Below are 922746 nucleotides of genomic sequence, written 5' to 3'. Positions count from 1 at the left end.
TAACAATTCTAAATTACTCATAATAAAACGCTCCTTTTTTAATTGTTTAAAATCAATATTATTGAAAATAATGTTTTTTCTGTTAATTAAAAAGAGAGTGCTGATTTAATCAGCACTAAATGTATACTATCCATTTTTTAAAAAGTGATTTAAAGCTATTTCCTTGAAATACATTTATGCATTTTGTTTACTAAGATCTCGCTGTGCGCCCATATAGCTTCCAATTATATTTTGATAGCCTGGAAGATTGCTAGCAAGCAAATTGCCAAAACCTTCGACATCGTTGCGCCAATCGCGTTGTAATTCGCAAGCTACGCTAAACCAGTTCATAAGTTGCACACCACTATGTGCCATACGAGTATTTGCAGCATCTGCAACTTGTTTATTGAAAGTACCTGAAGCATCAGTAACAGCAAATACTTCATATCCAGCTTTTATAGCGGAAAGTGCAGGGAAAGCAACACAAACGTCCGTAACTACGCCGGCGATGATAATTTGCTTTTTTCCAGTTTCTTCGATTGCTTTTACAAAATCATCATTATCCCATGCGTTAATTTGTCCAGGTCGAGCTATTTTTGGTGCATGAGGAAAGAGATCAACCAATTCTTGCATTAAAGGTCCGTTAGGTCCGTTTTCAAAACTTGTTGTTAAAATAACTGGTAAATCAAAAAACTTAGCAGTATGAGCAAGAGCTAAAACATTGTTCTTGAATTCATCAACACCATAGTCACGTACTAGTCCGGACATAAGACCAGTTTGATGATCTACTAAAAGCACGACAGCATCATCTTTGTTAATACGAGAATAGAGATCAGTCATTATGTATTCCTCCTAAAAATTAAGTAATCGAAGAAAGTTTAAATAGTCGAATACTATCATAAGTTTCTTCGTTTATAACTAAGCTGACCAATAATATTGGTTATAGCAGCATTCACAGAACATGAAGTGCTATACAAATTTATAGTATTTGAAAACTGATTCATTAATCAATTCTAAATTATCTATAATTTGTATAGGTCGTAACTATAGTTGTTTTCACTATAAAATAGATTGGTTTTACCTATACATCCTATAGATAGAACAATATTGATAGTCACCTATTTTTGTTATTACAATTGAATATGAGTAATGTTCAGTAATTATTTTATGATGAAAAAGGTATTAGAGGGGGGATTGTTCCAAACGGAGAAAAAATGCATTGGAACAATAGAGTTTCATACTTAGAGTTCACAACATAAACGTGCATGAATAGCTTATGAGATTCATCCGAATTATTGAAGAAAAGGATACATATTAAAGGAGGTAGGAGAATGGAAAAAATTACTGTAGGAACCGAAAATCAAGCACCAATTGAGATATATTATGAGGATCATGGTATAGGAAAACCAGTTGTACTCATTCATGGTTGGCCGTTAAGTGGTCGATCTTGGGAATATCAAGTTCCCGCTCTTGTTGAGGCTGGATACAGAGTTATAACATATGATCGTCGAGGCTTTGGAAAATCATCTCAGCCGTGGGAAGGGTATGAATATGATACCTTTACTTCTGATTTACATCAACTATTAGAACATTTAGAGCTTCAAAATGTCACACTTGTTGGTTTTTCTATGGGGGGAGGCGAAGTAGCCCGGTATATTGGGAAATATGGAACCCATAGAATAGAGAAGGCTGTATTTGCCGGAGCTGTACCACCATTCCTTTACAAGTCAGCAGATCATCCTGAGGGTGTATTAGATGATGTAGCAATTCAAGGATTTGAAAATGGAGTGAAAAGTGATCGCATAGCATTCCTTGATGAGTTTACGAAAGGTTTTTTTGCTGCTGGAGATCGAACTGACTTAGTTAGTGAACCATTTCGACTTTACAATAGGGATATCGCTGCGGGTGCATCACCTAAAGGAACATTAGATTGTATCGCTGCTTTCAGCAAAACAGACTTCAGAAGCGATTTAGCCAAGATTAATATACCTACCCTTGTCATTCATGGTGATTCAGATGCAACTGTACCATATGAATATAGTGGGAAATTAACACATGAAGCAATTCCTAATTCTAAAGTAGCATTAATAAAGGGTGGTCCACATGGGCTCAATGCAACGCATGCTAAAGAATTTAATGAAGCACTCCTATCATTTTTAAAGGACTGATTACAACTATATAATTGTTAATTGAGACATTATAAATAAGTTAAAATAAAGCTTTATAAAAGATGCTCTTGGATAAATCCAGGAGCATCTTTTTAAATATTGATATTGAGATGTTAGGTTAATAAATCGCCATTAGTTTTGAATTGAATATTCTTCTTAACAGCTAAAATGTATTGATTAGAGTTTTTTAGATTTCTTAGAAGTATTGTTATATTACTATCAAGATAATATTTCTTCCTCAAAACAAAGAAATATACATTTTTTTGAGGAAAAAATATCTTGTCAGAAAACAATAAAATCTTATTAATTTTTATAATTGGTAGAATTTTTATGGAAATAATTCTCTTAATATATTAAAATAACATCGTATTATGTCAGATTTTAATTAGGGGAGAGAAATTTTATGTTGAAAAAAATCATTCCAGTTGCTTTAGCATTAAGTACAGTTACTTTTACTAGTGTATTTGCTGCGCCTTCAATCCAAGCGAGTACAGAACCAAACCGCTACATAGATGTGCAAATGCTCGGTATTAACGATTTTCATGGGCAACTAGACACTGTAAAAAAAATTAACAATAAAGATGCAGGGGGAATTGAGTACTTAGGGGCTTATTTACGTGATCGTGAAAAACAAAATCCGAATACATTAAAGGTACATGCTGGCGATGTTGTTGGAGCAAGTACTCCTGTTTCAGCATTATTACAAGACGAACCTACAATTGAATTTCTAAATGATTTGAAATTCGATGTTGGAACTATAGGAAATCATGAATTTGATGAAGGTGTTGCGGAAATGAACCGCCTTATTTATGGTGGATATCATGAGAAAACAGGGAATTTTAAAGGAGCAAAATTCCCATATGTTGCTGCAAATTTCTATAATAAATCCACCGGTCGTTTATTTTTACCACCATTCACTATAAAAAAGGTACAAGGAGTTCCTGTTGGATTTATCGGAGTTGTAACAACGGATGTTCCTAACCTTGTTATGCCTACTATGCTAAAGAATGTGGAAATTACAGATGAAGTTGAAGCTATTAACAAATCCGTAAAGCAATTAAAAAAACTAGGCGTTAAATCTATCGTTGTTCTTGCACATAACGGAGGTATAACAGATGGGAACGGCGTAACAAATGGTGATATCGTCCGATTAGCAAATGAGACTGATCCAGAAGTCGATGTTATTTTTGGTGGGCATAGCCACACCTATGTAAATGGAACTGTTAATAATAAACTTGTCGTACAAGCAAATTCATATGGTATGGCTTTTGCTGATGTTGATGTAAAGATTGACCGTAAGACACAAGATATTGTTGAGAAAAAAGCAGAAATTGTTACAACTTACCATGAAGGCATGGAGCCTGATAAAAAAATAAAGAAGAAGATGGAGAAATATCAAGCAAAAATCGCACCTCTTGTTAATGAAGTTGTAGGTAAGTCTATTGCTCCACTAGATCGCAAACTCAATACGGCTGGTGAATCTACTCTCGGAAATTTGGTTGCTGATGCCCAGCGTGCAACAATGCAATCCCAAATTGCACTTATGAATCCTGGTGGTATTCGTAATGACTTAGATGCTGGTGATATTACATGGGGAGAGATATATGGTATTCAACCATTCGGAAATCAATTAATAAAAGTAAATTTAACAGGTCAAGACATTCGTGATATTTTAAATCAACAATGGCAAAAAGACATAACAAGAATGCTTCAAATTTCAGGGATCCAATACACTTGGGATGCGAACAAGCCTAATGGAGAAAAAGTAACAAGTATTCGCTTAACAAATGGAGAAGAAATTATTCCTTCGAAAACTTACAGCGTCGTTGCTAACGCATTTCTAGCTTCAGGTGGAGATGGATTTGTATCTTTTAAAAACGGTAAAGATGCTGAAACAGGACCAACTGATTTTGAAGCATTAGTAGATTATATAAAAAAATCAAAAGAACCAATTCAGTCTATTATTGATGGAAGAATTCAAAAAATAAATTAGGTTTTTATTAATCTCAAAAAAAATAGATTACCTATACTTTTTATTGTACAGGTAATCTATTTTTTGTGGGTTTGAAATAAAGTCTTACTGTGGCCAATTAATAGTGACGGTGAATTTGGCCCCTATGGAACATTAAAATTGGATGATCCAAACAGTTATAACTACATTTTTGGACAGGTCAAAAAAGATCAATTTTTTATTGATTTACGTAAGGCGAACGGCGTGACAAAAACTTGGTTACACGAACAACATCCAATTTTCGCTGGAATAACTACCGAAGGGCCTGATATACCAAAAACTGTTGATATATCATTAGGTAAAGCGTTTGATATACTTGTTCAAATTCAAAAAGTGAGTCCATCTCAAGTACATCAATAAATTTAGAATAATATGCCTTAATGACAAATTTCATAGTGTTTCATATAACACAATGAAATTTGTTTTATATAGCAAGAAGAATAATCGCATTAGAAAAAATTAGCAGTTTAACCTGTTAAGAGTAAAACGAATCTTCAATATGTAAAGCGCAAAAACACTGAAGCGAAAAGCATCGGTGTTTTTTGCGCTTTCGGGCACAGATGCTACTTCAACCCTAGTGTACAAGTGATTTTGTATGTAAGGAATTTGTAAGGAATAGGTAAGAAAAAAGAGATTTTCATTGTGTAGGATAAAAATATAAGGAGTCGTGAAGGGGGGATAAGTACGGCCTATATATAACAATCAGTAACAAGAGTGTTTTGTGAAAATAATGAGTACAATGATTGCAAATGCATTGTTGCCTTTTCATCATTGGGAGAATGGATAGCTGTGTGGTTCGTATATGACACTGCTATCAACTATCTATACAATTTTAATAGAAGAGAGGAATTCTTTATGAAAACACGCAGTAAAATTACATGTGCAAGTCTAGCACTTTTAATAGCTGGAAGTTCCCTGTTATACATAACACCAACATCAATTGTAAAAGCAGAACCTACGCAAAATGTATCTAGTTCGTTACAAACAAGTACGAAAAGCGATCGTACTTCCGTTAAGAAAGCAATGCGAGATGAACTGCAACTTGGATACCCGGGAATACTCGCTCAAATTTCTAAGGGGGGTAAAACTTGGAGTTATAGTGCTGGGATAGCGGATTTGAGAACTAAGAAACCAATGAAAGCAGATTTTCGCTTTCGCATTGGCAGTGTGACGAAAACGTTCATTGCAACAGTTCTACTTCAATTATCTGGAGAGAACCGTTTGAATCTAGACGACTCAATTGAAAAATGGTTACCTGGTGTGATTCAAGGAAACGGATATGATGGTAACCAGATTACTATCCGGCAAATATTGAATCATACAAGTGGTATTGCTGACTATATAAATTCAAAAGACTTTGATATTACGGATATAAAAAAATCGTATACGGCTGAAGAATTTGTAAAGATGGGGATTTCACTTCCCCCAGACTTTGCCCCAGGAAAGGGTTGGTCTTATTCAAACACAGGATACGTATTACTGGGGATCCTTATTGAAAAAGTAACTGGCAACAGTTATGCCGAAGAGGTTGAAAATCGGATTATTGAACCGCTTGATTTGTCAAATACATTCCTACCTGGCAATTCAAGCGTGATTCCAGGGACTAAGCATGCCCGTGGCTATTTGCAACTAGACGGAGCGAGTGAGCTAAAAGACGTTACTTATATTAACCCAGGTAGCTCGGATGGAGATATGATTTCTACTGCTGACGACTTAAGCAAATTCTTCTCTTACTTACTAGGTGGCAAATTACTGAAGGAACAGCAGTTAAAACAAATGCTTACTACAGTTCCTACAAATAGAGAGGGAACCGGATATGGTCTTGGAATCCTTGAAATTAAGCTTCCGAACGGTGTCTCGGTATGGGGACACAGGGGGGCCGTTCCAGGGTTTTCCACTTTTGTTGGTGGAACACTTGGAGGTAAACATATACTCGCTATCAATTCGAACAGTTTAAACATTAATAACCCGGAATTTTTTAAAAACATTTTACTTGCTGAATTTAGCAAGTAGGAAAAACGGATAAATTTTGTCATTTGTAATTTCCATCGGAATGGATTACCGCTTGAAATGAGTATAGAGGGATTAAGTATCTAGAAACAATCAAGCCAATCATGAAGGATGGCTAAGTAAAAGGATTTGTTTATACATTGGCCAATTAAAAGAGCAACACATATAATGAGTGATTATGTATATAGTATTGCATTTGTGTTGGTATCGTCACGGATTGTAAATTTGTATAAGGTGCGAAGTCTAATTTAAGACTTCGCACTTTTGCTGTTTAACAGCTTTTATTACGAAGCTATTAACAATAGAAAAAGGAGAATGTAACTAGTTATGTGGATACTACTGTATGATTGGTGCAACAAATTGTGACTCTAACGTATTTGAAAGGTTTGATAAATTCACCGTTTATCGTCCTGACATTGATATTAAAAAGGCATTTAGTGGTACTGCAAGACATCTTGCTTTTGGATCAAGTATCTATAATTGTGTAGGAGCAGCATTTGCAAAATTAGAAATTGAAATAGATTCAACGATCAAAGATAATATTAGCGGAAAAAAATTGAGGGACATTAAAGATTTTGTGAAGAGGACTTCAAAAATGGAATAACATTGTAATAAGTTATATTTCTATTATTAATTGAAAGTTATTACCCTATAAATTCAGTCATTTATTATATAACTGAGTGCATAAAAAATGAACCGAACTCTATTAAATAACGTAAAAGCTAAAAGGTTTTCGCTTTGGGAACATCTCAAAATATTAAATTGATGGTAACTTTGTTGTAGCTCTTTAAACATACCTATATTAAAACCCAAATTTCTCAATTTAATGCTGAGAAATTTGGGTTTTTCTAAAGGAATCAATTTTTTAAAAAATTTTTAGAAATTTAAAGATAAAGTATTGTATACATGTAAGTATGATTAAAAATGAAAAGTTGTAAATGCTAAATTTAATTAAATATGCCTTACTCTCTTTAACATTGGCCTGAATGAATAGTTTATAGGAGATTACACTGGCTAAAGATGCGATAATTGTTCCAAGCCCTCCAATATTTACTCCTAGTAATAAAGCTTTCCAATCAGAAGTAAAGTTTGATAGAAGAATTGAAGTAGGAAAATTGCTAATCAATTGACTCAAAAATATGGAACTAAAGAAGACTGAAGTATCTCCTCTTAAATTAGCGCGAGCAAATGTCCCCAGTGCATCGGAATGGGAAATGTTTCCGATAAAAATAAAAAAACAGACAAAGGTTATTAGAAGAAAGTAATCGATCTTAAATAGTAAGTTTCTATCTAACGTAAATGCTGCTATCAGTGTGACTATTAGCGCGATGTAATAATTAATAACACCAAAAATAGATGCAATGATAGTAATAAGTATCAAAATCCAGACGGTAGCTTTTTTTCGATTTTTCACGGTAATAACAGGTAGTTCTATTTTCAAATCTGTTTTTTGAAGTTTTTGAGTAAATATAAATAATAAACTAATTCCAAGTACAGCTAAAAGCAGAATTGAACCTAAAAATGGGATGAGCTTAATTCCATAGTAAGAATATAGGTATAAATTTTGTGGGTTTCCCATAGGCATCAAGCTACTACCGATGTTTGCTGCAATTGTCTGCAGGATGATTGTCTCCATCATGTTCATTTGTGTTTTTTTACTAATGACAAGTGTTATTGGTACAAAAGTGAGGAGAGCAACATCATTTGTTACAAACATGGAGCAAATAAAGCATAACAAAATTAGAATAATAGATATTGACCTGCTGTTATTGCATTTATTTAAAATCGCAACGGCAAGTTTGTCTAATATCTTTAGCTGTTCCAAGGCCTTAATGGCTACCATCAGATTAAATAAGCTAATTAACACTTCAAAGTTAATATATTCGATCTTTGGCGAATGTATTAAGCAGCTTACAATTGCTAGTATCAGTGAAATGGTAAGTACTAAATCCTTTTTTAAAAATTCGAATTTCATAAGGAGTCTTTTTTTATTTTGAACGAATACTATTTCTTTCACAATACACCACCTGTAATCTATGTTAGTAAATATACGTTTTTTGGGATAACTCGATATTGCTAGAAAAGAGGATGTCATAAGGTCCTAAATAAGAGTTTTGTAATGTTTCATCCCTTCAACAAAATCTTTTTTTCTTAGTGTCTTTCCTGTTGTAAATATGTGCAATATAGACGAATCCAACTAGGGGGATTAATTGAGAAAACAAATGTTTTTTGTATGATAACATAAATAAATTAAATGTTTTATTTTTTTAATATTCTTATAATATTCCATTGATTCTTGATTTCAAATACTTTATATGAACTTCTAAAAGAGAAAAAATATGCATGTTTTTATGAAGAAAATAGAGGCTTGTCAGAGGTTAGGTAGAACAGCATCCGCGACGTTTGGATACTGTATAAAATTCACAAAATCTCACTGTTTTTTTAGATGAAAAATCTTAAAATATTTTTTTGTTTTTATAAAAATCTGTACTTTTTCGTAACATTCTGTACTTTTAATTATAAATTAAAGACAAGCTTCTCTTAGTTGAAGATTGAAAGCGCTTCATAGTTTTTCTATAAATTTTTTATCTAGCCTATTTTTGAGATTAGTAGTGAGAAAGGAGATATTTCCATGTTCTTGAGAAAATTAACAAATAACCAGTTAATCACTATTGATTTTATGATTTAAATCACCGGTAAACGAAACAAACATAATAGTACAACAATGTTAGTGGATAAAAATATTAGTTTGCAGAAAGGGGTAGAGCATCCGTTTGTATAAGCGTTAAGTACTTCAAAATTTCAGTTTTACGGTTACATGTTGTGCTGTTTGCTTAAACAGGCCAATCCGATTAATATAGAAAATTTTTATCCTTGTTGTATTTGAATATGAAAGAGGTATTTATACCAGGAAATATAGGTGATTTTATATAAATTATAATATATAAACTTTGGCATGGAGTGATGATATGGAAAGGTTTTTTGTAGAGTTAGTCGGATCAACAAATGATTTTTTATGGTCTAAATTGTTAATTATTATGCTTGTTATTTGCGGAATTTATTTTACATTTAAATTGAATTTTGTACAGTTTCGAATGTTAAAAGAGATGGTCCGTGTATTAATGGAGGGGAAAAGTGGTTCTAAAGATCAAATCTCTCCTTTTCAAGCGTTTTGTATTGGTATGGCAGCCCGCGTTGGGACAGGGAATATTACAGGAATTGCGATTGCAATTGCATTAGGTGGTCCTGGAGCTGTATTTTGGATGTGGATTATTTCTATTATTAGCTCGGCATCTAGTTTTGTCGAAAGCACATTAGCACAGATATATAAAGTAAAAGATAAAACTGGTTTCCGCGGTGGTCCATCCTATTATATGGAAAAAGGGTTGAATAAACGTTGGATGGGAGTATTATTCTCTATTTTAATCACAATTACTTTTGGACTTGTATTCAATTCAGTACAATCAAATACAGTTACAATTGCTTTTCAAAACTCATTTGGTACAGATCGTCTAACAGTTGGGATAATCATGGCCATTGCTTTCGCTGCGATTATTTTTGGTGGTGTACAACGTATTGCAAAAATGGCTGAATACAAGGTGGTATTTTTAGCGGTATTATACATTGGAGTTGCATTATTTGTTGTAGTTACCAACATATCAAAAATGCCGGAAGTTCTTTCTCTTATTGTTCAAAACGCATTTGGTTTTAAACAAATAGCAGGCGGTTCAATTGGTGCAGCACTTATGAATGGAGTTAAACGCGGTTTATTCTCAAATGAAGCTGGTATGGGAAGTGCACCAAACGTTGCTGCAACAGCAACAACAAGTCATCCGGTGAAACAAGGACTGATTCAAGCATTTGGTGTATTAACGGATACACTAATCATTTGTACTAGCACCGCCTTTATTATTTTGCTGTCTGATGCATATAAACAACCGGGGTTAAATGGTATTGCACTTACACAAGCAGCATTAAGTGAACACATAGGCCCTTGGGCATCGGGTTGTCTTGCTATCTTTGTTTTTTTATTTGGATTTGGTGCGTTAATTGGCAACTATTATTATGGTGAAACAAACATTCGCTTCTTACATACAAGTAAAGTGTGGTTAATGATATACAGAATAAGTGTGTTGGCTATGATTGTATTTGGTTCTGTTGCAAAGATTCAAATTGTATGGGATTTAGCGGACTTATTTATGGGCTTTATGGTTATTATTAATTTAATTGCTATTACCTTACTTTCAAAAGTAGCATTTGCGGCGTTACAAGATTATATAAACCAGAAAAAAGCTGGTAAAGATCCTATTTTTTATAAAGAAAACATTAAAGGACTTGAAAATATTGAATGTTGGGATAGTTATGAGAAAACTTCAAAAAAGAAAAGTGTGTAATAAGAAGGATATTCAGACTGCAATATGTCTGAATATTTTTCTTGGTTCTAGTGCAAATATTATTGATTATAGTAAAGAAAAAATCATTCTATATAAAGTTAATAGTACGGGGGAATATTATTAAATGATAAAGGATTCTAGCGTTCAAGTTGAGGGGCAAGAAAAAGTTTGCTTAGATCAATGGGTAGCTCATTATCGAGCGTATGCAGCTAAGGGACGAAGCGCCAGTTATATTCCCGCTCTGGGGGAAATAAATGTATCGCAGTTAGGTATTTGTATAGTAAAGCCAGATGGAACAATGATAAAATCAGGAGATTGGGAGATACCTTTCACATTACAAAGTATATCAAAAGTAATCGGTTTTATAGCCGCTTGTTTAAGTCGCGGTATTTCTTATGTATTAGAACGAGTTGACGTAGAGCCAACTGGAGATGCCTTTAATTCAATTATTCGTTTAGAGATACATAAACCAGGAAAACCTTTTAATCCTATGATCAATGCTGGAGCGATTACGATAGCTTCACTTTTGCCAGGGACATCGGTGCAAGAAAAATTAGAATCTCTATACGTATTAATTGAAAAAATGATAGAGAAGCGTCCCGCTATTAATGAAATAGTATTTCAATCAGAATGGGAAACGGCTCATCGTAATAGAGCATTAGCATACTATTTAAAGGAGAATGGTTTTCTAGAATCAGATGTGGAGGAGACACTAGAGGTTTACTTAAAACAATGTTCGATTGAAATAAATACAGAAGATATTGCCTTAATAGGGCTTATACTAGCACATGATGGATATCATCCTATTCGCAAAGAACAAGTGCTCCCTAAAGAAGTAGCTAGGTTAACAAAAGCTTTAATGCTTACTTGTGGAATGTACAACGCTTCTGGAAAATTTGCTGCTTTCATTGGATTACCAGCTAAGAGTGGGGTATCCGGCGGAATTATGACACTTGTTCCCTCAAAATCTAGGAAGGATTTATCGTTTCAAGATGGATGTGGTATTGGTATTTACGGACCAGCCATTGATGAGTATGGGAATAGTTTACCAGGAATTATGTTGTTAGAACATATTGCAAAAGAATGGGATTTAAGTATATTTTAAAAAGGAGCACAGATATTTTGGTGTTAGAGCGAGTCCAAAAGTGTTCAGACCTTATATTGTGTCTGAACATTTTTGAGTTATAAAGTATCTTTCTAAAGTAGAAGAGTGTAATGAATACTCACAATCTATAATGCTTTCGTTTATAACTTATTTATCAGTTTTTGAAAAAAATAGAGTAAGTATTGTATTAATGCAAATAGGTTTGTATACTGACTGTTAGGCGAAAGTGAGAAGTGATTATTTTGAATCTTAGTAATTTAGTAAAAAAAGACATCTATATTCTCGTTTTAATGATACTTACAGTACCCTTAGTAGGTGAAATAAAGTCATTTCCCTTAAATGAAACATTTAGAATGAGCTTTGGTGCACCAACATTTTTCTTTTTTTTATTATTGTTTCGACGAGTTCCAGCATTTTTACCGGGTTTTTTAACAGCGATAGTCGTGGTAGTATTTCGTATCTCAATGGATGTCATTATAAAGGAAAATATGGATTGGCTAGCCGCTTTTCATACTCACTATCCTAGTTTTTTCTTTTATTTTACTTATTCGTATCTCTTTCATTTAGCAAAAATCAAACGTTTTTATCATCAACCACTAATGATTGGTTTTATTGGTTGCATGATTGAAATACTGTCAGACTGTGTGGAATTAATGATTCAATATTTCGTATTAAAAACATCGATCACATCCGAGGCAATAAATGAGATCATTGTTATCGCATGTTCCCATAGTTTTATAGTTCTAAGCTTTTTCAATATGATGAAATTGTATGAAGCACAATCAAGGGAGCGACATATAAAGAAACAAAATGAACATATGCTCATGCTCATCTCTAATTTATATGAAGATGCTGTTCATTTAAAAAAAACATTACAAGATGCTGAGAATATAACAAAAAAATCCTATGATTTATATAAAACTTTAGACTCTTTTGAGCATAAACAGATGGATTTTCAGTTTGAGGATTTAAGGCAACAGGCATTACAAATTGCTGGTGAGGTCCATGACGTTAAAAAGGATAACCAACGTATTTTTGCGGGACTTTCAAAACTAATTTCTGATGAAAGTTTTACAGATTATATGTCTGTACATGAACTAGTAAATATCATTATACGGGCAAATACGAAATATGCACAGTTGTTAGAGAAAGATATCCAATTTGTGTATAAAATTGATGGTGTGCATCCTCATTATCATATTTATACAATCTTATCTATTATAAATAATATCGTTACAAACGCTGTAGAAGCTATCCAAGGTATGGGAACCATCACAATTGACATTAATAAAGACCACCATTTTGTTGAATTTCAAATAGGCGATAATGGTCCTGGTATTTCTTCAAAATATAAAGATTCAATTTTTGAGCCTGGGTTTACTTCTAAATATGATGATTTAGGCAATCCATCGACAGGTATCGGATTATCGTATGTTAAAGAAATGGTCGCACAACTTGAAGGTGATGTTACGCTTGAGGACAGAACCGAAGGAAAAGGATCAATTTTTATAATTAGATTAGGGATTGATCATATAATTTCGAAAGGGTGATTCTATGTATTTTTATATAGTAGATGATGAAAAAGCGGTTCGCTCAATGTTGGCTCAAATTATCGAGGATGAAGATCTTGGGGAGGTTATAGGAGAAGCTGAGGATGGTTTATCTTTAGAGCAACAAATGGTAATCCTTAAAAATATAGACATTTTATTTATCGATTTGTTAATGCCGAATCAAGATGGAATAAAAACAATTCGTCAAATAAAGCCTTCGTTTAAAGGGAAAATCATCATAGTCTCTCAAGTAGAATCAAAAGAATTAATTGCTGAAGCTTATTCGCTTGGTGTTGAATACTATATTATTAAGCCAATTAACCGGATTGAAGTATTAACAGTTGTTCGGAAAGTCATTGAACGAATTCGTTTGGAAAAATCAATAAAAAACATTCAAGAATCGCTTAATATGGTACTAAAATTGGATAGTAATTCAAGTGTGCAAGAAAAATACCGTAATGAAAAACATTTAAATACTTTCAATCATTTTCAAAATTCCATTCATTTTCTTTTGTCTGAATTAGGAATAGCCAGTGAAAGTGGAAGTAAAGATTTAATGGATATGCTAGATTATTTATATAAATATGAACAAGATAACACGTTGGAACAAGGCTTTCCCTCACTAAAAGAGATTTTTATGAATTTGGCTCAAAAAAAACTTGGGGATTCAGCTGAAGATGCCGAATTAAAAAGGTTCATAGAAGCTTCCAAACAACGGATTCGGAGAGCAATTTATCAATCATTAAACCATTTAGCATCCCTTGGACTTACTGATTTTTTAAACCCGAAGTTCGAAAATTATGCTTCTAGATTTTTTGATTTTACTACCGTAAGGAGAAAGATGACAGAATTGAATAATGAACCAACATTACCTGCTCGTATTGATACGAAAAAATTTATTCAAGTTCTTTATTTTGAAGCAAAACGAATACACCTGGAGTTAAGATGATAAACTCTTGCTAATTATTATTTTCAATTGCTAGATTGATAATTGTTTTCATGTTATTTGTTTTATATAGTTTTTCTAAGAGAGTATTTTCCTTTATTTCATATTGATTTTAAAATCAGAAAATTCCGTATCGATTCGGTAGAAGTGTATGAACTTAGAACAAAAGAATATGTATTTTTTATTTTTTTAAACATTAATATTCATTAAAAAAAACGAGTATTTTCACAATAAAATATAAATACATAGTAAGTTGAATTTAAAAAAAGATGCTATCTTCTAGCATCTTTTTTTCTTTAAGAGGAAATATCATTGATCCTTATATTATTTGAAATTCAAATGCGAGCATATAAATAACGGAAAAGGAGATAATATTTAACAAATTATAATTGGAAATGGTATTTTAGGTCAGAAATGTTTTTATACTAATTAGGTTATTGGTACTAAATAAGCATAATGTCTCGCTTTTCTGCTCTTTAATCTTATCGTTATTTTTTATTAAGTACATATCGTTTTTTAGAAATCTCAATCCTAGCAGAGTATATAAATTGGGTGATAAAAATGTGGAACATAATTACTTCTTATCTTCCAGATTGGAAAGTCTTTGTACAAGCTTTTATCTTGTTTTTAATTCCGTATACTATCTCAAGAGTTTTTCATTGGGTTCGTATGTCAGAGAAAGAGTGGGAAGAATGAGTTGGTGGAAGTCAAGAGACAAACAAGTGAAAAAAAATAATATTCAAAGTAAAACGAAACAAGAGCATAAACCTTCTCAAAATGCAATCGTTCATTTCACAAATGATTTTGCCTCTAACTTAGAACTTATAAAGCAACAAATCGGACATAATTCTGATGTTCGCTTTCGGAAGTTTAATATTGGACGCACAGATATTCAGGCTGGGATCGTTTTTGTTGATGGCCTATCAGATAAAGAGATAATTGACAAACATATTATGAAATTACTAATGGATGATTTTTCTGATGAATATAAAAATGAAACTTCTTATGTGGAGGGGACTGTTTCAAAAGAATATATTAAAAATAAAGTTCTTACAATTAGTGAAGTAGCAGAAGTCCATTACATAAAAGATTTAATACCCAAAGTATTGATAGGTTCAACAGCTCTTTTAATTGATGGTTTAGCAGATGTGTTTATTCTTGGTACAACAAAAGCAAATAAACGAAACATTGAAGAACCAGTATCGGAGGCATTAGTCAGAGGGCCACGGGTCGGTTTTACTGAAGTATTAAGTGATAATACCTCACTTTTGCGACGACATTGTGCGGATGAGAGCTTATCATTAGTAAAGCTACCAGTAGGAGAACGTGCAAAGAAAGAGTTAGTTGTCGCATTTATTAGAGATCTTGCTAGTACAGAATTGGTGGATGAAGTAAAAAACAGAATTCAGAAAATTGACATAGACAGTGTACTCGAATCTGGTTATATAGAGCAACTCATTGAAGATAATTATCTAAGTCCTTTTCCACAGATTCAAAATACAGAACGACCTGATCGTGTTATTAGTGCTTTAATGGAAGGTCGAGTAGCTATTTTGTTAGATGGAACACCATTTGTTTTAATTGCTCCAGTTACATTTAGTATGCTGCTGCAATCACCAGAAGATTATTATGAAAGGTGGCTTCCTGGTACGCTTCTCCGCTTATTACGCTTCATGACAGCTTTTGTTTCATTATTTGCTCCAGCACTGTATATTTCTTTTATTTCATTTCATCCAGGATTAATTCCCACTAAGCTCGCTATTTCTATTATCGGATCGCGAGAAGGAGTTCCTTTTCCCGCTTTAATAGAAGCGTTAATTATGGAAGTAGCTATCGAAGTTTTGCGAGAAGCAGGTTTACGTCTGCCTAAACCGATTGGACCTGCAATGGGAATTGTGGGCGGTTTAATAATTGGTCAAGCTGCCGTAGAAGCAGGAATTGTTAGTCCAATAATGGTTATCGTTGTTGCGGTAACAGCTATTTCTTCTTTTACTATTCCACAATATAGTGTAGGAATTACGTTACGCATTCTTCGTTTTGTAGCTATGTTTTGTGCTGCGATATTTGGTTTGTATGGAGTTATTCTCTTCTTTCTTTTACTTTGCAGTCATTTAGTGAAACTGAAAAGTTTTGGCGTTCCTTATACCAGTCCTGCTGTTCCATATCGATTCAGTGACTGGAAAGATTTTATGGTTCGCATGCCATTAAAAATAATGAGACGTCGACCAAAAATAATGCATACCAAAAAAAATATCCGCAAAAGGTAGCTGATGACGAAAGGAAGTGGCCTTCAGTGATTACTAAACTTAAAGACCGAATAACAACTTCACAGGCAGTTGTTATTATTGTAAATTACATACTTGGGACAGGAATTCTCACTCTGCCTAGAGCATCTGTGGAAAAAGTGAAAACACCAGATGTATGGATAAGTGTGATATTAGGTGGAATACTGGCAATGGTTTCAGGAGTAATTATGGTCAAATTAAGTCAGCAGTTTCCAGAAAAAACATTTTACCAATACAGTCAAGATATTGTAGGGAAATGGATAGGCAGGTTGCTTAGTTTTCTTATTATAGGGTATTTTCTTACAACTTCAGCATTTCAAATTCGTTCAATGGCAGAAGTAATAAGCTTTTTTTTGCTCGAAGGAACCCCCACATGGGCTATTGTTATGCCTTTTATGTGGATAGGTCTCTATTTGATTATGAGTGGTATTAATTCAATTGCACGGATGTTTGAAATAATATTTCCTATTACTGTTTTTATTTTTTTAATCATTTCCTTTATGAGCATCGGAATATTCGAGATAGATAATCTCCGTCCCGTATTAGGTTTGGGAATTAAACCAGTATTAGATGGGATAAAAACAACGTCTCTCGCATATACAGGTCCTGAAATTATGTTAATTCTTTTGGTATTTATGGAACAACGAAATAAAGCAGTAAAAGCTATTTTAGTTGGAATTTCTATTCCGTTAATCTTTTATGTAATAACTGTTGTAATGGTCATTGGTGCATTATCAATTGATGGGGTTGTAACAAGAACATGGCCGACAATTGACCTTATGCGCAGTTTTGAAATTTCTGGATTGATATTTGAACGTTTTGAATCTTTACTGCTTGTAATATGGATTATGCAAATATTTGCTACCTATACGATTAGTTATTATGCAGCTGCATTAGGATTAGCGCAACTCTTTAAAAAGAGTATTCATCCGTTTATTTTTGCTTTGATTCCAATCATTTACATCATTGCTATGACTTCGAAAAATATAAATGACTTGCTTAAATTGGGGGATATGCTCGGTAATGCTGCTTTATTTTTATTTGGTTTACTGCCACTGCTTCTTCTTATTATTACGCGATTAAAAGGAGGAGTAGTGTGAAAAATAAATTTAATTATATGCGGTTCTATTTTGCTTTGTTATGGACGCTTTTGCTTCTATTTTTAACAGGATGTTGGAGCAGTAAAGAAGTAGAAGAGTTGAGTTTAACTGCAGGTATAGCACTAGATAAAGGGAAGAATTCAACAATTGAGAAAGAAGATGAGGAAGGAGGTTATCCTAAAAGAAATCTTATAACAGCTACTTATCAAATTGTTAGTTCGCAAGCACAAAGTAAAGGAAATGGACAACAAAAACGTTATATTAATGTTTCTGAGACAGGTGATTCCATTCATCAAATTGTTCGTGAGTTTTCATTGAAAAGAGAGAGCACAATGTTCAGCCCACATTTAAAAAACATTGTTATTAGTGATAGTCTTGTACGTACATACAGTTTAGAACAATTACTTGAACAGTATCTCCGTGACAATGAAGTTCGGCTTAGCTGTATGCTCTTAATTAGCAAGGGGCTAGCGAAGGAGGTACTGGAATCAAACAAAAAAGGAGAAATTCCAGCATTTCGTTTGTCTGGAATTGCAGATAATAGAAATAGAACAACAAGGATTTTACCTCCTGTATCGCTCGCTAAATTGGAAGGAAAGATGCGGTCAGGGTCCAGTTTTCTTTTGCAAAATGTAATCTCGATAAAAGGGGAAACAAAATTTGCAGGAGCTGCTGTAATTAAAGGGAAGACAAAAAAGTTGATGGGCTTTTTAAATGAACAGGAATTGGAAGGAGTAGTATGGATAAACGGAAAAAGGAATGGTGGTGTGGTAAAAACTTTTGATAAAGAATCAAAGAAACTCATTATATACGAAATAAAGTCAATAAAAAGCAAAATCATACCACATGTTAACGGAAATAATATTTCCTTTGATGTAAACATTGAATCAGAAGGGCGTTTGTCTGAAAATTGGATGCAATCAGGAAAAGATTTTGAAAATGAATTTTTAAAAAAGGAAGAAAAAGCTATTGAAAAAGAAGTAAAGCACTTAGTACATCATGTTACAAAAAAAATACAAAAAGAATATCAAGTCGATATTGCGGGTTTTGGCAACCAATTAAGAATTAAACACCCGAGAACATGGGAGAAAGTCAAAAAAGATTGGGATCAAACATTTAGTAAAGTACCGATTAAATATCATATAAATGTAACTATACAAGATTATGGAGCGTCAAGTTTAAAACGATGAGATACCTTAATTGAAATTATATTTGAATCAAAACAAAAAGTTATAAAAGTTTTAATTTGAAAATTTTTGTAACTTTTTGTTTTTTTATGTCCTTCTTATTATAGATTAAAGAAATGATTTTATCCCGCTATTTGCCGGGCAGTAAGACTCACACCTCAAAATTCAGCGAAAGCAAAGAAGTTATTAGAGGTATATGTAAGCTCTATATAGGAAGGAGAATTTTGAAATTCTATTGATAAATCAAGTAATTGTAATAGCCCTTATTTAGAATAATAATTTCAAAATCAATAAAATTTAGAGTAGAAGGAGCAAGAGCAAATTATTATGAATAAACAAATAGGTTTTATCGGATGTGGAAACATGGGTATTGCTATGATAGGTGGGATGATTAAAAAAAATATAGTTTCTCCAGATCAAATAATTTGTTCAGATTTAAATGTCATTAATTTAAAAAATGCTAGTAATGAATATGGCATAACTATAACTACTAACAACAATGAAGTCGCTAACAGCGCTGACATTTTAATTTTATCAATCAAACCAGATTTATACTCATCGGTAATTAACCAAATAAAAGATCAAATAAAAAATGATGTAATCGTTGTAACTATTGCTGCAGGAAAAAGTATTAAGAGCACTGAGAATGAATTTGGTAGAAAGTTGAAAGTTGTTAGAGTAATGCCTAATACACCGGCACTTGTTGGAGAAGGAATGTCTGCGTTATGTTTTAATGAAATGGTTACAGAAAAAGATATAAAAGAGGTACTGAACATATTTAATATTTTCGGCCAGACGGAGGTCATAAATGAAAAACTAATGGATGTTGTTACATCTATTAGTGGTTCTTCTCCAGCATATGTGTATATGTTTATAGAAGCCATGGCAGATGCTGCTGTACTTGGCGGTATGCCGAGAAAACAAGCTTATAAATTTGCGGCTCAGGCTGTATTAGGTTCTGCAAAAATGGTATTGGAAACAGGAATACATCCAGGTGAATTGAAGGATATGGTTTGTTCTCCAGGTGGAACGACGATAGAAGCTGTAGTAACGCTAGAAGAAAAAGGTTTAAGAACAGCTATCATTTCAGCTATGAAACGTTGTACGCAAAAATCTATGGAAATGTCTAGTTTAACTAGTAAGTGAGAAGCGAATTTATATAATATTTCAAATCTATTTAATGTAAAAGAAATATTATGAGGCTAGTTAATAACTAAGTAAATTTATATACAACACTAACGAGAAGAATAAACCTTATTTTAAAGGGGATACAGAAAATATGAGTAATTTACTAAAAAAGAAATCCGTTACACAATTGTTGGAGCATAATCAAAGCAAGACTTTAACGAAAACATTAGGAGCATTTGATTTAATTATGTTAGGGGTAGGCTCGATAGTTGGAACGGGTGTTCTTGTGTTAACTGGATTAGTAGCAGCAAGAAATGCTGGTCCAGCAGTTGTTTTTTCATTTATACTTGCAGCAATTATATGTGGATTTATAGCATTATGTTACGCGGAAATTGCTTCTACACTCCCGGCGTCTGGTAGTGTATATACGTACTCATATGCAACAATTGGTGAGTTTGTTGCTCATCTAGTAGGTTGGTCATTGCTGTTAATATATATCGTGGCAACAGCGGCTGTCGCTGCTGGATGGACAGGCTATTTCCACAATTTAATAAAGGGATTTGGATTAGAGATACCTAAAGCTCTAGTAACGATTCCTTCGCATGGTGGTATTGTGAATCTACCAGCAGTAATCATTACATTGATATTAGCATGGATGTTATCCCGTGGTACGAGGGAAAGTAAACGAATCAATAATACAATGGTATTGATTAAAATTGGAATGATTTTGTTGTTTATTACGGTTGGTATATTCTATGTAAAACCAATGAACTGGATACCAATTGCACCATACGGTTTAAGTGGAGTTTTTACGGGTGGAGCAGCTATTTTATTCGCTTTTACGGGTTTTGATATATTAGCAACTTCAGCAGAAGAAGTAAAAGACCCGAAACGTAATCTTCCGATCGGTATTATTGCATCATTAATCATATGTACAATTATTTATGTTATGGTATGCCTTGTTATGACAGGAATGGTTTCCTATAAAGAATTAAATGTCCCTGAGGCAATGGCTTATGTAATGGAAGTTGTAGGACAAGGAAAAGTCGCTGGTGCAATTGCTGCAGGTGCTGTAATTGGCCTTATGGCTGTTATTTTTTCCAATATGTATGCGGCAACACGAGTATTCTTTGCAATGAGTCGTGATGGATTGTTACCGAAATCATTTGCGAAAGTTAATAAGAAAACTGGAGCACCCACTTTTATAACTGGATTGGCAGGAATAGGGAGCTCTATAATAGCTGGGTTTATTGATTTGAAAGAATTAGTTAATTTAGTTAATATCGGTAGTTTGGTGACGTTTGCGTTAGTTTGTCTATCAGTTATTATTCTACGTAAATCACACCCAAATTTAAAACGTGGATTTATGGTACCTTTTGTACCTGTATTACCATGCGTTGCAATTGTATGTTGTTTGTTTTTAATGCTAAATTTACCGTTAAGGACATGGGTGTACTTTAGTATTTGGATTACTATTGGGGTAGTAATATATTTCCTTTATTCGATAAAACACAGTAATTTAAATGAGGAAACGATCTCGAAATTACATGATAAAATTGCGAGATAATAACGATAGAAAATTTTATTAATAATCATATTGATAGTTGAGTAACATAGAAACAGTTTTTTGACATTTAGCAAGAGATAAAATAAGAGATGCTAGGGCAGCTAAGTACTTTTTTAGAAACCTTGCTTGTTTTTTACGATTTAAAACTGCTAAGGAGAGAGAAGTATGAGTGAATTGCATTTTATGAGTATAGAAGAATTGGATAATAAATTGAAAAAATCTGACAGTGGTATTTATTTCATTAAAGATTATAATGACAATATTATTTATGTAGGCAAGGCTTTTAGTATAAAAAGTAGAGTATTAGCTCATTTTAATAGTTATTCCAATATTGAGGAATATGTACATTTATTTAATAAAGTAGCGTATCTCATTGAAGATAGTTTGTTAAAACGCTCATTGTTACAAGTTACTTATATGATTAAATATAAACCAGTATTAAACAAAGAAGTACAAAAAGAATTCCCAGAGTTGTATACTCAATACATTAAGCAGACAAATAAAAAATCTATGTTGTTAGAAATTGATGAAGCTAAAGAAAAAGGGGAGGAGTTAAAGAATAAATTAGTAAAATTAGTGGGTGGAAAAACTATGTTTTATGACATAATTTCTCTGTTAAACAATGGATATAACTATCATGTTCTCGCAAAAGTATTGAGCATAGAACTTCAAACTTTAATTATAATAAAAGAACACCGAAATAAATTCCCGATACCACATAATTATAAGAGGACAATAAAACATCAAGATATAATGTATGCTTTATCTGGAAAAAAGAATTTAAGTACTTCAAGGTTAAACACTTAACTTTAAAATAGTAAATTCGTTGCTTTTGTAGCTTTTATTGTTATATTGAAATGTAATGTACATTTGTGTTTCAAATTTAATTGGTGGAATAAGGGGAGGGAAAGGGTTCCTATAAAAATACTGGAAGAAATTAGGTCGCTTATGCATAAATAGCATAAGTAGGCACATGTTATTTATAAATATATTGGAAGTGCAATTATAAATATTCAAAGATACGAAAGTAATACAAAGGAAATTCTTATTTCTGCTACTACAAGTACTATTGAGCAAATGAAGTATGAAATTGCTTTTGAACTAAGAGTCACACTGGGACCTGATACATCACATCATCTGCAAATGGTTCGGATCGGTGGAGAGTTTACAAAACGCTTAGTTTGAATGGCTGAAAAACAGTTAACAGGTCAATACAGATTACACTAAGAAAATAATCCGTATATATACGGATTATTTTTCCTTTAATTTACAAAAAAATAAATTTCGAAATTGAAAAAACCTCTCAGATTCCTTTGTAATAATCTTTTTTAGTTGTGTTAATGACATAGGTATCGAAAGGTGATAAATTCGATACGAACGATGTATGATCCCTTAAAAGGGTTTTGGTGTTATTTATAATTTTAATTCCATAATACTTAAGCCGATATAATAAAATGTTTTATGTCTAAATTGATATAAAGTAATGATTATTAAGTGATATTTCTTTTTTTATAGAATAAGTAAAAACTGATACTGTAGTAATTACTGTTTTGAGATCAATTTACTGTGTACCTTAATTATTGAAGTTTTTTGTTGATTAACAACTATTGTGTTTGGAAATTAATAATAAGTTTATCCCGCTATTTGCCGGGCAGTAAGACCCCCACCTCAAAATTCAGCGGAAGCAAAGAAGTTAGGTGGGGGATCAACTGTCTGTAAAATCCCGATTTGTGTGGGCTAATAATCAGTGGGGGATGAACAAAACCCCCACTGATTAAAGTTTCACTTTATGTGATGCGGTAATAAAACTAGCTATTTTGCTATTCTTAGTATTTGTAAAGTCTATATATTTTTCCCTCTTTTGTGGAAAGTAAAACTAATGTTACGACCAGTAATATAGTGTCATTTTTTGAATATTCCATTCGTTTTTTATTTTTATTTTTAGTTGATGAAAAGACCTTTCTCTCAATTAAATGTTTAATTGAGCACTTGAATTTCCTCCACCTTGTACTTTTCAAAACATAGTGTTTCAAAAATAGCCGTATCGCTTTCCTCTTTTTCCGATTTCACGACTTCTTTATTATCTTTTTCTAAAATTTGGAGCAAAATAGTTTTTCAGTTTCATATTTAAATTAGCAGTATTTATTTTTTGAATTCAATTTGTATAAATGATTGAATTGGAACTTTGACTGTTATTTCTTGCGGTGGTACAGTATCTCCTGTTACTTTCGTTTTATTTGTAATATTTTTCTATCTCGGTCCTCGCATTGACTATCACTGTATTTTGTAGTGCTTCACTGTTTTCTCAAGTTCAATAATTATATCTTGTAGAATTAAGAAAAGAACTTAGCTTATTTCGTTTACTTATCTACTCTGATATTTAGATGCTAACTACAATTAAATAATATATGATTTTTATAAAAAAGATATAGTAATATTTTGTTGTGAATTGTACTAATTTGATATTTTATAGTATTATTTGTCGTGAATTATATCTAACAGAATATATTTTATGGATCTATAAAGGAGAATGTAATGAATACTTCTATCGATATACAACACTTGTGTGATCTTGCACATAAAGCATTTAATGCCCCTGTACATATTTTATCTGCAGACAGAAAAATTTTATATCATTCTACATCTGATAATGTTTGTAGTCCTTTTTATTCTTCAAAAGAAGAACATCTTAGTGATATTTATCAAGAAAACGATCCCTTTAACTTGCCACTTTTCCGAAGTAACAACTATCTTGAAAATTTTGTTCTAATTCATATAGAAAATCATGATGATATTAAAGGGACTATTATAATCGGTCCTACTATACATCCAAAAGATTCAGATGATATGATCATAAAATTTCAGAAAGAATTTAAATCAAATGATAACATTCAAGAAAGACTTGCCTATTATCAGTGTTTATCTGAGATTAAAAAAACTACATTAATTGATATGGGAATTTTATTACATTACATGATTTTCAATGAAAAGTTAGATGTAGATATTGTCTTGGAAAAAAATAAAGTACTAGAGGAAATTCCTAATAAAAATGTGAAACCTGATTTATATATTTTAAAACGTCGACAAAACAAACCTAAAACGCACAATATGTCATTAGTAAATGATTTCTTTTCGACTATTAAAGAAGGGAATAAAAAAAAGTTAATACAGTATATGTATGCGGTTTCGCAAGAAGATGTTGAACTTATGCTAATAGAGGATCCGCTCAGGAATCAAAAAAACCTTGGAATTATTGCGATTACCTTAGCCACTCGATATGCAATAGAAGGAAACCTGCCACCAGATATTGCTTTTGCTCATAGTATTTTATATATACAAACCCTGGAACAATTAGATAATGTAGAATCTGTAAAGCGATTGTCAGGGGATGCTTTACGTACTTTTGCAGATCGTGTGAAAGAATACAATGCAAAAAAGTATTCTTACGCGGTTACTACATGTATAAAACATATTAATAAAAATGTTTACGATGGAATATCTCTGAATGAACTTGCTAATCATTTAGAAATTACGCCTACTTATCTGTCTAAACTATTTAAAAAAGAAATGGGAATTACTTTAAGCGAATATATTCAAAGGGAACGAGTGGAAGAAGCAAAGAAATTATTAACACTCACTACTTATTCGTTATCAGATATCTGTGCTTGGCTTAACTTTAATGACCAAAGTTATTTTATAAGAGTTTTCAAAAAAATCACTAGCATGACCCCTAGGCAGTACCGTGAAAAATATACAATAATATAAGTTTGTTATCTACTGTCTCCAATGTAAAGACTTAAACATGGGTGTAAGTATCCCAAAAAATGAAAATTCACTAACCATTATTTTGCTAAAGGAAACAAAAAGATAGAAGGCTGCAAAGTGTTCCAAGGAAGCTTTGCAGCTTTTTTGTAATTTAAAACCTATGTTTATAACGATGATAAGTTTATAGACTAATATCTTCATATTATATATTTATTAATAATGATATTAGGATATTTCGTGAAAAAATCAATAATATAACATATATTACTAAATATATCTACATTTTATGCAATTATACATAACTAAATAAAGGTAAAAAAGTATAAAAAAACCTATTATATTATTCTATAAGTATTTTTTCTAAAATAAAATTTCTTGGTTGAGCTAAAATAGTTATTTTTAACCGTATACACATTAATTTGTAATCATTACAATTACAGAAATGAAATTTACGAATAACTATATTTATATAATTTTTTTCGGTTCATATTTTTATTTAACAGTAAATTATCGAGCGTAATCGACAAAATTTTTCTATTTACGCATTAAAAATTTAATGTTTTAATGAACAACATAACTGGTATGACCAGACAGAAAGGAGAAGGTTACGCTAATAGGAATTATAGTGAAGTTATAAGTAACATTATGTCTTTAATAATTTTCTAAATAGTCAATTTATTTACAAGAGGTCAAGAATCAAATTGGTAATAAACGTGTTCTAAGTTTCTGCATAACAAAAGTGAAGTTATTCCGCAATAAAAGTATAAGCAATGTACAGTATAATTTCACCTTTTGTTGTCTACTAAGGAGTTTGCTGACAAAACTAAGAGGGATATTATCAAATTGAAATTAAACAATGTTATGACAAGATTAACTGTAAGCATTGGTTTATTGATCCTCACGATTCTGTAAGTTAAACCGCAACTTTAGGAAAGAATTAATAATTTACTACTCATAAGGTGCCTGATTCAAATATAGTTAATAAATTTTTGTTATTTATATTTAAAAAAATAGAGTATCGAAATGAGAGATAAATAAAATCCTTACATCCTATTAGAAGTAAAAAACAACGATATTAACGTATCTGAAAGATTTCTCCTTCTTATCCAGTTTACAAAGAGAGCGGTCGTACAAGTTATATGAATTAAGTTATAAAAACAATGGTAAAGGAGTGTACGGAATGAAAACTAAAATAATGACAGGATTATTAGTCACATCCATTGTAACTGGAGCAACTATTCCTATCAATACTCTCGCAACACCAATCGTTCAAGCGGAAACTCAACAGGAAGGCATGGATATTTCCTCTTCATTACGAAAATTAGGTGCGCAATCTAAATTAATCCAAACGTATATTGATCAATCTTTAATGAGTCCTAATGTACAGCTAGAGGAAGTCCCAGCTTTAAATACCAATCAATTCCTAATCAAACAAGATATGAAGGAATGGTCATCGGAACTCTATCCACAGTTAATTCTATTAAATTCAAAAAGTAAAGGATTTGTAACAAAATTTAATAGTTATTACCCGACATTAAAATCGTTTGTAGACAATAAAGAAGATAGAGAAGGATTTTCGGATAGACTTGAAGTACTTCAAGAAATGGCTATGACGAATCAAGAAAATGCGCAACGACAAATCAATGAATTAACAGATCTTAAATTACAGCTTGATAAAAAATTAAAAGATTTTGATACTAATGTGGCAACTGCGCAAGGCATACTAAGTACAGATGGAACAGGAAAAATAGATCAGTTAAAAAATGAAATATTAAATACCAAAAAAGCAATTCAAAATGATTTACAGCAAATTGCATTAATACCAGGAGCTTTAAATGAGCAGGGATTTGCTATATTCAAAGAAGTTTATAGTCTTTCAAAAGAAATTATTGAACCAGCTGCTCAAGCAGGGGTGGCAGCGTATAACAAAGGAAAAGAAATTAACAACTCTATTCTAGAAGCGGAGAAAAAAGCGGCGCAAGAAGCGACAGAACAAGGTAAAACTGCTCTAGAGATTGAATCAGCAAAAAAAGCAGCTCGTGAAGCAATTGAGAAAAGCAAACAAGGTGAAATAGCAGCCGCAGCCGCAGCAAAAACACAAGAGTATGACCTGATGAAGGTCATTGATACCGAAAAGATTAAGAAAACATTTGGCGTTTTTGCTGAAGTAAATAAATTAACAGCAGAACAGCGAGCATATTTAGATGATTTAGAGAAACAAAATCAAAAAATATATGATTTAACAACGAAACTATCAATAGCTGATTTACAAAAATCAATGCTTCTTCTTACACAAAATGATTTGCATACGTTTGCAAATCAAGTAGATGTAGAACTGGATCTACTAAAGCGCTATAAAGAAGATTTAAATCTAATAAAAAATAGCATTACAAAATTATCTACTAATGTTGATACAACTAACGAGCAGTCTCAAAAAGATACATTAAGACAATTAAAAAATGTAATAAGTTACCTTGAAGAACAAGTATATAAATTTTAATATTGCGTTTTTAGGGAATTCATACAGATTATAAGCATTTAGCGAAAGAAGGAGAATAGTCATGAAAAAATTTCCATTCAAAGTACTAACTTTAGCTACATTAGCAACTGTTATAACTGCTACTACCGGTAACACTATTCATGCATTTGCACAAGAAACGACCGCTCAAGAACAAAAAGTAGGCAATTATGCATTAGGCCCCGAAGGACTGAAGAAAGCATTAGCTGAAACAGGGTCTCATATTCTAGTAATGGATTTATACGCAAAAACAATGATTAAGCAACCAAATGTAAATTTATCTAATATCGATTTAGGCTCAGAGGGGGGAGAGTTGCTCAAAAATATTCACCTTAATCAAGAGCTGTCACGAATCAATGCGAATTACTGGTTAGATACAGCGAAGCCACAGATTCAAAAAACTGCTCGTAATATTGTAAATTACGATGAACAATTTCAAAATTATTACGACACATTAGTAGAAACTGTACGAAAGAAAGATAAGGCAGGTCTAAAAGAGGGTATAAATGATTTAATTACTACAATCAATACAAATTCAAAAGAAGTTACAGATGTGATTAAGATGCTACAAGACTTCAAAGGGAAACTATATCAAAATTCTACAGATTTTAAAAATAATGTTGGTGGTCCAGATGGGAAAGGTGGATTAACTGCAATATTAGCAGGTCAACAGGCAACGATTCCACAACTTCAAGCTGAAATTGAGCGACTTCGTTCTACTCAGAAAAAACATTTTGATGATGTATTAGCATGGTCAATTGGTGGTGGATTGGGAGCAGCTATTTTAGTTATTGCAGCTATTGGAGGAGCGGTAGTTATTGTTGTAACTGGCGGTACAGCAACACCGGCTGTTGTTGGTGGACTCTCGGCTCTTGGTGCAGCTGGTATCGGTCTAGGAACTGCGGCTGGTGTCACAGCATCTAAGCATATGGACTCCTATAATGAAATTTCTAACAAAATCGGAGAATTAAGTATGAAAGCAGATCGTGCTAATCAAGCAGTTCTTTCGCTTACTAACGCGAAAGAAACATTGGCATATTTATATCAGACTGTAGATCAAGCGATATTGTCTCTAACAAATATTCAAAAGCAATGGAATACAATGGGCGCAAATTATACAGATTTACTGGATAATATCGATTCTATGCAAGACCACAAATTCTCTTTAATACCAGATGATTTAAAAGCCGCTAAAGAAAGTTGGAATGATATTCATAAAGATGCAGAATTCATTTCAAAAGATATTGCTTTTAAACAGGAGTAGAACTGAAATTTAAAACCTAAATTGGAGGAAAATGAAATGATAAAAAAAATCCCTTATAAATTACTCGCTGTATCGACGCTATTAACTATTACAACTGCTAATGTAGTTTCACCAGTAACAACTTTTGCAAGTGAAATTGAACAAACGAACAATGGAGATACGGCTCTTTCTGCAAATGAAGCGAGAATGAAAGAGACCTTGCAAAAGGCTGGATTATTTGCAAAATCTATGAATGCCTATTCTTATATGTTAATTAAGAATCCTGATGTGAATTTTGAGGGAATTACCATTAATGGATATGTAGATTTACCTGGTAGAATCGTACAAGATCAAAAGAATGCAAGGGCACATGCTGTTACTTGGGATACGAAAGTAAAAAAACAGCTTTTAGATACATTGAATGGTATTGTTGAATACGATACAACATTTGACAATTATTATGAAACAATGGTAGAAGCGATTAATACAGGGGATGGAGAAACTTTAAAAGAAGGGATTACAGATTTGCGAGGTGAAATTCAACAAAATCAAAAGTATGCACAACAACTAATAGAAGAATTAACTAAATTAAGAGACTCTATTGGACATGATGTTAGAGCTTTTGGAAGTAATAAAGAGCTCTTGCAGTCAATTTTAAAAAATCAAGGTGCAGATGTTGATGCCGATCAAAAGCGTCTAGAAGAAGTATTAGGATCAGTAAACTATTATAAACAATTAGAATCTGATGGGTTTAATGTAATGAAGGGTGCTATTTTGGGTCTACCAATAATTGGCGGTATTATAGTGGGAGTAGCAAGGGATAATTTAGGTAAGTTAGAGCCTTTATTAGCAGAATTACGTCAGACTGTGGATTATAAAGTAACCTTAAATCGTGTAGTTGGAGTTGCTTACAGTAATATTAATGAAATGCACAAGGCGCTTGATGATGCTATTAACGCTCTTACTTATATGTCCACGCAGTGGCATGATTTAGATTCTCAATATTCGGGCGTTCTAGGGCATATTGAGAATGCAGCTCAAAAAGCCGATCAAAATAAATTTAAATTCTTAAAACCTAATTTAAATGCAGCGAAAGACAGTTGGAAAACATTACGAACAGATGCTGTTACATTAAAAGAAGGAATAAAGGAATTAAAAGTGGAAACTGTTACTCCACAAAAATAGGGAAATATTAATTCTGCGTAAAGTGAACTAAAACATAGAAAGTCTATGATTACACTGTTAAACAGAAAAGTAATAATTAATAAATCCTTATATAACAGAAAGGCGGAGTCTCATTAAAGACTTCGCCTTTCAATTATATATAAGTATGATTCGAATAAAAAATAACCTTGTAGTTTAATTGCTTTTTTAAAATTTGCAACAGAATCGGTTAATTTGAAGCAGATTATATACATTTTCTTTAATACTTAATGATTTGAAGGCTGCTAAAGAAAGTTCAAACGATACTGATAAAAGATGTAGAACTCATTTTGAAAGACATCGCTTTTTAATAAGATTAGAACTTGAAACCATACCTTATATAGGAGGAATACGAAATGATGAAAAAAATCCCTAATAAACTACTCGCTGTATCAGCGTTTTTAACTATAACAACTACTTATGCAGTCATACCACTAGAAACTTTTGCGATTGAAATTGAACAAACGAACACTGAAAATATATCTCTTTCAGCAAATGAAGAACAGATGAAAAAAGCTTTGCAAGATGCTGGTTTATTTGCAAAAGCTATGAATGAATATTCTTATTTGCTAATTAATAATCCAGATGTGAGTTTTGAAGGAATAACTATTAATGGAAATGCAGATTTACCTAGTAAAATTGTACAAGATCAAAAGAATGCAAGAGCACATGCTGTTACATGGAATACACAAGTGAAAAAACAGCTTTTTGATACATTGACAGACATTATAGAATACGATACAAAATTTGAAAATTATTATGAAACATTAGTAGAGGCGATCAATAATGGAAATGGAGATACTTTAAAAAAAGGGATTACAGATTTACAGGGAGGAATTCAACAAAATCAAAAGTCTGCAAAAGCATTAATAGAAGAATTAATTCAATTAAAAAATGCTATTGGAGAAGATGTTAGAACATTTGGAAGTCATAAAGAGACATTGCAATCGATTTTAAAAAACCAAGGTGCTGATGTGGAGGATGACCAAAAGCGTCTAGAGGACCTTTTAGGACAAGTAAAATATCAGAAAGACATAGAATCTAAGGGGTTAGACATGGTAAAAATCCCCTTTATTCCAACCTTGATTGCTGGTGGCATAATGATAGGTGATGCAAGAGGTAAGTTAGGTTGGCTAGAACCTGAATTAGCAAAATTGCGTCAGACTGTAGATTATAAAATAACATTGAATCGTGTAGTTGGAGTTGCATTTCATAATATTAGTGATATGCATAGTACGCTTGATAGTGCTATCACTGCTCTTACTTATATGTCTACGCAATGGGAGGATTTAGATTCTCAATATTCGGGTGTACTGGGACATATTGATAAAGCTGATCAAAAAGCTGATCAAAATAAATATAAATTCTTAACCCCTAGCTTGAATGCAGCGAAAAACAGTTGGAAAACATTAAAAACAGATGTTGTCACTTTGCAAGAAGGGATAAAAATTGCAGAGAAAAAAGAACAGGATTTTTTGAATCAGCTTCGTCCATCAAACGTTTTCTACTTTTATAAAAAAATTCATAACGCATACACTTTTGAAATAAAGACTGGAACAAATGCGCCAAATGCGTCTTATAAAGTTATGAATTTAACTAAAAACACTGTTCATAATATGTGGAGTGGAGGGGCTAATACTAACATGTGGGCTGATTGGCTTTCATTCAATCCAAATGATGAATTTGCGGTAGTAGCAGTAGTGGATGGTAAAGAATATGTTGTGTATAAAGACAAAGTACAAAATATAATGAACTGAATCTGAAAGTAACGAAGTAATTGGAGCTGGAGAATAAACTAGACACCAAGTTAATTGAAAAATCTCCTTATATCCTAGAATATTTTGCTCAAGAAAAAGAATTTGTTCAGCGAAAAAGTAAATATTGAACCAAGGAGTTAGTTGTATTATGTGTATGGTTTTACCGAAAGGTTTCAAGTACATTACTCATACAATTATGTAGTTATCCTGAAGCATCTACAGGTGTTCTTATCGACCTTGAAGAACTACTTAGCTTCCTAAGTGGAGTGACTTTATGCAAAATTAAGTGAACGTTTTTGTACATAGATTAGTTGACATTTATATAGATTTTTTCCATTTTCAAAGATAGTTTTGTTTTTTATGTTATTTTTCAAAAATTACTGTTGAAGTTTCTATATTCATGACTCAGCATATAATCATTGTTTGATGAAATGACATACCACGTCCCTTAGAGTTTCATACGTATTACGATAACTTAAAGAAAAAAGATAATAGTAGTCAACGGTTACTATTATCTTTTTTGAACTATTTTTCATTAAAATATCTCATCTGCTGTGCTCCTTATTTACTTTTCCAGATTTTATCCTAGTTTAAAATTTATGCATTTGAACTGTTTATACAATTTGTAGGATTTTTAGCTTTTTTGTCGAATACACTTAATGCAAGGAGGGACATTACATGATTATTAAAGATTATTTCATCAACCTTTCTATTTTTTCTTTATTAGTTAGCGCAGCAATATTTATTCAAGTGTTTACAATTAATTCTAGTCGATATTTCGAAAAGCTCTATGGAGGGATTATTGCAGTTACGTTAATGTTCTTTTCTTTTCCATACATGGGATTTTCTTACGATCTTCGAGTTGTTCCTCTTATTCTATCTTTTATTTACTTTGGTCGTATTGCTGGTTGGATTACGTTAATTAGCATAATTGTAATGCGTATCTTTTACACAGGAGGGTACTGGGAACCTCCTGTGATTGCTTATTTAGGTATGGGGATTCTATTTTCTACCTTTAAAACTTATTTTAAAAAACTACATCCTTTTAAAAGTGCATCGTTATATTTTTCTGTTTTTATTGGAATAAAGTGGTTAGTTGGCGTATTATTTAATACTACATTACTTTACACAGGAGGCTTATTATATATAGCGTTAGGACTTTTAATTGGGCTATTTCTTATGGAAGCCTACCAGAGATTGTATTATTTAACACAGGACTTATCTAAAATGAATCGAGAATTAAAAAAATCGAAGCAAGAACTTGCAGATACCGTACATGAGCTTCAAGGAGGAATTTTTAAATTTAAAAAAGTGGGTAAGCACTTTATACACACTTTATGTGATGGACAGTTTTATTATCAAAACGGATTTTATTCTGAACAGGTGGTAGGAAAAAGCTTACGTACTATTGATGCTTCTATTGTTCCTCCACATTTAGTTCCACAATTGATGAAGTACTATCTTCAGGCATGGGAAGGAAAAGAAATTATATTTGAATTACCTTGGCCAAATGATAAAACTATTATTCTTATTGCGCTTAGGCCGATTAAACGAAATGGACAAGTTATTGAAGTTGTTGGTTCTACAGTTGATATAACCGAAAGGAAAAAGGTAGAATCAGAATTAAGCGCTACCAAAGAATTATTGGAATCATTTATAAAGCACAATCTAGATGCTATTACCATTTCTGATCGAGAAGGGCATATTTTACAAGCGAATAAAGCTTATGAAAAGATATTTGGGTGGTCATCACAAGAAATCATAGGTAAGAGATTACCTTGTGTACCAGATTTTTTAATGGAAGAATCGCTTAAAAATATTCAGAAAATTCTAACAGGCGAATCTGTGGTTACTAGATTAGAAACTGTTAGACAAAGGAGCGATGGGAGTCTTCTTGATGTCAGTCTGACAGTTTCTCCTATACTAGATGTAAGAGGAAATGTGATAGCTTTATCAGCAATATGTAGAGACATCTCTGAAAGAAAACAAGCAGAAAGAGAACGACATCGATTACACCAGCAATTAAGAGATAGTGAAATGAAGTACCGTGCACTAATTGAACAAGCAACTGATGCGGTATATGTAGTAGAGCTGAATGAAGATAATGCTCCAAGTCGATTTATTGAGGTAAACCCTGTTGGGTGTAGAAGATTTGGATATAGTAGAGAAGAGTTGCTCTCATTATCATTTTCAAATATAGTACCACAAGATTCTCAAATGATCGTAAGGCTATTAGAAAAAATTAAAAAGGGACAAACTTCCTTCACTTTGCAAGATGAATATGTTTTTCCAACAGGAAAAGTAATAACAGCTGAGTTTAGTGTTCGTGTTTTTAACTTAAATGGTAAAAAGGTTTTCCTAAGTATTTCTCGTGATATCACTGAACGGCTAAAAACAGAAGAATTATTACGAAAATCTGAAAAACTTGCTGTTGTAGGACAATTAGCGACTGCAATGGCTCATGAGATTAATAATCCATTAACTGCAATGAAAGGGTTCATGCAATTACTAAAATCAACAGAAAATGAGAATAATCAGGGTTATATTAATATAGTATCATCAGAGATTGAGCGTATAGAGAGCATAACAACTGAATTTATGGCGGTAGCCAAACCACAGGTGGTAAAAATACAACCTAATGATATTAGTTTGCTAATGGATCAAGTTTTAATGCTACTACAACCTCAAGCAATGATGCATAATATAAAATTTAGAATCGATCTTAACCCTGGTATTCCATTGATTTCATGTGAAGGAAATCAATTAAAACAAGTATTTGTTAATATATTAAAAAATGCAATTGAATCTATGCCGATGGGAGGGGAAATTCTGATTCAAATAAATATACTTGATAATAATCAAGTAAGAATTCGTTTTATCGATCAAGGGTGTGGGATTCCAAAAGAACGTATACCATACCTTGGAGAACCTTTTTATAGTATTAAAGAAGAGGGGATTGGCTTAGGGTTAATGATCTGTTATAAAATCATTGAAACACATCAGGGAAAGGTATTTATTGAGAGTGAAGTGAATAAGGGGACTACAGTTGAAGTCACTCTCCCTATTTGTACACTTCAAAATTAATATATTCTTTTACTGAAATTTTTAAAGAAACCATACAGAATGTAATGCTAATGTTACTTAATGAAATAATAAAGAGAAGAACACTGGTAAATTTACCCTATAGAATAGACAATTGAAAAAGCTTGTTATAAAAACATCCTTTCTTTAGAACTAAAAGAAAGGATGTTTTTAATATTGTAATTATGCTCGAAAACATTTCTTATTTTTACTTTTAATACATTTTTTAACTAATTTTGGTTAAGTTATTTTCAAAGGCGTTATTATTAATTCAATAAGTATATTTACATATCACCATCCCTAATTTTAAAAATAGCAATTTCCTGAAAACTATATATAGTTTCTTTCTGAAAGGAAGGGTATTATCAATTGAAACCACATGAAAGAATATCTGTTTACTCTATAGAATCTTTGCAGGATTTAATGAAATTACTAAAAAAATCTAAAGATTTTATAACGTTGGAAATTGCTTCTAATAATTCCTCTATAGTCATTTCATATTTTAGAACATTAATCGATGTAAATATATTTCATGAAGAGGTTTTGACTTATATAAAAGAGAAGAGCTTCGATTCGTTACAAGATATTCACTCTGTCTTACCTTTTGAGAATTCAAAAATAACAAATCAAATGGAAGATATTCAGGATAGTATTTTAAATGGCTATATACTGATTCAGTTCGATACAGATAAATTAAATTGTTTGTTAGTAAATGTGTCAAAGAAAGAAAAAAGGGATATTACAAAAGCCGAAATTGAATACAATATTGTGGGTCCGCAAATCGCATTTGTCGAAGATTTAGATGTAAATTTAAATTTAGTACGTAGAAAGCTTCCAACACCTTATTTACAAATGAAAGAATTGAAAGTAGGATCTCTCTCTAACACAACTGTTGCGATTGTATTTATTGAGGGAATTGTAAATGATCAAAATCTACAAGAAATTATAAAAAGGGTAAGTCAAATAAAAACAGACCATGTTTTGGATAGTACTTATTTGATGCAGTTAATTGCAGACAACCCGAATTCTATATTCCCTCAATTTTTGAATACAGAACGTCCGGACCGTGTGGCAGCTGTATTAGCAGAAGGGAAAATTGCACTTTTTGTAGATGGCTCGCCTTATGCTATCACTCTTCCAACAACATTAATTGACTTTTTTTCTACGACAGAAGATTACACCATGCCTTGGATTATTTCCTCCTTTTTTCGACTGCTAAGGCTTTTTGCTTTTATTTTTTCTGTCTTAACAACTCCATTATATGTTGCAATTTTAACATATCATTACGAGCTAATTCCGAGAGAACTTCTTGAAACGTTAATCATATCGAGAAGTAAAGTACCTTTTCCTCCAGTTATTGAAGCACTTTTTTTAGAAATAACGATTGAATTACTGAGAGAAGCGGGGGCACGTTTACCAACTAAAGTGGGTCTAACTGTCGGTATAGTAGGTGGTATTGTAATTGGACAGGCATCGGTAGAGGCAAGTCTTACAAGTAATGTACTTATTATCATTGTTGCACTTTCAGCCCTTAGCTCATTTACAGCACCAATATATCGAATTGGTAATACAATTCGAGTAATTCGTTTTCCTTTTATAATCGCCGCACACCTGTTGGGTTTATTAGGAATTGTTTTAACAAGCTCTTTGCTTTTAGCACGTTTATTACGTACAGAATCATTAAGACGTCCTTATTTGTTTCCTTTTTATCCTACACGCCTTACAGATTGGAAAGACAGTATTGTACGTATGCCGATTTCAGCGATGTTTCGACGTCCTATTTTTTCAAGGTCTAAACAGCGTTTTCGCTTTAATCCAGAAGAGGTAGAGAAAAATAAAATACTATCAAGAAATGATTTTGATGATTGAATTTAACAGGGAGGAGCATTATGAAACAGATCCCAATTGAGTATCAAGTCTCTCCATATATGGTATTTTTTTTAATTATTACTATACAGATGGGGGTTGGTATGCTTGGTTTTGAAAGGATTAGTGCAAAATTAGTTGGAAATGATGCGTGGATTAGCACGCTACTTTTTGGAATATCTGTCAATCTTATGATTTGGATCATATATCAGATTTTAAATCAGGGTAATGGAGACATCATTGCAATCAATCAAAACGTACTTGGAAAATGGATTGGTGGAATATTCAACTTCATTTTTTTATCCTATATTGTATTGTTAGGTGCAACAACACTACATACTTATATCGAAGTAGTACATGTTTGGATGTTTCCTTCTATTTCATCTTGGGTTATAGCTGGGGCTTTTTTGGGTTTATGCTATTACATTGTTACTGGAGGATTTCGTGTAGTTGTCGGAATCGGTTTCTTTGGAATCGTTATCCCAAGCATTCTAATCTTCACATTTTTTTATCCTTTGCAGTATGCAGATTTCCGAAATTTATTTCCAATTGCACAGCATTCATTCCTAGAAATTATGAAAGGAATGAAAGGAAATATGTTTAGTTTTTTTGGATTTGAAATGTTATTGCTGTACTACCCATTTATTAAAAAGGCAAAAACGTCTCAAAAATATGCGCACTATGCAAATTTAGTAACGACTATTGTCTACACATACCTTATGATTTTAACTCTTGCGTTTTTTAGTGAAAAACAACTAGCGAGTGCGATATGGGCATATTTAAGCATGATTAAAATTATACAATTTCCCTTTATAGAGCGGTTTGAATACATTATTGTTTCTGTTTGGGCTTTTTTTATATTACCCAATGTTTCCTTTACATTATGGGGAGTAAGTCGTGGTATAAAAGAGGCACTGGGAATAAAGCAAAAATATGTTTTGCCAGTTATCATCCTATTCATCTTTGTTTTATCATTTTTCTTGAATAACCGTAATAAAATTAACTTATTAAATACTTGGACAGGTCAAATGGGCTTTATATATATATATGTATACCTACCTGTACTATGGCTAATTCAAACCGCCAAAATAAAGTTAAGGAGATAAACATGAAGCGATGGATACTTTTCCTTATAGTAAGTGTCTTCTTAATAGGTTGTGCTAAAACGAAAATTGTGGATGACATTGACTTAGTTCAAGTTGCGGCATATGATACCGAAGCAAAAGGTAAGCTAAAAGGAACCTTTGCGATTTCAGCTTATAAAGGAGGCGGGGAAGGTGAAACGAAAATCTATTCAGCATCAGGCCAGACTGGTAGAGAAGTTCTTGCAAGAGCATCCGAAAAATCTTCTGGACCTCTAGAGTTGGGGCAATTGCGTGTTATTATATTTAATGAAAAAATAATTGAAAAGGGAATGCAGGAAATTTTAGAGACTTTGAATCGAAATCCTAGTGTAGGAAATGCAATTTATTTAGCAATTACAAATGTAAAAGGGGAATCACTATTAAAGGGGAACTATTCTGAAGAAAAAGAAATTGCTTCCTATCTATCCTCTTTACTGGAGCAAAATATAGATAATGGAACGCAGCCAAAAACAAATTTTTTTATGTTTTTAAACCAACTTAATGATGATGCGAGAGATTCATATTTACCGATAATATCTAAAAAAGGTAATGTGTTGGAGTTAGATGGAATAGCACTTTTTAAAAGATGTAAAATGGTTGATAAAGTAAACCCTAAAGATTTATTTGTATTTAAATTGTTGACAGATAATTTTAAACAAGGTACATACCAATTCAAACTACCTGGTTCCCCAAATACTTACGCCACGATAGAGAATATAAAAGCTAGAACAAAATATAAGATGGAGGGGAATAGTAAGCATCCATTCGTAAATGCTCATATTCAAGTTAAAGCTGAAATTCAAGAATTTACAAAAACAAAAAATCTAGATAATCCTAAAGAAATAAAAAAATTAGAAAAAATTATGGAAAAAGAAATAGAGAAAAAAGCAACTACATTGATAAAGAGATTTATTAAAAAAGACACAGATCCTATAGGACTTAGAAAGCTTGGTAGAACTCACGTAAGAAAATGGAACAGTCAAGAATGGGAAGAATCCTATAAACAATTACGTTTTCGTGTAACAGCTGATGTAAAAGTAACCCAATCTGGTGTTACAGAATAAATCAAATAAGATATGGGGAATTTTAATGAAAAAATATAGTCTCGCAGGAGATTAGGGAGAAGAGAAACGATTAACAAAGAATTTCATAAACATTAAGATGCTTTGTTAATCGTTTTTATACCTGTAGCTTTATCACTTATAGTAATCATAATTATAATAAAAGAACACCGAAACAAATTCCCGATACCACATAATTATAAGAGGACAATAAAGCATCAAGATATAATGTATGCTTTGTCTGGAAAAAAGAATTAAGTACTTCAAAGTTAAACACTTAACTTTAAAGTAGTTGTAGCACTTCAACTAGACTGTGCCCCCGAAAGTTAGAAAGGTCGGTTTATTAAGTAGTCTCTAGGGAATGAGCCTAGTACAATACTGGATTCATTTCCTTTTATTTTTCCTTGATTCTTTCATGATTATAGTACTTTATCTACTTTGCTAATTCTTGTTTGAATTCTGTTATACTTTCAAATTCTTTCGATACAGAAATAGACATACAAAAACGCCATTCTTTCTTATAAATCTACAGAAAGAATGGCGTATTCTTCAAAAGTGAGTTCCTTTATTGAAAAGCTTTAGTTCTATATGACAGATAAAAGGGCAAGCAACGCTAAAATAGCGAGAAATCCTTGTTTCATGATAATTGATTTATTGGATGTGAAACCTCTGAAAATAGCCGCTACCACTACACAAATGATGAAAAATAATTGAATCATATAACCAATGGGATTATTTCCAAGTATAAGTCCCCGAATGAGGCCAGCTGCTAAGAATTCATTATATAAACCGTTTGCAAATTAATTGTCTAAGTATTTCTAAGTTTAAAGAGTACAGTGTCTTCGTTTTTTATTGAATCAACTTTTACATGTTGGTTCAATATTTTCTATTCTCTTGGAACTTAGTTCTCGTTTACTTCTCACAAAAGCAATAAAATCTATTATCTCTTCTGTTGACAGTGCTTCTCCATCTATTAAAAGTGTTGGATCTGGATCGTTTAGGAGTCTTGTAATATCAATTACATCTTTGTTTTGATGTGAATGTTCAATTCGACCTAATATATAATCTACAGATGTATCAAATAAATCGGCTATTTTTGATAAAGATTGTAATGAAGGTAATCTATAACCATTTTCATACCCGGCATAGGTGCTTTTCGCAATCCCAAGTCGATCTGCTGTCTCTTGTAAGGACCATTTTTGATTTTTTCTTAATTTAGATAAACGTTCCAGCATTCGTCTCATACCCCATCTAATTTTATTAAATTAATTATAACATAGAAAAAGAATCAAGAATAGAAAAAAAGTACGCGTATTGAATACAAAATCTTGATTAATTCAAATTAAGTTCTATAATGATAAATATAAATACGCATTACGCGAACGATATATCGTTGTTTATTTTATGGAGGGGTTGTGTATGAAGAAAATTTTATTACTTGCAACTGGTGGGACAATTGCATCTGTGGAGGGGAATGAGGGGCTTGTTCCAGGATTGTCCGCTGAGGAATTATTGAATTATTTTTCGAAGTCTTCTCGAAACTTAGAAATAGATTGCAAAATCTTAATGAATATTGATAGTACCAATATGCAACCTGAGCACTGGAAAGAAATAGCTAATGCTGTTTTTAATCACTATGATGACTATGACGGGTTTGTGATTACACATGGAACGGATACGTTAGCTTATACATCTTCCGCGTTATCTTATATGCTTCAAGGTTTAAGAAAACCAGTTGTTTTAACAGGTTCACAAGTACCTATTAGTTTTAAAAAGACAGACGCAAAGAAAAATGTAGCTGATGCTCTTAGATTTGCCTGTGAGGATGTTGGCGGTGTGTTTATTGTTTTTGATAGTAGGGTGATTATTGGGACGAGAGCAGTTAAAATGCGAACAAAAAGTTATGATGCATTTGAAAGTGTGAATTATCCATATGTTGCTGAGGTAAATGAAGATGAACTGAAATATCATTGGAAGCCAAAGTCCTCCCATAATGAACTTTCAATAAATACTAATTTATGTACGGATGTTTTTCTTATGAAATTGTATCCAGGTACAAAACCAGAGATATTTGATTGTTTAAAAGATTTGTACAAAGGGATTATTATTGAAAGTTTTGGTAACGGTGGATTACCTTTTGAAGGAAGGAACTTGCTTTCGAAAATTCAAGAGTTGACTGAAATGGGGATTGCTGTAGTGATTACTACTCAATGCCTGGAAGAAGGAGAAGACATACTTCTCTATGAAGTAGGACGGAAAGTGGCACAACATCAAGTAATATTATCTGGAGATATGAATACGGAAGCCATCATAGCAAAATTGATGTGGGCGCTTGGGAAAACTAATAAATTAGAAGAGATTAAAAAAATTATTGAAGAGCCTTTAGCCTACGATTTAACAATAAAATCTGATAAGGATTGGTAATGACTTCATATGATTTATTTAGGTTTTACATTTAATATGGGGGAGAAATTAAAATGGAAATGACAAACAAGAACGTGCGAGTGGAGAATGATTTTTTGGGAGGAAAGGAATTACCTATTGAGGCATATTACGGAATTCAAACTTTACGCGCTGTTGAAAATTTCCCGATTACAGGATATAAAATTCATGAAAGTTTAATTAAAGCGTTCGCAGTTGTAAAAAAAGCTGCAGCGCTTGCCAATACAGATGTAGGAAGATTGGAATTAAACAAGGGCGGTGCCATCGCAGAAGCTGCTCAAGAAATTCTTGATGGAAAATGGCATGATCATTTCATCGTAGATCCAATCCAAGGCGGAGCGGGTACTTCAATGAACATGAATGCAAATGAAGTCATTGCCAATCGTGCTCTTGAATTATTAGGAATGGAAAAGGGAGACTATCATTATATTAGTCCAAATAGTCATGTAAATATGGCGCAATCAACAAATGATGCATTCCCAACGGCGATTCATATCGCAACGTTAAATGCATTAGAAGGCTTATTACAAACGATGGGTTATATGCATGATGTATTTGAATTAAAAGCCGAACAGTTCGATCATGTGATTAAAATGGGACGTACACATTTACAAGACGCTGTGCCAATTCGCCTTGGACAAGAATTTAAAGCGTACTCACGTGTACTTGAACGTGATATGAAACGCATTCAGCAATCACGTCAACACTTATATGAAGTGAACATGGGAGCAACTGCAGTTGGTACAGGCTTAAATGCAGATCCAGAATATATTGAAGCAGTTGTAAAACATTTAGCTGCAATTAGTGAATTACCGCTTGTTGGTGCAGAAGATTTAGTAGATGCGACGCAAAATACGGATGCTTATACTGAAGTATCTGCAGCGCTTAAAGTATGTATGATGAATATGTCTAAAATTGCGAATGACCTTCGCTTAATGGCATCAGGTCCGCGTGTTGGTTTAGCGGAAATTATGTTACCAGCTCGTCAACCAGGTTCATCTATTATGCCAGGGAAAGTAAACCCTGTTATGCCAGAAGTAATTAATCAAATTGCGTTCCAAGTAATTGGTAATGACCATACAATTTGCCTTGCTTCAGAAGCAGGACAATTAGAATTAAACGTTATGGAACCAGTACTTGTTTTCAACTTACTTCAATCGATTAGCATTATGAATAACGGTTTCCGTGCCTTTACAGATAATTGCTTAAAAGGAATTGAAGCGAATGAAGATCGCTTAAAAGAGTATGTTGAGAAAAGTGTAGGAATTATTACAGCCGTGAACCCTCATATCGGTTATGAAGCAGCAGCTCGCGTTGCGAAAGAAGCAATCGCGACAGGGCAATCCGTTCGAGAACTTTGTGTGAAAAATGGTGTACTGTCACAAGAAGACTTAGAATTAATTCTAGATCCATTCGAAATGACACACCCAGGGATTGCAGGAGCAACTCTTTTAAAGAAAAATTAAAAGAAGAGGGGGGAGAAGTCCCTCCTCTTTGTTTACAATATAAGGATGTTATACGTGAATAGAGGTAGGGAGATTATAAGTAAGTATACAGTGGCGTTTAATGGTTCATAGAAACAAAATTAAGAGGAGCAGCAATATAATCAACATCACTTTTAAATAAAGAGGATTTATTAAAACATCCTATCATGTTAACAACAAGTTTACATGAATCTTTATAAATAACTATGACCAACCATGAATCAATAGTTGGCCATAATGATCTTAAAGACCCATATCTTTTAATCCAGGACTATGCTCATTTGGCATTTCAGGAAGTTCTGGTACAGGAAAACCTTTTGGCGGGTCAGTTACTGCTAATGTTCCTTTGTTTCTACTTGGTGATTCACCTTGGAATATTTCTCCCATTCTTGTTGGATCTAAGCTAAAATTAAATTGTGCGTTATGGAATCCCATGTCTACATACTTTCTGCACTCTGGGTATTTATTAATATCATAGTTCGGCACAGGGAAGAGTTTTCCCCATTCAACACCCAATGTCTCTAAAGCTTTTGCGAAAGCATTTTGATGTGCATTATCACGTACAATTAAAAATGCAAGAGTTTCTCTAAATGTTTGATTAGAACTCATTTCATAAATTCTAGTCTTTTGAAGTACGCCTGTAGATTCAAGTACGACATTATCTAGTAAATCGCTAATTAAGTTTCCATGACTATATACCCAAGATCCATTCCACGGATTTCCAGCTGCATCAACAGGTAATGAACTTTGAGCACCTACAATAAAGTGGTGAGGGTTTGCATGTTTAACCGCTTCATCAAGCGGTGCGTTGTCAATACCAGCATTTCCTGGCGTAGGTTCACCAGATCCAGTTAGTAGCTGATTAATTGTATGTTGTACAAGTTCTACATGGCTTATTTCCTCTAAAAAAACACCTCGAAGTAAATCGCGATATTGCTTCTCTTTACCTCTAAAATTTGAGCTTTGGAAGAAGTATTGCATCATTGTACGCATTTCGCCATAATGCCCACCTAATATTTCTTGTAAAACTTTTGCGGCAGCTGGATCTGGCTTGTCCGGCTTGATAATATTAATCAGTTCTTCTTTATAATAAAACATGAAGTACACCTCTTTTAAGTTAGTTAACATTGTTATCGTGTCCGCTAATTGGTTACTTAATACTCAAATTCATTTTTTTACCAATAAATCATGATCTCAAAATGCAAATTCTTTTGGAAATAACTATTTTCGATATGAGATGAAAATGGGGGAATAGCTACTTACAATTTAATAAAAAATTGTATCTTCAAGGTTTTAAAATGACTTTTATACAATCATCTTCACGATTATTAAAAATTTGATAACCATAGCTCGCTTCTTCAAGGGGGATTTTGTGTGTAATAATCTCTTTTGGATCGAATTCTTTGTTTATTATTTTTTCAAATAGTTCCGGCATAAAATGAATAACAGGTGCTTGTCCCATTTTAAGGTTAATATTTCTAACCCAAAATGCTCCGAGTGGAAATGCATTATAATTGCCACCATAAACGCCAGTCATTTGAACCGTTCCATATTTTCTTACGGCTTTCGTAGCGATTTGAATAGGGCCGAGAGTTCCGCCTTGTAATTTTAATTTTTGTTCTAGAAATTCTAGTGGCGATTTTTTTCCATCCATGCCCACGCAATCAATGACTACATCGGCACCGCCATGTGTGATTTCCTTTAAATGTTCTCCCATATCGGGGAATTTTGTAAACTCAAATACCTCAACATTGTTAATCTTTTTTGCATAATTTATACGATAATCTAAGTAATCGACTGCGATTACACGCTTAGCACCTTGCATCCAAGCAAATTTTTGTGTCATTAATCCAACAGGCCCGCAACCAAGGACGATAACAGTATCACCTGGCTTAACACCAGCGTTTATTACACTCCAATAGGCTGTTGGCAAAACATCGGATAAAAACAGTAAAGATTCATCTTCAAGTTCGCATGATTCTGGTATAACAAATGGAGTGAAATTTCCAAAAGGAACTTTTAAATATTCTGCTTGTCCACCTGGATGGTTACCAAATTTCTCTGTATAACCAAAGTATCCACCAGAATCATAATGAGGATTGGAGTTATCACATTGGCTTTCCATTTCATGTTGGCAATAAAAACAATGTCCACAAGAAACGTTGAAGGGGATGACAACACGATCTCCTTTTTTCACTTTAGTAACATCTGGACCAACTTCTTCAACAATGCCCATTGGCTCATGACCAATAATGTAACCTGGAGGTAAAGGCATGTTGCCCTGATATAAATGTAAATCAGAACCGCAAATAGCAGTTGAAGTAATTTTTACAATAATATCATCTTTTTTCTCTAACTTTGCATCATCAACCTGTTTAACTTGTACTTGGTTTGGTCCTTGATAGGTTACAGCTTTCATCTCATATCTCCTTAGGAATCATTTTTCATAATTTATCTCGCTATTTGCCGGCTGCCCGTAAAAGCCCGATTGATGAGGGCTGATAATCACCCGGGGATGAACAAAACCCCACTGATTAAAATTTCACTTTATATGTATCTCTTGATAAAATATAAATTTTTAGTAAAGAGAAACCTGTACATAGTGTTGTTATGAAAGTATGTTATAGCAACTCTTCTTTCTTATATCTTTTGCCCTATTTTAAGAAGAAACTCAATAATTATTCATAATCTAATTTCCATAAAAAGGATAATTATTATTTCATAATTTGTCGCATATTAAAAACATCGGAGGTGAAATAATATGGCAAACAATAATAGTGGAAATCGTAATGAATTATTAGTTCGAGGTGCTGAACAGGCTCTTGATCAAATGAAATATGAAATTGCACAAGAGTTTGGTGTACAACTTGGTGCAGATACAACAGCTCGTTCAAACGGATCTGTTGGTGGTGAAATTACAAAACGTTTAGTTGCAATGGCTGAACAACAACTTGGTGGTAGAGCTAACCGCTAAGAGAATTCGTATAAAATATAGCGAATATGTAAATCAATTTCTTTTGTATATGTATAAAAATAAAAACCCTTATAGTAAATGGATTCTCACTCAAAGATTATTGATAATCTTCTTTCATAATCTTTGGGTATTTAATTTGTAAACGACTTTCCTAAACAATAAACACGCAGTGTTGGAAAGGTGTTTTCCATGCATAGTAGAAAAGCTTTTGCAGGAAAAAGCATACTTAAAAATTTGATTTCAATATTGAAATCAATATTGATTATGATATTTTCGAAAGGGAGGAATTTAAAAATGGGTATTTTAAGTGGAAACCCTCAAAATGAACCGTTACATTACGGAGAAGTATTTGATATTTGGAGTTATCTTCTAGCCGCACAAGGTGGAATCGCAAGCCATCAAGTATTTATGAATCATACAGGTGACGAAGATTTGAAGAAGTTTTTAGAAAGCTTAATTGAAAATGATATGAATTCAGAAATAGAAGAGTTAAAAACTCTTTTAAAAGTTAATGGCGTAGCTTTACCGCCAGCTCCGCCAGAACGACCAGTTGCATCTATTGAAGACATTCCTCCTGGAGCACGTATTAATGATGCAGAAATTGCAGCAGCGGTTTCTACAGGATTAGCAGCTGGACTTGTGACATGTAGTCAAGTGATGGGAAAATGTCTTCGAGAAGATGTCGGAATGCTATTTGGACAATTTCATATGAAAAAAGCGCAAGCAGGTGTAACGTTACTGCGTTTAAGTAAGAAAAAAGGGTGGGTAGTTCCACCTCCATTACATGTGAAAAACTCTGATCAAGCTTAATAAACAAAAATAAAAAAGTGGCATTGGCCACTTTTTTATTTTTTAGATGTATCCTCAACTTTAGATTTATTTATTGTAGAAGAATCCATATATTCATCTGACATTTCCATAGCATATTTATCATGATGAATATGATTGTGATTTCTTAATTCATCGTCGTTACGCAGTACTAACCTCTTCATATAAATGTGGAAGAAAACCTCTATTCCGCCAATAATTAAAGCGGCTAAGAATGAAGAAAGTCCAATATTACGAGTAGCATCTAAATTAGTAAACAAGTATGTTAAAAGCCAAATTCCGAAGAAGCTTAAGCCGAAATCTGCCATTGTAGCAATCGTATTTCCGTATTTAGGTAAAATGAAGAGATCGCCGATTAAATAGGCAGCTCCTGTTAAGAAAAGAGAAATGAGTAATACTCTAGGAATGGAAATGCCTTGAAAGATACTGAGTACGATAAGTAATACTGCAGTTATCGCTGTGTATTTAATTAATAAAGCAATAATATGTTTCATCATTTTCCTCCATTGTTTAAACGTATATGGAATAAAATATTTCATTAGAAACGGGTTATGCTTTTATATAGCGTAACCCGTTTCATTTTCTGATGGAGGCCTATTTATAATATCCCATGGCACGTATATTGTATTTCGTTCTCCTATACACTATTATGTTGGGCTTAAAGGGCATCAATTATACCTTTGAATTCACGGTCGTAATTACCAATTAATTAGCTATATATTTTAGCATGTAATTTAACATATTAAAGAAAGAAGGAGGTGAATGAACATGTCAAACAATAACAGTGGAAGTAGCAATCAATTATTAGTACGTGGCGCTGAACAAGCTCTTGATCAAATGAAATATGAAATTGCTCAAGAATTTGGCGTACAACTTGGAGCAGATGCAACAGCTCGTGCAAACGGATCTGTTGGTGGTGAAATTACGAAACGTCTTGTATCACTAGCTGAGCAACAACTTGGCGGTGGCGTTACTCGTTAATTTTATATATGAAATGGATATAAAGGAGAGGCATGCCGTCTCTCCTTTCTCATACATTTTTATTTGTTTAACTTTTAGACTCTCGAGGTTTTAAATACATAATGAATTTTTGTGAAATAAAAGGATAAAAGATAAGAGGTTATATTTGATGCGAAAGGGGCAGAAAAAATGAAATATGAAGCGTTATTTACAGTTGAGATTTCTGTAGGAAGTGAGAGAGTAGCAAACCATAAAATAAAGGCACATGATGTCGTTGATGTTGTTGAAAAGCTTGCTGAAAAGTACTTAAGTAATCATGAGGGACATTCTCAAAATGAATAAAGGAGAATCGTAATATGACCTGTCATGATGTTAAGAACGAAACGAAAGAAAAAAAAGATTTAAAATGGTGGCAACTCTCACTTATTGGAATTGGTTGTACGATAGGAACGGGCTTTTTTTTAGGATCCAGTATAGGGATTAAAATAGGTGGATCTTCAATTATTCTTATTTTGATTTTAACTGGATTCACTACATATATTGTATTTGAAGCATTGGCAAAAATGGCTGTGGAAGATCCGCAAAAAGGATCGTTTCGCATTTATTCAAGAAAAGCTTTTGGAAATTGGGCGGGTTTTAGTCACGGATGGACATATTGGTGTTCGGAGTTGCTTATTATGGGTAGCCAGTTAAGTGCGTTAGGAATCTTTTCACGTTACTGGTTCCCTAAAATACCACTATGGATATTTGCTGCTGTATATGGAGTAGCGGCTATATTAATTATTTTTATAGGGGTAAAAATATTCGAACGTTTAGAAAAATGGATGGCTATTATAAAAATCGCGGCTATTATAGGGTTCATTGTGATTGCTATTTTGGTTATTTTAGGATTTATAAAGGGTGGTTTATATAAGGCGCAAATTCCACGGAATTTTAAAGATTGGTTCCCAAATGGATTAAAAGGCACTTGGTCCTCTCTGATTTATGCATTTTATGCATTTGGAGGAATCGAAATTATGGGGTTAATGACAATAAGACTGAAAGACCCTAAAGATGCACAAAAATCAGGGAGAGTAATGTTAATGATTTTAACGATTATTTACGTAGTCTCTTTAGGGTTGGCAATTATGATGGTTCCGTTAAATCAGTTTAATACGAAAGAAAGTCCTTTTGTAATAGCATTACAAGACTATAATTTGCCGTATGTGCCATTTATTTTAAATGTAGTATTAATTTTAGCGGGTTTTTCAACGTTAGTTGGTTCATTATTTGCAGTGACAAGTGTATTAATGAACTTAGCTGAAGAAGGTGATGCACCTGCGATGTTTGCGAAAAAAAACAAGAAAAATATCTCGTTTCCAGCTTTAATTCTTATTATAATGGGGCTTGGTGCTTCTATCCTTAGTGCTTTATTACTACCAAAAAATATATATGAATATGTAACAACTGCAGCTGGATTAATGTTGTTATATACATGGAGTTTAATCCTTCTTTCCTTTTGGAGACTAATGAATCCAAAAGGGTGGATGCAGATAAAAAGTATTATTGGTCTTATTATGATTGCACTAGCTGTTAGTGGAACACTATTACAAAAAACAACGCGTTTTGGTTTCTTAGTGAGCTTGTTGTTTTTAGGAATAGTTATTATTGTTACTATAATTGTTCATTTTGTCTCACGAAAAAGGAATCCAGCTATATGAAGTATCTTTCTTTTCACACCATGAATAGTATGTCAGAACTAAATAATAGAAGTTATTGAAAAATGATTTGGTAAGTTTGAAAACCAAAATATAATCCATAAATAATAAGTGATATTCCAGATACTACTGTTATAAGAGACAATATACGTGCATTCAAAATTTTACGAAATATACTAGATGTACTTGCCATCGTAATATCCCAAATAAAAATGCCTAAAATAATCCCGAAACTATATAACAAAAGCTGCTCTTTATTATAGGAAGAAGCGGCTTTTGCTAATATAGAGCCGAAAATTCCAAGCCAAAATAGAATTGTTAATGGATTAGATAAGGACATAAAAAAACCAGAAAAAAAGCTTTTAATAACTGAATCATCATTTCTCGTATTACTAATGCTAATTTGATTTGCATTTTTTAAACTTTCGATACCTGTATAGATTAAAACAAAAGCGCCGAAAGACCATAAGAAAAGTTTTATAATATCTTTTTCGAGGAAATGAATGACACCTAAATAAATAAGTACCATGTAGATGACATCTGCAAGTAAGGCTCCTATGCCAAGAATCCAAGCGTGAAAAAAACCACTCCTAATACCTTTTTCTAACTGTGCAGCATTAATAGGCCCCATTGGAGCAGATAATGATAAACCTAAGAAAACATAGCTTAAAAATATGCCCACGTATGATATGCTCCTCCCACTAAATTTGATCTATATTAAATCTATTCAGTGGTTAAAGTTTGTACAACTAAATAATAAAAAGTGGAGTGGGTTACTTATTTTTATGCAAGTATTTTATTATTCGAGAAAAGGGACACTTGGATGGAATTGTTTCATCATCACGTAAAAAATATTGTTGCCATTCATAATTATCTTTTTCACCATAATCTTTAAGAGAAGGGTGAATAGGAGCTTTGTCATAAGCGGCTAGACGTTGACGTATTAAGTTTTTTAGTTTTCTACTGCGTTTCTCAGAATTCATAATTCCCTGTAAAACCCACCTAGGAGTTAAAGCAAGCATCATACATGAAAAATGTCTACTTTGTCTATTGACATGGGCAGGTGTAGCGCAGTAAACAAAATATGATTCATTATGAAAGCAAAATTCCCAAGTGTTTTCCATAGGATCATTTGGAATGTGCATAGGCCATTCCATCTCGTCCAAACGGCTAGTTGTATTAAGTAGAGACCAATAAATATGTTCAAAATCCTCAACGGTAGTTTCTTGCTTTAAATCTGTTGGTGTATGAATAAAAACAATGAGTGAGGCGTATTGACCTGTGTCTCTAGAACATTCAGTATATTCTTTAAGTAATGCAGCAAAATCCTCGCTAGTATTCGTATCTCTAGGATCACCAATAAATCCGTACCTGAGGTGATTTGCTGTAAAGCCGTGTTGAGCTGGTATACAAGGGAAAGGTTTATCTTTATCTGTCATTTTTAATTTAAAAGAACGGAAAGCTTCTCGTTGCCAATGTGGAAGGGTAATAATATTTTTTTGTAAAGAGTCTTTATTATAAAGCATAGTCATCTTTTTATCCCTCCTAAGTCATAATATATAACCTATTAATTATTTAAGAATAGGTGACTAACACGACTAGAATAATTGTTTTTTAATCTATAAAAATAATATGATTTAATGAAGAATCCCCTTCAATGTAGTTACTTTAATAGTTGATCTTTAATAACGTATAAATTTAAGTAGCTATAAAATTTGAAAAATATATAAGGAATATGTAGGTACAATGTTCAAATTTATATTTTCTAACTAATATGGTTTATAACGAAACAAGAAGGGATGTATTATGATGGGGATTTTTAAGGAAGAAAAAATTAAATTTATAGATTGTAAAGGCGAAGAAGTCATTTTGAAAATCAAAATTAAGGATATAAAAAAGTAGGGAAGAGGAATTAAGGATACTTTATTGTGATTAACATAGAAGGATAATAAGCAATCATGAATTAGATTGAAATGAATTCATGTAGTATAGGCCCTTTTTGAATTTTTTTGCATAGTGTAGCATGAATGAATATTAAGGGGGAACGTCTATGTCTTATCCTAATCAGCTAGCTTGGCATGAAACATTGGAGTTACATGAATTAGTAGCATTTCAAGCAAACGGTTTAATCAAATTAAAAAAATCAGTTAGGAATGTACCTAATCAAGCACTTCAATCGTTATATATTAAAGCTATAAATGCCATCCAAAACAATCTACAAGAGTTAGTACAATTTTATCCTTATGCTCCTGGATTTCAATCGCAGCATCGTGATGACACTGGATTTTACGCTGGAGATTTACTTGGATTAGCAAAGACATCTGTTCGAAACTATGCAATAGCGATTACCGAAACTGCAACGCCGCGACTTAGAGAAGTTTTAACCCGTCAAATAAATGATGCTATACAATTACATGCACAGGTTTTTAACTTTATGTATGAGCGTGGTTACTATCCAGCTTATGATTTAAAGCAACTATTAAAAAATGATGTTCAAAATGTGCAAAAGGCAATACAAATGCAATATTAAAATGAAGATTTGGAAATTATCATTAGAGAAAAACTATAGTTTATTTATAGAGGATCAAATAGTTAAGACTATATGGTAATTTCCATTGTTAATAAATTGATTAAATGCTAAAAAGATAGATTGATTCTAAAATGTTAAAGAAATTATACTAGCTCTATTTTAGAATGGTGAACCACTTAAAGCTTTTTTAGTGAGTTTTAATAAAATATTAAATACGCTTGAGAATAAGTATTTATATGATACATCTAATTGAATGTTATTTTCCTTTGGTACTAAGTATGTTTAGCACGTTTTTCTTTTGGGAAAAATAAGAATATACATTAGTGGAAAGGATAGGATTTAATGGTTACCAAAACCGATAATACAAGCTATTTAACCTCTTCTGTTTATTTGACCCGTAATCTATGGTCAGGTATCTTGTTTGGGCTAGGGTTAGTAGCTTTTATAGATGAAACTATTTTTCATCAACTGCTACATTGGCACCATTTCTATGATAAATCTACAACAGATATTGGACTCATTTCAGATGGTCTTTTTCATGCTTTTAGTTGGTTTGCAACGATTGGTTCCTTGTTTATGGTTGCTGATCTTCGCCGTAGAAATGCATTTTGGTTGAAAAGATGGTGGAGCGGATTAATGCTTGGTAGTGGTGGATTTCAATTATATGACGGTATAATTCAACACAAACTAATGAAAATACATCAGATTCGATACGTAGATAATGTTCTTATCTACGACGTAATATGGAATATAATTGCGACTGTAATGCTTTTAATTGGCATTCTGCTAGTTTTTCAGACAAGAACTGATGAAAGATTATTGAGAGGTAAAAGCTTAAATGAATAATAACCATCTTCATCATGAAATATGGAATGTACTGGATATTTTAGTATTCGTATTCATTTTAATTATGTTAATAATTTATATAGTAGCCACGATTTTATCAAATCGCCATTACAAACGATGGTCGTTATATCGAAGTGTCTTCTGGATTTTAGGACTTATTTGTGTGGCAATAGCAGTTGTTGGGCCCTTAGCTCATCGTGCTCATAATGATTTCACAGTGCATATGCTTGTGCATTTACTCCTTGGGATGCTTGCTCCAATTTTTATAGCATTAGCCGCTCCAATGACTCTTTTTTTACGAACGTTCAATGTGAGAACAGCGCGACGTCTTTCAAGGATACTAAAGAGTAGGCCTCTACAACTTCTTACTCATCCAATTATCGCAACCTTGCTTAATTTAGGAGGACTATGGATTCTCTATACGACTAGCTTATACTCGATGATGCACGAAAGTATACTTCTTCATTTGTTCATACATTTCCACGTTTTTATTGCAGGATATCTGTTTACCACATCAATGATTTATGTTGATTTAATATCCCATAGGTATAGCTATATGTACCGATCAATTATTTTAATAATTGCATCAGCTGGTCATGGGATATTATCAAAATACATATATGCTCATCCGCCTGCTGGTGTAGTTACTGAACAAGCAGAAATTGGGGGCGTGCTGATGTATTATGGCGGCGATTTCGTTGATATTGTTCTTATTTTTATACTTTGTTTGCAATGGTCTAGGGGTAGCAGACAGCGAACAAAAGTTAATAATGTAGTAAGGTCATGGGATGTATCGGATTTTTTGAAACTAAAAACTTTGAAATGAAATTTAGTTAAACTGTATTATGGATTAAGTATGGTATGAACAAAATTAAAAAAAGTATGTTAAAAGTAAAAAGAGCAGTTTTTCTATGGCTAAATTTACAGCTGATGAAAAAATACAAATCGTTCTACGTTATTTGAACGGAAATGAAAGTTATCGAGAAATGGGTAGATCGCTCGGTATAAGTGACACAATCATTTTGAATTGGGTAAACCAATATAAACAGAATGGTCTGGAAGCTTTTCTAAAACGATGTACAAATTACACACAACAATTTAAACTAGACGTACTAAACTTTATGATTGAAAACGGTATGTCCTTATTTGAGACGGCAGCTATCTTTAATATTCCTGCCCCTTCAACGATTTCTGTTTGGAAAAAACAGCTCGAAACACAAGGAATTGATGCCCTTCAATCTAAGAAAAAGGGGCGTCCATCCATGAAAAAAGATTCAAATAAACAATTAAAACAACCTTTAGCTGAAGGGTCAGTCGAAGCACTTGAAGCGCGCATTAAACAGCTTGAGATGGAAAATGAGTACTTAAAAAAGTTAAATGCCTTAGTTCGAAACAAGGAAAAGTCACAAAACAAGACAAAGCGCAAGTAGTCTATGAATTAAGGCATAAATATTCGGTGAAGGCACTCGTGGAGCTAGCTACTATTCCTCGAAGCACGTATTATGATTTAGTAAAGAAAATGAATCGTCCAGATGTAGATGCCGATTTGAAAGCTGAGATTAAAGCGATTTATGAGGAAAATGAAGGTCGTTATGGTTACCGTCGCATTTGTGATGAATTAACGAATCGTGGCCAGAAAGTGAACCACAAGAAGGTTCAGCGCATTATGAAAGAGCTTGGGTTAAAGTGTGTTGTGCGTATGAAGAAATATAAATCCTATAAAGGAAAAGTCGGTAGAATTGCACCTAATATTTTAGAGCGTAATTTTCATACAGATGCACCGAATCAAAAGTGGGTAACAGACATCACAGAGTTTAAATTGTTTGGAGAAAAACTGTATGTATCACCTGTATTAGATTTGTATAATGGTGAAATTATTACCTATACAATTGGTTCTAGACCGACGTATTCGCTTGTTTCAGACATGTTAGAGAAAGCATTGGAACGTTTACCTGAAACGCACCAGCTACTGATGCATTCGGATCAAGGATGGCATTATCAAATGAGACAATACGTCCGTACTCTTGAATCAAGAGCTATCGTCCAGAGTATGTCTCGAAAAGGCAACTGTTACGACAACGCAGTAATAGAAAATTTCTTTGGGATTATGAAATCGGAGTTCCTCTACATAAAAGAATTTGAAAATGTAGAGCACTTTAAAATAGAATTAGAAAAATATATAGATTATTATAATACGAAACGGATTAAGGCAAAATTAAAAATGAGCCCGGTACAATACCGGACTCACTTTTATCAAGCTGCCTAATGAAATAACCGTGTCTAACTTTTAGGGGTCACTTCATTATTATGACTGCTCTTTTTTATGGTAAGAAGTACAACCTGGGTAAGAAGCGGGCTTATACTACAGATAGTATTTGAGGAATATCGAGTTTTATTCACAAGGCGTAGTTCTATTCTAATAATAGAGATGTTGCCTAAGTACAGTGTTTTTTATTAAACTTAATAATTTTTTCCGTTTTGATTTTGTTTCTTAAATATAAGAATAAAAATTATTTTCATGCTTAATGTATCTTTTAGTCTACATATTTTCCATAATCGGGTAAAGCGATTTTATCAAATTCTTGAACGAGTGTTTTGAGGCTTGTTGATAGCAATTCACCCGACATCGGTATCCCATGTCCAGTAACAGCGGTTAGAGGCTTTAACTTCTCTAGCTTAATAACTGACTCTTTAGCGGCTTTCCAGTCTGTTGTTAAATAACGAGGCGGACCGCTTATTTCCTGTTCTTGAGTTATTACTTTATACAGATACTCCTGTTTCACTGTAACAAAAGCGTCCCCAGCAATTAAAGTTCGTTCTTTTTCTCGGAATAATGAAATATGCCCTGGAGTATGTCCTGGTGTATGAATCCATCTAAACTCTGGCATATGGGGAACAGTTCCATCGGTAGGTAGCGCTTTTACGTTATTTCCTAAGTCAATTGGTTCGTTTGGGAACAGAGGAGACATTTTTGCTACCATACCACCTTCAACTGTAGGGTCTGGTTCTGGATAGCTTTGTTGTCCGGTCAGGAACGGTATCTCCATCTGATGTGCATAGACGGGAACATCCCAATACTTGATGAGTTCAATTATTCCCCCAACATGATCAAAATGGCCGTGAGTTAAAATAATGGCTTTTGGGCGACTATTGGTACCAAATCGATCCTCAGCGATAGAGATAATTTTATTTGCACATTTAGGCATTCCAGCATCAACTAAAACAAAATCATTGGTCTCAGGATTTCCAGCAAAGCATATATTGACGATTTGAATCGTGTAACAAAATAAATCAGGCAATACTTCAATGCCATGACCACTTTCAATTGAAGTTGCTGGAATAAACTTGTAATCACTTCCATAATTCATTTCATTGTCCAATTTTTCTCCCCCTTAATATATTTTAATACGACATTATAGTTCCCTAATCTTGAAAATTCATTTTGGCGAATTTGAGAAAAGAATTAATGTGGGATTAAAAAACAATAATTTAGTCCTAGAATTAAGAGAGATTCATATCAATTTATATAAAGTGCAAACAGGAAATATTGATTTTACAATTGTAGTTTCTACTATTTTTTGAGGAGGGATTACGAGTTAATAAAAGATTCATCTGGATATTATAATGTAAGTTTATACAAAAATTACATAACAGTAGCTGATATAAATCCATTAAATAAGACGATTACTTGTATCGATGCTTTTCATAATCAAAGAATGTTTAAGTTTGGAGATATAATTGAAGTGAATTCGAGGGGATAAATAAAAAAGATTATCTCTTCCTAACTTAATTATATCATGTAAATCAAGTTCGAAATAGACTGTTTCTTCTCATTTACTACTGATACAATCAAGAACACAAGTAAAGTAAGGAGAGATGTTACATGAGTTCTTTCGTTCTCGATTTTCAGGAAATAGAAAACACGTACCTTTCACTTGTCGGTGGAAAAGGTTTGAATTTAGGGGAGTTATCCAACATTCAAGGGATACAAGTGCCAGAAGGATTTTGTGTTACAACGATAGGGTATGAAAAGGCCATCGAGCAAAATGAAGGGCTTCAAATTTTGTTGCAGCAGCTAACGATGCTAAAAATTGAGGAACGAGGTCAAATTTGTGAAATTAGTAAGAAGATTAGAGAAGTCATTATGGCGGTGGAAATTCCAGTTGATGTAGTGGAATCAGTAGCTCATCATCTCTCTCGCTTTGGCGATGAACATGCGTATGCAGTGCGTTCGAGTGCTACTGCTGAAGATTTACCGTATGCCTCGTTTGCTGGTCAACAAGATACGTATTTAAATATTATTGGAAAAGAAAGCATTTTGCAGCATATTAAAAAATGCTGGGCTTCTTTATTTACAGATCGAGCGGTTATATACCGAATGCAAAACGGTTTTGATCATAATCAAGTTTCTATATGTGTTGTCGTTCAAAAAATGGTTTTCCCTGTGGCTTCAGGGATTTTATTTACTGCCGATCCGATTACTTCGAATAGGAAGGTGTTGTCAATCGATGCCAGCTTTGGACTTGGCGAGGCGCTAGTATCTGGATTGGTTTCTGCCGATAATTATAAGGTAAAAGAAGATGAAATCGTCGGAAAGGTCATCGCAACGAAAAAATTAGCCATCTATGGACGAAAAGAAGGCGGAACAGAGACAAAGAAAATTGCTCCTAATCAGCAAAAAGTTCAAACACTTACTGAACAACAAATTTTACAACTAGCACGCATCGGAAGACAAATCGAAGTTTATTTTGGTTGTCCGCAAGATATTGAATGGTGTTTAGTTGATGATACATTTTATATAGTCCAAAGCAGGCCGATTACGACTTTATATCCAATTCCAGGAGTAAATGATGGGGAAAATCATGTGTATATATCGGTTGGTCACCAACAAATGATGACCGATGCGATGAAACCACTTGGGTTATCTTTTTTCTTGTTAACGACTAGTGCTCCTATGCGTAAAGCGGGAGGCAGGTTATTTGTTGATGCTACGCAACAATTAGCTTTACCTGCTAGCAGAGATTACTTAATAAACACTTTAGGAAAATCGGATCCACTCGTAAGAGATGCATTAACGACTATAATCGAGCGAGATGATTTTATTCAATTGTTACCGGATGATGAAAAAGGAAAGAGTGCTAGTAAAAGTAAGCAACCTGCAAGTTCGCAAACAGAAATCGAAAATAATACGGCAATCGTTACGAATTTAATACAGAATAGTCAAGAATCGATCGAAGAGTTAAAACGAAACATGCAAACGAAATCAGGTGTGGATGTATTTGATTTTATTTTGCAAGACATCCAGCAATTAAAGAAAGTATTATTTAACCCGCAAAGTATAGCTGTTATTATGGCTGGTATGAATGCTTCAACATGGATGAATGAAAAGATGGAGCAATGGCTAGGTGAAAAAAATGCAGCAGATACACTTTCTCAATCCGTACAAAATAATATTACTTCAGAAATGGGTTTAGCATTATTAGATGTTGCAGATGTGATTCGGCCGTATCCAGAAGTCATTGCGTATTTACAGCATGTAGAAGATGACAGCTTTTTAGATGAATTAGTTCAGTTTAAAGGCGGGGAAAAAGTTCGGGATGCAATCGAGGCGTTTCTAAGCAAATATGGAATGAGATGCAGCCGAGAAATCGACATTACGAAAACGCGCTGGAGTGAAAAGCCAACAATCATTATCCCGATGATTTTAAATAATATAAGAGACTTTGAAGCTGGCGCTAGTAAGCGAAAGTTTGAAGAAGGACTACAGGAAGCTTTGAAAAAAGAAGAAGAGTTAGTAGATCGATTACAAGACTTGCCGGATGGAAAACAAAAAGTAGAAGAAACGAAGCGAATGATTCGCAACATCCGTAATTGTATCGGTTATCGTGAATATCCAAAATACGGCATGATTAATCGTTATTTTATATATAAGCAGGCGTTATTGAAAGAAGCTAAGCAACTTGTGCAGAGCGGGGTCATTCATGAAGTCGATGATATATACTACTTAACTTTTGAAGAACTTCACGAAGTCGTCCGCACAAATAAACTAGATTACGAGCTTATTCATAAGCAAAAAAATGAGTACAAATTATATGAAAAACTAACGCCGCCGCGAGTTATGACGTCTGATGGAGAAATCATTACAGGTAAATATAAACGAGAAAATCTCCCAGCTGAAGCAATAGTAGGTTTGCCTGTTTCTTCTGGAGTGATTGAGGGGAGAGCACGCGTTATTTTAAATATGGAAGACGCGAATTTGGAAGAGGGAGATATATTAGTTACGGCATTTACCGATCCTGGCTGGACACCTTTGTTTGTTTCTATAAAAGGGTTAGTAACAGAAGTCGGTGGGCTTATGACGCACGGAGCAGTAATTGCACGTGAGTATGGATTACCAGCAGTCGTCGGAGTAGAGAATGCTACGAAACGAATAAAAGACGGTCAACGAATTCGGATACATGGAACAGAAGGGTATATTGAAGTGTTGTAAGTAAAAGAGCATCCACTATTATAGTGGATGCTCTTTTATTATATAGCTGACTTATTTCTTTAAACCAGCCGCATAAAAAGGTCCATGAACTGCAATAGTTGATAAAAAGCGAGCAATCTCCTCAGGTGTTTCTTTTTGTCCATTATTTAACCATTGCTGTATGACACCTATATGTGCAGATGCCATATAAGAAGTTAAGTATTCGCTTGGAACAAGTAAATTTTCCTTATTAATGAGAGGACCATTCGTATCTTCAAATAATGTTTTCCACATAAAATCTTTCAGTTTTGTTTGGAAAGATAAATCTCCATTTGGGCTAAGCACAGCTCTCATAAAATCACTATTTTCATTTAGAAATTCAAGAATAGAAGTGATAAGTATAAATGGCATTGTTGGAGAAGGATTTGTTCCAAGATCAGCAATAACTTCCGGGAATTTCTGTTTGGCAATTTTAGAAAACTCATACATAATGTCTTCTTGGCATTTTGTCATTAAATCAAATTTATCTTGATAGTGCGCATAGAAAGTACCGCGATTAATGTTTGCTTTCGTTGTAATATCTTTCACTGTAATGGCGTCAAAACCTTTTTCTTCAATTAGCTCCACCAATGCATTTCGTATGGCGGTTTTCGTACGAACAACACGCAAATCTAAATTGCTATCGCGCAACGCATGTCCCTCCTTAATTTTACTCAACACATTTAGAAAATGTGTCTTATAACCGACACATTCCCGATTTTTGATTATTGTATATGGTTCAACTCGAACATATAATTCAAAATATAAATAAACAACACGTTGTTGATTATTATAAATCAAATTAAAGGAGGAAAAAAGAAAATGTTTAAAAATAAACTTTTATTTTTATCACCAGTTATTGCACTGTTTGTTGTTTTTATTTTTTCATTAACGTTATTTCCAACTGTTCAACCGCAGCCGAAAAACTTGCCAATTGCAATTGTAAATGAGGATCAAGGTGTAGAAATTCCAAATCAACCGAAAATGAATATGGGGCAAACAATTGTTGATACGGTGAAAAAATCATCGAAATCAGATGAAGAACCTGCGGTAAAGTGGGTAGAAGTGAAGAATAAGGAAGCAGTTCAAAAAGGGCTAAATAATAAAGAGTATTATGCAGCGTTAGTCATTCCGAAAGAATTTAGTGCAAAACAAGCATCGTTACGAACACCACAGCCATCTTCACCTGAGATAGAAATATATATTAATCAAGGAATGAATACGGCTGCATCAACTATGGTAGGGCAAATATTACAGGCGATCGTTGATAATATGAACAATAATGTCCGTACACAAATATTAGAAGGGTTGAAAACAAAAGGAGCTACTGTAACAACAGACCAAGCTGAGAAATTAGTAACACCTATTGTAAAGAACGTGAAAAATGTGAATGAGGTCGGCAAAAATAGTGCGAACGGTAACTCACCAATATCATTGTTCCAACCGTTATGGATTGCAAGTTTAGCTAGTGCAGCGATTATTTTTATTGCGATTAGTAAAATGCCAGTAAGCTCAAGAAAAGAAAACTTTCTGTTAAAAGTAAAACAAATCGTAACAGGAGCTATTGCGACACTTGTAATTGGGTTTGGTCTTACATGGATTGCAGATGGGATGGTAGGGTTAAATATTTCGAACTTCACGGATACAGCTCTATTCTTATCTATTACTTCTTTTAGTTTCTTCTTAATGATATCTGCGGTACTTTCATTAGTTGGACTAAAAGGAATCGGTTTATTCGCTTTATTACTATTCTTCGGAGCGCCGTTATTATCGTTAGCACCTGAGATGTTGTCTCCGTTTTATCAAGACTGGGTTTACTCATGGTTACCAATGAAATTTATGATTGAAGGCCTAAGAGAAATCTTCTTCTTCGGAAAAGGATTAAGCTGGAATACACCTGTTACTGTACTCGTTTGGATTGGTATAGTAAGTATGGTTACTATATTAGCAACTACATTCAAACGTAGTGTAGTAAAAGGGCATAAAACAGAATTGAACGCTTAAAAAAAGCCGTTTCACTAAATTAGTGAAACGGCTTTTTTGTGATGAAATCTAAAAGCTGAAGAATGAGTATCTGCTGTTGTCGCCTTAGAATTAAGTCGGAATCTCTAAAAATCGCGTACGTTCCAAACAATCTCACCACGTTCATCATCCCACGTACTGTGATGACGCTTAAATCCTATCTTTTCTAGTACCCGGAGTGAAGCGATATTCCAAGCGCCTACAGTCGACCAAAGTCTATGGCGCCCAGTAGCAATCGCAGCGTCCAGTACAACGGATGCCGCCTCAGTTGCATAACCTTTACCATGGGCGCTGCGGAACAACTCGTATGCAATCTCCGGCTCTTCAAGTGTGGAACGACCGATAATTAAGCCGCAGTATCCGATGAAATCGCCTTCATTGCGCCTTCGAATAGTGAGAAGGGAAATGCCATTTTCCTCTGCCTTCTTGCGCATCTCAATGAGCCGGTTACGAACGGAATCAACGGCTGGAATGTCCACACCACGTTCGCCAATTAATTTGCTCAGCCAAACGGAATCGGATTCCTCCCACATACTAAGCTCAAGTCTTTCGGTTTTCAGCTGGAAGGCCATAGGTTTAAATAAAGATGGCATAGTGGTACCTCCTAGTTATATGACTGGATTCATAATAGCTTCGCATCTCAACACCACATCTGGTTGGAAACCTGATTCATTCGCGAATTTATAGCAACAGCGTACAAAAAAATAGTGATATTTTACCCGCTATTTGCCGTGTAGTAAAATCCCCATTGATTATAGTTTCACTTTATGAATAAGCAATTCCTTTGCAAAATAGACCCTTTTCTCAAACTTTACTTTCAATCTAAAGTCGTCCCGTTATATACACAGGCTCCTACTATTTCTAAATGCATAAAATGTTAAGCGAAAGTATGGAGGGATACGATGTATAATTCGAATTATTATGATTGGTATAGACAAAATGATAAGTTGATTAGTGATATTGAAAAAGCTATAAACGGAGAGTATAGCGCTATAAGCTGCTATGCAAAATTAGCGAATATGGCTCCAAATCAAGTAGAACAAAAACAAATTCTTGAAATTCGTAATGATGAAATAAAGCATTTTCACAACTTTGTACAAATTTATACGAGTTTAACTGGTAGGCAGCCAAAACCACAAATTACTGAAGACTGCCCAAATACGTATTTACAAGGATTAGAGTTCGCTATACAAGATGAACAAAAAACAGTAGATTTTTATTTGGAAATTTCAGATGAGACATCGGATGCACATCTGAAAGAGTTGTTGCGGAGAATAGCTGCGGATGAACAAAATCATGCAGTATGGTTTTTATATTACTTCGTGAAGTCGAAGTGAGCATTAAGAATGAACGACTGATGTGGTGCATATATTAAAAAATATTTTAAAACGTAGTGCAACAATTGAATGAAATATTTAAATGTAAGCAGAAGGAAACCGTTTCGCTAGTAGTGGAGCGGTTTTTTTATGATGTACATATGTATCGACAAAATATAGTAATTACATTTGATATATAATGTATGAAATGAAAATGAATAAGTTAGGAGCAAGTATATGAAAAGAGGGATTACAGTAGATATTCTAGATGGATATGATAATTTACTTTGGAAAGTATTAAAGCCAATTGATATTACTGTATTTGATTGGCAAGTCATGGGAAGGGAGGAAGCTTATATAATAATAGGAAATGAATTAGGTTCAGAATTATTTTCAGAAGATAACGAGATCATGGAAGGATCAGAATTAAAAAAGCTAATAAAAGATAACATATATTATCTTTTATTTTTAGATTTAAAAGCATGTCCAAAAGGAGAGGTACTAGGAGAAATTGCAACATTTGAAGAATTTAAGGAGAGTAAGTGTGAAGTAGTCGTATTAGTAGCGGATGGTGAGTATATACAAATTTATGCGAAAAACCAAGAAGAGATTGAAATGATGTATGAAAACGCAGTGAATCAAGGATTTTATGTAGAATATATTACAGATGAAAATGATGGAAGGACGCATTTGTCAGTATGGTAGCAATTTGAAAGGGGAACGGCAATATGGAGAGAAATATAAGTAAAGAACATGAAATTCGAATTGCTACTGAAATTGAAAGTGATAGTATTCTCCTTTTATTAAAAGAAGTAGCGCAATGGCTACAATATAAAGAAGTGGATCAGTGGCAGTATCTTTTAGGAGAGGAAGCTACGGCTGAAATACTAGAATGTATAAGAGAAAAATATACATATGTTGTTCTGAAAGAAGATGAAATAGTTGGTACGGTTACAGTTTCTCCTAAACAAAATGAATGGGATGAACATATTTTTGGTAAAGAGGAAGTTTCTAATTCATTATATATTCATAGATTTGCGGTGAAACGGAAGTATAAGGGAAATGGAATAGGCGAATGGATTTTACAGTGGGTAGAAGAGAATGTGCAATGTGATAAAGAGTATTTGAAGTTAGATTGTGTGGGGCATAATCGTACGTTGAATGATTTTTATAAGAAAAATGGTTTTGAATATGTTGGAAGTACGGATGGGCTTAGTAAGTTTCAAAAGAAAAGGAGAATGTGAATGCATCTAATTAATGTAAGTTTAGTTGAAAAGTTAATACAGGAACAGTTTCCCGAATGGGCCCATTTAGAAGTGAAACCTGTAAAGTTTAGTGGGCATGATAATAGGACGTTTCACTTAGGGGATGAGATGAGTGTAAGATTGCCAAGTGATGTGGCATATGCACCGCAAGTAGAGAAAGAAAATAAGTGGTTACCACTATTAAGTAAGAGGCTTTCTTTACCGATTTCTACCCCACTTGCGAAAGGAAATCCGTCTGAAGCGTATCCATTGCCTTGGTCTATTAATAAGTGGATAGAGGGGGAAACAGTTACGAAACAAAACGTTCGTGATTTAAATGAATTTGCAGCGGATTTAGGATCTTTTTTAGTAGAATTGCAATCTATTGATGCGAGTAACGGACCTTTAGCTGGAACACATAATTTTTACCGGGGCGGACTTATATCGGTATATGATGAAGAGGCGAGAGTTGCTATTGAAAATAATAAGGATGTTTTTGACGAGGCATTATTAAAGCACCTTTGGAATGTAGCACTTAGTTCAACATGGGACCGTAAGCCAGTTTGGGTTCATGGAGATGTAGCGCCAGGGAATTTACTCGTTAAAGATGGAAAGCTTTGTGCTGTAATTGATTTTGGTATTTTAGGAGTAGGAGATCCTGCATGTGATGCGGCGATGGCTTGGACATTTTTTGATGAAAATAGTAGAAACGTATTTAAAGAAGTGTTACGTATGGACGAAGAAACATGGAATAGAGCGAGAGGATGGGCACTTTGGAAGGCGTTAATTACATATGACGCAAATAAGGATAGTAATGAGAGGGTGGCAGAAGAATCTTATCGTATCATTCAAGTGATTGTGGATGATTATAAAGGGGAATAGAAAAGCCTATTTCAAAATAGGTTTTTTCATATGATTAAATAGTAGAAACGGAAAGAAGGAATATAACATAATTATACAGAATATTTAGATAATAGGAGGTGTCGAATTTTGAGTGAAATTGAATTAAAGAGCAATATAATTAAGGCAGGGCGAGAGAAGGGGATTATTCTCCGGTTTATACTTGCTAGTCTCGTTGGAGTGTTTATGTTTTTCGTTCCTGTTACGATAAACGGTGCATCGTCTATTATGATTGATCATATCGTATCGTGGATTAGGGCTTCGGTTCCTGACGTAGTACCTTATTATGCATTATTTGTTATGGCAATTGGTGCGATTTATCCATTTTATACGAAGAAATGGAATGCATCTATCGTAGACATTTGTTTTTCTATTTTAAAAGTAGTTGGCGTTGTTTTTGGCATATTATATTGTTTAAAAGTAGGACCAGCTTGGTTCTTTGCGCCAGATGTTGGACCGTTTTTGTATGAGAAGCTAGTCATATCAGTAAGTTTGCTCGTTCCAATTGGCTCGGCGTTTTTAGCGTTATTAGTCGGATATGGATTGCTTGAATTTATCGGTACATTTTGTCGTCCGATTATGAGGCCATTATGGAATACGCCGGGGAGATCGGCAATCGATGCAGTTGCGTCCTTCGTTGGAAGTTATTCGCTTGCTCTCCTTATTACGAATCGCGTGTATAAAGAAGGAAAGTATACCACAAAAGAAGCGGCGATTATCGCTACAGGATTTTCTACAGTATCCGCTACATTTATGATCATCATCGCAAAAACATTAGATATTATGCATTTATGGAATGTTTATTTTTGGACTACGCTTGTTGTAACATTCATCGTGACTGCTATCACCGTAAGAATCCCGCCCCTCAGTAGAAAACCAGATACATATGTAACAGAAGAAGGGTTCCCAGAGCCTGTTTATAAAGAGAAAATGTTAGAATGTGCTTGGGAAGATGCGTTAGAAGTATCAAAGTCTGCACCGAGCATTATGAAAAATATTGCAGTGAATTTAAAAGACGGATTTATTATGACGATGGGAATTCTACCATCCATTATGTCAGTAGGATTAATTGGTATCGTCTTAGCGAAGTTTACGCCAATATTTGATTGGATCAGTTATATTTTCTATCCGTTTACATGGCTATTACAATTACCAGAAGCAGACTTAGTCGCTAAAGCCGCATCAGTTGGTATTGCAGAAATGTTTTTACCGTCATTATTAGTTGTAAGTGCGCCACTTGTGACAAAGTTTGTCATTGCAGTTGTTTCCGTATCATCTATACTGTTTTTCTCCGCTTCCATTCCTTGTATATTATCAACAGATATTCCGTTAAAAGTATCTGAACTTATTATTCTGTATGTGCAGAGAACGATTTTAACGTTGCTTATCATTACGCCGATTGCTTATTTGTTGCTTTGAACTAGAATGTAAGTTCTAAATATATGACGTTTACTAACTTGTGTAAATGAATATTTATTGTAAAATCGTAGGTAGTGCGAAATTATAAGTGCGATGCTTGAATAAAGGCATCGCATTTTTTATTTTTAGATGTACTACACGTTTACGAAAAAATATTTTTATATATTAATAAAACGATATTGATGGTATGTTATAGTAACAACAAAGGGGGCTTACAAATGGAAATTATTCACGAAAGAGCAAAGTTGCGGTTAATGGATAATACTGATGTCGAAACTTTGTTTTCGATTGTAGAAGGAAATCGGGATATTTGGGCGTATTTAATCTCTAAAATGGATAGTGTGCAAGATATGCAACAATACGTTCAAAAAGCGATAAAGGGTTACGGAAGAGGTACTCAAATACCTTTGGTAGTCGTAGATCAACAGACGAATAAGATTGTAGGAAGTACACGTTTATATAATATTTCAGTAGAAGATAAGACAGTTGAGTTAGGGCAAACGTGGTATCATCCGAGTGTGCAACGTACGAGTATAAATACAGAGTGTAAGTATATGCTTCTCCAGTATGCTTTTGAAAAACTGCATATGCTTAGGGTACAAATTAAGACGGATGCAAGAAATGAAAAAGCACAACGAGCAATTGAAAGGTTAGGCGCAGTAAAAGAGGGTGTGCTTAGAAATGAAAGAAAATTACCGAATGGTTATGTGAGAGATGCGGTGGTGTACAGTATTATCTCGAGTGAATGGCCAGGCGTAAAAGAACAATTGTTAGAAAAATTAGAGTTATATAAAGAAAAGGTATAATTCGTGTTTTGAAAGGTATATTGTTCGTGAGGTATGAAAAATATACCTTTTTTCTTACAAAATGCTACTTTATTTTAATTCCTTTTGTTTCATCGTTCCCTTCTGAGAAAAAATTCGTTACAATGTAGTTGTATGGTAATAAACTTATGAATTTAAAAAAATGTAATGAAAACCGCAAATGAAAATGAATTGATAATCCTCAATTTTAAATGAAAACCCTTTTATATATAAATAACAAGTAAAGTTCCTTCTTTTAAATAAACTCAAACAAAACGATTTGATATAAATGTTTTTTATAGAAGTATGGATGATGTACGGAGGCAATTACAAATGAAAGAAAATAAGAAGAGTAAGAAAAGACGAATCTTTCAAGTATTTTTACTAATGATTTGTTCTGCTATTTTATATGTAAGTTATGCAGCTTACGATATTTGGAGTTATCGTTTTAAAGCAAATGATGACGTGAAAACGGATGCTGGTATCGTACTAGGCGCAGCTTCATGGAACGGAAAACCATCTCCTGTATTTAAAGAAAGAATTAATCATGCGATTTCTTTATATAGGAACGGAAATATTAAAAAGATTATTTTTACAGGTGGTACAAAGTTCGAGGCAGAACTTGAGGAAGCACGTACTGCAAGAGTATATGCAATGAAACAAGGTGTAAAAGAGGAAGATATTTTAATTGAAACAAAATCCCTTTTCACTGAAGAAAATTTAAAGAATGCGAAGCAAGTTGGAATAGAGAACGGAATACACACATACACGATTGTAAGTGATCCACTTCATATGAAACGCGCAATGAGAATCGCAAAACATATTAATATTGAAGCATATGCTTCACCAACGCCGACATCAGCATATAAAACGTTAGATACAGAAATACCATTCTTCTTTAAAGAATTATTCTCGTATATTGGATATGTAACCTCTTTGCCGTTAAAAGCATTGAAGGGGGACTAATATAAGAAAAGGATCTATCCTTAAATAGGAACTTTTCTTATTAGTCAAAAACATTGTATTTTTATCGGAATAGTGAAACAATAGAGAGGTAGCTTCATATAATCATAATGACAAAATGAACGGTTTATGAATCGAGCATAAAGTGAAACTTTAATCAGTGGGTGGGTTTCCCACTGATTATTAGTTGAACCAATCGGGCGTTTACGGGCAGTTGATCTCCCGCCTAACTTCCTTTGCTTCACCTGAATTTTTAGGTGGGAGTTTTACTGCCCGTTAATGCGGGATAAAGGAGATTATAGTATGGCACTCTCATTTGTTGAAACAGAAGAACAGTCTTTAATTATTGAGAAAATAAATAAATTGATTCCGAAGTTCATGGAAAGGGAGCATCAGCTAAGTGAATTAGGATCATTTCCGTATGAAAATATAAATGATTTGAAAGATATCGGATATACGAAATTAACGTTACCGAAGGAATTTGGTGGTAGTGCCATTTCTTTATATGACTTCGTTTTATTTCAAGAGAAAATCGCGGAAGGCTGTGGAGCTACTGCATTATCGATTGGCTGGCATCTTGGCATTGTGAAGGAGCTAGCGGAAAATCGCTCTTGGAATGATGAGATGTTCAAATGGTTTTGCGAAGAAGTACGTAATGGTGCGCTCTTTAACAGGGCAGCAACAGAACCGAAAACAGGGAGTCCGACGCGTGGCGGCAAACCAGAAACAATAGCGGTTCAACAAGGCGAGAAGTGGGTTATAAATGGAAGAAAAACTTTTACAACGATGGCGCCAGTACTTGATTATTTTATTATTTCAGCAAGTATGGAAGGCCAAGAAGAAGTTGGTGAGTTTGTTATTCCAAGAAATACACTCGGTGTATCTATTGAAGAAACGTGGGATAGCGTTGCAATGCGAGGGACTGCTAGCCACGACCTTGTCTTACAAAATGTAGAGATAGACAACCGCTTTTTTACGGATGTAAAAGGCGGGAAAGTGAAACAAAAGGGTATTGGCTGGTTGCTACATATACCAGCATGTTATTTAGGAATTGCACAATCAGCAAGAAATTATGCAGTTCAGTTTGCGGGATCATACAGACCAAATAGTTTAAACCATTCTATTAGTTTATTACCGAATGTTAGAAGATTAGTTGGAGAATTAGAACTCGAGCTTATGCAAGCTCGCGTCTTTTTATATCAAATTGCGAAAAAATACGATGAGGCAGAAGATAAACTGTCACTGCAAGCAGAATTAGCGGCAGTGAAATACGCCGTAACAAATGCGGCGATATCCATAGTGGATAAATCAATGCGCATCGTAGGAGCAAAAAGTTTATCAGAAAAAAATCCGCTCCATCGTTACTATTTAAACGTCAGAGCAGGATTACACAATCCACCGATGGATGATGCAATATTGTCTATGCTGGCGGATGCGGCGTTTCGGTCGTAGTTTTTAAAGCTTATATTTTATTGTTTATGGATAAAATAGTTGTTTTGAAAGCACGGGTTTGATTAGTGATCAAATCCGTGCTTTTTATGTGTATGAAGTACTTGGTTGAGATGTAGGTTTTTAATATAAATGATTATCATGGTTTTGTGATTGTTTCTTGTTGAAAAATTCTTGTTGTAATGCCAGTTTGAAGGCTGTATAAACATTTTTCGTATTTAATCCCAAATTAATGGTCTTTCTAAGTTTATCATTCGTAAATATTGTAAAAATTGACCTGCATGGACCGCATCATGATAGGCAATTCGTAATAGCATGTCTCCTAAATATCTTTGATAGCCAACATCGCTTCGATCGATAAGGGTTGAATCTAGCTCTGCTATGTTTATGGATTGAACATACTCTATGAAGTCAGTAAAGTATGATTGTGCCAATTCAATTTCCTTTTTTACACAAGTAATTGGCTCTTCATCATACGGGAAATGTATATCATTTATTGAGCCGTTGTTTTTTAAAATCATATGATAGTAAAAAGTTGAGCTCCATACGTGACGAATCATCTCACCAAAAGAAATAGCCTCATTATCAGGCCTCCAATTAAGAAAATTATCGGGAAGAGAATTCCATAATTTTTCTGAGCGCCTTCTCGTCTCTTTCAAATTTAATATACTAAGATCAATTGCATTCATAATAAATTCTTCTTTACTATTAAACTTAAAATAATTGTATCAATTTAACAGTTAGGGTATCATCGAAATATGAATGTATATCCGAATATCTCATATATAGCTAAACTAATTGCTGAACCTACAAGAGCAATCATCTTAGATTGTCTAATGAATAATCAGGCACTACCTGCTAGCGAATTGGCTTATATGGCAAAAGTGTCACATCCAACAATTAGTTCTCATCTTTCTAAATTAGTAGAGGGGAATCTACTTACAGTTGAACAACATGGTAGACATCGTTACTATCGACTTGCTAATCAAGAAGTTGCAGAAGTGCTTGAAAAGTTAGAGACAATCGCACCAACAGTTCAAGTTCGCTCTTTAAAACAATCAGGTCAACTAAAACAAATTCGTTATGCTCGAACTTGTTATGATCATCTTGCAGGCAAACTCGGTGTAGAGATAACTGAAAAATTACTAGATAGGAAATTTATAATTTTAGAGGATGGAGAATACATTGTAACAGAACAAGGTAAACAATGGTTTCTGAATTTTGGAATAAATGTTGATGAGGAAGATACAAAAAGGAGGGTATTTGCAAAACCTTGCCTTGATTGGAGTGAACGGCGTTACCATATTTCTGGTTGGCTAGGGTCTGCAATTGCAAAACTGCTTTTTGAACAAGGATGGATTACGAAAACGGATAAGAACCGAGCTGTCCATCTTACAAAGAAAGGTGTAAAGTTATTGGAAGATCAATTAGGCATTGATATGAAAACTGAGGAAAGAAAAGCTTGAAATTAGAAAAGTCCGTCAAAATGACGGGCTTTTTCATTATGGTAGGAGTGTACATGAATAATAGGATGTTACCAATAATCGTTGCCAATAAAAAATCTTTCTTTTCATTCTTCTTTTTTAAGTTTTAAAGGAGAAAGCTAGGCTTCTTATTTTTACTAATGTTATAATAAGAAAAAAGCACGAAAAGAGGTCATCTCATGTTAGAGGTTATTGCAACATGTTTAGAAGATGTAAAACGAATTGAAAGCGCTGGCGGGAAGCGGATTGAATTAATTTCATCTTATACAGAAGGTGGTTTAACACCAAGTTATGCTTTTATAAAAAAAGCGGTAGAAGCGGTGAGTATACCAATTCATGTTATGATTCGTCCGCATGCGAAGTCTTTTACATATACGGAAGAAGAAATTGAAATGATGAAAGAAGATATTATAGTTGCGCAGAAGTTAGGAGCAGCTGGTGTAGTATTAGGCGTATTAAACGAACAAAATGAAGTAGATGAAGAGAAATTAGCGGATTTACTATCTGTTGTAGATGGAATGAATGTAACGTACCACCGTGCGATAGATGATATAGAAAATCCAGTAGAAGCGATGAGAACTTTAAAGAAGTTTCATAAAGTAACTCACGTTTTAACTTCAGGTGGACAAGGAGATATTGTAGACAATATTCCGGTGCTTACAGAAATGCAAAAAGTAAGTGATGGTCAAATTCAGCTTGTAGCTGGAGCTGGCGTGACGAAAGAAAATATAAAGCGATTGCTAGATGAAACTGGAATTTCGCAAGCACATGTCGGTACAGCGGTAAGAGAAGCAAAATCATGTTTTTCTGAAATAGATCCTAATGTAGTACAAGAACTAGTTGAAATAATAAAATAAGTGCTTAAGAAAGAGGAGAAACGATGAAGGAAAATACGAAGAAAGAATTATTCTCTTGGGCTAAAACGATAGGGTTTACCCTTGTATTAATTGCTATTATTCGCGGTGTTTTATTTACACCTTCTTTAGTACAAGGTGAATCGATGATGCCCACTTTAGAAAATAACGAACGAGTTCTCGTGAATAAGATTGGTTATAGTATAAGTGGATTAGATCGCTTTGATATTATCGTCTTCCACGGAAAAGAAGGGTACGATTTAGTAAAACGAGTAATTGGTTTGCCAGGCGATACAGTTGAGTATAAAAATGATGTTTTATATGTAAACGGCAAAGCGATGGAAGAACCATATTTAAAACAGTTTAAAGAAAAAGCAGTAGGCCGTGTATTAACTCCAGACTTTACGTTAGAACAAATCACAGGGAAAACGAAAGTGCCAGAAGGCCAAGTATTTGTTTTAGGGGATAATCGTGAAGTTTCTAAGGATGGTCGCATGTTTGGCTTTATTTCAGAAGATGAAATTGTCGGAAAAGGACAAGCTGTTTTCTGGCCGTTAAAACAAGTAAGAGCGTTATAAAGTGTGGTGAAGTATGGGAGAGATATTCTTCCATACTTTTTTATTTGCTTAAAATCTATTGATTGAATTGAAAGAATATTTTATAATTTTAAATTATATGTTTGTTTCGAAAAATGGAATTTAAGTTCCGTAATTCGGAACGAAAGGGAGATAGAATGAGTATAAATAAAACGGCAGTTAAGACAATGGATATTTTAGAGTTGTTTTATGAGCATGAAGAGCTAAGTTTAACTGAGATGGTTCAGCTTACAAATATGCCGAAAACATCTGTTTATCGTTTAATTGGCTCGTTAGAAGAGATGGAGTTTTTACAAAAAAACGAAAAGGGGAAATATCGTTTAGGGGTCGTATTTTTACGGTTCGGTCAACTTGTTTCACACCGGTTATCAGTAAGAAATATAGCAATTCCTTATATGAAAGAACTTAGAGATAGTTTAGGACAGGCAGTTAATTTAATAATTCAAGATGGTAATGATGCAATTTATGTTGAAAAGATGGAAGGTGTTCAGCCGGTACGCGTGTATACGGCGGTTGGAAGAAGAGCACCACTTTATGCTGGCGCATGTCCAAGAATTTTACTATCATATTTCTCTGAGGAAGAGAAACGGAGATACATAGAGGAAGTGGATTTAAAACAGTTTGCAGATGGAACAATCGTGGATAAGAAACAATTGTTAGAAGTGTTGCAAATGGCAAAAAAGGAAGGCTACACAATTAGTTATTCTGAGTTGGAAAATCATACAGCCGCGATAGCAGCACCCATTTTTGCGAGCGATGGAACGGTTGTAGCAGGCATTAGTATTTCAGGATTAGCAATTGAGTACAGCGAAAGTAACATTTCATATTTTATTGCGAAGGTGAAAGAAACAGCGCATCGCATTTCGAAAGAACTCGGCTTTTTGGCATAGAAAGAGGGAGTAGGATGAAATTTTCTGCGTTAGGGGATCAAGCAATTATTGTTACATTTGGTGAAGAAATTAAGATGGATATATATGAGAAAGTACAGTGGTTATTTCAAGCACTGCAGCAACAGCCGTTTGCAGGAATGATTGAGTGCGTTCCGTCGTTTACTTCATTAGCTGTTTACTACAATGCATATGAAGTATGGAAGAGAAATGAGAGAAGTGAAAGGTCATATGATTACGTTCGTCAGTATATAAAGGAGCTGTGTGATTCTTATAAAGAAGAAGTAAAACAGGATGTGAAACATATTTCTATACCAGTGTGCTACGGGGGAGAATATGGACCTGATTTAGAAGAGGTTGCACATTATAAAGGTTTACAAGTAGAAGATGTGATTCGAATACATAGTGAAACTACATATTTTGTATATATGCTTGGTTTTACACCAGGGTTTCCGTATTTAGGAGGACTATCAAAAGAATTAGAAACACCTAGAAAAGAAACGCCACGATTACAAATCTCTCCTGGTTCAGTAGGTATTGGCGGAAATCAAACAGGTATTTATCCGCTTGAAACACCAGGTGGATGGAATATTATCGGCCGAACACCTATTACTCTATTTAATCCGAACGAAGAAATACCAACATATATTCAAAGTGGTATGTATTTACGATTTATCCCAATAACGAAGGAAGAGTACGTATCGCTTGAGGGGGCTAAAAAATGGATGTAGAGGTTTTGCATGCAGGGATGTTTACAACAGTCCAAGATTTAGGGCGATCTTATTATCAACAATATGGTGTACCTGTTGGCGGGGCTATGGATCAAAGTGCAATTCGGATGATCAATATGTTAGTTGGTAATGAAGAGAATGAAGCGGCACTCGAAATGACGATTATGGGACCTAAATTGTTAATAAAGAAAACGACTTTACTTGCGATTGGTGGAGCAGATATGGAACCGTTACTGAATGGAGAACGTATCCCGTTATGGCGTCCCATTTTAGCGGAAGAAGGTAGTATGCTTTGTTTTGGAAAAGTAAAAAGTGGTTGCAGAGCGTATGTGACTTTTGCGGGTGGCATCCATATTGATCACACTATGGGAAGTAAAAGTACGTACATACGTGCTGCGATTGGCGGTATAGAAGGAAGAATGCTCAACAAGGGTGACTACTTCCAAATTGGTGCACAACCAGAAATGGCGAATCGTTTCATTCAAGACTTACAAAAAAATGAGCGAATAAAAACGAAATGGGCAATTAGCAACAGCGTACTACCAAAATATAAGAAACATCCTAAGCTTCGTGTCATAACTGACTTTGAATACGATCAATTTACAGAAGAAAGTAGAAAGACATTTTTTACGAAAGAGTATAAAGTATCTAATTATGCTGACCGTATGGGCTATAGGGTTGAGGGAGAAGTTTTAAATAGGATTGAAGAAAAAGAGATTTTATCGAGTCCTGTTACATTTGGAACCATTCAAGTTCCTAATGGTGGACAGCCGATTATATTAATGGCAGATAGGCAAACGACAGGTGGCTATCCGAGAATGGGAAATATCATTTCAGTAGATTTCCCTCTTCTTGCCCAGCTAAAGCCGGGGGACTATGTTTCTTTTGAGAAAATTACGCTTGAAGAAGCGGAACAATTGTACATAGAACAGGAAGTAAATATGAATCTATTAAAGAAATTCATCGCTTTACGAAGCTGGAATTAGGAGGAATACATTGTGACTACAATCGATTTAAACTGTGATTTAGGAGAAAGTTTTGGAGCTTATAAAATGGGGAATGATGATGAAATTCTTCCGTTCGTTTCCTCTATAAACGTTGCTTGCGGTTTTCATGCGGGTGATCCGTCTGTTATGCGTCAAACTGTTGAAAAAGCTTTGGAGCATAACGTAGCGATAGGAGCGCATCCTGGATTTCCTGATTTAATTGGATTCGGTAGAAGAAACATGAATGTTTCAGCAAGTGAAGTATACGATTATGTTTTATATCAAATCGGCGCATTAGACGCATTTGTAAAAGCGGCAGGCGGGAAAATGCAGCATGTAAAGCCGCATGGTGCCTTATATAATATGGCGGCAACGGATTCGAAAATTGCAGATGCAATCGCTAAGGCAATTTATCATATGAATCCGAGTCTATCGCTTTACGGATTAGCAAATAGCGAGGCGTTTATACAGGCTGCAGAAAAATACAATGTAACTCTCGTACAAGAAGCGTTTGCGGATCGTACATATAAGCAAGATGGAACGTTAACGAGCCGTACAGAAGAAAATGCACTTATAAAAAATGAAGACGAAGCGATAAAGCAAGTGCTTCAAATGGTGAAAGAAGGCTATGTAAATTCGGTCAATGGAGAGGAAGTAGCAGTTCAGGCGCAGACGATTTGTTTACACGGTGATGGAGAAAAAGCAGTACAATTTGCGGGAAAAATATACAGAATATTCGAACGTAATGGTATTTCTATTTGTGCACCGAAATAAAAAATAGGGGGAAGTGCTGGGATGATTAAATTAATCGGAATACTACTTGTTGCAGTGGGCTTTTTATTTAGATTAAATACACTTTTAGTAGTTATGGTTGCAGGTATTGTTACGGGGATGGTTTCAGGATTAAGTTTTTATGATGTGATCAGCATGTTCGGTAAATTTTTCATAGAAAATAGATATATGTCTATGCCAATTATATTAACTTTACCGGTAATCGGAATTTTAGAGCGTTACGGTTTAAAAGAAAGAGCAGAAGCACTTATAACGAAATCAAAAGGAGCAACAACTGGAAGAGTATTAATGTCATATTTTACGATAAGAGAATCGTCAGCAGCACTAGGGCTTAATATTGGTGGGCATGCACAAACGGTAAGACCGCTCGTTGCACCGATGGCAGAAGGGGCCGCGCAAGGTAAATACGGTAAACTTCCTGAAAAATTAAGAGAAAAGATTAAAGCAAACGCAGCTGCTGCGGAAAATACAGCTTGGTTTTTCGGAGAAGATATTTTCATCGCAACTGGTGCTATTTTATTAATGAAAGGGTTCTTCGATTCAGTAGGTATGCATGTGGGTGTATGGGATATGGCACTTTGGGGCATTCCAACTGCAATATCTGCACTTATTGTAAGCTGGATTAGATTTAGAAGGTTTGATAAATATATAGAGAAAACAATGAAGGCAGAAGGAAAAGAAGAGAAGGAGGCAATCTAATATGAACATCATCACAATGGATACAATCTATTATGTATTAGGGATAATCGTTGCTTTTATCGCTGTTCGTATCGCATTCGATCGTGAACATCCCAACAGATTCGGTTCTAGTTTATTTTGGGCATTGTTTGCAGTTACATTTTTATTCGGAAATGTAATTCCTTCGTTTTACGTTGGCTGTATCGTGCTCGCTATGGTCGTTTTAGCCTCGCTAAATAAAGTAACAAAATCAGAGGAAAAAGAAGTTCCAGTACAAGAGCGTGTAAAACATGCTGAGAAATTAAAAAATAAAATTTTTATGCCTGCACTATTAATTCCTATTTTTACAATTATCGGTACGTTGACCTTAGGGAAAATTAAATGGGGAAATGTCTCTCTTGTTGATCCAGATAAAGTAACATTAGTTGCATTAGCGCTTGGTGCATTACTCGCATTCGTTGCGGCGATGCGTATTACAAAATCAAAAATAACAACGCCTGTACAAGAAGGAAGCAGACTATTGCAAGCTGTCGGCTGGGCTGTAATTTTACCACAAATGTTAGCAGCACTTGGCGGTATATTCGCGAAGTCTGGCGTTGGACAAGTTGTTTCAGATTTAGTCGGACAAGTGTTACCGACAGAGTATCCGTTCGTTGCTGTTATGGCGTATTGTTTAGGAATGATGCTTTTCACAGTCGTAATGGGAAATGCATTCGCAGCGTTTGCCGTTATTACTGGCGGAATTGGTTTACCTTTAATTGTTCAAATGCACGGTGGGAATCCAGCAATTATGGCAGCACTCGGTATGTTTGCTGGATATTGCGGAACGCTACTTACGCCAATGGCAGCAAACTTTAATATCGTTCCGGCGATGCTTTTAGAACTAAAGGATAAAAATGCAGTTATTAAAGCACAAGTACCAATTGCTCTTTCAATCTTTATTATCAATATGTTTATTATGTACGGCCTTGTATATCGTTTCTAATTAGGAGGGAAAACTATGAAAACAGTATTATTAACAGGATTTGATCCGTTTGGCGGAGAAAGCATCAACCCAGCTTGGGAAGTAGCAAAAAGTTTGCATGAAAAAACAATTGGAGAGTACACGATTATTAGCAAACAAGTCCCAACGGTATTTCATAAATCAATAAAAGTATTAAAAGAATATATAGAAGAACTAAACCCTGAAATGATTATATGTATCGGACAAGCTGGGGGCAGACCAGATATTACGATAGAGCGTGTCGCAATTAACGTTGATGATGCAAGAATTGCTGACAATGAAGGGAATCAGCCCATAGATGTGCCAGTTGCAGAAGAAGGACCAGCTGCTTATTGGTCTACACTTCCGATGAAAGCAATCGTAAAAAGACTGCAAGAAGAAGGTATACCAGCTTCCGTTTCACAAACAGCAGGTACATTCGTTTGTAATCATTTATTCTACGGTCTCATGCATGAACTAGAGAAGCGTGATAAGAAAATAAAAGGCGGATTTATTCATATTCCGTTCCTGCCAGAACAAGCGAGTAACTATCCAGGCCAACCGAGTATGTCTCTTTCTACTATTCGTAAAGGGATAGAATTGGCAGTTGCGGTAACGACGACAGTTGAAGTAGATATTGTAGAGGTTGGGGGTGCGACGCATTAAATAAAACGAATTGTACAACACCTTCTGTAAACAACTGGTATAATAAGTATAGGAATATACATAGAGGTGATTTTTGTGCAACAATTTGAAGAAGTACGTTCAATTTTAGAAAAAGCGAAGAAAATTACAGTATTAACAGGCGCTGGTGCAAGTACGGAAAGTGGTATTCCAGATTTTCGTTCAGCAAATGGATTGTATGCTGATGCGAATGTGGAGATGTACTTATCAAGAGGGTACTATAACCGAAGTCCGAAAGAATTTTGGAAGCATTATAAAGAAATCTTTCAAATTAATACGTTCCATCAATATAAACCAAATCGTGGCCATCGCTTTTTAGCTGAGCTAGAAGAACAAGGGAAAGATATTACGATTTTAACGCAAAATATTGACGGTTTACATCAATTAGGTGGCAGTAAGCACGTCATTGATTTACATGGAACACTTCAAACAGCACATTGTCCAAAATGTAAATCAGGCTATGATTTACAGTATATGATTGATCATGAAGTACCGCGCTGTCAGAAGTGTAATTTCATTTTAAATCCAGACGTTGTTTTATACGGAGATACACTGCCGCAATATCAAAATGCGATGAAACGTTTATATGAAACAGATGTACTTCTCGTTATGGGAACGTCATTAAAAGTACAACCTGTCGCTTCATTCCCGGAAATCGCAAAGAGGGAAGTAGGAGCAACAACTATTTTAGTAAATGAAGAGTTAACAGAACAGGAATATAACTTTGATTATGTTTTTCAAAATAAAATTGGTGAATTTGTTGAAGGATTATCTTCAATGAAATAAGTTATCGAAAAAACTGAGGTATCCGCCTCAGTTTTTTATTTGAGTAATCACTGTTTTAAGCCATATGAAAACATTTTGATAATGTAGTAACCACATCTCTATAATTTATAAAAATCAATTTGCCCCATTTTTCTTTTAGAATAATATTCATGTTATTGTGCATTAAGGGAATGGTAATAAATAGGGTAATTAATTAAAAAACTGAAAATTAAATCTTTTATTTCTTTTGTAATTAATATAAAATTCTATATATATCATATAAATAAATTTGATACATAATGATTTTGCGTAGAAATGTTAATAGAATGAAGCGAGGGAGCGAAATGAGACAGAAAAAGGAGCAGAAGAAACAATCGAAAAAGAAAAAGACTCATATTCCTTTTCGGTTAAATGTACTATTTTTTATTGTCTTTCTTTTATTTTCAGCTATTATAATTCAATTAGGTAAAGTACAAATCATTGATGGAGAAACGTATAGAAATGAAGTAAACAAAAAGGAAGATGTAACGGTAAGCACTCCCGTTCCTAGAGGGAAAATGTTTGATCGGCAAGGTCACGTTATTGTAAATAATAAACCATTGCGAACCGTTACATATACGAAAATGAGAGGAGTAGACTCGAAAGAAGTTTTACAAGTAGCAAGAGATTTAGCCAAGCTGATTGAAATGTCGCAAGAGGACATGGATAAGTTAACAGAGACAGATAAGAAAGATTTTTGGATGCAGTTAAATGAAAAGCGGGCAGCAGCGAAAGTAACGAAAGAAGATGAGAGTAAATTTAGAAAGCAAGAAATAGAAGGAAAAGAATTAGATAAAAAAGTAGAAGAACTGCGCCGGGAAAGAATTACACAAGAAGAATTAAATGAGCTTTCAAAGGAAGATATAGAAGTATTAGTAATTAAAAGCAAAATGAATGCGGGATATAAAATGACACCGCAAATCGTTAAAAAAGATGTAAGTCAAAATGAATATGCTGTCGTTAGTGAAAGATTGGCAAGTTTACCGGGGGTAGATACGACAGTAGATTGGGAACGAGAATACCCAAATGATAAAATACTGCGCTCTATACTAGGTAGCGTTTCTAATGAAAATGAAGGGTTGCCAAGAGAACAATTAGATTATTATTTAGTTCGTGATTATAATCGAAACGATCGTATTGGTAAAAGTTACATTGAAAAACAATACGAAGATGCACTACATGGAACGAAAGAACAGTCTAAAAATATTATGGATAAAGCAGGGAAAATTGTTCGAACAGAAAAAGTGACCGAAGGAAAAAGTGGAAATAACTTAATGTTAACAGTCGATATGGATTTACAGAAAAAAGTAGAGGGAAGCCTTGAAAAGAATTTACGAGCTTTTCATGCTGCAGAGCCGATGATGGATCGTGCGTTCGTAGTAATGATGAATCCGAAAAACGGTCAAATTTTATCAATGGCAGGAAAGAAAATTGTAAATAAAGATGGCGGTATGCAAATAGAAGATTATGCATTAGGAACGATGACAAGTTCTTATGAGTTAGGATCAACTGTAAAAGGTGCTACTTTATTAGCTGGATATCAAACAGAAGCGATTAAGCCATATACACATTTCTTTGATGCACCAATGTATTTTAAAGGAAGTTCTAAGCCGAAGAAATCGTGGAAAGAATTTGGGGATATTGATGATTTAAGAGCTTTACAAGTTTCATCGAACGTTTATATGTTTAATACAGCTTTAAAAATGGCAGGCATTAATTATGTCCCAAATAATCCATTAGATATTAAACAAGAAACATTTAATAAAATGCGCTACTATTTTAGACAATTTGGCCTAGGTGTGTCGACTGGTATTGATCTGCCAAATGAAGCAATCGGTCAAGTAGGTAGAACTGATAACATACCCGGATTTTTACTTGATTACGCGATTGGACAGTATGATACATACACGCCTCTTCAGCTTGCGCAATATATTTCCACAATTGCAAATGGCGGTTACCGAATGAAACCACAAATTGTACAAGAAGTTAGAGAGCAACCGAATAGACCAGAGGATGTAGGAAAAGTCGTTCGGTCGATTGAACCAGTTGTATTAAATCGAGTGGATATGGACACTTCGTACATTAATCATGTAAAAGAAGGGTTTAGAAGAGTTTTTCAAGAAGCTGACGGAACAGGTACCGGAACGTTTAAAGGTTTACCATATAAACCAGCGGGAAAAACAGGAACAGCTGAGACAGTATATGGTGGAGAAAGTGATATTGGAAGAGATGAGAATAACAACCGAAAAAAATGTTATAATTTAACTCTTGCCGGTTATGCACCATATGATGCTGATCCGGAAGTAGCTTTTTCAGTTGTTGTACCATGGGTGAATGATGATAAATCAGGAATTAATTCTGCGATTGGTAAAGAGATTTTGGATGCGTATTTTGAATTAAAAACAAATAGATCAAATACAAATTCAATTCCAGTAGAACAACCGAACAAGGCACAGTAAAAATAGTATCACTGCATGGAAACATATTGTGCAGTGATATATTTTTTGAGTTAAAAAGCGCTTTATAAGGTGGGAATGGATATGAAAAAGGAAATTAAGAGAGGCTGGGGAAAGTACATACTATTTATATTGGTGATGGTAATAGGCTACCATTCTTTTACTTTATGTAAAGTGGAAGGGGAATCGATGCAGCCGACTTTATATGAAGCAGATTACGTATTTGTAAATAAAGCAGTAGTACGTCTTTCTAATTTACAACGCGGAGAAATTGTTATTATAAAGGAAGCGGATGAATCGAAATATTATGTGAAACGTGTAATAGGGCTTCCGGGTGATGTAATTAACATAACGAACGGAAAGGTATATGTGAACGATAAAAAGCAAGAAGAACCATATACGAACAAAGATTTATTTAACAACACACAAGTGTTTTATAACTTTCAAAAGACAAAAATTCCGCCAAATAAGTTATTTGTAATGGGAGATAACCGCGAAGTAAGTAGAGATAGTCGAAATGGCTTAGGATATATTGAAGAAGATAACATAATTGGCAAGGTGGAATTCGTATATTATCCTTTTTCAAAAATGAAAATGATAGAATAAGTGGGGGAGAAGCAAAACCCCACTTATTAAAGTTTCACTTTATTTTCTTTAAAAAACCTTTTGGATTAAATGATATGAAAAATTTATGTTTAGACTCGTCGATTATGAAGTTATTATTTTTAGTTAAAAACTCATCCACAGCCTCCATCGGACCAGGACCCCAATCGGGAAGAAGCGGATTTCCATTAATGGAGGTATCTTCTACAATCATATAACTGCCAGTAGTGACGATAGATTTATATAGTAATAGTTCTTTGGATACATGCTCTTTACTATGATCAGAATCTAAAATAACTAAAACCACATCATCAGGTTTGCGCATGCTTACTATTGTTTGGACGGCCTGCACAGAAACAGAAGAGGCTGTTAAATACGTAATCCGATTATGTGATGGCCGATTTGGCTGCGGAGTTATATCGATAGTAAGTACGTGACCTTTTCCAATTAAATCTAACATAGAAGCTAAATACAGTGCACTACCACCGTGAAAAGTCCCGCATTCAATAATTAAATCGGGCTTTAATTCATAAATAATTTCTTGATACAAAAAGAGGTCAGAGGGAAGTTTACAGATTGAAACTCCGAACCAGTGTGTATCGTTTAACCACACGAGGCTGTTGTAATATTGGTTTAGAAATTCATTGCTTATATTATCGATTTTAAATTCTCCTTTCTAAAAAGGATTCTCTCGTTTGACGTAAAGTGTTTACGCATGAAAGTTGTACTATATATTATGTAGTAAGGAATTGTAAGGCGAGTGTTTTTACTTGAAAATAAGCCAAATAACTCATGTGGAAAATGAAAGGAAATGATTGTATGTACAAATACACAATTTGTTTTATTAGAAAAAGCGATAAAATACTGCTATTAAATAGAAATAAAAAGCCGAATATGGGGATGTGGAATGGTGTTGGAGGAAAAATAGAAGATAATGAAACGCCATACGAAGGAATAATTAGAGAAACGTTTGAGGAAACGGGTATAGAACTTTCAAGTGTAATGTATAAAGGGACTGTTGGTTTTAAAGGTAAAGATGAGCCCCAGGCTAGTGAAGGAATGTATGTGTTCGTTGCTGATTTGCCAGATGGAATGCAAATGAATACACCATTTCGTACGGCTGAAGGATTATTAGAATGGAAAGAAATTGATTGGATATTAGATGGTGATAATAGAGGTGTTGTTAGCAATTTACCAAAATACTTACCGACAGTATTAACAGAAGAAAATAAGTTAAAACATATATTCACGTATGATAACCGGAATATTATTCATTACACAACTGCATGTTTGACAGAAGATGATGCGAATAAGCGATATGAAAAACAACTCATTTCTCAATAGAAGAGGATAGTGAAAAATCACGTTTTTGCTCTCATTATATATGCGAGGTGATTATATGTTTCAGAAATACAATTCATTGGTCAGAATTGTAATATATATGATATAACTTTTCTTATGGTGAAAGAGTAGAGAATATACGTAAACGGAACAAAAAGGAGGTGGCTTTGCCACCTCTTTTTGTTAGCTACGAATCGCCTTAATTATAAATCGATGTTGATTCACATCTAAATATCCTTTTTGCAAAATAATCTCATGTATACGATATAACTCCTCAAAGTACTTTTCGACAGTAAAATCAGGAATTTGCCACGGAATTGCTTTTAAATAATAGATGATAGCGCCAATATCATAAAAACGTTGGAAAGGGAATTCTTCTTTTGCTTCTAAAATAGTAAATCCATTTTGGTTTAACTCACTGCATGCAGTTTCGAGAGACCAATTTGCAAACTCACTATTTAGAGGCGTACCCAATTGTTCATTAAGTTCAACGCAATCAAGACCGCCAACTTGTTGTGTAAGAAATGTTCCATTAGGAGAAAGTATTCTATTTACCTCAGAAGCAGAATAGGATTCATGTTGATTCAGAATGAAATCAAACTGTTCATTTTGAAATGGTAAAGCAGTATCATCACTTACTGCCACAACTGTAACCCCTAAAGGTTCTAATTTCTTCTGAGCAATTGGCACGTTTGGAGCGTAGCCCTCAGTAGCGAATGTAGTTGACGGGAACGGTTGTAACATAGATAAAAACTCTCCGCCACCAGTACCCATATCGAGCATTGATTCTGCACGTTGCATAAGCTGAAAAGCAGTACTGCCGTACGACCACGATAATGGCTCGCTCTTCATTCGACCCGTTTCTGAAATGAAAGAAAAATCCCAGCCACTAAAGTTTGTATTTGCACTTTCTAATAAAGTTAAAAATAATGGATCACGTTTCATAAATTTGTCCTCCTATTTTTTAATGGATAATATGATGAGAAAAGAAAAAGGGAGGACCTCTTATTAAAATGAAGCAGTTTTATGTTTCATGTTCGAATAGATTCATATAAATTCGCTCCTTGTGAGAATGGTTATTTATATATTCGGGATAAATAAGTGGAAATCCTTTGATCAAGAGCTAGGGAATTTAGTAGATATGACTAAGGAAGTTCTAAATCGCTTGGAAAGCATGATAAGTGATAAAAATATATTAATTGGAATGCACCGAGAGAAATAATCGTTATTCACGAAAAAATATAGATGGAGGAAGCTTTGTTAAACCTGTTGAAGAATGCAATAGAACATTCTAAACCAGGTGGTAACATAATGATTCAGGTCAAAAATTCTCCAATCTATATCGAACCAGTGATCCAAGATTTTGGAGAGGGAATTTTAGCTGAAGAATTACCTCATATTTTTGAACGATTCTATAAATCAAGTAGTTCTAAAAAGCTTGGCTCGAATGGAATTGGGTTGGCACTTGTCAAAGCTATTATTTAGGCTAACTAACATATTGTATGTTTCAGTATCTATTTTATAAAAAAGAAAATAGATGTAACGGTCCTCCTTTTAATAAAAAAATCCTATAAAAATATAGTGCTCTTAAAAAATTTTGTTACAAATTTGTTTTGTTTGACTTTAAAAAAGGAAAGTAATATTTATTTGTAGAAAATTTTTAAGGATAAAAATAGGATGAATATCCATGGTAAGAAAAAGGGGGCACTTAAATGTTAACAAATGATTTAGATTTTCGATTAGAACCACGTTTAAAAGAACTGTATGAACAACATAAAATAAGAGCGCAGAAGATAGACTGGGCTTATCATGAGTTTTTACCATGGGATAAGGGAATGGACTTTAAAAGAGTTCCTTGGGATGAAAGTCAAGTTACTCTCCCTTCTGGTGTAATTACGGCCATTGAAACAGCTTTATTAACAGAAGTGAATTTACCATGGTTTACAACGTATTTATCTGCGACTTTTAAAGGTTCCCTTTCTGTTATTACAGACTTTATTCATACTTGGACCTCAGAAGAGGATCAACATTCGAATTTATTAGAGACATATTTACTACTCACTCGAAGTGTAAACCCTAAACGTATACATGAATTAAGAAAATCAGTCGTTGAGTGTGGATTTGAGCCTGATTTTCATACACCAATCGAAGCCATGACATATACGACGCTACAAGAACTTGCAACAATGGTGTTTTACAATAATGTAGCTAAGGTGGCAAGTAAGCATGATCCAGATCTTGCTACATTATTACGCCGTCTTGCAAAAGATGAAACACTTCATTATGCGTTTTATCGAGACGTTATTCGAACACATTTAGAATTGGAACCAAATTATTGCTACCATATTGCCAATGTGATTAGGAATTTTAAAATGCCAGGTGCCGTCATGCCTGATTTTGAAAATAGAATGGCTGTGATTGCAAAAGAAGCAAACTATGGCCCACTACAATATTTTGATCAAGTACTTGATGTAGTGGTTGAGTATTGGGGGTTAAAAGATTTACGACCAATTGCCCCTCTAGCAGAAAAAGCAAGAATTGAGATTTTGGAGTATCATATAAGATTGAAAAAAATACGGGATCGATTTGGCCGTTTTCAAGGGGAAATTGATCTACGTTAATGGGTGGAGATTTCAGGATATACGCGTATGGATTCCCTTTTCTTTTATTGGAAATCTCGAACGCTCTTTGGTATTTTACGGCTGTTTTACTTGATTTAACTTTTGAAGAAAAAAGTAATTGACACCTAAAATAAACTTGTGATATTATTAAATATTTGATAAAAAATAACATATGTGTTAAGCTTGAAAAGGTTACCACATATGGAGGTGGATTATATGTTTCAAATTGGCGATAACATTGTTTATCCAATGCACGGAGCAGGTATAATTGAAGCCATAGAAGAAAAAGAATTCTCAGGGGAAAAACAACAGTATTATGTCATCAAAATGTCTATCAGTAATATGCAAGTCATGATTCCTACGGGTAAAATATTGAATTCGAATATACGCCCAGTTACTGATATACTTGCATTAAAACACATTATACACATTTTTCAGCATGAAGAATCATGTAAATTACTGCCGTGGAAACAAAGGCATAAAGTGAACACGGACAAAATAAAAACGGGTGAAATACAAGAAGGTGCTGAAGTTGTACGCGATTTAATGCGTATGAAGAAAGAAAAAACACTGAATACAAGTGAAAAAAAATTGTTGGATGATGCATATAAGTTTTTGGTCAGTGAACTAGAATTAATTAAAGGAATCACTGAAAATCAAATAAAAAGTTTCTGTTAAGGTTTATTATAGATAATGTATTATATCTCCCGAAAACATCCTGAATTTTTCGAGAATATGATGAGTATTAAAAGTAAATCATTTCAAAGACATTCAATTTCTTCAACTCACTTTTAGAGTAGGAACCTCTTTTGTTATTACTTCAATCTAATCCATTTTTATTTTTAAATTTATTTTACGAACATTCGAAGTTTCATTAAATAACTCGATTAAATAGTCACTTGATTTTTGCAATCCTGATTCACACTGGCACGGACAAGGAGCCGTAAGGATGAAAGAGAGGTAGGGCTTTCATTGTTTTAGGTAATATACTATCTAAGTCATTATTTCTAGAAGAAAAAACAATCAATCTCACCGCCAGCTTTAAGAGTTCCTTACATCTACTGAGACAGTGAATAGTAATTGTTTATCTTCTTTACGTAAAATTGATAAACGAACTGGTAACACCATATGGTAAACTACAAAAAATGGTTTCCAGACCAAGAAACCATTTTTTATTTTATTTACATAACAATAGTAAATTAAGCAGTAAGAAGGAGTCCGCACATGAAAAAAATGTTAACAAAAGAATTAAGTAATGAATTAAAGAAGCGAGAAGGGATTATTTCTATTACAGTTGAGCCTTATGAAAAAATCGAAGTTGGTGGAATTCGTGTAGATGGACCAGCTATTATTCTAATTAATCAAGAATAGGTAAAAATAGTTGCATGCAAGGAGAAAAGGATCAGCCTTTAAGAAAAGGGGGATCCTTTTTGCTTGCTGCAGCTAATATGGGATATACATAACTTTTATCTGATGTGTTGGGGTTAAAAGGAAGGAGAGGATGGAGATTATCATGGTGGAAAGCTTAATATTGGTAGGATTTCTTTTTACGTTATATAAATTAGTTGATAAAAAAACAAACTAATTATTTAAAACGATAGATTGTTTCCTTTTTAAGGGCGAGATTTATCTGAGAGTGAAATGGATCATCTAAAGGAGGAATTAAAATGGATGCAAGGAAAGAACGCATAAAATACGAGAAGATGTCAAAGAATTATGATCGTATTTATTTAGTTTCGTTTATCCTATTAATTGTACTTGTTTGTAGTAGTGTGATTATCATAGGAGCTACAGGCGGAAAATATGGAGTATTTTTATTGTTAGCAATTTTACTTAACGCACGTATTACGAAAGAATCTCAAAAAAAGTATGAGCACTATTCTAATAAAGGGCGTATTTAAAATGATACATAACCAGAAAGGAACAACCTAGATGTATATTCAAAATATCCCTTTATCATCTCCTATTAACTAGTAAAAGTAACTTTATATAAATCATTTTTTTAGCAATGTAGAAATAGAAACCGTACCCTATTAAAATGTTATTTCCGTCCATATAATGAATTATCCTTCTAGCATATTTATAAGATTTATATCATATATTAGTAGAAAGAATGCAAGTTAGAAAGGAGTTTTATAGAATGAGTTATTTGGAGGGAAATGACTTTAGTAAACAAAATATGGTAAGTGTGCCTAATCCCTATGTATATCAGACATTACAATCAGTAATTGGTAAACATGTGGTTATTGAAACTGTAAGAGGCAATATAAGAGGTAAATTAAAGGATGTGAAACTAGATCATTTGCTCATTGAAGATACGGTGCCATATATTGTACGCATTCAACAAATTGTATGGATTATGCCAAAACAATAATCACATGTAATTTGATTTATAATAGATTAGCATTATAGAGCATCAAATAAAAACACAGGGTTTTATCTCTGTGTTTCTTCAAATTTTCGTTTTTGGATATATGCTTGAGCATGGATAATTTCTTTCTGAAGTTCTTTTAATTCTTCCGTAGATCCAGATTCAATCCTCATGTACGTAGTAACTAGACTAATCATCATATCCATCTTCTCTACTATATTTTGAATGACCTGTTCAGATTGCTCTTTTTTAGGGTGTTGTATTGCTATTAGAGCATTTTCTATATAATTGTTCTTTCTTTGCTGGATATCATAAATAAACTGTTTTGTGTTTGAGTTCATTTGTTATTCCTCCGTTTTGGATATACTTCTATTCTATCATATTTGAATGGTGAATATTAGATTCCCCTAAATATACACCTGTCACATACATCTCCTCAAATATAGAAACTAATTCCTTAACGTACAGGGAGCTAATTAAACTATGTTAATTTTGTGTCTAAACGTACAATTTTTGTTTTTGATATGGTGAGCCCTAATTGTAGTGCCCAATCCGATGTAAATTCCTCAATAACAACAGATTTTTCCATATCTCTAATACCCTTATGTATTTTGTGCTTGAATATAATATCAGATTTAGATAAGCAAAACTATTTCAAGTGAATAGAATCCACTCTTTAAGAATACATAAAAAATATATATACAAGCGTATTCTAATCACTGCATCATTGGTGAAAGTAGAATTCTATAAATTTTGGAGGAAGAGATATGCAAAAAAAGGTTCTCCTGTTTACAGATTTAGGGATTGATGATGCGTTTGCTATACTGTACACCTTTTTTCGTAAAGACATTCAACTTGTAGGAATTGTGGCCGATTATGGAAATGTATCAAGAGAAGATGTAATAAGAAATATTAACTATTTAAAGTACATTGCGGGAAGAGAAGAAATACCTGTATTCCTTGGTGCTTCTGTACCGTTGACAGGTATAGTGATTCAGTATTTCCCTGAGGTACATGGAAAAGTTGGATTAGGACCTATTATTCCACCTGAAATTTCATATCCAGTTTATCCTTTAAATGATATTTATCAAATTATAGAATCAAATTTAGAAGATCTTACAATTATCAATTTAGGAAGACTTTCTTCGCTAGCTACGACTTTTGTATTAAATTTAGAAACAATGCGAAATGTAAGAGAATGCATTTGCATGGGGGGAGCTTTTTTCTATCCAGGTAACGTAACTGCTGTGGCTGAAGCTAATTTTTACGCAGACCCTTATGCAGCAAACTTAATTCTGCAGCATGCAAAGAACTTGACGATTATTCCTTTAAATGTGACTCAACACGCGATTGTTACACCCGAAATGGTCCAGCAAATTGATGCATTTCATCGGAGTACACAGGATCTTGCAGGACTCATCATCAAACCTATGTTAGATTATTATTATAATTTCTACTCCAAGTCTAATCCTGGTATAAGTGGAAGTCCTATGCATGATTTTGTAACAGTTTGGTATTTGCTAAATCAAGACGCTGTTAGTCTTTCAAGAGTACCTATTAAAGTAATCCCTGATCAAGGAGAAGGATTTGGTCAAAGCATTGCAGATTTTCGTTTTGTTACTAATCCAGGCTATAAAACGCATAATGTAGCTTTTCAGTTTGATTATGAAAAATTTAAGAAAGATATTATGGAAACGTTCCTAAAGAAGAGAGTGTAATAGACTTTATTAACTTCAGATAATACGGATTATGAGAATCAAATGTCACTTAACTTAACTGTAAATATCAAATTAACAAAACAAGTTCCCCTAAAATAAAAAAGACGTTGACTTCTCTATGTAATTAACTGTCGTTTCATGTCCAGCGATGATGAATAGCCAAATTGTCGAAAGAAGCTCGTTCTTATTCAACTTGTTTTCTTGCTCTCTTGTTTGAATGAGATCGTTTATCAAATCAGAATCAGGATTTAGACGCTTTTCGTTAAGTAATGTCTCAATGTAATGAATAAACTTTTAAGTGTTGTTTTAACTTCAGTTCCCTGAATAGGTTCCACAGAGGTGTCCATGAGTTTTTTGTCTATTTGCGGAACTGGTTTCGATCAGTGGCGGGAATCCCAAGCACCTCTGAAATGAAAATAATGGGTAGTGGTTAAGCAAAATCTGCAATAATTTCCATCTTTCCTTGTTCTTGTACAGCAACTAACAATTCGTCGGCAAGTTGCTGAATACGGGAACGAAGGTCCTCAATCATACGTGGTATAAAGGGTTTAGAGACCATCCGACGCAGGCGAGTATGATTAGGAGGATCTACCGTAAGCATATTCGGACTCTAGATTCTACAACATTTCAACTTACAGACAAGTTTTCTTGACATATACATTATTTTAGACAAGCCTTTTATAATGCATATAGGGTAAATTGTTAAATTTTGATTTTTTATATGTAAAATGATAATAAAGTTATTTAATTTCAAAAGTCCAAATAAGTATAACCCGATCTAAATTTAGATCGGGGTTAAAAATATAGTTGTTTAATCTTGATGTAAGAAACGTCACTAGATTGAAAAATATAACAAAAAAGTTATTGAAAAATGAATCTTTTCACTTGATATATATTTCTTCTGGAGCATTTATACATTTTCATAGTAACCAACCAGCTAATCAATATGATTCCTGCAAAAAGTAATAGTAAATTACTATACAAATGAGTGAAAGAATTAGCATTCATAGGTAGTAATTTTCGGTTTAGCAAATGTATCGATAATAATCCACCTACAATCGCAATCCCCATTCCTTTCGTTAGAAAGCCTGGGAAATTAAGCAAACTCATTCTAGTACCAGCAGCCTTTTGTTCCAAACTACTGAAACACTGATAGAGATAACTGTTTTGGTCATGAACTCACTGTTGTAATATGTCTAGTGTGTCTTCATGGTATGTTTCAAGAAAAGGCCGAATGGCATATTCAGCGTTATTCCTTTTCGTTATTTCATACATGGTGTTGAATGAGGTTTCAAAATCGTTCAGACCATATTTTTCAACGTATTTTGCGATAGGCATGTACATATATCCGTTTGTGAATGTGCCTACTTCTGTTGTATTTTCTGGTCCTAATGTTTTCAGTAATATATGTATTGCTACATTAAAATCTTTTTGTAAAGCATTGTGTAATTCATCTGCTATTACTTCAATACGTTGTTTTAACTCTAAATTTTCAACTTTATATGTTACAGAATCTACAAAGATTCTTTTAGAAAAATTAGGATCGTGTTTACAAATAGAATCAGCTATTTTCTCTGCTAATTCTTCATTAAATAAAAATTTTAACGGAACATATTTACCCATTTTTTCACCTCGGTGGTCAAATGAAAACAATTTTTATTTTTTAATCGACAATCCATAAACTAAAGTCTCACTCGGAGTCGTAATACTAAAACCTGTCGTCTTATAATCAAGTTTCACTGTATCACCAGTGTATTCTTTCGTGAATGAATCCATTTGTACGATAAGCTCTACATCTTCATATACAACATCATCTGCGTTATATGTATCCCAAATTAAATCGACATCAACGAAAATACTACAAGAGTTCGTCATTGTTCCTCTAATGCGAACGATCTTTTTATCTTCACGTTCTAATCTACGTATAGCTGCTTTTGCTTCATCAGTAATACGAATGTTCATTGTATCCCAACCTTTATTTATATTTCCTTTATTATTGCAAAAACAGGAGCAATAATAAAGGAAAGAGGTTTGCAACAAAAAACGAGCAAACAAATTTGTTTGCTCGTTTCACTTTATTTTAGTTCACATTTATCAAGTGGAATCACTTTTGTTTTTTTCGTAAATTTATAACCTAACCATAGTACTAAGAAGAGTGGTAAACCGATGTAAGAAACGAGTACACCGTTCCAATCAATTGCTTCACCCATAAATGCGCCGTAGTTTTGTCCTAAAATTACGATGATACAAAGTGTAAATGCGAAGATTGGACCGAATGGGAACCATTTTGCTCTATATGGTAAGTCTTTTAAATCTTTTCCTTGTGCGATATATGCTTTACGGAAACGGTAATGACTAATTGCAATTCCGACCCATGCGATAAAACCAGACATTCCAGATGCGTTTAATAACCAAATGTATACAACACCGTCACCGAATAAAGAAGCAATGAAAGCAATACTACCAACAATTGACGTTACGATTAATGCGTTAACAGGTACACCGCGGCTATCTAATTTACCAAGAAACTTTGGTGCTTTTCCTTGGCGAGCTAAATCCCAAAGCATACGAGTTGATGCATACATACCAGAGTTACCAGCAGATAGTACAGCAGTTAAAATAACAGCGTTCATAACAGAAGCAGCAAAGGCAACGCCCGCTTTTTCAAAAATAAGTGTAAACGGACTTACTGTTACATCACTTGCAGCAAGGCTTTCAGTTGTATAAGGAATTAGTAAACCGATAACGAGAATCGCAAGGATATAGAATAAAAGAATACGCCAAAAGATTGAACGAATTGCTTTTGGGATATTACGTTCTGGATCAGATGTTTCACCAGCAGCTACTCCTAATAATTCAGTTCCTTGGAAGGAGAAACCAGCTGCCATAAATACACCGATAATTGCCATGATACCGCCGTTAAATGGTGCATCTGCAACTGTGAAGTTTTTAAATCCAACAGTTTCGCCGCCCATAATTCCGAAAATCATCATGAAACCAACAATTAAAAAGATAATAATAGTAACTACTTTAATAAGTGCGAACCAATATTCAGATTCACCAAACCCTTTAACAGATAAATAGTTTAAAAGGAAAATAATAGCTAAACATAATCCACTCCAAATAAGAGAAGGAGTATCTGGGAACCAAAATTTCATAATTAATGTTACAGCTGCAAGTTCAGCAGCAATCGTAATTGCCCAGTTATACCAATAGTTCCATCCAAGTGCAAAGCCAAGTGATGGATCAACAAATTTTGTTGCATACGTACTAAAAGATCCAGTAACAGGCATGTAAGCTGCAAGTTCAGCTAAGCTTGTCATTAAAAAATAAACCATAATTCCAATTGCGGCGTATGCAATTAATGCGCCACCAGGTCCAGCTGTATGGATGACACCACCGCTGGCAAGAAATAGTCCGGTACCAATTGTACCACCGAGAGAAATCATCGTAAGGTGACGAGATTTTAATCCGCGTTTTAATTCACCTTGTCCTTGTGTAGTTTGCGTTTTAGAGGTAGATTGATTTGTTGCGCTATTCATGTTCAACACTCCTTTTCTTGTAGGTTAGGAAGGAGCGGGGGAGAAAAATACAAAAAACCGCCAAAGGAATTTGGCGGAACGTTTCACAAATAACCACCCCATCATACCCTTCCGTTAAGATAGCACCCCACGTTTACACGGTAATTTGTAAACGTGACAGTTCTGTTCCTTTCGGAGACAGCCCCAGCTCATATTTCCAGAGAAGAAATATAAACTTCGGCAACCTTTCCTTTCAAACGGAGTTGGTGACATTCTCTGTGTCTCGTCCGTTTTACTCATAAAAGTCGCAACCTCTACCTCATCGGATTGATGAGGATTTGATATATTGCTAAGATTTTTAATATATGGCAATTGTAATGACTTTCTGAATATATTGCAAGATATTTTGTTAGGAAAAGTCAAAAAATATCGGTTATTGTATAGGAAACGCTTGCAAAACTCCACCCGAACCTATTATTATGTAGCAATAAGCAAAGAAAAAATTGTTATACAAATGTTTCGCAAAAAATATTGAAAAACCCTCTAAATAAAAAGAAAATTCAGAAAAATATAATTCGACATTCATGATAAAGTCATATTATTTGTTATAATTAGAGTAACGTTTAAGTAAAAAGGGGAAATCAATATGAAATTAGAAACAGAAAGGCTCTATATAGTGCCGTGTACAGAAGAGAGGATTCAAATTGCTAACGAGCAAGGATACAATAGCGGTCCGCATATTGTAGGGCATGTAAAGAATGTAAAACAAGATGCAGCTATATTACCATGGGGCGCGTGGTATGTTCTTCGGAAAGAAGATGATAGCGTTTTAGGTGATATTGGGTTTAAAGGGAAACCAAACGAGAATCAAACAGTAGAAATTGGCTATGGATTTATTGAGAAATATTGGAATCAGGGCTATGCAACAGAAGCTGTAAGAGAACTAATCGATTGGGCTTTCAAAACAGGAGAGGTAGAAACAATAATTGCAGAGACAATCCTAGATAACTATAGTTCGATTCGTGTTTTAGAAAAGTTACATATGAAGAGAGTAAATGCTACAGAAACGATGATTAATTGGAAAATAGAAAAATAAAAAATACCGCTCGAAGTATATCGGGCGGTATTTTTATCGTTATGGTAGCATTTGTTTTTGATCATTCGGATATCCGGCTGTCGATGCGTTAGAACGCTTGGAATGATTGCGAACAGCAATGAAAATAGAAATAATAACGACAAGACCAACTGCCACGTAAGAAAGTGAAATAATAGTTGGATCCACTTTAAATGTAGTCAGCAGTGTACGTATATTCGTAAAGATAATAAGACCACCAACTAATACCCCAAGTAAATGTGCTGGAACGATACGAACTAACCATGCAGCAATTGGAGCTGCGACAATACCGCCAAGCATTAAGGCAAATACCCAAACCCAGCTTACTTGTTCCCAGCCAAGTGAGATGAAGAAACCAATTGTTGCAGCGAGTGAAACAGGAAATTCACTCGTATCTACAGATCCAATAACTTTTCTAGCTTCATTTCCTCTTGCTAGAAGAACTGGTGTCGTAATCGGCCCCCAGCCACCGCCACCAGTTGAATCAACGAATCCAGCGAATAAACCAAGCGGCACAAGTTGTTTTGCAGACATACGCTTATTTGAAGCAACAATTTGTTTTTGAAGGACGAATCGTAATAAAATATAAACCCCTAAAGTAAATAAAAAAACGGAAATGTACGGTTTAATTACATCGCCAGGTAAATTACTTAAAAAACATGCCCCAACAAATGCACCAATTGCTCCAGGTAATGTAAGTCTGGAAACTGTATATTTATCAACGTTTCCAAATTTGATATGAGATGCGCCGGAAGCGGCGGTTGTAACGACTTCAGCTAAATGAACAGAAGCGGAAGCTACAGCCGGTGCGATACCAAACATTAATAATAGTGAGGTAGATGTTACCCCATACGCCATTCCAAGTGCCCCATCGATCAATTGAGCGAAAAATCCGATAATAGCAAAGACAATTAATTTCTGCATAAATAATCCCCCTGTAATAATAAATGAAAAAGGCACTTTTCCCGTATGAGAAAAGTGCCTTTGGTTTTTCCAATCAGCAATAATTAAATTTGTTTCATTATAATACATATTAATCGTATAAATCAACTGGGTTTTAAAGTTTTTTGAATTGAATGCAAGAAAAATAAAATATACAATAAAAGGATGGAGAGAAAGGGGAGAAGGACATGTTGCGATTTGATCATCTAGTACACGCCGTACATTGTACACCGGAAGAAGCGGCAAAACAAATGCAGGCGCACGGATTTTATACTGCAATAGGTGGAGAGCATATTACTTGGGGTACTTGGAATAGTTTATGTTATTTTGATTTATCATATATCGAATTTTTAGCAGTGCAGCATGAAGAAAAAGCGAAAGAAGCAGACAATCCATTAGTACAAGAAACAGTAGTGAAATTACAAGACGGAGAAGGAATGCTGCAAATCGCAATTCGAGCAGATGCAATTGAAGACCTAGCAGTAAAGTTTAGTAAGCACGGTTTACATACGATAGGACCATTTGAAGGGAAACGTATGAGAAAAGATGGCCGCCTTTTAGAATGGAAAATGTTATTTGTAAAGCAAGAAGAGAACGGACCGAAATTACCTTTCTTTATACAATGGAATGAAACGGACGAAGAAAGAAGAAATGATTTACGTAACATTGGAACGATCACTGAACATAAAAATAAAGTACAACAAATTGAAACGATCCATTATGCAGTGAAAAACGTTCGAGAAACGGTGCGGAAATGGAAAGAAGTAATGGGGCTATCTACAAGCTCAGTTGTGAAAAGTGAAAAATGGAATGCCGAGTGTCAAAGTGTAGTATTTGGAGATATTCATGTGCAGTTTTGTGAGCCGATTGGAGAAGGGCTAGTGCTAGAACATCTGAATAAGAATGGCGAAAATCCTTTTGCGGTGGAATTTAAAGGAGAAAATAAACAAGAGCATGAAGTGCTAGGTAGTTTGTACATATATTGATAGAGGTGAACGTTGTGAAGGAAACGCTTAGAGAGATAGAGAGAAAACTAGAATGGCCTCATATTGTAAAGTGTACAGCTATATCAAAAGGTTTTTCACATGAAGAGAAATATAAAATAGAGTTAGAAAACAGAGTAACATATTTTGTAAAAGTATGTGATGCTGTTCATTTTGAACGTAAACAAGAAGAATATATGTATATGAAAAAATTAGAGTCATTACATATTCCAACGCCTAAGTTAATTCATTTTATAAAACTTGAACAAATAAATAAATGTGTTCAAGTATTTGAATGGATCCAAGGTATAAATGGTGAAGAAGGTTTAGGGAAGCTAGCCGTGGAAGAACAGTACCATGCAGGAAGAAAAGCAGGAGAAGTACTAAAGAGGATTCACTCAATTGGAAGAGAAAGTGCAAGTAATAAATGGGAAACGGTTCGATGGAATAAATACGAAAGATACGTAGAAGCGTTAGCAAATTATGAAATAGACTTCCTTGATTTGAAGCCAGTATTAAGATTTGTAGGGGAGCATAAACAATTATTGAAAAATCGCCCTATTACCTTTTTACACGATGACTTCCATCCAGCAAATAGTATGATTCATAATAAGGAGTTTATCGTTATCGATTTTGGTGGATATGATTTTGGTGATCCAATACATGATTTTTATAACGTAGCGATTTTTACTACAAGAATAAGTAAACCATTTGCGGTTGGACAAGTTCACGGATATTGCGGAGGCGAACCGTCGCTTCATTTTTGGAAACTGTACTCATTATATGCAGCAATGACATTCCCAGCTGATATCGTATGGACAAACCGAAGCACGCCACATTTAGTAAATGATATGAAGGAAAGATTGAACGGAATTTTAGAAGATCATAATCATTTTTCATCCTATATTCCAAAATGGTATCAATTACTACATGAGGATATAATAAACTATAAGTAATGGAGGGATTCATTTGGATAAAATAGCGGTAATTTCAGATATACATGGTAATATTCCAGCATTAGAATCTGTACTGCAAGATATTAAATTAAGAGGAATCGAGCGCGTCGTGTGTCTTGGAGATTTAGTCGGAAAAGGTCCTCATTCTAGCGAAGTGATTGAAATCATTCGTAAAGAATGTGAAGGAGTTGTAATGGGGAACTGGGATGATTTCATTACAAAACCGACTGAATTTGGAACGTTAAAATGGCATCAAAAACAATTATCGGAAGAACAAAATGACTATTTAAGAAGCTTACCATTTTCAATCGAATTTTTTATGAGCGGCAAACTGATCCGTATGTTCCACGCTTCACCGAGAAGTTTATATGAAAGAATTCAACCACATGCCTCAAGAGAAGAGCGTATTAGTATGTTCGAAAATAGTGAGCTCACAGAGAATATAGAAGGGGAAAGAAAACCAGATGTCGTTTGTTACGGTGACGTTCACCAAGCGTTCGTTCAAAATTTCAGAGGGAAAACGTTATGTAATGCCGGTAGCGTAGGAAACCCACTTGAAATAACACAAGCTTCCTATTTAATATTTGAAGGAACTTACAATGAAAAAGAAGCAGCGAGCTTTTCTATTCAACTCGTACGAGTACCGTATGATATTGAACTAGCCATCAGACTAGCAGAAGAACTCGATATGCCAGAAATTGAAGAATACAAACAAGAATTACGGACTGCTTTATATCGAGGGTTTAAGGGAAAGTAAGCCAATCATAATATATCAACGATTTTTTTCGATATATCGACGATTCGAAAAAGAATATTGACTTTCCGACAAATAGCGACATAAGTTATAACTCATAATTATATTATGTAAACCGATTGTGTGGAGGCAATATCATGAACCGAAAACAACAAATCAAAAAAATTGCAGATCATATTTTAAAGCTAAACTTAACCCATCCAACAAGAGTTGGAGTAAGTGGTATTACAGCGTCGGGAAAAACAACATTTGCAAACGAACTAGCGGAAGGAATAAAAAAACGAGGATTACCAGTAACACGCGCCAGCATTGATGATTTTCATAATCCGAGAGCAATTCGATACGCGCAAGGAAAAGAATCTGCAAGAGGGTATTATGAAGATGCACACGATTATACAGCTTTCAAAGAAAGATTATTAAAGCCTTTAGGGCCTAACGGGAATTTACAATATGATACGATTTCTCATAACTTAATAACGGATATACCTGTCCATAATGGGCAGCTATTGGCTCAACCTAATATGGTACTAATAGTAGATGGGACGTTTCTATTGAAAAAAGACGTAGAGCATTTATTTGACTATAAAATTTTCGTAGATACAGATTTTGAGATTGCGAGAAAACGTGGTGCAAAGCGCGAGACTGAGGCTTTTGGAAGTTATGAAGAAGCTGAGAAAATGTTTTTAAACAGATATCATGCGGCCTGTAAGATGTATATAGATGAGCATAATCCGAAAAGTTGTGCGGATGTTGTATTTCAGAATAGTGATTTAGGAAATCCAGAAGTTATATTTCATGAATGAGCGTATTACATAATCAGAAATATATGTATAGCCTTTTGTTTATTGTTATAATTAAATTAATTTTATGAAGCAAATAAAAGGGGATAAGACAATAAAAAACGCAAAAAGGGGACAAGAAATATAATGAATGAAGTACTAGAACTAAAAGAAGAACTACTACAAATTAAAAATAATAATTATGCTGTACCAGAAGACGTAGATGCTTATCCATATGCACAGTGGATGTTAGATTATATCGGGTCAACTGATGCTGAATTACGCGATGATTTAATTTATAGTACGCTTTACAAATGGATTACAAATGATGTGTTTAGACAAAAAGAATTACGAGGATTAATGCTGCAAGCAATTAGCCCTGATTATTTATTTTATAAAATTGGTGAAAAGGGAACAGATTCTGTCTTTAAACGTGCGTTCTCTGTATTAATTCCGCCGCTTATTTTATCTGTTCATGAAAGAGAACCACTGTTATCTGAAGAACAGCTGTATAGTGTGGCAGAACAAGTACTAGAATATGTATATTTAGAAGAAGATGTAAGAGGATACGTAGAAGGAAAAGGCTGGGCACACTCTACTGCACATGCAGCAGATGCGCTCGATGCTTTAGCACGTACAATCCAAAATCGTGAGTTTTCATATGCGATTCTTGCAGCTGTTCGTCAGAAGGTTCGATTAAGTGATTACGTGTATGTGCACTTTGAAGATGAGAGGTTAGTAAAGCCGATTATGTCTTTACGTAACCAAAATCTTTTAACTGAAGAAGAGTGGAGCAATTGGCTACATAGTATAGCAACGGTTGAAGATATCCGACATCCGCAGCATGCTATTTTAGTACAAAATATTAGAACTTTCTTAAGAAGTTTTTATTTCAGAGTTTTAGAGACAGAAGGTAGTACAGCCTTTACAGAGGATATATTGGAGACTTTGAAAGGGTTGCGTAGGTATTAAAAATACGTTTTTCTAAGAGAAAAGTACATAAAACCACTACCTCCCAACCATACTAAAAAATGTGTTGGAGGTGAATGTTATGGACAATAAAGACTTTGAAAAAGTTTATAATGATTACTTACATCAAGGAGAAGAACAAGCTCAATTTGAAGTAGACCATGAAGTTAATTCAGGAGCAGAACAAATTGTTGCTGTTCGTAAAAATGATGATGGTGATTTAATTGCGTTTAAAACAAGTAGCGGGAGAGAGTTAGATTATATGACTGCCCTTGAAGAAGCAAAATCAGGGAAGTTAGCTCATGTAGACGTATTTCATAAGTATGGCAGAGATATTATACGTAGTGAACCTGATGGAATAAAGGAAAATAACTTAGATAATTTACCTTCATTTTAAACGGGTAAACCTCAAGAAGAGAATGTTCATTTGGATATTCTCTTCTTTGTGTTGCGAAGTTTTCCTTGCGAAAAGAAGGTTCATCTTTAATGAGCGATCATACTTTTAAAGAGTGCTCTAAATTTCTCTTTATCTTCTGCTGTAAATGGTTTCGGTCCCTTTGTACGCTTACCGCTTTTGCGAACCATTGCACTTAAATACCGTGTTTGTAACAATTGTTCAATGTTGTCATTCGTATACTTATAGCCTTTATGGTGTAGTACGATACAGCCTTTTGCTAAAGCGAGTGAAGCAAGACCGTAATCTTGCGTTACGATTAAATCTTCTTTTTTTGCTAACTGCATAATCCGGTAATCTGCAGCATCTGCTCCAGAATCAACATAAATTGTTTCGACACCTTTTGGCTGCTCTGCATTAGAATAATGTGAAAAGCTAGTAACGAGGGTAACAGGAATTTCCACATTCGTAGCCTCAAAAATAATTACATCTTTTACAGGACAAGCATCTGCATCAACGTAAATCTTCATTTTATCACTCCTATAAATAGGTTCGAGTTGATAATAATGGTAGATTTAGGTTTTGTCAAACGAGAAAGCTTTATTTAAAGTTATTTTCACATACCAAAATAGCCTCGCGTAAACGAGAAATACCTTCCTCAATTTGATCAATATCCACTTTTCCATAAGATAAACGTATATAACCATCTTTCGCACCGAAAATACTACCTGGCATAAAAGCAATTTCTTGTTTTAAACTTTGCATAATGATTTGTTTTTCGTTTATAGGTTCTTTTAATTTCCCCCAAATGTATATACCACCAGTAGGGTTTGAAAAAGAGATTTTATCATGAAGTTGCTCGTTTAGGGCACGAACGATAACGTCTCTTTTTTCTGCTAGTTGTTTTCGTAACGGTACGATATGAGACTGAAATGGTACAGTTTCAAAAAATTGTTGCATAAGCCACTGCGGGAAAATACTCATTCCTAATTCCATTTGGTGCCGTGCATCTGATAATCGCTCTACGACAGACTGCGGGGCGACAAGCCAACCGACTCGTAATCCTGGCGCAATCATTTTTGATAAAGAATGTACATAAATGACAGTTCCATTTTCATCTATTGATTTCAAAGTAGGACAAGGTTGTTTCTTTTCTAGCGTCAGCAAACTAGATGGATCATCTTCAACGATTGCAATTCGTAAATCTGCGCAAAGTGATAATAGTTTTTTTCTACGGTTTGGATGAAGCATCGTCCCCGTAGGGTTTTGGAAATTTGGATTTAAAAAAATCATTTTAATGCGGTGCTTTCTGTATAGCTCTTGTACATCGTCTGGATTAATGCCGTGTTCATCGACAGGTAATGGGAAAATACGAATACCTGCTGATTGGAATAACGGCAGGGAATAACAGTGTGAAGGACTTTCGAAAGCAACAGCATCACCTGGATTTAATAAACATTGCACGATAAGGTGCAGTGCTTGTTGAGCGCCGGATGTAATCATAATGGATTGTTCAGTCGCCTCAACTTTTAAATATTCCTTCATATATTTTACGACCGCTTGTCTTAGCGGGAGATAGCCTTGCGGATGATCGTAACTTAATGAATGCGTTAACGGTTGTTCACGTAAAATCGTTTGTAGTTGATCGTGAGGATAAAGATTACAACCGAGTTCTCCATTAGCGAAATCTATAATATTTTCATTTTGTTGTACTTCTGCCCGAATATGGCGAAGTAGTGGTAAGTTTGGTAAAAAAGTACCACCTTCTACGAAATTTCTCCAGTTCGGCGTTAATGTTGGAGAAACGCCCCACATATGTGTACTCACACGTGTACCTTTACCAGTCGTACTTTCTACAATTCCCATAGCACGAAGTTCATTATAAGCAGTCGTTACTGTACTTCTGTTTACATTTAACTGCGTAGCTAATTTCCGTTCTGAAGGGAGGAAGCTTCCTGGAGGAAGTTCTCCATATGTAATACGTTTTTCAATAAAGTCAACCACTTGCTGATAAATAGGGATTTTACTGTCACTATCTAGCTTCCATTCCATACAAACGCCTCCGTATCTCTTATATACATTAAGTATAACAAATTGGCTGGGTAAAAAAACAGCCAATTGGACGGTGCTATATCCAGCCAATTTTACTATGCTAAATATGGAAGGGGAGATTCGGATGAAAAGATGGCAAATGGAATGGCTCCTAGTATCAGTAGCGTTAGTATGGGGAGCAAATTATACAATAGGAAAGTATGGCGTGGCATATATGTCATCCATTCAATTTAATAGTTTACGATTTTTAGTAGCATCACCGGTCTTATTACTTATTACATTTATGATGGAACGCTCATTACGTATTGAAAGAAAAGATTGGTTACGATTAGTAGTAGTCGGTATCGTTGGTACAGCAATGTATCAAACGATGTTTATGTTATCTGTGAAATATACTTCAGCAACGAACGCCTCATTATTAATTGCGATGTCACCTATATTTACAGGGATATTAGCAGTATTGCACAAACAAGAACGTTTTTCGATGAAAGTACAAATTGGTTCAATAGTAGCGTTTATTGGTGCAGCATTTGTTTTATTAACAGGACATACAGGAGGAGCTACTTACGAATATGCGTGGCTCGGAAATGTAATTGGATTAGTCGCAGCAATTGCGTGGGGATGGTATCCAATATTAGCGCAACCTCTTATTACAAAATACTCCGCAATGAGAGTTACATCATGGTCTACTTTAATTGGAATTGTACCACTTGTTATATACTGTTTATTCAACGTAAACTCTTTAACATGGCCAGTAGATACGCCAAGCTGGGGTTCACTAGCATATTCAATCATCTTTGCGACCATCTTCGGACTAGCAATGTGGTATGTCGGTATTAGTCAAATAGGCTCAACGAAAGTAATGGTTTATATGTATCTCGTACCATTGTTCGCAGTTATCTTTGCGGCAGTTACAATTGGAGAGCAAATTAATATGATGCAACTCGTTGGCGGACTTATTATCTTCATCGGCTTATATGTTGTAAAAAAAGGTGGAATGAAAAAGCCTGCTTTCAATTTGAAAAAAGTCAGTTAATAGTAAAAATGATCTCTTTCATATAGAAGGAGATCATTTTTGTTTTCGTAATAAAAGTGCTTGTTCAACCGCCCATTTTTGATGATCGTGAATGAGAAGCTTAACAGCAAGTAATGGAGACATCCATCGTAAAACATGATCCTCCCCACAGTTTTCAGTTTGTTTCTGCACCATGTTCGCAATATAAAAGAACCCATCGTTTAAATAATATGTATCTTCTTTCTCTGCATAAAAATATCGTGCCGCATTACCGATATACTGATCAATTTCAATTGCCCATCCTAATTCCTCTAGTAGTTCACGATGTAAGCATTCATCTTTTGTTTCGGTACCTTCCATACCACCACCAGGTAAAAAATAACGGTCTCCTTTTTGGATAACAGCAATCATTGAAGAAGATGAATGGAAAATAACTGCATAACAACTAGGTCTTAATACATAATGAACGGTACGCTTTTTCGAGCCAAACGTAAGTTTTGAAATCATAAAACACGACCTTTCTCTATAAAATACATAAAAGGGATATTAAGGTAAATGCAGAATGATATAAGTATAATCTTAATAGATTGGAGTGGTAACAACATGATAAATCGAAAATGTTCAAGTTGTAAAGAGATAACGGGTACAATACATGGGGGTAAAAAAATTAAGGAAGAATTTTTATGTGAGGACTGTTTGCAAAAAGGAATTGCGAGCGGGGAAATCGAATTATCACAAGTGGAGAAAGAACAAACTTCGTATCTTTCTATAAAAATATTAAAAATAATGAGTGTTATTTATTTAATAGTATCAATTATAACCGCTTTTTCTGCTGGAGCATTTATACAGGATCCAGGGCTTGGTGGAATATCTTTTTCAATAACAGGTGCAGTTGGTGTTATGATAATTGGATCGATATTTCAGTCTGTTCTTGTATTTTGTGGAATATGGGTATTCATCCTTTTAGTAGAAACGGTTATTAAAATTTATGAAAAAATGAAGTGAGTGAAAGGGAGAAACATATGCAAGTAAGAAACATCCAAGGGGAAGATTATGTAAAGATTCATTCTGTTTTAAATGATTGGTGGGGCGGTAGAGATATGGCTGCTATGTTGCCAAAACTGTTCTTCGTTCATTTTCAAGAAACGAGTTTTATCATTGAAGAAGATGGCGAAACGTTAGGTTTCTTATGTGGATTCTTTTCACAAACATATAAAGATGAAGCATATGTTCATTTTATCGGTGTCAATCCGAAGTATAGAAGAAGAGGAATCGCATCGACATTGTATTCTTATTTCTTTGATATCGCTCGTGCAAATAATCGTAAAGTTGTAAAAGCAATTACGTCACCAATTAACAAAAAGTCGATACAGTTTCATCAAGAAATCGGTTTTCGAATTGAGGCCGGGGATGATGAGGTAGAGGGTGTATCGGTACATACAAATTATGATGGGAACGGCGGTAGTAGAGTTTTGTTTTTGAAAAATGTGTAAAAGTAGGCTAGCTTAACGGTAGCCTTTTTGTTGTGAGGAGATAAAAATATGGAGAGTAAACAAAGTAGAAATGAATACTTACGACGCATTTATAAAGTGCAAGATTATATAGAATCACACATAAATGATTCACTATCCATTGAAGAGCTAGCGGATATAGCAGGATTTTCAAAGTTTCATTTTCATCGGATTTTCAAGGGGATAGTAGACGAGCCATTATCACGGTATGTAAACCGATTGAAGTTAGAAAGGGCAACAAATCTACTTACATATCGCACAGATATGACGATTACACATATTGCGTATCACTTCGGGTTTACAGATTCAGCAGTTTTCTCCCGCACATTTAAAAGTCATTACGGAATAAGTCCATCTCAATATCGAAACGATAATAGCAAGAATTGCAAAGACGTAAGGGGAATTCCTCAATACAATGAATGTAAGAAGGTTCGAGGAAATGTTGAAATTGTAACAGCGGACGATATACACGTCGCATACATAAGGCATATCGGTACATATGAAGAGTTAACGATAGCTTTTCCAAAAATGATAGAGAAATTATTTCATTACGCAGCGAAGGAAAACTGTCATGTATTTGAGGATACGAAAGTATTAACCATTTACCACGATCATCATGAATTTACTGAAGAAAATCATTTAAGAACAAGTTTATGTATAAAAATTCCAGAGGGGTCCCCAGTAGAAACGAGCGACATTGGAATAATGGTAATACCTTCTGGAAAGTATGCGGTAGGTCATTTTGAAATATTCCAGGATGAATATAAAGGAGCATGGGATTTCTTATACGGTGAGTGGCTTCCTAATAGCGGATATAAACCGAGAGATTCGTATCCTTTTGAAATGTATAAAAATGACCCAAGACGGCACCCGGAAAATAAACATATAGTTGATATATATGTACCGATCGAACCTTTTTAATTATGGGTTAAAGGGGAATAAAAATGAAAACTGCTGAAAAGTTAGATTTGATTATAAAAGAAGAGTATAAAAATATTAATGGGATGTTAGTAGTACAAAAAGGTGATGTTATTTTTGAAAAATATTATAACGGTCACGGTCCAGATGATGCATTTCATATAGCGTCAGTCACAAAAACGATTATTTCTGCGTTAATTGGACTATGTGTAGATAAAGGCTATATAAAAAGCGTTGATCAAAGAGTAATAGAATTTTTCCCGGAATATAACGTTAATTCATCTGAAGTAACAGTAAGCCATCTTCTAACGATGACAGCTCCACATCCATTCGTAGACTGGCAGGAACCGTTAGAAGAACTATGTACACAACAAGATTGGATACAATATACGTTAAATAGGATAGGAAACGGCGGAGAAATTGGATCTTTTAAATATTCATCTGCAGGAGCTCATATACTATCAGCGATCATAACGAACGCAATAGGAAAAAATGCGCGTGAATTTGCGAATGAATACTTATTTCAGCCACTCGGCATGAGAGAAATTCCAAACTATAATATGAAAGCATTTGGATTTGATGACTTATTCGGAAAAGATGTGAAAGGATGGGTTCACGATCCAAATGGTATTTCGGCGGGCGGCTGGGGACTAACGTTAACGGTTAGGGATATGGCTAAGTTTGGACAGATGTATTTGAATGAAGGTATTCATAATGGAAAACAAATACTATCAAAATCATGGATAAAAGAATCAATAGCGATGAATTCAAATCAATATGGTTACTTATGGTGGTTACGAGAAGAAGAGGGTGTCTATTCGTATTGTGCAATGGGTGATGGTGGGAATATGATTTGTTGTATTCCAGAGAAGGAATTGGTGGTGGTGATGGCTTCTGAAGTTGTGCCAGAAACAAAGGATAGATGGAGATTAATCAAAGAGTATATACTTTTAAAAGAGTAATGGTGAACTTGTAGAAAAATTTAAACGCTCCCCGTAACTTTCCTCAATAAAAAATCGTTAAACATTAGGAAGGGTTATTAATCACGAATGGGGGAGAACCATGAAAATTCTAATTCTAGGCGGTACACGATTTTTAGGAAGAGCATTTGTAGATGAGGCTTTACAGAGAGGGCATGAAATTACGTTATTTAACCGAGGAACAAACAAAGAAATTTTTTCTAATGTGGAGCAGTTAACCGGTGACAGAAATAACGATGTATCAAGTTTAAAAAATCGAACGTGGGATGTTGTCATAGACACATGTGGATTTTCTCCGCATCATATTAGGAATGTTGGAGAAGTGCTTAAAGATAATATTGAACACTATATATTCATCTCAAGCCTTTCCGTATATAAAGATTGGATTCTGCATGACATAAAAGAAGACTATATATTACAACCTGAACCGACGGAAGAGCAAATAAAGGCTGTAGAGAATGGTGAAATATCTCCTTATGAGCATTATGGTGCGCTGAAAGTATTATGCGAAAAAGAAGCAGAGAAGTATTGGCCGGGGCGTGTTTTACACGTAAGAGCAGGACTTCTTTCAGGAATGTTCGATTATACAGATCGACTTCCATACTGGATCGGGCGTGTAGCAAAAGGAGGTAAAGTGTTAGTTCCAGGAAGAAAAGACCGTCCAGTACAGATAGTTGATATAAAAGACGTCGCAAACTGGGGACTAAACATGGCAGAAAACAAAAATGCAGGTACATTCAATGTAACAGGTCCGAATGATGATTTGACGATGGAAGAGCTATTAAATACGTGTAAAAAAGTTACGAATAGTGATGCTGAATTCGTTTGGATAGATGAATCGTTTATGAATGAACATAAAGTGCAGCCTTGGACAGAGATGCCTTTATGGCTTCCAGAAACTTTTTCATTAGAAGGTGAAACGAAGCCGTGGAAAGGTGGATTTTCAATTAGTATTGAAAGTGCTGTTAAAGAAGGACTTACTTTTAGAAGGTTAGGACATACAGTTACAGATGTGTATGAGTGGATGAAGAGTGTGGACGAATGGGAATTAAAAGCAGGTATTTCAGGGGAGAGGGAGAAGGAATTGTTAGAAAGATGGTATCAATAAATTTAGCGGTGTCCTTTGAATATACTTGATTGCACATAAGGAGGAGAAAAGGTGATGTGGAAAGACACCATTCACAGTATCTCATCAAACTTAAGCTTAAAAAATTCGGCTACGAAGGAGGAACTTACTGATATACAACAATGTATACATGTGGAGTTACCGAATGATTTATATCAATTATTACAGGAAACAAATGGTATAGAAGGTGAATACGGTGACTTTATATGGTCTGCTTCAAAAATTAAAACTGAAAATATGAGTATGAGAAATATAGTTGATTTTAAGGATTTATACATGCCTTTTGACTGTTTATTATTTTTTGCTGATGGCGGAAATGGTGATTTGTTTGGCTATTCCATTTTGAATGGAAAAGTGCAAAGAGATGATATATATGTATGGAATCATGAAAATGATAGTAGAACGTGGGTTGCTCCTTCTTTAAAGACTTTTATGGAGTGGTGGGAGAGTGGGAAGATAATAATTTAAATATAGTATCAAAAAAAGCGCCTTGTTACTAAAGAAACAAGGCGCTTTTTCACGAATAATTAATCTACTACTCAATCGGTTCTTCCCCATACATCTCCCATAGCTTAGGAAACATCTTTTTTAAACCTTCTTCATCGTCTTCATTCCAGTCAAATTCAAAATCTACATCGTCGAATTCTTCATTAGATAAGACATGGTAAAGTGTAAAGTAAGTATCATCTTCGTCACCAGTTTTTTCTGCATATACAGTGAAACCGAAATATAAAGAAAGTTCTTCAATCTCTGGGACGTCATACTCACTCAAGTTTTCTAATACAGGAATTAATCGTTCTGGATCTTCAATACAAGCTTCGTATGTCTCTTTTCCTTGATATAATAACCATCCGCGGAAGTAATCGAAAGTATCATCTGAACAGCCACCCATAATAATATAGGCTGCTGCCCATAAACGGGAGGTATAGGAGTCTTTCAAAAGACGATGCATATGCGTATCAAATGCTACAATTTCATGTACTGTACGTTTAGCAAGGTGAGAAGTAAGCCATTCTATTTGTTCTTCTTGGTCCTCACCTTTCGTTTTTGCACGATGAAGTAGTTCCCAAAATTCTTCTTCGGTTATCGTTTTTTCTTTTATGTAATCTTCCCCAGGCAACGGGTCTGTATATCCTTTTTTACGTTTGGAAGCAACTAGTTTATTAGCTTCTTTCATACATTCTTCTTCTGTTTCAAACTCTTTCGCTTTCACACTGCCAGCTGTGCCAATTTTTCCGTAAAACACAACATAGTCTTTTTCTTTCACAACGATTTTCCAAAACTTATTTGATTTCTCAGTTTGCTGGATTAATAACGTTTCCATCCGTACCCCCATAATGTTTTCTAGTGTGCAATGTGATTGTAACATATGTATATACACTTGTAATGATGAAAAATAATAGTTTAGAAAATTCAAAAACCATTGAATGAAGTGGATAAATTTAGTAACCTTATTTGTACAGTAATTACATAATTGTTTTGTAATAATTCGATATTTATATGAGGGGGCATTACGGATGGATCTTACGTTTAAAGTAGAGGAAACATGTTTTAATTATCGCGTCGGAGCAATTTGTAAACAGGATAATAAAATACTTATTCTTCAAAACAAAGGGGAAGATTATTGGTATGTACCAGGCGGAAGAGTGAAAATGCTAGAAAATAGTGAAGATACGTTAAAACGAGAACTTGCAGAAGAATTAGGTGTTCCTATGAAAGGGAAAAGATTAATATGGTCAGTAGAAAATTTCTTTACACTTTCTGAGCGAAAGTTTCATGAAATTAGTTTTTATTATGAAGTAGAGCTACATGAGTTACCTGCAAATGGAGCGGATCAATATATTTTGGAAGAAGAAGGTAGAACGTATTTCTTTAAGTGGGTGCCGGTAGAAGAGTTAGAGGCATATAATTTACAGCCTGCATTTATAAAAGAGAAAGTAAAGGATATAGCAGTTCATACAGAACATATCGTTTTACAAAATTAAATGTATTCGGAGGGGAAAAGGGTGAAGGGGACTAAAAAAGAAATACATATAGATGATAAAGTAATTCGTTACACACATATCGAAAAAGGTTCTAGTAGGATTTGCTTTATGTTCTCCGGTTCAGGATACAATTACGATAAACCGTTATTTTATTATGCGACGATGCTTATGCTCGAAAATAAAATAGATGTAGTACATATTCATTATTCTTATGACGAACAAGTAATGAATAAAACAATGGAAGAAATAACGAAAGTAATGATGGATGATATTAATCCTATAATGAAGGGCGTATTAAAAGGTAAGCAATATAACGATACTATGTTTTTAGGGAAATCACTCGGAACAATTCCGATTGCAAATGATTTAATGAAGAGAGACGAATTCGCGCAGTCAAAAATGATACTACTTACACCTTTACTGACGTTTGATACAATTTTTGATTCTATCTTACATAGTCGACACGAAGGGTTTTTAGTTATTGGGGATAAAGATTACCAATACAATGCAGATCAAATTGATCAGTTATATAAAACGAATTTACAGATTGAAGTTGTCAAAAATGCAAATCATTCTGTAAATGTTGGGGGATATGAAACGGAAAATTCAATTGAGGCTATAGCGAAAATAATAGGAGAACTTAAAGAAGTTGTTAGGACAAACTAACCTATTAATACATGCAAAAGAGGTGCGAATTGCACCTCTTTTACTTTAATAAGCCTTCAAAACATGAAGTAAATAATCCTTACGGTTCAGCGGATTATAATCAACACGTTTTCGAGTAGGGAAGGGAGCCATAAGCTTTGTGAAACCAGCTGGCTTCGTTGTAAATATGCCGTCTCCTTCTGTAAATGAATGTAGCATTCGTTTAAAATTCTCTGTTTTTGCAACAGGTAATGATCCTGTTAATTGGTAAGAATCATTATATAATATAGGCTCTGCAAAAGTTGCTGGAACGGCAGCGAGCTTATACATCGCGGTACTAATTGCGTGCTCCGGTACAGTTAATTCAAACTCGTTTATTGGCTCATATACATGTGTTTCAGCTTGCTTTAAAGCATTCATTAAAACGAGTGGTGTTAAATTTCTAAAGTCACTTGCTGTTGTAACAGGACTAGCATAACCGGTATGTGTTAATGTGACGATAATATCTGTAACTTCCCAACCATATAAACCTTGTTTTAACGTTTGAAATACCGTATCTTCAATCGCTTTATGGAATGCTAATGGAAGTGATCCAAGCTCAACACCTAAGTTATACGTTATGCCAGAATTAAGTTCACCACGCTCCACTTCGAAGCCAATTGTTGCGTAAAATGGATTCGCTTTTTCGCCCATTACTTCAACGCTATTCCCTATGCCAATTGGTTTCTCAATACATACAACTCGTGTATTTGAGAAAGTAACCTGCAAATTATACTTCTCAAAAAGTGTGGTTTCAATTACTTCTTTTTGCACTTCACCGAAAAGGCGAATGTATAGTTCCTTATGAACATCATCTTTCCACACTTTAATGAGTGGATCTTCTTCACAGAGTTCCATAAGTGCAGCGTATAAATCATGAATTCTTTCTTTTGATACTGCATCAATGGCCGCTTCCATTTGTGGTTCGGCAAAGTGAATATCTTTTATATAACGAGTCCGTTCACCGATAATATCACCAATTTTAATATCATTCAGTCCCCACACTTTGCAAAATTCTCCGCTAGGAACGATAGAAGCTTGAACAACATTCCCGTTATGAAATAGACATATTTTCTTAACCTTTTCTTTATGCCCCAGAACGTCTCCGCGCTGTATATCAACATATTTTCTTACGTGTAAACGACCAGAAAAAACTCTTACATAAGCAATCTTTTCTCCAGAAGGTTCACGTTCAATTTTAAACACAACACCGGATAATGTTTCGTTTTCTGCCGACTTATTAGCTGGAAATAAGGTTGAAATATTTTCGAGCAGTTCAGTTACACCTATACCTGTCATGGCTGAACCGAAAAAGATTGGGTACACACTTGCTTGCTGTATTTGTTTTTCGAGTTCTTCTCTTAATAATACGTCCGGTACGATTTCATCATTTACATATGACGCAAGTAACGATTCATTATATGGCGCTAACAGTTCCGTACAATCGTCATATGATTTGTATGCAATAATCCGGGCTCCTTTCGTTCCTACGTTTAGAACAGAGTAGAAGGGGAATGCTTCATTTGAAAGAATCTCTTTTATTTGTTTCATAACTTTTTCAGTATTTGCGCCATTACGATCAATTTTATTTACGAATAATATTGTTGGTATGTTTAGTTTCTGTAATGTTCGCATTAAAATCTTCGTTTGTGCTTGCACACCTTCAACGGCAGAAATAACTAAAATCGCACCGTCTAAAACGCGGAAGGATCGCTCCACTTCAGCGATAAAATCAGCGTGTCCAGGTGTATCAATTACATTTACTTTTAAGTCATTTATATAGAAAGAAACGACAGATGCTTTAATCGTAATTCCGCGCTGTCTTTCTAATTCCATTGAGTCAGTTTGTGTATTACCACTATCAACTCGGCCAATTTCTTTAATTACATTTGTTTCATAAAGAATACGCTCAGTCAAACTCGTCTTGCCAGCGTCTACGTGCGCGACAATCCCTATATTTATTGTTGTCATATTTAAATATCCTCATTTCATTTTCCATTTTCATTTCCTCATTTCTATTTGTGTATTGCCGCATTACAATCACTCTCCAGTTCTTTAAATTAGTATTATTATAGTGCAATTAACATTATTTGTAACGCTACAAAGCGCCTTAATTTGGAAAAAATAAAATAAAAACAAAATGCTTGCATTCTAAATCGATATAGATTATATTAATTGACATATCAACTATTGATACATCAAATGTTTTTATTTTGATTGTAAAGGAGGGGTAATTTGACAAGTTCATGCTCAAAAGAAGCGATTATTTTATATAAATTACACTTTCTAAATAAAGAAGTAAGTTCGAAATTTGAAGGGTGTACGGGTATGAGCCAGTCTCGATTAGAGCTTATACTTCAATTATTTGAAGTAGGTGAAATTAGTCAAAAAGCACTTCAGCAAGAAGTGAATATTGATAATGCTGCGATAACAAGGCATTTAAAGCAGCTTGAGGCAAATGAAATGATAGTAAGACGTAAAAATCCAGAAGATAACAGAATTACGTTAGTTTCTCTAACTGAAGAGGGACGAAATAAAATTCAGGCGTTTCAAGAGGAAAAAGAACGTTTTGCAGCATCTGCATTTAAAGGATTAAGTGAAGAACAGCGCGATAATCTTTTAAATATGTTAAATCACATTCAAGAAAATATAAAAGAATTATAAAAAAGGGAGAATACAACTATGACTAACTCAGTAAAAACAAATGATTTTAACGAAATTTTAACAGGACGTCGTTCAATTCGTAAATATGACACATCAGTGAAAATTAGCAAAGAAGAAATGACAGAAATTCTTACAGAAGCAACACTTGCACCATCATCTGTAAACATGCAACCATGGAGATTTTTAGTAATTGAAAGTGACGAAGCGAAAGCAACACTTGCGCCACTAGCGAAATTCAATCAATCTCAAGTAGAAACATCTTCAGCAATGATTGCTGTATTTGGTGATTTAAACAACTTTGATAACGCAGAAGAAATTTACGGTACAGCTGTAGAGCGCGGACTTATGCCAGCAGAAGTAAAAGAAGATCAAATGAAAAAACTTTCAGCTTACTTCTCAATGGTTACACCAGAAGTCATGAAAGATACAGTACTAATTGACGGTGGTCTTGTAGCAATGCAATTTATGCTAGCAGCTCGTGCTCACGGTTATGACACTTGCCCAATTGGCGGATTTGAAAAAGATCAAATCGCAGAAGCATTCGGATTAGATAAAGAACGTCACGTACCAGTAATGTTAATTTCAATCGGAAAAGCTGCTGACAGTGGTTACCAATCAGTACGCCTTCCAATTGAAAAAGTTGCTGAGTGGAAGTAATTTCAAAGAAATAAGTGGAATATGAGAGGGGAAACACCATGATTATTATTCACGCAATATTTCAAGTAAATCCAGCAAAACAACAATCATTTTTAGAAGAAATTCAGCCACTCATTCACGGTTCAAGAGAAGAAAATGGAAATGTATCTTATGATTTATATAAAGATACAGAAAAAGAAAGTGTTTATACGATGGTAGAAGTATGGAAAGATGAAGAGGCAGTTGCGGGTCATAATACGAGTGAACACTTCACATCTTTCGTTAGTAAAGCAGCACAGTTTTTAACTGCTCCATTAGATATAAAAGCTTATAATGGAGAGTTAGTGAAATAATAAGGTAGAAAAGATGACTTTAGCGTATAGCTGAGGTCATCTTTTTTGTATAAGTAGAACCTACTTTTGATACAATTATGTTGAAATTATGTTCAGTAATAGTGGTGAATTGTATGTTAAATTCGAACATTTCGTTTATTAGAATATTTTTCCATGGTATAATTTTCTTGAAAATATAAGGTAGAGGGGAGTAAGTGATGGGAGATTTTCAAAGTAATTTGCATAGGGCAACGCAACTTGCAACGAAAATGAGAAATGCTTCAGATCGAATGCAAAGTGCTACTAGTCGCTCTATAAATAAGGCAACGCGTACGACACTATCTGTGAACTTTAAAGCACAAGAAGCAAATCAACAAAATTTACAGATCACGACACAATTTTGCGCTGCTTTTCAACAAACGATTGATAATATCCATTCCGTAGCAAATGAATTTGAGAAAATGGATACCGGACTTCAAAAGACTTTTCAATAATATAACAGCCTACGTAAAGGGGAAAAGGTAGGGAGAAAAGATGAGTCAAGAAATTGAAACGAAAATCAGTCAATGTAATCAAAAATTACGAATTATATTTGAAGAACAAAATGAAAACCGAATCGAGCTGCAAAATCAAGAACGAGCTGAGGCTAGTTTTCATGAATGGAAAAATAGAAATAATCGTTTATTTAACCGAATACTAGAAACTTGGTATGGTGACAAAGAAGCATTTCACTTTTTTACGAATATGCGGCAAGAGATCGGGCAGTATGAAAGAAAACTTACATTCGAATTAGAAAACGAAAAAGAGACGTTGCTTAAAGAAAAACGGCATCTCAGTGAGAAAGAAAACAACCTTTCCTATGAACAGCAGCAACTACAAAGGGAGGCCAATACATGAGTTTAAACATGTATTTGGGAGAAGTACAAAGTCAAACTCAAAGTATGAACGCTATATGTAATGCTACGATTCAAAGTATGGAACAAGCCATTCAATCTATTGATGCCTTTGCGATAGACACAGTATTACAAGGACAAACATACAGTAGTGCAAAAGCCTACCTTGTCCAAACATTTCGGCCATTAGCACAAGGAATCATATGCTTATGTGAAGAATTAATTCGCCAAAACGAAGCATTTCCAAACGATTTTCAAGCAAAAGTTGCTTCAACAGATGTTATCGAACATGAAATAAGACAACAAATACAAGAAATCAATCAATCCATTGCAAGTATAGAAGCAATAGAAGTACTTACACCAATGCCTGGAGTAGACGCAATTATTGCAGTCTTAATTGCAATGAGAAAAAAACTAGAAGAAAAACTAGAGCGTCTATATGAATTCAATCATTCATCCAGCAACAACTACAGCACCGCCCTCCAATTAGCCGCTAGCATCACAGCTGGACTCGCTGAAGTGCAAAGAGGGAAAGGATTTAGTCCTGTGAGTGGGACGTTTAGTACACAAGGGTTGAATATGGATTGGGTGAGTTCTATTCAGGGGATTATAGAAGAAACAGCTCGAAAAAATGATCAGTCAATTAAAGATATAGAAACAAATAACATAATTGAGAAGAAATCTCCGGTTAGAAATGCTTGGGACGATGCGGCAGACGGTATAGTTAGCACGTTTGAAACAGCGAAAAAGATGTGGGAAGCTATTCAAAGAGGATCGGGGAAAGCTGTTGGTGATGAAATCGAGTCCGCAATAGCTTTAAGTAATATGGACATAGGAACTTTTATTAATGTAACCTATGCACTTTTCCATTTGGATGAAACTGCAAAAAATATGTGGCATGCATTTTCAAATAAAATAAAACGAGATATGATAGAGGGAGATGCAGAGAGTCGTACAGAATTGACTACCTATGGATTAACACAAATAGCTACCACAATATTAGGCGATAGGGCACTAAATAAAGTAGGCCATATCACAAAAGGAGCAAAGGCATCAAGTGGAGTAAGTACATTTGCTAATGCAGTAAAACTAGCAAAAGAATTGAAGCCTACGCTTGAAATGTTACAATCATTTAAGAAAGAGGCTTCCTATGCATTCTCTAATGTTGGTGGAACTATTATAACCAAAATACCACAAGGTGAATTGATAGAAGCTTATTATAAGTTTGCGAAGTCTAAAGATGGTGGTAAGGGTACGGGTAAAACTGTAAGCAATTATCTTGATGATATAGTCGAGGCTGGTGGTACCAGAAGAGAAATAAATTCTAAACTTCGAAATCCATTAGATAATCCTAAGATAGCAAAGGAGATTGAGGGAAATACTGAAGCTGTATATGGATATTCACCTAAGAAGGAATCTGCCTTAAATAAGTTTGGGGTAGACTGGACAAATGGTGATGAAGTTGCTTATGCAAGAAGCGAAAGAATAAAGTATCATGAAAAAATACAACAAAAAAGAATACAACTAGAACAAGATATTAAAAATCTTCAAAATGATGGGCTATCTATGGAGGAAATTGCTAGATTGAAAGTCGAAGAGCGAAATCAAGGAAGAATGGAAACGTATATAAAATCTAATAATTTAGATGGATTGAATGCAATGAAAGAAAGAAATATTCTTGAATATGGCAGGGCAGAAGGACCTACACCTGAACAACTTTATAAAAAGTATGGTTCATGGGAAGATGTGATATATGGCAGTTTAAAAACAAATCCAGCAATGGATGTCTTGACAGGATTATTTCATAGTATGGGAGGAAAATAATTATGAAAGAAGAAAAAATACAAGGTAATATAAAGTGGATTGCATACAATAATTTAAGATTTAGAATAGAGAAGGTTAATGATGATTCATCCGTAATTTGGGTTTCTGATAATTTTGTAAATTTATGTTTTACCTTAGTAATGAATGACTTTTTAAGTAAATGTGAGGATGAGTTGAATATAAATATCGAAATTGATTTGACTTGGAATAATCATAGAGGTTTGATTATAAAAAATCATGATATAAATCTAATTTTAGGAGAAATAATTAATTTTATTAGCGAATGGGAGTTAGAAGGAAATTCAAATGCTGATAATTTTTCTACGGAAGAGTGGTATTCAGCATAAGCTTGCAGGGTATGCTAGCTTTCCATCATTTTTAGGAATTTAAAAATATGGAGGGAAATTTAAATTTAATGTATGTTTAGGGGACATTGAATGTGAATTGAAACTAAAGAGTTAGATAAATATTTTAAGCAACTAGTGAGGAATGAATTCTGTATAGTAAAGAATTCATTCCTTTTAAGTTTGTTTTAATTTACTTGTAATTATAGTAGTTAATATTTGAAGAGGCAATCACCCTAAGTCGTAAAGACACGAAAGCCTATACTCAAAGTAAGATTTCAAAGCTTTAGGAAGAAATTGGTTGAGTTAAAGGGGCTAAGGATGATACTTAGGATACGGCTAACGGTAAACCTAGCAGTAGCAAAAATACAAATGTAGACAATTTTGACGCAAAAACAGCTACAAATAAGCAAAAAGGTAATTATGGTGAAATAAAATCTAGTGACAATTTATTGAATAATCAAAGTTTAAAAGAAGCTGGATTTGATTTAAAGCCAGTCGGAAAAAGTGCACCAACAGGTATAAATGATAAAATAGTAAAAGGAATTGATGGATTATACGAAAATGCAAATCCAAATTCAAATATTAAATATGTTATTGATGAAGCTAAGTTTGGTAGTTCACAATTGGGGAAAACTAAAGATGGACGAGAAATGTCAAATGATTGGTTGAACGGTTCTGAAACTGGAAAAAGTAGAATATTGAAAGCTGTTGATGGAGATGAAGTATTAGCAGAAAAGATTGCGAATGCATTGGAAGATAGTGCAGTTGAAAGAGTATTATCAAAAGTCGATAGTAGTGGAAACGTAAAAACATATAGGTTAGATGAAGAAGGAAACAATATTGGAGAATGGCCATAATTTAGAAGCTAGGAGGAATTAAATAGAATGAGAGATCAATTGTGCATAGAAGAAAAATGTAAAAAAGGAATAGAACTCCATAAAAAGTTTATTGAAGATAATAGAGAGGAGATTAGAAGTTTAGAAGAAGATGAAAAGAATGGTATACAAAGAAAGCCTAAAGATAATATAAGTATTATAGAAGGAAGATATTTAAGGAATTTTATACATGAGATGAACGACATTAGAGCAATGTATTCTTTAGGAGAAGACATTAGCACAATGGAAGTATATTTTTATAATGCAATGGATGATTTAGAGCATACAGGAGCTAGCAAAGTGGGTTATATATATATGCTTTGGATAATTTCTTTAGGAATTTTGTTAGAAACGGATAAAAAGAATATAGAAAGATTAAAAAAGATAGTTGATAAAAAAAATGTGAATGACGCAGTAATTGATTTCCTCTTATGCGCTAGTGATATCGGATACACAAAAATGATGAATAGATATTATAAAGAAAATCCATATGCAAAAACGAGAGAAATTATAGAACTTGCACAAACAGATAAAAAAGAAGCGTCTAAAAGATTACAAACGTACATGGAGAAAGAATGGTTTAGAGGCCATTATGATTATGAATGGAAAAATGCGCATAAAGAACCTGGATATGTAGGATATTGGAGTTTTGAAACGGCAGCGCTTGCAAAAATTTTGGAACTGGATGATACAAGTTTAAAAGATAATAACCATTATCCATATGATTTGGCACATTATAAAAATGAAATGAAATTCAAGCATATAGACCTAAGTGAATATCACTATGAAGATGAGACAGAAGAAATTGAGGAAATAGTAGAAGGAATTGAACATAATCCTGCATTGGAAAACATTATTCCGCCAAAATGGCATTCATTGGTCAATGAATTAATATATGATTATGAGAATATGAATGATAGTAGTTTTTATGAAAAATACAAAAAAACGATAGGAATAGGTCAAGTGTGGTTCTTACCACAAGAGTATGAAGAAGAAAATGAGCAAAAAAATCTATTAGGAAGTTTAATTGTGTTTGCCCTGACGGTAAGAGATTATATATTACAATTGGACTATAAAGAAGATTTAGAGGACTACATCGATAATCTTAAAAATTTCTGGAATGTTTCAGAAACAAAGTTAGTTCAATTTATGTTAGAGAATGATCAAAATTATTATGCATGGGTACCAAAAGAAGTAAATATCCCAAATATGTATGAAGTGAAGATAGAGAGTGTCGATGTAGAGGAAGTTCTATAATAAGCAAATTAAAACATTGTGTATCATGAGTAACGTTGAAAAACTAATTTATACGGAATTTAATGAATTAAGAGGTTAAAAATAGTGGTAGTTTGGAGAATCCAACTGCCACTATTTTTGTGTTTACGAATGGTTCTGTAAATTAAGTAGAGTATTTCAGAGTATATATATTATGTAGGAGAAGTAAATAAGTTAAAGGCGCTAAATAAAATCGGTCATATCGCAAAGACATCAAGTGGAATAAGTACAATTGCTAATGCAGAAAAACTAGCAAAAGAATTGCAGCCTACGCTTGAAATGTTACAATCATTTAAGAAAGAGGCTTCCTATGCATTCTCTAGTGTTGGTGGAACTGTTGTAACCAAAATACCTCAAGGTGAATTAATAGAAGCTTATTATAAGTTTGCGAAATCTAAAGATGGTAGTAAGGGTAAAACTGGTGAAATAGCTAAGGAATCTAGAAAAGTAGCCCAAACATTAGAAGCAGCTAGAGCACAACAACGTACGGTAATAGAATCAGTAGAAAGTGGCGAAGTAGCTTTAAAAACAACGAAGCGTAAAGGAAATTATGGTGAAATGAAGATGGATGACTTTTTTGAAAGTCAAACATATACTAGAATTAGTGATGATCGTGTATTAACATTAGATCAAAAAATTGTTAAGGGAATAGATGGTATATATGAAAATTCATCTCCGCCGCCTAAGTATGTAATAGCGGAGGCTAAGTATAATACTGCGCAACTTTCAAATACAAAAGATGGAAAGCAAATGAGCGAAACATGGATAGATGGTTCTAGACGTTTGGAATCAACTGTTGGAGAAGAAATGGCAGATAAAATTCGAGAAGAAATGCTTTTGAATCCTGAAAATGTACAAAATATACTAATTAATGTTGATAAGGATGGTAATGTGGTTAAAAGCATTTTGGATTCTTCTGGGAAGAAAATAATTGAGTAAGGAGAATGAAATGAGAGATATTTTAAAAAATGAAGATTATTTCGAGGATTATTTAAATAGACAGAATAATAGAATAGAAAAGTATAAAGAATTAGCAATGAAAGTAAAAAATGAAAGACCAAATGATTTAGGTAGTATTAAAAGAGCTTATGGATATATTGAATCAATTTGTATTGATAAATTTAATTGTTTATATTCAATGGGAAGACCTATGGAAGTACTAAGAGATTTTTACCCCGAAATAATTGAGGCGATGAAAAAGGGATGGAGTGGCAAATATAGATATATAGATTTATTGTGGGTTCTTTCTATTGGGATAATGCTAGATGTTTCAAAAGATTATATAATTGAATTAGAAAAGTTGGTAGAAAAAGAGAAATTGAATGATTATTTGATTGATTTTTTATTTAGTTATAAAGATGAAAATTGGGAAGGGAATACCACAGAATTTATCTTTGCAGACCCATATAAATCAATTTATCGTGTGGTCAATGCAAAGAATAAAGAAGAATCAGTAAAGGAATTGAAAGAATATTTAGAGGGAAAATGGTATAAGGGGCATAGTGATACAGGCTGGTATGATTCACATGAAAATAAAAATGATATCTACAATGGTTATTGGAGTTACGAAAGCGGAGCAATCGTAAAGATTTTAAAATTAGATGATTCAAGTTTAAAAAATACTTTATACTACCCTTATGATATGGTGCATTATCAAGGAAAATAAATGTAATAATCCACAGTGTTCAACTTTTTACACTGTGGATTTTTTAGTTTGTGTTAAAGTAGCTATAAGGGTAATGTTGGTAAGGGATCTAGTGAGCTAGAAGTAAGATTGATGCAGAACTAATTAGGAATTATCACTGTTTTTTTATCTAAATATCCATAATATCTAATTGACTGTTAGTAAATTCATCAACATGTTGTTATCAGAATATATTTTTATATATATAAATTGATTTAAGAGTTTAGCTAAATCTTCAATAGGCCATATCACAAAAGGAGCAAAAGCATCAAGTGGAGTAAGTACATTTGCTAATGCAGTAACACTAGCAAAAGAATTGAAGCCTACCCTTGAAATGTTACAATCATTTAAGAGAGATGCTTCTTATGCATTCTCTAGTGTTGGTGGAACTATTGTAACCAAAATATACCTCAAGGCGAATTAATAGAAGCTTATTATAAGTTTGCGAAGTCTAAAGATGGCGGTAAGGGTAAGACTACAGAACCATACGATGTAGTACCGTATAGACCAAGCAATTCACCATTAGAAAATCATCATGGCGTTATGGATGTATGGGCTGAACATAATGTCCCTGATTATGTTAGTAGAGGGGCGAATACTCCAAATATAGCTTTAACTAAAGAGCAACACAATGCTACTAAAGCTGTTTATAGACAATGGCTCTTTGAAAAAACAGGGAAAAAGGTTGGAGGTAAAGTAGATTGGAAATCTGTTTCACCAAAAGAAATACATGAATTGACGGAAAAAATGTTTGATGCTGCGAATGTACCACGTTTAGCTAGACAAGAGTATTATAGGGCCTTTAATCAATATAATTTTAGGGAGTAATTTAGATGGAAAATATTAATCAGTTGATTAAAAAAGTAAAATCATTACCTAATTGTCGAGTTCAGGAGCCTACAAAATTACCGATAGTTGATAAGAATAAGCATATGCTACCAGGTGATTTAAAAGAATTTTATAGTCTTTGTGGTGGTCTAACTTTATTTGAAAATGAGGAATATCCTATTCATATTGTTACCCCAGAGGAGTTTATTTTGGCTAATCCCGTAATTGTAGGAGAGTTATGTGAAGAAGATATTTCATCAAATTGGTATATTATATGCAATGATGGTAAGGGTGAATATTTAACAATAAATCTTAGTGAAGAGAGATTAGGTAGATGTTATGATAGTTTCTTTGATCGACATGGAATAGTTGGGGAGTCGCAAATTATTGCCACTTCATTCACTGACTTACTTGAAAAACTTATTAAGAATAATGGACAATATTGTTATTGGCTAAAGAGTGAATTTGAATCACTGGGTGATGCTTATGATGATCAAGAGTGAAAAGAGAATCTTTAAGTGAGATAGGAAAGTGACAGGGTGTTTGAAAATACGTATTCTATGATGGTTGAACCATTATGGAGTACTATGTGCAATGATAGAAAAGAAAAAGAGGTACGAGCTTAGGCAAGATGATATTTTACTGGGGGATGAATATAAACAGATGGAATGTATATTAAACTAATGAACTCGTACAAATTCGTAAGTTTTAACGTAGTAGTTGGCACGACATAGAAAAGGTAGTTGGAATGGAGAAAATCCAATTGAAGGTCGAGAATATTATGTCGAGTTAGAAATAGGAAATACAGTAGTGTGGGGAGAAGAGTTTTAATATTAGAAATATTATTGGTGTTTATAGCGAAAGTCTATATAAGGCAAGTTGAGGAATGTAGATTGAGTGAGCAAATTCAATAGAAGTGGAGAACATTTATTTGAAAACAATAATCAAAAATATAGGTAATAAAAATATAAAAGCTAAAGTAGAAGAACCTTTAATTTTTCATGCAGAAACACTATTTAATTTATTATCTAAAGTAGAAGATAAATTAATAGATGGATTTTCAATACAAATTGGATGGTCTGTTTATAGTTTATATAAGTATGAAGAGTATTATCAAATTATTACCCGGGATTATACTAAAAATCCTTTTAAAGATAAGACGGAAGACTTAACGATTGCATTATGGGTACAACTTGAGCAATCACATTGCTTACGCCGATTAAATATGGAGGGGGAATTAATAAAATTTAATGATAAGATTGTGATAGCGAAAGACGTGTTGCAACAAGAAGAGTTTTATTTACAAAGATCTAGTGGTTGTGATGAAGATGATTCGGGTTGGTATATAGGTCCTATCAATGAAGAAGTATCAGGAGAATTAGAGACCATATACGCCTACGAATTATTAAAAATGAAACCTGCAATTATTCAAGTACTAGCTTTACCTTATAATTATTTAGTAGTTTTTGAGAAAGACGAAATTAAATCGATTTTAAATGAAAGTGATATTGATATTTGGAGTGAAATAGAAAGATAGTGAATGTATATAAGGTGTTAAATACACAATATGAAAATTACGTGAGTTAAGCACCTCATTGTCAATATACGACAATAGGTGCTTTTTTGCGTGCAATGAAGAAAAAATAAAAGATTTATTTTCACTCTATTTCATCTTCGAATTACATGTTATAATTTGGAAAAAATATATTCTTAATTTTTAGATAATTAAAAGGTGGTAGATTACTATATGAGTACATTAAAGAAAATTACTAATAATATTTCGAAGGTTATTATAGGAAAAGACGAATCGATAGAACTAGCAGCCATTGCTCTAATAGCAAGGGGACATATTTTATTAGAAGATGTACCTGGGACAGGAAAAACAACATTAGCGAAAAGTTTGGCTAAAAGTGTGGACGCTAAATTTCAAAGAATACAATTTACAGCGGATACTTTGCCTGGAGATGTTATTGGTCTTGAATATTTTCATGTAAAGGAATCGGATTTTAAAACAAGGTTAGGACCGATTTTTGCAAATATCGTATTAGTGGATGAAATTAATCGAGCTGTACCGAGAACACAATCTTCGTTACTTGAGGTTATGGAAGAGCGTACTGTTACAATTGCGAAACAGACACATTCATTACCAGAACCTTTTTTAGTTATAGCAACGCAAAATCCACTCGAATCAGCGGGCACATTTCCGTTACCAGATGCTCAGTTAGACCGGTTTTTACTCACAATACGCCAAGGTTATCCTACGAGAGAAGCTGAAAAGGAAATGATGAATCGGTTTCAAATGAATGATCCATTAGAAACGTTACATTCTATTATTTCAAGTGAAGAAATTATTACGATGCAAAAGCGTGCAAGAGAAGTGTTAGTAGGGAATGATGTGCAAGATTATCTCCTTGAAATTATTGAAGCAACTCGTAACCATGAGTTAATTGAAATTGGTGTAAGCCCTCGGGGAACGTTGGCATTTATGAGAGCAATTCAAGCACGGGCAATATTAAATGAAAGAGATTACTGTACGCCAGATGATATTAAGACGCTCGCTGCATCAGTTTGTGCTCATCGTTTAACGTTAACGATTGAGGGAGAGATGAAAACGACGAAAGAACAAATTATGAAAGAAATTCTTCATACGATTAGTGTGCCAGTGGAGAATGTACGATGAATCAACAGCTTGCGTATACACCTTTAGCGGAGCCTTTCGTAATGGGGGTTATGTCAGTTGTAGCCGTTATTTTAAGTGTATTTTCAAGTAATCTACTGTTTTTATCTCTCGTATTTTTATATGTAATTTTAATAGGTGCTATGCATGTATATATACGTAAAGTATCTCGTGTTGAATGGGAATACATTCAAGGGAATTCGAACGTTTTTATAGGTGAAACGAATATGTGCAAAATGAAAATTTCAAACAAGTCGATATTTCCTATTCTTAATATCGTATTTCGATTTAAATGTGAAAATAAGCTAACTTGGAATCATGATGAAATAAACAAAAATCATAGTACAGGTTCAAATTATTATATGAATTTTAATTTAAAAGGAAGGGAGTCAGTTTCATTTGATTTGCAAGCTGTAGCGTTAAAAAGAGGCATCGCGAAATGGGAAGAAGTTGAAATTGTTATTACTGATCTCTTTGGATTTATAACGAACCATATAACATATAAACAAGTTGATACGCCCTCTTATTTAGTCTTACCAGCTGTTCCGAAAATACAAGTTCCTGAATTACAAGAATGGTCACGAGGATTTCGAAAAGCGATGTCTTCACCCTTATATGATGAAACGAAAGTAATGGGAGTAAAGTCTTATGAAAATGAAGATTTTCGTTCCATCCACTGGAGTGCAACAGCGAAAACAGGGACGATAACTGCGAAAAAGTATGAGCGAACACAATGTGATAAATACGCGATTTATCTCAACTTGCAAAATAAAAGTGGTGTTTCTTTGCGAAATGATATAGAGGAACTAATTGAATTAACAGCAGGTATATGCAAACAACTTCTTATGCAAAACTGTTCGTTTGAAGTATGGATCAATAGTGTAAAAGATAACGGTTTGCTACATATAAAAAATGGGGATAATCGGAAACATTTGCAAAATGTATTAAAGGTACTTGCCTCGATATCAGACCAAGATACGCCTATATCTTCTTCTTACTTTTACACAGCAGGCTTTCGTCGAAAGGAACTGGATGCGGTTCCTTTAATTATTGGTACTTCACCAAAGAAATACAGTAGAACGAATAAATGGATTGTAATGAAAGAATAAGAAGGGGCTTATGTCATGGTGAATAAGAAGCGGCATATGAAAGTGAAGTTATGGAGTGTAAGAACTTTAATCATACTTTTCTTTGCGATTAGTGCGATAACGTTATCACAAGGTGTTGTGTATGTACAAGACATAGTAAAAGAGCGTTTTTTCAGTAAGACTAAGACAATATCGGAAAGAAATTATGATTTTACTAGTATAGGTGAAAATTTCGATGATTCCAAAATAGATGAAGATGAATATGAAGAAGTAGAAGATACAGGTATAAGAACGAAAACGGGTAAAAAATTTCAACCTTTCGAAAGAGAAAGTCTATGGAGTGACGTGCTTTCTGTTCTTTCAAATATATGGATTACTATAGCTTTTTATGTGATAATTGCAATATCAATTATATATGCCATCTACAAGTATATTAGGAAAAAATTGACGAAAACAGAAATAGTACAGGAGAAAGAATTGATTACAAAGCACACTGCGGTAAGAAGCATAAAGAATGAAAAAGTCATTCATCAGTTAGAACAGCCGTTACCGACAGATAAGATAAGAAAAACGTTAGTTGAATGGGAAAGAACATTACCATTTCATGAACAGAGAAGATCCTATGAAACGATGCAACAATGGTTAAAAAGAATTTGTAGAACAAGGGATATTATCTCGTTATATGAGTCTGTTCGTTATGGTGAAAAGACGTATACGGATTTAGATGTGGAAGAAATAATGAAGTGGGTAGAGGGAGATGGGAAGGTGGATACATAAATATTCACCTTTTCTTTTTTATATGGAAATTTGATTAACATGAATTATTTTCTTATATGAAACCGTATTCGAATAGGTAAACAAAATTAACTTTATTTACTTATACTTCATTACATGTTAACCTATACTTAATTTTTATAAATTATAATTAATTTTTAATTTTTTAAGGGTGTGAAAATGTAATGAAATCGGTATTAAAAAGCATACTTATTTCCTTTGTTTTTTCAGCAGTAGGTATGTGTTGGTTACTGTACGTATTATTCAAAGGGGACGGAGACTGGTTATTGTCTTGGATAGGTGTATTAATGGCATATTTATCTTTATATACTTTAATAGATTTATATTGTAAAAATACATACGATAAAAAAATAAATAAATGGCTTATAAAAACAGCGGTGACTAGTTTTAGTTTTTCTGTATTAGGAATCTCATTTTGTATCATACATGAGCTATTAACACCATGGAGTCTTAGTTTAATGGTGTGGTATTGGTTGCTAATGTTAGTATTATTTTTAACAACTATAATATCATTAATCAGTTTAGTATTTGTTAATCGTAAAAATCACAATTTCACCGTTGGATATAGAATGCTCATACTTCTAAATGTATTTCTTACACTAGGACCAGTATTATGGCCGCTATTACTTTCTATTATTGGAAATGGTATGAATGCTAGTGCGGGCTGGTAAAAAGGAATATAAATTAGTTGTGTAAAGAATAGGATGAAAAGTTGATATAGAATTTTAAATGTTTAAGAGAACATGTTTACATAAAAAATGAAAACATGTTCTCTTTTTATTTGCATGCATAACTCTTCCTCAGTTTACCGTATTTAAATTTAAACGTAAGCATTTCGTAAGGAATGGATAAGAAAAAAGAGAGATTTATCATATAGGATGAAAGTATAGCTTGAATCAATCCGATATTAATGGAGGAGAGAAAGCCTTATGAAAAAATGTAATTCAATTAAGTTAGCAAGTTTTGCAGTTTTATTAGCGGGTACTGCTCTATTCACACCTGGTTTTACTGTGACTGCAGAGTCAACTCAAAATATTTCTAGTTCGTCACAAGTACATGATCAAAAGAATCGTAATGGCTGGAAACAAGTAATGCAGGAAACAGTACAGCTTGGTGCTGTAGGAATATTAGCTAAGGCGTCTAATAACGGAAAAACTAGTAGTTTTACTGCTGGCGTGGCGGACTTAAGTACAAAGAAACCGGTGAATTCGGATTATCGCTTTCGGATTGGTAGTGTGACGAAGTCGTTTACTGCCACGACTATTCTTCAATTAGTAGGAGAAAAGCGCCTACAACTTGATGATCCAATTGAAAAGTGGCTACCGGGTCTCGTGCAAGGAAATGGGTATGATGGTAATCAAATTACGATACGACAACTTTTGAATCATACGAGTGGTATCGCTGAATACTTAAAGTCAAAAGACGCGGACATAATGAATTCGAAAAAAACGTATACAGCAGAAGAAATAGTGAAAATAGGCCTTTCGCTGCCTCCAGATTTCTCGCCGGGTAAAGACTGGTTGTATTCAAACACAGGATACGTAATACTAGGAATGCTTATTGAAAAAATAACTGGAAATAGTTATGCGGAAGAAATCGAAAAGCGAATTATTGAACCTTTGGACCTATCAAATACGTTTTTACCAGGAAATTCACCCGTCATCCCAGGAAAGAATCATGCTCGTGGATATGTAAAAATGGAAGGAACAGGCGAGTTGAAAGATATTACTTATTATAATCCGAGTTTAGCTAATGCAGCTGGAGATATGATTTCTAATGCGGATGATTTAAATAAGTTCTTTTCATCTTTACTCGGTGGTAAGTTACTGAAGGAACGCGAGCTAAAAGAAATGCTTACTACAGTTCCTATAGAAGGAAAAGGGGTTGGTGACGCATACGGTCTTGGAATCTATGAGACTAAACTTCCAAACGGTGTTTCAGTTTGGGGGCATGGAGGAGGAATTCCTGGATTTACAACTTTTGCTGGGGGAGTAATTGGAGGCAAACATACATTGGCTATCAGTCTCAACTCTATAGGTGGGGTCGATATTGTTCCGCAGTTTAATAAAATGATGCAAATTGAATTTAATAAATAGATGAAAAGAAAGTGAATGGAATTTTGTTATAGTTATATTTAAAAGAGGTGCTTTTTTAAGTTCGCAACTATGGACAGTAGTTGCATTTATGATATGGCATCAATTGTATTTCAAAGTGAAAATCAATCTTAATGCTTACGATAAAAATAAAAAGGATGTCAGTTACATGGCATTCTTTTTATTTTGAAGAAAAGAAATGTGTTTATTTCTGAAAATTGTTATTTTTATAATCTTTTCATATAATGAAAGTAATAGGGGGGATAAAGGGGAGTTATGAATAGATGATACTTTAGTTTGTTAATTATTTCTAATATTAACTAATATAACAGTGGAGTTGAATACAATGGGACAAAATCATTTTAAATGGAGTAATAAGCAATTACGAGAACATGTTGAAGTACTAGATGGCACAAGAAGTCCACACATATTATTAAAGAATGTAACATATTTAAATTCCTATATACGCGAGTGGATGACAGCGCACATTTGGATATATAATGATCGAATTGTATATGTAGGGGAGCAGCTGCCAAAGCAATTAACGGAGTGTGAAGTTGTTGATTGTGAAGGAAAGTATGTCGTACCCGGTTACATAGAACCCCATGCACATCCATATCAGTTGTATAACCCAGAGACGCTAGCGAATCATGCGATGCAGTTTGGGACAACAACTTTTATTAATGATAATTTAACTTTATTTTTCACATTAAAGCGTGAAGAAGCATTTCGTTTATTAGATGAATTCAATAAGATTCCAGCAAGTATGCATTGGTGGTGCCGTTTTGATGGACAGACTGAATTACAAAACGGGGAATCTTTGTTTAATAGTGAAGAAATAGTAGAGTGGCTACAGCATGAAGCGGTGATTCAAGGCGGCGAGCTAACAGCATGGCCCAAATTATTACATGGTGATGATGAAATGTTACATTGGGTGCAGGAAACGAAACGATTACATAAAAAAGTAGAAGGACATTTTCCAGGTGCATCTGAAACGACTTTAGCGAAGTTAAAACTGTTAGGTACAGATTGTGATCATGAGGCGATGACAGGGCAGGAAGCTTTCGCTCGTCTTATGCAAGGTTACACTGTTTCCCTAAGAAATTCTTCAATCCGTCCAGATTTAGAAGTTTTACTGAAAGAATTGTTGGAACTAGGCGTAAAGCAGTTTGATAGATTTATTCTTACTACAGACGGCTCACATCCTTCGTTTTATGCAAATGGAATGACAAACGTTATGATTTCTACCGCGATAAAACAAGGAGTGCCAGTAATAGATGCATACCATATGGCAAGTTATAATATTGCTCGCTATTATAATATGGAGCATGTGCATGGTTCAATTGCGACAGGTAGAATCGCCAATGTCAATATTTTAGAAAGTAAAGAAAATCCGGTGCCAACGAGTGTAATCGCAAAAGGACAATGGGTAAAGCGTGATAGAGTAAACAAAAATGAATCGTTACTTATAGAATGGAGTAACTTCAAAGTAACTCCACTACTGTTAGACTGGACCATAGAAAAAGAGGATATGGTTTTTTCTAATAAAGCAGGTATACACTTATTGAATAACGTTATAACAAAACCATACGTTAGCGAAATCGACTTAGGCCTTAATGAACTGTCTATTGTTCATGATGAATGTTTCCTCATGATGATTGCCCGTGATGGCAGTTGGCGAGTGAATACAGTTGTGAAAGGTTTTGCGAATGAATTAGGTGGCCTTGCTAGTTCTTATTCAGGTACAGGCGATATCATTCTTATTGGAAAGAGTAAAGAAGATATGCTTACAGCTTTTCATAGAGTAAAAGAGCTTGGCGGAGGGATTGTAATTGCTGAAAAGAATGAAGTATTGCACGAAATTGCATTACCATTGCTCGGGATTATGTCGGATGTAAAGATGAGTGAATTAATACAAGAAGAGAAAAAGATGGTGAACTTACTGCAAGCGCGAGGATATGCTTATAACGATCCAGCATTTACGATTTTATTCTTTTCTGCGACGCACTTGCCTTTTATACGAGTAACACCTATAGGATTATATGATGTGAAAAGTAGTAAGGTAGTTGCCCCGCCCGTGAATTTGATAAAGCAATATTAAAAGGAAAGGTCCTATAAAAAATTTATTTTATAGGACCTTTCTCATTTCTAGCATAAGAATATTGTAAGCCTCAAATAATATAGTATCTAAATCATTTGAGGTGATATGTAATTATGAAAAAAATATTGTACATCTTAAGCATATTTATTTTGTGTGTATCGATACAACACGTTGTACATTCTCAAACAGATGCACCAAAGTTAACTTCAGATTGTCTCGAAGAAAGTAAAATTCGGGATGAAAAGTATGTGGAAAATATTATGAAGGACATTAAATCCGTATTTCATTTGGATTTTGATGAAGGTGGCTTTTGGGAAGTTAATAAAAGAGATTTAGAAGCTGCACATTTAATGTATGGTGGTCGGATTGATGATACGTATTATAATTCGTTAACTAAAGTTTTTGAAAGTGGTGGATATAGAGGAGAGCCAAGATTGTTTGTAAAGCCGCTTGAAGCATTTTTACTCTATAAAGAAATAGACGATACAAATGTGATAAAACACCTTGAACTTGAAAAAGGGGAATGGGTTGTTACTGAAACGCAAAAGAAGCAAGGGGAAATAGTGGAATACAAACCGTTGCAATGTGAAAAAGATTATTTGAAAAAGAGATATGAGTATCATAATCCCAAATGAAATAACGGAAATTTTGAAGGAGAAAAATTTCGTTAATACTTGTAAATGAGGCGGTAGAAATTCCTAGTAATTTCGCCATAAAAAAAACGTCATTTTATAGATTAAAAATGACGTTTTTTTTATTCTCAAAGCTTTTGTATTGCTCTCTCAATTTTATTCACCAAATCAGCTGACACTTTATGAAAATACCCCAAAACTACCTTTCGAATATCATCGGATATAACTTTCAAATCACTAGCTAAGTTTTCAGCGAGATGTTCTTTTTCTATCGGCTGTAACTTCGTATAAAATTCACCAGCCTGCGTAAAGTCATTTTGTTTTGTTATAGAAGTTCTTTCAAGTTTACCTTCAACGTATCTTCCGTCACCGCTCGTTATTTGCTTAGTCGGTGTCCAATCTTGCTGCTGGTTAATCGTTAATTTGCGAAATTCGGGACCAATTCTTCTTCGTTGTGAATCACTGTAAATATTAGCGCGCCCTTGCAGCATTTTATCATCTGATAGTTCTGCACCATCCAGTAAATTAGAAGGGGAAAATGCGACTTTTTCTACTTGTTCCATAAAATTTTCAGGATTTTTATCTAATACCATTTTCCCGACTGGTATGAGAGGATACGTCTGTTCATCCCATACTTTTGTGTCATCTAAAGGATCATAAGATAGGTAAGCTTCATCTTTCGGATCCATGAGCTGGACGTATAAACCATACTCCAATGGTTTACCATTTTCAATAGCATCATATAAATCTTTCCCGCTATAATCAGGATTTTCAGCAGCTAGTTTAATTGCTTCTTTACTAGTAATGTACTGTACACCTTCAAATGGGTACCAATGATACTTTACATACTTTCGATTACCTTCCGCATTTCTCCATACATATGTATTAACACTATGTCCTGGAATGTGGCGAAGACTTTTGGCCGTACCATTATTAGAGTATAAACGGACAACAAAATGAATAGATTCAGGTGCTTTAGCGACAAAACTCCAAAATCTATTAGGGTCTATTAAGTTATTTTTAGGTGAAGGCAATAATGCTTGAATCGTTTCAGGGAAACGCATCGGATCACGAACAGAAAAAACAGGGATGTGATTGCATAAAAGGTCAAAAATGCCTTCTTTCGTATAAAATTTTGTGGAAAAACCGCGTACATTTCTAGAAGTATCCGGTGTTCCTTTCGTACTAACAGCTAACGAAAATCGCACCATTACAGGAACTTTCTCATTAGAATTTTGTAAAAAACTTAATTTAGTATGTTCAGACATCGAATATATCGTTTGAAAATAACCGAACGCACCAAATCCTTTTACATGAACAGGTCTTTCTAAAATTTTTTCATGAATAAATTCTTGTAATGACTCATGCAGTACACTATCTTGCTCTAGTACGGGTCCACGTGAACCAACTGTTTGAGAGTGAAGTTTAGCTTGTTCATTACGTTCGTCATTTTCATTAAAGTCTTTCCCTAGTATAGATTGCCCCTGTTTATCATAGTTTTCATCCATCGATATAGCCTCCAAATCTTTTTTGTCCATTGTTACTAAATATGATTCTATAGCCTTAATTATGTATGACACGCACAGTTCAAAGCAGTAACATACCGCTAGATGAAAAAAACACATATGTAGTGGACCTGTTGAAATAGAAGAAATTATGGAAAAATGAATATCGGGAAGAGAAAGCACACGTTTTACTAAAAATGTGGAAGAAAACCACTATTAAAATTTCAATCTTAAAACTTAATTTATAAACGATTATATAGAGAATGAACGTTAAAAAAGGGAAAATAACTAGGAGGAATTTAGCATGTCGGATTGGTTTCAATTAGATAAAGAATATATGATGTCTACATATTGTCGTACAGAGGTTGCAATGGAAAGGGGAGAAGGGTGTAAACTGTATGATGTAGATGGTAAAGAGTATTTAGATTTATTTTCTGGCGTAGGAGTAAATGTATTAGGATATAATCATCCTAAAATTGTACAAACGACAATGGAGCAAGTTGCGAAATCGTTGCATTTACCGTTTCATTTTTTAAACCCAGTTGCAATTGAGTATGCAAAGAAATTAGTAGGTTGTACTTTAAAAAGCGGAAAAGTCTTTTTTACAAACTCTGGTACGGAAGCGACAGAAACGACATTAAAATTAATTGATAAATATAGATCTATTGCGAATGAAGAGCGTGATGGAGTAGTTGTGTTAAAAGATAGTTTTCACGGGAGGACGTTAGGGGCACTACATTTTACGAGACAAGAAAAGGTATATCAAAATTTTCCTAAAACATCTATTCCTGTATATGAAGTAGAGCGCGAGAATATAGACCAATTAGAAGAAACCATTATTAAAGAAAATCCAATTGCGATTATGCTAGAGCCTGTTTTAGGTAGCGGGGGGATTTATCCTTTATCAAGTGAATATTTACATGGTGTTCAAAATTTATGTAAAAAATATAATGTACTTCTTGTCGTTGATGAAGTTCAAAGTGGAATGGGTCGAACGGGAAAACTATTTGCTTATCAAAATTTTAATATTACACCGGACATTATTCAAATCGGTAAAGGAGCAGGAGGCGGGATACCGCTAGGGGGAATTATTGTAGGTGAAAAGTTATGTGATGTATTTTCACCAGGAGATCACGGGACAACGTTTGCTCACTCATCAATGGGAACAGCATTAGGTTTAACTGTATTAAATACATTACTTGATGATGGGTTAATGCAAGAAGCTTATGAAACGTCACTATATTTAAATGACAAACTGCAAGACATTCAGAAAGAAAATTCTTATTATATTCAGGAAGTGCGTCATGCGGGGATGATGTTTGGGATAAGTGTGAATGACACGAATGAAAATGTGAAGAAATTACAGATTGAGTTAATGAATAAAGGGATGTTGGTCGATGTAACACAAGGGAATATTATTCGATTACTTCCGCCGTATATTATTACGAAAGAGGAAATTGACGCATTCACTTATGAGTTTATTTCCTGTGTTCATAACATAGCTGCTACAGCAAGTATTTAAAAAAATATAAAAAAATATAAAAAAATATAAAAAGCTAAAGAAGCCGCTATTTTAGCGGCTTCTTTAGCTTTTTAAAATAGTAAATTACTTAACATAGAGAGCATCTCATTGGACAAATAATTAATTATGTGAAACAATAATAACAGATAAGGAGACGTTAATTTTCCTTAAGTGCTTCGAATTAATTTTATTCAATAAGAGAAGGTGTGCTTAAAGAAGTTAAATTAAATAAGGAGCTGTTTTATTATATGCAACAAAATAATGATTTAAATTTTGAACCTCAAGACGTTAATATTGTCAATCCTAAACAAGCCAGGAAAGCAGTAATTGCTACTGGTATAGGAAACGCAATGGAGTGGTTTGACTTCGGATTATACGCGTATTTAGCGGTTATTTTAAGTCAATTATTCTTCTCAGGTGTTGATAATAGTGGATTGCAGCTTGTACTTACATTCGGTACATTTGCAGCAGCCTTTCTCGTTCGACCAATCGGAGGTGTATTCTTTGGTAGAATAGGAGATAAGTACGGCCGAAAAATCGTGTTAAGTACTACTATTATTTTAATGGCACTTTCTACATTATTCATCGCATTACTACCAACCTATGAACAAATTGGTGTATGGGCACCAATACTACTTTTAGTTGCCCGAATGATTCAAGGCTTCTCTACAGGCGGCGAATATTCAGGTGCAATGGTTTATATCGCAGAATCTTCTCCAGATAAAAAGCGTGGTATACTCGGTAGTGGTCTTGAAATTGGAACACTCTCAGGTTACATTGCTGCATCGGTAATTGTTACCATTTTGACGTTATTGTTAACAGATGAGCAAATGCTCAGCTGGGGATGGCGTATTCCGTTCTTAGTAGCTGCACCAATTGGTTTGGTCGGTTTATACTTACGCCGTCATCTAGATGAATCTCCAATCTTTGAAGAGATGGAAAAAGCACAAGAGGAATCTGAAGACAATGAACAATTTTCATTTATGGATATTATTAAATATCACAAAAAAGACTTCTTATTAAGCACAGTAATTGTCGCCTTCTTTAATATTACAAATTATATGATTCTTTCGTATATTCCTTCTTATCTAACTCAAGTACTTAAAGTCGAAGAAACAACAGGCTTATTAATTATTTCTATTACGATGGCACTTATGATTCCACTAGCACTATATTTTGGTAAGTTAAGTGATAAAATTGGTAATAAACGCGTTGTGCAAATTGGTTTACTTGGTTTAACTGTATTTGCAATTCCAGCATTTTTACTAATAGGTAACGGACATATTGCAGCTATATTTGCAGGTATTTTCGTACTAGGTTTCTTCTTAAGTGTATATGAAGGAACATTACCTTCATTATTACCATCACTCTTTTTCACCGATGTACGTTATCGAGCACTTTCGATCTCATTTAATATTTCTGTATCGATATTCGGTGGAACAACACCGCTCGTATGTTCATACTTAGTTCATGCAACTGGTAACCCGCTCGCACCGGCATTTTATTTAGCAGGTGTAAGTATTATTGGATTAGTTGTATTTAGTGTACTATTTGTTACGACTTCAGGGCGTGCGCTAAAAGGTTCATATCCTACAGTAGAAACGAAAAAAGAAGCACACCTAATCGCTAAAGAAGACCCTGAAGAAACACTTTGGTGGCATGAAGAGTCATTAGAAATTGAAGCAGGGAAGAATGCTTCCATTTAAAAAGCAACGTAGAAGTATAAAAAGACTCCTATGAATAAATAACGGGTTCAGTTACGGGAGAGAAAATATAAAATAACAAACAAAAAAGGGATGTAAATCACATATGATTTAGCATCCCTTTTTATATTGTTATTAAAATGTTTAAGCACTTTTATGTACTCTTGCTATTTTATATACTAAAACCATTGCTAAATTGGTTGTCTAGAAAGACCTTTAATGATAGCTCGTGGAGATGGTAAAAGTTATATCCATTCTAATTTTAATCCAAAATACGCACAAATGGCTCTAACGATAATTCGAACCCATTATAACTTTTGTATACCATTTACCACAAACGAAGGGAAAAAGAAAACAGTAAAAACACCAGTATAACGATTGGGTATTACTGGAAAACAGTTTGATTTAAAAGATATAATTTAATTTAGATAGTTCACTCAAATAATGGTGGACTATATTTTTTAAAAGGTAAATGGAAAATTACGTTAAAATAATTATAGAGATTGTGAAAAAATGTTCTTAAACTAACGGTCAGGTTACTTTAAGCAGGATTTTTCAAAGGAAATGGTGAATATCATATTTTGAAGGGGTGATTGCAGTGAAGTAAGTGATTTTTTTATCTTGGTTAAATACTTTGAAGAAAGGGATTTATAATTATGAACACAAAACTAATAATAGTAGAAGGTTTACCTGGATTTGGAAAATCAACCACTGCAAAGCTAATAAATGAAATTCTAAGCCAAAATAAAATTGAAGTTGAACTATTTTTAGAGGGAAATTTGAACCATCCAGCCGACTATGATGGTGTATCTTGTTTTAATAAATTTGAATTTGATAGATTATTATCTAACAGTGGAGATTTTAAAGAAGTGCTTCTTAAAAGAGTTCTAAAAAAAGGAAGCAATTATTTATTACCATACAGAAAGATAAAAAATGAGTTTGGTGATCAGTTTTCGGACGAATTATTTAACGATATTTCAAAAAACGATATATATGAATTGTCATTCGATAAAAATGTTGAATTAATTGCTGACAAATGGAATGACTTTACTGAAAGTGCTCTAGAAGACAATAAGGTTTATATCTTTGAATGTTGTTTCATACAAAACTCATTAACTATTGGGATGATTAAATATGGTGAACAAAAAGAAAAAATAATAAATTATGTAATGAAAGTTGCAAAAATTATAGAGAATTTAAATCCAATGTTATTGTATGTAGAACAAGATAATCTTGAATTTTCATTTAGGAAGGCACTAAAAGAAAGAACTCCAGAATGGTCCACAGGAATCGTCGACTATTACACTAACCAAGGCTATGGGAAAGAACATAACCATTCAGGTGTAGAAGGAGCGATAAAAGTTCTTGAAGCTAGAAGGAATTTAGAATTAGAAATATTCGATATGTTAAAAATGAAAAAAGAAAAAATCAATAATACAAAATATGAAATTGACTCATATAGCTCAATGTTAAAAGATAAGTTAACAATACAAATGGTGAAATAGCTTTTTGCACTAACTGGTACTTTAGTTGAAGAAGGAAATGAAAACGCTCAGAATATTTTCTGAGCGTTTTAGTTTGCTATTTATAATGCGAAATACATACAAATTATTGTGTTATTTCTAATGGTTATTAGCATTTTTCTCTCCCTAAACTGAGCACATGAATGAAAAAATAGGAGTCTTTTGTTGTCTTATTTCTTTCTTTTCTTCAAATGTTTTTGATATGCATAAAGCTTATGAATCTCTTCCTTAAATTCATGCAGAAGTACAATGCTTTTACCATTTGAATAACGCACCGTATTATAAGCATCTATAATAATATCACTTTGAATATTTACATCTTCTTCATCATGTATTCTTTCTAGCCAAGCCTCAACAGTTTCTCCCCGTTTTCTATTTAAAGGAGGGGTTAACTTACTCTCTAGCTTGAAAATTTCCTTCCGAATTTCGTTATGTGGCGGTTTATTTCGTTTAAAACGATTTTGGCTCATTCCTTCTTTATCAGTAATGATAGTAGATTCGAAGACGTGCATATTTGGTAAACTTAAATGTTTTCGTTTTTTTACTATTTTCCAAACGACGTAAATAGCGATAGCTGTACAGACTATTATTGTAGCGCTATTTATGAGTATTGGATCAAAATCAGGAATTTTTTTTCCGTCTTCAATTTTGGGTTTTAAGAGATGTCCTTTATTTGCCCAAACATCTTCAGTATCTTTTAATTCCGCTGCTTTAATTAATGGCATTAAAGCATAGCCGATGCCTAATGCGACTACTTCCGTTATAAAACCAAAAATAAGTCGAATGAAAGGAAATATTTGAACAATTAATATACTCATTAAGCCAATCGTAATGATAGAAGCAAAACGTAATAGTTGTTGTTTGCGATTTGCCCCGGTTAACCAAAATGTAATCATAAGATGCAAGGCTAACATTAATAGTTTCCACAACGGTGGAAAGGGTGCATAAAATATAACTGAAACGACAAACCATACAATACCACCTAAAGATTTTTGAACTGGATATCCAGGTCCGACCACATGTACGATAAAGAAAAATAGTGGTAATATGATTGTGCCAAAAAGAGAAAAAGGTAAAAATAAAGAGAAAAGAACGATTTGAAGAACTAAAAGTATTACAAATCCTGTTGTTTTTTTCTGCATAAATTTATGAATAAGAAATACTCCAATATAGCCTGTTGTTAAAAATATTGCAATACTAATTAGTTCATCTCTTTCTGTTAATAATGAAAGCAGGAGGAGCAGAATGAAATCATGAATGTGATATAGCCAAGTTTTCAACCGATTCCACCATCCCTTCACTAGTAATGAGAAACGTTGGCTGCGAGAGAAGAGGGAGTTCATTTCTTTGTAAACCAATGTATATCATTGTAGACGATCGTTCTCTCTTTCTCGTTACATAATGAAGGAATCCTTGTTTCGGAAGTAACGTACTATCATCTGAAATACGGGCTAATTCTTCTAAAGCTTTTGCATATTGCGTTTGCCCTTCATGTAACGATAAATGTAATGCACCACCTTCTGCTAATACACTAATAAATAATTCAAACGGTATTTGATGCTTCGTTGCATATTGGCAAATGTATGTTGCGAATGAAATTAAATCTTCAACATTATCTTTCCAACCAAATCCACGATCGGCAGCTAAAGAAAGACAAATCGTCCAACTATAATTTTTTACAGGTTCATATTGCTTCGCTTGTAATTCCTGCATTTTAGCAGATGCCTTCCAATGAATAGAACGGAATGATTCACGTTCATAGCGTTTTACACCTATAATAGATGTTTCGTCATTGTAAAAAGAAAAATTCGTTTGATAGGATCCGATTAAAAGTTGCTGAAGTTCTTGCAAACCTGCTACTTCTTTAGGAGAAGGATACACAATAATTTCAGTCCTTAATTTATCAAAAACAGGTAAATGTACAGTTAATAGATGAAATGGATCTTTTAATACACATTCAAACTGTTCAATTTGAAACACCCCACGCTTCGTAGCGGTTAATGTTAAATCCCATTTTTGTGCCGAATGTGCAGGTTGTGAAAATGGGAAAGAGAATAACGTTTTTGATATTTGTTCAATGCCTTGCTCTTTATGCGGTATAAGGGACGAATTTAAATGAAAGTAACAAACACCATTAACGAGCGGTATGCTGGCTCCATTTTTTAAATGAATAAAAAACTGTCCAGATTCCTCAGGAAAAAGCCGTGTAGTTTGTTTCTCATTTATGATTTGAAACTTCTTCTCTATGAAAGCGACATATTTATAAATAAAAATCGCAAATATATAATAGAAGAAAAAGAGAAACATAAGCATTCGTTGCGGGAAAAAGAATGTGAAAAGTAACGCGATTGGAACGGTTAGTTGAATAATATGAAGTTGAAAAAATAAAGGTACAGTTACAACGCGCTGTCCATTCATGCTTGCTCAATCTCCACGGGTACATCAACTTCTTTTAAAATACTTTGCATAATATCATTTTTTGTCGTACGTAATGCACCTTCCATTGATAAGACGATACGGTGATTCCAAACAGAAGGAACTAACAATTGTATATCTTCTGGTGTGCAATATTCTCTCCCATGTAAAAAGGCTAAAGCTTGAACAGCACGTACTAAAGCTAATGTGGCACGTGGGCTTACACCGTTAGCGATATAATCATGATTTCTTGTAGCATGAGCAAGTTTAATAATGTAATGTTCTAACGGTTCCGAAACAAATATTTCTTTTACTCGTTTTTGAGCTTCTAAAATATCTTCTAATGAGATGACAGATGTGACACTTTCTAATGGTAAATCGTTCCGAAAACGTCGCATCATTTGTAACTCATCTTTAGGAGTTGGATAACCAATTGAAATCGTCATTAAAAAGCGATCAAGCTGTGCATCTGGAAGAGGGAAAGTCCCTTGTGATTCGATTGGGTTTTGCGTCGCAATAACAAAGAATGGTTTCGGCAGAGGCGTAGATTTTTTTTCGAGCGTCACTTGTCGTTCTTCCATCGCTTCTAACAAACTCGACTGCGTTCTCGGCATTGCACGGTTAATTTCATCTGCTAGCAAAATGTTTGTCATAACCGGTCCAATTCTTAATTCGAATTCGCTTGTTTTTGGGTTGAAGTATTCAATACCTGTTACATCACTTGGAAGTACATCAGGGGTGAATTGAACGCGAGAAAAACTACCACCAATACTTTTGGAAATGGTTTTCGCCAGTAACGTTTTCCCAGTACCAGGCACGTCTTCGAGTAGTGCATGTCCATCAGCAAGAAGTGAAACGAGCAGTAGATCAATAACATTTTCTTTCCCAACAAACACAGATCCGATGTTTTCTTTCAATTTATGTATCATATGTACCATTCCTTTCATTATAAAAGAGCTAATATTTCTATATTTTAACAAATTATTCAGAAAATTTGTATGGTTTTTTAATTCAAAGAAATGGATATTTAATTATTAAATTACTCTTGCATATTTTGGAATATGATTATACAATATCGATATGTGATGTATCGCAAGTCGATATATCATAAGGCGATGCATCGGAGGTAGTTATAATGAATGCGAAGGCGCAAAAATATATTCCGTTAACTGAGGCGACATATTACATACTGTTATCACTAGTGAAACCAATGCACGGATATGGAATTATGCAAATGGTAGAAGAGATGACAAATGGGGAAGTAAAGCTTGGTCCTGGTACTTTATACGGGAATACGACGAAGTTACTAAAAGAGAAGTTAATTGTTGAAGTTGCCTCTACAGATAGAAAGAAGTGCTATGAGTTAACGCCGTTTGGGAGAGAAGTGCTGGAACTGGAGTACAACAGATTACAGCGGTCTGTAAAGAATGGAAACAGTATATTAGGGGAGTGAATGGAAGATGGAGACAAAGAAGATATTCAAACCTTTCGCAGTATGGAGCTTAGAAAAAGAAGAAGCGTATTTACGTAAAATGCATCAACAAGGCTGGGCGTTACAAAAGTATAACGTAATGTATAGGTTTAAGAAAACTGAGCCGAAAGATGTAGTATATAAAGCAGACTTTAGATTAGAGTATAAAGATTCGACAGAAAAACAAAAAGAATATATCGAAATATATGAAATGTGTGGTTGGAAACATGTAACGAGTTTTGCGAAGTGGAATTACTTTTGTAAAGAAGTAGAAGAGGAAAATGAGTTACCTGATATTTATTCAGACAAAGAAACGAAGATACAAAAACTTGTTGAATTGATACAGTTCGTTGCAATTATGTTTGTAATGTTAATTCCAGTGCTTTACTTATGTTTTCTTGGAGTATCAGAATCAGGATTATATAAAGGTATGGTAGGGTTTTTAGTTTGTATATATTTATATGCGTTTATTAATTTATTTAGGAAGATTAAAAAGTTAAAAAAGGAAATATTTTAACAAAGAGTGATATTCTTAGAGAAGATATATATTGATGGGAATCAACTTCTCTAATTTCTATATATATTTTTTTTGTTCATTCTTTTTTATATAATAAAAGACCAACTTTTTAATTCATAGAACTAACAGTTACAAAGATAATATCAGTAACAACACCTAAAAAAATCATAAATGAAGAAGAAATAATCAACAATAACGAACTAGCAATTAATATTAATTTATTAGATTTTTGATTTTAAAAATGGTAGTAAAGTAAAAGACTACAAATAGTAGAAACAATCCATATTGTTAGATCGTAAGGAGTCGTTATTTTCTCCCAATCGAAGATCCAAAAGTAAAAGATGACTATATGACAAGTTAATAGTAGAAATATTGATGGAAGCGTTATCTTTTTATTGTTTGTTTTACCTCTCCTATGTAAACATTTCTAAAAGAGTGCGAAGTTTAACATATAATAAGGAAGAAACACATTTTTAATTAAGTTATTAAACGGAAAAATCCCTTATAGAAAAATCTATTTCTATAAGGGATAATAATGTTTTTATTAGAAAGACTGATTTTGAGCAGGTTTAATAAATTGTTCTGGGTTTTCAACAAGCCCACATACAGCGCATTGGACGCGATAAGTAGGTCCTTGATAGGCCATATGAAAAGCATTCATCGTGTCATTTGTATATTCTTCTTCTACTTGACCAGTTTGTGGATTTAATTTGACTGGTTTTACTTGTTGCTCAAGAATATTAAAGCGAGTACGGTTCGTTTTACAACTTGGACATAGCATTGGTTCCATATGTATACACCTCCATTTGTATCATTTCTTAAACTCTTTAATTTTATGCAAGCAAAAAACTTTCTCAATATAAATAGGTGTTTAATGTATTTAAAATTCAGAAAAAATAAAATATAATAAAAGTACGAACTGGTTATGTCCAAACCAAATCTCCTGTTTTATGCCAATAAGCTGGGGGGCCGAGAAATCGGCCTCATTTTTTTTGCTCATTACTACAAAGAACAAGGTTTTTATGAGACTTTTGTCGAAATTTTAGGGGTAGATATAAAGGGGGATGTAAAATGGATTTGAAAATGAAGTACATCATTTTATATGTAGAAAAGTTTGAGGAATGTTTAAAATTCTATAAAGATATTTTACAGTTACCTATAAAAGCAGAGCACGGTACATATATTGAATTTAATACTGGAACTACCATTTTAGCGATGAATACGCGGCAAGATGTGAAAGAATTAACAGGACTACCGCTTACAGAAGGTGAATTACAGTCTTCTCATTTCGAATTAGGATTCGTTGTTGAGAATGTACAAGAAACGATTGAGCAATTTAGAGAACAAGGTATTAAGATTTTAGTTGAACCTATTGTAAAACCGTGGGGACAAACAATTTCTTACATTGCTGATCCAGATGGAAATTATATTGAAATTTGTAGTTCATTAGAATAGAGGGAGAAAGAGAGATGGGATTTCCGAAACTAGAAACAGAACGTTTATTCTTAAGAGAACTTACACTATTAGATGCGGAAACGATGTTCCGTTATTTTTCGAAAGAATCTGTTATACGTTATTTCGGAATGGATTCTTTCCAAAATATTGAGCAAGCGAAAACAACGATTCAAACGTTTAAAAATCGTTATGAAGAAGGAAGTGTATTTCGCTGGGGAATCGAGAAAAAAGGGACGGGCCAATTAATTGGGACGTGTGGATTTCATTTAATTAACAATCATCATAGACGAGCTGAAATTGGTTATGAATTAGATGATACATATTGGGGACAAGGGTACGCAACGGAAGCGTTACAGGCGATTTTAGCTTACGGGTTTGAAACATTGCAACTTATAAGAATTGCTGCTGTTGTATATGTAGAAAATAAAGCTTCTCAAAAATTATTAAGTAAAGCAGGGTTTCAAGAAGAAGGATTACTTCGAAAACATATGATTCAAAATGGAGTTGCTCATGATACTATTTTATATTCTTTATTAAAAGAAGAGTGGAAGAAGTAATGAGCACAAACGAACTTATAAAGATTATGAAGAAGCATAGGGAAAATAGATTCATTTTAGGTATAGATGGTTTAAGTCGATCTGGAAAAACAACATTCGTAGCAAATTTAAAAGAAAATATGAAACAAGAAGGCATTCCGTTTCATATTTTTCATATTGATGATCACATAGTGGAGCGTAATAAACGCTATCATACAGGATATGAAGAATGGTATGAGTATTATTGTTTACAGTGGGATATTCCATACTTGAGGCAGAAGTTTTTTCAGAAGTTACAACATGAGACAAAACTGACTTTGCCTTTTTATCAAGAGGAAACAGACTCATGTGAAATGAAAAAAGTACAGATTCCTATTGTAGGCGTAATTGTTATTGAAGGAGTCTTTCTACAGCGAAAAGAATGGAGAGATTTCTTTCATTATATGGTCTATTTGGACTGTCCAAGAGAGACAAGGTTTCTACGTGAGAGTGAAAAAACGCAGAAAAACCTTTCAAAGTTTGAAAATAGGTATTGGAAAGCAGAGGATTATTACTTAGAAATGGAATTGCCGAAGGATAGGGCGGATTTAGTCATTGAATGATTTGAAAATAGAAGGTGAATAGAATGAATATTTTATGGGATTTTGATGGGACGTTATTTGATACGTATCCTGCATATACAATGATGCTTTCTGAAATATTAGGTGATTCAGTAGAAAAACAAGAAATATACAAAAACTTAAAAATATCATACTCTCATGCAATTCAATATTATAATATTTCATGCGAGCAGGAAGAAAAAATTAAAGTTTTGAAGGGGAAATTTACTCCAAAAGATATGGAACCTTTTGCGGGTGTCGAAGAGGTTTTGAAATTTGCAAATAAAAATGTGATTATGACCCATAAACATAGGAAAGGGGTTATGGCCATTTTAAAATATTACGGCTGGGAAAAATACTTCGTAGATATGGTTACAATTGACGATGGCTTTCCTCGAAAGCCGAACTCTTTGGCTTATAATCATCTGCATAAAAAATACAATATTGATTTAGCTATTGGAGATAGAGAATTAGATTTATTACCTGCAAAAGAATTAGGTATTTCAACATGTATGTTTCAAGGTAATTGTGATGTAGAGGATTATTCTTTATCACATTACTCGGAGTTTTTTAAGGTAGTGATAAATAGAGAGTTTTCTTTATAAAATAAGTTAGTATTTAAGACTGTATATTTCATTTTAAAGGTACAGTCTTTATTTTTTAGAACTATTTCATTTTATTTTCTGTATATAAAAATTGCTAGGAGTTAAAGAATGTCCGTCCATCTTTATTAAAGAAGTAGCCAGGTTAATTGTTAGATAGAAATAAACTGAAGGATAAAGTGATAGCGTCCACTTTATCTTTTTTATGTTTTAACCAAATTATGGTTATTCGTGTTAATATGAACTCATAGCTATATAGAAGGGGTGGGGTTAGTATGAAAACAGAAATAGTTCCTAAAAAGAAGTACAGTATAATAAGCTATATATCTTTACTCATCGGTATTTTGTGTTTTCTATTCGTGTTTATAACGCCAACAAGGATAGCGAATGCAGGTAATATAGTTGGAGATTATATTACAATTGCCCTGACAGGTGTAGGTATCATGCTTTCAATAATCACAATGACGAAAAGAACAGAGAAGAAGGGAATTGCTATTCTTTCATTAATACTGTCCTCATCATTTTTTATATTTTGGATCATAGCAATTATCCTATTGTTTACTGGTCAAATTAGTTTTGCGCCGTAATGTGTAATAAAAAGAGTCCTTCTCGTATGAAGGACTCTTTTTATTCGGTTTCTTCAGGTTGATATTCTAAAATATCACCCGGTTGGCATTCTAATGCTTTACATATTGCTTCTAAAGTTGAAAACCGAACTGCTTTTGCTTTTCCGTTTTTCAAAATAGAAAGGTTAGCCATTGTAATTCCAACCTTCTCCGAAAGCTCTGTTACACTCATTTTTCTTTTCGCTAACATTACATCAATATTAATGATAATTGCCATATTATTCACCTCAGACCGTTAAATCATTTTCTGATTTTATATCTATAGCATCTTTTAATAGTCTTTGGAGAACGGCAGCAAAGACCGCGATTACCATTGAAGCAAAAATCATAATCATTCCGATAATAATAATGCCAGGGGCGTCATCTCTCTCTGCCACAAGATAGAAAAGTGGCATACCTAATACATATAATACACTAATTGCCAATGCGCTGTACTTAATATTTTTTAAAGCTTTAACAGATAACTCTGAAAATGCGTTGTTTTTATCAATATAGTTTAAAAGCTTAAATGTTTGGTACAGTGCGAAGTAATAAGGTAGTGCTGTTGCGTATAAGTTGATAAATACAAGATATTTAATATATGCAATATCTGGATATAATTCTGCGGCGAAATTTCCTATTTTAGGGACTAAAAAAATGCACATAGCAAGAACAGGGATTCCGATCAGAATCACAACGGTCTTTAAAAAGAGTGTGGATCCTTGTTTCATAAAAAGCACCTCATTTATTTAATATCTTATTAATTTAACATGAAATTTATTGTTTAACAATAAATTTTTATTTCTTTTAATCGAGGATTTATTGTTAAACAAGTAATTAATGAAAAGAATGCTAAATCTTTTTTATAAGATAGATGAAACATACCGATATTTAATTAAAGAAAGAGAAGGTAACTATTGTTAGCTTTATGAGAATTGGGAACTAATAAAACATATGTAGGTTTTGGAATGGAAAAGGAAATAAGGTGTATTTAAATGAATGCAAAGTTTATGGAGGAACAATCATGTTGAATTATGGTGTGAAGATAAAAAAGTTGCTATTAGTGGCAGCTATAATAGTAAGCGTATTAAGTACGGAAAGTATGATGAATTATCATGCGGCCAAAGCTAAGGTGAAAAAAGTAGAACATCAGCCTAAAAATATAATTATGATGGTTATGGACGGGACTAGTTCAACGGCGACAACATTGGCTCGCTGGTATAAAGGGGCACCGCTTACGTTAGATCAAATTGTAACAGGAGGTGTTCGTACGTTTTCGGCGGAATCAGCTATTACAGACTCAGCGCCAGCAGCAACAGCATTAGCAACTGGAAATAAATCGAATTCAGGATATGTAGGTGTACTACCTTCTATTGTAAATTCACCTAGCTTAAAGCCAATAAAAGAAGAGGACAAGTTACGGCCGGTCGCAAACGTATTAGAAGGTGCAAAACGTACTGGTCGTGCAACGGGAATTGTTGCTACATCTGAAATTCAGCATGCTACTCCGGCGGGATTCTCAGCTCACCATGTCAATCGCAAGCAATTTAACGTAATTGCGAAGCAGCAAGTATATCAAAATATAGATGTCGTATTAGGCGGGGGAAAAGCGGCGCTTCTACCTATAAAAAGTAATGGAATCCGAAAAGATGGTGAAAATTTAGTAAAGGTGATTCAAGACAAAGGATACGATTTTGTTGAAACGAAAGATGCGTTATTGAACTCCAAATCTAATAAAATTTGGGGCTCTTTCTCACATCATGCTCTTGCGTTTGATATGGATCGTATAGCAACAAATCCAGAACAACCGACACTTTCTCAAATGACAGAAAAAGCAATTCAAACATTATCAAAAGATAAAGATGGCTTTTTTTTATTCGTAGAAGGTAGTAAGCCAGATTGGGCAGCTCATGCTAATGATCCGATTGGGATTATTAGCGATGTATTGGCATTTGATGAAGCGGTAGCAAAGGCGTTACAATTTGCGAAGAAAGATGGGGATACGATGCTTATCGCTTTAACTGATCATGGTAACAGCGGCATCTCTATAGGGAATAGGAATACGACAAAAGGATACAATACTACACCGGTTTCTGCATACATTGATCCATTGAAAAAGGCGAAAATGACACTTGAAGGAACTATAAATAAACTGAAATCTGATTTATCAAATGTAGAAGATGTAGCTAAACTATACGGTTTGGATAATCTAACTCATGATGAAAAAGAAAAATTAAAAGCGGAAAAAAAGAAAATGGATGTAGGACGAATCCTTACTACATTATTGGCTAATCGTGCAAATATCGGCTTTACGACAGGAGGACATACAGGTGAGGATGTATTCTTATATTCTTATGGACCTCAAAAACCAGAAGGCTTAATCCAGAATACAGACATTGCGAAGACGATGGCCAAAGCGATGGGCTTTAACTTAGAAGAAGTAACGAATAAAATATTTTTAGAGAGTGAGCAAGCCTTTAAGAAAATCGGTGCAACTGTAACAGCCGACAAAACCGAAGGAGTAAACCCGTTACTTGTGGTAAAACATAATAAAGTAGAAGCACAACTATTTGGTAACAAAAATATAATTCGTATCAATGGTAAAGGGTATGAATTAGGAAGTATTATTGTAGAGAGTAATGGAAAGTGCTATGTACCACAAGAAGCAATTCAACTATTTGTAAAGCATTCTCGTTAAAAAATTGCCAACCAGTTAAGCTAACTGGTGGCAATTTTTTGTGTTCATTCTAAATATAAGGGCTCGGATTGTTTTGTAAAGTTTTTCAGAGGAGACTTGTATAAATGTTAAAGGGGAATTATATTCTTTTCTTACATTAAAAAATTTCGTTTTGTAGAATAGAGAATTTATACATATAGTAAAGTCTAATGTATTATCAATTAATATTTACGAAAAATATATTAATACTTTAGAATTTCTTTAATTTTCATTATTTTTTATTTAAGGTTATCCGTTATATTTATAATGTGTTTATTTCAATTTATCGTATTGTAGCGCAGTTTCATATAATTAGAAAGCAATCCTCAAAATAAAATCTCCACTAGAGTAAATTTATTATTTTTTTGCGTTTTTTATTTACAAAAATTATTATGCCGCTAAGAAAACTGTAGTTTATTGAATTAGAGATATATTAGAATTTATTTGAAGAAAGAGAGAGGGAATAAAATGAATATAGTGCACTTACGTCCTAAACAGCGTTCTAAGTATCGAATTATGCTAGGGACGTGGTATTACTCTACAAAGAGGTATATTCAGTGGTTATCAGACGGAAAAACATATGCAAAAAGGTTCCAACAAGAAAAGCTACCTTGTACAGCAATTCAGCACCGAACGATATTACTCCGTAAGCTCAAAGATGTAGATATGTGGTATCAACAGAATAAGGTTGTTAATTTGAAAATTGCTGTTAAAAAACTAAATGGTATCGTCATTAGACCAGGAGAAACATTTTCTTACTGGCGTTTAATAGGTAAGCCTACGAGGAAAAAAGGGTATGTAGAAGGTATGGTATTACATTACGGATCTTTTCAAACAGGTATTGGAGGAGGTCTTTGTCAGCTTTCGAATTTAATATATTGGATGACTTTACATACACCACTGACAGTAACAGAACGATATCGTCATAGCTTTGATGTCTTTCCTGATTCTAGGCGAACTCAACCGTTTGGGAGTGGAGCAACTTGTTCCTATAACTATTTGGATTTACAAATTAAAAATGAAACGGACCAACCGTATCAACTTCATCTTTATATGACAGATGAATATTTAGTTGGTGAATGGAGAACAGTCTATCCGCAACTTTATCAATATGAAGTGTATGAGAAAGAACATTCAATTCAACCTGCATACTGGGGCGGTTATATACGACATAATGTGATTCAACGTAAAGTATATAATCAACAGAAACAGTTAATAGAAGATCAATATGTAACAGAGAATCACGCTATAATGATGTACGAACCACTATTAGCTTGTAATAATGAGAATAGTGAGTAATATGGTAATCCATAGATTAAATAGTATAGAAAATATTTAATTCTTATTTTTATTAAAAAAGTATGAATCCCAGATTTACTGGATTTTAATTGTAACTAAGAACATATAAAAGTTCACTGTTATTTATAGGAGAGTCTGTTTGTTTTTATATCTTATGTATTTCACCCTGCATAAAAAAATATTTCTCAACATTTTATTTGTTGAAAAAGATTGAATATTCGTATTATAACGAATATTATGTTGTTATCGGCAAAAAACGATAATTTGCAGACACTGGGGAGGAAATACATTGAAAAAGAAAAAGAAATTAAAACCATTAGCGGTATTAACAACAGCAGCAGTACTAAGTAGTACGTTTGCTTTTGGAGGTCACGCAGCTTATGCTGAGACACCAACATCATCTCTACCAATAGATGAGCACTTAATACCGGAGGAGCGTTTGGCAGAAGCGCTAAAACAACGGGGGGTAATTGATCAATCTGCATCACAAGCTGAGACGTCAAAGGCTGTCGAAAAATATGTTGAGAAAAAGAAAGGGGAAAACCCTGGGAAAGAAATCTTAACAGGAGATAGTCTTACACAAGAAGCTTCTGATTTTATGAAAAAAGTAAAAGATACAAAAATGAAGGAAAATGAACAGGCACAGCAGCCTGAAGTAGGCCCAGTAGCTGGACAAGGTGCAGCATTGAATCCAGGGAAATTAAATGGAAAAGTACCTACTACATCAGCGAAGCAAGAAGAATACAATGGAGCTGTTCGAAAAGATAAAGTACTTGTTTTACTTGTAGAATTTAGCGATTTTAAGCATAACAATATTGATCAAGAGCCAGGATACATGTATTCTAAGGACTTTAATCGTGAACATTATCAAAAAATGTTATTTGGTGATGAACCATTCACTTTATTTGATGGATCGAAGATTAACACATTTAAGCAATATTATGAAGAACAATCTGGTGGTAGCTATACAGTTGATGGGACTGTAACAGAGTGGCTTACTGTTCCAGGAAAAGCATCAGATTATGGTGCTGATGCGGGTACTGGGCATGATAACAAGGGGCCTTTAGGACCAAAAGATTTTGTGAAAGAAGCATTAAAAGCAGCGGTAGCAAAAGGAATCAATTTAGCAGACTATGACCAATTTGATCAATACGATCAAGATGGTGATGGAAATAAAAATGAGCCAGATGGCATTATTGATCATTTAATGGTTGTACATGCTGGCGTTGGTCAAGAAGCTGGCGGCGGTAAATTGAAAGATGATGCGATTTGGTCACATCGTTCAAAACTAGGTTCAAAACCATATGCAATTGATGGCACGAAATCTTCTGTTTCGAACTGGGGCGGAAAGATGGCTGCATATGATTATACAATCGAGCCTGAAGACGGAGCAGTTGGTGTGTTTGCACATGAGTATGGCCATGATTTAGGCTTACCAGATGAATATGATACAAAGTACTCAGGACAAGGTGAACCTGTTGAGTCATGGTCTATTATGAGTGGTGGTAGCTGGGCTGGAAAAATTGCAGGAACAGAGCCAACGAGTTTCTCGCCACAAAATAAAGAGTTTTTCCAAAAGAATATGAAGGGGAACTGGGCGAATATTCTTGAAGTAGATTATGACAAACTTAGCAAAGGAATCGGTGTTGCAACATATGTAGATCAAAGTACTACAAAATCTAAACGACCTGGAATTGTTCGTGTTAACTTGCCGGACAAAGATATAAAAAATATCGAATCGGCGTTTGGTAAGAAGTTCTATTACAGTACAAAAGGAAATGACATTCATACAACACTTGAGACACCAGTATTTGACTTAACAAATGCAAAGGATGCTAAGTTCGATTATAAGGCATTTTACGAACTTGAAGCGAAGTATGATTTCCTTGACGTATATGCGATTGCAGAAGATGGAACGAAGACACGCATTGATAGAATGGGCGAAAAAGATGTAAAAGGCGGCGCGGATACAACTGATGGTAAATGGGTTGATAAATCATACGATTTAAGCCAATTCAAAGGGAAAAAAGTAAAACTGCAATTTGAGTACTTAACAGATATTGCAGTAGCTTATAAAGGATTTGCGTTAGATAATGCAGCCTTAACTGTAGATGGAAAAGTTGTTTTCTCTGATGATGCAGAAGGTCAGCCAGCAATGACGTTAAAAGGCTTTACTGTGTCTAACGGATTTGAACAGAAAAAACATAATTACTATGTAGAGTGGAGAAATTACGCTGGTTCTGACACTGCGTTACAACATGCACGTGGCCCAGTATTTAATACAGGAATGGTTGTATGGTATGCGGATCAAAGCTTTACAGATAACTGGGTAGGCGTTCATCCAGGTGAAGGGTTCTTAGGAGTAGTAGATTCTCATCCAGAGGCAATTGTAGGGACATTAAACGGACAACCTACTGTGAAGAGCAGTACGCGTTATCAAATTGCCGATGCGGCATTCTCATTTGATCAAACACCAGCATGGAAAGTAAATTCACCAACACGCGGTATCTTTGATTATAAAGGATTACCAGGAGTGGCAAAATTTGATGATTCTAAGCAATACATCAACAGCGTTATTCCTGATGCAGGACGTAAGTTACCGAAGCTAGGACTGAAGTTTGAAGTAGTAGGCCAAGCTGAAGACAAGTCTGCAGGTGCAGTTTGGCTTCATCGATAAAATAAGGTAAAAAGAAGAGAAGCTGCGATAAGTCGGTGAAACTGACTGATTGCAGCTTTTTTCTTCTTGTGAAAAAACTCGCTGTTTTTTATGTACTTATTGGAAAAATATGAAGTTTTTTTGATACATAAAATGCTCCGTCTGTCCAATTATAGAAGCTATTTTGGACGTAAGAAATTTGTAAGTAATGAGTAAGAAAAAAGAGATTTTCATAGTATAAAATATTTATTATAGCTACTTTTAACACCTGATACTAATAGTGTGCTATAATATGAATTAGCAACAAAAAGGAAAGGAATTAGAACAATGACCTTAGAAAATACTAAAAATTTAAAAAAACAAGTTGCTCCTTTTGAAAAATCAACGATTAAAAAAAGTGTTTGGCAACTGATCAACACAATCGTGCCATTTATTATTTTATGGTACCTTGCTTATAAAAGTTTGTCAGTTTCTTATTGGTTAACATTAGTTCCAGCACTGTTAGCCGCTGGATTTATGACAAGGATTTTCATTATTTTTCATGATTGTACCCATTATTCATTCTTTAAAAGTCGACGTGCAAATAGAATAGTTGGAACGTGTATGGGTGTTTTAACATTATTCCCATTTGATCAGTGGGGGCATGAGCATTCTATTCACCACGCTACGAGTGGTAATTTGGATAAGAGGGGTACAGGGGATATTTGGACGCTTACAGTAGATGAATATGTAGCAGCACCATTTAGACTCCGTTTAGCATATCGTTTATATCGCAATCCATTCGTTATGTTTGGGTTAGGCCCAATTTATGTTTTCCTGCTTAAAAATAGATTTAACCGAAAAGGTGCTAGAAAAAAAGAACGTATGAACACTTATTTAACAAATATTTTAATCGTTGCTGTAGTAGCTATACTTTGCTGGGCGATTGGGTGGCAATCGTTTCTGTTAGTACATGGTACTATATTCTTAATAGCAGGTTCAGTAGGGATTTGGCTGTTTTACGTACAGCACACATTTGAGGATTCTTATTTTGAAGAGGATAAAGATTGGGAATATGTGAAAGCGGCAGTGGAAGGAAGTTCTTTTTATAAGCTTCCCAAAATTTTGCAATTTCTAACGGGTAATATTGGATTCCATCATGTTCACCATTTAAGCCCAAGAGTACCTAACTATAAACTAGAAGAGGCACACAATAATACGCTTCCTTTAAAAAATGTACCAACGATTACGCTTGCTACAAGCTTACAATCACTACGTTTCCGTCTTTGGGATGAGAAAAGTAACAATTTTGTTAGCTTTAAAGATGTCAAAAATATAATTAAAAATAATGTTTCTGTTCGGGTGAAATCTGAACTATAATTGCATCGTATATAAAACTCCCCTTAATCATTTTCGATTTAAGGGGAGTTTTTGTTTAAAGAGTAGATGCCAGATAAGAAGAAAAATTAAATGATTCAAATTATAATTGAAGCAGATTAGGAATTGCTCGTACGTAAGTACAAATATAAGGTGACAGTAAATACATTATGTTAATAAGTGGAGTTGTCATGAATTCTCCATTATGATAACTGTTCATAAATCCGACGAAAATTAATAGCAAAAGGGGGATAGTACAACATTATATCTAAAAATAAGAAAAGACTTGAATGGAAATTTCATTCATTTTTCTTGGTGTTCCGCATTCCATACACTTAAATAAGATGCATATTCTAATTCATCTGGATTCTCATGTAACATAGAAATGAATTCTAATTTATTTCCATCACAATCTAGAAAGTATACACTTGCAGCGGGCATCCACCTTTGGACAATTGGCTCTTGATTTCCTTTTCCTTGACTTCCTATCACTTCTATTCCACGTTCCTCTAACCAAGATTTAGAAGTCATTAAAGATTCTAAATTTACACCAAAAGCAAAATGTCTCGGCTCAAAGTCTTCGATATTATTTACTTCCCATAGTCCAAGCATTTGTTTTTTATTTTCTCCGACCCAAAAGAAAGCCACTCTTCTTTTGGAGAGTTTTCTTGCTAACGTTAATCCTAGCTTGTTTTGATAGAAATTTATCGCTTTTTCTAAATTTTTTACATGTAAATGAGTTTCGTATATGTTCTGTATTATTATGATCATTCCTTTCTTTATTGGTAACTACCAATTGAATAGTGAATGTAATTCTAAAGTTGAAATATGTATAAGCCTAGTAATGTACATCTATATCCGATATACCTACTTACTATTATATTGAAATTGAAATAAGATAAATCCAACTGAGGTAGCAAGTTTAAATGAATATTCTACTACTTTTGTAGGAGAGGGGATATATTCATTAAATTCAGATGAAATCATATTAAAATAATGAAAAACACTATTCTTTTCGTAAGAATAGCATCTTTTTTAATGTTCTTAAGTTGATGGCCATAGGGCAGAATTTGAAAAATGCGAAATTACAAAGCTAAGAATTTTAACTCCACAAAAAAATCGATTTCCTGTGGAGTTAAAGGAATCGACTTTTTATTTACCTTGTTGTATTAACGCGGCTGTTAACTTAATAGTAGATAAGTATAATCACCTATTTCTCCCAAAGTTCAATCAATCGACCTTCAGGATCCTTAATCCAAATAAACTTTCCAAATTCACTCATTTCTTCTTTCTTTTCAAGAGGTACACCAATATTCTCAAGATGCTTTATAGTCTTGTTTAGATTATATACTTGGAAATTTAACATTACTTGTTGTTCTGTTGGAAAATAATTGTCATTCTCAGTAAAGAAAGAAAAGATGGTCTCATTTCCTAACTGGGGTTTAATCACAGTCCCATTCCAATCTTCTATATCAAGTTTCAACACTTCACTGTACCATTTTTTTATAACATCAAGATTCTTAGTTCTCCAAAATATTCCTCCGAAACCTTTTATCATCGTATCTAACTCCTGTCTGTCTTTAAATATATATTAAATATATCAAAACAAAACAGTAATAGTAAGCTGAATCATCAACTTATGAACAGTAAAAATCATAATTGCTAGTATTGTAGCATTTACTACATTAACACTTTCAACATCATCATTGGCAAAACTTGAAATCTGGGGGGAAGGTATTGAAATGCTCACTTTTCAACCCATAGTTCATCTGAGAAATTCAGAACTTAAAGTGTTATAAATAATCCTTTCAATAGTAGGGAGAAATGAAAGAAGGAACGATAAAAGACCATACATGAAGTGAAGCGCCACGTGTGGTCTTTTATGTATCGTCAAATATTACATAGTCTCGCTAATTTTACTTTCACTATGAGTGTTAGTAGATATTCTTTTCTTAACTTTAAAGTGATAGTAGGTATAGCAAAAGATGATAAATGGTACAGTGCAATAGATTCCAAGTCGTTGTTCTGGGATAAAAATAAGACTGATTAATATAATGCCATACAATCCAAAACCAAGAATTGGTACGAGTGGATAAAGTGGTGTTTTAAATTTTAAGTCTTCTAATTTTCCACCGTCTGCTAAATAATGTTTGCGGAAAAAGAATTGAGAAACACAAATTGACATCCAAACAATAATGGTAATGACTCCGGAAATTGAAATGAGCCATAAGTAAACCGTTTCAGCAGCTACTACGCTTGTCAAAAGAGAAAAAGCAGAAATAGCTATCGTCATGATTAAAGCGTTGAGAGGAATCCCACGTGATGATAATTTCTTTAAAAAGGCTGGAGCCATTTCGTTTTTTGATAAAGACCAAAGCATTCGAGTAGCAGCGTATAGTCCTGAGTTTGCAACAGAAAGAACAGCAGTAAGAATAACAAAGTTCATAATATCAGCTGCATATGGAATACCGATATTATCAAAAACAGCAACGAATGGGCTCTTTGTTAATCCAGCTTCTTCCCAAGGAATTAAAGCAACAAGAACAAAGATTGCTAAGACGAAGAAAAACATCGTGCGCCATATAATATTTCTAATAGAACGAGGTAAAGTTTTTGCTGGATCTTCACTTTCACCTGCTGCGATTCCAACAAGTTCTGTACCTTGGAAGGAATAGTTGACTGTAACCATTGTTAAAAGAATAGCGGCAAGTCCATTTGGGAATAAACCACCATGATTTACGAAATTTGATAATAGCGGAGCTGGTTCGTCGCCTTTTAAATCAATAAAACCGAACATAGCGGCGCCGCCAAGAATAATGAAAGCGATAATGGCAGATACTTTTATACTTGAAAACCAAAATTCTGTTTCTGCATAACTACGAGCAGATAATGCGTTAATAGTGAAGATTGTAACGCCAAATATTAAACACCAAACCCAAACAGGAATATCAGGAAACCAGCGCTGCATTGTAATGCCGGCAGTTGTAAATTCAAGACCGGTCGTATTCGCCCAGCTTAACCAATACAACCATCCGATTGTAAAGCCAGTTGCAGGATTGATGAACTTAGTGGCATATTCCTGGAAAGAACCTGAAACAGGCATGGCTACAGCAAGTTCACCAAGACATAGCATAACGAAATACATTAATAATCCACCGGCCATAAAGGCAAGTACGGATCCGCCAGGTCCAGCTTGACTTATAATAAAGCCAGATCCGTTAAATAACCCCGTTCCAATCACACCACCGAGTGCAATCATGAATAAGTGTCTACTTTTCATCGTCCGTTTTAATTCATTGTTTGTATTGCTTACTTGCGCCATTGTTTTCCTCACTTTCATAGTTGATAGAATAAAGTTTGGTGTTTTTCCGTATTATGGAATGTATTCCGTGATGTGAAATCTTGTTATAATTTTCAGATAATTAAAAAGAAAAGTCAATATTTTTTTGTTTGCGTTTTCAATTTGTTATTAGTGATATGTTTTTATTGTTAGAAAATTAAATAAATAGATTGATTTCATTTCGAATATTTGCTAAATTGATAGTTAATTAAACGTACTAACATATTACGAGTAAAGTTGAGGCGAGTTATGGTACAGTCCATTGATCGAGCGGTAAGTATTATTAAATTATTGAATTCTACAAATGAAAAAGAGTATTGGGCTATTTCTGATATAGCTGATGGAACACATCTCCCGGTTAGTACAGTACATAGATTACTTAACTCTCTAATGGAGCATGGGTTAGTTACACAAATTACAGAGACAAAACAGTACAAAATTGGACCAATGTGGATGGAAATAGGGTTGCGTCAATTGGAGAAGGTAGACTATAGATCTGTTGCAAGAGAAGTGATGAAACGTTTGGCTTCTGAAGTGGAAGAAAGTGTCTATTTGAATATTCCAAACGGAACACATTCTATTATCATTGAAAGAATTGATAGTCCTTTAAAAATTCGAGTTATCGATAATCTAGGAGAACAAATTCCACTTTCAATTGGTGCTGCAAATAAAACGATGCTTGCCAATATGAAAACGAATGAAATGGAACATATTGTAGAGTATTTACTTCCTTCATTACCAGAACAAAAGCAAATTCTTCTTAATCAAATAAAGCAAATAAAAAATGAAGGATATGCTGTCAGTTATGGTGAAAAAACAGAAGGGACAGCTTCAGTAGCTGCACCTATTATCGGATTTAATCATAAAGTAGTAGGAGCATTAAGTGTTGGGTTAATTAGTCATCGTATTAATGATGATCGACTATCTTTTCTTATTAGCAAGGTAAAACAAGCGGCTCATGAAATATCAATAAAAATCGGCAGTACATCAGAACTATAATTTTGATAGCTGTCGTCATTTTTTATTCATATAATGGAATTAGTTTTCATAATGCGGAAAATAGGGGGATTTATATGTCAAAGTGGCAATCAAAAGAACAATTGGTTCAATTATTAAGCAGTCTTGTTGAAATTCCTAGTATTACCGGTTCAGAAGCTGAAGTAATATTGCCAGACTTTGTTGTGGAACAATTATCTGACTTACAGTATTTCAAACAAAAACCGCACCATTTGCAAAAAAATCCGACAGGGGACGGACGATATTTTGTTACAGCACTAGTAAAGAAAAGCGATAGTACAAAAAATACTGTAATTCTAGTAAGTCACTTTGATGTTGTAGATGTACAAGATTACGGAATGTGGAAAGAAGATGCATTTAATCCTAAAAAGTTAACATCTATGTTTTATTCTCATAAAGATGAACTTCCAGACCATGTACGTGAAGATATAGAACATGGAGAATGGCTGTTTGGTAGAGGAACAATGGATATGAAATGCGGCCTCGCATTACAAATGGCAATGATTGAGCAAGCTTGCGAAGAAAGATTTGATGGGAATGTTCTTTTATTGGCTGTACCAGATGAAGAAGTAAATTCTGTAGGGATGAGGGCCGCTGTTCCGAGACTGTTAGATTTAGCAAGAGAGCATAACTTAGATTATAAAACGGTCTTAAACTCAGAGCCTATGTTTTCAAGACATCCTGGTGACCAAAATAAGTATATTTACACTGGCTCTATTGGTAAAGTGTTACCTGGTTTTCTTTGCTACGGAAAAGAGACACATGTAGGTGAACCTTTTGCAGGGTTAAATGGGAGTTATATGGCTTCATTAATAACAGCAGAATTAGAGTTAAACACAGACCTTTGTGATATTGTAGAAGGGGAAGCGAGTCCTCCGCCAACTAACTTACTTCAAAGGGACTTAAAAGAGGATTATTCTGTACAAATTCCGCATCGTGCAGTTACATTATTTAATTTGTTTTTATTAGAAAAATCAATGACAGATGTAGTTGCATTGTTACGTCAAAAAGTAACGAAAGTAGCAGAGAAAATAGAAGAGTCGTATGAAAAACATGCATATCGTTTTTCTAAATATAATCCATTTATACCACCTAATCTCAAAGTAAATGTATTAACTTATGAAGAGCTTATCACATATGCAATTGAGCAACATGGACGAGAAAAAATAAATCATATTCAATCTAATATTATAAAAAATAGAGGAGATAAAGATGATCGTGCGGTAACCATTGATTTAGTAGATAAATTAGCGATTTTATGTAAAGAAAAGGCACCGATGATTGTACTTTTCTTCGCTCCGCCGTACTATCCAGCTGTGAGTTCACGCAACAATCCTTTAATAAAAGAGGTAGTTGTAGAAATGGAAAAGTATGCACACTACAATCATAAAATTACATTTGAAAACCAAAATTATTTTGGGGGGATTTCAGATTTAAGTTATGTAGGCTTGCAGTATCCACTGGATTCAATGAGTTCGCTTGTAGACAATATGCCATTATGGGATCAAGGTTATTCAATTCCGCTTCAGGAATTAGAAGAGTTTGATGTTCCAGTATTAAATATGGGGCCGGTAGGAAAAGATGCACATCAATGGACAGAACGTCTAGATGTAAACTACGCATTTGAAACGCTATTAGATATGTTACCGAAATGCATTGAAAAATTATTAGTTTCTAATAAAATTACACAATCATAGTAGGGAATAGGTAAGGGATAAAACAGAACCTGTAAAGAAGATTCGAATGAAATTATTTTAATATAATTAAAACTGAAACGGCCAAACTCAAGTATATATGAGTTTGGCCGTTTATCATGTAGTGAATTTCTAATTAAATTCATATGAATTCATAGCTAACGCGATCTCTTTTACAGTTTTACTTTTTAGTTTGACCAGATAGTTCAACAGACTTTTGCGTACAACGCTGCATAGCTGAAATAATCGCTGTTCTCAGTCCTTTTTCCTCTAATGTTGCTACAGCTTCTATTGTCGTTCCGCCAGGAGAACAAACCATATCTTTCAATTCACCTGGATGTATTCCTGTTTCTAGTACCATTTTTGCAGAGCCTAACACAGCTTGAGCAGCGAATTTATATGCTTGATTTCTTGGCATACCATCTAGTACAGCAGCATCTGCCATCGCTTCTATAATCATATATACATAAGCTGGTGAAGAACCACTTACGGATGTGACAACATCCATTAATTTTTCACTTACGATCTCTGTTTGACCAAAACTATTGAAAATGTTTAGTACATCTTCTAAATCTTTTTCTGTCACCATTTCATTCGGGCATAATGCAGACATTCCTTCTCCAACAAGAGCAGGAGTATTAGGCATTACCCTTACAACCTTTACTTTTTTATTAAAGGCATTTTCAGTACTTTCAATACTTTTCCCAGCAGCGATCGTAACGATGATAGCATCGTTTTTGATTACTTCTTTTATTTCATTAATTATTGACGCGTATAGGTCTGGTTTGATTGATAAAATTAAAATATCAGCATTTTTAGCTACTTCATTGTTGTCGGTAGTTGTAGTTAGCCCATATTTTTCACTAGCATTTTTTAAATTAGCAGTGTTTAAATCTGAACAAATAATTTGATTTGAAGACACTATATTTTTGTTTATCATTCCGCCAATCATAGCCATTCCCATATTTCCGCAACCGATGAATCCAATTTGTTTATCCATAATAACTCAATTTTGCTCCTTTTATAATCAATTATATCGGTTTGATATTATTTTCTTAGAATAAGAATAACATCCCTGTGCAATATAAAGAAACATTCTAAGAGAATATATTCCTTTTTGCAACACTAAAAGATAAAAATTAATTATATTCGACATTATGTAAATATATACACTATAATGTAAGGTTTTATGTTTATGAATATGAGTTAAACTTATATCATTTTGTATTTTCATTCAGTAGGGAGATAATTTCATACAAATAACTTGCGGCTCTATTTATTTTTAAAAATACCTCTTGACACCGAATCGAACTATATCGCATAATATAAAAAAATTAGATTGAAAATCGTTGAAGGGAACTAGTACATATGTCTTCTTGCGAAAGAGAGTGGAATTCACCGGCTGAAAGATTCCTCGTATAGAATATATCGAACCTATCCCTGAGTCTTAAATGAAAGTTTAGGCGTTCGCCTGCGTTATAGGCACCAAGTGGATATCTATGTATATCAATTAAGGTGGTACCGCGGAACAATGACCGTTTCGTCCTTTTTATTTTATTAAGGGCGAAGTGGTCATTTTTATTTTGCTCTTAAATACTTCATTGCAGCATTGATGAGAATAGATATAGTTACAAAGTGAATGAAGTGTAATTTATAAAAAACTTTGATTTTAGATTTGGGGGATAAAAAAGTGAAAAAACAACGAGTTGTTGTAAAGATTGGAAGTAGTTCCTTGGCAGATAGTCACGGAGGCATCTCTACAGAACAGCTTTCAGATCACGTTGCCGCATTGGCTCGGTTGAAAGAAGATGGGCACGAGGTTGTGTTAATTACATCTGGAGCCGTCGCTGCAGGTTTTTCAGCGCTAGGATATCCTAGCAGACCTGTAACGATTAAAGGGAAACAGGCTGCAGCAGCTGTCGGACAAAGTTTGTTAATGCAGGCGTACACCGAGGAATTCCGTAAATATGGCATCGTTACTGCGCAACTTTTGCTGACGAGAAGTGATTTTTCTAGAAAAGAACAATATAGTAATGCTTACGCTACGTTAGGAGAATTATTAAACCGCTCCGCTCTTCCAATTATTAATGAAAATGATTCCATCTCCTTAGAGGAGCTGACGTTCGGTGATAATGATATGCTGTCAGCTTTAGTAAGCGGGCTTGTTTCGGCGGATATGCTTATGATCTTTACGGATGTGAACGGGTTATATGACAAAAATCCTCAGAAAAATGCGGATGCAAAAAAATATTATTTTCTTCCTGAAGTTACGGAAGAAATTTCTTCTCTTGCAGGAGATGCTGGCTCAAAACTTGGGACTGGCGGTATGAAATCAAAAATCGATGCTGCAAAGACAGCGCTCTCTCTTGGTGTGAGTGTATTTATCGGAACAGGACGTGGACAGGAAAAGTTTGTAGATGTTTTGAAGGGTAAGGGTGATGGAACGTATGTTGGTAATGCTCCTCAAAAAGAAATGAAGATGAACAAGCAATGGATTGCCTTACATTCGCTTGTTAGCGGACAAATTGAAGTAGATGCTGGGGCAGCTACTGCCATCATTCAGCATGGTAAGAGTTTACTTCCAGCTGGTGTTACGAATGTATTAGGATTTTTCCAAGTGGGTGAAGTTGTAGAGGTTGTAACGCAACAAGGGCGCGTAATAGGAAAAGGACAATGCACATATAGTGCAGAGGAACTAAGAGATGTAAAAGGTATGCAAAGCCAAGATATTCAAGTAAGAGGCGAGAGACATAGTTATGAAGTCATCCATAGGGATCATTGGGTTTCACTTTAAAAAGGAGGAAATAAAAATGAATGAAGTGTTGGCAAAGGGGATAAAAGCAAAAGAGGTTGCTAGAGAGCTTGTGCTTAAATCTACAGAGCAAAAAAATGAAGCACTTTCCGCAATAGCTGATCAGTTAATATTAGAAACAGCTTATATTTTAGAAGAAAACAAGAGGGATATTGAAGAAGGTAAGGCAAAAGGATTTTCTGATTCACTCCTTGATCGTCTTCTGCTAACTGAAAATCGTATTATTGATATGACAGAGGGGATTAAGCAGCTAATTGAATTACGTGATCCTGTAGGAGAATGTGTAAGTGCATGGGAAAGGCCAAATGGACTATCTATTCAGGAGATGCGCGTACCACTTGGTGTTATAGGCATGATTTATGAGGCAAGACCGAATGTAACAGTGGATGCAGCTACAATTTGTTTGAAGACAGGAAACGCAGTCATATTACGTGGTAGTTCTTCTGCTATTCATTCTAATAAGGCCATCGTTGCCGTTATTCACAGAGCGCTCAAACTAACAAGCTTACCTCAAGAAAGCGTACAGCTTATAGAAGATACAACGCGAAATAGCGCGAAGCAGTTGTTTACAATGAAGGATTATCTAGACGTTCTTATTCCAAGAGGTGGCAAACAATTAATCGATACTGTTGTGAGAGAAGCGTCTGTTCCAGTACTTGAAACAGGTGCGGGAAATTGTCATATATTCATTGATGAAACAGCAGATAAACAAATGGCGTTTAATATTATTATAAATGCAAAAACACAGCGTCCATCTGTATGTAATGCAATTGAGACGATTGTACTTCATGAGAATTGGGCAGAGCAATATGGTAGCGAGTTGTTTTCTTCCTTGAAGGAAAGAGGAGTGGAGCTACGTGGTGATAATAAAGCAGTGGCGATTGATTCTTCTATCTTACTTGCGACAGAAGAAGACTGGGAAACTGAGTTTTTATCTCTCACACTAGCAGTGAAAGTGGTTTCCACTGTTGAAGAAGCGATTCATCATATAAATACGTATGGATCTATGCATTCTGAAGCAATTATTACTGAAAACGAGGAAAACGTCAGCAAGTTTTTTACTTCTGTAGATGCCGCGGCACTTTATCATAATGCATCGACTCGTTTTACAGATGGATCCGAATTTGGATTCGGAGCGGAAATTGGTATCAGTACGCAAAAATTACACGTAAGAGGACCAATGGGGCTTCCAGCATTAACTTCCACAAAATATGTAATTCGTGGAAATGGACAAATTCGGAGCTAAGAATAACAAAAGACATCCAATTTAATTGAGATGTCTTTTGTTATTATAATATCCATTTACCATACAAAAAGCCCTACAAGCATAGCGCTTAATAAAGAAACAGCCATCCCGCTAACAAGAAGCTTCCAAACATTTTTACCGATGACTGATGATTTTTCCCCGCCAAATAATGAATTGTAAGTTCCGTAAATCATACCTACTGTACTAAAGTTAGCAAAAGAAGCTAGAAATGTTGTTGCAACCGCAACCGTATGCGGTTGTAGCGACTTTAAGTTTGATTTTAAATCCATCATTGCAACAAATTCATTCGTCGTTATTTTGATCCCCATTAATTCAGCTACATACATAGCATCACTGCCTGATAAACCGAGTAAAAATGCAAAAGGACTAAAGATAATGGAGAAGATTTTTTGGATTGTTAACCCCGTTACAAAAAATCCTAAAATCCCATTTAAACATGCTGTTAAAGCTACATAACCAATTACCATAGCTAAAATAACGATAACCATATTCATCCCAACTAACATACTGTTTGAAATAGTAGAAAAGAAATCCTTTTTTTCATGTTTTGAAGGTGTGTAAACAACGTCTTCTTCTTTCGAAACTTCCACAGGATTTAATACATTGGCTAAAATTAATGCGTTAATACAGTTTAATGGGATTGCGCTGAAAATATATGTTGCTGGAACCATTGATAAATAAGCACCAAGAATGGATCCGCTAACGCTACTCATACTCATAATTCCAAAAGTTAATAATCGATTTTCTTTTAAAACAGATAATTGATCCCGAACAACCGCAAGTGCTTCGGTGTTTCCTAAAAACATCATTTGAATCGAAAAGAAACTTTCTAACTTTGGTAAACGAGAAATCTTTGAAATAACTGCACCTACTTTATCAATAATCCAAGTTAAGATTCCGAAATAAGAAAGAATATCGAAAAAAGTAATAACAAAAATGATAGGAAGTAACGCACTAAAGAAGAAATCAATGTGCTGACTTTCCATAGCTGAAGGAAATGCAAATCGAATACCTTCATTCGCACATGCTAGTAGCCAACTGAAAAATGACGCAATTTTATTAATGATAATACTGCCGAGCTTTGTGCCTAACATAAACCACGTAATAAAAAGCTCCAATAGGATGAGAATTACAATTGGTCTCCATTTTATATGTTTTTTATTAGGCGAACATAAGAAAATGATTAATATGACAACGAAAATCCCTAACATATTCAATATGAAATACATGTCAACAACTCCTTGAGAGTTATTATTTGTATATAAAAAAGCATCTATTCTTCCAAATTTGGATTATGATTAGAAGTTATGAAGCATGTAAGTTATGTTAGGAATCAATGTATTTTAATTTGCTTTATTTTGAGCAATCGTAGTAATTATCGAACAATTAGCTGTTTTCAATTGTTTTGTTGGATATTAAACGTATGCGATTTTAAACATCGTTTATTCCGGATTAACGAGCAGTAAGATTTTTACCTCAAAATTCAAGGAAAGCAAAGAAGTGAGGTGGGGATGGGCTGCCCGCAAAATCCCGATTGGTAAGAGCTGATTAAAATTTCACTTTATAAATAAGAACGGTGAGTTGGCCATGAACCTTGAAGTTTCCGAAGCTGTATAATTTGTCCTGTATGATAAGCATCATGCAAAAGGATATTCATATATTGTTGCCAAACTGGTAGAGAAGGACTTAGTTGATCTAGTTCTGCTTCTTGAAGGGCGGTTAATGAAGATTGTAAGGCATCATGTACTTGAAGCGTTCGCTTTACGGTTTGCTGCCAAGCGGCATCATCATTAGGTCCACCTTGGATAAACGTCTCATCATTATTTTGTGGAGCAACAAATGTGTCGTCTTCATGTAAGCGGGAAAGTAGGCGTTCTTTAAAGATTAATAAATGGTTCACATTTTCCCAAATCGTATTACTGGCAGCACCTTCTGGTTGCCAACATGCTTGTTCAACCGTAAGATTCTTTAACGCTTCTGATATTGGTGGGTACCATTCTTCTTCGTAAAAAACTTGTTGGACTCCATTTTGCAACATTTCTTTTCTTCCCATTCGTATAGCCTCCTGTTCATTTTTCTTCATAAAACCAATGCTCTTTTCTCTTCAATAAACCTTTTCTATAGTTGCACAAGAGGGTGAAAGACAACTTATAACAGAGCCATTAAAAAACTTCTTTTTAATATGATACTTAATAATCAAGGCTTTAATTAAGTCAGAATGAAAAAGAGTATAAACCTTTCTCTATTTGCTCATTGATTAGAGTTTTTTTGAAGTCGCAAAATAATTCTAAAAATATAGAAGGTTAAATTCGATAAAAATAGAATTTAATATATAGCAAACAAGGAGGGGATAAAAATGGAGGTCTATCACATAACGAGTAGAAAGAGGGAAACTTATAACGTTCAAGTGAAATATTCGATACTTTTCGAATGTGCGCTTGGCATTGCAGCAATTACTCATAAGAGGTTAATTGATACACTTGAAAAGAGTCAAAATGAATGGGAAGAAATTAAGAAATCATTAACAGAAGAAATGAGAGAGCACTTACAATTTGTCGAAGAAAATAATACGTGGAAAGCATTGCTTCAGTTGTTGTATGAAGAAGACATACAGGGTGTATCGCAGTTTCATGCTAAAATCGATTCACTTTCAGAAGAAGATTTGAAGTATACATGCTTACCGTTTTTAGGGGAGAAATATGAGAAAAAAAGACGTTTAGCCGCAAGTAGAGATGGAACTGCAATACATGAGCTAAAGGAATTAACACATGATCATCATTTTTTCTCTACGTACATTCGCTTTATATGTGATGTAGATGTACAAGTGCTGAAATCTCATTTAATCGCTGTAATGACAGGGTGGTATGAGAGTGTAATTAAGAGTGAGGAAGAAGAAATACTTTCTATATTAAAACGAGATTATGAAGCAAAAAATGAAATGAATAAAAAGATGAAGCCGGAAGAGTTTGTCGAGTGGGCGACTGGCGGAGTGAACTATATGCCAGAGCCAAGTGTTCATCACGTACTTCTTATTCCGCAAATGACGTACAGACCGTGGAATATTGAAGCAGATATTGATGATACGAAAGTATTTCATTATCCAGTTGCGAATGAAAGTATTCATCCTGAAGATCCGTATGAACCGAATTATTTTTTAGTTCAAAAACATAAGGCTCTTGGAGATGAAGCGAGATTGCGAATTGTAAAAATGTTGTTTGAAAAAGAACGTACATTACAGGAAATAACGGAAAGATTGCAACTCGGTAAATCGACTGTACACCATCATTTGAAATTGTTACGTGCAGCGAAGTTAGTTGATATACATGACGGAAAATATGTATTAAGAAAGAAAGCAGTACAGTCTTTAGCGAAAGAATTAGATATGTTTTTGAATAGATAATTAACAACGAGAATGTACATAAAGGGAGGAATATAAAAGAAAAGTTGGTGTGTGAAATTGAAAAATATATTGAAAAATCGTTCGTTCTTTTTTATGTGGATTGGTAGTGCAATCTCTGAATTAGGAGGGGCTTTCGGAACGTTATGTAATTCAATTCTAGTATATGAGTTAACAGGATCAGAAATGGCTTTAAGTAGTATGTGGTTATTATATTTCATCCCATCACTCATACTGCAATTAATCAGCGGCCCATTTATTGATAAATGGAGCCGGAAGTGGATTATGATTTTTTCACAATGGATACGAGCGTCCGTATTTTTATTACCTTTGGTGATGCTAGTTTCGGGTAGTATAGAAGTTTGGCACATTTATGTTGTTCAAATTGTAGTGGGACTTATTACACCACTTTATACACCTGCAAGTCAAGCAATTACACCGAGCATTGTAGGGAAAGAACAACTTCAAGATGCAAATGCGTACATTGATGGAATGACTCGCCTTATGATGTTTCTTGCGCCAGTATTAGGCGGAGTAGTCATTCATTTCATTGGAACAGAACTTACATTATCTTTCGTATGCATTTGTTTATTTGTTAGTGGTGCTTTCTTACTTTATATAAAAGAAAATAGAACGTCGCAACCTATTCGGAAAACGCGGCTTGGACAGTTTCTTCACGGTTTTACATATTTTTTTACAAAACCAATCATCGTTTGGCTCGGTATATTTCTTACTTTCGTGCAATTTGGAGTTGGGGTAACGATGGTTACAAATCTTCCTTATATAAAAGACGAGCTGTCAGCGGGATATGCGGAATTTGGTTATTTTATGGCCGGATTCCCACTTGGCTATGTAGTTGGATCTATACTAGTCGGAAAAGTAACATATAAAAGCAGGCGTATACTTATGCTTGGAGGATTGTTTATCGGGGGACTCACATACATTTCGCTAGGTTTTAACCACAGTATTGTAATGGCGGTAATAATTGAAATAGTTGCAGGTGTTTGTATTGCATTTTTCAATGTTTATAACACAACGATATGCCAACAATCAGTTCCGAACAATATGATAGGACAAATATTTTCGGTGCGATTATTTTTCATACGATCCGCTATGCCGTTAGGTGTGTTAGTAGGGGGCATATTGAGTGAAATGTGGGGAGTAAGAGCACTATACTTTATTATCGGTTCAATTATATGTGTCACTTCTTTAATCGGAATCTTACTCCCATATTTCAAATTTTTAGATGAGGCGATAGAAGAGAAAACAGCATAATTCGAAAAATTTAAACTTTATAATTGAAAATAATTATCATAATCAACTATAATAGTAGTATTCGTATTACAATGAAGGAGTGGGATATATGTTTATCGAAACGAAAACATTTACAGTAAAAGAAGGTACATCAAATATAGTTGTAGAACGTTTTACTGGAGAAGGTATTATTGAAAAATTTGAAGGCTTTATTGACTTAAGTGTTCTTGTGAAAAAAGTAAGACGCGGCGACGAAGAAGTAGTCGTTATGATTCGCTGGGAATCTGAAGAAGCATGGAAAAACTGGGAAACAAGTGAAGAACACTTAGCTGGACATAGAGCGGGCCGTGGTAAACCAAAACCAGATCATATCATTAATGTGGATCACGCAGTTTATTATGTGAAATCATCAAAAGCGGCTTATCAGCAGTCGTAATATACAAGCAGAGGATACATGTTGTAGAAGCAATCATGTATCCTCTTTTTTATTACTGGGGGGATGGGAATGATAGAAAAACTTGCATTCATTACATATGAACAACATAAAAAATTAGTGCAAACAATAGTAGCGGAAGTCTTATCTATGGAAAAGGTAAATGGATTCATGCTAATTGGATCTGTTGCAAGAGGCGATGCATATCCTGAATCTGATTTAGACTTCTATATTCTTTTAGAAGACGGACAAAAGAAGAAATTTCATTCTGAAATGAGAGAAGATATTTTAGTTGAATATAAGGGTGCAGATTTTAATCAAATTCAAGTAAACTTTAAAAACAATCCGATGGAACTATACTCATTTCTAGAAGGGAAAATTTTGTTTGATAAAAGCGGTGAGTTAAAAAAGTTAAAGGAAATAGCTACATATGAATTTGAAAACTATCGTGTTTCAAGTGACAAAATGAAGGGCATTTCTCATTGGTTGCATAGTTCGCTTATTAAAATTCAATCTGCTTTAAAAGCAAATGATGAGTTAAAAGCTTCATACTTAGTTCATACGTCAACTTGGACATTGTTAGAAGGGATATGGGCTATTAATAATAAGCCAGTACCGCCAGCGGGATCTGCTTTAAGGTATATTCAAACGTTGCCGAATAAGCCAATTCATTTAGATGAGTTACTTAATAAGCTATTTTTAGGTGATACAACAGAGCGCATCCCTTCAGCAATTTTCCTGGTTGAGTGGGTTCTACACAATCTGGAAAATAAATAATGAGACTATTTTATATAGGTACATTAATATTTCACGTCGAACGGTTTATATAATTGCAGTCATAAAAAACGTTCTAGGCTATGGAGAAAAGTATTAGACTTATAAAGCATAGTCTTAGACGGAACGCTTGAATATCTTACCTTGCATATTTAAGTGTTATGAAAATGAGTCTACATACCCTCTGCTTAAAAGGAGATGAGTGAATGAAGTTAAATCATTTGAATTTATGTGTTGATGATTTATCAGAAGCGAGACATTTCTTTGAAACATTTTTTGATTTTCAATTTTTGGAGCAAAAGGGAAAGGCACTAGTAGTGATGAGTGATGAAAGTGGATTTATACTTGTGCTGAGCGATCCAAAAGCATTTAAGGGAAATAAGGAAGTTATGTATCCTGAAGCTTTTCATATTGGTTTTTTAGTGGATACTTCAAATGAAGTTGATCAAGCGTATAATCGTTTAGTAGCAGGCGGCATTGAAATAGATAAGGAACCTTATTCGATGCGAGGTAGTAGTTATGGTTTTTATTTTACAGTATTTAATGGCTTATTAATTGAAGTGTCTTGTCTTGATTATAGAGAAGGTAAGAAAGTTTCAAAGCTTAATAGTAATCATCAAGAGTAATCATTTGAAGGTGTATAGAATTTAAGTATGTATCATATTAGAAGACGGATTAAGAAAGTTTCACTGTAAAGTAAAAAAGACAGACTAATAAATAGTCTGTCTTTTCACATTAATTCTTCACATCATCATAAAGTTCAAGCGCCTCTTTCACATTCAATCCATTCTTCACAATGCCATGTATCGCTTGAATCATCGCAGCTGGGTGCTCGGATTGCCATATGTTTCGGCCCATGTCTACTCCAATTGCGCCTTCTTGCAGCGCATTGTACGTAATGTTTAATGCGTCTTCAATTGAATCTAGTTTTGGGCCACCTGCGATGACGACTGGGGCAGGGCATGTGCTCGTTATTTTTTCGAATCCTTCGCAGTAATACGTTTTAATAATATCAGCACCCATTTCAACACATACGCGGGAAGCAAGTGCTAGAAAGCGAGCTTCACGTTTTTGTAATTCTTTTGCGACTGCGGTAATGCCGAGTACGGGTAGGCCGTAATCGTGAGCTTCAGAGACTACATTTGCGAGATTCGAAACAGTTTGTGTTTCATAGTCTGATCCGACAAAAACAGAAACGCCAACGCCAATTGCGTTTTGCTTCACTGCTTCTTTTACAGGTGTAACAATTGTTTCATTCGCTAAATCTTTACCGACGACAGTAGCGCCGCCAGATACACGCATAACCATCGGTGTGCTGCAGTTTTCAGGAATACAGGAGCTAAGTACACCACGCGTTAAAAAGAGGGAGTCTGTATAAGGAAGTAAGTTTTTTACTGTTTCAAGTGGTTGTTCTAGTCCGTGAATTGGTCCTAAGAAATAACCGTGATCTATTGCTAACATAACCGCTCTACCATCAGGTAAAATTGTATTTAATCGATTTTTAAATCCCCAAGTCATTCCAAATCACTCCTTCGTTAATGTTGGATTTTCCGTTTGTACAGTATCTTTATTTGGTAAATGTGGTGACTTAATAAAAACAGCTTTAAAAGGTTTGTCAGAATGGTTAATAAGATAGTGAGATTCATGAGGACGAACTTGCAGGACATCACCTTGTTTAATTGGAACTCTTTCATTATTCACATAGAAATCTATTTCACCTTCTAATGCATAAAAGACCTCTTCGCACGTCGTATGATAATGGTTTTGAAACTCCTGGCCCGGTTGAATGACAACAAGGCCAAGATCAATATTTGGACCTTGTATTAAATATTTCGGCCCGTTATCACCGAAGCGATAGGAGAAGTCATTTTCATTCGCTTTTAACATACAGTTCACTCCTTTATGTAATGTGTTACAGTGCACCAGGCGCAATCCACATATGTGAGGTGAGCCCTTTATCAGCTAAAGCGAGCTGACTGTCATATACAGTTTTCCATGTTTCATAGAACTCTTTATATAGTTCGTGATTTTCAGTAACTGGTTCGAATGTTTGCTCCCACTGTACAAACTCTTCGGCAGTTTCTTCCATAGATGAATATATGCCAGCACCAACTCCAGCAGCAATCGCAGTTCCTAAAGCAGCTGCTTCTTTCACAACAGGTACTTTTACAGGAATACCGAGTACGTCTGATAGAATTTGTGGCCATAGTTTTCCTTTAGCGGCACCGCCAGCAAAAATAACTTCAGAAGGGAATGTGCCAGTTAGATTTTTTATTAATTTTAAGTTTCCAAGTGTAATGAAGGCTGCATTTTCTTCAATAGCACGAAACAGTTCTTTTTTTCCGCATTTGTCAGCGTCTAAACTTAAATTTAAAAAAGAAGGTGCGGCATGACGCCAAGAAATGTAGTTCATAACGTTTGAAAAAGTAGGGATAATGCCATGTGAACCGACAGGTACGTCTTTCGCTTGTTCTTCTAGTAATTCATAAGCATCTACACCGAGTTTATCAGCAAGTTTCTTTTCTTCTTGGCAAAAAGCGTCTCGAAACCAGCGCATAACGAGACCTGGGAAAAAGGCGATTGTTTCATATTGCCATAGGTTCGGAACAACGTGACAATTTACTCGAATCGCAGCATGTGGATCTGTTATTGGCTCAGTAACATTCACTTCTTGTTGCCAAAAGCTACCCCCGCATATTAACGTTTGATTCGGTTTCACGATTCCTGTTCCGAGCGATGCCATTTGAGCATCTCCACCCCCGGCGACGACAGGAATCCCTTCACGTAATCCAGTTAATGCTGCACACTCTTTTGTAACGTTGCCAATTACTGTACCAGCTTCATTTACTGTTGGTGAAAATGGCAAAGATAGACCGCACTCCTTAGCGACATCGTTATCCCACACTCTATTTTGTAAGTCAAAAATACCTGACGTGCATCCGTTTGAGGGATCAATTTGTAGTACGCTGCTTAGTTTATATAAAATCCAATCGTTTAACATTGTAAAAGAGTGAATATTATTATAGACGTCGGGTTCATGTTTTTTTATCCAGAGTAGGCGTGGTAAAGCACCTAATGAAAAAGTTTGACCAGACTTTGTATATAAATCTTTTTCAAGATGTGACCGAATTTCTTTTAATTCACTAACTTCGACGGATGCGCGCCCATCAACATTTGCACACGCCCATATTTCTTGCCCATCTTGATCATATAAAACAAATCCTTCTCGCATACTTGTAGCGCTAATAGCAAGAATAGAAGAGGCAGGAGTGTTGCTTTTTTGAAGCACCTCTTTCGTACATTCTTGTACTAGCTTCCAATTTTCTACTACATCAAAGTTCATAGAGCCTGGATAACGAAGGTCAGATTTGTGAATCCATTCTTTTTGACTTACTGCAATTTGATTACCATGTAAATCAAAAAGAACTGCTCGAATGCTCCCTGTACCAGCATCGAAAGCTAATAAATGGGACATTAACAATCACCATCCTTTCGTAATAAGGAGAGGGCAGTTTCCTCATCGGTAATTAATGAATGAATAAACTTTCCTTTTAAGGCACCATAAATTGCATCTATCTTTTCAGTACCTCCAGCAACACCGACGACATGCTTCATATTGCGCAAAATAGAGAGGGGCGTGCCAATTAGACGATTGTGATGCGAGAGCTCTAATAAATCGCCATTTGTATTATAAAACTGACCTAAAATATCGCCAGCACCGTTTTGACTACGAATATATGTCATCTCACGTAGTGTTAATTTTTCTTCTTTTACAATCGTAGCGTCTTGAGATAATCCCCCAATACCGACAACAGCCGTATGAGCAAGTGAAGCGACTTGAAGCATATCTTTTACACTCGGTTCTGATAGAATACTTTGTGCCATTTCGGTTGTAGACGCTAGAAACGGCGTAGGGATAATGTGAAGTTCGCCTTGCATGTAGTGTAAATAGTTTTGTTTTCTCGGGAGATAGTGATTTACCCCGCCTGTGAGCGTTACGATTGAAAGGTTGATAGAACTTTCAAAATGAATGTTTTCTAGCATTTTGCTAATTGTTTCTCCCCAGCCAATACCGAGTAAATCGCCTTGCTGGAGATGAGTTTCTAAATATTGTGCAGCAGCTTTTCCGAGAGAAGCGTGATAATTGTTTACTGGGGTAGGGATAATAAAAGCATCTTTTAAGTGGAATTTTTTCATTAGGTCACGCTCAATACTTAAACAGTGCAAACCAGTCCCTTTTACGTGAAATGTAACGATACCTTCACTCCGCGCTTTATCTAATAACCGGACGACTTTATTTCTTGAAATATGAAGAAGTGACGCGATCTCCTGTTGTGTTAATTGGTCTTTATAATAGTACCAAGCTACTTTAGTTAATAAATTTTCTTCAAAGTTCAGCTGAGTCATACTCTTCATCCCTTTCAACAATTGACCACAGCTTAAACATATGTACCATATATTTTGTTTATTCCAGTTGAAACGATTAATAGTACGTAGAAAAAAGTGTTCTAGATATAAAAAAAGGAATATACAATGCTACAAAACAAGTAGAACAAATAATCATTTTCTCAAAAAATGTTCTGGATAAAGGCAGGTGACATCATGTGGAGAACGTACCTTTATTACAAGTAAAGAAAATGAGTAAGGCGTTTTTAAATCAACTTGTATTAAAAGAAGTGAACTTACAAGTAGAGCGCGGAGATATATACGCTTTAGTGGGGGGAAATGGCGCCGGGAAATCAACATTAATGAAAATATTAACGGGGTTATATTCGTATGATGGTGGAGAGATGTATGTAAAAGGAATGAAGCAACAGTTTTCAAATCCATCAGAAGCACACCGAAAAGGTATTTATTTAATACCGCAAGAACCACTCATTTTTCCGCATATGACTATTGAAGAAAATATATGTATCGGGTTAAAAGAAAAGAAAAAGAAAAAGAAACTAAAAATACAGATTCAGCAATTGATTAGCAGCTTAGGATGGGATATTGACCTTAATAAACTAGGAGGAACATTATCGATTGCGCAACAACAGTTAGTAGAAATCGTTAGAGGATTAATAAGAGAAGCTGAGATTCTTATTCTAGATGAGCCAACATCGACATTAACAACACACGAAATTAAGAGTCTTTTTGTGTTGATGAAAAGTTTACAAGAAAAAGGAATTGGGATGATTTATATTACGCATCGTTTTCCAGAAATCTTTGAAATTGCCAACAAAGTAGCAATACTACGTGATGGAATGGTTGTAAGCCAAGGTGATGTATGTGACTATACATATGACATGCTGATGGAGGGACTATTGCCAAAAGGATATAAACAGAAAGAGAAAATAGAAGTAGTTCAAGAGACAGTAAAGACGAAAAAAATATTAGAAGTGGTTGATATAAATGGTCACGCATTCGAAAATATATCATTCACTGTACATGCCGGTGAGGTTGTAGGTGTTGCTGGCATTATAGGATCTGGCAGAACGGAATTAGCAGAAGCGATATTTGGATTGAAAACTATAAAATCAGGGTCTATCTTATTGGGTGGAAAATCAATTGATACGTGTTCTTTGCATAAAAGGCTAGACGAAGGACTAGTTTATGTGCCAGAGGATAGAGCGAGGAATGGAATTTTCTCAATTGCTTCTGTTAAAGAAAATATTGCAGCAGCAAGTTTATATCAAAATAATCGCTTTTTTATAAATCAAGAAAAAGAAAGCGCTTTAGTTAATTCGTTTATAGAACAGTTCCGAATTGTTGTACAGAATATGAATAAAGAACTGGCATCTTTATCAGGAGGTAATCAGCAGAAGGTCGTGCTTGCGAAGTATCTTGCATGTAATCCTAAAATTATTATTCTTGATGAGCCGACTCGCGGAATTGATGCGAAAGCAAGGCTTGAAGTGTATGAGACGATAAAAAAAATGAAAAGGGAAGGACTCGCAATTTTATTAATCTCTTCAGATGTTGAAGAAATTGTCCAATTAGTAAACCGTGTATATGTAATGAGAAATGGGCGATTTGTTTCTCATATGGAAAAAGAACAACTGAGTGTGAATGAAGTTACACGCCTTGCATACGGAGGTGTAGCGGAATGAAACGTATGTTAAAAATGCATGAAACGTCTATCATACTGTTACTACTAATTTATATAGCTATTGTAGGAATGATAAACCCTAGTTTTATTCAATTTAACTCGTTATCTTTACTGATGAAATCAAGCGTTATTTTAGTCGTGCTAGCAATCGGTCAATCGTTCGTCTTATTTACGAAAAATATAGATGTATCAGTTGGTTCAAGCATGGGGTTAAGTGCAGCAGTTTGCGGAATGATGTTAACGAATGGGTATAGTGCATTCTTGTCGATATTTGTAGCTATTATACTTGGGGCCATTATTGGTTTCGTAAATGGTATTGGAGTTGCGAAGTTTCGGGTACCAGCCATTATTATGACATTAGGCATGTTAGGAATTATTAGAGGTACAATGTTAATTTTCACAGGCGGGAAGTGGATTGAAGATATTCCAAACGATTTTAAGCAGCTGCCATCTATCATCATTCTTGGTTTACCTATAACCGTATGGTTCGTTCTTATTATTTTACTACTACTATACTTCTTTTTAAGAAAAGTGCCATTGGGAAGATACTTTTATGCGGTAGGTGATAATGAAGATGGCGCGAGGCTTATTGGTATACCTGTTAATAAAGTGAAGATATATGCGTTTATGATTTCAGGCATAAGCGCTGCGATCGCTGGTTGCATATTTGTTATGAATATCGGTTTCGTGCCAAATCAAACAGGTACAGGATTAGAATTACAAGTAATCGCAGCCGCTGTACTAGGAGGAATTCACTTAAAAGGAGGAACAGGATCTTTATTTGGAGCTGCATTAGGAGCGTTATTTTTAGAAACAATAAGTAGCTCACTCGTCTTTTTAAAAATACCAGCATTTTGGAATAATGCTATTTCGGGTTTTTTACTATTACTTATTATCATACTAGATAGTGTCATGAAGAAGTGGAAAGTAGAGAGGAGGATGAATCTATGAAGTATTTTTACAGATGGGAAGGTGTTCTAATCGTATTACTTCTTATAGAATTCATTCTCTTTAGTTTTATAAATCGTGATTTTTTAAATATTAGTAATCTCCTTTTTAGTACAAATGATTTTCTGTTTATAGCAATCGCAGCGATTCCAATGACTTTCGTTATTGTAACAGGAGGAATTGACGTATCTGTAGGATCTATTATGGGGCTAACTTCGATTTTAATTGGTGTACTTTGGATGAATGGGATTCATATTTTATTAGCAGTAATAATGGCACTTATAGTCAGTTGCTTAGCAGGCGCTTTAAATGGATTCATTATAAAAATGACAGATGTAGAACCACTAGTTGTTACACTCGGAACGATGTTTTTATATGGAGGAATTGCACTCGTCATTTCAGGAGGGGCGGGTGCTTCTGGATATGAAGGGATAAGTGGTTTACCTGATGCTTATGTACAACTAGCAAATGGTAGTTTTATAGGAATACCTAACTTATTATGGCTTCTTATCGCATTAACAATTGTATGCACGATTTTGTTTCACCGAACGATATATGGACGCCACGTACAATTAACAGGAGCGAACGAAAATACAGCAAAATACACCGGGATTCAGACGAAGAAAGTAGTAATCATTGCTTACATACTTTCTGGGTTAGGAGGTGGATTAGGGGGTGCTTTCTTAACTGCATATTTCGGTTCCGCACGTGCTGATATGGGAAGTGAAACAATATTACCAATCATTACAGCAGTCGTATTAGGCGGGACACTTATTACGGGAGGAAAAGGAAGTATTATTGGTACTGTACTAGCGAGTATTTTTATAGGCCTTATGCAATATGGCCTACAAATGACAGGTTTAACAAATGAACAATCAAATGTAGTAATAGGTATTATCCTTATTCTTTCAGTTATTATGAGACATTTCAAATTACATCAATTCTTAGCAGGGAAAAGACGGAATTTGCATAAGGGGGAAATGTCATGAAGAGAAAACTAGGGATTGTATTGATCGTATGTATTTGTTTAATTGGTTTAATCGCTTGTTCCAGTCAAACGGCAGATAAGAAAAAAGCAGATGATGTGAAATTTGCATTTATCCCGAAATTAACTGGAGTTGGCTTCTTTACATCGGGCGGTGAAGGAGCAAAGGAGATGGGAGATAAGCTAGGCGTACAAGTGAAATATGATGGGCCGTCTGAAGCGAGTGTATCAGGGCAAGTAAAGTATATAAATAATTTCATTAATCAAAACTATGATGCACTTATGGTTTCCTCTACATCAGTTGATGGTTTATCGCAATCACTGCAGCGTGCTAAGAAAAAAGGAATGACTGTCTTAACGTGGGATTCTGATGTGAATCCGAAAGACCGTTCTTTTTATATAAGTCAAGGGACACCAGACCAACTTGCTAACTTATTAATTGAAATGACTTCCAAGCAAATTGGAGATAAAGGAAAAGTAGCTTTCTTTTATTCTAGTCCAACAGTAACGGATCAAAACCAATGGGTAACGAAAGCGAAAGAAATTATTAAAAAGAAATATCCGAACTGGGAAATTGTAACGACGCAGTACGGTGAAAATAATGCGCAAAAATCGTTATCAGTAGGGGAGAACATATTAAAAACGTATCCAGATATTAATGCAGTCATTTGCCCGGATGCAACGGCACTACCAGCGATGGCACAAGCAGCTGAAAACTTGAAAATGGATAAAAAAGTTGTTGTAACTGGCTTCTCTACACCAAACGTTATGCGTGATTACGTAAAACGAGGAACAGTACAACAATTTGGATTATGGGATGTAAAACAACAAGGTGCACTCGCAACGTATGTAGCAAATGAAATAGTAGTAAAAGGGAAGAAGTTAAAAGTAGGGGATAGTTTTGAAGTAAAAGGAATCGGAAAAGTGAAAGTAGAGCCAAACTCCATCCAAGGTTATGATTATGAGGCAGAAGGAAATGGAATTATTGTATTGCCAGAGCGGGTTGTATTTACGAAAGAGAATATTGATAAATATAATTTCTAGTAACGAAAAAACGTCCGAATATATCGGACGTTTTTTATTTCTTCATTAGTTATGAACTGTTTCTTTTTCATTTAATCCAAGCGTACGACCTGTAGAAGTGTGTAGGTCTTGGAACAACCTTGGATTTTCAGTTAGTGAAATGCCATATGAAGGAATCATTTCTTTTATTTTTTCTTCCCATTCTACCATGCGGCTTGGGAAACATTTTTCTAATACTTCAAGCATGACGTGAACAGCAGTAGAAGCACCTGGTGATGCGCCTAGTAATGCGGCGATTGAGCCGTCAGCTGCACTTACTACTTCTGTACCAAATTGAAGTGTTCCTTTACCGCCAGCATCAGTATCTTTAATTACTTGTACACGTTGTCCAGCAACTACAATATCCCAATCTTCACTTTTCGCGTTCGGAATGAATTCGCGTAATTCTTCCATGCGTTTTTCGTGCGATAACATAACTTGCTGAATTAAGTATTTTGTAAGTCCCATTTCTTTTACACCAGCAGCTAACATCGTTAAGACGTTATTCGGTTTTACAGAACCGATTAAGTCAAGATTTGAGCCAGTTTTTAAGAATTTAGGTGAGAACCCTGCGAATGGTCCGAATAATAAAGCTTTTTTATTATCTATATATCTCGTATCAAGGTGAGGTACAGACATTGGCGGAGCGCCAACTTTAGCTTTACCGTATACTTTCGCATGATGTTGCTCTACAACTTTTTGGTTTTTACATACCATAAATAGTCCACTTACTGGGAATCCACCGATATGCTTTGATTCAGGGATACCAGTCTTTTGAAGTAGAGGTAGACTACCGCCACCACCGCCAATAAAGACGAATTTAGCAGTATGATGCTCAATTTTACCACTATTCATATCGTGTACTTTCACTTCCCACAAACCATTTTTCGTGCGCTTAATATTTTCAACACTATGCTTGTAGTTTAGCTCGACATTTTTCGTTTTTAAGTAATCAAACAACATACGTGTTAATGCACCGAAGTTAACATCTGTTCCAGAGTCAATCTTCGTTGCCGCCATCGGTTCATTAGATGTACGGCCTTCCATAATGAGTGGAAGCCATTTTTTTAATGTTTCAGGAGCGTCGGAAAATTCCATTCCTTGAAACAGTGGATTTTTTGAAAGCGCTTCAAAACGGTTTTTTAGAAACTCAACATTTTTTTCCCCTTGTACTAAACTCATATGAGGTAGTGGCATAATAAAATCTTGTGGATTACGAATTAATTTGCTTTTTACAAGATATGCCCAAAATTGTCTTGAAAGCTGGAATTGCTCATTCACTTTTACAGCCTTACCAATATCTATAGATCCGTCAGATTTTTCGGAAGTATAGTTCAGTTCGCATAGCGCAGAATGCCCTGTACCTGCATTATTCCATTCGTTAGAGCTTTCTTCCCCGGCACTTGCGAGTTTTTCAAAAACTTTAATTTCCCATTCAGGTGCTAATTCTTTTAGTAATGAGCCTAACGTTGCACTCATAATTCCTGCACCAATTAAGATAACGTCTGTTTTTTGCTGCATGTTGCTCATGATAATCTCTCCATCCCCTATATTGGCAAAAAAGTGTAGGTGTTTTCTATGTCTAAGCCGTAAAAGAGAAACACCGCCTAGGCCCCACCTAGGTGTATACCTTTTTTGTCTCAATTATATAACCATCTCATACTCTATTATAATAATTAATAGACTAAAATATCTAGTGTTATCTGATAATTTTAAACTATTTAACGTTTTATTCGCTAAAAATCTTATTTAACAAGCTCTTTTAAGGTGGTAAATAGAAAAAAATTACAGTTTGAAATTATCTCGAAAAAGCTTACGTATCCTTAAGTGACTAAATCGAGTACCTTTTTATGGGATTATTCTTTCTGTAATGGTAAGATTATTCTGAAAAAAAGGAGGGACTCTAATGTGTACAAAAGAACAAATTTCAAACTTATTTCGAAACTTTTCAATAAAGGAATGTAAAGGGTCAAGTGATTTATATGAATATTTATCAATGAAAATTGCTGAAGATGAGGAAGTACTTACACTATCGTCCTATGCTCAGGTAGGTCAACCAGTCCCAAACTTACTATTAGGTGCAGTACATTATTTATTGCTAGCAGGGAAAGAACATCATTTAAAACGTATTATAGTAGTTTAGTTGAAAATGCTGATACAAATTTAGATAAAGCTTTTAATCATTTTAAAGATTTCTGTAAAGAGTACCGAGAAGAAATCGTTACTTTGTTACAAACGAAACTCGTTCAAACGAATGAAGTAAGACGGTGTGCATACTTATACCCAAGTTTCTGCTACATATTTAACAAAGTGAAGAAGCCGTTAGCGTTAATTGAAATTGGGACAAGTTCTGGATTACAACTGTTCTGGGACCAATATCGTTATTCGTACGGAACGGATGAAATGTACGGAAATATAAATTCAACTGTGCATGTAACTGCTGAAATAAGAGGAGAGAATATGCCGCATTTACTTAAAGAAAGCCCATCTGTCGTAGAAAGAATCGGACTGGACTTACATGTGAATGATTTACATAATGAGGAAGATTATTTATGGTTACGTGCTTTAATTTGGCCAGAACATAAAGAAAGGCTTGAGATGTTTGATCAAGCTGCATCTTTAGTGAAAAATGAATCTGTCCAATTCATAGAAGGAGACGGTGTAGAGCTATTATCATCTATTATTGAACAAATAAGTGAAGAAGCTGTTATTTGTATTTTCCATACACACGTTGCAAATCAAATACCAGAACAAGTAAAACATAAGTTAGAAAAACAAATACAAGAAATTGGCGCAAAACGTGATGTATTCCACCTTTATAACAACATGTGGGATCGTGACCTTCATATTGATTATTATATTAACGGAAACGAATATCGTGAAACGGTTGGAGAAACAGAAGGGCATGGGAAATGGTTTAGCTGGAAGATTGGAAATGAGACGCCTATTTAGATTAATAGGGGCGCCCTCACTTGTAAAAGGTGGGGCCATAGGCTCAATCATGGACTAAATGGTTAAGGAATAAATTTATTAGTAACATACAAAAAATGCTTCGGAGAAATCCTAAGCATTTTTTGTATTACATTTAAACCCCATAATGGATCATGTACTTCTGTTCTGCTGTAGCTTGTTCAATTTTTGAAGTTAACTCATTCAGCTCATCAGAATTTTTGAAGAACTTTGAAGATGTAACTGTTTCATAGAATATTGCTAATGATTCAGGCGGGATAATTGTAATACCGCAATAGGCTAAACCGTATTCCTGATTTTTGACTGTATGGAAGTAGGTTTTCATAATTGATAAATTTTGATTTAAACTACTGATAATATCATCATCAACAGAAATACAATGATATTTCTCTGGTGTATAATCTTCGTAATTTTTTTGAGCAGTAAAATCGTCAATTATTCCAAAATCATGGACAGATGCCATCATTATCATCCTTTCAAATTTAATAAAGTGATTTCTATTAAAGTAAAATGGTCATTCGTTTAAGTGTAATAGAAATAGTTATGTAGTTCATAAAATATCTTCGGTTCTTCTTCGTGAAGACAGTTTATTTATCGATAAACTCATCGGGAGCCCAAGTGGCGATTTCATTCCCAGGTGTAGCGACTACAAGCCATTGCTCACATAGGACACCAGCTTGCCAACATTCATAATAATCATGAAAACCATTTAAAAAAATAATTTGTCCATTCTCTAATGTAATAATTAAATGAGGGCTTTCTAAGCCGAGTTGTATATCGGTGACTTTTTGTCTTCTTATCTTAAATATTCTTTCATATTCTTCTTCCTCAGAATAAACTTCAAATTCAGCTTCATTTAATGGGTATCTTTTTTGAGGTTTATTAAATAAACACCATTTGGATTCGATATTGATATATAATTGTCCGTCATAATCAACTGAGTCGTGAAAGTTTGTGAAATGAATCTTTATAGCGGCTGGAGAAATACCAAATTGTAATCCATCAACTTGTGATCCGATGAATAGATTTTTTAACACTTTTTCAGCGTAAATTTTATCCTCTTGATTCATTCTTGAAATCCTCCTTTTCTTAAAAATATACCTTATATTTTTATTGTAATAAATAAATTTTCATGTAAAATGAACCTTTTGTGAAAAACGAGCGAATATATTGTGAAAGATCATGAGAAGGGGTTGTAATGTTGGATGAAGTAAAATTGAAAGAATGGCTATAGAGTTTACTTTACTGTTAAAGTATTTCATATAAAAATCACGCATTCATTCTAAGTCATTTACCCAAATTACGATATGTTCAATTTTCATAGGTTTCATCCATCCTATCTGTAGCAATTAGGCTTCCACTGTATTAAGTTTGCATTTGCATTGCAACAATTTTGCTTTGGTGTTAAAGCTAGTTGTTAAAGCTAGTTGTTAATTTTTGATTATGTACGTACATACAATGTGTAATTAAGTGAATGATCAACATAGTAATTACAGAAAGGGTGAATGAAGCGTATGAATCAATTTGAGCAAATGATGTACGTTGGTGTCATCATGTCTACTGTACTATCCGTAATGATTTTAGGGTCCTTATATTATAATCCTCGACTATCATTAACTGATTATCCGAAAGATATTCAAAAAGTAGTTTTTCCAAAATCGATTCATGAAAAAAAGCAAACCATTTACTTTAATATTGTATATAATGCTATTCTTTTCGGTTGTCCTTTCGTTTCTACATATATATTACATAAGCATGAAAAATTAATGTATATGGATGCTTATTTACACACTTTTGGTATTTTAATGATTTTCAATTTAGTAGATTTACTTATAATTGATTGGCTAATTTTTTGCTGGATTACTCCAAGGTTTGTTGTGATTCCTAGTACAGAAGGAATGAAGGGATATAAAGATTATAAGTTTCATTTAAGAGGTGCTATAGTCGCTACTAAAATTTTAGCAATCGTAAGTTTATTTTTGGCGGGAATTGCAACGACTATTTAGTGTGAAGAAGGGCATGAAGCTTTTATAAAAGATAAGGAGATTTATAATATATAGAATTAGAAATAAGAATTTGTTAGTATTGAAGTGAGGAGTTTTAATAACAGTATATTAAGCCGTATTAATATACTGTTGCAAATGTTTTGATATTATGTAAAATTATACAATTTTACAGAGGCATTTGATAAAATTCAAAAAAATATAATGGAGGCTAATATGAAAAAAGTAATTGGCGCAGCAACAGCAACTATTTTTGGATTGGGGGCGTTTACCACAACTGCTACCGCAGAAACAATCGTAACAGCAGATGTACTTAACGTACGTGAAAAACCGACTACAGAATCAAAAGTGGTCGAAAAAGTAAAGAATGGGCAAGAGTTAAAAGTCATCAATACCGAAGATGGTTGGTCAAAAATTGAATTGAACGGTAAAGAAGTGTTTGTAAGTTCGGAGTTTACAAAAGATGTGTATCATGTAACGGCGAATTTGTTAAATGTACGTACCGAAGCAAACACAGAATCAGAAATTCTTGGCAGACTGAAAAAAGATGATGTAATTGAATCAACGCATCAAGTAAAAGACGGATGGCTGCAATTTGAGTATAAAGGAAAAACAGCTTATGCAAACGTTTCTTTCCTATCAAGTACAGCACCAACTGAAAAGAAAACTGAAGAGAAAATGAAGCAAGTAGCGAAAGTACAAAAATCAGTTAAAGAAAAGAAAGAAGTAAAGACGCAGAAAGTAGCAAAAGCGAAAGAAACAACGAAAGCACAAGAAATAGTAAAGCCTAAAGAAGAGGCGAAAGTATCAGAGAAAGTAAAAGTTAAGGAAGAACCGAAAGTGCAAGAAATAGTAAAGCCTAAAGAAGAGGCAAAAGTCAAAGAAGAAGTAAAAGTTAAAGAAGAACCGAAAGCGCAAGAAATAGTAAAGCCTAAAGAAGAGGCAAAAGTCAAAGAAGAAGTAAAAGTTAAAGAAGAACCGAAAGCGCAAGAAATAGTAAAGCATAAAGAAGAGGCAAAAGTCAAAGAAGAAGTAAAAGTTAAAGAAGAACTGAAAGCGCAAGAAATAGTAAAGCATAAAGAAGAGGCAAAAGTCAAAGAAGAAGTAAAAGTTAAAGAAGAAGAAAAAGTGCAAGAAATAGCAAAAGCTAAAGAAGAAGAAAAAGCAAGAGAAATAGCAAAAGCTAAAGAAGAAGAGAAAGCAAGAGAAATAGCAAAAGCTAAAGAAGAAGAAAAAGCAAGAGAAATAGCAAAAGCTAAAGAAGAAGAAAAAGCAAGAGAAATAGCAAAAGCTAAAGAAGAAGAAAAAGCAAGAGAAATAGCAAAAGCTAAAGAAGAAGAGAAAGCAAGAGAAATAGCAAAAGCTAAAGAAGAAGAGAGAGCGAAAGAAGTATCAAAAAACAACATAGAGTCTGCTAAACGTGAATTAACGGTAGTAGCGACAGCGTATACTGCTGATCCAAGTGAAAATGGTACATATGGTGGACGCGTTTTAACTGCGATGGGGCATGATTTAACGGCAAATCCGAATATGAGAATTATCGCAGTTGACCCGAAAGTAATCCCATTAGGATCTAAAGTATGGGTGGAAGGTTATGGAGAAGCTATCGCTGGTGATACTGGAAGCGCAATTAAAGGTAATCGTATTGATGTATTAATGGGTTCAAAAAGTAAAGCTATGAATTGGGGAAGACAAACTGTTAAAGTGAAAATTTTATAGTAACTATAATGATCCAAATAGAAGTCAGTTCTCTTTATTGAGGCTGGCTTTTATTTTTTTAGTGGAAGTATAATAGGATTCTTAAATGACTTATTAATAAAACTGTAATAAAACATAAAAATTGTATCATGTTTAGAAAAACTATTAAGAATGAGGTAAGGAAGTAGAACAGAAGGGTATTGAGAAGTAGAGAAGAATAGTATGTTGCTACAATTACACAAGATATCGAGGAACGTGAACTTATTTCAGTAGTTGATTTCCAGTTTGGGGAAATGAATATATACTATTATTTATGTAAAGATTGTTCAATTATAAAAACGGAAACACAAAGTACATAACAAGACTAACATATTATATTAGTCTTGTTTTTGTATCGCAACATCATTAAGAATCGCATCAAATATATCTTTTTGCGTAAAGTTATCTGTAAAAATAGTTTCTCTGGAAACCTCAATTGTATCGTGCGGATTATACCATTTTTGTAGGGAATCTTCACCAAATTCATGTCGTTTGTCCCTTGTGTTATGTCGTCTAATAGTTTCCTCTAATGATAAATCAAAGTAATATGTAAATGCATTTTTATCAAAATAACGAATTAATTCTTTTAACATCTCACCATACCTACGACTGTTCAATATACCTTCTAAAATAACAAATTCACATTTTCCTTTTCCGTACTTTGTAATTTCAAATAGTAAATCATGTGATAAATTCCCCATTGTGTCGTGTACTCTAAGCATATCTCTACGCACAACATCCTGTGATACTAAAAGTGTACCTTGTCCGAAATGTTCTTGTAGTTGCTTTGCAATCGTTGTTTTACCACTTGCGGAGTTTCCTCTAAGAATGATTAAAGTGGATGTAAATATAGGATTAGACATAATGTATTCCCCCCAACAGTATTAATTATATAGAAAATTTTAACAAATAAAGTGAGGAAAGTGTATAATTAATATGACGGATATTTAAGGAGGGGGTTAGATGGGGGATATATTAAAAAATGCACGACCTATATGGAAACGGACTTGGTTTCGTTATCTAGGGGCATTTTTTATTGTTCAGTTACTGTTTATCCCGCATTAACGGGCAGTAAGACCCCCACCTCAAAATTCAGCGAAAGCGAAGAAGTTAGGTGGGGGATCAACTGCCCGTAAAAGCCCGAATGGTTCAACTAATAATCAGTGGGGGATGAACAAAACCCCCACTGATTAAAGTTTCACTTTATTTTGTGTGAAATAACTGCGTGGGCACCAAACTTTAGGCCAGGCGGAGAGTTTTTTAATAGAATATTAAATTCTCAATTTTTCACTGAATGGTTCACACTCTATACAATCCCGCAATTTAACGTATTTACAGCATTTTTTTCGATTACATTACTACCATATGCATTAGTAGGTGCAATGAAAGATATAACATCAAGAAAAAATATAAAGGAATAATAGAGGTATAATATGCTTTTTCAAAAAGAAGGTTTATTGATTAGATACGTAATGGAAGATGATGCATCTATCGTTTCTAAATGGTTAACGGACCCAGCAGTCCTGCGGTATTACGAAGGACGAGATAATCCGCAGTCTGTAGAAAAGGTGCTTGATCATTTTATACATAATCCAAACAATAATGAAAAAAGATGTTTAATAGAATTTGATACCGTTCCGATTGGTTACATACAAATGTACCCAGTTGATTCAGAGTGGAAAGCGTTATATGGCTATAAAGAATCACAAAATGTATGGGGAATGGACCAATTTATCGGTGAACCAGCCTATTGGGGAAAAGGAATTGGACAAAAACTCGTTCAGGCAGCAATTACATATATTATGGGTGAAATGAGAGCAGAAGCAATTGCAATGGATCCGAAAGTAAATAATGAACGAGCGATAAAGTGTTATGAAAAATGCGGATTTAAAAAAGTAAAGATTTTAAAGGAACATGAGCTGCATGAGGGGAAATTAGAAGATTGTTGGATGATGGAATACAAACAATTATAATGAATATGCAATGGCTTATATAAACGAAGGGAGCTGTGCGAAATGAAAAAAGCGTTAATCGTAATTGATGTGCAAGCGGGTATGTATACAGCTGGAATGCCAGTACATAATGGGGGAAAGTTTTTACAAACACTGCAAGAGCTTATTATGGAATGTCGTTCAAATGATATTCCAGTTATTTATATCCAACATAACGGTCCTAAAGACCATCCGTTAGAAAAAGGTACGGATGGATGGCGAATCCATGCGGCCATCGCTCCGCAAGAAGGAGATAATATTGTTGAAAAGACGACGCCAGATTCATTCCATAAGACAAACTTAAGCGAAGTGTTACAAGAGAAAGGAATTGAACACGTTATTCTTTCGGGAATGCAATCAGAGTATTGTGTAGATACGACAACGCGCAGAGCATGTAGTGAAGGATATAAAGTAACGTTAGTGAGTGATGCGCATAGTACATTTAATACAGAAGTGTTACGTGCTGAAGATATTGTGCAACATCATAACGCAGTATTGGGAGCGTTTGCGGATGTTGTTGCATTAAAAGACTTGAAAGTGGCTGCCTCTAAATAAGAGGTAGTTTTTTTATTAGAAAAAAGCGTCAAATATTGTCGGTAAGTCGATATTTTGAAATAATCGTTTATATAATTTCACGTACCATAATGAAAATATACAAAAAAGGAGCACTACATAATTAAAAAGGGTGCTCCTGCATTAAAATGTTACTTCTTCTTGTCTTTATCCAATATATTTTGTTCTTCAGCAAATTCCGTACCATATGCAAAGCGGCGATTAATACGAATGTTATCATTGTTGTGCCTTGTATGAGAGTTAGAGAAGCGATGAACGATTACTTCAGATAAAGTGAAGACGATGGCAGAAAGGATACTGCCCCATGCAATTTGCATATAGTTGTCTAATAAAATATTACCGAAAATCCATACGCTTAAATATGTTAATAAGAAATCCGACATAATGGCACCAGTATTGCCAATTCGATTTAAAATGATTTTATCAACGAACATGTAGGATACGATTGTAACAAAGAGACTGAATGAAATAATTTGAACAAACGTTGCAGGGAAAAATAAAGCAAGCCCAATGCTAAATGCGATAATGCACGATATAAACTTGATAAGCACTACTGTGAAATCATTCAAAATTCACACCTCCGATTTATACATAGTTTTTCAATAAATTCTGGAGTTCATACATTGTAACGGATTTATTTACGTAAAACTTTTTCATGTTCGGAATTTCGTCTAAATATTATAAAAACAATGGAAAAATGTTATAGTAAAATGAGAGTGTATGACATTTTTAGGTAAGGGGGAATCCAGGATGTGGATTACTTCAGAAGTAGAAATTCCAGATGAGTTAATCGATCACCTTGAGCAAGGAAAGTTAGTGTTATTTGTTGGAGCGGGAGTTTCTATGAAAGGGAAATCAAACTTACCGAATTTTGATGATTTAGTTGATGCAATTGCAAAAACGTTATATGTCGAAAAACGTGAAATAACAGAACCACATGATTATTATCTTGGTAAAATTGCAAAAACAAAAGATGTACATCAAGTTGCAAGAGATCTTGTTCATATAGAGAAATCAAAACCGAATCCATTGCATTTTGCAATTCCAAGGTTATTTCCTTTAGATACAGATATCCGCATTGTAACAACAAATTTTGATCAACATTTTACAACTGCAATTAAGGAAATAAATAGAGATATCAATGTTTATTATGCTCCAGCTTTACCGACTGGGAGAGCGTTTAAAGGTCTTGCTTATATACATGGTAATGTAGAACAGGAGAAAGAGGCTTTAATTTTAACAGACGGTGATTTTGGAAGGGCTTACTTAACCGAAGGGTGGGCGAGAAGATTTTTAGTCGATCTATTCTCGAATTACACCGTTTTATTCGTTGGATATAGTCATAATGACCCAGTAATGAAATATTTAGCAACTGGTTTACCACCAAGTACAAGACGATTTGCTTTTGTCGCACAAGGGGAAAATACGTACCACTGGGAACATTTAGGGATAAGACCAATTGTGTATCCGAATAAAGTGAATAATCATCAATCCCTCGTAAAAGCGGTAAAACGCTGGGCGGAATTAATGGGCGATAATTATATTACGAAAAGAATGCGTATTCGGGATATTGTAACGGTTCCCCCGTCAGTAGAACAGGAACAATTATCATACATAAAGCAATCAATTAAAAAAATTGAAACAGTTCGTTACTTTGTGGAATTTGCTCATGATTATGAATGGGTCGAATGGTTAGAAGCAGAAGGTAAATTACAAAATTTGTTTATGCTTACGCCAAACTATAATGAAGTAGATGAATTACTTGCAGAATGGTTAGTGGAACAATTTCTTTTTAGTCATCAGAAAGAATTATTTCAATTAATTTATAAAAACTATTCTAAAATATCACCGTTATTATGGAGAACGATTTGTAACTACTTAAACGAAACGAAGAGTAAGATGGATCCGTTGTTGTTTGCAAGATGGACACTCTTTTTATTAGAAACAGCTGAAAAAGATAGTAGCTCTATAGAAAAGATTTCTAAGTTACTGCAAAAATGTTCTTTTCCTGAGCATAAGGAAATTGCCTTATTGTTACTAACTTTTATTTTAGATGGAAAACTGAAGTTGAAACGTGTAAGAAAATGGGGAAATGATACGCAAGAATCAATAGAACTCGAGGAATCGAGTCGCTTACCAGTATCTACATTTTCTCATGTGGAGCAAATTTGGAACGAAAAGATGAGGCCATATATCACCCATTATGCTGTTCCAATTATGATGATCGGATTAGAAAAATTGAGAATGTTGTCGTTAAGACAAACGGCACTGAAAAAAAGAAATAAGGAAGATGTAGAAAAAGATTTTCATCAAAATGATCTTGCATTTTTAATACAAATTGTAAAAGAGTGTCTAACTTATTTATGTGAAAACAATGAGAAAAAAGCGGATTATTATATTACAGAAATGATAGAAGCAAATAGTGTACTTCAAAAGCGAATTGCAATTGACGCGATGAATAAAAATATTTTTGTTCGTGTAGATGACAAAATGAAATGGTTGTTACATGAAGGACTTCTTTTAGATTTCACTTATAAACACGAAGTTTTTCAACTTTTAAAAAGGCATTATGCACATTGTTTAGAAGAAACAAAAGAAGAAGTCACTCGAACTGTAATAAAGCATCTTACAGAAGAGAGGGTATTTGATGCATGTCTCGTATTAGACTTATTATTCAAGTGTGATTCAAATAGTCCATCTACGGCAAATGGGTATGAGTTAATGAAGCAAAAGCATCCTCATTTTCATTCTGAACGATACAGTGTACAAAAGAAAGAGGATACAGCGCAAAGCATTACTTGTAATGTAACAGCTGACGGATTATTGCAGCTGAAAGATGTTGAAATTATGAAGCAAGTTCGGCAATTTTCGCAAGATGGTGTTTTTGAACAACGCCATTTTTTAGAGATGTTATCAAAAGCATGTAAATTGAATACAGAGTGGAGTATTTCATTCGCATATCAATTAGTAGGAGTGCAAGAAATAAGTAATGAAGTATGGTTTGTTTGTATTAGAGAATGGCGAAATAACCGAGGATTGACAAATGATCAAATCCAAAAAATTATTCCGCTATTGCAGAAATTTGTTAGAAATACTGCTTATCATTGGTTAATTAGTAGTTTTCTATATGAAATTAGTAATCGACTAGAAGAGTTAGAAGAGAATAGTATACGTGTTGTAAAACGCTTTGCTTTTTCAGTGTTTCCTCAAGTTATGAAGAGTGATACGGATTTTAAGCTTGGAAAACAAGATTTTTACAATGAATCAATTCAGCATCCTGTTGGGAAAATGACGGCTGTATTATTAAAGTTGTTATCATATGATCATTTATACGATCGTAATGTATATGAATATTTATTTTTATTTGAAGAACAAGTAAGAGTTAATTTGGAACGAACAAACTTTATGTTTGCTCGTTTAATAGCAGATATTACATTTCTATATCATATTGAAAAGCAATGGTGCCGAAAATATTTGTTACCATACTTAGATTTAAAAAAACAAAATGAAATTACGGAATATGCATGGGCTGGTTTATGTTACACGCAAATAAATTTACCTTTATTTACAGAAATGAAGCGTTTTATTAAGTATGCGATAGAACATTTGGAAGTATTACATCCGCATACGAGGGAAGCTTTCTTGAAGTGGCTTAGCTTTGTATTTATTAAATGTGTACTATATTGGGAGCAAAAAACAGAGTGGTTATACCCTTTGCTCATACTAGAAAATGAAGAAAATAAAATTAAATTTATGCAGTTTTTATGCTATTACGTCAAAACATTAAGCGTAAAAGAACAACAAAAATTTTGGACAGCTTGGCTCAGTGTATTTTTACGAGAACGACCAAAAATGGGTGAGATAACTGCGAGAGAATATGTAATGCTTTTACGTATTATCTTATACATGGATGAAATATTAGAAAAAGGATTATGTATTATGTCTCGTGCATTTTCAAGTGTACATGGTAAATGTACAGGTGAGGAAATGAAGCAGTTATTGATTGAAATGCTTCATAAAAAAGAAAGTATGAAAGCGCATAAAGAAATGTTTGCAAATGTGTTTTTTATTTTACTACAAACATGTCACGAAGCCGTTTTATTTGAAAAAGAAATCATACAAATAAAAGAATTATTAGTTCAGTATGAAGTAGAGGAATATGTTTTACATTTACTAGAAAATGAAATAATTCGCATAGGAATTGTAATGGGTGATTTACAAAAAGAATTATAGGATGAAAGTGGAATTTTAAAAAAATATATAAAAAGTTGTTGACAGTGTTTTAAAAAGCGTTCTATAATACGAATCATACTTATTCAATTTCAAAAACATTTGAATAAACAAAGTGCAATGAAGAGATCACAGTAGTGGTTAGTCTTACTGTAACAGAGAGCTGGTGGTTGGTGTGAACCAGTACAGGGATAATCATGAATTACAGTCTTGGAGCATCTTTTTCGTAATAAAGATAGTTTGTCTTTATGAGGAAAAAGCGGTCAATTGATCGTTAACAGTGAAGAGAGGTAGACGGAAAGTTAGTCTACAACTAGGGTGGTACCGCGATAAATATCGTCCCTACTGATTTATTCAGTAGGGACTTTTTGTATTTTAGTGGTCCAACTTGAAAATAAAATAGTCATGCATTGAAAGGAAAAGCAGTAGTTGTTGTTTCCCTGTAACAGAGAGCTGGTGGTTGGTGCGAACCAGTACAAAAACAAGAGCGAATTACAGTCCTGGAGCATCTTTTTCGTAGTAAAGATAGTATTTGTCTTTATGAAGGGAAAGACGGTCAGATGATCGTTAACAATGAAGAGAGGTAGACGAAAGAAGTCTACAACTAGGGTGGTACCGCGATAAATATCGTCCCTACTGATTGCATCAGTAGGGCTTTTTTGTACAAAAAAGTGGGTTTTTAACTAGTAGTTCATGTCTTTGTACGAATTATTAGTTTAAAATAAGAAGAGGTATCGATTCCACTATAAATTTGTATAATTAACCAGTTCAGAAAATAGAGAATCTTTTATTCTCTTACTATACTTTTAAAACATTAGAGGAGGATTTCCAAATGGCAAATCATGAATTAGATCAATTACGTAAACAGGTAGATGAAATTAACTTACAACTATTACACCTTTTAAACAAACGTGGTGAAATTGTTCAAAAAATTGGAGAGCAAAAGCAAGTACAAGGTACGAAACGCTTTGATCCAGTACGTGAGCGTGAAGTACTTGATATGATCGCAGAGCATAACGAAGGACCATTCGAAACATCAACTGTTCAACATATTTTCAAAACGATTTTCAAAGCAAGCTTAGAGTTACAAGAAGATGATAACCGCAAAGCGTTACTAGTATCACGTAAAAAGAAACAAGAAAATACAATCGTTGATGTAAAAGGTGAATTGATTGGAAACGGAGCACAAACGTTCATCATGGGACCTTGTGCAGTAGAAAGCTTAGAGCAAGTTCGTCAAGTAGGGCAAGCGATGAAAGATCAAGGCTTAAAATTAATGCGCGGCGGTGCATTCAAACCGAGAACATCTCCATACGATTTCCAAGGTTTAGGAGTAGAAGGACTTCAAATTTTACGTCAAGTAGCAGACGAGTTCGACTTAGCAATTATTAGTGAAATTTTAAATCCGAACGATGTTGAAATGGCATTAGACTACGTTGATGTAATTCAAGTTGGTGCACGTAACATGCAAAACTTCGATTTATTACGTGCTGTAGGTAAAGTTAACAAACCAGTATTATTAAAACGTGGATTAGCAGCAACAATTGATGAGTTCATTAACGCAGCGGAATACATCATTGCGCAAGGCAACGATCAAATTATTCTTTGTGAGCGTGGTATCCGCACATACGAAAGAGCGACACGTAACACATTAGACATTTCTGCAGTACCAATTTTAAAGAAAGAAACACATTTACCAGTTATCGTTGATGTAACACATTCAACTGGACGCAGAGATTTATTATTACCAACAGCGAAAGCGGCACTTGCAATTGGCGCAGATGCAGTAATGGCTGAAGTGCATCCAGATCCAGCAGTTGCATTATCAGATTCTGCACAACAAATGGACATTCCAGAATTCCATAGATTCATGGATGAGTTAAAAGGTTTCAAAAATAAATTATCTTAATTCCATATCATATATGCATTGAAGAGGAAACAGTAGTGCTTATCTCACTGTTAAAGAGAGCTGGTGGTCGGTGTGAATCAGTACAAAGGTAAGCATGAATTACAGCCTTGGAGCATCTTTCCCGACAACTTATGGAGGGGAAGACGGTCAAACGATCGTTAAAGAAGAAGAGAGGTAGACGACAGTTGTCTACAACTAGGGTGGTACCGCGATAAACATCGTCCCTACTGAGCGCTCAGTAGGGACTTTTTTGTACAAAAAAATAGTAAAGGGGCAAGAGAAATGAGATACATTACAGCTGGAGAATCACATGGACCGCAGTTAACAGTTATTTTAGAAGGTGTACCAGCAGGTTTGACACTTACGGCGGAACATATTAATAAAGAATTATTAAGAAGACAAAAAGGTCATGGACGCGGAAGACGCATGCAAATTGAAACAGATACAGTTGAAATTGTAAGTGGTGTTCGTCACGGGATGACACTTGGATCACCGATTACGTTAATCGTAAAAAATGATGATTTCAAACATTGGACGAAAGTAATGGGTGCCGAGCCAATTTCGGAAAAAGAAAGTAAAGACATGAAACGTACAATTACAAAACCACGTCCCGGACATGCGGATTTAAATGGAGCAATTAAATATGGTCATCGTGATATAAGAAACGTATTAGAGCGCTCATCTGCAAGAGAAACGACAGTTCGTGTAGCTGCTGGTGCAGTTGCAAAACAAATTTTAAGCGAATTAGGCGTGGAAATTGCAGGACATGTTCTTGAAATTGGTGGAGTAAAAGCAAAACATATTTCAAACTTATCAATTGAAGAAATTCAAACAATTACTGAAAACTCACCAGTTCGATGTTTAGATAAAGAAGTAGAGCAAGAAATGATGAATGCGATTGACAACGCAAAAAGTAGTGGAGATTCAATCGGTGGCATCGTGGAAGTCATTGCAGAAGGTATGCCAATTGGCGTTGGTAGTTACGTTCATTACGATCGTAAATTAGATGCAAAACTTGCTGGTGCAATTATGAGTATAAATGCATTTAAAGGTGCTGAAATTGGCGTAGGTTTTGAAGCGGCACGACAACCTGGAAGCAAAGTGCATGATGAAATTCTGTGGGATAAAGAAAAAGGATACACGAGAAAAACGAATAATGCCGGCGGTTTAGAAGGCGGTATGACAACAGGTATGCCAATTGTCGTAAGAGGCGTTATGAAGCCAATTCCTACTTTATACAAACCGTTAGCAAGCGTTGATATTGATACGAAAGAAGAATTCCAAGCGAGTATTGAAAGATCTGATAGTTGCGCAGTACCAGCAGCGGGTGTAGTAGCTGAATCTGTTGTGGCATGGGAACTTGCAGATGCACTAGTCGAACAATTCGGAAAAGATCGTATGGAATTATTAAAACAAAACATTATGCAACACAATAACTACGCAAAAGAATTTTAATAAAAAGGTGGGTTTAACGTGCAAGTAAAGGATCAACTATCATCATTACAACCATATAAACCAGGTAAATCACCAGAACAAATGAAAGAAGTGTACGGAGATCATTCGTTTGTGAAATTAGCATCGAATGAAAATCCATTCGGTTGTTCACCGAGAGTTTTAGAAGAGTTGCAAAAATCTTGGTTGGAACATTCTTTATATCCTGACGGAGGTGCTACAACGCTCCGTCAAACAATCGCAGATAAGTTGCATGTGCAAATGGAACAAGTACTTTGTGGTAGTGGTTTAGATGAAATCATTCAAATAATAAGCCGCGCCGTATTACGAGCGGGAGATAACATTGTAACAGCAGGTGCAACATTCCCGCAGTACCGTCATCATGCGATTATTGAAGGCTGTGAAGTGAAAGAAATTCCTTTAAATAAAGGTGTATACGATTTAGACGAAATTTCGTCAGCGGTAAATAATAATACGAAAATCGTATGGATTTGTAATCCGAACAACCCGACGGGCACATATGTGAATGAGCAAAAATTAACTCAATTTATTGAAGGCATTAGTGAAAATACGTTAATTGTCATTGATGAAGCGTACTATGAATACGTAACAGCAAAAGACTTCCCTGAGATATTACCGCTTTTAGAAAAACATAAAAACATTCTTGTACTTAGAACGTTTTCTAAAGCATACGGATTAGCTTCTTTCCGCGTTGGATATGCGATCGGACAGGAAGAGCTAATTGAGAAATTAAATGTTGTACGTTTACCATTTAACGTATCTTCATTAGCGCAAAAAGCAGCTACAATTGCTTTTAGTGATGACGAGTTTATTAAAGAAATAGTTCGCGTGAATACAGAAGGATTACAGCAATACGAGAGTTTCTGTAAGGAAAACGGTATACCATTTTATTCGTCACAAACTAATTTCATCTTCTTACCGGTAGATAATGCTGGAGAGATTTATGAAGCTTGCGCACATGCAGGGTTTATTATTCGTCCATTCCCAAATGGTGTCCGTATTACAGTTGGAACAAGGGAGCAAAATGAAGGAGTGATTTCAGTGTTAAAACAACACTTTGAAAATAAAAAAAGTAAGTCTCGAGATGAGGCAAATGCGTAAAAAGGTAGTATTAATTGGAACAGGTTTAATAGGAGGCTCTCTCGCATTAGCAATTAAGAAAGAGCACGATGTAATGATAACAGGTTATGATATATTTAAAGAGCAAGTAGAGCGTGCAAAAGAATTACACGTAGTAGATGAAATAGCAGTTGATTTACAACATGCATGTGAAGAGGCACATTTAATTGTTTTTGCTTCTCCAGTTGAAGAAACGAAGAAGTTATTACACAAACTTGCGTCATTCCGTTTACGAGAAGATGTTATAGTGACTGATGTTGGTAGTACAAAAGGGTCTATTATGAACGAAGCGGAAGCTTTATTTTCAAAGGAAGTTTCTTTCATTGGGGGACATCCGATGGCGGGTTCTCATAAAACGGGAGTTGAAAGCGCAAAGGCGCATTTATTTGAAAATGCATTTTACATTTTAACACCGATGAATCATGTACCAAATGAACAAGTGGAAGACCTTAAAGTATGGTTAAAAGGAACAGGATCACATTTTCTTGTTTTAAATACAGAAGAACATGATTATGTAACAGGGATCGTTAGTCATTTCCCGCATCTTATCGCAGCAGGTTTAGTAAAGCAAGTTGAGAAGCATGCAGGAGATAATCCGCTCATTCATCAGCTAGCTGCTGGAGGTTTCAAAGATATTACACGTATCGCATCTAGTAGTCCGAAAATGTGGAGTGATATTGTAAAGCAAAATCGAGAGCATTTAATGGTATTATTAAAAGAGTGGATCTCTGAAATGGAAGGTTTATATAAGACAGTTTCTACTGGAGATGCAGGCGAGATTCAAAACTATTTTGCAGATGCGAAAGAATACCGTGATTCTTTACCAGTAAGAAAGAGTGGTGCAATTCCTGCTTATCACGACTTATACGTTGATGTATTAGATAAGGTGGGGGCATTGGCTCATATTACGAGTATTTTAGCGCGCGAGGAAATTAGTATTACGAACTTGCAAATATTAGAAGCGCGTGAAGGACTGCTTGGGGTATTACGTATTAGCTTCCAAAGGGAAGAAGATCGTATGAAAGCAAAGCTAGCGCTTGGAGAAGAAGAATACCAAACTTATGAAACAATTTAAATGAGAAGGTGAAAAACGTGAAAGAAAGAACAATACAACCTGTTAATAACGGATTGAATGGCAATATTACAATCCCAGGTGATAAATCCATTTCACACCGTGCTGTTATGTTCGGTTCGATTGCAGAAGGGAAAACAACAATTAAAGGTTTCTTGTCCGGTGCAGACTGTTTAAGTACTATTTCATGTTTTAAAGAAATGGGAGTAGAAATTACGCAAAACGGTGATGAAGTTACTGTAGTTGGTAAAGGATTAGAAGGTTTACAAGAACCGAAAGCTGTATTAGATGTTGGTAATTCTGGTACAACAATTCGATTAATGTCAGGTATATTAGCTAACACACCATTTTTCTCTTGCGTACAAGGTGATGAATCTATCGCAAAAAGACCGATGAAGCGTGTAACAAACCCATTAAAACAAATGGGTGCAAACATTGACGGCAGAGAAGAAGGAACATTTACACCGCTAACAATACGTGGTGGAGATTTAAAAGCAATTGAATATATTTCTCCTGTTGCAAGTGCACAAGTAAAGTCAGCTATTTTACTTGCAGGGCTTCGCGCAGAAGGTGTAACAGCTGTTACAGAACCACATATTTCCCGCGATCATACGGAAAGAATGCTTGAAGCATTTGGTGTTAAAGTAACTCGAGAAGGAAAGACAGTGAAGCTGTCAGGTGGACAAAAATTAACAGCAACAAACATTCAAGTGCCAGGTGACGTATCATCAGCAGCATTTTTCTTAGTAGCAGGTGCAATCATCCCAAATAGTAAACTAATATTACAAAATGTAGGAATGAATCCAACTCGTACAGGTATTATTGATGTTTTAGAGAAAATGGGTGCTACATTTACTATAGAGCCGATTAACGAAGGCGCATCAGAACCAGCTGCAAACATTACGATTGAAACATCTTCATTAAAAGGAATTGAAATTGGTGGGGATATTATTCCAAGACTAATCGATGAAATTCCAGTTATCGCTTTAGCGGCAACACAAGCAGAAGGTATTACAGTTATTAGAGATGCACACGAATTAAAAGTAAAAGAAACAAATCGTATTGATACAGTCGTTGCGGAGTTAACGAAACTAGGAGCTCGCATAGAAGCAACTGATGACGGCATGATCATTTACGGAAAATCAGCTTTAAAAGGCAATACAGTAAATAGTTACGGTGATCACCGCATCGGAATGATGCTTGCGATTGCTGGCTGCCTGGCAGAAGGGAAAATAATTATTGAAGATGCAGAAGCAGTAGGTGTATCATATCCTACATTCTTTGATGAACTTCAAAAGTTAGCTAAATAATAAGGATGGAAAGCAGATACGTGATGTATCTGCTTTTTTTGTTAAAACGTCTTTCTAATTTCACTTACCGAACTACAAAAGTAAGAATTGTGATACAATTCAAACAGGGAATGGAGGAGAATTATATGAATGTCATACAATTAAAAGAAGATAAGTTCAGAGAAGCATTACGTTTATCAGAATACGCTTTTCAATATAAAGTAGATGAGGAACGATTACAGCAGCAACTTACAAAGATGAAGGAAAGTCATAAAATATACGGCATTATGGAAGGGGAAGACTTAGCAGCAAAACTACATCTTATTCCGTTTCATATTTACATAGGTAAAGAAAAATTTAAAATGGGTGGCGTTGCAGGAGTAGCGACGTATCCAGAGTACAGAAGAAGTGGGTATGTAAAAGAGCTACTTCAATATTCACTTCAAACGATGAAAAAAGATGGCTATACAGTCTCTATGTTACATCCATTTGCGGTTTCATTTTACCGTAAATACGGCTGGGAACTTTGTGCGAATTTAGTCACATGTCATATGACTAAGAGCGATTTAGTGATGAAAAAACAAGTAAATGGCACTGTGAAACGTTTCAATAAAGAAAATCATCCAGAAGAAGTCGAGAAGCTCTATGAAGTATTTGCAGAACGTTTTTCAGGTATGTTAGTTCGAGAGAAGAACTGGTGGTTACAAGCAGTTTATGATGATTTAACATTAGCGATTTACTATGATGAAAATAAAAAGGCAGCAGGTTACATGTTATACAAAATAGAAAACTATAAAATGACAGTAGAAGAATTTGTACCACTGCATAATGAAGCACGAAATGGTCTGTGGAACTTTATTTGCCAGCATGATTCTATGATTAAAGAACTTGAAATGACAGTAAGTGAAAACGAACCGTTGCTATATTCATTGCAAGAGCCACGCGTGAAGACAGAAATAAAACCATATTTTATGGGAAGAATTATAGATGTAGAGCAGTTCTTAAAACAATATAAGTTGAGCTGGAACAATGTACAGCAACAAATAATTCTACACATTACAGACGCATTTGCTCCGTGGAATAACGTAGCAGTGAGACTTGCAAATCATGAAATAACAATTGTAGAAGAAACAACGGAAAAAGGAATTAAACTGGATATAACTGCACTATCGGCAATAATGCTTGGATATAAACGTCCATTAGAACTAAATGAACTTGAATTAATTAGTGGAAGTGACGAGGCAATACGGTCATTTGAGAATTTAGTACCAGTACGTAAGCCATTTATTTATGATTTCTTTTAATTTGCATGTATGAAGATGAGCTATCCTAAGTGAAATTTCGGGATAGCTTCCTCTTATATTGTGAATTTTTATCGGTAAGTCGATAAATCATAAAAAACGTCGATATAACTTCATTTAAAAACAGTAACTATACTTTGTCACATACTTGACTTTTAGCGCATCTAATTTATAATTAAAAACGGAATGAATTTTCATTCCTGGAAATTGAGGTGGAAAAATGGTTAAAAACAAACAAGAGGATATTTTTGATGCTGCAATACAACTTTTTGCAGAACGAGGTTATGATGGTACAACAATTCCGATGATTGCTGAAAAAGCAAAAGTAGGCGCAGGTACGATCTACCGTTATTTTGAAAATAAAGAAGCGCTTGTTAATTCTTTATTTACGAAAAGTGTTTTACAACTATCGGAATTAATAAAAAACGATTTCCCGGTCGATGCAAATATTCGTGAACAGTTTAGCCATACATACAACCGTTTATTTGAATTTGCGAGACAAAATGCAGATGCTTTTCTTTTTACAAATTCTCACTGTGATAGTTATTTTCTAGATGAACATAGCAATGAAATATTCGAGGACTTCATGGGTTTCTTCATGAACTTGATTGAAGATGGAATCGAAAAAGGTTTGCTTCGTCCATTACCACCAATTGCTTTAATTATTATTGTATATCAACCAATTGAAAAATTAATTAAAGTAATGGAAACAGGGCAGTTAGAATATACAGATGATTTGGTAAAGGAATTGGAAGAAAGTTGTTGGAATGCTATTAGAATCATTTGATTCTATAGCGTTATAAGGACAGGAATGAACATTCATTCCGAGAAAGGTATGAAAAAGAATAACAGGAGATGATAAATCTTTACAACTAAAGGAATGAATATTCATTCCGGAACTAACATTATACTTTCAAAACGGGAGATGATTAAAATGAGTAAGCTAAAAAATTGGAGAAGTTTATCTTTTCTATTATGGATAGTTATTACTATTACAATGATCGTAACGATGCCTAATATGGATAAATTAGTGAAGGAAAAAGGGAAAATTACAATCCCTAATACAGAACAAAGCAGTATTGCTGACAAGATGATGAAAGAGATGGATAAAGAAGGGGTTGAAAAGTATGAAATTATAGCCGTTTTTAATAGTGGCAATAAGGCAGCTTTAACAGATGAACAAAAGAAGGAAATAACAAAAACAATCAACGCCCTGCAAAATGAAAAAGAGCAATTAGGAATTAAGGAAGTTGTTTCATATTTAGATAATAAAGACTTGGAAAAACAATTAGTTTCTAAAGATAATACGACTATTTTAACGCAAATATCGATAGATAAAAAACATGGTGAAATATCAAAGGTTTCAAATAATCTTCATGAAAAAGTGCAAACGAAAGGGGTAAAAACGTATTTAACAGGAAGTGACTTAATAGCGGGTGATTTTCTTAAATCCTCTCAAGAGGGAGTGAAAAAGACAGAAGTTATTTCAATCATTTTCATTCTTGTAGTATTAATCCTCGTATTCCGTTCACCAGTTGTTCCGATTGTTTCTCTTCTTACAGTCGGTGTGTCGTATTTAGTTTCAATGGGGATTATTGCTCAGCTTGTGGATCAATTTAATTTCCCATTTTCAAACTTTACACAAGTGTTCGTAGTCGTCGTCCTCTTTGGAGTAGGAACAGATTATAACATTTTATTATATACGAGGTTTAAAGAAGAATTAAGTAAACAAGAAAATGCATTTTTAGCTACGAAAGAAACGTTTAAATCGGCAGGGAAAACCGTTTTATATAGTGGGATAGCAGTACTAATTGGTTTTGCATCTCTTGCTTTAGCGAGTTTTAAATTATATCAATCTACTTCAGCCGTAGCAATTGGTGTCGCAGTATTATTACTCGTATTAACTACGTTAAATCCATTTTTTATGGTGCTTTTAGGAAAAGGAATGTTTTATCCAGTAAAAACATTTAAAGGTCATGAGGATAGTCGTTTATGGGGATTTCTTGCGAAAAACTCAGTAGTAAGACCATTCGCAGCTTTAATCATTGTATTTGTGATATCGATTCCTTTCCTAATGAAATATTCTAACACACTAAATTACAATGATTTATTTGAAGTAGATAATAAATATGAATCGAAAAAGGGGATTAACGTAATAGAAGAACATTTTCCACCTGGTTTTTCTTCACCAAGTACGTTAGTCATTCAATCGGATAACAAGTTAGACGAGGCGAGTTCTCTTCAAACTTTAGATGAACTAACTGATAAGATTTTGAAAGTGAAAGGTGTGTCAGAAGTATATTCACCGACGCGTCCAACTGGGGAAAGGATAAAAGAACTATATATAAATAAACAAGCTGGAGAACTAAATACGGGGTTAGGAGATGCCAATGGTGGTATAAAGGACATTAATGATGGGTTAACTGCTGCGAAAGATAAAATGGGTAGTAAAGACTCAAATAGTCTTGCAAACGTTCAAAAGTTAATTGATGGAACAAACGAAGCGAAAAACGGTGTAACGGCATTAGGAACAGCTTTACATCAACTATCAAGTGGTATAAATGACGGAGCACAAGGTGCGCAACAAATTGAGGGTGGATTAACTTCAGTAAATGAAAATATAAATGTTTTATCTAATGCAACTTCACAACTTCATGCTGGTTATGCACAGTTAGAAAAAGGTTTAAGCTCTTACGATCAATACTTCGGAAGTATTTCTCAAGCAATTGATGGTGCGAAAAAAGGTTATGAACAAATTGAAGTGTTAATGACCAATTTTATTCAAACGAAACCAGAATTAGCAAATGATCCGAACATACTACAAACGATAGGAATTGCTAAAGAGGCTCAGAAGCAATTAGGTGTGCTTTCAAATGAATTAAATCAATTAGCAACGCATCATAAAGCGGCGATGGGCTCATTTAAAGAAGCGAATCAATCGTTATTGAAAGTGGATAACGGTTTAAAAGAAATGAACAATGGAGTTACTAAATTACAAAAAGGAGCAGCTGATCTTAAAAATGGATTAGATGAAGGTGCTTCAGGTTCTAAACAAATTGCGAACAAGTCATCTGAGTTACAAACCGGATTAACAAAAATAAATGATGGGCAAGGCCAGTTATTAACCGGGCTGAAAGACTTGCAAGAACAGATGAGGCAATTACAATCAGGATTATCTAAAAGTACAGAAGGGCTCGAAAAGGTAAGTAACGGACTAGGGGATGCTCAGAAATATTTAGGAGAATTGAATGAATCAAAAAGCTCTGAGAAATTTTATATTCCAAAAGAAGTTTTAGAGGGAGAAGATTTCCAAAAAGCATTGAATACGTACATGTCACATGATAGAAAGACTGCTAAAATGACAATCATTTTAGACGTAAATCCGTATTCAAAAGAAGCGATGCCAATCATTGAAGAAATTAATAAAACGATAGACGGTACATTAAATGGTACAGAATTAAAATCAACAAAAAAAGCGATCGGCGGTACAACAGCAAGAAACGTTGATTTAAAAGAAGTAACGGGCCAAGATTTCTTACGTACAGCTACAATTATGTTAATTGGAATTGCGGTTGTATTACTCGTTATTACACGGTCATTTTTAAATACAATCTTCATTATTGGATCTTTAATATTAGCTTATTTTGCATCACTTGGTATAAGTGAACAAATTAGTACACACATACTAAACGTAGAGTCATTGAGCTGGAATGTACCATTCTTTAGTTTTATAATGATAGTCGCTTTAGGTGTGGATTATAGCATTTTCGTAATGATGAGATACAATGAGCTAGAGGGGGACCCAGCAACGAAAATTGTAAATGCATCTCGTCACATAGGAGGAGTCGTATTATCAGCGGCACTTATTTTAGGTGGTACATTTGCTGCATTAATCCCTTCAGGTGTATTGACGCTTATACAAGTAGCATCTGTTGTTGGTGTTGCACTGTTATTATTAGCTATTATTGTGATGCCAATATTGATACCTGCGTTAATAGGGTTAACGAATAAAATGAAGAATTATACGAAAAAATTAAGTAAAAGAAAGTAAAAGAATCCCCTTTTAAAAGGGGATTCTTCTTATTTAATAAATTTGTCCATCACATCTTTATATTTTGCGAATTTTTCATCTTTCATATCTCTGTTCATTATGAAATATGCTTCTATATAATATTATTTCGTTAAAAACGTACATTTTATTCAAGATAGAAAAGGGATGAATAGTAATCAACCGTTGCTATTCATCCAGCTTCTACTATATAATAGCTATAGTCTACAATAATTGAGTCGTAATATGCGATTTTTTAAGACAATAGGTGAGAAAACGCTGAAATAAGCGGTATTAGTAGGAGGACACAAATGATTACAGTAAGTAACGTTAGTTTGCGTTTCGCGGATCGCAAATTATTTGAAGATGTTAACATAAAATTCACGCCAGGTAACTGCTACGGTTTAATCGGAGCAAACGGTGCTGGTAAATCAACATTTCTAAAGATTTTATCTGGAGAAATTGAACCATCAACAGGTGATATACATATTACGCCAGGTGAGCGTCTAGCAGTATTAAAACAGAACCACTTCGAATATGAAGAGTTCCCAGTATTAGAAACAGTAATTATGGGTCACACGCAACTTTACAAAGTAATGCAAGAGAAAAATGCTATTTACATGAAAGAAGACTTTAGTGATGAAGATGGAATGCGTGCTGCAGAACTTGAAGGTGAGTTCGCTGAGCTTAACGGTTGGGAAGCTGAGTCAGAAGCTGCAATCCTTCTAAAAGGTCTTGGTATTGGTGAAGATCTTCATGACAAAAAATTATCAGAATTGACTGGTGCAGAGAAAGTAAAAGTATTACTTGCTCAAGCATTATTCGGTAAACCTGATATTCTATTACTAGATGAGCCTACCAACCACTTGGACTTAAAAGCGATTCAATGGTTAGAAAACTTCTTAATGAACTTTGAAAATACAGTAATCGTTGTATCCCATGACCGTCACTTCTTAAATAAAGTATGTACGCACATGGCTGATCTTGATTTCGGTAAAATTCAACTTTATGTTGGTAACTATGACTTCTGGTATGAGTCAAGCCAATTAGCTTTAAAATTAACACAAGATGCTAATAAGAAAAAAGAAGAGAAAGTAAAAGAGTTACAAAACTTCATTGCACGCTTTAGCTCAAACGCATCTAAAGCGAAACAAGCAACTTCTCGTAAAAAATTATTAGATAAAATTACATTAGATGATATTAGACCATCATCACGTCGTTACCCATTCGTTGGCTTCACACCTGAGCGTGAAATAGGAAATGACTTATTAACTGTTGAAGGCCTTTCTAAAACAATTGATGGCGAAAAAGTGTTAGATAATGTGTACTTCACTTTAAATAAAGGTGATAAAGTTGCATTTATCGGTCGTAACGATATCGCGATGACAACATTATTTAAAATCCTTATGGGTGAAATGGAGCCAGATAGCGGTTCATTCAAATGGGGTGTCACAACATCTCAATCTTACTTCCCAAGAGATAACTCTAAATACTTTGAGAACAGTGACTATAACTTAGTTGATTGGTTACGCCAATTCTCTCCACAAGATGAGTCAGAAAGCTTCTTACGTGGTTTCTTAGGCCGTATGTTATTCTCAGGTGAAGAAGTTAAGAAGAACGTTTCTGTATTATCTGGAGGCGAAAAAGTTCGTTGTATGTTATCTAAAATGATGTTAAGTGGTGCGAACGTAATCACACTTGACGATCCAACGAACCACTTAGACCTTGAGTCTATCACTGCATTAAACAACGGTTTAATTGCTTTCAAAGGTACAATGTTATTCACATCTCATGACCATCAGTTCGTACAAACAATTGCAAACCGCATTATCGAAGTAACGCCAAACGGTGTAATCGATAAAGAAGCAACTTACGATGAGTACTTAGAAAATGAAGAACTTCAAAAACAAGTAGATGCAATGTACAAAGGTCAATAATATATAATGAAAAAACTCGCTCTTTTTAGAGCGAGTTTTTTTGTCGAGAAAACATAACACCATTGGTGGGGGCAAATGAATAATTATTCAAATATAATATTAGTGAACATGAGGATTTTTCATGTATGGAAGAGATGTAATGACTTTAAGATTTAGTTGAAGCAGGGGAATGTAAGGTGAGCAATATAATTAAATAACATTATTTTGTCATGTGAAATATGTACCAAAATTGGAGATAGAATAGTTTGCGAATGAGTTTATAAAGGTATATAGTATGGGATGTCATAATTAGTGGATGAATCTTGGGAGAAAACAGGAAATGTTACAAATTTATTTTATTAAATAGAAACCAAGGTCAAAATGTTTAAAAAGAAATAGTTGAATAAATACAAGCTTCAAATTATAATTACTAATATTCTTCATATAGTTAAATAAAAAAATCTATTTGAAGAAGAAAAATCGAATAGAGAGACAGACTTATAAAAAATAAGCCTTGGATGATCAAAAGAGGTGGAGAAATGAAACAGTTCTTATTAAAGAGCAAAAGTGTGTTAAGCAATCATTTTGGATTCTTTCTGTTTGCCGTTATTTTATTGTGGCTCAAAACGTATGCAGCCTATGTAACGGAATTTAATTTAGGAATTTCAAACACAATCCAAAAATTCTTGCTGTTTTTTAACCCGCTTAGTTCAGCAGTTCTATTTTTAGGACTTGCATTATTTGCAAAAGGGAAGCGATCTTATATTTGGTTAATTGTTATCAACTTGTTATTGTCGATTCTTTTATATGCAAACGTAGTTTACTATCGCTTTTTCAGTGACTTTATTACGTTCCCAACATTAACACAAACGAATAACTTTGGAGATTTAGGTGGTAGTATTCTTGCGTTGCTACATCTTTATGATCCACTATACTTCTTAGACACGATTATATTAATTGTGTTAGTTGCAACAAAATTTGCAAATCCAAAACCAATTCGTGTTGCGAAGCATAAAGTATCTCTAGTATTTGTAGCAGGTATTTTATTATTCAGTGTTAATTTAGGTCTTGCAGAGTCTGACCGTCCTGAATTATTAACAAGAACGTTTGACCGTAATTATATTGTGAAATATTTAGGGGCATACAACTACACAATTTATGATGGAATTCAAAGTGCGAAAGCATCGACAGAACGAGCATTAGCTGATGGCGATAATATGACAGAAGTACGAAATTATTTAACATCAACTTATGCAAGTCCAAATCCTGAGTATTTCGGTAAAGGAAAGGGAATGAACGTAATTTATATTCATTTAGAGTCATTCCAAAACTTCTTAATTGATTACAAATTAAATGGTCAAGAAGTTACACCGTTCTTAAACTCATTTACAAAAGATGCGAATACGCTATACTTTGATAACTTCTTCCATCAAACAGGACAAGGGAAAACATCTGATGCGGAGTTTATGTTAGAGAATTCAATGTTTGGTTTACCGCAAGGTTCTGTCTTTACAACGAAATCTCATAATACGTATCAATCAGCACCAGCTATTTTAGGACAACAAGGATACACATCAGCAGTATTCCATGGTAACTACAAAACATTCTGGAACCGTGACGATATTTATAAATCATTTGGTTTTAATAAATTCTTTGATGCGTCATACTACGATATGAATGAAAAAGACGTAGTAAACTACGGATTAAAAGATAAACCGTTCTTTAATGAATCTATTCCGTTATTACAAACGTTGAAACAACCGTTCTATACGAAGTTTATTACGTTATCGAACCATTTCCCTTATCCAATTGATAAGGCAGAAGCAACGATTGAACCAGCAACAACAGGTGATTCATCAGTAGATACGTACTTCCAAACAGCACGCTATTTAGATGAATCTGTAAAAGGCTTCATCGATTACTTGAAACAATCTGGTTTATATGATAACTCAATTATCGTTATGTACGGAGACCATTACGGTATTTCAGATAATCATAACGCAGCAATGTCAAAAGTAATGGGTAAAGAAATGAACTCATTTGAAAATGCACAGTTACAACGTGTGCCTTTAATCGTTCGTGTACCAGGAGTGAAAGGTGGCGTACAACATCAATATGGCGGTGAAATTGACGTTCTTCCTACGTTATTACACTTACTAGGTACAGATACGAAAAACTATGTTCAATTCGGTTCAGATTTATTATCACCAGAGCATAAACAAGTCGTTGCGTTCCGTAACGGTAACTACGTAAGCCCAACTGTTACTGCACTAAACGGCAAATACTATGATACAACAACTGGAAAACCTGTAGAATTTACAGATGAAATAAAGAAAAATGAACAAATGGTTCAAAACTCACTAAAATACTCTGACCAAGTCGTAAATGGTGACTTATTACGATTCTACACACCGGAAGGATTCACTCCAGTAGATCGTTCGAAGTATAACTATAACAATCGTGATAAAAACAAAACGAAGGTAAAAACGACTCCGGAAGGGGAAGCTAAATAATAAAAGGCGCTATTCATATGAATAGCGCTTTTTATTTGTAAATATACCATCATTATTAGACAGAACTAGCTGTTGCTTTTTGTTTTGCTTTTCCGAAGAACACTACACCAACAATGATCATAATGATAAATGCCCATTTAATGAAAGGGTTACTTTCGAAAAATCCAGCGAACCATTTCTCATCTACAATCATTTTTGCAGCAGTATAAGCTAAAACCGCTGCTCCAATCGTAATGATGACAGGAAAACGATCTACCCATTTTAAAATCAATGTACTGCCCCATACGACTACAGGAATAGAAACTAATAGCCCGATGATTACTAAAGAAAAGTTACCATGCGCAGCTCCTGCAACAGCGAGTACATTATCAATACCCATTAACGCATCAGCAATGATAATGGTTTTAATAGCAGACCAAAATCCTTCTTCTGCCTTAATATCATGGTCTTTGCCTTCAGCAATTAATTTGTAAGCAATCCATATAAGAAGTACACCACCAATTAAAAGTAATCCTGGTATTTTTAATAACCAAACGACAACTAAAGTAGCAAGAGCTCTTATAGCAATTGCTCCAACGGTTCCCCAAATGATAACTTTCTTTTGTTGATCTTTCGGTAATCGTCTTGCTGCTAATCCAATTACAATGGCGTTATCTCCGGCTAACACTAAATCGATTACGATAATTGCTAATAAGGCAGACAAATATTCAGGTGAAAGAAAATCCATAAATATATCACTCCTTATAATTAATATGTACTTATAAGCTATTCCGTATTAAGAATTCTAAGGATTATTTATTAAAATACAATCTCTTCAAATAGTAATTAAGGATTATAATTATGGTGCATAAACACTTAAAAAGATGGATACGGTACAATTCTGGAACCATCTTTTAAGTGCTTAATTTTTAATTATCATTTTTTGTTTGAAGATTTACTTTCGTATCTTTGATTATTACTTTTTTAGGCGTGAAACATGCAATAATTAAAGCCACAATAGATAAGACTAACATAAATACGTACGCATCACTTGAGCTATAGATAGAAGATAAGTTTGTTACTTGCATAGCTGATATATTTCCATTCTCACTAGATAACTGTGAAATGTGTGAAGTGGATTGAATTGTATACACCGTGATAATAACTGCTGTTCCAATAGCACCTGCTAATTGGCGAATCCTACTATTTCAAGCTTAACGGTTCAGAAAATCGCAACAAAAGCAGGGTTAAATCGAACAACATTTTATTTGCATTATCAAGATATTCAAGATTTACTAGACCAAATCACTAGCGAAATTTTAAATGAGCTTTCAAATAAAATTGTTGATTTAATACATGCAAAAGATTTATCAGAAAAACAAAAGCTAACACAATTGCTAGATTATTTATATATTCACCGAAATTTTTTATTTATATTATTTAAAATGAATCAATTTGAGGAGCAATTGTTTTTATTTTTAAAGCAATTAATAGAAACGAGAAGAGAGAATACGAAAAAGAATTTACCTGATGATTACGTTGCAGTTGATATTAAAACAGCCTCTTTGGTAGGGATTATCATGTGGTGGATAAGGAATGGACTTCACTTTAGTTCAGATTATATTGCAAATCAAATTTATTTAATGTATAAAGGATGATATGTTAAAATCAGTCATATGTATTAGTAAATAAAAATCATTATATCTAAGAGTTGAAATTAATGGGAGATAGAAAGTGTCTTACAAGTTAAGAAAGGCGTATAAATTTCAAATTTATAAAGTAAAAGTTTTATAGCAAGAAGAGGAGAAATTTATGAATTTTCAAAATAAAAAAAAGCATTACATTTAGAGGTGGTGAAATACCAATTTAAAGATGCAAAAGAGGAGTGTGATAGAAATTGGCTAATAGTAAAAGCGAAACTGTCAGAAGGAAATAAAGTTTTTGAAACGATGGATCCTTTTCTACAAACGTTCGACTTACAGCGTATGAAAAAATGGTTTCAATCATTACCGAATCCTACATATACCGAACTAGATTTCATAGAGCCTAATATAGCGTTTGAATTAATGGGGGAAAATGAAGATGAGTTTCAAATTGTAGTCCGATTATCTCAGGAACTTACCCCTTCATGGTGTAAGGAAGAGGAGTACGAATTTTCTATAAGTATTACACAAGAGGACAGAGAAAAGATTATTCTTTTTATTGAAGAGCAACAAAGAAATTTCCCAAAACGATAAAAAAGACTTGATAACCTACTAGAGGGAATCAAGTCTTTTCATTACATACGATTATCATGCCAGAAGTTTAATGGGAAGTGTTCGTTCTCATTATATGCTTCTAATTCATATCCTTTTTCTTTCAGTCCTTTAATAATTCCAGGTACTGCTTTTACCGATTGTGGATGAATATCATGCATAAGGATAACTTCTGTTGGATTTGTAGCACCATGTAGTACGTTCTCTACAATTTTAGCAGATGCAGCATCAACTTGCATTTTGTTATATTTCCAGTCTAAAGAATCAATTGTCCAATCCCAAACCTTTAAGCCATTTTCTACAACTTTGTTGCGAAGAGCTTCGTTTAATCCTGGCATTGATCCGTAAGATGGGCGAGTTAATACTGGTGATTTACCTAAAACACCAGCGATTAAGCCTTGATCTTCCTTCATTTCATCTACATAATGACCTTCAGTGTAAAGTTTCTTGTAGTTATGAGTCATACTGTGCATCCCAACGTAGTGGCCTTCAGCATCTTCGCGTTTTACAAGATCAGGGAAAGCTTTTACGTTTGAACCAATTAGGAAGAATGTTGCTTTTGCATTTTCTTTCTTTAACATATCTAAAAGCTCAGCTGTGTATTTTCCGGGACCGTCATCAAATGTTAAGTAAGCGACTTTTCTAACTTGTCCGTTATAATGCTTTGGAGCCTCTTTCGGAGCAAGAGATGTTTGAATCTCACTTACAAGTTGAACAGATTTTGCTTCATCCTCTGTACTAGCTAAAGCAGTATGTACTGATCCTAAAGCGGCTTCGTATGTAAATAATACCCCCGCACAAACCAACATAGCCCTTTTTACCAAAGTTGTCATTCGAATTCCATTGTGCATAATTTTCCTTCTCTCTATAAAAGTTCTACTCTACTATATTAGCAATTATAGGTAGGGAAATGCAAAAAAACTTTTTTACAAGTGTAAAAAAGTTTGGCAAAAAGTATGCAAGATTTTAAAGGAATGTCATTTTGGAAGAAACATCACAAATGATTGGATAAATTGAATGGTGAATTGGAAACAATACAAGGGATATTAATTTTAGGAGGTGCTTTAATTGAATTATAAAAAAATGCTTTCAATATTAATGACAAGCATATTTACAGTAGGATTATTAATTGGCTGTAATCCAGCTCCAATAGATGAAAAGGAGCCAGATCCAACGGAGGAACCTTCTGAACAAAGACAGGAGGAAAAAAATAATGAATTAAACAAAAAGGATGAGCAAGAACCAGATCCAACAGAAGAGCCATCTGAGGAACAAAAGAAGAAAAAAGAAAATGAGTAGTTGTAGTTTAATGAAATGTGTAGCATGATTTTGTAACAAAAAATACTTTTTAAAACATACAACCACTTTTCTTGCTTTATAAAAAAGTGGTTGTATAAAATTGTATATGAATTTAAACATTTCATGGATATGACTTTTGCTTTAAGGCTACTTTTTAATTCATGTAGTTTGTGATGTTTATTTCCCCTAAAATGAAGCTTGAAATCAATATTCATCTCTCGTTACAAACTCTTCAATCATCAAATTTAATTGATCCGATATTTCTATCAACAAACTTCTATATTAAATACCTCGTACAAAATAATAGCACCTAATGCAGTAATTCCTTCATAAAGCATTATAATGCTTTTTATTAAAATCTTTCCTTAATTTAAGCCTAATATCCCCCTGATGTGTGTTAGTAAGTATTGTTGTGTTAAAATTTTGACAAAAACTATTAATTTATTCGTTTATTTTATGAAGATTTGCTCCTTCTTTTAACGATTAAAGGATTAAATATATTAGAAAGTTTTAATAAAATTAAAACTCTATTTTCTTGGAAGTAGGAAATAAAAAATTTATAGGAATTAGACTAAAGTCTTAAAACGAAAGGAGACTAATCATACTTTCGTATCACTTCATTTTCGTTCCAATTATTGATTCGAATATTTTTGTTTTTTATTAAAATATTGGTAAAGAAACAATTACATAAAAAAAAGGAGTGGGAATATGAATAATTATATTTGCACTACATGTGGAGTACAGTATCCCGAAAATGAAGAAGCACCTTCTCGTTGTAAAATTTGTAATGAGGAAAGACAATATGTTAATCCAATTGGGCAGTCATGGACAACATTAGAAACAATGCAAAATAGCAATTTATACAAAAACGAAATAATAAAAGAAGAAAGCGGTTTGTATAGCATTACTACTAAACCTAAATTTGCGATTGGACAAACAGCATTTTTAATACAAAGTAAAACTCTAAATGTTATGTGGGATTGCATTAGTTATTTAGAGGATAAAACGATACAACGTATATATGATTTAGGTAGTATTCAAGCAATAGCACTTTCTCATCCACATTATTATTCTACACAAGTTAAATGGGCAGAAACATTCAATGTACCTATTTATATTCATGAAGATGATAAAGAGTGGGTGGTTCGTCCGAGTAAGCAAATTAAATTTTGGTCTGGGGAGCATCTTTTGTTATCGGAAGAACTTATATTACATCGCTTAGGAGGCCATTTTAAGGGCGGGACTGTTATACATTGGAAAGACGGTAATGAAGGGAAAGGTATTTTGTTATCAGGTGATATTATACAAGTAGTTTCGGATCAAAAATGGGTAAGTTTTATGTATAGTTATCCCAATCTTATTCCATTACCAGCGAATAAAGTTAGAGATATGGCAGAGAAAGTAAAAGATATCCAATTTAGTCGACTATATAATGCATTTCATGGTGTGGTGGAAGATGCAAATAAAGCTGTACAAAGATCTGCTGATCGGTATATAAAGGCCCTGCAAGGAGAACTATTTCATACGTAATAGCTTGTATTTCATCTCTACATTTATATAACTAATTTTATATGAATTTTATACGAAAGTCCTATTGTTTATTAACTTATAGGTCTTTCAACTTAGGAAGCTCACACTAATGAGGGATGTTAAAGGGAATATATGTAACCTATACTAATTACTATAAAGCTTTGGAAAATGAAAAGGAGGAGATTTGCATGAAGAATTGGGTTCAATTTAGAATTGCAAGACCAACAGATAGATTTGAAGAAGTGATAAGTTTTTATGAAACAGGATTAGGATTAAAACGTATAGGGGAATTTCACAATCATGAAGGATATGACGGGGTTATGTTTGGTTTACCAGATGAAGAATATCATTTGGAGTTTACTACACATGTTAATGGAAGTCCATGTCCGGCACCGACAAAAGATAATTTACTAGTTTTTTATATGCCTAATAAAGGTGAAATTGAAAAGATAGTGAATCGATTAAGTAATATAGGCTATCATGAGGTGGAACCAGAAAACCCGTATTGGATAGAGAAAGGAACCACAATAGAGGATCCAGATGGTTGGAGAATTGTGCTTATGAATGCATCTGAATAAAGAAACTATTATTATATGAAATAGAGTGTAACAAAATGATTTAGACATAAATCCCTACAGTGTTTGTAGGGATTTTTATATAAGAAAATCTTATTGAGAGAGTTATTAAAATGTAGAAAGATTTTGGCTAAGAGCAAATGTAATAAACATAAGTTATGAAGGAGGTATAAAAGTATGATAGTAAAACATTTTAAAGAGTTTTCTAAACATGTTGGAAATACACCTCTCATGAAATTAGAATGCGAAGAAACGAAGAACCTTTCTATCTATGCTAAATGTGAATGGCATAATCCTACAGGATCAATTAAGGATAGGGCCGCACTTGGAATGATTAATAAATATTTACAAGAAGCGGACAAAAAACAAAATATTTTAGAGTATAGTGGTGGAAGCTTAGCGAGGTCAATTGGGTGTATTTGTAATTGTTTAGGGATTGAATGCACGTTAGTGTTAAGTTCTGCAACTGGTCAATCTCTATTAAATAAACTCAAATATTATGGTGCTAACGTAATCTTAGTTGATAAATGTAAGGGGTTTTACGCAGTAATTGAGAAGGCAATAGAGATTAGCAAACAAAATCCAGAATTATACTTTTTATTCCAACATTATAATAATGCAAATATAGTAAGTCATATTGAAGGTACAGGGCGAGAAATTATTGCACAAATGATTGGAAAACCAATACATGCATGGGTAGCATCTGCTGGTACTGGTGGAACTCTAATGGGAGGCTATACAGCAATAAAGAATTATACAAAAAATGTTGAACTACATTTAGTAATGCCTGCTGAATTGCCTTATGCTTCGGAACAACCACCAAATGATTTAAAGAAATATGCTGGATCAGGTGGGTTCGGCTTAGGAAGGAAACAACATTTCATAGAACAGGAAGAAAATTTGATAGAAAAACAATGGACTTATTCATATGAAGATACCCTGTATGAAATGGCACGTTTTTACAAAGATACTGGTATAAAAATAGGAACTTCTGCGGCAGCGAATTTATTAGCTGCTAAACAAATTGGGAAAGAAAAAGGTGCGAATTTTAATGTAGTTACAGTTTTTCCGGACGCAGGGTCAATAGAAGAGTGGTCAGATGTAAAAAAATTAGTTGAAAAATAGGGGATAGACCAAATGATAGAGAGGACCATCAAAAAACTGTATGTTTAACTGGTACAGTTTTTTGATGGTGTGGCTGTGTAATGTTTAGAAATTTCACATACCGTATTTTAAAAATAAATATAGGAAAACCAAAAAGTAATGTAGAATATATCGTGCATACATGTATAAAGTCAACATAAAAGATAAAGAGGTGGGTATATGTTTCTTGAGGAAGTAATGCAGCAACTAGAGAAATATGGAACAGAACAAAATCGTAAAACGTATAAAAACCACGGAGCGAAAGAGCCACTATTCGGAGTTAGTTTTGCGAATTTAAAATTGTTAAAAAAGAAGCTAAAAAAAGATCATGATTTAGCAGTTGAATTGTGGGAAACAAAAAATATGGACGCAATGACATTAGCAACTTATATTTTAGATCCGAAGAAAATAACGACAGAACAGCTTAATAGTTGGGTTCAGGATGTTGATTATTACTGTTTAATGGATCTTCTTATGACATCTATATGTACTTCGCCAATTGCAATAGAAAGAATGGAAGAGTGGACAAAGTTTAATGATGAATGGATTGGAAGAGCTGGCTGGTCTTTATTAGCAAATATAGCGATTAAAAATAAAGCGTTACATGATGATTTCTTCTCTCCGTACTTAGAAGAGATTAAAGAAAATATACATAATGAAAAAAATAGAAAAAAAGAAGCGATGAATAGTGCTTTAATCGCAATAGGAATTCGTAATGAAGACTTAGAGCGACAAACGATTGGAATTGCGCGTGAAATTGGAAAAGTAGAGGTTGATCACGGTGCGACATCATGTAAAACACCAGATGCAGAAAGCTATATAAAAAAAGCGAGAGAAAGAGCTGAAAAAAAGAAAGTGAAATAAGAAAAGAGGAACGGTTATGAAACCAATTGAAGCAGCACAAAACATAATTACATCACAATTTCCGAATTGTGATGTAGCTTTACTCGGCGGAAGCGTTGCACGAGGAGAAGCGACGAAAACATCTGACCTTGATATTGTAATAGTCGATCAAAGTTTAACTTCTTGTTATAGAGAATCTTTCTATAGTAATGGATGGCCTGTTGAGGTGTTTGTTCATAATTTTGAAACATATAAAACCTTTTTCAAAATGGATTGTGATCGAGGGAGACCGTCGTTACCACAATTAGTTTCAGAAGGGATTGCATTAAAAGGGGAAAAGGAAATTGTTGAGAAATTAAAAAAAGAAGCGAATGGTTTACTACATAAAGGACCAGATAAATGGACGGAAGAAACGATTAAGCAGAAGCGATATTTTATTACGGATACTTTAGATGACTTTATTGGTGCAACGAAAAGAGAAGAAGAATTGTTTATCGCTAATCTATTAGCGGATTTAGTACATGAATATGTATTAAGAGTAAATGGTAGGTGGCTTGGGAGTTCAAAATGGTTCATTAGAGTGCTAAGAAGGTATGATGAGCAATATGCAAACAAATTTGTAGCCGCTTTTGATCATTTTTATAAAACGGGAGAGAAAAATGAATTAATTCATTTTATAGAAAAGACGTTAGAACAGTATGGTGGAAGAGTGTTCGAAGGATTTTCTATTGGTAAATAAAAAGGGGAGAGAAAAATGAATGTACCATATGTTCAATTAAGAGAATTGACATTAGATGATGTAGAAGATCGCTATCAATGGTCATTAGATAGAGATGTAACAAAGCATTTAGTCGTACCAGATCAATATCCTCCGTTCACTCGTGAAGATACGAGAAACTGGATTGAAGCTTGTATAAGCCGAAAAAATGGTTATGAACAAAGGGCAATTGTTACTGAGAAAGGTATACATATTGGATGGGTAGACCTTAAAAATTTTGATAAAACAAATAAAAATGCAGAACTAGGAATTGCGATTGGAAATAAAGACTATTGGGGTAAAGGATTTGGAATGGCAGCTCTAAACAGCATGTTACATATAGGTTTTTCCCAGTTTGAATTGGAGAAAATTTGGTTACGTGTAGATGAAGATAATACACAAGCTAAAAAGAGTTATGAACATGCCGGATTTGTATGCGAAGGGTTAATGAGAAATGATCGATTGAGACAGGGGAAGTTCATTCATCGCTATCGTTACAGTATATTAAAAGAAGAGTATGAATTAAAAAATAATAACCTATAAAAATATTATGTAAATGAAAAAGGGGAAGATAAAATGATTCGATTACTTACAAAAACGGATGCAAAACAATATTGGGAGTTACGTTTACAAGCACTACAAGTAAACCCAGAAGCATTTGTAACGACTTATGAAGAAGCAGTACGTCAAGAAAACCCTCTTGAACGCGTTGCTAGTAATCTTTCATCTAACAGTAGTTTTACATTTGGTGCTTTTAATAATGAAAATCGTTTAGTTGGGGTTGTTACTTTATTAACAGAAGAAAAGGATGCATATAAGCATAAAGGGCATATCGTTGCAATGTATGTAGATACTGAAAATCGAAGAAGTGGTCTTGCACGTGATTTAATACGTAAAGCAATTGAAAGGGCAAAAGAGATGAAGCTAGAGCAATTGAACTTAGGGGTTGTGTCAACGAACGAACCAGCCAAACGATTATATGAATCAATGGGATTTAAAACGTACGGAATTGAAAAAAGGGCTATAAAAATGAATGGTGTGTATAGTGATGATGAACATATGGTGTTGTTCTTTTAAGAGAGGAAGTTTAGCATGAAAGATCTCCATTTAGAAAGAAATATGGACCTTCAAGTAGCGATTTTGTATGCGACGGTTGCTGATACGTTTAATAGATTGCAAAGGTTAGTAGAAGGTACTGAAGAGAACGAACTATCCTATAAAGGGTCTGAAAATAATGAAAATAGTATTGGGCAGTTACTTCAGCATTTAGCAGTTGTCGATTTACATTGGGTGTATCGTTTCAAGGGAGAAGATGTTCCAACAACATTTGAAAATAAATATGGTCCTATGTTGAATGAAGTAGGAGAAATGCCGAGTTTAAGAAAATACACGTTGCAAGAGTTAATGCAAGATTATGAAGCAGTGCAAAAATTGTTTCATGAAGAATGTATGAAACTAACAGAAACTGATTTAACGCGGGAAGTTTTGTATGAAAAAGGGGAAACTGCGACTATAAGATGGGGAATTTGGCATATAGCAGATCATAATCGATATCATCAAGCACATATAAGTCGATTGAGGAAATTATATAGAGCTAGATTACATACAAGTTAAAGATTGTGAATTTTAATTATATTTATTTTGTTGTATAGTATTAGGGAGAAACTAAACAAGGGGTTTTACAATGAAAGCAATTGTTATAGGGATACTGGCATCATTTTTCTTTGCCTTTACCTTTGTTTTAAACCGGGCAATGGACTTAGAAGGTGGAAGCTGGATTTGGAGTGCATCATTACGGTATTATTTTATGGTTCCAATGCTATTACTTATTGTTATGTATAGAGGGAACTTAAAGCAACTCTTTCAATATATGAAAAACAATCCGAAAGAATGGTTAGTATGGAGTATCGTTGGATTTGGTCTCTTTTATGCACCGCTTAGTTTTGCTGGAGCGTTCGGACCAGGTTGGCTTGTTGCATCAACATGGCAAATTACAATCGTTGCAGGGATTTTGTTAACACCATTTTTTGCGGTGGATCCACTACATAAAAAACTTCCGATGAAGGAATTAGTTATGTCGGGTATTATTTTATTTGGTGTTGTTCTCATGCAAGTAGAACATGCTTCTTCATTAGGTATTCGTGAAACCGTTTTATGTGTAGTTCCTGTACTTATTGCAGCATTTGCGTATCCTCTTGGAAATCGAAAAATGATGCAAGTTTGTAAAGGGGAATTAGATGTATTTCAGCGAGTACTCGGTATGACATTAGCAAGTTTACCATTTTGGTTTTTATTATCTGGTTACGAAGTATCAACTGGCGGATTACCGTCAAGTAGCCAAGTTTTTCAATGTTTTATTGTAGCAGTTAGTTCGGGGTTAATCGCGACAGTATTATTTTTCTTTGCAACAGATCTTGTGAAAGATGATCCACAAAAACTAGCAACAGTGGAAGCGACGCAGTCTGGTGAAGTTTTATTTGCGCTAGTAGGAGAGCTGATCTGGTTATCTGCACCAATTCCGTCATCATTATCTTGGATTGGTATGAGTCTCGTTATTATTGGGATGATACTTCATAGTTATGTAGCTGTCGTTGTAAAAAAAGAAGAAAAAATAACGGCGTAATGAGACTAGCTCTTTTTATTAAGAGCTAGTATTTTTTCGTAGAAAGGGATGAAAGTATGAATTTACAACTTGTTGAACAACTTGAAAAAGATTCAATATTAAATGTGCTACAATATGCCGTCGGTCCAAATGAAATAAGCTTAAAGAAAGCAGTATTACTTTATCAAAATAATAAAGGGACTTTGTACAAATATGAAGAAAAAGCTTGTATAGGTATAGAAGTAATCGGAGCAACTAAAGCACGAGTATGTCATATAGCAGTGGATCCAGATTATCGTCAAAAAGGAATTGCACTGCAAATGATTAAAGAGGTTGTAAGAATATATCAATTGACTTATATAGAAGCAGAGACAGACGATGGGGCGGTAGAATTTTATAAAAGAATTGGTTTTCGAGTTAAAAGTTTAGGAGAAAAATATAAGGAAATCGAAAGATTTCATTGTTATTTGGAAAAATAGTATAAAAATATGCATATGGAGTATAGTCTGAAAAAATAAGATCTACATTTTTCTTCATTTCAAAAAACTCTCGTTCATCATTATCTACGATTTTAATAGAGTTTTGAGTCTTCAGTATAATAATATACATATTTTTGTAGTAATGAATATGATTAAGTTAAAAATTAAGAAAAATATGATAATATATTTATATAAAAGTTTAAATTTACATGGCTAGTGGGGGAACCAATATGAAAATGAATGATATAGTAGCAAGTACAAAATTTCCAAATACAATCGAAACAATAACAAAAGATTTAAAAGCATTAGGAATCGAAAAAGGAATGACAATTATCGTTCATTCATCACTAAGTTCTATCGGGTGGATATCTGGTGGTGCGGTTGCCGTAGTAGAAGCATTAATGAAAGTTGTTACGGAAGAAGGAACGATAATAATGCCAACGCAATCTTCGGATTTATCCGATCCGAAACATTGGTCAAGACCACCTGTACCGGAAGACTGGTGGCAAATTATCCGAGATAACGTCCCGGCATTTGATTCACGTATAACCCCAACAAGGGGAATGGGTGAAATAGTTGAATGTTTTCGTACATATCCGAATGTAGTACGTAGTAATCATCCGTTAGGAAGTTTTGCTGCATGGGGAAAACATGCAGTAGAAATAACAATGAACCATTCGTTATCAATGAGCTTTGGAGAAGAATCTCCATTAAGAAAAATATATGATTTAGACGGGTACGTATTATTAATTGGTGTTGGATATGATTCCAATACGTCTGTTCATTTATCCGAGGTGCGTACTGGTGCATGTGAGTTAATACAAGTAGGAGCACCTATTATAGAAAACGGTGAGAGAGTGTGGAAAGAGTTTGTTGAAATGGATTACGAATCTGAGAAGTTTGTTGAAATTGGTGTTGAGTTTGAGCGAAAAGGAACTGTAAAAAATGGGAAGATAGGGAATGCAACGTGTCGTCTAATGAAACAGCGTGATATAGTTGACTTTGGAACAGAATGGTTTCGTAAGAAAAATTAGTAAGGGATGGTTACAATGAAAGGGAAAAAGGTATTAATTACGAGCGGTGGTTGTCTAGAAAAATGGGATCAAGTACGCGGGCATACGAATATGGCTAAAGGTACAATCGGAAGGATAATCGCAGAAGAACTTCTAGCTAAAGGGGCACATGTTATATATTTACACGGTTATTTTGCGGAGAAACCGAGCGATGTACATAGAGGGTTAGAATTACATCCATTTGAAGGGATTGTTGATTTACAAGATAAAATGAAAAGTATCATCACACATGAAAAGGTTGATGCGGTTATTATGGCAGCGGCTGGATCAGATTGGATTGTGGAGAAGATCTGTGATCAAGATGGTAATGTTCTTAATATGAACGGAAAAATTTCAAGTGATATTGCACCGATTATTCACTTTCAAAAGGCTCCAAAAGTATTAAAACAAATAAAAGAATGGGACCCAGAAACAGTACTTATTGGTTTTAAACTTGAAAGTGATTTAAATGAAGAAGAACTGTTTGAAAGAGCGAAAAATAGAATGAAAGAAGCAAGGGCGAATGTAATGATTGCGAATTCACCACATTCTTTATATTCGCGCGGAGCTGTGCATTATGTAATTGGACAAGATGGTAAAGGGAAGTTGTGTAATGGGAAAGATGAAACAGCGAAAGAAATTGTCAAAAGCTTAGAGGTATTATGTAATCGTGTCACTGCTTTTTAAAATTAAGTTTTTAGATAAGAATGAATCCGCATAGTAATAAGTAAGCGAAACTTTAATTGGTGGGAATTTTACTTTTACACGAATGTGAAGCGTATATCAATCAAGAGCTATACACAGAATAATTGGTGAGGAGTGGATTCTATGGAACATTTATTAAAGCAAGCTATTAAACTTAGAAACGAAAAGAAATATGCGCAGTCTAAAGAGATGCTTATAGGATTAACAAACTTTACAAAGGATGCAGAAGTACTGTATCAGTGTGCGTGGATACATGATGTAATGGGGCTAGAAACAGAAGCAATTCCGTATTATGAGCAAGCAATCGCAAATGGACTTGATGGCGAATCACTTTGCGGTGCTTATATTGGTTTAGGAAGTACATATCGTTGTATAGGGGAATATGAAAAGGCAATTACAGTATTAGAAGCTGGGGTGAAAAAATTCCCAGAGAACGATCCAATGAAAGTATTTTTATCATTAGCAAAATATAATGTAAACGATCACGAATCAGCTATGAAATTATTACTTGAAACTGTCGTGAAAGTAGAGGAAGTAAAAGAATTTGAGCGTGCCATTTCATTTTATAAAGACCATTTAAATGAGGTTTTTAAATAAAGGAGTGAACGTATGAATGTTACACTATCGCGAAGGCGAAAAGGTATTTGGATTGGACTCGTCTCTTTAATAATACTATCAAACTACTTATTGTATGCCCTTCCAATAGTACCAGCTGCGCCGAAAGAAGTTGTGCTTGGGTCATTATTAGATTGCATGTTTGTCATTCCAACCATCACGTATTTCTTCATTATTCGAAAAAGATACTCGTTAACGTATATATTTCCTGTTGTAATAGCTGGATATATTTTTGCAAGATTTATTATTCCAAGTTACTATTTACAAGCTTTTTCATTCATCTCTTATATTATTGTTGCGGCTGAAATTGCATTTGTAGGTCTAGAATTATTCCTTCTCTATAAAATTGTTAGAGTGCTTCCTAAAATAATAAAAAAATATAAAAAACATAGAAGAGAAAATTATTCCTTTTCTTATGCGATTGATGCAGCATTTGAAGCTACTATGAAAAGAAATAAATTAATAGATATCATTGTAACGGAGTGTAAGTTAATCTATTATGCATTTTTATCGTGGCGTGAAAAAGTACCAGAAGGTGAATCCGTATACTCATATCACAAAAAGACTGGTGCAATAGGTGTATATATCATGATCATCCATGCGACCTTAATAGAAAGTATCGGTTTTCATTATTTGTTTCATCAATGGAATCCGGTTGTAGCATGGGTGTTACTTATTTTAAATGTATATGCAATGTTTTATTTTTTAGCTGAAATACAAGCAATGCGTAAAAATCCACTTGTCGTAACAGAAGAACAAGTAATCATTCAAATTGGATTAGGAAAGAAAATTGTTATACCATTTACACAAATTGATAATATTGCGTTCTACAAGGGTGAATTGCTATCGGCAAAAGAAGGGAAACAGATATTGGATGCAACTGTTATGGAGTTCATAAAAGAACCTGCTACTTTTGAAATAACATTAAAAGAGCCAGTGAAAGCACAGTTGTTATATGGCTTTTCTAAAACAGTAAGTCGTGTTCACTTAAATGTTGATGAAGAACGAAAATTTTATGATGCGGTTAAGGAAAAGTTAAAACATGAGTAATAGTGCTGTTAGTTACATAAAAACAAATAAACTTCCGTTAGAAGTGAAAAACTCTTTCTAAATAAGAAGGAGTTTTTCTTGTATAAATCATTATATAAAAAACTATATACTTCTTTATCACTATATAAATGGATATAATTGAGGATAGAACTAGTGTAAGGGGAAACAAAATAATGAATAAGTTACTTACATCGAAAATTGAAATTATAGAAAGAAAAATCCGGTATAACTCAACAATAGTAGATCACAAGTGTTTATTACTTGAAAAGCAATCACAAAGTATTGTTTTATTTCACGAGGTGCAGCATTCATTTACAATGACTGCAAATGATACTAAGTTAACAATCCCAAAAGGGAGTTATACAATCGCATATTACTGGAAAGATTGTCCGTACAATTTATACGTATGGAGAGATATAAAAGGGAAGTATTTAGGTTCCTATTTTAATATCGTAAAAAATACACAAATAAAAGACGAAGTGGTTTCCTTCGAAGATTTAATCATTGATATTATGGTACTTCCAAATGGAGAATACTTCATATTAGATGAGGATGAATTACCAGAACCATTAGGAAATTTCGAAGGTGGTTATGTGAAGGAAGCTCTTTATATATTAATGGATACAATTAAAACGTTCCTTCCAAAAATAATAAAAGGGACTGCTGATATCTTTAAAAATAAATAATGTTCGCTAAAACCCAGTTGACTTATCGGAAATATTTTTATAATATGTACTTAATTCCATAACGTATTGCTGATTGGAGAAACCAAAGGCATTTTATCTGTTGATAAAATGCCTTTGGTTTTTTTATTGCACAAATACTGAATCTGTTCATTTATATGAATCATTTTAAGGAGGGGAAGAAATGACTGTTTCAATTGATGGGGTATCAAAATATTTTTTGAAACAAACTGGTACTGTTCAAGTATTAGAGAATATTAATTTTCAATTAGAGAAAGGGGATTTTGTTACAGTAATTGGTCCGAGTGGGTGTGGAAAAAGTACATTACTAAAAATTGTTGCAGGTCTAGATAATGATTTTGAAGGGGAAGTTGTTATTGATGGGGAGTCTATCTTAAAACCGAGTAAGAAACAAGGTTTTATTTTTCAAGAACATAGGCTTTTTCCATGGTTAACAGTTGAAGAAAATATAGCGGCAGATTTGTCGTTAAAAGATAAGTATGTGAAAGATAAGGTGAGAGAATGGGTTGAAATCGTTCGGTTAGATGGCTTTGAAAAATCGTATCCGAAAGAAATTTCAGGCGGGATGTCACAACGTGTTGCGATAGCGAGAGCGTTATTAAGAGATCCGAATGTATTATTACTTGATGAACCTTTTGGAGCGCTGGATGCTTTTACTCGAAGTCATTTGCAAGAAGTATTGCTAAATATTTGGGAGCAGAAAAAAACAACAATGATATTCGTTACACATGATATAGACGAAGCGATATATCTTTCAAACCGAATCATCATTATGAATGCAAGACCAGGGAAAATACATAAAGTGATTGAAAATAATTTGCCTTATCCGCGAAATAAAACTTCTCAATCGTTCCAACAACTTCGAACGAAAGTATTACAGCAGTTTGAATATGGAGGATTGATTCAAACAAGTATATAGGAAAAGGGTGATTTTATATGTATAAAAAATTTAAAGTTCTTTCTTTTGCTTTAGCTATATTAATGTTTTTATTAGGATGCGAAAAAAGTACAGCAAGTAGTAAGAAAGAAGATGTAACAATACAAATTGGTATACAGCAAGGATTAAGCCCGCTATTACTAGCAAAGAAAAAGGGATGGTTTGAAGAGGAGTTTAAAAAAGAAGGAGTTAAAGTGAAATGGACAGAGTTCCAAAGTGGACCTCCTTATTTTGAAGCAATCGCATCAAACCGGTTGGACTTTGGTGAAGTAGGGAATTCTCCAGTCATTTCAGCGCAAGCAGCAGGTATTGGATTTACCGAAATCGCCAATACAAGTTATGCGAGAAAAGGAACTGGAATTCTCGTTCAAAAAGATAGCAAGATTGTGAGTGTAAAGGATTTAAAAGGTAAAAAAATTGCAGTAGCAAAAGGAAGTAGTGCCTTTAATTTATTGTATCGAGCACTTGATAAAGAAGGTATTGATGCAAAAGATGTAAATGTCATTCAATTACAACCAGATGAAGCGCAGCCTGCATTCGAATCAGGATCAGTAGATGCATGGGCGATTTGGGACCCTTTCATATCATTACATACGTTAAATAAAGGTGCAAAGGTGATTGCAGACGGTGAAACATTAAATGTCTCTTCACCAGAATTTTTAATTACGAGGACAAAATTTGCGAAAGAACATCCAGAATTAGTTGAGAAATTCCTCAAAGTTTATGAGAAAGCACGTGTATGGCAAGATGCTAACTTAGATGAAGCAATAAAAGTATACACTTCTGTAAAAAAGATAGATGCAGAGATTGTAAAAGAAGTGTTTAATCACGACAAACCAATTTTAGTTCCGGTAACGAAGGAAATAATAGCAGAACAACAAAAGACAGCGGATTTTCAATATAAGCTCGGTTCTATAAAGAAAGAAATTAAGACGGAAAAAGTTGTAGATAATTCTTTCGTAGAAAAAGGATTGAAAGCGAAGTGAAAAGAGGTTTTGTAAAGTGGAAAATACGAAAGCTGTTATGAAACCAGCGAGTATAACGATTAAGAAAAATGGCATAAAGAAGGTACGAAAGTTAAATGTAAAAGTTTTAGTAAGGGCGATTACTATACCGGTTATTATATTAATAATTTGGCAGTTGGCTGGCGTATTCGGTCTTGTTTCTAAAACAGTTTTACCAACACCATTAGATATTTTTCTAGCTTTCCAAGAGCTTATTAAAACAGGAGAGTTATTCGGCCATTTAAGTATTAGTGTATTCAGGGCTGCGGCTGGTTTCTTTATTGGTGGGGGCTTAGGAATCATTTTAGGAACGATTGTTGGATTTTCAACGAGAAGTGAGCAATATTTAGACCCATCTGTGCAAATGTTAAGAACTGTACCTCATTTAGCTGTTGCGCCGCTTTTCGTATTATGGTTCGGTTTTGGTGAAACATCGAAAGTGCTATTAATTGCAGATGGTGCATTTTTTCCTTTATACGTAAACGCATTTTTAGGTATTAGAGGTGTGGATTCAAAGTTATTTGATGTTGCGAGAGTGTTAGAGTTTAGCAAAAGAAAACTAATTACGAAACTAATTTTACCATCTGCATTGCCTAACCTTTTACTAGGAGCAAGGTTATCGTTAGGTGTTGCATGGGTGAGTTTAGTAGTAGCAGAACTTATGGGATCTACAGAAGGTATTGGTTATATGATTATGGATGCAAGGCAATTTTCAAATACAGATATCGTATTTGTCGGCATAATTATCTTTGCATTTGTTGGGAAGTTTTCTGACTCTCTAGTACGTTTACTAGAAGTGAAGTTTTTAAGATGGCGAGATAATTTTAAAGGTGAGACTAGGAATTAACATATAAATTATTAGGGGTAATTTATATAGAATTTGTTAGTATACGTTTCAAAATAAATAAGGGGTGTGTAAAGGTATGGAATTATTATGGTTTATTCCGGCTTATGGAGATGGTCGATATTTAGGAACGACAAAACGAGGAAGAGCAGCTGAATATGGTTATTATAAGCAAGTTGCTGCGGCAGCTGAGTATTTAGGATATACGGGTGTTTTACTTCCAACTGGTCAAGGATGTGAAGACCCTTGGGTGTTAGCTTCAGCTCTTGCTGCTGAAACAGAAAAACTAAAATTTTTAGTAGCAGTGAGACCAGGACTAATGTCACCTACAGTTGCAGCTAGGATGGCATCTACATTTGATAGAATTTCAGATGGGAGACTACTTATTAACGTAGTAGCTGGAGGAGATCCAGTTGAACTACAAGGAGATGGATTATATCTTGAGCATGATGAAAGATATGAAGCAGCGGATGAATTTTTAAAAGTTTGGAAATCGACATTGCAAGGTGAAACGATCTCTTTAGAAGGAAAACATATTCAAGTTACAGATAGTAAAGTTGTATTCCCGCCAGTTCAAACACCATATCCTCCTATATATTTCGGAGGATCATCAGCTGCTGGAAAAGAAGTAGCAGCTGAACATAGTGATGTATATTTAACGTGGGGAGAGCCACCAGAGCAAGTGAAAGAGAAAATAGAAGAAGTAAGAAAACTTGCAGAAGAGAAGGGGCGTACAGTACGATTTGGCATTAGATTACACGTAATTGTAAGAGAAACAGAAGAAGAAGCGTGGGAAGAGGCAGAACGTTTAATTCAATATGTGGATAATGAAACAATTGAGCTTGCTCAAAAGACATTTGCAAGATATGATTCGGTTGGTCAAAAGAGGATGACACATTTAAATAAAGGTACGAGAGAGTCGTTAGAGATAAGCCCTAATTTATGGGCTGGAATCGGACTTGTAAGAGGTGGGGCAGGTACTGCACTTGTAGGCAATCCACATACAGTAGCAGAAAGGATAAAAGAATATGAATCGTTAGGAATTGATACGTTTGTTTTATCAGGATATCCGCATTTAGAAGAAGCGTATGAGGTCGCAGAATTGTTATTCCCATTATTGAAAGACGAGAAGAAAGAAGAAAATAAAATGGTTGGTGAAATGATTGCTGATGCATATGCATTAAAAAAATAGTGAGAAATAAAGTTTCACCTATTTATTGCTTCATTTTGTTTACTGCCTGTTAATACGGGATAAAAAACCCGCAAGTTATTCGCTTGCGGGTTTTCATCGTAAATTATTAGAAAATATGGTAAAATTAAAGGGTAACTTAAGGTGCGGTTGGTTGTTCAATTATCACTTCTCCGAGTAGGAGGGGGGTGATAATACGTGAGTGAAATAGCGTTGCTACTGCAAGGTGGACTGTTTCTCGTTGCATTGTTAACGTTCGTCGTCGTTTTAATAGACAAGCTCAAAAAATAACAACCCACCTATGCTTATAGAATGTGGGTTGTTTTGTTTGTAAGAAACAAATAGGATAAATGAACAATCCAATCTGCTAAGTTACGTGGACTAGTGTGTAGCCGCACACTAGTCTTTTTTATTTATATACAATTTATAATTGGTTTATGTGATTGTATTGTTCTTTTCATACTCATTATAACACAGTGTCTTTTCATCAAGAAAGGAGACCGTATGTTCTGGTTTCTGTTATATAGTAGGTGCTTTTTCTTTAAACAGCCCATCCATATACTGTTTTAAACTTTGGACATAAAATTTCTGCGTATTCACATTATTTACACCGACAATCGGCGATGGAAGGTCAAATCTTTTTTCTGATAAATGAACGACAACATCAAAGATGTCAAACAAACGAATGAAGCAAAACAGGCCGTCTTTATCGCTAAGTAAAATAAAGTAATGATTTTCACTACTTGTATTTAGCGTATTCCATAAAGAACTTTTGCTTAAATCACGTACAATGCTTTTTTCTTTTAGTTCCACGAAATCTGCATTGGAGAGAATGGTAGAAATATCAATTGCATCTTGATCTTCAAAGTAGCCGTCAACTGCTTGTACAGCGAATGTATAAGCCATTTTTAATACACTCATTTTATATTTACGGTTATCTAATAGTAATTCACGTTGAATAGAACTCGCTACTTTCGTTACACGTTCCTCTTTCCAAATTTCATTATGTAAGGAAATATCGTGCTTTTTACATAGTTTCATAATTAATGCATTAGAATAAAGAATCTCGTCGCTTACTTCGACAACATCAGTCTCAGCAGCCGCAAGTTCCTCACCGTGCTCATTCGTATAGAGTGGGGAATCAATTTGTCTTTTCATTTGTTCAATCTTAAATTGACTCAATTTATGCCTAATTAAAGGACGATCAATATTTGTTGTCATTTGTTCATGACAAGTATCACAAATTGAGTTTGTGAAATAATATCCACATAATATTTCTGGAATGACATATTGTTCACTAAGTTCTTTCGTATCTTTTCTGCAAATGATGCATTGTGTCATTTTTATCACCTTTACCTGCAAATTTGTATGTAATCTCATTGTAGTGTATTTATCGGTATTTTGGAATATTGTAAAGGAAAATATTATGTGAAATTCATACTTATTTTGGTACAATGAAGAGAAGTGCTAGTTTAAAGGAGGCCGTTTTTTTGAAATCAAAAGTGCACTTTTGGACATTAGAAGTGCTAATGGTTGTAGGAATCATATTTATTTGCACAAAAATATCATTTTTATTTCAACCGATTGGTATCTTCATATCAACATTATTTTTCCCAATCTTAATCGCGCTTTTTTTATACTTCATATTTAATCCTGTATTAATCTTTTTGGAGAATAAAAAAGTACCTAGAAATTTAGCGATATTAATGTTATATCTTTTTATCATAACATTAACTGCGGTTGGCGTTGGAATAGTTGTTCCTACGATTTCACAACAGCTAATGGACTTAGTGAAAAATATGCCAGGCTACATAAAAGAGGGAAAAGTATACATACAAGAATTATCACATCATAGGTTGTTTGAATGGTTATCTACACAAAACTACGTTTCCATTGAAACAATTGAAAAAAATGCGATTGAATACTTAAAAGATATACCAAATACAATTACGTCGAGTGCAACGGCTTTATTTGGTATTATCACGAACGTTGCATTAGTTGTATTTACTGTACCGTTCATTTTATTTTACATGTTTAAAGATGGACATGCCTTTCCAGGAAAAGCGGTAAGTTTATTACCAGAGTCTTACCGTGAAGAGGGGCTTCGTATCATTAAGGAAACGAACGAAACATTATCTGCATATATTCAAGGGCAAGCGCTCGTTTGTATATTTGTAGGTGCGTTTACTTTTATCGGTTATTTAATTATCGATTTACCGTACGCTTTCGTTTTAGGAATTATTGCAGCATTTACAAACATCATTCCTAACTTAGGTCCATTTATTGGGGCAGCGCCAGCTGTTATTGTAGGACTGTTCGTATCTCCGATGCAAGCCTTATACGTAATTATTATCGTAACAATTGTACAACAGTTTGAAAGTAATATTATTTCACCACGTATTATGAGCTCGAAATTAAACATCCACCCATTAACAATTATTATCCTAATTTTAGGGGTAGGTAACTTTGCTGGAATCATCGGAATGATTTTAGCAGTACCAGTTTATGCAGTAACAAAAACAGTTGTTTCGAACTTAGTGAGATTGTTTAAGACGAAGAGAAGTAATCGGAAATAGTAAAACCTGAGAAAGATACACCGCTTTTTAAGTGGTGTATCTTTTGTTTATAAAAAATAATTAAAAGTGGGTTGATTTGATTTTATTATATATTTTTTATACATCAAATTCAGTGATGAACTTGTGTGATATAAGGCTCTATAAAACTATGTGGAATCCCTCTGAACTATCCAAATCATTTCCTTACAGCACGCTATCAACATCAAAATCGACTCCTTTCAATTCTATATAGTTAAACGATTAAAGGTGAGTGTAGTATTTGCTTCTACGATCTCGAATTTCATTAATAACTTGTTTATATTGTCTTTCTTGTTTTAATTCATTTTGAGATATTGTTTCTTTTTGAATCGTAATCGTTAAAAAGAAAAGGTGAAACTTCATATGTGAATTCCTCCTTTCGAATTGGAATTACAGATGACTACAGTAATGACTTTGTCTTTCTTTTACAGAATCCATAGCTTGATTAATTTGTCGTTCATGAAGCATTTCAGACTCAGAAAATTTATTTTTTTGAATGGTAATGGTTAAAAAGAATACTTTAAATTTCATTGGATAATTACCCCTTTATAAGTGATTTAGAAAAGACGAGTGTAATAAGAAGATTGGCGCTCTTTTACTTCGTCCATAATGTTTTGGATGTGTTGCTCACGTAAAATCTCTTTCTGTGAAAGCTTACGTTTTTGAATGGTGATTGTTAAAAAGAATGCTTTAAATTTCATTAGATTTATGACCCCTTTATAAGTGATTTAGAAAAGACGAGTGTAATAAGAAGATTGGCGCTCTTTTACTTCGTCCATAATGCTTTGGATGTGTTGCTCACGTAAAATCTCTTTCTGTGAAAGCTTACGTTTTTGAATGGTGATTGTTAAAAAGAATGCTTTAAATTTCATGAATATATTGCCCCTTTAAAATATATTTTTAATACATTTGAGTGTAGTATGAACTTTTAATGTCAGTTATTTTATCAGTCAGTTGTTTTAACTGTTGTTTACGATTGATTTCAGTTTCAGATAAAGTATTTTTTTGAAGCACAGTCGTAAAAAAGAAAATATGAAAAGTCATAAATGAATTCCTCCTTTCGAAAAGGAATTACAGGTGATCACAGTAAAGTGCTTGGCGCTCCTTAACATCATTCATAGCTTTTTCAATTTGCTCATTATGAAGAATTTCCCCTTTGGAAATTGTATTTCTTTGAATCGTAATACTTAAAAACAATACGCTAATAGTCATTGAATGTTGCTCCTTTCTTAGAAAAATAATGTAAGAGACTAAAAAACCGCGCAAAAAAACCACAGGAAGATACAGTTCTCCTATGGCGGGGCGTGAAAAAGCCACAGGAAAGTATACGACCTCCTGTGGCGAATTTATGAATTAAATGAAATAAAGTACGATTTTCAATTCTCCATTAGGGTGGTCGAATTCATATTTAATTGTCCAGAAAACACAGGTGCAGTTAACGCTAAAGTTAATGCATGTAATTGTAATTTCATCATTTCCTTCGACCTCCTTTTAGAATTTTTTTCTTACGTTAGTAAGTATATACAATTAATGGATAATTGTAAACATAAAAAATGAAAATTTTTAATTTTGATTAAAATGCGTATATTTAAAAAGGGATTTGAAAGTAAATATTGTAATTAACGAAATATCGATAAAAATGGGGGATGCTAAATGAAATATATGCATCATAACATAATCGTTATGCTAACAATTTTTTTATTCATTACGGCTTGTTCTAACGGAGAAAGAATAAAAGATATATATGATGTTAGGTCAGATGATTTTAAGAAATATACTGGGACATACGTTGGTAATAATTCAGATGTGGTTGCAATTATTAATCATTTATCCGGTGGTGGAACAGTTCAAAGTATAAGTTTAGAAAATGAAAATATAAAAGTGAACTATGGTGCAAAAGAGAGTGGAGCTCTTACAGAAGAAATGATTGAGACGTATTGGTTTAATGAGAAAGATACGATGAAGAAGAATTTTCTCTTTAATGCTACCTATCTAGTAATTTTAGTACCAAACGCAAAAGCTTATGAGTTTCAAATAGAAAATAAAAACTTTAAGATAACGAGGGAAGAAATGTTATCAATTTTGCATAGGGAATTCGATGATTTTCCAAAAGAAAAAGATATATGGGATAAAAATAAAGTTATAAAGTTCTTTAACGGCAATGAAGAAAAAATTAAAATGCTTGTGGAAGATAAAGATTTTCGGAAATCTTTATTTGCTAAATATCCAGTGAGCCAGTTGAAATAATGGAGGGGAGAAGATGGAGTTAGTATACAAAATTTCTTATCATAGAATGCAGGATCATTATTTACCTAAATTAGTACAGGCAATTAGGCTCGTTAGTGAAGAAGATTTGTGGAAAAAAGAGACCTCTGTTAATTCAATTGGTGGAATCGTACTACATATTTGTGAACATTTACAGAGAAATACAAGGCGTTATAAGGATCCAAATATAGTTTTTGAAAATGGTATTGAAGAATATTTTCCAGTGAAACAAATAAGATCTGAAGCTTTGTTAAAAACTGTTGAAGAAATATTTGATGAGTGGGGCAAAGCATATATACAGGTCTGGGAAGAAAAAAGGCATATTGATCTTCAAAGTCTATTACATTTGGTTGAGCATACAAGCTATCATTTAGGGCAAGTAGTAGATCGTACAAAATGTATTGAGGGACAACAGTTTAATTTTTGTCAAAATGGTATAAATGAAAAGAATTTGAGAACAAGAGTTGAAACTTCGCATTTTTAGAAAGAGAGACATTCTTAATTGAATGACTCTCTTTTTTTGTAAAAGAAATTTATGGAAAAAAATAATTCTATGTGATATGGTTGATTACATAAGTAATGAACCTATGAACCTAAGGTGGTGAAAATGTGAAGCCGACTCTAGAACAAAATAAATTAATATACATACAAATTGCAGAAACGATTGAATCTGATATTTTAAAAGACATATTGCTTGAAGAAGAACAAGTTCCATCGACAAATCAATTTGCGAAGATGTTACAAATAAATCCGGCTACCGCAGCTAAAGGGGTGAATGTATTAGTGGATGAGGGGATTTTATATAAAAAGAGAGGGATCGGAATGTTTGTTGCAAAGGGAGCGAAAGAAGTCGTACTAAAAAAAAGACAAAATACTTTTATGACTGAATATTTACCTAAAGTGTGGGAAGAAGCGAAAGTACTAGAAATATCAAAAGATGAATTGATGGATATGATTCAAAAGATTACGAAGGAGGGGAAAGAGGGATGATTGCACTTGAAACGAAAGATGTAACGAAAAAGTATAAAAAGAAAATAGCTGTAAATGAAGTAACGATTTCATTGGAAGAGAATAAAATATATGGTTTGCTTGGAAGGAACGGAGCAGGGAAAACGACTTTATTAAATTTACTAGCAGGACAAATTACTTCAAGTAGTGGAAGTGTATCAATATTTGGTGAAGATGTTTTTGAAAATAGTAAAGCGATGCAAAATATTTGTTTCGTTAGAGTAAAAGAAGAGTCTCATTTAAGTTATAGCGTAAAAGAAATTTTTAAGATATGTAACATGTTTTATAAAAATTGGGATCAGAAGTTTGCTGAAGAACTGGCGGGTAAATTTCAGCTTAATATAACAGAGAAATACCATAAACTATCTCATGGCATGCAAACAGTTGTAGGAATTATTAAAGGGTTAGCAAGCAGAGCGACAATTACTATTTTTGATGAACCAACTACAGGATTAGACGCAGCACATCGTGAGTTATTTTATAGTTTACTACTAGAAGATTACGGGGAGTATCCCAGAACAATTATATTATCAACACATCTGGTAGAAGAAGTAACCCATGTTATTGAAGAAGTAATTATCATAAAAGAAGGTGCACTTGTTGTTCAATCAACAGTGGAAGATTTATTGCAACAAGGTCATATTATTTCAGGGCAAAAAGGTAAAGTGGAGGAGTTCTTGATTAATAAAAAAGTTATAAATAAAGAAATTTATGGGAATAAAGGTATTGCTGTTATATGGGAAGAGCTTTCTAATGAAGATTGTTACTCTCTTGAAAAAGAAGGTTTAGTAATTGATAGAATTACATTACAAAAACTATTTATTCACATGACTGGTGGTGAAGTGGAATGACGACGTTAATGAAACAATTGAGGTTACATATAAATTTTCATTATAAAGCAATTTTAATATTTTGGATTGTAGCTTTATTAATAAAAGGAGCTTTATATGCTGCTCATTTAAATGAAGCGAAAGTTGGTTATTTACCCGAAATTATCAATAATCCTTCAATTGCAATTATGATTTTTATAGTAGGGAGTGTTTTCATTGTTCAAGATGATGTATTTCGTTTAGCAGTTTCATTTGGTATAACGAGAATACAATATTTTATCGGAGCGATTTGTTATATCGTGTTGCAATCCGCATTGTTTTCATTCCTTCAAATACTGTTTTTACAAGATATAAAATATAACTTAGTAAATGTTAACTTTGGAGAGCAATTAATACAACAGTTTATTTTACAATTTTTATTTTATGTTACGATAGCATGTTTCTTTCAAGTAGTAGTAATTTTTAAGCAAAGATTTCAATGGATTGGTCTCATGATTGGTGGGTCGCTTTTCCTTTCAACAAATAGTGTGCTGTATGGAGAAGTAGGGATAAAAGGATTGTTATTTACAAATGATGTATCTTTAATAGATATCCCTTATTTTATTGTTATTTCAATTGGATTAACAATTCTTTATATCATAACTAGTAGTATATTTATTCGTAAAGTATCATTTGAACGAACAGTTTAAAATAGTGATAGATTATTCTTTTAGGGAGAAGGAAAATATATGGGAGACACGTCCTCACTAATAACCGTCTTTTTATGCATTGCACTACTAATATTTTGGCGTCGTTATCGCTCCATGCATAAGCCAATAAAGGGATCGGGAAAACGTATTTTATGGCCATTACTATTTTTAACACCAGGTATTGTATGGTTTTTAGGTCCCGTACATCCAGCTATATTACAAGTAATTATAGCGGTATTCATTGGTGTACTTTTTGCTGTACCGCTTATAGTATTAACAAATTATGAACGAAGAGATGATGGGAATATTTATACGAAAAAAAGTGCAGCTTTTTTAATTACTTTTATTGCACTTGTCTTTTTAAGATATGGTTCAAGACAATTTATCGTTGATTTAGATCAACAAACGATTGGTTTATTATTTTACGTTGTTGCAGTATCGTATATTTTTCCTTGGAGAATTGCCTGTTATATAAAGTTTAGGAAAGTTTGGCTGGAAAATAATAATCATGCTATATGAAAACTTCTCATTTGAGAAGTTTTTTTATTTTTACAGGTAAGCAAAACAAGTTGTTGAAGGGCAGGCTGTCATAGAATATGATACATATTATAATGAGGAAAAGTTGAGGGGATAAAAATGCGTACAATTTTACTTTTTCTAAACAACATGTTCATTAGCGAAATCGAGGACATTAGGCAAAAACATGATCCTTTATTTGGATTAATTCCACCGCATATTACAATTGTATTCCCATTTGAAAGTTCGATTTCAAATGATGAGCTGAAATTACATATTATAAATGTATCAAAACCGATACAGAATATAGAAATTGAATTTAAGAATCAAATTACAAGTGAAAGAGAATATTTGTTTTTACGAGTTGAAAAGGGGAAAGAACAAATAGAGGAACTACATAATATTCTATATACAGGACCTTTATTACAATTTTTGAAAGAAGACATTCCGTACATCCCGCATGTAACAGTCGGAAGAAAAGAAAGTGTCGCGTTAGCTGCTGAAGTAGTGAAGGAGATTCCTAGTTTTCATGGGAAGTTAAATTGTGTGATTGATAGAATAAGCGTGGAGCGAATTGGAGAGAACGGGGAATCAATTATTGAATTTGAAGTGCCATTTCTAAAAAGCTGACAAAAGTCAGCTTTTTATTTCGTAGCATGAAGTAATGCACCAATTGCACCGCTATTACCACCATCTTGTAAAAAGATTGGTGTTTTATTTTGATATTCGGTGTAGCTACTAATAATATGTTGAAGTTGTATGTTATTACATAAAGTTGAACCAATATAAATAATGTGTTCAATGTTTTTTGTTTCAGCGAATTGAAGGCTTAATGCAGTAACGACTTCACCGACAAGTCCTTGTACAGTAGCTAGTATATCGGAGCTACTATTATTTGATTCTGTAATGGCTGCTTTTCCGAAGTTACTAGCAGTTAAGTTATTATCGATAGGGGAAAGAATACCACCATAAATATCTCCAACCGTAATATCTAGTTCTTTTCTAGATCCTACTTTTGTTAGAGGGATTACATCTTCAAAATGATCTATATTTGTTAACAATTTTGAAAGTCCCATAATAGTCCCACCGCCAACTCCGGTTCCACCAGCGCGAATATATTGTTCATTATAAACGTAATGGATAGAAGTACCTGTACCGATATTGGTTAAAATAAAATTGCGTATAGCATGTTTTTCTTCTTTTAATATGTATTGGACACCTGCAAGAGTAGCTTCAAATTCGTTTAGCTCTATTATTTTATATGAACCTGTAAGCAGATGCTGTAATAGTTTCGATTTACCACCCGTAATACATATTTGTTTTATGCCATTGTTGTTTTTAATCCAATCTATTATTTTATGTTGTTCATGCGAATAAAATTTTTCAAAAGTTAATAGCTTTTTTTCGTTAAAATAAGCTATTTTCGTTAATGTGCCTCCAGCATCGATACCGATAGTACGTTCCATTTCCCTGCTCCTAACTACGTAATATATTTTCTTATTTATTTAATTGGTTGAGAATAGATATTTCCAACTGATATAAGGAACACTTTAATCTGCTTGATATATTAATAGTTTTTCTATAGTTACAATAGGCTGGTCGTTTACAGTTGCAATACCTTTACCAAGAATAAAACCTCGACGATTGCGCGTTAGCTCATAATGTAAATCAAGTTTATCACCGGGATATGCTTTTCCGTGGAATTCAACTCCATCTAAAGAGGAGAGAAATCCTAGTCCTTCAGAATCACTTGTATGTACAAATGCACTAAGCTGAGCAAGTGCTTCTACAATTAACATATGAGGCATATGTTTGTGACTATCGTTTATAAACCATTCGTTATTTGTAATGAGTTTATATCCTGTAACGAATTCATCTTGTTTTACATTTATTACTTTATCAATCATTAAAAATGGATAACGATGGGGAAGTGTGTCTTTAATATGCATATGAAAGTACCTCCAATTAATAATACCCCTGCTAAAGTTAAGCAGGGGAGTGGGAACTAATTTTTAACTAATTCATTTACTTTTTCAAGGACGAAAATGCCGCTATTTCTAATGTTTTCAACAACTTGTTGCAACACTTCTTTATCTTGAACGAGTGCAATACGTACGAAGCCTTCTCCGTGAGGTCCAAATGCATGACCAGGTGTAACAACGATATTCGCACGATCCATTAATGCATAAGCGAAGTCTAGAGAAGTCCATCCTTGTGGAATTTCAGCCCAGACAAACATACTACCGGCTGGCTTATCGACATTCCAACCAAATGTTCGGAATCCATCGACTAAAGTATCTCTCCGTTCTTGATAAATATCGCGGTTTTTCTCACAAAATACCGCGCCATTTCTTAGTGCTGCAGATGCCGCTTTTTGAATTGGTAAAAATACACCGTAGTCGGTATTAGATTTAAATTGAGTAAGTGCACGAACAATTTCTTCGTTTCCAATCATATATCCAATACGGCTACCTGCTAAACTATAACTTTTTGACAAAGAATTGATTTCTACACCAACTTCTTTAGCACCATGTACAGAGAGGAAGCTAATTGGCTTATTACCATCGAAATAAAATTCAGCATAAGCAAAATCATGGACAACGATAATATTATGCTTTTTCGCGAATGCGATTACTTCTTTAAAGAAATCTTCATGGGCCATTGCTGGAACGGGATTCCCTGGGAAGTTTAAAATCATCATCTTCGCTTGAGCGGCAATTTCTTCAGGGATGACCCCTAAGTCTGGTAAGAAAGCATTCTCTTTCTTTAAAGGCATGTAGTAAGATGTTGCACCAGCCATTTGAATACCTGTTTCATAAGCTGTATATCCTGGATCAGGAACTAATATAATATCACCTGGATTTGCATAAACCATAGGTAAATGAACGAGCCCGTCTTGTGAACCCATTAATAATAAAACTTCTTTATCCGCATTTAATAAAACGTTATGAGTGTTGTTGTAATATTCAGTTACAGCTTCGTGAAATTCTTGAATACCTGATAATGTATACCCGTAGCTCTCTTTCTCACTCGCTGTATGTACCATTGTTTCTCTTACAAAATCAGCGGGCGGCATATCAGGATTTCCGATGCTCAAATCAATCATGTTATGACCTGCTGCAATTTTTTCTTTTTTATAGGCTCCTAATTCACTAAATATAGAAGATTGGAATGCTTTCATTCTAGTTGCTAACGTGTAAGTCATCAAAACCCCTCCTAAAACAGTGCTTTCATTCTGCGTTTTTAATTATTCTGAAAACACATGTTTATATTTTATCATTTTTTTATGAAAATTAAAACGATTGACAAATTTAGAGGAAGTATTAGCCTATTTTGAAAAGTATCGATGTAAATAGCGTAGACGTGTTAATTGAAATGTCTATTATAGGATTCATTTTATATAACTTAAGTTATTTGATAGTTTTTATTAAGTATTTGTGGAAGATTTCTAAAGTGAAATAACGCAGAAAATATTTTCTGCGTTTCCTCTGAAATGTAATCATTTCTTTTTATACGTGCATAATTTTTCAGCTGTCAAAAAGTATACATTTAATGTACCGTCGGCAACTTTTAAAGTTTGCTCTGATGTAAATGAATTACCATAATCAATGTGATATACATTAGAATTTTTGACAACTGAGCCTTTATATAAATCGTCTTTATTCTTTGTGGTTTGCATTTCTACTAAATTTTGCACAATTTCCTCTTTATTTTCTTTTTTGACAACTGTTTCAAATTTATAATATACAGGGCATTCACCATTTTTATTGTCAACGACTTCCCAAGAACCGTATATATCGTTATTGCTGCATCCACTAAGTAGGATGATTAGTATAGGAATTGTAAGTAGAACCTTTTTCATTTTGTGCTCCTTTCTTTTAAATTTGAATAAACGTGCGAATACGATAGGGATATTATAATAAATAAAGTTTAAATTTTTTTAAAGAATTATTTAATTTCATATAAAAATTTAGGAGAAATTAAATAAGCATGAATCTAGTGTAAAGTCAGATTCATGCTAGTACTATAGCCTATGTTATGTCTTTTTTGAGGATATATAAAGAGGAAAGCAGAAGCACTATTCCATTTATTATATATACGCTTGCGATCATAAAGGCTAACGTACCTGCGCCAAATCCTGCTTTATCGAATATAGAAGCAAATGTTGCGATAGTCAAAAAGATAATGGGAGTCAGTAGTAAAAATATGAAACCTGCCACGATTCTTTTTTTAAAACTATGTCCAGATAAGGAAATGGCTAAAAAGTTTAGTATGCTAAACAGAGCAATTGCAAAGAGCAGGACAATAAATACTTCAATGCCATCAGACATTTTACCACTCCTTTTATAAAGAGTACTCTTTATAATCTATTCGAAATAAAAGGGGGATACTCCTTTAGGTAATTTCAATAAACGTAATAAATAGGCGTATTATAGAACAAAGAAGTATGGATTCAATATTATATCCATACTTCTTTGTTTATTTTATAAATTCGCAGATTGTGAATGCTGTTTTTCATAATGTTTCTGCTTAGAAAGGGAAATAGAAATAATCAATAATGAAACGACTCCGAAGATGAGAACCATATATTGTAACCCAATTGTATCTAAGAAGAACCCTGTGCCAAGTAAGACGATTTGGAACATAACCCTCTCAAACATATTACGGAATGAGAAGAGGCGACCGTGATAACTTTTTTCCACTTTCGTTTGGAAAATTGTCGACATAATAGGGAAGAAGCAGCCAACACTAAACCCAAACAAACCAAATGATGTAAGAGCCATCCATTTTATATCGCTAAAGAACAATGACAGGTGTGCAAAAGCAGTACAAATTGCGAAGAAATATAGTAATTTTTCGGGTTTGAAATGATCAGATAGACGTTTAATTACGAAGGCACCTAACATAAATGCGACACCTTCAATTGTATATATGAACCCTTTAATCGTAGGATCATGTTGCATTTCGCTAATGTTAATAACCATTAAATTAAACCCTGCTATAAATAATAGAGGGATGATACTTAATATAAGTGCTGTAAAAGCAATAGGAATTCCTTTTAAAATACGAAATACTTCCATAAAGCTATTGTCTTTTGCAGCTTGTTTACTTGGTGTTGTTGATTTCTTGTCTTCGAATTGTAGGAAGAACGTCGAGAGGAATAATAAGGCGTATGCTGCCATTGAAAAGGCGTACATATACTGTAAACTCATTACAACTAAAAGAATTCCACCTAGTGAAGTACCTGCAATACGAGCGATTGTACCAACATTCATATGTACACCGTTCATTTGTAATAACTCATTCTCACGTACGATGAGTGGAATTACAGATTGTAATGCAGGGAAATAAAATGCTGCTGAAATTTGAAGAGCAACCATAAATGCAATCATAAATGCGATACTTTCAAATTGAATAGCGAAAAACATGAAAATAACACTTAAAACTCGACCAAATCCAGCGTAAAGAAGAACTTTTTTCTTTTCATACTGATCGATGACACGACCGGCCATAGGGCCAACTAGAACACCGGCTAATAGTCCGATAAATAATATAACTGATTTCATGAAATCAGAAGGGACATATTTTTGCATAAACTCAAGGTTGCCAAGAATACCAAGCCATAATCCTAGACCTGCAATAAACTCCCCAATTAAAACAATCCAAACATTTTTATTACGCCACATAACATAAAACCTCTCCGTCTTTTAAAATGAAAAAACTCGTATATAAAACCTCCTTATTTATGTAGTATTTTTATACGAACTTTTTTAGAGTCAGAGTCTATATTACGTGTTTCATAATTGGATTTCAATCTTTTTGATTTGTAAAAAATTTGATGTATTAATTGATGAAATAAATGAAGCAAAACGTAAAAAATTCATGATTAAAGCTAATAGAAAGTAAGGATAAATATAAAAAAGCAAGAACGTATAACTACGTCTTGCTTTTCCAAAGTACAAAATTAAACATTAATTTCAATTAGCAATATTTACGCTCTTGTCCAATAGCTAAAGCGCTAAAAGATAGAGGACCAGCAACTTCTGCACTTGCACTACTAATAAGGTTTTCTACAGTTAATGAATATTCGTGTGTTCCACTGCTAATGTTTTGGTCTGTAGCTTGGAATGTTTGTACGTAAAATTGTTCAGAATTTGTTGATTCAATACCTACTTGTGTATTGAAAATTTCAATGTTATCAAGGAAAATTCGGAATAAAACTTGTGAAATCTCAGTTATACCTTCTACACCAACTGTAGCTATTAATTCTACTCGATTATTACGTGAATCTCTACTTGAAATTCTCAATTTCAAATTTGCTAGAATTACTTTGTTTGGAGAAGAGGGGATTGCAAAAGTTGTTGCATCAGTTTTACTTATAGGTTGAGTAGCTTAATAATCAATGATATGAGTCATATTCACAACCTCTTCATATACTGAAATACGGAAATAGGGATGAATTATCTTGGACAAATACTAGAATATTATAATAGAGTCCACAACAATTGTTGAAAAGAAGCAATTTACATAAAAGCATCAAGAATATATCATAATAAGATGATATTTTTCTTAATGCTTTTTGTAATTAAGCAGAATATTCTTCTTTACGTACTTCAAAAAATTCATTACGTCGTAAGTAATTATAAATTCTCTCAGAAACCTCTTCTTCTTCAGACACTAAGAAACGATGGTCAAAAGCGTAGAAAGATTGACCTTTAATTAATTTTACATAATATATATTAAACGCCTCCTGACACTAGATTATTACTTTCTTCATATTATGATGGCCTATATGTCTGCTAAAAATACTTGGAGTTTCAAAGGAAGTAAGTAAAGGGATGAAAGAGCTTACAATTTTGTAAGGTTTATGTCACCTTTTTCGATAGTTTACATTCACCAATTTCTTCTATACTACAAATAAGTTGCATAAAATAAGGGGGTAAAAAGATGGATGAAGTAATTGGAGAAGTTGTAGCAGGTATTTGTGAATTTGTAGTAGAAGTAACAGCGGATGCTATAGGAAGTTTAGTTTCCGGAAATGATGAGGAAAAAGAAACATTATAATAATTTGTAAAAGTATAAAGTTGATCAAATTGTAAAGGTTGATTTCTAAAGGGAAGTCAGCTTTTTATTTTTTACATTATATTAACTTAATTTGAATATTCATTTGTTATTATATTGAAGAAACCTATATAAGGAGGTGAATAAACAAATATGTCGAATTCGGGGGCTGATTTATCTGTTTCTCGTTTGATTGTGGCAAATGTAGAGGAAAAGGAATATCATTTTATTGTTCGTGAACATCCGATTGTAGGGAAAGTTATATCGCTATTTGAAAATGGTAAAGAATATGGTTTACTAGATAAACAAATCGCTAATAAAGATAAATTTATTACATCGGAGCTTACTAAATTAGATTATTTTAACTTAGATGTTTTATATCATACACCTGGGTGGATATGGATTGGTATGGATCAATTTGGTTTACATGCTCGTGAGGCTACTTATAACGAAGTAGATGTTATTATGAAGTTGAAAGAGGATTTATATTATATAGATATATACGAAGAAATAAAAATGTAGTAAATATTTAGTCAGGTTAGGGGACAAGTTCCCGTAGCCTTTTTTGTTTAATAGTAAAACGTAAAATTATATTATTTTGATTATAGGTAAACTTGATAAGAAGTGAGATGAAAAGAGGATTTGAAAATACATGAAGAGAATTGTAATAATTATATGAATCGTATATGTAAATAACAATAGAAAGAAGATGATAAAATGAGTAAGGAAGAGCTTGTGAAAAAACAGTTTGGCAGTAATGCAGATAAGTATGTGAATAGTAAAATACATGCTAAAGGACAGGACTTACAATATGTAGTTCAACAAGTTGCGTCTCGCCATAATAATCGTCTTCTTGATGTTGCTACTGGTGGCGGACATGTTGCGAATATGTTAGCACCTATGTTTGAAGAAGTAGTTGCACTTGATTTAACAGAACAGATGTTAGAAGAAGCAAAAGGTTTTATAAAGCAGAATGGTCATGGAAATGTGTCTTTTGTAGTAGGAAACGCAGAGGATTTACCATTTGCAGACCATTTTTTTGATACAATTACATGCCGGATTGCAGCCCATCATTTTACGAATCCGGCTCAATTTATTTTTGAAGTAAATCGTACGTTGGAGGATAATGGATTATTCATCTTAATAGATAATGTTTCGCCAGAAAATAATGAATATGATACATTTTATAATTTTATAGAAAAAAAGCGGGACCCAAGTCATGAACGAGCTCTAAAAAAGACAGAATGGCTTACTTTATTAGAAAAAAACGGTTTGCAAATGCAGTCATGTCTTACTTTTGATAAGAAGTTTGATTTTGACTGGTGGTGTAATATGATGAATGTCCCTGTACAAAAGCGCGAAAAATTAACAGAATGTATGATGAAAGCACCAAACGAAATGAAGGGATATTTTAATATTCAATTTAAAAATAATAAAGTAGATTCATTCTATACTGAAATGGCTATGTTTATATGTAAAAAAAGTACAACATTAAAAAGATAAATGTGTTGCAGTCTTTCTGAAGTACGATATACTTAGTACAGAGAAACTGAGAATTGAGGAATAGTTATAATGATTCGTGTACGCATTGAAGGTACTGAGGAAGAAATGCTTGAATTTATGGGGAAAATGCCGGACATTCCTGGATTTGAAAAGACACATATGAGAGAGTCGAGAAAAGGAAATAACCCGAAATACGATTCGAGTAAAAATGTACTAGCATATTTGTCTTATAAAAAGATTGAAGTCGCCAATAAATAGGCGGCTTTTTTAGTTTGCGCTGTTTCACCGCCTTGTCTTTTTCACATAATAATAATAGTAGATTATGCTGAAGAGGGGTGAGAATAGTTAATAAGAAAATCATCTTTTTTGGAGACTTTGGTATTGATGACGCCGTAGCGTTAATTTATGCAAATAAAACATGTAAATTAGATATTCTAGGTATTGTTGCAGAGTACGGGAATGTATCACGAGAAATCGTTACGGAAAATGTTTATTTTTTAGAAAGGTACTATGCTACACATGTAAAAATTATTGAAGGTGCGAGTAGGCCGATGACAGCTGAAGAACCTTTGTTTTTCCCTGAAATCCATGGGGATCACGGTTTAGGTCCTATTAATCCACCTGAGATGAGAATTTGTAAACGAGAAAATTTTTGTGAATTAATCAAATTAATCGAACCTTGTCCAGAAGATATTATAATTGTGGCGACAGGAAGACTAACGACGCTTGCTACGTTATTTTTATTGTATCCCAATATAATGGATCGTATTTGTTCGTATTATATAATGGGCGGTGCTTTCCTATTTCCAGGTAATGTTACACCAGTATCTGAAGCGAATTTTTATGGTGATCCAATTGCAGCAAATATTGTTATGAAATATGCGAAAAACGCTAGTATATACCCGTTAAATGTAACACAGGGCGCGCTTATTACGCCTGAAATGGCCAATATAATAGATAAACAAGGAACTGGACAGGCGAAACTCATTAAACCAATGATTGATTTTTATTATGAGAACTTCTATAAAAAAGAATATCCGGGTATTGGTGGAAGCCCTATACACGATTTACTACCGTTTGTCTCGTTTATAAATGATAGTATTTTTGAATATAAAAAATCGGCAGTGTGGATTAGTACGACAAATGATGTGACTAGGGGCCAAAGTGTAGCTGACTTTAGAAAAATAGCTGAACCAACAAGGTTTGATGGTCGGCCGATTCAAAGAATTGCTGTTGGTTTTAACTATCCTGCTTTTAAAGAAGAGTTTATGCGAACAATATTGAAGCCAGATTGTCCTTAATGTGTTAATAATAAGTCGGATAAATCGTTAGTCCGAAAAATGGTTTATCAGTCTGTATTATTCTCAAAAGTCTTATAGTTGAGCAGCATGAATAACTTATGAAAAATGTCACATAACTAATGGTAAGCAATTGTTTCTAATTATATTTTGATTGGTTAAATATAAAGGAGGTTATTATATGATTTGGTCTTTAATCGTTGGTGGTTTATTAGGATGGTTTGCAAGCTTAATTACTGGAAGGGATGTACCAGGTGGTGTAATTGGTAATATTATTGCTGGTATTATCGGTTCTTGGATTGGTACGAAATTACTTGGTAGTTTCGGTCCTGTAATAGGCGGATTTGCAATCATTCCTGCTTTAATTGGTGCGGTTATTTTGATTTTCATTGTGAGTTTTTTACTACGAGCAATGCGGAAATGAATGTAGCAGGACTGTTTACATTTGTAAGCAGTCCTTTTTATATGTTATGCTAGTATTATACAATCAGGAGGTGTCAGCATTGAAATCATTTACAGTAAATTTCCATCAAGAAGATAATGCAAAAGCGACAACAGTACATAAATTAAGTGAAGAGGACTTCAATAAAGCAACTGAAAAAGGTACTCGTCATTTATTTGATTTAGATACAAACGTTGGCTTCTTCGTATTCTTTGATGCAGAAGATGCAGAAGGAAATGATCAATACTTAATGTTACAATATGAAGGGGATCATGAAGAACCAACTGCGTGCTACGGATTTGATTTAAAACTATATTATCAATTTTTAGCGCTATACTTAAACGATCTTGAATTCCAAGGCGAAACAGATGAGGAAGAGGAAGAATACGGTCCAATTCATCATTTAGCGCACTTACTTTATCATATTGTTGAAGATGGTAAATCAATCGAAGTATAATATACATATTTGAAGCTGTCCTTTTGGGGCAGCTTTTTTATATGACATTGAATTGGTGTATTATTAGTTGAACCAATAAGGCTTTTACGGGCAGCCCTGCCCATCTAACTTCTTTGCTTCTGCTGAATTTTGAGGTGGAGATTTTACTGCCCGGCAAATAGCAGGATAAATTCATAATAGAAATTTATTTATTACTTTCATGTTAGCATCGTAAAACACCTGTTATAATGATTGTAATTAAATTCATGGAGGCTAATTCTATGCTTGTAGATGTAAAAGCTTTTATTAAAGCTGCAGGTTTAACATGTATTTCATCATTAAGTGGAGATAACACGTTTGTTTATAATTTTGAAACTGTAAAAAACACTATCGCTACACTTTTTAAGAAGCTAAGATTTACCATTTAATTTCATTTCAACCAGTAGGAAAAGAGTAATCACTTCCTACTGTTTTTTTTTCTGTTTGAAGGAGCTGTTGTGACAACATGTTTTAAGTGATAGATAGAGGATATTGTCATTGAGAAGAGAAGGGTTAAATAAGGAGATGAAAATGGTTTCGTTTATCAGGAGGTAGTTACTTCGGATATAACAGACTTGGTTACTTTTTAGAAACAGCTTTTGTAATATATTTTGTACAAGCTTTTTGAGAGAGTGAAGTACTGACTTTTTGGAACAAACATAATTTGAAAAGTAGTGTAATGGGTTGGTTAACGAAATAAATAAGATGCAATAGGGGGTAAAAATGATGAAAATATATTTAAAAATAGTTATGTTATTTTTGGTGTTTACATGTATGTTTGCGCTAGCCGCATGTAAAGAGACAGACGAAAAAAACGAAACAAATCCAACCTTGGAAAATAATAAAAATAAACAAAGTAATTCTTCAGAAGAACAGAAAAATCTTGAAACAAAACCAAGTAATGAAAAAACAACAAAACCATCAACTGAGCCAGATTCGAAAAATAGAACATTTAATCAAAAATCAATTAACCACGTTAAAGATTTGTTTGAATTAGCAAAAGAAGGAAAAGTACCTAATGTACCATTTGGAGCCCATACAGGGGATATTGAAGAAATAGAAAAAGCATGGGGGAAAGCGAATAAAACCGAACAAGCAGGGAACGGAATGTACGCAACTTTTACAAATAAAAATGTTGTTTTTGGATTTAATAAAGGGTCACAAGTTTTTGATGTACGCTCATATCATGCAGAACTAAAATCGATTACATTACAAGAAATTGAAAAAGCGTTAGGAAAACCATCTTCAGTTAAAGGGAATGGTGGAGACAAAATATATGTATACAAAGTAAATAACCAGTATGAGTTAAAATTTGTCATTCCAAAATCGACTGGTAATGTAGATCATATTTCCGTGTTTTCACCAGAGGATAGTATTAATAAAATGGCAGGATAAGAAATTAAGTGATTTCAAAAACACCTCGCTCTTTATGAAGTGAGGTGTTTTAGTTGTAAACAAGGAACGTCTCATTTCATATGCGAAATACTTCACTTTTGTTTTTTTGCATGCATCCAATAAGAAATGTTGATCTACTGAAAAAGTAGTAACTTATAAATTATGTGTAGGCTGGTTTGCGATTTTTTTTCGTTCCAAATTTTGAACAAATAACGCTTGTACAATACCTCCAACTAATAAGAAACTAGCGCAAATATAAAACAGCATACTTCCATTTAACTTACTTAATAAAACTGCACCAATAACTGGTCCACACGTTCGAGATATATCCCAGTGTATACCGTAAATTGAAAAATATAAACCACGTTTATCATGAGGTGCAATTTCTGAAACGAATCGTAATAAATGGTTTAGAGCAATACTTTCTCCAATGACTAAAAAGAGTAAGGTGAAGAATAACGACAATATCGTCGTTGAATAACTAAAGCCAACTGCAGCTATTGTATAGCAGGCGTAAGAAATAAGGATGATTTTCGCCATAGAAAATCGTTCAGACCATTTTACGAGGAAGATTTGTAGAATGATTTCCAAAATGGCTTTACATGTTGAAATAAATGCGAGTATGAATACGAGATTAAGAAATACATGTTCTGCGAAAATACGATAATTCGTCTCAGTTTGTGCATAAAAAAAGCTAATAGGAAGTGTAGAAAACATAAGACCGAATATGGCGTAATGTTTAAAAACAAATTGCTTTGGTGAACTTGCCTCAACTGTTTGTTTTGACATACTTATTGGTGGAACGGTTTCTGGGAGCTGGGTCCAAACAACAACGGCATATATCGTAAGGGTTACACTTTGCACGATAAATAAATATTCTGGGTGAGTATTATAAAAACTTGCACCGATTAAAGGGCCGACTACGGATCCAATTGCTCCCATCGTTTGTAGGAGAGCAAAAATTTCTGCTTGCTGCTCTTTTTTTGTTAAATCAGCAATTTGTGCACGTTGAGCCGGAATATATAAGGAACGGCCAATGCCATTAATGACATATAACAGTGCAAATATAAAAACGGATTGAGCGAAAACGAAACTACCGATTGCAACACTTTGTAGCAATAAGCCGAGTAACATAATCTTTTTCCGGCCATATTTATCAGTAATTCCTCCAGCAATAAGTGTAAATAAAATGTCTGAAAGTGGCTGTAATCCGAAAATCAGCATAGTTATTATTACATTGCCGTTTAACATTTTATTGACGTAAATAATCATAATGATAGCTAACATAGATTCAGTCGTTCTGGTTAATAATTCACCACACAGTCTAATAAAAATAGGTTTATTGTAACGAAGTAAGAGATAATTCAATATTAATTCCTCCTTTCTATATTGAAATGATAAGATGAAAGAAGAATTGGAAAAAGTGTAGAAACAATAGGGAGTATTTTTCACCTTTTAGGGGGATTATGATGTTTATTTTAGATCAATACATTGAACTATGGAGTGCTTATGGAAAAGGGGAAAAAGAGGGAGAACAATTGGAAGTAACAGTGCAAAATATATCTGAAACATTATTTTGTACAGAGCGTAATAGTAAATTAATTATAAAAAAATTAGATGAGTTAAATTGGATCAAGTGGTTTCCAGGTCGCGGCAGAGGAAATCGTTCTAAGTTAATATTTCAAAAGGACCCGATATCTTTAATTTTAGATAGAGGAAAAGAAATAACGAAAAAAGGGGATGTGAAAAGCGGGAGCATATTTGTGGAACGCTATAGCTCACATTTTCCATTAGTAAAGGAAGAATATCACTCCTGGGTGGATTCAATATTTGGTCATAAGATTGAAATGACATCTGAAGGGAGAAGAGATGTACTCCGGTTGCAAGTACAAATGAATTTAGATATCACATTAGATCCTGTATACGCTACAATGCGTTCAGAATGCCATATGGTAAAACATATATTCGATACACTCGTGTATGTAGACGGTAATACAAACATTATAGAGCCAAGACTTGCATTTCACTGGGAATATAATGATGCTGAAAAAATATGGACGTTTTATTTACGAAAAGGAGTTCACTTTCATAATGGAAAACAACTTACTGCACATGATGTTATATACTCATTGAATCGATTTATGAAGCTGGAAAATAATGCACACGCATGGATGTTACAACACGTTGAAAGTATTCGTTCAGTGGATGACTACGTTGTCGAAATTCAATTACATACGGAAAATCGAATGTTTTTACATATGCTAAGTGCAGAACAGTGTTCTATCGTGAATAAAGATGAAGCAGGAGAGCTAATTGGAACAGGGCCTTTTCAATTATATAAAAGTAATGAAAATTTGTTCATTTTAGAAGGTCATCCTTTATATTTTCGTGAAAGACCTTTTTTAGATCGTGTTGAGTTGTGGAATGTAGAACAAGGTGTAAGTACATACGATGTTTTAGTAAAGGCGCAGTATAAAGATAAAGAAAAACATAATAAAGAATTGTCTCGGCTTGAGTCGAACGTGACATATATAACATGTAATCATACGAAAGAAGGACCAATGCAAGATGAGTTATTTCGGAAAGCATTATATAAAATCATTCATGGTTATACAATCGTTCAAGAACTCGGCGGAGAACGTGGAGAAGTGGCACAGAAACTAATATTAGCAGGTGAAAGCATTGTAGAGATTGAGGAAGATGTAGAAAGTTTAATTAAAAGGAGTACTTATCATAATGAAGTGCTACAACTCTACACATTTACAGGACGAGATCATGTTGAAGATGCACAATGGATACAAAAAGAGTGTGTGAAGTACGGGATTCGTGTAGAAAATAATTTTCTTGACATAGAAGAGCTATTGGAAGTAAGTACGATACAAAAGGCCGATATGATGCATGATAGTGCCACAATAAGTGAACGAATAGAAGATAGTCTATTATATATGTTTCTTACAAAAAATAGTTTTATTCATGGACAAAGCAGCATGGACTTTCATGAAAAGTTGTCTCCTTATTTTAAACAAGAAGAATTAGAGAAAAGAGTTACACTGTTACGCGATATTGAGGATACTTTGTTACGTCAAATTCATATTATTCCTTTATATCGTAATAAACAAGAGGTAAGTACACATGAAAAAGTCCAAAGTATAATGATTAATTCACAAGGTTGGATTGATTTTTATAATATTTGGTTTAAATCTTGATATATAAGGGCTTTTGCGCATTTTCATAAGATGTGTAAGAGCCTTTTTTGTATGTGGGAATAGGTTTGTTTTACACATTGTTACCCTACTTGTGATAAAAGTCTATTTACAGCGTAACAGTGTTATGTTACATTGTTATCAGGAAGGGGTGTTATACAGTTGAGTACAGATTTAATTTCAAAAAAAGATTTATTAGAACTAACTGGTATTTCATACGGACAGTTATATAGGTGGAAGAGAAAAAATTTAATACCGGAAGATTGGTTTATACGAAAGTCAACATTCACGGGTCAAGAGACATTTTTTCCGAAAGAAAAGATATTAGAGCGCATCGATAAGATCCAAACGATGAAAGAGGATTTATCACTTGATGAACTAGCGAATATGTTTTCACCGAGTGTGAGAGAAATTCTTTTAACAAAGGAAGACATTTTACGTAAGGAGATTGCATCAGAACCAGTTTTACAATTTTTCATAGAACAAACGAATAAAACAGCAGAGTTTCAATTTGTAGATATTCTTTATGTGTACATGTTAGAAGAATTACTACAATCGGGAGAGATTAGTTTAGAAGAAGGAAAAATGGTCTTGCAAGTTTTACGTGAAAATTATGAAGCAATTAAACATAAAACTTGTGATTTAATCGTTGTCCGAAAATTAGGGATTTCTACATGTTTATTAGTTTCAAACGTGGACGATTTAATTTTTGAAAAAGGCACTAAAATCGTTTTACGCGAAGCGATTATGAAATATACCGAAGCATTAAAAACTAAATTGTTGTAGTGGAGGAGAAAGTATGCGTACAGATAATTTGATTATAAATGGTTACGGTTCATCCAATGGCGGCGAGTTTCATAAAGTACAATTAAACGGAAAAGGAACTGTGAATGGAAATGTTGAATGTGAGCAATTTGAATGTAACGGTTACGGTGCAGTTACTGGCGATTTGAAAAGTAGCAGTGCACGAATTAGCGGATCTGGTAAAGTCGATGGCACAGTTCATGCTGAAACGATGCGAATTGATGGGAAAGCAACAATTACGCAAGATGTAAAGGCAAACAGTTTGAAAATTGCAGGAAAAGGTACGATAGGTGGAAATGTCACTGGTGAAGAATTTAAGGTCAATGGTCAAGCTACAATTGACGGTAATTGTGAAGTGGATACTTTTTCTTCAGAAGGACAATTTACAATTGGCGGATTATTAAGCGCTGATGAAATAAATATTAATATTCACGGTACATGTCGAGCGAAAGAAATTGGTGGTCAAACGATTAAAGTAAAGCATAGACTAAGTACTTTTAGTAGGCTGTTTAAATCAGTATTTGGTATGCAATTAGAGGCTGAACTATTAGAAGGTGACAATATCGATATTGATTATGCTCACATAAGAACGGTAAGAGGAAATAATGTTACGGTAGGACCGAACTGTGAGATTGAACTAATCGAATATACGGGTGTTCTTACTGTTGATAAAAGCGCAAATGTAAAAGAAATTAAGCAGATTTAATGGAAGGGAGAAAATGATATGGAACATCAACACAGTCTTACTGTTAATGGTTCTGGTAGTTCAGCGGGCGGAGATTATAATAAAGTAAAGATTCGCGGTGAAGGAACGATTTCTAATGATATGAGCTGTAATGAATTTAAAACGTACGGCACGAGTGAAGTGTGCGGTAATATGAAAGTGAAAAGTTATGTCGTGTATGGAGATAGTGAAGTACAAGGAAATGTAGATGCGGAATCTGTAAAAGTATACGGAAATACACAAATGCATAGTGATGCTCATATTGAAAAAATAAAAGTAAGAGGTATGATAGAAGTTAAGGGGAAATTAACTGGTGATTTCGTAGATGTGAAAGGCGCTTTAAATGTAAAAGGAGATATTGAAGTTGAAGAACTATCACTAACTGGTGGCCTTGAAAGTGATGGATTACTTAATGCTGAAAATATTGAAATTTCACTTCGTTATGAAGGTAGCAAAGTAAGAGAAATTGGTGGTCAGAAGATTACCGTTCGTAAAAAAGTGAGATTTATTCCATTTACCAATCATGCTGGAAGCCTCCAAACATCTATCATTGAAGGAGATGATATCTATTTAGAACATACGATTGCTGAAGTTGTAAGAGGAAACAACGTTACAATTGGTCCTGGATGTGAAATTAGTATTGTAGAATATCATACTAGTTTTAACCAAAAAAGTAATGCAGTCGTAAAAGAACATAAACAAATATAAGTAGTATGAGGGAGAGCAAGGTTATGGTTGAGAAGAATAATAAGCTCGGCTTTGTTGTAGCGGGCTTATTGCTAGGTATTTTAATGGCATCAATGGATAATACCATTGTCGTTACAGCGATGGGAACAATCGTTGGTGATTTAGGAGGCCTTGAAAACTTTGTATGGGTCGTTTCTGCCTATATGGTCGCAGAAATGGCAGGTATGCCGATATTCGGAAAACTATCAGATATGTATGGTAGAAAGAGGTTCTTTATTTTCGGTTTAATCGTCTTTATGATTGGTTCGGCACTTTGTGGTACTGCTGAAAATATTACACAGTTAGGGATTTATCGTGCCATTCAAGGTATTGGCGGCGGGGCATTAGTGCCGATCGCGTTTACTATCGTTTTTGATATTTTCCCTCCTGAAAAGCGTGGGAAAATGGGTGGTTTATTCGGAGCAGTATTTGGTTTATCAAGTATTTTTGGTCCGTTGCTTGGTGCGTATATTACAGATTACATAAGCTGGCACTGGGTATTTTATATTAACTTACCGCTTGGCGTTTTAGCACTTATTTTTATTACATTCTTTTATAAAGAGTCAAGAGTTCATAGAAAGCAAAAAATTGATTGGTTTGGCGCAATTACTTTAGTTGGAGCAGTAGTTTCTTTAATGTTTGCGCTTGAACTTGGCGGACAAAAGTATGATTGGGATTCTAACTTTATTTTAAGTTTATTTGGTGGATTCGCTATTTTAATTATTGCATTCATTTTTATTGAACGTAAAGTAGAAGAACCGATCATTTCATTTGAGATGTTTAAACAACGTTTGTTCGGAATGAGTACAATTATTGCTTTATGTTACGGAGCTGCGTTTATGTCAGCAACTGTATACATTCCATTATTCATTCAAGGTGTATACGGTGGCACTGCAACAAACTCGGGATTATTACTTTTACCAATGATGTTAGGCTCAGTCGTAACAGCGCAGTTAGGTGGGTTTTTAACGACAAAGCTTAGCTACCGAAACATTATGATCATTTCTGCGGTTATTATGCTAATTGGACTATTTTTATTAAGCACATTAACGCCAGAAACAAGTCGTGTATTATTAACAGTGTATATGATTATTATCGGATTTGGAGTCGGCTTCTCATTCTCTGTACTAAGTATGGCAGCTATTCACAACTTCGGTATGGAACAGCGCGGATCTGCGACTTCGACGAGTAATTTCATTCGTTCATTAGGTATGACACTTGGTATTACAATCTTCGGAATGATCCAAAGAACAGGTTTCCAAGATCAATTAGAAGAAGCATTTAAAGGCATGAGCGGGGGAATGAATACAAACACATTAGGGGATTCAAGAGCCATTTTATCAGAATCGGCAAGATCTCAAATCCCTCCGCAAATATTAGATAAGATTATTGATGCTCTTTCTAGTTCAATTGTTCAAACATTCATGTGGGCATTGGTACCAGCTGGATTAGCATTCATATTCATTTTCTTTATGGGAAATGAGCGCATGGTAATTAAGAAAGAACAAACAAATAAAAAAAGTGAAACATCAAAAGCGTAATGAAAAAGCTCCTTTCCAATTGGAAAGGAGCTTTTTCGTATGTATGGTGTTAGATTAGCCTTCAATAATTTCGTATTCTTCGTCTGCAAGTAATAAAATTTGTGTTTTCTTACCTTTGTTTTGAACTTCAATTACATCGTATGCACCTAAGTCTCTTACTTTGCTTTGAGAAGCGTTAACCATAACTTCCATAGAATCGATTAAGATATCTTCTTCAATGTATGATTCAGGCAATGCCATATCTTCAGTTTCTAATACACATGCATATAGATTTTGTAAGTTTTCAGCAGTTGGGTTTTGTTCCTCAACATCAATGATGTTTTTTACTGCTTCCATATTTTCTTCTTTTACTTGGTATACTTTAATTTTAGCCATTGTTTTAATCTCCTTTATAACGTAATCGTAGAGGCTACACTTCATTATAACGTTTTTTTCATGAAAGATGAAATTGTTATATGTATTTATAGTAAAAATTATGTGTTATTACTCATTATTGGTGTAATTCCCGTACTAATATTATGAATAGGTAACGATATTCCTACGTTAAAGTTATATTGTCCAAGCTTTTTTGTTTTCCTTTCATATATATGTATTAGCTATTCTATATAGAGAAGGGATGGAGTGTAAGTGGATTGTGAGCCGAAACGTGATTGTGGATGTTGCCAAAATAGTATATGTGAATTTTTACAAAGTCTAGAACCGTATACTAAAGTTGAAAGTATTGTAATAGTAGGAAACGAAATCGTTGTATCTTATTTTCTTTCATTTAATGCGATGAAAGGGATTGTATCATTCGTACAAGAAGACAGTGAGGTTATTTTTGTAGATTGCTCAAAAATTGATGCAATCCGAATAGGAAAAGTTTGTAGTTGCAAATCGAAAGTTAAATATATTGAAGAGGACTTTAGCTTGCTAGGAAATGTGTGCCCGCAATGTTTAACAGAGGGGAGTACAATCTTTTTTGATTTTCATAATCCAGAATTAAATTTATGTTTACAAGCGAAAACAATTGATGCACCTATATGTACTGAATTTACAGATGAACTTGGGAATGTAGTAAAGCAAGTTGCAATTGTAGGTGAAGCGATTGTTTCTAAGGATTTTGTTCAAGTACCTGAACTGTTAGATTTTCGATTAGTTTTATCGGATACTGCTGCGAACCCTTTGAAGTTTGGAATGCTGTTCATTAATTTTCCTGATATTACATTCGTTATTCTTTTCGCATCTAGTGGATACTTAAACATTTCAAATTGTTTAAAGGTAGAGAGTGGAACTAGTAATATCGAAATAGAAGAGCTGAAAAAAATGATAAAGGATGACGTTAACACGTACAAGTCAGTTGTTAAATTGACTAAAGTATATAAAAATGGTGAAATGGAATCTTTTATTTCTAAGAAGGAGTTATAACGCATTTTTTGATAAATCCTCATACATTATGTTGAGGGTTTATACATACACGATGTATATTCTAAAGTTTAAAAAGTGAGATACTCTTTTTTTATTAGATGTTATAATAATTTTATATTTGTGAATGATTTATAATTATATAAAAATTTAGTTTAATAGGTGTTTTCTTATATGGTAAATGGTTGATTGAAAAATTATATAAGTTTATTCTAAAAGATTTAGAATAAGATTGATTTTATAGAAGGCGGGAATGTAAATGATACATGAAGCGAATATACATACAAGAAAAAAACTAGTTTCTATGTTTGATGATTTCAATAACGTTATTTTACTTTCTTATTTACAAGGGCATATGGGGACTGCTTGGGTAAATGATCTTGAAAATCCAACAGTAGCACAAGTTACGGTAGGAATTTTCACATTTTACGCTGGAGACCCAAATGTGCAAGAAACAGAAGAGTTATTACGTAATATTCCTGAAAGAATTTTAGTTATCGTAAATAGTGAAGAGTGGAAACAACGCTTAGAAACATTCCATGAAAGAAAAATAGATAAGTTTTTACGCTATAAGTTCAAACGAAATTCAGAAGGTTTTAATCGTTCAAAATTACAGTCTTTTATATCAATACTTCCAAAAGGATATGAGTTAAAAAGAATAGATGAGCATATCGCAAATAGCCCTACATTACATAAAATCTCTGAAGATTTTATAAGTCAATTTCAGTCGGTAGAAGATTATATAAACCGTGGTATAGGTTATAGCATTTTATATAACGGAGAAGTTGTATGTGGTGCATCCTCGTATAGTATTTATAATGATGGAATTGAAATTGAAGTTGCGACTGATCACAATCATAGAAGAAAAGGTTTGGCAACTGTAGTTAGTGCAGCTCTTATATTGGATTGCTTAGAAAATGGAAAGTATCCAAACTGGGACGCAGCGAATACTACATCTGCTAACCTAGCAGAAAAGTTAGGATATGTTTTTGATAAAGCGTATGATACTTATTTTGTGGATAATAGATGAGTGAAGGAATTACATACTAAAAAATAAATACGCCCTAGTACGTAAGTCTAGGGCGCATTTATTAGTTGGTAAATATCTTCATAACAATCTTATCACATTTTATCTTTTGAATGTTTGGAATTAAAGATATTTATGTGACTTTTTGAAAAAATAAAAGAGCAGCTAGCAAAAGCTAACTGCTCCTCTCCAAGGGAGAATGGAGAAATACAATCATGTTACCTATAGTATTGACGGAACATTGAGTTTTAATCAGCCATTTATAAAAGGAGAGATAAAATATCTTTGATTAATCCTTAGGCTCCGATTAGGAGTACTGATAGAAAAACGATTGAGAATATACTTTTTATTATATTTACAATTTAAATAGTAGAACGTGTTTATCGTAGTTCTCCAAACACCAATTATATTTTTTTAGAATAATTGGATGGACTGCTTCTTTCGTAGTATCGACTTCAGTATAGCCATATTTCTTATAAAAGTTTTCTAATTCCTCAAAAGGAAGACAATATACATCTTGTATTTGTGATTTTTTTACAGTTTCTACTAAAAATGAAACAAGCTCACCAGCTAATTGTAGCCCTCTAAATTTAGGGAGAATAAAAATCCCGCCCATTTCTATAGTATCTGCATCTATTTGGACTAATCGTCCAACACCTGCATACTCGTTGTTATATGTAATAATTGCAACTTTATCTCTCTTTAAATCACTTCGTACAAATCCTATTGATTCATATTGACTATTAATCCATTTTAAATCGTTAGATGTAGCTAGTTGAATACTCATATACATCCTCCTTCCGAATACTAGCGCTCTCTTCATTATATAGAACATAAGATACTATATCAAAGGAACCTTGAGATAGCACATTTGTTTAAGTTATTAATTAAAAGTGTGGGGTTGCTGGCATTGAAATGTAGGCTTCACCAAATATAGGATAATAATGTTGTGAATTTAGTGTTACATAGTCAAAATAAAAATTAGTTCATACGTTCGGTAACGCAATATTGTTTAAGTGTATAGGGATCATAGCGTTATTTTAATTAGTAGTTACTGTATTAATTGAATCTCTTAAGGAAATGTGATAATCGCCAGCCTAGTTGATGCAAATTGTATTAGAGTTTAGTAAAAAAATCCTCCTGAAAAAGGGGGGATTAAATATAAGAGCACTTCGAAAAGTGCCCTTCAGTAACGACTACTCATTCTAAAAATATCATATGAAGTTAAGTGTATTTAAGTATGGGTCTTTTATATAAATGTGAAATAAAAGATGGTTGTCTTCTTGTTAGAAGGCTATTTTTTGTTATTACAAAAAAAAATTAGAAGTAAAATATAAATTCAAGTTACTTGTCCAAACAAATTATTAAAAAATACATAAAATGCTAGTAGTTAGCCAATATTTTAATATTGCTAATTTTTTAGTTTAAAAGGGGTGATTTTATGTGTGATTGTGAAGTTTGTAGACGAAAGAAAAACCGGGATCCATTAAATCGGGATTCTGAACGAAAAAAAGTGGATTCTGAGCCAATAAAAAAGGATTGTGAACCAAAAAAACAGGTTTCTGAGCCAATAAATCAGGATTCCGAATCAGTAAATTCTTATTCATATAGTAAAAATGCAAATTTTTTAGAAGAAGCTATACAAACAGATGAAATCGATCAAGTTTCTGAGGAATATATTGAAATAGTAGATTCAGCAGATGTACAAGTTACTACTACAGATACAAAAGCTGCGCTATCTATCCAAGCGGCATTACAAGCAGCTATCGTAGTTGTAGTAAGTATTTCTATAGCAGATAGTGAAAAGGCAGATAAAATAACACAAGAATTATTTCAAAAATCATCTATTAAACAAATTAATAGACAAAAAACATTTATTAAAAATTCCAGAAACGTAACCGTAACAACTACTGATACAGATATTGCAGTGAATATTCAAATTCTCCTTCAAATTTTATTAGCGTTACTAGTTAAACTAAACATTTTATAAAGTGTCTATCCCATTTATATTTAGCCACAAGGGTTCACTCTAAGTAAATATTTTTTGTTGTAATATGTGGTACAAGCTTGGACTTCTCATTATGACCGAATTAATATTCAAGATTGATGGGAAATTAAGTGTGGAAAACTACACAATAACAAAGGTGAACTTATTATTTAACAGTGAATAAAACTTATATATGTGAAGTAAAGGAGGGCTGTCTTCGTATTAGAAGACAGCTTTTTGATTTTATTAGTAAAAAAAAGTAAAAATAAAAGATTAAGTTACTTGTCCAAGCAATTTTTATTTAAATACATATAATGCTGGTAGTTATTTGAAATTTTTATAGAAAACTGATAGGAGTGAACATTGTAAATGGATGATTTAAATAAATTTTCTTCCTTTAAGTTTGATAAGGATCAAAAGAATATAATTATAGACCTTTTACTCTCAGATATTTTTAATAGGCATGGGATAAATGAAGAAAAACTAAAAAATTTATCACCAGAAAAAAAGCAGCAAATTAAAAGTATTGTTTCTGAAATACAATCACAAGTTAATAATTATTTAGATTGAAAGGGGGTGAACGCATGGACAAAACATGTCATTCAGATGAAAATAAAAAGTGGAGTGCATTAGATTCCTCAAATCCTCATCCATCTTTTAAAAATGCTAGCGTTTCAGAAGCAGCTGCGCAAGAAAGTAAAACGTATCAAATTTCTGAAGAATCTATTACAATTGTAGATTCAGCAGATGTAGAAGTTACTACTACAGATACAAAAGCTGCTTTATCTATTCAAGCAGCATTACAAGCAGCTATCGTGGTTATAATAAGTATTTCTATAGCAGATAGTGAAAAAGCTGACCGTGTAGCACAAGAATTGTTTCAAAAATCATCTATTAAACAAATTAATAAACAAGAAACTGTTATTAGAAATTCTAGAAATGTTACAGTTACGACTACGGATACAGACATAGCAGTAAATGTTCAAATTCTTCTCCAAATTTTATTAGCTTTACTAGTAAAATTAAATATTTTATAAAATGTTTAACCTGTTTTTTTATATAGTGATTCTTACAGGTGAATATAGTACAGGCTATAAATATTAATCATTAACATCGCCAAAATAATAATGAGAACAATGTGATGGGAAATAAAGTTTGGTTGTTTTATGGAAATTTAAAAGCCATTTCCTTTATTGGATGTGGCTTTTAAATTTTAAACAGTATAAATTTTAAACAGTATAAATTTGAAAAGATTATATTAAGATAAAGAATTAAAATATGATGATACAAAATACTTATAAAATTATTCGTGTTATTGAAAAATGATAAGAAAAAGGTGTTTAAAATAGAACCATTTTCATTAATAGTTCAAGTTTTGAAGAATAGTGCATACAATATAAAGTGTTTTCCTTTCTTCATTTAAGTTTTACGTATATAATTTAAAAGTACTATTTTTATTTTATTATTTTATATTTATAACAGAATAGAGGTTTAAAAATGGGTGTTAAAATCATTACGGATAGTGCGGCGGATTTACCAGTAGAATTGCTGCAAGCATATGATATTGATTTAATTCCACTCCGTGTATATGATGAAGTAGAAACAGAGTATTTAGATGGAGTAACATTAGAGTCAGTTACATTACTGCAAAAAATGAGAGAAGGCGCTGTTTATAAAACGTCATTGCCTTCACTTGAAACTTTCCAAGAAAAATTTGTTTCTTATGCAAAAGAAGGTAATCCTTGTATATATTTAGCTTTTTCATCTGAACTGTCTGGTACATATCAATCATCAGTTGTCATTAAAGAGGAAGTAAAAGAAACATATGCAGATTTAGATTTAGAAATTATTGATACGAAATGTGCTTCGCTTGGTCAAGGGCTTGTCGTATTAGAAGCTGCTAAAATGGCAAAAAACGGCGCATCAAAAGAAGACATATTAAACCGTGTCGCTTTTCTAATGAACCATATGGAACATATCTTCACTGTAGCTGACTTACAGTACCTTGTTAGAGGCGGGCGCTTAAGTAAAGTAGCAGGATTTATCGGTGGTTTATTAAACATTAAGCCGATTTTGAACGTGGAAGAAGGAAAACTTGTCCCACTTGAAAAGGTACGAGGGAAAAAGAAAGTATTAAGCCGTATTGTTGATATTATGGAAGAGCGTGGTAAAGACCTTAAAGGTCAAACAATCGGTATGACTCACGGTGACGATTTAGAAACAGCTGAAGCATTAAAAGCATTAATTACGGAAAGATTTGGCTGTGAAGTATTTATCGTAAATACAATTGGTGCAGCAATCGGTGCACATACAGGTCCTGGCGTTATAACGTTATTTTTCTTAAATGAAGTAGAGTAAAGGATTGATCTTTTGATCAATCCTTTTTTATTTTTTAATCTGTGATAATCGGTCGATATGGTATGGATGAAGATGAAACCTTTGAAGTTAGCCTATATCAAATGCAATCCTGTAGAGGGATTAAAGAAATTATGAATTTTGGAATAAAGCTTTTATTCAAATTTCTAAAGACATTGATGAATATTTGCAGCTTATATAAGGGGAGAGTATAGTGGATCAACAGTTTATAAAAGGTATACCTTTTTCAACTTTAGAATATGCAAAAGCTATAAGTTTATTAAAAGGTTGGGTACATGAACAACAAGAGAAACCAAGGTTTGTAGTAACTGCAAATCCTGAAATTGTTATGTCTGCAAAGGAAAATACGGAAAAATCAAAGCAGTTTAAAAAGATGTTACTATCTGCGGATTTAATAACAGCGGACGGGATTGGTGTCATAATTGGCTCGAAAATATTAAAAGGAACTTTGAAAGAACGTGTTACTGGAGCGGATTTAACTCACGATTTAATAAAATATTGTAACGACAATGAATATCGTGTCTTTCTTTTTGGAGCCGCTCCAGAAAGTAATAAAAAGGCATTAGAAAAATTAAATGAGCAGTTCCCAGGAGCGCAGTTTAAAGGACAGCATGGATTTGTAAATGGTGAAGAAATAGAAGAAATAAAAATGAAAATTAAGCAATTCAAGCCGCATTTACTACTCGTAGGACTAGGTTCACCAAAACAAGAAGAGTTCATCTATGAAAACATACAAACATTAAACGTTCCGCTATCTATTGGTATCGGAGGCATGATTGATATAATATCTGGTACTGTAAAAAGAGCACCGAAAATGATGAGGGATACTGGAACTGAATGGCTGTATAGGTTACTCTCACAGCCGAAAAGGTTAAAGAGACAACTTGTACTTCCGAAATTTTTATTGTCGGTTATGTCTGAGAGGATTAAAGGGATTAATTAATAAAGGAGACTACATACATGAACAGAATCGGCATTATTGGAGCAATGCAAATTGAAATAGATTTACTTTTAGAAAAACTAGTTATACAAGAGGAACAGACAATAGCGGGAATGCCTTTTTATATTGGAGAATTCATGGGAATAGAAGTAATTATTACACGTTCTGGTGTAGGGAAAGTAAATGCAGCTGCATGTGCGCAAACATTAATTCATAAATTTGATGTAGACTCTATCATTAATACGGGCGTTGCTGGCGGATTACATTCAGATGTAAAAGTCGGCGATATAGTTATTTCAACGAATGTTACTCATCATGATGTAAGTAAAACTCAAATGAAAAACTTATTTCCGTTTCAAGAGCAATTTATTGCAAGTAAGGAATTGGTAGAGTTAGCACGTAAAGCTTGTATTAGTAGTAGTTTACAGATTGCAGTTCATGAAGGAAGAATTATCAGCGGTGAATGTTTTGTTGAAGATTCAAAGTTAAAGGCGAAATTAATAGACGAATACGCACCTCATTGTACAGAAATGGAAGGGGTAGCAATTGGACATGTTGCCTATATAAATGATATATCGTTTCTCATTATAAGATGTATTTCTGACAGTGCAGATGATGAAGCTCAAATTTCTTATGATGACTTCGCGAAAACTGCTGCGAATTATTGCTCAGAAATTATTATTGAGATGCTTAAAAATATAAAGAGTAAAACTGTACTATAGTTCAAAAGGAGAGAATGAGATGTTACAAGCGTTAATTTTTGATATGGACGGAACGTTATTTCAAACAGATAAAATTTTAGAATTATCGTTAGATGATACTTTCAATCACTTAAGATCACTACAACTATGGGATACAGTAACACCAATTAATAAATATAGAGAAATTATGGGTGTGCCGTTACCGCAAGTTTGGGAAGCTTTATTACCGGACCATTCTATTGAAGTAAGAGAACAAACAGATGCATATTTTTTAGATAGACTAATTGAAAACATAAAAAGCGGAAAAGGCGCTTTATATTCAAATGTAAAAGAAATATTTACATATATAAAAGAAAATAATTGTTCAATTTACATTGCTAGTAATGGTTTAACTGAATATTTACGAGCAATCGTAACTTATTATGCTTTAGACAAGTGGGTGACTGAAACGTTTAGTATTGAACAAATACAATCGCTAAATAAAGGTGACTTAGTTAAAAGTATTATGAACAAATATGATATAAAAGAGGCAGCGGTAGTTGGTGACCGGCTATCTGATATAAATGCAGCGAAAGACAACGGTTTACTTGCAACTGGGTGCAATTTTGATTTTGCGCAAGAAGATGAACTTGCTCAGGCTGATATAGTAATAGATGATTTAATGGAGTTGAAGGGGATATTATCTGAAGTGAAGAATACGCACGCTATGAATTACATAAAGTAACAACCATAAAAATGCTCAGAATAAATGATTCTCGAGCATTTTTATGTGTTTTCATACTTAGGGGGAATGGACTTGAAAGATATACATATTCAAAAAATAGAAAATTTAATGGAGTATGAATTCAGTCATCTCGTTCAAGATAGTGAAGAAGAAGGTTTTAATTTCCTTATAAGACTAATAAATGAATATAAAAACAAAATAAATGTATTCAATAAAACTGGAGAATGTTTATATGGTGTTTTCCAAGGTGATATGTTAATTGGAGTTGGAGGTTTAAATGAGGATCCGTACACAAAAGACAATAAGATTGGGCGGTTAAGGAGATTTTATATTTCAAGGGATTATCGGCGTATAGGGTTAGGGAACTTATTATTAAACCAACTATTATGTCATGCGGAAAAGTATTTTGAAGTGATTGTTTTACATGCTGACACGAAGCAAGGGGATGTGTTTTATACTGCAAATGGATTTGTAAAAGGGGGATTATATACGGGATCGAGTCACTACAAACTATTATAGAGATTGCTATCCAAAGAATAGCTACGGACAGGGTTTTTGTTGGTAAATCGATATATCTTAAAAATCGCTGATATATATGAAGTTGCGACCCTTATATTAAAAAACAACTTTTATAATTTCATTTACTAAATTGTTATTATAAAAAAGAGCACCTTAGCTTTTAAAATTTAGCTTATAAGGTGACTCCTTTTCAGTCAATTACGTTTTAACGTTCATTTGTTTCAATAATAATCCTGGTTTACCTTTTACATAATAAAAATGCGGATTATTTTCATCATCATAAAGCATAATATAAGGCTTTTCATTTAGTGGGAGCAGTATAAGTACTTCGTCTATTGTAGTGTGTAACCATTGATTAGTAATAGAAACCGGCTTAGATAATGGGATTTTTATCATATAGCCATCTTTTGGAACGACATTTAAGTTTTTAAATGGACCGGTTATTGCTTTAGCGTATTGAACTGCTTCTTTTTGGATTACTGGATCTAAAGATTGTTTTTGAATGACCATTTCTTTTTGACAATCAAATACTTCCATTTGTTGATTGGTTTTTGCGAACGCATTTGTTGATAATAGAAATAAAAGAAGAGAAATGACCCCGATTTTTTTTATCATAATACAACACCTCACCATTACTATCCCCTCAAAAGCTTTAAATATTTTTCTGTCACATTCATGTAACAAAGATGTTGTATGATACAATTGGTTTTTGTTTAAAAGCAGTGGAGGAAAAAATATGAAAGTTTTAATTGCAGATGACGAACAAGATATGTTAAGAATTTTAAAAGCTTATTTTGAAAAAGAAGGCTTCGAAGTTTTATTAGCGAAAGACGGAGAGGAAGCACTTCAAATGTTTTATGATGAAAAAATTGATTTAGCAATTTTGGATTGGATGATGCCGAAACATAGTGGTATTACTGTCTGTCAGGAAATAAAAAAGAATTCAAGCGTAAAAGTGTTAATGCTTACGGCGAAAAGTGAAAGCGAAGATGAATTAGCAGCGCTTCAAAGTGGGGCAGATGAGTACGTAAAAAAACCATTTCATCCAGGAGTACTAATTACACGAGCGAAAAAGCTTATTCAGCATGATGATATTATTCAAGTACAAGATGTAAAGATAAATTTCGCCAAAAATAAAGTATATAAAAATGATATAGAGTTAGAAATTACAAAAACAGAGCTCGAATTAATAAAATGCTTTTTAAATCATAAAGGAACGATTTTAACTCGTAAAAAATTGCTAGATATTGTATGGGGATTTGACTATTTTGGAGAAGAGAGAACTGTTGATACACATGTAAGAAGGCTGCGTAAAAAAATTGGAGAAAATATTATTAAGACGCATCGCGGGCTGGGCTATAGTTTGGAGGAACAAAGTGAATAAACTTGGAAAAAAGTTATTTTTCAGTATTTCTGCAACTGTTATTCTCATCTTTATGATTTCGTTATTATGCATTAACAATCTCTTACCGAACTATAATATTTATAAAACACGTGAAAACTTAAATAAATTTACAACACAAATACAAAATACAACAGTGGAAAATATAGAGGATGTTATTCATACAATTGAAAGTGAAAACAACGTTACAATTGCGTATACGCCAATTAATCAGTCAGAAGATGCTATGAACGAAGCATTACGCATGCAACTTACGAAAAAGAAAGTGACGTTAAATAAGCTTTGGATTACGAAAGACGAAGTCATGAAAGTGAAGACGGAAGGGCAATCGAATAAACTGTACGATCAAGGAAAGGTAAAAGCGAGTTTTTTTGCTAAATATATTGCGAAAGATGATACGATAATTTTAATTGGGACTTCTATTGCGAATTCAAATGAAATTATAAGTACGTTAAATACATTTTACTTATACATCGTATGTTTCTCGCTGCTTCTTATTATTTTACTTGTGTGGATACTTTCAAAAATAATAACGACGCCACTGAAAGAGCTGAGTGATGTAGCTCAGGATATTTCACATTTGCAGTTTAAAAGAACGAAAGTGAAAACGAATGATGAAATAGGAGAGTTGGCCAATAGTATTAATATCATGAGCGAAAAACTACATGAAGCACATCAAGATTTAACTGATCGTAATGAACATTTAAAACGATTTATGGGTGATGTGACGCATGAATTAAAGACACCGATCGCATTAGTAAAAGCATACTCTATGGGGATTAAAGATGGACTAGATGATGGGACTTACGTAGATACAATTATTAAACAAACAGATCAAATATCAAACTTAATTGAAGAACTATTACGATTTTCTAAACTAGAAAGAGATATTTTACAAAAAGAAGAATTCCCTATTGAACCACTGGTCCAGAGTATATTAGATAAGCATCAGATTGAACTGGATTCGAAAGAAATTAACTTGCAAGTAAACTGTAATACGAGCGATACAATCGTTTATGCAGATTTAAATAAAATGAGAATGGTGTTTCAAAATTTAATTTCTAATGCAATAAAATATTCAGCAAATCAAAACATAATAATTACTTTAGAAGATAGAAATAAAAGTATATATTTTCAAATAAAAAATGGCATTCATACGGAAAAAATTAAAGATATCGATAAAATTTGGGAGCCTTTTTACGTACTAGAATTTTCTCGTAGTAAAGAAAAATCAGGTACAGGATTAGGACTAGCGATAGTGAAAAGTATTTTAGAAAGACATGGTTTTGAATATGGAGTTTCCTCTATAGATGGAGAAATTCAATTTTATATAAATGTGAAAAAGGATTAATGAAAATATTAGTCCTTTTTGCAGCTTTAGAGGTTAGCGATACAGGATGAATCACCATAATTTTCAAAATTGATGTATTAAATGGAGAATTAGCAAATGTTCTACTTTCATTAAATTCACGTGAAGTTCACAGGGAAACGTTACATTTACATAGTTACATTTGAATTTAATGAAGTGAGGTATTCGGATTTGAAAAGAAAGAAATTAGTAATAGGTAGCATTTTAATGGGGATGACGTTATCTTTATCCGCATGTGGTTCATCAGATAATATTGTAACTACAAAATCAGGAAGCATTTCAGAAAGTGATTTTAACAAAAAATTAAAAGAAAACTACGGTAAACAGAATTTATCTGAAATGGTAGTAGAGAAAGTATTAGATGATAAATATAAAGTTACGGATGAAGAGGTAACGAAACAACTAAAAGAATTAAAAGACAAGATGGGCGATAATTTTAATACATATATGGAATCTAATGGTGTGAAAAATGAAGATCAGTTGAAAGAGAAATTAAAGCTTACTTTCGCTTTTGAAAAAGCTATTAAAGCAACCGTAACGGAAAAAGATTTTAAAGATCACTATAAGCCAAAGCTTCAAGTTAGCCATATTTTAGTGAAAGATGAAAAGACAGCAAAAGAAATTAAAGAAAAATTAAATAGTGGCGAAGATTTCGCGGCATTGGCTAAACAATATTCAGAGGATCCAGGTTCTAAAGAGAAAGGTGGAGAACTATCTGAATTTGGACCAGGTATGATGGTGAAAGAATTTGAGGATGCTGCATATAAGTTAGAAGTTGGTCAATTGAGTGAACCTGTTAAATCTTCCTTCGGATATCATATTATTAAGTTAACGGATAAAAAAGAGCTTAAACCGTATGAGGAAGAGAAAGAGAATATTCGTAAAGAATTAGAACAGCAACGTATACAAGATCCTCAATTCCATCAACAAGTTACTAGAGATCTGCTTAAAAATGCAGATATAAAGGTATCTGATAAAGACTTGAAAGATACCTTTAAAGAGTTAGAAAAATAATAAATGGAATGTAAGACAATCGATAGAAATATCGGTTGTCTTTTCCTCTATTTATCCCGCTATTTGCCGGGCAGTAAGACCCCCACCTCAAAATTTAGCGGAAGCAAAGAAGTTAGGCGGGGGCCCTGCTGCTCGTAAATGCCCGATTGGTGAGTGCTGATTACAGTTTCACTTTATAAAGAAGGGGGGAGTGGGAAAATACTTTCACACCTGCATTAAATTTTACTTAATAAGAAATCTTTGAGTTTCTCAACTTTTATATAAAAATAAAACTGAATTTTCAGTTATTTTTTATATAGTAAAAGAGAACGAATAAGGGGAGGGAACATTTTGAGTAAAAAGAAAATGGCAATTACACTGTCAGCAATGCTATCTGCAACAATTATACCTAGCTTTACTATGGATGTGCATGCAGAGAATAAGGAAGAGACTAAAAATACGAAAATTGAATTAGAAAATGGGATGACAAAGCCGATTTATTCTCTCGATGAAGCTATTATCGAAAATTTATATGTAGAGACAGAAGTTGATAGTGATCGCGACGGTAAGAAAGACAGAGTATCGATAAAAGTTATGCGTCCAAAGACAGATCCGAATGTGAAGGTTCCTGTTATTTATGAAATGAGTCCATATCGATCTGGATTAAAAGATGTTCCTGTATATAATGTAGATGAAGAATTGTATGCGTATGAAGGAAAACCGTATGGAGCAGTTAATCTTGGTTCGTATGGGAACTATTACGTGCCAAGAGGTTATGCAGTTATTCTAGGCGAAAGTATCGGTACTGGAAAATCAGATGGATGCCCTACAACTGGAGATGAACAAGAAATACTCGGTACAAAGTCTGTTATTGATTGGGTAAACGGTCGCGCGAAAGCATTTACAGAACAGGGTGAGGAAGTTCAGGCAAATTGGTCTACAGGAAATGTAGGTATGACTGGCGTTTCTTATAATGGTACATTACCAAATGCTGTTGCGACTACTGGAGTTGAAGGTTTAAAAACAATTATTCCAATCGCAGCAATTAGTAGTTGGTATGATTATTATCGTGCAAATGGTGCAGTCATTGCTCCAGGCGGATATCAAGGAGAAGATACAGATAATATGGCAGAAGCAGTACTGACAAGAAAGAATTCAGAAGTTTGTGGTCCGATAATGACAGAACTTACTGCTGGACAAGATCGGAAAACGGGTAATTATAACGATTTTTGGGATAAAAGAAATTATGTAAAAGATGCTAAAAATGTAAAAGCGAGTGTATTTGTTGTTCATGGTTTAAACGATTGGAATGTTAAGACGAAACAGTTCGCACAATGGTGGGATGCTCTTGGAGAAAATGATGTACCTCGTAAAATGTGGCTACACCAAGGTGTTCATGGTGGGACATCAAGTAATAACTGGCAGCAAACACAAAATAAATGGTTAGATTATTGGTTGTACGGAATTGAAAATGGAATTATGGATGAACCAATGGTTGATGTGCAAAGAGAAAATAAATCGTGGCAAAAGATAAAAAATTGGCCAGATCCAGCGGCTGTACCTTCAAAAATCCGTATGTATTTAAGTAATAAATCAGTCAATTTGCGACTAAGTATGGGATCGGTTAATAAAGTTTTCTCATTCGTAGATGATGCACAAATAAAATCAAATCAATTAGTAGCAAACCCAGAATTAGAAGTAGCCAATCGATTAGTATATACAATGCCTGTACTGCAAAAAGATACGCGTATAAGTGGTATGCCAAATATTTCAATTACAGGAAATATTGATCAATCTGTATCAAATTTAACAGCATTACTTGTTGACTATGGAGGAGCGAAGCCGGAAATCGTAACGAGAGGCTGGATGGATCCACAAAACTTAAAGAGTATAGAAAATTCAACGGCGATTCAACCGGGCAAAGATTATACATTTACATGGGACATGCAGCCAGATGATTATGTATTTAAAGTGGGGCATCAAATCGGAGTTGTTTTAATTGCAAGTGATTATGATTATACAATTAGACCGAAAGCTGGAACGAAACTTACAGTGAAATTAAGTGAAGTGACATTGCCGATTGTGAAATAAATATTTTTTCTAAAGAGCTTACTAAAGTAAGCTCTTTAATTTACAGTCTGAATTTTTAATTTTTATATTTCAAATTGGAAGGTTATGTAATACAATATCATTATATTCTATGGAAAGTGAGTGATATATTATGACAGTCAGCTCTTTCAAAATCTCATTAAAATTCGAGGTACAGGAAGATTAGTTGAATTGAAATCTTCCGTACGTAAAAACGGAGGAGAAAATAAATGTTTAGTTTTTATAGTACACTTTGTACGGAACTGTATGATTACACAAAACCAGTCGGTTATTCTTTAAATGGTGATATTGAGTATTACAAAGAACGTTTAAAAGATTGTAGAGGAAGAATCCTCGAAGCTGCAGTAGGTTCAGGGCGTGTCATCATTCCACTTCTAGAGGCTGGTTTTACAGTAGATGGGATAGATTATTCACCTGAAATGCTAGATTCTTGCCGTAAGCGCTGTAAAGAGAGAGGCTTACATCCTAATTTATATGAAGGAAGCTTGCAACAATTATCACTTCCGCATAAATATGAGGCAATTATCATTCCTACTGGATCTTTTTGTTTAATTGAAAATCGTGTCGATTCTATAAACGCATTGAAATATTTTTATGAACATCTTAATCCAGGCGGACGATTAATCGTAGATATTATGCTTCCGTATGACTGGAAGACTGGGGAAATTCATACATCGACTTTTTCTTTGCCGAGCGGAGACGGAATCACATTAGAAAATAAATCAATTGAAATAGATTGGCTGAACCAAGTTACTGTATCATATTTGAAATATGAAAAGTGGAGTAAAGGACAGTTAGTACAAACAGAACTACAACGCTTTGCGGTACGTTGGTATGGAATAGAAGAGTTTAAACTTCTGTTAGAAAGTATAGGTTTCTCTAATATTACTTGCTCTGCTGAATATGCTTATAAAAACGAACCGTCAAATGCAAATCAAATGTTTACTTTTGAAGCTGTGCGAAAAGAATAGAACTAATACTATGAATAAAAAAATAAGGCAATCGATTAAAAATCGGCTGCCTTATTTTTAATTTTATGTAATTGTTTATAGAGAAAGATCGGAGGGAAATAAATGAAACTTATATTAATATTTGGCCCACAAGCAGTTGGGAAAATGACAGTGGGTCAAGAATTAGCAACATTAACCGGTTTAAAACTTTTTCATAACCACATGACAATTGATTTAGTAAGTCCAATTTTTGATTACAGTACGACAGAAGCAAAAAGGCTAGTAAGTTTATTTCGTAATGAAATATTTGAAGAAGTATCTAAAAGTGATTTATCTGGAATGATTTTTACGTATATATGGGCATTTGACCTCCAATCGGATTGGGATTATATACATTATGTAGAAAGTATTTTTGAATCAAAAGGTGGGACAGTGTATTTTATAGAGCTGGAAGCGGAATTAGATGAAAGATTAGAACGGAATAAAAGTCTGAATAGATTAGAACATAAACCGAAAAAAAGAGATATTGAGTGGTCTCAAAATAATTTGAAAGAGACGATGAAAAAGCATAGATTAAATTCTCTTCATGGTGAAATTGAAAAAGAAGAGTATATAAAAATTAATAACACGTATTTGAGTGCAAAAGAAGTAGCGGAAATGATTAAAGAGAAGTTTCAATTGTAAAATTTTTGAAGTCTATTTCGTTTCCATTGTCTAAGCATTCTCCTACTAATTACATATACTATTTATGTTAAAATCGGTCGCTATTTTAATATATATAACTATACAGGGAAGAGGAGAGAATAAATTTGGAAAACGTAGAACAAGATAGAATTGAAAATCAAGTGTATTCAAATCGTGTAGTAAGATCAGAATTTGATGCGAATTGGGAAACTTGTATATCAAAGAGTGGTTATGTAATTTATGTAGCAACAAGTAATAATGCTGAAGTAATAGTGCTTCTTGCAGATGGTTCAAGTAAATTATTAATTTTTGAAAAAGGCGGTAAAGTAGTAGTAGGTGGCGGTGGAACAAGTCGTTACAGTAAGCCGCATATTGCAATAAATATTTAAGGTAAAACATGTTAATTGGGAAGAAGCTGGAAAACGGTTAGTCATTCATATTTAGAGAATGACTAACCGTTTTTAAATGTGGTTTTTGAAGAATTATATAAGCAATATAAAAAGCATTTCCTATTTCGGCAAATGCTTTTTATATGTTATAGTATAATAGTGTCCTAAAGTAATGTTATTTTAATATATTTCAAATTTTGTTGTGTATTATTTTTATATTAAATTAGCACCTAAAGTATTTTTTTATATAAGGAGTAATAATTAGAGAAATGAAAAATATAGACTTTATACTAGAAAGTGATGAGGCATTAAAACCGTCTGAACGATTGGTGCTATTATTATTAGAGAAGCATAGAATGTTATATACGAACGATCTATTGGCATTATCAAATTTATCATATAAAACATTAACAGATTCATTAACGGCGCTTGTTTTAAAATCGTATGTGTTAAAGGAAACAGGTAAGGGAAGAAGACAGAATTGCTATAGATTAGTATGATAAGGCAGCTGTTTTAGAGAATTTTACATATGTTTTTTTCAAACGTAAGGTGAAAAAAGTTTTTTGTTTTCAAACGAAAAACTCACTATAAGAGGGACGAAGATAGTGGCGTTTCATTTTTGTAAACGTAATTATTTCGTCATTGAAAATACAAAAAAATAAACCGCATAAAACAGAAATAAAAAAACAATCCATTTTTAAAATGGATTGTTTTTTTATTGGAATAATATTATTTGATATGTTGAAAGCATGAATAGCAGAATAAACATTACCTGTTTTATTTCATGCAACTGAACAAATATGATGAAAACTATGTGTATAGTTTTTTGCTTGCTTTTTCAGTAACTCTAATGAAATCATGGTCTTCATTGTTTAAAGGCAGTATTTTTAACATTATTGCTATTCAGCATTAAGCACAAAAAGGGATATATAATATTGTTATGTAAACTTAAGGTTTTAAAAGGAAAATGTAATAATTAATAGAACATGTAGAAGGAGATGCTTAAATAGTTTGAAGGATGGGAGATTATTATGGAGCATTTACAATCAATAGCACAAGCTGTTATAAGTGGTCATAAGGAAAAAGTAGTGAAGTTTATAAAGGCGAGTCCAAGTATTGTTAACGAATGTAGTGAAGATGGCTGGACACCACTTCATTTAGCAGCTTATTTTGGACAAAAAGAAATAGCGAGTTTTCTTTTAGAAAGCGGTGCAGATATACATAGTAGAGCGAAAAACGAAAATGAAAATACGCCTTTGCAAGCAGCAATCGCGAACAAGCAAAGTGAACTTGTTGCTTTCTTAATTGAAAAAGGATCAGATGTAAATATTATGCAAAGTGGTGGCTGGACAGGACTTCACGAAGCGGCATTATTAGGAAATGAAGAAATAATTATGTTACTCCTTAAAAATGGAGCTAATAAGATGATAAAGAAAAATGATGGGAAAACAGCGTATGATATTGCATTAGAAAAAGGATATGATCACCTTTTACATCATTTGAAACAGGAAGTGAACTTATGATGAATAAATGGAGTGTTGGTATATTTTTATTTAATGAAGTAGAAGTGTTAGATTTTGCAGGACCATTTGAAGTTTTTTCTGTAACTGAGGTGAATGAAGAAAAACCATTTACTGTTTATACAGTTAGCGAGAATGGAGAAATGATTACAGCAAGGAATGGATTGAAGGTACAGCCAGATTATAGTATTGAAAATTTACCACCAGTGGATATTTTAATAATTCCGGGTGGGCTAGGTGCTAGAAAATATGAAATAAAAAATGAAATAGTAATAAAATGGATTCGCCAACAAATGAAAGAAGTAAAGCTGATGACTTCAGTTTGTACAGGAGCGTTATTACTGGCGAAAGCAGGTTTACTGGAAGGGTTAAAAGCAACAACACATTGGGCTAGTATTGAAAAGTTTAAAAATGAGTTTCAAAATGTTGAAGTTATAGAAAATGTAAAGTTTGTAGATGAAGGACATATTATAACATCTGCCGGAATTTCAGCTGGAATTAATATGGCATTTCATATTGTGAAAAACTTGTTAGGTGTGCATGTTGCGGAGGACACAGCGAAGCGAATGGAGTATGATATTAGTTTGCCAAATTAAAAAGCCCGGATTGGGCTTTTTATATTGAATGAATATAGTTAAGCTCTTCATCACTCAAAATAGGGCGAACAGATGCATTTGCATTTTCTTGTGCTTGCGTTCCTGACTTCGCACCAGGAATTACAACACTTACTGCCGGATGAGAGAGTACATAGCGAAGTGCAAGTTGCCCTAGGGTCTGATTTTTTTTTGAGAGCAACCGAAGTTTCTCTACGGTTTGTAAGTCTTCTTGAAACCAAGTTTCATTTGGCCAATCTTTGCGTAAATCTCCATCTGGAAAAATTGTTTTATTTGTAAATTTTCCAGTTAAAATGCCCATTTTTAATGGACCACGAATAACAGCCCCTAGATTTTTCTCTTGTAAGAATGGTAATATATCTTTTTCTGGTTTTCGATTTAATATATTGTAATCAAGTTGTACGATATCAATTTCGTTGTTGTTATTGAAATGATGAATGTATTGTAAATCATGAGTCGAAACACCGACTGCTCTTACTTTGCCATCACGTTTTAATATGTCAAATGCACGTAGAAATGCTTCTGTTTCTCTACGATTATGCCACCAAATATGACAAAAATAAAGATCAATATAATCTGTTTGAAGACGTTGTAAACTTGTTTCAAATACGGCGATGATTTTTTCAGGAGTATCATATACAGGAACGCCATTAGGGTCATAGTGATGTCCGATTAAACCACCTTTCGTTGATAGTATAATATCATTACGATGTCCTTTAATCGCGGTAGCCACCAACTTTTCACTATGTCCTAAACCATACACATCCGCAGTATCAATAAAATTCACACCACACTCAATGGCTTTTTTTATAGCAGTTATAGATTGTTTATCGTTAACAGGTCCCCATTCATCACCACCGATTGCCCATGCCCCAAAACCTATTTCAGAAACAGTTATTCCAGTGTTACCTAATGTGCGGTAATGCATATTTTCCCTCCTTGTAAGCATGTTATAACATGGATATGTAGGGAAGGAATTTTGTGTGTGAAAAAACTCTTCTACAATAGTAGAAAAAGAATTACAGAAACTACTATTTTATAGCAGCATGTATAAAAAAAATCGGTGTAAATATGGAAATGTCGTCGAATGCTATCTTTAATTGGTTAATTTATGGGATATTTTTGTGAAGGAGTTTATTTTATAAGAATAGAATTTAGTTTAGTAAGAAAACGTGCCGATGGTAGTGAAAAATATGGGTTAGGGGGATTTGAATGAGGAAACTCAAACGAGTAAATGTTCCTAATATACCAGAGCAGTTATCACAACCTAGTGACAAGCGTAGGATAAATAAAAAGAAGTTAAGGCGACTTATTTTAATGGTCCTTTTTATTGCAGCAACTACTCTGTACGTTCAATATATTTTAACGAAACAACAAGAAGTAATTGATAAGAAGAAAGGTACGATTACGGATCAAAAGGAACAATTAGTATCTTTAAAGAAAGATAAAGATTCTTTAAAGACTAACATAGAAAATTTAACAGACGATGAGGAAGAAATTTTGAAGTTTGCGAGAAAAGAGTATCAATTTTCTAAGTCAAATGAAACTATATTTGTGATGCCCAAGTAATGAAAAAAATAGTTAGCCGTCGCTAACTGTTTTTTTATGTATGAATGTAATGGTACAAGGAATAATCACATATTGTAAAAATGAAGAGTTTAAGCTATTTTCATAGATATGGAATATGCACTAAAATAAATGTTGTTAAAATTCTGTCAATTATATTATAATACAAGGTAAGCGGATACATTTTTTAATCAACGTTGAGTTCCTCGCTCATACGACTATTAAGAAACCCGTTATCCTCGTATACGAAAGGAAGATAGCTGTGTACGCTTCAAATACAATTTATATCGTAGGGGATGCGAAAGCACCTCAAAATAATCCCATTACTGAAAAGTTTAAAAGCTATTTCGTAGCATTTGTACTTGTTAAGGATACAGGGGAAATTGTAGATGCAGACTGCTCAGCGACAATTGCATTAACATCTCAATTTGTTAAATATTTATTTCTACATAAAAATATAAATGACCCGGCGTTAGTAATGGAAGTAAAGAACCGATATTTCGGCTCTTCTCAAAAAGCGTTACTTGTAGCGCTAAAAGATGCACAGAAAAAATATAATCAGATTGCTGCTTTGTCTACTCAATCATAGACAAAATCCAGCCGTAAGAATCATTCTTATGGCTGGATTTTTTTATTTCACATTATCATCCTACATCAAAAGTAAACGGAAACAAAGTAGAGAGATAGGAGAGTAAATGCCCAATAGGTTTACTTAATAATCTGTGGGTATAAATCTCCGGTGGATTAAAATTTCACTTCATTGGAGAACGAAAGGATGAACAAAATGAAAATTACAGATGTAAAAGTAAATCGTAGACGTGTAAAACTTCATACACCGTTTAAAACCGCGCTTCGTACTGTAACAGAAATTGAAAGTATAGATGTTTATATTCATACAGATGAAGGAGTGATTGGTAAGGGAGCTGCAGCCGCAACGCCAGTTATTACGGGTGATTTCACCAGTGGAATAGAAGAAGCGATTTTAGGACCGATGCGTTCATGTTTAATTGGTCAAGATATCATTCAGTTTCAGCAGTTACTACAGCGCATTCAAATGAGTTGTATTAGAAATTCAAGTGCGAAAGCAGCGGTAGATATCGCTTTATATGATGTATATTGCCAATATCAAAAGGTGCCGTTATATGCATTGTTAGGCGGGAAGAAAGAAATTTATACGGATATTACAGTGAGTGTGGATGAGCCTGTATTAATGGCAAAAGAAGCGAAGAAACATATAGAAAAAGGATTTCAAACATTAAAGATTAAAGTGGGTAAAGAGGCGCATTTAGATTTGGAACGTATTGAGGCAATTCGAAATGTGGTACCAAGAAATACGACATTACGTTTAGATGCGAATCAAGGTTGGAGTCCAAAAGAAGCGGTCTCTATCATTCAAGGGATGGAAAATCGTAATTTAAATATAGAATTTATTGAACAACCAGTACACGCGAAAGATTGGGATGGGTTAAAGTACGTCAAAGATCGTGTGCAAACGCCAATTATGGCCGATGAAAGTATATTTTCAGCAAGTGATGCATTAAAGCTCGTTCAAGGAAGATATGCAGACTTAATTAATATTAAATTAATGAAATGTGGTGGCATACGTGAAGCATGGCGTATTGCAGATATCGCAGAAACAGCTGGTGTGAAGTGTATGGTGGGAAGCATGATGGAATCTTCACTTTCCGTTAGTGCTGTTGCGCATTTAGCGGCAGCGCATCCTAATATTCATTATTTTGATCTTGATGCACCGCTTTGGTTAATGGAAGAGCCGGAAGGAATGACTTATTCTGGATCAAAGGTAAACCTTCAATCGACAGTGAATAGTAAGTCTTAGGAGAAGAGACTAGTAAACTATTTTTTTAAGGGGGATATATATGAAAAAAGTAGGAACTGCATTTTTAACAACTTTATTTATATTTTCATCGTTTACATCGGCAAATGCTGAAGAAAAGAAGGATAATAAAGCATTTATAGATGTATCTGCTGCAACGTTATGGACAGCACCTGATGCATTAAGGCCAATCGATACACCGAGTGCAACAAATCCAGTGGATCTATGGAAATGGACGAAATCAATGACACTTGACGAGAAACTATGGTTAACAAATGCAAATAAATTAGAAACACAAGCGTTACTCGGTCAAGAAGTAACTGTTATTGATAAGAAAGGCGAGTGGGTGAAGGTATTAGTGCATGGACAGCCAACGCCACGAAATGAAGAAGGTTATCCGGGCTGGATGCCTGAAAAGCAATTAACATATAATCAAGAATTTGCAGATAAAACAACTGAACCTTTTGTGTTAATAACAAAGCCAACAGCGATTTTATATATAAATCCTTCTGAAAAACATAAATCACTTGAAGTCAGTTATAATACAAGACTGCCGCTATTAAGTGAAGACACAATTTCATACCGTGTATTGTTGCCAAATGGTCAGAAAGCATGGCTACGAAAAAATGATGGAACAGTTTACCGCTCTCAAACTGATATTCCAAAACCGACCGCTGATGATTTAATTAACACAGGGAAAATGTTTTTAGGTTTACCGTATATATGGGCTGGTACAAGTGGTTTTGGATTTGATTGCTCTGGCTTCACGCATACGATCTATAAATCGCACGGCATTACAATTCCGCGAGATTCTGGACCGCAATCAAGAGCAGGGGTTGCAGTTGATAAAGAAAACTTACAAAAGGGAGATTTAATTTTCTTTGCACATGATCAAGGGAAAGGTAGTGTCCATCACGTTGCAATGTATATTGGTGATGGCAATATGATTCACTCACCAAGAGCTGAAAGGTCGGTAGAGATTATACCACTAAATACACCAGGATATATAGAAGAATACGCTGGTGCTCGTCGTTACTTACCTTAAAAATAGAGGGGATTTTTAAATGAAAAAAGTTGTTCGTTACTCATTAGTTAGTACTCTATTAGTTTCTTCATTTTTAGTTGGCTGCGCAAAAGAAAAAACTACAACAAAGCCGAAAGATGAAAAGAAAGTATTACAGTTACTAGAAACGGGTGAAATTCCGTCGTTAAACTCAGTGAAAGTCACAGATGCAATCTCGTTTAACGTTTTGAATAACGTAATGGAAGGACTATTCCGTCTATCGAAAAATGATGAAGTAATTGAGGCAGGCGCACAAAAATATGAAGTGAGTAAAGATGGAAAGACATATACATTTCATTTGCGTGATGCGAAATGGTCAAACGGAGATCCAGTAACCGCTCATGATTACGTATACGCTTGGAAGCAATTGATTAATCCAGATACCGCTTCTCAATATGCATACATTGCGTACGATGTGAAAAACGCTGAGAAGATAAATAAAAAACAACTAGGTCTAGATGAATTAGGAGTAAAAGCGAAGGATGATAAAACGTTCGTCGTAGAGCTAGAACATCCTGTACCGTATTTTACGAAATTATTAATTTTACCATCCTTCTATCCAATTAACGAAAAATATGCGAAAGAGCAAGGTGATAAATACGGATTAGAAGCAAATAAAGCGGTATATAATGGACCATTTACATTATCAGAGTGGAAGCATGAAGCTAGCTTTACAATGAAGAAAAACGATAAGTATTGGGATAAAAAAGAAGTGAAGTTAGATGAAGTAAACTATCAAATTGTAAAAGAAATTTCAACTGCGGTAAATTTATATGAAACAGATAAAGTTGATAGAGCTGTTATTTCTACAGAATTCGTGGATAAATATAAAAATAATAAAGAGCTAAAACAATATACAGATCCAGTTATGTACTTCTTCCGATTTAATGAAAATGTACCGATTCTTAAAAATAAAAATGCACGTCTTGCGCTAAGTACAGTTTTTGATAAGAAAGGACTTGCGGATTCATTTTTAAATGATGGTTCGGTTGCTGCAAACTATTACGTACCAAAAGGATTTTTAAAGGGACCAGATAAAAAAGATTTTAGAAGTACGGCAGGTGAGTTTAATAAAACTGATGTAAAAAAAGCGAAAGAATATTGGGAAAAGGCAAAGCAAGAAACAGGTACAGATGAAGTGACGTTAGAACTATTAAATTATGACTTAGAAAACTTTAAAAAAGTTGGAGAGTACATTAAAGAGCAGCTTGAGAAAAATTTACCAGGTTTAAAAGTGAATGTGAAATTGCAACCACATACGCAAAAATTAGCACTAGAGAAGAAGAAAGAATATGAAATGTCGTTATCACGCTGGTTACCGGATTATCCAGATCCAATGACTTACTTAGAAGTATTCCTTTCTGGAAGTAGTGTTAATAATACAGAATATGCAAACCCAGAATATGATGCGTTAATTAAGAAGATTAAAACAGAATTAGGTAATGATGAAAAGGCTCGCTGGAAAGCAATGCAGGATGCTGAAAAAATGCTACTTGATGATGCAGTAATTGCACCGGTATTCCAGCGCGGATTATCTTACTTACAAAAACCATATGTGAAAGATTTATATGTACATCAATTTGGTCCAGCTACAAGTTTAAAATGGGCAGATGTACAAAAATAAAAGAATGGGGAAACAGACTTCACGTATGTGATAGTCTGTTTTTTTGTACAGTTCCGAATGAAATATAGACATTTCATATGTTTTTTTACGACTTAAAAATAAAATTATTACTAAAATTCCAGTGTGAAATTTATGTAGAATCTTGTATAATTAACGTGTTTCTATGGAAACATTTTCTTGCGCTATTTCTATAGGATTTAATAGAACAAGGAAGGAAATACATACATGTATATAATAGACAAATAGAATGGAACATGTATAGAGAAAAAGGAGAGAAAAGATGGCGTGTCAAAGACAAGGGTTACAAGTTAATAACGATAGAAAGAGGGACAGAAGATGAAAATGAAGCATGCTTTTGGTCCTATAATTTTAGCGTGTGTGCTTTTTTTCATTATCATTCTAATCCCATCGAAAAGTTTAGTATCGCTTATTAGTGATAAGAAGGTAGAAGATGCGGCTACTTCTTTACAAAAAGAGAAATTACAAAGTGTTTTCTTACAGCAAAAAATGTTAGATAATTCACAGTATTTACCGATGTACGGTTCATCAGAATTTTTACGAATGGATGCATATCATCCGTCTAATTATTTCAAAGTAAATCCAGCTGGTTTTACACCGTTTTTAATTGGAACTGGCGGTACACAAAGTTTAGCTCATATTTTAAATATGACATCTACTATGGATGAATTAGAAGGTAAAAAAGTAGTCTTTGTTCTTTCACCACAATGGTTTACAAAGACTGGTGTATCACAAGGGGATTTCACTAATAATTTCTCCAAACAACAAGCATATCATTTTATTTTTAATGATGAGATAAATCCAGAAATGAAGAAGCAAATCGCGAAACGGCTATTAGATTATAAAGTTGTTCAAGAAGATGATATATTAAAAAATTCATTAGAAGGTATTGTATATAATGATACGAAACATAACATAAAAGCAGGTTTAGTTAAACCACTTGCTTATATGCATCGAAATATTTTAGATCATAGAGATTTATTTAACTCTTTATTTAAAATCGAACCGATGAAAGAGAAAACAAATAGCGGACTTCGTTCAATTTCTTGGGAAGACGCACGTAAACACGCAGAACAAGAAGGGAAAGCTGAGTCTACTACAAATACATTTGGAATTGAAAATCCGTATTATCATAAGAATAATCTGAAGAAAAAACTTAAAGGTTTAAAAAACTTTAGAGCAAATGAAACATATGATGAATCACCAGAATATAATGATTTACAAATTATTTTAGATTTATTTAAAGAGAAAAATGTCAAACCGCTCTTTATTTCTGTACCTGTAAATGGGCCTTGGTATGATTATACTGGATTCCCGAAAGAACGCCGTGAAGTGTATTATAAAAAAGTTCGAGAACAGGTTGAGAAAGCAGGATATCCAGTAGTTGATTTCTCTGGCCATGAATATGATAAGTATTTCTTAAAAGATACGATTCATTTGGGCTGGAAAGGTTGGATTTATTTTGATGAAGCAGTGCAGAAATTTTATTCTGAGAAATAAAGTATAGAAATCGGAATGGCTATGAGCCGTTCCGATTTTTTTAGTATAGAGGATTTTGGTGAGGACAATTTGGGAATGCATGTATATCTTGAACCTGTCTATAATCATAATGTTTCATTGCGAACTGAGCTTGATAAAGGTATTCATACACATATAATTGACCATCATGCGCTGAACATAATACGCCGGAAGTTCCTTGCCCATTTATGAAGGAAATACCGATAGGGCGTCCGATTAAGTATGGTATTTTTTGCTGCCAATGCATAGGGGAATCACTCCTTTTTGAGATAATATACGAAAAGAATGATCGAATGGTTGCTTATCCATGTAAATGTAGATGGAAAGGTGTTATATAATTCCTGAAGATTAATTCATATATAAATAAAAAACCGCTATAACTTCGAATGAATTTATAGCGGTTTTTATTATATTCTTAAGCAAGATTTTTGCGCTTTTTTGTCCATTTTTTTATAACGAAGTATAAAAGTATAAGTACGACGCCACCAATTGCAAATGATTTCACATACGGACCAGCAATATCGTTTATATTCTCCCAATTTTCACCTAGTTTTTCACCTAAATAAATGAAAATAATAGACCAAGGGATAATCGCAAGTGCTGTTAATGTAGTGAAACGTAGTAAAGGCATTTTTGTAATACCAGCAGGAATTGAAATCGCATGACGCACTACTGGAATGAAGCGTGCTGTAAAAATGACGCCAGTTCCGTAACGATTAAACCAATCTTCTGCAGCATCTATTTGTTTTTTATGTATGAAAATATATTTTCCATAACGTTCTAATATAGGGCGTCCGCCGTATCGTCCAAGCCAATAAATAAAGATTTGGGCAATAACACCGCCAATTGTACCGAATACAACTGCGCCTATAAATGAGATACTACCATTGAATACTAAGTATCCTGCATAAGCAAGGACAATTTCACTTGGGATAATCTCAATCATAAGTCCAAGCATAATGCCCCAATAACCTAATCCTTCAAAAAACGTTAATACTGAATGAATAAAACTACTTAACATTGTTGCACCTTCTAATTTATGGATTTTTGAATATATGCCCCTTTACTTAATAATATAAAAGGTTCACTATATGTATATTATACCTTATTCATATAGGGGATTGCTATTTCAATTCTTTTATGTCTCCCATAAGTATTATAGTAAAGGATATAAGCCACGTTTTCATGAAGGGTTAATGAAAAGATTATTAAAAATTTCTCATAAAAAAATAGAAGCATTTCTGCTCCTATTTTTTAAGGCTTCACATCTAAGTTCTGTAAAAATAACGTTGCTGTTACGTAACGTTTTGCTAACATTTGTACATAAGCGGTATGTACAGAAAGGGTCGCAATAATAATAGCGTTACGAATTGCTTCGCGTTGTTCGTTATTAATTTGATCGAACTTGCTTGCGATTTTATCAGCTTTTTCTTTTACGATGTTTTCAATTGTATGAACTGTATCTGTTGCATTTAGTTGTAAGCAATTCCCTTGATTGAGTTCTTCAAATAGAGAAGAGTATGCTACATATAAATGAACAGGATTGATTAAATCATCACTTCGATCGGCTGGGTCATTAACGATAAGGCGTAATAGCTTACGAATTGATTCAAAATCAAGTGCTGTTTTTAAATCTTCGACAATGAACAGTAAGGCTGCTTGTTCAATCGAATATTTTTTCCCTTTTTGAGGAGAGCCAATCATTTCTTTTATATCTCGTTTCACCCAGTTTTGCATAGCAGTTACAGAGAAACTTGTGTTTTCAATCTGATTGCCAAGCGCAACTATTTCATTTAAAGAAAAACCGACATCAGTATCGTCAATTTTAATCAGCTTTTCAAAAATAGGTGAAAGTGCGGTAGTAATAAAAGCTGTAACGCTTTGTCCGCTTTCAATATCTTTTTTATGTGACTTTGCCCAAGCTTCTTGTAAAATACCGAGAGGCTTTTTCGTATTCCATCCTCTTAGTGATAGAAGAAGGGTAGCCATTTCGTTTCGTGTGAGATGAAATGTTTCCATCTTTTCACCTCCAAAATAATAAAAAGTTCTTATGAACTTATAATATGTTTTGTTTCATTTAAAGTCAATTCTGTTTTGCTTAATTTTTCCTTTGTCACCAAACTGTCGGAAGTAAATAATACTTGCATATTTCGACAAAAGTTCATATAATAAGTTCATAAGAACCTTTAAAATGTTCTTAAAAACAAATCTATCATTCTGAATTTACTAGAAAGATAGATTTCACATATATCTATATAAAAGGAGAATGGATATAATATGTTGAAAAAACTTGTAGCAGTAATGACAGCATTTATGGTTATCTTTGGGGCTAGCAGCTTTATGTTCGTAGATCATGCGGCAGCGAAAAGTTACAAATCTGGTAAAAAATCATTTACACCAAGTTCAGGTCAAAAGTCAAAAGTTGATTTAAACAAAAAAGACTCAAATGTAAATTCTCAAAAAACGACTCCAGATTCAAAAACGAAAGCAACAAACACAGCACCAAAAAGTAATAAAGGAAGCTTTATGAAAGGTTTATTACTAGGTGGTCTTGGTGGTTTACTAATGGGTAGCTTATTTGCAAATATGGGAGCTCTTGGTTCTGTATTAGCGTTTATGGTAAATATGTTAGTAATGGCTGGTATCGTAATGTTAGCAGTTCGTGCATTTAAATACTTCAAAGACCAACGTAAAAAGAAGGCAGATGAAGTAGCATGGAAACAATAAAAATTTCTGAACAAGAATTAATAAATGCGCTTTGCGTATATATAGCTGAAAAAAGACAAGTGGGTCCAGAAGAAGTGTTAGTTGAACTCATGTATGACGATGACTACGGTTTCTCTGCGGAAGTAGAGGTAAATGGTCGCCAGCAAATTTTAATTCAAGCAAACTTAATCGAAGCATTACGCTTATTGCTTGACAGAGAATATAATGTCAATTCATTCGCAGCGAGATTACAGCTTGAATTAGATGATGAAGAAGGTATTTACGCATTAGCGAAATTTAATAACTCGGATGAGTAGAGAAAAGAGCTGTTGAGAATAATCTCAGCAGCTCTTTTTAGTATGTGCATATGTAGAAGAATAATCACGCCAAATTTCATTCATCTTTCGTCTACCGATATCTACCATCGGATTAAACTGAATTGCAGCTTTCTGACGAACAGAGTGAACGTTTTGAATGGCGTGATATAATTGTTGGTCGACTATATCATGTTGTTCACCTGCATATTTAGCAATTGATAGACCTGCAACAGTTCCTTGCGCCATCGCAATTTTTCCGCTTTCAATGCCTGTAATATTGCCAGCTACAAATAAACCTGGAAGAGGGGTTTCCATTGTTTCGGAATGGAGAGGAACGTGTCCACCTAATTCTGAAATGTAATGGAAGGGACAACCAGCTACAGCTGCAAGTTCGGCAAGTGGGTATAATCCCCCGGCAATACAAACAAAATCTGCTTCATATATTTTCTCTGATCCATTAATAACATTTCCTTTAGAGTCAATATTAGCAATACGTACACCTTCAACTTGATCTGTTCCGATAATTTCAAGAGCTGCTTTCCGAAGGTGAAGTGGCGTTCCGTTTATTTTCATTCCGCTGTTTGGATAGAATGTTAATCCAGCTTTTCGAATCCAATCATATTTCATAAAGTGGCTACCTATTCGTAAAATAGCAGAAGGAGCGAGATGTGCTGCATTTAAAAGAGAGTTTAAAACTTCTTCAGGTTCACCAGCTTTTTGACTTAACTCGCTTTTTTCAGGGAGTACAATATGATCTACTTTAATTCCCGCTAATTGCAATTCACTTAAAATGGCGAAAGACAAAATGTTAGCACCAATAATGATTCCTTTTTTTCCAACTTGCACGCGATGAACATTTGTCATAACTTGAGCTGCTCCAATTGACATCACTCCTGGAAGTGTCCAGCCTGGAAGGGGAATAGAATATTCCGCAGCACCAGTAGCAAGTAGTACGAACGGTGCTTCTAACGTACCGATATTAGTATGTACAAACCAATTGTTTTCATCTTTATCTAAATTATAGACCGAAACACCGCACCTGATATGTACTGAAAGTGATTCTGCTTCTTCATGAAGTCGCTTCGATTCTTCTATTCCGTTCCACCATTCTCCAGTAGGCTCTTGATGCAACTGTCCTAACAATCTCCCGCCCGGCTTCATAAATTCATCAATAACGAGCACTTTTAGTCCGAAACGAGCACAAGAGATAGAAGCAGATAATCCCGCTGGTCCTGCACCAATGATAATTACATCACTCATCGTTTTTTCACCATCTCTCTCACGATATTCGGATGCTGTTTCCCGCTTTCAACAACCATGTTTTCTTCTACAACAGTTAAGCATGCGCGTACATTTGTTTGATTATTTACTGTCACGCGGCATTCGGAACAGTGCCCGATATTACAATAAATACCTCGCGGTGTCCCGCTATCTTCATGAACTCTTAATGTCCGTATTTCATTTGCTAACAGGGCAGCAGCTATCGTTTCATGTTCATATGCTTCGTATTGATGACCGTTAAATTGAAAAGTAATACGCTCACTACTTTGTAAAGTACCTAAAATAGGGTGATGTGTAATTCTATTCATTTACTTTCACCTACCGATCCAAAAGTAACTGCACGTATTGGTGGTTGATATTTTAACGGTAGTTCATTAAGAGTTACGTCAGGATTCGCATTTTCTATCATTCGATCTATCATTATTCTGCATGTGCGACCACCGCAAAATCCCATGCCAGCACGTGTTCTTAGTTTTAATTCTCTTGCCGAGCAGTTATATTCAGCAATTGTCGATTGAAGTTGTCCATATGTAACCTCTTCACAACGACAAACGATTAAGTTGTTTTTATTTGTCATATGTATTCCTCCTCTAGTTCGGTTTGCACAAATTATATATGCAAAAATCATGCCAATATAGAGGGGAGAGGGCTACCTATAAACGCCTGATTGGTGCATACTGATTCTTTATTGAAGTCCGAGTTTCTTTAAACGGTTATATAAAGTAGCCCTTGTTACGCCAAGTTGTTTTGCGCATTCTAATTTATTCCCATTTAAAATTCGTAAAGCCCTTTCAATAACTTTTTTCTCATGCTCATCCATCTCTTCTTGTAAAGAAAGGATTGTATTATTGTTGCTGAGTAATAGGGAATGAGCTGTATGGTTGTCTAAAGTTTCAGTCGTATGAAATGGTAAATATTCTTGTTTTATAATTCCGTCTGTTGCGAATACCACAAGCCGTTCAACAACGTTTCGAAGTTCGCGAATATTACCTGGCCAATTGTAATGAAGCAGTTCATGCATAATGCTTGAAGGTAGGTCACGAATTGGTCGGTTATAGTTGATCGAAAAATCGTTTAAGAATGAGTATGTGAGTTCGATAATATCCTCTCGTCTTTCACGCAGCGGTGGAATATGCAGGCTAACTACATTTAAACGATAATATAAATCTTCTCGGAAAGTTCCTTTTCTCATTTCTTCTTGTAAATCCCGATTTGTAGCAGCGATAATGCGGAAATCAATATTAATTTCTTTTTCTCCGCCAACTCGGTAATACTTTCGTTCTTGTAGTACACGTAACAGTTTTACTTGCATATCGAGCGGCATTTCGCCAATCTCATCGAGGAATAAAGTACCGCCTTGTGCGAGTTCGATTTTACCTTTTTTCCCTTTACTATTCGCTCCAGAAAAGGCCCCACGCTCGTAACCGAATAATTCACTTTCAAATAAAGCTTCTGGAATTGCCCCGCAGTTAATCGAAATGAAAGGCGCCTTCGCTGCTTCACTTGCTTCATGAATTGCTTTCGCAAATACTTCTTTTCCAACTCCGCTTTCCCCAAGTATTAAAACAGTTGATTTCACCGAACAAACTTTTCTAGCTAATTGTATCGTTCTTTGTATAACAGGACTTTTCCCATTCATCGCAAGGAATGGATCGGATTCATCTTTATACTTTGCCACTTCTTGTTCTAAACGGTGCATTTCATGTGACATATTAAATAGTTTTTCATTTAAAGCGACTTGATTTGTAACATCTGTTTCTGAAACGACTGCTCCTATAATTTCATCATTACAATAAACTGGATTTGAATTAATTAATACGAATAAATCGGGACGAGGCTGATGGAACTGAGCGACTATATTTTTTCCATCATGTAAAGATTGTAAAATTTCCAAGTCTTTATAATCAAAAAAACGAGTAATCGGTTGCCCAATAATCTCATTATGGTTGACTGAAAATATTTTTTCAGCACCATCTGTCCAAGTTCGAACGCATTCTTTACTATCAATGACTGTAACAGAAGAGTCAGTTGTTTGTATTACGGTGTTATAAAATGACTGTAGTTCATTGTAGGACTTATAAAGAAATGGAATCATTTGCTGAGAGGTTATACAGAATATCGGCTCATCGTTTTCGTTAAGGATGATAACAGCTAATTCATAAGAAAAAGCGTCAATTAATGCAGTGAATGAGTCATCTACATAAATAATGGCGCAATTATATTCTTCTGTAGTAGAAGGGAGATAATAAAACCTTCCGTTTACTTGCTTAATGTGATTAAGGCTACATGTATGATCGATTAAAATACTTTCCAAAAACTCTTGTATAGTCGGAAATGAAAATGCCATAATATCCTCCCGTTATGTATAAAAAATTTGACAGTGATAAAAAAATAATACACCTATTTACTATAAATTTGAATTATTTTTACAAATAAAAATATTGTTTATGGAAATTGTATATGTGCAGAATTGGCACGTCAATTGCATAAAAGAAAGTGAGAGGTTTAGGGAAAGGAGGAGTATATTGTGAGGCACTGCGACGTTTTAATTATAGGTGGTGGAATAATAGGGTGTTCTATCGCTTATTACACTTCAAAATACGGAAGAGACGTAACAATCATTGAAAAAGGAGAATTTGTCAGCGGGACGTCTTCACGGTGTGATGGGAATATTTTGGCCATTGATAAAGACCCAGGGTTTGATAGTCAAATGTCTTTAGTAAGTCAAAAATTAGTAACTGATTTAAGTGAAAAATTAGAGCATTCATTTGAATATAGGGCACCAGGAAGTATTCTCGTATGTGAGTCAGACGAAGAGATGGAAGCTGCGCAGCAATGGGTAGATCGGCAAAAAGAAGCTGGATTACCGTTTCGAATGCTTGATAGGCAAGATATAAGAGAAGAGTCGCCTTTTTTTGCTGATGATTTATTAGGCGGTTTAGAATGTGCGACGGATTCAACTGTGAATCCATATCTCCTTGCTTTCTCGCTTCTGTCAGAGGCACAAAAGTTTGGCGCAAAAGCCTTTAAGCAGACCGAAGTAAAGAGTATGAAAATAGAGACGAATGGTTCATTTGTTGTAGAAACTACGAATGGTACTTTTACAGCAAAACAAGTTGTAAATGCAGCCGGTGTGTGGGCTCCTAAGATTGGTCAGATGTTAAATGTAAATATACCAATTGAACCGAGAAAAGGGCATATTATAGTAGCATCAAGGCAACAACATGTAGGATGCCGTAAAGTAATGGAATTCGGTTATTTAATTTCTAAATTTGGCGGAAAAAGAAAAGTAGATGCTTTAACTGAAAAATACGGGGTTGCGCTCGTATTTGAGCCTACTGAAAGTCAAAATTTCTTAATTGGAAGTAGTCGTGAATTTGTAGGGTTTCATACGAGAATAAACAATGAAGTCATTAAATGTATCGCAAATAGAGCGATTCGCTTTTATCCGAAAATGGCAGATATGATGGTAATTCGTTCTTACGCTGGTTTACGTCCGTGGACAGAAGATCATTTGCCGATTATTTCACGAGTGGAACATATTCCGAATTATTTCATTGCCGCTGGACATGAAGGGGATGGGATTAGTCTTGCAGCAGTTACTGGGAAAGTAATTGAAGAGTTATTAAATGAAAAAGAGACAATTATTCCTATTGAACCACTTCGTTTGAGTCGTTTTACAGAAAGGGTGTTAAACGGATGAGGTCACAAAGAGTCTTTACGACTATTGATACACATACGGGCGGGAATCCAACGAGGACATTAATTAGCGGACTTCCAAAGTTGATTGGAGAGACGATGGCAGAGAAGATGTTACATATGAAAAAGGAATATGATTGGATTCGAAAATTGTTAATGAATGAACCGCGTGGTCATGATGTAATGTCAGGGGCATTATTAACAGACCCGTGTCATCCTGAGGCTGATATAGGTGTTATATACATAGAGACAGGTGGATACTTACCAATGTGCGGTCACGATACAATCGGTGTATGTACAGCGTTAGTTGAATCAGGTTTAATTCCAGTAGTTGAACCGATTACTTCTTTAAAACTAGATACCCCGGCTGGCTTAGTGGAAGTAGATATTGCTGTTCAAGATGGAAAAGCAAAAGAGGCATCTTTCTGTAACATACCAGCTTTTTTATTGAAAAATATTACTGTACACGTCAAAGACATTGGAACTGTAGAGGCTGATATTGCGTATGGAGGGAATTTTTATGCCATTATTGATGCGAAGTCAGTAGGCCTAGAATTAGTACCAGAAAATGCATCTACAATCATCGATAAGGCGATTCATATAAGAAACACAATTAATGAGAAGTTTGAAATCATTCATCCAGAGTATTCGTTTATTAGAGGATTAACACATGTTGAATTTTATACAGATGCTACTCATGAATGTGCGCATGTGAAAAATACAGTTGTTGTACCACCAGGCGGAATAGATCGATCCCCATGCGGTACAGGAACATCTGCGAAGCTAGCTGTATTATACGCTCAGAAAGAAATCAAAATTGGTGAAGAGTTCATTCATGAGAGTATCGTTGGTTCTTTATTTAAAGGATATGTCGTGAATACGACACATGTTGAAAATATTGAAGCTGTCATAACGAAAATTACGGGATCAGCTTGGCTTATGGGTATGCATAAATTTTTTTACAATGAAATGGATCCACTCAAAGAAGGATTTTTGCTAATTCCGCCGATGGAACATGAAACGGAGGATATAAAATGAACATTCAAAAAATGTATACAGCAGTAGACGTACATGTAAATGGCGAGGCATTTCGTGTAATGAAGGACGTACCATGCAAATACTATTACAGTTTGGAGCAATTAAATGAACAATTTTCAGGTGAATTAGCAGAAGAGATGAAGCTTTTATTAAATGAACCACGTGGTTTTATTGGTTTGAATGGGTGTATTGTCGTTCCATCTATCCATAATGAAGTAGATGCAGCTGTATTATTTTTTAATCATGAAGGTTCGATTCCGCTTCATTATGGGGGCATTGTTGCGGTAATAACGATGTTACTCGAAAGTGGGTATTTAAAAAAGAGAGAGTCCAATCAATATAAAATTGAAACGTTATCTGGAATATTTTTAGTTCATGCGTATGTAGAGAATGATGAAGTTATATCTGTTTCGTTTGAAAGCAAACTTTGCTATTTGATTGAGGAAAATTTACAGGTTGGTAATGTAAGTTATTCTCTCATACAAGCAGATAAAGTATATGCAGTTGTAGAAAAAGGTGCGTATTCGCCAGAAATTCGTGTTGAAAACATTCCAGAATTGAAAAGATGGGGAGAAGCTACACTGCAGGCTATACAAAAACAGTCGCTAATAAAAAGGCTTATTTTAGTAGATCCTTCGCAAAAAGAAAAGAACCATATAAAGTCGATTACATTTCATGAAGATAACTTTATCGTACGTTCGCCAGGTTTTGTTTCTACTATCGTTTCCTATGTTCATGCGTTATTTAAAAATGATTATACGGCGGATAAACCTTTTAAAAATGAAAGTATATTTAATAGTTTTATAACTGTGGAAAAAGTGAAGAAGGAGGAGCTAGGATACATTTTCCGTTTTGAAAGTAGAGGATTTATTACAGGAATGCAGACGTTTCTATTAGACCCTACGGATCCATTTCCGGCAGGGTTCTTATTAAAATAAAATGTGATAAGGAGAGATAAATATGCAAAAAATTAAAGGGGCATTTCCAGTATTAATAACACCGATGGATGAATTTCAGGAAATTAATTGGGATGGGGTAAAACAAAATGTAAATTACTTTATCGAACAAAAGGTTGCAGGTGTCATCATTAATGGAAGTACAGGAGAGTTTGTAAGTTTATCAAAAGAAGAGCGATTTAAAATGGTAGAAACCGTGTTGAAAGAAATTGATGGCCGTATTCCAGTCATTGTTGGAACTGCAGCAGAGACGACGAAAGAAACAATTGAATATACGAAACATGCAGAAGCACACGGAGCGGATTGTGCATTAATTATAAACTCTTACTATTGTAAACCGAAGGAAGAGGAGATTTATTTTCATTTTAAAGAAATCTCAAACTCTGTAAATATACCAATTATGTTATACAATAATCCATTTACTTCTGGTGTTGATATGAGTACAGAGCTAATGCTCCGTATTGGAAAAAATTGTGAAAATGTTACACGTATTAAAGAATCTAGCGGAGATATTCGAAAAGCGAGAGATTTAGTAAGACAAAGTGAAGGGGCTTTCCAAGTCTTCTGTGGTTCTGAAGATTTAGTTATGGAATCATATTTAGTTGGTGCCTCGGGATGGGTTTCAGTAGCAGGAAATATCGTTCCTGGTCTCGTTACAAAAATGTATGAGCATTTTCAAAATGGTGAATTAGAAAAAGCATGGGAAATAAACGATGCTATTTTACCACTTTGCGAGTTTCTTGAAGGGTCAGGGAAATATGTTCAAATCGTTAAACGTTCCATGGAATTACATGGGCAAGCGGGAGGACCTTCTCGCTATCCAAGACTAGGATTAACTGTTAACGAAGATCAAAAGCTTCAAACGATTTTATCAAATATTGCAGCTCATGCAGCTGTTTAAATAAGGAGGAGAACATAATGTTAAAGACAAATATTGAGCTGAAACCAAAAGTGGAAGCGTTTTTAAATGAAGAAATTAAAATGTTTATTAATGGCGAATTTGTTTCTGCTATTGGCGGAAAGACGTTTGAAACGTACAATCCAGCAACAGAAGATGTTCTAGCAGTCGTATGTGAAGCGCAAGAAGAGGATATTGATGCTGCAGTAAAAGCAGCAAGATCTGCATTTGAATCTGGTCCGTGGGCAGAAATGACTACTGCTGAAAGAGCACATCTTATTTATAAATTAGCAGATTTAATTGAAGAACATAGAGAAGAATTAGCGCAACTAGAAGCTTTAGATAATGGGAAGCCGTATCAAGTAGCACTTGAGGATGATATTTCAGCGACTGTAGAAAATTATCGTTATTACGCAGGATGGGCTACAAAAATTATTGGGCAAACAATCCCGATTTCAAAAGATTACTTAAACTATACGAGACATGAACCTGTAGGTGTTGTAGGTCAGATTATTCCGTGGAACTTTCCGCTCGTTATGTCTTCTTGGAAAATGGGAGCTGCACTGGCGACAGGTTGTACGATCGTATTAAAACCAGCAGAGCAAACACCTTTATCCTTACTATATACAGCAAAACTCTTTAAAGAGGCTGGATTTCCAAACGGTGTTGTAAACTTTGTACCAGGCTTTGGTCCTGAAGCAGGAGCGGCAATTGTAAATCATCATGACATTGATAAAGTTGCTTTTACAGGATCTACTGTTACAGGAAAGTATATTATGCGTCAGTCTGCAGAAATGATTAAGCATGTAACGTTAGAGCTTGGCGGCAAATCACCAAATATCATTTTAGAAGATGCGGACTTGGAAGAAGCAATTAGTGGTGCATTCCAAGGTATTATGTATAATCACGGTCAAAATTGTAGCGCAGGATCACGTGTATTTGTTCATCGTAAACATTATGAAACTGTAGTAGATGCACTTGTGAAAATGGCGAACAACGTAAAACTTGGAGCAGGTATGGAGAAAGGAACGGAGATGGGTCCACTCGTATCTAAGAAACAACAAGAGCGTGTGTTAAATTACATTGAGCAAGGGAAGAAAGAAGGTGCTACAGTTGCGGCTGGTGGTGAACGTGCGCTTGAAAAAGGTTATTTCGTTAAGCCAACTGTATTCACAGACGTTACAGACGATATGACAATCGTTAAGGAAGAAATATTTGGACCAGTTGTTGTTGTACTTCCATTTGATTCGACAGAAGAAGTAATTGAACGAGCGAACAACTCATCTTATGGCCTTGCTGCGGGTGTATGGACGCAAAATATCAAAACGGGTCATCAAGTGGCAAATAAATTAAAAGCAGGAACAGTGTGGATTAATGATTATAACTTAGAAAATGCAGCTGCACCATTTGGTGGATACAAACAATCTGGTATTGGCCGCGAATTAGGTTCATATGCGCTTGATAATTATACAGAAGTGAAAAGTGTTTGGGTAAATATAAAGTAATAGGGCGTTTTACTGACAAAAATTGAGGGATGAAATAATGAAAGATGCGGACAACTAGAAAGTTTGATAATAGTTGTCCGTTTTCTTATATACAAAATTGTTTTTCAAAAGAATGATAAGGGGGATTTGGATGGAGAATTTAGTAGAATGGTTAGTAGGGCAAGTGTGGAGTATCGGTTTAGTTGTTTTTGCATTAGGGGCAGGCGTATATTTCACGATTGCAACACGCTTTTTGCAAATTCGTTATTTTAAAGAGATGATTAAACTATTATTTGAAGGAAAGAGTTCAGAGACGGGAATATCATCTTTTCAGGCATTTTGTTTAGCCTTATCAGGAAGAGTTGGAATTGGTAATATCGCAGGGGTAGCGACAGCAATCGCTTTCGGCGGGCCTGGAACTGTATTTTGGATGTGGGTAATGGCTTTGTTAGGGGCAGCGAGCGCGTTTGTTGAATCAACATTATCTCAAGTATACAAAAGTAAAGTAGGGAATGAATATCGCGGCGGTACTCCATATTTCATTGAGAAAGGTTTAAAAATGAAATGGTTTGCAGTCATTGTAGCGGTAGTTGTAACACTTTCATATGGCGTGTTATTACCAGGTATTCAATCTAGTAGTATCGCAGTTGGATTTGAAAACTCTAATGGTATTAACAAATATATAACTGGTATATTTTTAGTCGTGTTACTAGCAGCAATTATTTTTGGTGGTGTAAAGAGAATAGCTGGCGTTTCTCAAATGCTTGTTCCATTTATGGCAATTGGTTATGTAATTGTTACATGTATCATATTAATTGCGAATGTAACGGAGATTCCAAGTATGTTTGCTTTAATTTTCTCTAGCGCATTTGGTGTAAATGAAATGTTTGGTGGAATTGTTGGTGCAGCTATTGCATGGGGCGTAAAACGCGCTGTATTTTCAAACGTTGCTGGTGTCGGAGAAGCGACGTATAGTTCGGCTGCTGCTGAAGTATCGCATCCTGCAAAACAAGGATTAGTTCAAGCGTTTTCCGTATATATCGATACAATTGTCGTATGTACAGCGACAGCTCTTATGATATTAATTACAGGTATGTATAATGTTATACCTGAAGGGAAACGCGCTATTGTAAAAAACATAGGAAATGTGGAAGCAGGTCCAATTTATACGCAACAAGCAGTTGAAACTGTGATGACAGGGTTTGGTCCAATATTTATTTCAATTGCAATTTTCTTTTTTGCATTTACAACGTTACTCGCTTATTACTATATCGCTGAAACGACGCTTACTTATTTAGATCGTCAATTGAAGTATGGCTGGTTAAAACCAGTTTTAAAATTTGGATTTTTAATTATGGTTTACATCGGTAGTGTTGAATCAGCGTCGCTTTTATGGAATCTCGGAGATTTAGGAATCGGTAGTATGGCATGGTTAAACTTAATCGCGATTCTATTATTAAGTAAAATCGCATTAAAAGTGTTAAAAGACTATGAAACGCAGAAAAAAGAAGGGAAAGATCCAGTATTTAATCCTAAAAATGTGGGGATTGAAGGATTAACATTTTGGGAAGAAAGAAGTAAAGAGGTTGAAAGAAAAAGTTCTAGAGAAAAAGTTATTGTAGATGATAATTTAAAATTATAACGTAAATTAACTGAAAATTCTTAATTTAAAAGAAGGTATATTGCCTCCATTTCATCGCATACTACAATAGGTATGGATAATATGACTGGAGGGAATAAGATGGAACATGAGCAACATAGTTCGATAAATGATATTCTACATCATTATAAAGAAGGTATAGGTAGTTTTACAAATCAAATTCCTGAAATCGCTGAGACATATAATGCGTTTACGCAAGCTTGTTTTCAAGAGGGTGCTTTAACAAAAAGAGAAAAACAACTTATTGCATTAGGAATTAGTTTAGCAACGCAAGATGAGTATTGTACAATTTATCATACAAAAGGTTGTCTTGATCAAGGATGTTCGGATAAAGAGATTCTGGAAGCATGTGGTGTTTCAGCAGCATTTGCTGGCGGAGCTGCGATGAGTCAAGCGGTAACTTTAGTGCAAGAGTGTTTAACAGAACTGAAAAATCAAAAGCATTGAATAAAAAAACGTTTTAAACTTTATGTTTAAAACGTTTTTTTATGTGAAATTAAATTTGTATTCACTTTAGTATTCTATATCTTCATAAATCGAATTCTCTACATCAGGAAGAACTGTGTATATACTCTTACCGATTAAAGCTTCTAATTCTTTCTTAATTGCATAAAACCCTTTCCAATGTAAAGATGTATGAGATGTTGTACCATGACGCAAACCAACGGAAATTAATCTTCTTTCCAGCGTAGTAAAGCCATCCGCGTCAGCAAGAGCGTCACAAAGAGTAATTACTTTATTGTATAAGTCGTAGTTACTATGTTCATTCAATATTGCAACCAACCGGCTTTTCATGTGGTCAGGAACGAGATGCCATTCCGCTGCGATATCTATATGTTCATTTTTACAGGGAAATGAGTGTGTCACACAAATAATGGCGTTTCCTGCATATCCTAAATCATTCATATACATATAACCATCATAGGAATGAATGACCGATTTGGTAAAACCTTTGTATCTTCCGATATCATGCAAAAGGGCAGCGTTATATGCTATGTCAGCATCTAGGTCATACCCTTTTTTTATAAGTTCTATAATTATGTTTTCAGTTGCATGAGCAACATGTAGTGAATGTTCAAACCAAGGGCCCGGGTTTTGTTCATATGCCCATTCGAGTAGTTCTTTTGCGTACGTTCTATCTAATATATATTTCATATCGTTATCCTCTCACAAAAAATCATATCTTAATATAAATTCATCTTATTATTTCATTATTCCTTCTTTAAAAATTGTTACAATGAAACAAAAGGGGGAAAAGTAATGCGAAATTTAGTAATTGAAGAAATTAAGCAACTAGAAAATGATATGGAAGAACTTTCGAAACTTTTGAAAACGGTTGTAAATGATGGGGCATCAATTGGTTTTTTGCCTCCACTGGAACAAAAAGACGCAACAAAGTATTGGCAAACAGTCATAGCGCCAGAAGTGATATTGTATGTAGCTAAAATAAACAACGAAGTAGCAGGGAGTATTCAAATACAATTAGTTACAAAGCCTAACGGAATTCATAGAGCCGAGATTTGCAAATTAATGACTCATCCAAACTTTAGACGTAACGGTATTGGACGATTGCTTATGCAAAAAGCAGAGGAACGAGCGAAGCAAGAAAACAGGTCTCTTTTAGTATTAGATACTAGAGAAGGAGATCCATCCAATAAATTGTACAAATCATTAGACTACCAAGAAGTTGGAACAATACCAGGATATGCAATTTCTCCGAATGGAAAGTTAGATGCTACGGTTCTTTATTATAAATGCATATAAATTGTGATTAAAAGGTTATCATACTGAATAATAAGAAACTATTTTAACACCGTCTATATTTTTCTGGCGGTGTTAAATAAATTTATTGATATAATCCATTTGCACTAAATGAATTTGAGAAAGTTTTTAGAGGGTTCTTTTAGTAATGATTCTCGTCTTATAATAAATGTAGAGAAGATGACTAGCCAACTATAGTTATTTTCGCTTTATTATCGGAAGGGGATGAAAGAATGAAAAAGAATAGTTTACAAAAGATGAAGAAAGTTATTTTAAGTGGTGGCGTATTACTTACGGGATTATTAACATTTGGATTTTCAGAAAAGGCTTCAGCTCATGGTTATGTAGAATCACCAGCGAGCCGATCTTATTTATGTAAGCAAGGGGTAAATGTAAATTGTGGACCGATTCAATATGAACCACAAAGTGTAGAAGGGATAGGGGGATTTCCGCAACTAGGACCTTCTGATGGACAAATTGCAGGGGCTGGTCATTTTCCTGCTTTAGATGTTCAAACTGTGGATAGGTGGAAGAAAGTTACGTTAAATGGCGGGACGAATACATTCAAGTGGAAACTAACTGCTCCTCATAGTACGAAAGAGTGGAAATATTATATTACGAAAAAAGGCTGGAATCCAAATAAACCTTTAACGCGATCAGATTTAGATTTAGTGCCATTCTATGTGAAAAATGACGGTGGGGCTAGACCAGGGACAACAGTAACGCATGAAGCAAATGTACCAACTGATCGTAGTGGATACCATCTTATTTTAGCTGTTTGGGAAATTGCAGACACTGGAAATGCGTTTTATCAAGTTATAGATGTAAACCTTGTGAATAATGGCTTAGCTTCAAATTTCGCTTTTAACAACGTAGTGCAAGCTCCTACACTATTTTAATTGAAACATATATTTCGATCATCTAATTCATTTTAGATGATTTTTTTTATGAAAATGATGAAAAATATAGAAGAAAGTGCAATTATTTATAAAAAAATATGCTTTAAATATTGTCATATTTGCTTCTTTAAGATATCCTTTTCATGAAGAGGTGGAAAACATGGAAAAAGTACTAGTTTTCGGGCATAAAAACCCAGATACAGATGCAATTTGTTCTGCAATTGCTTATGCAGAATTGAAAAAAGAATTAGGAATGAATGCTGAGCCTGTACGTTTAGGCGAAATCAGCGGTGAAACTCAATTTGCGTTAGACTATTTTAAAGTAGAAGGACCGCGTTTTGTTGAGACAGTAGCAAGCGAAGTGGACAACGTTATTTTAGTTGACCATAACGAGCGTCAACAAAGTGCTAACGATATCGAATCAGTTCGTGTGTTAGAAGTTATTGACCATCACCGTATTGCTAACTTTGAAACAAGCGATCCTATATACTATCGTTGTGAGCCAGTTGGATGTACAGCTACAATCTTAAACAAAATGTACAAAGAAAATGGCGTTACAATTCGTAAAGAAGTTGCAGGTTTAATGTTATCTGCAATTATTTCAGATTCTTTACTATTCAAATCTCCAACTTGCACAGAACAAGACGTAGCAGCTGCTCGTGAATTAGCGGAAATCGCTGGTGTAGATGCTGATAGCTACGGCTTAGAAATGTTAAAAGCTGGTGCTGACTTAAGCGGAAAAACAATGGAGCAATTAATCTCTCTTGACGCTAAAGAATTCCAAATGGGTAATGCGAAAGTTGAAATCGCACAAGTAAACGCTGTTGATACAAACGACGTTCTTGTACACCAAGCGGAACTTGAAAAAGTAATTTCTGCAGTAGTAGAAGAAAAAGGTTTAGACCTATTCTTATTCGTTGTAACTGATATCTTAACTAACGATTCTGTCGGTCTTGCGATCGGTAAAGCAGCAAACGTTGTTGAGAAAGCATACAACGTATCACTAGAAAACAACACAGCTACATTAAAAGGTGTTGTATCTCGTAAAAAACAAATCGTACCAGTATTAACAGAAGCATTCCAAGCTTAATTTTATTGAGTACACATAAACAGCAAGGACAAGTAGTCAGATTGGCTACTTGTCCTTTTTTATCTCTAAAAAACAGAAAATTAAATGCAGGGTTTAATAATTATAGTGAGTATGCCTTTAAACAAAAAAATAGAGATTACAGTATTGAAGATTGTTTTAAGTTTCATGAGTCGATAGAAAAGTGTGTTGTATCAATTTGGAAACAGTTAGGAAGTTTTCTTAAAAAGAATCTTGATGTAAAAACGTATCGTCCCTGGGATCTTGCTCCTTGTAATTTGCAAAAATATCCATTTGAAAATTACATTGATTTATTGGATGGAATTGAAGAAATGTTGCGGAAGACAGATTCATGTTTTCATGAGGAATTTACTCGTATAAAGGAAAGCGGGATTAATTGACGTACAAGAACGGAAAAATAAAGCACCAGGAGCTGCTTGCTTTACCTTATCTCATAGTAAAGACGTTTTTGTTTATTCTAATTTTAGTTCTTCATTTTATGCGATTCATGCATTAATACATGAATTGGGGCATGCATTTCACTTTTATAAACAATTTAACAATGAAAGTAGTATGCAGGAAAGATACCTTCGTGAAGAGGTGGCGGAACTTTATTCCCTTAGTCTTGAATTACTATTAATGGATAAGCTTAATATTTTTTATACGCAAGAGGATGATTATAAAGAAGTACAGCAAGCTCAATTATATCGTACTTTATCGTTATTAATATCGTCAGTTTCAGGAGATGTATTCCAGCACTGGCTTTATACAAATCCAAACCATTCACCAGAAGAGCGAGATGAGAAATATATTGAACTATGTAAAAGGTATCAATATTCATCAGTTGATATTGCAGGAGTAGAGAATGAAATTGGTTCGAGTCATTTCACTTTGTTCAGTTTCCTTTTTATAAAATTGAATATGCAATTGCGCAAATAGGAGCGATGCAATTGTTTCAAATTTATCGAGAGAATCAGGAACAAGCGATTGCTTTCTTTAAAGAGGGAGCGAGTTCAGATTGGAATTTACCTATACAGGAAATATATATAAATACAGGTGTTGCGTTTGACTTTTCGGAAGAAAGGATACAAAGTACTGCAAGGGCTATTTTAGATTTGATTAACGAATTAAAATAAGGATAGCGTTAGCTATCCTTATAATCGTTTATTCGTAAGATTTTTTCTTGTTTATATAAAATGTGATTATCGCAGTAATGAAGAAAATAGGTATCGCATACACTTGCCCAACAAATAACTTCCAGCCGACATAATTATAGCCTTCAGATGCTGGGATGATAACGGAAATAACGCAAACGATAAAATAGACTAATAGTGCAGGGATAATATTTTTCATTTTTATGAACCTCCTTTTTAATTATATCTATACATCCTTATGTTAAAATTTATATTTAATATTTTGAAGAAAAAAAGCAAAAATTTTTATGGTATTATAATATTTGCAATGAGAGTGATCCATAGTACATATATGGTAAAATGTGTAATTTTAGCTTTCGGAATTATTATATAGTATTTCGAGAGAAAAATGTACAAAATAACGAATTTTATTTACAGAAGTAAAGGGAGTAGAAATATATATGAAAAGGCTATGTATAATTCCTTGTGGAAAAAAGAAAATTTGGGATAAGCATTCAAACTACGGACCGATGGAAGCAAAAGATGTATATATTAGTCCGTTCGGAAAAGCATGTCAGGCGTACGCAACTATGTTTTTCGAAAACTGGGTTATATTATCAGCGAAACATGGATTTTTAAGACCAAATGATATTGTATTAGAAAACTATGATCTTGCATTTGATTCAAAAAGCGATGAGGTAATAAGTATAGAGCAATTACAAAAACAGATGGTAGATAAAAGTTTATTACAGTTTGACGAAATCGTCTTACTAGCAGGAAAAAAGCATGAAAAAGTAGTGACAAAGTTATATCCAGAAGAAATGATTACATATCCGCTAGAGGGGTGTAAAGGGATTGGGTATATGTTGCAGAGGTTAATAGAAGCTGTGAAGGAAGGGGAGGAAATATAGGTGAAGTTTCAGTGATTTTAAACTCTATTTATTTAGGGAGCTTAGGCATCGCCGAAAGGGTGATGCTTTTTTGTTCGTACCGTCAATTTTAGAAAATGTAGGGTGTATGGGTACAGTTAAGATTGTAAGTGGGAATAGCAATAAGACAAGTTTTGAATAGAATATTAAGAAAGGAGATGTTGATGAATAATGGCTAGATATAGTTTGCACGGAGGACATAATAGTATTGTTCAAGGTGCTAATTTCGGGAATCGGAAAGAACACGTTCTGGATAGGCAAGTTAAAGATGCCGTGGCGGCTAAGTTAAGAGCCTTAGGACACACGGTTTATGACGATACGGACGAGGTAGGGACAACTCAATCACAAAATTTAAATAATATCATTCGTAAAAGCAATTCCCATGCTGTGGATTTAGTTATTTCTTTTCATCTTAATGCAAGCGATGGAAATGGACAGGGTGTTGAGGTTCTGTATTATGATCAGAAAGACTTGGCGGCTAAAATCTCAGCTCAACTAGCAAAAGATATTGGATGGCGTGATCGAGGTGCAAAACAGCGTACAGATTTAGCGGTATTAAATGGGACGAAAGCACCTGCTATTCTTATAGAATTAGGATTTATTGATAATGAATCTGACATGGCAAAATGGAATGTTGATAAAATCGCTAATTCTATTGTGTTTGCTCTTACAGGACAAACTGGAGGAGGTACAGTGGATTTGCTCAAAGTAAAAACTGGCGGTGTAGCATTTAGTAATTTACAAGCTTTGGCTCAAGCGATGGTTGATGCGGGTATTGATGGACAAATTGTCGTTCAGAAAGATGGCATTGGTTATGCTATAACGAATGGCTATCCAGCTGGAAATATCGATAAATTTACAGCTTGGTTAGATGCGCGTAAGTGGTACTATGAGTATGTGAGATAAAGTAAAACTTTAATCAGTGGGTTAAAAATACAAGTTGGCTTTTATTATTTTAATGGCTCACGATAATATACTATGTAACCACAAATATGGACAATGTATATAATTAAAACCACCTATCAAAAAGGTGGTTTTAATTATATACTTTAGTTTTTTTGAATAATCATCTTTTAAATCTATAATAATATTCTATTTTTCGATACATAAGTTAAATTTTAAATCATTATCAATGAATACAAAATCTCTACTGCTAATAAAAAAACTGACTTGATTGTTTAAGGGATAAGAGCAAAAAATACAATCTCTGAATATGATAATAAAAAAGGAGATGATGAATAATGGGTTACATTGTAGATATTTCAAAATGGAATGGCAATATTAACTGGGATATCGCAGCCCCACAATTAGATTTCGTAATTGCACGTGTGCAAGATGGTTCAACTTATGTTGATCCTTTATATAATAATTATGTACAAGCAATGAAAGTAAGAAATATTCCGTTTGGTAATTATGCGTTCTGTCGTTTCGTTTCAGTAGAGGATGCACGGATAGAAGCAAGAGACTTTTGGAACCGTGGTGAAAAAAATGCCACAGTTTGGGTAGCTGACGTAGAAGTAAAAACAATGAATGATATGAGAGCGGGTGCACAAGCATTTATTGATGAATTACGTAGATTAGGAGCTAAGAAGGTCGGTTTATATATTGCTCATCATATGTATGCTCCATTTGGAATGGCAAATGTCAATTCTGATTTTGTATGGATTCCTCGTTATGGTGGTAACAAACCGGCGTATCCATGTGATATTTGGCAATACACAGAAACAGGGAATGTAGCTGGTATCGGAAAATGTGATTTAAATGAGCTAATTGGAAATAAACCGTTAGCTTGGTTTATAAATCAAACTGTTGAGCCAATAAAGAAACAAGAAGGGGTTGGAATTATAGTGAATAAATATAACAAAGTAGTTACTTATGAATTTGGTGTAAATTTAATTCCTGACATGATTCAAATGATGGATAAGCTTGGATATACTTCTAAAATAATATCTCCCGGAAATAACCAAGGACTTGTGTATTTCGAGACAGATTATCGTCAAGGGAACGAACTGGACAAAGCAACGGCTTGGTTAGATACGAAAGGAATTAAATTTTTTTATACAAAAGAGTAGTTTGCTAAATAAAAAGCCGTCATATGACGGCTTTTTATTTTTATGTAATCTTCTAAATCTAGTTATAATATGGAGAAAATAGACTAATAAACAAGCCTTTGTATACTTTCAAACATAGAATATGATGAATTCTATTAAGGAGGAAGCATATCCATGGGGAATACTTGTCATTGTGGGCATTCCCGAAATTGTAATGAATTTTGGGATAATTTAATGTTTGGGAGATGTAGATGTAAACGCAGTGATTTTCACGAATGTTGTTGCAAAGAGAGACCGAAGTGTGAGTGTGAAAAATGTCATTGTAAAACAAAAGCGAAATGCCATTGTAGGCATGAAGAGGAAGGGTATTAATAATAAAAAAGAGTACGATGCGTACTCTTTTTTGGGGTGATTATATTCCATCTTGAACAGATTTCTTTACAATTACCCATGTGTCTTTCTTTTTAACCGTTATAGCTACATTAGTTCCATTAGATTCCTTATAAAAGATATATCCATTGTTTGAGTTTACATATGTAACTGGTTCACCTATGCAATCTCGCGAGCAGGATTTGTTGACTAGTTCAATTAAGGATAGTTCACTTGGATCGGTTTTACTGGCTTCTATAACAGCATCAAGGATTGTTTTTCGATAACCTTGCAAGTTTATATGAAAAAGCTGCTCTATTTCTCCTGTAATGCTAGTGTTCATTACTTCTACTGAATTCTTTTTTTCTTGAAGAAAGCCGTTTTCATAAAGTAATTTTGTATAGCCAATCCATGCTATTAACACTAGCATGAAAAACATACCCGTCATTTTAAGTATTCGAAGTCGTTTGCTTATAATTGTTTCTGAGTATTTCATTCACTCTAATCCTCCAATGTTTTTAATTTAAAATATGCTTGGATACATACTTTTAGAAGAGGATGAAAGTTAATGAGTTTTTAATAAAAAAGAAAACATCCAGGGTTAGATGCTTTCTTTTTTTGGTATTTTTGGCTATCTGTTAGTTACTTGTTTCATAAGTGGTCTTATTTCTTTAACTGGTGGTTTCTTATCATAGGCATCAACGTAAGAAAAGTAGTAGTTTAAGTTTCTTAGAAGACCTTTTCCTATTTTTGCACTTAAGAAAGGAAAGACTTGTCCGGTATAATCATCGAGAGATTTACAGTAATATTTTTCATCTAAATATATACTGTATTTACATGTTAGTTCTACTAAAGGATTTCCTTCATCATCAAATACTTCTTTAGAATCAATAATATCTATTAGTGCAAATTTTTCATTTAAGTAAACTTTCTTTTTTTTCTCGTGTTTATTTGTAAGTATAAAAACGAGACCAATCGCGTTAATCAAACTATTTCCTCCTATAAAAAACGGATATTAATAAAATATATCGATATAAGCTAAATGTAAAGAGGAGAGGTGAAATATCATGGAGAGAAAACTAAATAAGCCGATTGGTGAGAGCTGATAATCAGTGGGGGATGAACAAACCCCTCACTGATTAAAGTTTCACTTTATTGAAATACTTGCGGGAATTGTTTTACGATTGCGTTTGTTATCATGTCAGCCATTTCTAATGCTTCTTTTTCAATTTTATCGTAAAGTTTTACTCCTGCTTCATAATCTTTATTTAGGAAGGCAAGTGCTTCTGCTTTCGTTAGTGCTAAATGTTCATAAAACATTTTTCGAAATTCTTCTTTTCCTATATATGGGTTGATGTTATTAAGAAACTCAACGATTTCATCACCATTAGCGTACCATTTTTTCTCTATAGCGGCAGCTGCATTTTGATCACCAGTTTTTGCGGCTTTAACAAGATCTGCTGCAATGACTAAGTGATCCTTAATTAATGCACTATATTTTTTTACTGCATCTTCACCGTAAAATGGTTCAAGTGATAGTCCCATATGTGTTGCGTTTTGTAGAAGTCGTCCAACAGTAACGTTAACATCGGGTAAATTAAATACAATACTTATAATAGCCAATCTCGTCCAAGCGACGTGTTGTTCCCATAAAGAACGCATATACCCTTTTAAAAAATTCTCGTTTTTACTAATTCGGTAGTTACGTACGGATAAATCATAGTTTACATAAGGGTTATGGTAGGGGGAGTAATACGATTGCCAATAAGAATACATAAATAGTAACACTCCTTTGAACATGTATAACTCAAAGTATGATATAGATTTATGTTTAGTTACGTGTCCTAGATTATTTTTAGGGAATTTGAATTGGAGAAATTAGGTGAATGATCTTGTGGTATATATGAATAAATTGAATATAAAGTAAAAGAGGGTCTGCAAGGGAAGTTACAGACCCTCAAAAGGGTATTGCCGAGATGTCGGACTCGACTACGTAATGTTATCATAAAATTCTTTTGAAAAAACCTGGTAAATGTGTCCAAATGAAATTGGGACCTTAATAAAGTCAAAGAGACCTGCTTCCCGCGGCTGGCCCCATTAACTAGATAATGTCGATGAGCAAAAACTCATCTGGAGTACTTTCATAGTAACAAGTAAAATGTGTTTTGTGTATTGAGAAAGAAGAATTGCATAATTATATGTGAACAATTAAAATCCCAACAATTTATGATTATCATTAATTGTTGGGATTTAAATATGGTTATAAAATGGAAAAAAGACTTGGAAGTGAGATTGAGGTGTAGAAGTAAGTAATCATGAAAAAGACCTGCTAATATAAGCAGGTCAACTTAAGGGGTTTATCCAACAGATTATTATATATGGTAACAACTGAATTGTAGTAAGTCTATACATTTAATATTGAGAAAAATTCTGCGAATGATATATTTTTTGCGCATATATTAACATCTAAAAAGTTGAGAAAGAAAATTAAAAAGCTTTTTATAAGAGAATAATGGTTGGTACTTATAGTATGATTCATATTTCCACGCATCATTATTAGAGAATTGGAGTTGTGTTGTTTTCTTTTTTGCCGTGATGGAACTCATATTATGATGTTTCATATAGAAACCTCCTGAATTTATATGTATACGATTAGTAGTATTCAAGAAAGGGAAATAAAATGAATATTTAAATTGAAACTCTTTCTTCATGTTTACTGGATTTACGTTATAAATGTTGTAAAACATATAAAACATGGATGCTAATTCATATTAAATAGGTGGAGAAACATAGAATAATGAAAAAATAATAAGCATCTATTCATCTCTTTCAAGTCGCATAAGTGATTGATATAATAGAAGTAGATGAAAGATAAAGAAAAGCAGGTGACTCTTTTTTGTTTACTAAAGCACAAGAACTTTTAGCGTCCTACTTTGGTTATTCTTCGTTTCGAAGAGGACAAGATGAAACAATTAAAAATGTACTAGATGGGAAAGATACAGTATGTATTATGCCAACGGGTGGCGGTAAGTCGATTTGTTATCAAATTCCGGCATTAGTATTTGAAGGAACGACGTTGGTTATATCGCCTTTAATATCACTTATGAAGGATCAAGTAGATACATTGGTACAGAATGGCATTTCAGCTACATATATTAATAGTTCTATTTCTATTGCCGAAGCAAATCAGCGAATTCAATTAGCGAAACAAGGACATTACAAATTACTTTATGTCGCGCCTGAGCGTCTTGATTCGATGGAGTTTGTTGACCAACTTATCGATATGAAAATCCCTATGATTGCGATTGATGAAGCACACTGTATTTCACAGTGGGGACATGATTTCCGTCCAAGTTATTTACATATACATCGCATATTAGATTATCTTCCAGAAAAACCGCTCGTATTAGCATTAACAGCAACAGCAACACCGCAAGTACGTGAGGACATTTGTAACACACTTGAAATTAATCAAGAAAATACAATTATGACAACGTTTGAGCGTGAGAACTTATCGTTTTCTGTCATTAAAGGGCAAGATCGAAATGCATATTTGGCGGATTATATTCGTCAAAATCAAAAGGAATCTGGGATTATATATGCAGCTACTAGAAAAGTAGTCGATCAGTTATATGAAGATTTAATGAAGGCTGGAGTTTCTGTATCAAAATATCATGCTGGTATGAGTGATAGTGATCGAAATGAGCAACAAGAACTCTTTTTACGAGATGAAGTAAGTGTAATGGTAGCAACATCTGCATTCGGGATGGGTATTGATAAATCGAATATTCGTTACGTAATTCATTATCAGCTTCCAAAAAATATGGAAAGTTACTATCAAGAAGCAGGACGTGCTGGTCGTGACGGATTAGATAGTACATGTATATTGTTATATTCTTCTCAAGATGTACAAGTACAGCGTTTTTTAATTGATCAATCAACTGGAGAATCACGTTTTTCAAATGAACTTGAAAAATTGCAAAATATGACCGATTACTGTCATACAGAACAATGCTTACAATCATTCATTTTGCAATACTTTGGAGAAGAACCGAAAGAAGATTGTGGACGCTGTGGTAATTGTACAGACGATCGCGAGAGCATTGATGTGACAAGGGAATCACAAATGGTTTTATCATGCATGATTAGAACGAACCAACGCTTTGGGAAGCAAATGATAGCGCAAGTATTAACGGGGTCGAAAAATAAGAAAGTTATTGAATTTAATTTTCATACTTTACCAACGTATGGGCTTTTATCGAACCGTAGTGTAAAAGAGGTCAGTGAGTTTATTGAGTTTTTAATTTCAGATGAGTTAATTGCAGTTGAACATGGCACTTATCCGACGTTAAAAGTAACAGAAAAAGGGAAAGAAGTATTACTTGGTAAAGAGAATGTTTTACGAAAAGAACGAGTAGAGACAAGACAAATTGTACAAGACCATCCTTTATTTGAAGTGCTTCGTGAAGTACGTAAAGAAATTGCACAAGGAGAAGGTGTACCTCCGTTCGTTATTTTCTCTGACCAAACATTAAAAGATATGTGCGTGAAAATGCCGCAAAGTGATTCCGAATTGTTGACGGTAAAAGGTATCGGAGAACACAAACTTGTGAAATATGGCTCGCACTTCTTACAAGCAGTTCAGCATTTTATTGAGGAAAATCCAAATTACGCTGAAACGATTAAGACAGAAGTAGTTGCAGAGCGTAAAAAGTCAGGAAAAGCGTCCGCAAATTCTCATTTAGAAACGTATGAAATGTATAAACAAGGTATTGATTTGAATGAGATTGCAAAAGAACGTAACTTATCAAGACAAACAATTGAAAACCATTTAATTCGCTGCTATGAGGATGGAATGGAAGTAGATTGGCAAAGCTTTGTTCCAGCAGAGTATGAATCTCTTATTGAAACTGCCGTTCAAAATGCAGAGGGTGGGCTGAAATCTATTAAAGAACAGCTTCCGAATGAAGTGAGTTACTTTATGATTCGTGCTTATTTACAAATAAGAAAGTAGAGACATATAAAGGGGATAAGAATTTATGTATCATGTGTTCGTTTATGGCACGTTAAGAAGAGGACAAACGAATGCTCATTATATGTTAGGTGCAACGTGCATTGCAGACAGAGCTTGGACATATGGAAAATTATTTGATACGAATGAAGGATATCCGGCTATGACTTATTCGATTGAAGAAAAGGTGTATGGAGAAGTTTATGTAGTAAATGATGAGATATTGTGTAAGTTAGATGAACTAGAAGAATATACAGGTAATGCGGAGACCGATTTATATGATCGAATCACGCAAACAGTATATGTTGCTGATAGGGAAATAGAAGCATATGTGTATATCGCTCAAGATAAAAAGATGATATTGAAAGTTATTGATTCTGGTGACTGGGTGGAGTATCAAAAAGAAAAATAAAAGTAGCTAAAGAGTAGATAGTGGAATAATCCATTATCTATTTTTTATACTTTCACTTTCAAAATTCTTATTATTTTGATGAATTGTAAATATAGGGAAATCAAAAGGAGGATTTTTCATGGGCATTAGAAATTTAGTTTCTCACCTGTAACAGAAAAATAATTTGCAGGAGGAGAATAATAATGAACGAATTAAATGTAAAAGAATTTTATAAAAAACAATTTGAACTAATAAGCTATGATATAAATAATGAAAATTGGTTACAGGAAGTTGCTAAAGAAGTGCAAGAACAAGTTGGATATCCAATTCAGACGATGTTAGAACTAGGAGCTGGAAATGGCGGATTTGCAAGGGCGATGTCTAATTTGAATGTAAAAATGACTACTGTTGAGCTTGTACCGGAGTTAGCTATGTTTGCAAAAGAACATGCTACTAATGATATTGAGGTTCATTGCGCCGATTTTTATAAAATTAACTTTAAAGAAAAGTTTGATGTTGTTATTTATTTAGACGGATTTGGTGTAGGAACAGATGAGGAACAATTGATTCTATTAAAACGAATTAAAAATTGGATGATGGATGATGGATGTGCACTTATTGATATTTATCAACCGTTATATTGGGAAAAGGCCAATGGACAAGAAATGCCGATAGGTTCTGCAATGCGAAAGTATGAATATGATAGTGAAAATGCAAGAATGCTAGACCATTGGTGGGAAATAGATTCTTCAAATGATATCGTGACACAATCTTTACGCTGCTATGCTGTAGGTGAGATTAGTAATTTATGTGCCGAGGCTCATTTAAGTATAGTTGGGATTTTCCCAGGAGGAGCGCATGATTTTGAAGCTGGGAAATATAAAGAGCGATCCTCTTTAAATGAATGTTTATCATATCGAATAAAAGTAAAAAAGAGTAGGGATTAAATTGAAGTGACCCCTAAAAGTTAGACACGGTTATTTGATTAGGCAGCTTGATAAAAGTGAGTCCGGTATTGTACCGGGCTCATTTTTAATTTTGCCTTAATCCGTTTCGTATTATAATAATCTATATATTTTTCTAATTCTATTTTAAAGTGCTCTACATTTTCAAATTCTTTTATGTAGAGGAACTCCGACTTCATAATCCCAAAGAAATTTTCTATTACTGCGTTGTCGTAACAGTTGCCTTTTCGAGACATACTCTGGACGATAGCTCTTGATTCAAGAGTACGGACGTATTGTCTCATTTGATAATGCCATCCTTGATCCGAATGCATCAGTAGCTGGTGCGTTTCAGGTAAACGTTCCAATGCTTTCTCTAACATGTCTGAAACAAGCGAATACGTCGGTCTAGAACCAATTGTATAGGTAATAATTTCACCATTATACAAATCTAATACAGGTGATACATACAGTTTTTCTCCAAACAATTTAAACTCTGTGATGTCTGTTACCCACTTTTGATTCGGTGCATCTGTATGAAAATTACGCTCTAAAATATTAGGTGCAATTCTACCGACTTTTCCTTTATAGGATTTATATTTCTTCATACGCACAACACACTTTAACCCAAGCTCTTTCATAATGCGCTGAACCTTCTTGTGGTTCACTTTCTGGCCACGATTCGTTAATTCATCACGAATGCGACGGTAACCATAACGACCTTCATTTTCCTCATAAATCGCTTTAATCTCAGCTTTCAAATCGGCATCTACATCTGGACGATTCATTTTCTTTACTAAATCATAATACGTGCTTCGAGGAATAGTAGCTAGCTCCACGAGTGCCTTCACCGAATATTTATGCCTTAATTCATAGACTACTTGCGCTTTGTCTTGTTTTGTGATTTTTCCTTGTTTTGAACTAAGGCATTTAACTTTTTTAAGTACTCATTTTCCATCTCAAGCTGTTTAATGCGTGCTTCAAGTGCTTCGACTGACCCTTCAGCTAAATGTTGTTTTAATTGTTTATTTGAATCTTTTTTCATGGATGGACGCCCCTTTTTCTTAGATTGAAGGGCATCAATTCCTTGTGTTTCGAGCTGTTTTTTCCAAACAGAAATCGTTGAAGGGGCAGGAATATTAAAGATAGCTGCCGTCTCAAATAAGGACATACCGTTTTCAATCATAAAGTTTAGTACGTCTAGTTTAAATTGTTGTGTGTAATTTGTACATCGTTTTAGAAAAGCTTCCAGACCATTCTGTTTATATTGGTTTACCCAATTCAAAATGATTGTGTCACTTATACCGAGCGATCTACCCATTTCTCGATAACTTTCATTTCCGTTCAAATAACGTAGAACGATTTGTATTTTTTCATCAGCTGTAAATTTAGCCATAGAAAAACCGCACCTCCAATTGTTAGACTGTGTCTAACAATTGGGGTGCAGTTCAAAATCCTTACTCTTTTTACTTTTATTGTGTGAATAATTGTCGTTTTTGTATACATCAATTTAATATATGTGTAGTTGTGTGATTTAAATGTTGCATATTCTTTTTAAATTAGAAAGATGAAAAGTAAGTTTTTTCGGAAAATTTAAATAGAAACTATTGACTTTATGATTGGATTTTTAATACAATGATACTTCGACTGAAAAATTAGAACGGACAGGAGGGAATCGTCGAAATGAGCAACATATTTGAAGATGAGTTACAAAAAATGAAGGATACTTTGCATACGATGGATGAGCAATTGGATAAGCTTGAAAAAATCCCAGTTTATTATGGAGAAGATTTTAAGGAGCAAATTCTTGAAAGTATGAGAGAGTCTAATAGACAAAATTTACGTATTGGTGTGCAAGAGCCGTACTTTGGAAGGTTAGATTTTAAGGAAGATGGTAAAGAAGCAGCTATGCCGATTTATATTGGAAAAGTAGGGGTTTCGGATATGGACACGATGAAACCAATCATTATTGATTGGAGAGCACCTGTCGCAAGTATGTTTTATTCATTTACCGGTGGAGAAGAATTAGCATTTTATCAATCACCAGATGGGTTAGTAGAAGGTGATGTGTATTTAAAACGAAACATTTCTATTCGAAAAAGAGAACTTGAACGTGTCGTTGATACATATGTAAAAGGAAATGAAGATGTATCACATGCCGATGATTTTCTTCTATATCGATTAGGTGAGAATAAAGATAATAAACTAAAGGATATTGTTTCAACGATTCAATCGGAACAAAATGATATTATTCGTGCGGAAAGAAACTTGCCATTATTAATTCAAGGGGTTGCAGGGAGCGGAAAGACAACAATTGCTTTACATCGCCTTGCTTTTTTGATTTATGAATATCGTGAGCAGCTAGAAGCTGAGAGAATGATCGTATTTGCGCCGAATAGTCTGTTTTTAGACTATATTTCGAGTGTACTTCCTGAATTAGGTGTAGGGAATATTAGTCAAACAACGTTTCCGGATTGGGCATTACGTACGTTAGATGATTCAGTGAAACTAAAGCAGACAGAAGAAAAATTGAAAGAAGCATTTTCAATTAATCGTGATGAAGAAAAGGTTATGCTCGGTAAATTGAAAGGTACACTGGAATTTAAGTTCTTTATTGAAGAGAGAATGATTCAATTTGAAAATGAATTAATACCAACAAGTGATTTTGAGGCATGGGACAAAGCTATTATTCCAGTAGAAGACATAAAAAAATGGATGCAAGTTGAATATAAACATTATCCATTAAAGAAAAGAAGAGAAAGATTAGTCGGCCGAATGAAGCGCTGGATTGAAATTGAACTGAAAAAGTATGGAGAAACAAACGAGAAGAAATTGTTAAAAAAAGAAGCGACAAAGAGATTGAACACTTATATGAAGTTTTGGCCGAAAATGAGCCCACTTTCACTATATAGTTCAATATTGAAAAGTAAAGAAATACTCGAAGTATTGCCTGAAGAACTTGTGAAAGAAACTGAAAAGAGTTGTCGTAAAAAAGAAGTGTATGTAGAAGATTTACCAGCTTTAATTTACATACATCACCGCATAACAGGTATTGAAATCGGACAGAAATTCCATCACGTCGTTATTGATGAAGCGCAAGATTTTCCACCATTCCAAGTTTATGTATTAAAAGAAATTACACTAGGTAATTCTTTTACTATATTAGGTGATTTATCTCAAGCAATTTATGATTATCAAGGAATTGAAGATTGGAGTGCTTTTAAAGAAGTATTCCAAGAAACAGGTTATTATGAACTGACGAGAAGTTATCGTTCTACAAAAGAAATTATAGAATTTGCGAACGAAATAATTAAAAATGCAGAGATTCCAGTTGGGCTCGCAACACCAGTTTTTCGCAGTGGTGAAGATGTTAAGGTAATCCATGCAGAAGATCAATTTAATGAGATTATGAAGACGTTAAAACATCTACAAAACGAAGATGTGAAAACCATTGCGGTAATAGGAAGAACAGACGATGAATGCCGCGATATATATGAGAAATTAACAAAAGCAGGATTGGCTGTAAACGTTATTGAAGCAGATCAAAGTAAATATGAAGGTGGTATTTCAGTAGTACCTGTCTATTTAGCGAAAGGTTTAGAATTTGATGCGGTGCTTTTAATTGATGTGGATGAAGAACATTACAAAAACACAAAACATGATGCAAAGTTACTATATGTCGGATGTACGAGATCACTTCATGACTTATGGATTTTCCATAGTGGGGAAGCGTCACCTTTAATTAAAGGATTAAAATAAAGTGAAACTATAATCAGTGGGGAGTTTTACTGCAAGCTAATGTGGGATAAATATAAAAAGAGGATTTTCTAGTACTGTATGAAAATCCTCTTTTTTATATTGAAATGGTAGATGTGTAAAATGACAATAAAGTTATTTAATTTTAAAACCTAAAACAAGTATAACCCCGCTCTAAATTTAGGACGGGGTTAAAACATAGTTATTTAATTTTCGATATAAGATACTTCACTGTACTTAAAAATATAACAATAAAGTCGTTTGAAAATCTAAGTTTTATTCAACAATACCGCCCATTGTTGAATAATGTTCAATTTTAAACGAATAAAGCCATTAATATTAAATTTTGATAGCTATCATCCAATTTTACACCCTTTGCTTTTCTACCCTCTTCAAAGAAGCCTAGATTCTTATATAACTGGATTGCACCTAGATTATCTTCCATTACCTCAAGACAAACTTTTTCAATCTTACTGTTATTTTTAGCCCAATTGATTAACGTTTCTAGAAGAGCTCTTCCAATACCATAATTTCGATATTCAGGTAGTATGGTCATCGCAAAAGCCCCTTGATGACTAATTTTTTCTTTGTTTCCGTTCTTAAAATCTATTGCACCGACTAACTTACCATCAACTTCAGCAATAAACTGTACATAATTTGGATTTTCATGATAAGCTTTTAACGTTTTTTGAATAGCATCGATACGCACCTTTTTTACATCCTCAACCGTACTTAGCATGTATGGAGCGTTTATTAAAGCTTTTGAAGCAGAATCTAGTATTCTTTCTGCATCCTGTTCTTTAGCTTCTCTAATTATTACTGTTTTTCCATCCTTAGATTTATAAGTAAAAACATTAGTTGATAAGATACTACACACACCCTTTCGGAATATAATTAATTAAAATTTTTAACTGTTTCGCGATTCTTAAGTAAGAAAAAGTCGTATCACCTTTTTCTGCATTCGCTCTGCTTCAACTTAATAACGATTATTTCAAATGTTTCTAATTTTTACAATAATTTATTCCGTTATATAACCCGATTTTTGAATAACATGACTGGCGTTTTTTAAACAAATTCATTATCTCTGTACAAGATGAATTAACGACTTGAGCTGTTGTATAAATAATATACAATGACCTTTTCTAATTCCTTAGTTTGTCCTTTTTCCCGTATACGAACGGCATCTACTGGAATTTGTGTATGTTTTAACCAATCTAGAATAAGGTGTAGTTGTACTTGTATTTGACCAATGTGTAGCTTCTTTATGTTCTTATTCTGAATTCTATTAATTAATTGCAGCATATAGGGAAGTTTTTCTATACATTCGCTTAAATCTCCGCAATAACCTGAAGGGAATTCATTTGTACCAAATTCTAAAGTATTGATGTAATTAGAAACTAGGTATATCATGGCTTTTTGTTCGGTATAACCACCTAATTCAATCGCTTTTCGAAGGGATTTTTCTAAATCGTCTTCTTTATTGCTAGAGTCCATATAAATTCCTATCCATCTAAAAGGTCTTGAATCAATCGGATTGTTTTCTGTCCATCTATATAGAATATCAATTAGAAAACTATTTAGTGAGAAAGTTAAGACCTCATCTTTTTCGTTTAATGCATCTAAAATAGTAAACAGCGAAATGGCAAACTCTTCTTGATCTTTTGATTCCCATTTCTTTGCATTTGAAATAAATGTCTCTAAATGTTTATAAGCTAATTTTCGAAGTCCCGCTTCGCGATGCTGACAGTAACAAATAAAATCATGCCAATGTTCATTTGTATTCATATTTATAATAATGGTTTGTAATGCAGTATGAGGTTTATGTATTATAAGTCCCCCAATCTATTAAGAACGTGTTGAAAATTTAGTGTTATTATATCATTACATAAATTAAAAAGGGAGAGTTACTATGATTACAAAAGTAATTACGAAAAGTAATTGGGAAATCGCAAAAATAATTGGAGAAATTAATGAAGATTCACTTATAGAAGAGGGATTTATTCATTGTTCATTAGTAGATCAAGCTTTAAAAGTTGCAGAAAAATATTTCAAGCATGAAGAAGATGTTTTATTACTTACAATTGATCCAACCCTATTAAAAGCAGAAGTAAAATATGAACTTGCTTCTAACGGTCAAGAATATCCGCATGTTTACGGAGTAATTAATGTTGAGGCGATTGTAGAGGTTGTTCCATTGCATAAAGAAAACGGAGAGTTTATCCCGCATTAACAGACAGCTCGATTGGTGAGGGCTGATAATCAGTGGGGAATGAACCAAACCCCCACTGATTAAAAAAGATAAGTATGTTATATATGTTAGTGAGAAAAGCGCAAATCATATAGTTAGTGTATTTCATTATCCGTTTTTTTGTAAAAAATATTGTTTTTATCACACTAATACTGTACGATACATAGTATAAAACATATACTGTATGACATATAGTAATGGGAAAGAGGTGAGTGAATGGATGCTTTATTAAATTCGTTAATTACTGAACTAAGAAGAGGAACATTAACATTAGCGGTTTTAAGCCAGTTAAGAACACCGCAGTATGGGTATTCACTTGTCCAATTATTGGAGAAATCAGGGATCACAATCGATCAAAGTACTTTATATCCACTACTTCGCCGATTAGAAAAGCAAGAGCTAGTGACGAGTAGTTGGGATAAAACGGAGAGTAGACCGCGTAAGTATTACGTTTTAAGTGAATACGGATTAGAGATATTTTTGCAGTTAAAAAAGGAATGGATAAAGGATTCGAAGGAACTTTATAACTTATTAAAGGAGGACAAGAATGAATTTAATTGATATTTATGTCGAGGAAGTAGCGAAGAGATTACCTGAAAAAAATCGTGAAGATATTATTCTTGAACTACGGTCAACAATCGAGGATATGTTACCGGATGATTATAATGAAGATGATGAAAAAAGAGTTCTTGAAAAATTGGGAAGTCCAGTTGCATTAGCTAATGGGTACTTGGATAGACCAATGCATTTAATTGGACCACGTTATTTTGATGTATATATGACATTATTAAAAATGATCTTACCAATCGCAGTTGTAATTGCGCTTATTTCAATGGTTGCAGAAAATTTTATTAGTTATAGTGGTGATCAGGCTGTATTAAATGTTATTTTAAAATTGATAGGTGAAGGCATTGGAAGAACGTTTGAAGTAGGTTTCCAAGTATTTTTCTGGCTGACAGTTGTGTTTGCTGTTATAGAAAGAACGGATAAAGAAAAGGACCCACAACCATTAACAACAAGTTTAAAAAAATGGACGCCAGATGATTTGAAAAATATTGCGTATATCCCGAAGAAAAAGGCGATCTCAAAGTTTGAAGTGTTTGGAGGTCTAATGTGGACGGCAATATGGGCTACACTTTACTTCTATGCGAATCATCTCGTTGGCGTATACAATGGTACGGAAAATGGATTGAAGTTTGTTGCGCCGACGTTTAATCAAGATGTATTACTTCAGTATTGGCCAATCGTTGCTATTGTGATTGTTTTTGAAATAGGTATATCTCTTTATAAGTTAGTACAGGGACAATGGACGCAAAGATTGGCGATTGGAAATGCTATTCTTCAAGTAGCTGGGACGATAGTATTCATTGTAATTGTAGTAAATCCACATTTATTTAACACAGGATTTATTACGTATTTGGCAAATGCATTTACTATTTCCACAGAGGAGTTTAAAACGTGGCTCATTGGGGGAGGAATTTTCTTCTATACGTTATCTGCTGCAATAAATATATTTGATGGTTTCCGAAAAGCTAGTATTCGTACGTAGATAAAAATCGGAAATTTCGGTAAAATAAAACTATTAAAAAGATAGTGAAATAAGATGAACATGATGAAAGGAAGAAAACAATGATAAGGGAAGCAACGAAAAGAGATTTAGCATACATTTTAGATATTTATAACGATGCGATACTTTATACAACAGCTGTATATGCGTATAAACCTGTAACCCTTGAAAATAGAATAGATTGGTATGAACAAAAAAAGGCCGAAGGGTATCCAATTTTCATATACGAATTAGATAATAAAGTAGTAGGATTTGCGACATTCGGCCCATTTAGAGCGTGGCCTGCTTATAAATATTCAGTTGAACATTCTGTGTATGTAGATAAGACATATAGAAAAAATGGCATTGGGTCTTTATTCATGAAAGAATTAATTAAAATTGCGAAGGAACGAGAGTATATGACCTTAATTGCTGGAATTGATGCAGAGAATGAGAAAAGTATTGCCTTGCATCAAAACTATGGATTTGTTCATGCAGGGACAATAAAAAAAGCTGGTTATAAGTTTAATAAATGGCTAGATTTAGCTTTTTATCAGCTGGAGCTTAACGGTCCTGAAAATCCTATAGAAGAATAAATATTTTTCGGTAGCAAGAAAAAATTCATGCTACCTTTTTCTTATTTTAATAGCTGATGAAAAGGTTTTTTATATTCAATATTGAATTATTAGAAGTTAATATAACGATATGAAAAGAGGGATGGAAATGGAAACTGTCATAAATAAAATAAAAGAGGTACAATCTAATTATGTGGGAATGGAAATTTATTCTACAAAAAACAATCGTATAGTTGCTTCATATAATAGTGAATTAAATATTCCGTTAGCATCAGCAGCAAAATTAGTTATTGGATTTGTAGTAGCACAAATGGTGAAGGAAAATAAACATAATTGGAATGATATACTTCATCACATTAAATTTAATCCGCATGAAGATAGTACGCAGTTATATCCGCATTTACAAGGAAGAACTTCTTTAACACTTAGTCAAGCGGTCGAGGTAATGATAGCTTGTCATGATAGTTACGTTGCACAGTCAGTTGTAATGCACTGTGGTGGATGGGATGCTGTGAAAATGTATGTACAAACGTACTTTTCAAAAATTCATATACAAGAGAATGCTAGAGATGAGAAAAATATTGGAGACTTAAATGAAGTTCTTGCCCTTTTGATACAAACCTTTCAAGGTTATAAATCAGAACCAGAATTATGGGAACCAATTATTAGTGGCATGGTAAGACAACAAGGAGAGTATGAAGAAATCCCATATTATCATTTAGCTCATATGACAGGTGGATTGCTCACAGCTACAATAAATATTGGTATAATAGGAATGTTTAACGAATTTCCGCTTCTTTATGTGATTGGGGGAAAAGATTTACCGAATCGACGTGAAAATAAAGAGGTAGATGAAGCTTTTGCAGTAGTTTTAAAGTACATATACAAAGAATATAGTGAAAACATGCTAGGAGTGAGCGGTTGAAAAGAAACTTAAAGACTTCAACAATCATTATTTTAATTTTAACGATTATTGCTCTTGAAGTTGGAATCGCACTATATAATCACAATTTGTCATTAGATACAATTTACTTTGCAGCAATCCTTATTTGTATTGTATTGCTTTTTGGTACACGTGTTTCTGAAGAGAAAGAAAGTAAATCGAAACGAGGGCGAAGAAAAACAGCTCTTATATTTTGGCCATCTATTTTATTGTCTATCACTTGTTTCGCAGTTATAAGTTACATAAGGATAGGCTATGTCTCTGTACCAGGGATAATTGGCTTTTCATGCTTTGTTACATATGGTGGATTCGTATGTATTAGTATTTTTAAAGAGAAAAAATAAAATGTAGCTTACTGAGCTGAAAGGAAGCAATATATATGAAACATATAAAGAACGGTACACGCACTGAAGGAGAATATATTAAAAATAAAGCTATTCAATATAATATGTCCATCTTAACAGATGAGGCAAGACAGACGATGGAAGAAGTAAGCCTCGTAGTAAAAAATGAAGAAGGAAAAATTTTTGGTGGCGTAACAGGTACGATGTATTTTTATCACCTTCATATCGACTTTTTATGGGTTGATGAATCAGTTCGTCATGACGGTTATGGTAGCCAACTTTTACATGAAATTGAAGGTATTGCAAAGGAAAAAGGGTGTAGATTAATATTGCTAGATTCATTTAGTTTCCAAGCACCAGAATTTTATAAAAAGCACGGTTACAGGGAGTATGGTGTCGTTGAAGATCACCCGAAAGGTCATAGTCAGCACTTTTTTGAAAAGAGATTATAATAATATTATGTATACTGAATTATAGGAGAAATAATCTGTACACGTATAAATTGCAACAAGAACAACTAATCTGTGCAGAAAAAATAAAGAAGCTTTATGATTCTATCGGTTGATGGCCAGAAAGAAAAGAAGTCGATATTGAAAAAATGTTAAAGAATAGTATAGCCATTGGAGTATGGGAAGAAAATGAATTAGTTGGATTTGCTAGAGTCGTTTCTGATGGTGTTTTTCGAGCATACATTGAAGGTGTTGTCATACATGAGAGTGTAAGAAATAAAGGTATTGGAGAGAAGATGCTTACAATGTTACTTCGGGAAATATCTCATATTGATATTGTTAGTCTATTTTGCGGAGAGAAGCTAATAAAGTTTTACGGTGAGCAGCAATTTCAAGCAACAAAGCAAATTGTGATGCACCGTAATCAAATAGGGAAAGAATAAGAGGTGCCAATTAAAATGAATGCAACAAGAGCGTACTGTTTATCGAAAAGAAAGGCGACAGAAGATTCTCCAGATGGTTGGAGTGCAACATGTATGAGGCTTAATAATAAAATATTTGCGATAGTAAATCATGAAGAAGGTGAAAAAGCTGCGATTACATTGAAGTGTGATCCAGAAGTCTCATTAAGAATAAGAGAAGATTATCCAGAGACAATTATTCCAGGGTATCATATGAATAAAAAACATTGGAATACCGTTTATATTCGTAAGGGTATAGAACAGGAGCAAATAAATAAAATGATTGATTGGTCGTATGATTTAGTACTACAATCATTTTCAAAGAAAAAGCAGCAGGAGTTAATGAATTAATATGTATTAGGAGTGTGTGTAATGAAAGATTCGATTAAAGATACGTATGATAAATTAGCGAGTACATATAAAGAAAATCTAGATTTCGCAAATCCATATAACAGTTATTATGAAAGACCGGCGATGATGGAGCTTATTCCAAAGGAACTAGAAGGAAAAAAGATACTAGATGCTGGATGTGCAGCTGGATGGTATACTTCTCAATTCATAGGAAGAAGAGCAAATGTTACAGCAATTGATATAAGTCCTGAAATGGTAAAAGCAGCAAAAGAAAATATAGGAGAAGAAGCAACGTTCCTTTGTCATGATCTGCAAGAAACATTGCCATTTGAAGATAGTACGTATGATGTGATTGTAAGTTCGTTAACTCTTCATTACTTAGAAAATTGGAATCAAGTATTTCAAGAATTTCGTCGTGTACTGAAGCCAGGTGGAGAACTTATTTATTCTATTCATCATCCTTTTATGGATTTCACAAAGTTTCCATGTGAAAATTATTTTGAAAAACAGTTATTAATAGATACTTGGGTTAAACCGAATATTACTATTGAAGTCAAGTTTTTCAGAAGGTCACTACAAGACATAATAAATGAAACTACAAATTATTTTGTATTAGAAGAGATAGTGGAACCGAAGGCAGTTGAAAAGATGAAAGAAGTAGACGAAAAATCATATTATTATCTAAATATGAATCCACATTTTCTTATCATAAAAGCAACTAATAAATAGCTAGTAAAATAACTTTATTTTACTAGCTATTTACAGTTATACATTATATATTAGGAGACTTTAAAATGAATACGAAACGAAATAGAGTATTATATGCACTATTTACTATAGTTGTTATTATTTTAGGTCTTAGCTCAAGGAAGTTTTCTTTTGCACTACCACATCTATTAAATGATTACTTAGGCGATGCTTTATGGGCATTAATGATTTTCACTGGCTTTGGATTTTTGTTTCTTAAAACAGAGACGAAGAAGTTGTCTTTTATTAGTTTAATGTTTTGCTACGGGATTGAAGTGAGCCAATTGTATCATGCTGAATGGATAGATAGCATGCGTGCAACGACTTTGGGTGGACTCGTGTTGGGATACGGTTTTTTGTGGAGTGATTTAGTGGCTTATACAATTGGTGTTGGAGTGGGAATACTGTGTGAGGTTATTTTTCGGAAGAAATAAGAATTGTAAAAGGAGTATTTGTAAATGGAACAAGCACTGGAAATTGCAAAGTTTTGGTTTCAAAATGAACATGTCACAGCTACTGTAATGCAACCAAAAGTAGCGAAGGTTATATGCAAGAATAAAGAGTATATTTTAAAGAGAACGGGATCGATAGACCAACTTCTAGTTGAATTCGATGTTTTGGATCAACTGTATGAAAAGGGAATTAAAGTACAGAGAGTAGTAAAGACAGAAAATGATGAACAATATGTATTATATAAAGAAAAATATTATTGCTTATATGAGTATGTTGCCGGAAGTGTTTTAGAAATAAAAGATACGGATAAGCTGGAAAGGCTAGCAAGTACAATTGGAGAAGAAATAGCTAATCTGCACAAAGCATTACATTCGGTGAATAGTGATCATGAGTTAATAAAAAGAAATTTATATAAGACGGTATTTGAATGGGCTATACCAATTTTAGAAAAGAATGAGTATGTTCATCGAGAGGTAATTCAAAAGATGGAGCGAATGCACACAGATTTCAAGGAAACGGTCCATCCATTACCGAGACAAATTATTCATCGTGATATGCATCTATCAAATGTAATCTTTAAAGATGATAAACTGGAAGGGTTTATAGATTTCGAGATTTTAGAAAATAATGTAAAAATATTTGATGTATGTTATTGCTGTACAAGTGTATTAAGCGAGCTATTTAGTGATGAAAGATTAAGAGGAAAATGGTTACATATCGTTAGCAAAGTCTTTGAAGGTTATTATAAACAAAATGATTTAACGAAAGAAGAACTAAAAGCTATTTGGTATGTTATGCTTTCAATTCAAATTATCTTTATTGCTTATTTTGTCCAGTTACCAGATTTATTAAAGTTAAATGAAGAAATGTTCTTCTGGATTTTTGCTAATAAGGAAGATATTGAAGAAGTTATAGAAGGTATCGTAAAGGTATGAAAAAAATAATATTAATTGGTTCTGGTGGTTCAGGAAAATCTACACTAGCAAGACAGTTAGGAAATAAATTAAATATTAAGGTGCATCATCTTGATGTATTTTATTTTGGAAACCGAATTGGGAAGGTGTTCCGAGAGAAGAACAAATAACAGTTCAAAATAACTTAATTAAAGATGAGAAGTGGATTATTGATGGGAATTATGGCGGGACGATGGGTATCAGACTGAATGCAGCTGATACAATTATTTTCCTTGATATTCATAGAACAATTTGTATTTATCGTGCTTTTAAAAGAATTGTAAAATACCGAAATAAAACAAGACCAGATATGGGCGCGGGATGTGAAGAAAGATTTGATTTGCAATTTTTTAAATGGATATGGGAATATCCTAATGCTAAACGACCTACAATTTTAAAAGAGTTAGAGCAATTGCCCGAAGAGAAAAAGGTTATTGTTTTAAAATCTCCAAATGAGGTTCGGAAATTTTTAGAGCACATATAATAATAGAATGTAACACAAAAATTCTTTGTGGATCTTACCGATTAGTTTAATAAAACTAATCGTTTTTTATTATGAAAAATTTAACGCTTTTTGAAAATTGTATTTTGTAATGAGTATATGACTATAAGTTCATATAAAATGAACGTTTGGAGGAATAGAAAATGACTAACGATTTAATTCAACTAATCGATTCATTAATGGTCAATATTCCAGCTGGAGAGGTAGTATTAAGAGATGATCGAATAAAAAAAGAATGGCTAGTACAAATTCAACCATTTCTTCTTGCAAAGTATGCTGTAACAATGGAACTATATGATGCTATTACAAATAGTACATTAAATAATTTTGAAAAAAATCATAAACCAGTTGTAAATATTTCATGGAACGATGCCATTGCGTTTTGTAATGTACTTTCAAAAATAGCGGGATTAAAAGAATATTATTCTATTAGTGATGTTGGTCAAATTGTGAAATGTAATTTAGATTCGAATGGCTACCGATTACCATCTGAGGCAGAGTGGCAATATGCATGTAAAGCAAGTACAACCGGATATACATACGGGAAACTTCTTGATATAGCGTGGTATAATGAAAATTCAAATGGACAAATTCATGACGTTGGCCAAAAGGAACCGAATGCATGGGGACTTTATGATATGCTAGGGAACGTTTGGGAATGGTGCTATGATTTGTATGATGAAAAAGTATACGGATCATACCGCATTTTTCGTGGAGGTAGTTGGGCGGAGACAGCGAGAGGTTGCGGCGCTACTTGTCGTCGCCGAAGCCATCCCACATTTCATATAGAAGATCTCGGTTTTAGACTTGCTAGGTCAATTTAGCAGGAATATGATACGAACAACAAAGAAAAGAGTATGGAGAGAATCCATACTCTTGCTAACATAGAAATGATTTAACGTAAGGAGTGTTTATAATGGCGCGTGTTTTATGTATTAACGCTGGATCAGAAGGACATATAAATCCAACTTTACCGGTTGTAGAAGAATTGATTTCTCGCGGTGAAGAGGTCGTTTATTTCTCAATAGAAGCTTTCAGGGAGCGGATTGAAAAGACAGGTGCTACTGTACGAACGATTGATGATCAAAAATTTATAAAAGCGTTTCTATTTGGGGGCAGAAATTATTTACAGGAAAGAATAAACGGTCTTCTACATACAGCGGATATTGTTATACCTAGTGTTCTAGAACAAATTGAAGGTGAACATTTTGATTACATAATTCATGATTCTATGTTTGGCTGTGGGCACTTAATTGCTCAAATTCTTAAACTGCCATCCATAAATTCATGTACATCTTTTGCGCAGGATGAAAAATCTTTTGAACAAATGTTAGGTCATCTGTCAAAAAATATTCCAGTAGAAATTCATGATAAAATACAGAATGATTTTCAAAACTTAACGAAGGGAATTGCTGAAAAATATGGTGTTGAAATAAAATCACAGTATGAAGTTTTCTGTAATCCTGCACCCCTTACTATTGTGTATACAATTAAGGAGTTCCAGCCTTTTGGTGATACGTTTGATGAAACATATAAATTTGTAGGACCATCTATCTCTGCACACGTGAAAAACAGAGACGTTGATTTTACTTCAATTGAAGAAAAAAGTCCGATTTATATTTCATTAGGTACTGTTTTTAATGAAGCGATTGACTTTTATAAACTGTGTATGAAGGCCTTTGAGAATAGTGAGCATACAATTGTTATGTCTATTGGTAATAAAACGAAAATAAGTAATCTAGGCGAAATTCCTAAAAACTTCATTGTGAAACACTATGTGCCTCAAACCGAACTGCTTACTTATACGAAACTATTTATTACACACGGCGGGATGAACAGTACGCATGAAGGACTATATAACGGGGTTCTGCTCGTTGTAATACCGCAAAGTGCAGATCAGCCAGCAAATCGCAAAGCAAGTGGAGAGTCTTGGAGCAGGAGTTCAATTACATATGAATGAATTAACCGTGGAGAAATTGCGTGAAAGTGTGGAGTTAATTTTAAATAACCCTTCATATAAAGAGGCTGCTTTGAATTTGAAGGAATCATTCCGAACATCGGGTGGATATAAGGAAGCTGTTGATGAAATTTTTACATTTGTAGGTCAGTAATAAATATAAAGTTATACATGAAAAAAGTGTCTATATTAAATGATATAGACACTTTTCTGTTGTAAGAAGAGAAGAATTGTTTAAATGGAAAAAATGAAAATACTAAATGTGAATTTTGAGAACTAAGTCTACAATTTCTGCTGCACACTTTTATTTTATCCCGTATTAACCGACCGTAAAACCCCAACTAATTAAAGTTTTACTTTATGATTTCAGGATGTGGTTTTATATGTTAGTAATAATTTCACTGTTTCTGCACAACTTCTGCACATGCTTAGGCGAGTTCTATGTCATGATATATTCATAAAGTGAAATATTTCACAAGGAAAAAATATATTTTCACTGCGGTGTATGCATAATTAATACATACATCGGTACAAGTTTGTCTCTTGTTATTCTTTTACATCAAAGCCCACATTCCACTACAAAGTATAACAAGAAGGAGACATGAACATGAATAATCGATTTTTAAAACAACTACAAAACATGAAAATGAACAAAAAAAGTTTAGGAGCTGTAGCATTAACAGCTGGAATTATTAGTACGACACTTATTCCTCAAAATGCTTATGCGCACGGTTTTGTTGAAAAGCCCGGTAGCCGATCCGCTTTATGTAGTCCAACTTATGGTGCGCTAAATGTAAACTGCGGAAGTGTTATGTATGAACCACAAAGTTTAGAAGCTCCAAAAGGGTTCCCACAAGGTGGTCCAGTAGATGGACAAATTGCTTCAGCAGGCGGAAAATTTGGTGGTATTTTAGATCAACAAACAGCAAATCGTTGGTTTAAAAATACAATCACTGGTGGGGAAAATACATTTACTTGGAAGTATACTGCGCCTCACTTAACGAGTAAGTGGCATTACTATATTACTAAAAAAGGATGGAATCCAAATAAAGCGCTAACAAGAGCAGATTTTGAACCAATTGGAACTGTGCAACACGATGGTTCTGCAGCTTCAAATAATTTAACTCATAAAATTAATGTACCTACTGATCGTAGTGGATATCATGTGATTTTAGCAGTATGGGATGTAGCTGATACAGCAAATGCATTCTATAATGTAATTGATGTTAATCTTATTAATGATGTGAAACCAGACATAGAAGCGCCAAGTATTCCAAATGGACTTCAGACGAAAAAAGTAACAGCGAATAGTGTAGAACTAACATGGAACTCTTCTACGGATAATGTAGGGGTAAGAGGATATCAAATCTTCCGTAACGGAGAGATGATCGATACAATACTAGGCACTCATTTTATTGATAAGAAATTACAACCAAGCACAGAATACTCTTATACTGTAAAAGCAATTGACGCAGCTGGAAATGTATCGAAAGAAAGTACAGCGCTTACAGTAAAAACAACAGTTGCGACTCCTGATACAGAAGCACCAACACAACCAAAAGGATTACATAGTATGGGAACGACAGCATCAAGTGTGGATTTAATGTGGAGTCCATCTGACGATAACATTGGTGTAGACCATTATGATATTTATAGAGAAATAGAAGGATTAATGAAAAAGATTGCAACATCCAATACAACTTCTTATATGGATAAAAATCTGCTTGCTAATACTACTTATAAATATGTAGTGAAAGCTGTTGATGTAGCTGGAAATGAATCCGTACAGAGTGATATATTCACAATTACTACAAAAGATGAAAGCGCTTCATATGAAGCGTGGGATGCAAAAAAAGCATATAAAAAGGGAGATAGAGTTCTACACGAAGGAAAAGTATATGAAGCAGTCCAGAGTTATCAAGGAAATGGTGATCCAAACTGGATTTATGCATTATCATTATGGAAAACAGTGTAAGCTTTACCTAGGCATGAACTAAGAGATGATGGGCTTTGATGCAAAAGGGAATCTTGAGAATTCGCTTTTCTATTTATAAAAAAGACGACGTATTCAGCGTCGTCTTTTTTTCTAAATTTTACTTCCCTTCATTCAATGATGATAAGTCCCGTAATTAATTAAACTAAAGTGTTATTTTAATAAAATAGCGGGAAAAGGAGAGATTTATAGAAAAATCGTTGTGTATGATTCTAAAATGTTTTTGAAAATGTATGGAGTGAAATAAAAAGAACCCTTTGTAAAACGGGTTCTTTTGGTGCGTTAATCTATTAATTACAATCTTGATGATATTCATCACACGAATCTTTATTATCGTTACAGCAAATACAAAATGTTTTTTGCACAAATAAACTAACTATACTAGTAGGGCCTTCCTGTTTCGTAAAAGTAAGACTTTGAAAATCTTCAACTTGAAATATTTTTGTTTGAACAGGTTGTAATGTTGTAGTAATTGGGCGGCTAGATTTTCTTGTTAGAATAGTTACTTGAACGGGTGCACTCATCCCGACAACGAATAACTGAATTAATGTTTTATTATGATTGTTTGTGAAATCCTCAAATACAGTTTGTGGAGCGGTGGTTTCAAGGAAAACAGATAAAGGTATATTTCCATTTGCATTTTCTTCAGAACCAGTTATCGTATGAGTTTCAATAAAACAGTTATTTTTTTGATCGTTCGAATACGATTGGTTTTTATAATATTTTTTACCATCTTTATAAAAATAATTAGCCATAATTATTTTGCTCTCCTTTCTTTGGGATATCAATATATAGTATTAATTAAAAGGAAAGAGTGCTTGTACTAAAGAATAATATCCGCTCTTGAAAATAATTGAAAAAACAATTTGATATGCATACTATTTGAGAATGTTGTAGTTTCTAACTAAAAATAAGCACACATTAAAGTGTGCTCTAGATAAGAAAGGTAAGAATCTTATGAATGGAGAATCTCCATTCAATAACATATGCTTGTCAAATTTTAAGGTGAAAACTTTTTAACAAGAAAGTTATTCAGAAAATTTTCCTGTGATGATAAAATTATATTTTTGATTTTAAATGTTTGGAATTATGGATGTCGAGATGGATTTTTAAAAAAATTATAGAAATTTAATTTTACTATAAATAAAGGAGCAGTTAGCCAAGTTTAACTAATCGATATATAGATATTATATTGAGTTATGTATTGTATTCGAGGAGGAATAAAGAATGTGTACGTATTGGGAAACGTATTTAGAGAATTCTCCGAGAAGCAAGAAAAAAATAAATGAGCCGTTAGCAAAAGCTAACGGCAAACAGGGATGTCACACTAGATGTATTTATAATATTAAAGAAATATTGATTTTTATTCAAATGGAGAGAAGTAGGCTATTAACATGGAGATGCATAAATTCATATCCTGTAAGTAGTAAATTAATGACGGGATAGATTGAAAATGGATGATCCGATTAAGGAGATAGTTGGTGCTTGGTTTGTTGCAGTAGGGACAATTATTGCTGCGGTTGGTAGTACACCTTTTAAAAAATTGAATGACGAATTAAGAAGAGATTTAAACGTATGGGGGAATGTATTACAGGCAACAGGGAACGGCCTAGAAGCTGATGGACAAGGGGAAATATCTCTTGAAAAAATCGGTAATGAAATCCAATCAATTGGTAATGTAACGGTTTTAACAGGACTCATTATAGAATTTGAAGATAATACACAAAAAAAAGTAGTGATTGCAGGGAATTGGATTCAAGCATTAGGTGGTATTACATCAATAGGTGGTGAATTAGAGGATAGTTCCGACATAGATGAATCGTATAACATTTTTGGGAATGTGTTACAAGCGACTGGAAATTCATTACAGGCAATAGGTGGAATAGATGAATTGAAAGCTAGTCGGGATAAAGTGGAAGAAATTTCGGAAGGAAATGAGGAGGATGGACAGATTATAGTGATTACGGGGAGCTGGATTCAAGCGGTTGGTTCAGTAGTTTCATTAATCGGTCAAATAAGAGAAGAAAGACAAGAGATTTTAGACAACAATTCATAGTGAGTTTAATAAAATATTCTTTTTAAAGTGAAAGCAAACAGAATATAGTGCGAATAGAAAACTAGAGAATGCCAATTTCATTAAGGGTGTTTTAAGACTATGTATGCTAGGTTCTTTGCTTTCAAGTTAAAAGTTCTTTCATTGGAATATTCACTAAAGAGACTTTCAAGTGAATAAGATACAGAGAGGTGACTATATGAATAAACAATATAGTCACCTTTCTATTATGATAACATTTTCGTCATAAGTATATGTGGAATGCTATCTTCCATGAATATATCAGAAGAAGTTTGATAGCCTAATTTTTTATAAAATCCTTCAGCTTGTGTTTGACCGTGTAGCTTCACTTTTGTAACTTGTTCGTTACGAGCAATTTCTTCTAACGTTTGAATGATAACTTTACCTAATCCGTATGTACGATAATCTTTTAAAATACAAATACGTTCTAATTTTCCGACACCATCAACAAATCGTATACGCCCTGTGCCTACAGGAAACTCATGATAATAAACTAAAATATGTTTACATTGCTCTCCGATTTCATCGAATATATCGAATTCATCTGCAAGAGGGACACCTTGTTCTTTTACAAATACTTCTTTTCGAATGTGAAAGGCAGTTTCTAAATCAGTAAGTTCTGTTATAAGTTTGGATTGCAAAATGTTCAGTCCTTTCTAGTGTAATCAGCTTGTGTTTTCATAGTATATCATAATAAAGTGCTATTAAGAGAAGATGAACATACTAAAAAGCCAACTTTAAAAAGTCAGCTTTTATTACAATTCCTTTATCCCATTTTTAGTGCCGATAATTGCTTTACTCGTCATACTTATAAACAATCCTGTTTCAACTACACCAGTAATCATTTTTAATTGGGTGTGTAAATGGGCAGGATTAGAAATATGATTAGAGAATATACAATCGATAATCATGTTATTGTTATCGGTTATATAGGTTTCATTATTTTTCAAACGTAATGTTGTTTGACACCCTAAAGACTGAATTTTATTTTCGGTTTGTTTCCATGAAAAAGGGATGATTTCAACAGGTAATGGAAAATTACCTAAATGTGTTACAAGTTTCGATTCATCAGCAATGATAATTAGTTCTTTAGAGGAAGAGGCAACGATTTTTTCACGAAGTAATGCACCACCACCGCCTTTTATAAGTTGTAAATTTGAATCAATTTCATCCGCTCCATCAATTGTAAAATCAAGACTTTGTACGTCGTTTAACGAAATTAGGGGGATATTTAGTTGCTGTGCTAATGCTTCAGTTTCCTTTGATGTCGGTACAGCTTGAAATGATAATCCTTCTTTTACATACTCACCTAATTTTTGTATTGTCCAATATACAGTAGAACCTGTACCAAGCCCAATCTTCATGCCATCATTTACAAAGTTAGCAGCATATTCGCCAGCGAGTTGTTTTAAATTCATCGCTTTACTCCGCCGGACGTGGCCCAGCATCAAGACTTGAATTTTCAACTGTAAGTACCGGACGAACGACTATATCTTTATGTACACGCATTTGACAAGATAATCGTAAATGATCTTCAATCCCTTTTTCCGTCATTGCATGTTTCTCATTCGCACTCGCTTCACAGAAATCACCTGCTAGTATTTCTACTCTACAAGTCGTGCAACGTGCATTCCCGCCGCAACGATGGAGAATGTTGACACCGCTATCTTCAATTGCTAATACTAACTTTGTTCCTTCTTTCACATCAAAAGTTCCCGCACCTTCAATTGTTAATTTTGGCAAATTTGTTCCTCCTCACGTAAAATTGTACATAACATATTTATGACCGCGAATTCTTGAACATAAACATTATTTTTTTATACCCCCGTAACTTTTTTAAATGTAGAATCGTTTATTAAGTAAGCGCTGAAAAGGAGTGGTTATTTTGTGCACAAAAGTAACTCATGTTTTAAAGAATCATATCGATATGAATCATTCAAATATAAATTTTTTAATTGAACAATATGGAGAGCTAAAAAGATACTGTACTTTTTTAACGAAAAACAAATGGGATGGGGAAGATCTCGCCCAAGAAACGGTGTGTAAAGTGCTTCAAAAATATAGAAATAAAGATATTTGTATGACACTCGTCTATAAAATAGCTAGAAATCGTTGGTTAGATCAGATGAAGTCTAAGTCTGTTCATGAAAAAATAAGAGAACAAATCACTGTTGAAGAACCACATGAGAACATTGCAGATTTGCATGAAATGGTAGGGAAAGTATTGTCTTCATTAAATGTACAGCAATCCGCAATTTTATTATTAAAAGATGTTTTTCAATATAGTATCGCTGATATTGCTAAATTGTGTTCTGTATCAGAAGGTGCAGTGAAAGCTTCTTTATTTCGGAGTAGAAATAGGCTGAAAACTGTAAGTGAAGAAGGGATCGAGATAGTCGAATTCACAGAGGATATTGAAGTTGTTGTAACGTCTATTCGTGAGGAAAGACCGGAATTGTTAACGAAACTTCTTCCGACAATAGATTTTACTAAGTTACCATCTAAACAGCCAGTCTTATTATTTAGTGTAAAAGAACCTTCTTCCTACAGTTGTATGCTTTGCGTTGCATAACAAGTATTGGGGGGATTTAAAATGAATGCAATTCCATATGTAGTAGAACAAACAAAATTAGGAGAACGTTCCTATGATATATATTCAAGGCTATTAAAAGACCGCATTATTATTATCGGTTCAGAAATTAATGATCAAGTAGCGAGTAGTGTCGTAGCTCAACTATTATTTTTAGAAGCAGAAGATGCAGAAAAAGATATATATTTATATATCAATAGCCCAGGAGGTTCAACGACAGCAGGTTTTGCAATATTAGATACGATGAATTTAATTAAACCAGATGTACAAACGCTATGCATGGGCTTTGCGGCATCATTTGGTGCATTGTTATTATTATCAGGAGCAAAAGGAAAACGGTTTGCGCTCCCTAACAGTGAAATTATGATTCATCAGCCGCTTGGTGGTGCACAGGGGCAAGCAACAGAAATTGAAATAACAGCAAAAAGGATATTAAAGTTAAAGCATGATATTAATAAAATGATTGCAGAAAAAACAGGCCAACCGATTGAAAGAGTAGCGCATGATACAGAAAGAGATTATTTTATGACCGCAGAAGAAGCTAAGGAATATGGAATTGTAGATGATGTTGTTACGAAAAAATAAGATGAAAAAGGCTAGAGGATATGTTAATTCTCTAGCCTTTTTATTAATCTTTTACCCATTCATCAACTAATGCTTGATTTTTTTTAATCCATTTTCGCGCAGCTTCTTCAGGATCTTTTGTTTTATTTAACATGACCATTAACGTACCAAGTTGTTCATCGGTCATTTTCCATTTATCAAAGTATTTTATAACATCTGGGTGATCTTTTTCGAAACCTTTACGAACGGAGTAATAAATGTCATCTTTTTCACCATATACTTTCTTAGGGTCTTTTAAATATTTTAAGTCAAATTCTGAAAAACCCCAATGCGGATTCCAAAGCGTAACAGCGATTGGTTTCTTTTTCGTATATGCTTTCTTTAATTCACTCATCATCGCAGCTTCTGAGGATTGGACAAGTTTTAGTTTTATATCATATTCTTTCATTGCTTTATTCGTTAAATTCATAAGACTACTACCAGGTTCGATACCGACAATTTTATTATCTAATTCATCTTTATGAGCATTTAAGTCTTCAATACTGTTAATATTTTTCACATAGGAAGGTACGACTAGACCAAGTCCAGTACCTTCGTACCATTTTGATTTTAAGACAATATCATCTTTATAACGATCGTTTAGCGGCTTATCCGTAACGGGTAGCCATACTTCTAAATTCGCATCAACATCACCACGAGCGACACCAGTCCAAATTGCGGCTTTTTCTAAATACATGAGCTCAACTTTGTAGCCTTTTTCTTCTAATAAAACTTTCCACATGTTTGCAGTTGCAATATTTTCTTTCCAACTTGTTACACCAAGTTTAATTTTTCCTTTCGAATTTGCATTTGTTGCATTACATGAAGTGAAACTCATAGTAATAAATAATGCAAGGCATATAAACCAAATTTTCTTTCGCATCGAAAACCTCCTAAGTAGTGTTTGCCTTATAAAATAAATGTATAAGTAAGCATTCTTATTATGAACGGAAACGAGAATTTTAAAGAAATCTTATGAATGTCATTTTTATGTAATATTTCTTTGCAAAATCGCAACACTATGTGAATAGATGGGTAGAAAAGGAGTAGTGACATGGATAATACAAAGGTGCGTGTTGAAAACGTAACAAAAGTATTCGGGAAACATCCGCAAAGAGCCCTTTCTTTATTAAAAGAGGGGAAAAGCAAATCGGAAATTTTAAAAGAGACAGGAATGAACGTTGGTGTAAAAAAAGCAACGTTTGAGGTATACTCTGGAGAAATTTTCGTTATTATGGGTTTGTCTGGTAGCGGGAAATCTACGCTAGTTCGTATGTTAAATCAATTGATTAAACCAACTGCAGGTCATATATACATAGATGGTGAAGACATCGCAACGATGGGAAAAGAAGAGTTACGGAGAGTAAGAAGAACGAAAATGAGTATGGTATTTCAGAAGTTCGCTCTATTTCCGCATCGTACGGTTATACAAAATGTTGCATATGGTTTAGAAATACAAGGGGTTTCGGTAGAAGAGCGAGAGAAAAAAGCGTTAGAATCGCTACAGTTAGTAGGACTCGATCATCATAAAGATAATTATCCAAGTCAACTTAGTGGTGGTATGCAGCAGCGCGTTGGAATCGCAAGAGCACTAACGAATAATCCAGATGTATTACTAATGGACGAGTCATTCAGTGCATTAGATCCACTTATTCGAAAAGAAATGCAAGATGAATTGTTAGAGTTACAAGATAAAATGGAAAAAACGATTATATTTATTACACATGATTTAGATGAAGCGCTTCGAATTGGGGATCGTATCGCATTAATGAAAGATGGAGAAATTGTCCAAATTGGAACGCCAGAAGAAATTATGATGAGCCCCGCTAATGAATTCGTAGAAAAGTTTGTTGCGGATGTGAATTTAGGAAAAGTAATTACAGCGGAATCTATATTAAAACGACCAGAAACTTTATTAATTGATCGTGGACCACGTGTAGCCCTTCAAATTATGAGGAATGCAGGTGTTTCAACTGTATATGTTGTCAATAAAAAGTATGAGTTTTTAGGTATATTAACCGCGGATGATGCGAGTAAAGCAGTTCAAAAACAATGGCCGATTGCTGATTTATTACTTAATGATATTCCGCATGTGTATTTAGATACTTTACTGGAAGAGACATATGCAAAAATGGCGGAGATGAAATATCCGTTACCAGTAATCGATGAGAAGAAAAGGCTAAGAGGAATTATTAAACGTGAAAGTGTCATTCAAGCTCTTGCAGGAAACATTGAGGAAGAGGTGAAAGACGATGAATAATATACCACGTATTCCTTTAGGAGAATGGGTCGACTCATTTGTTGCAAGTTTATATGAGCACCTTGAAGGCATATTCCGAGGGTTCTCTTATATTATCGGCGGATTCGTTGATTTACTCACTAATTTTTTAACAATAATACCGGCCATATTGATGATTATTATCCTTTGTTTCCTCATTTGGTACACAACGAGAAAAGTATCATTAATTATTTTTACACTAATCGGCTTATTGTTTATTTTAAATATTAACTACTGGGCACAAACGATGCAAACATTAGCACTCGTACTTACGTCTGTTATTATTTCAATTATTGTCGGAATTCCAATTGGAATATTAGCATCTCAAAATGAACGTTTTTCAAAATTTTTAAAACCAACATTAGATTTTATGCAAACAATGCCGGCATTCGTATACCTCATTCCAGCGATTACATTTTTCGGAGTTGGTGTAGTACCTGGAATTATTGCATCGGTAATCTTTGCAATGCCACCTACAATTCGTTTTACTGACTTAGGAATTAGACAAGTTCCAGAAGATTTAATTGAAGCAGCGAATGCATTTGGATCCACAGCATCACAAAAACTATTTAAAGTACAATTACCACTTGCAACCGGAACGATTATGGCTGGTGTGAACCAAAGCATTATGCTTTCGTTATCAATGGTTGTAACAGCGTCACTTGTAGGAGCTCCTGGGCTTGGAGTTGATGTATATCGCTCGGTAACACAAGTTAATATCGGAATGGGATTTGAAGCTGGATTAGCTATCGTAGTAATCGCAATTATATTAGACCGAATTACACAAGGGTTCCATACGAAAAGAAAATAATGACCAAAAAACACACTTTTATACTACAAAGTGTGTTTTTTATTGCATCCAGTTTACATACGAACGATAACAGAACCTCCAGCTGGTGCACAAACTTGGTTTTGCTGTTGTTCCATGGATTTAATTAATTGATTATTTTCTTCGATTAATGAGATTAATTTAGCTAACTGACTTTCAAGGCTAGCGATGCGCGGCATCATATATTGTGAATCATGATGCAATGTATTCCTTACAGGATGGGGGGAATAAACATACTGTTGATTTATATTTGGATTCCAATGAGGATGCATTTGAATCGTTCCTCCTTCAATAAATTACGGATCTTTCTTATAGTAAATGCCTATATATATTTAATGGTTACTTGAAATTTTTTCATTATAAAAGGAGTATGTACAGAAAATGGAAAATATTATATATGAAGTTAAAGTGCTTTTTTTGAAAAGATTCAAGCGAGATAGTGCGTATATTAATACATTTAAGTGAGTGCATGTTGTTTAGGGAGAAATGATGGGAGGAGATGCAATTTTGGCTAAAAATAAAAAAAGAAATGATGCTTTGGCAATAGGTGTCGGTATAGGGGTTGTAATCGGTGTATTTCAAGGGCACTTTACAAATAATTTAGTAATCGGAATTGTGATTGGGATTATAATTGGGATTGCGTTTTTGAAGAAATAATGAGGTGTAAATTCATTTCAAAGTTGCAGTATCAAAAGAATGAATATTCGGAATGTTAAACCTGTTTTTCCTTTTTTTGTGATATTATATATGAAAAGGATGGTGATGGATATGTCAACAAACAATCAAGTAGAACAAAACTGCTTCATTTGCGAAAAACATAAAGGAAATATTATAGTTCCAGGTGGAGCTATTTACGAAGATGAACTCGTTTACGTTGGACATGTCTACTGGGATAGTGAAGAATCATACCTAGGTTATGTAATGATAGATATAAAAAGACATGTACCTGGCCTCGCTGAACTAACAGATGAAGAAGCGAAAGCGTTCGGACTTATAACAAGTAGAGTAAGTAAAGCGCTAAACGAAAGCGAAGGTGCAGAGTATATTTACACTTTTGTTTCAGGAAATGGTGTACCACATATGCAGGTGCACATTATTCCACGTTATCCGAATACACCAAAAGAATTTTGGTCACCAACCGAAGTAGCGAAATGGACTGGTGCACCATATGGTGATGAAGAGAAAATAAAAAAACTATGCGAAAGAATACGTAAGTATATGGTAAATGAGTATGCATACAACAAATAATAGAAAATATTCATGGGTTGGAAATAAGAAGATGTGTTTAGACGAAGTTTCAGTAAAACAATATGGTGATATCGTACTCGGAATATATGGCGGTAATATAAACGCTGGAGCAAAAAAGAATGAAGATGGTGCATTAGTTTGGTCGAATGGTGATTGGGAGTTTACAGCTATTTTAGATGGACATAATAGTGCGGAAAGTGTTGATTTAGTAGTAAATACAATCGAAAAAGAATATGAAAATATAAAAGTAATAATGAATGAATCGATTGATACAGTATTTCAATCTGTTGAAAATCATATACTTTCAATTTTTCAATCCTCTTCATTTAAAGAAAAATGCCAAAGAATTAAAGGTGAAACAGCTTGCTTACTATGTGTAAGAAAAGAAAATTATATATGGTGGCTTTCTATTGGTGATTGTTTAGTGTATGTATTTCATGAAGAGTTACATAAGTTAGGGCAATATGCATTAAATCAACGTCATTTTTACGAATGGATTGGAAATGTAAACACATTTGATTTACCTGTTCCTTGCTATTCATCAGGTATTCGTGAATTACGTACTGGAAAGAACCGAATTGTAATAGTGACAGATGGAGTATTAGAATGCGGGGAACACCGATATGAAACACCTGTAAATTTGTATAATGCTATGAATAGAAATGATAAAACACTTAAAGAAAATATTCACAATGTTTTAGAACACGTGCATCATCAGTTGGGACGTGATAGTGCGACTATAATTAGTTGGGACGTTGAAAATAAAGAGAATGCCACGTATCCTAGTGATCAGCCGGAGAAAAGGTAAAGGAGGAGGCCTTTCTGTTTCTTTTGAAACTAATTGTCTTATTGTTATGGATTATAATTTTAATTTTTTTAGAAAAAATCGTGAGGAAGAAGTTAAATATACCGAGACAAACAGGATGGAATAGTAAATATGTCAGTCAATCACATAAATGGGGACAATGGATCATCATTATTTCTTATGTAGTACTTATGATGATAGGTTCAATTTGGAATCCAATATACATGACTTATATACCAATTTTCTTTTTTATGACGTTGTACATTTTTCAAGGATATATGCAGTGGAAATATGATAGTAAAGCAAAAGAATATATTATTTCGTTTGGAATTGTTCCGTTATTAATAATTACAGGTATTATTTTGAATGTATTCTATAATACGTATTGGTGATGGATGGTCATACAAATAAAGGGTGAGAAAATGATAAGACCACATTTACGGGCTGAAGTAATGATTGTAAACGACGAACATTCAAAAGTACTAGTACAATGTGATGAAAACGAATCATTTTATCGTTTTCCAGGTGGCTCTATTGAATTTGGTGAAACGTCAAAAGAAGCAATAATTCGAGAGTTAATAGAAGAATACGATTTGAAAGTTCATGTTCAAGAGTTAGCAATTGTAAATGAACACATTTTTGAGTGGGACAACGAAAAAGGTCATCATTGTACATTGATATATTGGGGGACTGTTGAAAAAATCATTACAAATGAAATAAGGCATAAAGAGCATGAGGATATTATATTAATTTGGAAAAGTCTAGAGGAATTACAGGAGAAGCCGACATATCCTGAAGGAATCATAAGTTATTTAGAAGGGGATAACCGTAATATAGTCCAATTTATTTCAAGTAATTAAATGAAATAATAGGAGGGGTGAAAATAGGAGCTTCTACTTTTTGGATTATAACTATTGTTTTTTGTATAGCTGTCTATTTTCTCGATAAGTTTTTAAGAAAAAAATTGAATATGCCCAAGGGTGGTTTTTGGGGATATAAGAAACATGTAAATAGTTTACATAAAAAATTGGAAATAGGACTACTTTTTATTTATTTAATAACTAGCTTTATGTTTATCTTTAAATTCGAAAGTATTAATATTGCTTATGTCATTTTTACTTATTTAGGTAGGAAGTTAATCTTAAGAGCATTGATGGAATGGAAGTATGATAGAGAGTCGAAAGAATATATATTTTCGGTAATTGGGGTATTCACGTTTATTTTTATGACTTCGATACTATTTTACTTCTTTCCACCTGCTGTATAATAAAAAAATTGATAGTATAAATAATAAGATAACTAACGAATAAGAAACCATTTACTTAGGAATAAACGGTTTCTTATTCTGTGTATGAAATTCTGTCTTTTTCATTCAATCATTTATTTTAGCTAGTATGAATGTAATGAAATTTGTTTTGTCCTCCGCATACTTATGTTTATCAGTAGGATTAGCTTGTGAAAGTTGAATTTTTAATTGTTCATACTGTATACGAGATGTTTTATTGTCTATTAAGTAATCTCGAAATTGTAATTGTTCTATTAAATATTTATTTCCTTGTTCATACATATGAATTTGATGAGTTCGTGGCTCTCCTTTATTAAAATAGTATCTTTCAGGCAATACATCTTTTCTGTATTTATAATTTAGTAGTTCCAACTTTGCGATACATTGTATGCCAACTGCATTATCTTTTAGTTCTATTGCTATATCAATAATTGGCTTTGCACTTAAATATGGAATAGAAGTACTACCAATATGGTGTATCGCTAAAATATGTTCGCCAATTTGTTCCTCAATGATTTGTTTCTCTTTCATAAACTCAATTTCCCATTCTTCAGTCCACGGCACTAAAAACACTTTCCCATACGGTAAACCTAACATTTAATTAGCACCTCTTTCAAAATAGTTTTCAAAAAGTTTATTACATCTTCTTAAAGCTTCTCAAAACAAGGTGTTCCCACAATCTCCAAGGAAGAATCTTCTTCGTAAAGATCATAAATTTTACACCTTTTCCAATAGGATATCGTAAAGTAGTACGCTTTGTTTCAGCAATTTCAACAATTTTATTAGCAACATCTATCGGATTACCAAATGTATCACTACCGCTATTAATATGTTTTTGTATTTTATCCATATATTCTTTGTAAGGAGATGTTGTATCAGATTGGTTTTCAGCTAGTTGTTTACCAACCTCCCATATATTTGTGTTGTAAGAACCAGGTTCAATTAAAGCGACGTCTATTCCGAAAGGTTTTAATTCTAAGCGAAGCGATTCACTCCAGCCTTCTAATGCATATTTTGAAGATACATAAGGAGATAAACCAGGAAATCCAACTTGGCCGCTAATGCTGCTTATATTAATGATTTTTCCGCTTCTTTTTTCTCTCATATATGGTAAAACAAGCTGAGTGATTGATATAGATCCAAAAAGGTTCGTTTCAAATTGCTTTCGATATTCGTCTACTGGGATTTCTTCTACAAAGCCGCCATTTGCATATCCTGCATTATTAACAAGAAGGTCTACTTTTTGTATTTCTTTTAAAAATAATTGGAAGTTATGTATAGAATTTTGATCGGTTACATCTAATTGTTGAACTTTTATATTGTGCTGTAAGTTAAGTTGAGTAACTTGAGATATTAAGTTTACTTGTTTTTCAAGGTTTCGCATTGTAGCGATAACTAAATAATCTTTTTTTGCGAGTTCGAGTGTAGTTAATAGTCCAAATCCACTTGAGGCTCCTGTAATTATTGCGATTTTTTTATTCATTTTCCGCCAGCTTTCTTTTTCTTTTATCATAACGAGTTATGATAAGAAAATCTATTATTCTTACATTTAGTATGAAATCAATTTGTATGTAAAAAAGGGGATTATAGGGAATGAGCGTATATAGAGTAGTGTATATTAATATGATAATGAAATGAGGGAAAAAAATGGTCCATGTGAAAGATGTATTAGCAGATCAGCTATTAGCGAATGCAAATGATCCTAGTTGGTATATGCCATTTTCCGATGCAGTTAAGGATTTATCTGAGAGGGAAGCTTGCTGGAAACCGAATGAAGAGAGTAATAGTATAGCTGAAATCGTACAACATTTACTGTATTGGAACTCTACGTGGCAAACTAGGTATAAAGAATCAAATGTGAATGCAGTACCCGCTATAGGAGATAATAACAAAAGTTTTATGCTTTCAGATAATCAAACTTTCGATGAATTACGGGAAAAACTACTAGAAAAACTGTTACAATGGCAAAATCTCATTAATGAAGAAAAGGTTGAAAGTGATGTAGTGGGATTTCCTGTTTCTGCAAAGTGGTGGGAAGTGTTAGCGAATGTAACAACTCATAATGCATATCATATTGGGCAAATTATTTACATCCGAAAATTACAGCAGAGCTTTGAGAATGAATAAGATAATAGTTCTCAAATTAGGTGAACAAAAGTGGACAAAACGAGACATCTGTCTCATTTTGTCCACTTTTTTATTATGAAAGAAATGAGAAAACCCATGAAATCAAGGATTAGAATTTGGCATAGTACTTGCAATATAACAGACGAACAAGAAAATAGGAGGGCTGGACATGTTAAAAACAACTGAAAGTAAAGGGAATGAAATTACGAAAGAACAAGCTCGTTGGATGTATAAAAAAATGTTAGAGATTCGTAAATTTGAAGATAAGGTGCATGAATTGTTCGCGCAAGGCGTTTTGCCAGGTTTCGTTCATTTATACGCAGGTGAAGAAGCGGTAGCAGTTGGTGTATGTGCCCACTTAACGGATAGTGACAGTATTACAAGTACACATAGAGGTCATGGACATTGTATCGCAAAAGGTTGTGATTTAAATGGTATGATGGCTGAGCTTTTCGGGAAAGCGACAGGGTTATGTAAAGGCAAAGGTGGTTCCATGCATATTGCCGATTTAGATAAAGGAATGCTTGGTGCAAATGGCATTGTAGGTGGCGGTTTCCCACTTGCTTGCGGTTCAGCATTAACAGCTAAATATAAAGGAACAAAGGATGTAAGTGTTTGCTTCTTCGGTGACGGAGCAAATAATGAAGGGACATTTCATGAAGGGGTTAATTTAGCAGCGATTTGGAAGTTACCGGTTATTTTTATCGCAGAAAATAATGGTTATGGTGAAGCAACTACATTTGAATATGCTTCAAGTTGTGATTCTATTGCCAATCGTGCAAAAGCTTATAATATTCCAGGTGTTCAAGTAGATGGAAAAGATCTTCTCGCTGTATATAAAGCTGCTGCAGAAGCAGTGGAACGTGCGCGTAATGGTGATGGTCCAACAATTATTGAATGTATGACATATCGTAATTATGGTCATTTCGAAGGTGAAGCGCAAACATATAAAACAACAGAAGAAAAAGAAGAACATTTAAATGAAAAAGATGCAATTGTGAATTTCCGTAAGCATTTAATTCATGAAGGTTTATTAACAGAATCTGAACTTGTTGATATGGAAAAAGCAGTAGATGATGCAGTACAAAGATCCATTGAATTTAGTGAAAATAGTCCATACCCAGACGATGAAGAATTATTAAAAGATGTATACGTTTCTTACAAATAAGAGGAGGGTGAAAAATTATGACTAGAACAGTAAGTATGTCAACTGCAATTAATGAAGCGATGAAAATCTCAATGCGTCGTGATGAAAATGTAATTTTAATAGGTGAAGATGTTGCAGGCGGTGCACAAGTTGATCACCTGCAAGATGATGAAGCTTGGGGTGGTGTTCTTGGTGTTACGAAAGGACTTGTACAAGAGTTTGGTCGAAATCGTATATTGGATACACCAATTTCTGAAGCGGGTTATATGGGAGCTGCGATGGCAGCTGCTGCAACTGGGTTACGTCCGATAGCTGAGTTAATGTTTAATGATTTTATCGGTAGTTGTCTTGACCAAGTATTAAACCAAGGTGCGAAATTCCGTTATATGTTTGGAGGTAAAGCAAAAGTACCCGTTACAGTACGTACGATGCATGGCGCTGGTTTTAGTGCAGCAGCTCAACATTCACAAAGTTTGTACGCATTATTTACGAGCATACCAGGTATTAAAGTTGTTGTTCCTTCCACACCGTATGATGCAAAAGGCTTATTATTAGCGGCAATTGAAGATGATGATCCAGTAATCTTCTTTGAGGATAAAACACTTTACAATATGAAAGGTGAAGTGCCAGAAGGATACTATACAATTCCATTAGGAAAAGCAGATATTAAACGGGAAGGTTCTGATGTAACAATTGTCGCAATCGGAAAGCAAGTTCATACAGCGCTTGCAGCTGCAAAGCAATTATCGAAAAAGGGGCTTGAAGTAGAAGTAATTGATCCACGATCTTTATCACCACTTGATGAAGATACTATTTTATCATCTGTTGAAAAAACAAATCGTCTTATCGTCATTGACGAAGCGAATCCTAGATGTAGTATTGCAACAGATATTGCGGCAATTGTAGCGGATAAAGGTTTTGATTTGTTAGATGCACCTATTAAACGAATTACAGCACCACATACACCTGTTCCGTTCTCACCACCACTTGAAAAGTTGTATTTGCCAACGCCAGAAAAAGTAATTGAAACTGTATCAGAAATGATTGGAGACCAATCTTTATTACATGTGTAATAAAACGATGAGAAGGGAGAGAGACACATGGCTGTAGAAGTTGTAATGCCGAAGTTAGGTATGGCGATGAAAGAAGGTATTATTACGAACTGGAATATTAAAGCAGGCGATAATGTAGCAAAAGGAGAACTAATTGCTAGTATTAATTCAGAAAAAATTGAAACGGAAATTGAAGCGCCAGCTGATGGTACGGTACTTGATATAGCTGTAAGTGAAGATGAAGGAGTGCCGCCTGGTACTGTAATTTGCTACATCGGTAAACCGAATGAAAAGGTAGAAATGCAGGAAAGCACACATGTTGTAGAAGAAAAAACATCTAATATAGAAGTACAAAATGTACAAAATCAAGAAGCAAATGGGAAAGAAGTATCGAAGCAAAGAATTAAAATTTCACCTGTAGCGAAGAAAATTGCAAAGTCTGAAAATCTGGATATCAAGGCATTAGTTGGTACAGGTCCTGGCGGAAGGATTACAAAGGCAGATGTATTAAAAGTACTTGAGGTAAGAGTAAACGTTCCGGAAATATCTGAACGAGAAGAAAGTAAAGCGATTCCTGTTACTGGTATGCGTAAAGCAATCGCAAATCGTATGCACGCAAGCTTACAAAATAGCGCACAATTAACGTTAACGATGAAAGTAGATGTAACAGATTTAGTTGCTTTACATAAAGAAATAGCGGAAGTTGTACAAAAAAGATATGATAATAAATTAACTATTACGGATTTCGTCTCGCATGCTGTTGTATTAGCACTTGGAGAGCATAAAGAAATGAACAGCGCTTATATAGATGATGCAATTCATCAATTTGAACATGTGCATTTAGGCATGGCAGTCGCATTAGAAAAAGGGTTAGTCGTTCCAGCTATTCGCTTTGCAAATAATTTATCTTTAGTAGAGTTGTCTAAAGAGATTAAGAATGTGGCACAAAAGGCACGAGCAGGTAGCTTAAGTAGTGATGATATGCACGGAACGACATTTACAATTAGTAATTTAGGTAGCTTTGGTATTGAATATTTCACACCGGTATTAAATACACCTGAAACTGGTATTTTAGGTGTAGGTGCAATTGAACATGTTCCTGTATTTAAAGGGAAAAAATTAAGAAAAGGAAGTATGTTACCTTTAAGTTTAACATTCGATCATCGTGTATTAGACGGTGCACCAGCAGCTGCATTTTTACGCACAATTAAACATTATTTAGAAGAACCTATAACAATTCTTTTATAAAGAGAAGGTGAGAGAATGAGTAAATTAGTTGTTATTGGGGGCGGACCTGCTGGCTATGTAGCAGCAATTACCGCGGCTCAAAATGGCAAAGATGTCACTCTTATTGATGAAGCTGACCTTGGCGGAACATGTTTAAATGTTGGGTGTATGCCTACGAAATCACTGTTAGAAAGTGCTGAAGTACATGACATTGTGAGAAAAGCGAATGATTATGGAGTTACGATTAATACAGAAAATATCTCAATTGATTGGGGTCAAATACAGGCGAGGAAATCACAAATCGTAAAGCAACTCGTCCAAGGAATACAATATTTAATGAAGAAAAATAAAATTAAAGTTGTAAAAGGAAAAGCGAAATTCGAAACGGATCATCGTGTGCGAGTTGTACAAGGAAATAAAGAAGAAGTAATTGATGGAGGGAGCTTTATTATTGCAGCTGGTTCCGAACCTACAGAATTACCATTCGCTCCGTTCGATGGAAAATGGATTTTAAATAGTAGCCATGCAATGTCTCTTGAGAGTGTACCATCTTCATTGTTAATCGTTGGCGGTGGTGTAATAGGATGTGAGTTTGCAAGTATTTATAGTAGACTCGGCACAAAAGTATCGATAGTTGAGATGGCACCGCAATTACTACCTGGTGAAGATGAAGATATCGCGAATATTTTAAGAGAGAAATTAGAAAAAGATGGTGTGGAAATTTTTACGGGAGCAGTTTTAAAAGGATTAAATAACTATAAGAAGCAAGCTTCATTTGAATACGAGGGAATTACTCACGAAGTAACTCCAGAATTTGTTCTTGTTTCTGTAGGAAGAAAACCACGAGTACAACAATTAGGATTAGAAAAGGCAGGAGTTCAGTTTTCAAATAAAGGGATTGCTGTGAATGAACATATGCAAACGAACGTATCACATATTTACGCAGTTGGTGATGTGATCGGTGGAATTCAGCTTGCTCACGTTGCCTTCCATGAAGGAACGACAGCAGCATTACACGCAAGCGGAGAAGACGTGAAAGTAAATTATCACGCTGTTCCCCGTTGTATATACACAGCTCCAGAAATAGCTAGTGTCGGGTTAAGTGAAAAAGGTGCAAGAGAACAATATGGTGATATTCTCATTGGAGAATTCCATTTTACAGCGAACGGAAAAGCTCTTATTTTAGGAGAACAAACGGGTAAAGTAAAAGTCATTGTGGAACCTAAATACCAAGAAATTGTAGGGATTTCTATTATCGGTCCTCATGCAACTGAACTTATTGGTCAAGGGACCGTAATGATTCATACAGAAGTTACCGCTGATATAATGAGAGATTATATTGCAGCGCATCCAACCTTATCTGAAGCGATTCATGAAGCATTATTGCAAGCTGTAGGACAGGCTGTACATGCTTAAATCGAATTATAATAAACCACTATTCTCTAAATGAATGAGAGAATAGTGGTTTGAATTTTTATAGAAGAAATTAAATCCTCTATTACTTTTTAATGTCAATAGCTGAAGTTTTATCGTTCCATTCAGGAGCTAAATTAGCAGTTTTACCGTACCAATCAGCGTGTTTAAATAAAACGCCTTTTCCATATCCTTGTGTTGAAGTGTGTTCCCAAAGTGTTGTTGAATAACTTGCAGAAGGCGACGCTGTACTTACAGAAGAAATTCTGTCATTCCAGCTAGATGGTAAGTTTTTAAAGCCACTGCTCCAGTAAATATATTGGCCACCTTTATCTTTATGTTCATAAAAATCAGTACTACCAGCACCACTACCTAAAGGATTAATATTATTTTTAATTGCTTTTTTATCCTTTGCAATATACGCATCCAATGTTTCGCGGCTAGTAAAACCATAAGCTAGCCAATCTCCATTTTCATTTTGCTTAGGTAATACCATAGTAATTTGGATATCTTTCTTATCCTGATCACTTAATTTTGCAAATGAATTAACATTTTGTTCATCCACTTTTAAATAATCAAATGACTTAATTGTGTTACTTTTTTCCTCAGCGCTTACTGCACCTAGTCCTCCAGTTAATGCAAAACCCGCTACTAATGTCCCTGCTACTAATTTCTTCAACATATAACCATCCCTTTTTGTTTGAATTTTTGTACAGGTGAATCTTGTACAGCTAAAATGTATTCTAATTTTATACTTTTGTAAATATTCTGAAGTTTTAGAAATAATAGGCGGAATATTTACATTTTTACATTATTTCTTTAGAAAAAATGGTTATTGGAATGATATAATAAGTGGATGTATTGCTTTTACTGGATGTAAAGATATTTTAGGAGAGGTGTCATTGAAATATTTTACAAGAGAATGGTATAAAAAAATGCAAGTTTTAGAATTTGTAAGTTTTATAGAGTCTATAAAAGAATGGTCGGAAATGGATATACAAAGTTTAAAGGAAGAAATAGAGGAAAGGAAAATAGATTTATTAAAATTCCTTCCTGAATCGATATACTCAATTATACAAAACATAACAATTAATTCAGAATACCCCTCAGGTGAACTGAAAAAACTTATGCAAGAGTGGACAACAGATTATGAGAAAAGAATGGCACAATTAGATCAATCATACGTAGAATATTTTAATTCCATTGAGAAAAAACTTCCGTCAAATGTCGCTCAGTTACACAAGACATCACTACACGATAGTGTAATTAAAGTAATAAAGAGAGAATCAGAAGATACTTTGTCTATCGTATTAGATTGCAGTGGTACTTTTAGTGAATTTGATAAACTTGAAGTAACCTTTATAGGAGTAACAAAGTGTTCTATGCAGGAAAACTTTGACAGTGCTTGGTGGCTATATCATGAAATAGCTCTTACTGAAGATGGTTTTGAACTAGGTGTTTTATTTGACTCTCCATTTAGAGAAGTGACGATTTGCGCAGCAGATGTATTACTTGTGAAGAAATAATGTTGTATGGAGTATTACAAACGTTTGACATAATAAAAAAATAAAGTTATTGTAGATACATGGAGTCTACAATAGGAGCTGTACTATGAAATATTCTAAAGCTACAAATTATGCTCTTCATACAATGCTTTTTCTGGCAAAGGCCACACCAAATAAGTTAGTTAGTGTTTACCAATTAGCAGAAATGCAAAATGTTTCACCAACGTACTTGTCTAAAATACTAACTAAGTTGACGAAGGAAGGGATGATACACTCATCATCTGGTCCAAAGGGCGGTTACTCGCTTAGTAAGAATTGGGAAGATATTTCATTTTTAGATATTATACATGCAATTGAAGGCAAAACATCATTGTTTGACTGTTGTTTACATGACAAACCTGGATGTTTAATTAATGAGGCAATGCTCGCAGCAGAAGAGAAAATGGAAGAAGAGTTAAGAAATCAAAAAATCGTAGATCTTGCGAAAAAAATAAAAGTGGATTTTTAATCTGCTTTTATTTTTAAATTAATTAAGGATAAAAAGGCTCTTTAATATCTTTAATTGTAGTTAGAAAATGATATGAAGAAGGAGAGAAGATGATGAATAATTTTTGGAATGATCGATATAAATCAGATGAATATTTTTACGGGGAAGAACCTAATACATTTATTAAAGAACAAGCATTTCGTTTAGCAAATCACAATAAAGTAATAGCATTTGCGGAGGGAGAAGGTAGAAATGCTGTATTTCTAGCAAGACAAGGGAACGAAGTAACAGCTATTGATTATTCGAAAGATGGATTAGAAAAGACAAAAAAATTGGCAGAGAAGCATAACGTAAACGTGCATACAAAAAAAGTAGATTTATTAGCTGATAGTTTGCCAGAAAATGAATATGATGCGGCAATTATGGTATTTGGACATTTTCATGATGATTATAAAAAAATGATATTAGATAAAATGATACAAACGATAAAGCCTGGTGGATTAATTATGTTTGAAGTTTACTCAAAAAAACAAATAAACTATAGTACTGGTGGACCAAAAGATGTTGATATGCTGTATGATCCAATTGATATCCTTACTTGGTGTGAAGAACATAAGGTAATTCATTTCTTTAATGGAGAACAAGAGCGAGTTGAAGGGAAAGGGCACACTGGTTTAGCTGATGTTATTCAAGTTGTTATTAGAAAATTAATATAAGTGTTAATGAAAGTTAAATGTATGAATGTAAAAAGACCAGTCGTATAAGACTGGTCTTTCTATTTAGATACTAAATTATCAAGCTTCCAATATGTATTTGTTAACGGCGCAGCTTTGCTATCTATGTATAAATACATATTATTTAAATCTTTTGGTGAAGTTTTCAGTTCAAATACAACGTCAGTAGTTAAAGAGAATTCGTGTGGAACATTTTTATAGTGCTCGTCACCTATCGGATGAGCTTCACCTTCATATTTCTGACCAGTTTTTTCATCTTGTATGAAATATTTTATTTCCGAAAGATCAATAGTTTGTCCATCGTCTCGAACATTATTAATCATAACACGAGTAGTAAGGCGCCGCTCTTCGTCTATTTTTTCAAACTTTGCATTCTCAACTGTCGCTCTATAGTATTCATTTTTAACTATTTCTCCATAGTGCATTGCATTCTTTTCGAGAGCGCTCTTTTCTTGTTTTGGTGTAGTATTGCTATTGCACCCTGTTAATATTCCTGTAAATAATAATGCTGTACATGTCGTTTTGATTAGTGATTTCATAGTAATCCCTTTCTGTATTAAAAAGTAAAACATAGGAATAATTTTACATGAATAAGGAAATAAATAGAAGTCTTTTAGTGGAATATGCAAATCTGCATTTATTTTATGTGAAGTTAACAAAATAGAAAAAGAGGAAAACACTGCATAAAGACGGAAGAAAAAGGATTGAAAATATTGTGAAACGGAAGAAACGTGCATATAATTAATATAAAGTTCAAATTTCTGAACCTTCAATAACGGTGGTGATAACATGTTTACTGAAGAACGTCGAGAGAAAATTTTAGAACTACTTAATACAGATGGAAGAGTAATAGCAAAGGATCTTGCGGAAAGATTTGATATGTCTATTGATTCTATAAGAAGAGATTTGTCTATTATGGAAAAGGATGGTTTATTAAAAAGAACGCACGGAGGTGCAATTGAACTTACGCGAGTGAGAAACTTAGCTGCGGAACCAACTAAACGTTATAGTGATAGCTCAATATATGAGGACACAATTGCAAGAGTTGCGGTATCTTATATACAAGAAGGTGATTCAATTTTTATTGGTGGGGCTTCCGTTCATAATGCGATGCTGAAATATTTACCGGAAGTATCATTTACGGTTATTACGAATTCTATAGAAATAGCTGGTTATCTACGAGAATATAAGAATATTGATACGTATTTAATTGGCGGAAAAGTAAAACCTTCAGGGAATATTACTGATACACTTGCCTCTGAATTGATAAGTAGATTTTCTATTGATCTGTATTTCTCTACAGGTGGAGGCATTTCATTACAAGGTATTAGTACCGCAACACCTGAAGTTGCTTATTTTAGTAAAAGAGTAAGTGAAATTGCTAGAAGAAATATTTGTTTAGTTCCGCATAATAAACTTGGAATAGATTGTTTTATAAGAGGAGAGTCTCTAAAAAAAATTGACATTATTATAACTGACGAAGAGGCTAGTAAAGAAGCTGTTCAGGACTTTGAGAAACAAGGTAAACAAGTTGTAATAGCGCCATTATATTCATTTGAAAGGAGTTTGACATGATTGTAAAAGAGCAAGAGTTTCATATAAATGGATTAACTTATACAATTCGTTCTGCAGCTGAGAAAGATGCAGAGCAGTTATCGAAAATTAGAGTTCAGATTGATGGAGAAACTGAAAATATGGATAGAGATGCTGGAGAGGGATTTATAGATGATCTAGGATTTCAAAAAATAATAAAAACAGATAGTGAAGAGACTAAGAATCTCTTTTTAGTTGTAGAAGTGCACAATCGAATCGTTGGATTTTCAAGATGTGAAGGGTCAAATTTTAAGAGATTATCTCATAAAGTGGAGTTTGGTGTTTGTATTTTAAAAGAGTTTTGGGGATATAGAATGGGTAAGAGTCTATTGCAACAATCTATTAAATGGGCTGATGAAAATGCAGTAAATAAAATATCTTTACAAGTATTAGAGACAAACGAGAAAGCTATTCATCTGTATAAAAAATTAGGTTTTGAAGTAGAAGGCATTTTGAAAAATGACAAAAGACTATCGGATGGAAAGTATTATAATACGGTAGTGATGGGAAGGTTTACTGATACTTTTCATAAAAGAGGGGAAGAGGTATGTTTTACAGAAGGAAGTACTATGTAGTGAAAAATGAATTCATAGAAGTATTTAATAATCATTTCAATAACACGAACTTACCTAATCAGTTAAAGCATGGCTCTAGGCTAATAGGACGCTGGATGAAAGATAATAAGAATAGTACGTCTGAAGTATTCGCCATATGGGAATATGATAGTTTTGAACGGTATAAAGAAATTGAATCGAAAATTAGAAGTGAGGAGATTCATGTAAAAAGAATACATCATTGGTATGAAAAACATGGCGGAAGAGAATATGTTTTACAGAAGTACATAGTAGAGATGAAAAATGAAGAGTTAGTATGTACTGTAAAATAATAGGAGTGAAGACTAATGCAGGTCAGAACGAAATTATATATTAGTTTATCAGCCGCTATTTTATTTGCAATAGCCGTGATTGTTTTCTTTATAAATGGTAATCCACAAAAGTGGTTTTGGTTATGTATTTTCTTTGCGTCCATTATACAAAATATGGTGCTACTAAAAAAGAATAAAGACGAGAATTAATATATTCAAATTATTAATATATTTGTGTCATCTTTCTAGTTGTATTGAAAACGCTTTTATTCAGTTTTATAATAGAAGTATGTTTTATAAATCTCCAAAACAATTAAAAGGGAGATGATACAATGTTAGCTTCACCGTTTTACTTACATACATGGAAAAAGTTTATTGATGAAGGAGTCTTTGATTCGAACCGTATAAACGAAAGAATTTCAGAGTCATGGCATCGATGTAGACAAGCAAATGTGAATCCTTATATGAATAAAGGTCAGAAAATTTTGTCTTCTAATGTTTTTCAAGAACAAAAGAAAAAGAGTGAAATTTTTCTTGATATAGCATTACCTCAAATACAAAATATGAGAAAAACCATTGATGAACTACAAATGATGGCATTATTAATCGATCCAGATGGTTATGTTCTATCGTTAAGTGGAAATAAACAAACGTTAAAGCGAGCGAAACATATTAATTTTATTGAAGGTGTAAAATGGACAGAAGCAGCTGTTGGTACAAATGCAATTGGAACAGCGCTAGAAATTGAAGAAGCTATTATGATAAGTGGTACTGAACATTATTCCGTGGCATCTCATAGCTGGAGTTGTGCGGCTGCTCCTATCCATAATGATGACGGGAAATTAATTGGTGTTCTAGATTTCTCCTGTCCAATTGAATTTTCGCATCCATATATGCTCGGTATGGTAACTTCAATTGCACATGCGATAGAACGTGAATGTAGCATAAGAGTTCATCAAAATGAATTACACTTAATTCATCGTTTTTTGGATGTCATTGATAGTGACGAACAAGTAGTTATTTGTAATCATCGTGATGTTATCGTTTCTGCGAGTAAGAGTGTTCGTGAACGAATAAATAATTGGTCAAGAATGAAGCTTGAAGAGTTAATGCACCATGGATTGGAAACTAAATTAGAGATACCAGTATATAGTAATGAAAGAATGATTGGGAAATGTATGTATTTAAAGAAAAACAAACAAATAAATACATATTCTGCTTTCGCATTTATAAAAGGAATTACTTTTTCAGGAGTTACCGGGACAAGCAAAGCATTTCAACACACACTAGAAGAAATTAAGCTTGTTTCACCGACTGATGCTAGTGTGTATGTATGTGGTGAGACAGGAGTAGGAAAGGAATATGTTGCGAGAGCGATTCATGAAAATAGCCCAAGAAAAGATGGGCCCTTTATAGCTGTTAACTGCGGTTCTCTGCCTAAAGAATTAATGGAAAGTGAATTGTTCGGTTACGTTGAAGGTGCGTTTACAGGTGCGCGACGTCAAGGGTATAAAGGGAAATTTGAACAAGCGCATGGAGGAACATTATTTTTAGATGAAATTGGTGAAGTACCACCAGAGATGCAAGTAGCATTATTGCGTGTTTTACAAGAACGTACAATAACTCCAATAGGAAGTTCAAAAGAGGTACCAGTAAATATTCGTATTATTACTGCCACACATAAAGATTTACTACGGTTAGTAGAAGAAGGGAAATTCCGTCAAGATTTATATTATCGTTTGCACGTTTATCCGTTATATGTTCCATCGTTAATAGAAAGAAAAGAGGATATCTCATATTTTATACAACACTTTTGCGAACGGAAGAATTGGAATGTTGTATTTCCAAAGAGTATTTGCAATCAATTTTTACAACATACATGGCCCGGAAATATTCGAGAACTAGTAAATGTATTAGAACGCATTTACATCTTGTCGCAAGGACGGGAAATATGCGAAAAGCAAGTCGCTTTTTTGCTACAAACAATGATGGGAAATCAACAACAACTTGAGTTACAAGTTGAAAATAAAACAGAACATCCACTAAATTTTCGCGAAAAAATACAGCGTGATAGCATGATTGAAGTATTACAAAAGACAAACGGAAATGTTTCATTAGCTGCAAAACTATTAGATGTACCCCGTAGTACATTTTATAAGCGAATGCAAAAATATAAGTTATAAAGTAGATTTTTGTAATCTACTTTTTCTTTGTGGGCTCATGTTCTGTCGGAATCTGCGCTTACCGGGGAAATAATAGAATTGTTAGAAGGGAAATTTCCTAATGGGGGTTAGTGTGTGAGGTATATTGAAATTGGCTTCGGAAATAGGTGGTTCGTTCGAACAGAAACTGAAAATAAAGATGGAACTGAATTTGAAGAACGAGGAATTATAAAACCTATTTATTTTGAGTCTTTATATGTACGAGTGTGGTTTCGGAAAACGTGTTTAATTTTTGATACGAAAGAAAGGTTTAAAAAGGTTAAGAAGAGGAGGATTGAATATAAATTTATAGTTGGAATTGTAAGTAGACTGGATAAAGAAGAAGTGGGCTAACATGCGTAGTTATATTGGACAGGAAATTCTTTTGACTTATATCAAATTCATGAAAAGCACATTTACTAAATATAAATTGTTAATAAAACCGCTAAGGAAACTTAGCGGTTTCTTTTTAAAAAGGGGGGATTTGCGTATGAATAGGATCGTAACTGTTTTACTTGCAATTATTATAATGGGGTATTCCATTTATAGTTGGAATGATACTGCGGAACTGAGTATGCTAATTTTACAAACGCTTTTAGGGTTTATGTTAGTTAGCTTAGGCGTGCAAAATTTAAAAAATAACGAAAAAGAAAATAGAAGTATAGGGATTGCTTTACTACTCGTGGCTTTGTTTTTAATTGTTGTATCTTTAATAAAATATTTTGTATGAATAAGTTTTTAAATTAATAAAAAATGATTATTTATTGAATCCCCTCACAATAAAAAGTTAAAATTCTACTTGTATTTCACTATATAAAATATGGCATAATGATTTAGTTAAAATAGAAATGGATAGGGTATTTGAGAGGGGCAGTATAATGAGTTTTGCAATTGAAATAGTAATAAAAGCACCATTGGATGTTGTATGTGACTACATATTAGAAGATGAAAAAATAAAAGAATGGAATACGTTTATAATAGAAAATCGCTATCCTTCAAATATGGATAAAGAGAATCCACGTGTAGGAGATAAATATATTACTGTTCAAAAAGTCGGTAAGAAAATATTCGAGGCTGAAGTAGAAATCCTTGAATACGATGCACCGCATATTATTTCACTTGGTAGTGAAATGAAGCAAGGATATTCAGCAATGACTTATATGTTAGAAGAAGATGAGGAAGGTACAGCACTAACATTAATTTCAGAATATGAACCTAGTAATTTTTATTATAAAATGATGTATAAGTTAACAGGTTGGATTTCACGAGGTTTAACCATGGAACAAATGGAACGTCTAGCAGAATGTGTAGAAGCTGCTTATCATAAAGAAGATTAATATTAAAAATATATTAAGGTAAAAGCGTTACTTAATCTCATGAGTAACGCTTTTACTGTTTGAAGATTTTTCATTGGAAATCTCAATAGCTCTTTCATATATTTCTTTATCAATACAAAATCTTTCTGTTATCCAATAATTAAGTTCAGAAGATGTAAGGCTTTGTTCTATTTTCTTACCTTGGAAATATCGTTTTAAAACATTATCATTAATAGAAGTTGGAATACCATCGATATAACCGAAAATCTGAATTTTCTTTAATACAGGAGATGTATGCCAATCGTTAGACTTTTTAATGAGTTCTTTCATACTTGATAAATGTATTGGATCTGTATGTAAGATTTTTGCTGGACCTGGATTTCTAGCAATTTTAATCCTATTATTTGAGACTTCATAAGTGAAAGTTTCTCTTACATTACTTACTTGAAATGATTCATAAAGTGGGTAAGCTTGGAATAAAGGTGCACAATAACCAACATCAACATAATAAGGTTGGTCTAAGTTAACCCGTAAGCATAAATGTCCGGGATCCATATACATATAATGAACATTAAAACCAAGATTTGATAATAACCAATGGAATCCAATTGAGTGCGTCCAACAAGTACCCCCGAGACCTTTTGTTGTAATACGGTTTATGTATGTCTCAATGGAAGGAAAATAATCCTCTGTTTCATTACCCTTTTCCCAGTCAATTATTTTAGTAAGGGTTTCCCATTTTATTTTTTCTTGATGAGCTTTAATAAGCTCATTTAAAAACTTTAAGCTAGTAGGCTGTTTTGTCGTACCTAAAAATGATAGAAAGCTATTTACTAGTTGTACTTGGGTCATTTTCTTATCCTTTCTATATAGAAATTGCTATTGGTATTATTATACAATAGGTGTCAGAAAATACAGTTGTTTATTATTGGAGTGGGAGAGAATTATATGTCGATGTCGCTATATTATAAAAAAATCCGTGAGCAATTAGGCCGTGAACTAATTCTAATAACGAGTGTAGCTGCTGTTATTAAAAATGAGCAAGGGAAAATCTTATTTCAATATCCTGGTGGAGAATACTGGAGTTTGCCAGCTGGAGCAATTGAGCCTGGAGAAACTCCAGAAGAAGCGGTAGTTCGTGAAGTGTGGGAAGAAACGGGTTTGAAAGTGCAAGTAAAAAAACAAAAAGGGGTATTTGGAGGGGAAAGGTTCCGTCATATATATCCGAATGGCGATCAAGTAGAATATATTGTTGTTGTGTTTGAATGTGAAATTACTAGTGGAAAACTGAAATCGATAGATGGTGAATCTTTAAAACTACAATATTTCTCATTTTCTGAAAAGCCTACTTTAGCGCTACCATACCCAGATAATATATTTTTATAGATGTAAAATAACACACCTTACTTATTGAAGGTGTGCTATTTATATAACCCGATCGTATACATCTCCGTTAACGTATACACAATTTCCTCTAAGTTAATCTTTTTGTCATTTTGCGTAATACTCCAAAGAAACGATTCATTCATCGCGAACCAACCGCGTGCTACAATCTCTTTATTTAAATTAGGTTGTGCTAATCCACTTTCTTGAGAGTAAGTAATATCCTGTTTAATACTTGTTATAAAACGTTCCCGAATCTCATCCCATTTTTGCCGTATTTCTCTTGATAATCCTATCGCTTCCTCTACAACTTGTAAAATAGCTCGTTCTTTCTTTGCTAGTTGGAGAAATGCTCTAACTTGATTTCGAATCATTTTATGAGCTTCTTCCTTCGTTTGAGGCAAAAAGGAGCGCTTGGCAATATTATGAAATTGATTCATAACATCTTCCATTAAACTAATTAGGAGATCGTCTTTGTTTTTGAAGTATACATATGCTGTTCCGTAACCGGTTTCTGCATGTTTAATAATTTGTGTAATTGTCGTTTTTTGAAATCCGTTACGTATAAAAATAGTGTAACCAGAGTGTAGTAGTTTCTTCTTCGTTTCTAAGGAGCGGTGTTTTCTTGATGAAAGAGTAGAGTTTTTCAAAGAATCACCTCTTTATACTGAAATATCTGAAAATATAAGTGTATTGTAAAAGAAGTTCATATATAAAGTCAACTGACATAATATCATTGACGTTATATCAATTAAGGTGCTATATTTCAATTAGTTAGAATAAAAAGAAAATTAAGAGAAGGTGACACCATGTATAAAGAACCATTTCAACCAACTTATGAGTATGCGCTTGAATGTGATAAACATGATGAACTGAAAGATTTTCAAACTGAATTCTATAAAAAAGAAGGTACTATATATTTAGATGGAAACTCATTAGGGCTACTTTCAAAAAGAGCAGAGAAATCATTACTTACGTTGCTAGATTCGTGGAAAGAATATGGAATTGACGGCTGGACTGAAGGTGAGCACCCGTGGTTCTTCCTTTCAGAGAAATTAGGTAAACTTACAGCCCCTCTTATTGGAGCTTTACCGGAGGAAACTATTGTAACCGGTTCTACGACTACAAATATACACCAAGTTATTGCGACGTTTTATGAACCGAAAGGAATACGTACAAAAATACTTGCGGATGAATTAACTTTCCCGTCAGATATTTATGCACTTCAAAGTCAAATACGTTTAAAAGGATTAGACCCAGATGAGCATCTAGTAAGAGTGAAAAGCCGAGATGGTAGAACACTTTCTGAAGAAGATATTATTCATGCGATGGAAGATGATATCGCTTTAATTTTATTACCTTCTGTTTTATATAGAAGTGGTCAAATTCTTGATATGAAACGTTTAACAACGGAAGCACATAAACGAGACATTCATATCGGATTTGATTTATGTCATTCAATAGGATCTATTCCGCATCATTTCAAAGATTGGGATGTTGATTTTGCTGTTTGGTGCAATTATAAATATTTAAATGCAGGACCGGGTGGTGTTGCAGGACTTTATGTAAATAATAAACATTTTAATAGACTGCCAGGGTTGTCTGGATGGTTTAGTTCTAAAAAAGATAAGCAGTTTGATATGGAGCATACATTAACAGCCGCTGATCATGCAGGTGCTTATCAAATTGGTACACCTCACGTATTAAGTATAGCACCATTAATTGGTTCTCTTGAAATTTTCAAAGATGCTGGTATTGAACGTTTACGTGAGAAATCTTTACATATTACGAGATACATGCTGAATTTAATTGATCATGAATTAAAAGATTTCGGATTTACAATTGGAAATCCGTTAGAGGATGAAAGTCGAGGCGGGCACATTTATTTAGAGCATGCAGAAGCAGCACGTATATGTAAAGCGCTAAAGGCAAATGGAGTAATTCCAGATTTTAGAGCGCCAAATGGAGTGAGACTTGCGCCGGTCGCTTTATATAACACATACGAAGAAGTGTGGAAATCTGTACAAATATTAAAGGGAATTATGAAAGAAGAAAAGTATAAGCAGTTTGAAAATAAGCGAGAGGTTGTGGCATAAGTATGAAAACATCAGAGTGGATTGATATTTCACAACCGCTAAATAATAATATTGCAACGTGGCCAGGAGACACACCGTTCTCGTATGAAGTTTCATGGTCAAAAGAAGAAAGTGGCTCGGTAAATGTCGGAAAGTTAACGATGAGTATTCATACAGGCACTCATATTGATGCACCATTTCATTTTGATAATGATGGAAAGAAAGTATTGGATTTAGATGTTCAAGTTTATGTTGGCCCAGCACGGATTATTGACGTTTCTAATCTTGAAAGCATCGGGAAAAAGGAATTAGAAAGCTTTCATTTAGAAGGTGTAGAACGATTATTATTACGTACATCTTCACATGGAAAAACTGAAGAATTTCCAGATGTGATCCCTCATTTACGTGCAGACATAGCACCTTTTCTATCAGAGAAAGGTATTCGTTTAATCGGAGTAGATGTACCATCAGTTGATCCGTTAGATGATAAAGAATTAGCAACGCATCATCAATTATTTAAACATGGAATTCATATTTTAGAAAATGTCGTACTAGATCATGTAGCAGACGGTGATTATGAACTTATTGCATTACCACTTGCATTAACTGATGCAGATGGAAGTCCAGTTCGAGCCGTTATTAGACCAATATAAGTAGAATTATATAAAAGGGGCGTTTGGCTAATATGAAAGAAAATGAAAAAGTAATTATGGAAAAAGGGATTCATACGGATTTTAAAGAGAATATGACGTATGGGGAGTATTTACAATTAGATAGTTTACTATCTTCTCAAAAAAGATTATCGGACCATCATGATGAAATGTTATTTATCGTTATCCACCAAGCAAGTGAGCTTTGGATGAAGCTCATTTTACATGAGCTAAATGCGGCGATTGAATCTATTAAACAAGATAAATTACAACCAGCTTTTAAAATGTTAGCACGTGTATCAAAAATTCAGTCTCAAATTATTCAATCTTGGGATATTCTTGCGACATTAACACCATCAGAATATATTGAGTTTCGTGATTCACTCGGTCAAGCTTCAGGTTTTCAATCGTATCAATATCGTATGATTGAGTATGCACTTGGCTATAAAACGCCGCACGCATTAAAAATTTATGAAAAGGATCCAGAATTACATGCACGACTTCATAAAGCGCTACATGCACCAAGTCTATATGATGTCGCGATTCAAGCATTAGTAAAAGAAGGATTCCCTATTCATAAAGATGTGTTAAACCGTGATATTACGCAGCCTTATGAAGAAGATGCAACAGTAGAAGCGGCGTGGTTAGAAGTGTATGTGGATGTGAAAAAATATTGGAATTTATATCAGCTTGCTGAAAAATTGATTGATATTGAAGACTGGCTACAACAATGGCGTTTCCGTCATATGAAAACAGTAGAAAGAATTATTGGACATAAAATGGGAACAGGTGGATCCTCCGGTGTTTCTTATTTAAAACGAGTACTTGATCAAAGATTCTTCCCAGAGCTTTGGAATGTTCGTACGAAATTATAAAAATAAACCTGTCAGTTCATTATGGCTGACAGGTTTATTTTTATTTGAGCACAATTATGTTTAAAATGAAGTAACAAGATATAATAAATGGAGTAACTATTTAAATGGAGGTAAAGTTTTTGGATTTCAAGCAACTAGAAAATAAATTCGAAAAGAAAAAAGTGAATACATTTCTTGTTTATCAAAAAGGGGAATTAACAACTGAGTATTATAAAACACCTGAATGTGCAAATAACTTATATAAAATAAATTCGATTACAAAAAGTATCGTATCTTTATTAATTGGTATTGCAATTGATAAGGGCTATATAAATGATATACATACACCGATTACAGAGTGGATTGAAAATGTACCTGGGGAAAAACATGATTTGACGCTTTATCACTTATTAACAATGACTACTGGTGAGGATTGGAAAGAGTTTGGGAATGGAGTAGTATTCCCAAATGACTTTGTAGAATCAGAGAACTGGGTACAGTACATATTAGAAAAGCCAATAATTGAAAAACCTGCTACAAAAATGAATTATAATTCAGGTTCTTCTCATTTACTGAGCTATATTATTCAAGAAGCTACTGGAATGTCGACAGAGCGGTTTGCAAAGAAATATTTATTTGATCCATTAGAAATTAACGAATACGAATGGCAACAAGATCCGCAGGGTATATATGTTGGCGGCTTCGGTATGAAAATGAAATCTACAGATTTATTAAAATTAGGAAAATTATGTTTACAAAATGGATATTGGAATGGGAAAGAAATTGTATCAGCACAATGGTTAGAAGAGTCAAGCAGGGCGCAATTTGAAACATATGAACATGTCGGTGCATATGGATATCACTGGTGGGTATTACATAACGAAAGATTTCACATACCGTATTGTATATATTTCGCTATGGGATATGGCGGACAATACATCGTTATCATTCCTCAGTTAGAAGTAGTAGCTATTATAAGTAGTCATATGCCAAAGCGTGGGCTCGTTCCATTAAAATTATTTATTGAGCATGTACAGGGAAATTCTAATTATTTATAAGAAAAGGAGGGAATGTATGAGGGGTGAAAAAACTTTATCTTTATTTAGATTATGTTTAAGTCTTCTAGCATGTAGCGCCATTATTACGCAATTCATAATCAGGGCACAAGTGAAACCGTTCAATCCAGTTAACTTTTTTAGTTTCTTTACGATTGAAAGTAACATTTTAGTTGCATGTATTCTCCTTTTAAGCAGTATCGGAACAGCTACATTTGGTCGATCAGAGCAGTTTGGTATACTTCGTGGTGCGGCAACGGTATATATACTTACGACAGGACTAATTTATTTTTTACTATTAAGAGGATTAGAAGAATCACTTCAAACTGCAATACCATGGGTAAATACGGTGCTGCATTATATCATGCCAATTACCATGCTTTTAGATTGGGTTTTAAATCCACCAAATAAGAAAATCACCTGGAAAAAAGCTGCAAGTTGGCTCTTATTCCCGTTTTTTTACGTTGTATATAGCTTATTACGTGGTCCAATCGTAAATTGGTATCCATATCCTTTTTTAGATCCGAGAATAGGAGGATATGGTAGAGTCCTTTTATATAGTATAGGGATAGCCGTTGTAATTGGCGCTATTTGTATATTGGTAAGATTTTTAGGGAATCGAAATTTTAGGAAAGAATTTTAGAAATGCAAGAACCCCCACTGTTTCTGTTTTTAACAGTGGGGGTTCACTTTATCTACTCGTCTTCTGAAACGACAACTTTATAAATTTCTCCGTCTTCGTTTCAAATTCTACATCAACAAAAACACCATATTCTTTTCCATCTTCACGTAACCACAATTTAAATTTTTCAACAGTTATTTGAACTGTTTTGGGTTTTCTACCTATATGTAGATAATCAATAATTTCTGCTTTTGGGTATTGTTCTTTCGTCTTTTCTACGGCAAGTTTACCCCATTTGGCATACGGCGGCTGCGCATGAACAATTGATGAGCCTGTATATATATTTGAACATGTTGTTAGGAACAGAATGACGAGTGCGACACGTTTTAACGATTTCTTCATGATGAACTCCTTTTATCCTTTTTTTATATTGTTTACATATTTTTTCAACGATATTAGTTTGGATTTTTTTGTCTTCTTTACATAAAAGCGAGGCTTTTACAAAACATAACCAAGAAATCATTTCTGTAATTAAGGAGGGAAAAGTATGCGCCAAAAAGCTATTTTTAAAATAGCAGTTTTACTTGCGTTCATAGGACTGTCTTTAATGGTCAGTAGTATACAACTAAAGAATGTAGAAGCTTTTTCTAATCAAGTCATTCAAAGAGGAGCATCTGGCGAAGATGTCATTGAACTGCAATCTCGTTTGAAATATAACGGATTTTATACGGGAAAAGTGGATGGTGTTTTCGGATGGGGTACATATTGGGCACTTCGGAATTTTCAAGAGAAATTCGGATTACCCGTTGATGGTTTAGCTGGAGCTAAAACGAAGCAAATGCTCGTGAAGGCAACGAAGTATGACAAGTCCACTGCCAATAAAGGAAATAGTGGTAGTACTGCACAAAAAAATAAACCATCTCAAAATAAAGGGACAAATGTTCCGAATGGTTATTCGCAAAATGACATTCAACTCATGGCAAACGCAGTATACGGGGAATCACGTGGTGAACCGTATTTAGGACAAGTTGCAGTAGCTGCTGTTATTTTAAATCGTGTTACAAGTGCATCATTTCCAAATACCGTTTCAGGAGTAATATTTGAGCCAAGAGCCTTTACGGCAGTTGCGGATGGGCAAATATATTTAACGCCAAATGAAACAGCGAAAAAAGCTGTATTAGATGCGATTAATGGATGGGATCCAACAGGAAATGCTTTATATTATTTCAATCCAGATACTGCGACTAGTAAATGGATTTGGACTCGTCCACAAATTAAAAAAATCGGTAAACATATTTTCTGTAAATAGAGCGGAGGTGGGACAATGTTACGAGGTATTATCATTGTATTATTAACAGTCGGTGTAGTAGGAACAGGATACTGGGGCTATAAAGAGCACCAAGAGAAAAATGCGGTTTTAATTAGAGCGGAAAATAGCTATCAACGTGCATTCCATGATTTAGCATACGAAGTCGATTTATTACACGATAAAATTGGCACAACACTTGCGATGAATTCACGATCATCTTTATCACCTGCATTAGCGGATGTATGGCGTTTAACATCTGAAGCTCGCTCAGATGTAGGGCAACTTCCTTTAACATTAATGCCATTTAATAAAACGGAAGAATTTTTAGCGAATATCGGTGATTTTAGTTACCGTGCAGCCATTCGTGATTTAGAAAAAGAGCCTTTAAATGAGCAAGAATATAAAACGTTGCAAACTTTATATTCAAATGCAGGAAATATACAAGATGAACTAAGAAAAGTACAACATCTTGTTTTGAAAAATAATTTACGCTGGATGGATGTAGAAATGGCACTTGCATCAAATCGCGATCCAGCAGATAACACAATTATTGATGGATTGAAAACTGTAGAGAAAAACGTAACATCATATTCTTCTACAAACTTCGGACCGACCTTTACAAGTGCGCAAAAAAATAAAAAAGGCGGATTTGAAGCGCAAGGAAAGGCAATTTCTAAAGATGAAGCGGCGAAAATTGCAAAATCGTTTTTGAATTTAAAAGGAAATGAAAAAGTAGATGTTGAGAAAAGCGGAAAAGGTGCGAAAGAATCCTTCTATAGTGTGAAAATTAAAGATGAAGCAACGAACAATGAGTTCTATATGGATATTACGGGAAAAGGAGGATATCCAATTTGGGTTATGAATAACCGCGAAATTAAAGAACAGAAAGTTAGTTTAAACGATGCAGGTAGTAAAGGTTTGAAATTTTTAAAGGACCATAAGTTTAATAATATGGAGCTTTATGATAGCTCTCAATATGATAATGTTGGTGTGTTTACGTATGTAGTAAATGAAAATGGAGTACGAATTTATCCAGAAGCAATCCAAATGAAAATTGCTTTAGATGACGGTTCTATCGTAGGGTTCTCCGCAAAAGAATATTTAGCGTCGCATCAAAAACGAACAGTTCCATCGGCAAAGTTAACTGTAGCAGAAGCAAGAAAGAAAATCAATCCGGATGTGAAAGTAATGGAAGAACGTAAAGCTGTAGTAGTCAATGATTTGCATAATGAAGTACTTTGCTATGAATTTGTAGGTACTTTAGGAAAAGATACGTACCAAATATTCATTAATGCTAATAGTGGGGCCGAAGAAAAGGTAAAGAAAATGCAAGCTGTTGAAAAAATTTATGATTAAACCTTAATAGTGAAGTGGTGAAAATAATGAAAACTCTAATATATATATTGATGCTTTGCTTCGTTATAACTGGATGCAGTATTGGAAAAAAAGACAATCCAAACGAAAAGCCGGAACAAAAAAATGTCTCAATGAAAAATGTTAATTATACGAATAAATCAAATAAGCCAAATGAAAAAGCAGCAGATCATTTAGCATCTTTAGCTGCAAGTGTGCCAGGTGTGAATGATGCGACAGCCGTAGTAGTCGGCAAATATGCAATTGTAGGTATAGACGTAAAAGCAAAACTTGATCGAACTCGAGTTGAATCAATTAAATACTCTGTTGCAGAAAGTTTAAAAAATGATCCTGACGGTGCTAATGCAGTCGTTGTAGCAGATGTTGATACGTATGAACGCCTCAAACAAATTGGAAAGCAAATTAAAAAAGGAAAAACAGGTGAAGGTATACTAGATGAATTAGCGGCTATTGTGGGCCGAGTAATGCCACAAGTTCCAAATGATATGATTGAAAATAGAGAAACGAATCCAATTAAAGATAATGATAAACAATTACCAAAAGATGAAAAACAAGAGCTAAGAAAAGAACAGGATGATCAATCAAATAATCATTTGAATAAATGAAATTAGCCTCGTACTTAATTGTACGAGGTTTTTGAATATAATATTAAATATTCAGTTTATTTTTAAGGGAATATATGGTTTAATTATGATGGGAGGGACAACTGTTATGATGAAAAAAAGCGCATGTATATTGTTTAGTTTTTGCTTAGGTTTCAGTATGACAGCGTGTGAACAAAGAAAAGAAGTGAAAAATCAAACAGCAACTTCTTCTACTGTGATGGAAAGGCAACAGAAAGCGTCTATCAATATAAACCATTTCTCGAACATAAATGAAGGAATGACTTATACAGAAGTAAAAGATTTAATTGGTTGTGAAGGGGATTTACTTATAGAAGAAGGGGTAGAGCATTCTACACAAATTAAACAAATTTTTGCTTGGAAAGGAAACGATCCAAATTCATTTGTTGAAATTACCTTTTTAGATGGAAGAGTGCATTCAAAAGTACAGCAAGGTATAAGTTAATAAGCAAAAAATGGGAGAGTTTAGCATGAACATACACACAGGGGAAATTCAATTAGTTCCGTATAAGGAGAAATATAAAGAAGTTATACAAACATTTACTTTACCAAGTGAACAAGTTCAGTTTACATCAGATCCAAGCGCATTACTGGAGAAAGCAAAAAGTGATCGTACAAAAAATGTGATTGTTATTTTAGATTACAATGGGGTACCGGTTGGTCTTTTCGCATTGCAAACGGGAGATAGAGTAAAGGAGTTCACGGATAATGAGGATGCTTTACTTTTAACATCATTTTCTATTAATCACAATAGACAAAGAAAGGGATACGCTAAAAAGTCATTGTTATTATTAGAAGAGTTTGTAAAACGTTATTTTCCAATAAAAAATGAAGTTGTACTTGCTGTGAATGAAAGAAATATTCCTGCACAAAATTTATATGCAAAAGTCGGCTTCCAAGATAAAGGTTTTAGAAGAATGGGACCAATTGGCCAACAAATAATAATGCATTTACCTATAATGAAATAATGAGATAGAAAACTTACTCTTGAATATTCGTGTAGTAGGTTTTTTTATTTTAACAATATATAATATATGTATATAAAATGAAACAGAAATGAAGGATATAAAAAATGAATCAAGATAGACAATGGAATATTGTTGGGGGAAGAGTGATTAAAACTGGGATTGCAGTTTTTCTTACAGTGTTAGTTTGTAAATTTTTTAACATCCCAACTATTTTTGCTGTAATAACAGCAATTGTTACAATTGAACCAACTGCAACAGACTCAATAAAAAAAGGGTTTATTCGCTTTCCGGCCTCAACAATTGGATCGGCATATGCCATGACTTTCACATTTTTCCTAGGCCATCAAGCAATTTCTTATGCATTAGCTGCGATGTTTACGATTGTTACATGTCAAAAACTAAGGTTACATGCGGGAACATTAGTCGCGACTTTAACTGCTGTAGCTATGATTCCAATTACGGCAGATCATTATTTTACTGCATTTTTAATTCGTTTAGCTACTACATCTACTGGTATTATAGTATCTACTTTAGTGAATTTTTTCATTTTCCCACCACACTACACGAAAACGATTTTTGGATGTACAGAGGATCTATTTGCTAAAACAGCAAATATTATGGAAGAATGGATTACTGCATTACTTGCAGGAAAAGGTATGAAAAAGGAGACAGCTCAGGATCTATCTAAATTGACTTTATTATTGCATAAGGCGATACAATTTGTTCAATATGAGCAGAAAGATTGGAAGTATCATCACCATACAAAGAAGGAAATGAAAAGCTTTTTACTTGTACAAAAGCAATTGCATTTATTACAGCAAATCATTTACCATATAGATAATTTAGCTCGAGTGTCAATTGAGACCTGTGACTGGTCACAAAGTGAAAGGGAAATATTACAACAAACAACTTATTCTATAATTGCTATATTGAGAAACCGTTGTAATGAAATTGATGAGGAACATTTTAAACTTATTGCTGAATTAGACAAGCAATTTTGGAGTTATAAAAATGATTTAAAAGATTATAAACCAGATCATTATCATCACCATTTTTCAAGTGAATCTATTATTTTATTTGAGGTATTATCTATTCATGATATGTTAGAAGAATTAAAACAAATATCCGAGAAATATGAGTGGGAAAATCAATTCAGTTGATAAATTCATTTTATTGTGGGGGAATAATATGACAATTTATGTTGCACTACTAAGAGGAATCAATGTCGGTGGACATAAAGTAATCAAAATGGCTGATTTAAAACGATTGTTTGAATCAATAGAATTAAAACATGTGAAAACATATATACAAAGTGGTAATATCGTGTTCGAATCTGAGGAAGGTATAAACTTTCTAAAGGACCGAATACAATCTGAAATGAAAAATGAATTTGATTTCGATGTTCCAGTCATGCTAAGAACACATGATGAATTTATAAATATTATTAAACAATGTCCGTATGAAGTTCATTCATTGTTAGAAGGGGAAAGTGTTCATGTTGCTTTTTTAGCTAATGTACTTTCTGAAGAAGAGAGTAGTCAATTGCTTACATTTAAAAGTGAACTTGAAGATTGCTATATAGATGAGAAGGTTGCTTATTTGTTTTTCAAAAATAGCATTCGAAATTCTAAATTAATGAACCAGTTTCAGAAGTTACATACACCAGCTACAGTTAGGAATTGGCGGACTGTGAATAAATTAAAAGCAATTGTAGAGAGTATGTAAATATAAAAAGATGAGGTTTTCTACATGTAGAAAACCTCATCTTTTTACTTATATTGTTTTGCAACTATGAGTTCGACAATAGGATAAATAAAGAATGAAGAGCAAATTGCGATGAACAGAGGGAGGTTTTTAACGCCATCTAAATTAGCCCCCATAGAAAATCCTTCGGAGAAGATTAATAAAAGGAACATTATAACTACAAGCACAAAATACGCAATTTTAAAGCTTTTATATGTAATTTGTTGGCCCATTTCATCTTGACTTTCTTCTGATACACCGTGGGGATCTCCCCAAGTAATGTGATTAATTAAATTACTAAGTATTAACGAAATAGCAAAAATCGTACCACCCAAAATAGAACCTTCAGTGATGTATTTATATGTGCCATGTACTATTATTGCAATTAATGCTAAAACAATGATGATAAAAATAGTTTTTTTAGTATTCAATAAATAATTGCCCCCTCGATTGTAAAAAACTCTTTACAAATATAAGTATAAAATTGGAAAAGTATCATGTCAAATACTTTTTACATAAAATATATAAGTATGCAATATTTTGGTTTTATGATAAATAAAAAATTACAATACATTTGAATGTAAAAGAATGGGCTCGCATATATTTGGAAGGGATGTCAGATTAATTTAGGGGGTAGTTATGTCTATACTTTTAAAAGCTGGTGCAGATGCAGGAAACAACGGTTTGAAGTTAATGGTGAAAGGGCAAGACCCTATTTTTATTCCGAGTATTTATTCTTTATATATAGGTGAGCCGACAGGACTCTTAGATGAGGTAGATGTTTCATTATCTGAATTAGAAAACCACATTGATGTGACTATAAGTTCGCCATCGTTAATGCTTAATAATGTACGATACATCGTTGGAGAAAAAGTCATTCAAGATCAATTAAAAGGTACTGAGGTAGAGAAGAAATCAAATAAGTCAACGGATGAGTTAATGGTTATTACAATACTATCAGGTTTGGCGGTAAGCGCTATGCGTCAAAGTCCAACTTCTAGCCATATTAATATTCGTTATGATTTATCTGTCGCTCTTCCTATGCAGCTTATTACACAAGAAATAGCTGCTGAAAATGCAAAACGTTATATGGGAAATCATAAGGTAATTTTCCATTATCCGAACGGACGCGATGTGACAATTAATGTTTCAATTGAGTATTGTAAATGCCTGCCTGAGGGCGCATCTGGGACGTGGGGCATTGTATACGATGAAGAAGGAAATGTTGTGAAACATAAAATAGAATGTGAGCCGAATCAAGTTTCTGAAATTGATTTTGTAGATAAGACTCTACTCTCTTTTGATATTGGTGCAGGGACGACAGAAGAAGTTGTTTCATTAGGGGTAAATTTCCGTCCGCAACTAAGTAAAGGTTTATCTTATGGTGTAAAAGAGACGTTATTACAAATTATCACGAGATGGAACCGAAAGTATCCAACTAAGACGATTGATAGTATTACAGAATTCAATCAAATTTATTTAAATGATAAGCATCCGAGAAATACCTTATTAGTTGAGGAATCACAGCCGGCACTATTAGGTTTAGCAGCTCGTGTTGCAACAGATATTATAAATAAAATTGATGATATGAAAGACGATCCATACGTGTTTATTTATGGCGGTGGTGCAGTAATTATTAAAAACAGTTTAAAAATGATTTTAAAGCAAAAAGGACGACTCAAAAATGTAATCTTTGTAGATAATCCGTTATTTACCAATGCACGAGGATTATTAGTCTATACTTGTTCGCCAAAATATAGAGAGCATAAGCAAAAAGAGTTAGGATTTACAAACTTAACGATAAGTTAGTTGGTGGAAGTATGCGATCTAGGCGATATAAACGTGGTGATCGAGTAAAAATCAATATTCATAAATCGGTATCACCTGAAATGCTTGCGTGGCTGAATAAACAATCAAATCCAACTAATTTCTTCTTTTTTGCTGCGCAGCAACTATTTAAACAAGTAGGAGATATTGACGTTTCTAAAGCTTTACCAAGCAGCCATGTTTTCTCATTATATGTGGAGCCTTCATCCTTATTAAAAGTTGAAGTAAACCCTTTTAAAAACATGACACTAGAAACAAATACATCCACCGAAAATGCAAAAAAAAAATTATGGGAATCTGTTGATCAATTAGATTGTCCATTTTTTTAAACATAGAAAAATATAAGAAGTCCCATCACTATACATACGAATACAGTGATGGGTTTTTGTTTGTAAATAGAAGGGGCACAATACAATTTGTGCCCCTTTTGTTAATTATTTGTTTGTCTAAATTTCAGATGTATGTTTAGAAACAGCAGTAATTATGCTTTCCCAGTCATCTGGATGGTTTTCATGGCCTGCCCCTTTAAGAGTTAATAGTACTGAGTTTGGAATTTCATCAATTAGTGCGAGGCCATGTTCGAATGGGAGTGCTGTATCATCTGTTCCGTGAATAACCAATGTAGGTGCTTGTATGGAGTGAAGTACACCTTCATATGCATCATCACCTTGAAGTAAAGCATGATTAAACATACTTAATAAATTATTTGCGCGTTCTATTTCTTGTTTTACTTGTGTATAAACTCTATTTTCATCAAATATTCGTTCTGATCCACATAATAGACGAGATCCTGAAACTAAATACTCTGCCACATCGTTTTTATTTGTCCAATCTATACTTGTGCCATTTACATGATGTGTTAAAATTCTTTCATCCATTGGAGGTAAATCGCGAGTATTGTCATCAGATCCTATTACACTAGTCGCTAGTAAAGTTAGCGTCAAAATTCTTTCGGGATGTTTTATAGCGGCAATTTGAGCAATCATACCACCTAATGACATACCAAATAGGTGAGCTTTATCAATATGATAAGCATCTAGTACTCCAATTGCATCTTCAGCCATATCTGTTACTGTATAATTGGAAGTTCTAGGTTCGTAGGCAACAGAGCGTCCAACATCACGGTTATCAAAGCGAATAACAAATTTCCCCGTACTAGCCAACAGCTCACAAAACTCTTCGTCCCAATAAACCATGGAACATGTAGCGCCCATAATTAATAAAATAGCAGGGTTCTTAGGGTTCCCAAAGCTTTCTGTACATATATCAATTCCGTTTATTTTAAATATCTTTTCACTCATATAGTTAGCCTCATTTCTTTTGAATTTAATTAATAAAACAGTTTTGGATGATTCTAAGATGTGTGTAAGATTTGTTTTGAAATTCATCCAGTATTAACGAGCAGTAGGAGCCCAATTGGTGAGGGCTGATTAAAGTTTCACTTTATAATGCTTCTTGCATAATTACCCCCAAAAATAATTATATGGTAATTCAAGACAAAAAAATTTGAGAAATAATTGTATGTTATTAAAATAAACAGCAAGGAGGAGAGTAAATGAAAGCAATTGTTATTGATCAATATGGTAGTGTTGAAGAATTAAAAGAAAGACAAGTTTTAAAACCGGTTGTTAAGAATAATGAGGTATTAATACGTATTCATGCAACATCTGTTAATCCAGTTGATTGGAAAATAAGAAAAGGTGACTTACAAGAACAGTTACGCTTTTCATTTCCAATCACTTTAGGATTAGATGTAGCTGGAGTTATTGAAGAAGTTGGAGAAGATGTAGAGTGTTTCAATATAGGAGATAAAGTGTTTACGAAACCTGAAAATATAGGAAGCGGCTCTTATGCTGAATTCATTGCAGTACAATTAGATTTAGTATCACATATGCCTAATAATATTAGTTACGAAGAAGCAGCTTCTATTCCTCTTGCAGGACTTACAGCGTGGCAAAGTCTTGTAGATTACGCAAAAATAAAAGAAAATGATCGTGTATTCATTCATGCTGGAGCTGGTGGCGTTGGAAGTTTGGCAATCCAAATCGCAAAATCATTTGGAGCTTTTGTTGCCACGACTGCTAGTAGTAAAAATAAAGAATTTTTACAGTCTTTAGGAGCGGATCTCGTTATTGATTATAAAAAAGATAAATTTGAAGAACTAGTATCAGATTTTGATATTGTGTTAGATACAATAGGTGGCGAAGTGCAAGAAAAAAGTTTTCGAATTATTAAACCTGGTGGTGTTCTAGTTTCCATTGTTCATGAACCACTACAAAAAGTAGAAGGAATAAAATCAGGATTTTTATGGCTAAAACCAAATGGAAAACAATTAGAAGAATTATCAGCTTTAATTGTAAACGGAAAAATCAAACCAATCATAAGTAAAGTGGTGCCATTTAATGAAGCGGGAGTTCAAGAAGCTCATATTTTGAGTGAAGGACAACATGTTAGAGGAAAGATTATAGTTAAAGTGGAATGATAATAAAGATTACAGCTTATAGAGTAACTAGATTTGAATAACGAAAAAGCTCAACAATAAATAATAGCCCATACTACACATTGTCATTTTCGGGTATTATTTATTGTTGGCTATTGTGTTATTACTTCTAACAAATACTGTTTCGTATTGTATCATGTAATTTCTCTAATCCAATTGCCATATCTTTCTCGTTTAACATTGAATAGCTAATTCTTAATTGGTTATCATTTGTTTCGTAGTTTAATAGACAAGCTGTTCCTGGTAAAAAAGAGACATCTACTTCATTTGCTTTTTGTAATAAGGTAAAGGGATCTATCCAATCAGGCAGTGTCACCCATAAATTAAAACCGCCATTTGGTATCTCAAAGTTTAGTCCTTTTAATGGCGATAATATATCAATTGTTAAATCACGTCTCATTTGTAAAGCTGTACGTAATTTTTCTAAATGATTTTTCATACGTTCCGCACGTAAGAAAGGTAGAAGTGCCTTCTGTGTTAATAAAGGACTACCGATATCCATGGAACCTTTCACTGCATATAGCCATTCAAAAATAGGACCATCGGCAAAAAGTACTGCGATACGGAGTCCTGGTGCTAACGTTTTACTAAATCCTTTTATATATATCACGTGGCCATCCTTATCAAAACTTTTGATTGGTGGTGGGACTATAGCACCTTCAAAATATATTTCTCCGAAAGAATCATCTTCAATGATAAAAAATTGATATAGCTCCGCTAGTTCTATAAGTTCCATTCTTCGTTCTTTACTCATTACTGTACCTGTCGGGTTCTGGAAGGTGGGATTTGTATACAATAAAACAGGATTTTTACTTTGACAAATATCATCAATTAAGTCGGAGCGAACTCCATGATTATCAAGAGAAATAGGAATGATTTGAACACCTTTATTGATGAAAACGTCAAGCGCAGCACTGTAACATGGACTTTCTACTAATACGATATCTCCAGGTTTTAATAATGTTTGAGCAATTAAATCAATTCCTTGTTGTGCTCCGCTTGTAATTAATAATTGAGATGGGTCCGTCACTAATTTCTGGTGTTCATTTAAGTAATTTGCTATTTCAACTCGCAGTTCATAATCGCCTTGAACTGGCCCATAAGTTGCTAACAACATCGGATTTTTATCTAGCAATTTATGCATTTCGTCTGCCAAAAATGGATTTGGTAACAGACGAGGATACAGAATTGCTTGTGAAAAATCATAATATTTACGGTGCTTATTCATTGCATATTGAGAACGCATAACATTAATAGATCTTGATTGTTGCCATTTATACGGTATCGGTTTGAAATCTTTCTTTACACGTTTATATATGTAAGCACCTTTTCCTTGTTCGATGCGTATATACCCTTTCGTTTCTAACTGTTTATACGCTTTACGAACAGTTAATACATTGATTTGTAAATCTGTGGCCATACAACGTAAAGAAGGAAGGGATTCACCATGTGAAAGCATACCACTTTGTACTCTTTCAACAATTTGCATATATATTTGCTTGTAATACGGTATGTTTGATTCTTTACGCAATACAATCTTCATAGGTTCACCTATTTTTCTTTTTAATTTAATTAAAGCGAAAAATATATAGGGAATCAACTACAACTTGAAGTAACTGTTATATGTACCGATACACTGTTATACACCATACCCTCTATACTCATTTTAAGAGTAAAAAGGAGGAAGAAAAATGGTCATTTTTAATTACATTTTAGTATGTATTATTTTCGGGACAACATTTTTAACGATAAAAATTGGGATTGAAGCAGGGGCGCCACCGTTGTTTTCAGCAGGAATTCGCTTCTTTTTAGCGGGTATAATCCTTATGATTCTTTTTAAATTAAAGCGAAAAGAAATTATGCCACATATATTTTCAAAACGTATTATGTATGCTGGATTTTGTTTAACATTTATGACATTCGCAAGTTTATATTGGTCAGAACAATATATTTCTTCGGGATTAGCTGCTGTTCTTTCTGCTACGGGACCAATGATGATTTTATTAATACAAGCAAAGAGGAATAGGGAGAAATTACAAAAGGAACAACTCGTTGCTTTAGTTATCGCACTAATAGGTGTTATATTTGTTTCTTTACCAGGAATGCATCAACAAGTAAGTTTCATATGGAGTATTGCTTGTATTGTTTTAGTTATAGGTGAGTTATTTTACGGAATAGGCTCTATTCGTTCGAAAGAAATACTTTCAGATTTATCAAATGTATCACCATTTCTTATTAATGGTATTCAAATGTTTTATGGAGGGATTTTACTACTAATCGCATCTATTATTGTAGAACAACCAAATGTAAGTGTATTAACTTCATGGAGTGTACAATGGCCTATTTTATATCTCATATTTATCGGATCAATCGGTGGACACGGATTATATTACTGGCTCTTATCAAAAACAAATCCAGTATTTCCATCGACGTGGTTATATGTATCACCATTAATTGCAATAATTGTGGGATATATCATTTTAGGAGAACCTTTAAATCCTACAATGGGAATGGGGGCTTGTTTTATATTGATAGGTGTATTCTTGACCAATCGTTCAACACTACGGACTTATTTCAAAAAAGGGCGGTTATTAGAGAAGGAGATGTAGTTTAATAAAGCAACAGCCCTGTATATTACAGGACTGATACAATAAAAAACACAGTTGGAAAAATAACCAACTGTGTTTTTTATAATTAATTCACTTTTTTAATAAAACCTTTATAATGACGTTTTACAAGCTGGCTTTCTAACGTCTTCATAGTTTCTAGTGCTACACCGACAATGATAAGTAAGCTTGTACCACCAATTTGGGCAGAAGGTGGTAACGTAGCAATTTTCGTGAATACGAGCGGTAATATAGAAATTGCACCTAAGAAAATTGCACCGATAAATGTTAAACGGTATAAAATTTTAGTTACATATTGTTCAGTTGCTTTACCAGGACGAATACCAGGAACATATCCATTTTGCTTTTTCAAATTCTCAGCCATTTGTTCAGGATTTACTTGAATAAATGCGTAGAAGTATGTGAAAGCAACGATAAGACCGACATAAAGTGTCATTCCAATTGGATGTGCGAAATCAAGATTTGCAACTAACCATTTTGATATGCTTGAATCAGGGAAGAGCTGCGCAATTGTACGCGGCGTCATTAAAAATGCAGAAGCAAAGATAACTGGTATAACACCAGCACTATTTACTTTAAGAGGTAAATGAGTGTTTTTTGCTCCTTGATATTGATTGTTTCCTGAAACAGCTTTTGCATATTGTATCGGTATTTTACGTACAGCTTGTTGAATGTAAATAACGCCAACAACTATCGCTAAAATTACGAGTCCAATTAAAACAATTTTTATTATGTGCATGAATAGCTGATCGCCAGCATTTTGGAATTGTTGTAAATAAATTTGATTTGCAACATTTGGAATCGCGGCAACGAGACCTGCGAAGATAATCATCGAAATACCATTACCAACTCCGTTAGCGGTAATTTGTTCGCCTAACCAAAGTAAAAATGCAGTACCTGCAGTTAAAACTGTCGCAATAAATAAGTATGTAGTCCAGCTTTGATCTGTTATTAATTGTCCACCAGCTATATTATTAAAGCCATACGACATTCCGATGGCCTGTATGAATGCGAGAATGATTGTAAAGTATCGAGTGAATTGAGCTGATTTCTTACGGCCCATTTCTCCTTGCTTTGCCCATTCCGAAAATTTAGGTATAACATCCATTTGAAGTAATTGTACTATGATAGAAGCTGTAATATATGGTGTAATACCTACAGCAAAGATTGAGAAGTGTTGCAGTGCTCCTCCACCAAATACGTTTAACATACCTAGAACGTTAGCTTGATCTTGTACTTTTAATACCTCTGCGTTAGTATGAGGAACTGGAATAAACGTGCCAATTCGAAAAACGATTAACATCGCTAGTGTAAAAAGGATTTTCCTTCTTATCTCAGCTACTCTCATGAAATTTGAAATCGTACGAAACATTATGTCGCCTCCTATATTTTTATCAGTAAAAAACTGATTATTATACCCTATGAAGTAACCACAAACCTCCTTCCGCACTAAATTCATTTGACAAATGGATTTTCATACACTTTGTAGTTTTCACGGATATAAAAATATAAGGTGTTATATAAGGGACCTATACACTTTTCGTAATCATTCAATACCCATAATATATCGAATAAATTCACAAATGTACATACATACGCATGAAAAATGAATAAATAGGGTCATTTTTTACATTTATTTAATGATAAATTGATAGGACATTATTATTCACGATTGTTATACATGTTATAAAAATAAAGGCGAGCCATTATGATTTATAGCTTATATTCATTCAAATGTGTCAGCTAATAGTGTCTCCCAATCTTTAAATGATAATTTATTAGTTATATGTTTTAGTGCATTAGGTACAACAATATGACAAATAAGTTCTAAGCTATTACCATCTGGATCAATAAAATAAACAGATGCATTACCTTGATGTGGACGGACAAAGGGTTCAATAGATTCATTACTTCCAAACGGAACGGTTTTAATTTGAAGTGAGTGTAACCAATGTAATGATTCTTTTAAATCCTCATATGAAACTCTAAATGCAATATGACGTAAAGAAGGATGATATTTTATTTCCTTACAATTAATATATCGATTTAAAAAGAATTTAAAATCAAATAAAAGTATGAAAGTACATACTACTTTAGTAGTAGTAATCAATTATATTACAATTAAAATTTATCCCCCGCTGATTAAAGGTTCACTTTATGTGATTAGAAAATTCTTTTTATTTAAGAAGGAATAAATATTAAAGAAAGCTAAATAAACAGTGTACGTATTTATAGGGGAGAAGATGTAAATGAAAGTTGTTATAAAAAAATTACCACCATTAGAAGTAGCGTATATAAGACGAACTGGTAGCTACTTTGAACCGCAAAATCACTGGGGAAAGTTACTGAACTGGTCAATTGAAAATAACCTTTATCCACCAGAGCAATCATTTATCGGAATATCATTAGATAATCCTGAACTTGTTGCAAGTCATAAGTGCCGGCATGATGCATGTGTTACGATTCCTGAAAACTTCGATAAAGAAAAGTATCAGGATGTGCAATTTAAAAGATTAGATGGAGGTACATATGGTCTATACCAGTTCTATGGTGAACCTCATAAATTAAGTGAAGCGTATCAATACATGTATGCAGAGTGGCTACCAAATAGTGAGTATGATGCAGATTATGATAGAGATAATTTAGAGTTTTGCTTAAATAATGTTCCTGAAGATTTAGAAGGAAAGTTAAAGGTTGATTTATTTGTGGCTTTAAAATGAAATTGGAATAGTAGTGAAAGAAAATCTTTTTTCGAAGATAATATTTCTAGCGTAGGAATTTAAGTATGTAGGTTGCAATGAAAGGAGAATCCACATGGATACATTTGTAAATAACAAGTTTTATGAAACGAGAAATCAATTAGTTGAGGAAATTAATTTGTTGAGTGATGCTCAATTTAATAGGAAACCAGATAAGGATAAATGGAGTATTGCACAAGTTTGTCATCATTTAGTTTTATTAGATGAGAGAATTATAACAGTTATTTCGTCAGGATTAAAAAAGTTAGATAGTACCCAAAATGAGCGTAAAGAAATTCACACTATTTTATTAGATAGAACGAAAAAGTTTATAGCACCAGAAATGATTGAACCAAGTATAGAACCATTTGAAGTGCTGCAAATGGTTGATTTGTTAAACGACTCTAGAAAAGAATTGATGCGTTTTCTGAGTACAATAGAAGATGAATCTAAATTAGTAAAAAAATCAGTGATGCATCCAGCTCTTGGAGAATTATTTCTTGATCAGTGGATAGAATTAATCTATTTGCATGAACAGCGTCATATAGAACAAATCAAAGAGATAAAATTGCTTTGTGAAATTGAAAAGTAAAAATCATTCCCTGTTTATTGATGCGTATTATAAACAGGGGAAACGATTGATTCATATTGATTCAGAAGAAAACAAAAATAGAATGAAATTAGTTGAAAGTAACCAATAAGCTTAAGAAAATATAAAACTATCCGATTTTCTGTATAAGTGTAACCCCGTCTTAAATGAAGAGCGGGGTTATTTTGTTTGAAAGTGTTTTTATTTAGAAGGAAATAAATCAGCAACGAAATTCAAAAAATTAATCATCATAACATATTGTATATGCACGTTTTAATAAATTGAAATGATAATGAATGATATGTCCTTATTTTGAAAGTACACTTCACACCCTTAAGGAAGGGGTATTCTGTCAGGAAACGATAAAATACAATTCTGTTAGGGGATGTATGCAATTTATTCTCTTTATTTTTGCAACAGAACCACCTTCAAAATTATCTTTTGTAGTTGAAGTTTCCCGAATAATAAGTTACATTTTTAAAGTTCAAACAACTTTACGAAAGTACAAAAAGGGGAGAAATATTATTATTATGAAAAAAATGAAATGGAAGAACTATGTATGTTACTTTGTAATTCTATTACTGCTCGGAACAGCAGTAATAGTCAAACCACCTATCTCTAAGGCTGAGGAATCTGAAGTTAATATTACATTGTTAGGTACTGCAGATATTCATGGCAGATTTATGCCTTGGGATTATGCGCTTGATGGAGCAAATATGAGTGGAAGTTTGACGCAGCTTTATACGGTTATAAAGAAGGTCCGTCAAGAAAATCAAAATACCATATTAGTAGATGCCGGGGATACAATTCAAGGAAACTCAGTAGAATTATTCAACGATAAGCCACAATCGCCAATGATGGTAGCGATGAATACAATGGGATATGACGCCTGGGCATTTGGAAATCATGAATTCAACTTTGGATTAGATACATTGAAAAAAGTTAGTGAGCAATATAAGGGAAAAACGCTAGCAGGAAATATTTATAAGGAAAATGGAGAGCGCTTTCTTCCTGCATATACAATTGTAGAAAAAGGTGGAATTAAAGTTGGGATTATTGGTATGAATACACCAATGATTAGTGATTTTGAAAAAGGGACAGATCACTTAAATGGTTTAGTGGTGAAAAATCCGGTAGAAGAGACGAAAAAGGCAATTAAGGAATTAGAAGGTAAAGTAGATGTAATGGTAGGAGTTATGCATATGGGACTAGAAAATGAGAACGGTATCCCTGGTACTGGTGTACAAGATATTGCAAATGCTTGTCCGGAACTAAGTGCTATTTTTGCGGCTCATATGCATAAACTTGTAAAAAAAGAAGTTGTAAATGGCGTAATTATTACAGAACCAGATAAATATGGAACACATATTTCACGTATTGACCTTACTTTTACAAAGCAAGATGAGAAGTTGGTTTTAAAAGATAAAACTGCTACCGCTATACCTGTAAAAAATGCTGATGGAACAACGATATTATCTGATCCTACACTTGAAGAAACACTAACACCTTTTCACGAATATGCGAGAGGAGATGCAAATGTTGTAGTCGCTCAATTAAAGGGTAGAAATCTTGTTCCTGAAAATGAAATAAAGGGTATCCCAAGTGTTCAGATTCAAGAAACACCTTTATCAGATTTCTTTCATGAAGTCATGCTCTACTACAGTAAAGCAGATGTAGTAGCCCATCAAATTGATAATGATTATGCCCGTTTGGATACAGGTCCTATTAAGAAAAAAGATATTGCGTATAATTACCAATATGCCTTGGGAGAGATTACAGTATATAAGATTTCTGGAAAAGATTTAAAAGACTATATGGAATGGGCAGCAGGATATTTTAACTCATCTCGTGCCGGAGATGTAACCGTTAGCTTTGATAAAACCCGCCGTGCATCTAAATACAGTACGAACGATTTCTTTGGAGGCGTAAAATACGAAATTGACTTAACAAAACCATACGGAAGTAGAATTACAAATTTACGCTCTATTCGTACAAACAAACCAATCAAAATGAGCGATGTTATGACGCTGGGAATGAATGCATACAGAATGGAGGCTCTTCAGGCAAAAGGAGGAGCTTTAGAGGGGCGTAAGTTTGAACAAATTTGGTCATCTAAACAAGAGAATGCATTTGGAGAAACAGGTGGAACCATTCGTAACCTTGCTATTACATATTTAAAAGAGGTAAAGAACGGTGTATACACGCCAAAAGTTATGCGTAATTGGAAAATTACTGGTGTAGATTTACATTCTTCAGAGCATAAGGCTGTAGTTGATCTTGTGAATAAAGGGATTTTAGAAATTCCAAAAACAGAAGACGGAAAATACACAAATATAGCATCTATAAATACGAAAGACTCAATTTCAAAAGAAGAGATTGTAGCACTCGCACAAAAAGCAAATATTAATCCAAATGAGTTTAATCATGCAAAGACAAAAGGTGAATTTTATAAAAAACTTAATAGGATTACTAAAAAAATATAAATTATAAGGTTTCTTATAGTAATTGTTATTTTAATAGTATGAAACCCACTCTTAAAATAGTAAAAAGTGGGTTTTTATGTTGTTATTTAGAGGTAAGTATACTTTTATTACAATGAATATAGATAATTAATAACTAACCAATTGGATGAGCGCCTATAAGGACTCTCTTTTATTCAAATTAATGTACATATGTGTTCCGTTCATTATTTATAATATTGACCACAATTTATGTAATTTTGCATAATGTTACATAAATTGTGTATTTTCTCTTTTTTCCGACAGAAATAGACAGTATACTTTGTACAAGCTTTCTATTTCAAAAATTATACGAGGTGAAATAATGAAAAACAAAAAGACATTAACTAAGGTAGCATTAACAACTGGATTAGCTTTAACAGCTGTGGCACCATATGGGGTAGGTCATGCAGAGGAAACAGATCAACTACAAGTTCAAATTCAGGAAGAATCGTTCCGTTCGGGTGAACTGACACAACCGTCACAAAAGACACCAGAAAATATAGTAAAGGATGCACTTAAGGAGAAAACAGAGCAAGCTCTCTCCCAAAAACAAGTCAATGGAGAAGCAGGAGTAGATTATAAAGTCCTTCAAAAACGTGGTTCGTATGATGGAACTACACTTGTACGTATGCAGCAAACATACGAAGGAAAAGAAGTATATGGTCATCAATTAACTGCACACGTAGATAATAATGGTGTTATTAAAAGTGTTTCAGGTGATAGCGCGCAAAATCTAAAACAAGAAGAATTGAAAAAACCTATTAATCTGTCAAAAGATGAAGCAAAACAATTTATTTATACGAAGTACGGGAACGATATCAAGTTTATTACTGAGCCAGAAGTTAAAGAGGTTATTTTTGTTGATGAAAATAATGGACAAGCTAAAAATGCATACCAAGTTACCTTTGAAGCTGCAACACCAAACTATGTTTCTGGTACTTATTTAGTAAATGCACAAAATGGTGATATGTTAAAAAATATGGTACAAGAATCTAACTTAAAAGCTAGTGACAAACTAGTTGGAGCTTTAAAGAAAAGTAAACAAAGCAGTCTTACATCATTAACTGGAACAGGAAAAGATGATTTAGGTATTTCTCGTTCATTTGGTATCTCTAAACAAAGTAATGGCAAATATGCTCTTGCTGATTATACAAGAGGGCAAGGAATTGAAACATATGATGTGAATTACAGAGATATTACTAAAGAAGAAAGCTATTATCCTGGTACATTAGCGACTAGTACTTCGGCAACATTTAACGATCCAAAAGCAGTAAGTGCTCATTACTTAGCAACAAAAGTATTTGATTTTTATAAAGATAAATACAAACGTAATAGCTTTGATAATAAGGGACAAAAGGTAGTTTCAGTTGTACATGCTTGGGATTCTGAAGAGACGAATGATCCGAAAAATTGGCAGAATGCATTAAGTGCTAATAATGGAAGTATGCTTGTATATGGGGATCCTATTGTTAAAGCATATGACGTAGCTGGACATGAATTTACACATGCTGTTACTTCTAGTGAATCTAATCTTGAATATTACGGTGAATCCGGTGCGATTAATGAGGCGCTATCTGATATTATGGGAACATCTATTGAGAAATACGTAAATAATGGAAACTTTAATTGGACAATGGGAGAACAAACGGGATCTGTTTTCCGTGATATGGAAAACCCAGCTTCTGTTCCATCTTCACTCGGAGTACCTTATCCAGATGATTACAGTGAATTTAACGATTTTAATGGATGGGATCAAGGCGGTGTTCATTTTAATTCAAGTATTATTAATAAAGTTGCGTATCTCATTGCAAAAGGCGGAACTCATAACGGAGTAACTGTTAAAGGAATTGGTGAAGATAAAATGTTTGATATTTTCTATTATGCAAATACTGATGAGTTAAACATGACTTCTAATTTCAAAGAATTGAAATCAGCATGTATTCGAGTGGCAACTAATAAATATGGGGCGAATACAGCTGAAGTTCAAGCAGTTCAAAAGGCATTTGATGCAGCAAAAATTAAGTAATTTAGAATTATAGTTCTCATTCATATATTAATACATTATGAAAAAAGCTAATATCATTTTAAGGATATTAGCTTTTTTACGTAGCGATGTATTGTTGAAAATAAACTGACTAAGCAATAATTAGGCGCGTTATCTGTAAGAAGTTGCGACAAATAAATAAGGTTTAAAGTATATAAAAACAGAAAATTAATAATATATTGACCTCTTGATAGAAAGTCTATAAAATGAAAACGATAACAAACGATTGCTTTAAAATGATTTCCCTGACCTTTTAGCATTTACAAATATATGAGGGCATACACAAATCTATTTTTTTAAGTATTTATGCAAACGCTTTCGTATTAAAAGGTCATTGAAATACATACGTGAAAATAGCCAATATGGAGGTGAAGCAAAAGAGATTTCTAGATTAATTTAAGCAGTGTTATTCAGTGTAAGCATAATAAATCGCTAGTAATATTTGAAGAAAGGGTGTATGTGGTGCAAATTATAAAAAGATTAATTAACAAAACAGTTTTATTACTTACTTTAATCGTTATGTTATCATCTGTTTTCTCCTTTCAGGGTGTGAAGGCAGTTTCAAATTCGAAAACAACTGAAGTTATCATTCATTACAAAGAGAAGCTTGGAAATACAAAAGACTGGAATCTTTGGTTATGGGGAGAAAATGCAAATGGTACATCTTATGAATTTACTGGTGAAGATGAATTTGGAAAATACGCTAAGATAAAAATAGACGGTGACTATAATCGTGTAGGATTTATAGTTCGAACAAATGAATGGGAAAAAGATGGTGGGGATCGTTGGATTGAAAATATAAAGGGCGGTCGTGCTGAAGTATGGATTCTTTCGGGCGATGAAAAAGTATATAAATCTAAGCCTTCTTCAGATCTCTCAATTCAAAAAGCAACTATTGATAGTTTCCATGAAATTACCGTAACGACTAATGTCCCGTTTCATATTAGGGAAAAGAAAATTGAAATTGAAGGCATTAAAATTAAAAATATTAGTCCTTATGATATAAATAGTGGAGATATTACTAATAAGGTCAAAATAATTACGGAACAGAAAATTGATTTAAAACAAACATACAAAGTTAAAATAGAAAACTTAGCTGATACGAATACTGAAATTGGTAAAGTCATTCGTAGCGAGGAATTTGATAATTTATTTTATTATAGTGGTAACGATTTAGGGAATACATATACCGCGCAACATACAAAGTTCCGTTTATGGGCTCCTACTGCAAGCGAAGCGAAGTTAGTTACATATAAAAACTGGAACGATAAAATAGGTGCTGAAATAAACATGCAACAAGGTGAAAAGGGAACTTGGACAGCAGAACTAAAGGGGAATCAAAAAGGGCTCTTTTATACGTATAAGGTCAAAATTGGTGATACATGGACTGAAGCGGTTGATCCATATGTGCGTGCTGCTTCTGTAATTGGAGATAAAGGTGCAGTCGTTAATTTAGAAGAAACAAATCCGAAAAAATGGAAAGCAAACAAAAAGCCAAAATTTAAAAATCCGGAAGATGCTATTATTTATGAGTTACATGTACGCGATCTTTCCATCCAACCTGAAAGTAGTATTAAACAGAAAGGGAAGTATTTAGGTGTAACAGAAAAAGGAACAAAAGGGCCAGAAGGTGTAAAAACAGGACTTGATCATATAAAGGATCTAGGTGTTACTCACGTTCAGTTTTTACCGATATTTGATTATGCTTCTGTAAATGAAGAGACTTTAAATGAACCGCAATATAACTGGGGATATGATCCTAAAAATTTCAACGTTCCAGAAGGCTCCTATTCTACAAATCCTTATGAGCCGACTGTGCGAATAACTGAATTGAAGCAAATGGTTCAAACACTACATGATAATAATCTTCGAGTAGTGATGGATGTAGTATATAACCATATGTATAACGCTGCTGAATCTAATTTCCATAAGTTAGTTCCAGGTTATTATTATCGTTACAATGAAGATGGAACATTTGCAAATGGAACTGGAGTAGGAAATGATACTGCTTCAGAAAGAAAAATGATGAGGAAATTTATGATAGATTCCGTCACATATTGGGCAAAAGAATACAATTTAGATGGATTCCGTTTTGATTTAATGGGTATTCATGATTATGAAACGATGAATGAAATACGTAAAGCTGTTAATCAAATTGACCCTTCTATTATACTGCATGGAGAAGGATGGGATTTAAATACACCTCTTGCAGCTGAGCTGAAAGCAAATCAAAAAAATGCAGAGAAAATGAAAGGGATTGCTCATTTTAACGATAATATACGTGATGGGTTGAAAGGTAGTGTATTTGAGGAAAAGGAAAATGGTTTTATAAATGGAAAGGAAAACATGGAAGATCGTATTAAAAAAGGTATTACGGCAGGTATTGACTACGATACAAATTCGTCTACCTATCAAGATCCGGAACAGGTATTAACTTATGTGGAAGCACATGACAATCATACATTATGGGATAAACTTGAGTTAACTAATTCAGGTGACAGTGAAGAAGTGCGAAAACAAATGCACAAATTGTCTTCTTCAATTTTATTAACATCACAAGGAGTTCCATTTTTACATGCAGGGCAAGAGTTTATGCGGACGAAATACGGTGATCATAATAGTTACAAATCTCCAGATTCAATTAACCAGATGGATTGGCTGCGCCGTGCAACGTTTAATAATGAAGTAGATTATATGAAGGGTTTAATAGAATTACGCAAAAAGTACTCAGCTTTTCGAATGACATCTGCAGAGCAAATAAAAACACACGTATCATTTATTGATGCTCCGAAAAATACTGTAGCTTATACAATAGAGGGGAATAAAAATGAATACTTTACAGTGGCTCACAATGCAAATAGAGAAGCTGTTGAAATAACACTTCCATCGAAAGGGCCTTGGAAAGTACTAGTAGACAGCAAGCAGGCGGGAAGTAAACCACTTTATGTTGTCCATGACAATAAAATTAAAGTTCCTGCATTAAGTTCATTTGTCTTAAAAACAGAGAAACCGATTAAATAAAAGCGAAGAATGTGGAAATAAATACTGCATTGAGCAAATTTAACAAGGATTGCAAATAAAAAAAGCGAAGTGAAGATTATTCTCACTTCGTTTTTAAAGTTAATGTAATATAATTTCACATACTGTAATTATATTACAATTTAATAAAAGAAATAAGCAATAGATTATTTCTTTTGTGGCAGTAGGAGAAGAAGATATCTTTGAGTTTATTTATAAAATTACCTGAAATACATTCGTAATTCAGATAATGTTTATTATATATTCGAACATATAACGAACTAGATGTTCGAGTTGTATTAATTCCTACAAATCGTTTAAAAATAACAAAGGCGTAAAAAGTATATGGAATTAAAATAGAGAAAAGACACCATTCAAGGTGTCTTTTCTCTATTTTGAATATGAAATGTAAGTAACTCGATTGTATGTAATAGTATGTGATATTTTCACACTAACTGATTAAGAAAAATTTAAAACTCTTTTCTTAATCTATTTGTAATAAATTACATCATAAAATTTTATCGATATAATAAATAAAACTTTCTCAACATTATTTGATTTAATAACTATATTCAACCGCTCTCCAATCCATTACAATAATTTCACATTGGAAATACATGAATATTCTCAATGTTATAAATGGTTTATACCTTATAGGATTACTATGGGAAAGGATGTGAAGTATCCAAAAAGAAATCATTTTTTATGATGAAATAAAAAATTTTAATGAAGAAAAAGTTATTTCATTATTTTCAAGTTTCGTTAAAGTGCATGTATTTATAATCACTATGAGACAAGGAGCAGAATCCGAAAAAATTTTTGTAAATTAGAAAATTGCATTTCAAAAATAAGTTAAACGTTTATGGAGGGTTATATGAGCGAGAAAATTTATTACTGGTCTCCGATTAAGCATTGGGAGAAGTTGCATAATGAAGTTTTGATAGGGGAAATGAGATTTACAGGTATTCTGTCTGAGTGGTTTCCAGATTTTTATTTTATGGCTCAAAAAGGTGTGAAAATTAGTGAACTAGTAGAGCGCTTTTCGTTAGGAAATGTAGCAGAGACACAAAAAAACATAGAGCTTATGATAAAAAATCGTGTGTTAGTAAGTAACATATTACACCCAAGAGAAGTATTTTCTTCACAAGAAAAGATTTTTCCAAATCCATATAGCAACCAGATTCGCTTTTCTAAAGAAAAGTTAGATAAGTATATGAGTGAACAATTAAATCGCACGCACGTTACTGCACGGTCGACCGAAATTCAACTTGAAACAACAAATGAGCTACCTACTATAATTAAGGAACGTAGATCTTGTCGTCAATTTGATACGGAAAAACATATTAGTTTTTCGGAATTTTCCCAATTCTTATCAACTCTAAAACAGGTTAAGGAAGAAAAAATATACTATCATTACGCAAGTGCAGGCGGGCTCTATCCCATTGATATCTTTGTTTATGTAAAACCAAAACGTATAGAGGGTATGAAAGCTGGATTTTATTATTATAACCCATCAAAAAATAGTCTTGTGATTGTAAACAGCATTGATCAAGTAATCAAAAGTGATCATGAGTTAATTAATCAGGATTTATTTACTCAATCTGCCTTCTCAGTTTATTTGGTTTATAATGCGAACGCTTCCATCCCGAAATACGGTTCAGATGGATATTTATTTGCTTGTATTGAGTCAGGCATTATCACTGCTACCTTAAATATGGTTGCTGAAACATTAAATTTAGGGGTTTGTTCAGTTGGTCATATGAAATTTGAAGATATTCAGCAATTTTTATGTTTGGATAATCATCAAGTGTTTCTCCATGGGCTTGAAGTTGGCTTAAAAATTAACGAGTAGAAGAAATGAATATTAGGGGGATAAAGATAAAAATGCACATTAAAGATCGAAGTTCAATTCATGAAAATAAAGAAGTAGAAGCGTTTTGGAAGGAGCAATTATCTTCCGAGATTCTCGATTTTTCTGTATTTAAATTTAATAGCGATTACCAACTAAATAAAGAAACACCTTGTGAGTACGTTCAAGTCATAGTGAATGTAGAATTTAGTAAAAGTATACAAAAAATAAATAAGTCTCAAGATTTATTATTATTTAGCTGGTTTCAAGCCGCTTTAAGGGTTTGTTTGGCACATTATACAGATCAAGAAAGAATTACTATTGGTATTCCTATAATTGAAAAGAATCTTGAACAAAGTGAGAATCTTAATAAGTTGATTCCTTTAGGAAGTGAAATCCATCCGCATCACACCTTTAAACAATTAGTAAATGAGATTGAACAAACGACTTTATTCGGGTATGAAAATCAGGAGTATCCGCTCTCTGAATTATTAGTTAAACACAATTTAACTCCTTTTCAAATTGTAATCGGGATGGAAGGATTACATAATGAAAATTCGCTAGAAGAATACGCAGAGAATAATTTAGCCCTATGGATACGAAGAAAATGGAATGAAATACATAATGAATTTGAATTTCAAATTTCTTGTAAGTCCCGTTCATTCTCTTCTTTGCAACAGTTTGCCAATTCGTATTGTTATGTTTTAAAGCAAGTTTCACAAAATCCGAATTTGGCATTGAAAGATATTTGTATTATTGCAGAAGAAGAAAAAGAGTTGTTAGAAGGATTGAATACTTTTCAAACGGGCATAGACTTGTTTCAATCATTTCAAGATTTGTTTGAAGCGCAAGTATTAAAAACTCCAGATCAAATTGCTGTTGTTTGTAATGATCAATCTTTGACATATAGAGAATTGAATAAGAAAGCGAATCAATTGGCTTCTATTCTTCAAAGTAAAGGTGTTTCAAAAGAAAGTATTATTGGCGTTATGGTAGATCGGTCATTAGAAATGATTATTGGTATGATGGGGATTTTAAAAGCAGGAGCAGCGTATTTACCAATCGACCCTAACTACCCAACTGAACGAATTGAATATATGTTACAAGATAGTCAAGCAAAATATTTACTTAGTAAGCGAACAGAGGAAGTATTGCCGCAATTTGCGGGTGAAGTACTGTATCTTGATAAAGAATATCTTTTCCAAGGTGAAGAAAGTAATTTAGTACGAGAACATAATCCTAATGATTTGGCTTATGTTATTTACACATCAGGATCGACAGGAAATCCAAAAGGGGTAATGATAGAACAAAAATCGCTAGTTCATTTTTTAAATGTAATGAGAGAAAAAGTAAAAGCTAATCAATCATTCTTGTTTCTTGCTAGTGTATCTTTTGATATTTCCTTGTTAGAAATATGTCTTCCTTTAACGCAAGGTTCAAAAGTAGTAATTGCTACAGAGGAACAGTTTGCAACAAAAGAATTGGCTCATTTGGTCAAAAAACATAAGGTGGATTTATGGGAATCAACGCCATCGCGAATGGAAGTGATTTTGAGTGATCCAGAAGGGGCAAATTTTCTAAAAGATTTAAAATCTATTTTATTAGCAGGAGAAGCATTTTCCATTGATTTGGTTGAAAAAATTCGTTGTATCAGTGAAGCAACAATTTTAAATATTTATGGTCCCACAGAAACAACCATTTGCGCAACAGTAAAAGACTTGAGCACTTCCAAAGAAGTTACGATCGGCAAACCAAATCCGAATTATCATTCCTATATATTGAATAAGTATGGCCAATTAAAACCATTTGGAATTCCCGGTGAACTCTGCATTGCTGGAGTAGCGGTAGCACGAGGGTATCTTGGTAAAAGTAAACTGACAGATGAAAAATTTGTACAGAGTCCTTTTGCGGCAGGGGAAATGATGTATCATACAGGTGATCTCGTTCGTTGGTTGCCTAATGGAGAACTTGAGTATTTAGGTCGAATGGATCATCAAGTGAAAATTCGAGGGTATCGGATTGAATTAAGAGAAATCGAAACTCAATTAAGGGAATATCCAGAAATAAACCAGGCTATCGTTGTTGATCAAGTGTATGGAAATAGGAAATTATTAGCTGCCTACTATGTATCGGATAACAAGGTGTCTTTTGGTGAAATCAGAAAATATTTAAGTGATAAATTACCTGAGTTTATGATTCCTGAAAAAATGATTCAGGTAGAAGAGATTCCATTGAATCCAAATGGAAAAGTGGATAGAAAAAGGTTATTGGATATAACCCAAACGGATTATGTATCAATTCCATACGTTGCCCCGCGCAATGAAATTGAACAAAAATTGGTGCGTGCGTGGGAAAAAGTTATGGAGATTGAGGGAATCGGTATTCATGATAATTTTTTTGCATTAAAAGGAGAATCCATTAAAGCACTTCAGGTAATTAATTTATTAAGAAAAGACTGCTTAAAAATAAGTACAACAGATTTTTTTAAGCACCCTACAATCGCTCAACTGAGTTCTTGTGTAAAGTTAGAGCATAAAGAAGAAAACTTTGAAAGTAAACCAACTCATGTTAAAGATTTGTCTAATCCATTCTCCTTAACAGAAGTTCAGACAGCGTATATGTTAGGAAGGAATTCACAGTTTGAATTAAGTGGTATTTCCCCTCAAACATATTTTGAATATGAAACAGCATTGGATATCAATCGTCTTTCAAAAAGTTTTCAAAAGGTGATCCATCGTCATCCAATGTTGCGAGCTGTAATTTTACCAGAGGGAAAACAGCAAATATTACAAAGCGTTCCTGATTACGAGATTGAAATAGAGAGTCTCATAGATTTAGATGATAGGAATCAACATGCTCGCTTACAAGAAGAGCGTTCTCGAATGACTAACCATGTATTCCCTTTGGGGCAATGGCCTTTGTTTGAATTGAAAGCTTTTCTTTTAAAAGAAGACACGTATTTATTATGTTTTCGATACGATGCTTTGTTAATGGACGGAGCAAGCATGAACATTGTTGGACAGGATTTGTTGCATTATTATTATAAACCAAATCAAAAATTAGAATCTTTATCTTTTGATTTTCAAGATTATATGTTTATCTATGATGAAATGGAACAAAGCGAAGAATATAAAACAGCAAAAGATTATTGGACAAGTAAGCTTCCTGACTTTCCGTTTGCACCTTCTTTGCTGTTAAAAAAGGATCCAGCAGAGATTGCTACTCCTAAATTCCAATCACTTACAAAAATCCTGGATAATAAAAAATGGACAAAGCTAAGAAAGTTAGCACAAGAGAAAGAGGTAACTCCTTCCGCTCTACTTTGTACAATATATGGTGATGTGTTGGCATATTGGAGTAATCAACGTCGATTAGCAATTAACTTGACTGTATTTAACCGTTATCCTGTTCATGATGAAGTAGAACAGATTGTTGGAGATTTCACATCGCTTATTTTATTGGATGTTGATGTAAAACCAGAGCAAACTTTCTTTACTAGAGTAAAAGAAACGCAATCTACTTTATTAGATGGCCTTGAACATCGTCATTACGATGGAGTTAACTTTATTCGAGATTTTACTCGATATCATCAAATGACACCAAAAGCAGTTATGCCAATCGTTTTCACCTCGATGTTAGCAGGTGCAGGTGCTTTCTCTTGGGAACAACTTGGTTCTCTTCGCTATATTCATGCTCGGACTCCACAAGTGTATTTGGATAATGTAGTAATTGAAAAAAATGGTGAGTTATTAATTAGCTGGAATTATGTTGAAGAGTTGTTTGATATTGATGTGATAGAAGCAATGTTTTCCCAATTTGTTGACTTATTGGAACAATTGGTGAAACAAAGCGATATAACATCTTTGCAGATGAAAGAGTCGGATCAAACTTTAATTGAACAATATAATGAAACAACAGAAAAAATACCTTCAACTACTCTGTATCAATTATTTACAGACCAAGTAAAACGTACACCGAATGAAGTAGCGGTGGTATTTGAGCAAAAATGGTTAACATACTCGGAACTTCATAAACGCTCCAATCAAATTGCCCACTTCTTAAAAGAGCAGGGCATTGGTCTTGGTGACAAAGTGGGTCTTTTAGCCAAAAGACGAGTTGACACAATTGTTAATATGCTAGGTATTTTAAAAGCAGGTGCTGCTTATGTTCCGATTGATCCCGATCATCCTTTAGATCGCCAAACATATATTTTAAAAAATAGCTCATGCAAGCTTTTATTAGAACCTAGTCTTTATGAAGAAAATGATTTGTCATTTTATACAACAGAAGACATGCCCGCTATTGCTGGTCCAGAAGATATTGCCTATATTATATACACTTCAGGAAGTACAGGAAAACCAAAAGGAGTAATTATTACTCACCAAGCGGTTACAAATACGATTCAAGACATAAATCAAAAATATGAGGTAAATGAAGATGATCGTATTATTAGTATCTCTTCCATGTGTTTTGACCTATCTGTATACGATATTTTCGGAGCTTTAAGCACAGGTGCAATGTTAGTAATGATTCGTGATCCGAGAGACATGCAAGAATTAATCCGCACTGTCGAACGTAGAGGGATTACAATTTGGAATACAGTGCCTGCAATCATGGATTTGGCATTGGATCAAGTAGGTTCTCATTTTGAACATTCTTCTTTACGTTTAGTTTTACATAGTGGAGATTGGATTCCGCTTTCTTTACCAGAAAAAATAAAACGACATTTTCCGATTGCAGAAGTAGTTTCACTAGGAGGGGCAACAGAAGCATCGATTTGGTCAATTTATTATCCGGTCAAACAGGTGGAATCACATTGGAATAGTATTCCATACGGGATGCCCTTGGCAAACCAAACGTATTATGTGTTGAACTATGAAAAGAAAATGTGCCCTGTTGGTGTAATTGGAGATTTATATATCGGGGGAGTGGGCCTTGCTAAAGGATATTTAAATGATGAAAAGAAAACAAATGAAGCGTTTGTGTCACATCCTGATTTTGGTCTTATATACAAAACAGGAGATTGTGGAAAAATGCATTCTGAGGGATATATTGAATTTTTAGGCCGCCAAGATTACCAAGTAAAAATTCAAGGGTATCGAGTAGAGTTAGAAGAAATCGCTCATTGTCTTCTAACTTATAAACAAGTCGAACATGCTGTCGTAATTGATCAAACAGATGAGAACGGAATAAAATTTTTAGTTGCATATGTGGTAACTGAGCAAAATATTAGTACAACAGAACTACGAAAGCATTTGCGAGATCACTTGCCAGATTACATGATTCCTTCTTATTTTGTTTATTTGGACCAATTACCCTTGACTCCAAACGGTAAATTAGATAGAAAAGCGCTCCCTACTCCCGAGAAACAAACAAATGAAGTATTTATTGCTCCAAAAACTGAAATGGAAAAAATATTAACTAGTATTTGGCAAGAAGTACTCAAAATAGATCAAGTTGGAGTAAATGATCATTTCTTCGCCTTAGGTGGAGATTCGATAAAAGCGATTCAAGTGTCCGTCAGATTGTATCGACAAGGATTTGAGCTTGAACCAAAAAATCTATTTTCATTTCCTATATTAAGGGACATGGTTCAATTTGTTAAAAAGCTAGACCATTTTTCAAGTTCACAAACAAATAATGTAAACATAATGAACGATAATAAAGCTACATTACTAAATATTAAAGATAAACAACTTAATCAACAAACACTTACCAAAATACAAGAAAAAATGCCGGATATAAAAATAGAACGTATTTACCCGTTAGCACCTTTCCAAGAAGTTATTTATGAACATGCTACGAATGAACCTGATACAAATGCATATTTTGAACAAACAATTTGGGCACTTGAGGGGGAGTTGGATATTAAACTCTTTATTCAGTGTTTCCAACAATTAGTTGATCGTCATGATTCTTTAAGAACAATAATTGTGCAAGATGAACAAGCAAAACCTTGGCAAGCTGTTCTATATGATGTTCAAATAAATTCAGAAATAAAAAACTTGATTGAGATGACGAAACAAGAACAGCAAGAATTCCTAGATCAGTGGATGAATGAAAATTTAAGTCAAGGATTTAAAAATGGTGAACTTATGACCCGTCTCTGTATATTCCAACTAGGTAATAACGAGTATAAGGTAATTTGGAGTTCCCATCATCTATTATGTGATGGTTGGAGCGTCAGCATTTTGATAGACGAATTATTCCAGCTCTACGAAACTACAAATGCGGGAACTACGGCGGAGTTACCTATGGTAAAACCTTTTGAAACATTTATAGATTGGACTTTGGCACAAGATCATGAGAAAGCACGTCATTTTTGGCGAGATTATTTATCAGGATACAATCAGAAAATTAGTATTCCTAAAAAGAAAGTCCCATCTAAAAGTGAAGGGTTAAACTTCACTTTTATGGATTTAACATTAGACAAGGATTTGACTGATCAGTTACAGACATTTGTAACTAAAAATAATATAACTATGAATACGGCATTACTAGCTGTATGGGGAATATTGCTTGGCAAATTTAACGGAACGAGAGAAGTAGTATTGCCTAATCTAGTATCAGTCAGACCTCCCGAAGTAGAAGGAATTGAAAATATGTTCGGTCTGTTCACAAATGTTTTGCCTATCCGATTAGCATGGACAGAAACGCAATCTTTTGTGGATTTTCTGCAAAAGGTACAACTAGAGACATTGAAATGTAATGAGTATGCATACTATTCATTTGTTGATATACAAAAGCAAAGTGAATTAAAAACTGAGTTGACTGACCATCTTTGGGTTTTTGAAAACTATCCAACTAATCCAGCAATCTTTTCTTCAAATGAAAACAGACATTTTGCTATCACGGATTACGAAGTTGTTGATGAGCCACATGTAAAGTATGGAATTATGTGCTTCCCTGAAGAAAGACTTACAATAAAGTTTGGATATGATCAAACGGTATATGAAGCAGAGAAAATACAGGAAATATTAAATCACATCCATGGGTTAATCAACACGATTCTTCAAAATCCAATACAGACAATCGATGATTACAAATTATAAAAAATGAAAAGGCGAGCAAGGACTCGCCTTTTTAAATAGAATAGGGGTAAATCAAATGACAAAAAACTTGCAGCTATCAGCCGAAGAGATGCGTCAGTTAGGATATCAAGCGGTTGACTTGATTGTTGATCATATGAATCATTTAAAAAGTAAACCAGTTTCAGAAACGATTGATAGTAATATTTTTAGAGACAAGCTAATTGAAACGATTCCGGAAAACGGATCTAATCCAAAAGAATTACTTCATTTTCTTAATAACAATGTGTTTAATCAAATTACTCATGTGGATCATCCTCATTTTATGGCTTTTGTTCCAGGTCCTAACAATTATGTTGGTGTATTAGCAGATTTTTTAGCAAGTGGGTTTAATGTATTTCCTACAGCTTGGATAGTAGGTGCAGGTGCTGAACAAATTGAATTAACGACAATTAACTGGTTAAAATCAATGCTAGGATTCCCTGATTCAGCTGAGGGCCTATTTGTCAGTGGCGGTTCCATGGCTAATTTGACTGCACTTACTGTAGCGAGACAGGTCAAGCTGAATAATGACATAGAAAATGCGATTGTTTATTTTTCTAACCAAACTCATTTTTCTGTAGATCGAGCACTTAAAGTATTAGGTTTTAAACAGCATCAAATTTGCCGAATTGAGACAGATGAAGATTTAAAAATTTCAGTTAGTACTTTAAGAAAGCAAATAAAAGAAGATCGACTAAAAGGGAAAAAACCATTCTGTGTTATTGCTAATGCAGGGACAACGAATTGCGGAGCGGTTGATTCCCTCAACGAATTGGCTGATCTTTGTAATGATGAAGATATATGGCTACACGTGGATGGAGCTTATGGGGCTGCAGCAATTCTCAGTGAAAAAGGAAGGGAGTTATTAAGTGGAATTCATCGTGCCGATTCTTTAACGTTAGACCCGCACAAATGGCTTTTTCAGCCTTATGATGTTGGTTGTGTACTCATTCGAAATAGCCAATATTTAAGTGAAACATTCCGTATGATCCCAGAGTATATTAAGGATACAGAAACTAATATAGAAGAAAAAGTGAATTTTGGGGAGCGTGGAATTGAACTTTCTCGTAGATTTAGAGCATTAAAGGTATGGCTTTCTTTTAAAGCATTCGGAGTTACAGCTTTTCGTGAGGCAATTGATCATGGCATTATGCTAGCTGAACAAGTTGAAGAGTTTTTAAGGAAAGAAAAAGATTGGGAAGTAGTAACACCCGCCCAATTAGGAATTGTTACTTTTCGTTATATTCCATGTGAGCTAACATCTACAGATACAATTCATGAAATAAACAAAAAATTGGTGGAAGAAATTAATCAAAGAGGATTTGCTATGCTAAGTACTACTAAATTAAAAGAAAAAGTAGTAATTCGACTTTGCTCTATCAACCCAAGGACAACAAAAGAAGAAATACTTCAAATCATGATGAACATAAAAGCATTGGCAGAGGAAATAAACACATCGCCTAAACATCTTATATCTGTTTCTCAACCTTGATATATTAGGCGGATTTTACATATTAATAGCCGATTCTCATTTAGAATCGGCTATTATGTTTAAATGATAACATATATACTATTTATAAGTATTTATCTTGTAATGGGATTAAGCCTCAACCTTGGATACTCGTTTGAAACCAGTCTTTATTGCTTGTACTATTTCGTTCACAGCATAAATAGATACATCGGCATTTGGATTTAACCCTTCAAACCAGTGATAGGCATTTGGATATAAATGAAACTCCACATCAACACCAGCTTGCGCTAGTTTGCTTACATAGGTTAATGTTTCGCTGCGGAATGGATCTAATTGACCAACAAATGTGTAAGTATACGGTAAGTCACTATAATCCTCAGCTCGAGAAGGTGCTGCATAGGCAGGGATTTGATCCGTTCCATACATTTCTCCTAAATACATTTTCCAGCCAGCTTCATTTGCCTTTTGATTCCAAACAAATCCCTCTTTAATTTCATTCGCTGAAGGTGTATCATTTCTGTCATCAATCATTGGATATAGTGGCATTTGTAAACAAATTGAAGGATATTTTCGATCTCGGGCTAATAATGATAATGCTGCTGTTAGTCCACCGCCGGCACTTACTCCTGCAACCCCAATACGATTTGAATCAATGTTTAATGACTTTGCATTATCAGCAATCCATTTTAAAGCTGAATAACAATCCTCAATTGGTGCTGGGTAAGGGTGTTCAGGTGCTAAGCGGTAGTCTACAGATACAACCACACAGCCAGCTTCTTTTGCAAACCTCATACAAGTATCATCGTTATCATCTATAGAACCTAAGATATAACCACCACCATGTATCCATAATAAGACAGGTAAAGATTCATGATTTGATTTTGGACGATAAATTCTTAATGGTAACGGATTATCATCAGGTCCAACAATGACTTTATCTTTTAACGAAAGGGAGTCATCAACAACGGTAGGTGGTCTCATTTGAGCTATCCCTTCTCTGATTGATTGCAAGTTTTCCGGGCGTAAATCGAGATCCGGAAACATCTCTAACCCTTGTAATAATTCTGGATTTACTCTAGTTTTCATTTTAGCACCTCTATTTGTAATTGTTTTCAAATAAATGAAGTGTATTCTAAGTAGTTTAATTGTGAAAGAACACCACAATTAAATTGTAAATTGGATATGTTATAACGGTCAACAGAATATTCAGGAATTAAAACCTTTCTCAAGAAGGACTTTCATGCAATTAATAATACAAGTATTGGATTTAAGAGCAAAGTGGTTTAATGTCGTTGTAATTATGTACATTAGAAAAATTTCTTTTTGAGTCTAGAAAAGGATTAGATTCTTTTCTAGACTCATGAAGAATTATGAAAAGCAAAATTTTATAGATAGTTATCTTAAAAATAAACAAAGAGAGAAGAACTAACCAATGTTCTTCTCTCTTTTTCATATGTAATTAGGGTATCCTTAACTGCAAATACGGATGGTATAGATTAATGGATGAATAATTTCCTTTTAAATTAATAACGGAATACATAAAGATTTTTATATGTAATATTGCATATACAGGGACTACTAGTGAAAATGTTGAGCAATGTTTTTCCATATGGTAAATTAGTTCCTTAGTTATTTATTTTATTTCATTTTCAATCGTGTAAGGCTAGGGGCGAAGATTTACAAAGGTGACTAGTAAAAAATATAACAATATAAGTATAAGATTTTGTACTTAGTAATCTCGCGATTTAAGGCATGACATTGGATAAGTGCGGGGAGTTCAATCGATTTTGAATAAAATCAATAGTATCAGTTGCAATTTTTTTACGTTTAAGAACGATCCCGGCATGCCCACATTTATAAATATATCGTGGAGGTCTTTCCCAAGATTCCCACAAGTAGTCTGTATCCTCAGAATGCACATATAGATCATGCTTACCTGAAATTAATAAAATATTTTCTTTTTTTACTTTTGGCAATGCTTGACTCGGTTCAGTGATTTTCCAATAATCTATTAAATCATCATACGTAACACCATGATGTTCCAAGTCTTCTCTAATAAATTTACCTGGAGTTGTATTCCAAATAGAATAAGAAAGTCGATTTGCATAGAAAATGGATGCTAACACATCAATTTCTTCTTCAACAAGAGAGGTTAAGTTAGTAATAAATCCGCCTAAACTAATTCCTATTAGAATGAGGGGCCCATTTTTATTTGCTTTAATCCATTTAATCAAAGCCCGTAAATCAGCTACCGCTTGTCTAGTTGCTTGTACTGTTCGTTCAATATTTGCACTTACCATGTACTCTCCACTGAATAAGGATTGATCGGGTTTTCTTTCAAAATGATAGGGTAGAGTGAAATAATACATATTCCACTTCAGGCTGGTCATATGGTCATGGAATATTTTTTTTACACGTTCGTTAGAATCCATTCTCCAACCGTGAACAAAGATAACATGAGGTGCATCTTCAGTTTTATGTAAGAATAATTCCCCAGTTACAGAATCGTTGCGTGAATCACCGGATTGAACCGAGCTTTTATAGTTGAATTGCCCAACCATGTATTCATTTTCCTGCTTTGAATGCTTAATGTCAAAATGAATATGTGATGGTTTTACTTTATAAAAAGATTCTATGTCCTTTATATTTAATGAAGTGTTAGAAAGGGAAGTATACTGAAACTCTACACTTCTTTTTTTATGTAAATCATACAAGGCGTACCGATCAATGAGTTTTGAAAAAATCAAATTAACCTCCTCCAAGATACATATTGTTTAAAACATGGACAAAATTTATGTTGTAAATTAATTATAAAATATTCTCTTTTCCTAATAGTAGGTGATAAATTTGTATATCATATTATAAAGCTTGCAATAAAATAAAACTATAAATAAATTATACTAAAATCTAAAAAGCAAGTTAATATTCTTATTCATATAAGAGAATATTAACTTGCTTATTTTCGTATTAAAAGATGCACCTTTTAAAGCGACGTGATTTGTATGAGATACAGTAACTATATTAAAATCCCTATTATAGATATCCAAATAGGTTTCTCTATATTTATTGTATAGAAATTACACAGTAAATATTTTTTGTGCTACATACATTAAATTAATCTTAACCTTTATATAAATTTATTAAACGGAATAACTCCTTACCAATATTCAAAAACGACTGTATTTTTGAATTTGTGTTCTAGCTTTTCTTGAACAGGTAAATGAATAACTACACATAAACTCCTTATATCTCTAGTTAAACTACCGATTAGCTCCATATAAACTCTAGATAACCTATATAGAATACAAGTTATCAAGGAGGTAAGAAAAAATGAATTTTATGAAACGAGCAATTCTTAGTATGAAAAAAAGGATAGGAACATCATTAATTTTGATGGCAGTTTTTCTGATTGTTACAAATTTGGTTCTTTCAGGTTTCACAATCCAAAATGCATCAAAAAAAGCAGCGGATGCTGCAAGAAAAAAACTTGGTGCAGATGTTACTTTAGGTCTTGATTTCGACAAATTAGGTCAAAAAGCTAAGGAAACTGGAGAAATGCCAAATCCGCCGCAGCTCGATGCAAAAGAAACAGATCAATTAGCGAAGTCCAAGTATGTAAAAGATTATAATTACATAGCTAACACTTTCGGTATTTCTGATGGGCTTAAACTAGTAGGAGCTTCAGAAGGAGAAGGAAAAGGTAAAGTGGGAATGGCGGCTGCGCGAGGCGGTTCAAGCTCTGGTACAGAAATCGATATGAACGCTTCTTTTATGATTGAGGGAGTTCGCAAGACTGCATTACAAGAAAGCTTTAAAAACGGAAAAAGTAAAATCATTGATGGAAAACCAATAACAGAGCAAATGAAGGATCAGAATGTAGCTTTAATGGAAAAACGATTAGCGGAATTAAACAATTTGAAAGTAGGAGACAAAGTTAAAGTGCAATCAGGGGATAAGAAGGAAACCCTTGAGGTTGAAATTATCGGTATTTACGAAACAAATGAGCAAGCAATGGGTCAACAGGCTCCTCCTATTATGGATCCAGCTAATAAACTATATATGCCGCATTCAACTATGAAAAAATTAGAAGTAGACCAAGGTATAAGTAGTGTTCAAGTCGTGTATTTCTTGAATGATCCACAATATATTGATGCATTTAAAAAAGAAGCAAGAAAATTTAATATTGATTTTAATTATTATAAATTAGATGCGCATGATTCATTGTACAAGCAAATGATTGGTCCTATCGAAAATATCTCTTCGACTTCTCAAATGATTATTTATATTGTATCGATTGCAGGTGCGATCATTTTAGGATTAATCATAATGCTATCAATTAAAGGGCGTCGTAAAGAAATGGGAATTCTATTGTCCATTGGAGAGAAAAAGTGGAAGCTGATGGCGCAATTCGTAGTAGAAGTAGTGTGTGTCGCTATTTTAGCATTTGGATTATCCATAACAACAGGAGCTAAAGTTTCTCAATATATCGGGGATAATTTACTTTCGAATGAAATTGCTACTTCAAGCGAAGAAACAGATACCTCGCAACATGGTACTGTAATGATGGCTGGACCTGGTGGTACTCTACAAAATCAAAAAGAAGATCCGATTAATAAAATTGATGTAAGTGTAACAGGAGAAGATGTAGGAAAAATGGGTGGAATTGGACTAGCTATTGCTATAATAGCAACGCTTCTTCCGGCATTATCTATTCTACGTTTAAACCCAAAACAAATTCTTTTAAAAGATGAATGAGGAGGCTCGATATGGAGACAATTTTACAGTTTAAAAATTTAGATTATTATTATGAAAGTAATGGAAAAAATGTAGCGATACTAGAAAATGTTAACTTTTCTTTTCAAAAAGGACATTTCTACACGATTTTAGGACCATCTGGATCTGGTAAAACCACAACTCTAAGCTTAGGTTGTGGACTAGATGTCCCTAAAAATGGTTATGTACTGTATAATGGCAAAGATATTAGAAAAATTGGTTTGGATCGATACCGTAATCAAAATGTATCTGTAATTTTCCAATCTTATAACTTAATAACCTATATGACAGCTCTTCAAAATGTCTTAACAGCAATGGAAATTACAGGTGTTAAAGTGCAAAATAAAACAGCAAGAGCATTACAGTTATTAGAGAGGGTAGGACTCTCAGAAGCTGAAGCGAAACGAAACGTCCTGCAACTAAGCGGTGGGCAACAACAGCGTGTAGCAATTGCTCGAGCACTATCTTGTAATGTTGATTTATTGATTGCGGATGAGCCAACAGGAAACCTTGATGAGCAAACCGCAATGGATATTATAGAACTGTTTCAAGAACTTGCACATAAAGAGAATAAATGTATTATTGTTGTGACGCACTCACAGGAGGTTGCTAAAAAATCAGATCGTGCAGTGTATTTAAGTAAGAAGAAGTTGGTTGTAAATGAAATCTAATATAAACATCGTAGCTGTTCAATTCACATAATTTTCAAAATCTAGACCTTTCAAAAGCTTATATTTGTTTTATAATAAAATCAAGCCATAATCAAAATGGTCTCCCTGTACTGAATGTTAAAATAGTTTGTTGTTCCCGTTTTAATAATATTTGAAAAAGAACTTGTAGGATATTCTACAAGTTCTTTTTAGTATAATTGGTTACCTATATCATGGGATAATCATACATAAAAAACGGAACATTACCTAGATGTATAATCTAAATATCGTCCCGTTTACCTATCTATGTATCTGTATAGTTATTGCAGAATTAAACCTACAATCATAATTAAACTAAATACTATCATCCAACCAAACGCGCAATATCCAAAAATTTTAATCCATTTAGGTAATTGATTCATGTTAATTTTATTTGTGGGAACTCCTTGCATCGAAAACATCATTTTTTGATCTCTATCTCTATTATTTTGTTGTTCATACATAATATCATCACCTTTCCAGAACTATTGTGTTTATAGTATATCAACCTAAAGAAAATTATGTACAGAATAAAAGAGGATAGCATATATATTATGTGGTGAATTTTATAAATAAATGCATTTAATTGCCATGATTCTAAGTGCTAATACGTTATAAATACTGAACAAGAGCCCTACATAAATAGGACTCTTGTTCTTCAAATATTAACTTGCTGGATATGCATCAGAACCAAGATAACGTTCTTTTATAATTTGAAGATGATGAAGCTCATGACCGGCAATGATGTATGCTAATGCACGAACTGTAACTTCAGAATTATTCGCATTTCCTCTTTGTGACCAGGCTTCTTTATCTAAGCTTCTAAGTAAATACAGGGTAGATTGGCGAACAACTATTAAATTCTCAAGAAGATCTTGCATAGATTGCTTATCAAAAGCAGCTCTAAGAACATACATATCATCATTATAGCCTGGAAGTTCTGCTGTCTCGCCTCGAGCGATAGATAGCAATCGATACGCCATAATACGTTCTGTATCTGCTATATGACCGATTACTTCTTTTATACTCCATTTAGTAGGAGCATACCGGAAAAGTCCCTTACTATTAGAAATTCCCTTTAATAAAAGATTCGTTTCCTTCATTTGTTGTTCTAGAATATGTATGATATTTCCGTCTGATACCAAGTTGGTATACGTTGCATAATAGGAGTTATATTCACTTACCTTTGGTCTTATTTCCATACGAATCATCCTTTATGTTTAATCTTTACATATAGCTTATCATAAAAGAATTCCAAATTAATCTGAAAAATGGAGGTGAATAAACATTTTTCATCCTCCTTTTCAGTTTCATAGATGAAATGTATCTCAAATAAGAGAATCTAATTTGCTGCTAAGCGTAATTTCGCTTTTTTTGCTGTTATAGGTAAACATTTAAGTTGAATACAGTTTGTCACTACTTATGACAATCGCCATTTAAAAAGTAGCATACGTCATTAAACGAAAAGCCTGTTAATAAGTTTATACTTACTACAAAAACAAATAAACTCGTCCTATTTAAAGGAGAGTTTATTTGTTTTTATGTTTAGATAGCGGAATACTCATGCAAAATTGCACACTATGTTCCATATTTTTTATTGAATACTTTATATCTAACGTTTCAAGAATTTGTTTAACAATATATAGCCCCAAACCACTTCCTCCAGTATTTCGATTCCTTGATTTTTCAATTCGATAAAATGGTTTGAAAATTTGTTGAATATCTTCATCTTTAATATTGATACCTGTATTTATAATTTTCATTTCGATTTGATCTTGTTTAGAATTCTCTCTTAACTTTATATAGACTTTTTCATTATGTGGTGAATACATAACCGCATTGTGGATAATATTTTTGCATGCTTTTTCTAAAAGAGCACAATCTGTATAAATAGAAAGGTCAGAATCAAATTCTTTTATTATTTCGATACTTTTTTGAGAAGCAAAAAATTCGAGATCTTTTGTGATTGTACCTATTAACTTTGAAGGATTAACTTCCTCTACTTTTAGTTTGAAGGTGTGTTGTTCTAATTTCGATACGCTTAAAATTTCACGAACTAATTGTTCCATACTTTCAATAATTTGATGATTTTTCTTTAAATATTGATCGCGATTTTGATAAGGGCCAATATTGTATATCATCCCTTCTAAGTATCCTTTCATTACAGTAAGAGGGGACTTTAATTCATGTGCTACAATCGCAAAAAACTCTCTGCGTTTTGTTTCTATTTCTCTTTCTTTTTCAATATCATTTTTTAATTGTTCATTTGCTTTTTTTAAATCAAACATAGCTTGTTGTAAGTTAATAGACATGTCATTCAAACTATTAGACAATTCTCCTAACTCATCTGTAGAGCGAACCTCAATTTTTTCGGAGAAATCTAAATTTGCCATCTTTTGTGCACCTTCATTAATATAAATAAGTGGCTTTGTAATAAACCTGGAATAAAAATAAGCACTTCCTATACCAATAATGAGTACAATGATACTAATATAGGGGAGAAATCGTACTAAAACCTGTGAAGCTTCATCAATCGGTTGAAATGTAGCAAAGACTATAAGCGTTAAACCACCATCTTGGAATTGAATTGGTTTCGTAACGTTATATGAATTTCTAAGGGTACTTGCATTCTCGAATCGTGTTGCTTTAGTAACTACTGTTTTTTGCGTACCACTTTGAATAAAAGAAAATGAAGGAGAGTAAATAATTACTCCTTCTTTATTTTGAAGGTAAAGCATCGCATTATTTTTTTTTGCGTATTCATCAAAAAGTGGTATCGCATCTTGAAACGTAAGATTTTTAGACTTATCAATGATTTCGTTTATCCCTGTTTGAAGTTGATCTGTTTTATATTGCTCATAAAACGTAGGGAGAAAGAAGTATAAAGTTAAATAAATCAATACTGCAAAGGATAACAAAATGAGAGATGTAGTCATAAAGAGTTTATAAGTAATTTGCTTCATCTTCATGAGTTTCACAATACTATTCATCAATTTTATAACCAATACCCTTTATTGTTTTAATATAAGGGATAGCTAATTTTTTGCGTAGGTTTTTAATATGTGTATCAATTATTCGTGTTTCTCCAAAATAATCGTACCCCCAAACCTTCTCTACGATATTTTCTCTTGTAAGTACTTTTCTCTCATTTTGAAATAGTAGTTGTAGAATTTCAAACTCTTTTGTCGTTAATATAATTTCAACATCATTTACATAGACTCTATATGCATCCACATCGATACGAACTTCTTTAAATATCAAATGATTATTTACATTTTTATCATAACTTCTTCTAAGTACAGCTTCGACTCGTCTAATCAAAACATGAAATGAAAAGGGTTTTGTTATATAATCATCGATCCCAAGATCGAATCCTTTCATTTGATCTTCCTCTTCTTCCAACGCAGTTAGCATAATAATTGGTACGTTTGACTGACTTCGAATCATTTTAGAAACTTCAAACCCATTAAGATTGGGCATCATGACATCTAGGAGAATTAAATCAAAGGATTGCTTATTAAATTGTGTCATACCCTCTAGTCCATCTGAAGCGACTACCACTGTATAATGCTGTGTCATTAAAAATTGTTTAATTAATTCCTGAATTTCTTGATCGTCCTCTACCACGAGAATATGATAGTTTTTCATAATATCACCTCTGGTAGTCATTATAGCCGTACTATCTGGAGTTTATGTGGAGATACAGTAGTAAACTTCATAGGACGTTTACTACCAAAAAGTATTATTAGCTATATTACTTTTTTATGGAGAAATAATTGATTAAAAAACTTATCGTATGAATTGATGTATGAATAATATTTACGAAAAACTAATGTATAATAATGTGAATTCTATGTAATTTCTTAAAGTTTGTGAAAATACACTTGTGCTTCTTTACCAAAAGAGGGAAAGGAATTTTAATATAGAAGAAGCTACAATAATACTAGAGTGTGTGCCAAGAACTTTGGATTTCTTTCATCTAGTTTCTGTTTAGTCGTTAATCACTACATAACAATGCTCTTGCTAAACCAAAAGTTTAAGAGTACGAACTTGAAGAGGTTTAGATAATACTAGAAAGGTTGTGAAATGATTTGAAGTGTTATAAAGGTATGCTGTTTGATTTAGATGATACGTTACTTGATAGGGATAAGGCAGTAGCGGCATTATTTTTAATTGTTTTAGAAAAGTGTTATGAAAATGTAGATGGTGCGGCTAAAAGCAACATGTTACAGAAATTCAAAGAATACGATAAAAGAGAATATGGCATAAGTAATAAAACGACAGTTTTAGAATCATTGTTTGATGAATTCACGCCGAAGTATAGATTGCCACGCAATTATATCCAAGATTTTTGGAATAATAATTTCCCTAGATGTTTTTCAATAGACCAAAATACTATTCATTTCTTAAATCAAATAAAGAAGCACTTTAAAGTTGGAATTATAACAAATGGCTCAACTCAGAGGCAAAAAGCTAAAATATTTAACACGAATTTAAATAGGTATTTTGAAACAATCATTATTTCTGAAGAAGTGGGATTTAGTAAACCTGATAAACGTATATTCGAACTAGCATTAAATAAGCTAAATTTACAGCCGGAAAATACTTTATTTGTTGGGGATGACTTAGAAAAGGATATTGCTGGTCCTCAAAATGTAAATATAAAAGGTGTGTGGTTTAACCCTCAAAAAATCAAGAATACTACCAAAATACAACCATATGCCGAGATTAACACTTTGGATAGTTTGTTAAGTTATGTTACTCCACAATATTTTTATAACAAGTAAAAGCAATTTCATATATATATTCAAAAATATAAAAAAGAGAAACTATCATTAATTTCATTGACCGTATTAGTAATAAAGAATAGAGGCGATTTTAATAGCTGCGGCTAATTTAATCTATGATTAATACGAAGTTTTGTAAAACAATTTTACTCATACGGTGCACATTATAAAGGGGTGGGACTATGGACATAAAGAAAGTAGTAATCGATGGAATCAATATTGCGGTCATTAGAAACGATAAGGTATTAATATCGGATGTTCAGTCTGCATTAGATACTATGGCAACAGTTCAATACGAGGTAGATGCGAAGCATATTATTATCCACAAGTCATTAATAAGTGAAAGCTTCTTTGATTTAAAAACACGTCTTGCGGGTGATATCCTTCAAAAGTTTATAAACTACAAGGTAAAGATTGCTATCATTGGGGAGTTCTCTATTTACACTAGTAAAAGCTTAAAAGACTTTATTTATGAATGTAATAAAGGGAATGACATTTTTTACTTAGCAACTGAGCAACAAGCAATTGAAAAACTAAGTACATTAAAGTAAAAATTATATCCTGCTAAATTCCCCCATTTCACTTAGTTCATGATTATATACGATATAGAAGAACTGATGTTTGTGGTAAACTAAGAGATGAATAAAGGGGGAGTTTTTTTGAACAATTTTAATGATACGATCCGAAATTTAAATAATATAGTTTACCAACCTAACAATTTAATGATTACGAATCTAAAAGAAGAAAAGCAAAACGCAGAATATGCAGGATGTTTATTCCACTTAAATAACAAAACCATTCGTTTTAGAAAATCAAAAGTTACTCCTAATAAAATTGGGCAATTTGTTTCTTTTTGGGAGAAAGATGACAATATGCAAAATCAAGCATTTTCTTATGACGCTGCTCCTGACTTATTAGTTATTACTTGTATAGATGATCATAAACTAGGACAATTCATTTTGCCTAAAGAGATTCTTCTTAAGGAAAAAATCTTGAGAACACAAAATCAAAAAGGCAAGATGGCTATGAGGATTTATCCTATATGGGATAAGCCTGTCAGCAATCAAGCTAAAAAGAGCCAAATGTGGCAACTTCAGTATTTTGTTGATTTAAGCGATTGTAATAATTTACCTATAGACAAGCTATTAAATTTGTATTTGTAGCTTCTTATCTTTAGTGATCTTGTCGGTTAGACTTTTTGTACCGGTACAGTTACATAAAATGTACGTTGTTACAGTACCCCTTAAAACTTACAATCAGCATATATTATTTAAACTTATAAAATTTTAAGGGGTGCTAAATATGACAAGTTTACAAGATCAGCTTTTCGCAAGATTAAATCTTAAAAAACGTAATGAAGTAACGTTTGAAGAATTACCTACTATACTCTTTTCATTTGCACATACTATACCATTTGAGAATTTAGACGTTATAGCACGAAATACGAATCAAATCTCTCTGGAAAACTTACGAGAGAAAATTTTAACTAGTTCCCGTGGTGGACTTTGCTACGAATTAAACACCCTTTTTTACTATTTCTTAAAAGACTGTGGCTATGATGTACAACTGGCATTAGGTACGGTTTATAAAAATGATATAAATGCATGGGCACTTGAGGATGGCCATATAACAATTATTTTAACTTATGCTAATGTACAGTATTTAATTGATGTAGGTATAGCTTCATTAGTACCTCTTGTTCCTGTACCTTTTACTGATGAGTCTGTTTCTTCAAAGAATGGGTCGTACCGGGTGAGACGAAAAGATACGAGTAAAGGAAATTATGTTTTAGAAAGAATAGATGCTGAAGGAGAATGGAAAGTTTGTCATGCCTTTTATAAACATATTATTGATGAGATAGTAGTAAACGATGTTCAAAGAAGAGTAATAGAAGATGAGAAATCTATTTTTAATAAGGGACCAATTGCAGTGAAATTGACGGACTCTGGGCATGTCTCTTTAACGAATAATAGTGTAACTGAAATTATTTATGGAGCAAAAACTAAGCGTGAGGTTACAGAAGAGCAATATAGAGAGCTTTTATATACTTTATTTGCTATTAAGTTATGAATAATAAAGATAGCCGGTACTTAATCAGAGGCGGCTATCTTTATTATTTTTTGGTGTAAATGGTTTTCGTCTAATATGTTTCGGAAACTGCGGTATAGTTAATGTTTCCTCAGTTTCTTCATATGTATGAAAAACTGGTTCTTTTGCAGCAGAATAATATGATTTAAAGTTTGATTTTCTTAATACATATAATACACTAGAACAGTACGAAAAAGTATGTACAATGAATTTTGAATGTAAAGGAAGATTATTATGTCAGTTATTGATAAATTGAAACTTAATAAGTATACAAATATGGTCGTAATTAACGAACCAAGTAATTATGACATTTTTACAGGTAAAGAAACTGTATTCTCAAAAGAACACGATGCTATCTTTATATTTGTAGAAACGCTTGATGAAATGGTGAAACAAACGAATTTTATTATTAGTAATGAAGAATTACTAATTGAAAAAGGTTACGTGTTCTTCGCATATCCGAAAAAAGGTAATGCTCGTTATAGTACGTTTATTCACCGTGATGAGATGTTTCCGGCATTAAACGTTGGAGAAGATGGTTATGTGGGAGAAAGCAATATTAAATTTGCACGAATGGTAAGTATGGATGAAGTCTTTACTGTTGTAGGTTTAAAACGTGAAAAGAAAAAAACAATGAAAACATCTGCTATGAGTCAATGTGTTGCCGATTATGCAGATCGAATTAAAGATGTTGAAGCATTATTAGCTAATCATCCGAATGAACTTAAGTTTTATCAAAGTTTAACGCCTGGATACCAAAAAGATTGGGCACGTAATCTTTTTTCTGTGAAACAAGAAAAAACACGTGAAAAACGTCTAGAGAAAATGATAGAAATCCTTTCACAAGGCTATAAAACAATTGAATTATTCCGTAAGAAGAAAAAATAATGACTAAGAAAGTCACAATGCTGCAACAATTAATTGTGATGAGTACATTGAAAAAAGTATTCCTTCCATTATACTAAGGAATGTTCTTATATTTATATAATTAGCAAAAAGAGAAAAGGTGTTTGAAATGAAATCGTATATTGTAGTTGGATCTGGAATTTTAGGAGCGTCTACTGCTTATCATCTTGCTAAAGCAGGTGCGAATGTTACTATCGTGGATCGCCAACAATTAGGGCAAGCAACTGATGCAGGAGCAGGTATTGTATGTCCATGGCTATCACAGCGTCGTAATAAAGCATGGTATAAAATCGTTAAAGGCGGTGCACGTTACTATTCTTCGTTAATTCAGCAATTAGAAGAAGACGGTGAAACTGACACAGGATATAATCGTGTAGGTGCAATTAGTTTACATACTGACGAGAAAAAGTTAGATCAAATGGAAGAGCGAGCTTATAAACGACGTGAAGATGCCCCAGAGATTGGTGAAATAACTCGCTTATCAGCTGAAGAAACAAAAAAATTATTCCCAGCATTATCAGACGAATATAGTTCTGTTCATATTAGTGGTGCTGCACGAGTAAATGGAAGATTATTACGCAATGCGTTAATAAGTGCTGCGAAAAAACATGGTGCAACTTTTATAAAAGGCGATGCCATATTAGTCCGTGAAGGAAATCATATTACTGGAGTTACAGTAAACGATGAAACAATTTTAGCAGAAAAGGTTATTGTAACTGCAGGCGCATGGGCGAATGAAATCTTGAACCCATTAGGAATTAATTTCTTAGTTACATTCCAAAAAGGACAAATTGTTCATCTGCAAATTGAAAATACAGCAACAGAAAATATGCCAGTTGTTATGCCACCGAACGATCAATATATTTTAACGTTTGACAATGGGCATGTCGTAATTGGTGCAACACATGAGAATGATACTGGTTTCGATCATCGTGTAACAGCAGGTGGTTTACATGAAGTATTCCATAAGGCATTAACAGTTGCGCCTGGCTTAGAAAATGCTACAATGCTTGAAACGAGAGTTGGATTCAGACCATTTACACCAGGATTCTTACCTGTTATCGGACCGCTACCTAACTTTGAAGGAATTCTCGTTGCGAATGGATTAGGAGCTTCGGGTTTAACAGCTGGTCCATATCTAGGAGCGGAACTTGCTAAACTAGCGCTCGGACAAACGATTGAATTAGATTTAAATGATTATGATGTTGCTGGCGCAATTGAATAATATAGGGTACTGCTAACATTTAGGAAAAACCATGCTAAACAAATTCGACAAGAAATAAACAGTTTTTCCTCTGTTAAGAGTAAGCCTGTTTATGAAAAATAAAATTATTTAAAAATAGAGGGCCGACATTATAAACCTGCATTAATAATGTAGAATTGTGATGTCGGCTCTTTATTCATATTGCTTTAAAACTTATTTTCGAGAGGAGGTTAAGTAATGAGAGCGCCATATCAAGTATTGATATTTCCTTATATAAAAACTGTCGATTCTATTCAATATGCCATTTTTAACCGAAGTGATTATGGTTATTGGCAAGGAATAGCTGGTGGCGGAGAAGACGGTGAGATTCCTATTGAATCAGCAAAACGGGAAGCATTTGAAGAGGCTGGTATTACAAGAGAATGTCCATATATACAATTAGATTCTGTGTCTTCACTACCAGTAGAAGATGTAGTTGGAGGATTCCTTTGGGGAGAAGAGGTTTATGTAATAAAAGAATTTTCTTTTGGAGTTAAAGTCCCTACAAAAAACATATCATTATCTAAAGAACACTTCAATTATAAATGGTTATGCTTTGAGGAAGCAGTAACGTTTTTGAAATGGGATAGCAACAAAACAGCATTGTGGGAATTAAACAAAAGACTATTAAAACAATAAAAGTTTTAGCTAACAAAGATATTAGTGGAACAAGAATTTGAACAATTAAAAAAATCTTGCTACACTTCTAAACAGTGTTTTAGATTATAAAATAGAGTAATATAGATTTGGCATGGGTAATGAACTAAGAGAACTTGCACTAAGAAAAGCCCTATACAGTTGCCTGTGAAAAAATGAAAATAGTTAGAAATATTTTTATGTTGTACAGTTTTTGGCTATGAATAGCGGAATAAATATTAAGTATTCAACAGTTCAAATAGAACGAGTCATCTTTTTATTTTAAGAAGAAAGATGACTCGTTTTATGCTAAAATTCGCTTAGTGTATATTTTCGTTAAAATGTGGGTGGGCCCCTTTTAGCAAAACCGGAGTGGGAATGATGAGTATAAATAGTTTTGTGGGATTAATAAAGGACGAATTATTAAAAGAGGTAAGCATACGAAGTGAGGATGAATTCGAGCCTGTAGTAGTTAAAGATATTCCTAGACTTTGGAAGTGTTTAGGGACAGGTAATTATGCCGCAGTATTCATGCACAGAGAATACAAAGATTGGGTAGTGAAAGTTTACGTGCGAGAAGGAGAAGGAATTGAAAAAGAGTCAGAAGCATACCGAAGAATTGGAAATCATCCTTCTTATTCAAAGCTTATATATAAAGGAGAAAATTTCATAGTATTGAAACGTTTAAAAGAAATTACTTTATATGATGCTATTCATAAGGGGATTAAAATTCCTAAGCAGGTAATACTTGATATCAATGAGGCTTTGGAGTATGCGAGGGAACAAGGGTTAACTCCTTGTGATGTTCACGGGAAAAATGTGATGATGGAAAAAGGAAGGGGATATGTGGTCGATGTATCTGATTTCTTAAAAACAAAAGAAGATAGTAAGTGGAGAGACCTAGAAAAGGCATATTTCACCTTTTATTTTCCTTTCATTTATAAATTGCCTTTCCCCGTTAAAATACCGTATTTTATGTTAAACATTGTTAGACGTTCGTACAGAAAATATAAGAAGCTTAAAAAGAAATTCAAATTATAAAAGGACCACATATGTTCCCAAAAACGAGTTGAATTCACATAAATTACTGTAGAAAAATTTAAATTTTTGTTTAGGGGCTACTTCAAGACCTTAGCTTGCTGGGTATATGGTGCTACCCCATTACTATCAACTTAAGAATTGATAGTAATGGGGTATTTAATTTCTTATCTTGATGAGTATGGGATACTGCCAGCATTTCTTCTATCTTCTATATTCTTGTTGTAGGGTGTTATAAAATTCTTAAGTTAATAGGCCTTGAGTGGCATACATAGCAGAATTAACGAGTAAATGTAATAATCTCATCAACAGCTTTGATATAACCACCTGCCTCACGGAATGAGTGACTAATTTTTTTGGCATTCTCTTTGTAAATCGAATGCTGCAACACTTCATTAACGGCATGTTTTAAATCCTCAGCCAATAATTGCTGGATATTTAACATAAATCCTGCGCCATAAAGTGATTCACTTGTGCTATTCATTCCACAATGACTATTTGGAGGTTTCTTCAAAAATGGAATCAGTAATTCTTTCCATAGCATGAAGGAAGTGTAATAAGTACTCTTGAGGATGGGAAGTCATAAGATTCATAGTTTCCGAAAGCTCTCTTTGTGCCTCTTGATTGATGGGACGGAATTGTGCACCTGCTTTTTTGATTTTTTCTTCAAAATCATTTGATGAATAATAGACAATGTTGTCTCCACGTTGTACTAAATCATGTACTAATCCTAATGTTGGATTTAAGTGTCCTTCTCCACCTATATTGATGTAAAGTGCTTTTTTCATCTTTATCCCCTCCAGTAAATTTGATATCGTAAAATGTAAACGATTTTTTATTTTGTTTGAATTATAACGAACGAAGTGAATAAATGTCTATTTTCATTTTTTAATATTCTTAATTTTTAGAGGGTGTTTTATTTAGATAACTTGATGGATGTGGCGAGACCCCACATCCATCAAGTTAAGAAAAAGAAACACCCCAAAAACAAAAAAATGAGATGACTTCTCAAAGTAACTAACTGTAGAGAAAGAAAAATTTCATTTAGTGGGTACTTCAAAACCTTAGCTTAATGGCGATGGGTTCACCATATCAAAACAAGAAAATTGTGCGTATAGACATATTTTTCAACCGCTTCCTGTACGTTAAGGGAATCGTTATTTTTTTACAGTTTTTTTATTATGGAATTCAAAATAACTAATTATAATAGGTGAAAAAACAATCAATAGTTGGGTTACGGAAAGGATTCGAATTTACATTCTTTCTCAATACATATTATGGATAAATAAAGTAAAATATGGGTTAGGGTTATGTCTCATGTTGTGTTAATCCTAACAATAACTAAGGGTACATAATATGCTTTCATACCTTTGAATAATTTTGTTATAGAAGGGATGGAGATTTAAATGGCTCAAATTGTTGGTATTGATATATACCTTTGTACTGGGGCTTTAATCTATATGCGTGAGGGCCTTTCCCTAAGTCTTGTTAGGAAGTAAGGAACAGCAAGCACTTATACAATATGAATAGAGGAGAGGAATGCCTTATGAAAATACGTAGTCAAATTACATGTGCAAGTCTGGCCCTTTTAATAGCTGGAAGTTCCCTGTTATATACAACACCAACCTCAATTGTAAAAGCAGAGCCCACTCAAAATGTATCTAGTTCGTTACAAACAAATACGCAACGAGATCATACTTCCGTCAAGCAAGCAATGCGGGATACATTGCAACTTGGATACCCAGGGATACTTGCTAAAACTTCTGAGGGTGGAAAAACGTGGGGGTATGCCGCTGGAATAGCGGATCTGAGAACCAAGAAACCAATGAAAACAGATTTTCGCTTTCGCATTGGGAGTGTGACGAAGACGTTCACCGCAACAGTTGTACTTCAATTAGCTGGAGAGAATCGCCTGAAGCTAAACGACTACATCGAAGACTGGTTGCCTGGTGTCATTCAAGGAAATGGATATGATGGTAACAAGATTACTATCCGGCACATATTGAACCATACAAGTGGTATCGCTGAATACTCAAGGTCAAAAGACGCTGATTTTACGGATACAAAAAAATCGTATACGGCTGAAGAGTTAGTGAAGATGGGGATTTCTCTTCCCCCAGACTTTGCTCCAGGAAAGGGCTGGTCTTATTCAAACACAGGATACGTATTACTGGGTATCCTTATTGAAAAAGTAACTGGAAACAGCTATGCGGAAGAGGTTGAAAATCGAATTATTGAACCGCTTGAATTGTCGAATACATTCCTACCAGGCAACTCAAGTGTTATTCCAGGCACTAACCATGCCCGTGGATATGTCCAACCAGACGGAGCAAGTGAGCTAAAAGACGTTACTTATTATAACCCAAGTGCAGCTAGCTCTGCTGGAGATATGGTTTCTACTGCTGACGACTTAAACAAATTCTTCTCTTGCTTGCTCGGTGGCAAATTACTGAAAGAACAGCAACTAAAACAAATGCTTACTACAGTTCCTACAGGAAAAGAAGGAATCGATGGATATGGTCTTGGAATCTATGAAACTAAGCTGCCAAGCGGTGTCTCGATATGGGGACACTCAGGTGGCATTCTAGGGTTTACAACTCTAGTTGGAGGTACACTTGGAGGCAATCATACGTTGGTCGTCAATTGGAATAGTTTGGGTAGAACTGGCAGTCCTAATCCTTTTAAAAATATTTTACTTGCTGAATTTAGCAAGTAGGAAAAAAGGACAAATTTATCGTAGTTTTCATAGTTGAAAATGTACTTTTCTGGTTCAAAAGCCCCAACTTATTTTCAAGAAAACTTTGGGGCTTTTTTTGTTTTGGTGGCGTTTATTCTTAAGTTGATGGATGTGTGGTGCTACCCCAAAATAAAAAGATTAGGAGTGAATCCTAATCTTTTTATTTATACATATTTTTGGTTGTTATATCACTATCAATTCCAAAACGGGATATTTTGAATAAATGAAACCGTCAAAATTAGTGTTGATGCGGAACCAGCAGTTACTAAAGTTACTATTTTTCGTCCATTCTGTTCTTTTGAAGGTTTTATAAGTTCTGTAATTAACACAATCCATATTATGATAGAGACTATTGAAATAATATTTATAGACATATGTATCACATCCCTTCTTGTTTTTACATAAATATTTCTTCTTTTATAAAATAAAAGCAATTTAACAAGAAAACATGTACCTCATTAAAAATCAATATTTCCCTGTTAAACCACCTTTTTTAAATAGAAATACGACTGATAAAACGATAACAACAGCCTTCAAACTTCCCCAATATGGATAAATAGTATGATCTGTTAGACTAGCATATTGAAAAATATTCTCTAAACCGAAAATTCCTATCATGACTGCTAAAATAAATGAAGCTGATCCATACGTCCCGTTATGATAGAGGGTAAATAAGTATATTGCACATATAAGTGGTACGATGATTTGTAATAAGAGTGTCATAATTAGTCCCCCAGTATATTGATACTTATATTATATACAAAATTGTAATAAAAAGGAATGCGACTTATTTAATACTAACAGAACTACTCTAATCATATTCTTCTATAAAAAAGAAGAAAAAGGGGTGTACAGTTAATTGACAAAAGTTAAAGTTAATTTACGACCCATTGTTCATAACGTAAATTTACCAACCGTATTGAAAACAACGATACTTCCAGGTGAATCGACCGAAAGACTATTTATCGCAACTCAATTAGGAGAGATTTTTTACATAGGGGACGGAGTTATAAAAAAATTTTTAGATATGCGTCACCTAATTATTAAATTAGGTACATCTGAAGAAGGTGTTTCTAGTAGCGGTTATGATGAACGAGGATTACTAGGACTTGCATTTCATCCGCAATTTTATCAAAACGGTTTATTTTATCTTCATTATTCAGTAGCCGGAACTCAAGGTCCAGGTGCACTTTCTGAACAATTTAAACCGAATCCTTGTGACCCTAAAACGTTAAATTTAAAGTGGGTTAATAGAAATACGCAATATGATCACATTGATACAGTGGAAGAATGGACTTTACAATCTAACGGCCAAGCTCAAAAGCGACGAACATTACTGAATGTAAGAAGACCATTTTTTAATCATAACGGAGTCAATAGTTTAAACTTTTCACCTGAGACTGGAAAACTTGTTTTTACAAATGGAGATGGCGGATCAGGTTATGATCCATTTAATTTAAGCCAAGATGATTTAGAAATAGCAGGAAAAATAATTGAAATCGATGTAAATAAAAATACATTTATAAATAACCCTCCTGTAGTTACACGCTTTAATGACCTTCCTTTATCTATACAAGAAACACTTACAGTAATTGCAAAAGGAGTACGTAATATAACCGGCATTTCATTTCAAAGGTTTTATAATCAATATATCAAATACACCGGAAATGTCGGACAGGATATTGTAGAGTCTATTTTTTCATTTGTTCAATATAAACCTATACCAGTTACAGAACTTGTTCAAATGCATTTTATGAGGTTAACTCCCAATCAAGATGGTTTTATCAATTTTGGGTGGCGAGGATGGGAAGGGGATTTACCTACTTCTTTTATACGACATTGTTCCGAAAATCAGACTTTGGATGAGAGAACAATAGTTTATTATGATGAAACAATACAAACTTCAGTGAAGCGTATTCTGCCTCTACTTAGTTATTTTCATAAAGATTTTAGAACCGATAAGTTTGGAGGAACTTCACTTACAGGAGTTCAGCCATATATGGGAAATGCAATTTCAAATTTAACGGGTAGCGTTGTTTTTACCGACCTTGCTAAGAAAGAAGATTCTCGACCGCCAGTTAAGGGTGTTTTAGCTTATACTAGAGCCGGTACAGACGGTAAACATGCTGACTTTCATGCTATTGAAACCAATTATGATTTTGGTACGCAAGCAGCTTATTATATGAGTTTAGGAACAAATTCGGCTCAAACTAGGTTATATTTAGGAGTTTACGGTTCTATGAAAGTAACTGATTTTAACAAAGGTACCATTTTTGAAATTATTCCTTGATACGATACAAATGCTCAGTCTAAAAACATAAGGAATTTATTCTGTTTCCAAAACGCAAGACTTAACTTGTCCCCCTAAAAATCTTCAATGTATTAGCATCTATTAACTTGGAGAAAGTAACTCATAAACCATATGTGTACGAATAATATAGAAAGTAATGAATGAGGTATCTTTAGGGGGTATTTTAATGAATCGTTTTGTACGTTATTGGTATCAACTGATGATAGAGCATGATATAAGCTTTGTTCATAAAAGAAACTTGTCCCTTGCGAATAAGTTAGTACTTACAGCTTTGATGAGTGCATTGGCCACCATGTTTCAAGCAGCGGGGAACTTAATTCCTGGTATAGGTTTGCTCATTAGTCCATTTTCGACATTGCCGATTTTTTTTGCTATTCTCTATTCTATTCGTGAGGGAATACTTTCTTATATTCTTACTATTTTTCTATTATTTATTATTGAGCCAAGTGAACTAATTGTCTTTCCTTTTACTACAGGCTTATTAGGTCTAGCCTTAGGACTAGCCTTTTTAAAATTCAAGAGGAGAATTTGGATTGTTTCCTTTTCAGCGACTTGTCTACTTATAGGGATTATGATCGTTCTCGATGTTTTCCGTTTTCCGGTACTTGGTCCTACTGTTCATACAACTATGGACATAAAAATTATTTTATCAATATTTATACTGAGCTTTCTATACTGCTGGATTTATGCAGGTTTTTGCAGAATAATGATGAATAGATTATGTAAAGTGTTGTATTGACAATGGCATAATGAAGATTGGAGAATGCATTCATGACTAACGTTGCAGTTAGAAGACCAAATTTGAATGATGTAGATGAACTATATTTATTTTTCCGGATAGTTATTACGAATACATACAAAAATGAAGGATTGTCACAATTATTGGATGACATAGAAAATGAAATTAACTCAAAAAAGCAGTATTTGAAAAGTGATTTTGATAGTAACGGAGAAAGTCGTTACTTTTTATTAGCAATTGATACAAGTAACGATAAAATCATTGGAACAATCGAAATTGGTCCAGCAAGTACATTGATTAATAGTTGTACAGGTGGTGTACTTAAAAATTTGTATGAAATAGGAACTGTATTCATACTTCCGGAGTATCAAAGAAAGGGAATAGGGAGTTTATTACTACATACAATGTTTCTTACATTACTTAGCAGAGGGATAACAGAATATTGTTTAGATAGTGGATATAAAAATGCGCAAAGTATATGGACGAAAAAGTTTGGAAAACCTAGCTATGTATTGAAAGATTACTGGGGCGAATCCAGTGATCATATGATTTGGAAGAACAATTTACATGATACACCTATAATATTTGAATTATAAAATGAAATATGCCTCTGAACATAGCTTTTCTTACTTATGTATGCTATTATTTATCTTTATAATAAAAGAGGACGTGAATGAACTTGATTAAAATTAGTATCCCTGAAGTTGATGTTACAATTACTGAACGTAAACAAGTTATTAAAGGAGACGAGCCAATCATTACTCCAATTAATGGATTTATCGATTTTCACTTGTTCCCTAGAGATAAAGGCGGCATTTTTATGTTTTACAATATTAATGACGAACTTCTTTTCGTAGGTAAAGCTCGTAAAATTAGACAACGTATTAAGAAGCATTTTGAAGATAATGTTTCACCAATTAAAAATCACCGTGATGAAGTATACCGCATTGATGCATGTATCGTAGAAGATCCAACAGAAAGAGAAATTTACGAAACATATATCATTAATGAATATAAAGCGAAATATAACGTTGATAAAGTATTCTACAAATAATGAACATTAATAAAAAACAATCCTAGCTAATATGCCAGGATTGTTTTTTATTTAGATTTATTCTTCATATCTTTCTCCTTTTTTCAAATGATTAGCCACAATAAAACAGAATATCCCTATAAATATAAGTACAATACCAAGCGTTTTATGTTTTCCCTCAAAGAAAGGAATATCTGAAATAACATTTGTCATACATAGTCCTAAAAATACAAGGATAGGGCCTACCCAAAGTAATACATTACCGAATTTTGTGTGCTTCCACATAATAACCCTCCTTAATTCTCTTTACATATATATCCATAAATTAAAAGTAAATTCATAGAGAAATATAGTTTTTTTCATATCGAAAATTTAACCCTCATATATTGGTACAAGCAAAAGAGAAAGGAGACCATCATGAATTGGTTAGAAGCTTTCATATTAGGTATAATTCAAGGTTTAACAGAATTTTTACCAATCAGTAGTACCGGACATCTTTATTTAGGAAGGCATTTATTTCAATTAGATAAAGCAGGCTTATTTTTAGATACGATGTTGCATATTGGGACTTTACTTGCAGTGTTTATTTATTACAAAAAAGAATTTATATATTTAATTAAAAACCCATTTTCAAAGCTCATGTTATTACTTATTGTTGGGACGATACCTGCAGTTGTTATTGGTTTATTGTTTAAAGACTTCTTTGAAGATATTTCAAAAACAGGAATCACGATCGGTTGGGAGTTTTTAGTGACCGGATTCTTTCTCTACATGGCAGATAAACAAAAGAATGGTCGTAAAAAAATGGATGACATCACATATAAAGACGCATTAATTATCGGTTCATTTCAAGCGGCTGCTATTTTCCCAGCGATTTCTCGTTCTGGTATGACAATCGTCGCTGCATTATGGAGGCAGTTAGACCGTGAAACTGCTGCTTACTTTTCTTTTTTATTATCAACGCCAGCCATTGTCGGAGCCATTATTTTGCAATTTGTAGACGTTTTTCAAGGGAAAGCAGAATCTATTTCTAGTACATCTTTAATTGTCGGAACGTTATCAGCAGCGTTTTTTGGATACATAGCCGTTTCATGGATGATTCAATATTTAAAACGTCACTCCTTAAAAGTATTCGCGTATTACGTATGGGGATTAGGTATTTTAATTTTAATGTTGCAATTTACTGATGTATTTTAAGTATAATGATAAAGAAGTTAATTAGTTTAAGATCCTGTTTCATTCATACAAGGCAGGATCTCTTTTTATTAAGGGGGAAAATATGTTTAATACGGCTATCGTTATTGGTGGAAGTATGGCAGGAAAGTTTGCAGCAAAAGCATTATCAACTTCTTTTAAAGAAGTAATCATTATAGAAACTGGTGAAAGATGGGATGGAAAGTCTTCGAGAAAAAGAGTTCCACAAAGTAATCATCCTCACGTGTTATTAAAAGGTGGAGAAAACGCAATTGAAGAATTGTTTCCTAATATTACGAACGAATTAATAGAAGCGGGTAGTATTATAAACAACTTTACGCGTGATTTGAAATGGCATCAATTCGGTCTATGGAAACAACCGTTCATAGGGGAAGTACATATGATTCAACAAAGTCGTCCTTTGCTAGAATGGCATATTCAAAAACGAATACATCAAATTTCAAATATTACTATTAAATATGAAACATTGGTTAAAGGGTTATTGGTAGATGCAAAGCTTAACAAAGTGTGTGGAGTAAAAGTTAAATATTTAGAGACAGACACACAAGAAGAAGTTCATGCAGATCTTGTAGTTGATGCGAGTGGATTTGGCTCAAAAAGTATAGAATGGCTACGAGAATACGAAATTGAAGTAAAAGAAGAGAAAGTTCGTATTGATTTATTTTACGCAACGAAAATGTTCAAACTTAAAGAAAATGAGGAGTTAGACTGTTGTAATATGCTAATGTCTCCGAGTTTCCCTGATAACCCTTATGGCGTTCTTATTCAAACGATAGAAGATAATCGTTATTTTGTTACTTTCAGTGGATACGCAAATGAGAAAGCACCACAAACAGATGATGAGTTTTATGATTTTGCTGAAAACCTATCAATTTCTAATGTTACAGACTTCCTAAACAAGGCTGAGGGAATTACTGATATAAAGACATACAAAATTCCTTATCAAGTACGCCGGCGATTTGATTTAGTGAATAATGTACCAGAAGGCTTATTAGTTGTTGGAGATGCGCAATGTCGTTTTGATCCCGTTTTCGGCCAAGGCGTATCAGTTGCTGCTATGGAGGCTCACCAGTTGCAATTACTTCTGCAAGGCAGAAAACAGCTTGATAAAACATTTACACAACAATTTTATAAAAAGACAGCTAATATAATAGAAACCCCTTGGGATATGACAACGACAGAAATATCACGTCACCCGCAGCTAAAGAGAGAATTAACTACAAAACAAAAATTTCAGCTATGGTATACGAAACAAATATATCGACTATCCGCAAGTAATTCTGATGTTTATATTCGATTAGTACGAGTGATGAATTTAATTCGTAGTCCATTTCATCTTTTTCATCCGAAAGTGCTACTATCTGTATTGCTTAATCGAAAGAAATAGCAGGAATATAATTGATTAAAAAAGAATGTATAACAGTTAGTAAATCAAGAAGGAGAATACGAGATGGAAATATACATAGAGCAACTAAAGAAACAAGATGTTAAGGATTTATTTACGTTTGAACTTACGAATAAATCTTTTTTTGAAACAATGGTACCAAATCGTGGCTCGAAATATTTTGAATTTGAATATTTCCAAAAACTACTAGACGATTTATTAATAGAACAAGCGGATGGAGATTCTTATTTTTATTTAATTCGTAATGAAGAAAAAGAAATTGTAGGGCGAATCAATTTAGTAGATATAGATACGGAAACTCGAATTAGTTCACTAGGGTATCGGGTCGGAGAAAAATTTACTAAAAAAGGAGTTGCAACAGCAGCCGTAAAATTAATTTTAGATGTAGCGAAAAATAATGAAATTACTGACATTTATGCTAAAACAACGACTAATAATCTCGCATCACAAATTGTACTAGAAAAAAGCGGATTTTCTTCTTATCAAAACGAATCAGATACAACATCTGTAGAATTAAATGGAGAACATGTGAAGTTTGTACATTATATTTGGAGAAATACTTCGCGCTTATAATAAGGAGGACTTATTCATGAATGATTTGCGTTATCCAATTGGCCAATTTACATACAAACGTCCTATAACGGAAGAAATGATTGATACATGGATTCAAGAAATTGAAGATTTACCTAATGAACTAACAAAGGCAATTAAAGATTTAGATCAGAAGCAGTTAGATACACCATATCGCGTTGGAGGTTGGACTGTACGTCAAGTAGTTCATCACGTCGTTGATAGCCATATGAATAGCTACATACGCTTTAAATTAGCACTGACAGAAAAGAATCCAACTATTAAGCCGTATAAAGAAGAGAAGTGGGCAGAGTTACCCGATTCAAAATTACCGGTAGATGTTTCACTAGTAATGCTAGATTCATTACATAAAAGATGGGTTAACCTTTTATATTCTCTAGAAATTGAAGATTTAGAAAAGACATTTAACCATCCTGAAACTGGTGAAACAAAACTTGCTGTTGCAATAGGACTATACGCATGGCATGGTCGTCATCATACCGCTCATATTACTTCTTTAAGAAAGCGTCTAAATTGGTAACATGGATATTATATTAGAGAAGGCGACAGAAACTGATGCAGAAGTTATATTTCAAATGCAAATAGACTCATTTAGCCCTTTATTACATAAATATAAAGACTATGAAACAAATCCAGCAAATGAAACTATCGAAAAAACTATTTGTAGAATAAATCAAGTAAACGGTGGCTTCTATAAAATAATAGTGGATATGAATCTTGTTGGAGCGATATGCATTTCACAAAAAGAAACACCCTCTAAATTTTGGATCAGTCCAATGTTTATTCATCCGGGTTATCAAGGAAAAGGAATTGCTCAAAAGGTGATTACATTAATTGAGGAAATATTTCCTGAAGCAACGAGCTGGGAACTTGCTACTATTTTAGAAGAAGAGAAAAATTGTTTTTTGTATGAAAAGATGGAGTATAAAAGAACAGAAGTTATAAAGAAATTAAATGATAAAACTACACTTATTTATTACAAAAAAGAAAGGTAAAGCATATAAAACACGCTTTACCTTTTTATGTTATTTTAGATTAAATATACAAAAATGATGTATTTTCTTCCAAAATACCCGGGTTAGTAATTTCTGAAATGAATAAAAATACAAGAAACCACTACTTTGTCGTATATGTCACTAACGCTTTTTGAATGCTTAAAATACTATCGTCACCTTTAAATTCTTTCGTAATTGGATCCTCCATACTAGACACCCAAATTTTAAGTTCTGCATCTAAATCAAAATGCCCAGCCGTTTCGATGCTATATTGTGTAATACTTTTATAAGGAATAGAATGGTATTCTGTTTTTTTGCCGGTTACTCCTTGTTTATCTACTAAAATAAGTCGACGATTTGTAAATACGATTAGATCACGAATTAATTTATAAGCATGCTCTACTTTTTCATCGTCTAGCATAATCTTCTCTAAATCACGTTCTACACTTTCAGAACTCGTATTTGATGCATTTCCTAAAATACCGCTAAATAAACCCATATTAAATTCCTCCTTTAATATATGTGGAATGAATTACTTATATTGTAACATGTTACTCACAAAGATATTATGACATTACTTTAGTAGTTTCTGGTTATTGTTGTAATCAGTTTATATAACCTCATCTTAAAATCTTGTGCTAATATGAAATTAAGAAAAAAGAAGCAGAGGGATATAACATGAAGAATATCGGTTTAGTATTAGAGGGCGGAGGAATGAAAGGTTTATATACTGCAGGTGTACTCGAATATTTCATGGAAAAGAACTTATTCTTTCCGTATGTAGTCGGCGTATCAGCTGGAGCCTGTATGGGGGCAACCTATTTGTCACGTCAAAAAGGGAGAAATAAGAAAGTAAATACAGAACTAGTATCAGATTACAGGTATATATCTTATCGAAATTTAATTCGAAAACGTGAATTATTTGGGATGGACTTTTTATTTGATGAAGTACCTAATAAAATCGTCCCGTTTGATTTTCAAACTTTCTTAAACTGTAATGAACAATTTGTTATAGGGACGACTGATTGCGAATCAGGACGAGCTGTTTATTATAATAAAATAGAACATGGAAATGATATTTTAAAAATCATCCGTGCATCTAGCTCAGTTCCGTTTATAGCACCTGCTGTAGAATACGATAATCGTAAGTTGTTAGATGGAGGAATTATAGATCCTATTCCAGTTCTAAAAGCTCAAACTGATGGTTATGAAAAGAATGTAGTTATCATGACAAAACCAGAAGGATACGAAAAGCAGCGGAATAAATTTTCTAGACTGGCTAAAATTTTATATAGAAAATATCCGAATATCGCAGAATCTTTAGTAGAACATTATCGTTTTTATAATGAGACGATATCTTATATGAATCAAATAGAACAAAAAGACAACTTTTATGTCATTCAGCCTAGCGTACAACTTCCAATAAGTGGAATAGAAAGAAATAAAGAGAAACTTGTTAATTTATATAACCTTGGCTATATAGATGCTCAATATCATTATGAAAACTTATTAAATTGGATAGAGAAATAAAGGAGGAGAAAGTTGAAGTTAGGAAAAAGGGTTATTTTTAATGAATTGCAGAAAATGCCTAGTCCGCTGTACAAACCGTTTCCTTATCGCGCTACAGCAAAATTGCAGCGAAACTTAGAAAGTAGATTTACCGAAGATAATTGTATAAACGCTGATTTTAATCATCATTGGATGCATACAGCAGCTACTTTAAATTCTGTACTAAATGGAAACGAACAGAACATTACGTTTCAACAAATAAAGTGGTTAAGAAAATCGTTTTTTGAGTGGTTTCCGCAATATCGTTTTCTAGAAACAGAAATTGTGAATTATCCCATTTTGTATAGAGATTTCATAAGTTATGAGAAGACCAGGAAGCTATTACTTTATTACCTTACTGAATAAAAGCGAAAACGTACAGGTTACATTACTTGTACGTTTTTTGTTCATAAAACATTCAATATTAACAATTAGTTTATATAGGAATTCTAATGAGAAGAAAGAAGTACATATAATAGAATGATACAGGGGAGGAGAGAGGAATAGCTGTTTTGCTTTAAGTTATTGTCCAACTCGAATACAGTTAGTTATTTATGTTAAAATATTTCGAGTGAAATCAAGCTTTTAAGGATTTCATTGAACATTAAACAAAACAAGTTAGCAACGTAGAAGGGATAACATTAACATGAAAAACGTATCAAATATAGATAAAGTAGAATCAATAAAATCTTTACAGTCAACAATTAGTAAACTTGAAAATGCCTTATCACAGATGACTCAAAAAGGATTAAATACTACTTTAGTGAAAAAAAGACTCAAAGCAGCTAGTATCGGCTTAGCTATGTTAGAAAGTGTTTGGAAGCAAGAAACTCATCATTATACTCAGGAAGATTTAGCAGAAGCTCGTAATGTTCTGATTGGTTTGCTTCCATCAATTGAAAAGATTTACGTTAAGTCAAAGCTTGGGAGTCCTCAAAGAACGCTTTTAGAAAGAAGAATAAAATCGTTTGAACTTTCTATTCAAGCAATAGACAATTATTCTAGTAAATAACTTATTTAAAGAGTCTTATTACAAAAGTGTAGCAAGACTCTTATATCATTCTATCAAAATTAAATATCCTTACTGCCACATTGCAGCAAAGGCAAAACATCTTGATCTACCTCATAATTATTCTCAAACTTCACATCTTCAAGAACATTTCATTGTCTTTAATAAAAATCCATGCATTAAGTAATCTTCAATCGCAAAAACACTCAATTATTTAATTTACGAAAATGGAATACCGCCATGTATTGCTGTAGATCCTGTTAATCAGCTAGAAGAACTAACTTTTGAAAACGATATTCCTCGGATTGAAAATCAAATTTCATCTATAAATTCTAATGCAACTCAATTTCACTTTTATATGGTAGCAGGACAACTTGAAAACAAACCTCTTTTAACGGCCAATAATCACTTGTATAGAGCTTTAAAAGATAAAGGGTACCAAAACCACTTATGAAGAGTTTCAAGACGGTCATGATAGCGTGTGAGGGTGAAAAAAGTTATTTGATGGATTGAAAGCTTTGAAATAGATAAAAACCACACTATAAAATAAAAAGGAGAGAAAATCTATGAATCAGGAAGAACTCGATAAAAAATTAAAGAAACAAGAGATTTTAGTAAAAGATGAAAAAGTTTGGTCGTATACGTATGAGGATCATATTAGTTCTATCGTTAAACAAACAGAACAGAAAGGAGCTTTTGATAATTTACCTGGTAAAGGTAAACCTCTTAATCTCGATAAAGATCTTTCTTACAATCCTGAAAAGCAACTTTATAGAACTTTAGCAAATAATCATATTTTGCCTAGGTGGATTGAGCTTTCAAAAGAAATTGAAGATTTAAAAGAAAGACTAAAAGAAAATACAAATACGGCAGAAGCAGCGGAATTAATTCGAACTATCAATAAAAAGGTTTTAGAGCATAATTTACTTTGTCCGACAAGCGCGCAAAAAATGAGGGTGAAAATGGATTTTTAACGATTTTCAATTAAGCTATCGCTTACTATATAATTAAGTTAGGCATTTTCAATTCGTTACTAAAGGGAGGCAAATGTAGTGAAGAATACGTATCAACTTCAAATTCCGAAAGAACTAGAACAGTATCGTAGTATTTTAGAAGAAAGTGTGAAACCGTATGTTAAAGTGTCTGGAACATTAGCAGAGACAACGCTTTTTGAAAGTAAGTTTGGTGGTTATCCGTATTTACCTATAGATCAAGAGCATCCTAAAGACTCAAATGGACAACCTATGATGCTACTTGCGCAGTTAAACTTTGAAGAAATGCCGCATGTTGAATATATGCCTCAAAAGGGATTGTTACAGTTTTTCGTAAGTCCTGAAGAAGATCTTTTTGGAGCAGATTTTGATCATCCCACAAGCCAAAAAGACTTTCGAATTGTTTATCATTCTACAATCACAGCGGATTTAACTAAGGTAATTACTGATTTTAGTTATTTAAACACTTTACATTTAGAGAATTTTATCATACCCGAAGCAGCAAAACTAAAGTTTGAGTTGGCATATCAACCAGTAACACCAAGAGATTATCGATTTGAAATGATTTTTAGTGATAACATTGATTGGGAAGAGATTGTTGATGAAGAAAATAATATAGAATTAGGCGAACTGTATGATGATTTATGTAAAGATCAAGGACATAAAATTGGTGGATATCCATTTTTCACACAGACAGATCCGAGAGAATGGGAAGAAAAATACCAACAGCATGACATATTATTGCTGCAAATCGATACAGACGATTCATTAAATATTATGTGGGGCGATTCTGGGGTTGCTAATTTCTTTATACGTAAGGAAGAGCTGTTAAATCTAGATTTTTCCAATGTCATTTACAATTGGGATTGTTACTAGAAGATATAAATAAATTAATAGCAAACAAAAAATCTTCCTGAAGGTGAGGAGGATTTTTTATGTTAAAAATAAGCGTTATGTTAACTAGAATAAAAAACAATGAGTGTAATGAAAGGCAAGCCTAAATAACAGAAATAACAACAAATAATGTAAAGTTGTAAAACGTGTGCAAATAGCAATAAGTTCATTAAGTAAAACATAAAATAAAATTACTAATTTATATTTTGTATAGAAATAATTTTTCTGTATAAAAATTTCTTGCCGATCAAAAATGATTTGGATTCGTTAAATCTTAAGCGATTATTGAGTAAGATTTGCTGTGATGAATTTATAACAAATAAAAACGATAAAAACCGAAGAAATTTGTTTAGATAAGATTTCATATGAATCTCACTAAAAATCTCCGTTCCGTCTCATTAAGTATAGTTTACTTGGTTTTTGATACCTGTAATCGCTTTGTCTCTATAACTACCTATAATATATATTATGTTAACTAACTTCAAATTATAAACTTATTATAAATAAGTCAGTTTTTGTGATTAGCCTCCCCTCGTTCTTTTTAATCATTCTGTGTGATGGATTGTTTAGTTGTTTGTTTTATAAGTTGTTGATGAAAATGTCTCCAGATATAAATTATATTTAAGACAATAAAAAATGCAATTCGTTTTAACTGAACGCATTAAACGAATTGCATTGATATGATTACGGATAAGTTCTTAAAATTAGTTTGCTATAGCAATTGCTTCAATTTCAATTAATAAGTTATCGTTAATTAACTTTCTAACTTCGACAGCTGAACTTGCTGGTGGATTCTTAGTATCAACGTATTGATCTCGTATATCTCTAACCATGGCCATTTGAGAAATATCTGTTAGGAAAAATGTTAATTTTACTACATCATTAAATCTTAATTCCGAAGTTTCTAATGCACTTTTAATATTTTCGAAAACTTGTCGCGTTTGTGTAGCTAAATCACCAATGCCAACTATTTGACCATCAGTGTTAATCGCTACTTGTCCAGATATGTAAATTGTTCGTTTAGCGTTACTAACTTCCACTACATGTGAATATCCAAAATTTGGTGGCATCGTTTCTGGATTGATAAATTTCTTTTGCAAGGTGTCTCTCTCCTTTTTTATCAAGAAAATTGTAAAATCTATGTATTTACTATATTCAATCAATAAAATTAAGAATCCTTTATGATTTAAAAATAAAAAACCTTAGAATAGCTATCTTCATACCTATTCTAAGGTTTTTTAGGATTTTATATTTAGTTATCGCTAGTGGACATTGTTAAATTAATCTTTTCATAATCTCTTTTAAATTGATTATCATTTTTTAGCCAACGTTTGAAAGCCGATTCGCTTATTTCTAAATTTGAACAAGTTGTAGCATTACATTTATTTTTCATATATTCTTCAAGGAAATTTTGTTTTCTTTGTTTAACGGCAGTTTGAGTTTGTTTTAATTTTCGATCTTGTAATTGATCTAAACTCAGACTTTCTCTCTGAAACACTTCATATTTTCTATGCAAATAAATATCTTTGTCTTTATAAATCCAATTTGAAAATAGTTGTATTGATTTTCTTCCAGATAAAATAACGCGATAATGTTTGTTTTGATTTAGTAAATCGGCTCGTAAATTGCGATTTTGAAGAATTTGATGTAAAGAATTCATAAAGTTATATGATCCACCTACGAAATTAACTGTATAAGTTTCATACTTGACGTAACCATCCCCATCAAAATACCCACGAACAAAATGATGCAAATATTCTTCTGGTACAAAAGGAAATTCGATGTTAAATGATTTACATGGCATAATTCCGTGTATGTTCATAAGGTCGTCTTTTATTGTTTTGCTATTAATATTTAGCATGTATACGCTTGTTTTTTTTGTTTTGATAAAGTGGCTGGTTTGTTTTTAGTTCTTTTTTTATATTTTCTAAAATATAACTTTCTTTTTGAGATATACTGACACATTGATTTTCTTTCTGTATAACACCATCTGCTGCTATAAACCCTAAAATATAAGCCATATTGTTTGACCACGTTTTAAAGTAATCTTCTGTTATGTCATACTTTCTCTTCCAACTCCCTATAGCGCGCCTTGGTACGTTATTGTCTGATAAAACCATACGAATATACCTTGCAGACACATTAGCAAGCACAGCGATTTCTGAGGTGCTCTTCCCTTCAGTATACAAATGCATGATTTCAGATTTTGATAGTTTACATTTTGATTTCTTTTTTCGCTCTATGTGCACTTATATCCTCTCCTTCCTTTCTTTTATTAGAGACATATTTTCTTCTATAACATACAACGAAACATATGTTCTTTGTTGCGTATAAGAAGGAATTTACTAAATAAAAACAATTTACATGTACTTAATATTTGTCTTAGCTGCTGCTGTGCGATTTGTACTTTATAGATACAAATAATGAATTTGACGGATTTAAGAAATACAAGGCATTTTAAATGACGGATTACTTTAAAATAAAATCAAAGCTGCGTCCTATAAAGGGTTTGCCTATCGTTTTATCAAATAAAGATAATGAACCGTTAGAGAGTGTTACGAAAGAAGCTAACCGTTTAGAAGTTAAAATTACAACGCCTCAAATTGGCGAATCTATTACGTTAAAATCTACAAACTATCCTTCAACAGCTTGGTGGAGAGAAATTTAATTATAAATAGAAAAAGAGCGAACTCTCTTATAAGGAATTCGCTCTTTTTCTGTATTTAAACTTATTTCACTATATTTGATTTCCCGCTATCTAAAATTCTATTTGCTGGTACACTGGACATTTCAATCACTGTATTCATACTTTTATCAGTTAGTTCAATGAGTTCGTTTTCGTGATTGATTTTCTGTAAATCCCACACCATTCCATGGAACTCGTTATGCTGTCCACTTACCTTTACAATACTTTTCGTTTTATTTGTAGGTTGTATTTGAAGGTTTGTAAATAGGTTACCACTAATTTCATTTGGCGTTGTTACATTACTATCCATAAAAATCATATTTACACAATCTTCGAGAGAGAAGTTCATAAAACGGTTGGCATTTATCCATGCATGTCCAGATTGTGGTTTCTTTGCTACTAATTTCACCCCAGTTTCCATGCCTACAACTTTTATATTTTCAAAATTAATAAATGAAATTTCATTTTCCTTCCCACCAGAATACAAAGAAATGCCGGTACCTTTATTCGTTTCTGTCCAATTGATAATATTTATATCTTTTATTTGTGTTTTGTGCCAAGTGTTATAATACTTATTTTTTCCGTCTAAATATATAACTTCAGAATTAAATTTAGGATCATCTATAGCTATATAAGCTCCTTCAATAGAAGCGTTTTTTTCTAATTCTAGAACTCTAAAATTACCTTCAACAACAAATTGTGTTCCATAACCAAATAATAACTTTACACCCTGTTTCACTACGATTGGTGACGTAATTTTATACTTCTTATCATCAAGCAATACTGTTTTAATTTTACTAGATTCTGCTTTATTAATAGCAGATTGTATTTTGTTTGAATCATTTTTACCTTTAAAGTCTTCTACATACACCTTATCATTTTTAGCTAAACCTTCTTTTTTGTTGTATTGATAAAAAGCAATAGTAATTAAAACGATACCTATGAGTAAAATAATTATTTTCTTCATCACACTCATCCTCATATAAATTTTCTCCTTAGCTACTCTTCGAATAATCTATGGCTTTTATATTTAGGTGATAATTATTTTGCTGTGTATGATAGATTACGATTCTTACTTTTTATAATGGAATTATATTATCTATAGAGTTGTCCTGCTTAGCTAATTCTTTATTCCTATAATCTATTAATTTATGATTAGATAAAATAAAATTATGCTCTAATATTAATTCATTGTGGAGCACTTCAACTAAAAATTTAGGTATCATCTCTCCTACACCGTAATTATAGTCACTAAGAATCCAAGAAACCTCTTTCCAATCTAAAATTCCTTCTGCGACTTTTTTTGGAGTGTGATATGTAAATTCATGAAGTAACTCTACTAGATAAACATAAATACCGCCAGAATATGAAGAATCCTCCCATTTAATAATGCCTTTAAATTGAATTTGGTCATACGTAACTTTTATATTAGTCTCTTCCTTTATTTCACGAATCGCATTTTCTAAAGGTGTTTCTCCCTTTTCTATCTTTCCTCCTACCCCATTCCATAATCCTTTTACCGGATCATATTCTCTATTTAACATAAGTATCTCTTCATTTCTTTTTATAAAACATAAAGTGTGCTTGTACATAATGTGATTCCTTCCTCCGTTTTTAATAAGCTCTTACTGGAGATATAAGATGGATTGCTGCAGATTGCTCTCCTGCTTCAATCAATATCGGTCTCATAGAACCGCCAAAGCTTAAAGTAATCGTTTCTTCTTTTATTGCTCTTAAAGCATCAACCATAAAACGCCCATCGAAAGATATATTTAATTGTTTTTCACCTTGAATCGCATCTATTTGTTGCGTTTCGGATATTTGCCCAATTTGAGAAGCGTTTGAAGAAATTTTAATTGTAGATTCGTTTATGATTTCTAAGTTAACATTGTTATTGGCCCATTCACTTGCTAATAAACTTGATCGGTCTACACCTTGTAATATCTTTTTTCTATCTATGTTAATAATCGTTTTAAAGTCATTTGGAATAAGGTTAGAAATATTAGGATATTTCCCTTCAATTAGTCTTGAATATAATGTAGTTGTTCCAAGCGTAAATATAATATGACTCTCTGAAAGGTAAATATATACGAATTCCGAATTGCTGTTCATTAATTTTAGAAGTTCACTAATGGTTGCGCTTGGTACAATACAATTTGCTTTTACATCTGAGGAAAGTCGCGTTTCACGTATCGCTAGTCTATGTGAGTCAGTTGCAGCACAAATAAACTTATTATTAGATAACTCTATATGCACCCCAGTAAGAACAGGTCTAGATTCATTTTTCGCTACCGCAAAGACTGTTTGTTTAAATACTTCAATCAATTGCTCTGTCTCTACCTTGATTTCTGCATGATTGTCTATAAGCGGTACATTCGGAAACTCATCTGCAGGAAATCCATTTAAACTTAATGTGATTTCTTCTGATTGTATCTTAATAATTTGCTCATTCTTACTTTTTATTGCTATATCACTTGGCATTTTCTTTATTATTTCAATGAAATACTTTGCAGGTACAACAATAGTTCCTGCCTTTAAAATAGTTGCAATTTTTTCGTCTTCAATTGAAACAGGAATGAATTTTTCAATAAAAATATTCGAGTTACTTGCAATTAAAGTAATTCCAGATTGATCTGCAGTTATTTTTATACCAGATAATATAGGAATTAAAGATTTTGTTGATATCGCTTTGTTAACTTCTGAAAGTGCTTGAGTAAATTGTTTGTGATTAACGATGAACTCCATGTTTTCCCCGCCTTACATGAGATAATATTTTTATGAAGATTGATGAACGATTGTTCCGTTAAAAAAATAAGGTACTGTTTCTTTCTTTTGTAATAAATCTAGTAAATGTTCTGGTATGCGTAAATACGGTGCTGCTATATGTAATTCCATCCAAGTAATCTCTTCGATTTCTTTTGGTCTTGATATATATGTCTCCCCGCCGATTATTTCGCCTAGAAAATTAAAGAAAATTGCATGATGATCTCTTTCCTCGAAAAAGGCTTCGCTGATAGAACAAATCCCTTTTACGTTTATATGTAACCCTGTTTCTTCTTTTACTTCCCGAATTACTCCTTCTTCTAAGGTTTCTCCTAATTTAACTGCGCCACCCGGTAATGTATAATAAGAACCATTTTCCCCTTTGTTTTTTACCATTAAGATCTTTTCATTAGTTTTATCGTACAAAATCGCGTATGTAACATTAACTTTTTTCATATGTACCTCCTCTATTTTTAATAAAAGGAATTTTCTGTCTTCTATCCATTCTACCATTAACTCCTTTTAATATATATAAGTTAGTTAAGTCTTGCCTTTACCGCTATTGGTGGAGTTAATAAGAATGGGCCACTGATATATAAAGAAAGAACGTATCTTAGGAAGATTATCCAAAGAACGTTCTTGAAGTTTTAGCATGAAAATTGATTAAATTAAAACTAAAATTAATAATAACCTCGCCTTGATTACATTTGTATTCCAAATACTAATGTTAACAAATTCTATATACTTTTTAGCCGTTTTTCTAAATAATAATGATTATGTCCTTTCGGATGATCTTCACTTACTCCAATTACTTTATATCCATGTTTTTTATAAAAAGCAGGTGCTTGAAAGCTAAAAGTATCTAAATTGATTAACCTACACTCTTTTTCAATTGCAAATTCTTCAATAAGTTTTATTAACTTGGTTCCATAACCTTCGTGTCTATATTCTTCAGAAACCCATAGAAAGTCAACGTGTACATGGTGCCAAAAAATTATTGCTGTTACCCCACCTACGATTTCTTCTTTTTCATTTCTTACTATGAAACTAACCTTTTCTGAAGGTGTTTTTTCTTCATCTGCGAGATATTTTTGATTATATTCAATTACTTTCTCTCTTATGTAATCACTATCTTCTTGTACCCACTGCTGTACTATTTTCATTTTAAGTGTCACGCTCCTTTTTACTTATCTATTCAATTTTATAATGATATTGTCCTGTCTTTAATGAGTTAGTAAAGAAGCAAAGTTAATGGAATAAAAAAGAGCCCTAACATGAGGACTCTTTTTAAAATTAAGCAACTTTCCGATGTAGATGTTTTAGTTCCTTTGTCTTCTCTGCAGTTGGTGGACGGATTAATATTGAAATAATGAAGGAAATAACACTTAAAACACCGATTATAATGAAAGTTGGTTGAAATCCCCCGAGTATCGCTCCAATAAATGATCCTGCAAGCGCACCAAATCCGAAACCTTGGTAGACAATGCCGTAATTTGTACTATGGTTTTTTAATCCAAAGAAATCTCCGACAATAGCTGGGAATATAGTTATATTACCACCGAAGCAAAAGGCGACACTTGCTACACAAGCAAAATAGATTCCGTAATTTAGCGGGATAAAACTTAAAGTAAAGACTGACAATCCTATAATAATAAACGTTGCAGAGACAATTTTCATTCGGCCGATTTTATCTGATAACGTCCCAAGAATGATTCTACCTACTGTATTAAAGATTGCAATCATAGCAACGGCGTTTGCAGCAGTTGCTGCGCTAAGTCCAACGAGTTGTACGCCGATATCTTTTACCATACTGATTAAATACAAACCACCCATACACGAGGTGAATAACATAAAAAATAGCAGATATACTTGTTTCGTTCGCATCATTTCACGCGGAGTATAGTCATTGTGTAATGTTTCAGTTACAGCATTACTTACAATTGCCTCACGTAAGAAGAACGATCCGATTAACACTAAAAGTAACACGATAATACCCCAATATAAGAATGCTTGTGATACACCAAGGTTATCGATAAGATTTCCGTTTATATATCTAAAGATTAAGCTGCCCATTCCATACGCTGATACAGATATACCTGAAATAAGCCCTTTCCGATTTGGAAACCATTTAATTAAATTAGATAGTGATGTAATATAAGCTGTTCCATCCGCATAACCAACAACGACACCAGCTAATAAATATAATAGTGGTAAAGAAGAAACTTGTGAACTAAGTATTAAGCCGAGTCCTAAAACAATTCCTGCAGTAGCAATAAGTTTTCGAAGTCCTAATTTTTTCTGCAACTTTGCTGCAAATAAAGTTGAGAATGATAAAGAAAAACTTGTTATGGAGAAAGTTATCGCTACTGAATTAAGATTCCATCCAAACTTACTTACAAGGGGTTGATTAAATAAACTCCATGTATAAATTGTTCCAAGGCCAATTTGAACAATGATTGTACCTAGAACAATTAGTAACGGATTTATAGAACTTTGTTTCATACTAACTTGTCCCCTTCTTTTATCTTGACATGAATTTTCACAGTTAGTATATCCATCATAAATTACAAGATACTGTACGGAAAATGGTAATTAAGTTCATATACACAAAAAGACACTTCATAAAGAAGTGCCTTTTGCAGGTTATATCAGATATTTCTAAAGAAAGCTTTGTTAAGATAAGACATTTTCAAATGCTTATGTATATATGTTATCAAATAATTTCTTAAATGTTATGAGACTTAAGACGTATTTTTCATTCATCATATAGTCGGATGAAAAATTAATATTCGATTTCATCAAAATCTTTCGGCTGCGGTACAGTTTGCATATTAGCTGCATCTTTAGGATCGCTATAAATTGCATTTTGCTCTGTATTTACATCTTTTATATTTTGCTTTTTATTTTTGTTCACTTTATCTTTCACTTTCAATCACCCCTTTTTGTTATAGGAGTAATTATGCCCTAATACGGTTACTAAATGTATCAGCGACTAAATTACTAAATTCACGTAAATAATATAAGTAATTATCACCGCCGTAGTTATATCTTTTATTATACATTTTTGCAACAACTACATTATATTCAGGTATTACTAAAATAGTCGGTCCAGTAATCCCTAATATTTGATACGACCCTTTTGGAATACGTTCACCAAGTTCGCTTAATTGTGCAGGCTCATTTTGGATGAACCAAAACACCCCATTTTGTGGTAGCTCTTTGTTTATAAATGTTGGACTCTGCAAACTCGTAGCAATTTTTATAACTTCTTTTGGAACGATTTGTTTATCATGTATCATGCCTTGATTTAGATGAAGATTGCCCCACTGCGCAAATTCTCTAGCTGAGACAAATAGATTTTTTTCAGTACCATCATTTACTGTACCAATTCCACTTATCGGGTCTTCATTTGGATTATTAATAATTTCAACCAAATTTTCATCTTGCTGTATTCTCCATCCTGTTTCTTGAAATTTAGCAGGTTTAAAAACACGCTCTTTTAACAATTCAGGAAAACTTTTGTTATATAGCTGATAAATAAGACGTGTCATCATTCTTACATTAATATCTCTATACGCCCATGATTGTCCCGGTTCAAATTCACGAAAAATTGTCCCGTCATTCGTTTCTTCTAATCCGTGCGAATGTGTTACTAAATGTCTTATCGTCGTTTTACCAAGCAATACAGGATCAAAGTCTTTAAAATATTTTATCGCTTCATCATCAATAGAGTTTATTTTCCCTTCGTAAAGTGCGTATGCTACCATTAAACCTAAATAACTTTTTCTCGCAGAAGCAACGTTGAATTGTGATGACGCGGTTACTTTTTTACTTGTAGAGGTATTTGAGTGGTAACCACTATAATGCTCTAGTACAATTTTATTATCTTTTATAATGCTCAGTGCTGCTGCAGAACTATGATTTTCTTCTTTTATATTTTCTACCCAAGAAATTAACTTATCATATGTATACAAATACATCCCCCTTAACACGAATAAAAAATTACCGCATGAAAGAAAAGTATAAAAGAATATTTACACCTTTCTTTCATGCGAAATATTATTGATTTTCTATACTTATATGATCCACCAGTTCCAGCAGTTAAAACAACCGAAACAACCAGCGCATCCTACACAACGACCACCACAACCTCCGCATCTTCCACCGCCACATCCACCACAGCGACCACCACAACCTCCGCATCCGCCACAACGACGTGCATCGTCTTGAATGTAGTAGTATGGATATTGACTTTGTTGTTGATCCCAATACACAACATTACCAGTTTGATAATCATTAAGATTTAATGTTTGTAGTTCATGTTGAAACTGATTCATTAAGAACCCCTCCATTTATAAATATAAATTCCGCCCAAATATTAAAGTTAATAAATTCTTGTGAACAAAGTAGAAACAAGACTATAGACTAAATGCGTACATCAACAAAATATGAACTTACACTAGGTGATGTACCTTGTTTTTCAGCCTATTTTCTTTATATTCATTCGATGGACGTATTTACTATAAATAAAGTGATTTAAAAATTACTAATCCAACAATTTAGTAGTTCATCACTTAACTTTCTTTCTAGTAATTCCTTCACTAAAGGCATTGGCATGATTTCATAATGATTTAAGGCTTCTTTATTACAATCTATCCATTGAAATGCTAAATGAGACTCGCTAGATTTCGGTGGTAAGTCCGTATGTAAATCTTGTGACTCTACTTCAAAAATGTGGTTAATTTCATGATGAAGCACTTCTTTATCTTGCCATTGATTTTCTATGACTCCTAAAAATTGTTGTATACTACAGTTTACTCCAAGTTCTTCTCTTAACTCTCTTATTAATGCATTCTCTGCTGATTCTCCAATTTCAACATGGCCACCAGGTAAAAAATAATGATGGCCAATATATTCAGCAACTAATAATTTTTCATCTTTTATCATGACTGCTCGTACAATATGATGAAATTTACTTTTCAATTGATATTCCTCCTAGTTATTCAATGTATAGTTGCTCAAAATAGTCATTTAGTATTGGTATAATATAAATCATAGGTGTTTCATACGGATGAATATCATTAATAACTTCAAGAGCATCTTTTACAAGTTCTCGTTTACACTTTATTTCAACTTTACATTCTTGCCCTTCGCATATTCGACCAATTTCTCCATTAAAAGGAGATGCCTCGTCTAACGGTCTCCAATATCCTTTCACTGAACTATAGGAAAGACAATGGTCATATTCGCCCGTTTTACATGCTCCAATTTTATTTAATTCATCCCTTAATGTTTCAATATATTCTTCAGGAATGAACACTTCAATTTTCACTTCAGTAAATTGCATATTTCATTTCACGCCTTTACTTCCTAATAGTTAAACAAATAAACGATATACTTGCTCGCCATCATACTCCTGTTCTAATGATTTGAAACTGTATCGTTCATATAGTTTCTTTGCAGAGATATTATCTTTATGTACGGTTAATCTAATTTCTTTACACGATTTAAAAGTATTTTTTATTATATTAATACTTTCTTGTAATGCTGCTTTTCCATATCCATTACCTTGCTGCGATTGATCAATAATAAATCCGTTAATCCAATACATATCTGATGTCTTTCTTACAACTGCATGCATTACAAAACCAACTATAAGGTCACCAACGTATATAGCGAATGGTATGTACTCTACATTGTCACCATCTGGTTTTATATATACTTTAGCAAGCGAAACTGCTACGGATGGAACAAATTTCAACTGATTTTCTTTAACTTGTAGCTTTAATGCTTCTTCCCAATTTTCTCTCGTAACAACCTTTAACTGGACATTCAATATTGTAAGCTCCTTTATCTAGAGGGATGTATTTTTATATTCAACGCATTGAAATAATTCCCTTTTTCGACAACAACTTATAACATGATTTTTATAAAATCTTGAATGAATTTTTGTTCATCTATTTCTAATGCTATATGGGCCCCTTCAGGTATAGAGCTAGGGCGGAAATCAGCAAATGTTTGTCCTTTCGTATCTCCGTATGTATCTACATTTACTGTACGATGCACAAATTCAAAAAAACTTGGATTTACTAATCCACTTATTGCAACCACATCATGTAGCAAAGGTCCTTCGATAGATGGATTAAGTTTTTGGTATGCAGATAAATAGTAGTCATACATTGGTTTCATTATCATATGAAATGGATTCTTTGTATTAGCTTGAATATAGCTAAATACATTTGGTGTTAACACAGCTTTGTTTGTTACATTTAAAGGGAATATTAATAAATTCTTTGCTTGATGGAAAACAATTTTACTTGCTATAGGATCTCCATACACATTTGCCTCTGCTAACGGCGTAACGTTTCCTACTTCTAAAAAAACACCACCCATGAAATATATTGCTTTTACATCTAGCATTAAATCATTCCATAAATTAAAAGCAATTGCTAACGAGGTAGATCTTCCTACATCAACAATCGTTAAATCTTTTCCGTACTTTACAAGAATCGCAGCGATACTACCAAAATTGTATATTGGAATAGATAATACGCTTTCTGGAACATGGATGGGCCCTAATCCTTCTGCTCCGTGAATTTCAGGGTAGTACGTAGTAATTTCTTCTGTAAGTGGTTTTGTTGCACCACTAATGACAGGAATGTCTTGTCTATTTGCTAACTGTAAAATATACGCTGCATTATGTGCAGCATGTATATGCTCAACATTTCCGTATCCAGTTACAATACCTACAATTTCAATTTCGGGATGCAGTAAACCATACATAATGGCAAATGAGTCATCAATACCTGGGTCTCCGAAAAATAATACTTTTTCCAAGAAATACTCTCCCCTCATAAAAACATAGAGTCATCAATAACTATGTATATGAAAAAAGCAAGTATATCTATGCGAATTTTAGAATGGATAATGTTTTACAAAATATTAAAAAGGAACTAGCGTATGCTAATTCCTTTCTTAAGTAACCATTCTCAAATTTAATTAATTATCGTATCCTTCATAAATTGCATCATTTATTTGATTTTGTATTTTTTTATCATCAGGTACAGGTTTCCACCAATTTCCTGTAATAAATAACATAGTTAATAAATTATAACTATCACTAAAATAGCTTTCTCTCTTATTCTTCATCCAATCCCAACCGCTATTTACCCACTTTTGATTATTGCTACTCGTTATACTTGCAGCAATAAACGGTGAAACAAATACAGCAGTTGAATAACTACCAATATTAGATCCATTTAATTGATAACCATCCACAATTTTAGAAGGATTTCCATTCGTTTTATTTTGAATCCATGAAGAGACTTTATCAGAAATGACTTTACTTCTTTTCTCGCCGTACATCGCATAGTCCATTACAATTCTCAATGGTACCCGACTAGCATTGTAATAATATGCATTTGTATATTCTGACTCCTCTAAGAAGTCTTTAGGTGCGGGTTGTGGTGGGTTTTTTACAACGAAATCTGAAATAAGTCCTGTATTTGGAGAGTACTTATTACTAAATTGCGTATAAACATCGTACAAATTATTAATAACAGTAAGCCAAGTTTTATCACCTGTAAATTCATAAAATGCTCTAAGGTGTGACATCATCCAATCAGATGGCCTCGTATCAAGTGAATTTTTAGAATCCCAATCTCCTAAATTTAGTCGGCTATTATTTGTAACATTACTAGCTTTAATACCTTTTGTAATCATGTCTTGTGCTTCTTTTAAATAATTAACTGTTCCATTTGATCCCCACTGCTTATGAGCAAGAAGAAGAGAATACGCAATATCTAAATCCCCATCAGTAGCAGAATCAAAATGACCTTGTGCTTTTTTACTATCTGCGACAACCCATCCCATTAAATTAGGATTTTGAGAGCTTTTAAAAGTTCTTGCTGTTTTAAATAAACCATCATAGATTTTTTGGGCATTCGAATCGTAACCAGCCATTAATACTGTAATTATCATCCCATACCCTTGACCTTCTGAAGTTCCAAGTGGCTTAAACCCATCCGCATCACCCGTAATCTCTCCTTTTACGTAATAACCACCAGGTAAAGAAGATAAATCATTTTTCAAATATTTCTTTTTCCAATTATCGTAGTAACTTCTTACAGAAGCATTTAAACTTTCCTGTGTAACATGAGTAGGTTTTATAACACCTGCATAATTAACTTGCTGGGGAAATGGTTTCATTTCCTTTGCAGCAGCTACTTGTTGATTAACTATGGGAATAGAATTTTGTACTGAATTGTCCGTTACATTTGCTGCGAAACTAAAACTAGAAAAACTAGCTAGACCGATTCCTATAATAGAAATACATGTGAAAATATTTCTTTTTCCATTCATTATGTTGTCATCTCCTTTTAAAATGCTTACTACATAAAATGTAACATACAATATTTAACTGAAATACAAAATATTATATTTATCAACATAAGAAAGAAACTATATGAAAAAGTATCATAAAATTATTATTGAATTACGTTATACGGATTGATTATTTGCTAAATTCCTATGTTTTTCTTTTCTTAATACTGGTATATGAGCAATCACGATACCAAGTATAGTAATCCCTCCGCCAATTATCGAAACTAAAGTTGGCACTTCTCCTAACCATAACCAAGCAATAAAACATGCAGTTACTGGGGTTAAATATAGAGAGCTTGTTGCCTCAGCAGCACCAGCATGAGATATGATATAGGCCAATGCGATATATGGGAGTACTGTTGGAAATAAGCCTAAATATAAAACACTCACATTCACTTCAAGAGGAGCTGCTAGTATTTCTTGATACATTCCCGGTAAGAAAATAAGCATACATACAGTACTAGATAAAATTGTATATATGGTAAATGGTAAGAAGCCGTACTTTTTTAAGTAAGAAGTTTGAAAAACAAAATATAGGCTTTCTGAAATCGCTGCTAATAATATAAATAATCCCCCACTATTCAATTGAATAGCATCTCCTTGACTAAATGATATGAGAGCAATTCCTATAAAACTAATTACACCACCGATCCAACCATTTAATTTCATTTTTTCGTTTAAAAATATAGAAGCAAGAATTGCCGTTACTATAGGTGTGACCGAAACAATTAAACTTGCAGAACCAGCATTTACTGTTTTTTCGCCGTAGTTTAATGCAATGTGATAAAAAGTGAATCCTAAAGCACCGAACATAAAAATTGCTGGGATATCCTTTAAATCCGGTAGCCGTAACTTGTAGATAAAAGAAAACAACAGAAGTATAAATGAAGCGATTAATAAGCGTAGTAAAGTAAGATGCTCAGGTGTATAAGATTCAAGCCCCATACGAATTGCCGGAAAAGCAGTTCCCCATATAAGAATCGTAAACGCGTGTGCATATATAATGCGTAAATCCCATTTTTTATTATGCATGTTTTCTCTCCCTTTCTAATAAACCAACCATTTTTAAATTACCAATTATTTCTTTTCATCATATTTAATAGTTGATACAATGTCTTCAACCAGTTATTTATCGTAAAAACCAACCACTTGGCATTTTTAAATTGAACGAGGGAGTTTTTTTATGACAACGAATAAAAAACTGCCTAAATATCGGCAGATAGTAGATTATATGAAAGAAAAAATCGAAAACGGAGAATGGCCGATCGGAAGTAAGATCCCTAGTCAAAGGCAGTTAGCAAAATTATTTCATGTAAATCGAAGTACTGTAATAACTGCGCTCGATGAACTTATGGCAGATGGCTTAATTCAAGGGAAAATCGGAGCAGGAACAGTTGTAACAAATAATACATGGTCATTATTAGCGACGAATCCCCCGCCTGATTGGAGTGAATATGTAAAAGCTGGTATTCATAAACCTAGCAAGTTAATGGTACGAGAAATAAATGAAGCAGAAGCAAATAAAACACTTATCCATCTTAGTAAAGGTGAACTTGCACCTCAAATTTTCCCGCTAAAAACGATGCAGTCCATTATGAAAAACGTAAGTGACGAATTAGATTATTTCGGATACGAAGAACAAAAAGGTTTTTTACCGTTACGTGAGGCAATAAGTAACTACGTAAAATCATTCGGAATACATGTATCACCGGGTTCTATATTAATCGTCTCTGGTGCATTACAAGCATTGCAATTAATATCAATTGGTCTTTTGCATAGAGAATCAACTGTTTTACTTGAACAACCTTCTTACTTATATTCACTTCATGTATTTCAATCAGCAAATATAAATTTATCTGGTATAGCTATGGATCATCACGGTATTTTACCTAACGAATTATTAAAACGCATTAAATACAGTCAAAAGAAAAACATTTTATATTCTATTCCTAGTTTTCAAAACCCAACTGGGATATTAATGTCTCAAGAACGAAGAAAAGAAATAATAAAGATATGTGAAAAGGAACAGTTACCTATTATTGAAGATGATATTTATCGTGAGTTATGGATTGATGAACCCCCTCCAGCTCCTTTAAAATCAATAGATAAACATGGACATGTATTATATGTTGGTAGTCTATCTAAAACACTTAGACCAGGACTTAGAATTGGATGGATTATTGGACCTGAACCAGTTATTGAAAGATTGTCAGATATAAAAATGCAAACAGACTATGGATCGAGTTCGTTATCCCAAAGAGTTGCTGCTGAATGGATAAAAAAAGGTTTTTATGAAGAACATGTTGCAAACGTAAGAATTCAACTAAAAGAACGAAGACAAATCATGATACGGGCTTTAAATAAGTATTGTGCAGATATTGCCACTTGGGATATTCCTAACGGCGGATTCTTTATATGGCTTAAGGTTGTACCTAGCATTCCGATGAAGAAATTATTTTCAGAGGCACTATCAAAGGGAATTCTTTTAAATCCAGGACGTATTTATGAAGAAGAATCAGAACCGTACATTCGTTTATCATATGGATATGCTTCTCCAGAACAAATGACTCACGGGGTTAAATTGCTGAGTGAATTAATCCGTAAGCTAATGGCATAATAAAAACTCCTCTTTTTCTATAGAGGAGTTTTTATGTATCTTATTTACCACAACCGCATTTCCTGCCCCAACACAATAAGTCCTTCATAAGGATCTCCTTCAATGTTTAATACTTGAGCAAAAGCAGGTTCTGTTTTTATACCGTTCTCTTTCAAGCGAAGAATTTCTTCCCTTATATGTGGATGCTGCATTAATAGCATGTGCTCTACTATCATATGTCTATATGCATTTTGGTTACGCACTGGCTTAGGCTGAGCAAATAATTCAAATTCAAAACCTTCGAATTCAAAATTTACCTTTATCGATTCAGTACCTTTCATTTTTTTCTTTTTTATATTGAACCCTCTATAAGAACCATATAAAGATCTCATTTCCTGCTCAAAAACATCAAAGTTATGTACTTCCATTACTATATCTAAGTCAGATTGGAGAGTATCAATTCTTATAGGGATTGTCCCGCAAAGAACGGGACTATACAAAGCTAAATCCTCCATTATGTTTAGTTTATTTAAAACATCATATACCTTTTGTTGTTTGTCATTCCCTGATTGTAAATATGTAATAGATGTAAACATGGAAGTCTCTCCTTCATTTCACGTAATACGTGGCTCACTAAAATCAAGAAAAATTTGTCCGTTTAAATTTGTTCTAGGATTACCTTTATTTCAATATATTAAGGCCAACAAACAATATGTTTCAACTTTTCTCCTATACTGCAATACTATAAAAATAAAAAAGGAGGAATTATTATGAGCATTTTTAACATTCTTTTAACCATACACATACTATTTGGAACAATATGCTTAATCACTGGTATTGTAGCGATGGTTGCTCAAAAGAAGAAAGGAAAACATACTGAATGGGGCGAGATATATCATGCATCCTATGTTGTCATTACCCTTACGGCAATAATATTATCCATTATCAACTGGGATAAAATCGCATATTTATTTTATGTAGCAATCTTCTCTTATTCATTTGCAATTTATGGATACCTCGCACGAAAAAAACGTTGGAAAAATTGGCTCCATCACCACATTAGAGGTATGTTAGGTTCTTATATAGGTGCAGTCACCGCACTTTTAGTAAATGTCGGCATCCATATTCCCATTATAAATTTACTTCCGCCAATATGGTTTTGGTTTTTACCCACATTAATTGGTATCCCCCTCGTAGCCAGTGTATCAAAAAAATATAAAAAGCGTAGTTAAAATTAATTACATTTTGATTACTTTCTGATTATTAGAATGAAAAATTATACTCTATATATTACGAATGATATTATGAGCACTCGTCCTATGAACATCTATAATAAAATGCCGCCCAACAGGACGGCTCTTATTTTTACTTTACAAATGTAACATATTCACCAGAAACCCATTGATTTCCACCAACATTATACCAACCATCTTTATATCCAAACGATTGATATTTTGCACCTTGGTACACATTTTTCACAATACCGTAATTTGTTCCTGGTCCGGTACGAACACGCAATACATCCGCTATTATAGTAACTACGCCTACACCATCGTTTGATGATTGTGAAGTTGCGGGTACATTTCCTCCCGTATAACGAATATATGATGGATCGTTATAAATCCACTGATCGCCACCTAAATTTAACCAGCCATTTGATTGCCCAAATACTTTGTAGGACTCTCCTTTCCCTAATTGGCGAATAACACCATATCCAGTACCAGGTCCTTTTCGTAAATTTACATTGCTACCGTTAATATAAGCTACCCCTACACCATCATTCGTTGGAGGAGGAGTCGCTACGTTTTGAAAACCTTTTCCAAAAGTATCCGTTCCATACCCTTTGTAGTTATATTGCAAATGCGGGCTATCCACAAATCCTTTCCAGTCACCGCCCCATTCAAAGCCAATTTGTTTAGCATAACGAATTGCTGATGCCCACGGTTCTTTATTATAGCCATTCCAATCTTCTGTACCATTCGACTGAATTGGAACAAAATCTAATGCTTGTCCTACTAAGTGATATGAGCGCATCGTTTGCGATGCTCCTTTACGAACATATTCACGTTGTTGCTCGACCGTACGGATTGTTTCGTAAATTAACACTTCAATACCATTGTCAATGCAGTACTGATACCACTTAAAAGCGGTAGCTTTCGTATTATCCGCTAATTTATTCAGATTACTTACATTTCTATTGTGGTATTTCAATATGCAACATCTCCTTTTCTATTATCATATGCAAAATTCGTCTCATGGGTTGTACATATACCTAGAACGATACGAAGTACAAATACATAAGAAGCCAATTCATCTAAAAAGGTTTTCACTTCTAGCTTCAAACTTTGTAAACTGAAATCAAAGCAATAAAAAACCACAACCTAGGTCTTCCAGTTGCGGTTTTTGGTATTTTCTTTTGATATGATACATGCCTTCTTGCATTGATAATCCTAGTATACAGGTTGTGTAAATTTTCCCTTTATGAATAACACTACTTATTCATGATTTTTCAAATCCAATATTGAATGTAAATGATCTGGATAATTGGTAAACATCCCGTCGACTCCCCATGCAAGTAACTTTTTCATATCATTTTCATTATCTACTGTAAATGGATGAACTTCTAATCCACTTTTCTTTATTTTCTTTACATAATCTGAATCGATATATTTGTAATTCATACCAAGACCTATGCAGTACATTTTATACTTTTCTATCTCTAATTTTGTTAATTGAACTGCTTTTTTATAAGGTAATAATTGTACTATGGATATATTACTATTTAAGCTATGAATCTTTTGTAGACTTTCTTCACTAAACGATTGAATAATAACTTTATCCTGTATTTCGTAGTAATTAATAATTTCTAATAATTTTTCTTCCATTCCTAAATATTCATCAGGTGATTTTGTTTCGATATAATAGTTCGCGTTATGCCCAAACGTTTCAATAATTTCTTTTAATGTTGGGACTTTAGCATTTTCAAATTCTTTCTTTGCTAAGTTCGGATATTTTTCATAAAAAAAAGAACCTGCATTTAGTTGCTTTATTTCTTCTAATGTATGCTCTTTCACTAGCCCAGTACCATTTGTTGTACGATTTAAGGTTTCGTCATGCATAGCCACTAAATGTCCATCTTTTGTCATTTGGAGGTCAATTTCTATATAATCTCCATTCATTTGTTGTCCTAATTTATATGCTGCTATTGTATGTTCAGGTGCGTACGCAGAAGCACCTCTATGTGCGATATTTTTTATATGATTTGATTGATTAATAGCTTTAGTATACTTATGTTCATTTATTTTCTGAAAAACAAAGATACTTATTACTATAAAGGCACAAATTATTGTAACAAGATATATCTTTTTCATAACGATTTATAAGCTCCTATATAAAGACGATTTAACTAGAATGATTTACTCAATTAAATGTCGATTTTCCAATACAGTCATTTTACCGATAGCTTGAAATCCCGATTTTTTATAAATATTGATTCCATCGTGTGAAGCTTGTAATACACAATAAGTATTTTTAAATTTTTGTGCTTCTTGCAGAAGGAAATTGAACATAGTAGATCCGAACCCTCGTCCTCTCATTCCTTCTTTAGTTGCTATGTCATAAATACCAATACTATCTTTTGAACATATCAATGAACCAACAGTTACGACTTCACCTTCATATAACCCTAAAAATAATTTCAGATTCTCACTGTTACATATATCAAGATTAGAAATTTGATTATAGAATGCTTGTACATGTATACCTTCTTCTGATGTGCCGAATAGATGAGCTAACGTTTCTCCAAATTTATTTATTTGTCCAGGGGAAGCTGCTTGTTGAATAGTAAAACTTACTGGCATGTTTATTGTTGGGGAAATTGTTTTTAAGTCTGCTACCATCGCAATATTCTGTTCCACTTCTTTTAAACCGATTTTAATTAACTCACTTTTTATATCCCGCTCTTGCTCCTCATCCCATAACCAAACACTCATTGGAAAATTTCTTTGATAATAGTATTCTACCTCTTTATATAATTTCTCGATCCCTTCCGTTAAATTATTGTTTAGTAGAGTGATGATATTAAATGTATCGGCAGGTAATCCACAATCAACAGAAATATAATCTTTCGTTTTTTTTATACTCATTCCGGGCACAAATTGTGCAATATATGAAGTTTTAAATGCAAAGTTATCTAGTAATAGTTGTTTATAATTCATCAATAGTTCTCCTTTTCATAAAAAGTAACACTCGAATTTTTCTATATTAAATATAACATATTAGAAATTTACCATTTTCTATAAAAAGTACCTCTTTAAATTGTGCTCTATAGTTTAAAATAATTAAAAATGATATAACGTTGTCGGAATGAAAAAAGTGGTATATAATAAATATTAACATTACTAGTAATTATTTTAGGTATTCCTAGAATAAAGGAGCGATACATATGAAAATTACTATTTATTTCGGAAGTCATGAAGATCAAGATGTTCGTACTATGGACTGTCATTTAGATGTAGAAGATACAGAAGAGATTGTTTCTGTATCATAATATAAATAGTTAGGGTAAACCCTATTCCTTACAGCGTTTAAGGCACCTTTTATAAGGTGTCTTTTTTGTTATATTTTCATCAAAAACCCTTTACTTTATAGCGTTTTAATAGTAAAATATAAATATACGAACAAACGTTCTTTTTATTTTAAACGTACATGAAGGGATGATTTTAACAATGGCTCCATTAAAGCGCAGAGGAAGAAAAAAGCAAGCACCTATTATTTCAAATACAGGCTTTATCGGCTCTGTCTTTATTGATACATTGGAGTTACAAAAGAAATCCTATTATTTCGCTCGTAAAAAACTTCAAATTGTTCATCACGTATTAGATGGTCTCTCTGGAGCAACAAGTGCTTTATTTAAAGAACATAACATTTCAGCATACATGTCATGTGTGTATTTACATAAACAAAAGAAAATTGGTTTTGTTCTTTCAACGAAACCATTTGAACAAAGTGATGGCGTTGCTTATTTTGTAAATTATTTAATCGAAAAGAATTTTTACGGCGACCATGACGAAGATGTAGAATATCAAGAAGTATTTAATACAGGTTTTATCGGTGTAGTATTCGCTGATTTGTCTAGTATAGATCGCTTTAATTTCGAGTTTGAAATGGGTATGCTAACGAAATTAATGAAAGATATGATTATTCCGGTTAAAGAACTCTTTTTACGCCATAATGTACCGGCTTACATCTCCACTTCTCATTTAGAAGAACAAAACAAATTAGGTTTCGTTCTCTCTGTAAAGCCATATGATGAACGCGCTGAAGCTGATTTATATTTTGAAGCGTATTTAAAAGAACGAGGATTATTTATTGGTGATGAAGAAGATGATATTGATAAAATTGTTATTAGAAAAACAGCTGAATTACGATAGAAAAGCGCAGGATGCTGATCCTGCGCTTTTTATAATTTATGAAACTGATTTACCAAATAAACGGTATTAGTTTTTTGTATTCTGTTTATACACTGTAAATTGTTCTCCATACTTTATCTGTAAGTAAGCATCAGATTTTGGAATATATTCAAAAATAAATACAAAGAACAGGCCTAGAGATATAAACAAACTATAAATATTGCTAGAGATAAATGCTAAACCTAACACCCAAAGGCAATCCCCCAGATAATTAATATGAATCGCATATTTAAATAAACCGCCTGTATATAGCTTACCTTGATTTACAGAATTATCTTTAAAGGATTTTCTAAGTAGCTCTGAAACTGTGTTTAACATACTTCCTCCTAAAAATAATATCCAACCTATTGTAAGTAATATTAAATTAGGATCCTGATTACTAGTAATCATTAAGATTGGAAAACCTAAATAATAAATTCCAAAAGCAATACTGTTCATAATGGCTTCTTGCCATGAAATCCCTCTAGGCAACCATATAAACATCATAGCTGTTAATCGTAAAGCGGTGATAATTAAAGCTATAAACAACCCTATTGAAATGCCTTGTTTGAAATAAGTAATGAAAAGCAAGTAAAACGCAATGATTAGATAGATAATCTCAGTAACTAAAATTAATATTTTTTCTTTTATTGTTGGCCGGTTTATACCATACATTGTGATACACCCCTTCCTTTATTCATTTTATAGGAAAATATACTTCTATGATGTTATTCTCCTCCTGTGTGCTATAAGGATTCGTTTTATAAACTTCAAACGGAGCGCCATTCAGTTTATAGTTATTTTCTTCAATCCAAACATGTAGCTTTGTATGAATAAAAGGTAATTCTTCGTAAGAACCAATAAGCGTAGCCATTGCGCAAAGACCGGGATTAAACACTTTTGTTTTATTAGTGGCTTCTGCAAGGGGAATCGCAATTTCTACATCATAATTTTCAGGTACATATTCTGAACTATGGAATATAGCAAGTGGTTTTGCACTAGGTAATAAATTTTCAAATGAAATTTTACTAAACAACTCATTAAAGTGTGTTAGGAAATCAGCGGTATTAATTTGTTTTCGCTGAGATAATATATTATAGGTTAAGTGATTTACAAGATTAATCTCAATATGATTTAAGTAACCTATGTACTTTAACTGGAGAGGACTTGTACTACGCGTTCATATAAATTTTATAGACGTTAAGGATTTTGTTTTATGGGAAGTGTTCTTGCTATGGAATCGGAATTGTAAATATAGATGAACGTGATTCAAATCAAAAAAAGGTACTCCTAGAAGTACCTTTTTAACTATTCTATATGTGCGAACGTTTTCAAAAATTATTGGATATAAATTGACGTACGCATTGTATTAAATGGCGCGTTTATAGATGTTTTTTGGTATTCAAATGTTCCTTGTTGATGTCCAGATGCATCCCATTTGTAATACCAGCCAACGATTGGTTTTCCGCCGATTATTGTGGATCCAATACTTTTTACATTAGAACCATTCATTTTAGTAAACGGATTTTGACCGTATCCCATCTCTTTCGTTGTAATATATAAGTATTTTCCCCCGTGGTTACGTGTTGTGCTAAAGCTGTTTTGGTTAATTGTTTCTACTCCGCCCAGCTCAGACTCTACTTGTACGACGTTTAGTGAAGTAAGTGGTGCTGCTGGTCCAGCTGAAGCTTCTGTTGCCATCCCTAATCCGACGAACGCTGTGATTGCTAACGATGAAATCCCTAGTGCTGCTTTTTTAAACATAAAAAACATCCCCTTCCATCTATTGTTTTCTCTTTCATTGTCAATATAATCCTAATAATCTTATATGTAAATAGATTGTAACTGCAGAAATAAAAGTTAGAATATTCTGATTTATTAGCATTTAAAAATATGACTTCAACTTTTTTCGTTAAAGATAGTCATCAATCTCTAACTACTCTAACTACCTAATGACCTCAAATAAACGCTATTCAAGTCATTTTAAGAGGTACAAAAGACCTTATAGTATATAAGGTCTTTCCCAACACTCTGAAAAAACCCGTGAATGATTCACGGGTTTTACTTTAATAACTAATTGCTATTGTTCCCTCACCTGCATGAACCGCAAATGAAATTGGTAATGGATATAATTTGAAATCTATTTCGGGGAATGCTTGTTTAATATCTGCAATCCATTCTTCCGCTCCAGCTTTATCGTTAGCATGGAACATATGAAGTACTTTTGGTAATTCTTTTTCAAGTTCATTTTTAATATATTCTCGACATTTTTGGATTTTACGAACTTTCTTTTCAAGTAAAAGCTCTCCACCTTTTACTTCTAGTATTAAGTTCACACTTAATAAACTTCCAAGTAAAAATTGAATACCCTTTACACGACCACTCGCATATAAACCTTTTAAACTCTTTGGGAATACATGAAAAGGTCTTCTTTTTTCATCTACTAATGTTTTGTGTATATCTTGTAAAGTCATACCATCATTGTATAACGATTTCGCTTTTCTAATTAATTCATCCATTGGATAACTTGTTGTTTCACTGTCTAATACAGTTAATGGAAAACCTGCCATTTCTGCAGCTAACTTCATATTTTGATAGGTTCCACTTACTTTTCCGCTAATAGCAACTGCAAATCCTTCTTCATATTCTTCTTTGCATTTTGTAAACAACTCTACCATTTCCCCAATATTAGGTTGTGAAGTAGTGACTGTTTTACCTTCGTTTAACGCATTATAAACCCGTTCACGTACACCTTCTTCACAATCTTTGTACGAAATTCCATCAATAATAACTTCGATTGGGATAACAAAGTTATCTCCTTCTGTTTTAAAATTCGCAGTTGTACTATCAGTAATCCAAGCAACACGCTTCATGTTGTTCCTCCCTTAATTCAATTCCTCTTTTCTAATTTTTCTATATATTTATGTTATAAAAAGAGAATATCCCTGTAATAGTAACAGGACTTTATTATTTTGGCTATAGTAGATGTATATTAAATGTGACTATTTCTTGTCTATTCCACAAATAAAAAGAAAATCAAGGAATTTGCTCGATTTTCTTCTTATTCATATACTATTTAAAAGTTTCATTATCTAAAATTACAACATAATCATTCGTTAATCTTCCTGCCTCTTTTGTATAACTAACAAGCCTTTGTATATTATCACAGCAAATTTTTGCTCCCCATACGAGTAACGGTACGCCAATAAAATCGATATGGAACCTTCTAGAAAACAGACCACCAAAAGTCATTGGTAAAGGTACGGTTGGTGATGTATTAGAAAAAATAATTTTTTCATGACTTTGATAATGTTTTTGCAAGATTTCTCCTAAATGCTTCATCGCTGGTACAACAACTTTTGATGCGCCACATCCAATCGTATATACAGGATGACCGTTTTCGTCTATTCCATGAAAAATAATTTTTCCCATATCTTCTGTTTTCAATTTATTAAAGTAATCTACATTCAAAATTTCTTCTTTTGTTAACTTACGATCCGTTGGTAATTTATTTAAATGATATGCTGCAGCTAGTGATGTTGTATGTGTACCGCCGAAGTCTGTGTAAATGTATATCATATTATCATCCCTTGTTGTAAAAGTTCAATGTTATTTAGTATTACCGTTCGCAACAATGTTAAACAAGGGATGCATGTATTTACGCTTTTTGTGTTAATTCATTATATTTTTTCCAAATATAATAACGTCTACTAATTACGGTGCCTAATGTAATACATAAAAAGGCATTTGTTACAACCATTAGTGTCTGGTGCGTGCTACCAGAAAACATACTTTGTTTAATAATAATTTTTGCTCCTAAAATAACAAGAAGAATTATTGTACTTACCCAATTTCCTTTCCGTAGTACATGACCCGTTTCACTATCTAATCGAAATGTTAAAGCTTTCCCCCGTATAATTCCAATACCTAAGCCAATTCCAAGCATTACAAAAAACAGTAGTCCTTGCAGCAAAGTTATTTGTCCCATACGAATAATGGACTGAACTGTTACAAAGCACAACAAAGCCGGAATGAGCCAAATACGGTTTATTTTCACTTTTCGTTCTTTACTTTGCATCAAAACAATAATAAGAACAACAAGTAAAATATCCATTTAGAATCCTCCTATAAACTTGTTTATCTTTAAAGATTATATTCTCCTCTTTTCATTCCATAATTGAAATACAATAGCTACTTTCAAGTGTAAGATGGAAAATGTGAGTTCTCATCAGCCTTAAGCATTATTTATAAAAATAAAAAGACGTACTTTTTACTCGTACGCTTTTAATAACTCGTTTAAACTCCTATTTATCAACTAATTCCACACCTTTAGAATTAGTTTTACCCAACAATCGAATGTTAAATTTATTAATAGCTTTTAAAAAGATATTATAAATACAATATCCAACAATAGAACCTATAACATTACAGATCACATCATCAATATCAGTAATACGTCCCACTCCACTAAATAAAGACTCAATTAATTGTAGCAATTCAATACTAACTGATATAGCAAATCCTAATAAAATATTATTTTTGAATTTCGTATATTTATCCCATAAGATTGGTGCTGAAAATCCTAAAGGCATTAATAATAAAATATTCCCGCCTACATTTCTTACAATTAGACCAATCATAAACAGGGCATCCCCATCATAAGCACTACCAATTTGATTGATGTCTTTAATAATTGATGCAAATGGTATTATATTGACCGAGCGATTCAGATTTTCAACATTAGAAGGAAAACCAATTGGTAAAGGGAATAAAGTTACTGCAACAACCATACAAATGTAGACCACGAATAAAAAACTTATTATTTCTTTCCACCAAATCACATGTTTTTTATTTTTGGTACCAATTAATATTCCACGTACAATTAAATAACAAATAACCCCTAAAATAATAAACAAACTACCGTTGATCATATACAAATTGCTAACACGCCCTTTCATATGAATGAATAATTAAAATTTACAACTATATAGTAATGTTTTCGAATTCCAAAATCTATATAATTGTATATATTTTTATGAAATTATAAAACCCTTTATTTACTAAATAAAGGGTTTCTCGTTAACTAAAATATTTTTCAAAATAGAAACTATCATGAACCCGTTTAAATTATTTTTGTATCTCTTCTTTAATATCCATATAATTAAAAAGCTCTTTCTATTTCTGTCATTAATTTTTCGGGTCCTGCCCCTTTATTCGATGGAATAACTAAAGTGATTCCTAATTCTGGATATATAGACGAGCGAAAACTGACGCCTGGATCATATCCCATTATATGATATTTGAATACCTTGTTTTCTCGTGTTTCAATCCATATTCCATAGCCGTAAGACTGTTTATCATTTACTTGAATGTGGGGAGTTAAAAGTAACTTTGTATATTCCTTTCCTAAAATTTCATTATTAAATAGTGCCGCCCAAAATTTCAGCATGTCTGGTGCAGTAACATATGCACCTCCATCAGCTCCTCCTTTTATTGGTATAGAGTAGGCGTTTGTTCTCCAATTTTGGTTAGTTTCATCCTTTATATATCCTAGTGCTGTATGTCTTGGTAATCTATCTAAAGAAAAATAGCCAGAATCATTCATACCAATTGGATTAAATATGTTCTTTTCTATATACTCCGTAAATTTAAATCCCGTCTGTTCTTCTATTATTAATCCGAGTATGATAAAACCTGCATTGTTGTAGTGAAACTTACTTCCAGGTGTAAACATCATATTACTGTTTTGGAATAATGGTAAAAAATCTTTTAAGCTCTTTAATAGATACATAGGTGTTTGTTTCCAAAGATCTTCGAAGTTATCCATAATACTTTCATCAAAATAATCTGGTATACCAGCGCTATGCGTTAGTAGTTGATGTATTGTAATATCTTCATCAAAGTTTGGAAATTTTATCTCTAGACAATCTTTTAATTTTGTATGAAAAGAAATAACACCTTTTTCAACAAGTTGACAGATGCCAATTGCAGTGAAAATTTTACATCCTGAGGCAATGCCGAATCTTGTTTGTATCGTATTGCTTATACATTCACTTTGGTTTGCGTAACCCAATGCTTTTTCATAGACTAGGTTTTTTTCTTTTTTTACTAAAACTACTCCAGAGAAATCTATTTCCTTTTGTATTTCTTTTACAATTTTATTAATCTCATCTTTTGTTTTTATCACGACAACCACCCTTATCTTTCCAAATTGTTCTTTCCCCTTATTAATTTTTCCATATAAAGGGGAAAGAACCCTCTTATTGAATACGATAAATTGTTAATGAGAACACAAAGTTTATTTCGAATTTATCCCGCATTAACGGACAGTAAGACCCCCACCTCAAAATTCAGTGGAAGTTAAGCGGGGGATGAACAAAACCCCCACTGATTAAAGTTTCACTTTATTGATTCAGTAGAATACAACTTAGATTGCAATGGGAATAAAGTAAACACACACAATACGATAGTGATAAATAACATTATTAATGACCCTACAATAACTACAAGTTGTATAGAAATGAACTGAGTCGCAACACCAGATAATATTGTAATAAAAATTGTTACTAACGCAATAATAAGCCCATATATACTCCCGATCCGTCCCATCATATGAACAGGGATGTTATTTTGGTAAAATGTATAAAATCCTGTATTTGCATATGCCATCGAAAAAGATAAAATAAAGAATCCAATAGCAGCTATTAAAAATACATTTGAAAAGGCATAAATTAAATAACCAATTGCGATGAATAATGATCCTATTCCAATTAGAAATGAAGGTGCTAATTTCTTTGACAAAATTGTATTTGTTATGGCACCTAATATATAGCCTGCACCAGCTATACTAACTAGAAAACCGTATTCACTATCTGTTAGTAGTAATACCTCTTTCGCAAACGATAGTTCAAGTGAATCAGTAGCAGTTGCTAATACGAACATACTTTGAAATAAGAAATACACATATACGACATACACATGTTTTCTACTAAAATTTATAACAGTGCTCCAATCTTTTTTTAATACTGTAAGGGATAATGTATTGCTAGTTGTATCCGAATCTTTTTTCTTATCAAGGTTGGGTAAAAGTAATGTAATTAATCCTGATAAGAGAAATGCTATAGCATTCATATATATAGCGAATTCTGGTGTACCCGCAATTAATAATCCCCCCGCTACTGCTGGTCCAATTAGTGATGCACCAGATCCTATTAAACTACGTAGTGAGTTGAAACGTTGTCTTCGCTCTACTGGAATTAATTTCGTCATATACGTCATAGCAGTTGACTCATAAATTGCACTGGCCATACTTATAAAGAATACGAATACATAAACAATCCAAAGTGACGGAAGTAAAGGTAAAATAGCGATAAATAACGCACGATATATATCGAGGTGAATCATTAACTTCCGTTTATTTAAACGATCAATCATACTCCCAGACCAAGCGTTTGTAAATAAAGTGGCTAATGGTTTTATTACATATAAAGTAACAACAGCTAAGGCTGAGCCACCCATATTATAGACAAGTACATTCAGTGCTATTAAGTAAATCCATGCCCCTAAATTCGCAATACCAACTCCGGACAATAGTAATAAAGGATATTTCCAATCTTTAAGTAAGTTTTTCATTTTTGGCCCCCGCTTTCCAAATTGTTTTACAACAATAAAAAAATCCCACCCCCAAGACTTTTAATCTTAGGGACGAGATTATCATCGCGGTGCCACCCTAGTTTGTTAATATGTCACCATACTAACCTTATCAGGTACTGCATTCTCATTCATGCTTATACCATAGCTCTATAACGGGAGCTCCCGTCACACCACCCCCTTCATAACAGGTTCCGGTGTACTGCTCAGAGGCTTGATTCAATAAAGAATTTTTACTCCTTTTCAGCTAAATGGAGCTCTCTGTGAAAAATTCATTTTATTTACTATTCTCTTCACTGCATTTGATTTTTTCCATATTATCACAAATGATTTTAACTGTAAATAAAAAATAATCAGATATTTAATAACGTATTATTATTAATTCGCTTATTTATTATTTTTTCTAAAAATTACGGTGCGTGAAATTACTTATAACTCTAAAGAAAGAGCCATTTTCATATAGCTCCTTCCAAATACCTGAATTAATTCGTATTCGCCTCTGTTAACGGTTGTAACGGCGGTTCTAATTCTATTTCTAGTGTATCTCCTTCTTGTAAACCTTGTCCTTTTTCAATACTTTGGCTCGTTACATAACCCGTACCAGAAGTTTTCAAATCTAATTTCAAAAGCTTAGAGAAATACATAACATCACGCATGGACCAACCTTTTACATTTGGCATATGTGCGTTATTTCCTAATAAAAATATACGATCTCCTTCACTTATTACCTCGCCAGACTGTGGGTATTGTTTTATTATTTTTCCTTCTCCTAAAATTACCGGCTGTAGCTTCTCTTTTTCTACACTTTTCTCTATTGTATCCATCGATTTATTTACATAATTTTGCACTTTTAATTGAGATTGTTTCGCTGCATCAGCTATTTGTTTTTCTGTATACGGTTTCACTTTTAAATATTCAAGGCTGTTTTTTATAACAGGTTTAAATATTTCAGCAAGAGGCTGAGCTCCATACTCATCTCCTTTTAACTTTGGCTGCTTAATAGCTAAGTATACGATTAACTCCGGATCATCAATTGGAGCCATTCCTAAAAAGGAAAAAATGTAATTCTCTTTCCCTTCCATATATCGGCCGTTTTCAGGATTCGGAATTTGTGCTGTTCCTGTCTTACCTCCAATTGGATAACCATCCACTTTATACATTGTACCAGTTCCTTTTGAAGATGTTATAACACGCTCCATTAAGCTTCTAACCTTGTCCGCTGTTTCTTTTTTTATCGGATTCCCAATTTCTTTCGTTTGATTTTCCATAATAACTTCTTTGTTTGTTGGATTTACAATTTTATCAACGATATATGGTTGCATCATTTTCCCGTCATTTGCTATTGCAGTAGCCGCTTGGATTAATTGAATAGGAGTTACTGTAGAACCTTGGCCGAAAGAAGTTGTAACTTGTTGAATTTGCGTATTTAATAATAAAGTATTTTTACTTTCACCAGGTAAATCTATTCCTGTTTTTTGATTGAATCCAAATTTATTCATATATTGCTTAAATTTATTTGGTTTCAGTAACTGATCTTCTAAAATAGAGAAAGCTACGTTTGATGACCTTTCAAAACCTTCATCAAACGTAATTGATCCCCATCCAAATCCACCATTATGATCTTTTATATCAGATGAACCCACGGAATATTTTCCAGATTGAAAATATTCTTTTCCGTTATATACACCTTCATTAATGGCAGCTGCTAACGTAAAAACTTTCATTGTTGAACCTGGTTCATATGCATTTGCAATCGGATCATTTAAAAAGTATTCGATATCACCTACATTAGGATTGTAACTAGGTTTACTAGACATTGCTAAAACCTTTCCTGTTTTTGGATCAGCAATAATTCCAATTAACATAGAAGGATCATAATGCTCTTGTGCTTTGTTCATCGCTTCTTCTAAAAAGCTATTAATTTGTTTATCAAGGGTTAAATATACGTTATTCCCATTTTTAGCAGGTTCTACTTTACCTATATCATTCGTAAGCGGAATCCCCCTTCGTGTACCCACATATTCTATATTCCCGTTTGTAGAGCGCAAATATTTATCCAAACTCTTTTCAAGCCCAAACTTTCCTTCTGTATTCCCTTTATCATCTGGTCTAGCAAAACCAAGTATATAGGATGCAAAGTCTTCATTCGGATACACTCTTGCTTTTTCCGTCATAAAAGATACACCTGGTATTTTTAAATTATTAATTTTTTCCTTCGTTTCCCTAGATAAGTTCCGACCAATTTTTCCAATTTCAACTTGTGTACGCCCTTCATGCAAGTTTTTCAATACTTCTTCTTTATCAATTTCAAGCGCATCGGCTAATTGTTGTGCGGTTTCATCTTTATTTTTCACTTTATCTTTTCCTTTTAAATTCACAACAACTCGATACGTTGTAGAATCTTGTACTAACACCTTCCCGGTTTGGTCATAGATAGTACCACGATTCGCTTCTAAAACACCTTTTTTATTATGTTGTTCATTCGCTAGATCCTTTACATTCACATTATGCACGACTCCTACTGCCTGAATATAGAATATACGCAAAATCATAATAAGAAACAAAACAATAAAAGCAATCATCATATATCGAGCGCCTTTATTCGTTTGGAGTTTTTGCATACTTATCTCCTCTCTTTTGGAATGGATTCGTACGAAGATACGTTTTTAAATTTGTAATTTTTGTTTGCGATACTATATGTTTCGAAGTTTTCTTTTTAATTCCTTTAAAACAATGCAAAACTAACTGTTGTTATTTTGTGTCATTATTTTATATAATTTAAATTCGGTGCGTGAAATTTCAAAATATTAATTAGTACAACTTGATTACAGAGCACTCTAAACTCTTTTCGTATTTCCTATAAAAAAGTTCCCCTCTGGATGTCCAAAGGGGAACTTTTTTATAATACAATTATGCGATATGGTTATATTTCGCTAAGAAAGGAATTCGTCTCGCTACTAATGCATACATTTTGAATACAAGTTTCGCTATTGGTTCAAACATACGTGCACTTTGCATTACTAATGCGCTCATAATAAGTGTTAAGAATGCTGCACCAAGTATATCTAAAGGATAATGAACACCTACGTACATACGTGATATACCGACTAATACTGCCCATAATAGCGCGATATATTTCAGTTTTTCTCCTCTAAGAATAAATACGAAGACGATTGAAAATACAAGTACAGAATGATCGCTAACGAATGATGAATCTGCTGCATGTGGTACTAATTGATGTACATCATGTGATACGAACGGACGCGGATGGTAATATACTGCGTGTATAAGAACATTTACTAATAATGCAAAAATAACCGAAAGCGTCGTATATAAAACTGTATATTGTTTTCTAATTGCCTTATCTTTCTTTCCATTATTAAACCATAAGATAAGCATAAATAAAATGGCTACGTATGCAGCGCTATTTGTAATAGCAACCATTAACGTATCTAATAGTTTGGATGAATCAGCAAAATTATTAAACCACTGAAATACTGTGTAATTCATTAAACTCTCTCCTTACATACAAGTGTTCTTGATTTACACAGTATACAATACCATTATGAAAATAGGCTTAAACTTTTTTCATCTAATTCTCATTTTACTATTATTCATATGACAATTATAAAACAAATTTTATACGCAATTTATGTATAAAGCTGGTAAGCCTTTATAATAAGGCGGTTCGTATTTTTTCATGTTTGGGATACATAAAATATTCATTTAAATATACTAATTGCAAAATCATATTTTTTAATTCATTTGAAGTACAATATTTCCGAATTGTTCTCCATGTTCCATACGGCTTAGTGCTCGAATTGCTTCTTCTAACGAGTAAACTTTATCAATAATTGGTTTAATTTGATGTTTTTCTATAAATTTTATCATCTCATTAAATTCCTCACCGCTACCCATGGATGTTCCCATAATATCAATTTGATTGTAAAATAGCGCGCGTAATGGTAATTCAATTTTATCTCCTGAGCTTGCACCAAAATTCACGATTCTTCCATTTGGTTTTAATACATCAAAATATTTCAAAAAAGTTGCCGGACCTATACTATCTATTATTAAATCTACTTTTTCACCTTGTAAGCTCTCTTCCCAATTTCCAGCACTATGAAAAGAAATATCTGCACCATATTTCTCAGCAAGTTCCCTTTTATTCTCTACCCTAGAAGTAACACTCACTTTTGCGCCAATTGCTTTCGCGAATAACATGGCAAATGTAGCAACACCACCGCCTATTCCCGGAATTAAAACGTGTTCGCCGCACTTCAGTCTACCTTTTGTAAAAAGCGCTCTATATGCAGTTAGTGCGGATAAAGATAAAACACCTGATTCTTCCCAAGTAAGATATGAAGGCTTTTCTACTACATTTTCAGCTGGTACAATTACATATTCAGCAAACGTTCCATCTTTCGGTCCACCTAGCACTTCCGGTAACTCCGGTACTTCAGTAGCATGTTCCCATCCAATACTAGGATTAATAATAACTTCTGTATGTAGTTTAATATTTGAAACTCCTTCTCCTATTTCTGTAACAACTCCTGATCCATCTGACCCTATTACTAATGATAGATCCATTTCTTTTCTATTATTTATAATAAATAAATCCCTATGATTTAATCCTGCAGCTTTTAACTTTACTTTTACTTCACCTGCATTAGGACTTATCTCAGGTGAAAATTTATATTCTAATCCCTCTAATCCTTTTTTATATTGATGTACAATAGCTTTCATTGCTTAATTCCCCCTTAATATTTCCAATGTACTCGAAATATCAAAATAAATAAAATAGTTTGCCTCCAATAATTAGAACTTATATATTTTGTCATGAAAAAAACAAAAAATCCCCTCCCTATAAAAAGTATAGGAAGAGGTTTCAAAACTAGTTAGATAAGAATCTATAAATTTATTAAGTTCTAGCTAATTCTAATATTTTTCGAATAAACGGCGCTTTTGCCTTTGTATACGACACACGATCAAAAGTATATGTAATAGCAAGCATCTCTTTTAATTCTCTATATTCTTCACGTGCCCATTCATGGCTTATTAGAAAGTCCCGAAATAAAATATTGTTTCTCCATTCTTCGCTATTATAAATATAAACATGCAAATGATGAGTACCTGCTCTCCATTTTCCCTTTCTAAAAAAGCGCCAATTCGTAGCTTCTTTTGGAACAAACTCATATCCAATTTCAGATAGAATTTCTATCCAGTTTTCAGTAATTTGCAAGTCCGTTACGCCAATCATCATATCAATAAGAGGTTTAGCTCCTAATCCTTTTACTGCAGTGCTTCCTATATGTTCAACAGCAATTATTTCTTGTCCTAACAAGGAACAGAATTTCTCTTTTTCTTTTATATACTCTTCAACCCAGTCTTTTTGATATGCTTTAATAACAATTTGTTGGTCCATTATATTCACCTCTTTATAAGTGTTTATCATTATATTTATAAAATTTTATATTATTAGCATAGGATTTCCATAAAATATGTCGAAATAGTGGAATGTACAACTTAATTATATTAAATGTGAGGTAATCTATGAAAGATAATTCCGTGGAAATTCAGTTAAATAACGTAACATTCCAATTGAAAGAATATCATAATTTTGATTGGCTTATTAAATTAGGGACCGTATTTGCAGTTTTTGACCAGCAAGATTCAGGTAATATAAGTTTTGGTATAGAAAAAGATGGTCATAAGAAATTTATTAAATACGCAGGAGCACAAACAATTGCATATGAAGGAACAACAAGGGATGCTATTGAAAGGCTAAAAAATTCAGTTACTATCTATGAAGATTTAAAGCATGACTCGCTTATAAGATTAATCGATCATTTTCCAGTTCAATCTGGATATGTATTAATTTTCGATTGGTTTGATGGTGAATGTCTTCATTCGCATTGGCGTTTCCCACCTCCTGAGAAATATAAAAATCCAAACTCTCCATTTTATAAATTTAGACATTTGTCTGCTATAAAACGAATTCATTCCTTACATTCCATTTTTTCTTTCCATACTTATGTAGAAAAGAAAAACTATGTAGCGATAGATTTTTATGACGGTAGTATTTTATATAATTTTAATACAAACGAAACAAAAATTTGTGATATAGATTTATACAGTAAGAAACCTTACATAAATAAAATGGGCCGGCTATGGGGTTCCTCCCGTTTTATGTCACCAGAGGAATTTGAACTAAACGCTATAATTGATGAAAGAACAAATGTATTTAATATGGGAGCAATGGCTTTCTCACTTCTAGGCGGTGAAAAAGATCGTTCCTTTATAAAATGGGAAGCAAGTAAGGAATTATATGAGGTAGCGTATCGTGCTGTAAATGAAAATCGGGCAGAACGGTATGCATCAGTTACAGAATTCTATGATTCGTGGTTAAACGCGGCGAATGCAGAAAGGATATAACCTTAAATTATTAAAAGAAATATAGAGTTTATACTGTTATCATGTATATTAAGACTGTTTTTATGAGTATTTCGTATAAAGTGTGATGTAACTGATTAAAGCTATTTTCAAAGGCGACATATCGGCAATAAGTTATGTCTATTCTGTATAAGTGTTAGCAAGTTCGTTTGCAAACTTGCTAACACTTTTTTGTTTAAATAATTCACACATTTTTTCTTAATATACTGATTATGTTTCCAATTGTGTATTAATGTGTGGGTTTGACTACCCATATTTTAGACAAAATGGACGGTAAGGGTGAGGACAATATAAATATGTCTTTTTCTTTGTATATGTTTATTTCACGAGCTATAAATTTTTTCAATTCCAAGCATGTGTATCATATTCTTCATTATTACAATAAATGCATTTCACGGTAAAGATAGGGAATTTGTATATCTAATATTCATAATTTACGTTATGGTACAATATGTTAATTAATTACAATACTTTCTAAAAGGGGAATACATAATGAAAGCAACGAAACTCATAGCGTTGACAATGCCAGTTCTATTACGGTTGTGGGCTAGGAGATAAAGATTCTACTCCTAAGACTGAAGAAACTAGTAAAGCAATGTTGAAAACTACAATATCTGAGGAACAGTATCCAAGTTACATGTATGAACAATTACTAGATTTTAACTTTAATAAGGATGACATAATAATAGGTTTAGGTTATGCACTAAAAGGTGATGAAAAGTATAAAGAGGTATTCAAAACGGCAAGTATTTTGGATGAAGCTTTAGATCGAATGGAGAACGTAAAAGTACCTGATAAGTATAAAGACACGCATAAACTCATCTTAGAAGGGGTAGAGGATGCAAGAAAAGGTACAAAACCAATATTAGAAGCTAAAGGTAAAGATGTAAAAGAAGTTAGTGTAGTTATTGCGAATAGTTCTCCCCACCTGTTAGGCATGGATAGAGAACAGTGGAAAGAAGCAGTTTACCAATTAGCTAAAGAAAACAAGGATGATTTCTCTAAGGTATATGATAAGAAAGTAGAGGAACATCAAAATAGAAAGAGTAACTCGTAATCAATTATACAACACGATAAGGAAATATAAGAAAATGATGATCAAAAAGGTAAACTATTAAATTTTATTGAAGCTAAATACGAAGTTAAAGAAAAGAAATAATACATACTTAATATTTCTTTTAGGGCGCATCTTCATGAAAGTTGTACGCTCTATATTTAAAGGCTTTCGTTTAATGGGCTTAATTGTAAAGACTTAACTTAAAGCATTATCTAAAAGTAAACATAATATCCCTCCATGACTCTAATGGTACCATTAGCAAGGACAAATTTGAACAACTAGGATATTTATGTAAGTCAGATATAGTGTCTCTTTATCAGTTGCAAGAAAAAAAGTGGATCCCTATTCTCTCACATGGAATCCACTCTTTCTATTTCTACAATTCTATTTTTATACGTTCCTCTTCTTGTCCTTAACAGGACTGCCATCACTAAATCATTAACATAATTATCTTTAGCGGAAGTTAAAAGTTTTTATTTTCTTACACAATTAAAGCGCCCGTTAGTTAAAGATTATGGATAATTAATTTGAAAGTGTTTTATCTAAATACACCTTTTCTTTTGGAAAGCCAATCTTCTAAGGCATCTTCGTGTAGTTTTGTGAATAATTTTGGTATTTGGTCTATTGGGAAGTATTTTAAATCCAAAGTCTCAATACCATCTACAGTAAGTTCTCCGCCAATTGGCTTACATTGAAAACAATGAGTGATAGTCTGAGCTTTATCTCCGTTCGGAAACTCACCAGAATATTTAGAGTAGACACCTATAAGATGTTCAACCTCAACATTTAATCCTGTCTCCTCAAATATTTCTCGTTTAGCGGTTTCTTCAAGAGATTCTCCAAGTTCCATAGCACCACCTGGTAGACCCCACTCATTTCTATCTCCCCGTTTTTGTAAAAGAATTTCATTTCGTTCGTTATAAACAATACCTCCAGCAAAATTAAGAAATATTAAATCATGCCCTACTTTTCCCCGGATATAACGAATGTAGTCCTTATTTGTAGTCATAAATTCCCTCCTAATTTATATATAAAATACAAATCAATTATATAAGGATAGAAGAAAATGGTAACAAAAATGATAATATTCCTTATTCTCATAAGGAATTCGCCCTTTACTTTTTATCAATCTATGCGTTTTTTAAACATTTCTATTCTAATACCTTCATTTCCCGAATCCCCTTTCAAAATAAAGAGAACACCCTTTCTTAAAACAATTTTATCGCGGCTCTAAAAATTGGTGTCCTCTAGTTTTCTAGCCGGACTATATTCTATTTTCAAGCTCATTTCTATCTCCCCATGAATAAAACTCAGCATTCTGTTTATACTACAACTACATCTAGAGACACATCACTGTTTAGAGCGGCTAGGTTTTGTTAGCTGCTCTTTTGTTTTTTACACAAATAAAATCAATAACTCAGCATATAATATCTATGTAGCTAGATTATTACCTCTGTATCGAGCAGTTAGGCTGGGCTAACTGCTCTTTTATTTATGACAAAATGAAACTTTTTAACAGAATTACTTTCGTATAACATTTTCAATCTCGCTTACACTATAACTGTAACTTTAAGTTACACATCTATTAATTAGAGGGCCTAATTTTCTTTTGTGTAACAATTGGTTAGCTCATAAAGTTAACCAATTTGTTGCGTTAAATATTTTTTATTTCTCAATACTTAATACCTGGAATTAATTCTTATTTATTGGTATTAAACTATTGACATTGATTTTCCTCATATGCAATTTTTGAAAAGGCCTTTTCTCTCACATCAGGCCCTTTTATTTATAAAAAAAGATTATTTTATATAGATTACTATAAGCATCCATAAAGCCAAAGCACCAATGATAGCGAGTACTATACGTGTATATAGTATCCTTACTTCAAAGTCTGTTTTCTTGAAGATTTCTCGTAATGGAGATGTCTCAAAATGTTAGCTTGATGGGCATGGGATCCCGCCCACATTTTAACGAAAATATAAGCTAAGCAAATTCCAACATAAAGCGAGCCAAAGTTTCTACCCTTAAGAAAAATTTCGGTTCGTTTTATGGTTTCATGACAAGTTGTTTACTGAACAATAAAGTTCTTTATTGGAACAGGCTACTTTCTTCAACAATCTGGCCCGATTGTTGAAGAAGAAATATAATAAAAATGCTTTTGATTGTTTTATTAAACGAATTAAACCGCAAAAAACAAGAAGAATCCCCCCCTTTTTACTAGTACACTAAATCCTATAAAAGGGGGGAGATCATGAACAATAAAGCCATTGGATTATTTCAAGGAATTGCGTTATACATTTCAGCTATTCTAGGATCAGGTGTCCTTTTTTTATCGGGGGTAACGGCCTCAATAGCGGGCCCTGCATCTATTGTATCCTGGTTTATCGTTATTATAATTAGTTTTCCGCTTGCTTATTCCTTTGCTAGTTTGGCACGGATATATCCTGATTCTGGTGGAGCAGCAACCTTTGTTAGAAATTCTTTTGGATATCATCTTGGCAATATCGTTGGGTGGTTTTACTTTGTAACAGCAGCAGTTGGTCAAACGATTGTATCTTTAACTGGTGCTTTTTACGTCAGTCAGGCATTTGGATTTTCGCATTTTGAAACAATTATAATTGCCGTCTTTATTTTGGTAATTGCAGGTGTTTCCAATTATTACGGCGTAAATGTTAGTGGTAAAGTTGCAGTGATTTTAAGTTCCTTATTACTGATTCTTTTAGCGTCAGCTGTATTTGTGGCATTTCCAAGAATACAATGGGGGAATTTTACTCCCTTTGTTCCAAATGGATGGTTTTCTGTCGGGAACGCTATAACGGTTATCTTTTGGGCATTTTTCGGTTGGGAGGCGATTTGTAATCTGGCTGAGCACTTTAAAAGGCCAGAAAAAGATATTGTCAAAGGAGCAGTTATTAGTGCAGTTGTCATTGGATTATTATTTTTAGCGCTAAGTCTTGTCACTATTGGAACGGCCACGTATGGCAGTCAAGAAAGCAACCTGTCTCCTATCGGTGTTATAATGGGAGGTACAGTAGGCGGAGGTGCCAAAGTCGTTACAGCTGTTTTAGCTTTAATTATTTGTACAGGGACAGCGAATGCTTTTGTAGCCAGCCTAACGCAATTAGGATATTCATTAAGCAGAGATGGTGCTTTCCCAAAATTTTTCTCAAGGCTGCATGCAACTACTCAAATTCCAAGACAGATGGTATTGTTTGTTATCTGTTTTTCGGTAGCAGGTGTGTTAGTGACAAAAGCTTTGTCACTAACGTTTGATGATATTTTGTTTATACCGACTTCTCTTGGGATTCTAGTTTATGTTCTTTCAATGGCGGCAGGCGTTAAATTATTTAGGAAGAACACACTGGCATGGTGGGCATCGTTAATCTCTTTCATTTTATGTTTGCTGGTGATTCCATTTTTTCAATTGTATATATTTGTTCCGTTAATTGTCGTGGCTATATATGTGATTTATATGATTTTAAGTAATAAGATTTTCGCCTACAAGGGAGGATTAAAATCTAATGAAAGATCAAAATAACCTTTCTAGAGATACCATGTGGAAAGCAACAGTATCATGTGATTCAGCGTATGACGGGATATTCTTTTACGCAGTCAAGACAACTGGAATTTTCTGCCGGCCTTCTTGCAAGTCTAAGGTTCCTAATTATGAAAATGTATCCTTTTTTTCAAATGCGCAAGAAGCTCAAAGGGCAGGCTATCGCCCATGCAAAAGATGCCGATCAGATCTAAATATAAAAATATACGACCCGTTCGAATGCGTTTTAGAAGATACTATGCGATTGATAAAAAATAATTATGTTCAAAACATGTCTTTAAATGAAATTGCATCAAGGGTAGGAGTTAGTCGTTTTCATTTAAATCGGAGTTTCAAAGAAAGAACAGGGTATACTCCTCGAATATATCTAGAAAGGATCAGAGTTAAGAAAGCAAAGGAACTGCTCTTGACAACGGTCTTTAATAGTACAGAGATTGGTTATCAAACAGGCTATCAAAGTGTATCTAGCTTTTATAATGCATTTAAAAGAAATACAGGATTTTCACCGAGTCAATTCCGGGCTTTCCATAGTGGAAATACCGTAAACCAAGAACTTGACTGAATTCACGTTCTTTAACAAAAGATAGCATGAATTAACAAGAGTGCTTTGTACTCATCGTATTTTTCGATAAATCATTACTGATTGATTAAAAGTAAACAACTTTGTATTGAACAATAATAAGCAATTTTTTCTCTGTTATAGAATTGTAGGCTTTTTAATTCAATCCTCAACAAACGGGCAGCATTATTGAACAAGTTTTATGAACTTTAGTGGTAGCATCATTAGTGAATTGCTTTATAACAACTAATTAAGGAGGGGTAGAATATGAGAAATAACTTTCAAATCGTTGCGTTACAAGAGAAGGAGTTTAATAACCTATTTCTAATGAATGAAGAAGTATTAAAAAATATCGGGGCAGTCAAAATAATAGCAAATAAAAATCCTGGATATCCTTGCAGGGTAAGTTTGAAGGATGCAGAGGTAGGAGAAGAGGTAATTTTACTGAATTACCAATATCATAGTGTTAATTCGCCTTATAAAGCAAGTGGTCCTATATTTATACGAAAGGGAGCAACTACTGCTAAGCTAGATGTAAATGAAATTCCGCATATGTTACATCATAGGTATCTATCTGTACGCGGCTACAATGCTGACTCAATGATTGTAGAAGCAAGGGTTACAGAAGGTGTAAATTTAAGAGAAAATATAGATGAAATTTTTGATAATAAAGAAGTAGAATATATTCATATTCTTAACGCTAAATCAGGATGCTATAACTGCCTTGTTAATAGAGTGTAAAAAAATTGAAAATGCAAAACTTCTATTATCCTATAAGGGGTACCACTAATCGCTATCAAGCTAATTCAACAAAATCTCCCCTAAAATGAAAAAATACGCTATTCTTTTTGTAGAATCATAGGAAAGGATGGCGTTTTTGTATGTCTATTTCTGTATCTGATGAATTACAACTATTTGCTCAAGAGATTCAAAGTTTTTTATCTCCAAATACCTTACGGGATCTTGCTAGAGATGTTGGTTTCGTGCAACGAACCAGTAAATACCAAGCAAAAGATTTAGTCGCTTTATGTATATGGATGAGTCAAAATATCGCTACAACCTCTTTAGCTCAGTTATCTAGCTGTTTAGAATCATCCACAGAAGTACTCATCAGTCAGGAAGGACTGAATCAAAGGTTTAATAAATCAGCCGTTCAGTTTTTGCAACATATATTGACTAACCTTCTAAATAACAAATTAACTTCATCTATACCACTTTCTTCTCCATACACCTCTGTTTTCAAGCGTATTCGCATTTTAGATTCCACTGCATTTCAGCTTCCAGATATATTTTCAACCATTTATCCTGGGCTGGAGGATGTAGCCATACTGCTGGGATGAAAATTCAACTTGAATATGACCTATTAAGCGGACAATTCCTATATATCCATACAGGTCCAGGGAAACAACATAATCGAACCTATGGTTCTCTGTGTATTCCAACTGTAGCACCAAATGATTTATGTATCCGTGATTTAGGGTATTTTCATTTAAAAGATCTTCAACATATACAACATAAAAAGGCTTACTCTTATCTATTAATAACTTTACATCGTCTTGCTCCTCTACAGATTAAACGCTCGGCTTCTCTTAATGAAATTGGAACAAGTACAGCTTCATCAACATCGTCTTCTACATCAAAAACCGCAAATGCTTCCCCACCCACGATTAAAACACAAATGAATTCTACTTCTAAATCATCATGAGACCTAGGAATACAATTAGAAATAGTACAACGTTGAATACCCCCTACTAACAATGTTCTAGCTTCTTGCTCAGATATTCGAATAAAAACAAATTCCTCTATGGCTACATTTCCAACTTCCACTTCAATTTCTACTAGAAGAAAGAATCTGTTTCTAATTTTCACATTTCCTATGTATACGTACACTTTCCAACACGCCTTCTAATTCCTCTTGTTTCGCTGTTCTATCAATTTTTGGTAAGAAAGATAATTGTTTAGTCATATAAGACCGCTCCTTTTTATTTTTAGATTATTTTTGTCTTATTGCTCCACGTCTTCGTTCATAACAAGGTCTATGCATCCCCATTAAATCCTCAATTTCACGAGTACTTAATTTCTCTTTTGGTTTTTTCTTCTTTTCTTGCTTGGATTTCTTTTTCCATTCATGTAACTGATTTTTTAACCCCTCCATTACCCCATCTCCCTTTTCAAAATAAAAAGGACACCCATTCGTAAAACAGCCTTAATTGCTGCTTTAATGAATTGGTGTCCTCTAGTTTTCTAGCTGGACGATATTCGAATGTTGTTTTAAATATCCCAATAGTCACTATTAACATCATTAGTATATTTGCTGATTTCCTTCTCTTTCCCACACTTTTCACATTTGAAATAACTAACTATCCCCATCTTACCAGTTTTAAAATCTTCATTGTCATGACTATTAATAAGTTTATATCTATGTATACATTTAGGTTCTTTTAATTTACCCAACCAATTTCCTAACATAAATTAATCCCTTTCCTCTCGAAGATATTCTTTCTATTCCCATCTTCTTAAGAATACCTTAGAAAATATTTCTAATAAATGTAACTTGGTAGCTTATTTTTCTTTAAACAAAAGGATTATTTTGTTAAAAAATTCATTCCAATTTATAACCACTATCTTTTTCTTATATTTTCCATTAAAATTTAATAGAAATATTTTGATAACAAAGGAGCAACCTATGAAGCATAATATAAATTTTTTGCTGGTATTAAAGGATTCTCTAAAGCAGGTAATTGGATAGCAATGCTTAGAAGCATAGTAACAGTTCTGCTAACATTGTTATTATCAGTGTTTTTAACACTAACTTTAATCATTGGTTATGCATTAAGTTAAATGTAATTCTTCACGAATAAAACTAAATATTACGTCAATACTATATATGACATTAGATTTTCTCCTTGTTCCCCCTTGGAGATGAGCAGTTAGCTTTTGCTAACTGCTCTTATTTTCTACAATTGGTTTCATTTACCTGATGTATTTAACGTAATATTAAGTTACGATATAAACGAATAAAATATATTTGGCAGTTATACCATTACCCTAGGAAACTAGGGTTTTTATTTCTATAAAATGAAATTTTTATTGTAATTACTCACCCATAGTTTTATATTTTTCAAACATTCCATTCTTCCGGAGAGTATTTACTAGCTGCCTTATCGTTAATTCCGTTCTTCCTAATGCTAAAGCAATTCCCTTCACCTTTCCGAATCCATAATACTTACATATGTAGGCTAATTCTTTCGTTGTATACGGCTTCTTATGATTCGGATCGTAATCAGGATGATACTTCATTCGGCCCTGCGCATCATATTGAACTTCCACCCTGATCACTTTCCTTTCAAATGAAGTTTTTATTAAGCTACTTGATAAGCTTTACAAACCCATGATTCATCTTCGTCTGCATCATCCGCAAAGAATATTTCTACCTTCAATTTCAAACCATTCTCCATTACGGCCGTCGCTTCAAATACTCTGCTTATATGGTCAAATTGCTTGATATCCTCGTCCTCAACCATTCCGAATTCTTCTCGGAGACTATCGTAGAATTTTTCTACTGCACTTTCTAAATCATACTGACTTTTATATGTTTGTTCGTGAATTAACTGGACCTCCATTTTCATTCTCCTTTTCTAATAAAATAGCGTTTTTGTTTAGTTTCACTCTAAAAGTAAAATTTTCATTTTTTCATTCAACCAAGTTCATAACATATTCTTTTCCCCCGATAAAATAATGATTAGGTGTCCCATGCGCATTTTATTCACCGGAAATAATACCTTTCACGTACTTACGTATTAGAAACTTCATTTCTGCTTCTTCTCCACTAGCAATTTTGTTCACTTTTTTGATACATTTATGAAACATTCACATGTTATCTTCAATATGTTCTATTCTTTTTGAAAAACCATGTGAGAATACCAAAATAAGAAGCCTTAGAGCCCTAACTCTAGGGCTTCTTGTTTTCAAATAAGGATTTTGCTAAAAAACTACACATTTATTAAGAACATGCATAAAATATAATGTGGTATTCTTTTTCAATATTAATGTTTATCCGAGAGCGCCTTGAATGGCGCTCTTTAATTTCCAAATAACATTTTTAGATAATTACGAGAGCGGATTTTATTATGTTGTACAAGCACTACTTCACTTTATTAAATAGACTATATAGATATCCAAAAGAAGGGAGCTTTAAATTCATATGGCTGATTACTTTTATAAAGATGGTAAAAAATATTATAAAAACCAATCACATTCCAACAATCAAAAAAATAACTGTTTTATTGAAACTCATACGATAGCTGGTTCTGCAGAAAATGCAAATGGAAATATACCTGTGTCAGTTTTCCTTGAAACCACCGCTCCACAAACTGTATTTGAGGATTTTACAAACAATCATAATAAAACATTAATTCAGTTATTCGTTGTCGGTATGAGTGCACCCGTTCAAGTAACTATTCTAACAAGAAGATCTAGCGTACCAATTACTACTACATTACAACCTGTTCAAACAAAAATATTTCAAGTTGAAGATTTTCAAAGTCTTACTCTTACAAAGCAGGAAGGTTCTACTAGTGTAGTTAGTTTATTTGTTCAAAAAACATTTTGTATATACTGTAACGATAATAACGATTCATGTGATGAATATTACCACGAATGTAATTGATATATTAAATCACCAGAAAAACCCTTTATATAAAGGGTTCTTTTCCTTTTCCTTTTCCTTTTCCTTTTACTCCCCTCATTTTACCGTTTTTTATTATGTTTCCTAACTTACAGTAATGTCCTTAAAAAATTTTTCATATATATTTATCAAACGCACTTTAAAATCCCAGAGTTTCAAATAATTTCAAAAGTCGACTGACCAACAATATTCGACTTATCTTTAAAAACTTATTAAAAATAACTTAGATACAAAAAGGCTACGTTTTATATAAGATAAAAAATTATCTTACGCAAAGGAGCTTGATTATTTGTGAATTACCAAAATGATAACAACTCTAACATTCACAAACCTTGTTCTTGTCCATCTCCCACGGCTAACAGTTTAAATGTTGTTCAAACTACCCCATCAATAGTTTCTGTAAACTCTGCGATTCCACTAGATACCGTGGTAAATTCTAATGGTACGGCAATCTCATTCACACCACCAACAACTGTTTTACTTGAAGGTGGAAGAACCTATTTGGCAATCTATGAAGTGCAAGTTATTATTCAACCAGGAGGTAATTCGGCAGGTATAACTATGTATCTGAATAATAATCCTATCATTGGCTCAGGTACTTCTCTAGGATATACAGCCGGATTCACTTCTGTATCAGCACCCGCAATTTTCACTACACCTCCAGGTATAACAAGTACTCTTACTGTTAATGTAGGACCATATTCTAATACATTAAATACGTTGGGCTTAACTCTTGCTGTTGTAGCATTAACATAACAAAATGTAAAACTCTCTAAAATGATTTTATTTGTCCCTTAACTGTCTATTGGGCTAGCCTCTAAGAACTCCCCATAACTACATATAGAAAAAGTACATTATTTGGTTCGATAGTACTAGGTGACTCGGCTAGCACAATTGTTGAGTCACCTATTTTTTTATAATAAAATAACGCTTTTAATTTTATTTCCATGAATACAGCAAAAAAAGAGGCCCTATGGCTCTTTTTTTATTCCTTAATAACAATCTAAATATGATAAAATATATCCATCACTCATATGTCCAAATATGTAATTTTCATAGCACCAAAATTATAACTAGACTTATATATAAATAAAAAAGCACTCATTATGAGTGCTTTTTAAAGGTTATAACCTATCCATTTTTGTCCTAACAATGTATTAATTAAATACCATGCTTGTTTTACTTTAACAGGTTGATAAGCAACATAACCTACTACATTTGGGTTACCAGGATCATTATATAAAGGTTGTTTAGATCCAACATAATTCAATAATTGAGATCCGCCGCTTGTATAAAGATCCGCTTTATGATTTCCGTAAGCCATAACTTTTGAAGAATTGATAGACATAAATGCGAATGCTAGTACAAAAAACACTACAAAAACCTTTTTCATTTTCTTTCCCCCTTGCATTATTTTATATTTCCATTTTTTTCATTACTTAATTTTCAGTATATTGTAAATATAAAATTAGCAGTAACTTACATATCATATCCTATAACTGAATTTATTCATATATGGTAAAATATATCCATCGCTCATATGTCCAACTATGCAATTTTCAAAGTAGCAACATTACAACTAGACTTATACAATATAATTCAAAACAAAATGAAGGAGTGTTTTAAGTGAAAGGACATATTCGAAAAAGAGGAAATAAGTACTTAGTGTTTTTCTGGTTATAAGACAAAAAAGAAGCAGTAAAAAATGTGGCGAAAAGGATTACGGATTTAAATGAAGGGACTTTTGTGGAACCGTCTAAGCTTACTTTAAAAGACTATCTCGTTCAGTGGCTAGAAATTAAAAGGATGAGTTTAGAAAAGAATACCTACGTTTCTTATAGTAGCAACATAACCCACCATGTTTTACCGAACATGCAGAAAGAAGCAGTAAAAAGTTTTGGTAAAAGTATCTTTGAATAGCTAATGTTTGCATTTTATAAAAAAAGCTAAATAAATCTTGTATGAACAAGGTTTATACATCCTAACACATGTTATCATGTATAATACATATGTTAAGTAAATTCAGAATAACGAGGCAAATATTATGGACTTTGTTTATATTAACCAAAACGTATTAAATAACCTTCTATACATTTTATGTAGTATATTTGTTTTTTATTTCATATATGATAGCAGGCATTATTTGAAAAAATACAAAATATTACTGATTACCCTTTGTTCTAGTATCCCGCTTATTTTATGTATGCGATACCCTATCTATATGGATGAAAGTTGTATTCATGATTTAAGACAAATTCCGGTCATAATAGGTACGCTTTATGGTGGATTCCCTGTCGGTATCATATTGTTTACAATTTTATTAATTACAAGATTTATATTTTATGGCTTTAATATGCTAACAGTCGTTGTTTACGGAATAATGTTCATCGTTACAGCACTCGCATCTTCAAAATTTAATACATATAATAGAAAGCTTAAAGTAGCTTTTTCCATGTTTTTAACCTTTTTCCTAGCAATATTTACAACTGTAATTGTATTAACTTTATCAGATTTTGAAGTGAATAATTTGTATATTATTTATTTCATGGTATTACCGACTACTTTAATGTTATTTATTGTTTATATAAATGAAGTTATTAAAGATGCTGTATTAATGCGCTCAAAATTAATTAAAATGGAAAAAATGGAGATTGTTAGCCAACTCGCTGCAAGTATATCGCACGAAGTAAGGAATCCTTTAACGGTTGTAAAAGGATTTACACAGCTTTTAAAAACACCAAATTTAACTCCTGAATCAAGAGACGAATATATTAAACATATACTTGAAGAGTTAAATCGTGCCCAAGAAATTATCGATGATTACTTAACGTTTGCCAAACCTTCTCCAGAAAAATTAGATCAAATTTCAGTAAAACAAGAGTTAAATCGAGTTATTAATATGATATTGCCATTGTGTAATATGAATACGATACATATTACACAGGATTTTTCTGAGGCAACCATTGTTGGTAATAAACAACACTTTCAACAATGTTTTTTAAACTTAATAAAAAACAGTATTGAAGCAATGCCTAATGGTGGTACCTTAAATATTTCCTCATCTATCAATAATAGTAAAGTTGAAATACGAATTGAAGATAGTGGAGTTGGAATGTCACAGGAGCAAATACATCGATTCGGTGAACCGTATTTTAGTACAAAAACGAAAGGCACCGGTTTAGGTACGATGGTTGCCGTTAAGATTATTGAGACGATGTATGGAAGTTTAAAAATCCGAAGTATCGTTAGTAAAGGAACGACTTTAACGATTACGTTCCCAAAATATAGTAAGAATACGCATTAAAACAAATAAAAAAGGAGCATAGTCGCTCCTTTTTTATTTGTTTCGATACATAAGTATCTTCAATGTTTTTTAGTTTACATTTGTGAAGACTAATTAAAAATTAGTATCCTCCGCCCCAGCAGCTGCATCCTACAATTATTAATAGAATGAATAACACAACTAATAAAGCGAAACCTCCACCAAAACCACAAGAACCACCGTAACTCATATTTTCTCCTCCTTTTGGTTTGAAAACTAATAGGTAGTTGATCATTTTAACTGGTTCGTATTATACATTATGTGTATATCCCTTTTTTGAGCATGTCTACATAAAAATAAGTAAAAGCACTCGTTTAAAGAGTGCTTTAAAATGGATACCAAAAGTTTTGAAATACGTTTAATTTTAAATATACGGCAACAATGAATATGAAAACACCGGCAAATAAAGCGATGAAATCTTCACGTTTCGCCTTACTTGTATAAAACCATGTACGTTTATCCTTCTTTCCAAATCCTCTTAAATCCATTGCATTTGAAACCGTATCTATTCTTTCTAGAGAATGAATGATTAGTGGCCAGAAAATTAAAACACGGTTCTTCATACGAACCCATAAACTTGCTTCTCCTTTTTCAAAAGCCACTCCTCTCGCTTCTTGCGCGTGTTTAATAATTTTATACTCAGACTGGATGTCAGGAATATAACGCAGTGCAATATTTATTGCATATGTAATCTTATAATGAATACCAAATTTACTTAAACTACTTACAAATTCACTTGAATCTGTCGTGTAAATAAAAAGAAGTGTAAATGGTAATAACGTAAAATACTTTAATGAAAGTGTAGCTGCATAAAATAATGTTTCATATGTAATTGTTGCATATCCAATATGTAAAAACGAGGTATATGATTCAGTTAATTCAGATCCATGAGTGGGTGTAATAAATAAAATCATGACAGAGTTTAATAAACTAAATGTAAATATGACACTAAAAACAATTAAAATTTTACGAAATGGAATTTTAGCAATTCCGATTCCAATACACCCAATAATAAATAAAATTAGCAACAACCTAAAATCAAAAAACAAAAAAGTAATCGTCATACAAAAAATAAATAAAAACAATTTTACTACCCCATCCATACGATGAAAATATGTACTATGCACCTTCCTCCCTCCTATTACTGTCTAAATAAAGCTCCATAAATTTTTCTGGACATACAATCCCACTAAATTTAACAAGCTTGGTTAAAGAACTCTCTCTTAAGTTGGCTCTTTGTAAGGTTTCTTGATCACCAAATACATTAGACACTGTATCATCCGCAATAATTTTCCCTTCATGTAGAACTACTGCACGGTCTGCATATTCTAGTGCGAGATTCATATCGTGAGTGATAAAAACAAATGAGATTCCCTTTTTAGCTAGTTTTTTAATAAACGACATAAATTGTTTATAATGATAATAATCTTGTCCCGCTGTCGGTTCATCTAATATGATAAGCTTGGGATCTATTGTTAATACAGATGCGATTGTTACTCTCTTTTTTTGCCCATAGCTTAGCGCTTGAATTGGCCAATTACGAAATGGATATAAACCACAAATTTTTAAAGTTTCTTCTACTCTATTCTTAATTTCTTCCTTAGAAAAATTATTTAATTTTAATGTAAATGAAACTTCTTCAAAAACAGTGGGCTGTGTAATCATATGATTTGGATTTTGCATCACGTAAGATATGGTTTCCCCACGTTTACGAATAGACCAAGAACTAATATCTTCACCCTCTAACAAGATTTCCCCATTTTTCATTTTGTTTATGCCTATAAGACTATGAGCTAATGTTGATTTCCCTGCTCCATTATGTCCCAACAGTGCCACAATTTCTCCTTCATATATTGAAAGGTTTACATTTTCTAATACTTTTTGTTTATTAGGGTATGAAAATGATAAATTCTCCACTTTAAGTAATTCCTTGTTTTTAGTATTACCTTTTAATATGACTTGTTTCTCCATCCACTCTCTTATAACGTTGCTTACCTTTTCCTTTTGAAGGTTTTCCATTGGATATATTACGTCATTATTACTATCAAAATGTAATCTCTTTAATGCTTCGATGTAAATAGGCTCTCTTAAGCCAATACATGGTAATATATTTGACGCTAAGATTTCTTTTGGTGTTCCTATTGCAATGACTTTACCTTCATCAATTAATATAACTTTGTCTAAATCCAGCTTTAAAATTTCTTCTATTCTATGTTCGATAATAACAATCGTTTTATTATATTGCTCATGTATATCTTTCATAAGTTCTATCGTATGTAAGGCGCTTAGCGGATCTAAGTTCGCTAACGGTTCATCGAACAATAATATATCCGCATTTGTTGTTAATAAACCAGCAAGAGAAACTGTTTGTTTTTGACCTCCTGATAATTCATGTGGACTTTGTTTATGAAACGTATGCATCTTCACCTTTCTTAATGAGTCCGAAACAATCTTTTTCATATCCTCTTGATTTACACATTCATTTTCTAAATAAAAAGCTACATCTTCTTCTACTGTCATACCAATAAATTGAGCATCTTGATCTTGCAAAATTGTTCCCACATGTTTACTCTGTTCAAAAATACTGCCTTCCCTCGGGTCTTTACCGGCAATTAATACGTTACCTGTACTAATCCCTTCATAAGAAAATGGAATTAGCCCATTGATACAATGAGCTAATGTCGACTTTCCTGAACCACTTCGTCCAGCAATTAGCACTTTTTCCCCAGGGTATATATGAAAGGTAATATCACTTAAAGTAGGCTGCGCAGCATGCCCGTATTGAAAGGTGAATTGTTCAAACGAAATAATTGGTTGCATGTTAACATCCCTACTTTTCAATTTTTAAATGTGCATGTTTCTTATTGGATTTCGCCAAGCCAATTGTAAGTGGCAATCCAAGAACTAAGAATACGATAACATCGGAAATTGTTGCTCCTAATACTTGTATAACAATTTTGTCAAATGGTTCTCCCATCACAATAATATCGAATGCCCCAGCAAATATAATAGCAATGACAATACCAACTAACCCAGTAATTGCTAAATAAGAAATATCTCCCTTGTTAAATGACCCGTTTTTCACACTAAAACCAACTCTTTTTTGAATAAGACCCATTGAAAAACCAATAATCCCTGAACTAATAACCCAGCCCCACCAAATCCCCCAGCCAGCAATCGTATCTGTTACGGTATGACCGATAAGTCCGATTAAGAGTCCTGCCACTGGACCAAATAATGCTCCAAAAACAGTTAATATAGCTAATGCTGGTTTAATAAATGTATTCGGTGCAATAGAAAATCCCCAAAGTCCTAATATCCCGTATAAGGCTGCTCCAATCCCGATTGCTACTACTAACTTTGTTGATAATTTATTCATTACAATTCCCCTCTCATATTGGTCAACTTTTATTATTCTATATTTATTTTAAAAATGAATTATGCATCGACACTTCCTTTCTATACAACAAAAAAATGACCTCTTACATAAGAGGTCATTTTCTTTCACGTTCAAGAATCCTCTTATCTTTCAAAAAACACATCGTGTCCTCTGCGGAATTAGCACCTTCCTATAAAATTGCATAGGGGTTGCTGAGGTTTCTTAGGGCCGTTCCCTCCACCTCTCTGGATAAGTATTAATTTGTAATTCGTATTATGGCACTAAAAAGCATAAATTTCAATACTTTTCTAACTATTTTTATTTTTCGTTAAATAGTACATTTAAATCATTGTATTCTTATCGGAATTATGAAATAATAAATTCAAAATCGTTTCGGGAGGAATGCATTATGAAAGTTATTGGTTTAATTGGGGGATTAAGTTGGGAATCTACATCATTATACTATAAACATATTAATACACTTACACTCTCTCAATACGATCAAAATGCGAAGCTAGTTTTATATAGTATGGACTTTGGAGAAGTAACTACTTTATTACAAAACCATCAATATGAAGAAGTAAAAAATGAACTAGTCACGGTTGCAAAGAAGGTTGAAAAATCTGGGGCTGACTGTTTATTAATGTGTTCAAATACTGTACATCTATTTGCCGAAGAAGTAGAACAAGCAATCTCTATCCCGCTTCTTCACATTGGCGATGTAAGTGCTAAAGAAATGGTAAAACAAAATATAAAACGTATCGGACTATTAGGAACAAAACAAACGATGGAGCAAGATTTCTATAAATCACGATTAGCGAAATATAACATTGAGACAATTATCCCAAATGAAGAGGAAAGAACAGTTATCCATCATGTCATATTAGATGAATTAAGTAAAGGGATCATTTCAGAAGCATCTAAAGAAAAGCTATTACAAATTACAAAGTCATTAATTCAAAACGGCGCTGAAGGTATACTATTAGGCTGTACTGAAATACCTTTACTCATCTCCCCAAATGATCTTACTGTTCCCGTTTTTGATACTGCTTTTTTACATGCAAATACTGCTGTGCAATTTGCTGGATAAGAATATACAAGCATAAAGGTACGAACCTCTATGCTTGTATATAGTTACGACTATTTCCCCCGCTATTTACGGGCAGTAAAACCCCCAACGATTAAAGTTTCACTTTATTTAAAAGAGATTCAATAACTGCAATTACTTCTTTTGAACCACCACATTCTAAAAAGCTATCATTAAGTTTTCGTATACCATGCTTATACTTTTCGTTTGAAAGAACATCTGTTACAGCCTCTTTTAAAGTGTGCACATTAACATGTTCTTTCAATAGTCTACGCGCTGCTTCCAGTTCAGTTAATCTTTGCGCTATCATAGGCTGATCTTTATCATGCGGTATTATTACAAATGGGACATTATAATGAATGGCATCGTGTACGCTATTCATGCCGCCATGTGTAATAAAAACATCCGCTTCATTTAATATTTCTGATTGAGGTACGTATGGAGCAATTATAAAATTATCTGGTGCTTTCTTAATTTTAGAAATATCATTTCTATCACCAATTGCCATTACAACTATCCCATCAAAATCTGAAAAAGTATCAATACAAGTATTAAAGAATGGTTCGAGTCCTTCAAGCAGTGTTCCCATTGAAATATAAATAACTTTCTTCTCTTTAAGTGATTCCAGTGGAAACTTTATATTTGTTTTACGCTTTGAAATACTCGGTCCAATAAAAATGTTATTTTCTCCGAACGATTCGCTATTAGGTTGGAAATAACGACTTGTGTATACGAGACAAACATCACCCTTATTATTCATAAATTGAAGATTATTCTTTGGTTTTACTCCAAATTCATGTTCCATCTGGTTTAGTAATTTTTCAGAGATCTCCTCTGGTTGGAATGGTATATCTGCATTTGGATGAAAAGGTAATGTCTTCAAAAACTCTGAAGGAATTAAAAATATAGGCGAGGACACTACACCTGGAACTTGTAAATACTCCTTTACTAACTCTCCCGCACCAAATATATCATAAATTACGAAATCAAAATTTATGCTTTCACTTAATTGTTTCGTAATTTCTAATATATATAAAGAAGTTTGAACATGCACATGAAAGAAAGCATTTAACCCAGATGAGGTTTCAGCATCAATAGAAATCTCCTTTAATAGATCCGGATGTGTATGTACAGTAGCTCCTAAATCTTCAATCCTATCTTTAAAGTTTGCAGTTGTAATATAATGTACATTATCCCCTCGTTCAGTAAAGGCTTTCACTAAATTTAATGTAGGGTTTACATGTCCCTCTGCTGGAAAATTAACTACTAAAATATTTAGCACTTATTCCTCACTCCTTACATTTCACTGTTTTAATTAAAGCATACTGTTATTTGTACATGTAATCGTCCCCTAATAGTCCTAAAATGCTTGCTACATTATGTTGATAAATAATTTTCAGTCATCAACATAAAAAAAGCATCTACCTATGTAGATGCCTAACCGTGATAAGGAGTGTTCTGTGAGGTTAGAACAAGCTTCTCTGCTTGTCCTATGCTATCAATATATGATTTATTTTATAAAACGTGAATAGTTAATAGAATTATTTTATCCATTTTATATGATCAAATGGATAAAATACCATTTCTACTTTACCTATTATATTTGACTCATCAATAAGTCCAAGTGTATTCCTACTATCTTTACTATGATTACGATTATCCCCTAACACAAATAATTTATGCGTAGGAACTTTTATTTCTCTCAAATTTGAAAAACGATTGGATACTTGTGACATATCTAAATGTATATACGATTCATCACGCTTTTTACCGTTAATAAATACCTCATCCTCTTTTAGTTGTATGTTATCCCCCGATAATCCAATAATTCGTTTCACATAGTAAGTAGGCTCGTCTTCTTTTTTTATAATGACAACATCTCCATGATGAAAAGACGATAAACAGACGTTTACCTTATTAACAAGTATATAATCTTTTTCATTCAAAGTAGGTTGCATCGAAATTCCTTCTACCATACAAAATAAAAATGACTTATTAATAAAAATAACCCCTATTATAATTAAGATGTAGCTACATATGTTCCTCCAATATTTTAGAATAAACGGCTTCATATATACCTCATTTCTAATCTATTCCCAGATAAAAACGCCTCTAGTTCACATGAATGCTAGAGACGTTTCGTCCATTTTAATTCTCTTTAGAGGCATCTGTTTTTGGCGCTTCACCAGTTAATCGCTTATTTTTCAAATCAAAATAAGCATCTAAAACTTCTTTTCCAATATCGGAGTTAATGCCCGATTTATCATTTTCAACCCACGGTACTACAACAGAAAATGCTACTTCTGGATCATCATATGGCGCATATCCAGCTAATGTTAAGTTATAACATTCTCTACGATCGCCTTTCGCATTTCGCCCAATTTCATTTTCTCCACCATATACAGTTTGTGCGGTCCCTGTTTTACCAGCTGGTTTATATGGTGCTTTTTGGAACGCTCTTACTCCCGTTCCATCTCCTTCTTGAAATACTTTTCTAAATCCTTCTTTTACTTGATTAATATATTCTTGTTTCATATCGATTCTATTTAAAACAACGGGTTCTATTGATTGTACTACTTTACCAACCTCATCTTTTTGAACGGTTTGTTCTCTAATCTCTTGAACAATTTGTGGTTTCATTCGATACCCTCCATTTGCGATAGTCGAAATATATTGTGCAAGCTGAAGTGGTGTATATGTATCATATTGTCCAATAGAATAATCTAATAAGAAACCAGGCTGATTATCTTTTCTTCCAATTTGTCCTGCAGTTTCATTCGGTAAATCAATACCAGTTTGTACGCCTAGTCCAAATTGCCTGAAATAATATCTCATTTTATCAAAATATTCTTGTTTAATATCTAGTGAACTATTTTTCACATAATCCACACCAGCAATTTTTAATGCTATATTAAACATATAAACGTTTGAAGAAACTTGTAACGCTCTTAGATCGTCTATATCACCAAAATTTTTCCAAGACTTCTTTTCCTTAGTTCCTTTAAACTTCATAGGTGCATCATAAAAATGTGTTCCAGGAGTTATTGCATTTGTTTCAAACCCTGTTAACACTGTCGCACCTTTAACCGTTGATCCAAGCTCATATGAACTTGTCAGCGTGCCTAAAGCATAATCTTCTACTTCCATTTTCCCATCTTTTTCTACAAGCCTTTTCCCAGCCATTGATAATACTTGGCCATTTTTAGGATTCATCATCACTACGAAAGCACGGTCTAACATTGATTCTGATCCTTTATATTGTTTTAATATTTTTTCTATACTCTCCTCTACTTTTTTTTGCAATTCCATATCTATGGTTAAAGTTAAATTTTTACCGCTTTTTCCTTCCGAAACCGTTTCCGTTCTCATTGTATTGCCTTGTTTATCAGCAATGCTTCTTACTTCTTTTTTCGTACCATGAAGTACATCTTCGTATTGCTGTTCGATATAACTTTTGCCGACCCTATCATTTCGGCTATAATCACGCACTAAATAATAATCTAATCTTTCACGTGGCAATCCTTCATCAGCATTTGAAACGTTACCAAGAACGGAACGAAATAGACCATCATTTACATAGATTCTCTCCCAATCAACTGATGCGTCTACCCCTGGAAGTTTCGCTAAATTTTCACTAATCACCGCATATTCCTGTTCACTAACGTCCTTTTTAATAATTTGAGGTGCCATCTGAAAACCTGAGGTCATTTTACTTTTAATAGCTAACACTTCTATATCTTTAGCCGTTAGTTCTTGAAGATTTTTATCTGTAACGCGCTTCCTTTTTAAATCTTCTATTTTTTTGTCTAGCTCTTTTCCGGTAATATCCTTATCTCGGAACTTATCTATTTCTTTTTTTGATACTAAGTCTTGAGTAAGTTCTGGATTTAATTGCATCCAAAAGTCTTTCTTATCAGTCTCAGTTAACTTATCTATATCTTCTTGCGGCATTTCAATAATGTCTGCAAGTTGTCTTGCTGATTTTAATATTTCTTCTTGTTTTACACCTTTCACCTTTGTATATGTAATCGTACGTAAAGACTTATTATCAACTACTGGATTTCCTTCACGATCAAATATTTTCCCACGTGGTACAGAAAGGCCCACGGTTGCATTTTCTCTCTTCTCTACTTCATTTTTATATGTTTCTCCATCAAAGATTTGCACTTTTCCTAACTGAATAATGATGCCAGAAAATAATAAAAAAACACAAAGGAATAAAATATTTAACCGGAGAGGTACTACTCTACCACTCTTCTTCTCTTGTTTTTTCACCTTGTCATAATCTCCTCCTTACAATATTCCAAATAATAATCACTTTTCTATATTAAAAGTAATGTACAATTTTTATACATTGCTTTGTACAAATGTTAATATAATGTTTAAAACTTAATAGAAATTAAAACAAATGTAAAGAAAAGATAAAGTTTACTAAATTAAATATAAAAAATACCCAATAACAAAAAGATTAGCTTTCACTAATCGCTTTGTTATTGGGTATTAATTGATTTAAGAATTACTACTAGTGCGTATTGCTATACATTTATCGTCACAATTAGAAAAAGATTGTTTACTTTGTACTTTCGGTAAGTAAATTGTTACTGTTGTCCCGACACCAACCTCGCTCATGATACTAATTGTCCCTTGATGACTTTCAATAATTTTATAACTTAACATTAATCCAATACCAGTCCCTTTTTCTTTCGTACTATAAAAAGGTTCACCTAATCTCTTAATTCTTTCTTCAGGTATTCCTATTCCTTCATCTATTACATGAATGATGACACCATCATCATTTATTTCTTTTATGTGAATTGAAATTTCCCCACCATTTGGCATAGCTTCGATTGAATTTTGCAAAATATTAATAAATACTTGTTTCAATTGATTTTCCGAGCATTCAATAATTATATCTTTGTCATCCGTAAATAGTTCAACTTGAATATTTGTCATAATTGCTTTTGTATTCATTAACGATACGACATTTTTAAAAATTTGATAAATATTTTTCTTTTCTGTATTTATCTCATCTGTTTTAGCAATTGACAAAAATTCTTGCAGGATCGCTTCTATCCTTTCAATTTCAGAAAGCATAAGATCAAAATATCTTTCTTGATCTTCTTTATTAATTTGGAATAACTGTATAAAACCTTTAATTACAGTTAAGGGATTTCTTACTTCATGAGCTACCCCAGCTGCTAATTGACCAATTGCTGCAAGCGTATCTGATTTGTTTAGCAATTCTTCTGTCTTTTTTCGCTCTGTAATGTCACGTACAATAATCATAATTTTATCATGTAATAATGGTAAGCACCTAGCTTCAAAGAAATCAATACTTCCATTAAGTGTGAGTGGATATTCTACAATTACATTCGTTCCTTTTTTCTTCACTTGATTAATGGCTTCCTGAAACTGCTGTGCTACTGAAGATGGTAATACTTCGTAAAACTTTTTTCCCATAAAAGCTTCTGCGGGTACGTAAAACTTTGTAGGAGATCCTGCTTTGTAATCTATAATTGTGCCATCATCTTCTGTTAAGAAACATAAATCTGGTAAAGCTTTAAATATTAATTCCAGTTCAGATGTTTGTTGTTTTAACTGCTCTTCTATCGCTTTTAAATGTGTAATATCTACACCAACAGCCCAATAACTATATCCTGTTACAGGAAACTGTTCTGATATATTAGACCACATTATTGTTTTGATTTCACCATTTTTACATGTTAAGTGCATTTCCCAATCTCTGAAATTTTTTCCACAAGTTAAAAATTTCTTTTGTATTTGCTGGCGATAACTATGATCAGGATATAATAATTGAAGTGCATTTGGATTTCCAATTATTTCTTCAGCGGTATAACCTGTTACAATTTCACATTCTCGGTTCCACAAAACAAAATCTCCATTATAATCAAGCGCATCGACCATAACAGGCATGTTTTGTAAAATCGTATGTAGTTCCTCCTCTTTCTGAGAAAGCAACGTTGTTTTTTTACTTTGAATTACTTTTATTGCGCCATCTAAAATTAAACTTGAGAGCATTTCAAAGTATTTTTGACAACTGAAAATTTCGCTTTTTTTGGACCATACAACAAAAGATCCTAAATGTTGATTGTATAAGAAAATGGGGATTTCAATCTTTGGAAGTTTACTCTTAATTATCTCATTCATTCCGAATGAAAAAATACACTCTTTTTCAGCATCAAGAAGTTGATGTGATATGTTAGTTAATTTATAAAATTGTTCTGCCATGGTTTCTATTGTACTCACATCAATAAGTTCCATTAGCCGCGAATTCATTCCTTTTTCACCTCAATATGTAAAATTAATACAAATCTAAAATTCATACTTCTCCATTATACGAAGAAAGCTAGTGTAGGTATATAGCTGTAGAATAATTATTCGCACAAATTTTATTTTTCAATTAAAATAAGAAAAGAATGTATATACTGAATATACCTTTAATTAGTAGATATTTCGTTCATTCCTCCTTACATTCACTGAATTTTTCCTTGAGGGTCATACGCGTCACTAATAACGGTATAAAAATGCAACAAGTATAAAATTCATAAAATATTCACAAATTTCACGAAAAATATAAACATTTATTCCAATATATTCTATATAATGAAATGTAATAAGGCTTCTATGAATCTCATAGAATACCTTACCCCTAATAAAAAAGAAAAAAGAATCCCTTTGGATTCTTTTTTCTTTTTTAATTACATTACATATTTATATAAAGCATGTGCCACACCATGTTCTTCATTTGATAACGTTTCGTATTTACAGATTGTTTTTATTTCTTCAACTGCATTACCCATCGCAATTGATATGTTCGCTTTTTCCATCATAGAAACGTCGTTTAGCCCATCACCTATCGCTACAGTGTTTTCAACTGGAATATTAAGATATTCTGCTAAAGTATATAATCCATTCCCTTTTTGAGCATCTCTATGATTAATCTCTAAATTGTGCCAATATGAAGATGTAATTGCTAAATCTGTATTATGAATAAATGTTTCTTTTAGTTTTTTTAATTTCTCAATATCATAAGAAAATGGTAATAGTTTATGCACATGTATATCTGTTTCTACAATTGGCTTACAACTTTCCGCACTATGAAACGCTGTATGCTCAAGATATAATGCTGCGATTGTTTTTAACTCTTTCAAGTCGAAATTTTCTTTTGAATTCTTCACATACTCAATTTCATTACGTACACTCTCTACTCCATAATCCGGTACATACACACCTTTATCAGTATAAAGCTGATAATATAAACCATTCTCTTCAAGATATTCCACAATTTCAAGTGCCTGCATATTTTGAATTGGATATCTCTTCATCATTTTCTTATCTTTATATATAAGCGCACCATTTTCCGCAATGATTGGACACTCTAAATCAACTTCTAACAATAATCGTTCAATATCAACAATAGAACGTCCAGTACAAATTGCTACAACATGGCCAGCTTCTTGACATGTTCGAATTGCTTCTGCATTTTCTTTACTAATCATTTTATTCCCCGAAAGAAGAGTTCCATCTAAATCAATTGCGATTAATTTCATTATTTCTTCACCACTTTCTATAAATACACGAGTTCTAATTAATTATTAGGTATCGTTTTCATACAATCCTCGTGAGGTACTTCTTATTTATAATTTATGAAAAGCGTTTCAGGTCAAGAAATAATTAAAAATAAAATCCAAAGCTTTTCTTTTTAAAAAGCTTTGGATTTCAAACTATGAATTATAACTAATGTATTTTGTCTCACACATGTACACATTTTTTTCTTCAGTTGGGATATATACTTTAAACTTTTCTAACCGTTTTCCATAGATATGAATTGTGATAACGCTTTCCTTTTTGCTAATTTCAAGAATATGACAATCCGCAGGTGGAATGACTTTATCGGTTTCTCCTTCTCCCAAATATAGATTTCCTGTATGTGTTAAATAAACAAGTGAATTTCCAAGTTGTTTCGTTTGTATAAAGTTCTGCACCATTATCCTTCCTGAAAAGACGCCTTCTACCCCCCATGTGCCGTCATGATCATGTAAAGGTGTAGATTGTCCATCTTTCCATACGAGAGCTAGTACTTCAAAACGTTTGAGCGGATCCTCATACAATAAATGTCGTGCATATTGAGTCGAATTCACCTTCTGTTTATCTAACGGAAGCCATGTTTTCTTTTCTAAAAGTTCTTCTAGTAACTTTTCAATGCCACACACTATTTCTTCTTCAAATAAACCGTTTTCCATAAGATCTGTAACACCTTTAATAAACTTTTGAAATGATTTACTTCCATTACAAGTCAACATAGGAATCCTCCTCTACGTTTTATACAACTCCATATTAAGGTAATTACCTGAAACTCACAATTGAGAAACAAAAAACAAGATGCAAATGTATGCACCTTGTTGAGATTGTTATTTGGCTTTCAATCGAATAGGTAAGTATTTTAATGTTTGTTCATTTTCCAATATACATTTTTCTAAACAGAAAGATGGAGATAGCTCTATTTTTTCAAAAGCATTTATAAAGGTAGTTAATGCAATCTCAGCTTCTAAACGTGCAAGTGGTGCTCCTAAGCAAAAGTGAGGACCTTTCCCAAAGGTTAAATGCTTTTCATTTCCTATTCGATGTACATTAAATTGAGAGGGGTGTGAAAATTTTTTCTCATCTAAATTCGCTGCACTAACCCACGCAACAATCATCTGATCCTTTTTCATTAAAGGGCCAAATATATTTGTATCCTCTGTAATCCTCCGGGCCAATGTAACAGGAAAGCGATAGCGTAATACTTCCTCAATCGCTTTTGAAATTAAGCTAGGGGTTTTTCTTAAATCTTCATAAATTCCAGGTGAATCTACTAAAAAGCAATAAAAGCTATTAATAATTAAATTTGTAGTGGTTTCATTCCCAGCCGCTAGTAAACCTAATGAAAAGGTTACAATTTCTTCATCGGTTAATCTTTCGCCTTCATATTCAGCTCGAATTAAATCGGAAATGATATCATCAGTTAAATGATATCTCTTTTCCTGAACGATCGGTAGAAGATATGCTTTGAATTCATTTAATGCTATCTCTTTCTCCGCATCCAGATCATTAAACTTTTCTTTACTATACGGCATAAATAAAATATCAGACCATTCTTTAATTTTTTTACGATCTGTTGTTGGGACTCCTAATAAATCAGAAATAACGGTAACAGGTAAAAGGGCAGCAAACTGTTCAACGATATTAACTTCACTATATTTTTCGATATGCTGTACAAGTTCATCTGCGATAGCCTGTATTCGAGGTTTCCACTGTTCTAGACTTCTTGGAGTAAATGCCTTAGAAACAATGGAACGTACATTGCGATGTTCTGGTGGATCTGTAGAGTTTATATTTATTCTAGTTTCTAATGGAGGGATTGAGAATTGTCTGCGCTCCCTTCTACTTGAAAATAAGCGATAATCTGATAAAACACGATTTACATCATCATATAAAAAAACATTCCATACATCCTGCTCTTCATCATAATGAACTGGGTGATTATCCCTCATCAAACGATACCATTCATATGGATTCCATAATTCTTCTTTTGTTTTCAGCTTTGAAATTTCATGAACTAAAATAACATTTTCAGGTGAAGCCATAGTTCTTTCCTCCCTTTTCTTTTACAATAAAAGTGATAGGTCGGCAGTTCAAAGTTGTATAAACTATCATATGTTATTTTAACATATACTAAAGGAGATTTTTCATTAGAGAACTTGAGAAATATATAAGGGGGATTTTTATGTACGTTGACATTTTACTACTAGCAGAATTAACGACAGGACCAAAACATGGATATGAAATCAAAAAAAATGTTCAAAATCGTTTAGGTGAGAATTTTGAATTAAATCACAACATGCTTTACCCTGCCCTTCGGCGCTTTGAAAATATGGGTGCTATAACGAAAAAAATACATAAACAAGTTGGAAAACCAAATCGAAATATGTACGATATAACAGAAACAGGAGAAGAAATTTTTTCTGAAATGTTACGAGAGTTTCCCGAAAAACTTGCGACAAATAATGCAGAATTTCTTGTTCGTATCGCACTATTTGAAAAACTTGAATATGAAGCTAGAAAAGAGATTTTGACTGTACGTCAAAACGTACTACATAATCAACTTACCGCTATCCAGTCTCTAGAGGTTACCTCACCCTTTATTACTGAAGTCATTGAATTTAGTAAATCACGAATTGAACATGAATTGAGTTGGATTACATCACTTATGAAGAAAATATGAAAAAATAACAAAAAAAGCTAAAATCAATGAATGAAAATGATATTTATTATCAATACTATCATTAATAAAAGGGCAACCACGATTTGGCTACCCTTAAACAATTTACACTTCTGGATCGAATGTTTTGCAATCTGTTTCTTCCGTTGTAGATGCATGTTTACCTTTATGACTTACTACGTAAATTGCCTCTGCACTACATTTATTACCGTTCGCCCAAAATTTACAGTTGTTTACTTCACATAAAACGTCTTGTGCCATAGTATCACACCTCCTTGTTCTATTATCATTAACAAAATTCGGAGGTATGATACTATTCGTCATCCATTTTTTATTCCCTTTTTAGCTTTCTTAATGGTTCAATATCTCCGCGTACAATAGCATCAATATTTCCAGTTATTTTTTCAATATCAAAATGCCACCATTGAATTTGCAATAATTCTTGAATTGTTTCATTTGAAAATCTCTCTTTTATTTTATTTGCAGGGTTTCCACCAACAATTGTATATGGTGCGACGTCTCTAGTCACAACAGATTTAGCTGCAATGATTGCACCATCCCCTATTTTTATTCCGGGCATAATTGTTGTATCCATACCAATCCAAACGTCATTTCCTATAACTGTATCACCTTTGTAAGGTAAATCAGACAAACTAGGTGTATACTTCTCCCACCCATTTCCAAATATATTAAATGGATATGCCGAAAATCCATCCATCCGATGATTGGCTCCGTTCATAATAAAGTTAACTCCAGATGCAATACAACAAAACTTTCCAATAATAAGGCGATCTCCAAGAAATTCATAATGATGTAATACTCGATTTTCAAATTTTTCTCCATCTTTCGCATCATAATAAGAATAGTCACCAACAAGTATATTAGATTTTGTTATTGTATTTTTTATAAATTGAACGTTTTGATTTCCTTCAATAGGGTATTTAATATTTGGATTAGGATTCATTCTGTACAGCACTTCCTTTACCACTTATTTCACTTTCTATCGCTATTACTGGCTTTAAATTGTATATAGGTATAATAAACAATAATCCAATTATAAAAAGTAAAGCCGTCCCTTCATACATCATACTTAATGAAAACATCTCTTTTAATGAGCCAGCTATACTCATCGTTACTACCATTGAACCGGTAAATAGCGGACTTAAAATACCATTTACACGACCTATAAAATCGGTATCGCTATTTTGAATAATAAGCGTATTAATACCAATTTGGATACAAGGAAGAGCTAAACCACTAAAAAGCTGCGCTGTAAGTGTAACCCATAAATTTGTAGAATACCCTATAATGCTAATACCAATTGCTTGACCAAGCATACCGATAATTAACATCTTTTGCGGAGCAACGTTTTTCGCAAATACCATCGCTAATGCCCCGCCAACAATCATTCCCGCACCATTTACTGTTAGTAGCCACTGTAAACTCTCTTTTGATAATCCTAACTGCTCAGTCACAATAAATATACCTAATGGCTGAATTAATCCTATACCTAGTCCTGCAGCCATAAAACAAAGCCCCAGCAAAGTTAATGCTTTTTTCTTTTTGACATACTTAATACCGTCCTTCATCTCCTGCAACAGAGTGATATCTTTCTTTTCTACGTCGTTTTCAAGATCTTTCGGAAGAAATAACAATACAACTGCCGCAAGTACAAACGAGATGCCTGTTATGATGATTGAAATATAAATTCCAAAACTATGAAAGATAAATGTCCCTAGGATTGGTCCTAATACCATAAATATTGCAAATATCGTTTGATATATAGACATTGCTAATTGAATTTGTTCCGTTGATAAATGTTGTTTAAACAACTTCATTCCAGATGGTTGTGAAAACTGTGAAAGGATTGCAGAGATGAGTGTCACAAAAAACACAATTTTCCACGTTCCAAACATAAGCGTAATTAATACAGCGAATACTGAAATGGAACTTAACGTCTCACACCATATCATTGTCTTCTTTGGCTTCCACCTATCAGCAAAAGTACCGCCAATAAATGAAAAAATAAAAATTGGAGCGAATTCAGCAACTGAAATCATCGAAATAGCAAAAGCATCACCTTTTGTCATTTCCATTACATATAGTAATACCGCAAAGTTTCGAACCCATATTCCTATTTGTAAAAATAATGCTGATGCTAAAATCCCTTGAACAAACCGATTTTTTAATACTTGTGATACCCCATTGTTTTGTTTCGTTACTACATTTGTCGACATAAAAAAGCCTCCTATTTCATGTTCTGAACAGGAGGCAGCACAAATCATATAAAAAGACTATATATTCGCAGAGCGAAATACATCCCTTTTCTATAAATGTACAGACTAACCCTATTCAGAAGAATATTTCGTTTTTTAACGAAGATCTCTTACAAATAGAATTAGTTGATCATTGGGATGTCTTCACCCTTCCGTTTCGAATTTAAATAACACATACATACTCTATGTAAATCATTTTCGATGTATGCATGTCTCCTTTTACTATTCTAGAAAGTTAAAGGCAATTCCTCTAAAGAACGCATTAAATAGTTACCTTGCCATTTAATTTCTTCACGATTCCCTTTTATTTGTAGTTCAGGCATTCGATTAAACAAAGTAGTAATAGCAATCTTTGCTTCCAACCTAGCAAGTGGAGCGCCTAAGCAGAAATGGCTACCATGACCAAAGGCAATATGACGATTATTTTCCCGAGTAATATCGAATACTTCTGGGTTTTCAAATACAGTTTCATCACGGTTTGCAGAAGCTAAGGCAATGACAACCATATCTCCTTTTTCAATTGTTTGGTCGTGAATTTGAAAAGGTTCATCTGCCCATCTTGAAGTTGTAACCTCAACTGGAGAATAATATCGTAGTCCTTCCTCAATAGCGGCATCAATTAATTTTGGATTTTCTTTTAATAACTGTAATTGATCTGGATTTTCGAGGAGCGCTAATACCGTATTTGTTATTAAATTTACCGTTGTCTCGTGTCCCGCCACAATTAGTAACATTATCATTGAATATAGTTCCCGAGCGCTAAGTTTATGCCCTTCACTCTCTGCAAGTATTAAAGCACTCACCAAGTCTTCTTTTGGCTCTTTTCGTTTAATATCAACTAAATATTGAAGATATGTAATAAACTCAGATAGTTGCTTTTCAGTTTCTTTTATTTCTTCTGGTGTTTCTGGGTAAGCAATGACAGCATGAGACCAAATTCTAAATTTCGCTTGATCTTCTTTTGGAATGCCAAGCATTTCACTTATTACAATAATCGGTAAAGGGAACGAATAATCATCAACAAGATTTAATGAACCCTTTCGCTCGACTTCATTTAACAAATCATCTGCAATATCCTGTATTCTTCCTTCCAATTGCGTGATCATCTTCGGTGTAAAAGCTTTTTGTACGAGTGATCGTAAACGATTATGGTTAGGTGGATCTGAATTTAACATATGAGTAGTTAAATAATCACTATTGTCAACAGTAAGAAACACATTCAATGTATCTTGAGAAAATACATTGGCTGGATCTTTTTTTAAGCGACTATCTTTTAAAAGTGGCAAAGCATCTTCATATCTTGTGATAAGCCATTCCGCACCTAGTTCAGTTTTATTCACAAATAAGATAGGTTGCATTTTTCTAGATTCTTTATAAATTTCATACGCATCTTCTTTAAATTGAGCTGAAGCTAAATTAATGCCCTCCTCTATTTTTAGTCCAACCTTGTTTTTCATTGACATTGTATTCCCTCACTCTCATTTGTTTTTGAAAACCAACCCAACATATGCATTATACTCTAATAAAAACGTGAAAATTGTAAATTTTTAACCAAAATCTTACTTCGTATATTGAAAAATAAAAAAGTGAGAGAGTAAAATCGTTTCACTCTCCCACTACTCTTTATGCGAAGCACATAAAATTACTAATTTGTTGATAGCGATAACTTACTTTACGACGACGACCACCTTGCCAAGTGTAACCTGATACTCCGTTTCTTCTCACTTCAGTCGGAAAGAACCATAAGTCCCTTCCGAAAGGACCAGGACGATGTAAACGTAAATAGCCCCATCTTCCTAGACAATTACACATCCATGATTTCATATTGCCCGCTTGAGATGGAGACGCAAAGGTAGACGGTAACGACGGAGCTTGCGACGGCGGTGGTGACGTTGGAGCATCTTCCGCATCATCTGGTCTGTAATCTTCTTGTTCCATATCTCTCGCTTCATCTACAGATTCATACCCGTAGTTTTGTGGATTATAATACATCGCTTGATCATATGGATAATTTTGTTGGTTATACATATTAACAAATCACCTACTTTTCATTCATTACCTTTAACATTTATATGTGATATGCCCTCTCTGGGAAGCTTATGTTATAGCCCAAATTCAACTTAAAAAGCTCGTATTATTAAAAATACGAGCCTTTCAAAAATAGAAGGTGTTTATTATTTCCTTAACTTCACACTATAAAAACGCATTTCATCTAACGAACCTTCAAATTCAAATACTTCTTGTTTAATTAATTGTTTCAAGCGATATTCTAAGAAAGTATCTCCAACCAATTGTTCAACAAGACCAAGTGCTTCACCAATTACTCTAGGAGCTTTGAGGAATTCTCGATCAGCACCCACACTTTTCGCGCATTCAATTATAAATTGATCAAAATAATCTTCTTGTACAGAATATACTTCATTTTCTTTCCACACTCTTAAACATTCTACGCTTCCCGATATTCTATCCCATTCATGTTCAAACTTCATTCGCTTCTCTTCAGTTAAATAAGGTAACTTTGCAAAACTTTTTTGGAATAGAGCTAAACTTTCAGGTGGTAATTCTCCAGTTCCACGAATATCATACTCTTGTTTTAATATTTCTCGACTTGCTTCAGATGTATTAATAACTCGAATGTTTTTCTTATCCTTTAATTGTGCCATTACAAAACTTAGGCCTACATGTTCATGTGCATTATCAGCCTTCCAAATTGTAATAGGCGTTTCAACAGGAATAGTATGTAGTTCTTCTATAGTTGCTATAAATCTTGATAAATATTCTTCTTCAAAATAACTATCATAAGCAGTTAAATTATTTATTAACCACTTCTGTCTTGCTAGTTGCCCCCCATTCGTATGCAACTTATATATCGGTCCAATTGAAAAGAATTCAGAAAAAGCAACAACACTCTCTTCAGATAATTCTTCTTGACTTAACATATATGTTAAGCAACCAGCCGTTGAATCATCAAAAGCAATATGTACGTGCGTACTTTCTTTTACATTTCTTTTATAAGTAGGATTACTCGTTAATTGTTTCGGAATATCCATCAAATTTTTAATTGTATCTTCACTATAGTTTTCTTCTAATAAGTTTAACTGTATGAGAATACTTTGAAGTAAATCTTTAACCTCATCCTCGTACATATCCTCTACAGCATTTTTAATTTTATCTATCACACAAATCCCTCTATTCATTTCAAAAATAACGTAGATTATAGTGTATCATTTTAGTATAGTTCTTTAAAGTCAAATCCAGATTGCTAGAGCAATCTGGATTTTCAACAAATACTTTCCTTATATTTTTGAATTGCTAAATATTTTTACTTTGAAAATCCTTGTATCTAAATGTATAATTATATAAAAACAAAAATATAGGAGCTACATTTATGGAGAAAGTACTTACTAATTATAGACATTACTTAAAAAATTGGAGATTTATATTTATTTGCATACTACCTGTTATCGCCTTATTCGTTACTTTCTATGTCATCTTCGAACTACTGTTTCATCAAGATTTCTACTTATCTAACTTAATTTCTGCTATCATATTATTTTTAATATTTACTAATGTTAAAGATAAATTTAAAATTAAAGGCTAAAGAACATTATTTAAAAATAGCCCTTTATTCTTGCATCCTACTATAAAATAAGCCTTGCAGTAAATTTTTACAAAAATAAGAGCACCCTGCAATTGGATGCTCTTATGTGATTAGAAGTTTTTTCTGAGTATTAAGTAGGACACGAAGATCTTGTCCTACTACATAATATATGCTTGTACTTATTATTTCGTGCATATATTAAGCACCATGTTCAGGTACTTAATATATGCATAGTCATTGCTAAAAAAATCTACTCAAATATTCACTATACAATTTCATATTTATAAATTAAAAAACATCCATTGGGGATGTTTTTTATCTAACGATTTTAAGCTTCCATAAACTTAGCCGGTACACCAATTTTTTCAACTACAGAAGATATATTAGTAGGATTAATCATTACATTTTCAATACATACTAATTTATTTTCTAATATCCCATTCTCTGTAGTAATAAGTTCTTCAAACCGATCTAAAGTCATTGAAAATTTGTGTTCACTTCCACCATTCATACTAACTTTTACATACTTCATAGTGTCACCGCCTTTCATAATAATTTACATTTCGACAAGAAGGCGCTTACACCCTTTTTTTATTTACTCTTGGATTTCTCACGTTTACATATATTTTGAGAAAAGAAACTACTATTATTTACTCACAAAATTATTACTAATAAGAAAGATAAAGATAAAAATGCACAAAGTGGAATATATAAACCAGTATCCATTCTAGCGAAGTGCGTATCTTTTTGTCGTTTAAAGATACCAAAATAATTAAACTCACCAATTACTCTAATAGAAAAGACGATCATACAAATCCAGGAACCGACTTGAATAATAACATTAGGAACTGCAAAATGAACAATATTTGCTTGTTGCAACAAAATTATCGCTGCCATACTTAATAATAATACAATGAACAATGTCATTCCGGCACGAGGTGTAAACGCCTTTTCCCCTGATTTAGTTGGTATAACACTATTTGTCCCCCAATTACCTCCGAAACCCCAATATACATGTAAAAAGCTAACTAAGAATAATATACAAGCAGATATATATGTAATGATAAGCATTTTATCCTCCCCTTATTTTATTTAACTTCTCACCTATAAAATATGCTATCCCCCCCCTCATTAGCAACCTTTATTTAATTACATAAAAAAACCGTAATGATTTATCAATATTAAGATAAGTCATTACGGGGTTATTAAACTTCATTATGCATTAAACCTATTTCTTCGGCGTTCCATCCTTGTTTGACCTTGAACTTCATTTTCTTTGTATGGATCTATTTTCTCTGTCATTTTATATGTTGCAACTGGTTCTTCGTACTTATGCTCATGTATCTTTTCTCGAATTTTACTTTTAGATTCTTTCCCACCAAACTTAAATAGTTTCATCTTTAATTTCGGTAATCTCGGAAGACGAATCTTAAATGATAATCTTTTGCGTTTCTTTTTTGGTCCAAGTAGATTTATATTTTCTTTATTATTATCTTTCTCTTTGCGGTGAATGAACATCGCAAGTAATCCTCCTAATACAAGTCCTCCAATTAATAGTAATATATATACATAATGGCTTGTCATTAAACTCGTCATGCGTTCAAGTATGACTAACGACTGTACTTCTTTTATATCCCATAGTAAAGCGGCCCATAATGAGAATAATCCCAAAGTAAGTCCATATGTACGAAAACGAAATAAACATGGAATTAACGCGACACATGCAGCAATTTTCGCATTTGCTATGATTGAGCTTGTTGTAATATCCTGATGCCAAATAACTAACAGTAATGTTATAAATGGCGCATACGCTATCCAGCTGCATATACGTGAATACATCTTTTTAGCAAAATAACTACCGAAACTAGTAAAAAATAAAAGCCCTCCAATATATACAGATTGTTCTAGAGGGATTTGCTTTGTAAGTCCTGCAATTGGAAAGAGGACGCTAAGTAGCATTAAGAGCACATCTAATTTCTTCACCATTCCCCATTCCTTTCAAATTTTTTCAATTAATAAAAATCGCTTTTCCATTTGGTATAGTTTTTGTATTTCTAAAAAACATATTAATCCTGTCTGCACATAAAGTAAATATGTAAACGAAAAGATACTTGACAAATGATATCCTTATTTGCATAAAAAAATGACAAATCCTGATCGATATAACGAGCAGGATTTGTTTACTAGTACTTAAAGTAGAATAATTGAATCTTTCTTTTCTACTTTTACTACATCTACATCCAATTCATCATCAAATTCTTTAAATTCTCTTGCATCTATGTCAGTAATATAACTCTTTATTACTTTTTCCATATGTACGGAATATGTCATGTGTACATTCTTTTTCGAAAGCATACTAGAATTACAGCACATGTAATGTATCATTTTAGCGATATAATCCCTTTCTACAGGTTTTACACCTAATGGTAGAATTTCAATTATATATCGCTGAAAAACTTCACTACAATTAAGTGAATATTCACCAGTGCTATAATACATCCCTTTTTGATCTGCATATAAGCCTATTCTATCTAGAGCATCATCACATTCTATTACACCGTAGCTTGGTACATCAAAACCTGTATTTATTCTAATAATATTTAAGTTGGGAACCTTTAATACCTCTGGAACAATATCAGGTAAAATATCTGTATTAATTTCTTTATTTTGTAACTCTTTTATCCAATATTTTCTCAAATTTGCATCTACAATGAAGTAAACTTGTTCATTTTGTTCTTTTGCATATTGTACAATTTCCATTAATGTTTCGAAAACATATTGTTTAAAAAGAGCCCCCATATCATTTCTCTTTGATGGTTGTGATAAAAATGCATTATGTTTATTTATATTTAATAATACGTAATCAATCTTTTGCCACTCTGTATTCCCATATAATTTATATAAAATTTCTTTTCCTTTTATTTTTGAAAGAATAGGTAAGAAATCAAATTTCGATATTCGTTCAATTGATAAATTAACATATGTACAAGGTAAATTTATCTTATTCCAACTACGCTTCAAAAATCCTTTTTGTTCTAATAGACTAAAAACACTATTTACAATTGTTTTACGAGATACACTTTGGCCTATAAATAAATTAATAAATGTTGAAATACGATTTGTTCGTGCAAATCCCTCTCTAATGATTTGTTTTGGATCAATTTTTTCGCGTCCATCACAATTTTTCATTGCGATTAATGCTAATGTCGCATCACTGCGCTCACCCGCGGTAGCATAGACAGCTTTCGTAACATCATCTACAAGATTTGTTTTATATTTTTGACAATATTGCATTTTATATGGATTTTGTAACACCTTTTCAATATTGTATCTCACAATCTTTAATAATACTGGGAAATCTGTATTCAATACATAAGAATTTTCACCAATTTTAGTCAAAACAATTTCGCTATCAAGTAATGCTTGTTCTATTTCCAGCGCTATATTTTCAGACCAAACTTCTAATGTTAATGTCTCTAATCCTTTTGGTGCAAATAAAGGAAATAATTCATTTTTGTTATTTGTTGCTACCTTTTTACATTCTGGAAGTATTGTGAAATAAGAGAATTTACGCTGGAATTCTTTAAATAAATACTCTCTTTCCTTTACTTTTATACCTGGTTCTATTTTAGTACCTTGGACTTTATATATTCTTTCATTGTATGGAAATAACACCCTTTTATTTTCCCCGACAATATAATCTTTCGGATATTGGAGAATATGGTCTAAATCCAAATCTCCACCTATTTGAAAATCATCTTTTAAATTTCTAAATATCTTAATCCATTTCATGCCGGTTGTAGCTTGTTGCATTTTTAGTTTTACAAACCGTATTTTTTTATTATTTGATGCAAACTCTGGGGTAGAAATCAATATCATCCCTCGTTTTCGTCTGAAAAGTAAAGGAATATCTGGATGATTATATTCTTGATAAAATCTCCGAATCCCTATTGAAATATTTAATAATGGAGCGTTCTCACCACCACGGGTTATGCATTCGAATCGATATACATAGGAGAAAAAATCTTGTGTTTTTTCATCTTTTATTGGCCCTGACATCGCCTCACAAATATTTTGTGATCTAAGAGGAGAAAAATAGATTTCTTCTGCATTTGTATTTTCTAAATATATAGGACGCTCACAAAAAATATGTGAGATTAAAGCGGGCACCCACTTAGAATACGTTTCATTATCATGTAGTACTGGCAAATTAGAAATCAAATCGGATTGCCATTCATATTTTGGTGGCTCTACTAATTTATTTGGTTTCCAATCATGAATAATCTCATACCAACTTTGAAAAATATAATTGAGCTGCTCTTGTTTAATAGGTTCTTTTGATACAATCCATGGTGTATTTTCATTTAATACGTACGGATTATGCTGAATAAACAATATATCAGAAAACATATCATACAGTCTTTCATTCAAACGTTTCAACTTACTCGTTAATAAAAACGTCTTATAATGTATCTCTACGATGTCCAGCCATTCAATAGGAAAGTATATAAATGATACCTTTTCATTTAAAAGAGGTTCTACTATATTTTCAAATGTTAACAACCTTAATTTTTTCATAAAATGATTCTTTCCTTTCTTCAGTTGTCTTGATTATCAAAAAGCTAGAACAAAAGTTACTTAATCTAATCCATTTAAACAAAGTATTTAAAAGAAAAGTAAAAACTATCTACATAAAACATTATCAAACCGACTCTTTTAAAAATTAAAAGTAATTATTATCTACAACACCTCTTAGTATTCATAATTTAATACATTTAAATTATATAATACATATAATATATTGTACTTATCATTTACAATAACTTTATAGAAAAACCAAAAAAGAACACCTTAAATTGAACTGCACCCCAATTGTTAGACACAGTCTAACAATTGGAGGTGCGGTTTTTCTATGGCTAAATTTACAGCTGATGAAAAAATACAAATCGTTCTACGTTATTTGAACGGAAATGAAAGTTATCGAGAAATGGGTAGATCGCTCGGTATAAGTGACACAATCATTTTGAATTGGGTAAACCAATATAAACAGAATGGTCTGGAAGCTTTTCTAAAACGATGTACAAATTACACACAACAATTTAAACTAGACGTACTAAACTTTATGATTGAAAACGGTATGTCCTTATTTGAGACGGCAGCTATCTTTAATATTCCTGCCCCTTCAACGATTTCTGTTTGGAAAAAACAGCTCGAAACACAAGGAATTGATGCCCTTCAATCTAAGAAAAAGGGGCGTCCATCCATGAAAAAAGATTCAAATAAACAATTAAAACAACATTTAGCTGAAGGGTCAGTCGAAGCACTTGAAGCACGCATTAAACAGCTTGAGATGGAAAATGAGTACTTAAAAAAGTTAAATGCCTTAGTTCAAAACAAGGAAAAATCACAAAACAAGACAAAGCGCAAGTAGTCTATGAATTAAGGCATAAATATTCGGTGAAGGCACTCGTGGAGCTAGCTACTATTCCTCGAAGCACGTATTATGATTTAGTAAAGAAAATGAATCGTCCAGATGTAGATGCCGATTTGAAAGCTGAGATTAAAGCGATTTATGAGGAAAATGAAGGTCGTTATGGTTACCGTCGCATTCGTGATGAATTAACGAATCGTGGCCAGAAAGTGAACCACAAGAAGGTTCAGCGCATTATGAAAGAGCTTGGGTTAAAGTGTGTTGTGCGTATGAAGAAATATAAATCCTATAAAGGAAAAGTCGGTAGAATTGCACCTAATATTTTAGAGCGTAATTTTCATACAGATGCACCGAATCAAAAGTGGGTAACAGACATCACAGAGTTTAAATTGTTTGGAGAAAAACTGTATGTATCACCTGTATTAGATTTGTATAATGGTGAAATTATTACCTATACAATTGGTTCTAGACCGACGTATTCGCTTGTTTCAGACATGTTAGAGAAAGCATTGGAACGTTTACCTGAAACGCACCAGCTACTGATGCATTCGGATCAAGGATGGCATTATCAAATGAGACAATACGTCCGTACTCTTGAATCAAGAGCTATCGTCCAGAGTATGTCTCGAAAAGGCAACTGTTACGACAACGCAGTAATAGAAAATTTCTTTGGGATTATGAAGTCGGAGTTCCTCTACATAAAAGAATTTGAAAATGTAGAGCACTTTAAAATAGAATTAGAAAAATATATAGATTATTATAATACGAAACGGATTAAGGCAAAATTAAAAATGAGCCCGGTACAATACCGGACTCACTTTTATCAAGCTGCCTAATCAAATAACCGTGTCTAACTTTTAGGGGTCACTTCAAATCGGTGCTCTTTTTACAAATATCAAGCGTTATGTAGTTGAACATATAGATAACATGAACCCTCCAAATGAAATTACTCCTAGTAAACCTACTATAAATCCTGTTAAACAAATACAATCAGCAAGACAAATAGAAGACTGCGATAATGGAACGAATGACCTACTTGTACTCGACCCATATTGTTTTATTTTTTCATAATTCATATCTAACATTAAATGTAGACATGTTACACCATCCTCAATAGTATGTAGAGATTCTTTTTCTAATCGCTCCAATAATTTACTATCAAAAGAAACTGATAGAGGATACTGCTTATCTAATTTTATATTTTGATAAATTAGTTGCAAACGAGATAATATATTATTTTTCTTCTTTTCAGATGTTACTGTACATTTCATATTATTAAATTCATTTAATAACAGTGTCAATTCATCTCTTTTTCCGTATAAATCTTTAGCTATTTTTCTCTTTACTTTATACGAATGGAAAATAGATTTTAGTTCAACCATATTCATACACTTCCTAATTACATATTATTTACCCAATTATTTTATAGATAAACAGTACTTTTTAATCTTATTTAAAATACACTCAAGCAACTTATTTTACTATCGATTAACATTACATTAACCTTACACGGTTGTAATAAAATCATTAGCTAGAAGGAAGCAATGCCCAAACTAGACAGATATTTAATGATAAAACCATAAGAAAAAAACAATGATTAGATTTTAAATCTAGTCATTGCTTTATCCATCACATCTTGATTACACCTATATATCTTATTGTTACTCTTTCACTTGAATGATTGAATATATCCATTAATAATGACTATATTCTTTGTCGGCACGTACATATATAAAACTAATGTTTTTTAATTGATAAGGTGAAACTTTAATTAGCCCTCATCCATCGGGCTTTTATGGGCAGCCGGCCACCTAACTTCTCTTTGCTCTCGCTGAATTTTTTTAGGGTCTTACTGCCCGGCAAATAGCAGGATAAATGCAATCAATATTCATACGTTATAATAGTACCAGTAGTATCAGTAGTACCACTAAAACCATCAAAACAGTTAGAGCAACCGCCACAGCCGCCACAGCCGCCACAACCACCACAACCTCCGCAACCAAAACAACCGAAGCAACCAATACAACCGAAGCAACCAATACAACGGAATCCACCACAACGGAATCCGCCACAACGACCTCCGCCACAACGACCACAACCCCCACAGCGACGAGCAGCATCTTCAATATAGTAATATGGATATTGATTTTGCTGGTCCCAATAGACAATATTTCCAGATCGGTAATCATTAAGGCTTAACGCTTGTATTTCTTGTTGAAACTGATTCATTTTCATAACCTCCGTTTATAAAATACAACCTCATTGATGCTTCCCTATATTTCTGTTCGTTACATCTAAGTAGAAATAGCGCTATAAACTAAGTTCAATACGTACACCAACAAAGTATGACTTATCACTAGATGATGCACCTTGTTCATATACCTATTTTTACTATGGGCTCATTTTTATAAATAGAAATTATAAAATATAAATTCTAGCGTCATATCTTCATACTTACTAAGCTCAATTAATTTCTCAATAATCACGCGGACAAATCCTATATATTTCCATATATCACTTAGATTTTCTTGTACTGTAAATGCCTTTGCTATAACACCTCTAAGTAACCGGTTTCTATGACGGTTAAGAAATTCCTATAAAGAAAAAAGCCCTAATTAGGGCTTTTTATTCTATTTCTCCAGCAAAGCTCTCTATGAAATTTCTAATTGAAAAAAGACACACTTAGATTGATGCGTCTTTTTGTGATGCCTCTTTTGTGAAATCATATAATGCAATTGCGCCTAAAAGAACAAGTATACCTTGAGGAACATCTAGTAAAATAGTTTTCCAAATTTCTGGAATTACCCATTTAATATCTGCTGCTGTTTCAAGATATGTTTGGAAATAGCTGATTGTAAAATTAATTATCCCTAAAAATACAAACAACGATAAACCAAATCGAATTAATTTCTTATTTGTAAACATATAACACCTCTCAAAATTCATTGGATATTCCTGCTTTTGCTTCTTTATATTTCCATATCTCTATATTTGATTTTAACACACAAAGAACTCAAAAAAATACAATATGCAAATTTGCATATTGTATGAACAGCACTTCATGTTAACTTAGAAATTCCTGCAAAGAAAAAACAACTCCGTTACAGCTAACAGCTCGGGTTTCTTTTCTTATTTAACTTCATACCACCAACATTTACGTTCTTTAATTGTAAAATAAATGTGACAGAAGTTTATCCAGTTAATGCGTAGACAATTAAATGAGCTAAATTATCGATATTCTATTTCACCATATCCGTAGCACTAATGACTTTACGCAAATTTGACAAGAAAAAATATAGAGATAGGTATGATCCATACCTATCTCTAACATTACTTCTATTCTTTATCCAATTACGTCTTTTACGTCTGTATCCACTGGCCACTTTTCTAATGTATAAGCCATTTCCCAAAATGAATATTCATATTGACTGCTAATAATAAAATGCTGTTTCATACGCTTGCGGTCTGCCTCTGTTACTTTTTCAGCAATAGTATCTAACCGTATAATTTGTTCTTCAACTAGCATACGGAACCAATCAGATCCATAAGCAGAAATCCATTCGTTATAAATTGGCTCTTCCGGCTGACATTCTTTTAAACGTTCCCCAATTTCGTAATACAACCAATAGCAAGGTAAAATTGCTGCAATGATATCTCCTAAATGCCCTTCATACGCAGCACGATACATATGTGAAGTATACGCATATGCAGTTGGCGCAGGAATAAAATTATCTTTTTCTTCTTTTGTTATCCCTAGCTTTTTAGCAAAATTCTCATGTAAAGATAACTCGGCCTCATATGTATTTTGAGCATGATGTGCCATACGAGCTGTCGTCTCTAATTCAAGAGCTTTTGCAGCTCCTAAAGTTTGTACTCTAGCAAAATGACTCAAATAATATGAATCTTGAAGCACATAATAGCGAAAACTAGCTAAATCTAACGTTCCTTCACCAAGTTTTTTTACAAAAGGATGGTTAAAACTCGCTTCCCAAATTGAATCTACTTCTTTACGTAATGATTGTGAAAAAGTCATTTAAATCCCTCCAATAATGTATAAAATATAAGTATTTATCCACAATTATTAAAGCTGTAAAATAAAAAAACTTTCTTTACAGGCGTAAAGAAAGTGAAATTGACAGTATTTATTTACTCATTAAATAGCAACGTCTTTCCCACTTCCCTACGCTGGCATTAACCAGATCAGGTACTAAGAGTCTCAAAATCACATTTGATCTCAGCCTATAAAAGGCCCCCCTAGTGGATAAATATTTTGTTTTTATAATGTATTCATCATAGCATACTTCGTGAAACTGTCAAAAGAATTAGTTATATAATCCCCTTAAAACCCTTCTTCTTTTCTAACTTTTAATGATGTTTCAATAATCATATCTAATAGTTTGCTATAACTAATCCCCGCTGCTTCTGCACTTTTTGGCAATAAACTTGATTGTGTCATCCCTGGTAATGTATTAATTTCCATTACATATGGAATTCCATCCTTCACCATCATATCAACTCTTGCATAAACACTACATTTTAATGCTTTATAACAAGCCAGTGACGCTTTATTTACACGTTCATTAATTTCCGCTGGAAGTTCGATAACTTCCTCAACTGTACTAGTATCATCATATTTTGCATTGTAGTCAAAGAACTCGGCTGCATGTCGAATTGAAACTATAGGTAACTGTTTTCCATCCAGAATGGAACATGTAATTTCATCACCTTTTACATACTTCTCAATTACTACTTCAGAATCCCATTCAAATACAGTTTCTAGCATTGAGATCAATTCATTTTTATTGTAAACGATTTTCACCCCGACACTCGATCCGCCAGAGTTTGGTTTTACCACTAATGGAAATCCTAACTTATCTAACTCATCAAGCTTTAGATCCTCCATTTTTGTAAGTTCAATCCAATCTGGTGTTTCTACACCTTCATAACGTAAAATCTTTTTCGAAATATTCTTATCCATACATATACTACTAGATAACATATTACTTCCGCTATAAGGAATCCCTAAACTCTCCAGTGTTCCTTGAACTGTCCCATCTTCTCCATATTTCCCGTGTAATGCGAGCAACGCAAAGTCAATGTCTTTCGCTTTTTCAATTAAATCCATTTTTTCATTTAATGTAATTGGGACTATTTCATACTTATTTTTATCTAAATGAGCAATCATTTCATTCCCTGTCATAATTGAAACTTGTTTTTCAGACGATACCCCGCCCATAATAACACCGATTTTCATTTTCTCAACTCCAAATTTCATTTTTTAATGTATCACCAATTATTTTAATTCCCCGAACTATTTCTTCTTCTTTCAAGCGCGAAAACCCTAATCGGAAAGTGTTCGCCCCTTCTCCATCAGAGTAAAAAACATCTCCAGGTGAAAACGTAACGCCTTTCTCATAACACTTTTGTAAAAGTGTGCGGGCATTCATATGCTCTTCTAGCTCTATAAATAAATGAAGTCCACCATCTCCAGTCATTCTTTTGAAAGGAATGAACTGATTACACGCGCCGACAGCTAACTCATATTTTTTCTTATAAACCGATCTTGCCTTTTTTAAATATTTCTCAAAATATCCCTCATGTAAATATTGAAATAGAACCGCTTGATCTAACGTAGATGTGTGGATTGTTCTTGCTCTTTTTACGCTTTCTAAATAATGAATCAGCTCTTTATCTGCAATAATCCAACCTACACGTAAACCAGGGAAAAGTACCTTTGAAAAGCTACTAATATAAATCACATTATTGCCAGCTCCAGCAAAAGTTAATAAGGGAGCTAAATGTGAACCTGAATAACGTAATTCTTCATTAAATCCGTCCTCTATAATAGGAACCTTATATTTCGAGAATAACCTCATCAATTCCGTTCTTTTCTCTGAACTCGTAACAATACCGGTTGGATTATGATAAGAAGGAATTAAATAAGCAAAATCAAAATCTTTTTCACGTAAGCTTTTTTCAACTTCATTCGTATCAATACCATCCTCATTCATATCAATCCCATGAACTTCAAGTCCATGTAAACGGAACAGCTTTAGTGCAGCGTGGTGAGTTGGATTCTCACAAATGACACGACCGGATTTTTTTGATAAAGAAGAAAGTACAATATCCAATCCTTCTGTAAATCCATTTGTAATTAGAATATCTTTATTCGAAATGTCTACACCTTTCATTTCCATGTAATGAAGTAAATAATTCATTAACGGTTTATATCCCTTTGCATATCCGTAGTTCAATACGATGTCCCCTTCAATGGACATACGAGTAAGAAAAGCTCTTTTGAAGTTTTCAACATCAAATAGCTTCTCATCCGGGGCTATACTATTAAAAACAATCATTCCCTTTTCCCAACGAACACCATGTTTCATTAAATCTAATTCATCCGCTAATGCGGTCACTGTATTAAGTTTATTTTTCCAATCTATTTCAACAGACGAAGTGTTAGATATATCTACCTTCGCAACAAAGTTCCCTTTTCCTTTAACTGCATAAATGAGTCCTTCTTGCTCTAAATCTGCATAAGCAGCAAGTACAGTGTTTCTACTCACACTTAGTAATTCACTTAGTTCCCTTGTTGATGGGATTTTTTGATTCCCGAGCAAGTGCCCTTTCATAATCATCTTCTTCAAATAATCTTTCAATTGAATATAAACGGGACGATCTTTAACAACTTTAAAATCCTTAAACAATTCCTTACCCCCTGCAATCATTTTTGCATATTTATTTCATTCACAAAAGGTCCACGACATATGTATTTTTTATAAAGGGCGGTACGGTCTTACAAGTCTTTTCGATATAAGTTAATTACATCTTTTAAAGCTGCAGCTGCAGCGCCTCGTGGATTAGAAGCCCCACCAATTGTAGTAACTTGTCCCATCGTATCTGTAAAGAACGTAATTCCTTTTTCGGTCCCATTTACTTTTGCTAACGGATGATCTTTTTCTATTTCGCACGGTTCAACATTTAAATTCACATTGCCACCCTCATCCTTATATATTGATGCTATTAATTTAATAATTTTATGTTGTTCCTTAGCATTTTGTATTTGCTGTTTTGTAACGTGCTCGATTCCTTTTATATGTATATCAGTAAGTGTTTTCTCTGTTTCCATTAAGCTGTTTGTCAAAAGTAACAATTTACACGCACTATCTGAACCACTTATATCTAATATAGGGTTTGTCTCAGCAATTCCTTTATTTTGCGCTTCTTTCAGTGCTTCTTCAAATGTCATATCTTCCTCATACATTTTCGTAAGAATATAATTAGTTGTTCCATTTAATATTCCTTCTATTTTTTCAATACTGCAACCGGCTAAACTAAATTGTCCGATATCTAGCGTCGGTAGTGCAGCGGCTGTTGCACCGCTATATCGAATTCGTACATTTACGCCTCTTGCTGCTTCATTTATTTCTCTCCAGTTTGTAACGAGTGCACCTTTTGAAATTGCTACTATATCCATCTGTTTCTCAATCGCTTGTTTCATATATTGTTTCCCTGGATTTCCATCTTTAAGATTTGTAACTGTTGATTCTACCAATACAGTACCACTTATGCTAGTTGTTGCACGTTCCTTCGGATGATACTCTAAATATTTTTCAATTGCAGCGGTACCGCCACCATACATCAATAAATGATGAAGAGATAAGCCGTCTTCATTATGTATTGCAATATTTCTTCCTAATACGCCACTTACAACTAATTGAATCCCATATGTTTCATATATATATGAATACTTTTCATTTAATAATTTTATAAACTCTCTGCCTACTGTTCCGTATCCTGATAATACAACTTGAATCTTCATAATATCCCCCCATATTTTTCTACCAAACCCCTCTTTCAATATAATATAAAGCGCTCTCGAATTCCATCGAGAGCGCTTTATTATTACTTATTTCGGTAAACGTGATAGCTTTTCAGCAATTGTTCTATAAAACTCTTGAATGCTAGAAAAACCTAACGAGTCTGAAACACTTAATCCTACCATGTCGAGATGATCCCAATTCGCTTTCGTTTCGATATGATTCCATTTTCCAACCTGTAATGACTCATGATTATTTACAGCAACATTAGAAATTGGTGCAATCATAGAATTGGTATTTACTACACCATCATTTTGCCACCAAGAAGTATCAACTAACGGACGGTTTTCTTCATATCTCGCATAAGAACCTAAGAAAAATGCATTCCCCATCAACACTTTATTCATCGTTATATGAGGCAAATGTAAACCTGTAATAGGTGCTGCTTGTGATGCATGTCCACTATAAGATAAGTAATAAACATCCGGTTGCGTCTTTACCCAATTATTTAACTCCTTTGCACCATCTGTACTTAAATCCCATTGACTTATATCTTTTGTATTTTTCCAAAGTGAACTATTTAGAATACGATTACTATATTGGAAAAAGGACTCTCCAGCAATCTTCTTTATACCCCATTGATCCAATTTAAAATCATATAAAGATAAATTATTGTTTCCTCCAAAGCTCGCAGCTGTAATGAGTAAATCTTTAACGAACGGCAGCAGAAGACTACCATCCGCAAGTGTTGTACCGTTGTGAGGGGTTGCTAATGTTGTAACACTATGAACATATGATTTTCCACCTTCAAATAGTGGTGATATTTTGGTGTCTGGGTGATTTTTCGCATAATTCTTTTCTTCAAAACTACCTTCTTTTAATAGCTGTACTAATGTTCTAATCGTTTGTCCACCCATGCTATGCCCAACTAAATGAACTTTATTTGTTTCACTCCAATTCGGCGTAAAACCACTATAAGTTCTGCCAAAACGATTATGTCCATGTTTCTCAGCATGCGAGGCACCATAGTCTACTGTGCCACCGCTAATTTGCGCATACAATTCACATGCACGATCCCAGTTACTAGAAACAGGTCCAACAGCTGCGGTATGTACCGTATAACCATTTCGTTTCAAATCTTCCTGTATATCATGAACACCACCCCAATACTTTACGCCAAGCATTTCTTCTCTACCCCATCCAGCAAATCCATTCACCAATATGATAGGATAATTATTTGGTTGCCTCTCTTCAGCATATGATATTTTCGCTGCGAATGAACATAAGGTCACTAATGCGAAAAAACATATTTTTAAAAATAACTTCCCCATACTTTCTCCCCCTAATAAAACGTTTACATTTTTCTCCTAAAAATTAACAGAATGTTTTAACAACTTAAACATAATGTAAAGTATTTTATATACGTTGTATATATAGAAAACATATACAATTGTTGATAAATATTAATTCAAGTGAACATTTACTTTTTACAATACAACTTGTAAATCTGTTTATTTGAATTTATAATTAGATATAGTTTCCTCATGTTAAAAAGATTTAAAAACCATAAGAAAACTAATCTCATTGCTTGAAAAGGAGGAAAAAGCATGCAAATCGGATCAAATATTCATACATTATCTCAACCTACTAAAATAACTCCATCTACTCTTGAGCATAATACTATCTCTTCTACTAAACTGGAAAGTAAGAAAGTAAATGATCCTATCAAGTTTGATATTCGTTCATCTGAAAAAGAAATGAAACAGCCTGAGCATAAATTTAATGAATTAGATTTATGGAAGATGTTAAAGGATAAAGGTGTTCCTTTATGGATAATCCTTGAAATGCTACAAAAGGCTCGTAAAGAAAAAGAAGCCCAAAATAATTCAGTTCAAAATTCAAATGCGATTGAGGAAACAAACGAGACTCGATTAAATGAAGTAATGTAAAGCATAATATTTGATTGGTCTACAAACTAAAAAGAGTTCGGGGGTGATAAAGTTTCTATCAACCTCGAACTCTTTTTTTATGATTTTTCTCCAATCGTTACAAACTGGAAAGATACTTTTCCTTCCAAACCTTTAATTAGTTTTTTTACTTTAACATTTTCATTAACCAATGTATTATCTGTCGACATTTTAGGTTTTTCGTCACCTAGAGATTTTTTCAAATGAAGAAGATGCATTTTCATTTCATTTGCCTTTATTTCTTTATACACACTATTTTTTGCTACAATCATATACCATTCCGTTGAATATTTACGATTGTTACCTATCCAAGCATCACTATCGTATGTAACAGGAATCTCTTCCCCTCCTATTTTAATACTTTTCATAGTCTTATCGTCTTCACTTGTAAATAATAGTGACCCTTCTTTTGGGAATTTCGGTAACGTATCTATAATATAATTGGAGCCATTATCTTGTTTTCGAAAAAGTTTTTCTTTAATCAATGCTTGTGCTGTAGATTCATTTAAAATTAAGACATTTCCATTTCCAACTTCCCCTTTTTTCACAGAAAACACTTCATTTTCTTCCGTAATTTCCTGATAACGATTAATAATTGGTGAAATATTATTTTCATCTCCAATAATTAATACACCGTTTGCAGGAAATGAGTTGTCCTTTTTAGAACATGCACTAAAGCTTATTAAAAGTATTATAGTTAACATAAAAATAGTTAATATTCTTTTCATCACGATTCCTTTCATCATACAGTTCATTTTTCCACATACTTTAGTGTAGTCTTACAAGCTAATAAATTCTATTGCTCCATAACCTTATAAAGCTTTTGCAGGTAACGCCAACGGGTTATAAAGAAATATAAAACTTGTATACATATAAATGAAATTAAAATAACGATAGAGCTATTTATGATAGAAAAATCGACTAATTGCTGTAATGCTATATAAGCAACTACAGTATGAATCACTGCAACGAAAATTGGTAAAAAGAACATTAATAATAACTGCCTCGTTACAACTTTTTTCAACTCACCTTTACTTAATCCCATTTTCGAAATCATTTTATATTGCTGTTGGTCGCGATCCAAATCTGTATATAATCGGAAATAAATAAAACTAGCGGCGAATGTAAAGAAGACGATTCCAACTAAAATACTTACCATAAGTAATAAACCATTCTTTTGCTTTGCTTCCAACAAGTTTAATGTTAAAGCTTCAAAGTAGAAATCTCTGTCCCTAAGATTTTTATCGAATATACTCTTTAATTGATTTGAAATCTCTTTCGTTTTTATCCAATCATCTACAACAAATCCGTAAGTACGATATGGAATTTCTTTATTAACTGGGTCACTAGTAAGAGGTATTCCATCATATACCTGATCTTGAACAGCGATATAAATAGTTCTAGAATCATGTGGTAAAACTAAATTTTCTACAGCTTTTTTCACATGAAATGTCTTTGTCCAGTCACCTTGAATGACTTCTATATTCTTTTTATACTCGCCATTTTTAAATTCTTGTTTTTGTGATACGACTCCAGGAATTAATAAAATTTCATCTTCTTTTTCAATTGTTTCTTGTTGATAGCCTAGTGCTTTAGCAAGATCGTTGTATTCACTTAACTTCATTACATTTACGCCATTTTCTGTGTATATATATGAAGATGAAGCCATTCGATACGGAATATTAGCATCAGAAAGGTGTTTTTTTATAATAGAAAGATTTTTATTCAATACTTTGTCATTTTCAAAACTTCCATACAAAAATGTATACGGATTTGTCATCCTTACCAAATCCCTATTTCCAATTGCGGCTGTTGTACCAATTGCTGTAAATGCAACTGCTGAAACTATAGATACTATAAAAAACATCGTTGCATTATCTTTCATACGGTAAATTAATTCAGAAAATGTTAATATATTTGTTCTCTTTAAAAAGAAAGATTCTCTCCTTTTAGCAAGATGCAGTATATACACGCTACACTGTGTATATAAAAAGTACGTTCCTATAATTACTAGAAGCACACCTATTCCAAGCGTAATAAAATTGGTACTTGGTATGAAGCGAAATACTGAAAAATATCCATACCCTATACTAATTAAAGAAAGTATCGATAATAAAACTGAAGATTTCGGTTCAGGTTTTGGCTTTTCCTCTGCTCGAATAAGTTCCACAAGTTCCGTTACTTTTATCATTTTAAATGTAAATAATGAAACAATTAAAAACAAGCAAAGAAATGTAATAACTGTTAATAATACAGCCCGCACTGGTATATAAAAAGGTAAACCATTATTAATCATTAATACACTTGCACTTATCAATAAGACTAGTTTAGAAAATATGAGTCCAATGAAAATCCCTATACAAATTGAACCAAGTCCAATCAACATATTTTCAATTAATAATAATTTCTTAAGCTGTCTCATTGACATACCTTGCATCATTAAAATACCAAATTCTTTCTTACGCGTCTTTAAAAACGAACTAACTGAATATAGAATGAAGAAAAATGAAAATACAAAAATCAATCCTTGCGAAACTGAAAATCCCAATGTACCAAATGCACTTATTGTTGCACTTGTCGATTTCAACTCACCTTGTAAATCAGGATGAAATAATAAAAGAGCATACGTAAAGAAAATCATAATAGAAAATGCACTACTTAAAAAATGGCCAGCATATGTACGCTTATTGCGAAAAATATTATTAAATGCGAACTGACGAAAAGTCATGCCTTTTCCCTCCTAACAAAGAAAGGACATCCATAATCTTTTGATAAAAAGTTTGCCTACTTTCACCACAATAAATTTCGTTATATAGTTGACCATCTTTAATAAAGATTACTCGGCTGCAAAAGCTCGCTGCATACGGATCATGTGTAACTAACATCATCGTTGCTTTTTCTTCTTTATTTAGAGTATCAAGCATCTCCATTACATCATTTGAAGATTTAGAGTCTAAATTCCCTGTTGGTTCATCTGCAAGTAACAATTGCGGCTTATGAACGATCGCACGAGCAATTGCTGTTCTTTGAGCTTGTCCCCCTGATATTTCAAACGTTCTTTTACTCAATATATCTGTAATGTTTAATTTATCTGCAATCTCTTCCACTCGTTTGTTCATATCTTGCACAGAAACACCATCTAAAGTCATCGGCAATACGATGTTTTCTTTTACAGTAAGTGTGCTAAGAAGATTAAATGATTGGAAAACAAATCCTAATTGTTTTCTGCGGAATAACGCTAATTCTTCTGATGATAATTGGAAAGGATTTGTACCATTAATAAATATTTCTCCCGATGATGGAGAATCAATAGTAGATACCATATTTAATAACGTTGTTTTCCCACTACCTGACGGGCCCATAATTCCTACAAATTCACCTTCTTGAATTGATAAATCAATATCTACTAATGCTTTAAAAGGTACTTTCCCTCTATATACTTTACTAATACTATTTGCCTGCAAAATTTCCATTTATATTCTCCCTTCATTTCCACCGCTCACTATAGAGTGTAAATGAATTGTCTTACAGCTCATATTGATTCATCTTTCATTTATCTTACACGCTTGTAAGATTTCTAAAAAAACTGATAATAAACCTATTTTCAATCTATAAACAAAGCATATCTATCTTATAATATTTGCATATTGGTTTGAATTACAATGCTATTTTCTAATCTTAATTTTATTAATATGAAAAGACCGATTTTTATCGGTCTTTTTACTTTCAAATATTATATTTTAACTGCTGTATGTAGTTAAAGCATATTTGAGTTACCCATTAAATACTATTTCACTTTATAATAACCTCTGCAAAAAAAATGAGTGCTTCGGTTTCATTGCAATCAAAAACGAATTGTAAATATCTGAGGCGGAAATGAATGTGTTTATCCAACATATAAATAATAAAATTGATTTAATATTTCCTGATACAAAGAACGACATCATGGCAGGTACTACTGATAATACAATAATAGGCAAGCTCATAAAGACCCAAAATCTCGTTTTGGATAAGACTGCATTTGTATTTAGCCCAAAAAATCTTTTACTAAATGTTAAGCTAATATCCCCTTTTTTACTTATTACTAAAATGTGTAAACATTCGTGAATGATAAAGATTAAGGTACCTATGCGGGATAAAATGAATATAAAAAAGCTTAGAGTTTTAGCTCTAAGCTTTTTTATGATTTCGTATTAATTCCTTTTACTGCACAATATTTTTTATCCATTCAGATTTACTCAATACATAATGATTATATAGTTGATTTGCTATCTTGTGTTCACTCAAATAAGTAAACCCGCATTTTTTAATAACTTTATTTGATGGTACATTGTTAATTAAAGTAATTGCGTTAAGGACAATTAAATTTGTTTCTTTAAACAAATAGTCAATTAAGCCTTTAGTCGCTTTTGTAGCATAGCCATGATTTTGATGTTTATTTGAGATAGCATACATTATCTCTCTGTTTGGTGAAGGGAGTTCTTCTTTCATGCCTGTGCAGCACCATCCAATGCATTCATTTGTAGCTTCCTTAAATATTCCTAGCTTTAACATATGATTATCTATGTTATTCGTAGTTTTCACTGCCTCAAGAAATGCTTTGTTTGCTGGTATTTCATAATTTGCAATCCAATCCACCCTTTGTTCTTTCGTCGATTTCCAGTCTGGTAAAAACTTTTCTATTTCCGGTTGATTGGCTATTTTATAAATACTTTCTGCATCTTTGACCATAAACCCTTGCAAGTATATATCTCCACAATCTATTCTAAATAACTTAGTTGAACTCTCTTCTCCCATGTTAATTCCCCTTACTTACGTTATAACGCCTTTATCTGCTTCGTAAGTTCTATAAATCGTTCATCAAGTTCTTTATATTCTTTGTCGTTAGAAGTTAAAAAGCTTAATTTCCCTAATACTTCTTGTCTCTCTGTTTCTAACGTTAAACGTAGCTCTTCAATATTATCTCTTGTTTTAGTAGGTTCTTCTAGCTGCTTTTGTATCGTATTGTTTAAAAACACGAGTTTTATGTTAGTTGTTTTCTCTAGAAAATATCGATCGTGAGAAACAATTATTAATGTTCCGTTATACTCAGCTAATGTATTTTCAAGTTGTTCACGTGAAGGTAGATCCAAGTGATTCGTCGGTTCATCTAAAATGAGTACATCTTTTTCATCTAAAATATAAGCCATTAGCTTACATTTTACTCTTTCTCCCATACTCATATGCTCAATCGGCTCTTTCCATTGAGAAGCTTGGAACCCTAAATGTTTCATTAAATTTTGGACTTTTCCTCTTTCTTCAAACGTCTCTTTAAAAAATAAATCTTCTGGCGTTTTGTCCAGTGGCAAATCAAAAACCTCTTGTGTTAAATAACCGATGTTTGCAGATGGTGAAATCCATATTTCTCCTTCAGCAGTTTCCGCTCCCATAATCATCTTCAGTAATGTTGTTTTCCCGCTACCGTTTGGTCCAACAATTGCAACTTTCTCACCGTGCTGAATTGTAAAATTAACGTTTTCAAATAATGCTTTTCCATTAAATTCTTTTTTTAATTGCTTTACTTCTAAAAAGCGTTTTCCTACTTTTTTACTCGCTTGAATAGAGAACTCAATTGAATACTCTTCTTTCACACGTTCTACTTTCGTTTTCTCCAGCTCTTTTTCGAGACGTTTTCTTTTTGACTTCACTTGCGCATCCATTCGTTTCGCTTTTACACGATAAAACTCTTTAAAACTTTCTTGTTTTGTAGACTGCGCGTGTGCCTTTTGTGACCATGAACTTAATTCTTTTATATGTGTTTCTACTTGTTCTATCTTTTTTTGCTGCTTTTCATATTCTCGCTGCTGCGACTTCCTTCTTTGCTCACGTGCTTTCATGTAGCTTGTATAATTACCACTATGGTCAATTAATTTTTTGTCCTCAATTGACCATATTTTTGTTGCAACAACATCTAAAAAATATCGATCATGCGATACAACGATAACTGTACCTTTCATATTTTTTATTTGTTTAATGAGAAATTCCGTACTCATTTCATCTAAATGATTTGTCGGTTCGTCTAATATTAAGACATTAGGATTTTTAGCAAATCCTTTTGCTAATCGAATTTTTAACTTTTCACCACCACTTAAAGTATGAAAATCGTTCGTTGGCACGCCCCATTTCGCAAGCAGTTCTGCTTCTTTTGCAATTACATCGTTACTAATAAAAGATTCTATTTCTTGCTCAACATATGCGGTTGTCATATTCATTTGCTGCCATTCAACAATCCCTTTTGAAGGCTCAATCTTTCCATTTATTAATTGAAGTAACGTTGATTTACCAGCACCGTTTTTACCAATTAATCCGATAACATCCCCTTGTTTTACTGTCACATTCATTTTCTCTAACAACATATTTTCTTTTATTTCAACATAAACATCATTTAATTTTAATAGTTCTTTCATAATACCGATCCCTTTCATTAAGGGAGAATAAAAAAATCCTCCCAAATAAATTTGGCAGGATTAGTCGTTAAAATATTTACACCCAAATAAGCTATTACGCAACATAAATAGCAATACCGTTGTATGGAAATCGGGCAGACTAATCCTATTTTTTAGAAATTGAAATTTATTGAATTTCAACATTTAAAAATAAGATTAGTTAATCATCGTCCACCCATCATTCCTTTCCCTCATTAGTAACCATATTGTACCATAATAGTACTGTATGAGTAAATGCAATTATTTGTGCTGCTAAAAAAGATTGCTTTCTTTTAAGGTCTATTCATTATTTCTTCACTTCATATCGAACAAGTATCAACCACATTTGTTGTACTACTTGCTTTAGCTTTCCCTAGCAATAAAATTGTAAGCATTCCCTCTTATATAAATTTTATATAAATTCATCATAAATCATATATTATACATACTAAATTTCAGTTCTTATAATAAAGGTATCATTTTTAAGGGGTGGTTCTACAATGGAATTTAGTAAACTAGGAAACAGTGGATTAACAGTAAGTAAAATCGCATACGGGAACTGGATAAACCATGGTGGAAAAGTAAACGAAAATACTGCAAATGATTGTGTAAAAGCCGCACTAGATGTTGGAATTACAACGTTCGATACTGCTGATGTTTATTCGGACACGATAGCTGAGGAAGTACTTGGCCGATCTTTGCAAGGTATACGCCGAGAAAGTATAGAACTATGTACAAAAGTATGTCATCCGACCGGTCCTGGAAAAAATGATCGTGGATTATCAAGAAAACATATTATAGAAAATTGTAATGCATCGTTAAAACGATTACAGACAGACTATATCGATATTTATTATGCACATAGATTTGATATAACAACTCCTCTTGAGGAAACAATGTTAGCTTTCTCAGATCTTGTAAGACAAGGTAAGGTTCTCTATTTAGGCGTAAGCGAATGGACATCAGAACAAATTACCCGTGGTGCAGCACTTGCACGCGAATTGAACATTCCATTTATCGCTAGCCAACCTCAATATTCGATGTTATGGCGAGTTATTGAAACTGATGTGATTCCAACATGTCAACGTGAGGGACTTGGCCAAATCGTATGGTCGCCACTTGCACAAGGTATTCTTACAGGAAAATATCAACCTGGTAAACCATTACCGAATCAATCGCGTGCTAACTCCGATGCTGGAAAACCGTTTTTTGACAAACTCGTGCAACGTTGGATGAGTGATGATGTGCTTACCGCTATCCAGGAAATTAAACCTATCGCACAAGAAATTAACCTTACCTTATCTCAACTCGCAGTTGCTTGGGTATTACAAAATCCAGCTGTTTCTTCTGCAATTATTGGTGCTTCAAATCCGGAACAAATAAGAGAAAATGTAATTGCTTCTAGTGTTAAATTGCAACCTGAAATTATGGATCAGATTGACAGTGTATTAAAAGGTTTCGCTGAGTATGATACTAGTAAAACAGGTTGAATCATGAGTAAGTTTTATCTATAAATAAACACCCCTTGCCAACTTCCCACAGCCCATCCTATAAAGATGGGCTGTGGGAAGTCATATAAACCTCTCTAACAACTGTTAAAAAGTTCTTTAACACGACAGACTTTTCATCCTTCCTCCATCCAGCATATAAATTTATTTCCGGAGTATTTTCTAGAATATCTTTATACATCACTCCTGATTTTTTATAGCTTTCCACCGAGGATGGAACGACAGAAATCCCCATTCCAGCTGCAACTAAGTTTACAATCGTTTGCATTTGAACTGCTTCTTGAACAATATTTAAACTTACCCCATATTTCCAAAAGTAACTAATAATTAAATCATAAAAATTTGTACCGAAATGACGAGGAAATAAAATGAATGGTTCCTCCACTAATGATTTGATTGAAATATTAGGTAACGAAACGAAAGGGTGATTTTCATGCAAAACCAACTTTAAACACTCTTCAGAACAAACTTCAGAAGATAATATTTCATTATTTTGCTCCGAACGAATAAATCCAATATGAATTTGTTTTTCGTAAAGCGCTTTTATTTGTTGGTCTGTTGTCATCTCACGTAATATGAGCTGAATTTTTGGAAAACGTTCTCGAAATGTTTTTAATATGCCTATAACTGTTTCTGTAGAATCGACAAAACCGATGATTAAATGCCCGATTTTCCCTTCATCTGCAAGCTGTGTTTCTTTAATCGTTCTATCTACTTGAAGTAATGTTTGCCTAGCACCTTCTAAAAAGACTTTCCCCGCCTCGGTAAGCTCAACCATCCTTTTTGTCCGGTGAAAAAGTTGAACTCCTAATTCTTCTTCCAATTTTCGAATTTCTTGACTTAAAGGCGGTTGTGCCATCATAAGACGCTCTGCTGCACGACTAAAGTTTAATTCTTCTGCCACCGTTATGAAATATTTCATTTTACGAATATCCATTTCAAGCCTCCTATCATTCGCAACTTCTATAAGATTCTATTTTTATTATAAAAAATGGTTCATGTATGTAGTCTTACATTTATTCTTATTGGGTTCATTTTGCCTCTCTTATCTATAGAATATTTCATTCTCCAATGTTATCAAGGGTACAAAACAAGGCTAAAAAACTTATCTCCAAAGTTCTTTAGCCTTGATTACTTTTTACACATTAAAAAATATTACTCGCACTACCGTACCTTTACCAACTTCTGAATGGATTTCCACACTATGTCCTAATTGTTTTGTAATTTCATATACAAGATATAGCCCCATTCCTGTTGATTCTTTAAAATCTCTACCGTTTTCTCCTGTAAAGAAAGGTTTGAATACTCTTGGTAAATCTTGCTTCGGTATACCTACGCCATTATCAGCAATTTCAAGTATAACGGTATTACCTTCCTTACAAGCTTTCATTTTAATCTTTTCTCTACTACCTGATGAATACTTAATCGCATTCGATAGTATTTGTCCGATTAAAAACTTTAACCATTTCACATCACTTTCTACAGTAATGTCCTTATCAATTTCAAGCTCTGGATATACAAAATTCCGTATAAAGAAACGTTTATGTTCATGTACCGAATCATTCACTATTTTATGTAGTTGTACCCTTTCTACATAAAAATCTTGTGTGAACGCTTCTAATCGTGCGACATATAGAGCCATTTCCAATCCCTTTTTTAATCGGTCTGTTTCCTCATTTATACTTTCAAAACGTGAATCTACTTCATCCTGTGTAATTAATTCTATTACAGATAAAGGTGTTTTCATTTGATGGATCCACTGATTCATAAAGGTTAAATGGTCATTATTTTTTCTCTCTTGTATTTGCAGCTGATTTTGATAATGTCGATATTGCACCTCAAGTAGTTCTTGAAGAGCAGCCGATACAGCTGCAAAATCAGATTTTTGAACAGATTCATCTAAAGATTGCATCGGGTTTGCTAGGCGCTCATAAAAAGAACGATGTGTAAAATAACGAAACACTAAATAACTTCCCATAAAGAAAACACCTAGAAACATTGCGTATAACGCCGTTGTAATATGATTATGCCCATCAAACCAATATACGAGAAATATAGCTAGTAGTTGAATTATGGTAAAGCAAATAACTGGTATATGATCACGTATAAACAACCTTATCATTTTTCTATACCATTATCCCAAGTAATGTGCAATCTATATCCAACACTACGAATCGTTTCAATCGCACCTTCTATATGTAACGTTTGTAACTTTTTACGCACACGTGTTGTATTTACACTTAATGTATTATCATCAACATAAGATTCACTATCCCATAATTTATTAAGTAACACTTCTCTACTCACAACACGCGGATAATTTTTCATTAATGTCTCTAATAAAATAGCTTCGTTTCTCGTTATATCAATTTCGTCGTTTCTAAGTTTCAATACAAGCCTTTCAGGATATAAACAAAGGCCTTGTTGCTCAATCATTCGCTCTTCTAGTTTCGGTGCATAATCTCCATATGCACGTCTTAAATGACTACGAATTTTCGCCACTACAACTTCATAATGAAAAGGCTTCGGAATAAAATCATCGCCACCGTTTTCTAACGCCATAACTTGATCCATCGTACCTTCACGAGCCGAAATGAATAGTATCGGACATGTAGAAACACCGCGAATTTGACGACACCAAAAGTACCCATCAAAACTCGGTAAATTAATATCTAATAAAACTAACTCTGGTTGTTCTTCTAAAAAAATGTCTAATACATTTTGAAAGTCCGATACAATAACTCCTTGATAACCATATTTCGCAACATGTGTTGATAATAGTTCTGCAATTTTCATATCGTCTTCTACAATCATAATTTTGACCATTATTGAACTCCTTTTTAATCCACAATCTCAAATATACTTATATAAAATAAATACTACCTCTTTTCACAAAATCCGTAAATTAAAAAAGGGATGCTTTTATACAAAAGTATCCTTTTTCGTCCCTTATCTATTTAATATGAAATTTACTAAAAGTAAATCCTAGTTTCTCCACATAATCCATTCCTAGTTCCATACGCGCCGTTTTCAGCGGATCAACAACTTGGCAAACTTTTAAATTACCTGCTGCCGATAATAAAAGAGTTGCATCAGCTTTAGACATTTCTAATACTTCATGTAAAAATGTCACCATATTATGTACAGCACGATTTGCTGCATCATCTAACAATTTCTCTGAAGCAATCGTCATTATTTTTTCTTTTTGAATAGCCATTGGTAATGGCCATTTCTTTCCTTTTATAGTTTGAACTGTTACAGTTACCTCACCAGCAACCTCTACGCCACTAACACCAATTTCACCATCACCCATTGCTGCATGTAGATCACCTAATGCTAATAGAGCGCCAGGAACATTTACAGGTAATAGTAATGTCGTCCCTTCTTTTATCTCTTTACAATCCATATTCCCACCGTGATCATGTGGGGTGCCGCATGAAATGCTCTCTTCTTTCGGCGCAGTACCAATTACACCGATCATTGAATTAACAGGGATTTGTAATTCATTTGAAAACAAAACATGTTCATTATGTATTGGGACAATTTTCACTATGTTTTCATTTAGCTCTTCACCCATTACACCAAGATTCGCACCTGTAGTTAAAACACCCTGCTCTGCAATATTAATTTTTTCAATCGTTACGACTAATATATCGCCAGGTTCTGCACCATTAATATATACTGGACCAGTCGCTGGATTAATTCGGTTCCAATCTAATTCTTGAAACACAACATCTTCAGAATCAATTTGGTTTTCAAAACAGTCGTAGGTTTCAAACACAAGTCTACTCCCATTCTCTACTTCCATACATGGCTTATTTTCTGGTGACATTGAGTAAATGATATCATCTTTATGAATTCGATACATAATACCTCTCCCTTTTATATTTATCTACTATTACTAATTAGCTTTTTTTATACAAGCTCCTCTTAAAATTAAATGTTATTTTTATGTAAAAAAGCACGCAGATTGTTTTATAGCATACACTCTTTACTACAACAGAAAGGTGGTATCACTATGCCCCTTATTCCATACAATGAAAGTGATGTTGATTTACTAGCTCGTTTAATTCGTGCTGAAGCTGAAGGCGAAGGTCGTCAAGGTGAGGAGCTTGTTGGATGCGTTGTCGTAAATCGGGTATTTTGTGATTGCTTAGATTTTAAACAACTTCGGTCTGTACGTGATGCAGTATATCAAAGTCCCGGAGGATTCGAAGCAGTGCAATACGGGTATTTTTACCAACGCGCTCGTGATTCAGAAAAAGAAATTGCAAGAAAAGTTTTACAAGGTCAATGGCGCTGGCCTGCACGATGGGCTCTTTGGTATTTTCGTCCAGTTGGAGCTTGTCCGCCTGAATGGTATAATCAGCCGTTTGCAGGTCAATTTAAAAGTCATTGTTTTTATGAACCTAGTGGTGATGAATGTCCAAAAATATATTCACGATAGTAAAATTTGCAACGCAAGTACTTAGAATTTTTGGTACTTGCGTTGCTTTTAACTGTGTTTTAGAAATCTAATAGTGTGATGAATCTTTCTATGCCTACTACATGTATTAGTAATGGTATACGAGGACCATTTGATTGATTCATAATGAGCTTATATATAATAGTGAATAATTGTTTTTGATTTTCTTTCATTATTTTTTTATTTTCATGATGACAAATCGCATATAATTGCTCCATTAAGTGAGAGTAATCTTTGTTAGAACGAAGTATATCGCAAACTTCTACTAACCATTCTTTCTGTCTTTCATCCAATGTGTTGTAAAACTCTGTATTTCTCTCTTGATTTACCGCAATTAATTTTTCAGATTGAAAATTTCTTATCCAATACTCTGTGCGATTACTCACCGCTCTCATTTCATCTAATGCATAGCTCCTATCTATTTTCTTTAATATCCCCTGTAAAATAGTTGAATCAAAATTTAATAATGGTAACGTTCCTGCTACTTGATTAAATTTCGGATATTCTTTAAACCCGATAGTAACTCTAGAAAGTTTAATTGCATCAAGTAAATCTTCACTTTTGAGCGTTTTATTTTCATAACTATCTTTCAATCGCTCATATTCTGTATAATTGCGAATCACATCTTCATCAAGACCGATATGAAAAGCTGCGTTTGGTCTATATTTTGCAAACATAAACAGAATTACTTCTGGTAAATACACTTTTAACAACTCACTAGGTGTAATACTATTTCCTGAAGAACTAGACATTTTTTCATGATTGCCTTTAATTCCAATAAAATCATAAGCAACATAATGAGGAGCTTCACGATTGAATATTTTCCTTGCAATTTCTTTTGATACATTATAACTACCCGTTTCTGATGAATGGTCTCTGCCACCCGGCTCAAAAACAACCTCCTCTATCATCCATCTCATCGGCCAATCGATTTTCCAATTTAGTTTCATTTTATTTGTATTTAATACGGATAACTCTTTTTCATTTCCGCATTCACATTCATACCGGATTGTTTTTAATACTTCATCAAAATGTGTAATAGTTGTTGTATCTTTCCCGCACCTCTCACAATATAATGTAGCTGGATAAAAGCTCTCTCGCTCTTCTTCACTACACTCTCCAGTTTTAAAATCCATTAAAATATCATATATATCTTTTCGTTTATACAAAGCCTCTAATATATTTTCGTTATACCTTCCGCTTCTATATTCATCATGTTGATAAATAAATTCCACTCCAATTCCAAATGCTTGAAGCGATTTTTCAAACTCTTTTTCAAAATGCTCCGCATACGAGTTATGACATCCATACGGATCTGGAATATCACAGTATGGCATACCAATATACTTTGCAAAAGATGGATCAATATTTTTTGGAACTTTTCTAAACCTATCATAATCATCCCACGAAAATATAAAACGAGTCTTTTTCCCTAAATCTTGAAGTGCTCTTACTACGAAATAAGTCGTTACGATTTCACGAAAGTTCCCAATATGAACAGAACCTGACGGACTAATTCCAGATGCACAAACAAACGTTTCTTTATTTGGATGTTTCCTAATTAATTCATGTGCTACTTCATACGCCCAATGCATATATTACTCACCTCAATTATTTTTTTGTTTTCTAATTTCCAGTTTTATGCAACAAAAAAACTCTCACCCCCAAGATTATTCATCTTGAGGACGAGAGTTGTTAGCTTCGCGGTACCACCTCAGTTTGTTAATATGTCACCATATTAACCTCTTCAGGTACGGCAAAATATGCTTATACCCTATCTCTATAACGGGAGAACCCGTCGCACCATCCCTAAATAAATTAGTTCCTTGCGCAGCTCCAAGTCTTTTTTCGTTAAGATGTATACCGCTCTTTCTCAGCTACCAGAGCTCTCTGTACGTATTCTTTCTTAACTACTCTTCTCTTCTATGCCTTAAATATTAGTTTTTTAATATGATAATTTATAACACTTTTATTGTCAAACTTTTCCGAATCGAAATCGTAAAATTATCTAAAAAAATTCTTTATCGCTTCTAATTGAATTTTGTGGCTACACTCATCACAACAATATGCCCCTTTTGGTTTCTCTTTAAATCGCTTATATTTTTCACTACCTTCGTAAACACGAAATATATTCTTACAAGAAAAGCAAACAATCTCATAAAACATCATATGCATTTTCCTCTCCTTGTTTATACACTTTTTTAATCACTTGTGAGAAGGTCATTTTTCTACATTATAAATTTTAATACCCTTTGACTAAAAGGTTTACCTCTATTCTTATCGAATTATATTAATATCTTATAACGCGAGGTGAACATCTTGTTCAGTAATATAGAATTAGTTTTAGATGCTAAAGCAAGTTTAGCTGAAGGACCATGTTGGAATGAAAAAAAGCAACTTTTATATTGGGTTGATATTATGGAGAGAAAATTATGCATATACAATCCTACCGCTAATACGAACCGAGTAATTGCTCTCAATCAACAAATTGGCTGTGTTGTTCCATATTTAGAGGATGTACTACTCTTAGCTATGGAAAACGGCTTTTATTCTATTAATGTAAATACAGAAAAACTGACACATATTTTTGACCCCGAACAACATTTAATAGAAAATCGTTTTAACGATGGAAAATGTGATCCCGCTGGTCGTTTCTGGGCAGGTACTACAGATACATACGGTATTAATGCTGCAGGTTCCTTATATTGTTTACATAATAATTTGAGTGTAGAGAAAAAAATTTCACATGTAAATACTTCAAACGGAATGGCTTGGTCACCTGATCATACATACCTTTACTTTATAGATACACCTACTAAAAAAGTGGTTCGCTATCAATATAATATACGTACTGGAGAAATTCATAATCCAAGTGATGTAATCATTTTCTCTGAAAATGACGGTCTACCTGATGGTATGACAATTGACGAAGAAGGTTGTTTATGGATTGCACATTGGGGAGGTTCAAAAATAACTAGATGGAATCCCTCTACTGGAGAACAAATATTAAGTATTCCAATTCCTGCGTTATATGTAACATCATGTACGTTTGGTGGGCCTAACTTAACTGATTTATATGTTACAACAGCCAGAACAAGAATGACGGATGACGAATTAAAACAGTATCCACATGCTGGTGGTATTTTTCGAATTCAAACAAATGTTAAAGGCTGCCCCACCTATTCATTTTGTAATGAAAATATTGGAACTGACACAATATGAACCGTATCGATTACATAAGACAAGAAGAAAAGGAATATCACGATCTTTGCTATGAACAATATAAACTATTTGAAACTGGATCTTGGCTTCACAAGCCGGTTAAAACAGTTATGGATTTAATGGACTACTTTGAAGAGAAAAACAAATTACAAGTGCTTGATCTTGGCTCTGGCGTCGGTAGAAATAGCATTCCAATTGCACAAAAGATTAAAAATGCTAGCGGAACTGTTACATGTGTTGATTTACTTGATTCCGCTTTAACAAAGCTACAAATTTATAGCAAAGAACATGACGTATTCGAGGTTATAAAAACAGAACAAGCAGCAATTGAAAACTATCATATTAGATCTAATACTTATGACTATATCGTTGCAGTATCAAGTTTGGAACATGTCAAATCAGAAGAAGATTTTAAAAATGTACTCCAATCTATGAAAAGAGGTACAAAAAACGGCGGTATTAATTGTTTAATTATTAACTCTAACATACAAGAAATTGATTCAATAACGAATGAAGAATTAGAAGCTTTAATTGAAATTAATCTTTCAACCGAAGAAATGATAAGTGCTTTAAAAAGCATTTATAAAGAATGGAAAAAACTAAAAGTTGAAATAAAGGAATTAGCTTATAATATAGTTCGTAATGAAAGACACGTTCAATTAAAAACAAATGCCATTACGTTTGTCGTTCAGAAATAATACTATAAAAAGTAAGAATATTCCCTCATATATTCATAGGAATACCCTTACCTTTTATTTTGTTATTAGTTTTCGCATCATCTAAAATATAATTTTCATTCGAAATACTACTCAGCTATTAATTGAATTCATTAACTGGAAGAAATATTCCACTTCATGAGTCTCATTCAATTTATACCATGAATGAAGTGTATCCGGCGCAAATACATCTGATTTCCTTAATACTTCCATGGCAAATTCTAGAGGTGCTACACCCGATGCAGTAATAAGATTTTCACTGGATGCTACAGGTCCTACTTCATAAAAATTTTCTCCTTTATAAGTAGGACAAACCATTTTCATATAATCTAAATTATTACTTGTGTGATTTATAGAATCCAAGTAACCGTAATTTGCAAGACCTATAGTTGCACCGCAAATGGCAGCCACAATTGTACCAAGCCTTAAGGCTTCACCAACTTTTTTCAAAATAGGTTTATGTATTTCTTCACTCCAAGTATTCCCTCCAGGTAAAATTAATAGATCGTTACTCTCAAGGATACATTCATCTAGGGAAATATCCGGCTTTATATTCAAGCCCCCCATTGAAATAATCGTTTCTTTATTTATTCCAACTGTTACTACTTTAAAAGGCGCTACATCTTTTTTGAAATATCTTCCTGTATTAAGTTCAGCAATTAAATGTCCGTATTCCCAATCAGACATCGTGTCAAATACATATAGATATGCTTTTCTTGTTTGCATTCAATAACACTCCATTCATATACTACAGTTTTAAATAAAAAAAGTACTCTTTTCAAGTTTAACATTTTATGCAATATTTATGGTTTAAAATTCCAAATAAAAGAGCACTTGTTTCCGCAAGTGCTCTTTTCGGGGATTTTGAGATACCCTATTAACGAAAGTTAAGGTTACTTAAAGTTAAGAGGTATTTATACTATATGCTTGTCCTTTATATTTGTGCATAATCAATATATAAATATCTTTAGAAATATTTAAAAACTTTTATTTATAGTTCTTTCTGGCATTTTATCATTAAGAAATTTATTGAAGGTTTATTCTCCATGTTCTTATTTGGTTCATCAATTTCGGAAACTTGTACTAGTCCATATTTATTAAAATCTCGTTTTATAGATTCAGAATTATAGAAGAACATTTTTACGCCTTCCATTATTTCGAAATAGTCTTTATCCAACTGTTTCCCCTTCCCAAACATTGGGGCTTTTTGAGAAACAGTTGTGAAAACCATATATCCACCTGGTTTTAGCTGATTATAACAACCTTTAATAAATTGCTCTCTCTCTTGCTTATTCAACAAATGTAGAAGTGCATGACTGTATATACCATCATACGATTTGTTATTAAAAGGCATCTCATTTACCGAACCGTGATAGATACTAATATCTTCTAGGCCATTTTGCATTGCTAAATCAATGGCTGTTTTTGAAATTTCAATACCTGTTACATTTATACCATTATCGATAAAAACCTTTGCATTTCTTCCATAACCAATACCCGGAACTAATATATCCTTAACGTTCTTTTCAAGAAAAAAATCTTTTGTCAAAATTGCAGATTCTGTAGGTTCAAATCCCCACATCGTTTGTTTTTCAATAAAACTTGATTCCCAAAATTCCATTATGTATCTATCTCCTTATTTTCAATCCATTTTTAGTATCAAATTAAAAGCATTTTTGTATTTGCTATAAAGTTTTTTCTTCTATTCATACCACTTACCTTAGTCATCGTAGCTCCATTGAATATAGCATAATAATAAGCCTATATCTAATATAAAGATTGGTTAAAAATCTACCCTATTTTATTAACCCTTACGTTTATAGAAAATAAAAAAACAGCCAATATTTTTATTGTAGTATTGGCTGTTTCTCATGAGAAATCATCTTTTTATATTGTACTGATCTAATATTTTTTCTAACATTTCTAAAGTTATTGGTTGTGCTTCTTTTATTAATTGATAGCCAATACGCCCATTCGGTTCCGCTGTAACTTGCTGTAAACTCTTCACATCATGAATCCCTTTTTCTCTTAATTGCATATAAAGTTGTTGTTCCGACATTTTTGCCTGCATCAAATTCTCTTTTACAATCTCTCCGTTTTCAACAATTATAATGCTACTTCCATTTAGGAATTGTTCCACCTTCCTTGATTTCAATTCAAAGAAATGAATGGTAAGTAGTATGCTTGCAAATATGATAGCTGCAAATAGAGATGGGACTACTTTTCTACTTAATACAGGTTCTACAATAATACGGCCAATTGAAACAACTATAATTATTTCAGCTCTTGTCATTTGGCTGACAGATGTACTACCTGTCATTTTCAAAACAATTATTCCTGTAAGAGTTAATATAATACTTTCCCAAATTATATTCATAATAACCCAATCCTTTAATGGTGGATATTACTATCATTCCCATTAAAAGTGTATTTTACTTCCCTATCAAATTGTTAAACCCTTCAGACCATGATGGAAATACAGGTGTCCATCCATACTCTTTACGTGCCTTATTATTTGAAGCTCCTCTTTCCCAACTATTTTTCCCATCTTGAACTTTAGGCTTAGGTGCCCCTATCGCTGCTGCATATATCGGTAACCATTCTTTACTAGTTGCTGGATAATCATCTACAATATTTACGATTCCTGAAGGCCAATTAAGAGCTAGCATAGTAGCTCTTGCAGCATCTTCGACATGTATAAACGAGCTTATCCCGTCTGATGCAATAATCTCATTATTACCATCAGAAAGTATACATATTTGTCCATTAGTTTTAAGAGCTTTTTGCAATGCATGAAATCCACTATTTGTAGCAGAACATTCGAAACCATAATTATATGTTTCTATTATTTTTTCTTCTGAATCATATATGTTTTTCGCACCAAAATTCTTTGCAAAATCTCTTCTATTTTTATTAGGCTCAACAACATCCACGTGCTCAACGCCTACATAGTATTTTAAGAAATAACAAGCGAGTAAACCAATAACTCCCATTCCAGTTATAAGTACTTTTTCATCCTGTTGCGGGTTTAGTTTCAATACTCCTTTAGCGGCATCACACGAAAGAATAGATAATAAAGCAACTTTAGGTTGTATAGAACTAGGCACTCGAATTACTTTATGCCCCTTAACTATCCCTATCGTTTCATGTCCATAAAAAAACTACTTTATCGCCTACGTTTACATGTGTTACTTTATTACCAACTTCAATCACTTCACCATAACTTTCATATCCAGTTTTTCTTGGATAAAAAGGATTCGTATCCGTAACATCGGATCCATTATACTGTGGTAACTCGGCCCCAATGCTTATAGCTCCTGCAATTGTTTTAACAATAATTTCATCGTCCTGTATGGATCTAATTTTACCCGGTTCCCACTTAAGTTGTTTCGCACCTTCTAAAACTAACTTATACTGTTCCATTCATATCCTCTCACTTTATAAAAATATATTCTCACTAAGTTTCAAACAATGTATAATAGATTCATCCAAAATTAAAGCTATAACGTTGGCTAGCACCCAACAGTGATAACATGATAATTGAATTTGATGGATATAGAATAAACGAGTATGTTATTGGCCGTAACTGTTCTATTAACGAATTAATAACGATGTATTTAAATGTAAGAAATGAAGAGATATCTAATGAGGATCTGCTACGCTTATTTTGTGTACGATATTATTACAAAAAAACTCCAAAGTTACTACAAGAAGACGTCACTAGCAATGTTGTCATTGATTTAGATACGGACTATATTTATATCCCAAATAGATAACAGTAAACTAGATTGATTAGTATTTATGATTCAGCTAAGTGTTTAATAAAATAAGTAATTGCCCAAATTAATGTCGCAAATTGAGTGACAAAATACATTGTCCATTCAAAGCCAGTCAATTTTCTCTCTCGTTTAACCTTCTTTAAGTATCTGTAAAATATGAGTGTACTTAAAAACATAAGTAACAATGATAATTGCTGTAAATCATCGACTATACGTACCGCCATAGACTCCATCACCCTCCTATTCAAAATAAAAGCTATACTTTAAGAGTATCATTAATTGGTAGTTCATTTCCATTTTAAACACTTATGTCATAAATAAAAAGAGCACTCAGCTATTGAGTGCTCTAAAAAATATTAATTAAACTCAGTTCCTTGTAATGGTTACATGTAATTCCCCTTACTTTTTATAACTCAGTTCTATTACTTGTGGTATATACTTACTATCATATTTTCTCGTATAGATTTCTCCATCTGGAGTAACTAATTGTAAAACAATCTCACCACAAACCCCATCTAGTATTTCAAATTCACCTTGTGCATTTGAAATACTGCGTTCCTTACTTTCTTCAATTGAATCTTCATATATTTTCACATTAGATGTAGGTTCGTTATTTTGATCTACGATAATACCTCTTGAATACTTACCAACCGCGATGCATTGGTCATCTTTTTTATAATATTTAGTCACAACTATAGCTCCAATTATTATAGCGGCACACACAAACAAGAGAATTATTTGGCGCCTCACAACAAATCTCCTAATTCAAATTATTCTTTTCTAAACTGAAAATTCAAGTGTCTTGATTGGTTGATTTCCTCAATTACTTTACGAATACCTTCTTCAATCTTGTCTTCTTTTACATTCGAAACATTTAATTTTAACAGTCTTTCTTTAGGAAAATTCCTCATATAATTCTTATCAATCGTATCGATACTTATTTGAATGTCACCTAGTTTTTGTATAAGTGTTTCTGTAACTATGTTTTTCTGCATTTCTAAACAAGTGTGTATTCCAAATGTATTTTGTCTATTATATGTAAATAATGATGGATTTTCATTTTGCACTTTTTCTAATGTTTCTGCTAGTTTTATTGATCTATTGTAGTAGGAAGAATTAATTTTACTTTTATGACGTTCAAACATACCGCTCTTTATATAAATTTCTAAAGCCGCTTGAGAAATCATCGGACTATCAATATCTAGTATCTTTTTGTATGTATAAAAAGCATTTGCAATGGACGGTGGAATGACCGCAACTCCAACCCGTAAACCAGGAAAAATAATCTTTGAATAACTTTTCAAATATATGACATGACTACAATTATCCAAGCTATATAACGGATCTGCTTTTGAATCAGTTTCTAAATCTGCTAAATAATCATCTTCCACTATAAATACATTGTATTTCTTAGCCAATAGTACGATTTTTTCTTTCTCATCTTTAGAATAAGACGTCCCAAGCGGATGATGATATCTCGGTATCGTATAAAAGAATTTTATTTTTTCAGTTTGAAATATTTGTTCCAATTCATTCAAATCGATACCTTCATTCGTACGTTTAATACCGATTACAGGAACTTTATTTATTTCTAGATAATCAATATATAAATGATATGTTGGCTGTTCAATTAATACAGTTTCATTTCCATTCGGAAATGGTATAGAAGTTAATATAGCAAGCGCCTGCTGCACACCTGACGTTATAAAAATATTGTCTTCTTTCGTGAACACTTGATAATTTGCCAACTGTTTTTGAATAACTGGAATTAAAGATGGTAACCCTTTCGGAGTTCCATATACAAACAAATCATTTTTATACGTATCAATAGCCTTATTAATACAATGTTGAAAATCTAAATATGGAAAAACATCTGGATCTGGTGCTGAGGAGGCAAAATCAATTATCTCGTTATTTTCTATAGTACTCTCTGATTTTTTAACAACGTAGTATCCACTTTGAGGGACAGAATATATAATGTGACGCTTTTCTAATTCTTGTAGCGCTCGTATAACTGTCGCCTTATTACATTCATATTGCGTAACGAGTGACCGTATAGACGGTAATTTCTTTCCTTCTTTTATTTCTCCATTTCGAATCATATTTTCTATGTCGTTTAAAATATGTAAATACTTATACATCTTACACCTCCTTCAGTAATTATATCGATTTTTCATTCATATAGCATTCATTCCTCAATTAGTTAATTTTCCGATATCTATATCGTAAATCCCAATAGCATATGAATCATTTTCAATCCATTTCTTTACTGCTTCTGTTTTAAGTACACTTTCAACTTCTTTTTCTATTTTCTGTCCAAGTTCTCTCGCCCCTACTTCATCATCGCTAATCTTAGTTTTTATATCAATGGTAACAGGTTGATTCTTTTTATAATTTATTTGCTGAATACCAAACCCTTCATATCCATTTTTTCTGAATACGTCATCAAATATATGTCCAAAAACTTGATTCCATCTACTCTCTGCCTTTACAACTTCTCTATTTCTTTGAGTTATATTGATTTTATAAGACGTTACACCTTGTATCACCAATCTTTTATTAATATCATTTTTTATTTCGTTACTATCTTCGCTATCAGCAATCTCTAAATCTAATATTCTTTCTTTTTCATCTCTTATAGCAGCACTAAAAAAAGATTCCTCCTTTACCGCGGCTGTAGCAATATCCATCACTATAGACTCTTCACTTTTAGCATCTTCAATCTCATTCTCACAGGCACATAATAAAGTGAAACTTTAATCATTGGGGGTTTTGTTCATCCCCAATGATTATTAGTTGAACCAATCGGGCTTTTACGGGCAGTTGATCCCCCCACCTAACTTCTTTCGCTGAATTTTGAGGTGGGGATCTTACTGCCCGTTAATGCGGGATAAAGCAAGTGGAAATAAAAACATAAGTAACTTCTTTCTCATGTAGCACCCCTCCATATATTTTCATTTACGATAAACTTTTTACTTTGACATATAAATACCTTCTTTAATTATTAAATTTAACATTATTTCACATTTCCCCCACTTAACAAGGAAATTACAATTAATAAATAGAATATCTCTATGAATAAATAAAAAGTGAGGGATATATAATGCAACGTGTAAATACGATTGATATTAGTAATGTACTACAATTGGAAAAAACTCTTTCGACTTTATTAAATAAAATGATTTCTTCAAAACTAGACCTTGAAAATTGGTTAAAAGAGCAGTCAAAAGTAATTTGGGACATCGAAGAACAATTAAGATCACATTACATCGCCTTTCAATGTAATACGGATGATGAAGAAATAAAGGATACTTTTGAACATGATCAACAATTTGTAAAGCCACTTTTAAAGCGGTATCAAAATTTATTGGATAATAAATATTTAGAGTCACCTTTTCGAATGGAATTAGATTCTAACGTATATGGTTTATTAGATACAAAAATAAAAAATGCTCAAAAGTTATTTTGTGAGGAAAATATCGAATTAGAAATAAAGGAAGACAAATTAATCACAGAGTACTTTGAAATCACTGGAGGATTAAGTGGAATTTGGGACGGAGAAGAAAAAACGATAACAGAATTACAATCCTATTTACAAGATTCGAATCGTGACACCCGTAAAAAGGCAAAAACCATTATTTCTGAACAATTTTTATCTGTTGAAAAAGAACTCCAAAACATATTAAATCAATTAATTGAAATTCGCCATCAAAAAGCAAAAAATATTCAACTAGAGAATTATCGCGATTATATGTTCAAAAAATACGAGCGTTTTGATTATTCAGCGAAAGATTGCTATGAACTAGCTGAATCCATACGTAAGTATGTTGTGCCTCTTAAAGATAAAATATTGCTAGAGAAAAAAGATAAACTGCAAGTTGATACGCTTCGCCCGTGGGATGTATCAGCTGTAACTCCAGATCAAAAAGTACTTAAACCTATTGCAAATGAAAATGATTTAATTGAAAAGAGCACTCATATCTTTAATAAACTAGATGTTGAATTTTCAGCACTTTTAAACCGAATGTATAAACACAATTGTCTTGATTTAACAAGCCGCAAAGGAAAAGCAGCTGGTGGCTTTTGTGAGTACTTACCAGCTTCACAATTATCTTATATTTTTATGAACTTAAATTATACACAAGATGATATTGTCACTTTTATACATGAAATGGGTCATAGTATTCATAACGAACTCATAAAACCATTAAAATTACGACAGTATATAGAAATTCCAGCTGAAACAGCTGAGCTAGCCAGTATGACAATGGAGTTATTCTCGCTTAATTATTGGGATACCTTCTATACAGACAAAAAAGATTTAAAACAAGCAAAAATTAACTTCTTTAAAGATGTTATTTCATATTTACCTATTATGCTTATTGTCGATCAATTTCAACACTGGCTGTATGAAAATCCAAGTCATACTTCTGAAGAAAGAAATGAAAAATACTTACAACTTCAAAAACATTATCAGTCTAGCGTCATACATATTGATGGCTACGAAAACTGGATAGCAACGAGTTGGCTACCTGTACTCCATATTTTTGAAGTACCATTTTATTATATTGAATATGCGATCGCCCAACTTGGTGCATTACAAATGTATAAACAATATAAAGAGGATCCTAAGCAAGCGCTAGAAAATTATAAAAAGGCATTATCACTAGGAAGCTCTCAATCTATAAAAGAAGTGTATGATGCAGCCGGTATTCGTTTTGATTTTTCTGGTGAAACAATTAAAGAACTAATGCTATTTGTAGAAAAAGAATTAGAATTACTTGAGCAATTATAAGAAGAAAGCTGCACCTATATTTTTGGTGTAGCTTTCTTCTTTATTTTATTAATCAGCTCTATGTACTGAGTATCTCCATATCCGATTGTTGGAAAAAGATAAAACAACTTTATTAATAATTCACGAGTTGATAAATCTTTATTTTTAGAGATGAATTTCATTACTGCATTATCTTCTGTTAACATTTCTAAAAATAAGTCTATAGCCTGATACATTACAGGTGGTACCTTATGAGAGGTCTTTTTATGGTTTACTAATACTTCATTGTATATAGAAGAATAATTCCCCAATTCAAGTTCAATTTGATTTACTTTAAATTCATCCTCTCTAAAGCTATTTAAGTATACCTTCCCTTCATAAGCAGACTGTTCAAGGTGAGAAAGTATGGTAAGTAGGTTCATTTGGCAAAACATATCTTCACCAAACCATAGAACAATACATTTATACTTTTTCGTAAAAAGGTTTTCTAAAGGATCTATAACCTTTTTTATATAACTTTCTACTGAACTGTTATGTCCTTTCGCTCTTGTTTTAATAAACTCTTCATTAAAAACTTGAGTAGTAGCCGAGTTCACACACATTGCCTCATTAAATGGTGCATAATCAGAATCACCCATTAGCTTTTCGTTTTTAAATTCTTCATACATAACTTGACCATTTAATATGTTAAGTACCTCTTTATCAAATAGCTCACTCTTCCTATTTCGTAACTGCTCAACCTCTATTTTTCTAGAAATATTCATATTAAACGCCCCTTCTTTATTTAAATTTAGTTTAACAAATGATTGAATAGGCATTTTGTTAAGTTGGTATTCTCTTGGATTCATTCCAAAAACATTTTTGAAAGCTCTACTATAAGCCTCTTGGGAAGAGTAATCGTAATCCAATGCGACCTCAATTATCTTCCTACCATTCTTTAAATCTTCCGTAGATAAATACAACCTTCTAAGAAGAATATAACGTCTAATACTGAAACCCATTACTTGATGAAATTTAAAAGAGCAATAATAAGGAGAATACCCCATGTAACGAGATAATTCATCTAATGAAAATCTCTTTTTTAAATTGCTCTCAATCCAATTAATCATCTGCTGTATATGTTCATTCATTTCCTTCACTCCTTATTTAAAAGTATAGGAGAAGTGCGTTTCTTTCTTTTGATATTTCTTGTGTTTTATAACATGAGCCTTTCTCTAAAGTCTTTATAATCTATATATAAGTATTAATTTTATATTTTTTCATCTATCTTATTTTGTCATACCTTCTATTCATTTTTCAATTTAGCGTTAATGAGTATGTTGGCAACACCTTACTAATTATTAAAGGTCAATTTACATCATATTTCATTTTAAAGGATTTCAAAAATTAAACACGAATTTTATAAAATAAAATTCTTTTAATTCCCAAGTTAAAAAATTAAGGTTTGGAAAGGACGTTTCAATGAACAAGCTAGAAAAAGAAATACTTCAATTCATAAATGAACAGTATCCGTTGAATTTTATTAACATTAAGCCAATAACAAATGAGATGTATGAATGTCTTACAGAACAAGGTACATACTTCAGTAGAATTACAAACTACAAAACATATGAAGAACAGATAGAGGAAGTTTTATATACAAATTTTTTATATCAAAATGGTTTAGGTGTTCCACCAATAATCCCTTCATTACAAGGGAATTTTGTAGAAAAATTCACATTAGACAAGGAGATTTTTGCTGTATTATATAAAGCTGCTCCTGGTATACATTTACCAAGGTCTGAATGGAATTCTAATATATTTAAAAAACTTGGTAAACAAATTGGAAAATTACATCGTATATCTAAAAGCTTTGAAAAGATTAAACCAGTAAAACATATAAACGATTGGTATGAAAATGAAGAATATAATTTTCTTAAATATATCCCTAAAGAAGAAAATACAATAAGAGAAATTGCATCTGACGTTTTAACTTCCATAAAAGAGCTACCAAAATCCCCTTCAAATTACGGCTTAATACACGGAGATTTATGGTTAGAAAACATTTTAGTCGAAAATAATTCAAACTTAACAATGATAGATTTTCAAGACTGCGAAAAACATTTTTACATATTCGATTTAGCCGTTCCTATTTATAGTGCAATAGAATATTCATTTGCTGGAAATGGGAATATCGTTGACTATGAGTATTCTATTACAAAAGCACTATTTGAAGGCTACCAAGAGGAAAATGAGCTACCAAAAGAGATGAAAGACAAGTTTCCGTTATTTATTAAATTAAAGGAGATTTTTGAATATAGCTTAATGCATATGTATTGGGATAAAGATGAATTAACGGAGGAACAAGTACGGATTATGAACCTTTATAGGATGAAGATTGAAAATAAGAATACCTATATCAATATTTAAGAATACTGTTGTTTAACTACAAGGAAACTTTGGTTAAACAACAGCATTTATTAATTAGCTGACAACCTTTTTTATGACTTATAAATACTGATTCAATAATCTTTTCAAATACACTTCATTTTGCGGTGATACTTTTTCAGAAAATCTAGCTGCAATAATAATAGGAGCCCATTGAAAAACTTCATCTCTTGATATGCTGGTACGACTGCAATATATATGTAAATACATCTCAGCTAATTCTACCGAAGATTGTGAGTACAACAAGTATGTTCGAAATACATCTGCGCGAATATCACCTGAACTAGCATCTACCCAATCTATAACTTTCACTTTCTCTTCCTTACTCAAAATCAAATTAAATGGATGAAAATCTCCATGACATAGCCTAAAATCAAATGTAATAGATTCTAATTTTTGTAATATATCCTTCTTTTTGCGTTCATCCAATTTATGCACAGATTTAATTTGACGCTCTAACCTTTCCCTCATTAACTCCATTTCATCTGTATTCACATGTATAGCATGGATCTTTTTTTGCTCATTAACACAAAGGCCGATATAACGCTCTGCCTCATTTAAATTATTAAGCAGAAGATCACCAATGTTGTCCCCTTTTACATGTTCCATAATAATTGCCTGTCTATTTTGTATCTTTGTCACTTCGAATACGTTTGGAACTGGCAGCCCGCATGAATAAGCATATTTTTGTTTTTTTGCTTCATTCATAGACTCTGTATCTGGGAGGTAATCTTTAAATAATTTTACAACCTTATCATCAGTTAAATAAATTTCTGCAGTATTCCCTTTTGCAATTGGATTACCTAGATTCACTTCATTTCTCTCCTTAAAATAAGTTTGAATAACGCTTAATCCTTTTCTTTGCATTCACTCTAATCATAACGAAAACCTTCTTCACGAAGATATAAAAAACTTACCACTTTCTATCCTTAAATAGAAAGTGGTAAGTTTAGTTCTTTAGGAATATTGGAATGAAACTCTGGTGTATACACAATAGAAAATGAATATCCCTGCTCAATAAATGATACTTCATTATGTTTACATTCAAAGGGAACATTATTTTTCTTAAAGTTATTTTGGATGTGCTGTAAAAATGCTGAATCCGGTGTTCCGAAAGAAACATGAACTTTCGGTGGTAAAGCTTTCATTGCGATTGGAATCCAAGGTCTCTGCCACCAAGTCGCGACGATATATGCAGTGCCACCTATAACAAAGTTAAAAATATCCCCATCTTCCATCGTTTTCATATTTAGATTTGATTTTAACCATTCCGTAAAAACAGGTACACTTTTAACAGGAAGACCAATTTCCCTTACGTATAAAATGTTTAAAGGTGAGTGTGGTACTAATACATCTTCTTTAACATAACTATGCGCGATAATTTCGAGAAGATTTCCATCGCCATCTCTGAAATATAAGTTGAATCGGCCGCTCTCTTCATCAATTGTATGACCATCTTTCCATTTTACAATGAGTAATCCAGACTTTTCAAGCCATCTTGCAACTTCATGAAATTTTGAATATGGAATCTCAAAAGCAAAGTGCGCAGGTGCAATTGGTTCATATAATTCTTGAAAACTAATTGTAGTGTACGGTGTTACTTTAAATTGAATAAATGATTCTGTTTCTTTTTTTATTGGAAAAGATAATATGTCCCTATAAACTTGTTTTACCCCTTCTATGGAAACCGTTTGTAATTTTATATCTAATATATGTGTAATCACTTTACATTCCCCCTCATTTCTTATTATCTATTCGTATTGTATTACACTTATAAATAGATAAAATCAAACGGAAGGATGGATTTTTCATGTAGAAACTACAACTTTAGTATGAATATGTTAGCTTCTTTTATTGCTAGTACACTAACGTTTCAAAACAAATATCCTCCATATTTCGTTTTTTAATTAACACTTTACTTATTTCTATTTTTTCAAATTTCCCCTGCATTGTTTCCATATAAAAAAGCTGCCTTTCCTTAAATGAAAAGCAACTTTTACGATAAAATACATTAAGGTTTTACAGCAATAATCATAAATCTTTTTGAATTAGTACGAATCCCTTTTTCAAAACTATACGTATCAATGAACTTTTGTAAAATAGTAAAATCCTCTTCCTGTTCTCCGAATCTAGGAATAATAGGGGTATGTTTTAATAAGAAAATGAGATCTTCAGACCTACTGTAATAATCAGTAACATCATATTCACGTACTTGCACGAGATCAAATCCTGCACTAATAAGTTCATTCATATACTTTTCTTTTAAAGTACCATCCCGTTCACCTAAGCATTGCCCTCTACCAAATGCTTCTTTCAGGTTTAATTTATCATTCTCACTTACTTGTTGTGTTAAGAAAAAGGCACCCTTTTTCATTACTTTCGCTAACTCAGATGCCAGAAACGGGGCATGACAACTTGAAGCAATATCAAAATGTGCATGTGGAAATGTTAAAGCTTCAGAACCCATTTGAAGAAACTCAACATTTTGTACACCTGATTTTTTCAAGTTAGAATGTGCCGTTGCAATCATGCCGTTAGAATTATCAATTCCAATCAACAATTTAGCTGATGATGCTATGTTAAGTACATTTTCTCCTCCCCCTGTACCAACATCAAGTAAAATATGTGATGGTTTACACCTTTCTTTTACCTCACTATAAAAGTCCCATGTATCTCCTACAGTTTCACATTTTATTTTACTAAAATCCCATCCATTTAATCTTCCTACTTTATCATAGAAGCTTTTATACTCTAATTCGTTCATCTTATTACTTCCCCTTTGTAAAAATAAATTAAATATGTATAATAACCTACGACACTCCTTAATTATATATTATAAATTATTAAAACAATATTTCCCTTCACACTACAATAAGTTTACATAACATTTTTATGGTTTATCTTTATCTATATATTCTAAATGCCCTCTTCCCCAACTACACATACTATCCAAAACAGTACTGACTGTTTTTCCATGTTCAGTTAAGCTATATTCTACTTTAGGTGGTATTTCTTGATAAATTTCGCGTTTTATTAGTTGATCTTGCTCTAATTCACGTAATTGCTTCGCTAACGTCCCTTGAGATATATCTGGTATCAATCGCTTTAATTCACCAAAACGTTTCATTCCATCTGTTAGCAAAATAAACAAAATGAGTGGCTTCCATTTCCCACCGATTATTTGTAATGTTGCTATTACCCCTTTTAACTTCGGTTCTTGTAAATCCATTTTTCTCACCTCTCCTCAGATATCATAAAGTGAAACTTTAATCAGTGAGGGTTTTGTTCATCCCAAACTGATTATTAGTTGAACCAATCGGGCTTTTACGGGCAATTGATCTCTTACCTAACTTCCTTGCATTTTCCTAACTTTGAGGTGAGAGTTTTACTGCCCGTTAATGCGGGATAAACCATATTTAGCGATTTTTCCAATTACTTATCCGCATAAATAGCGATTAGTACGAAATTTACGACTATGTACATATAAAGTGCGTACTTTTCACTTGCTCCCTTTTAGCGAATAATAAAAGCATAGCACAGTTATATTCTAAATTTTTTATTAAAGGAGTGGCTAAAATATGTCTATTACTACATTAGAAAATAGTCGTATTGTTATCATTGGCGGGAGTTCTGGTATTGGATTGGCAACGGCAAAACAAGTAATTGAACAAGGAGCACATGTTATTATTGCAGGGCGTTCGGAAGAAAAATTAAAAGTTGCTAAAAAATTAATAAATAGCAATCATCTTCAAACTTATATATTGGATAATCAAAATAAAGAGCAATTACAAATTTTTTTCAAGACAGTTGGGAACTTTGATCATTTATTCACACCGGGAGCCTCTTACACACTTGGACCAATTACCTCTACAGAGGAAATTGCTGAAAGTAGCTTCATCGGAAAGTTTTGGCCTCAATATTATGCCGTAAAATATGCAATTCCTTTTCTTTCAAACTCTGGATCTATCGTGTTAATGTCCGGTGCATTTAGTCAAAGACCACTTAAAGGCGCACCTGCTTATGGAGCTTGCAATGGTGCTATTGAAAGTTTAGGGAAGGCTTTAGCTGTGGAATTAGCTCCTATTAGAGTTAATGTGGTTTCTCCTGGAACAATACAAAAAGAAAATGAACAAAATGAAAATAGACTAGTTGCTTACGAAGCTTATAAATCTCTTTCACTTGTACAACGAGCTGGATATAATGATGAAATTGCACATACTGTCCTATATTTAATGCAAAATAGTTTTACTACGGGTAATGTATTGTTTCCTGATGGAGGGTACACATATCATTAAATTATTTAAGACAAAAGCCCCTTATTACGGTGGCTTTTGTTGCTCATTTAAACATTGCTGAAATTTCCAAATAGATGATTACATTACTTTAGTACCAACTGGTTGGTTTTTAGATGATTCATTACAATCCGCTCATTTTGTACATTTGCAAATAAAATTGTGCTAGTAGTTGACGAATCGAATCTCGAAGTAATTTGTCTTGATATTTATGGATAAGTTTCCAAAGAAAAAAGGCATATAATTAATGCCTTTTTTCTTTATCATTATTTAACTGGATAACAAACTTCTGTAACCCACTTATTAGGATCCGATTCCATCGCTGGGCTCACATGATAAATATTAAACATCGGGCCTGCTAATTTGTAACCTTCTGTCTCAATCCATTTTGCCGCAGCCTCATTTACAGCTGTCATCTGTTCATAACTTCCATTAACTGTTATAGAAGCTATATTGGTTGATTTCATATTTTTAAATGTAACGTCTTTTGTATTTTCGTGCTTACCTAGAATACTTAGCTGTATTTCTATATCTACATCATTTTCTTTGTATTCACGATCATGGAAAACCGCAATACTATAACTCGGATGGGCAATACTAATATTTTTCATTTGAATTTCTTGCATTAATACACTCCATAAATCACCTTCGCAATTATACGATGGAATAATCTTTCTAACACTAGCTACAGTTCTTTCTGGAATTTCTTTTATTGAAACATGATAATTCATCTCAACAACATCCTCTCTCATCGTTTTCATTGAGTCTTCGAGGAGACGTAATTGTTTTTGGAGGTTATTCATGTCTTCTTTAATTTGAGCACTACGATTTAAAAATTGCTCTTTTATGCTATCTATATTATCGCATTCTATTATTTCTTTGATGGTAGCAATATTAAACCCCATAGCTTTTAATGTTTGAATTTGATTTACCTTTTTTAATTGGTCAGCTGAATAAAATCGATATCCACTCTGCTCATCGACTTTTACTGGTTGTAATAATTCCACTTTATCGTAGTGTCTCAACATACGTATACTAATGGAAGATAGTTTCGAAAAATCCCCTATTTTAAACATGATTTCCTCCTATAAGTTACATCTACTTTGAAGCTCAACTTCATCATAAACAATGACATTATGTGAGGGTCAACTATTTTTAACGATTTAAATAACAATTTAACATGTTATATTTATATAATTAAAAACCTATATTCCTGTTTTTATGACTACTGCAATTGATAACCATTAGTTATTTTTCTCAAGACATTCATAAACCGCCATCATATCTCGTTTATCCAACTCACGAATACGATTAAAAATTGGTATTTGCCCAACAGCTTCTGTTAATAAGCTCTCATCCACAACATCACTAACTTTTCCAGTTAACCACGTTTGTACATCCACGCCCTCGACAACTTCTTTTAACCCTTCGTCATTAATACCACTTGCATTACAAGTTACACATGGAATTGTTAGTTTAAAGACACCATCATGTAGATTATCTTCGGTTATCACTTTCTTACCTTTACAAAATGGACATGGATTACTTTTTTTAATTTTATTAATTTGGGTAACTATTTTTTTGTATCCAAACGCTTCGTATACATACGTAAGTTTTTTATATTTACCATTTGTGAAATACTTATCTATAATGTTTTCTCTCGTTTCATAAACATTAGGGAAATCACAAACAGTTACTTGATTATTAACACTAATGGATTCGATATTTCCTTTTATTTCACCCCAGAATGGTAAGACATTTTGTAACACCATTTCATAGTTTGAAAAGCTTGCTTGTTCTAATTCAAACATCTTCAGTGCAACTTGTGCTTTTCTTGGCAATAAAGAAACATCTTCTGTCAATGCCATATCGCCACCAACAATAGACTTCAATTTAACAAGTGTCGGTAAATCACCAACTGTTTTCACTACTTCATTAATAGGCTGATTAATTATTTCACGAATATCTACGTTATCAAATTTAAGTGGTTTATGATGATTTAAAACCGTCCCCTCGCAAATTGGACATTTCATCATTTTTTTTGAACTTTTAATTTCTTCTTTAATAGGTGCTTTTGAAATAACAATATATCCACCAATAATTGTATTAAATCCTACCCATGTTCTGCGTGTCTTTCCTTTTTTATCATAAAATGATTTTTCAAAATACCCGTACCAAAACGTATGCTTTTCTTCTTCTGACATATCATTATAGCTCTTTGACAAATCGTGATCAAGCTCATTTTTTATTTCTTCGAATAGAAATTCTATTTTTTCATGCTGATAAAATTTTAATACCTTCATGATTTCTGGATCGAATAGCCCATCCCAAAATGGAACACTTTTATCTTGAATGGCAATATCTTTATCAAAAACTTCAATTTGAAGACGTCCAGAACAAGATGGACAATGATTGTCCTGTGAATAGAAATCAAAACTTCTCGTATCTTTATTAATTGGATGAGCAGCTACAATATGATTAATTAATCCACCAATCTCATATAAGAAACTATATTGACTATATAAATGTCTTTCAAGATCAATAGCAATAACAGGTGCGATTGTATCAGATTCATATTCACCATAAATTAACCTAGCCATTGATGATAAACTTTTTAAAATACCGCCCTTATAAATATTTTCGGCATTTTTAAAATAGTTAATATGATTTTCTTCTAAATAGTGAACCCCTTTTTTCTGCTTAAGCATTGAAGAGATGTGTATTTTCTCTGTGCTATTCACATTACTTTTTTGACGATAGTAATCCTCATGATTGACAACATCCAAATGCTCTATAGATTCATTCTGCCTTTTTCCAAAATCAACTATATAATCAGAGCTTTCTAACATGTAACGATTATGCTCAATCATAATGATCGAAACTGATTCATCTTGCAGAATACCTCTAATACTATCGATAAATTGATTTAAAATATTTTGTGATAAACCTTTTGAAGGCTCATCAAAAATAAATAATGTATGTGGATTTCTAGTGTTTGCAAATAATTCCGAAACTAAATGAACACATTGAAACTCACCTGTCGATAATGTTTGTGTTTTTCTCTCTAATGTTAAATAGCCAAGCCCTAATTTAATTAGTAGGCTCAAACGTTTATAAGCGATATCTTCATTTGGAAGTTCATCAATAATATCCTCAATCGAGCGCTCAAAAATATCATCAATGTCTTCACTATACTTTGTCAGTTTCTTTTTAATATCTAGGAAAGTTGCTACAGTTGATCGACTTGTAATTGATTGATTTCGGTCTTGTCCTACCATAACTAATTTATCTTTTGGATATCGTTTCAAAAAATCTGTAGCTAGACATTCGTTGACAAGTGTAGATTTCCCACATCCTGATTCTCCTGTAACTGTTACAAGCCTGTTTTTAGGAATTTGAAACTCAGCCATTTGGATATTACGGCAATATAAATCATAGAATGTATAATATTCTGTTGGTATTTCTTTATTTCGATCCCACAGTATTGACTTTGGTCTTGGTGATTCTTCCACAATTTTCCCGCCATATTTTCCGCTACCAGGTCCAAAGAACAATTGCTCATCAGTTGTATCTAGTACTGTATCTGAATGATCAATAAGCCAAATTTGATTTTTACACCCTAATCGTTTAATCTCTTCTAAAATTTGTAATAAAGTTTCATGATCAAGTCCAACTGAAATCTCATCAATAATAATTACAGCATTTTCACTTACTGCCATGAATTCGGCCAAATAAAGTCGTGTTAACTCTCCACCTGATAACGTACCCATAATTCGATTTAATGTTAAATAACCAATGTTCATATTAATAATATTTTGCAGTATATGCTGTTTTTCTTCACTAATATTTAACTCTTTTGCTAGTGAAAGAATAGATTCAATACTTAAATCATTAATATTTGAGATTGAATGTGGCTTGTCCAACAAATCAATTTCATGTTGTTCAATTTCTTCACTATAACGTTTTCCCTTACATTTTTTACACTCAACATTTTTTGTAGTACCACGGCCTTTACAACCAGTACACCAGCCTAATTGATTATTAAATGAAAAGACCTCTGGAGAAAGATTAAATACCTCAGCAAGTTTTTCCCGAACCTCTGTAAAAACACCAGTATGAGTACCAATCGTTGAACGCGGATTAGACGAAATCGATGATTTTCCTAGAAAAAGTACTAAAGGTATTTCTTCCATCTTAATGGCACTAAAATTTGTTTCCATAATGTTAGGAAATAAATATTGATATTCAGCCTTTGGCAATAAAGAAACTAATCGTTTTTTTGATTCTTCACCAATTGTTTGGCAAAAAGTTGTTTTACCCGATCCAGATAAACCAGCAATTCCAAACGATTTATTAAACGGTATAGTTGCATCTAATTTATTTATGTTATTAGCAATTAATTGATTTACTTTCATATTAACCTCTATTCTTATTTATTCACAAAAGCATTTTTACAATATAATAATTACATAATGAATATTACCTATTATGCAATTATCCTCTCGCTTCATGAATCTTATCCTTGTATATTTCAAACCATTGTTGCCATTCATCTTTAGAAAATTCTTTCTCTTCTCCTTTTAAAACGTAAGAAAAAAGATTTAAACAAATATGCCAACCAGCTATATCTCTCGGTGTATGATCTGTTAATTCATGAATGTACTCTTTAAGAAGTAAAAGAGTACCATTTTCCTCTTTATGTATTTCAAATCGGACACGGTCTTTATCCCAAGTAAATTCAAGTACTGAGTTTAGTTGACATTCTAAAATATCAATGTTTATGAATGAACCGTCCATCATGTCGAACTTTATTATTCCACCAGTTTTAAGGCTTTCAATCTGTAAATTGGACATCCATTTTTTCAGCTTACTGTTTTCTGTTAATACAGACCAAACTTCCTCTACCGTATATGGAAATTCGCGTTCAAATTTTACAATATATCCACCAGTTAGTTTCCCAATTTCAGCTATCATTTTAATTGCCTCCTTATATAGAATATATGTTCTCATCTCATTTTACACGAATATAAATATAAAATAAATATTTATGTCAGCGAAGTGTTAATTTAAAGTGAATGGTGCTGAGAAAAACTTAAATATTTTCTAAATCGAGTTATATAATATTGAAAATTAAATATAGATTTGCGTACAAATAAAAAAGCCGCATTTGCGACTTATGAAATCATAGGATTAACTCCTGTTTTGTTGAATGATTAACGCTTAATCGCATCGACAATTAGCGATGGAAAACCAAGTTTATCGCCTTTATTTCTAGAATCATACCTTTTCAAACGGAAAATAACACCGTCGTTTGCATCCCATTCGTTGTAATAAAACCGACCATTTTCATCACAATATTCAAGTAAAACTACCTCGAATCCAGCAGTTTCAAACATTTTCGTTAATGTTATATAATTATGAACGATTTTATGACTTGCTGCTGGATGATCTTTCGGACCGGGTCCCCCTATTTGAACTATATTTTGATATGCCTCATCCTGAAAGAATGCATCAGGGACTCCGCACCGAATATGACCAGATGGTTTTAAAAATTCATAACAAATTTCAGCTGCTCTTACACCTTCTTCAAAAGTAAGGTGTTCCCATACATGCTCAGCTAAAATAGCTGAAATAGAGTTGTATTCAAATCTTCCTTCCCACGTAGCTTTATCTAGTAAGTTAAGTTCATCTTCTTGCGTTTGAATCCAACCTGGATTATTATTAAACACTCCAGCTCCGACAACTACTTTAATTTCGTCTTGTTTTATTGCCACCATGTTCACCTCTTAAACATTTTAATTCATTAATATATTCTATGTTTACTATTATCCTTCCTCCTTCAACAAATGTAGTAACATGAGTCCAGTACAATACCGAACTCATGCCCTAAAAACTCTCTAACGCAACAATCTGTCTAACTCTATAAAATTAGTTCATAATATACGATTTTTCTTACAGAAATATAGCACAGCAAACATTAGCATAATACCAATTACGTAAAAAATTGTTGTTCCGCTCCCACCAGTATTAGGAATTACCCAATTATTCTTCGCATTTTTTACTGTTATTTTTTGTGTCTTTACTGCTTCTGTAATTTCTATTTCTATTGGATCCCTAAGTAACATGTATCCGTTCGGTGCTTTTATTTCTTTAATCGTATACTTTCCAATTGCTAATTGGTTGGAAATTACCTTTCCTTTTTCATCCGTTATTAATCTACTAACTTCTTTCCCTTCTTTATCTAACACTTGAAATACAGCGCCTTTTAGCTTTAATTCACTATCCTTATCATCAACTTTTTCAATTTCAAATTGCCCAGTCGGATCTGGCAATTTCTTATTTTCTATTTTAATTTCTACTACTGCATCTTTTTCTATTTTTACAGTTATTTTTTCTTTTAATAATTCGTAACCTTTAGGTGCTTCTACTTCCACTAAGGTATAGTTTCCTATTGGTAAGTCCTTTGATATCATTTCTCCTTTTTCATCTGTTATTAACTCTCCAACTACTTTTTCTTTTAAATCTTCTATATGAAACTTTGCTCCTGCTAGTTTTTTATTTTTATCACTTATGTCTACTTTCACAAGCTTCATTTTCCCCATTGGATCTGGCAATTTCTTATTTCCTATTTTAATTTCTACTACTGCATCTTTTTCTATTTTTACAGTTATTTTTTCTTTTAATAATTCGTAACCTTTAGGTGCTTCTACTTCCACTAAGGTATAGTTTCCTTTTGGTAAGTCTTTTGATATCGCTTCTCCTTCTTCATTTGTTACTAGTTCTCCAACTATTTTTCCTTTTGGATCTTCTATATGAAACTTTGCCCCTGCTAGCTTTTTATTTTTATCACTTATGTCTACTTTCACTAACTTCATTTTTCCCATTGGATCTGGCAATTTCTTATTTCCTATTTTAATTTCTACTACTGCATCTTTTTCTATTTTTACAGCTATTTTATCTTTTAATAATTCATAGTCTTTTGGCGCTTCTACTTCCACTAAGGTATAGTTTCCTTTTGGTAAGTCTTTTGATATCGCTTCTCCTTCTTCATTTGTTACTAGTTCTCCAACTATTTTTCCTTTTGAATCTTCTATATGAAACTTTGCTCCGACCAATTTTTTATTATCATTATTACTATCAACTTTTTTTATTTTTACTTTTCCAGTACTAGGCTTGTTCCAATGTTGCCAGTTAAATTTGAAATTGTGAAATTCAAATCCACCAGTTTGTTGTACCGCACCGACAAATGCTTGTCCATTAATCGAACCGCCTTTTGTTTCTAATACAGCATTGGGGGCAAACACACTACCAACGACACCATATCCCTCTGTTATAATTTTTTTCGCATTTGGAAAAACCCAAATCACTTTCCCATATAGCTGAGTAAACGGGGAATTAGGAGAATATGGTTGTGATGTAGGAACTATATCTGTAGCCCTTCCAATATTGTTCGTGTCATATAGAATAGACCCATTTTTAAATGTAACCTCTGTTGCATCCGAATACATAACAATAAAATCTTTGTCCTTAGCATTTGGTAAAAATACATCTCTTATATCTAAATTAATTTTCCCTGTCAATTCTGATGAAACATAAATATTAGGATTGTTTATATCTTTTCCGATTCCATGACTCATATTTGGAATTGGGGTATTTGTTTTATATTGACCTGCATTTTTACTGACTTGGTTCACTATATTGCGAAATTCATTAAATTTCGCGTCAATTTCTAGTTTTTCTTTATAAACGATACGATCATAAGAGGATTGTATGATGCGATCTGGATCACTCTCTTTTGTCATTACTACTATTCCGTTTTGAATGATAAAAGATTCTTCTCTTGATTTCTTAAATTTTCCAGACAACAACAAGGACGGATATCCCTCATCAACCCATTTTTCACCTACTATATTAGATGTTCCCGCTGCAGCACCTACAATTGTATACCCCGATGCATCCATATCACCTTGAACTGCAGTTGCTCCTTCAATGTCGCCACCTATTGCTTTATGGTTACCAAAGACAACTGCATTATAACGCGATATATCACCTAGACCTTCTAAGTTTGTCGTGGATCCATATACTTCTTTTGGTACATATATGACAAAACTTACACTTAACATTAACAAAACAATAAAATGAATACTTACCAGCTTTAATCGTAGCCTCAATTCCTTTGTTCCCACCTTTACCGTATTTTTTCTATAGTCGAATAAAATGACATATTCACCAATGAGGATTTACTTCATCTTTTATATACTTTATATACTTTCTTTACTTATCTCTGAATTTCCGGTCCCACTTCCCATTAATGCAGGATAAATAAATACATTCTATCGAGTTAACCTTTTCTTATAAATTACGACTAGAAACACACATAACAATAGGATTGGAACTATTACAGTCCACTTATTAAATATAAATATCTCTGTACTCACTTTTTGTTTTTCTTTCTCGTTTAACTCCACACGCACACCTCGAACTAGCAACCTATTGGTGTTTACTCCATAAGGCGTACACGTAATTAAAGTTGTATAATCTTTATTTTCTACAATTTGTAGATCGTCCGTTTCGTGTGGTAACACTACTTTAATTTGATCTACTTTATAAGCAAGAACTTTGTCTAAAGAATGAATATAAAAAAGATCTCCTTCACTCAACTTATCTAAATCTGTAAATAATTTTGCTGATGGTAAACCACGATGCCCTGTTAAAATAGTGTGCGTATTTTCTCCACCTATCGGGAGCGAAGAAAAATCTAAATGACCTATCCCGCGGCTCAATACTTCCTCAGATGTCCCTTGATAGATTGGCAGTTTTATATTAATTTTCGATATTTCAATATATCCCATTACATCTCCTAAATTTAACGCATCAGCATATGCTTGATGATTACTTTTTTTTTCAGAAAATGGATCAGTAAATGTTTTCGTGGAAGTGTGAACTTGTTTATTATATTCGGCTGCTTCTTTTTCCCTACGTTCGACTTCTTTCTTTTGTAATGCTTTGATATTCTTATCGTAAGAGCTAATCTCAGAATAATGTGCACGAGTCGCCAACCAATTACTAATAGTAGGATATAAAAAAACACCTAATCCAAATAAAAAAATACCTCCCAAAACAAGATTTCGTTTCATATTTCCACCTCTGTATATGCTTAAATATCGAAAAGAGGGAAGCATTTTGCTTCTCCCCTTTTCCCATAGTTACATGTTCCTAAAATCTTAATTATTAGCAAACTTTTTTCTGAAGAAAACAAATGCCGCTGTAACCATTAACGTAAGGCCTATTACAGTAAAAAGAGTCGTTCCTATGCCACCCGTTACCGGAAGAACCCATCCACTTTTATTATTTTCAATTGTTAATTTAACCGTTTGATTATTTTCGCTAATCTTTACATCAATGGGATCTTTTAATAATTGATAAGAAGCTTTTGTACCATCTTCTTTTGTATATGTTGGAGCTTTCGTTTCGAAAATTTGATAGTCTCCATATGGAATGTTAGACCATTTAATAACACCATTTTCATCTGATACACCTGTTACTTCTTTTCCTGCTACAACAACTATTTTTCCATTTTTATCTTTAAGTACAAACTCTGCACCTTTTAATTTATTCTTATTAGCACCATCAATTTTTGTTAACTCAATTATTCCAGTTGTTGGAACAACAACTACAGGTTTAGATTCCTTTTCTCCAATTACATCATTTTTATTTGTAAAATCAATTTTTGCTGTATTTAAAATTTCCGAACCAGATGGTACTCCTTCTTTTACTTGAGATTTAATTTGCAAATGAAATTCTTTTTTACCATCTAATTTTGTGAAATCTTTTACTGTAGCTGTTACTTTTTGACCTTCTATAGCTACCTCTACAATGCTTGCATTTACTTCTGCTCCATCAATTTTCACGATTGGCTTTCCTTGAATCACTAAACGATTATCCAAAGTATCTGTTACCACATATTTTTTGTATTCCTTAATGTCTTCTGGAATTAATGTTTTAATATCATAATTATAATTAGTTAACGGATTGATTGGTAACGCTTCCAATTTTCCGTTAATCTTTTTATCAATTATTGGTTCTTCATAGTTTTTCACTTCTAATTTAACTACTGTACCAGAAGTAATAGTTCCATCTTCATTAATTGTTCCGGAGTTCTTAACAAAAAACTCACGTTTAGTTGGATCTATTACATAGCCTTTCGGAGCTTTTGTTTCTTGGAAATAGTATTCTCCATACACCAATCCTTGCACGCGAATATGACCATTAGCATCTGTTACTAACTCTTTTTTCACTTCTGTACCGTCTTTTTTAAATAAAGAGAATACTGCACCTGCTAATGCTTTTTCATTTACACCAGTTTTTATTAAATCCACTGCACCACGTTTAACCTCATTTTTAGGATACATGTGAACATCATAGTTTAGCACCTTACCCTCTTTATTCGTTAATGGGATATCCACTGTATACGTATTGGGATTTAGATTAACATGTGGAGGTCCTGCCACTTCTTTCACCTCATAACGTCCTAGCGGAATATCTTTTAATACAGCTTGTCCGTTATCATCTGTTACTACTTGCGTTGGAGTTGCTCCCATTACAGGTTTCACATCTTCTTTTACGATTTTCCCATCGTTTGAAATTTTTTCAAAAGACGCAACCTTTTTCACTTCAAACGTTACACCTTTTAATGGTTTCGCATCTTTTGGCACCTCTTGATTTGCAGAACCGTCACCTTCTAGTCCCTGCGCTCCATCTTTTTCTTGTTCATACTTATGAATCGTTAAAGTACCTTTAGATGGTGAATCTGCCTTTACTAATACACTAGACCATGTAGAAAATGTTAAGAATAACACTAAAAGCACACTAAATATTTTTTTCATTTCTCTTTTCCCCTTTACTACTTGTATCATTTTAAAAATCTCTTTATTACTATTACCTTCTTACAAGCAATAGTGTGCCAAGTATCAGATTTAAACCAATAACATAAAACATAGTCGTCCAACAATCCATTGTTTACAATCACTTATTCACTTTTCTTATCTTCTATTATTACGTTGTCTCTCTGCATGATATATGTAATTTTCTCCCCTGAATTACCCTCATATCTCTACTTCAAGACTTATTACATTGTTACATAATAGCTTTCACTGCTAATTTCGACTAATCACTTACTGTCAATCCATTCATTTCTCCCTTCCTATCCCTATTTAAAATCCAATCTTAATCCTTTTTTGATACATATAAGTAATAACCAACAAATAAGTGTGACGATTCATATTTTACGCTACTGTCCAAAACTATTACCTGTATATTCAAATAATATGTGCTATCCATGTTAAATTATGGTATTATTCTTAGAAGTTTATAACTTTTATTTATATTTTTTATTGATAAAGATTTTCCGTTTCTACTTATGAAAAAAGGAATATATAATTATTCAACTATCACGCATAACTGTAAGGAGGAAGAATATGACTAAAAAGCTCAGTCTAGTTGAGATAGAGTACATTTGCAATATGTTTTTCCAATCTTTCGAAATTCCAGTTTGTTTTTTAGATTGTAACAACAATATTCTTTTAAAATTTAAATCAAAAAATGATTCACATTCGTTGTATACATCAAAAATAGAACAGTTACATATGCTTTTTCAAAGAAATGATACATATAATTCTCCCATCTTCAGAACTCACGAACATCTAGGGCACTTCATTTTAATTCACATAAAGAGTGATTATATGGTGAACGGTACTATTATTATTGGGCCCATGGCACATGTAAATTTTTCTACAAGTAAAGTGGATAGTAACCTTAATTTTATTCCGAATTATAAAAGAACAAGAGACCGTTATTTTTCATTGTCAGTGAAAGATCAAAATTTCTTTGTAAATATAGCAATATTGTTTTATAACATTCTCTATAAAAAAATTTCAGATGTAAGCACCTTTTCAAATAACAGTGACTCAGTTCATATAAGTCATAGCAGAATCTTAAACGAAGATGTATATATTTCAATGCAAAAAGACGAATCCATTTATCATAATTTATATATAGAGCAGCAACTACTTAGATCTATAGAAAACGGGGATAAAGAAACCGTACTCAAATATTATTACGAATTCCAACAAGAGACTCTTTCATCTTTATCTTCATTCCATCAATTAAGACGTCATAAAAACATTTGTATTTCATCCATCACGCTCGCTACTAGATATGCGATAAAAGGGGGACTTCCATCTGGGATTGCTTACAAAATTTATGATTTACATATTCAAAGAACAGAAGATTTAAAAGACAAAGAATCTGTTTGGGATTTATTAAAAAATGCTTTTTGCACCTTTGCAGACCGTGTAAAGGCACAAAAAACACAGCAACATTCACAGACTATTGCTATTTGCAAAAACTATATTTTTAAAAATATTTACAATCCAATATCTGTTAAACAACTTGCTAAATTTGCAAATGTGAATTCAGATTATTTATCTATATTATTTAAAAAAGAGGTCGGTATTTCATTAATTGAGTACATTCAACGTGAACGAGTCGAAGAAGCAAAGAAATTATTAACTTTCACCACCTATCCCTTATCAGACATATGCGCTTCGCTTAATTTTAGCGATCAAAGTTATTTCACTAAAATTTTCAAAAAATTCACCAATGAAACACCTGGTAAATATCGAAATTCTCATGTTGTCATTTAGAGTGAAACTTCCATTAAAACAAAATGTTTTCAGTAACTCATCAATGGCAGATTAGAAGCACTCCCAGATTCATGAACTATAGGATTTATGCTTTTTCCAAACCAAAAAACACGTTACTATTCTTTTATTTTAATGAGAATAGTAACGTGTTTTTTATGTAATGTAGTTTTGTAGACAGAACATGATCCAACTACAAATTTTTATAGAAGCCAAATGCACCGCTTAACTACTAAAATCTTATTAAGTAAAAAATCCATATTTTGTTTTACTTACTTTCTACTTTATTTCTTCTGAATAATGAACTCTTTTCTTCAAACGAATAATCCCTACTATTATTTTTGTATCTTTCTAAATTTGCGAACAAAAGTGAGTACTGTGCCTGTAATAATCATCAATATGCCGATTGCTGCACTGTTATTTGTACTTACACCCGTCTTTGGAAGCTCCTTATATGTATACTCTTTTTTATCGCTATTACTGTTGTTTGAGATATTACTCTTATTTGCCTTATTAGCAAGGCCATTAGCTTTGCTAGTTTCTTTATCTTTCACTAATACTTTTTGTTTTGTATTTACGTCATTACCCATGGAATCTTTGACACTATATATTATTTCATAAGTACCAGCTTTAGTTGTATCTATAGTTCCTTCATACGCTACTTTAGAAGTAAGGTCACCGTCCTCTTTATCAGTAGCTGATACCCCTACCAACGGATCAAATTGATCACCCTCAGTAATTGAAGTTGTAGCAGGTACTTTTAGTATTGGTTTTTCATTTGTAACTTCTTCTCTAACTTTAACCGTTACAGTTTGTTTCGCCGTTACTTCATGACCTTTAGAATCTGTAACCGTGTACGTTAATACGTAAGTACCGACTTTAGATGTATCTACTCCACCATCAACTTTTACTTTAGAAGTAAGATCGCCGTCTTCTTTATCAATAGCTTTTACTTTTATCATTGGATCGAATGAATCTCCTACATGCATTGTCGCTCCAACAGGCACTGTTAATTTAGGTTCTAAATCTAATATTTCTCCATTTCCCTCTACAATTACAGTCTGTCTAGCCGTTGTAGTTCTCCCTTGGGAATCAACAACCAAGTATTCCACAATGTATGTACCTGGTTTTGAAGTATCTACATCGCCTTTATGCTTTACTTTATTTGTTAAATCACCATCTTCTTTATCAACAGCTTTTACATTTCTCATTGGATCAAACGTATCACCTACACGTAGTGTAATGGTAAACGGCACAGTTAACTCTGGAGCTTGATTTTCTGCTGTTTTTTCGTTTTCTTTCACTGTTCCTGGAATTTTTGCCGCATCAAAAGCATTTTGGACTGCTTGAACTTCAATTGAGTTCGTTCCATATTTATTAGTTGCAACTTTAAGGCATGCCAATTTCAATTCAGAGAAATTAGAAGTCATGTTCAATTCATCAGTATTTGCATAATAGAAAATATCAAACATTTTATCTTCACCAATACCATTTACATTTACACCGTTATGAGTACCGCCTTGTGCAATTAAATACGCAACTTTATTAATAATACTTGAGTTAAAATGAACGCCTCCATAATCCTCTCCATTTAAATCATTATATTTACTATAATCATCGGGATACGGTAGTCCTTCTGAAAAATTAATTGCAGTTGGATTTTTCATATTACGAAAAGTCGATCCAGTTTGTTCTCCTATTGTCCAGTTAAATTCCCCATTATTTATGTATTTCTCTATAGCCGTTCCCATAATATCCGATAATGCCTCGTTAATTGCCCCAGATTCTCCTGAAAATTCAAGGTTAGATTCACTTGATGTAACTGCATGTGTAAATTCATGACCGGCTATATCGAACGCTTTTACCATAGGATCTCCATATAAAAGCATACTAATGTTATTAATATTAGTACTAAATGCATTCTCCCAATTTTCAGGATCATTTGTTCCTCCAGAATCCCATGCATGTACCACTGAAACTACTTTTTTTTCTTTATTATCAAAACTATTACGCTTATATTTTTCTTTATAAAAATCATATACCTTTGTTGCTAAGAAATGAGCGCTTACCGCCTTTGAATCATTAAATGTTGTTGAAGCGCTAGTTGCTAGTATGCCAGGATAATAACTTTCTTCATTTGTAATATCTCTATAATTTACATCATATGTCTCAATTCCTTGCCCTCTTGTGTAATCAGCAAGCGCATAATTCCCACTGGTCTGTTTAGCAATACCAAATGTACGATTTACGCCTAAATCATCTTTTCCTGTTCCAGTTAATGATGTGAAATTGCTAGTTTTATTTTCCTTAACGGATTCAACATACTCTTCACTTATTTTCAAACTTGATTCTTGTACCATATCTTTTAATATATCGCCATTATGAGCATTCACTAAATAAGTTCCAGATACATAATTTGGTGTTGTAGCAGCAAATGTAACTTGATATGCATTGCTAGCCTGCCCATGATTTTCATCAACAAAAATAACCGCCTTAACTTCTGGTTCAGAAATAAATTTAATGTCGTTTCCGTACTTTTTATAAATATATTGTTTCGCTTCTTCTTTTGATAAATTAATAGGTTTCTTTAAATCTTCTTGTGTTAAATTTTGTGCGCTAGCTCCTGAAATGCTTTTAATAATACCTTTTTTATCTACGTGAGCAGTCAACTGGTGGCCATACACTTCTTTTCCTTCATATATTTGTTGCATGCGCACAAGTGTAGTTCCATCATAAGAACCACGTTTTTGAAGAACCTTGTAATCTACTCCTGTTTCTGCACTAACTTGTTTTGGAGACAAAGCATGCTCCGTATTTTCCTTAAGTGCATCTTTCACTACATTCTCTGGCGCCTTTTTTGATGGTTGTGTAAGATCACCTGTACGGAACGAATCCTCTTGAATTTCAACTTGCATTTGACCAGGTTCCTCTGCATGACCTACTCCATATGGTGTTACACTTGTTAAAACAAATCCTGTTGTTAATGCAACTATAGCTATTTCTTTTTTATTTCCCATGATATTTACCTCGTATAAATTTCTATTATTTATATGAAACTGCTAAAATGTATACAATCTATTCCTAACATAAAAAGATGACTTTTGTAATCTACAAAAGCCACCTCTTCAATATGTAATATCCCTAAAATGTTTTTAATACATAATTTCTATACAAAAAAGAAAAGAGCATTCATTAACGAGCATTTTGCAATACTTTTATTAGGTCATTTATATTTTCAACTTTCTGCTGAAACTGATCAAGTCTGCTATGTAGCAATGAAGGATTTTTATCTTCAGTTGAAATAACTTGTTTTAATTCATTTTCTAATTTATCATACATATCAAAGAAATTATCAAATTCTACACTTACAAGCTCTTCATTTTCGCGATAGAATCTTTTTGCTTCTATATAAGTAATATATGATTTATTTAAAAATCCTAATGAAATTAAATATTTAGAAGTATTTTCTTGATAAATAGCAATATCACATGCTATTTTAATATCAGAATAAGTCTTTTGAACGAGACAATGCAATTCAAAAATCTTAAACTTTAATCCATTATTCATTTCATCCCCTCCCATCGTATCTATTCTACATAAAATTAGAATATTATACAAAGAAAATTATTAGCATAAAATTGACAATTTAAAAAATAACTTAAGGATAAACAAAATCCCTCTCATTACAAATTATAATTGCGGAGCATTTACCAACATAACGGCTAAATAAAAAACGAAAAGAATAAATCTTTCCGCTCTTAGAGTAATAAATACATTTCATATTGCGCTAAAGAATTCTTTTCAAATCCACATTTCTTTAAAAAACCCTCCAATAAATTATTGTTAGGAAACCCAATTGATAAACTTGATAAATTTAATTCTTCTCTTGCTACTTCTAATAATTTCATCCCAACACCAATATTTCTATAAACTTTGTCTACGAAAATAAAACTAATTTTACCTTGTTCATTTACACATAGAGAGCCTTTTAAGTCATTATCGACATATGCACCATAAAATACATTATTTGTTTTTTCGATATAATCAACATCATTTTGCCAATTTATATGGAAGTTTAACCATTTCTGAATTTCATCTTTAAAAGTTGGAAATTCTAATTGTTTTACTTCAATATCCTTACAATCTTTATTCATTATTTTAGTCAAATCATTTAAATTATAATAAGAAAGATCGTACACTTTTTCATAGCCCAACTTATTATAAAAATGAATCGCTCGGTCGTTTCCTACAATGACTTCGAGAAAAAGTTGCTTACATCCATGTTGAATCGCCTCTTCTTTATGCAGTTCAAATAATTTTTGACTCACACCAATACCGCGGTAATTAGGATGAACCGCTAATGTTCCACAGCGCATAGTCTTTATACTTTCATAATCCTTTATACCACCTAATATTACGCCAACTGATTTGTCACCGTCTAAAGCAAGAAAAGAATGTTCTAGCAAATTACCTTCTGGTCCAAAAAAACGTTGTATAAAACCCTCTTTTGAAACTTCCATCTTAATAATATAATCGGAAAATCCATCTTTAAAAGCTTCATATACTAAATCAATATTTACTTCACTACACCTTTTATATTGAATCATATAAAATTGCCCTCCAATTGCTTGTATTAACCTCAACATGTACCCATATAATATATTCCATCTATTATAAATTTCAGCTCTTAATTTGAAATGAACGGACATTTCCCTACATATAACTTACTATTAATTTGTTTTATAACAAACTATCTATTATTTACTACATTAATCTCATAAACACGTAAAAAAGCAATTAAATGCTCACATGCTCTTTCGCATGCTAGCATTTTAAAGATTTTTTGTTCTTCTTTCGTTTTATCATTTGCTTGATCTGAAGCAGCTTTTAAACATAAAAATGGTTTTTTATTTATTTGACACACATAGGCGAAAGCTGCTACTTCTTGATCAACTGCCAATGCTCCGTATACAGTATGAAGTAAATATCTCATTTCTGAACTACGAATACGTTGATCTCCAGATAAAAATGTACCGAAATGTATCGGATCATACAATCGTATTTTTTTTATTCTTCTTACAAGTGATTTTGTTGTTTCAATAGGTGCTGTTCTACCGTTATATAAATTAAAAACATCTTCTCCTGAGCCAGCAGCAGTAACATCGTGTTGTATTGCGTTTAGTGCTACTACAATATGACCGTTTTTCACTTTGTTTGATAAACTTCCGCATATTCCTGTCATAAACAACTCATCTGGCTGAAACTCACTAATTAACAATTGTACACAACTAGCGCAGCTTACTTTACCGACACCAGTTACAACTGATATAATTTCCAGCTCATTGATAGTATGAAAATGAAATTCCCAAGCTGCTCTTTTTTCAAAACGTTCACTCGGATAATGTTGATGCAAATACGTCAGTTCTGGTTCCCATGCAGATACAATTGCAATACGTTTCATTACACGCTTCACTTCCCCTATTGTCATTTAAATAAGTTATCTATACTTTCTCGTTCATAATCTGGAATCCATTCTTTATATTTCTTATATAAATCTCGTATTATTTCTTTATTCTTCGCAATTACTTCACATCCTCTATCATCATACATAAACATGACAATATCTTTCGTTGCATTTATGAGAAATACATCTGGATAAGAAATTTCTTTTTTCCGTCCAAATCGAGGATACAAAACAGAGAAATCCTCATGATTAGCAGCTTGTATAAGCGATTCATATTTAATATCTTCCGCAAGACATTTTAAAGAAAATTGATATGTACAATATAATGTGAAACTTTAATCAGTTCATCCCCCACTGATTATCAGCCCTCACCAATCGGGCTTTTAGGGGCAGCCCGCCCCCCACCTATCTTCTTTGCTTTCGCTGAATTTTGAGGTGGGGGTCTTACTGCCCGGCAAATAGCGGGATAAATCTGCCTCTTCATCTTCAAATAGAAACGGTAACGTTTCTTGTCTTATATGAAATCTTAAATCTCTTTTCTTAATATATTTATTGTATACATTTATTTTCTGTGGAGTTTTTGTGTTTTCCTTTTTAAATCTATAAACATTTGTCACTACAAACACTACATCTTCTTTTGAAAATATGTCTTCAAATAAGAATTTATTATATGTATATAGCTGAGAAAAGTATTCCATATTTAAATCGTCGGTTCCTTCTACAATTTGATATTTATCTTTTCCAAAATCAAAATACAAATGATTTCCCCACTGAGAATATAAGTACGGTACTAATGTAACTCCTGGAAATGTTTGATTCATATATTCTTTTAATTGCATTTCCTTGTCCCTTCTACTGTACAATTCTTTTTAAATACCAATATGCTTCTTCTAGCCACGGATGTATAACTTTCAATGTATCTTTCCTTTCCCACAAATATGAAATATATACAAAAGCAGCTTTTTCCAAAGATTTTTCCAATCCTTTTTTATTTCTATTAAATATGGTGGTGTCCCCTTTTGATCCCATTCTATTTTATCTGCAACAAATAAAACTAAATCCATCTTTGTTGGGTGTTTACGCAGTGTAGTATGACAACAAATTGCATCTAATACGTCTTCATCTTCTACTTTAAATATTTCTTTTGCGATTACTCTCGATAGTTTTTGATGAATAATCATAGGAAACTTTCTTTCTGCTTCCTCTATTTCTACCCCAAATTCTTCAGCAACTGCAATCCGCTCCTCGTTCGGAAAAATGCCACTAATATCATGTAAATATCCTGCAATTGCTGCTTTTTCTTTATCTACGTGAAACTTTTCTGCAATCTTTTTTGCCTCATTTGCCACACGAATTGAATGTTTATATGTAAACTCTTTATTATATTTTAGTAGAAAATCTTTAATATCATTGTCTATTTTTCCAGTTGGAGCAAATGAATATATATCATTATATAACATAGAAAATCCCCCTTATAACTAACTTTCAGTATAATGCAGAATTTAAATATTTTTGTTATTTTATATTCGTTATTAATCTTTTTACTCCTTTTTAATACGTTACATGAAATTTTATACAGAATCATTGCTACAAGTACATAAATGTTTGATATTATAGTAATGTTGATGATTTGTAAGGAAAGGAACTACAAAATGAATAAAAACATATTAATTATTGATGATGATAAAGAAATTGTTGAATTACTTGCTGTTTATTTGCGAAATGAAGGCTATAACATTTATAAAGCTTATGATGGCGATGAAGCATTGCAAAAGGTTTCTACATATGAAGTTGACCTTATGATTTTGGATATTATGATGCCAAAGCGAAACGGATTAGAAGTTTGTCAGGAAGTGCGTGAAAATAATACTGTACCAATTCTAATGCTTAGTGCAAAAGCAGAAGATATGGATAAAATATTAGGTCTTATGACAGGTGCCGATGATTATATGATCAAGCCATTCAATCCATTAGAATTAGTAGCAAGAGTGAAAGCTTTATTACGAAGATCCTCTTTCCAAAACGCTACTTCGCAAAAGAATGAAGATGGTATTATTCGTATTCGCTCTGTTGAAATACACAAACATAATCATACTGTTAAAGTAAATGGAGAGTATATTAAATTAACCTCTATTGAGTTCGATATTTTATATTTACTTGCAAGTAATACAGGAAGAGTATTTAGTTCAGAAGAAATTTTTGAACGCGTTTGGAATGAAGATGGTTACGGTTCAAATAAGACTGTAATGGTTCATATTAGCAACTTACGGGATAAACTTGAAACAGTAATAAATGGAGAAAAATTTATTCACACTGTTTGGGGAGTTGGCTATAAAATTGAGAAATGAAGCATTTGATATATTAAAAGATATCCCTAAATGGAAACTTATTTTTTGGCTCTTATTAGCTATCACACTCACGCCTATTACTGAGTTAATTATTTATCGCCTCGTTACGAGTGTAATTGAGAGTTCACTTACTCTAACTGAACTTGGTAAAGAATTCATTCGAATTTTTGGTTATGAAAAGTATAAAGGGATTAAAGAATCGTTATGGATGATGATTGTATCTTATTTGTTTTTATTTTCTATTTTTTCATCCTATCTTTACATTTTTTATCTTCACGAGAAAAAACTTTATTATGAAACTTGTATTAAAAAAATGATAGAAGAAATTCGTTATATTGCAAATGGAAACTTCAATCATAAAGTTTCTATTGTAAATCATAATTATCTAGAAGAATTAGCAATCGGGGTCAATGAAATTGTTGAACAATTAAAAGTCTCCATTGATGAAGAAAGACAAGCGGAACAAGCAAAAAGTGAACTTATTACAAATGTATCACATGACTTACGTACTCCCCTTACTTCTATAGTTGGATACGTAAATTTAATCCATCATGATAATTATAGAGATGAAGTAGAATTGCGATACTATATTCAAGTCATTTACGATAAAGTAACTCGTCTTAATGCATTAATGAATGACTTGTTCGAATATACACGTGTTCAAAATAAAGAGTTAAGCTTGTATTCTGTCCCTATTGACATAGTAGAGTTACTTGGGCAATTAACTGTTCAATTCCGTATACAATTTCAAGAAGCAAATATAGAATGTCGACCTTCTTTCCCATCTCAAAAGCTCATGGTATTAGCTGATGGTGAAAAATTAGTGCGTGTGTTTGAAAATCTTATTATAAACGCTATCGCTTATGGAAGCGAAGGTCGCTATATTGACCTTACTGCTTATGAAAGCAATAATATGATTACAATTGATATAACAAATTACGGACAACCTATTCCTAGTACGGATTTACCTCATATTTTTGAACGTTTTTATCGCGTTGAGAAATCTCGCTCTACAAACACTGGTGGATCTGGACTTGGATTAGCTATTGCAAAAAGTATAGTCGAATTGCATAAAGGAACAATTGAAGTATATAGTGATGATGAAAAAACAACATTCACTGTAAAACTACTCCCATACAAATGTTAATATTATAAATAAAAAGTTCAATTTCTTATCATACAAGAAATTGAACTTTTTCCATTAACACCCAAAATTTAATGATCCTTTATAATTCTTTAGAAATTCTTTACCTTTTCTTTCTTCCTAATTAAGCATTCCTTTTTACAATACTAGTATTGATGTCATAATAGGAGGATCGCTTATGCAATTCTTAAAGAAATTCGCTATTTTATTATTATCTTTTTTTATTACTGCACTTATCGTTTTATATTTTTATCTTTATGTAAATGGTCCCATTATTCAAGCTAAATCAGCTATTTTAATAAATGCTAATTCAGGTGAAATTGTTTATAAAAAAAATGAAGAAACTCCAGTACAATCAGCTGCTTTATCTAAATTAATGACAGAATATATCGTATTGGAGCAACTAAATGATAGAAAAATACAGTTAGATGACTTCGTACAAATAAGTAACGAAGTTTTCCGAGTAGAAACAAGTCCTATACAAGTAACATCGAATGATAAAACAACGGTTCGTGATTTACTTCATGCATTGCTACTGGCAGGGAATAATCGTTCTGCACTCGCTCTAGCAGAACACATTGCTGGAAATGAAGATAACTTTACAATATTAATGAATAAAAAAGCAAAAGAACTAAAGTTATTACAACCATCTCCATTTCTAAACTCTACTGGAATTAATAATGATACAAATAAACAATCAACTACAACAGCAATAGATGCAGCTAAACTAGCAGCACGATTAGTAAAAGATTTTCCAGATGTATTGAATATTACGAAACTAACCTCTTACCAATTTACCTTCAAAGATTCCCAGGTTTTCAATACGAATAAAATGATATATTCCCTTAATGAAAACATTAAACTTCAAGGTGTTGATGGCTTACAAACTAGTTTTTCAACTAACGGTAATTATAGTTTTGTCAGTACAGCAAAACTAGGAGACACTAGACTAATTTCAGTAATATTAGATGCAGATGAAGAAAACATTTCATTTATTGAAACAAAAAAGTTACTACAGTATGGTTTTGATCCTTCCTCGTGCTCTGCACTCCAAGCGTTTAAAGATGCTGTTACATCTTGGGCAGTTTTGCTTCAGTTTAAAAATTTGATCATACAAACATTATTGGTTTTCTTTATAATTACAATTTTAATGTTTTTACATATACGTCAAAAAAAATCCGAAGATTTCAATTAAGAAATCTTCTTATATATAAAAACCGACTTGCGTTTGAGATGCAAGTCGGTTTTTAATTCTATCATCCTCGTCCAATCAAATTTGCTGAAACAAATTGCTAGTTTAACTCCCTCGCCCATATAGATAGCTGACCAATATGATGAATTTCATATCCCATTACATGTCTTAAAACCTATGTTTTTTGAGGTATACATCCATCTCTGTTTCCTTTCGTTGTATTCGTTTGTTTAGTTTAAATGGGTTAATCTATTAATTCTATTAAATCCAACAATTTAACTATTACATTTTAAAGTTCCATTCATATACTATAGTAGATTACTAGAAAGGAGGCTTAACTATGGATAGTTGCGTTGTATTTGTAAACGGACAACCTTTTTTAGTTCTTTCAGTAGCTGGTATTGAAATTGCTAGATTAGAGATTTCCCTTCAAGTAGCATTAGCTCTAAGAGTGCTTGGGATACCAATCTGTGATTAATTACCAAATTAAAAGAAAAAGAGGGCATTAGCCCTCTTTTTTTATTTTCTTCTCACCTTTTCTTAACAACAAACAAAATTCAAATTTTAATTTTTATATTGTAATGAAAATCCGAAAAATCAACCCATTCTATTCAATAAAAAAGAGCACCACCCATACCTCTTTATCCGTTTCTATAATATTCAAATTTGATTAATTATAAAAAATTAAAGTATATGAACGTTACATGAAGCACTTGTTAAGATAGCTGTCCTTCACACTATTTATTTCGCCGACATTATATAATCAAAGCACACAATAATTAACTTTTTATACTGCTTATTTTAAGTACGCTAGCATTCTAGGCTAGATGATCATGACTGCAAAAAACCTTCAAGTTCTCGTTTATATAAATCAGATAACGCTTTCACTTTTTGAATCGAATGATAATCTTTAAATTGCGGTTCTTTATCTTCTTCTCCTTGAAGAGCACTAATCCAACTATACTCTACATCTACAATATGAATTAATGTTTCTAAAATACCACCAGTTTGCAAAGTAAATCTTCCTCTGAAAGTTGTTCACACCTCTTAAACCACTCATCTCTTACTTGCCAATTATATTGAAATAAAGTATACACATTTATCTCTCCCTTACTTCAATTATCCACCTAACAGCATCTGTTATACATTTAACCATTGACAATCACTTCTCTTCGGCCAAGTTCCTCTACAGCGTGATTAATTATTTCACTTACAGATAAAGAACCATCCAATATGATATCTGAATTCGGCTTAACAGTATGAATTGCTTCTAAATAAGCTTTTCTCGCATATGTCATATAATGTTCCAAATCATTATGTATTTCATCTATTGTACCTTCCTTAAAATCTCGCAAAATCCTTCTAGCCATCGCAATATCTAAAGGCGTATCAATAAATATAGTTACATCAATGAATTTTCGCATCTCACTATTTAAGTATGCAAAAGGATAATCTATAATAATATAGTCTAAGCTATTATTTTGTATAAGTTGCTCAATATCATGAATTAATGGTGTTAATACCCACTCGTCATAATTCGCCCCATCATCAATCCATTTACAAATATCAGCAGGACAGTTATCAAATGTATAACTATCAAAATATAGAGCTTTTGAGTTCTTAAACTCATGCTTTAACCTTTCTGTAATTGTAGTTTTACCTCCCCCTGAAACAGCTGCAACTGAAATAATTTTTGTTTTATTATCCACTATATCCACCAATCCCCTTTTGTTAACATAATATAATTATAAATCACTATTGTTACTACTTCTTCCATTCATATTCTAACATACTCATTTCCCATAAATTCCAATACGTTTCCCCTACTTTTTTCGACTCTCTTAATAATCCTTCTTTTACAAATCCTATTTTTTCGTAACATGAAATAGCCGACGTATTAAAATCATAAACACCAAGAGTTACTCTATGTAGTTTTAATTTGTCAAAAGCAATATGAAGTACTGCTTTCATCATATGTTTTCCTATAGAACGTCCTCTCATCTTCGTATTACCAACTAATACTTTTCCAATTCTAGCGGACTTGTTAATATTATCTATTTGCCCAAGCGAAATATGACCAATAACGTCTGAAGTCTCTTCATCTACCACTTTGAAAGCGAATGTATTTGCACTTTCTATATACTTCTCTAATTGCTGTTCGTCTAAAGGAAATGTGAAGGCATTACCTGACCATTGTATTAGAAATTCTTCGGAATTAATCCAATTTATTAATTGTTTAAAATCAGATTTTTTAAAGGTTTCTAGTTTAATCACTTCCTTGCTCCTTTCGTACATCATGCTTTATAACCTCAAACTTATTTCTATATAAAGAATATATTCTCCTTTTATATGAAATTAAAATAAAGCCATTCATGTGAATGGCTTTACAAAAAAGCAACATAATTATGCTTTGTTTGCTACATCAATACCATTAAAATCAAAGTCAGCAGTAACCGTTGTAATAGGTGGGAAAATTGCTTCAATTTTGCAAATGGAAATAATTACTGCAACCGATCCAGGAATAGCCGCAAGCCTAACTACATCACAACTTACAGACGAGACAGTACCTACATAAGTACGTCCCTCTGTATTAATTTGAACTGTTCGATTAATTAATTTCTTAAGTTCATCTCTAATTCCTTGTACACAAGAATTATCACATTTCTCATGCTGTTCTTTTTTACACTCTTCGAATACTTCCCAACAATCATCTTGTTTACATGTACATTTCTTTTTACAATTATTAAATCGAGAACCCAATACCTCACCTCCTAATCCTTTCTATTAGTAAAGTATGTCCATTAGCTTAAAAGGGTACGAGGCAAACACATAAAAAGAAAAAAACAAACAATTGTACCAAACTTTCTTTTCATTATTCATTATAAAAACAGACCTGCCCTAATTAAAAGCTTGTTTAATTAGGGCAGGTGAGTTTAGTCCTACTTCATTTAATGTTTAGACACCACTTTTTAAAATAAATCTTTTTTCTTTTAAATAAGACGCCTCTTAAAAACACACTAGATTTTCCCATTAACTCATATATACATAGACTTTATTCATGGTTTTTTCCTTTGTTATCGTAAAATATACATTTTAAAAAACGTACTCGAAAATAAGATATTATTTGTAATCAGAACATTTTCTTCAACAAATGTTTATTGAAAAATACCATAACTAGTAGTAGTTCCCTCCACTATCTCTTAAAAATTAGCATAGTTTGTATGAACTCTATACCGAGTAGAAAACACTCTATCATATAAAAATAAAATAGTAGGTTAATAAACAAGCCATTTTTTTATTAAAACATAGAATAATATGAACACTATTGAAAGGAGGTAGAAATGAATGTCCTGGAAAAATGATTGCTGGAGTTCTCAGAAAAAGCATTGTTGTGATGATTGGTGGAAATCTAAAGAAAAGCGTCATTGTGATGATGATTGGAGTTCTCAGAAAAAGCATTGTAATGATGATTGGTGGAAATCTAAAGAAAAGTGTCATTGTGATGACGATTGGAGTTCTAAACGAAATAAGTGTCGTTGTAAATGTTTCTTTATTTGTTGCCATTGTAAAAGAAAAAATTGGTAATATTTTTAATGTCAACGTAAAGGAAAGAATATGTCTTTTGGAACCAATCGGGCTTTTCCGGAAAGTTGATCCCTCACCTACTTCCTTGCTTTTGCTGAATTTTTAGATGGGGGCATTACTGCCCGGCAAATACTAGAATGTAATATATAAAAAGCTGACTGCTTATAGTCAGCTTTTTATATATTAACACGTAAAGGTTTAAACAGACATATAAGCAGTCACGCTTTGTCATCACCTTGTTGTTGTAAATTAGTATTTCTACATTGAATAGACATTCCATAATATCGTATTTTGATTAAAACTAAAAAACATACTTAACACTAATAGTAAAATTTTTCTTCTTCATCAACTTCACTTCTTCTCTTTTTATAAACATAAAAAAGGAGCTCTATTTATATAGAGATCCTTTCTAATTTTATAATTTACTAGACTGTAAACCCTGAATAAACGGAACTACTTCAGGATTTACAAGCGATGATAAATCACCTAATTCTTTTCCTAAGTAAGCTGCTTTAATAACACGGCGCATTACTTTAGAATTACGTGTTTTCGGTAAATCTTCTACAACGTGGATGTCTTTAGGACACAACGCTTTTCCAATATGAGAGTTTACTAAACTCATTAATTCTTTCTTTAATTCCCCTGTGAATGTTACATGGTCTCTTAACACTACAAAACAATGACAAACTTCACCTTTTACTTCGTCAGGTACACCAATTGCAGCAGCTTCGATTACATCGTTATGTTTCACAAGAATAGATTCATATTCAGCAGGTCCAATACGTTTACCTGCAATATTTAACGTATCGTCTGAACGCCCTGTGATGATATATTGTTCACCATCGTAAATGACCCAGTCACCGTGGACCCATTTATTTTCAAAACGCGACCAATATGTGTTTACGTAACGTTCATCATCTTCCCAGAAGCTTTTCGTCATACCTACCCAAGGTTTCTCTAAGCATAATTCTCCGACTTCATCTCGAATTGGTTTACCTTGATCATCCAGTACGACAGCTGCCATTCCTGGTAAAGATGCGTTAAAACTAATCGGTGCTATTGGCTTAATAAGAACATTACCGAAAATCCCACCAGAGATTTCAGTTCCACCTGAGTAGTTACAGATTGGGACATTTCCTTTTCCAACTGTTTCAAACAGCCACATCCATGGATCAGGATTCCAAGGTTCTCCTGTTGATGCGAATACTTCCAAACTCTTTAAAGAATGTTTATTGACATACTCATCACCTTTTGCCATCAATGCTCGGATTAACGTTGGCGAAATACCTAGATGAGTAATCTCATATTTATCAACTGTCTCCCATAACCGGTCTGCTTCTGGGAAGTCTGGAACACCTTCGTACATAACCATCGTTGCTCCATTAATGAGTGAACCGAATAATAGAAACGGCCCCATCATCCAGCCCATATCAGTTACCCATAATACACGATCACCTTGTTTAATATTCATTCCAAATCCTGCATCAAAAGCTGCTTTCAAAGGAAATCCTGCATGCGTGTGTACTGTTCCTTTCGGCTTACCAGTCGTTCCTGATGTATAAATGAGCATTAATGGATCATCACTTTGCATTTCCTCGGCATGTATGAATGGTTTTTCTTTTTCTAGCGTACTCCACGAAAAATCATAGTTATGTGGTGTAAAATCATTTCCTGCATGACGAACGATAACAACTTTTTCAACAGTTGGGCAATGTTCACAAGCTTTATCTACTTCATCTTTTAAAGAAACAATTTTACCGCGGCGTGAAAATCCATCTGCGGTAATAATCATTTTTGAACCTGCCGCTTGCACACGTGTCATGACTGCATCAGACGCAAAGCCTGAGAATATTGGTGAAATAATTGCTCCGATTTTCATTACAGCTAGCATCGCAACAACTGTTTCTGGAATCATCGGCATATAAATTGTTACACGATCACCTTTCTCAATACCCGCATGTTTCAAACCATTTGCAACACGGCTTACCCAGTTGTCAAGCTCTTCATATGTAAATGATTTTGAAGTTCCATTTTCCCCTTCGTACTGAAGTGCTGGCTGTATTCTCGTCTCTTCATCCGCAAGCCAGCGAGATAAAGCTGATTCTACAACGTTACATGTTCCGTCATTATACCACTGTGCAAACGGTGTACCATTTTCTAAGTCTAACACTTCTGTATAAGGTTTCATCCATTGATAGCCTACTGCTTTTTCTGCCTCTCCCCAAAACCAAGCTGTTTCCTCAATAGATTTATTATAAAAAGTTTCATAGTCTTCATATCCCAATGATTTCATCCAACCATATAAACGTGTTTTTTCCTTGTACTCTTCTGTTGGAAACCAAACTGCTTGTTTCAATGTTTTCCCCTCCTTAACTTTTTGAGCAAGAAAGCCCTAAATAGGGCTTTTAAACTGGATATACAGGATGTTTACGATCTGTGAATACTTGATATTTACTCATATACATTTCGAAACGTCCTTTTAACTCTTCACGTAAATTGTTTGGATGAACAATACCATCAATCACCATCTCTGATGCTAAATGATAAATATCAATATCTTTCTTATACTCTTCACGTTTTTCAGCAATGAAGCTAGCACGCTCTTCTTCTGGTAAAGCTGCAATTTTATTTGCATATACAGCATTAACCGCAGCTTCTGGACCCATTACCGCAATAGAGGCTGTCGGTAATGCCAGACAGCAATCTGGTTCAAATGCTGGACCTGCCATCGCATATAAACCAGCGCCATATGCTTTACGAACAACGATAGAAATCTTCGGTACAGTTGCTTCACTCATTGCAGAAATCATTTTTGCACCGTGGCGAATAATACCGGCACGCTCTACTTTTGTACCAATCATAAATCCTGGTACATCCGCAAGGAATAATAATGGAATATGATATGCATCGCATAAATTAATAAACTTAGCAGCTTTATCAGCTGAATCGTGGAATAATACGCCGCCCTTCATACGCGGCTGATTTGCAATAATACCAACTGGCTTACCATCAATACGTGCTAAGCCTGTAATTAGCTCTTGAGCAAATAATTTTTTCACTTCATAGAATGAACCTTCATCAATAACTCTATTAATGAGATCTTTCATATTGAAAGGAGCATTTTGATTTTCTGGAATGATTTGTTCTAACGTTTTATCGAATTGTTTCGGTTCTTGAGGTGTAACCAATGGAGTCTTTTCTAAGTAGTTGTTTGGAAAATATGAAATGTATTGTCTTGCTTGTGTAATCGCATCTTCTTCTGTCTTACATAAAACATCTCCGCATCCTGATACAGAGCAATGCATACGAGCTCCGCCCATCTCTTCTAAAGTTACCTTCTCACCGATAACCATCTCAGCCATACGAGGAGATCCTAAATACATAGATGCATTTCCTTCTACCATCATTACAACGTCGCAAAAGGCTGGAATATAGGCACCACCAGCTGCAGAAGGTCCAAATAATAAGCATACTTGAGGAACTTTACCTGATAATTTCACTTGATTATAGAAGATTCTTCCTGCACCACGGCGCCCTGGGAACATTTCTACTTGATCTGTAATACGTGCTCCAGCAGAGTCAACTAAATAAAATAACGGAACACGTAGTTTTTCAGCTGTTTCTTGAATACGTAAAATCTTTTCAACTGTGCGTGATCCCCATGATCCAGCTTTTACAGTAGAATCATTGGCCATTACACACGCAGTACGACCATGTATTTTACCCGTTGCCGTTACAACGCCGTCCGCAGGTAAGCCTGTTTGTTCACAGTTAGCAAATAATGCATCTTCTACATATTCGCCATTATCAAATAGAAGCGCTAAACGATCTCGAACAAATAATTTTCCTTTTGCTTTATTTTGTTCATGATACTTTGGTGCGCCGCCTTGTTTAATCGTTTCAACTCGTTCTTCAAATGAATTAGATTGTTGTTTTTGATCTAACATATTTACTCCCCCTTATACGTTGGTGTGCGTTTTTCCTTGAATGCTTGTAATCCTTCTAATCTATCTTTCGTGTGGATTACACCTTCATACGCTTGTTTTTCCATTTGTAATCCGGTATGTAAATCAACTTGAATACCATTTGAAATTGCTTCTTTTGCTAATCGAACAGCAATAGGTCCATTACTAGCAATTTTCTCTGCTATTTCAATCGCTTTCTCTTCAAGTAAATTAGCTGGTACAACAAATTCTACTAAACCATATTCTTTTGCTTCTTGCGCTGAAATACGTCTACCTGTATAAATTAATTCTTTCGCTCTACCAACTCCAATTAATCTTGGTAAGCGCTGTGTACCACCTGCTCCTGGTATAATTGCAAGTGTCGTTTCAGTAAGACCAAGACTTGCAGATTCAGCAGCAATTCTAAAATCACAAGCTAAACTTAATTCCGTACCACCACCAAGTGCGATTCCATTTATAGCAGCAATAACTGGCTGTGGTAATTGTTCAACCATCTCCATAGTAGTGCGAATCATACTAACAGCATGACGAACTTGTTCTTCATTCATATCGGCACGCTCTTTTAAATCTGCACCAGCACAAAATGCTTTTTCACCAGCACCAGTCAAAATAACTACACGTGCGCTTGAATCTTCACTTATTTGAGTTAATATAGTTTGTAATTCATCTAATAATGCCAAAGATAATGAGTTTGCTTGTCTCGCACGATTTAACGAAATCTTTACTACGTGAGGTGTTACGTAATCAACGGAAATGTTTTGTAATTGTAGCATCTACTCACCTACTTATCGTTTTATGTTGAAGCGCTCTATACACATGACTCGGTAATTGGATATTTAACTTACTTTGAATAAATTGACTAGCTCTCAATAACTTTTCTTCGTCTATATTCGTTTGGACTCCTAATTTATGGAGCATATGTACTAGGTCATCAGTAGCAACATTACCTGATGCTCCTGGTGCATAAGGGCAGCCCCCGAGTCCACCACAAGAACTATCAAACGTTGTAATACCGTATTCTAATGATTTAACTACATTCGCTAGAGCCATTCCATACGTATTATGAAAATGCATTGCAAACTGCGAAGCATCATACTTCTTTAATAGGTGTTCTAATACTTGTTCTACTTGTAATGGATTCGCTACACCGATTGTATCCCCAAGAGAAACTTCATAAATGCCGTATGAAAATAGTTGATTACATAATTCGTCAACTGCTGTAGCACTTATATCCCCTTCATAAGGACATCCAAATACAGTAGAAACATAGCCTCTTACCTTTTTCCCTTCGAATAATGCCTGTTTTGTTATATCTTCAATTACAACTAATGCTTCTTTAATCGATTTATTAATATTACTTTTATTATGAGATTCACTTGCTGATAAAAAAACATTCACCTCATCTACATTTTGCAAAAAAGCTCGTTCCAAACCATTTTGATTCGGAACAAGCGCAGCATATGTAACATTTGGATCCCTTTTCAGCTCAGAAAATACATCATTTGCATCTGCTAATGCAGGGACCCATTTTGGGTGAACGAATGAGGAAACTTCAACATACGACAATCCTGCTTCTGTAAGTAGTTGAATCCATTTTACTTTATCTTTTGTGCCAACAATCTTTTTTTCATTTTGTAAGCCATCACGTGGCCCGACTTCTTTAATGACAGCAAAATTAGGTAGTTTCAATTCGCTTCCCCCTATATCTCCCTATTCAATTTCTAATAATACATCTCCTTCATTTACAAAATCGCCTTCTTGCACATTAATTTTCATAACTGTGCCGGCTTCTTCTGAAATGATTGGAATTTCCATTTTCATAGATTCCAAAATGACGACATCCTGCTCTTCCTCTACTGTATCTCCTACTCCTACAACAATCTTCCAAACGTTTCCTGCCATCGATGCGTATACTTTCGTCATCATTTTTTCCCCCTTAATATTGTTAAATCTTATTTTTTAACGAGTTGTTTCGTTACAAAACCCGTTGTATAAATACCCTCTTTGAACACTTCGTCTTCCAAAACTTGCAGTAGCATTGGCGTGTTCGTTTTAATACCTTCTACTTTTAATTCTTCTAGAGCATCATGTAATTTCGAAATTGCTTCTTCACGAGTCTCGCCATGTGCAATGACTTTCGCAATCATTGGATCATAGAAAGGTGTAATCGTTACATGATTTTCTAAGAAGTGATCGATCCGTACATTTGACGGTAATGTTAAATTTGTAATTTTCCCAGGTGATGGGAAGAATGTTTTCGGATCTTCTGCATAAATACGAGCTTCAATGGCATGACCACTACGTTTTACATCATCCTGAGTAAATGATAGTTTCTCTCCACTTGCGATAAGAAGTTGCTGTTCTACAAGGTCTAATCCCGTAATTTCTTCTGTCACTGGATGCTCTACTTGTAATCTCGTATTCATCTCTAAGAAATAGAAGTTCTTCTGATCATCTACAAGAAACTCAACTGTACCTGCATTTGTATAGCCAAGTGCTTTGGCAGCTTGTACAGCAACTTCTCCCATTGCCTTTCGTGTACCTTCATCTAAAAATGGTGAAGGTGCTTCTTCGATTACTTTTTGATTTCGGCGCTGCACCGAACATTCACGCTCCCATAAATACACTGTGTTACCATGTGTATCTGCTAAAAGCTGAATTTCAATATGATGCGCGTCTGCTATATATCGCTCTAAATACATTTCTCCGTTACCAAAAAAGTTTTGCGCTCTTGTTTTATTACTTTCAAACGCTTTGGTGAGCGTTTGCTCAGTTTCCATCAACTGCATACCAATGCCTCCGCCGCCTGCGGATGCCTTAAGCATTAATGGATAACCAATTTGTTTTGCAATTTCAATTGCTTCTTCAGCAGTTTCAATATTTGTAGTAATACCTGGGACTACTGGGACATCTGCTGCTTGCATTGCGATACGTGATTCGATTTTACTTCCCATCTTCGTAATGATTTCTTCTGAAGGACCGATAAATACGATTCCTTCTTCTTTGCAGCGAACCGGAAAAGACGGATTCTCTGATAATAAACCATAACCCGGATGAATCGCTTCTGCATTTGTCTTCTTAGCTATTTCAATAATTTTTTCAAGGTTTAAATAACTTTCTTGAACACGTGGTCCACCTACTAAGTAAGCTTCATTTGCCATCTTCACATGAAGGGCATTTTCATCTGCTTCAGAATAAATAGCAACAGTGCGAATGCCAAGTTTTTGACAAGTTTTCATAATACGAACAGCGATTTCCCCGCGATTCGCAATTAATATTTTTTGAAACATAGTGATTCCTCCCTTTTATCTACATCCTAAATGTCTAGCAATTACGAGACGTTGAATTTCAGAAGTTCCTTCACCAATTTCTAATAGCTTCGCATCACGAATATGTCGTTCAACTTCATATTCACGCATATAGCCATATCCACCATGAATCTGTACTGCTTGATTCGCAATACGACTTGCTGCTTCCGATGCGAATAGTTTTGCCATAGCCGCTTCTTTACCGAAAGGTTTATCGTTATCTTTTAACCAAGCTGCTTTATGTACTAAATTACGAGCTAACTCTACTTCAGTCGCCATATCAGCTAATTTAAATTGAATCGCTTGGAAATTAGAGATTGACTTTCCAAATTGTTGACGTTCTTTCGCATATTGCAATGCACGTTCAAAGGCTGATTGTGCAATACCAACTGCCAATGCTGCGATTGAAATACGCCCTCCATCAAGTGTATATAAAAATTGTTTAAAACCTTTATTTACATCACCAAGAATATTTTCTTTCGGTACACGAACACCATCAAGTACGATTTCACAAGTATTAGAAGCACGAACACCCATCTTATCGTAAGGACTAGAAATCGTTAACCCTTCACTCGTAGTAGGCACGATAAATGCCGAAATGCGTTTTCTACCATTCTCTTCAATGCCGTTGACAGCGGTTACAATAATTGTGTTTGCATACTCTGCGTTTGTAATCCAACACTTCTCACCACTGATTACATACTCATCGTCATCTAATACCGCTTTCGTTTGAGTGCCACCTGCATCAGATCCAGCATTCGGCTCCGTTAATCCGAAGGCACCTAATGTTTTACCTGACGCCATTGGAACTAAATACTTTTGTTTTTGTTCTTCTGTACCGAAATAATAAATTGGAGAAGCACCTAATGAAATTGTTGCAGCATAGCTTAAACCAGTGCCACCACAAGCGCGACCAATTTCTTCAACTGCTAACGCATACGATACTGTATCGCCACCTGAACCTCCATACTCTTCTGGGAATGGGATGCCTAATAATCCTAGTTCGCCCATTTTTTGAAATGTTTCATATGGAAACTCTGCAGTTTTGTCATAATATACAGCTTTCGGTGCGATTTCCTTTTCAGCAAAGTCACGTACCATTTCTTTAATCATTTGTTTTTCGCGAGTTAGAGTAAATTCCATTCCGCTACACACCCCTTATCGAATATTGAGTTTCGACAGCGTGCGAGTTTCTACTACAAACATAACAACTTAAAAGACAAGAACATTAGTTAGATAATTGCTATAATTCTGTCATAACTTAATTTTAAAACAGATTCTGTACTAATGCACAAAAAAATTCCTACATTGTTCTACAACAACATAGGAAGTTTTGTGTCGAATTATGTAATTTATTGTTTAATAATCTCTACCTTTTCCCGAATCAGAAATTTCTACTAAGGCTTCAGGGTATGGTTCGAAATACGTTTGTCTTAATAAATACTTTTCATCAAATCGAATGGCCCATGATTTTAAAATTGTAAGTAAACTACTAAGCGGTATTTTCTTTTCTGCATACTTTTGTAACAGTTCTATAAAATGATCTTTTTCTTGTTTTTTTAGCTTTGTTTTAAAATATCCAAAAATGTGCTCGCATACATTTACATTCGATGTATAACGGGGTGTGCGCATAAATAATTCATATAAAGTCTTCTCATAGTTTTCAAATACCACTTCAATCTTTTCATTTTTGTGATTTGCAATTATACGCCCTAATTCCTTTTGTTTCACCTGATTATATGCCATAAATAAATATTTATTATCCGACTGAAACGATACAAGGTCTTTCATATTTTTATTATGTTTAATCATTTTGTAATATGCGATTGTAAATAGCCTTGTAAAGAAATGCTCTCTAATAATAAAATTCGACAATCTACCTTCCTCTTCAATAGGAAGATGCGAAAATTTTTTTACTACTGCTCCGCCAAATAAGCCAGCTCCTTTTCCCTTTGCTGGCGCTTTTTCAAAACCAGAATAAATTTTCACATCACGCGTACCACAACTTGGTGAACGATTCTTTAAAATAAAACCATCCACATCCGATATCGTTTGTAAAAAGTCATTTGAAAACTGCTCCATTTTTCCAGTTACATCTTCTCGTGTCGACGGTTGCACAAGTCTATTCTCACCATTTTCTTCTACAATTCGTATCGTTTCACGAGGAGTCCCCAATCCAATCTCGACTTCTGGACAAACAGGTATAAATGTAACAAATGGCTGCAAATTTCGTATTGTTACATCTGGAATCATCTCTCCATTATATCGACAGGCATCAAATTCTAAACATTTACTTACAACGATTGTTGGTTTTGCAAATTGTCGCATCTCATTACCTCCTTAGTGCTAGTCCGTATACTATAAATTGTACTAAGATTAACATTTTAAGCAAAGTTTGATTCATTTATTTTTATGAGAAATATATATCCAATGATATATTAACAATCATTCAACTCTATTTTCAATAAATGTGCGCCCTTTTATACTGGTTTAGATATTGTGAAATGAATAATACACAGATGCTCCGGAGAAATTAATGATTAAGAAAGGAGGGAATTGTTATGAAAAAGAAATTATCATCTATTTTAAGTGTTTTAGCACTCTCTATTATGTTTTTAGGTACATCTGCGCAAGCTGAATACGATGGAAATAATATGAATAGAGTGAATAACACTGATATTTCAACTCGAGTAAATGACAATAATTTAGACAGAGTTAATAATGATGTAAGAACTCGAAATGTAAATACAACAAATGATTTAAATGATAATCGTGATAGAAATAATAATTGGGCTTGGCTTGGTTTATTAGGACTAGCAGGATTATTAGGTCTTAGAAGAAGAGACAAAGAAACACGCTGATTTAGAATGTTTTTAGTAAACAAGTACTTATTTATCAAAAATATATAACGAAAATAAATCGCCTTTTTAAAGGCGATTTATTTTTACTTAAAAAGTAATGTATGTAATTCACACTTCGACGATTAAATTCGTGGAGTTAATCCATACAATATAAATTGAATCGTATTTTCAATTTCTGCTTCATCATTCCATTTTTCTTCAGGCAATAATAAAAATCGTGTTAATAATAAACCTAATACAGCTGATAAAGTAAGACGTAGTACGGAAGATGGTGGTATCTCAATAATTTCCCCTTCTTCTTGAAATTTCACAATCAACTTTTTGAAATGTGAAAACAGTTCTGTTTCTACTAATTGTTGTATTTCATTTTTCAGTTCTGGTTGGAATGGTACTTCTTGAATTAATATTTTTATCATAGGAAAGTGTTTTTGAGCAAATTTAAATCTATTATGAATTACAACCCTTAAAAGTCCTTCGTACGATTCATACTCCGATTTAAATATTTCTTTTGCAAAGGTTTGTACGAAAAATGGTGCAGCGAACTTAGTTAAAGTTGGCATTACGACCGCTAGTAATAAATCTTTTTTCGTCTTATAGTAGCGGAAGATTGTTCCTTCCGCTACACCAGCCCGTTTTGCAATTTCACTTGTTGAAGTTGAAGCGTATCCTTTTTCTCCAAACATATCAACAGCCGCCTCTAATATTCGCATTTGACGTTCATTTCGTTTATCCGTATTAGTTGCAGCTATTAATTCCTCCAGCCAATCCTTCTGCATTTATAAAGCTCCTTTTTGTCATTATTATATTTTGCGATGTTTCTTTAAAGCAAATACATTTCCTACTGCAAATAATATTGAAAAAAGTAATAATACAGTAAGATCTAATGCAATCTCTGTAAACCCTTGATTCCGAATCATCACTTGTCTCATTGCGTCAGCGCCGTATGTGAGTGGAAATACTTTTCCTAACATTTGTAGCCACTTATTCATAGATTCCATTGGAAACAATCCAGAAAAGAAGATTTGTGGCACAATAACAAGCGGTATAAATTGAATCATTTGAAATTCATTATTTGCGTATGCCGATAAAAACGTACCTAATGTTAGTGCAGTTAAAGAGAGCATACATGTAATAAGTAGCGTTAGCCATATGGATCCAGCTACGTATAAATCTAAAATATAAACGGAAAAACTTACGATAATAATGGATTGTATAAAGGCAAAGATTCCAAAACCAATAATATAACCTGCGACTATTTCCCATCTTCTTACTGGGGTGGATAATAACCTTTCTAGCGTACCACTTAAACGTTCTCTTACGAAAGATACACCTGATAATATAAATACAAAGAAAAATGTAAAGAAACCAATTAATACAGGACCAAGCCCATCAAACATCGTAAAGTCTTTAGAGCCATGTAAATAATTTACTTCAGGTTTCATAATTGATACTTCATTGTTCTCTATGCTTTTTTGCAATACTTGAAGTACAGCACGATTTTTTGACGAATCACTACCTTCCAACAGAAGTTTCATTTTTCCATTCTCTATTCGAAGTACTGCATCTACCGTTTGTTTTTCCAACTCAGAAATCGCCTTTTCTTTACTGTATTCATAAATTGATGCTTCTTGATCTTTCATCACTTTTACTATTTGAGCGGGCATATCAACAACAGCAATTTGAGGTATATAGTCTTTCTGTGTAAACACTAGCGATAATAGCCACAGTAATAACATCGGTGCCCCAAACATCATCGCTAACGAACGCTTATCTCGAAAAAATTGGCGAATAATACGAATGATTACACCAGTAACTCTCATGATGGCACCACCTCTTCTAGCAAAAAGACATCTTCAATCCGTCCAGATGACACGCGTTTTTTCAATTCTTCAGTTGTTCCAACCGCAACTAGCTTCCCTTCTCTAATTAATCCTAGACGCTCACAAAATTCAGCTTCATCCATAATGTGCGTCGTTACAATAATCGTTGTGCCTTTCTTTTTAAGGTCATAAAATTTTTCCCAAATCGTTTTTCTAAGAAGCGGATCTATCCCCACTGTAGGCTCATCTAAAATTAATATTTCTGGTTCATGGAGGAGTGCTATTGCTAATGATAAACGTTTTTTCATTCCACCTGAAAATTGTTGTACTTGCTTTTTCATATACTGTGATAATTGTACAAGTTCAAAAACCTCTGCAATTCTTTTCTTTTTACGTTTTCCCTTTAGTCCATACATCGTTGCTATAAAATCTGCATTTTCATATGCTGACAATTCTTCGTATAATGCATCCGCCTGGGCCATATAACCAATTCTTTTCATTTCATTTAAATTAGGCATATTAGTATTATTAACAAGCACTTCACCTTTCGTTGCCTCATTAATACCTGCAATCATTTTAATGAGCGTTGTTTTCCCCGATCCAGAAGGTCCAACAAAACCAAAAATCTCTGCTTTTTCAACTTGCAATGAAAGATTGTGTAACACTTCTTTTTTTCCAAAACTTTTTGATACAGTCCGTAAAATAATGGAAAGTTGTTGCACGTTTCATCCTCCTTTTTCAATAAAATGAGTGAGTACTCACTTTTATTTTACCCTTGCTTAATTATATGTCAAACTTCATTGATTAGTATGTATGTTCAATCAACGATATGAAACAATGAAACAGAGTCGACATTAGCATTTCATTTCCTAAAGTCGACTCTGTTTCATTTAAACTATAAATTTCACTTTACGTTTTTAAATTCATATACTTCCGAATTCTAGCAACATCTAAAGAATATTCAATAACTAATTGCTGTAACGGTAAAATAACTGTGTCAGGATATAAATGTGCATATTGTAATGTTTCTGCATATTTTTCTAACCTTTTTTCTAAATACTTTATTATTTGATCAGGATGACTTACTAATAAACATTTACAATAATAATGTATTTGTTCCTCAATCGCCGTGTATTCTTCAATTTCATATTCTTTATGCATGTGTACACCCCTTTAAGTTTTTTACATGAATTACTTATCACAATTTTCACTCGACAAATTTTAAGTTTTTTGATTATTTACACTATAACAAACACTCAGGGTCAAATTTTGTTACTTTATGTAACGTAGAAAATTTTTAACAAAATTGTAATGTTAACTCCTGCAAAATACATAAAACACCTTTACTCATTATTGTATAAAAAAATCGTACAACTTAATTTAGCTGCACGACTACAATTTCTGGCCTGTTCAAAATTCTTTGCGGAATGATACTATTTCCTAATCCTCTACTCACTACCATTGATGTATTTTGTTCTATATATAAACCCGCTGTATATTTAGGTAAAACACCTTGATTTGGCGCGACTAATCCTCCGATAAATGGCAATCTAACTTGCCCTCCATGAGCATGTCCCGATAAAACCAAATCCAATCTCTCATTCGTATATTCCTTTATAAATTCAGGCCTATGGGATAATAATACATTATATCTATCTGGCTGCATTTCAATTTTCGTTTTTTTAATTTCATCTATTATAATATTTCCTTCATCACCGTTTCCAGTAACAAACTCTGGATCATCAATACCTAGCAAGTTTATTTCTTGCTCACCCTTTCGAATGCCCACATGTTCATTCCTTAAAACATTGACATCATATTTCTTCAACTCTTTTTCTAAATTGTTATACTTTCCAGACCATTGTTCATGGTTTCCTGTCACAAAATATACAGGATACTTCTTTACAATTTCTCGTATTAATTGCATACTAACTTCTGCATCATATGATTTACTGTCAATTAAATCACCAGTAATCGCAATAATATCTGGATCTATGCTTTTAATTTTTTGAATTAACACATCTTGATTATCGCCAAATTGTTTATTGTGTAAGTCTGAAATTTGTAGAATTTTATACCCTTTAAAAGAGGAGGGTATTTTACTAGAGGTTATTTTAACCTCAGTTATACTTATTAAATTGTTCTGTAAATATAAAAAGATTGTAAAACCTACTACTATACAAATAATCATTACGATTCTATTAATCTTTTTTTTCATATTTTCTCCTTTATATTCTCATCAAACACTTCTATATGCTAACTGAATTATATTATACTTTCTTGAAATTTGTTTAAATTAATAAAATAATACAGTACATAGAATTTCATATGAGATACGTCATATATATTCGTTATATTTTTACTTTTACCTTTTTAATAATAAGAACACAAAAACGACTCTTATCACACGAAAAGAGTCGTTTTCTAACTTTATACTTTTAATACTTTTATGTTAAAAATGCGAAAACTAAAATACTATTACCTAAGAGCCTTAACTATAACTTCAGTTGCCTCTGCAATGAGTTGATTATCATAGGTAGCCTCTTTCTCATCTTTACTAGATAAAATTGCGATGATAACTGGTGCTCTATTTGGAGGCCAAACGATAGCAATATCATTTCTTGTCCCGTAACTGCCAGCACCTGATTTATCTCCAACTACCCAGTCAGTTGGTACGCCTGCACGAATAAGTTTGTCCCCTGTAGCATTTCCTTTCATCCACTCTGTAAGAATGTTACGTTTTTCAGCTGGAAGTGCATTTCCGACCGTAAAAGCTTTAAGATTCGTAGCAATTGCTTTCGCTGTACTAGTGTCACGAATGTCTCCTGGAATAGCTTCGTTTAATTCTGTTTCAAAGCGATCAGACATAGTAATCCGATCCCCCATCTGCCTAAGCGCTTTTTCATATCCTTTAGGTCCGCCTATTTTATTAAATAAAATGTTCCCTGCAGTATTATCACTTGAACGAACAGCAGCCTCAGCAATTTCTCCTAGTTTCATTCCAGTATCTACATGTTTCTCTGTAACAGGTGAATAATCCACTAAGTCTTCTTTCGTAAATGTAATCACTTCATTTAATGTATCAATTGAGTTTTGCTGTAGTAATACTCCTGCCGCTAAAGCCTTGTAGGTTGATGCGAAGGCAAATCTTTCATTAGATCGATAAGAGATTGTTTGATTTGTACCAGTATCAATCGCATATACACCTAATCGAGCATCAAATTTCTTCTCAAGTTGAGAGAACTCTTTATGCGTCGCCTGATTTTTATGTTTCACATGTCCAGTCTTTTCTTTCGCTTCAACTTGCAGTGCCCCTCCTGTAAAAGCTTCTAGGCTTGTAAGACTTAAACCTAATATACCAACGCATATTCCTATTTTTAGCATCCTCTTATTTTTCAAAACCATCATTCCTTCCAAATTTTTAGCACCTTTTTATACGTACACATAATAGACAATCATCGAACCAAACTTGTTCCATAAACTGAAAAAATTTATAGCTAGTATGAGAGTTATTAACAAAATAAGAGATAGTAGCTATGATCGCCGCTATCTCTTATTTCACATTTCATTTTTTTACTTATAAATGGCTTTATATGAACAGGGTCTCTTCCCTGAGAAAAGTACTCTAATTTTGCTTAGAGCTACTTGTACTAGTAGCTTCACCATGTATACGTTGCTGTTTTAAATCAAAGTATACATCTAAAATTTCCTTTCCAATTATAGAATTAATTCCATTTTTATCATCATGGAGCCATGGAACTACTACGGAAAATGCTACTTCTGGATTATCATATGGAGCATATCCAACTAACGTTAAGTTATAGCATTCCATACGTTCTCCTTTTGCATTTCTGCCAATTGGGTCATCTCCACCATATACAGTTTGGGCTGTTCCTGTCTTTCCTGCTGGTTTATATGGCGCATTTTTGAAATACTTCACGCCAGTTCCATCACCTTCTTGAAATACCCATCTAAACCCTTCTTTTATCCGATCGATATGTTCTTTCTTCATATCAATTCGATTTAATACGACAGGCTCTATGGAACGTATAACATTACCAACCTCTTCTTTTATTGATTGTTCTCGTATTTCTTGTACAATTTGAGGTTGCATTCTATAACCGCCATTCGCAATCGTTGAAATATATTGCGCTAATTGCAACGGCGTATACGTATCATACTGACCGATAGAAAAATCTAGTAAAAACCCAGGTTGACTATCTACTTTTCTCGTTTGTCCAATTATTTCATTCGGTAAATCAATACCTGTTGGGACGCCTAAACCAAATTGCTTGAAATAATAGCGCATCGTATCAAATGCTCCTTGTTTAATATCCAATGAGCCATTTGGTACGTAATTAACTCCCGCAATTTTTAAAGCTGTCTGGAACATGTATACATTCGAAGATACTTGTAAAGCCCGTAAATCATTAATATTACCAAATCCGGATACATTCCACGATTTCTTAGCTTGTGTACCTTTAAATTTCATCGGCGCGTCATAAAATTGATCCCCTGGATGTATTGCCCCTGTCTCATATCCAGTTAATAAAGTAGCACCTTTTACAGCTGACCCTAGCTCATACGAAGTTGTCATGTTACCTAATGCCAAATCCTCAACCTCTATTTTCCCTTCTTTTTCTACAATCTTTTTGCCTGCCATAGATAAAATTTGTCCGTTATTTGGATTCGTCATGACAACAAAAGCTCGATCGAGCAGTGGCTCTGAACGCTTAAAAGCTCTCAAGTTTTTCTCTATACTTTCTTCCACTTTCTTTTGTAATTCCATATCAATCGTTAATGTTAAACTATTACCACTTTTTCCTTTAGAGATTATTTCTGTGCTAACAATGTTTCCTGATTTGTCAGTAATATTTTTCACTTCTTCTTTTGTGCCGTGTAATACATCTTCATATCGTTGTTCAATATAACTTTTTCCGACACGATCATTACGGTTATATCCACGTACTAAATAAGAATCTAAATTTTCTTTCGGTAATCCTTCTTCACTACTCGTAATATTTCCTAATACAGAACGAAATAAATTACCGTTTACATAATTACGTTCCCAATCAACAGTTGCATCTACTCCTGGAAAATTCCCAAGATTTTCGCTTATCCGCGCATACTCTTCATCTGTTACATCTTTTTTAATAATTTGTGGTGTTAATTGATAACCTGAACTCATTTTACTTTTAATAGCTAACACCTTTAAATCTTGTGCTGTTAATTCTGCTAATTCTACCTCTGTAACGCGACCTCGTCTTAAGTCTTCTATTTTTTTATCTAACTCTTTCCCCTCTATACCCTTTTCCTTAAACTTTTCTATATCTTTCTTAGTAATCTTTGTTTCCGCACGTTTCGAATTCAACTGCATCCAAAAATCTTTTTTATCGATATCTGTTAATTTATTTATATCTTGTTCAGGCATTTCAAGTACTTTCGCCAAGTCTTTTGCTGCTTTTAAAATATCTTCACTCGTAATTCCCTTCACCCTTGTATACGTAATTGTGCGAAGAGATTTATTATTAACAACTGTGTTCCCTTCTCGATCTAAAATTTGCCCACGTGGAACTGGAATACTAGTTATTGCATTTTGACTACTTTCCACTTGATTCTTATAAGCCTCTCCCTCAACGATTTGTACTTTTGCTAGTTGCATAATAATAGCTGAGAATAGTACAAATATGCAAAGGAACATTATATTTAATCGAATAGATATATATGTCTTCTGCTTCTTGCCTTTTTGTTCTTTCATAAATCCTCCATTTAATCCTTTCAGGAATTGCTACAAATACCAAAAGCATTCCTTATATATTAGACACCGATAATCGGTTATAAATATCGCCTCAATTTTTTGCTTAACCCTTGTAAGCATCCATTCCTTTTCGTTTAGCTACAGAATTAATACCTCTCCCTTCTTGTTTTCTCTCTATTTTTTTGCCACTTGCATTAGAAGTGCTAAACTGTATAATGACTCTTATTAAACTTACATATAAACTTGCTAGTAAATTTTCATGCTAATTATTCCTTTCATCATGCTGTAATACTTAATAGACAACCTAAACAAGAAAGTTGTTCCACATTTACAAAAAAAATAATTAAATATAAGATGAAATAGGCTACATAAGGGAGGGTTATATGTTACATATAAAAAGATGGAGATTTTTTGCGGTTTTTTCTATCGTAGGTTTGATTTTACTAATTTTATTAAAAATCAACTTCATTTCAATTACTATCGCAACTTCTTCAGCTGAAAGAGGAAAGATTTTTGATCAAAATGGTGTAATACTAGCTACAAATAAGAAAGTTAAGTCTCTATATTGCACTTCTAATGACGAAAAGCTATCGAAACAAGATACATCAAACACATTAGCTTTTTTTAATCAATTTTCAAGCGAATTTCAACATGATATTTCTACAGAGAACATAAAATCTCAATTACAACAATCTTGTAAAAAGCAGACTATGAATGATATACCGTTATACTCTGATATAACTGAGAATGAACTTGCATTCATAAACAAAAACAAACCCAATAATGTAATAATTAAAGATGAATGGATTCGATATTATCCTAAACACAAAATTGGTTCACAAGTAATTGGTTATGTAGAAAATGACCTTAATTCAAAGCATATGGCTGTTGGAAAAAGCGGGATTGAGCTGCAATATGAAAATGATTTAAAAGGAAAACCAGGTAAAACTCTTATTTTTAAATTGAAAAATAAAAAGTTCTTATGGAACATTCAAAAAGTACAAAATGGTAAAGATGTACGGCTAGCTTTAGACTCTGAGTTGCAGCAAAAGGCAGAAGAAGCATTAAGATCTCAAATTAAGAAAACACCTGATGCTAAAGCTGGTTATGCTGTAGTGAGCGATGCAAAAACTGGCGCGATTTTAACTATGGCCAACTCGGTAGTTTTTGATCCAAATATATTAAATACACATGTATCTTCTAGAAAAGAAAACATTAAATCACTTTCGCAAAATAAAGCAATTCAAAAATTAAAGTATGGTGAATCTTATGTAAATATGGCTTCTACTATAAAACCACTTACTATTTTAATTGGATTAAACGAAAAGCTTTTTCAACCTGAAGACACTTATTTAGATAAAGGTACTTTTCAGTATGATAATCAAAATAACATTACGAATGCACCTGGAACGCCAACAGGCGAGATTACACCGAGGCAGGCTATCATTAATTCATCTAACACATTTATGACAGCAAAAGTAGCTCTGCCCTTATTCAACCAAAATAATGGGAATATAGAAAAAGTGTCACATATATGGACAGATTATTTAATGCAATTCGGCCTACGTTCTAAAACCGGGATTGACTTACCCTTTGAAGAAGACGGACAATATGAATTTCATCCATCTAATAAATTTGAAAATGGGATTTCAGCTTTATTAAATGCCTCTTGGGGAGGAAATGAAGTGCATACTCCTCTTCAACTCGCTCAATATGCAGCAACTTTGGCAAGTAAAGGTGATAAATATAAACCTCAAATCGTAAGTGCGATTATTGGTCAAGATGGTAAGGAAACAAAAAAGTTTAAACCAATTTTAGAAAGTTCAAATCGTTACCCGATGAATTTTTGGAGTGTCGTGCAAGGTGGAATGAGTCAAAATATAGAGGAGATCAAAAAGTTACCCTTTAACGTCGCAGGTAAAACAGGTATTACAGGTTTTCCAAATGAGCAAGAAAGAATGATAAATCATTCTCTTTTCATTGCATATGCTCCTACTGAAGATCCACAAATTGCCGTTTCTGTCGTTATTCCTGGTAGTAATTCTGAAAAAAACATTGCCGCTCTCGTTACATCAGAAATTTTAGAGTACTGGGATACTCTTCAAAAAGAGAATAAAAACAAAGAGGAAGGTTCATTAAAGTGAACCTTCCTCTTTTACCATATAGAATCTACATTTATTATTTTCCATATACCTTCATTATTCTTTTCGAACATAAATGAATATTTAATATCAGTTAAAATGTACTCTTTCTGTACATATCCAGTATTACCATCAATTGTCGAAATTTTTATATATCCATCATTATTTACTTTTTCTGGAATCCAAGCTTTTACCATTTCATTAGATACTTCATATAAAACTTGTGATTCTCGCTTTGGTTCAGCTAAAATTTTCGTTTTATTTCCAGTAACAGTTGCATATATAAAATGCGCTTGCTTTGGTTGGTTACTTTCCGTCAATCCACTTGGTACTTTATATACTTGCTTTGTATCATTTGCAAACTCTCCCCCCATTGTAAGGGCGACTTGCAACTCATGAAAAATATCTTCATCAAACTGCAGTTCATCCTTCTTATAACTCTTCCCTTTAAATAGAACTTCATCATTTAACGCTTTATACAAGTCATTTTCATTTTTCGAGTTTATACTTTGATATAGTTCATTCATAAATTGTTTTAGTGATGGATCTTGAGCAGACTCATCTTTTGTTTTAGGCTTAATTTGAGTACTACTTTGTACCGGTGATTTATTATCATCAAGCCAAGGTTGTTGAACAATGAAAAATAACATTGTACAAACCAAAACAACTACAATAGGTAATACTTTTTTACGAAATGGTCTTTTATGTTTTACAAAATCCACTTCATTATTTTCATATATAGACTGCTTTATTTTAGAAATAAATTCTTCTTCATCTTTACGATTCTCCATTGGCCCTTTTTTTATTTTTCTATACCAGTCAGGATTTTGTTTATTGTTCATCACTACTACCCTCCCCTATTAATTTTGAAACCTTACTTCTCGCTCTACTTAATCTCGATTTTACAGTTCCAATGGATACTCCTAATGTTTCAGCCATTTCTTCATAAGATAATTCATATTTTGCGTCCAATATAATTATTTCACGGTGCTTTTTAGGTAGTTCTAATACAACCTTCCACACATCATTCATTTCTTCTTGCTTAAAAAATTCTTGTTCTGCTGACAGGGATTGCTTATCATCACTAAAAAATCCTATTAAAGATATCCTTTTAAAATAGGAGGATTTCAAATAGTTTATTGCCGTATTTCTTGTGATTTTTAATATCCACGTTTTAATAGATGACTCCTTTCGAAATGAATTCCAATTTTTAAACACCTTTATAAATACATCTTGCGTGATATCATCTGATAAGTGTGGATCTTTCGTAATAATAAATGAATAATTCCATACATCTTGCCAATAGTCTTTTATAACATAGTCCAGCTCATCATGATTACACTTTTCAATAAACGTCTGTTCCATTTCCACACCTCAAACTTATTTGAATAAACATAAAACTGCCCTCACTTTTATTATGGTTTCAATATATAGACAAGATACAAGTTTCATTTGTTCCATTGTTTATCTTTTTTCAGGCAGTATAATACTACTAAAAAACAAGTAAAGCATACAATGATAAAAATCCACTCATAAAAATCTGTTTTTTTGAATTTAACGTAAAACTCCACTTGTCCATTTCAATTTGCTATCCCCTTCTATTTACCATTAGCAATGCCAACTTTTCTAGAATCACAGCAAAAAAGCATTCTCGATTAGAAAGAATGCTTTTTTGAAATTTAATTGTTCTATATTTTTCCCAATTTATATCTTTGAGTTAAGCAAACATGTAATAAATTTAGTGAAAAAATTCACCTTATAATTAAGTATTATTTCTGAAATACATGTTTTACTTTTTCACCTGGAACATTACTTCCTCCTCTTCCTTTTACATCTTCAATCATCATTGTAACAATCATGTCTGGTGCATTTGCATCGAAAGCTGCGAACCATCCCAGTTCTTTTCCGTCTGCTTCTTTCGACTCTTTCAGTTCTGCTGTACCAGTTTTACCAGCAAGCGTTACACCATCAACCTTTGCAATTCTCCCTGCGCCATCAGGGTCATTAATGACTTTGATTAATGCACTCTTTAATATTTCTTGATTCTTTTTAGAAATCACATTTTCTTTCCAATTCCCCGCTACTTTTGCTTCTTTTAAAAGATGTGGCGACGGAATATTCCCTTCATTCACAATCGGTGCATATGTTAATGCTAAATGAAGTGGCGTCATTAATACTTGTCCTTGTCCATAGCCCGTGTCTGCTAGTTGAATATCATTTTTTATCCCATCTTTTGCAATGATTGAAATAGGAAATTCGTATTCGATTGGTAATTTTTCATGAAATCCGTACTTTTTAAATTCATTTATATACTGATCTTTTCCCATTTTCAAAGCTTGTTGAGCAAAATAAATATTATCAGAGTACTTCATTGCCTTATCAAAATCAATTGGACTTGCATCCTTTACACGCGTTACATAGTAATTTCCCCAAGATGAATCTTTTGTCCACTTCAATCCTTGAATTTTAAATTCTTCCTTCGGATTTATTGTGTTTGTTTCCAAACCAATTGCACCTGTAATCGTTTTAAATACGGAACCTGGTACAAATGCTTGTGTGAAGCGATTCATCATTGGTAGTTTCGAGTCGTTACTCCATGCTTCTCGTTGGGCTTTCGATGCTCCTCTAACTATTATATTTGGATTATAAGCAGGGCTACTTACAAGTGCGATTGTTTCACCTGTTTTAGGATTGACCGCTGCACTAGATCCTGCTTCAGTTTTCATCTCATTAAAGATTTTTTCTTGAATTGCAGCATCAATTGTTAACGTAACATTTTCTCCTTCTTTTGCTTCTTTTTTTGTTACGTTTTTAATCTCTTTCCCATTCTCATCTTCTATAAATACGCGTCCACCCTTTTCACCACGCAATTTATTTTCTAACACTTTCTCTAAACCGGTCTTACCTACTAAATCATCTGCTTGATAACCTTGTTTTTGAAGTGATTTTAACTCCTCCGCATTCACCTTTCCTATATATCCAGTTAAGTGTGCCGCTGCTTCACCTAATGGATACGTACGAATATTTACTGGGCGAGATGAAACTCCTTCTAATTCAATATAATCATTCTGTCTAGTTCCCTCTTTTAAAACGCCAATTGGTACAAAGGAGTCTGGTTTTATCCATTTCGCTGTGAGCTTTTGTTCGACCTCTTCTATAGACATATCAAGTAATTGCGCTACTATTCCTTTCGTTTGCGCTGCTGCTTCGCCTAGTTTCTCTGGAATAATTCCAACCTCAGTTGCTTTACCATTCGTTGCAAGCCCTTTTCCATTTCGATCATATATTTCTCCTCGTTTTCCTTGCTCTATTTGCATACGTACTTTGTAATCTTTTTTCATTCCTGGGAAAATGAAGTCCGGTGTCCAATCTATTTTCCAAGATTCTTTATCTTTCACAAGTTTTGCTTCGTGGATGAATGAAACTGATCCTACATCCGTATCCATTTTAACTTCAAAAAGAAAAAGCTCTTTATCTTTCGTATTCTCTCCTTTCATTTTAACTTTTAAATTCTTAGCTCCAATCCCCTCATAGATTTTTTGATATTTTTCTGTGAATTCTTTTTTAGAAATCGATTTTTTGGCATGATCTGATAAATGATCATACATATTTGCAAATTTTCTATCATTCCATAAGTTGATATATTCTTCAAATGCTTGTTTTGGCGGTTCGTTTTTATTACATCCTACCAACATAACTGCGAAACAAACGAAAAGCAGCATCCATAATTTTTTCAATTCAATCTTCTCCCTTAGTTAAAAATGATGATTCCTTTCTTAATTAATTTATTTAATAAAAAATGTTTAACGCTTAATAGACAGTGTAAGTAAGGACATTGTTCCATATTTACAAAAAATTAATTTACGCTTAAGTTGCATTGGAAGAAGGAGGTTTGTAAGCTTCTTACAAACTTAAGGAGCTCCTATATTTAGCAAACGTTATCATTATTAGTGGTGTTTTAAAACATACATTTAAAATACCTTTTAGTTCGTTTTCAAAGAAGTTTGGTTGTTGCAAATTAATTATGAATATCTAATCCAATTAGAAGAATACAATAATCAATTATCCAAAGTTAATTTCATACAAAAGCTAATAACGAGCATTAAAAAACTTTGCCTACTCTTTTAACATGGAAACATAATCTATTTATCAGAAGTCAATAATGAATAACAGGCGCTCCTAACCAGCAAAAAAATAGACCTAATTGGAATTCATCAGAAATTAATAGATACATAAAAAACGCCATACTTTCTGTAAATTTCTACAAAAAGAATAGCGTTTTCTTATTTTACCTTTCTATATATGCTATACCGTGAGCTCCTTGATTTACAGAAGGATCTGCATTTCGATCTCCTGGATCAACTTCAATGGTATGAACATTCTTGTAATTAACTAAATCTAATACACTTATTGTCCCTGATCTAAGGTTAGAAACATATCCAACCGTTCCGTCCGTAGAAGAACGCATTGTAATTGGGAGTAAATCTACTTCTATTGTACCTAACATATTTAACGATTCTCCATCAAGAATAGAAACATACCCTGGTGCTGGAGAAAACATACTTCTTGTTCTCTCTCCATTCTTATTCTGAAAACGCGTATGTCCTACCAATACTTTCCCATCATTCGTTACATGAACCGGAGTAATTAAATCTGAAAATGATTTTGTCTTTATAATTTTATCGGTTTCTGTATTAATGATGCTAAGTGTAGGTTGCTCCTCTTTGTAGTCTCCAAGTAAACATGGTGAAGGGATATAAACTCGATTACCTTTAGGAGAAATAGCTAGTTCTTCACTACCATAGGGCATAGATACTTTTCCAATTAACTCCTTATTATGTGTATCTAAAACCGATATAAAGGGCGCCTCTTTATTAGAGGAATATCCTTTTGTACCATCTGATTCGTCACAAACCAATGTGGACCTGTTGCTTCTGTAGAGATTCTATCTAGCACTTTTCTTGTGTTAAGATTAATAATTAAAATTCCTCCTTCACCAGATTCAACACTTACATACAATAAGTCTTTTTTCATTATAAACTAAACCATGTGGTGCAAATTCCGGCGAAATATCAATGATATCAATTACTTTAAATTGATCAATATCGATAACTAAAATTTCATGGCTTTTTTCCGGATTATTTCTATAAAAACCTGAGCGATAAGTAATACTTACATATAACAATTGACGCTTAGAATCGAAACATAATTCATGAGGTTCTGTAACTGGAGAATCTATAACCCCTATTCTTTCAAAATTTTTCGTATTGAAGAAATGAATTTGATTACCGCTGGAGCTAACGACGGCCAAAATAGGATTATTTTCTTTAGAACTATTCATTAATTAAACCCTCCTTGTTATTTGTTCCAAATTTCTTAAGTTCCATAGAAATCAGTATATTTAAGTAATTTGTATTATTACTAAGACAAGTTGTAAACAATTTTCACCTCCTTCTAATTAAATTAGCTTAACTTATAATAAGTTAGACTAACTTTTATTCTGTAAAAATACGTTGAATTTAATAATCCAACGTATTTATCTACCTTCTCCAACTTTATCTTTTATACTTACATGTATTTTATTTAATAACTTTACTTCTCAATTAATGATGCACAAGAAGCACAGAAAGCAAGTAATTAGCGACATACCATTTCTTTGTCTCGTGCATTATCAGATACTCATAACATAAATAAACCAAGCTTAGCTGCCATTTAATTAGTTTCCCTTCGTTACCGTTTTTTTAAATTCATTCTGCGTACAGCTCTATTCTTTGAGGAATCGCCCTATAGATTAACAAATTTGCTTCAGATTCTTGTTTTTTATTGAACTATTCCTGTGTTGAAAATCCAACTATAATTAGTTAGCTTAACTAACTATAATTATAAATACATCCACGTTTTATCGCAAGAGTTTTAAGAATCTTCGAATAAATGAATAGAGAGATAGAATTATTTTCATCATAAGATACATGATCTTAAGTTAATAGTAATGCATAACGAGATTTTCGTACGTTAAGAAAAAACTTGCTCCATATGTAGTAAAGTTTTTTAATTGTTTACTTCTCGCTCAGCTATCAGCTTTTTTTAACTAACACTTTAATTGTTTTAACAGCCTTTTGTTTAATTCCCACAAAGCTGTTTTGTTACTACCTCATTTCAAGAATCTCTTAATCCAATTTAATAAAGTGAAAATTTAATCAGCCCTCACCAATCGGGCTGCCCGGCAAATAGCCGGATAAACAATAATTTCAGTTGGTAGCAGGTTTGCTAAATCAGGAAATTGAGACGTATTCTACCATTACTTCTTTTGGAATCATACTCCCTCCTGTTCTTAATACAATATCCCTGTAAAAGCAGGCTCTACGTATTCTCCTAAATTATCAAAATCAACAATATCTAACACAACATCACGGAGTTTGCTCGCGACTTTGACATTGCCATCCACTACAAAAATCGCAATTCGTTTTTCTTCCATCTGTTTCATCCTTTCTACACCCTAGTTTTACAAAATAAGAAGTCATCCAAAATATTTATTACTTCCTGTTATCTCCTCACTACTGTTCTATGCATTATGTATATAAATTTTAATTGCCTACTAAAAAAATAACGTATTTGCAGGATGTATAAAAATTATACAAAAGGTAATAATTCATCGTTTACCCAACAATAGATAATATAGATAAAGAAAAGATACTAGAGAATATCACAGTAGAGTAATCTCTAGTATCTTTTCATAGTATTTTAGCGGCTATGCAATACGGAGGGATAAAAAAAGGACCTCTTACGGAAAGATAAGAGGTCATCAAGAAGATAAAAATGTTGTATTTGAAACACGCGAGTTTCTAATTTACATTATAACACAATATATTTATATATTCAATATATACATTTAAAATAGGGAATGTATGTTCAAAAGCACATGGAATATTAATTTGGAACAGTATGTTTTATTCTTTTAACCTATTTCTTCTACAATGCCGTAATTGTAACAATGGATGGTCTCCTCTATATACTGATGAGCAATTGTAGCAAGTTTTTCTAAATTCTCTTCCGTTACCTCATGAATAAACAGAACAAAATTACTGTCGGATTCGGAGTCTGTTGAAATGGAACCATCGATCCGTTATGAAATGTTGAGCTTGCATCTCCTAGATTCCATGTAAATATTCGCTAATTCCAATCCCCTTTCGTGTCTATTTTATGTTTAATATAGTCTCGTACCGTACAAACGGGAAATGTTGTTAATTTGAAAAGAGAGAGGAATAAAATTTCTTTATCGCCTCTGTTCTTTCTTCTGTATGATAGAAAAAACGGAGAAAGGTAGAATTTTATCTATTCTCATAATTTGTTGGAAAATTCTAATTTGATTAAATTAAAAGAAAATGATATATTGATTTTATAATAACAATCCAATTAATGGATGACAACCTAATACCTGTAAGTAGACTATGAAAATGTCAGATAAACGGGAGGAATTTAATATGAAAAAATTATGTTCATTTGCTTTAATTGGTGCCTTAACCTTTTCGGGTTTTATCGTTTTAGACAGTACGCTACCTGATAAAGCGCGCGCTGAAGTAAATACGATTAAGCAAGCTTCAGCTGTTGTGGATGATTGGCCATGGCAAACGTATTTCTTATTGCATCACAATGCGGACTATATACAAGAATTAGCCCCTGGTAGGTTAAAACAAGGTGGTATGTTTGATACGACAGTATATATAGGCGGAAAAGATGTGGTTGTTGTAAAGATTTATAGATTGAACGGAGAAGGTGAATTGCAGCGCTACAAAACCATTTCTGCAGGTGAGGCTGGGCACCACTACTATTCTAGGTTCACAACACCTATTACAACAGTTTACACACCAGGTACATATGTAGCAGTACTGAAGATAGACACTTCATATTATTATGGTGGCTCCTTCCAAATTACAAAGTAAAACATATAGGTATATTTGTCTGAAACGCACTGGGTTACGGTGCGTTTTTGTTATCTAACGAATAAATGATCACGCGGGAATTCAAAGCATATTATCGAAACGGAGCTGAATGTGATGAAAATTGTAACAGTTAGTGCGGATGCAACAGTCCATGTTGGTATTTTAAAAGGGATGACAGGAAGTGTTACTAGTTATGATGCGGATACTGGGATGGCCGAAATCTAATTGGATCCATTTACAACGGTTATAATTAGGTCTGTATTTCTAACGCAATAAGGTTTGTATAGGATTCTTTAGAAAATTAATATTTGATTTTTATAGTGACTCAATACATTCTATGATTAAAACTGAGTTACATATTTTAAAATCATCACCAGGAGAATCTGCAAATTTACGGGTTCTTATTTAAAACATAATGCCAGAAAAGCTGAGGTGAATAAAGTGCAAAGTTTAAAATCTTTAAAACGTGACGTATACATTTTTCTTCCATTGTCTATTTATTTTTCCTCCATTTTTATTTCATTCTATATTATAGAGAATACATTCAACTTGCTAAGTTTTTTACCAGCACTTGGAACCCTGTATGTCTGGGTAACTAGTGTGATAGACATTAAAAATAAAAATTACAAAATAAAATAAAAAAGCAACTGAACTAGATGCTTTGCTCTTAATGTTATAGAATATTGACGCCCATGACCATACAGCTACCAAAAACAATACATACCAAACCTAAAAATATTAAAAACCCTGGCAAATCAATATGCTCGAGTAGCGCGCATATTAATAATAAAAAGGGATAGACTAGAATTTCAATCCAGGTAACGCCCCCTGCTTTCTTTATTTCTCGGTATGATACTATGCTGACAAGTAAAATGCCTAATACAATTAGCCCTATCCCTAACATCATCCATCCATTCACCCTTTTTAGAATTTTAAAATTTAGCTCTTCACTTTCATATACTGCTCTTTTACACGCACCAGTAAGTCCCTCAGTTTCTTCTCTACAGGATGTTCTTGATTTTCTGGTACTTCTCTCCCGTATGATGAGAAGCTTTGTGAGCATGCACTAGGTGTGACTTCCAATTTCGCGTATGAGAAAGTATGCTCATTTTCTTCACCGATGTTTTCAGTAGTGCTTCCATTTGAACCAACGCGTATGCAGCTTTCGTCAAGTTTGGTGCGCTTTCCTTCCTTGTTAACCGTGTAATAGGTATCGTTGACTTCCCCATATTTCATATTAGGTGTTGATGTTACTGCGGTCCCGTCTGCAGAAAAAGTAACAACACGAAACCCATCTTCTTCTGGCAACAACTCAGCTCCTGGAACATTGTATAGAACCAAAAGGTCTCCTTCGTATGCTTCTGGAATGAGATAAATGGTATCTGTAGTGTCTTTTCCGAATCGGATACAACCGCTTAAAAGAATCATACTAAAGATCCCACAATACATTATAACTTTTCTCATAGAGTCTCTCCCGTTATGTGTAAGAATGGTATAGTATGTATTATATTCCCTTGGATAGAATAAGTTTCTAGTTTGAAGACGATTTTACTATTGTTATATAAAATATTTATGTCAGTGGATGATTAGCACGAAGAGAAATGGAGTGAATTGATGAGCAGACGTTTTGCATTAATATATGAAAATAAGATTTTGAGAAAGATAATGATTACCGTAAGCATTATCACACTCGTTTTCATTACAACAGGGTGTGATTCAGTCCAAAATGATGCAAAGGATGTAACGGAGATTCCGCTAAACAGCAAACTAGATTCCCTTATTTCAGAAAGTATCATTACCTGGAATCAAGACAAATTAAATCATACAAAAAAACAATTTGAGACGCATGTAATCTATGGAACTGAGATGAAGGATGAAAAAATGTATGTCTACCTCCATTCCCTCATGCAAGGATATAACCGCGAAACACAGACAGTTCCTCAAGCAGGACATTTACTTCCAGTCCGTGTGACAGTCACAAAAAATGGCGATGATTACATCATTGAAGATTACCGTGAACCAGGAAATGGTGCTGAAAATGAACCTACTTTGCGCAACATGTTCCCGAATAAGTATGCGGATCAAGCACTTGCTATATCAAATAAAACGATTCAATCATTAGAATCTCGTATGCAAGAATATGTTTCTAAGTGGTTGGAAGATACAAGTAATAAGAGACAAGATAGATAACAAATATAAGTATGAACAACCTCTCTTGATATATGAGATGCTCGTTTAGTAACTTGTAACATCCCATCAGTAGAAACAGTAACTTCTTGTGTTGTGTTTTTTACTTCTCCAATTAATTTTTGCAAGTTATCCAGCATACTATTAAAAGACTTCACAATGCTCCCCTTTATTAAGGCCCCAAAATCCTAGTATAGATAATATGATACAAGAGACACTTGCTATAACTACCATTACGTTTAGTGTTGTGCCAATTTTACTGTTTTTTAAAAACGACAATTAAATTCATTCAATATTTATATAACAATTAAGTAATTTATTGTATAAAAATAAAAGATATTTAATTATTTATATACAATAAAAACCCTATACTTACATTTAAATAATAAAAAATAAATAAAGAGCGTGTTGGTATATATTTAGATCAACGCGCTCTTACATATATTTAAACCCTATATCAATTTCTTATTCCATTCATTTAACTCATAAATACTTTTATATCCGGCTATCATGCCAGAAGTTTATTGGAAAATGATTGTTCTCATCATAAGCTTCAAATTCATACCCTTTTTCTTTTAATCCTTTTATAATTGCTGGAACAGCCGCAACAGATTGTGGATGAATATCGTGCATTAAAACAATTTCCTTTGAAGACGTCGCACCTGCTAAGACATTTTGAACAATTTTTGCGGCCGCTACATCCACAGGTAGTTTATTATATTTCCAATCTAGAGAGTCAATTGTCCAATCCCATACTTTTAAATTATTTCCGACCACTTCATTTCGAAGTGATTCATTTAATCCAGGCATTGATCCATATGGTGGGCGTGTTAATTTCGGGGAGTTTCCAATAACATTTCTAATTAAAGATTGATCCTCTTTCATTTCCTTAACATATTCCTGATTGGTGTATAACTTTTTAAAATTATGTGTCATACTATGCATACCCACATAATGGTTCTCTACATGCTCTCGTTTCACTAAATCTGGGAACCTTTTCACATTATCGCCAATTAAAAAGAATGTTGCTTTCACATCATTTTTCTTTAATACATCTAATAGATTAGCTGTATATTTTCCTGGTCCATCATCAAAAGTTAAATATGCAACTTTTCTTTCTTTACCATCAAAACGATTAGGTATCGATTTTTTCAATTCATTTTTAGGTAGACTGCTCACTTGTTGAACACTATTTGCCTCTTTCGCATTTACCAGCTTAGGATTCGTAATAGATTGAAACATGTAATACCCTATTGCTACTAATGTAATAGCCAACAATACACTTATAATTCTTTTTTTCTTAAGCTTAATTTTCATATTATAATCTTCTTTCTATCCTATTATTTCACTTTATGTTGTTTAGTTATATTATCCTATTAGCTTATAAAGTTCTTTAACTTAACCAATGTCAATTTTGGATTACTTATTTTAATAATCTATATAGGTAAAAATTAGTGTCCTGCACTAGCATTCATGCCATTTCCTATGATAGTTAGAACCAAAGGATATAATACTGGTCCTAGGGTAAGGAAAATGTTTAAAATTACAATAAATGTATATAACAGGCTGTAATTTTGACTATTTTGATGTACAAATACTAGGATAACTAATGTTATTATAGTAATGAAATGTAGTAATAACATTATCAACCAATAATACATCATTATAGTAAGATTCGCCTTTCCTAATAGTTGGCATGTTATCCCTATTATTATTCCTAATACTGTAGAATTAAAGGAAATAAACAAAATTCTTTTTAATATTCTAGATAATGTTTTGTGATCCACAGTTTTATTATATAAGCCTATTAAAATGCCCAAAGATAGATATGCCAGTAATAACCCTACCCAATCCCAGATCCAATCTTGACCTCCCATTAAAGTAAACAAAAGCGAAATGACCCCTCCTACTGCAAGAATCGAGGAGATCATAATACTATTTAAAGCTGATTTCATAATATTTTCACTTCCTTAAAAATTTTATAATACAACATTGATGTTTACTCTTAAGTCGTTCTTTATTTATTAGAATTCTTTTCATTCAGAATCTTGTATGGGAATACCATCATATAATCCGGTCATCATACCTAATAGCCTATACGGAGAATGGATAATTTCAGCAAAAAATACATGTACATGATCTTCATACCATAAACATCACCATATCCTACTCCTACTCCATATGGTAGATATACAAATAGAGGATGAGATTCAGCAACTTTTATTTGCATATGTATTATTCAAACGAGAAGCAGCTGCTGACATATGTACATATGATGTTTTAAAATTAACCATACTTTATTATAATTAAGTATATATTAACAATATATTAAGTATAAGTAAATAAAATTAACTAAAATTTAACTTTATTTACTTATTTAAAGGGGATTACATATATGAACAATATTAATGTTGGTCAAAAAATTATGGCATTTAGAAAAGGTGCCGGATTAACCAGTAAACGTTTAGCAGAGTTAGCTGATATAACACCTTCCATGTTAAGTCAAATTGAGAAAGGAATCACAAATCCATCATTACAAACACTAAAATTAATTTCTGTAGCATTAAATATTCCATTGTTTAATTTTTTCTTAGAGGATACCAGTACAGAAGAATTAGTTGTAAGAGCTAACCAAAGAAAAAAAATAACTTTTCCTGAAAGCGGCAATGTTTCGTATGAGCTATTATCTCCTAATTTAGATGGATCACTAGAATTGGCTTTAATGAATCTGTTACCTCAAACTGCTTCATCTATGGAGCCTGTGGCACATAAAGGGGAAGAAATAGCATGTATTATGGAAGGACAAGTAAAACTATATCTAAATGATGAGGTTTTACTTCTCAATACAGGTGATAGTGTTAAAATCCCACCTTATGCAAAGCATAAATGGGAAAACACTTCTTTAAACAAGGTCACTGTTATATTTGGAGTAACTCCACCATCTTTTTAATTTCAAATACTAGCGAAGAAAAGTTAGAGAAAATAATCCTCTAACTTTTCTTGTATACATAACTTTATTTTAAGAAAGTAAAAAAATTGTCTCTCAATTATATGAGATTATAATCTAATCGATTAAAAGTAGTGAAATAGATCTTTTTAATTACATACTTAATTTACTTTTTAATGTCCAGTATTTTTCTCCATTCGCTTCAAAAGAGAATTCTACCCATCCATTTGGATCTTCACGATAAATAAAGATGGTTGTTCCAGAAGTTACTGTACCAACTTTATTCTCCTCGACAGCTACATCTGGTCTACTTTTAATTTTTAAATTAAATGGATAAGGTACCTGATAGTAAGTAGCTGATGATACAACATTTGAGCTTGAACCGTCTGCATACATTTTATATGGAATTTCATTAGATAATGCGTCGACATCTAATGTTTCAGGATTCTTTGGTAATTTTTTTGCATATGTATAGTCTTCTACACGAAACGGTTTAATACGTTCCATAATACCCGCAATTTTCTTAGCCCAACCTTTATCTGATGCATATTTCACGTTCATGCCAGTTAATGTTGGCCCGTTATAATACATACCACTTTCTTCTAAATATCTTTCTCGTACATAATTAGCGTTATAAGCAATGCTATCGCCGTAGCTTGGTAAATATTTCGCATATTTAAACGGATCTCCATCATATGCACGTAGACCGAATAGATTATGTTTTTGATATGCGATTTCTGATTTTCCGTATCCAGATTCTAAAATCGCATGCGCTGCTAAATAATGAGCACTCACGCCATATTGATTTTGCGCATTGATAAAATCTTGCCCATGTCCAACTAAAGGACTATCCGAATGATATTTCGCAATAAAACTATCAATCTCTTGAGCTGTAATTTTCGAAGTCACTGTTAAATTTAAATCTTCATATGAAGTAGCAGTAATAATCTCTTTTTCATCGTTTGAATTTTGTTGTAACATATCTGTTTTTGCAGTAAGTTGAGCAGCTTCAGCACGTGTTATAAATCTATTTGGTTGCCAACCGTTCTCAGTACCATTAGAAATTTTTAAATCTATTAAAATATTGGCATATTTTTCTCCCCAATGCCCTTTTAAATCTTCAAATCTAACCTGCTCGTTATAATTTGGTGTGTTTTGTAGTTTATATGCATTTACTAGCATCGTAGCCATAGCAGCGCGAGTTACTTTTCCGGATGGATTGAAGATTCCATTACCTTCACCTTTAACAATACCAGCTCTTTCAGCAGCAGCAATATAAGGAGTAGCCCAGTGGTTTTGTGAATCTGTAAAAGATGGTTTTGCATTAGGATCAATTTGTATCCCTAAAACTTTTGTCATAATTTTTGTAGCCGAAGCTCTGTCTAATGAGTCATTTGAACCAAAAGTTCCATCTGGATAACCATTCAATACCTGTTTATCAACTAAATAATTAACAGATTTATCAGCCCATACAGGAACATCAGGGAATTTATGAGTATCTGCTAAAATATTAGAAGAATAGGATAATATAGATCCTGCAAGGATACCTGTTGCAATTAATTTGTGCTTCATTAAAATAAACACCTCTACCATTGTATTTATCAAATTGGGATTTTCTATCTTTATATTTACATGTTTGTAATAATAATAAAATCGTATTATCACACATTCAATTTGATGTAACGAGTATAGTTACTTATATACGCAAGTGTCAATGAATGTCTTTTACAAAAATGTATAACATTTACATAATTTTAAATTTACATGATCTTATAATTGACTTATGTATAAATTTTGTAAAGGACCTTTTGATAGATTACTTATTAGCTTACCTGAAGAAATCTCTTTAGTTGTTAATTTGCCAACCTTTCTTGTTTACTATGAATCAATTAAAAAAAGAAGTTTTTTGTTTAAGAGCTACTTTAAAATCTTAAGTTGATGGATGTGTGAACGTACCGCTACTAAAATTCTTGCTTTTAAATCATTATTACTGTATTATGTTTACGTAGCAATATAAGGATTATAGTATGTAAAAAGGAATCAAATCTATAAGTAAGATTTAAATCCTTTTCCAAGTCAAAAAGACTTTGCCAAAATCTAATATAATTTATACTTGTCTTTTTAATATGTATCTAGTAAAAACATATTTTTTATCAATAGAATTCTGTTTTCAATATAAATTGAAACTTTTAAATAGAAGTTTATTTAATTTCAATGATAGGAATTATTGTTCTAAACAAGGAACCATACAAAGTGATCTGAAAAACCTGATAGATATTGTATGTAGTTTGCTCATCTCCAGGTACTACAATAAAAGAGCCTTACCTCTCTAGGTAAGACTCTACTAGTTTCGTTGTATAATATTTACATGATAACTAAGAAACAGAAAGCATATAACACCAAATAACAGCACCCTATTACTCCTCCTACAGCTAATACCTGTTTAATCCAACTCTTAAATTTTTGATTACTGTAAATCGCTTGCACTCTTTCCATATTTCCTCCTATTAAGGAGAACCCTTAAAGACTCTCACCTCGCTATAGTACCATTAAAAAATGAATAATAGAGATCTAATGTATAAATATGCAATATTGCATACGAAAATGTATTGTAATAATTGTAAGCGCTTACTATAATGAATTTATAAAGATTTATCATATCTTAATACGAAAAAAGAGGAGAGAATAATATGGAAATCGCAATGGCAGTTTTAAAATTTATAGGTGGAGCAATCCCATTAATTCAAGAACTTCTAAAAGCATTTATGTAAATTCACTATTCAGCAATTATTTACAAAAATTATCATACAAATGATCTGTCTATCAAAAATGAATTGATTTACAGATCATTTGCGTGATCAAGGTCCCTTTAACATGACTAAGGGGACTTTTTTAAATTTCCAAATAATTAAGGTTACGTCACATCACCATCAAGTTAGCAAAATAAAATGAAACTTTAACTTGATGGTACTGGGGTAACAGTTGTGATTTAGAGATAAGATCAGATTATACAAAGATTACCCACTGATATGTGGAAGATAAAGAGATAAAGAATACACTTGCGAAATTTAAACGATTGAATTAAAAAACTTGATATTAGTGCGGTTAACAGAATATGAAAATTACTTAAAAATCGTGATATTAGCTAAAAAACACCAAGCCCCCCTCCCCTTCAGGGCCATCTTGGTATTTTTTACGTTCACATACAAATTATTATTTATATTGTTGCATGGGTTTCCTTTTAAATTATATACGTCTACTTTACCATCGATAAGCAATGACTCATGTCTCCCATTTAATCGTACTGATTATGTTTTAAAAACCATCTTGGCTAAAATGATAAAGTAATCTAGCAACTTAACCACGTATAATACTATCACCGAAACCATATATACGATTTCTATAACCTGCTACGATATTTTTCTCTTTTATGCTTTATATGACCAAATGATGATCAGTAAGAACATCTTTAAAAGTTGTATCTGCCCGTAATATTTGTTGCTGCAAGTACTGAACCTGTTAAAATCATTACTTTCATTTTCATGCTATTTTCCCCTTCTTATCCTAATTATTTTTCATTATTAATAATAAAAACATTAATTTCTCCCAGAATGCTATAGACTTACTAAAAAACTCTTCTTGCCTATAGAAGAGTTTTTACTATGATGTGACTCATACATCAAGGGTACTGTTAATTTTATATGGAAAATAAAAAGACTCCATTTTGAAAAAAGGTTAATCAAAATGGAGTTTTTTATTATAAATCTGAATTTATATATATCCTTCTACCTAAAACATCGTATTATCATTAACTGCTTCACTTGGAATCTCTTGAATTACATCCCAGTGTTCGACAATCTTTCCATCCTTGATACGAAATATATCCACTATAGCAACTCCCTTATCTTGAGAATTAGTACGAGAATGTACATGAAGAGCAACTGTATCCCCTTCAGCTAATTCTTTTTTTCAAAAAACATTTAAATTCTACCCTAACGCTTGCAGAATTCTAGCATCCATTACTTTTCTTCTTGTTCTTAAATTTGTCATTGTCCTTAGTAAATTAATCCCAAAACTTATCATAAACTAACGCTCACTTTTCAATATAAGTAGACATGAGTATACTTATATTGAATTCCTTGAAACTTAATAAGTCCAATATTTTCTCAAAAAAATAGCAATGTAAGCTACCTCCTTTTCTACCATAGTACTAAGACACCTCTTATACGATATATTCAATAGCAAACATTTAAGCATCAAAAAATCACTTAGCGAAATTTGTACTATCTTAGCTATATTTTGTCGCATTACAGAGGGTGGGTAACCGCTATATTCCGAATATTCTGTATATTAATGAAAAAAACTCATTGTTAAATTTAATGTATCTAATTCCTGTTATTATCAGAATAAGCCTTTACATAGAAAAGGGGGATATTATGACTGTTCAAGAGAAGAGTAATGAGCAATTGATGGGATTATTACACGAATGGTATGAAGAAATTCGTTTATATCATGTAAAAGAAGCAAAACAAACATACCTAAAAGTAAAAGAAAGTTTAAAAGGACTAGAAGCAGACCACTATGTATCATTCTATTATTCCCTACTGAATTTTAGATATATGGTCTTGGTAGATGCAATGAGTATTACAAAAGATTCTTTTAATCAAATAGAAAAACTCTCTACTATCAAAGATGATTTTTTATTTTTAGCTTACTATTATCATTTCTTTAAGGCAATTCATTCTACAATTTTAGCAAATTATACTGAAGCGAAAACACACTATGAAAAGGCGGAAGAACTTTTAATTGATATACCTGACGCAGTAGAAAAAGCCGAGTTTGAGTATAGATTTTCAACTTACTGTTATCAATCTTATCAACCATTTGAAGCAATTCAACATGTAGTAAAGGCAAAAAAAGTATACCAGAATCATGTAGGCTATGAAATTAATGTTGCCTTATGCGACAATGTATACGGTTTAGCTTGTATAGATCTAAGAGAGTTTGAAAGAGCTGAAGAATGTCTCAATACGGTTATTGATGTTTTTAAAAAGTATAATGAAGAACAATTATTATTAAGAGTACGTCATAATTTGGGCTGGTTATATAATATTCAAGATTTATTTCCATTGGCGATCAGACAGAGTTCTGAAATTATAAATACCCTACCGAATCATTTTAAAGCATTATTTGTCTTAGCAAGAGCATATTATAATTTAGAAGGCATTGAAACAGCAAAATCATATATCGAGCAAGGAATGAAGTATACAAATGAATCAGGAAATGAGGAATATAAGCATCGTTTCGCAGTTTTAAATGAACTAATCACAGAACTACCTAGAATTAAACTAGAAAAAGTAGTTACTGATGCTATTTCTTATTTTGAAAAAGAGGAAATGTGGGATTGTGTAAAAGAATATGCAGGGATTTTAGCAATCCAATTTTATGAGGCAGATAATCATGTTAAGGCAAGCAAATATTTCTATATTAGTAATAATGCTGATAAGAAACATTTGAGAAAAGGAGCGTTAAAATAATGAAAAAGATTAAGAAAATTGTATTAAGTATGGTAGTAGTAAGTGCATTAGCATGTAGCATAATTAGTTTAAATGTATCACAACACTCTTCGTTTAATGGTGGAGATACGCCAGCACCAACAAAACTGATTGTCTCTGGTGGAGTATCTATTGATTAACCTAATACATTTCCTTTATTAAAATCCAGAAAATTCAACTTATTACCTTTTACAAACCGTTGAATGAAAATGGATAAAATCTCGAACCTCTAATCCGAAACATATTTGTTTCGGATTATTCACATTATCTTTTTTATATCCTCCCCTTCAAGCCCAGGAACTCCGTATTTACTAGGTAATGAACTCTATTAAACAATTATTAAATCTCTTTTCATCCAAGTTAAAGTAACTGTAAAGTTCATTTCATTCCTGCCACATTCTTATAAATATATGCCTTTACAACAACTATTGATTATTTTTTATTTCATTAATTCTATAATTTCTTTAATACACTTACCATTATCCATTGTTATATCTAATTTCTAATTAAAACCCTTCTTTGTAAGTTTATACCTATATATCGTGTTAAATTGTGTATGGCAAGATAAAACAAGCTGTTAAATTTAAATTATTGTTAGGTAGTTTCTACAGTATGATATTATCACACAATTAGTTATACATATAAAAAAGGTTTCCTGCCTTGTAACAGAAAACCTTTTATGTATTATTAATCTACAAACCTAAAATTTCAACAATCTGACGTGCCTTAGCATTATCTATATAATAATGCATCTCTAACCCTCTTATTTCTGAACGGAGTACGGTTCCCCTTAATTTTGATAGATGTTGTGAAACAGTAGATTGGGGGATTCTTAATATTTCCGTTAACTGTGTAACATTACACATTTTATGGTGCATTAATTCATTTACAATTTGTAATCGAACAGGATGTGCCATTACTTTTAATACATCTACATCGTCTTCGTGGATTTCAGCTAGATTTTTTCAGATATTAATGTTATCATTTCGCATTCTCCTTTATTATTAATTTCTATTTTCCTTTTATTCTTATAATTAATACTTATAGCTGATTACCATTTGTCCTGTTGAGAAAATATATTCTCTTTTTAAAACAAAAAGGACACTAATTCATTAAAACGTTTTTACTGCTTTAATGAATTGGTGCCCTCTAATTTTTTGAACCAAATATATCTTATTTTAAAGGATATTTTCGATTCTTTTTTCTCACATCTAGTAAAAATTTTGTATTTTCTTTAAAATACACATTAAGAATATTCTTCAAATTCTGAAAGCATAAGTTTGCGACAAACTTATGCTTTCTATCACATTCCATACCAATCAAGATAGTTAACACTATTAATGTAGTACTAACTATCTTAATTAAATATTAGTAATAGTAAGTCTAAATATTATCAATTCACTTTATATTACATATATGTAAAAATAATAACATGATAAGCTTTTTCAAATTTTTCTCCTGATAAAGATTTGAAATTAGCATTTCATTACTCTCCTTACTGTTAATATGCCTAGAAAAAGAACCCCATAGGGTTCTTTTTCTGTTCATTCCCTAAAGTCCCATATTAATAAAAAAAGAAGAGGGATATATCCTCTCTTCACCAATAAAATCGAACATCTTTACACTTAAGGAAGGGCATACATTCATCAAGAGATGAAATGAACAACAATAGTTCACCTAGTGAATTATAACATAAACCCAATTCCATTAATAGATAATATTAACATTTATGGAATAATTGTGACATAATTGTTAAATATCTTAATATTAAAAGGCTTTATATGTATGTAAATTGAAAGTGGATAGTGTAAGGATAAAATATAAGGGGGATATATCATGTTTAACAAAAAACAAACATTCGTAACAAAGGTAACAGCTTTAACACTAGGATGTGGATTTACATTCGGATTAACACCGGCCTTTGCAGATTTTAACAAGATTTCCGCCAACAATATTCCTGTTCATTCTATTCAGAACCAAGAACAAGAACCTTTTACTGGATATGTCATTTCAGTAGAGAACAATTATTTAGTAGTTGCAGCTACGTCTACAAAAGATGAAGCTCTTGCTTATCAACATGATTGGTGGAATCTAGTTTCTCAAAATAAGATTTTAAGAGTTCCTGTTTCAGATAGTGAAAACTACACATTAGGTGAGAAATTAAATGTATATGCAGCTGCATGGACTAAATCCCTACCACCAATAGCTGTTATGCCCACAATTGAAAAAGTATTTCATTAAATTATATTTAAAATTAAGAAGGGCATCATTCTAATTAGAATGATGCCCTTTATCTCACCAACTTTTTTCTCTTATTAATCAAGCTGTCTAATGATAAATAAGAAATGGTTACAGTAAGAAAACCCCATAGCCTTTGTTTAATAACTGATTTACCTTTTAGAAAAAGCTCTTCTCATTATTCAAATAGATCTTTAAGATTCCATAAAAGATCATTTCAAAGAGCATTATATAAAAATTGAGCATACTGTTCACGAGTTGCTGTCATAAATGGAGCAAATTCCCCTATCTCTACTCCTGCTAAAATATAAACTACACTAATTTCTTCTTCTACCCAAAAGTTAGCAGGTATACCTTTAAATTAATGCGGAGCTTTCACACTGTAGGGAAAAGCATTTTTAATTATTTGTTCCATCTCCGCGCGTGTAAACGTACCTTTTGTCCTAAGATTTCCTTTTTTGTCTCCTTTAAAAATCCCTAACTCTGTCACCGTCAAAATTTCTTTTAAAAACATTGTTGAGTTTTCATTAATATCATGATAAAGATTAGCAAATGACGACTTCCCTTGAATATGTAGTATCTGATCATCTTTCACATACCCCTTCAAATGCGCTCGATAAAGTAGTGCATCTACTTGTTCACAGGTACATTATCTCCCAAACCAAATATACCATCTCCGTATCCTACAATAACATTTCCCTCATTAGATAAATTATATATTGCATAAATGACCAATAATCCATTGGCACCTCATCAAACAGAATTCGTTTCGCTTTTACTTCAGCAAAACCTGTACTAGTTAATAGTCTCCCTATAATCGTATTGCCCTTAACACTTTTTCACTCTTGTTATTCTGTATATTATAAATTTATATAAAATCACAAAAAATTATACACATATTTCATAATTAATGTTAATATAACGATATACAGATTTTATTATTAGTAATTTATAACAGGAGATGAAAAGATGAAAGGACTTGAATTTTCAACCAGCCTATTATTCTTTTGGATAAAAGGCAGAGTAGACGTTGATAATAGGTTTGTAAAAACCAACTTATCAAACACATTATTTGGTTTTGTTCCTGCTGGTAAAGACCAACAAAACATTCCTCTAAAAAATATTTCTGGAGCAATGTTATCTACCAAGTATTTCTTTAAACCAATGATTTTAGGAATACTAATTTTCTTATTGGGATTAGGTACTTTAAGTGATAGTTTTATTGGTGGATTAATTTTACTACTATTAGGTATTGGAATTGCGGGTAGCGGTATCCAGACAATATTAAGAATTGAAAAAGCAGGAACACCTTATTATATTAGTGTCCCATTCTTTGAAAAAGAAAAAATGCAATTATTAAATGATATTATACAAAATGCTTTAGCAGACGACACAGACAAAACAGATTTAAATTTATTCTTCGATAAAAAATCACAATAAATATTATTATAGTTAAAATAAAACCTTATAATATAATTATATTATAAGGTTTTTTAAGTTAATCTAGCACAAGTTATTCTCAATAAAATTCTACTTTTACCTTCTCTTCTTGTAAAATTTATCTGAATTCCCATCCCATCGCGCCTTTTACAAAATAATTTTTTATTTCTCAACATAAAATGATTAGAATTAAATTCCTAATCATAGTACCTACAGTTGTCAATTATCCTCCCTTTTTGAAAGGTCCTATCTTTAATGACAATTCCATTCAAATTTTCCTAACCTAAAATATCCTCTCTATTTCGTTTTCTTTTTAACCCCGATAGTATATATCCTCTTTTAATCTATTATATTCAAGTTACATGCCTCCATTTAGAGATGTTAAATTAACAAATATCTACTAAATGTCTATTAAAAACTCATATTACAATCGTTATCCAGAACCCAAAATACAAACAGATAAAGTACTCTTATTTCCTATTAGTGGCTATATCAGCGTAATTGTCTCTTGTCAGAAGATCCTATAATATTATGTACAACGAAATTAATTTTTCACTAATAAATTGGTGGGTGATATAAGTAAATCCACCTAACGCATCATCAGCAATCTACGTATTAACGGATTTATTCTAAGTAGATTAAAATGAGAGATTGATATCAAATTTACAAAAGGAAAAGAGAACGTTTAATTTGATTAATGTTATAAAACATATAAAGGAGGTTAAAACGTGGTACTCTCAAGACAAGATTCCTGGACGAACGATAACGATTTACTTCTCGCATCCACAGTACTCCAGAATATTCGTAACGGTGGAACACAGTTAACTGCATTCAAGGAAGTAGCAAAGCTACTAAATCGGACACCTGCAGCTTGTGGATTTCGCTGGAATTCATACGTGAGAAAACAATACCAAGAGGAAATACAACAAGCAAAACAAAATCGAGAAGTGGGAAACAATATTTCTCCCTCTCAACAAAAAAAGAAACATACTCTTTATCTTTGACATTAGATGATATTATTCTCTTTCTACAAAATTATAAAAAAACATATGAATTTACAAACTTACAAAGTCAAATAAAAACTTTAGAGACAGAAAATCATTCCCTTCTACAACGTGTAACTATGTACGAAGAAGAGTATCGTATGTTACTTAATCATATTGATAAGACAAGAAGTCTAGTTGAAATTAATTAAATAAAGTAGCAAATTACTTTTATACACTTAAGTCGTCACCTAAAAAACTCACTATATATAAATTAAGTTTAAACACTAATAAATAAAGTGCACGTTTACTCTTAATAAACGTGCACTTTATTTAATCCTTAAAACATAAAATTTAATTTTCAACTCATTAACAATATTAAAATTAAGATGTTTGTTTTATAGGTATTTGTTTACTTCTATTCTCAATAAGTCTATCTAATAGTAAGTAAACAAATCCAGAAATAATACAACCCACACCTAAGATTGTAAATAACATATGTCCTAAAAGCTGATCCAGTAATACACCGCCTAGAAGAGGTCCAAATACATTACCTGTAATCCATTGCAGATTAGCCGCCCCCATATAAGTCCCCCTCAAATGTTCTGGAGCTATATTAGCGACGAATGTCATTTGGACAGGTGACATAATCATTTCCCCTACTGTATAAACTGTATAAGCTATTAATAATGAGCCTAGAATAATTAAATCATTTGCGTCTATTACTTGAAACCACTTTGGTAACCATCCTATTGCTAAAAGGCCAACGCCAAAAAGAATAGCACCATATAGCATTGATTTACCAATTGGTTTGTGAGTTAACCACTTTGAAATAGGAAATTGGAAACATACAACCAATAAGCCATTTAAAGTCATTAAATATGGAAATGGATTACTATTTCCAAAAATCATTGTATTCTCATTACTAAAATGAAGTGGTAACATACCTTCCGATTGTGAGAATCCCATAAATATAATGATTCCCGTCACTATATAGAATAGAAATATTCTATCTCTTATAACAACTCTTAACGTAAATCTTATTGACTGTTTATGTGTTTCCTCATGTATCATTATATTTTTAGGCTTTGTTTCCTTTAGAAACAATAACATTAATATTGTATAAAACAGCATGGTTCCAGAAGTAATCAAAAATATGACATCTTTTGATACAACCACAACTGCTGCACCAATTATAGGGCCTATCGCAGCTCCTATATTATGAGCCATTCTAAGTAATCCATATGCCTCAGTTCTTTTTTCAGGTTCTGTTACATCGGTAACCATTGCAGATGCCGCTGGTTCAAAGAAAGAATTACATAGCCCTAAACCAATAGATAAAATGGCATACCCTATAAAACTATCAATAAACAAAAAAACAAGCATTAGTAGCCCATTACTGGCCATAGAGAGTACCATAGTTGGTTTCCGTCCATAAGTATCCGCTATATGCCCTCCAATTAATGAACCAAAACTCGCCGCAATTGGGGATAAAGCTATAACTATACCTACCTCAAGTAGAGAATCCACTTTATCCTTTAAATATAATGCAAAAAATGGCATTAACATCATCATTGCAATACCATTTAAGGCTTCTCCGATAAAGCGGATCCAGACATTAAGATCCATCCCCTTTAATTCTTTCCATGTACTCCTCATATAGTTACCTCGCCTATGCTCAAAGTATATTTTTATCCCAACAAAAGTTTTACTATATTATTATTAAAATCTAAATTTAGTCGGCTATGCTGACCCCCCCCCCCCGAAAAAACCTATCTTTTGATAAAGTAATATAAACTTGTCCCTATAATTTCTAGTGCCTCCTGCATACGTTGAGGAGAAATATTTTCTAAAACGGTATCTTGAGGTGTATGGAATACCTTTTCAACATGATAAATTAGGGGATTCCAACTCTCTACATCCATCCAAATAAATAGTGCTGAGGAAATTCCAGCTTCGTAAAATGGTACATGATCACTAGAATCAAACTTTCCAGTTAATACAACCGATTTCCCTAATGCTTTACTAGTAGCTACTGCAGTATTTGTTACTTCATTTTGAGAGCCATCTAGTGTCATTGCATATAAGTCCTTAGCCTGTTGGTAACTTGTCGCTATCATATCTGCATTAAAAACCCCTAGAATATGTTTCTTATCTGTTGTAGATAACTGATTAACATAATGGTAAGCACCTAAGGATTCATTTTCTTCTGCTCCAAACGCTATGAATTGAATTTCTTTATTAATCTCTATATCTTTAAAATTGTATGCTAACTCTAATAAAAGTCCTACGCCAGAAGCATTGTCATTTGCTCCAGGTGCTCCGATAACACTATCATAATGAGCACTCATTATTGCTACATCCTCATTATCTGTCTTGTATTTGGGCTTTTTTTTCGCAATAACATTTAATGAACTCAAATTCATTTCGTGTTTTGCCTTTAAACTAACTATATTTTTATTATGCACTATTTTATCTTTCATTCTAATTCCCTGATTATAAGCAAGCCCAAATACAGGTATTGATTGTTTCTTTTTTAGAACTGGGTTAAAGGCTTCTCCATAGCTGCCTCTATCCCCAATCGTACTATATAACAATACAGCTTTTGCTCCCTTTTCTGCTGCATACTCAACTTGTTCATTATATTTCTTATACGTATCAGCTTGTTCCAGTAATACTATTTTCCCATGAATTGGCTCAGGTGAATTTTTAATATCGTTCTCTTTTCCTATAGAAACTACCGGCCCTACGACAGGATCTTTAGGTATAGATGCATTAGATGCTGCTCCAACTTGCCATTCTTTTTCTCCATACACACTAAAAGAGATACTCCCAATATATTGATCTGGTACAGGAAAGGCCTGATACTCAACTTCATACCCTAATTTTTTTAATGTATCTCCAATGTATGTAGCTGTTTTATGTTCTTCCTTAGTCCCACTTGGACGTGGACCAATTTTCTCAGACAGAAAACGTGTATGTTCAATAGCTCGACTAGCACGAACCTTATCTGACATGAGAGAACTTTGGTCGTTCTTAGTCATAGCATGTACTAGTATTACATCCTCAGATAAATTACTAAAAAGGAAAAGCAACAAAATCCCAAAAGTTACAATAAGCTTCTTTATAAGAGTTAGTTTTTTCATTTGTCCTCCCTATGATTAAAAAAGATTAATAGTAAAACCTTCCCTCCTAACACACTTACTTAGAAGAAAAGGTTCATTAAAATAATCTCTAACTCAAGTTACATGTAAAAATAAATAAACCGATAGTGCCTTTTATATCTCCAAATAATTCATTTTTGTTTGCATACCAGTAATATTTTTATGAAACCAATTAAGAGTCTCCCATGACCTCTTTCTATTCGTATAATCAGTTTCCTGAACCTCAAATACAATTCCTATGTTTTTATCCAAAGTATTGTTCTTCACTTTTAATAAAGTTTCATGTAATAAACTTTCATCAATAGATCCATTAGCCGGATTCTCTCCCTCATAGCAACGTATCTCACTATAAGGAATCGTTAAATGCTTAAAAGAACTAAAATGAAAATGTTTAATATAATCCATTAAGCTTAAATACTTATGAAAATCCTTATATTCAATTTCTTCTTGCCTTAATAATTTAGAAATACCTAAACGTGTAAGATAGGTTATAGACCAATGACATATATCCCATGTTATTCCAACGTTAGATAACTCCAGATTAACCAAATCAGTAAAATCTTCGGGATATATAAATATAGGATCAAAATCATCGCCCAAGTTTCCAATAATGGGTAGGTTTTCAACGCCAATCCATATATCAGTCCCTTTTATTTCCTCATCTAGCATATTAAAGAACTCTATAATCCTTTTTCTATTATCTAGAAGATTATAGTTTTGAAATTCCGCGACATTCATGAATTGATTAGCATGCACTGTTATACCTGATGCATTATACTTTATAGCAAGGTTAATAAATTCATATAGTTGCTTTTTAATAAATTCATCATTGAGATAGTCTGCATTATCAGTAGGAAAATGCAGCGTTAACAAGGATGGATTAAGGGTTTGAACAAAAGACAGGACCTCAGAAAACCTTTTTGTATATGAGTTATCAAATAAAGATGTCCCATCAAAAATATTTGCTTCTAATCCATAGCCTTTTTCAACCCATTTTAAGTCAATCTGTTTACTATCTAAACCAAAGAACGGGACCTGTGGTATTAACATATTCTCTTCACCTACCATGTCCCCCTTACTAACATAAATGCCTCAGCCGCTTGGTATCCAGATTTGGCACCCCATACAAATGCGTTATGTCTCATTGCTTCTATAGAGCGTGGATGAGGAAATTCCCTTAACTCAGATTCATAATGTCTCATCGCACTTAATTTCTCCTCCAAATGATCTTCAATATTCACAAAATAATTAGGAAGAAACTTATCTTTTTCATTATAATTCCACTCTGTAGAAGATAAAGTTTCATATGCAAATACCCATTTGATATTAGTATCTGGCAGAGGGCGTGTCGCTGTCATTACTGCTCTGTAAACAACAGTATGATCAATATTTATATCTCCACCATATTGAGTATAAATAATTGTAGGATTTATTTTTTTAATGTGATTTTCAATCTCTTTCACTACATCAAGTAAGGGTAATGTATCAAGACGATTATCAGGGAAATCTAGTCTTGCAAAACTTTTTACACCAAGTGTAGTACATGCCCCCTCTGTTTCTTTATAAGATAAGTTCTTAATCTCTAAATCTAGCTCTTTATATTCTTTAGCTCTAGAAGATTTTCCCTCTGCAAGTATTACAACATGTACATCATCACCTTGTTTCACATGTTTCGCTATTGTTCCACCAACACCAATTATTTCATCATCCGGATGAGCGGCAAATACAAGTACATTCATAAAATTTTAGACTCCTTTAATTAATTTTTCTGTTTCCTTTGGTCCACAATTTAGTAAAATATCTAAAATAGATAAATGTGGTATAAATTCCCCAAATAATTGCTTGTAGGAATAATCCCTTATTCTTTGGTAGATAATTTCTATATTTTCATTCTCAAAATCATTTTCGTCTAAATAATCTTGCCCTAAACTTCCAGAATAATAAGTACTGGCATTAAATTTCTGACACAACTCTAATACAAAATCACTTTTCTTACCTGTAATCCCCTCTAAATCTGATACATAATATAGTTCCGTATCAATGTTTAATTCACGGATAATAAAATGAATAAAATTCATGTTCATATCATTTAAATTAATCCAATCTTCTGAATAAAAATTTTCTAAATAATCCTTATATACATTAAAGTAAGGTGCATTAGAATAATTAATTCTTATTGCTTTCCAATGCTTCCGTTCCCAATCTTGAGTATTGTCTATCTTTAACTTATTAAATGGAATTTCTTTATAATTCTTCATTTGTATTGGAACAGTTAACCAAGACGCTCCTTGTGAAGTTTTAATACGATTCCTATTTAAAAAACCTTTTTTTTCAAATTGTGCTATATCATGAAATACAAACACATCTGATTTATGAATTTTTTCAAAAAAACCATACCAAGGTAAATAACTTGGTTGGTGGCCACTAATAATCATAGTTTAAATCCTTTCTTTTAAACAAAAACATTTTTTCAAAGCTGCCCCCCAGTATATCTTAGGTCTAGCAATCCCTTTATTATGTGAATATCCTAAATCCGCATACTTTAATTTATTATGAATTGCTAATTCAAACGCATCATTTAGTAGTAAATATGAAGATTGTGAATTTTTCCCTTCGGTATTGTTAATGTTAATCCAATAATATAAAACCTTTTTATCCATTATAAAAATGCTGGAACTAATTAATTCTTCTTCTAAGAATGCCCCTAAGAAAAGGATTTTTTCTTGCAAATTAAGAACTAAATGATAAAAAAACTCTCTACTAAATGAATAACTCGCTCCTATACTTGTATTATGTTCTTGATATAATTGGTAAAACTCATCTAATTCCGCTACAGTTATAGGACGAACTTCAACATTCTGTTTACGTGCATACCTAACACTTGTCCTAGCTTTTCCAGAACACGATGTCCATAAATCCTCAAACCTATTTGGTAGATCTAACATATAAGTTTCTTTATAATCCCACTTTTCTTTACTATAACTTTGAAAAGGATTTATCGTTATAGGTAATAAAAGCTTTTGAATTTTATTTTCAAACTTCTTATTTATTATGGATTCATAAACTGAAAAATCTATTTTATCTTGGCCAATTATTATTGGACCTCCATAACCAATTAAACTTCCCAAAAGCCTACCATCCTGTACATACATAGGAGTTAAAACTACTGTATCTCGTGTTTCTATTAGTACTGGGAAAAATTGAACACCAGGTAATAATTCCATTAACTTTCCCCATTCGTAACTATGAAATACAGAACCATTGTATTCTTCCATACAGGCATCCCAATATTGGGCGTCAGTACATATTTCGATTTCCATATAATCACCTTTTAATTCTTATTCTCTAAATATTTCAGAATTTGACTACATATATACTTAAGGTCCTTATTCACTAAAGGATATTTAAAAGGTATTGATAATACCCTTGGCCATAAATAATCTATATTTTCTGACTCAGTTGCGTACTTCGAAAAAATAGGGATCTCACTCAGGGGTAAGTAATTCCAACAAGTTTGTATACCTTTTTCCGCTAAATGTACAGAACACTCATATCTATCAGATGATTCTTTGAATATAATGGTAAAATAGTTTAAATAAACATTCTGAGCTGAAAATATAATCTTAACGCCATACTTTTCTTCAATTTCCTGCAGCATTGTATAACACAGACTAGCGTTGCATATATTTATTTCTAAAATCTTCTTTGTTTTCTGTAGGTGTTTATCAATTAACAATGAACGTACTATAGACATTCTTTTTGGATTTATAACTTCCGTTTTCTCCGGTAAAGAATCTAATTTACTATTATTATAGGAGGGCAGAATCTCTAATTTCCTCCAATAATTAGTAAATAAACTCAGTACTCTACTCTTTTTTATTTTTATAGCTAATTGTGTTTTTAAATGATTCTTATAATCTAAAATTACTTCTTCCTTCTTTTCTTCACCCATGTCACATAATTCACTTATTGTACGATTAAGAAGTAACGCTCCTCCCCCAATACTTGGGATCGGTTTAGTTCCCCCAAAACTTAAAATACCAATGTCGCCTAAACTACCAACTGGCTTTCCATTTTGATAAGAAAACATTGCTTGTGCAGCATCATCGATGATATAAATATTATTTTCTCTAGCCCAGTCAATAATTTCTAAATCGTCATGACATCCATACAAGTGCGTAAGAATAATTGCCTTTGTATTAGCATTCCAATGTTTTTTTATTTTATTAAGAGAAATTGAATGATTAGTGTTTAAATCAATTAATACAGGTTTTGCTCCCACCGTTAATATTGCTTCTATTACATTAGGACAATTAAAGTTTGATAGAATTACTTCATCTCCCTTTGCCACTTTTAAGTACTTTAAACCAACTACTAATGCAGATGTACCGCTATTAGTTAATACAATTTCTGCATCCGGATAAAGAGCTTGAAGACTTTTTTTAAGTTTAGAATCATTAGGTCTATATACACTTTTCAAAAAAAATACATGATCAGATATACTCCAAGGAGAAGAATATATGGGATACTTAATTTTCTTTGGATTCTTAGGATATAGATACTGTGTTTCCATACTTCTCCCCTATTATTATCTCTAGTCCTTTATCTAATGAAATAATTGGTTGATAGTTTAAAAATAATTTAGCTTTCTCTATTGAAGGGATTCTTCTAAAGATTTCAATGCTAGAATTTCGGACTCCCTCTTCACCTAAATCAAGAAATTTAATTTTACTTTTATTGCCCATTAATTCATTAATTTTTATCGCTAGTTCTTCCATAGATATAGGTTTGTTATTGCCAATATTAAAATCTGCAAAGTTTTCTCCTTCATATTCAAAGGCTAGTATAGTTCCGTTAACAATATCACTTATATAACTAAAACATCTAATTTGCTGTCCATCTCCATAAATAGTAATATCTTCACCACTATGAGCTTGTTTTAAAAACTTAGAAATTACAAAGTTATCATTTTGTTCTGAACCGTATACATTAAAATAACGAACCACTCTAATTTTCAAACTATTACTAGCGTATTCTTTCAAATAATCTTCGGACATTAATTTAGCTTTTCCATAAGCTGATTTTGGAATTTTAATATCATTTTCTTTAAACGGAACACTCACTCCATCCCCATATACCTCCGAACTGGAAGAAAACAATAATTTTTCTATGCCATTTTCGTTACAAACCTGTACAATATTTTTCGTGCCTTCAAAGTTCACCCTCACTACATCTTCTTCATTTAAACGGCAATTATCAACACCCACTAATGCAGCTAAATGGATTACCCCATCGACATCAATAAGATTTTCTCTTAATGTTGCAATATCTAAAATATCAATTTCTTTAAAAGGAACATCAATACTTGGTTTAAATTTATCAAATATAACTACTTCATACCCCCTTGCTAGTAACTCCTTTGTAACATGCTTACCAATAAATCCGCTGCCACCAATAACCCCAATTTTCATAAATATTTACCTCCCTATTTTTAATTGATATAGACTTTTTAAAGACGTTATAATATGTTCAACCTCATTGTCTGTAAGAGCACTATACAGTGGTAATGAAATAATTTGATTAAATATCTCTTCCGTTTTAGGTAAATATACGTTAAATCTCTCTTCATAATACGGATGCATGTGAACAGGAATAAAGTGAACACTTAGCCCAATGTTTCTCTTTTTCATTTCTTGAATTACCTGATCTCTACTAACAGGAGAATTAGAATTAATTTTTATAACAAATAAATGCCATGCGTGTTTTACACTTGGATTGTTAGTATAATTAGGTAACGTTATATACTCTTGAACCTCTTTTAATTCCTCTTGGTACCTTTCAGCTATTCTCTTGCGTTTTTCAATCATTTCATCAGCTCTTTTTAACTGACTAATACCCAAACTAGCTTGTAGATCCATCATGTTATATTTAAACCCAGGTAATAGAACATCATAACGCCAGCTTCCTTCTTCACCATAACGATTCCATGCATTTTTGGTGATACCATGCCAACCATATAATCTAGCTTTTTCAGCAATCGATTCATTTTTAGTGACTAACGCTCCACCTTCACCTGTTGTTATATTTTTTGTGGCATAAAAACTGAAACAAATAACATCTCCATGTGTACCAATTAAAGTATTATCATATTTTGTTCCTAATGCATGCGCTGCATCCTCTATCAAAAACAGTCCGTATTCTTTACATAATTTTTGAAGTTCTTTTAATTTAGCCGGATATCCAGCAAAGTGAACTGCAATAATTGCTTTCGTTTTTTTAGTGATTTTTCTTTTAACATCTTGAAGATCAAGACATAAATTCTCTTCATCTATATCTACAAATACAGGTTTTGCACCTACATGCATAATAACGTTTACACTTGAACAAAAAGTAAAACTTGGAACTATTACTTCGTCTTCTAATCCAACTCCCAGAGACAGTAATGCTAAATGTAATGCGGCAGTCCCTGAATTACAACTTACTACATGTTCAGTATTCAGATATTCTTTTAAATTCTCTTCAAACTCTATCACTTTTGGCCCCTTTGAAAGCCATCCAGATTTAAGGGCAGAAACTACCCTATCTATATCTTCATCATTGATTTCCGGTCGATAAAAAGGAATAAACTCTACCATGTAATCACCTACAAACTTATAATATTTTTTTTATATACTGATTCATCTTTAAATATGTTTCTTGTGTCTAAAATTAAACAATTTACCTCGTTAAGCAATTTAAAATTAATGCAATCATGATCCGTATGAACAATAATTAAAGTGTATTTGTCTAATTGACTTAGGTTTAAATCTATAGATTTTTTCAATGTGTTATCGCCCACAATGAGTTCCTCTATAAACGGATCGTAATAATCCACGTTATAGTCTTCTATCATTAAATCATTCATAATATCCAAAGCTGGCGATTCCCTAGCATCATTAACATTCTTTTTATATGCAACACCAACCATAAGAATATCCTTACCATCTTTATCATCTAGTAACTGTAGTGCTCTATTAAGAACGTACTTAGGCATGTTTTCATTAATTTCTCTTGCCACATCAATCATTTTTGTTGCTAAATCCTTATTATTTGCAATCCACTTAAAATAAATAGGATCAATCGGAATACAGTGTCCTCCTACGCCAGGGCCAGGATAGAATTTTTGAAATCCAAATGGCTTAGTTCCTGAGGCATCAATTACTTCCCAAATATTTATGTTTAACTCATTACAAATTTGTGTCATTTCATTAATAAAAGCGATATTTATAAAACGATACGTATTTTCTAATAACTTAGCTGTCTCTGCTACTTCTGGACTGCTTACCTTATGAATATCCTTAATTAAGTTACTATAGAAAGCTGCTGCACAATCGGTACAATTAGATGTAACTCCACCTACGATTTTTATAATATCTTGAATTGAAAACGATTGATTTGCAGGATCGATTCGCTCTGGAGAGTATGCTACAAATATATCTACACCAATTTTAAAATTAGTTTTCTGTTCTAATTTGTATAAAACTTCTTCTCTTGTAGTACCTGGATAAGTAGTACTTTCTAAGATAATTAATGTACCTTTTTTAATATATTTAACTATTTCATCAACTGCTGAATGAATATATGTTAAATCTGGTTGTTTACTAGTTCTTTCTAATGGTGTAGGAACACATATAACTACAACATCACATTCGTTTATATAATCCATTTCTGTACTAACAAAAAATCTATTTGTATGTAAAGCATCTTGGATTTCAGTATCTTGAATATCACTGATATAGCTTATTCCACGTTCTAGTTTTCTTATTTTTACTGAGTTTTTATCAAAACCTCTTACCGCATAACCTACTTCTAAACATTTAAGAGCCGATGGTAGTCCAACATAACCTAGGCCTACATATCCAATACACGCATTTTTATTTGCAATTTTTTCAACTAATAAACTTTTAGTTTCATTATTTAATACTGTGACCATTACTTATCACTTCCCCAAAAGATTTGATATTAAAATGCTTACTAGCAAATAATAACTGTGCGTTCTAAAATCCCATGGATGCATATAAAATACTGAATTAGCAACAAACTACATTTTTGGCACTATCAATCCTCCTAATTTAATAAACATCTAAATTTGTAGAAATTCATGCGAAATATCAAGATGTAATTTATATCTATAATATTCACACGTTATTTTTTGGGATTCAATTGATATTTTTCTATTTTTTTACTTTCTCAATATATAATAATATTTATAATTCAGAAAATTCTTTTTAAAAAAACCAAATATTTTTATATCATTAAAACAATATAATAGTTGTTATATCTACATTTAGTACGATTTTCATCCTTGAATAAAGAAAAAATTATGCTTATAATTATCCAATAAATCCCATTTTTTAGTGATTTAAATGAACATTTAACCATAACTAAAATGGATGAGTTTCATATTTTTTACTTTTCATTAAAATTAATGGAAAAAAATCTATCTGAATTATAAAAAACAATTTGAAATATATTCAAATTGTTGACATAACAGATGAATTTATTAACACTTGTTGATTTTGTAATAATTCTCAAATACATAAACTCCTTAATGCTACCCAAAAATCATAATGACGCTTTACATCAAAAAAATTGCAACCCTCTACATTTAATGGGGGTTGCGATTTTTATGTACAAATAATTTTTATAAATTTTGCGTTAACCTAATCATATCCATACATTGAATACCATTTTCATATATTTCTTCATTATAATTTCGTAAGAAAAAGTCCTTATCCACACTGGTTATTCTAAAACCACATTTTTGATAAAGGCCTAGTTGCATTAAACTAGAATTTCCTGTGCCTATTTCTATAGTTTTATATTCTTCTTTTTTAGCATAGTCTATAGCAAACCCAAGTAAATATTTCCCATATCCTTTTCCTTGCTCTTTTTCGGAAACTGCTATATTTATAATCTCAATCGTTTCTGTTCGGGTAGGAATTAAAATCATAATACCTACAGTAACAGCACCTTTTTTTAAAACAAAACAATCTCCCTTTTTAAGATATCCATTAACTACTTCTGTTGAGGGATCAGCTAGTAACAATAACTCCATTTCTTCCATGTTAATACTTGTACTTTTTTCTATACTAATTCCATCCACATTATTTAATTCCATTTCTAACATCCTCCCAATCAATATTTTCAATTAATATCTTAAATGAATTCCTTCTTATAAGACAATATCAAAAACAATATTAATGTTTTTTAATAGACAGGGTGCTGGGAAATCTTTTTGAATTTTATAGAATGAATATAATGAAATATAATAAAGACTATAAATTTTCCACTTTAAATTCACTTAATCCGTATAATAGGTATGTTATTTTATTTCTGTTTTTTCATTTCTTCTTGCCATGTAGCACCAACACCACCTGATGGTGTATTCCACCGGTCTTCTTGTCGTTTAATACGCTCCATGTCTGCATCGCTCGGCTTAAATCCTTCTACTTCCTTATGTTGCTGTTCCTTATTATGATATTGTTCAACTTCTTTATTATTAGGTTTACAATTGGTAGTAGCTTCTTCGGGCTTATTATCTGCCTTTATACCTGCTGTACTAGATGCGGGCTTATCATTCGTTTCAATATTCTTGCCTTCGTTTATTTGAGGCTTGTAATTATTTGGATTATTCTCATTAGATTGCACGCCTACGTTTTTCTCTTCAGCCCAAAGATTATTTTTTTCACCCCATCCAACAGGAATAACTGAATACATTTTGTTATCTTGACCAACATAATCCGCACCAAGTAACTAATCATTTCATATTTATTTTTTCATTTACTTTTGTTGGAAACTCGTCTATCTTCACACCTTCCCAAGCTATTGCACTTTTTTTCAGTGTAATATACATGTAGAAATACTTCTTTACGAAGATTCAAGTTGTACCGCATGTATCATCTCACTATTTACAAAATAAAGTTAGGCTCAAAATTCTTACACTTGAACAACTGTTTTGTTTTCATACCGTTTATAAGCCTTTGTAGAGGAATAGTATTAGTATGTCCAAGTTTGATAACTTTTTTTCACCAAAACCTACAACTGATCTCATCACTACCATATCTTTATCAGTAATTATCTTCATTGTGGGTTCTTAAATTATACTATTTTCATAACATATGCAGAAGAAATATAACCTACTTGTTTTTAATCTGCCGTTTTAAATAGTGCGTTCTAAAAAACTACTCTTCTTCTAAAATAGCGTAATAATATTCATCCCACCATTCATTCCCATGTGGTATACACTTCCTAAAATAGCCTTCTCTTCTCATTCCAATCTTCTCCATCACTCGATATGATGGAATATTTTGTGGCTGACATGTAGCTATAATCCTATGTAATTTCATTTCCTTAAAGCCATATTTCAATGTAGCTTGTGCTGCTTCAGAAGCATATCCTTTATTGAAGTATTTTGGATTGAACACCCAACCAATCTCATATGTATGCTCACCAAAATATTTATGAAAAACTATATGACCAATCAGAATATCTTTATTAATTAATACTACAGGAAAGTTCTTAGCGTTTTCACCAATGTTTTCATTCACAAAGTTCCTTGTATTTTCTTCAGTAAAAACCCCTTCAGGTATGTATTTCATAACATTGATATCTGATGTATACTCATGAACAGCTTGCCAATCTTTGAACTCAAATTTTCGTATTAATAATCTTTCTGTTTTTATAAACATTTACTTTTCCCCCTCAAAAAATTGCAACTATATTTAAAATCCACTTTTAACCCTTAAAACAAAAAAAACTTGCAGGAATCTCTACAAGTTTTTTTGTTTTAAGGTGAAAATACGGGCCAAACAAACAAACAAACTATCTTACAGCTTGACTTTAGAAACTTTAGGGGTAATGCTTTGACAAATATACTATATAACAAATATTGACATCCACGGAATTTATTTTTGAAAATTGTGTGAATTAAGAAAGAAAGTAGTTTTTTTCTTAGATATTATTGTTAATAACTGATGGTATCATTATATTTCATTCTGCAACTTATTTAGAAGAGATATGTACATTTCGAAGAAGTTCTTCAATAAGTTTTGTTTTTTCATTTACCTTTGTGGCATATGTGAAATCACCATAACAATATGGATACCTAAAATTATTTTTATTTCCACCACAAGTATACATCGCTGGATTTTGATCAACCTTCATCTTAGAAAACGTTTTGGCTGAATCCTCCGAGTGTTGTTTAACTTCTTGACTAGCAATAAAATCAATATACCCTGGCCCCATATTATAGCTTTGAATAATTGTATCCATGCTAACATCCTTGTCCGTTCCATATTTGTACATTTTAGCAAAGTGTTTTACCCCTTGTTTAATGCTCAAGCTTGTCTCTTGAATTTCATTTGGTTTTAATCCAAGTGATTCGGATGACTGCATAGGGTCGTTTCCCTCACCTCTACTCTCTTGGTACATAATTCCTAATAAAACTGCAGTTTTCTCTCCTAAATTATATTTTTCTAATTCTTTTTTTAAGGTAGACTTATATTGCAATACACGTTTTTCGGTGGCTAGTGCTTTATTTTGTTGAATATTGGTTTTATGATTAAAATAAAGCATTCCAAGTATTATTCCTAAGCCTAAAATACTAATAAGGAACACTTTTATAATTTGTTTTTTACTTGTATCCTTCATATATTCCTCCTCGTATAAAAAATTCAATTTTTCAAAGGTAATTGGTTATTTACAAACTATGTAATGAACATCTATCTCCCGCCCTTTTTAGACTCAAACATCAATACTTTAAGGTTTCAAGTTTAATATAAAAATTTAAAGATAAGGTAAAGATAAGATAAAGATAAGATAAAGGGCATTTTTTATACGTACTTTAAAAGATATTGGTACAAAGGGATATGTGGGGAAATTTGTTGATATAAAAGGAATTAGTAATAATGGAAAGGTTAACGTACAAATTATTAATTATGGAAATATCATTCCAGAAGATCTACCCTATCTTTTCAATATACTTCATATAAAAAATTACAACATAACATATAATAAAAAACGGCAAACCCTCGACGTAGGAGAATCCACCATCACAAATAAATGATTATTTCACACCTAGTTTTTCTTTTACTTTCTTAGGAAGCTCGTCTTCCTGCACTTCCTCCCAAGCTGTTACACCTTTTTTATCTAAATGATATACACGTAGGAATAGACCTACGCTACCTTCTTTCTTCACCTTACCATAGAATTTGTTAACATTATCATCTTTCTCCTAACTAACATCTGTTACTTTTACTAATTTCATATGAGAAATCCCCTCCAAATGTACACACTAAGAATGAGATTTGATAGAAGATGCTTGTCTACATTTTGACTTTTCCAAAATACGAATAATATACCATTCGTTAATGGTCTGATTCGACTTTTCCTATTGAAACTGGAATATTTGGTCAAATATATTAAACACGCAAATAACTTGATATCGTATCTCATGATTTTTAAGAATAATTCTGTTTTTCATTGTAGTAGTAAGGTTGTTTATCTCATATTGAATTACCTTTCATTTTTCTTACAAGCTCGCAATGTTTTTGAAAATACAGTTTATAAAGCCGAGAATTATGATTTTTTCAGAGATAGCATTGAGGGGTTTTTCATATGCACTGTACTATACTCCCGTACAGGTTTCATTTACAATTCATTGTATTTTCTTTACCGTTCACCAAGTTAAAATGGAACAAATTTATTACTTAGAGTGTCTATTATGTGTATTCCTAAAAATATGAAAGGACTTATTATTCCCAAAAGTAAAGTGATGTAAAAAAAGTGTGTATTGAAATACTTCATTTAAATGTTACGAGTTTAATACTTTCACAGGTAAACTATTACAAGTGTAAGCAAAAAAGAAACACCCTAAACAGTAACCGTTCATTCATATAAACGCTTTGGTTCTGCTTATCCTGTTAAAATTCAACTTCAGAAGTATTGGTATCCAACACCCACTTTAATTAACATCGGTATTTAAAATACCAAAACAAAATCCATATATTGTTGAAAGAGGTTGAAAATTCATGTACGTTTTAAACAAGTTCTTTACCTACAAAAAGATTGTACCTGTCGTATTACTTTCATGTGTAACACTAATAGGGTGTTCTAATAGTAATACTCCATCTGAACCACCTAAGCAAACAAAACAAATAAAGCAAATTAAACAAGAAAATACAGGTCATGATTCTTTTGCTAAGCTTGAAAAAGAATATAATGCTAAGCTTGGTATCTATGCTCTGGATACAGGTACAAATCAAACTGTTGCTTATCATCCAAATGATCGTTTTGCATTTGCCTCTACATCTAAATCATTAGCAGCGGGAGCTCTTTTACGTCAGAACTCAATAGAAGCTCTTGATGAAAGGATTACGTATACGCGTGAAGACCTTTCTAATTATAATCCAATTACAGAAAAGCATGTGGATACAGGAATGACGTTAAAAGAACTTGCAGATGCTTCTGTTCGATATAGTGACAGTACGGCACATAATTTAATTCTTAAAAAATTAGGTGGTCCATCCGCATTTGAAAAAATCTTGAGAGAAACAGGAGATACGGTTACTAAATCTGAACGATTTGAACCTGAATTAAATGAAGTACATCCTGGAGAAACGCGCGATACCAGTACACCAGAAGCGATCGCTAAGACACTTCAATCATTTACATTAGGATCTGCACTTCCAACAGAGAAACGTGAATTATTAGTAGATTGGATGAAGAGAAATACGACTGGTGATAAGTTGATTCGTGCGGGCGTACCAAAAGGATGGGAAGTAGCTGATAAAACAGGCGCAGGATCTTATGGAACAAGGAATGATATTGCGATTATTTGGCCACCAAACAAAAAGCCAATTGTTCTTGCCATCCTTTCTAATCATGATAAAGAAGATGCAGAATATAATGATAAGCTTATTGCTGACGCGACTAAAGTCGTATTAGATACTTTAAAAGTTACGAATAAAAACTAATAAATTAATAGCTTTCCGTGTTAGGGAGTATATTCTCTGATAAGAGTAACCATACATGAACGTCAAATGATGTTAGAAAACGAAAAAACACGCAGTTCCATTTGGAATTGCGTGTTTTTATTTTGCTAATTTATTGGGGATAACCGCTTGTGTCATCCAGTGCTGATTGGATTGCACATGGTCTTTTCGAACAAATTTCCCTACGGATTTTGAAAAATCATTATAGTGAAACGCATCCGTTAATCTAAGTACATACCCTTCCTGAATCCCTCCAAAGAGTGAAGTACCGTTGTAGCACGAACGAATTACCTTTTCATTATAGGGGCCACGATATAACACTGGAACGTGTGCAAGGCCTAACTTTTTACAACATGCAACTGTTGCATCCCACGATAAACATTCATTTTTCTCATTCCATATTGAAAAGACATAAAAATAGGAAGTCAGTGCTGTGTAGTGAATGCTATGACAAGCATATACATTTTCACCACATATACGCCATCCTTCTGGAATTCTATACCCCATACTTCCTTGTAACGTTTTTACCCATGTTCTCGATGGGTGATGACCACTTGATAACGACCTTGCATGAATAGCATCTTTATAAAGGGATGTATTTTCACCATCTAACTTTTCTAGTACGATTACTTCTTGAGTTTCAAATCCGTCCATATTTTGTAGAACACGGTCATCACTTGTTACCCCTATCGACCAAGGAACGTGCAATGTTCGTGGATATTTACAAGCATTTTTTCCCTTCTTTACTTCGCAAATGCATCTGCATCTCGGAAAAAATATAATTTCGTAAGCATCTCATCACCGCAGTAATGATAGATTTCACGTGCTGCCTCTTCCCCGCCATGTAACATCTTCATATGAAACTCTGTAATCATTAATACTTTCTCAATAAACTCCTATTCGAAACCAAGTTCCATTAAAAAGTGGCAAGCGATGTGAGTACTGACATATTCGTGACCATAATACGAATGGTACCCTTTGAGCTTTTTAAATACACGGCAAAACGGTTTACCTGTATCATGGAATGCTGCAGCACTTTGCAGAAGAAATAAATCTTCCCCTACATAATTCTCTGTTAAATGAGCGTATACCATATATGTGTGCTGACATAATGGTAAGGAATGATAGGGGTTTCCTTGATTATATTGAAACATATCAGAAAAGAACGGGATGTTCTTCATGACAAATTGAACACCACACCCATGCGTCTCCTCCTGTTTCACCATTACAGTTTACTCTAAGTCCCGCTTTACTTGTTCGTTTATGGTTTCTTGTAGTTCGAATAAGACGATGCACAATCCGCTCTGATTTTATGTAATCTATTAGCTTGAATCGTTACTTAAATATAAAGGGTTTCTCGGAAACCTATCTTTTTTTCCTAAGGCAGTGTAAATCGTAACCTCTGAATAACTCATGAATATCTTTATACCAATTGTGATATCTACAATTTTCTCCCCAAGCAGCAATCAACATATTTTCCATTAAAGTTTTTTATTTCCAATATTTCATCTAACTTCGTACGATTAATTACTTCCTGTAGTAGTCTTTCTACTGTATCTATTTTTATCTCATTTGGTTTTCTCAATATTTTTCACTTCTATTTTTTGATTGTTATGACTGGCACCTGCTCGGTGTCGGAAAATTCACTGTAACCATAATAAAGTAGAAAAAACAATAAAATAATTGTCCAAATAAATATAAAAACTTTATAACTATACTTCATATGAAAAACCTCATTTTCCCTATATAAGTGAATGTACATACACCTTATAAATCCAATTACATAAATTATTGGATATTTTAGCAGTAGAGAATCATTAAGTATTAGAAATTGTTATTCATAAACATATCCAAGAAATCTTCTAAAAAATATCATCTAGGCATTTTAACATTTTATCAAAATGCACAGATAATATTTTTACGTTTAGCTAAGTAATGCTTTTTATGTAATAAATCCTTATCTCTATTTCACCTTAATGTTTATATGTACAAGAGTCTGTGTAGCAACTAGACTGTACTTTAAATATGTACTAAATTGTGTGTGGGAAAGGAAGCACATTTTATTTAAAGTTTTTACTTTAAACCCCTTAATTAGTTGGTAGTCTTCTTCATTCAGACAGAAAGGAAATTTAAAGTGTGCACTTATTTTCAACTCAGACTCTTTACTACACACACTCCTATACACATAAAACATCTATAAATTTCGTAACATTACAGAAACAACAAGAAACATTAACGAAACAATAATAACATTAAGTAATAGTTTTGTAACACAAATGTAACACAATGTATTTAATCGTACAATACTTTTTTAGCTAATTATCAACAAAGTTCTGTTAATATCGTTCAAATTTAATAATGTTCCCATAAAGTATTACATATTGCTTGTGAAATGATTTTTCAAAATATAACGAATCATACCATGATGGAGGAATATTAATTCAATTTAAAAATAAATGGATTGATATCTTTCTAGCTTTTGTATCCCAATCATGTTGTAGAGCGGATTATGGTTATCCAATTAATGTAGGTGACCATGCACAAGCTAAGCCTTCTAAATAATTACTGTACCTAAAAAAAACAAGTAATTATACTTGTTTTTTTAGTTTACTTTCCAATATCGAAACAGTTTTATGTGCTTTCTTTTCCTGTCTACATTGGATGCATATCTTACTAAAGATAGCTTCTATTTTTTTTATGATTCTAGTGAAGTAATTAATTGCTGACGTTCTTTATCTCTATAAATTTTCATTTCATGTTTAAACTCGTAATTTCCTACTTCAAATCTAGCCCATTCCTTACTTGTCCAATATACTACATTTACATTTTCTCTTAAGATTGCAGAACACACATCCACTAATTCATCTTCGTAAAATGGAGCCTCTTTTGCTAATTCAAAAGCAAGCACTTTTGGATCCTTAGTTTTAATTTGAAGTTCCCTAGAGGTTTGCCCTAAATACTGCCATGGTGATGGTATTGATTGAACTTGGGCATTTCCCCTATCTTGAAACTGTGATGGAGAATCATTTGTTGAAGCAAATGTAGGTTTACTTACTCCTATTGCTGTTCCTAAAAAAATAGAACCAATAATAAGTTTTTTAATCATTTTTTCAGCTCCTTTAATAATTTTGGATATGCTTCATTTTTATACCACGTTCATGGTCATGTAAATGAAGAAAATTTGACATAATTATGCATTTTTCTCGAAAAATGCATATTAATTACGCACCTTAAATTTACCCAAAACAAAATTATTGGTTTAACGAAACTTTTTTGTCATAAGTATACACTTTTTGTATAAAAATTAGTTTTTAAAATATTTGCATACTTATTGATAAAGCTTCCTGCTATCCGTTATTCGAAGCCAGTTTATCTCCACCTACTCACTTCGCATTCCTTGAAGAAGGAATCCTCTTGACTAAAATGATAAAAAAGTTGGGGATTCCCCCAACTTTTTAATACGTCTATTGTCTGATTAAACCTGTAGATGTAACCCGATATGTTCTTTTCTTTCCTATATATTCCTGTTTTCCATTCTCAAGGTTAGTTAAAGTCGCTCGTGTTTTTTCCTTCGCCACTTCCCCTTCTATATGAGTAAATTCTATATAATCTCCCTCTTTTACAGGTACTGTTTGGGTTTCAGCATTTTGTTGTCTATTTCCCATAATTTCCTTATTGTACAAAACGCTACCAGATGAATTCTGGACTTTAATACTTGCATATGTGCTATTGAAATAAGAATGCGGCACACCAGCTTCTAATTTGATTTTCAGCTCTTCTGCTGTTTTATTATAATCTACTTTTGCAATTTCTCGATCACTATATCCTTTTAGGGACCATGCAAATTGGTTCCCTACTAAAATATCAGAATTTCCATTTGTAATTTCTACTTTTTTCTCTACAGTTCGATCAAATATGTCTGTTAATGTAATTTTAGCAAAAGCCGTTTGAGGCAATTGCATAGTTTGACTTACCTCAGTTTTGTAAGACTTAATATTATCGATTACTTTCAAAGGTTGTCCCATTAACTTTTCATTGTCATAGATTTCAATTTTCCCTTTAAACTGTGGAGTACTTTGTTCTTTCAATTTCCATGAAACATTTAATTTTCCATCTTCAAAGCGAGTATTTTGAATATCAAAATCTAAATTTCCCATTTCTGGTTGACTAGGCTGATTTATATTAAAGGTTTTTCCAGTACCAATAGTTGATTGAGTATTTCCTCCTGCCCTAACCCATAGATATTCTGAAGTTGCTCCTCCATCGTATTGATAGGACGTATCATGTTGCCCAGAGATACGCTGATTATTCCAAGAATTCCATTGTTTATCTGAAACTTTTCTGCTGTATCCATTTTTAAGACGTGCTTCTCTTACATCTTGTCCATTACCAGCCCAGTCCTCTTGAAACATCGATAAACCATAGTTAAATGCCACATTTGCAACTGGATGATCCATAATAGCAACTAACTTCCATTGATTTAATTTATTATCTTTTATCCACTGGCCAAACTTTGTATGGCCATCTTCTTGCCAAGAACGTAGAGTCATTCGATACCATTCACTATCTTTCCAATTATAAGTTGTTTGTACCTTTAGACCTGTTCCTTCTCCACCAAATCTACTGGCTTCTGAAGTCGGCGATAAATATTCAGCTTTTATTGCTTGGTTTGATGCTATTGGATCCCAAAGCGCAAAGTGAAGGGTACGTTTACCGAATTGATCAAAACCACTTTGTTGTTGGAAGCCCGCATAACCACCACCTTCTCCTCCCTGATTCCAGTTATGCACAGCCCAATATGTATAAGGTGCTGTTTGGACTGGTGACCAGTCTATGCTAATAATATCTGAAGCAGCAGTATTCTGTGGTGTTACATAAACTGATGGGGCATGAGATCGGGTTGCTGCCTCTGTACTAGAAATTGGTGCTCCATACATTGACAACATGGTACAAGCCGTTGAAACCATAACAATTTCTTTTATTTTTCCCCTTGTTTTTACTTTAAACATAACTTCCTATCTCCTTTTAAATTATTTTAGTTACATTGAATAATAACCCTATATATCCCTTTAAACAAATTACGTAATAAAGTAACATTAGCTTTAAAATCTAGATATATTTAATGTTTTTTTCACTGCTATTACTAATCAAATTATAGTATTTTGTATTAAAATCGTATGATTTAAGACTAAATATAAAGTGAAAATTTTATAAAATTTCATAAATATGTAGTTTTAGATATTTATGATGAAAGACCCACTAAATAACTTAATTGATTTTATGAAAGATTTCCTTACTTTATTGATTACACTATTAAACCTAGAATTGTTTACCAGAAAAATGTTATGTAAACTTTTAATTTGTCGATTAGAAAAAATAGTTTATCTATTTGCTGATATCTTATCATTAGTTAGAAAGAGCCTACTTAAAAACGTAGACTCCTTTAGGTATCCAAACGTTACATATATAACAAACATAAAAAAATAACATCGAATTCTTCTGTTAGTTTATTTAATATTTAATGACGTAGATAATGTATTCCAAGGTGCATTTGTAGATGTATTTTGATATTTAAATTGCCCATTTTGCTGTCCTGAAGCATCCCATTTATATTCCCATCCATCCACTGTTCTATCCCCATTTATATCAATCATCTTAGAATCTACTTTTTTTAGTTTTTGACCACTCATTTGAGCAATTGGATTTCTACCATATCCCATTTCATTTGTATAAATGTATAAATAGCTCCCTCCGTGATCTTTAGCTGTACTTAAATTATTAGGACCAATAAATTCAACCCCGCCTAATTGAGATTCAACTTTTACCACATTTAATGATGTTAATGGTGGTGCAGGTGCTGCGGATACATCAGTCGCTAAGCCAACTGTTGCTCCCACTAATAATGATGAAACTCCTATAATCATTCTTTTTAGCATACTCTCATCCCCTTTCGATTTAATACAAATTGATTCTATCATAATAATTTCATACATTTCCTTCCCTTTAAAAGAGTTAACAAAAAGTACCTATTTACATATGAAATTGTGCATATTCATTGCTTTTTACCATTTATACTTATCATAAATCATACTAAAGCATAATTAGTTCTCTCCCCTGATTGACTTACTACATTTGGCCCCATCTCAAGGTGACTATTCTAAGAACTAAAAAATGGTACATAGTTCACTGGTTTAACAAACAAATAATAGAATTGCAAAGTCAACTTAATTTAAGTTGGCTTTTCCTCTAATATTATAAGCAAGATCCACCACTTGCATCAATTAACTCACCAGTTATCCAACGACTGTCTGATGATGAAAGAAAACCTACAATATCAGCTATATCATTAGGTTCCCCCCACCTATTAAAGGTCGATAAACCTGCAGCATATTTTTGTCCATCTTGGTTACCCAATGTCTCAGCATTCATTTCTGTGTTAATTATGCCTGGGAGAATTGCATTTACTGTAATACCACGAACACCAAGTTGTTGAGATAAAGTATGAGTGAGTGTATTTATTGCCCCCTTAGATATACTGTAGGCAAAAACACTTGGGGAGGCTACCCTTGTGACAAAAGACGAAATATTTATAATCCTTCCCCCATCTTTTAAACGTGGCAAAGCCTTCTGAATAATGAAAAATGGAGCTTTCACATTAATATTCATAACCTCATCAAAAGACTCCTCTGTAGATTCCTCTAATGTTAAAACCTGCCCAATTCCAGCGTTGTTTACAAGGATATCAAATGTAGTATTACCTATATATTTTTGAAGAGATTGATCCATCATTGAATACAAGTTATTAATGCCATTAAAAGTACTTAAGTCTGCACGAATCGCAAATGCGGAACCGCCATCTTGTTTAATTTTATCCACTACACTTTCTGCTTCTTCTTTTCTTTTACTATAGTGAACAACGACTAACGCACCAGCATGTGCCAAATGTAATGCAATACTTCGGCCTATTCCTCTACTAGCCCCTGTTACTAATGCAATTTTCCCCTTCAATTTATTCATCTCATCATCCCCTTGTTTAAAAAATTCTACTTAGTTATATCACAAGATACCCTTTGAAATGTTGCTCACTAATTTGATATCCATAAAACCAAAAGGCCCACTCATAATTATAAGAGTCGGCCTTTTCACTTCACATATTCATTTGCTTTACATACAGCCTCTCTAACTGTTGTGTACTTTGTACTAAGTATAATAAGGAATCTTGATGGTATTATAGGTAAAGCCAGCTTAAACTAAAGTTAATTCATGTACATTTTGCTTAGAGTTTCTACCTTTAAACAGTTCGTTTAGGCTTCTATGCATATATTCAACAATATTTCAGCAATGCCTGTATTTTTCATCTTTCATATTTTTGTTTCTTAGGCATGAGCATACTTAGAAAAATCCTAAAAACTAGTTGATAATCTTTTAGAATTTAATTTTCCTATAATACTCTTTGCTATTTCTTCAATATTTTCATTTAGAAAGAAATGACTACCTTCAAAAGAATGAAAAGTACACGTTTTACTTGTATATTGCTTCCATTTTATTACTTGATCATATGTAGTAAATTCATCATTTTTCCCATTAAATATAAGAAAATCAATATCACATGGTTGTATATTATTTTCATGAATATATGTCTCGACAATCTTAAAATCTGCTCTTAAAATAGGGAGAAAAATCTCCATTAATTCTTCTGATTGAAGTACCCCAGATGGTGTACCTCCCATTGCAATAACTTCTCTTTTAAATTGTTCATTAGGAAGATTATATCGGATATTTTTTATTTTACTATTTGGATGGTTTCTACCGGATAAAACAAGAAATTCGGGTAATTCGTTATTAGAACCCTGTATTTTTCTAGCTACTTCATAAGCAATCAAACTCCCCATGCTATGCCCGAATAGAATGTACGGTGAAGCGTCTATTTGCTTAACTATACTAGTGTAGGCATCATTTACGGCCTCTTCCATACCTTGGTACAAGCTTTCTTCAATTCTATATCCTCTACCAGCTAATTCTATCGGGACTACTTCAATATATGGATTAAAGTAATTTTTCCATTTTGCGTAGTTAAACGCAGATCCCCCAGCATGTGGAAAGCAAAAAAGTTTAGTCTTCTGCATTGATTTTCTCCTTACTTTCAAATTTGTATATAGTTTGGCAAATTGTATAAATGTCTTTAATTATTATCTCTTGCGGAAATTCATCTCTTGTTGCACAAGCAGATAACTTATAATTTGGATCAATGTTATATTGTTTAAAGTAAAAGTTTTTAGGTATATTCTTGTATGAAATTGAAGTTCGTGATTCTTTTTTTATAGAGAATGAATTTAATGGGGTATAAAGCCCTTTTCCAATCGTTTTTATATAGCTTTCTTTTAATGTCCATAAATCATAAAAATAATTAATTTTTTCATCAGAATTCATATTAGATATATCATAAAATTCTTCCGCTGAAAAAAATTCTTTTGCTAATTTAAAAGCCTCTATTTCTGAAACTTTTTCTATATCAATACCCACGTTAAAATTAGCAGTAGTACAAACCACCCATTCTCCTGAATGAGACACATTAAAATGAAAGTCAGAAATTTTTTCAACAAAAGGTTTTCCATACTTATTATATATAAATCTAATTTCTTTATTATTAATTTTATACTTTTGGCAGATTAGAGATCGGATTAGTAAATCTCCTATTAGAGTTCTATTAATGTCGCATGAATTTAATAAACGCTTCATTCGTTCTTTCTTCTCATTTGAAACTAAGTTACTAAGTTGCTTAAGCAAATGACTTTCAATATTCTTTGGTATTTTCACAGCTTGAATTTGTATAATAAATCACTTCCTTTTTTAAAGAATTACTTCATATATGAACGTTACGGAAATTCAAATTAACTTTATTCTATTGCATATACAATAGAATAGGTGCATATTTACATATCAATGAAAATATGCACCTTTCCTCAGTAATATCATCAGGCATTCGCTTCTATTACAAAGATTTCATAGTATTTACATCATACTATGGGTAACTCATAAAGATTTCTATGTCTCTACCAATTACTTTTTACATTATCCCCTTAAAAAGTAATGCTCTTAATATATTCATTATTCCCTACACTTGATATGCAGGTATTAGTCTACCCTTTTCGTTCATTGCATTGCATCTTTTATACTCTCTACTTTTCCGTTAATAAAATGGATTTCTCTTTTATTCCTTCAAATTCATTTAGTAGATACATAGCTATTTTTTCAACTGCAGGTGAATCCACTATTTCTTCATGTGATCCAGGGACTGAATACCTATTTACTCTACCTTTTAATAAAGGTCCCCAATCTGTAAACAACTCTTTTCCTTCCTCAGCACTAAAGTAGAGAACTTCTCCAGAGTATGGTATTAAATCATGCTCTACCATTAGGTTCAGGCATTTCCTATGCGCATTGATAACTTGCTTCAAATTGATAAGATCTGCATCAGGCGTGAGTACTCCTTCCATAATTAATTGCTCCACAAGCATATCTTGTTTATGGACAAGGTCTCCTTCCTGCTCAGTAAGATCTCTAGGAATGAAATGCTCATATATATATGAGAGCATATCCTCACTTGTTTTATGATCCTGCTTTGAAGGTACTTTAGTATCCATGAGTACCAACAACTCAACTTCCTCACCTTGATTCTTTAATACAGTTGCGATTTCATAAGCAATCGCACCGCCTAAAGACCATCCTCCAAGACGATATGGACCTTCTGGCTGAACACGTTTTATTTCTTCGATGTAAAGTTGAATTACTTCCGGCAAAGTTAACTCGTCAATTTCTTTCTTTTCTATAAGAGGATTCTGTAAACCATAAAATGAACAACGGCTCTTAAGCAATCTTGCTAGTTGAATGTAACAGAATACATTACCCATAAACGGATGAACGCAGAAGAAAGGTCTTTTCTCTGATTCTTGTAGTGGAACTAGCGCTGCTACTGATTTCGTCATATCATGCTTATCACGAATAAGGCATGCGATTCCTTCCACTGTTGGATTCTTAATCAATGTAGACACCTTAATCTCTTTTCCAAACTTCTCCCTAATTTTTGAAACTAATTTAATTACAAGGAGAGAGTGTCCTCCTCTATTAAAGAAATCATCATTTACATAGACATCTTCTATCTGTAACACATCCTGCCAGATTTTAATCAACTGATATTCAATTTCATCCCTTGGAATGATTGGTGTAGAAAAGTTATTTTCTCTTAGAATAGTTAAATTGTTCAATGCCTTTCGATCAACTTTGCCATTCGTTGTAAGAGGAATCTCGTCTACCTTAATAAAGTGTGCGGGAACCATATAATTCGGTACTTGTGTCTTGAGATATTCACGCCAATCATGCATACTACCATCTCCAACTACATAAGCAACCAATCTCTGCTCTCCTAGCTTATCCTCTGTCACCAAAACTACTGCTTCTTTTACCAATGGATAACTCTCTAGATTTGCTTCAATCTCTTCAAGTTCAATACGGAATCCTCGAATTTTCACTTGATTATCAATTCTTCTCAAGTAATCTAAATTACCATCAGGTAAATAACGAACCAAATCTCCCGTACGATATAAACGCTCTTCTTCATTAAATGGATGACGGATGAATCTCTCTGCTGTTAATTCTGGGCGATTCAAGTATCCTCTCGCTATACCTGCACCACCAATATATAGCTCACCTGTTACACCAACTGGAACAGGTAACAAATTTTTATCCAATACATAAGTTTGAACGTTCGGCAACGGACGGCCAATTGTTACTCTCTTACTATCTTTTTTGATATGATAACACGTTGCATCAACCGTACATTCTGTAGGACCGTATACGTTATAAAAATCAATTTTTTCAGTCTCTACTAGCTGTTCCCATAATGACGGCATGATTGCTTCACCACCGACCAATATCTTGCTTGGTACATAAACATCAGCACTTATTTCTAGCAATCCTCCATCTATTAGTAACTGAAGTAATGAAGGTGTCATATCAAACATCTCCAATTTATTCTCCCTAATATAGGACACAAATTGTTCTGGATTAGTGCGAACTTCACTTGGAATAATATATAAACTTGAACCATAAAGCAGCATTTGTAATTGCTGAATAGATACATCAAAGGCAATTGATGCATTCAAACCGACGCGCATATTACTAGGTATCTCATGTGAGAAAACTTCTTTTTGTAAACCATATGATAGGTTTATTACAGAATGGTGCTGTACTAAAGCCCCCTTTGGATTCCCTGTCGAACCAGAAGTGTAGATAACATACGCTAAGTTTTCCCCTGTCATCTCACATGTTGGTGAAAGTTTGCTTTCTCGAGAAATCATGGCTTGATCCCTATCTAGGCAAACTACCTTGATGTCTTTAGGTATCCAGCCTAGTAATACTTCATTTGTAACTAACACTTTAATTCCTGTATCTTCTAAAATATATCGTAGGCGGCTTTCCGGATTCGATGGATCCAATGGAACATAGGCTGCTCCGGCCTTCCAAATTCCCATTAGACCAACAACCATCTCAACTGATCGATCAAAGCAAAGGCCAACTAATGACTCTGTCCCAATTCCACATTTCTGTAAATGATGGGCTAATTGATTAGCTCTTTCATTCAGCTCTCGATATGTTAGTTGCTGTTTTTCATCTACCACTGCCAACGCGTCAGGCGTACGATTTACTTGCTCTTCGAATAGTTGATGGATTGCATTCTCACGTGGATAGGATATAGTATTATTATTCCATTCTTCCAATAGCTTTCTTTGTTCAGCTTCCGTAATATATACTAGCTCCGATAGATTTTGATCAATGTTTTTGAGCATTTGCATTAACACTTTGTGTAAATGACCCAGCATTCGTTCAATGGTTACTCTATTAAACTTACTACGGTCATACATTAACTTTAACGATAACTGGATTCCTGGAACTACAGCTAACCCTAATGGGTAGTGGGTTTGTTCTACCCCTTCCAATTCACCAATTTCCAGATTTTCTGAAGACTCCTCTTTCACTGGATAATTTTCAAACACATATAAACTATTGAACAGCGGTATTCCTCTAGGAACTTCACTCCACGCCTGAATCTCTGTCAAAGAAGCATACTCATATTGTCTTCTTTCTATCTCTTCCTCTTGTATCTTCTGCAACCAATCTATTAATTTTATATCATCCATCAATTGAATTCGCGTCGGTGACGTTGTAATGAAAGGACCTACGATGTTTTCAACATCAATAATCTCCGTAGAACGCCCTGAGCTTGTTACACCAAAAACAATGTCATTTTCTCCACTATATCGGCTCATGAGATATGCCCATGCACCTTGAATTACTGTACTCAAAGTAAGTTTATTGCGTTTCGCCCATCCTTGTAACGCTTGAGTCTGCTCTTCTGATAAATACGTAACCTTCTCTGTGTAACCTTTTTCTCCCTCTTTACTTTCTAAGCCCAGTAAAGTTGGTGCAGTAAAACCTTTTAGCTTCTCTCTCCAGAATTGTTCCGCCTGCTCCTTATCTTGTTCTCTGAGCCATTGGATATATTTCTTATATGGTGAGGACTTAGGTAACTTCACAGCTTCTCCATTCATTCTCTTTTGATAGACTGTAAGTAATTCATTAAATACTAATGGTAAACTCCATCCATCCAGTAAAATATGGTGATGGGTCCAAACAATCCGATATTCTTCCTCACCTTCTTGAATGACTGTTACCCGCATCAATGGTGCTTCATCAAATTGGAAGGCTTGTTTTCGATCTAATTCCAAAAAGACTTTTCTTTTTTCCTCTATCTCTTCACTCGTCATTGTACGCCAGTCTTCTTTGTTCACTTTAAATGGGATATTTTCATACACCACTTGTACAGGTTCTTCAATTTCGTCCCATACAAATGCTGTACGAAAAATTTCATGCCGCTGAATTACAGATTTCCACGCCTGCTCAAATGTAGGAATATTCATTTTCCCTCGAATCATAAAACTCAATTGCACTATATACGGTGCAACATGTTCATCCCCTTGGTCATGCAATGTGTGGAAAATCATACCTTCTTGCAAAGGTGATAGTGGATATAAATCAGTAATCTGATTGTTCTTTCCGCGATGCATTTTGTTTAGTACATTTGTCAAACCTTCTTGGCTAAGATTAGCCATTGCAAAATCCGAAATGGTCAGTGCAGATTCTCTATCTGAAAATTGGATCAATGTACTCAGTTGATATAGCATATTCTGTGCAATACTTTGAATCGTTGATTTGGCAAATTGTCCAACATTGTATACCCAAGTGAATTGAAGTTTTCCATCCGTTACAACCCCAATTACATCAATTACATGCGATCGCTTGGAACCGGCAGCATGATCTAAACGCTTAAATTCGTTCTCTGGAATAAACATTGCATCGCTAGAAAACAATTGGTCAAATTGTCCAAGATAGTTAAAACTAATAGACGGTGTATATTGGAAGCTTAATTGCTCACACATTGTTGCGTTCATGTAACACAACACCCCATAATCAACACCCTTATTAGGAATTTTGCGAACTTGTTCTTTAACTGCTTTTAATGCTGCAATTGGCGTATTAGCATTAGTAATATTTAAATGAACTGGGTAAATACTTGTAAACCATCCCACGGTTCTCGATAAATCAACATCTTCAATAATCTCTTCTCGACCATGTCCCTCTAAATCTACGCTTAATATCGGCTGCCCCGTACATGCTGCTGTAGCTTGTACCAATGCTGCTAATAATACTTCATTGATTTGGACACGGTGAGTGCTTAAAGTCTCTTGCAATAACATACGGGTCTCATTCTCGTTTAACACCACAGTAATTTCCTCAGTTACTGCGCTTACTGGATTACTTATAGTACCATCTACTGGCAGTATAACTACGTCTTGTTCAGCCTGCTGCTCCCAGTAATGTAGCACTTCTTTTGATATTCCAGTTTCAGCGTAATGTTGTAATTTCTCCGACCATTCTTTAAAAGATGTACTCTTCATAGGTAATTGAATTTTTTGTCCTTGGACTGCTTGCGTATACGCTGTTTGCAAATCTTCCAATAAAATTCGCCAAGAAACACCATCCACGGCTAAGTGATGAATTGTCCAAAATAATCGGCCAGTCTTCTCATCTTCATCAAAATACACCATTCTCATTAAAGGACCATCATGTAAATTCAATCTTTCTTGTGCAACATTAATCTCTTTTTGAATAACTTCATGCCAATACGCTTCCGGCACTTCGTCTAATGAAATGACAGTCAGCATCAATTGTTCTTTAATTCCTTCATTCCACTGTTCCCAAGTCCCATTAGGTAAACGTTCATATCTTAAACGCAGGGCATCATGATGAAGTAGAAGGCTACGCGCTGCCTTTTCCAGTGATCCTATGTCCAATTTTTCTTTCGTTCTAAAGAACATGGATTGATTCCAATGATGTGGATTAGGATGATTTTGTGCAAAAAACCTTTGCTGAATAGGTGTAAGTATCGTCTCTCCAGTTATAATTCCTTGTTCAGCTTGTACACCTTGTTCTTCTTTGACTACTTGCGCCAACTCAGCAATCGTTTGGTGTTCAAATAGTTGTTTTGGTGTCAACTGTAAACCAGCTTGCTTTGCACGAGAGACAATCTGAATGCTAAGAATTGAATCTCCACCAATTTCAAAAAAGTTATCATAAATACCAATACGTTTTGAACCTAGCACACGTTCCCAAATGATAGAAAGCTTATGTTCACGTTCATTTCTTGGGGCCGCGTAGCCTTCTTGTGTTCCTTGATAATCTGGTATAGGTAACGATTTCCGATCAACCTTTCCATTTATGGTTAGCGGTAATTCTTTCATTTCGACAAAGTAGGAAGGTATCATATGGATTGGCAGTTTTGTTTTAAGATACTCTCGCCATTCTTCTAAACTACCTTCGCCCACTACATAAGCTACTAATCTCTTATCTCCCGACTGATTTTCCCTAACTATTACAACTACCTCTTTTACCAAGTCATGCTCTTGTAAAGTCGACTCAATCTCCCCAAGTTCGATTCGAAATCCTCTAATCTTCACTTGATTATCCATTCTTCCTAAGTAGTCTATATTACCATCTGGAAGATATCTCACAAGATCGCCTGTTCTATATAACCTCTCGCCTTCTTTGAATGGATGAGAAATAAATCGGTCGGATGTTAACTCTGGACGATTCAAGTACCCCCTTGCTAGACCTGCTCCTCCGATATAAAGTTCCCCCATCACACCAACTGGAACTGGTAACCTATTTCTATCTAATACATAAGTTTGGACGTTAGGCAATGGACGCCCAATTGTTACTCTCTTACTATCTTTTTTGATATGATAGCATGTTGCATCAACCGTACATTCTGTAGGACCATATACATTATAAAACTGTATTTTATCAGTCTCTACTAGCTGTTCCCATAATGACGGCATAATTGCTTCACCACCAACCAGTACCTTACTTGGAACATGAATGCCATCGCACGTTTCTAACAATCCGACATCTATAAGTAATTGAAGCAATGAAGGTGTTATATCAAAGATTTCTAACTTGTTCTCCCTAATATAAGCTACAAACTGCTCCGGATCACTTCGTACTTCATTTGGAATAATATACAAACTTGAACCATAAAGCAGCATTTGTAATTGCTGGATAGATGCATCAAAGGCAATTGACGCATTTAAACCGACATGCATGTTAGATGGTATCTCATGTTCGAAAACCTCTTTTTGTAAACCATGTGACAAGTTTAGTACAGAATGATGCTGTATCAAGACACCCTTTGGATTCCCCGTTGATCCTGAAGTATAGATAACATACGCTAAGGTTTCTCCTGTTACTTCACATTTTGGTGAAAGAATGCTTTCTTGTGAAATCATTGCTTGATCCCTATCTAGACAAACTATCTTCATTTCTTTAGGTATCCAGTCTTCCAATGACTCGTTCGTAACTAATACTTGAATTCCAGTGTCCTCCAAAATATATCGTAGGCGACTTTCTGGATATGATGGGTCTAATGGAACATAGGCTGCTCCAGCCTTCCAAATCCCCATAATACTAACAACCATCTCAACTGAACGCTCAAAGCAAAGTCCAACCAATGATTCATTCCCAATTCCGCATTGCTGAAGATAGTGGGCCAATTGATTAGCTTTTTCATTCAGCTCTCGATACGTTAACTGCTGTTTTTCATCTACCACTGCTACCGCATCAGGTGTACGATTTACTTGCTCTTCAAACAGCTGATGAATCGTACTTTCCTGTGGATATGCTACAGCATCATTATTCCACTCTTCCAACTGTTTTTGCTGTAATCCTGATAATATAGGCAACTTAGCTAATGATTTATCAGGATTCTCCACGATTACATTCAACCAGTTCCCAAAATGTTCAGCCATGGATTCAATAGTTAAGCTGTCAAATAAATCAGTTCTATAAACAAAAGTAAGTAATAAACCCTCTTCCACTTCTGCAGCAGTTAAACTTAAATCAAACTTAGCGATAGGGGCATTACTTTCCATTACTTCTATATTTCTTCCATGTAGTTCTGGTAGCTTCTGTCCCGTATTTTGCAAAGTAAACATGGTTTGGAAAATCGGAGAATGGCTTGTATTTCGTTCAGGTTGGATAACCTCTACAATTTTCTCAAACGGAACATCTTGATACTCATACGCCTTCAATGCTTTTATCCGCACTTGAGACAACAACTCTTGAAATGCCGGTGCATTACTTAAATCAGCTCGATAAACCAATGTATTGACAAAGAAACCAATCAGTCCTTCAATTTCTCGATAATTTCGATTTGCAATTGGGCTACCAACAATAATATCCGTTTGTCCCGTATAACGAGCAAGGAAACTTTGATACGCTGCCAATAAGGTCATGAAAAGTGTGGCCCCTTCTTGACGACTTAGTTCGTTTAATTTATCCAGTAATGAGCGCGATAACAAAACATTATGAGTTAATCCATGGTGGGTTTGCACTGGCGGACGCGGACGATCCATTGGCAACATTAAGACTGGTAACTCACCGGATAATTCTTCCTTCCAATACGCAAGTTGTTGATATAGTAATTCATCTTTCAACCATTCTCTTTGCCACTGAGCAAAATCGGCATATTGAACTGGTAGTGGTTCCAGCTCTGCTTGTTTTTCACCAATCGCATTCTCATAAAATGCCATCCATTCTTGAAGTAAGATTTCCATCGACCATCCATCTGAGATAATATGATGCATATTACACAGAAGAATCCATTCTTCTTCTGAAATTCTTATGAGTTTCCCACGGAACAATGGCCCTTGTTCTAAATCAAATGGAGATTCGACTTCAGTTTGAATCCATTGCTCCAACTTTCTTTCTCGCTCCTCTAATGAAAGCTTAGTTAAGTCCATTTGCAGAAGCGGACGGAAAACGTACGGTTGAATCTGCTGGATAGGATGGCCATCCTCTTCATAAAATACAGTCCGCAAAGATTCATGACGCTCTATCAACTGATTCCATCCCAACTCCAATGCCTCAGGTAACCAATTCCCTGTAAGACGGCATGCCATTGGCATATTATAAAGTGCACTATTAGGTGCAAATTGATCAATAAACCATAAGCGCTGTTGGGCATAAGACAGTGGAATATTTCCCCCTCGTTCTATCGGCATCAATGGTGGAATTTCTCGTTTTTCGCTCCCCTTACGTAACTGATCTATTCGTTTCGATAATGCCTCGACCGTTGAATATTCGAACAGTTCACGTACTGGCAATTTGATTTGAAAGACCTCCTGTAAGCGTGAGACCACTTGTGTAGCAAGTAGAGAGTGACCACCGAGCTCAAAGAAAGAATCCTGAACATCAATGTCTCTTATTCCTAGCACTTGACTCCACACTGAAGCAATAAGTTCTTCCAGCGGAGTTCTTGGGTATACAGTATTTTCAGCGGATTGTTCACTAAGTATAGGCAATGCCTTCAAATCAAGTTTTCCATTCGGTGTAAGTGGTAAAAATTCCATCTCAATAAAGTTTGTTGGAACCATGTAATTAGGTAAATGTGTTTGTAGATGTTCTCGCCATTCATGGACACTTCCTTCACCAACTACATAAGCTACTAATCTCTTATCACCTTGATTATCCTCTCGCACCAATACAACAGCTTCTTTCACAGAAGAATGCGCCTGCAAAACAGCTTCTATTTCTCCCAATTCAATCCGGAAACCACGAATTTTCACTTGGTCATCTATACGTCCATGGAACTGGAGATTACCATCAGAAAGATAACTTGCTTTGTCTCCTGTATAATAGAGACGTTCTCCTGACTTGAAAGGATGTGGAATAAATTTTTCCTTTGTAAGATCCGGACGATTAGCATATCCACGTGCAAGACTCTTCCCTCCAATATAGAGATCTCCAATTACACCAATTGGTACTAGCTGAAGATGAGAATCTAACACATAAACTTCTGTATTCGCAATCGGTCGACCAATCGATGGCGTACCTGTTGTCACTCCTACAGGTACATAACAATCTGTGGTAACAACGGTATTTTCCGATGGACCATACTGATTAATTACCGCAAAAGGAATATCGTTAGATGGATACTGTGTTAATTGATCCCCACCAGTAATGATAAAACGAAGATCCGTTTTATCTGGCCAAGATAATTTCAAGAGTCTTTCCAGAATAGGCGTAGGTGCAAAACTAGCTGTTATTCGTGAATCAATGAGCCAGTCCCTTAGTGCTTCTGGATTAATTCTCAGTTCCTCTGTTGACAAGTAGAGTGCTGCACCAGCAGTTAGATACGGCCAAATCTCCTGGACAGCCGAATCAAAAGCAACCCCTGCAATCTGAGTCGCACAATCCTCTGCTGAAATACGATAAACTTCTTGATGCCAAGAAACCATATTCATTAATGAGCGATATTCAACCATAACACCCTTCGGTTTTCCTGTAGAACCAGAGGTATAGACAATATAGGCTAAGTTCTCTGGATTTATTTGACGTGTAGGTGCAATTACGCTTTCCACCGTTAATTCTTCTAACCTCACCATTTCGACGTGTGCGAAATGTCCTTCTTGTACTTCCGCCGTCACTACAAATTGAATTCCTGCATCTTCAATCATGTATTCTAACCTTGATTTTGGATACAACGGGTCTAAAACAACATAAGCTCCACCAGCTTTTAAAATGCCTAGTAAACTTGCCATTAGCTCTGCTGACCTCGGAAGATAAACTCCCACCACTGACTCTGGGGCTACTCCCTTTCGCTGTAAAACATTTGCCAACTGATTTGCTTGTATATCCAGTTCACCATAAGTCCACTGTTTTGTTTGATCAACTATCGCAATCGCATCAGGACGCATTGCTACTTGCTCCTCAAATCTTTCGCAAATAAGACCCTGATGGGACATTTCCATTACAGTGTCATTCCATGTTTCTAATAACAAATTACGCTCGGGTTCCGATAGCATGCTCAGGTCATGCAACGGATTTTGTGGGCGATGAGAAACTTCATATAGCCATTTCTCAAAGTGTCCTGCCATCCGTTCAATAGTAGTAGCATTGAATAAATCCTTATTGTATTCAAAAGTAAAAAGTAATCCCTCTTCTGTCTCAACTGCCATCACACTTAAATCAAACTTTGCAATTGGACTATGGCTTTCTATCATTTCAATACTTCTACTAGATAACACCGGAAACTCTTGTTTCATATTTTGCAAGATGAACATAGTCTGGAAGATTGGCGAATGACTTGTACTTCGCTCCGGTTGCACAACTTCTACAATTTTTTCAAATGGGATATCTTGATATTCATACGCCTTCAATGCCTTTTGACGAACCTGATACAGTACATCTTGAAATGTCGGTCCACCACTCAAATTAGTTCGATAAACCAGCGTGTTAACGAAGAAACCAATTAGTCCTTCAATTTCTCTATAATTCCGATTCGCAATTGGGCTTCCGACCAAAATATCTTCTTGTCCCGTATAACGAGATAGAAAACTTTGATACGCAGCCAACAGCGTCATGAAGAGTGTAGCCCCTTCTTTTCGGCTAAGTTCATTCAATTTATCATGTAGCGTGCTTGGCAAAACTAGAGTGTATGTCGACCCGTGATGAGTTTGTATTGCAGGACGCGGGCGATCCATAGGAAGTTGGAGTACAGGAAGCTCCCCAGACAATTCTTCCCTCCAATATTGAAGTTGTTGATCAAGCACTTCCTCCTTCAGCCATCCTTTTTGCCACTGAGCAAAGTCGGCATATTGAACCGGTAATGGTTCAAGTTCCGCCACCTTTCCATCCGTTGCTTTCTCATAAAATGCCATCCATTCTTCAAGTAGGATTCCCATTGACCATCCATCTGAAATGATATGATGTAAAGTACAAAGGAGTATCCATTCTTCCTCTCCCACGTGCAAAATACTCGTCCTGATTAATGGACCCTCTGTTAAATCAAATGGCACTTCTGTTTCTTGTTGAATGAAACGTTTAACCTCTTCTTCTCGGTCTTCAGAAGAAAGCATAGTTAAATCCGTTTTCGGAATTGATTGAAAAGCATACGATTTAATTTGCTGTACGGGTTGACCATTCACTTCTTGAAAGACCGTCCGCAGTGATTCATGACGTTCTATTAGTTGATTCCATCCCGTTTCCAATGCTTCAAGTAGCCAATTCCCTGTAAGACGGCATACCATTGGCATATTGTAAAGGGCACTATTAGGTGTAAATTGATCAATAAACCATAAACGTTGTTGGGCATAAGATAGTGGAATAGCTTCTCCTCGCTCCATCGGTATTAGTGGCGGAATCTCTCGTTTTTTATCTCCTTTACGTAGCTGTTCTAATCGCTTTGCCAGTGACTCCACCGTTGTATATTCAAATAGTTCACGTACTGGTAATTCGATTTGAAAAATTTCCTGTAAACGTGACACTACTTGAGTAGCTAGTAGTGAATGACCACCAATTTCAAAAAAGGAATCCTGCACACTAATATTTTTTATTCCTAACACTTGGCTCCAAACGGAAACTATGAGCTCCTCCACTGGTGTTCGTGATGAAGTAATATCTTCACTTATGAACTGTTCTTCTAATTCTAATAATGCTTTCCGATTCACTTTACCATTTGGAGTGAGTGGCATACCTTCAATTTGGAAAAAGTATGCCGGAACCATATAATGTGGTAATTGCTTCTTGAGATATTCACGCCACTCTCCAGTATCCCCTTCACCCACTACATAAGCTACTAACTGCTTATCTCCTGGTCGATCTTCCTTCACCAACACGACTGCCTCTTTTACAGATGAGTGATCATGTAAAGCTGCTTCAATTTCTCCCAATTCAATTCGGAATCCTCTAATTTTGACTTGGTTATCTATTCTTCCAATATATTCTAAGTTACGATCATTCATATATCTCACCAAGTCACCCGTTCGATATAATCGTTCCCCGTCCTTAAAAGGATGCGGAATAAAACGTTCAGTAGTTAAATCCGGTCGATTGAAGTAGCCACGTGCCAATCCTACTCCTCCAAGGTAAAGTTCCCCTGCCACACCAATCGGGACCACTTGTTGATATTGATCTAACACATACAACTCTGTATTATCAATCGGACGACCAATCGGAATAAGCATTGCCTCTTTTTCTAAATCACAATCGTAATAAGTCACATCCACAGTCGCTTCAGTAGGACCATACAAGTTAATTAACTTTGTTTGCTGAACATTGTAAAAGATCCCCTTAAACCGGCGAACCTGCTCAGTGTTTAACGCTTCTCCACTAGTAAAAACTTGAATTAAAGACGATACATCCCTTTTCGAATTATATAGTTCCATATAATCTAAAAAAGTAGATAACATCGACGGAACAAAGTGCATGGTGGACACACGATATCGTTCAATATACTCCTCAATCACCGCAGGATCTTTCTCTCCTCCTGGTGGAAGTAAACAAACACGTGCTCCTACAAATGACCACCAAAATAATTCCCAGACAGAAACATCAAATGAAAACGGTGTCTTTTGTAGGATTGTATCGTCCTCGGACAATGGGTATTTTTTCTGCATCCACTGTAGACGGTTGATAACGGAATGATGTTCAATCATTACCCCCTTTGGATTTCCCGTCGAACCCGAAGTGTATATAATATAGGCTAAGTTATTTGCTGTTACTCCACTCACCGGAGCTAAATTACTCTCTTTAGAAATCATTACTTGATCCCGGTCTAAACAAATTGCTCGAATATCTTTAGGTAACCAGTCCTGTAGTGCCTCTTTTGTTAACAGCACTTGAATTTGTGAATTCTCCAAAATGTATCTCAGGCGGTTTTCGGGATAACTTGGGTCCAGTGGGACATAAGCCCCACCTGCTTTCAAAATCCCAAAGAGACCAATAATCATATCAGGAGAACGTTCAATACATATACCGACTAATGATTCAGGTCCGATACCTCGTTTTTGTAGAAAATGTGCCAATTGATTCGATTTTTCATTCAGTTCTTGATACGTTAGCTTTCCACCCTCATAAACTACCGCCACTGCATTAGGTGTCCGTGCAACTTGCTGCTCAAATAGCTCATGAATCATACAATCATGACCATAAACTACGTCCGTATCATTCCATTCTTCTAGGAGTTGTTTTTGCTCAGTATCCGATAACATTGACAGCTTTGTATATGATTCATCTGGATGATACGTGATTTCATTTAGCCAGTTCTCAAAATGTCCTGCCATACGTGCAATGGTACTACTATCAAATAAATCCGTGTTGTATTCAAATGAGACGAATAGACCTTCTTCCACTTCATAGGCAGTTAAGCTCAAATCAAATTTAGCAATAGACATATTACTTTCTACCATTTCAATACTTCTATCAGGCAAATCTAGTCGTTCTTGTTTTATATTTTGTAGCGTAAACATGGTCTGAAATATAGGGGAATGACTCGTGCTTCGTTCAGGTTGCACAGCTTCTACCACTTTTTCAAATGGTATATCTTGATATTCGTAAGCTTTTAACGCCTTTTTCTTTGTTTGGTTCAAAATCTCTCGAAAAGTAGGGATGCCACTCAAATCTGATCGGTAAACCAACGTATTAACAAAGAAACCAATTAATCCTTCTACTCCCTTATGGTTCCGATTTGCAATCGGACTACCAACTAGAATATCTTTTTGTCCCGTATAACGAGCAAGAAAGCTCTGGTATGCGGCCATTAAAGTCATAAATAAAGTAGATCCTTCTTGTCGACTTATATCCTTCAATTGACTAAGCAATTTATAAGGAAAAATTACGTGATGCGTAGCCCCAGAGTAAGTCTGCTTAACCGGTCGAGGTCGATCCACTGGCAGTTGTAAAATAGGAAGCTCACCAGATAATTCTTCTTGCCAATACGTAAGCTGACGATTTAGCACATCACCTTGCAACCACTCCTTTTGCCACTTCGCAAAGTCTGCATATTGAATGGATAATGAACTTAATTTAGCAGGATTTCCGCCCGTTTCTTCTTCATAGAAAGCAAGTAATTCATTCATGAATATACCAATGGACCAAGCATCAGAAATAATATGATGCATCGTACACAGTAATAACCATTCATCCTTCTCTAATTGAACAAGCTGATTACGAACTAAAGGACCATTCATTAAATTAAATGGTTCTTGCGCTTCTCTCGCAATTAAACTATCTACCTCTTTTTCTTTTACTTCTAGAGGAAGTTGAGAGTAATCTCTTACAGGTAATGCTCTAGGAAGGAATTCGACAATTTGTTGCACAGGTTGTTCTCCTACTTCTTTAAAAACAGTTCGTAATGATTCATGGCGTTCAATGAGTCGATTGAATCCCTTTTCTAATGCTTCAGGTATCCAATTTCCTTTTAGATGCCATACCGTTGGAATATTATATAAAGAACTATTTGGATTAAATCTGTCCATAAACCACAAACGTTGTTGTGCATAAGACAACGGGAGTGCTTCTTTATTCTCCTTTTTTTGCATTTGCTTCTGAAGCCATGCTCTCTTCTCAGGAGAAAGTGAACTCAGCTTTGCAAGTAAATCACTTCTCATTTTTTTACCCCTTCCTCAATCAAATTACTCTCGAATATCCCTTGTGCTTCTTCCTCTGATAGCTCTTCTAATTGCTTAAGTAGTTCCAGTAATTCTTCATCATTACTCACTTCTGCTTCTTTTTGAATATAGTCTTGAAGACTTACATTCTCCTTACTACCCTTCTGCATTTCTTGATTTTTGTTATCGAGCAATTGATCAATCTGTTCTGCCAATTGCTCCACCGTATGAAACATAAATAAATCATGCAATGGTATGTCGATTCCAAAAGCCTCTTTAAGATTAGAAACAGCTTGCGTAGCAAGTAATGAATGGCCACCAATTTCAAAAAACGAATCCTGAATTCCGATGTTTTCCATACCTAAAACTTCATGCCATATCGAAACGATTGTTTTTTCCGTAGACGTACGAGGAGCAATATAACCACTTGCTATCTCCTGTTTCTCTGGTGCTGGTAAAGCCTTCCTATCAATTTTCCCATTAGGAGTGAGTGGAAATGCATTTAATCCAACAAAATAGGCTGGGATCATATAATTTGGTAGTTGATCCTTGAGATAATCACGCCACTTTTGAGCATCTCCGTCTCCTACAACATAGGCAATCAAACGTGGGTCGCCAGGATAATCTTCCCGCACCATCACAATAGCTTCGTTAACTAGTGTATGCCGTTGTAATATCGCTTCAATTTCTCCTAGTTCAATCCGGAACCCACGAATTTTCACCTGATGATCGATTCGCCCAACATACTCCAAATTTCCATCCGGCAAATACCTTACTAAATCTCCAGTCCGGTATATTCGCTCTCCTTCTTTAAACGGATGCGGTATAAAACGATTTTTCGTTAAGTCAGGGCGCTTTAAATATCCACGTGCTAATCCTGATCCACCAATGTACAACTCACCAACTACACCAATTGGAACCATTTTTTGTTCAGCACTTAGTACATATACTTCTGTATTGAATATTGGTTTACCAATCGGTGGGACCCTATGCATGACACCTTTTTCTAATTCCATATACGTGGAATACGTAGTATCTTCGGACGGTCCATATAGGTTGTACACCTTTTCAATCGTATTTCTCTCGTATAAATCTTGAACAAGCGAATATGGCAATGGTTCTCCAGCCATATTCATCACCTTTACCGAAGAAGGTATTGTTTTTGCTCGAACCAGTTCCTTTGCTGCCGATGGCACAGTATTAACCAAAGTCACACCTTTGGAAGACAACTTCTCTAGATGTAGAGCATTTTCAGTGACAATCACCTTACCACCCATCGTTAAGGGAACAAATACTTCAAAAACGGATAAATCAAAAGATAGCGAAGTTGAAGCTAACACTCCCGCTAATTCCTTTCGGGAATACGTGTGGTGCGCCCAATGAATCATTGTTACTGTATTCCTGTGCTCAATCATTACTCCCTTTGGATTTCCAGTGGAACCTGAAGTATAGATAATATAGGCTAAGTTATCGCCCGTCACTTCACTCGTACATACCGTAGTTACTTCTTGTTCTATTTCTGCTCGATTACGATCAATACAAATCACGTTGACGAATTTAGGTATAACCATTTTTTGTTGTAACTTTTCCTGCGTCACCAGTACCTTTATTTGAGCATCTTCTAAAATGTACTGCAGTCGACTTTCCGGATACGCTGGATCAATTGGGACATATGCTCCTCCCGCCTTCATAATTCCTAAAAGACCGACAATCATCTCGGATGAACGTGTAACGCAAACCCCAACTAATGATTCGCATGTTACACCATTTTTTTGTAAATAATGTGCCAACTGATTCGAGCGTTCGTCCAACTCTCGATATGTTAGTTCTTCATCTTCGCACACTACTGCAATTGCTTCTGGTGTTTTTTTCACCTGTTCTTCAAACATTGTATGAATCGTACTTTCTTCCATATCTATAACACGCGATTTATTCCATTCCTCTAGTAGTTGCTTATATTCTACTTTCGATAACATATTCAGTTCTGATAGTACACATTTTGGATGAGAGACAATTTGATTTAACCAATGTTTAAAATGACTTGCCATACGTTCAATGGTTGTATCATTAAACAAATCAGTATTATATTCAAAGGTTAGTGATAATCCTTCTTCCGTCTCAGAAGCAAATAAACTCAAATCAAATTTGGCAACAGAAGCATGGCTTTCCATGAGTTCCATTTGTCTTTCAGATAGCTGAAGAAACTCTTGTTTCGTATTCTGTAAAGTAAACATAGTTTGGAATATTGGTGAATGACTTGTATTCCGTTCAGGTTTTACGGATTCTACCACTTTCTCAAATGGGATGTCCTGATACTCGTATGCTTTTAGCGCTTTTTTTCTTACCTGCGACAAAAGTTCTTGGAACGTCGGATTTTCACTGAAATCAGCTCGATAAACCAACGTGTTTGCAAAGAATCCTATTAATCCCTCAATCTCTTTCACATTTCGATTAGCGATTGGGCTTCCAACTATAATGTCGTCCTGTCCTGTATAACGAGAAAGGAAGCTTTGATACGCTGCCATCAATGTCATAAATAAAGTGCATCCTTCTTGCAGACTTAAATCTTTGAGCTTTTCCTGTAGGGAATTCGCCACTATTAAGGACTGACTTGCACCACGATGGGTTTGAACTGCAGGTCGAGGACGATCCATCGGTAATTGTAAAACCGGTAGTTCCCCAGATAATTCTTCCTTCCAATATTGAAGGTGCTGATTCAAATTCTCCTCTTTTTGCCATTCCTTCTGCCACATGACAAAATCTGCATATTGGATAGATAACTCCTTCAATTCCACTGGTTTTCCGGTTAGTGCTCCTTCATAAAAAGCCATCCATTCTTCAAGTAAGATTCCCATTGACCATCCATCTGAAATAATATGATGCATCGTACAAATGAGAACCCATTCTTCCCTGTCCACTTTCAATATTCGTGTTCGAATCAGAGGACCTTGTCCCAAATGAAATGGTTCCTCCGCCTCGTTTTGAATAAGGCGTTTCATTTCTCTTTCCCTATCTTCCAAAGAAAGATCTGTTAGATTCGTTTGAGGAATATGTCTGAACACATGAGATTGAACCTGTTGAAAAGGTTCATCCTCTTGTTCTAGAATTGTCGTCCTTAATGATTCATGACGCTCCAACAATTGATTCCATCCGACCTCCAATGCTTCAATTGACCATTTACCTGTTAAGCGACACGCTGCATGAATATTGTACATCGCACTATTTGGCATTAATTGATCAATAAACCATAGACGTTTCTGCGCATAGGAAAGTGGGATAACTTCTTCTCGTTTCATAGGTACAAGAGGAGCAACCTCTCGTTCTTTATCTTCTTTTCGTAACTGATCCACTCGTTTCGCCAATGCTTCCACTGTATCGTGCTTGAAAAGTTCACGTAATGGAATTTTAATTTGGAACAGTTCTTGTAACCGAGAGACGATTTGAGTAGCAAGTAGTGAGTGCCCACCACGTTCAAAGAAGGAATCCTGAATACTAATATTTTCTATCCCTAACACTTGACCCCAAACCGAGGCAATAAGCTCTTCCGATGGCGTCCGAGGTAGAACATTTAAATCTCCAATAGCTTGCTCATCAGGTATTGGCAAGGCCTTTCGGTCAATTTTCCCATTCGGAGTAAGCGGGAAGTGTTCTAACTCTACAAAGTGCGCTGGAATCATATGATTCGGTAATTGTTTTTGTAAATACTCTCTCCACTCCTCGGTATTTTCATCGCTTATTACATATGCAACCAATCGTTGATCACCTGGACGATCTTCTCTAACTAATACGACAGCCTCTTTAATAAACGAACATTTTTCTAAAGTGGCTTCAATTTCTCCTAATTCAATCCTAAAACCACGCATTTTGACTTGATGGTCCATTCTACCTATAAATTCTATATTTCCATCAGTTAGATATCTTACTGAATCTCCTGTTCGATATAGTCGTTCCCCCAATTGGAATGGATGCGAAACGAATTTTTCAGCAGTAAGATTCGGACGATTTAAGTATCCACGTGCTAAACCAGCACCACCAATATATAACTCACCCTCAATTCCTATTGATTGCAAGCGTTGATTTTGGTCTAATACATATAATTGCGTGTTCTGTATTGGCTGCCCAATAGAAACAAATTCTTGATTAGGCTGAATATCAAATGCATTCACATAAATAGTGGCTTCAGTTGGTCCATAAAAGTTGGTTAATTTCACTTGTCCACTATAATTCCATTTCTGTTGAAATCGTCTAACTAACCCTGAACTTAGTTCTTCTCCACCAGAAAATACATGGCGTACGGACGAACAATTCATGTTCAATTCAATACGATTGAAGTGATCTAAGAAAACAGATAACATTGAAGGTACAAATTGAACTATAGTAACCTGATGTTGTTTAATCACTTCAGCTATAATAGAAGGATCTTTTTCTCCACCTGGAGGTAGGAAAGATACACTGGCACCAACGTGAATGCCCCAAAACAATTCCCAAACAGAGACATCAAATGAGAATGGCGTTTTCTGCAAGACCACATCCTTTTCAGAAAGCGGATATTTATGTTGCATCCATTCTAGATAATTAATTACTGAATGATGCTCAATCATTACTCCCTTTGGATTCCCTGTAGATCCTGAAGTATACATAACATACGCTAAATTTTCTCCTGTTACACCACTTATACATGGGGTTGATTCTTCTTTTTCAATTGCAGTGTAATCTTTATTCATACAAATCGTTTCTATATTTTCAGATACAAACAAATTTTTAGAATTCTCTTCCGTCACTAGTACTTCGATTCCAGCATCCTCTAATATATATCGAAGCCGACTCTCTGGATAAGTAGGGTCAAGTGGAACATACGCTGCTCCTGATTTTAGAATACCTAATAACGCTATCATCATTTGTAATGAACGTTCCATATATACTCCAACTAGAGACTCTGGGCCTACACCATGCTTTTGTAAATAATGAGCTAGCTGATTTGCACGCTTCTCCAACTCTTTATAGGTAATTTGTTCATTTTCGTAACTAGCCGCGATTGCTTCCGGTGTTTTTTTAACTTGCTCCTCAAACATCGTATGAATCATGCCTTCAGCCGAATAATTAACTTGAGTATGATTCCATTCCTCTAGTAACTGTATCTGTTCTTCTTCTGTTAAATGAGTAATTTCAAATAGTTTTGAATCTAGGCTCTTCGTCATCTGAATTAATATTTGCAATAAGTGATTCTGAATCCGATTTATTGTTTCTTCATTAAAATAGCTTCGATCATACATCAACTTTAAAGTAATTTTCTTACCGGGCATTACAATGAGTGTTAAAGGATAATTTGTTTGTTCCGTGCTTGTAACATCTAGTAATCTTAAATCATCATTTCTCTCACCTTGAATTGGATAATTTTCAAACACATACAAGGTATGAAATAAGGAGCTATTTCGCGGAACCTCACTCCAGCCTTGAATATCTATCAACGAATTATACTCATACTGTCTTCGTTCCATTTCTTTCATTTGTATTTTACGAAGCCAATCTACTACTGATGTATTATCCGTTAATCGAATTCTGGTAGGTAATGTGTTAATAAATAGCCCCACCATATTCTCTGCTCCCATTAAATCAGTAGGACGCCCAGCGCTAGTTACGCCAAATACGACGTCACTGTCACCGCTATACCTACTCATCAAATAAGCCCATGCACCTTGTACTAACGTATTCAACGTTAATCGACTATTTCGTACCCACTCTTGTAAACTCTCAGTAAGTTCCTCAGATACTTGATAAGCACATTCTCCATAACCCTTCTCTTGTCCTTGTTCCTTTCTTTCCATTGCTAATGGAGTAGGTGCATAGAACCCTTTTAATTCTTCTTTCCAAAATTCCTCTGCTTGACTTTGATCTTGTTTATTTATCCATTGAATATATTTTTTATAAGGAAGAGGTTTAGGAAGATTCAACAATTCTCCCTTTATCATCTTGAGATAAACTTCCATCACTTCACTAAAGACCAATGACACACTCCATCCATCTAGCAAAATATGATGATGTGTCCAAATAATTCTCGTTTCCTCTTTTGCCTCTTTAATCGCAGTGACTCTCATCAATGGTGCTTCATCCAATAAAAATCCTTTTCTACGATCTACATTCAAAAACTGTTGTAATTTCTTCGCCCTTTCATCATGTGGATAGGTGCTCCAATCCTCTTGATGAATAGTAAAAGGAAGACGTTGGTAAACCGCTTGTAGTGGTTTTTCTACTTCCTCCCACACAAATACTGAACGTAAAACCTCATGTCGATGAATAACATATTCCCAGGCCTTTTCAAAAGTAGCAATATCCAATTGCCCCCCGAGCAAGAAGCCTACTTGTACAATATAGGAAAATGAATGTTCATCATCTTGATCGTATAAAGTATGAAACAGTATTCCTTTTTGCAAAGGTGATAAACCATATATATCAATAACGTCTCCCATTTTTACACCCTCTTCTTTTTTAATTTAAGTAATACTTTGCTCAAGCTTTCTTCCGTAAGATCCTCTGCATCAGCAAAATCTGATACCGTAAAAGCAGACTCTGTTGTTGGTTTATTTATAAGTTGACGAAGATGCCTCAACATACCATCTGCTATCAATTGAATTTTTAATTTAGAAAACTGTTCTCTACTATACATCCAAACAAAATGTAACTTTTCATCTTTCACCATTCCGATAACATCAATTAAATGAGATGGTTTGGAATCTGGAGCATGATCTAAAAATGTAAATCCTGTCTCTTGCATAAACAAAGATTCCCTTGAGAAAACCTGATCAAATTGGCCCAAATAGTTAAAACTTATTGAAGGCTTTTGCTGATAAAACGGAAGTAATCCTTTATTCAAGTAACGTAAAATACCATAGTCAACTCCGCGATTTGGGATTCGACGCAATTGTTCTTTGACAGACTTTAATCCTTCAATAGGTGTTTGAGTTCCTTGAAAATTGAGATGAACGGGATAAATACTCGTGAACCAGCCCACTGTCCTTGATAAATCAATACCTTCAATTACCTCTTCTCTTCCGTGTCCTTCTAGATGAATAGAAACGGTTTGCTGATTTGTACAATCGACGATAGCTTGTCCTAATGCCGTTAATAGTACCTCATCAATCCTTGTCTTATGAGTTACTGGAACTTCGTGTAACAATTCATGTGTTTCTTCTATTCCTAAAGTCCTCGTCACTTGATCAATCGATTCCTCTGTCGTTTCTTGTATTGGATAGTCCATTGGAATTTTCATCGTTTCTTTTTCTACTTGTTGATTCCAATAATTTTGTACTTCTTTTGAAATACCCGAATCACTGTATGTCTGGAGTCGTTCAGACCACTCTTTAAAAGATGTACTTTTCGCAGGTAAGCGAACTTCTTGACCTTGTTTCATCTGGTTATATACCACCTGTAAATCTTCCAATAGAATCCTCCATGACACTCCATCTACTACTAAATGATGAATCACCCAGAATATTCGATCATTTCCAGTCAAGTTATCTTCAAAGTACACTACTCTCATTAACGGACCAGTAACTAAATTGAAACTAGCTTGATTAATGTTCATTTCTTCTTGTATTATTGTATTCCACTCTTTTTCATTAACTTGATTCCGTTTTACAACATGGAGTACTGACAGCTCATCAGTCTCTTCATTTCTCTGCCTCCACGTTCCGTTCGGTAACTGTTCGTACCGGAAACGTAAAGCATCATGATGTTTGAGTAAATTTAATATCGCTCCCTCTAGTAATTTCACATCCAATCTTTCTTTTACTCTTAAAAGCATTGATTGATTCCAATGCTCTGTATGTGGATGTTCTTGCTCGAAGAACCAGCACTGAATTGGAGTAAGAGGCACATCACCTATCACAATTCCCTGCTCCGCTTGTACTCCCTGCGTTTCTATAGCCACTTGTGCCAGCTCAGCGATAGTTGGGCATTCAAACATTTGCTTTGGAGTAAGTTTTAACCCCACTTGACTTGCTTGAGATATGATTTGAATACTGAGAATCGAGTCGCCACCAATTTCAAAGAAATTATCATAGATTCCCACCTTTTTAACACCTAATACTCGCTTCCAAATGGTAGTCAGTATCTGTTCGTTACTATTCCGAGGGCCAACACATTCACTATTAATCTGCTTTTCCTCCGGCATAGGTAAGGCCTCACGATCAACTTTACCGTTAGCTGTAAGTGGAATAGCTTCCATCGCCACAAATCCCGAAGGAACCATATAACTTGGTAGTTTCGCTTTAAGATACTCTCTCCACCCATCTACATTTCCATCTCCTACAACATATGCTACTAATCTTTTATCGCCCGGCTGATCTTCTCTTACAATTACAACTGCCTCTTTTACATATACATATGTATGTAAAGTAGACTCAATTTCCCCAATTTCAATTCTGAAACCACGTATTTTAACCTGATGATCAATTCTTCCACGATAATCTAAATTCCCATCTGGCAAATACCTCGCTAAGTCTCCTGTCCGGTATAATCTTGCTTTCGGATCACTACTAAATGGATGAGATATAAAACGCTCTGCTGTTAATTCAGGTCTATTTAAATATCCACGTGCCAATCCTGCTCCACCAATATAAAGTTCACCATCAACACCTATAGGAACAGGTTGTTGATAAGCGTCTAGTATATACACTTCTAAATCGAGAATCCGCTTTCCAATATTACTTCTTGAAGCATGCTGCACATCATCTAGAGTAATTGGATAATATGTAACATGAACTGTAGTTTCTGTAATTCCATACATATTAATTAACTGTGGGTTTTTCTCACCATACCTTTGAAACCACGGTAACAAGCTAATAGGTTCTAATGCTTCTCCGCCAAATATTACGTAACGTAGCTGCAAATTTTTATTCTTATCTTCTTGTTCACACACTCGTATTAATTGTCGAAATGCGGAAGGTGTCTGATTTAGAACTGTGACTTCTTCCTCCACTAATAATTGATAAAAATCCTTAGGTGATCGACTAATCCAGTACGGAACAACAACTAATTTTCCACCATATAATAATGCTCCCCAAATTTCCCATACTGAGAAATCAAATGCATACGAATGAAAAAGCGTCCAAGTATCTTTTTCATTAAACTGATACCAACAATCCGTTGATTTAAATAACCGAATGACATTGTGATGCTCTATCATAACGCCCTTTGGATTTCCCGTTGATCCCGAAGTATAGATTACATATGCCAGATTTTTGGGACCGACATCAGAAAGCGGCAAAGTCTTACTTTCTTTCCCAATCTCATCTTGATCACGATCCAGGCAAATCGACTCAACATTTTCTGGTAACCATTTCAATTCTTTTAAACTTTCTTGCGTCACGAATAACTGAATGCTAGCATCTTCTAAAATATATTGAAGTCGCTGCTCTGGATATGTTGGATCGAGTGGAACATAAGCCCCACCAGCCTTCAAAACCCCTAAAATACCTACAATCATTTCGAGGGAACGTTCAACGCATATTCCAACTAAAGTATCAGGTCCTACTCCCTTTTTCTGCAAATAATGAGCTAACTGGTTTGCACGTTCATTAAGCTCCTTATAAGTAATTTTTTCTTGTTCATACGTAACTGCAATAGTATTTGGATAAATCATCGCTTGCTGTTCGAATATTTCATGAATAGTTACTTGAGGTGGGACATTCAGTTTAGGATTGTTGAACTCAACTAAACTTATTCTTTTATCTTCCTCAGAAATGATTTCTATTTCAGCTACCTTCTGCTTTGGTTTTTCAAAAGTGTTTTCCATTATCGCTAACATCACGTTAAAAAACCGTTTTATCTCTTCCTTAGAAAATAGCTCCTCACGATAATCAATATGTACATGTAAAGAGTCAATATCAATTAGATTTTCAATATGCACTGCAAAATCTTGTACCTCTTCATGGTTTGGAATCCATAGTGAGTCACCACTTTCATCGCGATCCCTATAATCAATCGTAGTTCCGAAAAGTCTCACATTACTATTATTCTCTTTATTAATCTGCTTTAACAACAAATCAAATGGATATTTCTGGTGCCTCAATAATTTGCTTTGTTTTCTGGACACCCTGCTAATAAATGAAAGTACTTCTTCTTCTGGATCAATATCCATTCTTAAAGGAACTGTACTCACCATCATTCCAATCAATTTTCGTTCCATTTTAGTCATACGATTGCCGTAAGCCATTCCTAAACCAATATCAAGCGATGAAGTCCACCGATACATGGACAACGAGAAAGCAGCAACAAAAAAAGTGTATAAACTAATTTTGTAATCTTCAGAAAATTTTTCTATCTTTCTCTTCAAATGCTCCGTTAATATAAATGTCTCACGTGATGCTTTAGTGCTAACTTGGTACGTATTATAGGGCTTCAATCCAGTCACAGATGGCAGTGTTTTAAATTCCTCTAACCAGAATTTTTGATCTTTTTGAAAGCGACTACTATTCAAGTATGTTTGTTCATTGGTCAGGAATTGAACATATGAATTTTTAATTTCGCCTTCCTCATTCTCGTTATGCATTTCATAATAATATTTTGCAATTTGCTCAGTAAATATTTGAATTGATAAACCATCCATAATAATATGATGAACATTTCCAAAGACTGCACATTCATTATCGTTTAATTTTATTAAAGCGAAATAGTATAAATCTGAATTAAATAATGTAAACGTGTCTTTTGTTTTCTGCTCAATCCATTCCTCAAGCAAATTTGTATTCTCCACATTACTGAAATCAAAAAACTCAAATTCTTGTTCTTCATGTTTAATAAAATATTGTTTCGGTTCCTGATGCCCATTTTCTTTTAACCTAATGCACAGACCGTCATTTTCACTGATAACGCGATTCACAACTTGGTTTAATTTTGAATAATTCATTTTCCGATGAAGTTTAAATAAAAATCTTAAATTACATATTCCTTTATCAGAATGAATAACTTCTGTATACCATATTCTTCGCTGCGGATGGCTTAATCGATAACATTCCTCATTGGTCATAAAAATCTCCCCTTCAAAAATTATTTGCTCTTATAGGTTCGTGTTTATGTTTAGCCCATAAATATTTCTGCAGTGAAACTCCAATTAATCCAATAATAACAAGCCCAATCCCTCCATAAACATAGAGTTGAGTTACTCCAAACAAATGCACTAATGGGCCACTCATAGCAGGAGAAATAATTAGAACTGCGTTTGTTAAACTGCTTTGTATACCAAATACTCTTCCTACTTGATCTTGGTCGGATTCTATTTGTAAAATGACTTGATTAGATACAAGCATCAGCCCACTTCCGATACCAGCGATAAAACTAATTAAATAGGCTAAAACGAAGACCGTACCGGGCGTTATCAAACCAATCCCCCCAAAACCAATTCCCATTAAAACCATACCTCCACATACTACCCAGCCATATTGAAATTGTTTTAATTTCTGAGTTAGTAGTGCACCAAGTATTCCGCCAAGACCAATAATAGAAATGATATATCCCATTTTACTTTTATCATGTGGGAATAAGCTCTTAAATAAAGTTGGGAATTGTGAGTCGACTAATTGTAATACTGCCATGGCTATTGTAACGAAAATCATGGTTGATAATATTATCCGATTAGATAACACATAACCCCACCCTTGTACCCAAGCGGTCCAAGTACTTTGTTTTTGCTTTTCAACAAATTCTTTCGATATAGTTTCTTTAAATTTTATTGTGGGTATGAGAACTAAGGTAGCTAATAAACAACTTATAGCTCTTATAATGAGGCAGAACTCTGGTTGAAACCAGCTCAGCAACATGCCCCCTATAAGTGGACCTACTATCTTGGTACCCTGCTCTACTATTCCGTTGATACTTACTGCTTTAGTAAGTAAGTCCGGGGATACAATCTGTCTTGTTAGTGTTTGCTGTGCAGGATAATAGAAAACAATAAAAATGGAACGAATCATTAATGCCACTAAGAGCCAGTGGATATCTTGTACAAATAAAAGAGCAATTGTTATTAGACCAACCATTAGATTACAGAACATCATAATTGGAATTTTTCTAAAACGATCTGCAATAACACCTGCCCATGAGCCAAAAATAATTCCAGGAAGTGCATATGCAACAGGGATCAATCCAATCATAGTAGGATCTACTTCCCATTCAAACCCAACTATAGTCATAATCGCTAACATATCAATAAAAACACCAAGCATAAGCAATGAATAAGCAGAGAAAACTTGTAAATAAACCCTATTTCCTAATAGGCCTTTTGAATCAGTAGTTTTCATAAAAGCAAGCTCCTTAGGTTACTAATATAAACGCTTTTGCGTATAAGGTACCCCTTTATTAAACCTAATTAATCATTATAAAGATTTCACCTAGAATGTAACTTCGTCAAAACCTAGACTAATCTCAAGGTTTAGTTTATTTTAAATAGTCAGATAAATTTAGGCGCACCTATTTCTTCGTATTTATATCAACTGTTACAACATAGACCTTTACCTTACACTAAAAAACAGCTAAACATTACCTTAATATAACCATTTATAGTTGTTTGCACATTCAATTCACATCCTTTTTAAAGTTGGCTTTTTTCTATCTCAAATACTATCACACAAATATTTCACCTACTATATTCATAAAGTTGAAATATTTGAATCAGAAAATTCGGATAAAAAAAACCAACCCACAAATCATACCAAACAATTATTTAGTTATATTGTCAGTTTATAGATGGCTTTAGCCATAAGGATATCAAAAATTAAGTTTCTTAATTTTATTAACATAATAGTTTAAAGAGACTATAAATCCTACTAAACAAAAAGATAAATATACAATAAAGTATATTTATCTTTTCTTATCCTACATATTTTCTATGCAAATTAATTCCAATAACTAAAATTGATAATAAAAATATAATACTACCAATTACTAATGTACTCATAACAGAATTGAATAATATAGTATTAATACTTCTACACCTACTACCTATTTTATTTATTAGATATTTACACTTCAAAAAAATTACAAATTATTCACAATTAGGATACACACCCAAAATATGATTTGAATATGTTATTATATTTTAAGATAATATAAAATCAGTTTTTCTATAAGAGAACTTAATTTTTATGTAGTACGAAATTGTTAGTACTACAGTATATATTTTAATTTAGTTATAAAAACGTTTAAAGACCACCTATTTCCATAAGTGATCTTTCTTTGTAATTCTACATTTATGCACTACTGTAGAAATATATCGTAGATACGCTTTGTATGCTAAATTTCTAGTTCTCTCCATTTACTAAAAAACATAGCTTAGCACAATTAATATCATATTCGTTAAATTGCAAACTATTATTTTGTCTTCTGTACAGACAAACTACTAAAAATCAAATCAGCAACTTTTACATATCCTTTTGAGTTTGGATGAATTAAATCCTTAGACCAAAGCGTATTGTCATTAACTAAATGATGATTCCAAAAATCAACATGATGAAACTTATATTCTCTGCTCAGTGAACGTATAACTTCATTTGCCTCTAATAATTGTTCTTTTATTACTTGTTTTTTTTCAGAAGCAAAAGGAAGCCTAACTGTAAAATCAGGAAGGTTTGCTATAATAATATCAGCCCCTGCTTTACTTAATGAATCTATCATAAATTCCATATCGTTCTTATATGCATCATGATTCCAACGTCCTTTTAAAACATCGTTTGCCCCTGCAATGAGACTAACCAAATCTGGATTAAAAGTTAACGCCTTTTCCAATTGCTGCGAGCGAATTTCTTTAGTTACTAAGCCACGCTTTGCCAAATTAGCATATTTTATATCGTTTTCACACAGTTGAACAAAATGATCTATCCAGCTTTTTAATGCAATTCCCTCAACTTCATCCCCTATCCCCTCTGTAAAACTATCACCAATTGCTACAAATCGCTTCCACATATGTATTCCCCCTTTATTATTAACCATATCTATACTATACAATAGCTCACACCGTAATTGTTATTTCTAAGTGGTTTTCGATTTCAATTATATTTACATTTAGAATCCAAAATTGACCGATTCCTAAGTATACTTAGGAATCGGTCATATTCGTATATTTACTAAAGAAATAAAATTTCTCTAGGAATTATACTTTTTTCAAAAAATTGGTTGTTCTTTGTTTTGCCCAGTTGATACATTTCTTTTCGATTAAATGATATGAAACTATAGAAAAAAGTAGTGTCATTGCAATGCATAAAGTAAGAAGGAAAAAGATAGGTATCTTTGTATACAAAAGTTTAAATAGTACCATCATGATTGGAAAATGACACAAATAGATACTGTATGAAATTTCTCCTAAATATACAAATACACTCTTATTTAAAAATGCTTTTACTTTTAGGTTACTCATAGCCATTATAATAAATATACCAACCCCCATTACGACACCCCAATCTTTTAATAAGAAAGTAGTATCATTACGGGAAAAACCATAAATTAAAATGGAATATAAATACAGAATAATCCCTAATGCAATAAGAAATCCTTTTTTAAATTTTTTCATATTCCTATATGAGTAGATAAGTTTTTCCTGATACTTAAAAAGTAACATTCCAACCATAAACATAGATGTAAAATGCAGTGTATCAGCATAACCATTATAAAATCCTTCAGCTTTCCCAATATACAACACATTAAGAAAAACACTAATTAAAGAAAAGCTCAAAGCAAATAGTATCGTTTTCTTCCAATTCAATTTATAAAAAAGAAGGAATAACAAAGGAAACACAATAGATATACGCATTTCTTGAGCCAATGACCAAATAACTGGATTATAATTTTCCGTAAAAAAGTTATTAAGAAGCACAAAGTGGTTTAGAATATCTAATTTTGTTATAGACCCTTGCCACCTATCATAGAACCAATCCCGTAGTCCTACCACTTCATACGACGAAAATAAAATAAATAAAACAAAGGAAACAATTATCCAAAAATAATAAGGAATATAGATTCTTACAAATCTCTTAATTAAATATCCCCAATAATTTGTTTTTGAATGATAAAGTGCCATCGATAACACAAAACCACTTAGTACATAAAAAACGATAACAGCTTCCCCACCCGCCCATAAAAACCTAAGCGGGGAAAATTTAATAGAATTAGGCAACGATGGTAGCATTAAACAAAAATGTCCAAATACCACAGTAAGTGCCGCTAACCCTCGTATGGAATCTAATTCTTTTATTCTCTTACTCATAAAATGTTCTCCTTGTAAATTGTAGATTTTGCTTTTCATAAAGGCCACTATGCGAATGTAGTGAGAGAATTGTACACATCGTTTCTTTAAATTCCTAATATAAGCAGTAAAAAGTTAATTTGACCTCCATTTCTTTATATACATAATTTAAAACAAAATATTTAATACAAAGAAAAGATTTTATTAAATTTTTATAAAGTGAAACTTTAATGGGTGGTTTTTCATCATGTAACTTTATTAAACTAACCTTGCACCAGAATCCTTTAAATCGAAAGATTCATAATAAACGCCATCCCTTCTGTATATTTCTACAAAAAGAATAGCGTTTTTGGAGTATATGGATACAAATTTATTTTAGCTTAATAGAAATACAAAAAGTTCCGAAGGACCAAGTTTGAAAAGTAATACAATCTTTCATTCCAAACTATCCACATAAGAATCTATAATACTTTGAAACCTTTTGTTTCAAACTAATATTTAGTTGTATCTTATAAAATTAGCTTTTTACTATATCAATCGCACTATCCCACATACCACTAAAAAAAGATCCAGTTTTACGTATAAAACGTGTAAACCAATTTGCTTGTTCCACATCAGATTTTGTTACAAGATCTATTTGTAATGAATTACCTGATAAGAACCCAGGATCGGTATTATCTTTAGGCGAGATAATTATTTTACTAATTGTTACACCTTTTTTAATAGGCGCTTCTGGTTCTTTATTTGATACTTTAAATTCTTTTTTATAACCGTCTTTGTTTCCCTTCCGCATTGGAAGTGAAACAGCTTGCTTCGTTTGAACTACTACATCTTTCTCTTTTGCATTTGCTACTCGTACCGTTTCATGTCCTTTTACTACTGAATCTTTTCCGTAGACATTCTTCACTTCAAAATTCGCAAATCCATAATCGTATAATTTCTTTGTTTCATCAAAGCGTGCCGTATGAGATTTTGCTTTTATCACTACAGAAATTAGGCGCATACCATTTCTTTCTACTGTACCAGTGAAACAATCTCCCGCTTCTGGAGTCGTTCCTGTTTTCAAACCATCTACACCTTCATATTGCTTAATTAAACCTTTTAACATCCAGTTAAAGTTCGCCATATCAATTGGATATTTACCACCCTCTTGGAATGTTTTTTTAGGAATTTTTGCTGTATTCAATATTTGGGGAAAATCTTGAATAAGACGTTGTGCTAAAATTGCACAATCCCTTGCAGACATTTTATTTTTCTCGTCTAGAGTTGTCCCTTCTAGGTGATATCCTTTTAAATCTTGATTTGTTAAGCCTGTAGAGTTTACAAATTTATAATCTTTCATTCCAAACTCTTTCGACTTATCGTTCATCATTTTTACAAAATTGCCCTCTTTACCAGCAATCTCTTCAACTAAAGCAATTGTTGCACCATTTGCAGAATAAATTGCCATTGCCTCATATAACTCTTTTACCGTATAAGAGCCACCATTTTCTAATGGAACGTTTGATAATGAACGATCTTGCGAAATCTTATGTGCATATTCAGAAATTTTAACTTTTTGATCCCATTTAAGTTTTCCTTTATCTACCGCTTCATGAACTAAGTATTCGCTCATCATTTTTGTCATACTAGCAATTGCCAATGATTCATCTGCATTTTTTTGATATAAAATTTTTCCGGAATTTGCTTCTATTAAAATTGCTGATCCTGCTTCAACGTCTATAGCAGAAACTGTTTCCGCTGCTGCTCTTCCAAATGTAACGAACATACTAAAAAATAGTGTAAGCACTGTTACTATTGCAATAAATCTCTTGCAAAACATACCTTTCACTTCTGTTACCTCCAATATCTTTGTACTCAAAAAAGCGTTATTCTAACATAATCTCAAAAAAAATAGAAAGTGTTCTCAAATTGTATATACATATTAAACGTTAGGATTGCTTTCATATAGACCATCTTATCTGACACTTTTAGGTGCCCTGATACTTTGTATTCCCACGCATATCCTTATTTTTAATCCCCTTATATTTTTTAAAATGATTCGCACTTTCATATTTTTTAGGATTACAATTAATAGACAATCTACATAATACATTTGTTCCACATTTACAAAAAATAAAGTGAAACTTTAATCAGTGGGGGTTTTGTTCATCCCCACTAATTATTAACCCTCACCAATCGGGATTTTAATTATTCAATTGAGCTATTTGCTAGACTTATATTAGAGATAAATTTTCTTTAGTCTAAACCATTAGTTTTTTGTAATAAAAAAACTACACCCAATACTGAATGTAGTTTTTCTAACTAACTAATTTATTTATTTTTTACTTCATTTTTATAAAAAGCAAATAATGGTTCAATGGATGGACTAGATAACAGCGGAATTGCCTTCTCGATCAATTTCCTATCCCAATCAAACCAACGCATTTCCATTAACATGTTTATTTCTGTATCAGTGAATCGTTTCTTTATTTCCTTAGCAGGATTTCCACCAACTATTGTATACGGCGGAACATCTTTACTTACGACAGATCCTGCAGCAACAATTGCACCTTCACCAATAGTAACGCCAGGCATTATTATAGCATTCATTCCAATCCAAGCATCACTTTTAATGACTGTATCGCCCTTAGTTTCATATGATTGTTCAATTTGCTCAGCGAATGGATATACTGTAATCCATTCTGAGTGATGATTATGGTTACCACCCATTAAAATGACTACTCCACTTGCAATGCAAACATAATTCCCAATAATGAGTTTATCAAGATGCCATCCCATCTGTTCAATTGGATTAAACAGTGCTTGTGACTTAGCATCCCCCCACAAATACCTTACACAACCATCTTCAAAATTTTGATGACCATAATACCCTGAATAATAGGAGTATTCTCCTACTTCAATGAGTGGATTTGTTACTATATCTTTTATATATTTTGTTTCTGACCAATGATTAAATAATGGATGCTTCATAACTTTATTCCTCGCTTCTAAGTATTATATATTTTGCTATTTACTTAGAAGCTTACTACGACTGCTACATTTTTTAGCTTTCTCAAACGACGAATCATTATCTTCAAGCCTTTCTTTTATAATAGAAAAAGCATAACGCAATACATTACACTAGTCAAATTGTGTAATTTTGAACACATCTTAAACAGTGTAATACTACAATAACAATATGAAAACACTCTAACTTCGATACAAATACTATATTTATTACATTTAGTTCATATTTTGTAAAAAAATCTTAATTGCCATGACAAAGCAAACAATAACCACTATTGGTCGTATTAATGACGTCCCTTTTGTAAGCACCATCTTCGCCCCAATATATGACCCTATAATTTGACCAAGCATCATAATCAATCCAATTGTCCAATCGATTTGGCCAAAAATAATAAAATACAACAAAGCAGCGAAATTACTAGTAAAATTCAAAATCTTAGCATTTGCAGTTGCCCGCGTAGCACTATATCCACATAAAAGAATGAACGCTAAAGCAATCAAGCTACCTGTTCCTGGGCCGAAGAAACCATCATAAAATCCAAGGAATGGAGCCACTGTTAACGCAAACAACAACATACTTATTTTTCTCGGTTGATCTTCGTTTGCTATATTTGGAGATAATAGAAAATAAAGACCAATAATAATAAGTAAAAAAGGTAATATCATGATTAGATATTCTGCCCGTATCTGTAAAACAAGCCATCCACCCAAAACTGATCCAAAAAAGGTCATTAAGATGGACAAACGCATTTCTTTAAGATTAATTTCTTTCTTCTTAATAAAAAACACTGTCGCCATGAGAGTTCCGCTACTCCCTTGCAGTTTATTAGTTGCTATCGCTACAGAAGGAGACATACCTACTAATAACATTATCGGGATAGTTATCATACCACCGCCTCCAGCAATTGTATCTATCCACCCTGCTAATACAGCTACTAAAAATAGTAATATGAGTAATTCAATAGTAAAATCCATACAAAGAATATGGGAAGGCTTGAGCTATTATACCCCAAACCTCCCCATCGTCCCTCCTCTCTTTAAACTAGTTAATAATATCTGTAAAGTAACTTTCTTTCTGATCACGTAATCGGCTGGAAACGTACTGCCTGCAAACAATTCTTCTTCCGTACTTATTATCTCCAATCGGAATTTTATATTCTTCCTCAGATAACCTTTCCCTACCATGAGTTACATTTGTTTGTTTACCATAGTATGAATTTGGAATAATTAATAAATCTTCAGATGTAAGTGGAACCTTATAAGTGGGCGTTGTTCGTAAGAGTTCTAAAAACATGTCAAATTTCAATTTTTCTTCTTCACTTTTTCCCACATAAATCAATCTATTTTCTGCTCCATTCAAACAAGTTGCAATAATATCACCATTATCATCCAAAAATATGATTTGGTTTATTTCCCCTACAAATCCCGATATTTCACCATCCGCCATTCCTGCGATATGAGCAATAGGCATTTTACTTATCGCCAATATATCATCTTTACTGAAGTGATTTTCTTCAAGATGCTTTTGAAGTAATTTTGGCGTTCCAATATGAGTTTGAGTTTTTAAATTTAACACTCCTTTTAATAAAAGAGCATCAACTCTAGTAAATTTTCCACAAGTAATTTCAGACACTATTCGTTCCACGGATTTATTAAGTCTATTTGATACAATTTCTAAATTCGTATTGAATATTTTCAATCTTGCTTCAATATCTGATTGGTCTTTCATGTCTGTATACACTGTGGCATCGTTATGTTGATAAAAGTTCCCGCCACCGGTGCTTGCACCGACATTTCGCAAAACTTCATCGTTGTTCAAAGGGGAAATGAGGTGAAATCTATTTTTCCCTGCATGTTCGGATGGGTGAATTAAAGCATCATAATTAAAAAGTGTGGCAAAAAGCCATGTGACCCATTCTGCATAAAAATATTTTTTCATTCTATCGTCTTCGTCTTCACCATAATTAAAACCTTTGCGATTTCCCCCAGGTAATAGGGTTTCCATAGGATCACATGGAATATTTTTAATAAGAGTAGGTGGTACGTTTCCACCACAATTCGCTACTTTTATCATATGTAGTAGTTTTTTCATATCTGAATTCGCAGTTTTCTTTGAATAATCAATCAAACAATTAAGCCACTCTCTTGAAAAGCTTGCAGCTATTTCTTGATCACAAGTATAAGGATTATGAGTTTTTAATTCATGGTCTATTAGATTCTTGATTTTATCCTTCAATACATTAGGAATGCTAATTTCTTCGATTTCTGTAATCTGCAGTATTCCTTTATTCATTATAAAACCTCCGTTGTTTTATTTTTTCACCATATCTTCTATTAAATAAACTACCTACTTCTTTTTTGCTCCTTTGCTTTTCGTCAGAGCTATTACAGTTACCAAATTACAGAGCATAAACGTGGAGTAAACAAAATTTCTTTTTAGTTACATTAACCCCGTAAATCTCCATTAAATTAGTATATTTAATGGAGATTTCTTTTCATACTTTACTTTCAAACTATGTTTATAGGATTTTCAATTCAAGCACAAATATTCCTTTCCCTAGAATTTTCCTAAGATTGAAATCAGAATTTTCAATACACTAATATTAACAATAAAAATATAACACGAAACCAAAAAATGTAAACGAATAGTTTTTTTATAAAAAATAGTCAGACTATTTTAAGGTAATTTGTATTTCATTGAACTAACTGTAATAAAGTGGAACTTTAATCAGCCCTCACCAATCGGGATTTTACGGGCAACAGGGCCCCCGCCTAACTTCTTTGCTTCCGCTGAATTTTGAGGTGGGGGTCTTATTGCCCGGCAAATAGCGGATAAAAAAGCCCCCTAAATGATAGAGGACTTTCTTTACAAGAATATTCTATTTTAAAATCCTTACTTACCTTTTATTTTAAAAGATATTGCTGTAACTTCTTTATTAATAGTTCCGTCCCCTCTGGACTTACAATAATCTTCCCATTCGCTAACGAAATATTGCTGTCTGAAATATCACCTGTAAGTGCACAAGCTCTTGGAGATTGATATTTTCGTAAAATAATCTGATCCTCTTCTATAAACATTTCAAGAGAATCTTTTTCTACAATTCCTAAACTCCGTCTTATTTCCATTGGAATAACAATACGCCCCATGCTATCTGCTTTACGAGTAATCCCTCTTGATTTCATAAAATGCCACCCTTTATTTTTATCTAATATTACGGTACTTATTTTAGCAATAAACAACAATAAGGAATAGTTCGTATTACAGTACTTTTTTTAGGAATAAATACCAATTAAAAATAGCTTATGTTAGGATTGTTTCTTGTTTATTCTTCATTTTTAATATATTTATCCTTGATCATTTTTATATATTGTTTTCTTTCTGTTAGTTCAAATATAAATAATGCCTTTTTTATGTATGTTAAACCAACTTCATTAGAGTGCTGAACTTTCAATAAAATTGCACCTTTTTCAAAAAACAATTCACCTAATAAGTATAAAGTATTCATATTTATGGCTAATTTTATACCTATTTCACTATACTTAATCGCTTCTTCATATTGATTTGCAAGGTGTAGACATTTTGTTAACGTATGAATGAGTCTTAATTTGATTTCTTTTTCTCTAGGAAATTCTATCTTATTAAAATTAATTAAACTTTGTTTTAATATATTTATGCTTTTCTCATACTCTTCATTTTCTGCATGTATTATAGCAATTGAATTCATTATGCTTATTTCTTTTTCTGATAAAAAGTTACTACTACTTAAAGTTTGTTTTAGTGCTCTATTTAAAATGTCAAAAGCATTAATTGTTGCTCCATTTACATAATATATAGCAATCGCTTCATGCCATAATAGAAATTGTTTATCTTCTTTTGATTGGAAATTATTTTCGTTTTTCTCTTTTTTCACTATTTCGTAAAGCTCATTATATTCTTTTTGTTTCACACAATCTCTCATTACACATTTTACATTTTCAATATATTTTATTTTTTTATTTTTGGTCAGTGCAAATATATAATTTGGATCAATACCAAGTCTTTCAGATAGTTGATACAACAATATGCTAGATGGATAAATAATCCCTTTTTCTATCTTACTAATTTGGCTTTGTGAACATATTCCATGACATAATTCAGATTGTGACATATTTTTTTTCTTTCTAAGTTCTTTAATAATAATACCAAGATTGTAGAATTCCATCTTTCCTCCCTCAAATGTAACACTTTATGAGTATAAGAATATTTTCCAACTTTTAATGTAATGTAAAATTAGTATAGTTACAATTACTATTTATATGGATTTATAGTTTTTTACAAACTTGTATCACAATATGGGAAATTATTACAATAAAGTTCACTAATAACCAATGGGAGTTTTATTCATCACCACTGATTATTAGTCCACTCCAAGCAGGCGTTTACAGGTAGTTCGATTTCTTTGTCACAGCTAAATTTTGAGGTGAGAATCTTACTGCCCGCAAATAGCGAAATTAAAAGAAATAAATATGATTTTTGACCTTTATTTTTTTTAATAGTTTCTTTTGATTTTATATAAACAATTTCGAAGGGGCTTATTTTATGAAAAGAATATTAACCGAAAGAGAATTAGAAGTGGCTATTTATGTAGCAAAAGGATATACAGATGCAGAAATTTCCAGAAAAATATATGTTACCCCTAGAAGAATTTCAACGATAATTAATCATATTAAAGAAAAATGGCATATTAATTCTAGAGTGGAATTAGGTATTTTAGTTTATCATTATGGTTTTATAGATGCACCCTTATTTTCTAATAAGGAAATTCAGCTATGCAAAAAGGTTGTACAGTAGATAGCAGAATATAAAAAGGTTAGAGAATTAACTTCTCTAACCTTTTTATATTCAATATTAGCTTTTAAACAGCCCTAATGCTACCATTAATCCTGTTATCTGTTCAACCTTGTATAAACACAAAAAAGAATTAGCCCTTCCTACTTTTCAAAACTAGTTACAATTCTCTCTTTCATTTTCTGTATTACTTCATTGCTCAATACCTTTTGACCAGCAGGAAGTTTTAATATGGCAGCAGCACCTTTACTAAGGTATATTTCTTGATCATTATTTTGATTTACTACCAATATTCCTTGCCCTTCAAATTCGAAATAACTAATATCTTTTGTTTCATTTGTATTATTTTTTATTGCTTTATATAATCCATATAAATCTTTACTTCTATTTTCTCCGCCCGTTCGAATCGGTTCAGTATCATTCGCAACAATTAGTCCTTCTGGCTGCTCACCCTTCATAATAAACCACAGCTTTTCATTTGTTGGTAATAGCAATTGCTTAAATTCAGAGCTATTTAAAATTTGCTGTGCTGGAATTGTTGCATAGATTGGTAACGAAAATGGAGATGTTGTTATTTTTTCAAAATTTAAATTTTCAGAAGAACTTCCCTTACTATATTGATAATCTTTTAATGCGATCGATTGTACTGATTCACTTTTATTTTTTGATGCATAACTAATTTTACTAGCGAAAATAATAACGGTCATTAAACACATGCACGGTATCACAAGCTTAAGTAGATTTCCCATTTATGAACCCCCGCTTTTAATATTATTAGTTTGCATGGATATTATAAACAGTTTCACTCCACCAAAAATTATTATTGTTATGGAACGTACTGAAATTATGATTATAATGATCACCATACCAAGGGTCCATGTACGTTATATAATCTGTTCCATTTGTCCCTTTATAAAATCCATCAAGTACTAGAAAGTGTCCGATGTTAGCTCCATTTTGCCACATAATGAGTACAATCATCGGCTGATTACTATTAATTTGACTTTTGAACCAATCATACGATTTTGCTCCAGAACTTATAGCTGAACTAACACCATATCCCGATAATCCATATTGTATTTCACGTGAAGTTGCAGGATTATTATATGATCCACCCTTAACATACCTAACGTACTGATCTTGTGAAGGAGTTTTCCCAAAATAATTTAAAACTGAAACCGAAGTGCCTGCCCAACACCAATTTGATCTTTCTTGTAATATGTTAGGTACAGATAATTTACGGTCTATTGGTGTACTTGGAGGATTTCCATTAATATACGCTGACGTTACATATACTTTTTTTCCATCTTTAAAATAGTAAAACCAACGATTATCTAAATTTCCTGTCCAGTAATCTTTAACCGCTTCACCATACTCCCATCCTTTAAAAGATACTTTTGTATTTCCGGGAATCACATCTACAATATTTGCATTCAAACTTTTCGCCTCTCTAACATTTACATTCAATGGAGCTGTTGTCCCTGAAAATTCAACTTCTTCTGCTATTATTTTCTGAACACCAATAAAACTAAATGTGAAGAACAATAAAACCATACAAACAATAAAATGCTTTCTTCCCTTCATTTCTCCACCCCTTCATCAGTACTAAAAAACATCAACAATTCATCCTTATTAATTGTTCAAGCTTAATATTACATACTAACGAAAAATGACTTCTCATAAAGTAAAACTTTAATCAGTGGGGGTTTTATTCATCCCTCACTGATTATTAGTTAAACTAATCGGGCTTTTACGGGCTGCCCGATCCCCACCTAACTTCTTTGCTCTCGCTGAATTTTGAGGTGGGAGTCTTACTGCCCGGCAAATAGCGAGATAAATTCCAATACAAAAAAGGAGCCTATAAATTTTTATAGGCTCCTTTTTATTTCGTCGTTATTACTTAGCTAATTCTTTCGTACCCTTCATTACATCAACGAAGAATCCCCAGTTATTCACTACAGAAGAGATACTGATATGTTCATCTGGAGTGTGGACGTTAAAGATGTCTGGTCCGAATGAAATTGCATCTAATTCAGGCATCTTTTGAACGAATGCGCTACACTCAATCCCCGCATGTACAGCGAAGATTTCAATTTCTTTATTGTATTTTTCTTGATGTACTTTTTCAAATAAATTACGAATTTGTGAGTTTGGATTGTATGGCCATTCTGGATACTCTGACTCTATTTCAAATGTAGCACCAACTAATTCAGCAATATATTTGATTTCTTCTGCAACATGTTGTTTTAAACTACTTACAGAACTTCGCACTTCGTTACGTAATTTAATTTCATCTTGCAACGTTTCAATAACGCCTAAATTTGTTGAGCTTTCTACAAGACCTTTAATATCCATGCTCATACTTTGAATACCATTCGGAATTAAGAATAATGATGAAATAAGCTGCTTTTGTGTCTCTTTAGCAAATACTTTTTCAACTGTTTCATCCAATTTTGTCAGTGTAACATGAACATCTGAATCAACAGCACGCATTTCTTCTTGTAATACACGTGTCCATGATTCTAGTTTTTCTTCTACTTGCCCTACATCTTCTGTACGAATTAAAATTGTAGCTACACTTTCACGCGGAATTGCATTCGTTTTTAATCCGCCGTGAACTTCACTTATGTTAAACTCCGTATGTGCTGATAAATCACGTAACACTCGTCCTAATACTTTGTTCGCATTACCGCGTTGTTTATCAATTTCCATACCAGAATGTCCGCCTTTTAGACCGCCAACATATAGACGGTATGCATCCATATTCGCTGGTGTTGCATCCCAAATTACGGGAATTGTTTCAACAGCTTTCGCACCACCTGCACTACTTACAAGTAATTTATGATCTTCTTCAGAATCAATATTTATAAATATCTTTCCTTCAAAATGATTTGGATCAATAGCAAAAGCCCCGCCCATTGTCGTTTCTTCTTCAGTAGTGATAACGACTTCAAGTGCTGGATGCGGAATTTCTTTTGAATCTAATAAAGCTAATGCATACGCAACTGCAATACCATTATCCGCACCTAAAGTTGTTTGATTTGCATATAACATGTCCCCAATGATTCGTAATTCAATTGGATCTTTTTCAAAATCATGTACTGTTGCTTGATTTTTTTCGCAAACCATATCCATATGACCTTGAATAATAATAGCTGGTACATTTTCATAACCAGCTGTTGCTTCTTTTTTAATAATGACATTTAATGCTTCATCTTGAATGACTTCTAAGTTACGCTCTTTTGCAAATCCCACTAAATAATCACTAATTTCCTTTTCATTACCTGATCCTCTAGGAATCTTTGAAATTTCTGCAAAATGATAAAATACAGGGTGCTTTGTTAATTGTTCTAAAGTAGAATACATTTTTCAAGCTCCTCTCAAAATGAAAAAATAGTATGTAAGTCTTTTATCATTATACCATGATTCATTATTTTACCTTTCTTTTAACTTTTATTGTTCATTTTATTTACAACACTCATACAACATTATAAGGGCGTTGTAAGCTATATCGATTTTTCTCATTTAATAATAGTCGTATACTTTTTAAAGAAACACATTAAAGGAGATAAAGAAAATGAAAAAGTTTGCAGCAATTATTACACTATGTTTATTATTTTTTAGTTTTACTATTGGCTGTGAGAGAGCGTCACTAAATAAAATTGGTAAAGATGTATATTACATGCAGATAAAAGGCGAAGGAGCTATCGAAAAAGTAGATGGTAGAAACTTACGAAACTATACGCTGCCCGCATATCATGAAGATGGCGTCAAAAAACAAATTACATTTAGAAGTACAAAAAAAGAAAACAATCATAAATTAAATGAAGACGCGTTTTTACGCCTTTATGTAGATCAAGATGATAATAATAAAAATGAAATATCATCAATTGAAGTAAAGTCCTATGAAGAGATTCAGAAAGCAGATTTGCCTGAAAAAATAAGAGAAAAGTTTACTATTAAATAAAAGAACAAAAGAAAATGCTCTATGCATTTTCTTTTGTTCTTTTCACCTGTATATATTTTGAACTACTATTATTCATCAGTTTCTCTAACCGATTTATATTCTCCGTTAATGCACCTTTCACAAGAGAGAAATCTGTATTTGATTCTTCTTTTTTTTCTTTAAAAAACGAAGACTTTTGTACATTGACTTCAGCCATCTCTTCTCCCCCTTTTCAAAAAGATACAACCTTTTATTTATATTATATAGCAAATGTAGAAAGAGTGTACACTTATGATTTTCTTTTTAATTCTTCTTCTAATTCTTCTACTTGCTGCAACGTATCCCCTTTTATTAAAGAGAAATCTGTTGTATCTTCGTTATCTTCTTTAAAAAAATCATTGTCATAATCTTTTACCACTACAATCACCTCTACATGCTAGTGTAGGAATGATTGTCCAATTTTATTCAACTTTGTCGGATTTTGTTTTTAATTTATGTATAGAAGAAAAGGACAGAAAAAGATTCTGTCCTTATTTACTAAAATAACTATGATGTATTGTTAAATTATATACATTTTCAAAATCCCGATCTTGCAGGTTATTTTTCTTTCCATCAATAACAATGAAAACATCACTTACTATTTTTGCTGGTATGATCCCGACATTTTCTACTTGCACTGCTTTCTGCTCATTCAATTGCTCGATATGTTCTAACGGAACGATAATACTAAATTGCGAGCGAATACCACGAAAGTTTGTATTTAATTCCTTTGCCGCTTCAAAAACAACAATTTTCGCGCCAATTTTTTCCCCATATGAATCTAAAAATACATTTAAGCTCTTTGTATATTCTTCTTCCGTATGCCATTCCATCGTACCGAATACTGCTGGATTAACATTTTGAATAATTGTGGTGTATATTTCTCCTCTCGCTTTAGATGCAATTAATGATCGTTTTATTGATTGAACTGTCTTGCCAATATCGCTAAATTTCGCACCCCATATTTCAGAAATATTAGGTGTTAAAATGAACGCAATATCAACAAAAATAACCATTGCAGTAAACATTAAAAGATTTTTCCAGAGGGTTAAATCAATTCCTTTTATCATGAAATACACGGTGACAGATATGATAAACAAACCATACCAAGTCTTTCTAATACGTTGCTTTTTCTCCTCGTATAACTCCTCATTTTTCCAATAAAAGAAAACAAGGACTACAAAGACAATCGCTAAAACAAATAAGCCAATTCGAATGTTAGAGATCATTAATCACATCACCCTCCATTCAAAAACTACTCACGATATCATTACATGCGCAAGCTGCTCTCTTTATGACAAAAGACGTGGACAAGCTTCTAAATTTAGCTACATCGCATATATATTAGAAAGTACCACGTCTTTTATCCTGTTATTTGTGGGCAGTAAGACCCCCACTGATTAAAATTTCACTTTACCATGAGTCTATATTGTATATGTAGACAAGCATTCATTTCAAATTTTCGTATTAAAAAGAAATATGTTTCGGAATTTCCCCTTCAGGTACTTCTCCATCCATACTTAAATAATAATGACGAATCGGACGTAAGTTTTCGTCTAATTCATAAACAAGCGGAATGCTAGTGGGAATATTTAATGAAACTACACCATCACTTGAAAGGTTGTCTAAATATTTTACTAGCGAGCGAATTGTGTTACCGTGTGATGAAATAATTACTTTATTACCACTTTTTAATGTCGGCGCTATTTCTGAATGCCAATAAGTAAGTACTCTCTTCTCCGTATCCTCTAAACATTCAGTTAATGGAAATTCACCTTTTTTGAGTGTTTTATATCTTGGATCGGTCGCTTCATATCGAGGATCGTCTTCAGTAAGAGCCGGTGGTCTTACATCAACACTTCTTCTCCAAATATGAACTCGCTCCTCACCATATTTTTGTGCAGTTTCATCTTTATTCAGCCCTTGCAATGCACCATAATGTCTTTCATTTAGCTTCCAAGATTTATGTATTGGGACCCAAGTAAGATCCATCTCATGAAGTACAATCCATAACGTCCGAATTGCGCGTTTTAATACAGATGTATAAGCCACATCAAAAGTATATCCGTTTTTCTTTAATATTGCTCCTGCTTCTCTCGCTTCACTTAATCCATTCTCTGATAGATCAACATCTGTCCATCCAGTAAAGCGATTTTCAAGATTCCATAAGCTTTGTCCGTGACGAATAAGTACAAGTTTTATCATTATAATTCCCCTTTCGGAAATGTGAATTTTATTGTTCCATTGCGTACACGTATAAAGTATCTAGTAATGTATCTTTTTATCCATTCACTCTATAACCAAACGATAGTTGCCAAATGTATGGATAAAATTTGTTCTTTTTCAAACGATAAAAACAGAAGTTTTTTCATTATTTTTGATCGACTGGTAGTTCACGTTTCGTTATCCAAGCATCAAAACCTGATCGGCTATTTGCCATTTCATTCATAACTTGGTGCCAATTGTCCTCACATGATTCACCAAATTTTGAAAAAATAGCACCCATTTGTTGTCTTTGTACATCACTCAGTTTTTTCTCTAAATCTGCACCTTTTTCTGTTAAAGACAACTGTTTCACACGGCGGTCATGTGTAGCTTCATTACTCTCAATTAAGCCCTTTTCCACAAGTTGACGTAGCGGTCCGTGGAGAGCTTGTTTACTTATTTCTAATAGTGATAATAACTCATTTACACTTATCCCTGGAAAACGTGCGATAAAAAATAAAATTCGATGATGTACTCGTTGAATGCCATATTCTTTTATAATTTCATCTGGCTTTTCAGTAAATGTTTTATATGCAAAATAAAATAATGCTAATGCCTCATTCATCTGTTCTTCTTTATGTTGTGTCATCTACTTTCCCCCTGTATGTAAATTATACCACAATCTAGTAATGAATATTTTAATCAACTTATTAGAACTTATTTAGTCTATTGAAACATTCATTGCATAATTAGGAGATGATTCATTTGAAAAAAATATACTGTAAGTACATATTTATTGGATAGACTACACGAATTAGGAATTGAACATACATTGGGGGTTCCTGGTGATTATAATCTTGCCTTTTTAGATGATGTAGTACCACATGAAAATTTAAAGTGGATTGTATTATTAGTATTGGTGTGAAGTTAACTGATACTATTACAGGCGGCTTCACACAAGGTTTTACAAAAGAACAAGTTATAGAAATCCATCCCTACACTGTGAAAATTATAGATAAAAAATACGGTCCAGTTGTAATGCAGGATGTTTTACAACATTTAAGTGATTCAATTGCGCATCGTAATAAAGATACTCTTGAAATTAAGCCATTTATTTCAGCATCATCACCTTTTACTGAAGAGTTCAATCCAAAAGCACAAATGGTCACACAAAAACGTTTTTGGCAGCAAATGTACCATTTCTTACAAGAAAACGACATCTTAATTGTAGAGCAAGGAACACCTTTCTTTGGTAGTGCTGCTATCCCTCTACCTAATAACACTGCATATGTAGGACAACCGTTATGGGGATCTATCGGATATACACTGCCCGCTCTAATTGGTACACAGGTCGCCAATTTATCACGGCGCAACATTTTAATTATTGGTGACGGTTCTTTCCAAGTAACTGCCCAAGAGTTATCAACTATACTACGTCAAAATTTAAAACCGATTATATTTTTAATCAATAACAACGGATACACCGTTGAACGTGCCATTCACGGCCAAAACCAACCATATAATGACATACAGATGTGGGATTATACTAACTTGCCGAACCTATTCGGATCAGAAGAAAAAAGCCTAACATTTAAAGTGGAGAATGAAACAGAGTTAACAGAAGTCTTAACAAATATAACTTTTAATAAGAATCAACTTATCTTTATTGAGGTAATAATGAGCCAAAGCGATCAACCTGAATTGTTAGCTAAACTCGGGAAAAGATTCGGTCAGCAAAATTCTTAATATAAAAAAACTAATTATACAATTGGTAGTGTAAAACTTGTTTTGAGAATAGTTTCGACCCTCAAAATACATAAAGGAAAAGGATGGAAAGTACCATCCTTTTCTATTTTAAGAGCCTTCTTCGACTAACACCCTGTGCGACAAGTAAAAATTCTTAATCCATCTTTAACTTTATAGCTTTTGTCGCAATAAATGTTTTAATATGCTTATCTAATATCCTTGTTCCACCAAAATCATCCTCATAAAAACCTGTTATAGCAAAACCAGCATCAATTTGGCCTTGGATTTGGTCTTCTAAAGTATGCGCATATTCTATTGTTTGATTTGGATCGATGTAATCTTGAACTTCATCCTCTGGTAAATAATCCAATGTTGATGAAGGAATTGAATGTTTAACATCAAGAATACCTTTTTGTTCTTGGTTATCATCAAAGATCCATAGTAATGGATTTGTAAATCCAGCAATAAGAATACCTTTATTCTTTAAAACCCTAAAAACTTCATTCCATACAAGATGAACATCTTTTACAAACAAATTAGAGACAGGATTTACAACAATATCAAAATATTCATCCTCAAAGTCACCAAGGTCTGACATATCTCCTTGTACGGTTTTTAAAGTCAAACCATCCCGTTTTGCTACCTTTTCATCTTGTTCCAATTGCTTCTTAGATATATCAGTAACTGTTACATCTGCTCCAGCAGCAGCTAGAACAGGTGCTTGTTGTCCACCACCTGACGCTAAGCAAAGTATCTTTAATCCATCTAATGACTTTGGAAACCACTCTCTAGGAACTGACTTTTCCGTAGTGACTGTAATCTCCCATTCACCTGATTTGCTTTTCTCAATAATCTCGCTACTTACAGGCTGCGTGTATCTAGAACCTTCTTCAACCTTCTTATCCCATGCATTACTGTTTTGTTGTGTAGTATCCATTGCAATTAGTCCTCCAAACGATCTAGTGGCATTCAATGTGTAAGCTTATTAACTATTTATACTTTCCTTTTCCTATTAACCTGCCTGATAGTTCATACATAGTTGTTTACATTTATATTAACAGATAAATACTAATAATTACTAAAAATTCTAAAAAGACACAAAAATATACATCCATTCATTTAAAATAATCGTAGAATTGGTAAGTTTTAAACAACTCATTTCCACAAAAAAAGCATTCCAAAACTGTTGACAGTTGGAACGCTTTTTTATGTTATTTCATTTTTCAAGCTTTTAACTAAATCCATTAAACAAATAAGCTACGCTTTTTCTTTTTTATTCAGCAAGAGTTAACTGCCAAGATACACCATACTTATCATTTAACCAGCCAAACTTTTTACTAAACGGATAAGAACCTAAAGGCATGAGAATTGCTCCATCCTGCGCTAATTTATGAAAGACCGTTTCAATTTCTTCTTCTGTCTCACAAGTTACATAAAGAGACATAGCTGGAGTGAATGTAAAATTATGATTTACATAACTATCAATACACATAAACTCTTGGCCATTTAGCGTAAAAGTTGCATGAATTACAGTTCCCTCTTTACCAGGTCCATTTTCATCGTAGCGAGAAATACTTACAATTTCCGATTGATCAAATAGCGACGTATAAAAATTCATTGCTTCCTCAGCTTTGCCTTCAAACATTAAAAACGTAGTAATTTTTTGATTTGTGTTACTCATATGGAGACAGCCCCTTGTTATATATTTATGTAAAACATAAGTCGGCCAAAAACCGAACGTACATTCCTATAAGTGTATTGTCTATAAAAACGATGAGTTTGTCAATTATCTACTTTCTTATTTCTTCTTAAATAATGCTGTCCAAAGAAATGATTCTCCAAACATTTCATTCGGTTGTTTTATTTGTTTCATCCTTCTAATCTCAATTACCTCAAATTCTTTAAATATCTCTCTTAACTTTTCTTCCGAGTATGCAAGACCACCTTGTAGACTCCATTCTCTATATACGTCCCAATCTGTTATTTCTGATCCATTTCGCTCATCTAAATTGCCTGCTGCAAAACATGTTAATCCGAAATAACCACCCGATTTTAATGAGTTTTTAATTAAATCCACATAATTTATTCTTCTATGCGGTGGAATGTGATGCAAACAGCCCGAATCATATACAAAATCAAATTCGTTTTGAACCTCTAAATTAAAAATTGAATTACAAATAAAATGAATTTCTACCCCTTTTGCCAATGCCCTTTCTTTAGCCCAATTAATGCCTTCTACAGATAAATCCACTGCTGTTACATCAAATCCTTGAGTCGCTAAATAAATGGCATTTCTACCTGGACCACATCCAAGTTCTAATACCTTCCCTTTTGAAACTCTCTCTTTTTGTATATTCGAAACTAGATTCTCATCTGGAACATTTTCAAAAAACGGAACATCCTTTTCTCTATTCTCATAAAACTCATTCCAAAATGGTTCTGCAGGTCTTAATAATGAATCAAGCATTTTTAAAATGTCTTCTTGTGTGTGTAACGTTTCAGTTTTCATTAATACCCCTCCACGAATTAATGGTCAGAAAATTATTATATATCTTTTTGAACTTTCAGACGAATAAAGGCTCCACATTTTAATTTTTTCTTTATTCTTTAAATTATTTTAAATACGGTAAATGAAATTATAAACTTTACTCTTATGGTGCAAATGCACGCCAACCTATTATTAAATACAAAAAGAGCCACAAATTTTTGTGACTCCTTCTGCATTAATAATTATATCAGGATTTTTTATTATATAGCGATTTCTCTATTAACAAACGATATATCTCTTCATCCAGATTACCATTTCATACTTTAACGGCCACGTCTTTGCTGACCTTGCTTTGTACTACCTTTTTTATTACTTGACTTATTAAATGATCGGTTATTTTCATTTCTTGAATCACTTCTCGAGCTATTTCTCGAATCACGTCTTGATTCACTTCTTGAACCTTCGCGGCTATCTCTTTGACGATTTTGACCTGATTTCTTTGGAGCCGGCTTTGGTACCGGTTTTCCATTTTCATCTACACGTTTTATCTTCGGTTGTTCGATTATTTCTCTTTGTATTGGTGCACCAAGCGTTTTTTCAATTTCTTCTAAATGTTTTTCATCTTTCGCTGCAACGAACGTAATTGCAAGACCTGATCCACCTGCACGTCCTGTTCGGCCAATGCGGTGAATATAACTTTCTACATCTTCAGGGATATCAAAGTTAAATACGTGCGTTACACCATCTACATCAAGTCCACGAGCTGCTACATCCGTTGCGATTAAGTACTGAATTTTAGCTTCGCGGAAACTCTTCATAACTCTTTCACGTTTCGCTTGAGGTATATCACCATGAAGTTCAGCACAATTATAACCTAATCCTTTTAAATTATCATAAAGCTTACTTGCTCTAACCTTTGTACGACAGAAAATAACTGCTAAAAATGGCTGGTCACGATCCATAACAAAACGAAGTGCATCTGGCTTTGCACGATCTGTCGTCTCAATGACACGCTGCTCAATTGTATCTACCGTTACTTCTTCACTTTGTACTTGAATCATTTGCGGCTCATCCATATAACGCTTCGCCAATTTTTTAATATCTTTTGGCATCGTTGCTGAGAATAACATCGTTTGTTTACTACCAGGTGTCTCATCTAAAATATCTTCAATATCATATAAGAAACCGAAATAAAGCATTTGATCCGCTTCATCTAGTACAATCGTTGAAAGATTACTTAAATCAATTGTTTCGCGTCGTATATGATCTAATAATCGTCCTGGTGTTGCAACAACAATATGTGTATTACCTTTTAATTTTCTCAATTGTTGTGCTACATCTTGCCCACCATAAATCGCTAGTACATTAATATCTTCTCTTTGAACAAGCATTTTTTTTATTTCAGTTGTAATTTGCAGAGCTAGTTCCCTTGTTGGTGCAACAATTAAAGCCTGAACATCACTAGACTCTGGATTGATTTTTTCTAAAATCGGTAACACAAATGCTAACGTTTTACCCGTTCCAGTTTTCGCCTGCCCAATAATATCTTTACCTGACAGAATAACTGGAATTGCCTTTTCTTGAATTGGTGTTGCTTCTGTAATTCCATTTTCACGTAATGTATGATTAAAAGTTTCACTAATTCCTAATTCTAAAAAGTTTTTCAAATAGACCACTTCTTTTCCTTATTTTTCACATTAGCTTTCATTGTACCATTTGTTTCGCTAAATATGAAAAATAAAAAAATTCTTATCTTCTTTTTTTATATTCATCCTGTACTAGATGGACAAATTCTTTTTGCTTTTTCTCGGATTTTATTAATGGTTCCATATTTGCAGAAGTCAAAATATACTTTTTAATTTTTCTATTACTCCAAATTAAACTTGTATACTTCGGATCTTCATGTAGATTTCGAAACCACTCTAATTCACTTAATTTTGCAATATGGTGTTTCAATTTCATGTCATTTCGAGGATAAAACAAAATAACATTTGCTATTACATCAAATAACGAACCCATCTTCTTCCTCCTATACCCTTGCTCAAATTATATATATTCTTTTGTACATATACATTTCAATTTTACCGAAATATACTGTTACTGATTTGGTTGAAATCGCAAAATATATGAACTAAAAAACCGATCTTTTTGATTTAGGAAAGACCGGTTTTCATTATTTTATAAAGTCAGCTTTCCTCCATGGTAGCAATAATACTGTGCTGCTTTAAGACTTTTAATCCTATTTAAAGACTTTTCCGCCCTTTCTATATCTAAGCAAAAATCCGGATTAGCTATTACTAACTCACGATTCTCTTGAACCGCTGCATCTCCTGTAATTACACAGTCTAAATTCGGAAAATATAATGAAATATGCCCCGAAGTATGTCCTGGCGTCGCTACTATTTGACATTCATTATTCAAAATCATTTGACCATCATGTACTTTTTCATCGACGGAAATATGTTTTATATTTTTTAACTGTTGAATAAACCATTTACCAAATTCTTTTTCTTCATTTGGCATACGTTCTAACATTTTTTCAGCTTGAGCCAACCTCTCTGATCTTATATCACCACTAATATAGTTAGATTCAATTTCACTAGCAATAACATTAATATTTGGATATTTCATTTTAAAATCATATAAAGCCCCTATATGATCGTCATCATAATGGGTAATAATTATATTCTTTAAGTTTTTCATCTCATATCCATGTTTTAATATTGCATTTTCAATTAAAGGTAAAAAACTTGTATATCCTGTATCGACTAACGTTAATTCATTATGTAATATAATTAAACTTGGATAAATACATTGTTTTTGCCCGTTAAATTCGAATTCAATTGGTAGTTCTATTATTTTCATTTTTCTTCCCCCATACCGCTTATAAAATGCATAATAATAACTAAATCATACACATACATTTTACAATATATATACTATGTAACGGAACACTGTGAATCGTGGCATAATCCACATTATATTATTTTGAACAGGTAATCCCCTATTTTTATGGAAATATATAATAAGAAAAACAATAACATTGATTAATCTCTCACTTCTTTGTCTATCCTTTTAAAAAATCTATGTTTTTGTAAAAGGAGTATTTATATGGAGAAACAGACACTTTGGAAAAAGTTCAAAAAAAGCTCTGTAAACCTCGGTAAATCCAGCGTATATGAAAGTATTATCTTATTCTACACAATGAAAAAGAAAGAATTACCTACTAAAGCGAAATTCATAATATTAGCCGCTTTATCTTATTACGTATTAACAATTGATTTCATTCCAGATATAGCTGCTATTATTGGGATTGGCTTATTAGATGATGTTTTAGCAATCGCTGTAGCGCATAAATATGTTATGCGCCATGCAGATGCTGAAATTCGAGAGAAGAGCAAGGTAAAAATGGAGTCATTATTTACTTCAGCACAAGCATAATTAAACTAACTAGTCATTTACATACCTTTTTACTTTCAAAAAAAGCTAACTGTAATTAATGATAGTTCAACCTCACTGAACATTACTCTTCACTATGAGAGCATTGCAGAATAAATCCCTAAACAAAAGCATTTCTCTTAGCTCTCAAACCGTAAACAAATAGGGTGTCAGCACGTGTTCCTAAGTTCTGACACCCTTTTATTTGTTCTTATATCTATCTGTTATACAGTTGCATGTGTCCCCTTATACAAAACTGCTATTGCCGCGACTATAAGGATCACACCCATAAAAGCAGGTGCAGCATGACCAAGCGATACATAGATTTGCCCTCCAATAATAGGACCAATCATTCTTGCTAAAGCTTGAATAGATTGACTTCCCCCTTGAATCCTTCCTTGTTCACTAGAACCGCCAGACTTTGAAAGCATCCCGTTGAATGAAGGCCCGAAAATTGAATCCCCAAAACCATACATCAGCATTCCAACGATAAGTAGTGGATAGAGTGAAAACAAAGCTGATGCCGCAATAAAACTGTATCCTATAATCTCCGAAACCATCCCAAGAATTGCTATTTGTTTATCACTAAGCTGAATCAAAAGCTTTGGCATTATAAAACTTTGTGAAACAATGTCTTGAAAGCCCAAAATTGAAAACATAAGTCCGATTAGTGCAGGTTTCCAACTGAAAGTATCCATTGTAAATTGCGTGAAAATTGCTTGTAAAGATCCGTTAGGTATCCAAAGTAAAAACGCTGAGACAAGTAACCATTTTAAATTTTTCATGGAAAGTATGTTTGCTAGCTGTGCAAAAGGATTCAACCTTACAAAAGTAATCTCTTTTAACCTATTATTTTTGTCAAGACTCTCAGGCATATATTTGATCCCATATACAACATTTATTAACGTTATGATTGCTCCAAAATACATAGGTACAGTATCACCAAACTTGGCAAGTAATCCCCCAATAGTGGGGCCAATGATAGTTCCCGCACCTACAACTGCACTCACCCATCCAAAGTATTTCGTTCTCTGCTCTTTTGGAATGATGTCTGCAAAATATGCGAAGATAGTACTTATGCTCCCGCCTGTTATTCCTTCTATTATGCGTCCAGCAAATAGTACCCATAAAGCTCCTCCTATACCAAAAACTAAGTACCCAATTGCAGAACCAAATAAGCATATTAAAAGTAATGGACGACGGCCATACTTATCGCTTAAAGCTCCGAGTACTGGGGCAGCTAAAAACACGCAAGCCGCATATACGGAAGTTAGTAGTGTAACAACTAATGCTTGTTCTTCCGGATTACTTGTATATGGCTGTACTAAGAATGGGACTACAGGCATGATAATACTGAAACCTATACCACAAAGAAATACAGAAATAAGTCCGAATAGTAACGCATGTTTATCTATGCTTTTTTCAGTTTTCCTTTCATTTTGTGATCTAAATATAGACATTTAACTTCTCTCCTTAAAACATTTTGTTGTCGTGTCAACAAAATGATAACTCCGTTTTGTTGATTAGTCAACAAAAATAACATAATAAAAAAGCAGCCTATTCTCATTAGAGTAAGGCTGCCATTTCATTATTAAAATGTATTAGGATTTAATATGTATACCTTGTTTCTTTATTTCTGCATCCAAATGTCTACTATACTTTTCCACGAAACTAACTATACTGTCGAATTCTTCTTCAGTTACTTGCTCAAATACAGCTTTATCCCGCTCTTGAAACTCTTTGTGCAGATCTTCATGGATTTTATAAATTTCTTTCCCTTCTTCGGTAAGCCTAAAATAAATTTCTTTCTTATTTTCCGACTTTTGGTAGCTTTCAATAAGGCCTTTTTGTATGAGCTTCTTAGTCATTCTACTTATAGCACCGCGAGTCACATAAAAAGCCTCTGCAAGTTGTGTCACATTAGAATCCACATTATTTTCAATATATTCAATGCAGTGGACTTCAGAAGACTTAAAACCTTTAAGACCTTCTTCCATCTTATCTTTATTAAGCCAAACCAGCTTATTATATAATTCCCTGAAACCGTTCATGACCTGTTCTTCTTTATTCATGACCTGCCCTCCTCACCGCTCATTAGTACATTAAAACTATTATATTAAATTTCTGCTTACGTTTCGACAATATTGAAATAATTATTGTAACATTCAAGATATGTGTAAAAATTGGCGCTTAAATAAAACAATTCATTAAACAGCAAATTTATTGCTACTTACAATAAACAGTAGACAAAAAGTAAGAGCTAAAATTATTTCTCTTAGCTCTTCTTTCATAAAACTATTTCACTTCATTAGCGACAAAAAAGTGCTCACATACACTTGATATGCGCTGTAAGTCCACGTTCCCACCAGATATAACCGCTACTACTTTTTTTCCTTTTATATAGCTATCAACTTTTCCTGCAAGAAGTGCAGCAGTTGCTAATGCACCTGCACCTTCTACAACAGCTTTCCCACGTTGTAATAAATCTTTCATCGCTACTTCCAGTTCTTTTTCTGATACAGTTACAATATCATCTACTAATTCTTTTACAATTTCAAATGTTAATTCCCCTGGTATTTTAACAGCGCAACCATCTGCAATAGTAGGCGCCTCATAATGTTCTACGATTGCTCCTTTATCGTAAGATGCCTTCATTCCATGAACATTATCTGCTTGGACACCAATTATATTAATCGATGGATTAAAAGATTTTAATGCTACAGAAATACCAGAAATAATTCCGCCTCCACCTATTGGTACAATGACAGTATCTACATCCCACATATCATCAAGAATATCTAATCCAATTGTACCTTGACCAGCCATTACCTCTACATCATCATATGGATGTAAGTATGTCTCACCTGTTTCCCTTATAATTTCTTCACATTTTGCCTTTGCATCATCAAATGTTTCACCATGTAAAATTACTTCAGATCCATATCCTCTAGTTGCTTCGACTTTAGCCTGCGGTGCAGAAATTGGCATAACAATTTTACTCTTAATACCGAGTAAATGAGCAGATAATGCAACTCCTTGTGCATGATTACCTGCTGAACATGCAATTACACCTCTTTCTTTTTCTTGATTCGTGAGCCGCGACATTTTATTAAATGCGCCACGAAATTTAAAAGAACCCGTTAATTGCATATTTTCTAATTTCAAATGAATTTCTCCGCCCGTTTTACTAGTCAAGTAAAAAGATTTTACTAATGGCGTTTTACGAGCATTTCTATCTAGAATCTTGTGAGCTTTTTTAATATTGTCTATATGTAATGGTAGTTTTCTAGTTATCATACTTACACCTCTTCCAATGTTCTATTCCTAAGTTTTCGTAAGTCGTAGCTCCTTTATACGAAAAGAAAAAGTCTTTATATTTGTACCCCACTCTGAAATAAACACATTTGCAAACAATTCAACATCCTCTTCATATCACGTTCTTTATAATGATTTAAACATGCAATTTGGATCCAATTATTCTTTTGTAAATAAGATGACTCATAATGAACGATGTATCCTTGTAATGCTAATGCATCGCCTACTACTTTAGAAGAATGATCTTCACTCAATACAATAGTAAGTATAATTGGCGCGGCATGTTCTTTAGGTGAAACAAGCTTTAAACCCATATCAGTAATAACTTCTTCAACATAATCGTATGTCTCTTTAATTTTTACAAATGCCTTTTCATCTTCAAATCTCTTCAACGCTTCTTGCAATGCATAAATTAAATTCCATGATTGTGAGTATGGAATACTTTCATTTTCTTCATACATGCCAATGTCCATATAGGCCGGGACAGCCTCGTTTATTTTTACAATGTGGTTATGAAAAACGAAAGAAATTCCTGTATATGATTTAATCGCTTTACCGCTAACACCACTTGCAAAATACACATCCTTCAAGTCTATTGGTATTGCTCCAATTGAGCTTATGCAATCTACACATAGTTTCATTTGATTCTCGTTACAAAGAGTATTTAGCTCGTTTAAATCGTTTAACATTCCAGTAGATGTTTCATGATGAACAAACCAAAGCCATTCATAATTTCCAGTTGTCATTATTTCTTCTAATTCTGTATAAATAAACGGCTCTCTCATTTCCTTTTTATACGTATCAAAATGTAACTGTGCTCGTTTTGCATGCCCAACTAATCTATTTCCAAATTCTCCATTTGTTAATACTAGTCCTTTCCCTTTTAAAGAACGTAACTGTAAAGCAATCGCATCATTAGCTAACGTCCCTGTTCCTAACATAAGTTGTACATGTTTTGCTTTTGTCATGTGAAGTAACCGTTTTTTCACATTGTCCATTGTCACTTGAAATGACTTAGAGCGATGCGAAATAGGCTTAGTACAAAATGCCTTTCGAACGTTCTCTTCAATGTCTACTGGACCAGGTAAAAACGTGTATTCTTTCGTCATAATACTTCCAACACTCGATTCTTCAAACATAGCAGGGGTAACATACATTGGCTGGTAGGTTGCTGCTTCTGTACCAACTAACGTATGGAAATCTTTGAATCCCATCTGCTCATATAAAGCTAGTTCACGTGTTGTTGCAGAAATGAGTGCTAATTCATATCCGTTTAGAAGCAAATAACGATGTAGAAAACGGATTAATCCTAACAACGCTCTTCCATTCCTATATTCACGTTCTACTGAAAGTAAACGAATTTCATACACTTTTTCTCCATGCTCTTGCAAATAAACATCTAAATTTGAAATTTTATAATCTAACGAGAATGGTCGTTTTCCCCGCACCGCGACCATACCTACTAATCTATCCTCATCTAAACAAATTAAATATGTATTTTCTTCATGAAACCTATCTATACGAAACTGGTCTTTCGTTTCTTCATGTTGTGGAATCTCTTCCACAAAAGTTTTATAATTTAATTTATGTATACTTTCAAATTCCCAATCTTGATCAGCAACTTTATAAATTAACCCCATGCCTTATCTCCTTTATCTATTTAATAAAAAATGATAAGTGGAGATTATCCCCACTTATTAAACATTCATTTTATTCTCGATTTACATATAGAATAAGTACAATAATCATTCCACTTAAAATAGTCGTAACAATAGAATAAGAATAAAGAATCATACAAATTGGTAAACAAGCAATCGTAATTAGTCCTGGCTTCGTAAATCCTTTAAATATTAAATAAAATACAATAAAAATGCCTATGAGGGTAAGCGCTATCAAATAATCAAATGCGATTAATCCTCCAATAAATGTTGAAATACCTTTACCGCCCTTACCTTTAAATAAAACTGGGTAAATATGTCCAATAATAACGGCCAATAATGTTAACATTACGAATGTAGGATCTTCAAAAAGATATTTTGCAACAGTAACAACGATTGCTCCTTTAATTGCATCACCTAAAAATGTAGCGATGAAATACCCTTTTCCATATACGCGCCCCATATTTCTTGCACCAGGATTTCCGCTTCCTTCACCCCTAATATCAACGTTATGTCTCAATTTTGTTACTATATAAGCGGTCAAGATGTTTCCAATTAAATAAGAAGCCACCAAATATAAAAACTGCATACTATTAATCATGTAATCATTCACTTTCTACATGGGATTACATATACAATATTCAATTACTACGTATATTGTACGTTTTAATATACATCCCTTTATACATTTTAACATCATATTTTTACAAATCATACAAAAATTCTCATACGCTATTTTTAAAAATATATATCCCTCATTAAATAATATGTTCCTTTCACTGCCATTTCTGCTTGTGATACAAATATAATTTCTTTCATACTTTCTTCACAGCATTTCTTAAATACAGCAAATATTTCAGGAACTAAACGCAATATACTGCCACTTACTGCAATTGGCGTTGAGTGCTTAAAGTTTAACTTGTTATAAACATTTACTGTAATCCTTGCTAATTCCTTTCCAGCTTGCATTATAATTTCATGTGCATCATCATTTCCATTTCTCGCTTCCTGAATAACTAATGGCGCGATTGCTGCAATTTTATCTTTAGAAGAAGTATATACTAAGCTTTTTATATGAGACGGTGTCAAAAGTTGAAACTGCCTTTGAATATTCAAACTCAATGGACAAAGACTGATTCCTTGATCAAATTGAATTGCCATTTTCTTTAAAGATTGTAATGCAATCCAATATCCACTTCCTTCATCACCTAAAATATGTCCCCATCCACCACTATACTCGTACACTTTCCCTTTCTTTCCAAGACAAATCGCACCTGTACCACCAATTGTTAAAATTCCGTCATTCCCTTTTAAAGTAGCTGCATGTGCGATCATTGCGTCATTGAATACTTCAATTGGTGTTCCATACTTCTTTTTTAGACGTAATGTTAATTCATTTGTATTTGCTCCACTTACACCCGCTAATCCTAAACAAATACAAACGCAATCCCCCTTTAATAACCCTTTCTGGCATTGATCAATCGCTTCCATAATATGCACAAGAGCTTCTTCAAAATCTATTAATATATTTCCAAATCCACTTGTAGCTCTTGCAAATTCGTTACCGTCTTTATCAAATGCAATTGCTTCTGTCTTCGTTCCCCCGCCATCTACTCCAATCATATACTTCATATATTCGCCTCATTCTCTTCAAATTGGAGGGAATGTTATATTCCCTAAAACTACAGATTGCTTTGCACCTGTTGCGCTCGGCACATTACTCGGATTACGATGATACGTTTCGTTTGCTAAAATCGCAAAGGCGATTGCTTCTTTCGCCGCTGAGGAATAGCCTAAATCTTCTTGAGTAAATATTTTGCATTTTTCTTCCTTTAATCCAAATCGTATCATTTCAACAAGTGTACGATTATAACTTCCGCCCCCGCCTAAAATTACTTCATCGATTTCATAATACGGAAAAATAAATTCCTGATAATGATGAACAATTGAACTTGCTGTAAACATCGTGACATTTGCCAATATATTTTCTCTACTATGCTTTTCAAATCGATTCAATAATTCAGTCACAAACGCTTCTCCAAACTGTTCTCTACCTGTTGATTTTGGTGGTTTCACGTTCAAAAATGGATGGTTCATACAATAAGTCAAAATTTCATCTACAACTACTCCCTGTTTTGCAATCTTACCATTTTGATCATATGACAACTGAAATAACCTTTGACATACTTCATCAATTATCATATTCCCTGGTCCAGTATCAAAAGCAATAACACTCTCATTACTTCGTTTACTTGGAACCACTGTAACATTACCAATCCCGCCAATATTTTGTAGTAGTCTATTTTTAGTTTGATGCCGATATAAAATAATCTCTGAATATGGTACAAGTGGTGCACCTTGTCCCCCTGCCGCCATGTCCATCGTTCGGAAATTCGAGATAACTGTCGTGTTCGTTTCATATGCTATTACTGCTGGTTCCCCAATTTGCAATGTTGAAGAAATAATATTTCCTTCTTGCTTTGGCTGATGATAAATCGTTTGTCCGTGAGAGCCTATTAAATCTAATTGTCTCAAAGGAAAATTGGCCTCTTTACAAACTTCCTTTACAGCATTGGCGAAGCATAAACCAAGTTTAAAATTTAAACTACATATAAGTTGGACATTCGAAGTTTCAATTGATAACGCTTGTTGGATCTCATTTTTCATATCATTACAAAATGGAACAGTAGTAAAATGGATGAGTTTGATTTTAGAATCTACACCACTTCCTTCTATATGAACGAGCGCTACATCTATTCCATCTAATGAAGTACCAGACATTACCCCTGCAATATACATAACGTGCATGACCTCCTATTTACTAAAAAACAATCATGTAAGTAACGAACGTACAACCAATCGAAAACAATATAAATCTAAAAAACAACTGAGCTTTCGATGCAAACGATCCATCAATGAAAGAAACAACTACCGTAAGCAAAACGCTTGCCGCAATACTTGTAACGAGCCAGATACTATGCATTTGTGATAGATTTAGCATGCCTAATAAAGGGACAAAAAGTAAATTTGCACAAATCACTCCAAATAATAATAAAAATACGCCTTTATAACTAAATTTTATATTCATTCTATTTCCCCCTTTCTAGTTTTAATGTGAAAGAAGTGATAGACAAAAAGTCTATCACTCAAAATAACAGCATGCAGATTAAGGATTAACAGATTCCCCGTCACCATTCTTTTCAATTTCAAGCATATTTTTGTCGTACATTTTAAAGAATGGTAAATAAATAAGGAACGATATTGCTATATTTATAAAAACTAATACAATCGCACGCCAATCTCCACCTGTTGCTAAATAAGCACCAATTGGAGCAGGTAATGTCCATGGCGGCATAATATGCGTTGGTGTTACAAATCCCATCGCTGTTGCAGCATAAGCTATAGTAGCTGTTACTAACGGTGTAATGACGAAAGGAATAATTAAAATTGGATTTAATACAATCGGCAAACCGAATATAACCGGTTCATTTATATTAAAAATCCCCGGAACAATACACGTTCTCGATAATGCTTTCGAATATTTTGATCGACCAAATACGATCATAGCTAACACAAGCCCTAACGTTGCGCCCGAACCACCAATCCAAATAAACCATTGATAAAACGGTTCTGGTGCAATAAACGGAAAATGACTCGCTCCACTTGCTACAGCTTCACCGTTCTTTCCTAAATACACATCCCAAAGCGGCCTTGCCACAGTACCTACAACTGATACTCCGTGTATCCCGAAAGACCAGAAAAACGTAATTAAAAATACAGGTATAATAACGCCAAAGTAACTATCACCAGCTTTTACTAACGGTGCGGCTAGTTTATCTACAACGTAATGTAAATCAACTTTAAAAACGACTGTAATAAGACTCATAATAATAATAACGAATGCTGCAGGTATAAGTGCTTCAAATGAACGTGATACTGACGGTGGTACTTGTTCTGGCATTTTTATCGTTACGTTATTCTTCTTACAAAATCTTAAAATCTCAACTGATAAAATAGAGACAATCATCGTCACAAATAATCCATGACCTCCGAGGTTTGTCATTGGAAGCATAAATCCTTTTTTATCAATTAACTCAGGCGTTAATGTTAAAAGTAGTGAACATACCGCAAGCTGTGCTCCTGATAAAGCATCTAATTTATAACTTTTCGCTAAATTATATCCTATTCCAAATGCTATATATAAGGACATAATAAACATAGTTAAACGATATGGTATTAATATACTTGTTTGATTCTTTAATGCCCAAACCGATATGAAACTATCTTTCGGCAGTGGTGGAAATGCTACTATTAAAAAGAAGCTTCCTACTATAATAAATGGTAACGCCGAAATAACTCCATCACGGATTGCTTGTAGATGCCTCTGCTCAGAAAGCCTTGCCATCGGGCCAGATAAGTTTTTATCAAGAAACGTGACAAACTTATTCATAACGCTTCCCCCTAACTGATTAATTCATTTACAGTTTTTAATAAAGTCGGGCCTCCAAGCGGCGTGTATGCTTGCGGTGGAATGATGCCACACGGAATAGATTCCTCCTCTGCAAATTTTTTTACAGAGTCAAATCGGTGTCTTATTTGAGGTGCCACCATTACGACATCCCAGCCATTCTTTACTTCTTCCTCTACCTCATTCGTTCCAATTGCATACACTTCCATGTTCAAACCATTTTTCTCCGCTTCTTTTTTTAAAGCGTTTACAACAATTGCACTGGACATTCCTCCAGAACAGACAAACAAAACCTTCATTTATTAATCCTCCTATACTTATAATTTATTACCCTTCAAATGAAAGGAAGTTTCACTTTACTAACAAGCATATGAAGTAGTAAATGAATTTAGTTATAATGAAAGTAAATTTCATTAAAAATATTTTTCCTATTAAATTAATGTTTCAATGTGTAATTTTCTCTATTGCAAGGCCAACCTCACCTCAGATATTATTTTAAATAATCATATGATAGGGAGGCGTATAAATGATCGTTAAACGTTTATTAATGATATGTTGTATCGTCATCTTGTTCATCCCTTTCTCTTTCATTTCCCCTCACTCTACTTATGCTGAAGTAAATACTACGTACAAAAAACATGAATTACGTGCTGTATGGATCGCATCAGTTCTGAATATTGATTGGCCCACAAAAACTGGCTTACCTATTGAAAAGCAGAAACAAGAATTTATAAGATTATTAGACGATGTAAAAAGCACTGGTATGAATGCAGTTGTTGTACAAATTAAACCAACAGCTGATGCTTTCTATCCCTCAAATTACGGCCCTTGGTCTGAATACATTACGGGTACACAAGGAAAAGACCCCGGATACGATCCACTTGCATTTATGATTGAAGAAGCACACAAAAGAAATATAGAATTCCACGCATGGATTAATCCATACCGAATAACGATGAATCACACTGATATAAATCGATTATCAAATAATCACCCTGCAAGGCAACACCCCAATTGGGTTGTACCTTATGGCGGAAAGTTATATTACAATCCCGGTATTCCAGAAGTGAAAAAATTTATAACAGAAGGTGCTTTAGAAATCGTACAAAATTACGATATTGATGCGCTGCATATGGATGATTATTTTTACCCATATAAAGTAGCCGGTGAAGAATTTCCAGATCAGAAAACATACGAAACATATAATAACGGTAAATTTACAAATATAGAAGATTGGCGACGTAACAATGTAAATGAACTTGTAAAAGATTTAAATACTGCTATAAAACAAGAAAAATCATACGTAAAGTTTGGCATTAGTCCGTTCGGTGTATGGCGAAATATAGCTGACGATCCGACTGGCTCTAACACAACCGCAGGCCAAAGAAACTATGATGACCTTTATGCTGACACACGTGAGTGGATACAAAAAGGATATATTGACTACATTACACCGCAAATATATTGGAATATAGGTTTCACACCAGCTGCATATGACATATTAGTAGATTGGTGGGTTAAAGAAACAAATAACAAACCGATTCACCTATACATCGGTCAAGCGGCCTATAAAATTAATAATAACTCCGTCCCTGCTTGGTCTGATCCAGAAGAATATCCAAGACAAATTACATTAAACCGGCTATATCCTGAAATAAAAGGTAGTATGCATTTTAGCTTAAAAGATATTAATAACAATCCACTTGGAGTTAAAGATAGACTCTCAAAAGACATATATATACATCCTGCATTAATCCCGCCTATGCCTTGGATTGATCATGATCCACCAAAACAACCGACATTAAAAGGTGCCATTCCAAGAAATGAAGGTATTGCAATCGGTATCATTGATAATAGAGATAATGATTCTGCTTATTACGCTATTTACCGCGCGAATGGGCAAAATGAAGTGGATATACAAAATCCTAAAAATTTACTTACTACTGTAAGAAAAACAAAACTTGGAGAAATTTATGTAGATAAAACCGTTATTTCTGGAGAAATGTATACGTATGTCGTAACTGCAGTTGATCGATTGCATAATGAAAGTGTGGCTTCTAGTCATACTACCGTTAGAGCAAAATAAAATCTCATAACAAAAAGCGCCTTAAAGCTGTGATACTTAGCTTTTAAGGCGCTTTTTGTTATTTATTCTTAAACTTCTCAGTCGCTGCCCTCATCTTCACATTTAAATCGTGATCAATCGAGTCGCGAATATCTCGCTCTACTACTTCCATTTCTTTTTTGAAATTTTCCAAGTAGATCTTCAGTTCTTCTTCCTTCTCTGGTCTTTGTGAAGGTGGTAATTGTACTACCAACGATAACATGGCCGTTAAATCTTTCATTAAGAATGTTTCAAGTTTATGTTGTTGTTCAAACATGCGTTGCTCTTGATAGTACGGAAGTGCATTTAATACCGAAATTGTAATATCATCAACCGTTCTTTGTAATGAAGGATTTATTGAGCGTTTATACGCTTGAATTGTATTTAATGCGTCTGGATAACGGTCATAAAAATACAATTTGTAAAATGATAAGTCTGTCGGTTTTACAGTTTGCTGCGTTTCTTGTCTTAAGAAATCTTTCACTTTCATCGCAGCCACATCGATATCTTCACTTGTGAGCTTTTTCGTAGTTTTTGCCATTACATGCACTTTTTTCTGCTTTTCTTTCGGTAACATCGAGAAGACTTGTTCTCTCGTACGTTGACCTGATGCACAGAATAGAGTATTTAGTATATTTTGTTCTTTCTTTCCTTCGGTGCGAATCCAGCGATAAAACAGTGGGTGTTGTGTAAATTCTTGTAGAAACGGTATTGATTTGTTTGATAACTTATCTAAAGAATCTTGCGCTTTTTTATATGGCTTCGTCCATGAAAAATACAGTTTCCGTCCGAAATATACGACTAAAACAACGACAGTAAATGCTATTAAAAGCAATGTACCGAGTAGTAATAGTACTGTTTGAATGAAACTCATTTGTTCACCTCCTCTAATAATCCGTTATTTCCTTGGACGCTGAATGAGTTTCTGCTTCATCTCATCATTAAATGTGTCTAGTTCAATAACAAACTTCTTACTTGACTCAATAATACGTTCTGACGATTTTTCAGATGCCTCAATTGCAGCGAACACATTTTGGAATGATTCGCGTAATTTATCCATGCTAATAGCAGGATTCTCAAGCAATTTCGTCGTTTCTTCTGTATTTTGTTTTAACGCTTGAGAATTACTTAACACCATCGATTCAATTGCTTCATTCGTCGCATTTACGGCATCAATTGTTTTACGTTGATTCGTTAATGCTAGCTGAATAGCAGCTGAAACTGTTACAACGTTTTGCGTCATCGTAATCGCATTACGTATTGCCTCTGTTAATTTTTCATTGTTTTTCTTAATGATGTCTACAGAAGCTATAGATTGTAATAATACACTTTTCGCTTGCTGCATATTACGTGTACGTACAAGTATCTTTTCTAATGCATCGTTAATTAACGGAATATCCCTTTGACGCTCTGGATTTTGTTTTTCAGCTTCAAGCATGCCAGCAAGCTTTTTCCCTAAGTATACTTGTTTATCAAGAGCATGAATTTTATCGTGCGATTGTTCTTTTAACATTTCAAGACCAACTGTATCCTCTTGTAGGTTATCACGACCAATTAGGAGGGATCTAATAATTTCCTCGATTTGTTTATCTATAGATTGGTATTTATGCACGTATGTTTCAAGTGGATTTTTCTTGAATACTTTAAACATTATTTTCTTCATACCACTTGCTTTAAGTGAATTGGGATCAAGCTCTGATACCACTTTTCGTAATTCTAACAATGTATTTGGAATTTCTTCATTTTTCCCATTCATCATCGCTGTTACAGGGCGTTTTAAAGCTGATAACGTTTGTCCTGCTGCTTGTTGCTCTTTATCCCCTAAATCTCCTAGCTGAGACAATACTTTTGATAAATCTGTATTTTGCTCGCTATTTAACTTTTGTACATAAAGATCAGCTTCTTTATTTAGTTCCTCTAATTCTGCATCTTTTATAACTGTATCAACTACTACTTCTACATTATTATCTTTCACAATGGATACAGGTTCTTTTTTCTCGAGTTCAGTCAACAAAATCGCTCCTTTATTTATATGTGCGAATTCATATGCACTATATTTCATCAATTATATCGTATTTCATATACATTCTGCCTGCTTGAAATCGATTTTTTAGAAATGTCTGTTTATGCAGTCATTCCCTGTTTCTTACTATAAGTATACCTGTAATCAACATAATTTTCCTCAGACTTAAGACCTAGAGAACTACATGCTGAAGGCGGATTCTTCATATATTTCCTAAATAATTTACGTTCTTTCAATCGTGCTACACTCAATCTTTTGACATTCACCCTTTTTCAATGTGATAATTCTATTACGCTCACTTTTATTTATTTTTGCGAGCTACAAATGCTCCCTTTTGAAACGCTAATAACACCGTTTCAAACGTATCATCTTCTTCAATCATTTTTATAAACTCACCTAATTCACTCGCATGAGAAGTTGCATTATCAACAACAAGAAAACCTTTTGGTTGTAACATACGTTTTATATGCTCAAACCACCACATGTATTGCGTACGCTCTGAATCTAGGAAAATAAAATCAAATGAATGATTTAATTGCGAATCTAAAAATGCCCCGGCTTCTTGATTATGAATATCGATTCTTTGTAACAGGTTTGCCTTTTCAAAATTGACAAGTGCCTCTCCAACTCGTTCTGAAGAAAGCTCTACAGTCGTTACATTTCCATTCGTTTCTTCTACCGCATTAGCTAACCACAATGTAGAATAACCATTAGAAGTTCCAATTTCTAAGATGTTTTTTGCATTACACCCTTTTACTAAAATTGATAAAAATTGCCCCATCTCACGAGAAACATTCCGTAATTTTTCTTCCCTTGTTTTTTTATTTCGATCATGCTCTTCTCCATATTGTTCAAGTTGCAATAATAATGAATCTACTGTATCCATTCTTTTCATCGCCTTTCCAAGCAATATGATGAAAAAGCTCTTGCTGCCCGTCTACTTTTTATTATATGCGAAACAAAAACCTTTTTCCTGTTATATGACAAAGATTTATAATTTTTTATAGCATATTGTTTCGTTTTTTGGTAAAGTTAATTTCTACGTGCAATTATTCCATTCATATTATTTCATATTAAAATTGCAGTTATTAAATTATATAAACCCCATTTAAATGAATCGGTATTTCAAATTCAATTAAGCGCCCTTTTCGGACGCATTTTCTTTGTTTATATATTTCCAGAAGAAAGGATGCTTACAAATGAACGTGATTAGCTTAGATGCTGCTCGAAAACGAAAGCAGCATAAAAAATTAATGATTACTATACCGATTATTACACGTATTTATGAAGAAGACGGGGAAATTAAATTTGAGGTAGCTGGCGAAAAAGATGTACCTCTTGAAATGTTAGAAAAATAATAAAAAACGCATTTCTGAAGAAATGCGCTTTTTTATATTTTTACATTTAAATGCATAAGTTTTTCAGGATTAACCATCATATAAATATTTGAAATTTTCTCATCCTCAAATGCAAACGAAAGAACATACGTTACTTTATTATTTATTGTAACTATAACTCCTGGCATACCATTTACCATTTTGAAATCAACAGTGTACTCTTCTGTCAATCGTTGTGCAATCCCAAAGAACAAGCGCATAATTCGATCCGCAGAATAAATCGGATTAATCGCAGTCGTAACTTTACCACCACCATCAGCTTTGAGTATAGCATCTGTTTTTAATACTTCTAACATACCTTCCTCATCCCCACACTGTAATGATGATACAAACTTTTCAACATAAGAAGCCATTTTCTCCGTGCTTAATTTTGATTGCTTCGGTTTCTCCAAAATGCTTTTTCGTGCACGTTGAAAGATCTTCCTGCAGTTCACACTACTCTTATCAACAATTGAAGCTATTTCTTCGTATTCATAACTGAAAACCTCTCTTAATATGAAAACAATCCTTTCTACCTCAGATAGTTGTTGTAAAAGTAATAAATATGCGGTGGAAAGGGATTCTTTCATTATAAATGACTTTGATGGCTCATCACTCTCTTCTACAAGTGGCTCTGGTAACCACATCCCTACATACACGTTACGTTTATGCGCTACCGATCGTAATTTATCAATTGAACGATTTGTCGCCATCTTACATAAATATGCTTTCATATTTTCTATAGATTGAGGATCTTCTATATTATTTAGCGAGATAAATACATCCTGAACGATATCCTCAGCATCCATAACGCTCCCAAGAATTCTGTATGCTAACGAAAATAATAATGGTTGATACGCTTCATATAACTGCTCCGTTTCCATGATGAACTACCTCACTTTCATATTGCTTTAAAATGTGTAACGCTGCACGTTTCCCGCTTGCTACCGCAGCATCAGCTAATATTTCATCATGCCCTGCCCAATCTCCTGCAACATAAATACCTGGCATTTCAGGTATATTTGGGCCCGGTTTTTCAACACGGTCAATATGAGGAAAATCATGTACTACTGTTATTTTCGGTAAATATTGCTGTGCAACAACTTCTCTTTTCCAATTTGGATGTAACAACTCCATCGTACTTTCCAACTGTTCTTTATCTTCATGAATATGATTCATCGCTAGCACAGGATTATGGTACTTAATTAGACTCACTGCAATTGATCCATCTTCACTTAATTTAGCTGCTCTCGATTGATTTGTGAAAAATATAGGTTGATCTAATCCTAATACAAATTGATGTGTAGGATTGGGTAATTGTCTCAAGCCAATATCTAATGCAGCAACAGTAACCGGTACCGATTGTTCACTCCATCTATGCAAACTTGTTCCTTCTGCACCTTTTATTATTTTACAAGCTTCTTTCGGCGGAGTCGTCACGATGACTGTACCTACTTCAAAAACCTCATCATCAACACAATGTATTCTTTGTTTATCTTCGTAATGCTCTATTTCCAAAACATGCTTTTTAGCCAAAAATTGCACGCCGGCATCGTTCGCTATAGCTCTTAATTTTGTTATTATCGTTTCCCAACCACCATCTACATAAAGCACTCCTTCTTTTATAGAAAGCTGTATTTGCTTTAGTACAGATGATGCTAATTGTATTGTAGGAGCAAACGTATATGTTGTCGTCCGGCATAGCGCATAAAATATATTGCGAACCATTGGATCTTTTATTTCATTTTCTGCCCATGTAGTTAGACTCATTTTTGGAATTTCTCCTACATCTAAATTTCCTAAACGAATCATAAGACGTGAGAATTGTACTTTTGCAGACCACGAAAGTAGTGGTGTTGATAAAATTGAGCGAAAATCTGTTGGGATGGTGAATATATCCCCTTTCCATATTCCATGTGCTTTTGTAGATGGTATTCCACCTGGAAGATTCATACCGAGCTCATTAAAAGTTATAAACGCTGCCCCGCCTCTATATAAAGCATGTGCACCAAGATTCATGCAGATTCCATTTTTATTTATAGTCATCCCTCGGCCACCGAATTGACTGGACTTTTCTAATACAATCACTTTCCTTCCAGCTTTCGCTAAATATATAGATGCTGTTAATCCAGCAAGCCCACCGCCAACAATTGCTATATCAAATGTATTCATAATAAAATCCCTCCTTATCGTTCTACATACAAGACGAACGATTAAGGAGGGATGTGACATAAAAATAAATTTTTATTATCCTACTTTATTTCATTACTTTTTAATTCGGTCATATTGCATACGAAATAACTCAATTGCAAATGGAATATCCTCTTCACTCTTTATATAATAACTGATCCATCCTGATTCAGGTAATACGTGATGTGGTTTTACCAATCCCTGCTTCACTAATTCATCTCGCTTTAACTTCGGAAATGGTAAATCAGCTAATTTATCACCATGAAGATGGCCAAGTTCTTTCTTGCCATAATTTATTTCAATACCACCAAATCGATGCGGTTTTTCAGAAACACCCGCCCAGCTGAGTACTTCATTTCTAATCATTTCACTAAATGACATGAACATTCACTCCTTATAAATGATTGATGTAATTTTAAGTTAACATTTTCATTACTTTTTTCCATCAATCCAAAGTATGAATGGGAATACGAATATAGTTTAATCTTAATACCTTATTCTTTATGGAATAAGTGAATTTATTAAGTTATCGACAACAGCACAAAACAAAGACTAGACACATATCCTAATTTTGTAACCTAACTTACCTATAGAAAGGCGGGTAATACAATTGACTGCCAACATCGACTATACCTCCCCCTCAACTAATTTTACTTATGATGTAAATAAAAGTAATTTTTTTCAGAAAGATGCCCAAAATTATATAAATGTACTTGGCATTAAACAATTAAATACTTTAGAAAATACTTCTTTATTAGATATTTATTTAAGTACAGGAAATGTTGTAGAACCACATATTCATCAAAATGCAGCTGAACTTGTTTATTGTATTTCAGGGTCTGCTGTTGTTTCTTTACTTAATCCATTTACGAATCAAATATTAAACTTACCGATAAAACCGGGGCAAGTTGCCAACATTCCACAAGCGTGGTGGCATTATGAAATTGCTACAGCAGATAATACTCATTTATTAGCTATTTTCAATGCCCCAGCGCCAGAAGTTATTTTCGGTTCTGACATTTTAAGATTAACTCCGGCTCATATGATGGCCCATACTTACTGCCTCAATGAACAACAATGGAAACAAGCGATTTCTCCTATTCAATCAACTACTGTAATTGGTCCTCCGGCAAACTGCAATCAAAACCGTGAAATGAAAAATTATCCAATCCACCCCCTTACTCAACAGCCTAATCCCTATCGCCAAGATTCTTATTACTTTCCTCTGTACTGGGGTTATTAATTTGTAAATTTTCAAAATAATCATCATTTATCTCCTAGGAAAATACCGAGGAGATTTTTTATTGTATCTTCTCTTCCTATTAATAATAGTAACAATTGATAGTATACATACATATAATATTTATATATTAAATTGGAGGTGATAGTACTATGAGTAATTATAACTATCGAAAAAACTACTCTTATAATAAAAATAGTAGCTCTTCAGCATCCTCTCAATCTTCCAATTCCCAATCTTCCAATTCCCAATCGCAAAGAGACTTAACTCAGCAAGGCTATGTAAAGAAAAAAGGATGTAACTGTAATAAAAATAAATAGTTTATTTTATGGATGAATTCTTTTGTAAAAGAATTCATCTTTTTTGCTGACCGGAATTTTTTTATGTTACATAACTTATTCCTTAAATAGGAAAGGATAAATTATACTTTTTATACGAACTTAACAAAGAGTGATTATTCAATTGATTTATTACCTATTCCCCAAAAAAAATATAGTCCTTCCTAAATTTAGGAAGGACTATATACAAACCTCTGTTTAATTTCCTACTAAACGTTGTAACAAATTAAACGATATTAATACCTGCACTTACAAATCCAGCAACTGCAGCTATTGGACTTGCTGCTGTTAATGAAACATATAACAGTATTTTATCCCCAGCCGCTACTGGAATAGCTTCAGCTATGATTCCTGATGCTGTAGAACCAATCGCTATTGCGGCAAATGCTGGTGTTAATAATAGAGGTGCGCCTTGTACTGTAAACGTATTGCTTGCTGCAGGTGCAGTTAATATTTGTATCTGCACTTGAACTGGTGATAGTGGAGCTAATGCAGCTGTTGCACTAAAGAAACCTGCTAATGACGTAATAGTTCCTGCGCGCGGTGCTACAAATGCATAATCACCTACACCTAATGCTAATGTGATACTTGTTCCACCAGTTAAAGCTACACCAGGCTGACTAAATCCAAATCCAAGAAGAGTTCCTGTATTAGCTATTAACGCGTTAACTAACGCAGATGGAGTTGTACCGGAAGCAAACGGAATAATAGCTCCGCCACCTGTTGCTCCTGTTGCTCCTGTTGCTCCTGTTAAACCTGTTGCTCCTGTTAAACCTGTTGCTCCTGTTGGGCCTGTTGCTCCTACTAAACCTGTTGCTCCTGTGTCTCCTGTTGGGCCTGTTACTCCCGTTGCTCCTGTGTCTCCCGTTGGACCTGTTACTCCTGCTCCTGTCGGGCCTGTTGCTCCTGTTGGGCCTGTTGCTCCTGCTAAACCTGTGTCTCCTGTTGGACCTGTTGGACCTGCAAGACCTGTATCCCCTGTTGGGCCTGTTGCTCCTGTTGGACCTGTTGCTCCGCCTCCTGGACCTGTTGGACCTGTTGGACCTGTTGCTCCGCCTCCTGGACCTGTTGGACCGGTTGGGCCTGTTGCTCCGCCTCCTGGAGTAGCACCAATTAATTGAGTTAATAAGTTTAATAAAAGTTGTAAACTTGCAGGGTCAATAATTAAAGAGAAGAAGAATGGTGCAAGAGCACTATAGAATTGTTGTAATAAAGAAAGCAATTGACCTAAATCTGGGTTAGGGGATTGTAGTAAATTAATAATACTTTGAATTAATTGTTTTAAGAAATTCCCTTCTGGAGAAGGTGCTAATTCATTTAGTAAGTTCAATAGTTGAGTAAACAAATTGAGTAAAGCTAATCTGTTAGCATCACTTGGATTTGCAAAAAACGCTGCAATAGCCGCTATTAAAGAATTTAGTAAAGTAATTAATCTACCTAATTGCTCACTAGTAATCGGAACTGTTTGTGGATTGTTACAACAATCTGGAGTGAAAACAATCGGATTATTGCAGTTGTTATGACCAAAACAATTATTGCTTGTCATTTATGTCCTCCTTACTTGTTTTATATTTGAGTTTTTCCTATTATAAGGATCATAAATTTGTAAAAAAATATGTTATATATTGACTTAAAATAGGAAACATGAAATATAATTAAACTTAAAAACGTTATTTAATTATGTTCATGACTCACATATTAATTATATGTTTTTAATAATTGGCTGCTTAGATTAAATACCTAAACTTACGGGTTTATTTTATTTTTCCACGTTTATCTCTTAGGTTCAAATACACATATTAATTTGAATATACTCAACAATTAACGGTGCCATTTTTTACATATAAATTCACATTATTTCTTTACTAAAATTGTGGTCTCTTTTTAAACATGAAGCCGTTTGTATCATAGAGAACTCTCATATAATATATTGAAAAATTCATTCTATATTTTATTCCAATACACAATGAAAAGGATTGAAAGTAAATTTCCTATTATTCAACCATTTATAACATCTAGAAATTGAATGTACCTTCACTTAATTTTAACTATTTAAATATGAAACAAAAAGGACAGATTCCTTTTCATTAAGGATCTGTCCTTTTAATTAATAATGATAAATTGTAATATAATTGAAGATCCTTGCGATGGTGGTTGCGTATCCAATAAAGTTAATTTACCAGTACTCACTTCATATAATGGTTGTGGCTGCAGTATTCCGTTAACAAACAAATTAATATAAGAAACTTCACTAGGAGACAAAATATTTGTTGTACCATATTGAGGTATCCCGTCAGTATCTGTATATATAAGTTTCTCTCCATCTGCAAAAGTGTAATATAACAAATTGGTTGTTGTTATAGGGCCAATACCCCCAGTAGGACCTGTTGCTCCAGTTACTCCGGTTGGTCCTGTTATTCCAGTTGGTCCTGTTATCCCTGTTGTTCCGGTTACTCCGGTTGGTCCTGTTGGTCCTGTTGCTCCGGTCGGTCCCGTTATTCCGATTGGTCCCGTTTCTCCGGTTAGCCCGGTTACTCCGGTCAGTCCCGTTATTCCCGTTGAACCTGTTATTCCGGTCGGTCCCGTTTCTCCGGTCGGACCTGTTATTCCGATCGGTCCCGTTTCTCCGGTTGCTCCCGTTATTCCGATCGGTCCCGTTATTCCGGTCGATCCCGTTATTCCGGTCGGTCCCGTTTTTCCGGTTGAACCTGTTATTCCGGTCGGTCCCGTTTCTCCGGTTGCTCCCGTTATTCCGATCGGTCCCGTTTTTCCGGTTGCTCCCGTTATTCCGATCGGTCCCGTTTTTCCGGTCGATCCCGTTATTCCGGTCGGTCCCGTTTTTCCGGTCGGTCCCGTTATTCCGGTCGGTCCCGTTTCTCCGGTTGCTCCCGTTATTCCGGTCGGACCTGTTTCTCCTGTTGGAATATAAATTGGTGGAAGAATCGGAAATGTAGGTCCAATATTTTCTGGCCCTATCATCCCCTTATTCAATGATAAATTGTCATTGCGTTTCAATTTAATACCTCATTCCACATGTTTTTTAATTCATACACATCATTATGATCCTATTATTCAAGAATGACTTTATAACTATTCTCTTTTTCTTCCCAAAGAATTATTACATATATTAAACATTTTACCGTTGCTATAACCGCTTTAATTAATATAATAAATAAATCATTCTATTTAAAAATTACTAAATCTATAACATTCTTATTTAAAAAGATGAGGTGATTTATATTCAAGATAATAATGAAATTAGAAAAAAAGAAATAATGTCAATGGCCCTTGACATTATTTTCCCTTACAGGCTTACTGGGCCTACCGGGAGTACTGGACCTACCGGAAATACTGGGCCTACCGGAAGTACTGGACCTACCGGAAGTACTGGGCCTACCGGAAGTACTGGGCCTACCGGAAGTACTGGTTTAATCGTTACAACAAACTCTATGTTCGCTAATAATACATTAGGTGGTCCCATCTCTGTGATATTAGGTGGCACTAATATTCCTCTTTCTAATAACCAAAGCCTCGGTAATTTTACAGTTAACGCCTCAAACGATATATTTACAATTCCTGTAACTGGAAGATATCATTTAACCTATCAAGTTAATACGACAACCTCTCTACTTGCTGGAACAAGACTACTATTAAACGCTTCTACGCCAATTCCTGGCTCTATTTTTTCTCCCGCGTTATCAACTTCAAATTATAGTAATAATTTAATTACTAATTTAAATGCTGGTAATACAATTTCACTACAATTATTTGGTATATTATCCGTCGTGAATTTAGTTGGAGGCGGATCAACAGGTGCCTCTCTTACAATTATACGAATTGATTAAAAAATGATTCATTCTTTTTATAATAAAAAATCTAAATACTCACTTAGTAAATGTTACTATAGTGATTAAGTAATAAAAACAAATTATACTATATCCATAGTAGAAAACATCTATACTAAATTTTCCGTATATATATTATCAATTTACACTTCCCCCAAGTCGATGTTACATTAAAGATGAAGATTGTTTCTCCTTTACAGACCATCTCAATATGTATTTGAGAAACATCTCCAATCCTATACGCGAGAGCAATACTATATTGACACTCAATTGAGTGTCTTTTTTTATTCAAAAAAATAAAACCATCTCTTATAGATGGTTTTAACAATACACATTTACTTTTACTCTTTATATTATTGCCAGCTTATAAAGCTGGATAATAAATAGTCATACTTAACCGAGTTAATGTTCTTCCTGAATTAGTATAAGTATGCGGTCTATCCGCCTTAAAGCGAATTGAGTCTCCATTATTTAACGTATATTGACAATCATTTATATCAATTTTCAATTCCCCTTCAAATACCGTTATAAATTCCTCAGTACCCTCTTTATGTGCTTCTGAACTTAAATTCCCTTCTGTTTCAATTTCAACCGTATAGATTTCGAAGTTTCTATCATCTTGGAAAGGAAATGAGGGATACACTTTATATCTCCCATTGTCTTCAGACAATGCTTGAACATCATTTCGTAAAATCACTTTCGTATCAGGCTGTGGATTATTAATTAAAGAGGTAAAGGATACTTTCAAACCATTAGCAATTTTCCATATTGTTGTTAGTGTCGGGCTTGAATCTCCTCTTTCAATTTGTCCAATCATCGTTTTACTTACACCTGTTAATTGAGAGACCTTTTCTAAACTTAATTTTTCTTTTTCACGTATTGATTTTAAATTTTTTGCCAGAATAAGTTGAATTTCTTCCATAAAAAACACTCCTACATTGTATACAATATAACGTCCGTTATGTATAATAAAAAGCACACGTTATATTGTTCTTTTTGATCATTATAACATACAAAATAATTAGGGGGTTTTAAAATGCCAATATTTTCTTTTTTGTTATTTGTTTTTATAAGCAGCTTCACACCTGGCCCTAACAATTTCTTAGCTATGACATACGCAAATCAACACGGATTAAAGAGAAGTATAAACTTTTGCTTTGGAGTAGCATTCGGTTTTTTCATCCTCACTTCTTTATGTAGTTTCTTTAATATTGTATTAATTAATATTGTACCTATAATTGAATTGCCTTTAAAGATTTTAGGTGTCGCGTATATGCTATATTTAGCCTTTAAAATAATCACTAGTAAAGGCAGTGCAGAACCCGATGAAAAAAATAATAAAAACTTATTTACAGTGGGTATTTTTCTTCAATTTGTTAATCCAAAAGGAATATTATTTGGACTCACCGTAGTCTCTACTTTTATACTCCCTTACTACAACTCATATTCAATTTTTCTACTTTTCTCATTATTCCTAGGTATAGTTGGTTTACTGAGTACATTTAGTTGGAGCCTTTTTGGTTCCATGTTCCAAAAAATTTTATTAAAACATAATCAATTATTTAACATCATTATGGCTGTTTTATTGATTTTCAGTGCTATTTCAATTGTTATTCACTAGCTATTAACTCATTCTGGATGCTTTTTATCCTCTTTTCTGTATACATCACATCAATATTATAATAATCTTAAAATGTTTTTATTAATAATCTATTTCGTAGTTTCACAATTTATGGATTGGGACTACGAAGTAAACTAGAATGTTTCTCACTAGATAATATTAATTTTGTTGTGTGCCGCTAGCTTAATAAAGTTCTTCAACATTATTCGCTTTAGTATTATACGATTGTAGGCAAAATGAAAACAATAAGTCTACAACATAGGTATTTTAAAATCTTTTTATAATTATAGAGAAAAAATACCGTATAATATAAATTACTGCTCTTTAGGAGGATCACAATGGCTGATAAGTATAAATTTTTAATTCTCATTGTTACCGCATTTTTTTCATTCTTTTCTTTAATAAAAGATTTCCGCAACACTTCAAAAAGTTTCTTTTGGGGTAGTTTTTTAATTCTTACAAGCTTCATGATACTATTAATACATGCTCTAGATTTAACTCAAATACTTATTTATCCAAAGCAAATTGCGCTTGAATTTATTACAATACCACGTAAATTATTTTTGCCATCTGTCACTGAGGCCGCCAGTTTCCCTACAACACTAAGATAATAATTTGATTAAGAGCTCTTTTTTAACCTAAACATACCATATACAAAATCCAACCTTAATCACTTAATTACTGATAAGAACCTAACTTATAAAACGCATAATAATTATACTCATTTACTAGTATACAAGCCGTATCTCTTAGTAGAAGCACAGCATAGAATACGATACAGGACAAAACCTTCAAAAAACTTGTCTGAGTTAATTCTCAAAAAGGGGTGAATATAAATGCCTATCGTTAAACCTTTTATAGCTGGAAGACGATTTGTAAGTACAGCAGCAACAGGAACTGCTGCTGGAGCAGATTTAACTTTTGCTAACACAGACTTCACTGATGACACTGGCGCTGTAACAACATTCCCTGCTTCTTATGCCTTTTTAACACTTTATATTAATGGTGTTATTCAAACAGGTGATACTATTACTGGTGTGACTACTACAGCTGCTACTATTGTAGGAGGAGCAGTCCTAGATGGAGGCACTCCTATTGCAATTGAATTTACTATAACGTAACTTGATTTATCTTTTTAGAGGTTTCATTAAAAGAAACCTCTAATTTTAAAAATTCACATCAATTTTAGTAGCAACTACATATAGTACAGTGCATATACTAGATAGAATGATAGGAACTTATACTCACTCACAAAAAGAGCACTTATCTATAGTGACCTTTTATATGGCACAATAATTCTTCTCCTATTTGCTCTTAGAGAACCTACTAAGCAGTTAGCTAATTTAGCTAACTGCTTTTTCCATATATTATTTATAGCTTTATCCGTAATAGTAACGCTTGTGCACTATCTACTATAAATTTTCATATATTGTATTATGATTGTCCAAAACGTGAAGTTAATACTCACGCAATCTAAATACAAGAAAGGAGTGAAAATATGCGCTCATCAATTCGTAAATTCGCTAATTTTAATTGTGAAGCACAAGCACCTAGTACACTACCTGCCCTAGGTTTTGCCTTCAATGCTACTTCACCTCAATTTGCAACATTATTTACACCACTACTATTACCTAGTACAGGCCCAAATCCTAACATTACTGTCCCTGTAATCAATGATACAATTAGTACTGGAACTGGTATTAAAATTCAGATAGCTGGTATTTATCAAATTAGCTATACATTAACAATTAGCCTTGATAACGTTCCGGTAGCCCCGGAAGCAGCGCGCTTTTTCTTGACATTAAATTCATCGACTAATGTTATTGCAGGATCCGGAACCGCAGTCCGTTCTAATATTATCGGAACTGGTGAAGTCGATGTATCAAGTGGTGTCATTCTAATTAACTTAAACCCTGGTGATGTAATTCAAATTGTCCCCGTTGAAGTAATAGGTACAGTAGATATTCGTTCTGCAGCGTTAACAGTTGCGCAAATTCGTTAATAAAGTGAAACTTTAATCAGCCCTCACCTAACTTCTTTGCTTCCACTGAATTTTGAGGTGGGGGCCTTACTGCCCGGCAAATAGCGGGATAAAAACAAAAGACTTGGCTAACTAACATTTAATGTTCCTTATACACACTAAAATATATTTTTATAGATTTGACACACATTTATATTAAACAAGCATATTTTATTGTATGTTGACTATATAGTCATACAAATCTAAAGCGTTCATAAAAGCACACTTATATGTGTGCTTTATTTTTAATTAAAACCTACAACATTCTCAAACAATATCCATATATTATCTTGATTTCTCTCTAAATATATAGTTTGTCTCAGAGCGCTATACTGCGCTCTTTTTATTTAAATCCCAATTTTTAAAGTTCGATTTTATGATTTACGTTATACACATGCTCCGCTACTTTTGAAACAAGGTATACATCTAGAACACTTCAGTCATAAAGATATGTTCATAACATTAAATCGCTATTCACATGTTTTGCCTGGAATGCAGGAGGATGCTGTTAAAATATGTAGTGAAAGACCATTAGAATAATAATATTTTCAAATATAAAAAAATGCGGTTTCTCCTCTCAAGAGAAACCGCAACATATCAATGCTTTTACTATATTTTAAACTGACTCGTATACAAATCAAAATAGAATCCTTTATCTTCCATGAGAGATTCATGATTCCCTCTTTCTAAAATATTTCCATCTTTTATAACAAGGATTTGATCTGCCTTTTCAATTGTTTTAAGTCGATGAGCGATCACAAAACTTGTGCGACCTCTCATTAAATTATTTAGTCCTGCTTGTATTTGTAATTCTGTTCTTGTGTCAATATTAGATGTCGCTTCGTCGAGAATTAATATATCTGCATCTGCTAAAATTGCTCGTGCAATCGCAAGAAGTTGTTTTTGTCCTTGACTTAAATTCGATCCTTCTGAAGCAATTTCTGTTTCATATTGATTTGGCAAATGCTTAATAAAAGAATGTGCAGATGCTGCCTTAGCTGCAGTGATGACTTCTTCATCACTAGCATCTAAGCGTCCATAACGGATATTATCCATAATCGAGCCTGCAAATAAATACGTATCCTGTAAAACTACTCCTATTTTACTTCGTAAAGAATTAATATCATAATCTTTTATATCTTTTCCATCAATATGAATTTGTCCTTGCTGTATATCGTAAAAACGAGTTAACAAATTAATGATTGTTGTTTTCCCTGATCCAGTCGGACCAACTAAAGCAATTGTCTCTCCTGGCTGCGCTTTAAGACTTACTTCTTTTAAAATCGTTTTATTTTCTGCGTAGCCAAATGAAACATTCTCAAGTACAACATGCCCTTGTAAATTTTGTACAACAAATGCGTCTTTTTTATTTTGAATTTCTGGTACCTCATCCATAATCTCAAAAACACGTTCTCCACCAGCAACTGCTGCTTGAATTGTATTCATTAAAGTCGCAAATTGACTTAACGGTCTTGAGAATTGACGAGAATAATTAATAAAAGCCGCAATAACACCTACTGTTGTCATTCCGTTTAAGACCATAACTGATCCAGTCCCAATGACAAGCCCCATACCTAAGTTATTAATAAAGTTCATACTTGGAAAAATAAAAGCTGAAAATGTATCAGCCTTCGTAGCTGAAACTCTTAGCTGTTCATTAATTTTATTGAAATTTTGTACAGTTTCTTTTTCTTTTCCGTACAACGTTGTAACATCCGCACCTGTAATTGCTTCCTCAATAAATCCATTTAATTCACCTAAATCTTTTTGACGCTTCGCAAAGTTTTTACCACTATATGCAACTAGTTTTTTTGTAACGTAAAACATAATAGGTACTGTAATTAAAGTTACAATTGCTAAAATCCAATTTAAGGCGAACATCGCAATCGTTACACCTATAAAAGTTAACGCTGATGAAATAATTTGTACAACACTTTGTGTCAAAGCTTGGTTCAAATTATCTATATCATTTGTCACACGGCTCATTAAATCACCTTGAGAACGTACATCAAAGAACCGTAAAGAAAGCGTTTGGATTTTCTCAAAAATATCTTGTCGTATTTTTTGAATTGTTTTTAATGCAACGTTAATCATGACAAACGTTTGTAACCATGTTAAAAGTACCGTTACACCATAAATCGCGATAAGTAACATACACATTCTTGCTGTACCACTTAAATCTTTCGGTACAATATATTGATCTATAATGACTCCTATAAAATATGGACCTAATAATCCAAGTAATGTAGTAACAACTACTAGAAATATAACAAACATAAGAGCAGCTTTTTGATAGCCCATATAATTCCATATCCGCATTACAGTTCCTTGAGCATTTTTAGCTTTTCCCATCTTTGGCGTGTTTCTTCTACCTTTATTAGCAAATTGTCCTTGAAAATTACGCATGTTCTTCCCCACCTTCTTTATACAAATTACCACCTTGGGAAAGATAAATTTCCTGATAAACCTCACTTTGTTCTAACAATTGTTCATGTGTACCATTACCAACTAATTCACCATTATCTAATACAAGTATTTTATCCGCATCCATTATGGAAGAAATTTTGGACGCAATTAATAAAGTCGTTGTGCCTTTATATTTTGTTTTTAAAGCTGTTTGAATAGTAGCCTCTGATTTCGCATCAACTGCTGATGTAGAATCATCTAATATTAGAATCGGTGGTTTTCTCACAAGTGCTCTTGCAATTGATACACGTTGTTTTTGTCCACCTGATAGATTTGTTGCACCTTGTGTTAAATTATATTGATAAGATTCTTCCAGCTTATTGATAAACTCATTCGCACAAGCTGATGCAGTTGCTACTTCCAGCTCATCGTGTGTTGCATCTTCTTTACCATAACGTAAATTCTCTTCTATACTACCTGAGAACAATAACGCCTTCTGAGGTACAAAGCCTATTGAAGCACGGAGTTTTTGCAAATCATATGTTTTAACATCTATTCCATCTATACATATTTCACCTTGATCCACATCATATAGACGTGGTAACAGTTTCGCTAAGGTTGATTTACCACTTCCAGTCGATCCAATAATCCCTACTTTTTCACCTTTTTGTATGCTAAACGAAATATCTTTTAAAACATATTCATTATTTTTCGTATAGCTATAACTAACATTTTTAAATTCTATATTCCCCTCGATTTTCTCAGGTTCAATCGCATTCGCTTCGCTTATAATATCAACTTCAGTATTTAACACTTGCTTTACACGATCCGCAGATGGAAAAGCTCGCGCAATTTGAATAAATACCATGCTAATCGACATAAGTGACATTAAAATGATATTCAAGTAATTAATAAATGCCAAAATCGCTCCTACTTGAAGTGTTCCACTGAATACTTTTTCTCCACCAATCCATAATGTTGCAACAATCCCGCCACTTACAACTAGCATAATGATTGGCATCATTAAAGAAATAAGTTGCACAGCTCGAATATTTATCTTCGTTAAATTTGTATTTACATTTCCAAATTGAGCGATTTCATATTTTTGTCTTACATACGCTTTTATAACACGCACACCAGATAAATTTTCTTGTAACTTTGTATTCACTTTATCTAATGCCTCTTGCACCTTTTTAAATGTACCACTTGCTTTACTTGCAATTAAAATAATTGCAAGTAATAAAATTGGAACAACTACAAGTAATATTGGAAATAACTCTCGCGCTGTTACAAAAACAATAATTATACTTCCGATAAATAACAGTGGGCCACGAACGAGAACACGTAATGTCATCGTCATTGCCGATTGAATAGAAGTGATATCATTCGTCACAATCGTTAATAATTTACCTGTTCCAAATGAATCACGATTATTACTAGAAAATGTTTCTATTTTCGCAAACACATCTTTTCTTATGTCTGTAGCGAAATTAACAGCTGCTTTTGTAGAATACATCATACACCCAAGCCCTCCAACTAAACCGAGTGCTGCTGCCCCTATCATAAGAAGCCCCATTTTTATTACATAATTTAAATCCCGATTTGCAATCCCAACATCAATGATATGTTGCATAATAGTCGGTTGAATTAAGTCCATCGCAACCTCAAGTACCATAAATAGCGGTCCAATAATAGCGAAGAACATGTATGGTTTTAAATACTGTAATAACTTACGAAATGATTTCATACATAATCTCCTTTTCCCATGAAATTACCACTGAATAATTCATATCCCTCCTTATTTAAGCGATATATTTTGTAATTTCTTCATTACTTCTATTATATTATGTAAATTAATATTTAACATTATTAAATGATAAGCATTAATGACTTTCTGGTCAATAAATGTGCTTTATATTATGTAAATACAAAAACCGCATTCTTACTGAAAAGAATACGGTTTTTCATCTATATTTCTTCAATTGTAAAATTTAAAAACTCAGTCTCAAATCCCTTATTTTTAGAAGGACTACACGTGTAAAAACCTATTTTAATAGGCTCATTCCCTATATCCTCCATTAAATGAGTGATTCTTATTTGTTCCCATTGATGGCTCTTTTTCACATATATTGTATAATCACCACGTTTTCGAATAATTCGAAAACGAATTTGTTGCTTAGCTTCTTCAGTTGGATAATCTTGCGTTGACCAGTCAGAATATCCATTATTCGTTACGACAGCACCTAAGTGAGATGGCCCTTCAGGGATATATTCTAAAGATGTTTTTAGCCAACAGTTCTCCGAAATCATAACAAAAAGACCTGCTTGATCGAATTTTGAATTTGGATTCATACGTAACTGAACTTCAGCTTGAAAGTCTGTCATCATCTCATTATAAAATACATGACCATTCATTACTTCAAAACCATAATGTGTTTTAAGCCAAAAATCAGTTTCTGCTTTCGAACGGACAATAAACGCATGATTGTCATTAATCTTATAGTATTCAGGTACATTCATTATAGTGAGTTGCTCAATACGTTCTGGTATATACGATATATAAAGCATTTATATAGACATTTAAAACTCCGCTAATACTGGGAATTTATAACCTTTAAAATCTAACTCTTTATCACTTCGAACCATTAAATACTTACTAGACTGTAATTCTGTAAACTGTACATCCTCAATCCCTAATTGATCTGGAGAAAAATAAAATTCGATTTCCGTAAACCTTTCATTGATTTCTCCACATATTTCATCTAAAACCGGAAGTACTGGCGCAAATACTCCAAATAATTTCAACTTTTCATTGTCTACTTCATAAACGATTAAAGCATCTAGTTTCTCTGAATAATACAATTTCTCATTCCATTCCGAGTCATACATATTCAAATAAAATGAAGGACGGAAATTTAAAGTTGAAAAATTATTTGAAAGTCTTTGGCCACTATCAATAGTTTCATGTATTAACTGTCTATTCTCTACATTATAGTAATCTAATTTTTTAAGTAGTGAATCGTTATTATTGTTTTTATCGTATGGTATAGTCATCAAATATTCCTGCACAACTTTAAATCCAAACGCTGTATATAGTTCAGGTTTTTCCGTAAACAATAATGTACATTCACATTTCTTATCGATTTCTTCTATCATTTTACCCATTAATTGTTTCATTAGCCCTTGTCTACGGAAATTAGGATGTGTCATTACTGATTGAATACCCGCCGCATTTATTTTTTCTCCATTAATTAATAATGGGAGTGAAAATGCCGCAACATTTGCAATCACTTTATCTTCTTGTAAAAATGATAAAGCTTTATATGTATCATCCCAATACCCTTTATCCGAAAAATCATTCAATGTTTGAGTTGTAATTTCAAACACTTCTTCAAATAAAGGAAATAACTGCTCTCTTTTCGGTTCTTCTATTAGAAGACTTGCCATTTTTTCAACATTCCCCATGTTGTACCTCCAAATGTTAAATTCCATTAAATTAGATATACTTATATGACCTACTCTTAAAAATAGAGGTCTTACCAATCAATATACTATCATAAAACATAAAAAAAAAGTCTAATTAATTTTATGTTTTGACTATTTGAAAATAAGTCGAATAAAACAATATTAAGATTTTTGGATATTAATTAGTTTATTATATAAAAATAGCGCTTTCTAATTAGCTTTTACTAATAGAAATACACTATTTATAATAAAATATTTTTAGTCTTTTATCCCTTCAAGTCTTTCCTTCGTATTAATTTCTTCTCCACTTATACGCTTTTCAAAAGACTTTCTCCAACTACTTGAAAGTGCATTTACTTCTAATATCCTTTTTATCCCTTCAATATTTTGTTTTTCCTTGTGCATGATACGGTTAGCAAACGCTACTGAAACACCTTTTGGATCAGACTGTAGTCTTTTTAATGTATCGACTGATGATACCCATCCTTCTTTTAATACGCGAAAATAGAATCCTGTATATCCTGTTTCTTGAAAATATAGTGGTAACTTTGGAATATTATATTTTTTTGCTAATTTAAAACAAGGTTGCCTTGGTTGTGTTACCTGTACGATTGCCTGTCCTAGCTCAAACGTATCACCAATACAAACATCCTCTTCGCGCATACCACTAACTGTTATATTTTCTCCAAAAGCCCCATATACAAGATCTTGATTCAATTCTTGTTCCCAGTATGGATAGTGATCACCAGTATAAACACAAACTGCTTTATCTACTCCTCCATGATGAACTAAGTCCGCCTGTCCATCTCCATTAAACTTTACAAAGGATAAATATACCGGTTCCTTTACTTGTTTCTTATTTATGCCTGTATGAATTACTTTTCCGCCGTATGTAACCTCTTTTGGTAATCCTATATTTAAAGATAATAATCGATATTCATTAGCCATTCTATTTCCTCCTTTAAAGGTGTTACATGTATTTTCTCTCGATTAATTTTTACAACCCTCTCTGCTATATAAAGATGATTATAAAACCTCTAAAATCATTGTTCAATTCAATTATTTATATAATAATGATAGGTATAACCTATTATTATACTTGAGGTGATTTCAATCGAATTACGACAACTTGAATACTTTTTAGCTGTTTCAAAAGAATTACATTTCACAAAAGCAGCTGAGAAATTAAATATTTCACAGCCTTCACTAAGTCAACAAATACGTGCATTAGAGCATGAAGTAGGAATGCCACTTTTCGATCGAATTGGTAAAAAAATATCTTTAACTGAAGCAGGGAAGATTTTATTATCACATTGTAAAACCATTTTTCATGAAGTCGAACAAGCTCGTTCAGCCCTTCAAGACCTAAACGGATTACAGCAAGGTTCCTTAACAATAGGGGCTTTGTTAACCGTCGTAAATTATTTACTACCACCAGCTATTTTAAATTTCAATAATTTATATCCCAATATAGAGCTTTCTGTATTAGGGCTTCGTACAGGAGATATTCGTGAAAAATTATTACAAAACGAACTAGATATCGGCATTACATTTCTCCCGGTGCAAGATAAAGAAATTATCTCCATCCCTCTATACAAAAGCGACCTTACATTGGTCGTGCCAACTGGTCATCGATTAGCTAAACGTAATCATGTATCTATTACTGAACTACAGAACTACCCTTTAATTCTTTTACCTAAAAATTTCTTTTTAACCGAACTAATTACATCTCATTGTCAAAAATTCAACTTTAGACCAAGACCAATTTTAGAAATTAGTACGATGGAATCTTTAATCCAAATGGTTTCTAAAGGAATGGGAATTACAGTGTTACCACAACCATATATAGACTTTTTACAAAATAAAAACATTCAAGCTATTAAAATAGAAAACCCTACTCCAATAATTGAAATAGGGCTTATTTATAGAAAAGATAAATATATGTGTGCTGCCACTCGAGAATTTATTGAGCAACTACAAATCACAGTACGTTCTTTCCAAAACTAAACAAAAGAGATTGTCCTATGAAATCGTTTCACAACGATCTAGTAGAATAATCTCTTTTCAAAAAAGTAAACATTGCATGTAAACTCTTATAAATTTTAATGTACCTTTTTAGATATTGGAATATATTTTGTAAAATATGCACCAACTAGCAATAATACAATTGAAAATAACCAAGTAAAAAAACCGCCAAAATGAAACCAATATGCAAACATATTTAATATTGCGAGTGAAAAGAAACAAATAGAAGTTAGCGCACTTTTCAATCCTTTTATCTCGGATTTTTTTCTCTTTTGATAAGCAATATACATCGCAATAACAAGAAAAAAGATAAGAACAAATGGTAACATAACTTTTAGCATTGGTAATCCCTCCAGTGTATATGCACTCTTTATATTACCATCTTATCCCATTTATCTTTTAGGCATCAATTTATTCTTATCTTCCCTCCAAAAGTCAGTATAAGTTTTTATTTTTAAAGTTCACATTCACCTCAGAAAACGGCATACTTCCTCCAACTTTCAATGAGTAAAAACCGGGAAATCATTAACGATTCCCCAATTTTTCAAACTATATTAAAGTATCCCCCTTTCCACTAAAGTCTCTGCGATTTGAACTGAATTCCAAGCCGCACCTTTCAATAAATTATCGGAAACAATCCAGAGGTGGAATCCGTTTGGCGTATCAGGATCTTTACGTATTCTTCCGACAAATGTATCTATTTTCCCTTCTGCATATAATGGCATTGGATACAGCTGTTCACTAGGGTTATCCTGCAAAATAACACCTGGTGCATCCATTAATACTTCCTTAATTTCCGCAACGGTTGCTTCTTTTTCCAGTTCTATATAAACCGATTCTGAATGCCCTGATACGACTGGAACACGTACACAAGTAGCTGCCATTTTCAAGTTTTCATCTTCTAATATTTTCTTCGTTTCTTGAATCATCTTTACTTCTTCAAAAGTAAAATCATTGTCTGTAAATATATCTACTTGAGGCAGTACATTAAACGCTATTGGATAATGTTTTTTATCTTTTTTCGCCGGTAATATATCACTTTTCACTTCTTTACCAGCAAGCATAGACTTAGCCTGCTCTTGTAATTCATGAATCGCATGAATGCCAGAACCCGATACAGCTTGATATGTTGAAACGATAATTCTTTCTAAACCGAATGATTTTCGAATCGGCTGAAGTGCAGTTACCATCTGTAATGCTGAACAATTTGGAACTGCAATAATACCTTTATGCCGCTCTAAAGTATGCGCATTCACTTCCGGAACAACGAGCGGTACACCTTGTGCCATTCGGTACTCACTTGTGTTATCAATTACAATCGCACCACTAGAAACTGCATGAGTTACAAATTGTCTAGATACTTCTCCCCCAGCACTAAAAAAGGCAATATCTACACCTTCAAAGCTAGTTGTTTTTGCCTCTTGTATAATTATCTCTCGTCCTTTGAATCTTACTTTCTTACCGGCGGATCGTTTTGATGAAAGCAATGTAACTTCAACTATATTAAACTTCATTTCATTCTCTAACAGTTCAATAATTTTTTGCCCTACCGCACCTGTAGCCCCAACAACAGCTACATGATAGCCCTTTTTGATCATCTTTTCTCCTCCAATATCACTTGAATGAATATTTCCACAATTTTATTTTATACGGAATTTAATCATTTGGAAAATTAAAATACATGATATAATCATTCACAAATCATGATAATAAAAGAGGGATCGCTTATGGAAATGAGACATGTTAAAACATTTTGCGCCATTGTGAAGTATGGTAATTTTTCTAAAGCTGCTCATGCGCTAGGTTATGCGCAATCTACTGTTACAGCACATATGAAAGCTTTAGAGAACGATTTACATATTCCTCTTTTCGATCGGTTAGGGAAAAAAGTGCTACTTACAAAAGCAGGTCATCAATTTCATCCTTATGCATTAGAATTACTTGCAATATATGAAAAAGCGCAAGAAATCCCCCAAAATACAGATTATTTAGAAGGTACATTAAGTATTACATCTAATGAATCATTAGCGGTATACCGATTACCACAATTATTACGTACTTACAAACAGAAAAATCCGAAAGTAAATATCGTACTTGAAACAAACACAAATGAACAAGCATTACAAAAATTACGTGAAGGAGAAACAGACGTTGTCTTCATAATTGGAGAAAGTATAGAACATAATGATTTTATTACGCGTACTTTTAGTAATGAAACATTTGGATGGATTTTACCAGCTTATTCCGCTGCACACGCAAATCCATTCCAGTTATTACAGGACACCCAGTTCATTTTTACAGAACAAAGCTGCGGCTATAGGCCAATGGTAGATCGTTTTTTACGTCAAAGTGGAAATATTCCAGCTAAAACATTTGAAACTTCCAATGTTGAAGTCATTAAACAATCCGTTATGTGTGAATTAGGCATTTCAATTCTTCCTTATATCGTTGTACAAGAAAGTTGCCAAAAAGAACAACTATGTTTTCAGCCTATCGAAACTCCAACCATTATTCAAAGTCATGTAATCTATCATAAATCCAGATGGATTTCCCCGGTATTACAGTCGTTTCTTTCCTTACTTGAACGAGACTAAAATATTAAGACGTACATATAAAAAGAGTAATTACCTAATAAGCAATTACTCTTTTTCATTAATTAGTATACTATTTATTAGTCTGTCCCCCGCCTGCAATTAATTTACTACCTGAATATGTACCTTTGTTCATAAACACTTGATTAATTAATTCTTTTTGCTCAGCTTCCGACATTACTCCTTTTCCTTCTCCTAAATTCCCGCTTTGTAATTTCCAAATCTTATTGTGATCTGCATCAACTTTTTCATATTTTCCTTGTTTCCATCGTTCTAAAATTTCTACATATGTACTTCCCTGTACAAGATCATTACTCTTTACAATATCAATTAAGCTTTCAATCCGCTCTTGTGTAATAAAAATATAGCCCCACTTTTGATCAGCTTTCGCTTTTTGATGTGCCATTTCATGTAATGCTGTCTGTATGTTCTCATCTGTCCATTTAAAATTTTTATTAAAACCACTATTCGGCAATGAATAATTGCCATTTTCTAAAAGCTTTGCATCTTCTGCTTTTACATTACTATCAGCTAATACTTCTACTGCTGGAGCAGCTGGTGATGCCTTTTTCGCAGCTGGTTTACTATTATTTAAATAATACAGCATACCATATGTTAAACCTACTCCAATTACCGCCATACCAGCTAGAATACCTATTATTTTAAATAGTGTTTTCATCGCGCTTGTTTCCTCCCAAATATCTCTGTTCTTACTACCTAATTACTTCTTATATAAAAACTGTTCCTTCATTCAAAATATCGCATCCCATCCCCTATCATATTATTTATATATACTTCCTCATATTGTATTTCTTTTTCTTTAAAATTGAAAGATTATTCTGTTAAATAATGAAAATATTCTACAAATTTTCCCTTTATATTTATAAAGAAACAAAAAACAACGAGCGCGATAAATAACACTCGTTGTTTTTACTTTATGCACGATTTTCTTTTAACCACTTCGTAATAGCATCTAACCTCGAAACATCAAAACGTCTTTCTTCACAAACATTTAAACTGTTTAAATTCTTTACAATTTCTATTTCATTCGATTTTACACTTTTCGCCTCAATTAATTTACAATACCCATCTGTAACAGAATTTAAATTTTCATAATAACACTGAAACGATTTTGATATATGTAAATGTTTTTCAAAGTTTCTCCTTCTTTTCGTTTCATCAGATACTTTCCGCTTTCTAAGTTCTTCATCGTTCGTATATAAATAAAAATATTGATCCGGAAAACCAATTTCCCTATTTATCATCTTTTCTTTATAAAAATTTTCTATTACAGATAATGGCTGATTAAATAGATCAAAATGAAAACACCAATTATAACTAAGTGGCTGATATATATCGCCATCGAGTATTACTAATTCATATTGCTCTGACTTCTGAACAGCTATATTCCAGCGCTCAACTTGTTTTTCAAAATACCATGTTCTATGTTCATTTTTTGGCCTTTCAAATAAAGAATTCACTTCAGGTATTATATAAGCACCATAATTCTTTTCTAATTCACGGCACGTGGTACTTTTACCAACAGCGCTTGCTCCCTCAAATGCTATTATCCCCATAGTTTCTCCCCCTTTCATTAACTAAAACTTCGTTGTTTCACTTTTCTTCCCCATAACTTTCTCCATAAAACAATTGAAGCAATAGCGAGCATGATTGTTGTAATGATACTACCTTCAATTCCGAACGAACCTCCATGAAGGAATTCGGGGCCATTTGTTGTAGGTTTAAATAGCGGCGTTGAATATATGGTCATCCCGCTAACTGCAAAACCGTAGACGTTATATTGTGCCCAATTCCAAATGGAATGCCATGCGCAAATCCCCCACAGACTACTGTCTTTTAAAACGTAAACAGCTGCAAATACACCAACTAATATTATATTCGATATTGAAAGAATTGTAATACCTGGATTAAGTAAATGAAGAAAACCAAATAAGAAAGACGTCACAACAATCCCAACCCATATACGACTTCTAACAGAAAGAACCGGGAATAACCAACCTCGTACAATAATTTCTTCCGTTGCCCCTTGTATTAAAAATGCAACTAAAGAACCTACAATACCCAACATAACGGTTACTGTAATTTGTTGCATTTGTAGTGTCACAACTCCTGCCAATAGGAGTAAAATTACTGGTATTGAAATGAAAACAAATCCTATTAATGCACCTCTCAAATATTTTCTTATCCATTGATTTCTCCAAAAACCAATGGATGAAAATGATCTTTTCTCTACAAATCTAATCCATAAAAACACAAAAAATATTGCGCCGCCAAACGTTAATATCATCTCAATGTCGTTATAAATCGCCTTCATAAAAGTTGTTTCTGCTTTCGGTAAAATCAGCATAAACAACATAAATAACTCACCTAAAGTTAAAAATATAATCGCGAGTATGACAGCAAAAACAGGATGAACTTTTCTTCTTCCTTCTTTTACTGCTTCAATTATTTTAAATTGTTTATTTTGCAATATTCTATCCTCCTAATTATGTTACTCATTAGCAATATTAAAATAATATTTAGCCTTTTATTTAAACTTATTTTTTCATATAAATTATTTTTGTTTGGAATAAATCCAAATTAGGAATAATATATAAATAAAAGAGGTGCCTTTGTGCCTTTACTATTATCACCCAGTTTACTCAGTGGTATTACCAGCACTTGCTATTTCCCACCATTTGTTGTAAGATAGTAATTAAGGTCAATTTAACACTATATTTTCTTTGCATATTATCAAGTATCAATCAGGAACATTTTGTACTCCTTATGGGTTTTTGATAATATGTGAACTTTTATTTTCATTCAAATAAGGCCGATCATATTGTAATTTTTCTACTTTTAGGAGGCATTACCATGACATTAACAGGTAAAGTAAAATGGTTTAACAGCGAAAAAGGTTTCGGTTTCATCGAAGTTGCAGACGGTAACGACGTATTCGTTCACTTCTCAGCTATCACTGGCGACGGCTTCAAGTCTCTTGACGAAGGTCAAGAAGTTAGCTTCGAAGTTGAAGAAGGTAACCGCGGACCTCAAGCTAAAAACGTTGTAAAGCTATAATTCAAACAATAAAAAGGTTGTTACCAGCAAGGTTAACAACCTTTTTAATATATAACAAAAATTTTTTACATAAAAGGAGTGGTTACATGTATCGCAATCGAAAGAACGATGTAGCAGAAGTACCACCAGAACAAACCCCTGTTTGGGAATGTGAAGCAGAGGATTGTTTAGGATGGATGAGAAAGAACTTTTCATTTGAAGAAGAGCCTAAATGCCCTTTATGTAAAAGTAGCATGAAAAGCGGAGAACGTTTATTACCTAAATTAGGTTAATTTATAATAAAAAAAACCTCTTTTAATTAAGAGGTTTTTTTATTATAAATTTATGTCCTCCACATCAGTTCGCACTATAGAATACAATAATGCATTGTGTTGCTTATTTCCTTGATGAATATATCCGCGCAATAAACCTTCCTTTTGAAAGCCAATTTTAGATAACATTCTACAAGAAGTAACATTTTCAGGATATGTAATAGCTCCAATTCTAAACAAACCTAAATCTTTAAATCCATAATCAATAATTTCTCCAGCTGCTTCTGAAGCATAACCATTTCCCCAATAGCGAGGATGCAGATCATATCCAATCTCAGATCGTTTACTCCATAATTGTAAATTGTTTAGTCCAATTGTTCCTATTAAAACGTTCGTTTCTTTTAACACAATTCCCCATCGTATTGCCTTTTTCTCAAAGTAATTTTTTGAAAAAGATTCGATCATACGTGAAGCTTGTCCAAACTCCGTAAAAGAATTCATACCGTAGTAACACGTCACTTCATCCAATGAAAAGATTTCATATATTTTTTGACAATAAGATTGTTCTATTTCAACTAAACGTAAGCGTTCTGTTTCTAATATAGGAAATGCCATAGGATCACTCCTTTCTCTCTACTCATTCATTATATCAGAAAAAATATGTATAATTAGTAAAGTCCTTATTGTTCCATAAATCAAACATTTCTAATGGCACATTCTCTCTTAATTCTATATACACGAATTAGATACCTTCTGATTGCACCTCAAACATGACGCTATAATTTCCATAAATCGAATTTTAAATTATCAAGAACTGTAAAGAAATTGTTTCTTCATTTTCTCCTTCTAAACAACCAACCTACCCCATACATTTATGGTAAAATATAGTTAATATTTATTTTATTGTGGAGGTGAAGATTTCCTATGTATATATTCATCAGCTTATCCCTCTTACTCATATTACTTATTTTTTTATTCGCAAAAAAATTCACACCAAACTCATTCATGATGACTAGCTTTAAAGGTAATAGCTTTAGGACATTTTCAATCGGTATTTTAATCGCTGCCATACTCTCACTTTCATATGGAACTTATCATGCGGTAACATATCAACCTAGTTATTTAGATATTAAATTAAAAAATCAAAACTACACTATTTTCGGTAATGTAGGCGAATTCGGTTATTTCTCCGAAGAATTATTAAAAAAAATACAGAAGTACAACTATATTTCGTCTCTTGGAAAACAATACAGTTAAAAAATCCGGTAATACTTATAGAATATCCTTCAGGAAAACAAGAAACATGGAAGCCAAATATCGTATCAATACCGGTAAATAAATTACAAGAAAAACATGATATAAAAGATATTTATCAACTATCACCGTATTCATTTAAAGAGTCTGGAGAAATAACATTAACAATAAAAGAAAACAATGTAAAAAACAATACAATTTCCATTCAAATAAAATAAATAAAAACTGTTCCTCCATTTTGCTGAAGGAACAGTTTTTATTTATTCTACAGTATTATTCATTTAATGTAGCCATTATTTCATTGGCTATATTCTTTCCATTTCCAATACACGCACCAATTCCGACACCATAATATGAGGCACCAGCTACATATACATTTGGATAAAGATTCGTCATTTTTTCTTGCAATGCTTGAACCGCTTGATTATGTTCTAAATGATATTTCGGCATTAAATCTTTCCAATTTGTAACTTCGACTACTTCTGGTTCACCTTTAATTCCGAGACTCTTTTCAATATCATATAAAGCTACTCGTACTAATTCTTCTTCACTATAATTTTTGATTGTTTCATATACCGGATTGGTGCTCTTATAAAACATTCTTACCAATAATTTTTGTTTACCGGATGTATGTTTCCACTTTCGACTTGTCCATGTACAAGCATCACAATGTAAATCACTGTTTTCCGTTACAATAAACCCTGTGCCGTCAGCTGGTAGTTGTTCATCTAGTATGTCAAATCCTAAGTAAATACTTATAAGAGATGAGTTTTTAAATGTATTAAACTGCTCATTTAACTCATTAGACTGTAATAAAGTTTGTGCTATATCATGCGGAGCTGCTAAAACAACATAATCAGCTTGTATTGTTTCATGATTTACAAAAGAAATCTCATATCGATCTTCTTGTTTACTTACAGCCGTCGTTATAGCACCTTTTTTTACGACAGTTTCAGTAAGCACTTCTTCTAAGCGATTAATTATCGTAGATAGTCCACCTTTAAATGATACGAATTTTTTATTTCCTGCTGATTGAAATTGTTTTTTATTCTCTTCAAAACCTTTAATAATACTTCCATACTTATTTTTATAATCCAGTAAATACGGTAATGTAGATGCCATTGTAAGCTCATTCAATTTACCAGAATATACGCCTGAAAGTACAGGAGCAATTTGTCTTTCCACTAACTCTTTCCCTAAGAAACTTTCTAAAAATAGAGCAAGTGATGTATCTTTCGTAAACTCTTTATTTTTCGTTATGAAATCTTTTAAAGCTACGATTTTCCCTTTCGTTGAGACTAGCGTACTGCTAAACAAAGACTGGGCGCTCATCGGTATCCCAAATATAGTATCAGAAGGAATCGGATGTAACATGTTTTCAGAATATATGTAAGAAATACCCGTTTCATTATATACCATTTCATCTTCTAAATTTAAATCTTTTACAAGTGGCATAACATATTCATTACGAGCAACGATTGAATCCGCTCCTGACTCCATAATGAAATCCTTTTCTTCCACACTATGGATTTTACCACCTAAATACTCTTCTTTCTCAATAAGAATTAAATTTAAATCGATATTATAATCCTTTTTTAATTTTTCTAAATAAAACATAGTAGAAAGTCCCGTTATACCTCCACCGATAACAACAACTGTTTTCATATGTGCTGCGCTCCTAACCGATACAATTAATAATTCCTTTTTATTATAACCAAAAGTCCTTATATTCGACTAGCAAGTTGCGCATTCTGTAAGAAATTAGACAATATATTTGAATATATTTTCAAATTACCTAATAAAAAAGAACTATAACATATACAAACCACGTCATAGTTCTCTTTATTTTAAAAACATAAAGTAATTGATTAATTTGTCTAGTTCTTGACTCAATGCCAATACTTTTTCATGTTGAATTCCATAATCCGATACTAAATATAAAAGTTCTTCTTTTTTTATTTCAATTACTTTTTCTAATTTCGCTAGTTCCATGTCGTTTTACATCTCTCCAAAAATAAAATGTATGTATTTCAGTATAGCCTACTTACATAATTAGTAAAAGTAAAATACGCATGTAAAATCTTACAAATTTGAAAAAATAATATACTACTAACAAAAAAGAAACTAGATTAAGCTCCCTCTTACAGATTATTGACGTTCATTAAGAATTAATAACATACCGGAATTTTTCTAATGTTATATCTTTATAATCTGGAGCTCTCTTTATATGATTAAAATAACTATATGAGAATTTAAATACATGACCAAAATCCCAATCGAATTCACTATAGTCTTTTATCCAAAATATATTTTCAGTTGGTAAAATATTTGCACGTTTAGATTGAATTAAAGGTAATCGATCTATAGGTGAGTGTAAAGTTATTCCCGTATTCAGCTTGAGCTTTTGGCTAGCTCGTAGTACGTATACTAGTTTTAAAAGCGGGCGTATCCCTCGTTGAAATATATCTATATGCCCTAAATCGTACATTATATTAATTGCGTGGGAGTAAGTAAGCAAATGCCCAATTAAATCATGATGCGATTCCGCTCGATAAATACTATTAAATTTCGATAACTCATTTAAAATGAACTGAGATACTTGTGTTGGATTACTCAATTCACTTTTTATCTCATCTTCAAAACTTAATTGTTTTACTTCTTTCGTCGTATAACCAATCCACGATCTACCTGGAATTGTTTTTCGAAATGATAAAATAAGAGTAGTAATCCCTTCAATTGCTTGATTATCGCCCCATTTTTGTAGCTCTTTCATAGCCAATAAACTTAATGACGCATAAATGACGTTATGCCCCACCCAATGAAGTTCATCAATCGTTTGTTCTAAAGATTTTATAATCATATTCTCCGCAATTTGAAAATCTATTTCTTTTTTATCATCAATCATCTCACCAATTTTTTTCTTGTTCAGCATCATCCTTGTTTGCGAATACATATTACGAGCTGTTTCTTCATCAATATTATTATCTTTCATAAAAAAATAACTAGCAATTGCAGCTGCTCCAAAATGCGCATGCCAAATATCATTTGTTTCTTTTTTGCATTGAGAAATAATTGAAAGGCCGCCTTTTAAAATACTTTTGTTTTCCATTTTCTATCTCCCCTAATAAAGTGAAACTTTAATCAGCCCTTACCAATCGGGCATTTATGGGCAGTTAATCCCCCACCTAACTTCTTTACTTTCGCTGAATTTTGAGGGAGGTCTTACTGCCCGTTAATGCGGGATAAAAATCACTATATTTTCACCCTAAAGATGGTGTCAGTACAAATAAAATGTGATTCGATTCATCACTTTTATTCAAAAATCGATGCTTCACATTCGGTGGAATACGTACAACATCGCCTTCTTCTAAAAAATATTCTTTTCCCTCCAATTCCACATACACTTCCCCTTTCATAACAACAGCAATCTCTTCCTTATCTTCATGGGAATAATGGCTTTGTGTTGTGTTTGCTTGTTTATTTAAATCCATCATTAGCATTTCAATACGTGCTTTCATAAAATCAGGTGTTAATACATCATATACAATGTGATTATTGTTTTCCCGATATACTTTTTTTCGATCTTTTTTCTTAGAAATGAGCGAATCTGTATCAATTTCGTTAATAAAAAGTGTAAACAGCGGTACATTTAATGCTTTTGCAATTAATTCCAAAACATTTAAAGAAGGATTAGCATGCCCTCTTTCAATTTGGCTAATTAACGATGTACTAATCCCTGCATAATCAGCGAATTCACGAATTGTCATGTTATTTTTCTTACGGTAACTTAATACCGTTTGTCCAAGCCTATCATGTATCATAGTAAAAATTCCTTTCGTCCATCATAATGCATGTTTCTTTGTCTTTGTGCTGACATACTAAACAAAGGCAAATAATCCTTCCCTATTATCTCCGGGACTTATATACTTACTTTTGTACATTATATCGTATCAAGTTTATTATAATAAACATTCTATCGGAGGGACAAACTTTGAAATCACCTATTCTTTCATATTGCATCTTATTTTTTGGTGTATTCGCCTTATCAACTTCAGCAATTTTTGTAAAATTGGCAGATGCTCCTGCTACAATCATTGCTTTTTACCGATTATTCTTTGCCACACTGATTCTGTTACCGTTATTACTATTTAATAAAAATAGTCGAAATGAGCTAAAAACTTTAACGAAAAAACAATGGGGATTCGGATCCATATCTGGGCTATTTTTAGCTGCACATTATGTACTTTGGTTTGAATCATTACAATATACTTCTGTAGCAAGCTCTACAGTTATCGTAACGCTACAACCTTTGTTCTCAATGATTGGTGTTTATTTTTTATTTAAGGAGAGATTTACGAAAGGAGCGGTTATTGGTTGCCTCATCGCTATTTCAGGTAGTATCGTTATTGGCTGGCAAGATTTCCAAATTAGTGGAGCAGCTTTATATGGAGATATTTTAGCATTTATCGCTGCCGGTATCATTACTGCTTATTTTTTCATTAGCCAACACGTTCGTAAAGATTTGGCACTTATACCATATTCGGTAATTAGTTATGGAAGTAGTGCTGGCTTTCTTGGCATATTTGCTTTCACGCAACAAGAATCTTTCATCCATTATTCTACACAAACTTGGTTGTGCTTTATTGGATTAGCTTTCATTGCTACAATTTTAGGACAAACCATTTTTAATTGGTTATTAAAATGGATGAGTGCTACTTTAATTTCAATGAGCATTTTAGGAGAAACAATTGGAACTTGTATACTAGCGTACTTTATATTACATGAGACCATTTCTTTACAACAAGGACTAGGAATTACCGTTATTTTTATTGGTTTAGTATTATTTTTATTACAGCCAAATTCTAATAAAAAAGCATGACAGTATACTGTCATGCTTTTAACTATTAATTATGTACAATTAAACCATCCGGTCTAAAACGACTCATCATAATTTCATTAATAAACTTTCCATGAGCTTTCAAATTCCCTATCTTTACTCCCTCTTCTACAAATCCAAATTTTTCATATAAAGCTTTTGCTTTTGGATTCGTTTCTAACACACCTAGTTCTACTCTCTCTAACATTAACCAATTATCAGCCAGATCAAGCATCTTCGTAAGAAGTGCTTTCCCAATTCCTTTATTATGATATTCACTATCAACCCCAATGAATAAATCGCCTGAATGAGATCTTCGTCCCGGACTTTGTGTTAAACCTACAAACCCAACAATTTCTCCATCATATTCTGCAACAAATTCAAATTGATTTGGTGCTAAATTTCGAATTCTATTTTCCATAGCGTCTACACGCATGCTAGGTAAGAAAACCATATACGGTAAAACGTCATCTTGTATACATATACGATGAATTGCTCTAGCATCTTGTATTTCTACTGCTCTAACGTTGATCCCCATCTTTCTCTCCTCCATATAAATAACAATATATTTGTGTGTATTCTAGAAACGTTCATGAATGACCTTCTCACTCGTATTTCTTTATGTCATTTTCACATAATTATTTCGATATAATACTTATTTTCCTAAAAGATTAACAACTATATGGATATGGTTAACTTTTCACCTTGTTATATAAATTAAGCAAATTTTCAATCAGAATACCATTTAGTTTCATGCCGACTATATCACAATTTTCTATTTCAATATTTTTCAAATTACTATTACTTATGGTGCTACCTTCCAAATCACATTTATCGAATACAATAGGTTCCTTCTCATCTCCGAGACTTGTATTTTTAAATTGCACTCCACCTAAAGTCACCAAATTAAATTTACTGCCAGAAAGATTTAAATCTGCATATGATGACCTTCTAAAATTTATATTTCTAAACTTTGATTGACTTACATTACAATTACTCATATTCGTATTCATTATATTGCTACCAACAAATGAACTGTTTTTTAAATTCACTTGATAATACTCTGTATTTGCTAAATTACAGTTTTCGTATTGACTATTTTTCATATCTTTATTTGTAACTACACTCTCTTTGTTTGAGCTTGTTTTTATTCTTTTCACGTAACAATACTCATCTTCCGATTCAAAAATCATTTGGTAACCTATCTTTTTATAAAAGTGATGATTGTTAATTTGTCTACTAGATGTTTCGAGATCCCAAATCTTTATGTTCGGATATTCCTTTTCTATTAATTTCATAACATGTGATCCAATTCCTTTTCCTTGATAAACAGGATCTACAAAAATACGATCAATTCGACCGTACGACTTACCAGAAATCGTAACTATTATCCCTCCGATTATTTCTTTATCCATGACAACTTTGAAAGAATCCAATTCTTCAATGGAATATTCCATCATTTCAACTGAAGAATATCCTGGCGGTTGAATGTTATAATCAATGACATTATCTTGGCCGTATAGCCATTGTTTTGCTTCTGCATCAAATGTTCTTTTCATTATTTCTGTTAATTTCTCAGCATCTAAAATTGTAGCTTTTTCTATAGATATCATTGTTGTTTTCCCTTTCATTATTACAAACCAACAACTATTGTGAATTCCATAATTATCAATTCACTTTTATTTTTAATGCTTTTCCCATTATTATATATGGAACATCATTTTTACTTGGATGAAATGGCTCTAATACATTTACCCAATCTAATCTTTCATATAACGAACGTGCTTTTTCATTGTTTATTTGTGTTGTTAAAACACTTGTTCTATTTGAAAGCCCTTCTAGTAATTTATTATGTAATTTTGTTCCAAGACCTTCATTTTGGTATTGTGGGTGAACTGCTAACTCTACAAATTCAAAACAATCTTGTAACCATTCGTCTACTTGCTCTAGATGTAACGCTTCTCTCATTAATTGATTATAGTACTGTCTCTCCATTGAGCGATAACCATAAGTAAAGCCAACTACTTCATTTTCATCATTTATTGCTACTATACCTTTAAAACCTGTATATTCTATATGCCTATTCATTCGCTCGATCATTTCATTGAAATTTGTTTTCTCAAATATTTTACAATACAATTTTGCCATATTCCCAATTAAGATTTCATCTTTTTCAATGCTTAAGAATTTCACTTTATTCCCCCCTATTAAAACATTTATATCCTTAAATTTTTAAAAACAAAGAAAATTAATACTAATCACTCTCTTTACTATCAAACTACAAATCACCCTATATTTTCCACAATTACTTAGTATTAATGAATAAAAGAAGAGACCATGTAATATCAACATGTTCTCTTCTTTTATTCATTTTCAATTTTATCCCGCTATTTGCCGGACAGTAAGACCCCCACCTCAAAATTCAGCAAAAGTAAAGAAGTTAAGTGGGGCCCTGCTGCCCGTGAACGCCCGATTGGTGAGGGCTGAACCCCCCACTGATTAAAGTTTCACTTTATATAATTAAAAATTAGATATTACTTAAGCCACTCGTTGCAAGTATTACTTAACTGCTGTAAATCTTCTATAAATTGACTCGCATCATATCCATCACAAACCGAATGATGTACTTGCAATGAAACTGGTAGCATAACCTTATTTCCTTCGTTAAAATATTTCCCACAAGTTATAATTGGCAATAGAAATTTTTCATCATTATTAATATTAAGATTAAATCCAGTAAAACTAGTCCAAGGTATGCTAGAAATCGGAAATACATTAGGCGGAATATTTTCTTTCGTGAAAAGACCATGAACATTAGCATAGCATCTCATATCGTCTTCATAATTTTTATAGAAAGTGCGGAAATCACTTGAATAATCCGTCCATATACTTGAAAAAGACTTATCATCTTTATGAAAGATTGTATAATTCGGTATCATTTCCTCCCAATAGCCTAAAACTCCTTCATCGTTAAAACATGTTCGAAATTTTTTATGATTATTTACTACTCTAGAAATTAAATATATAAAAACGGGATAAAATTTTATTCCCTTTTGATATACTTCCTCTAATAACATCGTGATATCAACATTCACAGTCATACTAAATGTACATTTCAACTTTAAATAATGCTCAAAATACTGCTCTCTATTCCAATCTTCTCTATCAATTACATGGAACTTCATTCTAATAGCCTCCTAAAATTTTCTTTTTATTTTAGAAGGCTAATTCCCTTGCTTTCACCATAATTGTTCACTCCTAACAGTGTACATTTCACCCTAATTATTTATTTAATTATATAACATATGTAAGAATCAATTCACATATTTCTGGAAATCCATCCACATACTATAGATAAATCAAATGAAATTTGGAGGATACATACATGAATAACAAAAATATGAATAAAAAAGAAAATGTTACTGAAAACACTACATCTATTCAAAATAATAATACTGCAAACCTTACTATCGAAGAACAAGCAATGAACGGCTTATACGGAATGCCCGAAACAACAATTGAAGATGCTGATCACGCTGCAGCTGATGATTTGACTTCAAAAAATTAATTAACTACATTGAAAAAGCCAAGGAAAATATCCTTGGCTTTTTTAACTATGCATCCACCTTTTGTATTTCTTCACTCTTTCTTGAAAGTTTACCTGGCCAAAAAGCAAATCGGCCTAACACAACTGTAATTGCGGGTACAAGTAACGGTCTTACGATAAACGTATCTAGTAATACGCCAATTGCAGTTACAATACCAAATTGAACTAATACTTGAATTGGAAGTGTACCTAACACTGCAAAAGTTCCTGCTAAAATTAAACCTGCCGATGTAATAACACTACCTGTTTGTATTACACCATTTTTTACTGCATCCAAGTGATTTTGTGTCTTTCTGTTTTTCCATATTTCTGAAACCATAAAGATATTATAATCTTCACCTAAAGCAACTAAAAATACGAATGCGTACAACGGTATCGCACCTTGAATGGCCGGCGCTCCCATACCGTAATGAAGCAATATCCATCCTGCTCCTAACGCTGAGAAGAATGATAAAACGACAGTTACAATTAAATAAATCATCGCAACAACCGATCGTAAGTAGACAAGTAATAGTAAAGCGATAATGCTAATCATTACTGGAATAATTACTGATTCATCACGTTCAGTAATTTGCTTTGTATCATATAATGAAGCTGTTTCTCCACCAATCCACAATTGATCTTCAGTATTACGAATCCCAGCATCTTTTAATACTTTTTCTACATTACTTTTCAATTTAGGAATTTGATCTAACGCTTCAATTGAGTATGGATTTTCCGCTAAAGAAACTTCATACATTTGTATTTGCTTATTTTCTTTTCCCTCTTTTGGCTCTTTCACTGTATTTACGAAAGAAAATTTCTCTAGTTCTTGTTTAATAGGGAGCTCTTTTCCTTTCGTATCAACAACCACTTTTACTGGTGCTAGTTCACCAGCTGAGAAATGATCACTAATTAACGTAAACCCTTCACGAGAAGGCATATCCTTTGGAAACGATTCTAATAAGTCATATGTGTATTGAATACGTGGTACGAACGAAGCCAATCCACCTAATACAAACACAGTTAGCATAATTATTGTCCACGGTCTTCGTACTACTACATCTCCAAGTTTTTTACTAAAGGAGCCTTTTGATTTTTCAACTTTTACAGCCCTCTTTTTCTTTCTTGCAAACTCCTCATTCATTGAAGTTGTTCTCGGTATAAACGGGAAAAATGCAATCCTACCGAAAATTAATAATAGTGCTGGTAAAATGGTTAAAGCCGCGATTCCCATTATAAATACAGCAACACTAAATGGTACTGCAAATCGATGAAAGGCACCATAATGAGCAAGTAGTAATGTTCCTAATCCAAGTACAACAGTTAACGCACTCATTATTATTGCACCGCCAGAAGCTTTAATCGCAAGTTGTAATGCTTTATATTTACTTTCTTCTTCTAACAAGTACTCTCTATATCTCGAAATTAAAAATAGACAATAGTCCGTTCCAGCACCAAACAATAATACTGTCATAATTGATATTGCTTGGGCATCTACTTTAATCCATCCGTGATCAGCTAAAAAACCGAGTGTAGGACTAATGATACCGTATGCAAAGCCAACAACAAGTATAGGTAAAATTGCTAAAATTGGCGAACGGTAAAGCAAAATTAATAGGACCAAGACTAATAATACAGTAGCCACTAACAATTTCACATCTGCTTGACTAAATAAACTAACTGCATCCGTTTGAATACCTACAGGCCCAGATAATCGAACATGTAAACCAGATTCACTTATTTTTTGTTTAAATGGATCTTCATCCACCTTACTATTCACTATTTTTCCAAGTTTTTCTATATTTCCTTTTAATATATCCGTACCAGCAGATTTATTAAAGAATACCGGTGTAACAAATGATGTACCATCTTTTGATGCACTTTTTGATAATACTTGCTCTGGAATTGTATCAAATGGCGGTAACGTTGATTGTTCTTTTAAAGGACTAGCTTTTAACTCTTTATAAACGTCTTGTATGAGTTTATAATCCTGTGACTGTAATCCACCATCTCTATACCATACTACTAACAACGGATTCCCTGCATTATTCGGAAACTCTTTTTTCATAAGCGCTTCCGCTTGCTGTGACATAGCTGTTTCAGGTAAATTTTTTGGATTCGGTTCTTTCGTACTGTTTACTTGTGGTAACGTAAATGAAAGTAATAATGTAATAAGAACCCACACCGATAAAGTGATCCATTGCGTATTTTTCCCTGCTACAAGCCTCCCTAACATATGTAACGGGTGCTTTTTCATAAAAACCCACCTTCCTTTTTTCCTTCATTATTAATTATATATACTGGTAGGTTAATTAATCAAGAATGATTGAAAATTATGTTATAATTATCTCAAGAATAAATGTCAGGAGCGAATGGATTTGGAACAAAAACAACGTCCTCTCGGAAGGCCACGGCAAAATAAAAATACAAAATCTACAAAAGAAACCATTTTAGAAGTGGCAACTCGCTTATTTCTTACACAAAATTATCAAGTCGTTTCTATGGATGAAGTCGCAAAAGTTTGTGGTGTTACGAAAGCAACCGTCTACTATTACTATTCAACAAAAGCCGATTTATTTACCGCTACTATGACCCAAATGATGATACGTATACGAGAGAATATGTCTCAAATACTCTCTACAAACAAAACTTTAGAAGAAAGATTATTAGACTTCGCCAAAGTTTACTTACACGCAACGATGGATATTGATATGAAAAATTTTATGAAAGATGCTAAACTGTCGTTATCTGAAGAACAATTGAAGGAATTAAAAAATGCTGAAAATAATATGTATGAAGTGCTAGAAAAAGCACTCGATACTGCGATGCACATCGAAGAAATTCCGAAAGGAAACGCTAAATTTGTGGCTCATGCTTTCGTATCTTTATTATCAATTGGGAATTTTAAAGATGAAAATCACAATCCTATTCTGGCAAATATAGATGAATTAGCACAAGAAATCGTTTCTTTTTATTGGAATGGGTTAGGTCATTCATATTAAACTGATTTACTTTAATAAAAGAGCATGTTTAATTTTTTCAAACATGCTCTTTTATAATTTATTTATATACTAATAATCAGATTATACTTCAACGTCACTTAACAAAAAACTCCATTTTAACTTTACAAATTTTGAAGTTGAACATTTATATTCTCCTTACTTAATCCCCCATGGTAACAAACTACAGATTCAATATGTAAATTTAAATACTTCTTCAAAGACTGCTTTGCTTCCTTAATATTTATAGTTGTTGGGGCGTGAATTCCTCCTAACATCCCATTCACACTATACATAGAGTCTCCTGCAATAAGAATTTTACTTCGTTTCAAATATAAACTAATATGACCCGGAGTATGCCCTGGAGTATGAAGCATTAGTATTCCACCGCAATACGGAAGTTCTTGCCCGTCAATCACAGTATCACTCACTTTTCCTTTTGGTCGGTTCTCTACATTTCCTTCCTTCAATAAAGGCAAATCCCCCTCAATATATGGCTTATCTAATTCGTGCGCATAAACCTTAATATTATTTCCACAGCGCTGCAACAACTCCGGAAGACTACCTATATGATCAATATCCTGATGCGTCAAAATCACGACTTTTAACTTATCAAATGATACCCCAACCTTTTCCATCTCTACTTGTATATCTTCAATTTGTCCTGGGAAACCCGTATCTATTAATACTGCCATTTCATCATCCCATAAAAGAATTGGATGAATAACAAATTCTTGAAATTCAAGTTGTAACATTTCTATCCCTTTAGCAATCTCCATACAGCCATTCTCCTTTATACTGAAGTTTGAAAATATGTACGAGTAAACTGAAAATATAAAGTGAAACTTTAATCCGTGGGGGTTTTACTGCCCGGCAAATAGCGGGATAAAGCACCTCTATCTTATAATATGTTTTGTCATCCCAATAGAGAATGCTTCAAACCCTATAGATTCATAGTAAGATTGCAATTTTTCTACACACATAAGTTGTGGAATAACCTTGTTTTGTTCACAGTGCTGGATTAATCGTTTCACTATTTCTTTTCCGATGCCACTAGACTGATATTTTGGCAATACACCAACTCCACAAATAATGCCTGTTATGACTCCATCTGATATGACACGCCCCATCCCTACTAACCTCTTATCATCAAAAACATAAATTGCATACCAACTTTGCTTACACATTTGTTCTAACTCGTTAACCTTTAATTTAAGAGAATTCCATCCTAAAGATTCGTATAAGGATAATAATCCATTAAAATCTGTAGGATGTTCACTTGTGTGGCGTATACTATTTTCCATGTAAATACTCCCTATTCTCTGGCTTGTTTATATTTCATAAAATTCCCTTTACACAAATCTGATCGATGTAAAAATAACTAGAACAAACTTCAATAAGAAAGATAGAATTCCTTCTCAATATAAAATAAAAAGAAGTTATCTCACTTAAGATAACTTCTTTTATATAAGACTCTCATTATATTATCAACCAAAAAATATACAACTGCATACGATTAGCACAAACAAAACTAATAAACCATTTGAGAAATAACCCATTGAAAACTACCCCTTTATTAAATTATGTAAAAGATTTTATCATAAAATGATTTACAACTTAATAACTGAAAAAGACATTGCATTCATTAGTTATATATGTTAAGTAATATTTTATTTTCGGGCATATTCTTCTTAACTTAAACCACTTCCCATTCCCTTATACTTAAGTTCTGATAACTTCAGAACAATACATAAAGAAGACCTTAACTTATTGACGTCTTCTTTTCAACTACACTAATAGCTAATTCACGTTTTTTATCGAATATATATAGACCCTTCACTAACAGAGACATATATAAAATGTATTCCCACTACATAAACATCTATAATCTGATTATCAACATCCTTATAACCTTTAAATCTCATCCTCGGTTATTCTAATAGCTTTCTTATTCAAAAATAGATTTTTAAAAATTCCTACTCCCACAATTAATAAACCTATACCAACTAATTTATTTAATTGTAATGGAATACTCTCCATTCCAAATAATCCGAATGTATCAATGCATAACGCAACGACCAATTGAGTAATAAGACTAATTAGCACCGTATATGCTGGACCTAAGCTCTTTATTGCACCCATTATACAAATAATTAACCCGATGCCAAACAGTCCACTTACATAAAACAAATAATTTGTAGTATACACTTTAATGTTAATACTGTTTTCTGTAATGATATAAAATAGAATAGAACTAATGAGACCTATTCCAAGGACACATGTAGTCGTTAACCACTGTCCTACATTTTCATTTACTTTTGCATTAAAAACAGATTGTAAGCTAATTAATATTCCTGCTAATATAGCTAAACTAAATCCAATCAAAATCTTCCTCTCCCTTTCATTGCTCATATATATTATCTTTAGCGACTTCCTTCATTCTAGAAAAATCTTTAATGACAATAACTCCATTACTCTTTTCAATTAATTTATCATTATAAAATCTTTGTAATACCCGAATTACGTGCCTATAACTTACCCCTATAAAGTCTGCAATACTCGTTACTGAAGTTGCATCCAAATCCCCTTTATACATATTCCCGTTACTATCTGTTGAAATTGAAAGCAAATAACTAGCTACACGTACTTCTACAGGATAAAGTAAATTAAGAGCAGTAAAACGAGTCGATATTTTTAACGTGTTGGCAATGTTTTCAAGCAAGAACTTCATAAATATAGGATCATGTAATAACTTGTTTCTAATAACCGTATTAGAAATAGAGATTGCTACAACATCTGAACAAGCTTCAACGACATTATGTGCTTTGCTATTTTGAATTAATTCAATATCACCAATAATGGCCAATGGATTGATAAAGCGAAGGATTAGTTTCTTCCCTTCAGGTGTAATCGTGTAAACTTTTACTTTACCTTTAACAACAAAATATAAACGATCCATTTCGTCATCTATATTGCAAATAAGCTCGCCTTTTTCAAAGTGATTTAATTGAAAATAAACTGTATCTATTTCTGAAAAAATCTCGAGCGTTTTATTGGTTCTCAAATAATGCGTAATTAAACCTGATTTATCCTCCATATTCATTTCTCCTTTCATTTACATATTAAATACAACAATACCTATAATCATTACTATTGTTCCCACAATATGATATCTCTCCATCTGTATCTTTTTTATATGAAACAGTCCTTTCATTTCAATAACTGTTGCCGTTAACAATTGAGCAACCATTAGTGTGCCAGCTGTCAATGTAACTCCTAGTGAATATATCGCCATCGTTTCTGCACAAATAATGAATCCACCAAATGCACCCGCTGCTAAATATACTTTTTTCACACTCTTTAAATCTGTTACTTTCTCTTCTTTCTTTAACAAAAATACAGTTGTTACAATAAGGAATCCAATTAAATGGGTTATAATACTTGTCGACCATATACCGATATGTGAACTAAGTTTCGCATTAAAGGTTCCTTGAAGTGTTATAAATATCCCCGCAAAAACAGCAAATATAATACCTTTCAAAAAATCATCTCCTCATCTTTTATTTCTGACTTAATTAAAAGCTATAATCCTATAATGGCAAAAGGACAAATGTCACATCACTATGAAAATAACTTGGAATGAACAAAAAACACACCTCAAAAATGCGAGATGTGTTTATCTTTATTATTTATATATAAAATTTTATAAATTTGAATTACGCTACATTAAAAGATTTCTTTTTCATAACAAACTTTGCAAATAAGAAACGTACAAGCGGTCCCATAATAATTAATTGTAATGGATATGCCATTATGAAATTTTTAATAAAAATCGAAAAATAAATTGAAACAAATGAAGCTCCTTGTAGTCCACCATGTAAATGCATCATAGTCATACCGAAAAATGACATAAAGAACACCATTCCGATTACCATAGTTGTCGCCATCGCAACGATAATATTTATTTTCTTAGATTTATCAAATGGCAACATGAATACAATTTTTTTCGCACAAGGTCCAACGATACATATTTCAATTAATAGCGCAATAATAAAGCCAATTAATAGTTCTAATGCAATCTCTTTAGTATAAATTGGTCCTCCTGTTTCATTCATTAGTAAATTGTAAAACGTCATTACGATAACCATCCCAAGGCACATCATCATACCAAATTGGAGGTTTTCTTTTCTTGTTGTTGGCAAAATTCATCATCCTTTCTCTTTGAGTCTTTGTCATTATATCGATATTGAAACCCCCTTCGTAAGTGAACATTTTGTGAACAAATTTAAAACGTTTTCATGTATTTTCTTTACTTTCAACTCAAATTCTCACTTTTACTTATAAAGGTTTTATATATTTCAATGTTGAATTACTAAATTTAACATTGCATTACATTATTACTAGGAGGATAACCATGAATGAACAAGGATTTTTCGTATATCATATCGTAACAAAGAAAAAAATGCATATCGGACAAATCATTCCTTTTAACAAAAATCAACACAATACTCTATATCACTTCTTTTTTGAAAGAGAACAATTAAATGCTAATGGTGAAGATGGCATACAAATTTTAAATAAACACTATAAAAGTAACGAATTACATATAAATAATGAAAATGCTAAAGTAGTCATGAGTTATATGGATCAAACAATTAGAGCAGCTAGAGAAACAATTGTAGAAATGGTTAGACTACAAGAATTCCCTGAATATCCTTCCAGATTATCTTGTTTATACGCTGCAAAAAGCTATGAAGATGCTTTAAAATGGAAAGCATTATTTGATTCTTACAATCGAGAAGTTTTACAGATTGTTAAACTACAAGTAATCGGAAGTTCTTTTGAAGGTGACGGGAATCTTTTACCAAAAGAAGATGGTATTCCTTTTTCTCAAAAAATCGAACAAGCTAGAGAGTATTGGAAAGGAAATATTAGAAATGAACTTCCTGAGCTACTGATTAATGGAGAAATTGAAGTGGTGGAAATTATTGATGACTTCTCCTCAATTCATATTTAATTTCTAACTAAATCATATAGGATGGAGATTACAATGAAGAAAAAAGTGTACTTCAATCATGATGGCGGCGTAGATGATTTAATTTCATTATTTTTATTACTTCAAATGGAAAACGTTGAGCTTACCGGTGTATCTGTTATCCCAGCAGACTGCTATTTAGAACCCGCAATGTCTGCCAGTCGTAAAATTATCGATCGCTTCGGCAAAGGTAATATTGCAGTAGCCGCTTCAAACTCTCGCGGGCAAAACCCGTTTCCAAAAGACTGGCGGATGCATGCATTTTATGTAGATGCTCTACCAATTTTAAATGAGTCTGGAAAAGTTGTAACACCCGTGGTGACAAAACCCGCGCATCATCATTTAATAGAAACGCTTCTACAAACGGAAGGAAAAACAACTTTATTATTTACTGGGCCCCTAACTGACCTTGCTCGTGCATTATATGAAGCTCCCATAATCGAAGATAAAATTGAACGTCTCGTTTGGATGGGTGGTACATTTCTTACAGCAGGCAATGTACATGAACCAGAGCATGATGGAACAGCTGAGTGGAATTCGTTTTGGGACCCTGAAGCAGTGGCTCGTGTATGGGATGCAAAAATTAAAATCGACTTAGTGACACTAGAAAGTACAAACCAAGTTCCGTTAACTATAAACATACGTGAACAGTGGGCAAAAGAACGAAAGTATATTGGTATGGATTTCCTTGGTCAATGCTATGCAATGGTCCCCCCTCTCGTTCACTTCTCAACGAACTCTACTTACTATTTATGGGATGTACTAACTACCGCGCTTGTCGGAAACACTAACCTTGCAAAAACTGAAACGATTAATAGTATCGTTCATACATACGGACCAAGCCAAGGACGTACAGAGGAAACTGCTAATGGACGACCTGTAAATGTCGTTTACGATGTAAAACACGATGTTTTCTTTGAATATATTACTAAATTAGCTAAAAAAGCTGCTACTTAAAACCTCAATAACACGAAAAAATTTATTAAGAATGATATACTTTAATTAATATAACATGAGGTGATAAGATGGATTATGAGTTACTAAAAGAACGAATAGAAATTATAACTTCTAGAATTAAATACATAGGTGGTGAAGTTCAAGAAGTTTGTATAGATGAACCATCTTCCCTTGAACAAATAATCCAAGTAGAAGAAAAACTGGGTATTAAACTACCAAATAGCTTCAAAAAAGTACTTTTAGAGTTCTCAGGAAATTTTAGCTTACGCTGGTTTTTACCTGACGATGTAGAGCTACCAAATGAATTTACTGATATTTTTTGCGGAACACCCCACTGGAGTTTAGAAAGTCTTTCTGAATTCGAAAAAGAACGTAAAGACTTGGTTGACGAGGTTTTTTCAAATCTAGATGATGAATATGATGTAGTTTGGCACAACAAATTAGCATTTTGTGAAGTGGGAAATGGAGATTATTTAGCATTTGATATGAAAGATGATATAGATGCTCCGATAATTTACCTAAGCCACGACGATGGAGAAGGACATGGGTATAAGATTGCGAATAATTTCATTGAATTCATTGAGAATTGGTCAAGAGTAGCTTTTGTAGGATGCGAAGATTGGCAGTGGTTACCTTTCACTACCAGTTTTGAAAGTGGTATAAATCCAGATGATGAACCAGCCAAAAAATTTAGAAATTGCTTGGAACTTAATATTTAAAAGAGTATTGAATTAAATTTCAATACTCTTTTTGTGCAGTATAATGCTATTTGATTAGAGCTATGTTTTACAGGTTAACCATTTCATAACCATTGACAAAATACGTTATTGTTTCTAACTCATCTTCATTTAATTCTCTATCTAGTTCTTGTTTATACACTGCCTTTATCTTCTCTTCATCGCCTTTATGAATTTCTGTATAAGTTCCTACTGTTTTTAACATACGAATCTCTTGTAAAAACTCCTCTCGATTTATCGCTTCCCCATGAGAAAGAATATATGTCTCAGCATCAAATTTCTCTAATTCATCTATCAATTTAAACGTTCTTTTCGTCGTATAGTTCCACTTCGAAGAAAAAATATCTGCATATATACAGTCTCCTAAAAACAATATCTTTTCTTCTTTTATGTACATAACAACAGAATCATGTGCATGATCTCCGCCCACATGTTTTAACACGCAGGTCACTTCACCAAGGTCTAATTCCATTTGATCCTGGAACGTTAAGGTTGGAGGAATAATGTTAATATTTCTCGCTTTTTCTTCAAACTCTTTCTTGATGCAATCCGCACAAAATTCAATTTCAGTACCCTCTTTTACGCGTGCGTCCAACGCTTCATCTGTCCATTCATAAGATACTATTGCCTGCATTTCTTTTTTCGTTTCAGCGTGCGAAATAGTTAATGCATTCCGTAATACAGATAATCCAAAAATATGATCCCAATGCCAATGCGTTAGTGCTACAAAATCAGGATTCGATACATTTTGTTCTTTTAACATTTCTAAAAATAATTGTGCATGTTCTTCTGAATTCCCTGCATCAATCATTAAAGTTTTTTCTTTTCCAACAACCATTCCTAATATAGGTCTATCTGTTTCAGAAACTGGTGTCATATACCAAAATGAGTTTCCTATTTTTTTAATTTGTTGCATAACCAATTCCCCTTTTCATTTTCTCACTTAAATTTAATATATAAATTATAACGAATCACTACTTTTTTCTCTATACTCAAACACAATTACTTGGACTAATCCAACTTAATTTTTCGTAAGCTAAAAATAAGGGAATAGAATCGGAGTGTGATACTATGGAACGTTTATGGATCCCAATGATTGTAACATTTTTTTCGTTCGGTGGATTACTGTTAGGTGGTGCTGTTGGAGTAGCAACACGCCAACTCATTGAAGAAAAGATGCATCGTTTATACGCATTATGTGGTGGTATTTTATTCGGGTTATTATCACTTGAAATTATCCCTGAAACATTTTCAAGCTATGAAATAATTGGGCCTATACTTGGTATAGCCATCGGTATTTTAGTTATGAGCTTATTAGATAACTATTGTCATCATCCAATGATACGTAAAAAAGATCAACAAGCATGGCAAACCTTCCTTTTTCTCTCTTTCGCTATATTTATTCATAATATACCTAGTGGATTTGCGTTAGGTACAGCTTTTATAAATCATAATGACTCTGCCATTCCCTTTTTAATAGCAATCGTCGTGCACCATATTCCAGAAGGATTAGCTTTAATTATTCCATTTCTTTTTACAAAGCATAAATATATTTCCTTTTTATTAACGACTTTATTACTTTCTCTTATTCTCGGTACTGGTACGGTTTTTGGAATTTTGATGGAAGGAAAAGCTCTTCACCTGCAAGGCCTCATTATGGGAAGTGCTATTGGTTCACTTGGATATGTCACAATTCATGAAATGCTTTGGAAAGCTAAGAAACAGCTCTCTTTCCTTACATTTCTAATGTGGGCAACTAGTGGTTTTCTCCTAATAATAGCGTTTACTCTACTAGCTGGACATCACTAAATTAAACAAAAAAGATAGCTGAAAACAATTTGTCTTCAGCTATCTTTTTTATTCTTTCTATCTCTCTATAGAAAGAATAATTCCAGCAATCATAGAACTAAGTCGCTCTAAAATATTCCCTAGAAAAAACGTGCATACACTTTGTTTCGAAATAACTGTAGCATTTCTTTCATACTTCGGGTCGTTTCTCTTAATAAAACATTATCATTTTAGTAATTTATTGGAAATAACATTATGTTTTTCGACCATTATCAATCTTTTCCTTCTTTATAAAAAACATAAAAAGAGCCCTATTTTCAAAACAAGGACTCTTTTCATAAACTATTTAGCTACCTCTTCTTTCGGCATTACCATCCCTTTATAAAGTTGAACAGTTATCCAGTAATAGATGAAATAAATGACTAAGAAGATTCCTATTGGCACCCACACTTTTACAAACGGATCAACTAATATAAAGCTGAATAAGTTAAGCCCCACTAAAACGTGAGAGATGCCAATGATTGCTGGGAAGATAAATAAATATGAAATTTCTTTATATATACTTTTCGTTAACATACTACGTCTTACGCCGATTTTTCGTAACATTTCATAACGGCGTACATCACGAGAAGCACCTGTTAATATTTTGAACATAAGGGAACTCGCCATCATTGCTAAAAAGGCAATTCCGAGGAAAAATCCCATAAACATTGTTCCGCTCATGAAGCTGTTCATAAACTGATAAATTGTCATTTTCGTAAATAAGTCTACCTTTGCACCTGTTGCTTTTTCAATTTGTTCTTTTTGTCTCTTGTCTATTTCGATCAATAACGGTTTATATTTTTTCATATCATCTACTTTTGCTAATGTTACAGTGTGTTCTGTTCCTTGAATCCCTTTATAATGCTCTTCGTCTGCAATTCTTACTGGTTTTCCGCTAAATTGATTATGCGTAATTTGTATCTCTCTTACAACTGCGTCTTCCCAATCCTTTGGCATTTGAGGGAATTTTGCTAATTCAGGAGCCTCTAAAGCTGAATATACAGGTTCAGTTAAAGGTTCAGTCACACGTTTACGAACAGGCTCTTTTAAAGTTTTTGTATCAAAATGGTCTGAAACAAGTGGTGGTTTCGCAGTTAAGTCGTTACGTAAATAATAAACCGCTTCTCCATCTACTTTATATTTGTAATTGCTCTCTTCAACAATTTCCATTTCTTTCAAGGCCGCTTTGTCTTGATCATTCGGATCATGAATTACAACATCATATACACGAGAAAAGTCTGTCATAATACCTACATTTTTTTGGAACGCCATACCTGCAGTCATCGCACCTGCTCCTAATGCAATTAACATCGCTACAGTACCTAATACTCTCGATAAACTATTTACTCGAAAGCGTAGCTGTGCATATGTAAAACTATTTAGACCAATTTCATTTCGTTTTTTATTCCCTTTAATTTTCATCACAAAAAATGGGAGTAATGAACTAAAGATAAAATATGTTCCAAGTGTTGTAACGATGGTTGCTATAATAAAACCTAATTCAGCATATATTTTTACATTGATCATAAAATAGTACCCTGTACTTACCAGTAATACACCAAGTACTGTCATTATAATAATGCGAGTTTTACTTTTCTTCACTTCATCTAGTGTTTCATCTTCACGAATTAACTCTAGTTCAGTTTTACGTAACAATCGGACGCTGTTCATTAAGCCAGTAATGAAAAATAGTATTAAGAAGAAAATAGCTGTAACTAAAATTGCTGGTGTGTATACAGATGCGTAACTACCTTTTGCTGAAATTTCCATTCCATTCATTAAAAAGTTTCCTGCTACACTTGCAAGTAACATCCCTACTACAATACCGATAATAATACTTACAATCCCCATACCGAATGTTTCAATAAATAATAACTGTGCTACTTTTTTCTTTTTCGCACCAAGCATCATGTACATACCGAGTTCTTTTCTTCTTAACGTGAGCAAGAAAGAGTTGGCATATATAATATAAAATACAGTAATGAAAGATAATAGTATTGCACCTACCCAAAAGACGAGTCTAATACTACTAATTAGGCTATTATCTTTCGTAAATTCACTATTCATCGCCATCGTTTGGAACATGTAGAAAATACTAATACTAATAACGAGACCAATAAGTAAAACCATATAATCTTTTAACATCTTTTTCATACTATGACGTGATAATTTAAATAACATAGTTTCGCCCCCTACTTAGACTCAGCAGCTGAGCCCATATGAGCGAGCACACCTAAAATGTCTTGATAGAAATTCTCTCGAGTGCCTTGACGATTTAATTCTTTATAAAGAAGACCATCTTGAATAAATAAAATACGCTCACAATAACTTGCACTAAATGCATCGTGTGTAACCATTAAAATACTTACATTGTGATTTTCATGTAAATCTTGCATCGCTTCTAATAAACTTTTTGCGTTTTTACTATCAAGCGCTCCTGTCGGTTCATCTGCTAATACAATTGCCGGATTATGTACTAAAGCTCTTGCCGCCGCTGTTCTTTGTTTTTGTCCTCCAGAAACAGCAGTCGGATATTTTGTTAAAATTTCAGTGATGCCTAATTTTTTTGCAACGTCATTTACCTTTCCAGTAATCTCACTGGACGGTACGCCTTGCAAAGAAAGTGGTAAAGCGATATTTTCATAAATTGATAAATTTTCTAGTAAGTTAAAATCTTGAAAGATAAAACCTAATTTTTGAGATCGAAAATCTGATAATGCATTACCTTTCATAGAAGTAATATTTGTTCCAGCTATCGTCACACTACCACCTGTCGCCTGGTCAAGTGTACTTATCACATTAAGTAAAGTCGTTTTTCCAGATCCAGAAGGCCCCATAATCCCGACAAATTCTCCTTCTTTAATACTTAACGATACGCCCCTTAATGCTTTTGACTGATTCTCATTTCTTTTCCCATACGTTTTTTCTACACTTTCTACAGTAACTACATTTGTTGACATCTCTTTCACTCCATCCCTTTTGTATAAAATCAATTTCTCACATATTTCTTATTATTTTGTCATGTGAATTCTTAAGAATTTTTTAATTATGCATTCAATAAGAGTTACATCCGTAACATGAACCTATTTCCTACTTCATATTCTCATTTTTCTACAACTCGTTCCCTCGATTTCGCTTACATTTACCTTACATTTTTGTAAGATAAAAAAGAAAACACACTAATTTTTAATAGTGTGTTTTCTTTACAATCAATATTCTCTATTCTTTATTTCCTCTTCAATCCTTGCCACAAATACATCTAGCGCAACAACTTCTGACTTCTCTTCCCCATATTTACGTACATTTACAGCTCCGCTTTCCATTTCCTTATCCCCAATAACAAGAAAATACGGTACTTTTTGCATTTGTGCTTCTCTTATTTTATATCCTAATTTTTCATCTCGTGCATCCTGTTCAACACGAACTCCAGCTTTTGCTAATTTATGTGCAACCTCACTGCAATATTGTTCATGTACTGCATTTGAAACCGGAACTACTTTCACTTGAACTGGTGCCACCCATGCCGGGAACGCACCTCCAAAGTGCTCAATTAATATTGCTAAGAAGCGATCTAATGACCCTAAAACTGCCCTGTGAATAACAACTGGTCTTTTCTTATCATTATTTTCATCTATATAATTTAAATCAAATTTCTCTGGCATTTGGAAATCAAGCTGGATTGTTCCGCACTGGTGACTTCTATTTAAAGCATCTTTAATATGAAAATCAATTTTCGGCCCGTAAAATGCACCGTCACCTTCATTTAGTCTATATTTATAATTTAGCGATTGTAATACATTTTCTAATGCTACTTCTGCTTGCTCCCATAATTTATCATCACCCATTGAATCTTCTGGACGAGTAGAAAGCTCTACTTCATATTCGAATCCAAAAGTTTTATATACGTAATCAATTTGCGCCATTACGGATTTAATTTCATCTTCAATTTGTTTTGGAGTTACAAATAAATGTGCATCATCTTGGCAGAAAGTACGTACTCTTAATAATCCGTTTAACGCACCACTAAATTCATGACGATGTACTTGACCAAATTCACACATACGAATCGGTAATTCACGATAAGAATGCAATTTATTTTTAAACATAAGCATGTGCCCTGGGCAGTTCATCGGTTTTAATGCAAAACTTTTATTATCTACTTCAGAGAAATACATATTATCTTTATAATGTCCCCAGTGCCCTGATCTCTCCCATACTTCTTGGTTCATCATGAACGGAGTGCGTACTTCTTGATAATTGTACTCTTTTTGAATTTCTCTTAAAAATGCTTCCAATTCGTTTCGAATAATTTGTCCTTTCGGTAAATAAAACGGCATTCCCGGAGCCTCTTCAGAAAACATAAATAACTCAAGCTCACTTCCCAACTTACGATGATTTCTTTTTGCTGCTTCTTCAACGAAATGTAAATACTCTTCTAATTCTTTTTGAGAAGAGAATGCAACACCATATATACGCTGAAGCACTTGGTTATTACTATCACCTCGCCAATATGCACCGGAAACGTGAGTTAATTGAAATGCTTTCAAATAACCTGTAGATGGTAAATGTGGTCCTCTACATAAATCTACAAATTCACCTTGTTTATATAGTGTTACACTTTCTCCACTAGGAATTGCTTCTAAAAGTTCTAATTTCAAACTATCATCTATTTCTTGAAACAGCTTAGCTGCTTCTTCTCGAGAAACCTCAACTCGTTCTATCTTTATATTTTCATTTATAATCTTTTTCATTTCTTTTTCGATTTTTCGTAAATCTTCTATGTTTACACTACTTGGAAGATCCATATCATAATAAAATCCATTTTCAATAACAGGCCCTACTCCAAGATTTATATCACCATACAATCTTTTTACAGCTTGCGCTAAAATATGTGCCGCAGAGTGTCTTGCAATTTCTACACCTTCATTTGAATCTATAGTAATGATTTCCACTTCCGCATTTTCTTCAATATTTCGGCGTAAATCATATAATCCATCATTTACTTTCCCCGCGACTGCTTTCTTTTTCAAACTACTGCTAATGGATCCAGCAATTTCTTCTAAAGTAACTCCATTTACAAATTCTTTCACGCTACCATCTGGAAATTTAATTTCAATCATTTGTTCTTTCATTTTTCATCTCTCCATTTCATAATAAAAAGCACACTCATCCCTAAAATAGGGACGAGCGTGCTTATACCCGTGGTTCCACCCAGATTCCCATTGTAAACATACAATGGCTTCTTTTACGGTAACGTCGTTTATACGGCACTAGATACTTAATTTCCCCAGTGCAGCTCTAAGGTGGTAAGTTATTTTTCTGCGTTAGGAAGTTCTCAGCTTTCCTTCCTTCTCTGTATAACCGGGTAAAATAACTCGTGTCCTTTTCTTCGCTTATTATGAAATTGAATGCAAAAAAGCATATTCATCCCTAAATATAGGGACGAATATGCTTATATCCGTGGTTCCACCCAGATTCCCATCACAAAAAACATAATGGCTTCTTTTGCGATAACGTCGCATACACGGCACTAGATACTTAATTTCCCTAGTGCAGCTCTAAGGTGGTAAGTTATTTTTCTGCGTTAGGAAGTTCTCAGCTTTCCTTCCTTCTCTGTATAACCGGGTAAAATAACTCGTGTCCTTTTCTTTGCTTTTTGTAAAACATCCATTTATTGTTATTTAATATATCTTATTCATTTTATTTTTGCAAGTGTTTAAAAAATTATTTATTTAATTTAAAAAGTGAAACCAAATTTTTTTGGTTTCACTTCACAATTTTACCAATCTTGTGGTTCGTAATTTAAGTCTGCAAATAGACGTCTTTTCTCTTTCTTCGTTAAATCTCTCCACTGTCCAACTGGTAAATTATTCAATTCGATATTCATAATTCTCGTACGTTTTAACGTGTATACTTGATAACCTAAAGCTTCACACATACGGCGAATTTGGCGATTTAGCCCTTGGGTTAAAATAATTTGGAACTCATATTTTGATAGCTGTGTAATCTCACAAGGAAGCGTTTTTGTTCCTAAAATTTTAACACCCGCTGCCATTTTCTCTAAGAAATCAGGAGTAATTGGCTTATCTACTGAAACGATATATTCTTTCTCATGTTTGTTTTCAGCACGTAAAATTTCATTAACGATATCACCATCATTCGTTAACAAAATTAAACCGTCTGAGTCTTTATCAAGACGTCCAATGTGACTAATTCGTAAAGGATGGTTCACTAAATCGATAATGTTACCTTTTACAGCTTTTTCACTCGTACATGTAATACCTACTGGTTTATTTAAAGCGATATATACGTGATCTCGAGCAATTCGAAGCTGCTCTCCATTTACTCGTACATCATCACCTGGATTTACTTGGTCACCAATTTTTGCAACCTTACCGTTAATAATTACTCTTCTCTCATTAATTAGTTTATCCGCTCCACGTCGAGACGCTTTTCCAGCTTCACTAATAAATTTATTGATACGCAAATTAGGCACATCCTTTTCTAAAAAAAATTTCAAGCTCACACTGCTTCTACCGTACAATACAAAAGGGTAAGCCTCCTATTATAACTTAAATATATTAACATGAAAGGGTATATAACGTCTTCTATTAATTACTTGTTTATAAGAAAATATCGTTATTATACAATCATTTATGCACTTTTTCAGCGTTTAATATACAAGCCATTCTTCCTTACATACAGCTTGTTTTCCTTTTATCTCTTCTATATCTTCATGAATATTAGCTAATTTATATAAATCTGGGAAAATCTCTTCCACATAATGTTGGTGCGCTATTTCATCTTTCCAATACGTTAACACTATGTAACGATTTTCATTTTTTAAAGACTTCCCAACTACTCCACCTAGCATTCCTTTTGCTTTTTCCATTCCTTTATTCCAAATTGTTTCTTGCTTATGTAAAAAATGCTTTTCCTTTTCCAACTTTACATCACATATAGCAACTCTTACGAACGCTCCCTCTATTACAATATCTTCCAAATGCATATCAGTTATATCATACAACGTTTGAAATAATTCAATTTCACATGAAAGAAACGTATCCTCTTGATTACTATTTAAATAAATTGTATCGTGAGAAGCATTCATAAATGATTGATATACACTTCTATCTTCCCATAAAGTAAATACACATGCCTCATCTTCATTCCATCCACCAAATTGTCCATGAAAACCATCTAGGTGCTGTATATCACGCCATTTTTCTTGCGCACTGGAAAACAATTCTTTTTTCTCTTCTTCCACCTTACAGTAGATTGTTTTTAGTAACATTTTTAATTCCCCCTTATGATTCGATCCATTTCCCACTCGCCATACTTTCTATTTTTCCATATACACAAACGTTAATTTATTTTGTTATCAACTCCATTACTTATTCAAAGTTTGATGCCCTCCGTAAATGTTGTAAGTTGATTATTGGAATACTTACCGTGTAAAAATACATCTAAAATATAAAAATTAAAATCTCTTGCTTTGCTTTCTTACCCCGCTTATAGTTTACATAACATTATTATGTATTACCAATTATCTATATCATTCAATAAAACATATTATTTTATACTATACGCATAATAATTTTAATTCAAACAATTCAGAATTAAAATCCAAAAAAGATAGAAAGTAAACAATCTTACATTATCATCTACTCCCTATCTCTTTTATCATCAATTATTTTTCAAACAAATAATACGTAATTTCTCCTGGATAATGTAATACAGTTACCTTCCGCTCCCCCTTTTTAAAACTAACAGTATGCCCGTTTTCCCCTAAGTTCTCCCATCCACTCGCCTTTGTAATTGGCATTACACTTATATATTGATAATCCTCTTCCTTATCATCGTTAATATGAATTGCTGACATTGGTACTGGAAAACCTTTAATTTTAGATTCTTTATTCATAAATATGAATGCAATTACACCAACTAATAACATAGCCATTGAAATACTTGAAACTAGTTTTCTTCTATTCATTTTCACTAAAAACCCTCTTTTCTCACATATAACTTTCATCATTTTACTAAATTTAATTATTTATGTATAGAAAAGACATAATTTAAATCATTTCCAACCTATTTTCTCTACTCCAAACAACATTATTGTTATATATTATAATTATAAGTTTTTAAATTTTGGAGGCGTTACATATTGCAGAAATTACTTTTTACTAAATGGACAGTTATTATTTCTATTTTCATCATTTTCGGTACAATTTTCTACGTTACTAATGTTAAAAATAACAACGAAAAAGCACCTGTAGAAACAGCGGATACAAAAACTTTCAAAACGAAATTACAACCTAAAATTAATGAATTGACTACTAATTATAATGAAATCATTGAAAAAGATTGGTTGCCTGCCTGGGAAGAGATTAACACGAATGGAGATTCAGTAGATCGAAATAAACTATTAGTTACAATGAATGCCGTTTCCAAGCAGTATGAAACAATTATGAACGAAATAGACACACTTAAAATTGAAGAAAACATAACAGATATAGATATACAAAAACAACTACTTCAATTCACAACTCAGTTTAAATCCGCATCAAATTTCATGAAAAATGCAGCAAATTTGATTATAGACGGAGCAAATAACTCTACTCCAACCAATGAAACTATTGAAAAAACAAAACAAGCTTTAGGACTTGCGGATCAACATATTGTCATCGCTTTATCTACTTTAAATGAAGTTGAAGATAAATTAGGACTTACAAAAAAATAAAACTATTTACTATTTTAAAATAAAAAATGATTGCAATTTACAATTTGTCTGTCTATAATATTTTTATTGATTTACAATCAATGTGTTTGTAAATTTTATAATTCGGATGAACCATTCAGGAGAAGGTCTATTGATCTACCGACGGGGCAAAAAGTTGTTATACCAACTTTGAAACTCTCAGGTCTTGGTTACAAGTAGAACTGCATGGGGACGAATCTCTGGAGAGACTCCCTCTCGCTTTTATAGAGCGCGGAGGAAAACGAGCACCGAAGGAGCAAATCCGCTACTTTAGCGGATAATCTCTCAGGTAAAAGGACAGAGACAAGCGAAAGAAAAAGCCGATTGTATCGGTTTATTTTTCTATCTCTTGTTTCTCCAGAGACCATTTCATTTACTTGAAGTGGTTTTTATTTTTTCTAAAAAAGGAGAATAAAGATGGAGACATTAAGTAGAGTATTAGAACAACTAAATCAATACGTGTGGGGATTACCAACTTTGTTGCTACTCGTTGGAACTGGTGTCATTCTCACAGTGCGTTTAAAAGGTTTACAGTTTAGTAAACTATTATACGCTCACAAACTAGCATTTAAAAAATCAGAAGATACCTCTTCTTCTGGAGATATTAGTCACTTCCAAGCACTTATGACAGCTATGGCCGCAACGATTGGTATGGGAAATATCGCTGGTGTTGCAACAGCTGTTACTATAGGTGGACCTGGTGCAATATTTTGGATGTGGATTACCGCATTGTTCGGTATGGCAACAAAGTATGCTGAAGCAATACTTGCAGTGAAATACCGTGTTAGTAATGAAAATGGTGAATATTCAGGTGGGCCAATGTATTATTTAGAACGTGGTTTGGGTAAGAAATGGCTAGCAGTATTATTCGCTATATTCGGTACAACTGCTTCTTTCGGTATTGGTAATATGGTGCAATCTAATTCAGTTGCAGAGGCAATGCGAATTAATTTCTCTTTCCCTCCTGCTTTAACTGGTATACTAATGGCATTTTTAATCGCAATTGTTATTTTAGGCGGTGTAAAAAAAATCGGGAAAGTGACGGGATATGTCGTTCCTATTAAAGCTTTCTTTTATATCATTGCTGGCCTTATTATTATTTTCTATCACTACGATCAAATTCCAGAAGCATTTTCACTTATTTTTTCTGGTGCATTTACTGGTACTGCAGCTGCTGGTGGTTTTATCGGAGCAACAGTTGCATCAGCTATTCAAATCGGAATGGCGCGCGGTGTATTTGCGAACGAGGCTGGTTTAGGGAGTGCCCCTATTGCCGCGGCGGCTGCAAAAACAGATTCACCTGCAAAGCAAGCATTAGTTTCTATGACCGGTACTTTTCTAGATACGTTTATTGTATGTACAATTACAGGACTTGTATTAATTACAACAGGTGCATGGAAATCAGGTAAAACTGGCGTTGAAGCTACAACACTTGCATTCCAATCTGTATTCGGTACTGCTGGTAGTATGATTCTCGGTATCGCAATTATTTTATTTGCCTACTCTACTATTTTAGGCTGGTCGTATTATGGAGAGAAATGCGTGGCTTATTTATTTGGAGAAAGTGCTGTTAAATATTATAAAGCAATCTTTATCGTCATGATTGCTATTGGTGCGAATTTAAAATTAGGCATCGTATGGACATTTGCGGATATTGCAAATGGACTTATGGCAATTCCAAACTTAATTGGTCTAATTGGATTAAGTAGTATTGTTGTCGCTGAAACGAATCGCTTTTTACATGCAGAGAAATTAAAAGAAAGTCATAAAAAACAGGCAAGTTAATCTCTGAAAAAAGGAATGACTCATACATGATGAGCATTCCTTTTTTTGTTTTCTTACTCAGTAAATATCATTAAAAATATATTTATATCAATCTTTCCCTTTTTTATTCCACTAAAAGTTTTTCACATAAATGACATAAATCGTATGGTCTAACTATATAGTTGAAAAGGAATGCGACATTAAAGCGTCGCTGAAAAACTTATCCAAGAAAAGGGAGGAAAAATCTTTTGAAAAACAAAATCATTGTTTTCCTATCTGTTTTATCATTTATTATTGGTGGTTTCTTCTTTAACACGAATACTTCAAGCGCTGAAACATCATCTACTGATTACGTTCCTAACCAATTAATCGTTAAGTTCAAGCAAAATGCATCTTTAAGTAACGTGCAATCTTTTCATAAATCTGTCGGAGCTAATGTCTTATCTAAAGATGATAAGTTAGGTTTTGAAGTCGTTCAATTTTCGAAAGGTACTGTAAAAGAAAAAATAAAGAGTTATAAAAATAATCCAGATGTAGAATATGCAGAACCGAATTATTACGTTCACGCCTTTTGGACTCCGAACGACCCATATTTTAAAAATCAATATGGATTGCAAAAGATTCAAGCTCCACAAGCTTGGGATAGCCAACGAAGTGATCCTGGTGTAAAAGTAGCTATTATTGATACAGGAGTTCAAGGCTCACACCCTGATTTGGCTTCGAAAGTAATTTACGGGCATGATTATGTTGATAACGACAATACATCTGATGATGGTAATGGTCATGGTACACATTGCGCTGGAATTACTGGAGCCCTTACGAATAACAGTGTCGGAATTGCTGGTGTTGCCCCACAAACTTCAATTTATGCTGTCCGCGTATTAGATAATCAAGGAAGTGGTACACTTGATGCTGTAGCGCAAGGTATTCGAGAAGCTGCTGATTCGGGAGCAAAAGTAATTAGTTTAAGTTTAGGAGCTCCAAATGGTGGTACTGCATTACAACAAGCCGTTCAATATGCATGGAATAAAGGCTCTGTTATAGTTGCAGCTGCTGGAAATGCTGGAAATACAAAAGCTAATTACCCTGCTTATTACAGCGAAGTAATTGCAGTTGCTTCTACAGATCAAGCAGATAAGAAATCTTCATTTTCTACTTATGGTAGCTGGGTAGATGTTGCAGCACCAGGTTCAAATATATACTCCACTTATAAAGGAAGCTCGTATCAATCATTAAGTGGTACTTCTATGGCAACACCTCATGTTGCAGGAGTCGCTGCTCTTTTAGCAAATCAAGGATATAGCAATACACAAATTCGCCAAATTATTGAGTCAACTTCTGATAAAATTAGTGGTACAGGTACGTACTGGAAAAATGGTAGAGTCAATGCATTTAAGGCTGTACAATACGCTAAGCAATTACAAGAAAATAAAGCTTCTTAAGAAAACTTTAATCAGTCGATCTACCATGAATGCGGAATAAAATAGAAGGAGAGACTTCTATAATTAAAGCCTCTCCTTCTTACAAACTATATTACTCTCCCTGCTTTTTAACCATATGTAAATACAGTACAAAATCCATCATTGTCGACGAATGACCAAGTTGACGAATCATCGCTGTTATATTTCCTCTATGATATGTACCATGATTTACGACATGTTGTACTAACTCTAAAATTGAAGTTTCTAATGCCCCTGCATATGGGTTCTCAATAACAAATACAGCATTCACGTCTTGTATTGTAATTAAAAAGTCTTTATATTGATTTGCCATGTTTTCAAACATTTTTTCTAATTCATGTAACGATTTAGTTTCAATTTGTTTTCGTAAATCTTCTCGGTCTTGTATTGCTTCATTCATACTTTTACCATGCAATATGTGTAACCACACTTGATCTGTAATATAAATATGCACAAAAGTATCCTTAATGGATGGGAATACACTCTGTATCTGCTCATTAAAAATTGTCTCATAGTTTGGTAACTCTTTTAATCGATTGAATAATCTAGTATTAGCCCAAGCATGGTAATCACACTGTTTTAATATATAGTCTTTCAATTTATATTACCTCCTTATTGTATGAAACGAATGGTTTGTTTCTTCATTTCCGATTCTCTATCAGCCTTTGCAATCCCTTTTCCTTTCATTTCCTGTTTATTTATCGTTTTATATTTTACATACGTATGAAATTCCGTTTGAAATGGAAATGGTGTAATCCGAATTGTTTCCTCGTCTACCCATTCAGCTTGAATAAGTTTCTCCTCATTACTATTAAACATTTCTGTTCCTTCAAAACCATCTTTAAATAAATCAATTTCATCTTTCTTTTTTACACCAGGCTTATTCATACATACGTATAAAGAAAGTTCATCACAAAACTTTAATAATCTATAATGTTTATCAAACATCGCAAACTGTTCCTTTGTTGACGTTTTCAAAATTCTTTTTTGTCGTTCTAATTCATGTTTATAAAATGACATCATCTCTTCATCTTCCTCGTTTAGTGGAAATGATAAAAAATGTTTACTGCAAAGCAATGCCCCGTATGGATTAGAATTTTCAATTTCATTCAAACCAATCGTATAAAAAACAAAACGTAATGGGCTTGGACAATCCATAAATGTATATGGAATATTTTTAGCATCATTCAAAATTGGTACTTTATCAAGCTCTATCCATCCTCTGTCATGCTCATATATTGCATCAACTGTTTCTTTTAAATATGTTTTACCTTCAAAAAAGTCCTCTTTTATATGCTTTGCAATCTCTCCAGCTAAAAAACCATGATCATGTTGACGAATTAATATACTTTCCTTCTCATTTTTTTCACGAAAAATCATTCCTATACTCCCCCTCATCCTCATACTTAAGCTTTTTATATGCATCGATTCTTAATTAATCCCTAAATAATAGAAGGGATTCAGTCTCTTGCAACGAAATTAACATAATTATATAGTATTCTTTCTAATCATAGTGATAGCTTTATCTTTACTATCTATTATACTAAAACATTCATTCCAAAAATTTTTTTATGAGGTGAAAACATGAACAAAACAGAATTAATTAAAAACGTAGCACAATCAGCTGATATTTCTCAAAAGGACGCTTCTGCAGCTGTACAATCCGTATTTGACACAATTGCTAATGCATTACAATCTGGCGATAAAGTTCAATTAATCGGATTTGGAACTTTTGAAGTGCGCGAAAGATCTGCTCGTACAGGACGTAATCCGCAAACTGGCGAAGAAATTCAAATCGCAGCTGGTAAAGTTCCTGCATTTAAAGCAGGTAAAGAATTAAAAGAAGCTGTTAAATAAACAAGAAACCAGCCATTTTATAGGCTGGTTTCTTGTTTTCATTTAAGCAATTGCTTTATATTCTCTGCATGGTACACTTCACAAATATAAAATACACATTTGCAGTTACTTACAATTTGATACTTTCTAGTTGGATACACATTCGCTGTAACAGAACATCCATCAAACAATTCGATAATATTTCCAGATGGCTGATATCCTTCATATAATACGTTTCTTCTTACTTCCATCTTTTCTATAAGCTTTTCAACAGGAATATTTCCACTCTCTAATTCACTCTTTATTGCGTCCGGTAAAAACGAAGTGTCTGCAAAAATTAGATTTTCAGATAAAACCTTACCTTTATAACTAACATTAGATACACGGTAAAGAAATGTTCCATCTTTATCAAAGAAATTCTTTGCTTCTTTCGGAATGTACTGTCTACCAAGTGCCTCTTGTTCAAGAACATCAAACTGAACTGTATCATTTAAAAGCTTTTCTAAAGCGTGAATGGATGATGTATCTCCAGAAAATAAAATATTTTTAATTGCTTGTATATTATAAGTGAATTCATTCTTTCTATTTTCCGCCACTAACATGAGGAACACCTCTTCTATAATTTTTTATTTAAGATTTAAAAGTGCTACCGCGTCTAATTGCGTAATTTCAGTCACTTCCTTACTGAATATTGCAACAGAAGCCATATAATCTAAACTAGGCCTTACATCTTCCATCATTGTATTATTTGCCAACTCTTGCTTATCCTTAAAAACTAACAATCTTGGAGGATTATTTGGAGCTGATACTGTAATATGTACTGGTGGAATCATTAGTCCTTCACCTGTCGCTTTCAACACCGCTTCTTTTCGAGTCCAATATGTTAAAAAACCTTCTATTTTCTGTTCATTTGGCAGTTTCATAACTTGTGCTATTTCAATCTCTGTTAATACACCTTCTGCCATTTTCATAACATCTACATTTGGATTCATTTGTTCTACATCTATGCCAACAGGTGCAGATTTTGTAAATGCAACGACAACCCACTCACCTGAATGCGAAACAGATAATTGCGGCATACCTTCTGGTAATTGTGGTCTTCCATGCTGCAATTTACATACGGAACACATTCGATCAATTGGTACTTGGACTGGTGACATAGAAAGTATCTTGCCGAGAACTAATCTACTAATTACGCAACCTATTATAAAACGAGCTCGATCTGCCGAATGATGATACGAATTTGCTTTCTCTCGCTCTATAGTATTTAGTAAATTGTAATGCCATGATTGTAAATCTGAAATTCTTGCCCACCATATTTGACAATCATTCTCATTCAAAGTTGGAATAGAATCTACAACTTTACTTTCTATCATGTAAACTCTCCTTTATTCAACGAATATCAATTTTCATAAAAAAGCATACGTATATTGTTACTCATTGACAAGTACTTTCTCTTTTTCTGATACTGATAATGTTTTTTCTTTCTTCTTTGACATTACCTCTTTATCGGAAATACGTAAAGAAAATAGTAGTGCTATAAGCAAAAATATTGCTGATCCAATTAATGCTGCTTGATATGGTAAAAAATCGGATTGAACGTTATTACTTCCAAAACCAGCTAGTATACTAGCTAAAACAGCTACTCCTATTGCTGAACCTAATCGATTTTGCACATTGAATATAGTAGTCGCTCTCCCCATAGAAGGCGGCGTGATATTGTTAAAGGCAGAAAATTGAACCGCACCGACAGATTGACCTAAGAAAATACCAATGCCAAACAATAATGCCCGGATTTGCCACGGATTCGTATCGTGATTTACAAAACTCAATAAAACAAATATAACCGCCGTACATATTAATCCAATAGAAATTACCTTTCGAGCTCCTAATTTCTTATATGACCATGGCACAATTTGTGAAGAAATCATTAATCCAATCGCCTCTGGAAATGTCGTAAGTCCTGATTCTAGCGCGGAAACTCCTATCACATTTTGATACATAAGTGGAAAAACAAATAACATTCCTAATAAACCAGCTGATGAAAATAATGATATAATGCTCATCTTTCTAAATACTGGTTCTTTTAATAAGCGTAAATCTAACATCGGTTGCTTTACTTTCAGTTCTACGATTATAAACAACGCAATGAATACAAGCCCAGCTACCCCGGTACTCATAATTTCTGGAGAAATCCACCCTTTTGATGGTCCCTGGCTGAGTGCATATATGAGCATCGCAAATCCTGGTGCTGATAAAATAAAGCCAAGAGAATCAAAGCGACCAGCTGATTTTTCAACATGCTCTGCTAAAAATAGAAGTCCAAATAACAATGCAACGATTCCAAACGGTACATTAATATAAAATGCCCAACGCCAAGACATTTGATCTACAAAGAAACCACCGATGATAGGCCCAACTGCTGGCGCTACAGCAATTGGAAGTACAATGAACCGGGAAATCTTCGGTCTTTCCTTTGGTGAAAATGTTCGAAATAACATCGCCATTCCGACCGGTGTTAAAAGCCCTCCACCAGCACCTTGAATGATACGAAAAATATTCAATGAAGTAATATCGTTAGCCATTCCGCATAAAGCAGAAGCGATTGTAAATACGAAAAGAGCAATTAAAAATACTCTTTTCGTCCCAAAACGATCTCCTAACCAACCAGAAATCGGAAGGAAAACAGCTAAACTAACTAAATACCCAACATTAACCGTCCCCATTGCAGATGCAGGTACTTGTAGTTCTCTACTTATCGTTTGCAGTGCTACATTTACAATCGTTGCGTCCATCGCAGCCATAAACATCGCAGTTATATACACGATACTTACAACTACTTTTGGATTTAGTTTTGCTTTCATTATCGTTTTCCTGCTAATGTTTTTTCGCGAACTTGATTACTTTTCGGATTCAAATCTTTCCAGTTATATTCAACATATTCTAAGCAGCTCTGCCTACTAGCTTCTTCATATACGACATTCCAGCCAATAGGTACATCGAGAAAAGCAGGCCAGAGAGAATACTGGCCCTCCTCATTTATTAATACTTTATATGTGTAATTATCATTTTCAAATGGATTCGTCATACTCTACTTACCCCTTTCTTATTCTGCAAATATTTCGCTAATACTTGTCCAATTTCCGTGAGTGGACCTGGCTGACATAGATCTTTATGTCTACAATCAATATCGTGCTGCACAATTTGCCCGTCTAAATAATTTAGCCACGTATTTGGAGAAATAGGATCAAACCAATCTGGTATAACAGTAGATCTAAAGAATAAGATATCTCCGTTATAAACTTTCGGTACATACTTCCCTAACAACCCTACTGAATTTACATATGTTTCTTTCAAATTCAATATAGTCTCTTCTTCAAGACTTGCTAATGCACTTCCATCTTTACGAAGGATTTCAACTGCACTTTCCATTGTAAGTGGTTTACCATCCATGTTATCTGGGTCATATCCGCCTAAAGCAAGTAATGCTATTAACGCTTCCTCTTCAGTAGGCGCTTCCGTATTCGGTAAGAAGTGTCCAGGATAAGAATCAAGCATAACGAGTAATTCTACTTCTTCCCCTCCATTTTGTAGTTGCGCCGCCATTGCATGCACAACATTTCCTCCAAGCGACCAGCCTAGTAAACGATATGGTCCATGAGGCTGTACTTCACGAACGTGTTTCAAGTAATCCGCCGCCATCTCCTCTAAAGTTTTTGGAAGTTCTTCATTTTTAGCAATACCACGTGCTTGTACACCATAGATTGGATAATCTGTTCCTAAAGATTTCATAAGTCCTGCATAGCACCAACTTAATCCACCTGCTGGATGTACACAAAATAGTGGTAATTGATCCCCGCTTGCTCGTAATGGAAGCAACACATCAAGTGCACTTTGACCATTCCCCATCTCAAGTCTTTCAGCTAACCCTGCAACAGTCGGTGCTGCAAATAAAGTGCCAATGTTTAGTTCCACTCCAAGCGCCTCTTTAATGCGGCTCATAAGCTGTACTGCAAGGAGTGAATGCCCACCAAGATCAAAAAATCCGTCATCAATTCCAATTTGAGGTACACTTAGCACTTCTGTAAACAAGTCACATAACATTTCTTCTTGCGGTGTTCTTGGACCACGACTAGAAGATGATGCGATAAATTCTGGAGCTGGCAATGCCTTTCTATCTAATTTACCGTTTGGAGTTAAAGGTAACTCATTTACTACTACAAAAGCGTATGGAACCATATAATCTGGTAAACTACCACTAGCAAACTGACGCATTTCATTCGTATCAATCTCTTCATCATTTGATGCGACGATATAAGAAACTAACCGTTTATCCCCTGGTTGATCTTCCCGTACAATAACGGCTACTTGCTCAACTTTAGGGTGCTTCATTATGACTGCTTCTATTTCTCCTAATTCAATTCGGAATCCACGAATTTTTATTTGATGATCTGCACGTCCTATATAATCTAGCGTCCCATCTTTACGCCAGCGAGCTAAGTCTCCTGTACGATACATTCTTGTACCTGGCTTGCCAAATGGATCTGCGATAAAGCGTTCTGCCGTTAATCCTGCTCTTCCTAAATATCCACGCGCAAGCCCTGCACCTGCAACATACATTTCTCCAACTACTCCAGGTGGCACTGGTTGTAAATAGTTGTCTAACACATACACTTTAAGGTCAGGTATACTGCACCCAATTAAACTATTTGCTCGTAAAGAGACGATAGTTTCATCTAATTCAATATAACTAACATGCACTGTCGTCTCCGTAATACCGTACATATTAATAAGCTTTGGTGCATTATGAGGATGTCGACTATACCAATCTTCTAAGCGACTTAGCTCAAGTGCTTCTCCTCCAAAAACAACATATCGTAAAGATAATTTTTGGCCAATCTCTTCATTTTCACGATCTGCTTGCATCAATTGATAGAACGCTGATGGAGTTTGATTTAAAACCGTAACCTTTTCTTTAACAAGAAGCTGTAAAAATTCTTTCGGCGAGCGACTTACAGTATGTGGCACTACAACTAAACGCCCTCCGTATAATAAAGGTCCCCAAATTTCCCAAACCGAGAAATCAAAAGCGTATGAATGGAACATCGTCCAAACATCGTTTCCGTCAAACTGGAACCAATGATCAGTTGCCCCTAAAAGTCTTACTACATTTTGATGAGGTATCATAACGCCTTTCGGTCTACCCGTTGAGCCTGATGTATAAATAACGTAAGCAATATGTGATGGAGATAATGGCTTAATTCGTTCCACTTCATCAATATTGTCTTCACTATATTTCTCAACTTCTGCTATTACTTTCACATCATCAACTAAAACTTTTAGTGCCTCGTCACATTCAATTTCCACTTCTGAATTCGTTAAAACACATGATGGTTTCGCATCGTGTAGCATAAATGAAATACGATCTGCTGGGTAATCTGGATCTAACGGAAGGTATCCAGCACCCGCTTTAAGAACAGCTAATAAGCTTACCACCATGTTTAATGATCTTGGCATCGCTAAAGCAACGAGTTGATCAGGACCAATCCCTTTTGCTATTAGGAATCGAGCTATTTTATTTGCTTTTCTATTTAACTCTTCATAAGTTAATTTCTTATCTTCAAAGACAACAGCAATAGAATTTGGATTTATATGAGACTGTTTTTCAAATAATTGTGGCAATGTCATTTCTGGTGCAATTTGAAAACCACCATTCCACTTTTCTAATACTGTATTTTTCTCTGCTAAAGTTAATATTTCTAATCTGCCAATGGATTGATCCGGATTTGTCGCCGCATCATCTAATAACAAAATGAATCGTTCTATTAGTTTTTGAACCGTTTCACGTTTATATAAATCGGTACTAAACTCTAGTAATCCATGTAAACCGTTCGGAGTACCATCATCCCCGTTACTCTCACTAATTTCAAATGTTAAATCAAATTTTGCAGAACCGACGCTTTGAATTTCAAGGCTCGCTTCTAAACCTGGTACATGAAACGTTGCTTCTGGTGTATTTTGAAAAGCTAACATAACCTGAAACAACGGGTGGCTGTTTCGAGTACGTACTGGATTTAACACTTCAACAAGCCTTTCAAATGGAACATCTTGATTTTCATAAGCTGCAAGATTTACCTGCTTCACTCTATTTAATAATTCTTTAAAACTTGGATCTCCTGAAGTATTTGTACGTAACACTAATGTATTTACAAATAAACCAACAATATCTGAAAGTACATCATCATTTCTTCCAGCAATGGGACTTCCAATTGGTATATCAGTGCCTGCACCTAATCTTGTAAATAGTGCACTAAGCCCTGCTTGTAACACCATAAACAAACTAACTCCATTTTTACGTGCAAGCTCTACTAACCTACTATGCATACCTTCATCTATATGAAAATGAATTGTTTCCCCGCGGTAACTCGTCTCAATTGGACGCTGGAAATCTGTAGGTAACTCCATTTGATCTGGTAAACCTTTAAGTTCTTCTTTCCAAAAATCTAATTGTGTTGAAATAAGACTCTCTGGTGTCGTTTCATCACCTAGCAATTGTTGTTGCCAAAGTGCATAATCTGCGTATTGAACTGGAAGTGTCTCCAGCTGAACTCTGTCACCTTGACATCGTGCTTTATACGCCGCTGTAAAATCTCTCGTTAACGGCTGTAATGACCAGCCATCACCTACAATATGATGTAATAAAATTAATAATACATGTTCGTTTTCACTCACTGTAAAAAGTTGCAAACGAACTGCCGGCTCAATATCGAGGTTAAAACTATATCTTACCGCCTCTGAAAGTACACTTTCTAATTCATCTTTACATGTTTTTGTTATAATCATTTCTAGATTTAAGTTTTCCATATCTAAAATTTTCTGATAGGAACTACCTAATACGTTAGGGAAAATTGTTCTAAGTGTTTCATGTTTCTCAACTACATCATAAAAAGCACCTTGTAATGCTTCCTCATTCAATATTCCATTCATACGAATGACTAGCGGAATATTATAAGTAGGACTTGGACCTTCTAAACAATTTAAGAACCATAACCTGCGCTGTGCAAATGAAAGTGGAACTTCATTTGGCCTACTTGCTTTCTGAATAGCTGGTCTTGCACTTTTTGCATGGTTTAATTGTTTCGCCAGTTCGGCAACAGTTGGTGATTCAAATAGTTTCCCGATACCTAATTCCACACTTAACGTTTCACGAATTCTTGCCATTAAACGAGATGCAAGAAGGGAATGTCCACCCATTTCAAAGAAATTATCATCAATACTAATTCGAGAAACACCAAGTACTTCTGCAAATAAATCACATAATATTTCTTCTTTCGGATTTCTAGCAACCCTCTCATTGTTCATTCCATTAAAATTAGGCGCAGGTAATTTCTTTCTGTCAACCTTACCATTTGGCGTTAATGGTAATTCTTCTAGCACAACAAATGCCGATGGTATCATATAATTCGCTAAACTTTCTGAAACATAAGAACGAATTTCTGAAAGATTAATCGGTTCCTTTTCTTCTGCAATGATATATGCAATGATGCGTTTATCATTTGGACGATCTTCTCGTACCATTACTACCGCTTGTTGAATATTTTCATGTCGTTGTAATACCGTTTCAATTTCAGCTAATTCAATTCGGAATCCACGAATTTTAATTTGATGATCTGCGCGACTAATGTACTCTAACGCACCATCACTACGCCATTTCACAAGATCTCCTGTACGGTACATGCGCTTCCCTGATTCTCCATAAGGATTTGCAACAAACCGTTCAGCTGTTAACTCAGGTTTTCCTAAATATCCGCTTGCAAGTCCTTCCCCTGCAATATATAATTCACCAATAACTCCAGGTGGAACTGGTTGTAACCCTGCATCCAATACATACACTTCTGTATTGGAAATTGGCTTTCCAATAGGAGGTATACCCTTTTCACTTTCATCAATGTTCATGAAAGTAGACCAAATCGTCGTTTCAGTTGGTCCATATAAATTAGTTATTGAGCAACCTAATTCTTTTAATTTATTTGCTAAATGCGCTGGAAGAGCTTCACCACCAACAAGTACGTTTAGCCCTTGTAGCTTCTCTGGATAATCAGTTACTAACGCCTGCCAAAGCGTCGGTGTAGCCTGCATAACGGTCACTCTTTCTTCTTGTAAAAGTGTCGTTAATGCAGAAGGCTCTTGTATGTCTTCTTTTTGCGCAATTGTTAAACTTGCACCACTAATAAGAGGTAAATAAATTTCTAGAGCAGAAATATCAAACGCAAAAGTTGTAACTGCTAATAAATGATCATTTTCATTTAACGAAAACTTTTGTTGCATAGCCATTAAAAAGTTACTTAAACCTCTCATAGGAACAATTACACCTTTTGGGTTTCCTGTTGAGCCTGAAGTATATATTGTATAGGCTGGGTTTAAAAGTAATACATCATTCTTACATGCTATATTCATACGAGAATATGTATGTAACGCTAGTTTCGTTTCTTCGCCATCTAATACAATTTTTTTCATACCATTTTCTATAACTAACTTAGATGAAACAGATGAATGTGTTATGATACAAACTGGTTTTGCATCATCTACTATATAATTAACTCTTTCTGCTGGGTATTCTGGATCTATTGGTAAATATGCTGCACCAGCCTTTAAGACTGCTAGCATACTAACTACCATTTCTATTGATCTAGGGAATACTAAAGCTACAAACTGATTTGGTCGTATTCCTTCTTCTACTAAATAATGTGCTAGTTCATTCGCTCGTTCATTTAGCTCTTTATACGTAAGGTTTATACCGTCACAAGTAATCGCTAGTTTATTTGGATTTTTTTGCACTTGTTTTTCAAATGATATAGGTAGACTGATTAACTCATCATCTTCCTTCGTTTCATTCCATTCCAATAAAACCTTATGATTTTCTTCAGGCAGAGTAATATTTATTTTTCCAATCGACTCGTTTTTCTCATAATTCTTTATTACTAATTCAAATAGATTCATAAATCTTTCTTTATGCAATGCTAGCTCCGCGCCATTATATACTTCGGGATTCGCATCAAAATGAATCATTAGCTCATTTTGATCAAAACGTTTATATACATTTATCGATAAATCATCTACAGGTCCTGCTGATAAGTTATGCGTAATACCACGATTTCCAGCAAAATTAAGCCCGTAATCAAAAGGCATAACATTCACTAACGGTCCAAACAACCTTTGATTTTCACCTAGTAACTTTAAGTCTCTTCTTAATTCCTCGTGACGGTATTTATGATGACGACGTACATCTCGGATTTCTTTAGAAACTTGCTGCAATAATTCCGCAAGAGTTATATTTGGAGTTACAGTGAGACGCAGTGGTACTAAATTCATTACCATACTTGGTGTATGAATAGATACAGAACCTAGACGCCCCATCATCGGTAAACCTAAAACAATATCATTTTCACCTGTTAATTTATGCATATAAATACTTGTTACAGCGACAATGAATTCCGGCCAACTTGTTAACGAAATATTGATATCTTCTAGTAAAGTTTTCGTGCTAGAACTAGATAAATAAGCTGTTTCTCGTGAAAATCCATTTGATGTTCTCGGTGCTCGTTCTGCCAAGCTTACAACTTCTGGTTCATCAGCAAACTTTTCTAACCAAAAAGTACGATCTTCCTGAAATTGTTTAGACTCACGATACTCAATATCTTCTTGTACAACTTTTGTAAGAGAACCAAATGGCTTTTCATTCTTGTTTGTTTCTTCTATAAGTGATGTATACTCATTCGCTACCTTTTGGCTAAGAAGTGAAAATCCATAGCCATCCATCACAATGTGATGGATGCGCTGATACCAAAAGAAACGATTATTTTCAACTTGAATAAGTGCTTCCGTAAATAAAATATCTTTTTTCAAATCGACGGGCATAGATAAATCATTTTTCATCCATACTTTAGCAGCTTCTTCAGGGTTTTCTTCTTTACGAACGTCAATAAAATGCATATAAAACTGTGATTCTTCAATAACTTGCCATGGGCCAATTTCATCCTCTTCGAAGCGAACATGAAGTGCTTCTGCTTCTATTACAACTTTACGTACAGCTAATTCGAAAATTTCTTGATGAATATTTCCGTTTATTTCTACATATTCCCCAGTATTATAAATTGGGTTAAGCGGATCTAATTGTTGCGCAAACCACATACCAGACTGCGCAGATGATAACGAATGACGAATCTTTTGACTGTTAGGCATTCTTTACTACCCCTTTATTATGTAGTCTATTTGTTACAGCACCTGTGCTGTTAGTGAGATAGTAAACTGTACCAACCTGCAACAGTTGGATGTTCTGCTAAATCTGCAAAAGTGATTTCTTTCCCTTCACGACGCCACTTCTCTACTAAACTCATAATTCTGACCGAATCAAGTCCTCTATTTAATAAGTCCTCATCAAAATCAATACTTTCTATTGGCTCACGAAGTAGTTGTGCAACTAGTTCATGCACTTCCTGTATAGTGATTCCTTCACTCTCATCACCTTTTACACTTTGCAAATCGTTTAACAGTAGGTTTGTTGATGTCGTTACTGCACATCTATTAGATGCATACTCCAATGCTTGTTTATGATGCTCTAGTGAAAAATCAGCAACTGCATCTGCTACAAAGAAGGGCTCTATACCATCCATAAATGCTTCACAAGCTGTTAAAAGACAGCCAATATGCGCATAAATACCGCAAATAATAAGTTGATCTCTTCCTTGTTCATTTAAAATTTCTAATAGATTTGTCTTTTTAAATGCACTATATCTCCATTTTGTTAGGAATATATCATCTTCATCAGGAGTAAGTTCATCAACAATTTTCTTTTTATCCGGTCCAGCAGGAATACCGTCACCCCAAAAGTCTTGTAATAAACCTCGTTGTTCTAACGTTTGCCCACCAGGTTGTGCTGTATAAACAACTGGTATACCAAGTTCCTTACATTTTTCTCTTATCATTTTAATATTTGAAATAAGTTCTACTTTTGGTGATTCTTTATCGCTATATGCATCAAGAAAATATTCTTGCATGTCATGAATTAAAAGTACTGCACGTTTCGGATCTGGTGTCCAATTCACTTTATTTTTTGGTAGTTCTGATTCAATTGGCATTTTATATACTGAAATAGATGGGATAGCCATCTAATCACTTCCTTCCGGTTTTTATTATTGTTTTACTGTAATAAGTTTTTCAGCAATGACTTTACGTAGTTCTTTTTTGCTGACTTTTCCGACTCCTGTTTGCGGGAATGATTCAATAAATTCAATTCGATCTGGAATTTTATAAGCCGCTATACCACGTTCTCTTAAAAACATTTTTAATTCACTTACAGTTGGAACTTGTCCGCGAGCTATAACAAAAGCACAGGTGCGTTCACCTAAATAATCGTCAGGCATAGATACAATTGCTACGTCATGAACCGCATCGTGTGCTAATAGATGATTTTCAACTTCTTCCGCAGCAACTTTCTCACCACCACGGTTAATTTGATCTTTATCTCTTCCTTCTACAATGATGTATCCTTGTTCATTTACTTTTACAAGATCTCCTGTGCGATAAAATCCATCCTTTGTAAATGATCGTGCATTATGCTCTTCGGCTTTATAGTAACCACGAATTGTATATGGACCTCGTGTTAATAAACTACCTACTTCGCCAGGTTTTACATCGTTGTCATTTTCATCAACAACTCGTACTTCATCGTGTGCAGACATTGGTCTACCTTGTGTATGAATAATAATTTCTTCCGGATCGTCTAATCTTGTATAGTTCACTAATCCTTCCGCCATACCGAATACTTGCTGTAACGTACATCCAAATGTAGGGCGTATACGTTTTGCAACCTCAGCACTAAACTTAGCACCACCTACTTGAATAACCTCTAGGCTCGATAAATCGGCATTACGAGAAGATGCAGCATCAAGCCAAATCATTGCTAATGGCGGAACGAGCGCTGTAATTGTAACTTTTTCTTCTTCGATAAGAGCAAATGCCTCATCTGGGCTACCACCAGTTGCCAATACCACTTTTCCACCCGCATAGAAAGTTCCAAATGTTCCTGGAGAACTCATTGGATAATTGTGTGCTACTGGAAGAACTGTCATATAGACGCTTTCTGCATTCAAATTACAAATTTCAGCGCTAACACGTAAACTATAAATATAGTCATCATGTGTTCTAGGAATTAATTTAGAAAGACCTGTTGTCCCTCCTGATAATTGGAGAAATGCAACATCACTGGGCTGAACTTCTGGCAATGAGATAGGATCCATATACAGATCATTTATGTTCACAAACTCTTCCTCTTCTCCCACTACAATTACATGTTGTAAAGTTGGCACTTTCTCTTTCACTTCTCTTGCTAGTTTTCGATAATCAAAACCGAGGGCCTTATCTGAAATAACGTAAGCGCTCGCCTCACCAAACTCACAAAAATAACTAATTTCACTACTTCGATGTGAAGGCAGTGCAAAGACAGGAAGCGCTCCAATTCGAAATAGTGCAAAACATATTTCGAAAAACTCGATAATGTTAGGTAACTGGATTACAACTCTGTCCTCTTTCTTTATTCCTAAATTCAGTAAACCTGCTGCTAAACGATCTACCTTTTTATCAAGTTCACTGTACGTTACATGCGTCTTACCGCTTACAACCGCGATTTGATCTCCATATTTCTCAGCTCGCTCTCTTAACACTCCTCCAAATGTTTCACCAAGCCAACATCCTGCTTCTCGGTAACGATCGGCAAATTCTTTTGGCCATTCTGTATAACCTACTAGCATTCTTTCTTCCCCCTATTTTTCATTAAGTGAACTATCTCTTAACCCTAAAGCTTTTAGCATTGTTTGGAACTTAGCTGATGTTTCTGCTAACTCATCTTCTGGTTTTGACTCAGCAACAACTCCAGCTCCTGCATATAAACGAAGTGTATTTTCTTGTACTTCAGCACAACGAATTGTAACAATCCATTCTCCATCTCCATTTAAATCGCTCCATCCTAGCATTCCTGTAAAGAACTCGCGGTCAAATGGCTCAATATGCTGTATAGCCTCTCTTGCTTTTTCCATCGGAGTTCCGCAAACTGCTGGCGTAGGATGAAGGGCAATTGCTAATTGTAAAGAAGAAGTATTTGGATCCTTAAGTTCACCTTTCACTTCTGTAGACAAATGCCACATCGCTTCACTATGAATAACTGATGGCTTTTCTGGAACATGTAATGTATGACAATACGGACGAAGTGCAGCGGCAACCGCTTCAACTACTACCGCATGTTCATGTAAATCTTTTGGCGAAGAAAGTAATTCCTCTGCTCTTCTTTTATCTTCTACTGGGTCCTCACTACGTGGCCTTGAACCAGCTAACGGGTTAGAAATAACTTGCATACCATTACGTGAAACAAGTAATTCAGGGCTTGCTCCAATTAGCGTCTTACTGTTCTCTTTTTCATCTTTCGGTAAATTTACAGCAAATGTATAACCATGCTTATTATGCTCTGCTAATTCTCGCAAAAGTTTTTGCTTATCAATCTTTTCGGAAGATTTAACATCTAACGATCTAGATAGAACGATTTTCTTCAAATCACCGTCCTGTATTTTTTTAATTCCTTGCTTCACACCATTCATATAAACTTCAGGTTCTGGTACTGGCGTCATTTCAAATGTTACGTTCTCATTTGTTTCAAGCTGATTGGTTGTATCCAATTGTAAACGCTCAGAAATTCTACTATATTCTGGTACGATAAGTTGGACTTCTTTTCTACGATCAAATGGCAAAGCACCCATAACAATAGGATTTGGATTTCCAGCTTGTTTCGCATTACTTAATGTCGCTTGCACAAGCTCTGGGAAACTTTCAATTTCACGATGCTTTACTGTAGTAAACTCTCCTTCTGCTAATATCGTTCGAGTTGGTGAAGCAAAAAAGAACGAAGATTCAGTCTTATAATCTTCTAAAAGTTTTTCTGACAATTCCTTTACAGCTGTATGTTCACTCATAATATAATAACCTCCTGAATTTTTATTAAACTCCTAACGTAGCACCGCCATCGACACATAAATTGTGCATTGTAATATGACTTGCTCTATCTGAAGCTAAAAATAACACTGCTTCAGCAACTTCTGAAGGTTGTGCAATTTTTTGTAATGGAATTCCGAGTCTATATGTATTTTGAGAACCAGCAATTATATTTTTAGCTCCATTCTCATCAGCCCATAGTAATCTTTGCATCTCAGTTTCAGTAGAACCTGGAGAAACTAAGTTGCAGCGTATATTGTATGCTGCAAGCTCTAATCCTAAACACTTCATAAACATCGTTGTTGCAGCCTTTGACGCAGCATACGCAGCCATCTCCATTCTCGGCGTATTTGCCGCATTTGAACCGACTGTAACAATTGCCCCTGATTTTCTTAACATCATATTTTTACTTACCGCTCGGGACATATTGAAAACCCCTGTAGTATTTACAGAGAATGTTTTATTCCAATCTTCATCACTTAACGAATGAATTGCTCCCATACGTAAAACCCCTGCAACGTTTACTAAAATATCTATTGGCGCTATTTCATTTGCAATATGATTTACAATGTCTTCAACAGCAGTGCTATCACTCACATCTAAACGAAACGTTTTCATACGTGTTTTATTTAATTCATTTTGATTTAAGAGTACATTTAACCCCTCTTCATTTTGATCAACCGCAATAACTGTGGCTCCTCTTTCTAAAAACATTTCGGCAACGACACTGCCTATGCCTTGTGCTGCACCTGTTACTAAAACTGTTTTCCCATCAAATTCCCCTAAGTTCATTTTCTCTATCCTTTCACATAAACATTAATTTCATTAAGTAACACTAATAATAATGATATTGATTTTCATTATCATCAGCGTTGTAAAAAATAATACACTTACTAAACTAATTGGTCAAGTGCGCATTACTTTAAAATCTATTTTATTGATAATGTTTTTCATTTACTATCTTACACCTAAATGATAATGTTTCTCAATAAACTTGTCAATCTTTTTTTATTTTTCAGATAAAGCATTTTAATGTTTCTTAATAAAATCATATGTAAACGCATTAAAAGTACTTATATTATAAATAAAATTCAAACTTCTCTTTTTAAAATTGAAGAAGATAAACTAGAGCTACGTTCATTTACAACGCTTTATGAAAAACTCAAGTATATATTTTCTCAATATTTTTCTGAAAACAAATCTTGCAAATACTAATGAATGTCTTCTTTATTATTTAAGATTTAATATATATTTTGAATGCGATGTATTAATTTATTATATTCCAATATAATCCAAATAAGTACTTCACTCACTTTTACATCTATAAAAATCCAAAAAGTAATTTAACCTTGTTAAAATAACTCATAAAAAAAGCATCCTAATTAATAGAATAGGATGCTTTTTCGTAATCATAGTGTTATAGAAGATTTATATACTTATGCTACGCTGCGATACTCTTCTTCTTGTTCTTTTTTATGTTTAGGTGCTTGAATTAAAATTGCGATAATGAATGACACGACACATAATACACCAATCACCATGAACGTTGGTTTGAATCCACCCAGAAGTGCACCGATAAAGGAACCTGCAAGCGCCCCAAATCCAAATCCTTGATACACAATTCCATAGTTCTTACTATGGTTTTTCATACCGAAGAAATCACCAACAATAGCTGGGAAAATAGTGATATTTCCACCAAAGCAAAACGCTACACTTGCTACACATACGAAGTAAATACCATAATTTAAATCTACAAAACCTAGAACTAAAACTGAACTCGCCATAACAACAAAAGTACCAGTAACGATTTTTAAACGACCAATTTTATCCGATAACGGTCCTAAAATAATACGACCTAATGTATTAAAGATTGCAACCATAGCCACCGCATTAGCTGCTGTTGCTGCGCTAAGTCCCACAAGTTGAACACCAATGTCTTTTACCATACCAATTAAGTATAAGCCACTCATACATGATGTAAATAACATTATAAATAATAAGTATACTTGTTTTGTGCCTAACATTTCTTTCGTTGTGTATTCCTTAGTTTTTGTTTCATGAACTGCTCCTTGATCTGCGGCTTGATGGATTAAACAAGCACCAATTACAATCATAGCTGTAACAATTAAACCCCAGTATATAAATGCTTGCGATACACCAACTGATTCAATCAACTGTGCGTTAACATATTTAAAAATTAAGCTACCTGAACCATATGCAGAGACAGAAATACCAGCAATTAAACCTTTACGCTCCGGAAACCACTTTATTAAATTTGATAGTGAAGTGATATATGCTGTACCATCTGCATAACCTACAACAACTCCTGCTAGTACATAAAGCAATATTAATGAGGACGCTTGTGAACTAAGTATTAATCCTAGTCCTAATGCTAATCCAGCTATCATAATAAGTTTACGAAGTCCCCATTTTTCTTGCAATTTACTCGCAAATAAAGTTGAAAATGCTAAAGAAAGACTAGTAATTGAGAAAGTTATCGCAACAGCGTTAAGACTCCAACCATATTTACTAACTAAAGGCTGATTGAATAAACTCCATGTATATATCGTTCCAAGCCCCATCTGTACTATAACTGTGCCAAGAACAACAAACCATGGATTAACAGTTGATTTTTTCATACCTTTCCGCCTCCTCTTTCTATTTCAATGCTATTCGCTAAATTTACTTTTTTTATGTTCATTTTGGTCACCTCTTTTGATTTAACACCTTCATTGTATAAGATGTTTCCGCCTATGTAAGCACTTACAAGATAGAGCGTCAAAAACATGGAATCAGTTACAGAAAACGAAGGACGAAATACAAAAAACTACTGATTAAATACATAAGTAGCTTTTATAATGTTTAGCTTCAATACAACTTACAACTGTTTTATCATCTTCTTTTATAAAAATTATGTCTCATGTTATACAATTGCTAAATTAAAATTTCCCTTTACAAGTAGAAAAAATTTTTATACTTCGATGTACCTTATTTTTTATAAAATCACAAATTTTTTTCCAATAAATAAAACTAAATATTCACTAATATATCTATCCGTGGTTTAATATATATAATAAAAAATATTTCTGTCTTTAAGGAGGTACTATGAAAGCAAACGTAGGGGATACTATACTTTTTCAACGAAACAATTTAAAGATTACAGGATCTGTACTAAAACTTTATACTGAATCGGTCTTAGTTGAAATTACAAATGTAAGCGGTGGTACTTTTGAATTTGATCGAACAATTGTAAATCATAAAAACTATAAAGTTTTAAATACAAATACATAAAACAATACAAAATAGCCCCTGCTCAACAGCAGGGGCTATTTTATATAAAAATATTTCACTAGTTTATATACCCTAAAACATTAACAATCTTACTCGCTTTTAAATTGTTAATATGATAATAAATTTCTAAACCTCTTCTCTCTGCTCGTAACACTTTACCCTTCATTTTTGATAAATGTTGTGAAACAGTAGATTGCGGAATATTCAGTAACTCTGTTAATTGTGTTACATTACAAGTTTTTCTCGTACTTAATTCATTTACAATTTGCAGGCGGATTGGATGCGCCATAATTTTTAAAATATCTACATCTTCTTCTGAAACTAAAGTTTTTCTCATTTCACTCGTATATGTTGTCATAAGACATTCCCCTTTTATATGAATTCCATATTCATAAGATCTATTTCCAAATTTTTTAAAACCCTTGATTAAAACTTTCATATAGAAATAAAAGGATTTTAAATTTTTGAAAACAGAACTTACATTCACTTTATTTATTTGGTACATATACATAATACAATGTTAATATGTGCTCTATGTGAAGTTCGCATAAATTTGTGATGAAGATTTATTTAGCCACTCGCATCCTACTCATCTAATTACCCACTGCATAAAATCATCAGTTATTTTAACACATTTTAGGCGTTTGTATATACTATTTATAAAACAACTTTTATAAAGGGGAATTCATATGCCTACAGCGTTACAAGAAGAAGTCGAAGAAGCACGGGAAACATATGTCAGTCGTATCATCTTAGTTGGAGGATCCGCTTTATTTTTAGTAGGCGGAGTTATCTCGGCAATTTCAGCCTTTAAAACTTATAATCGTTTAGAGAATACGCCGCCTTCTACAGATAATTCATAGATATTTTATAAAATAAAACGTCGTCTCCAATGAAGAGACGACGTTTTATTATTCATACATATGACACTAAAAGTATCGGTAGGTTCCCTACTCCATTTTCTAGGCTTACTTCACCACAAACCTAGTCTGACTACACCCATCCTTCTGCTTCGTTACTTCTAATACAGCCGGCATTGCGTTTTTCAGCTCTTGTACGTGTGAAATGACACCGATAAATCGGCCTGATTTTTGTAAGTCAATTAAGGCATCTACTGCTTTCGTTAATGATTCTTCATCTAATGAACCGAACCCTTCATCGATGAACATCGTTTCGATGGAAATACCACCTTCATATGCCTGAATTACATCTGCCATTCCTAGCGCTAAGCAAAGTGATGCGTTAAATTTCTCTCCGCCAGATAATGTTTTTACATCACGTGTTTGACCAGTGTATGCATCGTACACATCTAATCCTAATCCACTTTGACGGTTTCTCTTTTCAACTCGCTCACTTCGTTTTAAATAAAATTGTCCATTTGATAATTTACGTAGTCGTTCGTTTGCGATTTGAACAATTTGTTCTAAATACTCAATTAGGATGTAACGTTCAAATGATATACGACTTTCGTTATCACCTTTCATTACTTCATATAAATCAACAAGTTCTTGGAAGGCTTTTTCTTCCTCGTGAATTTGTTCGTCAATACGTCTAATGTTTTCATGTAAATCAGAAATATATGTTACCGCATTTTGCGCACGTTGACGTTTTTCTTTAATGATATCGAGATTAATTTCTAGTTCTTTTATGTGTTCACCTAAAGATGTAATATCCATATACTCTTTATCTTTTAATTCTGAGTTTAACTCTTCGATTTGTTTTGCAAGCACTTCAAGCGATGAATAATAACCTTGAATTTCTTTTTGTAACATCTCCATCTCGGCATCGCTTAATTTGGCTTCTTTATACGTGAATTGATCTGTAAACCCACTTTGTTCTAGCTCTTTCATAAAGCGTGCGAAAGTCTCTTCTTTCTTTAATTTTGCACTTTCAAATTGATTAGAAGCACCTTTTTGTTCAGCTTGAATACGTATATTTTCATTTTGCCAATGCTGATACGCTTCCTGCACTTTCTTCCATTCGTCCTCCAGTAACCTAAGTTCCTGCATAGCTTGGTCAAACTGTACTTTCCAAGCTTGTACTGTTTGTAAGCTTTCTGGAATATTTCGTTTATCATGTTCATATGACGTACGAAGTTGCATACACTCCATTTCTGTACGGTGCTGCATTGTTTCCATTTCTCGTTTTTGTTTCTGAAGTTCTTCTATTTTTTCTTCTACGCTTTTCATGTTCGCAGCAATCTGCTTACGTGTTTCTTCACTTGCTTTTAACGTATTCACGTCTGCAGCTAATTGTTTTCCTTTTTGAACAAGTGCACTATATGTTTCAGCTAATTTTTCCGAATTGTAGCCGCGCTTCACAACTTCTTCTATCACTTGTTCATATTGTAGTCGATAGAAATTCCATTTCTCCTCTACTTGCACATGTAATTTTTCAGCAATGTTCTTCTTATCTCTTAAATCGTTTAACTCTTTTTCATCGATCGCATTACTTTGCTCTGTAGCTTTTTGTGGATGATTCGTACTACCACATACCGGACAAGATTCACCGTCATGTAAATGAAGAGCTAATATACCAGCTTGTTCACTTAACCAGCGGCGCTCCATGTTTTCATATGCACGAACTGCCACTTGCATTTTATTAGTTGCCGCTTCTTTTTCTTGCTCGAATTTTTGTTTTTCTTGCCAAACATCATATGCTTGCTTTAAAACTTTTGCATCTTCTCGCATATTCGTTAGTTCTTCTACTTTAGCTACATATTGCTCAAGTGCTTGTTCTAATTGCTGCAATTCATCAGACATTCTCTGTTTTTGGTTTGTATGCTCTTCTAGTTGTTGATCTAACTTTTGCATACTTTCTTTTAATTTCCCTATTTGAATTTCGGCATTTTGTAAATTCAGCTTTCTCTCAGCTAATGATTCAATGATTGCTTGTAACTCTTCTAATCTTTGAACAAGTTTTTTAGCCTCTTCTCGTTCAGCTTCTTTATTCTTTACTACTTCATACTTCTCCTTAGCAAGTTCAAAGCTGTTCATTATCTGTTCTTGTTTGACAATTATCTGTTTTAACAAACTTTCAACTTTCTGCTCATTTTCCATCGCTTCTTCATACCATTGTTCAAATGGTAATAAGCGCTTTGCTTGTTCCGCACGTTTAAAGGATTTTTCTTTCCTTTCAATTGCTGCACGGTTCTCTTGTAAAGTGTTATATTTCTCATTCTTTTGTTGTAAATCTATAAATTTCTCATTTATAGATTTTGCTGCATGAAAACGTGTTTCTGCATCCTTTAATTGCTTCGTTTGAACATCTTGTTCTACTTGTAATTGCTCAACCTCTGCTTTATACACGGTTGTTTCTTGTTCTAACGCTTCTACTACTTGATGCGTATTTACATGTTCTTGTGCCACTAATGTCTCTAATAATGCTCCATCACGGATTGGTAATTTAAAAACATTACGGAAATAGAGCTCTCTCTCTTTTTGTTTTTCTTGCAAGACATCTTTCCATTGTTTTCTCTTTTGATCAAGTAACTCACGCATTAATTTATAACGATCCGTTTTAAAAATACGACGTAAAATCTCTTCTTTGTTTTCCGTCTCAGATGTTAATAGTTTTCGGAATTCCCCTTGGGGTAACATAACAATTTGGCTAAATTGATGTTTACTTAACCCAATTAAATCTTCCACTTTTTTGTTTACGTCTGTTACATGAAAACGATCGACGGCTGGAACGTTTTCTCCATCAATAACTTCATATAATTCTACTGCATGTCCTGTGATCGTCTTGTTCCCTTGTTTTTTATGTCCAAGTTGTCGTTTTATTTCATAGCGTTTCCCTTTTAACTGAAAGGTTAGTTCAACACTTGTATAAACATTATCATCAGCAAATTGACTTCGAAGCATGCTCGTATCACTACGTTCTTCTCCACTAGCCTCACCATATAACACATAACAAATCGCATCAAAAATCGTTGTTTTTCCAGCTCCTGTATTCCCAGAAATAGCGAAAATACGATGTTCTCCAAGATCTTCAAAATCGATTACTTCTTTCTGTTTATATGGCCCGAATGCTGTCATAATAAGCTGAATCGGTCTCATCCTCGTTCACCTTCCCGTTCTTGCACTGTTTGTAATACATCTATAAATAGGCGTTCTTTCTCTTCTGATAAATCTAACCCTTTCATTTCTTTATAGAAAGCCTTTAAAAGAGATAAATCATCCGTTTTATGTCTTGAAACAGTTACTTCATTTGTATCTGTGAGTTCTCGCCTTTGCATCGCTCTTTCAACGTGCATTGCATTTGGATATACAGATCGTATTTTCTCCATCGGCTGTAAGACAGGGTTTTCGTCTAATAATTTTACAAATACGTAATCTTCACTTACTGGGTGCTGTAATAATTCATCTATTTTCGCTTCTACTGTTCGCATTTTACGACGTGGTGAAAGTAACCTTTTTTCAATTGCTACTTCACCGGTTTCATTCATTTCTACAATGTAATAACCTTTTTTATGTTTCTCTTCAGAAATAGAATAGGCAAGTGGTGAACCAGAATATCGAATCGTCTCATTACGTACGAAATGCGCTTGATGTAAATGTCCAAGCGCTGTGTAATGAAACTTATCAAAATAATGACTATTTACATATTCAGCACCACCAATTGAAAGTGGTCGTTCTGCATCACTTGTATTCTCCTCCGCTTCTCCTGAAGAAGTTATAAATGCATGTCCAACAAATACATGTCTAGCTTCTTTATCCATCGTTTCAGAGAGCTCATTCATAAAAATGCGCATCGCATCATCATGAGAACGTACGTCTTCATTTTTCAACACGTGCCTCACTATGCTTGGGTCTGCATACGGTATTAGATGGAAGTGAACCTCTCCATATTCATCATTTAGTACGACAGGTTCATACGGGAATTGAAATTGACCTACAATATGTAATCCCTGTTTTTTCATTAAACCACTTCCAAAATGGATACGATCCGGACTATCATGATTACCAGCTACTGCAATAACTGGTGTTTGTAATTCAATAACTATTTTTTGCAGCACATCATTTAATAAGTCTACTGCTTCTGTAGGTGGAATTGCTCGATCATATAAATCCCCTGCAATAATTACGGCATCTGGTTTTTCTTCTTCAACCGCCTGTACAAACTGATCTAATACAATCTTTTGGTCTTCAGTCATATACACGCCATGAACAAGCTTACCTAAATGCCAATCCGCTGTATGAAATAACTTCATATTTTTCTACTCCTTTTAATTTACTGATTTTAGTGAAACGAGTTGATAGTTTATTGTAGTTTTTCCGTTCTCCCACTCTAGCTTCAATATCGTTGCACTTCCAATTCTTTCTTCATTTGATTTATATAAAGGCAATATTTCTTGAATTGTAAATAAGTGATAACCATCCAATATTAATTGAAATATATTTTCTTCAATATGTAATCTTACTTCTTTTTCATTTGAAATAATTTTTGTGTGCATCTCAAATTTCATGATAGATACAACCCCTTTTTATAATCTCTACATTTTAATAGTATAGTGGCTATGCAAGATTGACAAGTACATACACAGCAAAGTACACACTTTTCTATTGTTATATACTTCATGTATTTTATATAAAATACGGTATGTGAAATTTTATATTTTCTCCAAAATAAAAATGCCTATTATGACATCTTTATTTTTGTATAAAGTCTTTCATTACATAATATAAAACGGTAATTAAAACGATTGCGACGAAAAATGAGAACACTGCGACAATGTACCCATCTTTATTTAATAAAATACAGAATGAAATAGATATTATAAAAATCGGAAATACGAGACGTACTTTATCCTTCACTTCTTCTGTCGTATCTGTATGATGAAAATACTGCGTTATTCCTATCATTAAAAAAGACAAAATAATAACCGACAATAGTAAAGGTCCTGGCATTCCGATTTCTCCTTTCTCTATTTCTAATTCAGTGTAAAGTTTTTTATTACAATTGTACGATTCATTTTTTCTTCAAACACTCTTTTTAGAATTGATAATGAACAATTCACACCTATATAATAGCGTTTTTATCATTATAACTTCAAATAATTACACTTACAGTAATGTTGTAATATTCCCCCTTAGTCTCTGAAATCCTGCAAAGATAACTCGTCAAAATATGCGGTGACCAAATTAATATTTACCGTCAACTTTTGACAAAATTTATAAAGGACATTTCAGTACATATCAAGAATTAAGAATAAGAAGATATGTAAGGGAGGATGCATTATGACTGAACACGTTTTATTTTCTATTAGTGAAAACGGCGTTGCAACAATTACTTTAAACCGTCCAAAAGCACTTAATTCTTTATCTTATGACATGTTACAACCTATCGGACAAAAACTTAAAGAGTGGGAACACGATGAGCGTATTGCACTTATCGTGTTAAAAGGTGCTGGCACAAAAGGTTTTTGTGCAGGCGGCGACATTAAAACTCTTTATGAAGCGCGTTCCAATGAAGTGGCATTGCAACATGCAGAACGTTTTTTTGAAGAAGAGTATGAAATTGATACATATATTTATCAATATACAAAACCGATTATTGCTTGTTTAGATGGAATTGTAATGGGCGGTGGTGTCGGTCTTACAAATGGTGCGAAGTATCGCATTGTAACTGAGCGTACGAAATGGGCAATGCCAGAGATGAATATCGGCTTCTTCCCAGACGTCGGAGCTGCATATTTCTTAAATAAAGCACCTGGATATACAGGACGCTTCGTTGCTTTAACAGCATCTATTTTAAAAGCTTCTGACGTATTATTTATTAATGCTGCTGATTACTTTATGACATCTGATTCATTACCAGAGTTTCTTACTGAACTTGAAAGTGTAAATTGGCATAAAGAAGATGATGTACATACTAATTTAAAAGAAGTTATTCGTACATTTGCAACTGCTCCAAACTTAGAAAGCGAGCTGACTCCTTCATTAGAAGCAATCAATTCACATTTTGCTTTCGATACAATTGAAGAAATCATCCATTCATTGGAGAAAGATGAAAGTTCCTTTGCTCTAAAAACAAAAGAAACACTGTTATCAAAATCCCCTATTTCACTAAAAGTAACCTTAAAACAGTTTATTGATGGACAAGATAAATCCGTTGAAGAATGCTTCGCTACGGACCTTATACTTGCTAAAAATTTCATGAGACATGAAGATTTCTTCGAAGGAGTACGCTCCGTTGTCGTTGATAAAGATCAAAATCCGAATTATAAATATAAACAGTTAAGTGACGTTTCAGAAGAAGATGTGAATCGTTTCTTTAACTTACTTAATGCATAAAATGAAACTGTAATGCGTGGGTGTTTTGTTCATCCCCCACCTAACTTCTTTGCTTCAGCTAAATCTTGTGCGGTGGAAATCTTACTACCCGCAAATAGCGGGATAAAATCGAGGCTATATAGTAGTGTAATTACAGCTACTATATAGCCTTTTTATTTAATGATTTTTAATAAAATTTAATTTTATTAAATACACTTTTGTGCTACACTGATTTTAATCAAATATTCTAAAAATAAAAAGGAGGGACGGCTATGATAGAAAATTATCTTCTTTTCATCATTATGTCTATTTGTCTTATCATTTTACCTGGTCCAGATACAGCAATGGCTACGAAAAATACATTGATTGCCGGTAAAGTCGGTGGAGTAAAAACAGTGTTCGGTACATGTATCGCGCTATTAATTCATACTTTAGCTGCTGTAATTGGTCTTTCTGCACTTATTGTAAAGTCAGCTCTTTTATTTTCTATTTTCAAGTACGTTGGGGCTCTCTATTTAATATATATCGGTATTAAAGCCCTTTTAGCAGTAAGAAATAAAGAAGGCGTAGATACAAATGATATATCTTTAAATAATGAAAACAAACATACTTCTTGCTTTCGCCAAGGATTTCTAACGAATTTATTAAATCCTAAGATAGCAGTCTTCTTTTTAACTTTTTTACCGCAATTTTTAAATCCAAATCATAATACATTTATTCAACTTCTTGTAATGGGCCTTACTTACCTCGTTTTAACCGCCTTTTGGTTTGCGTTTTATATATTTTTAATTGATAAAATTAGTGCTTTTATGAAAAAACCGAAAACGCAACGTTATATTCAAGGGCTAACAGGAATCGTCCTAATTGGATTTGGTGTTAAACTAGCTTTTGAAAAAAGTAATTGATAAAAACGAAAAACACCACTATTAATAGTGGTGTTTTTCATTTCACAACTAATTTGACAGTCTACTCTTTATTAAAACCAGCGCTCAGTTACAACTTTTTTACGTGTATAGAATTGAACGCCATCTGTACCATTTGTACCTAAATCACCAAAGAATGAAGCTTTATTCCCTGCAAATGCGAAGAATGCCATTGGTGCTGGAACATTTACATTTACACCAATCATACCAGCATCGATGTTATCACGGAATGTTTGTGCATGTTTACCATTTGACGTATAAATAACCGCACCATTTGCAAATTTAGATTGATTTGTTAGTTTAATACCTTCTTCTAAATCTTTAACACGTACAATGCTTAATACTGGAGCAAAAATTTCATCTTGCCAAATTTTCATTTCTTGATTCACGCCATCAAAGATTGTCGCACCTACAAAATAACCTTCTCCAACTTCTTCATTAATTTTACGGCCATCTACTAATAAAGTTGCCCCATCTGCTACACCACTATTAATATAGCCTAAAACACGCTCTTTATGAGATTCACGAATTAATGGTCCAACATAGTTATCTTCGTTAAAGCCATCGCCTACTTTTAATTTTTTCGTTTCTGCTACTAATACATCAATGAATTCATCAGCAATTTCATCCACTACTGCTACTACTGAGCATGCCATGCAGCGCTCTCCACTACTTGCAAATGCAGATCCAATTACACCTTGTACTGTTTTCTCAAGATTGCAATCTGGCATTACAATCGCATGGTTTTTTGCACCCGCTAACGCTTGTACACGTTTTCCGTGTTTCGTACCTGTTTCATATACGTAACGAGCTACTGGCTCAGAACCGACGAACGAAACAGCTTGAATATCTTTATTTTCTAAAATGCTATTTACAACATCTTTTCCGCCTTGTACTAAATTTAATACGCCTTTTGGGAAACCTGCTTCATAGAATAATTCTACAAGTCGCTCCGCTAAAAGTGGCGTTCTTTCCGATGTTTTTAATACGAATGTATTACCGCAAGCAATTGCAAGTGGGAACATCCATAACGGAATCATCATTGGGAAGTTAAATGGCGTAATACCAGCAACAACTCCGATTGGGTAGCGCCAAATTGATCCATCAATTCCACTAGCAATATTCGGCAGCGCTTGACCCATCATTAAATTAGGTGCCGATGTTGCAAGTTCCACTGCTTCAATACCACGCTGTACTTCACCTGTTGCATCCGTTAGCGTCTTACCATTCTCTAGCGTAATGATTTTTGCAAGCTCATCTTTGTTTTCTTGTAATAGCTGTAAATATTTATATAAATTTCTTGAACGATTCGGAACTGGTACTTTAGACCACGTTTCGAATGCTGATTTTGCCGCTTCAACAGCTTTTTCAACATCTTCTTTTGGAGATAGTGGAACGTAAGCGATAATTTTTCCAGTCGCTGGATTTGGAACTGCTTCTACTTCCGTACCTGTCGATTCAACCCACTCACCGTTAATGTGATTTTTTACTCGTTTAATTTCAGTTGTAATCATTGTATTCTCTCCTTTGTATAATTTATTTTTGATTAGAAATTAATTGCTCGCTAACTTTCTTATATAAAGCAGCCATATCGTTTTCACCATATCCAGCTTGACTCGCTTCGTCATATACGTTTAATAACATTTCGCTTACCGGTAAATGGAGTTCGCTTTCCTTAGCTAAGTCAACTGCAAATCCTAAATCTTTCTTCAATAAGTTCACAGTAAATCCTGGCTCGTAGTTTTCAGGTGCTATAAAACTTTTAAAATTACGTTCATAAATTCTACTTTGACCGTAACTTACATTTAAAATATCAAACATTTTATCTAAATCCATATTGTTCTTTTTCGCTAATGTTAAAGCTTCACTCACTCCAGCTGTATAAAAACCAATTAATAAGTTATTAATTAACTTAACAGTTGTACCACTATCAATCTGCTCACTAACGTGGAAAATGTTCGCGCCTAGTACGCCCATGATAGATTCCGTTTTCTCATATACCTCTTTTGATCCACCAACCATAAACGTTAATGTACGGTTTTCGGCTCCGATTACTCCACCACTCACAGGTGCTGCTAAAAAGTCTACTTTCTTTTCCTTTGCAGCTTCCTCTAATTGTTTGTTTAACTGCGGCGATACCGTACTTGTATCAATGAAAACTACATTCGAGTGACCATTTTCAAATAATCCTTCTGCTCCAAAATATACCGCTTCAACAGCACGAGGAGAAGGTAAACTTGTAAAAACTACATCACATGTTTCTGCTAGTTTTAAGATTGATAGACCGATAATTCCGCCTTCTTTTTCAAAGGACGCTTCTGCCTCTTTATTTAAGTCCACGCCATATACTGTGTAACCTGATTTAACTAGATTTTTTGACATCGGAAGACCCATGTTACCTAAACCGATAAAACCAATCTTTTTCATATCGCTTTCCTCCTATTTACACAATATATTTCCCACGATTTATAATAGCTTTCGCAATTTCTCTCTTCTTCATAAATACGTTCGTGTATAAAGGTACTAATAATTGACGGATTTCAGCTAAAATCACATGTCTATCTTTTTCTTCTGTGACAGCCGCTGAAAGTACAGAAATCGCCGCTTCTTCTACTTTACGATATCCTTCTTCACAAATAACATCCGTTATTTGTTGCTTCGTACGTTCTTTTTCCTCACCATTTTTACTTACTGCTTTTCTCGTACGTAAAAACGCTGATTCCATGACGTACACGTCCGTCAACATATTTGATATTACACGTGAATATTCTTGTTCTTGGTCGATTTTTAGACTTGGAGTTTTAGAGAGCGTTTTCAAAGATTGTTTCAACAATTTTTTCGCTAATAAAATGTAACGATGGTTTCTTTCGACATTTGCTACATCACTTTCTACTTCAGTATCTTCTAATTGTTCGATTTGCTTCATTAACATTTTGGCAACTGTTAATCTATTAATTTCGTTCGTTCCTTCAAAAATACGACTAATTCTAGCATCACGATACAATCGTTCTACCTCGTACTCTTGCATATAACCGTAACCACCATGAATTTGTACAGCTTCATCTACAATATAAGCAAGTGTTTCAGAAGCATTTACTTTATTTAGTGCACATTCAATTGCAAATTGAGACATTTTTTTCATAAGATCTTCATCGCTCTCATGAATTGCTTCATCAATTACACCTGCTGTACGGTAAGCTGCACTTTCGGCTCCATATGTAGCAATGATCATATTTGCAATTTTCTCTTGAATCATCGTAAAGTCTACTAATTCCGTTTGGAACTGTTTTCGCTCTTTTCCATATTGAACCGACAAACCAATTGCTTGTTTTGCTGTTCCAATATTTCCAAAAGCAAGTTTAAGTCTAGCAAAGTTAAGAATATTAAGAGCTACGTGATGCCCTTTCCCAACTTCCCCTAAAACATTTTCAACAGGGATGACAACATCTTCTAAAATAAGAGTCGCCGTTGAAGAACCTTTAATACCCATTTTCTTTTCTTCTAACCCAATGGATACACCTTCACATGTTCTTTCGACAATAAATGCTGTCATTCCTTTATTTGTCTTCGCAAAAACAACGTATACATCTGCCATATGAGCATTTGTAATCCATTGCTTCTCACCATTTAACTTCCAAGCTGTTCCCTCTTCATTCAATACTGCGCTCGTTTTTGCACTTAATGCATCCGAACCAGCATTTGGCTCAGTTAAAGCATAAGCCCCAATCCATTCTCCCGATGCGATTTTTGGTAAATATTTTTCTTTCTGTTCTTTCGTTCCGTAATATATGTAAGGCAATGTACCGACACCAGCGTGTATATTAAATGAAACGCTAAATGCACCAGCGTAACCCATTTTCTCTGCTACAAGACCTGAGACAGCCTTTCCTAACTCGAACCCGCCATAATCTTCTGGTACCTCAATGCCTAATAATCCAAGTTCCCCAGCTTTCTCAAATAATTGACGAGAAACTTTATAGTTATGTTGTTCAATATTCTCCATTTGTGGAACAATTTCTTGTTTAACGAATTGTTCTGTCGTTTTTGCGATTAAATCTTCATCACCTGAAAAATCTTCTGGTGTAAAGTAAGTATGATTTATATCTTTATTGAGTGAAAAAAATTCATCCCATGGTAACTTCGTTTTCTCCATATGTATCCCCCTATCATTCGGCTTTCATAGCTTTTTGCTTATGCTCGTCTACGATGAGTGGAATATCTTTTTTTGAAAATAGAAGGCGATGATTTTTCACATCAAGCATTTTATTTTGCCAAAGATGTATTTTCATCGCCTTCACTGCTTTATCTATTGATCTTCTGATAATACTGTTTTTGCAATACCAGTATCTAACTCTTCAAAGTCATGATATGAAATTGTTTCGTATAATTCACTTCTCGTTTGCATATTAGAAAGTGCATCTTTTTGAGAACCTGTTTCTTTAATCAAAGTAAACACATTTTCATACGCTTTCGCTGCAACGCGAAGTGAAGTTACAGGATAAATAACCATTTGGAAGCCCATATTCGCAAATTCCTCTGCACTATAATATGGAGTTTTTCCGAATTCAGTCATATTCGCAAGTAAAGGTGCATTTACCTTACTATTAAATAGACGGAATTCTTCCTCTGATTGAAGCGCTTCAGGGAAAATTGCATCTGCACCTGCTTTTACATATGCATTTGCTCTTTCAATTGCTTCATCTAACCCTTCAACGCCGCGAGCATCAGTACGTGCTACAATGTATAAGCTCGGTGCAACTTCTTTAATTGCTTTAATTTTTTGAACCAATTCTTCTGTAGTAACAAGTTTCTTACCATTTAAATGTCCACATTTTTTTGGTAATTGCTGATCTTCAATTTGGACAGCTGCTACTTTCGCTTCCATCATTTCTACAGCTGTTCTCGCTACATTTAGTACACCACCAAATCCTGTATCAATGTCAACAAGAACAGGTAAGTCTGTAGCTCTTACTAAATCTCTTGCTCTCTCAGCCACTTCAGTAGACGTCACGATACCTAAATCTGGTAACCCTTTACTTGCAGTATAAGCAGCTCCGGATAAATAAAGAGCTGAAAAACCTGTATTTTTTGCAACTAAAGCCGCCATTGCATCATGAGCACCTGGAATTTGCAAAATTTCATTTGCTTCTACTAAAGCTCGGAATCGATTCGCAAGCTCCTCTTGTGTTGACTGCTTTTTCACAACCCAAGCCATTCTAAATTCCCCCTATTATTAAATTAAGAATAGATCTACAAATTCGTTTACATTCATATTTTCTAGTTTTTCTTCATTTAAACAAACTTCATGAATTTGTTCTTGTTGCTTACTAGAATAATGGCCTGCCATATTTGCAGTGAACTTTTGAACAACTTTTGGGATTGCTTCGTCTCTACGGAAACGGTGACCAAGTGGATATTCACATTCCACATTTTCTGTTACTGTGCCATCTTTAAAGTGAACTTGAACAGCGTTGGCGATTGAGCGCTTGTTCGGGTCAAGGTAATCTAAACTGTACTGTTTGTTTTCAACAACAACCATCTTATTACGTAATTCATCTACACGTGGATCGTTTGCTACTGCATCTTCATAATCGTCTGCAACGATATCTCCTTTTAATAAACCAATTGCCGTAATGTATTGTAAGCAATGATCACGATCAGCTGGGTTATTTAATGGACCTTCTTTATCAATAATACGAATTGCTGATTCATGAGTTGTAATTGTAATACGGTCAATTTCATCTAATCTCTCTTTAATTTCCGGATGCAACTTCACTGCACATTCTGCAGCCGTTTGTGCATGGAATTCTGCTGGATATGACACTTTAAATAATACATTTTCCATTACATATGACTCTAGTGGTCTTGCTAATTTTAATTCCTGTTTATTGAATAATACATCTTGGAATCCCCATCCTGGTGCAGATAGGGCTGTTGGATAACCCATTTCACCTTTTAGAGCAGTCATTGCAAGATGAACACCGCGGCTCGTTGCGTCACCTGCAGCCCATGATTTACGTGAGCCCGTATTTGGAGCATGACGATATGTACGAAGACTAGAATTATCAATCCACGCATGTGATAATGCATTAAAGATTTCTTCACGTGTTCCGCCAAGCATTTTCGCAACTACTGCAGTTGTTGCTACTTTTACATATAATACATGGTCAAGACCAACTCTGTTTAAGCTGTTTTCTAAAGCGAGCACGCCTTGAATCTCATGTGCTTTAATCATCATTTCTAATACTTCACGTACTTTTAAAGCTTCTTTTCCTTCTGAAATACGAACAAGGCTAATATAATCTGCAACCGCTAAAATTCCGCCTAAGTTATCAGATGGATGTCCCCACTCTGCTGCAAGCCAAGTATCGTTATAGTCTAACCAACGGATCATACATCCGATATTAAATGCACCTTTTACTGGATCTAGTACATAAGACGTACCTGGTACACGTGTACCATTTGGCACGATTGTTCCTGGCACAACTGGTCCTAGTAATTTCGTACATTCTGGATATTGCAGTGCTAAAATTCCACATCCAAGTGTATCAAGTAATACGTAACGAGCTGTACTGAATGCTTCTGCACTAGTAACCTCTTTATTTAATACATAATCGGTAATCTCTTCTAATAATGCATCTTTTTGCTTAATTTCATTTGTTTTAATCATGCTATCCTTCCCTTTCTGTCGAAAATTCGTTATTATTAATGATGGGTGTCGGTCAAACACCCATCTGGCGGGCGGCGCTAACAACTCCCCAGTTGTTCTTATTTACTAAGTACATGTCGCTCGCCAATATAATTTACACGTGGACGGAACAAACGATTATTTGCATGTTGCTCAATAACGTGCGCACATAACCCCACTGTTCTAGAGCTAAAGAAGATTGGTGTGTAAAGTTGAATTGGAATACCTAGCATCCAATATACTGGAGCTGCATAATAATCAAGATTTGGATAAATTCCTTTTTCTTTTTCCATAATCTTTTCTCCAGCTTCACACATTTCATATAGTGTATAATCACCTTTTACATCACATAACTGTTTTAAAGCTTCCTTCATCATAAGTGCTCTTGGATCCATCTTCTTCATATAAACACGGTGTCCAAAGCCCATAATTTTTTCTTTGTTATATAGTTTCTTCTGTAATAACTCTTCAAATTTCTCAACATTACCAGCTTCTAAAAGCATGTACATAACCGCTTCATTTGCACCGCCATGTAAACTTCCTTTTAAAGATGCAACTGCACCTGTTAAAGCACCGTATAAATCTGATTGTGTTGATGCAATAACGCGAGCTGTAAATGTAGAGTTTGGCATTTCATGCTCACTATATAAAACAAGGGAACGATCAAAGATCTTTTCCTCAAGTTCAGTTGGTTTTTTACCAGTTAACATATAGAAGAAATTCGCACTATAAGATAATTCTTTAAGAGGTTCAATTGGCTCCTCATTATTTAAAATATGATAGCTATTCGCTACAATGTTTGGCACTTTACTTAACAGCTTGTACCCTCGGCTTTTATTCACTTCTAACGAGCGGTTTTCGATATCATTATCGTAACCAGCTAACGCTGACACACCTGTACGTAATCCATCCATGGGATGCGTCTCTTTAGGCAATGCCTTTAGTACGTTGAATACACCTTCTGGTACTGCATATTCTGCTTTTAGTTTCTTTTCAAGTGTTGCTTTTTCATCTTCATTCGGTAGGTGTTCCTCCAATAAAAGGTGCACAATGTCTAAATACTCTTTTGTTTTTGAGAGTTCGATTAAGTCATACCCTTGAATTACAATTTCACCTTTTACTGTGTCAAGAAACGAAATTTTCGTCTCCGCTGCCACTATACCATCTAATCCCGGGGAAAATTTTTCTTCAGCTTTCATCATTATTTCCTCCAATCCTAATAGATCTTCGTGCACATAACTGTAAGCCTTTACAATATTGTGAAACTACATTTCTACTTCAATGTATCAGAGTTTTTAGAAGATTTCAATTTATTTTATAATGATAAGTTTCCTACACTTTTCTTACTGTAACAATACAATTTTTTGAAAATAATTCTTATGTTTTATAAAGAAAGAATAGACTTCTTTGCGTATTTTAAAAAACAAGATATAAAGATTTTTCATATAACACCGCCAAATATACAATTATTCTAATTTTATTTGAGAAATAAAAAAAACGAGCTATACATAAATACAGCTCGTTACTATATGATATTTATTTCACTATCTCTTAAATATAATTTTTATATAAAACTTATTCATTTTTAATAAAGTTATTATTTTACATAATTAAATTGAATTTCTTCCATTTCCTCATGATAACTTACAAATAAATCATAGTTTTGAAAATACCAAAGATCATCACAATCTACAAAAAATATAATACCTTCCTTCTCAACTGACACTATTTCTCCATCTGGTTTCTCAGCAACAACCCCTAAAGAATATCCGGGCTGAATTGAACTATCCCCTCCGTACCTTACAGTAAAACGTACAGATTCACCGTGCTTTATACGTAATTCTTCCTGGAACCATTGCAGAGCTTTACGATCAATTGAAATTTCCATCTTTATTCCTCCAGTTTACACAAACTCTTTTTTTCCTAATCGTTGTTTTACAAAGAAGACGAAAATAATTAAGGCTATCAATGCTGAAATTGCACTCCCTGAAAATAAAATACGATAACCAAACATTTGTGAAACAACTCCAAGTACAATAGCACCTAACCCGATTCCTAAATCAAACGCTGTAAAAAATGAAGCATTTGCAACTCCTCTTTTACTCGGATCGACAATTGTAAGCATTGCCGCTTGCAAAGCTGGCTGCGCTGAACCAAATCCAATACCGTATAATGTTGCTGCGATAATTACACCTATCAAACCATTTGAAATAGTTAAAACAACTATAGCTAAAATAGTAATACATAATGCTGGGAGTATGATGAATACTTCTCCATACTTATCTAATAGTTTCCCTGAAATTGGTCTTACAATTGTTAATGCAATTGCATATACAAGAAAGAAAGTTCCCGGATTTACATGAATTGATGATGCAAATAACGGTAAAAAGGTTGTTATTCCTCCATATGCAAACGATAAAAAGAATACTACAATCGTGATTGTTAATACGGATTTCTCAAATAGCTGAATTTTTCCTTTTTCTTTTTGTAGCGTAAATGGCATCTTCGTTATTAGTGATAATACGACTGCCATAAAAGATAACAACGTCGCTAATAAAAATAGACCATTAAATGAATAATTTTGCACAACCCATAATCCAATCATAGGTCCGATGGCCATTGCAATTGTCATCGCCATCCCGTACCAGCCCATTCCTTCTCCACGGCGTGAATCTGGAATAATATCAGTTATTGCTGTTCCAACAGCTGTTGTAGAAACAGCCCATGTTACTCCGTGAATAACACGTAAAACAGCTAAAAGGACAATAGTCGATGCTATATTATAGGAATACATCGTTAATCCAAAAAAGATAAGTCCGAAAATAATAAAGGATCTTCTACCATATTGATCTAGCATTCCTCCAATAATCGGTCGTATTACTACAGCAGCTATCGTAAACATCCCCATCATGAGTCCAACTTGCGATTCATTGCCACCTATCTCTTTAATAAAGAGCGGTAGCGTTGGAACAAGTAAATAAAATCCTGTAAATAAAAATAACATTGCGAAAGTCATTTGAATAAGTGATTTCGTCCATAATCGTTCCATAAAAATACCGCCATACACTCGTAAAATATTACGATTAACAACCTCATTGTACATTTTATTGATCTCTTTTCCCTCCGCAAATAGACGTATCTTTTCATATTAAATAGTCCACCATCAGCTTACATTAGTCTTAAGACTTTGTACGCATGTTTTAAACGAAAGTCCTATATATGTACCTTTATACGTGTGAAAAGAATATACTAATTTATTAACACAACTTAGGAGTGAATATTTTATGTGGGTATCATTAAGAGTAACTGCCGTAGTTCCTTCGACTCCTGGGATACATGTTCCTGCAGTTCATACAGCTAGCTCCGATGTAGGAATTGAACTTCCCGCAACTTGGCAACAATATCAACTTCCCGGTCAAGTTACCCCCTCATTTTGGCATCATGGTGCACACCCAAGTAGTACTACCATTTATAGCCATAGTTATCCTCCACTACCTCCGACTCAAGTCTTTTATCAGTTCCCTTCAATTTATTTCCAAAATTTTCATGGTACGTTTAACATTTAATAGCTATCACTGTATTACCCTACATCTTAATAAAGCGAACCTTTAATCCAGTTTCAACATAAAAAGTCGAATTTCTTAAATAAGAAATTCGACTTTTTTATTGTTTTCCAAACGAAAGTAACCGTTAAAGAAAGACATTTATTAAAGACTTGAATATAATTCCCTCTTATTTAATGCTTTATGTAATCCATTACAGTTAGTCCCTTTCCGGAATAACCCATACGTACAATCATTTCTCTCTTTACGTTACATTTCACATAAACTACATTCACTCTTTTTCTTCTATCCGGCCCTTAACATAAAATTTTCTATAGCAAAATGAAAAAAGCACTTAAGATTGTAAATTCCCACAAATCTTAAGTGCTTTTTTGAAAACTTTTCTATAAATTTTTCTTATTGTCCATTATTGGCAGGAACCTCTCCTGCATTTCCACCATTATTTGGTTGTACTGTTGCAGGTGGGGTTGGAGTTCCTTGACCTCCATCATTATTCGCTGGAGGTGTCGTTCCTTGGCCTCCTCCGCTATTTGCTGGAGGTGTCGTTCCTTGGTTTCCTCCGTTATTCGCTGGAGGTGTCGTTCCTTGACCTCCTCCGTTATTCGCTGGAGGTGTCGTTCCTTGGCCTCCTCCGTTATTCGCTGGAGGTGTCGTTCCTTGGCCTCCTCCGTTATTTTGTTCATTTTGTTTCTTTTCTTCTTCTTGTTTCTTTTGCTCTTCTAGTTTCTTTTGTTCTTCTTGCTTCTTAAGTTCCTCTTGTTTCTTTTGTTCTTCTTGTTTTTTCAGTTCTTCTTGTTTCTTTAATTCTTCTTGCTTTTTCTCTTCTTCAGTTTTTTGCTGTTGATCTTGTTTTGGTTGCTCCGTTGTATCCGGTACGCTAGTATTTGGCGATGAATCACGTTTTTCACCTTTTATACGTAGCTCACTACCTTCTTGAATGACGCTACTTGGCATTTTAAAGCGTGATTTATCTGTAGCCATTTCGCTCATCATTTCTTTAAAGATCAACTGTGCAATTTTCGTATTTTTACTACTAATATACTCGTCTTTGCCATCTTTCATATACCCAGTCCATACTGCCATCGTATATTGCGGTGTATATCCAGCAAACCAACTATCACGAGTTGCACTTTCTGGAATTTTATATTGAGCTAATTGTTTTGATGAGTAGTTTGTCGTACCCGTTTTTCCAGCTACATCTAAAGATGCTACATTTGCAGATGTACCAGTACCTGATCTAACTACAGAACGAAGCATATCTGTAATCATATATGCTGTAGAATCTGTCATAACTTGTTTTGGTTTTTGTCCAAAACTTTGTGACTTACCATCTGGATAAACGACTTTCTTAACAAAATGCGGTTTCGTATATTTACCATCATTACCAAATGCCGCATAAGCGCCCGCTATTTCAGTTGGTGATACTTCATTTGTACCAATCGCTGTTGATTCAGTCGGTGCTGCATTAAATGTAATGCCTAATTTCTCAGAGAAGTCTTTTGATTTATTAATTCCGACTTCTTTCGCAGTCTTAATTGCTGGGATATTTCGTGACTTTTCTAATGCTACACGCATTGTAATTGGACCCATGTGACTTCTATCTGAATTTCGTACTTCTTGTCCCGTTGAATACTTAAATGGAGAGTCATCAATTTGATGGTACGTAGCCCATTTTAAATATTCAATTGCAGGAGCGTAGTCGAAAATCGGCTTCATCGTTGAACCAGCTGCACGATCTAATTCAATTGCCATATTGTGCCCTTTAAATACAGCTTTATTTTCTCCACGGCCACTACCTATAGCACGAACTTCTCCTGTTTTCGTATCCATAAATGTAAATGCACCTTGGAATTTATCGTTCGGATAATCAATGATATTATTATTTAAAATATTATCAGCAAGTTTCTGTGCTTTCGGATCTAACGTTGTATAAATTTCTAAACCGTCAGAACCTATATTAGCATCTGGCAATTCTTTTTCTACTTCTTTCACAACTGCATCCATAAATGCAGGATATGGCATTGTTTGTAGTTGAGTTGCAGGCTTGAGTCCCTTTTCTACGTCAACTTTTGATGCTTCTTCCATTTCCTGTTTTGTTATATATCCATGTCGATTCATTAAGTTTAGAACAACATTTCTTCTTTCTGTTGCTTTTTGAACATTTTCTTTTTTCGTTGGATCATAGTTATTCGGTGCTTTCGGTAAACCTGCAAGCATCGCAACTTCTGGTAATGTTAAGTCCTTCAATTCTTTACCATAGTAGTTTTGTGCTGCTGTTGCGATCCCATATGAACGGTTTCCTAAGTTAATTTTATTTAAGTACATCTCTAATATCTCATGTTTTGAATACTGTTGTTCTAGCTTATAAGCTAAATATATTTCTTGTGCCTTACGCTTTGGTGTTTTGTCCATTGATAAGAAGTAGTTTTTAATAACTTGCTGTGTTATCGTACTTCCACCTTGAGAACCATAATCTCCTTTAAGACTTACTAGAACAGCACGGGCAGTACCTTTAAAATCTACTCCGCTATGCTCATAAAAACGTGAATCTTCTGTCGCTAAAAATGCATTTTCTACTAATTTAGGTATTTGCTCATACGTAACATTCGTCCTTTTTTCTTTTCCATATTCATATACCAAATCCCCGTTTTTATCATAAATTTTTGAGGATAACGGATTAACAAGTTTTGCTTTCTCAAGTTTTGGTGCATCCTTAATCATTACAAAAAAGGTAGCAACCCCCGCCACTAAACCAACAATACCAAGTAATAAACAAGTAATTAAAAACTTGCGAAAGAATGATGTTTTACCTTTTGGTTTTTGTGTTTTAGACGCTGGCTGTTTTTTCTTTTTAACTTGTCGTCGTTCCTCTCGAGAACGATAATTTTCTGACATGTTACTTTCTCCTGCCTTTCAATTCTCCCGTTGATTTACTTAAAAATATTGAGGTCACTTTCTAAAATGAATTTGATTAAGAAAGTATATTGACCTGGAGCATTCAATATTTTCCCAATTCACAGATTATAATTTTTAGAATACTTCTTATACAAACTATTTTCACTTCTATTTTTCCTAATAACGCTGCCCCTTTAAGCATAGAATGTAAAAAGTGAATTTTTAATACCTCGTATAAATAATATACCTTTTTTTCAAATGGTCAATATTTTCTTATTTATAAATCAAAGGTGAAATAAAAATAGCACAACGATATGTACTTCGTGTGAACTTCCTTATAATTACGTATAACAAACATTTAATATATTGCATATAAGTATAATACCTCTTAAATTATAAGGATTTCAACTTCATAACCTCAACATCTACAAGAAATTATTAAAAATGAAAAGTGAGGAGTTGCGTAATGATGAAGCTATCTCCCGTGATTTCAAAAAATATAGTTGCTGTTGGCTACAATCCTTTTTCTATGATTTTGCGAATCCAATTAAAGAATGGTATGTACGATTTCTTTAATGTACCAGAAAGTATCTATACTGGCCTATTACATGCACAATCTAAAAGTTATTATCATAAAACTTACATTAAAAATTCTTTCCGCCACACAAAAATTTAAACTTAACACCCACTAAAAAAAGGAGGTTAATCCTCCTTTCTTTTAAAAATATTTCACGGATAAATTACCTTCGATTCCTCTTATTAATTTCATCATATGCTTGAATTTGTTTTTTCAAACGCCGATCAGCTTTTTTATCATGCACTACAAGAATTGCATGTATAACTCCTGGAACCCAAAATATTAGTGTTAATATGAAATTTATTATTGCCTGAATTGGTTTTCCACAAAATAATACAGCAACAGGCGGAAGAAAAATTGCTAATAAATACATCATCCCTTGAAAACTCCTTATTTTGTATTTTATATATCACTTTTCAAAATATACGCAAAGAAACCTACTACTATTTTAATCTTAACTTGCCTCTAAAATCAATGTCTCTCCTTCTACTTATATAAGTATTTCAGACTTTTCATTGTTTGCTAGCCTATTTTCTTCCTCTATTGCAGTTACTCCAATTGCAGAAATTAACGTTCCAACCGCTTGTATCCAAATACCAATGAGTGCAATTATTCTCTCATCCTTCTTATCAAAAATTCTATCTTCATTTTCTCTCTCATCTTTCAATAAATTTGAAACGCCTTGATACGCTTGTAATCCAGCTCCTAAACTTTGCATGGAGTTACCTAGTATAATAATTTTCTGTAGTACATTTATATCCATCAAAGCTGCTTCTACTCCTAAAAAAGCACCGATTGATTGTAAACTGTTCCCTATAATAATAAGAAAATCATTTTCTTTCAATTGTTCATTTATATTAAAATATATTCCTATTACATTTGATATATTCCCTAATGCTAATAACTCAATTCCTATTTTATCAAGTAATTTACTTTGATTCTCTAAGCCTATATTTTGATTTTCTCTTTTTTCTTCCCCGTCATCATACTTGCTCGCAATGATTTGTAATATATACCCGAGGGCTTGTAATGAGCTCCCTACAATAACAAGGTCCGATTCAACTTTCTCTTCTCCAATAAATCCTCTTGTCGTCCCAATAGCAGCTGTAAGGTTCCCTCCCACTTGAAACCATGCCCCTGTCACTCTTAAACCGCGTGGATTCATTTTTATCACCTATTTAAATATTTTCTAAAGCTTTCAAAACAAACAAATCTCACCCTTAATCGTTTATTTTATTTTTCATATGTAATTTTGTGAATGATATAATGTACTACTAATATAAAAAAGCACCTTAAAGGTGCTTTTTTATATGCATGCTGGACATGTCAACGAATCTCCATTTTTATCTATTGTTATATTCAATATATATTGAATTGCTTTATGTGACCAAGTTTCAGGTGTAGGTGATTCATTTATATATTGTGGAGCACATGACTTCAGCATTGGAGTACTAATACTCCCTCCAGGATCTAAAGCAACTACAGCCATGCCATAGGGTAATTCCAGGGCCATAGATTTAGTGATACCTTCAATAGCAAATTTCGAGGCACAATATGGCGCAAGCTCAGCCTCACCTTCTCTTCCCCAACTAGAACTCATATTAATGATAATCCCTTCTTTCCTAACTACCATTGCTGGAACAAACGCTCTTATTACATTTACTACACCATTCACGTTTACATTCATTACATTTTCAAATTCTTGAGCCGTAATTTTCCAAAGTTGTGCATTTTGATTTACAATCGATGCATTATTTATTATCAGATTGGGAGCCTTATGTCTATTAAGTATATAATTTGCCCAATTGTTAACTTGCTGAGAATCTGAAATATCAATTACTTGGAAATCATGTATTTTACTGTACTGTTTTTTTAGTTCTTCAATTTTATCTTTTGAGCGTCCACAACCATATATGTTCCACCCTAATTCATGAAATCGATCAACCATCGCACGTCCTAACCCTTGTGTCACACCTGTAATAATTACAGACTTACCAATTTCTTTTCTCTTCATTTCGCTCATCCTCCTTCCCTATATATTACTCTCTTCATTTTTATTCAGCCATTTACTATAGTATCAACTCAACTCATACTTTAGTAATAGTTTTGATATTGCATACATAAACAAAAAAAGTAACCATCATGGTTACTTTTTGCTACCTATCTAAAAATTCATTGTTTATTTCATTATTGTTTTTACATTTCAACTTCTCTTTTCCACATTTCTCACACTGGTACATATAAACTACACCTAATGTACCTTTTTTAAAATCCTCATTATCCTGCATCTTAATAAAAATATATTTATGTTTACAATGCGATTCACCCAAATAATTTTTAAACCACTTTTTCAACACAACACATTCCACCTTTATGATAGAACCTTTATTTAGCTGCCTTATGACATACTTTTATTTAAATGTTCAATCTCATATTGCAATTTTTTAAATTGCTCAAAATGCATGGTAATAGATTGACTACTACCATAATCAACATTTTGTTTCACTAATATAACACCCGTATCATGAAAAAGCGCTTCAAGTTCTTTCCTAATAGAAACTTTCGCAATATGAGCTGTTTTAATTGCAGATAAAATTGCAATTTCATTAAACTTTAATTTTATTTCATTTGGACAAAATGCGTCTTCAACTAATATAACTTCATTACTATAAATTAGTGCAACAAGATTACTTGATTTGGCATCTGTTAAATCAACTTTTTTCATAATATCTTTCATTACATTTTGCCTCCTTTATTTTCATATATATTAATTATACAAATTTTTCAAAAAAATACTCAACTTTATTATATTAATTTTAACACACTTTTATTGAAATCCATGCTCCAAACGTTTTACTATCCCACAATTTTTATTGTATGAACCATCTGGACTATAACTCCATATAGTAATGTTAACAACTTATTATAAAGCAGGTGAAAATTATGCCATCAGTTGTAGGAAATTTAGTTGTACAAAATAGTAATGGTTCATTTAACTTAGGTGATTTCTACAACGTTTCTCCGAAAGAAAATACGAAAGCTTATAATGGCTCCGGCGCATCAAACGTTGGTTTTGTTGTTAATACTTTTAGCGGTGTTAGCGCGACCAATACATTTGATTCTGACCTTGCAGATCAAAACCAAGTGGGTACAGCCTAATCTTATGTTTAACCTTCTGTATAGAAAATTTTAATTTGTCTATACTATAATCAGGCTGTTTGACAGCTCTTGTTGATTTTGGAGTACCCTATCTTTTTCTCCCTTTCCCTGGGGCTCAGCAGCTAGCATGAAGCTAGCTGCTTTTTCTTGTATTATTTATTTCATAAATCAGAAATAAAAGAAGCTGCCATTTAATATTCAGCTTCTTTTACGTTATTTCAATAATATCCATAGCGTTAAATACGTAAGTTTTATAAAAGGCGTCTGTACAAATTACAATTTGTTTTACCGGATTAATATGTACAACTGTCATGTAGCTTGTTAATATGTAGCCATCTTCAAAATATGTTACCAATATTTCTTTCTCAGACAGTAATGAATTTAATAATTTATCAGAAATTCTCTCTTTTGCTTCATTTGTTAAAAGCGGTTTTTGTACTTTTAATTTCTCTCCAATAATCTTTCTCATATTTAAAAGTTGTTCGGATATTACTGTAAACGGAACCCACTCTCTTTCTTCTTTTTGTATCTTTACATCGTTCATTTTTTATCTCCTTGATCATTTATACATTTATTTAGTCATACTATCCCTTAGTTATTTTTAATACTCACTAAACTCGGATTTACTTCTAAATTATAATTAGGTTATCCCTCTAAGGAACATTAGTTCTTATTATACACGAACTTACGTTCTTTTGAGAAGAGCCATACTTATTATTTTTTAACAAAAAACACAATTTTATTTACCTCTATACTTTCTTTTTCCTTTATCAAATAAACTTCTCATTTCTTATGTAAAATGAAATACATATAACAACTAAAAAGCGACTTCACACAAAGTGAAATCGCCTTTTTCTAAAAAATATTTCAAATTTTATTTTTCTATCCTAACTAATGTTCTTTCTGGAATACATAATTCATCTATATTAAAATGATTTATTTTTAATTTCAATTCCCCTACTCGTTCCTTACCTTCATCACCAACCCAACAACTAAATAATTCGAAATAGTCTCCATCTTCCAAATAGCCTTCCATAATCTTGCATAAAGTTAAAAGTTTTTCTTTCGCTTCTTTTTTTCCTTTACGTTTTGCCACTCGACAAGTTCAATTCCCCAACTAGTTGAAACCTCATATGTGAAATTTGTTTGGAATTGATACTCTTGTACAATTTCAAGCATACTTTCATCTGAAAAACACGGTCCAAAAACAATTACATCATTAGAATCTGGAACCGTTAACTGAATTTCTACATTACAGCCTATGTAACTAGCTAAACTCATTTTATACTCCTCCAATATTCGTATAAAAAATACTTCATAGTATATTTATTCATATATAAAATCCCTACCCAAACAAAAAAGTTTTAAATTTTTTCGTTTATTAACCATCTATAACTGAAAACATATACTATGATGAACGAACTCACAAAGCATAAGAAAAGAGAACATTTACAACACTCTCTTTTCTTACATACTCTATGAAACTTTGCAAAACTGAATCAGTGATTTTTATTATTATATTATATTTTATTACATATACATAGGTTGTACTATTATATGTAACTCTCTCTCTGTATCCGATTTTTTCGGATGACGAAAATAATTAAGTTCGTACTTTAACACTTTATACTCAACCATCCCTATTTTAATCCCTTTCGTTTCTTTTAATATTGCTAATAAATCACTTATATTTTCATCATATGACTCAAAAATTTTCGCACCGCCCTCTCCCTGAAAGATTACTTTCATATATTCTCCCCACCTAATTTATTGATGTGGTAAATGACGCGTTTAAAACGATTCATTCTTTATCCTAAAATGTTCATACTAAAAAGAACATCCTTTCCAATCGAATGCTCAGTTTTTTACTAATTATCCATGTTAAATATTTATTCAAAAACATTATATGTACTATTTTTTAAATTAAGTTCGATATCCATTATTAAAGAGTAAATATATGTAATAAACTTACATAATGAAAACCGTATCATATCTACTTCCATTGAAATAATTATAATTTCTTTAATTTAAACCCATAATTTCCCATTGTAATTCTTAATATTTAAATGTAATATTGTATTGTCTTACTATCTATTTATAACTCACACACTAATTAGAAAAGGGAACTCTATATGAGTTCCCTTTTCTAATTATGATTACAGTTATTATTTCTTTTCTAGAAATTTAAATGTATCTTTAAATTCTTTATTATTCACTTTAATATCAGCATCTTTCAATAAATCATTGACTACTTGTTGTTTCCATTTACCTGTCGTATCTTGTAGTCTTTGTTGTTCTAAATCTTTACGAATTTTATCCTTTACTTCATCAAATGGCTTCAATTCTTTTTTATCCGTCACTTTAATAATATGGTAACCGTAAGTTGTTTTAACTGGATCACTTACTTGGCCTGCATCTAATTTATACGCAGCTTCCTCAAATTCTTTCACTGTTTGCCCAGGAGCAAAACCAGATATTTCCCCGCCCTGTTCCTTTGAACCAGTATCTTCTGAATACTGTTTTGCTAAGGCAGCAAAATCTTCACCATTATTTACTTTCTCCTTTATTTCTTTAGCCGTTTTTTCATCTTTCACTAAAATGTGACTTACTTTCATTTCTGGTTTATAGTTATCTTTCACATCTTTTTCTGTGACTGTTGCTTTGATTGCTTTCTCAAATGCAATTTCTGGCTTCATTTTTTCTTTTAATTCATCTTCATTTTTCAATCCAAGTTGTTCTAAAGTCGATTTAAAGTTCTCACCCATTTTATCTTTTGCTTCTTCTACTTTCTTTTTTGCTTCCTCATCTGAAACTTTATATTTATCTAGCAATGCCTTACTTAACATCATTTGATATAAAGTACTTTCTCCATATTGTTGTCGTAATTCTTTACTTAATTCTTTCTCTGTAACATTTCCTACTTTTGATGTTACTACGTTGTCTGAGGAACCACATGCAGATAATGCTAGCATCACGCATGAAATAATCGTTCCAATAAATATCTTTTTCTTTTTCAATTCAAATACCTCACTTTTATCATTATGCAAATTAACTATACACAGTCATTGTGAAAACAGTGTGTTTTCTACATGTAATTCATTTCATATGAGTAGACTATGTATCATGTATTTTCATTTTTAAATATAAAGAGTTTTCTTACTATGTATAGTAAGAAAACTCTTTATGTGCTCCAAAAAAAATATAGCTTCTATAGTTACTTAATAATTACATGTTCTTCAGGTATCCAACTATTCTGCCCGATATCTAACGCATTTCCCACTCTACCCCACACTCGAAAAGATGTCGATCCATCTATATTTCCTTTATAATTCATACATTCAGGCTCTTCATAATAATTTACTCTGTAGCCGACAGGATATTTCGAAGTTGCATAAAACCATTTCACCTTAAAATGTTTTAAATATGCCCACTGCTTATCGTTCCCTAAACAAATCATATCTTGCTCACCGCCTCCCCAATAACCTGTTAAGATTAAATATGGAATTTTCTGAGTGAGTGCACCTGTAAATTGAGGATTCATGGGGTTCTCATATAAATTTATTCCGTATCCATCAGGATATTTCGAAACTGCAATACCAATGCCATTCGGTTGCTGTTTATACACTATGTTAGATTGATTTGCTTTGTTCGAATCTATAAACCAAGAAAGTGACTTATTTCCTACTAATCGATTCAGATCACATTTCCCAATCCCAGGAACATTCCCTGAATCCGTATATTGCCAAATATCACATGGATATGCTGGCTTATTCCCTCCATAACGAGGGATCCATACGAAATCAGCTTCAATATTACGTGCTCCAAATGATAAATACATGTGATGCCCTACATATAATCCTACTTTTTCCGCACCTAAACGGCGTAATTCATCAATAAATGCCTGTGTCCCGCCTTGCATATCTGCCATCGTTTGAACTTCTACGTCCGCCACCCAAAACTTAGCTGATTGATCACCACGATTCCAAAAATCTTGTGCCTCTTTCTTTGCATCAGCAATAGATATAAAACGGCAAAAAGCATAATTACCGAATGGGATACTATACTTTTTCATTTCACTAACATAATTTTGATACATAAAATCCACCGTATTAGAGCCATCTTGAACTCTAGCAATCACTAAATCTAGCTGAGATGCTGCAATATCCCAATTGATAGTTCCATTCCATTTTGAAATATCTACAATATAACCCATACATTCCAGCTCCTTTTTAATGTCTTATTCATAGCTTGTTTTATTGTAAGCCCTATCTCTCTAAAACTAGCTATCTATAATATAAATAAAAAGAATCGTTACTGTTTTTCAAAATATATTCTCTTTCAGAAATATTTCTATTAGCTTTAACATGTATGTCACAAAAAATATTATCATATTCGAAATATACCTTACTATTTGTTATGTAGTCTCATCCTATCAATTTAGGTATTGATCATTTTTACGGATATTAGAAAAAATCCTCTTATAGTATTAACTTAAAACTTCCAGTATCAATTCCCTTTCAGTTAATAAAAATCATTCCTCATTTTCTATATATTCTTAAATCAAAATTACTATCTTTCCATGAAATATGAGATTTAGAAAAGTTTTAATTAATTGAAAATTATTCCTGTTAACCTACAATTGTCCAACCTGAACACTATTGGTGCATAAAAAAGACATTTTCTATTACTGAAAATGTCTTTTTATAGTCTAATAAAACAATTTTGGTGTTAAATCTTTATTTTGTAATTGTGTATTTTCACTGTTCATAACACAACTTGTAGAAAATAATATTGGGCTATCACAAACCTCATCATTCATTACATCACGAAATACATTGGTAGCAACACCTGTAAACGTTTGACATAAGTTAGAAATATCGTCATTGAAAAACTGAATGACTTCCGCAGTGAACACCGGAAAGACAACATTCGGTCCGCCAGGGAACTGAGGCTGTACCACAACTTGTTCAAAATAAGGATTGTTTTCTAGTGCTACTTGAAATAAATGAGCTATTTCAAATGCATCTAGTGGACAAGGAAATGGATTTACAATTTCATTCTCATTATTCGTTACAATAACTGTCACACTTACATTCCCAAATTGTACAAAAGATTTTAAAAACGTTGCTAACGCTCTCGCTTTTTCATTACTTAACGCATGCACTAAAATAATATAATTACCACCAACAGGAATAAGTGGCCCAACTGTAACAGTTGGATCAGCACCTATTGAATTTTTTAATTCATTAAAATATGTGATCCACGGTGGCGAAAGCTGAGCTTGTACATTTTCTTCCACTATTTTATACTACCTCCTTATACAATTCTTACTAACATGATATGTAACAAATTAAAAAATGTATTAGTTATATTAACTATTTTCGTATTTATTGATTATATTAATTAAACATTTTATTTCGCATTCTCAATTTCCCTTTTACATCTTTAAGCACTTTTACTACTATGAAATTCTTTATTATAAGCAAATCCACTGAAATTTCATATTATACTAATACGACTCTATATCCATTAAATTATAATACTCAATATTAGGAGCTGATTTCATGGAAAAAAAGCCTATCGTGTTCAAAATCCCACCAAATTCAAAGCTAAAAGTTACATTTTTCGGTCCTTGTAACGAAGTAATTACAAATGTGTCTATTATTAATCAACTATGCACCCCAAAATGTCAAACTATCACGCAATATCCAGACTTTAAGAAATATGTAACTGAAGTACGATCGTTATCCCGTTGTTAGTCCGCATAATGCACGATTTTCACAACTTTGTTACCTAAAATAACTGAGAAAGAAAATGACTGCATTCCTAGACTAAAATTACTCATTTTATGATATTCCATTGATAATTCATTAATTTTTTACACGTTTTTATTAAAAGGACATATATTATCGTATGGAGATTATCCACTCATAAAACCTATCTTTCTTTGGAGCGTACTTATTATGTATGCTCTTTTTTTATGTAACCGTCCCCTTCTAAATTGACCAACAATATATTAAAATTCTTTATGTACTCAAGGAGGTCAAATATGTTCAAGCTGCATCCAATACTACTCATCTTAGGATTGATTTTGTTTTTATATAGTGTAATCGCCTTTATGTTATTCTTTTCAGTGTACTAGCATTCCCTTCACAAATTTATGTTCAATATGTAATTTCTATATAGTAGAGAAAAAACGTAATGATACGATCTTTTATGTATTTCGTCTTTCTTGTTCTATAAAAAAACTAGTAAACTTACTAACACTGAGTTTTCAGAAGCATGTTACTTATTTACATATTATTTTTTTCATTATCTGAATAAGGTTAAAGCCTCTACAAATTAAACTACACTTTACCTGTTTACTTATATATTTTAGAAAAACAATAATAATCCCCCACCATTTGGTAAGGGGATTAACTAAACCTACTAAAAAACATTTAATGATCTGTTTTATTTAATTGGAGAAGGAAATCTTGCCGCTTCAAAGTGAACCGTATTTAAACCATTAACATTTTGTACAATTACGCCCGCAATACTACTTTCTGCAAAAACTTCAACTGAATCTCCTGCTTCTAATTGAAGAATAGTAGTTACTGAAACATCATTATTAAAAAATACTCCTGTTCCAAAGAAATCATTATCTATCGCTATTGCTGGATTTCCATTTACACGAATTTCTACTCTAGCTCTGTAATTCACATTAAAATCATTTGGAGAAAATGTTATATTTCCTAATACACTATATACTCCTCTAGTTTTCGGAGTGAAAATGGATGTTACTGGATTATATTCATTCGCTAGATCAAATTGTTCATTTTGAAATAATACTTTAACAGGAGTATTTGCTAGAACAGGTTGATTAACTGTATTCACAGCTCTAAATGCCGATGCCCTTACAAGCTCCTCTTTCTTATCATCACAACACTTCACCTTTACATACTTCCTATCACATTTACTACTTTTTCTATAACAATCATGACTTTCCTTTTTGTAATCTTTACAATACTTACAGTAATAATAAGACATAGTTAGTCCCCCTTTACACTTATTTTTATATAGTATGCTATATAGATTAGAATAGCTTGGACGACCTGTTACTATTTTTAATAGAGTAAAAAACCCTCACCATTTCGGTGAGGGTTTACCTTTAAGCTTCTGTAAACTCAATGTTTAATGACTTTATTTAATCGGAGAAGGAAATCTTGCTGCTTCAAAATGTGCACCATCTTCTAAAGGACTTAAAACTCCATCTATACTACTTTGTGCATAAACCTCAACTTCATCCCCTGCATTCAATTGAACAATCGTCGAAACACTTACTACATTTCCAAAACTTATTGGACCAAAAAAGTCATTATCTATAGCTATCGCTGCGTTTCCATTCACACGAATTTCTACACGCGCTCTATAATTTAAAGTTGGATCGTTTGGAAAGAAACCAATCGTTCCAATAATAGAATATACTCCTTTAGTCTTCGGCATAAAAATAGATGTTGCTGGATTATACTCATTCGCTAAATCAAATTGTTCATTTTGAAATAACACTTTCACAAAAGTATTAGCAGGAACATTTTGATTCACAGTATTTCTAGCTCTAAATGCCGATGCTCTAACAAGATTGTCCTTGTTATCATGGCACTTACTAGTGTTCTTACAACAATCATGGTGCTTCTTTTTATACTCCTTACAATACTTACAGTAGTAATAACAAGACATACTAATTCCCCTTTCAAACTTATTACTACATATTATGTAAGATTGATTTATAAGGTTTGGACTAGCTATTTTTATTGTTCATAAGGGCGCTATTAACCTGCACCCTTATTTATATACACCACATAATTCCTTACTAGTTATAAGTTGTATACAGTTCCATATGGAATAGTAAGAAAAGAACTTCCATACGGTGTAACATGATGTACTGGGTAAAAATACTCTACGGATGAGTAATATGGTTGTACTCCTTGCTGCTGCATTTGCATTTGTTGTTGCATTTGTAATGCTTGTTGAATAGCTTGGACTGTACTTTGTGCTCCACTATACGTTATAGACGTACCATACGCTGGTCGCATGCCAGCTTGAGAATTAAAATATGAATAAAACATGATTTTCAACTCACTTCCGTATAAGTTATTACAAAATATGTTATGATTCTATATTTCAGTGAGTGCAAAAGCTAATCCACTAGCTCTTATTAAGGTTAAACATTTTCAATATAAATATCATTCTCTAAATAAAAGCACACTCAACGGATGCTTTTTGTTTCTCGCTAAATTTTCCTACTGCCATAATTCATTAGCAATAATTTAGTTGTCCACGAATTTCACCATTAGGATGTTGTACTGTATGAACATTAATATATATGTTTCCAGATATAATCTCATTTATAAGAGTGCCTAATGTTTGACCCACTAGCGGTCCGACCAAATCTTCTTGAGTAATCATTCCCGTAAAAGTTGCACACTCTATTGAAATTGGATTTGTTATCGGTCCAAATAAAAAAGCTACAACAGGACCGTTCTTTCCTTTTAATCCAAGATGCAGATGTGCAGCTACTACATCCTCTATATCGAATAAATCCAACTTAAATTTTAGGCTAAGCTCGTCCCGGCTTAATTTAAAGAAACCTTCTCCTCGAGCATCTGTTTCTACTGGTGGAACTTCATTTCTACCACGCAACTTTGCAAAGAACATATCTATCACTCCTATAATTTTTATACTTCTAATATATTCTGGCCCTTCTTATAAAGTGACAAAAAAGCAGCTGTTAGGTCAATTTTAATTTATTAAATATAATAGTTTAATTTATTAATTATATTGAATTCATACATTTAACTATTACACTTTTTAAGTTTAATCCATATACTATATTAGATTACTAGAAAGGAGGCGTAAGCATGGAAAGTTGTGTTTTGTTCGTTAATGGACAACCTCTTTTAGTGATTTCAGTTGCTGGAATCGAAATTGCTAGATTAGAACTTTCTCTTCAAGTAGCATTGACTCTAATAGCATTAGGAATTCCAATTTGCGCATAATAGTTAGATAATTATAAAAAAGAGGGTTTAAACTCTCTTTTTTATTTATTCCTTAACAATAAAAAAAGACACCACTTGGATAATGGCATCTATCGAAATATTCGTCATAAGTTTCATTACTACTAAACTAACAATCCTACTAATTCACGTGTAATTCCTGAGAACGAATAGCCATATGCAAAACCTACAATACGAACTCCTGTATTCCATTTTCAATAAGTATATGTTATTTTTCTAAAAAGCAGTTTCTATTACCAGTTTTCATGAAAACTTTTCGCTTTTGCTAACCGCTCTTTTTTATTAAACTAATAATACTCCTTGAACCCTTTTTACTTACTGCATCATATAATTTTAAACTTAGCATTCAATAAAAAAATTTCCTACTATCAAATATGCGCAATATGTGAGGCTCTTTTACAACTAGTCTATTTATCGCTCCCTTCTAACTCCTCACTTTCTTCACGTATTTGTCCAATTAATGAAAATATAGAACCTACGGCTTGAATCCAACTTCCTATGGTATCTATTGACTGGCCTTCTTTCTTTTTATCCGGTTGACTATTTGCTTGATTGTCTAAAATTTCCCCTGTATCATTTACTAGATTTTCTTTACTATCCTGCCGATCTCCTCTAATACTTTTTAGCTCATATATTCCTCCAATCGCTTGCAAGGAATTTCCTATAGCTTGCAATAAGTTTCCTACAACATTAAAAGACTCATCCTTATCTGAAGTATCTTCAAATTCATCTGCTAATGCTGTAAGTCCTCCTAAAGCCTGCGCCCAATTTCCAGAAATAACTAATTTAACTTTTGTTTCATCTTTAAAATCAATAACTAACCCTGATATTACAGTTACATTACCAATTGATTGGATTTCATTCCCAATTTTTTCAAGAGAAATTCCCCCTTGACCATCAGCCTCTAAAGCGTTACCAACTGCTTGCAATGTGTTTCCATATATATTCAGATTCTCCCTTACATTACTGCTTATAAAATAGAACGGTGTACTTCCAATAGCGGAAGTTATTGTACCTATAGCTGCTATCAATGCACCAAATATTTCTTTTAATTGGTTCTCCATTTATAACCTATCCCAACATTAAATAATTACTTTTATCCTATTTAATCACACAGCTCTCTGTTAGAAATTCAAACTGTCCCTTAACCTGTTCCTTCTTTATTATATTGTCTTATAAAAATAAACATCCTTAAAAATAACACCTATATATTGATCGTTTCTCTACATTGTTTTGTATAATACATATTACTAACACCGCTTTTTTTATGTTCCTATCTTTAAATGTATTAAACCACTCACTAGTCATTATTCTCTTCACATAAATTGCTCATTTTATGATTCGAAAAAATAAATAAATTTCCATTAAACTTTTTAACCTTTATTATATTTCCTATTAATAACCAAGCGTTGATATATATCCAATTAGAACCTCCCAATTTTCTTGAAAATTTTTTAAAAACTCAGAAGCGATAATAATTTATCTATATCACGATCTAAGCTAATCTTCCTAGCCATACATATTCTTCGCCTTCGAATCATGTCTCTATAAAATAAAAAAACAGCTATTAAACTGCTTTAAATTCATTTTATCCCCAAAAGAAATGATATATATATTCTCCCGTTACACTTTAATTGATTCCAACAATTCTAGCAAATCTCATCAAGTCCGCTCCCTGAAGAAAATACATTGTGAGCGTAACTGGCACTTGTGACCACATAAATTGATAAAACTCCTCGACTCTCCGATTTGTCGAAACAATTAAATCATTTACAGGTCCTTGATTCCATATTGAAGTTCTAACTGAAGTAAACGGAAGATCTTTCCCATTAACCACTATTCTGGCCATACTTTGAGTTATGTCCACACCAATTCCCTCCATCGTTATAAAGATCGGACCTGTTTCTACAGTCATATTTTATAAATATTCTTGGCTGTTATAAATGATTAAGGCAAATCCCTAATAAAATTTTTTATTAATTACTTTCCATTACATTTATATAAATTCTAGCCTTATACAGTTTTTATAATAAAATATGAAATATTCATGTGTTATCTTCAGTACGTTCTTTTCTTTTTATAATTTCGTGTGAGATATACCATGACTTGAAGCCCTAGCCTCCTAATCCTAGGGCTTCTCCATTGAAATAACGATTTTAATAAAACTTTTCACCTTTTAACTGGACAAGCATATATTATTGTATGGAGGCATCCACTCATAGAAATCTATCTTTCTTGTGAAAGAGCATGCTTATATGCATGTTCTTTTTCGATATTATGAAATAAAGACTTCACATACATTAGAGAAATACATACAATACTTATGATCATCTCATTATGAATCATTTAGTATCATTTTCCATACATTCCTTGGTCATGGAACGCCTTTCTCCCAAGGCGTTCTTTAATTTCCAGATAAGGGGTTTGTTAAAGAATTGAATAAAGTGAAACTCTAATCAATGGGGGGGTTCATCCCCCACTGATTATTAGCCCTCACCAATCGGGCTTTTACGGGCAGCCCGACCCCCACCTAACTTCTTTGCTTCTGCTGAATTTTAAGGTGGGGTCTTACTGCTCACAAATAGCGGGCTAAAATCTTTAAATCCACTGAAACCATGTTCCTTTGTCTCTCTGATTCCATCAATTATAGAAAATAGCTAAACCAATTAACGCCTTTGTTCACTGTAGTAATTTTCTTGTATAATAAAAGTTAATTAATCTAGAAGGGACTGAATTATGCGCAGATATCAATATTTTTAAACTACCTATTCTTACAACATAACGGAGGTAAAAGTATTGATTACTGAACTACACACACAACGATTATATTTAAGGCAAATGAAAGCATCTGATTCATTAAGTATGTTTAAAATATGGTCTGATCCTGATATTACTAAATTCATGAATATAAGTAATTTCACCGATGAAAGCCAGGCAAAAGATATGATTCAATTTCTTAACGAACTCGCTCAAAATAATAAAGCTATACGTTTTACTATTATTGAAAAAGAATCTAATCACATTATCGGTTCATGTGGCTATAATTCCTTAGATTTTGAAAACTCAAAGACTGAGATTGGTTATGATATTTCAAAAAAATTTTGGGGTAAAGGATATGCCCCTGAAGCAATATCCTCTTTATTAGATTATGCTTTTACACATTTAAAACTATATCGTGTTGAAGCAAAAGTTGAACCTACAAATGTAAATTCCATAAAGGTATTAGAAAAATTAAACTTTACTTTTGAAGGGACTCTGAGAAAGAGCGAAAAATCAGCTGGAAAGCTTATCGATTTAAATATCTATTCGAAATTAATAAGCGATTAATTTTAGTCACTCTGCCCACACTCAATCAAAGTGTGGGCTTCTTTAATTGCTGTATAAAATTCAGAAGTTTGACACAACCCTGGAAAAAGCTTATAAAGAAAAGTGAGGTTCCGTTATTTTCACACTTAGAAGTGCAGTCATGTTATATACAATTTAAAATACAGTTTTATAAGTGTGAACGAACTACAAAACTAAAAAACAAATAATAAGTTTGCAACATGTTTGCAAATACGAATTTTGCATATAAATTCGTGTAATATTGAAAGGAGTTTTACTTATGAAAGAAATTAAAACAGAACAAGAATTCAAAGACATCATCGCAAGCGAGGAGCCTGTAGTTGTTAAGTTCTTTACTACATGGTGCCCAGATTGCGTACGTATGGACAACTTTATCGGAGATGTAATGGAAGAGTTCAATAAATTTGAATGGTATTCTATTAATAAAGATGAGTTTCCAAGTATCGCTGAAGAGTATCAAGTAATGGGTATTCCAAGTTTACTTGTATACCAAAATGGTGAGAAGCTAGGCCACTTACATAGTGCTAATGCAAAAACTGAAGAGCAAGTTACTGAGTTTTTAGAAGCATACTAAAATAAAAGCCCTCTGGAAAATATTTTTCAGAGGGCTTTCATCTGTTTTCACAATTATCTTTTGATGTTTTTCATCGTTTAATGAATTACACCCTGTCATTATAAGAATAGTACATATTAAGAAAAGTATTCGCTTCTTCATCCATCTACCCTCCTATCTCTTTAGTAAATAAACTCTAATTAGGTTCACACCCTGACTTTGTACTTTTCAACATATTTTTCCTTCACGAAACTTTGTTATCCCCTTCTTAAAAAGCTATAAAACGTCAACAATGTTTGTATAGACCCACACGACTTTCGTTTGATACTCTATTTATAGAAAGAAATTCCTTTAAAGAAAGGTGAGTGATTAAAATGGATACTCTTTCTCATAAAGAAGCTGATAAAGGTGCTATTGTCAGCATTATGGCCTACATATTTTTATCCTCTATGAAAATCATCATCAGTTATATTACCCTCTCTAGCGCATTACGTGCTGACGGTTTAAATAACTTAACGGATATCGGTGCTTCTTTAGCGATATTAATTGGTCTAAAAATATCTCGTAAACCTCGTGACCCAGATCATCCGTATGGGCATTCACGGGCCGAACAAATCGCATCACTTGTTGCGTCCTTCATTATGGCAACAGTCGGATTAGAAGTTGTTATTAGTGCCATTCAATCTTTCTTAAATCCGAAACAAGCAGCACCTAATGTACTCGCTGCATGGGTTGCTTTATTTTCTGCTGTCGTTATGTACTGCGTGTATTTGTATACGAAAAAAATTGCAGCACGAACAAAAAGTAAATCACTAGAAGCTGCTGCAAAAGATAATTTATCAGATGCACTCGTAAGTATCGGTACTGTAGTAGGTATTGTCGGTTCTCAGTTCCAAATGCCTATTTTAGACCCTATTGCCGCTTTAATTGTTGGTCTTATTATTTGTAAAACTGCATGGGAGATTTTCGTAGAATCTTCTCATATGCTAACAGATGGAATTGATCCTGATAAAATGGAGGAATACGCTGATGCTATTGAGCATATTGGCGGTGTGGAAAACATTGTAGATATTCGAGCACGTATGTACGGGAATCAAACGTACGTTGATATTACAATTGAAGTAGATGCTCGTATGGATGTTGGAGAAAGTCACTGTATTACCGACAACATCGAAGCTATGCTTCGCAAAAAGTTTGGAATTTACCATGCACACATTCATGTTGAGCCAATGAAAAAAGAACCTATTATGACATAGGTTCTTTTTTTATGAACGTTTTATGGAATATAACACATAAAACGAGCCAGCTACCGCCAGCTGCCCATCCTGCTAATATGTCAGATGGATAGTGCACGCCAAGATATATTCGGCTAACTGAAATAGATAATACAACAAAGCTTGCTATAAGAATAATTAGCAATTTTTTATGCAACGAAATACGATCTTCAGTAATTGTGACGTATGCAATAAATCCTAAAAAAGCCGTAGCATTCATCGTATGACCGCTCGGAAAACTATATCCAGTTGCAGTAACAAGCTGCGTAACATCAGGTCTTGCTCGTTCGTACCATAGTTTAAGCAGACTGTTTAAATAACGAGATCCGTAGTAATTAATTGTTAGAAGCAATGCACTAAGCAACTTTTTTCTAACGAGAAAATACATTACAAGAATAATGAGTAATGGGAAAAATATCCTTTTGGAACCGATAAAAGACACCCAAGTAAAATAGGTCGTCAAATAATCGTTTCGAAAGCTTTGAATAAAATGTGCGACTATATTGTCAAAATTCTCAATACAAGCGGTATGATACGAAAGTGATAATACGACAAAACAAATGAGTAACGTAAAACTTAGCAAGTATAAATGTCGATATCGTTTCACATACATAACCTCACTATGCAAAAAAATGGAGCGGTTGTTTTAGTTTTCCTCTCCATTTCTTTTTTATGCATAGTTTATTAAAAAATATAATTATTAATTTTTTGCTTCATCTCAGGGATATCTTCTCTTGTTACGGTAAAACGAATCACCTTCTCATCAAGATCAAGCGCCTCAGCGAATAATCCAGCTAAACCACGAGATTTTCTATCTACTTCCATAATAATTTCTAGTCGATCGTATGCACGTGGCAAGATTAATAATTCTAATTCATCTAATTTCCCATAATACTCTCCAGAAACTGGAATAAACTCAAATTCTTGTGCGAATGGAACTTGCTTACGTAATCGATGCGGTAATTCTTCACATTCTATATGACGTGCTTTAAACCCTAATTCATTTACACTATCTAAAACACTACTTAATAATGCATTGGGTAACACTTGAACGTAGTCGCGGTCACTTGGGTCTATACTACGTTTAATATCAAGACCTGTATGAATCCAAACCGTTTTCATACCAAGTGTAAGTGGTGCTTCAATTGGCATTGGAAAAGAAAATGGAATTTCAACTTTTTCATTCGGTTCTATAGAAAATGGTTCTGTTAAGCGTACTCGCTCTAAATCATACGTTGCTGTTACTTTTTTATCATCCACTTCTCGTACATACGACGTCGATAATGTTAAGTAAATGCTTTCAATTTGCTGGCTAACTGAACCTCCAGTTATATGAACCTTTCCAACTATTTCTTCCCCAACAATATACTCATCTTTTTCAAGAACAGTATCTACCTTTGCACTTCCAATACCAACGCTTGCTAAAAACTTTTGAAACATGGAGTCTCCATCCTTTCTAAAGCAGAAGCTACATCTTGTTTTAAATCTTGTACATTCTCATAGTACGGCGTTTTTATTTGTAACATTCGCATAAGCATTTCGCGATTATAATTTTCCAAAGTTAATTCTTCGTACCATGGTTTTTCCTGTTTTTCATTAGATTCATATCCTGCATATAATAAAAATAACGAGAAATGACCGAGTGCATAAAAGTCGCTACGAAAGTGGACTTCTCGCATCAAAGCTTGTTCACCTTCGTAAGTTGTAGCTCTCTCATCACCCTCACCTTTCCATTTAGCCAATCCAAAATCAATAATACTAATTTGATTTTCTTTCATTAATATGTTTGGAATGCGTAAATCTCGGTGAATAATGCCTTCACTATGAAACACCGATACAATTTCTAATATTTCATATAAAATCTCAAAAACTTCACGTTCTGTATATACATACCCATCTATGAAAATATAATCTTCAAAATTTTTACCAGGCATGTACTCCATCACAAAGAAGCTCTTTTTCTCCCATATGAAATGATCATACAGACTAGGAATTGCATGATGATTTAATGTTTGTAAAATCATTTTCTCTTGTTCAAATGATTTTCTACCAGACTCATATCTTTGTTTACTTTGTCTTAATTGTTTTAAGACTTTATATCTATTTACTTGTAAATCATTAACGACATATGTGACCCCATAACTGCCCATTCCAATTACTGATTCAATTTTATAACGTTCTGCAACAATTGTATTTTTCCGCAGTGGTCTATCAAATAATGCTAGTACACGACGCCATTTCATCAGCTACTTGAAAAGAAGCTACGGCTTTTACGTTTTCTTTTATAATGTTGATGTCCATAACCAGATGAACGTCGTTTATAATCGCTACTTGAATACGAGCGCCCTCTACGACGATAATCACTACTTGAATACGAACGATATTTTTTCTTTCCTAATAAAGAATCAATAATTTTTTTGAACATCCCTTCACCTCTTGAGTAAAATTTCATTTTAATTATACCAATAATTATTGACTATATTTGTGACAGGTTTGTAAAGAGTAAAAAAACGACGAGTTATGCCCGTCGTTACTTTCATTCATCCTCTTCATCAAAAACTTCATCAATCATGCATTTCTCTAATAAATACTCAAATGTAATATCTGCGAGATCTTCAATTTCTTCTCGTTTCGGGACGTACCCTCTTTCAATTAGTTGCTCATAAAAAAACTCCGCAATCTCTTCCGTATCAATCACGACTTCAATTTCCTTCATGAGCATCACTCCTTTATTTCTGTTTTATGAAAAAATCTCAAAATTATGTATATGAGATTAGAAAAATAGATTTTATTTTTTTATAGGTCATAAGCTTTGGACGAGATGCATACGATTGTAGTACAAGCTATTCAAAGGGGGAAATAATAATGGAAAATCAATATGAAGTAGGACAAACAAAAGAAGAGTTCATGCATGAAGATCAATGGGCAGACTCTCTTATAAAGTGGCTTTTTATTTTTTTAATAATTGTAGGCATACCTTATACTGCATATGTTGTTGTTCAATTTATTCTCTCTTTCTAGTTAACTATTTTTTCTCTGTCAATTTAACTAAATAATTATGAACAACATCCATTACAATTTTATATTCTTCATCTTTAAATGTATCGAACAATAATTGATAATCGTTATAAATATCAAGTAATCCATCAATGATTTCTTGACGATTCGTCTTAACACTCACTTTTTTCGAGTTGTTAATTGACTTTAACTTACCTAAATCTAATTTATTCATACCTGCTTTATCTTGTTTCAGTTTCTTCAAAATTGCATTTGCCGTTTGAGCATTGGCAAGTAACGTTAAATCTGACTCATCCGCTTCTAACCATTCACCATCCGTAATCCGTGACAATTCATAAATTGTATCTTCCCATGCGTCATTCTTATATCTCCATACTTCTGTACGAAAACCAACAATACGGAAAACATCTTTATCATATCCAGTTACTTGCACAAGATCACCAAACGTGAAATTATAATTTAATTCAATCCACTCCGTATCGCCCTTTTTCATATCTTGCTCTGTAACGTGCTGCAGCGTTTGCTCTACGTAAAATCCATCGTGATTATTGACTTCGTATACATAAACTCCATCTAAAACCTTCATATTTGTGATTTTCCCAACGGTTCCATATAGCGTAATCACGACTATGTCCCCTACGTTGTATTTAGGTTGTTTTTTTCTTGCCATCTCTATCTCTCCTTTTTTTGACGTCGTGATTTTGATATCAGTATATGCAACCTACATAAAAACGCTTATCACAGAAGCTTATATTCATAAATTTTTTCAATAAAAATTATAATCTTATAAAATTTACGTTACACTCAAAAAAAAGCTAGTAACTAGACTAGCTTCAAATCAACAAATTTCATATAAAAAAACATACAGAATACTTCACTTTAAACAAAGTAATGTATTCTGTATGTTTTCAAATAGTTTTTATCTATCTTGTATGTATAAATCCCAGGCTTCATCAAATATAGACATACTTTCTAGCATTCCGCTCAACTCTAAGTATGAACTAATTTCATCATAGTCTTCAGATTGCTTCGGAAAACTTAAATCATCATACATCGCCTCTGCTAAATCTGAAATTTCATTTCTAAATAAAGCTGCACGATGCTTCATCATATAATGGTAAAATGTCTTTTTCAAAAATATTCCCTACCTTTCTAACTTGGGTACATTATACAAGGCAAAAAAGAAAAAAACCAGCATAAAAGCTGGTTAAAAGTCGAAGTAATTTCTTTTTAATAGACGTGGTCTTCCCATTAATTCTTCATATGTTAGTTGTTTTGGTAAATCTTTCGTATAAATTAAAAATAACTGATCTTCAATTTCTTTTACTGTATGGTCTGATTGATAGTCCATCCCGCACGAGGAACAAGAAATACATGGTGTCTTTTGGATTTCAATGGCTTTCGTACCATCTGGTAATTCCCAATATACAGTATTCAAGCTTTCTTTCGCTTCTGTACTGTCACACCACATACAATTCATACTGCATCACCCTCAGTTTTTTTGTCGTTTTCTTCTAATTTAGCCATTTGTGCTTGATATTTTTTATCTTTTAATTGATCACGCTTATCACGTTTATCTTTTAAAGATGCATGAGTATCATTATCTTCGTAGTCTTTACGACGGTTCATACGCTGTAAGTCGTCTGGAACGAGGTTAAATTTCTTATCGCTCATAAGACCTGCGATACCAACATCTGAACGTTTTTCTTCGTAGTTCGGATAAATCTCTTTAAAGTATCCTTCCGCTCTTCCTGGAATATAGCTCTCTGGCTCTGGATACGTCGTAATAACACCTTCAAAGTTACGAAGTACAACTTTATCTGCACTTTGTGAGATTAAATAGTTTGGTTGAAGTGCAATTTTACCGCCTCCACCTGGCGCATCAACAACGAATGTCGGAACTGCATAACCAGATGTGTGTCCACGTAAACCTTCAATAATTTCAAGACCTTTAGATACTGGTGCACGGAAGTGACCGATACCTTCAGATAAGTCACATTGATAAATGTAGTATGGACGTACACGGATTTTTACTAAGTCATGCATAAGTTTTTTCATAATTGGAACGCTGTCGTTAATACCAGCTAAAATTACTGCTTGGTTTCCGACTGGAACACCAGCATTCGCTAACATTTCACATGCCTTTTTCGATTCTTCAGTAATTTCAATAGATGTATTGAAATGTGTATTTAACCATACTGGATGGTATTTTTTAATAATGTTACATAAATTTTCTGTAATACGTTGTGGGAATACTACTGGTGCTCTCGTTCCGATACGAATAATCTCAACATGCGGAATCTCTCGTAAATTTTTCAATACATATTCTAAAATTTTATCGTTAATTAGAAGTCCATCACCACCGGAGATTAATACATCTCGTACTTGTGGTGTTTCACTAATATAAGCAATCGCATCATCTAATTGTTTCTTCGGTACACCCATTCCAATTTGTCCACTAAAACGACGGCGTGTACAGTAACGACAATACATAGAACATTGATTTGTTACTAAGAATAGTACACGGTCCGGATAACGATGTGTTAGCCCTGGAACTGGTGAATCTTCATCTTCGTGAAGCGGATCTTCTAAATCATATTTTGTTTTATATAACTCTTCCGAAATCGGTACTGATTGCATCCGAATCGGACAGCGTGGATCATCAGGATTCATTAGCCAAGCATAGTACGGTGTAATGTTTAACGGGATCGTTTTCGTTGAAATTTTAACGCCCTCTTCTTCTTCAGGTGTTAAGTTAATTACTTTTCTTAAGTCATCTAACGTTTTGATCGTATTCGTTAATTGCCAAACCCAATCATTCCATTGCTCTTCAGTAACATCTTTCCATAATTCGATATCCTTCCAGTGACGATTTGGTTTGTATACATCATGTAACATTGCTATTCCCCCTTTTTATACGCTCACCCTTTATATAAGCAATAGTTATGCCAACTTTACATTGTTGATAAGTAAATGTGCGGAGAACCCTATTATATAAGCGAAAAAATATTTTTAAGCGTTGTATGAAATCAATACTTAACATTATATTCATTACTTTATATATATGTAAACGCTCTTTTATTCGTGCAAACACACAAAAACCGCCGATTATTCGGCGGTTTTGTCGTACTTGCTCAGTTTATATTGAAGCGTTTGACGAGGGATACCTAACATTTTTGCGGCTTGTAATATATTCCCTTCCGTTTCAATCAACGCTTGATCTATTAATTCTTTTTCTGTTTGATGAAGTGCTTCTCTAAGTGGCATTATACCCTTCTTCTTCGAAAACTTCTCTTTCCGAAATGTACGTGGTAAACAATTGGCTGTTAATGTATTCCCTTCTGCAATAATAACAGCATGTTCAATCGTATGTTTTAACTCCCGGACATTTCCAGGCCACTGATAAGCTTGCAGTCTATCTTTCGCTTCCTCATCAATTTGAAGTACACCTTTTTTATAACTTTTATTATATTCTTCCAAAAAATAAGATGCTAATAATAGTACATCCTCAGTTCTTTCACGAAGTGGTGGGATATATAATGAAAATACGTTTAAGCGATAATATAAATCAGTGCGAATTTTATTCTCTCGTAAACATATTTCTGGAGGCTGGTTCATTGCGGTAATAACGCGAACATCTACTTTTCTCGTCTTATTATCACCAATTCTTCTAATGACTCCATCTTCTAACACTCGTAACATTTTTGCCTGCAAATCAAGAGGCATTGAATTCAGTTCATCTAAAAATAATGTACCACCATCAACAAGTTCAAATAGCCCAGCTCTTTCAATCGCTCCTGTATAGCTTCCTTTTGTCGTTCCAAACAATAAACTTTCTAATAACGACTCTGGTAAAGCTGCACAGTTTTGTGCAATAAATGGCTTGTTTTTTCTTTTAGAAGCTTCATGAATTGCTTGTACGAACAGTTCTTTTCCTGTTCCTGTTTCACCATATATTAAAACATTTGCGTCTGTTGGTGCTACTTTTTGTGCTAGCTCTTTCGTCTGTTTAAACCGCGTATCATTTGTCACTATCGTCTCAAATGCAGCATGCTTTTTAATCAATTTTTTTCTAGATGACCGTTTTATTTTCGACTGTAAATCAACAATTGTGTCAGTAAGTTTTTGAATTGTAGAGTAATCCTTTGCAATTTCAACAGCCCCGGCAATATTCCCATCTATAAAAATAGGTAACGTCGTATTTACTGTACAAACATCTTCACCATTTAAATTTTGATAATGCTGTACTTGATGTACGATAGGTTTTTTTGTATCTAATACTTTCATCAATGTACTCGTTTCCCTTGATAAAGACGGGAACACTTCTAACAAATGCTTCCCTAACACTTTTTCAATCTTGGATCCATCGTGTTTTGCAGCTACAGAGTTATAAAATATTGTAATTCCATTTTCATCTACAGCGTGTATAGCCTCATCAATACTGCCCAAAATCGCTTCAATGACTTCTTGTGTCGAAACTGCTAGCAATGTCATCCCCCCTTTTGCCGAAAATCCAGCAATTACATGCCGAATTTTCGGCATACCTATGTGCGATTGTAAGCATGACGATTCCGTTCTATAATTTTGATCAATTTTATATTTTAATTAGTACGGCTTGTTCGAACACCCAGCTCCACCTAACTATTTTGCTTTACAGCCGAATTTTGAGGTGGAATTTTTACTGCTTTCGAATAGCTAGATAAATCTTTCACCCATATATTCATATCTTCCAACTTATCGAAAATGTAGCAATTATTCGCCAGTCTTCCTGTATACGTATAGCCTAATTGATGAAATGCAGCATTCATTCCGAAAGAAAGCGATCGAGCAATTGTATAGGAACAGAAAATAGATTTTTCTCGGAGCTCTTCCTCTAATTTAATTAGTAAACTTTTCATAAATCCATGTTTACGATATTCAGGTAAAGTAGCACAATTTGTTAATTCTGCATTCCCTTCTTTTATATTCATTTCTGCAGATGCTGTACTAATAATTTCCCCCTCAAATTCATACACGTAGTAAATTGTATCGTCTTCTTTCATCGTCTGTAATACATAACTCGCTTCATTTAAAGGTGTCGGATACACTTCAAATACTTTTCCGAATACAGTTGCTAATTCTTCTGCATCTTCTTCAGTCGCTTTTCTCAGCAGAAATTTCTCTGGAACTACTTTTTCTTTTATTTCTTTTCCTTTTACACCGCTTAATATAGTATCTTCCTCAGTCCAATGCATACTATTTCGTCTTTCATCATTATTATATTTCACAAAAAAGTATGCATCGTGTCCTTGAAAATAATGAGGTATCGTTGCTTCCAACAAAAAACCGAAAGAGAGCCATGTTGAAACATGCTCTCCCTTTCCTTTAATAATACATTTAGTGAAAGAATGTTTCTCTGCTAGTTCGTCAATTGTCTGTATAATACTTTCAACATTTCCTGTATAGTGGTCTACTCGGATACGTTTATTAAAATAATCTAAAACGCCTTCTACTGTATAACAATTCGTCTGTTCTCTAAAAGATTCATAGTATTTCATTTTTTCACCTCACACCAATCTAGTAATGTACATGCAATAATTTTTGCGGCAGCTATCATTTTATCAACTTCTATATACTCGTTTGGATAGTGTGCTACTTTTGTCTCTCCTGGACCAAATACTATAGTTGGTACACCTGAGATTTGTGTAAATAAACCTCCATCAGTCCCCCAAGGAGATGCTTCAATAATTGGTTCGTTCCCTTCGATTTCAACAAAGTTATGATGAAGTGCGGTAATAAGTTCATGATTTTCTTCTAATTCACCAGGAACCCATCTCGCTCCAAACCATTCTACTTCTACTGGATTTTCAACAAACCAATTGTCCACATCATTTAATTCAGCAATCCAATTCTCAAATTCTTCTTTTGCCGCCTCTATAGTCTCATTCGGCGCAACACCGCATCTTCCTTCTAAAATTAATTCATCGGGAACAGAACTTGGCCAACTCCCTCCTTCAATTTTCCCAATGTTAATTGGAATTGGAATCGGAATTCCTTTAAATAACGGATCTGTGATTCGACTATTTCTTTTCTCCTCTAGCTTTCTTACATGTTCTATAACAAACATACTTTTTTCAATTGCACTAACCCCTTCATAACGCGTTCCACCGTGTGCTGCTTTCCCTTTTACACGTAGACGAAACCACATGGAACCTTGTTGTTTCGGAAAAAACTTCATATTAGTAGGTTCTGGAATAATGACACCATCTGCCTTATATCCTCGTAATATAGTTGCTAATGTCCCTGCTCCGCCACTTTCCTCTTCTATTACACTTTGAAAATAGATGTCTCCTTTTAATTCAATGCTAGATTCAATAATCGCTTCCATCGCAAGCATGAGTGCGACATTTCCGCCTTTCATATCCGTCGTTCCACGGCCATATATACGATTTCCTATTCTCTCACCACTATAAGGATGATGTTCCCACTGATTCACATCCCCTTCCGGAACTACATCAATATGCCCATTTAATATCATAGATTTCCCGTCGCCACTTCCTTTTAAAGTTGCTACAATATTTGGGCTATCTGAAAAACTTGTACGGGGTGATACAAAATAAGGATGACCTTTCATTTTAGAAAAAGAAGGCTCCCAAATATCGAGGTCTAAACCTAATTCACGTAATTTTTCAATCACAATCGCCTGCGCACCGCTTTCATCACCAGATACGCTCTTTTCTTGAATTAATCGCTTTAAAAATTTTACACTTTCTTCTTCATGACTCTCAATATAATCACAAACTTGCTTTTTTAATTGCTCCACATATTACATCTCCCTTCATTCAATTACTAGTAAGTTAGAACTAATTTGAAAATCAGCTTCTGTATGTCGTTTTACATCTTCTACTGTGTATGGGCTCATTAATTCTTGTAATATAAGTCCACTCGGAGTTACCTCCATGACCGCCATATCAGTAATAATTAAATCTACACATTTCTTTGAAGTTAATGGCAATGTACACTCTGAAACAATTTTTGCATTTCCATACTTATCAACATGATTCATCACAACAACGACCCGCTTCGCTTTTTGTGCTAAATCCATTGCTCCACCAATGCCTGGAACACGTTTTCCAGGTACAATCCAGTTTGCTAAATCACCATTTTCACTTACCTGTAATGAACCAAGAATCGTTATATCTAGCAAACCTTTTCGAATCATACCAAACGCTGTACAGCTATCGAAATAACTCGCTCCTGTTATAAGAGAAGTTGGTAAACCTGCTGCGTTACACAAATTTTCATCTTCATTCCCTTTACTTGGTGTTGGTCCCATTCCGACGATTCCATTTTCCGCATGAAACATAACATTTATATCGTCAGGCAAATGATTTGGTACAAGCGATGGTATGCCAATACCTAAATTTACAATCATGCCATTTTGTATTTCTTTCGCCGCTCGCCTAGCAATCTTATCTCTCACTTCTACGCCCATACCCATTTCCAGTTCACTCCTTCCGACGGTACAATATAATTTACGAAAACACCTGGAACGACGATTTCCTCTGGATCTAAACTTCCTAGCGGGACTATTTCTTCTGCTTCTACAATTGTTATATCCCCAGCCATTGCTACGTGAGGATTCATATTTCGTGCACTTTTGTCAAAAACAAGGTTACCAAACGGATCTGACTTTTTCGCATATACAATTGAAACTTCAGCAGTTAATGCTGTTTCAACTAAATATGTCTTACCATTCATTTCAACTGTTCGTTTTCCCTCTTCCACAATCGTATCAACACCTACATCAACTAAAACACCACCAAGACCAACACCACCAGCACGAATGCGCTCTGCTAATGTTCCCTGCGGAGAAAACTCAATTTGTAATCTTCCCTCGTTTAGTTGCCTTCCTGCATTTGGGTTGGAGCCAATGTGAGAAGTAATTAGTGATTTAACTCTTTCATTTGTAACAAGACGACCGATACCTACATCAGGAAATCCAGTGTCATTTCCAACCAAATTTAAATTTGTAACGCCTTTTTCTAAAATTGCCTGTATTAAAGATGGAGGGGATCCAATCCCTCCAAATCCCCCAAACATTAATGTCATATCATCATGGAACAAAGAAATTACTTCCTCAATTTCTTTTAATTTACCGAATGTATTTGTAATAGTTGTCATGCGATACTATGCCCTCCTTTTTGCATCATCTCTTCCACACTTTTAGAGAAAATTGAAAGTAATTCATCTAACTCGGAATATGTAGTTGTCATTGGCGGTGCTACTAGCAGTGCACTATCTTCTTTTCCTGCTTGCCCTGAAACTGCTTGGTATAAAAGCAGGCCATTTTTAGCTGCAACCGAAATAAGCTCCGACGCTTTTGTAAACGGTTGCAATTCTACTCCAATTAGCAACCCTTTTCCGCGCACATCAGCAATGATTGTCGATTGTTGTTGAACTTTCTGTAAGCCTTTTATTAAATATTCTCCCTTTTCTGCTGTTTTTTCAGGGAGATTATGTTTCTCCATATATTCAATAACAGCTAAAGCCGTTGCTGCAGACAATGGATTTGCACTTAACGTATGACCGCTCATTACTGAACGTGATCCACGTAATATTGGTTCTATAACACGATCACTTACAACTGTCGCTGCCATCGGTGTATATCCCGCTCCTAGCCCTTTACCAAGTGTCATAATATCAGGTTCTACACCCCAATGCTCCATCGCAAACCATGCTCCCGTACGACCAAGCCCAGTCATTACTTCATCCGCAATAAATAAAATATCGTAATGGTTGCAAATATCTTTAATGACTTTATAATAGTCTTTTGGCGGAACAACCGCGCCTCCAGCTGCTCCGATAATCGGCTCAGCAATAAAAGCAGCAATATGCTCTGCACCAATTCTTTCAATTGATCTTTCTAATTCAGTCGCACATGCCAGCTGACAAGTTGGATATACCTTTTGAACAGGACACCTGAAACAATATGGAGCTGGTATAGTCGGATAATCTTCCAAAATAGATACGAAACGTTGTCTACGTAGTGGGTGACCAGACATCGATAACGCACCCATCGTAATACCGTGATAACTCATCCATCTCGATAAAATTTTATGCTTACCTTGAATACCTCGCTCTTGAAAATGCTGAATTGCAATTTTCATAGCTGTTTCATTTGCTTCCGTACCACTATTTACAAAGAAACTCCAGTTCAAATCTCCTACACTTAAATCACTTAACTTCTTCGCTAATTTTTCAGCTGGTTCACTCGTAAACTGTGATCTATAAACAAAAGCAATCTCCTCAGCTTGCTTTTTAATAACGTCTGCAATCTCCTTTACGCCATGCCCAATACCTGCCGTAATTGCTCCTGACGAACCATCAAAATATTTATTACCATTTTGATCATACAAATAAACACCTTTTCCATGTGAAATCATTGGATACGGCTGACCAACAAGTGGTTTAATTAAGTAATCGCGCATAGCGCTCCCCCATTTCTCCAATTTGTATATATATATGAAGAAAATTGACGTTTCTTTCATAAAAAAGAATCCTCTGCAAAAGCAGTGAATTTATCAAAAAACTATTATAAAATATACAAATGAGTGCTTAAAAATACCTATAAAACAGAAAATTCAGAACTTGAAATGAAGACCAACCCTTTTCTATACGCCCAAGTAACCCTCCCTTTTATATGAAATGACTACATCACCAAATGTTTTTATAGCATAATGCCAGCTGCCCTCAAATGCCGACATTCTGTACACTTCGACGGAACTCCCGTTAAACTCCTTCCTATTATCCTACTTTAAATTGCATATTTTAAAACAAATTTCGACAACGCTACACCTTTCTAATCAGTTCAGATTCATATTTAATATGTAAATTTTTCATTTTTAAACTATAAAAAAAGAACCGATTAACCACATTAATCAGTTCGTCATGACGCTCTCTTATGGGTTAATACTGTCAATTGCTAAAATAAATAGAAAAATCAAGTTTACAAATTCATCCTACAGCCTATAACACAAAACCTTTTCATAACTTCATTCACAATTACTATCAGGATATCCCTATCCCGAAGTGGCACCCCTTTCCTCAGATTCAAACTACCTTTCCTTTATAATTTATGTAGGACAATTATCACTTTGTATGTGTATTTGCCTATAATTAAAAAAAACCCTAGTTTTCTAGCGATTGCTGGACATGTATTCAATATGTTATTGGAATGCACTTTCAATTTGGCATTTATTTTACTTTCGTGCAATCATATGTACTGCTTTACTCTGCAAAATACTCGTAAGCACAAGCACCTCTTTATGACAACATATTTGTTGTAAATTTTTAATTTTCCCCTTTATAAAATCATTTTTTCGCATAACCGCTTTCTTGCTTCGCATATAATTTTAATGATGACAAAGGAGGAATGTTCATGTCTCAATCTGAAATTGAAAAATATGGACAAGAAGTTACGCAATACGAACAGCTCGCACGTTACTATCAGTTTCGTAATCCTAAAAAATATATAGAATTATATATGAAATATTGCGATGCACTTTCAAAACTTGTACAGGCGCATGAAACAAGGGATTCACAAGAAGCTACTTTACCGTCACATATAAGAATTTTTCATGCCGATCCAAATATACCGGCGGTTGACATTTTAGTAAACGGACAAAAAGTTATTAAAAATATTTCATTTAAGCAATTCAGCCCTTATTTATCATTAGTACAAGGTAAATACCGTATAGATATTGTCCCTGTCGGAAATGAAACTCCAATCTTTTCAGCATTGGTACCAATAATGGGAAATCATACTTATACTCTTGCTGCAATAAATAGTGATAATCACCTACAATTACAACCTATACTTGATAATACACATTTACCAGCTGGTCAAGCCAAAATACGCTTTGCACATTTCTCTCCAGATACCCCTGTTGTAAATGTCGATTTAAAAGATGGAGATCATTTATTTGAAAATGTAATCTTTAAACAGATAACAGATTTTTTGCAAGTTAGCCCCGGTACAGCGGATATTGAAATTTCACTCGCAGATAATAAAAACGTTTTATTGACTATACCGAAATTCAATGTTGAACCAAATGTTATTTATACAATTTCAATAGTAGGTTATTCAACTAAAGATCCTAAATTAGAAGCCGTTATACTCACAAATTAAAACAGTCTACACCATTCATTTGGTGTAGACTGTTTATTTTTGAAATGCAATTTGAAATTCTGTCCAATCGTTATCTGATCGACACATAATGGACCCATTATGTTTTTCCACAATTTGTTTACATACAAATAAGCCAATACCAGTTCCTAACTTTTTAGTAGTTACAAACGGTTCAAAAATCGTTTCTACATTTTCAGCAGGAATCATTGGTCCATTATTTTTTATCACAATTCGAATAGCTTGATCTTCTTCAAATACATCAATGATAATTTTTCGTTCTTCTTTCATTGATTCAAGAGCATCAATTGAATTCATTAATATGTTTAAAAATACTTGTCTCACTTCACTTCGATAACCAACAAGCGGAATTGGATACGGTAAATTCTTTTCAATTGAAACATTCGCATTGACCAAACTCGGATATAAGAATTGTATAATGTCTTGAAACAAGTCATTAAGCCAAAACCGTTCCGATTCATTCCACATTTCTTTTTTCGATACGAGTAAAAATTGCGAAATACGAAAATTTAATTGATCTAATTCATGCGAAATAATATCTAAATACGATAAACTCGGATGATCTGCCTTTAATAGTTTGACAAATCCCATAATGGAAGTAAGCGGATTACGAAATTCATGTACAAAACTAGCTGACATTTGCCCTAAAATCGTCAGCCTTTCTTTATGTGTTTCATTAATATATTGCTGTTTTTCCTCTAAATTCTTCGATATAATTTCCGAGTATTTTAAAACGGTATAATAAATTAATTTGTCAAAACAAGTATGTATTTTTGCCATAATTGGTTTCAATTCACGAGCGCTAACATCTAATTCACACATCGCTTCGAAAAGTTCATTTCTTCCCACGTTTGCGTTATAAACAAAATCTCCAATATTCGCATCTGCTCCAGCACGTTCAATAGCAATTTTCTCGCATAACGGTTGAAGATAATTTATATCTTTATCTTCCATAGTAAGTTCGATAATCAACTCTAGTAAATCCTCTCCATTTTGAACTACTTCTAGTTTAAATGGATCTTTTTCGGAAATTATCATTTTGTTTTTCCAGTTCTCTACGAATTGGTGCCTATTGTTTTTCAAGTGTGAACAAAATATTTCTTTAATATCCTTATCGATTGGAAAAACCTCCATTCCCTCCATTTCCATACGACGAATACCCTTTATATTTTGAATATTAACACAAAAAAGATGATTCGTTAATAGATTTTTGTCACATTTTGTTAATTTCTGTTGATAAAATTATTTTTTTCTTTCTTATTTAACTAATTGTATGCAAATACCCTTTTTCCTTCACACATTTTCATTATTTCCGTAGTCAACACGACTTTTTTTTGCATCATTTTTAATTCTTGCGTACAATAGAAAATGAAAGGTGTGAAAAATATGGTAAATAAAAATGTGGAAGATTATCTCCAAGAAGGCATTTACGGCCAAAAGCAAAACAAACCAGAAGAACGTAATATGTATTTAACTACATTACGTGAGCGTGTAGAAATCGCTTTAACGATCGGTCAAGTAATGCAAAGTAATGTATACTCTGAAGTGGCGGGTAGCATGCGCTCTTCTCAATCATTACAACTCCTCCTAAATGGTGGCATTGCTTACCCACATTTATCAAAATACATTAAATTAGCAAACGAAAAAAATGTTCCTTTTACAATTGTTCAAAATAAAGATACAAAAACACCAATCGGTTTAGTATTAACTCATGCTACTGCTGTAGATAAAGAACAAATTTATGTAGAAGATACTATTTTCAAACAAGAAATGAAGTAAAAGTTACACTTAATTAAATAGTTACTAGAAGCGTAAAAAACGAGTATGGAATCGTAAACATTTCCTACTCGTTTTTTTAGCGCAAAGTTTAAGTTTTTCTACTTTATTTTTTAATACATACTAATTTCATTTCTGTCATTTCTTCTATTGCATATTTAATTCCTTCGCGCCCCGTGCCACTTTCTTTCACACCACCATAAGGCATATGATCTACTCTGAACGTTGGAATATCATTAATCATGACACCACCAACCTCTAACTCATCGATTGCACGCATTGCTTTAAATAAATTATTTGTAAATACTCCTGCCTGTAAGCCGTAACGCGAATTATTTACTTGCTCAATCGCTTCATCAAATTCTTTAAATGTATTTACTGTCATGAGTGGACCGAATACTTCTTGGCACTGCACAGATACATGATTTGGAACATTTGTTAATACAGTCGGTTCAAAAATTCTTGCATCCCGCTTCTTACCACCGTGTAAAATAGTTGCTCCTTCCTTGATTGCTTCTTGAACCCACATATCAATTCGCTCTACATCTTTTTTTGAAATTAAAGCTGATACATCCGTTTCTTCAAGCAGTGGATCACCAACAACTACTGATTCCATCGCTTTCTTTAGCTTCGAAAGAAATTCATGCATTTTCGTTTCATGTACAAAAACACGTTGTACGGAAATACAAACTTGCCCATTATTAACAAATGCTCCCCATTTTACACGTTCAATGATTTCATCTGTTAACTCTACATCTTCATCAATTATAACAGCAGCATTTGATCCTAGTTCTAACGTAACTCGTTTTAACCCAGCCTTTTGTTTTATTCCGATTCCAACTTTTGGACTTCCGGTAAAAGTAATAGAAGCAACATAATCATTTTTAACGATTGCCTCACCCACCGTGGAGCCAGGACCAGAAATGATATTTAAAGCTCCATTTGGCAATCCTGCCTCTTCAAATAACTCAACTAATGCATAAGATGATAATGGCGTTTGATCAGCTGGCTTTAACACAACTGTATTTCCGGCAGCAATTGCAGGTCCAACTTTATGCGCAACTAAATTTAATGGGAAATTAAATGGTGTAATAGCCCCTATTACACCAATCGGCTTTCGGATTGTATATGCAATACGCCCATCCGCACCAGGTGCGGCGTCTAATGGCAATGTCTCACCATATATACGCTTCGCTTCTTCAGCTGCAAATTTGTATGTTTGAACAGTACGATCCACTTCTCCCCTAGCAGCACGTATTGGTTTTGCAGCTTCTTTTGCAATAATCTCTGCAAATTCTTCTCTTCTTTCATCCATTTTTTGTGCAACCTTCTCTAAAATAATCGCACGATCATATGCGGATAATTTATTCATTTTTGTCATTGCATTTTTTGCAGCAATAACAGCCTCTTTTACATCTTCTTCCGTTCCTTGTGCAATTTCTGCTAATATTTCTTCAGAATATGGTGCGTATAATGGTTTATACGTGTTTACAGATTTCCAATCTCCATTTATATATAAATGCTTTTTCATACTTCTTCTCCTTCCAAATATATGTATACAACAATAATTCACCTAGTGAAAGGTCTGGCTTATGTCATTGTATCATAGCCCCTATCCCTCAAAAAACATTATGCTCAAAAAAACTCTGCTATTTAGCAGAGTTTACGAGCTAATTTGCTCTTGTAATGAAATTTGTTTTTCATCTTCTAAAATAACAATCGATTCTACTATCTTTGTAACTTCCAATCTTTTTATATAGTGTCCATCTAATTCTTTCACACAAAACTTATAATTTTCAATTTCAATGGAATCCTCTTCAGCAATCTCTATATTCTTCGTTAAAATCCAACCACCAATTGTATCAACACCATCATCATCAATCCCTAAACCAAATAACGTATTCACTTCACTAACAAGTACTTTTCCCTCTAGTATCGTCTTCGTTTCACTAACTTGTTGAATTTCTGGCTGCTCATCCGTATCAAACTCATCCTGAATATCTCCAACAATTTCTTCCAGAATATCTTCAACAGTAACAAGTCCAGATGTCCCACCATATTCATCTATCAATATAGCAATATGTGTTCTTTCTTTTTGCATTTTTAAAAACAAATCATGAATTGGGATAGAATCGATAACTAAAATAATTGGTCTCATATATTGCTCTACTGTCTTTTTATTAACAGCTTTATGTTGTACAAACTCAGTAAAAATATCTTTAAAATTCACAAAACCTATTACGTGGTCTTTATCGCCATCAACAACTGGATACCTTGTATATTTTTCACGAGACATTTTTTGCAAAGCTTCTTCAGCAGGCATTTCTTTACTTATAATATTCATTTCGGTTCGAGGTACCATTATTTCTTTTGCAATCCGATCATCAAATTCAAAAATTTTATTTACATATTTATATTCAGATTGATTAATTTCACCATTTTTATAACTCTCTGAAACTAACAACCGTAATTCTTCTTCTGAATGAACCTCATCATGCCCCTTCGGCGGTTTCAACCCTAGCAACTTCGTAATGATTCGAGCTGAACCATTTAATATCCAAATAAATGGGAATGCAATACGATAAAAGAAAATTAACGGCTTAGAAACAAGCAAACTTACTTGTTCAGATTTTTGAATTGCAAATGTTTTTGGGGCCAATTCCCCTATTACAACATGTAAAAAAGTAATTAAAAAAAATACTAAAATTACAGCAAAAATGTCTGCTAGTTGAGTAGAGATATTCCAATTTGCAAAAAGCGTATCAAACATTTGCTTTAACGCAGGTTTACCAAACCACCCAATTCCTAAAGCTGTAACAGTAATTCCTAGCTGACAAGCAGATAAATATTCGTCTAAGTTTGTAATGACTGTTTTGACCGATGTTGCACGATTATTTCCTTCTGCAATTAAATAGTCAATTCGTGAACTTCTCACTTTAACAATTGCAAATTCTGCTGCAACGAAAAATGCCGTTAAGGCAATTAAAACAATCACTATACTTATACTATATATGTCCAAATACTTTTCCTTACTTACATTGTAAGCAAGGAAGCCACCTCCTACTTAATTATATTCAAGTGAAGTAAGCATTCTAATACTCTAACAAAATTCTACATTAGCAACCACCTTTTTATATATTATATGCATACATAAAAAAGATATTTATCATTATGATAATCTAATTCATTTACACTAGTCAAATTATTCTAAATGTTACGATAAAATATTTTTATTTAAACGAACTATTCTTCTCAACTCAATTTCGTGAAAAAACACTTTCTTTGCCGATTCCACACTTCTTTTGTCGCACTAGAAGGGAACTTACTTCATAGCTCGAAATCATTCAACAGGATATATATAGGAGGGATTATTTTGGAATATAAAACACCATTTATCGCAAAAAAATTAGGTGTTAGCCCAAAGGCTGTTGTCCGGATCGCGCAACAATTAAATCTTACGATAGAAAAAAACAAATATGGCCACTTTATTTTCACACAAGATGATGTCGATCAAATGTTAGAACACCATCTATTTCAAATAGAGCAGTCTCAAAATCCTCAACCTACTCAAAAGGCTTCCTCAAATGAGGTTGAAGAATTAAAAATTCAAGTCAATACAATTGTTCAAAACATATCATCGAATGATTTTGAGCAATTAGCTAATCAATTAAACACTATTACAAGAAGGCTCGATCGAATGGAAGAACAAATGCAAGATAAGGCAAATGATGTCGTCACGTACCAACTTTTACAACACCGTCGTGAAATGGAGGAAATGTTAGAGCGAATTCAAAAGTTAGAAGCTGCGCTAACGAAAGAAGAACCCATTTATATTACTCCTGATTCAAAACCAACATACGAACGAGAAAAGAAACCGAAGCGCCGCAAAATGATTTTTAGTATATTTGGATTATAATTTTTAGACCCTTATTAAAATAATAAGGGTCTTTTTTAATGAAGAGTTATATCTTATAAAAATATTATTCTCTTTATTATACATATTCACTTCGTTTTATTTCGTTAACATAATATTTTTACTGTATTCTGCAATTAATGCCTGTGCATGAGCATTCCCTTGAATCACATCACGAAATTCTTTTAAAGAATACAAATGCGTAACCCCTTTTCGAGCATGAATTCTTACTGGTACACCTTGTAAAGTATCATGAAACTGAAATGGATTATCTATCGGTTCAATTGGAAAACCGAGTGTAAGTAAATACATATACATTCTTTTTGTCACTGCTGCAATGTACCATTCAGCTTTTGTTTCTAACGCATGTATAAATAAAATAGCTGTTAACCTTTTGAAATGTCCTCTCCCACGAGATGTTTTCGAAATACTTAACTTGCCTATTTCATACACATTCTTCAAATCTTTTACTAAATCATTTTTAGAAAACGGATAGAAAAACTCAGAATTTGATTGTTCAGGTACCGTATACTTAATACATTCTACTGTACCAATAGGATGTTCATCTTCTATTAATAAAAATCGTGATGGATTTAAATTACGTTCTACAAACATTAAGTTTCTTTCTTCACAAAAATCTCCCCATAGTTGCTCGAACCCAAAATGTTCTTCCTTTGTTTGAACACGCTGGAACATATTTAACCGCCTTTCCCATCGCCGCTCTGTTTTTGATAACGCTTTCACTATCTATCATATAAGAACAAATCTTCGTATGCAACTAAAAATATTTATGACTTATTATATTCTGCAAAGTGAATTAGATTCCAATTTAATCGACTTTTATCCCGCGCTCACATTCCTTTTAATAACACATTCGTATCACTTTTCAAACCTAAATTACATTATGTTTCTTTCCATACAGCATATAATTCTTCTTAATCTAAAAAAATCCTTTATGAAAAAGGATTTCTTTTACTTCTGAATGCTTTTTAACCATTTTTCAAAAATTTGTACCATCCCATGTTTTCCAGCTAATTTCTCTTCCCCTTGTTTCGTCTTATATGGATATAACTGCAAGAAAACACCGCATCCAGACTCAATTTTTTTACTATGCATATGGCTTCCTGGATATACACAAATGACTTCATAAATTGACCTTCGATAATAGACTCGCTTTCCATCCTGTTCTTCTACATACTTTATAGACCAGTACTTATACATTTGCTCAGTTGCTTTTGTATTTCCGACATGCTGAAAAATATTGTACATTGGACTGTATTTCACTTCAATAATAATAGAAGATTTATATACGTAGTTCCCATCTTCTTTTACATAACAGTCTAAGCGAATATCTGGCTTCTTCGTATCCTCACCATTGTAAAAATTACTACCTTTACTTAATGCAATAAGAGGATGTGTTTCAATTAAATCATTAAATGCGGCATGCACCTTTATATCATCTCGTTCTAAAACTACTGTCGTTCCATCTTGTAATCCATCTACATAAAAATGTTCTTGTATTTGTTCACGAATTGAGTTTCTAGCCTCAAAACCAATTTGCTCTAAAATTGAAATAACGATAAAAAAAGCGTAATATTCATACACTAAAAACGTTGGCTTATAAACAAATAATAACGATGGAGATTGATCCGTATATTGCGGGAGTACTTCTAAATGATGTAGTAATTGTTGATGTGGTATCGGTAAATCATGTAAGTTCATGTTACTTGTTTCAGTAACTTCCCTCCAAAACGAAGAGTGCATTAACATTTGAAAGTATTGTACATTTTCATGCACGATATGCGCCAATATTTTATATTCTTGTATTTTCATTGAGCTCTTTCGTAAATCGGCTTCTTTTAGTAAATGTATATTTTTATATTTTTGCTTCTCTCTATCGGTTACCGATCCATTTCGCTCAATTGTTTGTATAATCGTTTTTACGGCTTGAAACTCTTCTGATTTTTTCTTTTTTTCTCTTTCTAAGATTTCAATTGTTTGACGTAAAAAACTTTTAGCTTCAATTAAATAATGATAAAATTGCATCGCTTTATATTTAAGAAATGCATTTTCCTTACTATTTTTTTGTTCTATAAACTTACGATTATAATGTTTGGCATAAGGTTTTCTTTCTGCCACTATAGTTCCTCTTCTTGTTGGCTTTCGCTCTTTTCCTTCCCATTTATATGCATTTATAAATTTTGAACTTGATTCTATTTTCTTAAAGATTTGCTTTATCATTTTCATTTTTTGGGGTAACTTTCTAAGCAACACTAAATAAGAAGAATCCTCAATATCGCTAAGTGCAGAGAAAGTCTTTTTATAATAACCTCTATCCAAAATCAACTCATTTAAAATTGACTTCACATAGTCTTGAATCATTTCAAATTGATCATCAAAAAAGTTTTTCGGTACGATTTGAAAAGCGCCATAATACGTTGTATCTTCTATGCGCACTTCAAAATGGTATAAACCGCAGCGCCATGGATAAAAGAATTCTGTTTTCCCATGTTCATATATTAATACTCTTTGTTTTTTTTCATTTATTTCATATTGAGCCTCTTTTATATTTTTCTGTCCCTCATATACTTTATTCCATATAAAAGTAATATTCATTGGGATTTCATAATTATACTGCAATCTAATTGGTTTTAATTCTTGTACTTTATAAATACATTGAACCAATGCTGTAGTAGATGTACAAAGACGATTTAATAAAATATAATCTCCTTTCCCCTCATTTCCAATGATTAACTTTAATACAAAAGGGAGCGTTTCATTCGTATCAACGATTTTTGTTTCGTAATGCCCTTCATTTTGCATATCCATACAGCTCCAGTTCCCTACGTTTTTCTCGTATATATGCTAAAGAATGTTCAAATGTAGATACTCTGTTTGCAAGTGCAGATTGCAAAAGAGGTACTAAGGTCGCTCCCCTTTTTGCTTCTTCAGAAAGTAAAGACCCAACCATCATTTCGGTCCCTCTGATTTTCGTTAATACACGCTGCTTTATTTGTAAATCAAACCCCTCTTCTCTACTGATCATATAGGTATGGTTATTTTGGAACGGTATGTTTTGCAAATAAGTCGCAATTGCATTTGCACATCGGAAAGAAATTCCCTTAGACGCATCATGTGATGACAATACGACATGCAACTTATCTAATAGCTCTAATTCTTCTTCAGAAAACACTTCAATCATCGCTTTATTTCTCATCCAATTTATCCGAAATTCTCCCGCTGTTACTTTCAAAGGTGGGTGTAATACGACTTTCCCCTGTTCCATGCCCATCTCACAAAACGGAATTTTCTGTAACGTTATTAGGTTCGTTCGGTCTAATAATCGATCGGAGAGCTCTTTCGTTGTTTCATCAAAATTCACAGTACCTACAAATATAATATTTTCTCCAATTTCAATTGTTGATGGAATTGAATTCTCAATGTCCTGAACACCCTCATACAAGTTTAAAATACGATTTTTTGTTTCAAGTTGAAGAACAGAGAGAAATGGAGTAAACCAATGCTCAATATGAGACATGTTCATTTCATCAAAAACGATTATATACAGTTGATTTTGATTTTCTTTCGCCTTCATTAACGTCCTAACTAACTTCGTTTCACTTTCAATAAAAGTACCATTCGGATGAAGGTAACCAAGTAAATCATGTGGTTCTTGATACGATGGCGAAATTGGAATCCAAACCAATTCCTCCCCATACTGTAACCCTAATGCTTCTGCATAAGTTTGCACAAAACGTGATTTCCCAACGCCCGGTATACCACCAAGAATCGTTAACATATTTGTTTTTACACTTATATGGAAATTATAAATATCCGTTTCATCCAAATATAGCCCTTTATTATGCACCATACTTTGTACATACTGTAAAAAGGACGATTCACGCTCATCCCATTCCCATTCCTCTTTTTGCACTTTTATATCCTCTACTTCAACTATCTTACCTTCTTCATGCATTCGTTTTTTTAATTGCTCATACACATGATCACTTACAAAATATAATTGATCTTCTACCGCTATTTCTACATACTTCGTCCAGTCACTGCAGTTTATATATTTACATTCCCGTTTCTGTTCAAAATATGCGATTGAGCTAATTGATGACTTTAAGGATATGTTTCCGTACAGTCTTCCATCATGCCACAATAATTCGGGAGGCTCAAAGTCTTTCGGAAATTTTGGCATAAGAAATGATAAATAACCGTTGCTAAGTTTTCGTTCTAAAGACTCTCTTTTTTTATTATTTGTAACTTTAGGTGCCGGAATCATTTTATAGCTGCTTGCTATTTCTTTCGGTTCTTCTGTACATATTAACTCCACGTATACATTTCCTCTTTCATAATAAAGACGAAACATCACTAATTGCTTTTCTAATTTCCTCTTCTTTAATTCCGAAAAGATTTTTTCATTCTTTTTATTACTACATACCCCTTCAAATACATATGGTTCATTTGCAAATTGTTCCTGTAAAGTGAATGGTATTGGCGATAAGCATTGTACAAAGAAATTCTCTCCACTCTTCTCTTTCTCAGCTTTTGTAAATTTCCCTAAAAATCTCATATAGTACATTCGTTTTATAAAACTTGGCTGAAGAGCTTTATGTAATCTCACCTTAGTCACCTTCTTTTTTCATACTATTCTTAGTGTATGAAAGAAACGAAAAACTAGAAATAAAAAACCTGACGTTATCCGCCAGGTTCAAAATTAAAACGTATATTAATGAGAAGGAAATGCTTTTTTCTCTTGTAAAATTGCATTATGAGCAATTTTCATTTTAGCAAGTACGTAACGTAATCGATCTTCAGCATTTTCATCTTTACTTTTTTGTAATTCCGCCAAATTTTCAACAGAACTTGCTAAATTTTCAATGACTCCTCTCAATTCAGGATGATGATTAAAAAAAGATTCTTGCACTAATACTTTCCTTAACTCACTAGCTAAATCAATTATTCTAGACAACTGTTCTTTTTCTTCCATTCTCATCCCTCCTGAATATCTTATGTAGTAAATATTCTCTAAACAAAGAAAAAAGCCCTTTAAATAAAAAGGACTTTTTACATTTTTATATTTCCAGTTAATAACATATACAGGGATGTGATAGCCGCAACAATAATTGCCCACATCACATATCTCTCTGCACCTGCAAAACAACGGTTCCCTTGTTCTTTTCTTGCAAACGTGTAAACAATAATTCCAATTCCATACACAATTGAAACTAGTAGTAAATTCTTTAAACCAGCTGCATAAAGAAGCCATACAGAGTAAATCGAAGCAATTAAAGCTAACGCTCCATTTTTTAATTTAGCGTCTTTTAGCTCGTTTGTAATGACTAATTTTAATTGGAATAACGCTGATAATAAATATGGTAATAAAATTGATGTTGATGCAATGAAATACATAATTTGATATGTTGATTCTGAAAACAGAACGATGATAAATATAATTTGAGCAACACCATTTGAAATCCATAATGCCATGTGCGGTGTTTGCTTTTTATTTGTTTTCGTAAAGACTTTTGGAAATACGCCATCTTTTCCTGCTACATGAGAAATTTCAGAAACAAGTAAAAACCAGCCAATTAATGTACCGACAAGTGAAGCAACTAACCCGATATTAATCGCACCTGCCCCCCATGGACCAACAACATGCTCTAATACATGTCCCATTGACGGAGTTTCTAACACAGAAAGTTCGCCTCTTGTCATAGCTCCCATTGATAGGACAGAAATTAAAATATAAATGGACATTACTAAAATAAGCCCCATTACTGTTGCCTTACCAACGTCTCGGCTATTTTTCGCTCTTCCAGATAATACAACCGCTCCTTCAACTCCAATGAAAACCCAAAGTGTTACAAGCATTGTATTTTTCACTTGACCAAGTATAGCGGAAACTGAGATTGTTCCTTCCCCCCAAAAATCATGTGTAAATGTGTCCCAGCGAAATGCTGTTACCATTACAGCGATAAATAGTACGATTGGAACTAACTTTCCTATTGTTGCGATAACATTCATAATAGAAGCTTCACGAATTCCAAATAAAATTAGAAAGTGAAGTGTCCATAATAAAAGTGATGCCCCAACGATTGACGCAACATTATTTCCTCCTTTAAAAATTGGGAAGAAATAACCTAATGTACTAAACAGTAACATAATTGTTGCGACATTACCTAAGATTCCTGCTAGCCAATATCCCCAAGCACTATTAAACCCAATATATTCACCGAAACCAGCACGTGCATAACTATAAATTCCACCTTCAAGTTCCGGTTTTTGTCTTGCTAACGTTTGATATACGAGCGCAAGTGGAATCATTCCCATCGCTGTAATACACCAGCCAATTATTATTGCGCCACTGTTTGCTCCTACTGCTAAATCATGCGGTAAACTAAAAACACCGCCACCAACCATCGTTCCAACTACTAATGCGATTAATGGAAAGAATCCTAATTTCTTTTCTATTTGTACCACCCCATCTGTCATTCTAGGTGTTATGTTCGTTCAACTATTAAAGTCACCTTTTTCTCTAATAGACGTTTCTCTTATATTTTTTCAGGAAAACATTACTTATTCTAAAAGAAAATGAACAAAAATGGAATACTTTTTTGAAAAAATGTATAAGTATGCACAAAAAAACCGCTCATTTTGTAATGAACGGTCATTTCAAACATATAAATTTGTATATTTCTTGTAAATTTAACGAAGTAAATTCTCTTTTTGTAAAAATTGTTTTGCGACTTCTTCACTACTTTTACCATTCACATTAACTTCATAATTCATTTTTCGCATTTCTTCATCTGTAATCTTTCCAGATAATTTATTTAATACCTTTTCAAGTTCAGGATATTTCTGTAACGTTTCTTTTCTTAATAATGGTGCTCCTTGATAAGGTGGGAATAACCCTTTATCATCTTTTAGCACTTTTAGTCCGTATTGCTCCAATTCACTATCTGTTGAATATGCATCAATTACGTTAACATCCCCAGATTGAATTGCGCTATAACGCAGCTTCGGCTCCATCGTTTTAACATTCGAGAACTTATAGTTATATAATTTTTGCATTCCTTTATAACCATCTTCACGATCAGCAAATTCCAATGTAAATCCTACTTTGGCTTCCTGCGCAACATTCCCTAAATCAGAAATAGTATTTATATTCTTTTGATCTGCTATTTTTTTCGGCATGGCTAGTGCATATGTATTGTTATACTCCATTGGCATCAACATAATCATATTATATTTCTTTTCCAGTCCAACGCGAGCCTGCTCATATACTTCATCACGATTTGTACTCTTTGGTTCTTCTTTCACGAAAGTAGATAGCGCTGTTCCTGAAAATTCTGGGTACACATCTACTTCACCTGATTTCAACGCTTCAAATACAAATGCTGTTTTCCCAAGACCTGGTTTTAATTGTACGTGTAAATCGGTATCTTGTTCAATAAGCTGCTTATACATTTGAATTAAAATTTCAGGTTCTGATCCAAGTTTGCCCGCAATAACAATATCTTTCTTTTCTGTACTCCAAAGAAATGGAGTAGCAATCATTACTACAACTATACATATCGTCAATATAACACGCTTAGAAGAGCGTTTCGGTCGTTCAAGTATGCGAAGTACTATATCAAAGAATAAAGCGAGTAACGCGGCTGGTACGGCCCCTAAAATGATAAGTGCATGATCATTTCGATCTATACCTAATAATATAAGCTTACCTAGCCCACCAGCACCAATGAGAGCTGCTAATGTAGCCGTTCCAACAATTAATACCATCGCTGTACGAATACCGGCCATAATGATAGGCAATGCAAGAGGAAGTTCTACCTTCCACAACCTTCTCCAACTATTCATCCCCATAGCTCTCGCGGCTTCTATTAGTGATTCATCTAATTCCCTTATTCCTGTATATGTATTTCGTAAAATAGGTAATAGTGCATACACAACTAATGCGATAATCGCTGGAAGTTTTCCGATTCCTACTAACGGAATTAATAGTCCAAGTAATGCAAGTGATGGCACTGTCTGCATTACCGCAGAAGTTCCTATTATAAATTCAGCCATTCGTTCTTTTCTTGTTAATAAAATGCCAAGTGGCACCGCTATAATTACTGCAAAAAATAATGAAATAAGCGATATTTGTAAATGCTCACTTAATGCAGTTAGTAATTCTATTTTTCGTTCTTGGAACGTTTGTATAAAATTAGTCACTGTTTAACCTCTTTCCTTCATTTGTTCAACAATGTAATTGACAATATGACGACTTGTTAACGCTCCAATATATTGACCGTTTTCTTCAACTGGAACGACCTCCTCGTCACGCACACGAACTAGCGCTTCTTCTAAAGAAGAATGTAATGATAGTGCCTGCCCTTCTAATTGCACACTTTGATCAAGCGGCAATACATCTGCTACACTTTTCTCCTCATACCAAGTTCGTCCACGATTTCCAATGAACTCCTCTACAAATTCATTTTTCGGATTATGTATAATTCCTTCTGGTGTATCTAGTTGAACAACTTTTCCTTCTTTCATAATACAAATGCGATTTCCAAGTGATAATGCTTCTTGCATATCATGTGTTACGAACACGATTGTTTTTTGAATCTTTTTTTGCAACTGTACAATATCCTTCTGAAGCTGTTCCCTACTTAACGGATCTAACGCACTAAATGGTTCATCCATAAGAACGATTTTCGGGTTTGCGGCTAATGCTCGCACGACACCGACACGTTGTTTTTGTCCTCCTGACAATTCATCAGGCATACGATCTCGATATATATCCGGATCTAATCCAACCATATGTAACAAGTCATCGACGCGTGCTTTTATTTCCTTTTTGCTCCATTGCCTCATTTCAGGAACAACTGCAATATTTTCAGCGATTGTCATATGAGGAAACAAAGCGATTTGCTGCAACACGTATCCTATATCCCAACGTAATTCGTTTATATTATATTGTTGAATATCTTTTCCATCGATTAAAATCGATCCTTCAGTCGTTTCGATTAAACGATTAATCATCTTCATTGTCGTTGTTTTCCCGCAACCACTCGGACCGATGAGAACGAAAAATTCTCCCTTTTTAATTTCTAAATGCAATGAATCCACTGCTTTCGTGCCATCTTCATACGATTTTGACACATGATTAAATTGAATCACAAACACAACTCCTTTACTGTTGTTTCCTTTATTTTGATGGAATATGGCATTCATTTCAAATGATACGCTTTTAAATTAAAAAAGAGCTCGCATTTGAGCTCTAACGGTCGAACAATATTGTTTTCATAATAGCAGCATATTCGCGAACATACATTTTTCTCTTAGAACGAATTGGTGTTTCAGCAGCTAGCGCCTCCATCTTCATACCTAAACGCTTTGCAATTATTTTCGTTCGATATAAATGATATGTATTACTTACAACTACCGCATGTTTCACATTATATAAATCCATACTAAATTTTAAGTTTTCATACGTATTTGTAGATTGATCTTCTATTAAAATACGACTCTCATCTATACCGTGTACCATTAAATAATTTCTCATGCTATGAGCTTCCGGTATATCTTCATCTTCTCCTTGACCACCTGAAACAATTACTTTCGCTTCAGGATGGGAAAATAAATACTCCAACGCTACATCCAAACGATTTTGAAGAGATAAAGACGGTCTATCTCCAAATAACTTTGCACCCAGTATAAGAACGTACGGAGAGTGATAGCTCAACTTTTCACGAGCAACTTTGTTCATTCGAAACGTCATATAAATGATGTATAGTGGCGGTAATAATAAAATCATAAGAAAGATCCATTTGTTCATAAATAAGTATTCACTCCCTTTCTTGTTATTATATAGAAAAAGAAAGGGATGCAGAAGTGTTTTTTCAAACGATTGATTTATTAGAAACATGCGCCGCTACTTTACGTTGTGATAGTACATAATAAATAGCGATTCCTAATGAGAAGATCAATATGCAGCTTAATACGTAAAACGGCAGCATGACTCCGACTTTAGATACACCCGCTGTAAACAACATTAATAATAAAATTCGTATTCCAGTACCAATTAGGCGAAATAAGCTGTCTACACGTCCCATTACTTCGTTTGGAATTTCCTCCATCATCAATACATTTCTCGCCACTCTTGTACCCGCATTTCCAACTGCATGAAAAATTGCAAGTCCATATAAGAAAATTACGGAAGGTTCAATAATCATTACGGTAATTGAAATTACATAAATGAACATCGTCATAACGATTGAAACTTCTGTTTTTACATATTTCATTATGAGTGGAATACAGATTCCTGCAACAACCGCTCCAACACCGTACATCATCCCCTCTATTGCGTATACAAAGGCATTGACTTTAAGTATATCCGAAATATAAACTGGTATTAAATAATTTGCCATCATAACACCTATAAACGGCATATAAGTGGCCAGTAAGAACCAAAAGAGCTTAGGACGTTTTTTCATAAAGTGAATTCCTTCAAACAATTGCTTCTTAAATATTATTTTTCTTTTCACTTCTTTTTTCTTTACGTACGGTATACATAAGAAAAGAAAAAATGCTCCAGCAAAAGTTAACATGTCTACTAACAAAATCCACTTCAAAGATACAATTTCAATTAAGAAGCTCGCGGCCGCTCCAGAAATAACTTGTGTTAACTGTCCTTGTATTTCCATCGTTCCACTTAAACTTTTATAATGTTCCGCTTGAAATATCTCTTGGTTGAACGCAAATATTGTAGGATAAAATAATAAATAGTAGAATGATCCGGCTATATAAATAAGAATATAGTGAATAGAATGATAAGGTTGCCCCGCAAATCCCCATATAACCATTATTCCAATTACGGCAATTCCGATTCCTTCGTTACATAGCAATAAAGATTTTCTTGAAAAACGATCAATACTTTGCCCAATGAGTGGTGTTAATAAAAACATAATGAGGGTTGCAATGATAGAAACATAACCAAACGTTGTCTCTCCTCCACTCTCTTTAATTAACAGCCACGGAATCGTTATCATAACAATTCCGGAACCAATAGCAGATAGACTATTGGCCCCTAGAATGTAATACAAGCGAGAATCATGATAAAGTGAGGACATATCACTCCACTCCTAGTTGCTTTTTCACCTCTTTATATACGCTCATATATGCTTTTAATTCTTTAACTACATCATGAATTAATGGTTTGGCATCTTCCCCAAGTTCACCATCTTGCACATGTAATCCATCAAGCACAACTTGTTTTGGAATTGCATTTGCATAAACACCTCTAGCGACCGTTCGCATGCTGTTTAATGCATTTATTCCACCTTTACCGCCACCAGCAACCGCTAACAACGCAACTGGTTTATGAATAAATTCACTACTACTTAAGTAATCTAAAGAGTTTTTCAGCGCACCGCTCATCGCATTATGATATTCTGGTGTACATAATACAACCCCATCCGCAGCTTTCACTAACGTTTTCAATTTTTTTACTGCCTCTAAATCACGTTGTGACTCTTCTCCATTGTATAAAGGTAACTCCTCAATTGCTAAATCATATAATTCCCCTTCAAATTGATCCGCAATATATTTTGCCACCACGCGAGTTCTACCAAATTTTCTTGGTGTACCGTTAATAACGACTAGTTTCATGATTATTTCTCCCCTTTGTTTTCAAGTTCTACTTATATATTATCAGAAATTTCTATACAAAACACAATATAAAGAGTTAACTTGTTTCATAAAATAGTATGATAAACAAAAAAGAACTCATACTTTCGTATGAGTTTCGTATAATTACTTTGTTTCATCTCTCAGACTCAATGTACCTAAACTTTCATTTGCTTCAAAATGATTATATGCTTTTTCCGCTAATTTTTTCCGTTCTTCTGGTAATTCTATATATTTCATTACGTTTTCAATTATTTTTTCGTACGGAGTAAATACAATTCCCGGCCACTCTACCTCATCTTCTGGATTACTATTTTCGGAAATAATAAATTTCTTATTTGCGACTGCATAAGACACGCGAGGTGTTTCAAGAATTCCTGATAAGTAAAAATGAATATTTAATATAATTTTAGCTCTAGCAATCAATTCATTTCTAACAATTCCCCACGCATTATTTTTAAAAACTATATTTAAATTCGGGGCAATCGCTTTTAGATGATCAAAAATAGCTTGCCGCCTCGGATTAAGGGCACCTATAAACAGAATATCAATATCTTCAGTAATCTCATCTTCAAATGCATCTTTTTTTATTTCCAAAGTTGGAGCATAGTTCATTTCTACATGTTTTATTTCTTTTCCTACCCCTTTTTGTTTTAGCCATTCTATATTTTGTTTACTATAATCCCAAATCACTCTATCTTTTAATAATATTAAATAAAGGGGGTGCGCATATGGACTTCCTTCGTATAGCTGTTCTAAATTATAAATAATTGCATCTTTCGGAAGAAGATTCGGGTTATATGCGTATGTATGTGCTCCAAAAACAACTGTATTCTTTACATTTTCCAGTATTGTTTCTGATATAATTACTGTATTTCCCTCCTGCTCCAACCGCCACTTTAAAGCTCGCGCAACATCTATGAAACTACCGTATGTCTTTGGACATATAAAAAGACAATAATCATATTCTTTATTCAAATAAGCTTCCATTAATTTTAAATTATTTTTATATAAATCTACATCCGGATGTTTAAGTGCTAACTCATTTGCATGTTTTCTTGCTACTTTATATAATCCAGCATAATAAGCAGCGATGCATCTTCTTAATTCGATTCTTTCACGATGTTCATCTAATACATCCATGTTTAAAAGAAGATTTGCGATACAATACGCTTTTAAATGATCACGATCATAATAATAGTCTAGTAGTGGCATCAATTCTTCATACGTATTTCCATGCACCGATTCTCCTAGTTCAATCGCCCATCGCATTAATTCCATGATTACTCCACTACTCCTTTAACCGAAAATGTATTTAATAAAATTTCGCATTATTCTCTACTATATTTGCTATATGAAATGGAATCTCTTCTTTAATCGATTCCAAATACTTTTGCGACACGGCCCCTAAATGTTTTTTATGAGGTATATAGAAAGCACTAATAGAAATTTCATAGTCAAATAAGTAATCATACACATGATAATCTACAAATAGAAGATCATCCTTTGGAAAAGGAATTTCCTTCCCTTGCAGAGCATACATCAAAGCAATATTGTTTTGAGATCGTAATCGATACAACCTTGCAAGTTGGTATAATGGCTCAGCCCGAGTTGGTCTATATTCCCACGCTTTTTGAAAATAAAAAACAGCTAATGCTAAATATTGCTCTTCTTGCCCTTTAACATTTTCTTTTTCATCAGCATCTGTCACTTCATTTTGTTTATTTGCTGAACGATTTGCTAACTGCTCATAACAAAATCCTATTCGCAATAACGAATAGAATACCTCTTCAACCCATCCCCCTGCTTCCACTCGTTTTTTATACCATTTAATCGAATCTTCAAATTGACTTAAATGAAAATAAGTCTGGGCTAAATAAAATAAATATCTTATATGCAAATCTGGCGTTGTTTCTGGGTCATTTATTCCTTGTAACAACAACCTCTCATCTCTTTCAAATTTATCAGCTTTACTCCCCCCATCTCCGGGATCATTCACGACAAGAGTCTCTAACCGATCTACCCTCGTATTGTAATTCGCTCCAACTTTTGAACGATCTATATCCCAATACTCATGAGTAACACCGACAGATTTCCATGGTAAAGAAGCTTTTAATAAACGTGTAAGCCAATATTTAATATGAACATCATATTGCAATGTAAGATAATGATCTTCCGTTAAGCTCGTTTTATCGAAATTCGGATCAACCTCTAAAATCATATCCGCATCTAATATTAATAAATAATCCGCTTCTGGATATGTTTTTTGCGCTAATGAAACTGCTAAGCTTCTGTTATAACCAAAGTTTTTAAACGGCTCATGATGAACTGTCCCAGGTATCTCATTTTCCTTACACCAATTTCCAATAATTTCAGGCGTATTATCCGTCGATCCAGTATCACAAATAGAAACATAATCTACAATTGATTTTGTTGCATTTAAACATCTTTCCATAATTCTAGACTCATTTTTGACGATCATACAAAGACATAACTTTTTTTCTTCCTTTACAGACTTCACTTGCTCATTTCCCATTTAACCACCTCATATTTTATTAACACGCTCTTCTCATATGTAACAACATTTTTTAGCTATACTGATGACATAAGCACCCTTTTACTATTTATGAAAACTTCATTTTATTTATTCTTACTTTTATGTTGGGACATATTTCATGCTTCGCTTTATATTTGATACAATCAATATAAAAAAACATAATACGGGAATCCGTACATTTCAAAGTCTAAGAGGAGGTTATATTTTGTTGGATTACATTTGGCTAGATGACAAATCACCAATTTTAGAACAACTACCAAGAAACTTTAAATCTGCAGCTATATTGCTACATCCTTTTGTCCAAATGCCTTTAGGATGGGAAAAGTCTGTGAGAAAAAGACCATATGAGCACATCTATCCTAGCGCTGAAGAAATCATTCATAATGGGAAGTCCGTTTCTTGGAAGGAAATGATGTCTTGTAGTGGATTACATTCATACGCAGACCTAGCAATGGCCATGTTGACTTCCATTAGTGCCTTTTCAGAAGAATATAAAAGAGAGGATTTAGCTGAAAAGCTACATTCAAACTTAAAAAAAGATTTTTATTATCCAACAGAAGATTATACGTCTATATTTTTATTACACAAATTACTTAAACTCCTCGGTTCTAGAGGTGCAAGAAATCTATATTTCTCTGAACCAATTCTTGATACAAACGGATTATTACAGGTAAATAATACTACTCCATTAGATATTTGGGACATTAGCAATAATGAGTTAATTATTACTGGCGAAGACAATGAGTATGCGTTTATGAGTATATACGATTCCTTTACAACCTTATTATTAGCTAAAGAAGAAAATATAGAATATATTGTTCAATCAATGAATGTTGAAGCTGTCATTTGTGACAAAAAAACGATGATTGATTGGTATTTGTAAATTAGTAATTTCTTAAACTATAAAAAAGAAACTTGCGCTTATGCACAAGTTTCTTTTCAAAAACATCCTTATTTTTTTACAACTTCATGTCCACCGAACTGATTACGTAGTGCTGAAACTACTTTTCCATGGAATGTATCATCTTCCTGAGAACGATAGCGCATAAATAATGACATCGCGATTACTGGTGCCGCTGCTTGTAACTCAAGCGCAGTTTCAACAGTCCATTTCCCTTCTCCTGAAGAGTTCATTACACCTTTAATGCCATCAAGTTTAGGATCATCTGCAAATGCTTTTTCAGTTAAGTCCATTAACCAACCGCGGATTACTGATCCGTTCGCCCATACTTTTGCAACATCTTCATAATTGAAATCAAAGTCACTCTTATCTAGTACTTCAAATCCTTCAGCGATTGCTTGCATCATGCCGTACTCAATACCGTTATGAACCATTTTTAAGAAATGACCACTACCAACGCGGCCAGCATAAGAATAGCCATTTTCTACTGCTAAATCTTTAAATAAAGGTTCTAATTGGTCATAAATTTCTTTTTCTCCACCAACCATTAAACAAGCACCGTATCTAGCTCCTTCTACACCGCCAGATGTACCGATATCTACATAATGTAACCCAAAGCTTTTCGCTTCTTCAGCACGGCGTAACGTATCTTTATAGAATGAATTTCCGCCTTCAATAACGATATCACCTTCATCTAATAACGGATACACATCTTTTAATACTGACTCTACAACTTCTCCTGCAGGCACCATTACCCAGATCGTACGAGGAGCTTCTAATTCAGCGATCATTTCTTTTAATGTATGACGTGCAGTAATTCCTAGTTTTCCTGCCTTTTCTACAAGCTCTTTATTTACATCGTATACAACTACTTCATGCTTGTCTTCATGTAAGTGTTCAGCTAATGGGAATCCCATTTTTCCTAATCCAATTAAACCTAGTTTCATATTAATCAATCTCCCATTCTATACAAATATATTTAATATCGAAATTAATCCAAGTGCTACAACTGATAGTATAGTCTCCATTGCGGTCCATGTTAATAATGTTTCTTTCACAGTCATTCCGAAATATTCTTTAATCATCCAAAATCCCGAATCATTCACGTGTGATAAAATTAATGACCCTGCGCCTGTTGCAAGTGCTAGTAATTCAACATTTACACCAGGTATACTTGCTGCAATCGGTGCTACAATTCCAGCTGCTGTCATCATAGAAACAGTTGCCGATCCAGTTGCGATTCGGATTAGTGCCGCAATTCCCCACCCTAATAATATCGGTGAAATATGCGATTCTTTCGCCATATCTGCAATTGTCGTTCCAATTCCAGAATCTAATAGTACTTTATTAAATGCGCCGCCTGCACCAATCACTAACAATATGTTTGCAATTGGACCAAGGCAATCATTTGTAAATTGTAATACTTTATCTTTCGAGAAACCTTTTGCATATCCAAGACTAAAGAAAGAGTAAATAGTTGCAATTAATAAAGCGACAATCGGATCTCCAGTAAAGTGTAATACTTGTGCTAGTTGACTCGTTTTATTTAATGCAACTTCTGCTATTGATGCACCAAGCATAAGAAATACTGGAAGTAAAATTGTAAACAATGTATTCCCAAAGCTAGGAAGCTCTTTTTTATTATCTTTTTCAGCAAATTGCTCCGCTATATCTAACGGTACTTCCTTATGTATACGAGCTCCAATCCATTTCCCGTAAAGTGGACCTGATATGATTGCAGTTGGAAGTCCGACAATTAATGCATATAAAATTGTCTTCCCTACATCTGCTTTAAAAATACCAACTGCCGCCATTGCCGCTGGATGCGGTGGAACAAGTCCGTGTACGACTGACAGTCCTGCTACTAGCGGAATACCGATTGTAATAAGTGATACCCCAGTTTCTAACGCAATTGTAAATACTAACGGAATTAATAGGACAAATCCAACTTGGAAAAATACCGGAATCCCTACTAAAAATGCAACGAACATCATCGCCCAGTGAACTCGTTTCTTCCCAAAACGATTAATTAATGTGTTAGCGATACGTTCAGCACCACCAGATTCGGCCATCATTTTTCCAAGCATCGTTCCTAGTGCTAAAACTATTGCTAAAAATCCTAACGTATTACCAAGCCCTAGTTTAATAGAATCAATAATTCCTGGATCTTTTGGTGAAGTTCCAATTAAAGGCATTCCCATTGCTAATCCTACACCAATTGCTGTTAAAATTAATGCGACAAATGGATGCCATTTTACTACCGTAATAAGTAAAAGTAGTATGACAACTGCCGCTAGTACGATCCCAACTACCATTTCTCCCAATCCCCCTATTATTTACGTTGGAAAGCAGCTATACAATCAAATTCTTCTTTCAAGCGATTGTAAAGTCGTTCATACATATAAAACATTTCTAAATATATAGCCGTATTTTCTTTATTCGGTACATGGTGATGAACAATATCAATCCAATCCTTTACCTCTTCAAGAGAATCAATTTTTCCTACAGCATATAAAGCAACTGCCGCTGCCCCAAGCGCAGATGCTTCATGACTTTCAGGTACAAGCAATTCTTTCCCCATCATATCGGACAACATTTGTCTCCAAAATGCAGATTTCGCAAACCCTCCTGAAACTCGTATTTCAGTAAGTGGCCCTGTACAATCTCTAATTGCGAGTGCTACTGAATATACACTCATACAAACACCTTCCATCACTGCACGTATAAAATGTTCTCGCTTATGTTGAAGATTGATTCCAAAGAATGTGCCACGAGCATTTGCATTCCAGTAAGGTGCGCGTTCTCCAGATAAGAAAGGTAAGAACAATAGCCCATCCGCTCCAGCTGGTACGCTTTCTGCATATTTAATTAATAAATCATAAGGATCAATTCCGAGCTTTCTTGCTACTTCTTGCTCTGGACTACCAAATTCATCACGTAACCATCTCAGTAATATTCCGCCGTTATTCGTTGGACCACCGATTACCCAGTGCTCATCTGTTAATGCGTAACAAAACGTTCTCCCTTTCTCATCTGTATTTATATTTGATGAGATTGTTCGAACCGCACCACTCGTTCCAATGGTAATTGCAGCCGCACCCGGTGATATCGCCCCAACTCCTACATTTGCAAGAACCCCATCACTTGCTCCTATGACAATTGGTGTCTCTGCACTTATCCCCATCTTCTGTGCTAATTCTGGCTTCATACCTGATAAAATATATGTAGTTGGTACAGGGGTTGATAATTGTTCTGGTGACATATGTAACATAGTTAAAACATCTTCATCCCAGTTTAATGTTTCTAAATTAAATAACCCCGTAGCAGAAGCAATCGAATAATCAACTACGTAGCGTGAAAATAATTGGTAAATCACATACTCTTTAATGGAAATGAATTTATAAGCACTTGTATATAACTCTGGTTCCTCTTCTTTCATCCATAACAATTTAGAAAGTGGTGACATCGGATGAATTGGTGTACCTGTACGTCTATAAATTTCATGCCCATTCATTTGTTGTAATAATTTTTCTGATTGCTTCGTACTTCGATTATCTGCCCAAATGATAGAACGCGTTAATGGCGCACCATTTTCATCTACTGCAATTAATGCGTGCATAGCTGTACTAATACCGATTGAAGAAATATCTTCTGGTAATACATTACCCTTTTCGATGGCAACGCTTACACTTTTGTATACAGCGGCACATATTACATCAGGATCTTGCTCAGCCCATCCGACGTTCGGTTGAATAATTGGGTAATCGATTGCATGTGATGCAATGACTTTTCCTTTTTCTGTGAACACAACCGTTTTCGTACTTGTGGTACCGATATCAATCCCGATTACTCTCCCCCTTGTTTCCATGCGAATCTTCCCTTCATTTCTAGCAAAATACGATTTAGTAAACCGTTTACATGAATTAGTATATAAAATATTTTTTCATTTATCAAGTTATAAAAAGAAAATTTTTTTCATATAAAAAAATAAATCTACTCATTCCATTTCACTTATACACTAAATTTAGCTACTCCTTGCGGTAAAATTACGTTATATTCGTTACGCAATACACTCTTTCCTCTCATTAACAACACATACATAGTCCTCCATACGTTCTACTCATTTGCATGAAGAAAGAGTTGAAAAGCAATATTCATTTTTAGCGGTCACGTAATATCGCTATCAAGCCAAGAAAAGTAACTACCCGCAGAATGAAAATTCTGTGCATTTTGCTCTTGTTTATTGTTTTAAGTTCACTAGTCCTTTTGTCTTGATAAAAATAGAGCGCGGCCCCTACTATTACTTTTTTATCTTGTAAATATATCTTGCATACTATAAAATTCAACAGTATTTTTATTTTTCAGAAAAATAAAACAATAATATAGAATTTATTGTATAATGTTGTAAAAAGATGTCGGAGGGATTTAATGTTAAATACAATATCTCAATTCACAATTAAGCTTTCATCAATTCTTTTGTCACTCTTACTATTATTAAATTTACCTTATTTATTTATCACTCAACAAGGATTTACCTTTCAACCAATTTATTTTTTTAATCAGATCGTTACCATGTTAAAACAGGTCTTCTCCCTTGAATCATTAGTGATTATAGGATCCGACCCGAAGTTTGGCCATTTCAAAAAAACACCATTATTTCCAACTGTTTTAGAACCTTACCTATATTCATTTACTATATTATTTTTAGCCTTTTTTCTTGCTCTCTTTTTATCATCTAGCACGGCATTTTTTTATTTTTTAGCAAAAGATTATATAAAAAAATGGATAAACCGAATTGTGTTCATATTAGAAGCTGTCCCTGATATGATGATGATGATTTGTTTGCAAATATTTTTCATATGGGTACTTCAGAAATTTGGGGAATCTCCTGTCACTATTATTTCTTTTAATGAAAATCGAGCTTATTTACTCCCTATTTTATCATTAGCTGTCTTACCTACATTACAAATGTTTCGGATGATGGTGTTATACATAAAAGAAGAACAAGGAAAACATTACGTAGAGGTTGCATATGGAAAAGGCCTTTCATCAAGTTATATATTATCCATTCATTTATTCAAAAATATATCTATCCACTTCTTCCACCATTTAAAAACGATTTTTGTTTTCTTACTTTCTAATTTATTCATTTTAGAATTTGTTTTTAATATGGAAGGCATTATTCAATTTTTATTTAATAAGGCGTTTGTTTCACCTCCAGCTACATTTATTATACTTGTTATGATTATTTTACCGTTTTACGCCATTTTCCAAATAATCTCATTCATGATGAATAGATGGAAAAAGCAATTGAAAGGAGTATCATTATGAAATCTATTTGGAAATCAAAACGCTTTTTAATCGGCTTTACTTATTTATTCATACTTATTTCAGCTAGTTTTATTTATAGTTGGTTCTTTAAAGATAACATCCCAAAACCTCCTCAGTTACTTTACAATGAAAATAACGAATTACTTGGAAAGGCCCCCTTTCCGCCTTCGTTAATTCCACCTTTTGGATCTGATCGTTTTGGAGAGTCTGTTTTCTTACAAATTGTAGAAGGAGCAAAATTTACTATTTTATTAGCCGTGGCAATTAGCTTCTTTCGAATTTTATGCGGAACATGTATAGGAATCCTCTTAAGTTTATTTGCTCCAAAACTCAAGAGATTTTTCCAGTCATGCTCAGAAGTTTTTTATTATATTCCAACTCTATTTATCGCATTCATACTTATCACGCCCGTTAATATTGTAATCACGTCAAATGCTGATGGGGTAGATCCAAATATTTCATTTACGTTTTATCAAGTACTCGTACTTATTTTCGTCGCTCTGCCTACACTTTCTTTATACATATCCTCAGAGGTTGATGAATTTATGAAACAAGATTACATCTTAAGTTCACAATTACTGGGGGCTAGTCGTTTTCATATTATTAAAAAACACTTACGAGTCTTATTACTTGACCGCTTATTTGTATTATTTATGGAACATATCGTCCAAACACTCATACTCGTTATCCATTTAGCGTTGCTTAACATTGTAATTGGCGGCATACAAATGCGTGAACTCTATGACGGAGTGCTCAAACCTGTTTCTCTATCTAATGATTGGGCAGGCCTTATTGGATTAAATCGTAATGAAATGAATCTTTCATGGTGGATTATTTTTTATACTCTCGCTTCATTCTTTATTACGATTCTATTTATTAAGCTTATGACCATCGGGATTCAAGATGCACTGAAAGCAAGAGATTCGCAAATTGTAGCAATTCAAAACGTTCCAGATCATAAAAAATTTGTTAAACATAAAGATTCTTTTTCGTTTGCAAATAAAGTAAACCTTTAATCGTTTCTCATTAATCAAGTATTAATTGGCATCGATATTAGTAGAAAATAAAGAAGATGATCCCTATTAAATACAGGGATCATCTTTTTATGCCGTCTAACTTTTTTTACATGTCCTTTGCTAGACTCACAATTTTTATATTTAAAGTGAATTATTTGCAATCACAATTATGTTTTTTAAAATCAATTACCATACGCCCTTGAATTCTACCTTGTTCCATTTCTTCGAATACATTTTGTACTTTATCTAGCGAACAAGTTTGAACAACCGGCACTACTTTTCCTTCTGCCCCAAACATAAACGCCTCTTCCAAATCTTTACGAGTACCAACTAGAGAACCAACTACTTCAATTCCATCCAGTACAAGTCGCGGGATGTTTAAGTCCATTGTTTCTACTGGTAGCCCTACTGCAACTACTTTACCGCAAGCACGTACTGCATCAACTGCTGAGTTAAAGGCTACTTTAGAGACTGCTGTTACTACCGCAGCATAAGCGCCACCAAGCTCCTCTTGAACAATTTTATCAGCAGGACCTTGAGAAATTGGATTGATAGTCATATCAGCACCAACTTCTTTCGCTAAGGCTAATTTGTCGTCATTAATGTCTACTGCGATTACCTTTGCACCAAATACATTTTTAGCATATTGGATAGCTAAGTTACCTAATCCACCGCAGCCATAGATTACAATAGGTTGACCAGGTTTAATATCTGATACTTTAATAGCTTTATATGTAGTTACACCAGCACATGTAATTGATGATGCTTGAGCAGGATCTAATCCTTCTGGTACTTTTACCGCATAATCAGCTGTAACGATACATTGTTCAGCCATACCACCATCTACTGAATAACCTGCGTTTTTAACTTCACGGCAAAATGTTTCTCTACCAGTTACGCAATATTCACAACGTCCACAAGATTGGAACATCCATGCAATACTTACACGGTCACCTATCTTTAGCGAATTAACATCATCAGCTATTTTCGTAACAATACCTACACCCTCATGACCAAGAATACGGCCATCAGTGTTACCAAAATCATGATTCGCAACGTGTAAATCAGTGTGGCAAACTCCACAATACTCTACATCTACTAACGCTTCACCTGAGCGTAACGGACGTAATTCTTTTTCAACCACTTCGATGTTTGCTTTGCTGTTTTTATTAACCACTACTGCTTTCATATGTGATCTCCCCTTTAGTGTTCTAGCGTTTTAATGAGTTTATCTCACAACTACTTTCCTCACTACTTTGGCTAGTTACCGTACCAAATTTAAGTATTCAATCATCATTACATGTTCATCATAACATGACACTTCATAAACAAATTGTGAAATTATGAACAATATTTGAATCATTACACAAATCGGTCTTTATTTTTAATTTTTAAAAATGAGAGTTTATCACTGACTATATGTAAGTCATACATTTCTAAAAGAAAAGAAAATAAATTAACAAACTTCTCAACGATAAAAAAAAGCTCTTTACTCAATATTTTCTACATTTAAACACTTAGTTTCACAGTAATAGCCTTTACCGCCAACATAAACTTTTTCTATTTTATTTTTGCTATTGGTTGCTAATTTAACTAATATTTCGGAAGGCGAGTGTAAAGAATAACCTTGTTCAAATACATAGACTTCTTTTTGCAAATAGTGCTGTTCATAAAGGTAGCAAGCTAATGCACCGTTTGAAGTTCCAGTCGCTGCTTCTTCATTAATGTCGTATAGTGGAGCAAAATTTCTGCATATAATTCGATTGTCATTAAAAGTATATAGATGCATCCCAACAACATTATAATACTTGCTGATTTCTTTAATTTTTTCAAAATTAGGTTGCAGTGCATGTAATTGTGTTTCGCTTTTTATAGGAATTAAAATATCTTTTAAGCCCGTGGAGACAATTTGGATTGGGTATTTATTGTCTATATCTTTAATGTCAAAACAGTCGGTGAACTCATTTGGAGATACAACATCATAGAATATCGGTTTATTTTGTTCCATGAATATGATGTCATCTGTTATGGTAATAGTAAGAACACCGCTGTTCGTTTCAATCGTATAGCGATTCTTGAAAATTTTATTTAAATGCATCAGTATCGCGAAAGAGCCAATTGTGGCATGACCACATAAATCAACTTCTTCTTTTGGAGTAAAATACTCAAATTTATAATCAGCAATTTCAGATTCTGATATAAATGCGGTTTCCGCATAACCCAGTTGTTTCGCTATTGTCATTTTTTGAGTAGTGGTCAATGTATTTGTATTCTCAATAAATACCACTCCTGCTTTATTTCCGCCTTTATGATCCTTGCTAAATGCACTTGCAACATAAACGGATATTTTCATAAGACACCTTCCTCACTTATAGTAAATTATATATAGAAAGCACTACATATAAATGTAATTGGATAAATTATCCATAAAATACGAGACAAACTATTTTTAGCATTTGAACTCTCCAAAAATAGTTTGTCTACAGTCTGAAAGCTCTTCATTTGAAGAGCTTTTTTATATTCGCTTCATCGAAATCGTTTCACGTATACTTTGTAAATTTTTAAGCGTTTCCTCTTGTCGCTGCAACGACAACCCTACATACAAAGTATCTAATAAGCTTAACTGTGCTAATCGTGATGAACTTGCTTCTGTGCGGAACTCAGTCTCACGTGTTGATGTATATAACGTTATATCAGCAAGTTGACTTAATGCTGATTTCTTATAGCTCGTAATCGCAATAATTTTGGCCCCTCTTGCTTTCGCTACTTCTAATGCTTCAAGTAATCCTTTATTGCTACCAGAGTGAGAAATGCCAATAACAACTGAATTTTTCGAGAGTAAACCTGCTCCCATAATTTGAAAATGCGAATCAGTATGAGCGATACAAGAAATACCCGTTCTCATAAACTTATGATACGCATCCATCGCAATAATACCAGAGCCACCATTTCCATAAAACTCAATTCGACTTGCTTCTTGCAAGGCTCGTACAGCCTGCTCAAGTGCTGTTTCATTTAGCAAATGTAAAGTATCTTGCAGTCCTGTAATATGCGAATGAAAAACTTTTTTAGCAACAGTTACCATACTATCTTCTGCTGATACCTCTTCATGAATATTTTGCATTGGTGTATGTACAATTTCACGGGCTAATGTAATCTTTAAATCTTGAAAACCTTGCAAACCAAGGTGTTTACATAAGCGGAATATCGTAGCTTCGGAACTATTCGTAACTTCAGCTAATTCTGTAATAGATTTATGTACAACATCTTGTGGATGTTTCAAAATATGTTCGGCAATACTTCGCAATTTCGGTGATAAACCATTTAACGAAGCCTGAATCTTTCCAATCCCACTTCTTGTACCAGGCATAGCATATCTTCCCCTTCCATCGTAGCTTTATCCTGTAAAAATCGATTAGTTTAACTAATCATCAGTGGGGATGGTCCCCCCTGATTAGAGTTTCACTTTATTGTACCTAATTATTAAAAGAAGAAAAACCTATATTAGGGATTACTATAAATTTTAATTGCTCCTATGTATTCTGTCATACGATATAACAGAATTATTCATACTTATGAATAATTCTCCCCATGTTTCACTGCGTATAATGCGGCTTGCGTACGATCATCCACTTCCAATTTAGCTAAAACGTTTGAAACGTGTGTTTTCACAGTTTGTTCTGTAATATGAAGTTCTGCTGCAATCTCCTTGTTGCTTCTTCCTTTCGCAATTTCACGAAGTACCTCTTGCTCTCTTTTCGTTAACATTGAAAAAGGATTTTCTATTTCCTTCTTTACTGCGGAACGCCCCATTAATGCAGGTGTTACTTTCGGGTGAAAATTCGCATTTCCTTGATGTACTGCAATAATAGAAGCGACAAGTTGCTCAGGTTGTACTTCTTTTAATTGATAACCATCTGCTCCAGCTTCAAGTGCTGGTATAACATAATCTTGCTCTGAAAAACTACTTAATATAAGTACCTTTATCGTCTCATCGTATTGCTTTAGACGTTTTGTCGCCTCAATTCCATCCATTTTCGGCATTGATACATCCATTAGTACGACATCTGGTTTTTCTTTTTGCACGAAATGTAATGCCTCTTCGCCATTTTCCGCTTCCCCAATAATTTCAAATTCTCCTCTCGTTTTCAAAAAGAATACAAGTCCTCTTCGAACGATATGATGATCCTCAACTAATAGCAATTTAATCTTCAATCTTATTCTCCCCTTCAAATCGGCAATTGAATTTCTATTTTTGTACCCTTTCTCAGCTCTGTTATAATTTGAAACGATCCCTTCATTAATTGAATACGTTCCTTCATACTTTTCAGGCCAAGTGCTGACTCCCTTACTTGATCTTGTATAAATCCTATTCCATTATCTTCTATGTAAAAAAATAACTGGTTATTTTCTATTTTTAAAAGAACATGTACCTTTTCACACGAAGCATGCTTTTTACAATTATGTAGCGCCTCTTGGCTAATACGCCATAAAACTTCTTCTATTTCATCCCCAATTGAAACCATCCCATCAATTCGAACTTCCACTTGAACTCCTAACAACTTCCCGTAATTTTGAATTGCTTCTGCTAATCCTTTCTCTAATCCTTCAGGTCTTAATTGCCAAATTAATAACGTCATCTCTTGTAATGCTTCTTGTGATAATTCTCCAATATAACTTAACATCTCTTGCAATTCTCTATCTTGCGTCATATTCAAAGTACCTTTTGCTGTTAGCATAATAGAAAATAACAATTGTTTTACTGAATCATGTAAATCACGTGCAAGTCGATTTCTTTCCGCTACCACTACATATTTACGTTCTTTCTCAACTAATTGAATACGTTGTATTGTCGTTCCAATTTGAAATGCAATTGATTCTAATAACGCTAACTCTTCCTCAGAAAAATGTGTCTTATGAGGCGCGGCTACATTTAATAGGCCAAATTTCTCTGATCCAGACCTAAGCGGAATTGTCGCATGATGTGTAACATCTTCTGTCTCTCCCCAATTACATTCAATTGCATCTTCTATTCGCTTACATTCAATAATATTAGTCGCTTTTTCTAATCTCCCATTCACAAAACGTTCTACACACCAACAGTTTCCTTCACACATCGGCTTCTTCTCTTGCCACGTAAGAGCCTCTGGTAAATTTTCGTCTACAAGCATGCTATGCTTTCCACTTTCATCAATAAAGAATATCCACCCTGTTTGTAAATTCATTACTTGTAACAATGTATGCAACACTTTTTCTAACATATCCTGTAAGTTTGTTGCTTCATTTAATAATTCAGCAATTTCTTTTAATGCTTCTAAACGATGCATCTCTTTTTCTTCAAAGTTCATTCTCATCACCAACTACAATTATAACATTAAGAAATTTCTAAATTCTATAAATAAAAAAAGAACCGAATTCCTTCAGCCCTTTCTTTATATCAATCATTTTATTATTGTTATTCTATCCAATGTTGGAATCAGAATTTTTGTTAACAAGCGATTCTACTTTAGCTGTCCGATAAAGATTGTCCACCATGAATATGCTGTAAACTTTCAGTAGTAACAACCATATTCGCTGCCGGCATTTGCACTTGATTCTTATGGAATATAGACATTAATTCAAATCTTACTTGTCTAGAAGTTTCAAAATAATCTTCTGGCTTTATTAAACCTGTAATACAAAATTCATAGCCAACATATTTCAGGTTAGGATTTAAGTCTGTAACACCGACGTATTTAAATGGTTCAACAGCCTCATCCTCTACTCTATAAAGAGTTTGATCCAATTTTTCATTGCATATAACACATACTTCTTCTAACAATTCCTTCACTCTTGTTGGATCTTCCTGATAACTTACCGTGATGCGTTCAATTACACGCATCCATCCTTTATTAAAATTTTGTATCGTTCTAATCTCTCCGTGTGGGATGGTAAGTAATTTTCCTGACCATTCACGTATTTGCATAAAACGAATACTAATCTCTTCAATAGTTCCTGAATTTGTTCCGTTAAAAGTTACAAAATCACCAACTCGAAACTCTTTGTCCGCTAATCTTGCAAAGCCTAATATAACATCTTTTAACATCTGTTGTGCAGCAAAACCGATGACAACTCCAGCTATCCCTGCACCTGCAATAATACTTTTTATATCTACAAATTGGCTAATTAAATATATGATAAGACTGATGATAATGATATATCTAAAAATAGATCGAATTACACTTTGAATCGTCTGCTCTACCTCTTCATCAAAAAAGCTTGATTTCCTAAAAAACCAATCAATAATACGGTTTATTACAAACGAAATAATGATTAAAACTAAAGCAAATAGCAAAAATCTTAAAAGTAAAAACTCCCTTACATAATTAAAAAATTCTTCAGTATACGTTAATAAACTCATCCATCCACTTCCTTAACTAATAAAAATTCTATACAAAGCCGCTATATTTTTTAAATTCATTAGACATTCTTCTATAAATATACCCTTTTTCATAACCTAAAGGGAGCTGGCAATTGAAATTTTTTATGACTTTACTTTAAAACTACACTACTCATCTCAACAAAAGGAAAACATTTACATTATATCGAATAGTTCATTTGAAAATATTATTACTCACGGAGGTTACAACCAATGGGATATATTGAAGAACTAAGAGAAGTTGTTGGATCAAGGCCACTCAATTTAGCAGGCGTTGCGGTAGCTGTTTTCAATGAACAAGGACAAATATTACTACAACAAAGGCGAAATGGCATGTGGGGTGTCCCAGGAGGTTTTGTGGAACTTGGTGAATCTACAGAAGAAGCTGGAAGACGAGAAGTACTTGAAGAAACAGGAATTGAAATTGGTACACTTCAGCTAGTAAGTGTATTTTCAGGTAAAGAATTTTTTGTGAAATTACCGAACGGAGATGAATTTTACCCTATGACAATCGCTTACCTTTGCAAAGATATTACAGGTGGCTCGCTACAAGCTGATCGAGTCGAATCATTACATGTACAGTTTTTTAATTTAAATGAGCTACCACAAAATATTAGTCCATTCATAAAAAAATTAATTGAGCAAAATGTCGTCTCGGTTTAAACGCAAAAAAGAGACCTTTTTAAAGGCCTCTTTTTCATTTCACTTCTGCATGTAAACAAGATTTAAAATGTCCAAGTGCAAATTCATGCCCTTGCGCATTAAAAGATGCAACTGCCTTTTCATAAACAACAATTTTAAATCCTTTATTATACGCATCTACTGCTGTATGAAGAACGCAAATATCAGTACAAACACCTACAAGATGAACTTCTTCTATTCCTCTTTCTCTTAACTTCATCTCTAAATCTGTTCCAGCAAACGCACTGTATCGCGTTTTATCCATATAATATACATTCTCAGCATTTTTATATGTTTCGTATACTTCTTGTAACTCACCGAATAAGTCTCTACCATTTGTACCTGCTATATTATGAGGAGGGAATAATTTCGTTTCGGGATGATATTCATCATTTTCTTCATGTTTATCAATTGCAAACACTACGTAATCTCCATTTTCAATATATTGCTTCGTTATATGTACAATTTCCTGTTCGATTTCTTGACCTGGTTTTCCGCAAGTTAAAGCGCCTTTTTCCGCTACAAAATCATATGTATAATCAATATTAATAAGAGCTCGTTTCATAACTACTATCTCCCCTTCTCCTGTTTCACAGTAAACAATAGAAAATTTGTTATTACGACATCGTATGTACTATTCGACATTTCAAATGAAATACCTACATTTTTCTTGTAAAACTTATCTTAATCAAAGTTTATCATAAAACAGGCACACAATGACAAAACATATACTTCCCATTAACAAGTCATAAGTTTGATAATTAAACGTAAGTTGATTAACGTCTTGTATAGTAACCCAAATTACTGACATGATTATACTAATCAAGAAGATACGAACATATCGATTCATACCTTCAACCTTTTTCTCCATCATAGTAGTAACAAGTGATTCCTTACTGCTTAATCGTACTAGAAAACGAAATAAATTATTCCCTATTACACCATTCCATCCAAACAAAAAAGCACACTACTTTTTTGAGTAATGTACTTTTTATTCTGATTAAGACGCAGGCTTTGTCTCAAATGTTGCTTGATTAAAACTAATAACCTTTCCTTTCGGGTCATTGTTTTCATACTGAACTGCAGTAATTGTATGACTACCTGTTTCCAGCGTCTTTTCTTTTAATTGTACTGTTGTCTGTGTTGTACTAGTTACTTGATGTTTATCTGTATACATTTGATCTACAAATATGAATGTTTCTTTATCACTTTGAAAATTAGAAAGTTCTAATTCAACTTGCTGAATTAAAGTATCCTTTTTGATGAATACAGTCGGTATATTTCCATTTTCAGAAGTACCATCTGGAGTAATAACTTTTACTTTCCCTTCTCCAATTGACATTGCGCCTTCAGGAAATACAACCATATTCTCATCACTTGCGTTTACAACTTGTTCTTCCTGTTTTGATTGCGCGTCCTCTTTTTCCTGTGGAGCACCGCAACCTACTAATAACAATACAGACAATCCAGTGATTATGAATTTTTTCAAAATTCATCCCCCCTGTCATTTGATTATAATTTATTATACAAAAATAACTTTTAAAACTTTTATGAACATATAGAAGCTTGCTCACGATTAATGTATCATACTTTCCTTAATAGAACATTAATTTTTTTTATGAAATAAATAGTAATTCCTTCTTATTTATCATTTTAGCCCAACAAATCGATATAATACCCGCTCCAAAATAAAAAGACATTGATATGTCCAATGTCTTTTTATTTTGCACTTTAAAAAACAAATGTTGTGATTTCTTCTACTTCTTTTCTTGGAAGTTTTTTTGGCTTATCTTTTGGAAATCCGAGTGAAATAACCATATTTATTTGTTTTTCAGGCTCAATTTGTAAATATTGGCGCAGTTCATCTTGAGCTAGCAATACTGGCCCTGTCATTGGACAAGTACCAAGTCCCTTTGCATGTGCAGCTAACATTAAGTTTTGTGCCGCTAAACAGCTACTCTTAATCCCTTCTTCTTCCCAAACTGAATCTGGAACAAAAGCAATGGGATCAAATATCTTTTCACGAAACTTTGATTCATATGGTGTTGCCAAGCATACGATTAATACTGGTGCCTCAGAGAAAGCTGTCGCATATGGTCCGAAAGAACGCGTAAGTAATTTCCCTGCTTTCTCTTCTCCATTATCTGTTGCTTTTGCCGCAAGTTTATGTAAAGCATCCCATGTCATTTGTTCAATTTCTTTAATCTTCTCTCGGTTCATAATGACCAAGAATTCCCACGTTTGTGAGTTCGTATCGCTCGGTGCATAACGAGCACAATCAATTATTTCTTTTATATCATTAGTAGATACTTCTTGTTCTGTGAACTTTCTAACACTTCGTCTTCCGTGAATTACTTCTTTAAAACCTTCATAATTCATACATTAAATCCCCTTTTTACAGCGTTTTCAAATCTTGTCCTACGCTTGAATTATATCATGAAAAAAAGCTGAAGGAATATCAGCTTTTTTCTTCAATATTAGTTCATAACTTTAAACAATCTAATACTTTCTTCATATGCCACTTGGAGTTTCTTTGTAATTGGTCCTCTTTCGCCGTTTCCAAACTGTTCATCACCAATTTGAACGACTGGGAATATTTCAAGCGGCGTCGCTGTAAAGAAGCACTCATCAGCCTCATATACTTCTTGTAATGAAAACTCTCGTTCCTCTACTTCGATATGTAACTCTTTCGCTAATGTAATAACATAGTGCCGCGTAATGCCCTGTAGAATGAAATTGTCAGCCGGATGTGTAATCAATTTATTATTTTTCACCATAAAGAAATTCGAATGACACCCTTCAGTCACAATGCCATCTCGTACTAATATTGCTTCTTGATACCCTTGTTCATTTATTTTATTTTTAATCATGATATTTGGTAAAAGATTTAATGATTTTATATGGCAAAACTTCCACCTGATGTCCTCTTCTACCGTTACCTTAATCCCTGCCTTCATTGAAGCAACTGGTCTTGGGAACGAAACAAGATTTGCAAAATATGTCGGTTGTAAATCTGATTCATATACATGATTGCGTGGTTGTGCACCTCTTGATATTTGTAAATATACATTCCCATCTTCTTGAAATTGATTTTTTTCAATCATTTGATGTAACTCTTCCACTAATTCTTCCTTCGTAAATGGTGGAATTAGTTTTATTTCTGCCATAGAGTTAAAGAATCGTTCCAAATGTAAATCTAATAAATGAGGCTTGCCATCGTATAGTCTAAATACTTCATAAATACCATCACCAAATTGGAAGCCGCGCTCTTCTAATGCGACCATCGGCTGTTCTTCCTTCGTATTAATCATTCTCCCATTAAACAAGATCCACTCTTTATGAGTAGCTTTCATTCTTCCCCACTCCTTTATCACATGATTGATTTTATTGTACAACTTATGTCACCCTTAAAGAAGGAATTTTCTGTATTTTCACGAACAAAAAATACATCACTTCGTAAAAGTGATGTATTTTATCATTTATTTAAGGAAATATTTTTCAATATCATCTAACATAAGATTCGCAGCTTTAATACCGCCTGCTGTATTCCAGATTACTTCATCCACTTGGAATACTTTATTATTTTTAGAAGCCTGTAGTTGCTTAAAGAGTGGATCTTCTGTCCATTCCTTTGCTAACGAATTTCCTTCATTATTCTTATCTGCATCTTTATCAGACGTGAAATAAAATAAGTAGTCCCCGTCCATATTTGGAATTTGCTCTTTTGTAATTCCTTTTATCGCAAAATCATCTTTATCTTGTAATGGTGGTCGTTTAAATCCAATATCATTTAAAACAACTCCCGAGAATGAGTTTTTTTGATAAATACGAACATCACCTGGCACGAAACGAATAATAGAAACTTTAGAATTCAATTTATCGCCTAACTTCTCTTTCATTCCTTCAATACGTTTTTTATAATCATCAAGAGCTTTTTGCCCTTCTTTTTCTTTATTTACAGCTTTTGTATAAAGCGTAAAGTTTTCTTTCCAATCACCGCGTAATGTTTCTGCATAAACAGTTGGTGCGATTTCTTTTAGCTGATCATATATTTTTTCGTGACGCATTTTATTTCCGATAATTAAATCTGGCTTAAGCTTCATTACTGCTTCTAAATTAATATCACGTTCAGTTCCTACAACTTCCGTATTTTTTAATTCTTTCGCTACATGAGGGTACCATTCATCACCAGCACGTGGTTTCGTAGTCCCCACTGGCGTTACGCCCACAGCTAGGAGAGCCTCTGCACCTTCATTTGTTAAAACAACAACTTTTTTAGGTGTACCATTTACTGTCGTTTCGCCCATTGCATGCTTGACCGTATATGAATCTTTTGCTTTAGCTGATATATCATTTTCTTTTTTCTCTTCTTTACTACATCCTGCAATTACAACCATGAGTATCATAATGCAGAACATAATTAGTTTTTTAGTATGTATCATATGTCCTCCCTAGATGAAATCGATTATCATTAACAATTAAAGATTAATGTATACTACATACATTGTCAATGTATATCAGAAAACTTTTTTAATATATACCATTTCGATTCTATTGGCTTTTCTAATGTTTCTTTTTAACATATAGTGTATAAGTATGAAAATTTATGTTGTTATTACAATGCGTATCTGAGTTATACATAACAAAGATACGCATCCATATTGCATTATCATTTTAATTCCTAATATTGAGTATACTTAATATACGATGGATCATTATATACCCACTGATTTCCACCAAGGTTTAACCAGCCATTTTCATTTATATATACTAAATAAGATTCTGGAGGATTTAATTGACGGATAACTGCAGATATAGTTGATGGACCACTTCTTAAATTTACATTCATCCCTTGTATATATGCAACCCCAATCGGACTTCCATCACTATTGCTTGTCTTTACAAAATTAATGTAAGAAGGATCATTATACACCCATTGTCCATTCCCCAAATCTAACCATCCGTTACTTTCCTGATATACAACGTAAGATTCTGGAGAATTTAATTGACGAATAACTGAGGAAGAAGTTGATGGACCATTTCTTAAATTTACATTTTTCCCAAGGATATAAGCGATTCCCTTCGTTTGAGGTGTCGGTTGTGGGTTTGGAGGTTGTGGATTTGGAGCTACTCCAAAAATAGCCGCTATTCCATTTGCATACGCTTGACTTAGATCTTCAATAAATTGTGGATTTTTTAATAAATTTGCATCAAACGTTGTATCAATAAAGGCAGTCTCAGTTAAAATTGCATCCATTGCGGTTTCTCTTAATACCGCATAATTTTCTTTTTTTGCTCCTCGATCACGAAGACCGTATTTTGTTAATACAGGATTTACTGCTGTATGCATCTTTTGTTGCTTTGCATATGCAGTGCTGCTGTTGGATAACGCATTATAAATATAGCTTTCAAAACCTGTACCCCCGCCGCTATTAATATGAAATGAAATAAAATAATCCGCACCAAAAGCATTAGCAATATTAGCACGTTCCGATAAGGAAATAAACACGTCACTATCACGTGTCATTTTAATTGTAATTGGGTAATTTACCGTTAAAATATCTCGAACGCGTCTAGCAATTTGAAGCGTTAAGTTTTTTTCTACTAAGCCATTACCAACAGCACCAGAATCATATCCACCGTGCCCTGCGTCTATAACAAGTTTCATTTTACTACCCCGCCCCTTTCTTGTAATATGTTAGCATTGCTACTCGTCCTATTTTATGTGAAATGTACAAGTTCTGTTACAATCACAAATAAAAAAACCGCCTTATGTAAGGCGGTTTCTATCATCTTGCTTTAACCAATTTAAAATAAATATATACGATTGATAGTGAATATAACGTATGCAAAATAAAATAAATAAAAGTACTATTCCAACACCACTATAAAGTAAACCGAACTTTAAAAAAACATTCACAAGTGGTGGAAAGTTCATTATATTTTGTAATGTACTAAGCATACAAAATATAATGAAAAAGACAGGGACGTATTGTAATTCATACGGCTTTCTTTTCTTAATCATTCTTTTCCGAATGATTATATGACATAGTTCTGCTACTATAAAGCACCCTCCAATTAATACAAGACCAGAAGTCATTGTCATACATCCACCTGCCTTATATTTATTGTATCGCATAAATAATCATCGTTATATTTTCTTCACATACGCTCCATCTTCTGAAGTAAAGCCAAAACTCTCTATGAAAGAATGCGCTTTTTCTGTTAATTCCTCTTGTAGCACTTTTATTTCTTTCACATTTCTTTGTTTCATCATTTCTTCAAATGTAAAATACGTATTTGTACCATAACCATAACCTTGGTAATCAAAATGAATAATTAGCTGTGATAAAACAGCTCGTTCCTCTTGAACACTATAATCTATTACACCAATATATGTATCATCAACTTTCACACAATACTGTACCTTTTTCTCACCTAAACTATGCGATTTAAACATTTCTTTAACAACGCTTTCATTTTCTATAGTAACTTTCTCAAACGTAATCATATGTTGTCCATCCTTTTACTATTATTGTATCAATAATACTTCCTATTTATGAAAAAAAACCTTAAGACCGTATGCGATCTTAAGGTTTTTCTAATTACACTAAGCTATACGCACGTTTTGTTTCTTCATGGAACTTGTTCGTATCGTATTTATGCTCAACATAAATTTGGTGCCATACCATAAACGCAAGTACAGTCCAAATTTTACGGCTATAATCGCCTTTATCTGCACAATGTGCTTCCAGTAAGTTTAATACATACTGTTTGTCGATTAAATGCTCTGTCTTACTTTCGTTTATAATATTTATAGCCCAATCATGCATTTCGTCTTTTAACCAGTGACGAATTGGTACTGGGAATCCAAGTTTTTTACGATCTAATACGTGATCTGGAACGATTCCGCGTGCTGCTTCACGTAAAATAGCTTTCGTAGTTCCGTTAGCAATCTTAAGTTCAGTTGGAATTTTAGATGCAACATCGAATACTTCTTTATCTAAGAACGGTACACGAAGTTCTAATGAGTTTGCCATTGTCATTTTATCAGCTTTTAATAAAATGTCACCGCGTAACCATGTGAACATGTCAATGTACTGCATTTTACTTACATCATCATAATCTTTAATCTCGTTATACAATGGTTTCGTGATATCCATATAGTTAACACTTTCATTGTAATACTTCATTAATTCAGCTTTTTCTTCTTCACGGAAGATTTTCGCATTTCCATAGTAACGCTCTTCAATTGGTGTACATCCACGCTCTAGGAAGCTCTTACCTTTAAATCCTTCTTTAAGAGCACCACTCAATGCTTTTAGAACACTCTTACCTGGGCTAGGAATGTAAGAGAACATTTTTAGTGAGTTTGGCTCACGGTAAATGTTATAACCACCAAATAGCTCGTCTGCGCCTTCACCTGAAAGAACAACTGTTACATGTTTACGTGCTTCTTTAGCAACGAAGTACAATGGTACAGCTGCTGGATCAGCTAAAGGATCATCCATATGCCAAATGATTTTTGGGAACTCATCCATAAATTCTTTCGCTGAAATGAATACGTTATGGTTTTTAACGCCTAATTTCTCAGCAGTTTCTTTTGCAACATCAACTTCACTGAAACCACGTTGCTCAAAACCAACAGAGAATGTTAAAAGATTTGGATTCATTTCTCTTGCAATAGAAGCGATGATAGATGAATCGATACCACCAGATAAGAATGAACCTACTGGTACATCACTACGCATATGCACTTTTACTGAATCATATAGTACATCACGAATTGCTTGGATATGCTCCTCTTTCGTTGCACTTGAAGCATTGAAATAAGGTTTCCAGTAGCGATGGATTTCCATCTCTTTACCGATTTCTTTTACGAAATAATGACCAGGCTCGATTTTATTAACATCAATTGTTAATGTTTCTGGCTCTGGGCCATATTGGTACGTAAAATAATGTTGTAGTGACGTTGGATTAACGCCTTTATCTTCCATCACATGCATAATACTTTTCTTCTCAGATGCGAAGAATGTAGTATCACCTTGCTGTGCGATGTATAGAGGTTTAATACCGAAGTGGTCACGTGCACCGAAAAGTTTCTTCTCTTCACGATCCCAAATCATAAATGCAAACATACCACGAAGGTAGTCTACACATTTTTCTTTCATATGTGCATACAATGCAATAATAACTTCTGTATCAGATTGCGTTGCAAACGTTGCACCTTTTTCAAGTAACATTTCACGTAATTCTACATAGTTGTAAATTTCACCATTAAAAATAATTACATATCGATCATTTTCATAAGTTAGCGGCTGATGTCCTGCCTCTAAGTCAATGATACTTAAACGGCGGAAGCCAAATTGTACATGTTCATCACGAAAATATCCTTCGTCATCTGGACCACGGTGGAAAATCATCGTGTTCATATTTTCAAATTGATGTTTTTCTGTTTCTGAAAACTCTCTAGGGTTTTCACATAAACATCCTACAAAACCACACATACTTCTTACCCTCTTTCGGTTTTCATTCTGTTTCTATACTACTATATCAACCCTATTTATACTAGCATAATCAACTGAATATGGCGACCAAAAACTATAAAAAAATCACTCCATTTCACATTTTTAACAATTTTTTATGAAAACATGAAAACTAGGCACTCACCTTTCTCCGCTTTTGTCATATGATATTGCAAATTGATTTCTAGGAGGGAATACCATGAGTGAAGAAAAAAAAGATTCTTCTCGCCCACCGGTTCGTAATTACTTAAAGCAAATTGATGATTTCTTCGAGCAAACACCTCTTCGCAATGTAATCGCTGATTTAAATCATTTTTTCCAAAAAGGAAACCGTTTATTAACATTCCCTGTAGATTTATATGAAGTTGGTGAAGAACTCGTTGTTACAGCTGAACTACCAGGTATACAAAAAGAGCAAATCCAAATTGAAATACAAAGTGAATACTTAAAAGTCTCTGTAAAAGAAGAGATACTCGAAGAGGAAGAAGAAACATCCCATAACTATTATCGCCGAGAACGTTCCATTTCAGAAGCATCAAGATTGATTAAGTTGCCGTATTCAATTAATAAAAAAGCAGCAAAAGCTTCTTATCAAAACGGCGTATTAGAAATTCGGGCGCCGAAACTTCCCCAACAACATGACATTTTATCCATAGACTAATGCAAAAAAAATAAGGGTGCTATGCACCCTTATTTTTAATCCACTAATCGCTTCATATCACGTATAATGTCTTCGTATGGCGTATTACTAATGCCACTATACTTTTTCATTACTTTTCCGTTTTGATCAATTAAATAAAATGATGTACCATGCATGACCTGACCGTTCTCCGGCTTATCTACAAGTGATTGGAAATTATCTTTTGAAAACTTTGTAATATCTTCTAACGAATATCCCGTTAATAAATTCCAGTTACTAGTATCCTCTGTAAACTTTTGAATAAATGCTTTCAGATTTTCTGGTTTATCAAGGTCTGGATCTACACTAAATGAAACAAACTGAACGTCTATCTTCTCTTCTTTTGCCATCTTTTGCAGCTTGGCCATATTTGCAGTCATTGGTGGACAAACTGTTTGACAATTTGTGAACATAAAATCTGCAACCCAAACTTTCCCTTTTAAATCTTTTGTACCAAATTGCTTTCCATCTTGATTTGTAAATTGGAAAGTTTCTAAATCCCAATTCAATGGTTTACGAAGCTTTGAACCTGATCCACTACATCCAGCAAGTACAAAGAGACAAAATACAACCATAAGACCAATTATTTTTTGATAACGCTTCATTTATAAACCTCTTTTCTCTATCCTAAATTTAAATAGGTTATGTTTATAATAACAAAAGTTAACACTACGAGAAAATTGTTTACTACATTTGTTCACGAAATCGTACGAATTTACGTATGTTACTTCTTTATTTCAAGCGAATTACTAGACAAAATATATTTTTTTACTATTATTTCTATAAATAGAAGTGATAAAACTATTTTTATTGTTACTTTTGTAAATACCTTTCCCTATTTTTTAACAATTCCTTAAACATTAATCCATGTTTTACACTGTATTCCTTAACAACATTTCGGTACAATACAAATACAACGATTTTAAATGAGGTGATGTTCATGGCAAAGCGCTATGAAAATATGGATAATGTTAGTACAAAAAAATCAATTCGCTCTTTTTTACGCTGGCGTAAAGAACGAAAGCAAAACAAAAAAGATTTTTCTTTCTTAGTAGAACAATCACCCGTTAAACAAAGTGCATTTTTGCAAAGTAATGTAAAAAAAACGACTGTCACATGGATTGGGCATTCTACTTTTCTTATCCAAACGAATGGACTTAATATATTAACAGATCCAGTATGGGCCAATAAATTAAAGCTAGTTCCAAGACTTACAGAACCTGGACTCTCTATAGAAGCACTACCTAAAATTGATATTGTCCTTATTTCACATGGTCATTATGATCATTTAGATTTTTCAACTCTTCGTCAGTTGAATGATGATGTTCTATACCTTGTACCTATCGGATTAAAAAAATTATTTACTCGTAAGAAATTTAAACATGTAGAAGAGTATAAATGGTGGGAAAGTACGATAATTAACGAAGTTTCTTTTCACTTCGTACCTGCTCAGCACTGGACGAGAAGATTCTTATTTGATATGAATACGTCTCACTGGGGGGGATGGATTATTGATAATGAAACGACTATGGAAACCATATATTTTTGTGGCGACAGTGGCTATTTCCAAGGTTTCAAAGAAATTGGTGAACGCTTTTTAATTGATATTGCTCTTATGCCCATTGGCGCTTATGAACCAGAATGGTTTATGAAAGTATCTCATGTTTCACCTGAAGAGGCTGTGCAAGCTTATTTAGATTTAAACGCTACTCATTTTATACCGATGCATTACGGAGCATTTGCACTCGCCGATGAAACACCTCGTGAAGCAATAACTAGACTTCGAAATAATTGGAATTTGCGCATGTTACCATGGGAACAACTGCATGTACTCTTTTTAGGCCAAACTTTTATTTATAGTAACGCAACAAATGATAAGCAAATAAATGAAAAAATTGAAACTTTACATGTGTAACGTAGCGACTGATTTTCTACATCTAACATATAATATAGAAAATCCTATAGTGAAGGCTTTTACGGACAGCCCGTTACCTAACCTCTTTGCTCCAGCTAAATTTTGAGGTGGGAGTTTTACTGTCCGCAAATTGCGGGATAAAGGGTGTTTTCTATGAATAGATATTTACAGACTCGCTATATCATTAGCGGTAGTGCCTGTATAGCTCTTCTTATTTCTTACTTTCTATTTACATAAAAAAGCTACTTGAAATATATTTTCAAGTAGCTTTTTTATTACTCTGCTAAATACATAAATCCGATTGCACCCGGACCTGTATGAGTACTAATTATAGGCGTTGTATAGAAAATTTCTGATTGAGCAAACCCACTCACTTTTTCAACCGCCGCTTTCATACTTTCAGCTAAAGGAATTGCTTTCGCATGTGGAATTGCAACAGCCTTTACAACTTTTCCAGCTGTATCTTGCTCAAATAACTTAGCTAATGTTTTTACAATTTGGCCTTGGCTACGAACTTTCGTTACAGGATTATAAACACCGTCTTCAAGACTAGCAATTGGCTTTATATTAAGCAGCGAACCGATAAACGCTTTTCCTTTACCGATACGTCCACCCTTCACTAAGTTTTCTAATGTATCTACTACTACATATAAACGAGTATTCTTTCTTACTTCATCTACACGTTTTAAAATTTCTTCTAGTGAGCGCCCTTCATTTGCCATTTTTGCAGCTTCAATTACTTGATATGCTAAAGCATGTGTAATAAATTGAGAATCAACAACTGTTACTTTTGTATCGGTCATTGATGCAGCACTATTTGCAGTTGCTACAGTACCACTCATTCCACTTGTCATATGAATGGAAAGTACTTCACTTCCATCTTCACCTAACTTGTTATACATTTCTACAAATGTACCCATTGCTGGTTGCGATGTTTTTGGTAATTCCTCTGATTTAAGCATTTCTTCAATAAATTCATCTGGTTGTAGATCAACGCGATCTAAATATGTTTGTCCATTTACAGAGATTGATAATGGTAGAACATGAATGTCATACTTCTCGATTACTTCTTGTGATAAATCTGCCGTTGAATCTGTTACAATTTTAATTTTTTGCATATTATATTCTTCCCTTTCCAATACGCTCTCCTTGTTATTATACTAGTATTCCCATTGCTTTCAACAATTTGGAACGAAATTTCATCAAATTAATTATATTTTTATATCTAAAATGAAAAAGACAGAGCTCCTAACCCTGTCTCTACTCTATATCATGCATTTTTTTCAAGAGTATTTGTTTTATATACATTTAAATAATCATTCCACTTCAAACAATTTTGTAAATATTCACGGAAAGAATATGCAAATCTTGGATGTTTTTGTTTTTGAATTTTTGCAATAAATAATTGAAGACGAGACTGAATTAGAAACGATAATGGATGCTGCGCCTGTAGGACAGGGATTTCGAATATTTTAATACAATCCCCTGTTGAATGAGTGAAATAAAAACTTTTCGTAATCACAATATCAATCCTCTTTTTCATTGGATTTTTGAACTTCCTCTACTTTGCGTTGTAACACGTTGTTTAAAGTGGAGTAAAATCAGACTTATATGATTTCTGTAGTCCTTATGGCTAGAAGATTTATACTCTATTCATCTCCACCTAATCCATCTTCCCATCCTAAATATCTCCGAGACGGGAATCTCATTATCCATCAATTGTTTAATACATTTAGTATAAGCTTATAAAAGCGCAAAGTTTGTCTAAATTTTGGAGATTCTATAATTTTTTTCTTCTATATATTGTATACGTTTATAGCTATAGTATAACCAATAAATAAAAAAGTGCCTTTATAACGAGGCACTTTTCGACTGCATTTCTTCTCTTTTCTTTTTCCTCTTACTAACAACCTTTGATAAAGCAATACTTACTTCATAAATACAAATAAGCGGCACCGCAACTAAACTATGAGATAAAAAGTCAGGCGGTGATATACAAGATGCAATGATAATCAGTGCTACGTAAGCATATCTTCTTATTTTTATTAAAAATTCCGCCGTAAGTATTCCAATACTAGTTAAAAACATTACAACGACTGGTAATTCAAAAATCACAGCAAATGGGACTGTTAAATTAAGTACAAAATGAAAATACTTTTCTGTCGTAAACATCGTATTAAACATTTCATTACCTATCGTAGTTAAAAAGTGAAATAGAAATGGCATTACAATAAAGTATCCAAAACATAAACCTGCAATAAATAATATAGACAATACCGGTATATACATTATTGTCATCTTTTGTTCATTTGGATGTAAACCCGGTTTTACAAATAACCAAATTTGTATAGCAGCAAAAGGAATTGTACAAACGATAGCAAATACTGTAGCAATCGAGAAAAAAATCCACAATACATCACTTGGACCGAGAACAGTTAATTTCATTGGTAAATCTTTTACAAGCCAAAAATAAATATCCTTTGTAAAAGTAAATCCGATAATTAAAAATAGTACAAAGGATAACACCGTATATATTACTCTTTTTCGAAGCTCAACAATATGTTCTACTACGCTCATTTCCCGATCTTCCAACTCGTTCACCACACTTTATTTATCCATTACAAGGAAAATACATTACATTTTTTCTTTCTTTTCCTTTTCTTGAAATGCGTCATCTGTCAATTCTTTCGTTGATTTTTTAAACTCTTTTAACGTTTCCCCTAAAGCCTTCCCGATTTCCGGCAATTTTTTAGGCCCAAATAAAATGAGTACTGCTACTAAAATTAAAATTAACCCTGGAAAGCCAATATTTGAAAACATTTCCCCATCCCCTTTATTAGTAGTTTCCTTGTCCTACTATTACATAATTTTATTTTGTCAAAAAAGTTTGAAAACGTCAACAAATCCATTGCCTTTTGTCAAAAAAATTCAAAAATATAATCAATTATACAAATTTCATTTTCTATTGCCCCTGTGTATGATATGGTAAGGGAAATGACATATTATTTCATGATAGTAGAAAGGATTTGCATTATGACTGAAAAAATGACACGAATGACCCAATTTGTAAAAGAAGAAATTGCAAATGCAATTACACATGGTATCGGTGCCATTTTAAGCATCCCTGCCTTAATCATATTGATTATTCATGCGTCTAAGCACGGTACCGCATCAGCTGTAGTTGCATTTACTGTTTATGGTGTAAGCATGTTCTTACTGTACTTGTTTTCAACATTGCTACACAGCATCCATCATCCTAAAGTTGAAAAAATATTTACTATTTTAGATCATTCAGCCATTTACTTATTGATTGCTGGCACGTATACTCCTTTTCTACTTATTACACTTCGTGGCCCATTAGGATGGACGTTACTTGCTATTATATGGACACTTGCAATCGGAGGTATCGTCTTCAAAATTTTCTTTGTACGTCGCTTTATAAAGGCATCAACTTTATGTTACATCATTATGGGCTGGCTCATAATCGTTGCCATTAAACCACTTTATGAAAATCTAACTGGACATGGTTTTTCACTACTTTTAGCAGGTGGAATTTTATATTCTGTCGGAGCTATATTCTTCCTTTGGGAAAAGCTACCTTTCAACCATGCCATATGGCACCTGTTCGTTTTAGGTGGTAGTGCGATGATGTTCTTTTGTGTACTCTTTTATGTCTTACCTACAGCATAATAAAAAAGGTTTCAGCTTACTATAAGCTGAAACCTTTTTTACTACTTATGTAATTGTGATGCGATAACTTCCTGTGTATGCTTCGTTAATTCTTTAATATCCATATTCGCATAATCTTCAGGTGTAATCGGCTTAGAAATTGTTACTGTTGCATGAGCTGGCTTCATACGATTTCCATTCGCTTCAAACATCTTATATGTACCATCTAACGTTACAGGTAAAATTGCTACACCTGACTTTACTGCAAGATGAAAACTACCAGCCTTAAACTCTCCAACTTCGCCACCCTTACTTCTTGTCCCTTCTGGGAAAATTACGATAGAATGTCCATTCTTTAATAGCTCGATTCCATCTTTAATTGCTTTAAGAGATTGACGACGATTGCTACGATCCATAAATACACAATTCATAAGTTCCATCCAAGTTGGCACAACTGGGAACTTTTTAATTTCTGCTTTTGACACGAATCCAATTGGTTTATTTAAGTAACCTAGTAAAACAGGGATATCCATATTACTTTGGTGATTACTTACAACTAGTACCGGCTTGTCTTTCGGAACATTTTCAAGCCCTTTCACTTCTACTGTCCCTCCAGCTACACGTACCATTTTCTTACCAAACCAATTTGTCGTTTTGTACACAGCATTATCTTTTTCTTTTGGCGCCATCGTATTTACTTGTCTTTTAAGACGCCACATTCTCGGTGTAATCGCAATTACGATTAAAATTAAATAAAAGATTTTAAAAAACGTTTGAATCATACAGAACCCCCACCTATTATCATTCCGACCTTCATTATACTAGACAAACGAAGGAAAAAGAAGAAAAAAAGTCCAAACAGCAAGTGTTTGGACTTTTTAAGGCATTCTATATTAGAAACGTTTTGCTAATTCACGAGCATTAGCAATTGCTGCTTCTTTAATTTCTTGTGCTTTTTCAGGGTTTGCATTCATACCTTCAACTGCAATATATTCAGTTTCATTTACTCCGACAAATCCTAATACAGTTTTTAAGTGATTACGACCGAAGTCTACAGCTGCGTATGCTCCTTCAGAATATACGCCACCTGTTGCTTGAATGTGAAGTGCTTTTTTACCTTCTAATAAGCCAACTGGACCATTTTCAGTATATTTGAATGTTTTACCTGCGATTGCTACGTTATCTAAGTATGCTTTTACTACTGGTGGATAGCTAAAGTTCCACATTGGAGTTACGAATACATAACGATCTGCATGCATAAATGTTTCTAAGTTTGTGTTCATTGCTGCTACTTTTTGTTGTTGAACTTCAGTTAAAGTTTCAAAGCCTTCACCTGCTGCAAATTTACCCCAAGCACCAAATACATCTGCATCGATTGCTGGTACAGTAGTATTGAATAGATCAATTGTTACAACTTCGTCTTGTGGATGCTCGTTTTTATAAGCCTCGATGAAAGCTTCCCCTACTGCCATTCCGAAAGAACCTTCTGCTGAATTTGGATTTGCTGTGATAAATAGTACTTTTGTCATTGTATTCTCTCCCTTTTTTCTCTTTATCTTTAATTCAAGATTTATTTTTCGAAAGTTAATAACTTACCTTATGTAAGTATAATACAAAAAGTTTTAATTAATGTCAATAAAAAATAGCTACTTTTTTTTCGTAAGTTAATGATTTATTTTGTTTCTTTAAAATTTAGTATACAGATATTAAGACTCCTCATACAAAAAGGCTATCTCTATAATTTATAGAGATAGCCTTTTATTACATATTATTTTTGAAAAACATGTTTCACTTTTTCAGCTGGAATGTTACTTCCACCTCTACCTTTTACATCTTCAATCATCATTGTAATGACCATATCTGGTGAATTCAAATCAAATGCAGCGAACCAGCCTAGTTCTTTTCCTTCGGCCTCTTTGGATACTTTTAATTCCGCTGTACCTGTTTTTCCAGCAAGAGTCATTCCATCAATTTTAGCAATTTTCCCTGTACCATCCGGATCATTAATTACTTTCGTCATAGCAGTTTTTAATATATCCTGATTTCCTTTAGAAATTACATTTTCTTTCCAAGCTTTTGGTTGTTTATCTGTTTTAATAATATACGGTGATGGAATCGTTCCATCATTTACAATTGGCGCATACGTTAAAGCTAAATGAAGAGGAGTCATTAATACTTGCCCTTGTCCATATCCTGTATCTGCCATTTGAATATCATTTTTAATACCGTCATTTGCAATTTTAGAAGCAGGGAATCCATATTCAATTGGTAATTTTTCATCGAATCCGAATTTTTTCGCTTCACTCATAAACTTGTCTTTTCCGATTTTCAATGCTTCTTGTGCGAAGTAAATATTATCCGAGTATTTCATCGCCTTATCAAAATCAATCGGATTTGCATCTTTCACACGCGTTACATAATAATTACCCCAAGAAGAATCTTTTGTCCATTTTAATCCTTCAATTTTTAACTCTTCTTTTGGATCAATCGTTTTCGTTTCAAGACCAATTGCAGCTGTAATTGGTTTAAATACAGAACCTGGTACCGATAATTGTGTAAAGCGATTCGTCATCGGTTTTTTCGGATCATTATTCCAAGCTTCGCGTTGTGCTTTCGATGTTCCTCGTGCAATTAAATTCGGATCATATGCTGGACTACTTACTAGTGCAATTGTTTCTCCACTTTTCGGATTAATTGCTGCACTTGAACCAGCTTCGCCCTTCATTTCATTGTACGTTTTTTCTTGAACAGCACTATCAATAGTTAAAGTTACGTTTTCTCCATCAACAGCATCTGTTTTTGCCAAGTTTTTAATTTCTTTTCCTTGTGCATCTTCTACAAAGACACGGCCACCTTTTTTACCGCGTAGCTTTTCCTCTAATACTTGCTCTAAACCAGCTTTACCAACTGGATCATCAGCTTGATAGCCTTTCTTTTGAAGCGTTTTTAAATCTTCAGCATTTACCTTTCCGATATAACCAGTCAGATGAGCTGCCGCTTCCCCTAATGGATATGTACGAACATTTACAGGTTTTGTTGAAACACCTGCTAAATCAATGTACGTATTTTGCGTTGCCCCTTCAGGCAAAATTCCAATTGGTACGAGATACCCTGGTTTTACCCATTTAGCAGCTAATTTTTGATCAATTTCTTCTACAGACATATTTAATAACTTCGCTACTGTTTCTTTCGTTTGCGGAGCAGTATCGCCTAACTTTTCAGGAATCAATCCGATTTCAGAAGCTTTCCCATTTGTTGCAAGACCTTTTCCATTACGATCGTATATTTCACCACGTTTTGGCTGTGTTGTCTGCATACGCACTTTACTATCTTTCGTCATGCCAGGGAAAATAAAATCAGGAGTCCAATCTATTTTCCAAGATTCTTTATCTCCATCTTTTTCTTTCACCATTTTTGCTTCATGGCCAAAAGTAATTTTACCACCAACTGTATCCATGCTTACTTTAAAAGGAACAGGGCCTTCATCTTTTTTATCTTCTTTTACTTCCCCTGTTTCTACCTTTAAGTCTTTCACTTCGATACCAGAATAAATTTTTTCATATTTCTCAGTAAATTCTTTCTTTGAAATATCTTTTTTTGCATTTTTTGATAGTTGATCATACATATCTGCAAATTTTTGTTTATTCCACGCTTTTACATATGTATCAAACGCTTCTTGTGGTTTTTCTTCTTTACCACATCCAACTAACATGAATGTTAAGCAAAGAAAAAGAATCCCCCATATCTTTCTCAATCGATTCTCCTCCTCTTTCTATATTAGTACTTTTGAAAATTTTAGCATTTTTACATGCTACCTATCATTATAGCACTATCGAATCTCATCTATAAACTTATATTGATGAATATAAATAAAAAGATTGATGCGAATTCTCACATCAATCTTCTTTATTATTGTTGTTTCTCATATACATGGTAATAATACGTATACGGGTTTTTTTCATCTGTTAAACCTTTTTCTACAAAAATCTCTTTCCAATTTGTCATATCCATTTCTGGGAAGAATGTATCTCCTTCAAATGCATAATGGATTTTTGTTATATACAATTTGTCTACATAAGGTAAAAAGAGATCATAAATTTGCGCCCCGCCAAAAATAAAAATCTCTTCTTCATTTTTACATAGTTCAAATACTTCTTCTACAGAATGAACAACTTCACATCCTTCAACGTGATATCCTTCATTACGAGTTACAATAATATTACGTCTTCCAGGCAGCGGTCTACCAATCGCTTCATAGTTCTTTCTTCCCATAATAAGCGGGTGACCCATCGTTGTTTTCTTCACGTATTGTAATTCACTCGGTAAACGCCAAGGTAAATTATTATCTTTACCAATTACTCTATTTTCGTCCATTGCGACCATAAATGAAACAATCATTTTTTCATCTCCTCTACAATTATACTGCAACCGGTGCTTTAATTGCTGGATGCGGATCGTATCCTTCAATCGTTAAATCTTCCATTTCAAAATCGAAAACAGATTTCACATCTGGATTTAATGTAAGTTTCGGGAACGGACGTGGTTCACGTGCCAATTGCTTTTCTACTTGTTCAAAATGATTTGTATAAATGTGTGCATCACCAATTGTATGAACAAATTCCCCTACTTCAAGACCACATTCGTGTGCAATTAAATGTGTTAGTAGTGAATAACTTGCGATGTTAAATGGTATTCCAAGGAATATGTCACCACTTCTTTGATATAGCTGACAAGAAAGCTTTCCGTCCGCTACATAAAACTGGAATAATGTATGACAAGGGGGTAATGCCATACTTGGTACGTCTTCAGGATTCCAAGCAGAAACGATTAAACGACGTGAGTCTGGTGTTTTTTTAATCATTTCAATTACATCTTTTAATTGATCAAGTGTCTCACCAGCTGTCGTTTTCCAAGCTCGCCACTGTTTACCATAAACGTCTCCTAAATAACCATATTTATTTGAGAAATCATCATCTTCTAAAACGTTCTTTTTAAACAATTCCATCTGCTCATCGTACTGTACTTTAAATTCTTCATCTTGTTGTGAGCGAAGACCAAAATCCGTCATGTCAGGACCAGTATACTCATCACTTTCTACCCAGCTCTTAAACGCCCATTCATTCCAAATATTATTATTATGCTGCAATAAATAGCGAATATTTGTATCACCTTTCATAAACCAAAGTAGTTCACTTGCTACAAGGCGAAATGGTACTCTTTTTGTCGTTAATAAAGGAAATCCTTTACTCAAATCAAAACGCATTTGATATCCAAATACAGATACAGTTCCTGTCCCTGTACGATCTTCTTTCTTCGTACCATGTTTCATTACATGGCGGCATAAATTTAAGTATTCATTTTCAGCATGTTTCATATGTAGGAAAACCTTCTTTCAATCGTATATGCAATTTATCATAACATGAAAAATGGTAAATTTAATAATCCTAATTAATAAAATTTCTTCCGCTAATTCTTACAAAATTATTAACTTTCCAAATTTAAAAAGGTTTTCATTTTCTATTACCGAAAGTATAGTGCGGTAGAACAAAATTTATATTTGGAGGTTAGAAGTATGTCTAAAATTGAAACGCCTGTTATGACTTCTTTACAAACAGCGGTTGAAAAAATGATGAAGGATTTAAATGTTCCTGGTGCTGCTGTCGCTGTTATAAAAGACGGTGAAGTTATTATTTCAGAAGGTTTCGGCTATCGTAATATAGAAACAAAAGAGGCTGTTACACCGAATACTCGATTCGCAATCGGTTCCTCAACGAAAGCATTTGGCACACTTTCATTAAGCTTGTTAGCACAGCAAAAAAATTTTAATTGGGATATCCCTATCCAGTCTTATATACCTAACTTTACTTTATCTGAACTACTTGCTAGCTCACAAGTTACAGGACGGGATTTAGCTTCTCATCGAACCGGTGTAAGCCGTCATGAGGCTCTTTGGTATAGCTCTTCCTTATCTCGAAAAAATCTCGTTGAAAAAATAAAACATTTACCACTTGATGCGCCGTTCCGAACAGCGTTTCTATATAACAACTTAATGTATACAACAATCAGCTACATTGTGGAAAATATTACAAATAAAACGTGGGAACAATACGTTACAGAACATATTTTAGAGCCTTTAAATATGAATCAAACAAACTTCTCTGTTACAGATTCACAAACTACAGATGATTATGCTTTACCTTACGTTGAAAATGAAGGTAAAATAAAAGAAGTTCCATTCCATAACATCGATACAGTTGGAGCTGCTGGGTGTATTAATTCTACAATTGAAGATATGGCAAATTGGGTCCTTCTTCACTTAAACAAAGGTAAATTTGGAGATCATGAATTAATCTCCTCTGAATTATTACAACAAATGTATACACCACATAATTCCATTCCAGATCAACCAGTTTTATCACTTCCTGAATCTCCATTAAATAGTTACGGTCTTGGTTGGTTTATTAGCGCTTACCGTGGTAATAAGGTAATTCATCATGGCGGTAATATTGATGGGTTTTCAGCACTTGTTTCATTCATACCAACAGAAAACATAGGCCTTGTCATTTTAACGAATGCTGGAGGAACATTACTTCCTACTTATCTCGCTAATCAAATTTATGACGAACTACTTGAATTAGAATCCATTGATTGGCATAAACGTGCTGTAGAAGATACTGAGAAAATGAAGGAAATGATGAAAGAAGCAACTGAGTCGCTTCCTGAACAAATTAAAGGGACTACACCTTCTCACAAGTTAGAGGATTATACTGGTACTTTTGAACATCCTGCATACGGAACATTACAAGTATACAAACAAGATGATTCGTTATTTGTACAATTTATGGAGATGGAGGTTCAATTGCACCATCATCACTACGACATCTTCTCTGCAAAAATTGACTTATTCCAAATGAAAATGAGTTTATTATTCGCTTATGAAATGAATGTGAGTGGTGAATTCCCATCTCTTCAGTTACATGTGCCAGCTATGTTAAGTACTCAGCCGCTGACATTTAAGAAAATCAAATAATTATTTTGATGGTAAAAAATAAAGGTAGGTGCGAATCACACCTACCTTTTCTATTTCATATCCATCTTATCTGGTTGAAACCAAATCGGCTTCGATAGTTCAAAGTTTTTATGATCTTCTAATACAATATGAAGACGCTCTAACGTATCCTCCAACATATGCGGTGCTGCTCGTAATGTCCAGACAACTGATGAGAAAACTGTCATGCCAACGTACACCGCATATAATTTCCAGAACTCCTCTGGTATTCTCTCATTAAAGTATCCTTCTATTTGTCCGATTGAATATGGAATACTAATGTCTCTTGCAAATAGTGCAATTTTTACGAAATCATGCAGTGGGTCGCCCCAGTCATAACCATTAAAATCAACTACACCTACATATCTCCCATCCCGTACAATTATATTTTCTAAATGAAAATCATCGTGTTGAAATCGATTTGGGCGATCCTTTACATACATTTCATTTTCATCTATAAACTTAATAATTTTATCATCATTTTCAATTTTAATTCCGTATGTTTTATACGCCTCTAAATATTTCCTATGTTTTTTCATTGCTCTTTCATACCACGGAAGTATATTCTTAGGAGCTTCAAGTGTATGCATTTTCGCTAAATCTTTTCCTGCCTCTATGCCAATATCATATTGTTCTTTTGGTGAATACGTAGACAATAGTCTCTTCGCATCTTCCCCTTCTAAATATGAAAAAATACTATAGCATACACCTTCTTCTTCCAATATACCTATTTCAATTGGCCTTTGTGCCTGTACGTTACATTTTACCATTTCATTTAAAATTTGAAACTCTATTTTCTTTCTTTCATACTCTTTTATATCGCCTGTCCGAAATAAATATTTTTCATTATTCGCACTCATAATTATATATTTCTTGTCAGGCGAAAAACCTTTAGAAATTTCTTTAATATCCACTGCATCTTTTACAATTTGTATATTGTTTTGCTGCGCTGTAATTATCTTCATATCTATTCCCCTTACATTTCTGCCTTTGGTGTATAAGCAACTTCTACAATAAATCCATTCGGATCGTAAAAATCAATCGTATAGTAACCTTCCGAATAATGATTCATTTCAATTGGACCACGTATTACCTTCACTTTCGTACTAGAAAGAAAATCTGCTACTTCATCAACTACTTCTCTATGAATAGCTTGATAACAAATATGTCTAGGCCCTAACGTCCTTACGATTTCCTCATCTACTTCTTTAAAATATATTTCACTTTCTCCTGTGCTATATGCTACTTCATTTAACTTTCTCCATCCAATTATGGAAAACAACTTATTATAAAAAGAAATGGACTCCTCCAAATTCGCTACCCAAAATTCAATATGATGAATGCCTGCTCGAAGTGTATTCATATTAAGAATACGCTCCTTGTACTACTTCCACAATTTCCATCGGCTTATGAACCATATAATCTGGTGCATCTTTTTTCACTGTTTCAATGACATCATATCCCCAAGATACCCAAATCACGTTCACTCCAGCCTTTTTACACGCTGCTACATCTCGCTGTTCATCACCAACGTATAACATATCCTGCTCTGTTATCTTTTTCGATTTTAAAAATCTTTTTATCATTTTATCTTTACCAAACAGATTTTTAGAACAATACACTTCTTGTATATTTTCTATATCATTCTTGTGTAAAAATGCCCGAATATGCTCTTCTGAGTTAGATGATATAACCGCAATACCGTATCCTTTTTTATATAGTTCATCTAATACATCCTTCATCCCATGAAATAAAACAAGATCTTTTATAGCAGGCTGATATAATTTATAAAACTCCAACGCTAATATCGGTAATTTATACAGTGGTACATCGAGTTGTTTACATCTCTCTGGCATCGTTAATTTACGTAAATGTTCAATTTCTTCTTCCTTTACCGTTTTATATCCGTGCTTTTCAGCAATTTGATTATAAATTGGTACAAATATATTTTGCGAATCTACTAATGTGCCATCAAAGTCAAAAACAATGTATTTTTGCATCTCCATACTCCTTTTACTTCTTTTTTCTAAACCTATGTTATTCAACAACATAGTTGTCTGTCCCTTCTATAAACATAAAAAAGAACAAGATTTTCTCTTGTTCTTTTTAAGACAACCATTTCGGCGGTACATTTGTATTCCAATAAATATTTCCTAACTCATGATGTCCAGAGTATCCATCATCAAAACGGTGATAATGGAAATTAAAATAATAACCATCTTGCGGCGGATGATCTCTTCTTACATGGAAACGCAATAAATCATTTCCTGATTTCGTATCGTAGACGTGAAAAATCTTTTCATTATTTCCACCAGCTGGTTTTTGAGAAATCGCTAATGATTGTAGTGAGTCTTCTGGTACATCACTAGCAAGCTCAGCAATTGCCTCTTCAATTTTCGGTAATATTACATCTTTAAATTCATCTTCAATTACTGGACCAATTTTAGTACCAAACTTTTGCATCGACTGCTTCTCTGCTTCTTGCATTGCATAAGTAATAAAAGTATCGGTGGTTAACCTGTCATTCGTTTCTTCATATGTATAGGACGTGCTCTCCAAACTTTGTTGCCCAGCTGTGCTCGTAGGCTTGTCCGCAGCTTTGGCATTATCAAGCAATATGGAAGGAGGCGTCACTAAACCAAATGTAAATACGGTAATTAATGCGACTAAGGTTTTTCTAAACCAATTTGGCATTTATGTTCCCTCCCCTTTCACTCATTATTTTTTATATAACGGTGGTTTCTTCTATTATACAAAATGATTATAATTTTTGCACTTTACAATTTTGTTAACGTTCACATATTTTTCACTTGAATATGAAATTGTAAGATTTCATACAATATTAATACCACAATATTGAGGAGGCACTTGAATGACTTTAGATGTCATGTATTCCGCCGCAAGCATACTCGTTTTAGTATATTTTATTTCTCAATGTGTTACAGACTAGAAAAAGAGCCGTCAATGGCTCTTTTTTTATGGTAAAAATACAATCCATACAATTAATAAAATAAAAACAAAGCCACCAATCACAGCTGGCAATAAATAAAACTGGGCAAGTATAACTATTGCATACAAGAGTATTGCTGGTAGTAGTAAATAACGATCTGCCTTCCACCTTAGCAAAAGTAATTTTCCTTCTTCACAATATAAATGAAGAAACATTTTTTTCGTAAATTCATTCCAATAATCACGCGCATAGCGAGAAATTGCAACTACAGTAAATACAAGAACAATAGCTGCAATCCACCTTGGAGTCATGATTATACTTGCAGTACTCATACATACAATTTGAATATAAAATATTCGTGCAGTACTTGTACGGAAAAATTCTTTCAAAAAAGATTCGATAATAAGAGAATCTGCTTTTTTTCCTAATAGTCTTTTAGAACGCGGAAACATCCACGGTTTTTTATTCGAGCTACTCGGTTTAGCTGCATGACCACCAACTTGCATAATTCCGCTCGTCCAGCGCATGCTTTCCTCTTTTTCTTTCTCGATTTCTTTAAAAAAGAACTTTTTATAATTCATTTTCTCTTTTACTAATACACTACTTAAGAAAATTACTAGACCGATAAATAGAATTGAATAATATAGATTTTTATAAATAAAAAATAAACTAATTCCAAAAAAGGACAAGCTCATAGAAAATACTACATTTTTTACAATCCATAAAACCCATCGTTTCCCCACCTGTACATGAATAAATCTTGTTAACAACGACAACATAAATCGAAATATAGTAAAGAATACCCAAAATAATACGACTTGTATCTCTGTTACTCCGATACTTTTCATCAACACTGGTAACATAATAACGACTACTATTACATTCGTTATCGCTATTCGAACAAATGTGTACATCATGCCATACTGGACTAATTTTCGCATATGTGTTGCATACGAAATTAAAAATAAACTATCCGCTTGCTCAAAAAACGAACGAACTCCTCTCGGATATGTTACTAGATAAAATGCGAGTAATCCTAATCCGAAATAAATCGTCTCTTCCATTGATAATTCATTTATCCATAGTGACCTATAATAGATTCCCATAAATATAAGTGTTGGAATAATAATATATAACGCGACTGTCCAATCTGTTACCGAACATATAGAATTCCACTTCCGCTGGAGCTCATGACATAATCTTTTATAAAATTGTTGTTTAATCATGTTGTTCACGCCTTACAATTATATCAAAACAGTCTAGTAATGAGCTATCCGGCATTTCCGCTAACATTTGAATAGATTCTAAATGTCCATCTGCGACTAATGTACCTTGTGAAATGAGTAAAAATCTTTCACAAATTTTTTCAGCAGTATCCAATACGTGCGTACAAAGTAAAATTCCTGCTCCGCGCTCTTTTTCTTTATATAAATAACTTAAAAACTCTTTCGTAGCTACTGGATCTAAACCGATAAAGGGTTCGTCAATTATATAAAAATCTGGCTCAGTTAAAAACGCCAATATTAGCATCGATTTTTGTTTCATACCTTTTGAAAACTTTGATAAATATTCATGTTTATGCTTATCCATTCGAAAAGTATGTAATAATTGTCCCGCTCTTTCTTCCCAGCTTCCCATTTCACTTCCACGAGCTGCCATTAATAATTCAATATGTTCCCAGAGCGTCAAGTAATCATAGTATGTTGGATGTTCTGGTACGTATGCATACGGATTTTTCTTTTCACCGAATGATATTTCACCGTCCATATTTACAAGTAATCCCAGCATCGTTTTTATCGTCGTACTCTTCCCAGCACCATTTGCTCCAATAAGAGCAACTAGTTCACCTTTTTCGATAGAAAAAGCTATATCACGAATTGTTTTTTCACCTATTTCATATCCAGCTGAGCGGATATTTACTTCTAACATGCATTTCCCCTCTTTCCATTTCCAATACAATCAAGGAAAAGAATAACATATAACTATCTATATATCATTATAAAATATTTATTTTTATGGCAGGAAAAAACATTTTTTAACAGAATACTAAATGTTTGATTACATTTTATTGGAGTGGATAATATGTCTTTTCAAATTCGTGAAGCAACGATAGATGATATAGACGCACTTTGTTCTTTAACAAAAGAATTAAAAGGTTCCTCTATTTCCTATGAAGATATGAACAATCGATTACAATTCGTACAAATGAGTCCGTTTGATTTTTTATATGTTTACGAGGAAGAAGAAACTATATTTGGATTACTTGGATTTCGTATACGTGAAAATTTAGAAGATGTAACACGTTATGGAGAGATTTCAATTATTAGCGTTGATTCTAACATACGACGTAAAGGCATTGGACAAGTTTTGATGGATTATGCAGAACAATTAGCAAAGAAACATAATTGCATTGGCACATGGCTAGTTAGTGGAACAAAAAGAGTAGAAGCTCATCCTTTTTACAAAAAATTAGGCTATGAGGTAAATGGCTACCGATTTGTAAAACATTTTTAAACTACTTATAAATTGAAGGGGCTATAACTATGACAAACATTAAAGCAATTTTCATTGATCGTGACGGTACAATTGGTGGTGACACTACAATACATTATCCAGGATCTTTTACATTATTTCCATTCACAAAAACATCCTTGCAAAAACTAAAAGCTAAGAATATAAAAATTTTCTCTTTCACAAATCAACCTGGGATTGCAGATGGAATAGCAACTGTAGCCGATTTTGTACAAGAATTAGAAGGCTTCGGTTTTGATGATATTTATGTATGTCCTCATAAACACGGTGATGGTTGTGAATGCCGTAAACCGAGTACAGGCATGCTGCTTAAAGCAGCAAAAAAACATAGGCTTGATTTAACACAATGTGCAGTAGTTGGTGATCGCTGGACTGATATTGTTGCAGGAGCAAAAGTAAATGCGACAACGATTCTAGTCCGAACAGGCGCTGGGTATGATGCTTTGCATACGTACCGAGACAAATGGGCACATATTGAACCAAACTACATTGCAGATAACTTTGAAGATGCAACAAACTGGGTTTTAAATCAACTATAATACAAAGGTAGCAAGTTCCCTTTTGATAAGCAGACATTGCAATTCAAATTATATTTTTTATTACTAACAGCAATTAACGTAAAGAAGGAATAGCTTAGTGGCTATCCCTTCTTTATTGACTTCTATTATTTACATTTGTTATCTGTTTTTATTGAGTATTCTCATCGTTTTTATACTCCAAAATATCCCCTGGCTGACACTCCAAAGCTTTACATATCGCTTCTAATGTTGAAAAACGAACCGCTTTTGCTTTCCCATTTTTCAAAATAGAAAGATTCGCCATCGTAATTTCAACCTTCTCCGAAAGCTCCGTTACACTCATCTTTCATTTTGCTAACATGACGTCAATATTAATAATAATTGTCATATCCGCCACCTCAAACTGTCAAATCATTTTCTGATTTTATGTTAATTGCTTCTTGTAGAAGGCGTTGAAGGATAGCGGTAAAAACAGCGCTAACGAACGAAGCAAAAATGATAATAAGTCCCACTAACCCAATAGGAGGTTCCATTTTCTTCGCTATAAAATGAAAAAGTGGCAAACCTAATACATACAAACCACTGATTGTAACTGCACAGCGCTTTATATTCTTTAACGACTTTACAGTATATTGACGAGAACGCTGTGTTCTCGTCAATATACTGTAAAAGATTGAAAGCCTGATAAAGAGCAACATAAAAAGGCACAGCTGCTCCATACATCACAATGAAAACAAGATATTTTATCGGAGCGATATTAGGATACAAATTCGCTACAAAATTCGCCATTTCCGGCACTAAAAATATGCATAAGGCAAGCACTGCAATTCCAGAAAGAAAAATAATTACTTTTAAGAACGTTGTTGAACTTCATTTAAGATTCATTTACAATAACTCACTTATTTAATGACAACATAATTTTACCACATAATTTATCGTTTAACAATAAATAAATATCGTTTTATCGTTATTGTCATACTTTTTAATTTAGGCAAAAATAAAAAAGAATTTCTCATTACAAAGAAATTCTTTTTCTTGAAAATGCCTCTTTCAACTTAATTTTTTAAAACGTTAATTCGTAATGGAAATAACGATTATCTCTCAAATAACCATTTTCAGCATATAATCGTTGTGCTGATAAATTATCAATCTCTGTTTGTAATTTTACACCTTTTGCTCCATTTTCTAATGCGTATTCTTTAGCAGCTTCTAATAATTTTTTACCTGTTCCGGCTCCACGCTTCGCCGCTTGTACAAATAAATCATTTAAAATCCATAATTCTTTCATTGAAATGGAAGAAAATGATGGATATAGTTGTGTGAACCCAATATATTCGCCGTCTTCAACTGCTACGAAAATAACGGACTCTTTTTTCTCAATTCGGTTTCGTAAAAATACTTTTGCCCCTTCTAAATCAGAATCCTGCCTATAAAACATGCGATAGTTATTAAAAACTGATGCTAGTCCATCTAAATCTGCAATTGTTGCCTCATATATTCTCATTTTACTCCATTCCCCTTCCAATACTGTCTCATTATATCCGTTGCCCATTTAGGCTGGTGTATTTCTTCTTTCGGCATAAACTCTTTCATTATTGGTTTTATATCCAATATAGGAGTGCCATCAATAGCATCTAATCCCTCAACAATAATTGATTTACCTTCTCTTTTGATCACCTTTACAATTGTTACACCTATGCGATTCGGGCGATTTTTCCCGCGCTGTGCAAAAATACCTACTTCAGGATAATCCTTATTATTTCTAGGATGTCTAGCAAAATACTGAATTTGCTCGTCAGTTACTTTATGAAAATAAAAAACAACTTCAATATGAGAAAAATCTTCAATCCCTTGTATACTTTCTTCTGCATACATTTCAGTTAAAGTTATACGGGATCTTACTTCTCCCCACTCATCATCTTTTATTTCCTTTCTTTCATTATGTACAAATGCGATTGGTTGAACTGAAAACATGCGCATTCCCCCTTAAATGTAACCACTTACATTATAAAATATTTTCTGAATGTTTTCCAGATATATGAATTTAGTTTACATAATATAATTACATTCTATCTAGAGCTACCTTGACTGCTTCAATTGCATGTATATGAGTCGTATCAAATATCGGGACAGATACGTCTTCTTGCTTTATTAATAACCCTATTTCTGTACAACCTAATATGATTCCCTGTGCTCCTTTTTGCACTAACTCTTCGATGACTCTTTTATAATATTCTCTAGATTGAGATACTATTTTTCCTAAACATAATTCTGTATATATTACTTTATTTATTTCTTTTCTATTTTTTTCTGATGGTACTATTACTTTTATATTATTTTCTTCTATACGTGACTTATAGAAATCTTGCTCCATTGTATATGTAGTTCCAAGCAGACCAACCTTTTGAATGTCTTTTCTTTTAATTGCTTTTGCAGTTGCATCAGCAATATGTAAGACTGGAATATCAATTTTCGCCTTTATTTTTCCAACTACCTTATGCATTGTATTTGTACAAATGATTATAAAGTCTGCTCCTCCCTTTTGTAATGAATATGCCGCATTCCCTAGAATTTCTCCAGCACCATCCCAATCTCCGCTAGACTGACATCGTTCAATCTCTTCAAAATCCACACTATTAATCAAACATTTTGCTGAATGTAGCCCTCCTAATCTCTCTTTTATTTCTTCATTAATAATTCGATAATATTCAGAAGTTGATTCCCAACTCATACCACCTATAAGACCTATCGTTTTCATATAAACAACACCTACCTAAACTTTTTTATAAAACTAATAACAACGTTTTATTGTATATATTATACATAATAAAACAAGACTTTAAGTTTGAAATATAAAGTCTTGTTTTACGGAATTTAATATGGAAATAATAAAGAGTAATTGTACTTTCATTTCCAAGGAAATTTTTATAGAATATTCTGAAATTAACAATCTGATGTTTTTATAAATTCTTTATACTTATAATTAAAACACTCTCGATACAACGCTTTGATTTCATCATATGATGGAACACGTGGGTTATTAGCTGGGCTACCACTTTCAATTGCATCTGATGCCATTTTAGAAATAGCATTTTCAAATTCAATTTCATCGATTCCATATTCTTTTAAATTTGGAATACGAAGATCAAAGCAAAGTTTTTTTATTTCCCCAAGCGTGTAGTCTGCTACTTCCTCATCAGAATTCGAATACAAATCCTTATTTAAACTACGTCCAATTTTTGCTAACCTTTTCACTGCACTTGTTTTTGTAAACTCTAACACTGTAGGTAATAGTATGGCATTTGATATTCCATGCGGTACATGAAATAATGCTCCCACTGGCCTTGACATTCCATGAACTAATGTAACTGATGCATTAGAAAATGCAATTCCAGCTTGTAAGGAAGCAATCATCATCGCTTCTCTTGCCTCCATATTACGTCCATCTTCATATGCTATACGTAAATATTTCATAATACTTTCAATAGCTGAAAGAGCAAGTACATCTGTAAGTGGCTGTGAAAATTTAGAAATATAAGCTTCAATCGCATGACATAACGCATCTATTCCTGTTGCTGCCGTAATTTGTGGTGGTAACGAACTTGTCAAAACTGGATCTATAATTGCTACTTTCGGTATAAAACTAGGATGCTTCATCATCATTTTTACATCTGTTTTTTTATTCGTAATTACTGCTACACTTGTAACTTCCGATCCAGTACCAGAAGTTGTTGGAATTGCAATAAGTGGTAGTGGATTGTTTTCTATTTCAATATCCTTTTCGACATAATCCTCAACTTCTCCACCATTTGTATATAAAACCGCTACTGCTTTCGCAGCATCAATACAACTTCCACCACCAATACCGATAATAAAATCACACTTTTCCTCTTTACAAAGAGATAAGGCTTCTAACACGTGTATATTTGTAGGTTCAGCATCCACTTTATTATATGTACTAACAGTAATACTTTTCTTATTTAGTTGTTGTATACACTTTTCAAGATATCCTAATTTCTCCATAATTGTATCAGTAACTATAAAAGCTCTTTTCCCTAACTTTTTTGATTGTTCCCCAAGTTTTTCAAGCGAATTCCTTCCATATAATACCGACTTTGGCATACGAAACTCAGAAACTTCTTGCAAGTACTCCACCCCTTCTTATCCTATTTAATATTTTATGATATAAATTATCGATTTGATGAATCTTTACGATTCGAATTTTTAATAGAGTCCTGTTAAAGTATAGAACGCGATAACTAAAAATACAGCAACCGTTTTCAAAATTGTAATAGCAAATATATCTTTATAGGACTGTTTATGTGTTAATCCTGTTACTGTAAGAATAGTAATAATAGCCCCGTTATGCGGTAGTGTATCCATTCCTCCTGATGCCATTGATACGATACGGTGCATAACTTCTAATGGAATATCAAATTGATTGGCCGCTGCAATAAATTTATCTCCCATTGCACTTAATACTATTCCCATTCCTCCTGATGCAGAGCCTGTAATTCCAGCTAAAATATTCGTCGTTACTGCACCATTCACTAACGGATTTGTGAAAGTAGCAGAGATGCCATCTCTCATAATTACGAAGCCTGGAAGTGCTGCAATGACACCACCGAATCCAAACTCAGCTCCTGTATTCATCGTTGCAAGTAGCGCTCCACCAATACTTGTATTCAATCCAGCTTGGAAACCTGTTACTACTCGCTTCCAATATAATAATAACGTTGTTAAGATCCCTATAATAAGTGCCAATTCTACAGACCAAATTCCTACTACTGCACTTAATTCTACTTTTCCAAATGCTTTCATACCAATTGCAGAAAAATCAAAACCGCTTGGATACCACTTTGGTATCATAATAGTAAACACTTTATTCATTACACCTACTAAAATAAGTGGTATAAATGCAATAAGTTGTTGTGCTCTTGTAATTTCAATGTTATTAATTAATGGCATATTTTTTTGTTCTAATTGCAAAGATGCTGCCATTTCAGTATTTCCATCATTAAAACCAAAATATCCTTCACCTGCCGCTTTTGCCTTCTTACGTCTACTCTCTAAATATAGTAAACCTAATGTAAGAACAAAAATTGCTCCTACAATGCCGAGTATCGGTGCAGCATAAATATTCGTTTTAAAAAATGTTGTAGGTATTACATTTTGAATTTGTGGTGATCCAGGTAGCGCATCCATTGTAAACGTTACTGCTCCAAGAACAATCGTTCCAGGGATTAAACGCTTTGGAATATTAGCTTGTCGAAACAACTTAGCTGCGAACGGATAAACAGCAAACACTACTACATACACACTAACACCACTATACGTTAAAATAGCCCCCATTAATACAATCGCTAATATAGTACGTTTTTCACCAACTAACTCAATAATCGTTTTTGCGATAGAATCTGCAATTCCTGAAATTTCCACTACTTTTCCAAATATTGCTCCTAATAAAAACACAGGAAAATATAACTTTATAAATCCAACCATTTTCTCCATAAAGATATTAGAAAAGAAAGGTAATACATAACTAGGTTCTGTCAAAAATACTGCAAATAATGCAAATATCGGTGCGAATAAAATAACAGAAAAGCCTCTATATGCTACGAACATAAGTAAACTTAGTACTAATAATATAATAACTAACTCCAATTTTACCCCTCCATTAAACAGAATATTCTAAAATTTATTGATAAACTTCTACTAATCTTTTAATTCTGACATCCCTCCTCTTATTCATACAATTTTTTCATGCTAAAAATGTCTAATTATAAATATTCGATTACATATGAAAAATCCCTTTAAACAGAAACGAATTCCTCATCATACGTTATAAAGGGATTGTTAGTACCTATATTTACTGATTTATTAAAATTTTTCTTACACAAAAATGATACAGTTCTTCAACATCTTTCACTATGTAAGTCGCACTAACTTCAGTCAGTTCTTTCTCACAGCCATAGCCATATAAAACACCAATTGAAGCAATTCCATTCTGATTCGCACCTATTATATCGTGCTTTCTATCACCAATCATTATCATTTCTTCTTTATTTAGTTCTTCATTTGTTTGTAAAATATGAGCAATTATTTCTTCTTTTTTTATTCTCGTACCATCTAAATTACTTCCAATGATATCTTCGAAATAATTCGTTAATTGAAAATGCTCTATAACTTGTTTCGCAAATACAGTGGGCTTTGAAGTAGCTACGAATATGCGATTTCCTGAACTTTTTAATTGTTGCAAGAGCTTCAGAATCCCCTCGTATACATTATTTTCAAACAATCCACGCTGCTTTAAATACTCACGGAAGTAAAAAACTGCACGTTCAACCTCTCCTTCACTCATATTATATCTCTCTACGAATGATTGCTGAATAGGAGGACCTATAAATGAATCTAACTCACTTATATGTACTTCTTCAATTCCTACTTTTTTTAACGCATACAAAACCGAATTTACAATCCCTTCTTTCGGATCCGTTAAAGTTCCATCTAAATCAAATAGAAATGTTTTATACATGTTTCATTCCTCCACTTAATTTGCTGTATAAATAACTGCTAACATCTCTTCCACTTCTCCCTATTATACTATCATTATCTATTTTTTCGAAAAATCAATTTCCATATGTCACATACTTTCAGTTACAAAATACGATAGATATGATAAAGTAAAAAAGTTACAATTATTTTAATAGAAACTGGTGAAACAAATGTCAATTACGTTAATTTTTATAATGGCTTTCACAATTGTAATCCACGCAGTTGAAACAAGCTCTTATAGTATTCGATTAGCGGGGGTTCGTTTAAAGAAGATTGCTGTCGCATTATCCGTCGTAGGAATCGTATTACTCATTTCAAGAACGTCAAACTTACTACAAGCCTTTTTACTTGGCGGGATTGTGGACGAAGCAAAACTAGATCCTTCTATTGATTTAGAGCATATTATACGTCTTGTACTATTATCTGCTTCTATCGGTACATTGCTTGCGATTATACTGTATCCAACTTTGACAAAACTATTTGGATATGTCATTCAAAACTTTGAAACAGACGGTTCTTTCATTCGAATGATGAAAACGAATAACATTCAAAAATTAAAGTACACAAAAAAATATGTCCGCTTTCCAAAGTTAGAAATGATTCATAGACTGCGTATCGGTGGTATTCCAAAGCGTATTATGCTTATTAACATGTTTGCTACTGCTATTTATACAGCTGGGGTACTTTCTGCCCTTTACGCTTCTTTTTTAAATCCAGATTATGCAACAAATGCAAGTACAGCTTCTGGCCTTGTAAATGGTTTCGCCACTATTTTATTAACTGTATTACTCGATCCACGCATTGCTCTTTTAACAGAACGTGCTTTACAATCAGAAAGCGGTGCTGAATCTATGAGTAAAATGTATGGTTGGCTAATGATTTCTAGACTTCTCGGCACATTATTGGCACAACTACTATTTGTACCAGGTGCTTACTGGATTTTATGGATTATTGAACTTATGCATTAATTTACTAGAAAGGTGAATTTATCAATGAAGATCAAAACAGAGAAAGATATAATTCGCTTAATAGAAAACGACGAATGGATGATGAATGTATTACAAATGGCAAAATCACTAGAGTTACCTGATTGGTGGGTTTGTGCCGGCTTTGTTCGTTCTAAAATTTGGGATACTTTACATGACTATGAAGCTAAAACGGCTATGCCTGATGTTGATGTGATTTATTATGATAGTCTACATCAAGATGAGATATACGAACAATCATTAGAAACGAAATTAATGAATATTGATGCTACTATCCCTTGGTCTGTAAAAAATCAAGCTCGTATGCATGTAGTGAATAATATGCCACCATATTCTTCTTCTGTTAATGCTATTTCTAAATTCCCTGAAACAGCAACGGCTTTAGGAGTTACACTTGATGAACTAAACAATGTTATATTAACAGCCCCATGTGGTATTGAAGATGTCCTTTCCTTACAAGTGAGACCAACAGCTCATTTTCTTAAATCGAAAGAACGACTACATATGTACAAAAACAGAGTTATAAAAAAGAATTGGCAAAGTAAGTGGCCTAACATCACAATCACATATCCAGAAATTTAGAAAGAGTGCCTCTCATTTATAGAAGCACCCTTTTCTTCATTTCAAAAAATGTATGACTGTTTCTGCAAATCTATCTGCTTCCTCATAATGAGGTGAATGACCGCTCTCTTCAAATACGATATACTTGCCTTTTCGGGCATCTTTATTAAATGTTTTAATTTGTTCTTCACACGTTACTACATCATGTTTTCCTACTATTAATAACATTAGATTTTGTACATCTTTTATTTTTGATAATAATGATGTATGACATGCTCCCTCTAATTTTAATCTATCAAAGTGCATTTTGGAGCGATTTGAAAATATTTCCCACTCTTCATCACTGTATAAACTCTCATCTGTCCTATCTTCCTTATTATTGTAAATCTCCATTCTTTTTTCTTCTAATTCAGCGCTTAATCTTATATAAGCTTCTAACAACTCTTCTGAACTAGCATCGCTAGATGAATAAGCAAAGCACTCTTTTGCTACTTCTTCTTTTCCATACTTTTTTAATAAATGCCCTGTCTTTTGCAACAAAGCTCTACTTGTTAATGCAAAATCAAAAGTTGGTCCTTCAAATATTATTTTCTCTATTGAACTTGGATATATCGACGCATAAAGCAATGCTACATATCCACCGAAAGAATGTCCAATTATAGACCACTTCTCAATTTGTAATACTTTTTTTAATTCCTCACAGTCTTCAATCAAATCATTTAATCCAAAAGCTTCGTCTTCAGTAATTTTTTCTGAACGACCAACACCTCTTTGATCTATCATAATTACATATAGAGAATCTTTTAAACGTTCCGCTTGATGAAATGAAAAATCATAACAACTCTCTCCTGGTCCACCATGCAAGTATAAGACTGGCTTATTTTTAGGATTTCCATGTGTTTCAACGTATAGCTTTTTCCCTCTAATATTCATATACTCTCCTGTTTCTATCAAATTCGCCATAAACATCACCATCTTCTTTTTTTACTGAATATTATAACATTTATTGTTAAATAATCCCTATTACATTTAAAAAGACGATAATGATTGCGAGCGGTGCTACAAATCGAAGTAAAAATGCCCAACAAGTAAATACTTTCTTTCCATAATTTCCACCTACAAAAAACTCTGCTTCTAGTATCTTCTTTTCCATTTTGAATGAAACGAAAATACTAATAAATAGTGCTCCAAGTGGCATTAATATATTACTAGATAAGAAGTCTACTGCATCAAAAATATTCTTTCCGAAAATCGTAATATCACTCCATACTCCAAATGATAACGCTGATGGTATACCTACTAAGAAAATGCCGAAACCGATCAGCCATGATAATTTCGTTCTCTTTTCTTGTTCACCATTTGCTAATGCTGAAACAACAGTTTCTAGTAGAGAAAATGCCGATGTTAATGTCGCAAATGTAAATAGTGCAAGGAATACTGTTAAGAAAAATCCACCGAATGGGATTTGACTAAATACAGATGGTAATACGATAAATAGTAATCCAGGTCCTTCTGTCGGCTCCATTCCTAATGAAAATACGGCCGGAAAAATGGCAAGACCTGCAAATAAAGAAACAAATAAATTCAATCCAACAATTGTTATTGCTGATTTTGGTAAACTTTCTTTTTTATTTAAATAGGAACTATAGGTAACCATAATTGAAATCCCGATACTAATTGCAAAGAATGATTGCCCCATTGCGAACAAAATACTTTCCGAAGTAATCTTTGAGAAATCTGGTTGTAAGAAAAACTTCACACCTTTCATAGCATCATCAAGTGTTAACGAACGAATAATAAGAGCGACAAATAAAACGAACAATGCTGGCAACATATATTTACTTGCTTTTTCAATTCCGTTTTGTACACCCTTTGATACAACCCATATCGTAATGAACATAAAAGCGAAATGTCCCATAATAGCCCAAGTGGGATTCCCAATTGTTTCAGTAAATAATGCTCCGTAATTTTGTCCCGGTGCAATTAGTTGTCCAGTAATTCCTCTGAATAAATAAATTAACACCCATCCACCTACAACACTATAAAATGAAAGTAGTATAAAACACGTTCCAACACCAAGGCGTCCAATCCAGTGCCACCCTGTATTTGGTGCAATACTTTTAAATGCGCCAACTGCTTGTTTCTGCGTACTACGTCCAATCATAAATTCAGCTATAAGTAGTGGTAATCCAATTAATATAGTAAATAATATAAAGATTAAAAAGAATGCTCCTCCCCCGCTCTTCCCGGCGATATAAGGAAACTTCCATATTGCGCCAAGTCCAATTGCTGATCCTGCTGCAGCCATTATAAAACCTAATTTCGAAGTCCATTGCTCCGTTTGTTTCATCTCATTTTCCTCCTAATTAAATCTTTTTATATAGATAAATAAATTTTATAGACCTATCCAAATAAACCCTCCACTTCTTTTTCCATATAATAAAAAAATGGCCTAGCATCTCTATATAAAGAGACGCTAAGCCATTTACTTAACGCGGTACCACCCTTATTGATTCCATTATGAATCCACCTTAGTAGTAATCGTTTGATTACAAACCTAATATCGAAGGTTAACCGTTAAGATTTACTAAGAATGTGATTCCGTTCCACCTTACTGCTCCTAGGCGAGTTCAGGATGTCATTTGACTATGTCGCACCAACCCATAGCTCTCTGTACAAATACATGACCTTACTACTCCTATTCAACACATTGTAATATTTAGAATATATTTTCTTTTGAAATTAATATGAAGTATATCGGTTATATTTGTAACTGTCAAGGGGTATATTAATTTTTTGTCGAAATGGTTCATATTGATAACTCACTTTTACTAAGCTTATTAGCAAAAGAAAGAGTCTATATTTTCATCTTTTCAAACGAACTATAAAAAGAATCTTCGCGATAATCGCGAAGATTCTTTTTACGGTATAAGACGAGTACAATCTCTCGGAAAAGCACTCGCCTCTCGTACATTTGTTAATTCTAATAGTTTATATACAATCCTTTCTAACCCAATTCCGAAACCTCCATGCGGGGGACAACCGTATCGGAATGTATTTAAATAAGATTGAAATTTCTCTGGGTGTAATCCTTTTTCTTTAAACGAAGCGAGTAACATTTCATAATTATGAATTCGCTGTGCCCCTGACGTTATTTCTAACCCTTTATATAATAAGTCGAATGAATCAGTAATAGCTGGATTCTCTTTATTTTGCATCGTATACATCGGTCTCGCTTCTTTCGGATAATGTGTAATGAAAACAAATTCACTATTATATGTTTCCTTTACATATTTCCCTAGTAACTTTTCACCTTCTGTATCTAAATCCCCTACAGGAGATTCTTTACGATACTTACTTTTCAAAATTTCTTGTGCTTCTAACAATGTAATTTTAGGTATTTCAGTAATAACAGGTACTTCTATTTGTAATAGTTGTAGTTCTATTTCACATTTTTTCGCTACTTGTTGAAACATATATCGTAAAACATCCGTTTCTAGTTGCATCACTTCATAAAAATCATGAATAAAACCAAGTTCTACGTCTAACGATATATATTCATTCAAATGACGGGAAGAATTATGATGTTCCGCTCTATATACAGGTGCAATTTCAAAAACTCGTTCTAACCCACCTGCCACCATCATTTGCTTATAGAACTGTGGTGATTGTGCTAAATAAGCTTCTTTTTGGAAGTATGGAAGCTTAAAAACATTTGCTCCTCCTTCTGCCCCTTGCGAAACAATTTTCGGCGTAAAGATCCGTGTGAAATCGTTCTCTATAAGAATTTCACTAAAGCTCTGAACGAGTGTAGATTTCACTTTAAAAATCGCTGCGGTTCGCTCATGCCTTAATGATATTACTCGCTCATTAAGTAGTTGATCTAAGCCCACTTGTAACTTCTTTTTATTTATTTCAAATGGAAGTGGTTCTGCACCGTTTATTACTTTCACTTCATGAGCAAGTACTTCAACACCCAATTCTGTTTTCGACGTCTCGACTATTTCACCGATTACATGGACAACACTTTCTACATCAACTTTATATCCAGCCAATCCATTCTCTAATACACATTGAATTACTCCTGTTCTGTCCCGTAATAATAAAAAACTAACATTTCCAAGATGCCGAATTTTTTTTACCCATCCTTGAAGTAATACAACCTTTCCACTTTGTTCCATACATTCTTTTGTGAGTGAACGCTTCATTATTGAATTCATTATTTTTCCCTCCAGTAATTTTATATTTGTTTACGTTATTGTTGTCATCGTCATCATCCACGGTCACTCACCCCCTTTCAAAGAATACAAAAATCCGCCCCTATAAATAGGGACGGATTTTTTTCCGCGGTACCACCCAAATTGTCATACTGACCATCTTAGCCCTGATAACGGTAGGTACCGTTTGCTTTTACTAATAATCACGTTCAAAGCAACACTCACAGGTGTCTTTCCATCATGCGGTATCACAACCTTCTCAGCAACCGGCTGCTCTCTGTAGACCTTTGCACCATGTACTTTTCCTGATCATCACTTTTTATATTTACAGAGTATTCTAACTTCTAACTTTATAAAATGCAAGATTTTTTTTGAAACATTCTGATTTTCTAACTCCTAACTGCTTCTAAAACGGGAAAAGTTAATTTTGTAATACATATTCTTATGTATCAAATCCGAAATTACACATCTAATATTTTCCTATTTTTTACATAAAAACCGTATTTTTCACGCATATTAATAAACAAATTTAAAGTGAGGTGTGCATATGCAAAAAGCAATTAGTTTCTTTCTCCTATTGTTTTGCCTAATTGTAGTAAACGAAACATACGCCTATTCACCAAAATCTTTACCAATCTCTCAAAACTCTGGTCAATGGCTAGTGAATATTGATAAACCGAAAAAAACAAACAAAAATATGCTTCAAGCTAAAAAAACTGAATTTCAAACATATCATTTTTCAGTAAAGAATATCGGGAATAGTGAAGTATATAACGTAAACGTCGAAGTATTCCGCAACGAACCAAATAAGAAAACGAAATATGAACTCTTTTCCCTAAAGGAAAGTCGTTTAGCAAGTGGAAAAACTGGATTTGAACACGCTAATTTACCTGTTGCTACAAAAGCGGATGAGGTTGATGTTATTATTACATGGCAAGAACACCCATTCCGATTGATGCGAAATGGTCAAAAAGTTGAATCTAGAAAATTTAAAGAACATTTTGTTTTTAAAGAAGCTAAAAAGTAAATGGGATACGGATATATTCACACTATCATTGATATAGCTTTATTTACTAGTACCAGTTCGTAAGCAAATTAAAAAGTCGTGGCTTATAATGCCACGACTTTTTATATTAATTCGTACTAATGCCTCTCGCTGCCCAAATACGATCGATATCAGCAGCATGTTGTCCGCCATATAAAAGAGCATCTGCTTGCTTAATCGCTTTTGCTCCATCACTGAATTTAGAGTTTGGTGTTAATGACCAGTGTGATTGTAAAATGATTTTTGTTGCTACATCACGGCCAAAAGCTTGTGCCATTTCGTATTGACCTTGTGCCCAAATTTCACCATCATCATGCACTTCATTCGTTATATCTTTCGGATATACTTTATTCGTATCTAATCGGCGTAAGCATGTTGGATCTGAACTAGAGTAAGCTGTCGCATCCCATTCTCCAACACATGCTTTTCCGTATCCTGTAGTCGATACTGCATCTTCATATGTAGCACCTAAGAAGTCGCCAAATCCTTCTCCCATCGCTCCGCCTTCTGCTGAACTACCAAAGCCAGGAACTTGGTTATCTTGAATCGAATGCCCATACTCATGTGCGATAATACCAGCATCTTCTGCATCATCAACACCGCCAGTACCGAAAGTTAAAGCTTTTGTTGATGGAGAATAGAATGAATTATCATCAGTTGTACCATTAACATTCACTTTTATCGAACGGTTATTAATATTTTTAAAACCTAACCCTTGAATGTAACGCTGTAATGTATCGATATGATAATACGACATCACATCTTCAAAGCTATCATTTGCACGTGTATAGTTAAATTGTAAATTCGTAGATTTTGTTTTCGCTTTTGAAGAAATCGTTACATATTCTCCAATTAAAAATCCTGTTCCATCTAAACCTTTTAACGTAACAGTTTTCAGTTGGTTCGTTAGAGCTGTTGAATCTGCATCGTTATTATCTTTTAAGCCTACTTTACTACCGCTAGATACTACTGGGTTAGGTAAAAATACTTTTCCTGACCCTTCAGCTTTTCGGTTTATATCAACCTTTTTAATTAACTTTCCATTTTCTGCATCAATAAATGTTTCCCATGCACCAAATGGATTATTAGAATGGACTACAACTTTATATACTGGACGAGCCATTCCTTCTTCAACAATATATCCGAATTCTTTCTCTGTAGGAGCCCATAAGTTTTGCTCACTTGCTTCTCCAACATACGCCATTGATTTTTGTATTGCATCTTTTTCACTAATTTTTGTCGTTACTTCCTTCACACCTGTAACAGGCTGATAATCAGAAACAGCGAGTACTCCCTTTCCTTCTCCGTTAAGAGTAACTGTAATTTGTTTTGAAAATACAGGAGCACCGTTAACAACTTGTTGGAACCTAACATATGAAGCTACTGACGTTTCTGTTGTAGAAATATATTGCAAGTCTGAAAGGTCTGCCTTCAATTCATACTGCGCAGCATTTTCTTTTAAATATTCAGTTGCTTTTTTCTGTGGCGAATAAGCTTCTAACTTTACTTGCTGTTGTTTTTCCAATGCCGAAACCGTAGAAATCGTCCCCATTACTAACGGCACAGTCATTGCCATTGCCACCATTTTTTTATTAAACATAGAACCACTCCCCCTAATAAAGTAGCTCAACCTTATCCCGTTACCACTCAGCAATCATTCTCCACAAAATGGAGGGATAAAAATTGAATCTAGGAGTAATTCTCTATGGACAATTCTATTACCTTTCCATTTGAGGTAAGTGAAATTTTCTCAATATTTATGTGTAAAGTGAAAACAATACTGTAGAAATATATTTCTACAGTATTGTTTTCGGTACGCTATGAAAAAAGAAAATTGCTAGTAATCCTATCGAATGTATAGTCAAATAAATTCTAATCATACAAAAAAGGAAGTTGGAATCATTCCAACTTCCTTTTTTCTTTAATTAGCCGCACTTAATTTAATTCTAAGTTTTGTCTCACCTAAAGAAAGTTCATCGTCTTCGTTCGTTAAGTGACCAAATGTAAATTGTTTAACGAGTAAGTTTTCTTCCAATAAATCTTTATGGTTCGTTAACGTTCGCTGTAGCTCTACTTCTGTATCGAGAATAACATCGACTCGTAAATTAACTGGTAAATTCAACTGTTTACGATATTCTTGAACCGCACGAATGAATTCACGCGCTACTCCTTCTTGTAACAATTCTTCCGTTACATTCGTATCTAACATAACTGTGTATTGTCCGTTAGTCGTATTAGAGAATCCTGATTTTGCAACTTTCTCAACTAACACATCTTCAGCAGTTACAACTACTTCTTCTCCTGGTGTTGCTTCGTAAACTGCTCTTCCTGTTGATACAAAGTTTTGCACTTCTTCTTGTGATAATTGTTTTAGCCAACCATTCACTGCATTCACATTTTTACCGAACTTCGGCCCCGCTGTTTTAAAATTAAGCTTCAATTGATATGATGTGTATTTTGTTTCATCGAGTTCAACATGGAACGCTTTTACATTTAACTCATCCATAACGATATCACGATAAGATTCCCAATCCATATCATTCTCGTTATGCTCAAGTAATACAAGTTCTGCTAGCGGCTGTTTTACTTTTAAAGAATGCTGATTACGGTTACTTCTTCCAAGTTCAACAACTTGTAAAACAGCATCCATTTCCGCTTCTAATTTCGGCTGAAGTAGTAATTCATTTACAACTGGATAATCAGCTAAATGAACACTACTTCCTTCTAAATTAAGATGAATATCTTCCGCGACAAACGGTGTGAATGGTGCAATTAATTTACTAATTGTTACAAGTACTTCATGAAGTGTCTCATACGCAGCAGCTTTTTCAGCGTTCATACCAGATTCCCAGAAACGATTACGTGAGCGTCTTACATACCAGTTACTCACTTCATCTACAAGTGCTGCAATTTCACGAGCTGCATTCGTAAATTGATAATCATCAAGTGCTGTTCTCACTTTTTTCGTTGTACTATGCAATCTTGATAATACCCATTCGTCTAATTTCGTAAGCTTTACATTATACGTTTCTTTCGGATTATACTCATCTAAATTTGCATATAAAACGTAGAAGCTATACACATTGACTAATGTATCTACAAATTTAGATTTCGCTTCCAGTACTGTTCTTTCAGAAAAACGCTTCGCATTCCACGGGGCACTATCAACAAGTAAAGCCCATCTTAGCGCATCTGCACCAAACTTATCTACTAAATCAACTGGGTCTAGTGCATTCCCTTTACTTTTAGACATTTTCTGTCCTTCTTCATCTAAGACATGCCCTAATGATAACACTCGTTTATACGGTACTTTTCCTGTATACAGTGCTGAGACTGCTAATAAACTATAAAACCAGCCGCGTGTTTGATCAATTCCTTCTGCAATAACATCCGCTGGAAACTGCTCTTCAAATAACTCTTTATTTTCAAATGGGTAATGATATTGTGCAAATGGCATAGAACCACTATCAAACCAAACATCAATTACTTCTGGTGTACGATTCATTGTTCCTCCGCATTTCCCGCAGCAGACTTGCACTTCATCTACATAAGGCTTATGCAATTCCAAATCTTCTGGTGTTTCGTTCGTACTATGCTTTCTTAATTCAGCAATGCTTTTCGGTGCGAACTGATGATTACAACTTTCACATTCCCATACGTTTAATGGCGTTCCCCAATATCTATTTCGGCTAATATTCCAGTCCACCATATTTTCTAAAAACTTACCAAATCGTCCATGTTTCATATGATCCGGATACCAAGTAACAGAATCATTATTTTGTAAAAATGTATCTTTAATTGCAGTTGTTCGGATTAACCAACTTTCTCCTGCATAATAAAGTAGTGGTGAATCACAACGCCAGCAATGCGGATAGCTATGTTCATATTTTTCTTTATGATACAGTAAACCTTCCTTCGCTAAATAACGAACGATATCCACGTCACAATCTTTTACAAATTTTCCTTTCAAAAATGGTACTGCTTCTGTATACTCACCTTTTTCATCTACAACGTGCAAGAATGACAATCCTTCACTTTGAACGACTCTATAATCATCCTCTCCATATGCTGGAGCAATATGAACAAGTCCTGTACCACTATCTGCTGTTACAAAATCTGCTGCGATAACGCGGTAACCATTTGTAACTTCTTTCATCGGAAATGGGGCTGCATAAGATGTGTTTAATAATTCTTCGCCTTTATGAACAGATAATACTTCATAATTCTCTTTTAATACTTCTTGTACACGTTCTTTCGCAACAATATATACATGACCTTCTTGTTTTGCTTTAACGTATTCCATATTTGGATGGACAGCAAGCGCTACGTTTGCTGGAAGTGTCCAAGGTGTCGTTGTCCAACCTAAGAAATACTCATTTTCACTATCTTTCACTTTAAACTTCACAGTTGCACTTAAATCTTTTACTGTTTTATACCCTTGTGCAACCTCATGTGAGCTCAATGAGGTTTGGCAGCTTGGGCAGTATGGTGAAACTCTATGTCCTTTATATAACAATCCTTTTTCATGGATCGTCCCCAAAATATGCCATACACTTTCGATATATGGATTCTCTAAAGTTACATATGGATCATCCATATCTACCCAATAACCAATACTTTCAGTGAATTCACGCCACTGCTTTTCATATGTGAAAACACTCTCTTTACACTTTTGAATAAATGGTTCAATACCATATTCTTCGATCTCATTTTTACCAGAAATACCAAGTTGCTTCTCAACACCTAGTTCTACAGGTAAACCGTGTGTATCCCATCCTGCTTTTCTTACTACTTTATAACCAGCCATCGTTTTATATCTTGCTACTAAATCTTTAATTGCCCGACCAAGTGCATGGCCGACGTGTGGTAAACCGTTCGCCGTTGGTGGCCCTTCATAAAACACAAACGATTGCGCGCCTTCTCGATTCTGAATTGATTGTTCAAAAATGCTTTGTTCGTTCCACTGCTTACGAATACGTGTTTCTCTCCCTACAGCTGACTCTTTTACATCTACTTTCTTCATCTACAATCACTCCTTTGAATGTTTTAAAAGCACACAAAAAACCCGCCCCTATGAAGTAGGGACGGGTTTACCCGCGTTACCACCCTAATTCTATTAGCTTTTCACTAATAGCGCTTAGCAACGTACTATCATACGTGTTCTTTGTAACGGTAGACATCCGTCCGGGCTTACTCACTTTCAGCCTCGGCTCCTCGGAGATGATTTTCAAATAACTTCTGCCCACCGGCTTTCAGCAATATACCGGCTCTCTGGAGAACAGTTCACTATTTTACTCTTTCTCGTCTTCAGATTTGTATACTTTATTAAAAGTTATTTTATGCCATTTGACAACTAATTGTCAACTAATTCAAAATATATTCTTATCCTTATCCCCTATTCTTATACAATTACTTTTCAAATTCTCGCAATGCTGCTAAATTTTCATCATCCTCAATAAGTTCAACAAAGAATCCCGAGTCATCCTCACGAAGGACAATTTCAAGCTCTTCCTTCGCCTCTTCATTTCTATTTAACTGTGCTAAATAACAAGCACGATCATATCTTGCTAACAAATCACTTGCATCCATTGTTAATACTTCATTTGTTATTTTTTCTGCCTTTAGTGTTTGGCCGGCACCATGATATGAAGACGCTAAAGAAAGAAGAATTACTGTTTCATTTGGATGATGTATAGAAGCATTTTCTAATACTTGAATTGCCTCTTCAAACCTTTCTTGACTTTGATATATTTCTCCTAAAGCAAGAAATGCTCTACTTACGAACGGTGTTTGCTCCGTTAATTGTAAGGTAATCTTTTCTGCTTTTCTTTCTTCCCCTGCTTTAAAGAATACTTGTGCTTGCAGAAGAAGAGTATCATAATCATCTGGTAGTTCTCGAACCATTTGCTTCGTTAATTCCAAAGCATCTCTTAACATATCTTCTTCCTCGCACTCAACGAAAAGATTTACAAGTTGCTTCGCTACTTCATAATCCCATTTATTTTCTAGTGAGGTGTGCAGAATGTCTATCGCTTCTTTATTCATCTCTACATTCTCATAAAATAGCGCAAATCGCTGTGCTGCCATACTATTTTTCGGATTTAACTTTAAAGAGATTTCATATAAATCAATTATCATAGTAACCATTGAAATTTCTTTCGCACGATTTTTCATACGATAAAAAGCTCTCGTAATGATAGATCGTTTCGGCTGTTCATGCAGCTGGCGTTCAATCCATATTTCCGTAACCGCAGCTGCAGCATACATGAATGCTGTACTTCTTTCTGCTTTTTTCACCTTTAACGTATGAAGAAAATCTCGTATGTTAGACAATTTTTTATGTTGCTCTACTGCTTTTACATAAACATCAAATATACGTTCATTATCAAAATCTTTTTGTATTACTTTCATTGCAACTTCAATTGCTTTTACATTTCTTTTTTTCACTAATACTTTTGCATAATGATATAGAACTTCTATATGCTCACCATCTAATTGTAGCGCGTATTCAATCTGTTCTTGTTCTTTATCTATTTCATTCATCGCACCATGCACATATGCAATCGCATCTAAACGCCATATTTCAGGTACTTCTTCCGCTAATTGTTCTAGTTCAGTCAACAATTCTTCCTGAAGATTCATATCTACTGAAAGCTGTGCCAAATATTCCATATTAATATGCAACGGCTCTTCTTTCATCGCCTGAACCATATGACTTTGTTCTTTAAAACGGTTTTCTTCTTTTTCGTATATTTCCGCAAGCTGTAAATGTACACCTACGAAATTCCCATCAAGCTCTAAACATGTTTCATACGCTTGTTTTGCTTCCGTCAATTGTCCTAATGCCATAAGTGTTTCACCAATTCGGTAATACGGTAATGCCGTTTCCTTTTGTTCTATCGCCTTACTATATCTTTTCATCGCTTGGCCGTACTGTCCAATAGATTCATATAAAATACCTGCATAACAACCGTACTCACTTACTTCATTTCTTTCTTTGTGTAACGTTCTTAAAAACGCTATACCTCGTTGTACAAATTCCGTTCCTTTAATTCGATTCACATATTCATCTAACGCACTTGCTACATTATAATCACTTTTCTTTATACCATTTTCTAACTTAGATAGCGCTACTTTAAACCCTTCTTCATTTCCACCAAGTTCAATTTCAGCATCCCATAAAACCATTCCTGCATTCATGAGGAAATCTTGGCTCTTTTCAATTTGCTTCTCAAGACCAAGAATATATTCTTTTGCTTCCTTGTATTGTTCTCTTGCCATATAAACTTGTGTAAGTCCGAAGTGAGAATAAACATCCTCATCATTTTCTTCTAAAGCACGCTTATACAATACTTCTGCTTCTTCCAAGCTATCATTTTGAAAATGATAGTCACCTAATTTTACGTAAAGAGATGCTTTATCATCACAATTCTCAATACCGTTTAATAAAATTTCTTTCGTACTTTCCTCATCCTTCAAATCAGATTCGTATATTTCCGAAAGTTTTGTATAAATGTAAGGTGCATTACTATCCAAATGAATCGCTACTTTAAGCCCTTTTATTGCTAAATATAATTTTCCTAGTTGATGTGCACATCTCGCTCGTTCATACCATACATGTGCTTCATATTTATATTCTTTTAACAAGTCATTAAAGATTTCATATGCTTCTTCATATCTTTCTAAATCTATTAATATTATACCGTGATTCGTTAAAGTAAACCTTTCAGGACTACGCTCTAACGCAACTTGAGAGTATTGCAATGCTTTTTCAGATTGATCAATATACATATAGGATAAAGCGAGAAAACTCCAAGCAATAGGCTGATCTGCGTCTAATTGTAACGATGAACGAAAGCTTGAAATTGCTTCTATATAACTTTCCTGCTCAAAAGCATATCTTCCATTTATCAAATGATATAATGCACGATTATTTTTCTTCTCAACGCTTGTCAGCATTTGCTCGGCTTTGTCTACTTCCTGAAGACGAATA

General features: G+C 33.5%; 888 protein-coding genes, 48 pseudogenes, 4 riboswitches and 11 other annotated features (2 of these 951 cut by a window edge). Of the genes and pseudogenes, 443 read left to right on the top strand and 493 right to left on the bottom strand.

All coding sequences use genetic code 11. The annotated features are described in order from the left end of the window. Both AC0ONG_RS14240 and ycaC read right to left on the bottom strand, forming a co-directional pair. Window positions 1-21, bottom strand: partial view of a hydrolase gene (locus tag AC0ONG_RS14240; RefSeq protein WP_000067162.1) — the 5' end (the start) only. It extends 624 nt beyond the left edge of the window; 21 of the gene's 645 nt are visible here — the first part of the coding sequence; it begins with the start codon at window positions 19-21; its stop codon lies beyond the left edge, outside the window. A 153-nt stretch (window positions 22-174) separates the two neighbouring features. After that, a complete protein-coding gene (ycaC, locus tag AC0ONG_RS14235) occupies window positions 175-819 on the bottom strand; it encodes an isochorismate family cysteine hydrolase YcaC (protein WP_000131212.1) in 645 nt (214 codons plus the stop codon). 491 nt (window positions 820-1310) lie between these two features. On the opposite strand from ycaC, the gene AC0ONG_RS14230 reads away from it, so the two are divergent. The 5 genes and pseudogenes from AC0ONG_RS14230 to AC0ONG_RS14210 all read left to right on the top strand — a co-directional run bounded on the left by AC0ONG_RS14230 (window position 1311) and on the right by AC0ONG_RS14210 (window position 6772). Then, window positions 1311-2147, top strand: coding sequence for an alpha/beta fold hydrolase (locus tag AC0ONG_RS14230; RefSeq protein ID WP_199670293.1), 837 nt, complete (start codon window positions 1311-1313; stop codon window positions 2145-2147). A gap of 403 nt (window positions 2148-2550) precedes the next feature. Continuing rightward, window positions 2551-4140, top strand: a complete 1590-nt coding sequence (locus AC0ONG_RS14225) for a bifunctional metallophosphatase/5'-nucleotidase (RefSeq protein WP_474203604.1) — start codon at window positions 2551-2553, stop codon at window positions 4138-4140. A 99-nt stretch (window positions 4141-4239) separates the two neighbouring features. After that, window positions 4240-4518 (top strand): annotated as a pseudogene (locus AC0ONG_RS14220) (erythromycin esterase family protein); the annotation flags it as partial. A 429-nt stretch (window positions 4519-4947) separates the two neighbouring features. Further along, entirely contained in the window at window positions 4948-6171 is a 1224-nt protein-coding gene (locus AC0ONG_RS14215; RefSeq protein ID WP_015945838.1) for a serine hydrolase domain-containing protein, read from the top strand. Window positions 6172-6511: 340 nt separating this feature from the next. Further along, window positions 6512-6772 (top strand): cytochrome P450, encoded by a 261-nt coding sequence (locus AC0ONG_RS14210; protein WP_474203603.1) that lies wholly within the window; start codon window positions 6512-6514, stop codon window positions 6770-6772. Window positions 6773-7033: 261 nt separating this feature from the next. On the opposite strand, the gene AC0ONG_RS14205 is transcribed toward AC0ONG_RS14210, so the two are convergent. Further along, window positions 7034-8185: an anion transporter gene (locus tag AC0ONG_RS14205; RefSeq protein WP_000659290.1), complete on the bottom strand. Its 1152-nt coding sequence runs from the start codon at window positions 8183-8185 to the stop codon at window positions 7034-7036. Between the two features lie 952 nt (window positions 8186-9137). On the opposite strand from AC0ONG_RS14205, the gene AC0ONG_RS14200 reads away from it, so the two are divergent. From AC0ONG_RS14200 to AC0ONG_RS14150, 11 genes are all read left to right on the top strand, one after another. Further along, window positions 9138-10562, top strand: a complete 1425-nt coding sequence (locus tag AC0ONG_RS14200; protein WP_000439283.1) for an alanine/glycine:cation symporter family protein — start codon at window positions 9138-9140, stop codon at window positions 10560-10562. A 124-nt stretch (window positions 10563-10686) separates the two neighbouring features. Beyond that, window positions 10687-11667, top strand: a complete 981-nt coding sequence (gene glsA, locus AC0ONG_RS14195; protein WP_000588648.1) for a glutaminase GlsA — start codon at window positions 10687-10689, stop codon at window positions 11665-11667. A gap of 233 nt (window positions 11668-11900) precedes the next feature. Continuing rightward, on the top strand, window positions 11901-13217 hold the full coding sequence (locus tag AC0ONG_RS14190; protein ID WP_003261227.1) for a sensor histidine kinase: 1317 nt from the start codon (window positions 11901-11903) through the stop codon (window positions 13215-13217). Between the two features lie 4 nt (window positions 13218-13221). Beyond that, window positions 13222-14166 carry a response regulator gene (locus AC0ONG_RS14185; RefSeq protein WP_086413300.1) on the top strand — a complete coding sequence of 315 codons (945 nt, stop codon included), beginning with the start codon at window positions 13222-13224 and terminating at the stop codon, window positions 14164-14166. 689 nt (window positions 14167-14855) lie between these two features. Further along, window positions 14856-16430: a spore germination protein gene (locus AC0ONG_RS14180; RefSeq protein ID WP_199670295.1), complete on the top strand. Its 1575-nt coding sequence runs from the start codon at window positions 14856-14858 to the stop codon at window positions 16428-16430. A gap of 26 nt (window positions 16431-16456) precedes the next feature. Further along, a complete protein-coding gene (locus AC0ONG_RS14175; protein WP_000628928.1) occupies window positions 16457-17548 on the top strand; it encodes a spore germination protein in 1092 nt (363 codons plus the stop codon). Beyond that, window positions 17545-18738, top strand: coding sequence for a Ger(x)C family spore germination protein (locus AC0ONG_RS14170; protein ID WP_000790795.1), 1194 nt, complete (start codon window positions 17545-17547; stop codon window positions 18736-18738). The genes AC0ONG_RS14175 and AC0ONG_RS14170 overlap by 4 nt, the downstream gene beginning before the upstream one ends. Window positions 18739-19062: 324 nt before the next feature. Beyond that, window positions 19063-19881, top strand: a complete 819-nt coding sequence (gene proC / locus AC0ONG_RS14165; RefSeq protein ID WP_001041290.1) for a pyrroline-5-carboxylate reductase — start codon at window positions 19063-19065, stop codon at window positions 19879-19881. A gap of 133 nt (window positions 19882-20014) precedes the next feature. After that, window positions 20015-21430 carry an amino acid permease gene (locus tag AC0ONG_RS14160; protein WP_000067454.1) on the top strand — a complete coding sequence of 472 codons (1416 nt, stop codon included), beginning with the start codon at window positions 20015-20017 and terminating at the stop codon, window positions 21428-21430. A gap of 165 nt (window positions 21431-21595) precedes the next feature. Continuing rightward, a complete protein-coding gene (locus tag AC0ONG_RS14155; protein WP_001292159.1) occupies window positions 21596-22237 on the top strand; it encodes a GIY-YIG nuclease family protein in 642 nt (213 codons plus the stop codon). 198 nt (window positions 22238-22435) lie between these two features. Next, window positions 22436-22615 (top strand): small, acid-soluble spore protein, alpha/beta type, encoded by a 180-nt coding sequence (locus AC0ONG_RS14150; RefSeq protein ID WP_042598237.1) that lies wholly within the window; start codon window positions 22436-22438, stop codon window positions 22613-22615. A gap of 792 nt (window positions 22616-23407) precedes the next feature. On the opposite strand, the gene AC0ONG_RS14145 is transcribed toward AC0ONG_RS14150, so the two are convergent. Further along, entirely contained in the window at window positions 23408-23536 is a 129-nt protein-coding gene (locus AC0ONG_RS14145; RefSeq protein WP_003281887.1) for a hypothetical protein, read from the bottom strand. A 429-nt stretch (window positions 23537-23965) separates the two neighbouring features. Here AC0ONG_RS14145 and AC0ONG_RS14140 point away from each other — a divergent pair, with 429 nt between their 5' ends. From AC0ONG_RS14140 to AC0ONG_RS14095, 10 genes and pseudogenes are all read left to right on the top strand, one after another. Further along, on the top strand, window positions 23966-25195 hold the full coding sequence (locus AC0ONG_RS14140) for a helix-turn-helix domain-containing protein (RefSeq protein ID WP_001097907.1): 1230 nt from the start codon (window positions 23966-23968) through the stop codon (window positions 25193-25195). 1180 nt (window positions 25196-26375) lie between these two features. Next, entirely contained in the window at window positions 26376-27695 is a 1320-nt protein-coding gene (hblC, locus tag AC0ONG_RS14135; protein WP_000850235.1) for a hemolytic enterotoxin HBL lytic component L2, read from the top strand. Window positions 27696-27756: 61 nt separating this feature from the next. Further along, on the top strand, window positions 27757-28977 hold the full coding sequence (hblD, locus tag AC0ONG_RS14130) for a hemolytic enterotoxin HBL lytic component L1 (protein ID WP_474203602.1): 1221 nt from the start codon (window positions 27757-27759) through the stop codon (window positions 28975-28977). A 36-nt stretch (window positions 28978-29013) separates the two neighbouring features. Further along, the gene (gene hblA, locus AC0ONG_RS14125; protein ID WP_000591972.1) at window positions 29014-30141 is read left to right on the top strand and encodes a hemolysin BL binding component B; all 1128 of its coding nucleotides are present in this window, start codon (window positions 29014-29016) and stop codon (window positions 30139-30141) included. Between the two features lie 374 nt (window positions 30142-30515). Next, window positions 30516-31916 (top strand): hemolysin BL regulatory component HblB, encoded by a 1401-nt coding sequence (gene hblB / locus AC0ONG_RS14120; protein ID WP_474203601.1) that lies wholly within the window; start codon window positions 30516-30518, stop codon window positions 31914-31916. Window positions 31917-31936: 20 nt separating this feature from the next. Next, window positions 31937-32164, top strand: a pseudogene (locus AC0ONG_RS14115) (hypothetical protein); the annotation flags it as partial. A gap of 430 nt (window positions 32165-32594) precedes the next feature. Further along, entirely contained in the window at window positions 32595-35000 is a 2406-nt protein-coding gene (locus AC0ONG_RS14110) for a PAS domain S-box protein (protein WP_000584302.1), read from the top strand. A 366-nt stretch (window positions 35001-35366) separates the two neighbouring features. Then, a complete protein-coding gene (locus AC0ONG_RS14105; RefSeq protein WP_000802307.1) occupies window positions 35367-36866 on the top strand; it encodes a spore germination protein in 1500 nt (499 codons plus the stop codon). Between the two features lie 20 nt (window positions 36867-36886). Then, window positions 36887-37969, top strand: a complete 1083-nt coding sequence (locus AC0ONG_RS14100) for a GerAB/ArcD/ProY family transporter (RefSeq protein WP_474203600.1) — start codon at window positions 36887-36889, stop codon at window positions 37967-37969. A gap of 2 nt (window positions 37970-37971) precedes the next feature. After that, window positions 37972-39051, top strand: a complete 1080-nt coding sequence (locus AC0ONG_RS14095) for a Ger(x)C family spore germination protein (protein WP_000832875.1) — start codon at window positions 37972-37974, stop codon at window positions 39049-39051. Between the two features lie 581 nt (window positions 39052-39632). On the opposite strand, the pseudogene AC0ONG_RS14090 reads toward AC0ONG_RS14095, so the two are convergent. Further along, a pseudogene (locus AC0ONG_RS14090) lies at window positions 39633-39848 on the bottom strand (DUF1304 domain-containing protein); the annotation flags it as partial. A 57-nt stretch (window positions 39849-39905) separates the two neighbouring features. Further along, window positions 39906-40283 carry an HTH-type transcriptional regulator AnsR gene (ansR, locus tag AC0ONG_RS14085; RefSeq protein ID WP_000893569.1) on the bottom strand — a complete coding sequence of 126 codons (378 nt, stop codon included), beginning with the start codon at window positions 40281-40283 and terminating at the stop codon, window positions 39906-39908. Between the two features lie 184 nt (window positions 40284-40467). Between ansR and ansA the strand changes: the two genes are divergently transcribed. Together ansA and aspA are read left to right on the top strand one after the other, a co-directional pair. Further along, window positions 40468-41472: an asparaginase gene (gene ansA, locus AC0ONG_RS14080; protein WP_000722293.1), complete on the top strand. Its 1005-nt coding sequence runs from the start codon at window positions 40468-40470 to the stop codon at window positions 41470-41472. A 53-nt stretch (window positions 41473-41525) separates the two neighbouring features. Beyond that, window positions 41526-42956, top strand: a complete 1431-nt coding sequence (aspA, locus tag AC0ONG_RS14075) for an aspartate ammonia-lyase (RefSeq protein ID WP_474203599.1) — start codon at window positions 41526-41528, stop codon at window positions 42954-42956. A gap of 261 nt (window positions 42957-43217) precedes the next feature. Here the strand turns inward: aspA and AC0ONG_RS14070 are convergent, their stop codons facing one another. Both AC0ONG_RS14070 and AC0ONG_RS14065 read right to left on the bottom strand, forming a co-directional pair. After that, window positions 43218-44072, bottom strand: a complete 855-nt coding sequence (locus AC0ONG_RS14070; protein ID WP_000500352.1) for a manganese catalase family protein — start codon at window positions 44070-44072, stop codon at window positions 43218-43220. A gap of 187 nt (window positions 44073-44259) precedes the next feature. Next, a complete protein-coding gene (locus tag AC0ONG_RS14065; protein ID WP_000649073.1) occupies window positions 44260-45393 on the bottom strand; it encodes a zinc-dependent alcohol dehydrogenase in 1134 nt (377 codons plus the stop codon). 342 nt (window positions 45394-45735) lie between these two features. Here AC0ONG_RS14065 and sasP point away from each other — a divergent pair, with 342 nt between their 5' ends. Continuing rightward, window positions 45736-45948 carry a small acid-soluble spore protein, SasP family gene (sasP, locus tag AC0ONG_RS14060; RefSeq protein WP_000002833.1) on the top strand — a complete coding sequence of 71 codons (213 nt, stop codon included), beginning with the start codon at window positions 45736-45738 and terminating at the stop codon, window positions 45946-45948. 294 nt (window positions 45949-46242) lie between these two features. Beyond that, on the top strand, window positions 46243-46758 hold the full coding sequence (locus AC0ONG_RS14055) for a DUF3231 family protein (RefSeq protein WP_000512139.1): 516 nt from the start codon (window positions 46243-46245) through the stop codon (window positions 46756-46758). Between the two features lie 35 nt (window positions 46759-46793). Here the strand turns inward: AC0ONG_RS14055 and AC0ONG_RS14050 are convergent, their stop codons facing one another. Further along, window positions 46794-47270 carry a YndM family protein gene (locus AC0ONG_RS14050; RefSeq protein ID WP_000680463.1) on the bottom strand — a complete coding sequence of 159 codons (477 nt, stop codon included), beginning with the start codon at window positions 47268-47270 and terminating at the stop codon, window positions 46794-46796. A gap of 274 nt (window positions 47271-47544) precedes the next feature. On the opposite strand from AC0ONG_RS14050, the gene AC0ONG_RS14045 reads away from it, so the two are divergent. The 3 genes from AC0ONG_RS14045 to AC0ONG_RS14035 all read left to right on the top strand — a co-directional run bounded on the left by AC0ONG_RS14045 (window position 47545) and on the right by AC0ONG_RS14035 (window position 49436). Then, complete coding sequence (locus AC0ONG_RS14045) at window positions 47545-47757, top strand: alpha/beta-type small acid-soluble spore protein (protein WP_000069660.1); 213 nt, start codon at window positions 47545-47547, stop codon at window positions 47755-47757. Window positions 47758-47925: 168 nt separating this feature from the next. Continuing rightward, window positions 47926-48078 carry a hypothetical protein gene (locus AC0ONG_RS14040; protein ID WP_000872954.1) on the top strand — a complete coding sequence of 51 codons (153 nt, stop codon included), beginning with the start codon at window positions 47926-47928 and terminating at the stop codon, window positions 48076-48078. Window positions 48079-48092: 14 nt separating this feature from the next. Then, window positions 48093-49436: an amino acid permease gene (locus tag AC0ONG_RS14035; protein ID WP_000128224.1), complete on the top strand. Its 1344-nt coding sequence runs from the start codon at window positions 48093-48095 to the stop codon at window positions 49434-49436. Window positions 49437-49488: 52 nt separating this feature from the next. Here AC0ONG_RS14035 and AC0ONG_RS14030 read toward each other — a convergent pair whose 3' ends face one another. Next, the gene (locus AC0ONG_RS14030) at window positions 49489-50115 is read right to left on the bottom strand and encodes a LysE family transporter (protein ID WP_000510856.1); all 627 of its coding nucleotides are present in this window, start codon (window positions 50113-50115) and stop codon (window positions 49489-49491) included. Window positions 50116-50206: 91 nt separating this feature from the next. Next, window positions 50207-50965 (bottom strand): YqcI/YcgG family protein, encoded by a 759-nt coding sequence (locus AC0ONG_RS14025; protein ID WP_000178296.1) that lies wholly within the window; start codon window positions 50963-50965, stop codon window positions 50207-50209. 518 nt (window positions 50966-51483) lie between these two features. Between AC0ONG_RS14025 and cotF the strand changes: the two genes are divergently transcribed. The 4 genes from cotF (at window position 51484) to AC0ONG_RS14005 (ending at window position 55075) form a co-directional block, all read left to right on the top strand. Beyond that, on the top strand, window positions 51484-51963 hold the full coding sequence (gene cotF, locus AC0ONG_RS14020; protein WP_000121389.1) for a spore coat protein CotF: 480 nt from the start codon (window positions 51484-51486) through the stop codon (window positions 51961-51963). Window positions 51964-52305: 342 nt separating this feature from the next. After that, window positions 52306-52809 carry a DUF2243 domain-containing protein gene (locus AC0ONG_RS14015; protein WP_000256786.1) on the top strand — a complete coding sequence of 168 codons (504 nt, stop codon included), beginning with the start codon at window positions 52306-52308 and terminating at the stop codon, window positions 52807-52809. Then, window positions 52802-53635, top strand: a complete 834-nt coding sequence (locus tag AC0ONG_RS14010; RefSeq protein WP_001063503.1) for a cytochrome c oxidase assembly protein — start codon at window positions 52802-52804, stop codon at window positions 53633-53635. The genes AC0ONG_RS14015 and AC0ONG_RS14010 overlap by 8 nt, the downstream gene beginning before the upstream one ends. Window positions 53636-53720: 85 nt before the next feature. Next, window positions 53721-55075, top strand: a protein-coding gene (locus AC0ONG_RS14005) for an IS3 family transposase (protein WP_154213651.1) whose coding sequence is annotated in 2 segments (ribosomal slippage) — window positions 53721-54174 and window positions 54174-55075 — 1356 coding nt in all. Because the reading frame shifts where the segments join, the coding sequence is not laid out codon by codon here. 268 nt (window positions 55076-55343) lie between these two features. Here the strand turns inward: AC0ONG_RS14005 and AC0ONG_RS14000 are convergent. Continuing rightward, window positions 55344-56189: an MBL fold metallo-hydrolase gene (locus AC0ONG_RS14000; protein ID WP_000368266.1), complete on the bottom strand. Its 846-nt coding sequence runs from the start codon at window positions 56187-56189 to the stop codon at window positions 55344-55346. Window positions 56190-56692: 503 nt separating this feature from the next. Here AC0ONG_RS14000 and ppsA point away from each other — a divergent pair. Beyond that, entirely contained in the window at window positions 56693-59299 is a 2607-nt protein-coding gene (gene ppsA / locus AC0ONG_RS13995) for a phosphoenolpyruvate synthase (protein WP_474203598.1), read from the top strand. Window positions 59300-59350: 51 nt separating this feature from the next. On the opposite strand, the gene AC0ONG_RS13990 is transcribed toward ppsA, so the two are convergent. Continuing rightward, on the bottom strand, window positions 59351-59968 hold the full coding sequence (locus AC0ONG_RS13990; protein WP_001205690.1) for a TetR/AcrR family transcriptional regulator: 618 nt from the start codon (window positions 59966-59968) through the stop codon (window positions 59351-59353). A 171-nt stretch (window positions 59969-60139) separates the two neighbouring features. Between AC0ONG_RS13990 and AC0ONG_RS13985 the strand changes: the two genes are divergently transcribed. Continuing rightward, a complete protein-coding gene (locus AC0ONG_RS13985) occupies window positions 60140-61321 on the top strand; it encodes a YhgE/Pip domain-containing protein (protein WP_000475837.1) in 1182 nt (393 codons plus the stop codon). Between the two features lie 104 nt (window positions 61322-61425). Here AC0ONG_RS13985 and AC0ONG_RS13980 read toward each other — a convergent pair whose 3' ends face one another. Then, window positions 61426-61932 (bottom strand): GNAT family N-acetyltransferase, encoded by a 507-nt coding sequence (locus AC0ONG_RS13980; RefSeq protein ID WP_001139518.1) that lies wholly within the window; start codon window positions 61930-61932, stop codon window positions 61426-61428. A gap of 309 nt (window positions 61933-62241) precedes the next feature. Between AC0ONG_RS13980 and AC0ONG_RS13975 the strand changes: the two genes are divergently transcribed. From AC0ONG_RS13975 to AC0ONG_RS13940, 8 genes are all read left to right on the top strand, one after another. Then, window positions 62242-62676: a ferritin-like domain-containing protein gene (locus tag AC0ONG_RS13975; protein ID WP_000282834.1), complete on the top strand. Its 435-nt coding sequence runs from the start codon at window positions 62242-62244 to the stop codon at window positions 62674-62676. A 216-nt stretch (window positions 62677-62892) separates the two neighbouring features. Continuing rightward, a complete protein-coding gene (locus tag AC0ONG_RS13970) occupies window positions 62893-63360 on the top strand; it encodes a DUF2691 family protein (protein WP_000820199.1) in 468 nt (155 codons plus the stop codon). A 23-nt stretch (window positions 63361-63383) separates the two neighbouring features. Further along, window positions 63384-63899 carry a GNAT family N-acetyltransferase gene (locus AC0ONG_RS13965; protein ID WP_000440746.1) on the top strand — a complete coding sequence of 172 codons (516 nt, stop codon included), beginning with the start codon at window positions 63384-63386 and terminating at the stop codon, window positions 63897-63899. Next, window positions 63900-64781, top strand: a complete 882-nt coding sequence (locus AC0ONG_RS13960) for an aminoglycoside phosphotransferase family protein (RefSeq protein WP_000550180.1) — start codon at window positions 63900-63902, stop codon at window positions 64779-64781. A gap of 108 nt (window positions 64782-64889) precedes the next feature. Beyond that, window positions 64890-66218, top strand: a complete 1329-nt coding sequence (locus AC0ONG_RS13955) for a YjiH family protein (protein ID WP_474203597.1) — start codon at window positions 64890-64892, stop codon at window positions 66216-66218. Window positions 66219-66436: 218 nt separating this feature from the next. Next, on the top strand, window positions 66437-67024 hold the full coding sequence (locus AC0ONG_RS13950; RefSeq protein ID WP_000402590.1) for a GNAT family N-acetyltransferase: 588 nt from the start codon (window positions 66437-66439) through the stop codon (window positions 67022-67024). Between the two features lie 330 nt (window positions 67025-67354). Further along, the gene (locus AC0ONG_RS13945) at window positions 67355-67987 is read left to right on the top strand and encodes a YdcF family protein (protein ID WP_000662217.1); all 633 of its coding nucleotides are present in this window, start codon (window positions 67355-67357) and stop codon (window positions 67985-67987) included. Window positions 67988-68287: 300 nt separating this feature from the next. Continuing rightward, on the top strand, window positions 68288-69436 hold the full coding sequence (locus tag AC0ONG_RS13940; protein WP_001218365.1) for an acyl-CoA dehydrogenase family protein: 1149 nt from the start codon (window positions 68288-68290) through the stop codon (window positions 69434-69436). A gap of 215 nt (window positions 69437-69651) precedes the next feature. On the opposite strand, the gene AC0ONG_RS13935 is transcribed toward AC0ONG_RS13940, so the two are convergent. Continuing rightward, the gene (locus AC0ONG_RS13935) at window positions 69652-70122 is read right to left on the bottom strand and encodes a DinB family protein (protein WP_000991277.1); all 471 of its coding nucleotides are present in this window, start codon (window positions 70120-70122) and stop codon (window positions 69652-69654) included. Between the two features lie 69 nt (window positions 70123-70191). Here AC0ONG_RS13935 and AC0ONG_RS13930 point away from each other — a divergent pair, with 69 nt between their 5' ends. The 13 genes from AC0ONG_RS13930 to lepB (AC0ONG_RS13870) all read left to right on the top strand — a co-directional run bounded on the left by AC0ONG_RS13930 (window position 70192) and on the right by lepB (AC0ONG_RS13870) (window position 81973). Further along, complete coding sequence (locus AC0ONG_RS13930; RefSeq protein ID WP_001103796.1) at window positions 70192-70899, top strand: ArsR/SmtB family transcription factor; 708 nt, start codon at window positions 70192-70194, stop codon at window positions 70897-70899. A gap of 197 nt (window positions 70900-71096) precedes the next feature. Further along, on the top strand, window positions 71097-71774 hold the full coding sequence (locus AC0ONG_RS13925) for a copper homeostasis protein CutC (RefSeq protein ID WP_000895107.1): 678 nt from the start codon (window positions 71097-71099) through the stop codon (window positions 71772-71774). A 23-nt stretch (window positions 71775-71797) separates the two neighbouring features. Then, complete coding sequence (gene lepB / locus AC0ONG_RS13920; RefSeq protein WP_000662490.1) at window positions 71798-72349, top strand: signal peptidase I; 552 nt, start codon at window positions 71798-71800, stop codon at window positions 72347-72349. 155 nt (window positions 72350-72504) lie between these two features. Then, on the top strand, window positions 72505-73257 hold the full coding sequence (locus AC0ONG_RS13915) for an IclR family transcriptional regulator (RefSeq protein WP_000026362.1): 753 nt from the start codon (window positions 72505-72507) through the stop codon (window positions 73255-73257). A gap of 14 nt (window positions 73258-73271) precedes the next feature. Continuing rightward, window positions 73272-73985 (top strand): 5-oxoprolinase subunit PxpB, encoded by a 714-nt coding sequence (pxpB, locus tag AC0ONG_RS13910; RefSeq protein ID WP_000672272.1) that lies wholly within the window; start codon window positions 73272-73274, stop codon window positions 73983-73985. Then, window positions 73976-74971, top strand: coding sequence for a 5-oxoprolinase subunit C family protein (locus AC0ONG_RS13905; RefSeq protein ID WP_000382259.1), 996 nt, complete (start codon window positions 73976-73978; stop codon window positions 74969-74971). The genes pxpB and AC0ONG_RS13905 overlap by 10 nt, the downstream gene beginning before the upstream one ends. 12 nt (window positions 74972-74983) lie before the next feature. After that, window positions 74984-75745 carry a 5-oxoprolinase subunit PxpA gene (pxpA, locus tag AC0ONG_RS13900; protein WP_000207324.1) on the top strand — a complete coding sequence of 254 codons (762 nt, stop codon included), beginning with the start codon at window positions 74984-74986 and terminating at the stop codon, window positions 75743-75745. 21 nt (window positions 75746-75766) lie between these two features. Next, the gene (locus tag AC0ONG_RS13895; RefSeq protein WP_000593392.1) at window positions 75767-76462 is read left to right on the top strand and encodes a DUF969 domain-containing protein; all 696 of its coding nucleotides are present in this window, start codon (window positions 75767-75769) and stop codon (window positions 76460-76462) included. Window position 76463: 1 nt separating this feature from the next. Next, on the top strand, window positions 76464-77426 hold the full coding sequence (locus AC0ONG_RS13890) for a DUF979 domain-containing protein (protein ID WP_001021658.1): 963 nt from the start codon (window positions 76464-76466) through the stop codon (window positions 77424-77426). Window positions 77427-77441: 15 nt separating this feature from the next. Further along, complete coding sequence (gene pcp, locus AC0ONG_RS13885) at window positions 77442-78089, top strand: pyroglutamyl-peptidase I (protein WP_127725861.1); 648 nt, start codon at window positions 77442-77444, stop codon at window positions 78087-78089. A 75-nt stretch (window positions 78090-78164) separates the two neighbouring features. Beyond that, window positions 78165-78893 (top strand): NAD-dependent protein deacylase, encoded by a 729-nt coding sequence (locus AC0ONG_RS13880; RefSeq protein WP_001183806.1) that lies wholly within the window; start codon window positions 78165-78167, stop codon window positions 78891-78893. Between the two features lie 323 nt (window positions 78894-79216). Further along, window positions 79217-81370, top strand: a complete 2154-nt coding sequence (locus AC0ONG_RS13875) for a peptidoglycan D,D-transpeptidase FtsI family protein (RefSeq protein ID WP_001249189.1) — start codon at window positions 79217-79219, stop codon at window positions 81368-81370. An 81-nt stretch (window positions 81371-81451) separates the two neighbouring features. Continuing rightward, the gene (gene lepB, locus AC0ONG_RS13870) at window positions 81452-81973 is read left to right on the top strand and encodes a signal peptidase I (RefSeq protein WP_000711484.1); all 522 of its coding nucleotides are present in this window, start codon (window positions 81452-81454) and stop codon (window positions 81971-81973) included. A gap of 34 nt (window positions 81974-82007) precedes the next feature. Here the strand turns inward: lepB (AC0ONG_RS13870) and AC0ONG_RS13865 are convergent, their stop codons facing one another. Next, window positions 82008-82631, bottom strand: coding sequence for a cephalosporin hydroxylase family protein (locus tag AC0ONG_RS13865; RefSeq protein WP_474204707.1), 624 nt, complete (start codon window positions 82629-82631; stop codon window positions 82008-82010). A 158-nt stretch (window positions 82632-82789) separates the two neighbouring features. On the opposite strand from AC0ONG_RS13865, the gene AC0ONG_RS13860 reads away from it, so the two are divergent. Next, window positions 82790-83314: an NUDIX hydrolase gene (locus AC0ONG_RS13860; protein ID WP_000280180.1), complete on the top strand. Its 525-nt coding sequence runs from the start codon at window positions 82790-82792 to the stop codon at window positions 83312-83314. A 180-nt stretch (window positions 83315-83494) separates the two neighbouring features. Here AC0ONG_RS13860 and AC0ONG_RS13855 read toward each other — a convergent pair whose 3' ends face one another. Further along, on the bottom strand, window positions 83495-84256 hold the full coding sequence (locus tag AC0ONG_RS13855; protein WP_000817594.1) for a class I SAM-dependent methyltransferase: 762 nt from the start codon (window positions 84254-84256) through the stop codon (window positions 83495-83497). Window positions 84257-84419: 163 nt separating this feature from the next. Between AC0ONG_RS13855 and AC0ONG_RS13850 the strand changes: the two are divergent. The 6 genes and pseudogenes from AC0ONG_RS13850 to AC0ONG_RS13825 form a co-directional block, all read left to right on the top strand. Then, window positions 84420-84793 (top strand): annotated as a pseudogene (locus AC0ONG_RS13850) (sensor histidine kinase); the annotation flags it as partial. A gap of 230 nt (window positions 84794-85023) precedes the next feature. Beyond that, entirely contained in the window at window positions 85024-85932 is a 909-nt protein-coding gene (locus tag AC0ONG_RS13845) for an acyl-ACP desaturase (RefSeq protein WP_000957093.1), read from the top strand. Window positions 85933-86148: 216 nt separating this feature from the next. Next, window positions 86149-86610, top strand: a complete 462-nt coding sequence (locus AC0ONG_RS13840; protein WP_000486293.1) for a CarD family transcriptional regulator — start codon at window positions 86149-86151, stop codon at window positions 86608-86610. A 546-nt stretch (window positions 86611-87156) separates the two neighbouring features. Then, on the top strand, window positions 87157-87303 hold the full coding sequence (locus AC0ONG_RS13835; RefSeq protein WP_000738546.1) for a BC1881 family protein: 147 nt from the start codon (window positions 87157-87159) through the stop codon (window positions 87301-87303). Between the two features lie 296 nt (window positions 87304-87599). Next, window positions 87600-87833 (top strand): hypothetical protein, encoded by a 234-nt coding sequence (locus AC0ONG_RS13830; RefSeq protein ID WP_000340032.1) that lies wholly within the window; start codon window positions 87600-87602, stop codon window positions 87831-87833. Between the two features lie 239 nt (window positions 87834-88072). Next, window positions 88073-88306 (top strand): YuzF family protein, encoded by a 234-nt coding sequence (locus tag AC0ONG_RS13825; RefSeq protein WP_000120816.1) that lies wholly within the window; start codon window positions 88073-88075, stop codon window positions 88304-88306. Between the two features lie 62 nt (window positions 88307-88368). On the opposite strand, the gene AC0ONG_RS13820 is transcribed toward AC0ONG_RS13825, so the two are convergent. After that, window positions 88369-88644: a hypothetical protein gene (locus tag AC0ONG_RS13820; protein WP_001087712.1), complete on the bottom strand. Its 276-nt coding sequence runs from the start codon at window positions 88642-88644 to the stop codon at window positions 88369-88371. Window positions 88645-89070: 426 nt separating this feature from the next. On the opposite strand from AC0ONG_RS13820, the gene AC0ONG_RS13815 reads away from it, so the two are divergent. Further along, window positions 89071-90021 carry a nucleoside hydrolase gene (locus AC0ONG_RS13815; RefSeq protein ID WP_001170286.1) on the top strand — a complete coding sequence of 317 codons (951 nt, stop codon included), beginning with the start codon at window positions 89071-89073 and terminating at the stop codon, window positions 90019-90021. Window positions 90022-90138: 117 nt separating this feature from the next. Here AC0ONG_RS13815 and AC0ONG_RS13810 read toward each other — a convergent pair. The 5 genes and pseudogenes from AC0ONG_RS13810 to AC0ONG_RS13790 form a co-directional block, all read right to left on the bottom strand. Continuing rightward, window positions 90139-90628: pseudogene (locus tag AC0ONG_RS13810) on the bottom strand (cytochrome P450); the annotation flags it as partial. Between the two features lie 254 nt (window positions 90629-90882). Beyond that, window positions 90883-91193 (bottom strand): annotated as a pseudogene (locus AC0ONG_RS13805) (tetracycline resistance MFS efflux pump); the annotation flags it as partial. A gap of 10 nt (window positions 91194-91203) precedes the next feature. Then, window positions 91204-91644: pseudogene (locus tag AC0ONG_RS13800) on the bottom strand (hypothetical protein); the annotation flags it as partial. A 33-nt stretch (window positions 91645-91677) separates the two neighbouring features. Then, window positions 91678-91983, bottom strand: a complete 306-nt coding sequence (locus AC0ONG_RS13795; protein WP_001026197.1) for an iron-sulfur cluster biosynthesis family protein — start codon at window positions 91981-91983, stop codon at window positions 91678-91680. 113 nt (window positions 91984-92096) lie between these two features. Next, window positions 92097-93563 (bottom strand): amino acid permease, encoded by a 1467-nt coding sequence (locus AC0ONG_RS13790; protein ID WP_001083394.1) that lies wholly within the window; start codon window positions 93561-93563, stop codon window positions 92097-92099. A 112-nt stretch (window positions 93564-93675) separates the two neighbouring features. Beyond that, a riboswitch (Lysine riboswitch) is annotated at window positions 93676-93867 on the bottom strand. A gap of 321 nt (window positions 93868-94188) precedes the next feature. Here AC0ONG_RS13790 and AC0ONG_RS13785 point away from each other — a divergent pair. Further along, on the top strand, window positions 94189-94638 hold the full coding sequence (locus tag AC0ONG_RS13785; RefSeq protein ID WP_016077516.1) for a GNAT family N-acetyltransferase: 450 nt from the start codon (window positions 94189-94191) through the stop codon (window positions 94636-94638). Window positions 94639-94677: 39 nt separating this feature from the next. Here the strand turns inward: AC0ONG_RS13785 and AC0ONG_RS13780 are convergent, their stop codons facing one another. Beyond that, a complete protein-coding gene (locus tag AC0ONG_RS13780; RefSeq protein WP_002082558.1) occupies window positions 94678-95688 on the bottom strand; it encodes a sulfite exporter TauE/SafE family protein in 1011 nt (336 codons plus the stop codon). 98 nt (window positions 95689-95786) lie between these two features. On the opposite strand from AC0ONG_RS13780, the gene AC0ONG_RS13775 reads away from it, so the two are divergent. The 6 genes from AC0ONG_RS13775 to AC0ONG_RS13750 all read left to right on the top strand — a co-directional run bounded on the left by AC0ONG_RS13775 (window position 95787) and on the right by AC0ONG_RS13750 (window position 100436). Then, window positions 95787-96584, top strand: a complete 798-nt coding sequence (locus AC0ONG_RS13775; protein ID WP_016098661.1) for a VOC family protein — start codon at window positions 95787-95789, stop codon at window positions 96582-96584. 14 nt (window positions 96585-96598) lie between these two features. Then, window positions 96599-97537 (top strand): aminoglycoside phosphotransferase family protein, encoded by a 939-nt coding sequence (locus AC0ONG_RS13770; RefSeq protein ID WP_000665367.1) that lies wholly within the window; start codon window positions 96599-96601, stop codon window positions 97535-97537. Between the two features lie 13 nt (window positions 97538-97550). After that, window positions 97551-98294, top strand: coding sequence for a metallophosphoesterase family protein (locus tag AC0ONG_RS13765; protein ID WP_136997210.1), 744 nt, complete (start codon window positions 97551-97553; stop codon window positions 98292-98294). Between the two features lie 134 nt (window positions 98295-98428). After that, window positions 98429-99094, top strand: coding sequence for a nucleoside/nucleotide kinase family protein (locus tag AC0ONG_RS13760; protein WP_001080542.1), 666 nt, complete (start codon window positions 98429-98431; stop codon window positions 99092-99094). Window positions 99095-99217: 123 nt separating this feature from the next. Continuing rightward, complete coding sequence (locus AC0ONG_RS13755; RefSeq protein ID WP_001006699.1) at window positions 99218-100042, top strand: DUF2785 domain-containing protein; 825 nt, start codon at window positions 99218-99220, stop codon at window positions 100040-100042. 79 nt (window positions 100043-100121) lie between these two features. Next, the gene (locus tag AC0ONG_RS13750; protein WP_000368862.1) at window positions 100122-100436 is read left to right on the top strand and encodes a DUF3892 domain-containing protein; all 315 of its coding nucleotides are present in this window, start codon (window positions 100122-100124) and stop codon (window positions 100434-100436) included. Window positions 100437-100522: 86 nt separating this feature from the next. Here AC0ONG_RS13750 and AC0ONG_RS13745 read toward each other — a convergent pair whose 3' ends face one another. After that, entirely contained in the window at window positions 100523-100963 is a 441-nt protein-coding gene (locus AC0ONG_RS13745) for a YaiI/YqxD family protein (protein ID WP_000708771.1), read from the bottom strand. A 70-nt stretch (window positions 100964-101033) separates the two neighbouring features. Then, window positions 101034-102485 carry a MocR-like pyridoxine biosynthesis transcription factor PdxR gene (gene pdxR, locus AC0ONG_RS13740; protein ID WP_000454934.1) on the bottom strand — a complete coding sequence of 484 codons (1452 nt, stop codon included), beginning with the start codon at window positions 102483-102485 and terminating at the stop codon, window positions 101034-101036. A 124-nt stretch (window positions 102486-102609) separates the two neighbouring features. Between pdxR (AC0ONG_RS13740) and AC0ONG_RS13735 the strand changes: the two genes are divergently transcribed. After that, on the top strand, window positions 102610-103521 hold the full coding sequence (locus AC0ONG_RS13735) for a DMT family transporter (protein WP_000832991.1): 912 nt from the start codon (window positions 102610-102612) through the stop codon (window positions 103519-103521). A gap of 33 nt (window positions 103522-103554) precedes the next feature. Here the strand turns inward: AC0ONG_RS13735 and AC0ONG_RS13730 are convergent, their stop codons facing one another. Continuing rightward, entirely contained in the window at window positions 103555-104007 is a 453-nt protein-coding gene (locus AC0ONG_RS13730; protein ID WP_000624007.1) for an NUDIX hydrolase, read from the bottom strand. A gap of 96 nt (window positions 104008-104103) precedes the next feature. Between AC0ONG_RS13730 and AC0ONG_RS13725 the strand changes: the two genes are divergently transcribed. The 6 genes from AC0ONG_RS13725 to AC0ONG_RS13700 all read left to right on the top strand — a co-directional run bounded on the left by AC0ONG_RS13725 (window position 104104) and on the right by AC0ONG_RS13700 (window position 108503). Next, window positions 104104-104505: a DUF3980 domain-containing protein gene (locus AC0ONG_RS13725; protein WP_002082559.1), complete on the top strand. Its 402-nt coding sequence runs from the start codon at window positions 104104-104106 to the stop codon at window positions 104503-104505. Between the two features lie 17 nt (window positions 104506-104522). Continuing rightward, the gene (locus tag AC0ONG_RS13720; protein ID WP_001198087.1) at window positions 104523-104993 is read left to right on the top strand and encodes a GNAT family N-acetyltransferase; all 471 of its coding nucleotides are present in this window, start codon (window positions 104523-104525) and stop codon (window positions 104991-104993) included. A gap of 48 nt (window positions 104994-105041) precedes the next feature. Next, on the top strand, window positions 105042-105932 hold the full coding sequence (locus tag AC0ONG_RS13715) for an AraC family transcriptional regulator (RefSeq protein WP_000444276.1): 891 nt from the start codon (window positions 105042-105044) through the stop codon (window positions 105930-105932). A 23-nt stretch (window positions 105933-105955) separates the two neighbouring features. Then, entirely contained in the window at window positions 105956-106891 is a 936-nt protein-coding gene (locus AC0ONG_RS13710) for a serine hydrolase domain-containing protein (protein WP_000844642.1), read from the top strand. 100 nt (window positions 106892-106991) lie between these two features. Further along, on the top strand, window positions 106992-108017 hold the full coding sequence (locus AC0ONG_RS13705; protein ID WP_000697691.1) for an SDR family oxidoreductase: 1026 nt from the start codon (window positions 106992-106994) through the stop codon (window positions 108015-108017). Between the two features lie 54 nt (window positions 108018-108071). After that, the gene (locus AC0ONG_RS13700) at window positions 108072-108503 is read left to right on the top strand and encodes an SMI1/KNR4 family protein (RefSeq protein ID WP_000265344.1); all 432 of its coding nucleotides are present in this window, start codon (window positions 108072-108074) and stop codon (window positions 108501-108503) included. Window positions 108504-108570: 67 nt separating this feature from the next. On the opposite strand, the gene AC0ONG_RS13695 is transcribed toward AC0ONG_RS13700, so the two are convergent. Then, window positions 108571-109359 (bottom strand): DUF4240 domain-containing protein, encoded by a 789-nt coding sequence (locus AC0ONG_RS13695; protein WP_000449118.1) that lies wholly within the window; start codon window positions 109357-109359, stop codon window positions 108571-108573. 193 nt (window positions 109360-109552) lie between these two features. Here AC0ONG_RS13695 and AC0ONG_RS13690 point away from each other — a divergent pair, with 193 nt between their 5' ends. Together AC0ONG_RS13690 and AC0ONG_RS13685 are read left to right on the top strand one after the other, a co-directional pair. Next, window positions 109553-110020 (top strand): NUDIX hydrolase, encoded by a 468-nt coding sequence (locus tag AC0ONG_RS13690; RefSeq protein WP_000366247.1) that lies wholly within the window; start codon window positions 109553-109555, stop codon window positions 110018-110020. Further along, on the top strand, window positions 110021-110686 hold the full coding sequence (locus tag AC0ONG_RS13685; RefSeq protein ID WP_003278835.1) for a hypothetical protein: 666 nt from the start codon (window positions 110021-110023) through the stop codon (window positions 110684-110686). A gap of 45 nt (window positions 110687-110731) precedes the next feature. Here the strand turns inward: AC0ONG_RS13685 and AC0ONG_RS13680 are convergent, their stop codons facing one another. Beyond that, on the bottom strand, window positions 110732-112675 hold the full coding sequence (locus AC0ONG_RS13680) for an elongation factor G (protein ID WP_086390623.1): 1944 nt from the start codon (window positions 112673-112675) through the stop codon (window positions 110732-110734). Window positions 112676-112939: 264 nt separating this feature from the next. On the opposite strand from AC0ONG_RS13680, the gene AC0ONG_RS13675 reads away from it, so the two are divergent. From AC0ONG_RS13675 to AC0ONG_RS13575, 21 genes and pseudogenes are all read left to right on the top strand, one after another. Further along, window positions 112940-113368: a MarR family winged helix-turn-helix transcriptional regulator gene (locus AC0ONG_RS13675; protein WP_098438171.1), complete on the top strand. Its 429-nt coding sequence runs from the start codon at window positions 112940-112942 to the stop codon at window positions 113366-113368. An 18-nt stretch (window positions 113369-113386) separates the two neighbouring features. Beyond that, window positions 113387-114025: a nitroreductase family protein gene (locus tag AC0ONG_RS13670; RefSeq protein ID WP_000185402.1), complete on the top strand. Its 639-nt coding sequence runs from the start codon at window positions 113387-113389 to the stop codon at window positions 114023-114025. 38 nt (window positions 114026-114063) lie between these two features. Then, complete coding sequence (locus AC0ONG_RS13665) at window positions 114064-114357, top strand: putative quinol monooxygenase (protein WP_000583833.1); 294 nt, start codon at window positions 114064-114066, stop codon at window positions 114355-114357. A 197-nt stretch (window positions 114358-114554) separates the two neighbouring features. Next, the gene (locus tag AC0ONG_RS13660) at window positions 114555-114830 is read left to right on the top strand and encodes a TIGR04197 family type VII secretion effector (RefSeq protein ID WP_000502223.1); all 276 of its coding nucleotides are present in this window, start codon (window positions 114555-114557) and stop codon (window positions 114828-114830) included. A 40-nt stretch (window positions 114831-114870) separates the two neighbouring features. After that, entirely contained in the window at window positions 114871-115233 is a 363-nt protein-coding gene (locus tag AC0ONG_RS13655) for a DUF3958 family protein (RefSeq protein WP_000076587.1), read from the top strand. After that, on the top strand, window positions 115230-117053 hold the full coding sequence (locus AC0ONG_RS13650) for a T7SS effector LXG polymorphic toxin (RefSeq protein WP_000056098.1): 1824 nt from the start codon (window positions 115230-115232) through the stop codon (window positions 117051-117053). The genes AC0ONG_RS13655 and AC0ONG_RS13650 overlap by 4 nt, the downstream gene beginning before the upstream one ends. A gap of 2 nt (window positions 117054-117055) precedes the next feature. Further along, the gene (locus AC0ONG_RS13645) at window positions 117056-117400 is read left to right on the top strand and encodes a hypothetical protein (protein ID WP_000656836.1); all 345 of its coding nucleotides are present in this window, start codon (window positions 117056-117058) and stop codon (window positions 117398-117400) included. Window positions 117401-117729: 329 nt separating this feature from the next. After that, window positions 117730-118257: pseudogene (locus AC0ONG_RS13640) on the top strand (hypothetical protein); the annotation flags it as partial. 27 nt (window positions 118258-118284) lie between these two features. Then, window positions 118285-119532: a PoNi-like cognate immunity protein gene (locus AC0ONG_RS13635; protein ID WP_136997160.1), complete on the top strand. Its 1248-nt coding sequence runs from the start codon at window positions 118285-118287 to the stop codon at window positions 119530-119532. Window positions 119533-119829: 297 nt separating this feature from the next. After that, complete coding sequence (locus AC0ONG_RS13630; protein ID WP_000941894.1) at window positions 119830-120489, top strand: hypothetical protein; 660 nt, start codon at window positions 119830-119832, stop codon at window positions 120487-120489. Between the two features lie 10 nt (window positions 120490-120499). Continuing rightward, entirely contained in the window at window positions 120500-121216 is a 717-nt protein-coding gene (locus tag AC0ONG_RS13625) for a PoNe immunity protein domain-containing protein (RefSeq protein ID WP_001204727.1), read from the top strand. A gap of 420 nt (window positions 121217-121636) precedes the next feature. After that, window positions 121637-122062, top strand: a pseudogene (locus AC0ONG_RS13620) (sugar-binding protein); the annotation flags it as partial. Between the two features lie 5 nt (window positions 122063-122067). Then, window positions 122068-122565, top strand: coding sequence for an SMI1/KNR4 family protein (locus tag AC0ONG_RS13615; protein ID WP_000427921.1), 498 nt, complete (start codon window positions 122068-122070; stop codon window positions 122563-122565). A 428-nt stretch (window positions 122566-122993) separates the two neighbouring features. After that, window positions 122994-123599 carry an immunity protein Imm33 domain-containing protein gene (locus AC0ONG_RS13610; protein WP_000848818.1) on the top strand — a complete coding sequence of 202 codons (606 nt, stop codon included), beginning with the start codon at window positions 122994-122996 and terminating at the stop codon, window positions 123597-123599. Window positions 123600-123809: 210 nt separating this feature from the next. Then, complete coding sequence (locus AC0ONG_RS13605; RefSeq protein ID WP_000105669.1) at window positions 123810-124742, top strand: AAA family ATPase; 933 nt, start codon at window positions 123810-123812, stop codon at window positions 124740-124742. Then, complete coding sequence (locus AC0ONG_RS13600) at window positions 124739-125848, top strand: DUF58 domain-containing protein (protein ID WP_001075774.1); 1110 nt, start codon at window positions 124739-124741, stop codon at window positions 125846-125848. Before AC0ONG_RS13605 ends, AC0ONG_RS13600 begins: the two co-directional genes overlap by 4 nt. Window positions 125849-125863: 15 nt before the next feature. Then, entirely contained in the window at window positions 125864-126604 is a 741-nt protein-coding gene (locus AC0ONG_RS13595) for a hypothetical protein (RefSeq protein WP_000247505.1), read from the top strand. 182 nt (window positions 126605-126786) lie between these two features. Beyond that, window positions 126787-127293, top strand: a complete 507-nt coding sequence (locus AC0ONG_RS13590; RefSeq protein WP_000843833.1) for a DUF3902 family protein — start codon at window positions 126787-126789, stop codon at window positions 127291-127293. A 258-nt stretch (window positions 127294-127551) separates the two neighbouring features. Further along, window positions 127552-128718, top strand: a complete 1167-nt coding sequence (locus AC0ONG_RS13585; protein WP_000710633.1) for a serine hydrolase domain-containing protein — start codon at window positions 127552-127554, stop codon at window positions 128716-128718. Between the two features lie 343 nt (window positions 128719-129061). Further along, on the top strand, window positions 129062-130816 hold the full coding sequence (locus tag AC0ONG_RS13580; RefSeq protein ID WP_000531324.1) for an adenine deaminase C-terminal domain-containing protein: 1755 nt from the start codon (window positions 129062-129064) through the stop codon (window positions 130814-130816). A gap of 113 nt (window positions 130817-130929) precedes the next feature. Then, window positions 130930-131451 carry a hypothetical protein gene (locus AC0ONG_RS13575; RefSeq protein WP_000723218.1) on the top strand — a complete coding sequence of 174 codons (522 nt, stop codon included), beginning with the start codon at window positions 130930-130932 and terminating at the stop codon, window positions 131449-131451. A 125-nt stretch (window positions 131452-131576) separates the two neighbouring features. Here AC0ONG_RS13575 and AC0ONG_RS13570 read toward each other — a convergent pair whose 3' ends face one another. Further along, window positions 131577-132956 (bottom strand): catalase, encoded by a 1380-nt coding sequence (locus AC0ONG_RS13570; RefSeq protein WP_153599250.1) that lies wholly within the window; start codon window positions 132954-132956, stop codon window positions 131577-131579. 301 nt (window positions 132957-133257) lie between these two features. Here AC0ONG_RS13570 and AC0ONG_RS13565 point away from each other — a divergent pair, with 301 nt between their 5' ends. The 3 genes from AC0ONG_RS13565 to AC0ONG_RS13555 all read left to right on the top strand — a co-directional run bounded on the left by AC0ONG_RS13565 (window position 133258) and on the right by AC0ONG_RS13555 (window position 137683). Then, a complete protein-coding gene (locus AC0ONG_RS13565; RefSeq protein ID WP_001286468.1) occupies window positions 133258-134475 on the top strand; it encodes an aspartate aminotransferase family protein in 1218 nt (405 codons plus the stop codon). Between the two features lie 248 nt (window positions 134476-134723). Then, the gene (locus AC0ONG_RS13560; protein ID WP_001186930.1) at window positions 134724-136181 is read left to right on the top strand and encodes an MFS transporter; all 1458 of its coding nucleotides are present in this window, start codon (window positions 134724-134726) and stop codon (window positions 136179-136181) included. 653 nt (window positions 136182-136834) lie between these two features. Continuing rightward, complete coding sequence (locus AC0ONG_RS13555) at window positions 136835-137683, top strand: P-loop NTPase family protein (RefSeq protein ID WP_001093193.1); 849 nt, start codon at window positions 136835-136837, stop codon at window positions 137681-137683. A gap of 188 nt (window positions 137684-137871) precedes the next feature. Here the strand turns inward: AC0ONG_RS13555 and AC0ONG_RS13550 are convergent, their stop codons facing one another. The 3 genes from AC0ONG_RS13550 to AC0ONG_RS13540 are packed head-to-tail and all read right to left on the bottom strand — an operon-like array spanning window position 137872 to window position 141045. Beyond that, a complete protein-coding gene (locus AC0ONG_RS13550; protein WP_086398350.1) occupies window positions 137872-138981 on the bottom strand; it encodes a DUF4018 domain-containing protein in 1110 nt (369 codons plus the stop codon). Next, window positions 138953-140119, bottom strand: a complete 1167-nt coding sequence (locus AC0ONG_RS13545; RefSeq protein ID WP_001014386.1) for a DUF58 domain-containing protein — start codon at window positions 140117-140119, stop codon at window positions 138953-138955. The genes AC0ONG_RS13550 and AC0ONG_RS13545 overlap by 29 nt, the downstream gene beginning before the upstream one ends. Next, a complete protein-coding gene (locus AC0ONG_RS13540; protein ID WP_000581417.1) occupies window positions 140116-141045 on the bottom strand; it encodes an AAA family ATPase in 930 nt (309 codons plus the stop codon). The genes AC0ONG_RS13545 and AC0ONG_RS13540 overlap by 4 nt, the downstream gene beginning before the upstream one ends. 206 nt (window positions 141046-141251) lie before the next feature. Between AC0ONG_RS13540 and AC0ONG_RS13535 the strand changes: the two genes are divergently transcribed. Both AC0ONG_RS13535 and AC0ONG_RS13530 read left to right on the top strand, forming a co-directional pair. Then, entirely contained in the window at window positions 141252-141569 is a 318-nt protein-coding gene (locus AC0ONG_RS13535) for a PadR family transcriptional regulator (RefSeq protein WP_000991890.1), read from the top strand. Window positions 141570-141576: 7 nt separating this feature from the next. Then, window positions 141577-142104: a DUF2812 domain-containing protein gene (locus AC0ONG_RS13530; RefSeq protein WP_000448309.1), complete on the top strand. Its 528-nt coding sequence runs from the start codon at window positions 141577-141579 to the stop codon at window positions 142102-142104. Window positions 142105-142213: 109 nt separating this feature from the next. Here AC0ONG_RS13530 and AC0ONG_RS13525 read toward each other — a convergent pair. Then, a pseudogene (locus AC0ONG_RS13525) lies at window positions 142214-142492 on the bottom strand (hypothetical protein). Between the two features lie 156 nt (window positions 142493-142648). Further along, window positions 142649-142894: a hypothetical protein gene (locus AC0ONG_RS13520; protein ID WP_000433605.1), complete on the bottom strand. Its 246-nt coding sequence runs from the start codon at window positions 142892-142894 to the stop codon at window positions 142649-142651. 281 nt (window positions 142895-143175) lie between these two features. On the opposite strand from AC0ONG_RS13520, the gene AC0ONG_RS13515 reads away from it, so the two are divergent. The 5 genes from AC0ONG_RS13515 to AC0ONG_RS13495 all read left to right on the top strand — a co-directional run bounded on the left by AC0ONG_RS13515 (window position 143176) and on the right by AC0ONG_RS13495 (window position 145883). Further along, window positions 143176-143559, top strand: a complete 384-nt coding sequence (locus AC0ONG_RS13515) for a VOC family protein (RefSeq protein ID WP_000364500.1) — start codon at window positions 143176-143178, stop codon at window positions 143557-143559. Between the two features lie 14 nt (window positions 143560-143573). Beyond that, window positions 143574-144116: a GNAT family N-acetyltransferase gene (locus AC0ONG_RS13510; protein WP_000506642.1), complete on the top strand. Its 543-nt coding sequence runs from the start codon at window positions 143574-143576 to the stop codon at window positions 144114-144116. Continuing rightward, a complete protein-coding gene (locus tag AC0ONG_RS13505; RefSeq protein ID WP_000106089.1) occupies window positions 144116-144697 on the top strand; it encodes a kinase in 582 nt (193 codons plus the stop codon). The genes AC0ONG_RS13510 and AC0ONG_RS13505 overlap by 1 nt, the downstream gene beginning before the upstream one ends. Window positions 144698-144720: 23 nt before the next feature. Then, a complete protein-coding gene (locus AC0ONG_RS13500; RefSeq protein ID WP_063675481.1) occupies window positions 144721-145299 on the top strand; it encodes an HAD-IA family hydrolase in 579 nt (192 codons plus the stop codon). A gap of 272 nt (window positions 145300-145571) precedes the next feature. Then, window positions 145572-145883, top strand: a complete 312-nt coding sequence (locus AC0ONG_RS13495) for a hypothetical protein (RefSeq protein ID WP_000845550.1) — start codon at window positions 145572-145574, stop codon at window positions 145881-145883. Between the two features lie 40 nt (window positions 145884-145923). On the opposite strand, the gene AC0ONG_RS13490 is transcribed toward AC0ONG_RS13495, so the two are convergent. Beyond that, window positions 145924-146139, bottom strand: a complete 216-nt coding sequence (locus AC0ONG_RS13490; RefSeq protein ID WP_000974622.1) for a helix-turn-helix domain-containing protein — start codon at window positions 146137-146139, stop codon at window positions 145924-145926. Window positions 146140-146149: 10 nt separating this feature from the next. After that, a complete protein-coding gene (locus AC0ONG_RS13485; RefSeq protein WP_000809121.1) occupies window positions 146150-146632 on the bottom strand; it encodes a DUF2975 domain-containing protein in 483 nt (160 codons plus the stop codon). 293 nt (window positions 146633-146925) lie between these two features. Here AC0ONG_RS13485 and AC0ONG_RS13480 point away from each other — a divergent pair, with 293 nt between their 5' ends. The 4 genes from AC0ONG_RS13480 to desA all read left to right on the top strand — a co-directional run bounded on the left by AC0ONG_RS13480 (window position 146926) and on the right by desA (window position 153931). Then, the gene (locus AC0ONG_RS13480; RefSeq protein ID WP_000935910.1) at window positions 146926-148599 is read left to right on the top strand and encodes an alkaline phosphatase; all 1674 of its coding nucleotides are present in this window, start codon (window positions 146926-146928) and stop codon (window positions 148597-148599) included. A gap of 486 nt (window positions 148600-149085) precedes the next feature. Further along, entirely contained in the window at window positions 149086-149916 is an 831-nt protein-coding gene (locus AC0ONG_RS13475) for a VanW family protein (protein ID WP_001028246.1), read from the top strand. A 289-nt stretch (window positions 149917-150205) separates the two neighbouring features. After that, window positions 150206-152593 (top strand): immune inhibitor A domain-containing protein, encoded by a 2388-nt coding sequence (locus tag AC0ONG_RS13470; protein ID WP_000727453.1) that lies wholly within the window; start codon window positions 150206-150208, stop codon window positions 152591-152593. A gap of 306 nt (window positions 152594-152899) precedes the next feature. Continuing rightward, entirely contained in the window at window positions 152900-153931 is a 1032-nt protein-coding gene (gene desA, locus AC0ONG_RS13465; protein ID WP_000171500.1) for a Delta(5) desaturase DesA, read from the top strand. Between the two features lie 300 nt (window positions 153932-154231). On the opposite strand, the gene AC0ONG_RS13460 is transcribed toward desA, so the two are convergent. From AC0ONG_RS13460 to AC0ONG_RS13450, 3 genes are all read right to left on the bottom strand, one after another. Then, entirely contained in the window at window positions 154232-154690 is a 459-nt protein-coding gene (locus AC0ONG_RS13460) for a VOC family protein (RefSeq protein WP_025989052.1), read from the bottom strand. A 448-nt stretch (window positions 154691-155138) separates the two neighbouring features. Next, window positions 155139-155486 carry a VOC family protein gene (locus tag AC0ONG_RS13455; protein WP_000589588.1) on the bottom strand — a complete coding sequence of 116 codons (348 nt, stop codon included), beginning with the start codon at window positions 155484-155486 and terminating at the stop codon, window positions 155139-155141. A 339-nt stretch (window positions 155487-155825) separates the two neighbouring features. Continuing rightward, window positions 155826-157250: an amino acid permease gene (locus AC0ONG_RS13450; RefSeq protein WP_000079994.1), complete on the bottom strand. Its 1425-nt coding sequence runs from the start codon at window positions 157248-157250 to the stop codon at window positions 155826-155828. A gap of 267 nt (window positions 157251-157517) precedes the next feature. Between AC0ONG_RS13450 and AC0ONG_RS13445 the strand changes: the two genes are divergently transcribed. Both AC0ONG_RS13445 and AC0ONG_RS13440 read left to right on the top strand, forming a co-directional pair. Further along, window positions 157518-158267, top strand: coding sequence for an IclR family transcriptional regulator (locus AC0ONG_RS13445; RefSeq protein WP_086398347.1), 750 nt, complete (start codon window positions 157518-157520; stop codon window positions 158265-158267). 74 nt (window positions 158268-158341) lie between these two features. Beyond that, window positions 158342-159982 (top strand): M20/M25/M40 family metallo-hydrolase, encoded by a 1641-nt coding sequence (locus AC0ONG_RS13440; protein WP_086398346.1) that lies wholly within the window; start codon window positions 158342-158344, stop codon window positions 159980-159982. Between the two features lie 178 nt (window positions 159983-160160). On the opposite strand, the gene proC (AC0ONG_RS13435) is transcribed toward AC0ONG_RS13440, so the two are convergent. Then, window positions 160161-160979, bottom strand: a complete 819-nt coding sequence (gene proC / locus AC0ONG_RS13435; RefSeq protein WP_000360725.1) for a pyrroline-5-carboxylate reductase — start codon at window positions 160977-160979, stop codon at window positions 160161-160163. Window positions 160980-161319: 340 nt separating this feature from the next. Further along, window positions 161320-161530 (top strand) — a binding site (T-box leader). 139 nt (window positions 161531-161669) lie between these two features. On the opposite strand from proC (AC0ONG_RS13435), the gene proB reads away from it, so the two are divergent. Both proB and AC0ONG_RS13425 read left to right on the top strand, forming a co-directional pair. Next, a complete protein-coding gene (proB, locus tag AC0ONG_RS13430) occupies window positions 161670-162773 on the top strand; it encodes a glutamate 5-kinase (RefSeq protein WP_000744802.1) in 1104 nt (367 codons plus the stop codon). Between the two features lie 16 nt (window positions 162774-162789). Then, on the top strand, window positions 162790-164037 hold the full coding sequence (locus AC0ONG_RS13425; protein ID WP_098437068.1) for a glutamate-5-semialdehyde dehydrogenase: 1248 nt from the start codon (window positions 162790-162792) through the stop codon (window positions 164035-164037). A gap of 56 nt (window positions 164038-164093) precedes the next feature. Here AC0ONG_RS13425 and AC0ONG_RS13420 read toward each other — a convergent pair whose 3' ends face one another. Continuing rightward, complete coding sequence (locus tag AC0ONG_RS13420) at window positions 164094-165287, bottom strand: NupC/NupG family nucleoside CNT transporter (RefSeq protein WP_000273596.1); 1194 nt, start codon at window positions 165285-165287, stop codon at window positions 164094-164096. 332 nt (window positions 165288-165619) lie between these two features. Further along, window positions 165620-166111 (bottom strand): DinB family protein, encoded by a 492-nt coding sequence (locus AC0ONG_RS13415; RefSeq protein WP_000532733.1) that lies wholly within the window; start codon window positions 166109-166111, stop codon window positions 165620-165622. A 303-nt stretch (window positions 166112-166414) separates the two neighbouring features. Here AC0ONG_RS13415 and AC0ONG_RS13410 point away from each other — a divergent pair, with 303 nt between their 5' ends. From AC0ONG_RS13410 to AC0ONG_RS13390, 5 genes are all read left to right on the top strand, one after another. Beyond that, window positions 166415-167458: an ArsR/SmtB family transcription factor gene (locus AC0ONG_RS13410; RefSeq protein ID WP_016077529.1), complete on the top strand. Its 1044-nt coding sequence runs from the start codon at window positions 166415-166417 to the stop codon at window positions 167456-167458. A 51-nt stretch (window positions 167459-167509) separates the two neighbouring features. Continuing rightward, on the top strand, window positions 167510-168730 hold the full coding sequence (locus AC0ONG_RS13405) for an MFS transporter (RefSeq protein ID WP_086398345.1): 1221 nt from the start codon (window positions 167510-167512) through the stop codon (window positions 168728-168730). Between the two features lie 88 nt (window positions 168731-168818). After that, window positions 168819-169145 carry a heme-degrading monooxygenase HmoA gene (gene hmoA, locus AC0ONG_RS13400; protein WP_000469496.1) on the top strand — a complete coding sequence of 109 codons (327 nt, stop codon included), beginning with the start codon at window positions 168819-168821 and terminating at the stop codon, window positions 169143-169145. Between the two features lie 69 nt (window positions 169146-169214). Beyond that, complete coding sequence (locus AC0ONG_RS13395; protein WP_000570640.1) at window positions 169215-169919, top strand: nucleotidyltransferase family protein; 705 nt, start codon at window positions 169215-169217, stop codon at window positions 169917-169919. Between the two features lie 203 nt (window positions 169920-170122). Then, window positions 170123-170542 (top strand): VOC family protein, encoded by a 420-nt coding sequence (locus tag AC0ONG_RS13390; protein WP_000773081.1) that lies wholly within the window; start codon window positions 170123-170125, stop codon window positions 170540-170542. 109 nt (window positions 170543-170651) lie between these two features. Here the strand turns inward: AC0ONG_RS13390 and lsrF are convergent, their stop codons facing one another. Genes lsrF through AC0ONG_RS13370 form a run of 4 tightly spaced genes read right to left on the bottom strand, consistent with a single transcriptional unit; the run spans window position 170652 to window position 174323 of the window. After that, window positions 170652-171434 (bottom strand): 3-hydroxy-5-phosphonooxypentane-2,4-dione thiolase, encoded by a 783-nt coding sequence (gene lsrF, locus AC0ONG_RS13385; RefSeq protein WP_000219772.1) that lies wholly within the window; start codon window positions 171432-171434, stop codon window positions 170652-170654. Between the two features lie 6 nt (window positions 171435-171440). Beyond that, window positions 171441-171803 carry a cupin domain-containing protein gene (locus tag AC0ONG_RS13380; protein WP_000909986.1) on the bottom strand — a complete coding sequence of 121 codons (363 nt, stop codon included), beginning with the start codon at window positions 171801-171803 and terminating at the stop codon, window positions 171441-171443. A gap of 25 nt (window positions 171804-171828) precedes the next feature. After that, window positions 171829-173391 (bottom strand): autoinducer-2 kinase, encoded by a 1563-nt coding sequence (gene lsrK, locus AC0ONG_RS13375; RefSeq protein ID WP_000018812.1) that lies wholly within the window; start codon window positions 173389-173391, stop codon window positions 171829-171831. Further along, window positions 173391-174323: a sugar-binding transcriptional regulator gene (locus AC0ONG_RS13370; RefSeq protein WP_000192709.1), complete on the bottom strand. Its 933-nt coding sequence runs from the start codon at window positions 174321-174323 to the stop codon at window positions 173391-173393. The genes lsrK and AC0ONG_RS13370 overlap by 1 nt, the downstream gene beginning before the upstream one ends. Window positions 174324-174520: 197 nt before the next feature. Between AC0ONG_RS13370 and AC0ONG_RS13365 the strand changes: the two genes are divergently transcribed. The 4 genes from AC0ONG_RS13365 to lsrB are packed head-to-tail and all read left to right on the top strand — an operon-like array spanning window position 174521 to window position 178984. Then, entirely contained in the window at window positions 174521-176008 is a 1488-nt protein-coding gene (locus AC0ONG_RS13365) for a sugar ABC transporter ATP-binding protein (protein ID WP_016077531.1), read from the top strand. Further along, window positions 176005-176958 carry an ABC transporter permease subunit gene (locus AC0ONG_RS13360; protein WP_016077532.1) on the top strand — a complete coding sequence of 318 codons (954 nt, stop codon included), beginning with the start codon at window positions 176005-176007 and terminating at the stop codon, window positions 176956-176958. Before AC0ONG_RS13365 ends, AC0ONG_RS13360 begins: the two co-directional genes overlap by 4 nt. Continuing rightward, window positions 176955-177944 carry an ABC transporter permease gene (locus AC0ONG_RS13355; RefSeq protein WP_000873535.1) on the top strand — a complete coding sequence of 330 codons (990 nt, stop codon included), beginning with the start codon at window positions 176955-176957 and terminating at the stop codon, window positions 177942-177944. The genes AC0ONG_RS13360 and AC0ONG_RS13355 overlap by 4 nt, the downstream gene beginning before the upstream one ends. Beyond that, window positions 177941-178984 (top strand): autoinducer 2 ABC transporter substrate-binding protein LsrB, encoded by a 1044-nt coding sequence (gene lsrB / locus AC0ONG_RS13350; RefSeq protein WP_000823653.1) that lies wholly within the window; start codon window positions 177941-177943, stop codon window positions 178982-178984. Before AC0ONG_RS13355 ends, lsrB begins: the two co-directional genes overlap by 4 nt. 45 nt (window positions 178985-179029) lie before the next feature. Here the strand turns inward: lsrB and AC0ONG_RS13345 are convergent, their stop codons facing one another. Further along, a complete protein-coding gene (locus AC0ONG_RS13345; RefSeq protein WP_000069147.1) occupies window positions 179030-180532 on the bottom strand; it encodes a malate:quinone oxidoreductase in 1503 nt (500 codons plus the stop codon). A 376-nt stretch (window positions 180533-180908) separates the two neighbouring features. Here AC0ONG_RS13345 and AC0ONG_RS13340 point away from each other — a divergent pair. After that, window positions 180909-181954: pseudogene (locus AC0ONG_RS13340) on the top strand (DUF2332 domain-containing protein). Window positions 181955-182087: 133 nt separating this feature from the next. On the opposite strand, the gene AC0ONG_RS13335 reads toward AC0ONG_RS13340, so the two are convergent. Then, on the bottom strand, window positions 182088-182438 hold the full coding sequence (locus AC0ONG_RS13335) for a hypothetical protein (protein ID WP_016077536.1): 351 nt from the start codon (window positions 182436-182438) through the stop codon (window positions 182088-182090). A gap of 121 nt (window positions 182439-182559) precedes the next feature. Continuing rightward, a complete protein-coding gene (locus AC0ONG_RS13330) occupies window positions 182560-183042 on the bottom strand; it encodes a hypothetical protein (RefSeq protein WP_001070895.1) in 483 nt (160 codons plus the stop codon). Between the two features lie 444 nt (window positions 183043-183486). On the opposite strand from AC0ONG_RS13330, the gene AC0ONG_RS13325 reads away from it, so the two are divergent. Together AC0ONG_RS13325 and entB are read left to right on the top strand one after the other, a co-directional pair. Then, window positions 183487-183978: a hypothetical protein gene (locus AC0ONG_RS13325; protein ID WP_001071246.1), complete on the top strand. Its 492-nt coding sequence runs from the start codon at window positions 183487-183489 to the stop codon at window positions 183976-183978. Between the two features lie 213 nt (window positions 183979-184191). Further along, on the top strand, window positions 184192-185694 hold the full coding sequence (entB, locus tag AC0ONG_RS13320; RefSeq protein ID WP_474203595.1) for a cell wall-binding protein EntB: 1503 nt from the start codon (window positions 184192-184194) through the stop codon (window positions 185692-185694). A 356-nt stretch (window positions 185695-186050) separates the two neighbouring features. Here entB and AC0ONG_RS13315 read toward each other — a convergent pair whose 3' ends face one another. After that, entirely contained in the window at window positions 186051-186575 is a 525-nt protein-coding gene (locus AC0ONG_RS13315) for a kinase (RefSeq protein ID WP_000070084.1), read from the bottom strand. 100 nt (window positions 186576-186675) lie between these two features. On the opposite strand from AC0ONG_RS13315, the pseudogene AC0ONG_RS13310 reads away from it, so the two are divergent. The 4 genes and pseudogenes from AC0ONG_RS13310 to AC0ONG_RS13295 all read left to right on the top strand — a co-directional run. Then, a pseudogene (locus AC0ONG_RS13310) lies at window positions 186676-186759 on the top strand (YfzA family protein); the annotation flags it as partial. Between the two features lie 155 nt (window positions 186760-186914). Beyond that, a pseudogene (locus AC0ONG_RS13305) lies at window positions 186915-187133 on the top strand (YfzA family protein); the annotation flags it as partial. Between the two features lie 12 nt (window positions 187134-187145). Continuing rightward, window positions 187146-187685, top strand: coding sequence for a GNAT family N-acetyltransferase (locus AC0ONG_RS13300; protein WP_000898779.1), 540 nt, complete (start codon window positions 187146-187148; stop codon window positions 187683-187685). Between the two features lie 42 nt (window positions 187686-187727). Further along, the gene (locus AC0ONG_RS13295) at window positions 187728-188258 is read left to right on the top strand and encodes a cysteine hydrolase family protein (RefSeq protein WP_017763308.1); all 531 of its coding nucleotides are present in this window, start codon (window positions 187728-187730) and stop codon (window positions 188256-188258) included. Between the two features lie 149 nt (window positions 188259-188407). Here AC0ONG_RS13295 and AC0ONG_RS13290 read toward each other — a convergent pair whose 3' ends face one another. Then, on the bottom strand, window positions 188408-188845 hold the full coding sequence (locus AC0ONG_RS13290; protein ID WP_000997702.1) for a YndM family protein: 438 nt from the start codon (window positions 188843-188845) through the stop codon (window positions 188408-188410). A gap of 181 nt (window positions 188846-189026) precedes the next feature. On the opposite strand from AC0ONG_RS13290, the gene AC0ONG_RS13285 reads away from it, so the two are divergent. The 11 genes from AC0ONG_RS13285 (at window position 189027) to ltaS (ending at window position 209146) form a co-directional block, all read left to right on the top strand. After that, window positions 189027-192509, top strand: coding sequence for a DUF4020 domain-containing protein (locus AC0ONG_RS13285; RefSeq protein WP_000265189.1), 3483 nt, complete (start codon window positions 189027-189029; stop codon window positions 192507-192509). Between the two features lie 108 nt (window positions 192510-192617). After that, window positions 192618-192853, top strand: a binding site (T-box leader). A 54-nt stretch (window positions 192854-192907) separates the two neighbouring features. Next, window positions 192908-193144 (top strand) — a binding site (T-box leader). 194 nt (window positions 193145-193338) lie between these two features. Next, window positions 193339-194415, top strand: a complete 1077-nt coding sequence (locus AC0ONG_RS13280) for a bifunctional 3-deoxy-7-phosphoheptulonate synthase/chorismate mutase (RefSeq protein WP_001273573.1) — start codon at window positions 193339-193341, stop codon at window positions 194413-194415. Between the two features lie 9 nt (window positions 194416-194424). Further along, window positions 194425-194644: a binding site (T-box leader), on the top strand. Window positions 194645-194697: 53 nt separating this feature from the next. After that, window positions 194698-195870 (top strand): chorismate synthase, encoded by a 1173-nt coding sequence (gene aroC, locus AC0ONG_RS13275; protein ID WP_001269426.1) that lies wholly within the window; start codon window positions 194698-194700, stop codon window positions 195868-195870. Between the two features lie 18 nt (window positions 195871-195888). Continuing rightward, a complete protein-coding gene (hisC, locus tag AC0ONG_RS13270) occupies window positions 195889-196989 on the top strand; it encodes a histidinol-phosphate transaminase (RefSeq protein ID WP_001197268.1) in 1101 nt (366 codons plus the stop codon). Next, on the top strand, window positions 196982-198082 hold the full coding sequence (gene tyrA / locus AC0ONG_RS13265) for a prephenate dehydrogenase (RefSeq protein ID WP_001228126.1): 1101 nt from the start codon (window positions 196982-196984) through the stop codon (window positions 198080-198082). The genes hisC and tyrA overlap by 8 nt, the downstream gene beginning before the upstream one ends. Window positions 198083-198099: 17 nt before the next feature. Continuing rightward, window positions 198100-199389 (top strand): 3-phosphoshikimate 1-carboxyvinyltransferase, encoded by a 1290-nt coding sequence (gene aroA, locus AC0ONG_RS13260; protein ID WP_106081975.1) that lies wholly within the window; start codon window positions 198100-198102, stop codon window positions 199387-199389. Window positions 199390-199514: 125 nt separating this feature from the next. Next, window positions 199515-200672: a GNAT family N-acetyltransferase gene (locus tag AC0ONG_RS13255; RefSeq protein WP_016077540.1), complete on the top strand. Its 1158-nt coding sequence runs from the start codon at window positions 199515-199517 to the stop codon at window positions 200670-200672. A gap of 217 nt (window positions 200673-200889) precedes the next feature. Next, window positions 200890-201456 carry a TetR/AcrR family transcriptional regulator gene (locus AC0ONG_RS13250; protein WP_016077541.1) on the top strand — a complete coding sequence of 189 codons (567 nt, stop codon included), beginning with the start codon at window positions 200890-200892 and terminating at the stop codon, window positions 201454-201456. 147 nt (window positions 201457-201603) lie between these two features. Beyond that, window positions 201604-204720 (top strand): MMPL family transporter, encoded by a 3117-nt coding sequence (locus AC0ONG_RS13245; protein ID WP_136997028.1) that lies wholly within the window; start codon window positions 201604-201606, stop codon window positions 204718-204720. A 308-nt stretch (window positions 204721-205028) separates the two neighbouring features. Beyond that, on the top strand, window positions 205029-206654 hold the full coding sequence (locus tag AC0ONG_RS13240) for an ABC-F family ATP-binding cassette domain-containing protein (RefSeq protein WP_000633860.1): 1626 nt from the start codon (window positions 205029-205031) through the stop codon (window positions 206652-206654). Between the two features lie 518 nt (window positions 206655-207172). Continuing rightward, window positions 207173-209146: a lipoteichoic acid synthase gene (ltaS, locus tag AC0ONG_RS13235; RefSeq protein ID WP_000808776.1), complete on the top strand. Its 1974-nt coding sequence runs from the start codon at window positions 207173-207175 to the stop codon at window positions 209144-209146. Between the two features lie 55 nt (window positions 209147-209201). On the opposite strand, the gene AC0ONG_RS13230 is transcribed toward ltaS, so the two are convergent. Together AC0ONG_RS13230 and AC0ONG_RS13225 are read right to left on the bottom strand one after the other, a co-directional pair. Then, the gene (locus AC0ONG_RS13230) at window positions 209202-209873 is read right to left on the bottom strand and encodes a TerC family protein (RefSeq protein WP_000346946.1); all 672 of its coding nucleotides are present in this window, start codon (window positions 209871-209873) and stop codon (window positions 209202-209204) included. A gap of 181 nt (window positions 209874-210054) precedes the next feature. Continuing rightward, window positions 210055-210279 carry a hypothetical protein gene (locus AC0ONG_RS13225; protein WP_000288051.1) on the bottom strand — a complete coding sequence of 75 codons (225 nt, stop codon included), beginning with the start codon at window positions 210277-210279 and terminating at the stop codon, window positions 210055-210057. 42 nt (window positions 210280-210321) lie between these two features. On the opposite strand from AC0ONG_RS13225, the pseudogene AC0ONG_RS13220 reads away from it, so the two are divergent. Beyond that, window positions 210322-210783, top strand: a pseudogene (locus AC0ONG_RS13220) (TetR/AcrR family transcriptional regulator); the annotation flags it as partial. A 154-nt stretch (window positions 210784-210937) separates the two neighbouring features. Then, window positions 210938-211362, top strand: a pseudogene (locus AC0ONG_RS13215) (WapI family immunity protein). Between the two features lie 41 nt (window positions 211363-211403). Here the strand turns inward: AC0ONG_RS13215 and AC0ONG_RS13210 are convergent. Beyond that, complete coding sequence (locus AC0ONG_RS13210; RefSeq protein ID WP_000551449.1) at window positions 211404-212231, bottom strand: peptidoglycan-N-acetylglucosamine deacetylase; 828 nt, start codon at window positions 212229-212231, stop codon at window positions 211404-211406. 217 nt (window positions 212232-212448) lie between these two features. On the opposite strand from AC0ONG_RS13210, the gene AC0ONG_RS13205 reads away from it, so the two are divergent. The 21 genes from AC0ONG_RS13205 (at window position 212449) to AC0ONG_RS13105 (ending at window position 228999) form a co-directional block, all read left to right on the top strand. After that, a complete protein-coding gene (locus AC0ONG_RS13205; RefSeq protein WP_474203594.1) occupies window positions 212449-212679 on the top strand; it encodes a hypothetical protein in 231 nt (76 codons plus the stop codon). Window positions 212680-213387: 708 nt separating this feature from the next. Further along, window positions 213388-214209, top strand: coding sequence for an MBL fold metallo-hydrolase (locus AC0ONG_RS13200; protein WP_474203593.1), 822 nt, complete (start codon window positions 213388-213390; stop codon window positions 214207-214209). Between the two features lie 188 nt (window positions 214210-214397). Continuing rightward, entirely contained in the window at window positions 214398-214787 is a 390-nt protein-coding gene (locus AC0ONG_RS13195) for a VOC family protein (protein WP_136997026.1), read from the top strand. Window positions 214788-214961: 174 nt separating this feature from the next. After that, window positions 214962-215909, top strand: coding sequence for a PLP-dependent cysteine synthase family protein (locus AC0ONG_RS13190; protein ID WP_000635842.1), 948 nt, complete (start codon window positions 214962-214964; stop codon window positions 215907-215909). A 198-nt stretch (window positions 215910-216107) separates the two neighbouring features. After that, window positions 216108-216791 carry a DNA alkylation repair protein gene (locus tag AC0ONG_RS13185; protein ID WP_000478212.1) on the top strand — a complete coding sequence of 228 codons (684 nt, stop codon included), beginning with the start codon at window positions 216108-216110 and terminating at the stop codon, window positions 216789-216791. Window positions 216792-216807: 16 nt separating this feature from the next. Continuing rightward, window positions 216808-217509 (top strand): nucleotidyltransferase domain-containing protein, encoded by a 702-nt coding sequence (locus AC0ONG_RS13180; RefSeq protein WP_000802430.1) that lies wholly within the window; start codon window positions 216808-216810, stop codon window positions 217507-217509. Between the two features lie 15 nt (window positions 217510-217524). Continuing rightward, window positions 217525-218070, top strand: coding sequence for a GNAT family N-acetyltransferase (locus AC0ONG_RS13175; RefSeq protein ID WP_001102493.1), 546 nt, complete (start codon window positions 217525-217527; stop codon window positions 218068-218070). A gap of 33 nt (window positions 218071-218103) precedes the next feature. After that, entirely contained in the window at window positions 218104-218604 is a 501-nt protein-coding gene (locus AC0ONG_RS13170) for a GNAT family N-acetyltransferase (RefSeq protein WP_098438035.1), read from the top strand. 15 nt (window positions 218605-218619) lie between these two features. Continuing rightward, window positions 218620-219141 (top strand): DinB family protein, encoded by a 522-nt coding sequence (locus tag AC0ONG_RS13165; RefSeq protein WP_000653847.1) that lies wholly within the window; start codon window positions 218620-218622, stop codon window positions 219139-219141. A 70-nt stretch (window positions 219142-219211) separates the two neighbouring features. Then, on the top strand, window positions 219212-220150 hold the full coding sequence (locus AC0ONG_RS13160) for a DMT family transporter (protein ID WP_000644594.1): 939 nt from the start codon (window positions 219212-219214) through the stop codon (window positions 220148-220150). Between the two features lie 56 nt (window positions 220151-220206). After that, a complete protein-coding gene (locus AC0ONG_RS13155) occupies window positions 220207-220608 on the top strand; it encodes a GNAT family N-acetyltransferase (RefSeq protein ID WP_001053229.1) in 402 nt (133 codons plus the stop codon). A 236-nt stretch (window positions 220609-220844) separates the two neighbouring features. Continuing rightward, a complete protein-coding gene (locus AC0ONG_RS13150; RefSeq protein WP_127726076.1) occupies window positions 220845-221642 on the top strand; it encodes an AAC(3) family N-acetyltransferase in 798 nt (265 codons plus the stop codon). Window positions 221643-221657: 15 nt separating this feature from the next. After that, a complete protein-coding gene (locus tag AC0ONG_RS13145) occupies window positions 221658-222347 on the top strand; it encodes a phosphopantothenoylcysteine decarboxylase domain-containing protein (protein WP_000676727.1) in 690 nt (229 codons plus the stop codon). Between the two features lie 141 nt (window positions 222348-222488). Beyond that, window positions 222489-222962 (top strand): tetratricopeptide repeat protein, encoded by a 474-nt coding sequence (locus tag AC0ONG_RS13140; protein ID WP_042598051.1) that lies wholly within the window; start codon window positions 222489-222491, stop codon window positions 222960-222962. 12 nt (window positions 222963-222974) lie between these two features. After that, on the top strand, window positions 222975-224030 hold the full coding sequence (locus AC0ONG_RS13135; protein ID WP_044798019.1) for a hypothetical protein: 1056 nt from the start codon (window positions 222975-222977) through the stop codon (window positions 224028-224030). A 173-nt stretch (window positions 224031-224203) separates the two neighbouring features. Beyond that, the gene (locus tag AC0ONG_RS13130; RefSeq protein ID WP_086398338.1) at window positions 224204-224716 is read left to right on the top strand and encodes a ribonuclease FAU-1 family protein; all 513 of its coding nucleotides are present in this window, start codon (window positions 224204-224206) and stop codon (window positions 224714-224716) included. Window positions 224717-224897: 181 nt separating this feature from the next. Next, window positions 224898-225653, top strand: coding sequence for an ABC transporter ATP-binding protein (locus AC0ONG_RS13125; RefSeq protein WP_086398337.1), 756 nt, complete (start codon window positions 224898-224900; stop codon window positions 225651-225653). 17 nt (window positions 225654-225670) lie between these two features. Then, complete coding sequence (locus AC0ONG_RS13120) at window positions 225671-226657, top strand: aliphatic sulfonate ABC transporter substrate-binding protein (protein WP_098438036.1); 987 nt, start codon at window positions 225671-225673, stop codon at window positions 226655-226657. Window positions 226658-226673: 16 nt separating this feature from the next. Continuing rightward, window positions 226674-227522, top strand: a complete 849-nt coding sequence (locus AC0ONG_RS13115; RefSeq protein ID WP_000432136.1) for an ABC transporter permease — start codon at window positions 226674-226676, stop codon at window positions 227520-227522. 76 nt (window positions 227523-227598) lie between these two features. Continuing rightward, window positions 227599-228711, top strand: coding sequence for an FMNH2-dependent alkanesulfonate monooxygenase (gene ssuD, locus AC0ONG_RS13110; RefSeq protein ID WP_136996369.1), 1113 nt, complete (start codon window positions 227599-227601; stop codon window positions 228709-228711). 195 nt (window positions 228712-228906) lie between these two features. Further along, entirely contained in the window at window positions 228907-228999 is a 93-nt protein-coding gene (locus AC0ONG_RS13105; RefSeq protein ID WP_001289320.1) for a putative holin-like toxin, read from the top strand. Between the two features lie 228 nt (window positions 229000-229227). Here AC0ONG_RS13105 and AC0ONG_RS13100 read toward each other — a convergent pair whose 3' ends face one another. Then, complete coding sequence (locus AC0ONG_RS13100) at window positions 229228-230049, bottom strand: HNH endonuclease (RefSeq protein ID WP_000189714.1); 822 nt, start codon at window positions 230047-230049, stop codon at window positions 229228-229230. 149 nt (window positions 230050-230198) lie between these two features. Between AC0ONG_RS13100 and AC0ONG_RS13095 the strand changes: the two genes are divergently transcribed. Continuing rightward, window positions 230199-231284 carry an AI-2E family transporter gene (locus AC0ONG_RS13095; RefSeq protein WP_086398333.1) on the top strand — a complete coding sequence of 362 codons (1086 nt, stop codon included), beginning with the start codon at window positions 230199-230201 and terminating at the stop codon, window positions 231282-231284. Window positions 231285-231524: 240 nt separating this feature from the next. Here AC0ONG_RS13095 and AC0ONG_RS13090 read toward each other — a convergent pair whose 3' ends face one another. From AC0ONG_RS13090 to AC0ONG_RS13065, 6 genes are read right to left on the bottom strand one after another with little or no spacing between them, the layout of a single operon-like run. After that, window positions 231525-231665 (bottom strand): YrzI family small protein, encoded by a 141-nt coding sequence (locus tag AC0ONG_RS13090; RefSeq protein WP_000668498.1) that lies wholly within the window; start codon window positions 231663-231665, stop codon window positions 231525-231527. A 27-nt stretch (window positions 231666-231692) separates the two neighbouring features. Further along, entirely contained in the window at window positions 231693-231833 is a 141-nt protein-coding gene (locus tag AC0ONG_RS13085; RefSeq protein WP_000669805.1) for a YrzI family small protein, read from the bottom strand. Window positions 231834-231859: 26 nt separating this feature from the next. Continuing rightward, window positions 231860-232003 carry a YrzI family small protein gene (locus AC0ONG_RS13080; RefSeq protein ID WP_000668963.1) on the bottom strand — a complete coding sequence of 48 codons (144 nt, stop codon included), beginning with the start codon at window positions 232001-232003 and terminating at the stop codon, window positions 231860-231862. Window positions 232004-232030: 27 nt separating this feature from the next. Next, window positions 232031-232174: a YrzI family small protein gene (locus AC0ONG_RS13075; RefSeq protein WP_000668965.1), complete on the bottom strand. Its 144-nt coding sequence runs from the start codon at window positions 232172-232174 to the stop codon at window positions 232031-232033. A 28-nt stretch (window positions 232175-232202) separates the two neighbouring features. Then, a complete protein-coding gene (locus AC0ONG_RS13070) occupies window positions 232203-232346 on the bottom strand; it encodes a YrzI family small protein (RefSeq protein WP_000142729.1) in 144 nt (47 codons plus the stop codon). A gap of 27 nt (window positions 232347-232373) precedes the next feature. Beyond that, window positions 232374-232514, bottom strand: coding sequence for a YrzI family small protein (locus AC0ONG_RS13065; RefSeq protein WP_000156197.1), 141 nt, complete (start codon window positions 232512-232514; stop codon window positions 232374-232376). 441 nt (window positions 232515-232955) lie between these two features. On the opposite strand from AC0ONG_RS13065, the gene AC0ONG_RS13060 reads away from it, so the two are divergent. The 7 genes from AC0ONG_RS13060 (at window position 232956) to AC0ONG_RS13030 (ending at window position 237240) form a co-directional block, all read left to right on the top strand. Then, window positions 232956-233549: a DUF4825 domain-containing protein gene (locus tag AC0ONG_RS13060; protein WP_016077550.1), complete on the top strand. Its 594-nt coding sequence runs from the start codon at window positions 232956-232958 to the stop codon at window positions 233547-233549. A 13-nt stretch (window positions 233550-233562) separates the two neighbouring features. Beyond that, window positions 233563-234051: a DinB family protein gene (locus AC0ONG_RS13055; protein ID WP_000424635.1), complete on the top strand. Its 489-nt coding sequence runs from the start codon at window positions 233563-233565 to the stop codon at window positions 234049-234051. Window positions 234052-234176: 125 nt separating this feature from the next. Continuing rightward, window positions 234177-234557: a GntR family transcriptional regulator gene (locus AC0ONG_RS13050; RefSeq protein ID WP_000805185.1), complete on the top strand. Its 381-nt coding sequence runs from the start codon at window positions 234177-234179 to the stop codon at window positions 234555-234557. Next, window positions 234554-235426, top strand: coding sequence for an ABC transporter ATP-binding protein (locus tag AC0ONG_RS13045; protein WP_000560921.1), 873 nt, complete (start codon window positions 234554-234556; stop codon window positions 235424-235426). Before AC0ONG_RS13050 ends, AC0ONG_RS13045 begins: the two co-directional genes overlap by 4 nt. Next, complete coding sequence (locus tag AC0ONG_RS13040; protein WP_000209601.1) at window positions 235423-236094, top strand: DUF4052 domain-containing protein; 672 nt, start codon at window positions 235423-235425, stop codon at window positions 236092-236094. The genes AC0ONG_RS13045 and AC0ONG_RS13040 overlap by 4 nt, the downstream gene beginning before the upstream one ends. Window positions 236095-236133: 39 nt before the next feature. Next, window positions 236134-236613, top strand: coding sequence for a CcdC family protein (locus tag AC0ONG_RS13035; RefSeq protein ID WP_000502962.1), 480 nt, complete (start codon window positions 236134-236136; stop codon window positions 236611-236613). Between the two features lie 117 nt (window positions 236614-236730). Beyond that, entirely contained in the window at window positions 236731-237240 is a 510-nt protein-coding gene (locus AC0ONG_RS13030; protein ID WP_001259198.1) for a 2'-5' RNA ligase family protein, read from the top strand. Between the two features lie 14 nt (window positions 237241-237254). Here AC0ONG_RS13030 and coaW read toward each other — a convergent pair whose 3' ends face one another. From coaW to AC0ONG_RS12990, 8 genes are all read right to left on the bottom strand, one after another. After that, window positions 237255-238076, bottom strand: coding sequence for a type II pantothenate kinase (gene coaW, locus AC0ONG_RS13025; RefSeq protein WP_000442491.1), 822 nt, complete (start codon window positions 238074-238076; stop codon window positions 237255-237257). 84 nt (window positions 238077-238160) lie between these two features. Next, window positions 238161-238559, bottom strand: coding sequence for a 3-hydroxyacyl-ACP dehydratase FabZ family protein (locus AC0ONG_RS13020; RefSeq protein WP_000547638.1), 399 nt, complete (start codon window positions 238557-238559; stop codon window positions 238161-238163). 56 nt (window positions 238560-238615) lie between these two features. After that, window positions 238616-239815: an LL-diaminopimelate aminotransferase gene (locus AC0ONG_RS13015; protein ID WP_000222694.1), complete on the bottom strand. Its 1200-nt coding sequence runs from the start codon at window positions 239813-239815 to the stop codon at window positions 238616-238618. Between the two features lie 294 nt (window positions 239816-240109). Beyond that, window positions 240110-240472, bottom strand: coding sequence for a hypothetical protein (locus AC0ONG_RS13010; protein WP_000757025.1), 363 nt, complete (start codon window positions 240470-240472; stop codon window positions 240110-240112). Between the two features lie 169 nt (window positions 240473-240641). Further along, window positions 240642-240941 (bottom strand): hypothetical protein, encoded by a 300-nt coding sequence (locus AC0ONG_RS13005; protein WP_001279461.1) that lies wholly within the window; start codon window positions 240939-240941, stop codon window positions 240642-240644. Between the two features lie 153 nt (window positions 240942-241094). Further along, entirely contained in the window at window positions 241095-242297 is a 1203-nt protein-coding gene (locus tag AC0ONG_RS13000; protein WP_000269263.1) for an MFS transporter, read from the bottom strand. A gap of 295 nt (window positions 242298-242592) precedes the next feature. Next, complete coding sequence (gene exsC / locus AC0ONG_RS12995) at window positions 242593-242991, bottom strand: exosporium protein ExsC (protein WP_223266670.1); 399 nt, start codon at window positions 242989-242991, stop codon at window positions 242593-242595. Window positions 242992-243196: 205 nt separating this feature from the next. Then, on the bottom strand, window positions 243197-243349 hold the full coding sequence (locus AC0ONG_RS12990; protein ID WP_074789873.1) for a YqbF domain-containing protein: 153 nt from the start codon (window positions 243347-243349) through the stop codon (window positions 243197-243199). A gap of 476 nt (window positions 243350-243825) precedes the next feature. Between AC0ONG_RS12990 and AC0ONG_RS12985 the strand changes: the two genes are divergently transcribed. From AC0ONG_RS12985 to AC0ONG_RS12945, 9 genes and pseudogenes are all read left to right on the top strand, one after another. Continuing rightward, window positions 243826-244194, top strand: coding sequence for a hypothetical protein (locus tag AC0ONG_RS12985; protein WP_000071474.1), 369 nt, complete (start codon window positions 243826-243828; stop codon window positions 244192-244194). Between the two features lie 195 nt (window positions 244195-244389). Further along, window positions 244390-245175, top strand: a complete 786-nt coding sequence (locus AC0ONG_RS12980; RefSeq protein ID WP_000031314.1) for a class I SAM-dependent methyltransferase — start codon at window positions 244390-244392, stop codon at window positions 245173-245175. A gap of 69 nt (window positions 245176-245244) precedes the next feature. Next, entirely contained in the window at window positions 245245-245433 is a 189-nt protein-coding gene (locus tag AC0ONG_RS12975) for a DUF3970 family protein (protein ID WP_136996951.1), read from the top strand. Between the two features lie 77 nt (window positions 245434-245510). Continuing rightward, entirely contained in the window at window positions 245511-246476 is a 966-nt protein-coding gene (locus AC0ONG_RS12970) for a nucleoside hydrolase (RefSeq protein WP_001223689.1), read from the top strand. A 178-nt stretch (window positions 246477-246654) separates the two neighbouring features. After that, on the top strand, window positions 246655-246897 hold the full coding sequence (locus AC0ONG_RS12965; RefSeq protein WP_000638310.1) for a GlsB/YeaQ/YmgE family stress response membrane protein: 243 nt from the start codon (window positions 246655-246657) through the stop codon (window positions 246895-246897). Window positions 246898-246976: 79 nt separating this feature from the next. Continuing rightward, entirely contained in the window at window positions 246977-247372 is a 396-nt protein-coding gene (locus tag AC0ONG_RS12960) for a hypothetical protein (protein ID WP_000834883.1), read from the top strand. Between the two features lie 260 nt (window positions 247373-247632). Further along, window positions 247633-247779, top strand: coding sequence for a hypothetical protein (locus tag AC0ONG_RS12955; RefSeq protein ID WP_000959552.1), 147 nt, complete (start codon window positions 247633-247635; stop codon window positions 247777-247779). A gap of 140 nt (window positions 247780-247919) precedes the next feature. After that, a pseudogene (locus AC0ONG_RS12950) lies at window positions 247920-248090 on the top strand (aminopeptidase); the annotation flags it as partial. Between the two features lie 23 nt (window positions 248091-248113). Further along, window positions 248114-248785, top strand: coding sequence for a YjgB family protein (locus AC0ONG_RS12945; protein ID WP_041487904.1), 672 nt, complete (start codon window positions 248114-248116; stop codon window positions 248783-248785). 153 nt (window positions 248786-248938) lie between these two features. On the opposite strand, the gene AC0ONG_RS12940 is transcribed toward AC0ONG_RS12945, so the two are convergent. Beyond that, the gene (locus tag AC0ONG_RS12940; RefSeq protein ID WP_001108449.1) at window positions 248939-250153 is read right to left on the bottom strand and encodes an MDR family MFS transporter; all 1215 of its coding nucleotides are present in this window, start codon (window positions 250151-250153) and stop codon (window positions 248939-248941) included. Between the two features lie 101 nt (window positions 250154-250254). Here AC0ONG_RS12940 and AC0ONG_RS12935 point away from each other — a divergent pair, with 101 nt between their 5' ends. From AC0ONG_RS12935 to AC0ONG_RS12915, 5 genes are all read left to right on the top strand, one after another. Next, entirely contained in the window at window positions 250255-251991 is a 1737-nt protein-coding gene (locus AC0ONG_RS12935; protein ID WP_044782803.1) for an ABC transporter substrate-binding protein, read from the top strand. Between the two features lie 159 nt (window positions 251992-252150). Further along, entirely contained in the window at window positions 252151-252774 is a 624-nt protein-coding gene (locus AC0ONG_RS12930; protein WP_000102234.1) for a YhbD family protein, read from the top strand. 13 nt (window positions 252775-252787) lie between these two features. Next, on the top strand, window positions 252788-253498 hold the full coding sequence (locus AC0ONG_RS12925; protein WP_001258382.1) for a bactofilin family protein: 711 nt from the start codon (window positions 252788-252790) through the stop codon (window positions 253496-253498). An 18-nt stretch (window positions 253499-253516) separates the two neighbouring features. Then, window positions 253517-254224: a hypothetical protein gene (locus AC0ONG_RS12920; protein ID WP_000401029.1), complete on the top strand. Its 708-nt coding sequence runs from the start codon at window positions 253517-253519 to the stop codon at window positions 254222-254224. Window positions 254225-254247: 23 nt separating this feature from the next. Then, a complete protein-coding gene (locus AC0ONG_RS12915) occupies window positions 254248-255783 on the top strand; it encodes an MDR family MFS transporter (RefSeq protein ID WP_000229633.1) in 1536 nt (511 codons plus the stop codon). A 54-nt stretch (window positions 255784-255837) separates the two neighbouring features. Here the strand turns inward: AC0ONG_RS12915 and AC0ONG_RS12910 are convergent, their stop codons facing one another. Next, window positions 255838-256158, bottom strand: coding sequence for a hypothetical protein (locus AC0ONG_RS12910; protein WP_001062742.1), 321 nt, complete (start codon window positions 256156-256158; stop codon window positions 255838-255840). Between the two features lie 252 nt (window positions 256159-256410). On the opposite strand from AC0ONG_RS12910, the gene AC0ONG_RS12905 reads away from it, so the two are divergent. Further along, window positions 256411-257190, top strand: coding sequence for a BC_2878 family exosporium-associated protein (locus AC0ONG_RS12905; protein ID WP_000340383.1), 780 nt, complete (start codon window positions 256411-256413; stop codon window positions 257188-257190). Between the two features lie 256 nt (window positions 257191-257446). Beyond that, window positions 257447-258217, top strand: coding sequence for a GNAT family N-acetyltransferase (locus tag AC0ONG_RS12900; protein ID WP_000581062.1), 771 nt, complete (start codon window positions 257447-257449; stop codon window positions 258215-258217). 352 nt (window positions 258218-258569) lie between these two features. On the opposite strand, the gene AC0ONG_RS12895 is transcribed toward AC0ONG_RS12900, so the two are convergent. Continuing rightward, window positions 258570-259001: a GNAT family N-acetyltransferase gene (locus AC0ONG_RS12895; protein ID WP_000027167.1), complete on the bottom strand. Its 432-nt coding sequence runs from the start codon at window positions 258999-259001 to the stop codon at window positions 258570-258572. A gap of 654 nt (window positions 259002-259655) precedes the next feature. On the opposite strand from AC0ONG_RS12895, the gene AC0ONG_RS12890 reads away from it, so the two are divergent. The 8 genes from AC0ONG_RS12890 (at window position 259656) to AC0ONG_RS12855 (ending at window position 265461) form a co-directional block, all read left to right on the top strand. Beyond that, on the top strand, window positions 259656-260204 hold the full coding sequence (locus AC0ONG_RS12890; RefSeq protein WP_000332789.1) for a spore coat protein: 549 nt from the start codon (window positions 259656-259658) through the stop codon (window positions 260202-260204). A gap of 366 nt (window positions 260205-260570) precedes the next feature. Continuing rightward, entirely contained in the window at window positions 260571-260771 is a 201-nt protein-coding gene (locus AC0ONG_RS12885) for a spore coat protein W (protein WP_000342253.1), read from the top strand. Between the two features lie 14 nt (window positions 260772-260785). Then, window positions 260786-261238, top strand: coding sequence for a spore coat protein (locus AC0ONG_RS12880; RefSeq protein ID WP_000361676.1), 453 nt, complete (start codon window positions 260786-260788; stop codon window positions 261236-261238). A gap of 460 nt (window positions 261239-261698) precedes the next feature. Continuing rightward, window positions 261699-262559 (top strand): DegV family protein, encoded by an 861-nt coding sequence (locus AC0ONG_RS12875; protein ID WP_000538299.1) that lies wholly within the window; start codon window positions 261699-261701, stop codon window positions 262557-262559. 211 nt (window positions 262560-262770) lie between these two features. Continuing rightward, window positions 262771-263520 (top strand): WecB/TagA/CpsF family glycosyltransferase, encoded by a 750-nt coding sequence (locus AC0ONG_RS12870; RefSeq protein WP_016077553.1) that lies wholly within the window; start codon window positions 262771-262773, stop codon window positions 263518-263520. A gap of 17 nt (window positions 263521-263537) precedes the next feature. Next, window positions 263538-264239 (top strand): 5'-methylthioadenosine/adenosylhomocysteine nucleosidase, encoded by a 702-nt coding sequence (locus AC0ONG_RS12865; RefSeq protein WP_074789871.1) that lies wholly within the window; start codon window positions 263538-263540, stop codon window positions 264237-264239. Window positions 264240-264258: 19 nt separating this feature from the next. Then, entirely contained in the window at window positions 264259-264942 is a 684-nt protein-coding gene (locus AC0ONG_RS12860) for an HAD hydrolase-like protein (RefSeq protein ID WP_136996955.1), read from the top strand. Window positions 264943-264966: 24 nt separating this feature from the next. Further along, the gene (locus AC0ONG_RS12855) at window positions 264967-265461 is read left to right on the top strand and encodes a GNAT family N-acetyltransferase (RefSeq protein ID WP_133964027.1); all 495 of its coding nucleotides are present in this window, start codon (window positions 264967-264969) and stop codon (window positions 265459-265461) included. Between the two features lie 198 nt (window positions 265462-265659). Here the strand turns inward: AC0ONG_RS12855 and AC0ONG_RS12850 are convergent, their stop codons facing one another. Further along, window positions 265660-266076, bottom strand: coding sequence for a hypothetical protein (locus AC0ONG_RS12850; RefSeq protein ID WP_000591760.1), 417 nt, complete (start codon window positions 266074-266076; stop codon window positions 265660-265662). 121 nt (window positions 266077-266197) lie between these two features. Here AC0ONG_RS12850 and AC0ONG_RS12845 point away from each other — a divergent pair, with 121 nt between their 5' ends. The 10 genes from AC0ONG_RS12845 to AC0ONG_RS12800 all read left to right on the top strand — a co-directional run bounded on the left by AC0ONG_RS12845 (window position 266198) and on the right by AC0ONG_RS12800 (window position 275473). Continuing rightward, entirely contained in the window at window positions 266198-266845 is a 648-nt protein-coding gene (locus AC0ONG_RS12845) for a response regulator transcription factor (protein WP_000865984.1), read from the top strand. After that, the gene (locus AC0ONG_RS12840; protein ID WP_001037225.1) at window positions 266838-268214 is read left to right on the top strand and encodes a sensor histidine kinase; all 1377 of its coding nucleotides are present in this window, start codon (window positions 266838-266840) and stop codon (window positions 268212-268214) included. Before AC0ONG_RS12845 ends, AC0ONG_RS12840 begins: the two co-directional genes overlap by 8 nt. 189 nt (window positions 268215-268403) lie before the next feature. Further along, window positions 268404-269246, top strand: coding sequence for a peptidylprolyl isomerase PrsA (locus AC0ONG_RS12835; RefSeq protein ID WP_002082628.1), 843 nt, complete (start codon window positions 268404-268406; stop codon window positions 269244-269246). A 330-nt stretch (window positions 269247-269576) separates the two neighbouring features. Further along, window positions 269577-271316 (top strand): Xaa-Pro dipeptidyl-peptidase, encoded by a 1740-nt coding sequence (locus AC0ONG_RS12830; RefSeq protein WP_000038313.1) that lies wholly within the window; start codon window positions 269577-269579, stop codon window positions 271314-271316. 227 nt (window positions 271317-271543) lie between these two features. Continuing rightward, complete coding sequence (locus AC0ONG_RS12825) at window positions 271544-272305, top strand: class I SAM-dependent methyltransferase (protein ID WP_000490920.1); 762 nt, start codon at window positions 271544-271546, stop codon at window positions 272303-272305. Between the two features lie 102 nt (window positions 272306-272407). Continuing rightward, window positions 272408-272968: an AAA family ATPase gene (locus AC0ONG_RS12820; protein ID WP_000767067.1), complete on the top strand. Its 561-nt coding sequence runs from the start codon at window positions 272408-272410 to the stop codon at window positions 272966-272968. 125 nt (window positions 272969-273093) lie between these two features. Then, window positions 273094-273357, top strand: a complete 264-nt coding sequence (locus AC0ONG_RS12815) for a hypothetical protein (RefSeq protein WP_000432424.1) — start codon at window positions 273094-273096, stop codon at window positions 273355-273357. 269 nt (window positions 273358-273626) lie between these two features. Beyond that, a complete protein-coding gene (locus AC0ONG_RS12810) occupies window positions 273627-273857 on the top strand; it encodes a hypothetical protein (RefSeq protein ID WP_000789031.1) in 231 nt (76 codons plus the stop codon). A gap of 531 nt (window positions 273858-274388) precedes the next feature. After that, on the top strand, window positions 274389-274880 hold the full coding sequence (locus AC0ONG_RS12805; protein WP_000400675.1) for an ankyrin repeat domain-containing protein: 492 nt from the start codon (window positions 274389-274391) through the stop codon (window positions 274878-274880). After that, complete coding sequence (locus AC0ONG_RS12800) at window positions 274877-275473, top strand: DJ-1/PfpI family protein (protein WP_000981426.1); 597 nt, start codon at window positions 274877-274879, stop codon at window positions 275471-275473. Before AC0ONG_RS12805 ends, AC0ONG_RS12800 begins: the two co-directional genes overlap by 4 nt. Before the next feature lie 19 nt (window positions 275474-275492). Here the strand turns inward: AC0ONG_RS12800 and AC0ONG_RS12795 are convergent, their stop codons facing one another. Beyond that, window positions 275493-276419 (bottom strand): aldo/keto reductase, encoded by a 927-nt coding sequence (locus AC0ONG_RS12795; protein WP_000559370.1) that lies wholly within the window; start codon window positions 276417-276419, stop codon window positions 275493-275495. Between the two features lie 284 nt (window positions 276420-276703). Between AC0ONG_RS12795 and AC0ONG_RS12790 the strand changes: the two genes are divergently transcribed. From AC0ONG_RS12790 to dltD, 6 genes are all read left to right on the top strand, one after another. Further along, window positions 276704-277060: an FtsB family cell division protein gene (locus AC0ONG_RS12790; protein ID WP_001228728.1), complete on the top strand. Its 357-nt coding sequence runs from the start codon at window positions 276704-276706 to the stop codon at window positions 277058-277060. Between the two features lie 259 nt (window positions 277061-277319). Then, window positions 277320-277646 (top strand): DUF3870 domain-containing protein, encoded by a 327-nt coding sequence (locus tag AC0ONG_RS12785; RefSeq protein WP_000271314.1) that lies wholly within the window; start codon window positions 277320-277322, stop codon window positions 277644-277646. 186 nt (window positions 277647-277832) lie between these two features. Next, window positions 277833-278894 carry a dipeptide epimerase gene (locus AC0ONG_RS12780; protein WP_001038454.1) on the top strand — a complete coding sequence of 354 codons (1062 nt, stop codon included), beginning with the start codon at window positions 277833-277835 and terminating at the stop codon, window positions 278892-278894. A gap of 40 nt (window positions 278895-278934) precedes the next feature. Then, window positions 278935-279936: a C40 family peptidase gene (locus AC0ONG_RS12775; protein WP_000755415.1), complete on the top strand. Its 1002-nt coding sequence runs from the start codon at window positions 278935-278937 to the stop codon at window positions 279934-279936. A gap of 19 nt (window positions 279937-279955) precedes the next feature. Further along, entirely contained in the window at window positions 279956-281578 is a 1623-nt protein-coding gene (locus AC0ONG_RS12770) for a peptide ABC transporter substrate-binding protein (RefSeq protein ID WP_000758265.1), read from the top strand. 336 nt (window positions 281579-281914) lie between these two features. Continuing rightward, the gene (gene dltD / locus AC0ONG_RS12765) at window positions 281915-283096 is read left to right on the top strand and encodes a D-alanyl-lipoteichoic acid biosynthesis protein DltD (RefSeq protein WP_000782293.1); all 1182 of its coding nucleotides are present in this window, start codon (window positions 281915-281917) and stop codon (window positions 283094-283096) included. Window positions 283097-283136: 40 nt separating this feature from the next. Here dltD and AC0ONG_RS12760 read toward each other — a convergent pair whose 3' ends face one another. From AC0ONG_RS12760 to AC0ONG_RS12750, 3 genes are all read right to left on the bottom strand, one after another. Continuing rightward, on the bottom strand, window positions 283137-283361 hold the full coding sequence (locus tag AC0ONG_RS12760) for a hypothetical protein (protein ID WP_000558692.1): 225 nt from the start codon (window positions 283359-283361) through the stop codon (window positions 283137-283139). A 168-nt stretch (window positions 283362-283529) separates the two neighbouring features. Further along, entirely contained in the window at window positions 283530-284135 is a 606-nt protein-coding gene (gene uptA / locus AC0ONG_RS12755) for an undecaprenyl phosphate transporter UptA (RefSeq protein ID WP_000952913.1), read from the bottom strand. 233 nt (window positions 284136-284368) lie between these two features. Next, window positions 284369-285133, bottom strand: coding sequence for a DUF1836 domain-containing protein (locus AC0ONG_RS12750; RefSeq protein WP_000447231.1), 765 nt, complete (start codon window positions 285131-285133; stop codon window positions 284369-284371). Window positions 285134-285391: 258 nt separating this feature from the next. Here AC0ONG_RS12750 and AC0ONG_RS12745 point away from each other — a divergent pair, with 258 nt between their 5' ends. Beyond that, complete coding sequence (locus AC0ONG_RS12745; RefSeq protein WP_000914478.1) at window positions 285392-285841, top strand: hypothetical protein; 450 nt, start codon at window positions 285392-285394, stop codon at window positions 285839-285841. After that, window positions 285829-286137 (top strand): YxcD family protein, encoded by a 309-nt coding sequence (locus AC0ONG_RS12740; RefSeq protein ID WP_000447759.1) that lies wholly within the window; start codon window positions 285829-285831, stop codon window positions 286135-286137. The genes AC0ONG_RS12745 and AC0ONG_RS12740 overlap by 13 nt, the downstream gene beginning before the upstream one ends. Window positions 286138-286161: 24 nt before the next feature. Here the strand turns inward: AC0ONG_RS12740 and AC0ONG_RS12735 are convergent, their stop codons facing one another. From AC0ONG_RS12735 to AC0ONG_RS12720, 4 genes are all read right to left on the bottom strand, one after another. Continuing rightward, the gene (locus AC0ONG_RS12735; RefSeq protein WP_001286085.1) at window positions 286162-287397 is read right to left on the bottom strand and encodes an NAD(P)/FAD-dependent oxidoreductase; all 1236 of its coding nucleotides are present in this window, start codon (window positions 287395-287397) and stop codon (window positions 286162-286164) included. Further along, entirely contained in the window at window positions 287394-287726 is a 333-nt protein-coding gene (locus AC0ONG_RS12730; protein ID WP_001080019.1) for a (2Fe-2S)-binding protein, read from the bottom strand. The genes AC0ONG_RS12735 and AC0ONG_RS12730 overlap by 4 nt, the downstream gene beginning before the upstream one ends. Continuing rightward, a complete protein-coding gene (locus AC0ONG_RS12725) occupies window positions 287723-287995 on the bottom strand; it encodes a (2Fe-2S)-binding protein (protein WP_000182619.1) in 273 nt (90 codons plus the stop codon). Before AC0ONG_RS12725 ends, AC0ONG_RS12730 begins: the two co-directional genes overlap by 4 nt. Window positions 287996-288103: 108 nt before the next feature. Beyond that, complete coding sequence (locus AC0ONG_RS12720) at window positions 288104-289765, bottom strand: sigma-54 interaction domain-containing protein (RefSeq protein ID WP_000885737.1); 1662 nt, start codon at window positions 289763-289765, stop codon at window positions 288104-288106. A gap of 180 nt (window positions 289766-289945) precedes the next feature. Here AC0ONG_RS12720 and AC0ONG_RS12715 point away from each other — a divergent pair, with 180 nt between their 5' ends. The 7 genes from AC0ONG_RS12715 (at window position 289946) to AC0ONG_RS12685 (ending at window position 297600) form a co-directional block, all read left to right on the top strand. After that, window positions 289946-291121 (top strand): NAD(P)/FAD-dependent oxidoreductase, encoded by a 1176-nt coding sequence (locus AC0ONG_RS12715; RefSeq protein ID WP_001215272.1) that lies wholly within the window; start codon window positions 289946-289948, stop codon window positions 291119-291121. Beyond that, entirely contained in the window at window positions 291118-292155 is a 1038-nt protein-coding gene (locus AC0ONG_RS12710) for a proline racemase family protein (RefSeq protein ID WP_086398325.1), read from the top strand. The genes AC0ONG_RS12715 and AC0ONG_RS12710 overlap by 4 nt, the downstream gene beginning before the upstream one ends. Further along, complete coding sequence (locus tag AC0ONG_RS12705; protein ID WP_001025559.1) at window positions 292152-293093, top strand: proline racemase family protein; 942 nt, start codon at window positions 292152-292154, stop codon at window positions 293091-293093. Before AC0ONG_RS12710 ends, AC0ONG_RS12705 begins: the two co-directional genes overlap by 4 nt. 22 nt (window positions 293094-293115) lie before the next feature. Further along, a complete protein-coding gene (gene dapA, locus AC0ONG_RS12700; protein ID WP_001169453.1) occupies window positions 293116-294012 on the top strand; it encodes a 4-hydroxy-tetrahydrodipicolinate synthase in 897 nt (298 codons plus the stop codon). A gap of 17 nt (window positions 294013-294029) precedes the next feature. Next, window positions 294030-295514, top strand: a complete 1485-nt coding sequence (locus AC0ONG_RS12695) for an aldehyde dehydrogenase family protein (RefSeq protein WP_000920977.1) — start codon at window positions 294030-294032, stop codon at window positions 295512-295514. Between the two features lie 130 nt (window positions 295515-295644). Continuing rightward, a complete protein-coding gene (locus AC0ONG_RS12690) occupies window positions 295645-297135 on the top strand; it encodes an alanine/glycine:cation symporter family protein (RefSeq protein ID WP_000429529.1) in 1491 nt (496 codons plus the stop codon). Window positions 297136-297207: 72 nt separating this feature from the next. Further along, a complete protein-coding gene (locus tag AC0ONG_RS12685) occupies window positions 297208-297600 on the top strand; it encodes a carboxymuconolactone decarboxylase family protein (RefSeq protein WP_001999958.1) in 393 nt (130 codons plus the stop codon). Between the two features lie 66 nt (window positions 297601-297666). Here the strand turns inward: AC0ONG_RS12685 and AC0ONG_RS12680 are convergent, their stop codons facing one another. Further along, window positions 297667-298308, bottom strand: coding sequence for an HD domain-containing protein (locus tag AC0ONG_RS12680; protein WP_000874108.1), 642 nt, complete (start codon window positions 298306-298308; stop codon window positions 297667-297669). A 105-nt stretch (window positions 298309-298413) separates the two neighbouring features. On the opposite strand from AC0ONG_RS12680, the gene AC0ONG_RS12675 reads away from it, so the two are divergent. From AC0ONG_RS12675 to AC0ONG_RS12660, 4 genes and pseudogenes are all read left to right on the top strand, one after another. After that, window positions 298414-298917, top strand: a complete 504-nt coding sequence (locus tag AC0ONG_RS12675) for a GNAT family N-acetyltransferase (RefSeq protein WP_001245260.1) — start codon at window positions 298414-298416, stop codon at window positions 298915-298917. A 230-nt stretch (window positions 298918-299147) separates the two neighbouring features. Continuing rightward, window positions 299148-299813 carry a lytic polysaccharide monooxygenase gene (locus AC0ONG_RS12670; protein WP_000742282.1) on the top strand — a complete coding sequence of 222 codons (666 nt, stop codon included), beginning with the start codon at window positions 299148-299150 and terminating at the stop codon, window positions 299811-299813. Between the two features lie 160 nt (window positions 299814-299973). Then, window positions 299974-300903, top strand: coding sequence for a manganese-dependent inorganic pyrophosphatase (gene ppaC / locus AC0ONG_RS12665; protein ID WP_000416871.1), 930 nt, complete (start codon window positions 299974-299976; stop codon window positions 300901-300903). A gap of 71 nt (window positions 300904-300974) precedes the next feature. Beyond that, window positions 300975-302036 (top strand): annotated as a pseudogene (locus AC0ONG_RS12660) (M3 family oligoendopeptidase); the annotation flags it as partial. Window positions 302037-302064: 28 nt separating this feature from the next. On the opposite strand, the gene AC0ONG_RS12655 reads toward AC0ONG_RS12660, so the two are convergent. Continuing rightward, window positions 302065-302253 (bottom strand): DUF4017 family protein, encoded by a 189-nt coding sequence (locus AC0ONG_RS12655; RefSeq protein WP_000789485.1) that lies wholly within the window; start codon window positions 302251-302253, stop codon window positions 302065-302067. A 241-nt stretch (window positions 302254-302494) separates the two neighbouring features. On the opposite strand from AC0ONG_RS12655, the gene AC0ONG_RS12650 reads away from it, so the two are divergent. From AC0ONG_RS12650 to AC0ONG_RS12635, 4 genes are all read left to right on the top strand, one after another. Then, window positions 302495-302944 carry a DUF6884 domain-containing protein gene (locus tag AC0ONG_RS12650; protein ID WP_000824879.1) on the top strand — a complete coding sequence of 150 codons (450 nt, stop codon included), beginning with the start codon at window positions 302495-302497 and terminating at the stop codon, window positions 302942-302944. A gap of 189 nt (window positions 302945-303133) precedes the next feature. Next, on the top strand, window positions 303134-303868 hold the full coding sequence (locus tag AC0ONG_RS12645; protein ID WP_000135285.1) for an N-acetylmuramoyl-L-alanine amidase: 735 nt from the start codon (window positions 303134-303136) through the stop codon (window positions 303866-303868). A 335-nt stretch (window positions 303869-304203) separates the two neighbouring features. Continuing rightward, a complete protein-coding gene (locus AC0ONG_RS12640) occupies window positions 304204-305034 on the top strand; it encodes a GH25 family lysozyme (RefSeq protein ID WP_074789866.1) in 831 nt (276 codons plus the stop codon). A gap of 217 nt (window positions 305035-305251) precedes the next feature. Next, complete coding sequence (locus tag AC0ONG_RS12635; protein WP_170962494.1) at window positions 305252-305425, top strand: hypothetical protein; 174 nt, start codon at window positions 305252-305254, stop codon at window positions 305423-305425. On the opposite strand, the gene AC0ONG_RS12630 is transcribed toward AC0ONG_RS12635, so the two are convergent. The 3 genes from AC0ONG_RS12630 to AC0ONG_RS12620 all read right to left on the bottom strand — a co-directional run bounded on the left by AC0ONG_RS12630 (window position 305426) and on the right by AC0ONG_RS12620 (window position 307158). Then, complete coding sequence (locus AC0ONG_RS12630; protein ID WP_136997068.1) at window positions 305426-305878, bottom strand: hypothetical protein; 453 nt, start codon at window positions 305876-305878, stop codon at window positions 305426-305428. Window positions 305879-306013: 135 nt separating this feature from the next. Further along, window positions 306014-306370: a hypothetical protein gene (locus AC0ONG_RS12625; protein ID WP_000606231.1), complete on the bottom strand. Its 357-nt coding sequence runs from the start codon at window positions 306368-306370 to the stop codon at window positions 306014-306016. 164 nt (window positions 306371-306534) lie between these two features. Then, on the bottom strand, window positions 306535-307158 hold the full coding sequence (locus AC0ONG_RS12620; protein ID WP_000287733.1) for a hypothetical protein: 624 nt from the start codon (window positions 307156-307158) through the stop codon (window positions 306535-306537). A 1120-nt stretch (window positions 307159-308278) separates the two neighbouring features. Between AC0ONG_RS12620 and recQ the strand changes: the two genes are divergently transcribed. The 3 genes from recQ (at window position 308279) to AC0ONG_RS12605 (ending at window position 311731) form a co-directional block, all read left to right on the top strand. Continuing rightward, window positions 308279-310396, top strand: a complete 2118-nt coding sequence (gene recQ / locus AC0ONG_RS12615; protein ID WP_000494274.1) for a DNA helicase RecQ — start codon at window positions 308279-308281, stop codon at window positions 310394-310396. 25 nt (window positions 310397-310421) lie between these two features. Beyond that, window positions 310422-310805, top strand: coding sequence for a gamma-glutamylcyclotransferase family protein (locus tag AC0ONG_RS12610; protein WP_000274901.1), 384 nt, complete (start codon window positions 310422-310424; stop codon window positions 310803-310805). 182 nt (window positions 310806-310987) lie between these two features. Further along, window positions 310988-311731, top strand: a complete 744-nt coding sequence (locus AC0ONG_RS12605) for a class I SAM-dependent methyltransferase (RefSeq protein ID WP_001004294.1) — start codon at window positions 310988-310990, stop codon at window positions 311729-311731. Window positions 311732-311769: 38 nt separating this feature from the next. Here the strand turns inward: AC0ONG_RS12605 and AC0ONG_RS12600 are convergent. Continuing rightward, window positions 311770-313124 (bottom strand): IS3 family transposase gene (locus AC0ONG_RS12600; RefSeq protein ID WP_085959122.1). Its coding sequence is split into 2 segments (ribosomal slippage): window positions 311770-312671 and window positions 312671-313124, totalling 1356 coding nucleotides; the frame shifts between segments, so codons are not numbered across the junction. 287 nt (window positions 313125-313411) lie between these two features. Here AC0ONG_RS12600 and AC0ONG_RS12595 point away from each other — a divergent pair. After that, a complete protein-coding gene (locus tag AC0ONG_RS12595) occupies window positions 313412-315487 on the top strand; it encodes a HelD family protein (protein WP_136997070.1) in 2076 nt (691 codons plus the stop codon). A 313-nt stretch (window positions 315488-315800) separates the two neighbouring features. Here AC0ONG_RS12595 and AC0ONG_RS12590 read toward each other — a convergent pair whose 3' ends face one another. After that, window positions 315801-316361 (bottom strand): GNAT family N-acetyltransferase, encoded by a 561-nt coding sequence (locus tag AC0ONG_RS12590; RefSeq protein WP_000337118.1) that lies wholly within the window; start codon window positions 316359-316361, stop codon window positions 315801-315803. Window positions 316362-316582: 221 nt separating this feature from the next. Continuing rightward, window positions 316583-317269: a hypothetical protein gene (locus tag AC0ONG_RS12585; RefSeq protein ID WP_001095278.1), complete on the bottom strand. Its 687-nt coding sequence runs from the start codon at window positions 317267-317269 to the stop codon at window positions 316583-316585. A 124-nt stretch (window positions 317270-317393) separates the two neighbouring features. Between AC0ONG_RS12585 and AC0ONG_RS12580 the strand changes: the two genes are divergently transcribed. From AC0ONG_RS12580 to AC0ONG_RS12505, 16 genes and pseudogenes are all read left to right on the top strand, one after another. Continuing rightward, the gene (locus tag AC0ONG_RS12580) at window positions 317394-317714 is read left to right on the top strand and encodes a DUF952 domain-containing protein (RefSeq protein WP_086398322.1); all 321 of its coding nucleotides are present in this window, start codon (window positions 317394-317396) and stop codon (window positions 317712-317714) included. A gap of 234 nt (window positions 317715-317948) precedes the next feature. Continuing rightward, window positions 317949-318293 carry a PadR family transcriptional regulator gene (locus tag AC0ONG_RS12575; RefSeq protein WP_000339346.1) on the top strand — a complete coding sequence of 115 codons (345 nt, stop codon included), beginning with the start codon at window positions 317949-317951 and terminating at the stop codon, window positions 318291-318293. After that, window positions 318280-319281 carry an HAAS signaling domain-containing protein gene (locus AC0ONG_RS12570; protein WP_001048842.1) on the top strand — a complete coding sequence of 334 codons (1002 nt, stop codon included), beginning with the start codon at window positions 318280-318282 and terminating at the stop codon, window positions 319279-319281. Before AC0ONG_RS12575 ends, AC0ONG_RS12570 begins: the two co-directional genes overlap by 14 nt. 80 nt (window positions 319282-319361) lie before the next feature. Further along, entirely contained in the window at window positions 319362-319874 is a 513-nt protein-coding gene (locus tag AC0ONG_RS12565) for a GNAT family N-acetyltransferase (protein ID WP_000617519.1), read from the top strand. A 127-nt stretch (window positions 319875-320001) separates the two neighbouring features. Continuing rightward, entirely contained in the window at window positions 320002-320778 is a 777-nt protein-coding gene (locus AC0ONG_RS12560; RefSeq protein ID WP_000450757.1) for a serine hydrolase, read from the top strand. After that, entirely contained in the window at window positions 320775-321140 is a 366-nt protein-coding gene (locus AC0ONG_RS12555; RefSeq protein ID WP_000828001.1) for a hypothetical protein, read from the top strand. Before AC0ONG_RS12560 ends, AC0ONG_RS12555 begins: the two co-directional genes overlap by 4 nt. Window positions 321141-321175: 35 nt before the next feature. Next, window positions 321176-321592: a GNAT family N-acetyltransferase gene (locus AC0ONG_RS12550; RefSeq protein WP_136997071.1), complete on the top strand. Its 417-nt coding sequence runs from the start codon at window positions 321176-321178 to the stop codon at window positions 321590-321592. A 35-nt stretch (window positions 321593-321627) separates the two neighbouring features. After that, a pseudogene (locus AC0ONG_RS12545) lies at window positions 321628-322032 on the top strand (GNAT family N-acetyltransferase). 15 nt (window positions 322033-322047) lie between these two features. Beyond that, window positions 322048-322401: an MmcQ/YjbR family DNA-binding protein gene (locus tag AC0ONG_RS12540; RefSeq protein WP_016098623.1), complete on the top strand. Its 354-nt coding sequence runs from the start codon at window positions 322048-322050 to the stop codon at window positions 322399-322401. A 21-nt stretch (window positions 322402-322422) separates the two neighbouring features. Further along, window positions 322423-323130 carry a class I SAM-dependent methyltransferase gene (locus tag AC0ONG_RS12535; protein WP_000655260.1) on the top strand — a complete coding sequence of 236 codons (708 nt, stop codon included), beginning with the start codon at window positions 322423-322425 and terminating at the stop codon, window positions 323128-323130. 65 nt (window positions 323131-323195) lie between these two features. Beyond that, window positions 323196-323582 (top strand): ribosomal maturation YjgA family protein, encoded by a 387-nt coding sequence (locus tag AC0ONG_RS12530; protein WP_001093452.1) that lies wholly within the window; start codon window positions 323196-323198, stop codon window positions 323580-323582. A gap of 24 nt (window positions 323583-323606) precedes the next feature. Continuing rightward, a complete protein-coding gene (locus AC0ONG_RS12525; protein WP_136997073.1) occupies window positions 323607-324536 on the top strand; it encodes a phosphotransferase enzyme family protein in 930 nt (309 codons plus the stop codon). Then, window positions 324533-325038 (top strand): annotated as a pseudogene (locus tag AC0ONG_RS12520) (DNA topology modulation protein). Before AC0ONG_RS12525 ends, AC0ONG_RS12520 begins: the two are co-directional and overlap by 4 nt. 161 nt (window positions 325039-325199) lie before the next feature. After that, window positions 325200-325880, top strand: a complete 681-nt coding sequence (locus tag AC0ONG_RS12515) for a formylglycine-generating enzyme family protein (RefSeq protein WP_079245606.1) — start codon at window positions 325200-325202, stop codon at window positions 325878-325880. A 92-nt stretch (window positions 325881-325972) separates the two neighbouring features. Next, a pseudogene (locus AC0ONG_RS12510) lies at window positions 325973-327167 on the top strand (macrolide family glycosyltransferase). Between the two features lie 453 nt (window positions 327168-327620). After that, window positions 327621-328988 carry a lytic polysaccharide monooxygenase gene (locus tag AC0ONG_RS12505; RefSeq protein ID WP_106082110.1) on the top strand — a complete coding sequence of 456 codons (1368 nt, stop codon included), beginning with the start codon at window positions 327621-327623 and terminating at the stop codon, window positions 328986-328988. Between the two features lie 308 nt (window positions 328989-329296). Here AC0ONG_RS12505 and AC0ONG_RS12500 read toward each other — a convergent pair whose 3' ends face one another. Beyond that, on the bottom strand, window positions 329297-329761 hold the full coding sequence (locus AC0ONG_RS12500) for a hypothetical protein (protein WP_000024965.1): 465 nt from the start codon (window positions 329759-329761) through the stop codon (window positions 329297-329299). Window positions 329762-330233: 472 nt separating this feature from the next. Here AC0ONG_RS12500 and AC0ONG_RS12495 point away from each other — a divergent pair, with 472 nt between their 5' ends. Together AC0ONG_RS12495 and AC0ONG_RS12490 are read left to right on the top strand one after the other, a co-directional pair. Next, window positions 330234-330452: a hypothetical protein gene (locus AC0ONG_RS12495; RefSeq protein ID WP_000337734.1), complete on the top strand. Its 219-nt coding sequence runs from the start codon at window positions 330234-330236 to the stop codon at window positions 330450-330452. A 7-nt stretch (window positions 330453-330459) separates the two neighbouring features. Beyond that, the gene (locus AC0ONG_RS12490; RefSeq protein ID WP_016098621.1) at window positions 330460-331062 is read left to right on the top strand and encodes a DUF6944 family repetitive protein; all 603 of its coding nucleotides are present in this window, start codon (window positions 330460-330462) and stop codon (window positions 331060-331062) included. A 224-nt stretch (window positions 331063-331286) separates the two neighbouring features. Here AC0ONG_RS12490 and AC0ONG_RS12485 read toward each other — a convergent pair whose 3' ends face one another. From AC0ONG_RS12485 to AC0ONG_RS12475, 3 genes are all read right to left on the bottom strand, one after another. Next, a complete protein-coding gene (locus AC0ONG_RS12485) occupies window positions 331287-331721 on the bottom strand; it encodes a GNAT family N-acetyltransferase (RefSeq protein WP_001190875.1) in 435 nt (144 codons plus the stop codon). A 114-nt stretch (window positions 331722-331835) separates the two neighbouring features. Beyond that, window positions 331836-332498 carry a ribose 5-phosphate isomerase A gene (rpiA, locus tag AC0ONG_RS12480; protein ID WP_106082109.1) on the bottom strand — a complete coding sequence of 221 codons (663 nt, stop codon included), beginning with the start codon at window positions 332496-332498 and terminating at the stop codon, window positions 331836-331838. A gap of 4 nt (window positions 332499-332502) precedes the next feature. After that, the gene (locus AC0ONG_RS12475) at window positions 332503-332823 is read right to left on the bottom strand and encodes a 2Fe-2S iron-sulfur cluster-binding protein (protein WP_001125391.1); all 321 of its coding nucleotides are present in this window, start codon (window positions 332821-332823) and stop codon (window positions 332503-332505) included. Between the two features lie 142 nt (window positions 332824-332965). On the opposite strand from AC0ONG_RS12475, the gene AC0ONG_RS12470 reads away from it, so the two are divergent. Then, on the top strand, window positions 332966-333652 hold the full coding sequence (locus AC0ONG_RS12470; RefSeq protein ID WP_000337517.1) for an RNA polymerase subunit sigma-70: 687 nt from the start codon (window positions 332966-332968) through the stop codon (window positions 333650-333652). Window positions 333653-333673: 21 nt separating this feature from the next. Beyond that, window positions 333674-334255 (top strand): ATP-dependent Clp endopeptidase proteolytic subunit ClpP, encoded by a 582-nt coding sequence (gene clpP / locus AC0ONG_RS12465; RefSeq protein WP_000991620.1) that lies wholly within the window; start codon window positions 333674-333676, stop codon window positions 334253-334255. 43 nt (window positions 334256-334298) lie between these two features. Here the strand turns inward: clpP and AC0ONG_RS12460 are convergent, their stop codons facing one another. Then, window positions 334299-335156 carry a glycine betaine ABC transporter substrate-binding protein gene (locus tag AC0ONG_RS12460; RefSeq protein ID WP_133964235.1) on the bottom strand — a complete coding sequence of 286 codons (858 nt, stop codon included), beginning with the start codon at window positions 335154-335156 and terminating at the stop codon, window positions 334299-334301. Between the two features lie 171 nt (window positions 335157-335327). Between AC0ONG_RS12460 and AC0ONG_RS12455 the strand changes: the two genes are divergently transcribed. Further along, the gene (locus AC0ONG_RS12455) at window positions 335328-336533 is read left to right on the top strand and encodes a quaternary amine ABC transporter ATP-binding protein (protein WP_000370608.1); all 1206 of its coding nucleotides are present in this window, start codon (window positions 335328-335330) and stop codon (window positions 336531-336533) included. Then, window positions 336526-337362 (top strand): ABC transporter permease, encoded by an 837-nt coding sequence (locus tag AC0ONG_RS12450; RefSeq protein ID WP_001059837.1) that lies wholly within the window; start codon window positions 336526-336528, stop codon window positions 337360-337362. The genes AC0ONG_RS12455 and AC0ONG_RS12450 overlap by 8 nt, the downstream gene beginning before the upstream one ends. A 53-nt stretch (window positions 337363-337415) precedes the next feature. Here the strand turns inward: AC0ONG_RS12450 and AC0ONG_RS12445 are convergent, their stop codons facing one another. Continuing rightward, window positions 337416-337652, bottom strand: coding sequence for a hypothetical protein (locus tag AC0ONG_RS12445; RefSeq protein ID WP_000553346.1), 237 nt, complete (start codon window positions 337650-337652; stop codon window positions 337416-337418). A 217-nt stretch (window positions 337653-337869) separates the two neighbouring features. Between AC0ONG_RS12445 and AC0ONG_RS12440 the strand changes: the two genes are divergently transcribed. The 6 genes from AC0ONG_RS12440 to AC0ONG_RS12415 all read left to right on the top strand — a co-directional run bounded on the left by AC0ONG_RS12440 (window position 337870) and on the right by AC0ONG_RS12415 (window position 340700). Next, a complete protein-coding gene (locus AC0ONG_RS12440) occupies window positions 337870-338037 on the top strand; it encodes a glycine zipper domain-containing protein (RefSeq protein WP_000508401.1) in 168 nt (55 codons plus the stop codon). A 90-nt stretch (window positions 338038-338127) separates the two neighbouring features. Next, on the top strand, window positions 338128-338628 hold the full coding sequence (locus AC0ONG_RS12435; RefSeq protein WP_136996500.1) for an HIT family protein: 501 nt from the start codon (window positions 338128-338130) through the stop codon (window positions 338626-338628). Then, window positions 338612-339436, top strand: coding sequence for a PP2C family serine/threonine-protein phosphatase (locus tag AC0ONG_RS12430; RefSeq protein WP_136996503.1), 825 nt, complete (start codon window positions 338612-338614; stop codon window positions 339434-339436). The genes AC0ONG_RS12435 and AC0ONG_RS12430 overlap by 17 nt, the downstream gene beginning before the upstream one ends. Window positions 339437-339459: 23 nt before the next feature. After that, entirely contained in the window at window positions 339460-339825 is a 366-nt protein-coding gene (locus AC0ONG_RS12425) for a DUF4181 domain-containing protein (RefSeq protein ID WP_000767737.1), read from the top strand. A 30-nt stretch (window positions 339826-339855) separates the two neighbouring features. After that, on the top strand, window positions 339856-340293 hold the full coding sequence (locus AC0ONG_RS12420) for an NUDIX domain-containing protein (protein ID WP_000620904.1): 438 nt from the start codon (window positions 339856-339858) through the stop codon (window positions 340291-340293). A 23-nt stretch (window positions 340294-340316) separates the two neighbouring features. Further along, window positions 340317-340700 (top strand): DUF4181 domain-containing protein, encoded by a 384-nt coding sequence (locus AC0ONG_RS12415; protein ID WP_136996518.1) that lies wholly within the window; start codon window positions 340317-340319, stop codon window positions 340698-340700. 105 nt (window positions 340701-340805) lie between these two features. Here the strand turns inward: AC0ONG_RS12415 and AC0ONG_RS12410 are convergent, their stop codons facing one another. Together AC0ONG_RS12410 and AC0ONG_RS12405 are read right to left on the bottom strand one after the other, a co-directional pair. Beyond that, window positions 340806-341315: a GrpB family protein gene (locus AC0ONG_RS12410; RefSeq protein ID WP_000901210.1), complete on the bottom strand. Its 510-nt coding sequence runs from the start codon at window positions 341313-341315 to the stop codon at window positions 340806-340808. A gap of 40 nt (window positions 341316-341355) precedes the next feature. Continuing rightward, complete coding sequence (locus AC0ONG_RS12405) at window positions 341356-342201, bottom strand: oxidoreductase (RefSeq protein ID WP_206666279.1); 846 nt, start codon at window positions 342199-342201, stop codon at window positions 341356-341358. Between the two features lie 164 nt (window positions 342202-342365). Between AC0ONG_RS12405 and AC0ONG_RS12400 the strand changes: the two genes are divergently transcribed. The 5 genes from AC0ONG_RS12400 (at window position 342366) to lpdA (ending at window position 347687) form a co-directional block, all read left to right on the top strand. Then, complete coding sequence (locus tag AC0ONG_RS12400; RefSeq protein ID WP_000233789.1) at window positions 342366-342845, top strand: DinB family protein; 480 nt, start codon at window positions 342366-342368, stop codon at window positions 342843-342845. 169 nt (window positions 342846-343014) lie between these two features. Next, window positions 343015-344013, top strand: a complete 999-nt coding sequence (acoA, locus tag AC0ONG_RS12395) for an acetoin:2,6-dichlorophenolindophenol oxidoreductase subunit alpha (protein ID WP_000921300.1) — start codon at window positions 343015-343017, stop codon at window positions 344011-344013. Window positions 344014-344030: 17 nt separating this feature from the next. Then, window positions 344031-345065 (top strand): acetoin:2,6-dichlorophenolindophenol oxidoreductase subunit beta, encoded by a 1035-nt coding sequence (acoB, locus tag AC0ONG_RS12390; protein WP_000198898.1) that lies wholly within the window; start codon window positions 344031-344033, stop codon window positions 345063-345065. A 27-nt stretch (window positions 345066-345092) separates the two neighbouring features. After that, window positions 345093-346292: a dihydrolipoamide acetyltransferase family protein gene (locus AC0ONG_RS12385; protein ID WP_000257746.1), complete on the top strand. Its 1200-nt coding sequence runs from the start codon at window positions 345093-345095 to the stop codon at window positions 346290-346292. Window positions 346293-346307: 15 nt separating this feature from the next. Further along, window positions 346308-347687: a dihydrolipoyl dehydrogenase gene (gene lpdA / locus AC0ONG_RS12380; protein WP_000041184.1), complete on the top strand. Its 1380-nt coding sequence runs from the start codon at window positions 346308-346310 to the stop codon at window positions 347685-347687. Window positions 347688-347769: 82 nt separating this feature from the next. Here the strand turns inward: lpdA and AC0ONG_RS12375 are convergent, their stop codons facing one another. Further along, on the bottom strand, window positions 347770-348366 hold the full coding sequence (locus tag AC0ONG_RS12375; protein WP_000914437.1) for a hypothetical protein: 597 nt from the start codon (window positions 348364-348366) through the stop codon (window positions 347770-347772). Between the two features lie 220 nt (window positions 348367-348586). Here AC0ONG_RS12375 and AC0ONG_RS12370 point away from each other — a divergent pair, with 220 nt between their 5' ends. From AC0ONG_RS12370 to AC0ONG_RS12360, 3 genes are all read left to right on the top strand, one after another. Beyond that, window positions 348587-349210, top strand: coding sequence for a DUF4085 domain-containing protein (locus AC0ONG_RS12370; protein WP_000873450.1), 624 nt, complete (start codon window positions 348587-348589; stop codon window positions 349208-349210). 85 nt (window positions 349211-349295) lie between these two features. Then, a complete protein-coding gene (locus tag AC0ONG_RS12365; protein WP_000877653.1) occupies window positions 349296-349697 on the top strand; it encodes an Rrf2 family transcriptional regulator in 402 nt (133 codons plus the stop codon). Window positions 349698-349786: 89 nt separating this feature from the next. Continuing rightward, a complete protein-coding gene (locus AC0ONG_RS12360) occupies window positions 349787-350392 on the top strand; it encodes a class I SAM-dependent methyltransferase (RefSeq protein WP_002082658.1) in 606 nt (201 codons plus the stop codon). A 59-nt stretch (window positions 350393-350451) separates the two neighbouring features. On the opposite strand, the gene AC0ONG_RS12355 is transcribed toward AC0ONG_RS12360, so the two are convergent. After that, window positions 350452-350949 (bottom strand): hypothetical protein, encoded by a 498-nt coding sequence (locus AC0ONG_RS12355; protein WP_000838461.1) that lies wholly within the window; start codon window positions 350947-350949, stop codon window positions 350452-350454. A 250-nt stretch (window positions 350950-351199) separates the two neighbouring features. Between AC0ONG_RS12355 and AC0ONG_RS12350 the strand changes: the two genes are divergently transcribed. The 8 genes from AC0ONG_RS12350 (at window position 351200) to AC0ONG_RS12315 (ending at window position 356406) form a co-directional block, all read left to right on the top strand. Beyond that, window positions 351200-351985, top strand: coding sequence for a DeoR/GlpR family DNA-binding transcription regulator (locus AC0ONG_RS12350; RefSeq protein WP_136996509.1), 786 nt, complete (start codon window positions 351200-351202; stop codon window positions 351983-351985). Then, a complete protein-coding gene (locus tag AC0ONG_RS12345) occupies window positions 351982-352578 on the top strand; it encodes a GNAT family N-acetyltransferase (RefSeq protein WP_000635676.1) in 597 nt (198 codons plus the stop codon). Before AC0ONG_RS12350 ends, AC0ONG_RS12345 begins: the two co-directional genes overlap by 4 nt. Then, window positions 352551-352889, top strand: coding sequence for an NIPSNAP family protein (locus tag AC0ONG_RS12340; RefSeq protein ID WP_136996512.1), 339 nt, complete (start codon window positions 352551-352553; stop codon window positions 352887-352889). Before AC0ONG_RS12345 ends, AC0ONG_RS12340 begins: the two co-directional genes overlap by 28 nt. 15 nt (window positions 352890-352904) lie before the next feature. Further along, window positions 352905-353078 carry a hypothetical protein gene (locus AC0ONG_RS12335; RefSeq protein WP_016098613.1) on the top strand — a complete coding sequence of 58 codons (174 nt, stop codon included), beginning with the start codon at window positions 352905-352907 and terminating at the stop codon, window positions 353076-353078. Window positions 353079-353200: 122 nt separating this feature from the next. Continuing rightward, window positions 353201-355051, top strand: a complete 1851-nt coding sequence (locus AC0ONG_RS12330; protein WP_000881380.1) for a sigma-54-dependent Fis family transcriptional regulator — start codon at window positions 353201-353203, stop codon at window positions 355049-355051. Between the two features lie 114 nt (window positions 355052-355165). Next, a complete protein-coding gene (locus AC0ONG_RS12325; RefSeq protein WP_016098612.1) occupies window positions 355166-355423 on the top strand; it encodes a DUF3977 family protein in 258 nt (85 codons plus the stop codon). 136 nt (window positions 355424-355559) lie between these two features. Then, window positions 355560-355799, top strand: a complete 240-nt coding sequence (locus AC0ONG_RS12320; RefSeq protein WP_016098611.1) for a DUF3953 domain-containing protein — start codon at window positions 355560-355562, stop codon at window positions 355797-355799. Between the two features lie 148 nt (window positions 355800-355947). Further along, entirely contained in the window at window positions 355948-356406 is a 459-nt protein-coding gene (locus AC0ONG_RS12315) for an SRPBCC family protein (protein WP_016098610.1), read from the top strand. 27 nt (window positions 356407-356433) lie between these two features. Here the strand turns inward: AC0ONG_RS12315 and AC0ONG_RS12310 are convergent, their stop codons facing one another. Beyond that, entirely contained in the window at window positions 356434-357237 is an 804-nt protein-coding gene (locus AC0ONG_RS12310) for an arylamine N-acetyltransferase (RefSeq protein WP_153599129.1), read from the bottom strand. A 96-nt stretch (window positions 357238-357333) separates the two neighbouring features. Between AC0ONG_RS12310 and AC0ONG_RS12305 the strand changes: the two genes are divergently transcribed. Continuing rightward, window positions 357334-357771 (top strand): NUDIX hydrolase, encoded by a 438-nt coding sequence (locus AC0ONG_RS12305; RefSeq protein ID WP_016098608.1) that lies wholly within the window; start codon window positions 357334-357336, stop codon window positions 357769-357771. A gap of 35 nt (window positions 357772-357806) precedes the next feature. On the opposite strand, the gene AC0ONG_RS12300 is transcribed toward AC0ONG_RS12305, so the two are convergent. After that, window positions 357807-358418 (bottom strand): TetR/AcrR family transcriptional regulator, encoded by a 612-nt coding sequence (locus AC0ONG_RS12300; protein WP_136996424.1) that lies wholly within the window; start codon window positions 358416-358418, stop codon window positions 357807-357809. A gap of 159 nt (window positions 358419-358577) precedes the next feature. On the opposite strand from AC0ONG_RS12300, the gene kynU reads away from it, so the two are divergent. The 5 genes from kynU (at window position 358578) to AC0ONG_RS12275 (ending at window position 363045) form a co-directional block, all read left to right on the top strand. Then, window positions 358578-359864 carry a kynureninase gene (gene kynU, locus AC0ONG_RS12295; RefSeq protein ID WP_000276296.1) on the top strand — a complete coding sequence of 429 codons (1287 nt, stop codon included), beginning with the start codon at window positions 358578-358580 and terminating at the stop codon, window positions 359862-359864. A 2-nt stretch (window positions 359865-359866) separates the two neighbouring features. Beyond that, entirely contained in the window at window positions 359867-360496 is a 630-nt protein-coding gene (kynB, locus tag AC0ONG_RS12290) for an arylformamidase (RefSeq protein WP_000858077.1), read from the top strand. Between the two features lie 32 nt (window positions 360497-360528). Continuing rightward, window positions 360529-361368, top strand: a complete 840-nt coding sequence (kynA, locus tag AC0ONG_RS12285; protein WP_000661959.1) for a tryptophan 2,3-dioxygenase — start codon at window positions 360529-360531, stop codon at window positions 361366-361368. 119 nt (window positions 361369-361487) lie between these two features. Then, the gene (locus AC0ONG_RS12280) at window positions 361488-362405 is read left to right on the top strand and encodes a serine hydrolase domain-containing protein (RefSeq protein ID WP_000346246.1); all 918 of its coding nucleotides are present in this window, start codon (window positions 361488-361490) and stop codon (window positions 362403-362405) included. Between the two features lie 16 nt (window positions 362406-362421). Then, the gene (locus tag AC0ONG_RS12275; RefSeq protein WP_001213867.1) at window positions 362422-363045 is read left to right on the top strand and encodes a Pr6Pr family membrane protein; all 624 of its coding nucleotides are present in this window, start codon (window positions 362422-362424) and stop codon (window positions 363043-363045) included. Window positions 363046-363093: 48 nt separating this feature from the next. Here the strand turns inward: AC0ONG_RS12275 and AC0ONG_RS12270 are convergent, their stop codons facing one another. Next, window positions 363094-363426 (bottom strand): DUF3889 domain-containing protein, encoded by a 333-nt coding sequence (locus AC0ONG_RS12270; protein ID WP_000749154.1) that lies wholly within the window; start codon window positions 363424-363426, stop codon window positions 363094-363096. Window positions 363427-363571: 145 nt separating this feature from the next. Here AC0ONG_RS12270 and sleB point away from each other — a divergent pair, with 145 nt between their 5' ends. The 7 genes from sleB (at window position 363572) to AC0ONG_RS12235 (ending at window position 369023) form a co-directional block, all read left to right on the top strand. Further along, complete coding sequence (gene sleB / locus AC0ONG_RS12265; protein WP_001249046.1) at window positions 363572-364333, top strand: spore cortex-lytic enzyme; 762 nt, start codon at window positions 363572-363574, stop codon at window positions 364331-364333. Window positions 364334-364348: 15 nt separating this feature from the next. Next, a complete protein-coding gene (ypeB, locus tag AC0ONG_RS12260) occupies window positions 364349-365689 on the top strand; it encodes a germination protein YpeB (RefSeq protein WP_000943737.1) in 1341 nt (446 codons plus the stop codon). A 26-nt stretch (window positions 365690-365715) separates the two neighbouring features. After that, window positions 365716-366312 carry a YhcN/YlaJ family sporulation lipoprotein gene (locus AC0ONG_RS12255; RefSeq protein ID WP_000854056.1) on the top strand — a complete coding sequence of 199 codons (597 nt, stop codon included), beginning with the start codon at window positions 365716-365718 and terminating at the stop codon, window positions 366310-366312. 106 nt (window positions 366313-366418) lie between these two features. Further along, complete coding sequence (locus AC0ONG_RS12250) at window positions 366419-366775, top strand: hypothetical protein (RefSeq protein WP_000976437.1); 357 nt, start codon at window positions 366419-366421, stop codon at window positions 366773-366775. A 10-nt stretch (window positions 366776-366785) separates the two neighbouring features. Then, complete coding sequence (locus AC0ONG_RS12245; RefSeq protein WP_003278429.1) at window positions 366786-367298, top strand: GNAT family N-acetyltransferase; 513 nt, start codon at window positions 366786-366788, stop codon at window positions 367296-367298. Window positions 367299-367402: 104 nt separating this feature from the next. Then, a complete protein-coding gene (locus AC0ONG_RS12240) occupies window positions 367403-368458 on the top strand; it encodes an aromatic acid exporter family protein (RefSeq protein WP_001070854.1) in 1056 nt (351 codons plus the stop codon). 28 nt (window positions 368459-368486) lie between these two features. Further along, a complete protein-coding gene (locus AC0ONG_RS12235; RefSeq protein ID WP_000158574.1) occupies window positions 368487-369023 on the top strand; it encodes a DUF1697 domain-containing protein in 537 nt (178 codons plus the stop codon). A 44-nt stretch (window positions 369024-369067) separates the two neighbouring features. Here AC0ONG_RS12235 and AC0ONG_RS12230 read toward each other — a convergent pair whose 3' ends face one another. Then, the gene (locus AC0ONG_RS12230) at window positions 369068-369472 is read right to left on the bottom strand and encodes a hypothetical protein (RefSeq protein WP_001093135.1); all 405 of its coding nucleotides are present in this window, start codon (window positions 369470-369472) and stop codon (window positions 369068-369070) included. Between the two features lie 208 nt (window positions 369473-369680). Between AC0ONG_RS12230 and AC0ONG_RS12225 the strand changes: the two genes are divergently transcribed. Together AC0ONG_RS12225 and AC0ONG_RS12220 are read left to right on the top strand one after the other, a co-directional pair. Next, on the top strand, window positions 369681-370850 hold the full coding sequence (locus tag AC0ONG_RS12225) for a ParM/StbA family protein (RefSeq protein ID WP_086398318.1): 1170 nt from the start codon (window positions 369681-369683) through the stop codon (window positions 370848-370850). Between the two features lie 11 nt (window positions 370851-370861). Continuing rightward, a complete protein-coding gene (locus tag AC0ONG_RS12220) occupies window positions 370862-371197 on the top strand; it encodes a hypothetical protein (RefSeq protein ID WP_001257762.1) in 336 nt (111 codons plus the stop codon). A gap of 117 nt (window positions 371198-371314) precedes the next feature. Here AC0ONG_RS12220 and mleBCA read toward each other — a convergent pair whose 3' ends face one another. Next, entirely contained in the window at window positions 371315-372169 is an 855-nt protein-coding gene (gene mleBCA, locus AC0ONG_RS12215; RefSeq protein ID WP_001290769.1) for a BCA family alpha/beta fold macrolide esterase, read from the bottom strand. 254 nt (window positions 372170-372423) lie between these two features. On the opposite strand from mleBCA, the gene AC0ONG_RS12210 reads away from it, so the two are divergent. Further along, window positions 372424-373350, top strand: coding sequence for an NADP-dependent oxidoreductase (locus AC0ONG_RS12210; protein ID WP_016098605.1), 927 nt, complete (start codon window positions 372424-372426; stop codon window positions 373348-373350). Between the two features lie 127 nt (window positions 373351-373477). Here AC0ONG_RS12210 and pdxR (AC0ONG_RS12205) read toward each other — a convergent pair whose 3' ends face one another. Beyond that, on the bottom strand, window positions 373478-374911 hold the full coding sequence (gene pdxR / locus AC0ONG_RS12205) for a MocR-like pyridoxine biosynthesis transcription factor PdxR (RefSeq protein WP_000706776.1): 1434 nt from the start codon (window positions 374909-374911) through the stop codon (window positions 373478-373480). A gap of 148 nt (window positions 374912-375059) precedes the next feature. On the opposite strand from pdxR (AC0ONG_RS12205), the gene AC0ONG_RS12200 reads away from it, so the two are divergent. Then, window positions 375060-375977, top strand: coding sequence for a DMT family transporter (locus AC0ONG_RS12200; protein WP_136996618.1), 918 nt, complete (start codon window positions 375060-375062; stop codon window positions 375975-375977). An 85-nt stretch (window positions 375978-376062) separates the two neighbouring features. On the opposite strand, the gene secY is transcribed toward AC0ONG_RS12200, so the two are convergent. Together secY and AC0ONG_RS12190 are read right to left on the bottom strand one after the other, a co-directional pair. Beyond that, complete coding sequence (gene secY / locus AC0ONG_RS12195) at window positions 376063-377367, bottom strand: preprotein translocase subunit SecY (protein WP_000490132.1); 1305 nt, start codon at window positions 377365-377367, stop codon at window positions 376063-376065. 354 nt (window positions 377368-377721) lie between these two features. Continuing rightward, window positions 377722-378072, bottom strand: coding sequence for a VOC family protein (locus AC0ONG_RS12190; protein WP_080118523.1), 351 nt, complete (start codon window positions 378070-378072; stop codon window positions 377722-377724). 172 nt (window positions 378073-378244) lie between these two features. On the opposite strand from AC0ONG_RS12190, the gene AC0ONG_RS12185 reads away from it, so the two are divergent. From AC0ONG_RS12185 to AC0ONG_RS12150, 8 genes are all read left to right on the top strand, one after another. Continuing rightward, a complete protein-coding gene (locus AC0ONG_RS12185) occupies window positions 378245-378715 on the top strand; it encodes an AraC family transcriptional regulator (RefSeq protein WP_000869619.1) in 471 nt (156 codons plus the stop codon). 94 nt (window positions 378716-378809) lie between these two features. Further along, window positions 378810-379325, top strand: coding sequence for a DinB family protein (locus AC0ONG_RS12180; RefSeq protein ID WP_000379381.1), 516 nt, complete (start codon window positions 378810-378812; stop codon window positions 379323-379325). Between the two features lie 527 nt (window positions 379326-379852). Beyond that, window positions 379853-381805, top strand: a complete 1953-nt coding sequence (locus tag AC0ONG_RS12175) for a bifunctional metallophosphatase/5'-nucleotidase (RefSeq protein WP_033668955.1) — start codon at window positions 379853-379855, stop codon at window positions 381803-381805. Window positions 381806-382145: 340 nt separating this feature from the next. Then, entirely contained in the window at window positions 382146-383849 is a 1704-nt protein-coding gene (locus AC0ONG_RS12170) for a M4 family metallopeptidase (protein WP_000791459.1), read from the top strand. A 480-nt stretch (window positions 383850-384329) separates the two neighbouring features. Then, window positions 384330-386888, top strand: coding sequence for a type I pullulanase (gene pulA / locus AC0ONG_RS12165; protein ID WP_474203592.1), 2559 nt, complete (start codon window positions 384330-384332; stop codon window positions 386886-386888). Window positions 386889-387759: 871 nt separating this feature from the next. After that, on the top strand, window positions 387760-388737 hold the full coding sequence (locus tag AC0ONG_RS12160; protein ID WP_474203591.1) for a SagB/ThcOx family dehydrogenase: 978 nt from the start codon (window positions 387760-387762) through the stop codon (window positions 388735-388737). A 32-nt stretch (window positions 388738-388769) separates the two neighbouring features. Next, on the top strand, window positions 388770-395786 hold the full coding sequence (locus AC0ONG_RS12155; protein WP_000547594.1) for a non-ribosomal peptide synthetase: 7017 nt from the start codon (window positions 388770-388772) through the stop codon (window positions 395784-395786). 55 nt (window positions 395787-395841) lie between these two features. After that, window positions 395842-397296: a pyridoxal phosphate-dependent decarboxylase family protein gene (locus AC0ONG_RS12150; protein ID WP_000164810.1), complete on the top strand. Its 1455-nt coding sequence runs from the start codon at window positions 395842-395844 to the stop codon at window positions 397294-397296. Between the two features lie 108 nt (window positions 397297-397404). Here AC0ONG_RS12150 and AC0ONG_RS12145 read toward each other — a convergent pair whose 3' ends face one another. Then, the gene (locus tag AC0ONG_RS12145) at window positions 397405-398361 is read right to left on the bottom strand and encodes an alpha/beta hydrolase (RefSeq protein ID WP_000857934.1); all 957 of its coding nucleotides are present in this window, start codon (window positions 398359-398361) and stop codon (window positions 397405-397407) included. 659 nt (window positions 398362-399020) lie between these two features. Further along, window positions 399021-400022 carry an alpha/beta hydrolase gene (locus AC0ONG_RS12140; RefSeq protein ID WP_000577725.1) on the bottom strand — a complete coding sequence of 334 codons (1002 nt, stop codon included), beginning with the start codon at window positions 400020-400022 and terminating at the stop codon, window positions 399021-399023. A 583-nt stretch (window positions 400023-400605) separates the two neighbouring features. On the opposite strand from AC0ONG_RS12140, the gene AC0ONG_RS12135 reads away from it, so the two are divergent. Further along, the gene (locus tag AC0ONG_RS12135) at window positions 400606-402030 is read left to right on the top strand and encodes an ABC transporter permease (RefSeq protein WP_001010216.1); all 1425 of its coding nucleotides are present in this window, start codon (window positions 400606-400608) and stop codon (window positions 402028-402030) included. 11 nt (window positions 402031-402041) lie between these two features. Continuing rightward, a complete protein-coding gene (locus tag AC0ONG_RS12130) occupies window positions 402042-402719 on the top strand; it encodes an ABC transporter ATP-binding protein (RefSeq protein ID WP_000447865.1) in 678 nt (225 codons plus the stop codon). 299 nt (window positions 402720-403018) lie between these two features. Here AC0ONG_RS12130 and AC0ONG_RS12125 read toward each other — a convergent pair whose 3' ends face one another. The 4 genes from AC0ONG_RS12125 to AC0ONG_RS12110 form a co-directional block, all read right to left on the bottom strand. Then, window positions 403019-403201 carry a hypothetical protein gene (locus tag AC0ONG_RS12125; RefSeq protein WP_000273237.1) on the bottom strand — a complete coding sequence of 61 codons (183 nt, stop codon included), beginning with the start codon at window positions 403199-403201 and terminating at the stop codon, window positions 403019-403021. A 201-nt stretch (window positions 403202-403402) separates the two neighbouring features. After that, the gene (locus tag AC0ONG_RS12120) at window positions 403403-403939 is read right to left on the bottom strand and encodes a DinB family protein (protein ID WP_000405918.1); all 537 of its coding nucleotides are present in this window, start codon (window positions 403937-403939) and stop codon (window positions 403403-403405) included. A 327-nt stretch (window positions 403940-404266) separates the two neighbouring features. Then, the gene (locus AC0ONG_RS12115) at window positions 404267-405727 is read right to left on the bottom strand and encodes a sensor histidine kinase (RefSeq protein ID WP_001084889.1); all 1461 of its coding nucleotides are present in this window, start codon (window positions 405725-405727) and stop codon (window positions 404267-404269) included. Then, window positions 405720-406385 (bottom strand): response regulator transcription factor, encoded by a 666-nt coding sequence (locus tag AC0ONG_RS12110; RefSeq protein ID WP_000800727.1) that lies wholly within the window; start codon window positions 406383-406385, stop codon window positions 405720-405722. The genes AC0ONG_RS12115 and AC0ONG_RS12110 overlap by 8 nt, the downstream gene beginning before the upstream one ends. A 461-nt stretch (window positions 406386-406846) precedes the next feature. On the opposite strand from AC0ONG_RS12110, the gene AC0ONG_RS12105 reads away from it, so the two are divergent. The 4 genes from AC0ONG_RS12105 (at window position 406847) to AC0ONG_RS12090 (ending at window position 409594) form a co-directional block, all read left to right on the top strand. Further along, complete coding sequence (locus AC0ONG_RS12105) at window positions 406847-407524, top strand: HAD family hydrolase (RefSeq protein ID WP_000895699.1); 678 nt, start codon at window positions 406847-406849, stop codon at window positions 407522-407524. Between the two features lie 182 nt (window positions 407525-407706). Beyond that, window positions 407707-408075: a DUF4180 domain-containing protein gene (locus AC0ONG_RS12100; RefSeq protein ID WP_000351863.1), complete on the top strand. Its 369-nt coding sequence runs from the start codon at window positions 407707-407709 to the stop codon at window positions 408073-408075. Between the two features lie 108 nt (window positions 408076-408183). Then, complete coding sequence (locus tag AC0ONG_RS12095; RefSeq protein ID WP_001058784.1) at window positions 408184-408687, top strand: MepB family protein; 504 nt, start codon at window positions 408184-408186, stop codon at window positions 408685-408687. Window positions 408688-408826: 139 nt separating this feature from the next. Next, window positions 408827-409594, top strand: coding sequence for an arylamine N-acetyltransferase family protein (locus AC0ONG_RS12090; RefSeq protein WP_000202740.1), 768 nt, complete (start codon window positions 408827-408829; stop codon window positions 409592-409594). A gap of 20 nt (window positions 409595-409614) precedes the next feature. Here the strand turns inward: AC0ONG_RS12090 and AC0ONG_RS12085 are convergent. Continuing rightward, window positions 409615-409819, bottom strand: a pseudogene (locus AC0ONG_RS12085) (hypothetical protein). Between the two features lie 27 nt (window positions 409820-409846). Between AC0ONG_RS12085 and AC0ONG_RS12080 the strand changes: the two are divergent. From AC0ONG_RS12080 to AC0ONG_RS12065, 4 genes are all read left to right on the top strand, one after another. After that, a complete protein-coding gene (locus tag AC0ONG_RS12080) occupies window positions 409847-410500 on the top strand; it encodes a YdeI/OmpD-associated family protein (RefSeq protein WP_000110859.1) in 654 nt (217 codons plus the stop codon). Window positions 410501-410627: 127 nt separating this feature from the next. After that, window positions 410628-411743, top strand: a complete 1116-nt coding sequence (locus tag AC0ONG_RS12075; RefSeq protein WP_000844384.1) for an NAD(P)/FAD-dependent oxidoreductase — start codon at window positions 410628-410630, stop codon at window positions 411741-411743. Window positions 411744-411959: 216 nt separating this feature from the next. Continuing rightward, on the top strand, window positions 411960-412400 hold the full coding sequence (locus AC0ONG_RS12070) for an NUDIX hydrolase (protein ID WP_016077583.1): 441 nt from the start codon (window positions 411960-411962) through the stop codon (window positions 412398-412400). Window positions 412401-412778: 378 nt separating this feature from the next. Further along, entirely contained in the window at window positions 412779-413438 is a 660-nt protein-coding gene (locus AC0ONG_RS12065) for a protein kinase family protein (RefSeq protein WP_000026523.1), read from the top strand. A gap of 277 nt (window positions 413439-413715) precedes the next feature. Here AC0ONG_RS12065 and AC0ONG_RS12060 read toward each other — a convergent pair whose 3' ends face one another. Continuing rightward, window positions 413716-413919: a glycosyl transferase gene (locus AC0ONG_RS12060; RefSeq protein ID WP_001089423.1), complete on the bottom strand. Its 204-nt coding sequence runs from the start codon at window positions 413917-413919 to the stop codon at window positions 413716-413718. A gap of 10 nt (window positions 413920-413929) precedes the next feature. Then, complete coding sequence (locus AC0ONG_RS12055) at window positions 413930-414223, bottom strand: glycosyltransferase (protein WP_014894748.1); 294 nt, start codon at window positions 414221-414223, stop codon at window positions 413930-413932. Between the two features lie 758 nt (window positions 414224-414981). Between AC0ONG_RS12055 and AC0ONG_RS12050 the strand changes: the two genes are divergently transcribed. Next, window positions 414982-416151, top strand: coding sequence for a serine hydrolase domain-containing protein (locus AC0ONG_RS12050; protein WP_000702503.1), 1170 nt, complete (start codon window positions 414982-414984; stop codon window positions 416149-416151). Between the two features lie 215 nt (window positions 416152-416366). On the opposite strand, the gene AC0ONG_RS12045 is transcribed toward AC0ONG_RS12050, so the two are convergent. Together AC0ONG_RS12045 and AC0ONG_RS12040 are read right to left on the bottom strand one after the other, a co-directional pair. Further along, a complete protein-coding gene (locus AC0ONG_RS12045; RefSeq protein ID WP_000026325.1) occupies window positions 416367-416546 on the bottom strand; it encodes a hypothetical protein in 180 nt (59 codons plus the stop codon). 91 nt (window positions 416547-416637) lie between these two features. Continuing rightward, a complete protein-coding gene (locus AC0ONG_RS12040; RefSeq protein ID WP_000173569.1) occupies window positions 416638-416895 on the bottom strand; it encodes a hypothetical protein in 258 nt (85 codons plus the stop codon). 136 nt (window positions 416896-417031) lie between these two features. Here AC0ONG_RS12040 and AC0ONG_RS12035 point away from each other — a divergent pair, with 136 nt between their 5' ends. From AC0ONG_RS12035 to AC0ONG_RS12020, 4 genes are all read left to right on the top strand, one after another. After that, a complete protein-coding gene (locus AC0ONG_RS12035) occupies window positions 417032-418462 on the top strand; it encodes a PQQ-dependent sugar dehydrogenase (RefSeq protein ID WP_000169959.1) in 1431 nt (476 codons plus the stop codon). Window positions 418463-418649: 187 nt separating this feature from the next. Next, window positions 418650-419222, top strand: coding sequence for a hypothetical protein (locus tag AC0ONG_RS12030; RefSeq protein ID WP_001079230.1), 573 nt, complete (start codon window positions 418650-418652; stop codon window positions 419220-419222). 32 nt (window positions 419223-419254) lie between these two features. Continuing rightward, the gene (locus AC0ONG_RS12025) at window positions 419255-419818 is read left to right on the top strand and encodes a GNAT family N-acetyltransferase (protein WP_000185962.1); all 564 of its coding nucleotides are present in this window, start codon (window positions 419255-419257) and stop codon (window positions 419816-419818) included. Between the two features lie 77 nt (window positions 419819-419895). Next, entirely contained in the window at window positions 419896-420276 is a 381-nt protein-coding gene (locus AC0ONG_RS12020) for a nucleotide excision repair endonuclease (RefSeq protein WP_001048947.1), read from the top strand. A 57-nt stretch (window positions 420277-420333) separates the two neighbouring features. Here the strand turns inward: AC0ONG_RS12020 and AC0ONG_RS12015 are convergent, their stop codons facing one another. Then, entirely contained in the window at window positions 420334-420540 is a 207-nt protein-coding gene (locus AC0ONG_RS12015) for a hypothetical protein (RefSeq protein ID WP_000265474.1), read from the bottom strand. A gap of 132 nt (window positions 420541-420672) precedes the next feature. Here AC0ONG_RS12015 and AC0ONG_RS12010 point away from each other — a divergent pair, with 132 nt between their 5' ends. The 5 genes from AC0ONG_RS12010 to AC0ONG_RS11990 all read left to right on the top strand — a co-directional run bounded on the left by AC0ONG_RS12010 (window position 420673) and on the right by AC0ONG_RS11990 (window position 424461). Beyond that, window positions 420673-421452: an undecaprenyl-diphosphate phosphatase gene (locus AC0ONG_RS12010; RefSeq protein ID WP_001104288.1), complete on the top strand. Its 780-nt coding sequence runs from the start codon at window positions 420673-420675 to the stop codon at window positions 421450-421452. An 82-nt stretch (window positions 421453-421534) separates the two neighbouring features. Beyond that, window positions 421535-422857 (top strand): FAD-dependent oxidoreductase, encoded by a 1323-nt coding sequence (locus AC0ONG_RS12005; RefSeq protein ID WP_474203590.1) that lies wholly within the window; start codon window positions 421535-421537, stop codon window positions 422855-422857. A gap of 63 nt (window positions 422858-422920) precedes the next feature. Continuing rightward, complete coding sequence (locus AC0ONG_RS12000; protein ID WP_000409250.1) at window positions 422921-423448, top strand: GNAT family N-acetyltransferase; 528 nt, start codon at window positions 422921-422923, stop codon at window positions 423446-423448. Between the two features lie 16 nt (window positions 423449-423464). Then, complete coding sequence (locus AC0ONG_RS11995; RefSeq protein WP_000999070.1) at window positions 423465-423986, top strand: YfiT family bacillithiol transferase; 522 nt, start codon at window positions 423465-423467, stop codon at window positions 423984-423986. A 1-nt stretch (window position 423987) separates the two neighbouring features. Continuing rightward, window positions 423988-424461, top strand: a complete 474-nt coding sequence (locus AC0ONG_RS11990) for a GNAT family N-acetyltransferase (RefSeq protein ID WP_000351396.1) — start codon at window positions 423988-423990, stop codon at window positions 424459-424461. 121 nt (window positions 424462-424582) lie between these two features. Here AC0ONG_RS11990 and AC0ONG_RS11985 read toward each other — a convergent pair whose 3' ends face one another. Continuing rightward, on the bottom strand, window positions 424583-424960 hold the full coding sequence (locus tag AC0ONG_RS11985) for a PH domain-containing protein (protein ID WP_000522474.1): 378 nt from the start codon (window positions 424958-424960) through the stop codon (window positions 424583-424585). A 179-nt stretch (window positions 424961-425139) separates the two neighbouring features. Between AC0ONG_RS11985 and AC0ONG_RS11980 the strand changes: the two genes are divergently transcribed. From AC0ONG_RS11980 to AC0ONG_RS11955, 6 genes and pseudogenes are all read left to right on the top strand, one after another. Next, window positions 425140-425991, top strand: a complete 852-nt coding sequence (locus AC0ONG_RS11980) for a patatin-like phospholipase family protein (RefSeq protein WP_000789282.1) — start codon at window positions 425140-425142, stop codon at window positions 425989-425991. 12 nt (window positions 425992-426003) lie between these two features. After that, window positions 426004-426375 (top strand): YxiJ-like family protein, encoded by a 372-nt coding sequence (locus tag AC0ONG_RS11975; protein WP_000765972.1) that lies wholly within the window; start codon window positions 426004-426006, stop codon window positions 426373-426375. A 280-nt stretch (window positions 426376-426655) separates the two neighbouring features. After that, the gene (locus AC0ONG_RS11970; RefSeq protein WP_016098596.1) at window positions 426656-427021 is read left to right on the top strand and encodes a hypothetical protein; all 366 of its coding nucleotides are present in this window, start codon (window positions 426656-426658) and stop codon (window positions 427019-427021) included. A gap of 109 nt (window positions 427022-427130) precedes the next feature. Next, window positions 427131-427545, top strand: a pseudogene (locus tag AC0ONG_RS11965) (hypothetical protein); the annotation flags it as partial. A gap of 39 nt (window positions 427546-427584) precedes the next feature. Continuing rightward, on the top strand, window positions 427585-427992 hold the full coding sequence (locus AC0ONG_RS11960) for a DnaJ family domain-containing protein (protein ID WP_016098595.1): 408 nt from the start codon (window positions 427585-427587) through the stop codon (window positions 427990-427992). A gap of 78 nt (window positions 427993-428070) precedes the next feature. Then, on the top strand, window positions 428071-428886 hold the full coding sequence (locus tag AC0ONG_RS11955) for a YwqG family protein (RefSeq protein ID WP_000799798.1): 816 nt from the start codon (window positions 428071-428073) through the stop codon (window positions 428884-428886). Window positions 428887-429608: 722 nt separating this feature from the next. On the opposite strand, the gene AC0ONG_RS11950 is transcribed toward AC0ONG_RS11955, so the two are convergent. Then, window positions 429609-430004, bottom strand: coding sequence for a RidA family protein (locus AC0ONG_RS11950; RefSeq protein ID WP_136996922.1), 396 nt, complete (start codon window positions 430002-430004; stop codon window positions 429609-429611). A gap of 152 nt (window positions 430005-430156) precedes the next feature. After that, window positions 430157-431153 (bottom strand): annotated as a pseudogene (locus tag AC0ONG_RS11945) (LAGLIDADG family homing endonuclease). 212 nt (window positions 431154-431365) lie between these two features. Here AC0ONG_RS11945 and AC0ONG_RS11940 point away from each other — a divergent pair. Further along, window positions 431366-431464, top strand: a pseudogene (locus tag AC0ONG_RS11940) (MBL fold metallo-hydrolase); the annotation flags it as partial. Next, window positions 431441-431572 (top strand): annotated as a pseudogene (locus AC0ONG_RS11935) (MBL fold metallo-hydrolase); the annotation flags it as partial. The pseudogenes AC0ONG_RS11940 and AC0ONG_RS11935, both read left to right, overlap by 24 nt. Before the next feature lie 61 nt (window positions 431573-431633). Here AC0ONG_RS11935 and AC0ONG_RS11930 read toward each other — a convergent pair. From AC0ONG_RS11930 to AC0ONG_RS11860, 15 genes are all read right to left on the bottom strand, one after another. Further along, window positions 431634-432572, bottom strand: a complete 939-nt coding sequence (locus AC0ONG_RS11930; protein ID WP_001242971.1) for a hypothetical protein — start codon at window positions 432570-432572, stop codon at window positions 431634-431636. 97 nt (window positions 432573-432669) lie between these two features. Beyond that, the gene (locus AC0ONG_RS11925; RefSeq protein WP_014895268.1) at window positions 432670-433182 is read right to left on the bottom strand and encodes an NUDIX hydrolase; all 513 of its coding nucleotides are present in this window, start codon (window positions 433180-433182) and stop codon (window positions 432670-432672) included. Between the two features lie 22 nt (window positions 433183-433204). Beyond that, a complete protein-coding gene (gene dnaN / locus AC0ONG_RS11920; protein ID WP_000394477.1) occupies window positions 433205-434335 on the bottom strand; it encodes a DNA polymerase III subunit beta in 1131 nt (376 codons plus the stop codon). Between the two features lie 30 nt (window positions 434336-434365). After that, on the bottom strand, window positions 434366-434809 hold the full coding sequence (locus AC0ONG_RS11915; RefSeq protein ID WP_000757612.1) for an NUDIX hydrolase: 444 nt from the start codon (window positions 434807-434809) through the stop codon (window positions 434366-434368). A 281-nt stretch (window positions 434810-435090) separates the two neighbouring features. Beyond that, complete coding sequence (locus tag AC0ONG_RS11910; RefSeq protein WP_000706901.1) at window positions 435091-435516, bottom strand: GNAT family N-acetyltransferase; 426 nt, start codon at window positions 435514-435516, stop codon at window positions 435091-435093. 130 nt (window positions 435517-435646) lie between these two features. Then, window positions 435647-436855 carry an L-lactate MFS transporter gene (locus AC0ONG_RS11905; protein WP_000814379.1) on the bottom strand — a complete coding sequence of 403 codons (1209 nt, stop codon included), beginning with the start codon at window positions 436853-436855 and terminating at the stop codon, window positions 435647-435649. Between the two features lie 280 nt (window positions 436856-437135). Further along, window positions 437136-437279, bottom strand: a complete 144-nt coding sequence (locus AC0ONG_RS11900; RefSeq protein WP_000653680.1) for a hypothetical protein — start codon at window positions 437277-437279, stop codon at window positions 437136-437138. Between the two features lie 31 nt (window positions 437280-437310). Beyond that, on the bottom strand, window positions 437311-438327 hold the full coding sequence (locus AC0ONG_RS11895; protein WP_098437254.1) for a serine hydrolase domain-containing protein: 1017 nt from the start codon (window positions 438325-438327) through the stop codon (window positions 437311-437313). Window positions 438328-438429: 102 nt separating this feature from the next. Beyond that, entirely contained in the window at window positions 438430-438690 is a 261-nt protein-coding gene (locus AC0ONG_RS11890; protein ID WP_001071342.1) for a heterocycloanthracin/sonorensin family bacteriocin, read from the bottom strand. 199 nt (window positions 438691-438889) lie between these two features. After that, the gene (locus AC0ONG_RS11885) at window positions 438890-439336 is read right to left on the bottom strand and encodes an NUDIX domain-containing protein (RefSeq protein WP_000836826.1); all 447 of its coding nucleotides are present in this window, start codon (window positions 439334-439336) and stop codon (window positions 438890-438892) included. 16 nt (window positions 439337-439352) lie between these two features. Beyond that, on the bottom strand, window positions 439353-439700 hold the full coding sequence (gene cutA, locus AC0ONG_RS11880; RefSeq protein ID WP_001160789.1) for a divalent cation tolerance protein CutA: 348 nt from the start codon (window positions 439698-439700) through the stop codon (window positions 439353-439355). A 30-nt stretch (window positions 439701-439730) separates the two neighbouring features. After that, complete coding sequence (locus AC0ONG_RS11875; protein ID WP_098437255.1) at window positions 439731-440189, bottom strand: GNAT family N-acetyltransferase; 459 nt, start codon at window positions 440187-440189, stop codon at window positions 439731-439733. A gap of 77 nt (window positions 440190-440266) precedes the next feature. Beyond that, window positions 440267-441190, bottom strand: a complete 924-nt coding sequence (locus tag AC0ONG_RS11870; protein WP_000416781.1) for a nucleoside hydrolase — start codon at window positions 441188-441190, stop codon at window positions 440267-440269. A 162-nt stretch (window positions 441191-441352) separates the two neighbouring features. After that, on the bottom strand, window positions 441353-442714 hold the full coding sequence (locus AC0ONG_RS11865; protein WP_098437256.1) for a family 8 glycosyl hydrolase: 1362 nt from the start codon (window positions 442712-442714) through the stop codon (window positions 441353-441355). A 138-nt stretch (window positions 442715-442852) separates the two neighbouring features. Next, the gene (locus AC0ONG_RS11860) at window positions 442853-443767 is read right to left on the bottom strand and encodes a DMT family transporter (RefSeq protein WP_000551631.1); all 915 of its coding nucleotides are present in this window, start codon (window positions 443765-443767) and stop codon (window positions 442853-442855) included. 151 nt (window positions 443768-443918) lie between these two features. Between AC0ONG_RS11860 and norG the strand changes: the two genes are divergently transcribed. Next, window positions 443919-445352: an efflux pump transcription regulator NorG gene (gene norG, locus AC0ONG_RS11855; protein ID WP_474203589.1), complete on the top strand. Its 1434-nt coding sequence runs from the start codon at window positions 443919-443921 to the stop codon at window positions 445350-445352. A 44-nt stretch (window positions 445353-445396) separates the two neighbouring features. Here norG and AC0ONG_RS11850 read toward each other — a convergent pair whose 3' ends face one another. Then, window positions 445397-445927: a DUF4269 domain-containing protein gene (locus tag AC0ONG_RS11850; RefSeq protein ID WP_000495184.1), complete on the bottom strand. Its 531-nt coding sequence runs from the start codon at window positions 445925-445927 to the stop codon at window positions 445397-445399. A gap of 174 nt (window positions 445928-446101) precedes the next feature. Here AC0ONG_RS11850 and AC0ONG_RS11845 point away from each other — a divergent pair, with 174 nt between their 5' ends. Beyond that, window positions 446102-446563 (top strand): DUF2306 domain-containing protein, encoded by a 462-nt coding sequence (locus tag AC0ONG_RS11845; RefSeq protein ID WP_000021744.1) that lies wholly within the window; start codon window positions 446102-446104, stop codon window positions 446561-446563. 133 nt (window positions 446564-446696) lie between these two features. Here the strand turns inward: AC0ONG_RS11845 and AC0ONG_RS11840 are convergent, their stop codons facing one another. The 4 genes from AC0ONG_RS11840 to AC0ONG_RS11825 form a co-directional block, all read right to left on the bottom strand. After that, complete coding sequence (locus AC0ONG_RS11840) at window positions 446697-447542, bottom strand: M15 family metallopeptidase (protein ID WP_016098588.1); 846 nt, start codon at window positions 447540-447542, stop codon at window positions 446697-446699. Then, window positions 447539-447709 carry a hypothetical protein gene (locus tag AC0ONG_RS11835; RefSeq protein WP_000232343.1) on the bottom strand — a complete coding sequence of 57 codons (171 nt, stop codon included), beginning with the start codon at window positions 447707-447709 and terminating at the stop codon, window positions 447539-447541. The genes AC0ONG_RS11840 and AC0ONG_RS11835 overlap by 4 nt, the downstream gene beginning before the upstream one ends. A gap of 117 nt (window positions 447710-447826) precedes the next feature. After that, window positions 447827-448702, bottom strand: a complete 876-nt coding sequence (locus AC0ONG_RS11830) for a glycerophosphodiester phosphodiesterase (RefSeq protein WP_016098587.1) — start codon at window positions 448700-448702, stop codon at window positions 447827-447829. A gap of 45 nt (window positions 448703-448747) precedes the next feature. Continuing rightward, window positions 448748-449548: a GNAT family N-acetyltransferase gene (locus AC0ONG_RS11825; protein WP_016098586.1), complete on the bottom strand. Its 801-nt coding sequence runs from the start codon at window positions 449546-449548 to the stop codon at window positions 448748-448750. Between the two features lie 510 nt (window positions 449549-450058). On the opposite strand from AC0ONG_RS11825, the gene AC0ONG_RS11820 reads away from it, so the two are divergent. Next, window positions 450059-450763 carry a hypothetical protein gene (locus AC0ONG_RS11820; protein ID WP_000035353.1) on the top strand — a complete coding sequence of 235 codons (705 nt, stop codon included), beginning with the start codon at window positions 450059-450061 and terminating at the stop codon, window positions 450761-450763. A gap of 66 nt (window positions 450764-450829) precedes the next feature. On the opposite strand, the gene AC0ONG_RS11815 is transcribed toward AC0ONG_RS11820, so the two are convergent. The 13 genes and pseudogenes from AC0ONG_RS11815 to AC0ONG_RS11755 all read right to left on the bottom strand — a co-directional run bounded on the left by AC0ONG_RS11815 (window position 450830) and on the right by AC0ONG_RS11755 (window position 463856). Then, on the bottom strand, window positions 450830-451456 hold the full coding sequence (locus tag AC0ONG_RS11815) for a DUF1295 domain-containing protein (protein WP_228491495.1): 627 nt from the start codon (window positions 451454-451456) through the stop codon (window positions 450830-450832). 22 nt (window positions 451457-451478) lie between these two features. After that, window positions 451479-451928: pseudogene (locus AC0ONG_RS11810) on the bottom strand (GyrI-like domain-containing protein); the annotation flags it as partial. 191 nt (window positions 451929-452119) lie between these two features. After that, window positions 452120-452545 (bottom strand): DUF4879 domain-containing protein, encoded by a 426-nt coding sequence (locus AC0ONG_RS11805; protein ID WP_000472921.1) that lies wholly within the window; start codon window positions 452543-452545, stop codon window positions 452120-452122. Between the two features lie 302 nt (window positions 452546-452847). After that, a complete protein-coding gene (locus tag AC0ONG_RS11800; RefSeq protein WP_016077593.1) occupies window positions 452848-453654 on the bottom strand; it encodes a DegV family protein in 807 nt (268 codons plus the stop codon). 199 nt (window positions 453655-453853) lie between these two features. Further along, window positions 453854-454360, bottom strand: coding sequence for a DUF3189 family protein (locus AC0ONG_RS11795; protein WP_000639423.1), 507 nt, complete (start codon window positions 454358-454360; stop codon window positions 453854-453856). Window positions 454361-454439: 79 nt separating this feature from the next. After that, window positions 454440-454895, bottom strand: a complete 456-nt coding sequence (locus AC0ONG_RS11790) for a DUF1453 family protein (RefSeq protein WP_000353715.1) — start codon at window positions 454893-454895, stop codon at window positions 454440-454442. A gap of 190 nt (window positions 454896-455085) precedes the next feature. Further along, on the bottom strand, window positions 455086-455718 hold the full coding sequence (locus AC0ONG_RS11785) for a VanZ family protein (protein ID WP_000281840.1): 633 nt from the start codon (window positions 455716-455718) through the stop codon (window positions 455086-455088). Window positions 455719-455942: 224 nt separating this feature from the next. Continuing rightward, window positions 455943-456968: a serine hydrolase domain-containing protein gene (locus AC0ONG_RS11780; RefSeq protein ID WP_000598055.1), complete on the bottom strand. Its 1026-nt coding sequence runs from the start codon at window positions 456966-456968 to the stop codon at window positions 455943-455945. Between the two features lie 212 nt (window positions 456969-457180). Then, window positions 457181-458413, bottom strand: coding sequence for an MFS transporter (locus AC0ONG_RS11775; RefSeq protein ID WP_074790164.1), 1233 nt, complete (start codon window positions 458411-458413; stop codon window positions 457181-457183). Window positions 458414-458478: 65 nt separating this feature from the next. Next, window positions 458479-458737: a binding site (T-box leader), on the bottom strand. A 176-nt stretch (window positions 458738-458913) separates the two neighbouring features. Further along, on the bottom strand, window positions 458914-461052 hold the full coding sequence (locus AC0ONG_RS11770; RefSeq protein ID WP_016098581.1) for a penicillin-binding protein: 2139 nt from the start codon (window positions 461050-461052) through the stop codon (window positions 458914-458916). Between the two features lie 289 nt (window positions 461053-461341). Continuing rightward, window positions 461342-461941, bottom strand: a complete 600-nt coding sequence (locus AC0ONG_RS11765) for an undecaprenyl-diphosphatase (protein WP_001110130.1) — start codon at window positions 461939-461941, stop codon at window positions 461342-461344. 246 nt (window positions 461942-462187) lie between these two features. Then, window positions 462188-463177 carry a zinc-binding dehydrogenase gene (locus AC0ONG_RS11760; RefSeq protein WP_000644526.1) on the bottom strand — a complete coding sequence of 330 codons (990 nt, stop codon included), beginning with the start codon at window positions 463175-463177 and terminating at the stop codon, window positions 462188-462190. 175 nt (window positions 463178-463352) lie between these two features. Continuing rightward, entirely contained in the window at window positions 463353-463856 is a 504-nt protein-coding gene (locus tag AC0ONG_RS11755; RefSeq protein WP_000372681.1) for a GrpB family protein, read from the bottom strand. A 128-nt stretch (window positions 463857-463984) separates the two neighbouring features. Between AC0ONG_RS11755 and AC0ONG_RS11750 the strand changes: the two genes are divergently transcribed. Beyond that, on the top strand, window positions 463985-464866 hold the full coding sequence (locus AC0ONG_RS11750) for a protein kinase domain-containing protein (RefSeq protein ID WP_000654529.1): 882 nt from the start codon (window positions 463985-463987) through the stop codon (window positions 464864-464866). 510 nt (window positions 464867-465376) lie between these two features. Further along, window positions 465377-465941: pseudogene (locus AC0ONG_RS11745) on the top strand (hypothetical protein). Between the two features lie 538 nt (window positions 465942-466479). Here AC0ONG_RS11745 and AC0ONG_RS11740 read toward each other — a convergent pair. Then, window positions 466480-466950 carry an NUDIX hydrolase gene (locus AC0ONG_RS11740; RefSeq protein ID WP_000210489.1) on the bottom strand — a complete coding sequence of 157 codons (471 nt, stop codon included), beginning with the start codon at window positions 466948-466950 and terminating at the stop codon, window positions 466480-466482. Between the two features lie 1242 nt (window positions 466951-468192). On the opposite strand from AC0ONG_RS11740, the gene AC0ONG_RS11735 reads away from it, so the two are divergent. From AC0ONG_RS11735 to AC0ONG_RS11720, 4 genes and pseudogenes are all read left to right on the top strand, one after another. Beyond that, a complete protein-coding gene (locus tag AC0ONG_RS11735) occupies window positions 468193-469479 on the top strand; it encodes an APC family permease (protein ID WP_001060115.1) in 1287 nt (428 codons plus the stop codon). Next, window positions 469463-470059: a bifunctional transcriptional activator/DNA repair enzyme AdaA gene (locus tag AC0ONG_RS11730; protein WP_000654821.1), complete on the top strand. Its 597-nt coding sequence runs from the start codon at window positions 469463-469465 to the stop codon at window positions 470057-470059. Before AC0ONG_RS11735 ends, AC0ONG_RS11730 begins: the two co-directional genes overlap by 17 nt. Before the next feature lie 264 nt (window positions 470060-470323). After that, window positions 470324-470797, top strand: coding sequence for a DUF1203 domain-containing protein (locus AC0ONG_RS11725; RefSeq protein WP_136996491.1), 474 nt, complete (start codon window positions 470324-470326; stop codon window positions 470795-470797). Window positions 470798-470937: 140 nt separating this feature from the next. Next, window positions 470938-471584, top strand: a pseudogene (locus AC0ONG_RS11720) (IS4 family transposase); the annotation flags it as partial. 2 nt (window positions 471585-471586) lie between these two features. Here the strand turns inward: AC0ONG_RS11720 and AC0ONG_RS11715 are convergent. From AC0ONG_RS11715 to AC0ONG_RS11705, 3 genes are all read right to left on the bottom strand, one after another. Beyond that, window positions 471587-471946, bottom strand: coding sequence for a hypothetical protein (locus tag AC0ONG_RS11715; RefSeq protein ID WP_016077596.1), 360 nt, complete (start codon window positions 471944-471946; stop codon window positions 471587-471589). Window positions 471947-472049: 103 nt separating this feature from the next. Beyond that, window positions 472050-472211, bottom strand: a complete 162-nt coding sequence (locus AC0ONG_RS11710) for a hypothetical protein (RefSeq protein WP_002082702.1) — start codon at window positions 472209-472211, stop codon at window positions 472050-472052. 116 nt (window positions 472212-472327) lie between these two features. Further along, window positions 472328-472525: a hypothetical protein gene (locus AC0ONG_RS11705; protein ID WP_000901426.1), complete on the bottom strand. Its 198-nt coding sequence runs from the start codon at window positions 472523-472525 to the stop codon at window positions 472328-472330. A gap of 85 nt (window positions 472526-472610) precedes the next feature. Here AC0ONG_RS11705 and AC0ONG_RS11700 point away from each other — a divergent pair. Beyond that, window positions 472611-472897 (top strand): annotated as a pseudogene (locus AC0ONG_RS11700) (hypothetical protein). Between the two features lie 255 nt (window positions 472898-473152). Here AC0ONG_RS11700 and AC0ONG_RS11695 read toward each other — a convergent pair. Together AC0ONG_RS11695 and AC0ONG_RS11690 are read right to left on the bottom strand one after the other, a co-directional pair. After that, window positions 473153-473386 carry a hypothetical protein gene (locus tag AC0ONG_RS11695; protein ID WP_000453747.1) on the bottom strand — a complete coding sequence of 78 codons (234 nt, stop codon included), beginning with the start codon at window positions 473384-473386 and terminating at the stop codon, window positions 473153-473155. Between the two features lie 32 nt (window positions 473387-473418). Next, complete coding sequence (locus tag AC0ONG_RS11690) at window positions 473419-473679, bottom strand: hypothetical protein (protein WP_000453679.1); 261 nt, start codon at window positions 473677-473679, stop codon at window positions 473419-473421. A 581-nt stretch (window positions 473680-474260) separates the two neighbouring features. On the opposite strand from AC0ONG_RS11690, the gene AC0ONG_RS11685 reads away from it, so the two are divergent. Next, window positions 474261-474725 carry a hypothetical protein gene (locus AC0ONG_RS11685; RefSeq protein ID WP_000796390.1) on the top strand — a complete coding sequence of 155 codons (465 nt, stop codon included), beginning with the start codon at window positions 474261-474263 and terminating at the stop codon, window positions 474723-474725. Here the strand turns inward: AC0ONG_RS11685 and AC0ONG_RS11680 are convergent. Continuing rightward, a pseudogene (locus AC0ONG_RS11680) lies at window positions 474707-474763 on the bottom strand (hypothetical protein); the annotation flags it as partial. The gene AC0ONG_RS11685 and the pseudogene AC0ONG_RS11680 overlap by 19 nt on opposite strands. Before the next feature lie 271 nt (window positions 474764-475034). On the opposite strand from AC0ONG_RS11680, the gene AC0ONG_RS11675 reads away from it, so the two are divergent. Then, on the top strand, window positions 475035-475499 hold the full coding sequence (locus tag AC0ONG_RS11675; protein ID WP_001109242.1) for a hypothetical protein: 465 nt from the start codon (window positions 475035-475037) through the stop codon (window positions 475497-475499). A gap of 361 nt (window positions 475500-475860) precedes the next feature. On the opposite strand, the gene AC0ONG_RS11670 is transcribed toward AC0ONG_RS11675, so the two are convergent. Continuing rightward, window positions 475861-476136, bottom strand: coding sequence for a hypothetical protein (locus tag AC0ONG_RS11670; protein WP_000755350.1), 276 nt, complete (start codon window positions 476134-476136; stop codon window positions 475861-475863). Between the two features lie 233 nt (window positions 476137-476369). Between AC0ONG_RS11670 and AC0ONG_RS11665 the strand changes: the two are divergent. Further along, window positions 476370-476618, top strand: a pseudogene (locus AC0ONG_RS11665) (tyrosine-type recombinase/integrase); the annotation flags it as partial. 169 nt (window positions 476619-476787) lie between these two features. Next, on the top strand, window positions 476788-478047 hold the full coding sequence (locus AC0ONG_RS11660) for a sensor histidine kinase (RefSeq protein ID WP_000348332.1): 1260 nt from the start codon (window positions 476788-476790) through the stop codon (window positions 478045-478047). Between the two features lie 100 nt (window positions 478048-478147). Here the strand turns inward: AC0ONG_RS11660 and AC0ONG_RS11655 are convergent, their stop codons facing one another. The 4 genes from AC0ONG_RS11655 to AC0ONG_RS11640 all read right to left on the bottom strand — a co-directional run bounded on the left by AC0ONG_RS11655 (window position 478148) and on the right by AC0ONG_RS11640 (window position 481444). Beyond that, on the bottom strand, window positions 478148-478255 hold the full coding sequence (locus AC0ONG_RS11655; protein WP_000120182.1) for a YjcZ family sporulation protein: 108 nt from the start codon (window positions 478253-478255) through the stop codon (window positions 478148-478150). Window positions 478256-478391: 136 nt separating this feature from the next. Then, window positions 478392-479192: an energy-coupling factor transporter transmembrane component T family protein gene (locus AC0ONG_RS11650; RefSeq protein WP_016077597.1), complete on the bottom strand. Its 801-nt coding sequence runs from the start codon at window positions 479190-479192 to the stop codon at window positions 478392-478394. Beyond that, on the bottom strand, window positions 479185-480885 hold the full coding sequence (locus AC0ONG_RS11645) for an ABC transporter ATP-binding protein (protein ID WP_016077598.1): 1701 nt from the start codon (window positions 480883-480885) through the stop codon (window positions 479185-479187). Before AC0ONG_RS11645 ends, AC0ONG_RS11650 begins: the two co-directional genes overlap by 8 nt. Window positions 480886-480895: 10 nt before the next feature. Next, on the bottom strand, window positions 480896-481444 hold the full coding sequence (locus AC0ONG_RS11640; RefSeq protein ID WP_001038209.1) for an ECF-type riboflavin transporter substrate-binding protein: 549 nt from the start codon (window positions 481442-481444) through the stop codon (window positions 480896-480898). 140 nt (window positions 481445-481584) lie between these two features. Then, window positions 481585-481700: riboswitch (SAM riboswitch) on the bottom strand. Window positions 481701-481853: 153 nt separating this feature from the next. On the opposite strand from AC0ONG_RS11640, the gene AC0ONG_RS11635 reads away from it, so the two are divergent. Beyond that, window positions 481854-482534, top strand: a complete 681-nt coding sequence (locus AC0ONG_RS11635; protein WP_000864387.1) for an aspartate/glutamate racemase family protein — start codon at window positions 481854-481856, stop codon at window positions 482532-482534. Between the two features lie 91 nt (window positions 482535-482625). On the opposite strand, the gene AC0ONG_RS11630 is transcribed toward AC0ONG_RS11635, so the two are convergent. From AC0ONG_RS11630 to AC0ONG_RS11600, 7 genes are all read right to left on the bottom strand, one after another. Continuing rightward, window positions 482626-483813, bottom strand: a complete 1188-nt coding sequence (locus tag AC0ONG_RS11630) for a macrolide family glycosyltransferase (protein ID WP_000932151.1) — start codon at window positions 483811-483813, stop codon at window positions 482626-482628. A 259-nt stretch (window positions 483814-484072) separates the two neighbouring features. After that, window positions 484073-484603 (bottom strand): signal peptidase I, encoded by a 531-nt coding sequence (gene lepB, locus AC0ONG_RS11625; RefSeq protein ID WP_002162782.1) that lies wholly within the window; start codon window positions 484601-484603, stop codon window positions 484073-484075. A gap of 76 nt (window positions 484604-484679) precedes the next feature. Continuing rightward, window positions 484680-486806, bottom strand: a complete 2127-nt coding sequence (locus AC0ONG_RS11620; RefSeq protein ID WP_000743779.1) for a peptidoglycan D,D-transpeptidase FtsI family protein — start codon at window positions 486804-486806, stop codon at window positions 484680-484682. Between the two features lie 234 nt (window positions 486807-487040). Then, the gene (locus AC0ONG_RS11615) at window positions 487041-488828 is read right to left on the bottom strand and encodes a PAS domain-containing sensor histidine kinase (protein WP_001088545.1); all 1788 of its coding nucleotides are present in this window, start codon (window positions 488826-488828) and stop codon (window positions 487041-487043) included. A 422-nt stretch (window positions 488829-489250) separates the two neighbouring features. After that, on the bottom strand, window positions 489251-490102 hold the full coding sequence (locus AC0ONG_RS11610) for a Cof-type HAD-IIB family hydrolase (RefSeq protein WP_000766389.1): 852 nt from the start codon (window positions 490100-490102) through the stop codon (window positions 489251-489253). A gap of 174 nt (window positions 490103-490276) precedes the next feature. Continuing rightward, the gene (locus AC0ONG_RS11605) at window positions 490277-490855 is read right to left on the bottom strand and encodes a cysteine dioxygenase family protein (RefSeq protein WP_136996760.1); all 579 of its coding nucleotides are present in this window, start codon (window positions 490853-490855) and stop codon (window positions 490277-490279) included. 108 nt (window positions 490856-490963) lie between these two features. Then, window positions 490964-492178 carry a cytochrome P450 gene (locus tag AC0ONG_RS11600; RefSeq protein ID WP_000168021.1) on the bottom strand — a complete coding sequence of 405 codons (1215 nt, stop codon included), beginning with the start codon at window positions 492176-492178 and terminating at the stop codon, window positions 490964-490966. 140 nt (window positions 492179-492318) lie between these two features. Here AC0ONG_RS11600 and AC0ONG_RS11595 point away from each other — a divergent pair, with 140 nt between their 5' ends. Then, window positions 492319-492816 carry a PadR family transcriptional regulator gene (locus tag AC0ONG_RS11595; protein WP_000289121.1) on the top strand — a complete coding sequence of 166 codons (498 nt, stop codon included), beginning with the start codon at window positions 492319-492321 and terminating at the stop codon, window positions 492814-492816. A gap of 102 nt (window positions 492817-492918) precedes the next feature. On the opposite strand, the gene AC0ONG_RS11590 is transcribed toward AC0ONG_RS11595, so the two are convergent. The 6 genes from AC0ONG_RS11590 to AC0ONG_RS11565 form a co-directional block, all read right to left on the bottom strand. Further along, complete coding sequence (locus tag AC0ONG_RS11590; protein WP_000046095.1) at window positions 492919-493074, bottom strand: DUF1540 domain-containing protein; 156 nt, start codon at window positions 493072-493074, stop codon at window positions 492919-492921. Window positions 493075-493144: 70 nt separating this feature from the next. Further along, a complete protein-coding gene (locus tag AC0ONG_RS11585; protein ID WP_001069207.1) occupies window positions 493145-493777 on the bottom strand; it encodes a Vat family streptogramin A O-acetyltransferase in 633 nt (210 codons plus the stop codon). Then, window positions 493767-495050, bottom strand: a complete 1284-nt coding sequence (locus AC0ONG_RS11580) for an MFS transporter (RefSeq protein WP_000106404.1) — start codon at window positions 495048-495050, stop codon at window positions 493767-493769. Before AC0ONG_RS11580 ends, AC0ONG_RS11585 begins: the two co-directional genes overlap by 11 nt. 266 nt (window positions 495051-495316) lie before the next feature. Further along, on the bottom strand, window positions 495317-496552 hold the full coding sequence (gene cypA, locus AC0ONG_RS11575; protein WP_000062093.1) for a cytochrome P450: 1236 nt from the start codon (window positions 496550-496552) through the stop codon (window positions 495317-495319). A 160-nt stretch (window positions 496553-496712) separates the two neighbouring features. Further along, complete coding sequence (locus AC0ONG_RS11570; RefSeq protein ID WP_000282691.1) at window positions 496713-497117, bottom strand: hypothetical protein; 405 nt, start codon at window positions 497115-497117, stop codon at window positions 496713-496715. Window positions 497118-497263: 146 nt separating this feature from the next. Beyond that, window positions 497264-498268, bottom strand: coding sequence for a DUF1835 domain-containing protein (locus AC0ONG_RS11565; protein ID WP_000565700.1), 1005 nt, complete (start codon window positions 498266-498268; stop codon window positions 497264-497266). 209 nt (window positions 498269-498477) lie between these two features. On the opposite strand from AC0ONG_RS11565, the gene AC0ONG_RS11560 reads away from it, so the two are divergent. Beyond that, window positions 498478-498690 carry a hypothetical protein gene (locus AC0ONG_RS11560; protein WP_000416836.1) on the top strand — a complete coding sequence of 71 codons (213 nt, stop codon included), beginning with the start codon at window positions 498478-498480 and terminating at the stop codon, window positions 498688-498690. 328 nt (window positions 498691-499018) lie between these two features. Here AC0ONG_RS11560 and AC0ONG_RS11555 read toward each other — a convergent pair whose 3' ends face one another. From AC0ONG_RS11555 to AC0ONG_RS11540, 4 genes are all read right to left on the bottom strand, one after another. Then, window positions 499019-499222, bottom strand: coding sequence for a hypothetical protein (locus AC0ONG_RS11555; protein WP_000878369.1), 204 nt, complete (start codon window positions 499220-499222; stop codon window positions 499019-499021). Window positions 499223-499344: 122 nt separating this feature from the next. Then, on the bottom strand, window positions 499345-499761 hold the full coding sequence (locus AC0ONG_RS11550; RefSeq protein WP_016077599.1) for a DUF3995 domain-containing protein: 417 nt from the start codon (window positions 499759-499761) through the stop codon (window positions 499345-499347). 144 nt (window positions 499762-499905) lie between these two features. Further along, a complete protein-coding gene (locus AC0ONG_RS11545; RefSeq protein ID WP_033668957.1) occupies window positions 499906-500673 on the bottom strand; it encodes a DUF3959 family protein in 768 nt (255 codons plus the stop codon). Window positions 500674-500880: 207 nt separating this feature from the next. Next, a complete protein-coding gene (locus AC0ONG_RS11540; protein WP_081143677.1) occupies window positions 500881-503268 on the bottom strand; it encodes an RNaseH domain-containing protein in 2388 nt (795 codons plus the stop codon). Between the two features lie 334 nt (window positions 503269-503602). Between AC0ONG_RS11540 and AC0ONG_RS11535 the strand changes: the two genes are divergently transcribed. Beyond that, a protein-coding gene (locus AC0ONG_RS11535) for an IS3 family transposase (protein ID WP_085959122.1) occupies window positions 503603-504957 on the top strand; the annotation gives its coding sequence in 2 pieces (ribosomal slippage) (window positions 503603-504056 and window positions 504056-504957; 1356 coding nt in all). A gap of 66 nt (window positions 504958-505023) precedes the next feature. Here AC0ONG_RS11535 and AC0ONG_RS11530 read toward each other — a convergent pair. The 9 genes and pseudogenes from AC0ONG_RS11530 to AC0ONG_RS11490 form a co-directional block, all read right to left on the bottom strand. After that, complete coding sequence (locus tag AC0ONG_RS11530; RefSeq protein WP_002082715.1) at window positions 505024-505509, bottom strand: hypothetical protein; 486 nt, start codon at window positions 505507-505509, stop codon at window positions 505024-505026. Window positions 505510-505718: 209 nt separating this feature from the next. Continuing rightward, window positions 505719-505850 (bottom strand): annotated as a pseudogene (locus AC0ONG_RS11525) (site-specific integrase); the annotation flags it as partial. 152 nt (window positions 505851-506002) lie between these two features. Further along, window positions 506003-506350 (bottom strand): heterocycloanthracin/sonorensin family bacteriocin, encoded by a 348-nt coding sequence (locus AC0ONG_RS11520; protein WP_474203588.1) that lies wholly within the window; start codon window positions 506348-506350, stop codon window positions 506003-506005. 453 nt (window positions 506351-506803) lie between these two features. Then, window positions 506804-507067 (bottom strand): DUF3937 domain-containing protein, encoded by a 264-nt coding sequence (locus AC0ONG_RS11515; RefSeq protein ID WP_002082716.1) that lies wholly within the window; start codon window positions 507065-507067, stop codon window positions 506804-506806. Between the two features lie 397 nt (window positions 507068-507464). Further along, window positions 507465-508154, bottom strand: coding sequence for a thiaminase II (tenA, locus tag AC0ONG_RS11510; RefSeq protein WP_016077644.1), 690 nt, complete (start codon window positions 508152-508154; stop codon window positions 507465-507467). A gap of 127 nt (window positions 508155-508281) precedes the next feature. Beyond that, window positions 508282-508387, bottom strand: a riboswitch (TPP riboswitch). 73 nt (window positions 508388-508460) lie between these two features. Further along, window positions 508461-509375 carry a D-alanine--D-alanine ligase gene (locus tag AC0ONG_RS11505; RefSeq protein WP_016077645.1) on the bottom strand — a complete coding sequence of 305 codons (915 nt, stop codon included), beginning with the start codon at window positions 509373-509375 and terminating at the stop codon, window positions 508461-508463. A 4-nt stretch (window positions 509376-509379) separates the two neighbouring features. Next, entirely contained in the window at window positions 509380-510828 is a 1449-nt protein-coding gene (gene pdxR / locus AC0ONG_RS11500) for a MocR-like pyridoxine biosynthesis transcription factor PdxR (RefSeq protein WP_000471637.1), read from the bottom strand. Between the two features lie 89 nt (window positions 510829-510917). Next, window positions 510918-511943 (bottom strand): homoserine dehydrogenase, encoded by a 1026-nt coding sequence (locus tag AC0ONG_RS11495; RefSeq protein ID WP_000701766.1) that lies wholly within the window; start codon window positions 511941-511943, stop codon window positions 510918-510920. Between the two features lie 87 nt (window positions 511944-512030). Then, window positions 512031-513272, bottom strand: a complete 1242-nt coding sequence (locus AC0ONG_RS11490; protein WP_000517056.1) for an esterase/lipase family protein — start codon at window positions 513270-513272, stop codon at window positions 512031-512033. Between the two features lie 276 nt (window positions 513273-513548). On the opposite strand from AC0ONG_RS11490, the gene AC0ONG_RS11485 reads away from it, so the two are divergent. Next, window positions 513549-513890 (top strand): DUF3914 domain-containing protein, encoded by a 342-nt coding sequence (locus tag AC0ONG_RS11485; RefSeq protein ID WP_001165517.1) that lies wholly within the window; start codon window positions 513549-513551, stop codon window positions 513888-513890. A gap of 77 nt (window positions 513891-513967) precedes the next feature. On the opposite strand, the gene AC0ONG_RS11480 is transcribed toward AC0ONG_RS11485, so the two are convergent. From AC0ONG_RS11480 to abc-f, 6 genes and pseudogenes are all read right to left on the bottom strand, one after another. Further along, entirely contained in the window at window positions 513968-514651 is a 684-nt protein-coding gene (locus AC0ONG_RS11480) for a lipoprotein BA_5634 family protein (protein ID WP_231130553.1), read from the bottom strand. A gap of 53 nt (window positions 514652-514704) precedes the next feature. Continuing rightward, window positions 514705-516636, bottom strand: coding sequence for an ABC transporter permease (locus tag AC0ONG_RS11475; RefSeq protein WP_016077646.1), 1932 nt, complete (start codon window positions 516634-516636; stop codon window positions 514705-514707). Further along, on the bottom strand, window positions 516611-517381 hold the full coding sequence (locus tag AC0ONG_RS11470; RefSeq protein ID WP_016077647.1) for an ABC transporter ATP-binding protein: 771 nt from the start codon (window positions 517379-517381) through the stop codon (window positions 516611-516613). Before AC0ONG_RS11470 ends, AC0ONG_RS11475 begins: the two co-directional genes overlap by 26 nt. Before the next feature lie 314 nt (window positions 517382-517695). Beyond that, window positions 517696-518056, bottom strand: a pseudogene (locus AC0ONG_RS11465) (DUF3267 domain-containing protein); the annotation flags it as partial. 55 nt (window positions 518057-518111) lie between these two features. Beyond that, window positions 518112-518705 (bottom strand): GNAT family N-acetyltransferase, encoded by a 594-nt coding sequence (locus tag AC0ONG_RS11460; RefSeq protein WP_000503550.1) that lies wholly within the window; start codon window positions 518703-518705, stop codon window positions 518112-518114. A gap of 20 nt (window positions 518706-518725) precedes the next feature. Beyond that, on the bottom strand, window positions 518726-520354 hold the full coding sequence (gene abc-f, locus AC0ONG_RS11455; protein ID WP_002082721.1) for a ribosomal protection-like ABC-F family protein: 1629 nt from the start codon (window positions 520352-520354) through the stop codon (window positions 518726-518728). Window positions 520355-520872: 518 nt separating this feature from the next. Here abc-f and AC0ONG_RS11450 point away from each other — a divergent pair. Next, window positions 520873-521862 (top strand): aldo/keto reductase family protein, encoded by a 990-nt coding sequence (locus AC0ONG_RS11450; protein WP_000395988.1) that lies wholly within the window; start codon window positions 520873-520875, stop codon window positions 521860-521862. Between the two features lie 58 nt (window positions 521863-521920). Here AC0ONG_RS11450 and AC0ONG_RS11445 read toward each other — a convergent pair whose 3' ends face one another. The 4 genes from AC0ONG_RS11445 to AC0ONG_RS11430 all read right to left on the bottom strand — a co-directional run bounded on the left by AC0ONG_RS11445 (window position 521921) and on the right by AC0ONG_RS11430 (window position 525748). Next, a complete protein-coding gene (locus AC0ONG_RS11445) occupies window positions 521921-522817 on the bottom strand; it encodes a LysR substrate-binding domain-containing protein (RefSeq protein ID WP_000354655.1) in 897 nt (298 codons plus the stop codon). Window positions 522818-523018: 201 nt separating this feature from the next. Further along, complete coding sequence (locus AC0ONG_RS11440; protein ID WP_002082724.1) at window positions 523019-524002, bottom strand: sensor histidine kinase; 984 nt, start codon at window positions 524000-524002, stop codon at window positions 523019-523021. Beyond that, window positions 523999-524706, bottom strand: a complete 708-nt coding sequence (locus tag AC0ONG_RS11435) for a response regulator transcription factor (RefSeq protein WP_000238992.1) — start codon at window positions 524704-524706, stop codon at window positions 523999-524001. The genes AC0ONG_RS11440 and AC0ONG_RS11435 overlap by 4 nt, the downstream gene beginning before the upstream one ends. Window positions 524707-524833: 127 nt before the next feature. Beyond that, window positions 524834-525748, bottom strand: coding sequence for an acetamidase/formamidase family protein (locus tag AC0ONG_RS11430; RefSeq protein WP_000285653.1), 915 nt, complete (start codon window positions 525746-525748; stop codon window positions 524834-524836). Window positions 525749-525898: 150 nt separating this feature from the next. Between AC0ONG_RS11430 and AC0ONG_RS11425 the strand changes: the two genes are divergently transcribed. Continuing rightward, window positions 525899-526327, top strand: a complete 429-nt coding sequence (locus AC0ONG_RS11425; RefSeq protein ID WP_001128395.1) for a cell wall hydrolase — start codon at window positions 525899-525901, stop codon at window positions 526325-526327. Between the two features lie 59 nt (window positions 526328-526386). Here the strand turns inward: AC0ONG_RS11425 and lysS are convergent, their stop codons facing one another. Together lysS and AC0ONG_RS11415 are read right to left on the bottom strand one after the other, a co-directional pair. Further along, complete coding sequence (lysS, locus tag AC0ONG_RS11420) at window positions 526387-527940, bottom strand: lysine--tRNA ligase (RefSeq protein WP_000558613.1); 1554 nt, start codon at window positions 527938-527940, stop codon at window positions 526387-526389. Between the two features lie 83 nt (window positions 527941-528023). After that, window positions 528024-528280 (bottom strand) — a binding site (T-box leader). Window positions 528281-528349: 69 nt separating this feature from the next. Next, window positions 528350-528520, bottom strand: a complete 171-nt coding sequence (locus AC0ONG_RS11415) for a DUF2197 domain-containing protein (RefSeq protein ID WP_000551042.1) — start codon at window positions 528518-528520, stop codon at window positions 528350-528352. A gap of 144 nt (window positions 528521-528664) precedes the next feature. Between AC0ONG_RS11415 and AC0ONG_RS11410 the strand changes: the two genes are divergently transcribed. Beyond that, window positions 528665-529567, top strand: a complete 903-nt coding sequence (locus AC0ONG_RS11410) for an SMP-30/gluconolactonase/LRE family protein (protein ID WP_000492426.1) — start codon at window positions 528665-528667, stop codon at window positions 529565-529567. Continuing rightward, entirely contained in the window at window positions 529564-530265 is a 702-nt protein-coding gene (locus AC0ONG_RS11405) for a class I SAM-dependent methyltransferase (protein WP_001079445.1), read from the top strand. The genes AC0ONG_RS11410 and AC0ONG_RS11405 overlap by 4 nt, the downstream gene beginning before the upstream one ends. 111 nt (window positions 530266-530376) lie before the next feature. Here the strand turns inward: AC0ONG_RS11405 and AC0ONG_RS11400 are convergent, their stop codons facing one another. The 5 genes from AC0ONG_RS11400 to AC0ONG_RS11380 form a co-directional block, all read right to left on the bottom strand. Next, the gene (locus tag AC0ONG_RS11400) at window positions 530377-531009 is read right to left on the bottom strand and encodes a type 1 glutamine amidotransferase family protein (protein WP_001194779.1); all 633 of its coding nucleotides are present in this window, start codon (window positions 531007-531009) and stop codon (window positions 530377-530379) included. Window positions 531010-531274: 265 nt separating this feature from the next. Then, window positions 531275-531904 carry a class I SAM-dependent methyltransferase gene (locus tag AC0ONG_RS11395; protein WP_000397601.1) on the bottom strand — a complete coding sequence of 210 codons (630 nt, stop codon included), beginning with the start codon at window positions 531902-531904 and terminating at the stop codon, window positions 531275-531277. Between the two features lie 258 nt (window positions 531905-532162). Continuing rightward, on the bottom strand, window positions 532163-532660 hold the full coding sequence (locus AC0ONG_RS11390) for a DUF421 domain-containing protein (protein ID WP_001021710.1): 498 nt from the start codon (window positions 532658-532660) through the stop codon (window positions 532163-532165). A gap of 55 nt (window positions 532661-532715) precedes the next feature. Continuing rightward, window positions 532716-533390, bottom strand: a complete 675-nt coding sequence (locus AC0ONG_RS11385; protein WP_003278347.1) for a zinc-binding dehydrogenase — start codon at window positions 533388-533390, stop codon at window positions 532716-532718. Between the two features lie 37 nt (window positions 533391-533427). Continuing rightward, window positions 533428-533706, bottom strand: coding sequence for an alcohol dehydrogenase catalytic domain-containing protein (locus tag AC0ONG_RS11380; RefSeq protein WP_016077651.1), 279 nt, complete (start codon window positions 533704-533706; stop codon window positions 533428-533430). Window positions 533707-533816: 110 nt separating this feature from the next. On the opposite strand from AC0ONG_RS11380, the gene AC0ONG_RS11375 reads away from it, so the two are divergent. Further along, complete coding sequence (locus tag AC0ONG_RS11375; RefSeq protein WP_042598155.1) at window positions 533817-534059, top strand: hypothetical protein; 243 nt, start codon at window positions 533817-533819, stop codon at window positions 534057-534059. 23 nt (window positions 534060-534082) lie between these two features. Here AC0ONG_RS11375 and AC0ONG_RS11370 read toward each other — a convergent pair whose 3' ends face one another. From AC0ONG_RS11370 to AC0ONG_RS11355, 4 genes are all read right to left on the bottom strand, one after another. Next, window positions 534083-534286, bottom strand: coding sequence for a hypothetical protein (locus AC0ONG_RS11370; RefSeq protein ID WP_000290889.1), 204 nt, complete (start codon window positions 534284-534286; stop codon window positions 534083-534085). Window positions 534287-534461: 175 nt separating this feature from the next. Beyond that, a complete protein-coding gene (locus tag AC0ONG_RS11365; RefSeq protein ID WP_001254187.1) occupies window positions 534462-534812 on the bottom strand; it encodes a hypothetical protein in 351 nt (116 codons plus the stop codon). Window positions 534813-534832: 20 nt separating this feature from the next. Further along, entirely contained in the window at window positions 534833-536203 is a 1371-nt protein-coding gene (locus AC0ONG_RS11360; protein WP_016077652.1) for an aminotransferase-like domain-containing protein, read from the bottom strand. 54 nt (window positions 536204-536257) lie between these two features. Continuing rightward, window positions 536258-536752 carry a DUF4030 domain-containing protein gene (locus tag AC0ONG_RS11355; protein ID WP_000350258.1) on the bottom strand — a complete coding sequence of 165 codons (495 nt, stop codon included), beginning with the start codon at window positions 536750-536752 and terminating at the stop codon, window positions 536258-536260. Between the two features lie 413 nt (window positions 536753-537165). Between AC0ONG_RS11355 and AC0ONG_RS11350 the strand changes: the two genes are divergently transcribed. After that, window positions 537166-538857: a M3 family oligoendopeptidase gene (locus AC0ONG_RS11350; protein ID WP_001190026.1), complete on the top strand. Its 1692-nt coding sequence runs from the start codon at window positions 537166-537168 to the stop codon at window positions 538855-538857. A 14-nt stretch (window positions 538858-538871) separates the two neighbouring features. On the opposite strand, the gene AC0ONG_RS11345 is transcribed toward AC0ONG_RS11350, so the two are convergent. Further along, the gene (locus AC0ONG_RS11345) at window positions 538872-539966 is read right to left on the bottom strand and encodes a helix-turn-helix domain-containing protein (protein WP_001002105.1); all 1095 of its coding nucleotides are present in this window, start codon (window positions 539964-539966) and stop codon (window positions 538872-538874) included. Between the two features lie 331 nt (window positions 539967-540297). Here AC0ONG_RS11345 and AC0ONG_RS11340 point away from each other — a divergent pair, with 331 nt between their 5' ends. Beyond that, a complete protein-coding gene (locus tag AC0ONG_RS11340) occupies window positions 540298-541245 on the top strand; it encodes a phosphotransferase enzyme family protein (RefSeq protein WP_001037122.1) in 948 nt (315 codons plus the stop codon). 78 nt (window positions 541246-541323) lie between these two features. Here the strand turns inward: AC0ONG_RS11340 and AC0ONG_RS11335 are convergent, their stop codons facing one another. The 4 genes from AC0ONG_RS11335 to AC0ONG_RS11320 all read right to left on the bottom strand — a co-directional run bounded on the left by AC0ONG_RS11335 (window position 541324) and on the right by AC0ONG_RS11320 (window position 544492). Then, on the bottom strand, window positions 541324-542076 hold the full coding sequence (locus AC0ONG_RS11335) for an aminoglycoside phosphotransferase family protein (RefSeq protein ID WP_016077653.1): 753 nt from the start codon (window positions 542074-542076) through the stop codon (window positions 541324-541326). A gap of 116 nt (window positions 542077-542192) precedes the next feature. Then, window positions 542193-542987: a VOC family protein gene (locus tag AC0ONG_RS11330; RefSeq protein ID WP_000627905.1), complete on the bottom strand. Its 795-nt coding sequence runs from the start codon at window positions 542985-542987 to the stop codon at window positions 542193-542195. Window positions 542988-543274: 287 nt separating this feature from the next. Next, entirely contained in the window at window positions 543275-544027 is a 753-nt protein-coding gene (locus AC0ONG_RS11325) for a class I SAM-dependent methyltransferase (RefSeq protein WP_016077656.1), read from the bottom strand. A gap of 126 nt (window positions 544028-544153) precedes the next feature. Then, a complete protein-coding gene (locus AC0ONG_RS11320) occupies window positions 544154-544492 on the bottom strand; it encodes a winged helix-turn-helix transcriptional regulator (protein ID WP_000365520.1) in 339 nt (112 codons plus the stop codon). A gap of 349 nt (window positions 544493-544841) precedes the next feature. Between AC0ONG_RS11320 and AC0ONG_RS11315 the strand changes: the two genes are divergently transcribed. Continuing rightward, the gene (locus AC0ONG_RS11315; RefSeq protein ID WP_000029094.1) at window positions 544842-545558 is read left to right on the top strand and encodes an SDR family oxidoreductase; all 717 of its coding nucleotides are present in this window, start codon (window positions 544842-544844) and stop codon (window positions 545556-545558) included. A 263-nt stretch (window positions 545559-545821) separates the two neighbouring features. Here the strand turns inward: AC0ONG_RS11315 and AC0ONG_RS11310 are convergent, their stop codons facing one another. The 7 genes from AC0ONG_RS11310 to AC0ONG_RS11280 all read right to left on the bottom strand — a co-directional run bounded on the left by AC0ONG_RS11310 (window position 545822) and on the right by AC0ONG_RS11280 (window position 556441). Beyond that, window positions 545822-546631 carry a MerR family transcriptional regulator gene (locus AC0ONG_RS11310; protein WP_000472619.1) on the bottom strand — a complete coding sequence of 270 codons (810 nt, stop codon included), beginning with the start codon at window positions 546629-546631 and terminating at the stop codon, window positions 545822-545824. A 168-nt stretch (window positions 546632-546799) separates the two neighbouring features. Further along, window positions 546800-549970 carry an ATP-binding cassette domain-containing protein gene (locus tag AC0ONG_RS11305; RefSeq protein ID WP_000867735.1) on the bottom strand — a complete coding sequence of 1057 codons (3171 nt, stop codon included), beginning with the start codon at window positions 549968-549970 and terminating at the stop codon, window positions 546800-546802. Between the two features lie 79 nt (window positions 549971-550049). Continuing rightward, window positions 550050-550529 (bottom strand): SRPBCC family protein, encoded by a 480-nt coding sequence (locus AC0ONG_RS11300; RefSeq protein WP_016077658.1) that lies wholly within the window; start codon window positions 550527-550529, stop codon window positions 550050-550052. Between the two features lie 239 nt (window positions 550530-550768). Further along, window positions 550769-551332 (bottom strand): class I SAM-dependent methyltransferase, encoded by a 564-nt coding sequence (locus AC0ONG_RS11295; RefSeq protein ID WP_000225730.1) that lies wholly within the window; start codon window positions 551330-551332, stop codon window positions 550769-550771. A gap of 156 nt (window positions 551333-551488) precedes the next feature. After that, a complete protein-coding gene (locus tag AC0ONG_RS11290; protein ID WP_042598166.1) occupies window positions 551489-553726 on the bottom strand; it encodes an MSCRAMM family protein in 2238 nt (745 codons plus the stop codon). 162 nt (window positions 553727-553888) lie between these two features. Beyond that, a complete protein-coding gene (locus AC0ONG_RS11285) occupies window positions 553889-554692 on the bottom strand; it encodes a class C sortase (RefSeq protein WP_003270597.1) in 804 nt (267 codons plus the stop codon). Window positions 554693-554779: 87 nt separating this feature from the next. Then, window positions 554780-556441, bottom strand: coding sequence for an LPXTG cell wall anchor domain-containing protein (locus AC0ONG_RS11280; protein WP_080117719.1), 1662 nt, complete (start codon window positions 556439-556441; stop codon window positions 554780-554782). A gap of 591 nt (window positions 556442-557032) precedes the next feature. On the opposite strand from AC0ONG_RS11280, the gene AC0ONG_RS11275 reads away from it, so the two are divergent. Further along, a complete protein-coding gene (locus tag AC0ONG_RS11275; protein ID WP_153599239.1) occupies window positions 557033-558259 on the top strand; it encodes a helix-turn-helix domain-containing protein in 1227 nt (408 codons plus the stop codon). A 332-nt stretch (window positions 558260-558591) separates the two neighbouring features. On the opposite strand, the gene AC0ONG_RS11270 is transcribed toward AC0ONG_RS11275, so the two are convergent. The 6 genes and pseudogenes from AC0ONG_RS11270 to yqeK form a co-directional block, all read right to left on the bottom strand. Continuing rightward, window positions 558592-561273 (bottom strand): M4 family metallopeptidase, encoded by a 2682-nt coding sequence (locus AC0ONG_RS11270; RefSeq protein WP_016077663.1) that lies wholly within the window; start codon window positions 561271-561273, stop codon window positions 558592-558594. A gap of 175 nt (window positions 561274-561448) precedes the next feature. After that, entirely contained in the window at window positions 561449-561823 is a 375-nt protein-coding gene (locus tag AC0ONG_RS11265; RefSeq protein WP_001059020.1) for a hypothetical protein, read from the bottom strand. Between the two features lie 191 nt (window positions 561824-562014). After that, a complete protein-coding gene (locus AC0ONG_RS11260; protein WP_016077664.1) occupies window positions 562015-562863 on the bottom strand; it encodes a GNAT family N-acetyltransferase in 849 nt (282 codons plus the stop codon). A 143-nt stretch (window positions 562864-563006) separates the two neighbouring features. After that, on the bottom strand, window positions 563007-563744 hold the full coding sequence (locus tag AC0ONG_RS11255) for a phosphorylase family protein (protein WP_016077665.1): 738 nt from the start codon (window positions 563742-563744) through the stop codon (window positions 563007-563009). Further along, window positions 563741-564559, bottom strand: a pseudogene (locus AC0ONG_RS11250) (DUF3885 domain-containing protein). The gene AC0ONG_RS11255 and the pseudogene AC0ONG_RS11250 overlap by 4 nt, the downstream one beginning before the upstream one ends. A gap of 13 nt (window positions 564560-564572) precedes the next feature. Continuing rightward, window positions 564573-565180: pseudogene (yqeK, locus tag AC0ONG_RS11245) on the bottom strand (bis(5'-nucleosyl)-tetraphosphatase (symmetrical) YqeK). Window positions 565181-565372: 192 nt separating this feature from the next. On the opposite strand from yqeK, the gene AC0ONG_RS11240 reads away from it, so the two are divergent. The 4 genes from AC0ONG_RS11240 to AC0ONG_RS11225 all read left to right on the top strand — a co-directional run bounded on the left by AC0ONG_RS11240 (window position 565373) and on the right by AC0ONG_RS11225 (window position 568882). Beyond that, window positions 565373-566068 carry a response regulator transcription factor gene (locus AC0ONG_RS11240; protein WP_001038807.1) on the top strand — a complete coding sequence of 232 codons (696 nt, stop codon included), beginning with the start codon at window positions 565373-565375 and terminating at the stop codon, window positions 566066-566068. Continuing rightward, window positions 566058-567215, top strand: a complete 1158-nt coding sequence (locus AC0ONG_RS11235) for a sensor histidine kinase (RefSeq protein ID WP_001243304.1) — start codon at window positions 566058-566060, stop codon at window positions 567213-567215. The genes AC0ONG_RS11240 and AC0ONG_RS11235 overlap by 11 nt, the downstream gene beginning before the upstream one ends. A gap of 175 nt (window positions 567216-567390) precedes the next feature. Next, entirely contained in the window at window positions 567391-568407 is a 1017-nt protein-coding gene (locus AC0ONG_RS11230) for a D-alanyl-D-alanine carboxypeptidase family protein (protein ID WP_001160046.1), read from the top strand. A 337-nt stretch (window positions 568408-568744) separates the two neighbouring features. Next, the gene (locus tag AC0ONG_RS11225; protein WP_000376554.1) at window positions 568745-568882 is read left to right on the top strand and encodes a DUF3956 domain-containing protein; all 138 of its coding nucleotides are present in this window, start codon (window positions 568745-568747) and stop codon (window positions 568880-568882) included. A 359-nt stretch (window positions 568883-569241) separates the two neighbouring features. Here the strand turns inward: AC0ONG_RS11225 and AC0ONG_RS11220 are convergent. From AC0ONG_RS11220 to AC0ONG_RS11205, 4 genes and pseudogenes are all read right to left on the bottom strand, one after another. Beyond that, window positions 569242-569501, bottom strand: a pseudogene (locus tag AC0ONG_RS11220) (DinB family protein); the annotation flags it as partial. A gap of 51 nt (window positions 569502-569552) precedes the next feature. Beyond that, window positions 569553-570113 carry a nucleoside/nucleotide kinase family protein gene (locus AC0ONG_RS11215; protein WP_000369207.1) on the bottom strand — a complete coding sequence of 187 codons (561 nt, stop codon included), beginning with the start codon at window positions 570111-570113 and terminating at the stop codon, window positions 569553-569555. A gap of 55 nt (window positions 570114-570168) precedes the next feature. Further along, window positions 570169-570702 carry a GNAT family N-acetyltransferase gene (locus AC0ONG_RS11210; protein WP_016077669.1) on the bottom strand — a complete coding sequence of 178 codons (534 nt, stop codon included), beginning with the start codon at window positions 570700-570702 and terminating at the stop codon, window positions 570169-570171. Window positions 570703-570807: 105 nt separating this feature from the next. Next, complete coding sequence (locus AC0ONG_RS11205) at window positions 570808-571164, bottom strand: hypothetical protein (protein WP_016077670.1); 357 nt, start codon at window positions 571162-571164, stop codon at window positions 570808-570810. Window positions 571165-571729: 565 nt separating this feature from the next. Here AC0ONG_RS11205 and AC0ONG_RS11200 point away from each other — a divergent pair. After that, complete coding sequence (locus AC0ONG_RS11200) at window positions 571730-572095, top strand: hypothetical protein (RefSeq protein WP_080117655.1); 366 nt, start codon at window positions 571730-571732, stop codon at window positions 572093-572095. Between the two features lie 309 nt (window positions 572096-572404). Here the strand turns inward: AC0ONG_RS11200 and AC0ONG_RS11195 are convergent, their stop codons facing one another. The 8 genes from AC0ONG_RS11195 to AC0ONG_RS11160 all read right to left on the bottom strand — a co-directional run bounded on the left by AC0ONG_RS11195 (window position 572405) and on the right by AC0ONG_RS11160 (window position 581590). After that, a complete protein-coding gene (locus AC0ONG_RS11195) occupies window positions 572405-574345 on the bottom strand; it encodes an AMP-binding protein (RefSeq protein WP_016077672.1) in 1941 nt (646 codons plus the stop codon). A gap of 49 nt (window positions 574346-574394) precedes the next feature. After that, complete coding sequence (locus AC0ONG_RS11190; protein WP_000886744.1) at window positions 574395-575936, bottom strand: acyl-CoA carboxylase subunit beta; 1542 nt, start codon at window positions 575934-575936, stop codon at window positions 574395-574397. Between the two features lie 2 nt (window positions 575937-575938). Then, entirely contained in the window at window positions 575939-576727 is a 789-nt protein-coding gene (locus AC0ONG_RS11185) for an enoyl-CoA hydratase (RefSeq protein WP_016077673.1), read from the bottom strand. A gap of 4 nt (window positions 576728-576731) precedes the next feature. Then, on the bottom strand, window positions 576732-577643 hold the full coding sequence (gene mvaB, locus AC0ONG_RS11180) for a hydroxymethylglutaryl-CoA lyase (protein WP_000775428.1): 912 nt from the start codon (window positions 577641-577643) through the stop codon (window positions 576732-576734). 21 nt (window positions 577644-577664) lie between these two features. Then, complete coding sequence (locus AC0ONG_RS11175) at window positions 577665-577880, bottom strand: acetyl-CoA carboxylase biotin carboxyl carrier protein subunit (RefSeq protein ID WP_001987345.1); 216 nt, start codon at window positions 577878-577880, stop codon at window positions 577665-577667. Window positions 577881-577906: 26 nt separating this feature from the next. After that, entirely contained in the window at window positions 577907-579244 is a 1338-nt protein-coding gene (locus AC0ONG_RS11170) for an acetyl-CoA carboxylase biotin carboxylase subunit (protein ID WP_000486743.1), read from the bottom strand. Between the two features lie 15 nt (window positions 579245-579259). Further along, window positions 579260-580405: an acyl-CoA dehydrogenase gene (locus AC0ONG_RS11165; protein WP_136996468.1), complete on the bottom strand. Its 1146-nt coding sequence runs from the start codon at window positions 580403-580405 to the stop codon at window positions 579260-579262. Between the two features lie 216 nt (window positions 580406-580621). After that, window positions 580622-581590: a YbgA family protein gene (locus tag AC0ONG_RS11160; protein WP_016077675.1), complete on the bottom strand. Its 969-nt coding sequence runs from the start codon at window positions 581588-581590 to the stop codon at window positions 580622-580624. Between the two features lie 233 nt (window positions 581591-581823). On the opposite strand from AC0ONG_RS11160, the gene AC0ONG_RS11155 reads away from it, so the two are divergent. After that, a complete protein-coding gene (locus AC0ONG_RS11155; RefSeq protein ID WP_000728151.1) occupies window positions 581824-582123 on the top strand; it encodes a WGxxGxxG family protein in 300 nt (99 codons plus the stop codon). Window positions 582124-582245: 122 nt separating this feature from the next. Here the strand turns inward: AC0ONG_RS11155 and AC0ONG_RS11150 are convergent, their stop codons facing one another. From AC0ONG_RS11150 to AC0ONG_RS11120, 7 genes are all read right to left on the bottom strand, one after another. Continuing rightward, the gene (locus AC0ONG_RS11150; protein ID WP_001168192.1) at window positions 582246-582899 is read right to left on the bottom strand and encodes a TetR/AcrR family transcriptional regulator; all 654 of its coding nucleotides are present in this window, start codon (window positions 582897-582899) and stop codon (window positions 582246-582248) included. A gap of 24 nt (window positions 582900-582923) precedes the next feature. Next, the gene (locus tag AC0ONG_RS11145; RefSeq protein ID WP_016077676.1) at window positions 582924-583943 is read right to left on the bottom strand and encodes an ABC transporter permease; all 1020 of its coding nucleotides are present in this window, start codon (window positions 583941-583943) and stop codon (window positions 582924-582926) included. Next, window positions 583940-584665, bottom strand: coding sequence for an ABC transporter ATP-binding protein (locus AC0ONG_RS11140; protein ID WP_016077677.1), 726 nt, complete (start codon window positions 584663-584665; stop codon window positions 583940-583942). The genes AC0ONG_RS11145 and AC0ONG_RS11140 overlap by 4 nt, the downstream gene beginning before the upstream one ends. A 187-nt stretch (window positions 584666-584852) precedes the next feature. After that, window positions 584853-585104 (bottom strand): hypothetical protein, encoded by a 252-nt coding sequence (locus AC0ONG_RS11135; protein ID WP_000548621.1) that lies wholly within the window; start codon window positions 585102-585104, stop codon window positions 584853-584855. A 214-nt stretch (window positions 585105-585318) separates the two neighbouring features. Further along, window positions 585319-586161, bottom strand: a complete 843-nt coding sequence (locus AC0ONG_RS11130) for a metallophosphoesterase (protein WP_016077678.1) — start codon at window positions 586159-586161, stop codon at window positions 585319-585321. Between the two features lie 260 nt (window positions 586162-586421). Then, entirely contained in the window at window positions 586422-587348 is a 927-nt protein-coding gene (gene bla / locus AC0ONG_RS11125; RefSeq protein ID WP_016077679.1) for a class A beta-lactamase Bla1, read from the bottom strand. A 220-nt stretch (window positions 587349-587568) separates the two neighbouring features. Continuing rightward, the gene (locus AC0ONG_RS11120) at window positions 587569-589701 is read right to left on the bottom strand and encodes a peptidoglycan D,D-transpeptidase FtsI family protein (RefSeq protein ID WP_016077680.1); all 2133 of its coding nucleotides are present in this window, start codon (window positions 589699-589701) and stop codon (window positions 587569-587571) included. Window positions 589702-590084: 383 nt separating this feature from the next. On the opposite strand from AC0ONG_RS11120, the gene AC0ONG_RS11115 reads away from it, so the two are divergent. After that, the gene (locus AC0ONG_RS11115; RefSeq protein ID WP_016077681.1) at window positions 590085-591845 is read left to right on the top strand and encodes a peptidoglycan D,D-transpeptidase FtsI family protein; all 1761 of its coding nucleotides are present in this window, start codon (window positions 590085-590087) and stop codon (window positions 591843-591845) included. A gap of 11 nt (window positions 591846-591856) precedes the next feature. On the opposite strand, the gene AC0ONG_RS11110 is transcribed toward AC0ONG_RS11115, so the two are convergent. From AC0ONG_RS11110 to AC0ONG_RS11085, 6 genes are all read right to left on the bottom strand, one after another. Next, on the bottom strand, window positions 591857-592684 hold the full coding sequence (locus tag AC0ONG_RS11110) for a hypothetical protein (protein WP_016077682.1): 828 nt from the start codon (window positions 592682-592684) through the stop codon (window positions 591857-591859). Further along, window positions 592674-593207: an RNA polymerase sigma factor gene (locus AC0ONG_RS11105; RefSeq protein ID WP_000438327.1), complete on the bottom strand. Its 534-nt coding sequence runs from the start codon at window positions 593205-593207 to the stop codon at window positions 592674-592676. The genes AC0ONG_RS11110 and AC0ONG_RS11105 overlap by 11 nt, the downstream gene beginning before the upstream one ends. Before the next feature lie 404 nt (window positions 593208-593611). Then, window positions 593612-595579: a penicillin-binding transpeptidase domain-containing protein gene (locus tag AC0ONG_RS11100; protein WP_000737760.1), complete on the bottom strand. Its 1968-nt coding sequence runs from the start codon at window positions 595577-595579 to the stop codon at window positions 593612-593614. Between the two features lie 551 nt (window positions 595580-596130). Next, window positions 596131-596760, bottom strand: a complete 630-nt coding sequence (locus tag AC0ONG_RS11095; RefSeq protein ID WP_228491503.1) for a YncE family protein — start codon at window positions 596758-596760, stop codon at window positions 596131-596133. Window positions 596761-596844: 84 nt separating this feature from the next. Continuing rightward, a complete protein-coding gene (locus AC0ONG_RS11090) occupies window positions 596845-597183 on the bottom strand; it encodes a YncE family protein (protein WP_166669691.1) in 339 nt (112 codons plus the stop codon). Window positions 597184-598173: 990 nt separating this feature from the next. Next, complete coding sequence (locus AC0ONG_RS11085) at window positions 598174-598326, bottom strand: hypothetical protein (RefSeq protein WP_000812115.1); 153 nt, start codon at window positions 598324-598326, stop codon at window positions 598174-598176. A gap of 997 nt (window positions 598327-599323) precedes the next feature. On the opposite strand from AC0ONG_RS11085, the gene AC0ONG_RS11080 reads away from it, so the two are divergent. Beyond that, complete coding sequence (locus tag AC0ONG_RS11080) at window positions 599324-599782, top strand: DUF5065 family protein (RefSeq protein ID WP_474203587.1); 459 nt, start codon at window positions 599324-599326, stop codon at window positions 599780-599782. A gap of 673 nt (window positions 599783-600455) precedes the next feature. Here the strand turns inward: AC0ONG_RS11080 and AC0ONG_RS11075 are convergent. Together AC0ONG_RS11075 and AC0ONG_RS11070 are read right to left on the bottom strand one after the other, a co-directional pair. Continuing rightward, window positions 600456-600689, bottom strand: coding sequence for a hypothetical protein (locus tag AC0ONG_RS11075; protein ID WP_000979114.1), 234 nt, complete (start codon window positions 600687-600689; stop codon window positions 600456-600458). Window positions 600690-600721: 32 nt separating this feature from the next. Beyond that, window positions 600722-601246: a DUF6843 domain-containing protein gene (locus tag AC0ONG_RS11070; RefSeq protein ID WP_001233342.1), complete on the bottom strand. Its 525-nt coding sequence runs from the start codon at window positions 601244-601246 to the stop codon at window positions 600722-600724. A gap of 150 nt (window positions 601247-601396) precedes the next feature. On the opposite strand from AC0ONG_RS11070, the gene AC0ONG_RS11065 reads away from it, so the two are divergent. Beyond that, on the top strand, window positions 601397-601972 hold the full coding sequence (locus AC0ONG_RS11065) for a peptidase M56 (protein WP_474203586.1): 576 nt from the start codon (window positions 601397-601399) through the stop codon (window positions 601970-601972). Between the two features lie 492 nt (window positions 601973-602464). Here the strand turns inward: AC0ONG_RS11065 and AC0ONG_RS11060 are convergent, their stop codons facing one another. Continuing rightward, a complete protein-coding gene (locus tag AC0ONG_RS11060; RefSeq protein ID WP_000694602.1) occupies window positions 602465-603286 on the bottom strand; it encodes a peptidoglycan-N-acetylglucosamine deacetylase in 822 nt (273 codons plus the stop codon). Window positions 603287-603420: 134 nt separating this feature from the next. Further along, window positions 603421-603924: a DUF3902 family protein gene (locus tag AC0ONG_RS11055; protein ID WP_136997536.1), complete on the bottom strand. Its 504-nt coding sequence runs from the start codon at window positions 603922-603924 to the stop codon at window positions 603421-603423. A 440-nt stretch (window positions 603925-604364) separates the two neighbouring features. Here AC0ONG_RS11055 and AC0ONG_RS11050 point away from each other — a divergent pair, with 440 nt between their 5' ends. Next, window positions 604365-604919 (top strand): helix-turn-helix domain-containing protein, encoded by a 555-nt coding sequence (locus AC0ONG_RS11050; RefSeq protein WP_136997537.1) that lies wholly within the window; start codon window positions 604365-604367, stop codon window positions 604917-604919. A gap of 150 nt (window positions 604920-605069) precedes the next feature. On the opposite strand, the gene AC0ONG_RS11045 is transcribed toward AC0ONG_RS11050, so the two are convergent. Further along, window positions 605070-606488: an S-layer homology domain-containing protein gene (locus AC0ONG_RS11045; RefSeq protein ID WP_000680993.1), complete on the bottom strand. Its 1419-nt coding sequence runs from the start codon at window positions 606486-606488 to the stop codon at window positions 605070-605072. A gap of 1012 nt (window positions 606489-607500) precedes the next feature. Between AC0ONG_RS11045 and AC0ONG_RS11040 the strand changes: the two are divergent. Continuing rightward, window positions 607501-607687, top strand: a pseudogene (locus AC0ONG_RS11040) (hypothetical protein). Between the two features lie 1018 nt (window positions 607688-608705). Here AC0ONG_RS11040 and AC0ONG_RS11035 read toward each other — a convergent pair. Further along, a pseudogene (locus tag AC0ONG_RS11035) lies at window positions 608706-608885 on the bottom strand (nuclear transport factor 2 family protein); the annotation flags it as partial. A 467-nt stretch (window positions 608886-609352) separates the two neighbouring features. On the opposite strand from AC0ONG_RS11035, the gene AC0ONG_RS11030 reads away from it, so the two are divergent. After that, on the top strand, window positions 609353-610453 hold the full coding sequence (locus AC0ONG_RS11030; protein ID WP_000217976.1) for a response regulator aspartate phosphatase: 1101 nt from the start codon (window positions 609353-609355) through the stop codon (window positions 610451-610453). Continuing rightward, the gene (locus AC0ONG_RS11025) at window positions 610453-610611 is read left to right on the top strand and encodes a Phr family secreted Rap phosphatase inhibitor (RefSeq protein WP_000721353.1); all 159 of its coding nucleotides are present in this window, start codon (window positions 610453-610455) and stop codon (window positions 610609-610611) included. The genes AC0ONG_RS11030 and AC0ONG_RS11025 overlap by 1 nt, the downstream gene beginning before the upstream one ends. A gap of 552 nt (window positions 610612-611163) precedes the next feature. On the opposite strand, the pseudogene AC0ONG_RS11020 reads toward AC0ONG_RS11025, so the two are convergent. Next, window positions 611164-611456: pseudogene (locus AC0ONG_RS11020) on the bottom strand (ArsR/SmtB family transcription factor). 851 nt (window positions 611457-612307) lie between these two features. Here AC0ONG_RS11020 and AC0ONG_RS11015 point away from each other — a divergent pair. Continuing rightward, the gene (locus AC0ONG_RS11015) at window positions 612308-612712 is read left to right on the top strand and encodes a DUF3221 domain-containing protein (RefSeq protein ID WP_098829694.1); all 405 of its coding nucleotides are present in this window, start codon (window positions 612308-612310) and stop codon (window positions 612710-612712) included. Between the two features lie 358 nt (window positions 612713-613070). Here the strand turns inward: AC0ONG_RS11015 and AC0ONG_RS11010 are convergent, their stop codons facing one another. Next, window positions 613071-613304: an S-layer homology domain-containing protein gene (locus AC0ONG_RS11010; protein ID WP_002162801.1), complete on the bottom strand. Its 234-nt coding sequence runs from the start codon at window positions 613302-613304 to the stop codon at window positions 613071-613073. A 374-nt stretch (window positions 613305-613678) separates the two neighbouring features. On the opposite strand from AC0ONG_RS11010, the gene AC0ONG_RS11005 reads away from it, so the two are divergent. Then, entirely contained in the window at window positions 613679-614149 is a 471-nt protein-coding gene (locus AC0ONG_RS11005) for a hypothetical protein (RefSeq protein ID WP_016098530.1), read from the top strand. A gap of 728 nt (window positions 614150-614877) precedes the next feature. After that, window positions 614878-615344, top strand: a pseudogene (locus tag AC0ONG_RS11000) (RsfA family transcriptional regulator). A 172-nt stretch (window positions 615345-615516) separates the two neighbouring features. Here the strand turns inward: AC0ONG_RS11000 and AC0ONG_RS10995 are convergent. The 15 genes and pseudogenes from AC0ONG_RS10995 to AC0ONG_RS10925 all read right to left on the bottom strand — a co-directional run. Next, on the bottom strand, window positions 615517-616791 hold the full coding sequence (locus AC0ONG_RS10995) for an MDR family MFS transporter (protein ID WP_001258009.1): 1275 nt from the start codon (window positions 616789-616791) through the stop codon (window positions 615517-615519). A 113-nt stretch (window positions 616792-616904) separates the two neighbouring features. After that, window positions 616905-618278 carry a M28 family metallopeptidase gene (locus AC0ONG_RS10990; protein WP_136996578.1) on the bottom strand — a complete coding sequence of 458 codons (1374 nt, stop codon included), beginning with the start codon at window positions 618276-618278 and terminating at the stop codon, window positions 616905-616907. Between the two features lie 132 nt (window positions 618279-618410). Next, a complete protein-coding gene (locus tag AC0ONG_RS10985; RefSeq protein ID WP_003281342.1) occupies window positions 618411-619346 on the bottom strand; it encodes an apurinic/apyrimidinic endonuclease family protein in 936 nt (311 codons plus the stop codon). 11 nt (window positions 619347-619357) lie between these two features. After that, complete coding sequence (locus AC0ONG_RS10980) at window positions 619358-620035, bottom strand: PIG-L deacetylase family protein (RefSeq protein WP_474203585.1); 678 nt, start codon at window positions 620033-620035, stop codon at window positions 619358-619360. 6 nt (window positions 620036-620041) lie between these two features. After that, window positions 620042-620731, bottom strand: coding sequence for a WbqC family protein (locus AC0ONG_RS10975; protein ID WP_000587149.1), 690 nt, complete (start codon window positions 620729-620731; stop codon window positions 620042-620044). Between the two features lie 3 nt (window positions 620732-620734). Further along, a complete protein-coding gene (locus tag AC0ONG_RS10970) occupies window positions 620735-621616 on the bottom strand; it encodes a GNAT family N-acetyltransferase (RefSeq protein ID WP_000401946.1) in 882 nt (293 codons plus the stop codon). Window positions 621617-621627: 11 nt separating this feature from the next. Beyond that, entirely contained in the window at window positions 621628-622869 is a 1242-nt protein-coding gene (locus AC0ONG_RS10965) for an aminotransferase class V-fold PLP-dependent enzyme (RefSeq protein ID WP_000449978.1), read from the bottom strand. Beyond that, window positions 622844-623767, bottom strand: coding sequence for an NAD-dependent epimerase/dehydratase family protein (locus AC0ONG_RS10960; RefSeq protein ID WP_133964154.1), 924 nt, complete (start codon window positions 623765-623767; stop codon window positions 622844-622846). Before AC0ONG_RS10960 ends, AC0ONG_RS10965 begins: the two co-directional genes overlap by 26 nt. Before the next feature lie 6 nt (window positions 623768-623773). Continuing rightward, on the bottom strand, window positions 623774-624931 hold the full coding sequence (locus AC0ONG_RS10955) for a DegT/DnrJ/EryC1/StrS family aminotransferase (protein WP_000229112.1): 1158 nt from the start codon (window positions 624929-624931) through the stop codon (window positions 623774-623776). 8 nt (window positions 624932-624939) lie between these two features. Further along, complete coding sequence (locus AC0ONG_RS10950) at window positions 624940-626268, bottom strand: nucleotide sugar dehydrogenase (RefSeq protein WP_000259078.1); 1329 nt, start codon at window positions 626266-626268, stop codon at window positions 624940-624942. Window positions 626269-626979: 711 nt separating this feature from the next. Then, the gene (locus AC0ONG_RS10945) at window positions 626980-627456 is read right to left on the bottom strand and encodes a GNAT family N-acetyltransferase (RefSeq protein WP_000422453.1); all 477 of its coding nucleotides are present in this window, start codon (window positions 627454-627456) and stop codon (window positions 626980-626982) included. Window positions 627457-627665: 209 nt separating this feature from the next. Continuing rightward, a pseudogene (locus AC0ONG_RS10940) lies at window positions 627666-628091 on the bottom strand (hypothetical protein); the annotation flags it as partial. A 428-nt stretch (window positions 628092-628519) separates the two neighbouring features. Next, window positions 628520-629026, bottom strand: coding sequence for a GNAT family N-acetyltransferase (locus AC0ONG_RS10935; protein ID WP_000470152.1), 507 nt, complete (start codon window positions 629024-629026; stop codon window positions 628520-628522). 313 nt (window positions 629027-629339) lie between these two features. Continuing rightward, the gene (locus tag AC0ONG_RS10930; RefSeq protein WP_000655724.1) at window positions 629340-629987 is read right to left on the bottom strand and encodes a lysozyme family protein; all 648 of its coding nucleotides are present in this window, start codon (window positions 629985-629987) and stop codon (window positions 629340-629342) included. 415 nt (window positions 629988-630402) lie between these two features. Further along, window positions 630403-630507, bottom strand: a pseudogene (locus AC0ONG_RS10925) (YxeA family protein); the annotation flags it as partial. Window positions 630508-631366: 859 nt separating this feature from the next. On the opposite strand from AC0ONG_RS10925, the gene blaIII reads away from it, so the two are divergent. Next, window positions 631367-632311, top strand: coding sequence for a class A beta-lactamase BlaIII (gene blaIII, locus AC0ONG_RS10920; RefSeq protein ID WP_000289420.1), 945 nt, complete (start codon window positions 631367-631369; stop codon window positions 632309-632311). Between the two features lie 117 nt (window positions 632312-632428). On the opposite strand, the gene AC0ONG_RS10915 is transcribed toward blaIII, so the two are convergent. From AC0ONG_RS10915 to AC0ONG_RS10905, 3 genes are read right to left on the bottom strand one after another with little or no spacing between them, the layout of a single operon-like run. After that, window positions 632429-633037, bottom strand: a complete 609-nt coding sequence (locus tag AC0ONG_RS10915; protein WP_003281362.1) for an RNA ligase family protein — start codon at window positions 633035-633037, stop codon at window positions 632429-632431. Between the two features lie 35 nt (window positions 633038-633072). Continuing rightward, the gene (locus tag AC0ONG_RS10910; protein ID WP_000627209.1) at window positions 633073-633204 is read right to left on the bottom strand and encodes a hypothetical protein; all 132 of its coding nucleotides are present in this window, start codon (window positions 633202-633204) and stop codon (window positions 633073-633075) included. Between the two features lie 21 nt (window positions 633205-633225). Then, window positions 633226-633555 carry an HD domain-containing protein gene (locus tag AC0ONG_RS10905; RefSeq protein ID WP_000240601.1) on the bottom strand — a complete coding sequence of 110 codons (330 nt, stop codon included), beginning with the start codon at window positions 633553-633555 and terminating at the stop codon, window positions 633226-633228. Window positions 633556-634735: 1180 nt separating this feature from the next. On the opposite strand from AC0ONG_RS10905, the pseudogene AC0ONG_RS10900 reads away from it, so the two are divergent. Next, window positions 634736-634891, top strand: a pseudogene (locus AC0ONG_RS10900) (DUF2278 family protein); the annotation flags it as partial. A gap of 133 nt (window positions 634892-635024) precedes the next feature. On the opposite strand, the gene AC0ONG_RS10895 reads toward AC0ONG_RS10900, so the two are convergent. From AC0ONG_RS10895 to AC0ONG_RS10810, 18 genes are all read right to left on the bottom strand, one after another. Then, entirely contained in the window at window positions 635025-635435 is a 411-nt protein-coding gene (locus tag AC0ONG_RS10895) for a hypothetical protein (protein WP_000592185.1), read from the bottom strand. Window positions 635436-635793: 358 nt separating this feature from the next. Further along, window positions 635794-637338, bottom strand: a complete 1545-nt coding sequence (locus tag AC0ONG_RS10890) for a DUF3472 domain-containing protein (protein ID WP_074789514.1) — start codon at window positions 637336-637338, stop codon at window positions 635794-635796. A gap of 498 nt (window positions 637339-637836) precedes the next feature. After that, window positions 637837-638322: a DUF4879 domain-containing protein gene (locus AC0ONG_RS10885; protein WP_000272949.1), complete on the bottom strand. Its 486-nt coding sequence runs from the start codon at window positions 638320-638322 to the stop codon at window positions 637837-637839. A gap of 259 nt (window positions 638323-638581) precedes the next feature. Then, window positions 638582-639346 (bottom strand): SDR family oxidoreductase, encoded by a 765-nt coding sequence (locus AC0ONG_RS10880; RefSeq protein ID WP_001037509.1) that lies wholly within the window; start codon window positions 639344-639346, stop codon window positions 638582-638584. A 386-nt stretch (window positions 639347-639732) separates the two neighbouring features. Beyond that, window positions 639733-640455, bottom strand: a complete 723-nt coding sequence (locus tag AC0ONG_RS10875) for a thioesterase II family protein (protein WP_001172926.1) — start codon at window positions 640453-640455, stop codon at window positions 639733-639735. Further along, complete coding sequence (locus AC0ONG_RS10870; RefSeq protein ID WP_000701224.1) at window positions 640442-641146, bottom strand: 4'-phosphopantetheinyl transferase family protein; 705 nt, start codon at window positions 641144-641146, stop codon at window positions 640442-640444. Before AC0ONG_RS10870 ends, AC0ONG_RS10875 begins: the two co-directional genes overlap by 14 nt. 362 nt (window positions 641147-641508) lie before the next feature. Next, complete coding sequence (locus AC0ONG_RS10865) at window positions 641509-656391, bottom strand: non-ribosomal peptide synthetase (RefSeq protein WP_431142863.1); 14883 nt, start codon at window positions 656389-656391, stop codon at window positions 641509-641511. Then, entirely contained in the window at window positions 656388-662858 is a 6471-nt protein-coding gene (locus AC0ONG_RS10860) for a non-ribosomal peptide synthetase (protein ID WP_136996686.1), read from the bottom strand. The genes AC0ONG_RS10865 and AC0ONG_RS10860 overlap by 4 nt, the downstream gene beginning before the upstream one ends. Window positions 662859-662860: 2 nt before the next feature. Continuing rightward, a complete protein-coding gene (locus tag AC0ONG_RS10855; protein ID WP_000180454.1) occupies window positions 662861-667417 on the bottom strand; it encodes a non-ribosomal peptide synthetase in 4557 nt (1518 codons plus the stop codon). A gap of 13 nt (window positions 667418-667430) precedes the next feature. Continuing rightward, window positions 667431-668684 (bottom strand): MFS transporter, encoded by a 1254-nt coding sequence (locus AC0ONG_RS10850; protein ID WP_000858612.1) that lies wholly within the window; start codon window positions 668682-668684, stop codon window positions 667431-667433. A 1069-nt stretch (window positions 668685-669753) separates the two neighbouring features. Next, entirely contained in the window at window positions 669754-670344 is a 591-nt protein-coding gene (locus AC0ONG_RS10845; RefSeq protein WP_000265867.1) for an SGNH/GDSL hydrolase family protein, read from the bottom strand. A gap of 187 nt (window positions 670345-670531) precedes the next feature. Next, the gene (locus tag AC0ONG_RS10840) at window positions 670532-671680 is read right to left on the bottom strand and encodes an acyltransferase family protein (protein ID WP_003282126.1); all 1149 of its coding nucleotides are present in this window, start codon (window positions 671678-671680) and stop codon (window positions 670532-670534) included. A 457-nt stretch (window positions 671681-672137) separates the two neighbouring features. Continuing rightward, the gene (locus tag AC0ONG_RS10835; protein ID WP_000677657.1) at window positions 672138-673451 is read right to left on the bottom strand and encodes a D-alanyl-D-alanine carboxypeptidase family protein; all 1314 of its coding nucleotides are present in this window, start codon (window positions 673449-673451) and stop codon (window positions 672138-672140) included. Between the two features lie 482 nt (window positions 673452-673933). Beyond that, window positions 673934-674593, bottom strand: a complete 660-nt coding sequence (locus AC0ONG_RS10830) for a CatB-related O-acetyltransferase (RefSeq protein ID WP_000682536.1) — start codon at window positions 674591-674593, stop codon at window positions 673934-673936. A 252-nt stretch (window positions 674594-674845) separates the two neighbouring features. Beyond that, window positions 674846-675604 carry a TSUP family transporter gene (locus AC0ONG_RS10825; RefSeq protein WP_000347990.1) on the bottom strand — a complete coding sequence of 253 codons (759 nt, stop codon included), beginning with the start codon at window positions 675602-675604 and terminating at the stop codon, window positions 674846-674848. Between the two features lie 67 nt (window positions 675605-675671). Further along, entirely contained in the window at window positions 675672-676922 is a 1251-nt protein-coding gene (locus tag AC0ONG_RS10820; RefSeq protein ID WP_136997627.1) for a hypothetical protein, read from the bottom strand. 611 nt (window positions 676923-677533) lie between these two features. Beyond that, entirely contained in the window at window positions 677534-677812 is a 279-nt protein-coding gene (locus tag AC0ONG_RS10815; protein ID WP_000842214.1) for an AbrB/MazE/SpoVT family DNA-binding domain-containing protein, read from the bottom strand. Window positions 677813-677952: 140 nt separating this feature from the next. Next, a complete protein-coding gene (locus AC0ONG_RS10810; protein ID WP_000397974.1) occupies window positions 677953-678831 on the bottom strand; it encodes a helix-turn-helix domain-containing protein in 879 nt (292 codons plus the stop codon). Between the two features lie 377 nt (window positions 678832-679208). Here AC0ONG_RS10810 and AC0ONG_RS10805 point away from each other — a divergent pair, with 377 nt between their 5' ends. Continuing rightward, complete coding sequence (locus AC0ONG_RS10805) at window positions 679209-679460, top strand: response regulator transcription factor (RefSeq protein WP_000821942.1); 252 nt, start codon at window positions 679209-679211, stop codon at window positions 679458-679460. 140 nt (window positions 679461-679600) lie between these two features. Here the strand turns inward: AC0ONG_RS10805 and AC0ONG_RS10800 are convergent, their stop codons facing one another. The 3 genes from AC0ONG_RS10800 to pepD form a co-directional block, all read right to left on the bottom strand. Next, entirely contained in the window at window positions 679601-680206 is a 606-nt protein-coding gene (locus AC0ONG_RS10800) for a hypothetical protein (protein WP_000527413.1), read from the bottom strand. Window positions 680207-680231: 25 nt separating this feature from the next. Beyond that, complete coding sequence (locus AC0ONG_RS10795) at window positions 680232-681041, bottom strand: papain-like cysteine protease family protein (protein WP_000678376.1); 810 nt, start codon at window positions 681039-681041, stop codon at window positions 680232-680234. 312 nt (window positions 681042-681353) lie between these two features. Next, window positions 681354-682823 (bottom strand): beta-Ala-His dipeptidase, encoded by a 1470-nt coding sequence (pepD, locus tag AC0ONG_RS10790; protein ID WP_000287537.1) that lies wholly within the window; start codon window positions 682821-682823, stop codon window positions 681354-681356. A 211-nt stretch (window positions 682824-683034) separates the two neighbouring features. On the opposite strand from pepD, the gene AC0ONG_RS10785 reads away from it, so the two are divergent. Further along, window positions 683035-683424, top strand: a complete 390-nt coding sequence (locus AC0ONG_RS10785; protein WP_000712656.1) for a YxeA family protein — start codon at window positions 683035-683037, stop codon at window positions 683422-683424. A gap of 19 nt (window positions 683425-683443) precedes the next feature. On the opposite strand, the gene spoIISB is transcribed toward AC0ONG_RS10785, so the two are convergent. The 5 genes from spoIISB to AC0ONG_RS10760 form a co-directional block, all read right to left on the bottom strand. Beyond that, complete coding sequence (spoIISB, locus tag AC0ONG_RS10780) at window positions 683444-683620, bottom strand: stage II sporulation protein SB (RefSeq protein ID WP_000852629.1); 177 nt, start codon at window positions 683618-683620, stop codon at window positions 683444-683446. Between the two features lie 72 nt (window positions 683621-683692). Next, on the bottom strand, window positions 683693-683821 hold the full coding sequence (locus AC0ONG_RS10775; protein ID WP_000237818.1) for a hypothetical protein: 129 nt from the start codon (window positions 683819-683821) through the stop codon (window positions 683693-683695). 112 nt (window positions 683822-683933) lie between these two features. Further along, the gene (locus AC0ONG_RS10770) at window positions 683934-684671 is read right to left on the bottom strand and encodes a type II toxin-antitoxin system SpoIISA family toxin (RefSeq protein ID WP_000624981.1); all 738 of its coding nucleotides are present in this window, start codon (window positions 684669-684671) and stop codon (window positions 683934-683936) included. Between the two features lie 238 nt (window positions 684672-684909). Then, window positions 684910-685647: a 2,3-diphosphoglycerate-dependent phosphoglycerate mutase gene (gene gpmA, locus AC0ONG_RS10765; RefSeq protein ID WP_086397863.1), complete on the bottom strand. Its 738-nt coding sequence runs from the start codon at window positions 685645-685647 to the stop codon at window positions 684910-684912. A gap of 166 nt (window positions 685648-685813) precedes the next feature. Next, complete coding sequence (locus AC0ONG_RS10760; protein ID WP_086397862.1) at window positions 685814-686296, bottom strand: MarR family winged helix-turn-helix transcriptional regulator; 483 nt, start codon at window positions 686294-686296, stop codon at window positions 685814-685816. 147 nt (window positions 686297-686443) lie between these two features. On the opposite strand from AC0ONG_RS10760, the gene AC0ONG_RS10755 reads away from it, so the two are divergent. Both AC0ONG_RS10755 and AC0ONG_RS10750 read left to right on the top strand, forming a co-directional pair. Next, window positions 686444-686572 carry a hypothetical protein gene (locus tag AC0ONG_RS10755; RefSeq protein ID WP_050552509.1) on the top strand — a complete coding sequence of 43 codons (129 nt, stop codon included), beginning with the start codon at window positions 686444-686446 and terminating at the stop codon, window positions 686570-686572. Further along, window positions 686548-687393 (top strand): annotated as a pseudogene (locus AC0ONG_RS10750) (thiamine pyrophosphate-dependent enzyme); the annotation flags it as partial. The gene AC0ONG_RS10755 and the pseudogene AC0ONG_RS10750, both read left to right, overlap by 25 nt. A gap of 154 nt (window positions 687394-687547) precedes the next feature. Here AC0ONG_RS10750 and AC0ONG_RS10745 read toward each other — a convergent pair. The 6 genes from AC0ONG_RS10745 to AC0ONG_RS10720 all read right to left on the bottom strand — a co-directional run bounded on the left by AC0ONG_RS10745 (window position 687548) and on the right by AC0ONG_RS10720 (window position 692746). Further along, window positions 687548-688330 carry a class I SAM-dependent methyltransferase gene (locus AC0ONG_RS10745; RefSeq protein ID WP_000381779.1) on the bottom strand — a complete coding sequence of 261 codons (783 nt, stop codon included), beginning with the start codon at window positions 688328-688330 and terminating at the stop codon, window positions 687548-687550. A gap of 336 nt (window positions 688331-688666) precedes the next feature. Further along, on the bottom strand, window positions 688667-689074 hold the full coding sequence (locus AC0ONG_RS10740) for a VOC family protein (RefSeq protein ID WP_000072495.1): 408 nt from the start codon (window positions 689072-689074) through the stop codon (window positions 688667-688669). Between the two features lie 117 nt (window positions 689075-689191). Further along, window positions 689192-689902: a class I SAM-dependent methyltransferase gene (locus AC0ONG_RS10735; protein ID WP_000846296.1), complete on the bottom strand. Its 711-nt coding sequence runs from the start codon at window positions 689900-689902 to the stop codon at window positions 689192-689194. A gap of 302 nt (window positions 689903-690204) precedes the next feature. Continuing rightward, entirely contained in the window at window positions 690205-691557 is a 1353-nt protein-coding gene (locus AC0ONG_RS10730) for a DEAD/DEAH box helicase (RefSeq protein ID WP_002082792.1), read from the bottom strand. Between the two features lie 73 nt (window positions 691558-691630). After that, a complete protein-coding gene (locus AC0ONG_RS10725) occupies window positions 691631-691900 on the bottom strand; it encodes a hypothetical protein (protein ID WP_000535041.1) in 270 nt (89 codons plus the stop codon). Between the two features lie 159 nt (window positions 691901-692059). Then, window positions 692060-692746, bottom strand: a complete 687-nt coding sequence (locus AC0ONG_RS10720) for an MBL fold metallo-hydrolase (protein ID WP_000691165.1) — start codon at window positions 692744-692746, stop codon at window positions 692060-692062. A 246-nt stretch (window positions 692747-692992) separates the two neighbouring features. Here AC0ONG_RS10720 and AC0ONG_RS10715 point away from each other — a divergent pair, with 246 nt between their 5' ends. Next, entirely contained in the window at window positions 692993-693322 is a 330-nt protein-coding gene (locus AC0ONG_RS10715; RefSeq protein WP_000415089.1) for a YkvA family protein, read from the top strand. Window positions 693323-693543: 221 nt separating this feature from the next. Here the strand turns inward: AC0ONG_RS10715 and AC0ONG_RS10710 are convergent, their stop codons facing one another. The 10 genes from AC0ONG_RS10710 to AC0ONG_RS10665 form a co-directional block, all read right to left on the bottom strand. After that, complete coding sequence (locus AC0ONG_RS10710; protein WP_474203584.1) at window positions 693544-694779, bottom strand: MFS transporter; 1236 nt, start codon at window positions 694777-694779, stop codon at window positions 693544-693546. Window positions 694780-694920: 141 nt separating this feature from the next. Then, window positions 694921-695391, bottom strand: a complete 471-nt coding sequence (locus tag AC0ONG_RS10705; RefSeq protein ID WP_001030910.1) for a MarR family transcriptional regulator — start codon at window positions 695389-695391, stop codon at window positions 694921-694923. Window positions 695392-695614: 223 nt separating this feature from the next. Continuing rightward, entirely contained in the window at window positions 695615-696616 is a 1002-nt protein-coding gene (gene tdcB / locus AC0ONG_RS10700) for a bifunctional threonine ammonia-lyase/L-serine ammonia-lyase TdcB (protein ID WP_306692017.1), read from the bottom strand. Window positions 696617-696690: 74 nt separating this feature from the next. Next, window positions 696691-698274 (bottom strand): aminotransferase class V-fold PLP-dependent enzyme, encoded by a 1584-nt coding sequence (locus AC0ONG_RS10695; RefSeq protein ID WP_000523040.1) that lies wholly within the window; start codon window positions 698272-698274, stop codon window positions 696691-696693. 70 nt (window positions 698275-698344) lie between these two features. Beyond that, window positions 698345-698893, bottom strand: a complete 549-nt coding sequence (gene plsY, locus AC0ONG_RS10690) for a glycerol-3-phosphate 1-O-acyltransferase PlsY (RefSeq protein ID WP_000610879.1) — start codon at window positions 698891-698893, stop codon at window positions 698345-698347. A gap of 137 nt (window positions 698894-699030) precedes the next feature. Continuing rightward, window positions 699031-699924: a BadF/BadG/BcrA/BcrD ATPase family protein gene (locus tag AC0ONG_RS10685; protein ID WP_000876577.1), complete on the bottom strand. Its 894-nt coding sequence runs from the start codon at window positions 699922-699924 to the stop codon at window positions 699031-699033. An 18-nt stretch (window positions 699925-699942) separates the two neighbouring features. Beyond that, entirely contained in the window at window positions 699943-701091 is a 1149-nt protein-coding gene (gene anmK, locus AC0ONG_RS10680) for an anhydro-N-acetylmuramic acid kinase AnmK (protein ID WP_136997625.1), read from the bottom strand. 22 nt (window positions 701092-701113) lie between these two features. Next, a complete protein-coding gene (locus AC0ONG_RS10675) occupies window positions 701114-701380 on the bottom strand; it encodes a hypothetical protein (protein WP_001021963.1) in 267 nt (88 codons plus the stop codon). 78 nt (window positions 701381-701458) lie between these two features. Beyond that, entirely contained in the window at window positions 701459-702742 is a 1284-nt protein-coding gene (locus AC0ONG_RS10670; protein WP_001032289.1) for a PTS sugar transporter subunit IIC, read from the bottom strand. Between the two features lie 11 nt (window positions 702743-702753). Beyond that, window positions 702754-703059, bottom strand: coding sequence for a PTS sugar transporter subunit IIB (locus tag AC0ONG_RS10665; protein ID WP_000865904.1), 306 nt, complete (start codon window positions 703057-703059; stop codon window positions 702754-702756). A gap of 227 nt (window positions 703060-703286) precedes the next feature. On the opposite strand from AC0ONG_RS10665, the gene AC0ONG_RS10660 reads away from it, so the two are divergent. Further along, window positions 703287-704846, top strand: a complete 1560-nt coding sequence (locus tag AC0ONG_RS10660; RefSeq protein ID WP_017763147.1) for a glycoside hydrolase family 10-like protein — start codon at window positions 703287-703289, stop codon at window positions 704844-704846. Between the two features lie 58 nt (window positions 704847-704904). On the opposite strand, the gene AC0ONG_RS10655 is transcribed toward AC0ONG_RS10660, so the two are convergent. The 3 genes from AC0ONG_RS10655 to AC0ONG_RS10645 all read right to left on the bottom strand — a co-directional run bounded on the left by AC0ONG_RS10655 (window position 704905) and on the right by AC0ONG_RS10645 (window position 707782). Further along, complete coding sequence (locus AC0ONG_RS10655; RefSeq protein WP_000008362.1) at window positions 704905-705738, bottom strand: DUF3974 domain-containing protein; 834 nt, start codon at window positions 705736-705738, stop codon at window positions 704905-704907. A 24-nt stretch (window positions 705739-705762) separates the two neighbouring features. Continuing rightward, the gene (locus AC0ONG_RS10650; RefSeq protein WP_000137396.1) at window positions 705763-706875 is read right to left on the bottom strand and encodes a toxic anion resistance protein; all 1113 of its coding nucleotides are present in this window, start codon (window positions 706873-706875) and stop codon (window positions 705763-705765) included. Between the two features lie 313 nt (window positions 706876-707188). Then, a complete protein-coding gene (locus tag AC0ONG_RS10645; protein ID WP_002082794.1) occupies window positions 707189-707782 on the bottom strand; it encodes an O-methyltransferase in 594 nt (197 codons plus the stop codon). A gap of 304 nt (window positions 707783-708086) precedes the next feature. Here AC0ONG_RS10645 and AC0ONG_RS10640 point away from each other — a divergent pair, with 304 nt between their 5' ends. Beyond that, window positions 708087-708245, top strand: coding sequence for a hypothetical protein (locus tag AC0ONG_RS10640; protein WP_001100984.1), 159 nt, complete (start codon window positions 708087-708089; stop codon window positions 708243-708245). A 32-nt stretch (window positions 708246-708277) separates the two neighbouring features. Here the strand turns inward: AC0ONG_RS10640 and AC0ONG_RS10635 are convergent, their stop codons facing one another. The 3 genes from AC0ONG_RS10635 to AC0ONG_RS10625 form a co-directional block, all read right to left on the bottom strand. Beyond that, on the bottom strand, window positions 708278-709147 hold the full coding sequence (locus AC0ONG_RS10635) for a sigma-70 family RNA polymerase sigma factor (RefSeq protein WP_000447150.1): 870 nt from the start codon (window positions 709145-709147) through the stop codon (window positions 708278-708280). Further along, complete coding sequence (locus tag AC0ONG_RS10630; RefSeq protein WP_001091191.1) at window positions 709125-710435, bottom strand: phytoene desaturase family protein; 1311 nt, start codon at window positions 710433-710435, stop codon at window positions 709125-709127. The genes AC0ONG_RS10635 and AC0ONG_RS10630 overlap by 23 nt, the downstream gene beginning before the upstream one ends. A gap of 93 nt (window positions 710436-710528) precedes the next feature. Continuing rightward, window positions 710529-710834, bottom strand: coding sequence for a luciferase domain-containing protein (locus tag AC0ONG_RS10625; RefSeq protein ID WP_000010317.1), 306 nt, complete (start codon window positions 710832-710834; stop codon window positions 710529-710531). 229 nt (window positions 710835-711063) lie between these two features. Between AC0ONG_RS10625 and AC0ONG_RS10620 the strand changes: the two genes are divergently transcribed. Next, window positions 711064-711696 carry a cupin domain-containing protein gene (locus AC0ONG_RS10620; RefSeq protein ID WP_000126310.1) on the top strand — a complete coding sequence of 211 codons (633 nt, stop codon included), beginning with the start codon at window positions 711064-711066 and terminating at the stop codon, window positions 711694-711696. A 561-nt stretch (window positions 711697-712257) separates the two neighbouring features. Here AC0ONG_RS10620 and AC0ONG_RS10615 read toward each other — a convergent pair. Together AC0ONG_RS10615 and AC0ONG_RS10610 are read right to left on the bottom strand one after the other, a co-directional pair. Beyond that, window positions 712258-713577 (bottom strand): exosporium glycoprotein BclB-related protein, encoded by a 1320-nt coding sequence (locus AC0ONG_RS10615; RefSeq protein ID WP_322471204.1) that lies wholly within the window; start codon window positions 713575-713577, stop codon window positions 712258-712260. Between the two features lie 557 nt (window positions 713578-714134). Continuing rightward, window positions 714135-715046, bottom strand: a complete 912-nt coding sequence (locus tag AC0ONG_RS10610; RefSeq protein WP_474203583.1) for a DUF4183 domain-containing protein — start codon at window positions 715044-715046, stop codon at window positions 714135-714137. A gap of 215 nt (window positions 715047-715261) precedes the next feature. On the opposite strand from AC0ONG_RS10610, the gene AC0ONG_RS10605 reads away from it, so the two are divergent. After that, window positions 715262-715876: a BclA C-terminal domain-containing protein gene (locus AC0ONG_RS10605; protein WP_431142885.1), complete on the top strand. Its 615-nt coding sequence runs from the start codon at window positions 715262-715264 to the stop codon at window positions 715874-715876. A 364-nt stretch (window positions 715877-716240) separates the two neighbouring features. Here AC0ONG_RS10605 and AC0ONG_RS10600 read toward each other — a convergent pair whose 3' ends face one another. Then, the gene (locus AC0ONG_RS10600) at window positions 716241-716798 is read right to left on the bottom strand and encodes a helix-turn-helix domain-containing protein (RefSeq protein WP_000391292.1); all 558 of its coding nucleotides are present in this window, start codon (window positions 716796-716798) and stop codon (window positions 716241-716243) included. A 114-nt stretch (window positions 716799-716912) separates the two neighbouring features. Here AC0ONG_RS10600 and AC0ONG_RS10595 point away from each other — a divergent pair, with 114 nt between their 5' ends. From AC0ONG_RS10595 to exsF, 4 genes are all read left to right on the top strand, one after another. Further along, window positions 716913-717497 carry a LysE family translocator gene (locus AC0ONG_RS10595; RefSeq protein WP_001121279.1) on the top strand — a complete coding sequence of 195 codons (585 nt, stop codon included), beginning with the start codon at window positions 716913-716915 and terminating at the stop codon, window positions 717495-717497. A 338-nt stretch (window positions 717498-717835) separates the two neighbouring features. Beyond that, window positions 717836-718108: a hypothetical protein gene (locus tag AC0ONG_RS10590; RefSeq protein ID WP_000774122.1), complete on the top strand. Its 273-nt coding sequence runs from the start codon at window positions 717836-717838 to the stop codon at window positions 718106-718108. 225 nt (window positions 718109-718333) lie between these two features. Then, window positions 718334-718618, top strand: coding sequence for a DUF4183 domain-containing protein (locus AC0ONG_RS10585; protein ID WP_001123247.1), 285 nt, complete (start codon window positions 718334-718336; stop codon window positions 718616-718618). A 377-nt stretch (window positions 718619-718995) separates the two neighbouring features. After that, a complete protein-coding gene (gene exsF, locus AC0ONG_RS10580) occupies window positions 718996-719499 on the top strand; it encodes an exosporium protein ExsF (protein WP_001257874.1) in 504 nt (167 codons plus the stop codon). 627 nt (window positions 719500-720126) lie between these two features. Here the strand turns inward: exsF and AC0ONG_RS10575 are convergent. From AC0ONG_RS10575 to AC0ONG_RS10555, 5 genes are all read right to left on the bottom strand, one after another. Beyond that, the gene (locus tag AC0ONG_RS10575; protein ID WP_136996470.1) at window positions 720127-721923 is read right to left on the bottom strand and encodes an ABC transporter ATP-binding protein; all 1797 of its coding nucleotides are present in this window, start codon (window positions 721921-721923) and stop codon (window positions 720127-720129) included. Next, the gene (locus AC0ONG_RS10570) at window positions 721916-723670 is read right to left on the bottom strand and encodes an ABC transporter ATP-binding protein (protein WP_136996472.1); all 1755 of its coding nucleotides are present in this window, start codon (window positions 723668-723670) and stop codon (window positions 721916-721918) included. Before AC0ONG_RS10570 ends, AC0ONG_RS10575 begins: the two co-directional genes overlap by 8 nt. Window positions 723671-723891: 221 nt before the next feature. Beyond that, window positions 723892-724491 (bottom strand): DUF1349 domain-containing protein, encoded by a 600-nt coding sequence (locus AC0ONG_RS10565; protein ID WP_000965798.1) that lies wholly within the window; start codon window positions 724489-724491, stop codon window positions 723892-723894. Window positions 724492-724503: 12 nt separating this feature from the next. Continuing rightward, entirely contained in the window at window positions 724504-725388 is an 885-nt protein-coding gene (locus AC0ONG_RS10560; protein ID WP_000528682.1) for a GNAT family N-acetyltransferase, read from the bottom strand. Between the two features lie 258 nt (window positions 725389-725646). Continuing rightward, window positions 725647-726336: an MOSC domain-containing protein gene (locus AC0ONG_RS10555; RefSeq protein ID WP_001263005.1), complete on the bottom strand. Its 690-nt coding sequence runs from the start codon at window positions 726334-726336 to the stop codon at window positions 725647-725649. Between the two features lie 156 nt (window positions 726337-726492). On the opposite strand from AC0ONG_RS10555, the gene AC0ONG_RS10550 reads away from it, so the two are divergent. Next, window positions 726493-727395, top strand: coding sequence for a LysR family transcriptional regulator (locus AC0ONG_RS10550; RefSeq protein ID WP_000623400.1), 903 nt, complete (start codon window positions 726493-726495; stop codon window positions 727393-727395). Window positions 727396-727490: 95 nt separating this feature from the next. Here the strand turns inward: AC0ONG_RS10550 and AC0ONG_RS10545 are convergent, their stop codons facing one another. The 3 genes and pseudogenes from AC0ONG_RS10545 to AC0ONG_RS10535 form a co-directional block, all read right to left on the bottom strand. Next, entirely contained in the window at window positions 727491-727754 is a 264-nt protein-coding gene (locus tag AC0ONG_RS10545; RefSeq protein ID WP_474203582.1) for a hypothetical protein, read from the bottom strand. Window positions 727755-727805: 51 nt separating this feature from the next. Beyond that, window positions 727806-727926: pseudogene (locus tag AC0ONG_RS10540) on the bottom strand (C45 family autoproteolytic acyltransferase/hydolase); the annotation flags it as partial. Window positions 727927-727967: 41 nt separating this feature from the next. Next, window positions 727968-729011: an aspartate-semialdehyde dehydrogenase gene (locus AC0ONG_RS10535; RefSeq protein ID WP_000591707.1), complete on the bottom strand. Its 1044-nt coding sequence runs from the start codon at window positions 729009-729011 to the stop codon at window positions 727968-727970. A 129-nt stretch (window positions 729012-729140) separates the two neighbouring features. Between AC0ONG_RS10535 and AC0ONG_RS10530 the strand changes: the two genes are divergently transcribed. Then, window positions 729141-730007: a LysR family transcriptional regulator gene (locus AC0ONG_RS10530; protein WP_000425889.1), complete on the top strand. Its 867-nt coding sequence runs from the start codon at window positions 729141-729143 to the stop codon at window positions 730005-730007. 70 nt (window positions 730008-730077) lie between these two features. On the opposite strand, the gene AC0ONG_RS10525 is transcribed toward AC0ONG_RS10530, so the two are convergent. The 3 genes from AC0ONG_RS10525 to AC0ONG_RS10515 form a co-directional block, all read right to left on the bottom strand. Further along, a complete protein-coding gene (locus AC0ONG_RS10525) occupies window positions 730078-730683 on the bottom strand; it encodes a PRK06770 family protein (RefSeq protein ID WP_000853597.1) in 606 nt (201 codons plus the stop codon). A gap of 256 nt (window positions 730684-730939) precedes the next feature. Further along, a complete protein-coding gene (locus AC0ONG_RS10520) occupies window positions 730940-731599 on the bottom strand; it encodes a nucleoside/nucleotide kinase family protein (protein WP_003278212.1) in 660 nt (219 codons plus the stop codon). Then, on the bottom strand, window positions 731599-732495 hold the full coding sequence (locus AC0ONG_RS10515; RefSeq protein WP_136996473.1) for a CPBP family intramembrane glutamic endopeptidase: 897 nt from the start codon (window positions 732493-732495) through the stop codon (window positions 731599-731601). Before AC0ONG_RS10515 ends, AC0ONG_RS10520 begins: the two co-directional genes overlap by 1 nt. A gap of 383 nt (window positions 732496-732878) precedes the next feature. Between AC0ONG_RS10515 and cspD the strand changes: the two genes are divergently transcribed. Further along, window positions 732879-733082, top strand: coding sequence for a cold-shock protein CspD (cspD, locus tag AC0ONG_RS10510; RefSeq protein WP_000176366.1), 204 nt, complete (start codon window positions 732879-732881; stop codon window positions 733080-733082). An 86-nt stretch (window positions 733083-733168) separates the two neighbouring features. After that, window positions 733169-733354, top strand: a complete 186-nt coding sequence (locus AC0ONG_RS10505) for a cold-shock protein (RefSeq protein ID WP_000286198.1) — start codon at window positions 733169-733171, stop codon at window positions 733352-733354. A 42-nt stretch (window positions 733355-733396) separates the two neighbouring features. Here AC0ONG_RS10505 and AC0ONG_RS10500 read toward each other — a convergent pair whose 3' ends face one another. Then, window positions 733397-733948: a GNAT family N-acetyltransferase gene (locus tag AC0ONG_RS10500; protein ID WP_136996475.1), complete on the bottom strand. Its 552-nt coding sequence runs from the start codon at window positions 733946-733948 to the stop codon at window positions 733397-733399. A 309-nt stretch (window positions 733949-734257) separates the two neighbouring features. Between AC0ONG_RS10500 and AC0ONG_RS10495 the strand changes: the two are divergent. Next, window positions 734258-734805, top strand: a pseudogene (locus tag AC0ONG_RS10495) (hypothetical protein). Window positions 734806-734860: 55 nt separating this feature from the next. Here AC0ONG_RS10495 and AC0ONG_RS10490 read toward each other — a convergent pair. The 4 genes from AC0ONG_RS10490 to AC0ONG_RS10475 all read right to left on the bottom strand — a co-directional run bounded on the left by AC0ONG_RS10490 (window position 734861) and on the right by AC0ONG_RS10475 (window position 738408). Continuing rightward, entirely contained in the window at window positions 734861-736252 is a 1392-nt protein-coding gene (locus AC0ONG_RS10490; protein ID WP_153599049.1) for a protoporphyrinogen oxidase, read from the bottom strand. Between the two features lie 177 nt (window positions 736253-736429). Beyond that, complete coding sequence (locus tag AC0ONG_RS10485) at window positions 736430-736579, bottom strand: aspartyl-phosphate phosphatase Spo0E family protein (protein ID WP_000417698.1); 150 nt, start codon at window positions 736577-736579, stop codon at window positions 736430-736432. Between the two features lie 169 nt (window positions 736580-736748). Continuing rightward, on the bottom strand, window positions 736749-737696 hold the full coding sequence (locus AC0ONG_RS10480) for a hypothetical protein (protein ID WP_000428900.1): 948 nt from the start codon (window positions 737694-737696) through the stop codon (window positions 736749-736751). 151 nt (window positions 737697-737847) lie between these two features. Then, window positions 737848-738408 carry a helix-turn-helix domain-containing protein gene (locus AC0ONG_RS10475; RefSeq protein WP_000581035.1) on the bottom strand — a complete coding sequence of 187 codons (561 nt, stop codon included), beginning with the start codon at window positions 738406-738408 and terminating at the stop codon, window positions 737848-737850. Window positions 738409-738578: 170 nt separating this feature from the next. Between AC0ONG_RS10475 and AC0ONG_RS10470 the strand changes: the two genes are divergently transcribed. Then, entirely contained in the window at window positions 738579-739466 is an 888-nt protein-coding gene (locus tag AC0ONG_RS10470; protein ID WP_000841798.1) for a DMT family transporter, read from the top strand. Between the two features lie 25 nt (window positions 739467-739491). Here AC0ONG_RS10470 and AC0ONG_RS10465 read toward each other — a convergent pair whose 3' ends face one another. From AC0ONG_RS10465 to catA, 4 genes are all read right to left on the bottom strand, one after another. Further along, complete coding sequence (locus AC0ONG_RS10465; protein ID WP_000512615.1) at window positions 739492-740001, bottom strand: GNAT family N-acetyltransferase; 510 nt, start codon at window positions 739999-740001, stop codon at window positions 739492-739494. Between the two features lie 154 nt (window positions 740002-740155). After that, window positions 740156-741094 (bottom strand): GNAT family N-acetyltransferase, encoded by a 939-nt coding sequence (locus tag AC0ONG_RS10460; RefSeq protein WP_003278204.1) that lies wholly within the window; start codon window positions 741092-741094, stop codon window positions 740156-740158. 37 nt (window positions 741095-741131) lie between these two features. After that, window positions 741132-741656, bottom strand: coding sequence for a GNAT family N-acetyltransferase (locus AC0ONG_RS10455; RefSeq protein ID WP_136997559.1), 525 nt, complete (start codon window positions 741654-741656; stop codon window positions 741132-741134). Window positions 741657-741997: 341 nt separating this feature from the next. Further along, entirely contained in the window at window positions 741998-742648 is a 651-nt protein-coding gene (catA, locus tag AC0ONG_RS10450; protein ID WP_000668530.1) for a type A chloramphenicol O-acetyltransferase, read from the bottom strand. A 200-nt stretch (window positions 742649-742848) separates the two neighbouring features. Between catA and AC0ONG_RS10445 the strand changes: the two genes are divergently transcribed. Further along, the gene (locus AC0ONG_RS10445) at window positions 742849-743031 is read left to right on the top strand and encodes a DUF4021 domain-containing protein (protein WP_001060657.1); all 183 of its coding nucleotides are present in this window, start codon (window positions 742849-742851) and stop codon (window positions 743029-743031) included. Between the two features lie 46 nt (window positions 743032-743077). On the opposite strand, the gene AC0ONG_RS10440 is transcribed toward AC0ONG_RS10445, so the two are convergent. After that, window positions 743078-745309: an MMPL family transporter gene (locus tag AC0ONG_RS10440; protein WP_000716577.1), complete on the bottom strand. Its 2232-nt coding sequence runs from the start codon at window positions 745307-745309 to the stop codon at window positions 743078-743080. 121 nt (window positions 745310-745430) lie between these two features. On the opposite strand from AC0ONG_RS10440, the gene AC0ONG_RS10435 reads away from it, so the two are divergent. After that, on the top strand, window positions 745431-746054 hold the full coding sequence (locus AC0ONG_RS10435) for a TetR/AcrR family transcriptional regulator (protein WP_000436037.1): 624 nt from the start codon (window positions 745431-745433) through the stop codon (window positions 746052-746054). 122 nt (window positions 746055-746176) lie between these two features. On the opposite strand, the gene AC0ONG_RS10430 is transcribed toward AC0ONG_RS10435, so the two are convergent. The 6 genes from AC0ONG_RS10430 to AC0ONG_RS10405 all read right to left on the bottom strand — a co-directional run bounded on the left by AC0ONG_RS10430 (window position 746177) and on the right by AC0ONG_RS10405 (window position 750253). Then, on the bottom strand, window positions 746177-746830 hold the full coding sequence (locus AC0ONG_RS10430; RefSeq protein ID WP_136997244.1) for an MBL fold metallo-hydrolase: 654 nt from the start codon (window positions 746828-746830) through the stop codon (window positions 746177-746179). A gap of 117 nt (window positions 746831-746947) precedes the next feature. Continuing rightward, on the bottom strand, window positions 746948-747355 hold the full coding sequence (locus AC0ONG_RS10425; RefSeq protein WP_000431723.1) for a GNAT family N-acetyltransferase: 408 nt from the start codon (window positions 747353-747355) through the stop codon (window positions 746948-746950). Window positions 747356-747965: 610 nt separating this feature from the next. Beyond that, on the bottom strand, window positions 747966-748436 hold the full coding sequence (locus AC0ONG_RS10420) for a DMT family transporter (protein WP_000579009.1): 471 nt from the start codon (window positions 748434-748436) through the stop codon (window positions 747966-747968). 16 nt (window positions 748437-748452) lie between these two features. Next, a complete protein-coding gene (locus AC0ONG_RS10415; protein WP_000389683.1) occupies window positions 748453-749148 on the bottom strand; it encodes a Crp/Fnr family transcriptional regulator in 696 nt (231 codons plus the stop codon). 18 nt (window positions 749149-749166) lie between these two features. Beyond that, window positions 749167-749592: a DMT family transporter gene (locus AC0ONG_RS10410; RefSeq protein ID WP_000676021.1), complete on the bottom strand. Its 426-nt coding sequence runs from the start codon at window positions 749590-749592 to the stop codon at window positions 749167-749169. A 175-nt stretch (window positions 749593-749767) separates the two neighbouring features. Continuing rightward, a complete protein-coding gene (locus tag AC0ONG_RS10405) occupies window positions 749768-750253 on the bottom strand; it encodes a DUF2798 domain-containing protein (protein ID WP_001143406.1) in 486 nt (161 codons plus the stop codon). Window positions 750254-750465: 212 nt separating this feature from the next. Here AC0ONG_RS10405 and AC0ONG_RS10400 point away from each other — a divergent pair, with 212 nt between their 5' ends. From AC0ONG_RS10400 to AC0ONG_RS10390, 3 genes are all read left to right on the top strand, one after another. Continuing rightward, the gene (locus AC0ONG_RS10400) at window positions 750466-751068 is read left to right on the top strand and encodes a DUF2441 domain-containing protein (RefSeq protein WP_001005236.1); all 603 of its coding nucleotides are present in this window, start codon (window positions 750466-750468) and stop codon (window positions 751066-751068) included. A 21-nt stretch (window positions 751069-751089) separates the two neighbouring features. After that, a complete protein-coding gene (locus AC0ONG_RS10395; protein WP_003278193.1) occupies window positions 751090-752043 on the top strand; it encodes a nucleoside hydrolase in 954 nt (317 codons plus the stop codon). 68 nt (window positions 752044-752111) lie between these two features. Then, window positions 752112-752762 (top strand): SMI1/KNR4 family protein, encoded by a 651-nt coding sequence (locus tag AC0ONG_RS10390; protein ID WP_098437215.1) that lies wholly within the window; start codon window positions 752112-752114, stop codon window positions 752760-752762. 67 nt (window positions 752763-752829) lie between these two features. Here AC0ONG_RS10390 and AC0ONG_RS10385 read toward each other — a convergent pair whose 3' ends face one another. After that, window positions 752830-753696 carry an MBL fold metallo-hydrolase gene (locus AC0ONG_RS10385; protein ID WP_136997242.1) on the bottom strand — a complete coding sequence of 289 codons (867 nt, stop codon included), beginning with the start codon at window positions 753694-753696 and terminating at the stop codon, window positions 752830-752832. 155 nt (window positions 753697-753851) lie between these two features. On the opposite strand from AC0ONG_RS10385, the gene AC0ONG_RS10380 reads away from it, so the two are divergent. Further along, window positions 753852-754589 (top strand): ZIP family metal transporter, encoded by a 738-nt coding sequence (locus tag AC0ONG_RS10380; RefSeq protein WP_127725796.1) that lies wholly within the window; start codon window positions 753852-753854, stop codon window positions 754587-754589. Between the two features lie 72 nt (window positions 754590-754661). Here AC0ONG_RS10380 and AC0ONG_RS10375 read toward each other — a convergent pair. From AC0ONG_RS10375 to AC0ONG_RS10345, 7 genes and pseudogenes are all read right to left on the bottom strand, one after another. Beyond that, window positions 754662-754762 (bottom strand): annotated as a pseudogene (locus AC0ONG_RS10375) (MFS transporter); the annotation flags it as partial. A 148-nt stretch (window positions 754763-754910) separates the two neighbouring features. Continuing rightward, window positions 754911-756791 (bottom strand): FtsX-like permease family protein, encoded by a 1881-nt coding sequence (locus tag AC0ONG_RS10370; protein ID WP_000897903.1) that lies wholly within the window; start codon window positions 756789-756791, stop codon window positions 754911-754913. Window positions 756792-756802: 11 nt separating this feature from the next. Further along, on the bottom strand, window positions 756803-757570 hold the full coding sequence (locus tag AC0ONG_RS10365) for an ABC transporter ATP-binding protein (RefSeq protein WP_000106426.1): 768 nt from the start codon (window positions 757568-757570) through the stop codon (window positions 756803-756805). A gap of 249 nt (window positions 757571-757819) precedes the next feature. Continuing rightward, on the bottom strand, window positions 757820-759742 hold the full coding sequence (gene thrS, locus AC0ONG_RS10360; RefSeq protein ID WP_127725795.1) for a threonine--tRNA ligase: 1923 nt from the start codon (window positions 759740-759742) through the stop codon (window positions 757820-757822). Window positions 759743-759786: 44 nt separating this feature from the next. Continuing rightward, window positions 759787-760009, bottom strand: a binding site (T-box leader). Between the two features lie 36 nt (window positions 760010-760045). After that, window positions 760046-760269: a binding site (T-box leader), on the bottom strand. Between the two features lie 120 nt (window positions 760270-760389). Further along, window positions 760390-761097, bottom strand: a complete 708-nt coding sequence (gene rluF / locus AC0ONG_RS10355; protein WP_001222160.1) for a 23S rRNA pseudouridine(2604) synthase RluF — start codon at window positions 761095-761097, stop codon at window positions 760390-760392. Between the two features lie 186 nt (window positions 761098-761283). After that, window positions 761284-761904: a YdbC family protein gene (locus tag AC0ONG_RS10350; protein ID WP_000925175.1), complete on the bottom strand. Its 621-nt coding sequence runs from the start codon at window positions 761902-761904 to the stop codon at window positions 761284-761286. A 396-nt stretch (window positions 761905-762300) separates the two neighbouring features. Then, the gene (locus AC0ONG_RS10345; protein ID WP_003278183.1) at window positions 762301-762645 is read right to left on the bottom strand and encodes a hypothetical protein; all 345 of its coding nucleotides are present in this window, start codon (window positions 762643-762645) and stop codon (window positions 762301-762303) included. 132 nt (window positions 762646-762777) lie between these two features. On the opposite strand from AC0ONG_RS10345, the gene AC0ONG_RS10340 reads away from it, so the two are divergent. The 3 genes from AC0ONG_RS10340 (at window position 762778) to AC0ONG_RS10330 (ending at window position 766577) form a co-directional block, all read left to right on the top strand. Continuing rightward, window positions 762778-763353: a hypothetical protein gene (locus tag AC0ONG_RS10340; protein WP_001170866.1), complete on the top strand. Its 576-nt coding sequence runs from the start codon at window positions 762778-762780 to the stop codon at window positions 763351-763353. A 208-nt stretch (window positions 763354-763561) separates the two neighbouring features. After that, a riboswitch (glycine riboswitch) is annotated at window positions 763562-763682 on the top strand. Window positions 763683-763788: 106 nt separating this feature from the next. Continuing rightward, the gene (locus tag AC0ONG_RS10335) at window positions 763789-765156 is read left to right on the top strand and encodes an alanine/glycine:cation symporter family protein (protein ID WP_000449404.1); all 1368 of its coding nucleotides are present in this window, start codon (window positions 763789-763791) and stop codon (window positions 765154-765156) included. Window positions 765157-765383: 227 nt separating this feature from the next. Beyond that, window positions 765384-766577 (top strand): S8 family peptidase, encoded by a 1194-nt coding sequence (locus AC0ONG_RS10330; protein WP_000790929.1) that lies wholly within the window; start codon window positions 765384-765386, stop codon window positions 766575-766577. 91 nt (window positions 766578-766668) lie between these two features. Here AC0ONG_RS10330 and AC0ONG_RS10325 read toward each other — a convergent pair whose 3' ends face one another. After that, window positions 766669-767193, bottom strand: a complete 525-nt coding sequence (locus AC0ONG_RS10325) for a DinB family protein (RefSeq protein ID WP_000656265.1) — start codon at window positions 767191-767193, stop codon at window positions 766669-766671. Window positions 767194-767207: 14 nt separating this feature from the next. Beyond that, complete coding sequence (locus AC0ONG_RS10320; RefSeq protein ID WP_000577289.1) at window positions 767208-767975, bottom strand: DUF3891 family protein; 768 nt, start codon at window positions 767973-767975, stop codon at window positions 767208-767210. Between the two features lie 204 nt (window positions 767976-768179). On the opposite strand from AC0ONG_RS10320, the gene AC0ONG_RS10315 reads away from it, so the two are divergent. Then, on the top strand, window positions 768180-768452 hold the full coding sequence (locus AC0ONG_RS10315) for an HU family DNA-binding protein (RefSeq protein ID WP_001043905.1): 273 nt from the start codon (window positions 768180-768182) through the stop codon (window positions 768450-768452). 38 nt (window positions 768453-768490) lie between these two features. Here AC0ONG_RS10315 and AC0ONG_RS10310 read toward each other — a convergent pair whose 3' ends face one another. The 10 genes and pseudogenes from AC0ONG_RS10310 to AC0ONG_RS10265 form a co-directional block, all read right to left on the bottom strand. Continuing rightward, window positions 768491-769033: a hypothetical protein gene (locus AC0ONG_RS10310; RefSeq protein ID WP_000959120.1), complete on the bottom strand. Its 543-nt coding sequence runs from the start codon at window positions 769031-769033 to the stop codon at window positions 768491-768493. 24 nt (window positions 769034-769057) lie between these two features. Next, window positions 769058-769807: a 4'-phosphopantetheinyl transferase Sfp gene (gene sfp, locus AC0ONG_RS10305; protein ID WP_127725792.1), complete on the bottom strand. Its 750-nt coding sequence runs from the start codon at window positions 769805-769807 to the stop codon at window positions 769058-769060. A gap of 57 nt (window positions 769808-769864) precedes the next feature. After that, entirely contained in the window at window positions 769865-771295 is a 1431-nt protein-coding gene (locus AC0ONG_RS10300) for an MDR family MFS transporter (RefSeq protein WP_000644938.1), read from the bottom strand. Next, window positions 771295-771519, bottom strand: coding sequence for an MbtH family protein (locus AC0ONG_RS10295; protein ID WP_000184057.1), 225 nt, complete (start codon window positions 771517-771519; stop codon window positions 771295-771297). Before AC0ONG_RS10295 ends, AC0ONG_RS10300 begins: the two co-directional genes overlap by 1 nt. After that, window positions 771516-778673, bottom strand: coding sequence for an amino acid adenylation domain-containing protein (locus tag AC0ONG_RS10290; RefSeq protein ID WP_136996584.1), 7158 nt, complete (start codon window positions 778671-778673; stop codon window positions 771516-771518). The genes AC0ONG_RS10295 and AC0ONG_RS10290 overlap by 4 nt, the downstream gene beginning before the upstream one ends. A gap of 33 nt (window positions 778674-778706) precedes the next feature. Further along, window positions 778707-779599, bottom strand: a pseudogene (locus AC0ONG_RS10285) (isochorismatase family protein). Between the two features lie 24 nt (window positions 779600-779623). After that, window positions 779624-781240, bottom strand: coding sequence for a (2,3-dihydroxybenzoyl)adenylate synthase (locus tag AC0ONG_RS10280; protein WP_000960115.1), 1617 nt, complete (start codon window positions 781238-781240; stop codon window positions 779624-779626). 12 nt (window positions 781241-781252) lie between these two features. Beyond that, window positions 781253-782452 carry an isochorismate synthase DhbC gene (dhbC, locus tag AC0ONG_RS10275; RefSeq protein WP_001289294.1) on the bottom strand — a complete coding sequence of 400 codons (1200 nt, stop codon included), beginning with the start codon at window positions 782450-782452 and terminating at the stop codon, window positions 781253-781255. Window positions 782453-782477: 25 nt separating this feature from the next. Further along, the gene (dhbA, locus tag AC0ONG_RS10270; protein ID WP_001048419.1) at window positions 782478-783263 is read right to left on the bottom strand and encodes a 2,3-dihydro-2,3-dihydroxybenzoate dehydrogenase; all 786 of its coding nucleotides are present in this window, start codon (window positions 783261-783263) and stop codon (window positions 782478-782480) included. Window positions 783264-783907: 644 nt separating this feature from the next. Continuing rightward, entirely contained in the window at window positions 783908-785110 is a 1203-nt protein-coding gene (locus AC0ONG_RS10265; protein ID WP_136996586.1) for an L-lactate MFS transporter, read from the bottom strand. A gap of 466 nt (window positions 785111-785576) precedes the next feature. Between AC0ONG_RS10265 and AC0ONG_RS10260 the strand changes: the two genes are divergently transcribed. Next, window positions 785577-785762: a YkvS family protein gene (locus AC0ONG_RS10260; protein WP_000646793.1), complete on the top strand. Its 186-nt coding sequence runs from the start codon at window positions 785577-785579 to the stop codon at window positions 785760-785762. Between the two features lie 58 nt (window positions 785763-785820). On the opposite strand, the gene AC0ONG_RS10255 is transcribed toward AC0ONG_RS10260, so the two are convergent. Then, window positions 785821-786120, bottom strand: coding sequence for an ArsR/SmtB family transcription factor (locus AC0ONG_RS10255; RefSeq protein WP_000214801.1), 300 nt, complete (start codon window positions 786118-786120; stop codon window positions 785821-785823). A 331-nt stretch (window positions 786121-786451) separates the two neighbouring features. Here AC0ONG_RS10255 and AC0ONG_RS10250 point away from each other — a divergent pair, with 331 nt between their 5' ends. Continuing rightward, window positions 786452-786625, top strand: a complete 174-nt coding sequence (locus AC0ONG_RS10250) for a hypothetical protein (RefSeq protein WP_001141667.1) — start codon at window positions 786452-786454, stop codon at window positions 786623-786625. Window positions 786626-786730: 105 nt separating this feature from the next. On the opposite strand, the gene AC0ONG_RS10245 is transcribed toward AC0ONG_RS10250, so the two are convergent. The 4 genes from AC0ONG_RS10245 to AC0ONG_RS10230 all read right to left on the bottom strand — a co-directional run bounded on the left by AC0ONG_RS10245 (window position 786731) and on the right by AC0ONG_RS10230 (window position 791671). Further along, window positions 786731-789820, bottom strand: coding sequence for an AAA family ATPase (locus AC0ONG_RS10245; protein WP_001247460.1), 3090 nt, complete (start codon window positions 789818-789820; stop codon window positions 786731-786733). Next, window positions 789817-790974, bottom strand: coding sequence for an exonuclease SbcCD subunit D (locus AC0ONG_RS10240; protein ID WP_153599051.1), 1158 nt, complete (start codon window positions 790972-790974; stop codon window positions 789817-789819). The genes AC0ONG_RS10245 and AC0ONG_RS10240 overlap by 4 nt, the downstream gene beginning before the upstream one ends. Before the next feature lie 15 nt (window positions 790975-790989). After that, window positions 790990-791229, bottom strand: coding sequence for a DUF2584 family protein (locus AC0ONG_RS10235; RefSeq protein WP_000667344.1), 240 nt, complete (start codon window positions 791227-791229; stop codon window positions 790990-790992). 184 nt (window positions 791230-791413) lie between these two features. Then, window positions 791414-791671 carry a hypothetical protein gene (locus AC0ONG_RS10230; protein WP_001119404.1) on the bottom strand — a complete coding sequence of 86 codons (258 nt, stop codon included), beginning with the start codon at window positions 791669-791671 and terminating at the stop codon, window positions 791414-791416. Between the two features lie 330 nt (window positions 791672-792001). On the opposite strand from AC0ONG_RS10230, the gene AC0ONG_RS10225 reads away from it, so the two are divergent. Then, window positions 792002-793057: an enoyl-CoA hydratase/isomerase family protein gene (locus tag AC0ONG_RS10225; protein ID WP_000134894.1), complete on the top strand. Its 1056-nt coding sequence runs from the start codon at window positions 792002-792004 to the stop codon at window positions 793055-793057. 251 nt (window positions 793058-793308) lie between these two features. Beyond that, on the top strand, window positions 793309-793941 hold the full coding sequence (locus tag AC0ONG_RS10220; protein WP_000572346.1) for a LysE family translocator: 633 nt from the start codon (window positions 793309-793311) through the stop codon (window positions 793939-793941). A 71-nt stretch (window positions 793942-794012) separates the two neighbouring features. On the opposite strand, the gene AC0ONG_RS10215 is transcribed toward AC0ONG_RS10220, so the two are convergent. The 9 genes from AC0ONG_RS10215 to AC0ONG_RS10175 form a co-directional block, all read right to left on the bottom strand. After that, window positions 794013-795473 (bottom strand): CoA-acylating methylmalonate-semialdehyde dehydrogenase, encoded by a 1461-nt coding sequence (locus tag AC0ONG_RS10215; protein ID WP_000633362.1) that lies wholly within the window; start codon window positions 795471-795473, stop codon window positions 794013-794015. 22 nt (window positions 795474-795495) lie between these two features. Beyond that, window positions 795496-796386, bottom strand: a complete 891-nt coding sequence (locus AC0ONG_RS10210; protein WP_000719402.1) for an NAD(P)-dependent oxidoreductase — start codon at window positions 796384-796386, stop codon at window positions 795496-795498. A 16-nt stretch (window positions 796387-796402) separates the two neighbouring features. After that, a complete protein-coding gene (locus AC0ONG_RS10205; RefSeq protein ID WP_000416004.1) occupies window positions 796403-798112 on the bottom strand; it encodes an acyl-CoA dehydrogenase family protein in 1710 nt (569 codons plus the stop codon). Window positions 798113-798125: 13 nt separating this feature from the next. Further along, a complete protein-coding gene (locus AC0ONG_RS10200) occupies window positions 798126-798248 on the bottom strand; it encodes a hypothetical protein (RefSeq protein ID WP_000690878.1) in 123 nt (40 codons plus the stop codon). 17 nt (window positions 798249-798265) lie between these two features. Beyond that, window positions 798266-799174: a methylisocitrate lyase gene (gene prpB, locus AC0ONG_RS10195; RefSeq protein WP_000312638.1), complete on the bottom strand. Its 909-nt coding sequence runs from the start codon at window positions 799172-799174 to the stop codon at window positions 798266-798268. A gap of 18 nt (window positions 799175-799192) precedes the next feature. Continuing rightward, the gene (prpD, locus tag AC0ONG_RS10190; protein ID WP_000598120.1) at window positions 799193-800629 is read right to left on the bottom strand and encodes a 2-methylcitrate dehydratase; all 1437 of its coding nucleotides are present in this window, start codon (window positions 800627-800629) and stop codon (window positions 799193-799195) included. 98 nt (window positions 800630-800727) lie between these two features. Further along, window positions 800728-801849, bottom strand: coding sequence for a citrate synthase (gene mmgD, locus AC0ONG_RS10185; protein ID WP_002082827.1), 1122 nt, complete (start codon window positions 801847-801849; stop codon window positions 800728-800730). Window positions 801850-802244: 395 nt separating this feature from the next. Then, window positions 802245-802535, bottom strand: a complete 291-nt coding sequence (locus AC0ONG_RS10180) for a HesB/YadR/YfhF family protein (RefSeq protein WP_000406140.1) — start codon at window positions 802533-802535, stop codon at window positions 802245-802247. A 15-nt stretch (window positions 802536-802550) separates the two neighbouring features. Further along, a complete protein-coding gene (locus AC0ONG_RS10175; RefSeq protein WP_014894774.1) occupies window positions 802551-803696 on the bottom strand; it encodes an MFS transporter in 1146 nt (381 codons plus the stop codon). Window positions 803697-803931: 235 nt separating this feature from the next. On the opposite strand from AC0ONG_RS10175, the gene AC0ONG_RS10170 reads away from it, so the two are divergent. Next, complete coding sequence (locus tag AC0ONG_RS10170) at window positions 803932-804213, top strand: hypothetical protein (RefSeq protein ID WP_000270164.1); 282 nt, start codon at window positions 803932-803934, stop codon at window positions 804211-804213. A gap of 393 nt (window positions 804214-804606) precedes the next feature. On the opposite strand, the gene AC0ONG_RS10165 is transcribed toward AC0ONG_RS10170, so the two are convergent. Beyond that, window positions 804607-807105, bottom strand: coding sequence for a transglycosylase domain-containing protein (locus AC0ONG_RS10165; protein WP_001293953.1), 2499 nt, complete (start codon window positions 807103-807105; stop codon window positions 804607-804609). Window positions 807106-807571: 466 nt separating this feature from the next. On the opposite strand from AC0ONG_RS10165, the gene AC0ONG_RS10160 reads away from it, so the two are divergent. Continuing rightward, a complete protein-coding gene (locus AC0ONG_RS10160) occupies window positions 807572-807781 on the top strand; it encodes a KTSC domain-containing protein (protein ID WP_000977080.1) in 210 nt (69 codons plus the stop codon). A gap of 64 nt (window positions 807782-807845) precedes the next feature. On the opposite strand, the gene AC0ONG_RS10155 is transcribed toward AC0ONG_RS10160, so the two are convergent. The 5 genes from AC0ONG_RS10155 to AC0ONG_RS10135 all read right to left on the bottom strand — a co-directional run bounded on the left by AC0ONG_RS10155 (window position 807846) and on the right by AC0ONG_RS10135 (window position 810419). Beyond that, a complete protein-coding gene (locus AC0ONG_RS10155) occupies window positions 807846-808058 on the bottom strand; it encodes a YqaE/Pmp3 family membrane protein (protein ID WP_000990219.1) in 213 nt (70 codons plus the stop codon). A 114-nt stretch (window positions 808059-808172) separates the two neighbouring features. Then, window positions 808173-808847, bottom strand: coding sequence for a DUF6944 family repetitive protein (locus AC0ONG_RS10150; protein WP_001069568.1), 675 nt, complete (start codon window positions 808845-808847; stop codon window positions 808173-808175). Window positions 808848-808988: 141 nt separating this feature from the next. Then, window positions 808989-809696, bottom strand: a complete 708-nt coding sequence (locus AC0ONG_RS10145) for an SDR family oxidoreductase (RefSeq protein ID WP_000823053.1) — start codon at window positions 809694-809696, stop codon at window positions 808989-808991. A 142-nt stretch (window positions 809697-809838) separates the two neighbouring features. Next, on the bottom strand, window positions 809839-810039 hold the full coding sequence (locus AC0ONG_RS10140; RefSeq protein ID WP_000915145.1) for a hypothetical protein: 201 nt from the start codon (window positions 810037-810039) through the stop codon (window positions 809839-809841). 41 nt (window positions 810040-810080) lie between these two features. Beyond that, on the bottom strand, window positions 810081-810419 hold the full coding sequence (locus tag AC0ONG_RS10135) for a hypothetical protein (RefSeq protein WP_000651908.1): 339 nt from the start codon (window positions 810417-810419) through the stop codon (window positions 810081-810083). Between the two features lie 206 nt (window positions 810420-810625). Between AC0ONG_RS10135 and gerPF the strand changes: the two genes are divergently transcribed. Next, window positions 810626-810841, top strand: a complete 216-nt coding sequence (gene gerPF, locus AC0ONG_RS10130) for a spore germination protein GerPF (protein ID WP_001141569.1) — start codon at window positions 810626-810628, stop codon at window positions 810839-810841. A gap of 208 nt (window positions 810842-811049) precedes the next feature. Here gerPF and AC0ONG_RS10125 read toward each other — a convergent pair whose 3' ends face one another. The 7 genes from AC0ONG_RS10125 to AC0ONG_RS10095 form a co-directional block, all read right to left on the bottom strand. Further along, window positions 811050-811385: a YolD-like family protein gene (locus AC0ONG_RS10125; RefSeq protein ID WP_002082834.1), complete on the bottom strand. Its 336-nt coding sequence runs from the start codon at window positions 811383-811385 to the stop codon at window positions 811050-811052. Window positions 811386-811715: 330 nt separating this feature from the next. Further along, window positions 811716-811937, bottom strand: a complete 222-nt coding sequence (locus AC0ONG_RS10120) for a hypothetical protein (RefSeq protein ID WP_003264217.1) — start codon at window positions 811935-811937, stop codon at window positions 811716-811718. Beyond that, complete coding sequence (locus AC0ONG_RS10115; RefSeq protein WP_000050524.1) at window positions 811892-812122, bottom strand: hypothetical protein; 231 nt, start codon at window positions 812120-812122, stop codon at window positions 811892-811894. The genes AC0ONG_RS10120 and AC0ONG_RS10115 overlap by 46 nt, the downstream gene beginning before the upstream one ends. A 249-nt stretch (window positions 812123-812371) precedes the next feature. Then, window positions 812372-812590: a hypothetical protein gene (locus AC0ONG_RS10110; RefSeq protein WP_000864273.1), complete on the bottom strand. Its 219-nt coding sequence runs from the start codon at window positions 812588-812590 to the stop codon at window positions 812372-812374. A 416-nt stretch (window positions 812591-813006) separates the two neighbouring features. Then, window positions 813007-813858, bottom strand: coding sequence for a peptidylprolyl isomerase PrsA (locus AC0ONG_RS10105; protein WP_098829811.1), 852 nt, complete (start codon window positions 813856-813858; stop codon window positions 813007-813009). Window positions 813859-814055: 197 nt separating this feature from the next. Continuing rightward, window positions 814056-815054, bottom strand: coding sequence for a glycoside hydrolase family 25 protein (locus AC0ONG_RS10100; protein ID WP_000540666.1), 999 nt, complete (start codon window positions 815052-815054; stop codon window positions 814056-814058). 495 nt (window positions 815055-815549) lie between these two features. Continuing rightward, window positions 815550-816140, bottom strand: a complete 591-nt coding sequence (locus AC0ONG_RS10095) for a hypothetical protein (protein ID WP_000392279.1) — start codon at window positions 816138-816140, stop codon at window positions 815550-815552. 265 nt (window positions 816141-816405) lie between these two features. On the opposite strand from AC0ONG_RS10095, the gene AC0ONG_RS10090 reads away from it, so the two are divergent. Beyond that, window positions 816406-816600 (top strand): hypothetical protein, encoded by a 195-nt coding sequence (locus AC0ONG_RS10090; RefSeq protein ID WP_000412557.1) that lies wholly within the window; start codon window positions 816406-816408, stop codon window positions 816598-816600. 694 nt (window positions 816601-817294) lie between these two features. Here the strand turns inward: AC0ONG_RS10090 and AC0ONG_RS10085 are convergent. The 4 genes from AC0ONG_RS10085 to AC0ONG_RS10070 all read right to left on the bottom strand — a co-directional run bounded on the left by AC0ONG_RS10085 (window position 817295) and on the right by AC0ONG_RS10070 (window position 819538). After that, window positions 817295-817870, bottom strand: a complete 576-nt coding sequence (locus AC0ONG_RS10085) for a complement C1q domain-containing protein (RefSeq protein ID WP_000122944.1) — start codon at window positions 817868-817870, stop codon at window positions 817295-817297. Window positions 817871-818023: 153 nt separating this feature from the next. Further along, complete coding sequence (locus AC0ONG_RS10080; protein ID WP_014894775.1) at window positions 818024-818560, bottom strand: C1q-like domain-containing protein; 537 nt, start codon at window positions 818558-818560, stop codon at window positions 818024-818026. A gap of 137 nt (window positions 818561-818697) precedes the next feature. Beyond that, entirely contained in the window at window positions 818698-818949 is a 252-nt protein-coding gene (locus tag AC0ONG_RS10075; protein ID WP_000500101.1) for a DUF3947 family protein, read from the bottom strand. A gap of 190 nt (window positions 818950-819139) precedes the next feature. Next, window positions 819140-819538, bottom strand: coding sequence for a CHRD domain-containing protein (locus AC0ONG_RS10070; RefSeq protein WP_000464544.1), 399 nt, complete (start codon window positions 819536-819538; stop codon window positions 819140-819142). 203 nt (window positions 819539-819741) lie between these two features. On the opposite strand from AC0ONG_RS10070, the gene AC0ONG_RS10065 reads away from it, so the two are divergent. Beyond that, the gene (locus tag AC0ONG_RS10065) at window positions 819742-819879 is read left to right on the top strand and encodes a DUF3956 family protein (protein ID WP_000443218.1); all 138 of its coding nucleotides are present in this window, start codon (window positions 819742-819744) and stop codon (window positions 819877-819879) included. A 425-nt stretch (window positions 819880-820304) separates the two neighbouring features. Here the strand turns inward: AC0ONG_RS10065 and AC0ONG_RS10060 are convergent, their stop codons facing one another. Both AC0ONG_RS10060 and AC0ONG_RS10055 read right to left on the bottom strand, forming a co-directional pair. Then, window positions 820305-820961, bottom strand: a complete 657-nt coding sequence (locus AC0ONG_RS10060) for a DUF6944 family repetitive protein (RefSeq protein ID WP_074789578.1) — start codon at window positions 820959-820961, stop codon at window positions 820305-820307. A gap of 566 nt (window positions 820962-821527) precedes the next feature. After that, on the bottom strand, window positions 821528-821812 hold the full coding sequence (locus AC0ONG_RS10055) for a hypothetical protein (protein WP_002082840.1): 285 nt from the start codon (window positions 821810-821812) through the stop codon (window positions 821528-821530). Window positions 821813-822693: 881 nt separating this feature from the next. Here AC0ONG_RS10055 and AC0ONG_RS10050 point away from each other — a divergent pair. The 3 genes from AC0ONG_RS10050 (at window position 822694) to AC0ONG_RS10040 (ending at window position 825051) form a co-directional block, all read left to right on the top strand. After that, a complete protein-coding gene (locus tag AC0ONG_RS10050) occupies window positions 822694-823224 on the top strand; it encodes a GNAT family N-acetyltransferase (RefSeq protein WP_000627265.1) in 531 nt (176 codons plus the stop codon). A gap of 277 nt (window positions 823225-823501) precedes the next feature. Further along, window positions 823502-823816, top strand: coding sequence for a thioredoxin family protein (locus AC0ONG_RS10045; protein WP_000658787.1), 315 nt, complete (start codon window positions 823502-823504; stop codon window positions 823814-823816). Window positions 823817-824169: 353 nt separating this feature from the next. Then, window positions 824170-825051 (top strand): cation diffusion facilitator family transporter, encoded by an 882-nt coding sequence (locus AC0ONG_RS10040; RefSeq protein WP_000380385.1) that lies wholly within the window; start codon window positions 824170-824172, stop codon window positions 825049-825051. Here AC0ONG_RS10040 and AC0ONG_RS10035 read toward each other — a convergent pair. From AC0ONG_RS10035 to AC0ONG_RS10015, 5 genes are all read right to left on the bottom strand, one after another. Beyond that, on the bottom strand, window positions 825041-825676 hold the full coding sequence (locus AC0ONG_RS10035) for a phosphatase PAP2 family protein (protein WP_002082842.1): 636 nt from the start codon (window positions 825674-825676) through the stop codon (window positions 825041-825043). The genes AC0ONG_RS10040 and AC0ONG_RS10035 overlap by 11 nt on opposite strands. Window positions 825677-825753: 77 nt before the next feature. Continuing rightward, window positions 825754-826509: a sporulation protein gene (locus tag AC0ONG_RS10030; protein ID WP_000486617.1), complete on the bottom strand. Its 756-nt coding sequence runs from the start codon at window positions 826507-826509 to the stop codon at window positions 825754-825756. Continuing rightward, entirely contained in the window at window positions 826491-827312 is an 822-nt protein-coding gene (locus tag AC0ONG_RS10025; RefSeq protein WP_000872072.1) for a serine/threonine protein kinase, read from the bottom strand. The genes AC0ONG_RS10030 and AC0ONG_RS10025 overlap by 19 nt, the downstream gene beginning before the upstream one ends. Further along, the gene (locus AC0ONG_RS10020) at window positions 827312-827494 is read right to left on the bottom strand and encodes a hypothetical protein (RefSeq protein ID WP_000473371.1); all 183 of its coding nucleotides are present in this window, start codon (window positions 827492-827494) and stop codon (window positions 827312-827314) included. The genes AC0ONG_RS10025 and AC0ONG_RS10020 overlap by 1 nt, the downstream gene beginning before the upstream one ends. Before the next feature lie 111 nt (window positions 827495-827605). Further along, entirely contained in the window at window positions 827606-827785 is a 180-nt protein-coding gene (locus AC0ONG_RS10015) for a YozD family protein (RefSeq protein WP_000658451.1), read from the bottom strand. Window positions 827786-827934: 149 nt separating this feature from the next. Here AC0ONG_RS10015 and AC0ONG_RS10010 point away from each other — a divergent pair, with 149 nt between their 5' ends. Beyond that, window positions 827935-828090 (top strand): DUF3930 family protein, encoded by a 156-nt coding sequence (locus AC0ONG_RS10010; protein WP_000431485.1) that lies wholly within the window; start codon window positions 827935-827937, stop codon window positions 828088-828090. A 4-nt stretch (window positions 828091-828094) separates the two neighbouring features. Here the strand turns inward: AC0ONG_RS10010 and AC0ONG_RS10005 are convergent, their stop codons facing one another. The 10 genes from AC0ONG_RS10005 to AC0ONG_RS09960 all read right to left on the bottom strand — a co-directional run bounded on the left by AC0ONG_RS10005 (window position 828095) and on the right by AC0ONG_RS09960 (window position 837557). Beyond that, window positions 828095-828757, bottom strand: coding sequence for a hypothetical protein (locus AC0ONG_RS10005; RefSeq protein ID WP_000101498.1), 663 nt, complete (start codon window positions 828755-828757; stop codon window positions 828095-828097). A gap of 249 nt (window positions 828758-829006) precedes the next feature. Further along, window positions 829007-829222: a YozE family protein gene (locus AC0ONG_RS10000; protein ID WP_000750717.1), complete on the bottom strand. Its 216-nt coding sequence runs from the start codon at window positions 829220-829222 to the stop codon at window positions 829007-829009. A 72-nt stretch (window positions 829223-829294) separates the two neighbouring features. Further along, window positions 829295-829567 carry a YokU family protein gene (locus AC0ONG_RS09995; RefSeq protein ID WP_000995766.1) on the bottom strand — a complete coding sequence of 91 codons (273 nt, stop codon included), beginning with the start codon at window positions 829565-829567 and terminating at the stop codon, window positions 829295-829297. Further along, window positions 829564-830985, bottom strand: coding sequence for a lysine 2,3-aminomutase (gene kamA, locus AC0ONG_RS09990; RefSeq protein WP_000902145.1), 1422 nt, complete (start codon window positions 830983-830985; stop codon window positions 829564-829566). The genes AC0ONG_RS09995 and kamA overlap by 4 nt, the downstream gene beginning before the upstream one ends. A 210-nt stretch (window positions 830986-831195) precedes the next feature. Further along, entirely contained in the window at window positions 831196-832581 is a 1386-nt protein-coding gene (gene rocR / locus AC0ONG_RS09985; protein WP_014894777.1) for an arginine utilization transcriptional regulator RocR, read from the bottom strand. A 143-nt stretch (window positions 832582-832724) separates the two neighbouring features. After that, window positions 832725-833624: a putative beta-lysine N-acetyltransferase gene (ablB, locus tag AC0ONG_RS09980; RefSeq protein ID WP_000878599.1), complete on the bottom strand. Its 900-nt coding sequence runs from the start codon at window positions 833622-833624 to the stop codon at window positions 832725-832727. Further along, window positions 833621-834889, bottom strand: coding sequence for a peptidase (locus AC0ONG_RS09975; protein WP_000436696.1), 1269 nt, complete (start codon window positions 834887-834889; stop codon window positions 833621-833623). The genes ablB and AC0ONG_RS09975 overlap by 4 nt, the downstream gene beginning before the upstream one ends. Before the next feature lie 15 nt (window positions 834890-834904). Continuing rightward, window positions 834905-835567, bottom strand: a complete 663-nt coding sequence (locus AC0ONG_RS09970) for a CoA transferase subunit B (protein WP_000525278.1) — start codon at window positions 835565-835567, stop codon at window positions 834905-834907. After that, a complete protein-coding gene (atoD, locus tag AC0ONG_RS09965) occupies window positions 835552-836250 on the bottom strand; it encodes an acetate CoA-transferase subunit alpha (protein ID WP_000208111.1) in 699 nt (232 codons plus the stop codon). Before atoD ends, AC0ONG_RS09970 begins: the two co-directional genes overlap by 16 nt. After that, entirely contained in the window at window positions 836247-837557 is a 1311-nt protein-coding gene (locus AC0ONG_RS09960) for an aspartate aminotransferase family protein (protein ID WP_001205878.1), read from the bottom strand. Before AC0ONG_RS09960 ends, atoD begins: the two co-directional genes overlap by 4 nt. A 950-nt stretch (window positions 837558-838507) precedes the next feature. On the opposite strand from AC0ONG_RS09960, the gene AC0ONG_RS09955 reads away from it, so the two are divergent. Beyond that, window positions 838508-839257, top strand: coding sequence for a DUF4397 domain-containing protein (locus AC0ONG_RS09955; RefSeq protein WP_000083277.1), 750 nt, complete (start codon window positions 838508-838510; stop codon window positions 839255-839257). Between the two features lie 33 nt (window positions 839258-839290). On the opposite strand, the gene AC0ONG_RS09950 is transcribed toward AC0ONG_RS09955, so the two are convergent. Then, entirely contained in the window at window positions 839291-840424 is a 1134-nt protein-coding gene (locus AC0ONG_RS09950) for a BA2291 family sporulation histidine kinase (protein ID WP_000425087.1), read from the bottom strand. A gap of 237 nt (window positions 840425-840661) precedes the next feature. On the opposite strand from AC0ONG_RS09950, the gene AC0ONG_RS09945 reads away from it, so the two are divergent. Then, window positions 840662-841054 (top strand): YueI family protein, encoded by a 393-nt coding sequence (locus AC0ONG_RS09945; protein WP_000247560.1) that lies wholly within the window; start codon window positions 840662-840664, stop codon window positions 841052-841054. Window positions 841055-841157: 103 nt separating this feature from the next. Here the strand turns inward: AC0ONG_RS09945 and AC0ONG_RS09940 are convergent, their stop codons facing one another. Both AC0ONG_RS09940 and AC0ONG_RS09935 read right to left on the bottom strand, forming a co-directional pair. Then, a complete protein-coding gene (locus AC0ONG_RS09940; RefSeq protein ID WP_000716437.1) occupies window positions 841158-842582 on the bottom strand; it encodes an aldehyde dehydrogenase family protein in 1425 nt (474 codons plus the stop codon). A 132-nt stretch (window positions 842583-842714) separates the two neighbouring features. Beyond that, the gene (locus AC0ONG_RS09935; RefSeq protein WP_000356245.1) at window positions 842715-844070 is read right to left on the bottom strand and encodes a hemolysin family protein; all 1356 of its coding nucleotides are present in this window, start codon (window positions 844068-844070) and stop codon (window positions 842715-842717) included. A 354-nt stretch (window positions 844071-844424) separates the two neighbouring features. On the opposite strand from AC0ONG_RS09935, the gene racA reads away from it, so the two are divergent. Then, complete coding sequence (gene racA, locus AC0ONG_RS09930; RefSeq protein ID WP_136997527.1) at window positions 844425-844967, top strand: chromosome-anchoring protein RacA; 543 nt, start codon at window positions 844425-844427, stop codon at window positions 844965-844967. 96 nt (window positions 844968-845063) lie between these two features. Here racA and AC0ONG_RS09925 read toward each other — a convergent pair whose 3' ends face one another. The 12 genes from AC0ONG_RS09925 to AC0ONG_RS09870 form a co-directional block, all read right to left on the bottom strand. Beyond that, window positions 845064-845660, bottom strand: a complete 597-nt coding sequence (locus tag AC0ONG_RS09925; protein ID WP_000487795.1) for a hypothetical protein — start codon at window positions 845658-845660, stop codon at window positions 845064-845066. 276 nt (window positions 845661-845936) lie between these two features. Then, window positions 845937-847787, bottom strand: a complete 1851-nt coding sequence (locus AC0ONG_RS09920; RefSeq protein WP_474204700.1) for a hypothetical protein — start codon at window positions 847785-847787, stop codon at window positions 845937-845939. Beyond that, a complete protein-coding gene (locus AC0ONG_RS09915; protein ID WP_001236574.1) occupies window positions 847777-849594 on the bottom strand; it encodes an AAA family ATPase in 1818 nt (605 codons plus the stop codon). The genes AC0ONG_RS09920 and AC0ONG_RS09915 overlap by 11 nt, the downstream gene beginning before the upstream one ends. A gap of 105 nt (window positions 849595-849699) precedes the next feature. Further along, on the bottom strand, window positions 849700-849960 hold the full coding sequence (locus AC0ONG_RS09910; protein WP_000391447.1) for a hypothetical protein: 261 nt from the start codon (window positions 849958-849960) through the stop codon (window positions 849700-849702). A 77-nt stretch (window positions 849961-850037) separates the two neighbouring features. Then, entirely contained in the window at window positions 850038-851465 is a 1428-nt protein-coding gene (locus AC0ONG_RS09905) for a basic amino acid/polyamine antiporter (protein WP_000129439.1), read from the bottom strand. A 213-nt stretch (window positions 851466-851678) separates the two neighbouring features. Further along, window positions 851679-853190: an ABC transporter permease/substrate-binding protein gene (locus AC0ONG_RS09900; protein ID WP_016077770.1), complete on the bottom strand. Its 1512-nt coding sequence runs from the start codon at window positions 853188-853190 to the stop codon at window positions 851679-851681. Between the two features lie 3 nt (window positions 853191-853193). Then, window positions 853194-854141: an ABC transporter ATP-binding protein gene (locus AC0ONG_RS09895; RefSeq protein WP_136996374.1), complete on the bottom strand. Its 948-nt coding sequence runs from the start codon at window positions 854139-854141 to the stop codon at window positions 853194-853196. Window positions 854142-854241: 100 nt separating this feature from the next. Then, window positions 854242-854799, bottom strand: a complete 558-nt coding sequence (locus AC0ONG_RS09890; protein ID WP_001045718.1) for a YdcF family protein — start codon at window positions 854797-854799, stop codon at window positions 854242-854244. Window positions 854800-854863: 64 nt separating this feature from the next. Next, window positions 854864-856093, bottom strand: coding sequence for an MFS transporter (locus AC0ONG_RS09885; protein ID WP_016077771.1), 1230 nt, complete (start codon window positions 856091-856093; stop codon window positions 854864-854866). 1 nt (window position 856094) lies between these two features. Further along, window positions 856095-856631 (bottom strand): NADPH-dependent FMN reductase, encoded by a 537-nt coding sequence (locus AC0ONG_RS09880; protein WP_000780355.1) that lies wholly within the window; start codon window positions 856629-856631, stop codon window positions 856095-856097. Between the two features lie 144 nt (window positions 856632-856775). Continuing rightward, on the bottom strand, window positions 856776-857930 hold the full coding sequence (locus tag AC0ONG_RS09875) for a CgeB family protein (RefSeq protein WP_000422331.1): 1155 nt from the start codon (window positions 857928-857930) through the stop codon (window positions 856776-856778). 34 nt (window positions 857931-857964) lie between these two features. Next, window positions 857965-859185 carry a glycosyltransferase gene (locus AC0ONG_RS09870; protein ID WP_000526233.1) on the bottom strand — a complete coding sequence of 407 codons (1221 nt, stop codon included), beginning with the start codon at window positions 859183-859185 and terminating at the stop codon, window positions 857965-857967. Between the two features lie 139 nt (window positions 859186-859324). Here AC0ONG_RS09870 and AC0ONG_RS09865 point away from each other — a divergent pair, with 139 nt between their 5' ends. Next, entirely contained in the window at window positions 859325-860089 is a 765-nt protein-coding gene (locus tag AC0ONG_RS09865) for a DUF2711 domain-containing protein (protein WP_002082859.1), read from the top strand. Window positions 860090-860157: 68 nt separating this feature from the next. Here the strand turns inward: AC0ONG_RS09865 and gnd are convergent, their stop codons facing one another. From gnd to gntK, 3 genes are read right to left on the bottom strand one after another with little or no spacing between them, the layout of a single operon-like run. Continuing rightward, entirely contained in the window at window positions 860158-861054 is an 897-nt protein-coding gene (gnd, locus tag AC0ONG_RS09860; RefSeq protein ID WP_000765981.1) for a phosphogluconate dehydrogenase (NAD(+)-dependent, decarboxylating), read from the bottom strand. 18 nt (window positions 861055-861072) lie between these two features. Then, entirely contained in the window at window positions 861073-862422 is a 1350-nt protein-coding gene (locus AC0ONG_RS09855; protein ID WP_016077775.1) for a GntP family permease, read from the bottom strand. A gap of 17 nt (window positions 862423-862439) precedes the next feature. Then, the gene (gene gntK / locus AC0ONG_RS09850; protein ID WP_000449998.1) at window positions 862440-863975 is read right to left on the bottom strand and encodes a gluconokinase; all 1536 of its coding nucleotides are present in this window, start codon (window positions 863973-863975) and stop codon (window positions 862440-862442) included. A gap of 560 nt (window positions 863976-864535) precedes the next feature. Here gntK and AC0ONG_RS09845 point away from each other — a divergent pair. Continuing rightward, on the top strand, window positions 864536-865438 hold the full coding sequence (locus AC0ONG_RS09845; RefSeq protein WP_000935300.1) for an ABC transporter permease subunit: 903 nt from the start codon (window positions 864536-864538) through the stop codon (window positions 865436-865438). Continuing rightward, window positions 865435-866454 (top strand): ABC transporter permease, encoded by a 1020-nt coding sequence (locus AC0ONG_RS09840; RefSeq protein WP_000836579.1) that lies wholly within the window; start codon window positions 865435-865437, stop codon window positions 866452-866454. Before AC0ONG_RS09845 ends, AC0ONG_RS09840 begins: the two co-directional genes overlap by 4 nt. Before the next feature lie 151 nt (window positions 866455-866605). On the opposite strand, the gene adhP is transcribed toward AC0ONG_RS09840, so the two are convergent. From adhP to AC0ONG_RS09810, 6 genes are all read right to left on the bottom strand, one after another. After that, window positions 866606-867643 carry an alcohol dehydrogenase AdhP gene (gene adhP, locus AC0ONG_RS09835; protein ID WP_000649140.1) on the bottom strand — a complete coding sequence of 346 codons (1038 nt, stop codon included), beginning with the start codon at window positions 867641-867643 and terminating at the stop codon, window positions 866606-866608. Between the two features lie 300 nt (window positions 867644-867943). Beyond that, on the bottom strand, window positions 867944-868807 hold the full coding sequence (locus AC0ONG_RS09830) for a PhzF family phenazine biosynthesis protein (RefSeq protein ID WP_000704327.1): 864 nt from the start codon (window positions 868805-868807) through the stop codon (window positions 867944-867946). 162 nt (window positions 868808-868969) lie between these two features. After that, complete coding sequence (locus tag AC0ONG_RS09825; protein WP_001119645.1) at window positions 868970-869824, bottom strand: MurR/RpiR family transcriptional regulator; 855 nt, start codon at window positions 869822-869824, stop codon at window positions 868970-868972. A 203-nt stretch (window positions 869825-870027) separates the two neighbouring features. After that, complete coding sequence (casR, locus tag AC0ONG_RS09820) at window positions 870028-870669, bottom strand: two-component system response regulator CasR (protein ID WP_000694653.1); 642 nt, start codon at window positions 870667-870669, stop codon at window positions 870028-870030. Window positions 870670-870683: 14 nt separating this feature from the next. Next, complete coding sequence (gene casK, locus AC0ONG_RS09815) at window positions 870684-871802, bottom strand: two-component system sensor histidine kinase CasK (RefSeq protein ID WP_001008458.1); 1119 nt, start codon at window positions 871800-871802, stop codon at window positions 870684-870686. Between the two features lie 158 nt (window positions 871803-871960). Next, window positions 871961-872854, bottom strand: coding sequence for a mechanosensitive ion channel family protein (locus AC0ONG_RS09810; protein ID WP_000055429.1), 894 nt, complete (start codon window positions 872852-872854; stop codon window positions 871961-871963). Window positions 872855-873085: 231 nt separating this feature from the next. Between AC0ONG_RS09810 and AC0ONG_RS09805 the strand changes: the two genes are divergently transcribed. Then, window positions 873086-873535, top strand: a complete 450-nt coding sequence (locus AC0ONG_RS09805) for an NUDIX hydrolase (protein WP_000540506.1) — start codon at window positions 873086-873088, stop codon at window positions 873533-873535. 34 nt (window positions 873536-873569) lie between these two features. Here the strand turns inward: AC0ONG_RS09805 and AC0ONG_RS09800 are convergent, their stop codons facing one another. From AC0ONG_RS09800 to asnB, 9 genes are all read right to left on the bottom strand, one after another. Beyond that, complete coding sequence (locus tag AC0ONG_RS09800; protein WP_000816792.1) at window positions 873570-874118, bottom strand: cysteine hydrolase family protein; 549 nt, start codon at window positions 874116-874118, stop codon at window positions 873570-873572. 435 nt (window positions 874119-874553) lie between these two features. After that, window positions 874554-875042, bottom strand: a complete 489-nt coding sequence (locus AC0ONG_RS09795; protein WP_000713494.1) for a putative periplasmic lipoprotein — start codon at window positions 875040-875042, stop codon at window positions 874554-874556. Between the two features lie 242 nt (window positions 875043-875284). Then, window positions 875285-875932: a nitroreductase family protein gene (locus AC0ONG_RS09790; RefSeq protein ID WP_001105348.1), complete on the bottom strand. Its 648-nt coding sequence runs from the start codon at window positions 875930-875932 to the stop codon at window positions 875285-875287. A gap of 98 nt (window positions 875933-876030) precedes the next feature. After that, window positions 876031-876906 (bottom strand): D-amino-acid transaminase, encoded by an 876-nt coding sequence (dat, locus tag AC0ONG_RS09785; protein WP_000648395.1) that lies wholly within the window; start codon window positions 876904-876906, stop codon window positions 876031-876033. 126 nt (window positions 876907-877032) lie between these two features. Further along, window positions 877033-877995, bottom strand: a complete 963-nt coding sequence (locus AC0ONG_RS09780) for an ABC transporter substrate-binding protein (RefSeq protein WP_000581983.1) — start codon at window positions 877993-877995, stop codon at window positions 877033-877035. Window positions 877996-878234: 239 nt separating this feature from the next. Continuing rightward, the gene (locus AC0ONG_RS09775; protein ID WP_074789590.1) at window positions 878235-879221 is read right to left on the bottom strand and encodes an N-acetylmuramoyl-L-alanine amidase; all 987 of its coding nucleotides are present in this window, start codon (window positions 879219-879221) and stop codon (window positions 878235-878237) included. Window positions 879222-879323: 102 nt separating this feature from the next. Beyond that, the gene (locus AC0ONG_RS09770; protein ID WP_000200457.1) at window positions 879324-879653 is read right to left on the bottom strand and encodes a hypothetical protein; all 330 of its coding nucleotides are present in this window, start codon (window positions 879651-879653) and stop codon (window positions 879324-879326) included. A 51-nt stretch (window positions 879654-879704) separates the two neighbouring features. Next, complete coding sequence (locus tag AC0ONG_RS09765) at window positions 879705-880064, bottom strand: GNAT family N-acetyltransferase (RefSeq protein WP_000627501.1); 360 nt, start codon at window positions 880062-880064, stop codon at window positions 879705-879707. 94 nt (window positions 880065-880158) lie between these two features. Continuing rightward, window positions 880159-882060: an asparagine synthase (glutamine-hydrolyzing) gene (asnB, locus tag AC0ONG_RS09760; protein ID WP_000333819.1), complete on the bottom strand. Its 1902-nt coding sequence runs from the start codon at window positions 882058-882060 to the stop codon at window positions 880159-880161. 217 nt (window positions 882061-882277) lie between these two features. On the opposite strand from asnB, the gene AC0ONG_RS09755 reads away from it, so the two are divergent. Next, window positions 882278-882739, top strand: a complete 462-nt coding sequence (locus AC0ONG_RS09755) for an Hsp20/alpha crystallin family protein (protein WP_001288086.1) — start codon at window positions 882278-882280, stop codon at window positions 882737-882739. A 35-nt stretch (window positions 882740-882774) separates the two neighbouring features. Here AC0ONG_RS09755 and AC0ONG_RS09750 read toward each other — a convergent pair whose 3' ends face one another. Then, window positions 882775-883362, bottom strand: a complete 588-nt coding sequence (locus AC0ONG_RS09750; RefSeq protein ID WP_000833341.1) for an SCO family protein — start codon at window positions 883360-883362, stop codon at window positions 882775-882777. 335 nt (window positions 883363-883697) lie between these two features. Between AC0ONG_RS09750 and AC0ONG_RS09745 the strand changes: the two genes are divergently transcribed. Beyond that, a complete protein-coding gene (locus AC0ONG_RS09745; protein WP_001129637.1) occupies window positions 883698-884672 on the top strand; it encodes an MBL fold metallo-hydrolase in 975 nt (324 codons plus the stop codon). A gap of 275 nt (window positions 884673-884947) precedes the next feature. Here the strand turns inward: AC0ONG_RS09745 and AC0ONG_RS09740 are convergent, their stop codons facing one another. The 4 genes from AC0ONG_RS09740 to AC0ONG_RS09725 form a co-directional block, all read right to left on the bottom strand. After that, window positions 884948-885790 (bottom strand): DegV family protein, encoded by an 843-nt coding sequence (locus tag AC0ONG_RS09740; protein ID WP_014894780.1) that lies wholly within the window; start codon window positions 885788-885790, stop codon window positions 884948-884950. A gap of 152 nt (window positions 885791-885942) precedes the next feature. Then, complete coding sequence (locus AC0ONG_RS09735; protein WP_000629010.1) at window positions 885943-886194, bottom strand: DUF2535 family protein; 252 nt, start codon at window positions 886192-886194, stop codon at window positions 885943-885945. Between the two features lie 329 nt (window positions 886195-886523). Further along, a complete protein-coding gene (gene tatC, locus AC0ONG_RS09730; protein ID WP_000117643.1) occupies window positions 886524-887249 on the bottom strand; it encodes a twin-arginine translocase subunit TatC in 726 nt (241 codons plus the stop codon). 57 nt (window positions 887250-887306) lie between these two features. Next, a complete protein-coding gene (locus tag AC0ONG_RS09725; protein WP_000492443.1) occupies window positions 887307-887492 on the bottom strand; it encodes a twin-arginine translocase TatA/TatE family subunit in 186 nt (61 codons plus the stop codon). Between the two features lie 213 nt (window positions 887493-887705). Between AC0ONG_RS09725 and trhA the strand changes: the two genes are divergently transcribed. Further along, entirely contained in the window at window positions 887706-888362 is a 657-nt protein-coding gene (trhA, locus tag AC0ONG_RS09720) for a PAQR family membrane homeostasis protein TrhA (protein WP_000136889.1), read from the top strand. A gap of 41 nt (window positions 888363-888403) precedes the next feature. Here trhA and AC0ONG_RS09715 read toward each other — a convergent pair whose 3' ends face one another. The 5 genes from AC0ONG_RS09715 to AC0ONG_RS09695 all read right to left on the bottom strand — a co-directional run bounded on the left by AC0ONG_RS09715 (window position 888404) and on the right by AC0ONG_RS09695 (window position 893715). Continuing rightward, window positions 888404-889123: a lysophospholipid acyltransferase family protein gene (locus AC0ONG_RS09715; RefSeq protein WP_474203581.1), complete on the bottom strand. Its 720-nt coding sequence runs from the start codon at window positions 889121-889123 to the stop codon at window positions 888404-888406. Window positions 889124-889234: 111 nt separating this feature from the next. Then, entirely contained in the window at window positions 889235-889870 is a 636-nt protein-coding gene (locus tag AC0ONG_RS09710) for an FMN-dependent NADH-azoreductase (protein WP_000170033.1), read from the bottom strand. Window positions 889871-890109: 239 nt separating this feature from the next. Continuing rightward, window positions 890110-892095 carry a penicillin-binding protein 3 gene (gene pbpC, locus AC0ONG_RS09705; RefSeq protein ID WP_001227242.1) on the bottom strand — a complete coding sequence of 662 codons (1986 nt, stop codon included), beginning with the start codon at window positions 892093-892095 and terminating at the stop codon, window positions 890110-890112. A gap of 155 nt (window positions 892096-892250) precedes the next feature. Continuing rightward, on the bottom strand, window positions 892251-892739 hold the full coding sequence (locus AC0ONG_RS09700; RefSeq protein ID WP_000637207.1) for a dihydrofolate reductase: 489 nt from the start codon (window positions 892737-892739) through the stop codon (window positions 892251-892253). A gap of 19 nt (window positions 892740-892758) precedes the next feature. Beyond that, the gene (locus tag AC0ONG_RS09695) at window positions 892759-893715 is read right to left on the bottom strand and encodes a thymidylate synthase (protein ID WP_000679615.1); all 957 of its coding nucleotides are present in this window, start codon (window positions 893713-893715) and stop codon (window positions 892759-892761) included. Between the two features lie 198 nt (window positions 893716-893913). Here AC0ONG_RS09695 and AC0ONG_RS09690 point away from each other — a divergent pair, with 198 nt between their 5' ends. Beyond that, the gene (locus AC0ONG_RS09690; RefSeq protein ID WP_016077780.1) at window positions 893914-895371 is read left to right on the top strand and encodes a serine hydrolase; all 1458 of its coding nucleotides are present in this window, start codon (window positions 893914-893916) and stop codon (window positions 895369-895371) included. Between the two features lie 50 nt (window positions 895372-895421). Here the strand turns inward: AC0ONG_RS09690 and AC0ONG_RS09685 are convergent, their stop codons facing one another. The 6 genes from AC0ONG_RS09685 to AC0ONG_RS09660 form a co-directional block, all read right to left on the bottom strand. Continuing rightward, entirely contained in the window at window positions 895422-896354 is a 933-nt protein-coding gene (locus AC0ONG_RS09685; RefSeq protein WP_136996378.1) for an aminoglycoside phosphotransferase family protein, read from the bottom strand. An 11-nt stretch (window positions 896355-896365) separates the two neighbouring features. Continuing rightward, window positions 896366-896752, bottom strand: coding sequence for a VOC family protein (locus AC0ONG_RS09680; protein ID WP_001094667.1), 387 nt, complete (start codon window positions 896750-896752; stop codon window positions 896366-896368). A gap of 1 nt (window position 896753) precedes the next feature. Next, entirely contained in the window at window positions 896754-897389 is a 636-nt protein-coding gene (locus AC0ONG_RS09675; RefSeq protein WP_001174980.1) for an HAD family hydrolase, read from the bottom strand. A gap of 106 nt (window positions 897390-897495) precedes the next feature. Then, the gene (locus tag AC0ONG_RS09670) at window positions 897496-898083 is read right to left on the bottom strand and encodes a YpjP family protein (protein WP_001134421.1); all 588 of its coding nucleotides are present in this window, start codon (window positions 898081-898083) and stop codon (window positions 897496-897498) included. A gap of 282 nt (window positions 898084-898365) precedes the next feature. Continuing rightward, the gene (locus AC0ONG_RS09665) at window positions 898366-899565 is read right to left on the bottom strand and encodes an ABC transporter permease (RefSeq protein ID WP_000595437.1); all 1200 of its coding nucleotides are present in this window, start codon (window positions 899563-899565) and stop codon (window positions 898366-898368) included. After that, window positions 899558-900268 carry an ABC transporter ATP-binding protein gene (locus AC0ONG_RS09660; RefSeq protein ID WP_000895248.1) on the bottom strand — a complete coding sequence of 237 codons (711 nt, stop codon included), beginning with the start codon at window positions 900266-900268 and terminating at the stop codon, window positions 899558-899560. The genes AC0ONG_RS09665 and AC0ONG_RS09660 overlap by 8 nt, the downstream gene beginning before the upstream one ends. Window positions 900269-900421: 153 nt before the next feature. Between AC0ONG_RS09660 and AC0ONG_RS09655 the strand changes: the two genes are divergently transcribed. After that, on the top strand, window positions 900422-900853 hold the full coding sequence (locus AC0ONG_RS09655) for a GNAT family N-acetyltransferase (RefSeq protein WP_016077782.1): 432 nt from the start codon (window positions 900422-900424) through the stop codon (window positions 900851-900853). 29 nt (window positions 900854-900882) lie between these two features. Next, window positions 900883-901410 (top strand): HAD-IIIA family hydrolase, encoded by a 528-nt coding sequence (locus tag AC0ONG_RS09650; RefSeq protein WP_016077783.1) that lies wholly within the window; start codon window positions 900883-900885, stop codon window positions 901408-901410. Window positions 901411-901558: 148 nt separating this feature from the next. On the opposite strand, the gene AC0ONG_RS09645 is transcribed toward AC0ONG_RS09650, so the two are convergent. From AC0ONG_RS09645 to AC0ONG_RS09610, 8 genes are all read right to left on the bottom strand, one after another. Continuing rightward, window positions 901559-901732: a helix-turn-helix domain-containing protein gene (locus AC0ONG_RS09645; protein WP_015945765.1), complete on the bottom strand. Its 174-nt coding sequence runs from the start codon at window positions 901730-901732 to the stop codon at window positions 901559-901561. Between the two features lie 55 nt (window positions 901733-901787). After that, complete coding sequence (locus tag AC0ONG_RS09640; protein WP_170962483.1) at window positions 901788-902087, bottom strand: DUF2975 domain-containing protein; 300 nt, start codon at window positions 902085-902087, stop codon at window positions 901788-901790. A gap of 365 nt (window positions 902088-902452) precedes the next feature. Further along, window positions 902453-902893 carry a GNAT family N-acetyltransferase gene (locus tag AC0ONG_RS09635; RefSeq protein ID WP_001223866.1) on the bottom strand — a complete coding sequence of 147 codons (441 nt, stop codon included), beginning with the start codon at window positions 902891-902893 and terminating at the stop codon, window positions 902453-902455. Further along, window positions 902890-903363 carry an SAM-dependent methyltransferase gene (locus AC0ONG_RS09630; RefSeq protein WP_000493250.1) on the bottom strand — a complete coding sequence of 158 codons (474 nt, stop codon included), beginning with the start codon at window positions 903361-903363 and terminating at the stop codon, window positions 902890-902892. The genes AC0ONG_RS09635 and AC0ONG_RS09630 overlap by 4 nt, the downstream gene beginning before the upstream one ends. Before the next feature lie 88 nt (window positions 903364-903451). Further along, window positions 903452-904147 (bottom strand): aspartate/glutamate racemase family protein, encoded by a 696-nt coding sequence (locus AC0ONG_RS09625; RefSeq protein ID WP_000848566.1) that lies wholly within the window; start codon window positions 904145-904147, stop codon window positions 903452-903454. A 185-nt stretch (window positions 904148-904332) separates the two neighbouring features. Beyond that, window positions 904333-905535, bottom strand: coding sequence for an iron-containing alcohol dehydrogenase (locus AC0ONG_RS09620; protein WP_001158664.1), 1203 nt, complete (start codon window positions 905533-905535; stop codon window positions 904333-904335). A gap of 78 nt (window positions 905536-905613) precedes the next feature. Then, the gene (locus tag AC0ONG_RS09615) at window positions 905614-907053 is read right to left on the bottom strand and encodes a GntP family permease (RefSeq protein ID WP_136996384.1); all 1440 of its coding nucleotides are present in this window, start codon (window positions 907051-907053) and stop codon (window positions 905614-905616) included. Between the two features lie 205 nt (window positions 907054-907258). Next, window positions 907259-907924, bottom strand: coding sequence for an HAD family hydrolase (locus tag AC0ONG_RS09610; protein WP_000278487.1), 666 nt, complete (start codon window positions 907922-907924; stop codon window positions 907259-907261). Between the two features lie 190 nt (window positions 907925-908114). Between AC0ONG_RS09610 and AC0ONG_RS09605 the strand changes: the two genes are divergently transcribed. Both AC0ONG_RS09605 and AC0ONG_RS09600 read left to right on the top strand, forming a co-directional pair. Further along, window positions 908115-908912 (top strand): lipid II flippase Amj family protein, encoded by a 798-nt coding sequence (locus tag AC0ONG_RS09605; RefSeq protein ID WP_000028912.1) that lies wholly within the window; start codon window positions 908115-908117, stop codon window positions 908910-908912. 24 nt (window positions 908913-908936) lie between these two features. Next, window positions 908937-909512 carry a nucleotidyltransferase family protein gene (locus AC0ONG_RS09600; protein WP_000695364.1) on the top strand — a complete coding sequence of 192 codons (576 nt, stop codon included), beginning with the start codon at window positions 908937-908939 and terminating at the stop codon, window positions 909510-909512. 36 nt (window positions 909513-909548) lie between these two features. On the opposite strand, the gene AC0ONG_RS09595 is transcribed toward AC0ONG_RS09600, so the two are convergent. The 3 genes from AC0ONG_RS09595 to aspS form a co-directional block, all read right to left on the bottom strand. Continuing rightward, window positions 909549-910454, bottom strand: coding sequence for an alpha/beta fold hydrolase (locus AC0ONG_RS09595; RefSeq protein ID WP_194792621.1), 906 nt, complete (start codon window positions 910452-910454; stop codon window positions 909549-909551). A 46-nt stretch (window positions 910455-910500) separates the two neighbouring features. Beyond that, window positions 910501-911841, bottom strand: coding sequence for a sodium-dependent transporter (locus AC0ONG_RS09590; protein WP_000814513.1), 1341 nt, complete (start codon window positions 911839-911841; stop codon window positions 910501-910503). A gap of 116 nt (window positions 911842-911957) precedes the next feature. Next, window positions 911958-912206 (bottom strand) — a binding site (T-box leader). A 206-nt stretch (window positions 912207-912412) separates the two neighbouring features. Further along, a complete protein-coding gene (aspS, locus tag AC0ONG_RS09585) occupies window positions 912413-913711 on the bottom strand; it encodes an aspartate--tRNA(Asn) ligase (protein ID WP_001084710.1) in 1299 nt (432 codons plus the stop codon). 105 nt (window positions 913712-913816) lie between these two features. Beyond that, window positions 913817-914030, bottom strand: a binding site (T-box leader). A 225-nt stretch (window positions 914031-914255) separates the two neighbouring features. On the opposite strand from aspS, the gene AC0ONG_RS09580 reads away from it, so the two are divergent. After that, entirely contained in the window at window positions 914256-914735 is a 480-nt protein-coding gene (locus tag AC0ONG_RS09580) for a hypothetical protein (RefSeq protein WP_001167924.1), read from the top strand. Window positions 914736-914841: 106 nt separating this feature from the next. Here AC0ONG_RS09580 and AC0ONG_RS09575 read toward each other — a convergent pair whose 3' ends face one another. The 3 genes from AC0ONG_RS09575 to AC0ONG_RS09565 form a co-directional block, all read right to left on the bottom strand. Continuing rightward, complete coding sequence (locus tag AC0ONG_RS09575; RefSeq protein ID WP_136997568.1) at window positions 914842-916353, bottom strand: M36 family metallopeptidase; 1512 nt, start codon at window positions 916351-916353, stop codon at window positions 914842-914844. 321 nt (window positions 916354-916674) lie between these two features. Beyond that, complete coding sequence (gene ileS / locus AC0ONG_RS09570; RefSeq protein WP_000754900.1) at window positions 916675-919776, bottom strand: isoleucine--tRNA ligase; 3102 nt, start codon at window positions 919774-919776, stop codon at window positions 916675-916677. 54 nt (window positions 919777-919830) lie between these two features. Then, window positions 919831-920070, bottom strand: a binding site (T-box leader). A 92-nt stretch (window positions 920071-920162) separates the two neighbouring features. After that, window positions 920163-922746 carry the 3' portion of a bacteriocin-processing peptidase family protein gene (locus AC0ONG_RS09565; RefSeq protein ID WP_016098459.1) on the bottom strand. 1619 nt of this gene lie beyond the right edge of the window, so 2584 of the gene's 4203 nt are visible here — the last part of the coding sequence; the start codon falls outside the window, past its right edge; it ends in the stop codon at window positions 920163-920165.

The organism is Bacillus sp. TCT6 (assembly GCF_056033845.1).
Note: the sequence above shows the minus strand (reverse complement) of the source record. Positions and strands in the feature narration are given on the sequence as shown.

Coding starts and splice junctions, on each gene's coding strand:
- AC0ONG_RS12640 (WP_074789866.1), top strand. CDS start 304,204: ATGGGTTACATTGTAGATATTTCAAAATGGAATGGCAATATTAACTGG.
- AC0ONG_RS13565 (WP_001286468.1), top strand. CDS start 133,258: ATGTCGGATTGGTTTCAATTAGATAAAGAATATATGATGTCTACATAT.
- AC0ONG_RS14210 (WP_474203603.1), top strand. CDS start 6,512: ATGATTGGTGCAACAAATTGTGACTCTAACGTATTTGAAAGGTTTGAT.
- AC0ONG_RS10445 (WP_001060657.1), top strand. CDS start 742,849: ATGAATAACAAAAATATGAATAAAAAAGAAAATGTTACTGAAAACACT.
- mmgD (WP_002082827.1), bottom strand. CDS start 801,849: ATGATGAAAGCTGAAGAAAAATTTTCCCCGGGATTAGATGGTATAGTG.
- AC0ONG_RS09625 (WP_000848566.1), bottom strand. CDS start 904,147: ATGAAAACGATAGGTCTTATAGGTGGTATGAGTTGGGAATCAACTTCT.
- AC0ONG_RS11725 (WP_136996491.1), top strand. CDS start 470,324: ATGAGAAATAACTTTCAAATCGTTGCGTTACAAGAGAAGGAGTTTAAT.
- AC0ONG_RS11005 (WP_016098530.1), top strand. CDS start 613,679: ATGAAAGGACTTGAATTTTCAACCAGCCTATTATTCTTTTGGATAAAA.
- AC0ONG_RS13445 (WP_086398347.1), top strand. CDS start 157,518: ATGGTACAGTCCATTGATCGAGCGGTAAGTATTATTAAATTATTGAAT.
- AC0ONG_RS12365 (WP_000877653.1), top strand. CDS start 349,296: ATGAAATATTCTAAAGCTACAAATTATGCTCTTCATACAATGCTTTTT.
- AC0ONG_RS12235 (WP_000158574.1), top strand. CDS start 368,487: ATGACAATTTATGTTGCACTACTAAGAGGAATCAATGTCGGTGGACAT.
- AC0ONG_RS10770 (WP_000624981.1), bottom strand. CDS start 684,671: ATGATCTCTAACATTCGAATTGGCTTATTTGTTTTAGCGATTGTCTTT.
- AC0ONG_RS10950 (WP_000259078.1), bottom strand. CDS start 626,268: ATGGTCACAGTATTAAATAATGAAACTAAAAGTTTATTAGTTGAAAAA.
- AC0ONG_RS12010 (WP_001104288.1), top strand. CDS start 420,673: ATGAATTGGTTAGAAGCTTTCATATTAGGTATAATTCAAGGTTTAACA.
- desA (WP_000171500.1), top strand. CDS start 152,900: ATGACCTTAGAAAATACTAAAAATTTAAAAAAACAAGTTGCTCCTTTT.
- AC0ONG_RS09840 (WP_000836579.1), top strand. CDS start 865,435: ATGAAATCTATTTGGAAATCAAAACGCTTTTTAATCGGCTTTACTTAT.
- AC0ONG_RS10145 (WP_000823053.1), bottom strand. CDS start 809,696: ATGAAGAGAAAAGAAATTGGTAAGTCTGTAATTATTACAGGTGTGACA.
- AC0ONG_RS10210 (WP_000719402.1), bottom strand. CDS start 796,386: ATGAAAAAGATTGGTTTTATCGGTTTAGGTAACATGGGTCTTCCGATG.
- AC0ONG_RS10320 (WP_000577289.1), bottom strand. CDS start 767,975: ATGATTTTTCGTGAAAAAAATGAGAAGGAAAGTATATTAATTCGTCAA.
- AC0ONG_RS10085 (WP_000122944.1), bottom strand. CDS start 817,870: ATGTCTTATTATTACTGTAAGTATTGTAAAGATTACAAAAAGGAAAGT.
- AC0ONG_RS11595 (WP_000289121.1), top strand. CDS start 492,319: ATGTACGTTGACATTTTACTACTAGCAGAATTAACGACAGGACCAAAA.
- AC0ONG_RS12450 (WP_001059837.1), top strand. CDS start 336,526: ATGAATAATATACCACGTATTCCTTTAGGAGAATGGGTCGACTCATTT.
- AC0ONG_RS11320 (WP_000365520.1), bottom strand. CDS start 544,492: ATGGATTTACAAGAACCGAAGTTAAAAGGGGTAATAGCAACATTACAA.
- AC0ONG_RS12130 (WP_000447865.1), top strand. CDS start 402,042: ATGGAGACAATTTTACAGTTTAAAAATTTAGATTATTATTATGAAAGT.
- AC0ONG_RS09590 (WP_000814513.1), bottom strand. CDS start 911,841: ATGAAACAAACGGAGCAATGGACTTCGAAATTAGGTTTTATAATGGCT.
- AC0ONG_RS11915 (WP_000757612.1), bottom strand. CDS start 434,809: ATGAAAAAAGTTAATGTTACATACGCGATTTTGTACGATAAAACTAAT.
- AC0ONG_RS12335 (WP_016098613.1), top strand. CDS start 352,905: ATGCAGGTCAGAACGAAATTATATATTAGTTTATCAGCCGCTATTTTA.
- AC0ONG_RS13505 (WP_000106089.1), top strand. CDS start 144,116: ATGAGCACAAACGAACTTATAAAGATTATGAAGAAGCATAGGGAAAAT.
- AC0ONG_RS09725 (WP_000492443.1), bottom strand. CDS start 887,492: ATGTTTTCAAATATTGGCTTTCCAGGGTTAATTTTAATTTTAGTAGCA.
- AC0ONG_RS11585 (WP_001069207.1), bottom strand. CDS start 493,777: ATGAATCCTAATCCAAATATTAAATACCCTATTGAAGGAAATCAAAAC.
- AC0ONG_RS11735 (WP_001060115.1), top strand. CDS start 468,193: ATGAACAATAAAGCCATTGGATTATTTCAAGGAATTGCGTTATACATT.
- AC0ONG_RS10475 (WP_000581035.1), bottom strand. CDS start 738,408: ATGATACATGATAGGCTTGGACAAACGGTATTAAGTTACCGTAAGAAA.
- ypeB (WP_000943737.1), top strand. CDS start 364,349: ATGTTACGAGGTATTATCATTGTATTATTAACAGTCGGTGTAGTAGGA.
- AC0ONG_RS12305 (WP_016098608.1), top strand. CDS start 357,334: ATGTCGATGTCGCTATATTATAAAAAAATCCGTGAGCAATTAGGCCGT.
- AC0ONG_RS09635 (WP_001223866.1), bottom strand. CDS start 902,893: ATGAGAATATATGAGGCAACAATTGCAGATTTAGATGGACTAGCATCA.
- pdxR (WP_000706776.1), bottom strand. CDS start 374,911: ATGAAGATTGTATTGCGTAAAGAATCAAACATACCGTATTACAAGCAA.
- AC0ONG_RS13150 (WP_127726076.1), top strand. CDS start 220,845: ATGAATGATATAGTAGCAAGTACAAAATTTCCAAATACAATCGAAACA.
- AC0ONG_RS12150 (WP_000164810.1), top strand. CDS start 395,842: ATGACAAAAAACTTGCAGCTATCAGCCGAAGAGATGCGTCAGTTAGGA.
- AC0ONG_RS11310 (WP_000472619.1), bottom strand. CDS start 546,631: ATGTTTAAAATAGGGGATTTTTCGAAACTATCTTCCATTAGTATACGT.
- AC0ONG_RS13835 (WP_000738546.1), top strand. CDS start 87,157: ATGAAAAAAATGTTAACAAAAGAATTAAGTAATGAATTAAAGAAGCGA.
- AC0ONG_RS13280 (WP_001273573.1), top strand. CDS start 193,339: ATGGCAAATCATGAATTAGATCAATTACGTAAACAGGTAGATGAAATT.
- AC0ONG_RS10760 (WP_086397862.1), bottom strand. CDS start 686,296: ATGACACAACATAAAGAAGAACAGATGAATGAGGCATTAGCATTATTT.
- AC0ONG_RS12580 (WP_086398322.1), top strand. CDS start 317,394: ATGATTACAAAAGTAATTACGAAAAGTAATTGGGAAATCGCAAAAATA.
- AC0ONG_RS09755 (WP_001288086.1), top strand. CDS start 882,278: ATGAGTGAAGAAAAAAAAGATTCTTCTCGCCCACCGGTTCGTAATTAC.
- AC0ONG_RS12745 (WP_000914478.1), top strand. CDS start 285,392: ATGTTGAAAAAACTTGTAGCAGTAATGACAGCATTTATGGTTATCTTT.
- AC0ONG_RS14055 (WP_000512139.1), top strand. CDS start 46,243: ATGGGTATTTTAAGTGGAAACCCTCAAAATGAACCGTTACATTACGGA.
- AC0ONG_RS12655 (WP_000789485.1), bottom strand. CDS start 302,253: ATGAAAAATATTATCCCTGCACTATTAGTCTATTTTATCGTTTGCGTT.
- AC0ONG_RS14010 (WP_001063503.1), top strand. CDS start 52,802: ATGAATAATAACCATCTTCATCATGAAATATGGAATGTACTGGATATT.
- AC0ONG_RS11265 (WP_001059020.1), bottom strand. CDS start 561,823: ATGAATAATGGATTAAAGTTTAAGATTTTTGAATTGCATTGTCTCGTT.
- AC0ONG_RS09810 (WP_000055429.1), bottom strand. CDS start 872,854: ATGAGTTTATTAACGTATACTGAAGAATTTTTTAATTATGTAAGGGAG.
- AC0ONG_RS09680 (WP_001094667.1), bottom strand. CDS start 896,752: ATGAATACACTTCGAGCAGGCATTCATCATATTGAATTTTGGGTAGCG.
- AC0ONG_RS13670 (WP_000185402.1), top strand. CDS start 113,387: ATGACTAACTCAGTAAAAACAAATGATTTTAACGAAATTTTAACAGGA.
- AC0ONG_RS10235 (WP_000667344.1), bottom strand. CDS start 791,229: ATGAAATTTGAGATGCACACAAAAATTATTTCAAATGAAAAAGAAGTA.
- AC0ONG_RS10575 (WP_136996470.1), bottom strand. CDS start 721,923: ATGCGTAATTTTCAAGGACAATTTGCTAATAAAGGTAGAAGAAACACG.
- AC0ONG_RS12825 (WP_000490920.1), top strand. CDS start 271,544: ATGTTTAGTTTTTATAGTACACTTTGTACGGAACTGTATGATTACACA.
- AC0ONG_RS11845 (WP_000021744.1), top strand. CDS start 446,102: ATGAGCATTTTTAACATTCTTTTAACCATACACATACTATTTGGAACA.
- AC0ONG_RS13195 (WP_136997026.1), top strand. CDS start 214,398: ATGAAGAATTGGGTTCAATTTAGAATTGCAAGACCAACAGATAGATTT.
- AC0ONG_RS13035 (WP_000502962.1), top strand. CDS start 236,134: ATGGGAGACACGTCCTCACTAATAACCGTCTTTTTATGCATTGCACTA.
- AC0ONG_RS12245 (WP_003278429.1), top strand. CDS start 366,786: ATGGGAGAGTTTAGCATGAACATACACACAGGGGAAATTCAATTAGTT.
- AC0ONG_RS09655 (WP_016077782.1), top strand. CDS start 900,422: ATGTCTTTTCAAATTCGTGAAGCAACGATAGATGATATAGACGCACTT.
- AC0ONG_RS12270 (WP_000749154.1), bottom strand. CDS start 363,426: ATGAAGAAATCGTTAAAACGTGTCGCACTCGTCATTCTGTTCCTAACA.
- AC0ONG_RS11260 (WP_016077664.1), bottom strand. CDS start 562,863: ATGATTCAATATAAAAGGTGTAGTGAAGTAAATATTGATTTAGTATAT.
- AC0ONG_RS12800 (WP_000981426.1), top strand. CDS start 274,877: ATGATGAATAAATGGAGTGTTGGTATATTTTTATTTAATGAAGTAGAA.
- AC0ONG_RS12210 (WP_016098605.1), top strand. CDS start 372,424: ATGAAAGCAATTGTTATTGATCAATATGGTAGTGTTGAAGAATTAAAA.
- AC0ONG_RS13580 (WP_000531324.1), top strand. CDS start 129,062: ATGGGACAAAATCATTTTAAATGGAGTAATAAGCAATTACGAGAACAT.
- AC0ONG_RS12890 (WP_000332789.1), top strand. CDS start 259,656: ATGTGTGATTGTGAAGTTTGTAGACGAAAGAAAAACCGGGATCCATTA.
- AC0ONG_RS13090 (WP_000668498.1), bottom strand. CDS start 231,665: ATGAAGTTTCACCTTTTCTTTTTAACGATTACGATTCAAAAAGAAACA.
- AC0ONG_RS12405 (WP_206666279.1), bottom strand. CDS start 342,201: ATGAATAAAAAAATCGCAATAATTACAGGAGCCTCAAGTGGATTTGGA.
- AC0ONG_RS11610 (WP_000766389.1), bottom strand. CDS start 490,102: ATGAAATTAATCGCAATTGATTTAGATGGAACTCTTCTTTCGGGGAAT.
- blaIII (WP_000289420.1), top strand. CDS start 631,367: ATGTACGTTTTAAACAAGTTCTTTACCTACAAAAAGATTGTACCTGTC.
- AC0ONG_RS09855 (WP_016077775.1), bottom strand. CDS start 862,422: ATGGTAGTTGGGATCGTACTAGCGGCAGTTGTCATACTACTTTTACTT.
- AC0ONG_RS11345 (WP_001002105.1), bottom strand. CDS start 539,966: ATGAATGAACATATACAGCAGATGATTAATTGGATTGAGAGCAATTTA.
- AC0ONG_RS13710 (WP_000844642.1), top strand. CDS start 105,956: ATGAAAACTGCTGAAAAGTTAGATTTGATTATAAAAGAAGAGTATAAA.
- AC0ONG_RS11390 (WP_001021710.1), bottom strand. CDS start 532,660: ATGAATATAATTTGGGAAAGTATTATATTAACTCTTACAGGAATAATT.
- AC0ONG_RS10015 (WP_000658451.1), bottom strand. CDS start 827,785: ATGAAGGAAATTGAAGTCGTGATTGATACGGAAGAGATTGCGGAGTTT.
- AC0ONG_RS10390 (WP_098437215.1), top strand. CDS start 752,112: ATGGATTATGAGTTACTAAAAGAACGAATAGAAATTATAACTTCTAGA.
- AC0ONG_RS13250 (WP_016077541.1), top strand. CDS start 200,890: ATGGTTAAAAACAAACAAGAGGATATTTTTGATGCTGCAATACAACTT.
- AC0ONG_RS11770 (WP_016098581.1), bottom strand. CDS start 461,052: ATGCAAAAACTCCAAACGAATAAAGGCGCTCGATATATGATGATTGCT.
- AC0ONG_RS13440 (WP_086398346.1), top strand. CDS start 158,342: ATGTCAAAGTGGCAATCAAAAGAACAATTGGTTCAATTATTAAGCAGT.
- AC0ONG_RS13170 (WP_098438035.1), top strand. CDS start 218,104: ATGATTCGATTACTTACAAAAACGGATGCAAAACAATATTGGGAGTTA.
- AC0ONG_RS13915 (WP_000026362.1), top strand. CDS start 72,505: ATGAGTATAAATAAAACGGCAGTTAAGACAATGGATATTTTAGAGTTG.
- sfp (WP_127725792.1), bottom strand. CDS start 769,807: ATGATAGAAAGTAAAGTTGTAGATTCTATTCCAACTTTGAATGAGAAT.
- AC0ONG_RS09825 (WP_001119645.1), bottom strand. CDS start 869,824: ATGCCTGGTACAAGAAGTGGGATTGGAAAGATTCAGGCTTCGTTAAAT.
- AC0ONG_RS10890 (WP_074789514.1), bottom strand. CDS start 637,338: ATGTTTAAAGTAAAAACAAGGGGAAAAATAAAAGAAATTGTTATGGTT.
- AC0ONG_RS11830 (WP_016098587.1), bottom strand. CDS start 448,702: ATGAAAAAGATATATCTTGTTACAATAATTTGTGCCTTTATAGTAATA.
- AC0ONG_RS13570 (WP_153599250.1), bottom strand. CDS start 132,956: ATGGATGAAAACTATGATAAACAGGGGCAATCTATACTAGGGAAAGAC.
- AC0ONG_RS11555 (WP_000878369.1), bottom strand. CDS start 499,222: ATGAAGTATGTAAAAGTTAGTATGAATGGTGGAAGTGAACACAAATTT.
- AC0ONG_RS11615 (WP_001088545.1), bottom strand. CDS start 488,828: ATGAATTCGCGGCTAATGGAACTTATTGATGTGAGTACAATAGAAACC.
- AC0ONG_RS12020 (WP_001048947.1), top strand. CDS start 419,896: ATGAACTTGATTAAAATTAGTATCCCTGAAGTTGATGTTACAATTACT.
- AC0ONG_RS13045 (WP_000560921.1), top strand. CDS start 234,554: ATGATTGCACTTGAAACGAAAGATGTAACGAAAAAGTATAAAAAGAAA.
- AC0ONG_RS10555 (WP_001263005.1), bottom strand. CDS start 726,336: ATGGCTAATGAATATCGATTATTATCTTTAAATATAGGATTACCAAAA.
- AC0ONG_RS12015 (WP_000265474.1), bottom strand. CDS start 420,540: ATGTGGAAGCACACAAAATTCGGTAATGTATTACTTTGGGTAGGCCCT.
- AC0ONG_RS13560 (WP_001186930.1), top strand. CDS start 134,724: ATGCAACAAAATAATGATTTAAATTTTGAACCTCAAGACGTTAATATT.
- AC0ONG_RS10385 (WP_136997242.1), bottom strand. CDS start 753,696: ATGCAACAAATTAAAAAAATAGGAAACTCATTTTGGTATATGACACCA.
- AC0ONG_RS11600 (WP_000168021.1), bottom strand. CDS start 492,178: ATGGCTTCACCTGAAAATGTTATTTTAGTTCATGAAATTTCAAAGCTG.
- AC0ONG_RS13780 (WP_002082558.1), bottom strand. CDS start 95,688: ATGTATTATAATGAAACAAATTTAATTATTGCTGATTGGAAAAACCAA.
- AC0ONG_RS10685 (WP_000876577.1), bottom strand. CDS start 699,924: ATGAAGTATATGATTGGAGTAGATGGCGGGGGAACGAAGACAGAAGCA.
- lepB (WP_000662490.1), top strand. CDS start 71,798: ATGAAGGAAAATACGAAGAAAGAATTATTCTCTTGGGCTAAAACGATA.
- AC0ONG_RS10215 (WP_000633362.1), bottom strand. CDS start 795,473: ATGATTACAACTGAAATTAAACGAGTAAAAAATCACATTAACGGTGAG.
- AC0ONG_RS10055 (WP_002082840.1), bottom strand. CDS start 821,812: ATGACTGTAGAAACAGGTCCGATCTTTATAACGATGGAGGGAATTGGT.
- AC0ONG_RS12030 (WP_001079230.1), top strand. CDS start 418,650: ATGAATCGTTTTGTACGTTATTGGTATCAACTGATGATAGAGCATGAT.
- AC0ONG_RS09790 (WP_001105348.1), bottom strand. CDS start 875,932: ATGAATTATGAAGGTTTTAAAGAAGTAATTCACGGAAGACGAAGTGTT.
- AC0ONG_RS12550 (WP_136997071.1), top strand. CDS start 321,176: ATGAAACATATAAAGAACGGTACACGCACTGAAGGAGAATATATTAAA.
- gnd (WP_000765981.1), bottom strand. CDS start 861,054: ATGAAACTAGGTTTAATTGGATTAGGAAAAATGGGATTCCCATTAGCT.
- AC0ONG_RS12525 (WP_136997073.1), top strand. CDS start 323,607: ATGGAACAAGCACTGGAAATTGCAAAGTTTTGGTTTCAAAATGAACAT.
- AC0ONG_RS12860 (WP_136996955.1), top strand. CDS start 264,259: ATGTTACAAGCGTTAATTTTTGATATGGACGGAACGTTATTTCAAACA.
- aroC (WP_001269426.1), top strand. CDS start 194,698: ATGAGATACATTACAGCTGGAGAATCACATGGACCGCAGTTAACAGTT.
- tenA (WP_016077644.1), bottom strand. CDS start 508,154: ATGACTTTTTCACAATCATTACGTAAAGAAGTAGATTCAATTTGGGAA.
- AC0ONG_RS10895 (WP_000592185.1), bottom strand. CDS start 635,435: ATGATTAAAAAACTTATTATTGGTTCTATTTTTTTAGGAACAGCAATA.
- AC0ONG_RS13175 (WP_001102493.1), top strand. CDS start 217,525: ATGAATGTACCATATGTTCAATTAAGAGAATTGACATTAGATGATGTA.
- AC0ONG_RS12505 (WP_106082110.1), top strand. CDS start 327,621: ATGAATAATCGATTTTTAAAACAACTACAAAACATGAAAATGAACAAA.
- AC0ONG_RS13935 (WP_000991277.1), bottom strand. CDS start 70,122: ATGAATGCAATTGATCTTAGTATATTAAATTTGAAAGAGACGAGAAGG.
- AC0ONG_RS12730 (WP_001080019.1), bottom strand. CDS start 287,726: ATGAATAGAATTACACATCACCCTATTTTAGGTACTTTACAAAGTAGT.
- AC0ONG_RS10425 (WP_000431723.1), bottom strand. CDS start 747,355: ATGGAAAATAGTATACGCCACACAAGTGAACATCCTACAGATTTTAAT.
- AC0ONG_RS12585 (WP_001095278.1), bottom strand. CDS start 317,269: ATGAATACAAATGAACATTGGCATGATTTTATTTGTTACTGTCAGCAT.
- AC0ONG_RS11315 (WP_000029094.1), top strand. CDS start 544,842: ATGTCTATTACTACATTAGAAAATAGTCGTATTGTTATCATTGGCGGG.
- AC0ONG_RS11070 (WP_001233342.1), bottom strand. CDS start 601,246: ATGAGAAAAGTTATAATGTATTGTGGGATCTTTAGTATGATTCTTTTA.
- AC0ONG_RS11925 (WP_014895268.1), bottom strand. CDS start 433,182: ATGTACAAGCACACTTTATGTTTTATAAAAAGAAATGAAGAGATACTT.
- AC0ONG_RS12880 (WP_000361676.1), top strand. CDS start 260,786: ATGGACAAAACATGTCATTCAGATGAAAATAAAAAGTGGAGTGCATTA.
- AC0ONG_RS11505 (WP_016077645.1), bottom strand. CDS start 509,375: ATGAAAATCGGTGTTATTATGGGCGGGGTATCGTCTGAAAAACAAGTT.
- AC0ONG_RS10265 (WP_136996586.1), bottom strand. CDS start 785,110: ATGAAAAAATCAACTGTTAATCCATGGTTTGTTGTTCTTGGCACAGTT.
- AC0ONG_RS13125 (WP_086398337.1), top strand. CDS start 224,898: ATGACTGTTTCAATTGATGGGGTATCAAAATATTTTTTGAAACAAACT.
- AC0ONG_RS11590 (WP_000046095.1), bottom strand. CDS start 493,074: ATGGCACAAGACGTTTTATGTGAAGTAAACAACTGTAAATTTTGGGCG.
- tyrA (WP_001228126.1), top strand. CDS start 196,982: ATGCGTAAAAAGGTAGTATTAATTGGAACAGGTTTAATAGGAGGCTCT.
- AC0ONG_RS10045 (WP_000658787.1), top strand. CDS start 823,502: ATGAAAGAAATTAAAACAGAACAAGAATTCAAAGACATCATCGCAAGC.
- AC0ONG_RS09910 (WP_000391447.1), bottom strand. CDS start 849,960: ATGGAAGAAAAAGAACAGTTGTCTAGAATAATTGATTTAGCTAGTGAG.
- AC0ONG_RS11160 (WP_016077675.1), bottom strand. CDS start 581,590: ATGCGACAATTTGCAAAACCAACAATCGTTGTAAGTAAATGTTTAGAA.
- AC0ONG_RS12065 (WP_000026523.1), top strand. CDS start 412,779: ATGAGTATAAATAGTTTTGTGGGATTAATAAAGGACGAATTATTAAAA.
- AC0ONG_RS13795 (WP_001026197.1), bottom strand. CDS start 91,983: ATGAACATTCGTATTACTGATGAAGCAAAAGCAGCTATACGTAGATTA.
- AC0ONG_RS10115 (WP_000050524.1), bottom strand. CDS start 812,122: ATGAGTTTAGCTAGTTACATAGGCTGTAATGTAGAAATTCAGTTAACG.
- kynA (WP_000661959.1), top strand. CDS start 360,529: ATGAAAGAAAATGAAAAAGTAATTATGGAAAAAGGGATTCATACGGAT.
- AC0ONG_RS12865 (WP_074789871.1), top strand. CDS start 263,538: ATGAACAGAATCGGCATTATTGGAGCAATGCAAATTGAAATAGATTTA.
- AC0ONG_RS11820 (WP_000035353.1), top strand. CDS start 450,059: ATGGCTCCATTAAAGCGCAGAGGAAGAAAAAAGCAAGCACCTATTATT.
- AC0ONG_RS13325 (WP_001071246.1), top strand. CDS start 183,487: ATGAATCAATTTGAGCAAATGATGTACGTTGGTGTCATCATGTCTACT.
- AC0ONG_RS12135 (WP_001010216.1), top strand. CDS start 400,606: ATGAATTTTATGAAACGAGCAATTCTTAGTATGAAAAAAAGGATAGGA.
- ltaS (WP_000808776.1), top strand. CDS start 207,173: ATGAAACAGTTCTTATTAAAGAGCAAAAGTGTGTTAAGCAATCATTTT.
- AC0ONG_RS09600 (WP_000695364.1), top strand. CDS start 908,937: ATGAAGATCAAAACAGAGAAAGATATAATTCGCTTAATAGAAAACGAC.
- AC0ONG_RS13140 (WP_042598051.1), top strand. CDS start 222,489: ATGGAACATTTATTAAAGCAAGCTATTAAACTTAGAAACGAAAAGAAA.
- AC0ONG_RS13480 (WP_000935910.1), top strand. CDS start 146,926: ATGTTGAATTATGGTGTGAAGATAAAAAAGTTGCTATTAGTGGCAGCT.
- AC0ONG_RS11395 (WP_000397601.1), bottom strand. CDS start 531,904: ATGGAATTTTGGGAATCAAGTTTTATTGAAAAACAAACGATGTGGGGA.
- AC0ONG_RS12400 (WP_000233789.1), top strand. CDS start 342,366: ATGGTCCATGTGAAAGATGTATTAGCAGATCAGCTATTAGCGAATGCA.
- AC0ONG_RS12490 (WP_016098621.1), top strand. CDS start 330,460: ATGGATGATCCGATTAAGGAGATAGTTGGTGCTTGGTTTGTTGCAGTA.
- AC0ONG_RS10090 (WP_000412557.1), top strand. CDS start 816,406: ATGGAAAAAAAGCCTATCGTGTTCAAAATCCCACCAAATTCAAAGCTA.
- AC0ONG_RS13590 (WP_000843833.1), top strand. CDS start 126,787: ATGAAATCGGTATTAAAAAGCATACTTATTTCCTTTGTTTTTTCAGCA.
- AC0ONG_RS10970 (WP_000401946.1), bottom strand. CDS start 621,616: ATGGAAATCGAAATATGTACTGACGCCCAATATTGGGATGCCTGTATG.
- AC0ONG_RS14100 (WP_474203600.1), top strand. CDS start 36,887: ATGAAACAGATCCCAATTGAGTATCAAGTCTCTCCATATATGGTATTT.
- AC0ONG_RS11795 (WP_000639423.1), bottom strand. CDS start 454,360: ATGATATACATTTACACAGACTTCGGCGGTACACATACAACATCACTA.
- AC0ONG_RS10240 (WP_153599051.1), bottom strand. CDS start 790,974: ATGAAGTTATTTCATACAGCGGATTGGCATTTAGGTAAGCTTGTTCAT.
- AC0ONG_RS09830 (WP_000704327.1), bottom strand. CDS start 868,807: ATGAAAATATCCGTTTATGTTGCAAGTGCATTTAGCAAGGATCATAAA.
- AC0ONG_RS10955 (WP_000229112.1), bottom strand. CDS start 624,931: ATGGTAGAGTTTATTCCTTTTTATCGACCGGAAATCAATGATGAAGAT.
- AC0ONG_RS11645 (WP_016077598.1), bottom strand. CDS start 480,885: ATGCAACCAATTATTTCGTTTGAACAATTCACCTTTCAATACGGGCAT.
- AC0ONG_RS13815 (WP_001170286.1), top strand. CDS start 89,071: ATGCAAAAAAAGGTTCTCCTGTTTACAGATTTAGGGATTGATGATGCG.
- AC0ONG_RS12535 (WP_000655260.1), top strand. CDS start 322,423: ATGAAAGATTCGATTAAAGATACGTATGATAAATTAGCGAGTACATAT.
- AC0ONG_RS13925 (WP_000895107.1), top strand. CDS start 71,097: ATGTTAGAGGTTATTGCAACATGTTTAGAAGATGTAAAACGAATTGAA.
- AC0ONG_RS12025 (WP_000185962.1), top strand. CDS start 419,255: ATGACTAACGTTGCAGTTAGAAGACCAAATTTGAATGATGTAGATGAA.
- AC0ONG_RS14230 (WP_199670293.1), top strand. CDS start 1,311: ATGGAAAAAATTACTGTAGGAACCGAAAATCAAGCACCAATTGAGATA.
- AC0ONG_RS12185 (WP_000869619.1), top strand. CDS start 378,245: ATGAAAGTTGTTATAAAAAAATTACCACCATTAGAAGTAGCGTATATA.
- AC0ONG_RS11300 (WP_016077658.1), bottom strand. CDS start 550,529: ATGATAGCTGAAATTGGGAAACTAACTGGTGGATATATTGTAAAATTT.
- AC0ONG_RS09610 (WP_000278487.1), bottom strand. CDS start 907,924: ATGTATAAAACATTTCTATTTGATTTAGATGGAACTTTAACGGATCCG.
- AC0ONG_RS10310 (WP_000959120.1), bottom strand. CDS start 769,033: ATGTTAGTGGCGGAAAATAGAAAGAATGAATTCACTTATAATATACAA.
- AC0ONG_RS11515 (WP_002082716.1), bottom strand. CDS start 507,067: ATGAATTTTGAGAGGTGTTATATGTTTACAAATAAGAAATTAATTCGA.
- casK (WP_001008458.1), bottom strand. CDS start 871,802: ATGAACTTTGAAGAAAAAGAGATGCATCGTTTAGAAGCATTAAAAGAA.
- AC0ONG_RS10985 (WP_003281342.1), bottom strand. CDS start 619,346: ATGTTAATACCACAGGTCCCGTTCTTTGGTTTAGATAGTAAACAGATT.
- gpmA (WP_086397863.1), bottom strand. CDS start 685,647: ATGATAAAACTTGTACTTATTCGTCACGGACAAAGCTTATGGAATCTT.
- dat (WP_000648395.1), bottom strand. CDS start 876,906: ATGAAAGCTACTCATAAAGAGTGGATCTTGTTTAATGGGAGAATGATT.
- AC0ONG_RS13425 (WP_098437068.1), top strand. CDS start 162,790: ATGAATGAAGTGTTGGCAAAGGGGATAAAAGCAAAAGAGGTTGCTAGA.
- AC0ONG_RS12310 (WP_153599129.1), bottom strand. CDS start 357,237: ATGACCCAAGTACAACTAGTAAATAGCTTTCTATCATTTTTAGGTACG.
- AC0ONG_RS10565 (WP_000965798.1), bottom strand. CDS start 724,491: ATGCTTTATATATCGTATATACCAGAACGTATTGAGCAACTCACTATA.
- AC0ONG_RS12050 (WP_000702503.1), top strand. CDS start 414,982: ATGAAAATACGTAGTCAAATTACATGTGCAAGTCTGGCCCTTTTAATA.
- AC0ONG_RS12690 (WP_000429529.1), top strand. CDS start 295,645: ATGGAGAATTTAGTAGAATGGTTAGTAGGGCAAGTGTGGAGTATCGGT.
- AC0ONG_RS12820 (WP_000767067.1), top strand. CDS start 272,408: ATGAAACTTATATTAATATTTGGCCCACAAGCAGTTGGGAAAATGACA.
- AC0ONG_RS13875 (WP_001249189.1), top strand. CDS start 79,217: ATGAGACAGAAAAAGGAGCAGAAGAAACAATCGAAAAAGAAAAAGACT.
- AC0ONG_RS09665 (WP_000595437.1), bottom strand. CDS start 899,565: ATGATTAAACAACAATTTTATAAAAGATTATGTCATGAGCTCCAGCGG.
- AC0ONG_RS13040 (WP_000209601.1), top strand. CDS start 235,423: ATGACGACGTTAATGAAACAATTGAGGTTACATATAAATTTTCATTAT.
- glsA (WP_000588648.1), top strand. CDS start 10,687: ATGATAAAGGATTCTAGCGTTCAAGTTGAGGGGCAAGAAAAAGTTTGC.
- AC0ONG_RS12000 (WP_000409250.1), top strand. CDS start 422,921: ATGGAAATATACATAGAGCAACTAAAGAAACAAGATGTTAAGGATTTA.
- dhbC (WP_001289294.1), bottom strand. CDS start 782,452: ATGAGTGAACATACAGCTGTAAAGGAATTGTCAGAAAAACTTTTAGAA.
- AC0ONG_RS12200 (WP_136996618.1), top strand. CDS start 375,060: ATGGTCATTTTTAATTACATTTTAGTATGTATTATTTTCGGGACAACA.
- AC0ONG_RS12760 (WP_000558692.1), bottom strand. CDS start 283,361: ATGCATTGGCAGCAAAAAATACCATACTTAATCGGACGCCCTATCGGT.
- AC0ONG_RS12750 (WP_000447231.1), bottom strand. CDS start 285,133: ATGGAAACATTTCATCTCACACGAAACGAAATGGCTACCCTTCTTCTA.
- AC0ONG_RS11450 (WP_000395988.1), top strand. CDS start 520,873: ATGGAATTTAGTAAACTAGGAAACAGTGGATTAACAGTAAGTAAAATC.
- AC0ONG_RS10990 (WP_136996578.1), bottom strand. CDS start 618,278: ATGAAAAAACTAACTCTTATAAAGAAGCTTATTGTAACTTTTGGGATT.
- AC0ONG_RS09685 (WP_136996378.1), bottom strand. CDS start 896,354: ATGAAGATAATTACAGCGCAGCAAAACAATATACAAATTGTAAAAGAT.
- AC0ONG_RS10910 (WP_000627209.1), bottom strand. CDS start 633,204: ATGATTACAGAGTTTCATATGAAGATGTTACATGGCGGGGAAGAGGCA.
- AC0ONG_RS13975 (WP_000282834.1), top strand. CDS start 62,242: ATGTATAATTCGAATTATTATGATTGGTATAGACAAAATGATAAGTTG.
- AC0ONG_RS13660 (WP_000502223.1), top strand. CDS start 114,555: ATGGGAGATTTTCAAAGTAATTTGCATAGGGCAACGCAACTTGCAACG.
- pepD (WP_000287537.1), bottom strand. CDS start 682,823: ATGTATTCTACTTTAGAACAATTAACAAAGCACCCTGTATTTTATCAT.
- AC0ONG_RS12440 (WP_000508401.1), top strand. CDS start 337,870: ATGGGAGGAGATGCAATTTTGGCTAAAAATAAAAAAAGAAATGATGCT.
- AC0ONG_RS11440 (WP_002082724.1), bottom strand. CDS start 524,002: ATGATAAGGTTGTTTATACGTGATCATATACCAGTTATTTGCTTTACC.
- AC0ONG_RS12720 (WP_000885737.1), bottom strand. CDS start 289,765: ATGGCATTTTCATTTCCGACTATACAAGAGTTTTTGGAAAGTATTTTA.
- hblA (WP_000591972.1), top strand. CDS start 29,014: ATGATAAAAAAAATCCCTTATAAATTACTCGCTGTATCGACGCTATTA.
- AC0ONG_RS10735 (WP_000846296.1), bottom strand. CDS start 689,902: ATGAAAACTGAAACGTTACACACACAAGAAGACATTTTAAAAATGCTT.
- AC0ONG_RS10625 (WP_000010317.1), bottom strand. CDS start 710,834: ATGTCATTTAGTGAAATGATTAGAAATGAAGTACTCAGCTGGGCGGGT.
- AC0ONG_RS13680 (WP_086390623.1), bottom strand. CDS start 112,675: ATGACAACAATAAATATAGGGATTGTCGCGCACGTAGACGCTGGCAAG.
- AC0ONG_RS10795 (WP_000678376.1), bottom strand. CDS start 681,041: ATGAAGGGAAGAAAGCATTTTATTGTTTGTATGGTTTTATTGTTCTTC.
- AC0ONG_RS13455 (WP_000589588.1), bottom strand. CDS start 155,486: ATGATAAAAGGTTTCGGAGGAATATTTTGGAGAACTAAGAATCTTGAT.
- AC0ONG_RS09710 (WP_000170033.1), bottom strand. CDS start 889,870: ATGACAAAAGTACTATTTATCACAGCAAATCCAAATTCAGCAGAAGGT.
- AC0ONG_RS11660 (WP_000348332.1), top strand. CDS start 476,788: ATGGACTTTGTTTATATTAACCAAAACGTATTAAATAACCTTCTATAC.
- AC0ONG_RS09630 (WP_000493250.1), bottom strand. CDS start 903,363: ATGTTTTCAGTTCAACCAATCGCATTTGTACATAATGAAAGAAAGGAA.
- AC0ONG_RS12650 (WP_000824879.1), top strand. CDS start 302,495: ATGAAAAGGCTATGTATAATTCCTTGTGGAAAAAAGAAAATTTGGGAT.
- pdxR (WP_000454934.1), bottom strand. CDS start 102,485: ATGGAATGGAAGCTAGATAGTGACAGTAAAATCCCTATTTATCAGCAA.
- AC0ONG_RS12145 (WP_000857934.1), bottom strand. CDS start 398,361: ATGAAAACTAGAGTAAATCCAGAATTATTACAAGGGTTAGAGATGTTT.
- AC0ONG_RS10370 (WP_000897903.1), bottom strand. CDS start 756,791: ATGTTATTTAAATTATCACGTCATAGTATGAAAAAGATGTTAAAAGAT.
- AC0ONG_RS12360 (WP_002082658.1), top strand. CDS start 349,787: ATGATGAATAATTTTTGGAATGATCGATATAAATCAGATGAATATTTT.
- dapA (WP_001169453.1), top strand. CDS start 293,116: ATGCAAAAAATTAAAGGGGCATTTCCAGTATTAATAACACCGATGGAT.
- AC0ONG_RS12500 (WP_000024965.1), bottom strand. CDS start 329,761: ATGGCTAATTATTTTTATAAAGATGGTAAAAAATATTATAAAAACCAA.
- AC0ONG_RS10745 (WP_000381779.1), bottom strand. CDS start 688,330: ATGGATACTACACAACAAAACAGTAATGCATGGGATAAGAAGGTTGAA.
- AC0ONG_RS12925 (WP_001258382.1), top strand. CDS start 252,788: ATGCGTACAGATAATTTGATTATAAATGGTTACGGTTCATCCAATGGC.
- gntK (WP_000449998.1), bottom strand. CDS start 863,975: ATGGAAACAAGGGGGAGAGTAATCGGGATTGATATCGGTACCACAAGT.
- AC0ONG_RS11130 (WP_016077678.1), bottom strand. CDS start 586,161: ATGAAAAAAAAGATTAATAGAATCGTAATGATTATTTGTATAGTAGTA.
- AC0ONG_RS10505 (WP_000286198.1), top strand. CDS start 733,169: ATGTATCGCAATCGAAAGAACGATGTAGCAGAAGTACCACCAGAACAA.
- AC0ONG_RS13585 (WP_000710633.1), top strand. CDS start 127,552: ATGAAAAAATGTAATTCAATTAAGTTAGCAAGTTTTGCAGTTTTATTA.
- AC0ONG_RS12005 (WP_474203590.1), top strand. CDS start 421,535: ATGTTTAATACGGCTATCGTTATTGGTGGAAGTATGGCAGGAAAGTTT.
- AC0ONG_RS09905 (WP_000129439.1), bottom strand. CDS start 851,465: ATGACAGATGGGGTGGTACAAATAGAAAAGAAATTAGGATTCTTTCCA.
- AC0ONG_RS11085 (WP_000812115.1), bottom strand. CDS start 598,326: ATGAAACAGATGGAAGAAAAACGAATTGCGATTTTTGTAGTGGATGGC.
- AC0ONG_RS11155 (WP_000728151.1), top strand. CDS start 581,824: ATGAAAAAGAAATTATCATCTATTTTAAGTGTTTTAGCACTCTCTATT.
- AC0ONG_RS13285 (WP_000265189.1), top strand. CDS start 189,027: ATGTGGATTACTTCAGAAGTAGAAATTCCAGATGAGTTAATCGATCAC.
- AC0ONG_RS12385 (WP_000257746.1), top strand. CDS start 345,093: ATGGCTGTAGAAGTTGTAATGCCGAAGTTAGGTATGGCGATGAAAGAA.
- AC0ONG_RS10875 (WP_001172926.1), bottom strand. CDS start 640,455: ATGCAGAAGACTAAACTTTTTTGCTTTCCACATGCTGGGGGATCTGCG.
- dhbA (WP_001048419.1), bottom strand. CDS start 783,263: ATGAACTTAGGGGAATTTGATGGGAAAACAGTTTTAGTAACAGGTGCA.
- AC0ONG_RS09745 (WP_001129637.1), top strand. CDS start 883,698: ATGGCAAAGCGCTATGAAAATATGGATAATGTTAGTACAAAAAAATCA.
- AC0ONG_RS10905 (WP_000240601.1), bottom strand. CDS start 633,555: ATGGTGAAACAGGAGGAGACGCATGGGTGTGGTGTTCAATTTGTCATG.
- AC0ONG_RS11025 (WP_000721353.1), top strand. CDS start 610,453: ATGAAAAAGATTAAGAAAATTGTATTAAGTATGGTAGTAGTAAGTGCA.
- AC0ONG_RS09645 (WP_015945765.1), bottom strand. CDS start 901,732: ATGAGTGTAACGGAGCTTTCGGAGAAGGTTGAAATTACGATGGCGAAT.
- AC0ONG_RS09595 (WP_194792621.1), bottom strand. CDS start 910,454: ATGGCGAATTTGATAGAAACAGGAGAGTATATGAATATTAGAGGGAAA.
- tatC (WP_000117643.1), bottom strand. CDS start 887,249: ATGAGCGTAGTAGAACATATTGTTGAGCTTCGAAAAAGAGTAATATAT.
- AC0ONG_RS10935 (WP_000470152.1), bottom strand. CDS start 629,026: ATGTTTATAAAAACAGAAAGATTATTAATACGAAAATTTGAGTTCAAA.
- AC0ONG_RS12340 (WP_136996512.1), top strand. CDS start 352,551: ATGTTTTACAGAAGGAAGTACTATGTAGTGAAAAATGAATTCATAGAA.
- AC0ONG_RS14095 (WP_000832875.1), top strand. CDS start 37,972: ATGAAGCGATGGATACTTTTCCTTATAGTAAGTGTCTTCTTAATAGGT.
- AC0ONG_RS10485 (WP_000417698.1), bottom strand. CDS start 736,579: ATGGAACTAGCGAAATTAGAAAAAGTAATTGAAATAAAAAAAGAAGAA.
- AC0ONG_RS09605 (WP_000028912.1), top strand. CDS start 908,115: ATGTCAATTACGTTAATTTTTATAATGGCTTTCACAATTGTAATCCAC.
- AC0ONG_RS13825 (WP_000120816.1), top strand. CDS start 88,073: ATGAGTTATTTGGAGGGAAATGACTTTAGTAAACAAAATATGGTAAGT.
- AC0ONG_RS13945 (WP_000662217.1), top strand. CDS start 67,355: ATGAAAGAAAATAAGAAGAGTAAGAAAAGACGAATCTTTCAAGTATTT.
- AC0ONG_RS10205 (WP_000416004.1), bottom strand. CDS start 798,112: ATGGAGAAAACGAAGTTACCATGGGATGAATTTTTTTCACTCAATAAA.
- AC0ONG_RS11570 (WP_000282691.1), bottom strand. CDS start 497,117: ATGTATAACCAACAAAATTATCCATATGATCAAGCGATGTATTATAAT.
- AC0ONG_RS13130 (WP_086398338.1), top strand. CDS start 224,204: ATGAATAAGTTACTTACATCGAAAATTGAAATTATAGAAAGAAAAATC.
- AC0ONG_RS12695 (WP_000920977.1), top strand. CDS start 294,030: ATGTTAAAGACAAATATTGAGCTGAAACCAAAAGTGGAAGCGTTTTTA.
- AC0ONG_RS10135 (WP_000651908.1), bottom strand. CDS start 810,419: ATGAAAGATATTATGAAAAAAGTTGATTTAACAGATGCCAAATCAAGT.
- AC0ONG_RS10250 (WP_001141667.1), top strand. CDS start 786,452: ATGCCTACAGCGTTACAAGAAGAAGTCGAAGAAGCACGGGAAACATAT.
- AC0ONG_RS13540 (WP_000581417.1), bottom strand. CDS start 141,045: ATGATACATAAATTGAAAGAAAACATCGGATCTGTGTTTGTTGGGAAA.
- AC0ONG_RS13630 (WP_000941894.1), top strand. CDS start 119,830: ATGTTACAATCATTTAAGAAAGAGGCTTCCTATGCATTCTCTAGTGTT.
- AC0ONG_RS12515 (WP_079245606.1), top strand. CDS start 325,200: ATGACTAACGATTTAATTCAACTAATCGATTCATTAATGGTCAATATT.
- AC0ONG_RS11865 (WP_098437256.1), bottom strand. CDS start 442,714: ATGAATGGAAAAAGAAATATTTTCACATGTATTTCTATTATAGGAATC.
- AC0ONG_RS09940 (WP_000716437.1), bottom strand. CDS start 842,582: ATGAAAAAGCATTTATATATAAATGGAGATTGGAAATCTGTAAACACG.
- AC0ONG_RS12375 (WP_000914437.1), bottom strand. CDS start 348,366: ATGTTGAAGAAATTAGTAGCAGGGACATTAGTAGCGGGTTTTGCATTA.
- lysS (WP_000558613.1), bottom strand. CDS start 527,940: ATGCATTGGGCGTATGAAGTAGCACATGAATTAATTAGGAAACATCCA.
- AC0ONG_RS13520 (WP_000433605.1), bottom strand. CDS start 142,894: ATGGAACCAATGCTATGTCCAAGTTGTAAAACGAACCGTACTCGCTTT.
- AC0ONG_RS11775 (WP_074790164.1), bottom strand. CDS start 458,413: ATGAAAAACTTACTTAAAGATTGGAAATATCCTTTATTACTATTGTCC.
- AC0ONG_RS13785 (WP_016077516.1), top strand. CDS start 94,189: ATGAAATTAGAAACAGAAAGGCTCTATATAGTGCCGTGTACAGAAGAG.
- AC0ONG_RS09890 (WP_001045718.1), bottom strand. CDS start 854,799: ATGAACAAATGGATCTTTCTTATGATTTTATTATTACCGCCACTATAC.
- AC0ONG_RS11340 (WP_001037122.1), top strand. CDS start 540,298: ATGAACAAGCTAGAAAAAGAAATACTTCAATTCATAAATGAACAGTAT.
- AC0ONG_RS11805 (WP_000472921.1), bottom strand. CDS start 452,545: ATGTTTAAAAAAGCAGCACTAGGGATTTCATCGTTAGCAATCACAGCG.
- AC0ONG_RS09675 (WP_001174980.1), bottom strand. CDS start 897,389: ATGCAAAAATACATTGTTTTTGACTTTGATGGCACATTAGTAGATTCG.
- AC0ONG_RS14185 (WP_086413300.1), top strand. CDS start 13,222: ATGTATTTTTATATAGTAGATGATGAAAAAGCGGTTCGCTCAATGTTG.
- AC0ONG_RS11370 (WP_000290889.1), bottom strand. CDS start 534,286: ATGGCGGTACGTATAGTCGATGATTTACAGCAATTATCATTGTTACTT.
- AC0ONG_RS12445 (WP_000553346.1), bottom strand. CDS start 337,652: ATGCATCCTCATTGGAATCCAAATATAAATCAACAGTATGTTTATTCC.
- AC0ONG_RS13600 (WP_001075774.1), top strand. CDS start 124,739: ATGAATCAACAGCTTGCGTATACACCTTTAGCGGAGCCTTTCGTAATG.
- AC0ONG_RS13755 (WP_001006699.1), top strand. CDS start 99,218: ATGAATGAAGTACTAGAACTAAAAGAAGAACTACTACAAATTAAAAAT.
- AC0ONG_RS10980 (WP_474203585.1), bottom strand. CDS start 620,035: ATGAATGTACTTGTATTTGCCGCTCATCCGGATGATGAAATAATTGGT.
- AC0ONG_RS10805 (WP_000821942.1), top strand. CDS start 679,209: ATGAAAAGAATATTAACCGAAAGAGAATTAGAAGTGGCTATTTATGTA.
- prpB (WP_000312638.1), bottom strand. CDS start 799,174: ATGGCTTGGGTTGTGAAAAAGCAGTCAACACAAGAGGAGCTTGCGAAT.
- AC0ONG_RS13545 (WP_001014386.1), bottom strand. CDS start 140,119: ATGAATGGACAGCGCGTTGTAACTGTACCTTTATTTTTTCAACTTCAT.
- AC0ONG_RS12680 (WP_000874108.1), bottom strand. CDS start 298,308: ATGAAATATATATTAGATAGAACGTACGCAAAAGAACTACTCGAATGG.
- AC0ONG_RS13155 (WP_001053229.1), top strand. CDS start 220,207: ATGAATTTACAACTTGTTGAACAACTTGAAAAAGATTCAATATTAAAT.
- AC0ONG_RS10840 (WP_003282126.1), bottom strand. CDS start 671,680: ATGAAAAGCAAAATCTACAATTTACAAGGAGAACATTTTATGAGTAAG.
- uptA (WP_000952913.1), bottom strand. CDS start 284,135: ATGTTAAGTAGTTTTATTCATTCAGTATTAACGTTTTTTGAAGGATTA.
- AC0ONG_RS12845 (WP_000865984.1), top strand. CDS start 266,198: ATGAAAGTTTTAATTGCAGATGACGAACAAGATATGTTAAGAATTTTA.
- AC0ONG_RS12410 (WP_000901210.1), bottom strand. CDS start 341,315: ATGTTAGGTTTACCGTATGGGAAAGTGTTTTTAGTGCCGTGGACTGAA.
- AC0ONG_RS13490 (WP_000974622.1), bottom strand. CDS start 146,139: ATGGCAATTATCATTAATATTGATGTAATGTTAGCGAAAAGAAAAATG.
- AC0ONG_RS10110 (WP_000864273.1), bottom strand. CDS start 812,590: ATGAAAGTAATCTTTCAGGGAGAGGGCGGTGCGAAAATTTTTGAGTCA.
- AC0ONG_RS11065 (WP_474203586.1), top strand. CDS start 601,397: ATGAGCAGACGTTTTGCATTAATATATGAAAATAAGATTTTGAGAAAG.
- AC0ONG_RS10845 (WP_000265867.1), bottom strand. CDS start 670,344: ATGTGGAAGCGATTTGTAGCAATTGGTGATAGTTTTACAGAGGGGATA.
- AC0ONG_RS12565 (WP_000617519.1), top strand. CDS start 319,362: ATGATAAGGGAAGCAACGAAAAGAGATTTAGCATACATTTTAGATATT.
- AC0ONG_RS10530 (WP_000425889.1), top strand. CDS start 729,141: ATGGAAATGAGACATGTTAAAACATTTTGCGCCATTGTGAAGTATGGT.
- AC0ONG_RS12980 (WP_000031314.1), top strand. CDS start 244,390: ATGAGTAAGGAAGAGCTTGTGAAAAAACAGTTTGGCAGTAATGCAGAT.
- AC0ONG_RS10430 (WP_136997244.1), bottom strand. CDS start 746,830: ATGGAGATTGCTAAAGGGATAGAAATGTTACAACTTGAATTTCAAGAA.
- AC0ONG_RS10100 (WP_000540666.1), bottom strand. CDS start 815,054: ATGGGTTATATTGTAGATATTTCAAAATGGAATGGAACTATCAATTGG.
- AC0ONG_RS13345 (WP_000069147.1), bottom strand. CDS start 180,532: ATGAGCAACATGCAGCAAAAAACAGACGTTATCTTAATTGGTGCAGGA.
- AC0ONG_RS14040 (WP_000872954.1), top strand. CDS start 47,926: ATGAAATATGAAGCGTTATTTACAGTTGAGATTTCTGTAGGAAGTGAG.
- AC0ONG_RS10150 (WP_001069568.1), bottom strand. CDS start 808,847: ATGAATCCACGCGGTTTAAGAGTGACAGGGGCATGGTTTCAAGTGGGA.
- AC0ONG_RS13555 (WP_001093193.1), top strand. CDS start 136,835: ATGAACACAAAACTAATAATAGTAGAAGGTTTACCTGGATTTGGAAAA.
- AC0ONG_RS11655 (WP_000120182.1), bottom strand. CDS start 478,255: ATGAGTTACGGTGGTTCTTGTGGTTTTGGTGGAGGTTTCGCTTTATTA.
- AC0ONG_RS10995 (WP_001258009.1), bottom strand. CDS start 616,791: ATGAGGAGTACATGGAAAGAATTAAAGGGGATGGATCTTAATGTCTGG.
- AC0ONG_RS10165 (WP_001293953.1), bottom strand. CDS start 807,105: ATGTCAGAAAATTATCGTTCTCGAGAGGAACGACGACAAGTTAAAAAG.
- AC0ONG_RS10675 (WP_001021963.1), bottom strand. CDS start 701,380: ATGAATATAAAATTTAGTTATAAAGGCGTATTTTTATTATTATTTGGA.
- AC0ONG_RS10740 (WP_000072495.1), bottom strand. CDS start 689,074: ATGAGTAACACAAATCAAAAAATTACTACGTTTTTAATGTTTGAAGGC.
- AC0ONG_RS12100 (WP_000351863.1), top strand. CDS start 407,707: ATGGACATAAAGAAAGTAGTAATCGATGGAATCAATATTGCGGTCATT.
- AC0ONG_RS13695 (WP_000449118.1), bottom strand. CDS start 109,359: ATGGAAACGTTATTAATCCAGCAAACTGAGAAATCAAATAAGTTTTGG.
- AC0ONG_RS12725 (WP_000182619.1), bottom strand. CDS start 287,995: ATGACAAATAAAAACAACTTAATCGTTTGTCGTTGTGAAGAGGTTACA.
- AC0ONG_RS11445 (WP_000354655.1), bottom strand. CDS start 522,817: ATGGATATTCGTAAAATGAAATATTTCATAACGGTGGCAGAAGAATTA.
- AC0ONG_RS11255 (WP_016077665.1), bottom strand. CDS start 563,744: ATGACAATAGGGGAAGTGAAGCGTGTAATGAAACGTATTGCAATTGTA.
- AC0ONG_RS09870 (WP_000526233.1), bottom strand. CDS start 859,185: ATGGGAAATGAGCAAGTGAAGTCTGTAAAGGAAGAAAAAAAGTTATGT.
- AC0ONG_RS12595 (WP_136997070.1), top strand. CDS start 313,412: ATGAGCAACATATTTGAAGATGAGTTACAAAAAATGAAGGATACTTTG.
- AC0ONG_RS10710 (WP_474203584.1), bottom strand. CDS start 694,779: ATGTCTATATTTAGATCACAAAATGAAAGGAAAACTGAAAAAAGCATA.
- AC0ONG_RS12935 (WP_044782803.1), top strand. CDS start 250,255: ATGTTTATTTTAGATCAATACATTGAACTATGGAGTGCTTATGGAAAA.
- AC0ONG_RS11075 (WP_000979114.1), bottom strand. CDS start 600,689: ATGATGTTAGGGATAGGGCTAATTGTATTAGGCATTTTACTTGTCAGC.
- AC0ONG_RS11790 (WP_000353715.1), bottom strand. CDS start 454,895: ATGGATATTTTACTTGTTGTTCTTATTATTGTTTTGATGCAAAGTAAA.
- AC0ONG_RS10280 (WP_000960115.1), bottom strand. CDS start 781,240: ATGCTAGTAGGTTATACAGAATGGCCAAAAGAATTTGCCGATCGTTAC.
- AC0ONG_RS13495 (WP_000845550.1), top strand. CDS start 145,572: ATGAAAACAGAAATAGTTCCTAAAAAGAAGTACAGTATAATAAGCTAT.
- lsrF (WP_000219772.1), bottom strand. CDS start 171,434: ATGACTTGGGGATTTAAAAATCGATTAAATACAATTTTACCTGATGGT.
- AC0ONG_RS12895 (WP_000027167.1), bottom strand. CDS start 259,001: ATGAGTATTCAACTAGCTACATCTAACGATTTAAAATGGATTAATAGT.
- AC0ONG_RS10155 (WP_000990219.1), bottom strand. CDS start 808,058: ATGATGTATTTATTAGCAATTTTTCTTCCGCCTGTTGCTGTATTATTT.
- AC0ONG_RS12735 (WP_001286085.1), bottom strand. CDS start 287,397: ATGAGTGATGTAATTATCATTGGTGCAGGACCAGCGGGATTATCTGCT.
- AC0ONG_RS12110 (WP_000800727.1), bottom strand. CDS start 406,385: ATGAAAAACTATCATATTCTCGTGGTAGAGGACGATCAAGAAATTCAG.
- AC0ONG_RS09660 (WP_000895248.1), bottom strand. CDS start 900,268: ATGTTAGAAGTAAATATCCGCTCAGCTGGATATGAAATAGGTGAAAAA.
- AC0ONG_RS11280 (WP_080117719.1), bottom strand. CDS start 556,441: ATGAAAAAAATATTTAGTGTGCTTTTAGTGTTATTCTTAACATTTTCT.
- AC0ONG_RS13730 (WP_000624007.1), bottom strand. CDS start 104,007: ATGATTTCAAAACTTACGTTTGGCTCGAAAAAGCGTACCGTTCATTAT.
- AC0ONG_RS13070 (WP_000142729.1), bottom strand. CDS start 232,346: ATGACTTTTCATATTTTCTTTTTTACGACTGTGCTTCAAAAAAATACT.
- AC0ONG_RS09700 (WP_000637207.1), bottom strand. CDS start 892,739: ATGATTGTTTCATTTATGGTCGCAATGGACGAAAATAGAGTAATTGGT.
- AC0ONG_RS11285 (WP_003270597.1), bottom strand. CDS start 554,692: ATGAAACGAAATCTTGTTTTGGGAGGTATTTTTTTATTTGGATTAGGT.
- AC0ONG_RS09670 (WP_001134421.1), bottom strand. CDS start 898,083: ATGCCAAATTGGTTTAGAAAAACCTTAGTCGCATTAATTACCGTATTT.
- AC0ONG_RS11210 (WP_016077669.1), bottom strand. CDS start 570,702: ATGATGTACGAAAGGAGCAAGGAAGTGATTAAACTAGAAACCTTTAAA.
- AC0ONG_RS10820 (WP_136997627.1), bottom strand. CDS start 676,922: ATGAATAAAGGAATACTGCAGATTACAGAAATCGAAGAAATTAGCATT.
- AC0ONG_RS13645 (WP_000656836.1), top strand. CDS start 117,056: ATGAAAGAAGAAAAAATACAAGGTAATATAAAGTGGATTGCATACAAT.
- AC0ONG_RS12460 (WP_133964235.1), bottom strand. CDS start 335,156: ATGCGAAAGAAAATTTGGTTTATATGCCTTGCATTATTTATTACTATG.
- AC0ONG_RS09640 (WP_170962483.1), bottom strand. CDS start 902,087: ATGTTGCTCTTTATCAGGCTTTCAATCTTTTACAGTATATTGACGAGA.
- AC0ONG_RS12920 (WP_000401029.1), top strand. CDS start 253,517: ATGGAACATCAACACAGTCTTACTGTTAATGGTTCTGGTAGTTCAGCG.
- AC0ONG_RS09875 (WP_000422331.1), bottom strand. CDS start 857,930: ATGGAATTAATGCGATGGGCGATTGAACTAGGAGAATCGGTGCATGGA.
- pxpB (WP_000672272.1), top strand. CDS start 73,272: ATGAAATTTTCTGCGTTAGGGGATCAAGCAATTATTGTTACATTTGGT.
- AC0ONG_RS09845 (WP_000935300.1), top strand. CDS start 864,536: ATGTTAAATACAATATCTCAATTCACAATTAAGCTTTCATCAATTCTT.
- cypA (WP_000062093.1), bottom strand. CDS start 496,552: ATGTCAATGAAAAACAAGGTTGGACTAAAAATAGAGGAGGGCATTAAT.
- AC0ONG_RS11685 (WP_000796390.1), top strand. CDS start 474,261: ATGGCTGATTACTTTTATAAAGATGGTAAAAAATATTATAAAAACCAA.
- AC0ONG_RS14140 (WP_001097907.1), top strand. CDS start 23,966: ATGAATACTTCTATCGATATACAACACTTGTGTGATCTTGCACATAAA.
- AC0ONG_RS12945 (WP_041487904.1), top strand. CDS start 248,114: ATGATGAAAATATATTTAAAAATAGTTATGTTATTTTTGGTGTTTACA.
- AC0ONG_RS11850 (WP_000495184.1), bottom strand. CDS start 445,927: ATGTTTACATCTATTACATATTTACAATCAGGGAATGACAAACAACAA.
- AC0ONG_RS13595 (WP_000247505.1), top strand. CDS start 125,864: ATGGTGAATAAGAAGCGGCATATGAAAGTGAAGTTATGGAGTGTAAGA.
- ssuD (WP_136996369.1), top strand. CDS start 227,599: ATGGAATTATTATGGTTTATTCCGGCTTATGGAGATGGTCGATATTTA.
- AC0ONG_RS10570 (WP_136996472.1), bottom strand. CDS start 723,670: ATGAAATCATTTCGTAAGTTATTACAGTATTTAAAACCATACATGTTC.
- lpdA (WP_000041184.1), top strand. CDS start 346,308: ATGAGTAAATTAGTTGTTATTGGGGGCGGACCTGCTGGCTATGTAGCA.
- AC0ONG_RS10520 (WP_003278212.1), bottom strand. CDS start 731,599: ATGAAAGGGGGAGAAACTATGGGGATAATAGCATTTGAGGGAGCAAGC.
- AC0ONG_RS11485 (WP_001165517.1), top strand. CDS start 513,549: ATGCAAATCGGATCAAATATTCATACATTATCTCAACCTACTAAAATA.
- cspD (WP_000176366.1), top strand. CDS start 732,879: ATGACATTAACAGGTAAAGTAAAATGGTTTAACAGCGAAAAAGGTTTC.
- AC0ONG_RS10300 (WP_000644938.1), bottom strand. CDS start 771,295: ATGAAAGCAAAACTAAATCCAAAAGTAGTTGTAAGTATCGTGTATATA.
- anmK (WP_136997625.1), bottom strand. CDS start 701,091: ATGTATATTGCAGGGGTAATGTCTGGTACTTCATTAGATGGAATAGAT.
- AC0ONG_RS12795 (WP_000559370.1), bottom strand. CDS start 276,419: ATGCATTACCGCACATTAGGTAACACTGGAATAACTGTTTCTGAAATA.
- prpD (WP_000598120.1), bottom strand. CDS start 800,629: ATGATTAAAACAAATGAAATTAAGCAAAAAGATGCATTATTAGAAGAG.
- AC0ONG_RS11930 (WP_001242971.1), bottom strand. CDS start 432,572: ATGAGGATGAGTGTGATGAAGAAAATAATTATTTTACTCATAGGTATC.
- AC0ONG_RS10080 (WP_014894775.1), bottom strand. CDS start 818,560: ATGTCTTGTTATTACTACTGTAAGTATTGTAAGGAGTATAAAAAGAAG.
- AC0ONG_RS13245 (WP_136997028.1), top strand. CDS start 201,604: ATGAGTAAGCTAAAAAATTGGAGAAGTTTATCTTTTCTATTATGGATA.
- secY (WP_000490132.1), bottom strand. CDS start 377,367: ATGTTTCGTACGATTTCAAATTTCATGAGAGTAGCTGAGATAAGAAGG.
- AC0ONG_RS14155 (WP_001292159.1), top strand. CDS start 21,596: ATGAGTGAATTGCATTTTATGAGTATAGAAGAATTGGATAATAAATTG.
- AC0ONG_RS12080 (WP_000110859.1), top strand. CDS start 409,847: ATGTCAGTTATTGATAAATTGAAACTTAATAAGTATACAAATATGGTC.
- AC0ONG_RS10850 (WP_000858612.1), bottom strand. CDS start 668,684: ATGAAAACTACTGATTCAAAAGGCCTATTAGGAAATAGGGTTTATTTA.
- AC0ONG_RS10880 (WP_001037509.1), bottom strand. CDS start 639,346: ATGAATAAATTGAAGGGGAAAATTGCATTAGTAACAGGGGCTAGTAGA.
- AC0ONG_RS12170 (WP_000791459.1), top strand. CDS start 382,146: ATGAAAAACAAAAAGACATTAACTAAGGTAGCATTAACAACTGGATTA.
- AC0ONG_RS10810 (WP_000397974.1), bottom strand. CDS start 678,831: ATGGAATTCTACAATCTTGGTATTATTATTAAAGAACTTAGAAAGAAA.
- AC0ONG_RS10160 (WP_000977080.1), top strand. CDS start 807,572: ATGATGAAGCTATCTCCCGTGATTTCAAAAAATATAGTTGCTGTTGGC.
- AC0ONG_RS13065 (WP_000156197.1), bottom strand. CDS start 232,514: ATGACTATTAGCGTATTGTTTTTAAGTATTACGATTCAAAGAAATACA.
- AC0ONG_RS09800 (WP_000816792.1), bottom strand. CDS start 874,118: ATGAAACGAGCTCTTATTAATATTGATTATACATATGATTTTGTAGCG.
- acoB (WP_000198898.1), top strand. CDS start 344,031: ATGACTAGAACAGTAAGTATGTCAACTGCAATTAATGAAGCGATGAAA.
- AC0ONG_RS10075 (WP_000500101.1), bottom strand. CDS start 818,949: ATGTTTTATTCATATTTTAATTCTCAAGCTGGCATGCGACCAGCGTAT.
- ablB (WP_000878599.1), bottom strand. CDS start 833,624: ATGAAATACTATGAATCTTTTAGAGAACAGACGAATTGTTATACAGTA.
- AC0ONG_RS10975 (WP_000587149.1), bottom strand. CDS start 620,731: ATGATTATTAGTGGCCACCAACCAAGTTATTTACCTTGGTATGGTTTT.
- asnB (WP_000333819.1), bottom strand. CDS start 882,060: ATGTGTGGTTTTGTAGGATGTTTATGTGAAAACCCTAGAGAGTTTTCA.
- AC0ONG_RS09650 (WP_016077783.1), top strand. CDS start 900,883: ATGACAAACATTAAAGCAATTTTCATTGATCGTGACGGTACAATTGGT.
- AC0ONG_RS11890 (WP_001071342.1), bottom strand. CDS start 438,690: ATGAATCAGTTTCAACATGAACTACAAACATTAAATCTTAATGATTAT.
- AC0ONG_RS12495 (WP_000337734.1), top strand. CDS start 330,234: ATGTGTACGTATTGGGAAACGTATTTAGAGAATTCTCCGAGAAGCAAG.
- AC0ONG_RS11325 (WP_016077656.1), bottom strand. CDS start 544,027: ATGAACGAATTAGAGTATAAAAGCTTCTATGATAAAGTAGGAAGATTA.
- AC0ONG_RS12740 (WP_000447759.1), top strand. CDS start 285,829: ATGGAAACAATAAAAATTTCTGAACAAGAATTAATAAATGCGCTTTGC.
- AC0ONG_RS11270 (WP_016077663.1), bottom strand. CDS start 561,273: ATGGGAAATAAAAAAGAAATAGCTATAGTTGCATTAACAACAGGATTT.
- AC0ONG_RS13255 (WP_016077540.1), top strand. CDS start 199,515: ATGAATGTCATACAATTAAAAGAAGATAAGTTCAGAGAAGCATTACGT.
- AC0ONG_RS11090 (WP_166669691.1), bottom strand. CDS start 597,183: ATGAATAGTTCTAAAGAAAATAATCCTATTTTGGCCGTCGTTAGCTCC.
- AC0ONG_RS12220 (WP_001257762.1), top strand. CDS start 370,862: ATGCGATCTAGGCGATATAAACGTGGTGATCGAGTAAAAATCAATATT.
- AC0ONG_RS12350 (WP_136996509.1), top strand. CDS start 351,200: ATGTTTACTGAAGAACGTCGAGAGAAAATTTTAGAACTACTTAATACA.
- AC0ONG_RS11190 (WP_000886744.1), bottom strand. CDS start 575,936: ATGTTAGATCAAAAACAACAATCTAATTCATTTGAAGAACGAGTTGAA.
- AC0ONG_RS13970 (WP_000820199.1), top strand. CDS start 62,893: ATGAAAAGAGGGATTACAGTAGATATTCTAGATGGATATGATAATTTA.
- AC0ONG_RS13685 (WP_003278835.1), top strand. CDS start 110,021: ATGTATTCGGAGGGGAAAAGGGTGAAGGGGACTAAAAAAGAAATACAT.
- AC0ONG_RS11425 (WP_001128395.1), top strand. CDS start 525,899: ATGCCCCTTATTCCATACAATGAAAGTGATGTTGATTTACTAGCTCGT.
- AC0ONG_RS12685 (WP_001999958.1), top strand. CDS start 297,208: ATGGATAATATGACTGGAGGGAATAAGATGGAACATGAGCAACATAGT.
- AC0ONG_RS09750 (WP_000833341.1), bottom strand. CDS start 883,362: ATGAAGCGTTATCAAAAAATAATTGGTCTTATGGTTGTATTTTGTCTC.
- AC0ONG_RS11800 (WP_016077593.1), bottom strand. CDS start 453,654: ATGAAGCGTGTTGCTTGGATTACTGATAGTACAACTGCGAATTTTAAA.
- AC0ONG_RS13760 (WP_001080542.1), top strand. CDS start 98,429: ATGAACCGAAAACAACAAATCAAAAAAATTGCAGATCATATTTTAAAG.
- thrS (WP_127725795.1), bottom strand. CDS start 759,742: ATGAAAGAACAAATGATTGAAATTAAATTTCCAGATGGTAGCGTGAAA.
- AC0ONG_RS11230 (WP_001160046.1), top strand. CDS start 567,391: ATGCAATTCTTAAAGAAATTCGCTATTTTATTATTATCTTTTTTTATT.
- AC0ONG_RS13145 (WP_000676727.1), top strand. CDS start 221,658: ATGAAAGGGAAAAAGGTATTAATTACGAGCGGTGGTTGTCTAGAAAAA.
- AC0ONG_RS10260 (WP_000646793.1), top strand. CDS start 785,577: ATGAAAGCAAACGTAGGGGATACTATACTTTTTCAACGAAACAATTTA.
- AC0ONG_RS13185 (WP_000478212.1), top strand. CDS start 216,108: ATGTTTCTTGAGGAAGTAATGCAGCAACTAGAGAAATATGGAACAGAA.
- AC0ONG_RS12775 (WP_000755415.1), top strand. CDS start 278,935: ATGAAAAAAGTAGGAACTGCATTTTTAACAACTTTATTTATATTTTCA.
- AC0ONG_RS11825 (WP_016098586.1), bottom strand. CDS start 449,548: ATGAATTATAAACAACTATTACTAGATAACTTTGCATTTAAAACTTCA.
- AC0ONG_RS12540 (WP_016098623.1), top strand. CDS start 322,048: ATGAATGCAACAAGAGCGTACTGTTTATCGAAAAGAAAGGCGACAGAA.
- AC0ONG_RS13200 (WP_474203593.1), top strand. CDS start 213,388: ATGAATAATTATATTTGCACTACATGTGGAGTACAGTATCCCGAAAAT.
- AC0ONG_RS13330 (WP_001070895.1), bottom strand. CDS start 183,042: ATGAATCAAGAGGATAAAATTTACGCTGAAAAAGTGTTAAAAAATCTA.
- AC0ONG_RS11240 (WP_001038807.1), top strand. CDS start 565,373: ATGAATAAAAACATATTAATTATTGATGATGATAAAGAAATTGTTGAA.
- AC0ONG_RS10010 (WP_000431485.1), top strand. CDS start 827,935: ATGGAAAATCAATATGAAGTAGGACAAACAAAAGAAGAGTTCATGCAT.
- ileS (WP_000754900.1), bottom strand. CDS start 919,776: ATGAAGAAAGTAGATGTAAAAGAGTCAGCTGTAGGGAGAGAAACACGT.
- AC0ONG_RS10295 (WP_000184057.1), bottom strand. CDS start 771,519: ATGACGAATCCATTTGAAAATGATAATTACACATATAAAGTATTAATA.
- AC0ONG_RS12915 (WP_000229633.1), top strand. CDS start 254,248: ATGGTTGAGAAGAATAATAAGCTCGGCTTTGTTGTAGCGGGCTTATTG.
- AC0ONG_RS12805 (WP_000400675.1), top strand. CDS start 274,389: ATGGAGCATTTACAATCAATAGCACAAGCTGTTATAAGTGGTCATAAG.
- AC0ONG_RS13390 (WP_000773081.1), top strand. CDS start 170,123: ATGAAGTTAAATCATTTGAATTTATGTGTTGATGATTTATCAGAAGCG.
- rpiA (WP_106082109.1), bottom strand. CDS start 332,498: ATGAATTTAAAACAACTCGCTGGCGAATATGCTGCTAACTTTGTAAAT.
- AC0ONG_RS12910 (WP_001062742.1), bottom strand. CDS start 256,158: ATGGCTAAAATTAAAGTATACCAAGTAAAAGAAGAAAATATGGAAGCA.
- AC0ONG_RS12105 (WP_000895699.1), top strand. CDS start 406,847: ATGCTGTTTGATTTAGATGATACGTTACTTGATAGGGATAAGGCAGTA.
- AC0ONG_RS11135 (WP_000548621.1), bottom strand. CDS start 585,104: ATGCATAAAGAATATGAAATTGAAGAATACACGGCGATTGAGGAACAA.
- AC0ONG_RS10290 (WP_136996584.1), bottom strand. CDS start 778,673: ATGCCTAACAGTCAAAAGATTCGTCATTCGTTATCATCTGCGCAGTCT.
- AC0ONG_RS12575 (WP_000339346.1), top strand. CDS start 317,949: ATGGATGCTTTATTAAATTCGTTAATTACTGAACTAAGAAGAGGAACA.
- AC0ONG_RS11475 (WP_016077646.1), bottom strand. CDS start 516,636: ATGACTTTTCGTCAGTTCGCATTTAATAATATTTTTCGCAATAAGCGT.
- coaW (WP_000442491.1), bottom strand. CDS start 238,076: ATGGAACGTACTATCGGTATCGATGCTGGAGGCACATTAACGAAAATA.
- AC0ONG_RS10635 (WP_000447150.1), bottom strand. CDS start 709,147: ATGGAAACGGAGCAGTTATATGAAGCGTATCAACCATTATTATTTTCG.
- AC0ONG_RS13165 (WP_000653847.1), top strand. CDS start 218,620: ATGAAAGATCTCCATTTAGAAAGAAATATGGACCTTCAAGTAGCGATT.
- AC0ONG_RS12255 (WP_000854056.1), top strand. CDS start 365,716: ATGAAAACTCTAATATATATATTGATGCTTTGCTTCGTTATAACTGGA.
- AC0ONG_RS14200 (WP_000439283.1), top strand. CDS start 9,138: ATGGAAAGGTTTTTTGTAGAGTTAGTCGGATCAACAAATGATTTTTTA.
- AC0ONG_RS13625 (WP_001204727.1), top strand. CDS start 120,500: ATGAGAGATATTTTAAAAAATGAAGATTATTTCGAGGATTATTTAAAT.
- AC0ONG_RS09780 (WP_000581983.1), bottom strand. CDS start 877,995: ATGATACATACTAAAAAACTAATTATGTTCTGCATTATGATACTCATG.
- AC0ONG_RS11275 (WP_153599239.1), top strand. CDS start 557,033: ATGACTAAAAAGCTCAGTCTAGTTGAGATAGAGTACATTTGCAATATG.
- AC0ONG_RS10070 (WP_000464544.1), bottom strand. CDS start 819,538: ATGTTCTTTGCAAAGTTGCGTGGTAGAAATGAAGTTCCACCAGTAGAA.
- AC0ONG_RS12225 (WP_086398318.1), top strand. CDS start 369,681: ATGTCTATACTTTTAAAAGCTGGTGCAGATGCAGGAAACAACGGTTTG.
- AC0ONG_RS13335 (WP_016077536.1), bottom strand. CDS start 182,438: ATGATGGCATCTGTCCATGATTTTGGAATAATTGACGATTTTACTGCT.
- AC0ONG_RS13725 (WP_002082559.1), top strand. CDS start 104,104: ATGATAAATCGAAAATGTTCAAGTTGTAAAGAGATAACGGGTACAATA.
- AC0ONG_RS13650 (WP_000056098.1), top strand. CDS start 115,230: ATGAGTTTAAACATGTATTTGGGAGAAGTACAAAGTCAAACTCAAAGT.
- AC0ONG_RS09575 (WP_136997568.1), bottom strand. CDS start 916,353: ATGTTTAATAAAAAAATGGTGGCAATGGCAATGACTGTGCCGTTAGTA.
- AC0ONG_RS10490 (WP_153599049.1), bottom strand. CDS start 736,252: ATGAAAACAGTTGTTGTTATCGGTGGAGGTATAACGGGACTTTCTACT.
- AC0ONG_RS11400 (WP_001194779.1), bottom strand. CDS start 531,009: ATGCAAACAAGAAAAGCATATCTATATGTATTTGACACGATGTCTGAT.
- AC0ONG_RS13790 (WP_001083394.1), bottom strand. CDS start 93,563: ATGAATAGCGCAACAAATCAATCTACCTCTAAAACGCAAACTACACAA.
- AC0ONG_RS13750 (WP_000368862.1), top strand. CDS start 100,122: ATGGACAATAAAGACTTTGAAAAAGTTTATAATGATTACTTACATCAA.
- bla (WP_016077679.1), bottom strand. CDS start 587,348: ATGGTTTTGAAAAATAAGAGGATGCTAAAAATAGGAATATGCGTTGGT.
- hmoA (WP_000469496.1), top strand. CDS start 168,819: ATGTTTATCGAAACGAAAACATTTACAGTAAAAGAAGGTACATCAAAT.
- AC0ONG_RS09690 (WP_016077780.1), top strand. CDS start 893,914: ATGTCTAAAATTGAAACGCCTGTTATGACTTCTTTACAAACAGCGGTT.
- AC0ONG_RS10960 (WP_133964154.1), bottom strand. CDS start 623,767: ATGAAAATTGGGGTTATTGGTGGCAGCGGATTTATTGGTAAGCATGTT.
- AC0ONG_RS11990 (WP_000351396.1), top strand. CDS start 423,988: ATGGATATTATATTAGAGAAGGCGACAGAAACTGATGCAGAAGTTATA.
- AC0ONG_RS11560 (WP_000416836.1), top strand. CDS start 498,478: ATGGAGAAAGTACTTACTAATTATAGACATTACTTAAAAAATTGGAGA.
- AC0ONG_RS13315 (WP_000070084.1), bottom strand. CDS start 186,575: ATGTCTAATCCTATATTTACATCCACTTTAATCATTCTTAGAGGAAAC.
- AC0ONG_RS13895 (WP_000593392.1), top strand. CDS start 75,767: ATGATTAAATTAATCGGAATACTACTTGTTGCAGTGGGCTTTTTATTT.
- AC0ONG_RS10725 (WP_000535041.1), bottom strand. CDS start 691,900: ATGGGTTCGTTATTTGATGTAATAGCAAATGTTATTTTGTTTTATCCT.
- AC0ONG_RS12975 (WP_136996951.1), top strand. CDS start 245,245: ATGATTCGTGTACGCATTGAAGGTACTGAGGAAGAAATGCTTGAATTT.
- AC0ONG_RS12790 (WP_001228728.1), top strand. CDS start 276,704: ATGAGGAAACTCAAACGAGTAAATGTTCCTAATATACCAGAGCAGTTA.
- AC0ONG_RS13715 (WP_000444276.1), top strand. CDS start 105,042: ATGGAGAGTAAACAAAGTAGAAATGAATACTTACGACGCATTTATAAA.
- AC0ONG_RS12345 (WP_000635676.1), top strand. CDS start 351,982: ATGATTGTAAAAGAGCAAGAGTTTCATATAAATGGATTAACTTATACA.
- AC0ONG_RS13635 (WP_136997160.1), top strand. CDS start 118,285: ATGAGAGATCAATTGTGCATAGAAGAAAAATGTAAAAAAGGAATAGAA.
- AC0ONG_RS13080 (WP_000668963.1), bottom strand. CDS start 232,003: ATGAAATTTAAAGCATTCTTTTTAACAATCACCATTCAAAAACGTAAG.
- AC0ONG_RS10040 (WP_000380385.1), top strand. CDS start 824,170: ATGGATACTCTTTCTCATAAAGAAGCTGATAAAGGTGCTATTGTCAGC.
- AC0ONG_RS11690 (WP_000453679.1), bottom strand. CDS start 473,679: ATGGAGGTCCAGTTAATTCACGAACAAACATATAAAAGTCAGTATGAT.
- AC0ONG_RS13075 (WP_000668965.1), bottom strand. CDS start 232,174: ATGAAATTTAAAGCATTCTTTTTAACAATCACCATTCAAAAACGTAAG.
- AC0ONG_RS13700 (WP_000265344.1), top strand. CDS start 108,072: ATGTGGAAAGACACCATTCACAGTATCTCATCAAACTTAAGCTTAAAA.
- AC0ONG_RS13655 (WP_000076587.1), top strand. CDS start 114,871: ATGAGTCAAGAAATTGAAACGAAAATCAGTCAATGTAATCAAAAATTA.
- AC0ONG_RS11060 (WP_000694602.1), bottom strand. CDS start 603,286: ATGAAAATTAAGCTTAAGAAAAAAAGAATTATAAGTGTATTGTTGGCT.
- AC0ONG_RS10225 (WP_000134894.1), top strand. CDS start 792,002: ATGACTGAACACGTTTTATTTTCTATTAGTGAAAACGGCGTTGCAACA.
- AC0ONG_RS12315 (WP_016098610.1), top strand. CDS start 355,948: ATGAGTTTTGCAATTGAAATAGTAATAAAAGCACCATTGGATGTTGTA.
- AC0ONG_RS09950 (WP_000425087.1), bottom strand. CDS start 840,424: ATGGAAATGGAGGGAATGGAGGTTTTTCCAATCGATAAGGATATTAAA.
- AC0ONG_RS13905 (WP_000382259.1), top strand. CDS start 73,976: ATGGATGTAGAGGTTTTGCATGCAGGGATGTTTACAACAGTCCAAGAT.
- rocR (WP_014894777.1), bottom strand. CDS start 832,581: ATGACATTGCTAGCAGTTTCGACACAAGAAGTCATTGAAGCGATTTTG.
- AC0ONG_RS11640 (WP_001038209.1), bottom strand. CDS start 481,444: ATGAATAAATTATCAACAAAGTTAGTAGTAGCAATCGGGATTGGAGCA.
- AC0ONG_RS13775 (WP_016098661.1), top strand. CDS start 95,787: ATGTTGCGATTTGATCATCTAGTACACGCCGTACATTGTACACCGGAA.
- AC0ONG_RS12855 (WP_133964027.1), top strand. CDS start 264,967: ATGATTCTCGAGCATTTTTATGTGTTTTCATACTTAGGGGGAATGGAC.
- AC0ONG_RS10785 (WP_000712656.1), top strand. CDS start 683,035: ATGAAAAAGTTTGCAGCAATTATTACACTATGTTTATTATTTTTTAGT.
- AC0ONG_RS10705 (WP_001030910.1), bottom strand. CDS start 695,391: ATGAATAAAGAAGAACAGGTCATGAACGGTTTCAGGGAATTATATAAT.
- AC0ONG_RS13665 (WP_000583833.1), top strand. CDS start 114,064: ATGATTATTATTCACGCAATATTTCAAGTAAATCCAGCAAAACAACAA.
- AC0ONG_RS14035 (WP_000128224.1), top strand. CDS start 48,093: ATGACCTGTCATGATGTTAAGAACGAAACGAAAGAAAAAAAAGATTTA.
- AC0ONG_RS11995 (WP_000999070.1), top strand. CDS start 423,465: ATGAATGATTTGCGTTATCCAATTGGCCAATTTACATACAAACGTCCT.
- AC0ONG_RS10065 (WP_000443218.1), top strand. CDS start 819,742: ATGGAAAGTTGTGTTTTGTTCGTTAATGGACAACCTCTTTTAGTGATT.
- AC0ONG_RS11015 (WP_098829694.1), top strand. CDS start 612,308: ATGTTTAACAAAAAACAAACATTCGTAACAAAGGTAACAGCTTTAACA.
- AC0ONG_RS13615 (WP_000427921.1), top strand. CDS start 122,068: ATGGAAAATATTAATCAGTTGATTAAAAAAGTAAAATCATTACCTAAT.
- AC0ONG_RS11225 (WP_000376554.1), top strand. CDS start 568,745: ATGGATAGTTGCGTTGTATTTGTAAACGGACAACCTTTTTTAGTTCTT.
- AC0ONG_RS13830 (WP_000340032.1), top strand. CDS start 87,600: ATGGATGCAAGGAAAGAACGCATAAAATACGAGAAGATGTCAAAGAAT.
- dltD (WP_000782293.1), top strand. CDS start 281,915: ATGAAAATGAAGCATGCTTTTGGTCCTATAATTTTAGCGTGTGTGCTT.
- AC0ONG_RS11145 (WP_016077676.1), bottom strand. CDS start 583,943: ATGAGAGTTACTGGTGTAATCATTCGTATTATTCGCCAATTTTTTCGA.
- AC0ONG_RS11050 (WP_136997537.1), top strand. CDS start 604,365: ATGAACAATATTAATGTTGGTCAAAAAATTATGGCATTTAGAAAAGGT.
- cutA (WP_001160789.1), bottom strand. CDS start 439,700: ATGCAATTTACTGAAGTGAAAATTGAAGTGTTCATTCCTGAAGAATAT.
- AC0ONG_RS10945 (WP_000422453.1), bottom strand. CDS start 627,456: ATGGAATTAAATAATGTGGATGGAATTAGTATAGAAAAAAGTACAAGT.
- trhA (WP_000136889.1), top strand. CDS start 887,706: ATGACTGAAAAAATGACACGAATGACCCAATTTGTAAAAGAAGAAATT.
- AC0ONG_RS13515 (WP_000364500.1), top strand. CDS start 143,176: ATGGATTTGAAAATGAAGTACATCATTTTATATGTAGAAAAGTTTGAG.
- AC0ONG_RS10800 (WP_000527413.1), bottom strand. CDS start 680,206: ATGGGAAATCTACTTAAGCTTGTGATACCGTGCATGTGTTTAATGACC.
- AC0ONG_RS12780 (WP_001038454.1), top strand. CDS start 277,833: ATGAACAAAATGAAAATTACAGATGTAAAAGTAAATCGTAGACGTGTA.
- AC0ONG_RS09865 (WP_002082859.1), top strand. CDS start 859,325: ATGCTTCGCTTTATATTTGATACAATCAATATAAAAAAACATAATACG.
- AC0ONG_RS13100 (WP_000189714.1), bottom strand. CDS start 230,049: ATGACACAATGCATCATTTGCAGAAAAGATACGAAAGAACTTAGTGAA.
- AC0ONG_RS10715 (WP_000415089.1), top strand. CDS start 692,993: ATGGAGAAACAGACACTTTGGAAAAAGTTCAAAAAAAGCTCTGTAAAC.
- AC0ONG_RS14160 (WP_000067454.1), top strand. CDS start 20,015: ATGAGTAATTTACTAAAAAAGAAATCCGTTACACAATTGTTGGAGCAT.
- AC0ONG_RS11905 (WP_000814379.1), bottom strand. CDS start 436,855: ATGAAACAAAGTTCTATAAATCCGTTACTAATTGTTCTAGGTACAATC.
- clpP (WP_000991620.1), top strand. CDS start 333,674: ATGAATGCAATTCCATATGTAGTAGAACAAACAAAATTAGGAGAACGT.
- AC0ONG_RS13930 (WP_001103796.1), top strand. CDS start 70,192: ATGAATGTATATCCGAATATCTCATATATAGCTAAACTAATTGCTGAA.
- ycaC (WP_000131212.1), bottom strand. CDS start 819: ATGACTGATCTCTATTCTCGTATTAACAAAGATGATGCTGTCGTGCTT.
- AC0ONG_RS10660 (WP_017763147.1), top strand. CDS start 703,287: ATGATCGTTAAACGTTTATTAATGATATGTTGTATCGTCATCTTGTTC.
- entB (WP_474203595.1), top strand. CDS start 184,192: ATGAAAAAAGTAATTGGCGCAGCAACAGCAACTATTTTTGGATTGGGG.
- mleBCA (WP_001290769.1), bottom strand. CDS start 372,169: ATGAGTGAAAAGATATTTAAAATAAACGGAATTGATATATGTACAGAA.
- AC0ONG_RS09880 (WP_000780355.1), bottom strand. CDS start 856,631: ATGAAACTAGTCGTTATTAACGGTACACCAAGAAAATTTGGTAGAACT.
- AC0ONG_RS11635 (WP_000864387.1), top strand. CDS start 481,854: ATGAAAGTTATTGGTTTAATTGGGGGATTAAGTTGGGAATCTACATCA.
- AC0ONG_RS09580 (WP_001167924.1), top strand. CDS start 914,256: ATGCAAAAAGCAATTAGTTTCTTTCTCCTATTGTTTTGCCTAATTGTA.
- AC0ONG_RS09740 (WP_014894780.1), bottom strand. CDS start 885,790: ATGCAAAAAATTAAAATTGTAACAGATTCAACGGCAGATTTATCACAA.
- AC0ONG_RS12900 (WP_000581062.1), top strand. CDS start 257,447: ATGATACATGAAGCGAATATACATACAAGAAAAAAACTAGTTTCTATG.
- AC0ONG_RS13015 (WP_000222694.1), bottom strand. CDS start 239,815: ATGACTTACACGTTAGCAACTAGAATGAAAGCATTCCAATCTTCTATA.
- AC0ONG_RS13085 (WP_000669805.1), bottom strand. CDS start 231,833: ATGAAATTTAAAGTATTCTTTTTAACCATTACCATTCAAAAAAATAAA.
- AC0ONG_RS10125 (WP_002082834.1), bottom strand. CDS start 811,385: ATGAACGATGTAAAGATACAAAAAGAAGAAAGAGAGTGGGTTCCGTTT.
- AC0ONG_RS12060 (WP_001089423.1), bottom strand. CDS start 413,919: ATGAATAGCACAAGTGAATCACTTTATGGCGCAGGATTTATGTTAAAT.
- aspA (WP_474203599.1), top strand. CDS start 41,526: ATGGAAATGACAAACAAGAACGTGCGAGTGGAGAATGATTTTTTGGGA.
- AC0ONG_RS13120 (WP_098438036.1), top strand. CDS start 225,671: ATGTATAAAAAATTTAAAGTTCTTTCTTTTGCTTTAGCTATATTAATG.
- lepB (WP_002162782.1), bottom strand. CDS start 484,603: ATGAAGCCGTTTATTCTAAAATATTGGAGGAACATATGTAGCTACATC.
- AC0ONG_RS11740 (WP_000210489.1), bottom strand. CDS start 466,950: ATGACTACAAATAAGGACTACATTCGTTATATCCGGGGAAAAGTAGGG.
- AC0ONG_RS11980 (WP_000789282.1), top strand. CDS start 425,140: ATGAAGAATATCGGTTTAGTATTAGAGGGCGGAGGAATGAAAGGTTTA.
- AC0ONG_RS13005 (WP_001279461.1), bottom strand. CDS start 240,941: ATGTCTGATGGCATTGAAGTATTTATTGTCCTGCTCTTTGCAATTGCT.
- AC0ONG_RS09945 (WP_000247560.1), top strand. CDS start 840,662: ATGGTAAATAAAAATGTGGAAGATTATCTCCAAGAAGGCATTTACGGC.
- AC0ONG_RS10465 (WP_000512615.1), bottom strand. CDS start 740,001: ATGGGGATCAACGTTAGAGCAGTAGAAATACAAGATGCTAGAGCAATT.
- kynU (WP_000276296.1), top strand. CDS start 358,578: ATGTATAAAGAACCATTTCAACCAACTTATGAGTATGCGCTTGAATGT.
- AC0ONG_RS13855 (WP_000817594.1), bottom strand. CDS start 84,256: ATGAAACGTGATCCATTATTTTTAACTTTATTAGAAAGTGCAAATACA.
- AC0ONG_RS12175 (WP_033668955.1), top strand. CDS start 379,853: ATGAAAAAAATGAAATGGAAGAACTATGTATGTTACTTTGTAATTCTA.
- AC0ONG_RS13820 (WP_001087712.1), bottom strand. CDS start 88,644: ATGAACTCAAACACAAAACAGTTTATTTATGATATCCAGCAAAGAAAG.
- AC0ONG_RS10865 (WP_431142863.1), bottom strand. CDS start 656,391: ATGAGAAGTGATTTACTTGCAAAGCTGAGTTCACTTTCTCCTGAGAAG.
- AC0ONG_RS11520 (WP_474203588.1), bottom strand. CDS start 506,350: ATGAATCAGTTTCAACAAGAAATACAAGCGTTAAGCCTTAATGATTAC.
- AC0ONG_RS10030 (WP_000486617.1), bottom strand. CDS start 826,509: ATGTTTCAAAAGTTTTTAGCAAGCGTTGGTATTGGAAGTGCAAAGGTA.
- AC0ONG_RS14015 (WP_000256786.1), top strand. CDS start 52,306: ATGGTTACCAAAACCGATAATACAAGCTATTTAACCTCTTCTGTTTAT.
- AC0ONG_RS10200 (WP_000690878.1), bottom strand. CDS start 798,248: ATGAAAATACATCTTTGGCAAAATAAAATGCTTGATGTGAAAAATCAT.
- AC0ONG_RS12610 (WP_000274901.1), top strand. CDS start 310,422: ATGTATCATGTGTTCGTTTATGGCACGTTAAGAAGAGGACAAACGAAT.
- AC0ONG_RS12455 (WP_000370608.1), top strand. CDS start 335,328: ATGGATAATACAAAGGTGCGTGTTGAAAACGTAACAAAAGTATTCGGG.
- AC0ONG_RS13735 (WP_000832991.1), top strand. CDS start 102,610: ATGAAAAGATGGCAAATGGAATGGCTCCTAGTATCAGTAGCGTTAGTA.
- AC0ONG_RS11540 (WP_081143677.1), bottom strand. CDS start 503,268: ATGAAAAAATTAAGGTTGTTAACATTTGAAAATATAGTAGAACCTCTT.
- AC0ONG_RS10830 (WP_000682536.1), bottom strand. CDS start 674,593: ATGAAGCATCCATTATTTAATCATTGGTCAGAAACAAAATATATAAAA.
- AC0ONG_RS11110 (WP_016077682.1), bottom strand. CDS start 592,684: ATGAACAATAAACAAAATCCTGACTGGTATAGAAAAATAAAAAAAGGG.
- AC0ONG_RS10230 (WP_001119404.1), bottom strand. CDS start 791,671: ATGCCAGGACCTTTACTATTGTCGGTTATTATTTTGTCTTTTTTAATG.
- AC0ONG_RS13380 (WP_000909986.1), bottom strand. CDS start 171,803: ATGTTAAAAGCGAATGAAAATGACTTCTCCTATCGCTTCGGTGATAAC.
- AC0ONG_RS12885 (WP_000342253.1), top strand. CDS start 260,571: ATGGATGATTTAAATAAATTTTCTTCCTTTAAGTTTGATAAGGATCAA.
- abc-f (WP_002082721.1), bottom strand. CDS start 520,354: ATGAAAGAACTATTAAAATTAAATGATGTTTATGTTGAAATAAAAGAA.
- AC0ONG_RS10595 (WP_001121279.1), top strand. CDS start 716,913: ATGCCAATATTTTCTTTTTTGTTATTTGTTTTTATAAGCAGCTTCACA.
- AC0ONG_RS12645 (WP_000135285.1), top strand. CDS start 303,134: ATGGCTAGATATAGTTTGCACGGAGGACATAATAGTATTGTTCAAGGT.
- AC0ONG_RS13370 (WP_000192709.1), bottom strand. CDS start 174,323: ATGACTCAGCTGAACTTTGAAGAAAATTTATTAACTAAAGTAGCTTGG.
- AC0ONG_RS11405 (WP_001079445.1), top strand. CDS start 529,564: ATGAACCGTATCGATTACATAAGACAAGAAGAAAAGGAATATCACGAT.
- AC0ONG_RS11380 (WP_016077651.1), bottom strand. CDS start 533,706: ATGGAACAGTATAAGTTAGTTTTAGAAGGTGCGAAACAACTTAAGTGG.
- AC0ONG_RS12530 (WP_001093452.1), top strand. CDS start 323,196: ATGAATACGAAACGAAATAGAGTATTATATGCACTATTTACTATAGTT.
- AC0ONG_RS11730 (WP_000654821.1), top strand. CDS start 469,463: ATGAAAGATCAAAATAACCTTTCTAGAGATACCATGTGGAAAGCAACA.
- AC0ONG_RS13230 (WP_000346946.1), bottom strand. CDS start 209,873: ATGGATTTTCTTTCACCTGAATATTTGTCTGCCTTATTAGCAATTATC.
- plsY (WP_000610879.1), bottom strand. CDS start 698,893: ATGATTAATAGTATGCAGTTTTTATATTTGGTGGCTTCTTATTTAATT.
- AC0ONG_RS11755 (WP_000372681.1), bottom strand. CDS start 463,856: ATGGACCAACAAATTGTTATTAAAGCATATCAAAAAGACTGGGTTGAA.
- AC0ONG_RS11430 (WP_000285653.1), bottom strand. CDS start 525,748: ATGTATCGAATTCATAAAGATGATATCATTTACTCAATGTCACCAGAA.
- AC0ONG_RS10600 (WP_000391292.1), bottom strand. CDS start 716,798: ATGGAAGAAATTCAACTTATTCTGGCAAAAAATTTAAAATCAATACGT.
- atoD (WP_000208111.1), bottom strand. CDS start 836,250: ATGACAACTATTACAAATACATTCGGTAAATTAAAAGAAATTGAGGAA.
- AC0ONG_RS13485 (WP_000809121.1), bottom strand. CDS start 146,632: ATGAAACAAGGATCCACACTCTTTTTAAAGACCGTTGTGATTCTGATC.
- AC0ONG_RS10345 (WP_003278183.1), bottom strand. CDS start 762,645: ATGATGAAAGTTATATGTGAGAAAAGAGGGTTTTTAGTGAAAATGAAT.
- AC0ONG_RS13530 (WP_000448309.1), top strand. CDS start 141,577: ATGGAGACAAAGAAGATATTCAAACCTTTCGCAGTATGGAGCTTAGAA.
- AC0ONG_RS11045 (WP_000680993.1), bottom strand. CDS start 606,488: ATGAAGCACAAATTAATTGCAACAGGTATCCTTGCAGGATCTATATTA.
- AC0ONG_RS10365 (WP_000106426.1), bottom strand. CDS start 757,570: ATGTCAACAAATGTAGTTACTGTAGAAAGTGTAGAAAAAACGTATGGG.
- AC0ONG_RS13410 (WP_016077529.1), top strand. CDS start 166,415: ATGGAGGTCTATCACATAACGAGTAGAAAGAGGGAAACTTATAACGTT.
- AC0ONG_RS12620 (WP_000287733.1), bottom strand. CDS start 307,158: ATGTATTCTTATTGGCAATCGTATTACTCCCCCTACCATAACCCTTAT.
- gerPF (WP_001141569.1), top strand. CDS start 810,626: ATGCCATCAGTTGTAGGAAATTTAGTTGTACAAAATAGTAATGGTTCA.
- AC0ONG_RS11185 (WP_016077673.1), bottom strand. CDS start 576,727: ATGCTACAATTACAAAACATTTCCGTTGATTACGTAACACCTCACGTA.
- AC0ONG_RS10545 (WP_474203582.1), bottom strand. CDS start 727,754: ATGCTAAAAGTTATGTTACCATTTGTTCTTATCTTTTTTCTTGTTATT.
- AC0ONG_RS10415 (WP_000389683.1), bottom strand. CDS start 749,148: ATGGAGGATAAATCAGGTTTAATTACGCATTATTTGAGAACCAATAAA.
- AC0ONG_RS10395 (WP_003278193.1), top strand. CDS start 751,090: ATGGAGATTACAATGAAGAAAAAAGTGTACTTCAATCATGATGGCGGC.
- AC0ONG_RS10335 (WP_000449404.1), top strand. CDS start 763,789: ATGGAGACATTAAGTAGAGTATTAGAACAACTAAATCAATACGTGTGG.
- tdcB (WP_306692017.1), bottom strand. CDS start 696,616: ATGATAACTAGAAAACTACCATTACATATAGACAATATTAAAAAAGCT.
- AC0ONG_RS13240 (WP_000633860.1), top strand. CDS start 205,029: ATGATTACAGTAAGTAACGTTAGTTTGCGTTTCGCGGATCGCAAATTA.
- AC0ONG_RS12160 (WP_474203591.1), top strand. CDS start 387,760: ATGAGCGAGAAAATTTATTACTGGTCTCCGATTAAGCATTGGGAGAAG.
- AC0ONG_RS12710 (WP_086398325.1), top strand. CDS start 291,118: ATGAGGTCACAAAGAGTCTTTACGACTATTGATACACATACGGGCGGG.
- AC0ONG_RS11460 (WP_000503550.1), bottom strand. CDS start 518,705: ATGGGAGAAGAGAGTTCAACTAAGTTATTTAGAATAGATTGTGGAGAT.
- AC0ONG_RS10380 (WP_127725796.1), top strand. CDS start 753,852: ATGGAACGTTTATGGATCCCAATGATTGTAACATTTTTTTCGTTCGGT.
- hblB (WP_474203601.1), top strand. CDS start 30,516: ATGATGAAAAAAATCCCTAATAAACTACTCGCTGTATCAGCGTTTTTA.
- AC0ONG_RS13180 (WP_000802430.1), top strand. CDS start 216,808: ATGAAACCAATTGAAGCAGCACAAAACATAATTACATCACAATTTCCG.
- ppsA (WP_474203598.1), top strand. CDS start 56,693: ATGAGTTCTTTCGTTCTCGATTTTCAGGAAATAGAAAACACGTACCTT.
- AC0ONG_RS12955 (WP_000959552.1), top strand. CDS start 247,633: ATGCTTGTAGATGTAAAAGCTTTTATTAAAGCTGCAGGTTTAACATGT.
- AC0ONG_RS12705 (WP_001025559.1), top strand. CDS start 292,152: ATGAACATTCAAAAAATGTATACAGCAGTAGACGTACATGTAAATGGC.
- AC0ONG_RS10860 (WP_136996686.1), bottom strand. CDS start 662,858: ATGGGAGACGTTATTGATATATATGGTTTATCACCTTTGCAAAAAGGA.
- AC0ONG_RS13845 (WP_000957093.1), top strand. CDS start 85,024: ATGTTAACAAATGATTTAGATTTTCGATTAGAACCACGTTTAAAAGAA.
- AC0ONG_RS09960 (WP_001205878.1), bottom strand. CDS start 837,557: ATGCGCGATTACTTAATTAAACCACTTGTTGGTCAGCCGTATCCAATG.
- AC0ONG_RS11360 (WP_016077652.1), bottom strand. CDS start 536,203: ATGTATAAGTATTTACATATTTTAAACGACATAGAAAATATGATTCGA.
- AC0ONG_RS10720 (WP_000691165.1), bottom strand. CDS start 692,746: ATGAAAATAATAGAACTACCAATTGAATTCGAATTTAACGGGCAAAAA.
- AC0ONG_RS11670 (WP_000755350.1), bottom strand. CDS start 476,136: ATGAAAAAGGTTTTTGTAGTGTTTTTTGTACTAGCATTCGCATTTATG.
- norG (WP_474203589.1), top strand. CDS start 443,919: ATGACAACGAATAAAAAACTGCCTAAATATCGGCAGATAGTAGATTAT.
- AC0ONG_RS11105 (WP_000438327.1), bottom strand. CDS start 593,207: ATGGAACAGACGTTTATTGAAAAGTGTAATCATGATGAGCTGGACTAT.
- AC0ONG_RS11495 (WP_000701766.1), bottom strand. CDS start 511,943: ATGAAGATTCAAGTTGTATTATCAGGATACGGAACAGTAGGCAGAGAG.
- AC0ONG_RS11415 (WP_000551042.1), bottom strand. CDS start 528,520: ATGCATATGATGTTTTATGAGATTGTTTGCTTTTCTTGTAAGAATATA.
- AC0ONG_RS12045 (WP_000026325.1), bottom strand. CDS start 416,546: ATGTCTATAAATATTATTTCAATAGTCTCTATCATAATATGGATTGTG.
- AC0ONG_RS13450 (WP_000079994.1), bottom strand. CDS start 157,250: ATGGCGCAAGTAAGCAATACAAACAATGAATTAAAACGGACGATGAAA.
- AC0ONG_RS13690 (WP_000366247.1), top strand. CDS start 109,553: ATGGATCTTACGTTTAAAGTAGAGGAAACATGTTTTAATTATCGCGTC.
- AC0ONG_RS12560 (WP_000450757.1), top strand. CDS start 320,002: ATGGAAACTGTCATAAATAAAATAAAAGAGGTACAATCTAATTATGTG.
- AC0ONG_RS13720 (WP_001198087.1), top strand. CDS start 104,523: ATGCAAGTAAGAAACATCCAAGGGGAAGATTATGTAAAGATTCATTCT.
- AC0ONG_RS12250 (WP_000976437.1), top strand. CDS start 366,419: ATGATGAAAAAAAGCGCATGTATATTGTTTAGTTTTTGCTTAGGTTTC.
- AC0ONG_RS09925 (WP_000487795.1), bottom strand. CDS start 845,660: ATGTTCCAGCGTGTTCAAACAAAGGAAGAACATTTTGGGTTCGAGCAA.
- AC0ONG_RS11710 (WP_002082702.1), bottom strand. CDS start 472,211: ATGGAGGGGTTAAAAAATCAGTTACATGAATGGAAAAAGAAATCCAAG.
- AC0ONG_RS14025 (WP_000178296.1), bottom strand. CDS start 50,965: ATGACTATGCTTTATAATAAAGACTCTTTACAAAAAAATATTATTACC.
- AC0ONG_RS13860 (WP_000280180.1), top strand. CDS start 82,790: ATGTACAAATACACAATTTGTTTTATTAGAAAAAGCGATAAAATACTG.
- AC0ONG_RS13535 (WP_000991890.1), top strand. CDS start 141,252: ATGAATGCGAAGGCGCAAAAATATATTCCGTTAACTGAGGCGACATAT.
- proC (WP_000360725.1), bottom strand. CDS start 160,979: ATGGATAAACAAATTGGATTCATCGGTTGCGGAAATATGGGAATGGCT.
- AC0ONG_RS10005 (WP_000101498.1), bottom strand. CDS start 828,757: ATGGCAAGAAAAAAACAACCTAAATACAACGTAGGGGACATAGTCGTG.
- AC0ONG_RS10255 (WP_000214801.1), bottom strand. CDS start 786,120: ATGACAACATATACGAGTGAAATGAGAAAAACTTTAGTTTCAGAAGAA.
- AC0ONG_RS09695 (WP_000679615.1), bottom strand. CDS start 893,715: ATGAAACATGCTGAAAATGAATACTTAAATTTATGCCGCCATGTAATG.
- AC0ONG_RS10020 (WP_000473371.1), bottom strand. CDS start 827,494: ATGTTCAAAAAAATTATTGATTCTTTATTAGGAAAGAAAAAATATCGT.
- AC0ONG_RS12125 (WP_000273237.1), bottom strand. CDS start 403,201: ATGTATGAACAACAAAATAATAGAGATAGAGATCAAAAAATGATGTTT.
- lsrB (WP_000823653.1), top strand. CDS start 177,941: ATGAAGAGAAAACTAGGGATTGTATTGATCGTATGTATTTGTTTAATT.
- AC0ONG_RS09955 (WP_000083277.1), top strand. CDS start 838,508: ATGTCTCAATCTGAAATTGAAAAATATGGACAAGAAGTTACGCAATAC.
- AC0ONG_RS13940 (WP_001218365.1), top strand. CDS start 68,288: ATGGCACTCTCATTTGTTGAAACAGAAGAACAGTCTTTAATTATTGAG.
- sasP (WP_000002833.1), top strand. CDS start 45,736: ATGGCAAACAATAATAGTGGAAATCGTAATGAATTATTAGTTCGAGGT.
- AC0ONG_RS11175 (WP_001987345.1), bottom strand. CDS start 577,880: ATGATGACGAAAGTATACGCATCGATGGCAGGAAACGTTTGGAAGATT.
- AC0ONG_RS11580 (WP_000106404.1), bottom strand. CDS start 495,050: ATGTCGACAAATGTAGTAACGAAACAAAACAATGGGGTATCACAAGTA.
- AC0ONG_RS13010 (WP_000757025.1), bottom strand. CDS start 240,472: ATGAAAAAGGTTCTACTTACAATTCCTATACTAATCATCCTACTTAGT.
- AC0ONG_RS11030 (WP_000217976.1), top strand. CDS start 609,353: ATGACTGTTCAAGAGAAGAGTAATGAGCAATTGATGGGATTATTACAC.
- cotF (WP_000121389.1), top strand. CDS start 51,484: ATGTCTTATCCTAATCAGCTAGCTTGGCATGAAACATTGGAGTTACAT.
- AC0ONG_RS12875 (WP_000538299.1), top strand. CDS start 261,699: ATGGGTGTTAAAATCATTACGGATAGTGCGGCGGATTTACCAGTAGAA.
- AC0ONG_RS13500 (WP_063675481.1), top strand. CDS start 144,721: ATGAATATTTTATGGGATTTTGATGGGACGTTATTTGATACGTATCCT.
- AC0ONG_RS11960 (WP_016098595.1), top strand. CDS start 427,585: ATGAATCAGGAAGAACTCGATAAAAAATTAAAGAAACAAGAGATTTTA.
- AC0ONG_RS11375 (WP_042598155.1), top strand. CDS start 533,817: ATGATAATTGAATTTGATGGATATAGAATAAACGAGTATGTTATTGGC.
- AC0ONG_RS13950 (WP_000402590.1), top strand. CDS start 66,437: ATGGAAATTATTCACGAAAGAGCAAAGTTGCGGTTAATGGATAATACT.
- AC0ONG_RS10220 (WP_000572346.1), top strand. CDS start 793,309: ATGATAGAAAATTATCTTCTTTTCATCATTATGTCTATTTGTCTTATC.
- ppaC (WP_000416871.1), top strand. CDS start 299,974: ATGGAAAAAGTACTAGTTTTCGGGCATAAAAACCCAGATACAGATGCA.
- AC0ONG_RS10645 (WP_002082794.1), bottom strand. CDS start 707,782: ATGAAAAGAATGGATACAGTAGATTCATTATTATTGCAACTTGAACAA.
- AC0ONG_RS13890 (WP_001021658.1), top strand. CDS start 76,464: ATGAACATCATCACAATGGATACAATCTATTATGTATTAGGGATAATC.
- AC0ONG_RS11165 (WP_136996468.1), bottom strand. CDS start 580,405: ATGGAATTTACTCTAACTCGCGAAAAACAAATGATTAAAGAAATGGTA.
- ansA (WP_000722293.1), top strand. CDS start 40,468: ATGAAGAAAATTTTATTACTTGCAACTGGTGGGACAATTGCATCTGTG.
- AC0ONG_RS10480 (WP_000428900.1), bottom strand. CDS start 737,696: ATGGAAAACAAAAGTATTTTAAAAGGCGGCCTTTCAATTATTTCTCAA.
- AC0ONG_RS12115 (WP_001084889.1), bottom strand. CDS start 405,727: ATGAATAGTATTGTGAAACTCATGAAGATGAAGCAAATTACTTATAAA.
- AC0ONG_RS10315 (WP_001043905.1), top strand. CDS start 768,180: ATGAACAAAACAGAATTAATTAAAAACGTAGCACAATCAGCTGATATT.
- AC0ONG_RS14065 (WP_000649073.1), bottom strand. CDS start 45,393: ATGAAAGCTGTAACCTATCAAGGACCAAACCAAGTACAAGTTAAACAG.
- AC0ONG_RS12070 (WP_016077583.1), top strand. CDS start 411,960: ATGAGAGCGCCATATCAAGTATTGATATTTCCTTATATAAAAACTGTC.
- AC0ONG_RS10025 (WP_000872072.1), bottom strand. CDS start 827,312: ATGAAATGGCGTCGTGTACTAGCATTATTTGATAGACCACTGCGGAAA.
- AC0ONG_RS12570 (WP_001048842.1), top strand. CDS start 318,280: ATGAATTTAATTGATATTTATGTCGAGGAAGTAGCGAAGAGATTACCT.
- AC0ONG_RS11750 (WP_000654529.1), top strand. CDS start 463,985: ATGAAAGATAATTCCGTGGAAATTCAGTTAAATAACGTAACATTCCAA.
- AC0ONG_RS13000 (WP_000269263.1), bottom strand. CDS start 242,297: ATGTGGCGTAATAAAAATGTTTGGATTGTTTTAATTGGGGAGTTTATT.
- AC0ONG_RS10585 (WP_001123247.1), top strand. CDS start 718,334: ATGCCTATCGTTAAACCTTTTATAGCTGGAAGACGATTTGTAAGTACA.
- AC0ONG_RS10170 (WP_000270164.1), top strand. CDS start 803,932: ATGTGGGTATCATTAAGAGTAACTGCCGTAGTTCCTTCGACTCCTGGG.
- AC0ONG_RS11985 (WP_000522474.1), bottom strand. CDS start 424,960: ATGGGTTTATTTAGCGGTATTTTAGGAAATGCATCAAATACGAGTTCT.
- AC0ONG_RS13160 (WP_000644594.1), top strand. CDS start 219,212: ATGAAAGCAATTGTTATAGGGATACTGGCATCATTTTTCTTTGCCTTT.
- AC0ONG_RS13295 (WP_017763308.1), top strand. CDS start 187,728: ATGAAAAAAGCGTTAATCGTAATTGATGTGCAAGCGGGTATGTATACA.
- AC0ONG_RS11760 (WP_000644526.1), bottom strand. CDS start 463,177: ATGAAAGCTATTGTACATCAATATAAAAAAGGATTAGAGGGATTAGAA.
- AC0ONG_RS10440 (WP_000716577.1), bottom strand. CDS start 745,309: ATGAAAAAGCACCCGTTACATATGTTAGGGAGGCTTGTAGCAGGGAAA.
- AC0ONG_RS11435 (WP_000238992.1), bottom strand. CDS start 524,706: ATGGTCAAAATTATGATTGTAGAAGACGATATGAAAATTGCAGAACTA.
- AC0ONG_RS11080 (WP_474203587.1), top strand. CDS start 599,324: ATGAAAAAATTATGTTCATTTGCTTTAATTGGTGCCTTAACCTTTTCG.
- AC0ONG_RS13985 (WP_000475837.1), top strand. CDS start 60,140: ATGTTTAAAAATAAACTTTTATTTTTATCACCAGTTATTGCACTGTTT.
- AC0ONG_RS13030 (WP_001259198.1), top strand. CDS start 236,731: ATGCGTACAATTTTACTTTTTCTAAACAACATGTTCATTAGCGAAATC.
- AC0ONG_RS11120 (WP_016077680.1), bottom strand. CDS start 589,701: ATGAAAGAACAAAAAGGCAAGAAGCAGAAGACATATATATCTATTCGA.
- AC0ONG_RS12075 (WP_000844384.1), top strand. CDS start 410,628: ATGAAATCGTATATTGTAGTTGGATCTGGAATTTTAGGAGCGTCTACT.
- AC0ONG_RS12320 (WP_016098611.1), top strand. CDS start 355,560: ATGAATAGGATCGTAACTGTTTTACTTGCAATTATTATAATGGGGTAT.
- AC0ONG_RS10885 (WP_000272949.1), bottom strand. CDS start 638,322: ATGTATGAAATTATTATGATAGAATCAATTTGTATTAAATCGAAAGGG.
- AC0ONG_RS11305 (WP_000867735.1), bottom strand. CDS start 549,970: ATGAAAGTAAATCAATTAATTGCTAATAACATAAATAAATTAGATGCA.
- AC0ONG_RS11530 (WP_002082715.1), bottom strand. CDS start 505,509: ATGAATATGGTTGAACTAAAATCTATTTTCCATTCGTATAAAGTAAAG.
- AC0ONG_RS10060 (WP_074789578.1), bottom strand. CDS start 820,961: ATGGAGAACCAATTAAAAGAAATATTTGGTGCATTGATAGCAGCTATA.
- AC0ONG_RS13360 (WP_016077532.1), top strand. CDS start 176,005: ATGAAACGTATGTTAAAAATGCATGAAACGTCTATCATACTGTTACTA.
- AC0ONG_RS13415 (WP_000532733.1), bottom strand. CDS start 166,111: ATGGGAAGAAAAGAAATGTTGCAAAATGGAGTCCAACAAGTTTTTTAC.
- AC0ONG_RS10965 (WP_000449978.1), bottom strand. CDS start 622,869: ATGGAAACACAGTATCTATATCCTAAGAATCCAAAGAAAATTAAGTAT.
- AC0ONG_RS11150 (WP_001168192.1), bottom strand. CDS start 582,899: ATGCAGAAGGATTGGCTGGAGGAATTAATAGCTGCAACTAATACGGAT.
- AC0ONG_RS13060 (WP_016077550.1), top strand. CDS start 232,956: ATGAAATATATGCATCATAACATAATCGTTATGCTAACAATTTTTTTA.
- adhP (WP_000649140.1), bottom strand. CDS start 867,643: ATGAAAGCAGTAGTGGTTAATAAAAACAGCAAAGCAAACATCGAAGTG.
- AC0ONG_RS11355 (WP_000350258.1), bottom strand. CDS start 536,752: ATGGATATTGCTACAGCCGCGGTAAAGGAGGAATCTTTTTTTAGTGCT.
- AC0ONG_RS12435 (WP_136996500.1), top strand. CDS start 338,128: ATGAAAAGGATGGTGATGGATATGTCAACAAACAATCAAGTAGAACAA.
- AC0ONG_RS11605 (WP_136996760.1), bottom strand. CDS start 490,855: ATGTTGACTTGTAATGGAAGTAAATCATTTCAAAAGTTTATTAAAGGT.
- AC0ONG_RS12330 (WP_000881380.1), top strand. CDS start 353,201: ATGTTAGCTTCACCGTTTTACTTACATACATGGAAAAAGTTTATTGAT.
- AC0ONG_RS10640 (WP_001100984.1), top strand. CDS start 708,087: ATGAACGTGATTAGCTTAGATGCTGCTCGAAAACGAAAGCAGCATAAA.
- AC0ONG_RS11970 (WP_016098596.1), top strand. CDS start 426,656: ATGAAAAACGTATCAAATATAGATAAAGTAGAATCAATAAAATCTTTA.
- AC0ONG_RS14070 (WP_000500352.1), bottom strand. CDS start 44,072: ATGTTTTATTATAAAGAAGAACTGATTAATATTATCAAGCCGGACAAG.
- spoIISB (WP_000852629.1), bottom strand. CDS start 683,620: ATGGCTGAAGTCAATGTACAAAAGTCTTCGTTTTTTAAAGAAAAAAAA.
- AC0ONG_RS12180 (WP_000379381.1), top strand. CDS start 378,810: ATGGATACATTTGTAAATAACAAGTTTTATGAAACGAGAAATCAATTA.
- AC0ONG_RS11470 (WP_016077647.1), bottom strand. CDS start 517,381: ATGGAAATTTTGCAGGCAAATAGTATTAGTAAAGTATATAGAGGGAAA.
- AC0ONG_RS09970 (WP_000525278.1), bottom strand. CDS start 835,567: ATGGGTATGGGCGTAGAAGTGAGAGATAAGATTGCTAGGCGAGCGGCG.
- AC0ONG_RS11055 (WP_136997536.1), bottom strand. CDS start 603,924: ATGAAATCAGCTTTAAATAGTATTATGATCTCCTCGATTCTTGCAGTA.
- AC0ONG_RS11860 (WP_000551631.1), bottom strand. CDS start 443,767: ATGCATAATAAAAAATGGGATTTACGCATTATATATGCACACGCGTTT.
- kamA (WP_000902145.1), bottom strand. CDS start 830,985: ATGTTACATGATGTATACAAACCAAATCGTCACTGGAAGGATATCGAA.
- AC0ONG_RS12055 (WP_014894748.1), bottom strand. CDS start 414,223: ATGAAAAAAGCACTTTACATCAATATAGGTGGAGAAGGACACTTAAAT.
- AC0ONG_RS09775 (WP_074789590.1), bottom strand. CDS start 879,221: ATGAAACTTGTTATAGACGCAGGGCACGGTGGATATGATTCTGGTGCT.
- AC0ONG_RS10615 (WP_322471204.1), bottom strand. CDS start 713,577: ATGACAAGCAATAATTGTTTTGGTCATAACAACTGCAATAATCCGATT.
- AC0ONG_RS11490 (WP_000517056.1), bottom strand. CDS start 513,272: ATGGGGAAGTTATTTTTAAAAATATGTTTTTTCGCATTAGTGACCTTA.
- catA (WP_000668530.1), bottom strand. CDS start 742,648: ATGAAGTTCCATGTAATTGATAGAGAAGATTGGAATAGAGAGCAGTAT.
- AC0ONG_RS12675 (WP_001245260.1), top strand. CDS start 298,414: ATGCGAAATTTAGTAATTGAAGAAATTAAGCAACTAGAAAATGATATG.
- AC0ONG_RS13575 (WP_000723218.1), top strand. CDS start 130,930: ATGAAAAAAATATTGTACATCTTAAGCATATTTATTTTGTGTGTATCG.
- AC0ONG_RS10525 (WP_000853597.1), bottom strand. CDS start 730,683: ATGAAAACACTATTTAAAATAATAGGTATTCTAGCTGGTATGGCGGTA.
- AC0ONG_RS11115 (WP_016077681.1), top strand. CDS start 590,085: ATGTTACATATAAAAAGATGGAGATTTTTTGCGGTTTTTTCTATCGTA.
- AC0ONG_RS14110 (WP_000584302.1), top strand. CDS start 32,595: ATGATTATTAAAGATTATTTCATCAACCTTTCTATTTTTTCTTTATTA.
- AC0ONG_RS10535 (WP_000591707.1), bottom strand. CDS start 729,011: ATGATCAAAAAGGGCTATCATGTAGCTGTTGTTGGGGCTACAGGTGCG.
- AC0ONG_RS13135 (WP_044798019.1), top strand. CDS start 222,975: ATGAATGTTACACTATCGCGAAGGCGAAAAGGTATTTGGATTGGACTC.
- AC0ONG_RS11170 (WP_000486743.1), bottom strand. CDS start 579,244: ATGTTTCAAAAAATATTAATTGCGAATCGCGGGGAAATCGCTGTTCGT.
- exsF (WP_001257874.1), top strand. CDS start 718,996: ATGCGCTCATCAATTCGTAAATTCGCTAATTTTAATTGTGAAGCACAA.
- AC0ONG_RS13355 (WP_000873535.1), top strand. CDS start 176,955: ATGAAGTATTTTTACAGATGGGAAGGTGTTCTAATCGTATTACTTCTT.
- AC0ONG_RS13510 (WP_000506642.1), top strand. CDS start 143,574: ATGGGATTTCCGAAACTAGAAACAGAACGTTTATTCTTAAGAGAACTT.
- AC0ONG_RS10245 (WP_001247460.1), bottom strand. CDS start 789,820: ATGAGACCGATTCAGCTTATTATGACAGCATTCGGGCCATATAAACAG.
- AC0ONG_RS12605 (WP_001004294.1), top strand. CDS start 310,988: ATGAACGAATTAAATGTAAAAGAATTTTATAAAAAACAATTTGAACTA.
- AC0ONG_RS09765 (WP_000627501.1), bottom strand. CDS start 880,064: ATGATTACGTTTGAGAAAGTTACTATAGAAAATGAAAGCGTTGTTAAA.
- AC0ONG_RS14050 (WP_000680463.1), bottom strand. CDS start 47,270: ATGAAACATATTATTGCTTTATTAATTAAATACACAGCGATAACTGCA.
- AC0ONG_RS13020 (WP_000547638.1), bottom strand. CDS start 238,559: ATGCATATTAAAGACACACTTCCCCATCGTTATCCATTTTTAATGATT.
- AC0ONG_RS13745 (WP_000708771.1), bottom strand. CDS start 100,963: ATGAAGATTTACGTTGATGCAGATGCTTGTCCTGTAAAAGATGTAATT.
- AC0ONG_RS11815 (WP_228491495.1), bottom strand. CDS start 451,456: ATGTATGGTATAAACCGGCCAACAATAAAAGAAAAAATATTAATTTTA.
- AC0ONG_RS13840 (WP_000486293.1), top strand. CDS start 86,149: ATGTTTCAAATTGGCGATAACATTGTTTATCCAATGCACGGAGCAGGT.
- kynB (WP_000858077.1), top strand. CDS start 359,867: ATGAAAACATCAGAGTGGATTGATATTTCACAACCGCTAAATAATAAT.
- AC0ONG_RS10815 (WP_000842214.1), bottom strand. CDS start 677,812: ATGAAATCAAGAGGGATTACTCGTAAAGCAGATAGCATGGGGCGTATT.
- AC0ONG_RS14045 (WP_000069660.1), top strand. CDS start 47,545: ATGTCAAACAATAACAGTGGAAGTAGCAATCAATTATTAGTACGTGGC.
- AC0ONG_RS13965 (WP_000440746.1), top strand. CDS start 63,384: ATGGAGAGAAATATAAGTAAAGAACATGAAATTCGAATTGCTACTGAA.
- AC0ONG_RS12120 (WP_000405918.1), bottom strand. CDS start 403,939: ATGGAAATAAGACCAAAGGTAAGTGAATATAACTCCTATTATGCAACG.
- AC0ONG_RS12965 (WP_000638310.1), top strand. CDS start 246,655: ATGATTTGGTCTTTAATCGTTGGTGGTTTATTAGGATGGTTTGCAAGC.
- AC0ONG_RS14225 (WP_474203604.1), top strand. CDS start 2,551: ATGTTGAAAAAAATCATTCCAGTTGCTTTAGCATTAAGTACAGTTACT.
- AC0ONG_RS12985 (WP_000071474.1), top strand. CDS start 243,826: ATGTCGAATTCGGGGGCTGATTTATCTGTTTCTCGTTTGATTGTGGCA.
- AC0ONG_RS12240 (WP_001070854.1), top strand. CDS start 367,403: ATGAATCAAGATAGACAATGGAATATTGTTGGGGGAAGAGTGATTAAA.
- AC0ONG_RS12355 (WP_000838461.1), bottom strand. CDS start 350,949: ATGAAATCACTAATCAAAACGACATGTACAGCATTATTATTTACAGGA.
- AC0ONG_RS10350 (WP_000925175.1), bottom strand. CDS start 761,904: ATGTTACTAAAAACAATCTACTGTAAGGTGGAAGAAGAGAAAAAAGAA.
- AC0ONG_RS09920 (WP_474204700.1), bottom strand. CDS start 847,787: ATGCAAAATGAAGGGCATTACGAAACAAAAATCGTTGATACGAATGAA.
- AC0ONG_RS09995 (WP_000995766.1), bottom strand. CDS start 829,567: ATGAATTGTATGTGGTGTGACAGTACAGAAGCGAAAGAAAGCTTGAAT.
- AC0ONG_RS13475 (WP_001028246.1), top strand. CDS start 149,086: ATGAATATAGTGCACTTACGTCCTAAACAGCGTTCTAAGTATCGAATT.
- AC0ONG_RS10930 (WP_000655724.1), bottom strand. CDS start 629,987: ATGAAGGATACAAGTAAAAAACAAATTATAAAAGTGTTCCTTATTAGT.
- AC0ONG_RS10500 (WP_136996475.1), bottom strand. CDS start 733,948: ATGGCATTTCCTATATTAGAAACAGAACGCTTACGTTTAGTTGAAATA.
- AC0ONG_RS13705 (WP_000697691.1), top strand. CDS start 106,992: ATGAAAATTCTAATTCTAGGCGGTACACGATTTTTAGGAAGAGCATTT.
- pcp (WP_127725861.1), top strand. CDS start 77,442: ATGAAAACAGTATTATTAACAGGATTTGATCCGTTTGGCGGAGAAAGC.
- AC0ONG_RS10175 (WP_014894774.1), bottom strand. CDS start 803,696: ATGGAACGATTATGGACGAAATCACTTATTCAAATGACTTTCGCAATG.
- AC0ONG_RS13420 (WP_000273596.1), bottom strand. CDS start 165,287: ATGTATTTCATATTGAATATGTTAGGGATTTTCGTTGTCATATTAATC.
- AC0ONG_RS13605 (WP_000105669.1), top strand. CDS start 123,810: ATGAGTACATTAAAGAAAATTACTAATAATATTTCGAAGGTTATTATA.
- AC0ONG_RS10695 (WP_000523040.1), bottom strand. CDS start 698,274: ATGGGGTTAATTTATAAAGTTGCTGATCAAGATTGGGAATTTGAAAGT.
- AC0ONG_RS12770 (WP_000758265.1), top strand. CDS start 279,956: ATGAAAAAAGTTGTTCGTTACTCATTAGTTAGTACTCTATTAGTTTCT.
- AC0ONG_RS10825 (WP_000347990.1), bottom strand. CDS start 675,604: ATGGATTTTACTATTGAATTACTCATATTACTATTTTTAGTAGCTGTA.
- AC0ONG_RS10670 (WP_001032289.1), bottom strand. CDS start 702,742: ATGAATAAGTTTGTCACGTTTCTTGATAAAAACTTATCTGGCCCGATG.
- AC0ONG_RS09770 (WP_000200457.1), bottom strand. CDS start 879,653: ATGACTTCTGGTCTTGTATTAATTGGAGGGTGCTTTATAGTAGCAGAA.
- AC0ONG_RS13190 (WP_000635842.1), top strand. CDS start 214,962: ATGATAGTAAAACATTTTAAAGAGTTTTCTAAACATGTTGGAAATACA.
- AC0ONG_RS13300 (WP_000898779.1), top strand. CDS start 187,146: ATGCTTTTTCAAAAAGAAGGTTTATTGATTAGATACGTAATGGAAGAT.
- AC0ONG_RS12630 (WP_136997068.1), bottom strand. CDS start 305,878: ATGAAATACTCAGAAACAATTATAAGCAAACGACTTCGAATACTTAAA.
- AC0ONG_RS10460 (WP_003278204.1), bottom strand. CDS start 741,094: ATGAAAGGGAAAACAACAATGATATCTATAGAAAAAGCTACAATTTTA.
- AC0ONG_RS10560 (WP_000528682.1), bottom strand. CDS start 725,388: ATGGGGAATGTTGAAAAAATGGCAAGTCTTCTAATAGAAGAACCGAAA.
- AC0ONG_RS11910 (WP_000706901.1), bottom strand. CDS start 435,516: ATGAAAATAGTACAGCAGTGGGTACAAGAAGATAGTGATTACATAAGA.
- AC0ONG_RS09805 (WP_000540506.1), top strand. CDS start 873,086: ATGGGATATATTGAAGAACTAAGAGAAGTTGTTGGATCAAGGCCACTC.
- AC0ONG_RS11705 (WP_000901426.1), bottom strand. CDS start 472,525: ATGTTAGGAAATTGGTTGGGTAAATTAAAAGAACCTAAATGTATACAT.
- AC0ONG_RS12040 (WP_000173569.1), bottom strand. CDS start 416,895: ATGACACTCTTATTACAAATCATCGTACCACTTATATGTGCAATATAC.
- AC0ONG_RS13210 (WP_000551449.1), bottom strand. CDS start 212,231: ATGCACAATGGAATTCGAATGACAACTTTGGTAAAAAGGGCTATGTTG.
- AC0ONG_RS10665 (WP_000865904.1), bottom strand. CDS start 703,059: ATGAAGGTTTTGTTTGTCTGTTCTGGAGGAATGTCCAGTGCAATTGTT.
- aspS (WP_001084710.1), bottom strand. CDS start 913,711: ATGAATTCAATAATGAAGCGTTCACTCACAAAAGAATGTATGGAACAA.
- AC0ONG_RS11295 (WP_000225730.1), bottom strand. CDS start 551,332: ATGGTGGCAATAAAACAAGACGAAATTAAAGTAGTTGTCGGAGCTGGA.
- AC0ONG_RS10180 (WP_000406140.1), bottom strand. CDS start 802,535: ATGGAAATTTCAATTGATCGTAAAGCTCTGCAATGGTTCCAGGAAGAA.
- proC (WP_001041290.1), top strand. CDS start 19,063: ATGAATAAACAAATAGGTTTTATCGGATGTGGAAACATGGGTATTGCT.
- hblD (WP_474203602.1), top strand. CDS start 27,757: ATGAAAAAATTTCCATTCAAAGTACTAACTTTAGCTACATTAGCAACT.
- AC0ONG_RS10590 (WP_000774122.1), top strand. CDS start 717,836: ATGGCTGATAAGTATAAATTTTTAATTCTCATTGTTACCGCATTTTTT.
- AC0ONG_RS12810 (WP_000789031.1), top strand. CDS start 273,627: ATGAAAAATATAGACTTTATACTAGAAAGTGATGAGGCATTAAAACCG.
- AC0ONG_RS11480 (WP_231130553.1), bottom strand. CDS start 514,651: ATGAAAGGAATCGTGATGAAAAGAATATTAACTATTTTTATGTTAACT.
- AC0ONG_RS12420 (WP_000620904.1), top strand. CDS start 339,856: ATGATAAGACCACATTTACGGGCTGAAGTAATGATTGTAAACGACGAA.
- AC0ONG_RS10655 (WP_000008362.1), bottom strand. CDS start 705,738: ATGAGTTTCATTCAAACAGTACTATTACTACTCGGTACATTGCTTTTA.
- AC0ONG_RS10400 (WP_001005236.1), top strand. CDS start 750,466: ATGAATGAACAAGGATTTTTCGTATATCATATCGTAACAAAGAAAAAA.
- AC0ONG_RS09885 (WP_016077771.1), bottom strand. CDS start 856,093: ATGTCCTCACTTTATCATGATTCTCGCTTGTATTACATTCTAGGGGCC.
- ansR (WP_000893569.1), bottom strand. CDS start 40,283: ATGCTGGAACGTTTATCTAAATTAAGAAAAAATCAAAAATGGTCCTTA.
- sleB (WP_001249046.1), top strand. CDS start 363,572: ATGCGCCAAAAAGCTATTTTTAAAATAGCAGTTTTACTTGCGTTCATA.
- AC0ONG_RS13980 (WP_001139518.1), bottom strand. CDS start 61,932: ATGCCATCTTTATTTAAACCTATGGCCTTCCAGCTGAAAACCGAAAGA.
- AC0ONG_RS11550 (WP_016077599.1), bottom strand. CDS start 499,761: ATGCTTATCATTACATATATATCTGCTTGTATATTATTCTTAGTTAGC.
- dnaN (WP_000394477.1), bottom strand. CDS start 434,335: ATGGAGTTCATCGTTAATCACAAACAATTTACTCAAGCACTTTCAGAA.
- AC0ONG_RS12275 (WP_001213867.1), top strand. CDS start 362,422: ATGAGGGGTGAAAAAACTTTATCTTTATTTAGATTATGTTTAAGTCTT.
- AC0ONG_RS10855 (WP_000180454.1), bottom strand. CDS start 667,417: ATGACCAATGAGGAATGTTATCGATTAAGCCATCCGCAGCGAAGAATA.
- AC0ONG_RS09715 (WP_474203581.1), bottom strand. CDS start 889,123: ATGATTCAAACGTTTTTTAAAATCTTTTATTTAATTTTAATCGTAATT.
- acoA (WP_000921300.1), top strand. CDS start 343,015: ATGTTAAAAACAACTGAAAGTAAAGGGAATGAAATTACGAAAGAACAA.
- AC0ONG_RS13395 (WP_000570640.1), top strand. CDS start 169,215: ATGATAGAAAAACTTGCATTCATTACATATGAACAACATAAAAAATTA.
- AC0ONG_RS12090 (WP_000202740.1), top strand. CDS start 408,827: ATGACAAGTTTACAAGATCAGCTTTTCGCAAGATTAAATCTTAAAAAA.
- AC0ONG_RS12850 (WP_000591760.1), bottom strand. CDS start 266,076: ATGATAAAAAAAATCGGGGTCATTTCTCTTCTTTTATTTCTATTATCA.
- AC0ONG_RS12155 (WP_000547594.1), top strand. CDS start 388,770: ATGCACATTAAAGATCGAAGTTCAATTCATGAAAATAAAGAAGTAGAA.
- AC0ONG_RS12430 (WP_136996503.1), top strand. CDS start 338,612: ATGCATACAACAAATAATAGAAAATATTCATGGGTTGGAAATAAGAAG.
- AC0ONG_RS13055 (WP_000424635.1), top strand. CDS start 233,563: ATGGAGTTAGTATACAAAATTTCTTATCATAGAATGCAGGATCATTAT.
- lsrK (WP_000018812.1), bottom strand. CDS start 173,391: ATGTCCCATTTATTAGCTTTCGATGCTGGTACAGGGAGCATTCGAGCA.
- AC0ONG_RS13960 (WP_000550180.1), top strand. CDS start 63,900: ATGCATCTAATTAATGTAAGTTTAGTTGAAAAGTTAATACAGGAACAG.
- lepB (WP_000711484.1), top strand. CDS start 81,452: ATGAAAAAGGAAATTAAGAGAGGCTGGGGAAAGTACATACTATTTATA.
- AC0ONG_RS11765 (WP_001110130.1), bottom strand. CDS start 461,941: ATGAATTACACAGTATTTCAGTGGTTTAATAATTTTGCTGATTCATCC.
- AC0ONG_RS10630 (WP_001091191.1), bottom strand. CDS start 710,435: ATGAATACATTTGATATAGCAATTGTTGGCGGTGGGCTTGCTGGATTA.
- AC0ONG_RS12670 (WP_000742282.1), top strand. CDS start 299,148: ATGAAAAAGAATAGTTTACAAAAGATGAAGAAAGTTATTTTAAGTGGT.
- hblC (WP_000850235.1), top strand. CDS start 26,376: ATGAAAACTAAAATAATGACAGGATTATTAGTCACATCCATTGTAACT.
- AC0ONG_RS11350 (WP_001190026.1), top strand. CDS start 537,166: ATGCAACGTGTAAATACGATTGATATTAGTAATGTACTACAATTGGAA.
- AC0ONG_RS14180 (WP_199670295.1), top strand. CDS start 14,856: ATGAGTTGGTGGAAGTCAAGAGACAAACAAGTGAAAAAAAATAATATT.